Annotated in this window: 735 protein-coding genes, 3 tRNA genes, 21 other RNA genes and 25 pseudogenes (2 of these 784 only partly in view); 458 read left to right on the top strand and 326 right to left on the bottom strand. The window is 65.4% G+C overall.

Annotated elements, in window-relative coordinates; translation table 11 throughout:
• From ACCQ09_RS00240 to ACCQ09_RS00250, 3 genes are all read left to right on the top strand, one after another.
• Window positions 1–441, top strand: partial view of a hypothetical protein gene (locus ACCQ09_RS00240; protein WP_029217089.1) — the 3' portion only. 96 nt of this gene lie to the left of the window's left edge; the window shows 441 of its 537 coding nt (coding positions 97–537); its start codon lies off the left edge, out of view; its stop codon occupies window positions 439–441.
• Window positions 442–502: 61 nt separating this feature from the next.
• Window positions 503–579: non-coding RNA, sX9 sRNA (locus ACCQ09_RS00245), on the top strand.
• Between the two features lie 103 nt (window positions 580–682).
• Entirely contained in the window at window positions 683–1,813 is a 1,131-nt protein-coding gene (locus ACCQ09_RS00250) for a saccharopine dehydrogenase NADP-binding domain-containing protein (RefSeq protein ID WP_011035306.1), read from the top strand.
• Between the two features lie 418 nt (window positions 1,814–2,231).
• Here the strand turns inward: ACCQ09_RS00250 and ACCQ09_RS00255 are convergent, their stop codons facing one another.
• Both ACCQ09_RS00255 and ACCQ09_RS00260 read right to left on the bottom strand, forming a co-directional pair.
• A complete protein-coding gene (locus ACCQ09_RS00255; RefSeq protein ID WP_011035307.1) occupies window positions 2,232–3,020 on the bottom strand; it encodes a DUF1868 domain-containing protein in 789 nt (262 codons plus the stop codon).
• 10 nt (window positions 3,021–3,030) lie between these two features.
• Window positions 3,031–5,694, bottom strand: coding sequence for a TonB-dependent receptor (locus tag ACCQ09_RS00260; RefSeq protein ID WP_372357255.1), 2,664 nt, complete (start codon window positions 5,692–5,694; stop codon window positions 3,031–3,033).
• A gap of 105 nt (window positions 5,695–5,799) precedes the next feature.
• Here ACCQ09_RS00260 and ACCQ09_RS00265 point away from each other — a divergent pair, with 105 nt between their 5' ends.
• Window positions 5,800–6,957, top strand: a complete 1,158-nt coding sequence (locus ACCQ09_RS00265) for an ROK family protein (RefSeq protein ID WP_011035309.1) — start codon at window positions 5,800–5,802, stop codon at window positions 6,955–6,957.
• A gap of 142 nt (window positions 6,958–7,099) precedes the next feature.
• Window positions 7,100–9,256 carry a type III secretion system effector avirulence protein AvrBs2 gene (gene avrBs2 / locus ACCQ09_RS00270; RefSeq protein ID WP_040940279.1) on the top strand — a complete coding sequence of 719 codons (2,157 nt, stop codon included), beginning with the start codon at window positions 7,100–7,102 and terminating at the stop codon, window positions 9,254–9,256.
• 184 nt (window positions 9,257–9,440) lie between these two features.
• Here avrBs2 and ACCQ09_RS00275 read toward each other — a convergent pair whose 3' ends face one another.
• From ACCQ09_RS00275 to ACCQ09_RS00285, 3 genes are all read right to left on the bottom strand, one after another.
• On the bottom strand, window positions 9,441–10,931 hold the full coding sequence (locus ACCQ09_RS00275; protein ID WP_011035311.1) for a ribonuclease H-like domain-containing protein: 1,491 nt from the start codon (window positions 10,929–10,931) through the stop codon (window positions 9,441–9,443).
• The gene (locus tag ACCQ09_RS00280) at window positions 10,928–13,423 is read right to left on the bottom strand and encodes a DEAD/DEAH box helicase (RefSeq protein ID WP_040940280.1); all 2,496 of its coding nucleotides are present in this window, start codon (window positions 13,421–13,423) and stop codon (window positions 10,928–10,930) included. The genes ACCQ09_RS00275 and ACCQ09_RS00280 overlap by 4 nt, the downstream gene beginning before the upstream one ends.
• Before the next feature lie 221 nt (window positions 13,424–13,644).
• The gene (locus ACCQ09_RS00285; protein WP_011035313.1) at window positions 13,645–14,793 is read right to left on the bottom strand and encodes a Fic family protein; all 1,149 of its coding nucleotides are present in this window, start codon (window positions 14,791–14,793) and stop codon (window positions 13,645–13,647) included.
• 281 nt (window positions 14,794–15,074) lie between these two features.
• On the opposite strand from ACCQ09_RS00285, the gene trhA reads away from it, so the two are divergent.
• Window positions 15,075–15,737, top strand: coding sequence for a PAQR family membrane homeostasis protein TrhA (gene trhA / locus ACCQ09_RS00290; protein ID WP_029216929.1), 663 nt, complete (start codon window positions 15,075–15,077; stop codon window positions 15,735–15,737).
• Between the two features lie 66 nt (window positions 15,738–15,803).
• Here trhA and ACCQ09_RS00295 read toward each other — a convergent pair whose 3' ends face one another.
• Window positions 15,804–16,115, bottom strand: a complete 312-nt coding sequence (locus ACCQ09_RS00295; protein ID WP_012436892.1) for a hypothetical protein — start codon at window positions 16,113–16,115, stop codon at window positions 15,804–15,806.
• Between the two features lie 173 nt (window positions 16,116–16,288).
• A complete protein-coding gene (locus ACCQ09_RS00300; protein ID WP_012436893.1) occupies window positions 16,289–16,495 on the bottom strand; it encodes a hypothetical protein in 207 nt (68 codons plus the stop codon).
• 180 nt (window positions 16,496–16,675) lie between these two features.
• On the opposite strand from ACCQ09_RS00300, the gene ACCQ09_RS00305 reads away from it, so the two are divergent.
• Window positions 16,676–16,750: non-coding RNA, sX9 sRNA (locus ACCQ09_RS00305), on the top strand.
• A gap of 70 nt (window positions 16,751–16,820) precedes the next feature.
• On the opposite strand, the gene ACCQ09_RS00310 is transcribed toward ACCQ09_RS00305, so the two are convergent.
• A complete protein-coding gene (locus ACCQ09_RS00310) occupies window positions 16,821–17,339 on the bottom strand; it encodes a hypothetical protein (protein WP_225042597.1) in 519 nt (172 codons plus the stop codon).
• A 362-nt stretch (window positions 17,340–17,701) separates the two neighbouring features.
• On the opposite strand from ACCQ09_RS00310, the gene ACCQ09_RS00315 reads away from it, so the two are divergent.
• From ACCQ09_RS00315 to ACCQ09_RS00330, 4 genes are all read left to right on the top strand, one after another.
• Window positions 17,702–17,845, top strand: coding sequence for a hypothetical protein (locus ACCQ09_RS00315; RefSeq protein ID WP_162866341.1), 144 nt, complete (start codon window positions 17,702–17,704; stop codon window positions 17,843–17,845).
• Window positions 17,846–18,314: 469 nt separating this feature from the next.
• The gene (locus ACCQ09_RS00320) at window positions 18,315–18,704 is read left to right on the top strand and encodes a hypothetical protein (protein ID WP_040940282.1); all 390 of its coding nucleotides are present in this window, start codon (window positions 18,315–18,317) and stop codon (window positions 18,702–18,704) included.
• 27 nt (window positions 18,705–18,731) lie between these two features.
• Entirely contained in the window at window positions 18,732–19,748 is a 1,017-nt protein-coding gene (locus ACCQ09_RS00325) for a hypothetical protein (protein ID WP_012436896.1), read from the top strand.
• Window positions 19,748–20,371 (top strand): hypothetical protein, encoded by a 624-nt coding sequence (locus tag ACCQ09_RS00330; protein ID WP_012436897.1) that lies wholly within the window; start codon window positions 19,748–19,750, stop codon window positions 20,369–20,371. Before ACCQ09_RS00325 ends, ACCQ09_RS00330 begins: the two co-directional genes overlap by 1 nt.
• 119 nt (window positions 20,372–20,490) lie before the next feature.
• Here ACCQ09_RS00330 and ACCQ09_RS00335 read toward each other — a convergent pair whose 3' ends face one another.
• The 5 genes and pseudogenes from ACCQ09_RS00335 to ACCQ09_RS00355 form a co-directional block, all read right to left on the bottom strand.
• Window positions 20,491–20,937, bottom strand: coding sequence for a hypothetical protein (locus tag ACCQ09_RS00335; protein ID WP_040940284.1), 447 nt, complete (start codon window positions 20,935–20,937; stop codon window positions 20,491–20,493).
• Window positions 20,938–21,114: 177 nt separating this feature from the next.
• Complete coding sequence (locus ACCQ09_RS00340; RefSeq protein ID WP_019237075.1) at window positions 21,115–22,563, bottom strand: XVIPCD domain-containing protein; 1,449 nt, start codon at window positions 22,561–22,563, stop codon at window positions 21,115–21,117.
• Complete coding sequence (locus ACCQ09_RS00345; protein ID WP_227971862.1) at window positions 22,560–23,315, bottom strand: hypothetical protein; 756 nt, start codon at window positions 23,313–23,315, stop codon at window positions 22,560–22,562. Before ACCQ09_RS00345 ends, ACCQ09_RS00340 begins: the two co-directional genes overlap by 4 nt.
• 21 nt (window positions 23,316–23,336) lie before the next feature.
• Window positions 23,337–23,558, bottom strand: coding sequence for an XAC0095 family protein (locus ACCQ09_RS00350; RefSeq protein WP_012436902.1), 222 nt, complete (start codon window positions 23,556–23,558; stop codon window positions 23,337–23,339).
• Window positions 23,559–23,957: 399 nt separating this feature from the next.
• Window positions 23,958–24,319 (bottom strand): annotated as a pseudogene (locus ACCQ09_RS00355) (XVIPCD domain-containing protein); the annotation flags it as partial.
• Window positions 24,320–24,483: 164 nt separating this feature from the next.
• Here ACCQ09_RS00355 and ACCQ09_RS00360 point away from each other — a divergent pair.
• On the top strand, window positions 24,484–25,110 hold the full coding sequence (locus ACCQ09_RS00360) for a dihydrofolate reductase family protein (RefSeq protein WP_011035327.1): 627 nt from the start codon (window positions 24,484–24,486) through the stop codon (window positions 25,108–25,110).
• Window positions 25,111–25,507: 397 nt separating this feature from the next.
• On the opposite strand, the gene ACCQ09_RS00365 is transcribed toward ACCQ09_RS00360, so the two are convergent.
• Window positions 25,508–25,693, bottom strand: coding sequence for a CsbD family protein (locus ACCQ09_RS00365; protein WP_052844624.1), 186 nt, complete (start codon window positions 25,691–25,693; stop codon window positions 25,508–25,510).
• A 153-nt stretch (window positions 25,694–25,846) separates the two neighbouring features.
• On the opposite strand from ACCQ09_RS00365, the gene ACCQ09_RS00370 reads away from it, so the two are divergent.
• Window positions 25,847–26,719, top strand: coding sequence for a PIN domain-containing protein (locus ACCQ09_RS00370; RefSeq protein ID WP_227971866.1), 873 nt, complete (start codon window positions 25,847–25,849; stop codon window positions 26,717–26,719).
• Between the two features lie 143 nt (window positions 26,720–26,862).
• On the opposite strand, the gene ACCQ09_RS00375 is transcribed toward ACCQ09_RS00370, so the two are convergent.
• On the bottom strand, window positions 26,863–28,014 hold the full coding sequence (locus ACCQ09_RS00375) for an HDOD domain-containing protein (RefSeq protein ID WP_228428460.1): 1,152 nt from the start codon (window positions 28,012–28,014) through the stop codon (window positions 26,863–26,865).
• A 157-nt stretch (window positions 28,015–28,171) separates the two neighbouring features.
• On the opposite strand from ACCQ09_RS00375, the gene ACCQ09_RS00380 reads away from it, so the two are divergent.
• On the top strand, window positions 28,172–28,612 hold the full coding sequence (locus tag ACCQ09_RS00380) for an SRPBCC family protein (RefSeq protein ID WP_228428459.1): 441 nt from the start codon (window positions 28,172–28,174) through the stop codon (window positions 28,610–28,612).
• An 899-nt stretch (window positions 28,613–29,511) separates the two neighbouring features.
• On the opposite strand, the gene ACCQ09_RS00385 is transcribed toward ACCQ09_RS00380, so the two are convergent.
• The 3 genes from ACCQ09_RS00385 to ACCQ09_RS00395 all read right to left on the bottom strand — a co-directional run bounded on the left by ACCQ09_RS00385 (window position 29,512) and on the right by ACCQ09_RS00395 (window position 31,652).
• Window positions 29,512–29,823: a protealysin inhibitor emfourin gene (locus ACCQ09_RS00385; RefSeq protein ID WP_011035333.1), complete on the bottom strand. Its 312-nt coding sequence runs from the start codon at window positions 29,821–29,823 to the stop codon at window positions 29,512–29,514.
• On the bottom strand, window positions 29,820–30,884 hold the full coding sequence (locus ACCQ09_RS00390; protein WP_161960222.1) for a M4 family metallopeptidase: 1,065 nt from the start codon (window positions 30,882–30,884) through the stop codon (window positions 29,820–29,822). The genes ACCQ09_RS00385 and ACCQ09_RS00390 overlap by 4 nt, the downstream gene beginning before the upstream one ends.
• A 111-nt stretch (window positions 30,885–30,995) precedes the next feature.
• A complete protein-coding gene (locus tag ACCQ09_RS00395) occupies window positions 30,996–31,652 on the bottom strand; it encodes an SDR family oxidoreductase (protein WP_011035335.1) in 657 nt (218 codons plus the stop codon).
• Between the two features lie 232 nt (window positions 31,653–31,884).
• On the opposite strand from ACCQ09_RS00395, the gene ACCQ09_RS00400 reads away from it, so the two are divergent.
• The 6 genes from ACCQ09_RS00400 to proP all read left to right on the top strand — a co-directional run bounded on the left by ACCQ09_RS00400 (window position 31,885) and on the right by proP (window position 38,342).
• Complete coding sequence (locus ACCQ09_RS00400) at window positions 31,885–32,319, top strand: NUDIX hydrolase (protein WP_043921515.1); 435 nt, start codon at window positions 31,885–31,887, stop codon at window positions 32,317–32,319.
• Window positions 32,320–32,807: 488 nt separating this feature from the next.
• A complete protein-coding gene (locus ACCQ09_RS00405) occupies window positions 32,808–33,848 on the top strand; it encodes an AI-2E family transporter (RefSeq protein ID WP_012436910.1) in 1,041 nt (346 codons plus the stop codon).
• Window positions 33,849–34,066: 218 nt separating this feature from the next.
• Window positions 34,067–35,182, top strand: coding sequence for an alpha/beta hydrolase (locus ACCQ09_RS00410; RefSeq protein WP_040940289.1), 1,116 nt, complete (start codon window positions 34,067–34,069; stop codon window positions 35,180–35,182).
• Window positions 35,183–35,287: 105 nt separating this feature from the next.
• On the top strand, window positions 35,288–35,686 hold the full coding sequence (locus tag ACCQ09_RS00415; protein ID WP_040940290.1) for a host attachment family protein: 399 nt from the start codon (window positions 35,288–35,290) through the stop codon (window positions 35,684–35,686).
• A 15-nt stretch (window positions 35,687–35,701) separates the two neighbouring features.
• A complete protein-coding gene (locus tag ACCQ09_RS00420; RefSeq protein WP_011035340.1) occupies window positions 35,702–36,034 on the top strand; it encodes a thioredoxin family protein in 333 nt (110 codons plus the stop codon).
• 817 nt (window positions 36,035–36,851) lie between these two features.
• The gene (gene proP / locus ACCQ09_RS00425; protein WP_040940291.1) at window positions 36,852–38,342 is read left to right on the top strand and encodes a glycine betaine/L-proline transporter ProP; all 1,491 of its coding nucleotides are present in this window, start codon (window positions 36,852–36,854) and stop codon (window positions 38,340–38,342) included.
• 15 nt (window positions 38,343–38,357) lie between these two features.
• Here proP and ACCQ09_RS00430 read toward each other — a convergent pair whose 3' ends face one another.
• Entirely contained in the window at window positions 38,358–38,816 is a 459-nt protein-coding gene (locus ACCQ09_RS00430) for an SRPBCC family protein (RefSeq protein ID WP_012436914.1), read from the bottom strand.
• 147 nt (window positions 38,817–38,963) lie between these two features.
• Between ACCQ09_RS00430 and ACCQ09_RS00435 the strand changes: the two genes are divergently transcribed.
• On the top strand, window positions 38,964–39,782 hold the full coding sequence (locus tag ACCQ09_RS00435; protein ID WP_228428353.1) for an EcsC family protein: 819 nt from the start codon (window positions 38,964–38,966) through the stop codon (window positions 39,780–39,782).
• A gap of 198 nt (window positions 39,783–39,980) precedes the next feature.
• Window positions 39,981–40,619, top strand: a complete 639-nt coding sequence (locus ACCQ09_RS00440) for a DUF938 domain-containing protein (RefSeq protein ID WP_040940292.1) — start codon at window positions 39,981–39,983, stop codon at window positions 40,617–40,619.
• A gap of 77 nt (window positions 40,620–40,696) precedes the next feature.
• Here the strand turns inward: ACCQ09_RS00440 and ACCQ09_RS00445 are convergent, their stop codons facing one another.
• The 12 genes from ACCQ09_RS00445 to ACCQ09_RS00500 all read right to left on the bottom strand — a co-directional run bounded on the left by ACCQ09_RS00445 (window position 40,697) and on the right by ACCQ09_RS00500 (window position 58,020).
• Window positions 40,697–42,463 carry a hypothetical protein gene (locus ACCQ09_RS00445; RefSeq protein WP_047676812.1) on the bottom strand — a complete coding sequence of 589 codons (1,767 nt, stop codon included), beginning with the start codon at window positions 42,461–42,463 and terminating at the stop codon, window positions 40,697–40,699.
• Between the two features lie 148 nt (window positions 42,464–42,611).
• Window positions 42,612–44,876, bottom strand: a complete 2,265-nt coding sequence (locus tag ACCQ09_RS00450) for a membrane protein (protein WP_047676815.1) — start codon at window positions 44,874–44,876, stop codon at window positions 42,612–42,614.
• Window positions 44,873–46,048 carry a BatA domain-containing protein gene (locus ACCQ09_RS00455; RefSeq protein WP_040940295.1) on the bottom strand — a complete coding sequence of 392 codons (1,176 nt, stop codon included), beginning with the start codon at window positions 46,046–46,048 and terminating at the stop codon, window positions 44,873–44,875. Before ACCQ09_RS00455 ends, ACCQ09_RS00450 begins: the two co-directional genes overlap by 4 nt.
• A 148-nt stretch (window positions 46,049–46,196) precedes the next feature.
• On the bottom strand, window positions 46,197–47,093 hold the full coding sequence (locus tag ACCQ09_RS00460) for a DUF58 domain-containing protein (RefSeq protein ID WP_040940296.1): 897 nt from the start codon (window positions 47,091–47,093) through the stop codon (window positions 46,197–46,199).
• A gap of 13 nt (window positions 47,094–47,106) precedes the next feature.
• Window positions 47,107–48,099 carry an AAA family ATPase gene (locus tag ACCQ09_RS00465; RefSeq protein WP_040940297.1) on the bottom strand — a complete coding sequence of 331 codons (993 nt, stop codon included), beginning with the start codon at window positions 48,097–48,099 and terminating at the stop codon, window positions 47,107–47,109.
• A 288-nt stretch (window positions 48,100–48,387) separates the two neighbouring features.
• A complete protein-coding gene (locus tag ACCQ09_RS00470) occupies window positions 48,388–49,071 on the bottom strand; it encodes a DUF4159 domain-containing protein (RefSeq protein ID WP_372386266.1) in 684 nt (227 codons plus the stop codon).
• A 134-nt stretch (window positions 49,072–49,205) separates the two neighbouring features.
• Window positions 49,206–50,540, bottom strand: a complete 1,335-nt coding sequence (locus tag ACCQ09_RS00475; protein ID WP_228428352.1) for a TldD/PmbA family protein — start codon at window positions 50,538–50,540, stop codon at window positions 49,206–49,208.
• 14 nt (window positions 50,541–50,554) lie between these two features.
• Complete coding sequence (locus tag ACCQ09_RS00480) at window positions 50,555–52,189, bottom strand: TldD/PmbA family protein (RefSeq protein WP_019237062.1); 1,635 nt, start codon at window positions 52,187–52,189, stop codon at window positions 50,555–50,557.
• 845 nt (window positions 52,190–53,034) lie between these two features.
• Window positions 53,035–54,663, bottom strand: coding sequence for a TldD/PmbA family protein (locus tag ACCQ09_RS00485; protein ID WP_228428351.1), 1,629 nt, complete (start codon window positions 54,661–54,663; stop codon window positions 53,035–53,037).
• A 160-nt stretch (window positions 54,664–54,823) separates the two neighbouring features.
• Window positions 54,824–55,360, bottom strand: a complete 537-nt coding sequence (locus ACCQ09_RS00490; protein WP_040940299.1) for a hypothetical protein — start codon at window positions 55,358–55,360, stop codon at window positions 54,824–54,826.
• Window positions 55,361–55,624: 264 nt separating this feature from the next.
• On the bottom strand, window positions 55,625–56,641 hold the full coding sequence (locus tag ACCQ09_RS00495; RefSeq protein ID WP_011035354.1) for a class 1 fructose-bisphosphatase: 1,017 nt from the start codon (window positions 56,639–56,641) through the stop codon (window positions 55,625–55,627).
• 176 nt (window positions 56,642–56,817) lie between these two features.
• A complete protein-coding gene (locus tag ACCQ09_RS00500; protein ID WP_228428350.1) occupies window positions 56,818–58,020 on the bottom strand; it encodes an amino acid aminotransferase in 1,203 nt (400 codons plus the stop codon).
• A 157-nt stretch (window positions 58,021–58,177) separates the two neighbouring features.
• Between ACCQ09_RS00500 and ACCQ09_RS00505 the strand changes: the two genes are divergently transcribed.
• The 5 genes from ACCQ09_RS00505 (at window position 58,178) to ACCQ09_RS00525 (ending at window position 64,023) form a co-directional block, all read left to right on the top strand.
• The gene (locus ACCQ09_RS00505; protein ID WP_228428349.1) at window positions 58,178–60,304 is read left to right on the top strand and encodes a TonB-dependent receptor family protein; all 2,127 of its coding nucleotides are present in this window, start codon (window positions 58,178–58,180) and stop codon (window positions 60,302–60,304) included.
• Between the two features lie 273 nt (window positions 60,305–60,577).
• Window positions 60,578–60,868, top strand: a complete 291-nt coding sequence (locus ACCQ09_RS00510) for a hypothetical protein (protein ID WP_040940302.1) — start codon at window positions 60,578–60,580, stop codon at window positions 60,866–60,868.
• Window positions 60,869–61,236: 368 nt separating this feature from the next.
• Window positions 61,237–61,710: a hypothetical protein gene (locus ACCQ09_RS00515; protein WP_228428348.1), complete on the top strand. Its 474-nt coding sequence runs from the start codon at window positions 61,237–61,239 to the stop codon at window positions 61,708–61,710.
• Between the two features lie 226 nt (window positions 61,711–61,936).
• Window positions 61,937–63,466 (top strand): aldehyde dehydrogenase, encoded by a 1,530-nt coding sequence (gene adh / locus ACCQ09_RS00520; protein ID WP_011035359.1) that lies wholly within the window; start codon window positions 61,937–61,939, stop codon window positions 63,464–63,466.
• A 203-nt stretch (window positions 63,467–63,669) separates the two neighbouring features.
• On the top strand, window positions 63,670–64,023 hold the full coding sequence (locus tag ACCQ09_RS00525) for a DUF779 domain-containing protein (protein WP_228428355.1): 354 nt from the start codon (window positions 63,670–63,672) through the stop codon (window positions 64,021–64,023).
• Window positions 64,024–64,322: 299 nt separating this feature from the next.
• On the opposite strand, the gene ACCQ09_RS00530 is transcribed toward ACCQ09_RS00525, so the two are convergent.
• Window positions 64,323–64,484, bottom strand: a complete 162-nt coding sequence (locus tag ACCQ09_RS00530) for a hypothetical protein (protein ID WP_011269456.1) — start codon at window positions 64,482–64,484, stop codon at window positions 64,323–64,325.
• A 151-nt stretch (window positions 64,485–64,635) separates the two neighbouring features.
• Here ACCQ09_RS00530 and ACCQ09_RS00535 point away from each other — a divergent pair, with 151 nt between their 5' ends.
• From ACCQ09_RS00535 to ligD, 3 genes are read left to right on the top strand one after another with little or no spacing between them, the layout of a single operon-like run.
• Window positions 64,636–65,031, top strand: coding sequence for a hypothetical protein (locus tag ACCQ09_RS00535; protein WP_267129990.1), 396 nt, complete (start codon window positions 64,636–64,638; stop codon window positions 65,029–65,031).
• Window positions 65,031–65,972, top strand: coding sequence for a non-homologous end joining protein Ku (ku, locus tag ACCQ09_RS00540; protein WP_012436930.1), 942 nt, complete (start codon window positions 65,031–65,033; stop codon window positions 65,970–65,972). The genes ACCQ09_RS00535 and ku overlap by 1 nt, the downstream gene beginning before the upstream one ends.
• Window positions 65,973–65,978: 6 nt before the next feature.
• Window positions 65,979–68,984, top strand: a complete 3,006-nt coding sequence (gene ligD, locus ACCQ09_RS00545; RefSeq protein ID WP_228428347.1) for a non-homologous end-joining DNA ligase — start codon at window positions 65,979–65,981, stop codon at window positions 68,982–68,984.
• 688 nt (window positions 68,985–69,672) lie between these two features.
• Here the strand turns inward: ligD and lldD are convergent.
• Both lldD and ACCQ09_RS00555 read right to left on the bottom strand, forming a co-directional pair.
• The gene (gene lldD / locus ACCQ09_RS00550) at window positions 69,673–70,833 is read right to left on the bottom strand and encodes an FMN-dependent L-lactate dehydrogenase LldD (protein ID WP_011035364.1); all 1,161 of its coding nucleotides are present in this window, start codon (window positions 70,831–70,833) and stop codon (window positions 69,673–69,675) included.
• 284 nt (window positions 70,834–71,117) lie between these two features.
• Window positions 71,118–71,684, bottom strand: coding sequence for a methyltransferase family protein (locus ACCQ09_RS00555; protein ID WP_019237079.1), 567 nt, complete (start codon window positions 71,682–71,684; stop codon window positions 71,118–71,120).
• Window positions 71,685–71,966: 282 nt separating this feature from the next.
• Between ACCQ09_RS00555 and ACCQ09_RS00560 the strand changes: the two genes are divergently transcribed.
• Both ACCQ09_RS00560 and ACCQ09_RS00565 read left to right on the top strand, forming a co-directional pair.
• A complete protein-coding gene (locus ACCQ09_RS00560) occupies window positions 71,967–73,070 on the top strand; it encodes a sensor histidine kinase (protein ID WP_019237081.1) in 1,104 nt (367 codons plus the stop codon).
• Window positions 73,067–73,699 (top strand): response regulator transcription factor, encoded by a 633-nt coding sequence (locus ACCQ09_RS00565; protein WP_011035367.1) that lies wholly within the window; start codon window positions 73,067–73,069, stop codon window positions 73,697–73,699. Before ACCQ09_RS00560 ends, ACCQ09_RS00565 begins: the two co-directional genes overlap by 4 nt.
• A gap of 52 nt (window positions 73,700–73,751) precedes the next feature.
• Here ACCQ09_RS00565 and ACCQ09_RS00570 read toward each other — a convergent pair.
• Both ACCQ09_RS00570 and ACCQ09_RS00575 read right to left on the bottom strand, forming a co-directional pair.
• A non-coding RNA gene (locus ACCQ09_RS00570) (sX9 sRNA) lies at window positions 73,752–73,826 on the bottom strand.
• Between the two features lie 146 nt (window positions 73,827–73,972).
• The gene (locus ACCQ09_RS00575) at window positions 73,973–75,346 is read right to left on the bottom strand and encodes a hypothetical protein (protein ID WP_011035368.1); all 1,374 of its coding nucleotides are present in this window, start codon (window positions 75,344–75,346) and stop codon (window positions 73,973–73,975) included.
• 361 nt (window positions 75,347–75,707) lie between these two features.
• Between ACCQ09_RS00575 and ACCQ09_RS00580 the strand changes: the two genes are divergently transcribed.
• Window positions 75,708–76,235, top strand: coding sequence for a hypothetical protein (locus ACCQ09_RS00580; RefSeq protein ID WP_019237082.1), 528 nt, complete (start codon window positions 75,708–75,710; stop codon window positions 76,233–76,235).
• Window positions 76,236–76,360: 125 nt separating this feature from the next.
• The gene (locus ACCQ09_RS00585; RefSeq protein ID WP_019237083.1) at window positions 76,361–76,744 is read left to right on the top strand and encodes a hypothetical protein; all 384 of its coding nucleotides are present in this window, start codon (window positions 76,361–76,363) and stop codon (window positions 76,742–76,744) included.
• A gap of 208 nt (window positions 76,745–76,952) precedes the next feature.
• Here ACCQ09_RS00585 and ACCQ09_RS00590 read toward each other — a convergent pair whose 3' ends face one another.
• Window positions 76,953–77,336: a hypothetical protein gene (locus tag ACCQ09_RS00590; protein ID WP_011035371.1), complete on the bottom strand. Its 384-nt coding sequence runs from the start codon at window positions 77,334–77,336 to the stop codon at window positions 76,953–76,955.
• Window positions 77,333–80,674, bottom strand: a complete 3,342-nt coding sequence (locus tag ACCQ09_RS00595; RefSeq protein WP_029217000.1) for an nSTAND1 domain-containing NTPase — start codon at window positions 80,672–80,674, stop codon at window positions 77,333–77,335. Before ACCQ09_RS00595 ends, ACCQ09_RS00590 begins: the two co-directional genes overlap by 4 nt.
• 548 nt (window positions 80,675–81,222) lie before the next feature.
• On the opposite strand from ACCQ09_RS00595, the gene fabV reads away from it, so the two are divergent.
• Window positions 81,223–82,431, top strand: coding sequence for an enoyl-ACP reductase FabV (fabV, locus tag ACCQ09_RS00600; RefSeq protein ID WP_057671015.1), 1,209 nt, complete (start codon window positions 81,223–81,225; stop codon window positions 82,429–82,431).
• Between the two features lie 197 nt (window positions 82,432–82,628).
• The gene (locus ACCQ09_RS00605; protein ID WP_029217001.1) at window positions 82,629–82,916 is read left to right on the top strand and encodes a hypothetical protein; all 288 of its coding nucleotides are present in this window, start codon (window positions 82,629–82,631) and stop codon (window positions 82,914–82,916) included.
• A 36-nt stretch (window positions 82,917–82,952) separates the two neighbouring features.
• Here the strand turns inward: ACCQ09_RS00605 and ACCQ09_RS00610 are convergent, their stop codons facing one another.
• A complete protein-coding gene (locus ACCQ09_RS00610; protein ID WP_228428346.1) occupies window positions 82,953–84,206 on the bottom strand; it encodes an SGNH/GDSL hydrolase family protein in 1,254 nt (417 codons plus the stop codon).
• 154 nt (window positions 84,207–84,360) lie between these two features.
• A complete protein-coding gene (locus tag ACCQ09_RS00615) occupies window positions 84,361–85,383 on the bottom strand; it encodes a sugar kinase (RefSeq protein ID WP_012436940.1) in 1,023 nt (340 codons plus the stop codon).
• 286 nt (window positions 85,384–85,669) lie between these two features.
• Between ACCQ09_RS00615 and ACCQ09_RS00620 the strand changes: the two genes are divergently transcribed.
• From ACCQ09_RS00620 to ACCQ09_RS00655, 8 genes are all read left to right on the top strand, one after another.
• Entirely contained in the window at window positions 85,670–88,438 is a 2,769-nt protein-coding gene (locus ACCQ09_RS00620) for a TonB-dependent receptor (RefSeq protein WP_040940308.1), read from the top strand.
• 179 nt (window positions 88,439–88,617) lie between these two features.
• The gene (locus ACCQ09_RS00625) at window positions 88,618–91,818 is read left to right on the top strand and encodes a TonB-dependent receptor (RefSeq protein WP_228428345.1); all 3,201 of its coding nucleotides are present in this window, start codon (window positions 88,618–88,620) and stop codon (window positions 91,816–91,818) included.
• 13 nt (window positions 91,819–91,831) lie between these two features.
• Complete coding sequence (locus tag ACCQ09_RS00630) at window positions 91,832–92,809, top strand: pectinesterase family protein (protein WP_040940309.1); 978 nt, start codon at window positions 91,832–91,834, stop codon at window positions 92,807–92,809.
• Window positions 92,809–93,852, top strand: coding sequence for a pectate lyase (gene pelA, locus ACCQ09_RS00635; RefSeq protein WP_228428344.1), 1,044 nt, complete (start codon window positions 92,809–92,811; stop codon window positions 93,850–93,852). The genes ACCQ09_RS00630 and pelA overlap by 1 nt, the downstream gene beginning before the upstream one ends.
• Window positions 93,853–93,964: 112 nt before the next feature.
• The gene (locus tag ACCQ09_RS00640) at window positions 93,965–97,825 is read left to right on the top strand and encodes a LamG-like jellyroll fold domain-containing protein (RefSeq protein WP_228428354.1); all 3,861 of its coding nucleotides are present in this window, start codon (window positions 93,965–93,967) and stop codon (window positions 97,823–97,825) included.
• Window positions 97,826–98,846: 1,021 nt separating this feature from the next.
• Window positions 98,847–99,281, top strand: coding sequence for a hypothetical protein (locus tag ACCQ09_RS00645; protein WP_040940314.1), 435 nt, complete (start codon window positions 98,847–98,849; stop codon window positions 99,279–99,281).
• Between the two features lie 2 nt (window positions 99,282–99,283).
• A complete protein-coding gene (locus ACCQ09_RS00650) occupies window positions 99,284–99,670 on the top strand; it encodes a hypothetical protein (protein ID WP_040940315.1) in 387 nt (128 codons plus the stop codon).
• Window positions 99,671–99,733: 63 nt separating this feature from the next.
• Window positions 99,734–100,321, top strand: coding sequence for a DUF2726 domain-containing protein (locus ACCQ09_RS00655; protein WP_080639964.1), 588 nt, complete (start codon window positions 99,734–99,736; stop codon window positions 100,319–100,321).
• A gap of 150 nt (window positions 100,322–100,471) precedes the next feature.
• On the opposite strand, the gene ACCQ09_RS00660 is transcribed toward ACCQ09_RS00655, so the two are convergent.
• Window positions 100,472–101,604, bottom strand: a protein-coding gene (locus tag ACCQ09_RS00660) for an IS3-like element ISXca1 family transposase (protein WP_087942920.1) whose coding sequence is annotated in 2 segments (ribosomal slippage) — window positions 100,472–101,349 and window positions 101,349–101,604 — 1,134 coding nt in all. Because the reading frame shifts where the segments join, the coding sequence is not laid out codon by codon here.
• Window positions 101,605–101,688: 84 nt separating this feature from the next.
• On the opposite strand from ACCQ09_RS00660, the gene ACCQ09_RS00665 reads away from it, so the two are divergent.
• From ACCQ09_RS00665 to ACCQ09_RS00675, 3 genes are all read left to right on the top strand, one after another.
• On the top strand, window positions 101,689–102,213 hold the full coding sequence (locus ACCQ09_RS00665; protein ID WP_228428283.1) for a hypothetical protein: 525 nt from the start codon (window positions 101,689–101,691) through the stop codon (window positions 102,211–102,213).
• 69 nt (window positions 102,214–102,282) lie between these two features.
• Window positions 102,283–103,242, top strand: coding sequence for a hypothetical protein (locus tag ACCQ09_RS00670; protein WP_040940318.1), 960 nt, complete (start codon window positions 102,283–102,285; stop codon window positions 103,240–103,242).
• 252 nt (window positions 103,243–103,494) lie between these two features.
• Window positions 103,495–104,499 (top strand): restriction endonuclease, encoded by a 1,005-nt coding sequence (locus ACCQ09_RS00675; RefSeq protein ID WP_040940319.1) that lies wholly within the window; start codon window positions 103,495–103,497, stop codon window positions 104,497–104,499.
• A 209-nt stretch (window positions 104,500–104,708) separates the two neighbouring features.
• Here the strand turns inward: ACCQ09_RS00675 and ACCQ09_RS00680 are convergent, their stop codons facing one another.
• Genes ACCQ09_RS00680 through ACCQ09_RS00690 form a run of 3 tightly spaced genes read right to left on the bottom strand, consistent with a single transcriptional unit; the run spans window position 104,709 to window position 107,556 of the window.
• Entirely contained in the window at window positions 104,709–106,157 is a 1,449-nt protein-coding gene (locus tag ACCQ09_RS00680; RefSeq protein ID WP_162866342.1) for an XVIPCD domain-containing protein, read from the bottom strand.
• The gene (locus tag ACCQ09_RS00685) at window positions 106,154–106,840 is read right to left on the bottom strand and encodes a hypothetical protein (protein WP_228428282.1); all 687 of its coding nucleotides are present in this window, start codon (window positions 106,838–106,840) and stop codon (window positions 106,154–106,156) included. The genes ACCQ09_RS00680 and ACCQ09_RS00685 overlap by 4 nt, the downstream gene beginning before the upstream one ends.
• A 26-nt stretch (window positions 106,841–106,866) precedes the next feature.
• Window positions 106,867–107,556, bottom strand: a complete 690-nt coding sequence (locus ACCQ09_RS00690) for a hypothetical protein (protein WP_080639965.1) — start codon at window positions 107,554–107,556, stop codon at window positions 106,867–106,869.
• A gap of 516 nt (window positions 107,557–108,072) precedes the next feature.
• On the opposite strand from ACCQ09_RS00690, the gene ACCQ09_RS00695 reads away from it, so the two are divergent.
• From ACCQ09_RS00695 to ACCQ09_RS00705, 3 genes are all read left to right on the top strand, one after another.
• Complete coding sequence (locus ACCQ09_RS00695) at window positions 108,073–108,426, top strand: SymE family type I addiction module toxin (RefSeq protein WP_040940321.1); 354 nt, start codon at window positions 108,073–108,075, stop codon at window positions 108,424–108,426.
• Between the two features lie 277 nt (window positions 108,427–108,703).
• Window positions 108,704–109,192, top strand: a complete 489-nt coding sequence (locus ACCQ09_RS00700; protein ID WP_147308896.1) for a hypothetical protein — start codon at window positions 108,704–108,706, stop codon at window positions 109,190–109,192.
• A 13-nt stretch (window positions 109,193–109,205) separates the two neighbouring features.
• Complete coding sequence (locus ACCQ09_RS00705; protein WP_080639966.1) at window positions 109,206–110,228, top strand: XVIPCD domain-containing protein; 1,023 nt, start codon at window positions 109,206–109,208, stop codon at window positions 110,226–110,228.
• A 70-nt stretch (window positions 110,229–110,298) separates the two neighbouring features.
• Here the strand turns inward: ACCQ09_RS00705 and ACCQ09_RS00710 are convergent, their stop codons facing one another.
• The 3 genes and pseudogenes from ACCQ09_RS00710 to ACCQ09_RS00720 form a co-directional block, all read right to left on the bottom strand.
• Complete coding sequence (locus tag ACCQ09_RS00710; protein ID WP_228428281.1) at window positions 110,299–111,546, bottom strand: hypothetical protein; 1,248 nt, start codon at window positions 111,544–111,546, stop codon at window positions 110,299–110,301.
• A gap of 192 nt (window positions 111,547–111,738) precedes the next feature.
• Window positions 111,739–112,410 (bottom strand): hypothetical protein, encoded by a 672-nt coding sequence (locus ACCQ09_RS00715; RefSeq protein WP_040942194.1) that lies wholly within the window; start codon window positions 112,408–112,410, stop codon window positions 111,739–111,741.
• 170 nt (window positions 112,411–112,580) lie between these two features.
• Window positions 112,581–112,907 (bottom strand): annotated as a pseudogene (locus ACCQ09_RS00720) (hypothetical protein); the annotation flags it as partial.
• Between the two features lie 267 nt (window positions 112,908–113,174).
• Between ACCQ09_RS00720 and ACCQ09_RS00725 the strand changes: the two are divergent.
• The 9 genes from ACCQ09_RS00725 to ACCQ09_RS00765 all read left to right on the top strand — a co-directional run bounded on the left by ACCQ09_RS00725 (window position 113,175) and on the right by ACCQ09_RS00765 (window position 126,408).
• Window positions 113,175–116,291 (top strand): maltotransferase domain-containing protein, encoded by a 3,117-nt coding sequence (locus ACCQ09_RS00725; RefSeq protein WP_228428280.1) that lies wholly within the window; start codon window positions 113,175–113,177, stop codon window positions 116,289–116,291.
• The gene (gene treS / locus ACCQ09_RS00730; protein ID WP_040940324.1) at window positions 116,288–119,638 is read left to right on the top strand and encodes a maltose alpha-D-glucosyltransferase; all 3,351 of its coding nucleotides are present in this window, start codon (window positions 116,288–116,290) and stop codon (window positions 119,636–119,638) included. Before ACCQ09_RS00725 ends, treS begins: the two co-directional genes overlap by 4 nt.
• On the top strand, window positions 119,635–121,833 hold the full coding sequence (gene glgB / locus ACCQ09_RS00735; RefSeq protein WP_162866344.1) for a 1,4-alpha-glucan branching protein GlgB: 2,199 nt from the start codon (window positions 119,635–119,637) through the stop codon (window positions 121,831–121,833). Before treS ends, glgB begins: the two co-directional genes overlap by 4 nt.
• Before the next feature lie 125 nt (window positions 121,834–121,958).
• Window positions 121,959–122,033, top strand: a non-coding RNA gene (locus ACCQ09_RS00740) — sX9 sRNA.
• A 325-nt stretch (window positions 122,034–122,358) separates the two neighbouring features.
• Window positions 122,359–122,700, top strand: coding sequence for a hypothetical protein (locus tag ACCQ09_RS00745; RefSeq protein ID WP_162866399.1), 342 nt, complete (start codon window positions 122,359–122,361; stop codon window positions 122,698–122,700).
• Entirely contained in the window at window positions 122,690–122,962 is a 273-nt protein-coding gene (locus ACCQ09_RS00750) for a hypothetical protein (RefSeq protein ID WP_040940326.1), read from the top strand. Before ACCQ09_RS00745 ends, ACCQ09_RS00750 begins: the two co-directional genes overlap by 11 nt.
• Complete coding sequence (locus tag ACCQ09_RS00755; protein ID WP_040940327.1) at window positions 122,959–124,494, top strand: PepSY-associated TM helix domain-containing protein; 1,536 nt, start codon at window positions 122,959–122,961, stop codon at window positions 124,492–124,494. The genes ACCQ09_RS00750 and ACCQ09_RS00755 overlap by 4 nt, the downstream gene beginning before the upstream one ends.
• 172 nt (window positions 124,495–124,666) lie before the next feature.
• A complete protein-coding gene (locus tag ACCQ09_RS00760; RefSeq protein WP_197708517.1) occupies window positions 124,667–125,131 on the top strand; it encodes a metallophosphoesterase family protein in 465 nt (154 codons plus the stop codon).
• Window positions 125,132–125,259: 128 nt separating this feature from the next.
• Entirely contained in the window at window positions 125,260–126,408 is a 1,149-nt protein-coding gene (locus ACCQ09_RS00765) for an aldo/keto reductase (RefSeq protein WP_040940329.1), read from the top strand.
• A gap of 139 nt (window positions 126,409–126,547) precedes the next feature.
• On the opposite strand, the gene ACCQ09_RS00770 is transcribed toward ACCQ09_RS00765, so the two are convergent.
• Genes ACCQ09_RS00770 through ACCQ09_RS00780 form a run of 3 tightly spaced genes read right to left on the bottom strand, consistent with a single transcriptional unit; the run spans window position 126,548 to window position 130,138 of the window.
• Complete coding sequence (locus ACCQ09_RS00770) at window positions 126,548–127,507, bottom strand: rhamnogalacturonan acetylesterase (protein ID WP_197708518.1); 960 nt, start codon at window positions 127,505–127,507, stop codon at window positions 126,548–126,550.
• 22 nt (window positions 127,508–127,529) lie between these two features.
• Window positions 127,530–129,152 (bottom strand): carboxylesterase/lipase family protein, encoded by a 1,623-nt coding sequence (locus ACCQ09_RS00775; RefSeq protein ID WP_040940330.1) that lies wholly within the window; start codon window positions 129,150–129,152, stop codon window positions 127,530–127,532.
• A complete protein-coding gene (locus tag ACCQ09_RS00780) occupies window positions 129,149–130,138 on the bottom strand; it encodes an alpha/beta hydrolase (RefSeq protein WP_080639968.1) in 990 nt (329 codons plus the stop codon). The genes ACCQ09_RS00775 and ACCQ09_RS00780 overlap by 4 nt, the downstream gene beginning before the upstream one ends.
• A gap of 206 nt (window positions 130,139–130,344) precedes the next feature.
• Between ACCQ09_RS00780 and ACCQ09_RS00785 the strand changes: the two genes are divergently transcribed.
• The 10 genes from ACCQ09_RS00785 (at window position 130,345) to ACCQ09_RS00830 (ending at window position 141,725) form a co-directional block, all read left to right on the top strand.
• A complete protein-coding gene (locus tag ACCQ09_RS00785) occupies window positions 130,345–131,166 on the top strand; it encodes a 2-keto-4-pentenoate hydratase (protein WP_011035403.1) in 822 nt (273 codons plus the stop codon).
• Window positions 131,167–131,202: 36 nt separating this feature from the next.
• Window positions 131,203–132,201 (top strand): TRAP transporter substrate-binding protein, encoded by a 999-nt coding sequence (locus ACCQ09_RS00790; protein ID WP_011035404.1) that lies wholly within the window; start codon window positions 131,203–131,205, stop codon window positions 132,199–132,201.
• Window positions 132,202–132,211: 10 nt separating this feature from the next.
• Complete coding sequence (locus ACCQ09_RS00795) at window positions 132,212–132,733, top strand: TRAP transporter small permease (protein ID WP_161960236.1); 522 nt, start codon at window positions 132,212–132,214, stop codon at window positions 132,731–132,733.
• Window positions 132,733–134,016 carry a TRAP transporter large permease gene (locus ACCQ09_RS00800; protein WP_005989684.1) on the top strand — a complete coding sequence of 428 codons (1,284 nt, stop codon included), beginning with the start codon at window positions 132,733–132,735 and terminating at the stop codon, window positions 134,014–134,016. Before ACCQ09_RS00795 ends, ACCQ09_RS00800 begins: the two co-directional genes overlap by 1 nt.
• A gap of 98 nt (window positions 134,017–134,114) precedes the next feature.
• Complete coding sequence (locus ACCQ09_RS00805) at window positions 134,115–135,695, top strand: family 43 glycosylhydrolase (RefSeq protein ID WP_228428279.1); 1,581 nt, start codon at window positions 134,115–134,117, stop codon at window positions 135,693–135,695.
• Window positions 135,696–135,835: 140 nt separating this feature from the next.
• Window positions 135,836–136,894, top strand: a complete 1,059-nt coding sequence (locus tag ACCQ09_RS00810) for a LacI family DNA-binding transcriptional regulator (protein WP_227972111.1) — start codon at window positions 135,836–135,838, stop codon at window positions 136,892–136,894.
• 693 nt (window positions 136,895–137,587) lie between these two features.
• Entirely contained in the window at window positions 137,588–138,442 is an 855-nt protein-coding gene (kduI, locus tag ACCQ09_RS00815) for a 5-dehydro-4-deoxy-D-glucuronate isomerase (protein WP_011035408.1), read from the top strand.
• Between the two features lie 75 nt (window positions 138,443–138,517).
• Window positions 138,518–139,273, top strand: coding sequence for a 2-dehydro-3-deoxy-D-gluconate 5-dehydrogenase KduD (gene kduD, locus ACCQ09_RS00820; protein WP_011035409.1), 756 nt, complete (start codon window positions 138,518–138,520; stop codon window positions 139,271–139,273).
• A gap of 157 nt (window positions 139,274–139,430) precedes the next feature.
• Window positions 139,431–140,087, top strand: coding sequence for an RpiB/LacA/LacB family sugar-phosphate isomerase (locus tag ACCQ09_RS00825; RefSeq protein ID WP_228428278.1), 657 nt, complete (start codon window positions 139,431–139,433; stop codon window positions 140,085–140,087).
• A gap of 522 nt (window positions 140,088–140,609) precedes the next feature.
• Entirely contained in the window at window positions 140,610–141,725 is a 1,116-nt protein-coding gene (locus tag ACCQ09_RS00830; protein ID WP_228428277.1) for a GDSL-type esterase/lipase family protein, read from the top strand.
• A gap of 273 nt (window positions 141,726–141,998) precedes the next feature.
• On the opposite strand, the gene ACCQ09_RS00835 is transcribed toward ACCQ09_RS00830, so the two are convergent.
• Both ACCQ09_RS00835 and phhA read right to left on the bottom strand, forming a co-directional pair.
• The gene (locus ACCQ09_RS00835; protein ID WP_115572172.1) at window positions 141,999–142,643 is read right to left on the bottom strand and encodes a DMP19 family protein; all 645 of its coding nucleotides are present in this window, start codon (window positions 142,641–142,643) and stop codon (window positions 141,999–142,001) included.
• A gap of 411 nt (window positions 142,644–143,054) precedes the next feature.
• The gene (phhA, locus tag ACCQ09_RS00840) at window positions 143,055–143,945 is read right to left on the bottom strand and encodes a phenylalanine 4-monooxygenase (RefSeq protein ID WP_012436977.1); all 891 of its coding nucleotides are present in this window, start codon (window positions 143,943–143,945) and stop codon (window positions 143,055–143,057) included.
• Between the two features lie 127 nt (window positions 143,946–144,072).
• Between phhA and ACCQ09_RS00845 the strand changes: the two genes are divergently transcribed.
• From ACCQ09_RS00845 to ACCQ09_RS00855, 3 genes are all read left to right on the top strand, one after another.
• The gene (locus ACCQ09_RS00845) at window positions 144,073–144,555 is read left to right on the top strand and encodes an Lrp/AsnC family transcriptional regulator (protein WP_011035414.1); all 483 of its coding nucleotides are present in this window, start codon (window positions 144,073–144,075) and stop codon (window positions 144,553–144,555) included.
• 261 nt (window positions 144,556–144,816) lie between these two features.
• Window positions 144,817–147,033, top strand: a complete 2,217-nt coding sequence (locus ACCQ09_RS00850) for a TonB-dependent siderophore receptor (RefSeq protein WP_228428276.1) — start codon at window positions 144,817–144,819, stop codon at window positions 147,031–147,033.
• A 172-nt stretch (window positions 147,034–147,205) separates the two neighbouring features.
• Window positions 147,206–147,281: non-coding RNA, sX9 sRNA (locus ACCQ09_RS00855), on the top strand.
• Between the two features lie 452 nt (window positions 147,282–147,733).
• On the opposite strand, the gene ACCQ09_RS00860 is transcribed toward ACCQ09_RS00855, so the two are convergent.
• From ACCQ09_RS00860 to ACCQ09_RS00870, 3 genes are all read right to left on the bottom strand, one after another.
• Complete coding sequence (locus ACCQ09_RS00860; protein WP_228428275.1) at window positions 147,734–148,771, bottom strand: patatin-like phospholipase family protein; 1,038 nt, start codon at window positions 148,769–148,771, stop codon at window positions 147,734–147,736.
• A 340-nt stretch (window positions 148,772–149,111) separates the two neighbouring features.
• Window positions 149,112–150,128 carry a TIGR00266 family protein gene (locus ACCQ09_RS00865; protein ID WP_040940338.1) on the bottom strand — a complete coding sequence of 339 codons (1,017 nt, stop codon included), beginning with the start codon at window positions 150,126–150,128 and terminating at the stop codon, window positions 149,112–149,114.
• Window positions 150,129–150,402: 274 nt separating this feature from the next.
• The gene (locus tag ACCQ09_RS00870) at window positions 150,403–151,239 is read right to left on the bottom strand and encodes an ABC transporter ATP-binding protein (protein WP_040940339.1); all 837 of its coding nucleotides are present in this window, start codon (window positions 151,237–151,239) and stop codon (window positions 150,403–150,405) included.
• Window positions 151,240–151,392: 153 nt separating this feature from the next.
• On the opposite strand from ACCQ09_RS00870, the gene ACCQ09_RS00875 reads away from it, so the two are divergent.
• From ACCQ09_RS00875 to ACCQ09_RS00890, 4 genes are read left to right on the top strand one after another with little or no spacing between them, the layout of a single operon-like run.
• A complete protein-coding gene (locus ACCQ09_RS00875; RefSeq protein ID WP_011035419.1) occupies window positions 151,393–152,598 on the top strand; it encodes a DesA family fatty acid desaturase in 1,206 nt (401 codons plus the stop codon).
• Between the two features lie 28 nt (window positions 152,599–152,626).
• Window positions 152,627–152,980, top strand: a complete 354-nt coding sequence (locus tag ACCQ09_RS00880) for an EF-hand domain-containing protein (RefSeq protein ID WP_012436985.1) — start codon at window positions 152,627–152,629, stop codon at window positions 152,978–152,980.
• 60 nt (window positions 152,981–153,040) lie between these two features.
• Complete coding sequence (locus tag ACCQ09_RS00885; RefSeq protein WP_011035421.1) at window positions 153,041–153,778, top strand: ATP-binding cassette domain-containing protein; 738 nt, start codon at window positions 153,041–153,043, stop codon at window positions 153,776–153,778.
• Window positions 153,775–155,247 carry an ABC transporter permease/substrate-binding protein gene (locus ACCQ09_RS00890; RefSeq protein WP_040940340.1) on the top strand — a complete coding sequence of 491 codons (1,473 nt, stop codon included), beginning with the start codon at window positions 153,775–153,777 and terminating at the stop codon, window positions 155,245–155,247. Before ACCQ09_RS00885 ends, ACCQ09_RS00890 begins: the two co-directional genes overlap by 4 nt.
• A 297-nt stretch (window positions 155,248–155,544) precedes the next feature.
• Here the strand turns inward: ACCQ09_RS00890 and ACCQ09_RS00895 are convergent, their stop codons facing one another.
• Window positions 155,545–156,726 (bottom strand): aminotransferase class V-fold PLP-dependent enzyme, encoded by a 1,182-nt coding sequence (locus ACCQ09_RS00895; protein ID WP_012436988.1) that lies wholly within the window; start codon window positions 156,724–156,726, stop codon window positions 155,545–155,547.
• Window positions 156,727–156,791: 65 nt separating this feature from the next.
• Between ACCQ09_RS00895 and egtB the strand changes: the two genes are divergently transcribed.
• From egtB to ACCQ09_RS00910, 3 genes are read left to right on the top strand one after another with little or no spacing between them, the layout of a single operon-like run.
• Window positions 156,792–158,081: an ergothioneine biosynthesis protein EgtB gene (egtB, locus tag ACCQ09_RS00900; protein WP_040940341.1), complete on the top strand. Its 1,290-nt coding sequence runs from the start codon at window positions 156,792–156,794 to the stop codon at window positions 158,079–158,081.
• Window positions 158,078–159,064 carry an L-histidine N(alpha)-methyltransferase gene (egtD, locus tag ACCQ09_RS00905; RefSeq protein WP_040940342.1) on the top strand — a complete coding sequence of 329 codons (987 nt, stop codon included), beginning with the start codon at window positions 158,078–158,080 and terminating at the stop codon, window positions 159,062–159,064. Before egtB ends, egtD begins: the two co-directional genes overlap by 4 nt.
• Before the next feature lie 15 nt (window positions 159,065–159,079).
• Entirely contained in the window at window positions 159,080–159,352 is a 273-nt protein-coding gene (locus ACCQ09_RS00910; RefSeq protein WP_011035426.1) for a DUF3253 domain-containing protein, read from the top strand.
• Window positions 159,353–159,538: 186 nt separating this feature from the next.
• Here the strand turns inward: ACCQ09_RS00910 and ACCQ09_RS00915 are convergent, their stop codons facing one another.
• Complete coding sequence (locus ACCQ09_RS00915) at window positions 159,539–163,249, bottom strand: indolepyruvate ferredoxin oxidoreductase family protein (RefSeq protein WP_040940343.1); 3,711 nt, start codon at window positions 163,247–163,249, stop codon at window positions 159,539–159,541.
• Between the two features lie 161 nt (window positions 163,250–163,410).
• On the opposite strand from ACCQ09_RS00915, the gene ACCQ09_RS00920 reads away from it, so the two are divergent.
• The 12 genes from ACCQ09_RS00920 (at window position 163,411) to ACCQ09_RS00975 (ending at window position 176,844) form a co-directional block, all read left to right on the top strand.
• Window positions 163,411–164,049 (top strand): hypothetical protein, encoded by a 639-nt coding sequence (locus ACCQ09_RS00920; RefSeq protein ID WP_040940344.1) that lies wholly within the window; start codon window positions 163,411–163,413, stop codon window positions 164,047–164,049.
• Between the two features lie 319 nt (window positions 164,050–164,368).
• The gene (locus ACCQ09_RS00925) at window positions 164,369–165,286 is read left to right on the top strand and encodes an AEC family transporter (RefSeq protein ID WP_011035429.1); all 918 of its coding nucleotides are present in this window, start codon (window positions 164,369–164,371) and stop codon (window positions 165,284–165,286) included.
• Between the two features lie 67 nt (window positions 165,287–165,353).
• Entirely contained in the window at window positions 165,354–166,418 is a 1,065-nt protein-coding gene (locus tag ACCQ09_RS00930; RefSeq protein WP_040940345.1) for a hypothetical protein, read from the top strand.
• 359 nt (window positions 166,419–166,777) lie between these two features.
• Window positions 166,778–167,410 carry a nucleotide-binding protein gene (locus tag ACCQ09_RS00935; protein ID WP_011035431.1) on the top strand — a complete coding sequence of 211 codons (633 nt, stop codon included), beginning with the start codon at window positions 166,778–166,780 and terminating at the stop codon, window positions 167,408–167,410.
• 15 nt (window positions 167,411–167,425) lie between these two features.
• Window positions 167,426–167,902 carry a SixA phosphatase family protein gene (locus ACCQ09_RS00940; protein WP_011035432.1) on the top strand — a complete coding sequence of 159 codons (477 nt, stop codon included), beginning with the start codon at window positions 167,426–167,428 and terminating at the stop codon, window positions 167,900–167,902.
• A 3-nt stretch (window positions 167,903–167,905) separates the two neighbouring features.
• Entirely contained in the window at window positions 167,906–168,478 is a 573-nt protein-coding gene (locus ACCQ09_RS00945; protein WP_012436993.1) for a YceI family protein, read from the top strand.
• Window positions 168,475–170,454, top strand: coding sequence for a phospholipase D family protein (locus ACCQ09_RS00950; RefSeq protein WP_040940346.1), 1,980 nt, complete (start codon window positions 168,475–168,477; stop codon window positions 170,452–170,454). Before ACCQ09_RS00945 ends, ACCQ09_RS00950 begins: the two co-directional genes overlap by 4 nt.
• A gap of 259 nt (window positions 170,455–170,713) precedes the next feature.
• A complete protein-coding gene (locus ACCQ09_RS00955; RefSeq protein WP_011035435.1) occupies window positions 170,714–171,142 on the top strand; it encodes a hotdog fold thioesterase in 429 nt (142 codons plus the stop codon).
• Window positions 171,143–171,258: 116 nt separating this feature from the next.
• Window positions 171,259–172,062 (top strand): lysophospholipid acyltransferase family protein, encoded by an 804-nt coding sequence (locus tag ACCQ09_RS00960; RefSeq protein WP_011035436.1) that lies wholly within the window; start codon window positions 171,259–171,261, stop codon window positions 172,060–172,062.
• 54 nt (window positions 172,063–172,116) lie between these two features.
• The gene (locus tag ACCQ09_RS00965) at window positions 172,117–173,103 is read left to right on the top strand and encodes a YheT family hydrolase (protein ID WP_019237115.1); all 987 of its coding nucleotides are present in this window, start codon (window positions 172,117–172,119) and stop codon (window positions 173,101–173,103) included.
• A gap of 57 nt (window positions 173,104–173,160) precedes the next feature.
• A complete protein-coding gene (locus tag ACCQ09_RS00970; protein WP_040940347.1) occupies window positions 173,161–175,233 on the top strand; it encodes a tetratricopeptide repeat protein in 2,073 nt (690 codons plus the stop codon).
• Window positions 175,234–176,232: 999 nt separating this feature from the next.
• Window positions 176,233–176,844, top strand: coding sequence for a YbhB/YbcL family Raf kinase inhibitor-like protein (locus tag ACCQ09_RS00975; RefSeq protein ID WP_011269463.1), 612 nt, complete (start codon window positions 176,233–176,235; stop codon window positions 176,842–176,844).
• 922 nt (window positions 176,845–177,766) lie between these two features.
• Here the strand turns inward: ACCQ09_RS00975 and ACCQ09_RS00980 are convergent.
• Both ACCQ09_RS00980 and ACCQ09_RS00985 read right to left on the bottom strand, forming a co-directional pair.
• Window positions 177,767–178,589, bottom strand: a pseudogene (locus tag ACCQ09_RS00980) (META domain-containing protein).
• 90 nt (window positions 178,590–178,679) lie between these two features.
• The gene (locus ACCQ09_RS00985; protein WP_011035441.1) at window positions 178,680–179,471 is read right to left on the bottom strand and encodes an undecaprenyl-diphosphate phosphatase; all 792 of its coding nucleotides are present in this window, start codon (window positions 179,469–179,471) and stop codon (window positions 178,680–178,682) included.
• Window positions 179,472–179,694: 223 nt separating this feature from the next.
• Between ACCQ09_RS00985 and glnA the strand changes: the two genes are divergently transcribed.
• The 7 genes from glnA to ACCQ09_RS01020 all read left to right on the top strand — a co-directional run bounded on the left by glnA (window position 179,695) and on the right by ACCQ09_RS01020 (window position 188,397).
• On the top strand, window positions 179,695–181,104 hold the full coding sequence (gene glnA, locus ACCQ09_RS00990) for a type I glutamate--ammonia ligase (RefSeq protein WP_011035442.1): 1,410 nt from the start codon (window positions 179,695–179,697) through the stop codon (window positions 181,102–181,104).
• 286 nt (window positions 181,105–181,390) lie between these two features.
• Window positions 181,391–181,729, top strand: coding sequence for a P-II family nitrogen regulator (locus ACCQ09_RS00995; RefSeq protein ID WP_002808480.1), 339 nt, complete (start codon window positions 181,391–181,393; stop codon window positions 181,727–181,729).
• Between the two features lie 22 nt (window positions 181,730–181,751).
• On the top strand, window positions 181,752–183,194 hold the full coding sequence (locus tag ACCQ09_RS01000) for an ammonium transporter (protein WP_040940348.1): 1,443 nt from the start codon (window positions 181,752–181,754) through the stop codon (window positions 183,192–183,194).
• A gap of 264 nt (window positions 183,195–183,458) precedes the next feature.
• Window positions 183,459–184,514 (top strand): two-component system sensor histidine kinase NtrB, encoded by a 1,056-nt coding sequence (locus tag ACCQ09_RS01005; protein WP_014509462.1) that lies wholly within the window; start codon window positions 183,459–183,461, stop codon window positions 184,512–184,514.
• Window positions 184,507–185,937: a nitrogen regulation protein NR(I) gene (gene ntrC, locus ACCQ09_RS01010; RefSeq protein ID WP_011035445.1), complete on the top strand. Its 1,431-nt coding sequence runs from the start codon at window positions 184,507–184,509 to the stop codon at window positions 185,935–185,937. Before ACCQ09_RS01005 ends, ntrC begins: the two co-directional genes overlap by 8 nt.
• Window positions 185,938–187,098: 1,161 nt before the next feature.
• Entirely contained in the window at window positions 187,099–187,701 is a 603-nt protein-coding gene (locus tag ACCQ09_RS01015; protein ID WP_040940349.1) for a superoxide dismutase family protein, read from the top strand.
• A gap of 48 nt (window positions 187,702–187,749) precedes the next feature.
• Window positions 187,750–188,397 carry a superoxide dismutase family protein gene (locus tag ACCQ09_RS01020; RefSeq protein ID WP_019237109.1) on the top strand — a complete coding sequence of 216 codons (648 nt, stop codon included), beginning with the start codon at window positions 187,750–187,752 and terminating at the stop codon, window positions 188,395–188,397.
• A gap of 970 nt (window positions 188,398–189,367) precedes the next feature.
• On the opposite strand, the gene ACCQ09_RS01025 is transcribed toward ACCQ09_RS01020, so the two are convergent.
• Both ACCQ09_RS01025 and ACCQ09_RS01030 read right to left on the bottom strand, forming a co-directional pair.
• On the bottom strand, window positions 189,368–189,805 hold the full coding sequence (locus ACCQ09_RS01025; protein WP_040940350.1) for a VOC family protein: 438 nt from the start codon (window positions 189,803–189,805) through the stop codon (window positions 189,368–189,370).
• Window positions 189,802–190,686 carry a hypothetical protein gene (locus tag ACCQ09_RS01030; RefSeq protein WP_019237130.1) on the bottom strand — a complete coding sequence of 295 codons (885 nt, stop codon included), beginning with the start codon at window positions 190,684–190,686 and terminating at the stop codon, window positions 189,802–189,804. Before ACCQ09_RS01030 ends, ACCQ09_RS01025 begins: the two co-directional genes overlap by 4 nt.
• A gap of 88 nt (window positions 190,687–190,774) precedes the next feature.
• On the opposite strand from ACCQ09_RS01030, the gene ACCQ09_RS01035 reads away from it, so the two are divergent.
• Window positions 190,775–192,070: an acetyl-CoA C-acetyltransferase gene (locus ACCQ09_RS01035; protein WP_012437008.1), complete on the top strand. Its 1,296-nt coding sequence runs from the start codon at window positions 190,775–190,777 to the stop codon at window positions 192,068–192,070.
• A 123-nt stretch (window positions 192,071–192,193) separates the two neighbouring features.
• Window positions 192,194–192,736, top strand: a complete 543-nt coding sequence (locus ACCQ09_RS01040; protein WP_228428194.1) for a hypothetical protein — start codon at window positions 192,194–192,196, stop codon at window positions 192,734–192,736.
• Window positions 192,737–192,791: 55 nt separating this feature from the next.
• Here ACCQ09_RS01040 and ACCQ09_RS01045 read toward each other — a convergent pair whose 3' ends face one another.
• The 3 genes from ACCQ09_RS01045 to ACCQ09_RS01055 all read right to left on the bottom strand — a co-directional run bounded on the left by ACCQ09_RS01045 (window position 192,792) and on the right by ACCQ09_RS01055 (window position 195,911).
• Window positions 192,792–194,057 carry a heme biosynthesis protein HemY gene (locus tag ACCQ09_RS01045; protein WP_100665778.1) on the bottom strand — a complete coding sequence of 422 codons (1,266 nt, stop codon included), beginning with the start codon at window positions 194,055–194,057 and terminating at the stop codon, window positions 192,792–192,794.
• Window positions 194,054–195,031, bottom strand: coding sequence for a uroporphyrinogen-III C-methyltransferase (locus ACCQ09_RS01050; RefSeq protein ID WP_014509455.1), 978 nt, complete (start codon window positions 195,029–195,031; stop codon window positions 194,054–194,056). Before ACCQ09_RS01050 ends, ACCQ09_RS01045 begins: the two co-directional genes overlap by 4 nt.
• 103 nt (window positions 195,032–195,134) lie before the next feature.
• Window positions 195,135–195,911, bottom strand: a complete 777-nt coding sequence (locus ACCQ09_RS01055; protein WP_372386267.1) for a uroporphyrinogen-III synthase — start codon at window positions 195,909–195,911, stop codon at window positions 195,135–195,137.
• Between the two features lie 208 nt (window positions 195,912–196,119).
• On the opposite strand from ACCQ09_RS01055, the gene ACCQ09_RS01060 reads away from it, so the two are divergent.
• The 6 genes from ACCQ09_RS01060 to ACCQ09_RS01085 all read left to right on the top strand — a co-directional run bounded on the left by ACCQ09_RS01060 (window position 196,120) and on the right by ACCQ09_RS01085 (window position 200,163).
• Complete coding sequence (locus tag ACCQ09_RS01060; protein ID WP_012437012.1) at window positions 196,120–196,929, top strand: glycosyltransferase family 25 protein; 810 nt, start codon at window positions 196,120–196,122, stop codon at window positions 196,927–196,929.
• Between the two features lie 119 nt (window positions 196,930–197,048).
• Window positions 197,049–197,519, top strand: coding sequence for a YiiD C-terminal domain-containing protein (locus ACCQ09_RS01065; protein ID WP_012437013.1), 471 nt, complete (start codon window positions 197,049–197,051; stop codon window positions 197,517–197,519).
• A 30-nt stretch (window positions 197,520–197,549) separates the two neighbouring features.
• Window positions 197,550–197,972 (top strand): hypothetical protein, encoded by a 423-nt coding sequence (locus tag ACCQ09_RS01070; protein WP_011035457.1) that lies wholly within the window; start codon window positions 197,550–197,552, stop codon window positions 197,970–197,972.
• An 88-nt stretch (window positions 197,973–198,060) separates the two neighbouring features.
• Complete coding sequence (locus ACCQ09_RS01075; protein WP_012437015.1) at window positions 198,061–198,498, top strand: rhodanese-like domain-containing protein; 438 nt, start codon at window positions 198,061–198,063, stop codon at window positions 198,496–198,498.
• Window positions 198,499–198,607: 109 nt separating this feature from the next.
• Window positions 198,608–199,120, top strand: a complete 513-nt coding sequence (gene secB / locus ACCQ09_RS01080) for a protein-export chaperone SecB (protein WP_011035459.1) — start codon at window positions 198,608–198,610, stop codon at window positions 199,118–199,120.
• Between the two features lie 17 nt (window positions 199,121–199,137).
• Complete coding sequence (locus ACCQ09_RS01085; protein ID WP_011035460.1) at window positions 199,138–200,163, top strand: NAD(P)H-dependent glycerol-3-phosphate dehydrogenase; 1,026 nt, start codon at window positions 199,138–199,140, stop codon at window positions 200,161–200,163.
• A gap of 482 nt (window positions 200,164–200,645) precedes the next feature.
• Here the strand turns inward: ACCQ09_RS01085 and ACCQ09_RS01090 are convergent, their stop codons facing one another.
• Window positions 200,646–201,242 (bottom strand): OmpO family porin, encoded by a 597-nt coding sequence (locus tag ACCQ09_RS01090; RefSeq protein ID WP_012437016.1) that lies wholly within the window; start codon window positions 201,240–201,242, stop codon window positions 200,646–200,648.
• Between the two features lie 366 nt (window positions 201,243–201,608).
• Here ACCQ09_RS01090 and poxB point away from each other — a divergent pair, with 366 nt between their 5' ends.
• The 3 genes and pseudogenes from poxB to ACCQ09_RS01105 form a co-directional block, all read left to right on the top strand.
• On the top strand, window positions 201,609–203,318 hold the full coding sequence (gene poxB / locus ACCQ09_RS01095) for a ubiquinone-dependent pyruvate dehydrogenase (protein ID WP_176994147.1): 1,710 nt from the start codon (window positions 201,609–201,611) through the stop codon (window positions 203,316–203,318).
• 45 nt (window positions 203,319–203,363) lie between these two features.
• Window positions 203,364–203,600, top strand: a pseudogene (locus tag ACCQ09_RS01100) (hypothetical protein); the annotation flags it as partial.
• Window positions 203,597–203,932, top strand: a pseudogene (locus tag ACCQ09_RS01105) (MFS transporter); the annotation flags it as partial. The pseudogenes ACCQ09_RS01100 and ACCQ09_RS01105, both read left to right, overlap by 4 nt.
• A gap of 9 nt (window positions 203,933–203,941) precedes the next feature.
• Here the strand turns inward: ACCQ09_RS01105 and ACCQ09_RS01110 are convergent.
• Entirely contained in the window at window positions 203,942–204,418 is a 477-nt protein-coding gene (locus tag ACCQ09_RS01110; protein WP_011035465.1) for a tRNA (cytidine(34)-2'-O)-methyltransferase, read from the bottom strand.
• Between the two features lie 54 nt (window positions 204,419–204,472).
• A complete protein-coding gene (locus tag ACCQ09_RS01115; protein WP_012437018.1) occupies window positions 204,473–204,931 on the bottom strand; it encodes an XAC0231 family protein in 459 nt (152 codons plus the stop codon).
• Window positions 204,932–205,317: 386 nt separating this feature from the next.
• Between ACCQ09_RS01115 and ACCQ09_RS01120 the strand changes: the two genes are divergently transcribed.
• From ACCQ09_RS01120 to ACCQ09_RS01135, 4 genes are all read left to right on the top strand, one after another.
• Complete coding sequence (locus ACCQ09_RS01120; protein WP_012437019.1) at window positions 205,318–205,638, top strand: DUF4156 domain-containing protein; 321 nt, start codon at window positions 205,318–205,320, stop codon at window positions 205,636–205,638.
• Between the two features lie 101 nt (window positions 205,639–205,739).
• Window positions 205,740–206,756, top strand: a complete 1,017-nt coding sequence (locus tag ACCQ09_RS01125) for a 3-oxoacyl-ACP synthase III (RefSeq protein WP_011035468.1) — start codon at window positions 205,740–205,742, stop codon at window positions 206,754–206,756.
• Between the two features lie 166 nt (window positions 206,757–206,922).
• Window positions 206,923–208,041, top strand: a complete 1,119-nt coding sequence (gene fic, locus ACCQ09_RS01130; protein WP_012437020.1) for a protein adenylyltransferase Fic — start codon at window positions 206,923–206,925, stop codon at window positions 208,039–208,041.
• Window positions 208,042–208,171: 130 nt separating this feature from the next.
• Complete coding sequence (locus tag ACCQ09_RS01135) at window positions 208,172–209,074, top strand: alpha/beta fold hydrolase (protein ID WP_050911951.1); 903 nt, start codon at window positions 208,172–208,174, stop codon at window positions 209,072–209,074.
• Window positions 209,075–209,217: 143 nt separating this feature from the next.
• Here ACCQ09_RS01135 and ACCQ09_RS01140 read toward each other — a convergent pair whose 3' ends face one another.
• Window positions 209,218–209,601, bottom strand: a complete 384-nt coding sequence (locus ACCQ09_RS01140; protein WP_050912554.1) for a YkgJ family cysteine cluster protein — start codon at window positions 209,599–209,601, stop codon at window positions 209,218–209,220.
• Between the two features lie 91 nt (window positions 209,602–209,692).
• Window positions 209,693–209,827 carry a hypothetical protein gene (locus ACCQ09_RS01145; RefSeq protein ID WP_257790389.1) on the bottom strand — a complete coding sequence of 45 codons (135 nt, stop codon included), beginning with the start codon at window positions 209,825–209,827 and terminating at the stop codon, window positions 209,693–209,695.
• A 129-nt stretch (window positions 209,828–209,956) separates the two neighbouring features.
• Between ACCQ09_RS01145 and oleC the strand changes: the two genes are divergently transcribed.
• Entirely contained in the window at window positions 209,957–211,609 is a 1,653-nt protein-coding gene (gene oleC / locus ACCQ09_RS01150; protein ID WP_040940360.1) for an olefin beta-lactone synthetase, read from the top strand.
• An 8-nt stretch (window positions 211,610–211,617) separates the two neighbouring features.
• Entirely contained in the window at window positions 211,618–213,180 is a 1,563-nt protein-coding gene (locus tag ACCQ09_RS01155; RefSeq protein ID WP_040940361.1) for a winged helix-turn-helix domain-containing protein, read from the top strand.
• Window positions 213,181–213,266: 86 nt separating this feature from the next.
• On the opposite strand, the gene ACCQ09_RS01160 is transcribed toward ACCQ09_RS01155, so the two are convergent.
• Window positions 213,267–214,445, bottom strand: coding sequence for a serine hydrolase domain-containing protein (locus tag ACCQ09_RS01160; protein WP_040940362.1), 1,179 nt, complete (start codon window positions 214,443–214,445; stop codon window positions 213,267–213,269).
• Between the two features lie 198 nt (window positions 214,446–214,643).
• Here ACCQ09_RS01160 and oleD point away from each other — a divergent pair, with 198 nt between their 5' ends.
• Both oleD and ACCQ09_RS01170 read left to right on the top strand, forming a co-directional pair.
• Window positions 214,644–215,654, top strand: a complete 1,011-nt coding sequence (oleD, locus tag ACCQ09_RS01165; protein ID WP_040940363.1) for a 2-alkyl-3-oxoalkanoate reductase — start codon at window positions 214,644–214,646, stop codon at window positions 215,652–215,654.
• A gap of 64 nt (window positions 215,655–215,718) precedes the next feature.
• Entirely contained in the window at window positions 215,719–215,877 is a 159-nt protein-coding gene (locus ACCQ09_RS01170; protein WP_003468167.1) for a DUF1328 domain-containing protein, read from the top strand.
• Window positions 215,878–215,974: 97 nt separating this feature from the next.
• Here the strand turns inward: ACCQ09_RS01170 and ACCQ09_RS01175 are convergent, their stop codons facing one another.
• Complete coding sequence (locus ACCQ09_RS01175; protein ID WP_040940364.1) at window positions 215,975–216,457, bottom strand: GNAT family N-acetyltransferase; 483 nt, start codon at window positions 216,455–216,457, stop codon at window positions 215,975–215,977.
• Window positions 216,454–217,560, bottom strand: coding sequence for a D-alanine--D-alanine ligase (ddlA, locus tag ACCQ09_RS01180; protein ID WP_040940365.1), 1,107 nt, complete (start codon window positions 217,558–217,560; stop codon window positions 216,454–216,456). Before ddlA ends, ACCQ09_RS01175 begins: the two co-directional genes overlap by 4 nt.
• Before the next feature lie 172 nt (window positions 217,561–217,732).
• On the opposite strand from ddlA, the gene ACCQ09_RS01185 reads away from it, so the two are divergent.
• The 3 genes from ACCQ09_RS01185 to ACCQ09_RS01195 are packed head-to-tail and all read left to right on the top strand — an operon-like array spanning window position 217,733 to window position 220,919.
• Entirely contained in the window at window positions 217,733–218,377 is a 645-nt protein-coding gene (locus ACCQ09_RS01185) for a ubiquinone biosynthesis accessory factor UbiJ (RefSeq protein ID WP_040940366.1), read from the top strand.
• Complete coding sequence (gene ubiB / locus ACCQ09_RS01190) at window positions 218,374–220,047, top strand: ubiquinone biosynthesis regulatory protein kinase UbiB (RefSeq protein WP_040940367.1); 1,674 nt, start codon at window positions 218,374–218,376, stop codon at window positions 220,045–220,047. Before ACCQ09_RS01185 ends, ubiB begins: the two co-directional genes overlap by 4 nt.
• A 35-nt stretch (window positions 220,048–220,082) precedes the next feature.
• Window positions 220,083–220,919: a pseudouridine synthase gene (locus ACCQ09_RS01195; RefSeq protein WP_228428196.1), complete on the top strand. Its 837-nt coding sequence runs from the start codon at window positions 220,083–220,085 to the stop codon at window positions 220,917–220,919.
• Between the two features lie 819 nt (window positions 220,920–221,738).
• Here the strand turns inward: ACCQ09_RS01195 and ACCQ09_RS01200 are convergent.
• Window positions 221,739–222,314, bottom strand: a complete 576-nt coding sequence (locus ACCQ09_RS01200) for a DUF2059 domain-containing protein (protein ID WP_040940368.1) — start codon at window positions 222,312–222,314, stop codon at window positions 221,739–221,741.
• Window positions 222,315–222,372: 58 nt separating this feature from the next.
• On the opposite strand from ACCQ09_RS01200, the gene arfB reads away from it, so the two are divergent.
• The 4 genes from arfB to dcp all read left to right on the top strand — a co-directional run bounded on the left by arfB (window position 222,373) and on the right by dcp (window position 226,896).
• Window positions 222,373–222,804 (top strand): alternative ribosome rescue aminoacyl-tRNA hydrolase ArfB, encoded by a 432-nt coding sequence (gene arfB, locus ACCQ09_RS01205; RefSeq protein ID WP_011035482.1) that lies wholly within the window; start codon window positions 222,373–222,375, stop codon window positions 222,802–222,804.
• Between the two features lie 2 nt (window positions 222,805–222,806).
• A complete protein-coding gene (locus tag ACCQ09_RS01210) occupies window positions 222,807–223,436 on the top strand; it encodes a lysophosphatidylcholine acyltransferase (RefSeq protein ID WP_011035483.1) in 630 nt (209 codons plus the stop codon).
• A 59-nt stretch (window positions 223,437–223,495) separates the two neighbouring features.
• On the top strand, window positions 223,496–224,503 hold the full coding sequence (locus tag ACCQ09_RS01215) for an isoaspartyl peptidase/L-asparaginase family protein (protein WP_040940369.1): 1,008 nt from the start codon (window positions 223,496–223,498) through the stop codon (window positions 224,501–224,503).
• A 224-nt stretch (window positions 224,504–224,727) separates the two neighbouring features.
• Window positions 224,728–226,896, top strand: coding sequence for a peptidyl-dipeptidase Dcp (dcp, locus tag ACCQ09_RS01220; RefSeq protein WP_040940370.1), 2,169 nt, complete (start codon window positions 224,728–224,730; stop codon window positions 226,894–226,896).
• Window positions 226,897–227,007: 111 nt separating this feature from the next.
• Here the strand turns inward: dcp and xopN are convergent, their stop codons facing one another.
• Together xopN and ACCQ09_RS01230 are read right to left on the bottom strand one after the other, a co-directional pair.
• Window positions 227,008–229,167 carry a type III secretion system effector XopN gene (xopN, locus tag ACCQ09_RS01225; protein ID WP_040940371.1) on the bottom strand — a complete coding sequence of 720 codons (2,160 nt, stop codon included), beginning with the start codon at window positions 229,165–229,167 and terminating at the stop codon, window positions 227,008–227,010.
• Window positions 229,168–229,577: 410 nt separating this feature from the next.
• The gene (locus ACCQ09_RS01230) at window positions 229,578–230,630 is read right to left on the bottom strand and encodes an MBL fold metallo-hydrolase (RefSeq protein ID WP_228428190.1); all 1,053 of its coding nucleotides are present in this window, start codon (window positions 230,628–230,630) and stop codon (window positions 229,578–229,580) included.
• Window positions 230,631–230,718: 88 nt separating this feature from the next.
• Between ACCQ09_RS01230 and ACCQ09_RS01235 the strand changes: the two genes are divergently transcribed.
• Window positions 230,719–231,351 (top strand): TetR/AcrR family transcriptional regulator, encoded by a 633-nt coding sequence (locus ACCQ09_RS01235; protein WP_011035488.1) that lies wholly within the window; start codon window positions 230,719–230,721, stop codon window positions 231,349–231,351.
• Window positions 231,352–231,572: 221 nt separating this feature from the next.
• On the opposite strand, the gene ACCQ09_RS01240 is transcribed toward ACCQ09_RS01235, so the two are convergent.
• From ACCQ09_RS01240 to ACCQ09_RS01250, 3 genes are read right to left on the bottom strand one after another with little or no spacing between them, the layout of a single operon-like run.
• Window positions 231,573–231,947, bottom strand: coding sequence for a VOC family protein (locus ACCQ09_RS01240; RefSeq protein ID WP_043877860.1), 375 nt, complete (start codon window positions 231,945–231,947; stop codon window positions 231,573–231,575).
• 40 nt (window positions 231,948–231,987) lie between these two features.
• Window positions 231,988–232,713 (bottom strand): helix-turn-helix domain-containing protein, encoded by a 726-nt coding sequence (locus ACCQ09_RS01245; RefSeq protein ID WP_016944687.1) that lies wholly within the window; start codon window positions 232,711–232,713, stop codon window positions 231,988–231,990.
• 46 nt (window positions 232,714–232,759) lie between these two features.
• Entirely contained in the window at window positions 232,760–233,716 is a 957-nt protein-coding gene (locus ACCQ09_RS01250) for a LysR family transcriptional regulator (RefSeq protein WP_012437041.1), read from the bottom strand.
• A 120-nt stretch (window positions 233,717–233,836) separates the two neighbouring features.
• Between ACCQ09_RS01250 and aceB the strand changes: the two genes are divergently transcribed.
• From aceB to ACCQ09_RS01270, 4 genes are all read left to right on the top strand, one after another.
• Window positions 233,837–235,459: a malate synthase A gene (aceB, locus tag ACCQ09_RS01255; protein WP_040940373.1), complete on the top strand. Its 1,623-nt coding sequence runs from the start codon at window positions 233,837–233,839 to the stop codon at window positions 235,457–235,459.
• Window positions 235,460–235,644: 185 nt separating this feature from the next.
• Window positions 235,645–236,940 (top strand): isocitrate lyase, encoded by a 1,296-nt coding sequence (aceA, locus tag ACCQ09_RS01260; RefSeq protein ID WP_040940374.1) that lies wholly within the window; start codon window positions 235,645–235,647, stop codon window positions 236,938–236,940.
• Between the two features lie 190 nt (window positions 236,941–237,130).
• The gene (locus tag ACCQ09_RS01265; protein ID WP_011035494.1) at window positions 237,131–238,174 is read left to right on the top strand and encodes a GGDEF domain-containing protein; all 1,044 of its coding nucleotides are present in this window, start codon (window positions 237,131–237,133) and stop codon (window positions 238,172–238,174) included.
• A 3-nt stretch (window positions 238,175–238,177) separates the two neighbouring features.
• Window positions 238,178–240,838: a putative peptide modification system cyclase gene (locus tag ACCQ09_RS01270; protein WP_011035495.1), complete on the top strand. Its 2,661-nt coding sequence runs from the start codon at window positions 238,178–238,180 to the stop codon at window positions 240,836–240,838.
• On the opposite strand, the gene ACCQ09_RS01275 is transcribed toward ACCQ09_RS01270, so the two are convergent.
• Window positions 240,778–241,116 carry an NHLP-related RiPP peptide gene (locus ACCQ09_RS01275; protein ID WP_016944685.1) on the bottom strand — a complete coding sequence of 113 codons (339 nt, stop codon included), beginning with the start codon at window positions 241,114–241,116 and terminating at the stop codon, window positions 240,778–240,780. The genes ACCQ09_RS01270 and ACCQ09_RS01275 overlap by 61 nt on opposite strands.
• 86 nt (window positions 241,117–241,202) lie before the next feature.
• Between ACCQ09_RS01275 and ACCQ09_RS01280 the strand changes: the two genes are divergently transcribed.
• Window positions 241,203–242,399, top strand: coding sequence for a putative peptide maturation dehydrogenase (locus tag ACCQ09_RS01280; RefSeq protein ID WP_019237145.1), 1,197 nt, complete (start codon window positions 241,203–241,205; stop codon window positions 242,397–242,399).
• Between the two features lie 203 nt (window positions 242,400–242,602).
• On the opposite strand, the gene ACCQ09_RS01285 is transcribed toward ACCQ09_RS01280, so the two are convergent.
• The 4 genes from ACCQ09_RS01285 to ACCQ09_RS01300 form a co-directional block, all read right to left on the bottom strand.
• The gene (locus tag ACCQ09_RS01285; protein ID WP_040940375.1) at window positions 242,603–244,696 is read right to left on the bottom strand and encodes a S9 family peptidase; all 2,094 of its coding nucleotides are present in this window, start codon (window positions 244,694–244,696) and stop codon (window positions 242,603–242,605) included.
• 102 nt (window positions 244,697–244,798) lie between these two features.
• A complete protein-coding gene (locus ACCQ09_RS01290; protein WP_040940376.1) occupies window positions 244,799–246,841 on the bottom strand; it encodes an acetyl/propionyl/methylcrotonyl-CoA carboxylase subunit alpha in 2,043 nt (680 codons plus the stop codon).
• 244 nt (window positions 246,842–247,085) lie between these two features.
• The gene (locus ACCQ09_RS01295) at window positions 247,086–248,696 is read right to left on the bottom strand and encodes a carboxyl transferase domain-containing protein (protein WP_228428188.1); all 1,611 of its coding nucleotides are present in this window, start codon (window positions 248,694–248,696) and stop codon (window positions 247,086–247,088) included.
• Window positions 248,697–248,706: 10 nt separating this feature from the next.
• Window positions 248,707–249,870, bottom strand: coding sequence for an isovaleryl-CoA dehydrogenase (locus ACCQ09_RS01300; RefSeq protein ID WP_011035501.1), 1,164 nt, complete (start codon window positions 249,868–249,870; stop codon window positions 248,707–248,709).
• Between the two features lie 128 nt (window positions 249,871–249,998).
• On the opposite strand from ACCQ09_RS01300, the gene ACCQ09_RS01305 reads away from it, so the two are divergent.
• From ACCQ09_RS01305 to ACCQ09_RS01315, 3 genes and pseudogenes are all read left to right on the top strand, one after another.
• The gene (locus tag ACCQ09_RS01305) at window positions 249,999–250,616 is read left to right on the top strand and encodes a TetR/AcrR family transcriptional regulator (RefSeq protein ID WP_012437051.1); all 618 of its coding nucleotides are present in this window, start codon (window positions 249,999–250,001) and stop codon (window positions 250,614–250,616) included.
• 85 nt (window positions 250,617–250,701) lie between these two features.
• A complete protein-coding gene (locus ACCQ09_RS01310; RefSeq protein ID WP_014509401.1) occupies window positions 250,702–251,076 on the top strand; it encodes a hypothetical protein in 375 nt (124 codons plus the stop codon).
• Window positions 251,073–251,608: pseudogene (locus tag ACCQ09_RS01315) on the top strand (RES family NAD+ phosphorylase). The gene ACCQ09_RS01310 and the pseudogene ACCQ09_RS01315 overlap by 4 nt, the downstream one beginning before the upstream one ends.
• A gap of 297 nt (window positions 251,609–251,905) precedes the next feature.
• Here ACCQ09_RS01315 and ACCQ09_RS01320 read toward each other — a convergent pair.
• The 4 genes from ACCQ09_RS01320 to ACCQ09_RS01335 are packed head-to-tail and all read right to left on the bottom strand — an operon-like array spanning window position 251,906 to window position 254,828.
• Window positions 251,906–252,241: a DUF3325 domain-containing protein gene (locus ACCQ09_RS01320; protein ID WP_040940378.1), complete on the bottom strand. Its 336-nt coding sequence runs from the start codon at window positions 252,239–252,241 to the stop codon at window positions 251,906–251,908.
• Entirely contained in the window at window positions 252,238–253,854 is a 1,617-nt protein-coding gene (locus ACCQ09_RS01325) for a PepSY-associated TM helix domain-containing protein (RefSeq protein ID WP_040940379.1), read from the bottom strand. Before ACCQ09_RS01325 ends, ACCQ09_RS01320 begins: the two co-directional genes overlap by 4 nt.
• Entirely contained in the window at window positions 253,851–254,162 is a 312-nt protein-coding gene (locus tag ACCQ09_RS01330) for a DUF3649 domain-containing protein (RefSeq protein ID WP_011035507.1), read from the bottom strand. The genes ACCQ09_RS01325 and ACCQ09_RS01330 overlap by 4 nt, the downstream gene beginning before the upstream one ends.
• A gap of 18 nt (window positions 254,163–254,180) precedes the next feature.
• The gene (locus tag ACCQ09_RS01335; RefSeq protein ID WP_040940380.1) at window positions 254,181–254,828 is read right to left on the bottom strand and encodes a hypothetical protein; all 648 of its coding nucleotides are present in this window, start codon (window positions 254,826–254,828) and stop codon (window positions 254,181–254,183) included.
• A 273-nt stretch (window positions 254,829–255,101) separates the two neighbouring features.
• Between ACCQ09_RS01335 and ACCQ09_RS01340 the strand changes: the two genes are divergently transcribed.
• Both ACCQ09_RS01340 and ACCQ09_RS01345 read left to right on the top strand, forming a co-directional pair.
• Window positions 255,102–255,620 (top strand): c-type cytochrome, encoded by a 519-nt coding sequence (locus ACCQ09_RS01340; protein WP_011035509.1) that lies wholly within the window; start codon window positions 255,102–255,104, stop codon window positions 255,618–255,620.
• 194 nt (window positions 255,621–255,814) lie between these two features.
• Window positions 255,815–257,533, top strand: coding sequence for an ExeM/NucH family extracellular endonuclease (locus tag ACCQ09_RS01345; RefSeq protein ID WP_040940381.1), 1,719 nt, complete (start codon window positions 255,815–255,817; stop codon window positions 257,531–257,533).
• Window positions 257,534–257,742: 209 nt separating this feature from the next.
• On the opposite strand, the gene ACCQ09_RS01350 is transcribed toward ACCQ09_RS01345, so the two are convergent.
• Window positions 257,743–258,126, bottom strand: coding sequence for a MerC domain-containing protein (locus ACCQ09_RS01350; protein WP_040940382.1), 384 nt, complete (start codon window positions 258,124–258,126; stop codon window positions 257,743–257,745).
• Between the two features lie 61 nt (window positions 258,127–258,187).
• Between ACCQ09_RS01350 and ACCQ09_RS01355 the strand changes: the two genes are divergently transcribed.
• The gene (locus tag ACCQ09_RS01355; protein WP_040940383.1) at window positions 258,188–259,513 is read left to right on the top strand and encodes a GTP-binding protein; all 1,326 of its coding nucleotides are present in this window, start codon (window positions 258,188–258,190) and stop codon (window positions 259,511–259,513) included.
• A gap of 166 nt (window positions 259,514–259,679) precedes the next feature.
• On the opposite strand, the gene xopR is transcribed toward ACCQ09_RS01355, so the two are convergent.
• Complete coding sequence (gene xopR, locus ACCQ09_RS01360; RefSeq protein ID WP_011035513.1) at window positions 259,680–260,915, bottom strand: type III secretion system effector protein XopR; 1,236 nt, start codon at window positions 260,913–260,915, stop codon at window positions 259,680–259,682.
• Window positions 260,916–261,012: 97 nt separating this feature from the next.
• Window positions 261,013–261,888 (bottom strand): EamA family transporter, encoded by an 876-nt coding sequence (locus tag ACCQ09_RS01365; RefSeq protein WP_014509391.1) that lies wholly within the window; start codon window positions 261,886–261,888, stop codon window positions 261,013–261,015.
• A gap of 66 nt (window positions 261,889–261,954) precedes the next feature.
• Here ACCQ09_RS01365 and ACCQ09_RS01370 point away from each other — a divergent pair, with 66 nt between their 5' ends.
• From ACCQ09_RS01370 to ACCQ09_RS01400, 7 genes are all read left to right on the top strand, one after another.
• The gene (locus ACCQ09_RS01370) at window positions 261,955–262,617 is read left to right on the top strand and encodes an alpha/beta hydrolase (RefSeq protein ID WP_043922241.1); all 663 of its coding nucleotides are present in this window, start codon (window positions 261,955–261,957) and stop codon (window positions 262,615–262,617) included.
• Between the two features lie 79 nt (window positions 262,618–262,696).
• Window positions 262,697–263,791: a cell division protein ZapE gene (gene zapE, locus ACCQ09_RS01375; protein ID WP_011035516.1), complete on the top strand. Its 1,095-nt coding sequence runs from the start codon at window positions 262,697–262,699 to the stop codon at window positions 263,789–263,791.
• 89 nt (window positions 263,792–263,880) lie between these two features.
• The gene (locus ACCQ09_RS01380) at window positions 263,881–264,468 is read left to right on the top strand and encodes a hypothetical protein (protein WP_228428186.1); all 588 of its coding nucleotides are present in this window, start codon (window positions 263,881–263,883) and stop codon (window positions 264,466–264,468) included.
• A gap of 289 nt (window positions 264,469–264,757) precedes the next feature.
• The gene (locus ACCQ09_RS01385) at window positions 264,758–265,219 is read left to right on the top strand and encodes a MarR family winged helix-turn-helix transcriptional regulator (RefSeq protein WP_011035518.1); all 462 of its coding nucleotides are present in this window, start codon (window positions 264,758–264,760) and stop codon (window positions 265,217–265,219) included.
• Window positions 265,220–265,315: 96 nt separating this feature from the next.
• Complete coding sequence (locus tag ACCQ09_RS01390) at window positions 265,316–265,744, top strand: organic hydroperoxide resistance protein (protein WP_011035519.1); 429 nt, start codon at window positions 265,316–265,318, stop codon at window positions 265,742–265,744.
• A gap of 20 nt (window positions 265,745–265,764) precedes the next feature.
• Complete coding sequence (locus tag ACCQ09_RS01395) at window positions 265,765–266,076, top strand: hypothetical protein (protein ID WP_040940387.1); 312 nt, start codon at window positions 265,765–265,767, stop codon at window positions 266,074–266,076.
• Window positions 266,077–266,085: 9 nt separating this feature from the next.
• The gene (locus ACCQ09_RS01400; protein ID WP_080640216.1) at window positions 266,086–266,796 is read left to right on the top strand and encodes an alpha/beta hydrolase; all 711 of its coding nucleotides are present in this window, start codon (window positions 266,086–266,088) and stop codon (window positions 266,794–266,796) included.
• 4 nt (window positions 266,797–266,800) lie between these two features.
• Here the strand turns inward: ACCQ09_RS01400 and ACCQ09_RS01405 are convergent.
• Window positions 266,801–266,875: non-coding RNA, sX9 sRNA (locus ACCQ09_RS01405), on the bottom strand.
• Between the two features lie 509 nt (window positions 266,876–267,384).
• On the opposite strand from ACCQ09_RS01405, the gene ACCQ09_RS01410 reads away from it, so the two are divergent.
• Complete coding sequence (locus ACCQ09_RS01410; RefSeq protein WP_012437060.1) at window positions 267,385–267,801, top strand: hypothetical protein; 417 nt, start codon at window positions 267,385–267,387, stop codon at window positions 267,799–267,801.
• A 181-nt stretch (window positions 267,802–267,982) separates the two neighbouring features.
• Here the strand turns inward: ACCQ09_RS01410 and ACCQ09_RS01415 are convergent, their stop codons facing one another.
• The 4 genes from ACCQ09_RS01415 to ACCQ09_RS01430 form a co-directional block, all read right to left on the bottom strand.
• Window positions 267,983–268,285 (bottom strand): hypothetical protein, encoded by a 303-nt coding sequence (locus ACCQ09_RS01415; RefSeq protein ID WP_011035523.1) that lies wholly within the window; start codon window positions 268,283–268,285, stop codon window positions 267,983–267,985.
• 163 nt (window positions 268,286–268,448) lie between these two features.
• On the bottom strand, window positions 268,449–269,252 hold the full coding sequence (dkgB, locus tag ACCQ09_RS01420; RefSeq protein WP_040940389.1) for a 2,5-didehydrogluconate reductase DkgB: 804 nt from the start codon (window positions 269,250–269,252) through the stop codon (window positions 268,449–268,451).
• A gap of 67 nt (window positions 269,253–269,319) precedes the next feature.
• Window positions 269,320–270,348, bottom strand: a complete 1,029-nt coding sequence (gene curA / locus ACCQ09_RS01425; RefSeq protein ID WP_011035525.1) for an NADPH-dependent curcumin/dihydrocurcumin reductase — start codon at window positions 270,346–270,348, stop codon at window positions 269,320–269,322.
• 111 nt (window positions 270,349–270,459) lie between these two features.
• The gene (locus ACCQ09_RS01430; RefSeq protein ID WP_011035526.1) at window positions 270,460–271,428 is read right to left on the bottom strand and encodes an aldo/keto reductase; all 969 of its coding nucleotides are present in this window, start codon (window positions 271,426–271,428) and stop codon (window positions 270,460–270,462) included.
• 195 nt (window positions 271,429–271,623) lie between these two features.
• On the opposite strand from ACCQ09_RS01430, the gene ACCQ09_RS01435 reads away from it, so the two are divergent.
• Both ACCQ09_RS01435 and ACCQ09_RS01440 read left to right on the top strand, forming a co-directional pair.
• Entirely contained in the window at window positions 271,624–272,478 is an 855-nt protein-coding gene (locus ACCQ09_RS01435; protein WP_040940390.1) for a class I SAM-dependent methyltransferase, read from the top strand.
• 622 nt (window positions 272,479–273,100) lie between these two features.
• On the top strand, window positions 273,101–273,664 hold the full coding sequence (locus ACCQ09_RS01440; RefSeq protein ID WP_011035528.1) for a pseudouridine synthase: 564 nt from the start codon (window positions 273,101–273,103) through the stop codon (window positions 273,662–273,664).
• 411 nt (window positions 273,665–274,075) lie between these two features.
• Here the strand turns inward: ACCQ09_RS01440 and ACCQ09_RS01445 are convergent, their stop codons facing one another.
• Together ACCQ09_RS01445 and hrpB are read right to left on the bottom strand one after the other, a co-directional pair.
• Window positions 274,076–274,507 carry a hypothetical protein gene (locus ACCQ09_RS01445; RefSeq protein WP_011035529.1) on the bottom strand — a complete coding sequence of 144 codons (432 nt, stop codon included), beginning with the start codon at window positions 274,505–274,507 and terminating at the stop codon, window positions 274,076–274,078.
• A 396-nt stretch (window positions 274,508–274,903) separates the two neighbouring features.
• Window positions 274,904–277,405: an ATP-dependent helicase HrpB gene (gene hrpB / locus ACCQ09_RS01450; protein ID WP_040940391.1), complete on the bottom strand. Its 2,502-nt coding sequence runs from the start codon at window positions 277,403–277,405 to the stop codon at window positions 274,904–274,906.
• Window positions 277,406–277,566: 161 nt separating this feature from the next.
• Between hrpB and ACCQ09_RS01455 the strand changes: the two genes are divergently transcribed.
• Complete coding sequence (locus ACCQ09_RS01455) at window positions 277,567–279,684, top strand: methyl-accepting chemotaxis protein (RefSeq protein ID WP_040940392.1); 2,118 nt, start codon at window positions 277,567–277,569, stop codon at window positions 279,682–279,684.
• 307 nt (window positions 279,685–279,991) lie between these two features.
• On the opposite strand, the gene ACCQ09_RS01460 is transcribed toward ACCQ09_RS01455, so the two are convergent.
• The 8 genes from ACCQ09_RS01460 to ACCQ09_RS01495 form a co-directional block, all read right to left on the bottom strand.
• Window positions 279,992–280,465 (bottom strand): YehS family protein, encoded by a 474-nt coding sequence (locus ACCQ09_RS01460; RefSeq protein ID WP_040940393.1) that lies wholly within the window; start codon window positions 280,463–280,465, stop codon window positions 279,992–279,994.
• Between the two features lie 116 nt (window positions 280,466–280,581).
• On the bottom strand, window positions 280,582–280,941 hold the full coding sequence (gene uraH / locus ACCQ09_RS01465) for a hydroxyisourate hydrolase (protein WP_011035533.1): 360 nt from the start codon (window positions 280,939–280,941) through the stop codon (window positions 280,582–280,584).
• Complete coding sequence (gene hpyO, locus ACCQ09_RS01470; protein WP_040940394.1) at window positions 280,911–282,332, bottom strand: FAD-dependent urate hydroxylase HpyO; 1,422 nt, start codon at window positions 282,330–282,332, stop codon at window positions 280,911–280,913. Before hpyO ends, uraH begins: the two co-directional genes overlap by 31 nt.
• A complete protein-coding gene (gene uraD / locus ACCQ09_RS01475) occupies window positions 282,329–282,820 on the bottom strand; it encodes a 2-oxo-4-hydroxy-4-carboxy-5-ureidoimidazoline decarboxylase (protein ID WP_040940395.1) in 492 nt (163 codons plus the stop codon). Before uraD ends, hpyO begins: the two co-directional genes overlap by 4 nt.
• Complete coding sequence (gene hpxZ / locus ACCQ09_RS01480; protein WP_040940396.1) at window positions 282,817–283,212, bottom strand: oxalurate catabolism protein HpxZ; 396 nt, start codon at window positions 283,210–283,212, stop codon at window positions 282,817–282,819. The genes uraD and hpxZ overlap by 4 nt, the downstream gene beginning before the upstream one ends.
• Window positions 283,209–284,099, bottom strand: coding sequence for an allantoinase PuuE (gene puuE, locus ACCQ09_RS01485; RefSeq protein ID WP_011035537.1), 891 nt, complete (start codon window positions 284,097–284,099; stop codon window positions 283,209–283,211). The genes hpxZ and puuE overlap by 4 nt, the downstream gene beginning before the upstream one ends.
• Window positions 284,096–285,352, bottom strand: coding sequence for a pyridoxal-phosphate-dependent aminotransferase family protein (locus ACCQ09_RS01490; RefSeq protein ID WP_040940397.1), 1,257 nt, complete (start codon window positions 285,350–285,352; stop codon window positions 284,096–284,098). The genes puuE and ACCQ09_RS01490 overlap by 4 nt, the downstream gene beginning before the upstream one ends.
• Window positions 285,342–286,613 carry an allantoate amidohydrolase gene (locus ACCQ09_RS01495; protein ID WP_012437072.1) on the bottom strand — a complete coding sequence of 424 codons (1,272 nt, stop codon included), beginning with the start codon at window positions 286,611–286,613 and terminating at the stop codon, window positions 285,342–285,344. The genes ACCQ09_RS01490 and ACCQ09_RS01495 overlap by 11 nt, the downstream gene beginning before the upstream one ends.
• Window positions 286,614–286,927: 314 nt before the next feature.
• Between ACCQ09_RS01495 and ACCQ09_RS01500 the strand changes: the two genes are divergently transcribed.
• The 5 genes from ACCQ09_RS01500 to clsB all read left to right on the top strand — a co-directional run bounded on the left by ACCQ09_RS01500 (window position 286,928) and on the right by clsB (window position 292,590).
• A complete protein-coding gene (locus ACCQ09_RS01500; RefSeq protein WP_016944922.1) occupies window positions 286,928–287,821 on the top strand; it encodes a LysR family transcriptional regulator in 894 nt (297 codons plus the stop codon).
• A gap of 11 nt (window positions 287,822–287,832) precedes the next feature.
• Complete coding sequence (locus ACCQ09_RS01505) at window positions 287,833–288,003, top strand: hypothetical protein (RefSeq protein WP_016944921.1); 171 nt, start codon at window positions 287,833–287,835, stop codon at window positions 288,001–288,003.
• Between the two features lie 1,185 nt (window positions 288,004–289,188).
• Window positions 289,189–290,385, top strand: a complete 1,197-nt coding sequence (locus tag ACCQ09_RS01510) for an MFS transporter (RefSeq protein WP_040940398.1) — start codon at window positions 289,189–289,191, stop codon at window positions 290,383–290,385.
• A 454-nt stretch (window positions 290,386–290,839) separates the two neighbouring features.
• Entirely contained in the window at window positions 290,840–291,574 is a 735-nt protein-coding gene (locus tag ACCQ09_RS01515; RefSeq protein WP_040940399.1) for an endonuclease/exonuclease/phosphatase family protein, read from the top strand.
• Window positions 291,571–292,590, top strand: a complete 1,020-nt coding sequence (clsB, locus tag ACCQ09_RS01520) for a cardiolipin synthase ClsB (RefSeq protein WP_011035545.1) — start codon at window positions 291,571–291,573, stop codon at window positions 292,588–292,590. The genes ACCQ09_RS01515 and clsB overlap by 4 nt, the downstream gene beginning before the upstream one ends.
• Before the next feature lie 38 nt (window positions 292,591–292,628).
• Here the strand turns inward: clsB and ACCQ09_RS01525 are convergent, their stop codons facing one another.
• The 7 genes from ACCQ09_RS01525 to ACCQ09_RS01555 form a co-directional block, all read right to left on the bottom strand.
• Window positions 292,629–294,209, bottom strand: a complete 1,581-nt coding sequence (locus ACCQ09_RS01525; protein WP_040940400.1) for a gamma-glutamyltransferase family protein — start codon at window positions 294,207–294,209, stop codon at window positions 292,629–292,631.
• A complete protein-coding gene (locus tag ACCQ09_RS01530) occupies window positions 294,209–295,669 on the bottom strand; it encodes an AtzE family amidohydrolase (RefSeq protein ID WP_040940401.1) in 1,461 nt (486 codons plus the stop codon). Before ACCQ09_RS01530 ends, ACCQ09_RS01525 begins: the two co-directional genes overlap by 1 nt.
• A gap of 136 nt (window positions 295,670–295,805) precedes the next feature.
• Entirely contained in the window at window positions 295,806–296,969 is a 1,164-nt protein-coding gene (locus ACCQ09_RS01535) for a nucleoside hydrolase (RefSeq protein ID WP_228428184.1), read from the bottom strand.
• Between the two features lie 129 nt (window positions 296,970–297,098).
• Complete coding sequence (locus tag ACCQ09_RS01540) at window positions 297,099–298,667, bottom strand: adenosine deaminase family protein (protein ID WP_228428183.1); 1,569 nt, start codon at window positions 298,665–298,667, stop codon at window positions 297,099–297,101.
• Window positions 298,668–298,788: 121 nt separating this feature from the next.
• Window positions 298,789–300,102, bottom strand: a complete 1,314-nt coding sequence (locus tag ACCQ09_RS01545; protein WP_228428182.1) for an NCS2 family permease — start codon at window positions 300,100–300,102, stop codon at window positions 298,789–298,791.
• A gap of 453 nt (window positions 300,103–300,555) precedes the next feature.
• A complete protein-coding gene (locus ACCQ09_RS01550) occupies window positions 300,556–301,515 on the bottom strand; it encodes a PDR/VanB family oxidoreductase (RefSeq protein WP_228428180.1) in 960 nt (319 codons plus the stop codon).
• 17 nt (window positions 301,516–301,532) lie between these two features.
• Window positions 301,533–302,585, bottom strand: coding sequence for a Rieske 2Fe-2S domain-containing protein (locus ACCQ09_RS01555; protein ID WP_228428178.1), 1,053 nt, complete (start codon window positions 302,583–302,585; stop codon window positions 301,533–301,535).
• A 127-nt stretch (window positions 302,586–302,712) separates the two neighbouring features.
• Between ACCQ09_RS01555 and ACCQ09_RS01560 the strand changes: the two genes are divergently transcribed.
• Together ACCQ09_RS01560 and ACCQ09_RS01565 are read left to right on the top strand one after the other, a co-directional pair.
• The gene (locus ACCQ09_RS01560) at window positions 302,713–303,630 is read left to right on the top strand and encodes a LysR family transcriptional regulator (protein WP_011035553.1); all 918 of its coding nucleotides are present in this window, start codon (window positions 302,713–302,715) and stop codon (window positions 303,628–303,630) included.
• A 336-nt stretch (window positions 303,631–303,966) separates the two neighbouring features.
• Entirely contained in the window at window positions 303,967–304,773 is an 807-nt protein-coding gene (locus ACCQ09_RS01565) for a TatD family hydrolase (protein ID WP_040940406.1), read from the top strand.
• A gap of 15 nt (window positions 304,774–304,788) precedes the next feature.
• Here the strand turns inward: ACCQ09_RS01565 and ACCQ09_RS01570 are convergent, their stop codons facing one another.
• Entirely contained in the window at window positions 304,789–305,457 is a 669-nt protein-coding gene (locus ACCQ09_RS01570; RefSeq protein ID WP_040940407.1) for a hypothetical protein, read from the bottom strand.
• A gap of 633 nt (window positions 305,458–306,090) precedes the next feature.
• The gene (locus ACCQ09_RS01575) at window positions 306,091–306,978 is read right to left on the bottom strand and encodes a LysR family transcriptional regulator (RefSeq protein ID WP_040940408.1); all 888 of its coding nucleotides are present in this window, start codon (window positions 306,976–306,978) and stop codon (window positions 306,091–306,093) included.
• A 97-nt stretch (window positions 306,979–307,075) separates the two neighbouring features.
• Between ACCQ09_RS01575 and ACCQ09_RS01580 the strand changes: the two genes are divergently transcribed.
• On the top strand, window positions 307,076–308,344 hold the full coding sequence (locus ACCQ09_RS01580; RefSeq protein WP_016944215.1) for an MFS transporter: 1,269 nt from the start codon (window positions 307,076–307,078) through the stop codon (window positions 308,342–308,344).
• A 200-nt stretch (window positions 308,345–308,544) separates the two neighbouring features.
• On the opposite strand, the gene ACCQ09_RS01585 is transcribed toward ACCQ09_RS01580, so the two are convergent.
• From ACCQ09_RS01585 to ACCQ09_RS01595, 3 genes are all read right to left on the bottom strand, one after another.
• Window positions 308,545–309,573, bottom strand: coding sequence for a phospholipase C/P1 nuclease family protein (locus ACCQ09_RS01585; RefSeq protein WP_040940409.1), 1,029 nt, complete (start codon window positions 309,571–309,573; stop codon window positions 308,545–308,547).
• A 68-nt stretch (window positions 309,574–309,641) separates the two neighbouring features.
• Window positions 309,642–312,167: a TonB-dependent receptor gene (locus ACCQ09_RS01590; RefSeq protein WP_228428176.1), complete on the bottom strand. Its 2,526-nt coding sequence runs from the start codon at window positions 312,165–312,167 to the stop codon at window positions 309,642–309,644.
• A gap of 219 nt (window positions 312,168–312,386) precedes the next feature.
• The gene (locus ACCQ09_RS01595; RefSeq protein WP_040940411.1) at window positions 312,387–312,722 is read right to left on the bottom strand and encodes a hypothetical protein; all 336 of its coding nucleotides are present in this window, start codon (window positions 312,720–312,722) and stop codon (window positions 312,387–312,389) included.
• Window positions 312,723–312,866: 144 nt separating this feature from the next.
• On the opposite strand from ACCQ09_RS01595, the gene ACCQ09_RS01600 reads away from it, so the two are divergent.
• The 5 genes from ACCQ09_RS01600 to purU all read left to right on the top strand — a co-directional run bounded on the left by ACCQ09_RS01600 (window position 312,867) and on the right by purU (window position 317,674).
• On the top strand, window positions 312,867–313,748 hold the full coding sequence (locus ACCQ09_RS01600) for an NAD-dependent protein deacetylase (protein ID WP_228428174.1): 882 nt from the start codon (window positions 312,867–312,869) through the stop codon (window positions 313,746–313,748).
• Between the two features lie 81 nt (window positions 313,749–313,829).
• Window positions 313,830–314,927 (top strand): NADH:flavin oxidoreductase/NADH oxidase, encoded by a 1,098-nt coding sequence (locus ACCQ09_RS01605; protein ID WP_029216872.1) that lies wholly within the window; start codon window positions 313,830–313,832, stop codon window positions 314,925–314,927.
• A 52-nt stretch (window positions 314,928–314,979) separates the two neighbouring features.
• On the top strand, window positions 314,980–315,855 hold the full coding sequence (locus ACCQ09_RS01610) for an NAD(P)-dependent oxidoreductase (RefSeq protein ID WP_057671136.1): 876 nt from the start codon (window positions 314,980–314,982) through the stop codon (window positions 315,853–315,855).
• 356 nt (window positions 315,856–316,211) lie between these two features.
• On the top strand, window positions 316,212–316,604 hold the full coding sequence (locus ACCQ09_RS01615) for an XVIPCD domain-containing protein (protein ID WP_011035564.1): 393 nt from the start codon (window positions 316,212–316,214) through the stop codon (window positions 316,602–316,604).
• Window positions 316,605–316,822: 218 nt separating this feature from the next.
• A complete protein-coding gene (purU, locus tag ACCQ09_RS01620) occupies window positions 316,823–317,674 on the top strand; it encodes a formyltetrahydrofolate deformylase (protein WP_161962224.1) in 852 nt (283 codons plus the stop codon).
• A gap of 275 nt (window positions 317,675–317,949) precedes the next feature.
• Here purU and ACCQ09_RS01625 read toward each other — a convergent pair.
• The 4 genes and pseudogenes from ACCQ09_RS01625 to ACCQ09_RS01640 all read right to left on the bottom strand — a co-directional run bounded on the left by ACCQ09_RS01625 (window position 317,950) and on the right by ACCQ09_RS01640 (window position 323,607).
• Window positions 317,950–319,082 (bottom strand): IS3-like element IS476 family transposase gene (locus tag ACCQ09_RS01625; protein ID WP_506182979.1). Its coding sequence is split into 2 segments (ribosomal slippage): window positions 317,950–318,827 and window positions 318,827–319,082, totalling 1,134 coding nucleotides; the frame shifts between segments, so codons are not numbered across the junction.
• 401 nt (window positions 319,083–319,483) lie between these two features.
• Window positions 319,484–321,440 (bottom strand): annotated as a pseudogene (locus ACCQ09_RS01630) (choice-of-anchor X domain-containing protein).
• A 276-nt stretch (window positions 321,441–321,716) separates the two neighbouring features.
• Window positions 321,717–322,592, bottom strand: coding sequence for a methylenetetrahydrofolate reductase (locus ACCQ09_RS01635; protein WP_040940416.1), 876 nt, complete (start codon window positions 322,590–322,592; stop codon window positions 321,717–321,719).
• Window positions 322,593–322,701: 109 nt separating this feature from the next.
• Window positions 322,702–323,607 carry a LysR family transcriptional regulator gene (locus tag ACCQ09_RS01640; protein ID WP_040940417.1) on the bottom strand — a complete coding sequence of 302 codons (906 nt, stop codon included), beginning with the start codon at window positions 323,605–323,607 and terminating at the stop codon, window positions 322,702–322,704.
• A gap of 97 nt (window positions 323,608–323,704) precedes the next feature.
• Here ACCQ09_RS01640 and msuE point away from each other — a divergent pair, with 97 nt between their 5' ends.
• The 4 genes from msuE to ACCQ09_RS01660 all read left to right on the top strand — a co-directional run bounded on the left by msuE (window position 323,705) and on the right by ACCQ09_RS01660 (window position 327,899).
• Entirely contained in the window at window positions 323,705–324,298 is a 594-nt protein-coding gene (gene msuE, locus ACCQ09_RS01645) for an FMN reductase (protein WP_040940418.1), read from the top strand.
• 152 nt (window positions 324,299–324,450) lie between these two features.
• Window positions 324,451–325,470 carry a DUF1852 domain-containing protein gene (locus ACCQ09_RS01650; protein WP_040940419.1) on the top strand — a complete coding sequence of 340 codons (1,020 nt, stop codon included), beginning with the start codon at window positions 324,451–324,453 and terminating at the stop codon, window positions 325,468–325,470.
• Entirely contained in the window at window positions 325,463–326,494 is a 1,032-nt protein-coding gene (locus tag ACCQ09_RS01655) for a methionine synthase (RefSeq protein WP_040940420.1), read from the top strand. Before ACCQ09_RS01650 ends, ACCQ09_RS01655 begins: the two co-directional genes overlap by 8 nt.
• A 484-nt stretch (window positions 326,495–326,978) precedes the next feature.
• Window positions 326,979–327,899: an Abi family protein gene (locus ACCQ09_RS01660; RefSeq protein WP_040940421.1), complete on the top strand. Its 921-nt coding sequence runs from the start codon at window positions 326,979–326,981 to the stop codon at window positions 327,897–327,899.
• A 203-nt stretch (window positions 327,900–328,102) separates the two neighbouring features.
• Here the strand turns inward: ACCQ09_RS01660 and ACCQ09_RS01665 are convergent, their stop codons facing one another.
• A complete protein-coding gene (locus ACCQ09_RS01665; RefSeq protein WP_040940422.1) occupies window positions 328,103–329,542 on the bottom strand; it encodes an OprO/OprP family phosphate-selective porin in 1,440 nt (479 codons plus the stop codon).
• Between the two features lie 749 nt (window positions 329,543–330,291).
• Complete coding sequence (locus ACCQ09_RS01670; protein ID WP_040940423.1) at window positions 330,292–331,179, bottom strand: NmrA family NAD(P)-binding protein; 888 nt, start codon at window positions 331,177–331,179, stop codon at window positions 330,292–330,294.
• Window positions 331,180–331,315: 136 nt separating this feature from the next.
• On the opposite strand from ACCQ09_RS01670, the gene ACCQ09_RS01675 reads away from it, so the two are divergent.
• From ACCQ09_RS01675 to ACCQ09_RS01690, 4 genes are all read left to right on the top strand, one after another.
• Window positions 331,316–331,744, top strand: a complete 429-nt coding sequence (locus tag ACCQ09_RS01675) for a winged helix-turn-helix transcriptional regulator (RefSeq protein WP_040940424.1) — start codon at window positions 331,316–331,318, stop codon at window positions 331,742–331,744.
• 671 nt (window positions 331,745–332,415) lie between these two features.
• On the top strand, window positions 332,416–332,916 hold the full coding sequence (locus ACCQ09_RS01680) for a hypothetical protein (RefSeq protein WP_011035578.1): 501 nt from the start codon (window positions 332,416–332,418) through the stop codon (window positions 332,914–332,916).
• Window positions 332,913–333,746, top strand: a complete 834-nt coding sequence (locus ACCQ09_RS01685; protein ID WP_228428452.1) for a hypothetical protein — start codon at window positions 332,913–332,915, stop codon at window positions 333,744–333,746. The genes ACCQ09_RS01680 and ACCQ09_RS01685 overlap by 4 nt, the downstream gene beginning before the upstream one ends.
• On the top strand, window positions 333,743–335,023 hold the full coding sequence (locus tag ACCQ09_RS01690; protein WP_228428453.1) for a methyl-accepting chemotaxis protein: 1,281 nt from the start codon (window positions 333,743–333,745) through the stop codon (window positions 335,021–335,023). The genes ACCQ09_RS01685 and ACCQ09_RS01690 overlap by 4 nt, the downstream gene beginning before the upstream one ends.
• Window positions 335,024–335,042: 19 nt before the next feature.
• Here the strand turns inward: ACCQ09_RS01690 and ACCQ09_RS01695 are convergent, their stop codons facing one another.
• The 3 genes from ACCQ09_RS01695 to ACCQ09_RS01705 form a co-directional block, all read right to left on the bottom strand.
• The gene (locus tag ACCQ09_RS01695; protein WP_230309655.1) at window positions 335,043–335,231 is read right to left on the bottom strand and encodes a methyltransferase family protein; all 189 of its coding nucleotides are present in this window, start codon (window positions 335,229–335,231) and stop codon (window positions 335,043–335,045) included.
• 356 nt (window positions 335,232–335,587) lie between these two features.
• The gene (locus tag ACCQ09_RS01700; protein WP_040940426.1) at window positions 335,588–335,965 is read right to left on the bottom strand and encodes a YfeK family protein; all 378 of its coding nucleotides are present in this window, start codon (window positions 335,963–335,965) and stop codon (window positions 335,588–335,590) included.
• 242 nt (window positions 335,966–336,207) lie between these two features.
• Window positions 336,208–336,438, bottom strand: a complete 231-nt coding sequence (locus tag ACCQ09_RS01705; protein ID WP_228428455.1) for a VOC family protein — start codon at window positions 336,436–336,438, stop codon at window positions 336,208–336,210.
• A 287-nt stretch (window positions 336,439–336,725) separates the two neighbouring features.
• Between ACCQ09_RS01705 and ACCQ09_RS01710 the strand changes: the two genes are divergently transcribed.
• Window positions 336,726–337,858 (top strand): IS3-like element IS476 family transposase gene (locus ACCQ09_RS01710; RefSeq protein WP_087942069.1). Its coding sequence is split into 2 segments (ribosomal slippage): window positions 336,726–336,981 and window positions 336,981–337,858, totalling 1,134 coding nucleotides; the frame shifts between segments, so codons are not numbered across the junction.
• Between the two features lie 688 nt (window positions 337,859–338,546).
• Here ACCQ09_RS01710 and ACCQ09_RS01715 read toward each other — a convergent pair.
• Window positions 338,547–338,795 carry a hypothetical protein gene (locus ACCQ09_RS01715; RefSeq protein ID WP_040940429.1) on the bottom strand — a complete coding sequence of 83 codons (249 nt, stop codon included), beginning with the start codon at window positions 338,793–338,795 and terminating at the stop codon, window positions 338,547–338,549.
• Between the two features lie 229 nt (window positions 338,796–339,024).
• Here ACCQ09_RS01715 and ACCQ09_RS01720 point away from each other — a divergent pair, with 229 nt between their 5' ends.
• Complete coding sequence (locus ACCQ09_RS01720) at window positions 339,025–340,008, top strand: integron integrase (RefSeq protein WP_040940430.1); 984 nt, start codon at window positions 339,025–339,027, stop codon at window positions 340,006–340,008.
• A 72-nt stretch (window positions 340,009–340,080) separates the two neighbouring features.
• A non-coding RNA gene (locus ACCQ09_RS01725) (sX9 sRNA) lies at window positions 340,081–340,153 on the top strand.
• Window positions 340,154–340,274: 121 nt separating this feature from the next.
• Here the strand turns inward: ACCQ09_RS01725 and ilvD are convergent.
• Both ilvD and ACCQ09_RS01735 read right to left on the bottom strand, forming a co-directional pair.
• The gene (ilvD, locus tag ACCQ09_RS01730; RefSeq protein ID WP_040940431.1) at window positions 340,275–342,113 is read right to left on the bottom strand and encodes a dihydroxy-acid dehydratase; all 1,839 of its coding nucleotides are present in this window, start codon (window positions 342,111–342,113) and stop codon (window positions 340,275–340,277) included.
• Window positions 342,114–342,373: 260 nt separating this feature from the next.
• Window positions 342,374–342,448, bottom strand: a non-coding RNA gene (locus ACCQ09_RS01735) — sX9 sRNA.
• Between the two features lie 76 nt (window positions 342,449–342,524).
• Between ACCQ09_RS01735 and ACCQ09_RS01740 the strand changes: the two genes are divergently transcribed.
• Window positions 342,525–342,791 (top strand): YkgJ family cysteine cluster protein, encoded by a 267-nt coding sequence (locus ACCQ09_RS01740; RefSeq protein WP_075287592.1) that lies wholly within the window; start codon window positions 342,525–342,527, stop codon window positions 342,789–342,791.
• 401 nt (window positions 342,792–343,192) lie between these two features.
• On the opposite strand, the gene ACCQ09_RS01745 is transcribed toward ACCQ09_RS01740, so the two are convergent.
• Window positions 343,193–344,089: a DUF2167 domain-containing protein gene (locus tag ACCQ09_RS01745; protein ID WP_040942203.1), complete on the bottom strand. Its 897-nt coding sequence runs from the start codon at window positions 344,087–344,089 to the stop codon at window positions 343,193–343,195.
• An 81-nt stretch (window positions 344,090–344,170) separates the two neighbouring features.
• Window positions 344,171–344,716 carry a gamma carbonic anhydrase family protein gene (locus ACCQ09_RS01750; RefSeq protein ID WP_016944927.1) on the bottom strand — a complete coding sequence of 182 codons (546 nt, stop codon included), beginning with the start codon at window positions 344,714–344,716 and terminating at the stop codon, window positions 344,171–344,173.
• A 351-nt stretch (window positions 344,717–345,067) separates the two neighbouring features.
• Between ACCQ09_RS01750 and ACCQ09_RS01755 the strand changes: the two genes are divergently transcribed.
• The 7 genes and pseudogenes from ACCQ09_RS01755 to ACCQ09_RS01785 all read left to right on the top strand — a co-directional run bounded on the left by ACCQ09_RS01755 (window position 345,068) and on the right by ACCQ09_RS01785 (window position 352,382).
• A non-coding RNA gene (locus ACCQ09_RS01755) (sX9 sRNA) lies at window positions 345,068–345,144 on the top strand.
• A 459-nt stretch (window positions 345,145–345,603) separates the two neighbouring features.
• Entirely contained in the window at window positions 345,604–346,914 is a 1,311-nt protein-coding gene (locus ACCQ09_RS01760; RefSeq protein ID WP_075285215.1) for an MFS transporter, read from the top strand.
• A 148-nt stretch (window positions 346,915–347,062) separates the two neighbouring features.
• Complete coding sequence (locus tag ACCQ09_RS01765) at window positions 347,063–348,304, top strand: HD-GYP domain-containing protein (RefSeq protein WP_221209863.1); 1,242 nt, start codon at window positions 347,063–347,065, stop codon at window positions 348,302–348,304.
• A gap of 750 nt (window positions 348,305–349,054) precedes the next feature.
• Window positions 349,055–349,531 carry a MarR family winged helix-turn-helix transcriptional regulator gene (locus ACCQ09_RS01770; protein WP_228428358.1) on the top strand — a complete coding sequence of 159 codons (477 nt, stop codon included), beginning with the start codon at window positions 349,055–349,057 and terminating at the stop codon, window positions 349,529–349,531.
• Window positions 349,532–349,605: 74 nt separating this feature from the next.
• Window positions 349,606–350,073 (top strand): annotated as a pseudogene (locus ACCQ09_RS01775) (transporter); the annotation flags it as partial.
• 23 nt (window positions 350,074–350,096) lie between these two features.
• Window positions 350,097–350,864: a coniferyl-alcohol dehydrogenase gene (locus tag ACCQ09_RS01780; protein ID WP_075285218.1), complete on the top strand. Its 768-nt coding sequence runs from the start codon at window positions 350,097–350,099 to the stop codon at window positions 350,862–350,864.
• Window positions 350,865–350,900: 36 nt separating this feature from the next.
• Window positions 350,901–352,382 carry a benzaldehyde dehydrogenase gene (locus tag ACCQ09_RS01785; protein WP_227971854.1) on the top strand — a complete coding sequence of 494 codons (1,482 nt, stop codon included), beginning with the start codon at window positions 350,901–350,903 and terminating at the stop codon, window positions 352,380–352,382.
• A 27-nt stretch (window positions 352,383–352,409) separates the two neighbouring features.
• Here ACCQ09_RS01785 and ACCQ09_RS01790 read toward each other — a convergent pair whose 3' ends face one another.
• The gene (locus tag ACCQ09_RS01790; RefSeq protein ID WP_227971853.1) at window positions 352,410–353,306 is read right to left on the bottom strand and encodes a helix-turn-helix domain-containing protein; all 897 of its coding nucleotides are present in this window, start codon (window positions 353,304–353,306) and stop codon (window positions 352,410–352,412) included.
• 93 nt (window positions 353,307–353,399) lie between these two features.
• Here ACCQ09_RS01790 and pobA point away from each other — a divergent pair, with 93 nt between their 5' ends.
• Together pobA and ACCQ09_RS01800 are read left to right on the top strand one after the other, a co-directional pair.
• Window positions 353,400–354,584 carry a 4-hydroxybenzoate 3-monooxygenase gene (gene pobA, locus ACCQ09_RS01795; protein WP_076053334.1) on the top strand — a complete coding sequence of 395 codons (1,185 nt, stop codon included), beginning with the start codon at window positions 353,400–353,402 and terminating at the stop codon, window positions 354,582–354,584.
• Between the two features lie 216 nt (window positions 354,585–354,800).
• On the top strand, window positions 354,801–355,313 hold the full coding sequence (locus ACCQ09_RS01800; protein ID WP_014509305.1) for a nuclear transport factor 2 family protein: 513 nt from the start codon (window positions 354,801–354,803) through the stop codon (window positions 355,311–355,313).
• A 115-nt stretch (window positions 355,314–355,428) separates the two neighbouring features.
• Here ACCQ09_RS01800 and glpK read toward each other — a convergent pair whose 3' ends face one another.
• From glpK to ACCQ09_RS01830, 6 genes and pseudogenes are all read right to left on the bottom strand, one after another.
• Window positions 355,429–356,928, bottom strand: coding sequence for a glycerol kinase GlpK (gene glpK / locus ACCQ09_RS01805; RefSeq protein WP_040940439.1), 1,500 nt, complete (start codon window positions 356,926–356,928; stop codon window positions 355,429–355,431).
• Between the two features lie 67 nt (window positions 356,929–356,995).
• Window positions 356,996–357,820, bottom strand: a pseudogene (locus tag ACCQ09_RS01810) (MIP/aquaporin family protein).
• A 184-nt stretch (window positions 357,821–358,004) separates the two neighbouring features.
• Entirely contained in the window at window positions 358,005–359,531 is a 1,527-nt protein-coding gene (gene glpD / locus ACCQ09_RS01815; RefSeq protein ID WP_040940440.1) for a glycerol-3-phosphate dehydrogenase, read from the bottom strand.
• 348 nt (window positions 359,532–359,879) lie between these two features.
• On the bottom strand, window positions 359,880–360,701 hold the full coding sequence (locus ACCQ09_RS01820; protein ID WP_040940441.1) for a DeoR/GlpR family DNA-binding transcription regulator: 822 nt from the start codon (window positions 360,699–360,701) through the stop codon (window positions 359,880–359,882).
• Window positions 360,702–360,935: 234 nt separating this feature from the next.
• Window positions 360,936–361,919: a PDR/VanB family oxidoreductase gene (locus ACCQ09_RS01825; protein WP_011035616.1), complete on the bottom strand. Its 984-nt coding sequence runs from the start codon at window positions 361,917–361,919 to the stop codon at window positions 360,936–360,938.
• 147 nt (window positions 361,920–362,066) lie between these two features.
• The gene (locus ACCQ09_RS01830) at window positions 362,067–363,143 is read right to left on the bottom strand and encodes an aromatic ring-hydroxylating dioxygenase subunit alpha (protein ID WP_011035617.1); all 1,077 of its coding nucleotides are present in this window, start codon (window positions 363,141–363,143) and stop codon (window positions 362,067–362,069) included.
• 253 nt (window positions 363,144–363,396) lie between these two features.
• Between ACCQ09_RS01830 and ACCQ09_RS01835 the strand changes: the two genes are divergently transcribed.
• From ACCQ09_RS01835 to ACCQ09_RS01875, 9 genes are all read left to right on the top strand, one after another.
• Window positions 363,397–364,260: a CoA transferase subunit A gene (locus tag ACCQ09_RS01835; protein WP_012437130.1), complete on the top strand. Its 864-nt coding sequence runs from the start codon at window positions 363,397–363,399 to the stop codon at window positions 364,258–364,260.
• Window positions 364,257–365,045: a CoA-transferase subunit beta gene (locus ACCQ09_RS01840; protein ID WP_011035619.1), complete on the top strand. Its 789-nt coding sequence runs from the start codon at window positions 364,257–364,259 to the stop codon at window positions 365,043–365,045. Before ACCQ09_RS01835 ends, ACCQ09_RS01840 begins: the two co-directional genes overlap by 4 nt.
• On the top strand, window positions 365,042–366,250 hold the full coding sequence (gene pcaF / locus ACCQ09_RS01845; RefSeq protein WP_040940442.1) for a 3-oxoadipyl-CoA thiolase: 1,209 nt from the start codon (window positions 365,042–365,044) through the stop codon (window positions 366,248–366,250). Before ACCQ09_RS01840 ends, pcaF begins: the two co-directional genes overlap by 4 nt.
• A 78-nt stretch (window positions 366,251–366,328) precedes the next feature.
• Complete coding sequence (pcaH, locus tag ACCQ09_RS01850; RefSeq protein ID WP_040942205.1) at window positions 366,329–367,060, top strand: protocatechuate 3,4-dioxygenase subunit beta; 732 nt, start codon at window positions 366,329–366,331, stop codon at window positions 367,058–367,060.
• Window positions 367,061–367,064: 4 nt separating this feature from the next.
• Window positions 367,065–367,628 carry a protocatechuate 3,4-dioxygenase subunit alpha gene (pcaG, locus tag ACCQ09_RS01855; protein ID WP_040940443.1) on the top strand — a complete coding sequence of 188 codons (564 nt, stop codon included), beginning with the start codon at window positions 367,065–367,067 and terminating at the stop codon, window positions 367,626–367,628.
• Between the two features lie 233 nt (window positions 367,629–367,861).
• Window positions 367,862–369,214, top strand: a complete 1,353-nt coding sequence (locus ACCQ09_RS01860; RefSeq protein WP_040940444.1) for a 3-carboxy-cis,cis-muconate cycloisomerase — start codon at window positions 367,862–367,864, stop codon at window positions 369,212–369,214.
• Window positions 369,215–369,223: 9 nt separating this feature from the next.
• Window positions 369,224–370,006 (top strand): 3-oxoadipate enol-lactonase, encoded by a 783-nt coding sequence (gene pcaD / locus ACCQ09_RS01865; protein WP_040940445.1) that lies wholly within the window; start codon window positions 369,224–369,226, stop codon window positions 370,004–370,006.
• Window positions 370,007–370,032: 26 nt separating this feature from the next.
• Window positions 370,033–370,437: a 4-carboxymuconolactone decarboxylase gene (pcaC, locus tag ACCQ09_RS01870; protein WP_040940446.1), complete on the top strand. Its 405-nt coding sequence runs from the start codon at window positions 370,033–370,035 to the stop codon at window positions 370,435–370,437.
• A gap of 485 nt (window positions 370,438–370,922) precedes the next feature.
• Window positions 370,923–371,849 (top strand): alpha/beta hydrolase, encoded by a 927-nt coding sequence (locus ACCQ09_RS01875; protein ID WP_012437134.1) that lies wholly within the window; start codon window positions 370,923–370,925, stop codon window positions 371,847–371,849.
• A 15-nt stretch (window positions 371,850–371,864) separates the two neighbouring features.
• Here the strand turns inward: ACCQ09_RS01875 and ACCQ09_RS01880 are convergent, their stop codons facing one another.
• A complete protein-coding gene (locus ACCQ09_RS01880) occupies window positions 371,865–372,725 on the bottom strand; it encodes an IclR family transcriptional regulator domain-containing protein (RefSeq protein ID WP_011035627.1) in 861 nt (286 codons plus the stop codon).
• Window positions 372,726–372,876: 151 nt separating this feature from the next.
• Here ACCQ09_RS01880 and ACCQ09_RS01885 point away from each other — a divergent pair, with 151 nt between their 5' ends.
• Window positions 372,877–373,734 (top strand): PA4780 family RIO1-like protein kinase, encoded by an 858-nt coding sequence (locus tag ACCQ09_RS01885; protein ID WP_011035628.1) that lies wholly within the window; start codon window positions 372,877–372,879, stop codon window positions 373,732–373,734.
• A 289-nt stretch (window positions 373,735–374,023) separates the two neighbouring features.
• Complete coding sequence (locus ACCQ09_RS01890; RefSeq protein WP_040940447.1) at window positions 374,024–374,992, top strand: alpha/beta hydrolase; 969 nt, start codon at window positions 374,024–374,026, stop codon at window positions 374,990–374,992.
• An 83-nt stretch (window positions 374,993–375,075) separates the two neighbouring features.
• Here the strand turns inward: ACCQ09_RS01890 and ACCQ09_RS01895 are convergent, their stop codons facing one another.
• From ACCQ09_RS01895 to ACCQ09_RS01905, 3 genes are all read right to left on the bottom strand, one after another.
• On the bottom strand, window positions 375,076–375,786 hold the full coding sequence (locus ACCQ09_RS01895) for a DUF2490 domain-containing protein (protein ID WP_011035630.1): 711 nt from the start codon (window positions 375,784–375,786) through the stop codon (window positions 375,076–375,078).
• A gap of 331 nt (window positions 375,787–376,117) precedes the next feature.
• Window positions 376,118–378,022, bottom strand: a complete 1,905-nt coding sequence (mnmG, locus tag ACCQ09_RS01900; RefSeq protein ID WP_011035631.1) for a tRNA uridine-5-carboxymethylaminomethyl(34) synthesis enzyme MnmG — start codon at window positions 378,020–378,022, stop codon at window positions 376,118–376,120.
• A gap of 552 nt (window positions 378,023–378,574) precedes the next feature.
• Window positions 378,575–379,045, bottom strand: coding sequence for a hypothetical protein (locus ACCQ09_RS01905; RefSeq protein WP_011035632.1), 471 nt, complete (start codon window positions 379,043–379,045; stop codon window positions 378,575–378,577).
• Window positions 379,046–379,202: 157 nt separating this feature from the next.
• Here ACCQ09_RS01905 and ACCQ09_RS01910 point away from each other — a divergent pair, with 157 nt between their 5' ends.
• The 3 genes from ACCQ09_RS01910 to ACCQ09_RS01920 are packed head-to-tail and all read left to right on the top strand — an operon-like array spanning window position 379,203 to window position 381,227.
• Window positions 379,203–380,162, top strand: a complete 960-nt coding sequence (locus ACCQ09_RS01910) for a pyridoxal-phosphate dependent enzyme (protein ID WP_011035633.1) — start codon at window positions 379,203–379,205, stop codon at window positions 380,160–380,162.
• The gene (locus ACCQ09_RS01915; protein WP_011035634.1) at window positions 380,147–380,764 is read left to right on the top strand and encodes a YdcF family protein; all 618 of its coding nucleotides are present in this window, start codon (window positions 380,147–380,149) and stop codon (window positions 380,762–380,764) included. Before ACCQ09_RS01910 ends, ACCQ09_RS01915 begins: the two co-directional genes overlap by 16 nt.
• Window positions 380,765–380,807: 43 nt before the next feature.
• The gene (locus tag ACCQ09_RS01920; RefSeq protein ID WP_012437139.1) at window positions 380,808–381,227 is read left to right on the top strand and encodes a nuclear transport factor 2 family protein; all 420 of its coding nucleotides are present in this window, start codon (window positions 380,808–380,810) and stop codon (window positions 381,225–381,227) included.
• A 161-nt stretch (window positions 381,228–381,388) separates the two neighbouring features.
• Here the strand turns inward: ACCQ09_RS01920 and lpxO are convergent, their stop codons facing one another.
• The 7 genes from lpxO to bioB form a co-directional block, all read right to left on the bottom strand.
• Window positions 381,389–382,294 carry a lipid A hydroxylase LpxO gene (gene lpxO / locus ACCQ09_RS01925; protein WP_011035636.1) on the bottom strand — a complete coding sequence of 302 codons (906 nt, stop codon included), beginning with the start codon at window positions 382,292–382,294 and terminating at the stop codon, window positions 381,389–381,391.
• 275 nt (window positions 382,295–382,569) lie between these two features.
• The gene (gene bioC / locus ACCQ09_RS01930; protein ID WP_011035637.1) at window positions 382,570–383,454 is read right to left on the bottom strand and encodes a malonyl-ACP O-methyltransferase BioC; all 885 of its coding nucleotides are present in this window, start codon (window positions 383,452–383,454) and stop codon (window positions 382,570–382,572) included.
• Window positions 383,455–383,550: 96 nt separating this feature from the next.
• Complete coding sequence (locus tag ACCQ09_RS01935; RefSeq protein ID WP_016944935.1) at window positions 383,551–384,333, bottom strand: SDR family oxidoreductase; 783 nt, start codon at window positions 384,331–384,333, stop codon at window positions 383,551–383,553.
• 781 nt (window positions 384,334–385,114) lie between these two features.
• Window positions 385,115–385,876 carry a pimeloyl-ACP methyl ester esterase BioH gene (bioH, locus tag ACCQ09_RS01940; protein WP_011035639.1) on the bottom strand — a complete coding sequence of 254 codons (762 nt, stop codon included), beginning with the start codon at window positions 385,874–385,876 and terminating at the stop codon, window positions 385,115–385,117.
• Window positions 385,877–385,907: 31 nt separating this feature from the next.
• The gene (locus tag ACCQ09_RS01945; RefSeq protein ID WP_040940448.1) at window positions 385,908–386,273 is read right to left on the bottom strand and encodes a DUF7079 family protein; all 366 of its coding nucleotides are present in this window, start codon (window positions 386,271–386,273) and stop codon (window positions 385,908–385,910) included.
• Window positions 386,274–386,275: 2 nt separating this feature from the next.
• The gene (gene bioF, locus ACCQ09_RS01950) at window positions 386,276–387,481 is read right to left on the bottom strand and encodes an 8-amino-7-oxononanoate synthase (RefSeq protein WP_040940449.1); all 1,206 of its coding nucleotides are present in this window, start codon (window positions 387,479–387,481) and stop codon (window positions 386,276–386,278) included.
• Window positions 387,482–387,580: 99 nt separating this feature from the next.
• Window positions 387,581–388,615 (bottom strand): biotin synthase BioB, encoded by a 1,035-nt coding sequence (gene bioB / locus ACCQ09_RS01955; protein ID WP_047676886.1) that lies wholly within the window; start codon window positions 388,613–388,615, stop codon window positions 387,581–387,583.
• A gap of 49 nt (window positions 388,616–388,664) precedes the next feature.
• Between bioB and ACCQ09_RS01960 the strand changes: the two genes are divergently transcribed.
• Entirely contained in the window at window positions 388,665–389,390 is a 726-nt protein-coding gene (locus tag ACCQ09_RS01960; RefSeq protein WP_014509279.1) for a ComF family protein, read from the top strand.
• A 398-nt stretch (window positions 389,391–389,788) separates the two neighbouring features.
• On the opposite strand, the gene ubiA is transcribed toward ACCQ09_RS01960, so the two are convergent.
• Window positions 389,789–390,694 carry a 4-hydroxybenzoate octaprenyltransferase gene (gene ubiA, locus ACCQ09_RS01965; RefSeq protein WP_040940451.1) on the bottom strand — a complete coding sequence of 302 codons (906 nt, stop codon included), beginning with the start codon at window positions 390,692–390,694 and terminating at the stop codon, window positions 389,789–389,791.
• Window positions 390,695–390,959: 265 nt separating this feature from the next.
• On the opposite strand from ubiA, the gene ACCQ09_RS01970 reads away from it, so the two are divergent.
• The 4 genes and pseudogenes from ACCQ09_RS01970 (at window position 390,960) to ACCQ09_RS01985 (ending at window position 393,755) form a co-directional block, all read left to right on the top strand.
• A tRNA-Arg gene (locus ACCQ09_RS01970) sits at window positions 390,960–391,036 on the top strand.
• A 159-nt stretch (window positions 391,037–391,195) separates the two neighbouring features.
• Complete coding sequence (locus tag ACCQ09_RS01975) at window positions 391,196–391,684, top strand: Arm DNA-binding domain-containing protein (RefSeq protein WP_228428357.1); 489 nt, start codon at window positions 391,196–391,198, stop codon at window positions 391,682–391,684.
• A 24-nt stretch (window positions 391,685–391,708) separates the two neighbouring features.
• Window positions 391,709–392,982 (top strand): annotated as a pseudogene (locus tag ACCQ09_RS01980) (IS4 family transposase).
• A protein-coding gene (locus ACCQ09_RS01985; protein ID WP_108133935.1) for an IS5 family transposase occupies window positions 392,957–393,755 on the top strand; the annotation gives its coding sequence in 2 pieces (ribosomal slippage) (window positions 392,957–393,228 and window positions 393,227–393,755; 801 coding nt in all). The pseudogene ACCQ09_RS01980 and the gene ACCQ09_RS01985 overlap by 26 nt, the downstream one beginning before the upstream one ends.
• A 363-nt stretch (window positions 393,756–394,118) precedes the next feature.
• On the opposite strand, the gene ACCQ09_RS01990 is transcribed toward ACCQ09_RS01985, so the two are convergent.
• On the bottom strand, window positions 394,119–396,254 hold the full coding sequence (locus tag ACCQ09_RS01990) for a TonB-dependent receptor (protein ID WP_040940452.1): 2,136 nt from the start codon (window positions 396,252–396,254) through the stop codon (window positions 394,119–394,121).
• Window positions 396,255–396,738: 484 nt separating this feature from the next.
• Window positions 396,739–397,443, bottom strand: coding sequence for a superoxide dismutase (locus ACCQ09_RS01995; RefSeq protein ID WP_014509275.1), 705 nt, complete (start codon window positions 397,441–397,443; stop codon window positions 396,739–396,741).
• A gap of 182 nt (window positions 397,444–397,625) precedes the next feature.
• Between ACCQ09_RS01995 and ACCQ09_RS02000 the strand changes: the two genes are divergently transcribed.
• Window positions 397,626–397,701, top strand: a non-coding RNA gene (locus ACCQ09_RS02000) — sX9 sRNA.
• A 226-nt stretch (window positions 397,702–397,927) separates the two neighbouring features.
• Here the strand turns inward: ACCQ09_RS02000 and ACCQ09_RS02005 are convergent.
• Complete coding sequence (locus tag ACCQ09_RS02005) at window positions 397,928–398,356, bottom strand: hypothetical protein (protein WP_080641364.1); 429 nt, start codon at window positions 398,354–398,356, stop codon at window positions 397,928–397,930.
• A gap of 801 nt (window positions 398,357–399,157) precedes the next feature.
• On the opposite strand from ACCQ09_RS02005, the gene ACCQ09_RS02010 reads away from it, so the two are divergent.
• On the top strand, window positions 399,158–401,773 hold the full coding sequence (locus ACCQ09_RS02010; RefSeq protein ID WP_197708522.1) for a TonB-dependent receptor plug domain-containing protein: 2,616 nt from the start codon (window positions 399,158–399,160) through the stop codon (window positions 401,771–401,773).
• A 77-nt stretch (window positions 401,774–401,850) separates the two neighbouring features.
• Entirely contained in the window at window positions 401,851–403,119 is a 1,269-nt protein-coding gene (locus ACCQ09_RS02015; RefSeq protein WP_228428356.1) for an aminotransferase class V-fold PLP-dependent enzyme, read from the top strand.
• 124 nt (window positions 403,120–403,243) lie between these two features.
• On the opposite strand, the gene ACCQ09_RS02020 is transcribed toward ACCQ09_RS02015, so the two are convergent.
• Window positions 403,244–404,346, bottom strand: a protein-coding gene (locus ACCQ09_RS02020) for an IS3-like element IS1404 family transposase (RefSeq protein WP_108133936.1) whose coding sequence is annotated in 2 segments (ribosomal slippage) — window positions 403,244–404,088 and window positions 404,088–404,346 — 1,104 coding nt in all. Because the reading frame shifts where the segments join, the coding sequence is not laid out codon by codon here.
• 457 nt (window positions 404,347–404,803) lie between these two features.
• On the bottom strand, window positions 404,804–405,145 hold the full coding sequence (locus ACCQ09_RS02025; RefSeq protein ID WP_040940458.1) for an HPF/RaiA family ribosome-associated protein: 342 nt from the start codon (window positions 405,143–405,145) through the stop codon (window positions 404,804–404,806).
• Between the two features lie 593 nt (window positions 405,146–405,738).
• Here ACCQ09_RS02025 and ACCQ09_RS02030 point away from each other — a divergent pair.
• Window positions 405,739–408,162 (top strand): DUF3772 domain-containing protein, encoded by a 2,424-nt coding sequence (locus tag ACCQ09_RS02030; RefSeq protein ID WP_040940459.1) that lies wholly within the window; start codon window positions 405,739–405,741, stop codon window positions 408,160–408,162.
• A 1,037-nt stretch (window positions 408,163–409,199) separates the two neighbouring features.
• Here ACCQ09_RS02030 and ACCQ09_RS02035 read toward each other — a convergent pair.
• Complete coding sequence (locus ACCQ09_RS02035) at window positions 409,200–411,308, bottom strand: phosphoglycerol transferase I (RefSeq protein ID WP_014509270.1); 2,109 nt, start codon at window positions 411,306–411,308, stop codon at window positions 409,200–409,202.
• A gap of 863 nt (window positions 411,309–412,171) precedes the next feature.
• Window positions 412,172–413,896 carry an ABC1 kinase family protein gene (locus ACCQ09_RS02040; RefSeq protein WP_114997040.1) on the bottom strand — a complete coding sequence of 575 codons (1,725 nt, stop codon included), beginning with the start codon at window positions 413,894–413,896 and terminating at the stop codon, window positions 412,172–412,174.
• A gap of 241 nt (window positions 413,897–414,137) precedes the next feature.
• Between ACCQ09_RS02040 and ACCQ09_RS02045 the strand changes: the two genes are divergently transcribed.
• The 3 genes from ACCQ09_RS02045 (at window position 414,138) to ACCQ09_RS02055 (ending at window position 416,780) form a co-directional block, all read left to right on the top strand.
• Window positions 414,138–415,079, top strand: a complete 942-nt coding sequence (locus ACCQ09_RS02045; protein ID WP_014509267.1) for a DUF808 domain-containing protein — start codon at window positions 414,138–414,140, stop codon at window positions 415,077–415,079.
• A gap of 189 nt (window positions 415,080–415,268) precedes the next feature.
• Window positions 415,269–416,645, top strand: coding sequence for a glycoside hydrolase family 10-like protein (locus tag ACCQ09_RS02050; RefSeq protein WP_228428443.1), 1,377 nt, complete (start codon window positions 415,269–415,271; stop codon window positions 416,643–416,645).
• A gap of 60 nt (window positions 416,646–416,705) precedes the next feature.
• Window positions 416,706–416,780, top strand: a non-coding RNA gene (locus ACCQ09_RS02055) — sX9 sRNA.
• 3 nt (window positions 416,781–416,783) lie between these two features.
• On the opposite strand, the gene ACCQ09_RS02060 is transcribed toward ACCQ09_RS02055, so the two are convergent.
• Entirely contained in the window at window positions 416,784–418,406 is a 1,623-nt protein-coding gene (locus ACCQ09_RS02060; protein WP_228428442.1) for a GGDEF domain-containing protein, read from the bottom strand.
• Between the two features lie 484 nt (window positions 418,407–418,890).
• Here ACCQ09_RS02060 and glgA point away from each other — a divergent pair, with 484 nt between their 5' ends.
• The 8 genes from glgA to ACCQ09_RS02100 are packed head-to-tail and all read left to right on the top strand — an operon-like array spanning window position 418,891 to window position 432,049.
• The gene (glgA, locus tag ACCQ09_RS02065; protein WP_012437158.1) at window positions 418,891–420,477 is read left to right on the top strand and encodes a glycogen synthase GlgA; all 1,587 of its coding nucleotides are present in this window, start codon (window positions 418,891–418,893) and stop codon (window positions 420,475–420,477) included.
• A gap of 41 nt (window positions 420,478–420,518) precedes the next feature.
• Complete coding sequence (locus ACCQ09_RS02070) at window positions 420,519–422,708, top strand: 1,4-alpha-glucan branching enzyme (protein ID WP_237384612.1); 2,190 nt, start codon at window positions 420,519–420,521, stop codon at window positions 422,706–422,708.
• 1 nt (window position 422,709) lies between these two features.
• Entirely contained in the window at window positions 422,710–424,467 is a 1,758-nt protein-coding gene (gene treZ / locus ACCQ09_RS02075) for a malto-oligosyltrehalose trehalohydrolase (protein WP_040940464.1), read from the top strand.
• Complete coding sequence (locus ACCQ09_RS02080; RefSeq protein WP_040940465.1) at window positions 424,464–426,395, top strand: 4-alpha-glucanotransferase; 1,932 nt, start codon at window positions 424,464–424,466, stop codon at window positions 426,393–426,395. The genes treZ and ACCQ09_RS02080 overlap by 4 nt, the downstream gene beginning before the upstream one ends.
• On the top strand, window positions 426,392–429,010 hold the full coding sequence (gene treY / locus ACCQ09_RS02085; protein WP_228428441.1) for a malto-oligosyltrehalose synthase: 2,619 nt from the start codon (window positions 426,392–426,394) through the stop codon (window positions 429,008–429,010). Before ACCQ09_RS02080 ends, treY begins: the two co-directional genes overlap by 4 nt.
• Window positions 429,007–429,195: a DUF2934 domain-containing protein gene (locus ACCQ09_RS02090; protein ID WP_011035666.1), complete on the top strand. Its 189-nt coding sequence runs from the start codon at window positions 429,007–429,009 to the stop codon at window positions 429,193–429,195. Before treY ends, ACCQ09_RS02090 begins: the two co-directional genes overlap by 4 nt.
• Window positions 429,196–429,237: 42 nt before the next feature.
• The gene (gene glgX / locus ACCQ09_RS02095) at window positions 429,238–431,400 is read left to right on the top strand and encodes a glycogen debranching protein GlgX (RefSeq protein ID WP_011035667.1); all 2,163 of its coding nucleotides are present in this window, start codon (window positions 429,238–429,240) and stop codon (window positions 431,398–431,400) included.
• A gap of 16 nt (window positions 431,401–431,416) precedes the next feature.
• Window positions 431,417–432,049, top strand: a complete 633-nt coding sequence (locus tag ACCQ09_RS02100; protein WP_014509260.1) for an NAD(P)H-binding protein — start codon at window positions 431,417–431,419, stop codon at window positions 432,047–432,049.
• 682 nt (window positions 432,050–432,731) lie between these two features.
• Here the strand turns inward: ACCQ09_RS02100 and ACCQ09_RS02105 are convergent.
• Window positions 432,732–433,490, bottom strand: coding sequence for an SDR family NAD(P)-dependent oxidoreductase (locus tag ACCQ09_RS02105; protein WP_014509259.1), 759 nt, complete (start codon window positions 433,488–433,490; stop codon window positions 432,732–432,734).
• A 329-nt stretch (window positions 433,491–433,819) separates the two neighbouring features.
• Here ACCQ09_RS02105 and ACCQ09_RS02110 point away from each other — a divergent pair, with 329 nt between their 5' ends.
• Entirely contained in the window at window positions 433,820–435,229 is a 1,410-nt protein-coding gene (locus tag ACCQ09_RS02110; protein WP_040940470.1) for an FAD/NAD(P)-binding protein, read from the top strand.
• Between the two features lie 322 nt (window positions 435,230–435,551).
• Window positions 435,552–435,983: pseudogene (locus ACCQ09_RS02115) on the top strand (VirK family protein).
• A 202-nt stretch (window positions 435,984–436,185) separates the two neighbouring features.
• Here the strand turns inward: ACCQ09_RS02115 and ACCQ09_RS02120 are convergent.
• Window positions 436,186–437,649 carry an efflux transporter outer membrane subunit gene (locus ACCQ09_RS02120; RefSeq protein ID WP_228428419.1) on the bottom strand — a complete coding sequence of 488 codons (1,464 nt, stop codon included), beginning with the start codon at window positions 437,647–437,649 and terminating at the stop codon, window positions 436,186–436,188.
• Between the two features lie 100 nt (window positions 437,650–437,749).
• On the opposite strand from ACCQ09_RS02120, the gene ACCQ09_RS02125 reads away from it, so the two are divergent.
• The 5 genes from ACCQ09_RS02125 (at window position 437,750) to ACCQ09_RS02145 (ending at window position 444,140) form a co-directional block, all read left to right on the top strand.
• Entirely contained in the window at window positions 437,750–438,367 is a 618-nt protein-coding gene (locus tag ACCQ09_RS02125; protein ID WP_228428418.1) for a TetR/AcrR family transcriptional regulator, read from the top strand.
• A 75-nt stretch (window positions 438,368–438,442) separates the two neighbouring features.
• Window positions 438,443–439,591, top strand: a complete 1,149-nt coding sequence (locus tag ACCQ09_RS02130; RefSeq protein ID WP_228428417.1) for an efflux RND transporter periplasmic adaptor subunit — start codon at window positions 438,443–438,445, stop codon at window positions 439,589–439,591.
• Entirely contained in the window at window positions 439,588–442,686 is a 3,099-nt protein-coding gene (locus tag ACCQ09_RS02135; protein WP_040940474.1) for an efflux RND transporter permease subunit, read from the top strand. Before ACCQ09_RS02130 ends, ACCQ09_RS02135 begins: the two co-directional genes overlap by 4 nt.
• A 15-nt stretch (window positions 442,687–442,701) precedes the next feature.
• Complete coding sequence (locus ACCQ09_RS02140) at window positions 442,702–443,625, top strand: oxidoreductase (RefSeq protein ID WP_209261063.1); 924 nt, start codon at window positions 442,702–442,704, stop codon at window positions 443,623–443,625.
• A gap of 179 nt (window positions 443,626–443,804) precedes the next feature.
• A complete protein-coding gene (locus tag ACCQ09_RS02145; protein WP_014509250.1) occupies window positions 443,805–444,140 on the top strand; it encodes a DUF6172 family protein in 336 nt (111 codons plus the stop codon).
• 436 nt (window positions 444,141–444,576) lie between these two features.
• On the opposite strand, the gene ACCQ09_RS02150 is transcribed toward ACCQ09_RS02145, so the two are convergent.
• Complete coding sequence (locus tag ACCQ09_RS02150; RefSeq protein ID WP_043921996.1) at window positions 444,577–445,869, bottom strand: DEAD/DEAH box helicase; 1,293 nt, start codon at window positions 445,867–445,869, stop codon at window positions 444,577–444,579.
• 1,572 nt (window positions 445,870–447,441) lie between these two features.
• On the opposite strand from ACCQ09_RS02150, the pseudogene ACCQ09_RS02155 reads away from it, so the two are divergent.
• Window positions 447,442–448,073 (top strand): annotated as a pseudogene (locus tag ACCQ09_RS02155) (IS5 family transposase); the annotation flags it as partial.
• A 2-nt stretch (window positions 448,074–448,075) separates the two neighbouring features.
• Here the strand turns inward: ACCQ09_RS02155 and ACCQ09_RS02160 are convergent.
• The 5 genes from ACCQ09_RS02160 to ACCQ09_RS02180 all read right to left on the bottom strand — a co-directional run bounded on the left by ACCQ09_RS02160 (window position 448,076) and on the right by ACCQ09_RS02180 (window position 455,834).
• Entirely contained in the window at window positions 448,076–449,542 is a 1,467-nt protein-coding gene (locus tag ACCQ09_RS02160) for a dihydrolipoamide acetyltransferase family protein (protein ID WP_228428416.1), read from the bottom strand.
• Window positions 449,539–449,922, bottom strand: coding sequence for an SH3 domain-containing protein (locus tag ACCQ09_RS02165; RefSeq protein WP_040940478.1), 384 nt, complete (start codon window positions 449,920–449,922; stop codon window positions 449,539–449,541). Before ACCQ09_RS02165 ends, ACCQ09_RS02160 begins: the two co-directional genes overlap by 4 nt.
• A 1-nt stretch (window position 449,923) precedes the next feature.
• The gene (locus ACCQ09_RS02170; protein WP_012437174.1) at window positions 449,924–450,994 is read right to left on the bottom strand and encodes an alpha-ketoacid dehydrogenase subunit beta; all 1,071 of its coding nucleotides are present in this window, start codon (window positions 450,992–450,994) and stop codon (window positions 449,924–449,926) included.
• Window positions 450,987–452,075 (bottom strand): pyruvate dehydrogenase (acetyl-transferring) E1 component subunit alpha, encoded by a 1,089-nt coding sequence (gene pdhA / locus ACCQ09_RS02175; protein ID WP_014509244.1) that lies wholly within the window; start codon window positions 452,073–452,075, stop codon window positions 450,987–450,989. The genes ACCQ09_RS02170 and pdhA overlap by 8 nt, the downstream gene beginning before the upstream one ends.
• A gap of 177 nt (window positions 452,076–452,252) precedes the next feature.
• Window positions 452,253–455,834, bottom strand: a complete 3,582-nt coding sequence (locus ACCQ09_RS02180) for a lamin tail domain-containing protein (RefSeq protein ID WP_228428415.1) — start codon at window positions 455,832–455,834, stop codon at window positions 452,253–452,255.
• Between the two features lie 439 nt (window positions 455,835–456,273).
• On the opposite strand from ACCQ09_RS02180, the gene ACCQ09_RS02185 reads away from it, so the two are divergent.
• The 3 genes from ACCQ09_RS02185 (at window position 456,274) to ACCQ09_RS02195 (ending at window position 459,703) form a co-directional block, all read left to right on the top strand.
• Entirely contained in the window at window positions 456,274–457,170 is an 897-nt protein-coding gene (locus ACCQ09_RS02185; RefSeq protein ID WP_040940480.1) for a tryptophan 2,3-dioxygenase, read from the top strand.
• Window positions 457,171–457,580: 410 nt separating this feature from the next.
• Window positions 457,581–459,101, top strand: coding sequence for a peptide MFS transporter (locus tag ACCQ09_RS02190; RefSeq protein WP_040940481.1), 1,521 nt, complete (start codon window positions 457,581–457,583; stop codon window positions 459,099–459,101).
• Window positions 459,102–459,112: 11 nt separating this feature from the next.
• Window positions 459,113–459,703 carry a thioredoxin family protein gene (locus ACCQ09_RS02195; RefSeq protein WP_012437177.1) on the top strand — a complete coding sequence of 197 codons (591 nt, stop codon included), beginning with the start codon at window positions 459,113–459,115 and terminating at the stop codon, window positions 459,701–459,703.
• A gap of 489 nt (window positions 459,704–460,192) precedes the next feature.
• On the opposite strand, the gene ACCQ09_RS02200 is transcribed toward ACCQ09_RS02195, so the two are convergent.
• Window positions 460,193–460,681, bottom strand: coding sequence for a MarR family winged helix-turn-helix transcriptional regulator (locus ACCQ09_RS02200; protein WP_011035688.1), 489 nt, complete (start codon window positions 460,679–460,681; stop codon window positions 460,193–460,195).
• Between the two features lie 122 nt (window positions 460,682–460,803).
• Between ACCQ09_RS02200 and hppD the strand changes: the two genes are divergently transcribed.
• From hppD to ACCQ09_RS02220, 4 genes are all read left to right on the top strand, one after another.
• Entirely contained in the window at window positions 460,804–461,919 is a 1,116-nt protein-coding gene (hppD, locus tag ACCQ09_RS02205) for a 4-hydroxyphenylpyruvate dioxygenase (protein WP_040940482.1), read from the top strand.
• A gap of 277 nt (window positions 461,920–462,196) precedes the next feature.
• The gene (locus ACCQ09_RS02210) at window positions 462,197–462,589 is read left to right on the top strand and encodes an endonuclease domain-containing protein (protein WP_040940483.1); all 393 of its coding nucleotides are present in this window, start codon (window positions 462,197–462,199) and stop codon (window positions 462,587–462,589) included.
• Window positions 462,590–462,688: 99 nt separating this feature from the next.
• Window positions 462,689–463,993, top strand: coding sequence for a homogentisate 1,2-dioxygenase (gene hmgA / locus ACCQ09_RS02215; RefSeq protein WP_014509238.1), 1,305 nt, complete (start codon window positions 462,689–462,691; stop codon window positions 463,991–463,993).
• Between the two features lie 378 nt (window positions 463,994–464,371).
• Window positions 464,372–464,451: non-coding RNA, sX9 sRNA (locus ACCQ09_RS02220), on the top strand.
• A gap of 96 nt (window positions 464,452–464,547) precedes the next feature.
• Here ACCQ09_RS02220 and ACCQ09_RS02225 read toward each other — a convergent pair.
• Window positions 464,548–465,141 (bottom strand): hypothetical protein, encoded by a 594-nt coding sequence (locus ACCQ09_RS02225; RefSeq protein WP_040940484.1) that lies wholly within the window; start codon window positions 465,139–465,141, stop codon window positions 464,548–464,550.
• 191 nt (window positions 465,142–465,332) lie between these two features.
• On the opposite strand from ACCQ09_RS02225, the gene ACCQ09_RS02230 reads away from it, so the two are divergent.
• Complete coding sequence (locus ACCQ09_RS02230; protein ID WP_014509234.1) at window positions 465,333–465,983, top strand: hypothetical protein; 651 nt, start codon at window positions 465,333–465,335, stop codon at window positions 465,981–465,983.
• 116 nt (window positions 465,984–466,099) lie between these two features.
• Here ACCQ09_RS02230 and ACCQ09_RS02235 read toward each other — a convergent pair whose 3' ends face one another.
• From ACCQ09_RS02235 to ACCQ09_RS02260, 6 genes are read right to left on the bottom strand one after another with little or no spacing between them, the layout of a single operon-like run.
• Window positions 466,100–466,522 carry a Na+/H+ antiporter subunit G gene (locus ACCQ09_RS02235; protein ID WP_011035694.1) on the bottom strand — a complete coding sequence of 141 codons (423 nt, stop codon included), beginning with the start codon at window positions 466,520–466,522 and terminating at the stop codon, window positions 466,100–466,102.
• Window positions 466,519–466,803 carry a K+/H+ antiporter subunit F gene (locus ACCQ09_RS02240; protein ID WP_014509232.1) on the bottom strand — a complete coding sequence of 95 codons (285 nt, stop codon included), beginning with the start codon at window positions 466,801–466,803 and terminating at the stop codon, window positions 466,519–466,521. The genes ACCQ09_RS02235 and ACCQ09_RS02240 overlap by 4 nt, the downstream gene beginning before the upstream one ends.
• Window positions 466,800–467,306, bottom strand: a complete 507-nt coding sequence (locus ACCQ09_RS02245) for a Na+/H+ antiporter subunit E (protein ID WP_011035696.1) — start codon at window positions 467,304–467,306, stop codon at window positions 466,800–466,802. The genes ACCQ09_RS02240 and ACCQ09_RS02245 overlap by 4 nt, the downstream gene beginning before the upstream one ends.
• Complete coding sequence (locus ACCQ09_RS02250) at window positions 467,303–468,862, bottom strand: monovalent cation/H+ antiporter subunit D (protein WP_228428414.1); 1,560 nt, start codon at window positions 468,860–468,862, stop codon at window positions 467,303–467,305. Before ACCQ09_RS02250 ends, ACCQ09_RS02245 begins: the two co-directional genes overlap by 4 nt.
• Window positions 468,859–469,233 (bottom strand): Na+/H+ antiporter subunit C, encoded by a 375-nt coding sequence (locus ACCQ09_RS02255; protein ID WP_005990640.1) that lies wholly within the window; start codon window positions 469,231–469,233, stop codon window positions 468,859–468,861. Before ACCQ09_RS02255 ends, ACCQ09_RS02250 begins: the two co-directional genes overlap by 4 nt.
• Complete coding sequence (locus ACCQ09_RS02260; RefSeq protein WP_047676898.1) at window positions 469,233–472,061, bottom strand: monovalent cation/H+ antiporter subunit A; 2,829 nt, start codon at window positions 472,059–472,061, stop codon at window positions 469,233–469,235. The genes ACCQ09_RS02255 and ACCQ09_RS02260 overlap by 1 nt, the downstream gene beginning before the upstream one ends.
• Before the next feature lie 164 nt (window positions 472,062–472,225).
• On the opposite strand from ACCQ09_RS02260, the gene ACCQ09_RS02265 reads away from it, so the two are divergent.
• On the top strand, window positions 472,226–473,128 hold the full coding sequence (locus ACCQ09_RS02265) for an NAD-dependent epimerase/dehydratase family protein (protein ID WP_040942207.1): 903 nt from the start codon (window positions 472,226–472,228) through the stop codon (window positions 473,126–473,128).
• 47 nt (window positions 473,129–473,175) lie between these two features.
• Here ACCQ09_RS02265 and ACCQ09_RS02270 read toward each other — a convergent pair whose 3' ends face one another.
• Both ACCQ09_RS02270 and ACCQ09_RS02275 read right to left on the bottom strand, forming a co-directional pair.
• Window positions 473,176–473,661 (bottom strand): Mpo1 family 2-hydroxy fatty acid dioxygenase, encoded by a 486-nt coding sequence (locus ACCQ09_RS02270; RefSeq protein WP_011035701.1) that lies wholly within the window; start codon window positions 473,659–473,661, stop codon window positions 473,176–473,178.
• A gap of 368 nt (window positions 473,662–474,029) precedes the next feature.
• Complete coding sequence (locus ACCQ09_RS02275) at window positions 474,030–475,010, bottom strand: IS5 family transposase (RefSeq protein ID WP_506182996.1); 981 nt, start codon at window positions 475,008–475,010, stop codon at window positions 474,030–474,032.
• A 127-nt stretch (window positions 475,011–475,137) separates the two neighbouring features.
• On the opposite strand from ACCQ09_RS02275, the gene ACCQ09_RS02280 reads away from it, so the two are divergent.
• Window positions 475,138–475,212: non-coding RNA, sX9 sRNA (locus ACCQ09_RS02280), on the top strand.
• A 183-nt stretch (window positions 475,213–475,395) separates the two neighbouring features.
• Here the strand turns inward: ACCQ09_RS02280 and ACCQ09_RS02285 are convergent.
• The 5 genes from ACCQ09_RS02285 to ACCQ09_RS02305 form a co-directional block, all read right to left on the bottom strand.
• Window positions 475,396–477,114, bottom strand: a complete 1,719-nt coding sequence (locus ACCQ09_RS02285) for a peptidoglycan-binding protein (RefSeq protein WP_040940488.1) — start codon at window positions 477,112–477,114, stop codon at window positions 475,396–475,398.
• A 109-nt stretch (window positions 477,115–477,223) separates the two neighbouring features.
• Window positions 477,224–477,619: a hypothetical protein gene (locus ACCQ09_RS02290; RefSeq protein WP_040940489.1), complete on the bottom strand. Its 396-nt coding sequence runs from the start codon at window positions 477,617–477,619 to the stop codon at window positions 477,224–477,226.
• A gap of 247 nt (window positions 477,620–477,866) precedes the next feature.
• Window positions 477,867–478,484: a hypothetical protein gene (locus tag ACCQ09_RS02295; protein ID WP_372386268.1), complete on the bottom strand. Its 618-nt coding sequence runs from the start codon at window positions 478,482–478,484 to the stop codon at window positions 477,867–477,869.
• 170 nt (window positions 478,485–478,654) lie between these two features.
• Window positions 478,655–479,347 (bottom strand): hypothetical protein, encoded by a 693-nt coding sequence (locus ACCQ09_RS02300; RefSeq protein ID WP_162866351.1) that lies wholly within the window; start codon window positions 479,345–479,347, stop codon window positions 478,655–478,657.
• Window positions 479,348–479,465: 118 nt separating this feature from the next.
• The gene (locus ACCQ09_RS02305; RefSeq protein ID WP_016945172.1) at window positions 479,466–480,392 is read right to left on the bottom strand and encodes a phosphoribosylaminoimidazolesuccinocarboxamide synthase; all 927 of its coding nucleotides are present in this window, start codon (window positions 480,390–480,392) and stop codon (window positions 479,466–479,468) included.
• Window positions 480,393–480,727: 335 nt separating this feature from the next.
• Here ACCQ09_RS02305 and ACCQ09_RS02310 point away from each other — a divergent pair, with 335 nt between their 5' ends.
• The gene (locus ACCQ09_RS02310) at window positions 480,728–481,057 is read left to right on the top strand and encodes a J domain-containing protein (RefSeq protein WP_011035707.1); all 330 of its coding nucleotides are present in this window, start codon (window positions 480,728–480,730) and stop codon (window positions 481,055–481,057) included.
• A gap of 413 nt (window positions 481,058–481,470) precedes the next feature.
• Here ACCQ09_RS02310 and ACCQ09_RS02315 read toward each other — a convergent pair whose 3' ends face one another.
• On the bottom strand, window positions 481,471–482,310 hold the full coding sequence (locus tag ACCQ09_RS02315; protein WP_014509222.1) for an outer membrane protein: 840 nt from the start codon (window positions 482,308–482,310) through the stop codon (window positions 481,471–481,473).
• 279 nt (window positions 482,311–482,589) lie between these two features.
• Between ACCQ09_RS02315 and rpe the strand changes: the two genes are divergently transcribed.
• The 11 genes from rpe (at window position 482,590) to ACCQ09_RS02370 (ending at window position 493,041) form a co-directional block, all read left to right on the top strand.
• Complete coding sequence (rpe, locus tag ACCQ09_RS02320) at window positions 482,590–483,291, top strand: ribulose-phosphate 3-epimerase (RefSeq protein WP_016945174.1); 702 nt, start codon at window positions 482,590–482,592, stop codon at window positions 483,289–483,291.
• A complete protein-coding gene (locus ACCQ09_RS02325; protein WP_012437189.1) occupies window positions 483,288–483,779 on the top strand; it encodes a GNAT family N-acetyltransferase in 492 nt (163 codons plus the stop codon). Before rpe ends, ACCQ09_RS02325 begins: the two co-directional genes overlap by 4 nt.
• A 371-nt stretch (window positions 483,780–484,150) precedes the next feature.
• On the top strand, window positions 484,151–485,080 hold the full coding sequence (gene yegS / locus ACCQ09_RS02330) for a lipid kinase YegS (protein ID WP_040940491.1): 930 nt from the start codon (window positions 484,151–484,153) through the stop codon (window positions 485,078–485,080).
• Window positions 485,081–485,555: 475 nt separating this feature from the next.
• Window positions 485,556–487,031 (top strand): anthranilate synthase component I, encoded by a 1,476-nt coding sequence (gene trpE, locus ACCQ09_RS02335; RefSeq protein WP_040940492.1) that lies wholly within the window; start codon window positions 485,556–485,558, stop codon window positions 487,029–487,031.
• Entirely contained in the window at window positions 487,031–488,092 is a 1,062-nt protein-coding gene (locus tag ACCQ09_RS02340) for a threonine aldolase family protein (protein WP_040940493.1), read from the top strand. The genes trpE and ACCQ09_RS02340 overlap by 1 nt, the downstream gene beginning before the upstream one ends.
• 32 nt (window positions 488,093–488,124) lie before the next feature.
• Window positions 488,125–488,904, top strand: coding sequence for an SIMPL domain-containing protein (locus tag ACCQ09_RS02345; RefSeq protein WP_040942208.1), 780 nt, complete (start codon window positions 488,125–488,127; stop codon window positions 488,902–488,904).
• Window positions 488,905–488,914: 10 nt separating this feature from the next.
• Complete coding sequence (locus ACCQ09_RS02350) at window positions 488,915–489,493, top strand: anthranilate synthase component II (protein WP_040940494.1); 579 nt, start codon at window positions 488,915–488,917, stop codon at window positions 489,491–489,493.
• Between the two features lie 123 nt (window positions 489,494–489,616).
• Complete coding sequence (locus ACCQ09_RS02355) at window positions 489,617–490,249, top strand: flavin reductase family protein (RefSeq protein WP_040940495.1); 633 nt, start codon at window positions 489,617–489,619, stop codon at window positions 490,247–490,249.
• A 124-nt stretch (window positions 490,250–490,373) separates the two neighbouring features.
• Window positions 490,374–491,411 carry an anthranilate phosphoribosyltransferase gene (gene trpD, locus ACCQ09_RS02360; protein WP_040940496.1) on the top strand — a complete coding sequence of 346 codons (1,038 nt, stop codon included), beginning with the start codon at window positions 490,374–490,376 and terminating at the stop codon, window positions 491,409–491,411.
• A gap of 123 nt (window positions 491,412–491,534) precedes the next feature.
• A complete protein-coding gene (gene trpC, locus ACCQ09_RS02365; protein WP_040940497.1) occupies window positions 491,535–492,332 on the top strand; it encodes an indole-3-glycerol phosphate synthase TrpC in 798 nt (265 codons plus the stop codon).
• Window positions 492,325–493,041, top strand: coding sequence for a haloacid dehalogenase-like hydrolase (locus tag ACCQ09_RS02370; protein ID WP_040940498.1), 717 nt, complete (start codon window positions 492,325–492,327; stop codon window positions 493,039–493,041). The genes trpC and ACCQ09_RS02370 overlap by 8 nt, the downstream gene beginning before the upstream one ends.
• A gap of 337 nt (window positions 493,042–493,378) precedes the next feature.
• Here ACCQ09_RS02370 and crp read toward each other — a convergent pair whose 3' ends face one another.
• Window positions 493,379–494,071, bottom strand: a complete 693-nt coding sequence (crp, locus tag ACCQ09_RS02375; protein WP_011035725.1) for a cAMP-activated global transcriptional regulator CRP — start codon at window positions 494,069–494,071, stop codon at window positions 493,379–493,381.
• A 137-nt stretch (window positions 494,072–494,208) separates the two neighbouring features.
• Between crp and speD the strand changes: the two genes are divergently transcribed.
• Together speD and ACCQ09_RS02385 are read left to right on the top strand one after the other, a co-directional pair.
• Window positions 494,209–495,003 carry an adenosylmethionine decarboxylase gene (gene speD / locus ACCQ09_RS02380; protein ID WP_005990692.1) on the top strand — a complete coding sequence of 265 codons (795 nt, stop codon included), beginning with the start codon at window positions 494,209–494,211 and terminating at the stop codon, window positions 495,001–495,003.
• Window positions 495,004–495,166: 163 nt separating this feature from the next.
• A complete protein-coding gene (locus tag ACCQ09_RS02385) occupies window positions 495,167–495,481 on the top strand; it encodes a DMT family transporter (protein ID WP_011035726.1) in 315 nt (104 codons plus the stop codon).
• Window positions 495,482–495,821: 340 nt separating this feature from the next.
• Here ACCQ09_RS02385 and coq7 read toward each other — a convergent pair whose 3' ends face one another.
• Window positions 495,822–496,475: a 2-polyprenyl-3-methyl-6-methoxy-1,4-benzoquinone monooxygenase gene (gene coq7, locus ACCQ09_RS02390; RefSeq protein WP_011035727.1), complete on the bottom strand. Its 654-nt coding sequence runs from the start codon at window positions 496,473–496,475 to the stop codon at window positions 495,822–495,824.
• Window positions 496,476–496,658: 183 nt separating this feature from the next.
• Here coq7 and rplM point away from each other — a divergent pair, with 183 nt between their 5' ends.
• Complete coding sequence (gene rplM, locus ACCQ09_RS02395) at window positions 496,659–497,087, top strand: 50S ribosomal protein L13 (protein ID WP_003483082.1); 429 nt, start codon at window positions 496,659–496,661, stop codon at window positions 497,085–497,087.
• A 2-nt stretch (window positions 497,088–497,089) separates the two neighbouring features.
• A complete protein-coding gene (gene rpsI, locus ACCQ09_RS02400) occupies window positions 497,090–497,482 on the top strand; it encodes a 30S ribosomal protein S9 (RefSeq protein ID WP_011035728.1) in 393 nt (130 codons plus the stop codon).
• Window positions 497,483–498,306: 824 nt separating this feature from the next.
• Here rpsI and ACCQ09_RS02405 read toward each other — a convergent pair.
• Both ACCQ09_RS02405 and ACCQ09_RS02410 read right to left on the bottom strand, forming a co-directional pair.
• Window positions 498,307–498,381: transfer RNA gene (locus ACCQ09_RS02405), tRNA-Gln, on the bottom strand.
• 54 nt (window positions 498,382–498,435) lie between these two features.
• Window positions 498,436–498,512 (bottom strand) — tRNA-Met (locus ACCQ09_RS02410).
• Window positions 498,513–498,629: 117 nt separating this feature from the next.
• Here ACCQ09_RS02410 and ACCQ09_RS02415 point away from each other — a divergent pair.
• From ACCQ09_RS02415 to bfr, 3 genes are all read left to right on the top strand, one after another.
• Window positions 498,630–499,247 carry an RNA pyrophosphohydrolase gene (locus ACCQ09_RS02415; RefSeq protein WP_011035729.1) on the top strand — a complete coding sequence of 206 codons (618 nt, stop codon included), beginning with the start codon at window positions 498,630–498,632 and terminating at the stop codon, window positions 499,245–499,247.
• Between the two features lie 80 nt (window positions 499,248–499,327).
• On the top strand, window positions 499,328–499,537 hold the full coding sequence (locus ACCQ09_RS02420) for a (2Fe-2S)-binding protein (RefSeq protein ID WP_040940499.1): 210 nt from the start codon (window positions 499,328–499,330) through the stop codon (window positions 499,535–499,537).
• A gap of 223 nt (window positions 499,538–499,760) precedes the next feature.
• Window positions 499,761–500,231, top strand: coding sequence for a bacterioferritin (bfr, locus tag ACCQ09_RS02425; RefSeq protein WP_040940500.1), 471 nt, complete (start codon window positions 499,761–499,763; stop codon window positions 500,229–500,231).
• A gap of 309 nt (window positions 500,232–500,540) precedes the next feature.
• On the opposite strand, the gene ACCQ09_RS02430 is transcribed toward bfr, so the two are convergent.
• Genes ACCQ09_RS02430 through ACCQ09_RS02440 form a run of 3 tightly spaced genes read right to left on the bottom strand, consistent with a single transcriptional unit; the run spans window position 500,541 to window position 505,462 of the window.
• Window positions 500,541–502,805 (bottom strand): ATP-binding protein, encoded by a 2,265-nt coding sequence (locus tag ACCQ09_RS02430; RefSeq protein ID WP_170873878.1) that lies wholly within the window; start codon window positions 502,803–502,805, stop codon window positions 500,541–500,543.
• A 39-nt stretch (window positions 502,806–502,844) separates the two neighbouring features.
• Window positions 502,845–504,797, bottom strand: a complete 1,953-nt coding sequence (locus tag ACCQ09_RS02435; protein WP_227971987.1) for an EAL domain-containing protein — start codon at window positions 504,795–504,797, stop codon at window positions 502,845–502,847.
• A gap of 38 nt (window positions 504,798–504,835) precedes the next feature.
• The gene (locus ACCQ09_RS02440; protein WP_011035734.1) at window positions 504,836–505,462 is read right to left on the bottom strand and encodes a DUF4126 domain-containing protein; all 627 of its coding nucleotides are present in this window, start codon (window positions 505,460–505,462) and stop codon (window positions 504,836–504,838) included.
• Between the two features lie 127 nt (window positions 505,463–505,589).
• On the opposite strand from ACCQ09_RS02440, the gene ACCQ09_RS02445 reads away from it, so the two are divergent.
• From ACCQ09_RS02445 to ACCQ09_RS02470, 6 genes and pseudogenes are all read left to right on the top strand, one after another.
• Entirely contained in the window at window positions 505,590–506,327 is a 738-nt protein-coding gene (locus tag ACCQ09_RS02445; protein WP_116903824.1) for a DUF6776 family protein, read from the top strand.
• 3 nt (window positions 506,328–506,330) lie between these two features.
• The gene (locus ACCQ09_RS02450; RefSeq protein WP_011035736.1) at window positions 506,331–506,783 is read left to right on the top strand and encodes a bactofilin family protein; all 453 of its coding nucleotides are present in this window, start codon (window positions 506,331–506,333) and stop codon (window positions 506,781–506,783) included.
• Between the two features lie 79 nt (window positions 506,784–506,862).
• A complete protein-coding gene (gene erpA / locus ACCQ09_RS02455) occupies window positions 506,863–507,249 on the top strand; it encodes an iron-sulfur cluster insertion protein ErpA (protein WP_011035737.1) in 387 nt (128 codons plus the stop codon).
• A 76-nt stretch (window positions 507,250–507,325) separates the two neighbouring features.
• Entirely contained in the window at window positions 507,326–508,225 is a 900-nt protein-coding gene (nudC, locus tag ACCQ09_RS02460; RefSeq protein WP_012437203.1) for an NAD(+) diphosphatase, read from the top strand.
• A 136-nt stretch (window positions 508,226–508,361) separates the two neighbouring features.
• Window positions 508,362–509,255, top strand: a complete 894-nt coding sequence (locus ACCQ09_RS02465; RefSeq protein WP_228428420.1) for a hypothetical protein — start codon at window positions 508,362–508,364, stop codon at window positions 509,253–509,255.
• Between the two features lie 118 nt (window positions 509,256–509,373).
• Window positions 509,374–510,354: pseudogene (locus ACCQ09_RS02470) on the top strand (IS5 family transposase).
• 182 nt (window positions 510,355–510,536) lie between these two features.
• Here the strand turns inward: ACCQ09_RS02470 and ACCQ09_RS02475 are convergent.
• The 5 genes from ACCQ09_RS02475 to ACCQ09_RS02495 form a co-directional block, all read right to left on the bottom strand.
• Window positions 510,537–510,830, bottom strand: coding sequence for a hypothetical protein (locus ACCQ09_RS02475; RefSeq protein WP_162866333.1), 294 nt, complete (start codon window positions 510,828–510,830; stop codon window positions 510,537–510,539).
• A 17-nt stretch (window positions 510,831–510,847) separates the two neighbouring features.
• Window positions 510,848–511,258, bottom strand: a complete 411-nt coding sequence (locus ACCQ09_RS02480) for a DUF2752 domain-containing protein (protein ID WP_014509199.1) — start codon at window positions 511,256–511,258, stop codon at window positions 510,848–510,850.
• Entirely contained in the window at window positions 511,258–511,602 is a 345-nt protein-coding gene (locus tag ACCQ09_RS02485; protein WP_011035741.1) for a CD225/dispanin family protein, read from the bottom strand. The genes ACCQ09_RS02480 and ACCQ09_RS02485 overlap by 1 nt, the downstream gene beginning before the upstream one ends.
• 334 nt (window positions 511,603–511,936) lie before the next feature.
• Complete coding sequence (locus ACCQ09_RS02490) at window positions 511,937–513,859, bottom strand: MFS transporter (protein WP_040940506.1); 1,923 nt, start codon at window positions 513,857–513,859, stop codon at window positions 511,937–511,939.
• Between the two features lie 67 nt (window positions 513,860–513,926).
• Window positions 513,927–514,829 carry a LysR family transcriptional regulator gene (locus ACCQ09_RS02495; protein WP_040940507.1) on the bottom strand — a complete coding sequence of 301 codons (903 nt, stop codon included), beginning with the start codon at window positions 514,827–514,829 and terminating at the stop codon, window positions 513,927–513,929.
• A gap of 101 nt (window positions 514,830–514,930) precedes the next feature.
• On the opposite strand from ACCQ09_RS02495, the gene ACCQ09_RS02500 reads away from it, so the two are divergent.
• Both ACCQ09_RS02500 and ACCQ09_RS02505 read left to right on the top strand, forming a co-directional pair.
• Window positions 514,931–516,121 carry an MFS transporter gene (locus ACCQ09_RS02500; protein ID WP_011035744.1) on the top strand — a complete coding sequence of 397 codons (1,191 nt, stop codon included), beginning with the start codon at window positions 514,931–514,933 and terminating at the stop codon, window positions 516,119–516,121.
• Window positions 516,122–516,182: 61 nt separating this feature from the next.
• Window positions 516,183–516,248: non-coding RNA, sX9 sRNA (locus tag ACCQ09_RS02505), on the top strand.
• 186 nt (window positions 516,249–516,434) lie between these two features.
• Here ACCQ09_RS02505 and yccS read toward each other — a convergent pair.
• The 4 genes from yccS to purH all read right to left on the bottom strand — a co-directional run bounded on the left by yccS (window position 516,435) and on the right by purH (window position 522,391).
• A complete protein-coding gene (yccS, locus tag ACCQ09_RS02510) occupies window positions 516,435–518,648 on the bottom strand; it encodes a YccS family putative transporter (protein WP_040940508.1) in 2,214 nt (737 codons plus the stop codon).
• A gap of 117 nt (window positions 518,649–518,765) precedes the next feature.
• Window positions 518,766–520,061: a phosphoribosylamine--glycine ligase gene (purD, locus tag ACCQ09_RS02515; RefSeq protein WP_228428379.1), complete on the bottom strand. Its 1,296-nt coding sequence runs from the start codon at window positions 520,059–520,061 to the stop codon at window positions 518,766–518,768.
• Window positions 520,058–520,768, bottom strand: coding sequence for a hypothetical protein (locus ACCQ09_RS02520; RefSeq protein WP_227971961.1), 711 nt, complete (start codon window positions 520,766–520,768; stop codon window positions 520,058–520,060). The genes purD and ACCQ09_RS02520 overlap by 4 nt, the downstream gene beginning before the upstream one ends.
• A 39-nt stretch (window positions 520,769–520,807) precedes the next feature.
• The gene (gene purH / locus ACCQ09_RS02525; RefSeq protein ID WP_011035747.1) at window positions 520,808–522,391 is read right to left on the bottom strand and encodes a bifunctional phosphoribosylaminoimidazolecarboxamide formyltransferase/IMP cyclohydrolase; all 1,584 of its coding nucleotides are present in this window, start codon (window positions 522,389–522,391) and stop codon (window positions 520,808–520,810) included.
• A 75-nt stretch (window positions 522,392–522,466) separates the two neighbouring features.
• Here purH and ACCQ09_RS02530 point away from each other — a divergent pair, with 75 nt between their 5' ends.
• Genes ACCQ09_RS02530 through ACCQ09_RS02565 form a run of 8 tightly spaced genes read left to right on the top strand, consistent with a single transcriptional unit; the run spans window position 522,467 to window position 530,423 of the window.
• On the top strand, window positions 522,467–523,081 hold the full coding sequence (locus ACCQ09_RS02530; protein ID WP_040940510.1) for a CDP-alcohol phosphatidyltransferase family protein: 615 nt from the start codon (window positions 522,467–522,469) through the stop codon (window positions 523,079–523,081).
• A gap of 55 nt (window positions 523,082–523,136) precedes the next feature.
• Entirely contained in the window at window positions 523,137–524,900 is a 1,764-nt protein-coding gene (locus ACCQ09_RS02535) for a bifunctional alpha/beta hydrolase/class I SAM-dependent methyltransferase (protein WP_228428380.1), read from the top strand.
• Window positions 524,897–526,231 carry a phosphatase PAP2/dual specificity phosphatase family protein gene (locus ACCQ09_RS02540; RefSeq protein WP_011035750.1) on the top strand — a complete coding sequence of 445 codons (1,335 nt, stop codon included), beginning with the start codon at window positions 524,897–524,899 and terminating at the stop codon, window positions 526,229–526,231. The genes ACCQ09_RS02535 and ACCQ09_RS02540 overlap by 4 nt, the downstream gene beginning before the upstream one ends.
• Window positions 526,228–526,671, top strand: coding sequence for a hypothetical protein (locus ACCQ09_RS02545; RefSeq protein WP_011035751.1), 444 nt, complete (start codon window positions 526,228–526,230; stop codon window positions 526,669–526,671). Before ACCQ09_RS02540 ends, ACCQ09_RS02545 begins: the two co-directional genes overlap by 4 nt.
• Complete coding sequence (locus ACCQ09_RS02550) at window positions 526,668–528,176, top strand: TIGR04222 domain-containing membrane protein (RefSeq protein WP_019237208.1); 1,509 nt, start codon at window positions 526,668–526,670, stop codon at window positions 528,174–528,176. Before ACCQ09_RS02545 ends, ACCQ09_RS02550 begins: the two co-directional genes overlap by 4 nt.
• Window positions 528,176–528,823: a CDP-alcohol phosphatidyltransferase family protein gene (locus ACCQ09_RS02555; RefSeq protein WP_019237209.1), complete on the top strand. Its 648-nt coding sequence runs from the start codon at window positions 528,176–528,178 to the stop codon at window positions 528,821–528,823. Before ACCQ09_RS02550 ends, ACCQ09_RS02555 begins: the two co-directional genes overlap by 1 nt.
• Window positions 528,820–529,452, top strand: coding sequence for a lysophospholipid acyltransferase family protein (locus tag ACCQ09_RS02560; RefSeq protein WP_040940514.1), 633 nt, complete (start codon window positions 528,820–528,822; stop codon window positions 529,450–529,452). Before ACCQ09_RS02555 ends, ACCQ09_RS02560 begins: the two co-directional genes overlap by 4 nt.
• Complete coding sequence (locus ACCQ09_RS02565) at window positions 529,449–530,423, top strand: phosphatidate cytidylyltransferase (RefSeq protein ID WP_012437216.1); 975 nt, start codon at window positions 529,449–529,451, stop codon at window positions 530,421–530,423. Before ACCQ09_RS02560 ends, ACCQ09_RS02565 begins: the two co-directional genes overlap by 4 nt.
• A 282-nt stretch (window positions 530,424–530,705) precedes the next feature.
• On the opposite strand, the gene fis is transcribed toward ACCQ09_RS02565, so the two are convergent.
• The 3 genes from fis to ACCQ09_RS02580 all read right to left on the bottom strand — a co-directional run bounded on the left by fis (window position 530,706) and on the right by ACCQ09_RS02580 (window position 533,046).
• Window positions 530,706–530,978, bottom strand: coding sequence for a DNA-binding transcriptional regulator Fis (gene fis, locus ACCQ09_RS02570; RefSeq protein WP_011035757.1), 273 nt, complete (start codon window positions 530,976–530,978; stop codon window positions 530,706–530,708).
• 115 nt (window positions 530,979–531,093) lie between these two features.
• On the bottom strand, window positions 531,094–532,383 hold the full coding sequence (locus ACCQ09_RS02575; protein WP_011035758.1) for a DUF3426 domain-containing protein: 1,290 nt from the start codon (window positions 532,381–532,383) through the stop codon (window positions 531,094–531,096).
• 285 nt (window positions 532,384–532,668) lie between these two features.
• On the bottom strand, window positions 532,669–533,046 hold the full coding sequence (locus tag ACCQ09_RS02580; RefSeq protein WP_011035759.1) for a helix-turn-helix domain-containing protein: 378 nt from the start codon (window positions 533,044–533,046) through the stop codon (window positions 532,669–532,671).
• A 148-nt stretch (window positions 533,047–533,194) separates the two neighbouring features.
• Here ACCQ09_RS02580 and ACCQ09_RS02585 point away from each other — a divergent pair, with 148 nt between their 5' ends.
• Window positions 533,195–533,689, top strand: coding sequence for a hypothetical protein (locus ACCQ09_RS02585; protein ID WP_012437220.1), 495 nt, complete (start codon window positions 533,195–533,197; stop codon window positions 533,687–533,689).
• A gap of 1 nt (window position 533,690) precedes the next feature.
• On the opposite strand, the gene prmA is transcribed toward ACCQ09_RS02585, so the two are convergent.
• Window positions 533,691–534,611 (bottom strand): 50S ribosomal protein L11 methyltransferase, encoded by a 921-nt coding sequence (prmA, locus tag ACCQ09_RS02590; protein ID WP_011035761.1) that lies wholly within the window; start codon window positions 534,609–534,611, stop codon window positions 533,691–533,693.
• Between the two features lie 437 nt (window positions 534,612–535,048).
• Here prmA and ACCQ09_RS02595 point away from each other — a divergent pair, with 437 nt between their 5' ends.
• Window positions 535,049–535,969: a hypothetical protein gene (locus ACCQ09_RS02595; RefSeq protein ID WP_011035762.1), complete on the top strand. Its 921-nt coding sequence runs from the start codon at window positions 535,049–535,051 to the stop codon at window positions 535,967–535,969.
• On the top strand, window positions 535,966–536,331 hold the full coding sequence (locus tag ACCQ09_RS02600) for a hypothetical protein (protein WP_011035763.1): 366 nt from the start codon (window positions 535,966–535,968) through the stop codon (window positions 536,329–536,331). The genes ACCQ09_RS02595 and ACCQ09_RS02600 overlap by 4 nt, the downstream gene beginning before the upstream one ends.
• Window positions 536,332–536,964: 633 nt before the next feature.
• Here the strand turns inward: ACCQ09_RS02600 and accC are convergent.
• The 7 genes from accC to ACCQ09_RS02635 all read right to left on the bottom strand — a co-directional run bounded on the left by accC (window position 536,965) and on the right by ACCQ09_RS02635 (window position 545,666).
• Window positions 536,965–538,332 (bottom strand): acetyl-CoA carboxylase biotin carboxylase subunit, encoded by a 1,368-nt coding sequence (gene accC / locus ACCQ09_RS02605; RefSeq protein WP_040940515.1) that lies wholly within the window; start codon window positions 538,330–538,332, stop codon window positions 536,965–536,967.
• A 42-nt stretch (window positions 538,333–538,374) separates the two neighbouring features.
• Entirely contained in the window at window positions 538,375–538,701 is a 327-nt protein-coding gene (locus ACCQ09_RS02610) for a four helix bundle protein (RefSeq protein WP_194734332.1), read from the bottom strand.
• 77 nt (window positions 538,702–538,778) lie between these two features.
• Window positions 538,779–539,261, bottom strand: a complete 483-nt coding sequence (accB, locus tag ACCQ09_RS02615) for an acetyl-CoA carboxylase biotin carboxyl carrier protein (RefSeq protein WP_011035766.1) — start codon at window positions 539,259–539,261, stop codon at window positions 538,779–538,781.
• Between the two features lie 79 nt (window positions 539,262–539,340).
• The gene (aroQ, locus tag ACCQ09_RS02620) at window positions 539,341–539,787 is read right to left on the bottom strand and encodes a type II 3-dehydroquinate dehydratase (RefSeq protein WP_011035767.1); all 447 of its coding nucleotides are present in this window, start codon (window positions 539,785–539,787) and stop codon (window positions 539,341–539,343) included.
• Between the two features lie 841 nt (window positions 539,788–540,628).
• A complete protein-coding gene (locus tag ACCQ09_RS02625; protein ID WP_040940516.1) occupies window positions 540,629–542,935 on the bottom strand; it encodes a protein-disulfide reductase DsbD family protein in 2,307 nt (768 codons plus the stop codon).
• A gap of 5 nt (window positions 542,936–542,940) precedes the next feature.
• Window positions 542,941–543,273 carry a divalent-cation tolerance protein CutA gene (gene cutA / locus ACCQ09_RS02630; RefSeq protein ID WP_040940517.1) on the bottom strand — a complete coding sequence of 111 codons (333 nt, stop codon included), beginning with the start codon at window positions 543,271–543,273 and terminating at the stop codon, window positions 542,941–542,943.
• Between the two features lie 602 nt (window positions 543,274–543,875).
• On the bottom strand, window positions 543,876–545,666 hold the full coding sequence (locus ACCQ09_RS02635; RefSeq protein WP_040940518.1) for an endonuclease: 1,791 nt from the start codon (window positions 545,664–545,666) through the stop codon (window positions 543,876–543,878).
• A gap of 272 nt (window positions 545,667–545,938) precedes the next feature.
• Between ACCQ09_RS02635 and ACCQ09_RS02640 the strand changes: the two genes are divergently transcribed.
• From ACCQ09_RS02640 to ACCQ09_RS02670, 7 genes and pseudogenes are all read left to right on the top strand, one after another.
• Window positions 545,939–546,226: a co-chaperone GroES gene (locus ACCQ09_RS02640; protein WP_040940519.1), complete on the top strand. Its 288-nt coding sequence runs from the start codon at window positions 545,939–545,941 to the stop codon at window positions 546,224–546,226.
• Window positions 546,227–546,371: 145 nt separating this feature from the next.
• Window positions 546,372–548,015, top strand: coding sequence for a chaperonin GroEL (gene groL / locus ACCQ09_RS02645; RefSeq protein ID WP_040940520.1), 1,644 nt, complete (start codon window positions 546,372–546,374; stop codon window positions 548,013–548,015).
• Between the two features lie 162 nt (window positions 548,016–548,177).
• A complete protein-coding gene (locus tag ACCQ09_RS02650; RefSeq protein WP_011035772.1) occupies window positions 548,178–551,081 on the top strand; it encodes an SNF2-related protein in 2,904 nt (967 codons plus the stop codon).
• On the top strand, window positions 551,078–552,394 hold the full coding sequence (locus tag ACCQ09_RS02655; RefSeq protein WP_011035773.1) for an ATP-binding protein: 1,317 nt from the start codon (window positions 551,078–551,080) through the stop codon (window positions 552,392–552,394). Before ACCQ09_RS02650 ends, ACCQ09_RS02655 begins: the two co-directional genes overlap by 4 nt.
• A gap of 128 nt (window positions 552,395–552,522) precedes the next feature.
• Window positions 552,523–555,351 (top strand): TrlF family AAA-like ATPase, encoded by a 2,829-nt coding sequence (locus tag ACCQ09_RS02660; protein ID WP_227971971.1) that lies wholly within the window; start codon window positions 552,523–552,525, stop codon window positions 555,349–555,351.
• 37 nt (window positions 555,352–555,388) lie between these two features.
• Complete coding sequence (locus ACCQ09_RS02665) at window positions 555,389–555,865, top strand: dienelactone hydrolase family protein (protein WP_011035775.1); 477 nt, start codon at window positions 555,389–555,391, stop codon at window positions 555,863–555,865.
• A pseudogene (locus ACCQ09_RS02670) lies at window positions 555,865–556,206 on the top strand (dienelactone hydrolase family protein); the annotation flags it as partial. The gene ACCQ09_RS02665 and the pseudogene ACCQ09_RS02670, both read left to right, overlap by 1 nt.
• Window positions 556,207–556,512: 306 nt before the next feature.
• Here the strand turns inward: ACCQ09_RS02670 and xopX (ACCQ09_RS02675) are convergent.
• Together xopX (ACCQ09_RS02675) and xopX (ACCQ09_RS02680) are read right to left on the bottom strand one after the other, a co-directional pair.
• Window positions 556,513–558,645 (bottom strand): XopX family type III secretion system effector, encoded by a 2,133-nt coding sequence (xopX, locus tag ACCQ09_RS02675; RefSeq protein ID WP_012437228.1) that lies wholly within the window; start codon window positions 558,643–558,645, stop codon window positions 556,513–556,515.
• A gap of 176 nt (window positions 558,646–558,821) precedes the next feature.
• Window positions 558,822–560,762, bottom strand: a complete 1,941-nt coding sequence (gene xopX, locus ACCQ09_RS02680) for a XopX family type III secretion system effector (protein ID WP_040940523.1) — start codon at window positions 560,760–560,762, stop codon at window positions 558,822–558,824.
• A 432-nt stretch (window positions 560,763–561,194) separates the two neighbouring features.
• Between xopX (ACCQ09_RS02680) and ACCQ09_RS02685 the strand changes: the two genes are divergently transcribed.
• A complete protein-coding gene (locus ACCQ09_RS02685; protein ID WP_227971972.1) occupies window positions 561,195–564,080 on the top strand; it encodes a TonB-dependent receptor plug domain-containing protein in 2,886 nt (961 codons plus the stop codon).
• A 71-nt stretch (window positions 564,081–564,151) separates the two neighbouring features.
• Here the strand turns inward: ACCQ09_RS02685 and yjjJ are convergent, their stop codons facing one another.
• Complete coding sequence (gene yjjJ, locus ACCQ09_RS02690) at window positions 564,152–565,528, bottom strand: type II toxin-antitoxin system HipA family toxin YjjJ (RefSeq protein ID WP_372386269.1); 1,377 nt, start codon at window positions 565,526–565,528, stop codon at window positions 564,152–564,154.
• Between the two features lie 367 nt (window positions 565,529–565,895).
• Here yjjJ and ACCQ09_RS02695 point away from each other — a divergent pair.
• Window positions 565,896–565,970, top strand: a non-coding RNA gene (locus ACCQ09_RS02695) — sX9 sRNA.
• 408 nt (window positions 565,971–566,378) lie between these two features.
• Entirely contained in the window at window positions 566,379–567,452 is a 1,074-nt protein-coding gene (locus ACCQ09_RS02700; protein ID WP_228428381.1) for a 3-deoxy-7-phosphoheptulonate synthase, read from the top strand.
• A 728-nt stretch (window positions 567,453–568,180) separates the two neighbouring features.
• Here the strand turns inward: ACCQ09_RS02700 and ACCQ09_RS02705 are convergent.
• The 3 genes from ACCQ09_RS02705 to scpC form a co-directional block, all read right to left on the bottom strand.
• Window positions 568,181–569,313 (bottom strand): IS3-like element IS476 family transposase gene (locus ACCQ09_RS02705; protein WP_087942069.1). Its coding sequence is split into 2 segments (ribosomal slippage): window positions 568,181–569,058 and window positions 569,058–569,313, totalling 1,134 coding nucleotides; the frame shifts between segments, so codons are not numbered across the junction.
• Between the two features lie 47 nt (window positions 569,314–569,360).
• The gene (locus tag ACCQ09_RS02710) at window positions 569,361–569,564 is read right to left on the bottom strand and encodes a hypothetical protein (RefSeq protein WP_372386270.1); all 204 of its coding nucleotides are present in this window, start codon (window positions 569,562–569,564) and stop codon (window positions 569,361–569,363) included.
• A 157-nt stretch (window positions 569,565–569,721) separates the two neighbouring features.
• Window positions 569,722–571,236 (bottom strand): succinyl-CoA:acetate CoA-transferase ScpC, encoded by a 1,515-nt coding sequence (gene scpC, locus ACCQ09_RS02715; RefSeq protein WP_040940526.1) that lies wholly within the window; start codon window positions 571,234–571,236, stop codon window positions 569,722–569,724.
• A 167-nt stretch (window positions 571,237–571,403) separates the two neighbouring features.
• Here scpC and ACCQ09_RS02720 point away from each other — a divergent pair, with 167 nt between their 5' ends.
• Both ACCQ09_RS02720 and ACCQ09_RS02725 read left to right on the top strand, forming a co-directional pair.
• The gene (locus tag ACCQ09_RS02720; RefSeq protein WP_040940527.1) at window positions 571,404–573,581 is read left to right on the top strand and encodes a translocation/assembly module TamB domain-containing protein; all 2,178 of its coding nucleotides are present in this window, start codon (window positions 571,404–571,406) and stop codon (window positions 573,579–573,581) included.
• A 339-nt stretch (window positions 573,582–573,920) separates the two neighbouring features.
• Entirely contained in the window at window positions 573,921–576,377 is a 2,457-nt protein-coding gene (locus ACCQ09_RS02725) for a hypothetical protein (protein WP_075285258.1), read from the top strand.
• A gap of 210 nt (window positions 576,378–576,587) precedes the next feature.
• On the opposite strand, the gene ACCQ09_RS02730 is transcribed toward ACCQ09_RS02725, so the two are convergent.
• Window positions 576,588–577,505: an SMP-30/gluconolactonase/LRE family protein gene (locus ACCQ09_RS02730; protein ID WP_116670882.1), complete on the bottom strand. Its 918-nt coding sequence runs from the start codon at window positions 577,503–577,505 to the stop codon at window positions 576,588–576,590.
• The gene (locus ACCQ09_RS02735) at window positions 577,505–578,023 is read right to left on the bottom strand and encodes a cupin domain-containing protein (protein WP_075285260.1); all 519 of its coding nucleotides are present in this window, start codon (window positions 578,021–578,023) and stop codon (window positions 577,505–577,507) included. The genes ACCQ09_RS02730 and ACCQ09_RS02735 overlap by 1 nt, the downstream gene beginning before the upstream one ends.
• 475 nt (window positions 578,024–578,498) lie before the next feature.
• Between ACCQ09_RS02735 and ACCQ09_RS02740 the strand changes: the two genes are divergently transcribed.
• The 8 genes from ACCQ09_RS02740 (at window position 578,499) to glnE (ending at window position 588,431) form a co-directional block, all read left to right on the top strand.
• Window positions 578,499–579,008, top strand: coding sequence for a sigma-70 family RNA polymerase sigma factor (locus ACCQ09_RS02740; RefSeq protein WP_011038677.1), 510 nt, complete (start codon window positions 578,499–578,501; stop codon window positions 579,006–579,008).
• Window positions 579,009–579,020: 12 nt separating this feature from the next.
• Complete coding sequence (locus ACCQ09_RS02745; protein ID WP_012437238.1) at window positions 579,021–580,046, top strand: FecR domain-containing protein; 1,026 nt, start codon at window positions 579,021–579,023, stop codon at window positions 580,044–580,046.
• 58 nt (window positions 580,047–580,104) lie between these two features.
• A non-coding RNA gene (locus ACCQ09_RS02750) (sX9 sRNA) lies at window positions 580,105–580,176 on the top strand.
• 405 nt (window positions 580,177–580,581) lie between these two features.
• Window positions 580,582–583,110 (top strand): TonB-dependent siderophore receptor, encoded by a 2,529-nt coding sequence (locus ACCQ09_RS02755; RefSeq protein WP_228428324.1) that lies wholly within the window; start codon window positions 580,582–580,584, stop codon window positions 583,108–583,110.
• Window positions 583,111–583,141: 31 nt separating this feature from the next.
• Entirely contained in the window at window positions 583,142–584,764 is a 1,623-nt protein-coding gene (locus ACCQ09_RS02760) for a PepSY-associated TM helix domain-containing protein (RefSeq protein ID WP_129588835.1), read from the top strand.
• Window positions 584,761–585,081: a DUF3649 domain-containing protein gene (locus ACCQ09_RS02765; protein WP_011038681.1), complete on the top strand. Its 321-nt coding sequence runs from the start codon at window positions 584,761–584,763 to the stop codon at window positions 585,079–585,081. Before ACCQ09_RS02760 ends, ACCQ09_RS02765 begins: the two co-directional genes overlap by 4 nt.
• Window positions 585,078–585,428, top strand: a complete 351-nt coding sequence (locus tag ACCQ09_RS02770) for a DUF3325 domain-containing protein (RefSeq protein ID WP_164923349.1) — start codon at window positions 585,078–585,080, stop codon at window positions 585,426–585,428. The genes ACCQ09_RS02765 and ACCQ09_RS02770 overlap by 4 nt, the downstream gene beginning before the upstream one ends.
• Before the next feature lie 189 nt (window positions 585,429–585,617).
• Window positions 585,618–588,431 carry a bifunctional [glutamate--ammonia ligase]-adenylyl-L-tyrosine phosphorylase/[glutamate--ammonia-ligase] adenylyltransferase gene (gene glnE / locus ACCQ09_RS02775; RefSeq protein ID WP_011038683.1) on the top strand — a complete coding sequence of 938 codons (2,814 nt, stop codon included), beginning with the start codon at window positions 585,618–585,620 and terminating at the stop codon, window positions 588,429–588,431.
• An 82-nt stretch (window positions 588,432–588,513) separates the two neighbouring features.
• On the opposite strand, the gene xopAG is transcribed toward glnE, so the two are convergent.
• The 5 genes from xopAG to ACCQ09_RS02800 all read right to left on the bottom strand — a co-directional run bounded on the left by xopAG (window position 588,514) and on the right by ACCQ09_RS02800 (window position 593,759).
• Window positions 588,514–590,055 (bottom strand): XopAG/AvrGf1 family type III secretion system effector, encoded by a 1,542-nt coding sequence (gene xopAG / locus ACCQ09_RS02780; RefSeq protein ID WP_272910734.1) that lies wholly within the window; start codon window positions 590,053–590,055, stop codon window positions 588,514–588,516.
• Between the two features lie 563 nt (window positions 590,056–590,618).
• Complete coding sequence (locus tag ACCQ09_RS02785) at window positions 590,619–591,176, bottom strand: VUT family protein (RefSeq protein ID WP_011269489.1); 558 nt, start codon at window positions 591,174–591,176, stop codon at window positions 590,619–590,621.
• A gap of 228 nt (window positions 591,177–591,404) precedes the next feature.
• Window positions 591,405–591,908: a hypothetical protein gene (locus tag ACCQ09_RS02790; protein ID WP_011269490.1), complete on the bottom strand. Its 504-nt coding sequence runs from the start codon at window positions 591,906–591,908 to the stop codon at window positions 591,405–591,407.
• Complete coding sequence (locus ACCQ09_RS02795) at window positions 591,905–592,765, bottom strand: DUF2145 domain-containing protein (RefSeq protein WP_040940532.1); 861 nt, start codon at window positions 592,763–592,765, stop codon at window positions 591,905–591,907. The genes ACCQ09_RS02790 and ACCQ09_RS02795 overlap by 4 nt, the downstream gene beginning before the upstream one ends.
• A gap of 46 nt (window positions 592,766–592,811) precedes the next feature.
• Window positions 592,812–593,759 (bottom strand): mitochondrial fission ELM1 family protein, encoded by a 948-nt coding sequence (locus ACCQ09_RS02800; RefSeq protein ID WP_040942211.1) that lies wholly within the window; start codon window positions 593,757–593,759, stop codon window positions 592,812–592,814.
• 135 nt (window positions 593,760–593,894) lie between these two features.
• On the opposite strand from ACCQ09_RS02800, the gene ACCQ09_RS02805 reads away from it, so the two are divergent.
• Both ACCQ09_RS02805 and ACCQ09_RS02810 read left to right on the top strand, forming a co-directional pair.
• Window positions 593,895–594,485, top strand: coding sequence for a malonic semialdehyde reductase (locus ACCQ09_RS02805; RefSeq protein ID WP_011038689.1), 591 nt, complete (start codon window positions 593,895–593,897; stop codon window positions 594,483–594,485).
• A gap of 90 nt (window positions 594,486–594,575) precedes the next feature.
• On the top strand, window positions 594,576–595,298 hold the full coding sequence (locus ACCQ09_RS02810) for a YceI family protein (RefSeq protein WP_100666328.1): 723 nt from the start codon (window positions 594,576–594,578) through the stop codon (window positions 595,296–595,298).
• Window positions 595,299–595,521: 223 nt separating this feature from the next.
• Here the strand turns inward: ACCQ09_RS02810 and ACCQ09_RS02815 are convergent, their stop codons facing one another.
• Window positions 595,522–596,310: a siderophore-interacting protein gene (locus ACCQ09_RS02815; protein WP_116891580.1), complete on the bottom strand. Its 789-nt coding sequence runs from the start codon at window positions 596,308–596,310 to the stop codon at window positions 595,522–595,524.
• A 108-nt stretch (window positions 596,311–596,418) separates the two neighbouring features.
• The gene (locus ACCQ09_RS02820) at window positions 596,419–596,952 is read right to left on the bottom strand and encodes a PadR family transcriptional regulator (RefSeq protein WP_016945023.1); all 534 of its coding nucleotides are present in this window, start codon (window positions 596,950–596,952) and stop codon (window positions 596,419–596,421) included.
• A 197-nt stretch (window positions 596,953–597,149) separates the two neighbouring features.
• Here ACCQ09_RS02820 and mdcA point away from each other — a divergent pair, with 197 nt between their 5' ends.
• The 9 genes from mdcA (at window position 597,150) to ACCQ09_RS02865 (ending at window position 606,395) form a co-directional block, all read left to right on the top strand.
• Complete coding sequence (gene mdcA, locus ACCQ09_RS02825; protein WP_040940534.1) at window positions 597,150–598,796, top strand: malonate decarboxylase subunit alpha; 1,647 nt, start codon at window positions 597,150–597,152, stop codon at window positions 598,794–598,796.
• 9 nt (window positions 598,797–598,805) lie between these two features.
• Window positions 598,806–599,123 (top strand): malonate decarboxylase acyl carrier protein, encoded by a 318-nt coding sequence (gene mdcC, locus ACCQ09_RS02830; protein WP_228428325.1) that lies wholly within the window; start codon window positions 598,806–598,808, stop codon window positions 599,121–599,123.
• A 538-nt stretch (window positions 599,124–599,661) separates the two neighbouring features.
• Window positions 599,662–600,558, top strand: coding sequence for a biotin-independent malonate decarboxylase subunit beta (locus ACCQ09_RS02835; protein ID WP_228428342.1), 897 nt, complete (start codon window positions 599,662–599,664; stop codon window positions 600,556–600,558).
• Window positions 600,555–601,259, top strand: a complete 705-nt coding sequence (gene mdcE, locus ACCQ09_RS02840) for a biotin-independent malonate decarboxylase subunit gamma (protein ID WP_184396635.1) — start codon at window positions 600,555–600,557, stop codon at window positions 601,257–601,259. The genes ACCQ09_RS02835 and mdcE overlap by 4 nt, the downstream gene beginning before the upstream one ends.
• A 2-nt stretch (window positions 601,260–601,261) precedes the next feature.
• Window positions 601,262–601,903 (top strand): malonate decarboxylase holo-[acyl-carrier-protein] synthase, encoded by a 642-nt coding sequence (gene mdcG / locus ACCQ09_RS02845; RefSeq protein ID WP_184396639.1) that lies wholly within the window; start codon window positions 601,262–601,264, stop codon window positions 601,901–601,903.
• A 323-nt stretch (window positions 601,904–602,226) separates the two neighbouring features.
• The gene (gene mdcB, locus ACCQ09_RS02850) at window positions 602,227–603,066 is read left to right on the top strand and encodes a triphosphoribosyl-dephospho-CoA synthase MdcB (protein WP_227971632.1); all 840 of its coding nucleotides are present in this window, start codon (window positions 602,227–602,229) and stop codon (window positions 603,064–603,066) included.
• A gap of 163 nt (window positions 603,067–603,229) precedes the next feature.
• Window positions 603,230–604,150, top strand: a complete 921-nt coding sequence (gene mdcH, locus ACCQ09_RS02855; RefSeq protein WP_228428326.1) for a malonate decarboxylase subunit epsilon — start codon at window positions 603,230–603,232, stop codon at window positions 604,148–604,150.
• 89 nt (window positions 604,151–604,239) lie between these two features.
• The gene (locus ACCQ09_RS02860) at window positions 604,240–605,595 is read left to right on the top strand and encodes an SLC13 family permease (RefSeq protein WP_012437253.1); all 1,356 of its coding nucleotides are present in this window, start codon (window positions 604,240–604,242) and stop codon (window positions 605,593–605,595) included.
• A gap of 80 nt (window positions 605,596–605,675) precedes the next feature.
• The gene (locus tag ACCQ09_RS02865) at window positions 605,676–606,395 is read left to right on the top strand and encodes a GntR family transcriptional regulator (protein ID WP_050911236.1); all 720 of its coding nucleotides are present in this window, start codon (window positions 605,676–605,678) and stop codon (window positions 606,393–606,395) included.
• A 1,293-nt stretch (window positions 606,396–607,688) separates the two neighbouring features.
• Here ACCQ09_RS02865 and ACCQ09_RS02870 read toward each other — a convergent pair.
• The 4 genes from ACCQ09_RS02870 to ACCQ09_RS02885 form a co-directional block, all read right to left on the bottom strand.
• Window positions 607,689–608,312 carry an HAD family hydrolase gene (locus ACCQ09_RS02870; RefSeq protein WP_228428327.1) on the bottom strand — a complete coding sequence of 208 codons (624 nt, stop codon included), beginning with the start codon at window positions 608,310–608,312 and terminating at the stop codon, window positions 607,689–607,691.
• A gap of 93 nt (window positions 608,313–608,405) precedes the next feature.
• Window positions 608,406–608,825 carry an STAS domain-containing protein gene (locus tag ACCQ09_RS02875; RefSeq protein WP_011038703.1) on the bottom strand — a complete coding sequence of 140 codons (420 nt, stop codon included), beginning with the start codon at window positions 608,823–608,825 and terminating at the stop codon, window positions 608,406–608,408.
• Window positions 608,822–609,253: an ATP-binding protein gene (locus tag ACCQ09_RS02880; RefSeq protein ID WP_050911237.1), complete on the bottom strand. Its 432-nt coding sequence runs from the start codon at window positions 609,251–609,253 to the stop codon at window positions 608,822–608,824. Before ACCQ09_RS02880 ends, ACCQ09_RS02875 begins: the two co-directional genes overlap by 4 nt.
• Window positions 609,254–611,314: a SpoIIE family protein phosphatase gene (locus ACCQ09_RS02885; protein ID WP_372386271.1), complete on the bottom strand. Its 2,061-nt coding sequence runs from the start codon at window positions 611,312–611,314 to the stop codon at window positions 609,254–609,256.
• A 126-nt stretch (window positions 611,315–611,440) separates the two neighbouring features.
• On the opposite strand from ACCQ09_RS02885, the gene ACCQ09_RS02890 reads away from it, so the two are divergent.
• The 6 genes from ACCQ09_RS02890 (at window position 611,441) to ACCQ09_RS02915 (ending at window position 620,931) form a co-directional block, all read left to right on the top strand.
• Entirely contained in the window at window positions 611,441–612,100 is a 660-nt protein-coding gene (locus tag ACCQ09_RS02890) for a hypothetical protein (RefSeq protein WP_029216812.1), read from the top strand.
• Window positions 612,097–613,413, top strand: coding sequence for an XVIPCD domain-containing protein (locus tag ACCQ09_RS02895; protein ID WP_228422844.1), 1,317 nt, complete (start codon window positions 612,097–612,099; stop codon window positions 613,411–613,413). Before ACCQ09_RS02890 ends, ACCQ09_RS02895 begins: the two co-directional genes overlap by 4 nt.
• Window positions 613,414–613,796: 383 nt before the next feature.
• Window positions 613,797–614,798: an arabinogalactan endo-1,4-beta-galactosidase gene (locus ACCQ09_RS02900; protein ID WP_228428328.1), complete on the top strand. Its 1,002-nt coding sequence runs from the start codon at window positions 613,797–613,799 to the stop codon at window positions 614,796–614,798.
• A 498-nt stretch (window positions 614,799–615,296) separates the two neighbouring features.
• Window positions 615,297–617,984, top strand: coding sequence for a pyruvate dehydrogenase (acetyl-transferring), homodimeric type (gene aceE, locus ACCQ09_RS02905; protein WP_228428329.1), 2,688 nt, complete (start codon window positions 615,297–615,299; stop codon window positions 617,982–617,984).
• A gap of 78 nt (window positions 617,985–618,062) precedes the next feature.
• On the top strand, window positions 618,063–619,877 hold the full coding sequence (locus tag ACCQ09_RS02910) for an ATP-dependent nuclease (RefSeq protein ID WP_228428330.1): 1,815 nt from the start codon (window positions 618,063–618,065) through the stop codon (window positions 619,875–619,877).
• Window positions 619,870–620,931 (top strand): DNA cytosine methyltransferase, encoded by a 1,062-nt coding sequence (locus ACCQ09_RS02915; RefSeq protein WP_228428331.1) that lies wholly within the window; start codon window positions 619,870–619,872, stop codon window positions 620,929–620,931. The genes ACCQ09_RS02910 and ACCQ09_RS02915 overlap by 8 nt, the downstream gene beginning before the upstream one ends.
• Window positions 620,932–621,457: 526 nt before the next feature.
• Here ACCQ09_RS02915 and ACCQ09_RS02920 read toward each other — a convergent pair.
• From ACCQ09_RS02920 to ACCQ09_RS02960, 9 genes and pseudogenes are all read right to left on the bottom strand, one after another.
• On the bottom strand, window positions 621,458–622,630 hold the full coding sequence (locus ACCQ09_RS02920) for a hypothetical protein (protein WP_228428332.1): 1,173 nt from the start codon (window positions 622,628–622,630) through the stop codon (window positions 621,458–621,460).
• 82 nt (window positions 622,631–622,712) lie between these two features.
• Window positions 622,713–622,997 carry a hypothetical protein gene (locus ACCQ09_RS02925; RefSeq protein ID WP_228428333.1) on the bottom strand — a complete coding sequence of 95 codons (285 nt, stop codon included), beginning with the start codon at window positions 622,995–622,997 and terminating at the stop codon, window positions 622,713–622,715.
• A gap of 87 nt (window positions 622,998–623,084) precedes the next feature.
• A complete protein-coding gene (locus ACCQ09_RS02930; protein ID WP_228428334.1) occupies window positions 623,085–623,477 on the bottom strand; it encodes a hypothetical protein in 393 nt (130 codons plus the stop codon).
• A gap of 98 nt (window positions 623,478–623,575) precedes the next feature.
• Window positions 623,576–624,052 (bottom strand): annotated as a pseudogene (locus tag ACCQ09_RS02935) (XVIPCD domain-containing protein); the annotation flags it as partial.
• Window positions 624,053–624,097: 45 nt separating this feature from the next.
• A complete protein-coding gene (locus ACCQ09_RS02940) occupies window positions 624,098–624,796 on the bottom strand; it encodes a transposase (protein WP_040942214.1) in 699 nt (232 codons plus the stop codon).
• Window positions 624,797–625,488: 692 nt separating this feature from the next.
• Window positions 625,489–625,923 (bottom strand): hypothetical protein, encoded by a 435-nt coding sequence (locus ACCQ09_RS02945; RefSeq protein WP_228428335.1) that lies wholly within the window; start codon window positions 625,921–625,923, stop codon window positions 625,489–625,491.
• Between the two features lie 114 nt (window positions 625,924–626,037).
• On the bottom strand, window positions 626,038–627,225 hold the full coding sequence (locus ACCQ09_RS02950; RefSeq protein ID WP_040940544.1) for an XVIPCD domain-containing protein: 1,188 nt from the start codon (window positions 627,223–627,225) through the stop codon (window positions 626,038–626,040).
• A 3-nt stretch (window positions 627,226–627,228) separates the two neighbouring features.
• Complete coding sequence (locus tag ACCQ09_RS02955; RefSeq protein ID WP_228427436.1) at window positions 627,229–627,561, bottom strand: hypothetical protein; 333 nt, start codon at window positions 627,559–627,561, stop codon at window positions 627,229–627,231.
• 214 nt (window positions 627,562–627,775) lie between these two features.
• A complete protein-coding gene (locus tag ACCQ09_RS02960) occupies window positions 627,776–628,447 on the bottom strand; it encodes a hypothetical protein (RefSeq protein ID WP_228428336.1) in 672 nt (223 codons plus the stop codon).
• A 485-nt stretch (window positions 628,448–628,932) separates the two neighbouring features.
• On the opposite strand from ACCQ09_RS02960, the gene ACCQ09_RS02965 reads away from it, so the two are divergent.
• The 6 genes and pseudogenes from ACCQ09_RS02965 to ACCQ09_RS02990 all read left to right on the top strand — a co-directional run bounded on the left by ACCQ09_RS02965 (window position 628,933) and on the right by ACCQ09_RS02990 (window position 633,581).
• On the top strand, window positions 628,933–629,205 hold the full coding sequence (locus tag ACCQ09_RS02965) for an XAC0095 family protein (protein WP_040940545.1): 273 nt from the start codon (window positions 628,933–628,935) through the stop codon (window positions 629,203–629,205).
• The gene (locus ACCQ09_RS02970; RefSeq protein WP_228428337.1) at window positions 629,202–629,645 is read left to right on the top strand and encodes a SymE family type I addiction module toxin; all 444 of its coding nucleotides are present in this window, start codon (window positions 629,202–629,204) and stop codon (window positions 629,643–629,645) included. Before ACCQ09_RS02965 ends, ACCQ09_RS02970 begins: the two co-directional genes overlap by 4 nt.
• Before the next feature lie 205 nt (window positions 629,646–629,850).
• Window positions 629,851–630,333 carry a hypothetical protein gene (locus ACCQ09_RS02975; protein WP_228428338.1) on the top strand — a complete coding sequence of 161 codons (483 nt, stop codon included), beginning with the start codon at window positions 629,851–629,853 and terminating at the stop codon, window positions 630,331–630,333.
• A gap of 22 nt (window positions 630,334–630,355) precedes the next feature.
• Window positions 630,356–631,435: pseudogene (locus ACCQ09_RS02980) on the top strand (glycoside hydrolase family protein); the annotation flags it as partial.
• 348 nt (window positions 631,436–631,783) lie between these two features.
• Window positions 631,784–632,179, top strand: a pseudogene (locus ACCQ09_RS02985) (XVIPCD domain-containing protein); the annotation flags it as partial.
• A gap of 296 nt (window positions 632,180–632,475) precedes the next feature.
• A protein-coding gene (locus tag ACCQ09_RS02990; RefSeq protein WP_228428339.1) for an IS3 family transposase occupies window positions 632,476–633,581 on the top strand; the annotation gives its coding sequence in 2 pieces (ribosomal slippage) (window positions 632,476–632,737 and window positions 632,737–633,581; 1,107 coding nt in all).
• 29 nt (window positions 633,582–633,610) lie between these two features.
• Here the strand turns inward: ACCQ09_RS02990 and ACCQ09_RS02995 are convergent.
• Together ACCQ09_RS02995 and ACCQ09_RS03000 are read right to left on the bottom strand one after the other, a co-directional pair.
• Window positions 633,611–633,739, bottom strand: a complete 129-nt coding sequence (locus ACCQ09_RS02995; protein ID WP_257791037.1) for a hypothetical protein — start codon at window positions 633,737–633,739, stop codon at window positions 633,611–633,613.
• Window positions 633,740–633,817: 78 nt separating this feature from the next.
• Window positions 633,818–634,102: pseudogene (locus ACCQ09_RS03000) on the bottom strand (GFA family protein); the annotation flags it as partial.
• Between the two features lie 115 nt (window positions 634,103–634,217).
• Here ACCQ09_RS03000 and ACCQ09_RS03005 point away from each other — a divergent pair.
• Complete coding sequence (locus ACCQ09_RS03005) at window positions 634,218–634,991, top strand: DJ-1/PfpI family protein (protein WP_040940550.1); 774 nt, start codon at window positions 634,218–634,220, stop codon at window positions 634,989–634,991.
• A gap of 125 nt (window positions 634,992–635,116) precedes the next feature.
• Window positions 635,117–635,629: a hypothetical protein gene (locus ACCQ09_RS03010; protein WP_228428340.1), complete on the top strand. Its 513-nt coding sequence runs from the start codon at window positions 635,117–635,119 to the stop codon at window positions 635,627–635,629.
• 141 nt (window positions 635,630–635,770) lie between these two features.
• On the opposite strand, the gene ACCQ09_RS03015 is transcribed toward ACCQ09_RS03010, so the two are convergent.
• Window positions 635,771–637,357: an SDR family NAD(P)-dependent oxidoreductase gene (locus tag ACCQ09_RS03015; protein ID WP_011038655.1), complete on the bottom strand. Its 1,587-nt coding sequence runs from the start codon at window positions 637,355–637,357 to the stop codon at window positions 635,771–635,773.
• 382 nt (window positions 637,358–637,739) lie between these two features.
• Between ACCQ09_RS03015 and ACCQ09_RS03020 the strand changes: the two genes are divergently transcribed.
• From ACCQ09_RS03020 to ACCQ09_RS03030, 3 genes are all read left to right on the top strand, one after another.
• On the top strand, window positions 637,740–638,912 hold the full coding sequence (locus tag ACCQ09_RS03020; RefSeq protein ID WP_228428341.1) for a hypothetical protein: 1,173 nt from the start codon (window positions 637,740–637,742) through the stop codon (window positions 638,910–638,912).
• A 153-nt stretch (window positions 638,913–639,065) separates the two neighbouring features.
• Complete coding sequence (locus ACCQ09_RS03025) at window positions 639,066–640,037, top strand: glutathione S-transferase family protein (protein ID WP_012437277.1); 972 nt, start codon at window positions 639,066–639,068, stop codon at window positions 640,035–640,037.
• A gap of 93 nt (window positions 640,038–640,130) precedes the next feature.
• A complete protein-coding gene (locus ACCQ09_RS03030) occupies window positions 640,131–640,523 on the top strand; it encodes a VOC family protein (protein ID WP_012437278.1) in 393 nt (130 codons plus the stop codon).
• A 165-nt stretch (window positions 640,524–640,688) separates the two neighbouring features.
• Here the strand turns inward: ACCQ09_RS03030 and ACCQ09_RS03035 are convergent, their stop codons facing one another.
• The 11 genes from ACCQ09_RS03035 to ACCQ09_RS03085 all read right to left on the bottom strand — a co-directional run bounded on the left by ACCQ09_RS03035 (window position 640,689) and on the right by ACCQ09_RS03085 (window position 651,202).
• Window positions 640,689–641,150, bottom strand: a complete 462-nt coding sequence (locus tag ACCQ09_RS03035) for a DUF4126 family protein (RefSeq protein ID WP_019237241.1) — start codon at window positions 641,148–641,150, stop codon at window positions 640,689–640,691.
• A gap of 280 nt (window positions 641,151–641,430) precedes the next feature.
• Window positions 641,431–642,306 (bottom strand): CPBP family intramembrane glutamic endopeptidase, encoded by an 876-nt coding sequence (locus ACCQ09_RS03040; RefSeq protein WP_016944762.1) that lies wholly within the window; start codon window positions 642,304–642,306, stop codon window positions 641,431–641,433.
• Window positions 642,307–642,384: 78 nt separating this feature from the next.
• Entirely contained in the window at window positions 642,385–642,870 is a 486-nt protein-coding gene (locus tag ACCQ09_RS03045; RefSeq protein WP_043921970.1) for a MarR family winged helix-turn-helix transcriptional regulator, read from the bottom strand.
• Between the two features lie 270 nt (window positions 642,871–643,140).
• Window positions 643,141–643,939, bottom strand: a protein-coding gene (locus ACCQ09_RS03050) for an IS5 family transposase (RefSeq protein WP_108133939.1) whose coding sequence is annotated in 2 segments (ribosomal slippage) — window positions 643,141–643,669 and window positions 643,668–643,939 — 801 coding nt in all. Because the reading frame shifts where the segments join, the coding sequence is not laid out codon by codon here.
• A gap of 120 nt (window positions 643,940–644,059) precedes the next feature.
• A complete protein-coding gene (locus tag ACCQ09_RS03055; RefSeq protein ID WP_016944764.1) occupies window positions 644,060–645,370 on the bottom strand; it encodes a M1 family metallopeptidase in 1,311 nt (436 codons plus the stop codon).
• A 41-nt stretch (window positions 645,371–645,411) separates the two neighbouring features.
• Window positions 645,412–646,392, bottom strand: coding sequence for an alpha/beta hydrolase (locus tag ACCQ09_RS03060; RefSeq protein ID WP_197708523.1), 981 nt, complete (start codon window positions 646,390–646,392; stop codon window positions 645,412–645,414).
• Window positions 646,393–646,500: 108 nt separating this feature from the next.
• The gene (locus ACCQ09_RS03065) at window positions 646,501–647,427 is read right to left on the bottom strand and encodes a fatty acid desaturase family protein (RefSeq protein ID WP_228428309.1); all 927 of its coding nucleotides are present in this window, start codon (window positions 647,425–647,427) and stop codon (window positions 646,501–646,503) included.
• On the bottom strand, window positions 647,424–648,578 hold the full coding sequence (locus ACCQ09_RS03070) for a glycosyltransferase family protein (protein ID WP_274497044.1): 1,155 nt from the start codon (window positions 648,576–648,578) through the stop codon (window positions 647,424–647,426). The genes ACCQ09_RS03065 and ACCQ09_RS03070 overlap by 4 nt, the downstream gene beginning before the upstream one ends.
• A complete protein-coding gene (locus ACCQ09_RS03075; RefSeq protein WP_228428307.1) occupies window positions 648,569–649,312 on the bottom strand; it encodes a hypothetical protein in 744 nt (247 codons plus the stop codon). The genes ACCQ09_RS03070 and ACCQ09_RS03075 overlap by 10 nt, the downstream gene beginning before the upstream one ends.
• Window positions 649,313–649,314: 2 nt before the next feature.
• Complete coding sequence (locus ACCQ09_RS03080; protein WP_019237236.1) at window positions 649,315–650,328, bottom strand: glycosyltransferase family 2 protein; 1,014 nt, start codon at window positions 650,326–650,328, stop codon at window positions 649,315–649,317.
• A 232-nt stretch (window positions 650,329–650,560) separates the two neighbouring features.
• Window positions 650,561–651,202 (bottom strand): YiiX/YebB-like N1pC/P60 family cysteine hydrolase, encoded by a 642-nt coding sequence (locus ACCQ09_RS03085; RefSeq protein ID WP_228428306.1) that lies wholly within the window; start codon window positions 651,200–651,202, stop codon window positions 650,561–650,563.
• Between the two features lie 307 nt (window positions 651,203–651,509).
• Here ACCQ09_RS03085 and ACCQ09_RS03090 point away from each other — a divergent pair, with 307 nt between their 5' ends.
• Both ACCQ09_RS03090 and ACCQ09_RS03095 read left to right on the top strand, forming a co-directional pair.
• Window positions 651,510–651,836, top strand: a complete 327-nt coding sequence (locus ACCQ09_RS03090) for a DUF3817 domain-containing protein (protein WP_040940558.1) — start codon at window positions 651,510–651,512, stop codon at window positions 651,834–651,836.
• Window positions 651,836–651,973 carry a hypothetical protein gene (locus ACCQ09_RS03095; protein ID WP_162866353.1) on the top strand — a complete coding sequence of 46 codons (138 nt, stop codon included), beginning with the start codon at window positions 651,836–651,838 and terminating at the stop codon, window positions 651,971–651,973. Before ACCQ09_RS03090 ends, ACCQ09_RS03095 begins: the two co-directional genes overlap by 1 nt.
• A gap of 119 nt (window positions 651,974–652,092) precedes the next feature.
• Here ACCQ09_RS03095 and ACCQ09_RS03100 read toward each other — a convergent pair whose 3' ends face one another.
• Together ACCQ09_RS03100 and ACCQ09_RS03105 are read right to left on the bottom strand one after the other, a co-directional pair.
• A complete protein-coding gene (locus ACCQ09_RS03100) occupies window positions 652,093–654,417 on the bottom strand; it encodes a S9 family peptidase (RefSeq protein ID WP_040940559.1) in 2,325 nt (774 codons plus the stop codon).
• A gap of 160 nt (window positions 654,418–654,577) precedes the next feature.
• On the bottom strand, window positions 654,578–655,669 hold the full coding sequence (locus ACCQ09_RS03105; protein WP_040940560.1) for a DUF1615 domain-containing protein: 1,092 nt from the start codon (window positions 655,667–655,669) through the stop codon (window positions 654,578–654,580).
• Window positions 655,670–656,191: 522 nt separating this feature from the next.
• On the opposite strand from ACCQ09_RS03105, the gene ACCQ09_RS03110 reads away from it, so the two are divergent.
• The 3 genes from ACCQ09_RS03110 to ACCQ09_RS03120 all read left to right on the top strand — a co-directional run bounded on the left by ACCQ09_RS03110 (window position 656,192) and on the right by ACCQ09_RS03120 (window position 660,239).
• On the top strand, window positions 656,192–658,072 hold the full coding sequence (locus ACCQ09_RS03110; RefSeq protein ID WP_052844639.1) for a GGDEF domain-containing protein: 1,881 nt from the start codon (window positions 656,192–656,194) through the stop codon (window positions 658,070–658,072).
• 129 nt (window positions 658,073–658,201) lie between these two features.
• Window positions 658,202–658,648, top strand: a complete 447-nt coding sequence (locus ACCQ09_RS03115; protein ID WP_016944769.1) for an Rrf2 family transcriptional regulator — start codon at window positions 658,202–658,204, stop codon at window positions 658,646–658,648.
• A gap of 691 nt (window positions 658,649–659,339) precedes the next feature.
• The gene (locus ACCQ09_RS03120) at window positions 659,340–660,239 is read left to right on the top strand and encodes an NAD(P)/FAD-dependent oxidoreductase (RefSeq protein WP_068574301.1); all 900 of its coding nucleotides are present in this window, start codon (window positions 659,340–659,342) and stop codon (window positions 660,237–660,239) included.
• Window positions 660,240–660,594: 355 nt separating this feature from the next.
• Here the strand turns inward: ACCQ09_RS03120 and ACCQ09_RS03125 are convergent, their stop codons facing one another.
• On the bottom strand, window positions 660,595–661,143 hold the full coding sequence (locus ACCQ09_RS03125) for a hypothetical protein (protein ID WP_014509081.1): 549 nt from the start codon (window positions 661,141–661,143) through the stop codon (window positions 660,595–660,597).
• Between the two features lie 141 nt (window positions 661,144–661,284).
• On the opposite strand from ACCQ09_RS03125, the gene ACCQ09_RS03130 reads away from it, so the two are divergent.
• Window positions 661,285–661,776, top strand: a complete 492-nt coding sequence (locus tag ACCQ09_RS03130) for a hypothetical protein (RefSeq protein ID WP_506183030.1) — start codon at window positions 661,285–661,287, stop codon at window positions 661,774–661,776.
• A gap of 192 nt (window positions 661,777–661,968) precedes the next feature.
• On the opposite strand, the gene ACCQ09_RS03135 is transcribed toward ACCQ09_RS03130, so the two are convergent.
• Window positions 661,969–662,505, bottom strand: a complete 537-nt coding sequence (locus tag ACCQ09_RS03135; protein ID WP_040940563.1) for a hypothetical protein — start codon at window positions 662,503–662,505, stop codon at window positions 661,969–661,971.
• A 154-nt stretch (window positions 662,506–662,659) separates the two neighbouring features.
• Between ACCQ09_RS03135 and ACCQ09_RS03140 the strand changes: the two genes are divergently transcribed.
• Window positions 662,660–662,950 carry a hypothetical protein gene (locus ACCQ09_RS03140; RefSeq protein WP_016944772.1) on the top strand — a complete coding sequence of 97 codons (291 nt, stop codon included), beginning with the start codon at window positions 662,660–662,662 and terminating at the stop codon, window positions 662,948–662,950.
• A gap of 22 nt (window positions 662,951–662,972) precedes the next feature.
• On the opposite strand, the gene ACCQ09_RS03145 is transcribed toward ACCQ09_RS03140, so the two are convergent.
• On the bottom strand, window positions 662,973–663,824 hold the full coding sequence (locus ACCQ09_RS03145) for a class I SAM-dependent methyltransferase (protein WP_372363251.1): 852 nt from the start codon (window positions 663,822–663,824) through the stop codon (window positions 662,973–662,975).
• 400 nt (window positions 663,825–664,224) lie between these two features.
• Here ACCQ09_RS03145 and ACCQ09_RS03150 point away from each other — a divergent pair, with 400 nt between their 5' ends.
• Window positions 664,225–665,100 (top strand): DMT family transporter, encoded by an 876-nt coding sequence (locus ACCQ09_RS03150; RefSeq protein WP_012437301.1) that lies wholly within the window; start codon window positions 664,225–664,227, stop codon window positions 665,098–665,100.
• Window positions 665,101–665,241: 141 nt separating this feature from the next.
• Here ACCQ09_RS03150 and ACCQ09_RS03155 read toward each other — a convergent pair whose 3' ends face one another.
• On the bottom strand, window positions 665,242–666,012 hold the full coding sequence (locus ACCQ09_RS03155) for a transporter substrate-binding domain-containing protein (protein ID WP_019237225.1): 771 nt from the start codon (window positions 666,010–666,012) through the stop codon (window positions 665,242–665,244).
• 172 nt (window positions 666,013–666,184) lie between these two features.
• Here ACCQ09_RS03155 and ACCQ09_RS03160 point away from each other — a divergent pair, with 172 nt between their 5' ends.
• A complete protein-coding gene (locus ACCQ09_RS03160; protein WP_011038628.1) occupies window positions 666,185–666,409 on the top strand; it encodes a hypothetical protein in 225 nt (74 codons plus the stop codon).
• 476 nt (window positions 666,410–666,885) lie between these two features.
• On the opposite strand, the gene ACCQ09_RS03165 is transcribed toward ACCQ09_RS03160, so the two are convergent.
• On the bottom strand, window positions 666,886–668,658 hold the full coding sequence (locus tag ACCQ09_RS03165) for an expansin EXLX1 family cellulose-binding protein (RefSeq protein WP_011038627.1): 1,773 nt from the start codon (window positions 668,656–668,658) through the stop codon (window positions 666,886–666,888).
• 393 nt (window positions 668,659–669,051) lie between these two features.
• Window positions 669,052–670,698 (bottom strand): glycoside hydrolase family 6 protein, encoded by a 1,647-nt coding sequence (locus ACCQ09_RS03170; protein ID WP_029217054.1) that lies wholly within the window; start codon window positions 670,696–670,698, stop codon window positions 669,052–669,054.
• A gap of 173 nt (window positions 670,699–670,871) precedes the next feature.
• On the opposite strand from ACCQ09_RS03170, the pseudogene ACCQ09_RS03175 reads away from it, so the two are divergent.
• The 3 genes and pseudogenes from ACCQ09_RS03175 to ACCQ09_RS03185 all read left to right on the top strand — a co-directional run bounded on the left by ACCQ09_RS03175 (window position 670,872) and on the right by ACCQ09_RS03185 (window position 674,373).
• Window positions 670,872–671,231 (top strand): annotated as a pseudogene (locus ACCQ09_RS03175) (hypothetical protein).
• A 682-nt stretch (window positions 671,232–671,913) separates the two neighbouring features.
• Entirely contained in the window at window positions 671,914–673,293 is a 1,380-nt protein-coding gene (gene cycA, locus ACCQ09_RS03180) for a D-serine/D-alanine/glycine transporter (RefSeq protein WP_040940565.1), read from the top strand.
• Between the two features lie 162 nt (window positions 673,294–673,455).
• Window positions 673,456–674,373, top strand: coding sequence for a CorA family divalent cation transporter (locus ACCQ09_RS03185; protein ID WP_040942219.1), 918 nt, complete (start codon window positions 673,456–673,458; stop codon window positions 674,371–674,373).
• 78 nt (window positions 674,374–674,451) lie between these two features.
• Here ACCQ09_RS03185 and ACCQ09_RS03190 read toward each other — a convergent pair whose 3' ends face one another.
• The 4 genes and pseudogenes from ACCQ09_RS03190 to ACCQ09_RS03205 form a co-directional block, all read right to left on the bottom strand.
• Window positions 674,452–675,114: a hypothetical protein gene (locus ACCQ09_RS03190; RefSeq protein WP_014509069.1), complete on the bottom strand. Its 663-nt coding sequence runs from the start codon at window positions 675,112–675,114 to the stop codon at window positions 674,452–674,454.
• Between the two features lie 151 nt (window positions 675,115–675,265).
• Entirely contained in the window at window positions 675,266–675,961 is a 696-nt protein-coding gene (locus tag ACCQ09_RS03195; RefSeq protein WP_012437307.1) for an AIM24 family protein, read from the bottom strand.
• A 353-nt stretch (window positions 675,962–676,314) separates the two neighbouring features.
• The gene (treA, locus tag ACCQ09_RS03200) at window positions 676,315–677,988 is read right to left on the bottom strand and encodes an alpha,alpha-trehalase TreA (protein WP_014509068.1); all 1,674 of its coding nucleotides are present in this window, start codon (window positions 677,986–677,988) and stop codon (window positions 676,315–676,317) included.
• Between the two features lie 252 nt (window positions 677,989–678,240).
• Window positions 678,241–679,030 (bottom strand): annotated as a pseudogene (locus ACCQ09_RS03205) (DUF72 domain-containing protein).
• Window positions 679,031–679,115: 85 nt separating this feature from the next.
• Between ACCQ09_RS03205 and ACCQ09_RS03210 the strand changes: the two are divergent.
• Together ACCQ09_RS03210 and ACCQ09_RS03215 are read left to right on the top strand one after the other, a co-directional pair.
• A complete protein-coding gene (locus ACCQ09_RS03210; RefSeq protein WP_228428305.1) occupies window positions 679,116–679,868 on the top strand; it encodes a DNA-formamidopyrimidine glycosylase family protein in 753 nt (250 codons plus the stop codon).
• Between the two features lie 154 nt (window positions 679,869–680,022).
• Complete coding sequence (locus ACCQ09_RS03215) at window positions 680,023–681,033, top strand: hypothetical protein (protein ID WP_115571920.1); 1,011 nt, start codon at window positions 680,023–680,025, stop codon at window positions 681,031–681,033.
• 811 nt (window positions 681,034–681,844) lie between these two features.
• Here the strand turns inward: ACCQ09_RS03215 and ACCQ09_RS03220 are convergent.
• From ACCQ09_RS03220 to ACCQ09_RS03230, 3 genes are all read right to left on the bottom strand, one after another.
• A complete protein-coding gene (locus tag ACCQ09_RS03220) occupies window positions 681,845–682,792 on the bottom strand; it encodes a GAF domain-containing protein (protein WP_175611691.1) in 948 nt (315 codons plus the stop codon).
• Between the two features lie 298 nt (window positions 682,793–683,090).
• On the bottom strand, window positions 683,091–685,970 hold the full coding sequence (locus ACCQ09_RS03225) for a M16 family metallopeptidase (protein ID WP_228428304.1): 2,880 nt from the start codon (window positions 685,968–685,970) through the stop codon (window positions 683,091–683,093).
• A gap of 191 nt (window positions 685,971–686,161) precedes the next feature.
• Window positions 686,162–686,236, bottom strand: a non-coding RNA gene (locus ACCQ09_RS03230) — sX9 sRNA.
• Window positions 686,237–686,271: 35 nt separating this feature from the next.
• On the opposite strand from ACCQ09_RS03230, the pseudogene ACCQ09_RS03235 reads away from it, so the two are divergent.
• Window positions 686,272–688,988 (top strand): annotated as a pseudogene (locus tag ACCQ09_RS03235) (sensor domain-containing diguanylate cyclase).
• 706 nt (window positions 688,989–689,694) lie between these two features.
• On the opposite strand, the gene ACCQ09_RS03240 reads toward ACCQ09_RS03235, so the two are convergent.
• The gene (locus ACCQ09_RS03240) at window positions 689,695–691,821 is read right to left on the bottom strand and encodes a methyl-accepting chemotaxis protein (protein ID WP_197708547.1); all 2,127 of its coding nucleotides are present in this window, start codon (window positions 691,819–691,821) and stop codon (window positions 689,695–689,697) included.
• A 674-nt stretch (window positions 691,822–692,495) separates the two neighbouring features.
• The gene (locus tag ACCQ09_RS03245) at window positions 692,496–693,962 is read right to left on the bottom strand and encodes a cellulase family glycosylhydrolase (protein WP_040940573.1); all 1,467 of its coding nucleotides are present in this window, start codon (window positions 693,960–693,962) and stop codon (window positions 692,496–692,498) included.
• Between the two features lie 214 nt (window positions 693,963–694,176).
• Here ACCQ09_RS03245 and ACCQ09_RS03250 point away from each other — a divergent pair, with 214 nt between their 5' ends.
• Both ACCQ09_RS03250 and ACCQ09_RS03255 read left to right on the top strand, forming a co-directional pair.
• Window positions 694,177–695,664, top strand: coding sequence for a SulP family inorganic anion transporter (locus ACCQ09_RS03250; RefSeq protein WP_040940574.1), 1,488 nt, complete (start codon window positions 694,177–694,179; stop codon window positions 695,662–695,664).
• A 237-nt stretch (window positions 695,665–695,901) separates the two neighbouring features.
• Complete coding sequence (locus tag ACCQ09_RS03255; protein ID WP_040942220.1) at window positions 695,902–696,882, top strand: GGDEF domain-containing protein; 981 nt, start codon at window positions 695,902–695,904, stop codon at window positions 696,880–696,882.
• Between the two features lie 36 nt (window positions 696,883–696,918).
• On the opposite strand, the gene ACCQ09_RS03260 is transcribed toward ACCQ09_RS03255, so the two are convergent.
• Complete coding sequence (locus tag ACCQ09_RS03260; RefSeq protein WP_228428303.1) at window positions 696,919–699,147, bottom strand: TonB-dependent siderophore receptor; 2,229 nt, start codon at window positions 699,145–699,147, stop codon at window positions 696,919–696,921.
• A 226-nt stretch (window positions 699,148–699,373) separates the two neighbouring features.
• Between ACCQ09_RS03260 and ACCQ09_RS03265 the strand changes: the two genes are divergently transcribed.
• The 7 genes from ACCQ09_RS03265 to hemC all read left to right on the top strand — a co-directional run bounded on the left by ACCQ09_RS03265 (window position 699,374) and on the right by hemC (window position 709,402).
• Window positions 699,374–701,023 (top strand): M28 family metallopeptidase, encoded by a 1,650-nt coding sequence (locus ACCQ09_RS03265; protein ID WP_040940575.1) that lies wholly within the window; start codon window positions 699,374–699,376, stop codon window positions 701,021–701,023.
• Between the two features lie 709 nt (window positions 701,024–701,732).
• Complete coding sequence (locus ACCQ09_RS03270) at window positions 701,733–703,571, top strand: SLC13 family permease (protein WP_040940576.1); 1,839 nt, start codon at window positions 701,733–701,735, stop codon at window positions 703,569–703,571.
• 317 nt (window positions 703,572–703,888) lie between these two features.
• Window positions 703,889–705,826 (top strand): glucans biosynthesis glucosyltransferase MdoH, encoded by a 1,938-nt coding sequence (gene mdoH / locus ACCQ09_RS03275; protein WP_012437319.1) that lies wholly within the window; start codon window positions 703,889–703,891, stop codon window positions 705,824–705,826.
• A gap of 132 nt (window positions 705,827–705,958) precedes the next feature.
• Window positions 705,959–706,627 (top strand): alpha/beta hydrolase, encoded by a 669-nt coding sequence (locus ACCQ09_RS03280; protein ID WP_019237217.1) that lies wholly within the window; start codon window positions 705,959–705,961, stop codon window positions 706,625–706,627.
• Window positions 706,628–706,630: 3 nt separating this feature from the next.
• Window positions 706,631–707,686: a sensor histidine kinase gene (locus tag ACCQ09_RS03285; protein WP_040940577.1), complete on the top strand. Its 1,056-nt coding sequence runs from the start codon at window positions 706,631–706,633 to the stop codon at window positions 707,684–707,686.
• A gap of 30 nt (window positions 707,687–707,716) precedes the next feature.
• Complete coding sequence (locus ACCQ09_RS03290) at window positions 707,717–708,457, top strand: LytR/AlgR family response regulator transcription factor (RefSeq protein ID WP_040942222.1); 741 nt, start codon at window positions 707,717–707,719, stop codon at window positions 708,455–708,457.
• A gap of 30 nt (window positions 708,458–708,487) precedes the next feature.
• A complete protein-coding gene (hemC, locus tag ACCQ09_RS03295; RefSeq protein ID WP_040940578.1) occupies window positions 708,488–709,402 on the top strand; it encodes a hydroxymethylbilane synthase in 915 nt (304 codons plus the stop codon).
• A 562-nt stretch (window positions 709,403–709,964) separates the two neighbouring features.
• On the opposite strand, the gene ACCQ09_RS03300 is transcribed toward hemC, so the two are convergent.
• Window positions 709,965–710,765 (bottom strand): DUF481 domain-containing protein, encoded by an 801-nt coding sequence (locus ACCQ09_RS03300; RefSeq protein ID WP_012437324.1) that lies wholly within the window; start codon window positions 710,763–710,765, stop codon window positions 709,965–709,967.
• Between the two features lie 215 nt (window positions 710,766–710,980).
• Here ACCQ09_RS03300 and ACCQ09_RS03305 point away from each other — a divergent pair, with 215 nt between their 5' ends.
• Window positions 710,981–711,946, top strand: coding sequence for a helix-turn-helix transcriptional regulator (locus ACCQ09_RS03305; protein ID WP_011038601.1), 966 nt, complete (start codon window positions 710,981–710,983; stop codon window positions 711,944–711,946).
• Window positions 711,947–711,950: 4 nt separating this feature from the next.
• Here the strand turns inward: ACCQ09_RS03305 and ACCQ09_RS03310 are convergent.
• Window positions 711,951–712,025, bottom strand: a non-coding RNA gene (locus ACCQ09_RS03310) — sX9 sRNA.
• Window positions 712,026–712,145: 120 nt separating this feature from the next.
• A complete protein-coding gene (locus tag ACCQ09_RS03315) occupies window positions 712,146–712,715 on the bottom strand; it encodes a lipocalin family protein (protein WP_011038600.1) in 570 nt (189 codons plus the stop codon).
• A 668-nt stretch (window positions 712,716–713,383) separates the two neighbouring features.
• On the opposite strand from ACCQ09_RS03315, the gene ACCQ09_RS03320 reads away from it, so the two are divergent.
• The 4 genes from ACCQ09_RS03320 to ACCQ09_RS03335 all read left to right on the top strand — a co-directional run bounded on the left by ACCQ09_RS03320 (window position 713,384) and on the right by ACCQ09_RS03335 (window position 717,667).
• Window positions 713,384–713,695 carry a membrane protein gene (locus ACCQ09_RS03320; RefSeq protein WP_011038599.1) on the top strand — a complete coding sequence of 104 codons (312 nt, stop codon included), beginning with the start codon at window positions 713,384–713,386 and terminating at the stop codon, window positions 713,693–713,695.
• Between the two features lie 69 nt (window positions 713,696–713,764).
• Window positions 713,765–715,858 (top strand): prolyl oligopeptidase family serine peptidase, encoded by a 2,094-nt coding sequence (locus tag ACCQ09_RS03325; RefSeq protein WP_228428302.1) that lies wholly within the window; start codon window positions 713,765–713,767, stop codon window positions 715,856–715,858.
• Between the two features lie 326 nt (window positions 715,859–716,184).
• Window positions 716,185–716,625: a hypothetical protein gene (locus tag ACCQ09_RS03330; RefSeq protein ID WP_228428301.1), complete on the top strand. Its 441-nt coding sequence runs from the start codon at window positions 716,185–716,187 to the stop codon at window positions 716,623–716,625.
• An 85-nt stretch (window positions 716,626–716,710) separates the two neighbouring features.
• The gene (locus tag ACCQ09_RS03335) at window positions 716,711–717,667 is read left to right on the top strand and encodes a hypothetical protein (protein ID WP_228428300.1); all 957 of its coding nucleotides are present in this window, start codon (window positions 716,711–716,713) and stop codon (window positions 717,665–717,667) included.
• A gap of 53 nt (window positions 717,668–717,720) precedes the next feature.
• Here ACCQ09_RS03335 and ACCQ09_RS03340 read toward each other — a convergent pair whose 3' ends face one another.
• Entirely contained in the window at window positions 717,721–718,905 is a 1,185-nt protein-coding gene (locus ACCQ09_RS03340) for a pyridoxal phosphate-dependent aminotransferase (RefSeq protein ID WP_016944789.1), read from the bottom strand.
• A 109-nt stretch (window positions 718,906–719,014) separates the two neighbouring features.
• On the opposite strand from ACCQ09_RS03340, the gene ACCQ09_RS03345 reads away from it, so the two are divergent.
• The 9 genes from ACCQ09_RS03345 (at window position 719,015) to hslU (ending at window position 728,993) form a co-directional block, all read left to right on the top strand.
• The gene (locus ACCQ09_RS03345; RefSeq protein WP_040940581.1) at window positions 719,015–721,129 is read left to right on the top strand and encodes a S9 family peptidase; all 2,115 of its coding nucleotides are present in this window, start codon (window positions 719,015–719,017) and stop codon (window positions 721,127–721,129) included.
• A 614-nt stretch (window positions 721,130–721,743) separates the two neighbouring features.
• Window positions 721,744–722,148, top strand: coding sequence for a YbaN family protein (locus ACCQ09_RS03350; protein WP_040940617.1), 405 nt, complete (start codon window positions 721,744–721,746; stop codon window positions 722,146–722,148).
• 39 nt (window positions 722,149–722,187) lie between these two features.
• Complete coding sequence (gene lptM / locus ACCQ09_RS03355; RefSeq protein WP_040940618.1) at window positions 722,188–722,454, top strand: LPS translocon maturation chaperone LptM; 267 nt, start codon at window positions 722,188–722,190, stop codon at window positions 722,452–722,454.
• A complete protein-coding gene (dapF, locus tag ACCQ09_RS03360) occupies window positions 722,444–723,298 on the top strand; it encodes a diaminopimelate epimerase (RefSeq protein WP_040940619.1) in 855 nt (284 codons plus the stop codon). Before lptM ends, dapF begins: the two co-directional genes overlap by 11 nt.
• Entirely contained in the window at window positions 723,295–723,963 is a 669-nt protein-coding gene (locus tag ACCQ09_RS03365; RefSeq protein WP_016944790.1) for a DUF484 family protein, read from the top strand. Before dapF ends, ACCQ09_RS03365 begins: the two co-directional genes overlap by 4 nt.
• Complete coding sequence (gene xerC / locus ACCQ09_RS03370; protein ID WP_080640009.1) at window positions 723,956–724,924, top strand: tyrosine recombinase XerC; 969 nt, start codon at window positions 723,956–723,958, stop codon at window positions 724,922–724,924. Before ACCQ09_RS03365 ends, xerC begins: the two co-directional genes overlap by 8 nt.
• Before the next feature lie 435 nt (window positions 724,925–725,359).
• Window positions 725,360–726,504, top strand: a protein-coding gene (locus ACCQ09_RS03375) for an IS3 family transposase (protein ID WP_087942080.1) whose coding sequence is annotated in 2 segments (ribosomal slippage) — window positions 725,360–725,597 and window positions 725,597–726,504 — 1,146 coding nt in all. Because the reading frame shifts where the segments join, the coding sequence is not laid out codon by codon here.
• Between the two features lie 458 nt (window positions 726,505–726,962).
• Complete coding sequence (gene hslV / locus ACCQ09_RS03380) at window positions 726,963–727,514, top strand: ATP-dependent protease subunit HslV (RefSeq protein ID WP_011038588.1); 552 nt, start codon at window positions 726,963–726,965, stop codon at window positions 727,512–727,514.
• Window positions 727,515–727,625: 111 nt separating this feature from the next.
• Complete coding sequence (gene hslU, locus ACCQ09_RS03385) at window positions 727,626–728,993, top strand: ATP-dependent protease ATPase subunit HslU (RefSeq protein ID WP_011038587.1); 1,368 nt, start codon at window positions 727,626–727,628, stop codon at window positions 728,991–728,993.
• A 257-nt stretch (window positions 728,994–729,250) separates the two neighbouring features.
• On the opposite strand, the gene ACCQ09_RS03390 is transcribed toward hslU, so the two are convergent.
• The 5 genes from ACCQ09_RS03390 to ACCQ09_RS03410 form a co-directional block, all read right to left on the bottom strand.
• Complete coding sequence (locus ACCQ09_RS03390; protein WP_228428421.1) at window positions 729,251–729,550, bottom strand: hypothetical protein; 300 nt, start codon at window positions 729,548–729,550, stop codon at window positions 729,251–729,253.
• Between the two features lie 218 nt (window positions 729,551–729,768).
• Window positions 729,769–730,224, bottom strand: coding sequence for a nucleoside deaminase (locus ACCQ09_RS03395; protein ID WP_011038585.1), 456 nt, complete (start codon window positions 730,222–730,224; stop codon window positions 729,769–729,771).
• Complete coding sequence (locus tag ACCQ09_RS03400; RefSeq protein WP_011038584.1) at window positions 730,221–730,721, bottom strand: GNAT family N-acetyltransferase; 501 nt, start codon at window positions 730,719–730,721, stop codon at window positions 730,221–730,223. Before ACCQ09_RS03400 ends, ACCQ09_RS03395 begins: the two co-directional genes overlap by 4 nt.
• A 25-nt stretch (window positions 730,722–730,746) precedes the next feature.
• Window positions 730,747–731,838 carry an HlyD family secretion protein gene (locus ACCQ09_RS03405; protein ID WP_011038583.1) on the bottom strand — a complete coding sequence of 364 codons (1,092 nt, stop codon included), beginning with the start codon at window positions 731,836–731,838 and terminating at the stop codon, window positions 730,747–730,749.
• On the bottom strand, window positions 731,835–733,484 hold the full coding sequence (locus ACCQ09_RS03410) for an MFS transporter (protein ID WP_011038582.1): 1,650 nt from the start codon (window positions 733,482–733,484) through the stop codon (window positions 731,835–731,837). The genes ACCQ09_RS03405 and ACCQ09_RS03410 overlap by 4 nt, the downstream gene beginning before the upstream one ends.
• An 87-nt stretch (window positions 733,485–733,571) precedes the next feature.
• On the opposite strand from ACCQ09_RS03410, the gene ubiE reads away from it, so the two are divergent.
• From ubiE to ACCQ09_RS03435, 5 genes are all read left to right on the top strand, one after another.
• A complete protein-coding gene (ubiE, locus tag ACCQ09_RS03415; RefSeq protein WP_014509029.1) occupies window positions 733,572–734,333 on the top strand; it encodes a bifunctional demethylmenaquinone methyltransferase/2-methoxy-6-polyprenyl-1,4-benzoquinol methylase UbiE in 762 nt (253 codons plus the stop codon).
• Window positions 734,334–734,523: 190 nt separating this feature from the next.
• Window positions 734,524–735,414: a GGDEF domain-containing protein gene (locus ACCQ09_RS03420; RefSeq protein WP_012437339.1), complete on the top strand. Its 891-nt coding sequence runs from the start codon at window positions 734,524–734,526 to the stop codon at window positions 735,412–735,414.
• A gap of 74 nt (window positions 735,415–735,488) precedes the next feature.
• On the top strand, window positions 735,489–737,438 hold the full coding sequence (locus ACCQ09_RS03425) for a M1 family metallopeptidase (protein ID WP_201030873.1): 1,950 nt from the start codon (window positions 735,489–735,491) through the stop codon (window positions 737,436–737,438).
• A gap of 625 nt (window positions 737,439–738,063) precedes the next feature.
• Window positions 738,064–738,783, top strand: coding sequence for a hypothetical protein (locus ACCQ09_RS03430; protein ID WP_011038578.1), 720 nt, complete (start codon window positions 738,064–738,066; stop codon window positions 738,781–738,783).
• A gap of 3 nt (window positions 738,784–738,786) precedes the next feature.
• Window positions 738,787–739,410, top strand: a complete 624-nt coding sequence (locus tag ACCQ09_RS03435; RefSeq protein WP_014509025.1) for an HAD family hydrolase — start codon at window positions 738,787–738,789, stop codon at window positions 739,408–739,410.
• A gap of 128 nt (window positions 739,411–739,538) precedes the next feature.
• Here ACCQ09_RS03435 and ACCQ09_RS03440 read toward each other — a convergent pair.
• Window positions 739,539–739,729: pseudogene (locus tag ACCQ09_RS03440) on the bottom strand (hypothetical protein); the annotation flags it as partial.
• A gap of 518 nt (window positions 739,730–740,247) precedes the next feature.
• Between ACCQ09_RS03440 and ACCQ09_RS03445 the strand changes: the two are divergent.
• From ACCQ09_RS03445 to ACCQ09_RS03470, 6 genes are read left to right on the top strand one after another with little or no spacing between them, the layout of a single operon-like run.
• The gene (locus ACCQ09_RS03445) at window positions 740,248–742,266 is read left to right on the top strand and encodes a methanol/ethanol family PQQ-dependent dehydrogenase (protein ID WP_080640012.1); all 2,019 of its coding nucleotides are present in this window, start codon (window positions 740,248–740,250) and stop codon (window positions 742,264–742,266) included.
• Window positions 742,263–744,017, top strand: a complete 1,755-nt coding sequence (locus ACCQ09_RS03450) for a quinoprotein dehydrogenase-associated putative ABC transporter substrate-binding protein (protein WP_040940622.1) — start codon at window positions 742,263–742,265, stop codon at window positions 744,015–744,017. The genes ACCQ09_RS03445 and ACCQ09_RS03450 overlap by 4 nt, the downstream gene beginning before the upstream one ends.
• Before the next feature lie 25 nt (window positions 744,018–744,042).
• Entirely contained in the window at window positions 744,043–744,684 is a 642-nt protein-coding gene (locus ACCQ09_RS03455) for a c-type cytochrome (protein ID WP_040942231.1), read from the top strand.
• Complete coding sequence (locus tag ACCQ09_RS03460) at window positions 744,681–745,727, top strand: beta-propeller fold lactonase family protein (RefSeq protein ID WP_040940623.1); 1,047 nt, start codon at window positions 744,681–744,683, stop codon at window positions 745,725–745,727. The genes ACCQ09_RS03455 and ACCQ09_RS03460 overlap by 4 nt, the downstream gene beginning before the upstream one ends.
• A 34-nt stretch (window positions 745,728–745,761) precedes the next feature.
• Entirely contained in the window at window positions 745,762–746,868 is a 1,107-nt protein-coding gene (locus ACCQ09_RS03465; RefSeq protein ID WP_040940624.1) for an S-(hydroxymethyl)glutathione dehydrogenase/class III alcohol dehydrogenase, read from the top strand.
• 10 nt (window positions 746,869–746,878) lie between these two features.
• Window positions 746,879–749,263: a TonB-dependent receptor gene (locus ACCQ09_RS03470; protein WP_228428422.1), complete on the top strand. Its 2,385-nt coding sequence runs from the start codon at window positions 746,879–746,881 to the stop codon at window positions 749,261–749,263.
• 640 nt (window positions 749,264–749,903) lie between these two features.
• Here ACCQ09_RS03470 and ACCQ09_RS03475 read toward each other — a convergent pair.
• Together ACCQ09_RS03475 and ACCQ09_RS03480 are read right to left on the bottom strand one after the other, a co-directional pair.
• Window positions 749,904–751,877 carry a sigma-54-dependent Fis family transcriptional regulator gene (locus ACCQ09_RS03475; RefSeq protein WP_040940626.1) on the bottom strand — a complete coding sequence of 658 codons (1,974 nt, stop codon included), beginning with the start codon at window positions 751,875–751,877 and terminating at the stop codon, window positions 749,904–749,906.
• 670 nt (window positions 751,878–752,547) lie between these two features.
• Complete coding sequence (locus ACCQ09_RS03480; protein ID WP_040940627.1) at window positions 752,548–753,480, bottom strand: carbohydrate kinase family protein; 933 nt, start codon at window positions 753,478–753,480, stop codon at window positions 752,548–752,550.
• A 276-nt stretch (window positions 753,481–753,756) separates the two neighbouring features.
• Here ACCQ09_RS03480 and ACCQ09_RS03485 point away from each other — a divergent pair, with 276 nt between their 5' ends.
• From ACCQ09_RS03485 to ACCQ09_RS03560, 16 genes are all read left to right on the top strand, one after another.
• Window positions 753,757–754,803 (top strand): rod shape-determining protein, encoded by a 1,047-nt coding sequence (locus ACCQ09_RS03485; RefSeq protein ID WP_003482734.1) that lies wholly within the window; start codon window positions 753,757–753,759, stop codon window positions 754,801–754,803.
• Window positions 754,804–754,978: 175 nt separating this feature from the next.
• Window positions 754,979–755,054, top strand: a non-coding RNA gene (locus tag ACCQ09_RS03490) — sX9 sRNA.
• Window positions 755,055–755,134: 80 nt separating this feature from the next.
• A complete protein-coding gene (gene mreC, locus ACCQ09_RS03495; RefSeq protein ID WP_040940628.1) occupies window positions 755,135–756,484 on the top strand; it encodes a rod shape-determining protein MreC in 1,350 nt (449 codons plus the stop codon).
• A complete protein-coding gene (mreD, locus tag ACCQ09_RS03500; protein WP_012437354.1) occupies window positions 756,481–756,966 on the top strand; it encodes a rod shape-determining protein MreD in 486 nt (161 codons plus the stop codon). Before mreC ends, mreD begins: the two co-directional genes overlap by 4 nt.
• Before the next feature lie 3 nt (window positions 756,967–756,969).
• Window positions 756,970–759,030 (top strand): penicillin-binding protein 2, encoded by a 2,061-nt coding sequence (gene mrdA / locus ACCQ09_RS03505; RefSeq protein WP_040940629.1) that lies wholly within the window; start codon window positions 756,970–756,972, stop codon window positions 759,028–759,030.
• The gene (gene rodA, locus ACCQ09_RS03510; protein WP_040940630.1) at window positions 759,027–760,145 is read left to right on the top strand and encodes a rod shape-determining protein RodA; all 1,119 of its coding nucleotides are present in this window, start codon (window positions 759,027–759,029) and stop codon (window positions 760,143–760,145) included. Before mrdA ends, rodA begins: the two co-directional genes overlap by 4 nt.
• 170 nt (window positions 760,146–760,315) lie before the next feature.
• Window positions 760,316–760,406: non-coding RNA, sX9 sRNA (locus ACCQ09_RS03515), on the top strand.
• 169 nt (window positions 760,407–760,575) lie between these two features.
• The gene (locus ACCQ09_RS03520; protein WP_372386283.1) at window positions 760,576–762,258 is read left to right on the top strand and encodes a type IV secretory system conjugative DNA transfer family protein; all 1,683 of its coding nucleotides are present in this window, start codon (window positions 760,576–760,578) and stop codon (window positions 762,256–762,258) included.
• Window positions 762,259–762,345: 87 nt separating this feature from the next.
• Window positions 762,346–762,768, top strand: coding sequence for a hypothetical protein (locus ACCQ09_RS03525; RefSeq protein ID WP_076037217.1), 423 nt, complete (start codon window positions 762,346–762,348; stop codon window positions 762,766–762,768).
• A 122-nt stretch (window positions 762,769–762,890) separates the two neighbouring features.
• Window positions 762,891–763,535: a hypothetical protein gene (locus ACCQ09_RS03530; RefSeq protein ID WP_011269504.1), complete on the top strand. Its 645-nt coding sequence runs from the start codon at window positions 762,891–762,893 to the stop codon at window positions 763,533–763,535.
• Window positions 763,532–766,444 (top strand): zeta toxin family protein, encoded by a 2,913-nt coding sequence (locus ACCQ09_RS03535; RefSeq protein ID WP_040940632.1) that lies wholly within the window; start codon window positions 763,532–763,534, stop codon window positions 766,442–766,444. The genes ACCQ09_RS03530 and ACCQ09_RS03535 overlap by 4 nt, the downstream gene beginning before the upstream one ends.
• Window positions 766,420–767,361, top strand: a complete 942-nt coding sequence (locus ACCQ09_RS03540) for a peptidoglycan-binding domain-containing protein (protein WP_157769283.1) — start codon at window positions 766,420–766,422, stop codon at window positions 767,359–767,361. The genes ACCQ09_RS03535 and ACCQ09_RS03540 overlap by 25 nt, the downstream gene beginning before the upstream one ends.
• 356 nt (window positions 767,362–767,717) lie before the next feature.
• Window positions 767,718–769,118: a glycoside hydrolase family 28 protein gene (locus ACCQ09_RS03545; protein WP_011038557.1), complete on the top strand. Its 1,401-nt coding sequence runs from the start codon at window positions 767,718–767,720 to the stop codon at window positions 769,116–769,118.
• A 354-nt stretch (window positions 769,119–769,472) separates the two neighbouring features.
• Window positions 769,473–770,612: a lytic murein transglycosylase B gene (mltB, locus tag ACCQ09_RS03550; RefSeq protein WP_040940633.1), complete on the top strand. Its 1,140-nt coding sequence runs from the start codon at window positions 769,473–769,475 to the stop codon at window positions 770,610–770,612.
• Entirely contained in the window at window positions 770,609–771,955 is a 1,347-nt protein-coding gene (locus tag ACCQ09_RS03555) for a septal ring lytic transglycosylase RlpA family protein (protein WP_040940634.1), read from the top strand. Before mltB ends, ACCQ09_RS03555 begins: the two co-directional genes overlap by 4 nt.
• A 128-nt stretch (window positions 771,956–772,083) precedes the next feature.
• Window positions 772,084–773,295: a D-alanyl-D-alanine carboxypeptidase family protein gene (locus ACCQ09_RS03560; protein WP_040940635.1), complete on the top strand. Its 1,212-nt coding sequence runs from the start codon at window positions 772,084–772,086 to the stop codon at window positions 773,293–773,295.
• A gap of 114 nt (window positions 773,296–773,409) precedes the next feature.
• On the opposite strand, the gene ACCQ09_RS03565 is transcribed toward ACCQ09_RS03560, so the two are convergent.
• Entirely contained in the window at window positions 773,410–774,471 is a 1,062-nt protein-coding gene (locus ACCQ09_RS03565) for a lipid A deacylase LpxR family protein (protein WP_014509006.1), read from the bottom strand.
• A 243-nt stretch (window positions 774,472–774,714) separates the two neighbouring features.
• On the opposite strand from ACCQ09_RS03565, the gene ACCQ09_RS03570 reads away from it, so the two are divergent.
• From ACCQ09_RS03570 to ACCQ09_RS03585, 4 genes are all read left to right on the top strand, one after another.
• On the top strand, window positions 774,715–774,993 hold the full coding sequence (locus ACCQ09_RS03570; RefSeq protein ID WP_016944387.1) for a YbeD family protein: 279 nt from the start codon (window positions 774,715–774,717) through the stop codon (window positions 774,991–774,993).
• Window positions 774,981–775,679: a lipoyl(octanoyl) transferase LipB gene (gene lipB / locus ACCQ09_RS03575; RefSeq protein WP_040940636.1), complete on the top strand. Its 699-nt coding sequence runs from the start codon at window positions 774,981–774,983 to the stop codon at window positions 775,677–775,679. Before ACCQ09_RS03570 ends, lipB begins: the two co-directional genes overlap by 13 nt.
• 14 nt (window positions 775,680–775,693) lie before the next feature.
• Window positions 775,694–776,707: a lipoyl synthase gene (gene lipA, locus ACCQ09_RS03580; protein ID WP_040940637.1), complete on the top strand. Its 1,014-nt coding sequence runs from the start codon at window positions 775,694–775,696 to the stop codon at window positions 776,705–776,707.
• Between the two features lie 223 nt (window positions 776,708–776,930).
• The gene (locus ACCQ09_RS03585; protein ID WP_014509001.1) at window positions 776,931–779,114 is read left to right on the top strand and encodes a carboxy terminal-processing peptidase; all 2,184 of its coding nucleotides are present in this window, start codon (window positions 776,931–776,933) and stop codon (window positions 779,112–779,114) included.
• A 109-nt stretch (window positions 779,115–779,223) separates the two neighbouring features.
• Here the strand turns inward: ACCQ09_RS03585 and ACCQ09_RS03590 are convergent, their stop codons facing one another.
• On the bottom strand, window positions 779,224–779,967 hold the full coding sequence (locus tag ACCQ09_RS03590) for a sulfite exporter TauE/SafE family protein (RefSeq protein ID WP_040940638.1): 744 nt from the start codon (window positions 779,965–779,967) through the stop codon (window positions 779,224–779,226).
• An 88-nt stretch (window positions 779,968–780,055) separates the two neighbouring features.
• On the opposite strand from ACCQ09_RS03590, the gene ACCQ09_RS03595 reads away from it, so the two are divergent.
• Window positions 780,056–780,961 (top strand): LysR substrate-binding domain-containing protein, encoded by a 906-nt coding sequence (locus ACCQ09_RS03595; protein ID WP_040940639.1) that lies wholly within the window; start codon window positions 780,056–780,058, stop codon window positions 780,959–780,961.
• A 78-nt stretch (window positions 780,962–781,039) separates the two neighbouring features.
• On the opposite strand, the gene ACCQ09_RS03600 is transcribed toward ACCQ09_RS03595, so the two are convergent.
• A complete protein-coding gene (locus tag ACCQ09_RS03600) occupies window positions 781,040–781,906 on the bottom strand; it encodes an endonuclease/exonuclease/phosphatase family protein (RefSeq protein ID WP_040940640.1) in 867 nt (288 codons plus the stop codon).
• 181 nt (window positions 781,907–782,087) lie between these two features.
• On the opposite strand from ACCQ09_RS03600, the gene ACCQ09_RS03605 reads away from it, so the two are divergent.
• From ACCQ09_RS03605 to gnd, 8 genes are all read left to right on the top strand, one after another.
• The gene (locus tag ACCQ09_RS03605; protein WP_011038544.1) at window positions 782,088–783,143 is read left to right on the top strand and encodes a bifunctional nicotinamide-nucleotide adenylyltransferase/Nudix hydroxylase; all 1,056 of its coding nucleotides are present in this window, start codon (window positions 782,088–782,090) and stop codon (window positions 783,141–783,143) included.
• A gap of 59 nt (window positions 783,144–783,202) precedes the next feature.
• On the top strand, window positions 783,203–784,609 hold the full coding sequence (locus tag ACCQ09_RS03610) for a nicotinate phosphoribosyltransferase (RefSeq protein ID WP_040940641.1): 1,407 nt from the start codon (window positions 783,203–783,205) through the stop codon (window positions 784,607–784,609).
• Window positions 784,587–785,732: a hypothetical protein gene (locus tag ACCQ09_RS03615; RefSeq protein ID WP_162866356.1), complete on the top strand. Its 1,146-nt coding sequence runs from the start codon at window positions 784,587–784,589 to the stop codon at window positions 785,730–785,732. Before ACCQ09_RS03610 ends, ACCQ09_RS03615 begins: the two co-directional genes overlap by 23 nt.
• On the top strand, window positions 785,725–786,789 hold the full coding sequence (locus ACCQ09_RS03620; protein ID WP_040940642.1) for a TRM11 family SAM-dependent methyltransferase: 1,065 nt from the start codon (window positions 785,725–785,727) through the stop codon (window positions 786,787–786,789). Before ACCQ09_RS03615 ends, ACCQ09_RS03620 begins: the two co-directional genes overlap by 8 nt.
• Before the next feature lie 74 nt (window positions 786,790–786,863).
• Window positions 786,864–787,655 (top strand): DUF2242 domain-containing protein, encoded by a 792-nt coding sequence (locus ACCQ09_RS03625; protein WP_040940643.1) that lies wholly within the window; start codon window positions 786,864–786,866, stop codon window positions 787,653–787,655.
• A 125-nt stretch (window positions 787,656–787,780) separates the two neighbouring features.
• Window positions 787,781–788,158, top strand: coding sequence for a glycine zipper 2TM domain-containing protein (locus ACCQ09_RS03630; RefSeq protein WP_040940644.1), 378 nt, complete (start codon window positions 787,781–787,783; stop codon window positions 788,156–788,158).
• 83 nt (window positions 788,159–788,241) lie between these two features.
• Window positions 788,242–789,615, top strand: coding sequence for a hypothetical protein (locus ACCQ09_RS03635; protein WP_052844642.1), 1,374 nt, complete (start codon window positions 788,242–788,244; stop codon window positions 789,613–789,615).
• A gap of 22 nt (window positions 789,616–789,637) precedes the next feature.
• Entirely contained in the window at window positions 789,638–790,579 is a 942-nt protein-coding gene (gene gnd / locus ACCQ09_RS03640) for a phosphogluconate dehydrogenase (NAD(+)-dependent, decarboxylating) (protein WP_040940645.1), read from the top strand.
• Between the two features lie 122 nt (window positions 790,580–790,701).
• On the opposite strand, the gene ACCQ09_RS03645 is transcribed toward gnd, so the two are convergent.
• The gene (locus ACCQ09_RS03645; RefSeq protein WP_040940646.1) at window positions 790,702–791,760 is read right to left on the bottom strand and encodes an oxidoreductase; all 1,059 of its coding nucleotides are present in this window, start codon (window positions 791,758–791,760) and stop codon (window positions 790,702–790,704) included.
• A gap of 149 nt (window positions 791,761–791,909) precedes the next feature.
• Here ACCQ09_RS03645 and ACCQ09_RS03650 point away from each other — a divergent pair, with 149 nt between their 5' ends.
• The 5 genes from ACCQ09_RS03650 to folK all read left to right on the top strand — a co-directional run bounded on the left by ACCQ09_RS03650 (window position 791,910) and on the right by folK (window position 797,175).
• The gene (locus ACCQ09_RS03650; protein ID WP_014508988.1) at window positions 791,910–792,281 is read left to right on the top strand and encodes a BON domain-containing protein; all 372 of its coding nucleotides are present in this window, start codon (window positions 791,910–791,912) and stop codon (window positions 792,279–792,281) included.
• 540 nt (window positions 792,282–792,821) lie between these two features.
• Complete coding sequence (locus ACCQ09_RS03655; RefSeq protein ID WP_040940647.1) at window positions 792,822–794,633, top strand: CHASE3 domain-containing sensor histidine kinase; 1,812 nt, start codon at window positions 792,822–792,824, stop codon at window positions 794,631–794,633.
• A complete protein-coding gene (locus ACCQ09_RS03660; protein ID WP_011038533.1) occupies window positions 794,630–795,070 on the top strand; it encodes a response regulator in 441 nt (146 codons plus the stop codon). The genes ACCQ09_RS03655 and ACCQ09_RS03660 overlap by 4 nt, the downstream gene beginning before the upstream one ends.
• Window positions 795,071–795,073: 3 nt before the next feature.
• Window positions 795,074–796,576: a hybrid sensor histidine kinase/response regulator gene (locus ACCQ09_RS03665; protein ID WP_011038532.1), complete on the top strand. Its 1,503-nt coding sequence runs from the start codon at window positions 795,074–795,076 to the stop codon at window positions 796,574–796,576.
• Window positions 796,577–796,668: 92 nt separating this feature from the next.
• Window positions 796,669–797,175: a 2-amino-4-hydroxy-6-hydroxymethyldihydropteridine diphosphokinase gene (folK, locus tag ACCQ09_RS03670; protein WP_040942234.1), complete on the top strand. Its 507-nt coding sequence runs from the start codon at window positions 796,669–796,671 to the stop codon at window positions 797,173–797,175.
• A 6-nt stretch (window positions 797,176–797,181) separates the two neighbouring features.
• Here the strand turns inward: folK and ACCQ09_RS03675 are convergent, their stop codons facing one another.
• A complete protein-coding gene (locus tag ACCQ09_RS03675; protein WP_040940648.1) occupies window positions 797,182–797,919 on the bottom strand; it encodes a pteridine reductase in 738 nt (245 codons plus the stop codon).
• On the opposite strand from ACCQ09_RS03675, the gene ACCQ09_RS03680 reads away from it, so the two are divergent.
• Window positions 797,918–799,171 (top strand): class I SAM-dependent methyltransferase, encoded by a 1,254-nt coding sequence (locus ACCQ09_RS03680; RefSeq protein WP_197708525.1) that lies wholly within the window; start codon window positions 797,918–797,920, stop codon window positions 799,169–799,171. The genes ACCQ09_RS03675 and ACCQ09_RS03680 overlap by 2 nt on opposite strands.
• Window positions 799,159–799,572: a VanZ family protein gene (locus ACCQ09_RS03685; RefSeq protein WP_040940650.1), complete on the top strand. Its 414-nt coding sequence runs from the start codon at window positions 799,159–799,161 to the stop codon at window positions 799,570–799,572. The genes ACCQ09_RS03680 and ACCQ09_RS03685 overlap by 13 nt, the downstream gene beginning before the upstream one ends.
• Window positions 799,573–799,616: 44 nt before the next feature.
• Here ACCQ09_RS03685 and ACCQ09_RS03690 read toward each other — a convergent pair whose 3' ends face one another.
• Window positions 799,617–800,477 (bottom strand): 2OG-Fe(II) oxygenase, encoded by an 861-nt coding sequence (locus ACCQ09_RS03690; protein ID WP_040940651.1) that lies wholly within the window; start codon window positions 800,475–800,477, stop codon window positions 799,617–799,619.
• A 186-nt stretch (window positions 800,478–800,663) separates the two neighbouring features.
• Between ACCQ09_RS03690 and ACCQ09_RS03695 the strand changes: the two genes are divergently transcribed.
• The 21 genes from ACCQ09_RS03695 (at window position 800,664) to ACCQ09_RS03795 (ending at window position 826,541) form a co-directional block, all read left to right on the top strand.
• Entirely contained in the window at window positions 800,664–802,148 is a 1,485-nt protein-coding gene (locus ACCQ09_RS03695; RefSeq protein WP_040940652.1) for a beta-helix domain-containing protein, read from the top strand.
• 79 nt (window positions 802,149–802,227) lie between these two features.
• Window positions 802,228–804,882: a TonB-dependent receptor domain-containing protein gene (locus ACCQ09_RS03700; RefSeq protein ID WP_011038525.1), complete on the top strand. Its 2,655-nt coding sequence runs from the start codon at window positions 802,228–802,230 to the stop codon at window positions 804,880–804,882.
• A 158-nt stretch (window positions 804,883–805,040) separates the two neighbouring features.
• Window positions 805,041–805,853: a type II secretion system protein N gene (locus ACCQ09_RS03705; protein ID WP_016944398.1), complete on the top strand. Its 813-nt coding sequence runs from the start codon at window positions 805,041–805,043 to the stop codon at window positions 805,851–805,853.
• Window positions 805,850–807,922 (top strand): type II secretion system secretin GspD, encoded by a 2,073-nt coding sequence (gspD, locus tag ACCQ09_RS03710; RefSeq protein ID WP_011038523.1) that lies wholly within the window; start codon window positions 805,850–805,852, stop codon window positions 807,920–807,922. Before ACCQ09_RS03705 ends, gspD begins: the two co-directional genes overlap by 4 nt.
• A 4-nt stretch (window positions 807,923–807,926) precedes the next feature.
• Complete coding sequence (gene gspE, locus ACCQ09_RS03715; RefSeq protein ID WP_011038522.1) at window positions 807,927–809,426, top strand: type II secretion system ATPase GspE; 1,500 nt, start codon at window positions 807,927–807,929, stop codon at window positions 809,424–809,426.
• A complete protein-coding gene (gene gspF / locus ACCQ09_RS03720; RefSeq protein WP_011038521.1) occupies window positions 809,413–810,609 on the top strand; it encodes a type II secretion system inner membrane protein GspF in 1,197 nt (398 codons plus the stop codon). Before gspE ends, gspF begins: the two co-directional genes overlap by 14 nt.
• Window positions 810,610–810,635: 26 nt before the next feature.
• Entirely contained in the window at window positions 810,636–811,100 is a 465-nt protein-coding gene (gene gspG, locus ACCQ09_RS03725) for a type II secretion system major pseudopilin GspG (protein WP_011038520.1), read from the top strand.
• A 60-nt stretch (window positions 811,101–811,160) separates the two neighbouring features.
• Window positions 811,161–811,634, top strand: coding sequence for a GspH/FimT family pseudopilin (locus ACCQ09_RS03730; protein ID WP_040940654.1), 474 nt, complete (start codon window positions 811,161–811,163; stop codon window positions 811,632–811,634).
• The gene (gspI, locus tag ACCQ09_RS03735) at window positions 811,618–811,989 is read left to right on the top strand and encodes a type II secretion system minor pseudopilin GspI (protein WP_040940655.1); all 372 of its coding nucleotides are present in this window, start codon (window positions 811,618–811,620) and stop codon (window positions 811,987–811,989) included. Before ACCQ09_RS03730 ends, gspI begins: the two co-directional genes overlap by 17 nt.
• A complete protein-coding gene (gene gspJ, locus ACCQ09_RS03740; RefSeq protein ID WP_218619778.1) occupies window positions 811,989–812,588 on the top strand; it encodes a type II secretion system minor pseudopilin GspJ in 600 nt (199 codons plus the stop codon). Before gspI ends, gspJ begins: the two co-directional genes overlap by 1 nt.
• On the top strand, window positions 812,585–813,577 hold the full coding sequence (gene gspK, locus ACCQ09_RS03745) for a type II secretion system minor pseudopilin GspK (protein WP_040940656.1): 993 nt from the start codon (window positions 812,585–812,587) through the stop codon (window positions 813,575–813,577). The genes gspJ and gspK overlap by 4 nt, the downstream gene beginning before the upstream one ends.
• Window positions 813,574–814,641 (top strand): type II secretion system protein GspL, encoded by a 1,068-nt coding sequence (gene gspL, locus ACCQ09_RS03750; protein WP_040940657.1) that lies wholly within the window; start codon window positions 813,574–813,576, stop codon window positions 814,639–814,641. The genes gspK and gspL overlap by 4 nt, the downstream gene beginning before the upstream one ends.
• Window positions 814,638–815,090, top strand: coding sequence for a type II secretion system protein M (locus ACCQ09_RS03755; RefSeq protein ID WP_040940658.1), 453 nt, complete (start codon window positions 814,638–814,640; stop codon window positions 815,088–815,090). The genes gspL and ACCQ09_RS03755 overlap by 4 nt, the downstream gene beginning before the upstream one ends.
• Window positions 815,087–815,803 (top strand): type II secretion system protein N, encoded by a 717-nt coding sequence (gene gspN, locus ACCQ09_RS03760; RefSeq protein ID WP_040940659.1) that lies wholly within the window; start codon window positions 815,087–815,089, stop codon window positions 815,801–815,803. Before ACCQ09_RS03755 ends, gspN begins: the two co-directional genes overlap by 4 nt.
• A 364-nt stretch (window positions 815,804–816,167) precedes the next feature.
• Complete coding sequence (locus tag ACCQ09_RS03765) at window positions 816,168–816,890, top strand: GntR family transcriptional regulator (protein ID WP_029216943.1); 723 nt, start codon at window positions 816,168–816,170, stop codon at window positions 816,888–816,890.
• Window positions 816,891–816,935: 45 nt separating this feature from the next.
• Window positions 816,936–818,213: a sugar MFS transporter gene (locus ACCQ09_RS03770; protein WP_070689691.1), complete on the top strand. Its 1,278-nt coding sequence runs from the start codon at window positions 816,936–816,938 to the stop codon at window positions 818,211–818,213.
• 40 nt (window positions 818,214–818,253) lie between these two features.
• A complete protein-coding gene (locus tag ACCQ09_RS03775) occupies window positions 818,254–819,321 on the top strand; it encodes a LacI family DNA-binding transcriptional regulator (RefSeq protein WP_011038510.1) in 1,068 nt (355 codons plus the stop codon).
• 6 nt (window positions 819,322–819,327) lie between these two features.
• Window positions 819,328–820,356, top strand: coding sequence for an SIS domain-containing protein (locus ACCQ09_RS03780; RefSeq protein WP_040940661.1), 1,029 nt, complete (start codon window positions 819,328–819,330; stop codon window positions 820,354–820,356).
• A gap of 2 nt (window positions 820,357–820,358) precedes the next feature.
• Complete coding sequence (nagA, locus tag ACCQ09_RS03785) at window positions 820,359–821,513, top strand: N-acetylglucosamine-6-phosphate deacetylase (protein ID WP_040940662.1); 1,155 nt, start codon at window positions 820,359–820,361, stop codon at window positions 821,511–821,513.
• 313 nt (window positions 821,514–821,826) lie between these two features.
• Window positions 821,827–823,197 (top strand): S41 family peptidase, encoded by a 1,371-nt coding sequence (locus ACCQ09_RS03790; RefSeq protein WP_197708526.1) that lies wholly within the window; start codon window positions 821,827–821,829, stop codon window positions 823,195–823,197.
• Window positions 823,198–823,844: 647 nt separating this feature from the next.
• Window positions 823,845–826,541 carry a TonB-dependent receptor gene (locus tag ACCQ09_RS03795; protein WP_040940664.1) on the top strand — a complete coding sequence of 899 codons (2,697 nt, stop codon included), beginning with the start codon at window positions 823,845–823,847 and terminating at the stop codon, window positions 826,539–826,541.
• A gap of 129 nt (window positions 826,542–826,670) precedes the next feature.
• Here the strand turns inward: ACCQ09_RS03795 and ACCQ09_RS03800 are convergent, their stop codons facing one another.
• Together ACCQ09_RS03800 and ACCQ09_RS03805 are read right to left on the bottom strand one after the other, a co-directional pair.
• Entirely contained in the window at window positions 826,671–827,903 is a 1,233-nt protein-coding gene (locus ACCQ09_RS03800; protein WP_011038505.1) for a multifunctional CCA addition/repair protein, read from the bottom strand.
• A 70-nt stretch (window positions 827,904–827,973) separates the two neighbouring features.
• A complete protein-coding gene (locus ACCQ09_RS03805) occupies window positions 827,974–829,944 on the bottom strand; it encodes a transglycosylase SLT domain-containing protein (RefSeq protein WP_040940665.1) in 1,971 nt (656 codons plus the stop codon).
• Between the two features lie 263 nt (window positions 829,945–830,207).
• Between ACCQ09_RS03805 and ACCQ09_RS03810 the strand changes: the two genes are divergently transcribed.
• Window positions 830,208–833,087 carry a TonB-dependent receptor plug domain-containing protein gene (locus tag ACCQ09_RS03810; RefSeq protein ID WP_040940666.1) on the top strand — a complete coding sequence of 960 codons (2,880 nt, stop codon included), beginning with the start codon at window positions 830,208–830,210 and terminating at the stop codon, window positions 833,085–833,087.
• Between the two features lie 747 nt (window positions 833,088–833,834).
• On the opposite strand, the gene betA is transcribed toward ACCQ09_RS03810, so the two are convergent.
• From betA to ACCQ09_RS03845, 7 genes are all read right to left on the bottom strand, one after another.
• Window positions 833,835–835,505, bottom strand: a complete 1,671-nt coding sequence (betA, locus tag ACCQ09_RS03815) for a choline dehydrogenase (RefSeq protein WP_228427789.1) — start codon at window positions 835,503–835,505, stop codon at window positions 833,835–833,837.
• A 90-nt stretch (window positions 835,506–835,595) separates the two neighbouring features.
• On the bottom strand, window positions 835,596–837,068 hold the full coding sequence (gene betB / locus ACCQ09_RS03820; RefSeq protein ID WP_228427787.1) for a betaine-aldehyde dehydrogenase: 1,473 nt from the start codon (window positions 837,066–837,068) through the stop codon (window positions 835,596–835,598).
• A gap of 40 nt (window positions 837,069–837,108) precedes the next feature.
• On the bottom strand, window positions 837,109–839,088 hold the full coding sequence (betT, locus tag ACCQ09_RS03825; RefSeq protein ID WP_228427785.1) for a choline BCCT transporter BetT: 1,980 nt from the start codon (window positions 839,086–839,088) through the stop codon (window positions 837,109–837,111).
• A 124-nt stretch (window positions 839,089–839,212) separates the two neighbouring features.
• Window positions 839,213–839,950, bottom strand: coding sequence for an endonuclease/exonuclease/phosphatase family protein (locus tag ACCQ09_RS03830; RefSeq protein ID WP_011038499.1), 738 nt, complete (start codon window positions 839,948–839,950; stop codon window positions 839,213–839,215).
• A 49-nt stretch (window positions 839,951–839,999) separates the two neighbouring features.
• Window positions 840,000–840,821, bottom strand: a complete 822-nt coding sequence (locus tag ACCQ09_RS03835) for a thiol:disulfide interchange protein DsbA/DsbL (RefSeq protein ID WP_011038498.1) — start codon at window positions 840,819–840,821, stop codon at window positions 840,000–840,002.
• A gap of 93 nt (window positions 840,822–840,914) precedes the next feature.
• Complete coding sequence (locus ACCQ09_RS03840) at window positions 840,915–841,565, bottom strand: thiol:disulfide interchange protein DsbA/DsbL (RefSeq protein WP_011038497.1); 651 nt, start codon at window positions 841,563–841,565, stop codon at window positions 840,915–840,917.
• 104 nt (window positions 841,566–841,669) lie between these two features.
• On the bottom strand, window positions 841,670–842,467 hold the full coding sequence (locus tag ACCQ09_RS03845; RefSeq protein WP_012437398.1) for a c-type cytochrome: 798 nt from the start codon (window positions 842,465–842,467) through the stop codon (window positions 841,670–841,672).
• Window positions 842,468–842,613: 146 nt separating this feature from the next.
• Between ACCQ09_RS03845 and yihA the strand changes: the two genes are divergently transcribed.
• Window positions 842,614–843,237: a ribosome biogenesis GTP-binding protein YihA/YsxC gene (gene yihA, locus ACCQ09_RS03850; protein ID WP_011038495.1), complete on the top strand. Its 624-nt coding sequence runs from the start codon at window positions 842,614–842,616 to the stop codon at window positions 843,235–843,237.
• A 495-nt stretch (window positions 843,238–843,732) separates the two neighbouring features.
• On the top strand, window positions 843,733–845,097 hold the full coding sequence (locus ACCQ09_RS03855) for a glutamate--cysteine ligase (protein WP_011038494.1): 1,365 nt from the start codon (window positions 843,733–843,735) through the stop codon (window positions 845,095–845,097).
• A gap of 39 nt (window positions 845,098–845,136) precedes the next feature.
• Here ACCQ09_RS03855 and ACCQ09_RS03860 read toward each other — a convergent pair.
• From ACCQ09_RS03860 to ACCQ09_RS03870, 3 genes and pseudogenes are all read right to left on the bottom strand, one after another.
• Window positions 845,137–846,207, bottom strand: a pseudogene (locus ACCQ09_RS03860) (ATP-binding protein); the annotation flags it as partial.
• A gap of 86 nt (window positions 846,208–846,293) precedes the next feature.
• Window positions 846,294–846,633: pseudogene (locus ACCQ09_RS03865) on the bottom strand (two-component sensor histidine kinase); the annotation flags it as partial.
• Entirely contained in the window at window positions 846,630–847,349 is a 720-nt protein-coding gene (locus tag ACCQ09_RS03870) for a response regulator (protein ID WP_011038492.1), read from the bottom strand. The pseudogene ACCQ09_RS03865 and the gene ACCQ09_RS03870, both read right to left, overlap by 4 nt.
• Window positions 847,350–847,484: 135 nt before the next feature.
• On the opposite strand from ACCQ09_RS03870, the gene ACCQ09_RS03875 reads away from it, so the two are divergent.
• Complete coding sequence (locus ACCQ09_RS03875) at window positions 847,485–848,582, top strand: glycosyltransferase (protein ID WP_011038491.1); 1,098 nt, start codon at window positions 847,485–847,487, stop codon at window positions 848,580–848,582.
• A 747-nt stretch (window positions 848,583–849,329) separates the two neighbouring features.
• On the opposite strand, the gene ACCQ09_RS03880 is transcribed toward ACCQ09_RS03875, so the two are convergent.
• The gene (locus ACCQ09_RS03880) at window positions 849,330–850,496 is read right to left on the bottom strand and encodes a TDT family transporter (protein ID WP_228427781.1); all 1,167 of its coding nucleotides are present in this window, start codon (window positions 850,494–850,496) and stop codon (window positions 849,330–849,332) included.
• Window positions 850,497–850,606: 110 nt separating this feature from the next.
• Here ACCQ09_RS03880 and ACCQ09_RS03885 point away from each other — a divergent pair, with 110 nt between their 5' ends.
• The 5 genes from ACCQ09_RS03885 to fghA all read left to right on the top strand — a co-directional run bounded on the left by ACCQ09_RS03885 (window position 850,607) and on the right by fghA (window position 854,709).
• Complete coding sequence (locus ACCQ09_RS03885) at window positions 850,607–851,521, top strand: LysR family transcriptional regulator (RefSeq protein ID WP_228427779.1); 915 nt, start codon at window positions 850,607–850,609, stop codon at window positions 851,519–851,521.
• A 207-nt stretch (window positions 851,522–851,728) separates the two neighbouring features.
• Complete coding sequence (locus ACCQ09_RS03890) at window positions 851,729–852,004, top strand: metal/formaldehyde-sensitive transcriptional repressor (protein WP_228427777.1); 276 nt, start codon at window positions 851,729–851,731, stop codon at window positions 852,002–852,004.
• A gap of 63 nt (window positions 852,005–852,067) precedes the next feature.
• Window positions 852,068–853,177, top strand: a complete 1,110-nt coding sequence (locus ACCQ09_RS03895; RefSeq protein ID WP_014508941.1) for an S-(hydroxymethyl)glutathione dehydrogenase/class III alcohol dehydrogenase — start codon at window positions 852,068–852,070, stop codon at window positions 853,175–853,177.
• 66 nt (window positions 853,178–853,243) lie between these two features.
• The gene (gene gfa, locus ACCQ09_RS03900; RefSeq protein WP_043922210.1) at window positions 853,244–853,819 is read left to right on the top strand and encodes an S-(hydroxymethyl)glutathione synthase; all 576 of its coding nucleotides are present in this window, start codon (window positions 853,244–853,246) and stop codon (window positions 853,817–853,819) included.
• 59 nt (window positions 853,820–853,878) lie between these two features.
• Entirely contained in the window at window positions 853,879–854,709 is an 831-nt protein-coding gene (gene fghA / locus ACCQ09_RS03905; RefSeq protein ID WP_014508939.1) for an S-formylglutathione hydrolase, read from the top strand.
• A 4-nt stretch (window positions 854,710–854,713) separates the two neighbouring features.
• On the opposite strand, the gene ACCQ09_RS03910 is transcribed toward fghA, so the two are convergent.
• Both ACCQ09_RS03910 and ACCQ09_RS03915 read right to left on the bottom strand, forming a co-directional pair.
• A non-coding RNA gene (locus tag ACCQ09_RS03910) (sX9 sRNA) lies at window positions 854,714–854,785 on the bottom strand.
• 319 nt (window positions 854,786–855,104) lie between these two features.
• Window positions 855,105–856,514 carry an aminotransferase-like domain-containing protein gene (locus tag ACCQ09_RS03915; protein ID WP_014508938.1) on the bottom strand — a complete coding sequence of 470 codons (1,410 nt, stop codon included), beginning with the start codon at window positions 856,512–856,514 and terminating at the stop codon, window positions 855,105–855,107.
• 122 nt (window positions 856,515–856,636) lie between these two features.
• Here ACCQ09_RS03915 and ACCQ09_RS03920 point away from each other — a divergent pair, with 122 nt between their 5' ends.
• A complete protein-coding gene (locus tag ACCQ09_RS03920; protein WP_014508937.1) occupies window positions 856,637–857,428 on the top strand; it encodes a PhzF family phenazine biosynthesis protein in 792 nt (263 codons plus the stop codon).
• Window positions 857,425–858,348, top strand: coding sequence for a DMT family transporter (locus ACCQ09_RS03925; RefSeq protein WP_228427775.1), 924 nt, complete (start codon window positions 857,425–857,427; stop codon window positions 858,346–858,348). Before ACCQ09_RS03920 ends, ACCQ09_RS03925 begins: the two co-directional genes overlap by 4 nt.
• A gap of 130 nt (window positions 858,349–858,478) precedes the next feature.
• On the opposite strand, the gene ACCQ09_RS03930 is transcribed toward ACCQ09_RS03925, so the two are convergent.
• Together ACCQ09_RS03930 and ACCQ09_RS03935 are read right to left on the bottom strand one after the other, a co-directional pair.
• Window positions 858,479–858,817 (bottom strand): hypothetical protein, encoded by a 339-nt coding sequence (locus ACCQ09_RS03930; RefSeq protein WP_016944410.1) that lies wholly within the window; start codon window positions 858,815–858,817, stop codon window positions 858,479–858,481.
• Window positions 858,818–858,915: 98 nt separating this feature from the next.
• Window positions 858,916–859,860, bottom strand: a complete 945-nt coding sequence (locus tag ACCQ09_RS03935; RefSeq protein WP_011038480.1) for a DegV family protein — start codon at window positions 859,858–859,860, stop codon at window positions 858,916–858,918.
• A gap of 469 nt (window positions 859,861–860,329) precedes the next feature.
• Here ACCQ09_RS03935 and ACCQ09_RS03940 point away from each other — a divergent pair, with 469 nt between their 5' ends.
• A complete protein-coding gene (locus ACCQ09_RS03940; RefSeq protein WP_228427773.1) occupies window positions 860,330–861,145 on the top strand; it encodes a GH12 family glycosyl hydrolase domain-containing protein in 816 nt (271 codons plus the stop codon).
• Window positions 861,146–861,430: 285 nt separating this feature from the next.
• Window positions 861,431–862,219 carry a GH12 family glycosyl hydrolase domain-containing protein gene (locus tag ACCQ09_RS03945; RefSeq protein WP_228427771.1) on the top strand — a complete coding sequence of 263 codons (789 nt, stop codon included), beginning with the start codon at window positions 861,431–861,433 and terminating at the stop codon, window positions 862,217–862,219.
• A gap of 62 nt (window positions 862,220–862,281) precedes the next feature.
• On the opposite strand, the gene ACCQ09_RS03950 is transcribed toward ACCQ09_RS03945, so the two are convergent.
• The 7 genes from ACCQ09_RS03950 to ACCQ09_RS03980 all read right to left on the bottom strand — a co-directional run bounded on the left by ACCQ09_RS03950 (window position 862,282) and on the right by ACCQ09_RS03980 (window position 869,096).
• A complete protein-coding gene (locus tag ACCQ09_RS03950) occupies window positions 862,282–863,883 on the bottom strand; it encodes a rhamnogalacturonan lyase B N-terminal domain-containing protein (RefSeq protein ID WP_228427769.1) in 1,602 nt (533 codons plus the stop codon).
• Window positions 863,884–864,088: 205 nt separating this feature from the next.
• Window positions 864,089–864,460, bottom strand: a complete 372-nt coding sequence (locus ACCQ09_RS03955; RefSeq protein WP_228427767.1) for a hypothetical protein — start codon at window positions 864,458–864,460, stop codon at window positions 864,089–864,091.
• A gap of 1 nt (window position 864,461) precedes the next feature.
• The gene (locus ACCQ09_RS03960) at window positions 864,462–865,265 is read right to left on the bottom strand and encodes a hypothetical protein (protein WP_228427765.1); all 804 of its coding nucleotides are present in this window, start codon (window positions 865,263–865,265) and stop codon (window positions 864,462–864,464) included.
• 22 nt (window positions 865,266–865,287) lie between these two features.
• Window positions 865,288–865,707 carry a ribosomal maturation YjgA family protein gene (locus ACCQ09_RS03965; protein WP_040940675.1) on the bottom strand — a complete coding sequence of 140 codons (420 nt, stop codon included), beginning with the start codon at window positions 865,705–865,707 and terminating at the stop codon, window positions 865,288–865,290.
• The gene (locus tag ACCQ09_RS03970; protein WP_040940676.1) at window positions 865,704–866,270 is read right to left on the bottom strand and encodes a hypothetical protein; all 567 of its coding nucleotides are present in this window, start codon (window positions 866,268–866,270) and stop codon (window positions 865,704–865,706) included. The genes ACCQ09_RS03965 and ACCQ09_RS03970 overlap by 4 nt, the downstream gene beginning before the upstream one ends.
• Window positions 866,271–866,421: 151 nt before the next feature.
• Window positions 866,422–867,702, bottom strand: coding sequence for an amidohydrolase family protein (locus ACCQ09_RS03975; RefSeq protein ID WP_228427763.1), 1,281 nt, complete (start codon window positions 867,700–867,702; stop codon window positions 866,422–866,424).
• Window positions 867,699–869,096 (bottom strand): amidohydrolase, encoded by a 1,398-nt coding sequence (locus tag ACCQ09_RS03980; RefSeq protein WP_012437413.1) that lies wholly within the window; start codon window positions 869,094–869,096, stop codon window positions 867,699–867,701. The genes ACCQ09_RS03975 and ACCQ09_RS03980 overlap by 4 nt, the downstream gene beginning before the upstream one ends.
• Window positions 869,097–869,230: 134 nt before the next feature.
• Between ACCQ09_RS03980 and ACCQ09_RS03985 the strand changes: the two genes are divergently transcribed.
• Window positions 869,231–869,797 (top strand): DUF924 family protein, encoded by a 567-nt coding sequence (locus ACCQ09_RS03985; RefSeq protein WP_016944413.1) that lies wholly within the window; start codon window positions 869,231–869,233, stop codon window positions 869,795–869,797.
• A 332-nt stretch (window positions 869,798–870,129) separates the two neighbouring features.
• Here ACCQ09_RS03985 and ACCQ09_RS03990 read toward each other — a convergent pair whose 3' ends face one another.
• Window positions 870,130–870,999, bottom strand: coding sequence for a hypothetical protein (locus tag ACCQ09_RS03990; protein ID WP_040942236.1), 870 nt, complete (start codon window positions 870,997–870,999; stop codon window positions 870,130–870,132).
• Between the two features lie 100 nt (window positions 871,000–871,099).
• Window positions 871,100–872,026, bottom strand: coding sequence for a Grx4 family monothiol glutaredoxin (gene grxD, locus ACCQ09_RS03995; protein WP_011038466.1), 927 nt, complete (start codon window positions 872,024–872,026; stop codon window positions 871,100–871,102).
• Between the two features lie 60 nt (window positions 872,027–872,086).
• Between grxD and ACCQ09_RS04000 the strand changes: the two genes are divergently transcribed.
• A complete protein-coding gene (locus tag ACCQ09_RS04000) occupies window positions 872,087–872,863 on the top strand; it encodes a polysaccharide deacetylase family protein (RefSeq protein WP_228427761.1) in 777 nt (258 codons plus the stop codon).
• A 368-nt stretch (window positions 872,864–873,231) separates the two neighbouring features.
• Here the strand turns inward: ACCQ09_RS04000 and ACCQ09_RS04005 are convergent, their stop codons facing one another.
• Genes ACCQ09_RS04005 through ACCQ09_RS04015 form a run of 3 tightly spaced genes read right to left on the bottom strand, consistent with a single transcriptional unit; the run spans window position 873,232 to window position 875,855 of the window.
• Window positions 873,232–873,903: a methyltransferase gene (locus ACCQ09_RS04005; protein ID WP_011038464.1), complete on the bottom strand. Its 672-nt coding sequence runs from the start codon at window positions 873,901–873,903 to the stop codon at window positions 873,232–873,234.
• A gap of 57 nt (window positions 873,904–873,960) precedes the next feature.
• Entirely contained in the window at window positions 873,961–874,584 is a 624-nt protein-coding gene (locus tag ACCQ09_RS04010; RefSeq protein WP_011038463.1) for an SGNH/GDSL hydrolase family protein, read from the bottom strand.
• Complete coding sequence (locus tag ACCQ09_RS04015) at window positions 874,584–875,855, bottom strand: pyridoxal phosphate-dependent aminotransferase (RefSeq protein ID WP_228427759.1); 1,272 nt, start codon at window positions 875,853–875,855, stop codon at window positions 874,584–874,586. The genes ACCQ09_RS04010 and ACCQ09_RS04015 overlap by 1 nt, the downstream gene beginning before the upstream one ends.
• 289 nt (window positions 875,856–876,144) lie before the next feature.
• On the opposite strand from ACCQ09_RS04015, the gene ACCQ09_RS04020 reads away from it, so the two are divergent.
• The 8 genes from ACCQ09_RS04020 to ACCQ09_RS04055 all read left to right on the top strand — a co-directional run bounded on the left by ACCQ09_RS04020 (window position 876,145) and on the right by ACCQ09_RS04055 (window position 893,031).
• Window positions 876,145–878,310 (top strand): type I secretion system permease/ATPase, encoded by a 2,166-nt coding sequence (locus ACCQ09_RS04020; protein WP_040940684.1) that lies wholly within the window; start codon window positions 876,145–876,147, stop codon window positions 878,308–878,310.
• Entirely contained in the window at window positions 878,307–879,728 is a 1,422-nt protein-coding gene (locus ACCQ09_RS04025; protein ID WP_040940685.1) for an HlyD family type I secretion periplasmic adaptor subunit, read from the top strand. Before ACCQ09_RS04020 ends, ACCQ09_RS04025 begins: the two co-directional genes overlap by 4 nt.
• A 4-nt stretch (window positions 879,729–879,732) precedes the next feature.
• Entirely contained in the window at window positions 879,733–880,347 is a 615-nt protein-coding gene (locus tag ACCQ09_RS04030) for a hypothetical protein (RefSeq protein ID WP_228427757.1), read from the top strand.
• Window positions 880,348–880,496: 149 nt separating this feature from the next.
• Complete coding sequence (locus tag ACCQ09_RS04035) at window positions 880,497–881,066, top strand: hypothetical protein (protein ID WP_228427755.1); 570 nt, start codon at window positions 880,497–880,499, stop codon at window positions 881,064–881,066.
• Between the two features lie 29 nt (window positions 881,067–881,095).
• Window positions 881,096–889,633, top strand: coding sequence for a Tle-like phospholipase domain-containing protein (locus tag ACCQ09_RS04040; RefSeq protein WP_228427753.1), 8,538 nt, complete (start codon window positions 881,096–881,098; stop codon window positions 889,631–889,633).
• Window positions 889,634–889,894: 261 nt separating this feature from the next.
• Window positions 889,895–890,986, top strand: coding sequence for a ribosome small subunit-dependent GTPase A (rsgA, locus tag ACCQ09_RS04045; RefSeq protein WP_040940687.1), 1,092 nt, complete (start codon window positions 889,895–889,897; stop codon window positions 890,984–890,986).
• The gene (locus ACCQ09_RS04050; RefSeq protein WP_014508918.1) at window positions 890,986–892,248 is read left to right on the top strand and encodes a flavohemoglobin expression-modulating QEGLA motif protein; all 1,263 of its coding nucleotides are present in this window, start codon (window positions 890,986–890,988) and stop codon (window positions 892,246–892,248) included. The genes rsgA and ACCQ09_RS04050 overlap by 1 nt, the downstream gene beginning before the upstream one ends.
• Before the next feature lie 102 nt (window positions 892,249–892,350).
• Entirely contained in the window at window positions 892,351–893,031 is a 681-nt protein-coding gene (locus ACCQ09_RS04055) for a type 1 glutamine amidotransferase domain-containing protein (protein WP_040940688.1), read from the top strand.
• A gap of 275 nt (window positions 893,032–893,306) precedes the next feature.
• Here the strand turns inward: ACCQ09_RS04055 and ACCQ09_RS04060 are convergent, their stop codons facing one another.
• The 3 genes and pseudogenes from ACCQ09_RS04060 to ACCQ09_RS04070 form a co-directional block, all read right to left on the bottom strand.
• A complete protein-coding gene (locus ACCQ09_RS04060; RefSeq protein WP_487007440.1) occupies window positions 893,307–893,477 on the bottom strand; it encodes a hypothetical protein in 171 nt (56 codons plus the stop codon).
• Window positions 893,450–895,229, bottom strand: a pseudogene (locus ACCQ09_RS04065) (alpha-amylase family protein); the annotation flags it as partial. The pseudogene ACCQ09_RS04065 and the gene ACCQ09_RS04060, both read right to left, overlap by 28 nt.
• Window positions 895,230–895,265: 36 nt before the next feature.
• Entirely contained in the window at window positions 895,266–897,722 is a 2,457-nt protein-coding gene (locus ACCQ09_RS04070; protein WP_227971840.1) for a TonB-dependent receptor, read from the bottom strand.
• 265 nt (window positions 897,723–897,987) lie between these two features.
• Here ACCQ09_RS04070 and ACCQ09_RS04075 point away from each other — a divergent pair, with 265 nt between their 5' ends.
• Window positions 897,988–899,307: an MFS transporter gene (locus ACCQ09_RS04075; protein WP_011038455.1), complete on the top strand. Its 1,320-nt coding sequence runs from the start codon at window positions 897,988–897,990 to the stop codon at window positions 899,305–899,307.
• Between the two features lie 172 nt (window positions 899,308–899,479).
• Here ACCQ09_RS04075 and ACCQ09_RS04080 read toward each other — a convergent pair whose 3' ends face one another.
• The 4 genes from ACCQ09_RS04080 to ACCQ09_RS04095 all read right to left on the bottom strand — a co-directional run bounded on the left by ACCQ09_RS04080 (window position 899,480) and on the right by ACCQ09_RS04095 (window position 904,528).
• Window positions 899,480–900,511, bottom strand: a complete 1,032-nt coding sequence (locus ACCQ09_RS04080) for a LacI family DNA-binding transcriptional regulator (RefSeq protein WP_011038454.1) — start codon at window positions 900,509–900,511, stop codon at window positions 899,480–899,482.
• Window positions 900,512–900,878: 367 nt separating this feature from the next.
• The gene (phbB, locus tag ACCQ09_RS04085; RefSeq protein ID WP_014508912.1) at window positions 900,879–901,619 is read right to left on the bottom strand and encodes an acetoacetyl-CoA reductase; all 741 of its coding nucleotides are present in this window, start codon (window positions 901,617–901,619) and stop codon (window positions 900,879–900,881) included.
• Window positions 901,620–901,781: 162 nt separating this feature from the next.
• Complete coding sequence (locus ACCQ09_RS04090; RefSeq protein ID WP_011038452.1) at window positions 901,782–903,110, bottom strand: CitMHS family transporter; 1,329 nt, start codon at window positions 903,108–903,110, stop codon at window positions 901,782–901,784.
• Between the two features lie 224 nt (window positions 903,111–903,334).
• Window positions 903,335–904,528 carry an OprO/OprP family phosphate-selective porin gene (locus ACCQ09_RS04095; RefSeq protein ID WP_040940690.1) on the bottom strand — a complete coding sequence of 398 codons (1,194 nt, stop codon included), beginning with the start codon at window positions 904,526–904,528 and terminating at the stop codon, window positions 903,335–903,337.
• A 265-nt stretch (window positions 904,529–904,793) separates the two neighbouring features.
• Here ACCQ09_RS04095 and ACCQ09_RS04100 point away from each other — a divergent pair, with 265 nt between their 5' ends.
• The 5 genes from ACCQ09_RS04100 to ACCQ09_RS04120 all read left to right on the top strand — a co-directional run bounded on the left by ACCQ09_RS04100 (window position 904,794) and on the right by ACCQ09_RS04120 (window position 909,633).
• Window positions 904,794–905,495, top strand: a complete 702-nt coding sequence (locus ACCQ09_RS04100; protein ID WP_040940691.1) for a response regulator transcription factor — start codon at window positions 904,794–904,796, stop codon at window positions 905,493–905,495.
• Window positions 905,488–906,873, top strand: a complete 1,386-nt coding sequence (locus ACCQ09_RS04105) for a sensor histidine kinase (protein ID WP_042596965.1) — start codon at window positions 905,488–905,490, stop codon at window positions 906,871–906,873. Before ACCQ09_RS04100 ends, ACCQ09_RS04105 begins: the two co-directional genes overlap by 8 nt.
• A complete protein-coding gene (locus ACCQ09_RS04110) occupies window positions 906,873–907,922 on the top strand; it encodes an ABC transporter substrate-binding protein (protein ID WP_014508907.1) in 1,050 nt (349 codons plus the stop codon). Before ACCQ09_RS04105 ends, ACCQ09_RS04110 begins: the two co-directional genes overlap by 1 nt.
• Window positions 907,923–908,197: 275 nt before the next feature.
• Window positions 908,198–908,836, top strand: coding sequence for a response regulator (locus tag ACCQ09_RS04115; RefSeq protein WP_011038447.1), 639 nt, complete (start codon window positions 908,198–908,200; stop codon window positions 908,834–908,836).
• Between the two features lie 92 nt (window positions 908,837–908,928).
• The gene (locus ACCQ09_RS04120) at window positions 908,929–909,633 is read left to right on the top strand and encodes a DUF6602 domain-containing protein (protein ID WP_162866357.1); all 705 of its coding nucleotides are present in this window, start codon (window positions 908,929–908,931) and stop codon (window positions 909,631–909,633) included.
• A gap of 52 nt (window positions 909,634–909,685) precedes the next feature.
• Here ACCQ09_RS04120 and ACCQ09_RS04125 read toward each other — a convergent pair whose 3' ends face one another.
• Entirely contained in the window at window positions 909,686–912,331 is a 2,646-nt protein-coding gene (locus tag ACCQ09_RS04125; RefSeq protein WP_040940693.1) for a hybrid sensor histidine kinase/response regulator, read from the bottom strand.
• A gap of 115 nt (window positions 912,332–912,446) precedes the next feature.
• Window positions 912,447–913,616, bottom strand: a complete 1,170-nt coding sequence (locus ACCQ09_RS04130) for an OprO/OprP family phosphate-selective porin (RefSeq protein WP_040940694.1) — start codon at window positions 913,614–913,616, stop codon at window positions 912,447–912,449.
• Window positions 913,617–913,907: 291 nt separating this feature from the next.
• Between ACCQ09_RS04130 and ACCQ09_RS04135 the strand changes: the two genes are divergently transcribed.
• Window positions 913,908–915,254 carry a dicarboxylate/amino acid:cation symporter gene (locus ACCQ09_RS04135; RefSeq protein ID WP_228427751.1) on the top strand — a complete coding sequence of 449 codons (1,347 nt, stop codon included), beginning with the start codon at window positions 913,908–913,910 and terminating at the stop codon, window positions 915,252–915,254.
• A 165-nt stretch (window positions 915,255–915,419) separates the two neighbouring features.
• On the top strand, window positions 915,420–917,729 hold the full coding sequence (locus tag ACCQ09_RS04140) for an NADP-dependent malic enzyme (protein WP_011269527.1): 2,310 nt from the start codon (window positions 915,420–915,422) through the stop codon (window positions 917,727–917,729).
• 665 nt (window positions 917,730–918,394) lie between these two features.
• Here ACCQ09_RS04140 and ACCQ09_RS04145 read toward each other — a convergent pair.
• Window positions 918,395–921,754 carry a GH92 family glycosyl hydrolase gene (locus ACCQ09_RS04145; RefSeq protein WP_040940696.1) on the bottom strand — a complete coding sequence of 1,120 codons (3,360 nt, stop codon included), beginning with the start codon at window positions 921,752–921,754 and terminating at the stop codon, window positions 918,395–918,397.
• A gap of 338 nt (window positions 921,755–922,092) precedes the next feature.
• Here ACCQ09_RS04145 and ACCQ09_RS04150 point away from each other — a divergent pair, with 338 nt between their 5' ends.
• Together ACCQ09_RS04150 and ACCQ09_RS04155 are read left to right on the top strand one after the other, a co-directional pair.
• Window positions 922,093–922,290: a zinc-finger domain-containing protein gene (locus ACCQ09_RS04150; protein ID WP_011038440.1), complete on the top strand. Its 198-nt coding sequence runs from the start codon at window positions 922,093–922,095 to the stop codon at window positions 922,288–922,290.
• Window positions 922,291–922,300: 10 nt separating this feature from the next.
• Window positions 922,301–922,746 carry the 5' end (the start) of a glycosyltransferase gene (locus ACCQ09_RS04155; protein WP_040940697.1) on the top strand. It continues 667 nt past the right edge of the window, so the window shows 446 of its 1,113 coding nt (coding positions 1–446); it begins with the start codon at window positions 922,301–922,303; the stop codon falls past the right edge of the window.

The raw sequence follows: 922,746 nt of genomic DNA on the forward strand, positions 1-922,746 counted from the left end.
GCCGGTAATGGCCAGCGCGTGTTGTGGTTCCGCGCCGATGGCGTGCAATACCTGGTGCGTGATCCGGCGCTGATGCATCGGCTGAGCGCGGCACACGTCCGCAGCCGGCAACTGGCCGACGCCCAGGCCACCTTGGCGGCGCGTCAGCAGGAAGTGGGCGAGCGCCAGGCCGCACTGGCCGCGCAGCTCTCTGCGCAGACCGAGCCGCGCGCGCTTCAGGCCTCGACACGCATGCCCCCGGCCGCTGCGTCCGCATCCTCGCAGCAGGGCGCAATGCCCGACGCGCTGCAGGCGTTGGTAAAGGAGCAGCGTGCATTGGCCGACAGGCAGGCCGCGTTGGCGACCAAGCAGGCCGGTGCCTCCAAGCTCGCCACACGCGAAGCGCTAAAGGTGCTGCGCGAGGCATTGGCCCGTGGTCTGGTCACACGGGTTTCCGGTTAGAGCAGCTAATAAAAAAACTGCGCTCACCGCCAGGCGGGCGCGGTCGGTGCTCGGAATCGGCATGTACCCCTCGCACACGCCGGTTCTGAGCGCGCCGCCCACACCCGCCTGACGACCGCTCGCTACGTTGTGTCAGCCGCGCCTGGTCGCACCGTCTCGCCATCGTGCGTGGGCAAGCCGGACGCGCTGGTGCCGGTCTGCTCGCCGATACTGTGCAACAGGCGCAGACGGCGAGCGGACAATGACGTACCGGGTGGTGGTGTTGGGGGGCTTCGGGCATTTCGGCGCACGCATCGTGCGGGCGCTGGCGGCAACGGCGCAACTGCAGGTGATCGCGGCGGGACGGCATCCCGGCGATGTGGCGGCCCGGTGGCCGGATGTGGCGCCCGGTCGCATCGCGTGCTGTCGCCTGGATATCGACGCAAGCGATTTTGCCGCGCAATTGGCGGCCACTGCCGCCGATGCGGTAGTGCATACCGCAGGCCCGTTCCAGGGCCAGGATTACGCCGTGGCGCACACCTGCCTGCAGGCCGGCATGCACTACATCGACCTGGCCGACGGCCGCGCGTTCGTTCGCGATTTCCCCGCGGCAATGGATGCAGTGGCAAGGCAAGCGCAGCGTGTGGCCATCAGTGGCGCCAGCACCTTGCCCGCGCTGTCGAGTGCCGTCATCGATGCCTTGCTGCCGCGTTTTTCGGCGTTGCATGGCATCCGCATGGTGATCGCGCCCGCGCAAGGCACACCGCTTGGCCTGGCCACCGTGCGTGCGGTGTTGTCGTACTGCGGCACGCCGTTCGACTGGTGGCACGACGGCCGCTGGCAAACGGTGGTGGGCTGGGCCAGACCCACGCCCGTGCAGTTCGCGCAGCTCGCGCCGCGGCTTGCGTCGCCATGCGATGTGCCCGATCACGATCTGCTGCCGCTGCGCTATCCCGGCGTGCAGAGCGTGCAGTTTCGCGCAGCGTTGGAGGTGCCATTCCTGCAGCGCTGCCTGGCCGTTGTCGCCTGGCTGCGTCATCACGGTGTGCCATTGCCGATGGCGCGCCTGGCCGAGGTGTTTGCACGTGTGGCACGCTGGTTTGATCGCTTCGGCACCGACCTGGGTGGCATGCGCGTGGAGCTGCGTGGCACAAGCCATCCCCGGACCGGCGATCCCCGGCCGCTGCAACTGCAGTGGGACCTCACCGCCCCGATGCTGCACGGCCCGGAAATCCCGTGTTTCGCCGCGATCCTGCTGGTACGCAAACTTGCCGAAGGGCAGGCGTTACCGATCGGCGCGCATGCCTGCATGGGCTTGTTGACCCTGGCCGAATTCGAGCAGGAGTTTGCAGCGTGGCAGATGGAGACCGAGGTGTCGGACGTGCGTGTCTGAGGACACGCTGTGCACGAGCGCTGCAGACGCACGAATCACCACTGTGCGCAACACCTAGCACCAGTAGGTCACAACCAACGTGCAAGCGAGTAGAGCCCCTCTCCCCACGGGAGCGGGGTGAGGGTAGGGCCGCTAAAGATCTCAACGTCCTCCATCAACCACGCGCAACGTTGTTGCCATCACATGCAGCATGTAACGCGCTGCAGACGACTGTACAAACGAAATAGTATGGTTTGGCGCTATTGCAGATGCGCCGGCGATTGCGAATGGGCGAGGGTACGTACCCTCACCCCAACCCCTCTCCCGAGGAGAGAGGGGCTTTAGGGCGCTGCGCGTCCATACACACGGCCAATGATCAGCTTGCAGCGCCGCAGCAGGTGTCGTTACACGCACAACAGATGGCCATACGCACTCAACTTCACACCTCGCGGAGCGTACGAAACGCATACATGTCGTTGAACGTGCAGAAGTGGAAACGCGGCACAGTGATCGGGCCGGCGGCAGCCAGGCGCTTCAGCCACACGCCCACCGCAGCGTGGTAGTCCGCCTGTTCGTCGGCATCGAGCGTTTCGCACAGATAGGCCAGCGAGATGTGGAACCGGTAGTGGCTGTAGTCCGGGCGCTGCAGCAGCGTCAGCGCCATCAGGCCCTTGCGCGCCGTCTCCAGCCGCTGCGCGGTGGCCGCATCGGCAGGCAGCAACGGAATCAGCAGATTGTCGTTGCTGCCGGTCATGGCCGCGGTGGGGTCGACCACAAACCGGCACGCCCCCAGCGGCGTGGTGTTGCGCTGCTGCAACCGCGACAGGAAGCTGGCGTTGATGTCGGCCAGCGCAGCATCGCGCGCCAGATCGCTCGGCCACGGCCCGTGCGCGCGGTCGGTTTCATTGACCCCGCCCAGCAAGGTCACGTGATAGCTGCTGGGCGGCAGCACGGCGAGCTTGTTGGCAAAGCCGTGCTCGGGCAGCTCGCGGTAGATGTCCAGCACCCGGTCGAAGCTGGCGTAGCCATCGCCCTGCTGCTCGAGATGGCCGACAAACGTGTTGCCGGCAAACGGCATCGGCCGCCTGGAGCGCAGGAACTTGCGGCCCACATCCGCAGGCGGCGCTGCACCGGCAAGCGAGGGTAGTGCGGTTGCCAGCAACGAGGCGCCGGCGGCGCCGGTGAGCAGGCGACGGCGGCTGAAGGTGGTATCCAGACATGACGACATGCTTAGCTCCTCAAAGTTTGACGTTGACGCCGACCATCACGGTGGGGGCCATCTTCCAGGCCGATTGCACATACTCCTGATCGCGGCCGATGCGGTATTGGTAGCCCTGGCCAGCCAGGTTGAGCACGTCCAGGCTCAGCGACACTGCCGGGGACACGTCCCAGCCCAGTTTCAGATCGATGCGGTCCAGCGGTTGCTGGTAACGGTTGCGATAGAACTCCTGCAGGCTGCTGTAATTGGGAAAGCGGTCATCCCACAGCTCGCCGGTGCGGCTCCAGGCCAGCGTGGCGCGCAGCGGCCCACGGGCGTAATTCAGGGTCAGATTCCACAACTGTTTGGGCTGCTGCGGCAGCACGTCCAGGGTGGTGCGGGTGCCATCGCCGAGCACCACCGGGTAGTCCACGTCCAGGAACGTGACATTGGCGGTCACCGACAAGCCGGCCAGCACGGGCAGCCACGGCCCCAGCTCCTTGATGGCCCCCAGCTCGGCGCCGCGCAGGCGTACCGGTCGGTCCACATTGCGCGGCTGGGTGACCAGCACCTGCTCGCCGTCGATGCTGTCCATCTGGCCGTAGCGGAAGATTTCATCGTCGATGGTCTTGTGGAACAGCGCGATCGACAGCAGGCTGCCGCCGTCGTCAAAGCTCCAGTCGTGGCCAAGGTCCAGGTTCTGCGAGCGGCGCGGCTGCAGGTCCGGGTTGCCCTGGTTGAGCGTGGGCGGTGTGCTGCCCAGCGTGAGCACGCCGCCGTTCAAGGCCATCTGGTCCAGGCGCGGGCGCCCGATCGAGCGCGAGACGCCAACGCGCAGCGTGCCGTTGGCGCTGGTCTGTAGTTGCCCGCTGAGCGAAGGCAACCAGTTGCGGTAGGTGCGCACCGCGCTGACCGGTGTCCAGGTGGTTCCGCTGAGCTGCTGGCCGGCGCTGGCAAAGCGTGTCTGTTCCAGACGGATGCCGCCAGCCAGCAGCCAGCGCTCGCCGCGCCATTGCGCCTGGGCAAAGCCGGCGCGCACCTGTTCGTCGACCCCATAGCTGCCGCTGTTCTGCGCGGTGGTGTCCACCACCCCGCGCGCCTGGCCGGCCAGGGCATCCCAGCGTGCATCGGCCAATGCCGGCTCGATGGTCATCATCTCCCTGTTGCAGCCCAGGGCGCAGGTCGGGCGGCCCAGCACGTCGGCCAATGTGTCAGGCAGCCCGTTCCAGGTGGTGCGCTGCACCGTGGTGCGCATATGCGTGCGGACCTGCCGCGCGCCCACGGCCAGCCCCAGCCCGCGGCTGTCCTCGTCCGTGTTGCGCCGCAGCTCCAGCTGCAGGTCGCCGACCCGTTCGGCGTAGCCGGTGCGCTCCTGCTGGTGATAGGCATTGGGGTAGCGCGCCGGGTCGTCGGCCAGGGCCGGGTCCAGGGGCGTGAAAGCGGGCAGCGTGCCGCTCCAGTCGAACCCGTACCCCAGCCGATTTTGCTGGAAGCGGTCCCAGGTCTGCGGGTTGTCCACCGTGGCGCGCGAGGTGCTCGCGCGCAGCGCGGCGCGCCACTGCGCCGGCAATTCGGCCAGCAGCTCGCCGTTGATGCCCGTCAGCGCGCGCTTCCAGCGCAACTGCCCCAGTTCGACGTATTGATTGAGGTTGTCGAGCGTGCCGCTCTGCGCGCCGGTGCGGGTCAGGCGTGCGCTGTTCTGCACCTGGGCGTTCTGGGTATTGCGGTCCGAGGCCTCACGCTGGCGGAAGCTGTAGCCGGACACATGGCCGCTGAGCGGACCCTCCGGCTGCCAGTCCACGCGTGCGGTCAGGCCGCGCCGTTCGCGGGTGTTGGCGTAGTTGTACCAGCGCCGTTCGCCGGGAACCGCAGCGCCGGTGCCCCCGTACGGCACCGGGTCGCGCGTACCGTCGGCGGCGTACCAGTTCAAGCCGCCGCCGTTTTCCTGCTGCGGCACCGAGATCTCGCGCCGCCATTGGCTCGCAGCGCCCAGGAAGGCGAACTGCCCGTCGCGACCGAAGCGCTTGCCCCATTTCAGATCGCCCTCGCCAACCGGCGAGCGGCCGCCGTAGCGGCTGCCCATCAAGTTGGCGCCGCCCTTGGCCGAGAAGGTGAGCAGGCCATCCGGGCGGCCGAAGCCGGTGGCGGTGACCAGGTTGGTAACACCGCCGATCGCGCCGCCATCGTTTTCCGGCAGGAACGACTTCACCACATCGATGCGGTCGACAAAGTTGGCCGGCAGCACATCCATCATCGCCTGGCGGCTGCCGATGTCGTTACTGGCAAAGGCAAAGCCGTCGATCAGCATGCTGTTGTAGTTGCCGTTGAGGCCACGCACCGTCACGTAGCGCGGCTCGCCCTGGTACTCCACGGTGCTGACGCCGGTGACCCGGCGCAGCGCATCGCCCACATTGAAGTCCGCCAGCTGCCCGATGCTGTCGGCGGCGACCGAGTCCACGACGGTGGGCGCGGCCTGTTTGGTGGCGATGGCGCGCGTGTTCTGCGACTGGAACGAGGTGCGCACCTGCACCGCATCCAGGGTCTGCGGCGAGGCATCGGCGGGCGCCTCGGCGGCCTGCGCCGGCGCCTGCATCCAGCCCGCCACGGCCATGCCCAGCGCGAGCGACAATGTGCGACGCTGCGCGATGCAGGCCGGGCCGGGCAGACACAGGAAGCCAGAAGGAGAGCGATGAAACAGACGCATGGCACGATCCGCACTGTCGGGCAGCCCCAACGTGGTGGCCGCAAGCCGATTAAATTAATCTGCTTAATTTAAGCTTATGTGACACCACCGGTTCTTTTGCCTTCCATGTCTTCCTTCTTCGCCCACGCGGCCATTCGTTCGCATTACCGCCGCCGCAGCGATGGCCAGGCCGCCGGTTCCAGCGAGCGCGCGCTGCTGGATCTGATCCGCAGTGCCGGCCAGCTGGCGCGCGCGGATCTGCCGCGCGCCAGCGGGCTCAGCGTCCCCGGCACCAAGGGCATCATCGACCCGCTGGTTGCACACGGCCTGCTCCAGCTCGGCCCGTCGCTGCGGCGCGGCCGCGGCCAACCCAGCGTCGAGCTGAGCCTGGTGCCCGACTATGCATTCAGCGTGGGCGTCTCGTTGATGGTCGATGGCATCGCGGTGGTGCTGATCGACTTCGCCGGGCAGGTGCGCGGCATGCGCCAGCTCACGGCGTTCCCGCTGACGCTGGACCTGGTCGCGGCGCAGTTGCCGGAACTGGTGGAGCAGTTGCTGCAGGCGGCCGGTGTCGACCGGCAGCGGCTGTTCGGGGTGGGCGTCAGCATGACCGGCCCGCGCATCGGCGATGGCACGCGGGTCAATCCGCCGCTCACGCTGGCCGCCGAATGGATGCAGGTCGAGCTGGACCGCTTCATCGCCGAACGCCTGCAGTTGCCGGTTTGGATGGACAACGACGCCCATTGCGCCGCGCTGGCCGAAGCCTTGTACGGGGTCGGCCGCCAGTCGCCGGATCTGGTCTATCTGACCATCGCCGACGGGTTTGCCGCAGGCGTGATCGCCGCTGGCAGCGTGCACCGCGGCGCGCACGGCAACGTGGGCGAACTGGGGCGCATCTCGGCCATCACCGGCAGCGCGCGGCCCACGCTGGAAAGCCTGCGCCAGGCGCTGGTCGCCGATGGGCATGCGCTGCCGGACCTGCACACCATGCTGCAGCACTACGATCCGGCATGGCCGCAGATCGAGGCCTGGCTGGATGCGGTGCAACCCACCGTGACCCTGGCGGTGGCGGCGATCATCGCGTTGATCGACCCGCGCGTCATCGTCTTTGGCGCGCGCCTGCCGGCAGATCTTGCGCAGCGGCTGATCGCCCGCGTCGCCTTCGAGCCGGCGCCACGGCGCGGCGTCGCATCGCCGTATCCGGCATTGCTGGTCGGGCAGGTGCAGGCACACGCCACGGTGCTGGGCGCGGCCATGCTGCCGTTCAAGGAAACGCTGTTCTAGCGCAGGCGATGGAGCAGCCGGCGTAGCGCGCCGGCATTGCGGCGGGGCATCGTTTCGCATCGCGGCGGCATAGTTCGCCTCGGTTGCGCATTGTCATCTGCCAAGCGGTTTACTGGCCGCCCGCAGTGCTCTTGAGGTCCTCATGCGTATTGCTCCCTTGCAACCCGCCGCCACGCCCACCACCGCGCTGGCCACACCGGCGCACACCAGCGCGATCACCCCGATGGAGGTGCCGCACCCGCCAGGCGGCAACCCGCCATTGCGCGCACGCCCGCGTCGCCAGGCCGCCGTGCTACCGCCGCTGGTGCCATTGGACGACAGCGCGATGACCGGCAAGCAGGCATTGGTGGCGCTGGACGGCGAGTTCTCCGAGCAGCGCCTGGCCGAAGTGCAGGCGCACCAGATCACCTTGCAGGCCGCGCAAAGCGCGCTGGCCAAGCAGCTGCCACAGGCCACTCCCGCACCCAGGCCCGACAGCATCGCGGCACGCTTTGCCGCCGGAACGCTGCAGCCGGTGTATCTGGACACCGCCGCGTTCGACGAAATGACCGCCAGCTTGCCCGAGCACTCGCGTGCAGCGGCCGGCCCGGTGCTGGTCGATGCGCAGCAAGGCCGCATCGTCTTCGATCTGGGCCACGCGTTTGCGCCTGGCGATACCTTCAGCGATGCCGCACGCACGGCATTGCGCAAGGCGCTGGATCTGCGCGCCCATGGGTTGGAAACACCGGGCTGGCTAAAGCCCGCCGCGCCCACGCCCGCGCAGCCGCGGCGCAAGTTGCAGCAGGCCGCGCGCTACCACGGCCACGAGGTGCCGGCGCGCGACGGCGGCGCAGCGTTCTTCAAGCCCAACGACCACCATCTGGTGGCCGGCAAGGACGCGCTGCTGCGCAAGCACCGCAAGGAGCTCGTCCACGACGCGTATTTCCAGGCGCCCAGCACGCGCGCGCTGGGCAAGGACGTGATGGTGCACCGGGGCCTGTTCGACAACCACGCCGGCATCCCGGAAAACTCGCTGGCCGCCATCGATCGCGCTTACGAACACGGCTATCGCAACCTGGAACTGGATGTCGAGGTCAGCGCCGACGGCGTGCCGGTGCTGATGCACGACTTCAGCATTGGCCGCATGACCGACGACCCGCAGAACAGATTGGTCTCGCAGGTCCCGTTCGCGCAGTTGCGCGAGATGCCGCTGGTGATCCGCAACCCGGTCGACGGCAACTTCATCAAGACCGATCAGAGCATTGCCGCCGTGGAGCAGGCGCTGGAGCACGCGTTGCAGAAGCCGGAGGCGATGTCGGTGGCGCTGGATTGCAAGGAAGATACCGGCGAGGCGGTGGCGATGCTGCTGATGCGTCGGCCGGACCTGCGCCAGGGCGCCGCGATCAAGCTGTATGCCAAGTACTACACAGGCGGCTTCGATCAGTTTCTGTCCAATCTCTACAAGCACTACCAGATCAATCCGCTGCACTCGCAGGACGCGCCCCGCCGTGCCGCGCTCGATCGCCTGCTGGCCAAGATCAACGTGGTGCCGGTCTTCAGCCAGGGCATGCTCGCCGACGCGCAGTTGCGCGATTTCTTCCCGGGCAAGGATGATGGCCCGGAGGGGCTGGCCGACACGGCGGTGCAGTGGCTGGAAAGCTGGAACCGGATGCGCCCGGTCATCGTGGAGGCGGTGGCCACCGACCAGCAAAGCGCTGCGGGCAAGGCCATGGAGCTGACACGCACACGCCTGCGCCAGCCCGACTCGTCCTACGCGCAGGCGGCATTCTCGTCCGGCTACCGCTATGAGGATTTCTCGCTGCCGCGCGCCAACCACGACAAGGACTATTACGTCTGGCGCAACTTCGGCGAGATGCAGAAGCTCAGCGGCGAAGCCTTCGGCATCCAGCGCACCACCGCCGGTGCCTTTCGCGACGCCGGTGAAAGCCTGCTGACCGACCAGCCCGAAGAAGAACTGCTCGCGCTGCTGGAAAACCGCACCCTGGCGCGTGGCCACACCGGCATGGAACTGGACCTGCCGCCAGAGACGCCCATCGACAGCGCACGCGATGCGGCGATCGTGGAGCAGCGCACCAGCGAATTCCGCGCCGCGTCCAGGCCTGCCGACCCGGCGCATGTTGCGGCTGTGCGCGAAGGCCGGCTGCTGGATCGCTCGGCAGACCATTCGCACGATGCCGCCGCCAGGCAGGCGGTGGATGCACGCGCCGACGCGCTGGGGCTGCTGACCGATCAGTACCGTGGCGCACCGGTCACCCATTACCTCAACGAGCAGGCCAAACAGATCGAGCCGGGCGAGTGATGCCGGCGCACTGATGCTGCGCCGGTGCGCGTGACTTGGCGGCATGACCGCTCAGGTGCTCGCCAATGGGGGGCGGCCTTGCAGTGTTGCCGGTGGACATCGCCTCTGCCGGCAAACTGCACTGGCGCGCGCACCCAGGATGCCCGCATTGCGCCACCACTGCGCGTGGTCCGCCGCTCCTGCGCTACGGCGTCTCCAGCATCGGAATCACTTCACGGTCCTGCGCGTCCACCGCCACCAGGCGCTGCATCAGCAGCGACAAGGTCACCACGTCCTGGTGATTGTGCTCGGCCACGCGGCGCAGGTTGCGCGCGCTGCCGCCGCGCAGGTAACTCAACCAGGCGGCCGGGGCTTCGGAGCCGGGCAGGTCGTCTTCGCGCACCACGCGCAGCAGCTGCCGTTCGATGGTGGCCAGCTTGCAGTTCTCCCAGGTGCCGCGATAACGGCGCCGGGTGGGGAACAGCAGGTCCACATGATCCAGCGCAGAGATCGGGTCGCCGCGCCGCGCCAGCCGGTAGCGCGTCTTCAACAACGGCGCGTCGTAGCAGCGGCCGTTGTAGCTGGACAGCACCGTCTGCGGCGACAGCCAGCTGCGGAACAGATCCAGCATCGCGCTTTCGGCCGCCATCGTGGACATCATCAACTGGCGCACGCGCAGCCCGCTACCCTGCGTAACGTCGGTGTACCAATCGGCCACGCCGATCATGAAGGCGCGCGTGCCGGTGCCGCCGGCCAGGCCGGTGGTTTCGGTGTCGAAGAACAATAGATCCATCGGGTCCACCGCGTCCTCGCGCTTGGCGAACGCCAGCGACAGCGCCTGGCGTGGGATCGCCTGCGGCAGGAAGGCTTCGATCAGGTGCAGGCCGGGCGCGATCTCGTTGCCGGGCAGATGCCGGTCGGTGGACGCCGCGCGTACCGGCGCGTGCGTCGAGACCGCGCGCTCGCGCAGGCCGATCATCTTGCGCAGGCCGGCGATATCGGTACGTCGCTGCGGTGGCGGGTTGGATATGGGCGCAGCCGGCACGCGCGCCGCCGCATCGGCCGCCGCACCTGCCGGCTTGTGGCGCACATCGTGGTCCACCCAGGCAAACGCCGAGCTATCGCGCGCAGCCGCTGCAGCAACCGGTGCCTGCAGGGCGCGGCGCGTCATGGCCGGTGCGCTGGGCTGGGCACGCGGTGCACCGGCAGCCTCTGCGCTGCCGGGCTGCGCGCTTCGCACCGCCGCATCGCGCGGCAAAGCGCGTGACGCAGACGCAGCAGCACCCGGCGCAGGCTGGCGTTGCGCACGCGTGGGCATCACCGCATCGTCCTTGCGCGCCGTGGGTGTCAGCCCGCCGACCTGGCGGCGTAGCAGGCGCAAACGTTCTGCGCTCACCCCAGGATCGCTGCCAGGCACCGGCGCTGCCGGCGCACGCGTTGGCTGCACCGCCGCAGGCATGTCACCTGCGGCACGCGTGTGCGCATCGCCTGCCACTGCATCCGCACCGACTGCATCACCCGAGGTGCGCGCCACCGCTGCCGCGCGCAGCGGGTGTGCATCCGCCTGCGCATCGACCGCAGCGGAAACATCCGCACCATCCACTGCAGCGCCATCTGCAAGCGCCGCCGGCGCAGGCACATCGGCATGCCCGGCCTGACGCCGCAACAAGCGCAACCGGTCCGCACTCACGCTCATGCAAGCACATCCAGCGCCAGGTCATCGTCCACCTGGGTGGCATGCCGCAACGGCGCGTCCGCATCGAACAACAGCGCCAGCACCGTCAAGGCCAGCGACTTGGGCGACTCGCCCTTGCCTTCCTCATGCGCGGCCAGCACCGGGCCCACGCAGGCCGGGCAGCCGGCGCTGCAGTCGCAACGCCGCACCAGCTCGTCGGCGCGCTGCAGCAGCTCGGCCTGGCGCAGCCACAGCGGCTCGCTCAGGCCCACGCCGCCGGGGAAGTTGTCGTACAGATACACCGTGGGCACGAAGGCCTGCTGCAATTCCACCGCGCCTTCTTCGCCCTCGTCCACGCCGCGCAGCTGCCCGCGCCCGGTCTGGTCGGCCACCGCAAACCACGCGCCGTCGCCATTGCCCACCGCTTTCTGCAGGTCGCGCGCATCGGCCATCACTGCCACCGTGGCCACCACGTGCAGCGCATAGGCCGCACCCAGAAAACCATCCAGCGCATCCTGCTTGGAGGCGAACGCCTTGCCCAGCGTGGCCTGCGGCAGCTGCCACCACACCGCAGTGGTGTGCAGTTCCTGGTCGGGCAGATTGACCGGCCCGTAGCCGATGTTCTCGTGCGTGTAATAGCGGATCTTCTTGTAGCCGGACACGCGCCGCACCACATGCACCTCGCCATGGTGCGAATCGCCGCGCCCGGCCACGCCGCCGTCGAAGCGGTCCAGCACCTTCAGCTTGGTGTAGTCGATGCTGTCGGTGTAGTAGTCCACATGCGTACGCGTCACGTACGCCTTGCGGCCTTCCCAATCCAGCCGCTCCACTTGGTACGGCGTGCTCTGCACCATGTGGATGGCGCCTTCGTACAAGGTGAGCGCAGCGGCCGAATAATCCACCTCGGCGATGATCTGCTGCTTGCCGTCGGTCTTGTCCACCACCACGAAGTTGCCATCGGCCACCGAGCGCAGGCTCACCGCGTTGGCCGGGTAGCTGTCGGCGATCCATTCCCAGCGGTCGCCTTCCTGATGGATCACTTCGCTCTCGGCCAAGGCTTCCAGGAACACCAGCGGGTCGATCGGGCCGAACGGCTCATCGGCAATGAACGGCAATTCGAACGCCGCGCAGCGGATGTGGTCGAACAAAATCAGCGGCTGATCCGGCGCAATGCGTGCATGTTCGGGCGAGGCATCGGCGAAAAAATCCGGGTGCCGCACCACGTACTGGTCCAGCGGCTGCGAGCTGGCCACCAGCACACCCAGTGCCGGTTGTTGGCGCCGCCCGGCGCGGCCAAACCGCTGCCAGGTGGCCGCCACGCTGCCGGGGTAGCCATTGAGGATCACCACGTCCAGCGCGCCGATATCCACGCCCAGTTCCAGCGCAGACGTGGACACGATGCCGTCGATGGTGCCCGCGCGCATCGCACGCTCCACTTCGCGGCGCTCGGTGGGCAGATAGCCACCGCGGTATGCCCGGATGCGCGCGGGCTTGCGCGGGTCGTGGTCGAAGATGTCCTTGAGATACTTGGTCAGCACTTCCACCATCAGCCGCGTCTGCGCAAACACCAGCGTCTTCAGCCCGCTCTTGATCGCGATGCGCGCGATACGGTTGCTCTGCGAGCGTGCCGATGCGCGCAGGCCCAGGTCGGCATTGACCACCGGCGGGTTCCACAGCAGCACGTGCTTGTCACCGGTAGGCGCGCCGGATTCGGTGATGGCATGCACGCGTTCTTCGATCAAGGCCTGCGCGTGCGCATGCGGGTTGCCGATGGTGGCCGAGCACAGGATGAACTGCGGGTTGGCGCCATAGAACGCGCAGATGCGCTTGAGCCGGCGCAGCACGTTGGTGACGTGGCTGCCGAACACACCGCGGTAGGTGTGGATCTCATCGATCACCACATAGCGCAGGTTCTCGAAGAACTGCGCCCACTTGGTGTGATGCGGCAGGATCGCCTGGTGCAGCATGTCCGGGTTGCTCACCACGATGTCGCCATGCAGGCGGATCGCCTGGCGCGCATCGCCGGGCGTATCGCCATCGAAGGTGAAGGCTTTCACGCCCAGCTCGCCGGCGCGGTTGAGCTCCAGCAACTCGGCCACCTGGTCCTGCGCCAGCGCCTTGGTCGGGAACAGGTACAGCGCCTTGGCGCCGGCGGTCATCGCCGCGCTTACCACCGGCAGCGTGTAGCACAGCGACTTGCCCGAGGCGGTGGGCGTCACGATCGCCACATGCTCGCCGCGCTGGCTCGCCGCCCAGGCATCGGCCTGGTGGCTGTAGAGCTGGCTGATGCCGCGCGCGCGCAGCGCATCGGCCAGGGCCGCCGGCACGTCATCGGGAATGGGCGCGTAATGGCCTTCGCGCCCGGGGATGGTGAAGCTGCCGGTGATGCGGTCGTGGTAGCGCCGCTCCAGGCGCTCGGTGAGCAATGCGCCGTCGCGGCTGGGCCGGCCATCGGTGGTGGCCAGGGCGCGTTCGGCGGTTTCGGTGCGGGGAGCGAGGGCAAACGGAGGCATACGGCGGCTCCCAAAGAGGGGCATGAGAGAGGGGAGGTGTCTCAGGGTATGAGACCGCGGCCAAACCGGCGAGCCTGTGTCACTGAGCGGATTCAGCAAGCGCCTGCCTGCGCCGCCGCAGATGTCATCGGCAGCGCCGCGTTGGCATCGAATCACGCAGGAACTGGTGGCGTTGCAGCAGCGTTCCGTGGTGTGCAGCGTGCGTGGTTGCCGAACGTGCGCTAGGCGCGCAACAGGTTCACATAAGCCTGGTAGCTGAAGCTCTGGCCGCGTGCACGTCCGGTGGTTTCCACCAGCACACCGATGTCCTGCAGCGTGGTCACCGCCGCGCGCGCTGTGGGATAAGAGACCTCCAGCGCCTGCTGCGCGCGATCAACGGTCAGCTTCGGCATGGTCGGCAGGAACTCGAACAGCCGCAGCGCCTGCAGCGTGCTGCTGCCGGTTCCCAGCACGCGCTTGCGATCGGCCGCGATCAACGCCGCAATCGCCACGATGCTGCGCTGGGCCTGTTCGGCAGAGGCTTCCACGCCCTCAAGGAAGAAGGCCACCCATGCTTCCCAATCGCCATGCGTTCGAATGGCCGACAGGTGCCGGTAGTAGTCGTTTTGCCTGGCTTTGAGGTAGCCGGACAGGTACAGCAACGGTTCGGGCAGCAACTGCCAGTGCTCCAGCAGCGCGGCAATCAACAATCGCCCAATCCGGCCGTTGCCATCCAGAAACGGATGGATGGTTTCGAACTGCGCATGCACCAGCGCAATGCGGACCAGAGGCGGCAACGTCGGGCGCGTGTCATGGATGAAGCGCTCCAGATCACCAAACACCTCGGCCAGGCGCTCGGCCGGCGGCGGCACGAATGCCGCATTCCCGGGCCGGGTGCCGCCGATCCAGTTTTGACTGGTGCGCATGCTGCCTGGCAGTGCGTGCGCGCCACGGACGCCAGCCAAGAGAATCCTGTGCGCTTCGGCGAGCAGGCGCAGCGAGATGGGCAATCCGGTGGGCGCCTGTAACTGCTCACGGACGAACTTGAACGCCTGCAGGTAGTTGGTGACCTCTTCCACATCGTCTGCGTTGGCCACTGTCAGCCCTGCCTCCTCATCGAAGACGTCGGTCAGGGTGGCCTGGGTTCCCTCCAGTTGTGAGGTCAGCAGCGCCTCTTGCCGGACCGCGCTGTAGATCAGCCACTCGCTCGAGGCCACCAAGCCGGCCATGCCTGTCAGCCGCGCAAGGGCGACCTCGGCAAGGCGATTACGCTCCAGATACGCGGCCTGATCCAGCGCAGGGGCAGCCGGCGGCAGCGGCGCTGGAACAAACGCGCGCACGGTCTCGTCATGGGTCTTGATGACGGCATAGGAGCCGGTGACACGGGCCATTCAAGGATCCTTTCCTAGCAGTGCTGGCTATTAAAGAATGCCTTAATAAGACCGAGCGTTGTGAAACACCTCGTTGCTAAGCGATGGAGGGTCAGCCGGAGCGTGCTGCAGGTTCGGCCAGGTGCCGCATTGTCGCGGCGACGGCAACTGGGCACACGTGACATCAGCGCCAAACCGGCGAGCCTGTGTCACTGAGCGGATTCAGCAAGCGGGTATCCTGTCGGGCCCCACCGGGCCACGCCATGCGGCGCCGGCGGGCTCCCCCACCTCGAAGACCTGCCGTGCCCGTGCCCCCCAGCGCTCTCGCCCCGCACTACAAGACCCCTTCCGCCCGCCGTGCCGACGTTGTGGTGCACGCCGCCGGGTTGTTCCTGGCCATCGTTGGCGGCGCCTGGATGATCTGGCGCGCGCATGCCAACGGGACGATGGTGCTGGCCACCTGCGTCTACGCGCTGGGGCTGCTGGTGATGTTCGCCTGCTCGGCGGCCTACAACTTCGCCCCGCCGCAGCGCCAGCCGATGCTGCGCAAGTTCGACCACGCCGGCATCTTCGTGATGATCGCCGGCTCCTACACGCCGTTCTTCCTGCTGGCGCTGGATGGCAGCTGGCGCTGGGCCATGATCCTGAGCGTGTGGGGTGTGGCCTCGTTCGGTGTGTTCGCCAAATTATTCCTGCCCGGCATCGCCAAGGGCTTCTGGGTGGCCATCTACCTGCTGCTGGGCTGGGCCGGCATCGTGGTGATCAAGCAGATCGTCGCCGGGCTGGACAGCACCGTGCTGTGGCTCATCGCCGCCGGTGGCGCGTTCTACACGGTGGGCGTGGGCTTCTACGTGCGCAAGTCCATGGTCTACAACCGCGCCATCTGGCACGCCCACGTGCTGGGCGGCGCACTGTCGCACTGGTGCGCCATCTGGCTGTGCCTGCGGCCGATGGGCGAGGTGTAGCGCGCTGTCGATGTCGTCGAGCAGTCGCGTATGCTCCTGGCTCGCTAGCATCGACACGTCATGGATCTATTGATCGCCTGACGACGTCGGCTTCCCATCAGAGCGCGCAGGTACAAGCACAAGGATCAGCACATCGTCGCCGTCGCGTGTGTAGATCAAGAGATATCTGCCGTCCTGGCAGGTGGTCAAACGCGTTCCCGGCAGCGGCCCAGAGTGATAGATGGCGGCACCATCCAGCGCGTCGCCCTCGGTTTCGATCCGGTCGTCCTGTTCACATGCGGCGGAATACATCTGCGGGTCGGGGATTTCGATCGCGCGCGCCAGTGCTGAGGTGAGCAATGCGGTGCGCGCATCCAGCGCGCTCTGCTTCCAGGCCACGCTCGCGCACGCGTGTCCTTTGCAGCCAGTGCTGCCTCAAGCGCCGCACGTTGTTGCGTCTTGAGCGTCTCCATCTGCTGCTTCGCCTGCGCGCTGGAGAGTGCGGGGCGGGGGGCGGCCAGGGCATGCTCGGTCTGGATGCGTAGCGACACCGCATAGCGTGCGTCCAACTCCTAGACCTTTATCGCCTCGGAGCGGTCAGGCCGGCGCTTCGTCTTGCCGCCCTCGGCGTCCCACTGCGCAGCGTCCACATGAAGTACGTCCAATGGCATGCCCATCTCGCGCAAGACCTTCAACGCACTTTCGAAGCTGCCAAACCGGCGCGGCGCATTCGCCTTGGTGGCCAGCACACGGGTCTGGTTATGGGTCTGCAACTGCACGGTTCAGGCACCGGCTTCCCCGATGACCGACGCCTGCCTGACCGCACTGGCGTCGACCAGGGCGCGTGCGGTCGCCAGCTTGACCAGATTGGTCGTGGCGCTATCCAGTTAACGATTAAGAGCAGCTATCAAAACTACTGCGCAGCCGCCAGGCGGGCGCGGCCGGTGCTCGGAATCCTCATGTACCCACGTACACTCCGGTTCCTCCGCGCCGCCCGCACCCACCTGACGGCTGCTCGCTACGTTTTGTTAGCCGCTCTAAATGGCATTCACCTTGCCATTGATCAGGGGCGCCAGCTAACGGCTGTCGGTCAGGCTCGCACCCTCACAGCTTGGTCTTCAGCACCGCCTCGAACGCCGCATCCGGCTCAAGGCTGTCTGAAAGCACGATCACCGAATGCAGCGTGCCCCGCGCCTGCACGCTGTACTCAAAGCCCACCTGCTTGCCGTTGCGGCTGAACACCTCGATCTCGCTGTACTCGCCGATCTCGCCTTCGAAGCGCTCCTGCGTGTAGCCGTGCTCCTTGGCGAAGTTCTTGGCGGCCGAGCGCGCGCCTTCCCAGACGGCATCTTCATAATTGATGGGCTGCAGCAGGCTCACCAATTGCGTGGCACACGGCGTGGCGCTGGTCATGCCATAGCCATCGACCGTGCCCACCAACGGGATGCTGCTCTGGCTGCGCTTGGGCGTTGCCTTGACGGTGCAGCCAAGCTGTTGCAACTCGGCCAGGGTGAAGTGCTCGGATTCCGGGCGCGGCGGGTCAGCGGTGTGGCTGCCGTTGCAGGACGCCATCAGGCCAACCAGTGCCACGGGCCAGAGGATGCGGAAGGAAACGGTCAACAACGGCGACGTCCTTGTAAGAGTTGAGGAACACATACCAAGTTTGGACCAGTGCGTAGGAGCGCACGTGGGCGCGGCCTAACGTCAGGCCTGCATGGCCAAAAGCCGGTGCGTACAACAGCAAGCGCACCACAACGCTGCTGCGTGAATACCTGCGTGGCGCCAACACCACCACGCCGCCTCCCAACCAGCACCACGCGTGTGCACCCCGCAGTCAGCACAACAGCATAGCCAGCAGGCGCGTAAAACGCCTGCAGCATTCTTGTAGTATCTGCCGTCTCGCACGCTGCAACCAGACTTGTGCGGACAATATAATCGGCCTAGTTTCGCCACGCCACCAATGGGGTGGCGTGGAGGTCACACGCATGGCGACCAACGAGAAAACCGGCCCCAAAGCGGCCAAGGCCGCAAGCAAGGTCTTGCGTAGCGGCAGTACCGGCAAAGATTCAAAAACAGCGGCCGGGTCCGCTTTAAGTCAAACGCCGGATAAAAGCGGCAAGAAGAAATAAGCGAACGCTGCAGTAATGGTAGAGGCGCTCTTGCACAAGACGAGCGCCTCTCACCATGCAGTTTAGTGCGTGCAAGCACAGCGGACGACACCGCTGATACAAAATGCCGGGTACTCCACTGACAAAACTGCTACACAACGGTAGTGTGCAGTCTGGAATGAGGGTTTTCATGCATGGGGAGGCAGACGGGGAAGTACAAAGTTGACAGCTGTGCAGTCATTGCTATGGCCGCTTGGTTTCGCTTTGAGCATCGGCGCATTTTTTGTCATCCACTATGGCGTGTCATGGTTGCTGCCGCAGCAAGTTGGCTCGCTCGAACATACTTAAATGGCGCCATCAACAGCGCACTCATGCCCTTCGCCTGGACAGTGACAGTCATGTGCAGCGTGGCAGCTTTCGCTTGGTTCGCCGGCGGCTATCAGCACTCCAAACTACTCGATAGATGCACCAGCAAGCAGGCTTCAGTGCCGTGACTGAGATATACGACTTGCTCGCACACCACAAGGCGGATGCGTTGAACATCGCTGGCACTGGCACAAACGCCGCCGAGCGCTTCGTAGAGTGCAAGCCAATTGCGTTGATGAGTGGAACGCAATTGCTGGAGATGGTTCTCGCGGTGCAGTTAATTAATAAATTGGTGCGTGCTGCGCGCGCAATAAGTGTTGAGTTGAGTGTCGCGCAAAGATCAATCGCCGCGCTAGCAGCGCTCTGGTGGTCGCTCTGCGAGAGCGCGCTTGGTGACCGCAATAATCGCCGAACGAGGGGGGGAAGAGCACTTGAGCCCGTTCTTAGGTCGCAAGGAGTAAAAGATAAAGCAGATTTAATCGTGCTAACGGCGCTGGGTATTAGCAATTACTAAGAATTTAAAAAAGGAAGCTTATTAAAGATGGCTAGTAAGACAAGCACTATTGAGCTGGCAAATTTTGTATGCCGATTTGGCGAGAAAGTCATGCTCGATGAATTCGATAAAATTGTTTATCCCGCATTCTTCAAAGATTCGCTCAAGAGGAAATACGGGGAAACAAAATTTTTCTTCGAAAAAGTGAATCTTGTAAAAGTAAAAGCTTCTAACGACAGTGAAGCGCTTGCGATAGCAGGGCGGATCATAAAGGACACTGTTCTTCGTCGAGATCAGGTTTACGTTCCGGGGGAAGGTCTTAGACAGAAAAAAGGAAGGCTTGCATCCGCGCCTTCTTCAATATTCCTGCTTATACTCGATAATCACAGGCTCGTTTTCGTAAAAGAAACGCCAGACGCGCCGACCAAGGAGCAGTTCAGGTCAACCGCCCTAGTTTTCCTTCGTCAAATGCATGCTGCGCTTCTAAAAAAAGAATTAATAAATATAGATGAGATGGGATTGTCTCGCGACGACTCAAAACGGGAAAAGGAAAAGATCTATAAAAAATATGAGCGCCCCACTCTTGAGATGATTGCTTTAACTTCTCAAGATAGTATCGAGGATTTTATACAAAAATATGAAATCCTAAATCAAGTTAAAATCACGATAAACGATAGAAATGATGAGTTTAATTCTGATGGGTTTTTCGAATCTTTAAAGGAGAGTAAGGACGCGATTAAGAGTGATGACACGGCAGTGGTTCACAACTCAAAAGAGGGGTTAGATAAAAACGAGGCGGTATCGCAAGTTTCCTCTGCAACAGCCCAAGGTCACCAGACGGTTAGCCTGAAAGGGAAGGATGAAAGTGGCGGGACTTTAATAGGAAATAATGAGCATTTTCAATTGAAGAAAAAAATTGACGAGATTAGTAGTGATCCAGTGGATGCGGCAGCTCAGATGTTCGAGGCTTTTACCGATCTAGTTGCGCACGGACTTGTCAAAGTTCCGAATACTGCGCGATCTACCAGCGCTAAAATCAAAGAAATCATTGAGAAGAGATTTTAATGAATGACAGCGATCTCTCCCCGATAAGCTTTACAAAAGAAAAAAGTTTATGGCAGATTTACGTTCAGTCAAGAAAAATTCCCACGAGCAAATTCAATTTAATTACCACGTCCATTGTTTTTATGGCGGCAATGACATCCTGGCTCTCCGACCAAGACACCGCGGAAACCATAAGATCTGTTAGAGATATGTCTTCTACATGCTTTAATGCATCCCTCACCATTCTAGGCTTCTTAGTGGCGGGTTTCACAATATTTGCGACATTAACCAATGCTAGGATGTTTATCCAAATGGGGCAGATCAGGGAGAGAGAGACCAATAGTGGGTTGACATACTTAAAAAAGTCATTCTTTATCCTTATCAGGGTTTTTATATATTATCTTTTATTTTCTGTGGCATGTTTTTTTATCTTGGCGTTAGGGGGGCGTGGTGGATTTGTTTCGTTTATTGTGACTCTCTCAGAGCATCAAGAGAATGTCAGGTTTGCAATTGCCAAGATGGCTTATGTATTTATAATAACGGCCCAATATTTTTTGCTAATGCAGTTGAAATCATTTATTTTCAACATACATCACTCCGTCATGTCCAATTTGCGTTGGCAGGCCGAAGGGCATGATCACTGACTGCCAATAACCGGTTGAGAGTCCAACCAGGGTGCGAGTTTTACAAGCTAATGGTGTCAGGTTCACTTCTGGCTTCAATATTTCCCTTGGATGAGGCGACAATGTCTAGGCCATCTAACCTATCTATCTTGACACCGCTGCCACCCACCCGCAGCAGCAGACACCTGCTCCCACCCATTGTGCAGCCGCTTCATCGCTTGCCCGCCCACACACGCGTAACCCAGTTGTTTGGCTTCGGCGGTGCCTAGGCCAGGTAGCGCGATGATGGAATCTGACGGCGCGGGGCGCCCTTGGCGTTGTGCTTCGTTGCGCAGGGTCATGTTTTCGATGCCCTGGCAGTAACGCACCATGCCCGGATGCGGGTGCGTGCGGTATTGCTCGCAATTGAACGGCGTGGTGTCACGCGCCATGGAGTTGTGCGGCTGCCGCACCGGCGGGATGTACAAGTGCGTGGCCTTACCCGTGGCCGAGCGCATGCTTTGTGCTGCTGCGCCGTATGCGCACGCAAGCAGGCACAGCGCGGCCAATGTCAGCGCGCCGCGGCGCGCTGTGGTGATCCTGTCCATGGTGTTCCCCCTGTACGCACGGATCCTAGCCCACGTGTCACGCGCGCGGGTGGTTCAGCCCGCTTGAAGGGTCGTGCGTACCGAGGTGCTCACCTCGCTCAGATGCGGTGGATCGCTGTAGATCACCTTGAGCACAGGGCGCACTGAGTTAAGTAACACGCTGACGCGCCCCTCGGTCTAAAGCGAGTGCAGCTGTCCACGCTGCTGCTGTTCCTGCGACCGCTGCTGATCCAACACCTGCTCTTGCACGCGTTCCTGCGCCAGCCGTTGGTTCACCGTCTCAAGCTGCGTAAAGCTTTCCTGCACGGGTCGTTGTGCAGCCTCCGCTGTCGGCATGTGTGTGCGTAGCTTTGCGGGATCTTGCGGGCCACCCTGCACCACGAATACGTTCTGTGCGGCGGTCAGTTCTCTTGTCTTGTCACTGAGCAGCACATGGTCCACACGGGTCAAGCCATTGTCCTTGGCCAACGTCAGGAGACTTGCGGTCATACGCTCACTGGTCGCATCGAACGTGCGGCCGCTGGCCGCATCCAGCTGCTCCACCTTGCCGCGAATCTGCTGATGCATTGCGTGGTCCGGGTGGCCTGCATCTGCAGGCGTTAATAGCTGGCTTGATGGGGCAGGTGTTGCCATGGCTTGCGGGTTGATGTCACGCGCGCCCGTGTTCTTCAGCTGGACCATCCCGTAGCCGTCTTTGCCGAGGTCTACGATGTTGAACGTTTTTGCAGAACCCAGGTCCAGCCCATTGCGCTCCAGTTGCTCTGGCTCCAGCCCCAAAGATTTGAGGTCGATGCGCACCTCCGGAGGCTGGCGATCATGGGCTAGATGATCGTAGTTTCTCGCAATATGGCTGATCGGGCCGACGCCGTAATAGTTGCGGTAGTCGGAGTCACTGTGCGGCCCAAGCGTGCCTCTGCTGTCGTAGAAGCACTGCTCTACAGCACGCGTCAGCGGCTTTCCACGCGCTTGGTCGTGTGTGGTCAGCGCCTCATAGCTAAGGCCCCGGGCAAACGCTGGGGGTGTCACATGCTTGTCAACGCAGCGGGTGACAGAGCGGTCCAACAGCATGCCTTCGGCATCCTCTGCAGATACGCCAGGGTTTTCATGCTTGATACGGCTGTTGAGTGCACGCAAGGCCGAGATCTCTGCTAATGCTTCGTCCTGCCGTGTCTTGTCCAGATATGCACGGGTCGGCTCTGTCAGATCTACCTGACTTTCGCGCTGAGAGTGCGCGTCCTGCATCTTCTCGCCCATGGTCCTGCCGAACTCCGCCAACGCATTGGCTCGATGTTCTGCCAAAACACCATGCATCGTCTCGTGGCCCAGTACTTCTGTCAGGTGATCGATGCGTGCGCGGCCCTGCCAATCCTGAAAGAGCGACCCACTGATGTTGAGCGTGCCTGCCTTTCCATCCTTGCCATCCTGAAAGTGACCAGCATTGTTTTGGTCATGGGAGACAGCGATAGCACCAATCTGCCCTTTCTCGATGGCGTTCCCCAATAGGTTGGACAGATATGGCGATTCGGAGATGGCCTGCCGGATGGAAGCTTCAGCCTCTTTGGGAAGGCTGGGGTCTTTCCTCATCTGCAAGAGCAGGGGCTCAATTCTTGGATCAACTGGCGTCACGCATCACCTCCATCGATCTGTGCGCCATACACGCACTCGCGTTTTGCGCCGCCGTCGTTGGTTTCGTAAATCATCAAGGCCACCGAGAAACCTTGCGCTCCGTTCTGGACAGGGCGCCAATGCTGCCGAAGCATACCGCCCTGGAATGGGCGCTGCCCGCCACGCGTGTAGCCCATAGCCTCGAGTTTCTTGGAAAATTCAGCTGCGTTCCACACGCATTGTGCATTTAGCGACAGCGCGGGATCTTGCTGATCGGGTAGGCCAATTAGCAGGTTGATAAAGGAATAGCCCTTCTTCTGCGGGCTGTGCGAGACATACAGCGTATAGCCGTGCGCGAGCGGAAGGCTTTTTAACACGCGCCGAGACACCGCCAGATCCTTTGGCGGCTCGAATCGGATGCCCAGGATCTCTTCCACCCGCCTGTAACTCATGTCGCTTGGCTGTTTTAGCGACGCCGCAAATCTCAACAGATTGGTCTCAATGTCCTGGATGCTGAGGGATGCGTTCTGACTCAGCCCGGCCGGCTCAGAATCTACGGCAGGTAGCGGCGATGTAGTAGCGGACAGGGCGCTAGCGTTCTCAGACGGCCGGGCGCACGCGCTCGGCAGCATCGAGATGAGCACCAAGAAAAGAAACAGCGTAAATGAGCGAAAGCGTGTCATTGATGTCGTATGAGCCAGCGCGGCGCGGTGATACGAGGGAAGGTACTCGCCCTCGCTCCAACCGGCCAGTCCGCCGGCCAGGCAGCTCACGCACGAACCAGACACACGCCCCTACCGCGCACCACCCAAATCCTCCAGCACATCCTCCACCTGCTCGGCCAGATGCTGCAGGCAGTGCGCCCATTGCTGCAGGGGAATGGCGGGCACGCCTATGGCGCTTTCGTTGCGTGTACGTGGGCTGGCCAGGGCGGCCAGCAGGCGCAGTTGGTCGCGCACGCGCAGCAGGTGGTATTGCGTGCCTTCGGACATCCAGTAACCGGGTTCGTTGTGCATGCCGCTCTCCTTGCCGTGAGGCAGCTCCCGCTGCACAACGCAGCGGGATGCCGGGAGGCTAGAAACCGCACACAGCCGGCGGGCTTATTCCCCTTGCGGGTGTTGTATTCGCCGCCCTCCCGGCGCAGGAACGCCGAGCCATGCCCGATCTTGCGACCGGACACAAAAAACCCACCAAATTGACGGAGGTGGGTGCCGCTGTGTGTGGAGTTTCTAGGCTCCGTTCGGGAGTGTGCTGCTAGGGCTTCTCAGGGTCAAGCCAGATGCAGCACGCGTGCGATTGGCCAAGGATGGCTTGTGCTCATGTAAGACGGCCTGCATGAAAAAAAAGGCAGAGGACGTACTCTTCCGCCGCAATGCTGGCGTGGTCGCCATGCATGCACGCCGCGGCTGCAGGACTTATCGGACAGGCGCCGCCTGGCTTGGCTCGTTCCTGCTCCGCGACACCTCGTGCTGCTGGGTGAGCACGCGTTCCTGCGCCAGCGTCTGATTGGCGGCCAGCAGTTGCTGGTCGGACTGTTCGACCGGTGTCTGGATGGCCTGCTCCACGTCCACATGCACACGCTTGTGGGCAGGGTCATCCAGGCGGCCCTCCACTGCGAACACATTGCCGGTTTTGCCCATCACTCCGTGGTCCACCGGCGTCAGTGCGTCTCTGCCAGCGACCGGTCACCGGCGCCCGGATACGCATCGCGGTTGTCCTTGCACACGGCCAACAGACTCCGGCTGATTCGTTCGCTCATGGCGTCGTACGGCTTGCCCGCACGAGGTGCGGCCGGGTTCGTTGTTGATGGGCCTTTGCTGCTTGCCGGTAACGCCGTGCAGGCGCCTGTCGAATTCCGCTTGGCCCATTCGTCGTTGTTGCGAAGGCCGGCATTCCGCCTGCCGCCGTCGTGCTCCTGCCGGGGCGCACAAGGAACCCGCAATGCGTGAGCTGAAATTGATGATGTCGGTGTCGCTGGATGGGTTTGTCAGCGGTCCGGCGGGCGAGATCGACTGGATGTTCAGTGGCGACCAGGCGGCCATTGCCTGGAAGGTGGAAACCGCCTGGAATGCCAGCTTGCATCTGATGGGCAGCCGGACATTCCAGGGCATGGCCAGCTTCTGGCCGACGGCCACCTCGCCGTTTGCCGCGCCGATGAACCAGATCCCCAAAGCCGTGTGTTCGGCACAGGGCCCGGCGGTGCTGGAGGTGGCCCGCGCATCACTCGCCGCTGCGCGCGCGCAACTGAGTACCCTGCCGGGCGCGCAGCTGCAGGCCGGCGCGGACAGCTGGGCCAATGCCACGGTCGCCAGCGGCCCGTTGGCCGATGCAATCGCCGCGCTCAGGACCCAGGACGGCAAACCGATCATTGCCCACGGCGGCGCCGCCTTCGCGCGCAGCCTCATCGCCCACAACCTCGCAGACGAATATGTGTTGGGCGTTTACCCGATCCTGCTGGGCAAGGGCGTGCCGATCTTCAACGACCTGCCGGCCCCCAGGCCGCTCACGCTGGTGAGCACCCACACCTTCCCCAGCGGCTTCATGGCGCAAACGTATCGGCCTGCGTAGAAGTGCCTGGTGCCGTGTGTTGTCAGCAGCGCGGTGGCTGCTGGACACAAGACAGCTGCGTCGTGCATAGCAGGGCCTGCCTTCCCGACATCATCCACGCGCCGTCTTGCATGCAGGCAGGTGATCATGCCGACGCGGCATTGATACGTGTGAGCGGGGCGTTGTGCACAAAATGCGTGCGCAGAGCCTTAAACGCCAAACGCCCCGGACAAGCCGGGGCGTTTGGCGTTTAACTCATTGGCGTAGTGCGCGTGAACCATTCAAACGGCGATGGCCCTCAACGCATCCCGCCTTCCATCGGCTGTGCACTACCCGCAGGCTGCAGCACTGCGCACCAAACCAACCTGACATGCGCACCACCTGCCAAACCTGCAACAGCAGCGCTGAAGCGAAGGAGTTACCTGGTGGACTTGGTCGCGTCGCGCACGTCGTCGGCGAGTTCGCCGGCCTTGCGCTGCACCTTGCCGATATTCTTTTCGGCGGCGCCTTCCAGTTCGGTGCTCTTGTCGCCGGTGACACGGCCGATGGCTTCCTTCACCGATGCTGGCGTGCAGAAACGCCGGCAGTGGGCCGCAGACCTCACGTATGCGCTAGGTCGTGCATGTGCCAGCGGTGAAGCGCTGCGGGTGAGGTTGACAGCTCTGCGCGGTGCGCGTTGCCTTCAGACGAGCGGCAGCTGCGGGGCTGGCACCTGTGGCGTGCTTCCGGCGATGATCTGGAGCGGGGATTCCAGGGAATGGCAATGCAAGCGGACGCTGCAACAGGCGCGTATGGTGCGCGCACCAACTACGTCTTGATCGACTACGAAAACGTGCAACCCACCGACGCACGCTTGCTCAATCGCGATGATGTGCGGGTGTGGGTGTTCGTGGGCGCAAACCAGAAAAGCGTCTTGACCGATCTGGTCACCGAGCTGCAGGTGCTGGGCACGCGCGCCAGGTATGAGCGTTGCTCCGGCAACGGCTCCAACGCGCTGGATTTCCATATCGCGTATGTGCTGGGGCAACTCTCTCGCGACGACCCGGCCGGCTTCTTCCATATCATCTCGAAAGACACCGGCTTCGATCCGCTGATCGCTTACCTGAAACAGCAGAAGATCTTCGGCGCACGTGCTGCCAGCATCTCGCAGATGCCGCTGTTCAAGTCGATGGCCGCATCGGTGCATACGGCAGCTGCCGCACCGCCGCCACTGCCTGCCTCTGCAACGCCGCTGCCGTTGATGCCGCGCGCGCTGATTTCGGTTCCTGCCTCCAAGGCATCGGCGCCTGCGGCGGCCAACCAACTAGCCCCAGTAACGCTGTGCCCTGCGCAGACCTCGACCACGCCAGCCAGCGCGAACACACCGGCACCACCGGTCAAATCCACCGCCGCTACACATCCGGCCAAAGGCACCAAGCCGCCAACAGCGGCCGAGCGTCTGCAGAAGATCCGCGCCTCGTTGGCCAAGATGCCGGCGCGTGCGCGCCCCATCAAATTGACCTCGCTGCAGAATCACATCGCCGCGCATTTCCAGAAAGCCATCAGCGCTGCAGAGGTCAGCGCCGTGATCGCCGGGCTGCAGAAGGCCGGCGTGTTGCAGGTCAGCGAAAGCAAGGTGCGCTACTGCTGATCGCGCAGTGCGCGGGCTGGCTCGGCTGCACATGGCTGCGCGCAACTGCGCGCGCGTGCGCTGCCGTTCATGGGAGTGGCGAACATCAGGCTGCACAGGTACGTCGTAGATCTGGCGCGCTTACCGTGCGCTGCTGATGCCAGTCACTCCACGCTCGCCGCCACCAGCCGCTGCCACAGCGCGGCATTGGCCGCCTCGTCCGATTCCAGCGTGGCAAGCACGCTCAGGGCGTGGGTTTCGGTTTCGGCGCCGTGGCGGGCGAGCATGGCCAGGGCGGCGGCCAGGCGCCCGTAGCGCAATGCGCGCCCGAGCGATGTGGCCAGCAAGGTGCTGTCGTGCTCGGGGCGTTGTTCGTCCAGCGCGGTGCCGAGTTGGGCGGGCAGCTCCCAGGCCGTGGCGATGGTCTTGGCCACCGCGGCGGTGTGGCGGTCGACCAGGGTGGCGGCCACCTCCAGGCTGTACGGCACCGCCGGCTGCTCGGCGTAGGCGTCGCGCAGCACGCGCAGGATCACCACCGCGCCCAGGCCTTGCAGCAGGCCGGCCAGTTGCGCCGACAAGGTGTCGCCACCGCGTTCGCGCACATAGGCGGCCGCGGCGGTGGCGGTGCGCAGCGCGTAGTCCCAGACCGCCGCCGGCAGGCGGGCGTACAGGCCACCTTCAAGGCTGAGCACTGGTTGCATCACCGCGGCGGCCACGATCTGGCGCACGCCTTCGGTGCCGATGTGCACCACCGCGCGCTCCAGGCTTTCCAGCGGGCCGCCTTGCGGGCGGTACAGGGCACTGTTGGCGATGCGCAGCAGGTTGGCGGCCAGCGCCGGGTCCTGCGCGATGATCGCGGCGATGCCGCGGCCGGACGCATCCGGGTCGTTGACCGCACGCATCAGCTGCGGCAACAGGTGCGGGCGCCGCGGCAGCAGCTGCGGGCGCATGTCCACGTGGTCGAGCGCGCTGACCGCACTGGCCAGCACGGTGGCCTGGGCGGGGTCGATGGCGGTGTCGGCATCGGCCAGCGAAGGGGTATCCATCACCGCGGCATACATGCGCCGCAACAACGGGCGCATCGGCGGCGGCTCGGCCATCACCGCGCGCGGCTCGGCTGTGCTTGCGGGCATGGCGGTGGCAGCGCCATCGGGTGCCGCGGTGGCGCCGGCAGCCGGTGCCGCTGGCGCGGACTCGGACACCGGCGCGGGGTCGGCGGTGGAGACGGCGGGCGGGTCCCCACGACGCGAGGCGGCGACCACGCCGAGCACGATGGCAAGCACCCCCACAACAGCCAACAGCACAATCACAAGCATCTTGGGAAATCGTTTGATCAGTGGCGCGACTATCCGCGAAGCGGGCCGTGCCGGCAACGTGGCACGCGCGCGGGCGCGGCCTGGCGCGGTCATGTCGATTTCCGGCGGCCTGGTGCGTCGTAGGGCAGAGGGTCGTCCTCTGCCAGCTGCGAGCGCCATGTCCATCGTCACCCTGCACCGTGTTCTGCGTGCCAGCCCCGAGCGGGTCTACCGCGCCTTCCTGGATGCCGCTGCGTTGAGCAAGTGGTTGCCGCCGCATGGCTTTACCAACACGGTGGAGCATCTGGATGCCCGCGTCGGCGGTACCTTCCGCATGGCGTTCACCCAGTTTGGCAGCGGCCAGCGGCACGCGTTCGGCGGCACCTACCGTGAGCTGGTGCCCAACGCGCTGCTGCGCTACGACGATGTCTTCGACGACCCGTCACTGCCCGGCACGCTGCTGACCACGGTACGGTTGCTGCCGTTGCCGTGCGGCACCGACCTGCACGTGGTACAGGAGGGGATTCCCGAACAGATCCCGCTGCACGCCTGCTACCTGGGCTGGCAGGAGTCGCTGACCTTGCTGGCGTTGTTGGTGGAAGCGCAGCACGCTGAGTGAACCTGGCGCCGCAGCGGCCGCAGCGGCCGCTGCACGATCGATGCGTCGGTGCAGCGATGAGCGGGCTGTCTTCAGGTTGACCGCTGCGCTGCACGCGGTGCTAACGGGGACACCGCGACTATGCGTCACCAGCTGTGCAGCCCTAGAGCATCTAGGCAGCTTAAAGGGTGCAGGCATCCGCAGTTGGACCACTTTCTTCGACAGACCCCGTGCAGGCATGGAGGTCTGTCGCGCCGTGTGTGGCGTTTGCTGGATGTGCTGGCGTTGACGCCGCTGGCGGTATCCGTAGAAGCGCGCTTGCGCGCGATGGGGCGTTACCGGTAGAGCTTCTTCGCGCGCGAGCGCGCTCCTACGTTGCGTTTGCTTGGCGCGTCACGTGCTGCGATCGCTTGCGCGTCATCGCCGCTACGACGTGGTCTGTCCCAAGCCACGCGTTCTGTTCCAGCGTCGAATGTGGCGGAGCTTGCCGCCCCTGGCGCACTGATTTTGGGCCGCCGCTGTGGCAACCATGACCAAACTGCCTTTGTAGGAGCGCGCTTGCGCGCGATGGGCGTTATCGGTAACGCTTCATCGCGCGCAAGCGCGCTCCTACGTTGCATTTGCTTGGCGCGTCACGTGCTGCGATCGCTTGCACGTCATCGCCGCTACAACATCTGTCCTGAGCCGTGCGTTCTGTTCCAACGTCGAATGTGGCGGAGCTTGTCGCCCTGGCGTAATGATTTTGGGCCGCCCCTGCGGCACCCGCGACCAGGCCGCCTTTGTAGGAGCGCGCTTGCGCGCGATGGGGCGTTGTGGGTAACGCTTCATCGCGCGCAAGCGCGCTCCTACGAGGCGTCGATCGCGCGCGACGTTGACCGGCGTCTCTGCGTCTCCGCGTGCCGCGCTCGCGCGCAAGCCATCTACAACGTGCCCTGCTTCCACAGCCGTACGATTTCCGCCGGGGCGTGTTCTTCGGGGATGCGCAGCGGTTCGCTGGCGCCATCCCAGATGATGCTGAAGTAGCGGCGGTCGCCGCCGCCGGCTTGCGGGGCGGGGAGTGCATGCGCCAGGCACTGATCCAGCAGCGCGCCCAGGTGTTGGCGTTGCACCTCGTCCAGCTCTTCCAGCAGCAGCTGGCGCTCGCGGCGCATGGCCGGGAACGCGGCCACGCCACCTTCGCGTGCCAACCGCAACACGACACCCGGTTGCAAGGGCGGCAGTTGCACGGTCATGCGAGCACGCCCACGTCGCGCCAGGCCTGTTCCACCGCACTGGCCTCGGCACTGCCCGCGCCGTAATCGGTGCTGGCCACGCGCACGGTGAGTGCGGCGAAGGTGGCGAAGTCCGCACTGGCCGACAGCGCGCCACCGGTGAGGGCGCGGTACCAGATGCGCCCGGCCTTTTCCCAGGCGTAACCGCCGATGGCAACCGCGGCGCGCTGGAAGGCGCGGTTGGGAATACCGGAGTTGTAGTGCACGCCGCCGTCGTCTTCTTGCGTGTCCACGTAGGCGTCCATATGCGCCGGTTGCGGGTCCTTGCCCAATGCCGGGTCATCGTAGGCGGTGCCCGGCGCCTGCATCGAGCGTAGCGCCACGCCCTGCACGCCGGGCAGGAACATGCCGGCACCCACCAGCCAATCGGCTTGCGCGGCGTCCTGGCGCAGCGCGTATTGCTTGACGAGCACGCCGAACACGTCCGAGACCGATTCGTTCAAGGCACCGGACTGGCCCTGGTAGATCAGGTTGGCGGTGCGCTCGGTAACACCGTGGGTGAGCTCGTGGGCCACCACGTCGATGGCGATGGTGAAGCGGGTGAAGATCTCGCCGTCGCCATCGCCGAACACCATCTGCTCGCCGGTCCAGAACGCGTTGTCGTAGTTGCGCTCGTAGTGCACGGTACCAAGCAGCGGCATGCCGGCATCGTCGATCGAGTTGCGCGCATACACCTGCTGGAAGAAGGCATGGGTGGCGCCGAGGTAATCGTACGCCTCGGTCACGGCGACATCGTCGGTGGGCGGCGCGCCTTCCTCGCGCACCAGCACGCCAGGCAGGGCAGTGCCTTGCTGGGCGTCGTAGAGATGCCGCCGCACTGCGGTGTCAGTGGTGGCGGTGGGCGCATCGTCGGCGCTGTCGCGCGCCAGCAACCCCTGCGCGCGGCGCTGGCGCAGCTGCGCGGTGATGTGGCGGGTGAGCTGTGCGCAGTGCCGTGCGCGCTCCGGTGCGGCCTGCGCCACGTGGTCCAGCAGATACGGCGGCAGGATGCCGGCGCGGCGGGGCGCAACAAACGCAGACATAGCGATCTCCACAGTGGGGGCTGCGCCGGCGACTATGCGCGGTGCGACTTTAGGAAATCGTTAGCTGCCAGCGGCCCTTGCCATGGCAGCGCGCTGCGGACGGGCTGGCGTTCATGCCAGCTGCGCGAGCGCCTGCGTGATGGGGGTGGGCCCATCCACGAATCCCACGGTCTTGCCGATGGTGGCCGGCGTGGCCAGGGTGGCGGCGATCACCTGCGCGACATTGGCGCGCGACACGCCCTCGGTGGTGTCGCTGCCCGGGTCGCGGGCGATGCAGCCGCTGGGTGGGTCCAGGGTGAGCCGGCCCGGCCCAAGCACGGTCCAGTCCAGCGTGGTGCCGCGCAGGTGCGCATCGGCAGCTGCCTTGGCCTGCGCATAAGCGAAGAAGCCATCCTCCGGGCTCACCCCGTGCTCCAGCCCCGCGCCCAGGTAGGACACCATCACGTAGCGCCGCACCCGCGCCTGCTCGGCCGCGTGCATCGAGCGGATCGCGGCATCGCGGTCCACCGCATAGGTGCGTGCGGCATCGCCACCGCCGGCACCGGCCGACCACACCACCGCATCGTGGCCGGTGATGTGCGCGGCGATCGCCGCGGTGTCGGCATGTTCGATATCGAATAGCGCGGGTGTGGCGCCATCGGCGATCACATCGCTTGCGTGGTCGGGATTACGAAACAGCGCGGTGACGTGGTGGCCACCGGCCAGCAGCAGCGGGGTGAGCAGTCGCGCCACCTTGCCGTGGCCACCGATCAACAGAATGCGAGACATGGAGTTCCAGCCAATGCGCCTGCTGCGAGGCGTGATGACCTAGCGTGACGGCTGCAGCGCTAAGGCGATGTCATTGGTTGCGTTCGCAAGGCGTTGGCAACAAATGCATGCGATGCCCTGACGGCGCCGCCGCGGTGACGCAGGGCGGCCACGGCATTTCCGCAGTTTGCCCGCGCCCGCAGCGCTGCCGGACAATGCGTCCGCCACGCACCGTGGCGTACCGGACCCACCGATGACCGCTCCGTCTGATTCCCACGCCCGCGTTGGTTGCGGCGCCTTTATCCGCCGCAGCGACGGCCGCCTGTTGCTGGTGCTGCGTGGACGCGCGCCCGAACAAGGCCACTGGGGATTGCCCGGCGGCAAGGTGGACTGGATGGAGACAGTGGAAGACGCGGTAGTGCGCGAAACCCTGGAAGAAACCGGCCTGCACATTCACCTGCAGCGCGTGCTGTGCGTGGTGAGCCAGTTCGAGCGGGCGCTGTCGCCGCCGCAGCACTGGGTGGCACCGGTGTACCTGGCCGCGATCGACGGCAGCGAAACCGCCGTGCTGCGCGAACCGGAAGCACTGCACGACCTTGGCTGGTTCGCACTCGATGCGTTGCCCACGCCGCTGACCCGCTCGGCAACGCTGGCGGTGCAGCAGCTGGCGCATGAGGCGGCTGCTTGAGCGGGACATCCACATAGTGTGAGTGCTGCACGGGGTAGTGGTGCAACGGCGCGACACGCTTGCCACGTTGGATCCAGAGGTGTGTACACCGAAGCGGGCGCGGGGATACACCCCGGTATTTGCGGCAGGTTGCCGCCAAGCGGTGGCCCCTGCTTGAAGAGACGGTGCGGCGGCGCGACCGGCGTCGTTAGCTCACGTGGCTCGACTGGCGCGTTCGATGCAGACGTGTGGCCTGATCAGGAGCGCAGTGAGACACCTCCGGCATTTGGTACGCTGCCGCCAAGCGGTGTTGCTGTTTGAGGCGCGCCAAGTAACGGCAAGTAACGGTGCGCAACGCCTGCTTGCGTGTGTGGCCTGGAGGACGCTTCAGCGATTGCGCGTGTCGCATACAGCAAGCGCAACGGATGCAGCCCCGCCAGCACGGGCACAGAATCTTCTCGCAAGCCTCGCTAGGCTGAGTGCTGTTTCCGCTTTGCGAGCTGTTGTCCATGCCGTCCTCCGATCTGCGTGCCTTCGTCGTCCGTGTGGTCATCGTGCTGGCCCTGGTGGCCTACGCGTGGTTGCTGTGGGCGCTGTCGGGCCTGCTGCTGATGGTATTCGGTGCGGTGGTGGTGGCGGTGCTGCTGCGCGCGCTGGCCAGTTGGGTCACCCGCTATACGCCGCTGTCGGATGGCACGGCATTGGGGCTGGTGGTGGTCGTGGTGGCGGTGGGATTCACGGCGTTGCTGTGGTTGTTCGGCTCGCAACTGGCAACAGAGCTCGGCGCCCTGCAGCGCACCTTGCCGCAGGCCTGGGCGCGCTTCCATGATTGGGTTGCGGCCGGGCCGTTGGGGCCAGCGCTGGAAGAACTCACCCGCCAGGCACCGGCGCGCGTGTCCAATCTGGCGCCGCGTGCCGGCGCCTTCGCGCTCAGCATCACCGGTGGGGTGGCGAACCTGTTCCTGGTGCTGGCCGGTGCGGTCTATCTGGCCGCGCAACCGCAGCTGTATCGGCGCGGTGTGCTGTTGCTGTTTCCCGTGCAGGTGCGCGCCACCATGGACGACGCCGTGCGTGCCAGCGGCACCGCGTTGCGGCTATGGCTGCGCGGGCAATTGCTGGCGATGGTGGTGGTGGGCGCACTCACCGGGCTGGGCCTGTGGGCCCTGGGCATTCCCGGCGCACTGGCCCTGGGCATCATCGCCGGCTTGCTGGATTTCGTGCCGATCGTCGGGCCGATCCTGGCCGCCATTCCGGCCATCCTGCTGGGCTTTACGGTGAGCCCGCAGATGGCGCTGGCCACGGCGGCGTTGTTCGTCGTCGTGCAGCAGATCGAAGGCAACATTCTGCTGCCGTTGATCCAGCAACGCACTGTGGATCTACCGCCGGTGTTGCTGCTGTTTTCGCTATTCGGCATCGGCACGTTGCTGGGGCCCGCAGGTGTCTTGCTCGCTGCACCGTTGACGGTGGTGGCGTTCGTGCTGGTCAAGCGCCTGTATGTGCAGGAAGCACTGCACACGCCCACCTCCATCCCCGGCCAGAAGCACCACTGAGTAAGGCGTCTGCGTAAGCGGCAACGCTGCAATGCAAGCGTGTTGTCCAGGAATGGATGTGCCTGCTTGTGCGCTGCGCATCGCCTACGACGCGATCACTGCAGCGCCGTCTCCCATGGCAGCCGCGCACACGGCGCGCCGCAGCGCGCAGGCTATGCTCGTGTGTTGATCGAGGCCTGGGAGGGCATTGCATGACACACCATCGATGGACACGACGCATGCTGCTGGGGTGCCTGGCGCTGCTAAGCGCGGCGAGCGCGAGTGCGGCTGCGCCTGCAGTTGCAGCCGCATCGAGGCCGGCGGCAACGCAGGGCGTTCGGCATGTACCCGCGTTCGATCTGCCGGTGTCTGAGTACCTGAGCCCTGCGGCACGTGCGCAGGTCAGTGGCGACGTGGACCGCGGCGACCCGCTGGCCAAGGCCGACAACGCCACGCTGCTGCGCCAGCTGCCCACCATCCGCGCCGATACCGAACGTTGGGCCGCAGGCGTCATCGCGCAGATGCGCACGCGCTACGCGGTGGAGATCACGCCCGAGCAGTGGAACGGTGTACCGGTGCTGCGTGTACAGCCGCGCACGCGCACGCCCGAGCAGGCCAAGCGGCTGCTGATCGAATTGCATGGTGGCGGCTTTGTGATGGGCAGTGCGGCCTCGTTCGGGCTGATGGAAGCCATTCCGGTGGCGGCGATGACCGGCATCACCGTGGTGGCGGTGGACTACCGCATGGGCCCGGAGCACCAGTTCCCCGCGGCCAGCGAGGACGTGGCCGCGGTGTATCGCGCCGCTCTCAAGACCTACACCCCGGCGCAGTTGGGCCTGTTCGGCTGTTCGGCCGGTGGCGTGCTCACCGGCGAGGCGCTGGCGTGGTTTGCCAAGGAACAGTTGCCGATGCCGGCGGCGGCAGGCCTGTTCTGCGCTGCGGGCGACGCACGTTACCGCGGCGATTCGCAGCGCGTGGTCGCGGCGGTGAACGATGCCCTTCTACCTGATGTGGCAGGCACCCTGCCGATCATGGAAGACCTGTACTACGGGCCGGATGTGGATTTCCGCGACCCGCTGGTATCGCCGGTGTTCTCCGATGCGGTGCTGCGCCAGTTCCCGCCTACCTTGCTGATCACCGCCACACGCGCAGCAGAGTTGAGCAATGCGTCCTATACGCACGCGCGGCTGGTGGATCTGGGGCGCGAGTCGGACCTGCATGTCTGGGACGGCTTGGGCCACGCCTTCCATCTCACCGACACGCTGCCCGAGAGCCAGCAGGCCTTGCGGGTGATGGCGCGCTTTTTCAGCAAGCATCTGGGCCTGCCGCCGCCGCCACTACCAGCGTCACGCTAACGCGGCACACACACCGGCTACCCGCGGTGCTTACATCGGCCTGCTTAGGTTGAGGTCGACGGCGCTGCAATTGCAGCGCTGACACTGAAACAGGAGAAACGACGGATGAGTCCGCAAATTCCCCAGGGTGCGTTGGTGGTGGTGGCCGATGGCGGCGAAGCGCGGTGGTTCACCAATACCGGCGATGAAGCCAAGGTGGTGCTGCGCCAGCATGCCCGCACCGACGTGCAAAACGTCGATGACGAAGGCCCGGCCGGCAAGATTCCGCCCCGCACCGCAGAGGCGGAACTGGACGAAATGACCTTCGCCAAGCAGCTGTCGCAGGCCTTGAACGACGGGGCGCTCAAGCACGAGTACAACCACTTGGTGCTGGTGGCCGACCCGACCACACTGGGCCGGGTGCGTCCGCTGCTGCACAAGGAAACCCAGCAGCGCCTGGTGGGCGATTTGGCGAAGGACTTCACCAACCTGCCGCTGGAAGATATCCAGCGCGCGCTGTCGTAAGGAGCGCACGCAGCGATGGCGTTCGTGCGGGAGTACGCGGCGCAGGCGCCGGACCGTAGTGCGGTCGATGCGCAACCGGGGCTGCAGGTGCTGGAGTTCGGCACCGACTGGTGCGGCCACTGCATGGCCGCGCAACCGCTGTTGCAGAAGCTGCTGGGCGGTTATGCGAACATCGAGTACCGCAAGATCGAAGATGGAAAAGGGCGGCCCTTGGGCCGCTCGTTTCGCGTGAAGCTGTGGCCCACCATCATCCTGCTGCGCGATGGCGAAGAAGTCGCCCGCGCCGTCAGGCCGCAGACGCGTGAGGATTTGCAGGCCGTGTTATCGGCGTTGGAGGCGGTGGGGTGAAGCCGCTGGTGTGTTTCGGGCGGTCAGCTGTTCTGCTGGTATGAAGTACCGCGGCAGCGCCCTGGCACATCAGGCAAACCATGTAGGAGCGCGCTTGCGCGCGATGAGGCGTTACCGGGAAGGCTTCATCGCGCGCGAGCGCGCTCCTACCAAAAGCAGGTTGTGCAGAAGTCGTTGCGCCTCCAGAGCGAGGGTGTTTGCAGCATCAATAACGCAAGCGCGCGACGTGCAGAGATCGATAGCTCCGTAGGAGCGCGCTTGGGCGCGATGAGGCGTTACCGGGAACGCCTCATCGCGCCCAAGGGCGCTCCTACGAAAGGCAGGCTGTGCAGCACTCGTTACGCCTACGGAGCGAGGTTGTTTGCAGCATCAATGACGCAAGGTCGCGCCATGCAAAGATTGATAGCTCCGTAGGAGCGCGTTTGCACGCGATGAAGCTCTACCGGTAGCGCCTCATCGCGCGCAAGCGCGCTCCTACAACAAGCGGGCGCGGATGATTCATGCCTGCAAAGCCCCGCGCACTTGCTGAAGACACATTCAGGAAAACCCCTGAAATCAGGCCATTTCCCGCAGCGTCCCAAGCTCGCGCCTGCAACGCTGTGCACGCTGGTGTAACATGTCGGGCTGATCAAGCCCTTGGGCACTGCCCACCCCTTGGTCGTCTGTCCCGCAGCGTCGCTGAGTTCACGCGGCCGTCCGGGAATGCCTCCGGCGTCGTCCACTGCATGTGCCTTAGCCATGCAGCGCGTGATGTGCCGTGCCTTGCGTAGTGTCAGGGCGAGCAGGCAGCGATGGCCGCACCAGGAGACTTCCGCATATGCACGACACGCGCGCGATCCGCTCGCATTTCGGTTGGTTCAAACGCCGCCGCCAATTGCAACTCGACGAGGTCACCGTGGTGGACCGCGGCATGCTGCGCAAGGCCGTGGGCGCGGCCGCGCTGGGCAATGCAATGGAATGGTTCGACTTCGGCGTCTATGGCTATCTGGCAGTGACGCTGGGCCAGGTGTTCTTCCCGTCCAGCAATCCCACCGCGCAGTTGATCGCCACCTTTGCGACCTTCACCGTGGCGTTTTTGGTGCGGCCGATCGGCGGCATGGTGTTCGGCCCGCTCGGTGATCGCTATGGCCGGCAAAAGGTGCTGGCGGCCACCATGATCCTGATGGCGCTGGGCACCTTCAGCATCGGCCTGATTCCCGCGTACGCGCAGATCGGCCTGTGGGCGCCGGCGCTGTTGTTGCTGGCGCGGTTGCTGCAGGGGTTTTCCACCGGCGGCGAATACGGCGGCGCGGCGACCTTCATTGCCGAATACGCCACCGATCGCAATCGCGGCTTGATGGGCAGTTGGCTGGAATTTGGCACATTGGGCGGCTATATCGCCGGTGCGGCCACCGTGACCGCGTTGCACATGGCGCTGAGCCAGGCGCAGATGCTGGACTGGGGTTGGCGGGTGCCATTCCTGGTGGCCGGGCCGCTGGGGTTGCTCGGCCTGTACATGCGCATGAAGCTGGAAGAAACCCCGGCGTTTCGCGCCTATACCGAACAATCCGAACAGCGCGAGCGCGAAACCACCGGCCAAGGCCTGATGACCCTGCTGCGCCTGCACTGGCCGCAGCTGCTCAAATGCGTGGGCCTGGTGCTGGTGTTCAACGTCACCGACTACATGCTGCTGACCTACATGCCCAGCTATCTCAGCGTCACCATGGGCTACGCCGAGAGCAAGGGCTTGCTGCTGATCATCCTGGTGATGCTGGTGATGATGCCGCTCAACGTGGTCGGTGGCATGTTCAGCGACAAGCTGGGCCGGCGCCCGATGATCATCGGCGCGTGCGCGGCGTTATTCGCACTGGCCATCCCGTGCCTGTTGCTGATCGGCAGTGGCTCGGACGTGCTGATCTTCACCGGGTTGATGCTGCTTGGCCTGGCGCTGGTGTGTTTCACCAGCTCGATGCCTTCGACACTGCCGGCGCTGTTCTACACCCCGGTGCGCTACAGCGCGCTGTCGATCGCCTTCAACGTCTCAGTGTCGTTGTTTGGTGGCACCACGCCGTTGGTCACCGCGTGGCTGGTGGAGCGCACCGGCGACCCATTGGTGCCGGCGTATTACCTGATGGGCGCGGCGGCGATCGGCCTGGTGACGATGCTGTTCGTGCGCGAAACCGCCGGGCTGCCGCTGCGTGGCTCGCCGCCGGCAGTGGCCAGCGACGCCGAAGCGCGCGCGCTGCTGCAGGGCGACAGCCCGGTCACAGTGGATGCGCAGTTGCCGTTGAGCGGCACGCCGTCGATCGGTCAGCCGCGCCCTGCGTAAGGCCGGGCGGCGCGCTCAGCGCAAGGCCGGGTCGCGGGTGTCGGGCATGTCCGGGTAGGGCATGCCCTGCCCGGTTTCCACGTAGCGTTTGAGGCTGCTGCCCAGGAAGAACTGCCAGCCTTGCGCACAGACCTCGAAGCACGGTGAGTCGCGGTAACCGGACTGCACGAAGTCCAGCCGCGTGCCATCGCTGGTGGACAGCAGATCAAAGCGCATCACCGTGCCCTCCCACGCGGTGGTGTCGAGCATGTTGGAGCGCTCGCAGCGCCAGCACACCTGCCGGTGGTCGGCACCGCCATCGATGCGCAGTTCCACCTGCCAGCCGTGGCCGCTCCAGTCCAGACACACGCGCTCGCCCACTTGCCGCACCTCGCGTGTCCACCAGCGCGCCAACTGCGCGGGCTCGGACAACGCGGCGGAGACCACCTCCGGGGCGGCGGCAATGACGAAGCGATGGCGGATCTCGCGGTTCATCGGTCACGGTGTTGCCTGCGCGGAGGTCGATGATCGCGCATCTTGCGCGCAACATGCAGTTTTCGCCGCGAAGGTTGCGCCCGCTTGTGCGCCGCTCACATGCGGCTGAGTACCATCGCCACAGGCCCCAAGACGATGACGACCGCCATGACGACGCTCCCGATCCCGGTGATGGATGCCGCAGCGCAGCACGATCTGGCCACAGCGCATGCGCTGCTGGAAAACCCCGGTGTGGCCGCACAGATCGCCAATACACTCGGCGCGCCCATCGAAAGCCTGGTGGCCAAGCGGCTGCCCAAGGTGGTGACGCGCAGCATCGACGGCGTCACCCGCCGCGCGCTGCAGGTGGCGATGAAATCCGCGCTGCTGAGCCTGCGCGGCAAGACCGTGGCGCACGCGCCGGCCGCCACCGCGCGGCACACCCTGGCGGTGGCTGTGGCCGGCGGCGCTGGCGGATTCTTCGGCCTGCCTGGGCTGATGGTGGAATTGCCGGTGACCACCACGGTGATGCTGCGCTCCATCGCCGACATTGCGCGCTCGGAAGGCGAATCGCTGCACGACCCGGAGACCGCGCTGGCCTGTCTGGAAGTGCTGGCGCACGGCGGCCGCAGCGCCAGCGACGACGGCGCCGAATCGGGTTACTTCGCGGTGCGCACTGCGATGGCGCAGCAGCTCAGCGCTGCCGCGCACTACGTGGCCGCGCACGGCTTCGCCAGCAAGGGCGCGCCGGCATTGGTGTCGCTGGTCTCGCGCATCGCCGCCAAGTTCTCGGTCAACGTGGGCGAAAAACTCGCCGTGCAGGCCGTACCGCCGGTGGGCGCGGTGAGCGGCGCCACGCTCAACACCTTGTTCATGCGCCACTTTCAGGCGATGGCACGCGGGCACTTCATCGTGCGCCGGCTGGAACGCCGCTTCGGCGCCGAGGCCGTGCGCCGCGCGTATGACGCGTTGCCTGCGCCACGCTGATCACACGGTGGCACTGTTCATGCCGCGTACGCAGCAGCGGCGTGCGCGGCGCTTGCAAGACATGTCGAACAGAGCGCCCCGCGCTGAAGCACGCGCTCAGGCATAGTGCCCGGCGCAGTGGCAGAGCAACGCCGCCACTTCGCGCTTGCTCCATCATCATCACGCGCACTCGGCGATTCGCCCTCTTTGGAGGTATCCATGACCAAACCCTTTGCCCCCGCCTCCGCACGCAACCGCGATCCGATTCTGAGCGTGCTGCAGCGGTACTTCGCTGACCGGCAGCACGTGCTGGAGATCGGTGCGGGCACCGGGCAGCATGCGGTGCACTTCGCGGCAGCGATGCCGTGGCTGCGCTGGCAGGCCAGCGATCATCCGGACCATCTGCCGGGGATGCGGCAGTGGCTGGACGAAGCCGCGTTGCCGAATACGCCGCCGCCGGTTGCACTGCAGGCGGTGTTGACGCCCGCGCCGGGTCTGGCACCGGCGCCACCATTGCCGCCGGTGCAGGCAGGCACGCCGGCCGGCTATGACGCCATCTACAGCGCCAACACCTTGCACATCATGGGGTGGCCACAGGTGCAGGCGTTGTTTGCCGGCTTGCCTGCGGTGATGGCGCCGCAGGCGGTGCTGGTGATCTATGGGCCGTTCAACCGCGATGGTGCGTTTACCAGCGATAGCAATCGCGACTTCGATGCGATGTTGAGAGCGCGCGATGCGGCATCGGGTATCCGCGATGCCGCGGAGGTGGATGTACTGGCCGCGCAGGTGGGTTTGCAGCTGGTGGACGATGTGGACATGCCGGCGAACAACCGCTGCCGGGTGTGGCAGCGCGCTTGATCCTTCGGTGACGATGACGCCGCGCTTTTGCGTTGGAAGGAAATCGTTCGCGCCGTTGGCAACGCGGCACTGTCCTGTCAGGTGCGCCGCCGTTCCAACCACCACACCCCCGCAGCCACGGTAAGCCAGGCGAGCAGCCACGGCCAGCGTGCGCCGGGGTGCGCTGTTGGTGTGGCAGCGCTCGCGCGGCTGGAGCCGCTGGCCGCCAGTGCGGCGGTGGCCTCGCGCAGCTGTTGGCGATACAGCGCGGGCGCGTCGGTGGGCGCGCGCACAAACAGCCAGCGTTGGGTCGTGCCAGTCTGCAGGCGATGCCAGCCGGTGGCGGCCGGCCAGTAGCCGGCGCAAGGCGGCGCGCTGCCGCTGCGTTCGGGCAGCAGCGGGTGGCGGCTGCCATCAGGCGCAATCACGTGGGCGTCTGCGCCGACGTCGCACAAGGTCATGCGTTGCTGCACCCAGCCGTCCTGCACTGGTGCGGGAAGTGCGGCGCCTGGGCGTGCCACCGCGCCGAGCAGTTGCGCCCACAGCTGTGCATGCAGGTCGCTGCGGCCTGCCAATACCAGCGCGTAGCTGTCGTCGACCACGCTCACGCCGATGCGTCCGCGGCCGGCGCTGCGCCACCAGCCCAGCGCAGTGCCATCGCTGGCGCGTGCGGCGACGATGGCGTCTTGAACCTGTGGTTGCAGCGTGCGGCGTTGCAGGGGCGGCACGGCGGTGTCGGTGGTTGTGCTGCCGGTGTTGGTAGTGGTGTCGGTGCCGGCGTTGGCCGGCGCCGCTGCCACGGTCACCGCGGTGCTGGTGTCGCCGCCGCTCACCGGCAGGCCGAGCGCGGCGAGCGCGCTGCGGGTGGCCGCATCCACCGGGCCGGTCACTCGCACCAGCACGCCCAGGCCGCGTGCGATGGCGGCGCCCAGCAGCTGGCGTTGTGCTGCGCTCAAGGCCAGCAGGCGGCGGATGTCCAGCACCAGCACATCCAGCTGGTCCAGGCTGGCGGCGTCCAGGCTGGCCGTATCGCCCAGCTGCAGGCCGGCGCTCACGGTCACCTGGCTACGTACGGTCAGGCCGGCATCGCTGGCCCAGCGGCGCAGGTATTTGACCTCCGGCTGCGGGGCGCCGGCCAGCAACAGCAGGCGGGCCGGCGGCACCGGGACCACCTGCACCGGCACCACCAGATGCCCGCGCTCGGCGCCGGCTGCATCGCGCAGGCGCAGGCCGAACAGCACCTGCCCGGGCGCGCGCGCCAGGCCGCGCAGGTGCACCTGGCCGCGCGCATCCGGCGAGGCGCGGTCGACGCGTTGGCCGGCCGGGTCGAGCAGTTCGACCTGCGCGCCCGGCAGGCCCTGCACCTGCGCAGCGATGGTCAGCGCTTCGCCGGGCGCCACCGACGGCGGTGCCCAGGCGGCGACCACGCCTGCCGGTGCCGGGCTCGGCTGCACCCGCACCGGCACACGCAGGGCGTCGCGGTCGCGCGCGGGCAGGCCGTCGCCATGCACGATCACGGTGGTGGTGCCGGGCGCGCGGCGCAGCGCGGTGGCCAGGTCCGGCATGCGGGCGACGCGCGGCAGGTGCGGGGCTTCCGGCAACGCCACCCATTGCGCGGCCTGGCCCACCTGCGCCGGTTGGGTGCCGGCCGTGGCCACGTGCAGCGGGCCGCCGTCCTGCAGACGCGGCGGTGGCAACAGCACCGGGTAGAGCAGGGCAGCCAGCACGGGTTGGGCCGCAAGCAACAGCCATAGCCTGCCGCGCGGCTGCGGTTGGCGTGCGTGCGTGCGCAGCAACCGCAGCCAGCCCAGCACCACCATCAGCAGCAAGGCCGCGCCCACGATCCAGGGCAGGGCGACGGTCATGACTGCCACCTCCGAGCCGCATCACGAAGCACCGATGCTGGCGGACGCGTCGCACGGCTCAGCGCACACGGTTGAAGGCTGCCGTGTACTCGGCAGAACCAGGACCTGCGGGAACGGGATGCGGCAAGCATCGGTGGCACTGCAGCGGTCATGGCTGTGGCGCCTCGCGCAGGGCATCCAGGTACCGCTGGCCGCGCGCGTCCGCGGCCGGGCGGCGGTGCACCGGGGCCGGCGGCGCGGTGACCGTGCGCCACACCAGGGCGCGCAGCTGCGCCCGGCAGTCGCGGCAGGCCGGTTCGCTGCGCAAGGTCTCCACCGCGGCGGCCAGGCTGAGCGGGTCGGGCAGCTGGTCCTGTGCGGTCTGCAGCCAGCGCGCGTAACGGTCGAGCAGCGCATCGGGCACCGCGCCGTCTTCGTCCAAGGCGCTCCACAGTGCCAGTGCGGTGGGGTCCGTTGGCGGGCGGGTGTCGAGCGCGGCGGGGCGGTCGCCCAGGCCATCGCGCTTGCCGGTCATGCGCCGGCTCGGGTCGATCGGCGGCAACTCCGGCCCCACCCGCGCCAGGTAGATGCGCTCGGCCTGCTGCACCTGCTTGATGAAGCCCAATGCCTTGTTGGCGTACGGCAATGCGCGCTCGGGGTGGCCCTGGCGCAGCTCGCCTTCGGATTGCCACATCTGGTCCAGCGCGGCGCGCAGCAGGGCGCGGGTCTGTGGGTCGAGCAAGGTGGCTGCTTCGGCGTGGTCGTGGGTGTGGCCGAACTCGGTCAGCACGTCCTGTTCCTGACCAAACCCGCCGCGCGCCGGCTGCGCGTCGTCGTGGTCATGATCGTGTGGGTCCAGCGCGGCTGCGCCGGGTGGATGGTCGTGAGCGTCGTGAGCCTCAGCGGTGGCCTTGGCTGTGTGCTCGGCATGTACGTGCTCGGCGGGCGGTGCCGGTGCATCGGCGGTGGGCATGTCGGCCGTGGGCAGGTCGTCGGCTGGCGCGTCGCTGGTGGGCGGCTCATCGGCAGTGGGCGGCCCCTTGGGCGCGCCTTCGCTCTCTTCGCCCAGGAACTGGCCATAGCGCAGCCGCAGCAGGCGCTGGTCCACGCCGATGGCGTCCGAGCGCTTGAGGTAGGTGGCCGCATCCAGGCGGGGTTTTTCCTTCAGCAGCGCCTCGGCGTCGATGATGATCTGGCGCTGGCTGCGGAAATACGCGGGCAAGGTCTGCTTGACGCTGGCCTCCAGCCCGGCGGCCTGGGTCTGCTGGGGCGGCGGCCAGCGCAGGATCACGCTGGCGCTGCGGCCTTCCTGCGGGTCGGGTTGGCGGGTGTCGCGCACCACCAGCTGGGCGATCAGGTCATCGCCGGCGGCCATGCCCAGCGCCTGCGGCTGCAGCGTGGCCACGAAGCTGCGCCGGGTGGCCGGGCCGCTGCCGGTGAGCGGGCGGCGCTCGGTGCGGAAGGTGATGTTCTCGCCGCTGCCCTGGGCCAGGGTCAGGCGCAGTTCGGCGCCGGCAGCCACGGCGTAGTCGTCGCTGGCCTCGAAGCGCAGCGCCCAGGCACCGTTGGCCGGCGTCCACAGCACCAGGCTCTGTTCGGGCGCGAGCACGCGCACCTGCGGCGGGCGGTCGGGTACCACGTCGAGCCGGTGCAGGCGGCGGTCGGCCGGCTGGCCGTCGATGAGGATGCGGTACAGCGTGGGGCGCTCGGCCAGCAGTTGGCCGCGCCATTGCTCGCCGTCTGGCTGCCGGGTCAGCGGAAGGACGCGGCCGTCGTTGAGCCGCAGCGCTAGCGTGCGCGGCGCCGGCTGCACCTGCAGCTGCCATTGCAGCCGGGTGCCGGCCGGGACGCGGCCATCCAGCTCCGGCAGCTCGGCCGGCGGCAACCCGGTGTAGGCCGGCGGCGTGCTGCGCAGCCGGGCCTGGCGCAGGGCGGGTTTGCCGGCTGCGGCGCGCGCGGTGGCGACTGGGTCGGTGGTGGGCGCGGCGGGCGCGCTGGGCTGTGGCCACACCAGCACCGCGACGCCGGCCAGCACGCCGAGCAGGGTCCACGGCCACCAATGCCAGGGCCAGGCCGGGCGCAGGTTGCGCGGGCGGGCGTGCAGGCGCTGTTCCAGGCGCTGGCGTTGCAAGGTCTGCAAGGGGCCGAGCGCGGCGGGCGTGGCGAATAGCAGGTCGCTGCTGTCGTCCAGATCCGGCGCCTGGTTCAGGCGCCGGATCAGCCAGGCCTGGTCCAGCCGCCGCGCGGCTTGCCAGGCCGCCACGGCCAGCGCGGCCAGGCTCGCCAGCAGCACCAGCCAAGCAGCTGTGCCCGCGCCCAGCCGCCAGCTCAGCAGCGCCGGCAGCAGCGCCAACGGCAGCCAGAACAGCAGCACCGCCGCCGCGCGCCGCCGCCGCGCCGCCTGCCAGGCGCGTTGCAGTGCGGGCGTGCTCATGCTGCCCTCCCGCGGCGCGGGCCGGTGGCCAGCCAGCGTTCGATACCGAACAGCAGCAGCACCAGGCCGATCAGCCAGGGTGCCAGTGGCTGTGGGTCGATGCTCAGGCGGATGGCGGGGCCACGCACGGGGCGTACGGCCTGCGCCACCGCGCGCTGCGGAGTGGGACGCGGTTGCAGGGCCTCCTGCAGGCGGGTGGGGAAGTCGGCGTCCAGCAGGGCCGGCAGCGGCTGCGGTTGCAGCGGTGCGGCCCAGCGCAGCACCTGGCCGCGCCCGAGCGCGGCGGCGTCCAGCACGCGGGCGCCCTGGGCATCACGCAACAGCGGCTGCAGCGGTGCGCTGAGCGACGGCGGCAACGGGGTGTCGGCAGCGAGTAGTAGCTGGCCGCCGGCCGTGGCCCAGGCAATGACCGACGCCGGCGGCGCGCGCTGTGGCAGCCACACCACCAGCGTGCCCGGTCCCCAGCGGCTGGGCACGGCGGTCTCCGGCGTGCTGACCGGCAACGCCCCGGGCGTGGCCCAGGCGGCATGCACCGCGCGCAGATAGCGCAGCGCCGGTGCGGCGGCATCATCGGCAATCACCTGCAGGCGCAGTGGTGCGGGGGGCGTGTCCGCCGGCACGGGCGAGCGCCCGGGCGCCACCTGCCACTCCACATGGCGACCCAGCTGCAGGCGCTGCGCATCCAGCCGGCCCCACTGCGCCGGCACGATCACGCCAAGCGTGCTGGCGGCGGGCAGGCTGGCGTCGAGCTCGCGCAGCAGGCTGGTGGCCGTGGCAGTGCTGCCGGCCGGCACCGCAGGCGCGGGCGTCTGCGCATCGATCGGCGGGAAGCCGGGCGCCAGCCACACCCACTGCGTATCGGCTGCGCGCGCACGCACGGTGGCCAGATCCACCCCCGGGCTCACCGCAATGCGCGGGCGTGCATCGTCGTGGTCACGCAGCGCCGGCTCGGCCAGCAACACGGCCAGCGCCGCCAGCAACACCAGGCGCACCAGCAGCAGCGGCCATTCGTCGAAACGCACGTGGTGACGCGGGCGCGGCACGGCACGCAACCAACGCAGCGCAGCGAAGTCGGTGGGGCGGTGCTCGCTGCGCCGCGCCAGATGGATCAGCAACGGCAACACCAGGGCGGCGAAGGCGGCCAGGCCGGCGGGAAAGAGCAACAGCATCATCGCGCCGCTGCCGTGGGTGCGGATGGATGCGGCGATGCCTGCATGCGTGCGGATGGCGTGCGAACGTCATGCATGTCATGCGTATCGGCAGCGTTCACGCAGGCCGCACCACGCCGCCGCATTGCACTGGCGAGAACGCAGCCGTGCCTCATCGCCGCGCCTCGCGCGCGAACAACTGCCGCAGGGCCATGTCCGGCGGCGCATCCAGGTAATGCACGGCGTGTGCAATGCCGGCGGCGTGCCAGCGCGCCTGCCGCGCGCGCTGCGCCTGATCGAAGCGCTGCAGGTAGCCTGCGCGCATGGCCGCGCCATCGCCCAGCAGTTCCTCGCCGGTCTCCGGGTCGCGGAAGCGGTGCCCGCCGTCGAAGGGGAAGTCGCGTTCGTCGCAGGTCAGCACCTGCAGCTGCAGCACGTCGCGGCGTGCGGCGGCGAGTTTTTCCAGTGCCTCCAGCAAGGCATCGTCGAAGCCATCGCCGATCGACAGCACCAGCGCATGCGCGGCGATGCGTTCCCACAGCGGGCGTAGCGCATCCATGCCCGGCCAGGCGCCGCCGGCCCGCAGCCCGTGCAAGGCCAGCCACAGCCGGTCGCGTTGACGCGGCCCGCCGCCGGCCGGCACCGCCACCAGCCCACCGCCATGCACCGCAAACAGGCCGACCTGGTCGCCCTGGCGCAGCGCCACCTCGGCTGCGCACGCGGCCAGCGTGGCCATCGCCTGCAGGCGCGTGCTGCCCGGGCGCGCCTGATCGGCCTGGCCGGCGGAAGCGGTGGCGTCGAGCAACAGCCAGAGCGTGAGCGGGCTCTCGCGCTCGGCTTCGCGCACAAAGAAACGGTCCGAGCGTGCGTAGAGTTTCCAGTCGATCTGGCGCAGCGCGTCGCCGGGTTCGTAGGCGCGGTACTGGGCAAATTCCAGCCCGGCCCCGCGGCTGCGGCTGGCGTGCTGGCCGATGCCCTGCTGGCCCTGCGCGTTGCGCGCGTGCAACTGCAGGCCACGCAGGCGGCTGCGCAGCGCGGCGGGAATCAGGGCCGGCACGTCGATGCTCACGCGTGTGGATGCCTTACGCGGGGTACGGCACGGCGCGCAGCAGCGCGGCGATGACATCGTCGGCGCTGCGTTGTTCGGCCTCGGCGGCGAACGACAGCAGCAGGCGGTGGCGCATCACCGGCGCGGCCAGTGCGGTGACGTCCTCGCGCGTGGCGGCCAGGCGGCCATGCAGCAACGCACGCGCCTTGGACGCGAGCACCAGCGACTGCCCCGCACGCGGGCCGGCGCCCCACTTGATCCATTGGCGCACCTCCCCGCTGGCCTGCGGACCAGGCCGGCTTGCGCGCACCAGGCGGTTGATCCAGGTCAGCAGATCCGCGCCCACGTGTACCTCGCGGACATGCTGCTGCAGCGCCTGCACGCTGGCCGCATCCATCACCTTGGGCACCTGTGCGCTGGCAGTGCCGGTGGTCTGGGTCAGGATGTCGCGCTCTTCCTGCTCGCTGGGGTAATCCACGCGCACATGCAGCAGAAAACGGTCCAGCTGCGCTTCCGGCAGTGGATAGGTGCCAGCCTGTTCGATCGGATTCTGCGTGGCCAGCACGAAGAACGGTGCCGGCAATGCATAGGTGGTGCCGGCGTAGCTGACGGTGCGCTCGCTCATTGCTTCCAGCAGCGCGGCCTGGGTCTTGGGCGGGGTGCGATTGAGTTCGTCGGCCAGCAGCAGGTTGGTGAAGATGGGGCCTTGCTGGAAGCGGAAGTGCCGGTGCCCGGTGCCGTGATCTTCTTCCAGCAGTTCGGTGCCCAGGATGTCGCTGGGCATCAGGTCCGGGGTGAACTGCACGCGCCGGAACTGCAGTTCCAGCGCCTGGCCGAGCGAGCGCACCAGCAGCGTCTTGCCCAACCCGGGCGCGCCTTCGAGCAGGCAGTGGCCGCCGGCCAGCAGGCCGATCAGCAGTTGTTCGACCACCGCCTGCTGGCCCACCACCGCCTGCGCCAACGCTGCACGCAGCGCGCCGAGTTTGGAGAGCTGTGCGGTGAGGAGGTCGTCATTGGGGGAGCTCATGCGGGAAGTCTCGTCGTGGGCGGTGTGCGTAGCGTGGTGCGTGTCATTGCAAGGGCGAGGGTGCGATGCGTGTGGATGTGGCGATGCAGGAGCGTGCTTGGGTGCGATGGGTGACCGGTACACCGCATCGCGCGCAAGCGCGCTCATACGGGGATGGTGGCTGCTCATCGCCTTTATCAAGCTATGCATCTCCAACTCGGTTCTGCAATGTCCTCTCTGACTTGGTAGGAGCGCACTTGTGCGCGATGCGTTACCGATACACCCCAAACGCGCGCCCAGCTGGTTCTATCAATTGGTCAATGCATACATGACGATGTTCACTGCAAACTTGGTGTTGTCTTCGGCCAGGAAGCGTTTGTTGCGCCAGTCGTAATCCCATTCGCAGCCATAGTCCTTGTTGCTGTAGAGCACCCCGAGCCGGCCATCGATGGAGATGCCCTTGAGGTAGTCGTGCACCAGGTCGTCGCCCCAGCCATTGAGCTCGAAGCTCGTGGCGGGCGGGCCGTCCGGAAATTTGAAGAACGCGTTGTACAGCCGGTGGTTCTTTGGCAGTTTCTGCAGCGCACTCTTGCCGAAGATCGAGGCCATCTGCGCTTCGAACGAGGTGGCGAACAAACCATCGATGTCGTGATTGCAGTCGTCCACAAACACGAACCCGCCATTGCGCACGTAGCGTTCGAAATTGCGCAGCTCGGCCGGGTTGAACTCCACCAGCTTGTGCCCGGCCAGGTAACAGAACGGCGCCTGCAACATGCGCGGATCGGACAAGGCGATCACATGTTCCTGCGGGTCCACACGCAGCTGCGTGTAATCGATCAGCGAGGTGATCAGGTTGGACGGCATGCGCGCATCCACGTCCCAGTCACCGGAGTCGTAGCGTAAACGTGTAAACCAGAAATCGTAGTTGCCCGCCGCGCGCGCGCGCAACGGCAGCGCCAGGGTGGCGACGCTACCGAGCAGCAGGCCGAGCACGTGGCGCCGCGAAATGGGAGCCGGGAGACAGTGAAGGGGGGCCGCAGGCGCGCGCGCCTGCAAGGTATCCGTCTGCAAAGAGCGGCTTCTGCTCTTCGATTCCCGAATCCCCACTCCCGATTCCCGGCTCCGACTCACACCGCATCCGACAACGAGGTAAACGTGAAATCACGCAGCCGCATCGGCGGAATCATCATCACGTAGCTGGACTCGTCACCGGCCACGGGTACCGGCCTGCCCAACTCATCGATATTGTTGAGCATGATGATCGGCGATTCGTTGAAGCGGAAATTCTTCACCGGGTACTTGATCTGCCCATTCTCGATGTAGAACGTGCCATCGCGGGTCAAGCCGGTGAGCAGCACCGTCTGCGGGTCGACCATGCGGATGTACCAGGTGCGCGTGACCAGGATGCCCTTCTCGGTGCCGCGCACCAGCTCGGCAATGTTCTTCTCGCCGCCGGCCATCAACAGGTTGCCCGGCTCGCCGATCGCACGCTTGCCGTTCTTCTGCGCCCAGAAGCGCGAATACTGCAGGTTGGCGATCTTGCCGTTTTCCACGATCGGCATCTTCTCGCGCGGCAGGCCTTCCTCATCCCACGGCATCACTGCCGCACGCGGGTCCCAGGGGTCGGCGGTGATGTTCACGCGCGGGTCGTAGACCTGCTCGCCGAGCTTGTTGCCGCCACCCTTCTTGGACAGGAAGCTGCGGCCTTCATCGGCCATGCGCGCATCGAAGTAGCGCATCATGAACGAGATCAGGCCAGCGGCCGCGGCGGGCTCCAGAATCACCGTGTATTTGCCCGGTTCCAGCGCCTTGGCCTCGGCCGAATCGCTGGCCTTGCGCATCGCAATGCGCACGTCCTGCTCGGCCTTGAAATCGGCGGCGTCTTTCAGGTTGCGCCCCACCCAGCCCGAGCCGCGGCCGTCTTCGGTGCGCACGGTGCAGGTGTAGTCGAAGCGGGCGCCGCGCTGGTAACCGAAGTTGCCCTTGCTGTTGGCAAACGCGGTGAAGCTCTGGCCATCTTCCAGAAAGCCGGCGGCGATCAGGCCCTTGCCTTTGCACGGCGCGATCGAATCGGCCGCCACCTGCGCACGGAACGCCGGGTCGATGGCTGCGGTGGATTCGCTGAAGGTGGGGCTGGCGGTGTAGGTCTGCTTGTCGACGGCCGGCATGAATTCCGGATTCTCCGGTGCCAGCCGTGCCAGGTCTTCGGCGCGGCGTACTACGCGTTCCAGCGAGGCATCGTCGAACTCGTTGATGGTGGCCACGCCCACGCGCTTGCCGAACGCCACCTGCACCTGCAGGTCGGTGTTGTCGACGATGCCGCTGGTGGACACGTTATTCAGCGCAAAACGGATGTTGCCGTCGATCGAGCCGGTGAGCTGTGCGGTGCACTCATCGGCCTTGGACAATTTGATGACCTTGTCCAGGATGGCCTTGGCCTGCGCTTCGGTAAGGATGCTCATCTAGTTTTCTCCTGTCAGCCGAGCGAGCGGGCGGTGTTGATGACGTTGATGCCGTCGAAACGGGCGGTGGACGAACCATGCGACACCGCCGACGATTGGCTCGGCTGGCCCTTGCCGTCGAAGAACGAACCGCCCAGGCGGTAGTCGCGTTGATCGGCCACGGCGCTGCAGGCATTCCAGAATTCCGGGGTGCGGATCTGGTAGGCCACGTCTTCGAGCATGCGGGTGATGGCGCCGTTCTTGATTTCGTAGAACAGCTGGCCGCCGAACTGCGCGTTGTAGCGCTGCTGGTCGATGGAGAACGAACCGTCGCCGATGATGTAGATGCCGTTTTCCACGTTCTTGATCAAATCGCTGACGCTCAGTGGCGTCTTGCCGGCCGCCAGCGAGACATTGGCCATGCGCTGGAACTGCACGCTCGACCACGAGTCGGCGTAGCAGCAACCATCAGAGGCGGTCTTGCCGAGAATATGCGCCTGGTCGCGGATGGCCTGGTAGTCCACCAGCTTGCCGTCGCGGATCAGATCCCACTGCTTGGTCTTGACGCCTTCATCGTCGTAACCCACCGCGCCCAGGCTGCCGGGCTGGGTCTTGTCGGCCAGGATATGCACCTTGTCGCTGCCGTACTGGAAGCCGGCCTTGAGCTTGTCGAGCGTGGCGAAACTGGTGCCGGCGAAGTTGGCCTCGTAGCCGAGCACGCGGTCCAGTTCCAGCGGGTGGCCCACCGACTCGTGGATGGTGAGCCAGGTGTGCGAGGGATCCAGCACCAGGTCGTATTTGCCCGGCTTCACCGACGGCGCCTTGAGTTTTTCCTGCGCCTGCTTGGCCGCGGCGATGGCGTCTTCCTTCATGTCGTAGGACAAGCCGTAATTCACCACGCCGTTGGGCGAAACGAACTTGCCCGAGGCCGCACCATCCAGATACTCGTAGCCCAGCCCCATCGGCGCAGACAGCCCATCGCGGGTGCGGAACTTGCCGCTGGCCTTGTCGATGGCGGTCACGCTCATTGGTGCCCAGATGCGGTGCACGTCCTGGTCGATGTAGGAGCCATCGGTGCTGGCGAAATACTTCTGTTCGTTGACCACGAACAGCATCGAGTTGACGAAGTTGGCACCAGCGGCGGTGGCCGCGGCATTGACGCCGAGCAGCAAGTCCACCTTGTCCTTGATCGGCACTTCCATCGCATTTTTCTTGATCGGCGTCTTCCAGCTGACTTCGCCCACGCCGGGCGTGGGAGCGAGCTGGACCGGCGTGCCCTGCACCTTGGCATTGGCCTTGGCGATCGCGGTCGCCTGCTGCGCGGCCTTGGCCACGCCTTGCTCGGTGAGATCGTTGGTGGCCGCAAAGCCCCACGCGCCTGCCACGATCACGCGGATGCCGGCACCGATGGACTCGGTGTTGACCACGTTCTGCACCTTGTCTTCGCGGGTGATCACGAACTGGCGCAGATATCGGCCGATGCGCACATCGCAATAGCTCGCACCACCCTGACGCGCGGCGGTGAGGCCGGCATCGGCCAGGCGCTTCTTGCGGCCCACATCGAAGGGTGTCAACAACTGCTCGGCGGCAATGGCCTTGCCGAAGTAGGCGGGCACGATCAGCCCACCCATGGTCAGCCCGGTCAGGGCCAGGAAATCACGTCGCTGCACGGGCAACTCCCCACTAGTCCCGCGCGGTGCGCGGGTATCCATTTGACGCGCGGATCGCTGCCCACGCGTGTCGACCCCGATTCTTGCTGGACGGTGAATCCCGCGTCAAATGACTTTCGGCAGGGGTGTAGCGGCAATCGCTGTGCTCGCGTGAGTCGAGCGGCACACGCTGCCTGCATGCAACTGTGGCGAGCGGGGCTGGTTGCGTGCGCTTGATGCGCCATCGTGTCGGCACGCGATGGGATCGCTGAAAGGCGTGCATTCTCTTATTGGCGGTCGTGCAATGCGCGACGCGCACGCCCTCGTGCGCAGTGCCTGCTGCTTATAGCTCAGAGAGGCTAAAGACGAAGAGATCGTCTGCCGCGTGGCTGCGGGGCCCGCCCGCCCACCCTCACAGGACACGCCGCAAGTACGTCCCGGTAGGCTCTTACGCGGCATCCATGCCGCGTAAGGTCCCGCGACGGTGGGCGGGCAAGGACCAGTGGAGAGTGTCGGTTTGCGTGGTGCAAGCAGTGCATGACGTGCGTTGTTCGGATAACGGCGCGTCCGATCAGTGTCGCAGGGCAAACCGAGTAACACGCAGGCTTTCAACAAAGCAACCGACTTACTTTCTGGTGCGGTGTCCTCGTCGATTGCGGGACCGTGTGGCGGCATGGATGCCGCCACCGAGCCCCAGGGACGGGTTCACGGCGTGTCCCGCGAGCGGCGAGGGCACCGCGCACTCGACCAACCAAGCTTTTGATCGCACCTAAACGACGGCAACGACTTGCTGAGATTGTGGGTGTGTCTACTTGCAACCAGGACAGCTCTAACAAAGTGACCTACAAACCGTTTGTTGGCAGCTCTCAGCCCAACGAACGCGCGGTGTTGATCACATTGACGCCATCGAAGCGCGCCGTGGATGACCCATGCGACACCGCCGAGACCTGGCTGGGTTGGCCCTTGCCATCGAAGAACGAGCCGCCCAAACGGAAGTCGCGTTGGTCGCAGACCGCGCTGCAAGCGTTCCAGAACTCCGGCGTGCGGATCTGGTACGCGCCGTCTTCCACCAGCCGCGTGACCTGGCCGTTCTCGATCTCGTAGAACAGCTGCCCGCCGAATTGCGCGTTGTAGCGCTGCTGGTCGATCGAGTACGAACCGCGGCCGTGGATGTACAACCCACGCTCGACGTTCTTGATCATGTCCGCCACCGCCAGGGGCGTCTTGCCCGGGGCCAGCGACACATTGGGCATGCGCTGGAACTGCACGTTCGACCATGAATCGGCGTAGCTGCAGCCGTCGGAGGCGGTCTTGCCGAGCAGGTGCGCCTGATCGCGCGTGCATTGGTAGTCGACCAGGATGCCGTCCTTCACCAGCTCCCATTGCTTGCTCTTGACGCCCTCATCGTCGTACCCCACCGCGCCCAGGCTGCCGGGCTGGGTCTTGTCGGCGACGAAGGTCACCGCATCGCTGCCCCAGCGGTAGCCGGCGTCGCGCTTGTCGAGCGTGGCGAAGCTGGTTCCGGCGTAATTGGCCTCGTAGCCCAGCACGCGATCGAGCTCAAGCGGGTGGCCCACCGACTCATGGATGGTGAGAAACAGATTGCTCGGGTCGATCACCAGATCGTATTTGCCGGCCTTCACCGACGGTGCGGTGAGCTTTTCGCGCGCCTGCTTGGCCGCGGCGATCGCATCTTCGCGCGCATCGTAGCTGCGCCCGTAGCCGATGAGCCCGCCAGGCAGGCGATGCTTTTCGGCTGCGTCATCATCCAGGTATTCGTAGCCCATGCCCATCGGCGAGGACAATCCATCGCGGGTGCGGAACTTGCCGCTGGCCTTGTCCACTGCAGTCACCGTGAATGGCAACCACAGCCGGTGCACGTCCTGGTCGATATAGGAGCCATCGCTGCTGGCGAAGTATTTCTGTTCGTTGATCGCAAACATGCGTGAAGCCACGAACGTGGCGCCGGCATTCAACGCAGCGGCGTTGACGTCCATCAACAGCGCCACCTTGTCTTGCAGCGGCACTTCCATTGCGTTCTTTTTGATCGGTGTCTTCCAGCTGACCTGCCCGGCCGGTGTCACCGGCGCCAGCTGCACCGGCGTACCGCCCAGCCGCGCATTCGCCTTGGCGATCGCCACTGCCTGCCGCGTGGCGGTGGCCACGCCATCGCTGGTGAGCGTATTGGTCGCTGCAAAACCCCACGCACCATCGGCCAGCACGCGCACACCCACACCGCTGGATTCGGCGTTGACCACGTTCTCCACCTGCGCTTCGCGGGTGATCACGAACTGGCGCAGATACCGGCCCACGCGCACATCGCAATAGCTGGCGCCCGCGCTCTTGGCGGTGGTGAGCGCGGTGTCGGCCAGGCGCCGATTGCGCGCTGCATCCACCGGGCTGAGCAACTGCTCGGCCGCGATCAGGCGCGTGTTCGGCAGCAGCAACCCGGCAGCACCGATACCGGACAAGGTGAGGAAGGTACGACGGTCCACGTGGCGTTCTCCACTGAAGCGCACGCTGCGCACGTGCAAACCCCGAGGGTGGCGTAGAGGCGTGAAAATGGTCAAGTGATATGCACGGTGACCCGGCGAGCGCGAGCGGTATGGGTAGTACTGCGCTGTTCGACGGGGCTCGCAGTCCGCCTGCTGCCGGTCAGGCGTTATCAGGGCTGTCCAGCATGAATAAATGATTGAACTGCGTTGCCGTTTTGTAGAGGTGCCCGGCCTTGCGCAAGCGCGTGTAGTCGGCGTTGAATGTATCCTGATAACCACGCCCGATGAGAATTGGGGTGAGCAGAAGCCCGTCGCAAACCACCATGCCTTCGTATGCAAACACGCCAGTTTCTACAAACATTGGCGGATCGTGGGCCAACACATTCAGTGGGTCGGTTAACGCTCGAACCTCAAATGCACTTTCAGTTTCGGTGTCGAGGAAGACCGCATGGCGCTTGGTCTGTCGAAGGTAAATCCATCGCCTTATCTGAATGTTTCGCACGGCGCCGGCCACTGAAGATGCAAGTGGCTCGTCTAGCGTCCGCAGCGCATCGATAGTCTTGCCGATCAATCCTGGATTCTGCGATGCATAAGTCCTGGCAGTGACTAGGTCGCGTTGAGTGGACTTGGTTTTCAGCAGCCCGGCATCAGCCAGGATGCGAAACAAGACCTTCTTGTAGCCTTCGATGAAGAGCATCGCTGATTCATGTGGGATAAGCATGACCTAAGAACCAAGACCTGAGATTGATCGTATCAACTGGCATCATGAATAACTTCCGAAGTCAACCTGTGGCCGGCTAACGCTCGCGGTAGCCGCGGCCGCACGCCCCCGCACTCACAAGGAGTCAATCTGCCAACCGTCAGTGACTAGCCGGAACGATGTCTGCGTGTGCAGCCATGACACCCATGGGCGTAGGTGTCATCGGGCCGTCTAATTTATGGGCAACCCAGCGGCCAAATCTCAACCCTGCGCCTTGTCGAACTCCACGTGATACCGCGTCGCCTCGGCCACCTCGTTCTTCGAGCCCAAAAATACCGGCACGCGCTGATGCAGTTGCGTCGGTTGAATATCCAGGATGCGCTCGCGCCCCGTGGTCGCGGCGCCGCCGGCCTGTTCCACCAGCATGCCCATCGGGTTGGCTTCGTACATCAGGCGCAGCTTGCCGGGCTTGGCCGCGTCCTTCTTGTCCCAGGGGTAGATGAAGATGCCGCCGCGGGTCAGGATGCGGTGCACGTCGGCCACCATGCTGGCGATCCAGCGCATGTTGAAATCCTTGCCGCGCGCGCCGTCCTTGCCGGCCAGCAGGTCGCCCACATAGGCCTGCATGGCCGGTTCCCAGTGGCGCTGGTTGGACATGTTGATGGCGAATTCGGCAGTGTCTTCGGGCACGCGCATGTCGGCCTGGGTCAGCAGGAAGCTGCCTTCCTCGCGTTCCAGGGTGAAGGCATGGGTGCCGTGGCCCAGCGTGAGTACCAGCATGGTGCTGGGGCCGTAGATGCAATAGCCGGCGGCCACCTGTTGCGTGCCCGGCTGCAGGAAGTGTTCGTCGCCGGGCTTTTCGGTGCCCTTGGGCGCGCGCAGCACCGAGAAGATGGTGCCGACCGAGACGTTGACGTCGATGTTGGAGCTGCCATCGAGCGGGTCGAACAACAGCAGGAAATCGCCGCTGGGGTATTGGTCTGGCACCGGCTGGCTGTGGTCCATCTCTTCCGATGCGCAGGCGGCGAGGTGGCCGCCCCAGGCATTGGCTTCGAGCAGGATGTCGTTGCTCAGCACGTCGAGCTTCTTCTGCGCCTCGCCCTGCACGTTGCCGGTGCCGGCATCGCCCAGCACGCCGCCCAGGGCGCCCTTGCTGACGGCGATGGAGATGCGCTTGCAGGCGCGCGAGACGATGGTGATCAGCTGGCGCAATTCCGGGTCGATACGGCCGGCGTGTTGCTCTTCGATCAGGAAGCGGGTCAGCGAGGGACGCGACATGGAGCGGGCAGCCTGTGCAGGAAGTGGGCCGCCATTGTCGCCATTGCGCCGTTAGATTTCGATCACCGGCTGCGCGCTTTGCGTCTTTGCGCGGCCACTGCACTGCGCATCGCCCACAAAAAAGCCGGGAGGCGTTAGCGCTCCCGGCTCTTCATCGCGCAAGCTGCGGCGCAGGATCAGCCGCGGCTGACCGTGGCTACGGCCTGGGCCACGTAGTCCAGATTGCGCTGGCTCAGCGCGGCCACGCAGATACGGCCGGTGCCGACCGCATAGATTGCGAACTCGTCCCGCAGGCGGTCCACCTGCGACTTGGTCAGGCCCGAGTACGAGAACATGCCGGCCTGGCGCTGGATGAACTCGAACTCCGGTGCGCCCAGCGCGGCCAGCTTGGCGACCAGGCCGGCACGCAACGCGTGGATGCGCTCGCGCATTTCGGTGAGTTCCTGCTCCCACACATCGCGCAGCTCCGGGCTGGTCAGCACGCCGGCCACCAGGGCGGCGCCGTGCGTGGACGGGCTGGAGTAGATCGTGCGGATGATGCGCTTGACCTGCGACTGCACCGCCTTGGCTTCGGCGGCCGTGGCCGAGACCACCGACAGCGCGCCCACGCGCTCGCCATACAGCGAGAACGACTTGGAGTACGAGCTCGCCACCACGTAGGTGTCGATGCCTTCGGCCGCCAGCAGGCGCACCGCGTACGCATCGGCCTCGATGCCCTTGTCGAAGCCCTGGTAGGCGATGTCCACGAACGGGAACAGGTTGCGTTCTTTCAACAGGCCGGCCAGCTGCTTCCACTGCTCGCGGCTGAGGTCGGCACCGGTGGGGTTGTGGCAGCAGGCGTGCAGCAGCACCACCGTGCCCGGCTCCAGCTTGGCCAGGTCGGCCAGCATGCCGTCGAAGTTCAGCCCGTGGCTGGCGGCATCGAAATAGGTGTAATCCACCACTTCGAAGCCGGCCGCGCCGAACACCGCGCGGTGGTTTTCCCAGCTGGGGTTGCTGATGGCGATGGTGGAGGTGTGCAGCAGCTTCTTGAGCAGGTCCGCGCCCACGCGCAGCGCACCGCTGCCGCCAACGGTCTGCGAGGTCGCCACGCGGCCGGAGGCCACCAGCGCCGACTCGGCGCCGAACAGCAGCTCCTGGGTGGCCTTGTCGTAGGCGGCCAGGCCGTCGATGGGCAGGTAGCCGCGCGGTTTGGCATCCAGCGCGAGCTGCTGCTCGATCTTCTGCACGGCACGCAACAGCGGGATGCGCCCGTTTTCGTCGTAATAGATGCCAACACCCAGATTGACCTTGTTGGGGCGGCTGTCGGCGTTGTAGGCCTCGGTCAGGCCCAGGATGGGGTCGCCTGGAACCTGTTCTACATTTGCAAAGAAGGACACGGCATGACTCGCTGGAGGACGGAAGGTGGGGATACTGCCGGGCGTCGGGCCGCGGCACGGCCAAACCGCCTCATCCTAACAGGGCACGGCGCGGGGTAGCATGCTTCGTTCCGTACGAAACGATGCGGCCACAGTACGGATGAGGGACACTAGCGCCATGCCCAGACTGACCCTGTTGGCCGCCGCGTGCGGCCTGTTCGTAGCGAGCGCGTCGTCGCTCGCCCTGGCCGCCGACGCGGCCCCGCCGATTGCCGCGTTGCCCGCCGTGCAGGTGGATGCCGCACGCGTGCACGGCGTGGACGACTTCGACCTGCCGGCCTCGTTCACGGTGGTGGTGGCCGACGACGACAACCGCCGCGGCGCGCAGGTATCCGAACTACTGGACGGCATTCCCGGGCTGGTGGCGCGCGACCGCCAGAACTACGCGCAGGACACCCAGCTGTCGATCCGCGGCTTTGGTGCGCGCTCCACCTTCGGCGTGCGCGGCGTGCGCCTGCTGGTGGACGGCATCCCGGCCAGCATGCCCGACGGCCAGGGCCAGCTCTCGCACTTCAATGTACTGGGCGCGCAGCGGGTGGAAGTGCTGCGCGGGCCGTTCTCGGCGCTGTACGGCAACTCCTCCGGCGGCGTGCTGCAGCTGTGGAGCGCCGACGGCAAGCCCGGCGACCCATGGCGGCTGCGTGCCACCTACGGCAGCAATGCCACCGTCAATACCGGGGCGCAGTTGCTCGGCCAGCAGGGTGCGGTGCACTACAACCTGGCCGCGAACCACTTCGAAACCGATGGCTTTCGCGACCACAGCCGCGCCAAGCGTGAGTCGGTCAACGCCAAGCTCGGCTTCGACCTGGCGCCCGGCAGCCGGCTGGACCTTGTGCTCAACTATCTGGATGCCCCGGACGCGCAGGACCCGTTGGGCCTGACCCGCGCACAGGTTACCGCCGACCCGCGCCAGGCCACCGCCGTGGCCACGCAGTTCAACACCCGCAAGTCGGTGCGGCAGTCGCAGGCCGGAGCGATTTTCACCCAGCAATTCGATACCCAGACGCTGCGCCTGATGGCCTACGGCGGCCAGCGCAGCGTGGAGCAGTTCCTGGCGATTCCGGTGGCGGTGCAGCGCAATCCGCTGCACTCGGGCGGGGTGATCGACCTGGACAGCAATTATGAAGGCGCCGATGCGCGCTGGGCTTGGCAAGGTCAGGCGCTGGGGCGGCCGCTGCAGCTCACCGTGGGGGCCAACGTCGACCGCCAGCGCCAGCACCGCACCGGTTACGAAAACTTCGTCGGCACCACGCTCGGGGTGAAGGGTGCGCTGCGCCGCAACCAGCGCGATCAGGTCGAGAACGTGGACCAGTTCGCGCAGGCGTGGTGGCAGTGGAGCGACCGCTGGTCGGCGCTGCTGGGCGTGCGCCACAGCGCGGTGCGCTTCCGTTCGGACGACAACTACATCGTCGGGCGGAACCCGGACGACAGCGGCCAGCGCGATTATTCGGCCACCACGCCGGTGGCCGGCATCGTGTTCCGCGCCAGCGACGATCTGCGGGTGTATGCCTCGGTGGGACGCGGGTTCGAAACGCCCACCTTCAACGAACTGGGCTACCGCAGCGACGGCGGCGCCGGCCTGGCGCTGGACCTGGGCGCGGCGAAAAGCCGCAACGTCGAAGTGGGCACCAAGTGGCGCTCGCAAAGCGGTGCGGCGCTGGAACTGGCGCTGTTCCGCGCCGACACCGACGACGAACTGGCAGTGGCCAGCAACACCAACGGCCGCAGCACCTTCCGCAACATCGGCGCCACCCGGCGCCAGGGCGCGGAGCTGAGCTGGCAGCAGCCAATCGGCCAGACCCAGCAGGTGCAACTGGCCTACACCTTCGTCGACGCCACCGTGCGCGACGGCTACCTCACCTGCGCCAGTAGCGGCTGCGCCACGCCCACCGCACCGGTGGCCAGCGGCGCGCGGCTGCCGGGCGTGCCGCGGCAGCAGCTGTTTGCGCGCTGGCAATGGCAGCCGTTGCAGTGGCAGTTCGCCGCCGAATCGGTGGTCTCCGATGCCACCGTGGTCAACGACCTGGCCACCGAGCGCGCGGCCGGCTACGCGCTGGTGAACCTGGAAGCCTCACGGCGCTGGACCACCACCCACGGCGCGCTGCGCACCTTCGCCCGCATCGACAACGCGCTGGACCGCGCGTACGTGGGCTCGGTGATCGTCAACGACGGCAACGGCCGCTATTACGAACCCGGCCCGGACCGTACTTACACCGTAGGCCTGCAGTGGGATTTTGGCAGCTGACGGACACTCGCCATGAAGCACGTGCCCGACTGCGCACTACCTCGTAGGAGCGCGCGCGCGCTCGCGATGGGGCATTCCCATGACGCCTGGCCACGCGCGCGCTTCTGCTTCATGTGCTGAATGTCTCAAGTTTGTAGAGCGCCGCCTTCAGCGTCACCGGGCAATTGATTGACGCGGCTTGGAACGCATGCAGATGCACCAGACAACACCGCATCGCGCGCAAGCGCGCTCCCACCCACTGACTGCTATCGCCTGCATACACGAGAGCCTCGCATGATCGTCGTAGACCACGCACCGGCCGACTGGTTTCTGCTGCGTGATGCAGATGATGGGTATTGGCTGGACGTGAACTGCAACAGGTCTGCAACGGGCTTCTCGATCTTGCTGGCGTTGGATGCCGGTGAGCGTGACACCGTAGTAGCGCATGGTCACGCCGCTTGCCTGCAGCTTGCAGCGCAGGTACAGCGGTGCCCGCGGGATTTTGCCGCGCGTGACATCTCCTCGGTGCATGGCGCGCGCGTGACCGCAGCGGTGCACGCCTGGCGTGCGGCAGGTTCGGCATAGTCACGGCTGTCGGCAGGCAGGGCGCATGCACTACAGTCCACCGCACGCGTTCCGCGCGCGGCGCGGCAAACGCGGTTACCGCGCAACTGTTCGGCGCACAAAACGTGCGTTGCGGTGAGAGAACGTCTTCGGCACGCAGGTCACACCGTCCCGCAAGAGGGTGTTCATGGTCCCGGGCGTGGGCATGCCGTATGCGATGGCTGAGCAAGATGACGGCATGTTGCTGGTCGAGCCACGTGAGCAGCTCGCGACATGGGTGAGCTCCACACCACCGGCAATGCCATCTGGATCTGTGGAGCGATAACGCCATAGTGCCCGCCGGAATCGTGATGCTAAGCTGCGGCCAAGCACACCGCACGGAGCATGTGATGCATTCGACGATCGTGGTTTTCTCTGCAGCCGTGTGCGTCATCGGCGCGCAAGCGGTTGCGGCTGCACCTGCCACTGAACAGGCGCAACTGCGGGTGATCCGCACGTTTCCCGCCGATAGCCCGGCCGTGTCGCAGGTGCATCGCTGGTTGCTTAGGCAGCCTGCAAAGATGCGGCCACCAGCGACGGCCGCCGCGTTGGGCCAGGTGCGCACCAGCTACGTCATGCACGCGTCCGACCCTGCACGCCGGGCACTGCTGACCAGAACCGATGTGGCATTTCCGGAGCGGGGGCAGACGGGCGATGCAGTGACCATCGACAGCTGTGCCGGCGACACACGCCTGCACTGGACCTATCGCTGGGACGCCACGTCAGCGCAGGCCGGCTGGCAGCTGCAGGCCTCGGAACTGGAGCGCGTGCCGGACTGCACGGCCGCGATGGCCGCACTGCCTGGCGCCGCATCGCAGGGTTGAGTCGCGCATGAGCCAGGCACGCCCGCGCACGCACCGGCGTGGATTTCACGCCGGCTGAAGATTGCACCGGGGCGTTCGGTAATGACGCGCTGCAGCGCAATTGCAGCTCGATGCGCACTACGGCAACTTCGCAGCGATGACGCAATGCAACAGCTTCGCGCGCACCATTGCGTGCAAATGGCGCTTGGGTATACACGTGCGGATTCGCCGCCTGCAGGAGACTCCGATGAATGCACTTCCTTCCGCCAAGTCCCTCAACACCGACCCGCAATCCATCTTCAAACCACGCTACGACAACTTCATCGGCGGGGCGTGGGTGGCGCCGCAGGGTGGTCAGTATTTCGACAACACCACGCCGATCACTGGCAAGGTGTTCACTTCGATCGCGCGCTCTACCGCGCCAGATATCGAAGCCGCATTGGACGCCGCGCACGCGGCCAAGGAGGCGTGGGGCAAGACCTCCACCACCGATCGCTCCAACGTGCTGCTCAAGATCGCCGACCGTATCGAGCAGAACCTGGAATTGCTGGCCTACGCCGAGACCTGGGACAACGGCAAACCGGTACGCGAAACGCTCAATGCGGACGTGCCGCTATGCGTGGACCACTTCCGCTATTTCGCCGGTGCCATCCGCGCGCAGGAAGGCGGCATCTCCGAGATCGACAGCGACACCATTGCCTATCATTTCCACGAGCCGCTCGGCGTGGTGGGGCAGATCATCCCGTGGAATTTCCCGCTGCTGATGGCCTGCTGGAAACTCGCGCCCGCCCTGGCCGCCGGCAACTGCGTGGTGATGAAGCCGGCCGAGCAGACCCCGGCCTCGATCCTGGTGCTGATGGAAGTCATCGGCGATCTCCTGCCGCCCGGCGTGCTCAACGTAGTGAACGGCTTCGGGCTTGAGGCAGGCAAGCCGCTGGCCAGCAATCCGCGCATCGCCAAGATCGCCTTCACTGGCGAAACCACCACCGGCCGGCTGATCATGCAGTACGCCAGCCAGAACCTGATTCCGGTGACGCTGGAGCTGGGTGGCAAATCGCCCAACATCTTCTTTGCCGATGTCATGGCCGAAGACGATGACTTTCTCGACAAGGCAGTGGAAGGTTTCGTGCTGTTTGCCTTCAACCAGGGCGAGGTCTGCACCTGCCCGTCGCGCGCGCTGATCCAGGAATCGATCTACGACACATTCATGGAAAAGGCGCTCAAGCGCGTGGCCGCGATCAAGCAGGGCAACCCGCTGGATCCCAACACCATGGTCGGCGCGCAGGCCTCCAGCGAGCAGCTGGAAAAGATTCTGTCTTACATCGACATCGGCAAGCAGGAGGGCGCCGAAATCCTGATCGGTGGCGAGCGCAACATGCTCGACGGGGAGCTATCGGATGGTTTCTATGTCAAGCCGACCGTGTTCAAGGGCCACAACAAGATGCGCGTGTTTCAGGAAGAAATCTTCGGCCCGGTGGTGTCGGTGACCACCTTCAAGGACGAGGCCGAAGCCCTGGCGATCGCCAACGACACCTTGTACGGATTGGGCGCCGGCGTGTGGAGCCGCGATGCCTCGCGCCTGTACCGCATGGGCCGCGCGATCCAGGCCGGCCGCGTGTGGACCAACTGCTACCACGCCTATCCCGCGCATGCCGCGTTCGGTGGCTACAAGCAGTCGGGCATCGGCCGCGAAAACCACAAGATGATGCTCGACCATTACCAGCAGACCAAGAACCTGCTGGTGAGCTATTCGCCGAAGGCGCTGGGGTTCTTCTGATGCAAGGCGAGCGGCATGTGGTAGGTCCATCCTGCCGCATGCCGCGGTGCGCTTGCCGCGAAGGGCATTGATGCAGACAAACGCCTTCACGGCGACGCGTCAGCAAGTTCGAGCAGACTGCTTGCCAGTGTGCAGAGCTGCTGAGCGAGCAACGGAGAGAGATAGTGCACAACACAACCGAGGTCACGTTACCGCTGCAGGTCATGGCGACCCTACCCGCACTGCAGCTAATCGACACCTTGCGTGCGCGTTACGGTGACGTGCTGTTCCATCAATCTGGCGGCTGCTGCGATGGGTCGTCGCCGATGTGCTTCCCGGTGGGCGACTTCATTGTGGGCGACCGTGATGTGCTGCTTGGCGAGATCGGTGGTGCGCCGTTTTATATCAGCGCGCCGCAGTTCGAATACTGGAAGCACACGCAGCTGATCATCGATGTGGTGCCCGGGCGCGGCGGGATGTTTTCGCTGGAAAACGGCGAGGGCGTGCGTTTTTTGGTGCGCTCGCGCCTGTTTAGCGACGACGAATTCGCGCAGCTGCAGCTGGCCAAGCGGGTGTAACCCTGCGCGGGGGTTGGCAGACGTGTAACGACCTCGCTTGTTGGCTGAATACCAAACAGCGCGCAGGGCCAAGATCAACCGCGCGCCCGGATCACTCGCCACAGTTTTCCGAGAAATTCCCAAGGCACAGCGCATCCAGTTCTGAATGCGCTAAAAGCCTCAAACACCTAGCGCTCGCGCTCACGACACCTTGGCGCAATTACCACGCCCTGGTAGGAGCGCGCTTGCGCGCGATGAAGCCTTCCCGCCGCAGCCTCCCGGCGCCTGCAACATGCCGCATGCAGTCCAACGCGCGCCGCTTACGGCGCAGTGCCGGGCGTCTTGGCGGGCGTATCGTCGTCGGCGGGAATGACGGTCTCGGGGGCATCGCCGGCGCCACGGTCTTCGTAATGTTCGGCGTCACGCTTGCCGTGCTGTTCGCCGGGGTGCGTTGGTTGTTCGCGCAGGGGGTCACGGGACATGGTAGGTCTCCAGCAGATGTCGGGTACGCAGTTCACCGCCTCGGCGGTGAAGGCGACGCAAATCGCAGTTTGCAAGCGAATTTCTCACGCATGGCTCACGGCGCCCGCGTTACTGCTGTGCTCCCCCAAACGCCAGCACGTGGAGTCCGCCATGCGCCCCCTGGACCGTCGCCCCGATCGTCGCCTGTTCAGCGCGCACGCTGCGCCGGCACCAACCGAGCGCAAGTGCCGTACGCCGCAGAGCGATGCGGTAGGTGTTGCGCAGGATTTCCACTGTTACAGCGTGGCCGATTTCCAGCGCCGTCGCCGGCGCGGCGGGCCCACCTGGCGCGATCTCTCTCCTGCGTATGCATTCGCCCGCGTCACCCACGCCGCAGACTGGCCACGCGGTGCCGACCTGCACTGCGAGCAGGCACTGGCCGCACAGTGGGAAAGCATGCGTGGCGATTCGCGGCTGGACTGGCCGCATGCCCGCGATGTGGTCGAGGACGCTTGGCTGGCGCTGGACCATATTCCCGATGCGGCCGTGCACGGAGTGGCGCACTGATGGCACGACCGATCTGGACCGGAACGCTGTCGTTTGGCCTGCTCAACGTGCCGGTGTCGCTGATGTCGGGCGAACGCAAGGTGGATCTGCATTTCCGCATGCTCGATTCGCGCGACAAGAAGCCCATTCGCTTCGAGCGCGTCAATGCCGACACCGGCGATGAAGTGCCGTGGAAGGAAATCGTCAAGGCCTTCGAGTACGACAAGGGCAGCTATGTGATCGTCGAGGAGCAGGACATCCGCTCCGCAGCGCCGGAAAGTCACGAGACGGTGGAAGTCGAGACCTTTGTCGATGCCGCCGACATCGACCCGCGCTACTTTGAGAAGCCCTACATCCTGGTGCCCGGCAAGAAGGCCGAAAAAGGCTATGTGCTGCTGCGCGAGACCTTGCGCGATACCGGCAAGGTAGGCATTGCCAAGGTGGTGATCCGCACCCGCGAATACCTGGCCGCGGTGATGCCGCAGGGGGATGCGTTGATCCTGCTGCTGCTGCGGTATCAGCAGGAAGTGGTGGACCCGGAAGATTTCAAGCTGCCGTCCGGGGCGGTGAGCGAGTACCGCATCACCGCCAAGGAGCAGGAGATGGCCAAGCAACTGATCGAATCGATGTCCGGCAGGTGGCAGCCGGAGGATTACCACGACGAGTTCCGCGGCAAGCTCGAGCAGATCCTGCGCAAGCGCATCCAGGCCAAGGGCGGCACCACGCAGGTGGACGACGAACCGGCCCCGCACGAAGACGCCACTACCAACGTGGTGGACTTCATGTCGTTGTTGCAAAAGAGCCTGCAAGCCAACACGCGTACCCCGGCAAAGAAAACCACGGCCGCGGCTGACACGCCGCCGGCCAAGAAAACCGCCACCAAGAAGGCGGCAAAGAAAGCGACCAAGAAAACCGCCACGAAAGCCACCAAGAAGGCGGCGCCGCGGCGCAAGGCCGGGTAAGCGCCGATGTCGTTGCGCGACTACACCCGCAAGCGCCGCTTCGACCAGACCCCGGAGCCGGCCGAGGACGCCGCGGCGACAGCGCATCGGCAGCCGATCTTCGTGGTGCAACTGCATCACGCCAGTTCGCGCCATTACGACTTTCGCCTGGAAGCCGATGGCGTGCTCAAGAGTTGGGCGGTGCCCAAGGGCCCGTCGCTGCGTGCTGGCGAAAAACGCCTGGCGGTGCAGGTGGAGGATCACCCGCTCGCATACGCGGGCTTCGAAGGCGACATCCCGCAAGGGCAGTACGGGGCGGGGCACGTGCAGGTATTCGACCACGGCACCTGGCACTGCGATGGCGACGCGTTGGCGGCGCTGGATGCCGGCAAGCTGGACTTTGACCTGCAGGGCGACAAGCTGCGCGGTGGCTTTGCGCTGGTCCGCACCCGCCTGCGTGGGCGCCAGCCGCAGTGGCTGTTGATCAAGCGCGACGATGCCCATGCCGCCGATCTGGACGCCGATGCGTTGGTAGCCGATTCCGATGCCACAGCGCAGGCGATTGAGACTCCATCGGCTGCAGCCGCACCGGCGCGCCGTGCCAAGGCCAGCCGTCGTCGACGCACGCCGGCCGAGGCGTTGGTGACAGAAAAATCCGCATCCGCCAGCCGCCCGCGTGCTTCCGCAGCCACACAGGCCCACTGGCGCACGCGCGCACTGGCCTTGCCGGGCGCGCGCGATGCGGCCTGCCCTACCGGCTTGCGCGCGCAGCTGACGTTGCTGCGCGCTGAGGCGCCGGATGGTGCGCAGTGGCTGCACGAGATCAAGTGGGACGGCTACCGGTTGTTGACCGATCTGGTCGATGGCCAGGCGCAGCTGCGCTCGCGCAACGATCAGGCCTGGACGGACAGCTTTGCGGAAGTTGCCACGGCCGTGCAGGCATTGCCGGTGCGCGATGCGCGCCTGGATGGCGAACTGGTGGTACTCGACGCGCAAGGCCGCAGCGATTTCTCTGCGCTGCAGCGTGCCATCGACGGCACTGCGCGCCAGCCTTTGCGCTACCTGGTGTTCGATCTGCTCGGCGTTGCCGGCGTGGATCTGCGTGCCACCCCGCTGCTGGAGCGCAAGCAGTTGTTGCGTGCGTTGCTCGGCGAAACGCCGGGCACGCTGGCCTATAGCGCGCATGTGATCGGCCGCGGACCGGAGGTGTTCGCCGCCAGTGCCGACAAAGGCTGGGAAGGCATCGTCAGCAAACGCGCGGACGCGCCGTACCGCGGTGGGCGCAGCGCCGATTGGGTCAAGACCAAGCACGAAGACAGCGACGAGTTCGTGGTGGTGGGCTACACCGACCCCAAGGGCGCGCGCAGCGGGTTTGGCGCCCTGTTGCTGGCACAGCTCGACGGCACGCAGCTGCGCTACGTGGGCCGGGTCGGGACCGGTTTCGACAGTGCCCTGCTCGGCGAGATCACCGCGCAATTGCAGGCATTGCACAGCCCGCAGCCCACGCTGGAATTGCCCGCGCACATTCCCGGCCGGCCGCGCGATGTGCACTGGGTGCGCCCGGTGTTGATCGCCGAGGTGGCGTTTCGCGGCTGGGCCAAGCAGGGCCTGCTGCGGCAGGCGGCCTTCAAGCGTTTACGTGAGGACAAACCAATGAGCGATCTGGGCGGCGACCGCGCCGCGCCGACCAAGGCGCGGGGAGCGCGCACGCGGACGGCTGCAGCTGCTGCGGGCAAGGCATCACGTGCTGCAGCGACGCGCACTGCGGCGGTATCGGCTGGCGGTTCGGCTGCGAAGCCGGGCAAGGCGGGCAAGTCGTCCACTGCAGCGGATGTCAGCACACCGTCGCGTGTCGCCAAACAACGTGTGACACCGGCCGCCAGTTCCGCTGCCAAGCCAGGAAAGCCGGGCAAGTCGTCCGCAGCGGCCACGGGCACTGCCTCGCCGCGTGCGGCCAAACGAGGTGCGGTGTCTACCGCCAGCGCATCGTCTACTCCGAAGTCGGGCAAGCGCAGCGTTTCCAGCGGGTCCGCAGCGTCCGGCAAGCCGGCCGCGCCGAGCAAGGCCGCATCGTCCAAAACGGCACGCACACCAGCTACGTCATCGGCAAGGAAAACCTCGACAGCAACGGCAGCGTCATCCATACGGAAAGCGAGGGCATCGGCCTCCAACGCGCCAGACGGCGTTGCCATTACCCATCCTGAGCGCGTGGTGTTCCCTGCCGCCGGCATCAGCAAGGGCGATGTGGCCGCGTATTACCGCGCGGTGGCACCGCTGGTGTTGCCGGAGATCGCGCGCCGGCCGTTGTCGTTGTTGCGCTGCCCCGATGGCGCTGCAGGTGCGTGCTTTTTCCAGAAGCACGAAGGCCGCCATCTTGGCGCGCACATCAAGGCCATCCCGCTCAAGCAGAAGAGCGGCACCGAAGATTATCTGTACATCGAGGATGTGGCAGGGCTGCTGGAACTGGTGCAGATGAACACCCTGGAGCTGCATCCCTGGGGCGCCCGGGTGGATGACCCCGAGCACCCCGACCGGCTGGTGTTCGACCTGGATCCGGGTGAAGGCGTGGCCTGGACGCAGGTGGTGGCCGCCGCACGCGAGATCCGCAGCAAGTTGCGTGCGGCCGGGCTCGAAAGCGCCGTGCGCCTGTCGGGTGGAAAGGGGCTGCACGTGGTGGTGCCGATCATGCCGCAAGCCAGCTGGGACCAGGCACGTGATTTCTGCGAAGCCTTCGCACAGGCCTTGGCCACTCAGGCCCCGGAGCGCTATGTGGCCACCATGAGCAAGGCCAAGCGTCACGGCGTGATCTTTGTCGACTGGCTGCGCAACGGGCGCGGCAATACCAGCGTGTGTTCGTGGTCGCTACGCGCGCGCGCGCACGCCACCGTGGCGGTGCCGCTGCGCTGGGAGGAGTTGGGCAAACTCAGCGGCCCGGATGCGTTCCCGCTGGACAAGGCCGTGCAACGTGCCAAGCGCCAGCGCAATGATCCCTGGGCGGAAGTGCTGGCGTTGAAGCAGGTGTTGCCTGGCTAGGTGCTGGGTGCAGAGCGTGCATGATGGGCCTGCGGCACTTTGCCGGTGGCATGCGCTGCATATGATCGGAATAGCGGAGGGCAGCACCTCTCACGTAGGAGCGCGCTCGCGCGCGACGAAGCCTTCCCGGGAATGCCTCATCGCGCGCAAGCGCGCTCCTACGTCGGCCGACGGCTGCGGGCGTGACGGGACATCAGACCAGGCACCAAGATTTGTCGACTCGGCCTATGCGCCGTAGACCTCGATGCAATATGTGGTTCATTCGGGCATCAAGCCACGTAGGAGCGCGCTCGCGCGCGATGAGGCCTTCCCGGTAACGCTCCATCGCGCGCAAGCGCGCTCCTACGACGGCCGACGGCTGCGGGAATGCCGGGACATCAGACCAGGCACCAAGATTTGTCGGCTCGGCCTGTGCGCCGTAGACCTCGATGCAATCTGGGGTTCATCCGGGCATCAAGCCACGTAGGAGCGCGCTTGCGCGCGATGAGGCCTTCCCGGTAACGCTCCATCGCGCGCAAGCGCGCTCCTACGAAAGGCGCAAAGTTGGTCGCTGTGAGGCAACCATGTCTGTTGCTAGCTCAACCAACAGCAGCAAGCCCAGGACATCGAAAACCGTACGCGCGCGATGCTCTAACGATTCCCGATTCCCGATTCCCGATTCCCGATTCCCGATTCCCGATTCCCGGCCTCAAGGCACAACCGCCGCCTCGCGCGTCACCCGGCTCAACGCGTCGCCGCTGATCTCGGCCACCGAATGCGTGCCGGTGAGGATCATCGCCACGCGCATCTCGCGCTCGATCAGGGTCAGCAGGTTTTCCACGCCGGCCTGGCCGCCGGCGGCCAGTGCGTAGACGAACGCGCGGCCGAGCAGCACCGCATCGGCACCCAGCGCCAGCATGCGCACCACATCTAACCCACTGCGGATGCCCGAGTCGGCCAGGATCTTCAGCTCGCCCTTCACTGCATCGGCAATCGCCGGCAATGCGCGCGCGCTGGACAGCACGCCATCGAGCTGGCGCCCGCCATGGTTGGACACCACGATGCCGTCGGCGCCGAAGCGCACCGCGTCGCGTGCGTCCTCCGGGTCGAGGATGCCCTTGATCACCATCGGCCCGGTCCAGAACTCGCGGATCCATTCCAGGTCCTTCCACGAGATGGAGGGGTCGAAATTGGCCGCCAGCCAGCCGATGTAATCCTGCAATCCGGTGGGGCTGCCGCGGTAGGTGGAGATGTTGCCCAGGTCATGCGGTTTGCCGAGCAGGCCCACGTCCCACGCCCAGCGCGGGTGCGTCATCGCCTGCAGCATGCGCCGCAGCGACGCGTTAGGCCCGCTCATGCCCGAGTGCGCATCGCGGTAGCGCGCGCCGGGCGTGGGCATGTCCACCGTGAACACCAGCGTGGTCACCCCGGCGGTCTTGGCGCGCTCCAGCGCGTTGCGCATGAAGCCGCGGTCCTTGAGCACATACAGCTGGAACCACATCGGGCGGTCGATCGCTGGTGCCACTTCCTCGATCGGGCACACCGACACCGTGGACAGCGTGAACGGAATGCCGCGCGCAGCGGCTGCACGCGCGGCCTGCACTTCGCCGCGGCGTGCGTACATGCCGGTGAGCCCCACCGGTGCCAGCGCCACCGGCATCGCCAGCGTCTCGCCGAACAGCTCGGTGCTCAGGCTGAGATCGGACATATTGCGCAGCACGCGCTGACGCAACGCGATATCCGCCAGGTCCGAGACATTGCGCCGCAAGGTGTGCTCGGCATACGCGCCGCCATCAATGTAGTGGAACAGGAACGGCGGCAAGCGGGCTTCGGCGGCGGCGCGGTAATCGGAAGCGGCAGAAATGATCATCGAAGGCGGGGAGCGGCGGGGGCAGCCTCAGAGTGTAAGACGATCGCCCGTGGCGCGAACCGTCGCGGCCAACGCGCACACGTGGGTGTACAGCGATGCAGGCGGCCGCCGCGGATGTGCCCGGATGCGCAGCCGCGGCCGAATCACGGCATCTTCGCTATCACGCCGCTCCTGCGGCGGTGCCACAGCATAGCGGCGGCACCGCAGGCGCCATGCACACCGAATCGCTGTCCATCCCAACGAAGCGTAGCCACACGGGGATCCCGCTGTGACCACGCACGTGTTCACCACACCAGTGGCAGCAGGCGCCAGCTCTGGGTGGCGTAGTCGGCGTAGCGGGTGGGGAAGGCGCGGCGCAGCGCGGCTTCTTCCACGCGGATGCGGCGCAGGAAGACCCAGGTCACCGGCAGCACGATCACCAGCAGCGACAGCGCATTGCCCATGCCCAGCGCCATCCCGTAGAAGCACAGCAACGCGCCGGTGTAGGAGGGGTGGCGCAACCAGCGGTATGGGCCGCTCCGCACCAGCTGGTGGTCGGCCTGGATGGTGACATCCACCGTGAACCAGCGCGCCAGCACCTGGATCGCCCACACCCGCAGCCCCAGGCCGCCGGCGATCAGTGCACAGGCACCCCAGCGCAGCGGCTCCTGCCAAGCCGGCGGCCAGTGGCTGATGCCGGCGAAGGCCAGCCCCACCGCCACCGCGATCGACAGCGACAACACCCGCCACAACTGGCCCAGCGTGCCTTGGTCGTGCGCCCCGCCATCAGGGGCGCGACGTTGCCGGCGCAACCAGAGTTCGTAGCCCACCCAAAGCAGGCTGAGCGCGGTGAGCAGGTGAGATGCAGACATGGGTGACTCCAGGAATGAGGGCGGTGGTGAGGAGCGATGTGCCAGGGCGACGGTGTGCATGGTGGAGAAGGGCCGCATCTGCAAGGCCGGTGCTGCGGGTGCCCTGCAGCGTGTTTCCAGGGGCCTGCATCACCTGGCAGAACCGTCACTCGGCCAGTGACCCCAGTCTGCCCAGGCGCGGCACCGGCCACAGTGGCCGCAGGTCATCGATCCCACCTGCCGGAAGTCACTTTCTGCATCGCCGCCATTGCTGTTGGCGGGTGCGGCGGTCAGCATCGCCGCATGACAACTCTCCTGCGTGATCTGCTCAAACCCCTGAACCTGGCCGGCGTGTTCACCATCGCCGCGGTCGCCCTGTCGTTCGGCCAGGATCTTGCGCCGCACGGGCTGTGGCGCTGGGCCACGGTGATCGGCTTCACCGCCCTGTTCCTGTTTCGCGCGTTGCTGCCGCCACGGCCGCTGCCACAGCATGCGGCGCTGCTGCTGCAGGCCCTGCTGGCGGTGGCACTGATCTGGCTGGAACCACGCACCGGCACCTCGCCGGTGCTGCTGGTGCTGGTGGCCGCGCAGGCGGCCATGCGCTGGCCGCCGCCGCAGGTGCTGGCGCTGATGCTGGTATTGAACGCGGCCATGTACGCGGTGTTCGTGCTGGCGGGTGTGCCGCGTCCCTTCCTGATGGTGGCCATCTACACCAGCTTCCAGGCGTTTGCCGCGCTCACCGCCAACTATGCGCGCAGCGCCGAGCGCGCCCGCGATGCGCTGGTCTACGTCAATGCCGATCTGCTGGCCACCCGCGCGCTGCTGGCCGACAGCGCCCGCGACGCCGAGCGGCTGCGCCTGGCCCGCGAGCTGCACGATGTGGCCGGCCACAAACTCACCGCCATGCGCATCCACCTGCGCCTGCTGCGGGCCGAACCGGCGCTGGCCCCGCGCGAGGACCTGCGCATGCTGGAGCAGTTGTCCGGCGAGCTGCTGGGCGATATCCGCAGCGTGGTGCAGTCCTTGCGCGACGATGCCGGGCTGGATCTACACACCGCATTGCACGCGCTGGCCGCGCCGTTCCCGCGGCCGGCATTGCGGCTGCAGATCGATGCGCAGGTGCGCGTGAGCGACCCGCAGGTGGCCGAAGCGCTGGTGCGGCTGGTGCAGGAAGCGCTGACCAACGCCGCCCGCCACGGCGATGCCGACACGGTGACCGTGGCGGTGCGCTGCGACGCCGGCGCGTTGTGTGTGGACATCCAGGACGATGGCCGCTGCGCCGAGCAGATCCACGAAGGCAACGGCATTGCCGGCATGCGCGAACGCCTGGCCGCCCTGAGTGGGCAGCTCGACCTGCGCCGCGCCGCCCACGGCGGCCTGCACCTCACCGCCAGGCTGCCGGCATGAGCGCGCTCCGGATCGCCCTGGCCGATGACCAGGTGCTGGTGCGTGCGGCCTTGCGCGCGCTGTTGCAGCAGCAGGGCATCACCGTGGTCTGCGAGGCCGACGACGGCCAGGCCCTGCTCGATGCGCTGGCCACGCACAACGTGGACGTGGTGCTCAGCGACATCCGCATGCCCGGCCTGGACGGCATTGCCGCGCTGGAACAATTGCGCGCGCGCGGCGACCGTACCCCCGTGCTGCTGCTCACCACCTTCGACGACAGCGAGCTGCTGCTGCGTGCCTGCGAGGCCGGCGCGCAGGGGTTCCTGCTCAAGGACGCCGCGCCGGACGACCTGCACGAAGCCATCGCCCGCGTGGCCGCCGGCGAGACCCTGCTGCAGCCGGTCAGCACCGACCCGGTACGCGCCCGCTACCAGTTCCGCGACCAGCAGGCCCCGCGCGAGACCTTCAACGAACGCGAGGTGGCGATCCTGCGCCTGCTCGCCGGCGGCTACTCCAACAAGGAAATTGCCCGCACCCTGTTTCTGGCCGAAGGCACGGTGAAGAACTATGTCTCCACCATCCTGGACAAGCTCGGCACCCGCGACCGCACCCGCGCGGTGCTGAAGGCGATTACGTTGCGGGTGATTTGAGGGCGGCGCTGCTGCCATTCCATACCCGCAGCGCGACCGAGACTATAAGAGCGGCTAACAAAACGTAGCGAGCAGCCGTCAGGTGGGTGCGGACGGCGCGGAGGAACAGGAGTGTACGGGGGTACATGCCGATTCCGAGCACCGGCCGAGCCCGCCTGGCGGCTGCGCAGTAGTTTTGATAGCTGCTCTAAATCGCGGCGCCGCAGCTGCAGCGATCCGCGAGTACCGACAGCGGGCCGGTGCGCCCTTGCAGGCGTGCCGGCCCGCCAGCGCTTACTCCTGCGGCAGCTTGGAAATTGCGATCCCGACGATCAGCGGCTGCTCGGATGTCGTGGTGCCGGTGAAGCTTTGCCCTGATTCGCTCAGGCTCCAACCGGCCTTTTCGCTGCCGCCTTCGGCTTCGAAGGTGAACGGGCCGATGCGCAGCCCGGTCGAGACCTTGAACATCTCGGAGAACTTGCTGAAGGACGACTTGCTGGTGGTGATGGTGAAGGTCGGCTTGTAGCCCACGTACATACCGGTCTTGAGGAGACCGAAGAAGCCCTTCTCGCCAAACACGGCCTGGGTGCCGTCCTCGCCGAACGCGCTATAGCCCTTTACGAACGGGCCGTTGCGCTTGCTGCGCACGAACGGGCCGTTGTACCAGTCGCTGGGCTGGATCTGGATCAGGTCCAGCGCTTCGAACTCCACCGAAACGTCGAGTTCGTTGTCGGTCTCGAACTCGTCGATGCGCTGCCACTTGCCGGCGACTCGGACTTCCCAGAACAGCTGGCGAATCTTGGCCGAACCGCCGGCCCAGGTCTTGCTGTAGTCGTAGGCCGCATCGCGGTTGGTGAAGCCCATGGTGGCGCCCGCCGGGCCCTGGCCGGCCTGCACCGCATCAATCCACTCGCTGGCGCTTTGTGCCACCGACCAGTTAGGCACCAGCGGGAACTTGGACAGCGCCGGATCGTTGAGCTTGGCGTAGAAGTTCTCATTGGCCATCTGCTTCTGAGCCTCGCCCAGGCCCGGCGTGTTGGCCTGCACGACCAGCGCGTTGTAGGTGAGCTGCGCCTGGTCCATCTTGACCTGCATGGTGCTGATCTTGTTCTGCCAACCGGCGCCGGCCGGCGAACCCAGCCATTTGGTGAAGGTCGGGTCGTTGTCGGTGACATCGTCCTGATACACCGAGCGCGCCTGGTTGTAGGCGATGGTGTAGCCGTTGCTGGCGGCGGTCAGCGCGTCGTCGGCCGCTTTGATCTTCTGCCGCAGTGAGGCGTCGTCGGTCGCGGCCGGGATCACGTTGAGGAATTCCTGGTAGGCCTGGTTGAGGCGATCGCCGCTGGACACGAAGGCGCCGACCGCGCTCCATTGCGGCGACGTGGAGCAGAAGTCGTACTGTGCGGTGCCGATGAAGCCCGCCTGCTGCATCGGCCAAGCCCAGGTCGTGAACGGATAGACCATCTGGAACGTATCCGGGGTGGCCCCGATGGCATCGGTCAGCGCGCGGTACAGCAGGCCCCAGGGCTTCTGGTCGTAGTCGGCGGCCTGCAGCGCGGCGGCATCGGCCTGGCGACGCTGCGCGGCGGTCTGGCGGAACAGCGACACCGGGGAATCGTGCGCCTCGGCGGTCGGGGTGTCGGAAGCATTGTTGGTATGGGTGAGCATGGGTGCGTCTCGGTGGACCGCAGCGATTGCTGCGGCAGGTGCCTGGGGCCGCCGACATCGCGGCGGTGGCGTCCGGTCGGCACGGAGCCGGACACAGCCCACCCTGCCGCGCCGCGCCTCGGCGTTGCCTTACCGCAACCTGCCGGACTGCAAGCCTATGAAGCGCTTGGGATTTTTTCGCTGCATGGCGCTGGCGGGGTCGCCTGGTGCAGATGTGCAATACAGGTGGCGGGACGCGTCGGCCGCAACCGTAAGCTGTCCGTCAGGTCCGCGCGGCCGGTTGCCGGCAGGGTGGCGCTGCGGCCCACGCGCCGCCCGGAGACCGCATTGCGCGCTCCGGTCTCCGACCAGGACTACCGCCATGCGCTTGTTCCATAAGTTTGTCTTGCTGACGCTGTCGATGCTGTTCGCGGCATGCAGCACGCCCGTCCCGCGGGCCGCGCCCTCTGCGCCGCCACAGGCGCTGTTCAAGGGCACCGACGTTTCCGAAACCGATGTGATTGCACGTTCCAAGCAGGAAGGCTGCCAGCTGATCCCGTACGACACCAAGCGCAGCACCTGCGTGGACCAAAATGCAGGCCTGCATGACCCGACCGCCTGCGACGCGCTGGCATGCCAGAAGGCGGCCGGTAATGCCGCCAACCGCCTGCGTCTGGCGGCATGGCAGAGTTGCGTGGACCGGCGCACATTGATCAACGGCGCGTTCGACAGCACGCTCAAGGACCTGGACGCCTTCAAGAGAGGGCCGAGCTACAAGAACTGGAATCAGCCGGGCAAGAACGCGATGGCCACGCTGATCACCAAGATCAAGGCCGGCCAGCCGGGGCATGCAATCGCGCTGAAGAACGCAACCAGCACCCTGAAGGACTGCAAGAAAATCGTGAACTGAACCGTGCTCCCTGGCGGGCGTGGTCCGCCAGGGACACGCCGGTGCCGGGCCAAGCACGAAGGCCGTCCTCGGCGATGAGAGCCGCTCGGGGAAGCATCGCGCTCCGGTCCGCTGCGGAGTCCGTCATGCGCCTGGTCCGATACCTCATCGTGTTGATCGTCCTGCTCTCCACCAGCGCCTGGGCGGCACCCACCCAGCCCGAACTCCCCGGTGCCTGGGCACGCGCTGCGCTGCATACGCTGCCTCGAAGCGAGCGCGACCTCAAGGTGCTGATCACCCCCTGCGCGGTGGCACCGGGGGCGGCGGCGCCCCGGCCTTGCGCCAGCCCGGCGATCGCCGTGGGCTCAATGGCCTGCGCGCGCCACCGCCGCTGTCCGCCTTGGAACGGCCACGGCGGGGTACCGGGCGGGCTGGCCATCCGCGGCCAGATCAACGTGGCTTTCAGCAACGAGCCCGAGCCGGGCGTACGGTTGCAGCCGCACGCATGGGTGCGCGCAGGGGCGATCTGAAAGTGCTGGCAGCGCCCTGAATATCGGGCAGCGTGGGATCTGTCCGAGCGATGCGCCCGTCTTGCGGACATGGTCCAGCGAACACCCCGACAACGCGCCGTTGCAGCATCACGCGCTCAGTCGGTACATCTCATCCACCTGTGACGCGCCATCGGCGGCAACGCAAACACCTGTCCAGCGCAGGCCGCCAGACAGGTGCGGCCATGCCTTACTGCGGCGAGATTTGCGGGTCGTTTCCGACCTGCGGGTCGCAGCTGAAACGCGTCTCGCGCTGCATGTCTTCGACGATGACGGTGAAGAAGATCAGTGTGGCCCGGTCATTGGCATTGACGAAAGAGACCCAGCGGCCATCGCCATCGTATTTGATCTGACTGATCTGGTTCTGCGAGTCCGAGCTGATCAGATTTCTGATGCGAAAGTTGAAAGGCACAGCCTTGTCGAAGGCATATTTGATCGTCACGTTTCTCGCTAATGGCTCGAGAAGCATCAGGTCGGGCTCAAAGCGATAGATGTATTTGCCTTTCCCGGTATTACCGCCAAAATCGACGTAAGCAACGGAGAGCTCCGTGTGCATTTCCTTTTGTTCCGTCATGACTTGTCCTGTCCTTTGAAAAGCGGGGCATAGAGGGAGACGAATCCCGGGTGGCGGTAGCCCGCTTGGTACAGCCATCCGAGCTGTTGCGTAACGGCGGTGCGTTGCCCCAGATGCACGTGCGCGCGGATCCAGGGGTCAAGCAAATTCTTGTCGCGGCTGTTGCCCGCGTCCTTGCCGAGCACCGCCAGTGCGCGTTGCCACGCCGTGCGCGCACCAGCGTCATCGCCGGCGGCGGCGCGTTGTTCGCCGTGCCAGACCAGCGCCTGGGCCAGCGCTGAAATACCGACCACTTCATCGGGTTTTGCGCGGTGCAGGGTTTCCAGCCGGGCCACGATCGGGGCGAAGTCCTGCGCCAGCGGTGGTGCGCGCGCGGCCTGCATGCGCAGCGCGATGATGGCATCCAGCCATTGCCACTCCGGTAGTGGCTGCGCCTGTTGCAGCAGCTCGGCCATGGTGTGCTGCGCACGCGCCAGCTGCTGCGCGGCGTCCCCTGCGTGCCCATCCAGCGCGGCCACCCAGCCGGCCTGCGCATAGGAATGCGCCAGATCGCGCCGCCACGCCACATTGTCCGGCTGCAGCGCCGCCAACGGCTGCAGCAGACGCAGACTCTCTCGCGCATCTTGCTGCGCCTGCACCAAGTGGCCACGCGCCAGCGCCAGGTTGGACGTGCGAATCAACGAGCCGGCCAGACGCCGCCGCCACGCATGTGCATCCGGGTCTTTATCCACCAGCACCCGCAGCATGGCGAGTTGCTCGCGATAGCCCTGCTCGGCCGGCGCCAGCAGGCCCTGGTTTTCCTGCGCAAGGCTCAGCCCCGATAGGCTGTCGATCAATTCATAACGCAGCGATGCGTTGTCCGGTGTGCGCGCTACCAGCACGCGCTTGAGTGCGATGTCGCGCGCAAAAAAACCAATTGCCGTTGGGGCATTGCCTTGCGTGGTCGCCAGCATCGCCAGGTTGTTGAGTGCGTACGACAACTCCAGCTGCCAGCGCGGATCGTCCGGCTTGGCGCGCACCAGCCATTCGCTCGCGGCCAGATACTGCGCCCAGTGCCTGCGCGCCAACGGGAACTGCTTGTTGCGGTAGGCCATGGCGCCAAGCCAATACGCCGCCTGGCCGGTTTCCGCATGCGCCTCCAAGACATCCGGGGCAAGCGTACGTGCCTGCGCGGCGGTGGCTGCGGCGCGGGTGAAGGCCGCATGCGCCTGGTCCAGCTTGCCCTGATTCATCAGTACTTCGCCGGTGGTGCGCAGGGCGCGGGCGTGGTTGATCAGATCGCCGGCCTGCATGCTGGCATTGGGCAGTTCTTCCAGATACCGCAGTGCGCGCGTGCCCACGCTGTCGAGCAGTTTGAGATTGCCCACGGTGCGCAACTGCTCGGCCAGATCGCCCAGCATGTAGCCCACCAGTTGTTGCGCTTCGTCGCGGCGTTGTTCGGCCACTTGCTGCGCCTGGCGCGCCTGCCAGCCCAGCAGCAGCGACGCGCTGGCCAGCACCACCAGCAAGGCCGCGGCCGCGGCATACAGCCCGCGCCGTTGCCGGTGCGCGCGCTCGCAGGCGTGCAGGAACGCCAGGTCCAGCGCGTCCAGGTCCTGCGGCATGCGCCGCGCCGCTTCGCGTGCCTCGCTCAGGGGGCGGCCGCTGTTGAGCAGGTGATCGTCACGGCGGCCCTCGCTGGCCCAGCGCTGCGCGGCCAGTTGCAGGCGCTTGCGTGCCTGCAGCAGGCGGCGATTTTCATGGATCCATTCGCTGGCGCGCGGCCATTGCCGCAGCAAGGCTTCGTGCGCCACCGCAAAGCCCGGCTCGCCGGCAACCAGTTCGCTGACGAACAGGCGCGCCTGCACGAAGGCATCCACCAGTGCGCGCGCGCCACTGGCATCGGGCAATGCCGACCACACCGCCCGCCGCGCGGTGACTGCTGCGCTGTCGGGGTGGATCACGCTCACCTGGGTGAGTACGTCGCCCAGGGCCGCCTGCGCAGGTGCGGGCAGGGCGCGGAAGGTCTGTTCTGCATGGTGCGCCAGTGCGCCTTCCAGTCCACCCAGTGCGCGATACGCGGCGAAGGTGAGCAGGCCATCGTCGCTGCGGCGTTCGTGCAGCGCCTGCAGCAGATGCTGCAGCAGCGGCAGTGCATCGGGTTGGCGCGCGGTGGCGTCGCGCAGCACATCGTCCAGGCGGCTGGCGCTGTCGTGGTCTTCTTCGAAACGCAGCCCGGCCATCGCCGCAGGCACGCGGATGATCTGGCCGATCTCGCCGTCGCGTGGCGGCAGCAGATCCACATGGCCATCGCCACGTTTGAGCTCCACCAGCTCCGGCACCGCTTCGATCAGCCGTGGATAGAAATCGCTGCGGGTCGCCATCAGCACCGCCACGTGCGCGCTGCTGCAGAGCGCCTGCAGCAACGCCGTGCACGCAGCACGGTCCTGCGCGGTGATGCCGGGTGTGGCCACCAGCGCTTCGGCATGGTCGATCACCAGCAACAGATGGCGGTGGGTCTGCACGGTCTCGCGGGCGGGGGCGGCGTGGCGCATCGCCTCGGCAATGGCCGCATGCAACGCCGCCGGCTGCGTCAGCCACTGCGTGCAGGTGGCCATCTGCGCGGCAGAAAACACCGCGCGCCCGTCCGCTGCCCACTCGGCCAATGCACGCGTCAGCGTGTCGGCCACATCGCCGCCGCGGCACGCCGCCAGGCTGCAATACGCCACCGCCACCGCCTGCAGGCCATCCAGCCCGCCGGGCTGCGCCAGCAACGGCACCACACCGGCGCGCAGCAACGAGGTCTTGCCGCAGCCGCTGGCCCCGCTGAGCAGCACCAGCGCGCGCTGGCTCTGCAACTGCGCGCGCACCGCGGCAAGCACCTGCGCAATGGCGTGGCTGCGGCCGAAGAACACCTCCGCATGGTCCGGGTCGAACGCGCGCAGGCCCACGTACGGGCTGCCGTGCCCCCACGCACCCATGCCCGGCAACGCACCGCGGTAATCCTCGGGAAAGATCACCTTCGGCAGCAGCCGGTAACCACGTTTGCGGATGGTTTCGATGAAGCGTGGCTGGCGGCTGTCGTCGCCCAGCTTGCGGCGCAGCTGGGCGATGGTCTTGTGCACCGGGTTGTCGCCATAAAAGCTGCCGTGCCAGACATCGATCAGCAATTGCTCGGCGCTGATCACCTCGCCGGCACGCTCGGCCAGCGCCACCAGCACCTCCATCATGCGCGGCTCCAGCGTGATGCGTTCGCCGTCGCCAATCAGCATGAGCCGCTCCGGCTCGACCAGCAATGGCCCAAGGCGGAACCGCGGGACAGAGCCCAGCTGCGTGACGCGCTCGCTTCGGAGGGACATTCGCTTGACTACCGGTCGTACAGCTGAAAGGGGCCTTGACGATCGCCAATAGGGCGCGGACAGGCACGGCACGGCAGGGCCGGAACATAGCACAGCCACTGGTGCCGAAATTCGACCATGGTCTCTGTTCGCCGCGCGGCGTCTGGGGTCACGCCAAGGTGTGCTGTGAAGGTGCATTGCGGGCGCCCACGCGCTGAGGTGAAGGCGCGCTGCCTCGGTATCGGCGGGCGGCGTTGCACCTGCGGCACAGGCACCGGTTGCGTGCGCAGCGCTGCCGACCGATGCGCTTCCATACAGCAGCGTGTGGAAGCGCGCGTAGTCCGATGCACGCACTGGCCGTCACGCCAGCCAGCGCATTCAGTGCCGCGCCGTTGCATGTCCGCGCGCTGCATGCGCACGCGCTGCCCGGTGCGCGCAGTGCATTGGCGCACAAGCGATTCACACCCTGCGTGCGTGTGTAAGCACCGCCTGGGTGGCGTGTGCGACCTACCCCAGCGCGCTGTCAGGCCCTAAGATGCCGCCAGCATCTTGCTGACCAGGAGTCCACGTTGATCATCCATCCCAAAGTGCGCGGCTTCATCTGCACCACCACGCATCCCCTCGGCTGCGAGCGCAATGTGCTCGACCAGATTGCCGCCACGCGTGCGCGCGGCGTGCGCAACGACGGCCCGAAGAAGGTGCTGGTGATCGGCGCATCCAGCGGCTACGGCCTGGCCTCGCGGATCACCGCGGCCTTCGGCTTCGGCGCGGACACGCTGGGCGTGTTCTTCGAAAAACCCGGCAGCGACAAGAAGGCCGGCACTGCCGGCTGGTACAACTCGGCCGCCTTCGATACGCATGCCAAGGCCGCCGGCCTGTACAGCAAGTCGATCAATGGCGATGCGTTCTCCGATGAAGCACGTGCCAAGGTCATCGAGCTGATCAAGACCGAGATGGGCGGGCAGGTGGACCTGGTGGTGTATTCGCTGGCCTCGCCGGTGCGCAAGCTGCCGAGCACCGGGGAAGTGAAGCGTTCGGCGCTCAAGCCGATCGGCAACACCTACACCGCCACCGCCATCGACACCAACAAGGACACCATCATCCAGGCCTCGATCGAGCCGGCCACCGAGCAGGAGATCGAAGACACCATCACCGTGATGGGCGGGCAGGATTGGGAACTGTGGATCGACGCGCTGGACAGCGCCGGCGTGCTCGCCAAGGGCGCGCGCAGCGTGGCCTTCAGCTACATCGGCACCGAGATCACCTGGCCGATCTACTGGCACGGCGCCCTGGGCAAGGCCAAGGCCGACCTGGACCACACCGCGCAGCGGCTGGATGCGCGCCTGCAGGCCAGTGGCGGCGGCGCCAATGTGGCCGTGCTCAAGTCGGTGGTGACCCAGGCCAGCGCGGCCATCCCGGTGATGCCGCTGTACATCTCCATGGTCTACAAGATCATGAAGGAAAAGGGCTTGCACGAAGGCACCATCGAACAGCTCGACCGCCTGTTCCGCGAGCGCCTGTACCGCGAAGACGGCCAGCCCGCCGAAGTGGATGAGCAGAACCGCCTGCGCCTGGACGACTGGGAACTGCGCGACGACGTGCAGGACGCCTGCAAGGCGCTGTGGCCGCAGGTCACCACCGAGAACCTGTTCCAGCTCACCGACTACGCCGGCTACAAGCACGAGTTCCTCAAGCTGTTCGGCTTCGAGCGCAAAGATGTGGATTACGACGCCGATGTGGATCCGGACGTGAAGTTCGATTGCATCGAGTTGGGTTGATTGTCGGGATTAGGGATTAGGGATTCGCAAGAGCCGTGGCGTCATGTCACGGCTCTTGTGCAGCACGCAGTGTCTTTGACGCATACGCTTTGGCCTGCCAGCCAAGGCGTTGCGACGAATCGCTGACGTGTCTGTACATCGCTAAAAAGCAGCGTCGTCCTTGAATCTCATCCGCACAGCATGGAGCGCACGACGTGTTGGACAAATTAATCATTTTTCTGCTGCTGGCCCTGTTGGTCAGCGTGATTTGTGCCGTGCTGTTGCGGTTCGCCACGCTGCACTGGTCACTCAAGGCCATCATCAATCTGGTGATCACTACCGCCGTTGTCTGTGCGGTGGTCATGCAAGACGGCTCGGCGCCACCGCTTCAGTTCGCACTGATGATCACGCTTTTTTTCAGCGTACCGGCCTCGCTGTGCGTGGTCCTGCTGAGCGCGGCGCTGAAATGGTTCACCAACAAACGCCGCGCCCGCGCGCCCGCCTGATACGCGTCAGCGCAGCGAATAACAGGTAGCGCGCGCTCAGCGGAAAAGCGTCACGTCGATCGCGTCCGCCATGGCCGCATAGCCGGCATCGTTGGGGTGGAGCCGGTCGCGGGATGCAAAGCGGGCTTGAAGCTGGAGCGGATGCTCGGCATCGCGCAGCACCGCATCGAAATCGATCACTGCATCGAACGCGTGGCTGTTGCGGATCCATGCGTTGACCGTCTGCCGAGCCGCCTCTTTCTGCGGCGAGTAAAAGCCGGGGACTGTATTGCCGGCGAACGGCGTCAAGGTCGCGCCGATTACCTTGATCCCATGGTCGTGCGCGCGTGCGATGAGCTGCCGGTAGGCGCTGATCACGTACTCCGCGGTTCTCACCTCTGTCGGCGGCGCAAAGTAACGCGAACCGATCTTGACCCCCGGCGCGGCGATGTCGTTGATCCCTTCCAGCAGCACGATGTGCGTCACGCCCGGCAGCGCCAGGACATCCCGGTCGAAGCGGGCCAAGCCGCTTGCGCCGTACCCCTCATGCGACAACTGATTGCCTGCGATCCCGGCATTCACCACGGACAGGCCAGGGTCGGTCGCTGCCACGCGCTGTGCGAATTGGGCTGGCCAGCTGCGGTCAGCGTCGGTCGTGGACCCCGCACCGTCGGTGATCGAGTCTCCGAATGCCACCAGCAACCGCTGCGCACGTGCCTGCGGTACCAACACCGCACTGATCGCGATGGACGAGGTGGACGTCGCGGCCGGCGCGATGGACGTCTCTCGCGTGTGGTCGCCGGGTGTGCTCACCACCGCGCGCTTGAGCGCCAGGGAGTGCAGCGTGTTGGACGTGACCCGCTCCGGAAAGAACAGGCTGATGCCGACCTGTGCACCCGGCGCAACCTGCAGATCGACCGGGTCGCTGAGGATGGGAGCGCCTGCGGGGATGCTGACGGAGGACTGCCCGCCGAAGGTGAGCTGACGCAGCGAAACTGGTTCCACGGTCGAAGCATCCTTCGCCACGGCGATGGAGGCCGACCCAATGGTCAGCGGTGATGCACTCAGTTCGTTGGACAGGCGTACACGCAGCTGGGTACCGCCGATGGACATGCGAACACGCTGCCGTACCGTCTGCCCGTCGATGTTTGCCAGCGGCTCTTCCGCATCGGCCTCCCCGGCCTGTGGGCTGGTTGCCCAGCTGGCAATCCATCCCGGCTGGGCTGACGGCGTCTGTGCGTAGGACGGGCAGGGGCATACGCCGCCCATCAGTGCGGCGACGAGGGCGGCGGCGATCGCGATGCGGCTCATGGCAGCATCACGGTCTGATGGGAAGCATCCATAGATATCTCGGAAAATCCGGAAAGGCCTGCAGTCTATCGAGAAGCGCCGGTCCCCGATTGCAGGGAAGGCAGCATGGGCAGGGGACGCCGCGCATCCCCACGTCAGATTCCCCACTCCCGATTCACCGCTTCACATCAAACCGCGCATCGCCCACACACGCCTGCACATCGGCCACCGAGAGCGGATTGAAATCGCCCGGAATTGAGTGCTTTAAGCAGCCGGCGGCCAGGCCGAAGCGCACGGTGTCGTCCAGCGACCAGCCTTCGATCAGGCCGTGCAATACACCGGCCGCAAACGCATCGCCACCGCCAATGCGGTCGATGATCGGGGTAAGTTCTTCGGCCGGCGCAAACGCCACCGCGCCACTGCGCGGCACCAGCATTGCGCCCAGGCTGTGGTGGTCCACGTTGTGCGTGGTGCGCTGGGTGCAGGCCATCAGCTGCAGCTGCGGGAAGGCCGCAAACGCCTGCTTTGCGGCCGCTTCCACGCGTGCTTCCAGCGTGTCTTGCGGGAACTCGCCGCCCAGCACCACGCCGATGTCGCGGTAGTCCGCAAACACCACGTCCGCACACGCGAACAGGTCGTGCAGGATGCCGCGCGCATCGCCTTGCCAGCGCTGCCACAACTTGGGCCGGTAGTTGCCGTCGAACGACACCTTCACCCCGGCCGCGCGCGCGGCGCGGGCGGCGGCGAGCGTGGCCTGGGCCACATCGGCGCCCAACGCAGGGCTGACCCCGGACAGGTGCAGCCACTGCGCACCGTCAAGCAGGCGCGGCCAGTCGTAGGCATCGGCCGGCGCCAGCGCAAACGCCGAATCGGCGCGGTCGTACACCACCTCGCTGGCCCGGTGGATCGCACCGGTGGTGAGGAAGTACAGCCCCACGCGGCCATCCACCCGCCGCACGTGGCGGGTATCGACGGCGTGCCGGCGCAACTCGCCCAGCACCGCCGCGCCTAGCGGGTTGTCGGCCACCGTGCTCACCATTGCCACGTCATGGCCGAAGTGCGCCAGCGACACGCCCACGTTCGCCTCGGCGCCACCGCAGTGCACCTCCAGTCGCGGTTGCTGCAACAGCAGCTCGTGACCGGGCGCCCCCAGGCGCAGCAACAACTCACCAAAGCACAGGATGCGGGCACGACTCATACGGCAATTACCTCGGCTGTGTGGTGCGTCACGGGGTGGGGGATTCCGCGCGCGTTAGGATGACCATCGGTGTCATTCTAGCTGTCGCCTGACACGTCCGGCGATGACCATGATGCGACGCCCAGTGACGGCTTGCATCCCTTTGGGGCGAATTTGGTGACGTTTTCTGCTGCGCTGCAAGATGTTGCGGGGCGATTCAGCTGGTAACGTCGTTTTGACCAGCGGTGTCATTGCCGCTCACAACCAGACATTTCACATTGTTCATGGACCCTTGGGAGGGGAGGACATGCAATTTCGGACCACCAACCGGAAGACACCGGTTACCTTGCTGGCGCTGTCGATCGGCCTGGCACTGAGCGGCCACGCGGCCGCACAAGATGCAGCACAAACCCCTGCCGAACCTGCCGTGGACCTGGACACCGTCACGGTGACCGGTTACCGCGCCAGCGTGGAAAAGGCCCTGGACATCAAGCGTGGCGAAGCCGGCGTGGTCGATGCCATTGTCGCGGAGGACATTGGCAAGTTCCCCGACCTCAACCTGGCCGAGTCGCTGCAGCGCATCCCCGGCGTGGTGATCACCCGTGAAGCCGGCGAAGGCCGCGCCATCTCGGTCCGCGGCCTGGGCCCGGAGTTCACCCGCGTGCGCATCAACGGCATGGAAGCGCTCACCACCGTGGGCGCCGGCGACCAGAGCGGCGGCACCAACCGCGGCCGTGGCTTCGACTTCAACGTGTTCGCCTCGGACCTGTTCTCGCAGCTGATCGCCCGCAAGACGGCCTCGGCCGACGTGGAAGAAGGCTCGCTGGGCGCCACCGTCGACCTGCGCACCGCGCGCCCGTTCGACTACAGCGGCTTCACCTTCGCCGCCAGCGGCCAGGCCGGCTACAACGCGATGGCCGAAAAGGCCAACCCGCGCGTGGCCGCGTTGATCTCCAACACCTGGGCCGACAACACCTTCGGCGCCTTGTTGTCGGTGGCCTACACAGAGCGCGAAGTGCTGGAAGAAGGCTCCAACACCGGCCGTTGGGCCAATGGGCCGAGCAATGGCGGCTTCAGCGCCACCTCGCCGTTTGCCGCCGCGCGTTCGGCCGACGTGTATCACCCGCGTTTCCCGCGCTACACCCAGCAGATCCACGACCAGCAGCGCCTGGGCGTCACCGGCTCGCTGCAGTGGAAGCCCTCCGACCGCACCACGCTGTCGCTGGACATGCTGTATTCCAAGATCGATGCCAAACGCGACGAGCACTACATCGAAGCGATCTCCTTCAGCCGTGGCGGCAATGCGCGTCCGGTGCTGGTCGGCAAGCCGGCCACCGTCGTGCGCAACGGCGAGATCCGCAACAACGCCCAGGTATATGGCGAATTCGACAACGTCGATATCCGTACCGAAAACCGCCACGACGAGTGGAACACCGAGTTCAAGCAGATCAGTTTCGACGTGGAGCACCGCTTCAGCGACGACTTCAGCATGAACGCGCGCATCGGCACCTCGCGCTCCGCGCACGAGAACCCGCTGCAGACCACCATCATCATGGACAAGTACGACGTCGACGGGTACAGCTACGACTACCGCGGCAACAACCGCGCGCCGGTGCTGAACTACGGCATCAACCCGACCGATCCCACCGGCTGGGAACTGGCGGAAATCCGCCTGCGTCCGCAGACCGTGGACAACGACTTCGATACCGGCCAGATCGACTTCAACTGGAACATCAGCCCCGGCTTCCGCCTCAAGGGCGGCGTGCTGGCCAAGAACTACACCTTCAGCACGGTGGAGTTGCGCCGCGCCAACGAATTGTCGGTGCCGACCTTCGCCAATGGCACGCGCATCGTGCCGGCCGATCTCACCGAACAAGCCGGGCTCAAGGGCATCAACGGCAGCCCCGCTGCGTGGGTCGTGCCCAACCTGGACGCCGTGGCCGACCAGTTCGGCATCTACAGCAACAGCGGCACCTTCGCAGTGGCCCCGCGCGTCAACAACAGCCGTAGCGTCGAAGAAAAAGACCGCGGCGTGTGGTTGATGGGCGAGTTCTCCACCGACCTGGGCTCGATTCCGTTCTCCGGTAACTTCGGCGTGCGTTACGTGCGCACCGAGCAGGAATCCACCGGCTATGCGCTGATCAACAACGCACCGGCGCTGACCACCGTGGGCCGCAAGTACAACAACACGCTGCCCTCGTTCAACCTGGTCGCCGAACTGGCACCGGACCTGCTGCTGCGTCTTGGCGCCGCCAAGGTGATGTCGCGTCCCGGCCTGGGCAGCCTCACGCCCGGCGTGACCGTGGCCGTGGCCGGCGGTGCGCGCACCGTGGCCGGCGGCAACCCGGATCTGGACCCGATCGAAGCCACCAACGTCGACCTCGGCCTGGAGTGGTACTTCAACGAAGGCGCGATGGTCGGTGTGGGCCTGTTCTACAAGGACATCGAAAGCTTCATCCAGACTGCGCGCGAAGTGCGTCCGTACTCCAGCAGCGGCCTGCCGGCCTCCTTGCTGGAAGGCACCGGCGCCAGCGTCAACGACGACTTCGCCTTCAGCATTCCGCTCAATACCCCGGGTGGCGAATTGAAGGGCGTGGAAGCCAACTACGTGCAGCCGTTTACGTTCCTGCCGGGCAAGTGGGCCAACCTGGGCGTGCAGCTCAACTACACTTGGGTGGATTCGCAGATCCAGTACCTGGCCAGCAGTGGCGCACCGGTGATGAAGAACGACCTGCTCGGCCTGTCGCGCTCGTCGTGGAATGCCACGCTGTTCTACGAAGGCGACACCTTCGCAGGCCGCATCTCCGCCACCAACCGCGACGACTACCTCACCCAGGCACCGGGTGCGGAAGCCGGCTTCAACGTGGACGGCGTGCACGGCATGACCGGCACCACCATCCTCGATGCGTCGCTGCGCTACAAGATCAGCAAGCAGCTGGAACTGAGCCTGGAAGGCATCAACCTCACCAACGAAGCCTCCGACGAGTGGGTGTCGTCGCCGCGCACCGGCCAGCTGCCGCTGCAATACGGTGAAACCGGCCGCCAGTACCTGCTGGGCCTGCGCTACAAGTTCTGAGTGTCACCCGCCCGCTGCGCACACGCGCAGCGGGCCCCATTCCAAACGCTTGATCGCCGTGCATGCGCTGCCGAGACGCACGCATGCAACGCTGTGGGCGTGATGTTTCGTTCGACGCCGGTGGCCTAGGGGGGGCTGAGCGCGTCATTGCACCCCAGTGCCCTGGAGAGAGCCGCATCATGCAAGCCCGTTCGTGTCGTCCTGCCCAAGAGGCGGGCGCCCGCCTGTCCGCCGCGCGTTTGTCGGTGGCCATCGTTCTGGCCTTGCACGGTGTTGGCGCTGCCGCGCAAACCGTGGGCCCACCGGCCACCCCGGCCGATGCGGTGGACCTGGACCGCGTGCAGGTCAAGGCCACCTATCGCGAAAGCCTGCAGCAATCGCTGGACGCCAAGCGCTACAGCGTGGAGCAGGTGGATGCGATCTACGCCGAAGACATCGGCAAGTTTCCCGATCTGAATCTGGCCGAATCGATGCAGCGCATCGCCGGTGTGTCCATCGACCGCGAAGGCGGCGAGGGCAAGCAGATTTCGGTGCGCGGCCTGGGCTCGGATTTCACCCGCGTGCGCATCAACGGCCTGGAAGCATTGGCCACCGCCGGCAGCGGCAGCGATGGCGTCAACCGCAGCCGTGGATTCGACTTCAATACCTTCGCCTCGGAACTCTTCAGCCGCGTCACCATCAGCAAGACCCAGTCGGCGCAGACCGACGAAGGCTCGCTGGGCGCCACGGTGGATCTGCGCGGCTCGCGCCCGTTCGACTTCGACGGCTTCGAAGCAGCCGCCTCCACCCAGTACGGCTACAACGATCTCTCGCGCGAACAAGATCCGCGTTTTTCCGGCCTGATCAGCAACATCTGGGCCGATGGCCGCGTTGGCGCCTTGATGTCGGTGTCCTACAGCGAGCGCCACTTGCGCGAAGAAGGCTACAACCCGGTGCGCTGGGAGCACGGCAACTACCGCAACTCCAACCAGAGCACCGCCACCAACAACGGCACCTACGGCTTCTGCTCGCCGGTGGGCTACAACCCGCAGACCCCGCGTAACCCGTTGTCGAACGAAACCCGCGCCGGCGTGGGCTCGCAGGCCAACCAGGACCGCAACAACGGCTGGGGCAGCTACGGCATCAGCGCCACCACCTGCGGCACCGGCATCGCACGCCCGGCCAATACACCGGAAAACATCCAGGCCTACGAAACGGCCACCGATGCGTGGATTCCACGCTACCCGCGCTATATCCGCACCGATCACGAGATCAAACGGCTGGGCGTTACCGGCGCGCTGCAATTCAAGGTCAGCGACGACACCCTGCTGAACTTCGACATGCTGTATTCCAAGCTGGACAAGGACCAGCGCGAAGACTCGGTCGGTGCCAACCTGCACCGCACCGCCAACTTCGGCGGCAAGACCCAGATCGCCGTGCGCGAGGCGCAGGTGGACGACCAGAACCGCCTCACCTACGGCGTGTTCGACAACGTCGATTTCCGCACCGAATCCAGCAACATCGAAGAATCCACCGAGTTCAAGCAATTCAGTCTGGACCTGCAGCACCGCTTCAACGACCAGGTGCGCGTCAATGCATTGGTCGGCCACTCGACCTCGGACTACGAGCGCCCCGAGTTTTCGATGGTGAGTTTCGACAACACCAATCTCGATGGTTTCGTGCTCGACCGGCGCAATGGTGGCGACTACCCCAGCATGAGTTTCCCGTTCGATGCGGGCAACCCCAACAACTGGCAATGGCTGGGCTACGGCGCGGTGCCGGTCAACAGCAACGGCACCGCGCGCGGCACCAACATCAGCGAGGTGCGGCTCAACCCGCAGTCGGTGAACAACACCTTCGACACCGCCAAGGTGGATCTGGAATTCAACATCAGCCCCACCTTCACCTTCCGCACCGGGCTGGCCTACAAGAACTACGACATGGACACGTCGGAGTCGCGCAACATCTCCTGCGGGCGCTTGGCGCAGGCATTGCCGGCTGGTGTGGGCGTCAATGAGCTGAGCACCAATCTGGACGGCTTCGGCCGTAGCTTGAACGGCAGCTTCCCCACCACCTGGGTGATTCCGGATTTCCAGAAAGTCGCCGACCTGCTCAACATCAATTGCAACTTCGACACCGGCGTGCCCGGTGGCGATTACCGCCTGGCCGATGTCGGCCATTTCGGTTCGTCCAACAACAATTTCCAGGTCAACGAAAAGAGCCTGGGCACCTACCTGCAGCTGGACTTCAACACGGATCTGTGGGGCCGCGCGCTGCGCGGCAACCTGGGCGTGCGCTATGTGCAGACGCAGATCGCCGCCAGCGGTTATGCACCGTGCACGGCTACCACCGCCGGTGCGATTTCGCCTGCGTGCGAGTCGTTCTTCGGCGTGGCCAGCGCCACTGCCGCGGCCGGCGAGCGCCTGCTGGTGCCCACCACCGTCAACCACAACTACCGCGACATCCTGCCTTCGTTGAATCTCTCCTGGGATGTCAGCGATGAGGTGGTGCTGCGTTTCGGCGCGGCCAAGACCATGGCACGGCCCACGCTGGCGTATCTGTCGCCCAGCGTCAGTGGCGGCCCCACCCAGTTCTTCGACGACGGGCGCTTTTTCTCGATCAACCTGGGCAATCCCAAGCTCGACCCGTTCCGCTCCACCAACTACGACCTCAGCGCCGAATGGTATTTCCGCGAAGGCTCGTTGTTGTCGGCGGCGGTGTTCTACAAGGACATCGACAGCTACGTGCAGCGCACCCGCGTGCTCACCACCTGGGAAGCGATGGGCTACTCGCTGGATCTGCTGCCCGCAGGCTTTACGCCGGACACCATTTTCAATGTGCAGAGCTACTTCAACACGCCCGGCGGCCCGCTCAAGGGCTTCGAGCTGACCTACCAACAGGCGTTCGATTTCCTGCCCGGTTTCTGGCACAACTTCGGCATCCAGCTCAACTACACGCAGGTCGATTCCAAGATCAATTACCTGTTCAGCACCGCCGGCAACAGCAATACCAGCATCACCACCACCACCACCGAGCGCGACCTGCTCAATCTCTCGCCGCAGTCCTACAACGCCACCGTCTACTACGACGACGGCCGCTTCAGTGCGCGCGTGTCCACCAGTTATCGCGATGGCTACATCAACAACATCCTCGCGCAGGAAGACGTCTACAACCTCGATGGCCAGCGCCTGGCCACCGCCGATGTCACCGGCAAATACAGCGTGGAAAACGTCGATTTCAACATGTCCTACAAGATCAGCGACCACCTGTCGCTGACGTTTGAGGCCATCAACCTGCTCGATACCCCCGACCGCCGCTACGTCGATTCCGCACTGGAACTGCCCGACAAATACACCGTCACCGGGCGCCAGTACTACGTCGGCGCGCGCTACAAGTTCTGACAGGAGAACCGCCATGCAAGAACATCGCAGACGCGTGTTACGCAGCATCGCCGCCAGCGCCGTGTTGGCGATGAGCGCACTGGGCAGCACCGCGGCCTTCGCCGCCGACCCGGTCTATACCGTGGCCAAGCAGGGCAACGCCGGCTACCGCACGGTGCAGGCCGCGGTGGACGCCGCCGTGCAGGGCGGCAAGCGCGCGCAGATCAGCATCGGCGCGGGCGTGTATCAAGAGCTGCTGGTGGTGCCGGCCAACGCACCGGCATTGAAGATGGTTGGCGCTGGCGCCACCCAAACCGTCATCACCTACGACAACTACGCCGCGCGCATCAATCCGGCCACCGGCGCTGCGTACGGCACCTCCGGCTCGTCCAGCGTCATCATCGCCGGCAATGACTTCACCGCCGAGCAACTGAGCTTCGGCAACCACGCGGGCCCGGTGGGGCAGGCGGTGGCAGTGCGCGTGGATGGCGACCGCGCGGCGTTCCGCAATGTGCGCTTCCTCGGCTACCAGGACACGCTGTACCTGCGCGGCGCCAAGCTCTCGTATTTCCTCGACTGCTATGTCGAAGGCACCGTGGATTTCGTCTTCGGCGCCGGCACTGCCCTGTTCGAAAACGTGCAGCTGCATTCGCTGGGCGATGGCTATCTCACCGCTGCTTCCACGCCGCAGGAGAGCGCACGCGGCTTCGTGTTTCGCAATGCACGCATCACCGCCGCCAGCGGTGTCTCGCGCGTGTTCCTGGGCCGGCCGTGGCGGCCGTACGCCAGCGTGAGCTTTATCACTAGCCAGCTCGGCGCGCACATCGTGCCCGAGGGCTGGAACAACTGGGGCAACGCGGCCAACGAGGCCACCGCCCGCTACAGCGAATACCAGAACACCGGCGCCGGGGCCAACCCGTCGCGCCGCGTGAAATGGTCACGCCAGCTCACCGCCGCACAGGCCGCTGCGCTGGACCGCTCCACCGTGCTGGGCTCCTGGAGGCCGTTCTGATGAACCGTTCGCGCACGCTGCACCTGTCCACGCTCGCCTTCGCCGGCGCCCTGTTGCTCGCACCATTGGCGGCCATGGCCGACCACATCGCCGACAACATGCTGCTGCTGCAGACCGCCTCCGGTGGCTGGTCCAAGCAGTACAAGGGCGTGGCGGTGGACTACACCCGCATCTTCACCGCCGCCGAAATCGCCGAGCTCAAGCAACCCGGGCGCAAGGACGACGCCACCATCGACAACAAGGCGACCACGTACGAAATCACGTACCTGTCCACCGCCTTCAAGAACGAAAAGAACGCCACGTACCTGGCCGCCGCCAAGCGCGGCGTGGACTACCTGCTCAAGGCGCAATACGCCAACGGCGGCTGGCCGCAGTTCTACCCGGACCTGTCGTCCTACCACCACCAGATCACCTACAACGACGACGCCATGGTGCGCGTGCTCAACCTGTTGCAGGACATCGGCGAGGGCAAGGGCGACACCGGCGCGCAGCTGCGTGCCAGCCACGGCGCACGTGCGCAGCAGGCGGTGACCAAGGGCCTGGAATGCGTGCTCGCCACCCAGGTCAAGATCGGCGGCACGCTCACCATCTGGGGCGCGCAGTACGACGAAGTCACGCTCAAGCCGGCCAAGGCGCGTGCGTATGAGCTCGCTTCGCTGTCGTCCAGTGAGTCGGTGAGCATCGTGCGGTTCTTGATGCGCCAGCCCAGCCCGTCGGCCAAGATCAAGACTGCGGTGCAAGCGGCCGCCACCTGGTTCGACACCCATCGCATGCGTGATCTGGCCACCAAGAAGATCGACGACCCCACCCAGGAAACCGGCAAGGATGTGATCCTCGTCGCGCAACCGGGTGCGTCATTATGGGCGCGCTTCTACGACCTGCAGAATCAACGTTCGCTGTATGCCAACCGCGAAGGCGTTGCATTGACCGACTACATGAAAGTGCCCAACGAGCGCCGCGTCGGCTACGCCTGGCATGGCACCTGGCCGGACAAGTTGTTGAAGGAGGACGTGCCCAAGTGGCGCGCCGCCAATGGCCTGTAAGGTGGGCTGAGCAAGTGCGTCTCCGCCACCGCCAACCAGGCGGTGGCCGTTTTACGTGGTAACAGTACGTGGTGAACAGTACGAGGTGAGCGTGTCGAAGGTTTTGTTGGGAATGCTGTGCATGATCGCGCTGCCGCTGAGCGCGGCCACCCCCACCGCGCCGGAGCTGTTGTTCCGTGTCTCGGCCGACCGCAGCCTGGAGGCCGATGTCGCACGCGGCGACGGCGTGCCCAACTTCCGCGACAAGATCGCGCTGGTGCCCACCGGCAAACGCGGCAATGCCATCGAATGGGCCGACGACGGCGTGCTGTCGTGGAATGCGCCCGGCAACCTCTACACCCAGCGCGGCACGCTGAGCTTTTTCTGGCGCGCGCGCTACGCCGTTGGCGAAGCGCCGTTCGTGATCTTCCGCGTCGGCTACGCCGACCACACCAGCTGGGACATGGCCTGGCTGCGCATCGACTGGAACGGCCACGGCTTCGATGCCTTCGTCACCGACGCCAACCTGGCGCGTACCCGCGTCTCCTTCAAGCTGGATAAAAATCCCGCTGCCAGCGACTGGACCCACATTGCCTTCGCCTGGGATGAAACCCGCGGCGTACGCTTGTACGTGGATGGCAAGGAAGCCGCACGCGTGGACTGCGGCCAACCGTGTGCCAGCGGTGGCGCGCTCGACTTCGACGCCGCCCTCGACCAGTTCGGCCTGGCCGGCCGCGTGATGTCGCCGCACCAGGTGCAGAGCCGCTACAACTTCCTGCGCGGCAGCGACTTCGACGAGATCCGCATCTACGACCGCATGCTCGATGGCGCCGGCGCCGCAGCACTGGCGCGCCTGCAGGAGCCCACCAGCGCTGAAGCACCCACCACGCAAGCGCAAAACGCCGCCTTCCTGTACCGCTTCGGCTGGGACAACGGCCACACGCCGCCCGCGCTCACCGCACCGGTCACTCGTATCCGCAAGGTGGAATTCACCGACGCGCGCGATCTCAAGCAATGGATGTGGAAGGCCACCGACGGCATCGCCGAAACCACCTGGCCCGGCGTCTACAACCGTTCGCGCCTGCCCGGCCGCAACGACTACTTCCAGCTGCCCGACTGGAACACCTATGTCGAAGGCGGCAAGGCGCTGGACCTCACCCTGCCGGATGAGCCGGTCAACCGCATCGAGCTGCGCGGCGCCGCCTATGGCCAGGCCAGCTACACCGCGCCCACCGCCACCGGTGCAACCAACGCGCAAGCGCAGCCGCTGTTCGACCGCAAGCAAGGCGTGGTGCGCAGCGTGGATACGTTTGCCGAGCGCCGTGGTGGCACGCTGCGCTTTGCCAACACCGCGCAGGAAACCCCCATCCAGGAAATCTGGGCCTACAACGTGCAGCCGGGCGAGGTGCCCACCGGCAGCGCGCAGCTCAGCTACACCGTGCGCAGCGACATCCAGCCCGACTACGACAACCTTGCCACGCTGCGCGATGTCATCGCCGGCCGTTACCCGCTGAGCGAGCGCCAAACCGTGGTTGCGTTGCCCACCAAGGCCCCAGCCCGCAAGCGCCCCAGCAACAAGACCGCCGCCAGCAGCGCGCAGCACCCCATCGTGCACATCCTGGTGCCGTCCAGCCTGGGCGACCCGCCGCCAGACCAGCCGCTGATGCGCAGCTGGTCCTACGGCTGGGAAAACATGCACGACGGCCTCGATGGCATCGCCATCACGCTGCCTGCGCTCAACCTGCCGGCCACCCACAACGGCAGCATCCCGCTCAACATCCGCATCAAGGACCCCATCTGGCCCGCCCGCGACATGATCGATGTCTCGGTCGCGGTCACCCCCGGCCAGGCGCGCACCCTGTGGCTGGACCTGCGCGATCGCATCCTGAGCAACGACAGCCTGATGCTCAGCATCGCCGCCGCCGCACCCGGCTTCGATGCCAACGCGCTCGATGGCACCCAACTGCAGCTGGTGTTCAAACCGCGCGCCGAGGCGATCAAGGAGCACGTCGCCGACCGCTTCAACCAGGTCAAGGACAACTGGGGCTTTTTGGTGGAAGAACACACCACCTCCAAGCGCCAGCTGCTCTACAAGCGCCTGGACGCCGACATCACCGACCTGCTGCGCGTCGACCCGGACCACGCCCTCGGCCGCCAGTACTGGAACGACATCAGCTACGCCAACCAGGGCACGCTGCCCGTGGACATGCCCAGCGTGCCCAAAGACGTGCCGGCCTGGGCGTTCTGGCAGCTGCAAGACCTTAGCGCCACGCGCCGCTACATCCGCTGGTGGATCGAGCAGCGCCAGGTGCCGTACGGCGATTTCGGCGGCGGCATCTCCGACGACTCGGACCTGGTGCAGCAATGGCCCGGCGTCGCCCTGATGGGCGTGGATCCGGACATGCTCAACGCCTCCATGCTCGCGCTGTCCGATGCCAACTACCGCAACGGCATGTTCACCAACGGCCTGTCCACCATCGAAACCGACGAGCTGCATGCCTACGAAGAAGGCATCAACCTCAACAGCGCCCTGCTGTATCTCAACTGGGGCGACCCGCGCACCGTCGAGCGCCTGATGCAAACCGTCAAAGCCTTCGACACCATCATCCAGGTCAATCCGCAAGGCCACCTGCTGTTCGCCAGCAACTGGTTCGGCGGCCGCAAGGTCTACCGCGAACCCAACTGGCAATGGCAAAAACCGTACTCGTTCCCGGTAGTGCACCCGGCCATCATCCTGGGCGCCTATAACGCCGACCCCAACAGCCGCCGCATCGTCACAGGCTTAGCAGACGGCTATCTCGCCCACGCCTACACCAACGCCAAGGGCAACTGGGCGCTGCCCAACGAGATCAACTGGCAAACCGGCAAAACCCGCGGCGGCGAACTGTTCGAAGGCAGCGGCGGCGCCGACACCTTGCACACCTTCTGGGCCGCCTACCGCTTCACCGGCGATGCGCGTTACTTAAAGCCCATCCACTACCGCGTCGCCAACAGCGGCCCTAATGGCCTCTCACTGCTCAACGAAAACTTCCTCGACGTCATGGGCAAGCGCAGCGACTGGAGCGGCAAACTCATCGACGCCGCCAACAAGGACGACGGCAGCGCCCCGGACTTCCCGCACCATGTGGCCTGGGAGCAGACCGGCAATCTCGAGTATCTCGCCACCCTCTACCGCAGCGAGGCAAGAGAGAAACTGCAGAACTTCTACATGAACACCGAAGGGCACTGGTGGAGCGACCGCGTGGAATCCCCCACGGTCAACCTGCAACGCGCCCGCCTGGGCGGCGTGGCGCTCAAGCGCAACCAGACCTATCCCGGGCACACCGTGAGCTGGCGCTTCAACGACCCAGAGGCCGCCACCCAAGTGGCCATCGCCATCCCCGCACCACAGCAAGACCGCTTCACCGTCATCGCCTACAACACGTCCAACAAAGCGCAGCGCGCCAGCATGACCGGCTGGAACGTCGCCCCAGGCCAATGGCGCATCACCCAGGGCGTGAGCAAAGGCAATGACGGCAAGCTCGACAGCAACGCCAAGACGCAAGAGCGCGCTTTCGAAAAAAGCGCGGCCATCGACATCGACTTCCCCGCAGGCCGCACCACCGTCCTGCAGCTCGAACGCATCAAAGCCACCACCCCGGTCGAACTGCGCCCGGACCTGGGCATCGGCCACGGCGATGTGCGCGTGACCGCAGATGCCATCGAGGTCACCGTGCACAGCCTCGGCCACGCCGACGCACCGGCCGGGTTTGTGGTGCTGGAGGATGGGCGTGGGAAGGAGCTGGCAAAAGCCGCGTTCCCGGCACTCGCGGCACCACGCGATCTGCAGCCAATCACCACGCAAATACGCCTGCCGCTAACCAACGCAGCAAATCTAAAAACCGCGCGCTTGCGTGTTGTTACCGAAAGCAACGTGCCAGAGATTACCGACCTCAACAATAATCTCGCTCTCCCCGCCCCGGCCAAGCCGGCAACCGCAGAAAACAGCCAATAACCCGAGACACCAAGCCCTTCTCCCGTGCGCGGGAGAAGGTGCCCGCAGGGCGGATGAGGGCAAAGCCGATAAAGCCGGCGATCAATAGAGCAAGCGCATTGACGCAATCCAAAAACTCGGCGAGGATCAAGGCACGCAGTGCTTAATACAGCCGAAAATTCACACATTTCTTCAGGGGGAGAAAAAATGTTGAGCAAGGCATGGAGCATCGTGGCACTTAGTTTGGTCGCACTGGGGATGCGACATAAAACCTAGCGCCAGAGGAATATAGCTGAAAAGCGGTGAGCTTCAAGCGCCCGTGGCGATCTATCATTGTCAGGGAGTCGGCATCACGTTATGTCGAGCTTAGGCGGTCCAATAGTAGTTAGGCCTCATCCCAAATAGCAAGGTCTTTTATGAAAGTCTCAGAGTTGATCGCAGAGCTACAACAGTTGGACCAGAATCTGGAGGTCTACTGCATGACCCAAGAGAACAATCTTATGGCATCGGGAGATAACAATGTCAGGACGTTTGCAGTAGATAGCGCGTACTCACTTTCGGCTCGCCAATTCTATGATTCTACGTTTGAGCTAGTGGCTGAGATTCTCGACTCGTCGGATAAACGAAAGATCGCGGTAATCGAGTTCAGTATGGTAATTAAGTGAGCATGAGGCCTAACGCCTGAGTTAAGCCACATGTACAGAATTATGCTCGTCTGTAACGGCGTACCTCAGCACATCGGCGCCGCTGCCGCAGACGACATCGCTGAGGAGTTTACACATCGTCCTTGGCATCAGAATGTTCAATGTTCATGGGACGGCTCCAAGCTGTTACTGCAAGCGGACAATGATTACGACGCTGACGGCTCCTCCCTTACAGACAAGTTTTCGGATGCTATCGTCGCATGCATTACTGACGGCTTTGATGGCAGCATCACAGTCGAGTCGGTCACAGCATTGGCTGGGGCCTAACAATTCATTCAAGCCGAACCCGCTTCGCGGGTCGGCTTAATTCAGGCGTTAGGCCTCATGGGGAAAGTCTCTTGCAAAGTATCGTCCCACAATGGTTGCAGGACATTGAAACGTTAGCGTCGCTCATCGGCGCCATCTTAACCTTGCTTGTCCTCCGCACGGTATCGGAAGTGAGGCTCTCTTTCCAACGTCGGACGCGGCTTCCTGAAATCTCCAGAGACCTAGCAAAGTATGCTTCCGATCTTAACGCAGCACTTGGGGCTGCAGATATCATTTCTGCCAAAACCCAGATCAAGTCTTCTAGGTCGCTTCTCGTCACGGCCCGCAAGCTAATGCCTTCTGATTCCGCGAAGGAGCTGAAGCTAATCATCAAGCGCCTCGATATCTCAAAGAAGAGAAATCACATTTGTCAAGACAACCTAGATTCGGCTTGGGAGATCTATTCTGATCTGCAAACTTCGATCCAGATAATCAAGCAAGAGACCAAGAACGTTAGGTGGGCATAAGAATGAGCATCGATAGCAAGGCACTGAGCTTAATTGTCACTCTCAATCGCATGACAGCCACAGGGAAGATTTCATGGGAAATATCTGACCCGCCTCGTTCGCTTGTCCGCGGTACTGATGACATCGTCCCTCTCTATTTCACGTGTACCTACAAGGGGCAGCACCTAGGCTTGTTCGAGAGGCGCTTCAAAGAATTCAGCGGTGAATTTGAGGAGCTCTACTGGACGAGTAGCATCGTGCTTGCAATCATCGACCTCGAAGATCGAGTTGTCTGGGAGGTTTCTGACAACTATTCCGCAATGCGTGACCTCTTCGAGACTGTCAAGCGCAGGATGGCAAATGTTGACAAGCTTTTGGATGACCTTCTCTCTGGTCCTGATGAGGCCTAACAATTCATTTACGCCGCTTCGCGGCAAGGCTTAATTTAAGCGTTAGACCTCACAGGACAGATCATGACATTTGACCCACTAGGCACCATTACAGCCCAATCCTTAACATCGACCTCTCGAAAGTCCCCGCTTTTAAAGCTGAAGCGGCCAAGCGGCCTGATGACCCCGACAGAGTGGATGGCCTATGACCTCTTGCAGAACTCTGTAACGATTAAGACGCACAGCTACTTGATCTTTCCGCAGGTTCATTTGATGCAGGTGGTCGATATTGATGTCCCTGGCCTGTTGTTAGAACTTGCGAGAAGGAAGGTGTGGCCGCAGTACATGAATACCGTAGAGCAGGAGATTACCAAGCAGTGGCAGTTTGCTATTGGGTGGAGATCGCTGGATTTTCTGGTCTGCGACAATGTGGGTAAGGTCGTTGGCGCAATTGAGATTGATGACCCGCGGCATAGCACCGACAAGGCTACAATCGTTTCTGACGCAATCAAGAACATAGTGTTTGCTTCTATCGGGAAGCCACTACTTAGACTCACTAATGTGCAGGTATCCACTATCCATGCCCTTCCCCAAGAGCAATGGACATCAACAGACAATGCACTAGTAGCGAGTCGCCAGTCTTGGAACACGTTTGTTGGTTCTCTGAAGTGAGGTCTAACAACTCATTAAAGCCGAACACGCTTCGCGTGTCGGTTTAATTCAGACTTTAGGCGCCTCATGCCAACCACACCAAAGCATTGGAACTACTTCCTCGCAGTTGAAACAGAGCTCGTGACCTGCCCCCACCGGCCATACCAGTGATTACTGATAAAGCCCGGGGTTGAAGGGTACTGCGTTGTTGCCGGTTTGTGCTCGGTGGTTGGAGGCAAACTGCGCTGGCGGGATGCGACCACAGCTGCTGTGCGGACGTACCTCGTTGAAGTCACGCCGCCAATCGGCGATGACCTCGCGAGCCTGGATCAGCGACGTGAACCAGTGTTCGTTGAGACATTCGTCGCGGAACTTGCCGTTGAAGCTCTCGATGTAGCCGTTCTGCATGGGTTTGCCGGGTTCGATCAGGATGTGTTCGATGCCACGCTGCTGTGCCCAAGTGATGAAGGCGCGGCTGGTGAACTCCGGGCCGTTGTCCGTGCGCACCGCGCGGGGATAGCCGCGGAAGCAGGCGATCTGCTCCAGCACACGCACCACGTAAGCCCCGCTGATGCCATGGTCCACCGCGATGTCCACGCATTCATGGGTGAAGTCGTCGGCGACGGTCAGGCATTTGATGCGGCGGCCACTGGCCAACTGATCAAAGACGAAGTCCATGCTGATTACCTCGTTGGGATGCCGCGCTGGCCGTAACGGCTGCCGCTGTGCCGCCGGGAACTTGGCCTTCTTGCGCCGGCGCACGCTCAGCTTCGCCTCGCGGTACAGACGGTAGATCTTCTTATGGTTCACCTGCGGAAACTCCGGGCGCAGCAGGTCGTGCAGGCGGCGATAGCCGAAGCGGCGACGCGCCTGCGCCAGTTCCACCAGTCTGGCCGACAGGGTTTGCGTCGCCGGCGTGGGTGTCGGCGCGTGGCGGAAAGCATCGCGGGAGATCCCCGCAAGGCGACAAGCCCGGCGCTCGCTGATCGACGTCAGCTCGCACATGCGCCGGATTGCCTCGCGCTTGCGTTGCGGGGCTAGCGTTTTACCCCGAACCCGACCTTCAGCGCCTCGATGTCCAGGTGCGCCTCGGCCAGCAACCGCTTCAGGCGGTTGTTCTCCTGCTCCAGCTCCTTCAGGCGCTTCGCGTCTTCGGCCTCCATGCCGCCGTACTTGGCCCGCCACTGGTAGAAGCTGGCCGGGCTGAAACCGTGCTGGCGGCACAGCTCAGCCACCGCCATCCCGGCATCCGCCTGCTTGATGAATCCGATGATCTGCTCGGTGGTGAAACGACTCTTCTTCATGTCCGTCCTCGTGGTTGACGGACTTTACAGCTTCACGTGGTACGGCTCAGTGGGGGCAGGTCACTCGTGGCATGCGCGAGATACGTGGAGTTCTCTCGCCAGAACTACGCCTGCTACTCCAATGAGTTCGCGAAGTTGATCTTACTGGCGGCCTCTGAAGTCGACTCAATTTGGCAGGAGCTTTGCGCGCACTTGAATCCTTCTGGGAAGGCGGAGAGGATCACTGACTATTACCCGATTCTGATCGCCCAGTATCCGCTACTGACTCAATGTGAGATCGCGATACCTCGCTATCAATTGAACTTTTGCCCATGGAAAGGCTGGACCAGCGGCCAGAGGCCGGACTGGTGGAGCAAAAGCTACAACAAACTCAAACATGAGCGCACTGCGCATTTTTCAGCCGCAACTCTGGAGGCTGCGCTAAGCGCGGTCGGCGCTCAGTTCTTGGCGTTGCAGCTTTTTCACCACGCCATAGTTGGCGAGCATGTATCGGTTGATCTCTCTATGCGCAGCGCTCTGTTTGCACCGAGGTTACCCGACGCATACAAAGGCGGAACGTTCTGGGGATATGGAGACCCATTTGCACATCTCAAACCACCAAGCGCCTAACCATTCCTTCTAGCGTACCCGCTTCGGCGGGCCGCTTAAGTCAAATGTTAGGGCGCTGGAGAAAATTCGATGAAGCCGAACGAGTTCTGGAAAAACTTTAGACTTGGAGAAGAGTTGGCGATTTCTGGCAACTTCATCTATGACGGGCTAAGGCGTTTTCACGAGATGCAACGCTTGGACTATGACGAGGAGCTTTTCGATTTCCTTTACCACGTCAGTGTCGGATTAGAAAGGCTCACAAAGATAGCCATTGTTCTTTGCGAACACACAGACACGACTGATCAAGAAGCCCTAGAGAAGTCTTTGATAACGCATAATTTGAACGGTCTGATCGCGCGCCTAAGAAAATCTTCAGCCATAAAACTTGGTAAAAGTCACAACGAGCTCATTTCGATTCTTACTTTTTTCTACAACTCACTCCGTTATGACCGATTTACGCTTGCGTCCTCTTTCAATAGCGGAAAAGAACGCAAAGCTATAGTGGGCTGGCTCGAGAAGTCTTTGAGTATCGTGCTCGATCATGGCAACACTATGTTTGGCATTGGTAATCCCGAGCGGTGTAGAAATTTTGTCAGGAAAACAATCCTAAAGATTTCTCAGCAAATTTATGAAGTGATCCAGAAAGAAGCAAGGCGGCTGAATCTCTATACTTATGAACTTCGTCACGCATCAAAGGCCCAGTCCGTATTCCTTCGAGAAGTTGACATGGCAGACGAAGATGTTTTGTGGAAAGAGCTGTTAATTTTTTTCATGAACACACGCTCCACCTCAGCCTATCTTCGCTACCTCCGAGGAATTCAACCACTTGACTTTGATCCAGCTCTCGCCGATGAATATCTTGCATGTTTTGCTTCAGATTCTGCCAAAGCGAGGGTCATGGACGAACTTGAGCATCTGTACTCTGAAATTGAAGAGGGGCCACGCTCTCGTCTGGAAGCTATGGCAATCATCAACGCGCCGAATGTCTACTTTGACAACGGGGATGAGGACGAGGAGCAAGATGAAGATGAAGATGAACGAGCGCCCTAACAGTTTGCTTAAACTGTAAAAAATGTGGTCAGGTGCAATTAATAAGTCAACCCGACCCCGTTCCTTGACCCCGTTCCTTGTGAAAAAGGGTGAAGAACGGGGTCGGATTCACTTAAAGAAGTCAACCTGACCCCGTTCCCGTTCCCGTTCCCGTTCCCGTTCGCCGATGACCATCCGGGACCTTATTAAACACGACGGAAAGCAGCTTGAGCGTCTATGACATTCTGATAAGATTAACGTTAGGGGTGTCACATGGGTGGAATGATATTTGCTCCGGCAGTGCTCGCCGACAGTCTCGTCGAGACCGCTGGCTATAAAGCAGGGCTCGCCTTGTCGCTTGTAGAGCTCTGCGAGCACCTGCCTGAGGATCGTGAAATAATTCAGGCTTCGGAGCGAGGATTCGTTAGGATTAGATCAGAGGAATACGACGAAATATTCTATCGGCTTCTCCATCGAATTGGTCACACTGCAGAGCAGTATGACGGTGACTCGACTGGAATTGGTCTCTACCACAAGTACAAGGACAAGTACCTTGCTGAGTACGAGGGCGTTCTCCAGATATTTCTGCAAGTTATGCCGGAAGTAATGAGAGAGGCGCAGCTGGCGGGTAAGAAAGTGCTTGACCCGCGTCCCTTCATCTTGGCCTGCAAAGGGAAATACGGTTGGGTTGGCTTCGAGATTGCTCTGGGTAAGGTTCAGGCGATGATAAGGTCTCAGAATCTCAGTCCACACTCAGGTTACCGGTATGTTGAATGGGGTGAGCGTAGAGATCTGGCTGATCTCTTCGCTGGAGGGGCTGCTGCTCCCGAGGTCGGTCGTTTTATCGACCAGCGTTATATCGACTACCTGTCAAACAATGAAGGCGCACTGTCGGACATGCATTGGCGTAAGTTTGAAGAGCTCACGGCTGAGTACTTTCATCGCGACGGGTATCGAGTAGAGCTTGGCCCGGGCAGCAATGACGACGGAGTGGATGTGCGTGTATGGAGGCCGGACAGCGACGATAATCCCCATATCATTGTTCAATGCAAGCGACAGAAGGCAAAGGTGGAAAAAGTCGTTGTGAAGGGCCTTCATTCGGATGTTGATTTTGAAGGTGCAGCTTTCGGCCTGATCGTCACTTCATCAGAGTTGAGTCCCGGTGCAAGGTCCGTCGTATCTGCTCGTGGGTATCCAATCGAAGAGGTCAATCGAGATGGTCTCAGGCAGTGGTTGGAGCAACTTCGCACGCCCGGCACTGGCATTGTCAGGATCTGAGCCGCCTATGAGCGGTGGCCGACCTCGGGGTCTCAGCTGTAGCAGAAATAGTAGTCGTGACCGTTGTGATTCAGCGATGATGCGGTAACGCTAGCCTTCGATTGTGCCAAAGAACGGGGTCAGATTCACTTACGCGTCAGCTCCCGTTCCATGTCTAGAGCAAGGGGCTGCAAACTGTTTGATGATGGTAGGTACGACGCGTCATCGCCTCAAAGCGACGGAACGGGGCCGCGCTGTTGTTGCTCCTGTGAGCGCTGCTGTTCCATCGCCATCTCTTGTGTGCGCTCGTGCGCTAAGCGCTGGTTGACAGATTCCAGTTGCGTAAAGCTCTCTTGAACGGGCCGCTGCGCGGCGTCGGCCGTTGGCATATGGGCGCGCAGCATAGCCGGATCCTTTGGATCGCCTTGCACTACAAACAGGGTCTGCGCAGCGGGCGAGTTTTTGGTCTTTTCGCTGAGCAGCACGTGGTCCACCCGAGTTAGCCCATTGTCTTTGGCTAGCGTCAGCAGACTCGCTGTCATCCGTTCACTGGTAGCGTCAAACGTGCGGCCGTTGGCGGCGTCCAGCTGTTCCACTTTGCTTCGGATCTGCTGATGCATGGCATGGTCCGGATGCCCCGCCTCTGCAGGCGTCAATGTGCGTCCTAGCTCACTCGGTGTCGCGAAATTGGGAGAGCTAACACCGCGTGCGCCAGTGTCCTTGAGCTGGACCATGCCATAGCCGCCCTTGCCAAGGTCAACGATGTTGAAGGTCTTCGCAGACCCGAGGTCCAGCCCGTTGCGCTCCAGCTGTCTTGGGTCCAGGCCCAAGGATTTGAGATCGATGCGCACTTCCGGAGGCTGGCGGTCATGCGCCAGATGCGCGTAGCTCTGCGCGATGTGGTTGATCGGGTTGACGCCATAGTAATTCCGGTAATCTGAGTCGCCATGAGGGCCCAGCGTGCCGCGACCGTCGTAGAAGCACTGTTCCACCGACTTTGTCAGCGCATCATTACGTGAGAACGGGCGCGTCGTTAGCTCTTCATATGTCAATCCATTGGCAAACTGCGGTGGAGCAACCCCTCTATCCACACAACGCGTGGTCGAGCGCTGGAGTAGCCGAAGCTCGACCATTTCATCAGGCATCCCGGGGTTCTGATGCTTGATGCGGTCGTGGAGCGCACGCATGCCTGAAATCTCTGAAAGCGCCTCATCCTGCCGAGTGCTATCCAGATAGACGCGTGTTGGGCCGGTAAGGTCGACCTGACCTTCGCGATTCTCGTGCGCCTCCTGCAGCCGGCTGCTCATTGTCTTTGCGAACTCGGCCAGTGCTTGAGCCCGGTGCTCTGCCAGCACACCATGCATTGTTTCATGCCCGAGTACTTCGGTGATGTAGTCAATCCGCTGCGCGCCCGTGAAGTCGCTGAACGCTGCTGCGCTGATGTTGAGCGTGCCTGCGCTTCCGTTTTTGCCATCTTGGAAATGACCGCCGTTGTTCTGGCCATGCGAGACAGCGATCGATCCGATATGCCCCTCCTCTATCGCATTACCAAGCAAATTCGATAGGTAGGGAGATTCTGATAGCGCTTGACGAATACTGGACTCGGCCTCTTTTGGAAGGCGCGGATCGTTTGCCATGCGTCCCAGCAGAGGTTCGATTCTTGGATCAACAGGTATCATGCCTTGCCCCCATCGATCTGCATGCCGTAAGCGCATTCGCGCGAACCACTGTCCTGACTAGTTCGGTAGATCAGCAATGCGACGGAGAAGCCTTGCGTTTCATTGTTGAGTGGGCGCCAATGCTGGCGCAGCCATCCTCCCTGGAAAGGCCTTTGCCCACCACGCTTGTAACCCAGTTCCTCCAGTTTATGTGACAGCGTTTCTGCATCCCAAACACAACGTGAAGTGGGTATACGCGTTGGGTCGATACGTTCGGGTAGACCGAGGGCGACTTCCATACTCGAGAAAATTTCCTCTGCGGGTACGTGGGTTGCGTAAAAGGTGTACCCGTCACTCAGGTAAACATTTTTCATGATGTAAAAAGGATGCAGAGAGTTCGAGGTGTCTCCGAACTTTGTGCCCAGCGCCGCCTCCAGCCGCATGTAATTCATGTCGGCCGGTGACTTGAATCCATCGACAAAACTCAGCAACCTGGCTTCCAGCTCTTGAGAGCTAATGCTAGTCTTTTTTGGCTCCGAGCGATCACTTGCAATCGCATCCTGAGCAATGACTGGTACTGATGCAGATGACGTAGTGAAATCGCTTTTTTTAGGATCTGCGCACGCGCCCTGAAGTCCAGCCGCAAGGAGCAGCAACAATAGGGAAAAAAATCTCCTTCCTGTTCTCTTCTGCTTGGTATTCATAGGCTCTACTCTTCGAGGGCCCCATTTCATGGTCTGCCTCCATCGATCTTGACGCTATAAGCGCACTCTTGTGGACTGCCTTGTTCATTGGTTCGATAAAGAAGCAATGAGACCGAAAAAATCTGACTTCCGCCGTTGATCGCGCGCCAATGCTGGCGTAGCCATCCACCCTGAAACGGCCGCTGGCCGCCGCGCGTGTATCCCATCCCTTCGAGCGCTTTGGAGAGTGCTTCTGCTTGCCAGATGCAGGTCGACGTAGGCACGCGCGTGGGGTCGCTATGGTCAGGTAGAGTGACTGCAACCTCTATCCGCGAGAATCCATCTTTCGTTGGGCGATGCGTCGCGTAGAGCTCATAGCCATCGGCCAGAGGAACTTCCTTTACTTCACGCCACGGGTATGCCGGATCAGACGGTGGTCCAAGCTTGACGCCAAGTGCAGATTCCATCTGCGGGTAGTCCAGATCCGCTGGTACTGTCAGTCCATCGATGAAGCGCAACAGCCGGTGCTCCAGCTCATGCAGAGAGGTCTTGGCAGAGACGACATCGGCACGGCTATCGGTGCTCTTGCCGTTCTCTGGAGAGGCTGGCGTCGCTGTGGTAGCAGATGGCGTGCCTGCATCTCGTCCTGCTTCACCAGGCGCGCGAGCGCATGCACTTGGCAGCGCTAGTGAAAGCAGCAGCAAAGGGAACAGGCTTCGGAAGCTAACTTTTATCATTGGAATCCTACTCACGCGACATTGCGATGCTGGCCAATTGTCATTCGCGCCGTTGGTGTCCTGCACTACCGCGCCCGAACCTGAGTGGCGCGATGGTGATGGATAGCGAGGGAACGGAAAGCTATTTGCGGGAAGGTTGGGGTGCGCTTGGAGTAGCAATCTCTCTAGGTTCAATCCAACTCTGACCCTGCTGCTTCAAACGTTGACGCAAGGATCTTCCATCAACGCTTTCCAGATTGCCAGCATCAGCCAATTGACATGTCACGCAGCGCGTAGCAATCTTTTGGCCACGGAGCGTAGAAACTCCTAAGACAGCGGTACCCACCTCCGAAATCCCGGTGGGTTTTTTGTGCCTGCAGCTTCCTGCTGGCGCAGCCGACGCGATGCCTGCGTCGGGAGGGCGGCTAATACAACACCCTTCGGGGAAATACGCCCGCCGTCTGTCTTCGGTTTCTAACCTCCCGACATCCCGTCGCCACTCGGCGGCGGGGCCTGTTCGTCAAGGAGGGCTTTGCCATGCGTCAACCGCCATCCCGCTCTACCACCGCCCGCAAGCGCGCACCGCGCCAACCACCGCGCACCCCAGCCTGGCGCATCGTCGAGCCCCCGCTCACCCCCATGCTCACCCCCGAGCAAGTCGCCGCCGCCAACGCCGCCGACCTCGCCAAACAGCAGCGCTCCGCACGCCGCCCCCGCCCACCCCACCAATGCACCGTCGGCTACGGCTACTACCCCACCACCAACCAACGCATCCCCACCCTGCGCCTACGCGGCCGCTGGCTCGAACAACTCGGCTTCACCATCGGCAGCAAACTCCACATCCGCCTACGCAAAGGCGAGCTCGTTGTCAGCGTGGCGCCAGCAGACTAGCCACACTCCAAATTGGACGTGCCGAGAGGTCACTATTTTAGTGCTGGATCCGTTCCACGAGAGGCTGATAACACCCTCGTACAAATAGCTTATTCTGTGATTGAAGCAATTTCTTCAGGCGCAAAGCATGTCAAGGCCACACCAGGTTGTTCGCGTATTGCTCTTATTAGTAGCAGCGTATATAGCAGTAGGGTGTCATCGGCAGCCACACCAGACCAGTACGCCACAGCTGGGTCGGGACAGTGATAGCCGAACGGCTGTACCGTTAACGCGCTCTTTGGAAGCCGTCCAAGGTGGCGAAATCCGAATTGAATTTGATGTGCCGGCAGATGGTGACTCACTTCATTCTGTATTCTTCGGTGTTCGCCTCGATGGGCATCATTCAACCTCAGTGGCTGAGACTGCTGATGCACTTAAAGAAGCAAATATTTCCGCTAAAGTTCAGCTTCATCGCATACAGCAAGGCCGGTCGTTAAAGGTCGCACTTAGGCGCAGCCAGTGGGTAAGTCGTTCTGAGGTTGAGTGGCTCACTGTCTCTCCAGATGGCGTCGTTCCCGGCCTGGAAGCTGCAGATGCTGACCGAGAATCCTTGCTGAAAGCAGGCTTGATCGCCCAAGACGTTGCTTACAGGGAGCTATCTTTTGCCAGTGCAGATGCGCTGCCTCCTGGCCACTATGTCCTCGGCCTGACGCTGGGCAATGAGCGTAAGTTGCTAATCGACGCTAAGGCGAAGCTCTTGATTGCGTATCGCGCACGCAAGAAGTGAGAGGAGCACAGGAATGAAATCACCAGAAACGCACTACACCGTCACTATCTATGTGGCCGCGCCAGGCACGCCATTGGCAGGTGGCGGTACATCCGCAGCGGGACACGTTTACTACTCCGTCTCCGACGGAAAAAATAACAATAGCTATGGGTTCGCTCCGTTAACGCATGGCGAGTCAAGCGGGCCTGGTGGCGTGTCAACAACCGATGTCGCCGACTACACGGATCCCTATTACTCCCGGACGCTGGAGATCAGCAAGGACCAATATGAGACGCTAAAAGCCTTCGGCAGAGATGCGGCCGGTCACGGCTTTAACATGGAGTATGCCTGGAAGGAAAATAGCTGCATTGATTTTACTTGGAGTGCATTGAATCAGGCCGGCTTGCATCGGCGGAACGTATTTGTCATGACGGATAAGGATTTTGAGGGTCAGTTGAAGCCGCTCTCTAACGTCGAAGACATCAAGAGCATTAAGGCACCCATCCCAGATAGCAAATTGAATGGCGAGTCGCACCATCCAATGCCGAAGCAAACCTTCGAGCAGCGTTTCATCTCGGAGCAGCGGCATCCGGACGATCGTCGCCTATCTGGTCTAAATGAGTCACTCGAAAGGCGTCAAATGCTGGCAGGTGGAGCGAACGAAATCGATCCGCTCGTGTCCCAGGCGGAAGCCGCAGTTCGCGATCTTGAGAAAGGACTTGGTCGCGACTATGACGAAAATAGTGCTCGCCTCGCTGCAAGTAGCGCCTATCTTGCGAAAGAGAATGGGTTATCACGAATAGATCATGTCGTATTGAGTCGGCAGACTGACTCGGTACGACAAGGCGAGAACGTATTTGTCGTGGAGGGAGCATTGAATGATCCCGCACACAAGATGGCGCATATGAAGACCATGCATGCCATTACACAACCAGTAGAACAGTCATTGGCCCAGCTACAAACGCTGAGCGAGACCCAGCGCTCGCAGCTGCAAACACAACAGCAGCAAGAGCAACAGCATGATCAAATAGCAATGCAGCCACATCGGACGGTATGAGATCGCCCGGGCAGGCAATAGAGATGTCAGCGGGATTGGGACATGCTTCGATCTGCCGTTTTTTCCCACGTCATTTATTGAGCACCTTGGTTGTCCAGATCTGGTCGTAATCGGCATTCTGCGCCTTGGTGAACCCGTGGGCGTCACTGCGCCCATCGTCGACTTTCTGGCCGTCTTTGTATGTCACGTAATGGCGCCCGCTGGCGGATTGGTCGCCCGGGTAGTGCAGCTGCATCCGGTAGACCAGCCGGCTTTCTTCTTCTGCTGGCGTCGGCGGTTGATCTGTGCCGCCGGTGGCCATTTGCTGTATTTGCAACAGCGGCGTCGCCTGCTGCGGATGGGCCGCTATCCAACGGGTGAAGGTGGCGGCATTCTGCGCTGACACTTGCCCCGGTGCGGGCCAGATATACAGGAACGTTGCCGGCGTGCCGGGCGCTGTACTGACGGCTGGCAGGTGCCACTCATAGACCTGTTGCTTGCCGTCGGCGGTGGTCATCTCGAGCATGCTTGCACTGCCTTGCGTTGGGACGCTGGCGGTGGCTGGCAGTTCGCTGATCGTCACCAGGCGGGAATCCGGCAACGCGCCCGCCAGTGCCAGCAGCAGGTCGCGCTGGTTGGTCACTTCCTGGTCGTTCAATGACAGTGAGCGCAGGTAGCGCGACCGCAGGCTGAAACGGTAGCGCTGGTCTTGCAGCGTGAATTCTCCCTCGACCCGGGATGCTTCGTGCCAGTCGTGTCCGGGGGCTAGATTGACAGCGCCGTGCATGATGCAAAACCCCTTCCGCGCTTCTGTTGCGGGCGGGAACGGCGATGCGCTGCTGGTGAGCGAGGCCAGGATTTGCTGGGTGCGCCGTTCGGTGATGTCCTGCAGGCGGCTGATGGCTCTCTTCTGAAAGCGAAAGGTGGTGCCATCGCGGTGGGCGAAGCCGGTGACCTGCACCACATTCGGATCGAGTGGCAACGCCTCTTCCTCGCGGGCGACGATGACCCTGCCATCATCCTGCGCCAGCGTTTCTACCGGTTTGACCAGTTGGCGCACCCGGCCGTCACTGGCCGATGCTTGCGCGGCCAGCAGGCGCTGCGCGTAGCTGGCCGCGTCTTCGCGGTAGGTCTCGATGTCGCCCCAATAGAACTGTGCAGAACTTTCCAGAAACTGTAGCGGCGTTTCAGCGGTAACGGCTAGCCGCCCAATGCAGTAATTTTTACTGCCGTTGGTGTCTGCCACCGATAGCGGTGGCTTGGTCGTGCTGCAAGCGGCAAGCAACGCCACGGAACAAAATAGCGGTGCGCGCATCAGGCGCGTGGCGGTGAGCGTCACATCAAGTCCTTCGAACAGCAATCGACCAGTATAAATGGGCGCCCTTGCTGCTGGGCATCGCTGTGTGGCCGGGTCGTTAGCGCTGCTCTGAGCAACGCACTACAGCGGCGCGATACGGTGCGCTCACGTTGCGGTGATCCAGTGCCACGAAGACCGGCGCATCCAACAGCAGATCAGCGTGTCAGTGAGGCTTCACTTATCCCGCCGATACACCCCATTAAAACTTACACTCGCGCCGCCGCATTGCAGGTTGTCTGCAACGATCAATAGGTCGCCAAGCAGCTGCAGACGTACCGTGCAGTCATCCTCGCGGACTTCAAGACGGTTGCCCTCCGCAAAGCTGCGTGCGGTGACCGCGCCGAAGTGTGGGCCGCCGGGCACCTGCTCCGGGCTGGGGTTGGCGCTGGGCCAGTAGGCGTCGCCATTGACGGTGATGCTGCCGTCGCCATTGGCGGTCAGCTGTAGCGTGTTGTCGCCGTTATGCCAGTGGGCGTTCCACGCGCGTGCGGGTGGCGTGGCGCTGCTGGCGATGGGCTGCAGGCTGCGCTCGGCGACCCAGCCGGCACTGCCGCCCACCTTATTGGGATAGAAGGCGCAGGCGTAGCCGCCACGGTGCTGGGCCAGCACCACCACGTCGCCCTTGACCACGTAGCTGCGCTGCCGGCAGGCTGCCTCGCCCTTGCTGGGGCAGCCGTCGCTGTCGTTGAGCAGGTACAGGCGGGGGACTGCGACGCGCGCCAGCGCAAACGCTGACGGGCTATTGGTGAATGACCCGTTGCGGCAGTCGGCCGCTTCGTCATCGTGTGGCGCGGCGTGCGCCAAGGCTGACACCGACAACAGGAACAGCAAGCAGGCCTTGTGCATCTCGATCACTCCACGGGTAACGCACTAGTGTGGCCTAACGTGGCGTGCGTTGTGCATCAGCGCGCATGGCGTGAACCGGTGTCTTCTTCGGCCACGATGGGCGCCATTCGCGTGTGCGTTGCCGGAGGACAGCTGGGTTATCGCATGCAGTCACCGCCACCTAGTGCAGCTCAGATCGGCAACGCGCTCAGCTTGCGGCGCAGGTAATTGGTGATGGCGCGCCGCGTGGATTTACCGCGCCACGAGGCCCGGCACAGGTGCGAGCCCACGGCGATCTGGCCGCCGCGATGTCCCAACCCGAACCAGGTGCGGTCCGGATGGAAGGCGTCGCGTGCAGGACAGTGGATGCCTTGAAAGCCGCCCTCGCGTGAGAGGTAGAAGTTGGTGAATCCCCTGGGCCCGGACACCATCGGAATCTGCCGGTGATCGGTCAGGCGCTCCGGCAGGTGCGCCACGAAGATGTGTTCGATCAGCGATGCCCAGAATGGGTGGCCGGCCGCCACCGTCGCGCTTGTTTGTTTTTCGTCAATACGACCGACACACGGTATTCGCAGGCGGAGTGTTTAGGTGTAGGGGTCAAGAATCGTTGCGGAGTTGCGCATGAGTGCAGTCACGGTAGGCAGGATCGGCCAGGGGCCGGTTTCGGCGGGAGTGGGCCTGGTGCGTCCAGGGCGGGTCGTTGCAGGCGCCAAGCGCTGCGCAGGCCAAGTCGTTCCCTGCAACGCGGTGCGTTCGCGCACCGCTGCCTGCTGAAGGGGCGCGCCATGCGGATGTGTGTAGTGAATGAAGCGGCGGTTGCCGACCCATCCAGGCTGGAAGCGCGCTGCGTGGCGGCGCGTGAAGCCGGTTGCGACTATGTGGTGGTAGCGCCACCGTTTGCGCGTGACGCGCAAGGGCGCCTGGTGGAACCCAACGCCGGTGATGCCCAGGCGCAGCAACTGCAGACCTGCGTGCAGGCCGCGCAACGGGCAGGCGTCAAGCTGCTGCTGGATGTGCGCCTGGACGAGGTGGGCGGCTCCAGTGCGGTGGTGCGCGATAACCCGCAGTGGTTCCGCGCCCGCAGCACCGCAGTACCGGATCCGCGCCAGCCGCGTGCCACGCCCGAGGTGGCTGAGGCGCGCTTTGCCTATGCGCAGGAAGGTGCGGCGCTGGTGGAGTGGTGGAGCGCGCGCCTGCTGGAGTGGGTCAACCAGGGCGTGGGCGGCTTCCGCCTGTTGCAGCCCCAGCAGATCCCCGCACAGCGCTGGCGTGAGCTGATCACCCGCGTGCATGCACAGGCGCCGGAAGTGATCTTCGCGGCGTGGACACCCGGGTTGGGTAGCGAAGCGCTGCAGCAGCTTGCCGGTGCCGGCTTCGATGCGGCGTTCTCCTCGCTAGCCTGGTGGGATGGCCGTGGCAGCTGGTTCTTCGATGAAGACGCAGCGCTGCGTGCGCTGGCCAAGCGGGTGGTGGCGATTGTCGAGGCTGCCGATGGCAGCAGCGCCGCACGCCGCGCGCAGCATTGGCAATTGGCGAGCGCACTCGGTGGCGCCTGGGTGCTGGAAGACCATCAGCTGGAGTCGTTGCCGCTGCGCGTGCGTGCCACCGATGGACCGCAGCCAGACAATGCGGGCCTGCGGCTGCGGCCGTTGTTGCGTGAAGGCACCGGCCTGACGGCAGTGGCGGTGGAGCCGCTTGGCGGGCTGCCCTCGCTCTTGTTGATCAATGGCGACCCCGATCATGTGGTGCCGGTGCCCGCACCGGATCTGTTGCGCCTGCTCGGCGATGCCGAGGCATTGGTGGCCGAAGACGGGCGCACCCTCTCCGGCTCCGCGCTGGAGGCGCTGGAACCGGGCGAAGTGCGCGTGTACCGCAGCGTGCCGGCGCGGCATGTGCTGGCAGTCCCGCGCATGCGCCCGCGTGCGCAGACGGCGGCGGCGTGGCCACGGGTGTGCATCGAGTCGGTGACGCCATCGGTGGACAACGGCCGCTTCCCGGTGAAGCGCACTGTGGGCGACCGTATCTGCGTGGAGGCCGACGCCTTCTGCGACGGGCATGACCGCATTGCGGTGGCGGTGCTGTGGCGCCCGGCCGATGCCAAGACCTGGGCCAGCGCGCCGATGCGTGCGCTGGGCAACGACCGCTGGCGCGCGGAGTTCCCGCTCGAGCGCATCGGCACCTACGAATTCCGCGTGGAAGGGTGGCGCGACGTATTCGCTACCTTGCATGCGGATCTGGAAAAGAAGCGCGCCGCCAGCACCGTGCTGCCGGTGGACGTGCAGGAAGCGGTGGCAGTGGTACAGGCTGCGCATGCACGCAGCGACGGCGCGTTGGCCACCCAGTTGCAGGACATCCTTACCCGCATCGGCGCGCAGAGTGAGCCGTTGCAGCAATTGGCGATCGTGCTGGAGCCCGACACCGCGCAAGCGATGGCGCTGGCCGACGACAAGCCGTTCCGCTCCGAATACCCGGTGACCTTCCGGGTGGAATCCGAACGCCGCGCGGCGCATTTTTCCAGCTGGTACGAATTGTTCCCGCGCTCGCAGAGTGGTGACGGGCAGCGCCACGGCACCTTCGATGATGTGATCGGGCGGCTGGCGCATATCCGCGCGATGAACTTCGACGTGCTGTACATGCCGCCAATCCACCCGATCGGCGCCAAGAACCGCAAGGGCCGCAACAATGCGGTCACCGCGCAGGATGGCGAACCCGGCAGCCCGTATGCGATTGGTGCAGCCGATGGCGGGCACACCGAGGTGCATGCCGAACTGGGTGGACTAGAGGGCTTCCGCCGGCTGATCCAGGCCGCACGCGCGCATGGCCTGGAAGTGGCGCTGGATTTTGCCATCCAGTGCGCGCCCGACCACCCGTGGCTGCAGGAGCACAAGGACTGGTTCACCTGGCGCGCGGATGGTTCGATCCCGTATGCGGAGAACCCGCCGAAGAAATACCAGGACATCGTCAACGTCGACTTCTACGCCAGCGGTGCGGTGCCGGATTTGTGGAACACGCTGCGCGATGCAGTGTTGTTCTGGGTCAACGAAGGCGTCACCCTGTTCCGCGTGGACAACCCGCACACCAAGCCGTTCCCGTTCTGGGAATGGTTGATTGCCGATGTGCGCGGGCGCCGCCCGGATGTGGTGTTCCTGTCCGAAGCCTTTACCCGGCCGAAGATGATGTACCGCCTGGCCAAGTGCGGCTTCTCGCAGTCGTACACCTACTTCACCTGGCGCAACCACAAGCACGAGCTGCGCGAGTATATCGAAGAGCTCAACGACGGCGTGCCGCGCGAGTGCTTCCGCCCGCATTTCTTCGTCAATACGCCGGATATCAATCCGTTGTTCCTGCAGACCAGCGGGCGCAACGGGCACCTGATCCGCGCCGCGCTCGCCACCACTCTCTCCGGCTTGTGGGGCATGTACCAGGGCTTTGAATTGTGCGAAGCCACCCCGCTGGCGCCGGGCAAGGAAGAATATCTGGATTCGGAGAAATACCAGCTGCGTGCCTGGCCGGAACGGGCACCGGGTGACATCGTCGATGAGATCACCCGCTTCAACCAGCTGCGCCGCATGCACCCGGAATTGCAGTCGCATCTGGGCACGCGCTTCTACCAGGCGCACAACGACCAGGTGCTGTACTTCGGCAAATTCCTGGATGCCGGCTACCTGTCGCGCAGCCGCAGCATGGTGCTGGTGGCGATCAACCTGGACCCTCAGGCGGGCCAGGATGCCGAGGTTGAAATTCCGCTGTGGGAGTTGGGCCTGCCCGATCACGCCAGCGTGGCGGTGGAAGACCTGTGGGACGGCCATCGCTTCACGTGGCATGGCAAGACGCAACACATCCGGTTAGAGGCGACGCGGCCGTTCGCGTTATGGCGCATCCGCGCAGGAGAGGTCGCATGAATGCAGTTCCAGCCCTTCAGGCTGACGCAGAACAATCGGCAGTGGTTGCCGACCAGCTTTGGTACAAGGACGCGATCATCTACCAGGTGCACGTCAAGTCGTTCTTCGACTCCAATGACGATGGCATCGGCGATTTCCCCGGCCTGATTTCCAAGCTCGACTACATCGCCGAACTGGGCGTGGACACGATCTGGCTGCTGCCGTTCTACCCCAGCCCGCGCCGCGACGACGGCTACGACATCGCCGAATACATGGCGGTGCATCCGGACTACGGCACCATCGCCGACTTCGAGCAGCTGGTGGCGCAGGCGCATGCGCGCGGCATCCGCATCGTTACCGAGTTGGTGATCAACCACACCTCCGATCAGCATCCGTGGTTTCAGCGCGCCCGCAACGCGCCGGCTGGTTCGCCGGAGCGCGACTTCTACGTCTGGTCGGATACCGACCAGGAATACGAAGGCACGCGCATCATTTTTTGCGATACCGAAAAGTCCAACTGGACCTGGGACCCGGTGGCCGGCCAGTACTTCTGGCACCGGTTCTATTCGCACCAGCCCGATCTCAACTTCGACAACCCGGCGGTGCTGGAATCGGTGCTGGAAGTGATGCGCTTCTGGCTGGACCGCGGCGTGGACGGCCTGCGTCTGGACGCAGTGCCGTATTTGATCGAACGCTCCGGCACCTCGAACGAAAACCTGCCGGAAACCCACGCCATCCTGCGCAAGATCCGCGCCACGCTGGATGCCGAATACCCGGACCGCATGCTGCTGGCCGAGGCCAACATGTGGCCGGAAGACACCCAGCAATACTTCGGCCAGAACGCCGACGAATGCCACATGGCGTTCCACTTCCCGCTGATGCCGCGCATGTACATGGCGATCGCGCGCGAAGACCGCTTCCCCATCACCGACATCATGCGGCAGACACCGGAGATTCCGGAGACCTGCCAGTGGGCGATCTTCCTGCGCAACCATGACGAGTTGACGCTGGAAATGGTCACCGATTCGGAGCGCGATTACCTGTGGCAGACCTATGCCTCGGACCGCCGCGCGCGCATCAACTTAGGCATCCGCCGCCGCCTGGCGCCGCTGCTGGAGCGCGACCGCCGCCGCATCGAATTGATGACCTCCTTGCTGCTGACCATGCCCGGCACGCCGGTGCTGTACTACGGCGATGAGATCGGCATGGGCGACAACATCCATCTGGGCGATCGCGATGGTGTGCGCACCCCGATGCAGTGGTCGATCGACCGCAACGGTGGCTTCTCGCGTGCCGACCCGGCTGCACTGGTGCTGCCGCCGGTCATGGACCCGCTGTACGGCTTCCAGGCGGTGAACGTGGAAGCGCAGATCCGCGACCAGCATTCGCTGCTGACCTGGACCCGCCGCGTGCTCAGCGTGCGCAAGCGCTACCAGGCGTTCGGCCGCGGCACGCTGCGCTTTTTGTACCCGGGCAACCGCCGCATGCTGGCCTACCTGCGCTGCTATCAGGACGAAACCGTGCTGTGCGTGGCCAACCTCTCGCACACCTTGCAGGCGGTGGAGCTGGACCTGTCCGAGTTCGAAGGCCGCGTGCCGGTGGACATCATCGGCGGTGGCAGCTTCCCGCCGATCGGCCGGCTGACCTATCTGCTGACCGTGCCGCCATTTGGTTTCTATGCGTTTCAGCTGGTCAGCGAAGGCACGCTGCCGGACTGGCATGTGCCCAGCCCGGTGCCGTTGCCGGATTACCGCACGCTGGTGCTGCGCAGCGACACCGAAGAAAGTGCCGCACTGCTGCCGCATCTGGCCACGCTGGAAGGCGAGATCCTGCCGGCGTGGTTGTCGGCACGGCGCTGGTTTTCGGCCAAGGATCAGGCACTCAAGAGCGTGCGCATTTCGCGGCGCACGCCGTTGCCGGGCGATGAGCCGATGAGTCTGCTGGAGCTGGACGTGGAGCTGGAAGACGGCCACCACGAGTGCTACATGCTGCCGGTGGGCATTGTCTGGGAGCGCGAGCACCCAAGCACGCTGGCCGAGCAGCTGGCGCTGGCGCGCGTGCGCCAGGGCCGCGAGGTGGGGTATCTCACCGATGCGTTTGCGCTCAAGCCGATGGTGCGCGGCGTGATCGACGCACTGCGTCACGATGCGGCGCTGGATTTCCACGACGGCGACGATGCCTCGCAACAAGGCCAGGTGCGTTTCGAGTCGACCCCGGCGCTGGCTGCGCTGGAGATTCCGGACGACCCGGAAATCCGCTGGTTGTCGGCCGAACAGAGCAACAGCTCGCTGGTCGTTGCGGACAAGGCGGTGTTCAAGCTGCTGCGCCACGTGGCCACCGGTGCCAATCCGGAAATCGAGATCGGCCGCCGCCTCACCGAGATGGGCTATGCCAATGCGGCACCGCTGCTGGGCAGCGTGAGCCGGGTGGATGCGCAGGGCACCATCACCACCATCGCGCTGTTGCAGGGCTTCATCCGCAACCAGGGCGATGCCTGGCGCTGGACGCTCGATCACCTGGCGCGCAGTTTCGACGAGTACGCCACCGCGCAGACCGACGAAGCCCGCAACGAAGCGGTGGCCGGCTACGACGCGTTTGCCGCAGTGGTGGGCAAGCGCCTGGCCGAGTTGCACGAAGCGCTCTCGCGCAGCACCGACGATGCCGACTTCGCACCGCAGCGCATCGACCTGCCCACCGCCAACGATGTGGTGGGCGGCGTGGCACGCCAGGTCGAGGAGATGTGGGAAACAGTGCACGCCCGCCTGGGCGCCACCGACGATGCGGCCGAACGCGAGGCGCTGGAGTCGGTGCTGGCCGAACGCCCGCAGCTGGATGCGCTGCTGGCCAGGGCGCCGAGCGTGCTGGCCGAATCGCTGTTGACCCGCGTGCACGGCGACTTCCACCTGGGCCAGATCCTGGTGGCGTTCGACGACGTGGTGCTGATCGACTTCGAAGGCGAGCCCGCCAAGCCGCTGGCCGAACGCCGCGCCAAGGCCAGCCCGTTGCGCGATGTGGCCGGCTTCCTGCGCTCGCTCGATTACGCCAGTGAAGTGTCTGCGCGTGGCGAAGAGGGCACCGCCGCACGTGCCGGCGTGGGCGTGGATGCGCACCTGGACGACTTCCTGGTGGAATTCCGCCGCCGCTCCACGCAAGCGTTCCTGGACGCTTACCATGCCGTGCTCGACGCCAGCGCGCATCCGTGGATCGCGCCGCCGGCGTTCAATGCGGCCACCTTGCTGTTCCTGGTGGAGAAGGCCTGCTACGAGGTGCGCTACGAAGCGGCGAACCGGCCGGGCTGGTTGATGGTGCCCATCCAGGGCTTGCGACGCATCCTGCAACGCGCGCGCGCTGGTGCGGGAGACACATGATGAGTGGAGTAATGACTGCAGTGACGAATCGATGGGACCCCGGCGTGACCCGCGCCCTGGCCGAAGCGCGGCACGGCGATGCATTCGCCGTGCTGGGCGCACATCCCAGCACCAACGGCCGCCTGCTGCGCACCTATCACCCCGGCGCCGAGCACGTCACCGCCGTGCTGGCGGATGGGCGCGAGGTACCGCTGGAAGCCGGCCCGGAACCAGGCCTGTTTGCCGGCGAATTGCCGGCCGAGGGAGGCTACCGCCTAAGGATCGGCTGGCCGGGCGGCACCCAGGACACCGCAGACCCGTACGCGTTCGGGCCGCTGCTCAGCGACTTCGACCTGCACCTGATCAGCGAAGGCCACCATCTGCAGCTGGCCGATGCGCTGGGTGCCAATGTGGTGGAAGTGGACGGCGTGCGCGGTACGCGCTTTGCGGTGTGGGCACCGAACGCCTCGCGCGTGGCGGTGGTGGGCGACTTCAATAGCTGGGACGCGCGCCGGCACCCGATGCGGCTGCGCCACCAGGCCGGCGTGTGGGAGCTGTTCGTGCCCGACGTGGGCCCCGGCGCGCACTACAAATATCAGCTGCGTGGCCCGCATGGGCATGAACTGCCGGCCAAGGCCGACCCGGTGGCACGCCGCGCCGAACTGGCGCCGGGCACTGCCTCGATCGTGGCCGACCCCACGCCGCACCAGTGGAGCGACGACGGCTGGATGGCCACGCGTGCGCGCCGCCAGGCGCACGACGCACCGATGAGCATCTACGAGATCCATGCCGGCTCCTGGCTGCGCGAGGAAGGCCTGGATCTGGATTGGGATGGCCTGGCCGATCGCCTGATTCCGTACGTGGCCGACATGGGCTTCACCCATGTGGAGCTGATGCCGGTCACCGAGCATCCGTTCGGCGGCTCGTGGGGCTACCAGCCGCTGGGCCTGTTCGCGCCCACCGCGCGCTTCGGCAGCCCGGATGGCTTTGCGCGCTTTGTCGACCGCTGCCACCGCGAAGGCATCGGCGTGATCGTGGACTGGGTGCCGGCACATTTTCCCACCGACGCGCACGGCCTGGCGCACTTCGACGGCACCGCGCTGTACGAACACGCCGACTCGCGCGAAGGCTTCCATCGCGACTGGAATACGCTGATCTACAACCATGGCCGCCGCGAGGTGTCTGGCTTTCTGATCGCCAGCGCGCTGGAGTTCCTGCAGCGCTATCACGTCGATGGCCTGCGCGTGGATGCAGTGGCCTCGATGCTCTACCGCGACTACAGCCGCAATGCCGGTGAGTGGGTGCCCAACATCCATGGCGGCCGCGAGAACTACGAAACCATCGCGTTCCTGCGTCGGCTCAACGAGGTGGTGCGCGAGCACGCGCCGGGTGCGGTGACCATTGCCGAAGAATCCACCGCCTGGCCGGGCGTGACCGCGGATGTGTCGCATGGCGGCCTGGGCTTCCACTACAAGTGGAACATGGGCTGGATGCACGACACGCTGCATTACATTGGGCTGGACCCGATCTATCGCCGCTACCACCATGGCGAGCTGACTTTCAGCATGGTGTACGCGTACTCGGAGCGCTTCGTGCTGCCGATCTCGCACGACGAAGTGGTGCACGGCAAGGGCTCGTTGCTGGGCCGCATGCCCGGTGACGATTGGCAGCGTTTCGCCAACCTGCGCGCCTATCTCGGTTTCATGTTCACCCATCCGGGGCGCAAGTTGCTGTTCATGGGCTGCGAGTTCGGCCAGCCCACCGAGTGGAACCACGATGCCGGCTTGCCGTGGCATCTGCTCGACGACGCACGCCACCGCGGCGTGCAGACGCTGGTGCGCGACCTCAACCACCTGTACGCGCAATACCCTGCCTTGCACGCGCACGACGACGACCCGTCGGGCTTCGCATGGCTGGTAGGCGATGACGCGGCCAACAGCGTGGTGGCGTTCCTGCGCAAGGGCAAACGCGGCGATGCACCGGTGCTGGTGGTGATCAACTACACCCCGGTGGTGCAGCAGGGGTATCGCCTCGGGGTGCCGCAGGGCGGTCTGTGGCGCGAAGTGTTCAACAGCGACGCCGGCATCTACGGCGGTGCCAACCTGGGCAACGGCGGTGCGGTGACTGCCGAACCGCAGTCCATGCATGGTCACGCGCAGTCGCTGCCGTTGCTGCTGCCGCCGCTGGGCGTCATCGTGCTGACCCCGCAGGGCTGATCGACCGTCACCGCGCCCGGCCTGCTGGCCCGGCGCGGTGGCAGCTGCTAGATTGCGCGCCTTAGAGCAGCTATCAACACGACTGCGCAGCCGCCAGGCGGGCGCGGCCGGTGCTCGGAATCGGCATGTACCCACGTACACTCCGGTTCCTCCGCGCCGTCCGCACCCACCTGACGACTGCTCGCTACGTTTTGTCAGCCGCGCTTAGTGGGTGACACCGGCCACGCCTCCGTTGGAGGCAGTCGCGCTGGTCATCGTTGAATAGGCAGCCCGGGGAGGGCTGCCGGGCACAGCCGCCGCCATGCCTCTTGTCGACCGTCTTCGCGGGAGAGCTGTGCGTGCGCGTTTTACAAAGGGTGGGTCGAACTTGGTGTGTGCGGCCGCGTGGAGCCGATTGGCCAGCGCGTGCGCGTCTGTGTAGGCAGAACGGCGCACTGGTGCGGGCGTTGCCGATCCCGCGCGCTGGCATGCAACGGCGCCAGCGCGGTGTCGAGACTTCGGCTGCACGGCATGGCACTGCGGCGCATGTGCGTAGCCGCGTCTGCGGTGGACTGCAAGGCCGCGCACATGCATAGCCTGATGACGTGCCTTTACCTGTTGTGCGCGGGCGCTGCCGCGTGCGGTTTTTATCGCGCCACCGCGCATCAGCGCCTGTGGCTGCGCGGCCGCCCGCGCGCCCGCGTGCTGCGTGCAGGCGCCAGCGTGTTGCTGGTGCTGGCGGTTATCTGCGCCATCGCCGCCTTAGGTACCTGGGCCGGCGTCTTCTCGGCACTGACGGCAGCGATGCTGGCCGCGGTGGCCCTGCCATTTCTGGATGCCTGGCAACAGGCACGCACGCAACGCCGGCAGGTGCGCCATGTGGAGTAGATGGGTGGCGGCGGTGCTGCTCGGTTTGCCGCTGGCGGTGGGCGTGGTTGGCCTGTGCGCGGTGGTGCTGCCCGGCCCGCAGCGTAGCTATACGCTGGCTTGGCTGTTGTTGATGTTCCCGGTGTGGATTGGCGCCATGGCCTTGCCGTTCGTGTTTCGCAGCGCTGCGCGCGCCTGGCTGTGGCTGGGCGGGGCGACCGTGCTGTGCTATCTCGCGCTGGCAGCGCTCAAGGCGCTGGGCTGGGGGGAGGTGACTGCATGAAGGCTGCAACCTTGCGCGCGTTTCTGTCCGTGCACAGCTGGATGGGCCTGCTGGCGGGCATGTCCTTGTTCATCGCGTTCTATGCTGGCGCCATCACCGTGTTCACGCACGCATTGAGCACCTGGCAGACCACGCCGCCTGCCACGCAGGCTGCACCGGCGGACCCGGTGGCCGCCGCGCAAACCTTGTTGGACACCGTGGTTGCCGCACACCCGCAGGTGGCCGAGTCGTTCCTGGTGCTGCTGCCCGGCGAGCATGGGCCGCTGGCACGGGTGTACTGGTACGGCGCGCAGGCCGATGCCAGCGGCGGCATGCGCCAGTATCAGCTCAGCAGCAGCGGCGCGCTGCTGGAACTGCCGCAGCGCGTGGGCTTTATCGATTTTCTCTACGACCTGCATTTCACTGCCGGCTTGCCACGCACCTTCGGCACGTATCTGTTCGGCGTGGTGAGCGTGCTGTACGGGCTGGCCCTGGTCAGTGGCGTGGTGCTGTACGCGCCGGTGTTCTTCAAGGACCTGTTCGCGCTGCGCATCGGTGCCAACCTCAAGCGGCTGTGGCAGGACGCGCACAACGTGGTGGGCATGCTGTCGTTGCCGTTCCATGTGATCTTCGCCTGGTCCGGTGCGGTGTTGTGCCTGGGGGTGCTGCTGCTGGCGCCGTTCCAGTTTCTGGTCTTCGACGGCAAGTTGTTGCAGATCCTGGAGCCGGACTTCGAACTCACCCCGCATGTGGCACCGGCTAACCGCGCAGCGCCGGTGTTGCCGATGGCGACCTTGCTGGAGAAGGCGCGCGCCGCCAGCCCCGGCTTCGTGCCGGAAAGCGTGAGCTACCACGACGCAGGCGATGCCAATGCGCGCGTGGAAGTCTATGGCCATCACGATCAGCGCCAGCTCAATACATTGGGCGGTGTGGCCTTGGAAGGCGCCACCGGCAAGGTGCTGCGCGTGCTCTCCCCGCGCACGATGCGGGCCGGCACCGCCGCCTTGCGTGGCCTGCAGGGGCTGCACTTCGGCAACTTCGGGCATGCGCCGCTGCAGTGGCTGTATTTCCTGCTCGGCCTGGGCGGCGCCTTCCTGTTCTACAGCGGCAACCTGCTGTGGATCGAGACACGTCGCAAGCGCCGTCAGCTTGCGCAGCCGCGTCGCACCCATGCCATGGCACGGCTCACCGTCGGCGTCTGTCTGGGCAGCGTGGCCGGGATCTCGGCGTTGTTCAGTGCCGCACGGGTGCTGCCGCCGGGTCAGGAGCGCGTGGTCTATTACGCGGTGTTCGCCGCTTGCGTGCTGTGGGCGGCGCTGCGCCCCACCGCACGCGGCGCGTACGAAGTGCTGCTTGCCTGCGCGGCGTTGACCGCTGCAATTCCGCTGGCCAGCTGTGTTTCCGCAGCGGGCCTGGTGCTGCCCTGGCACGACACCCTGGTGTTGACCGTGGACGTGGTCGCCCTGGTCATGGCGTGGAGTTACTGGCAACTGGCGCGCGCCAGCAAGCGGCGTGGCGCGCAGGGCGACCCGAACAGTGTGTGGGCATGGTGATGGCCGTGGCGTCGTGCAGCGTGCGGCCTTTGCGACTTCGCCAACGGCTGCAGTGCCGTTGGCTGGGGTCGCAGCAGTCAACGGCAACAGTCATCGCGTTGCACACTGACACCTGCTGGACGCCGCAGGGCGCATGCTGTGCGGCATTGTTTGCAACGCTTGCCTTATCACGATGCCCGCTGCCCAACGCATTGGTTTGATTTCCGACACGCACGGTCTGTTGCGGCCCGAAGCGGTGGCCGCACTGCAGGGATGCAGTGCGATCCTGCATGCCGGCGATGTGGGCGCGCCAGAGATTCTGCAGGCACTGGCCGCGCTGGCGCCGCTGCATGCGATTGCCGGCAATATCGATATCGCGCCCTGGGCGGCCACGTTGCCACCCACGCGCGATCTGGTCATCGCCGGCGTGCGTATCCACATGCTGCACGATCTGAAAACGCTGGCGCCTGATGTGCAGGCCGATGTCATTGTCAGCGGGCATTCGCACAAGCCGCTGGTGCACACGCGCGCTGGCGTGCTGTACGTCAATCCCGGCAGTGCCGGGCGCCGCCGCTTCAGCCTGCCCATCAGCGTGGGCACGTTGTGGCTGGGCGATGGCGCACCGCGTGCGGAGCTATGCGTGCTGGACGCGCGCTGACGCAGTTGCCGCGTGTGTGACGTGCACCACGCGCGTGGCCGCACACGCGCACAATCACGGCAACGATGACCTGGCCTGCACACCGGCGCGCCCATCCTCGTGCGCTGATTCGTTGCGAGGACAACAGCATGAATACACGTCGCCAATTCCTGTCTGCTGCCGCGGCCGGCACCACGGCGCTGGCCGCATCGCCATTGCTGGCACAGTCATCCGCACCCGGGAGCGTGATGCCCACGCGCGGCCGCACGGCGGCCTCTGCCGTGCAAACTAGCGCTCCAGCCAAGGGGGCACGTTATCGGCCGACCACGCGGCTGGGCTTTGGCGGCGTGGCGATCGGCAATGGGTTTGCGCCCACCAGCGATGCGCAAAGCGAAGCGACCCTGGCTGCGGTGTGGGCCTCGGGCGTGCGCCATTTCGATACTTCGCCGTGGTACGGGCTGGGCCTGTCCGAACGCCGTACCGGCCATCATCTGCATAACCATGCCGCCGATAGCTACGTGCTCTCGACCAAGGTGGGGCGCTTGCTGACCGCGACCGACAAGCCACCGAAGACCATGTGGCAGCAGCCGTCGCCGTTCGATTACCGCTACGACTACAGCGCCGCCGGCGTGCGCCGCTCGATCGAAGACAGCCTGCAACGGCTGGGGGTGTCGCAGATCGACATCGTGTACATCCACGATCTCTCGCCGGAGAACGAAAAAGACCTCGGCATGCCCTGGGAACAGCGCTTTGCCGAGGCCGCCAAGGGCGCGATGCCGGAGCTGACCAAGATGCGCAAGGAGGGCCTGATCAAGGCCTGGGGCTTTGGCGTCAATCGCCCGGAACCGGCCTTGCGTGCGATCGAAGAAGCCGACCCGGATATCTTCTTGCTGGCCTGCCAGTATTCGTTGCTCGACCACGCGCAGGCCTTGCACGACACCTTCCCGAAGATCGCCAGGCACGGCGCGTCGGTGGTGGTGGGCGCGCCGCTGCTGGCCGGTTATCTGGCCGGGCGCGACCGCTATCTGTACGAGGGCACGGTGCCGGAGTGGGCGCCGGCCAAACGCCGGAAGGCCCTGGCGATCTGCGACAAACACGGCGTGGATCTGCGTACGGTATCGCTGCAATTTGCTGCCGCACCGGAGGTGGTGTCGGCGGTGATTCCCGGCGCACGCACGGCCGAACAGGCGCAGGCCAACGCGGCCTCGATGCGGGTGGCGATTCCTGCCGCGCTCTGGGAAGACCTCAAGCGCGCGCAGGTGATCGAAGCGGATGCACCGGTGCCGGTGGCTGGGTGATCTGACTGCGCTGCTGCTGCGAGGTGCTTTGGAGAAGTTAGTCGCGTGCTGTGGGATGTAGCGCGCTGTCTCCATTGCAGTGCTGACGAGGTCGTCGCAGCACTGCAAGCAGCAATCGAACAGCAGGCGGTGCCCGCAGTCATGACAGCGCGTGCCTATGCAGTGAGCTGTTGCACGACAGCAGCACCAACGCAGGCACGTGCTGCGCCAACTCATCGGCGACGATCGCCGCAAACAGGTCCGCACCATCGGCGCCGAGATGCGTGTAGTCGAACGCGAGCTTGGCCTGGCCCATCGGTTCTGCGCTGGCATTGTCCTGCGCCGTGGCAGCGGTGGTGGTGGTCTTCGCCACTGACGCAGGCGCCGAAGAGGGCGCAACCGTCTGCGCCGGTATCTTGCCGATGGTGGTGCCCGATTGCGCGGCAATGAGCTGCGCCGGCTCTGCCGGGCGCTGCGCCAGCCGCATCGCCAGCACCGGGCCCATGCCTTGCACCAGCGCCCGGCTGCGCGCGTGCAGGTCGATGAGTGGCACCTGCAGCTCGCGTGCCACCGCACGCGTGGCCGCTGCCCACGGCGCCAGGTCGTCGATCAACTGGCCGCGTTCGAACTGCCGCCGCGTCAGCGGCGTCACCAGCACCGGCAGCGCCCCGGCCGCACGCGCTTCGTTGACGTAGCGACGCAGGTTGGCCGGGAATTCGGTGGCCAGATCGGTCGAGCGCCCCGGTTTGCCGGGCTGGTCGTTATGGCCGAACTGGATCAGCACCACCACCTGTCGATAGCCGCCGCTGCGCAGTTCCTTCAGCGCGATCTCCCACGAACCTTCGGCGCGGTAGTTGGATGTACTGCGGCCACCGCGTGCCAGGTTGAGGCAGCTCAGAAACGAGGTGACATGCTGGGCGCAGAAACTCGGTCCCCAGCCGCCTTGCACGGCGGTGGTCGAATCGCCAACCAACACGATCTTGCTGGCGGCCAACGGTGTGGTGGATGTCGCGGGCACGGGCACGGTGGGATCCTGCACCACTGCTGCAGCGGCCGCCTGCGCCGACAACGCCGTGCACATGGCCAATAGCGTCAACACCGCGAAAGAAAACATACGCATGGATCACCGTAGAGCAGGGCGGTCAGAACGTGCCGCGTTGAATGAAGGGGGCTTGTTGATACAGCTGCCGCTCGCCGCCGCGCGGGTCGTTCGCCAGCTGGCTGGGCACATCGAACAGCAGCGTCTCGCGGCGCTCCAGCGAGTACTGTTTCCAGCGCGGCAGGCTGCGATGATTGGGGTCGCCGTGACGCGCGAACGCGAGCAAGGCCGTGCTCATCTGGTCGGCCATCTGCTGCGCGGCAGGGCTATCGCCGGTACGCGATCCCGGCTGGGCAATGGTGTCGAAGACCAGCGGAATATCCAGCGTGTGGAAGGCGCCGAACTTGCCGCCGTCCAGTGGCGAGCCCCAGTCGAGTTGATACGCCCAGGTCGGTGCGCCCTGGCGTGCACGTGCCTCGGCTTCTTCGATGGCGCCGCGCCAGGAGCGCCCCGCCGTGGTGGCCGCGAAAAACACTTGCGACGGCGTGTAATGCGGATACAACCGGCGGTAGTGCGCAATCACCACCTGCGGCAGCAGGTCCACGTATTGCTGGGCTTCCAGCTTGGCCGGCAACGTGTCCCAGGTCAGCGCGAAGTTGCCTGCATCGTTGCCCAGGAACGCACGCGTTTCATCGCGGGTGTTGCCGATCACCATCGGGATGCGCGCCGACTGCACCGGTGCGGTGGGCCAGAACGGATGCACCGGCAACGCGCGTGCGTCCAGCACCGGACCCAGATACAGCGCGCTGTTTTCCACCCGCGAGGGGTCGCGCACCTGCGCGGCGGCCAGCAGCTGTGCCGCCGGCAGGGTGCGAATGCGCGCCAGCGTGTCGGGTGACAGTTTCAGCGCATCCAGCAACAGCTGCGCGCGCTGGGTGGCCGCACGCGGGCCGGCGGCGGTGACCTGCTGGCCGCTCATGGTCCAGGCGCGGTGGAACAGCCCGCGCGCGGCCGGCATCGCCATCAGCGTGGCGATCTTGGCACCGCCGCCGGACTGGCCGAACACAGTGACATTGCCCGCATCGCCGCCAAATTCCGCTGCATGCGCGCGCACCCACTGCAAGGCCTGGATGAGGTCGAGCTGGCCGGCATTGCCGGAGTCGGCAAACGTCGCATCGCCGAGCTGCGCCAGGTACAGGTACCCAAACACATTGAGGCGGTGATTGACGGTGATCACCACCACATCGCCGCGCGTGCACAGACGGGTGCCGTCGTACAGCGGGTCGCTGCCGGAGCCGGTGGTATAGCCGCCGCCGTGGATGTAGACCAGGATCGGCCGCTTGCCACCATCGCGCAGCGCCGGCGTCCACACGTTGAGGAACAGGCAGTCTTCGCTGGTGGGTTCGCTGGCCTTTGGCTGCGGCGCGGCCGCACTGTACGCACTGGCATCGCGGATGCCGTCCCATGGCGTTTCCAGCACCGGCGCCTGAAAGCGCCGTGGCCCGGTGTCGCCCCCATAGGGAATTCCCTTGAACACGCAGATGCCCTGGCTACGGACACCGCGCACCTGGCCGCTGCGCACGCGTGCCACCGGTGTGCTGGTGTCGCGCGGCGGTGCCGGTGCGGCGGCGGCGCTCAGGCTGGGCACTGCGGCGGCAGCGCCGGCCAGCAGGCCGCCACACACCAGCAGGCGGCGGCGCGGATCAACGCGGTTGGCGCGCGTCACCGCGGCGCATCCTGCGGCGCGGCGGGTGCGCTGACCTGCTGGATCCAGGCCTGGGCCAGTTGCGGCCATGCAGCCAGGGTCAGCCCGGTGGTGCCGCGGGTGCCGAAGCCATGGCCGCCCTGCGGGAACACATGCAGCTCGCTCGGCACGCCGGCGCGCAGCAGCGCATCGTGCAGGAGCAGACTGTTGCGTACCGAAACAACGGTGTCGTCCTGGGCATGCAGCAGGAAGGTGGGCGGCGTGCGTGCATCCACGTGCCATTGCGGCGAATACGCGCGCACCTTGGCCTCGCTGGGGGCATTGCCGAGCAGGCGCTCGCGCGAGCCCATGTGCGCGTTGGCGGCGTCCATGTCGATCACCGGGTAGATCAAGAGCTGGAAATCTGGGCGTGCGCTCAGCGTGTCGGCGCGGTCCACCGCCGGATACACCTGCGCGGCATAGCGGGTGCCCAGGCTGGCGGCCACATGCCCGCCGGCGGAGAAGCCCATCACGCCCACACGCTGCGCATCGATGCCATAGCGCGTGGCATTGGCGCGGATCAGCCGGAGCGCGCGCTGCGCGTCGGCCAGCGGTACGTCGGCGCCGTTGGGGTGGCCATCGCCGGGCAGGCGGTAACGCAGCACGAACAGGGTGATGCCTGCCTGGTCAACAAACCCCGGCACCAGCGAGGTGCCTTCGTTGTCCAGCACGATGCGCTGATAGCCGCCGCCGGGCGTGACCAGCAGCGCGGTGCCGTTGGGCCGGGCAGGGCGGTACACCACCATGTACGGCGCGCTGATCGACTGGATATAGCGGTCCGGCACGGCCGCATCGCTGCTGCGCTCCACGATGCGCTGCGGTTGCGGCAGCGCGGTGTCCCCCGGTGCCATTCCGGCCGGCCACAACGGAATACGGCTGGCCTGCTCGGCGGCGGTGTCCGCACTGGGGCGCTCGTCGGGTTCGGCGGCGGCGGCGCCAGCGCTGAGCAAGGCCAGGCTGAGAAGCATGCCCCGGCAGCCTTGTACGACAACGGAAACGGCACGCCGGGCGTGCCTGCGATCGGTGTATTGCATCGACCCCTCCCAGGGTTTGCTTCGCTGCGGCGCACATGTTTGCCGCACTGCACATTGCCAATGACACCGGTTTACCATATACAGCACACCGTGCCGCTGTCGATTGGCAGTGCAACAAAACATCCATCAGGGAGACACCCTTGAGCAACGACGCCGCCACCCCGCCTTCGTCCACGTCCACGCTGTCCAAGATTGCCCAGCGCTTCGTGGAGGCCCGCCGCGCAGGCGCGTCGCTGCCCGACTTTCCAGGGGAAATCCCCGACGATCTGGTGACTGCCTACCAGGTGCAGGACATCGCCATCAGCCAGTGGGACGACCAGGTGGTCGGCTGGAAGGTGGGCTACATCGCCGCCGAGCGCCGCGACCACTCCGGCGACGAGCGCCTGCTGGGGCCGATCTTCGCCAACAAGCTGTGGAATGCCACCGGTGGTACAACCGAGTTCCCGATCTACGAAGGCGGCTTTGGCGCGGTGGAAGCGGAGTACGTGCTGATGCTCGACGCCGATGCCCCGGCAGAGCAGACCCACTTCACCCCGGAGCAGGCCGCCCAGGTGCCGGCCACATTGTTCATTGGCGTGGAGATCGCCAGCAGCCCGCTGGCCACCATCAACAAGCTGGGCCCGCGCGTGGTGGTCTCGGATTTCGGCAATAACAACGGGCTGATCCTGGGGCCGGAAATCACCGACTGGCTGGGCCGTGACGAGGCCTCACTGACCGCGCAGACCCTGATCGACGACCAGGTGGTAGGCACGGGCGGCGCCACCACGCTGCCCGGCGGGTTGCGTGCGGCCTACGCTTTTGCGCTCAGCCGTTCGGCTCAGCGCGGGCGCCCGCTCAAGCGCGGTGATCTCATCGCCACGGGCAATGCCACCGGTATCCATGATATCGAAGTGGGACAGCGCGCCCTGATTCGCTTTGCCGGCTTCGGCGACATTTCCTGTACGGCTGTGTCCGCCAAATAACGCGGATGCAGTGACCAGACGCTTGGGAGGGCGCCAATGATCACTCGCAGACATTTCCTCGGTGCCGGGCTCGGCGCCGCCGCCGCCAGTCCCTGGCTGGGCGCCGGTGCCACCACACCGATTCCCGGCGGGCAGCTGCTCACCGCCACCGACGTGCACGTGGGCGACTACCCCACCGTGGAAGCGGTGCGCTGGTTCGGCAAGCAGCTCGAAGCACGCACCAATGGCCGGCTGAAGCTGCGCCAGTACCACTCCGGCCAGCTGGGCCGCGAGTCCGAGGCGATCGACATGGCGCGCTTCGGTGCCATCGACATCACCCGCGTCTACTCCGGTGCGTTGAACAACACCTTTCCGCTGACCCAGGCACTGTGCTTGCCATACGTGTTCGACTCGGTGCCGCATCTGCGCCGCGCCATCGACGGCCATGTCGGCGACAGCGTGTTGCGCAGCTTCGAGCAGCGCGATCTGGTCGGCCTGGCCATCTACGATTCCGGCGCGCGCTGCTTCTACAACACCAAGCATCCGCTGCACCGTCCGGAAGATCTCAAGGGCCTGAAACTGCGCGTGGCCTCTTCGGACATCTTCCTCAAGCTGATGCGCATGCTGGGCGCCAACCCCACGCCGATGTCGCTGGGCGAGACGTTCTCGGCGATGGAAACGCACATGATCGACGGTGCGGAAAACAACATGCGCAGCTTCCAGTCCAGCCGCCATTTCGAAGCGGCGCGCTACTGGTCGCAGAGCGAGCATTCGTATGCGCCGGATATCCTGGTGATGTCGCGCAAGAGCTTCGAATCGCTGAGCCCGGCCGACCGCGGCCTGGTGGTGGAACTGGCGCGTGCGTCGGTACCGGTGATGCGCACGTTGTGGGATGCCTCCGAGGCCACCGCGCGGCAGCAGGTGATCGATTACGGCGTCAAGCTCAATCAGGTCGACATGCCTGCGTTCCGCGCCGCCGCCGCGCCGCTGCTGGCCGAGTACCGGCGGCAGCCGGAGATCGAAGCGCTGTACCGCCGCATCCGCGATTTTGCATAGAGGTGACCCGATGACCGAACCCGCATCCGTCAACGTGCCCGTCGCGCCATTGCAGCGCGCGCTGGACCGCGTTTCCAACTTCGCCATCGGCGTGGCAGCCATTGCGCTGCTTGGCCTGGTGGTCGTGCAGGGCTGGCAGGTGTTCACCCGCTACGTGCTCAACGACTCGCCCAGCTGGACCGAGCCGGTAACGCTGCTGTTGCTCAGCACCGCGCTGAGCCTGGCCGCCGCCGCCGGCGTGCATACCAACCGCCATTTCGGCTTCTATCTGCTGGGCGAACACATGCCGCCGCTGGTGCGCCGCGTGTTCGACGTGATTCGCCCGGTGATGATCATCGCCATCGGCGCGGTGCTGGCCTGGTGGAGTGCGGTCCTGTTGCTTGACGGGCTGGACATCAAGATGGCCGGCGCGCAGATGCCGCAGAGCATCAACTACCTGCCGCTGTCCATTGGCGGCGCGCTGATGGTGGTGTTTGCCTTGTACAAGTTGTGGCGTGTGCTGCGCCCGATCCACACCGGAGGAGTGCGCTGATGGGCATCGCCATGTTGTTGGGAACCTTTGTGGTGCTGCTGCTGATCGGCGTGCCGGTGGCCTACGCACTGGGCGCGGCGGCACTGGCCACGCTGCTGTATCTGGACCTGCCCACGGTGGTGCTGGTGCAGCAGATTTCCGCCGGTAGCGGCTCGGCGTCGTTGATTGCGATTCCGTTGTTTATCTTTGCCGGCGAGCTGATGCTGCGTGGTGGCATTTCCGAACGCCTGATCGCGCTGGCGTCATCGCTGGTGGGGCGTGTGCGCGGTGGCCTGGGCCAGGTCAGCGTGCTGTCGTCGCTGTTCTTCGGCGGCGTGTCGGGCTCGGCGATTGCCGATGTCTCGGCGGTTGGCGGCACGATGATTCCGCAGATGATCAAGCGCGGCTACGACCGCGATTACGCGGTGAACGTGAGCATGACCGCCGCGCTGGTGGCGTTGCTGGTGCCGCCTTCGCACAACCTAATCCTGTTCTCGGCCGCGGCCGGCGGTGGCTTGTCGATCGCCGATCTGTTCGCGGCCGGCATCGTGCCTGCGTTGCTGATGACCGCCGCCATGATGGTCACCGGCTATGCGGTGGCGCGCCATCGCGGCTACGGCACCGAGCCGTTCCCGGGCTGGCGTGCGGTGGCCTTGCGCCTGTTCGGCGCACTGCCGGGCCTGGGCCTGGTGGCGTTGATCTTCATCGGTATCCGCGCCGGCATCTTCACCGCGGTGGAGAGTGCGGCCATCGCCGTGGTGTATGCGTTGATCGTCACCGCATTGCTGTATCGCCAGCTGCGCTGGGCCGAGTTCTTCGCCGCGGTGACGCATGCCGCGCGCACCACCGGCGTGATCCTGTTCGTGATCGCCACGGCTGCAGTATTCGGCTGGTTGCTTGCGTACCTGCAGGTGCCGGCGGCGGCGGTGAAGTTCCTGCAGGCCATTGCCGACAGCAAGAACACCGTGCTGCTGATGATCGTGGTGATGCTGCTGCTGCTGGGCATGTTCATGGACCTGGCGCCGAAGATCCTGATCTGCACGCCGATCTTCCTGCCGGTGGTCAAGGCCTACGGCATCGACCCGATCCACTTCGGTCTGGTGATGGTGCTGGCCGGCGGTATCGGTTTGATCACTCCGCCGATCGGCTCGGTGTTGTTCATTGGTACCTCGATCGGCGAAATCACCGTGGCCCAAAGCATGCGCACCATCTGGCCGTTCTGGCTGGCGGCGTTGTGCGTGCTGCTGATCGTGGCGTTCTTCCCGGAGCTGTCGCTCTGGTTGCCCAGGGCACTGCGCGCGTAAGCGCCAGTGCCGGCGGGAGTCTCCCGCCTTCATCCAGCGGCCGGCGCTCCAGGTGCGGGCCGCTGCATCGCCCCGCACACCGGGGACAAGGAGAGAGCATGCAGTTTCGAACCACCCCCCTGGCCCTGCGTTGGCTGACCACCGGGCTGCTGCTGTGCGCCAGCCTGGCCACCGCCGCCGACTGGAAGCGCGGCATCGAGCACCAGCGCATCGCCGACCAAGGCAATGGCACCTTCTTCAACCCGGTCTTGGCCGGCGACCATCCCGACCCGTCGGTGCTCAAGGACGGCCAGGACTACTACCTCACGCTGTCTTCGTTCGACGCCTACCCGGGCCTGCCGATCTGGCATTCGCGCGATCTGGTCAACTGGCAGCCGCTGGGCCATGCCATCACCCAGAACGTCGGCGCGATCTGGGCACCGGACCTGATCAAGCACGGCAAGCGCTACTACATCTATTTCCCGGCGCGGCGTGGCGACCAGGGCGAGCGCAGCAACTTCGTGGTGTGGGCCGATGACATCAAGGGCCCGTGGAGCAAGCCGATCGACATCGGCCTGGGCAAGTACATCGACCCCGGCCACGCCGTGGGCGAAGACGGCAAGCGCTACCTGTTCCTAAGCGGCGGCGACTATGTGCAGCTGTCCGACGACGGCCTGAAGGTGGTCGGCACGCCCAAGCACGTCTACGACGGCTGGAAATATCCGGAAAGCTGGGACGTGGAAGGCTATGCCCAGGAGGGCCCCAAGATCACCCGCCACAACGGCTGGTACTACATGACCACCGCGGTGGGCGGCACCGCCGGCCCGCCGACCGGGCACATGGTGATCACCGCGCGCTCGCGCTCGATCCACGGCCCCTGGCAGAACGCACCCAACAACCCGATCACCCGCACCAAGAGCGCCGACGAGCCGTGGTGGTCGCGTGGCCACGCCACCCTGGTGGAAGGCACCGATCAGCGCTGGTGGATGCTCTACCACGGCTACGAGCACGGCTTCTGGACGCTGGGCCGGCAGGCCTTGCTCGACCCCATCGAGTGGACGCCCGATGGCTGGTTCGTGGCCAAGGGCGGCGACCTGGGCACCCCGTTGAAGAAGCCCAGCGGCCAGGCCCTGCCGCACGGCCTGGCATTGTCGGACGACTTCCGCGCCGCAACGCTGGGCCCGCAGTGGTCGTTCTTCAACCCGGCCGCCGACGAGGCCAAGCGCCTGCAGGTGGGCGATGGCGTGCTGCGCCTGCAGGGCAAGGGCAGCGCGCCGCGCGATGCCTCGCCGCTGACGGTGATCGCCACCGACCAGGCCTACCAGTTCGAGGTGCAGATGACCGTGGCACCGGGCGGGCAGGGCGGGGCGCTGCTGTTCTACAGCGACAAGCTCTACGCCGGGGTGGGCAGCAATGGCGAAAACTTCGTCATGCACCGCTACGGCGAAGAACGCCCGGCCAAGCTGGCGCCCAGCAGCAAGGGCGGCGCGCTGTGGCTGCGCGTCACCAACAACCGCCACATCGTCACCATCCACACCAGTACCGACGGCACCACCTGGACCAAGTACCCGGTACAGATGGAAGTGTCCGGCTACCACCACAACGTGGCCGGCAAGTTCCTGGCACTGAAACCGGCGTTGTACGCCGCCGGGCAGGGCCAGGTGGAGTTCCGCAACTTCCGCTACCGCGCCCTGGACTGACCGTTCTGCATCGCCAGGCATGCCGCGGCGCCACTGGCCGCGGCCCGCCACAGCGTGCGAAACGGGACATCGGCAGGCTCCGCTAGGGCCTGCTGGCCCGCTGGCCGGTAGAATCCAATCAACTCGAACGGTTGACCGCTATGCCCGCCCGCAAGAATCCCGACGAGGGAATGCCCGGCCTGCCGAAGGGCAAGGTAGCAACGATCAACGACATCGCGCGGATGTCGGGCGTGTCCAAGAAGACCGTCTCGCGGATCATCAACAACTCGCCGCTGGTGCGGCAGGACACCCGCGAGAAGGTCGAGGCGCTGATGCGCGAGGTGGGCTACGCGCCCGACCCGCTCGCCCGCGGGCTGGCGTTCCGGCGCTCATTCCTGATCGGCATGGTCTACGACAACCCCACCGCGCAGTACATCGTGGACATGCAGTACGGCGCGCTGGACGCCCTGCGCGGCTCCAGTTTCGAGCTGGTGGTGCACCCCTGCGACAGCCGCAGCCCGGGCTATATCGAAGGTGTGCGCCGGTTTGCCCAGGCGCAGAAGCTGCACGGGGTGATCCTGGTGCCGCGTGCCTCCGAGGACCAGGCGCTGGCCGACATGCTGGCCGAGATCGGCTGCCGCTACACCCGCATCGCCTCGATCGCGCTGGACACCACCTCGCAGACGGTGATCACCCACGACCGCGACGGCGCGGCCGAGGCGGCGGACTACCTGCTCTCGCTCGGCCACCGCGACATCGCCCTGGTCACCGGCCCCAGCGCCTACCGCTCCTCGATCGAGCGCACCGCCGGCTTTGCCGACGCCTTGACCCGGCGTGGCATCGAACTGCCGCCCGAGCGCATCGTGGAGGCCGGCTACACCTTCGAATCGGGCGTGGCCGCCGCCGAAAAGCTGCTGCTGGGCAAAAAGCGCCCCACCGCCATCTTCACCGGTAACGACGAAATGGCTGCCGGTATCTACAAGGTGGCCCTGCGCGCCGGCATCAACATCCCGCGCCAGCTGTCGGTGATCGGCTATGACGACAGCTCGCTGGCCTCGCGCCTGTGGCCGCCGCTGACTTCGGTGCGCCGCCACACCCGCGACACCGGCCGCACCGCCGCCGCCATGCTGATCCAGCCCGACAACGCCCCGCAGCTACCCACCGCCAGCGTGCGCCCGCACCTGATCGTGCGCGACTCCTGCCAACCGCCGGAAGATTGAGGGAGGTCAAAGCCTGGGGAGGGACGCCAAGCAAAGCAAAGCGCTGGCGATTCACTCGGCGCTACGCGCCACCTTCTCCCGGAGGGGAGAAGAAATCAAAGCCCCTCTCCCTCCGGGAGAGGGGTTGGGGTGAGGGTACGGCGGCAGACCGCCATCTGCGAAAGCTCAGCCATGAGCTTAGGTAGGAGGCGCATAAGCCTCCCGACCAAGCCAGCCGTGCCCCAACACCGCGCGCCGCCTCGCACCCTCATCCGGCGCTACGCGCCACCTTCTCCCGAGGGGAGAAGGTAGTGAGCCCCTCTCCCTTCGGGGCGAGAAGGCACGGCTTACGCGCCATGGGCGCGCGTGCCTTGGAGCGCCCGCGGCGCAAGCGCGGGCCGGGGTGCGGAGCGGGGGTTGGGGTGAGGGTACGGTGGCAGACCGCCATCTGAGAAAGCTCAGCCATGAGCTCAGGTAGGAGGCGCAGAAGCCTCCCCTGACCAAACCAAGCCGTGCCCCCGACATAGCGCGCCGCCTTGCACCCTCATCCGGCGCTACGCGCCACCTTCTCCCGAGGGGAGAAGGAAGCAGGCAGCCAGCAGCCCCCACCCACGCTCCGCTTTCGTGCACTGCGCAATGACACCGGTTTACCAGAGCCGGTAGAATGGCGTGGTGCGGGCTTTCATTCCCCCTCGCTTGCCACCGGAGATGCGCATGTCCCTCTATTGCAAGACCCATTACGCCACCCATCCGGACGCCCTCAAGGGCGCCAGCAACGACACCCTGCGCGAGCTCTACCTGCTCGACGGCCTGTTCGTCGCCGATGCGGTGACCCTCAAATACACCCACTACGAGCGCTTCGTGCTCGGTGGCGCCGCCCCGGTCGGCAAGACGCTGGAACTGCCCAAGCAGACCGAGCCCGCCTCGGCGGCCGGCCACCCGTTCCTGGAGCGGCGCGAGCTGGGCGTCATCAATGTCGGCGCCGGCACCGGCACCGTCACCGTGGACGGCACCGCCTACACGCTTGGGCCCAAGGACGGCCTGTACGTGGCGATGGGCAGCACCGAGGTGAGCTTTGCGTCTGCCGATGCCGCCAACCCGGCGCAGTTCTATCTGGCCTCGACCCCGGCGCATGCGCGCTTCGAGACCAAGCAGCTGTCGATCAAGGACGCGGTGGCACTGGAGCGCGGCGCGCTGGAAACCAGCAACGAGCGCACCATCTACCAGTACATCGTGCCGGCCACCTGCCAGTCCTCGCAGCTGCTGCTGGGCCTGACCGTGCTCAAGCCGGGCAGCGTCTGGAACACCATGCCGCCGCATCTGCACGACCGCCGCAGCGAGGTGTATTTCTACTTCGATCTGGGCGCCAACGACCGCGTGTATCACTTCATGGGCGAGCCCGACGCGCAGCGACACATCGTGATGCAGAACAACGAAGCGGTGGTCTCGCCGCCGTGGTCGATCCACATGGGCGCCGGCACCAGCAACTACGCCTTCATCTGGGCGATGGGTGGCGAAAACCTCGATTACACCGACATGCACGTGCTGGATATCTGCCAGCTCAAGTAATGCCCCGCCGCCGCGCCAACGGGTGCGGCGGTTCCATCATCGAACGCGGCATGCCGCATCTGGAGCGATAAGGTAATGAGCAATCCGTTCAGTCTCGAAGGCAAGGTCGCACTGGTCACCGGTGCCAACACTGGCCTGGGCCAGGGCATCGCGCTGGCACTGGCAGAGGCGGGCGCCGACATCGCCGCCGCCGGCATCCAGGCACCGACCGAGACCGAAGAAAAGGTCAAGGCGATGGGCCGCCGCTTCGTCGCCATCGAAGCCAATCTGATCAGCATCGAGCCGGTGCAGCGCATCCTCGATGAAACCCTCGCCGGCCTGGGCCGTCTGGACATCCTGGTCAACAATGCCGGCCTGATCCGCCGCACCGACGCGGTGGATTTCAGCGAGCAGGATTGGGACGACGTGATGAACGTCAACCTGAAATCGGCGTTCTTCATGTCGCAGGCCGCCGGCCGCCACTTCATCACGCAGGGCAGCGGCAAGATCATCAACATCGCCTCGATGCTGTCGTTCCAGGGCGGCATCCGCGTGCCGTCCTACACCGCCAGCAAGTCCGGCATCGCCGGCATCACCCGCCTGCTGGCCAACGAGTGGGGCAGCAAGGGCGTGACCGCCAACGCCATCGCCCCGGGCTACATGGCCACCGACAACACCGCGCAGCTGCGTGCCGACCAGGACCGCAACAAGTCCATCCTGGACCGCATCCCGGCCGCGCGCTGGGGTGTGCCGGCCGACCTCGGCGGCGCGGCGGTGTTCCTGGCCAGCAGCGCCTCGGACTACGTCAACGGCGCGATCATCCCGGTCGACGGCGGCTGGCTGGCGCGCTGAGAAAAATGCGTCGTTTCCTTCTCCCACCGGGAGAAGGTGCCCGAGGGCGGATGAGGGTCGGTATGCACGCGCACAAACCCGACACGCATGACGTCCGCCACGCAAGCACGCATCAACACATTCCAACCAACTTCCCCAACGAAATCGGAGCATTCCCATGAAAATTGCACTCATGAATGAGTTTAGCCAGGCCGCCAAGAACCCGGTGATCCTGCAGCAGCTCAACGACGTCGCCAGCGAGCAGGGCCATGACGTGTTCAACGTCGGCATGGACGGCGACAACGACCACCGCCTGACCTACATCCACCTGGGCATCGTCGCCAGCCTGCTGCTCAACGCCAAGGCCGTGGACTTCGTGGTCGCCGGCTGCGGCACCGGCCAGGGCGCGATGATGTCGCTCAACGCCCACCCGGGCGTGTTCTGCGGCTACTGCATCGAGCCGACCGACGCCTACCTGTTCGCGCAGGTCAACAATGGCAATGCGCTGTCGCTGGCGTTCGCCAAGGGCTACGGCTGGGGCGCGGAAATCAACGTGCGCTACATCTTCGAAAAAGCCTTCAGCGGCGAGCGTGGCCTGGGCTACCCGGCCGAGCGTCGCGAATCGCAGGCCGCCAACGCCGGCATCCTGACCCAGGTCAAGCAGGCCACCGCCAAGTCCTACCTGGACGGCCTGCGCGCGATCGACCCGGAGCTGATCAAGCAGGCGATCGGCGGTGCGCGCTTCCAGCAGTGCTTCTTCGACAACGCCCAGGACGCGGAGATCCGCAGCTTCGTCGCCGGCCTGCTCGGCAAGAGCGACGCCGCTGCTGCCTGAGTGCAGTTGCATGCGCATGCCTGTGTTCCTGTCGCGGGAGCAGGCAGGCGTCAGCAAGGCGAGTGCGTGAAACGTCGCTGACGCTTCAGGCAGCGCGATCCTTCACCACCGGATGCATCACCTGCATCCGGTGGTGACACGCGCAGGATGCGGCAGTCAGTGAATGTCCTGCGTTGAATGACTCCGATGCAGGCGCTCACAAGCGCGCGTGCTTTGGAGTGAGCACGCCGCACGTGCGGGTCCGGGGCGCGTGTACGGCGCAAGACAGCCAACCGGCAGGCAAGCGCAGGGATCGGATCCACTCGATCAACAACCAGCGCCGGTGGTGTCGCTGACCCCGCGGAGCATCACGGCGTTCGTTAGTGATCTAGCCGACGCGCGAAGGACGGTTAATTGCCAAATCGAAGTACGCATCAAGCGTGCATGCATGCGTCATTACCGCACTGCAGAGAGCGGCAAAACCAGATCCAAAAAGCAACAGCAGCAACAACATCAAATACAGAACCCACCACGGAGCCCCTCATGCGTCGACTGCTCATCGCCATGCTGCTGCTCTGTGCGCAGGTTGCCCACGCCGCGCCCCATCGCATTTTCATTGCCGGTGATTCCACCGCCGCCGAGTACGGCCCGGATCGCGCACCGCAAGCTGGCTGGGGCCAGATGCTGCAAGGCTGGTTCGACCCGGCGCAGTGGCAGGTCCACAACCACGCCAAGGGCGGGCGCAGCACACGTAGTTTTATCGCCGAAGGGCGGCTGGATGCCATCGCCAAGGACATCCGTGCCGGCGACGTACTGCTGATCCAGTTCGGCCACAACGACGCCAAGCGCGAAGACGCCACGCGTTACAACGATCCGCAAGGCGACTACCAGCAGTTCCTGCGCCGCTTTATTGCCACCGCGCGCGACAAAGGCGCCACGCCGATCCTGATCACCCCGGCCGCACGCTTGCTCTACGACTTCGGCGCGCTGCTCGACACCCACGGCCGCTACACCCTGGCCATGCAGCAACTGGCCGCGCAGGAGCAGGTGGGCCTGATCGATCTCAACGCCAGCTCCAGCGACTGGATCCGCGCGCTCGGCGAACAGGCGGCCAAACCGTATTTCCTGTTCGTGCCCGAACAAGCCAAGACCGATGGCACCCACTTCAGCCAGGCCGGCGCCACCGCCATTGCGTGCCTGGTCGTGCACGGCTGGGTGCAACTGCAGCCGGCGCTGAAACCCCAGCTCCGCCGCGATGCCGATTGCGGCGCGGCGCCGGACACCGCTGCGCGCCGCGCGGCGCAGGCGCATCCCTCGCTGGTGGTGCATGAGCGCGATCTGCCGCGCAGCCAACCCGGCCCACACGGCGGCGCCGGCCCCACCACCGCCTATCCGTTCTTTGCCGACGCGCCGGAGCTGAAGTTCGTGTTGCGCAAGCGCGTGCTGCACAAGGGCGCCGGCATCGGCCTGCATCTGCACGACAAGGACGAGATCTACTACGTCGTCAGCGGTCGCGGCCTGTACGCGCTGGATGGAAAACAGTACGAAGTGGGCGCCGGCGATGCACTGCTCACCCGCCCCGGCAGCACGCATGCACTGCAGCAAGTGGGCGAGGAGGATCTGGTGATCCTGCTGACGTATCTGGCTGCCAAATCCTGAGGCACCTGCGGTGCTGAGGCTCGGTGCAGTGCGGTGCACGGCTCGATGACGCGATGCTGAAAAGAATACGCCGTTCGCCGAGCACGCAGCGCGTTTAACGTTATTACCGCGTTACCGCGTTACCGCGTTACCGCGTTGCACGTTGTGGCGTTACCGCGTTGTGGCGTTGCATGTCGCGCAGCCGAGGTCATCAAGCGCAGGCGCTGCAGTGCGGCCGCAGGACTGCCACATCGAAGTGGCCTGCGACGCTGTTCAATCGTCACCGCAACTGCCTCAGGCCTTGTCCACCCCGTAGTGGATCAGCCCCAGTCGCGCCAGCGCACTGGACTGGCGGTAATACACCTCTTCCCAGCCATCCACGCGCTGACGGTCGGTCTCGCTCATCGCATCGAGAATGTCTTCGATGCTGAGCAGGTCCGGGTCTTCTTCCAGCCGCTCGAACACCGCGCCCAGGCCATCGATCGCCTGGCGCACCTGGCTTGCACCCATCGCGGTGAGCGCCTGCAGCGCGCAACTGCGGGTCAGCGCATCCCAGTGGTCGAAGTAGCGCGCGTAGCCGCTGTCGCTCATGTCCGCGTCCAGGCGGGCCAATGCCACCAGCTCGCGTTCGCCCGGCGTCAGCGCATCGAAGCGGCCGCGCACCGCCACCAGCCGCGCCTGTGCGCGTGCGGTGCGTCGGTGCCACAACAGCATCGGCATGTTGAGCAGCCCCTGCGCACTGGGCGGCGCCACGGCCGGCCAGTTCACGCCATGGCTGTCGTCGGTGAGTTGCCACTGCGCGCGCTGCGCTGGCGTGGCCTTGGCCAGCAGCCGCTGCGCCTGGATCGGCTCGTCGATGCGCATGCCGTTGTCCAGCGTAAACAGCAGGCGCGTATCGTCCAGCTCCAAGCGCCGGATGCGGAGGTGCGTCAGGTCCATGGGCAGCAACGGTGTGGGGAATCCCGACCTTAGTGCGGGCCGGCGGTGCTGTCGAGTCGGTGCGCCGAGGTCGAGCGCGCTTGCGGTGTTTCGACCTGCTTGAACAACGCTGTGGTTAGCCGGCGATCCGCCACCGCTCAAACCGTGCAGGGAATCTGGAGTGGCCGCGTGGCACAGGGGAAAGCAGCAACATTGGTGCACGTGCCGACCCATATTGACACCGAAGCACTTCTCACAGCCGGCAGCACTTGCAGCGATGCGATGCACCGGCGACGCATGCCGTGCGTCTAGCTCGCCTCAGGTACGCGCTTCTCGCGCCAGAGTGCAGGCGCTAGCGCGCCATCATCACCGGCTGCGAATCAGCGCAAACGCCACCACGCCACGCCGAACACGCCAGCGCCAGCCAGCCCTTCACACGTCGCCGTCGCGGCTCCAGCCTTCGCCGCTGCCGCGCTGCAGGACCTGGTCGCTTGCCAGCACTTCGCCGGCCGGCACCTGCGGCTGTTGCGCCAGCGCGGCGTAGAGCGGGGTGAAGTCCGGGGCGGTGGCGTCCATCAACTGCGCAAAGCTGTCGATGACGAAGTAGGTCTTCTGGAAACTGTCGATGCGGTAGCGCGTGCGCATCACCCGCTGCAGATCGAAGCCCACCCGGTTCGGCGCCGCCGATTCCAGCGAATGCAGCGATTCGCCCTTGGACGAGACGATGCCCGCACCGTAGATGCGCAACCCCTGCGGCGTGGCAATCAGGCCGAATTCCACCGTGTACCAGTACAGCCGGGTGAGATTTTGCAACGCGTCCGGGCCAATTCCGTGCGCCTTGACGCCACCGCGCCCATAGGCCTGCATGAAGTCGGCAAACAGCGGATTCATCAGCAGCGGCACGTGCCCGAACAGATCATGGAACAGGTCCGGTTCGGCGATGTAGTCGATCTGGTCCGGGCGGCGGATCCACCAGGTCACCGGGAAGCGCCGGTTGGCCAGGTGGTCGAAGAAATCCAGCTCCGGCAGCAACCCTTCCACACCGACCAGCGTCCAGCCGGTAGTTGCCTGCAGCACCGCGTTGAGCGCGTCGAAGCGCGGAATTTGGGTGTCGTCCATGCCCATCGCGTCCTGCGCCTGCAGGAACTCATCGCAGGCCCGCCCGACCAGCAGCGTGCGCTGCCGCCGGTACAAGGTGCCCCAGGTGGCATGGTCGTCGGCGCTGTAGCCATCCCACGGCTGCTCCACCACCGCGGTGGTGTAGACCGGCACATAGCCCTTGTCGGTGAGCTGGTTCTCGACGCGGCGCGGCGCAGTGTTCATGCGGTGTGTTTCCCGAAACGGATGGCTTCACCTTAGCCAAATGGCCACGCAACGGGATTGCGAATGTTGCGCATTGACAGCCGTTAGACGCAAGATTCGTGCGTCATCGCTTGCTGCTGCGCAACATATGGATCAGCCAATCGCCCTGGACCGCACCGATCTGCGCCTGCTCGCGCTGCTGCAGACGCAAGGGCGCAGCAGCAACGCCGAGCTGGCTGCGCAGGTCAATCTCTCGGCCTCTGCCTGCCTGCGGCGCACCCAGCGGCTGGAAGCGGCCGGCATCATCGCCGGCTATGGCGCGCGCCTGGATGCGCGCGCGCTGGGCCTGGGCCTGCAGGCCTTCGTGCGGGTGCAGCTGGAACAGCATGGCCAGCCGGACATCGAGCACTTCGCCGCCGGCGTGCGCGGCTGGGACGAGGTGGTGGCCTGCTGGGCGCTCACCGGCGACATGGATTACCTGCTGCAGGTGCAGGTGCGCGACCTGGAGCATTTCTCGCGGTTTTTGCTGGACCGCCTGCTCAACGCCACCGGCGTGTCGGATGTGAATTCCAGCTTCGTGCTGCGCACGGTGAAGGCCCCGGAGGGCTTGCCGCTCTCGCATCTGGCGTAAGCGCGTGGTGGCTTAGACCGCCGGGGTTGCCAGGGGCGTCTCGCGCCGGCGAGCGCGGCACAGCGCCGCACCCGGTTCCGTGCGCTTGCCCAATAAACGATAACGATTTACATTTGCATAACACTGGCAGCGTCTAGCTGTGTCCCCCGTCGAACCGCCAGCCCACCGGGCCAGCCAGCTTGTCGTCCGGGTGGATGCCGACGCGTGCCCGCCGCTTCCTGTCACTGACGCGCTGCGTCTGCCCGATCGATGAGACCCCCGATGCCTGCCAAGACCCTTCCTCTGGCCACGCTGTCCGCTGCGCTGCTGTGCGCATTGACGATGACGCCTGCCGCCGCGCGTGCCGCCGACCTGGCCGACGCCGATGCCAACGCCAAAACGCTGGACGCGGTGAGCGTCAACGGCACGGTGAGCCGCGCGCAGCCGGCCACCACCACGCGCCTGCCGCTGACCCTGCAGGAAACCCCGCAGTCGGTGAGCGTGATCGGCCTGCAGCGGCTGGAAGACGAATCGCTCTTCAGCATCGACGATGTGATGCGCAACGTCACCGGCGTCAACGTGTCGTTCTACGACACCCAGCGCCCGCTGTATTTCGCGCGCGGCTTCCAGATCACCGACTTCCAGGTCGACGGCCTGCCCACCTACAGCGGCGCGACCAATCAGGAATACGACACCGTCTTCTACGACCGCATCGAAGTGATCCGCGGCGCCAATGGCCTGCTCACCGGCGCGGGCATTCCCTCGGCCACGGTCAACCTGCTGCGCAAGCGGCCGGGCAAGGAGTTCGATGCCTCGTTCGCGGTGAGCGCGGGCACCTGGGATTTTCGCCGCATGCAGGCCGACGTCAACGCACCGCTGACCGAAGACGGGCGCTGGCGCAGCCGGGTGGTGGCGGCCTGGCAGGACCGCGATTACTACTACGACCGCTACCACGACACCAAAATGTCCGGCATGGCGGTGCTGGAAGGCGACCTGACCGAGAGCACCACCCTCACCGTCGGCTATCAGCGCCAGGACAACACCCCGGTCGGTTCGACCTGGGGCACGGTGCCGTTCTTTGCCGCCGATGGCACATTGGCCAATCTATCCCGCTCAACGAATCTGGCACCGGAGTGGACGCGCTGGCAGCGCGAAACCAGCACCGCGTTCGCCAACCTGGAACAACGCATCGGCGAGGACTGGTTGCTGCGCGTCAACGCCGCGCACACCAAGGGCAACGTGCAGAGCCTGCGTGTGTACGGCACCGGGTATCCGGCCGCCGATGGCAGCGGCCTGTTCCTGCGCACCGGTGTGGGCGAAACCGAAGACACCCGCGACAGCGTGGATGTGTATCTGTCCGGCGGTTTCTCGCTGTTCGGGCGGCAGCACGATGTGGTGGTGGGCGGCAGCTGGCAGGATCTGCAATCCACCTCTTACGGGTTGGCGCAGACCTATCCGGACGACTGGGCCACCTGCCCCAATGCCTTTGGTCCGCCGGAGCGCTGCTATTTCATTCCCAACATCCGCAACTGGGACGGTAATGCCTCCGAAGTGACCTATGCACGCAACGGCCGGCGGAGCGAGGGGCGCACCACCCAGCGCGGCGTGTATGCCTCCACGCGGTTCCGCCTGGCCGACCCGTTGTCGCTGATCGCAGGCGCACGCCTGAGTTCGTGGGAAACCCGCACCCAGGCCTTCAATACCAGCGGCGTCTACACCGGCACCAGCGGTCGCTACGAAGTGAGCGATGAAGTCACCCCGTACGTCGGCCTGGTGTACGACATCGTGCCGGATGTCTCGCTCTACGCCAGCTACACCGAAATCTTCAACCCGCAGAACTACCGCGACAAGGACAACAACCTGCTCGCGCCGGTGGAAGGCTCCAACCTGGAAGCCGGCATCAAGGCGCAGCTGCTGGATGGCCGCGCGATGGCCACCGCTGCGGTGTTCGAAGCCAAGCAGGACAACTACGCGGTGCGCGACATGACCCAATCGGAGTCCTCGCTGCCGGACGGCAATTCCGCCTACATCGGTGTCAACGGCACCAAGAGCCGCGGTTGGGAAATGGACTTCAACGGCGAGGTGCTGCCCGGCTGGACCATCAATGCCGGCTACACCCACGTCAAGGTCACCCGCGCGCCTACGGATGCGATCTACGCCAACCTGCCGGAGGACTATTTGCAGCTGTCCACCCAGGTGCGCCTGCCAGGCGCATGGGACCGGCTGAGTATCGGTGGCGGGGTGAGCTGGCAGAGCGCGGTGCGCGGCTTCAACATCGCGCGCCCCACCGGCGATGGCAGCGGCGCCACCACCCCGGTGACCGTGGTGCAGAACCCGTATGCGCTGGTGCATTTCAACGCCAACTACCGCATCAGCGAGCAATGGACCGCCACGCTGGCCGTGCGCAACGCCTTCGACAAGACCTACTGGGCCAACCTGGATTACCAGAACTACGGCGAGCCGCGGTTTGTCAGCGTGTCGCTGCGTTGGCGGTATTGAGGTGTTGCGGTTGCTGTTGCGGGGTCATCGGTAACGCATCGCGGCCAAGGCCGCTCCTACAGGGGCGGCCTTGCGGCTGTTGCAGGGTGCCAACGGCGCGCATTGCCCTAAGAGCAGCTATCAAAACTACTGCGCAGCCGCCAGGCGGGCGCGGCCGGTGCTCGGAATCCTCATGTACCCACGTACATTCCGGGTTCCTCCGCGCCGTCCGCACCCACCGGACGACTGCTCGCTACGTTTTGTTAGCCGCTCTAAGAACGCGCCGGCTGTCGTAGGAGCGGCCTAGGCCGCGAAGCCGTCCCGACACACCATCACCACACCCGGAACCGCCGTGCCGTCGTAGGAGCGGCCTAGGCCGCGACCACGTCCCGCCACACGCGCGGTTCTTCAACGCGCATCTCCACACACGCACGTCCTATCACTCAAAGCCGCCGATCGCCTCTCTCCAAAACGGCGCACATCAACCCGCACACCATCACCACACCCCGGAACTGCCGTGCCGTTGTAGGAGCGGCCTCGGCCGCGACCGCGTTCCGCCACGCGCGCGGTTCGTCAACGCGCATTTCCACACACGCACGTCCTATCACGATAGACGTCGATCGCCTCTCGCCAAACGGCGCACATCAACCCGGCACGCCCGCCTACTGATCGGCCTGCAATACGCGACCCACGCGCATCTACATCCGCACCAACACGCGCATCAGGGCGCCACGCATTCCTCATCCTTGCCGCGCAACTTCTGCCAACGCGAGCGTTCTTCCAGGCAGCGCTTGTACGCCTCCTGCTTTGCCGCCTTGGCCTGTTCGGCCGCACTGCGGGTGGCGCTGCTGCGCTGCGCCTGCAGCTGCGCCATCTTGGCGCGGATCTGCGGCATCACCGCCATTGCCGCGCGTTCGCCTTCCAGGATTGCGGCGCCGCGCTGGTTGAAATCGGCCGAGCCGATGTCGTTGACCTTGGGGCGGATCACCACGTCGGCGCGCTTGAGTTCGGCCTCGCCCAGGCGCTGGCCCATGATCGAGATCGACTGGTTGACCGTGCCCAGCAAATCGCCGGGATTCTTGCCGCTGGCCTTGCTGGAGATGTCCACCGCCACCACGAATTCGGCGCCGAGCTGGCGCGCCGCATCCACCGGCACCGGGCTGACCACACCGCCGTCCACGTAGTGGTACTGGCCGATGGTCACCGGCTCGAACACGCCGGGAATGCTGCTGGACGCGCGCACCGCCTGGCCGGCATTGCCACGCACGAACACCGTGCGCTCACCGTCTTCCAGCCGTGTGGCAACCGCGGCAAATGGCTTGCGCAGTTTGTCGATCGGCTTGCCGCCGAGCTGTTCGTTGACGTAGTCCTGCAGCTTCTGGCCCTGCACCAGGCCACCGGAGAACAGGCGCACGTCGCGGATGCTGGTCTGGTCCAGCGCCACGGCCTTTTCCTGCATCTGGAACGCGTCCATGCCGCTGGCGTACAGCGCGCCCACCACGCTGCCGGCGCTGGTGCCCGACACCACCACCGGTGCAAACCCGTTGGCTTCCAGCATCTTGATCACGCCGATATGTGCAAAGCCCTTGGCCGCACCGCCGCCGAGCGCGACGCCGATCTTCACCGGTTTGGGCGCAGTGGCAGACGGCGCCTGCACCACCGGCGCGGGTGTGGCGGGACGCGGTTCGCCACCACAGGCCGAGAGCAGGCCGATCAGCGACAGCAAGGCAAGGGAGCGTGGGCGACGGAGCGCAGTCATGGCGACGGAAACGTAGGTGGAAAGGCGAGGGAGAATACACGCGCACCCCCCAACGCCGCGCGTCCCATTGGTCGCCTCGGCAGCCGGGCTGTGTCAGGGATGTAGCACGGCGCGCGCTGCCACCTGAGTGGCGATGCGCATTCGGGAGCAATCACTGTGTCGCCGCGTGCCTTTACCCGCCCGCGGCGTCGCGCGCGTGCCTGCAGGCGCTCCGGAGCGCGCACGGCAATCGTGCGTAGACCGCGCCGCATCAGCGCCGCAGCAGAACGCTTCGGTTAACCGCGGCTGGTGCGTTTACGGCAACGCGTCGCACCAGCCGCGGTCAACCAGTCTGCTGCGATCAGAACCGGTTGTCGCCATCCAGCAAGCGCCCCAGGCCACCCAGCACCGACCCTTCGCCACGTTGTTGGCCACCGGCCTGCGGGGCGGCTTGCAGCATGCGGCCGGCCATGCGCGAGAACGGCAGCGATTGCATCCACACCTTGCCCGGGCCGGTGAGGGTGGCCAGGAACACGCCTTCGCCGCCGAAGAACATGCTCTTCAGGCCCGCGATGCGGCGCACGTCCATGTCCACGCTGGCGTGGTAGGCCACCACGCAACCGGTGTCCACGTCGATGCGTTCGCCCGGCGCCAGGTCGCGTTCCACCACGGTGCCGCCGGCATGCACGAACACCCAGCCGTCGCCTTCGAGTTTCTGCATGATGAATCCCTCGCCGCCGAACAGGCCGGTGAGGATCTTGCGCTGGAAGGCGATACCCAGCGATACGCCGCGCGCGCCCGCCAGAAAGCTGTCCTTCTGGCAGATCAGGCGGCCGCCGTGTTCGGACAGCCGCAACGCCAGCACGGTGCCGGGGTAGGGCGCGGCGAACGCCACCTTGGCCTTGCCGCTGCCGGCGTGCGTGAACACGGTGGTGAACATGCTTTCGCCGGTCACCACGCGCTTGCCGGCCGAGAGCAACTTGCCCATCAGCCCGCCGCTGCTGCCGCCCTGGCCATCGTGCGAGCCATCGCCGAACACGGTGTCCATCTGCACTGCGGCGTCCTTGTACATCAGCGCACCGGCTTCGGCGATCGCGCTCTCGCCCGGGTCCAGTTCGACCTCGACGAACTGCATGTCGTTGCCGACGATGCGGTAATCGATCTCGTCCGCGCGTGCGGCGCCTGTGCCGCTCAACGGCGGCGGCAGGCTGCCGACGCCCTGCAATTCGGCCAGCTGGCGGGCGGGTGTCCAGCCGTCGAGGCCGTCGCGCCAGGCCAGCGCGTCGGGCTGGCGCTGCGCATGCGCGCTGGCGCTGGCGTCATCAAGCGGGCCGATCCGGTCGGCCTGTCCGGGAATATGGAAATACCACTGTGCCATCGGGACGACTCCTGTCTGCGGTGCGCCGAGTCTAAGCGCAGTGGCCGGCCCGCTGTCCCCTGCCCAACGTCATGGCGCGGCGCACCGGTTGGGCAGGGGTGGGGCGCGGCTTTCGCGCAGACATGCACGACCCGCCGCGTGCACATTGCCGCCGCCAATGCGCATGGCACGGCCGCCAGCTCAGCCCGCGCATCGCACTGCGCCGCAAACCTTAGAGCGGCTAACAAAACGTAACGCCCGCCTGGCGGCTGCGCAGTCGTTTTGATCGCTGCGCTCAGTCAGCGCCCACCGTCGCCCAGTAGCGCTCGCCATCGCGTTGCACCCGCACCGGGCCATCGAACGCTGCAGACAAACGGTCGTCGGTGAGCATGTCCGCGCGGCTGCCATCGGCCAGGACACTGCCGGCGCGCAGCAGGATCACCCGGTCGACCTCCGGCACGATTTCCTCGATGTGGTGGGTCACCAGCACCAGCGTGATGCCCTGCTGGGCGAGGTGACGCATGCTGTCGAGCAGGTGCTGCCGCGCCACCAGATCCAGGCCGGTGGAGGGTTCGTCCAGCAACAGCGCCTGCGGCCGATTGACCAGCGCACGCGCGATCAGTACGCGCCGCGTTTCGCCGGCCGACAGTTCCGCGTACGGGCGCTCCAGCAATGGCAATGCACGCACCAGCGCCAGTGCTTCGCGCGCACGGGCGCGCATGTCGTCGCTGATCTCGCGGTGCGGCGGCACCACGTAGCTGGCGAAAAACCCGGAGAGCACGGCGCTTTCCACATCCAGCTCGGGCATCTGCGCCAGGTTGCCGCTGAGATCGCCGGTGACGATGCCCAGATGCGCGCGCAGGCGGTCCACCTGCCAGCGCGTCTGCCCCAGCACTTTTACGGCGGGCTGGCCATCGCCACGCGCCAGCGGATACAGCTCGCGCGTGATCAATTTGATGAAAGAGGATTTGCCGCAGCCGTTCGGGCCCAGGATGGCGGTGTGCTGGCCCAGCGCAATGCGCAGGCGCAAGGCGTGCAGCACGCGCACCTGGCCGCGGATCACGCTGGCCTGGTCGAGCTCGATCAGTGGCGGGGCATCGGGTGTGGCGGAGGAGTCGACGGCAACAGACATGCAGGTGGGATCGGGTAACGGAAGGAAACGAGACGTGTGAACCGCTTTAGGAATGTAGGAGGCACCCTACGCATCCGAAGGGTGAAGTTTGCCGCCATCGCCCCCATCATGTCTGTATCCACCGACACGATGGCGCACTGCCTGGAGATGCCGATGTTGTCCGATTCGATCATCGACGTTCTGACCTCCGGCATCGCCGGCCTGGGCGTGTGGGGGATGCTGGCCGTGCTGCTGGTGTTCACCCAACTCACCATCTTCGCGGTGACCTTGTACCTGCATCGCAGCCAGGCGCACCGCGGGGTGGATTTCCATCCGGTTATCGCGCATTTCTTCCGTTTCTGGACCTGGCTCACCACCTCGATGATCACCCGCGAGTGGGTGGCGATCCATCGCAAGCATCACGCCAAGGTGGAAACCGAGGAAGACCCGCACAGCCCGCAGACCAAGGGCATCGGCCAGGTGTTCTGGCGCGGCGTGGAGCTGTACCGCGAAGCACGCGCGCAGCGGGCCGACATCGAGCAGTACGGCAAGGGCGCGCCCAACGACTGGATCGAGCGGCATCTGTACACGCCGCACGCCAACGCCGGCCCGATCGCGCTGTTGGTGGTCAACAGCGTGCTGTTCGGGCTGCCCGGTATCGCACTGTGGGCGATCCAGATGGCGTGGATTCCGTTCTGGGCCGCCGGCGTGGTCAATGGCCTGGGGCATTGGTGGGGCTATCGCAATTTCGAGTCCGCCGACACCTCCACCAACCTGACCCCGTGGGCGCTGTGGATCGGTGGCGAAGAACTGCACAACAATCACCACGCCTTCCCGAGTTCGGCGCGGTTTTCGATGCGGCGCTGGGAGCTGGACATCGGCTGGATCGCGATCCGCTGCCTGCAGGCGCTGGGCCTGGCCAAGGTGCTGCGGGTGGCGCCATCGCTGGACATCCGCCCGAATATCGCTGTGCCCGATGCCGATACGCTCAAGGCGCTGTTGTCGCACCGCTTCCAGGCCATGACCGACTACCAGCGCAACGTGCTCAAGCCGGCCCTGCGCGAAGAGGCCGCCGCCACCGGTGCCAAGCTGCGCCAGCTGCTGCCGCGCCGCCTGCGCAAGGGCCTGGTGGACGATGGCCGCTGGCTCAAGCCCGATGCGCGCGAACAATTGCAACACTGGGTGGCGCAACGCCCGCGCATGCGCACGCTGGTGGAATACCGCGCGCGCCTCACCGCCGTGCTGGAAGCGCGCAGCCACGATGCGTCCGAGCGGCTCAAGCAGCTGCAGCAGTGGTGCCATGAAGCCGAAGCCAGCGGCAACGCGGCATTGCAGGCGTATGCGGCACGGCTCAAGGGTTATGCGCTGAGTGGCACGTAACACGAGCGTTGCGCGCGCGGGCGTTTGCGTGCGTGCGCTGCTGCACGCGCTGCCTCGTGTGCTGGCCTGTGGGGCACTGTGCGCAGTGGCGGTGGCCGCGCAGGCCCAGGTGCAGGACAGCCAGCAGTATCTGCAACGCATGGACACCGATGGCGATGGCCGGGTCAGCCGCGATGAATATCTGGCCTGGATGAGCTACGCCTTCGATCAGCGCGACCTGGATCATGACGGCGTGCTGCAAGGCGAAGAACTGCCGGGCCGGCGCGGCAAGCCGATCACCCGCGCCGCACACCGTGCCACGCTGGTGGAGCGTTTCGCACGCCAGGATGCCAATGGCGATGGGTATCTGAGCGCGCGCGAACTGCTGGCACCGCCGCGGTGAGACCTGCACGCAGGTGCGCCTTCGCGCCCATCTGACGCGGCGCCCGGCAAGCTCGGCCGCATGTTCACTCTCGACCAGGTCAGCCGTCGCTACGGCCAGGCCATCGCCCTCGACCAGGTCAGCCTGTCGTTCGCCAGCGGGGTCACCACTGCGTTGATCGGCCCCAGCGGCGCCGGCAAGTCCACCGTGCTGCGCATGCTGGTGGGCCTGGAATGGCCGGACAGTGGCAGCGTCACCTTCGATGGCGCGCCATTGCGGCGTGATGCGCTGCAGGCGCAGCGGCAACGCATCGGTTACGTGATCCAGGAGGGCGGCCTGTTCCCGCACCTGGATGCACGCAGCAATGTGGTGCTGCTGGCGCAGACGCTGGGCTGGACGCCGCAACGTATCGCGCAACGCCTGGAGACCTTGTGCGCGCTGTGCCAGCTGCCGCCCGCGCTGCTGGCGCGCTACCCGGCCGAGTTGTCCGGTGGCCAGCGCCAGCGCGTGGGCCTGATCCGCGCCCTGATGCTGGACCCGCCGGCGCTGCTGCTGGACGAGCCACTGGGTGCACTGGACCCGATCGTGCGCTACGACCTGCAGGCACAGATGCGCGAGTTGTTCGCGCAGCTCGGCAAGACCGTGGTGCTGGTCACCCACGACGTGGCCGAAGCCGCGTATCTGGCCGACACGCTGGTGCTGATGCGCGCCGGCCAGGTGGTGCAGCAGGGCAGTGCGCGCACGCTGCTGGAACAGCCGGCCGATGCGTTCGTGCAGCGCTTTCTCACCGCGCAGCGCAGCATCGGTGATGCCGCATGATGCGCGCGCTGTTGATGGCTTTTGCATTGTTGATCTGCAGCGGTGCGGTGCAGGCCGCGCAGGTCACCATCGGCTCGAAGAACTTCACCGAAGCGGTGATCCTGGGCGAGATCGCCACCGCCGCCGGCCAGCGCGATGGCGTGCAGGTGCAGCACCGCACACAGCTCGGTGGCACGCGCATTCTCTGGCGCGCACTGGAGACCGGGCAGATCGATGCGTACGCCGATTACACCGGCACGCTGGCGCAGGAATTGCTGCAGCTGCCCAAGGCCAGCCACGCCGAACTGCGCGCCGCACTGGATGCACGCGGCCTGGCAATGACCGACTCGCTGGGCTTCGAAAATACCTATGCGTTCGGCATGCGCCGGGAGCGTGCGCAGGCATTGGGCGTCCGCAGCCTGTCCGATCTGGCCCGGCATCCGGACCTGAAGATCGGCCTGAGCAATGAATTCATGCAGCGTGCCGATGGCTGGCCCGGCGTGCGCGGCGCCTATGCATTGCCGCAGCGCGCCACCGGGCTGGATCACGACCTGGCCTACCGCGCCCTGCAGAGCGGGGCCATCGAGGTCACCGATCTGTACAGCACCGATGCGGAAATTCCGTACTACCAGCTGCAGGTGTTGCAGGACGACCGCCATTACTTCTCCGAGTACCAGGCGGTGTTCCTGTATCGCAAGGATCTGGCCCAGCGTGCGCCGAAGATGGTGGCCACGCTGCAAGGGCTGCAGGGGCGCATCGACGAAGCCACCATGCAGCGGCTCAACGCGCAGGTGAAGCTGGAGCGCAAGAGCGAATCCGCCGTGGCCGCGCAGTGGCTGGGCGTGGCGCCGGCATCGGCCACCGAGGGCCGCGTTGCGCGCTTGCTGCAGCACACCTGGGAGCACCTGGCCCTGGTGGGCATCTCGCTGGGGCTGGCCTTGGTGATGGCATTGCCGCTCGGCGTACTGGCCGCGCGCCGGCCGCGGCTTGGTCAGGTGGTGCTGTCGCTGACCGGCGTGCTGCAGACCTTGCCGTCGCTGGCGGTGTTCGTGTTCATGATCCCGTTGTTCGGCATCGGTGCCAAACCGGCGATTGCGGCGTTGTTTCTCTACAGCTTGCTGCCGATCGTGCGTAACACACATGCCGGGCTGACCTCGATTCCGCGCGAGTTGCGCCAGACCGCCGAAGCGATCGGGCTGCCGGCTTGGACGCGCTTGTGGCGCATCGAACTGCCGCTCGCGCGCCGCACGATCGTGGCCGGCATCCAGACCGCGGCGGTGATCAATGTGGGCACCGCCACGCTGGGCGCGTTGATCGGCGCAGGCGGTTACGGCCAGCCGATTCTCACCGGCATCCGCCTGGACGATATCGGCCTGATCCTGGAAGGCGCCATTCCCGCCGCCGTGCTGGCCTTGCTGGTGCAGGCGCTGTTCGAAGGCCTGGAGCGCTGGGCCACCCCACGCGGGCTACGCCTGAGTCAGCGCAGTTGAGCAACTGCAAGGTAGGAGCGCGCTTGCGCGCGATGAGGCGTTACAGGCAAAGCCCATCGCGCGCAAGCGCGCTCCTACAAAGGTGGGCGCTGGCACGATCAAAGCTCAGCGGCTGATGACAGGCAGATACACCGCAAGAACGCTCACCGCGTGCGCTACTCAGCAAACCCGAGCCACCGCATGAACCACGTAGGAGCGCGCTTGCGCGCGATGAGGCGTTACCGGCAACGCCCCATCGCGCGCAAGCGCGCTCCTACAGGCACCTGGGCCACCGCGCCGCACATCGGCAACCCACCATCACCCACGTGGCAGCGCAGCCACCAGCTCTGCAAGCGCCTGCCCGGTCACGCTCAGGTGCGGGGCAATGCGCAACCGTCCGTGTCGCTGCGTGCACACCGAGCCCAGCGCACGCAGCGTGACGGCCACCGACTCCAGCTGTTCGGCCGGCGGCTGCAGCGCGGTCAGATGCGGCGCATGGCCTGGCGTGCACCAGCTGGCGAGCCCCTGCGCTTGCAGCGCGGCGTCCCACTGCGCGGTGAGCGCTCCCAATGCGTGCGCAATGCGTGCCGGTTGCCAGGCGGTGATCTGCTGCAAGGCGGCGGTCGCCATGGCCAGGCGCAGCGGGTCGGCCACGCCACCGGCGTCGTAGCGGCGCGCACCAGCCCGGTAGTCGGGCGCTGCGGCGATGGGGAATTCCCAACTGCTGCCGGCATCGCGGCCACTCCAGTGCTCCTCGATCGGCACACCGCGGGTGCGCCAGCGCGGCGCCACCCAGAGCCACGCCAGGCCCATCGGGCCCAGCAGCCATTTATGGCCCACGCTGACTACAAAATCCGGCCGCCAGCGCGGCAGATCGGTTGGCAGCACGCCCAGGCTCTGGCTCAGATCCAGCACCAGCGCCGCCCCGCGCGCGTGCACGGCGTCACTGATGCGGTCCAGGTCGAGTTGCCGGCCATCCAGCCAATAGGCATGCGGCAGGCTCACCACGCGCAGCGCCGCAGTCTCGGTGATTGCCTGCAGCACCGCCTCGGTCAAAGGCTCCTCCGCTGCCATCGGCACCGCGACAATCTGCGCGCCCACCTCGGCGCAGCGGCGCTGCCAGATCAGCAGGTTGGAGGGGAACTGTCCTTCCAGCACCAACACGGCCTCGCCGCGTTGCAGGTGCAGGTTGCGCGCGGCCGTGGCCAGCCCGTGTGCGGCCGAGGGCACCAGCGCCACCGCATCGGTATCGCCATCGAACAGGCCTGCGGCCAACGCACGCAGTTGCTCGATCTGCTCCACCCATGCAGCGAACGACAACTGCCATGGCGTGGCCAGCGCATCGATGGCCTGGTGCGCCACCGTTTGCACGGCCCGCAGCATGGGCCCGCGTGCGGCGGCATCCAGATACGTCACGGCCGGCGGCAGCACAAATGCCTGCTCCCGCTGCGACCAATCCAGGGGTGTGGGTAGCGAACGGGACAACGGTGCGGCGCTCATGCGCACAGCTTAACGCGCGCCGACATGCCACCCACACGGCGCGTTCACGGTCGCTCCCCAAGCATATGGCGATGTCTGCACAATCACCCCTGCTGGTCGATCACCAGCAACAGCAGCTGACGCTGTTGGAACGCTACGCGCAGACCCGCGCGCTCAGCGATCGTCTTGCCGCACCCTTGAGCGCGGAAGACGCGATGGTGCAGAGCATGCCCGATGCCAGCCCCAGCAAATGGCACCTGGCACACACCACCTGGTTCTTCGAACGCTTCGTGCTGCAGACCGACCCGCAGTACGTGGTGTTCGACCCGGCGTGGGATTTCCTGTTCAACAGCTACTACCAAAGCGTGGGCCCGATGCATGCGCGCGCGCGCCGGGGTGTGTTGTCGCGGCCATCGCTGCAACAGGTGCGTGACTACCGTGCGGCCGTCGATGCGCAGATGCAGCGCCGCCTGCGCGATGGCCTGCTGGACGAGGCCACCTGCACCATCGTGCAGCTGGGCATCCAGCACGAGCAGCAGCACCAGGAACTGCTGTTGACCGACATCAAGCACGCGCTGTGGAGCAATCCGCTGCAGCCGGCTTACCGCGAGGCCCAGCCCGTGCCGGCGGCGGCGTCTAGCGCCTTGCGCTGGCATGCGCGCGACGAGCAGATCGTGGAGATTGGCGCAGCGTCGTGGCCACAGGCCGAGGCTTTCGCCTACGACAACGAATCGCCGCGCCACCGCGTGTTGGTCGGTGCGCATGCACTGGCGCACCGTGTGGTCAGTAATGCCGAATACCAGCAGTTCATCGATGACGGTGGCTACCGCAGCGCCGGCGCCTGGCTCAGCGATGGCTGGGCAATGGTGCAGGCGCAGGGCTGGCAGCATCCGCTGTACTGGGATGCGGACGGGCGCGAATTCACCCTTGAAGGCTGGCGTACGCGTGATGCGCATGCGCCAGTGTGCCATTTGAGCCTGTTCGAAGCCGACGCGTTCGCGCGCTGGGCCGGTGCACGCCTGCCCACCGAGGCCGAATGGGAACAGGCCGCTACCGGCATTGCCGTGCACGGCAATTTCGTCGACAGCGATGCCCTGCATCCGCGCGCGGCCGACGCGGTGGACACCGGTCTGCAACAGCTGTTCGGCGATGTGTGGGAATGGACCGGCAGCGCGTATCTGCCGTATCCCGGCTTCGCGCCCTGGCCCGGGTCGCTGGGCGAATACAACGGCAAATTCATGAACGCGCAATGGGTCTTGCGCGGCGGCAGCTGTGCCACGCCTGCCAGCCATGTGCGTGCCAGCTACCGCAACTTTTTTCCCTCCGATGCGCGTTGGCAATTTGCCGGCGTGCGCCTAGCCAAGGATCTGCCGTGAACGCCGCCGCCCACGCCACCCAACGCGCGCATGCCGCGCTGACCGACCTGCGCCCGCAGCCGGACGACATCACCGCCGATGCCCTGGCCGGCCTGTCGCAGACGCCCAAGACGCTGCCGTCGAAATATTTCTATGATGCGCGCGGCTCGCAGTTGTTCGAAGCGATCACCCGTCAGCCCGAGTACTACCTCACCACCACCGAACTGAGCCTGCTCGAGGCCAGCATGAGCTCGATCGCGCAGGCGATCGGCGCGGGCGTGCATGTGGTGGAGTACGGCAGTGGCAGTGGCCGCAAGACCGAATTGCTGCTGCAGGGCCTGCGCGATGTGGTGGCCTATACGCCGCTGGAAATCTCGCGGACCGCGCTGCTGGAAAGCACCGCACGCCTGGCCGAGCAATTTCCGCAGATCCAGATGTTGCCGGTGTGCACCGACTTCACCCGGCCGCTGCAGCTGCCGGCCGCGCAACGCCCGGCACGCCGGCACGTGGTGTTCTTCCCCGGCTCGACGCTGGGAAATTTCACCGACACCGCTGCGATTGAATTGCTGGATGCGATGCGCCAGACCATGGGCGCCGACGGCTGCGCCTTGATCGGCATCGATCTGGACAAGGATGCCGCGCTGATCGAGGCGGCGTACAACGATGCCGCCGGGGTCACCGCGGAATTCACGGTGAATCTGCTGGCACGCCTCAACCGCGAGATCGGCAGCGATTTCGACCTGGAGGGTTTCCGCCATCGCGCGGTGTATGCGCGCGAACGCGGCCGCATCGAAACCTTCCTGGTCAGCCAGCGCGCGCAACGTGTGCACGTGGGTGGGCAGGAATTCACCTTCACCGAAGGCGAGGCGATGCAGGTCGAATACAGCTACAAGTACACCGACGCCCGCTTCGCCGAACTGGCCGCCGCGGCCGGCCTCAAGGTGACGCATGGCTGGAACGATGCCAAGGATTGGTTCGGTCTGCGGTTGCTACGCCCGCTCTGACGCAGGCCGCACGCGATGCAGGTACCTGACGCCGCGCAGATGGCGGCGCTGATCGTCGACCTGCTCGCACGGCGTGAGCCGCAGCACTCGATCTGCCCGTCGGAGGTGGCACGCGCACTCAGCGAGGATGCCGCGATCTGGCGCGCGCTGATGCCGCAGGTGCGCGCCACCGCGGCCGCACTGGTGGGCGAGGGTGTGGTGCGCATCACGCAGCGTGGCCAGCCTGTGGAGCTGGGCACGGTACGCGGCCCGATCCGTTTGATGCGCGGGCCACGCTTCCCGCGATAACTGCTGCGCTTGCGATCGCGTGCAGGCAGTACACGCACGGTCTGGGAGCCAGCACGTGATCCAACGCGACCTCAAACCTAAGACCTCGCATCGGTCACGCAAACCCGCTGACCGCGCAGCCAAACCGCCACTGCCTGTGGCGCACGATCGACGCCACGCATCCCTCATCCGTAACGCACTGGCAGCTTATGCCGCCTGCACCACATGCAGCGCCTTGGGGTTGCGCCATTGCGCCAACAGGGCGGCTTCGCGCGCCTTGGCCTCGTGCAGGTGCGCGTCCTTGACGTGCCCGTAGCCGCGGATGTGTTCGGGGATGCTGGCGATCTGCGCGGCCAGGCCCACGTTGTCGTTGTCCAGGCGCTGCAGCAGCGTGTTCACCGTTGCCAAATAATCGGCAATCAACTGACGCTCGCCGCGACGTTCGGCGGTGTAGCCGAACACGTCCAGTTTGCCGCCGCGCAGGAACTTCAACCGTGCCAGCAATTTGAAGGCACTGAACATCCACGGCCCATATTCGCGTTTGATGGGCTGCCCGTTTGCATCCTTCTTGGCGAACAACGGCGGCGCCAGATGGAAGCGCAGCTGGTAGTCGCCCTCGAACTGCTGCTGCACACGGCGCTGGAAGTCGCCGCGCGTATACAGCCGCGCCACCTCGTACTCGTCCTTGTAGGCCATCAGCTTGAAGGCGTAGCGCGCCACCGCAGCGCTTAGCGCGGTGCTGCCCGGTGCGCGTTGCGCTTCGTGCGTGCGCACGCGCTCCACCAGCGCACGGTATTGCTGGGCGTAGGCGGCATCCTGGTAGTCGGTGAGGAAGTGCACGCGCCGCGCGATCGCCTCGTCCAGGGACTGCGCCAGCTGCTCGTCATCCAATGGATGCACCGGAGCATCGCCGTCAGCGTGCAGCGTGTCGGCATCGGTTTGCGCCAGCGCGCGCGGCGCACTCTGGCCGCTCATGTCGTGGTCTTCCCAGCTGCCCGGCCCGCGCGATGGCGGCGTGGCGGCATGCGCGTGGGCGGCCGTGTCCAGCGCAGGTGCCAGGCCTGCGGCGCGTTGTACGGCCGGCAGATCGACCGCCGCCAAACGCCCCCAGGCGAAGGCTTGCTGATTCATCGCCACCGCCGCGCCATTGAGCTCGATCGCGCGCATCAACGCCGCGTGCGACAACGGCACCAGGCCGTGCTGCCAGGCATAGCCGAGCACGAACAGATTGCTGGCGATGGCATCGCCCAGCAGCGCGGTGGCCAATTGCGTGGCGTCCAGCAGCAAGGGCTCCTGCCCGCCGAGAGCAGTGCGTACCCCCGCAATGATCTCGGCTGCCGGGAACTGCAGATCCGGCTGTGTGGTGAAACTGCCCGGCATCGCTTCGTAGGTGTTGAGCACCACCTGGGTGCGGCCGTCGCGCACTTTGGACAAGGCCCAGTAATCGTTGACCACCACCATGTCGCAGCCCAGCACCAGGTCTGCTTCGCCGGCGGCAATGCGCACGGCATGGATGTCGGCCGGCTGGCGCGCGATGCGGATATGCGTGGTGACCGCGCCACCCTTTTGCGCCAGGCCGGTCTGGTCCAGCACCGTGGCGCCCTTGCCTTCGAGATGGCCGGCCATGCCCAGCAACGCGCCGATGGTCACCACGCCGGTGCCGCCGACGCCGGTGATCAGGATGTTCCAGGGCTGCTCCAGCGTGGTGCGTTGTGGCGGTTCGGGCAGGGCGTCCAGCAATGCACTGGCATCGCGCTTCTTGCCCTTGCGCGGGGCGCCGCCATGCACGGTGACAAAGCTCGGGCAGAAGCCCGACACGCAGGAATAATCCTTGTTGCAGTTGGACTGATCGATCTCGCGCTTGCGCCCAAACTCGGTGTCCTTCGGCAGCACCGACACGCAGAAACTCTTCTCGCCGCAATCGCCACAGCCTTCGCAGACCAGCGAATTGATCATCACCCGCTTGGGCGGATCGATCAGCTTGCCGCGCTTGCGACGGCGACGTTTTTCGGTGGCGCAGGTCTGGTCGAAGATCAGGATCGACACGCCCTTGATGGTGCGCAGCCGCTGCTGCACCGCATCCAGTTCGCTGCGATCGTGAAACGCCACCTCGCTGGGGAAGCGCTCGCGCCGGCGCGTCCATTTGCCGATGTCATCGCTGACCACCACGATCTCGTGGATGCCTTCGGCACGCAGCTGGTGCGCGATGTCCGGCACGGTGAGCGTGCCGTCCACCGGCTGCCCGCCGGTCATCGCCACCGCGTCGTTGTAGAGGATCTTGTAGGTGATGTTGACGCCGGTGGCCACCGACTGGCGGATCGCCAGCGAGCCACTGTGGAAATAGGTGCCATCGCCCAGGTTCTGGAACACGTGCGGCGTGGCGGTGAACGGCGCCTGCCCCGACCAGGTGACGCCTTCGCCGCCCATGTGGGTGAAGGTGTCGGTCGAGCGGTTCATCCAGGTCACCATGTAGTGGCAACCGATTCCGCCGAGCGCGCGCGAGCCCTCCGGTACCACCGTGGAGGTGTTGTGCGGGCAGCCGGAGCAGTAGTGCGGCACGCGCGGGAACAGCGCGCGCGGCAGCGCCATCTCCGCTTCCTTGGCCTCCATCCAGCGCAGGCGCTGTTCGATCGATGCAGCAATGGCCGCCGACGGCAGCGGGAAGCGCTGGATGCGCTTGCCGATCACCGCGGCGATGGTGGCCGGGGTGAGCTCACCGGTGGAGGGCAGGATCCACGCGCCGTGTTCGTTGTACTTGCCCACGATGCTCGGCCGCGCGCCGGCGCTGGCCGGCCAGTTGTAGAACAGCTCTTTCATCTGGCGCTCGATGAAGGCTTTCTTTTCTTCCACCACCACGATGTCGTCCAGCCCGCGCGCGAACGCGGTGATCCCCACCGGCTCCAGCGGCCAGGTCATGCCCACCTTGTAGACGCGGATGCCGATCTGCGCGCAGGCCTGCGCATCCAGGCCCAGGTATTCCAGCGCCTGCAACACGTCCAGATAGCTTTTGCCGGTGGTGACGATGCCCAGCCGTGCCTGCGGCGAATCCAGCACCAGCTTGTCGATGCCGTTGGCACGCGCGAATGCCTGCGCGGCGGCCACCGCATAGCGGTGCAGGCGCATCTCCTGATCCACCGGCGGATCCGGCCAGCGGATGCTCAGCCCGCCCGGCGGCAGTGCGAAGTCGTCCGGCAGCACGATCTGGCGTGCGAACGGGTCCACGTCCACCGAGGCAGAGGATTCCACCGTTTCGGCGATGGTCTTGAAGCCCACCCAGCGCCCGGTATAGCGGCTCATCGCCCAACCGAGCAGGCCCATGTCCAGGATGTCCTGCACGCCGGCCGGGTTGAGGATGGGCATCATCGCGCTGACGAATTCGTCTTCGGACCCATGCGGCAAGGTGGAGCTGCGGCAGGCATGGTCGTCGGCGGCCAGGGCCAGCACGCCACCAAACGGTGAGGTGCCGGCGGCATTGGCGTGCTTGAACACGTCGCCGCTGCGGTCCACGCCCGGGCCCTTGCCGTACCACATGCCATACACGCCCTGGACGGTGGCGCCCGGGAACAGGTTGGTCTGCTGCGTGCCCCACACCATGGTGGCGGCCAGGTCCTCGTTGAGGCCCGGGGTGAAGGTGACCTTGGCCGCCTCCAGATGCGCACGCGCCCGCCACAGTTCCAGGTCCAGCCCGCCCAGCGGGCTGCCGCGGTAGCCGCTGACGAACCCGGCGGTATCCAGCCCGGCGGCCACATCGCGCAGGTGTTGCATCAGCGGCAGCCGCACCAGCGCCTGCACACCGGACAAATAAATGCGGCCGTCGGCACGCGTGTATTTGTGTTCCAGCGTGTAGTCCGCATCCACACGGCCGATCTCCGGCGTGTTGGCAGAGGCGGGGGATGAAAGTGCAGCGGTACTGGTCATGGCGTGCCCGGAAAGGGTGGCTGGAACCTGGGGATTCCAAAACGGCGTGCAAATTGTAACAGTCGCCTTTCACGCGCCCGTCCGCCTGCGGATGCACAGCCGCCGCGCTGCGGTTAGGATGGGGACGGGAAGGGGTCGTTTGCTGTCAGGGGATAAAGCCAGTGAAGAAGCAATACGCATGGGTCGCCGCGTTGGCCCTGCTCGGGGGCGTGTGGTCGATGGCGCAGGCGCAGAGCCTGCCCAAGCCCAAGGAGTTCTATTTCGACGAAGACCGTGCCACGACCAAACCGGTGGTGGCCGTGCAGGGGCAGGGCGATGCGGTCGTGGATCGGCTGGCCGGCATGGTGCAGCGTGACGCACGCGCCGCCGAGCCACGTGTACAGCTTGCCGCGCTGGCCTATGCCGGTGGTCGCACACAGTTAGGCGACGAGCTCTACCAGGGCGCGCTGGCACTGGTGTCCAACGGCAGCCAGCAATACCGCGCCATCAGCTGGAACTACGGCTGGGACCTGTTGCGCGCCGACAAGGCCGACAAGGCCCTGCAGCACTGGGCCAACCTGGCCAACGGCCGCCCGGCCACGCCGGCATGGTTGCCCACCACGCTGGCATTGGGGCTGTGGCGCGCCGGACGCAAGCAGGAAGCAGTCGAGTGGTACGCCGCCGCCGTGCGCACCTGGCCGGACCGTTGGGGCAGCACCGCCAACTACGCCAGCCTGCTGCCGGAGTGGCGCGAGGCAGACCGCGCCAGCCTGGCCGAAGTCTTCGCCGCCTGGCAGGCCAACCCGCCCGCGTTCCCGTAAGCCAACCGCGCGCGGCAGTGAATCTGCAGCGCGCGGGTAACGCCGCATTGGCGATACAGCGTGGCGCTGCAGTCCGGCGCTGAAATCGCGCTGTGCGTCGTCCGCATTCGTGCAGGCCATGGTGGCGTTCGTTGCGCCATCACTCGCCGGGCAGGCGGCTTGCGCAAGCCAGCGTTGTCATCCAGGCGGTGTCATCGGCGATCTGTGCTGAGTAACGCGCAGACCAGGTGAAGTGCGTCGTCCCGCGCTGCAGTCGGTCGCAAGCCCGGCACGCACGCTATGCGATCCTGCACACCCGTTTCGAAGACATGACCACGCCATGGCGGTGGATGCATTTGCGTTGATCCTGGCGATGCTGGGGCTCGGGTTGGTGTTTGCACGGCTGCGCGTGCTGCCGGACAACAGCGCCGATGTGCTCAACCGCATCGTGTTGTACATCTGCCTGCCGGCCTCGGTGCTGACCTATGTCCCGCGGCTGCACCTGGATGCCTCGCTGGGCGGCGTCATCGCCACGCCCTGGCTGCTCACCGCCCTGATCGTGCCGATGCTGTGGGGCTGCAGCCGTCTGCTCGGCGTGCCCCGCGACGAATACGCCGCGCTGCTGATGTGCGTGGTGTTCACCAACTCCAGTTTCATCGGCTTTCCGATGGTGCGCGCGCTGATCGGCGACCACGCCTTGCCGTATGCGGTGGTCTACGACCAGTTCGGCACCTTCGTGCTGCTGTCCACCTTCGGCTTGTACGTGTTGGCACGCTACAGCGGCGACACCCCGCCCACCGCGCGGATGATCCTGGCGCGGGTACTGCGGTTTCCGCCGCTGTGGGCGCTGGTATTTGCGTTGACGCTGATGCCCGAACAGCCGCCGGCCTGGATCGGTTCGGGGTTGAAGAGCCTGGCCGATGCGATGTTGCCGCTGGTGATGCTGGCCGTCGGGTTCTCGCTGCAATTGCGCTTGCCGGCGCAGGAACTCAAGCCACTGGCGCTGGGCTTGCTGTTCAAGTTGGCGGTCATGCCGGTGCTGGCATTGCCGCTGTCGTGGGCGCTCGGCCTGCAGGGCCAGATGCTGCAGACCAATGTGCTCGAATCGGCAATGCCGACCATGATCACCGCCGCGGCGCTGGCGATTTCGCACCGCCTGGCGCCACGTCTGGCGGCGGCGATGGTGGGCTACAGCATCCTGTTGTCGCTGCTCACCCTGCCGGCCTGGGCATGGCTGCTGGCGCGCCTGGCGGCTTGATGCGCGTGCCCGTGCATGAAATGCTGGCCGGCGGCGCATGCGCGCCCTCACAGGACAAGGCACACGGATGCGGACTTCACGATTGATCGGCAGCACGGTGCTGCTCTGGCTGGGCAGCGCGTGCATGGCCTCCGCCGCGCCCGCCGCTGCTCCCACGGCTGATCCCACCAACGATCCGCTGGTGCAGCAGTGGGGACAGCAGGTCGGCGAGACGCTGCAGGCACGTCTGCGCAGCATGGCTGACAGCGGCAAGCCCGGGCCGCTGTATCTGGCCGGCCTGTTGTGGATCGACACCGAAACTGATGCCGAGTCCGACGCTGCGCGCGCCGGCTACGCGCCGCTCCAGCGCGCCTGGCTGCAACGCGCGCTGGACGCGCGGCCGCGCGACCTGCTGGTGGCGCGGATGGAAGCGTTGGGCTGCCCCGCTGGCTTGCGCTGCGACCCGCTCGCCGCGCTCGCCTTCCTGGAGCAGGCCGATGCCGGCAACGCCGATGTGCATCTACGCGCCTACGCATCGGCGCAACGGCGTGGCGATGCCGCCGCTGCCGAGCGCGCCTGGCAGGCCGCGGTGCAGGCAGACCATTTCGACAGTGGCGCGTTGGCCCTGGGCCAGGCCTTGCACGCTGCTTATGCCGATGTGCAATGGCCGGTGCTGACCTCGGTCAGCCTGCGCGCGCAGCTCGATGCACGTGGCCTGCCCTCCACCGGCGCAGACACCGCGATGCTGTTTGCAATGGCGGCGTGGTCCGCGCACGCATTGCCGGCATTGAGCCCGCTGGTACGCCGTTGCGATCCGGCCACGGTAACTCCAGCGCTGCGCGACGAATGCATGGCGGTGCTGGGCAATGTGGCCAAGGACGAGTCCACGCTGGCCACCGCCCTGATCGGTGCAAAGCGCATGGCCAGCCTCAGCAGTGGCGCCGACGCAACGCGGTGGCAGGCCCGGGTACGTGATCTGGCATGGCTGCAGCAGCAACAGCAGGGCCTTGCCGGCGCTGGTAGAGGCCTGGTGTCCGATGGGGATGCGGTGCTGGCTCACGGTGAAGTGCCGGCCTTGCGTGCGCTGCTGCAGCGCCAGGGCATTGCCACGCAACCGCCGGCCGGCTGGCAGCCGAGCGCTTCGGTGCAGTAAGGCTGCGGGCAGCACGCGCGTCGGAGCAGCAGGCAGCGCGGTTGTCTTGCGGATGAGCAGGTCTTCAACTGCAGACTGATCGACAAGGCGCCTGGTTGGTGCGCGCTGCCGATCGGCCACACCCATCACGCTTGGTCCCGTGTCCGCTGATCTTGCTGGCTCGGGCGTTGCGTTTTGGAGGTATCACCGCAGCGCTGGCCAAGCGCTATGCGTGATGGCTGGTGCCAACGCCTGCGTTCCCGCACGCACACGATGCTGCACTGCGATAGGCAACGCCGTGGTGCGTTTAACGTGTTTCGACTACTTCCTCACCCGGCCGCGGTGTACGCTGCCGGCTTGCTCCCGGAAGCGAGGCGTGCATGAAGACAGTCCTGGTGGCCGGCTCCAAAGGCGGCGTAGGCAAGACCACGATCGCCACCAACCTCGCCGCACACGCGGCATTGCAAGGCCAGCGCACCGTGCTGGCAGATGCCGATCCACAGGGCTCGTCCACCCGTTGGGCGGAACGCCGCGCCAGTCTGGAAAGCGCGGTCCTGCCGATCGACGCCACCCGGCGCCGCAACTGGCAGGCCGCCGTGCCCGATGGCACCGACCAGCTGATCATCGATGCGCCGGCCGGCGCGATGGCCGATGACCTGAGCGGCTTCCTGGACCATGTCGACGCCATCGTGGTGCCGGTGCTGTCCTCGGCGCTGGATATCGAAGCGGTGGTCGGCTTCCTCAACACCCTGGCCAAGGTGCCGCGCGTGCACCAGCGCAAGCTGCCGGTGGGCCTGGTGCTCAACCGCGCCCGGCCGTGGACCCAGACCTCGCAACAGGCCGCCGAGATGATCGGCAGCTGGCCGTATCCGCTGGTGACCCAACTGCGCGACACCCAGGCCTATGTGGTGATGGCCGGGCTGGGGCGCAGCTTGTTCGACTACCGCTCTGCGCAGGTGCGCGACCATCAACAGGACTGGGAGCCGCTGTTGAAGTGGCTCAAGAAAGCCTAGGACCGGAAAGCCCTTATGCGCGAACTGATCTTGCTCCGACACGCCCACGCCGAACCGGCCGACACCGGCCAGGCCGATTTCGACCGCCCCCTGTCGCCGCACGGCATTGCCGAGGCCGAAGCCGCCGGCCGCTGGCTGCGCGAACAACACCTGGTGCCCGACCGCGTGCTCTGCTCGCCGGCCCGGCGTTCCCGCGAAACCCTGGAGGCGGTGCTCGAGCTCACCGGCTATATCGAACAACGCCTGGACGAGCGCATCTACGAGGCCACCCCGGGCACCCTGGCCAGCGTGCTGGACGAGCACCGCGAGGCCGAACGGTTACTGCTGGTGGGCCACAATCCGGGCCTGGAACGCCTGGCCGCGCTGATGCACAGCGGCCAGACCGGCGACTACCGCGGCATGCCCACCGCTTCGATCGCCCTGCTGGCCTTGCCGCTGGATGCGGCCATCGAACCCGGCATCGCCCGGCTGACCGCCTTCTGGTGGCCTTGATCCGTGCCACTGTCGCTGCGCTGGGTTGCCTGGCTCGCGCTGTGGGTCGCGTTGCCCTGCGTGGCCCAGCAGAAGGTGCATGCCATCGACCCGGTGCAATCGCGCTTCGGGTTCGAGATCAGAACCCGCTTCGGGATGAAGATCGAGGGATTGTTCCCGCGGTTCCGGGGTGAGCTGACCGAATCGGCGGACGGGCGCCAGCAGGTGCGCTTCCGTCTGGATGCCGCACAGGTGGAAATCCCGGGCAAGGACCGCTACACCGCGTGGATGCGCGGCGAGGATTTCTTCAACGTGGCGCAGTATCCGGTGGTGGAATTCGAGTCGTTTCCGTACTCCGCCGAGGTGGTGAAGCGGGGCGGCGAGATCACCGGCAACCTGACCATCCGTGGAATCACCCATGTGGAGACCCTGCATGTGGTGCCGGCTGAATGCGCGCGGCCGGGCTATGATTGCGATGTGATCAGTCGAGGTACGGTCCTGCGTGGACGTTACGGAATGAATGCGTGGCAGATGGCCCTGGGCGACAGGGTGACGTTCATTCTCCGTGGGCGGCTGCAGGAGGTCCGGCGCCCGTGACGTCCTTGTTGAGGATTCTTGTGCTGGCAACTTTGTTGCTCGGCACCGGATGCGCCGGCCTGTCGCAAACCGAACGTCACCGTGCCGCCGGCATTGCCGTGGCCGCGCGCAGCACCGTGGTCACCTGCACCCAGGCCGATCGCTGCGCCCAGCCCTCGCCGCTGCGCGCGTTGGGCGGCGACGCCATCACCGCTTCCACCGCTGCAGCGCCACGCCACTACGCCACCATCGTGGACAAGGGCGAGGAATCGCTGGTTGCGCGGCTGAACCTGATCCGCAGCGCCACTCGCAGCATCGACCTGCAGACCTACATCTTCGACAAGGACGACAGCGCCCGCATGGTGCTGGATGCGCTGACTGCCGCCGCGCAACGCGGGGTCAAGGTGCGGATCCTGATCGATCAGCTCTCGGCGATCGCCGATCTGCAGATCCTGGGCGCGCTGGCCAGCAGCCACGAAAACCTGCAGCTGCGCATCTACAACCCCACCTTCGGCAAGGTGAAGCTCAACTACTTCGACTACGCCGGCAGCGTGGTGTGCTGTTTCCGCCGCTTCAATCAGCGCATGCACAACAAGCTGCTGGTGGTGGACGATGTGCTCGGCGTGGTTGGTGGGCGCAACTACCAGGACGACTACTTCGACTGGGACAGCGAGTACAACTTCCGCGACCGCGATGTGATTCTGGCCGGGCCGGAAGTGCGCGCGATGGCGGTCAACTTCGATGCGTTCTGGAACGCGCGCCGCAGTGTCCCGGCCGAGCGGCTCAACGATGTCGGGCGGTTGTTGCTGGACGACGGCCCACAGACCATGCCGCCGGCCAAGTTCCGCCGGCCCGAGCGGGTGGCGCGGGTGGACCGCGAAGCCAACGATCCGCAGTTCGTGCAGGCTGCCTTCGTGGCCCCGGCAATGCCGGTGCAGCGGGTGCTGTACGTGGCCGACCTGCCGCAGAAACACCGCAAGGAACATGGCGCCAAGGCGGTATCCACCGCGCCGGAGCTGGACAGCCTGATCGCCGGAGCGCAGCAGGAAGTGCTGCTGCAGACGCCGTATCTGGTGTTGTCAGATCCCGCGCAGGAGATCTTCCGCACCTTGCGCAAGCGCGCGCAGCCGCCGCGCATCGTGGTGTCCACCAACAGCCTGGCGGCCACCGACAACCCCATCGTGTATGCGCTGTCGTACAAGTTCAAACGGCGCAACATGCGCGAACTGGGCTTCAACGTGTATGAGTTCAAGCCGTTCCCGCTGGATGCGCCGGTCGACTACGCCAACCTGCTGCCCGACCCGCTGACGGCCGCCGCGGGCGAGGCCGCCGAGAACGACCGCAGCAATCGCCTGATCGGCGGCAGTGCGGCCGGCAATGCGGTGCGTGGCAGCAGCGGTGGTGGTGGCGGCGGGCGTACGCCCGGCGGCAGCGATGTCGACCGCCGCGTGCTGCGTACCGAGACCCGGCCTTCTTTTTTGGGCACCCGCGCGGTCAACAAGCCGTTGCCGGTGACGCGCGCCGGTGCGCGCATGGGACTGCACGCCAAATCGCTGGTAGTGGACCGCCGCATCGGCGTGATCGGCACGCACAACTTCGATCCGCGCAGCGAGAACTACAACACCGAGGCGGCGGTGGTGATCGACGATCCGCGCTTTGCACAGGCGCTGGCCGCCAGCATCGAGCGCGACATCGCTCCCGACAACGCCTGGACGGTAGCGCCGCGCGAAAAGCCGCCGGTGCTCAGCGGCTTGAACTACAGCGTGGGCAAGGTGTCCGAAGCGTTGCCGGTGCTGGATTTCTGGCCGTGGCGCTACGCCACCAACTACGAATTCCAGCCGGGCCCGGGCTGCCCGTTCCCGCTCAAGCGCCAGGACCCGCAGTTCCGCCAGTGCTACGTGGCGGTGGGCGATTTCCCCGAGGTCAATGTTGGCCCGAAGTGGCTGCTGGTGCGGATGCTGACCGCCTTCGGCGCCGGGCTGGTGCCGATCCTCTGATCGGCATTACCTGCTGCAGTGCGTAGAACAGCGCGTGCAGGCGTACCGCGCGTGCATCACGCAGCAGCAGCGCCGCATGCGCTGAAAAAACGCAGCGCACATGGGCGTGCAGGCAATCGCATCGCACCGTGTGGCCCAAACGAACAGGCAGTTGAATCATCGCGCGGGCTCCCGGATGCTCTTACGATTCCCGATTCCCGATTCCCGATTCCCGATTCCCGATTCCCGATTCCCGATTCCCCAACTCGATCCCATGCCCATGCGCTTTCGTGAACCCGTCGACCTCGCTGCCCTCAACGCCTCCAGCCGCGACACCTTGATCGCGCAGTTGGGCATCGTGTTCACCGAAGCCGGCGACGACTGGTTGCGCGCCACCATGCCGGTGGATACGCGCACCAAGCAGCCGTATGGCCTGCTGCACGGCGGCGCCTCGGTGGTGCTGGCCGAAACCCTGGGCAGCAGTGCCGGCAACCTGTGCGTGGATATGACCACCCAGATGTGCGTGGGCCTGGAAATCAATGCCAACCACCTGCGTGCGGCCTACCAGGACGTGGTGATCGGCACCGCGCGCCCGGTGCATGTGGGCCGCAGCACCCACGTCTGGGACATCACCATCGACAACCCGGCTGGCAAACGGGTGTGTGTCTCGCGCCTGACCCTGGCGGTGGTGGCGCGCACCAATGGCTGAGCGCGCCCGGCGTGCGCATGGGTGGAACAGCGCCGCCCGCTCCCGGCACTGCGCGGCGGCCGTGCTGCTGTCACAATAGTGGCGCCTTCCTTCCCCGTTCCGGTCCTGTTCCTCGAATGAGCGAGTCATCCCTGCCCGCCACGCGCGATGCCGGCGGCGCGCTGCGTTGGTTCCGTTATCTGTATCGGGTGCCATTGCTGCTCGTGCACCTGACGGTCTGCCTGCCGATCACCATGCTGTGTGTCGTGGCGCCGCCGCTGGCGCGCATCCGCACCGGCCGCGACGACACCCTGGACGAGCGCATGATCCGCTGGTGGCAGGGCACGCTGATGCGCATCTTCGGGTTTCGCCTGCGCCGTTTCGGCACCCCGTTGCCCGGCGCCACCTTGTTCGTGGCCAATCACGTCAGCTGGGTCGACATCTCGATGCTGCACAGCCAGCGGGTGATGGGCTTTGTGGCCAAGCGCGAAATCGCCGGCTGGCCGCTGGTGGGCTGGCTGGCCACCAAGGGGCAAACCATCTTCCATCAGCGCGGCAACACCGAGTCGCTGGGCGGGGTGCTGCAGGAAATGCTGCTGCGCCTGCGCAGCGGCAAGCCGGTGGGTGTGTTCCCGGAAGGGCGCACCCGCGGCGGTACCGAGGTGGGCCCGTTCCATGCACGCATCTTCCAGGCGGCGGTCGAAGCCGGTGTGCCGGTGCAGCCGGTGGCGTTGCGCTACGGCGAGCGCGGCAATGCACAGGCCGTTGTGGCGTTCGGCGAGCGCGAGAGTTTCTTCGCCAATATCGTGCGGCTGCTCGGTGAGCGCTCACGGCTGGCGGAAGTGCATTTTCTCGAGCCGATCGGCGCGCTGGATATCGACGGGCGGCGCCGTCTGGCCGACACCTCGCGCCAGCGCATCCTTGCCGCGATGGAGTCCTGAGGCGGCCATGCGCCTGCCGCTGCCAGCCGTCGCGCCAGCTGCGCCAACGCGCGCATGAACGCCTCCGACTACCAGCCGCCGCGCTGGCTGCGTAATCCGCATGTGCAATCGGTGCTGGGCAGCAGTGCATTGCGCCGCATCCGCAGCCGCCAGTTGCTGGCCGCCGCCGGCGCGCGCACCACCGAGCACATCCTCGATGGCGGCGACGGCGTGCGCTTGCAGGGCTGGATGAGCGTGCCGCCGGGCGATGCGCCGGTGCGTGGCACCGTGTTGCTGCTGCATGGCTGGGAAGGCAGCGCCGAATCCAACTACATGCGGCTCACCGCCGCGCGCCTGCTCGGGCTCGGCTACCAGGTGTTCCGGCTGAACTTCCGCGACCACGGCGGCACCCACCACCTCAACGTGGACCTGTTCCATTCGGATCGGGTGGACGAAGTGGTCAACGCGGCCGCCGATCTGTGGCGGCGCTTTCCATCGCAGCAGCTGCTGGCGGCCGGCTATTCGCTGGGCGGCAATTTCGCGCTGCGGCTGGGCCTGCGCGCGCCGGCGGCGGGCCTGCCGCTGACGCGGGTGGCCGCGGTGTGCCCGCTGCTGGATCCGGCCGCGACCATGCAGGCGCTGGAAGACGGCCCGCAGTTCTACGACTGGTATTTCCGCCGCAAATGGCGTGAATCGCTGCTGCGCAAGCGCAAGCTGTTCCCCGAACAACACGGTTACGACGACGCCACCCTGGCGCTGGACATGCGCGGCCTGATGGCGTGGCTGGCGGTGCAACACACCGGGCACGGCTCGCTGGAAGCGTATTTCGACAGTTATTCCATTGCCGGCGACCGCCTGGCCGGGCTGCAGGTGCCGGCCGACATCCTGATGGCCGAAGACGACCCGGTGATTCCGTTCGCCGATTTCGCCGGTTGGCAATTGCCGGCCCACGCGCACCTGGAAATCGCGCGCTGGGGCGGGCATTGCGGCTTCCTGGAAAATGCCCGCGGCGACGGCTTTGCCGAGCGCTGGGTGGCCGAACGCTTGAGCGGCATCGCCTAGGTCGGCAGCGCAGCGCGCATCGCTACAATAGCGGTTTGTCCTGGACACCCCGCCGCCATGCAAGACGCCATTCTCCAAGCCCTGCGCCGCAATGCAGCCGATGATGCCGTGGCGCTGGCCCGCGAGTGGGTGACCGGTGCACCGGACCTGTCGGCCGCGCACCGCTGGCTGGGGCTGTCGTTGCAGCAGCAGGGGCAGCCGGTGCTGGCGCTGGCCAGCATCGAGGCCGCGTTGGAACTCACCCCGGAAGACGCCGACCTGCACCTGTTGCGCGCCGGGCTGTTGCTGGCCGTGCGCGATGTGCCTGGTGCCGATGCCGCGCTCTCGCGCAGCACCACGCTGGACCCCAACCAGTTCAATGCCTACGTGATGCAGGCGCATCTGGCCGTGGCACGTGGCGACCTGGACGAGGCCGAGCGGCTAAGCCGCACCGCCGCACGCCTGGCACCGGAGCATCCGCAGTTGCTGGCGGTCGATGGCGTGGTGGAGATGCGCCGCGGCCAGAGCGATCGCGCGCTGTCGCTGCTGACCCGTGCGGCCGAGCAGCTGCCCGACGATGCACGGGTGATGTTCGCGCTGGGTTTTGCGTATCTGCAAAAAGAACACTTTGCCTTTGCCGAGCGCGCGTTCGAGCGGGTGGTCGAATTGAATCCGCCGGGCACCGCATTGCGTGCCTTCATCGCCCAGCTGGCACAGCGCCAGGGCCGGCTGGACGATGCGCTGAGTGCAATGCAGGGCGTACTGGCCCAGCCCGGTGGCGACATCCCGGCGATGCGCCGGCTGGCCGGTGAGATGGAATTGCAGGCCGGCCGTCCGGACCAGGCGGTGGCGCACCTGCGCCTGGCGCTGGCCCATTGGCCGGCCGATCGCCGCACCCTGCACGCGCTGCTGAGTGCCTGGGAGCGGCTGGGCGCGGTGGACGATGCCCGCGACACCCTGGACGCGGCGCTGGCCACCTCCAGCAATGCGCACGACCTGTGGCTGGCCCGCCTGGCGGTGGAGCCGGTGGGTGGGCCGCAGGCGCAGGCGGTGATCGAGCGCTGGCTGCTGGGCATGCCCGAGCACCTGCCGGCGCTGGAGGCACTGATGCGCGTGCACGACATGCAAGGCCATGCCGACGAGGCAGAAATGGTGGCGCGGCAGATCGTGGCGGTGGAGCCGGGCCGCATCAGCGGCGAGCAGCGCATTGTCGAAGCCCTGCTGCAGCGCGACCCGCCGGCGGCGATCGCCTGTGTCGAATCCTTGATCGAATCGTTGCCCGCCCCGCAGCAGACCGTGCTGCGGCCGTGGCTGGGCAATGTGCAGGACCGCGCCGGCCAGCCCGACGCCGCGCTGGCCACCTGGATGCAGTTCCACCGCGAACAGGCCCAGCACCGCCTGCCGTTGCCGCCGCAGGCCGCCAAGCCGTCGATGCAGTGGCCACCGGTGGGCAGCATTCCGGACACGGTGAGCGCGCGCCCGCTGTTTGTCTGGGGGCCGCCCGGCTCGCATGTCGAACGCTTGATCGCGGTCATGGACGCCGCCACCCCGCTGGTGCGTGGCGACCGCTACGGCAACACGCCACCGTCCGATGCGCTGCAGAGCTACCGCACCGTCGAGCAGCTGGGCAATGGCGAACTGGCGCCGCTGGCGCTGGTGGAAGGCTGGAAGGCGCAGCTGCCGCGCCGTGGCATCGACGACGGCAACGTCATCGACTGGCTGCTGTGGTGGGACAACACCTTGCTGACCGCGCTGCGCCCGCACCTGCCCGAGGGCCGCCTGGCAATCGCGCTGCGCGACCCGCGCGACATGTTGCTGGACTGGCTCTCGGCCGGCGCGCCCGCGCCGCTGGCGCTGCAGTCGCCACAGCAGGCTACCGACTGGCTGCTGACCATGCTGGAACAGGTGGCGGTGCTGCACGAACGCGACCTGTACCCGCATCGCATCATTCGCCTGGACGGCATCGAAAGCGACCCGCAGGGCATTTCGACCGCGCTGGAACAGGCGTTCGGCCTGACCTTCCCGCTGATCGAACCACGCGGCCCGGCCCGGCTGGCCGCCGGCCGCTGGCGCGATTACCGCGGCGTGCTGGGCGCGCAATTCGATCTGCTCACCCTGATCGCGGTGCGCTTCGGGTACCCGCAGGACTGAGCGCGGCGCCGGGCCGGGCCTAGACTGGCTCCGCTTGCCGCTTGCCGCTTGCCGCTTGCCTGCCCGCCCGCCCGCCCGCCCGCCCGCCGTCCTGCCGCCGCTCCGCGATGGATGCGGCCGGTGCTTGGGAGAGTGGTGCATGACACGGCACGCCAAGCACGCACCCCCGCTTTCGTAGGAGCGGCCTTGGCCGCGATGGGGCGTTACCGATAAAGCCCCGCGCGGCCAAGGCCGCTCCTACGAGTTGCGTCGCTTGCAATCTCTCACTGCGGCGATCGGTCATGCGTCCACGTCAAGCGGCCTAGCATCTTCGACGTGCCGCCATTGATGCGTTGGAAGTGAGACGCGTCGGTAGCTGGCTTCGCACAGTGCTCATGGTGAGCGCTGTGCAGCTGCTTCCGGCCTGACCTGACAGCCACACACGACCAGTCCCGCAAGCACTACCGCTTTCGTAGGAGCGGCCTTGGCCGCGATGGGGCGTTACCGATAAAGCCCCGCGCGGCCAAGGCCGCTCCTACGAGTTGCGTCGCTTGCGATCTCTCGCCGTGGCGATTGGACATAGGTCCACATCACACGGCGTGGCGTCGTTGGACGTGTCGCCATTGATGCTCGCTGGAAGCGAGACGCGTCGGGAGCCCGCTTCGCACAATGCTCATGGAGAGCGCTGTGCAGCTGCTTCCGGCATGACTGACAGCCACACACGACCAGTCCCGCAAGCACTACCGCTTTCGTAGGAGCGGCCTTGGCCGCGATGCAGCGTTACCGATCAAGCCCCTCGCGGCCAAGGCCGCTCCTACGCGCGAGCTGCGTTCCGGGAAATGCATGAAGATCGTCTCGCTCGCTTCCGAAGTGCTGTGACCGGATCACACGCGCACTGAGCCAAACAGGCCCTGGCCGTCACACCCCACCCGGCTGCGCCACAGAAGGTTCCACCGCGATGGCTTTCGCTGCCGCGCCGAGCCAGGCACCCTGGTGACCCCGATTCCACGGAGACCCTGTATGCGTCTGACCAGCCACAGCATCGACAACGGCAAGCCGATCCCCACCGAGTTTGCCGCCGGCACGCCGGAGGGCTTTGCGCCCAACCGCAACCCGCATCTGGCCTGGAGCGAGGTGCCCGAAGGCACGCGCGGCTTCGCGCTGCTGTGCCTGGACCCGGATGTGCCCTCCGTGCCGGAAACGGTGGGCCGCGACGATGTACAGATCCCGGTGGATCAGCCACGCACCGATTTCGTGCATTGGGCCATGGCCGATATCCCCGCAAGCGTGCGTGAGATTGCGGCCGGCAGCTGCAGCGATGGCTTTGTGGCCAAGGGCAAGCAGCAGCCGGCGGGCCCGGCCGGCGCGCGCCAGGGCCTGAACTCCTACACCCAGTGGTTTGCCGGCAATCCCGACATGGCCGGCAACTACCTGGGCTACGACGGCCCGTATCCGCCGTTCAACGATCTGCGCATGCACCGCTATTTCTTCCGTGTGTTCGCGCTGGACGTGGCGCAACTCGAACTGCCGACGCTGTTCACCGCCGCCGATGTACTGGCAGCGATGCAGGGCCACGTACTGGCCGAGGCGGCGTTGCACGGCACCTACACGCTGAATCCTGCACTGCGCTAAGCCCGGAGGCAGCGCTCTGAATCACGTGCAGCAACTTCTGCTCGGCGGCCGCAAGCGGTGGTCAGCATCGCTCCTGCGCCGAGACGCGCGTCACTCGGGCGGCCCGTCGCCTTACGTAGGAGCGCGCTTGCGCGCGAGGGCATTCCCAGCAATGGTGCCGCGCTGCAATCGCGCTGCAATCGCGCTGCAACAGCCATCGTGCTGGTTGGCTCCAGCAGCATCGGCGGGCAGTAGCCGATGCTGCTGCAAATGGCCATTACGTCAGCGGTGCGTGGCCCTGGATGACGTAGCAATTCGCTTGGCGGATCCCTGAGCCACGGCGCGTGATTGTGGCAAAGCATCCTGGAAAAGCCTGCCACGCGAAGCACCGCGCAGCTCACCACCCATATCGCAATCTTAGTCAGCAATATCGCGAATGCCCTCTCGCGCAAGCGCGCTCCCACCGAATCCTGCGCTGCGCTGAGCCTCGGAACAGCACTCTCAACTACGTGCAGCAACTTCTGCTTGACCGCCGGAAGCGGCGGTCAGCGTCGCTCCGGCGCCGAGACGCAAGTCGCTTGGACGACTCTAGCTCTCTCGTAGGAGCGCGCTTGCGCGCGAGGGCATTCCCAGCAATGGTGCCGCGCTGCAATCGCGCTGCAATCGCGCTGCAACAGCCATCGTGCTGGTTGGCTCCAGCAGCATCGGCGGGCCAGTAGCCGATGCTGCGAATGGCCGTTAATTCAGCGGTCCGTGGCCCTGAATGATGTAGCAATTCGCTTGGTGGATCCCTCAGCCGCAGCGCGTGATCTCGGCAGCGCATCCATGGGAACGCCTACACGCGAATCTGCCGCGCAGCTCACCGACCACATCGCGCGCATAGGCAGCAACCCCGTGAACGCCCCTCGCGCGCAAGCGCGCTCCTACGTCTTTGCCACACGGCTTAGCCGCGCGCTTCCACCAGCTGCTCCAGCACATACACCGGCGCATCGCGTTCGCCGCTGGCCGGAGAGCGCGTCACGCGCAGCAAGGTGCGAATGCCGGGTTCGTGGGTGAAGCCCTCGATTGGCTGATCGAGCGGTTGCCAGCCATCGGCGCTGTCCTGCAGCACCGCCTGCGTCGCCTGTAAGTACTCGCGCACCTGCAGGCACTGGCGGGTGGGCGCCGTGGTGCAGGGCGCGGTGTCGCCGGCTACCTCCAGCCACATGGTTTGCCCGGGCCCACCGAAGCGGGCGTCGGCGGTGGGCTGGCCGGCGAACTCCAGGCGTGTGCCGTCGGTGCGGGTCAGGCGCAGGGTCGGCAGGGGGGGCTGCGTTGTCCAGCGCCACGGCAAAGCGTCCCGAGAGCAAGTCGCTTGCGGCGCGTTCCTGTGCCATCCGCCGCGATTGCGCGCACAGCCGTTTGCTCGACACCACCCGGCCGATCTGCAGGTGCGCGGCTTCCACGGTGTACGCCGCGCCGAGCGCATTGCAGGTCTGGCTGACCTGCAGGCGTTGTGCGGTGAAGTCCAGCTGCAGCGGTGGCATGCCATCGACGAACAGGCTGCGCAGGGCAGTGCCATGCGCATCGTGGGCGCGTTGCAGCTGCCAGTGATGGATCTGTAGGGCGGCGCGCAGCGGTGCGTCCTGGGAAGAGCGTTCGGGCATCGCGGTTGCGGCAGGAGTCGCTGACGCTGGCCCACCCGCCGGCGCGGCAGGTGGCACATCGCGCCCGCAGGCAGTTGCACCGATGGCCAGCAGGGCTGGCGCTAGCAACACGGCACGCATCGATGGCTCCCGGGCGGCGGACCCGCTCAGTGATACCGCCAGCGGGCTGCCGGGGCAATGACGGCCGTCACTGCCCCGGCATCGGCCGGCTCAGGCGGCCGGCAACCACAGCAGCAGCGCGGCGCCGAGCAGGATGCGGTACACCGCAAATACCGTGAAGCGGTGCTTCTTGATGTAGCCCAGCAGCCACTTCACCACTACGAAACCGGTGAGGGTGGCCGCAATGAACGCCACCGACACATCGGTCCAGTTCTCGCTGCCAAAGCCGCCTTCCTTGTACATCTCCAGCAGCGCGTAACCGCTGGCAGCAAACATGGTGGGAATGCCGACCATGAACACAAAATCCGCCGCCGCCGAGCGCTTGCTCAGGCCCAGCAGCATGGCCAGGAAAATCGCCGAGGCCGAGCGCGAGGTGCCCGGAAACACGCCGGCCACCACCTGGGCCAGGCCAACTGCGATCGCCACCTTCCAGGTGACCACGTCGCGCTCGGGCAGCTTGCCGGCAAAGTGTTCGGCCACCAGCATCCACACGCCGCCGATCAGCAGCGCCCAGGCCACCGGCTGGATGGTTTCCGGCAATTGCCAGCCGGCTTTGCGCACGATCAGGCCGACCACCGCCGTGACCAGGAAGGCCACGCCGATCTTGAGCACGTAGTCGCGATTGGCGCGCTCGCCCAGGCCGGTGGCCAGGGTCCACAGCTTTTGCCGCAGCGCCAGGCAGATCGCCAGGATCGCGCCGGCCTGGATGACGATATTGAAGAAATCCGAGCGGCGTCCGAGCCATTGTTCGGCGATCAGTAGGTGGCCGGTGCTGGAGATCGGCAGAAATTCGGTGAGGCCTTCGAGAATGCCCAGCAACAGGGCGGAAATGAGGTCGGACATCGGGCGGGAGAGGAGTGCGGGGGGAGGTGAAAGGATAGTGCATTGCGGCATGCACCATTTTGGTGCACGATGGATTCGCTTAGCACCAAGGTGGTGTTGAGCTTGGTTGGGCGATCTCGAACGAGGTCAGCAAAATCAACAACTTGTGAAGCGGCGCAGCTTGGCATGGTCCCTGCTGTAGTACCGCCCACGAGCCACTTAACTCCTGCCGAGGTTTCTTCCGATGTCCGTGGAAAATGTTGAAAAGCTGATCAAGGACAACAAGGTCGAGTTTGTCGACCTGCGCTTCGTCGATATGCGTGGCGTGCAGCAGCACATCACCTTTCCGGCCAGCATCATCGAGCCGGCGTTGTTCGAAGAAGGCAAGATGTTCGACGGCAGCTCCATCGCGGGTTGGAAGGGCATCAACGAGTCGGACATGGTCCTGCTCCCGGACGCGGGCACCGCTTACCTGGATCCGTTCTTCGCCGATCCGACCATCGTGCTGACCTGCGACATCCTCGACCCGGCCACCATGCAGAGCTACGAGCGCGATCCGCGCGGCATTGCAAAGCGTGCCGAGGCCTATCTGAAGTCGTCCGGCACCGCCGATCAGGCGTTCTTTGGCCCGGAGCCGGAATTCTTCATCTTCGATTCGGTGCGCTTCGCCAATGACATGGGCCACACCTTCTTCCAGGTGGGTTCCGAAGAGGCGGCCTGGAACACCGGCGCCAAGTACGACGGCGGCAACAGCGGTTACCGTCCCGGCGTGAAGGGTGGCTACTTCCCGGTGCCGCCGACCGACACCCTGCACGACCTGCGTGCGGAAATGATCAAGACCCTGGAGCAGGTCGGCATCGAGACCGAGGTGCACCACCACGAGGTGGCGACCGCCGGCCAGTGCGAGATCGGCACCAAGTTCAGCTCGCTGGTGCAAAAAGCCGACGAACTGCTGACGATGAAGTACATCATCAAGAACGTGGCCTACCGCAACGGCAAGACCGCCACCTTCATGCCGAAGCCGATCGTCGGCGACAACGGCTCTGGCATGCACGTGCACCAGTCGCTGACCAAGGGTGGCGTGAACCTGTTCTCCGGCGACGGCTACGGCGGCCTGTCGCAGATGGCGCTGTGGTACATCGGCGGCATCTTCAAGCACGCCCGCGCCATCAACGCCTTCGCCAACTCCGGCACCAACAGCTACAAGCGTCTGGTCCCCGGCTACGAAGCGCCGGTGATGCTGGCCTATTCGGCGCGTAACCGCTCGGCCTCGTGCCGCATTCCGTGGGTGACCAACCCGAAGGCGCGCCGCATCGAAATGCGCTTCCCCGATCCGTTGCAGTCCGGCTACCTGACCTTCACCGCACTGATGATGGCCGGCCTGGACGGTATCAAGAACCAGATCGACCCGGGCGCACCGAGCGACAAGGATCTGTACGACCTGCCGCCGGAAGAAGAGAAGCTGATCCCGCAGGTGTGTTCCAGCCTGGATCAGGCCCTGGAGGCGCTGGACAAGGATCGCGAGTTCCTCAAGGCCGGTGGCGTGATGAGCGACGACTTCATCGACGGCTACATCGCATTGAAGATGCAGGAAGTCACCAAGTTCCGCGCCGCAACGCATCCGCTGGAGTACCAGCTGTACTACGGCAACTGAGTTCCACCGCGGTGATGGCGGAGGCCCCCCTCCCACCTCCGCCATCGCCGCACATGTTCGAGGGTCCATGGCAGGTGCCGTGGGCCGCTAGGGGACGAGAGAGTACACAGCACGCGGTGCGCGGGCCTGACCTCTCCCACGAGGCGGATGCATCGCATCCGCTGGGGTCTGCGCCACCGTGTGACGATTCATCAGGAATCGGGGATGCCGGGGTTGGCATGCAGGTGAATGACACCGCCGGTCGGCGCAATGCCGGCCGGTTCTTTCCACCATTCGGGGTATGCGCATGAAATTGATCACCGCCATCATCCGGCCGTTCAAGCTCGACGAGGTCCGCGAGGCCCTGTCCGCAGCTGGCGTGTCGGGTATCACCGTTACCGAGGTCAAGGGCTTCGGCCGGCAGAAGGGCCATACCGAGTTGTACCGCGGCGCCGAGTACGTCGTGGATTTCCTGCCCAAGATCAAGATCGAGACGGTGGTGACCGACGACCGGTTGGACGCCGTGGTCGAGGCCATCCAGAACGCCGCCGGCACCGGCAAGATCGGCGACGGCAAAATCTTCGTGACCGCGATCGAGCAAGTCGTGCGTATCCGCACCGGCGAGATCGGCGCCGATGCGCTCTGACCCCACCCACCCCGGAGTCCCTATGAAGACAGGTCTTGTTGCCGGGTGGAAAGCCCGGTTCTACAGCGTCTGCATGTTGATGCTGTTCAGTGTGCTGGTGGTTGGCGGCTTGGGCAACGCGCAGGCTCAGTCCGGCGCGCAGGTCACCCCATTGCCGACCGAGCCGGTCACCACCGAACCGCTCCCCACCGCACAGCCGGCCGCCGCGCCGGTTGCGGCGGCCGAGGCGGCGCCGGTCGTGGAGAAGGGCGATGTCGCCTGGATGCTGACCTCCACGTTGCTGGTGCTGCTGATGGTGGTGCCGGGCCTGGCGCTGTTCTACGGCGGCATGGTGCGCGCCAAGAACGTGTTGTCGGTGCTGATCCAGGTGGCGGTGGTGTTCTCGCTGCTGGTGGTGCTGTGGGTGTTCTACGGCTACAGCCTGGCGTTCTCCGGCGAAGGCGCGTGGATCGGCAATCTGGACAAGGCCTTGCTCAAGGGTGTGACCATCGAGACCTTGTCGGCCACCTTCACCAAGGGCGTCAGCCTGCCGGAATACGTGTTCGTGGCGTTCCAGGCCACCTTCGCCGGCATCACCGGTGCGCTGATCGTCGGTGCCTTTGCCGAACGCGCCAAGTTCGCGGCGGTGCTGTTGTTCTCGGTGATCTGGTTCACCTTCGGGTACCTGCCGCTGGCGCACATGGTCTGGGCCACGGGCGGCTATCTGTTCGGCTTGGGCGCGCTGGATTTCGCCGGCGGCACGGTGGTGCACATCAACGCCGGTATCGCCGGTCTGGTGGGCGCCTACTTCGTCGGCAAGCGTGCCGGGTTGGGGCGTGAGGCGATCAAGCCGCACAACGTGACCCTGACCTTCGTCGGTGCGTCGCTGCTGTGGGTGGGCTGGTTCGGCTTCAACGCCGGTTCCAACCTGGAAGCCAATGCCGGTGCGGCGCTGGCCTTCCTCAACACCTTGCTGGCCACCGCAGCCGCGGTCCTGGGCTGGTCGCTCACCGAGAAGATCATCAAGGGCAAGTCCTCCGCCCTGGGCGTGGCCTCGGGCATGGTCGCCGGCCTGGTCGGCATCACGCCGGCCTGCGGCACGGTGGGCCCGTTCGGCGCGATCATCATTGGCCTGGCGGCCGGCGTGCTGTGCGTGTGGGGCGTCACTGGCCTCAAGCGCCTGCTTGGTGCCGACGACAGCCTGGACGTGTTCGGCGTGCATGGCCTGGGCGGCATCATCGGCGCGATCCTCACCGGCGTGTTCTCGGCGGCCTCGCTGGGCGGCCAGAAGGGCGGCGACTACGACATGCTGCATCAGGTCGGCATCCAGGCGCTGGGCGTGGGCATCACGGTGGGCTGGATCGGCGTGGTGTCGGTGGTGGGCTTTGTGGTCGCCAAGCTGGTGTTCGGCCTGCGCGTCACCGAAGAAGCCGAGCGTGAGGGGTTGGACATCACCTCGCACGGCGAAGCTGCCTACGAGTCCTGAGCATGACTGCCCGCGGCCAGCATGCCGCGGGCTGCACGACGACCCGGCCGGAAGTGCCCGCGCCGGGTCTGCTGCCCCCGGCCCGGCACCAAGCGCCGGGCCACGTTGCCGAGGTGCCTGCATGACCCGCCCCACGCCCCTCAGTCCCGAGTGGTTGCGCGCTGGCCCGCTGCACGTCCTCGCCCCAGTTCCCTCATCTCCGGGTATTGCCCCGTCGGCAGCTGTGCTGCGCCGGTCGGGCGGTGCTTGCACTAAATTGGTGCAATGCTGATGTCGTCATCCACGCCTTCCCTCGACAGCCTTGGTACGCCGGTGGCCTGGGCCGACCGCGACGGGCGCGTGCTGGGAGTCAATCCCGCGTTTGCGCGCTGGCTCGGCGTGAGTGCGCGCCGGTTGGTGGACCAACCGCTGGCCGCGTTGGAAGTGCAGGGCGACGCGCTGGCGCGCTTTCTGCTCAACGACGAGCGCGACATCCTGCGGCTGCACCGGCTGGCCCTGGGCCTGCCCAATGACGCGCCGCGCTTTGCCGAAGGCTGGCTGTCGCGGCTGGACGACGGCGGCTGGCTGCTGGAAACCCATCCGGTCGACGAATTCCCCGCACTGGACCCCACCCACGCGTTGCCCAACGCATTGAGCGCGGCGCTGAAGGGCCTGGCCCACGAGCTGCGCAACCCGCTGGCCGGGCTCAAGGGCGCCGCCCAGTTGCTGGCGCGCCGCGCTGCCGGGCGCGACGAGGACGAACGCGAGCTGATCGAGTTGATCGGCACCGAAATCGAACGCCTCAACACCCTGCTCGAACGCCTGCTTTCACCCTCACCCTTACGCCCGCACGAGCGTCTCAACATCCATGTGGTGCTCGAACGCGTGCTGCGGCTGGCCGAGGCCGAAGGCGGTTGGTCGGTGCAGGTACAGCGCGATTACGACCCCAGCATCCCCGACATCCTCGGCGACGTGGACCGGCTCACCCAGGCGGTGTGGAACCTGGTGCGCAACGCCTTCCAGGCCGGCGCCACCCGGGTGACCTTGCGCACCCGCGTCGAGCATGGCCAGCGCATCCGCGACCGCGTGCATGCGATGTCGCTGCGGCTGGAAATCATCGACGACGGCGGCGGCGTGCCCGAAGAACTGGCCGAGCACCTGTTCCTGCCGCTGGTCAGCGGGCGTGCCGAAGGCAGCGGGCTGGGCCTGGCGCTGGCGCAGCAGGTCTCGCGCGAACACCACGGCACGCTGACCTACCGCTCGCGGCCGGGCCACACCGTTTTCACCCTGCTGCTGCCCGAGCTGGCCGGCGATCACGACAAGGAGCATCTGCATGGCTGAGGCCGCCGCCGTATCCCACCGCATCTGGGTGGTCGACGACGACCGTTCGGTCCGCTTCGTGTTGTCCACCGCCTTGCGCGATGCCGGCTACGCGGTGGACGGCTTCGACAGCGCCGCTGCGGCGCTGCAGGCGCTGGCAATGCGGCCCACGCCGGACCTGCTGTTCACCGACGTGCGCATGCCCGGCGAAGATGGCCTGACCCTGCTCGACAAGCTCAAGTCCAAGCACCCGCAGCTGCCGGTCATCGTGATGTCGGCCTACACCGATGTCGCCAGCACCGCCGGTGCCTTCCGTGGCGGCGCGCACGAATTCCTGTCCAAGCCGTTCGACCTGGACGATGCGGTAGCGCTGGCCGCGCGTGCACTGCCCGACGCCGATGCGGCTGTTGAAGACACGCTCGGCACGCCCGTGGCCGAAGGCTCGGCCGCGCTGATCGGCGACACCCCGGCAATGCAGGCCTTGTTCCGTGCGATCGGCCGGCTGGCGCAGGCGCCGTTGTCGGTGCTGATCAATGGCGAGACCGGCACCGGCAAGGAGCTGGTGGCGCGCGCGCTGCACAACGAATCGCCGCGTTCGCGCAAACCGTTCGTTGCGCTCAACACTGCCGCCATTCCGGCCGAGCTGCTGGAAAGCGAGTTGTTCGGCCACGAAACCGGCGCCTTCACCGGCGCCACCAAGCGGCATATTGGCCGCTTCGAACAGGCCGACGGCGGCACGCTGTTTCTGGATGAAATCGGCGACATGCCGCTGCCGCTGCAAACCCGATTGCTGCGCGTGCTGGCCGAGAACGAATTCTTCCGCGTCGGTGGGCGCGAGCTGATCCGCGTGGATGTACGCGTGATCGCCGCCACCCACCAGGACCTGGAAGCCCTGGTCGAACAGGGCCGCTTCCGCGCCGACCTGCTGCACCGCCTGGACGTGGTGCGGCTGCAGCTGCCACCGCTGCGCGAACGCCGCGGCGACATCGCACAGCTGGCGGAAAACTTCCTGGCCATGGCCGGGCGCAAGCTCGACATGCTGCCCAAGCGCTTGTCGTCTGCTGCGTTGGAGGCGCTACGTCAGTACGACTGGCCCGGCAACGTGCGCGAACTGGAAAACGTGTGCTGGCGCCTGGCCGCCTTGGCCACCGCAGACACCATCGATGTGGTGGATGTCGATGCCGCACTCGCGCGCGGCGGGCGCCGCGTGCGCGCCGGACGCAGCGATGGGCAATGGGACGAGATGCTTTCCAGCTGGGCGGCGCAGCGCCTGAGCGAAGGTGCGCAGGGCCTGCACGCCGAAGCCCGCGAACGCCTGGACAAAACCCTGCTCGAAGCCGCACTGCAACTCACCCAGGGCCGCCGCGCCGAAGCCGCCGCCCGCCTGGGCCTGGGCCGCAACACCGTGACCCGCAAGCTGGGGCCGGGGCGCAAGCGGCGCTGAGGTACGTCGCGCGCCGCGTGGGTGTGCGGCGTGGCGCTGTTGCTGTGATGCCCGCAAGTCCTCGTGTCCTGGCGTACGTGTCTCCGCACGTCCACCCGCCAGCAGGGCGTGCGGATTGCGCGGTTGGAGCGGGAGGTTCTCGTCGCTCACGCGAGCCTGCTGTGCGCCATTGAGTGTCCTGCTCACCAACGGCGCGCGCACAACAACGCCACGGCCAAGCAGGCCAGGTGCTGCATCAACCTGCGCAGAGGGGACGTATGTCAGCCCCGCGTGCTGCAGCGACTTGCGGCGTGCGCCAACAGGCGCTAGACGCGCGACGCATGCAGTCGTATCGGACTAGTGCGCGTGCGGCATTCGCGTTGAATGCGCCGTGGGAAGTCCCGCCCGCTGATCGTACGCGCGCGCGACATCGGCGGCGGCAACCACGTAAGCATCATGTCACTTCCGCGCGTTGCAGCTGTTTGCGGCGCGCCTCAGCAGTCGCTAGACGCGCTACGCCTATAGTCGTATCTGGCTAATGCGAGTCAGACGCTCGCGTTGATTGCGCCGTGAAAAGTCCAACTCACTGATCGTGCGGGCGCTGGACACGGCGGCGACAGGCAGTCGGTGCGCCCTGGAATTGCTCACCTGCAGATAGTGGTTTTGTCAGTCGATCACGCTGTAGCTGCGCTGCTCAGAACGCTGGAAATCGCAGCCTGCGCACAACCCACGCACGCCGCTGCCTGTAACGCCGTGCTGCACCGGTTTCTTGCATGACGCGCGCACGTCAGCACCTGATCGGCGAGGTGCGCGATGCGCTTGAGGCCTATCCCGCCGACCCATTGGCCGCCGAGACGCTGGCGAAGCGGCCTTCTATGCCAACGCCTTGCAGCGCTTCGATGCGCTGGCGCAGGCACGCGATGTGGCACTGCCGCCGGGTGTGTCGATTGCGTGGTCACGGCGCTTCGGTTGCACCGATCCCTTCTGCCTGCAGAACCGATGCCGCGCGCATGCCGCATCACGGGCTGCACGTCGCGCATTAGTCAACAGCACCGGCGCCCTCGTCATCGGTGACTCCAACCGCGTCCGTCACCCGTACACTGCCGGCCTGCCGCACGGCGCATTTCATGACACGTGAACATGCGTCCGCATAGGTTTCAGCCTGATCAGGAGAACAGCTCGATGCGTTACCGGTCGTCCACCGTCGTTGCCCTTACCGCTTTGGCACTGGCTGCCTGCAGCAGCACGCCACCTGCGCCCCCGACGCCGCCGCCGGTGCCTGCGCGGGTAGTCCCCGTGCGCGCGGTGCAGCAGGCCGAAGCGCCGCTGGCATCGGCCTCGGGCAGCCTGGTGAGTGGCCGGGTGGTGTTGGTGCCCGCGCTGCGCGGCATTCGCCTCACCGGCACCGTCGGTGGTCTGCGGCCCGGTGCGGTCGCCGGCTTCCATGTGCATGAGCGCGGCGATTGCAGCGCGGCCGATGCCAGCAGCGCCGGTGGGCATTTCAATCCCACCGGCGCAGCGCACGGCCGTGCCGGCAACGGTACCCACCATCTGGGCGACATGGACAATCTGCGCGCCGACGCAGAAGGCGTGGCGCATCTGGACATGATCCTGAGCGATATCACCCTGGGCGACGCCGCGCCCAGCGACGTGCTCGGCAAGGCGCTGATCGTGCATGCCAACGCCGACGATTACCGCAGCCAGCCCAGCGGCAATGCCGGTGCGCGGCTGGCCTGTGGCGTCATCCGTGCCACCAAGTGGCAGACACCGCCTTCGCAGCCCTGAGCCGTGGGCACCCATGCCGCCCCCGCGGCGTCTTTTGAGGAGTGATTCATGCGTATTCTTCCCACCACCCTGTTCCTGGCCACCGCGCTGGTCCTGACGGCCTGCAAACGCGACGAGCCCGCCCCGGCCGAACCAGCGCCCGCCCCGCAGGCCGGCACCCCGGCCGAAGCCGCCCACGGCGGCGAGCATGCCGCCTCGATGGTCACCGAAGCAGCGGCCACCACCACCGCTACCGCCGAGCTCAAGCCGACGAAGGGCAATGAGGTCAAGGGCACAGTCACCTTCAAGACCGTGGACGGCGCGCTGCGGGTCACCGGCCAACTGAGCGGGCTCAAGCCCAACAGCGAGCACGGCTTCCACATCCACGAGAAGGGCGACTGCAGTGCGCCGGACGGCAGCAGCGCCGGCGGCCACTTCAACCCCGCCCAGACCGACCACGGCATGGTCGGCGCCGACCCGCATCACGGTGGCGACATGCCCAACATCAAGGCCGATGCGCAGGGCAATGCCAGCATCGACGGCCCGGTGGCGAGCAACGTCAACCTGGGCAAGGCCGACCAGTCCGACATCGCCGGCCACGCCGTGATCGTCCACGCCGACCCGGACGACTACAAGACCCAGCCCACCGGCAACGCCGGCGGCCGCCTGGCTTGCGGCGTGATCACCACCGACAACGCGCCCGCACCGACCAAGTAATGGTCAATGGTCACGCCGCGGTGGATGCCACGGCGTGACCACACAGCGATGCCCACAGAGCACGTAGCACCGTAGAAGCGCGCTTGCGCGCGATGAATCTTTACCGGGAACGCGCCCTCACCGATAACGCCACATCGCGCGCAAGCGCGCTCCTACCGGTGTCTTGGCGGCTCACGAGCCGACGGCGGCGATGCACTCAGCGACCTGCGCATCACCAGGGCGACCGCTTGCTATCGCACACCGTGGGTACAACGCGATGCTTACAGAACACGCAGCTCCGTAGGAGCGCGCTTGCGCGCGATGAAGCTTTACCGGGAACGCGCCCTCACCGATAACGCTTCATCGCGCGCAAGCGCGCTCCTACCGGTGTCTTGGCGGCTCACGAGCCGACGGCGGCGATCACTCAGCAACCTACGCATCAACAGGGCGACCGCTTGCTATCGCACACCATGGGTGTAACGCGATGCCTGCAGAACACGTAGCACCGTAGGAGCGCGCTAGCGCGCGATGAAGCTTCACCGAAGGCGCAGCCTCCCGGTAACGCCCCGTCGCGCGCAAGCGCGCTCCTACCAGTGTCTTGGCGGCTCACGAGCCGACGGCGGCTATCACTCAGAAACCTGCGCATCAACAGGGCGACCGCTTGCTATCGCACACCGTGGGTGCAACGCGATGCTTACAGAACACGTAGCACCGTAGGAGCGCGCTAGCGCGCGATGAAGCTTTACCGGGAACGCGCCCTCACCGATAACGCCACATCGCGCGCAAGCGCGCTCCTACGCGTGCAATGTTGACTCGCGCGCTTAGGACCGAGATGTATTCAAGCGCCTGGCGCGACGAGACTGCCGCCTGCTCACCAAGCCAGTTGAATCGGTCTGATGACGCGCGTTCTTGATCCCATGCGCAGCACACAGCACACAGCACACAGCACACAGCACGCCGCGATAGGCGCACCGCACCAATTAAAAACGCCTCAATAATTAGGCCAAAGCCCCGGCGTCGCCAATTCGACCAGATGGTCGTCGGGATCGCGGAAATACACGCTGTGGCCACCGTCTGGCCACTGCGTGCGGCCTTCAATGGCGACATCGCACGCGTGCAAATGCGCTTCCCAGGCCGCCAGCGACTCGGTGGCGATCGCCAACGCGTAATGGGTGTGCCCGTGTCCGTCGTGCGGTGGAATGGTGCCGCCAGGCAAACGGACGGTGTTGGTCGTGCTGCCTTGCAGGAACAGCAGCAACACCTGCGCAGGCGCAATTGCATAGGCGGCCATGCGTGCATCGCGGTGCATCGGCTGCAAGCCCAGCACCTGCGCGTAGAACGCACAGGCGCGGTCGAGATCAGCCACATACACGCCGGTCTCCAGCATCCCGCGCAGGGCGGGTGCGGTGGAGGCCGGCGCCGAGGTCATGCGGCCAGCGCCTGCCGCGGATCCTGGCCGGGCTCCACATGCACGTACAGCACCGGCAAGCCATGGGCTTCCAGCACGGCAGCCATCTGCCGCTGACGGGCGAGGTACTGCTCATAAACGCCGCGCAGGCGTTCGCAATTTTCGCGCTCGTGTGCGTAGTGGTCGCACCAGCCAGCCGGGTCGAACAGGGCAATGCGCACTTCGCCGCCGACATAGCGCAGCACCGGCTCGGGCGCCTGATCCAGCCACTCTTCAGTTTGCGGGGCGAGCAGCGCCGCTTCGATCAGCGGCCACAGCGGCGCCAGGCCCTGGTTGTCGTACTGCATCGACATCATCGCCGCCAGGTCGTGCCCGGTGAGATAACGGGCGTGCTCGATGCGCGCACCGAAGCTTTCCTGCGCCAGCAACGCGGTATCGGCCTGGGCCATGCCCTGCGCGAGCAGCACTTCTTCCATGGCATCGGCCACGGTCGCCAGCGTCTGCGGGTCACCGGAGAACAGGAACGGCAGCACCCGCAGGCCGCCGCCGGTGAGCTGCGCATCGGCCTGGAACGGCAGCGGGATCTCGCCGTGCGCATCGGCACCGAATGCCAGCACGCGCGGGCCTTCATCGCGACCCGGGGCGCGTGCATGCAGTTCTTCCAGGCGGCGGTGCAGCGGCCAGCCCGGCCGCAGCACTTCGGCGGGATCGAAATGCGCCATCGCCACGCTGAGCTCCAGCGCGCGCACTTCAGGGATCCACTGGGCCAGGTCGCGGCCGATGCGCTCGGCCAGCATGCCGGCCTGCGCAGGCGCCAGCGCCCCACGCGTGGGGGCGGTCCCGCCCGTCAGTTCCAGCGCCAGGACACCCATGGCGGTCATGCCGTGTTCGGTCGTACTCATGATTCGCGGTTGGCCCATCACAGGGTCGAAGCTACACTGCGGCCATTATGCCTGCCGGCCCTGTGCAGGCCATGTCCCCGAGTCCCCCATGCAAGGTCAGCCCATGCCCGCAGCCCGTCCCGTCGCCATCCTGGGCGGCGTTCGTATCCCGTTCTGTCGCCAGAACACCGCATACGCGGACGTGGGCAACCTGGGCATGTCGGTGCGCACGCTGGGCGCGCTGGTCGAACGCTTCGGGCTGCATGGCCAGCAACTGGGCGAGGTGGCGATGGGGGCGGTGATCAAGCATTCCTCCGACTGGAACCTGGCCCGCGAAGCCGCGCTGTCGTCGGGCCTGTCGCCGCTGACGCCGGGCATCACCCTGCAGCGCGCCTGTGGCACCAGCCTGGATTCGGTGATCACCATCGCCAACAAGATCGCGCTGGGGCAGATCGACTCGGGCATCGGCGGCGGCTCGGACACCACCTCCGAGGTGCCGATCGTCTACGGCAAGAAGCTGCGGGCGCGCCTGCTGGCCGCCAACCGCGCGAAGGCGACCGGCGACAAGCTCAAGGCGCTGCTACGCGGTTTCAAGCTGGGCGAGCTCAAGCCAGAGTTCCCCGGCGTGGCCGAGCCGCGCACCGGCAAGAGCATGGGCGAACACTGCGAAGACATGGCCAAGGAATGGAACATCTCGCGTGATTCGCAGGACGAATGGGCAGTGGCTTCGCACCACAAGTTGGCGGCCGCGTATGAGCGCGGGTTTTTCGATGCGCTGATTGCCCCGTTCCGTGGCGTGTCGCGCGACAACATCCTGCGCGCGGACACCTCGCTGGAAAAGCTGGCCACGTTGCGCCCGGCGTTCGACAAGACCTCCGGCCGCGGCACGCTCACTGCCGCCAATTCCACCCCGCTCACCGATGGCGCCGCCGCGGTGCTGTTGTCCAGCGAAGCCTGGGCGCTGGCCCATGGCCACACGCCGATGGCCTACCTGCGCGATGCACAGGTCTCGGCGGTGGATTTCGTGCATGGCGAGGGCCTGCTGATGGCGCCCACGGTTGCGGTGCCGCAGATGCTGGCCCGGCACGGGCTGACCTTGCAGGACTTCGACATCTACGAGATCCACGAAGCCTTCGCCGCGCAGGTGCTGTGCACGCTGCGCGCCTGGGAGAGCGAGGATTACTGCCGCAATCGCCTGGGGCTGGACGCGCCGCTGGGCCGCATCGACCCGGACAAGATCAACCCGCTGGGCTCCTCGCTGGCCACCGGCCACCCGTTCGCCGCGACCGGCGCACGCGTCGTGGCTACCGCAGCCAAGCAGCTGGAAGAACGCGGCGGCGGACGTGCCCTGATTTCGATCTGCACCGCCGGCGGCATGGGCGTGGTGGCGATCGTGGAACGCTGACGCTGCTGTGCAGCGTGGGAGTGGGCATTCGGGATTGGGGATTTCGCAAAAGCAGACGCGGACTCCTGATTTTACGAATCCCCAATGCCCAATCTCCAATCCCAAACCTGCAAGGACGCATGGATGTCGACGGACGAGTTCCGCGAGCCACCCAGCCTGTACCTGCCGCGGGCGAACGGCGATGTGTGGCGCGAGGGCGACGTGCTGGTGTGTACGGCGGGCGCCAATCTGCCGCCACGATGCGTCAAGTGCAACGCGCCGGCCGACATGCCGCCGCGCCGCTACATCTTTCATTGGCACCATCCGGTGATCTATGCGACGCTGCTGCTGGGCGTGCTGCCGTACGTGATCCTGGCCATCGCGCTACGCAAGCGCAGCGCGCACGTGCTCACCCTGTGCGCGCAACACGAGCGCCGCCGCGTGCGTTATGTCGCGGTGGCGATGGCATCGGTGTTGGCATTGCTGGTGTGCGGGCTCTCGATCGATAGCCAGTTCCGGTGGCTGATCGGTGCCGGCGTGATGGCGGTGATGCTGTTGATCGGCCGCCTGGGGTCGCGCGTGTTGTCGCCGACGCAGGTCGACCACGTGCAGGCACGGTATCTGGGTGCCTGCGATGCATTCCTGAGCGATCTGCCGCCACTGCCGCAGGCAAAGCGCCAGCGTTGATGCAACGTGGCGCAGCTGTGGCGTGCGCCGCTGCAAGGCCGAACAATTGCATCGATTACACGAGGCGATCGTCCGGCGTGATCGGGCCGGATGGCGGCGTGTCATGGGCCACCACGATCGGGCCGCGGATGGATTGCTGCGGCATGATCTCCAGCACCGGTTCGCCGCGCGCGGCGCGCAGTGCGTTGGCGTAGCAGTGCTGCGCGGAGAGCAGGTCACCTGCCGCTGCAAACCCGTGGCCCAGTTCTTCCCAGGCATCGGCGCCGGCGCCATTGGCCAGTGCGCGGTGCAGGAATTCTTCGGCCTGCGACCATTGTTGCTGATGGCGCGACAGGCGGGCCAGGGTGAGCAGCAGCCCGGGGCTGTCTGGATGCTGGGTCAGCCAGCGCTGGGCACTGGCACGCCGCGAATCGTATTTTTCCAGCGGCAACACGCCGTACAGGCGCACCAGCGATTCGTCCCACTGCGTATCCAGCGCCTGTTCCAGGCTGTGCACCGCAGCATCGTCCCAGTGCAGCACGGCTGCGCGTTGGGCATAGGCGCCAACGACGGCCGGGTAGGTGCGCAGCGCTTTCGGCAAGGCTTCCCAGCGTTCGGCCAGGGCGTTGGCATCGCCGGCCTGCAGCAAGGTCTGCTCGGCCAATGTGGCCTCCAGTGCACTGTAGGCCTCCGGCGCCAACACCGCCTGCTGACGCAGGGCGCCGAGTTGGCCATAGGCCTCGTCGGCGCGTCCGATCTGCGCCAGTGCATGCGTGCGTAACAGCAGGCCGCGGGCCGGCAGCGGCTGGGCGGCGGCGCTGTCGAGCGCATTGATCGCATCCACCGGGCGCTGCTGCGCCAGATGCCGCTCGCCCTGCAGCAGTGCGTGTGCGGTGGGGTCGCGCTCGGCCAACTGCTGCGCCAGCGCCGTGGCCGAGGCCACGTCACCGCGCGCATCGGCCACGCGCACGGCGCTGGCCAAGGCAATGCCGCTGACTTCTTCGTCCTCGCTGGCGTTGACCAGCAGGCGCTCGGCACGCTGCCACTGGCCGTGATCGGCAGCGCGCAGGCCTTCGATCAGGCGCGCACGGCCCTTCTTGCGGCGGTACTTGCCCCACACCCGGAACGGCAGGCTGATCAGCGTCCACAACAGCCACAGCACCAGCAGCGCGATGACCAGGATCAACACCGCCTGCGGCATGGCGGCGCGGTAATCGTTGCCGCCCACGCTGACCACCACATTGCCCAGGTCGTAGCTGTTCTGGTGCGACAGCCATTGCGCGCCCAGCACACCCAGCGCCACGGCAACCAGCAGGATCAAGACGGTACGCAGCACTTTCATTGTGTGGATCTCCCTTCACGCATGGCCTGCAGTTGCAGCAGGGTGGTGCCCAGTTCCGGCAGGCGCGGACGCAGTGGCGCTTGTTGCAGTTCGCGCAGGCGCGTGCGTGCCTGGCGGCGTTGTGGCGAGTCTGGCCACAGCCGCGTGGTCCAGGTGTCCACACGCCGTAAGGCCTGCGCGAACCCCTGTGCATCACCGCGCTCGGCGGCTGCACGTGCCACGCTGACTTCGATCTGCAGCGCATCGCGCGCGGCCGTGCGCTCGCCACGGGTGATCAACGCATCGCCACGGCTCGGGCGGATTTCCACCAGGGGCGAGAGGGCCTTCTGCCACCAGGGCAGTGCGGCCTCGCTGTCCTGCGCGCTCTGCTCGGGCAGGCGCTGCAGGTCCGTTGCCAGGCGATCCAGCCCTTCACCAACCTGCGCCTGCGGGCCGGGACCCAGGCGATCGAGGGCGTCGCGCTCCTGCACCAGCGCCTGACGCAGATTGAGATAGCCCGGGTCGTCGATGCCGTTGAGCGCGCCATTGGCCAGGGCGTAGGCGCGTCGTGCGCCATCGGCATCGCCGGCGATGCTCAGCCGCTGCTGGCCAAGCCGCAGCAGCAATTCCACCTCGTCCAGCCGCAGCGCCTGGGCGCCATGCCGGTTGGGATCGGCCAGCTTCTGCACGGTGTCTTCGAGCAATGCGCTGCGCTGGCTCAGCCCAAGCATTTCATCGCGCAGCACGCGGTTGGTGGCGGCGGCATCCTGCAGGCGTTCGTTGGCCAGGCGCTGGTCGCGGCGCAGGGTGTCGAGCAGTTGCTGGGTCCCGTCCCAGCGTTGCTGCTGCGCCTGGGCGGCCTGGATCTGGGTGTCCTGGTAGCTCTGCCATGCGCGCCACCCGAGAAACAGCGCCGCGCCCACGGCCACGATCGCCACGACGAGCAGCAGCCAGGCCAGGGGGAAACGTCGCGCAGGAGCGGGCATGTCGGTCATTCGGGCATCCTCGGGCGGTCACGACAGGCGCAGGCGCCGCAGTCATCCGCCACAGCATGGCGTGTGGCCACAGACACCTGCAAGCTGTGCTTGAGTCCGCAGTTCAGCAAGGTGGCGGCGGCGTCATGATCGCAGCGGCGGCTGCCGCCAATTGCGCAGGCAGTGGGCCTTCGGCGCGATGGACCTGCACGAAGCCTGCAGCGCGCGCGGCCTCCAGCATGCGGTCGCTGGAGGCGACCACCGGGCGGGTCTTCAATGCAGTGGCCAATGACGGCGGCAACTGCTGCACGATCAACGTCAGCGCTTCACTGCTGCTCAAGGCCATCACGCTGCGTGGCATCTCAGTCTCCAGCGCGTGCAGCGTCGACGCACGCAGCCGGAGCGCAACACGCTGATACACATCTGCGCGCAGGATCCGCGCACCGCGCTGCTCCAGCGCCGGTGCCAGCATGCCGCGGCCGCCGGGCGCGGTGACCAGGCCCACGGCGTGCAGCGGGGGATTGAACGCCGGCAGTGCCAGCAGGCCTTCGCTGTCCATGCGCGCCGGGCGCACCACCGCGTCGATCCCGCAGGCCTGCAGCGCCCGCGCCGTGCCTTCGCCCACGCTTGCCCACTGGGCCGGTCCAGGCCGCTGCAAGGGCAGCAGCCGGTGCGCCGCGTGCACGGCGGCCGGGCTGGTGAACACGACAATCGGCGCGCCCAGTGCCTGCCGCAGCGCATCGCGTGCCTGCAGCGTGTCGTTGATCTGCAGGCGCCAGGGCGACACCGCCAGCAACTGGCCGCCATGCCGGGCCACCGCACGCCGCAGCGGCGCGTGCTCGCCGCTGGGGCGCAGCGACAGCAGGGTCCAGGACGTGGCAGTTGTGCGCGTGTGGGTCATCTCGGGATTATGCGAGAGCAGCACGTAGACCGGGTCGGGTCGGCTGCTGTCGATGTCGTCCTTTGCGTATGGAACCAGCGGGCCTTCCGCCGATGCAGTGCGAGTCCGCCGCGCACTCCCAAGTAAGACATTAGTCTCATTTCGTAACTACTTGCAAATACTGTGAATCACGACACGCTTTGGGGCACCAAAAACCCGGAACGGTGCCGTGATCAAGTCCTACCTCATCAACATGCAGCGGTGCGACGACCGATTGCGCGCCATGTCGGCCCGCTTCCAGGCGTTGGGTGTGCCCTTCGAACGCATTGCGGCGGTCGATGGACGCACCCTCACACCCGAGCAAATTGCCGACTTCGCGCGCCAGCGGCCGCTGGAAGGTTCCGGCGATGCCTTCAGCACCGGCCCGCGTACGTGGACCGCGTCCAATATCGGCTGTTTCCTGAGCCATCAGGCAGCGTGGCGCATTGCGGCCAACTCCGACGACGCCTACACCGCGGTGTTCGAAGACGACATGCATCTGTCCGACGCGTTGCCGGCTTTATTGCGCACGACCGATTGGTTGCCTGGCGGCAGCAGCATCGTGCGGCTGGAACCCTCCTACAACCGCATCAAGCTCGAAGGCAAGGTCACCGCCGTGGCGGGCCGCCAGTTGCGGCGGGTGCGTCCGTCGACGTACCAGCATTGCTGGCCGGTCTGCGCCGGCGCGCTGATCATCAGCCGCGATGCGGCACGGCTGCTGCTGGCTGCAGAAGCGCGCTGGCACACGATGGCCGACATCTTTATGTTTGGCTGGAACGAGTCACCGGTGGCGCAGCAATTGTCGACTTACCAGCTTTCGCCGGCGGCCTGCATCCAGGACAAGTTCTTCCACACGGCGCCCGAACAGATCGTGTTCACCAGCACCATCGATGCACCGCTGACACAGGCACAGAAGCAGCGCAGCGCGCAATGGAAGGCCAAGGCGACCGCATTGCTCCGTGTAGCGCAAGGCTATCGGAAGGTCACCTTCGTACCCTGAGTGCGGTACTGCATGAGAGCAGTTTTACCATGCGGTACCGCATGTCATTTAGGTGCACAAGACGCTCGCAGGACATTGCGGCATGATGCCAACCCTTCGCCGTCTTGCAGCCTTTGCCGATGACCCTTCCGTGCACGCTCGCATCCGCCCTGCACTCGTTGCAGCAGCAGTTCGTCGCCATGCCACCGGTGCTGTCGATGGGCATTGCCGTGGACGGGCTGCATGACGGGGCCTTGCGGCTGCGCGCGCCGCTGCAGGCCAACGTCAACGACAAGGCCAACGCCTTCGGCGGCAGTCTGGCCTCGCTGATGACACTGGCCGGGTGGGGGTGGTTGACCTTGCAGCTGCAGTTGGCCGGGCACGATGCCGATGTGTACGTGGCCGACAGCCAGCTGCGCTATGTCGCACCGGTGTACGAAGAGCTGGTGGCAGACGCCGCGCCGTCGGCGGCCGGCAACTGGGAGGTGTTCCTTGCCACCTTCCGCCAACGCGGCAAGGCACGCATCGACATGCGCGCGCAGGTGGCGTTGGAGTCGGGCGCGGCGGCGGCGACGCTGAGCGGGCGGTTCGTGGCCTTTCCAAAACGGTAGGATGCGGGCCTGGTCCTTGGGGGAAGGCGCATGCGTGCAGTGATGGGAATGGTGGTCCTGCTGGGGTTGGCCCTGGTCAGCGGCCTGGCCACCGCCGGCAGCCGGGCGCAGGCGCGTGCGCTGGAAACCACCCAGGCCGCCTACACGGCGGCGGTGCGCTGGAGCGATTTCGATGCCGCGCAGGGCTTCATCGAGCCGACCTATGCGCAGGCCCACCCGCTCAGCGAGCTGGAACGCTCGCGCTACGAGCAGGTGCAGATTTCTGGCTACCGCGAACTGCGCGTTGGCGAGACCGACACCGGCGATCTGCGCCGGGAGGTCGAGCTGCGGGTGATCAACCGCAATACCCAGGCCGAGCGGCTGGTCCGCAGCATCGAGGTGTGGCACTGGGATGCCGAGCGCAAACGCTGGTGGCTGACCACCGGCCTGCCGGACCTGTGGCAGGGCCAATAGCCTTCCGCCTGTCCACCCAGCGTGGCAGTGGCCGTCGCGTACGCCAGCTGTGCGACAATTCCCGCCCGCTTCATCGACCGTGATCTCAGTGAATTTCGAAGAGCTGCAGGCCTTTGTGGGCCGCAACCCCATGCTGTCGCTGGCCCTGGTGGGCCTGACCATCGCCATCATCGTCACCGAGATCGCGCGCCTGTTCCGCGGCTATCGCGCGCTCAAGCCGGCCGAGTTGACCCGCCTGATCAACAGCGAAAATGCGTTGGTGATTGATCTGTCGCCCACCGCCGATTTCGAAAAAGGCCACATCGCCGGCAGCCGCAACGTGGCGCTGGCCAAGTTCGACCCGGCCGGCAAGTTGCTCGCCAACGCCAAATCCTCGCCGGTGGTGGTGGTTTGCCGCAGCGGTAACGCCTCTGCCGGCGCTGCCAAGACGCTGAAGAAGGCCGGCTTCGAGCAGGTCTACTGGCTGGAGGGCGGCATTGCCGCCTGGCAGATGGCCGAGCTGCCGCTGGTCAAGGGCCGCGCCTGATCTGCCTTGTGAGGCGCCGCGCAAGCCCCCATTGCTTGCGTGAGATACTGCGTTTTCACGTCTGCATCACTCAACGTTGCATCCATCGAACTGTTTTCTGGAGTTAGGAATGTCCGACGAAATCCTCAACGGCGCCGCTGCGCCGGCCGACGCCGCTGCTGGCCCCGCTTTCACCATCGAAAAGATTTACGTCAAGGACGTTTCTTTCGAATCGCCGAACGCCCCGGCCGTCTTCAATGACGCCAACCAGCCCGAGCTGCAGTTGAACCTCAACCAGAAGGTGCAGCGCCTCAACGACAACGCGTTCGAAGTCGTGCTGGCTGTGACCCTGACCTGCACCGCCGGTGGCAAGACCGCCTACGTGGCCGAAGTGCAGCAGGCTGGCGTGTTCGGCCTGGTCGGCCTGGAGCCGCAGGCGATCGACGTGCTGCTCGGCACCCAGTGCCCGAACATCCTGTTCCCGTACGTGCGCACCCTGGTCAGCGATCTGATCCAGGCCGGCGGCTTCCCGCCGTTCTACCTGCAGCCGATCAACTTCGAAGCGCTGTACGCCGAAACCCTGCGCCAGCGTTCGCAGGGCGAAACCTCGCTGGCCGATTCCGAGCCGGCCGGCAACGCGTAAGCGTTGTTGCGCACCGGATGAGCGATCCGACACAGAAAATCGCCGTTCTCGGCGCCGGTTCCTGGGGCACGGCCCTGGCGGCGCTGGTTGCCCGGCACGGTCACCCGACCGTGCTCTGGGGCCGCGATGCGGCGATGGTGGATGCCATCGACCGCACCCACGAGAACCCTCGCTATCTGCCAGGCATTGCCCTGCCGGACAGCCTGCGCGCGACCACCGACCTGCAGCAGACCATCGCCGGCGCCAGCTGGATCCTGGTGGTGGTGCCGTCGCACGCGTTTACCGAAACAATCAAGCTGCTCGCGCCGCTGCGCCCAGCTGGCGCGGGCATCGCCTGGGCCACCAAGGGCTTCGAGCCGGGATCCGGGCGCTTCCTGCATGAAGTGGCGCGCGACATCCTTGGCCCCAGCGTGCCGCTGGCCGTGGTGACCGGGCCCTCGTTCGCCAAGGAAGTCACCCTGGGCCTGCCGACCGCGATCACCGTGCACGGCGATGACGCCGCGTTTGCGCAGGTGGTGGCCGATGCCATGCACGGGCCCACTTTCCGCGCTTACACCGGCGATGACATGGTCGGTGCCGAACTGGGCGGCGCCATGAAGAATGTGCTGGCGGTTGCCACCGGCGTGGCCGATGGCATGCAGCTGGGCCTCAACGCCCGTGCCGGCCTGATCACGCGCGGCTTGAACGAGATGCTGCGCCTGGCCGCGGTCATCGGCGCACGGCCGGAAACATTGATGGGCCTGGCTGGCCTGGGCGATCTGGTGCTGACCTGCACCGGCGATCTGTCACGCAATCGGCGGCTGGGTCTGGCGCTGGGACGCGGGCAGAGCTTGAGCGATGCCATCCGTGAGATCGGCCAGGTGGTTGAATCGGTGCAGACCGCCGACGAGGTCATGCGTCAGGCAGAGCAGCATGGCATCGAGCTGCCGATCTCCAACGCAGTGCGTGCAGTCCTGCATGGCGAGATCACCCCGGAAGCGGGATTGAAGGAATTGCTGGCACGCGAGCGCAAGCCCGAGTATCCGCAGACCTTGTTTACCTGAGCCCTGCGTGCGTTGCGTACGTGATCCAAGACAACAAAAAAGCCCGGCATTGCCGGGCTTTTTGTTGGTGCGGCGCGTTTCATGCTGCCGCTGCAGTGCAAACGAGGCCAGGCTGCTACCAGCGCTGACTGTGCAATCGTGTGCTGAGCAGTCTCGGGTTCTACATGCTCTTAGGGCCGTACGCCGGATTGGCGACGCGTGTCCATCGCAGAATCTCCGTGCTGCGCATTGCGCGCCAAGATTAGGGAGGCGTATCAGCAACACCGTGCTTTCGACCAGTGCGCCAGGGTGACGCGGCAGAAGCTGTCGTGTGCACACGTGTCAGCTTCGGCGCTGGGAAGCCGAGTTTGCGAAACGCGCCGGCTTGCACAGGCGCATGCATGCGCATGCAACTCCGATCGCACAAAAGAAAGAAGCCCGGTCGGGGGACCGGGCTTCCGATGCAGCGCGGGAGAGAGTCGCGCTGCAGTCAAACGTGCGGCTTACCAGCTGAAGCGCGGGCCGACCGACCATTCCTTGTTGCCGTCGCCATCCATACGGATGTCGCCGTTGATGCCCCAGTTCTGGTTCAACTTCACCTGGGCGCCAAGGCGGCCGTAGAAGTTGTCGCCGAGGTCGACGCCACGCTTCTTGGAGAAGTCTTCGTAGCCAGCCAGGGCATAGACTTCGAAGTGCTCACCGAAGGCGTTACGCAGACCGGCTTCAACGCTGTAGCCGTCAAAGCTGATGTTCGGGGTGTCCAGGTCCAGCTTGCGGTAGGCAACGCGGGCAACGAAATCGGTGCTCGTTGCGATCTCGTAATTGTAGCCAACACCGACGCCCCACTGCTGGAAGTCGGAGTTCGAGCTCTCGAACACACTGTCGTTGTCGTCAGCGTTCTGCTTGCTGTAATCGCCGAACACATGGAAGTTCGGAGCGAAGGCATAGGACGCCTTCACGCCCCAACCATCTGCATCGCGACCTTCGGTCGGGGTGCGCACGTAGTCGCCTTCGACGAAGTTGTAGGAGAGGTTTTCGGCAGCGGAGGCCGCAAACGGCAGGGCAGCGAGAAGGCCGAGGGCCAGCAGAGAAGTCTTCATGGTCGAGATACCTGTACTTATGGTTTGGGCCGGCGCTGAGGCGAATGCCGTTCGCTGCCGAGATGTAAATTCTCCGTTATTCGATGGAACGCGACATGAATTTGGAACTGACCGGTTGATGAATCATCGCGCCAAGTTCAGCTGCGCTTTCTTGTGGCTGTCAGCGTATGCGAGTAGCGCACGTGCAAAGCGTGACGCAGCGTTACGTGCATCCTAGCGATGTGATGATGGCGTGTAGGTTTCGCACAAAAACACTGCAAATCCTGCATCGCGCTGTTGCAAGCGAGCACATCGCCGATACGCGCGCACTGGGAGCATAGGTGTCCCCAGAAGAAGCGGAGCAGCATCGTGGCGAAGAAGAAGACGGTGGCGCGGTTCATGGCCGAAACGCTGGAAAGTGCCGGGGTGGAGCGAATCTGGGGGGTGACCGGCGATAGTCTCAACGGGCTGACCGACGCATTGCGCGAGATGCAGAGCATCGAATGGATGCATGTGCGCCACGAAGAGGTGGCGGCATTCGCGGCCGGCGCAGAGGCCGCGGTGACCGGCAAGCTGGCGGTGTGCGCCGGCAGTTGCGGGCCGGGCAATCTGCATTTGATCAATGGGCTGTTCGATTGCCACCGCAGCCGGCAGCCGGTGCTTGCCATCGCCGCGCATATCCCCTCGTCCGAGATCGGCTTGAGCTATTTCCAGGAGACGCATCCGCAGGAGCTGTTCCGCGAATGCAGCCACTTCGTCGAGCTGGTGACCAACCCGGCGCAGTTGCCGGAGGTGCTGCACCGTGCGATGCGCACAGCGATCCTGCAGCAAGGCGTGGCCGTGGTGGTGATTCCCGGCGACATCGCGCTGATGGAGGTCGACAAACACCTCTCTGCCGCGTGGCCCGTGCTACGTGCACCGCGGCTGCTGCCGGCGGCCGAGGACGTGCAGCAACTGGCGGAGATCCTGCAGCAGAGCAAGGCGGTGACGTTGCTCTGCGGCAGCGGCTGTGCCGGGGCGCACGATGCGGTGGTGGCGCTGGCCGACACGCTGGGCGCGCCGATCGTGCATGCGCTGCGCGGCAAGGAGCATGTGGAGTGGAGCAACCCGTTCGATGTGGGCATGACCGGCTTGATCGGCTTCAGCTCCGGCTATCACGCCATGCTCAATTGCGACACCTTGATCATGCTGGGTACGGATTTCCCGTATCGCCAGTTCTATCCGAAGGACGCCACGATTGTGCAGGTGGACCGTGACCCGGCTGCACTTGGGCGTCGCACGCCCTTGCAGCTGGGCATTGCCGCCGATGTGGGCGAAACCATCGCTGCGCTGTTGCCGCAACTGGAGCGGCGCGAGGAGCGCGGCTTTCTGGACAAGTCGCTTGCGCACTACCGCAAGGCGCGCGAGGGGCTGGACGAATTGGCGGTGCCGGCGGACGAAGGCGAGCCCCTGCATCCGCAATTCGTCACCCGCCTGATCAGCCAGATCGCCGACGAAGATGCGGTGTTCACCTGCGACGTGGGCACGCCGACGGTGTGGGCCGCGCGCTATCTGCGCATGAACGGACAGCGCCGCCTGCTAGGTTCCTTCAACCACGGCTCGATGGCCAACGCGATGCCGCAGGCGCTGGGTGTGCAGGCGGCCTGCCCGGGGCGGCAGGTGATTTCGCTCTCCGGCGATGGCGGGTTTGCGATGTTGATGGGCGACTTCATTTCGCTGGCGCAGTTGAACCTGCCGGTGAAGGTGGTGGTGTTCAACAACGCATCGCTGGGATTTGTGGCGATGGAAATGAAGGCGGCCGGGTATCTGGATACCGGTACCGAGCTGCGCAATCCGGATTTCGCTGCGATGAGCAATGCGATGGGCATCCTGGGGCTGCGCGTGGAGACCTCCTCGCAGCTGGAGCGGGCACTGCGCCAGGCGTTCGCGCATTCGGGCCCGGCCTTGGTCGACGTGCGCATTGCCACGCAGGAGCTGGTGGTGCCACCGGCGATCAAGCTGGAACAGGCCAAGGGCATGGGCTTGTATCTGCTCAAGGCGGTGATGAGCGGGCGGGGCGATGAGGTGCTGGCGCTGGCCAAGACCAACCTGCGCTGACACCGCGCTGCGCGCACACTGCACGTCTCCTTTCGGATCGCACCCATGCCCCGTTCGTTGTTGCGGCAACTGTTGCTGATCTGGATCGTGATCGTGGCCGCCTGCATCGACGTGGCCAGCATGCTCTATGGGCTGTATCAGCAGACCGAAGGCGTGCGCCTGGACCAGGCACGCCAGCAACTGCAGGCGCAGTGCGGGCGCATCGTGCAGCGCTACACCGGTGCCAGCGAGGCCGCCCGCGCGGGCGATAACGGCGCGGGGCTGGCCGCGGTGGTGGTGCGCTGGTGGCCGCTTCGCTGATCGAAGCCTGGGGCGTATTTCCAGTGCAGATGCTCGATGGCCTGGGCGCCGGCTTGCAGAGCGTGGTGGTCCCCGCATTGGTCGCGCGGCTGCTGCATGGCACCGGCCGGGTCAACGTGGGCCAGGGCGCGGTGATGACCGTGCAAGGGATCGGTGCTGCTTTGAGCCCTGCATTGGGCGGCTGGCTCAGCGCCGCCTTCGGCTACCGCACCGCGTTTCTGGTGCTGGGCGCCATTGCGCTGCTCGCGGTTGCGCTCTGGGCGAGCTGCCACACGGTGCTCAAACAGGCATTGGCTACCGGCGCGGCGAGGTGATGCGCCTGGCTACTGCCCGCCTGTGAAGTTCCATTGTCGCCACGCCTCGAACACCATCACCGCCACGGTGTTGGACAGATTGAGGCTGCGATTGTCCGGGCGCATCGGCAGGCGAAGCCGGTGCTGCGGCGGGATGGACTCCAGCACCTCTGCCGGCAGGCCGCGTGTTTCGGGGCCAAACAGAAAGGCATCGCCATCGGCAAACTGCGGTGTGTCATAGCGCACGGTGCTGCGGGTACTCAGCGCAAACACGCGCTTGGGTGCGAGCGTGGCCAGCGCAGTGGGCAGGTCCGGATGCACCTGCAGACGCGCGTATTCGTGATAGTCCAGGCCGGCGCGCTTGAGCTGCTTGTCGCTGAGGTCAAAGCCCAGGGGCTCGATCAGGTGCAGGCGCGCGCCGGTATTGGCGCACAAGCGGATCACATTGCCCGTGTTGGGCGGAATTTCGGGTTGGAACAGGATGACATCGAGGACGGGGGCTGACATGCGCGCAGTGTAGCTGCGCCGCGCATGGGCCGGCCGGTAATGACCGGCCGGCAGTTACTGGCCCAGGGTGGCGCTGACCAGTGCTTCCAGCTCGACCGGGGTGGGCTGCAGCTGCGGCACCGGCAGGTTGACGATGACCTGGCCGACCAGCGCACCCAGTGCAGCAGCGGCGTGGCCGGTGGCAGCCTGCGCGGTGGCGGCAGCGGTATGCACCAGCAGGTCGGCGCGCTGTTCGGCGGTCGGACGCACCTGCACGGTGGCCAGGGTCACGATGCGCGGGCCGGCCTGTTCGGCGGCCAGGGCAGCCAGTTGCTCGGTCGAAGGGCGCACCTGCACTGCGGTCAAGGTGCGGATGCCGCTGCTGCGCTCCAGCGTCTGCTGGGCGATCTGGTCGGCGGCCGGGCGGACCTGCACGGTGTCCAGCGTGGTGAAGGAAGCGGCATGCGCGTTGGCAAAGGAGGCGCCGGCAATCAGGGCGGCGGCGAGGGCGATGCGCAGGGTCTTGGTGGTCATGGCGAGGTCTCTTGGTGTGGGTGAGCAGTGGTGTGGTAGTAATGTAGTACGCCGTTTCGGTAGCTGCAAGAACTTTCGGTGCTGTTTTTATTTTGTTCAGCGTGCAGTCATATTTGCTGGCAGCGCACGGGGCGTTGGATGGCTGCGATAACCAGAGCAATCGCCGTGCCATCTTTAAGTCGTTGTTTTTGAAGGCGGCGGTGCCGCATGGGGCTGTCCGCATCCGGACAACCGGACACCGCCTCGGCCGGGCGGACGCGCCGGGCCAAGGCCTGGGCGGGAGCGCAGCGCACACCGGGGGCTGCCGGTTGTCTCTCGGTAGCGCGCCTTATTGCCAATTCAGGCAGCTACGGCACAATCCGGCTTTGCCCTCAGGTGTCTGTCTTATGCGTGTGATCCTGCTGTCTGTTCTGGTTGCCGCCACCACTGCGGCCTGCACCTGGGTTCCCATCGAACAGAGCGGCAAAGGTGTGCGGGTCCTGCCCGCAGGCCCTGTGCCAGCTGGCTGTCAGCAGCAGGGCGAAGTGGTGGTGACGGTCAAGAGCAAGGTCGGTTTCTACAATCGCAACCCGCTGCGGGTGCAGGAAGAACTGGAAACCCTTGCGCGTAACGAGGCGCCTGGCGCCAATGCCAACACCGTGCAGGCACAAGGCCAGCCGCTTGATGGCAGCCAGCGTTTCAACGCGTTCCGGTGTCCGCCGCGCTGAACCGTTGGGCTGGGGCGAGCGCGGGGCAAATGTAAAGATGCGGTAAAAGCGGCCAGCAGATAGAATGGCGCCCCCTCGCCTGACGCCATGGCGCTACTTCGATGCTCTTCCAGAATGTCTCCATCGCGGGACTGGCGCATATTGATGCGCCGCACACGCTGACTTCCAAGGAAATCAACGAGCGCCTGCAACCGACCTACGACCGTCTTGGGATCAAGACCGACGTATTGGGCGATGTTGCCGGTATCCATGCACGGCGCTTGTGGGACCAGGATGTCCAGGCATCGGACGCCGCCACCCAGGCTGCCCGCAAGGCCCTGATCGATGCCAACATCGGCATCGAGAAGATCGGCTTGCTGATCAATACCTCGGTGAGCCGTGATTACCTGGAGCCGTCCACGGCCTCCATCGTGTCCGGCAACCTGGGTGTCAGCGACCACTGCATGACCTTCGACGTGGCCAACGCCTGTCTTGCCTTCATCAATGGCATGGACATCGCTGCGCGCATGCTCGAACGCGGCGAGATCGACTACGCCCTGGTCGTGGATGGCGAAACCGCTAACCTTGTTTACGAAAAAACCCTCGAGCGCATGACCTCGCCGGACGTTACCGAAGAAGAGTTCCGCAACGAACTCGCTGCGTTGACGCTGGGCTGCGGTGCGGCCGCCATGGTGATGGCACGTTCGGAGCTGGTTCCCGACGCGCCGCGCTACAAGGGCGGCGTGACGCGCTCGGCCACCGAGTGGAACAAGCTGTGCCGGGGCAACCTGGACCGCATGGTCACCGACACCCGCCTGCTGCTGATCGAAGGCATCAAGCTGGCGCAGAAAACCTTCGTGGCCGCCAAGCAGGTGCTGGGCTGGGCTGTGGAGGAGCTGGACCAGTTCGTCATCCACCAGGTCAGCCGCCCGCACACGGCAGCGTTCGTGAAGTCCTTCGGCATCGACCCGGCCAAGGTCATGACCATCTTCGGTGAGCACGGCAACATCGGCCCGGCCTCGGTGCCGATCGTGTTGAGCAAGCTCAAGGAGCTGGGCCGGTTGAAGAAGGGCGATCGCATCGCGCTGCTCGGCATCGGTTCGGGCCTGAACTGCTCGATGGCCGAAGTGGTTTGGTGAAGGCGCCAGGCCATCCCGGGAAGGGATGGCCGGCAGTGCGGTTGGGTAGTCGCCGCAGTGATTGCAAAGGCAGGTCGCATGCACTCCTGTCTCGTCATGCGTGAGATTGTATTTTTATCGACATGTTGGGTGCATCATGTCGATTCAGTCGACATGAGCGCTCCGCATGGATCCCCGGCGTCCCTATAACGACCTGCCGCCGTTGCCTCCCGCGGTGGAGCTTGAGACCCGCGTATTGCTCAAGGCGTGTATCGAAGCGCATAAGGCACTGGCCTTGCTGCGACAAGCCACGGGGCATCTGCCGAATCCGGCGGTGCTGATCAATACCATTCCCATTCTGGAAGCACAGGCGAGTTCGGAGATCGAGAATATCGTCACCACCACGGACGAGTTGTTCCGCTACGCCGACCATCAGGACGCCGCAAACCCCGCAACACGCGAGGCGCTGCGCTATCGCACCGCGTTGCAAGAGGGTTTCATTTCGCTGCGCGAGCGCCCACTGTCCACGCGGACTGCCGAGATTGTCTGCACGCGCATCAAAAACGTCCAGATGCAGGTGAGGAGTGTGCCGGGTACCGCCCTGGCCAATCAACAGACCGGTGAAGTGATCTATATGCCGCCGGCCGGGGAAGCGGTATTGCGCGAAAAGCTGGCCAACTGGGAGCGGTTTATCCATGACGTCCCCGAGGTCGACCCGTTGATTCGCATGGCAGTCGCGCATTATCAGTTCGAAGCCATCCATCCCTTCACCGATGGCAACGGCCGCACCGGGCGTGTTCTCAATCTGCTAATGCTGGTTGAACAGAATTTGCTGGATCAGCCGGTCCTGTACTTGTCGCGTTACATCATCGAACGCAAAGCGGACTACTACCGTTTGTTGCTGGCCGTCACGCGCGAGGGCGCATGGGCTGAGTGGATCGCCTACATGCTGGATGCGGTGGCCGATACGGCACGTTGGACCAGTGCCAAGATCGATGCTATCCGCCAACTGCATGAGCATGCGTGCGAGTGGGTTCGTGCCGAGCGTCCAAAAGCGTATAGCCGCGAACTGGTGGATGTGCTTTTCAGTCAGCCGTACTGCCGTATCCAGAACGTGGTGGATGCCGGCATCGCCAAACGGGAAACCGCAGCGCGGTATCTGCGTGAGCTCGTGGATATCGGTGTTCTACGTGAACAGCGAATGGGCAAGGAGAAGTTGTTTCTACACCCTGCATACTTGCGCCTGCTTTCCGACAATGGTCACGCGGCACAACGTTACGCCTTGCCTCACACGTATCAGCACTAATGAGTCCGAGCAGAGCATCCAGTGCATCTTGCTCTTTCCCCAGTGTGGACACGCGCGACGGCATCTTTCCATGCCCCAGCCGGTACCTGTGCCGCGCAGAATCACTTGAACCGAATTGGATACGTTCTTCATGACTTACCCCGGCTATTCCTTCACCCCTAAGCGCCTGGATGTGCGTCCCGGCATTGCGATGTCGTATCTGGACGAAGGTCCGCGCGATGGCGAGGTGGTGGTCATGCTGCACGGCAATCCGTCGTGGAGCTATCTGTGGCGGCATCTAGTGAGCGGTCTGTCTGATCGCTACCGCTGCATCGTGCCCGACCACATCGGCATGGGCCTGTCCGACAAGCCCGACGACGCGCCCGATGCGCAGCCGCGTTACGACTACACGTTGCAATCGCGCGTGGACGATCTGGACCGCCTGCTGCAGCACCTGGGCATCACCGGGCCGATCACGCTCGCGGTGCACGATTGGGGCGGCATGATCGGTTTTGGCTGGGCTCTTTCGCACCACGAGCAGGTCAAGCGCCTGGTGATCACCAACACCGCCGCGTTCCCGCTACCGCCGGAAAAGCCGATGCCATGGCAGATCGCGATGGGCCGGCATTGGCGGTTGGGCGAGTGGTTCATCCGCACCTTCAATGCGTTCTCCTCCGGCGCCTCGTGGTTGGGCGTGTCGCGGCGGATGCCGGCGGCTGTGCGCCGCGCCTATGTCGCCCCGTACGACAACTGGAAGAACCGCATTTCCACGATCCGCTTCATGCAGGACATCCCGCTGTCGCCGGCCGATCAGGCCTGGTCGCTGCTGGAGCGCTCGGCGCAAGCGTTGCCGTCGTTTGCCGACCGCCCGGCCTTCATCGCCTGGGGTTTGCGCGACATCTGTTTCGACAAGCACTTTCTGGCCGGTTTCCGCCGCGCACTGCCGCAGGCCGAGGTGATGGCGTTCGACGATGCCAACCACTACGTGCTCGAAGACAAGCACGAGGTGCTGGTGCCGGCAATCCGCGCGTTCCTGGAACGCAACCCGCTGTAGGACAAGTTTCGCATCCGTGCGCGCGCGCGCCGAAGAGCTGCGCGCGCCGTGTGCGAAGTGGATGCACCGGGCAATGCGTGCATCGCGCAGGTCCGGATTGGATCGCACTGCGGCTGCGCCGTCTGCGCTGCTGTTGCGAGCCCTTACAGCGTAGGCAGCGGATTGCGTTGCGCGTCGTCCACGCCAACCCAGTCGGCTTCAGTGAGCGCGTGCAGGCCATGTGCCAGCCGCGACTTGTCGCATTGCGCGCTGCGCTCGCCGAACTCCAGCGATGCCGGCACCGCGGCACACGATGACGGGCGGCGGTCGTGGATGCTGCAGCGGCTGTAGCGGCCGATGTCTGCGTCCAGCGCAATGCAGCGTGGCTGCGCTTGCGAGGTGCCACGCATCACCCGTTCGTGCGTGCGCAGTGCATCCGTCAACGCAATCGGCACCCTGCCGCCCAGCGCGGGATCGGCTTCGCTCCAGTGGAAACTGACGCGGAAGTAGGCGCAGCAGGCGCCGCAGGTAAGGCAGGGGTGTGCCATGGATGCCGGGCCTTGCGCGACGAAATAGCGTGGAGAGCGCGGCATTCTGACCGAATCACGGCGCGATACAAGGGGGGCGCGTGCAGGCTGGTTAGCGGTTCATGCGGGTGGCGGTGGCTGGTGGCCGGCGGATCACCGCACTTGCCAGAAAACGCCCGGTAGCGTGCAAGGTTTGCTGGCGATAGCGCGCGCTGTTCCAGTCGATATTTCCAGCGTGTTGACGCATCTGCAGCTGTGCATGCAGGCACGCCGCGAGTGGCCTCTCTGCAGCATTGCGAGCCAGCCAATGCATGCGACCGAACGTTGCAAGCGCAAGCGGCCGGTGCCATAGGCACGCATGGGTGATAATGGACGCATGACAACTCTCTGCAATATCGCCGCCTCGCTGCCGCGACTGGCGCGCGAGCGCCCCGATCAGATCGCCATCCGCTGCCCGGGCGGACGCGGTGCCAATGGAATGGCCGCCTACGATGTGACCCTGAGCTATGCCGAGCTGGACGCGCGCAGCGACGCGATTGCTGCCGGTCTGGCCTTGCACGGCATCGGTCGTGGCGTGCGTGCGGTGGTGATGGTGCGGCCGTCGCCGGAGTTCTTCCTGCTGATGTTTGCCTTGTTCAAAGCCGGTGCGGTGCCGGTGCTGGTGGATCCGGGCATCGACAAGCGCGCACTCAAGCAATGTCTGGACGAAGCGCAGCCGCAGGCCTTCATCGGCATTCCGCTCGCACAGCTGGCACGGCGCTTGTTGCGCTGGGCACGGTCGGCCACGCAGATCGTCACCGTGGGCGGCCGCTATGGCTGGGGTGGGGTGACGCTGGCACGCGTGGAGCGCGATGGCGCCGGTGCCGGCAGCCAGCTGGCCGATACCGCGGCCGACGACGTGGCGGCGATCCTGTTCACCAGTGGCTCGACTGGCGTGCCCAAGGGCGTGGTGTATCGGCACCGGCATTTTGTCGGGCAGATCGAGTTGCTGCGCAACGCGTTCGACATGCAGCCGGGCGGTGTGGACTTGCCGACCTTTCCACCATTCGCGCTGTTCGATCCCGCGTTGGGCCTGACCTCGGTGATCCCGGACATGGACCCAACCCGTCCGGCCACCGCCGATCCGCGCAAGCTGCACGATGCGATGACGCGCTTTGGTGTGACGCAGCTGTTCGGCTCGCCGGCATTGATGCGCGTGTTGGCTGATTACGGCCAGCCATTGCCGAACGTGCGCCTGGCCACCTCGGCCGGCGCACCGGTGCCGCCGGATGTGGTGGCCAAGATCCGCGCGTTGCTGCCGGCCGATGCGCAGTTCTGGACGCCGTATGGCGCCACCGAATGCCTGCCGGTGGCAGCGATCGAAGGCCGCACCCTGGATGCCACGCGCACGGCCACCGAGGCCGGTGCCGGCACCTGTGTCGGCCAGGTGGTTGCACCCAACGAGGTGCGCATCATCGCCATCGACGACGCGGCGATTCCCGAGTGGAGCGGCGTGCGCGTGCTGGCAGCGGGCGAGGTGGGCGAGATCACCGTGGCGGGCCCCACCACTACCGACACCTACTTCAACCGCGATGCGGCCACGCGCAACGCCAAGATCCGCGAGCGCTGCAGCGACGGCAGCGAGCGCGTCGTGCACCGCATGGGCGACGTTGGCTATTTCGATGCCGAGGGGCGCTTGTGGTTCTGCGGCCGCAAGACCCACCGCGTGGAAACCGCCACCGGCCCGCTCTACACCGAACAGGTAGAGCCGATCTTCAACGTGCATCCGCAGGTGCGGCGCACCGCGTTGGTGGGTGTCGGCACGCCCGGTCAGCAGCAACCGGTGCTGTGCGTGGAGTTGCAGCCAGGCGTTGCGGCATCGGCCTTTGCCGAAGTGGAAACTGCACTGCGCGCAGTGGGCGCTGCGCACCCGCACACCGCAGGAATTGCGCGTTTTCTGCGCCATTCCGGCTTTCCGGTGGATATTCGCCACAACGCCAAGATCGGCCGCGAAAAGCTTGCGATCTGGGCGGCGCAACAACCGCGCTGAGCCCCACCATGTGCGCACGGTATCGTCTGGATGACCTGCGCATCGATGTGGCACGGCAGCGCGTTGAGCGCGACGGTGTGGCACTTGAGGTTGGCGGACTCAATTTCAGGTTGCTGCACTATGTGCTGCAGCAAGGTCAGCGCGTGGTCGGCTTCGACGAGCTGATCCAGAACGTGTGGGCGCCGGCACTGGTCAACGAAGAAACCGTCACCCAGCGCGTGCGTCTGCTGCGGCAGGCGTTGGGCGACGACTCGCGACGGCCGCGTTATCTGCGCTCGGTACGCGGGCAAGGCTATCAGCTATGCGTGCCGGTGCAGCAGGAACAGATGCCCGCAGCGCGTGTGATGCGGCAGCGTGGAGGCTGGATCGCGGCGGGCGCCGTGGCGTTGGTTTGCATCGGCACAGGTGCGATCTGGTGGCTGCACGCGCGCGCGCCGCCAACAGCGCGGGCGGTCCTGGTGCAGCGTGGTGATTACTACGCCGGGATCGGCCAGCGTGACGACAACGATCGCGCGATCGACTTATATCGCCAACGCTTGCAGGAAGCGCCAGACGACCCACAGGCGCAACTTGGCCTCAGCCGCGCCTACAGTGCACGCGTGTGCCAATACGACGGGGACGCCGACTTTACCGTGCAGGCCTTGCGGTTGGCCGATACTGTGACAGCCGCGCAACCACAGCTTGCAGCAGCACATGCCGCGCGTGGGTATGCGCTCGATTGTCAGGGCCGCAATGGGGCTGCTTTGGCGTCCTATGAACAGGCCTTGCAGCTGGATCCGGGTGCCGATGCGGTGCGTGGCTCGGCCGCCTATCTGTACGAGCGGAAGGGAGATCTGGTGCAAGCGCTATCGGACAATCTTGAGGTGCGCGACCCCCGGCGCGTGCGATTTCTGCCGATCCAGATCGCCAGTAACCTGAGCCTGCTGGGGTATGCGGGCGCAGCCGAGGCGCGCTATCGGCAGAACTTCCGGCTGTATCCGGATGACCCGTTCTCCAATCTGGCGTGGCCCACATTCTTGTTCGCGCATGGTCGTGCGGCAGAGGCGCAGACTGCGTTGGACGAGGCGCTAGGCCGCGGCACCGACTATGCGGGGCTCGCCGTGCTGCAGGCCGAACTTGCATGGTCACAAGGCAACACGGCACTCGCACGCAAAGCGGCATTGCAGGCAGTGCGGCTCCGCCCCCAGGGCAGCTTCGCGCAGACGGTCGTGTGGGCGCTGCACGCCCAGCCGCTTCCCACAGCTGCGGCGCTGCGCACGCGTGCGCAGGAGCTGCTGATCAGCGTGGAGCGCGGCGGCGACCCCTTCGATGCCGTCGATGCGACCGTGCTGCTGCTATGTGCGGATGCGCCCGAGGCAGCACTGCGCGCACTGCAGCGCGCAGAGACTGCCGGCTATCGCAATGCTGGCTATCTCCGTCATTCGCCGTTGTTGCAGTCACTGCGCGGCATGCCGGAGTTTACCGCGCTGCTGGCACGGATCGATGCCGACCTTGCGGACCAGCGGGCTCAGTTGCGTCGTCGTAAGCTGTTACCCCCAGATGCGATTTCTGAGGCTGCTGCGGCCATGTAGCAGGCCGGCACAGAAGAGCGGCATCGGCAGCGGTTGTGCGCAGGCCGTGTGCGACACACCAACCAGCAGCCCTCCGACCGGTCGTGTCAGTCCCGCGTCGGCAACGCCTTGAGCACATACTCGGTCAACAACCGCTGCGATTGCTGATGCATCTGCCGGGTGTTGTAAGCGCTGCGCGTGAGGACCACCACCAACCTCTGCTCGGGAACGACAAACACGTAGTTGCCGCCATTGCCAGACATCGCCCAGGTGTCGCGTTGCACGCCATGCACCGGAAACCGGAAGTGCCAGAGGAGATAGCCGTAATCGGCATCGTCGCGCGCCTGTGTGTGCACGCTGGTCATCGCTCGGATCCAGTCTGCGGCAATCACCTGGCGGTCTTGCCAACGTCCTTGCGTAACCAGCAACTGCCCGAGTTTGGCCAGATCGCGGCTGCGATACCGCGTGCCGCCGCCGCCCATGCCGACGCCTTCTGACGACACAGTCCACTGCGCCTGCTCAATGGCTAGTGGCGTTTCTAGGACCTTGGCCGAGAATGCCTTCAGGCTCTGGCCAGTGGCTTGTTCCAGCACGGCGCCGAGCAGGAATGAGCCTGCCGTACAGTATGAAAATGCACGGCCGTGCGGGCTTTGCTCGGGCCGTTGCATCCACGGCGCATACCCGCGAATCGGCAGATCCAAGGCGAATTGCGTCCAGTCTGCGCTGACGTACATGCGTTCTTCGTTGCCGGCGGAAAAGGCATTGTCGTCGTTACATTCCAATTGGGAGCTCATCGTCAGCAGATCTTCGACGGTGATCGCGCGCTTGCGCGGGTCGGGATGTTGCCAGTGGCGGTCGCCGAAGTAGTCGTAGACCTTGGCTTGCGCGTTTGGGATCACGTTGCGCTCGATCGCCGCACCCACCAGCAACCCGGTGACGCTCTTGGTCAACGAGCGGGTGTCGTGCAAGGTCTGGCGATCGGCATCGCCCAGGTAGTGTTCGTAGACCAGCACACCATCGCGTACGACCAAGACGCTGGTGGTGGCCGGCGCCAGGTCGGCGCTCAGTGCTTGCTCCATCTGTGCGAGCACAGCGAGGTTCCAGCCACTGGCGGCAGGGCTGCCGACCGGCCAGCCGTCATTCAGGGCCGGCGGCCTGGCGATGTGCGCAGGTGCAGGTGCTGGGGTGGCAGCTGATGCTGTGGCGATGCCTGGCGTCGCACTTGGCGCGGCGTGCAGCGGGGAGAGAACGAGCACGGCAGACAACAGCAGGGACAGGCGGGTCATGGCGACTCCAGCGATCGAAGGTGCAGCCATCACGCCAGGCTTGCGAATGAAGCACCTGATGCCGGGATGAAGATTTATGAAGGTCTTTGCAATCAATGATTTGCCGATGCAAGACGTCAGGCGGCGTGCACGCCGCGTCGCTCTGACGGTCCGGTCCGGCTATTGTGTGCGCCCTGCAGGAGCGATGGGTGTGGCGCAATGAAGATTCTGGTAACGGGTGGTGGCGGCTTTCTCGGGCAGGCGCTGTGCCGTGGATTGGTGGCGCGTGGACACGAGGTGGTGAGCTTTCAGCGCGGTGACTATCCGGTGCTGCACACCTTGGGTGTGGGCCAGATCCGTGGCGATCTGGCTGACCCGCAGGCGGTGCGGCATGCACTTGCCCGCATCGATGCGGTGTTCCACAACGCGGCCAAGGCCGGGGCGTGGGGCAGCTACGACAGCTATCACCAGGCCAACGTGGTGGGCACGCAGAACGTGCTCGATGCGTGCCGTGCCAATGGCGTGCCGCGCTTGATCTACACCTCCACGCCCAGCGTGACCCATCGCGCCACCAATCCGGTGGAAGGCTTGGGTGCGGACGACGTGCCATATGGCGAAGACCTGCGTGCGCCGTATGCGGCGACCAAGGCAATTGCCGAGCGCGCGGTGCTGGCAGCCAACGATGCACAGCTGGCCACCGTTGCGTTGCGCCCGCGCTTGATCTGGGGGCCGGGCGACAACCACCTGCTGCCGCGTCTGGCGGCACGTGCGCGCGCCGGGCGGCTGCGGATGGTGGGCGATGGCAGCAACCTGGTGGACAGCACCCACATCGACAATGCGGCGCAGGCGCACTTCGATGCGTTCGCGCATCTGGCGCCGGGCGCTGCGTGCGCAGGCAAGGCGTACTTCATCTCCAACGGCGAACCGTTGCCGATGCGCGAGCTACTCAACCGTTTGCTGGCGGCGGTGGATGCGCCGGCGGTGACGCGCTCGCTGTCGTTCAAGACGGCGTACCGCATCGGTGCGGTGTGCGAAACATTGTGGCCACTGTTGCGTCTGCCAGGCGAAGTGCCGCTGACGCGGTTTCTGGTCGAGCAGCTATGCACGCCGCATTGGTACAGCATGGAACCGGCGCGGCGTGACTTTGGCTACGTGCCGCAGATCAGCATCGAAGAGGGCCTGCAACGGCTGCGATCCTCATCTTCCCGCGACATCTCCATCACTCGATAAAGACTGGCACATCCACAAGATACGCCTGCGCCGATTCGGCACGACAACTTCTGGACACATTGCCATGCTGCATTACGCCATCATCTTTTTCGTCATCGCCATCATTGCCGCCGTGCTGGGCTTCAGCGGTATCGCCGGTGCGGCGACCAACATCGCCTGGATCCTGTTCGTGGTGTTCCTGATCCTGGCCGTGATCTCGATGTTCCGTCGCGGCAAGGTCTAGTCCGCGTCACGGCAGCGGCGCTGCCGGTTGACGATCACACGGCCCGCTTCCGCAAGGAGGCGGGCCGTGCGCTTTTGCGGCACGCAGAATTTGCCAATTACAGCGCTTTTTCCAGGTATTGCACGCGTTTTCCGCTTTCCAATACGGCCTCGCCGATCGGCTGAAAGCCCAACTGCCGGTGCAGTGCCAACGAGGGTGGATTGGCAGGCACTAGATTGACTTCGCAGACCAGGCGCGCATGGCCTGCAGCGCGTGCCTCACGGATGAGTTCGTCATACAGCTGTGTTGCCAAGCCGCGTCGACGTGCGTGCGCGGCAACCACGATGCGGTCCACATAGACGAAGCGCGCGAAGCGTGCGGCCATCCAGGCGAAGTTCGCATTGGCGTAGATGGCGTGCTGATCCAGCGCGATGAGTAAGGCCTCGGCCGGATCCGCCACCCGTGCGTGCCAGGCCTGCTGCAACAGGCTGGCGAGCGCATCAGGTGTGAGCCACGACAAGGCGCTGGCATCGGCATTGTTGAGTGCCAGCAGCGCTGCGTGATCGTGCGGATGCACTGCACGCACCCGTGCCGCGGTCATGCGTGCGTGACCACGCTGCTGTGCAGGCGCCCATCGTCGGCATGCCGCTCCAGTGCCAGCTCGATCAAGCGCGTGACCAAGCTGCGATAGTCCAGCCCGCTTGCCTCCCACAACTTGGGATACATGCTGATGCGGGTGAAGCCGGGCAGCGTGTTGACCTCGTTGATGACGATGCGGCCATCCGCGCACAGGAACACATCCACGCGCGCCATGCCGGCGCAGTCCAGCGCCTGACAGGCCTGTAGTGCGCACTGCTGGATACGGTGCTGGGTGTGGGCATCGATATCGGCGGGAATCACCGTCGCTGCGCCATCGTCGCGGATGTACTTGGTCTGGTACGAATAGAACGCGTCGTGCACCACCACCTCGCCGCACACGCTGGCCCGCGGCGTGGCATTGCCCAACACCGCGCATTCGATCTCGCGCCCGGCGATTGCCGCTTCCACCAGCACCTTGTGGTCGTAGCGCAGCGCGAGCTCCAATGCCGCGCTGAACTCCTCAGCGCTGCGGACCTGGCTGACGCCAACCGACGAGCCCTGGTTGGCCGGCTTGACGAACAACGGCAGCCCGAACCGGGCAATCAGCGTCTGCACGTCGGCCTGCGCAGCGGTGTGGCGCGTGAAGCATGCGAACGGCGCCACCTCCAGGCCGGCATCGCGCAGCACCCGCTTGGCCATGTCCTTGTCCATCGCCACGGCCGACCCCAGCACGCCGGAACCGACGAATGGCAGATTGACCATGCGCAGCAGCCCCTGCAGCGAGCCGTCTTCGCCCAGCGTGCCGTGCACGATCGGGAACACCACATCGATCTGTGCCAGTGCGTGTTCGGCATCCACCGCGTGCAATTGCGCACTGGCGGCACCGGGCAGCACGGCCAGCCCGCGGCCGCTGTGGCGCAGCGCAATGCGGCTGGGGTCGTCGGCATCGAGCAGGAAACTCTCCGGTGCGCTGAGGTGCCACTGGCCCTGTTTGTCGATGCCGATCAGCACCGGCTCGAACCGCTGCGGGTCCAGCGCCTGCAGGATATTGCGCGCCGATTGCAGCGAGACCTCGTGCTCGGCCGACTTGCCGCCAAAGATGAGTCCGACCCGAATCCTGCGCATGCCTGCTCCTGTCATTGCTCCACGGAAGGGGCACAGGATGCCGCCGGCGCGGTGCCTAACGGAAGCGCCGGGTGCCTGCCCGAGCCGTGGCACATGCACCTGCCCGCCGATGCAATGGCCCGGCCCGCGCCCGTCAAGCGGTTGCGACATGCAGGGACGGTAGAATGCGCCCATGCCCGGATCACTCTTCAACTCACTCAAGCCGCTCGCCGGCCAGGCCCTGCAGGCCGCGCTCAACCGCGCGCTGGCGCTGGACCCGGATACCCGCGATGCCCTGCTGCCGCTGGAAGGCCAGCGCATCGCACTGACCCTGGAGGCGCCCGCGCTGGCGCTGCAGATCCGCGTGCACGAGCGGCGGCTGCTGGTGGGCCCGGTGGATGCCATCCAGGAGCCGGATCTGGCGGTGCGCAGCAGCCTGGCCGGCTTGCTCGGGCAGCTGCCGTTTTTGGCCAATGCCCGCCGCAGCGGTGCGCCGGCCGGCCGGCTCAAGGTCTCCGGCGATGCCGAGCTGGCGCGCCAGCTGCAGCAACTGGCCGGGCGTTTCGATCCGGACTGGCAGTTGCCGTTCGTGGCGGTGTTCGGCGAGATCCTGGGCGTGCAGATCGCCAGCGCCGTGCGCAGCGCCTTGCAGCAGGCCCGCCGCAGCGCGACCGACCTGGCGCAGAGCGCAGCCGAATTCGTCACCGAAGAATCGCGCGACGTGGTGCCGCGCGCCGAACTGGAGGCCTTCCACGACGACGTGGATGAGCTGCGCGACGCTGTCGAACGCCTGGCTGCGCGCATCAATCGCCTGTCTGCGGCTGGAGGCACGCCATGAAGGCGATCCTGCGGGCAAGCCGCATCGGCCGGGTGATCCTGCGCTATCGGCTGGACGCGCTGCTGGAAGGCACCCCGGCCGAGCGCTGGTTGCGCCTGGCCAAGCCGTTCGTGCCGCGCGCCAGTGCCGAAATCGCCGCGCAATCGCGCGGTGCGCGGCTGCGGCTGGCGCTGCAGGAACTGGGCCCGATCTTCGTCAAGTTCGGGCAGATTTTGTCCACCCGCCGCGACCTGATTCCGCCGGACGTGGCCGAAGAACTCACCTTGCTGCAGGACCGGGTCAAGCCGTTCGACGGCGAGGCCGCGCGCCTGATCGTGGAGCGCGCGCTGGGGCTGCCGGTGAGCGTGGCGTTTGCCGCCTTCGATACCACGCCGCTGGCGTCGGCCTCGATCGCGCAGGTGCACGCGGCCACCTTGCCGCCCGATGCCAATGGTGTGCGCCGCGAAGTGGTGGTCAAGGTGCTGCGCCCGGACATCGAGCGCCAGATCGACGCCGACATCGCGCTGCTGCATTCGCTGGCCACGCTGGTCGAACGCACCCATCCGCGCGCCGACAAGATCCGCCCGCGCGAAGTGGTGGCCGAGATCGAAGGCACGTTGTCGGCCGAACTGGATCTGCAGCGCGAAGGCGCCAACGCCAGCGTGTTGCGGCGGTTCTGGGAAGGCTCGGACGATCTGTACGTGCCGGAGGTGATCTGGTCGCACACCGCCGAGCGTGCGCTCACGCTGGAGCGCGTGTACGGCATCCCGTCCGATGACGTGGCCAAGCTCGACGCCGCCGGCATCGACCGCAAGGCGCTGGCCGCCAAGGGCGTGCGCGTGTTCTACACGCAGGTCTTCCGCGACAACTTCTTCCACGCCGATGCGCACGCCGGCAACATCTGGGTCGATTCGGACCCGGAGCGGCGCCTCAATCCGCGCTTCATTGCGCTGGATTTCGGCATCATGGGCCAGCTCTCGCAGGAAGATCAGTACTACCTGGCCGAGAACTTCATGGCGATCTTCCACAAGGATTACCGCCGCATGGCCGAGCTGCACGTGGAGGCGGGCTGGATGCCGTCCAACGTGCGTATCGACGAGCTGGAAGCGGCCGCGCGTTCGGTGTGCGAGCCGTACTTCACCCGGCCGTTGTCGGAGATCTCGCTGGCCGAGGTATTGATCAAGTTGTTCCGCGTGGCGCAGCGCTATGAATTGACGCTGCAGCCGCAGCTGATCCTGCTGCAGAAGACGCTGCTCAACATCGAAGGCGTGGGCCGCCAGCTCGATCCCAAACTCGACATCTGGGCCGTGGCGCGGCCGGTGCTCGAACGCATCCTGCGCGAGCGTTACAGCCCGCGCCGCGTGCTGGGCGAGTTGCGCAAGCGCCTGCCGGAGATCATGACCCACGCGCCGGACATGCCGCGCCTGGTGCATAGCTGGTTGAAGCAGCAGGTGGAAGGCAGGCACCAGCTGGACATCCGCTCGAGCGAATTGCGTGCGCTGGATCTGAGCCTGCGCAAGCTGCAGACCCGCGTGGTCACCGCCATCACCGGCAGCGGGCTGCTGGTGGTCGCCGCCGTGTTGTATGGCCTGCATCCGGACGGCTGGTATCTGGGCACGGTGCCGGTGTGGAGCTGGATCAGCGGCGGCGCCGGCTCGGCAGCCTTGCTGATCGCCTGGCTGCGCCGCTGACACATTGCGATAGGTGGCCCGCTGCATTCGGCTGCATTTCGGCAGTGCCTGCAGCGGGCCCCAGCGCGGCCCTTGAGTCGTGGCGCGGCAACGCAGTGGCATGCGCTGTCGGCGATGCGGATAATCCGCCGGTGAGCACATCCCCTGATCCATTGCAGATTCTCTACCAGGACGCCGTCCTGGCCGTTGTCGACAAACCCGCGGGCCTGATGGTCCACGACAGCAAGCTGGCGCGCGGGGAAGACGATTTTCTTGCGGACCGTCTGCGCGTGCAGCTGGGCCGCCCGATCTTTCTGGTGCACCGGCTCGACCGCGCCACCAGCGGCTGCCTGTTGCTGGCCTTCGATCGCGACACCGCCAGCACGCTAGGCAAGGCCTTGATGGCCGGCGAGGTAGAGAAGGATTATCTGGCCATCTGCCGCGGCTGGCCCGCCGAGGAGCGCTTCATCGTCGACCACGATCTGGATGGCGGCCCGGGCAAACCGGTCAAGAAGCCGGCGGTGACCCATTTCCAGCGCCTGGCCACCGGCGAGCTGGAGATCCCGTCCACCGGCTTTGCCACCTCGCGTTATGCCTTGCTGCGCTGCCAGCCGCGGACCGGGCGGTTTCGCCAGATCCGCCGGCATCTCAAGCACCTGTCGCATCACATGATCGGCGACACCAGCCATGGCGATGGCCGCCACAACCGCAGCTTCCGCATGCTCGGCATCCACCGCATGTTGCTGCATGCCGAACGCCTGGGCTTCCCGCATCCTGCCGATGGCAGGCGCATCAGCGTGGTGGCGCCGCTGGATGTGGAGTTTGCGAAAGCGTGTGCGTTGTTCGGGTGGGACGTGGCGGGGTTGCAAGGCGGCACGACACACGTGCAGTGATGCGGCGTGGTCATTGATCTGTCCGTGCCTCAACGTCGAACGGCAACGTCTCTAGGCAGCCGTACCCTCACCCCAACCCCTCTCCCGACGGGAGAGTGGCTTGACTGTTCCTTCTCCCCTCGGGAGAAGGTGCCCCGTAGGGGCGGATGAGGGTGCGAGCGAAGCCTGGCGGAGTTTGGATGCACGTGCTGCTTCGCCGCTTACCGCCTTCACCCCAACTCCCTCTCCCGGCGGAGAGGTGCTTGACTGTTCCTTCTCCCCTCGGGAGAAGGTGCCCCGGGGGCGGATGAGGGCGCGAGCGAAGCCTGGCGGAGTTTGGATGCACGTGCTGCTCGCCGCTTACCGCCTTCACCCCAACTCCCTCTCCCGGTGGAGAGGGGCTTGACTGTTGCTTCTCCCCTCGGGAGAAGGTGCCCCGTAGGGGCCGATGAGGGTGCGAGCGAAGCCTGGTGGAGCTTGGATGCACGTGCTGCTTCGCCGCTTACCGCCTTCACCCCAACTCCCTCTCCCGGCGGAGAGGTGCTTGACTGTTCCTTCTCCCCTCGGGAGAAGGTGCCCCGGGGGCGGATGAGGGCGCGAGCGAAGCCTGGCGGAGTTTGGATGCACGTGCTGCTCGCCGCTTACCGCCTTCACCCCAACTCCCTCTCCCGGTGGAGAGGAGATGGAGCAGACTTCTCCCACTAAAGGAAAGCTGGGGCACCGCGGAATCGTCAACGCGATCGACCTGGCATCCGCATCCGCATGCTCATCCGCATCGGCATTCGCCGCAGGGATCACGCTGTTACGAATCCCCAATCCCGATTCCCCAATCCCAGTTCTTCAGGGCTTCTGCGCCGCCGCCGGCTCATTGACGATCTTTTCCAGATCTTTCTGCAGATCGGTAAACAGCGGCAGCATCTTCTGCTGGATGGCGCCCATCAGGTTCTGGGTCAGTGCCGGGGTCTTGTCCAGCAGGCTCTGGCCGGCCGAGCTCTCGTAGAACTCGGCCATGGCAATCACGTCCTCGCGCGAGAACGAGCGCTTGTACAGGTCCACGTACATCGGGCGCAGCTCCGACCACGACAGCGCCTTGCGCACGGTCTGGCGGGTACGGTCCTGGATGCGCTGCAGCTGCGCCTGCTGGTCGGCATCGAGCTGGCGCTGCGCGGTGAGCTGGGCGAATTGCTGCTGCTGCATCGCTTCGATCTGCGGCAGCATGGTGTCGAGCATGGTCTGCGCGCGCGAAGCGGCCAGCAGCCGGTTGACGTCGGCATCGCTGGGCGCCTGGGCCCAGGCCATCGGTGCGGCAAGGGCCAGCACCAGCAGCACCAGCAGGCGGCGGGCGTGGCGGCTGGCCGAAATGAAAGCGGTGGGTGTCATCGGAGCATCCTGCAGTCGGGGGACCGGCCGCAGCATACGGGATGACGCCGGCGTTCGCGCGCGCGTCCACGCCCGTCCCGATACAATCCGGCGCATGGCCAGTGAACCCATCCAGATCACCCCCAACCTGGCGATCCCGCCCGGCGAGATCGTCGAGCGCTTCGTGCGCGCGAGCGGCGCCGGCGGGCAGAACGTCAACAAGGTGTCGACGGCGGTGGAGCTGCGCTTCGATGTGGCCGGCTCGCCGTCGCTGCCGGAACCGTTGCGCGCGCGCCTGCTGTCGCGGCGCGATCGCCGCATGACCGCCGATGGCGTGCTGGTGATCGATGCGCAGCGGTTCCGCACCCAGGACCGTAACCGCGAAGATGCGCGAGAGCGGCTGGCCGAGATCATCAATGCATGCCTGTCGGTGCCCAAGCGCCGCGTGGCCACCAAACCGAGCCATGGTGCCAAGCTACGGCGGCTGGATGCCAAGCGTGAGCGTAGCCAGATCAAACGTGGACGCTCTGCGTCCCACTGGGAGTAAGCGTGAGTGATACTGACCCGTCGTTGCCGCCGGTAACGCAGGCCAACATCCTGTTGCAACCCTCACCACCACGCATGCCGCGTGCGCATGGCCGCTTCGGCCGTTGGCTCGGCCGCACCGCGCTGCGGTTGACCGGCTGGCGGCTGGTCGGCCGGCTGCCAGACGAGCCCAAGCTCGTAATGATCGTCGCCCCGCACTCCTCCAACTGGGACGGTTTTCTCGGCTTTGCGGCCAAGTTCGCGCTCGGCTTCGATGTGCGCGTGCTGGGCAAGGCGCAGCTGTTCTGGTGGCCGCTGGGGCCGCTGCTGCGCAAGCTCGGCGCCATCCCGCTGGACCGCAGCTCGCCGCAAGGCACCATTGGCCAGGCGGTGCGGTTGATCCGCAACTCCGAACAGATGTGGTACGTGATCACCCCGGAAGGCACGCGCAAGCGCGTCGAAAACTGGAAGGCGGGGTTCTGGAAGATCGCCTCCGATGCCAAGGTGCCGATCCTGCCGGTGTATTTCGATTACCCCAGCAAGACCGTGGGCATCGGCGAGCCGTTCTGGACCGGCACCGACATGGCCGCCGATATCGCCGCCGTGCGCACCTGGTACCGCCCATGGCGCGGCAAGCATCGCGATACGCTCTGAGCCCACCATCCCCTGTTTGCGTGGTGGCGATCGCCGGCCACGCCTTGCGAGGAACGCCAATGTCATCTGCCCGCGTGTTGTGCCTGTCGTTGCTGCTGTGGGCCACCGGCCCGGTGTGGGCCGCCACGCCCATGCTGGTGATCCACGGCGGCGCCGGTGTGGAGAAATCCAGCCTGTCGCCGGAGGAACAAGCGCAGGCACGCGAGGCGATGCAGCGCGCGCTGCGTGCCGGCCATGCGGTCTTGACGCGCGGCGGCAGTGCGGTGGATGCGGTGGCCGCCACCATCACCGTGCTGGAGGATGCGCCGCAGTTCAACGCCGGGCGCGGTGCGGTGTTCACCCACGATGGCAAGAACGAACTCGATGCCGCGATCATGGATGGCGCCAGCGGCAAGGCCGGCGCGATTGCCGGCGTGCACACGGTCAAGAACCCCATCCTGTTGGCGCGCAGTGTCATGGACCGCTCCAAGCATGTGATGCTGGTGGGTGATGGTGCCGAGCAGTTCGCGCGCGAGTGGGGCATCGCGCTGGTCGATCCCAGCTATTTCCGTACCGAAAAACGCTGGCAACAGCTGCAGAAAGCGCGCAAGGCCGAAGCCGGCGACCGCCAGGCGCAGGCCGCACTCGACCTGGAAACCGCCAAGCACTTCGGTACCGTGGGCGCATTGGCGCTGGACCGCGACGGCCATCTGGCCGCCGGTACCTCCACCGGCGGCATGACCAACAAGCGCTACGGCCGCGTGGGCGACGCGCCGATCATCGGCGCCGGTACCTATGCCAACACCCAGTGCGCGGTGTCCGGCACCGGCTGGGGCGAGTTCTATATACGTGCGGTGGCCGCCTACGACATCTGCGCGCGTATGAAATATGCCGGGCAATCGCTGCAACAGGCGGCCGAGGCAGTCATCGATCAGCAGATTCCCAAGGCCGGCGGCGACGGTGGCGCAATTGCGCTGGATGCGCAGGGCAATGCCGCATTTCCGTTCAATACCGAGGGCATGTACCGCGGCTGGATCGGTGCCGATGGCACTGCGCATGTGGCGATCTTCAAGGACGAGGCGCTGTAACGCTGCTGCGCTTGCCCGGTAGCGCGTTGAAGACTGGCGCGTGCCAGCCCACTACCACATCCGGCGCGCATGACGACGCAGCGGCGGCCCAGGCGATGGCGCCTGGACGGCACGCGATCTCGCAGCCCCACTGCGTTCATCCATCCAATCCAACGGCACATGCCACACGCGACGAAACCCGCTAGCGTGGCCGGCTGCTGTTACCCACTCAGGAATTACACGCCATGTCGCGTACCGTCGTTCTGGCCGCTGCCATCACCCTGGCACTGGCTGCTTGTTCTGGAAAAGATTCGTCCGGTAAGGAGTCCACCACCGTGCCCGAGAAGACCGCTACCACCCAGACCCCGGATGCCGCGCCGAACCCGCTGCTGACCGCCAGCACGCTGCCGTTCCAGGCGCCGCCGTTCGACAAGATCCAGGACAGCGATTACCTGCCTGCGTTCGAAGAAGGCATGCGCCAGCATCTGGCGGACGTGCGCAAGATTGCCGACAACCCCGAGCCGGCCAACTTCGACAACACCATCGAGGCGATGGAGCGCAGCGGCGAAACGCTCACCCGCGTCTCGCGCATTTTCTTTGGCCTGGTGCAGGCCGATACCAGCGACGCCCGCCAGAAAATCCAGGAAGAGGTGGCGCCCAAGTTGGCCGCGCACCAGGACGAGATCAATCTGGATCCCAAGCTGTTCGCACGCGTCAAGGCGATCTACGACCAACGCGACACGCTCAGCCTGGAGCCGGAACAGAAGCGCCTGGTCGAACGCCATTACGAAGAGCTGGTGCGCGCCGGTGCGCAGCTGTCCGACGCCGACAAGACCACCTTGCGCAAGCTCAACGTGGAGGAGACCACGCTCTCCACGCAGTTCCATACCAAGCTGGTGGCTGCCTCGGCTGCCGCCGCCGTGGTGGTCGACGACAAGGCCAAGCTCGATGGCTTGAGCGAGGGCGACATCGCCGCCGCCGCCGATGCCGCCAAGGCGCGCAAGCTCGATGGCAAGTATCTGCTGACCCTGCAGAACACCACCCAGCAGCCGGTGCTGGCTTCGCTGAAGGACCATGACCTGCGCGCGCAGGTGATGAAAGCCTCGCAAACCCGTGCCGAACAGGGCGACGCCAACGACACCCGCCAGACCATCCAGCGGCTGGCGCAGCTGCGCGCGCAAAAAGCCAAGCTGCTCGGCTTCGACAGCTACGCCGCCTACAGCCTGGGCGACCAGATGGCCAAGACGCCGGAGGCCGCGCTCAAGCTGTTGACCGACACCGTGCCGGCGGCGACCGCCAAGGCGCGCCGCGAAGTGGGCGAGATGCAGAAGGTCATCGATGCGCAGCAGGGCGGCTTCAAGCTCGCTGCGGCGGATTGGGACTTCTACGCCGAGCAGGTGCGCAAGGCCAAGTACGACCTGGACGAATCGCAGATCAAGCCGTATTTCGAACTGGACAACGTGCTGCAGAACGGCGTTTTCTACGCGGCCACGCAGCTGTATGGCATCACCTTCAAGCAGCGCACCGACATCCCGACCTATCACGCGGACATGAAGGTGTACGAAGTGTTCGATGCGGACGGCACCTCGATGGCGCTGTTCTACACCGACTACTTCAAGCGCGACAGCAAGTCCGGTGGCGCCTGGATGGATGTGTTCGTGGAGCAGGACGGGCTGACCGGCACCAAGCCGGTGGTCTACAACGTGTGCAACTTCACCAAGCCCGCCGCGGGCCAGCCGGCGCTGCTGAGCTTTGATGACGTCACCACCTTGTTCCATGAGTTCGGTCACGCACTGCATGGCATGTTCTCCAAGGTGAAGTACCCTTCGATCGCCGGCACCAGCACCTCGCGTGACTTTGTCGAGTTCCCCTCGCAGTTCAACGAGCACTGGGCCTCGGACCCGAAGGTCTTCGCCAACTACGCCAAGCACTACCAGACCGGCGCGGCGATGCCCGATGCCCTGGTGGAGAAGATCAAGAAGGCCAAGACCTTCAACAGCGGCTACGCCACCACCGAGTACCTGTCGGCGGCATTGCTCGACCTGGCCTGGCACACCCAGCCGGCCGATGCACCGCTGCAGGACGTGAGCAAGTTCGAGGCCGATGCCTTGAAGCGCTTCAAGGTCGATCTTGCCGAAGTCCCGCCGCGCTATCGCAGCACCTATTTCGACCACATCTGGGGCGGCGGTTATTCGGCCGGCTACTACGCCTATTTCTGGTCGGAAGTGCTCGATGACGACGCATTCGAGTGGTTCAAGGAAAACGGCGGCCTGACCCGCAAGAACGGCGACATCTTCCGCGCCAAGATCCTCTCACGCGGCAACACCGTGGACCTTGCCACGCTGTACCGCGACTTCCGCGGCAAGGATCCCGGCGTCAAGGCGCTGCTGGAGAATCGTGGTTTGACGGAGTGAGACACCCGCGTGCACGACGCACGCGGATGCAGGCGATGATCGAAACGGGATGGCCTTGCGGCCATCCCGTTTTTGTTGCGTCGCTTTTGATGCGCCGCGGTCGGTGCCGCATCATGCCGGTTGCGGCGCCTGATCGTCCCCGATCTGCACGATCACTTCGTGCGACTGCGATGTGGACGCTGCTCCCGGACGCAGCCGCTCCACCGCCTGCGGCAGGGTCAGCGACGGCGCGCCCTGCGCTGCGGAGGACGTGGCACCGGGCGGTGGTGTGAGCGCCTTGGCCTGACCCAACAACCGTTCCACATCGTTGCCCTGCAGCAGCTCATTGATCTTTAGGCTCGCCTTGGTCGCCCGACGCTGTGACAGCGCTTCGTTGGCGCCCCCCATCACGCCGCGCAAGACTTGCTGCTTCAATCCGATGTCGGTGTCGCCCTCGCGGCGATTGTTCTTGACGGTGATGGCGGTGTGCTGATTCAGCGCGCCGACCGCAGCCATGCCTCCCGACAGGGCGGAGATCGCCAGGGTCTGTGCGGTCGGCACGTTGCGCGTTCCTCCCTGCGCCGCGGAGCTGGCCTTGCCGATCACCGAGGACGCCGCGCTACCCAGCACGCCTAGATGGAACATCTGGCCAATGCGTTGGGCGGTCTGTGCGGAGAACTCGCGCGAGGTGTACTTCTTGGCGATATCGCTGATCAGTTGGTCCGACACCACAGACTTCTCGGCACCCAGCAGTACCGCCGCAGCGACGCCGTCCGGCTCGAGTTCGTCCAACTTGCCTTCGCGCAAGGCTTGCAGATCCTGCCTCAGCAATTTCAGCGTCTTCGCCGGGCCGGCGCCATGGCCCGATTCCAGATCCAGGTCGTCGGCGTCTGCCGTTCCCTGCGGCGAACGCGATGCCTGCACCTCCGCGTTGAGCGCTTTTTCCATCGACACCAGTCCGTTGATGACGCGTTTTACTAGAGCCTGCGTGGGCGACTGAATCAGTTTGCGCAGCTTGCCCTGATCGATCTCCTCTGCCGAAACTGCCTCGCCACGTGCAAGTTTCGACTTGCCCGCTTCGGTCAGTACATCGGCGTACAGCAGATTGAGCTTGTTGTTGTAATCCTGTTTTGCCTGTTCGTCGAATCCGGCGGCCACATGTTGCGCAGATGTCATCAGCAGGGCACCGACAGTCTGCGCGGTCGGCGACAGTGCCCGCATTGCGCCTGTCTTGCTGAGCAAGCCCAGCGTGCCCGCCAGAGGCGAACGCAGGATGCGCGGGACGGCCTGCCAGCGATTGCCCATCCATTGCCGGTCGTGCGCGCCCTGGGTCATGACAAAGTCGTGCTGCGCCTGATGCAGGCGCGCTTCGGCTTGCAGCAATTGGTGGGCAGCGGCGATAAGGGCGTGAGTTGGCAGTGCGGTGGGGGTCTGGTCTGCGGCGCGCTTGAGTTGTCTGAAACTGTCTAAGCACCCGCTGAATTCGGCAACATGCCTTTCCAGCGCCTTCGCAAGGTCCGGTAGCCAATGCTTGTCGTTGATCTGATTCTTGTCCGGCACGATGACGTGACCGCCATGCTCGCGGATGGATTCGCACAGGCTGACCACTGCCGACTGCTGGGCCGCATTCATCGGTGCGGCGATGGCCGCTGTCGCAAAGCCGAATCCTGCGCCTGCCCAGGGCTGACGGGTTGCGTAGTTGATCCAGGGCGAGACGATGTACTGCATCGCATTGTTTAGAAAACTACCGGTGGGATTGGGCATGCCGGACAGCAACGCGGTACGTCGCAAATCGGAAACTTCGACTTCGCTCAATCCCTGCGCCTTGTACCAAGCCATCGCATCCGTTTCGTGGATGCGGTTCAACAAATCTGTGTGTGTCGCTGCGCGTTCGTGCACGCCGGTGGTGTCCGGCAGTTTCATCGGCCTGATCTTGTTGATGAGTTCGGCGGCCAGCTGCGGCTCGACCGGGCGCCGGTTGTCGGCAGCCAGTTTCTCTTTGAGTCGCACCAGCGACGCTCCGCCAGGATGCGACGGCATTACAGGCTGCGAAATCTGCAGACCAACCGCGTCCAGGTGGCTAGCCGTATGAGATGGGTCCGCAGTGGCGTCTGCGGTCTCCTTGCCGCGCTTGTTGGGGCGGCTGGATAGCTTGGTCAATGGGCCACCGGGCTGGGCATCCGAATGGCTGGGCGAGGCATCCTGGGACGCTTCTTTTTCGATCTCATGGATGTGCGCACTCGACGCTGAGCCAGTGCGACTGAGCGGATTGGCAGATGCAGCAGGTTTCATCAGATTTCTCCTGGCGCTTGATGCAGTGGCGGCATCGATCAATGGCCGGTGCCGAGTAATGCGATCGCCTCGCAGCCCTGAGCTGGGCGCATTGTCGAGGGGCGGCGTGGTCGCCATGGCTCGAAAAGAGCACCGAGTTCAAGCACGCGACGAAACCGTTGCCGATGAAAGATCAAACTGCGGATCGCATTGTTCAGGGATTGAACCACTCTACAGGGGACATCTTTGCCGGATAGCGGAACCGACGTCGCTGCACCCGAATCCCCCGGAGGTGTGGGCGCCAAGGTCGGGTGCGCTGCTTCCCATGGCAGGGTTGGTGAAGGCGTCACGCGGCGACGGGTGACGCCCGCATCCGCGTGCGAGGTGCGCCATCAAAACGTGATGGCACGCATCGGCATGCCTCAGGCCAGTTACCGTGTCGCCACTAACCCATCCGACGCTTGTGCCGCCGCATCCTGCCGCCACCAACGCACGCGGTTGGCCGGCGCCTGCAGATCCACCCGCTCGCCCATGCACGGCGTGACCAATGCGACGCCAGCGCTATCGGCCAACGCCACGATGCGGTCCAGCGGCTCCTGCCACGCATGCATGGCCAGATCGAAGGTGCCGTTGTGGATCGGCAGCAGCGTCTGCCCGCCCACGTCCAGATACGCCTGCAGGCTCTGCTCCGGTTGCATGTGCACATGCGGCCACTGCTGGTCGTAGGCGCCGTTTTCGATCAGCGCCACATCGAACGGGCCGAGCTGCTCACCGATGGTCTTGAAGTGCGGCGCGTAGCCACCGTCGCCGCTGAAGAACACCCGCAGCTCCTCGTGCTGGATCACCCACGAGCACCACAGCGAGCGGCCGCTATCGAACAACCCGCGCCCGGAAAAGCGCTGCGATGGCGTGGCGGTGAGCTGCACACCGTCCACGTTGAGCGAGTCCCACCAGTCCAGCTGCCGCACCTTGGCCGGGTCCACGCCCCAACGTACCAGTAAATCGCCCACGCCCAGCGGCGCGACGAAAACGCCAACGCGGTCGGCCAGTGCGCGGATGGTGGCGCGGTCCAGGTGGTCGTAGTGGTTGTGCGACAGGATCACCCCGGCCAGCGGCGGCAGGTCGGCCAGTGCAATCGGCGGGGCATGGAAGCGTTTGGGGCCGGCGAAGGAAAACGGCGAGGCGCGCTTGGCGAACACCGGGTCGGTGAGCCAGAAACCGCCGGCCAGCTTCAGCAACACGGTGGAGTGGCCAAGCCGGTACAGGCTGCGGTCCGGCGCGGCGAGCAGCTGCGCGCGAGTCAGCGGCAACACCGGCGGTGGTGTGGACGGTACGGTGTCGCGTGGCTTGTCGAAGAAGAACGTCCACAGCAACCGCAGCTGCTCGCCCAGGCGCAGCGAGGTGGTCAGCGTGGGCTGGGCGTTGCGAAACCGGCCATTGCGGAACTGCGGCGAAGCGGCATAAGCGGAAGAAGGGGGGGTCACGGGCGGAATCCGTCGGCGGGGAAGTGATTACACTGCACAGTGTAGTTTCCGCGACGTGAAAGTAAACTGCCCGGTGTAAAATCAGCGCATGTCCATTCACTCGTCCACTTTCGCTGCGCCGCAGCGGCTGACCGACCGCAAGCGTCACGCGATCCTGGAAGCGGCGATCGCCGAGTTCCGCCAGCAGGGCTTCGAGGCGACCAGCATGGACCGCATCGCGGCCACCGCTGGCGTCTCCAAGCGCACGGTTTACAACCATTTCCCCAGCAAGGACACGCTGTTCGGCGAGATCCTGCGCGGGCTATGGCAGCGCAGTGCCGAGGCGGTGAGCCTGGCGTATCAGCCCGGCCAGCCATTGCGGCCGCAGCTGCTGGAGTTGCTGCAGCAGAAGCTGCGGCTGCTGGAAGACCCGGCCTTCATCGACCTCTCCCGCGTGGCGATTGCCGAGGGCATCCACTCGCCGGCGCGGGCACGCGAACTGCTCGCGCAGCTGGGCAGCAAGGAGGAAGGCACCACCACCTGGGTGCGCGCCGCGCTGGCCGACGGCCGGCTGGTGGCAGTGGACCCGGCCTTTGCCGCACAGCAATTGCAGGCCCTGGTGAAGGGCTTTGCGTTCTGGCCGCAGCTGGCCCTGGGCCAGCCGGCCCTGTCGCCGGAAGAACAGGCGCAGGTCGCGGCGTCGGCGGTGGACATGTTCCTGGGCGTGTACGCGCGTCAGTGAGTGCGCATTGCGCGTGCCGGGCGTTGGCTCTTGGATGGCGGGCACGCGCGCAAGCCGCTACAGATGACCTGCGTCAGTCGGCACGTACGCATGCAAGCCGTGCTGCCTGCCGTCGGGTTGGCGCCCCAACTCCTGGAGACGCCCAGCTGTGCCGCCCACGACCTGCGGGTCACGCGCTTCCAGCGAAGCGGCCTGCAGGCCGAGCGGCCCCGCAGTCGCCGCTAGTCCTTCGACCACACCGCCAGCGCATAACCGTGCGGATCGGTGAAGTGGAAGCGCCGCCCGCCGGGAAAGGCGAACACCGGCCGGGTGATCTGCCCGCCGGCGGCTTCGATGCGCGCCTGGCTCTGTGCCAGGTCATCGGAGGCCAGCACCACCAGGGCGCCGCCGGGCTGCGGCGTGCCGTGGAAGAATCCACCGCTGAGCCGGCCATCGCGGAACTCGCAGTAGTCGGGGCCGTAGTCCTGAAAGGTCCACGCGAAGGCCTCGCCGTAAAAGGCCTTGGCGGCGGCGATCGAGGTGACGGCGAATTCGAGATAGTCGATACGGTGCTGGGTGTCCACGGCGGGTCCTTGCGAAGGCGAGGGCCCCAGCATGCCGGCCGCGCGCACCTGTGGCTTGGCGAAAACGGCCAACTCACCGCGCGTGTTGCTGCACCAGCTCGCGCGGCGCCAGCCCGGCCAACTGGCGGGCATCGCGTACCAGGTGCGGCGCATCGCCGTAACCTGCGGCCAGCGCGGCGTCGGTCAGGGTGCGGTGCCGGTGTGCAATGGCCAAAAAGCGCTGCAGCCGCAGAATCCGCTCCAGGGTCTTGGCGCCATAACCGAAGGCGGTCTGGCAGCGCCGCCGCAGCGCACGCTCGCTGATGCCCAGCGTGGCGGTGAGCGCGGCCAGCTGCATCGGCATGCCGGCCGCCAGCTGTGCGAACAGCCAGGCCATGGTCGGGTCGCTGCGGCCAGCGTGCTGCTGACACAGTGCCTGCAGCGTCAGCACGGGGTCGGCGCCGTCTTCGAGCCGGTGCTGCCAGGCCAGCCCGGCGGTGCCCCACAACGCGTCCAATGCCACGCGCTGGTCGGTGAGCGTGTGCAATGCGGTGCCCAGCACCGCCGTGGCCGCCCCGGGCGCCAGGCGCACACCGCTGAGCACGCGCCCGGCCGGCACGCAGGCCAGGTTGGCCGCGCGATCCGGCCCGGCCACGAACAGCTGCGCACCATCCCAGATCAGGTCGACATGCGCGTCAGGCAGCACCCGCACCGGCGCGTCCGCCGCCGCACCCTGGCGAAATCGCCAGCTGCACAGCAGTTGTCCGCGCAACGCGGCAGGTGCGGCGCGTTCGGCATAACGGCTCACAAGGTCGGTCATCGTAGCGGGCATGGCGCGTGGACGTAGAGCTCAGCGTAGCGCGCGCTCAGCGCTCGGAGTGACCACTCTCGTCGTAGCCGCGCGGGGTGAACAGGTCCGGCTGGATCAGCTCGATAAAGGCGCGTGCCTGCGGCGAGAGGTATTTGCCCTTGCGCACCACCACGCCGTAGCTGCGGGTGGGGAAATAGTCCTTGAGCGAGCGGGCGGCGAGTTTGTCGCGGTCGGCGTCAGTCAGGCAGATCGCGGTGACGATCGAAATGCCCATCCCCATCGCCACGTATTGCTTGATCACCTCCCAGCCGCCGACTTCCAACGCCACCGTGTAGGGCACGCGCGCCTGCTGAAAGACCAGATCGACCAGGCGATAGGTCACCTGCCGGCGCGGCGGCAGGATCAACGGATACGGCGACAGGTCCTGCAGCGAGACCGTGCGCTGTCTGGCCAGCGGGTGGTCGGGCGGGGTGATCAGCAACTGCTCGAAGCGGTAGACCGGCGCGTAATGAAGGTCGGCCGGCACGTCCAGCATCGAGCCGATCGCCAGATCCACTGCGTCTTCGCGCAGCAGGTCGGTGCCGTCGGCGCTGATGGCGTTGTGCAGGGTCAGGCGCACGTCCGGATGGCGCGCGCGGAAGTTCTCCACGATGCGCGGCAGCAGATACAGGATGGTGGAGCTGTTGGCGGCGATGTTGAGTTCGCCGGCGTCCAGCCCGCGCACCTTCTCGCGGAAGGCGGCCTCTAGGCCGTCCAGGCTTTCCACCAGCGGCAGCGCCATGTCGTACAGCAGCTGGCCTTCGCGGCTGGGCGCCAACCGCCGGCCGGAGCGTTCGAACAGCGCCACCCCCAGGTCACGCTCCAGCGCCTGCAACTGCAGGGTCACCGCCGGCTGGCTCACATATAGCGCCTCAGCGGCGCGTGAGACAGAGCCCAGTCGCACCGTCTGGCAGAACGCGCGCAGCGGCTTGAGGCGGTCGGATTTGTAGGAAAACCGCGGGGTTGGCGCCATGGCTTTAGGAGTTTGCGCCTAACTATAAGTCAGGCTTATTTACAGCATTGATAAAACTGCTTTGTCAAATAGATTGCCGAGGCGCAGGTTGGAGCTCCGGATCACACCAGGATTCCCCCAATGTCTGCCACCGCCGCTTCCGCCCGTCCCACCGCCGCTGACCGTGCCACCCCCGGCGTGTCGCTGACCACCCAGCTGGCGGGTCAGGCCGAGCTGCTCCCCGCTGCCGCGCTGGCCCTGCTGGTGTCGCTGCACCGGGCGATCGAGCCCGGCCGCCAGCAACGGCTGGCGCAGCGTCGCAGCCGCCAGGCCGCGTTCGACGCCGGCCAGTTGCCCGACTTCCGCACCGACACCCGCGCCATCCGCGCCGGCGATTGGCGCGTGGCCGAACTGCCGGCCGCCCTGCAGGACCGCCGGGTCGAGATCACCGGCCCCACCGATCCGAAGATGGTCATCAACGCACTGAACTCCGGCGCCAAGGTGTTCATGGCCGACTTCGAAGATTCCACCGCGCCTACCTGGCGCAACCTGCTGATCGGGCAGCGCACGTTGGCGGCCGCGGTGCGCGGCGAGCTCACATTCGATGCGCCCAACGGCAAGCACTACGCGCTGCGTCCGGAACACGAACGTGCGGTGCTGATCGTGCGCCCGCGTGGCTGGCACCTGGACGAGAAGCACGTGTTGATCGATGGCCAGCCGATGGCCGGCGGCTTGTTCGATGCGGCGCTGTTCGCCTTCCACAACGCACGTACGCTGATGGCCAAGGACCGCGGCCCGTACCTGTATCTGCCCAAGTTGCAGAGCATGGAAGAAGCCGCGCTGTGGGAGACCGCGCTGGCGCATATCGAAGCGATGCTCGGCCTGCCGCACGGGCAGATCAAGGTCACCGTGCTGATCGAAACGCTGCCGGCGGTGTTCGAGATGGACGAGATCCTGCACGCCTTGCGCGCACGCATCGTCGGGCTCAATTGCGGCCGTTGGGACTACATCTTTTCGTACCTGAAAACCTTTCGCGCACATCCGGACCGCGTGCTGCCCGAGCGTGGCCAGGTCACCATGACCCAGCCGTTTCTCAAGGCGTATTCGGAAATGCTGATCAAGACCTGCCATCGTCGCGGCGCGCATGCAATGGGCGGCATGGCCGCGCAGATTCCAATCAACCACGACGAGGCCGCCAACGAACAGGCCATGGCGCGCGTGCGTGCCGACAAGCTGCGCGAGGTCAGTGCCGGCCATGACGGCACCTGGGTGGCGCACCCGGCACTGATTCCGGTGGCGATGGCGGTGTTCGACGAGCACATGCCCACCGCGCATCAACACCATGTGCTGCGCAACGATGTGCAGATCACCTCCGGCATGTTGGTTGCCACACCGCCCGGCGGCATCACCCGCGCCGGTTTCGAGGGCAATGTCGAGGTCTGCGTGCGTTACCTGGCCGCGTGGCTGGACGGCAATGGCTGCGTGCCCATCCATAATCTGATGGAAGATGCGGCCACTGCGGAAATCAGCCGCGCGCAACTGTGGCAATGGCTGCATCACGGCCGCCATCTCGATGACGGCACCGCCATCGATCAACACCTGCTCGACACCACTCTGCGGCAGTTGCCGGCGCGCCTGGGCACCACTGCTGGCATGCCGGGCGGCGCACGTATCGCCGAGGCCATCGGCTTGCTCGACCAACTGAGCCGCGCCGAGGAATTGGCAGACTTCCTCACGGTTCCAGCGTATCGCCTGATCGACTGACCGCCGCGTGCATGCGCCGGCTGCGGCAGGCGCGTGCACATACACCGATGCACCCCAGAACACCCGCGTTGCAGCTGCGTGCTGCGCGCAATGGCAACGCCTTGCCTGCAATCACGCAGCACCGCACCACATCACACCGCCCAACACCGCTGCATTTGCCCCATCCCTGCCCGAGGAGACGCACGATGAGCACACCGCTGCAGACCGCCGAACAGATTCAGCATGACTGGGCCACCCACCCGCGCTGGGCCGGCATCACCCGCAATTACACCGCCGCCGATGTGGTGCGCCTGCGCGGCACCGTGCACGTCGAGCATTCGCTGGCACGGCTGGGCGCGGACAAACTCTGGACATCGCTGCATGCCACGCCCTTCGTCAACGCCTTGGGCGCGCTCACCGGCAACCAGGCGATGCAGCAGGTCAAGGCCGGCTTGAAGGCGATCTATCTCTCCGGTTGGCAGGTGGCGGCCGACGCCAATCTGGCCGGGCAGATGTATCCGGACCAATCGCTGTACCCGGCCGATTCGGTGCCGGCGGTGGTCAAGCGCATCAACAATACCTTGCTGCGCGCCGATCAGTTGCACCATGCCGAAGGCGATGATGCGATCGACTTCCTGCAGCCGATCGTGGCCGATGCCGAAGCCGGTTTCGGTGGCGTGCTCAATGCCTTCGAACTGATGAAGGCGATGATCGAAGCTGGCGCAGCCGGCGTGCATTTCGAGGACCAGCTGGCCTCGGTGAAAAAATGCGGACACATGGGTGGCAAGGTGTTGGTGCCGACCCGCGAAGCGATCGAGAAATTGAATGCCGCGCGGCTGGCCGCCGATGTGCTGGGCGTGCCCACCGTCTTGATCGCACGCACCGACGCCGAAGCCGCCGACCTGATCACCAGCGACGTGGACGACAACGACCGCGGTTTCACCACCGGCGAGCGCACTGTGGAAGGCTTTTTCAAGACCCGCAACGGCCTGGACCAGGCCATCAGTCGCGGCCTGGCCTATGCGCCGTACGCGGATGTGATCTGGTGCGAAACCGGCAAGCCGGACCTGGAGTTTGCCCGCGCCTTTGCGCAGGCCATCCATGCCAAGTTCCCCGGCAAGCTGCTGGCCTATAACTGCTCGCCCAGCTTCAACTGGAAGAAGAATCTGGACGACGCCACCATCGCCAGGTTCCAGACCGAACTGGCCAGCTATGGCTACAAGTTCCAGTTCATCACCCTGGCCGGCTTCCACGCGCTGAATTACAGTATGTTCCACCTCGCCCACGGCTATGCGCGCAGCCAGATGAGTGCCTTTGTCGAGCTGCAGCAAGCCGAGTTCGCGGCCGCAGAGCGTGGCTTTACTGCGGTCAAGCACCAGCGCGAAGTGGGCACCGGCTACTTCGATGCAGTGACGCAGGCGATTCAGCAGGGGCAGTCCTCGACCACCGCATTGCGTGGCTCCACCGAAGAAGCACAGTTTCACGGCGAGAAGGCGGCTTAGCCTGCAGCGGGCCGCCAGCCTGCCGACCCCGGGAGGGGGAAGGGTCCGGGAAACCGGACCCTTTTTTTGCGCTGAAAACCCGTCATTTCGTCTCTTTATCTGTGAGAACAAGTGTGATCTGGTGCTGAACAAAGCCCTCATGTACGATTCGACGACGGGCCGGCGCTGCAGGTCGGCCTAAGGGATCTGGATGACCTGCCATACCTCCAACGGCGCCGTCGAACCGACTGGAAGCGTTGCCAAAACACTCTCCGATGGGCTGCATGCCTTGATGACCGCCGAAGAACTCGCGTTTTTCGCGCGTTTCGGCCGTATGCGCGAGATCGCCGCAGGCCAGGCCTTGTTCGAACGCGGCGCGGTGGGCACGCAGATGTTCATCGTGGTCACCGGCCAGATCGACCTGGATTTCGGCGAAGACCTGATGCTCAAGCATCTGGGCCCGGGCGAGTTCTTTGGCGAGCTCGGCCTGCTGATCGGCGACCACGCCCGCAGTGCCGGCGCCAGCGCTTCGGTCGACAGCCGCCTGATCGAACTGGCACACGACGATTTCCAGCGCCTGGTCGATCACGACCCGTCGATGGTGGCGCATTTCCTGCGCCGCTCCATCGTGCGCGTGGTCAATAACGAGCAATTGCTGATCCGCCAGCTGCGCCGCCGCAACCACGACCTGGAAGCGGCGCTGGACAATCTCTACGTCACCTCGCATCAGCTCAACCACACCGAAGAACTCAGCCGCACCGACGAGCTCACCGGCCTGCACAACCGCCGCGGCCTTGCGCTGCATTTGCAGGAATGTCGCCGCGGTGGCGGCGCGCCGGGCGTGGGCCTGATCCTGATCGACTGCGACCGCTTCAAGCACATCAACGACGAGTACGGCCACCTGGCCGGCGACCGCGTGCTGCAGAACGTTGCCCACGCGCTGCGCTCGGTGATCGCCGAAGGCGACCTGGTCTGCCGCCTCGGCGGCGACGAATTCTGCGTGCTGGTGGCGCAAGGTTCGATCGAGCTGGTGCAGCACATGGGCGAATGCATCGTCAACGCAGTGCAGGCGCGCCAGGCCAGCAGCCCGGATGGCTGCCACAGTTGCTCGGTGAGCGTGGGCGTCTGCAGCATCGACGCCAGCACCTCCTATAACGACTGGTATACGCGCGCGGACACTGCGCTGTACCAGGCCAAGCGCCAGGGCGGCAACAGCCTGTGCGTCTATGAAGCATTGCCGTTGGACAACAGCTAAACGATGACCATCCGCAGCCACGCACGCAAGGAGGCGTCGTCGGAAGCGATCCAGGCACCGCGTCTACGCACCCTGTTGTTGACCGACCTGTGCGATTCCACCGCGCTGGTCGAACGCATTGGCGACAACGCCGCCGCCGCACTGTTCCGCGAGCACGACCATCTGGTGGTCAAGCTGCAGCAGCATTGGCGCGGGCGATTGATCGACCGCTCCGACGGCTTGCTGCTGTTGTTCGATCGCCCGATCGACGGCCTGGGCTTTGCGCTGGACTACGCGCGCGGCCTCAAGCTGCTGGGCGAGACGCGCGACCTGGTCGTGCGTGCGCGCCAGGGCCTGCATGTGGGCGAAGTGCTCACCTGGCGCAACAGCGATGAAGCGGTGAGCATCGGCGCCAAACCGCTGGAAGTGGAAGGCCTGGCCAAGCCCACCGCGGCCCGCCTGATGTCGATGGCCCGGCCCGGGCAAATCCTGCTCTCGGCGGTGGCCGAATCACTCACCCACCGCGCCGCCCGCGAACTCGGCACACCCAGCGAGCGCCTGCTGTGGAAATCCCACGGTCGCTGGCGCTTCAAAGGCATGCCCACGCCGATGGAGATCTACGAAGTCGGCGAAGTCGGCCTCACGCCGCTGCGCGCGCCAAAGAGTTCTGCCAAGGCATGGCGGGATATTCCGTTGTGGCGGCGGCCGGCGGCGTTGCTTGCCGAGGCGCTATTGGTGACCACGGTGTGTGTTGCGATCTGGTTCTTCACCCGCGCCGAGCCCGCAATTGCGTTCGCCGAACGTGACTGGGTGGTGGTGGGGGATCTGCGGAACCTGACTGGCAACACGGTGCTTGACAACTCATTGGAGCAGGCACTGCGGATCAGTCTGGAGCAGTCGCGCTACGTCAATGTGCTGAGCGACATGAAAATGCGTGACACGGTGACGCGCATGAAGCGCGACCCGGACCGTGTGGTTGTCGATCGCGCCATCGCCTCGGAGATTGCGATACGTGATGGCGCCAGCGCCGTCATCCTGCCCACCGTTGCCGAGATCGGCGGCAAGCTGCGCCTGAGCGTGGAGCTGGTGGACCCGCGCACGCAGACCACGGTGTACTCGGAATTCGTGCAGGGAAATGGGCTGCCGTCTGCGCTCTCTTCGGTTGATCAGCTCACGCGAAAATTGCGTCAGGGCCTGGGCGAAGTAGTAGCCTCGATCGACAAGACCTCCGTCCCGCTACCGGCGGTTACCACGGCAAGTCTTGATGCGCTGCGCGCCTATGCACTGGGTGTGGATGCCACGGTCAAAGGTCAATGGCGCGAAGGTCTGGAGCTGTTCAATCGCGCCGTCGCCATCGATCCGGAATTTGCATTGGCGTATCTCGGCGCCGCCCGGATCAAGGTGGCGATATCAGACCGCACGGGAGCGCTTCCCTACCTCGACAAGGCCATTCGCTTTCGACAGCGCCTGCCGCAACGTGATCAGCTGTATCTGGACGCCTGGGCGGCAGAGTTACGTGCGCCGGACAAGGCGCTGTCGTTGTGGAGAACCCTGGCATCACTGTATCCGGACAACTTCGCCGGGACTGCAAATGCATCGTGGCATCTCTTCGAGGCCAACCGTTTTGCCGAAGCGCTGCCGTACGCGCAGGCTGCCGATGTACCGCAGGATCCGTTGCGTTCGATTGCCGCCGACCGCGTAGGCCGAATTTTGCTGGCCCAGGGAAAGCCGGAGGCGGCGCTGCAACGTTTTGCCACCTCCGGTGACGCCGATCGCGCTGGTCCGCTGCGGCGGCAAGCCAACGCGTTGGCGGTGCTGGAACGCTACCCAGACGCGCAGCGCGTGCTCGACCAGATCGTGGGCAATGGCTACAGCAATGATGATGTGGTCCCGTTGATCGACCGCACCAGCGTGGCGATCGATCAGGCGGATTGGGACGCGGCACGCAAGGCGATCGCGCGCGGCTTGCAGCACAGTCAACAACACGATGACTTCAACCATCGCCAGTTCTCGGTCATCGCAGCGACCACCGAGGCGTTGACCACGCCTTCCAGCGCAACAGCGACGCTGTTGAGGCCAACACTCGATCGCCTGGCCACTGCGGTCGTCAACGAGGATTGGGCAGCGGCCAACCTGCAGGACAGTGCAGCCATGGTGCTGATCGTTGCCAGTCAGGCGCAGCGCCATGGCGACGATGGCCTGACCGCGCGTGCGCTTGCAACGATCGAACCGGCACTCGCACACGAGACACCGATGCTTGCCGAGCTGCGTACCATCGTCGAAGCGCAGCACCTCGCGCTTGCGGGCGACACCAACGGGGCAATCGCACAGTTGCGGCCGCGCGAGGACGATCTGTTTCAGTCCCGTGTTGCGCTCTACAAGCTTTTGAGCGATGCGGGGCGGCATGCCGAGGCGTTGGCTCAGGCGCGTTGGCTCACGCAACAGCGCGGGCGCGCTTACATCGAAGCCAACGCATCGCAGACATTGCAGCCGCTCAACGTTGCGGATGCGCGTCTTGCCCAGTTGTGGGTTGCCGAGTCGTTGTACGCGCTTGGCCGCAACCAGGCGGCGCGCGAGCAGGCGCTGGCGTTTGTTCGCGCCTGGCCCGTCACGCGTCTGCCTGCTTACCTGCGCAGCAGGGTGGAGCGGATACTTTCCGATTCGAAGGCAAAGATGACCGTGTGATTGGTCTTTTCGGTCAGGTAGCTTTGCAGTTCCGCACGCGCCTGGGCGATGTCTTCCTTCGATGCAAGCTGTTGAGTGGTCATGCAGAAATAGGGCTCGCCTGCGACCGGTGCGCTGTCGTTCGCGCTCGCGCCACACGCGCCGATCTTGGCCAGTGCTTGTGCCGGATTGCAGCGAAAGCAGTCACGGAAGGTGTCGTCACTGGAAAGCAGTTCAAGCAGCTTGTCAGCGGTGGTTGCGTCTAACGGGGCATGGACGTTGTTGGCTGGGTCGGTCATCGGTCTGTTCTGAAGGGTGAGGGTGGGTGCAACGCCAGTGAGCTGACACAATATCGACCGTGCTCATGCGTCCTTGAGAGATCCCCATGCAACTACGTCGCTGTGCCACGCTATTTTTTGAACTTCGCGACGCTGCGGTGTTTGATCTCTCGCAGCTGCTCGCAGGAGGCGATGGTCTGCGTCGGCGCATCCGTTGCTTTGCGTTGGCGCCGCATCTGGATGCAGAGGTCGAAATCGCCGCAGCCGATCGCGAGTGGCTGAGTACATTGAGCAGCGTGCGCTGGTGCGCTGTGGATCAGCTGCCATCCTTGCCCGAGTCGCTTGATCAGTTGATCAAGCAAGGCCTGGTGATCAGTGATCAGCCAGAGCACGCACAGCACCGCAGCAACGACGAACAGGTCCAGCAGCAGCGCTGGTGGCCTCTGGCCGCGCTGTGGCATCGCTTTGCACGCTGGCGAGGCGAAGACAGCGTGGCAACGATGGAAGCACAGGGCATGACAACGGCCGAAGGCATGGTGGAGCGTCTCGGCGCACCTCCGCCAGAGGTGGTGGACCGTGGCGACGCTGGCCAGCGAATCCCGTTGCCGCGTGCCACGCCAGGGCCTTTTGATGCGCTGTTGGCCCGCCGCGTGACCTGCCGCAATTTCGACCCGCAACGTTTGCTCTCTGCCGAATTGTTGGGGCAGATGTTGGAGCGCAGCGTCATGGCGCGTGCGCGCGTCGAGGTGGGGCATGACACGGCGTTTCTAAAGAAGCCGGTTCCCTCCGGGGGGAGTCTGCATCCCACGGAAACCTATCTGCTGGTGCAGCGTGTGCAGGGAGTGGACAGTGGGCTGTACCACTATCGCCCGCTGGAGCACGCGCTTCAACGGTTGCCATCGCCTGCGCAGCCGCTTGCTGCTGTTGCGCGCAATGCCCTGTCAGGGCAGCACTGGTTTGCCGATGCGCCGGTGCTGATGATCCTGGCGCCACGCTTCTTGCGTAGCTTCTGGAAGTATCGCAATCACGCCAAGGCCTATCGCGCGATGATCCTGGACGTAGGGCATATCGCACAGACCGTCTATCTCAGTGCGACCGATCTGGGTTTGGGCGCGTTTGTCACCTCTGCCATCAATGAGGTCGACATCGAACAAGTGCTCGGACTCGACGGGCTGCAGGACGGGCCATTGGCCATCTGCGGATTTGGCTGGCGTGCCGAGCAGATGCGCAACACGGAGCTGGACCCTGGCGGTGCGATCTGGTCCCAAGCAGGTAATCCAGCGCAGGCTGGTAACCACGTGTAAGGCCGAGTTCAAGCTGTTTGCGCCAACGATCCGAGAGGCGAGAGCGAGGCGCGCCACACGCAGCGCGTGCGCCAGACATCGGTTCCAGAATAGATAAAACACTGGCTGGCCCCAACGATACGGCCTGAATCTTCGCGCTGCAGAAATAACCACGTAGAGCGGTTCGTCGCCAGCGTCTACTGGCGACGACCGCATCGGCAGGCCTACTTCCGAATCGCCTGCGTATGCATCTTCAACGCATCGGCCAGGCCAGTGATGCGGTCTGCGCCCTCGGGCACGGTGATGCTGGAGCCTTCGAAGTCCGCGCCGATGGGTTGTGCGCGGCCGCCCAGGCATTGGCTCAGGAACCCTTCGGTCACTGCGTTGAACGCCTTGCTGTTTTCCGGGCGCTGGAAGCCGTGGCCCTCATCGGGGAACAGCACGTAGGTCACCGGGATGTTCTTGGCCTTCATTGCGTTGACGATCTGGTCGCTTTCGGCCTGTTTGACGCGCGGGTCGTTGGCGCCCTGGCCAATCAGCAGCGGTTTGCTGATCTTGTCGACGTGGCTGAGCGGCGAGCGTTCGGTGAGCCACTGCTTGCCGGCGGCGGTGGCCGGGTCGCCCATGCGCTTGGTCAGTTGCTTGTAGAAGCTGGCCCAATAGGGCGGCACGGTGCCGAGCAAGGTGTTGAGGTTGGCCGGGCCCACGATGTCCACGCCGCACTTGAACGCGTCCGGAGTGAAGGTCATGCCCACCAGCGTCGCGTACCCGCCGTAGCTACCGCCCATGATGGCGACGTCCTGCGGCGTGGTGACGCCCTGCTTGACCGCCCACTGCACGGCGTCGAGCAGGTCGTCGTGCATCTTGCCGGCCCACTCGCCGTTGCCGGCATTGGTGAACGCCTTGCCGAAGCCGGTGGAGCCGCGGAAGTTCACCGACAGCACCGCGTAGCCGCGGTTGGCCAGCCATTGCTCGTACGCGCCATAGCCATAACTGTCGCGCGCCCACGGGCCGCCGTGCACGAACAGCACCAACGGCACTGCTTTATCGGCCTTGCCATCATGGTTGCTGTCGGCCTCGGTCGGTAGTGATAGGTAGCTGACCAGTTTCAGGCCGTCGCGTGCGGCAATCTCCTGCGGCCACATCGGCACCAGCGGTTTGCCCTCCAGCGCCGGGCGTGCGGAGAACAGCTTGGTGAGCTTGCCGCCATCGGCACGGTCGTAGCGGTAGTAGGTCAGCGGGGTTTCGGCGGCCGAATAGGCGACGATCCAGGTGCGGTCATCGAGCGTGCGTGCGGCAATGCCGGCATCGCCTGGGCCGAGTGATTTGAGCTTCTGCAGGTCGGCGGCGATGCTGGTGTCCAGCGTCTTCCACTCTTCGCGCAGATAGTCGGTGGACACGGCCTGCACCACGCCGGTCTTGGGGTCGTTCAAGGTGCTGCCGGCATCGGCGCGCGCGTCTTCGAACAGCAGCGTGCGTGCATTGCTGGCGGTGTCGATCGCGTACAGCGCGGCGGTATCGCGGTTGCGCGAGTCCAGCATGTAGAGCGTCTTGCCGTCATCGGTGAGGCCGGCCGGCGCGGTGTTGGTGACATCCTCGAACGGGATGCGGTCCACGCTCTTCCAACCCTTGCCCTCGGGCACCAGCAACTCGCGGCCGGCGTCATCGGTGGCGCGGGTGGCGTAGCGCAGCTGGTAATTGCCATCGAGCAGGTAGCTGTCCAGGCTGTCGGTGTTCTTCTGCACCAGGGTGCGTGTGCCCGAGGCCAGTTCGACCTTGTACAGGTCGTGCCATTTGGCATCCCGATCGTTCATGCCGACCATGATCGCGTCCGGATGCTGGTCGCTGATGCCGTACACCTCGGCGTTGGTCTTCTTGAACGGGGTGAGGTCCTTGCTGCTGCCATCGCTGAGGTTGACGGCATAGAGGTGGAAGTCCTCATCGCCGCCGGTGTCGCGCAAATAGAGCAAGGTGTCGCTGTGATAGGTCCAGTAATAACTGCGGATGCCGCGTGCGGTGTCCTTGGTGATGGCGTGCGCCTTGTCCGGCGCGTCGACCGGCGCCACCCAGACGTTGAGCACGCCATCCAGTGGCGCGACCCAGCTGAGATATTTGCCATCGGGGCTGATGCGCACGCTGGCGCGCTCGGGATTGCCGAACAGGGCGTCGCGGGGAATCAATTCGGGCGCTGTGGCGGGCGCGGTCGCTGCCGGTGCCGCAGCGGGGGCGGCGGCGTCAGCGGTGTTGGCGGGCGCGGATTTGTCGCTGCAGGCGCTGAGCGCCAGGAGCAGGCTGGATGCGAGAAGCAGGCGTTGCATGAAAGCCTCCGGAGGGAACCTCGGCCAATCCAGCCGAAGCAGCCACGCTAGAGGCAGCGGCCGCCCCAAGGGACGTGCCGTTGGTCACGCTGGCGGATGCAACTACGCAGACGCGGACACGAATTCCACTAACGCGACACCGTCTGCGACCAGGTCGCCTTCGGCCACCAGATAGGCCTGCACGGTGCCGTCGGCAGGTGCATGCAGGGTGTGCTCCATCTTCATGGCTTCCAGCACCACCAGGGCCTGGCCACGGCGGACCGGCTCGCCGAGCGGCGCAACCAGCGCGACCACGCGGCCTGGCATGGGTGCGGTGAGGCCACCTTCGGCCTGCGCCGGTTGCTCGGCTTCGACCAGGGCATCGTGATGTTGGAAATGCGCGCGCTGCGCGCCACTGAGCACGGTGATGGCAGCGCCATCGCGCAGTATCTGCGCGCGCCATTGGCGGCCATCCATGTCCACACGCAGGTGCTCGCCGTGTGCGTGATAGCGCAGCGTGTGGGTTTGGTCGGCACTGGCCACCTGCCAGCCATCGGCGGTGGGCCGCACCGCCAGTGTGCGGCGCTCGCCTGCGGCCTCCAGCACCAGCGTGCGCGCGGCATGTGCGCCGATACGCCAGCCATCGGCGAGTTGCCACGGCGAGAACGGGTCGGCCGGGTCGGCGGCCGCGTGCGGTGCGGCTTCGGCCACCAGCACCGCGGCCAGGTACCACCATGCCACGGGCGGCGGCTGCGGCGCGGGAAACAGCGCCGCCTGCTCGCGTTCGATCAGGGCAGTGTCCAGGTCGGCAGTCGCAAACGCCTGCGTGCTGACCAGCCGCGCCAGGAACGCGCTGTTGGTGGTCACCCCGATCGCATGGCAGTGCGCCAATGCCTCACGCATGCGCGCCAGCGCGGCCGGGCGGTCGTGATCCCAGACGATCAGCTTGGCGATCATCGGGTCGTAATACGGGCTGATGGTGTCGCCCTGTTCCACACCGGCATCAATGCGCACGTGCGCGCTCGCGGCCGGCAGGCGCAGTTGCCGCAAGGTGCCGGTGGAAGGCAGGAAGCCGCGGTCGGCATCTTCCGCGTACAGGCGCGCTTCCAGGGCATGGCCGTGGATGCGCAATTCGTCCTGGCGCTTGGGCAGCGGCAGGCCGGCGGCCACGCGCAGCTGCCAGTCCACCAAATCGGTGCCGGTGATCAGCTCGGTGACCGGGTGCTCCACCTGCAGCCGGGTGTTCATTTCCATGAAATAAAAATCGCCGTCCGGCCCGGCGATGAATTCCACCGTGCCGGCGCCCACGTAGCCCACCGCCCGTGCGGCATCCACTGCCGCCTTGCCCATCGCCGCGCGGCGCTGTTCGGTCATGCCGGGTGCGGGGGCTTCTTCCAGCACTTTCTGATGGCGGCGTTGCACCGAGCAGTCGCGTTCGAACAGATGCACCACCGCGCCATGGGTATCGGCGAACACCTGGATCTCGATGTGCCGCGGGCGCTCGACGTATTTTTCCACCAGCACATGCGCATTGCCGAACGCCGATTGCGCTTCGCGCTGACAGCTGGCCAACGCGTCTTCGAATGCTGCGCTGGCATCCACCCGGCGCATGCCCTTGCCGCCGCCGCCGGCGCTGGCCTTGATCAGCACCGGGTAGCCGATCGCATCGGCCTGTGCGCGCAGAAACGCGGGTGCCTGCTCGTCGCCGTGATAGCCCGGCGTCAGCGGCACGCCGGCGCGCTGCATCAGCGCCTTGGCAGCACTCTTGTCGCCCATCGCGCGGATTGCCTGCGCGGGCGGGCCGATGAACACCACCCCCGCGTGTGCGCAGGCGTCGGCAAAACCTGCATTTTCCGATAAAAACCCGTAGCCGGGATGGATCGCCTGCGCACCGCTGGCGCGTGCCGCGGCAAGGATGGCGTCGCCGCGCAGGTAGCTTTGCTGCGCCGGTGAGGCACCAATATGGATCGCTTCATCGGCCAGGCGCACGTGGCGCGCGTCGCGGTCGGCATCCGAATACACCGCCACGGTGGCGATGCCCAGGCGGCGGCAGGTGGCGATGACGCGGCAGGCGATTTCACCGCGATTGGCGATCAGCACCTTGTCGAAATACGGCTGGCCGGCGCCAGTGATGGAGGCGTGCTGGGGCGTGTCGTGCTGGGTCATGGCAAAGCTCTCTGCACGCCGCCGTGGTGGCGGGTGGAAGGACGAAGAAGAAACAACCGCTGCGGCAGGTCACTGCCCATCACGGCGCATCCCAAAGCTGCATCGTTGCATTGCGTTGCACTGCGCCGGCACGGCGCTGTGGTGCGTACGCACGTGGCGCGCTGCGGCCCCGCAACCGAAAACACACCTGCGTGTATCCACGCGCAACGTGTCGTTTCGGCAAGGCCGGCACGCCGCATCTGCATCACATCCGGAACACGCCGAAGCGCGTGGCGTCGATCGGCGCATTCAAGGCGGCCGATAATCCCAGGCCCAGCACGCGGCGGGTATCGGCCGGGTCGATGATGCCGTCGTCCCACAGGCGCGCGCTGGCGTAATACGGGTGGCCTTGCTGTTCGAACTGCGCACGGATCGGCGACTTGAAGGCCTCTTCGTCGTCGCCAGACCATGCGCCGCCCTTGGCTTCGATGCCATCGCGCCGCACGGTTGCCAACACGCTGGCAGCCTGTTCGCCACCCATCACGCCGATCCGCGCATTCGGCCACATCCATAAAAAGTTGGGCGAATACGCGCGGCCGCACATGCCGTAATTGCCGGCGCCGAACGAGCCGCCAATCACCACGGTGAACTTGGGCACCTTGGCGCAGGCCACGGCCATCACCAGCTTGGCGCCATCCTTGGCGATGCCGCCGTGCTCGTATTTGCGGCCCACCATGAAGCCGGTGATGTTCTGCAGGAACACCAGCGGAATGCCGCGCTGCGTGCACAGCTCGATGAAGTGCGCACCCTTGAGCGCAGACTCGGAAAACAGGATGCCGTTGTTGGCGATGATGCCAACCGGGTAACCATGCAGGTGCGCAAACCCGGTCACCAGGGTGCTGCCGTAGCGCGGCTTGAATTCGTCCAGGCGCGAGTCATCCACGATGCGCGCGATCACTTCGCGCACGTCGTAGGGCTTGCGTGTATCGGCGGGAATCACGCAATACAGCTCGTCGGCGGCATGCCGCGGCGGCAGCGGTGCCTGCACCGCCATGGAGAGCGCAGGCTTGCGCCAGTTGAGTTGCGCAATGATCGCGCGCACCCGCGCCAGCGCCTGTAGATCGTTGTCGGCGAAATGATCGGCCACCCCGGAAATGCGCGTGTGCACATCCGCACCGCCCAATTCTTCAGCGCTGACTTCTTCACCGGTGGCGGCTTTGACCAGGGGCGGGCCGCCGAGGAAGATGGTGCCCTGCTCGCGCACGATCACCGTTTCATCGCTCATGGCCGGCACATACGCGCCGCCCGCAGTGCACGAGCCCATCACGCAGGCGATCTGCGGGATGCCTTGCGCAGATAGATTGGCCTGGTTGTAGAAGATGCGGCCGAAGTGATCGCGGTCCGGGAAGACCTCGTCCTGCAGCGGCAGGAACGCACCGCCGGAGTCGACCAGATAGATGCACGGCAGCCGGTTCTGCTGCGCGATTTCTTGCGCGCGCAGATGTTTCTTCACCGTCATCGGGTAATAGGTGCCGCCCTTGACGGTGGCATCGTTGGCCACGATCACGCATTCCACTCCCGAAACGCGGCCGATGCCGGCCACCACGCCGGCGCAGGGCACCTGTTCGTCGTACATGCCATGCGCAGCCAGCGGCGCAATTTCCAGCAGAGCACTGCCCGGATCCAGCAGTGCATCGATGCGCGCACGCACCAGCAATTTGCCGCGCGCGGTGTGCTTGGCACGGGCTGCCTCGCTGCCGCCCAGCGCGGTGCGCGCCAGCGTGGCACGCAAGTCCTCGACCACCGCGCGCATCGCTGCCGCGTTGTGCTGGAAGCTCTCGCCGCCCACCTGCAGCTGGCTGTTGATCACGCTCATGATGGCTCCGTCAGGCAGTGCGTTCGAACAACTCGCGGCCGATCAGCATGCGCCGGATTTCCGAAGTGCCGGCGCCAATCTCGTACAGCTTGGCATCGCGCCACAGCCGCCCGGTGGGGTACTCGTTGATGTAGCCGTTGCCGCCCAGCACCTGGATCGCCTGGCCGGTGAGCCAGGTGGCCTTCTCGGCGGCATACAGGATCGCGCCAGCCGCATCCTGGCGCGTGGTGCGGCCCGCATCGCAGGCGCGTGCCACGGCATAGACATACGCACGGCACGCGTTGAGCCCCACGTACATGTCGGCCAGCTTGGCCTGCATCAGCTGGAAGGTGCCGATCGGCTCGCCAAACTGCTTGCGCTCGTGCACGTACGGCAGCACCACGTCCATGGCCGCGGCCATCAACCCGAGCGGGCCGCCGGCCAGCACCACGCGTTCGAAATCCAGCCCGGACATCAACACGCGCACGCCGCCGTTGAGCGTGCCCAGCACGTTCTCGGCCGGCACTTCGCAATCGGTGAACACCAGTTCGCAGGTGTTGGAGCCGCGCATGCCGAGCTTGTCGAGCTTCTGCGCGGTGGAAAACCCGGGCATGCCCTTTTCGACGATGAAGGCAGTGATGCCGCGCGCACCGGCGCTGGGGTCGGTCTTGGCGTACACCACCAACACATCGGCATCGGGGCCATTGGTGATCCACATCTTGCTGCCGTTGAGCACAAAGCGGTCGCCGCGTGCTTCGGCGCGCAGCTTCATCGACACCACGTCCGAGCCCGAGCCGGCCTCGCTCATCGCCAATGCGCCGACGTGCTCACCGGTGCACAGCTTGGGCAGGTAGCGCTGCTTCTGTTCGTGGGTGGCGTTCTTGCGCAACTGGTTGAGGCACAGGTTGGAGTGCGCGCCGTAGGACAGCCCGATCGCACCGCCGGCACGCGAAATTTCTTCCATCGCCACCACGTGCGCCAGGTAGCCCATGCCGCTGCCGCCGTATGCTTCTTCCACGGTCAGGCCCAGCAGGCCCTGCTCACCGAACAGCCGCCACAACTGCGCGGGGAAGACGTTGTCGTGATCGGCCGCCGCGGCGAGTGGGGCGATATGGTGGCTGGCGAAGGCGGCCACGCTTTCGCGCAGCAGATCGATGTCTTCGCCAAGCTCGAAATTCAAGGACGGCACATGCATGAAACGGCTCCGCTGAGGATCGGGACGTGCCGGTGGGAGCGGGCAGGGCCGCGCGGCGTGGTGACCAGCGTAACGGTCCTGATCGAAGAAGTGAACTAAAATTCAACTATTGAACCCGAACTCATCTCATGGCTTATCGACGCTCCGCCCTGATGGAAGAACGCCTGGCCGGCAACCGCGAACGCATCCTGCACGCGGCCCGTGCCCTGATTGCCGAGGGCGGTTACCGCAATGCGCCGGTCACCGCCGTGGCCGCGGCTGCCGGGGTTTCCACCGGGCAGATTTACCGGCATTTCCCGTCCAAAGCCGACTTGTTCGTGGAAGTTTTGAATGCCGCCGTCCAGCATGAAATGGGCATCCTGCGCGCCATCAGCGCCGAGCCGGTGAGTGCGGCCGAGCGCCTGCGCAAGGCGATTGCCGCCTTCGTGCGGCGCGCGCTGGCCGGCCCGGCGCTGGCCTATGCCTTCATCGCCGAGCCGGTGGAGGGCGAAGTGGATGCCGAGCGCATCCGCGGTCGGCGCCTGTTCGGCGAGGTCTTTCGCCAGTTGCTGGCCGAAGGCGTGGCGGCCGGCGAGTTTCCCGAGCAATCACTGGACGCCGCCGCAGCCTGCATCGTCGGCGCCTTCACCGAGGCGCTGGTCGGCCCGGTGGCGCCCAGCCGGCACGACCCGCAGCAGGGCGAGCAGCTGGTCGAGGCCATCTGCGGTTTCTGCCTGCGGGCGGTGGGAGCGCGCGGGCCGGGCTGACAGCGCACTGACTGTGCCGCGGCTGTGCTTCACCAGTGCGGTTTGCTGTGCATATACTGTGCACTCACCTTGCCGGAGCCGCGCGATGGTCGCTGTCCTCAATCCCCTGGCCCTGACCGAACGCCTACGCGTGCCGGACCGGACCATCCTCTCGCCATCGGCGATGGCCGGCCTGCTGGATCTCTCCCAACAGGAACTGGCCGAACTCGCTGGCGTGCACCGCAACAGCCTGCGGGTGCACCCGGAAAGCCCGCGCGTGCAGGACTTGCTACGCAATCTTTCGCGCCTGCTGGTGGCAATGGCGCAGATCCAGCCGGATGAGCGCCAACTGGTGTTTCATTTGAAAAACACCCCGATCCCGGCGTTCGAATTCGCCACCTTGCTGGAGGTGGTCAAGCAGGGCCGCACCGACGATGCGCTGACCTATCTGCGCACCGTGGCCGCCGGAGCGGCTGGTTGAAGCTGAGCGCCCCGGCGCAGTGCACCTTGTATCGCGCGTTCACCCCACGCTGGGCGGCGAGCCGCTGAGCGGCGCCGGCGCGGCGCGCTCGGGTGGACGCTTCAACCGGTTTGGGCAGCCGGCGCTGTATCTGTCGCTGCACCTGGACACCGCCGCCGCCGAGTACGCCCAGGCCGCGCCGTTCCTGCCGCCCTTCACCCTGGTGAGCTACCGCGCCGACCTGCCGGCACTGGCCGATGTACGGCTGCTCGACGCGAGCTGGGATGCGCTGTGGGCCGACTGGACCGATGACTGGCGCAAGGCGCTGGTCAACAAGGTCGAACCGGTCAGCTGGGTGCTGGGCGACCTGCTGCGCGAGGCGGCGATTCCCGGGGTGATCTTTCCCAGCATGGCGCAGCCCGGCGGCGTCAACGTGGCGCTGTTCCTGGACATGCTGCAGCCCGAGCAGGTGTTGCACGTGCTCGACGATGGCCGGCTGCCGCGTGATGGGCGCAGCTGGGCAGATCCGGCAGCGGAACGTCCCCCGGAATAAGCCGGCGCTCGGCCCACCTGCTGATCGACACCGTGTGCGAAACAGGTCATGCATTGTTCGGCGACATGAGCATGGTGTGGCTCGACCAAGCATCTCGGCAATTCGGCATTGCCGTACCGCCCGGCGACGTTTCGCTGAGACGCGGCACTGCATGCAATGCGCCATGCCCTAACCACTTCGCGCCTTTGCCCAACCAAGGTGTGGCCTGCACGATCGCCATGGCCGTGACGCCTGTGCCATCGGAAGTCACTCAGGCTTTCGCAACCGCCGCGCTGCCGTCTGCAGCAGCGCCACGCGTCAGTGCAGCAGCGAGAACGCCATCCCGGCGACAACAGGTGCAGCAATGGCCGCCGGCAAGATCAGGCCACGCCGGTACGGCAGCAACCACAGCGACAACACCGCCGCGCCTGCGGTCAGCGTGCCCAGCCACAGCACGCTGCCGATGCCCCAGCCTTGCGCCGACACCGCCAGCGCAAAAGTGAGCAGCAACAGCAGCCATCCCAGCGCGCGCAACTGACGTGAGCGGGTCATGCCCAGCGCGCGCCCACGCACCTCGTGCTGGTGTTTTTCCATCGCCAGGCACAAGGCCGCTAAGCCGGAAAAATTCAAGGCCAGCAACAGCACTACGCTCATGCGCCTTCCTGCACAGGCAGCGCGTTTTGCGGCGCAGGCGCGGCTTGCGCGCGTGCCTTGCGTGCCGCGGCGGATTGCGGCGCTTTCCAGTGCTGCAGGCGCCAGCCCGCGATGCCCAGGCACACGCCCAGGCCCAGGCACACCAGATCCACGCCGGCCAATGCCCATTGGCCTGCCGGCACGGTCACGCCCAGGTGCAGGTCGGTGGTCAGCGCGTTGATCAACGGTACCAACGCAAACAAGCCTGCGCCCAGGTACAGCTGCCAGCTCCACATCGCACGCCGCGGCCACACGAAGGCGGCGAGCAAGGCGCCACCCCAGGCGGCGAAGAACAGATGTGCTTCCATCGCCGCACGCGCTTCCAGCGCCACCGGCACCAGCCGGTTGGCCCAGAAAAACGCGGCGAACGCGATCGGCAGGCCGGCCACCGTGCCGATGTTGAGCGCGTCCACCAGGCGCAGCCCGAACCCGATGCGTCCAGCCTTGGCATGCGTGGGGCGTTCTTTCACGGCCCACATCACCACGCCGCTGGCCACCATCAGGCAGCCAAGCAGGCCGGAACCGAAGAACAGCGCGCGCATCCAGCCACCGGCGAAATGGGCGATATGCAGGCCCACCATCACCCCGCGGGTCTGGCTGGCGCCGCCGGGCGCGCCGCTGTACTGCAGGCGTTGCCCGCTGACGGCGTCATAGAGGATGGACGGCGCATCGGTGGACAGGTCGTTCGCCCGCTGGGTCACACCCACCGCCGCATGCGCATCGTTGGGCAGCGATACCGCCACCGTGCCCACATCGCCGCCACGCCAGTCGCTGCGCGCGCGCGCCACGAACTCCTCCAGCGGCCGCATGCGTGCCGGCGTACCTGCCGCAGTGCGCGTGTCTGCGACGCGGTTGGCGGACTCTTCGTAGAACCGCATTTCGTTGTCGGGGTACTGCGCCTTGATGCCCCACGGCAGGTACATGAACATCAAGGTCACGATGCCGGTGTAGGTGATCATCGCGTGGTACGGCAACGCGGTCACCGCGCTGACGTTATGAAAATCCAGCCACGAACGCAGGCCTTTGCCTGGGCGGAATGTAAAGAAATCCTTGAAGATCTTTTTGTGGGTGATCACGCCGCTGATGATCGCCACCAGCATGAACATCGCGCAGAAGCCGACGATGTAGCGCGCCCACACCACCGGCAGGTAATGCAGGTCGAAATGCAGCCGGTAGAAGAAGTCCCCGCCCAGCGTGTCGCGCGCGCTGATCGGGTTGCCGGTGGCCGGGTCGATGATGGCGTTGCCATATAGCTCGCGCCGGCTGAGCGTCTTGCCCGGCGGCGGCGCGGGATTCTGCCAATACATGGTCACCACCGGCGTGCGCGCATCCGGCAGCGTGATGTTCCAGCTTTGCGCATCGGGCGCGTGCGTTTGCAGATAGCGCTCGGCGCTGCGCATTGCCACCGCGCTGCTCACCGTGGTGGTGGGCAGTTCCGGGCGCATCCAGCGGCTGAGTTCGTCGCGGTAATAACTCGCGGTACCGCCCATGAAGATCAGCAGCAACACCCAGCCCACCAGCAGCCCGGTCCAGGTGTGCAGCCATGCCATCGATTGGCGAAACCCCTGCTTCATGCCGCGCCCCGTTGCAGCCACGCAGCGGCTGCGAACATGGCCACGGCCGGCACGCCGATGCCGACCCAGGCGCGCAGCACGCTGGCAGTGGCAAACGCCCACAGCGGCGCGCAGGCACACACCACGATGCCCACCAGCATGCTGGTCAGCACCGCCTCGCTGCGCGGCATCGGCAGCACCACTGCGAGCAGCAGGTTGGTCGCGCTGGCCAGCGCATAGCCACCGCCGATCGCGGCCACGCTGCGCCCAAGCACACCCAGCCAGGGGCGCTTGAACCAGGGAGCGGGCAGGGGCGAAGCCATGGACATGCGCAGGACGGTGGCGGCTTACTCGGCCAGGAAGGTCAGCGTGGTGATGTGGTGCACCACCGACACCGGCTTGCCGGCGATCTCACGCGTCACCGGCTCCTTGTTGGTCACCACCATGATGTGGCGGCCAGCACGCAGTGTTGGCAGCGTCACCTGGCCCTGTGCATCGGAGGTCAGCGTCTTCTGCCACTTCTGCGGGTCGATCAGGGTGACCTCGGCCTTGGGCAGCGGCTTGTTGCGATACAGCACCGTGAACGTCTTGCCGTTGGCGGTGGTGGGCACCAGCTCGAAGTCGAGCTTGGCGCTGGTGCTGCTGCGGCCGGCGCGCGCGTAGTAGCTCACCGTCTCGAAGGTCTCGCCTTCGCCCTTCCACGGCTCGAACACCGCATCGTCCTTGAGCCAGGCATCGCCGGCGCCGGACAGTGGCGCTGTCAGGTACTCGCTGCCGCGCTGCAGGGCACCGGCCTCGCCGGCGGCGCCGAACACGGTCGGCTTGACCACGCGCTTGATTTCGTCCTGGCCGTGGTCGAGGGTTTCCTGCGCCGGCTCACCGAAATAGATGCGGACCGGGCCGCTGCCGTCGCGCTCGATCCAGATCTCGTGGGCCTGCGCGGAGGACAGGCTGAGGCTGGCCGCGGCCAGGCAGGACAGCAGGAAGGATTTCATCGGACACCTCGTCGAACGCGGGAGTGAGCGCGCTAAACGCGCCATCAGTGGATGGGAATGATACGCAATTCCCGCAACCGAGACCAACGCACATGCGGCGCTGCGGCATTTTTCGAGCGGCCGCGAGCGTGTCGCAACCTTGGATGCAACGCGTGCCCAGTCATTGCAAGGGGTGTTGCACAGAGCGCGACGCCGGGCGCGCAGAGCGGCGCGAACTGTGCTCTATACTCCGGCGCTAGCAGAGGTCTTCGACCAACAGCCAGGGGTGAGCGCGTGCGGAATTACGACCTCGAGTTCCTGAAAAAATTCTCGATGGTGATTGGCTTGCTGGTAGTGATCACTCTGGGCTTGATCGCCCTGGCGGCCTATCTGCAACGTGCAGTCCCCGATGAAGTGTCGCCTACAGCCGCCAAGCGCCTGCAGCAACGCATTGCGCCGGCCGGCGCGGTCTATGCAGGCACCACCGGCGCCGCGGCGCAGGCCGCCGCCCAGGCTGCGGCACTGGCCAAGGCCTCGTCGCAATCCGCCTACGGTGGCAGCACCGACGGCAAGACCATCTTCGACAACCTGTGCACCGCCTGCCACACCACCGGCGTGGGCAAGGCGCCGACGCTGGACCACTCGCATTGGGACGCGCGCATTGCGCAGGGCAAGGACACGCTCTACAAGCACGCGATCGAGGGCTATACCGGCCCGGATGGCGGCATCATGCCGGCCAAGGGCGGCAACCCTGCGCTCACCGAAGAACAAGTGCGCGCCACCGTGGACTGGATGCTGTCCAACCTGAAATAGGGGTTTTCCGCGCCAAAGCGCCACGTGTCATCGCGCTGAGCATGCTTGGGCTAACGACAGCGGGTGCGTAACATTCGCTGCGGCGGTATGCGCCCGCAGCGATGGCTGGCCCACTGCAACTGCCGTTGTCCTGCCTGCGCCGCCGTCCTGGCGGCGTTTGTGTTTGTCTTCCCTTGAACGTGTGGAGTGTCTCAATGCTGCGTTGTCCGCTTGTCGTGCTGAGCCTGATCGGCCTGTTGGCGCCCGTGTTGTGCCGCGCCGCCGAAGGCGCGCCGCAGCGCCTGACCATTGCCGACGTGCAGGGCGAGGACACCCGCAGCCCGTTCGACGGCCGCCTGGTCGAGGTGGAAGGCATCGTCACCGCCGATACGCGCTTGGGTCTGGCGGGCCTGTTCGTGCAACAGCCCGGCACCGAGCCGCGGCGCTCGCACGGGGTGTTCGTGACCGGCGCCGGCGAGGCGCAGGTGGCGGTGGGCGACCGCGTGCGGATCGTGGGCACGGTGCGCGAGGTCGGTGCTGGCGGCGACGCCAGCCTGACCACGCTGCAGGCCACCACGCTCGAGGTGCTGGCCAGCAACCAGCCGGTGCCGGTGCGCATGCTCAGCGGGCCGCCGGCCAACTGGGAAGCACTGGAAGGCGAACACGTTCGCCTGGCCGCGGTCACACTCAATGGCAGCGACCGCCTGGCCAGCAACGGCGAGCTGATCGCCGCCTTTGGTGGCCGGTTGTGGCAGCCCAGCGAAGTGGCCGCGGCCGGCACGCCCGCCTTCGCGCAGACCGAAGCCGACAACGCGCGCCGCCGGGTGTTGCTGGACGACGCGCGCAACGGCCGCACACCGAAGGCCGTGTCCTACCTGCCGGCCGAGGCGAACTTACGTGTGGGCAGCCTGCTCAGGCAGGTCGATGGCATCGTCGATCAGCGCTACGACGGCCAGTACCGCATCCAGGTGCTGGCGCCGCTGACGCTGCCCGCACTGCCTGCGCCGGTGGCACCGCAGGTGGGCGGCGATCTGCGCATCGCCTCGTTCAACCTGGAGAACTTCTTCAACGGCAACGGGCGCGGCGGCGGCTTCCCGACCAAGCGCGGGGCGCGCACGCACGAACAGTTCCAGGCGCAGCTGGCCAAGCTGGTGGCCACCATCGTGCCGCTGCAGGCTGATGTGGCTGCGCTGATGGAACTGGAAAACGACGGCAACGACGGCGACACCGCCGTGACGCAGCTGGTGGCTGCGCTCAACGCCGCCGGCAAGGACAAGGATTGGCGCTTCGTGGACAGCGGCAGCGGCCCGGGCGACGACGCGATCCGCGTCGGCATCGTGTACCGCAGCACCCAGGTCACCCCGGTCGGCAAACCGGCCACGCTGACCGGCGGGCCGTTCGACAGCCATAGCCGCGTGCCATTGGCGCAAGCATTCCGCAGCAGCCGCGGCGCGACCTTCGTGGTGGTGGCCAACCACTTCAAGTCCAAGGGTTGCGGCACCGCCAGTGGCGCCGATGCCGATCAGCACGACGGCCAGGCCTGCTGGAATGCCACCCGCACCGAGTCGGCCAAGCGCCTGCACCAGTGGCTGCAGAGCGACCCCACCGGCGCGCAGACCAAACTGGCCGTGTTGCTGGGCGACTTCAACGCCTATGCGATGGAAACCCCCATGCGCAGCCTGCGCGCCAGCGGCTGGCAGGACGCCTTTGCCGTGGTCGGTGTGAAGCAGCCTTACAGCTACGTCTACGACGGCATGAGCGGCCGCTTGGACCACGCCCTGCTGAGCCCGGCGATGGCCAAGCAGCTGCGTGGCGCGGCGGAATGGCACATCAACGCCGACGCGATGGACGATGCCGGCTATGCCAAGCGCAACCTGCCAGGCCCGTGGCGCAGCTCCGACCACGATCCGGTGCTCTTGGGATTTGCGCTCTGAGCGCACTTCCACGCGCGGCAGCAGCGCGCGCTGGTGATCGCAAACGCTGGCCGATCACCCGCCGGCTGGGTTAGGCCAGCCCGAGGTGCGCCGCGGCCGGCACGCGTGCAGGCTTGCCCAGTGGACCTGCGTGTGCGAAAGGGGAACGGGGTGTCGCCGGCCCGGCCTTGCCGAGCCGCGGCGAGCCGATCGCCCAGGGCGTGCCGCGCTTAGCGGGCGCAATGCACATGACGGCGCAAGCGCAGGTTGACCAGATGGGCGCCGGCCAGCAGCAGGCTGCCGGCGACCGTGACCGGCGTTTCCAGCGCGGCGGCCAATAGCCCGCTGGCGCCCAGCACCAGCCCGGTCAGCCCGAACACCGCCAGCCCCCAGACCGGTGCCGGCAACCGGTGGCGGCGATGGCTGCTCCAGAGCGCGTAGCCACTGAGCGGCACCGCGGCGGTGGCGAAGACCACATGCACCCATTCGGCTTGCTCCCAGCGCCCCAACAGGGGCAGCGCCGCCGCCAGCAGCGGCAGGGCCAGGCAGTGCAGCAGGCACAGGCTGGACAGGGCAATGGCCGAGGTGTCCAGCGCAGACGCAGAGGCGCGCATCGATCGTTCTCTGAAATGGCGAAGTGTTATACAGTAACATTTCCAGCCACGAGAGTTCGCCATGCCTGTCCTCGCCCCCCGCGATTCGCGCCTGCCCGTCACCGTGTTGTCCGGCTTCCTGGGCGCCGGCAAGACCACCTTGCTCAACCGCATCCTGCACAACCGCGAGGGGCTGCGGGTGGCGGTGATCGTCAACGACATGAGCGAGATCAACATCGATGCGCAGCTGTTGCGCGAGGGTGGGGCGGCGCTGCGGCGCACCGACGAGACGCTGGTGGAATTCAGCAATGGCTGCATCTGCTGCACGTTGCGCGACGATCTGCTGCAGGAAGTGAAGCGCCTGGCCAGCGAGCGCCGCTACGACTATCTGTTGATCGAATCCACCGGCATCGCCGAGCCGATGCCGGTGGCGGCCACCTTTGCGGTGCGCGATGCCGATGGTTTCAGCCTGTCGGATATCGCCCGGCTCGACACCATGGTGACGGTGGTGGACGGCAGCCGTTTTCTCGAGGATTTCGGCTCTGCGGCCACGCTGGCCGAGCTCGGCCAGCAGGCCGGCCCGGACGATACGCGCGGGTTGGTACAGCTGCTCGGCGACCAGGTGGAGTTCGCCGATGTGCTGGTGATCAGCAAGTGCGACCAGATCGACATGCAACGTCTGCACCGCCTGCATGCCGTGTTACGTGCGCTCAATCGCGATGCGGCGATCGTCGATGCCGCGCATGGCGAGGTGCCGTTGCGGCATCTGCTGGACACCGGGCGTTTCGACTTCACCCGCGCGCAGTTGGCGCCGGGCTGGATGCAGGAGTTGCGCGGCCAGCACACGCCGGAGACCGAAGAATATGGCATCACCAGTTTCGTCTATCGTGCGCGCCGGCCCTTCCACCCGCAGCGCTTCGCACGCATGGTGCGCGACGGCCTACCGCAGGTGATCCGCAGCAAGGGCTTCTTCTGGCTGGCCAGCCGCATGGACTGGGTGGGCGAATTGTCCAGCGTCGGCGGCGCGACCCAGACCACGGCTGCGGGCTTCTGGTTCGCCGCGCGCCATCGTGTGGATGCGCAGATCATCGGTGAGGCGCCGCAGATCCCGATCACGCCGCTGCCGTACACCGACATCGGCTGGCAACGTCAACAGACCACCTGCTGGAGCGCACCGCTGCCGCAGCTGCACGAAGTGGGCGATGCCAGCGAATACGCCGCGATGCAGCGGCTGTGGCACCCGCTGTGGGGCGACCGTCGCCAGGAGCTGGCGGTGATCGGCGTGGACATGGATGCGCCGCGCACGCGCGCTGCGCTGGATGCCTGCCTGCTCAGCGATCACGAACTGCGCCAGGGCCCGGCGCAATGGCAACTGCTGGACGATCCGTTTCCGCACTGGCAGCGTTGATGGTGGATTGCATCACGCTGTCGACATCCGTTCGCCTGGTACCGGATGCAATCGGCAGCAGGCTGCATCCCCAGTACGGCGTGCGGATGTGCCGCACTGGGTGGCGTCGCATGTTTCACCTGCGGCTGCGCGCGGCGTGCACCTGCAAGCTGCGCTGTCCGGATCTTCAGTAGTAGCCGTTGTCGATTGCCTCTTGATGGGCATCTCTTTCTTTTTCGAAAGACTGTCGACGCTGTTCGGCGGTGGTGGGGATGCCTGACATCAGGCGCGGCGCTCCCAACCTTTCCAGCTGGTCGTCGGTGCTTCTGACGATCTGTTCCAACGCAAGCATGTTCTGGTAGCCCTGCATCATGCGTTGCAGGCGCCGTATCTGCTCCTTGGGTGCGTCGCCTTGCTTCAATGACTCCAGGCGCCGCTGCGCGCGTGCGTAGTTTCTGGCCAGGGCGGCTCTGTCGACGGATTTACGCCGTGCCTTGAGTACTTCGCGCCGGTTGTGCTGCATGGCGTCCATCTGCACCATGGCCAGGCCGCTGCTCGTGGTGCGCGGTGCGCGGATGTCTTCCATCGGTGCCAGTGCGACCAGCAGTGCCTCGAGCTGACTATCGCGGACCTCGTTGCGCCACGCGATCAGGGCCGCCCGTGTCTTGAGCAGGTGTTGCTCCTGTGGAGTTGCCTCGCGGTCCTCCATGAACAGCTGCTTTTGAATATCGCTGCACTGCCTGGTGATCTCTTCCAGTTGCAGATCCAGGCGGCGCAACGAGGGCTGCCGTCCGGGCTGGGGACGTGGGGAGGGCAGCGACGATTGCGCGGGCGTGATCGGCACCGGGGGCGATGCCGGCTTGTCGTGCTGCGGCGGCTGGCCCTCGTCACGGCGCATTCTTTCGGGAATGGGCGGTTGCATTCTCGGATCGACGGGGCGTTGCGGCCCGTGCAGTTGCTGCGCACGCGCTGGCTTGGGCGGAACCGACATCGACTGTCTTGTGGGCGGGGTCTGTTGCGGTTGCGGTTGCGGTCGCTGCACCCGCTCATGATCCGTTGCGTTGGGCACCGGTGGCTGCCAACGCTGATCGACGCGGGCCTGCGTTCCGTGCTGTTGTTGCGTGCGACCGGGCGTCACGGCTGCCGTGTGCGCAGGTGGGCTTTCCACTGTTTCAAGCGTTGGAGAAGAGCCCATGCACGTCAACGGCAACTGCTTGCGTAACGATGCCAGCGATTTACGCGCCGAGGCGAGCATGCCGCGATGGGATTTCGACGCGCCCTGTGATGTTGTTGACTTGGGAGCCTGAGAGAGCGGGTGCTGCGGTGACGCACCTGGAATCAACGGCGTCGTCTTGTTCGGATTGGCGCCGTGCGGTTCCGGGGCGACGCGATGGCGGCTGTTAAACAACTGACTCAGGCGCATCACACACTCCCTTGGGTCGTTTGCACGCATGATAGCCAGCGCTGCATCCCCCTCAAGGCGAGTTGCGAACCGGCGTCGCGCCGGCCGAATGCCGCCATCAGCCCAACCGCATGCCCCAGGCGATCGCTGCGATTGCCGGCGCCGCCAGCAACAGCCCCAACCAGCCGCGGCGGCCGATGCGCTCGCCAAATGCCAGCTTGCCGACGAGTGCTCCCAGGATGACCACGCCCAGGTTCATGCTGGCGAAGACGGTGGCCGGGCTATGCGGCAGTAGCTGATGGGCGCGCACGTAACACAGGATGTTGCCGAAATTGAGCGCGCCAAGCAGCACGCCGGCGAGCAGGTTGCGAAAGCTCAGGCGCGCAACACCGCCCCGGCGAACAACCTGCAGGCCAAGCATCAGCACACCTGCCAGCGCAAAGCACAGCGTCAACGACGTCAGCGACGGCGTACCGGCCTGTGCGATGTGCTTGAGCAACAGATCGATCAGGGCAAAGCCCAGCCACACGCCTGCCAGCCATGGCCAGCCGATCGAGGCCGGCGCTGAATCCGCACCGGCGGCCTGACGTGGCCGTTGCAGGATGCAGACGATGGCCAGCAGACCCAGACCCAGTCCCGCCAGCTTCCAGGCATTGACCGGTTCACCAAAGAGCGTGAACGCCGCCGCCAGCGAGAGCAGGAGCGACAGGCGTTGGGCAATGTCGGTACGGACGATGCCGGCGGTGGCGACCGCGCGTGCCAGCAGCATGAAGATCGACGGCAGCGCCACCGCCAATGCAAACAGTGCCAGCCAGGGCGTGGTCGGCGCGCGCAGCGTGTCCAGTGACGGATGCAGGGTCAGCCACGCAAGCAGCGCGGCAGTGGCGTAGTTCCAGGTGATCGCCTGCGCAGCGTCCAGGCGATAGCGCGGCAGCAGCTTGAGAACCACCGACACCAGGACACTGCAAACGACGGCAAACAGCAGAAAATGCATGGGCAACGCAACGAAGTGTGCAGGCAGGGCGATGAACGCGGCCGGCGGGGCGGCTATTATGACGGTATGTCCAATCCCTTATTCCCCACCGAATCGGCTGCACTGACGTTGGACGGGCCGGTCGGCCCGCTCGATGTCGCGGTCGATCTGCCCGAGCCGGACGTTGCCGTGCAACCGGTCACCGCCATCGTCTGCCACCCGCTCTCCACCGAGGGCGGCAGCATGCACAACAAGGTCGTCACCATGGCTGCGCGCGCGCTGCGCGAGTTGGGGATCACCGTAGTGCGCTTCAATTTCCGCAGTGTCGGCAACTCGGCCGGTGCGTTCGATCATGGCGAAGGCGAGCAGGACGACCTGCGTGCGATCGCCGCATGGGTGCGCAGCCAGCGCCCGGGCGACACGCTGTGGCTGGCCGGTTTCAGCTTCGGGGCGTATGTGTCGTTGCGCGCCGCCGGCTCGCTCGCACCGCAGGTGCTCATCTCGATCGCGCCGCCGGCCGGGCGCTGGGATTTCAGCGACATGCAGCCGCCGGCACACTGGCTGGTGATCCAGGGCGATGCCGACGAGATCGTCGACCCGCAGGCGGTCTACGACTGGCTGGAGACGCTGGACCAGCAGCCCACGCTGGTGCGCATGCCCGACACCAGCCACTTCTTCCACCGCAAATTGATCGACCTGCGCGGTGCGCTTCAGCACGGTGTGCGGCGCTGGCTACCGGCCACGCCCTGAGTGCGACAGCTTGCAGGTGCATTGCCAGACGATGCGCCGTTGAACGGCGCCGGCCACGGCCGGCCCGCGGAGAAACACGATGAGTGAGATGACCCCGTCGCAGCGCTACGCCGCCGGCGTACAACGTGGCGACTGGCGCGCCGATCCTGCGCAGCAGGCGGCCCTGGCCGAGCTGGACCGGATCCACGAAGCACTGGTGGACAGTGCGCAGGACGGCTGGCTGGATCGGCTGTCGGCGTTCTGGAAAAAACCCGAGCCGGTGCGCGGGCTGTATTTCTGGGGTGGTGTGGGGCGCGGCAAGACCTTCCTGGTCGACCTGTTCTACGACGGCCTGCCGATCAAGCAGAAGTACCGCACCCACTTCCATCGCTTCATGCGCGGCGTGCATGAGCGCCTGCGCGAGCATGCCGGGCAGAGCGACCCGCTGGCCAAGATTGCCCAGGAATGGCGCGAAAACCTGCGCGTGCTGGTGCTGGACGAATTCTTCGTCACCGACATTGGCGATGCGATGCTGCTGGCGCGCCTGCTCGAGCGCCTGTTCGCCGAAGGCGTGACCTTGGTGACCACCTCCAACACCGCACCGGAAAACCTGTACGCCAACGGCTTGCAGCGCGACAGCTTCCTGCCGGCGATCGGCTTGCTGCAGAAGTTCTGCGTGGAGCTCTACGCCGAGGGCACCGAGGACTACCGCATGCGCGCGCTGACGCGTTCGCCGGTGTACCGCGCGCCGCTGGATGCGCAGGCCGATGGCTGGCTGGCGCAGCGCTGGGCGGAGCTGAGCGGCAACGCCGAGGCGCGCAGCGGCAACATCGAGATCGAGGCGCGCAAGATCGCCGTGCGTGCGCGTGGCAAGAGCATCGCCTGGTTCGATTTTGCCGCGTTGTGCGAAGGCCCGCGCGGGCCGGCCGACTACATCGAGATCGCCCGCGAATTCACCACCGTGCTGTTGGGCGGCATCCCGCATTTCGACCGCATGAATGAAGACGCCGCCCGCCGCTTCGTCAACCTGATCGACGAGTTGTACGACCGCCACGTCAATCTGGTCTGCACTGCGCAGGACGCACCGCCGGCGTTGTACAGCGGCCAGCGCCTGGCCGGTGCATTCGAGCGTACCGCTTCGCGCCTGATAGAAATGCAGAGCGCTGACTATCTGGCAACCGCGCATCGCGCATGAGTGCGCGCACGCGCCCTGCGCCGGGTCGCCACACGATCCGCGTCAGCGAAGACGACTGCGGGTTGGGCCAGTTTGGCGGTGGCGCGTGGTTGAGCGATGCGGCGTTGTGGCCCAGCGATCCGTCGACCGGCCGGCCCATGACGCCGGTTGTCATGCTGACCGATCTGTTCCTGCCCAGCGTCTGGTTGGCCGACGACATGGCTGTGACGGTCTTCGCGGCACTGGGCCGCGAAGGCGACGCGTACAACCGGACAGCGCTGCGCACGCTCACCATCCACCAGCAGAGCGAGCTCGAAAAAATCGACGCTGGCCATAGCAAGGTGGTGTTGCACCGACGTGCCGCGCGCGAACTGGTGCGCGACACGGTGATGCTCCCGCGGCATTTTGTGGGACTGCAGCCCTTCGACGAACGCGATGCTGAGGAAGAGGCCGAAGACGCCGACAACGGTGCAGGCATGAGCAAGCAGCTGGGCCGCCCGTGCTGGCTGCAGGACCCCATCCACGAGCATCCGCGTCATTACTTCCTTGCCCAGTTCGTCGAGTCGGACCTGCGTCAGCAGGACCCGGCCTACGATGGCCTGTTCGCCGACGGGACGGGTTACCTGTTTGCAGAACAGCGCGCGAAGGTACTGCGCCAAGGCGATTCGGCTGGCTATTTCTTCATCCAGTTCACCTGATCCCAGCCAAGCCCGGGCACTCGGGCGGGCGAGCGCTGCTCGGCGAATACGGTAACGGCCAACCGCACCGGCATCCTGCGAAAGACGCAGGTGCGCCGACGCACTGCCACCGGATGGCGGAGGGCAGGGTGGTGCGGATGTGTGCCCCGATCCACAGCCCGGAGTTTTCCCGAACACAGACACAGGTCCAGTTCGCTTGCGGCCACGCCCCAGTAGCTGCGGCGAGCCCAATCCTTCATTCAGAAAAAATCGCTTGCAATTAAATCGTGCACTATTTAAATTGCAGCCCATGGACACCGCAACGCCCACCACCGATCGCACCAACGCCCTGCTGCAGCTGGACAACCAGCTCTGCTTCGCGCTGTATTCGGCCAACCTGGCGATGCACAAGCTCTACCGCGGGCTGCTGAAGACTCTGGACCTGACCTATCCGCAGTACCTGGTGATGCTGGTGTTGTGGGAGAACGATGGCCGCAGCGTCTCGGAGATCGGCGAGCGGCTGTATCTGGATTCGGCCACGCTGACCCCGCTGCTCAAGCGGCTGGAAAGCGCCGGTCTGCTGACCCGGACCCGGGCCGCGCACGACGAGCGCCAGGTGATCATCGGGCTTGCCGATGCCGGCCGCGCGCTGCGCAGCAAGGCGGGTGCGGTGCCGGAACAAGTCTTCTGCGCGTCGGCCTGTTCGCTGGAGGAACTGCGTCAGCTCAAGCAGGAACTGGAAAAGCTGCGTACCAGCCTGGGCGCCGCCTGACCAAGCCACGTCATTCATTGTTCTGCCAAACATGTAGGGCACGATTTAATAACTCGCTATTCAATGCGCAATCCGCGCTCACTCAGGAGAACCACCATGGCCTCACCCGAAAAAGTCCTCTACACCGCCCACGCCACTGCCACCGGTGGCCGCGAAGGCCGCGCCGTGTCGTCCGACAGCGCCCTGGACGTCAAGCTCTCCACCCCGCGTGAGCTCGGCGGCGCCGGCGGCGATGGCACCAACCCGGAGCAGCTGTTCGCAGCCGGTTATTCGGCCTGCTTCATCGGCGCGATGAAGGCCGTGGCCGCGCAGGACAAGCTCAAATTGCCGGGCGAGATCAGCATCGACGGCAGCGTCGGTATCGGCCAGATTCCGGGCGGTTTCGGCATCGCAGTGGAACTGAAGATCGCCGTGCCGGGCATGGAGCCGGCCGAGCTGCAGGCGCTGGTCGACAAGGCCCACCAGGTGTGCCCGTACTCCAATGCCACCCGCGGCAACATCGACGTCACCCTGACGCTGGCCTGATCCTTTCCCGGATATCCCCCATGAAACGCTACCCATCGTTGCTGCTGTTTGGCACGTTGGCGTCGGCAACCGGCGGCGCGCTTGCCGCGCCGACCGGTCCTGCCGCACCGGCCGCTTCCCCGAAAGTCCAGGCCTTGCTGGACGTCCTCAACTCCGCCGGCGGCAAGCCGATGGAGCAACTCACCCCGCAGCAGGCCCGCAAGGTGCTGGTGGACGCGCAGGCTGGCGCAACCCTGCCGGCCGCCGAGGTGACCCGCAAGACGATCACCGTCGACGGCAAGCCGCTCGGGCTGGTGGTGGTCAAGCCGCCGGGCAGTGCCGGCAAGACGTAGCCGGTGTTCATGTTTTTCCACGGCGGCGGTTGGGTGCTGGGTGATTTCCCCACCCATGAGCGGCTGATTCGCGACCTGGCGCGGGCCTCGGGTGCGGCGGCGGTGTATGTGGACTACAGCCCTTCGCCGGAGGCGCGCTATCCGGTGGCGATCCACCAGGCCTATGCCGCGACCAAATGGGTGGCTGCGCACGGTGCCGAGATCGGCGTGGACGGCACGCGGTTGGCGCTGGTGGGCAACAGCGTCGGCGGCAACATGGCGGCCTCGGTCGCCCTGCAGGCCAAGGCGGCGGGCACCCCGGCCATCCGCTATGAAGTGCTGCTATGGCCGGTAACCGATGCCGCGTTCGATAACGGCTCTTACCAGCGGTTTCAGCAGGGTTATTTCCTCAGCCGCAACATGATGCGCTGGTTCTGGGACAGCTACACCACCGACCCGGCGCAGCGCCGCGAGATCTACGCCTCGCCATTGCAGGCCAGCGTAGAACAGCTCAAGGGCTTGCCGCCGACCTTGATCCAGACCGCCGAACTGGATGTCTTGCGCGACGAAGGCGAAGCCTACGGCCGCAAGCTCGACCAGGCCGGCGTGGAGGTCACCGTGATCCGCTACAACGGCCTGATTCACGACTACGGCTTGCTCAACGCACTCAGCGATGTGCCGGCCGTCCGTACCGCGATCCGTCAGGCCGGCGACGCGTTGCAGCAGCACCTGGCCAAGTAAGGGCGGCTAACAAAACGTAGCGAGCAGTCGTCAGGTGGGTGCGGACGGCGCGGAGGAACCGGAGTGTCCGTGGGTACATGCCGATTCCGAGCACCGGCCGCGCCCGCCTGGCGGCTGCGCAGCAGTTTTGATAGCTGCTCTAATGCCGCACTGCTGGGCCGATAGCTGCGGCGTGGGCGTGTCTGCCTGCGCGGCGCAGGCCACCAGCCACAGCAGCGGGAGCAGGAAAACGCGGGGACGCATCGCACGCGCTTCCGGGTAGGGGATTGCAGCATCGGGCAGTGGGCGCCGCCGCGCCATGGCCGGAAAGTCAGGGTGCCGACAGGGGGGATCCGGCCAATGGTGGGTGTGAGACCAGCGATCAAGGCGACCGGGCAGCCGCAAGGCGGGCGCGGCCGGCGCCTGGACCCGCATGGACCCGTTGCTCCGCGGCGCCTGTACCGATGACGCGCCCCATGTTTTGTCAGCTGCTCTAAAGCGTGAACCGGGTCGAGCATCTGCGTCATGACATCGTGCAAACGACTGGATCACTGGATTCTCACGGCGTATGGTGTGAATTATGTTGCACAGCAGCATCGGAGCCCCGCAATGCTCGACTCACGCATCGAAAAGGTTGATCTGGCACTGACCGAGATCGCCCAGGACCCATCGGAGAAGGTGGCACTGTGGCAATGGGCCTGCCGCGAAATGCTGCATGAGACGCTGATCGGCATGCACCAGCTCTCGCATCTGGCCGGCATCGCGCGGCACGTGGCTAATGACTGGCGCGCCCCGGTGGATGTGATCGCACCCGCAAAGCCCTACCTGGCGCCGTCGGCACTGGCCGACCGGCGCCTGCCGCAGGTGCTCGATGGCTTGGGCAGCACCCAGGACGACGCTGACCGCGCCAGCCTGTGGCGGCTACGCTACGCCAGCCTGATCGCCTCCACGCTGCAAGGCATGCAGGCGCTGGCCGAAAAGCACCGCATCGATCGCCAAGCGATGGCGATCAGCCAGTTGAATTGATTCGCAGCAGTAACGGTCGGCGCGCTGCGCCGACAGCTGTTTTCCAAGTGATACGCAAGTTGGTGCGCGTCAAACGCACGCGCAAGCCGTTAGAGCACAACGCAGTGCGCAGCCTGCGCACTAGCGCACCCTGCAACGTCCAAGCGCGACGCGCTTGAGGTGAGTGACGCGCGCAATGCGCCTAGTGACGCACCGCAGCGTCTTCCATATGCCGCCATGCCTGCCGCACGATCCAGCGCGCCTGATCCCAGGGCACCGATAACGTGGGCTGATACCGGTAGTAGCCATCCTGAAGAACTCGATACAGCTGCGCCTCGGTGGCGCGTGGGTAGGCCAGGTAGATGTCGTAGCCGAGCGTGAGCACGCGTGCGTAATCGGCGAAGTCATAGCCGCCCAGATGACCCTCGGCGTGGATGCCGCGCCAGTAGGAAATCTCGGCGTCGACATTGACGACGCGCTGGGTCGAAACAGATGCGGTGTGCATGGGTAGGACTCCGTGGTCGAGACTACCCCCCCTGTTTTTGCACCCTAGCAGCGCCTTGGCCGCGCAGCCAGCGCATGGCGACGAGCGGTGCAGCAGTACCGCAAAACCCGCACCGGCAGCGTGCCGGTACGGATGCAAACCCTCGCGTGTGTCGCAGTCAGGCTCAGTCCCAGTCGGGCGCAATCGCTTTCGGGTTGGCCAGGCGTTCGCCACGGTCCAGCGCGGCGATCTCGGCCATGTCCTGCTCACTCAGGTGCAGGCTCTGCGCCTTGAGGTTGCTTTCCAGATTCGCCCGCTTGGTCGAGGACGGAATTACCGAATAGCCCTGCTGCAGGGCCCAGGCCAGCGTGACCTGCGCCGGCGTGGCGTCGTGGCGCTTGGCGATCGCCTGGATTACCGGATCCTTGAGCACTTCGCCCACGGCCAGGGTCATGTACGAGGTGACATGGATGCCCTGCTCGCGCAGGAACGCGATCAGCGTGCGGTTCTGCAGGTACGGATGCACTTCGATCTGGTTGGTGGCGATCGCATCGGCGCCGAGGATCTCGATTGCCTGGCGCGTGAGCGCAATGGTGAAGTTGGAGACACCGATCGCGCGGGTCAGCCCCTGCGCCTTGGCATCGGCCAGCGCCTCCAGATACTCGCGCATCGGCACCTGGTCTTTGGGCGAGGGCCAGTGGATCAGGGTGAGGTCGACATAATCGGTGCCGAGCTTGCGCAGGCTTTCCTGCAGGCTGGGTTGCAGCGTGTCGCGGCTGAACCGGTCCACCCAGATCTTGGTGGTCACAAACAGCTGATCGCGCGGCACGCCGGCATCGGCAATGGCCTGGCCAACCTGCGCTTCGTTGTCGTAGATCTGTGCGGTATCGATGGCGCGATACCCCAGCGCCAGTGCGTTGCGCACCGAGTCGATGACAACCTGGTCCTTGAGGCGAAACGTACCGAGGCCAAATGCGGGGACAGTCATGAGGTTCCTTGCGTGTTGGGAGGTGGTAAATGAAGCAGTGATACGGATGCAGGTATGGCAGCGCGACTCAGTCGAGTGCGACCACGGCCTTGCCGAAGTTTTCGCCGCGCAGCAGGCTGATCAGCCCTTGTGGTGCGCTGTCCAGGCCGTGCAGCACGTGCTCGCGGTACTGGATCTTGTCCTCGCGCAGCCACTGGCCCATTTCGCGTAAAAACGCCGGCATCAGGCGGATGAAATCGTGCTGGATGAAGCCGCGCACGGTCAGGCGCTTGCGCAGCACCTGGCCGATGAAATCAGGCAGCCGATCCGGCCCGGGCGCGACCTGGCCGCGGCTGTTGTAGGTGGCCACCACGCCGCACACCGGGATGCGCGCGAAATCGTTGAGCTGCGGCATCACCGCATCGAACACCTTGCCGCCGACGTTTTCGAAATAGACGTCGATGCCGTCCGGCGTGGCGGCGCGCAATTGCGCGGCAAAATCCTCGGCGCGGTGATCCAGCGCCACGTCGACACGCAGCGTGTCGCGCAGGTAGCGGACTTTTTCTTCGCCACCGGCGATGGCCACCACGCGCAGCCCTTGCAGGCGCGCCAGCTGGGCCACGGTGGCACCGACCGGCCCGCTGGCCGCCGCCACCACCAGGGTTTCGCCGGCTTGCGGCTTGCCGATCTCGTGCAGGCCGGCGTAAGCGGTGAAGCCGGGCATGCCGTACACACCGAGCGCGGTGCTCAACGGCAGCGCATCGTCCTTGGGCAGCTTGCGCAGCGGCGCGGTGGGCTCCAGCACGGTGTGGGTCTGCCAGCCGCCGCCCAGCACCAGGAGCTCGCCTGGGTGGTAATCGGGATGGTTCGATTCCAGCACCTCGCCCACGGTGCCGCCTTCCATGACCGCATCGATGGCGACCGGCGCGGCGTACGAGGGGCCTTCGTCCATGCGACCGCGCATGTACGGGTCCAGTGACAAAAAGCGATTGCGGACCAGGATCTGGTTGTGCCCGGTTGGCGGCACCGGGGCGTCTTCGATGCGGAAGTTGTCGGTGCCGGGTTCGCCGTGCGGGCGTGAGGCCAGCACGATGCGGCGGTTGGTGAGCGATGTCATGCGAATTCCTCGCGGAAGGGACCGCGCAAGGCGCGGTCGTGGGGGCACAGCCGCCGTGCGGCTGCGCGAGGTGAGTGAATGGCGAGGCGGTGGCGCAGTGGCTGATGCGGATCAGGCGCCGGCTGGTTCCGCTGCGCTGGCCTCGTCGAGCTGCGCGATCTGCGCATCGCTGAGCGTGATCTGCCCGGCCGCCAGCACGTCCTGCAACTGGGTCACGCTGGTGGCGCTGACGATCGGCGCGGTGACACTGGGGCGCGCGATCAACCACGCCAGCGCAATCTGTGCAGGCGTGGCGGTGTGGGTGGCGGCCAGATCATCCAGCGCCTGCAGGATGCGCAAGCCACGCGGATTGACGTATTGCTTGACCACCGAGGCACCACGCGCGCTGCTCTTGCCGGCGTCATCGGCGCTGCGGTACTTGCCGGTGAGAAAACCGCTGGCCAGCGAGTAGTAACTGATCACGCCCAGGCCGCGTTCCTGCACCAGCGGTTCCAATTCCTCTTCGAAGCCGGCGCGGTCGTAGAGGTTGTATTCGGGCTGCAGGCTTTCATAGCGCGGCAGGTTGTATTGCGCCGACACATCCAGCGCATCGCGCAGGCGCGCTGCCGTGTAGTTGGAGGCGCCGATCGCACGCACCTTGCCCTGTTCGATCAGCCGGCCGAATGCCGCCAGCGTGGCTTCCAGCGGAATCGATTCGTCGTCTTCGTGTGCCTGGTACAGATCGATCACATCGGTCTGCAGGCGCGACAGCGAATCTTCCACCGCCGCTGCGATGTTGTCCGGCGACAGGCCCGGGTGTTCGCTCCACTTGGCGACCTTGGTGGCGATCAGCACCTTGTCGCGTTTGCCGCTGCGGGCCAGCCAGCGGCCGATGATGGTTTCCGATTCGCCACCGCGATTGCCGGGCACCCAACCGGAGTACGCGTCGGCGGTATCGATCATGTTGAAGCCGGCATCGACGAAGGCGTCGAGCAACGCGAACGAGGTGGCCTCGTCGGCGCTCCAGCCAAACACGTTGCCACCGAACACGATCGGCTGGACTTGCAGGCCGGAGCGGCCAAGCGCACGGGAGTGGGGCATCACAGGGCTCCTGTTTCGAACTGGCCACAGGATAGTCATGCCCGGTGCTGTTGCGTGTGACATCGGTGTGGATTCAGCGTTCCGCACACCGCGTTGCCGCGCTCACGGAAATTGAACACACCGCGCCAGGCGTGCGTGGTGCGGTGCAGCCTGCATGCTAGGCTCGCGCTACTTTTCCCGGAGGAGGGCGCTGCGATGATCCGCAACAAACTGGCCTGTGCATGCGTGGTAGGTGTGACATTGGCGATGAGCGCGCCGTTGGTGATGGCGATGAAGCCGACGGACACCGCCACGCTTCCCGCTCCCGACGCGGCGTTGCAGGCGGCTATCGATGGCACGTGGCGCGACCGCGTGTACGTGCAGCGCGACGTGTACCGCCACCCCGGCCAGACGCTGGCCTTCTTCGGCATCAAGCCCACCCAGACCGTTATCGAGATCACCCCCGGTGGTGGCTGGTATTCGGAAATCCTGGCGCCGTACCTGCGCGAGAAGGGCAAGTACGTGGGTGCGGTGGTCGACCCGGCCGCGGTGCCGGAAGGGCGCAGCCGCGACTACGCGCAGCGTGCACGCGACGGCTTGGAAAAGAAGTTCACGGCAAAGCCGGACATCTACGGCAAGCCCACCCTGGTGGCGTACAACCCGACCGCGCCCAGCTTTGGTGCGGACAATTCTGCAGACCTGGTGCTGACCTTCCGCAACGTGCACAACTGGCGCATGGCGGGCCAGGCCGAGTCGATGTTCAAGAGCTTCTACAAGGTGCTCAAGCCCGGCGGCGTGCTCGGTGTGGTCGAGCACCGTGCCAAGACCGATGTGCCGGCCGATGACAATAGCGGCTACGTGGGCCAGGCGCAGGTGATCGCCATGGCCGAGGCGGCCGGCTTCACCCTGGCCGGCAAGAGCGAGCTCAATGCCAACCCGCGCGACACCAAGGACTACCCGGGGGGCGTGTGGACATTGCCGCCGAGCAACAGCCACGACGCAGCCGACGCTGCCAAGTACAAGGCGATCGGTGAGAGCGACCGCATGACCCTGAAGTTCGTCAAGCGCTGATCGCGGCGATGCGGTGGCTGCGCCGGTCAATGGGCTGGCGCAGCTTCTGCTGGGTTGATGGCAGTTGGTAAGTGGCGCGGCACTCTGCGTGTCTGCGCCATTTTTTTGTTGCTTTGAATTGGCTCAGGGCGTGGTGAGTGCTGCGCATTGCGGTGTACTTTTTGACGCATCAGTGCGCCGATGTAAGGCGTCTTGCAATGAGATCGACGAATTGCTCACTGATTTAATTCGTGAGTCGTAATTCGCAAACCGCAAACCGCAAACCGCAAACCGCAAACCGTATGAGCCGTAGATACTGGGTGCAGTGCACGTGCACGTGCAGAGCCGCTGAGCTACGCCGTACATGTATCACCGACACTTCGCTAAGGATCGGCGATGCGGGGTAACGGCGGATCAGCAGCCGCGAGCATGAGTGCTTGGTTGAAGCGATCGCACATGCTGTGCGACCTCCCAGAGGGAGTGGTGCCTTCGGGAACCAGGCAATAGCGCTTCATCGCCGTCGTCAGCGTGTGCCATGGAATGTGGAGTGCGCACCGCAGCTCCATGTGCTGACCGCGATTTCCCACGCGCTGCCGATTGCCCGATCATGTTGCCTTCCGCGATCTGCCTGGATGGGCTCCTGATGTTGGTGCTGTTGAACAAGCCGTACGGTGTGCTGTCGCAATTCAGCGACCGCTCCACGCCACCCAAGCGCACGCTGGCCGAGTTCGGCCTACCGCCGCAGGTGTATGCGGCCGGGCGCCTGGACCACGACAGCGAAGGCCTGCTGCTGCTCACCGACGACGGCCCGCTGGCGCATCGGCTGACCGACCCGCGCCACAAGCAGCCCAAGACCTATTGGGTGCAGGTGGAAGGCGACCCGGATACGTCACAGCTGCAGGCGCTGTGCGATGGGGTGCTGCTCAACGACGGCCCGACGCGCCCGGCCAACGTACGCAGGCTGGAGTGCGCACCGACGTTGTGGCCGCGCGATCCGCCGGTGCGTGTGCGCAAGACTGTGCCCGATGCCTGGCTGGAAGTGCAGATCACCGAAGGACGTAACCGCCAGGTGCGCCGCATGACGGCATCGGTGGGCCTGCCCACCTTGCGCCTGGTGCGGGTGGCTATCGGTGCGTGGTCGCTGGCGTCGCTACAGCCCGGGCAATGGCGTGTGGACGACGCGCGTGCGGTGCGGCCGGCGCGTTGATCGGCCGAGGCCTGGGTCATGCTGGTCACGTCCAGCCGCTGCGCTGAGAAGGCGGCCGGGCGTACAGGCGCGAACAGTGCTGATTGCGCCATCGATGCACGACGCTGCTCCGCGGTGCCACTGCCATACGGTCACCGGATGACGCTCGGTCGCGCAAATGGCTGCCAGCTTGCATGCAGTGTCTAGCGACTCACTGCTGAGTTGAAGACGCATGACGCATGACGCATGACGCACGAACCAAGAACCAAGAACCAAGAACCAAGAACCAAGAACCAAGAACCAAGAACCAAGAACCAAGAACCAAGAACCAAGCCGCATGTGCATCCGGACATCGCCCAGAAACATCCGGTGCCACAACGAAAAACGCCACGGTGTCAGCCGTGGCGTCAAAGGGTGTTACAGCGCGGCTGCTTATTCGATGCCGTCGCTCGGTGTCACTGCACCGCGGCGCTGGTATGCGGCGCGACGGGCATTGGCGTTGCTCGCGTGCTCACGGTCCAGACGATGCACGTTGCCGCCCAGCACTTCCTGATCGCGCTTGCGCTTGCGATACACCGCATAACCGATCAGGCCGAGGCCGGCGACCGCTGCGGCGACCGTGACGGCCGGATTGCGCTTGACCAGCCGCGTGGCAACCTTGCCACCGGTGCGCACGGCACCGAGCGCTGCGCCCGTCTTCAACCACTCGCTGGCACCAGGGCCGAAGTGGCGCAGGCTGCTGCCGGCATGACGTGCCTGGTCGCCCGCATTGGAAGCCGCGTGACGCAGGTGGTCGCCGGCATTGCCTGCCAGTTCCAGGGCACGCTCCAGGGCGCGTTCGGTGATCACTGTCAGCTTGCTCATTGGGGGCGTTTCCTTTCTGAGTATCGTGGGGCGCAGTCTGTGCGCTGGCGCGTATAGGCAGTGTTAGCGCGGCCGCGCGCGTTTTGCTCGCGGTTAGGATTGGCGCACGGCGGGCTGCTCGGCAGCGCTGGCCGGGCACGGCGGTTGGCGTGGGGCAGAGCACGCTGCGGACCGCAGTTTTGTCTGGGCAAGCGCAGCGCTCTGCAGCTGCACACGCGTACGTGGCGCTATCCGCGTGGCGCGTGCCAAAACAAAACCGAGGCTTTCGCGCACAGGCAAATCCCGGGACTTGTCCTGCGTGCCGCATGGCCCGGTGCCAAGCCCACAGTTTTGCCGAGGTTCGCGCGTGCATCGCCCAGCACGCAATCCCTGCGCCCATGCAGCCGCACGATTGCCTCAGGTGCCCCTGGGTTTGGCCCGATGCGTGGCGTTGGCGGTCCAGGGATCGTCTGGCCAGGGGTGCCGCGGGTAGCGGCCTTTCATTTCCTTTTTGACGTCCGGGTAGGTGGTGGCCCAGAAACTCTTCAGGTCCTGGGTCACCTGCAACGGCCGCCCGCCCGGGGAGAGCAGGTGCAGGGTGAGCGGGATGCGGCCATCGGCCACGCGCGGGGTTTCGGCCAGGCCGAACAGCTCCTGCAGTTTGACCGCCAGCACCGGCGGCAGCGGCTGCTGGTCGTGATCCAGCGCGTAGGTGATGGCGCGCTCCATGCCCGAGGGCACGCTGATGCGGGTGGGCGCGTGGCGGTCGATGGCCTGGCGGCGCTCCCAGGGCAACGCGGCCTTGAGTGCATCGCCCAGGCTGGCTTCGTCCAGCGCATCCAGCCGGGTCTTGCCGGCGAACGCCGGGCGCAGCCAGTGGTCGAGCGAGGCCAGCAGTGCGGTGTCGGAGAGGTCCGGCAGGCCGAGTTCCGGCATCCAGGCGCGCAGCGACACCACCCGCGCGCGCCACTGGCGCAGCCCCTCGGTCCACGGCAAGGCGTCCAGCCCCAGCTGGCGCACCGCCTCGGTGAGCGCGGCGGCGGCCTGGGCCGGGTCGACGCGGCCGGCCGGGCGGCTGTCCAGCACGATGCGGTCGAAGCTGGACTGCCGCCGTGCCACCAACGCGCGTTTGTCGGCATCCCACTGCACCACGTCCTGCTGCACGAAGCGCTCGGGCACGCTCTGGCGCAGATAGCCTTCGTCCACCGGTGCGGCGCGCAGCAACAAGGCGTCCTTGGCTTCGTAACGCAATTCGCTGGCCACCAGCCACGGCTCGCCGCGCAGGTCGCTGTGGTCGAACAGGCGCGCGCTGCGGCCATTGGCCAGCAGGTAGCGCAGCGGGTCAGTGGGGTGACGTGCGGCGATGCGGTCCGGAAACGCATGCGAGAGCAAATCGCCCAGCGCATGCGCCTCCACGCTGGTGGGTGGGGTGGCATCGCAGCGCAGGCGGCGGCGCCACTGTTTGGCGGCGGCATCGATCGCGGCCAGCGCACCGCGGTTGGCATCCGCGCCAGTGCGGCCCTGGCGGAACGCGGCCAGCGCCCGCCAGCGCGCAGCCAGCCCGTCGCCGCCCTGGCGGAGGGGGTCGCGGGCTTCCAGCAGTGCGGCCAGGTCACAGGCCAGCGCCAGTCGCGCCGGCGTGCCGGCCTGTGCCAGCAGTGCGGCCAGGCGCGGGTGCGTGCCCAGGGCCAGCATCCGCCGTCCCAACGCGGTGATACCGCCCTCTGCGTTCAAACCGCCCAGCCGCTGCAACAGCTCGCGCGCGGCGGCCAGTGCGCCGCCGGGCGGGGCATCGACGAAGCGCAGCGCATCGCTGCCCCAGGCGGCCAGTTCCAGCGCCAGGCCGGTCAGTTCCACCTGGGTGATCTCGGCGCGGCGCTGCGGCTCCAGCCGCTGCGATTGCGGCCACAGCCGGTAGGCCCAGCCGCTGGCCACGCGCCCGGCGCGGCCGGCGCGTTGATCGGCCGAGGCCTGCGCGATGCTGGTCACATCCAGCCGCGAAAAGCCGCTGTTGGGGTCGTAATGCGGCTCGCGCGCCAGCCCGCTGTCGATCACCACGCGCACGCCCGGCAACGTCACCGACGACTCGGCCACGTTGGTGGCCAGCACTACGCGGCGCCGGCCCTGCGGGTCGGGCTGCAGCACCTGGCTTTGTGCCTCCACCGGCAGCTCGCCGTGCAGCGGCAGCAGTTGCATTGCTGGATCCAGCGCGTCCTGCAAGGCCGCCTGCACGCGTGCGATCTCGCGTTGACCGGGCAGGAACACCAGCACGTCGCCAGGATGCGTGGCCAGCGCATGTTCCACCGCGCGGCGGGTCTGCGGCTCCAGCGCTTCGTCGCGGCGCGCTGGAAAATGCGCCACTTCCACCGGGTAGCTGCGCCCGGCACTGCTCAGCCGCGGGGCATCGAGAAAACTGGCCAGGCGCTCGCCATCCAGCGTGGCCGACATTGCCACGATGCGCAGGTCCTCGCGCACCTGGCTCTGCACATCCAGCGCCAACGCCAGGCCCAGGTCGCCGGCCAGGTGCCGTTCGTGGAATTCGTCGAAGAGCAACGCACCCACGCGTTCCAGCATCGGGTCGTCCTGCAGCATGCGGGTCAGGATGCCCTCGGTGACCACCTCGATCCGCGTGCGCGCGGAGGTCTTGTTCTCGAAGCGGATGCGGTAGCCCACGGTCTCGCCGACCGGCTCGCCCAGCTGGCGCGCCATGAACAGCGCGGCGCTGCGCGCGGCCACCCGGCGCGGTTCCAGCATCACGATGCTGCGGCCCGCCAGCCAGGGCGCATCCAGCAGCGCCAACGGCACCTGGGTGGTCTTGCCGGCGCCGGGCGGCGCTTCCAGCACCAGACGCGGATGGGCGGCGAGGCTGTCGCGGATCTGCGGCAGCAGCGGGGAAATCGGAAAGGCGGGGTCACTCATGCGCGGCAAGGATACTGGGGCGGGGTGGTGCGGGCGATGACCGGCCGTGTCCGGAACTGACCCACACGGTGTCCGTGGCCCGTCCGCCGTGGCCTGCCGCAGACTTCAGTGCCAGGCAGGCGCGTCGATATCAATAGGACATCCTCCAGTGAATCTCCGGTATGTCCTCCCCGTCCCCCCGCTTCATCAGTCTGCAAAGCAAATTGCTTGGCGCGCTCGCGCTGGGTCTATCGGTCATCCTGCTGTGCGCGCTCGGGGGGCTGGGAACCGCGTGGTTGAGCCTGTCCGGCAAGGTGCCGCTGGAAGTGGCGCAGGCATCGGCGAGCGAAGAGGTCACCCGCGATTTCCGCATGCAGGTGCAGGAATGGAAAAATGTGCTGATCCGCGGCCGCGACCCGGCGCAGCTGGACAAGCACTTGAGTGCCTTCCGCGCGCAGGGCAGCAAGGTGCAGGCCGGTACCGAAGCGCTGACCAAGACCCTGTCGGATGCGCAGGCACGCGCGCTGGCGCAGGAATTCGCCAAGGCGCATCTGACTCTGCAGGCGCATTACGAAGCCGCTTTGGGCAAGTTCGCCGATGCCGGCTATGACACCCAAGTGGGCGATGCGCTGGTGAAGGGGCAGGACCGCGCGCCCAGCCAGGCCCTGGAGGCACTGGTGACCCGCGCCAAGACGCTGGCCGACGCCGCGGTGCTCGCCAGTGCCCAGGCAGCGCAGCAGAAGCTGGTGTATGCCGGCGTGGCGACGATTGCCGCGGCGCTGTGCCTGGTGGTGGTGCTGGGTTGGTGGATCCGCCGCTCCATCGTGCGCCCGATCGAAATCGTGGCGCGCGCGGCGCGTTCGGTGGCGGCCGGCGATCTGGCCGCACGTGCGGTGATCGGCAACCGCGATGAAATCGGCCTGCTGGGCCAGGCCATGACCCAGGTGGTCAGCACGCTCGCCGATGTTTCCAGCGCGCAGGCCGACATGGCGCAGCGGCATGAAGCCGGCGAAATGAGCTACCGGATGGACGCCGACGCATTCCCGGGCGCCTACGGCCGCATGGTGAGCGACACCAACGGCCTGGTGGGTGCGCAGGTGGGCCTGATCGGCGACATGTTGCAGGTGATGCAGCATTACGCGGTGGGCGACATGTCGGTGGAGATGCCGCGTCTGCCGGGCGAAAAGGCGCGCATCACCGAAGCCATGGACACCACCAAGCACAACCTGGCCGCCATCAACGGCGAAATCCGCGGGCTGGTCGAGGCCGCGGCAGCCGGCGACTTCGCCACGCGCGGCAATGCGCAGGCGTATCAGTTCGAATTCCGCGGCATGGTGGACGGCCTCAATGGTTTGATGCACAACGTGGACCACAACCTGGGCGAGCTGTCGCAGTTGCTCAAGGCCATTGCCGACGGCGACCTGACCGCGCGCATGCACGGCAACCAGCAAGGCGTGTTCGCGCGCATGCGTGACGATGCCAACGCCACCGTGCAGCGGCTCACCGACATCGTCGGCGACATCACGCTGGCGGCGCAGACCATCCGCACTGCTTCGGCGGAAATTGCCGCCGGCAATGCCGACCTGGCCCAACGCACCGAACAACAGGCCGCCAACCTGGAAGAAACGGCAGCCTCCATGGAAGAACTCACCTCGACCGTGCGGCAGAACGCCGACACCGCGCAGCAGGCCAGTCGCGGCGCGCAGGCGGCAGCCGACATCGCCGGCCGTGGCGGCGACATGGTGGGCAGCGTGGTGGAGACGATGGGCGAGATCGAAGTATCGTCAAAGAAGATCGCCGAGATCATCAGCGTCATCGACGGCATCGCGTTCCAGACCAATATCCTGGCCCTGAACGCCGCGGTAGAAGCGGCGCGCGCCGGCGAGCAGGGCCGTGGATTTGCGGTAGTGGCCTCGGAAGTGCGTGCGCTGGCGCAGCGCTCGGCCGGTGCCGCCAAGGAGGTCAAGCACTTGATCGACGCCTCGGTGGATAGCGTCGAACGTGGCAGTGCACGGGTGGAGCAGGCCGGGCAGACGATGCAGCAGATCGTGCAGTCGGTGCAGCAGGTCACCACCTTGATCGCTGAGATTTCCGCGGCGTCACGCGAGCAGTCGTCCGGCATCGAACAGGTGGCACGCACGGTCAACGACATGGACGAAACCACCCAGCGCAACGCCGCGCTGGTGGAAGAAGCCTCGGCCGCGGCACGTGCGATGGAAGAACAGGCCGTGGAACTGAGCGAAGCGGTCTCGGTGTTCCGCCTGGATGCACGGCGCCCGCGTCTGGTGGCGGCTGCCTGAGCAAGCGCATCGACCTGGCGATGTGGCCGTGTCATCAGGCTGCATCGAGGTCGTGCGCGTCGCAGCGCGGGTGCATTGCTGCCCTCTCACACGCTGCGATGCGTGCAGGTGCGGCGCACTGGCGTGCCGAGCTTCATCACCCGCAACGGCCGTTGCACGGCAGGTCGCGTTGGGGCGGCCGCGAGACGCCGTCAGCGGCCGTCAAGTGGTGCAACTGCTGCGAAGGGACCGGAACGTACGCGTCGTCCATGCCGGTTCCACGCACATGGCCGCCTGCCGGTTGAGCAGGCGCCTGCTGGTCGCGGGCTTACCCGGCTTCGCGCATGCGGGCGGTGAGGCCCTTGAGGAAGGCGCGTAGCAGCTGGTCGCCGCAGGGGCGGAAGTTCTTGTGGCCGGGTTGGCGGAACAGCGCCGACAGTTCCGGCTTGGACAGCGGGAAACCAGCGTTGGCGAAGATGGCGTGCATGTCCACGTCTTTCAGTTCGAAGGCCACGCGCAGCTTCTTCAGCACCAGGTTGTTGCCGACGCGGGTTTCCAGCGGGCGCGGCGGCTGGCTTTCGTCGCGGCCGCGGAAGCGCAGCACCAGGCCATCCAAAAAGCGCGCCAGCATCGCATCCGTGCAGGGCTCGAAACCGGGCTCGTCTTCCTTTTTCAGCCAGGCCTGCACCTGCGGCTTGTCGAGCGCGAATGCGGGGTCGGCCAGCTGGGCGATCTCCACCACCTTGTCGTCGCTGAGGTCGAGCATGTAGCGGATGCTGCGCAGTACATCGTTGTGAATCATGGCGGTTCCGGAGCTCCGGCGCGGTGCCGGAAAGCGGCCATTCTACGGGCGCGCGGTGAAACCGGGCGTGTGGTCGGTGCCGCTTGCGCCGGTGACGCGGCCCACACCGGCGCAGATCAGCTGCCGCGATAGGTGGAATAGCCGTACGGCGACAGCAGCAGCGGCACGTGGTAATGGCCATGCTCGCCTAGGTTGAAGACGATCGGCACCATCTCCAGGAACGGCGGGTCGGCCAGCGCGGTGCCGCTGGCCTGCCAGTAGCCGGCCACGTCGAACTCCAGCCGGTAGCGGCCCCTTGCCAGATGCAACGTGGCCAGGGCCGGGCAGCGCCCGTCGGCATCGGTGGCCGCCTCCAGGCACAGGGTGTCGCCGGCGAACAGGCGCAGCGTGACGCCCGCAGCCGGGCGGCCGGCGGCGGTGTCGAGCACATGGGTGGAGAGCGTGCTCATGCCACCGCCTGCGTGGGCTGTGGCCATTGGCCGACGAATTCGGCCTGGTCGTAGCCCAGGTAGGCCTCGACCATGGCCTGGCGGTCGTCCAGGAACAGCTGGTCGGCCACCGCCCGTGCCAGCCGCGGCAGCGCCACTTTCAGCCCCGATAACGCCGCTGCAGACAAGCCGTGGTTGATCAGCGCCGAATAGTTGAAGGCGAACAGCCCGTGCACCGCGGCGGCATCGTCGGGCGTGCGGGGCAGTAGCTCGAATCCAGGGCCCAGGTAGGGGTGCGCGTCCAGCACCGGATTGGCCTGGCCGGGCGGGGCCTGGTAGCGGTCGGCCCAGCAGGCGATGCGCCCGGACAGCGCGGCCAGCTCCGGGCGCAGCCGCGGGTCGGTGACCAGGCCGGTGGCGATGGCCAGGAAGTCGAAGCGGTGCTCGCCCTGCGGGGTGCGCACCACCACCGCGTCGTTGCGTTCTTCCACGCCCAGCCATGGCGCGTCCAGGTGCAGCACAAAGCCGGCATGCGCGCAGGCGCGCTGGAAGGTGTCGTTGGTGGGCGGTTGGTTGCGGCCGAAGAAGCTGGCCATCATGCGGTACTTGTCGGCGTCGGGCAGGGCGGCGAAGCGCGGAATGATGCCGGCCTGTTCCATGTGGCGGATCGGGTTGACCCGCGGCAGCGCGGCGCGGCGCACGAATACTTCCGCACGCGCCACGCCCTGGTCCAGCGCGAAGCAGGCGTTGTCGAACGCCGAGGCGCCGCCACCCAGGATGCCCACGCGCTTGCCGGCCAATGCGGCGTAATCGATGGGGCCGGAAGTATGCGCGTAACGCTGCGCCGGCAGGGCCTGGGTGATCCACTCAGGCACCTGCCATTGGCCGCCGCCCTGGATGCCGGTGGCCAGGATGATCTTGCGCGCCATCAGCGGCGCGCCCATCGCCAGGTGCAGGCGATGGATGCCGGGCGCGGCGTCTGGCTCGATGCGCACCAGCTGGGTGGCATTGCGCACCGGCAGCCGCAGCGCCGCGCGGTACCAGCGCAGGTAGTCCATCCAGGTGCCGCGCGGAATCTTGTCCAGTGCGTCCCAGCCGGCGGCACCGTGCTGCGCTTCCCACCAGGCGCGGAAGGTGAGCGTGGGCACGCCCAGGTCGATCGAAGTGATCTGCTTGGGCGTGCGCAGCGTCTGCATGCGTGCGTAGGTGACCCAGGGGCCCTCCTGCCCGGGCGGGTTTTCGTCGATCACCAACACGTTATGCACGCGCTCGCGTTGCAGGGCGAAGGCCGCGCCCAGGCCGCTCTGCCCGGCGCCGACGATGACCACGTCGTACACATGGCCGGCCGGATGCACGCGCGGGCGCACCCAGGGTTCGCCGCCGTGGGCGAGGCGTTGCAGGTCGTGTTGCAGCGCGTGTTCGAGTTGAGCCAGGCTCATGGCAATGCCTCCAGGCGCAGGTGCACGATCTTGCCGATCTCGGCGAGGGCGGTGGCGATTTCGTCGTTGCGTGATGCGTCCAGGCGGCGCTGCAGTTCGGCCAGGATTCCGGCCTTGTCCTGCAGGCGCACGCAGATCACGAAGGGGAACCCAAAGCGCTGCCGGTAGGCGTGGTTGAGTGCGTGGAAGCGGTTGAATTCGTCTTCGTCGAGCCGGTCCAGGCCGGCCGAGGCCTGCTCTGCGGCGGAGGCGGCAGTGAGGGTGCGATCGATTGCGGCCTTGCCGGCCAGCTCTGGATGCGCGCGGATCAGCGCCAGCTGATCGTCGGGTGAGGCGTCGTACACCACCTGCATCAATCCGCCAAACACATCGTCGAACGGGCGGCGGCGCGCAGCGCGTTCGACTACCCATGGCGAATGCTCGAACAGCGCGCGGTAGCGCGCCACGAAGGCGGCGGTGTCCAGCGCGTTGGCATCGATCACGCTCATGCGTGGCTGCCTTGCAGCGAGACGTGCGCAGCCACCACTTTCCAGCCGTCGGCAAAGCGCACCCAGGTCTGGCTCTGGCGGCCGTGCGCGATGCTGCCCTCGCGCACGAATTCCGCATGCGTGGTGGCAAGATCCTGGCCGAAGCCGTGCACCGCAACGTGCACGAGCTGGCGCTGCGGCGAGCCGCCACGGCCGATGCGAAATGCACGGATCGCCTCGCTGCCGTACAGCACCTCGCCCACGCCATAACGCACCGTGCTTGGCGCGGCATGGAACAGCGCATCCATCGCGGCGATATCGTCGTGCATCAAGGCCTGCTCATACGCATGGAATGCCGCGGTGACCTCGGCGATCACTTCCGGCAGATCGATGCTGGCCGTGTCGATGCTCATGCCGGGTGCACCTGTAGCCAGTGGCGCGCAATGTCGATACGGCGTGCAACCCAGGCATCGCCACTGGCCAGCACGTGATCGACAAAACGTGCCAGCGCCGCGGCACGCGCCGGCTTGCCGACGATGCGCCCGTGCAGGCCGATGGAGAGCATGCGCCCGCCTTCGCTGCGCAGTTGTTCGAAGCTGTCGTGCAGATAGCGGAAGAACGGCTCGCCATCGGCAAAACCGTTGTAGGCGACGAATTTCATGTCGTTGACATCGAGCGTGTACGGCACGATCAGTTGCGCGCGGCCGTGGCGCCGGTCGTAGTACGGCACGTCGTCGGCATAGCTGTCGGCGTCGTAGACAAAGCCGCCTTCCTCGGCCACTAGACGCGCGGTGTTGGGGCTTGTGCGGCCTTGATACCAGCCAAGCGGGCGGCTGCCGGTGACTTGCGTATGCAGGGCGATGGCCTCGGCCAGATGCGCGCGTTCGGTGGCTGCATCCACGTGCTGGTAGTCGATCCAGCGCAACCCATGGCTGGCGATTTCCCAGTCGGCCGATTGCATCGCCGCCACCGCCTCGGGATTGGCGGCGAGCGCGGTGGCGACACCGAACACGGTGACCGGCACGCCGCGCGCGCTGAACAGCCGATGCAGCCGCCAGAACCCGGCGCGGCTGCCGTATTCGTACAGGCTTTCCATCGCCATGGCGCGTGCGCCCGGATGCGACGGCGCGCCGACCATTTCCGACAGGAACGCTTCCGAACCGGCATCGCCGTTGAGCACGCAGTTTTCCGCGCCCTCTTCGTAGTTGATGACGAACTGCACCGCGATGCGCGCGCCACCTGGCCATTGCGCCGGCGGCGGCGTGGCGCCATAACCGACCAGGTCGCGCGCCGTACTCATGCAGCCGGCTCCGCATGCCAGGCGGCGCGTGCGGCTTCGACCGCCAGGCCTTGGGTGCACGCGTAGCCCTCGGCGCGCAGCACCGCTTCCAGTGCGGCCAGGGTGAGCAGCACCTTGTGCTTCATCGCGTTGTAGCCCATCGCACCGATGCGCCAGATCCTGCCTTGCAGCGGGCCGAACGCGGTGCCGATCTCGATTTCAAAATCTTCGCGCATGCGCCGACGCACCGCTTCACTGTCGACGCCGTGCGGGATGACCACGCCGGTGACATTGCTCATGCGGTGCGCATCGTCGCCGAAGACCTCCAGCCCCAGTGCGCGCACGCCGGCACTGACCGCGCGGCCGGCAGCCGCATGCCGCGCGTAGCGCGCCTCCAGGCCTTCCTGCAAGGCCACGCGTGCGCATTCGCGCGCGCCGTACAGCATGGTGGTGGCTTCGGTGTGGTGATTGAGGCGCTTGTCGGACCAGTAATCCATGATCATCGCCAGGTCGAAATAATTCGAGGCGATGCGTGGGCCGCTGCCGTTGGCGATGTCCTCGCGCACGATGCCGCGTTCGACATGCCGCCGCGCAAAGATCGCCTCCGCTGCCGCGGCAGAGACAGTGATCGGCGCCGAGCCGGACGGCCCGCCCAGGCATTTCTGCAGCCCCGCGGTGACCACGTCCACCTCCCAGCGGTCGCTGGCGATGTCCATGCCGCCGATGGTGGCTGTGGCGTCCACGTAAGACAGCGCGCCCGCTGCGCGGCACAGCGCGCCCAGGCCATCGAGCGGCTGCGCCATGGTGGTGGAGGTGTCGCCGTGCACGGTGGCCACCAGCTTGGGTGCCACGCGTGTGATCGCCTCGGCAATCGCCGCCAGCGGCACCACCTCGCCCCACGGCGCATCCACGGTGTGGACGTCGGCGCCGAGTCGGCCAAGGATTTCGGTCAGCAACAAACCGAAGCGGCCGAAGTTGATCACCAGCACGCGGTCGCCCGGCTGCACCAACGAAACCAGCGCGGCTTCGATGCCGGCGCGCGCCGTGCCATCGACCAAAAAAGTCCAGCGGTTCTGGGTGCCGAACAAGGGGCGGTACAGCGCCATCACCTCGTTCATGTAGGTGGTCATTTCCGGGTCGAACTGGCCAAGCAGGTCGGCCGCCATCGCACGCAGCACGCGTGGATGCGCATTGACCGGGCCGGGGCCCATCAACAGGCGTTGCGGCGGATCCAGTTCGCCGAAGGTGTGCAGGTGGCGCAGGTCAGGTGCCAATGGGAGCTCCGAAGTGTTCGATGAAATGGCGCATCACCGCCAGGGCGACCTCGGCATCGGCCGGGTCGACGTGTTCGTCCGGATGATGGCTGATGCCGCCGGCGCAGCGCACGAACAGCATCGCGGTGGGGCAGAGCGCCGCCATCACCATGGCGTCGTGCCCGGCGCCGGAGACCAGCGGCCGTGGTGTGATGCCTTGCGCGGCGACCGCTTGCGTCAGGCGGGCGATCAATGCCGGCGCGCAGGGGCTGGCCGCCAGCGCCTGCAGCGGCTCGACGGCGATGGCAACCCCGCGCGCGGCAACCACCTGCTCCAGGGCGCGTTCGATCTGCGCCACTGCAGCGTCGCGGCGGTGGTCATCGCCGGCGCGCACGTCCAGCGTGCAGTCCACGCGGCCGGGCACCACGTTAATGGCGCCGGGGGCGACCTCCAGCTTGCCGACCGTGGCAACCAGATCGCCGCCGCCACTGCGCGCAATCTGCTCGATCATCAGCAGCGCTTCGGCCGCCGCGCTCAAGGCGTCGCGGCGCAGCGCCATGGTGGTGGTGCCGGCGTGGCCGGCGCGGCCGTCGAAGCGCAGCCGAAAGCGCCGTTGCGCGGCGATGCCGGTGACGATGCCAACCGGCAGCTGCGCGGCTTCCAGCACCGGGCCTTGTTCGATATGCGTTTCCAGATACGCCAGCACGCTGCCCGGCACGCGCGCGGCTTCATGTAGACGTGCGGCGTCCAGGCCCCACGCGGCCAGCGCGGTGGCCACGTCGACGCCGTCTGGATCGCGCACGGCCAGGGCGGCCGCATCCAGCGTGCCGGCCACCGCGCGGCTACAGAACATCGATGCCGGAAAGCGCGAGCCTTCTTCATCGCCGAACCCAACGACTTCGATCGCAAACGGCAGCCGGCGCTCTTGTGCGTGCAGCGCGGCCACGCATTCGATGCCGAGCAGCACGCCCAGCGGGCCGTCATAGCGCCCGGCCGCGCGCACGCTGTCCAGGTGGCTGCCGATCAACAGCGCCGGTGCGTGCGCATGCGCGCCTTCGTAGCGCCCGACCAGATTGGCGGCCGCATCCAGGCGCACCTGCATGCCGGCCTGGCGCATCCACGTGCCCACCTGCTCGGTGGCGGCGCGATGCGCCGGGCTGAGCCAGCTGCGAAACAGACCGGTGGGGGTGTCGCTGAAAGGCGCCACGCCCAGCGCATCACAGCGCGCCACCGCCCGTGCGCCGGAGGCAACCGGGGCGTTGCTCGCCACCGCACTCAGCATGCGGCGACCCGGAGGCGGTATGGCAGGGCAAACGCAGCGGTGGGCTGGGGCATGTCTGCGTGCTCGATGTGGTGGCCCGTGTTGCGGGGGCGGGAGGGGGCGCCTCGACTATACGAACGCGGTCGTGTCGCCCCAAAGCGGTTTTTTTCGAGGTTGGCGTTGCAAAAAATGCGACGGGCCTGGAGCGAGCACCTGCACAGAGGAGCGCGGGGTATGCAGTGGCCGAATCCCGTGCTGCGCGCATCGCCGACCGGGCGTGCCAGGCCCATTGCCGGACTGTTACAGTCGATGCGGGGCATGAATCGGATTCACCAATGGCGCGCGATAATTTCAAGGACCTGCTGGCGCTGATCGCCATCGTGCGGGAAGGCAGCTTCACCCGTGCCGCGGCAAAGCTGGGGGTGTCGCAGTCGGCGCTCAGCCACACCATCCGCGGCCTGGAGGCGACGCTCGGCCTGCGCCTGCTCACCCGCACCACCCGCAGCGTGGCGCCGACCGAGGCCGGCGAGCGCCTGATCCAGACGGTGGCGCCGCGCTTTGCCGAGATCGAAGAGGCGCTGTCGGCGCTGAGCGAGATGCGCGACACCCCGGCTGGCAGCGTGCGCATCACCGCCACCGACTATGCCGCGCGCGAAATCCTGTGGCCCAAGCTGGCGGTGCTGCTGCGCCAGTACCCGGACATCAAGGTGGAACTGGTGGTGGACAACGGCCTGACCGACATCGTGGCCGACCGCTACGATCTCGGCGTGCGCCTGGGCGACCAGGTGGAAAAAGACATGATCGCCGCGCGCATCGCCCCGGACATGCGCATGGCATTGATCGCCTCGCCCGCCTATCTGGAACGCCGGCCGCTGCCCAGGACCCCGCAGGATCTCACCGCGCACCTGTGCATCAACCTGCGCATGACCAGCGCCGGCGGCATCTACGCCTGGGAACTGGAAAAGGACGGTCGCGAGATCGCGGTGCGCGTGGAGGGCCAGCTCACCTTCAACAGCATCTATGAAGCGCTGGATGCGGCGCTGCAGGGGTTCGGCATTGCCTTCGTGCAGGAAGACCTGGCCCGGCCGCACATCAAGGCCGGGCGGCTGCGCTGGGTGATGAAGGACTGGTCACCCACCTGGCCCGGCCTGCACGCGTTCTACCCCAGCCGCCGGCATTCCTCGCCCGCGTTCAACCTGGTGCTGGAGGCGCTGCGGCATAAGGGCTGAGGGTTGCGCTGGTGTTGGAACGCGGTCGAATCCTGACCGTGTATCTGGCCAGGGAGCTGGAACCGCGCAGTATCACGGGCAACACGGTGGCGCCAGGCGCCATTGCCACCGACTTTCTCGGCGGCGCGGTGCGCGATAGGCCGGACTACACCAACGCTGTCGTCATCGCACACCACGTATGAGCGCGCTCGCGCGCGATGAAGCTGTCCCGGTGACGCCCCATCGCGCGCAAGCGCGCTCCTACGACCGCCGCGTGCGGGAGTGCCGGGACATCAGACCAGGCGCCGCAGATTCGACTGTTTGGCGGAGGTGTTAAATGCGTGACTGTAGCCGCCATCCGTGATGGCGGTACACACCACGTAGGAGCGCGCTCGCGCGCGACGAAGCTGTCCCGGTAACGCCCGATCGCGCGCAAGCGCGCTCCTACGACCGCCGATGCGTGCGGAAGTGTCGTGACATCAGACCAGACACAGCGGATTCGCCTGTTTGGCAGAGGTGTCGTATGCGTGATGTGTACCGCCATCCGTGATGGCGGTACACATCACGTAGGAGCGCGCTCGCGCGCGATGGAGCTGTCGCGGTGACGCCCATCGCGCGCAAGCGCGCTCCTACGACCGCCGACGCGTGTGGGAGTGTCGTGACATCAGACCAGGCGCCGCAGCTTTGCCTGTTTAGCGGAGGCGTTGCACGCGTGACTGTGACTGCCATCCGTGATGGCGGTACACGTCACGTAGGAGCGCGCTTGCGCGCGATGAAGCTGTTTCGGTGACGCCCCATCGCGCGCAAGCGCGCTCCTACGACCGCCGACGCGTGCGGGAGTGCCGCGACATCAGGCACGACACCGCAGATTCGACTGTTTGGCGGAGGCGTTGCATGCGTGACTGTGACCGCCATCCGTGATGGCGGCACACATCACGTAGGAGCGCGCTTGCGCGCGATGAAGCTGTCCCGGTAACACCCCATCGCGCGCAAGCGCGCGCCTACGGAGGGCATGTGCGTGGCCAGCCGGCGCCGCGTTCCGCACCAGGCGCATGACCTCCGCCCAAGCCTCAGTAGACAGATGCCGCAGACGGCCAGGCAGCGGAAACGCACACCATCCAATGAACAGCGCTCATAAGCCCATGCGCTTTGGCCAGCTTTATCGCACTGGCCATCCTGCGTACGCTGCGCAGCCTGGCGTTGCCCTTGTTGAGGCTTGCAACGCTGCGTGCGTTGCGGCGTGGGCGCTATGCGCCAACCGTGACTTCTTCAGAACAATGCCTCACAGCGCAGCGTGTGCGCATGCCACAGCTCGGTGCTCCCACGCCGTCATGTGCGGTGCTAAAACGCAGTGGCGCTCTCCCGTTCCAGTCTTCAAAGGATCCTGCATGTCTTCCGCATCCACTGCTTCCGCCGCCGTGCGCGCTGCGCCCAGCGCCAGCCGCCAGACCTGGAGTGCGGTGGGCTCGTTGTCGTTGTGCGTGGCGTTGTTGATCGCCTCCGAGTTCATGCCGGTCAGCCTGCTCACGCCGATCGCGGCCGATCTGCATGCCACCGCCGGCATGGCCGGGCAGGCGATCTCCATCTCGGGGTTGTTTGCGGTGCTGGCCAGCCTGCTCATCGCGCCACTTACGTCGCGCTTCAATCGCCGGCATGTGCTGATCAGCCTGAGCGCGGTTATGTTGCTGTCATTGTTGCTGATCGCCAATGCGCATTCGTTCGGCATGTTGATGGCGCCGCGTGCGCTGCTGGGGATCACCATCGGTGGTTTTTGGGCGCTGGCCACCGCCACGGTGATGCGCATGATGCCCGAGGAGGCGGTACCCAAGGCGCTGGGCATCGTCTACATCGGCAACGCGGTGGCGACCGCATTTGCCGCGCCGTTGGGTAGCTATCTGGGCGCGGTGATCGGCTGGCGTGGCGTGTTCTGGGGCATGGTGCCGTTGGTGGCGCTGACCATCGCCTGGCAGTGGCGCAGCCTGCCATCCTTGCCTGCGCAGGGTGGCACCTCGCTGTGCAGCATCGCCGCATTGCTCAAGCGTCGCTACGTGGCGCGCGCGATGCTGGCGATCATGTTGGGCTTCGCCGGTGCGTTCTCTGCGTTTACCTATTTCCGCCCGTTCCTGGAGAACGCCGCGCACGTGGATGTATCCCACTTGTCGTTGCTGCTGCTCGGGCTGGGCCTGGCCGGTTTTGCCGGCACCTATGCCGCCACGGCCCTGCTGCCGAAGCGCTTGTTCAGTCTGCTCACCGTGCTGCCGGTGGCGTTGGGCGTGGCCACCGTGGCGATGCTGCTGACCAGCCATCTGCTGTGGGGCGTTGCAATCGCGATGATTGCGTGGGGTACGCTCAATTCGGCACTATCGGTGGCGTGGTCCACCTGGCTGAGCCGCTGCATCAAAGATGCACCGGAAGCCGGTGGCGGCCTGATGGTGGCCGCCATCCAGCTGGCCATCATGCTCGGTGGCGCACTGGGCGGCGTGCTGCTGGATCACGTCTCCATCGCCGCCACCTTCATCGGTGCCAGCGTGCTGCTGTTGGCTGCATCGTTGGTGGCAGGTAGTGGTGCGCGGTTGCAGCCTTGACCGTGAAATCCTTCTCGATTTCGGCCCGCGCGGCGAGACGGTTTTAGGGTTTACGCCGCCTGCTGCGGTGAGCCACTTACGCCTGATCTGGCTGGTGCTCTCAGCGACTGGTTTGCATGTGCGATGTACGTGCTCAGCGGCCGCGAGAGGTCATACGCAGCTTGGGAGCGCGACAGGGCTCTCCGTGCAACGCGTGCAGCCTGGCCGCTTATTAGGCGCCCCGTTTGCTGTTGCTACAAGAATTGATCGACGATGCGCTAGGTAGATCGCCGCGTCCAAATCACCGCCATACAGCAGACAGATCGACCAAAGCGAGCCGATCCATCTCATCCGCACAGGTGCTGACTCAAAGGAGGCCGAGCGGTCGCTGGCGCAACTGCCAACCGTGCCCTCACACATGCACTGAACACGCCATCGGCACAATCGATTGTCAGCCCCTCATGACAGTCACACGTTGATCAATGTCCTGACCCTCAATGCCCACATGGGCTTTGACCTGCTCAAGCGGCGCTTCATTCTTGCCGCGTTGCGTGAGGCCATTCGCGAGGTCTGCGCCGAGATCGTGTGCCTGCAGGAAGTCCTGGGCGAACACGCGCTGCACGCCCGGCGACACGCGCAGTGGCCTGCCGTGGCGCATTACGAATATCTCGCGGAAATGCTGTGGCCGCAGTTCTCCTATGGGCGCAATGCGGTGTATCCGCACGGGCACCATGGCAATGCGGTGTTGTCGAAGTTTCCTATCTCAAGTTTCGCCAATCACGATGTGTCCGTGCCCGGCCACGAGCCACGGGGGGTACTGCACGCGGTGCTGCAGGTGCCGGGCTGGTCGGAGGAGCTACAGGTGTTCTGCGTGCACCTCGGCTTGCACGAAGCGCACCGGCAGCAGCAGATCGGCCTGCTGTGCGCGCGGGTGGCTGCGCTCTCGGCCGATGCGCCGGTCGTGGTGGCGGGCGACTTCAACGACTGGCGGGCGCGCGGCCATCCGCTGCTCACGCGCTGTGGTCTGGTCGAGGCCGTCGAATGCATGCACGGGCGCGTGGCGCGCAGCTTTCCCTCGCGCTTTCCGGTCTTGCCGCTGGACCGCATCTATCTGCGCAATCTGCGGGTGGTGCAGGCGCGCGTCCTGTCCGGTCTGCCGTGGTCGCGGCTCTCCGATCATCTGCCGTTATTGGCGAGTATCGCGCCATGAGCCGGCAGCCCGCGCTCTGCTGGCGCCAAGGGCATCGCATGCGTCTGCTGGAAAATGGCGAGAACTACTTCGCACGCTTTTACCAGATGATCGCCGCCGCGCAAGACGAGATTCTGCTGGAAACGTTCATCCTGTTCGAGGATGCGGTGGGCCTGCAATTGCAGCAGCACCTGATCGACGCGGCACAACGCGGCGTGCGGGTACACCTGCTGGTGGATGCATTCGGCTCGTGCGCATTGTCCCCGCGGTACGCACGCGACCTTGCCGAGGCGGGCGTGCAGCTGCGCCTGTTCGACCCGGAGCCCACACCGCTGCGCAGGCGCATCAATATGTTCCGCCGCCTGCATCGCAAGCTGCTCGTCGTCGATCAGGCCATTGCCTTCGTCGGCGGCATCAATTATTCGGCCGATCAACTGGCCGGGTCAGGGCCGCAGGGCAAACAGGATTACGCCATCGAGCTGCAGGGGCCGGTGGTGTGTGATATCGCTGCCTTCATGCAGCAGGCCGCGCGTGGCAGCGGGGCCGGCGAGGGCTGGACGCCGGATCCGTCATCACCCGCATCAACAGCTGCCGAGAGCGGCGAGGTTTGCTTTATCGCGCGTGACAACGGCTCACGCTCGCGCAGCATCGAACAGGCGTACCGGCAGGCATTTGCCGATGCGCGGCAGGAAATCATCATCGCCAACGCGTACTTCTTCCCGGGCTACGGATGTCTGCGTGATCTGTGTGCGGCCGCGCGGCGCGGCGTCCACGTGCGCCTCATCGTGCAGGGACAACCCGACACCCCGCTTGCCTTGTTGGCAGCGCGTTTGCTGTACCGCCAGTTGCTCGCTGCCGGGGTGCAGATCTTCGAGTACTGCGAGCGACCGTTCCATGGCAAGGTTGCGGTGATCGATGGGTATTGGAGCACGGTCGGTTCCAGCAACCTGGACCCACTCAGCCTGGCACTGAACCTGGAGGCGAACGTGCTGGTACGCAACCATGCCTTCGCAGAGGTCTTGCGTGAGCGCTTGTAACGTTTGATGACGCAGGCACGAGAGGTCGCACCCAACCCTCACCACCCAGCCACCGCACCATCCGATCTTGGGTCGCTCGCACCACTCACCACGCCGGTGACCTCACGCACCAGGGCGCCAGCATGCCCCATCACCGAGCTATAGGCCGGTAACAGTTCGACGGCGTGGCCGGCGTCGCGCAGTGCTTGCACCACGGCCGGGTCGAAGCGGTCTTCCAGCTTCAACGTGGTGCTGTCGTCGCCCCAGGTGCGGCCGAGCAGCCAGCGCGGTGCGGTGATGGCCTGTTGCAACGGCATGCCGAAGTGGGCGTAGCGCGAGAACAGCGCGGCCTGGGTCTGCGGTTGGCCTTCGCCGCCCATGGTGCCGTAGGCCATGACGCGGCCATCGTCGAAGGTGGCCAGGGCGGGGTTGAGGGTGTGGAACGGTTTACGCCCTGGGGCGAGTGCATTCCAGCCGTCGGTGGCGAGGCGAAAGCTGCAGCCGCGATTCTGCCAGGTGATGCCGGTATGCGGCAGCACCAGGCCGGAGCCGAATTCGAAATAGGTGGACTGGATGCAGCTCACCGCGCGGCCCTGCGCGTCGATGGCGCCGAACCAGACGGTGTCGCCGGCCTGCGAGGGCTGCGGCCAGGGCAGGGCCGCGTGCAGGTCGATGCGGGCGGCCAGTGCGTCCAGCGCAGCGCTGTCGTCGAGCAGGGCTTGTGCGTCGAGCGTCATCCAGGCGCGGTCGCCGATGTGGGCGTCGCGAATCAGGAAGGCCTGTTTGGTGGCTTCGATCAAGCCATGCAGGTGCGCGAAGCTGTCTGCCTGCGTGGCCGGCAGGCGGTCGAACAGCGCCAGGATCAACAGCGAGGCCAGCCCTTGCGTGGGCGGTGCGTGGTTATACAAACGTGCGCCAGCGATGGCGACTGAGAGCGGCACGCTGGCCTCGGCGGTGTGTGTGGCCAGGTCATCCGCATGCAACGGGCTGCCGAGTGCGCGTAGGTCGGCGGCGATGTCATCGGCGAGCGCGCCGCGGTAGAAACTGTCCAGGCCATCGTGCGCCAGCCGTTGCAGGGTGCGCGCGAGCTGCGGTTGCTGCAGCACGGCGCCCTCGTGCAGGGGCGCGCCACGCGGCTCGAAGATGCGCGCATAGGCGCCCGGCAGGCAACGCAGTTCATCGCCCTTGCTGGCGGCGATGTGCGCACCGCCGAGCGTGATCGGCACGCCCAGCTCGGCGTGGTGGATGGCCTCTTCCAGCAGCTGCTGCAGCGGAAGCGTGCCACCGCCGTGCTGGAGCGCGAGCGCCCAGCCGGAGACGGTGCCGGCTACGGTATTGGCGGCGCCCGGGCCGCGCCAGGGGATGTCGGCGTGGCCGCGATAGAAGTCCAGCGTGGCCGCCTGTGCCGCACGGCCGCAGGCGTCGATGGCGTGTACGCGGCCGTCGGGTTCGTGGATCAGCCAGAAGCCATCGCCGCCGATGCCGGTCATGTGCGGATACACCACGGCCAGACAGGCGGCGGTGGCCACCGCTGCTTCGATGGCGTTGCCGCCGGCACGCAGGATGTCGCGCCCGGCCTGCGCGGCCAGATGGTGAGGCGCGACCACCATGCCGCGGCGTGCGCGCAGGGTGTGCAGCATCAGCGTGTCTGCGCCGGTGCGCTGAAGGCGAGCAGCCCATCGCGTTCGAGTTGCGCGGCCAGCGCGAACAGGCGGTCTTCGCGGCCTGGCGCGGCAATCAGCTGCACGCCCAGCGGCAAGCGACCCGGGCGCGGTAGCGGCGCGGCCAGCACCGGGCAGGCGGCCAGCCCAAGCGGTTGGGTGAAGATGCCCAGGTTGGCGCGTGCCGAGACCGGCAGGCCATCGATGATGATGCTCTCTTGGTCGATGCGCGGCGCCACGCCAGGTGTGGCCGGCGCGATCAACACATCCACACGGTCCCACAGCATGCGCATGGCCCGCGCGAACCACTGCGCGAAGTGGTGTGCATCGGCCACCGCGCTGGCCGGCAGTTGCAAGCCGGCCAACAGGCGGTCGCGGGTGGCCGGGTCGAATTGGGCGGCCTGTGTGCTCAGGCTGCTGCGATGGCGGTGCCCGCCCTCGGCGGCGGTGAGCACGAAGGCGGCGGCGCGTGCGCGCTCGGCGTCCGGCAACTCCATGATGATGGTGGCGCCGATCGCGGCGAGCAGCGTGCCGAGGCCGGCCTCCAGCTCGGGATCGAGGTTGCGTTGGAACCAGCCGCCCAATTGCGCGATACGCAGCGTCTCCACGCTGCAAGCGGGTACCGGTTGACCCTGCATCACTTCGTAGACGCGGCGCAGGTCGGCGACCGATGTGGCGAACGGGCCCACCACATCCAGCGCATCCACGAACGGGAACACGCCCTCCAACGGCAGCGCGCCGTGGGTCGGTCGCAACCCGTATACGCCGCACAAGGCAGCCGGCACGCGGATCGAACCATTGGTGTCCGAGCCCAGTGCAAATGGCACTAATCCAGCTGCCACCGCGGCGGCCGAGCCACCGGACGAGCCGCCGGCCAGATGGCGATGGTCGTGCGGATTGGCGGTGGTGCCGTAATGCGCGTTGACCGTGGCAAAGCCGTAGGCAAATTCGTCCATGTTGGCGGTGCCCACCAGCACTGCACCGGCATCGCTCAGGCGCTGCACCACGGCCGCATCGCGCGTGGCCGGCGTGCTCTGTGCGCGCAGCGCAGCACCGGCGGTGGTGACCTGCCCGGCCACATCGAACAGATCCTTGACCACGAACGGCACGCCGGCCAGCGCGCCGCCATCGCTGCCGCCGGCCAGCGCGGCCTGCACGCGCGCGGCATCGGCCGCGGCGCGCGCCGGCAACAAGCGGGTGATGGCATGCAGGCCATCGTTGGCCTGATTGATGCGGCCCAGTGTCTGGGTGGCCAGGCGCGCCGCCTGTGCGGGCTGGCTGCGCGTGCTGCCGACGATGGAGGCGATCTGCCCGCGCGAAGTGCTTGTGTCCGGTGATGCGGGGCGCGGTGCGTTGAAGCTGGCGAGCAGCTGCGCGTGACCACGCAGGACCTCGGTGTTGCGATCGATGCCGGCCTGCCACTGCGCGGGGAGTTGCATGGGGTCACCTTGGGTTGCTGGGAGTGGTGCGGGTGCGTGGTGTCGCTCGAGCCCCTCTCCCGCCGGGAGAGGGGTTGGGGTGAGGGTGCCCCGCTAGTTGGAGATGTATCAGGTATGCGTTTACCTTGCTTGCCACCTACTCAACTGGCGTGGCGTCTTTATCGGGTGACGTACCCTCATCCGCCCTTCGGGCAACTTCTCCCGATGGGAGAAGGGGGAGCGGTAAACCCACTGCTGGTGATTGCGGTGCAGTGAGGTGATCGACCAATAGCTGCTCAAACGCCTGCACATTCACCGCATGCACCACCGTCTGCGCCTGTTCGCCCAGGCCCGGCTGGTAGCCCGGCGCCCACGACAAAATGTCGCCGTAGCCTGCGTCGAACGCGGTGTTGGTGTCGATGTAGAGCGTTTCGGTGTGCGTCGCCAACTCGGGGCGCAGCCACACCGCAGTGGCCAGCTCGTCCCACATCGGAAAGCCGGTTTCGCGGCGACGCAATGCGTGGCCGATGGGGGTATCGGCCGCGCTCATGCGCGCCAATAGTTCCGGGGTGAGTTCGGTGGCGGTGGAGGGATCCACCGGCACCATGGTGATCTTCCGCCACGGTGCACGCATGACGATGCTGGCGGCTTCCGGGTCCCAGCGGATGTTGAATTCGCGGCGTGGCGAGTTGACGAACTCGCGCGCGAATTGGCGCGCGCTCACGCTGTCGCGCTGCTGGCGTGGGTTGAGGCTGCCGCCCATGTAGACCAGTTCGCGCGCCAGCGTGGCGAAGGCCGGGTCCAGGGCCTGCGCGAGGGCCAGGTTGGTCAATGGGCCAGTGGCAATGATGCTCACCTCGCCGGGGTATTGGCGCACCATGCGCAGCATGAACAGCGCCGCCGGTTCGTCGGATGCGCGCACCACGCTGGGGTTGCCCAGTGGCAGGTCGGGCACCACGTCGTGCGCGTGATAACGCGGCGCACTCTGCACGGTGTCGCCATCCACCCAGTGTTTGGTCCATGCACCTTTCCACACCAGCTTGCCGTACAGCGCTTCCCACCGTTCGGTGGCCAGCTCGCTGTTGAGCAGCGGGTGCACCGGGCCGGGATGCACCGGAATGTGCGGCTGCCCGGCCAGTTCCAGCAGGCGGCAGCTGTGTGCGATCACCTCATCGCGCCAGATGTTGCCGCTGACCGCGCTGATGCCGAGCACCTCGACCTCCGGCGACTGCAGCAGCAACAACTGCGCCGGCGTGAAGCCGTCGATGTCGTCTTCGAGGATGACGCGGCGTTTGGATGGGGCGGCGTGCGAGTGGGTCATTGCGCTGTGGTCATGGATGGAAAATGTATTGCAGCGGCGATGCAGCGGAAGTCGCGTTGTAGGAGCGCGCTTGCGCGCGATGAGGCGTTATCGGTGAAGCCTCTTCGCGCGCAAGCGCGCTCCTATGGGTTATGCGTCAGCTGGTGTTGTCTGCACTTTGCGCTGCTCCATCAGCATGCGCTCGTACTGCGCTAGATCGGTTTCAAGCTGCCATTGCAGCCGTGCCTTCTCGCTGCTCTGGCGAAATGCTTGGCACCCAGCATCATCGGTTTCGCGCTGTAATGCAGTGGCGCAGGCCTGCGCAGCTTTACCATCGGCGCTCCACAGGCTCGCGCCCGGCAGGAAGCTGTACGTCAGGCCATTGCGGGCGAGGCGCTTGAGTGTGGGGTAGTCGATGCCCTGTTCCTGCACTGCACGTTGATATTCATGGGTCATGTCCGCGCGCGACACGCCGGCATCATCGGTGGAGAGCACCACCGGCACACCGGCGTGCAGATACATCGCCAACGGATGCGCGGCCCCGGTAACGCCCAGGATCACATCGTTACTGGTGAGGTTGATCTCCACCGCCACCTGGTCGCGGCGCATGCGCTGCAGCAGCTCTTGCGCGTCGTCTTCGTAAGGCAGATCCACGCCATGACCGATGCGCCGCGCACCCGCATCCACCGCCTGGCGGATATGCGAGCGCAGCTGCGCGGGCGGCACCAGGCCCAGGGTCAGCTCGCCGGCATGCAAGGACAGCGGCACGCCGGGATAGCGCCGTGCAAAGAACCGGAACATCGCCATGTGGCGTGCGTAATCGGCCACTGCCATTGGGTTGTCCTCGGGCGCGACGATGTTCACCGCCACCGCGCGGCTGCCGCCGGCGGCCACGAGCGCATGGGCGAGCGCCATCTGCCCGAACACCCGCGGCGCAGGCAGCACACGCAACACATACGGCACATAGCGGTACTGCACCTGGCAGGCCGCGCGTGGCTGCGCCTGGTCACACTGCAGGACGCGGCGCACCTGCGCGTCGAGATCGGCAAGACTGCGCTGCGCGGCCTGCACCAGCGGCGGCAGCGCGTCCTGCAGTTCGCGCAGGTTGGCGGCATCGTCGGTGCCATGCCAGGGCAGCGCCTGCATGCGCTGCGCGGCGTCGTCCATCTGCGGCGGGTTGGCGATGATTTCCACGTACGGCACGCTGTCGCGCGCGGCCTGCTCCAGCACGGCGGCCACGGTGTCGGCCACGCGTGCGCGCACCACCGCATCGAACTTGCCGAAGGTGCTGAAGAACTGCCCGTGCCCGCTGGGTTGGGATGGGCTGGCCAGGTGGTTGCGCATCGACAAGGCATCCACCACCCGGCCATACAGCGCGGCATCGCGCGTGGCCAGCCCGCGTGCGGGCACCTGGCCGGCCACGCACGGCGGTGCGCGCAGGCTCAGGTCGTCCAGCTGCACGCAGGCGCCGTCTTCGCTGGCCCACTGCAGGTGGTCCTCGGCATACACCGAGCCGGAGAGATGGTTATGCAGGTCGCCGCCCTTGGGCATGGCCTGCAACCAACTGCGCAGTTGCGCCGATTGGCCGGCCGCATCGCGAAACAACTGCGCAACCTGCTGCTCGCGCGATTGTGCGGGCGCAGGCGTTTGGCGCGCCTGTGCAAGCGCGGGCAGCAGCGCGCACACGGTGAGGATCAGACAACGACGCAGCATGGGCATCCAGAAAACTCGCAAAAGGGTGTACCGGCGCGCACGTGCGCCCAGCGGAGGAATAGCTTGCCTTGCAGTGCGTTGCACGGCCAGCGCGCTGCGCGCCTGCAGGCAGCGCGGTGCAGGCGCGTCACTCCAGTGCATAGCGCAGCACGAACAGGCCGGCGATGGCCCAGGTGGCCGGATGCACCTCACGCCAACGCCCGCTGCCCAGCCGGAGCACCGCGTAGGTGATGAAGCCCAACGCCAACCCATTGGCGATCGAATAGGTGAACGGCATCGCCAGCATGCACATGGCGGCCGGCAACGCTTCGCCGACATCGTTCCACTGCAGATGCGCGCATTCGCGCAGCATCACTGCCGCCAGATACAGCAACGCCGGTGCGGTGGCGTAGGCCGGCACCATGGCCGCCAGCGGCGAGAACAGCAGGGCCAGCAGGAACAGCGCGGCCACCACCAGCGCGGTCAGCCCGGTGCGCCCACCCACCAGCACGCCGGCGGCGCTTTCCACATAAGCCGTGGTGCTGGAGGTGCCAAGCAGCGAGCCGGCCAGGATGGCGCTGCTGTCGGCGAGCAGGGCGCGGTCGAACTGGCGGCGCTGGTCTGTGGTGCGCAGCAAGCCGGCGCGCTGCGCCACCCCCATCAAGGTGCCGGTGGCATCGAACATCTCCACCAGCACGAACACCAGCACCACGTGCAGTACCGCGGTCAATGCACCTTCGCCAGCGTGGCCCTGCAGGGCACCGGCAATATCCAGTTGCAGCAAGGTGGGTGCCAGACTCGGCGGCAGCGCGATCACGCCCTGGTACTGCACCAGCCCGAGTGCGAGCGCCGCAGCGGTGACCGCCAGGATGCCGAGCAGCATCGCCCCGCGCACGCGCCGCAGCTCCAGCACGCCGATCAATAGCAGCCCGGCCAATGCCAGCAAGGGCTCGGGCCGGTGCAGGTCGCCCAGGGTGATCAAGGTCTGCGGGTGGGCCACCACCAGCCCGGCTTTCTGCAGGCCGATCACCGCCAGGAACAGGCCGATACCGGCGGCGATTGCGCTGCGTAACGTGGTGGGGATGCCGTCGACCAGCCACCGGCGCGCGCCGGTGAGGGTGAGCAGCAGGAACACGCAGCCGGACACGAACACCAGGCCCAGCGTCTGTTGCCAGCTGTAGCCCAGGGTGCCCACCACGCTGAAGGCGAAGAAGGCGTTCAAGCCCATGCCCGGCGCCATGCCGATCGGGTAATTGGCCAGCAGGCCCATCACCGCCGAGCCGAATGCCGCAGCCAGGCAGGTGGCCACGAACACCGCGCCGTGATCCATGCCGGTAGTGGCCAGGATGTCCGGGTTGACGAACACGATGTAGGCCATCGTGAGAAAGGTGGTGGCGCCGGCCAGCAGCTCGGTGCGCACGTTGCTGCCGTTGGCGGCAAGCGCAAAGTCGGGCCAGCGCATCAGGCGCGCCCCAGCGGCTGGCAGGCGGCGGCACAGCAGAACAGTGTCATCGGCAACGTCTCATCGAACACAGGCACCGGCGCGTAAGCGCGGGCTGCGTATCTTGCACTGTGCGCGGTGGCATGCCGTGGACGTGTTGCCCGAAATGCGCAGTGGCCTGTGGATGGCGTTGGTTGGCAACGCCTGATGAGAAGGTTGCAGCGCGCCGTTGCGCCACGCGTGTGCCTGGGCGGCAAGCCGAGCGTGCTGATGTCTGCATCGCACACGGCACCCGGCAATCGCAACAGCTGACTCGTGCTTTCGATGAATGGCGGCGAGCGTGACGCAGCGGTACCAGTGGTGGCAAGAGTCGCTAGCGGGGACATGGATCACAGCGTGTTTGAGCATCGCCAACGCGCCTGCGCTTGATCGTTGTCGCGTTGGTCGCATCACGTGTCGGCCCTGTCGCGTTGCTCAAAGGTCCAGCACCAGCCGTGGCGTGCGGCTGCGCGAACAGCACAGGGTGATCTGCGTGTTTTGCGCGTGTTCGCTGTCGCTGAGCACGCTGTCGCGGTGATCGGGCACGCCATCGAGCACGCCGGTCAGGCAGGCCCCGCACATGCCTTGCTCGCACGACAGCGGCACCTCCACGCCTGCGGCCATCAGCGCATTGGCGATACTGCACTCGGCCGCCACCTGCACCACGCGCCCGCTGGCGGCCAGCTCCACTTCGAAGGCGTCGTCGGCGGCGTGTGGCACGGCCGGCGCGACCGCGGCGAAGTGTTCGCGATGCAGCTGCGCCGGCGCCCAGCCCTGAGCCAGGGCCAGCGCGCTGAAGTGATCCATGAACGCGGCCGGCCCGCACAGATACAGCTGGTCGCGCGTATGTGCCTGGCGCAGTTCGGTGGGGATGTGCACACGTGGGCTCTCGCCGTCATCGCTCAGATGCACCTGCACCTGGCCGTGCTGGAAGCCCTGCTGCAGGCGCTGCCCGAAGGCCACATCCGCCTGCCGGCGCGCGTAGTAGTGCAGCACGAAGGCCTCGCCGCGCGCCTCCAGCGCCTCGGCCATCGACAGCAGCGGAGTAATGCCGATGCCGGCGGCCAGCAGCACGTGGCGTTCGCCCGCGTGTAACGGGAACAGGTTGCGCGGCGTGGAGATCTGCAGCCGGTCGCCGGCCGCGAGTTGTTCGCACAGATGCCGCGAGCCGCCGCGCGAGGCATCGGCCAGCTTCACGCACAACAGGTAATGGTCGCGCGCATGCGGCGCGCTGGCGATGGAGTACTGGCGGATCAAGCCGTCGGGCAGGTGCAGGTCCACATGCGCGCCGGCTTCGAACGCCGGCAACTCCGCGCCGATCGGCTCCAACCGGATCGCCCGCTGGCGATGCCCCTGGTCGACGACTTCCGCCACACGCACCTCATGCAGGCTCATGCCGTCATCCTCGCCGGTCAACGCAGGAAAAAGTCGCTATAGCCCTGGCTGCGCAGGCCACGGCGATAGGCGATCGAACTGCGATCGGCGGGGATGTGCACTTCCAGCAGCGGGTCCAGCGGCAGGTATTCGGGGCGCTGCGCTTCCACCATGGCGCGGTCTTCCTCGAACACGCGCAGGTTGAAGGCATGCACGTCCTCCATCGGCAGATGGGTGTCGAAATTGCGCGCAATCGGCACCAGCAGCCGGGTCTTGTGCTTGGACACCGGGCTGGCCGCGTTCATGATCACCAGCCGCTTGCCCTGCACCGGGAAGTGGATGGTGAGCGTGGCGGTGAACGGCAGGTGCACTTCGAAATGGCGCAGCCACTGGAAGCCGGGGTCCACGTCGGGCAGCGGCATATCCACCGAATAGTTGGCCACGCTGCTGAGGTAATCGGCGTTGAAACCGGTCGGCGTTTCGGTGGTGGTGTAGGCCGGCACTTCGCGCTTGTCCGGCTGGGCGAAGGTGGCGGTGTGCACGAAGGCGAAATGCGCCACGTCGATAAAGCCTTCCAGCTGCCGCGCGGCGCTGCCGGCGATGTCGAAGCCCGGGCACACGATCTGCTGGAAGCCGTCTTCGTCCCAACCCGGCATCGGCGGAATCTGCACCTCGGCCGCGCTCACCCCGGCCGGTTTGGCCAGGCACACCCAGATCAGCCCGTAGCGCTCGGCCACCGCATAGGTGTGCAACCGCATCTTGGCCGGGATGTTCTGATTCGGGCTGGCCGGGATGTGGTTGCAGCGCCCGCCGCTGCCAAAGCGCAGCCCGTGATAGGCGCACACCACCCCGGCGCCATCGGCGCTGCCCATGCTCAGCGGCACGCCGCGGTGCGGGCAGACATCGCGCGCGGCCACCAGCTCGGCGCCCAGCCGGTACAGCACCAACGGCTCGTCCAGCAGCATGGCCTTGAACGGCGCCTCGCTCACTTCGCTGCTCAGCGCCACCGCGTGCCAGTGCTGGGCCAGGCGCTGCCAGTCGGCGGGCTCAAAGGTGCAGTACAGTGGCAGGGCGGGGACGGCGACATCCATGGGGCGGTCTCTGGCGTGAGGCGGGAGCGGTGCCGGATTGACTCTAGGAAGCCGGGGGTGTGTGATCAAACATCGTTTTTCCGCCAAGCCATTGCAAAAAATGCAACGGCCAATCGAGCCCCGCCCCATGCTGACCTTCTCCCGCTTCACCCGCTACTTCATCGAAGTGGCCCGCTGCGGCAGCATCCGCAAGGCGTCCGACGTGCTGCACGTGTCCGCCTCGGCGATCGACCGGCAGATCCTCAAGGCCGAAGAAGAGCTGGGCGCGCAGCTGTTCGAACGCCTGCCCGGCCGCCTGCGTCTCACTGCCGCCGGCGAGCTGCTGCTGGTGGATGTGCGCCAGTGGGAGAAGGCCTATGCGCGCACGCTGGAGCGCTTCGACGAGCTCAAGGGGCTGCGCCGCGGGCACGTGGAGATCGCCATGATCGACGCCCTCAGCGAGGGCGTGGTGCCGGCCGCAGTGGCGGCGCTGGTGCAGGAATACCCCGGCATCACCTTCAACCTGTCCACCGCGCGCAACCAGCGGGTGATGGAGATGGTGACCTCGGCGGATGTGGATATCGGCCTGCTGCTGGACCCGGTGAGCAGCGTGGACCTGGAGGTGCGGGCATTCGCCGACATCCCGCTCGGCATTGCGATGCCGGTGGGCCACCCGCTGAGCAGCCGCAGCGAGCTGCAGCTGAGCGAAACGCTGGAGCACCGCCTGCTGCTGCCGGCTGCCCCGCTGATCGTCGGCGAGCACGCCAAGGTGCTGTACCAGCGCCAGCATATCGACGTGAAGCGGCTCACCCACTGCAACGACGTACGCACGCTGCGTGGGCTGGTACGGGCTGGCGCCGGCGTGGGCCTGATGTCGTGGCTGGACGCCGCGCCCGACGTGGCCGACGGCCGCCTGGCCTTTGTGCCGTTCCGCCAGCACCTGACCAAGCCGATGACCCTGGCCCTGTGCGTGGCCCCGCAGCGCCAGCTCTCACGTTCGGCACAGCTGGCGATCCAGGCGCTGGCGGCGAAGATCGACGCGATGGCGGTACCGGCGGTTGGTTGAACCCCTCTCCCTCCTGGAAGAACGGAGCAAAGCCCCTCTCCCTCGGGGCGAGAGGGCACAGTTTGCGCGCCACTGGCGCGCGTGCCTTGGAGCGCCCGCGTCGCAAACGCGGGCCGGGGCGCGCAGCGGGGGTCGGGGTGAGGGTACGGCGGCGCGGCAGTCGGTGCAGCACTTCTGAAGGCGCGTGGCGACGCGTTTGTCACTGCAGGCACTGACAGATGCAGGAGGCGCCATCCGGCGCTGCGCGCCACCTTCTCCCATGGGAGAAGGGAAGCCAAGCGCATACAACTTCCGTTAGTTAAACTTGCCAGGCTTCCCCCACACGACACCCGCACCATGCAGTTGATCGATATCGGCGCCAACCTCACCCATGACTCCTTCGATCGCGATCGCGACGCCGTGTTGCAACGCGCGCGTGATGCCGGTGTGGCGCAGCTGGTGATCACCGGTGCCAGCCGCGAGCATTCGCCGCTGGCCCTGCAGCTGGCGCAGCAGCACCCCGGATTTCTCTACGCCACCGCCGGCGTGCATCCGCACCATGCAGTGGAATTCACCGCCGAATGCGAGCGGGAAATGCGCGCGCTGCAGGCGCAGCCGCAGGTGGTGGCGGTGGGCGAATGCGGGCTGGATTATTACCGCGATTTCGCGCCGCGCCCGGCCCAGCACAAGGCCTTCGAACGGCAGCTGCAGCTGGCCGCCGATAATGGCAAACCGCTGTTCCTGCACCAGCGCGATGCGCATGACGATTTCCTCTCGATCATGCGCGCGTTCGACGGCCGCCTGGGCGCGGCGGTGGTGCACTGCTTCACCGGCACGCGCGAAGAACTGTTCGATTACCTGGACCGCGATTACTACATCGGCATCACCGGCTGGTTGTGCGACGAGCGCCGCGGCGCGCATCTGCGCGAGCTGGTGCGCAACATCCCGGCCAACCGGTTGATGATCGAAACCGATGCGCCCTACTTGCTGCCACGCACGCTCAAGCCGCTGCCCAAGGACCGCCGCAACGAACCGATGTTTCTCTCGCACATTGTCGAAGAGCTGGCGCGCGACCGCGGCGAAGATGTCGCGGTGACCGCTGCCAACAGCACGGCCGCCGCGCGCGCATTCTTCCGGCTGCCGGTGACTGCCACCGCCGAGTGAGTGCGGCGGCGGTGTTTACGCCGCCAGCAATTCCCAGCCTTGCGCATCGCGCAGCCGCAGGCCTGGCTGCGGCGCGTCCACGCTGACGCGCAGGCCGCTGGCCCACGGCAGTTGACGTTGTTGCGGAAACCAGCGCCGCGCCTGGTCCACCACGATCAACAGCCCGTGGTCGTCGCCGAGCGCGGCAAACCCTTCCAGCGTCGGTGCAAACGGCTGCACGCCGAAGTGATGGCCCACGCTGCTGGTCACCGCAGCGACATTATTGCTGGGCAGCCCGATCTCGCTCAGGCACAGCAGTTCGCTACCGTGAAACGCATCCTCGCCGGTGGGTGCGTCCTGCAGCGCGTTGCGGGCGATCAGTTCGAGCACGGCGCCATCGGGGCCGGCGAAATACACCGACTGCGATTGCCACGCGCCATCGAGCTGGAAGCGCTCCTGGCCAAGTGGATCGGTGAGCAGCGCAGCACGTGCGCCGATCCAGGCAGCTGCCGCATCGAAGCGCGCAGGTGCCACATTGAAGGCCAGATGCACGCTACCTACCGGCTGCTGCGCCTGCACGCATTCCAACGTGCTCCAGCCAATGCGCACGCTGTTGCCGGCGAGCGGTAGCTGCAGCACATCACGATAGAAGCGCAGGGTGAGATCGGGGTCCAGACACGGCAACAACAGATGACGCAGACGCATGGCAAGCACACCAGTCAGAAGGTGCGCCCATTCAACGACCTCAAGCATGGTTGAGGTCAAGCGGTTTGTCCGCAATCTCTCCGCACGCATGGAATGCACATAGGCACGTGCCCCTGTAGGAGCGCACTCGTGCGCGAACGCATTACCGGTAAAGCCACATCGCGCGCAAGCGCGCTCCTACGTGGGTGTGCACGTCGCAGTTGCTGCGTGTACAGCCACACACGCGTGGAGCGCACATAGGCACATGCCCTTGTAGGAGCGCACTCGTGCGCGAACGCGTTACCGGGAATGCCACATCGCGCGCAAGCGCGCTCCTACGTGGCTGTGCACGGCGCAGCTGCTTCATGTACAGCCCGCACGCGTGGAGCGCACATAGGCACATGCCCTTGTAGGAGCGCACTCGTGCGCGAACGCGTTACCGGTAAAGCCACATCGCGCGCAAGCGCGCTCCTGCGTTGGCTGTGCACAGCGCAGCTGCTGCGTGTGCAGCCCGCACGCGTGGAGTGCACATAGGCACGGCCCTTGTAGGAGCGCACTCGTGCGCGAACGCGTTACCGGGAATGCCACATCGCGCGCAAGCGCACTCCTACCTGGCCAACGACATCGCAGCCATCTGCCGCCACTCACCTACCCTCAAATCAACTCCGCCAACGTCCACAAATGCCGCACCAGCGGCGCGCTCTCCAACGCTCCGGGCGAGACCGCCAATGCGAGGCGGGCCAGCGGCATCTGGCCTTCGATGTCCAGATAGCGCACGCCGGGCAGCTGCAGCTGCGCCGTGGAGGCGGGTACCACCGAGACGCCCAATTCGGCGGCCACCAGGTTGACGATCGACGACATCTGCGGCGCTTCCTGGGTGATGCGCAAGGTCACGCCGGAGGCGCGGCAGGCGACCAGGATCTCGTCGTACAGGCTGGAGCCGAAGCTGCGCGGAAACAGGATGAACGGCTCGCCGGCCAGCGCCGCCAACGGTGCACTGTCCAACGCGGCAAGCCGGTGCGCGGCGGGCACGGCAATCTTCATCGGTTCGTCGGCAAAGCGCAGCAGCTGCAGGTCCGGCGGCGTGCTCAGGCCGTAACGCACGAACGCCGCATCCAGCTTTCCTTCGGCCAGGGCCACCAGCAAACCGGCGGTGTTGGTTTCTTCCAGCAGGAGCTCCACCTGTGGCCACTGCCGGCGGAAATCGCGGATCAGCCGTGGCACCACCGGGTTGAACGCGGCCGAGGCGGTGAAGCCCAGCCGCAGCCGGCCGGATTCGCCACGCGCCACGCGGCGTGCGGTTTCGGCAGCCCGTTCCACATCGACCAACACCCGGCGCACCTCGCCCAGGAACGCCTCGCCGGCCGCGGTGAGCTCGGCGCCGGCATGGGTGCGACGGAACAACGGCGTGCCCAGGTCGCGTTCCAGTGCCTGGATCTGCTGGCTCAACGGCGGCTGCCCGATGCCCACGCGTGCGGCGGCGCGGGTGAAGTTGCCTTCTTCGGCAACGGCCAGGAAATAGCGCAGGTGGCGAAGTTCCAAGGTATCTGTTTCGCATATGGACGCTGCGACAATCATATATTGGACAGGGGGTGGGCCGGGGGACATTCTGGCCGTCCCACGTCTCGGTTGCGCTCCTGTGTCTTCCTCCGATTGCCGCCCCGGCGCCCTGTCCGCCGCCGCCCTGCCCGCAGACACGCCGGCAACCGGCCGCATCCGCCTGGCGTTGTTCCTGGCCGGCTTTGCCACCTTCTCGCTGCTGTACAGCGTGCAGCCGGTGCTGCCGGAATTTGCCCGCACCTTCGGTGTGGATGCGGCCACGGCCTCGTTGCCGTTGTCGCTGGCGACCGGTGCGCTGGCGATTGCGATCTTCTGTGCCGGTGCGGTGTCGGAGAATCTGGGCCGGCGCGGGCTGATGTTTGTCTCCATCGCGCTGGCCGCAGTGCTCAACCTGATCGCCGCCTTCCTGCCGCACTGGGGCGCGCTGGTGGCGGTGCGCACCTTGTCCGGCATCGCGCTGGGCGGGGTGCCGGCGGTGGCCATGGTCTATCTGGCCGAAGAGCTGCCGGCCAGCAAACTGGGCGCGGCCACCGGGCTGTACGTGGCCGGTAACGCGTTTGGCGGCATGAGCGGGCGCATCGTGATGAGCCTGCTCACCGACCACTACGACTGGCGTACCGCGCTGGCAGTGTTGAGCGTGTTCGACCTGCTGTGCGCGGTGGCGTTCGTGTGGCTGCTGCCGCCCTCGCGTCACTTCGTGCGCCGGCACGGCGTCAACCTGCACTACCACCTGCGCGCCTGGGGCGGGCATCTGCGTAACCGCCAGTTGTTGTGGCTGTTCTCGATCCCGTTCCTGTTGATGGGCGTGTTCGTCAGCGTCTACAACTACGCCGGGTTCCGCCTGGGCGGCGCGGAATACGGCCTGAGCCAGAGCCAGATCGGCATGATCTTTAGCGCGTACGTCTTCGGCATCGTGTCTTCATCAGTGGCCGGTGCGGCTTCGGACCGCTACGGCCGGGGCCCGGTGGTGCTGGCCGGCACGCTCACCGCCGCGGCCGGTGTGGCGTTGACGCTGGCGCATGCCTTGCCGGTGGTGATTGCCGGGGTGGTGCTGCTGACGATCGGGTTTTTCATTGCGCATTCGTCGGCCAGCGCCTGGGTGGGCCGGCTGGGCGGTGCGGCGCGCAGCCATGCCGCGTCGCTCTATCTGCTGGCCTACTACAGCGGTGCCAGCCTGGTCGGCGCGGTCAGCGGCTGGTTCTGGCAGCACGGCGGTTGGGGTGCGCTGGTGGCGTTCTGCGGCAGCTTGCTCGCCCTGGCCTTGCTGGCGGCGCAGGTACTACGCCGCAGTGCGGACGACTCGCGCCCGTATGGGCGCTTTGCGCCACATCCACCGCGCGGGGAGTAAGCGCCGCGCTATCTGCGATCGCTGTACGGTTGGTCGGGGTGCTTGCGTGCGCTCTGTCGCAAGGTCGGCACTCAAGTCCTCGCGGCCTGTGATTGCGCGCGCACCGGTTACGCGCGCCATTGCATCCGCGCGTCGCGCGACGTGCAACAACGGCAACCGTGCGTGCCGCATCACGCGCGCACCGCTAGATCGCGCTTGCGTTACTGCGTTTGCGTTGAAGGCAATGCTGGTGAGCGCGGCGCAGGCGCGCTGCCGGTGCTGGGGTCGTACTGCGGATGTGCCGGATCCATGCTGCGCGGCCCGCGCACGGGAACCGGCTGCAGCGCGCTTTCGCGCCACGCGCGCACCAGCAGATCGCGCAGCATTGCCGCGCCGTCGCCGGCGGTGAGGTAGACCATCGCGCGGCCGTCGGTGCGGGAGGCATCATCGAACGCACCGGCTTTTTCCAGGCGATACACCTGCTCGACGCGGCCGGTGCCGATGGCGAGAAAACCCAGCAACTGCTCGAACACATCGCCGTCCTGATGCGCCAATGCCGGCATGCGGGTCAGCAGGTCCTGCGGAGTGAGCGCGATCTTGTCGACGTAGTCGCTCTCGAACTTGCCGTGCACCTTCGGGTCGGTGCTGTAGCCGTGTGGATTGGGTCCCTGCCAGCCATCGTGGTGGATGCTGTCGTGCTGCGGCTGCGCGCCGTCGCCGATGTAGTGCGCAAACCAGCTCACCAGGAACGCGCAGGTGCGCTCCAGTTCGCGCGTGTCCTCACCGGCCGCACGCAACGCGCGGATTTGCCGCATGGTGGCAACGATGCGTTCGTAGCCTTCGGTGGCCGCATACGGCAAGGTGCCGGCCCAGCGCACATTCATGCGCTCGGCGGCAGCCGGGTCGCGTTGTGCAATGCGCCGCTGCTCGTCGTACAAGGCCAGCACGAAGGCATAGCGCGAGCGCGGCGGATTCTGCATGAATGCGAACTGCTCGCGGAACCAGCCGTGGTTGGGATCTTCTTCGATCTTGAGGAACGGCTCGCTTTCGCTGCGCCAGCCATCGGGCAGCACCGCACCATCGGCAATCACCTGCACATGGCGCCTGAGGAACACCGGCCCGTCGTCCGGCAGTGCCTGGAGTGCGGCGGTATCGATCGCCGCGTGGGCGCGTTTTCCCCAGGCCAGCGCAGCCGTGGGGGCGAAGCTGGCCGTCAGCAGGACGGCCGCAGCAAGCAGGGAAGGCTTCATAAGAATCCTGGTCGGGCGCGCGCCGGGCAGGGCCGCGGCGCACGCGAAAGCGGCGGTTGTCGTGCTGCTCAGAAGTGGTAGGTCACCACCAGCCGGGTGTTGCGCTCGTAGATCGGCCGCCCGTAGATGGGTTCGCGCGTGCCTTGCCCGGAGATGGTGTCGGTGCGCGGGTTGCCTTCGGTCAGCGCAAAGGTGTTGGTGAGGTTGTCCACCGCCAGCTGCACATCCCACGGCCCGTTGCGCACCAGGATGTTGGCCGCCAGCGTGTGATAGGCGGCCAGTTCGGTGGTGTTTTCCAGGTCGGCATAGCGCTTGCCCACGTAGGCGTAGCGCAGCGAGGTTTCCCAATCGAACGTGCCGGTGCTGAACAGCAGCGTGGGCCCGACGTTGCCATAGAGCTTGGGCTGGCGGTTGGGCATGTTGCCGTCCACATCGACCACCGCCACCGCACCGTTGGCCACCACTTCGGTCAGGTCGGAGACCTTGGTGTCGTTGTAGGTGACATTGGCATCCAGGCGCAGCCACTGCGCCGGCGTCCATACCGCGGCCACTTCCACGCCCGGGTTGGTGACGCTGCCACGGTAATCCTTGGACTCGGCTGCGCCAGTCACCGGATTCACCGCGCTGGTGCCGATGTTGTACGGGTCGTACTTGGTGTAGAAGGCAGTGGCGAACACATCCAGCGTGGCGAAGTTGAGCTTGGTGCCCAACTCGTACTGTTCGGCGGTGGGGATGTTGACGGTGCCTTCGTTGGCGCCCTCGCTGGGCGCGCGGTGCGCACGCGAGGCGCGGCCGTAGACACCGACAATCGGGGTGAGGTCGTAGTTGAATCCCGCCGTCCAGTTGGTCACGCCCACATCCAGCGCGGTCTGCGTGCGGGCACCGGTGAACAGCCGTGCGGCATCGTCGGCCAGGGTGTCTGGCATGCCCAGCGTGCCGGTGGTGCGGGCCATGGCCCAGGCGCGGTAGCGATAGCGCTCGTGGCGCACGCCGCCTTCCAGCCGCAGCTTGTCGGTCACCTGCCAGGTATCGGCGATGTAGGGCGCCAACATGCTGGTGTAGGCCTTGCCCTGGGTGCGGTCGGCGCCGTAGATCACCACGCCGTCCTGGGTGACGCCGCCGACAACCGCACCATTGGCGTCATAGCCGAGCAGGTCGATGCTGCGCGGGTTCTGGCGCATTTCAAACAGATAGCTCTGGTAGCGCGAGTTGTAGGAACGCGCGTAATAGGCGCCATACAAGCCCAGCGTGATGTCGTGGGTGTCGCCGCCCCAGTCGAAGCTGCGGTGCAGGCGCAGATCGTCGGCGATGGAATCGGCGCGCACATCCATCGCACGGTACTGGCCCTGGATCACCAGCCCGTCGGTGCTGGCCGGATCGAAGCGGCTGCCATCGTCGGTGTACACGTAGCCCAGCCGCGTCAAGCCCGGAAACGCGGCGCTCGCGGCCGCACGGCGGCTGTTCGCATAGGCGGTGGCATCCTGCGGTGCATTGCTGGAATACAGCGCGTCGAAGGTCATGTCCAGGCGATTGACCACCGCCTTGTTGGACAGGCTCCAGCCGTTGTCGAACGCCAGGTCCAGGTTCGCGCCCAGATGATTGAACTTCATGTGGCGGCCATCGGAGAGATCGCGCGCCTCGCGTTGCGGCTGGCCATTGGCATCGCTGGAAATGAGCGTGGCGTGCTGCAGTTGCGGCGCGCTCAAGGTGCCGGTGAAGCGGTCGATCAATGGGTCCAGCGACCGCGTGGTGTCGCGCGGGTCATACAGCGGGATCGGCATGTAGAACGCGTTCTTGTCGTCCAGATGCTTGGCGGTGAAGGTGATCTTGCCGTGGTCCAGCGTGTGAGTGAGGTTCATGCGGAACTGGCCGCCCTGATCGGCAGGAAAGCCCACATCCCGGTAACCATCGTTGCGCCGCACGAAGCCGCCGGCGGCCAGGTACCAGTCCTGCGCCAGCTTGCCCGACCAGTAGCCATCGAGCCGATACAGGCCGGTATCGCCCACGGTGGTGCGCACTGCGCCTTCGGGCGTGTCGCCGCCCTGGCGGGTGACGAAATTGACGATGGCCGCGGCATTGGAGGCGAAGATCGGCGAGGGCCCGCCGCGCACGGTCTCCACCGATTCGACCATCACGTCTGGCCGCACTAGCCCTTCGGTCTTGTAGAAGTAGCCGTTGTTGTCCGGATACGGGCTGATACCGTCCTCCTGGATCACCGCGAACGAGCCTTCATCGGGGATGCCGCGGATGCGGTACACGTTCTGCACTTCGCCGCCGGTGGATTCGGCGTAAATGCCCGGCATCGAACCAATCAGGCTGGTGAGGTTGAGCGGCGCCAGTTTGTCGATCTGTTCGGCGGTCATCGAGGTGATCGCATAGGACGCTTCGAACTGGCTCTGCGCCTGGCCGGCACCGGTGACGATCATGCGGTCGAGCGAAAAGATGCCGTCGTCGCTCGTACGTGCCGGCGGTGACGCGGTGGTCTGCTGCGCCAGCGCCGGGCCGGCAAGCGTGGAGGCAAGTGCGAGGGACAGGCAAAGACACAGCGGGGCGCGACGCAGTCCGGAGGCGATCCGGATGTCGGTGGTTGGCATGGCGGGCATGGGCGAGCGGGGGAGCGCGTCACTTTCGCGATGTCATATTGCAGATGCGTTGCGTGTGCGGCAGATCACGCAAAAAAGCTGGTGCAGTGCCTGGAACTGTGACGTGTGCAGGCTTTACTCCGCTCTGTCATCAGCGCGCCCTGCGCTGGCGCTCGCATCGGCTGCGGCGTTGCACTTTGCATCAGTGATGGTGGCGTTCGCCAAGACGAATCAAATGCGGTGCAGCGTGCCTGTGGGAGTGAACGCGCCAAGATCCAGCTTGCGCACGCCCAAGGCATTGGCCTGCAGCTTGAGCTCGGCGATCGCGAACAGGTGCTTGACCGGGTGCCGCGCCTCACGCGCGCAGCGTGCAACCAGGAGACGAGCGCAACCGCGATGCAGGCAGATGCGCCTGTGCTTGGAATCGCACCGCGCACCCCAATTGAAAGGCCATCTCCCGTGGCGTCTTTGCATCGTGAACCGCTCTGCGTCATCCCCCGCCCCATGCACCGCGTTACTGCGCGCGTCCGTGGCAACGTGGAGCATGAAGGACAGGCCTGCCCGCATGTGCAACCAGCACCTGCGCGCAGCGTGCAGGCCACGGCCGTGGCACCAGCCAGCTTTCACCGCAGCGCCTGAACGTGTTGCACCGCTACAGGCACGCACGCGGGCGTTGTTGCACAGTGACCACACCATGACCGGAGTTGCACGATGACTGTTGCGATCACGCAGACCGGCCCGGCGCTGCAGGAGTTCATCGAGCGCCACCAGCGCTTGTTCGTACTCAGCGGCGCGGGCTGCAGCACCGATTCGGGCATTCCCGATTACCGCGATCTGCAGGGCGGCTGGAAGCGCCCGCAACCGGTGACCTTCCAGGCGTTCATGGGCGAGCTGTCCACGCGCCAGCGCTATTGGGCGCGCAGCCTGGTGGGCTGGCCGCGCTTCGGCCTGGCGCGGCCCAACGCCACCCATCACGCCTTGGCCGCGTTGGAGGCGCGCGGGCAACTGGAGTTGCTGCTCACCCAGAACGTGGACCGCCTGCATCAGGCCGCCGGCAGCCAGGCGGTGATCGATCTGCACGGCCGGCTCGATGTGGTGCGTTGCATGGGCTGCGAACAACGCATGCCGCGCACCGAGTTCCAGTTGCTGCTGGAGCGCGACAACCCCGGCTGGGCCGACCTGGAGGCCGCCCAGGCGCCCGATGGCGATGCCGATCTGGACAACGTGGCCTTCGACAACTTCGTGGTGCCGGCCTGCCCGGCGTGCGGCGGCGTGCTCAAGCCGGATGTGGTGTTCTTCGGCGAGAACGTGCCGCGCGAGCGCGTGGAGCGCGCCTTTGCGCATCTGCAGGCCGCCGATGCGGTGCTGGTGGTGGGGTCTTCGTTGATGGTGTATTCCGGCTTCCGCTTCGTGCAGGCCGCCGCACGTGCAGGCCTGCCGATCGCCGCGCTCAACTTCGGGCGCACCCGTGGCGACGACCTGCTCAGCCTGAAGGTGGAGCAATCCTGCGCGCAGGCGCTGGCGTTCCTGCAACAGCCGCCGGACCCCCTGCACACGGCCACCGCCAGGTACCACAGTGCGCGTTCGGCATGACGCAGTGATCCATCGCAGCGGTTGTGCCCACGCGCGTGGCGCAGTGCAATGGGCATCCCTACGTCGCGTGTGGATGTCGCCTTGAGCCAGTTGTTCACCCCCATCAATTTTGGTCCGCTTGCGCTCGCCAACCGCATTGTGATCGCGCCGATGTGCCAGTACTCCGCACAGGACGGCCGCGCCACCGACTGGCATCGCATCCACCTGGGCACGCTGTCGCAATCCGGTGCCGCGCTGTTGATCCTGGAAGCGGCCGCGGTGCAGCCGCAGGGCCGTATCTCCTACGCCGACCTGGGCCTGTACGACGACGCCACCGAGCAGGCGCTGGGCGAGGTGCTGGCATCGGTACGGCGCTGGTCGCCGATGCCGATCGGCATCCAGTTGGCACATGCCGGGCGCAAGGCCTCCACCGATCTGCCGTGGAAGGGCGGCGAGGCGATCGCCCCGGACCACGCCAATGGCTGGCAGACCGTGTCCGCCTCGGCACTGCCGTTCCGCGACGGCCAGCCGCTGCCGCAGGCCCTGGACGCCGCCGGCATCGATGCGGTGGTAGAGGCCTTCGTGACCGCGGCCAAACGTGCTGAACGCCTGGGGCTGCAGCTGATCGAACTGCATGCTGCGCACGGGTACCTGATGCATCAGTTCCTGTCGCCGCTGAGCAACCAGCGCAGCGATGCATACGGCGGCTCGCTGGACAACCGCATGCGACTGACGCTGCGCATCTTCGATGCGGTACGCGCGGCGGTGTCTGACCAGATGGCCATCGGCGTGCGCATCTCGGCCACCGACTGGGTGGATGGCGGCTGGGACCTGCCGCAGAGCATTGCGTTGTCCAAGGCGCTGGATGCGCGGGGCGCGCACTACATCCATGTCTCCAGCGGCGGGCTGGACCCGCGCCAGCAGATTCCGGTGCAGGCCAGCTACCAGATTCCGTTTGCCGAAGCGATCCGCGCGCAGGTGGACACGCCGGTGATCGGCGTGGGCCTGATCACCGAACCGCAGCAGGCCGAAGCGATCCTGCGCGATGGCCAGGCCGATGCGATCGCGCTGGCGCGCGGCATCCTCTACGACCCGCGCTGGCCGTGGCACGCCGCCGCCGCGCTGGGCGCATCGGTCACCCCGGCGCCGCAGTACCAGCGCTGCGAACCGCGCGAAGCGCGTGGCGTGTTCGCCAGCTGACGCGCGCGCAACCGACCATGGACCGATCATCTCGACCAAGCAGAGGGCATGCATGCCAATAGGATTTCTGGGGCTGGGCACGATGGGCCTGCCGATGGCGCACAACCTGCTGCGCGGCGGCTTTGAACTGACCGTATGGAACCGCTCGCCGGCACGTGCGCAGCCGCTGCGTGAGGCCGGTGCACACGTGGTGGAGCAGCCGCAGCAAGCCGCGCACGGCCCACTGCTGTTTTCGATGCTGGCCGACGACGCCGCGGTGCGGCAGACGGTACTCGACGGCGGCGTGCTGGATGCGCTGCCGGCCGGCAGCGTGCACGTCAACATGGCCACCATCTCGGTGGCGCTGGCGCACGAGTTGACCGCACTGCATGCCGAGCGGGGCGTGGCCTATGTCGCCGCCCCGGTGCTTGGCCGCGTGGAGGTGGCCGAAGCGGGCAAACTCAACATCCTGGCCGCCGGCGACGATGCCGCGCTTGCCCGCGTGCAGCCGATGTTCGATGTGCTGGGCCAGCAGACCTGGCAGATTGGCAGCGCGCCCGAGCAGGCCAACGCGGTGAAACTGGCCGCCAACTTCTGCCTGGCCAGTGCGATCGGCGCGATGGCCGAAGCCAGCGCGCTGGCGCGTGGGCATGGCGTGGATGCCACGCAGTTCCTGGGCATGCTCACCAGCACCTTGTTCGCTGCGCCCGCGTATCAAGGCTATGGCCGGCTGATCATGCAGCGCCAGTACACGCCTGCCGGCTTCACTGCCACCTTGGGCCGCAAGGATGTGGATCTGGCGATCCAGGCCGGCGCAGCGCGACAGGTGCCGATGCCGCTGGGCGAGCTGCTGCGCAGCGGCCTGGACGAGGCAATTGCGCACGGCGATGGCAACGCCGACTGGGCCGTGCTGGCCGAGGTCTCCGCACGCCGCGCAGGGCAAGCGTAGCACCTCCGGCGCGTGTGACTGCTGCAGTCGCGCGCGCTGTTCGCAGTGGCATCGTGTGCGAGCGGTGCCGTGCACCACGGTGTGGCTACGACGGCACGCGACTCAAGCACACGCGCTGCGCCAACCGCCTTCAACGACTTGCGCATCAAGCGCCCGCGTTGCGCATCTTGCGGTGTGTCCCGCAGGCATGACGCCTGGTGCGACGTGGCTGGCTTGAGGCCTGGCAGGCAAGCGGCTAAGGTGCCTGCTCGTAACAGCCGCCGCTCCAGGGAGGATGCGATGCGACACCCCAATATCAGGCCCGGTTCGACCGTGCACACCACGCGCACATCGGCCCACGCCGGTGGTGGCGCACGATGACCAGCGCGCCGGTCATCCATCAGGGCCCGGTCGGCCCGGACCATCCCGAACATCCGGACCATCACCTGTTCTCACAGATCCAGGAAGCGGTGAGCGTGCTGGACACCGAACTGGGTAAACCCACCGACGAGGCCAGCATGCGCATGGCCGCGCGGCTGCTGCCGCTGGCCAAGCAGCATGGCTTCGACCAGGTGGATCTGGTGGTGCTCAGCCGCCATCTCGGCGAGGTTGGCGAGAACGTGTTCCTGGTGCGTGGCGCCCTGGACGACCCGGCGCATCTGCGCGCCCACATCACCACCCAGGAAGCGATGGAGACCTCGGTCGACGCCTCGCTTGCGCAGCTGGATGAAATCAACCGGCGGCTGATGCTGCGCCTGCCGCCGCGCTGATCCTTATCGTCAGTGGCATGCGCACCGCGTTCTGCGATGCATGCCACCAGCGCACCACCTGCGATGCGTTGGTCAGCGGATCTGCATGCATGGCGAGCACAGTGCCCCGGTGCATAGCCGCAGTGCGGCTGGCCCAAACGTTGCACCGCGGCGCAACGTAAAAGTTACCGACGCAAGCACTGCGCCAGCGGTGTCATCCATTGGCTATCATCTCGCCGATGCGCTCTGACTACATCCTCACCCTGTCCTGCCCCGACCGTACCGGCATCGTCTATCGCGTGACCGGGCTGTTGTTCGATCTTGCCTGCAATATTCTCGACGCCCAGCAATTCGGCGACGACGAGAGCGGGCGGTTCTTCCTGCGCGTGCATTTCGACAAGCCGCCGCGAACCGACATCGCGCAGCTGGAGCAACAGTTTTCACAGCTGGCCGCCAGTTTCGAAATGACCTGGCAGCTGCACGATGCGCGCCGCCGCGCGCGGCTGCTGGTGCTGGTGAGCAAGCAGGGCCACTGCCTCAACGATCTGCTGTTCCGCATGCATAGCCGGCAGTTGCCGGTGGATATCGTGGCGGTGGTCTCCAACCACACCGACTTCGCACCGCTGGCGGCGTCCTACGGCATCGCCTTCCACCACCTGCCGGTGAGCGCAGATACGCGCGCCGAACAGGAAACGCAGCTGCTGGCGCTGGTCGAGCGCCTGCAGGTGGACCTGGTGGTGCTGGCGCGCTACATGCAGATCCTTTCGCCTGCACTGTGCCGCGCATTGGCCGGGCGTGCGATCAACATCCACCACAGCTTCCTGCCCAGTTTCAAGGGCGCCCAGCCGTATCACCAGGCGCACGCGCGCGGCGTCAAGATCATCGGCGCCACCGCGCACTACGTCACCGAAGACCTGGACGAAGGCCCAATCATCGAACAGGACGTCGCCCGCGTGGACCACGCCATGACCCCGCGCGACCTGGTGCGCCTGGGCAGCGACACCGAATCGCTGGTGCTGGCGCGCGCGGTACGCCGCCATGTCGAACACCGCATCGTGCTCAACGGGCACCGTACGGTGGTGTTTCGCTAGCGGAGCGCTGCAAGCTCGCAACTGCAGCTGTCTCTCACCGCAGCTGCAGGCGCATCCTGTGGAAGCTCGGTGGCGGCATCCATGCAACCACACGGTCCCGCAAGCGTGAGGGCGCCGCACCAAAAAGGAGTCCGCCGCGAGGTAACAGCGGGCCATCGCTAATTACATTGGTTTGCCGTATGGGTCACAACTACAAGAGAGCGAATCAGAAGAACGGCGTGCGCTTCTAGCACCATGCGCACCGACTGACCTGCCCCCATCGTCCGTACCAGTGATTACTGATAAAGCCCGGGGTTGAAGGGTACTGCGTTGTTGGCTTGTTGTGTACGGTAGTTGGCGGCGAACTGTGCCGGCGGGATGCGACCACAACTGCTGTGCGGCCTGATCTGGTTGTAGTGGCGTCGCCAGTCTGCGATCACGTCCCGGGCTTGTGCCAACGAGGTGAACCAGTGCTCGTTGAGGCACTCGTCGCGGAACTTGCCGTTGAAGCTTTCGATGTAGGCGTTCTGCGTGGGGGCACCCGGCTCGATCAGGATGTGCTCAATGCCATGTTGCTGCGTCCAGGCAATGAAGGCGCGACTGGTGAACTCGGGGCCATTGTCGGTGCGGACCGCGCGTGGATAGCCACGGAAACACGCCGCCTGATCGAGCAGGCGCACTACGTAAGCCCCGCTGATGCCGTGATCCACGGCAATGTCCACGCTCTCGCGAGTGAAGTCGTCGACCACGGTCAGGCACTTGATGCGGCGTGCGTTGGCCAGCGCATCGAACACGAAGTCCATGCTCCAGGTGTCGTTCGGCATGGAGGACGCCAGCAGTTTCTGCCGCTCACCCACCGGACGCTTGGCCTTGCGCCGTTTGCGCACCTTCAGCTCGGCTTCCTCGTACAGGCGATAAATCTTTTTGTGATTCACGGATGGAAACTCCGGGCGCAACAAATCATGCAGTCGGCGATAGCCGAAGCGGCGGTGGGTCTGGGCCAGCTCGACCAGCCGCGCCGACAGCGCCTGCGTGGCTGGCGTCGGCACGGGTGCGTGGCGGAAAGCATCGCGGGACAGCCCCGCAAGGCGGCAAGCCCGGCGCTCGCTCAACGGGGTGTGTTCGAGCATTCGTCGGATTGCCTCGCGCTTGCGTTGCGGGCCTAGCGTTTTACCCCGAAGCCAACCTTCAGCGCTTCGATGTCCAGGTGCGCCTCGGCCAGCAACTTCTTCAATCGAGTGTTCTGGACCTCCAGTTCTTTCAGCCGCTTGGCCTCGTCGGCCTCCATTCCCCCGTACTTGGCCCGCCACTGATAAAAGCTGGCCGGGCTGAAACCATGCCGACGGCACAACTCTGCCACGGCCATGCCCGCGTCGGCCTGTTTGATAAACCCGATGATCTGCTCGGTGCTGAATCTGCTCTTCTTCATGTCCGTCCTCTTGGGTTCACGGACTTTATAGCTTCAGCTGGTACGGCTCAGTGGGGGCAGGTCACGACACCCGCGACTGGTCCTTGCCCGCTCACCGTCGCGGGACCTTACGCGGCATGGATGCCGCGTAAGCGCTTACAAGGACGTACTTGCAGCGTGTCCCGCGATGGTGAGCGGGCAAGGGCCCTGCAGCAAACCCGCAGATCATTCGCTCTAAAAAACCGACCAACCCACACCGTTCAATCACCTCTCAAGGCAACCAAGAGCGGTGAACGCAGGCGTTGTGTGGGCCTCGCCTAAGCAAGGAAAACTGCCTGCAAGTAAAACGCTAGGTGGTCCCACGCATGCTGCGATGGCCGACACAAACGCCGGCCATCGCAGTGCACACCGCTAAGCCCGCATCACTTCGCCACGTTGGCGTTCATCACCGCGTTGCGGCTGGCGTCCAGGTATTGCGCCGGGTCGCGCATGCCGGTGGTGTGGCATTGCCCGGTGGTGTGGCCCCCGGTTTACGCCGCCCGGCAGCTGCGCATTGGCCTGCTCCACGGTGCCGTCTTCGGGGTCGTTCAAGACCAGGTCCGAGGCGGCGTTGCAGTAGTCGTTGGTGTACCAGTTGGTCTTGGCGAACGAGGTCGTGTAGTAGTTGACCTTGGCGCGCGCATCGGCGGGAATGCCGGCCAGCCAGGCCTTGGCGCCGTCGTAGGTGAGGTCGGTGTTGCTGCCGCACCCGACGCCGAACCACGAACCCACTGCAGCCAGAATGCCGGAGAGGTTGGTGCCGTGGTACGGCGTGCCTACCGACTGCATCACGCGCCCACCGGTGGCGTTATCCAGCCCGCTCCAGTAGTAGGTGTACAGATGCAGCGCGGCCATGCCGCCCTGGCTGTGCGCCACCGTGGCGAACGAGGACCACTGGCTGGCGAACTGCGCCAAGCGCTGTGCGAATTGATCGTTGCTGCGGTTCTGCTTGGCATCGATAAACGACGACGCCTTGCTGAACTGCGCTTCCGGCCACACGCCGTTGGAGCAGTACCCATGCACCAGCACCAGCCGCGATCCGGCCGCCTGCGGTTGCGCCAGTGCACTGGCAGTGGCCAGCGTGCGCGGGCGTGGCCCCATGCGCATGCTTTCGTCGATGCCGGCCGTGGTGCGCGCAATGCTCGCCCGGCGCAGTGCAGGCAGTTGCAACGGCAGCGTGTCGGCCTGTGCCAGCGGGATGTAATGGTCCGGGTCCTCGATGCGCAGGCCGCGCAGCGTGAAAGGCGCACGCGCACCGGCACGCGCCACCCAGCGCTCGTCCAGGCTCAACGGCAGCTGGCCTTGCTGCGGTGTGAGCATGCCGCCGATCCAGGCCACCGGAATCTGCTTGCCCTTGGCGTCGGTGCCCCACACCTGACCAAACACGCGGTAATGCGTGGGCGCCTGCCCGCGCGCGGCGATCGGCAGCCCGATACTCAGGCGCGTGCCGTCCGCCGCGCGTGCGCTGAGCGCGTTGCCGAGTAGACGCACAGAGGTGTCCAGCACGGGTAATACGTGCTCGCTGGTACGCACGAACGGCTGCCCGGCCTGGTCGCGGCCATGCACGATCACCTGTGCGATCCAGGTGCCGGCACTGGTCGGCTGAAAGCTGCCGCCATACACGCCATCGCCGGCAGCGCCGTCGTCGTGCTTGCCGTCATCGGCCATCGCAAACGTGCGTGCCGTGCCCTGTGGATCGAGCACGCGCAGGCTGGCCTGATCGATCTGCCCGGCCTGGCCGGCCAGCAAGCTTGCGCCTTGTGCATCGCTGCCGCTGAGCAGCGCGTTGAGCGTTAGCGACTGGCCCACCTGCTGGTGGCGATGCCGTGGATAGGAGGCCAGCTGCGTGCGCGGGTCGCCTTCCATCAACACATAGCCACGTTGCGCCGTGGGCGAGGCCGACTGCAGCGTCAGCGACCACACACCGTTCTGCGCAGCGTCCACTGCATAGCGCATGCCGCTGGTGCCGCTGTCGGCACTGCCGAGCTGTGTACGTTGTGCTTGCAGTTGCGGCGCTGCTGCGGCGCGCGCGCCGGCAACGCGCGGCGCGGCCACGGCCGCGTCCCACTGCTGGTCACCGGCCAGCACCATGAAACGCAGGTGGCCGTTTTCCACCGGCAGGTTGCCCTGCCAGCGTGCGCTGGCACCGGCCGGTGCAAGCTCCACCGGCAGTAATGCGCTTTTCGAAAGGATGGCTGATTCCGCCGGTTCGGGCGCGCGCATCTGCGCGAACTCTTCTGGCGGGCCGGCCAATTGTTTGGGCAGTAGCTCGGCCGCGGCCAGGGGCGCGGCGATGAGCGAGAGGGCGCACGACAACGACAACAGCGACGGCGTATGCATGGCAACAGCGCTCCTTGGAGTTGCAAAGTGATGCACTGCGATCGAACACAGCGGCACCGGATGCAGCGCCCCCTCGCTGCGATTCGCAGTCGGTTATACCCCGCATGCATGACAGTGCCGCTGTGCGCTGCAACACCTCACGCGCAACAAACAACCCTGCAGAAATAAATAGTACAGAGTGTGATACAGGTCGTGGGCGTGCCGATTCTTCGCACCTGCAGGCCGCAGAAAACCAGAGGTCTGCGGTTGATGGCGAACCCCGAAACTTGGCGGGTGTCAGTCCGCCAATGGACGCGCGTTGCGGTGGCGGTACTGCTCAACCCACGCGACAGACTGTGCGATGCCGCCGAATGGATAGAAATGCAGGCTGACATCTCCATGCGCTTCGCTGAGGCCGGCGGTGAGGCGATCCACAAAGCGATCCGGCCCCGCAGTCCCGAACAGCTTGCCGAGCGAGATGCCGTACTTGGAGAGCATCGATGCACATGCGCCAACACCGCACCGTGCGGCATAGCGTGCGAGCACTGCGACGCCCGCAGGACCTGGCACGCCCACACGCACGGGATGGGCAATGCCACGCGCGCGCAGCGCGTCCAACCACGTCAGCACAGTGTCGGCATCGAACGCGAACTGCGTGACGATCAGCGGCGCCATGCCGCGCTCGGCAATGCTGCGACACTTGCGTTCAAGCACATCCCACTGCGCGCTTGCAGGCATGCCCAGATGTCCTTCCGGGTGTCCGGCCACGCCGATGGTCTTGATGCCCGAGCGCTCAAACACGCCTGTCTCGATCAGCGACACGCTATCGGAAAACGGCCCAACCGCAGACGGCGCATCACCCGCGATCACCAGGCAGCGTTCAACGCCGGCCTCATCGACGGCGCGCCTGACGAACGCCTGTAGCGCGTCGCGCGAGGCGATGCGCCGCGCGGACAGGTGCGGCATGGGCGCGAAGCCGAGGGCGCGCACCCTCTGTGCGGCGGCCAGTCGCGCCTCGTCGTTCTGGCTGGGCAGGTAGGGAATGAACATGCTTGAGCCACGCATGATCTGCGGCGCTGCTGCAGTCAGCGCCGCCATGTCGTGTGCGCCGACCTCCAACGAATAGGCATCGGTGATGGTGGCGGCGCGGCTGGGTGGATCCGGGGACATCAACGGCGGCGCCGTCCTGTGGTGGTGAGTGGTTGGCTCGCGCACATCAGCGTTCGTGCGGGAAGGCGGCCATGCAACACGTGCGCCTGGGCGGTGGTGTCCATCAGTGGAGTCACGGCGCAGTGGCGCTGCCATTGCCAGGCTGGCGCGCCAGTTCGATAAACGCGCGCAGGTAGTCGATGGCGATATCTGCCTCGCGCGCCCCCAGAAAAATTTGCTTGGCGATGCCGCGTGCACCCAGCCGAACCGGCACCACGTCCATCCTGGCGGCATATTCCTCCACCAGCCAGCGCGGCATCGCGGCCACGCCGCGGCCACTGGCCACCATCTGCATCATGATGTCGGTGGTTTCGATGGCCTTGTGGCGTCTGGGCGTGACACCGGCCGGCAGCAGGAACTGGCTATAGATATCCAGCCGCTCCAGGTCCACCGGATAGCTGATGAGCACCTCGCGTGTCAGCTGCGGCGGCGTGACGTAGGCCGCCGACGCCAGCGCATGACCGCTGGCCACCACAAGCACCTGCTCGTAGTCGAACACCGGCTCGAAGCGCAGCCCGGGCTTGTAAAGCGGGTCGGGCGTGACCAGCAGATCGATCTCGTAGCCGAACAGGGCGCCAATGCCACCGAACTGGAACTTCTGTTTGACGTCCACATCCACATCCGGCCACGTGGCCAGATAGGGCGCCACCAGTTTGAGCAGCCACTGGTAGCAGGGATGGCATTCCATGCCGATGCGCAGCGCACCGCGTTCGCCCTGCGCGAACTGCCCCAGGCGCTCTTCGGCCAGATCCAGCTGCGGCAGCACCCGGTTGGCCACCGCCAGCAAATACTGGCCAGCTTGGGTCAGCCGCAAGCTGCGCCCCTCGCGCAGCCAGACATCGGTGCCCAGCTGCTGCTCCAGCTTTTTCATGCTGTGGCTCAGCGCCGACTGGGTCAGGTTCAACACGCCTGCGGCGGCGGTCAGCGAGCCCTGCTGCTCGACCTGCTGGACGATGGAGAGATGGATGCGCTCAAGCATTCAGATGATCCGAATTCATGGATTGTTGAAATAACACCATTTTACTTCATCGAATGCGAGCCCTAGCATCGGGGTTCGTCGTTTTAAGGCCATCTGTATGACTGTCAACGTGCCACACCCACTCCGCATCGTTGCGGTGTCCGGCGGGATGCAACGCCCCTCCAAGGCGGCCGCCCTGGCCGAGCACCTGCTGGCATTGATCGCCGCGCAGGTGCCATGCGAGCAGCATCTGGTGGAACTCGGGGCCTTGGCACCGCAGTTCGCGGGTGCGCTCTGGCGCTCCCAGCTGCCCGCAACGGTGGAGCAGGAACTGGTCGCCGTAGAGCAGGCCGACGTGCTGGTGGTGACCACACCGGTGTATCGCGGATCCTTCACCGGGCTGTTCAAGCACTTCTTCGACTTCGTCCATCAAGATGCCTTGATCGACACGCCGGTCCTGTTGGCGGCCACCGGTGGCAGCGAGCGGCATGCGTTGGTGATCGACCACCAGCTGCGGCCGCTCTTCAGTTTCTTCCAGGCACGCACGCTGCCGCTGGGCGTCTACGCAACCGACCGGGATTTTCTGGACTATCGCGTGCACAACGAGGCCCTGGCCGAACGCGCCCGGCTGGCGGTGCAGCGGGCATTGCCGCTGATCGCAATGACGCGGCAGGCAAGCGCTACCGCCGCAGCAAACGTGGCTGCGGCCTGAGGGCCATTACGCCCACGGGCGCCTGGCGTGCCACCGGGTCCGTTGGCGAATTGCTTGCCGATCCGGCGTCCCGGCCCCCATCCAGCCAGCATCAACCGCTGCGCTGAAAACTGCGTTTCGTATTGATTTCGAGAACAAGGCGTCAGTGTGCAATGACTCAAGAATTGACCTTCAGCATCAAGAGCCTCCGCTTCGATGAGGACTACCGTCCCGCGGCCAATACACGCAACACAACGAATTTTGCCAACCTGGCCAGAGGGCAGCGTCGCCAGGAAAATCTGCGCAACACGCTGGCGATGATCAACAACCGCTTCAACGACCTGGCGCATTGGGATAACCCCACGCGTGACCGCTACGCTGTCGAACTCGACATCATCTCTGTCGAGATGAAGATCGGTGAGCGCGACACAGGCGATGCATTCCCGTTGATCGAGATATTGCAGCCCAGCATCCTCGATCAAACAACCGGCGCGCGTATCGATGGCATCGCAGGGAATAATTTCTCCTCCTATGTGCGCGACTACGATTTCAGCGTGCTGCTGCCAGCGCACAATCAGGACACATCCAGCTTCAGCCTGCCGGAGGGGTTCGGCAGCCTGCATGGCACGCTGTTCAAGCAGTTTGTGCACTCGGACGCTTACACGGCGCGGTTCGCCAAGCCGCCGGTCATCTGCATCAGCGTCTCCAGCAGCAAGGTCTATCACCGCACCGGAAATCGGCACCCCATCCTGGGCGTTGAATACAGGCAGGACGCATTTTCGTTGACGGATCAATACTTCGAAAAAATGGGCCTGCAGGTGCGTTATTTCATGCCGCCGAACAGTGTCGCCCCATTGGCGTTTTACTTCCTCGGCGACCTGCTGAACGACTACACCAATCTGGAGCTGATCGGCACCATCAGCACGATGGAGACCTTCCAGAAGATCTACCGGCCAGAAATCTACAACGCCAATTCCGCGGCGGGAACCATCTACCAGCCGAGCCTGAAGCATCAGGATTACTCCGCCACCCAGATCGTCTACGACCGGCAAGAGCGCAGCCAGCTCGCGGTGACGCAGGGCAAATTCACCCAGGAGCATTTCATCAAGCCCTACGGGGACATTCTTGCGCGGTGGGCCTCCAGCCACGCTTTCTCGTCAACACCAACGCAAGACATTGCCCATCATGAATAAGCTGCTCCCCACCTCCACCGCCGGTAGCCTGCCCAAGCCGTCCTGGCTCGCGCAACCGGAGAAACTCTGGTCGCCCTGGAAGCTGCAGGATGAGGAACTGACCGAAGGCAAGCAGGACGCGTTGCGCCTGTCGCTGCAGGAACAGCAGCACGCCGGCATCGATATCGTGAGCGACGGCGAGCAGACCCGCCAACATTTCGTCACCACCTTCATCGAACACCTCAGTGGTGTGGATTTCGAAAAGCGCGAGACCGTGCGCATTCGCAATCGCTATGACGCCAGCGTCCCGACCGTTGTTGGCGCGGTGAGCCGGCCCAAGCCCGTCTTCGTGGACGATGCCAAGTTCTTGCGCCAGCAAACCCGGCAGCCGATCAAATGGGCGCTGCCCGGCCCGATGACGATGATCGACACCCTCTTTGATGCGCACTACAAAAGCCGCGAAAAGCTGGCCTGGGAATTTGCGAAGATCCTCAATCAGGAAGCCAAAGAACTCGAGGCGGCTGGCGTGGATATCATCCAGTTCGACGAGCCCGCCTTCAATGTCTTCTTCGATGAAGTCAACGACTGGGGGGTTGCCACGCTTGAACGCGCGATCGAAGGGCTCAACTGCGAGACCGCCGTCCACATCTGCTATGGCTACGGCATCAAGGCCAATACCGATTGGAAGCAGACGCTGGGCTCGGAGTGGCGTCAATACGAAGAGTCGTTTCCCAAGCTGCAGGCATCCACGATCGACATCGTCTCGCTGGAGTGCCACAACTCGCATGTACCGATCGATCTGATCGAACTGGTGCGCGGCAAGAAGGTCATGGTCGGCGCCATCGACGTGGCAAGCAACACGATCGAAACACCGCAGGAGGTGGCCGATACGCTGCGCAAGGCGCTTCGGTTTGTCGATGCCGACAAGCTCTACCCGTCCACCAACTGCGGGATGGCGCCGCTCGCCCGGCACGTTGCACGAGGCAAACTCACTGCCCTCAGCGCAGGCGCAGACATCATTCGCGCAGAGCTGTCAGCGCGGTAGTGCGCTGGTGCTTTCGATGGATTAGCTGCCGTCGCAGGTGCCTCGCTCTCAGCGTCATGATGTGGAATCAGGTCGTTTGCTTGTCGAGTGTGCCGTGCGCGTACCTAGGCTGAGGCATGGTAGCTAACACCGCATGTGATGCTTGGCTGCCATGTGCGATGTCGATCAGGACCCATGGTTGGCTCCCAGTCCGGGAAGATGGTAAGCCGATAGTGGGCTCTGGCCTGGTTTAACCATTGCTGCGAGGACTTGCTCGTCAGCGCCATCACTGGCCTTGCTAGGAACTGCACGCGCGGGGCGGCTACGTAACCCTGCAAGTGAAAAAGCTGCGAGCTGAACGCGTCACATTTGGCTAACATTTGGTTGCTGTGCGGTACCAAATGGTGCAGAATTTCGTCAACACACCCGCCACGCCTCTACAGCTTCTGCTGAAAGCGCAATTTGGCGGGTTTTTTTTTGCCTTGGGCACAGGGAGGTGGGGACAATGCAGTACACGAAGGAGGCGTTGGACTACGCCCAGCAGATTCAGCAGTTGCAGGACCGAGGTCTGGCAATCGCCGATCCCGTCACAGCAGAACTCTACCTGCGGAGGGTTGGTTACTACCGCCTGATGGGCTATCTGTTTCCTTTGCGAGTTGCAGGCAGCGATACCTATCTGCCGGGCGCGAGCATGGACACCGCGCTCGGACTTTACGAGTTTGATCGTCTTCTGCGCCATCTTGTAGGCGAAGCCATTGGACATATTGAAGTGGCCACCCGGACGGCAGTGACCTATAGGCTGGCTCACGCCTACGGAAGCTTTGGCCATCGCAACGCGGCTAATTTCAGGGCAGACGGTGGGGACCGACGCAGTTTAGGTAATTGGCACGTAATCTGGCTAAGAAAGGTCGACGACGAGGTCAGCCGCGCCCGGGAGACGTTCATAGACCACTACAGACAGCGATACACCACCCCACCGTTCCCTGAAGTGCCCATTTATATGGCCAGTGAGGTGATATCACTTGGCACGCTGTCCAAATTGGTGCGTGCCATGCATGGCGTGGATCAAACCGCAATTGCCGCTGAATTTCAGACGGCTGGACCGGTTTTGGTCAGTTGGCTTCATACCGTCTCCGTGGTTCGCAACATGGCGGCGCACCATGGTCGGTTGTGGAATCGGGTTCTTGGCGTGTCGCCGATGATTCCCAGGCACGGGGTCTGGGCGAGCACGTCGTCGGTGGTTCCAGCAAACCGCCTGTTTTTCGTGCTGTGCGTGTTGAATCACCTGCTCAAAAGCAGTGCGGCCAACGTTACGAACTGGCGGATGACTGTCAGCAATCACCTGCGACCGCTTCTGGTCGACGCGTCGCATAGAGCCGGCATGGGAGCCCCGTACAACTGGGAGACGCACGCGCTGTGGAGATAAGCACTGACCTGCCACAAGGCTGGTGCGCGGGCATGTCTGCAACGGCCGCTCGATAGCGCGTTTGAAGTGTGTGTATCGCCGTCCTGATTGTCGAGTTGCGCGCTGCTGGCGAACGCGCAACTCGATGTCTTGCATGCAATGCCACCAAAAACAGGAAACTTCCGTAGTACGGGGATCCGGGTAGTTACATCAGGCTCAGTGAATCAGTAATTGACCTGCAACTGCAGCCGCAGCAGATCGCCTTCCACCACCGGATACGGCGCAGTGGTGACGTCGGTGCGCTTCATCTTCGAATACGCGAATACCAGTTCCAGCGCATCCATCGGTTGCCACTCGACACCGGCTTCCACTTCGTCCAGACGCATGCGCGGCGCATTGGTATCGAACTTGGAACCGCCGCGGTAGGTCTGCCATTTCAGGTACGGCAGCAGAGTGCCGTAATTGAAGTCGTGCTTGTACATCGCCTGCACGTAACCGCCGCTCAGCGAACGGGTACGGATGCGCCGCTGCGCGACATCCAGCTCCGGGCCGCGGCCCACGGTCCACTCGGCCTGCAGGCCGAACGGCTGCGGGTAATAGATGATGTGCGCGGCCACGCGTTGATCGGTGTAGCCGTTCGGCTCGGTGATGGTCGGGGTGAAGCTGCGGCCACCGATGTTCACTGCTGCCGCCGTCGGCACGAACTTGCCGGCGTAGGCATCGGCGCCCACTTCCAGGTACTGGCCGTTGGCGAACTTGAACGGGTAGGTGGCGTGCACCACCGCATGCATGCCGTCGTTGCGCTCGGCGCGGTTGGCGCCCTGGCCGTTGTACACACCGGCACCGAGCACGCCGTAGTCGCCCGAGCCCTTCAGGCCGGATTTGACCAGGTCCTGGAAGCGTCCCTTGGCCACGGTGGGGCTGTAGTAGAACACCGCACCGATATCGCGTTCGTCGCGCAGGCCGGAGTTGAGCGCGTCGGCACGGTCCAGCGTCAAGCGGTTCTGGCTGGACTGCAGGTTTTCCCAACCGTAGGGCATCTTCGACTGGCCCACGCGCACGCGGTATTCGCGCTTCTTGTCGAAGAAGATGTCGGCGTACGCATCGCGCAGCTGCGCGAAATTGGAGGTGGTCGAACCTGTCGGGGTGCTGGCGAAATCGGGCTGGAAGTACAGCGACACGTGCTCGTTGAGATCGCCGCTGAGCACCAGGCGTGCACGGCGGATGCCCAGGCTCTGGTCATTGCCGATGAAGCGGTCGCCCGGCGCACGCAGGTCTTGCGCATCGGCACCGATGCCCTGGTTGTAGCGGATCTGGGTGTAGCCGCGCAGGCTCAACTTGTCGTACCACTTCTTGGGCGCGTCGCTGGCAGCGGTCGGCACGGGCGCGGCCGCTGGAGCGGGCGGCGCTGCCTGGGCCACGCCGGTGCTGGGCGCGGTGGCCGGGGCCGGTGCCGCGGGCGCTTCAGGCAGGGCGGATGCCGGCAGCTTGCCGTTTTCGTCCACCTGCACGAACTTGCCCAGCTTGTCGCGCCCGGGCGCGGGCTCGGCGAAGATCTGCTTGGTCTTGCGGTCGACGTAGAGTTCCAGCTCGGCGGCCAGCGTGCTGCCGCTGGCGGTCGCGCTCAGGGCGCACAGGACGGTGGCGAGATTGCGTTTTTTCATGGATCCGGCTCGGCAAGGGGAACTGGGCGGCGGTGGCGTGGCCGGCCCAGGCGCTCCTGCAAGGGCGCGTGCGGCCAGATGCCGGGCACCGTCATGGCGCTCCGCAGTGCTGCCGTAGCAGCGATGGGGTGCAGTTATATTTAGGTTTGATGTCAGTTTGGTGACATCGGCAGCGCCATCCGACGGATGACTGTGTCAGCTGCATGTCCGGCAGATGTCAATGCTGCGGCAGGCGTGGGCGGTGCAAGGCCTGCCCAGGCCGGGCGTCCACTGCCTTGGCGCGATGGCGCACGCGGCTAGCGCTGCGGGATGTGTGACCACGGCCAGGCGGCGCGGAGATACAGCGCTTTGGCGTCGCCTGTGTGGTCGGTGGAGCGCGGACGACGCAGGGATGCCCGTCCGGTACCGCGCGGCTATCGGAAGCGGGGCCTTTGTTTCGGTGGTGACGTTCTGCGTCTCGGAGCCAAGGATCTCCGCACGACACCATGGCGACCAAGCCTGCACGCCATCGGCAGCGACCGGAGTTGTGTTCCTTCCGCATCGGGCGCAGCAGCGACTCAAGCCACATTCGTTTCAGTCGGCGCGACAGGCGCAGCACAGCCATGCCGCCATGCCGGCAGCTGGGCGCCGCCTGCCTGGCGCCCTTCTGGCCGAGTGACCGGTGCGTTCGCTCCGGCTGCGTTGGCGGCAACTGGTCTCCGCCGGGCCCACCCACCGTTCGCAGGACCTGCCTGCGAACGGTGCGGGGATCAACCCGCCGGTTGCGCCGCCAACGCAGCGGCAATGGTGTCGCGCAGCGGGGTGGTGGGGCGGCCGATCAGCTTGCTCAAGGTGCGGCTGTCGTCGAACAGGCTGCCGCCGCCTGCGGACGCCGAGCACTGCGCCAGCACCTGGGCGAAGCCGGCCGGCAGCCCGGCCTGGGCCAGGGCCGCGGCATAGTCCGCCTCTGGCATGTCGTGGTAGGCCACCGGCTTGCCCGCCTGCTGCGCCAGCTCGGCGGCGTAGTCGGCCATGCTGAAGGCCTGATCGCTTGCCAGCTCGTAGATGCGTCCGGCCTGCGGTTCGGCGGAGGCCAGTACTGCCGCCGCAGCGGCCGCGTAGTCGGCACGGGTTGCCGCGCTGATCCTGCCATCGCCAGAGCTGCCGATTACCGCGCCGTGCGCCAGTTCCGGGCCGATCGAGCCGGTGTAGTTCTCGGTGTACCAACCGTTACGCAGCAGCACGTGCGGCACGCCGCTGTCGCGCAGCAGTGCTTCGGTGGTCACGTGCTCGCCGGCCAGCGAGAGCGTGCTGGTGTCCGCACGCAGCACGCTGGTGTAGGCGAGCAGGCCCACGCCGGCACGCTTGGCGGCCTCGATCACGTTGCGGTGCTGCTCCACGCGCGCGCCCACCGCGTTGGAGGACACCAGCAGGACCGTGCCGACCCCGGCGAAAGCGGCGTCCAGCGAGGCCGGGTCGGCGTAATCGGCGCGACGTACGCTGATGTCGCGTTTTGCGAATGCCGACAGTGACGCGGTCTCGCGCGCGGTTGCTACGATGCGGCCGGCAGGCACACGCTCAAGCAACGCATCGACGATCAGCGCTCCCAGGTGTCCGCTGGCGCCGGTGACAAGAATCAGGGGGGAGGTGTGTGCCATGATGCGCTCCGTCAGGTATCGATAAGAGGTTTGGTCTAGTATTTAGACCGGAAGTCCAGCGAGCCTATTGTCGGGGTCGTCCCATCCTCCGCAAGGAGGCAGTTTTTTCTCCCCCTGGTTACCGTGAGATGCCCCTGTGAATGTGATTGCCCTGTTTCCGCCGCCGCCGTCCCTGGAAGGGCCGTTCGACGCCACCAAGTGCCCGGTGCGCGATGTGCTCGACCAGATCGGCGACAAGTGGACCTTGTTGATCCTGCTCACGCTGATCCCTGGCCCGTCCCGTTTCAGCGCCATCCAGCGCGCCGTGCCGGATATCTCCAAACGCATGCTCACCCAGACCCTGCGCAACCTCGAGCGCAACGGCATGATCACCCGCAAGGTCTACGCGACCAAGCCGCCGAGCGTGGAGTATGCGTTGGCCAAGCTGGGCGTGGCGCTGCTCGGCCCGGTCTCGCAGCTGCTCAACTATGCCGGCGAACACCACGCCGACATCCGCACCGCACGTGAGCGTTTCGACCGGGCGCAGACCGCCGGCCTGATGGAAGCCAACGACCCGATCGCCTGACGCTGCGCGTTGCCGCGGTCACGGCGATCGCGGTGACCGCGGTGACCGCGGCAGCGTATGCGCGCGACGCTGGTGCACGCGTCAGGTCGCTCCTGCGATGCACCGGCATGCAAGGCGAACGTTGGACTGGGTGACTTAGGTGTTGGTCCTTCGATAGTGGGCTGCTGGGCGTGTATGCCTCAGCGCTCGTTTGGTCGCCTGCGGCAACGCCGCAGTCAGTCGGCTTCGCGCATCGTTCTGCATGCCGCTCATACCGCTCACACCGCTCTGACCGTGTGATGCCTTGTACTCGTTGCTGCTGCGCGCCGAGTGCTCGTCCTGGCGCGCAATCCTATGCGGTGGCGTATTGGCGCGGCCGCGACACCTGAGCGGATGGTTGTTGGCCCACTACAGGCACGGCCCAGGCAATCCAGTCGGGCCCACCACCGTTGCACGCGTCGGCAGCAGCGTTGCCGCACGCGCTGCCATCGGCCCGTGAAAACACACTCACAAAGGCGCGCGGCGACTAAACATCATGTTCTGGCTTGCACACCGGCCATCACCACAAACCGTTGCGCTGCAACGTGCAGCGTCATCCGCTATCGCAGCGATCAGAAATACCAATCGAAGCCGACTCAAGCGTAAGCGCCCAAGTCCGATAAGGCGACACCAGCCCGTCGGATTCAGCGCACATGTCCTTAGTCGGTTCCTCCTCACCCGCCGCCCGGCGTACCGCCGGCGTCGCCTTGCTGGCGCTGTGGTGCGGTTGGATCGCCGTTGCCTGGACCACGCCGCAGGCTGCTGCTGCCGGCGACGCCGCCAGCGCCTGGGCGCGCGTGCAGGCCAGCCTGCCGGCGCTGTCGACCGCACCAATGCTGGTCGGCGTCGTGGGTGCCTGCACCTGCGACGGCGCCGCCGATGCACGTGCCTGGGCGTTATTGAGCCAGGCGGTTCGCGCGCGCGGCGGGCGCGTCCAGCAGATCGATGTGCCGGCCCTGCATGGCAGCGGCTATGCGGTGTGGCTGCTCGGCGCCGATGGCCAGCCGCGCTATGCGGGCCCCGCGCAGGGCAGCGCGGTATGCGGGCGTGCCGGTGCGGCAGAGTGGCCGCGTTGGCTACCGCAGGTCCTGGCACGCCCGGCGGATGTCGCGCTGGTGGCACCGTGCGCCTGTGCTGCGGGGGTGTCGGCATGAGCAGCACCGCAACGCACGCACCCACCGCGCAGCTGGCCTCGGGCTACGCCAACCGGCTGGCGATCAAGGCCGACCGTCTCTTTCTCTGGCTCGCCACCTTACAGAGCGCTGGCTCGCTGGCGCTGGCCTGGTATCAGGGGCAGTGGACGCCCTTCCTGGCGGTCACGCTGCCCAGCCTGCTGCTGATGCTGTGGCAGGCGCGCTTCAATCCCGGCACGCGGCTGACCAGTGTGACCACCGCGCTGGTGCTGATGGCCTTGGTGGCTGCCACCATCCAGCAGGCACACGGGCTGGTGGAAATGCACTTCGGCGTCTTCGTGATCCTGGCGCTGCTGTTGTATTACCGCGACTGGCTGCCGGTGGTGGCAGCCGCCGCTGCGATTGCCGTGCACCACCTCGCGTTTTACTGGCTGCAGGCGCGTGGTCTGCCGGTGCAGGCCTTCAGTGCCGGCAGCGGGTTCGGCATCGTCGTGCTGCACGCCGGCTACGTGATTGTGGAAACCGCCTTCGTCTGCGTCATGGCCGTGCAACTGCGACGCCAGCTGGACGCGCTGGACCACGAAGCAGAGGCGCTGGCGCAGCTTGCCGACACGCTGGCCAAGGGCGACGCCTTGCCGCCTGCCATCATGCAGCAGCACTTTCGTGCCGGTTCGCTGGCGCAGGCGCTGGTGCGCATGAGCGCGCAGGTGCAGGAACGCATCACCACGCAACAGGAGCTGCTGCAGGAAAACCGCCGGATTCGCCTGGCACTGGATGCCTCGGCCATGGCTGTGCCATTGTCGACACGCAGGGCGATGCGATCTACCGCAATCACTCCTTCGCACAATTGAGCGCGCGCAGCGATGCACACACCGTGCAGCAGGCGCTTGCCGAGGCCGCACAGCGGCGTGCTGTCGAAAGTGGCGCAGGTGCGCGCGCGCTGGGCGCACTGCAGCTGCAGGAGAGCGTCACGCCCGTGCACGATCACGACGGCACGCCACTGGGCGTGGTGGTGGAATGGCAGGACCGCACCCAGTCCTTGTTGCTCGAAGCGCAACTGACCACCGTGATTGCGCAAGCCACCCGCGGCGAGCTCGGCGCGCGGCTGCATGGGCATGCGCACGACAGCACCTTGGGCCAGCTGGCCGAAGGCATCAATCGCTTTCTCGCGGTTACCGAAGACAGCTTGCAGGACATGCGGCGCATGCTGGCGGCACTGGCGCACGGCGACCTGTCGCAACGCATCAATCGCCCCTGCGAGGGCGTGTTCGACCACATGAAGCGCGATGCCAATGCCACGGCCGATGCGCTTGCCCGCATCATCGTGCAGATCCGCAGTTCCAGCGGCGCCATCAATGCGGCCACCGGCCACATCCTGCACGGCAACGACGCACTGGAGCAGCAGGTGCGGCGCCAATCGATCACGCTGGGCGAGGCGGCGCAACAGATGCAGGCCGTGCTTGGCACCATGCAGCAGCACAGTGCGCAGGCAGCCGATGCCGATGTGCTGGCTGCCGCCGCATCGGAAGCGGCACGTGCAGGCGGCGACACCATGGGCAAGGCGATGGGCACCATGCAACAGATGGAAGCCGCCTCGCGGCGTATCCAGGACATCATCGCCGTCATCGATGGGTTGGCCTTCCAGACCAACATCCTGGCGCTCAACGCTGCCGTGGAAGCGGCGCGTGCAGGCGACGAAGGTCGTGGCTTTGCGGTGGTGGCCAGCGAAGTACGCGCGCTGGCACTACGCTCCTCCACCGCCGCCAGCCAGATCAAGGCGTTGATCGGCGAGTCGGTGGCGCACGTTGAAGCAGGTGTGCAGCAAGTACGCAGCGCTGGTGCCGGCATGCAGCACATCGTGACCACCATTGGCCAGGTGAGCAGCACGCTGAGCACGATTGCGGTCGCCTCCGAGCAAGAGGCCGGCAGCATCGCGCAGGTGCATCAGACCTTGAGTCGCGTGGATATCGACATGCGCGACGGCGTGCTACGCATGCAGGAGGCCAGCACCGCCGCGCGTGCCATGGGCGACCATGCCGCACAGCTGGAAGATGCAGTGAGCCTTTTTGTGGAAGACGCAGCGCCCACAGCGCAGAGTGCTGCAAGACAGGCACGCCATGCCGCGTGAGCAACGCTGTGGTGGTCTATCACCAACGCGGCGTCACCCGGCAATACGCGGCGTAGGCGGGGCCAAACTGCGCCGCCAATGCGCGCTCCTCCGGCAGGACCTGGAGCCGCGTGATTGCCAGCACGTAGGCACCCACCAGAACCAGGGCGGCGTCCTGCTGCAGCGACACGATCCAGCCGCCCAGCAGCAGCGCATGGCCGAGATACATCGGGTTGCGGGTGTAGCGATGCAGGCCGTGGTTACCAGCTGTGTTGCACGCTGCGGCGCGAGCGGGTTGATCGTGGTCCCGGCGCTGGCAAATGTCAGCTTTGGAAGCACATTCAACGCGATGCCCCCGAGCACACAGGTGCCGGCCATCAACATCCGGCCCGGCAGCGGGAGCGCGATGCCCGGTAACAGCGCTGCCGTGCCGGCGGCGATCACGCCCAGCAGCACTAGCAGCACAGGCGGTGGAACGCGTGTTTCTAGCCGTTGCAGCATCCAGACGCTCTACCGTGCTCAGTGCCGCAGGGAAGCCGGCGGTGACATGCCTGCAATCTTGCGCGTCATCGCTCGGCCGAGGTATCAACTGCCGGAGGCCGGCGTGCCCTTGCGTAATGCGCGCAGCTTGCCGGTGAACCAGGATTGGCTCGGTACCGCCGCCGCCCCACCACATCGCACCTCGTACGGCTTGCCCGACATGCTGCTCTTGGTCGCAGCAAGTTCGATAAAGGATTCGGTGCTGGTGACCAGGCCCTTCTTCTGCAGGTAGTCGTACTTGCGTTGCAAATGCTCGCTGGCTTTGGGCGCGGAATACCACGACCCGTTGCGCGAGAACTCGCAGTTGGAGCTCTTCAACGCTGCGAACAGCTGGTTGATCTCCCGTGTCGTGGCAGGAGCCACGCCTTGCGCAAACGCCGATCCCGACACCAGCAAGCAGATGAGCCACATTTTATTCTTCATCGTGAATCCATTCGCCAAGCGTTGTTTCGGAAGATGCGAAGCATAGGCCAGAACAGCAGTACCAGTATCGCTTTGCAGTCGCTGTCGTGCAGCGGGACCTGTCCCATGGACGGCTGAATGATTGCGTGCGCCCAGAGCGAACGTTCCCGTGGCGTCGCATGGGCGAAGGTCACAACACCTTGCAGCACTGCGCCTCGACGCGACCGAAGCCTCGCCACTCTGATGCGCCGCTCGACCAATAGCTAGGCAACGCGTTCGCGCAGCTGGGAGACATTGCCTTCCGGGTCAACGTCATTACAGGCAACGAAGCCGGCGCCGCGCCACTGCGCTGGCAGAATCTCGCCGCCAAGCGCAGCTGCAAGCTCGGCGAGTTGCGTGATAACCGGGACGGTGAAAAAGAATTTGAGCGCGGTGTTCTCACGCCTGCTGGGCGGATCGGCGATGGCGATGGAGGCGGCGATTGCCTCAGGCACGGCATGGATGACAAGTTACCAGGCGCAGCTAAGCCAAAATTTAAGCCCAAGCCCGCTAATACCTTTGCCTGCCGCGACAGCAGAGACGCCGTAAGCAGATACGGCTCAGGGATCGGCTGGCGTATATCGCAGCAGATCGCTACCGACAAAGTAGTTGCCGTAGTACTCGTTCTTTCGAAGGCCGGGGTGTGACGCAAAGTCGATATAGGGTGCAGCGCAGTGTTGACCTGCCCCCACTGAGCCGTACCAGCTGAAGCTATAAAGTCCGTGAACCCAAGAGGACGGACATGAAGAAGAGCAGATTCAGCACCGAGCAGATCATCGGGTTTATCAAACAGGCCGACGCGGGCATGGCCGTGGCAGAGTTGTGCCGTCGGCATGGTTTCAGCCCGGCCAGCTTTTATCAGTGGCGGGCCAAGTACGGGGGGATGGAGGCCGACGAGGCCAAGCGGCTGAAAGAACTGGAGGTCCAGAACACTCGATTGAAGAAGTTGCTGGCCGAGGCGCACCTGGACATCGAAGCGCTGAAGGTTGGCTTCGGGGTAAAACGCTAGCCCCGCAACGCAAGCGCGAGGCAATCCGACGAATGCTCGAACACACCCCGTTGAGCGAGCGCCGGGCTTGCCGCCTTGCGGGGCTGTCCCGCGATGCTTTCCGCCACGCACCCGTGCCGACGCCAGCCACGCAGGCGCTGTCGGCGCGGCTGGTCGAGCTGGCCCAGACCCACCGCCGCTTCGGCTATCGCCGACTGCATGATTTGTTGCGCCCGGAGTTTCCATCCGTGAATCACAAAAAGATTTATCGCCTGTACGAGGAAGCCGAGCTGAAGGTGCGCAAACGGCGCAAGGCCAAGCGTCCGGTGGGTGAGCGGCAGAAACTGCTGGCGTCCTCCATGCCGAACGACACCTGGAGCATGGACTTCGTGTTCGATGCGCTGGCCAACGCACGCCGCATCAAGTGCCTGACCGTGGTCGACGACTTCACTCGCGAGAGCGTGGACATTGCCGTGGATCACGGCATCAGCGGGGCTTACGTAGTGCGCCTGCTCGATCAGGCGGCGTGTTTCCGTGGCTATCCACGCGCGGTCCGCACCGACAATGGCCCCGAGTTCACCAGTCGCGCCTTCATTGCCTGGACGCAGCAACATGGCATCGAGCACATCCTGATCGAGCCGGGTGCCCCCACGCAGAACGCCTACATCGAAAGCTTCAACGGCAAGTTCCGCGACGAGTGCCTCAACGAGCACTGGTTCACCTCGTTGGCACAAGCCCGGGACGTGATCGCAGACTGGCGACGCCACTACAACCAGATCAGGCCGCACAGCAGTTGTGGTCGCATCCCGCCGGCACAGTTCGCCGCCAACTACCGTACACAACAAGCCAACAACGCAGTACCCTTCAACCCCGGGCTTTATCAGTAATCACTGGTACGGACGATGGGGGCAGGTCACTTTGCACCTGCTGTGGCTCGTGGGACAAGACAAATTGAAGCTGCTCGATCTCGCGGCGCGCCGAGGAGAACAGGTTACGGCTTTGCTCCACGTGCATGAGCAACTCAGATTTATCTCTCTCAAATGCTAGTGTCGACTCGAGCTCATGCACAATGACGGAATGCGAGAAAGCTCTGTAGCTGATGTAGGCAGATGCCAAGCTGACAATGAGCGCGAGAACTGCGATGACATCGGAACTTCCCATAGCCCTCTAACGCTTGAATTAAGCCGAGTTGCGAAGCAACGTCGGCTTGAATGAGTTGTTAGGCAGTGAGTGGCCGCGAAGGTTGGATGGTGCAACCATGCTCCCCAGCACTGCCGCCTGGATCAAGTGTGCCACAGCTTGCGGGAGGGAGCTTGCACAGCGATGCAGCGGCGCGTGATGCCACCGAAACCAAGTGCAATGAGCGCAGCGCGGGAACGACGTGCCAAGACGAAGCGCCGAACTTACCCCAACCAGCAACGGTGATGACTGCTGTCCGGAGCCAACCGCATGCACGCCTGCCAACTCACCGGAGCGGCAACCGCCAACGCATTTGCTCCACCACGGCCTAACGCCTGAGTTAAGCCGAGTTGCGAAGCAACTTCGGCTTGAATGATTTGTTAGGCGGCTGATCCATTAATGGACGCCGCTGGGCGGACCAATGAGGGAGTCAATTCCCTCATCCCGAATAGTGCGCAACGCCTCGTCGAGTGCGGCCTGGTCCGTTGCGAATAGGTCATCCCAGACGGTGGAGTTGTTGAACTCATCAACAGCCTCAAGGGTCCAGTCGGTGTCGAGCCCGCGATAGATCTCTAGGCGAACAGTGCGGCCATCGGTCGTGACGGAGCGGCATAGGGGCGAGGTAACAAGCTGATAGCTGTCCATGAAAAGTCTCAGTTGCGATTGTCTCTGTTCATCTGCCTAACTACTATTGGACCGCCTAAAAGCGGTGTTGCGCCAAGTATCGACGAAGGCCGGATGGCTGGGAAGGGGGAATTCCTATTTCGTAATAGTGACTTGTCGGATAGCAGCCGACAATCTTGGCGTCGATGCTGCTTGCGTTATCCGACGTGTGAGCCGGCGTATGAGTTACACCCGTGACGATGCAGGCGTAATGACGCGTCTGACCCCCAAGCTGTTGGATCAAGTTCGTGGTCGGCTGCGGCTTCGCCACTACAGCCTGCGCACCGAGCAGGCGTATGTGGGCTGGATCCGGCGCTTCATCCTGGCCAACGGTAAACGGCATCCAGCGCAGATGGGGCAGGCAGAGGTCGAGGCGTTTCTCACCGACCTGGCGACGCGGGGCCAGGTGTCGGCCGGCACGCAGAATCAGGCGCTGGCGGCACTGCTGTTCCTGTATCGCGAGATCCTGGGCCTGGAGTTGCCCTGGATGGAGAACCTGGTGCGCGCCAAGCGACCGCGGCGCATTCCAGTGGTGCTCTCGGTCGAGGAGGTGACGCGCCTGCTGACGATGCTGGAGGGGGCGTGTCGGCTGATGGCGGGGCTGCTCTACGGCAGCGGGATGCGGTTGCTGGAATGCCTGCGGTTGCGGATCAAGGATGTGGACATGGTGCGTTGCGAGATCGTGGTGCGCGACGGAAAAGGCGGCAAGGATCGGCGGGTGCCGCTGCCGCGCAGCCTGCGAGGGGAATTAATGCAGCAGCGCGAGCGGGCGCTGCTGCTGCATGCCGCTGATCTCGCCGAGGGAGCAGGACAGGTGTTCCTGCCGCATGCGTTGGCGCGCAAGTATCCCACGGCCGATGTCGAGCCCGGCTGGCAGTATCTGTTCCCCGCCGCGCGTCGATCGGTGGATCCGCGCAGTGGCCGAGTTGGTCGGCATCACGTATCGGAGGAGATCCTCCAGCGTGCGGTACAGGCGGCACGGCGCCGTGCGGGGATCGACAAGCCGGCGACCTGCCACACCCTGCGGCATTCGTTCGCCACGCATCTGCTGGAGGCCGGCCACGATATCCGCACTGTGCAGGAGCTGTTGGGCCACAAGGATGTGGCAACCACGCAGATCTACACGCATGTGCTGGGGCGCGGAGCGTCGGCGGTGCGCAGCCCGCTGGATGGGCTGCATCTCAGCGGTGGGTGAGGTTGCCGCCAATAAGAGCAGCGATCAAAATGACTGCGCAGCCGCCAGGCGTGCGCGGCCGGTGCCCGGAGTCGGCATTCCCCGTACGCGCCGGTTCCGAGCGCTGTCCTCCCACCTGATGGCTGCTCGCTACGTTTTGTTAGCGGCTCTAAAAAGCCACCCCACGCTGGGTTTGCAGTCAGGCATCGGGAAGGAAGTCCCTTCCACCGTCCGATGCCGGGATACGACGAAGACCGCTAAATATCCGCGGTCTTCATCGCAATGCCTCAGCCGTCCAGCATCGCCTTGTCGCGTACCGCGCCCTTGTCCGCACTGGTCGCCAGCAACGCGTAAGCCTTCAGCGCGGTGGTGACTTTGCGTGGGCGCACTTCCACCGGCTTCCAGCCCTTGGCGTCCTGCTCGGTGCGGCGTGCGGCCAGTTCTTCGTCGGAGACGAGCAGGTCGATCGAGCGCTTGGGGATGTCGATGAGAATCTTGTCGCCGTTGCGCACCAGGCCGATCGCACCGCCTGCGGCGGCTTCCGGCGAGGCGTGGCCGATCGACAGGCCCGAGGTGCCGCCGGAGAAACGGCCGTCGGTGAGTAGTGCGCAGTGTTTGCCCAGGCCCTTGGATTTTAGGTAGCTGGTGGGGTAGAGCATCTCCTGCATGCCGGGGCCGCCCTTGGGGCCTTCGTAGCGGATCACCACCACATCGCCGGCTTTGACTTCATCGGCGAGGATGCCTTTTACCGCCGAATCCTGGCTCTCATACACGCGGGCAGTGCCTTCGAAGACGTGGATGGATTCGTCCACGCCGGCGGTCTTCACCACGCAGCCATCGCGCGCGATATTGCCGTACAGCACCGCCAGGCCGCCTTCCTGCGAGAACGCATGCGCAACATCGCGGATGCAGCCTTCGCTGCGATCGGTATCCAGCGTGTCCCAGCGCGTGGCCTGGCTAAACGCAATCTGCGTGGGAATGCCGGCCGGGCCGGCCTTGTAGAACGTATGCACCTTGTCGTCGTCGACCTGGGTGACATCCCATTGCGCGATGGCGTCGGCCAGGGTGCATGTGTGCACGGTGGCTGCATTGGTGTGCAGCAAGCCGCCACGTGCCAGTTCGCCGAGGATGGACATGATGCCGCCAGCACGGTGCACGTCTTCGATGTGGTACTTGGGCGTGTTCGGTGCCACCTTGCACAGCTGCGGCACACGCTTGGACAGGCGGTCGATATCGCGCATGCCGAACGGCACCTCGCCTTCCTGTGCGGCAGCCAGCAAATGCAGGATGGTGTTGGTGGAGCCGCCCATGGCGATGTCCAGCGTCATCGCGTTTTCGAACGCTTCGAAGGTGGCGATGCCGCGCGGCAGTGCGGTGGGGTCTTCGCCGCCGTACCAGCGATGGCACAGTTCCACCGCCACGCGCCCGGCGCGCAGGAACAGCTGCTCGCGGTCGGCGTGCGTGGCCACCACGGTGCCGTTGCCGGGCAATGAAAGACCCAGCGCTTCGGTGAGGCAGTTCATCGAGTTGGCGGTGAACATGCCCGAGCACGAGCCGCACGTGGGGCAGGCGCTGCGTTCGAACTCGGCGACTTCTTCATCGGAAGCGCTGTCGTCGGCGGCGATCACCATCGCGTCGATCAGATCCAGATTATGGTCGGCCAGTTTGGTCTTGCCGGCTTCCATCGGGCCGCCGGACACGAACACCGTCGGGATGTTGAGGCGCAAGGCGGCCATCAACATGCCGGGGGTGATCTTGTCGCAGTTGGAGATGCACACCAGCGCGTCGGCGCAATGCGCGTTGACCATGTACTCGACCGAGTCGGCGATGATCTCGCGGCTGGGCAGCGAGTACAGCATGCCGTCGTGGCCCATCGCGATACCGTCGTCCACGGCGATGGTGTCGAACTCCTTGGCTACTCCGCCGACACGTTCGATCTCACGTGCCACGAGTTGCCCAAGATCCTTCAGGTGCACATGCCCGGGAACGAACTGCGTGAACGAATTGGCGATGGCAATGATCGGCTTGTGGAAATCGCCATCCTTCATGCCGGTGGCGCGCCAGAGTGCGCGGGCGCCCGCCATGTTGCGGCCGTGGGTGGAGGTCTTGGAGCGGTATTCGGGCATGGCGGGATCGACAACGTGAGCGAGCGATGGCTGGCAATTAGACCGCGCCAGGACTGTTGCTGCTGCAACCGTCGCGGCGCGTTCTGGTGATCTCGCACGGTAGCACGCAGCTGCCGGGTGAACAGGCGGCCAAACGTGACTACGAACGGGGCGATGACATCAAACGTCGAGCACGCCATCCCGCTGCGCCAAACGGTTCATCCATGTGCAGCAATAGCGCAGGCACTCGCAACTGCGCGCGAGCGGCCGCGGTTTAGAGTGGCTAACAAAACGTAGCGAGCAGTTGTCAGGTGGGTGCGGACGGCGCGGAGGAACCGGAATGTACGTGGGTACATGAGGATTCCGAGCACCGGCCGCGCCCGCCTGGCGGCTGCGCAGTAGTTTTTTGATAGCTGCTCTTAGACTGTGCGCATGACCTCCACCCTTTCGTGCCGCTCCGGCTGTGCCGCGTGCTGCATTGCCCCGTCCATCAGTTCGCCGATTCCGGGCATGCCGCACGGCAAGCCGGCCGGTGTGCCGTGCGTGCAGCTGGATGCGCAGTGGGGCTGCCGCCTGTTCGGGCAGCCGAGCCGCCCGGCGGTCTGCGCCAGCCTGCGTCCTTCAGTGGAGATGTGCGGCAGCTCGCGGACGCAGGCGCTGGCGATGCTCGCCGCCCTGGAGCGCGCGACAGCGCCTTGAATGTAAGGCGCGTCGTGTTGCGCACGGCTGACTGGAGCGCCGCGCTGGAACTGCAGGGGTCGCTGCGGCTTAGCTGCGCCGCTTTGCGCGTTCCATGTCAATCCGGGCAATGCTTGCATCGGTTTGATCGACCGGCGCATCGCTCTGATGGACACGCCAACCTAGGCGCCGCATGCAGCGCGGCGTTGTTGCCGCATGCGTTGCATCCTCGCCGGGGCCGGGTGCGGTGACCAGGCAGCCTTCCTGGGCCTGCACTTGCACGGATGCCAGCCGGTCAGCCTGACCATTGCCGCACAGCGCAGTGCCACCAGCGACTATCGCGCTTCACAGCGCGGCAGGCGGGAAACATCTGCCAAGCCAAAAAGCCGATGGAGAATGGCGAAGCGGCGCCAGCCCCGCGTTCAACCGTTGCCGTTCGCCTTGCGACCGGCGAACACCCGCCTGATGCCGGCGCCCAGCGCCAGCACGCCGAACAACACCAGCTTCCAGCCCTTGGCCAGCAGCAGGCCCAGCTTGGCGAACAGCCCGGCCTTGGCCGCCAGGCCGCCGCCGATCAGGCCGGCCAGGCCATAGCTGGCAATCTTGTCGGTGGAGGGGTTGTGGTCGGCATAGCGCGCGCCCTGGTCGAACTCGGTCATCGGCAACAGCTGCTGCATGCCCTGGCGCACCTGGTCGAGCTGGCCGATGCCGGCGACGGCGTTGAGGCTGAGATAGCCGCTACGGCCCAGCACGCGGATGTCGTAGTTGAGCGTGTGCTGCTGGGCGCCGTCGAAGCGCAGCTCCTTGGCCCAGTAGAGCTTCTTGCTGCTGGCGTCGTAGCGCGGCGGTACCGCCCAGCCGAGCAGGTCGACCGTGCCGTAGCCCTGTTCACGCCGCGCAGCGTTGTCTTCGGCGGTGCCTTTCTGCATGTCGGCCAGCAGTTCGCTGTAGTCGATCTTGGCGGCATCCTCGTCGGACACATAGCCCTCATCGCTATAGGTCACCACCACCGCCCAGCTGTCTGGTGCATCCAGCGCAGGCGTGCGCGGCACGATCATGCCCAGCACGCTGTCGTCGGGCGGGTTGCCCCACAGCTGTTCGAGCACGCGGCGCGTGTCGGCCTTGTCCAGGTAACGGAAGGTCGGGTCCAGATCGAAATGCGCCTTGGCCTGCGGCACGGTGATGTGGCCGTCGCGGTACTGCAGCGCAGCCAGCACTTGCGCTTCGTCGACGGCGTCGGCCGGGATGGCGAACAGCAGCGGGCTTGCGACAAGCAGGCAAGCGGCCAGCAGGCCGCGCAGGACAACGGTGGTGTGCATGCAGGTCGAATCCATTCGATGGCAGCGTCCCCACGCCGCAGGCCGCCGATTTTGCCACGCGTTTACATGGCAGACAACGGGTCAGCCCGCGCTGGCCGCGCCCAGATACTGGTCCTTGAGCCGCACATAATGCTGCGCCGAATAATGCAGGCTTTCGATCTCCTGGTCGCTGAGGCGGCGCGCCAGCCGGGCCGGATTGCCCAGCCACAATTCCGCTTCGCCAACCACCTTGCCCGGGCCCACCACCGCACCGGCACCAACAAAGCCGTAGCGTTTGATGGTGGCGTTATCGAGCACGCAGGCGCCCATGCCGATCAGGCACAGGTCTTCGATGGTGCAGGCATGCAGGATGGTGCCGTGGCCCACGGTGACGTCTTCGCCGATCACGGTCGGGTAGCCGCCCTTGTTGAACGGGCTGTGGTGGCTGACGTGGATGATGGTGCCATCCTGCACGTTGGTGCGCGCGCCGATCTGCACATGGTTGACGTCGCCACGAATCACCGTGCCCGGCCATACCGACACGTCGTCGCCCAGCTGCACCTTGCCGATGATGGTGCAGGCCGGGTCGACATAGACGCGCGCGCCCAGCTGCGGGGTGTGTTCCATAAACGGGCGAATCGGGGTCACGGCACTCTCCGGCAAGTTAGCGTGCCGCCAACTGCGGGCACAGGTGGATGATACCTGTGCGGTGTGTGTTGCTGCGGCGGTGCTGCGCGATGGATGCAGATGGCATGGATGCGGGTTTTGGATGCTTGGAAGCGGTGCATCTCGACGCGTATTGGGTGAAGCTGTGTGTATCGCTGCAAGTGAGTCGCGCGTTTGAAGTCATATGCGGTGCTGTTGCTTGGTATGCGGTGTATCCGGCGATCTGACGGGGGACGCAGCGCGTCCGCTAACCACGATGCGTGCATGGTCAGTAACAGCTGACAAAACTAGTGCGCGACCGCCAGGCGGGCGCGTCCGGTTAGCGGAATCGGCATGTGCCGCTCGTACGCTCTGATTCTGGGCACATAGTCCATGACTACCTGACGACTGTTCGCCACGTCTTGTCAGCGGCTCTATTCGCATGGATCGTTTGTCGCGTTGCTATTCGCCAGTATGCGTTGCGCAAGGTCGCGCGACAGTGCGGACAATCACCCCACACGTGCGTCAGAGCGATCTCGAACAGCCAACGCGGTAGCGATGCGGCGACGAACGATGCTGCCGCGCAGGATCCGGTTGCCCGTCGTGCTCCATGCCTTGAGGCGCACCACACAAGCAGACAACACATCCGAACCTGGCGCCGCGCAAGCGAAGCTCATTGGGTCTGCATCCGATAAGCGCACACCACTGCGGGGATCAGCCTTGAACGGCACCCGCAATCGGCCTAGCGTGCAGGCCATTGCGACGTATCCGTTGCGTCTGTCGCAACACACACGGTTTTCGAGGGTGCGTCCGCGCGTTTTCCCATCGCGCAGCGTGGATGCACCTGTGCCACCGCTGCGCCACATCAGCCCCCCTCACAGGACACGCCAATGCTTCAAGGCACGCCAACTTCCGCGCACTTTGTTTTGGAGCGCATGACGCCGTTCCAGTGGAGGGCCGTGGCGGTGTGCGTGCTGCTGACGATGCTCGATGGCTTCGACGTGATGGCGATGGCGTTCACCGCCCCGCACGTGTCGGCAGACTGGCAGTTGTCCGGGAAGCTGCTGGGAGCGCTGTTCAGTGCCGGGCTGGTCGGCATGGCGGTCGGCTCGCTGGTGCTGGCGCCGTGGGCAGACCGCATTGGCCGTCGTGCGCTGATCCTGGTGTGTCTGGGCATCCTGACTGTCGGCATGGGCGCCTCCGCACTGGCAGGCACTGCCTGGCAGCTGGGCGCATTGCGGGCGTTCACCGGTGTCGGCATCGGCGGCATGCTGGCCTGCGTGGCGGTCACTGCCGCCGAATATTCCACTGCACGCTGGCGCAGCACGGCGACGGTGCTGCAGGCCACCGGTTACCCGGTCGGGGCGACGATTGGGGGCGCGATTGCCGCGCTGCTGTTGCAACATTGGTCCTGGCCATCGGTGTTCTGGCTTGGCGCGTTCGGCGCGTTGCTCTGCGTCCCGCTGGTGCTGGCCTGTTTGCCCGAATCGCTGGAGTTCCTGATCGCCCGCCGGCCGCCCAATGCGCAGGCGCGCTTCAACGCGGTGCTGGCACGCATGGGGATGCCGCCGCATTCGCAGTTGCCGCTGCCACCTGCGCAGGCGGCCGGGCAGGTGCAGGGGTATGCGGCCCTGTTCGTAGGTGCGCTGCGGCGGCAATCGCTGTTGATCGCGCTGGCATTTTTCTTGTTGATGTTCGCGTTCTACTTCGTGCTCAGCTGGACTCCCAAGCTGCTGGTGACCGCGGGCCTGTCGGCTGGCCAAGGTGTCACCGGTGGGGTGCTGTTGAATCTGGGCGGCATTGTGGGCGGCACGCTGTTCAGTTGGTTGGCCCTGCGTGGTCGCTTGTCGTGGCTCACTGCCGGCGCACTGGTGCTGGTGGCGGTGGGGATGGTCGCATTCGGGTTGAGCAGCACGGTGCTGAGTTGGGCATTTGCCACCGCGTTGCTGACCGGTGCCGCGCTGACGGCAGCGATGGGTGGGCTGTATGCGGTGGCGCCGGTGGTGTTCACCGCGGCGGTGCGCTCCACCGGCATGGGCTGGTCGATCGGGATCGGGCGGCTGGGCGCGATTGCCTCGCCGCTGTGCGCCGGGGTGCTGCTGGATGCCGGGTGGTCGCCGGCCATGTTGTATCTGGCATGCGGCGTGCCGTTGCTGTTCGCTGCTGCCGCGGTGGTGGCGATGCGCCTGCCGGAGCGCTGAACTGCTTAGCGGGCATTGCCTACTGCCGGTTGGCGAGACGGCTGCGGTTGCGCCCGGCCCAAAGAATCCTGCGCGGCTGCCGATAACTCAGCAGACCCGCCACGCCTGTGGTGGGCGCTATGCGGACCACTTGCAGACCAGCGCCGGCATGCTCAGAACCATCGACTCCGACCAACTCCGCCCCGGCATGTATGTCTACAAGCTGCTGGGCGCGTGGGTGCACCATCCGTTCTGGAAGACCTCCTTCCTGGTCGATGCCGACGATGTGGGCAAGATCCACGACAGCCGCATCGAGCAGATGGTGATCGACACCGCACGTGGGCTGGACGTGGAAGCGGCTGCGCCCGCCGCAGTGGAAGAGCCCGCTCCGCCGGCGCCCGCGCCTGCAGCCTCCGAACCCTCGGTCGCTGCGCCTGTCGAACGCGCCGCACGCGCCGCTAACGTTGCGCCCAAGGTGGGCATCGAGGCCGAAGTGGTGCGCGCGCGCCGCATCTTCGAAGACGGCCGCAGCGTGGTGGAAGAAATGTTTCGCGACGTGCGGCTGGGCCGCACTGTCGACACCGAGGCGGCGATGCCGCTGGTGGAGGCGATCAACGATTCGGTGCTGCGCCATCCGCAGGCCTTGATCAGCGTGGCGCGGCTCAAGACCGCCGACGACTACACCTACCTGCATTCGATGGCGGTAGCCGGCCTGATGAGCGGGCTGGCGCGCCAGCTCGGCCTGCCCGATGCGCAGGTGGTGGAGGCGGCGATGGGCGGCCTGCTGCACGACATGGGCAAGGCGGTGACGCCGCTGGATATCCTCAACAAGCCCGGCAAGCTCACCGACGAAGAAATGGACGTCATCCGCCGGCATCCGCTGGATGGCCATCGCCTGTTGTTGGCCGGCGGGGTGCAGAACGCGGTGGTGCTGGAAATTGCCTTGCATCACCACGAAAAGATGGATGGCAGTGGCTACCCGAAGGGCCAGGTAGGCGAAGAGATCTCGCTGATGTCGCGCATGGGCGCGGTGTGCGATGTCTACGATGCGATCAGCTCTGACCGGCCCTACAAGCGCGGCTGGGACCCGGCCGAATCGCTCAAGCGGATGGCCTCGTGGACCGGTCACTTCGACCCGGTGGTGTTCCAGGCCTTCGTACGGCGGCTGGGCATCTACCCGGTGGGCTCGCTGGTGCGGCTGGAGTCGCAGAAGCTGGCGGTGGTGATCGAACAGGCCGCCGAGTCCTTGCTCAAGCCGAAGGTACGGGTGTTCTATTCGGCCAAGCTGCGCAGCCACGTGCTGGTGCAGGACATCGATCTGTCGCGTGCGGAGTGCCAGGACCGCATCGTGCAGATGGAAAGCCCCACTGATTGGGGCTTCCGCGATCTTGAGAAACTCTGGCTGCCGTAAGGCCTCTCGCACGTTTGACGCTGTGCAGGGTGCTGCTAGCGTTCGCGTGGTAGTGATCGCCGGGCCGTGTGCCGGATCAGCGTTGCGCGCAGCCGCGGGCCGCGCGGCGCTTTATCGCGCCCAGGCGCGCTCCTCCAGGGCCTGGTGCGTCACGCGCCCCTGTAGCGCGCTCTGCGGCCGTCGCCGGCCAGATGCTGCAGCGGCGCGACGCTGCTGCTGCGCGCGCCAAGAGTCCACCGTGTGCCACCAGCCCGGCACTGCCTGCGGCCAGGCCGCGCTGCCGTCGCAGGCCACGATGCGCCTGGGCCTCCCCAACCAGCGCCATCTCACACCCTCAGCGTTGCCATGACACGGGCTTTGCCTCGTCTGGACAGGCGCTCACCACTACCAGCGGCCGCCAGCACGGCGCCTAGCGAGCGCGACCATGCTGCGCTGCAGCTTGGCAATGTAGTTATGGTGAATAACTATTCCGGAACGCAATCATTGTCGCCCGGATCCCCATGCCGTACCCGCACCTGGACCATTCCGCTTTTCCGCCGCCGGTGCGGCGCCGGTGCGTGGTCTCCAGCATGGGCACTGCAGCGGCCGGCGCGCTGCCGCTGTGGTCGGCACAGCAGGCTGACCGGGCAACGCAAGCGATACCGGCACGCCCCGCCACGTCTACAATGCGGCTCACGTCGCGGGCCGGCGTTGCAGGCGCCTGGCGCGCCGCTCCCTGGTTCGGTGATGGCCCTTGTCGCGAGAATCCTCATGCCTGCCACGTCCAGCGCCGTGCTGCTCCCCGATCCTGTTGCCACGGTGGACCAGACGCGCCTGCTGCGGTTGCTGGGCTACCGCATCACCCGCACCGAGCTGCTGGTGCGGCGCATGTTCCAGGATTGCGTGGCTGCCTTCGAGCTCAAGCCGGTCGACTTTTCGCTGCTGATGCTGGTGGATGGCAACCCGGGCATCAATCAGCGCCAGATCGGCGATGTGCTGCATGTCTCGGCGCCGAATCTGGCCATCGTGGTGGCCCGTCTGGTGAAGCGGCGCCTGCTGCGGCAGGTGCGTGGGCGCCAGGACCGTCGCATGCAGCATCTGTCCTTGACTGCCACCGGGGCCAGCCTGCTGGCGCAGGCCGAAGCGGAGGTGCTGCGCATGGAACAGCAGCTCAGTGTGGTGCTCGGCCCCAGCGAAGCGCCGTTGCTGCGCGCGCTCGATTGCCTGGATCGCCTCGACACGCTGTAACCGACCACTCGCGCGCATCGCGCAAGGGCGCGTGCAGCGCACCATGTATCCGCCAGTCCAGGCTGCGATCCACGTTCAGTGGTGGTCGCGCGCTCGATCCGGGCGCCGAGTCCTGGTTGCTGGTGCCCAACTACGCCATCACCGCATTGCCTACGCCGCATTGGGAGATCAGTGCGCGCCTGAACTACATCGACACCTTGCGCAGCGACCGCCGGCCCAATCTTCCCGATGGCGTTGCGTTCCGCAATCGCCAGGGCGGCGATGCGGCGTGGATCAACGTCGCCACCTCATGGGAGGTGGTGAGCAATGTACGGGTCGGCATCAACGCCGACTCCCTCACCCAATTGCGCGACAACCGCACGAACGGCCAACGCGTGGCCGACAACCGCCAGACCGCGTGCTATGCCGGCCCGGGCGGTGCCTGGCGCGTGGATGCCAACAATCTGTTGTTCGCCAATCTCTATCTGCCGGTGGAGGTCAAAAACGCGGCCTCCGGCAGCAACCTCAATGTGCAGTTCGTCCACGTGTTCCAGCGCCGGTGATCCCGGCAACTTCGGAGAAGGCAATGCGCTTGTTGAACAAGACCATCGTGGTGACCGGCGTGGCATCGGGCATCGGTGCGGAAGTGGCGCGCCTGGCGCGCTTTGAAGGCGCGACCGTGATCGGCATCGATCGCACGCCGGTGCATATGAGCCTGCACAGCTTCCATCAGGCCGATCTGGGCGATCCCGCTGCGATCGATGCGCTGGTGCAGGCACTGCCGGAACGGATCGACGCGCTGGCCAATGTGGCCGGGGTGCCCGGCACCGCGCCGCTGGAGGCGGTGGCGCGGGTCAACTACCTGGGCCTGCGTCACCTCAGCCACGCGCTGCTGCCGCGCATCAGCCGTGGCGGCGCCATCATCAACGTCGCCTCGATTCTCGGCGCCGAATGGCCGCAGCGGCTGGACCTGCACAAGCAGCTGGCCGCCGCTGCCAGTTTCGCCGATGGCAGCGCGTGGCTGGCCGCGCACCCGGTTGCGCACGACACCTGCTATCAGTATTTCAAGGAAGCCTTGATCGTGTGGACCTTGCTGCAATCGTGGCCGTGGTTCGCCGATCACGGCGTGCGCGTCAACAACGTCTCGCCCGGGCCGGTGTTCACCCCGATCCTGGGCGACTTTGCCGCGATGCTTGGCGCCGAGCGTGTGCAGGAAGACGCCAAACGCATGCAACGCCCGGCGTATGCCGACGAGGTGGCCGAGGCGATCGTGTTCCTGGCATCGGACGCCGCGCGCTGGATCAATGGCATCACCTTGCCGGTCGATGGCGGCCTGGCATCCACCACTTTGTAAGTCCCCTTGGACCCCCAACCAGCAGGAGGCTCGACCATGCATGCGCTCCCCAGCATTGCGACACCCACGACCGCCACACCGGCGTGGCACGGCTGTATCTTCAATGGCGACTGGGTCCCCGGTAGCGGCGGCACGCTGCAGATCCATGAGCCGGCTACCGGCGGCCTGTTGCACGAGGTCGGCAAGGCCGACCTATCCGATGTGGAGGCCGCCATTGCGCAGGCCAAGCACGCCCAACGTGCCTGGGCAACCACTTCGCCGCGCGAGCGTGCAGCGGTGTTCCACCGCGCTGCGCAACTGATGGAAGCGCACCGCGCCGAGGCCACCTTGCTGATCGCGCGCGAGACCGGCGGCATCATGCCCAAGGCCGAGCGCGAGGTGGGCGAGGCGATTGCCTACTACCAGCAAGCGGCCGGGCTGCCGCTGCAGGCGATGGGCCAGGTGCTGCCAACCGCCGCAGGCCAGCTCAGCCTGGCCAGGCATCTGCCGCTGGGCATCATTGCGGTGATCTCGCCGTTCAACTTCCCGCTGATCCTGTCGCTGCGGTCGGTGGCACCGGCGCTGGCCATGGGCAATGCGGTGATCCTCAAACCAGACCCGCGCACGCCGTATACCGGTGGTGTGATCATCGCCCAAGTGCTCGAAGAAGCCGGGCTGCCCAAGGGGCTGCTGCACGTGCTGCACGGCGGCGCCGACATCGGCCAGGCCCTGGTCGAAGCGCCGGACGTGCCGATGATTGCCTTCACCGGCTCCACCGCCGCCGGGCGCCGGATCGGCGAGCTCGCCGGCCGTCACCTGAAAAAGGTGGCGCTGGAACTCGGTGGCAATAACGCAGTGATCGTGCTCGACGACGCCGACCTGGAGCGCGCCGCATCGGCGATCGCCTTCGGTGCGTACCTGCATCAAGGCCAGATCTGCATGGCCACCGGCCGCGTGCTGGTGCAACGCGGCGTGGCCGACGCGCTGACCAAACTGCTGGCCGACAAGGCACGCCATCTGCCGGTGGGTGACCCGGTCAGCGGCACGGTGGCGCTGGGCCCGATCATCGACCAGCGCCAGTTGCAGCGCGTGCTGGACATCGTCGATGACAGTATCGACGCCGGTGCGGTGGTCGAAGCCGGCGCCACCCATGACGGCCTGTTCTATGCAGCGACCGTGTTGTCGAACGTGCGCCCGGGCATGCGGGTGTTCGATGAAGAGGTGTTCGGCCCGGTGATCAACATCACGGTGTTCGACACCGACGAAGAAGCCGCGGTACTGGCCAACCACGGCGAATACGGCCTGGTGGCAGGCATCATGTCGGCGTCGGTGTCGCGCGCCATGGCGCTGGGCGAGCAATTGCACACCGGCTTGCTGCACATCAACGACCAGACCGTGGCCGATGAAGTCATCAATCCATTCGGTGGTACGGGCGCTTCGGGCAACGGCACCAGCGTGGGTGGGCCGGCCGATTGGGAGCAGTACATGCACTGGCAATGGCTGACGATCAAGCACGCGGTGCCGCAGTACCCGTTCTGAGTGTGCGGCTGATGCCCGGCCGGTGGCTTACCCTGCCGCACGGAACTGCGATGGGGAGCAGCCGGCGTGCCGGGCGAAGAACCGGCTGAAGTACGCAGCGTCGAAAAATCCAAGGTCGGCAGCCACCTGCTGCACGCTCATGCTGGTGTAGCGCAGGCTGCGCCGGGCTTCCAGCATGAGCCGGCGTTGCAGCAACTGCAGCGCCGAGGCGTTGGCCAGGCGCTGGCACACCGCGTTGAGGTGCCCGGGCGTGAGCCCCACCTGCGCGGCATAGCGGGCAATGGACCAATGCGCGCGGTAGTGCACATCGATCAAGGCCTGGAAACTGCGCAGATGCCGCAGGCCTGGGTCCGCATGCGCAGCAGTGATTGCGTGGTCGTGGGCTTTTTCTAGCGCCGTGCGCGCGCACCAGACCAGCAGTTGCGCGGCCGCTGCCTGCATCGCCGCCTCGCGGCCGATGCGTTGCCGCGCGTGGTCGTCGGCAAGGCTGGCAAAGACAAGATCGAGCAATGGGCGGCTGCGCCCAGCCGCAAGTAGCTGCGGAGACGCTAACGCCTGACGCACCGCAGGCGCACCCTGCACGGTGGCGTGCACCAGCGGCATGCACAGCGTGGCGATATGCCCGCGCACCCGCGGATCGAAGTTGAAGCCATGCACGCACATCGGTGGCAACCAGATCACCGTGGCACCGCCGATGCGCTGTGTGCGGCCATCCAGATGCACGGTGGCCGGGCCACGTTGCACATAGAGCAACTGCGCCAGCTCGTCGTGCCGGTGTGGCGCAATTCGCCAATCATGCAGCCGGCTGCGCGCACCGATCGATTCCCAGTGCAGCAGATCCGGCACCGCCACGCCGTGTTCGCCATACAGGCCGAACGCTGGAACCGCTACAGCCGCAGATACATTACGCGCGCGAGTGGGCATCGTCGAAAAGTCCAAGCACTGCCGGCAATCATCCCTTCAATCGGGCGGCATGGCTACCGACACTGCAACGCATCGTCGCTGTAGGAACTCCGTATGCGCACCCAGGTTGCCATCATCGGCGCCGGCCCTGCCGGTCTGCTACTGGGCCAGCTGTTGGCGAACGTCGGCATCGATGCGGTGTTGATCGAGCGCCAGACGCCTGAACACGTGCTCTCACGCATTCGCGCCGGCGTGCTGGAGCAGGGCAGCGTGGCGCTGTTGCAGCACGCCGGCGTCGACGCACGCCTGCAGCGCGAAGGGCTGCGCCACAGCGGGTTCGAACTGGTCGTGGACGGCCGCCGCGAACGCATCGACCTGCAGCGCGCAGGTGGGCGCAGCGTGACTGTCTATGGGCAGACCGAGGTCACCTTCGACCTGATGCAGGCACGCGAGCGCTTTGGGCTGCGCAGCTACTATCAAGCGCAGGACGTGGCGCTTTGCGACATCAGCAGCGCGCAGCCGGCGGTGGAATTCACCCAGCACGGGCGGCGTCATCGCGTGAGCTGCGATTACATCGTTGGCTGCGACGGCTTCCATGGCATCAGCCGTGCGGCGATTCCGCCCGAGCGGCTGCAACTCTTCGAGCGGGTGTATCCGTTCGGGTGGCTGGGGGTGCTGGCCGACGTGCCGCCGGTGCATGAGGAGCTGATCTACGCACGGCACGCGCATGGTTTTGCGCTGTGCTCGATGCGCTCGCCCAGCCGCAGCCGTTACTACCTGCAAGTGCCCGCCGGCACGCAGCTTGCGCAGTGGGACGATCACGCGTTCTGGTCGGAGTTGCGCGCGCGTCTGCCGGCATCGCTCGGCGAGCAGCTGGTGACCGGCGCATCGATCGAAAAGAGCATCGCGCCACTGCGCAGTTTCGTTGCCGAGCCCATGCAATACGGGCGGCTGTTCCTGGCCGGCGATGCGGCGCATATCGTGCCGCCGACCGGCGCCAAGGGCTTGAACCTGGCGCTGGCCGATGTGGGCCTGCTGGCGCAGCTGTTCGCGCGCTGGCATCAGCGCGGCGATGCGGCGGTGTTGCAGCAGTATTCGGCGCTGGCATTGCAGCGGGTGTGGAAAGCCGAGCGTTTCTCATGGTGGATGACCAGTTTGCTGCACACCTTCGAGGGCGAAGATGCATTTACTGCACGCATCCGCGATGCCGAGCTGGCGTATCTGCTGCAAAGCGATGCTGGCCGCACCACCGTGGCGGAAAATTATGCCGGCTTGCCGCTGGTCACCTTGCCTGATTGAGCCCCGCACACCAACGCGATGGCCGATCAAAGGGAAGCAAAAAGTGCCCTGGTACACGTCAAAGCGTCTAGCGGGCGAGCGAGCACGGCCGGTAGGGTGGCGGTGACGCGTGCGGAGCGCAACGTTGGCAAGGACGCGTCATTCCCCCAATCGTCGGCACTGACCGCCTTGATGGCATGCGAGCGGCAGGCTGGCCTCCCTACCCAGGAGTACCCCATGAAACAACTGTTCTCCCGCGCCCTGTTGCTGGTCATGCTGTTGGCGCCCATGGCGGCCTTCGCGCAGACCGCCGTCACCGCCAACCCCAACCACCAGAAACTGCTGATCGGCTCCAATTGGTCCGAAACCGCCAACAAGCGCCTGGTCTACGATTTCTGGCGCATCGTGTTCGAAGCCGGCCAGGTGCAGTACGCACCGATGTACATGGACAAGAACTACATCCAGCACAACCCGAACGTGGCCAATGGCCGCGATGCGTTCATTGCCTTCCTCACCGCGTTCGTGCCGCCCACCCCGGTGCAGCCGCGCGTGCAGTTGCCGCTGGTGGCGATCACCGCCGATGGCGATCTGGTCACGCTGGTATCGGTGCGGACCTTGCCGGACCCGCGTGATCCGTCCAAGACCTACACCACCACCTGGTTCGACATGTTCCGCATCGAAAAAGGCCTGATCAAGGAACATTGGGATCCGGACACGATTGCCGGGCGCGCCAATACTGGCGGCCAGTAACTGCTGCGACACTGCAGGGCTGCAGCGTGTAGCACTGCAGTGCGTAACTCACGCGAGTTGCCAACCTAACGTTGCGCCCACCGGATGGTGGGCGCAGTCGTTTCGGTGTTAGTGCTTAGCTGATGCGGAAGCCCATGGTGGCTTCCACTGCCTGCTGCCAGCCGGCATACAACTGTGCGCGCCGCTCTTCGGGCATGTTCGGCTCGAAGCGGCGATCCACCGCCCATTGTTTGGCGATCTCTTCGCGGCTGCTCCAGAACCCCGTGGCCAGGCCCGCCAGGTAGGCCGCGCCCAGCGCGGTGGTTTCGGCCACCTCCGGACGCAGCACCGGCACGTTGAGAATGTCGCTCTGGAACTGCGCCATGAAGTCGTTGGCGATCGCGCCACCGTCGGCGCGCAGCTCCTTCAGTTCGATCCCCGAATCGCTCTGCATCGCGGTGAGCACATCGCGGGTCTGGTAGGCCATCGATTCCACCGCCGCGCGCACGAAGTGTTCCTTGCTGGTGCCGCGGGTCAGGCCGAACACCGCACCGCGGATATCGCTGCGCCAGTACGGTGCGCCCAGGCCCACGAAGGCCGGGACGAAATACACGCCGTCGTTGTCATCGGCACGCTCCGCGTAGGCTTGCGAATCGCTGGCCTTGCCGAACATACGCAGCCCATCGCGCAGCCACTGCACCACCGAACCGGCCACGAAGATGGCACCTTCCAGTGCGTATTCCACCTTGCCGTCGATGCCCCAGGCGATGGTGGTCAGCAATCCGGCCTTGGAGGCCACGGCCTTGTCGCCGGTATTCATCAGCATGAAACAGCCGGTGCCATAGGTGTTCTTGGCCATGCCCGGTTCAAAGCACGCTTGCCCGAACAATGCGGCCTGCTGGTCGCCGGCAATGCCGGCAATGGGCACCTGTTCGCCGTAGAAATACTGGGTCTGGGTCATGCCATAAACCTCGCTGGACGAGCGCACTTCCGGCAGCATCTGCGCGGGCACGTCCAGCATCTCCAGCAGCTCTACATCCCACTCCAGGGTGTGGATGTTGTACATCATGGTGCGCGAGGCATTGGTGTAGTCGGTCACGTGCACCTTGCCGCCGGTGAGGTTCCAGATCAGCCAGCTGTCGATGGTGCCGAAGGCGAGCTCGCCCTTGCGTGCGCGTTCGCGTGCGCCCTCCACGTGGTCGAGGATCCACTTGACCTTGGTGCCGGAAAAATACGCATCGATCAGCAGCCCGGTCTTGTCGCGCACCATCTGCTCATGGCCGGCCTCTTTGAGCTGGGTGCAGATGTCCTTGGTCTGCCGCGATTGCCAGACAATGGCGTTGTAGATCGGTTGGCCGGTGGCCTTGTCCCACACCACCGCGGTCTCGCGCTGGTTGGTGATGCCGATGCCTGAGATCTCGCGCGCGTCGATCTGCGCGTTGTTGAGCAGCTCGGTAATGGTGGTGTAGACGCTAGTCATGATCTCGCGCGGGTTGTGTTCCACCCAGCCCGGCTGCGGAAAGATCTGGCCGAATTCGCGCTGCGCCACGCCGGCCACCTTGCCCTGGCGATCGAACAACATCGCGCGCGAGCTGGTGGTGCCCTGGTCGATCGCAAGGACGTATTTCTTTTCCATCGTGCATTCCTCGAAACAAAGGCCGGCGCACCGCGCGCACGGCGTGACTGTCAGTGCAGCGGTGCGATCACGGCGGATCGAGTGGCGGGGTGGCGGCTTTTTGCAGGTGCAACACCCGCGCCGGCAGGAACGGCAGGATCAGCCACTGGTAGGCGAGGGCGCCCAGCGGGCCACCGATCAATGGCCCGACGATCGGGATCCATCAGTAGTTGTCCTTGGCCGGCAGTGCGGCTTCGCCCCAGCCGGCGAAATACGCGAACAGGCGCGGGCCGAAGTCACGCGCGGGGTTCATCGCCCAGGCTTCCAGATAGCCCATCGAGGCGCCCAGCGTGGCCACCAGCAAGCCGATCATCAACGCGCCCGAGTTGGCGGTTGGCGCCGCCTCGTTGAAGCGCTCGGTGATGGCGAAGATGCCGAAGATCAGAAACGCGGTGATGATGATCTGGTCCACCAACGCATGCATCGGCGTGACCGCCAGGCCCGGCGCGGTGAAGAACACCCCCGCAGCGCCGCCGGCTTCGCGGGTGAGCTGCTGCACCTGGTTGTAGTGGTCGATCACCGGCCCGTAGAGCTGGTAGACAATCGCCGCGCCAAGAAACGCGCCAACCACTTGCGCGCCCCAGTACGGCAGCACCTTTTTCCAGGAAAAATCGCGGAACAACGCCAGCGCCAGCGTGACCGCCGGGTTGGCGTGCGTGCCGGACACCGAACCGGTGACATAGATGGCCAGCGTGACCGCCAGGCCCCAGGCAATACACACGCCCCAGTAGGCGTTTTGATACGGGCTGGGGTCGTAGAGGATGTACATCGCCGCGACCGAATCGCCCAGCGCGATGATGATGAACATCGCCACCGCTTCGGAGATCAACTCACCCACGAGTTGACGGCTCATGGGCGGCCTTGCGCGCTGCGCGGTGCTTGGCCATGGCGGTGTTGCGACGCGTCTGGCGACGCGCAAGTGTGTCTGGTTGTGCTCATCTCAGTTGCCCTCCACGAAATACCCATGATGATGCGCGGCGCGCGCGCCAGGATACGTTGCCAACGACCCTTCCTCGTTGGCAACGTCAGTCACGCTGTCAGGCTGGCACCGCGTGCGTCTGTGCGTTGGCGTGCGCAGCTGGCCGCGTCTGCAGATACGCCTCCAGGCGCGCGCGCGCCTCGGCATCTACACGCAGGCCCAGTTTGCTGCGGCGCCACAGGATGTCGTCGGCGGTCTGCGCCCATTCGCGAGCGCACAGGTAATCCACCTCGGCCTGGTAGAGGTCCGCACCAAAATGCTGGCCGAGTGCAGCCATGTCCTGCGCATCGCCAAGCAGCTGCTCGGCACAGGTGCCGTAGTTGCGCACCAGCCGCTGTGCGGTGGCCGCCGGCAGCCAGGGACGCGCAGTACGCACGCGCTCCAGCAGGCTGGCGATGTCGCGTTGTTCGCCGCCGGGCAGGGCCTCGCCACGCGCGGTCCACGCCGGCTTGCGCGCGCCCAGGGCATGGGTCAGCCGGTCGACGGCTTCTTCGGCGAGCTTGCGGTAGGTGGTGAGCTTGCCGCCGAACACGTTGAGCAATGGTGCGCCGTCGGTGAGCACTTCCAGCTGATAGTCGCGGGTCACTTCGGCGGCGTTGTCTTCGGCGTCGTCGAGTAGCGGACGCACCCCGCTGTAGTTCCACACCACATCCTGCGGGGTGATCTGCTGCTGGAAATACAAGTTCACCGCATCGCACAGGTACTGCACCTCGGCCGCGTCGATCTTGGGTGCGGACGGGTCGGCCTCGTAATCCACGTCGGTGGTGCCGATCAAGGTGAAGTCGTGCTCGTAGGGAATGGCAAACACGATGCGCCGGTCGGGTTGCTGGAAGATGTACGCGTGGTCGTGGTCGAACAGCTTGGGCACCACGATGTGGCTGCCCTTGACCAGGCGCAGCGCATGCTGGTGCGGCACCGCGGCCACCTTGTCCAGGAACGACACCGCCCACGGACCGGCCGCATTGGCCAGCGCACGCGACTGCACGGTGCGGCGGCGTCCGTCGCAGCCTTCCAGCTCCGCATACCAGAACCCGGCATCGCGCCAGGCGCCAACGCAACGCGTACGCGTATGGATCTGCGCGCCACGCTTGGCCGCATCCATCGCGTTGAGCACCACCAACCGCGCGTCCTGCACCCATGCGTCGGAATACACAAAGCCGGTGCGCAGCGACTCCTGCAGCGGCTGGCCAACCGGATGGGTGCGCAGCGACAGCCGGCGCGAGCGCGGCAGGCTGCGCTTGCTGCCGCCAAGATGGTCGTACAGGAACAGCCCGGCGCGAATCATCCAGGCCGGGCGCAGATGCGGCTGATGCGGCAGCAGGAAGCGCAGCGGCCAGATGATGTGCGGCGCTAGCCGCAGCAGTACCTCGCGTTCGGCCAGCGCCTTGCCGACCAATGCGAACTCGTACTGCTCCAGATAGCGCAGGCCACCGTGGATGAGCTTGGTGCTGGCGCTGCTGGTATGCGCGGCCAGGTCGTCCTGTTCGCACAGGCACACCGACAGACCGCGCCCGGCCGCGTCACGGGCAATGCCGACCCCGTTGATGCCGCCGCCGATTACCAGAAGATCGTATGTCTCGCCCATCGGTGCCTCCGTCCCGGCTCGCCCGCAAGCGCGAACCTAAGTTGTCATGTTCGAACATATTCGAACATGACGCCTTGCGGAGGCGTGAAGAGGCGTATGTGGCTGATCTGCAGCTTCTGGTAACAATGCGACTATTGATCCGCGTATTTCGATAGATATTAGCGATTGATGGATGGCGCGTGTGCCGCAGATCGCAGCAATCGCACACAAACGAACATTGTCCAGGCTTGGTCGGTAACCCCGGCCCGAGCCCCGCTGTATGCCGAACAGCACCACGTACATCAGCCGCCTGCTGGACCGCCGGGACAAGCCCTGCGGCTCCGGCCGCCCAGCCCTCAAGCGCGGGAGTCAGCCCGCGACGCCGGCCAGATGCACGCGCGTGCCAGCCTCGGCCAGCACCGTGCGCAGCTCCTCCGGCGGCGGCCGGTCGGTGAACCAGTCGTGCACCTGTGCAATCGCCCCCAGCCGCACCATCGCGTTGCGGCCGAACTTGCTGTGGTCGGCGGCCAGCAGCACCTGCCGAGAATGCTCGATGATCGCCTGGGCCACGCGCACTTCCTGGTAATCGAAATCCAGCAGCGTGCCGTCCAGGTCGACCCCGGAAATGCCGATCACCCCGAAGTCCACCTTGAACTGGCGGATGAGCTCCACGGTCGCCTCGCCGGTGACGCCCTGGTCCCGGCCACGCACCACGCCGCCGGCCACGATCACCTCGAAGCTGGGATTGGCGCTGAGCATCACCGCCACGTTGAGGTTGTTGGTGATCACGCGCAGGCCGCGGTGCTGCAGCAAGGCGCGCGCCACTTCCTCGTTGGTGGTGCCGAGATTGATGAACAGCGAGGCGTCGTCGGGAATGAAGCGCGCCACCTGCGTGGCGATCTGCTGCTTCTCGCGCGCCTGCAGCGCCTTGCGCGCCGCATACGCCAGGTTCTCCACGCTGGACGGCATGCTGACGCCGCCGTGATACCGGCGCAGCACGCCGGCATCGCAGAGCAAGGTTAGATCGCGGCGAATGGTCTGCGGCGTGACCTCAAAGCGCGTCGCCAGCCCTTCGACATCGGCAAAGCCCTGTTGACGCACCAAGGCCACCAACTGCTCTTGGCGCGGATTGAGTGCCGGCGCCGGCACGGTCCTGTAATGAGTCGACTCCATGCGCAGATCATCGCCCATGCGCGTGAGGATGCAAGCACGAGCATGGCCGCGCCGCGCTGGGCCAGAGCGACCACGGCAGTGGCCGCCTGGCCACTGCGATCACTGCGTGTCATACGCACCACCGGCCAGTCGATGGATGGTGTGCGGTGGCGAAACGGCTCGACTATGGCTGCCCCGAAAGGCGACGGGGTCTGTCGCTCACACCGCCGCGATGGTGTCGCATGACGCGACCCAAGCACGATGCCTGCGCGCTCAGTCGGAGCCCGCGCGGTAGCCGGTATCGATGCTGATGCTGCCGCCCACCGCACGCGACACGCACGCGCACAGCTTGCGATTCTCGCTGCGCTGCGCATCGCTGAAGAACACGTCGCGGTGGTCGATGTCGGCCGCCGTGTCGAGCACGTCCACCGCGCACAACCCGCATTCGCCGCGTCGGCATTCGGCAATCAGCTCCACACCGGCGTCGGCCAGGGCGTCGAGCATCGATACGTTCTCGGCCACCTGCACTTCCATGCCCAGTCCAGGCAGCTTGACTACGAAGGCCTGTGCCGGCACCCGCCCGCTGTTGCCGAAGGTCTCGAAATGCAGGCGCGCGCGCGGCCGGCCGGCGGCGTGCCACTGCTGGCGCACTGCTTCGAGCATGCCCAGCGGCCCGCAGACATAGACCTCGGCATTGGGCGACAAGGTGGCCAGTTCCGCAGCCAGATCCGGCGGGCCGGCCTGGTCGTCGCAATGCACTTGCAGGCGTGCGCCGAGCAGCGCCTCCAGCGTGTCCACATAGGCCATGGTGTCGCGTGCGCGGCCCACGTACAGCATGCGGAACGCCTGATGCCGGCGCGCCAGCCGCTGCGCCATGCCCACGATGGGCGTCACGCCGATACCGCCGGCAATCAGCAGGATTTCCTCACCCGCTTCATCCAGCGCGAAGTTATTGCTGGGTGGCGAAATTTCCACCACGTCGCCCGGTGCCAAGGTCCACATATGCCGCGAGCCGCCGCGGCTTTCGGGCATCTGCCGCACCGCCACCTGGTAGTAGCCATCGGCGCGGGGCTCGCCTACCAGCGAATAGGACCGCACATCCTCGCGCCCGTGGAGCTGCAGGCGGAAATCCAGATGGCTGCCCACCTCGAAACTGCGCGTGTTCGCGCCCGGGTCGAGCACGATCTCGCGCACGCCCTGGCAGGCATCGGCAACACTCACCACGCGGGCGTGGTGCCAATGGGTGTCTTTACGCATGCTGATCTCCTTGCTTCGATCCCGGTATGCGGCCTGCGCCTGGCGCTTGTGCAGCACGTGCGTGGCGTTGATGCGCTGCAGGCACTGGCGACAGCGCACGGGCCACGCGCGCAACGTGCAGCGGTGTTGATGCATCGCGCATGGCCATCACCCCACCATGCGCAAGGACAGGTCGCCGGCGCGCTGTTCGCGCGCGATCAGGCGGTCGATGACGCGCCGCGCCCACATGCCGCCGGCGTCCACGTTGAGGTTGTAGAACGCGTGGTCCGGATGCGCTTCGATCGCGCGTTGCTGGGCTTCCAGCACGGCTTCGTCTTCGCCGAATACGCCGGTGACGCCTTCGCGCGTGAGCGTGGTCAATGACTGGTCATGCAGCGCGTAGTTGCGCATGAATGCCCAGAAGTAATGGCAGGTGGTGTCGGTTTCCGGGGTGATGGTGTTGAGCACGAACCCGTTGACGCCCTGGCTGCGGTCACCCTGCGGCGCGCCGGTGCCGGTGATGGCCACGCCGACATCGATGGCGATGGTGCCCGGTGCTTCGAAATGGATGATCTGCCAGCGGTCCACCTTGCCGTGGTAGTTCAGGTGCCGCGCGATCTGGCCGGCCCAGAACGGCGGTGGGTCGATGTTGTGCATCCAGCGCGACACGGTCACCGTGCGGTCGCCGTGCACCACCTCGAACGGCGCTTCGGCCACTTCGTCCTGGCCGATACTCGAGCCATGCACGAAGGTTTCGTGGGTGAGATCCATCAGGTTGTCCAGCACCAGCCGGTAATCGCATTTGGCGTGGATGGTGCGGCCGTCGCCGGCCCAGGCCGGATCGTGCGACCAGTGCAGGTCCGGGATCAGCGCCACATCGGCCTGCGCCGGGTCGCCCGGCCACACCCACACGTAGCGGTGCTTTTCGGCCACAGGAAAGCCGCGCACGCAGGCCGAGGGGTTGATGGTTTCCTGCGAGGGCATGTGCACGCAGCGGCCCTGCGCGTTGTAGACCAGCCCGTGGTAGCCGCAGACCACGTCGTCGCCGCGCAGCTTGCCCATCGACAACGGCACCAGCCGGTGCCAGCAGGCATCTTCCAACGCCACCACGGCCCCGGCGGTGGTGCGGTAGAGCACCACGTCCAGGTTGCAGAGCTTGCGCGGGGTGAGCGCGTGCTTGACCTCGTGGTCCCAGGCGACGGCGTACCACGCGTTGAGGGGGAACAGCGGCTTGGACTGTGACATGACCGTGACTCCTGGGCTTCTAGGCAACCTGGGTAAGGACTGGCGCAAGACACTGCGCCCAACCCGAAGTTGACGCGCACTGCCGCGCTGGCGTCCGCTTGCGGGCGAAGTTATGTATACACCGGAGACAATGTTGGTGGCACAAGTGGCTGGTATTCATGTGCGATTATCGAATGACAATTTCGATAATCGGATTGACCGGCACGCAAACCGGGGCCTACCGTGGCGACACCGTGGTGTGCAGGAGTCTGGAATGGCCGACATCGTTTCCCTGTCCGAGGCCGTGGCACAGCTGATCGCAGATGGCGATTGCGTGGCAATGGAAGGCTTTACCCACCTGATCCCGCACGCCGCCGGCCACGAGGTGATCCGCCAGCGCAAACGCAACCTGCGGCTGGTGCGGATGACCCCGGACCTGATTTACGACCAACTGATCGGTGCCGGCTGCGCGTCGGCGCTGCGCTTTTCCTGGGGCGGCAATCCTGGCGTGGGCTCGCTGCACCGGCTGCGCGATGCGGTGGAACACGGCTGGCCTGCGCCGCTGCAACTGCGCGAACACAGCCACGCGGACATGGCCAACGCGTATGTGGCCGGCGCGTCGGGCTTGCCGTTCGCCGTGCTGCGCGGCTATGTGGGCTCGGACCTGCCCAAGGTCAACGACAGCATCCGTTTCCTGCAGTGCCCCTACACCGGGCAGACCCTGGCGACCTCGCCGGCGGTCAATCCGGATGTCACCGTGATCCACGCGCAGCAGGCCGACCGCCGCGGCAATGTGTTGCTGTGGGGCATTCTGGGCGTGCAGAAAGAGGCCGCGCTGGCCGCGCGCAAGGTGATCGTGACGGTGGAGGAGATCGTTGACACGCTCGATGCGCCGCCCAATGCCTGCATCCTGCCGCGCTGGGTGGTGAGTGCGGTCTGCGTGGTGCCCGGGGGCGCCGCGCCGTCGTATGCGCATGGCTACTCCGCGCGCGACAACCGCTTCTATCTGGCCTGGGATGCCATCGCCCGCGATCGCGCGCGGTTCCAGGCGTGGATCCAGGCCCACATCCTGGACACCGACGACTTCGCCGGGTTCCAGCGCGTGTATGCCGGCAGCCAGCACGCGGAGGCGGCATGAGCGACTACAGCACCAACGAAATGATGACCGTGGCGGCAGCACGTCGCCTGCCCGATGGCGCGGTGTGTTTCGTCGGCATCGGCCTGCCCTCCACCGCGGCAAACCTGGCGCGGCTGACGCATGCACCGGAGGTCACGTTGATCTACGAATCCGGCCCGATCGGTGCGCGCCCGCAGGTGTTGCCGCTGTCGATCGGCGATGGCGAACTGGCCGAGACCGCCGACACCGTGGTCTCCACCCCGGAGATCTTTCGCTATTGGCTGCAAGGCGGGCGGGTCGATGTAGGGTTCCTGGGCGCGGCGCAGATCGATCGCCATGCCAACCTCAACACCACCGTGATCGGCCCCTACGCCGCACCGAAGACGCGCCTGCCCGGTGCCGGCGGCGCGCCGGAAATCGCCACCAGCGCCAAGCAGGTCTTCATCATCATGCGGCAGTCCACGCGCAGCTTCGTGCAGACGCTGGATTTCATCACCACCGTCGGTCATCTGGACGGCGGTGATGCACGCACCCGCGCCGGCCTGCCCGGTGCCGGCCCCACCGTGGTGGTCACCGATCTATGCGTGATGGAACCCGACCCGGTCAGCCGCGAGCTCACCGTGACCGCGCTGCATCCTGGCGTGACCCAGGCGCAGGTCACCGCGGCCACCGGCTGGGCGGTGCGCTTTGCCGCAACGCTGACCGAAACTGCCGCACCCACCGCCACCGAGTTGCACGCCTTGCGTGCGTTGCAGGCACGCACCGCCGCAGCCCACGGAACGCAAGCGGCGGGAGCCGAGGCATGAGCGAGGTCTATCTGGTGGATGGCATTCGCACGCCGATCGGCCGTTACGGCGGCGCACTGTCCAGCGTGCGCGCCGACGATCTGGGCGCGGTGCCGATCGCCGCGTTGCTGGCGCGGCATCCACAGCTGGACCCGGCGGCCATCGACGATGTCTACCTGGGCTGCGCCAACCAGGCCGGCGAAGACAACCGCAATGTCGCGCGGATGAGTGTGTTGCTGGCTGGCTTGCCCAGTTCGGTGCCGGGCAGCACGGTGAATCGCCTGTGCGGCTCGGGACTGGAAGCGGTGGGCATTGCGGCACGCGGCATCCGTGCCGGCGAACTGGAGCTGGCATTGGCTGGGGGCGTGGAGTCGATGTCGCGCGCACCGTGGGTGATGGGCAAGGCGGAATCGGCGTTCGCCCGGAACCAGCACCTGCACGACACCACGATGGGCTGGCGCTTCATCAATCCGCGCCTGGAAGCGACCTACGGCGTGGAGCTGATGGGCGAGACCGCCGAGAACGTTGCGCAGCGCTACGCCATCAGCCGCGACGACCAGGATGCGTTTGCCCTGCGCAGCCAGCAGCGCACCGCCGCCGCGCAGGCCGCCGGCTTCTTCGACGACGAGATCACCGTAGTGGCGGTGGCCGGGCGCAAGGGCGGCGAGGGCGTGCAGGTCATGCGCGACGAACATCCGCGGGCCGATGCCAGTGCCGAGGCCCTGGCGCGGCTCAAGCCGGTGTTCCGCCAGCCGGGCACGGTCACGGCCGGCAATGCGGCCGGCCTCAATGACGGTGCCGCCAGCCTGTTGCTGGCCTCGGCGCGCGCGCTGCACCTGCACGGGCTCACGCCGCGCGCGCGGGTGCTGGGGTTTGCCTCGGCGGGCGTGGAGCCGACCTACATGGGCATCGGCCCGATCCCGGCCACGCAACGCCTGCTGGCGCGGCTGGGGCTGCAGATCGCGCAATTCGATGCGATCGAATTCAACGAAGCCTTCGCCGCGCAGGCGCTGGCCTGCACGCGCGCGTTCGGATTGGCCGACGATGCCGCGCACGTCAATGCAAACGGCGGCGCGATTGCGCTGGGCCACCCGCTGGGCATGAGCGGTGCACGGCTCGCACTGACGCTGCTGCGTCAACTCGACGCCTGCAATGGCCGCCGCGGGCTGGCCAGCATGTGTATTGGCGTTGGCCAGGGCGTAGCGCTGGCGATCGAGCGTGTTTGAGCGCCATGATCTCGCGCCCGCGCCGTTGCATGCCCACTTCATCGATCACGCTCACACCTGCGTCTGACGGAGATGCCGATGCACGACCTTCCCCCTGATACGCCGCCCGGCGATGTCCTGCTCGGCTATCGGCGCCCCCGCGCCGGCACGCAGCCTGCCTATCTGCATGCGCCGTATGCGTCCACCGCGTTGCGTGCGCCCACGCGTGCACCGATCGCCATGCCGGTCACGCTGTCGGAAGTCACCGGGCCACGGCCTTCGCAGATCACCCTGGGCGCGCATGCGGCCGACCTCACCGCCGGCTTTGCCGGTGAGCCACTGGGCGAGCGCATTATCGTGTCCGGCCGTGTGCTCGACGAAAACGGCGCGCCGGTCCGCAATAGCGTGGTGGAGGTCTGGCAATGCAATGCGGCCGGGCGCTACCAGCACGAAGGCGACCGCCACGATGCGCCGCTGGACCCCAACTTTCGTGGCACCGGCCAAGTGCTGACCGACGCGCACGGGCGCTACGCCTTCAAGACCATCAAGCCTGGCGCCTATCCCTGGCGCAACCACTACAACGCCTGGCGGCCGGCGCATATCCATTTCTCGCTGCATGGCGATGGCATCGGCCAACGCCTGATCACGCAGATGTATTTCCCCGGTGATCCGCTGCTGGCGCACGACCCGATCTACAACTGCGTGGACGACCCGCTGGCACGCGAACGCATGGTGTCCAGTTTCGATTGGGAGCACGCGGTGAGCGAATACGCGCTGGCCTATCGGTTCGACATCGTGCTGCGCGGCCGCAAGCAAACCGTCTGGGAGTGAGCCAATGAGCCTGCATGCAACGCCGTCGCAAACGGTTGGCCCGTACTACCGGCTGGGGCTGGAGCCCTTGTATCGCGCACAGATCGCACCGGAGCACGCGGCCGGCACGCAGGTGCAGATCAGCGGATGCGTGTTCGATGGTGCCGGCATGCCGGTGAGCGATGCGGTGTTGGAGCTGTGGCAGGCCGATGCCGCCGGCATCTATGCCCATGCGCACGATCCGCGCTGCGCCGCGCACGACCCCAATTTCGATGGCTGGGGCCGCGTGCCCACCGATGCACAGGGCCGCTACCGGCTCAGCACCATCCGGCCAGGCCCGGTGGCCGGTCCGAACGGGCAGCCGCAGGCGGCGCATCTGGTCGTGCTCGTGTTCATGCGCGGGCTGTTGCGCGGCGTGGCAACGCGGCTGTACTTCGCCGACGACCCACAACTGAGCGGTGACCCCATCCTTGCATTGGTGCCGCCCGAACGGCGCGGCACAATGCTGGCCCGCGCGCGCAGCGCCGGCGACTACGTGTGGGACATCCACATGCAGGGCGATGCCGAGACGGTGTTCTTCAGTTACTGATGGGCGCGTGCACTGAAACGCGTGCCTGACGAGGCAGTTGCTTGCACAGGTCGCCAGGTGGTGGGTGCATGCAAGCAGGGCCTGCACGGAGCGTCATCGGTGTGGCATCGCGCCCGCGCAAGCGAGGTGCCGATGCACGACCGCCGCTCACGCGAGCCGCGCGTCCGGCACGCGCATGGTTGGCACCTGTGCGCATCGGTGCCATGCTCCGGCCACGCCAAGAGATGCAATGCATGAGTGCAACGTTTTCCCTGCTGGGCGGCCTGTTTGGCGACCCCGCGTGCGATGAAGTGTTCGACGATGCCGCGCGCGTGCAGGCGATGCTGGACTTCGAGTCCGCGCTGGCCCAGGCGCAGGCGCAATGCAGGGTGATTCCGCAGGCGGCCGCGCAGGTCATTGCCGCCCAGTGCCACGCAGCGCAATACGACCTAGCCGCATTGGCGCAGGCCACCGCACTGGCCGGCAACCCTGCCATTCCGTTGATCAAGGAGCTGACCCGGCAGGTGGCCGCGCACGATGCCGATGCCGCGCGCTGGGTGCATTGGGGCGCCACCAGCCAGGACGTGATCGATACCGGCAGCGTGCTGCAACTGCGCGCGGCCTTCGACCTGCTGCTGCCGCGCCTGGACGCACTGTGCGCCTGCCTGGCGACGCTGGCCGCACGCGAGCGCGCCACCGGGCTGCCGGGCCGCACCCTGTTGCAGCAGGCGGTACCCGTGACCTTCGGGCTCAAGGCCGCCGGCTGGCTGGACGCCTTGCAGCGCGCACGCCGCCGCCTGCAGACCGCGCGCACCGAAGCCTTGGTGCTGCAATTCGGCGGCGCTGCCGGCACCCTGGCGGCGCTGGAAACGCGTGGGCTGGAGGTGGCGCAGGCCTTGGCGCATGCGCTGCAGTTGCCGCTGCCGGCGTTGCCCTGGCACACCGCGCGCGACCGCCTGGTGGAGGTCGGCTGCGCATTCGCGTTGCTGGCCGGCAGCCTGGGCAAGATCGGCGGCGATGTGGTGCTGCTGATGCAATCGGAAGTGGGCGAGGCGTTCGAGCCGGCGGCGGCGGGCAAGGGCGGCTCCTCGGCGATGCCGCACAAGCGCAACCCCGTGGCCGGCGTGGTGGCGGTCGCCGCGGCCGCGCGCGTGCCCGGGTTGGTGGCCACCTTGTTCGCCACGATGGCGCAGCCGCACGAGCGCGCGGCCGGGCAGTGGCATGCCGAATGGGAAACGCTACCGGAGATCGTGCGCCTGACCGCCGGCAGCCTGGCGCAGATGCAGGCCTGCCTGGCCGGGCTGGAACTGGACCGCACACGCATGCAGGCGCATCTGCACAGCCACGGTGGCGTGCTCTACGCGGAGGCCGCGGTGTTCGCACTGGCGCCGCAGCTGGGCAAGTCGCAAGCGCATACGCTGGTCGAACATGCGGTGGCGCGCGCGCAGTCGGCAGGGCGTCATCTGCGCGAGGAGCTGGCCGACGATCCTCACGTGCAGGCAATGCTCTCGCCGGAACAACTGGAGGCGATCTTCGCGCCCGACAGCTGGCGTGGCATGGCGTCGGTCTGGATCGACCGCGTCCTGGCCGCTGCACCTTCCCCCTGACGGTGGCCCATGGCATTTCTCCAGTTGCCGACACATCGCCTGCATTACCGCCTGGATGGCACCGAAGGACGCCCCTGGCTGACCTTCTGCAACTCGCTTGGCACCGACCTGCACATGTGGGACGTGCAGCTGGAGGCGCTTGCGCCGCACTACCGCATCCTGCGCTACGATCGCCGTGGTCACGGCTACTCCGAATCGCCGCCCGGCCCGTACAGCGTGGCCGACCTAGGCCAGGATGTGATTGCGCTCTGGGATGCGCTGCAGATTGCGCGCAGTGATTTCTGCGGGCTCTCGATCGGCGGGCTCACCGGCCAATGGCTCGGCCTCAACGTGCCGCAGCGATTGCGGCGGCTGGTGGTCTGCGCCACGGCGCAGAAGATCGGCAGCGCCGACACCTGGGCCACGCGGATCGAGCAGGTGCGCCACGACGGCTTGCCGGTGTTGATCGACGCCACGTTGCAGCGCTGGTTCACCCCGCACTTCGCCCTCTCGCATGCGCAGCGTCTGGACATGATCGCCGCCGCGTTCGTATCCACCTCCCCCGACGGCTACATCGCCTGTTGCCAGGCGGTGGCCGATGCCGATTTCCGTGGCGCACTGGACGCCCTGGAGGTGCCATTGCTGGCCATCGCCGGCGACGACGATCCGGTCTGCCCGCCCACCGACCTTCGCGACATCGCCTACGCGGTGCCCGACGGCCAGTACGCGCAGGTGCCCGGCCGCCACATCTGCAACCTGGAATCGCCGGCAGCGTTCAACGACGTACTGCTGGGTTTTCTCCAGGCCGAGTGAGCTTCCCCCAACTGCAAGGACACCCGATGCACGAAGACGAACGGTACCAGGCCGGCCTGCGCGAGCGCCGGCGCGTGCTGGGCGATGCGCATGTGGACCGCGCGCTGGCCGCGCGCACCGAGTTCACCGGCGAGTTCCAGGACATGATCACCCGCCACGCCTGGGGCACCATCTGGACCCGCGACGGCCTGCCCGCCCACACCCGCTCGCTGCTGACCCTGGCGATGATGGTGGCGCTGGGGTGTGATGAGGAATTCAAGCTGCATGTGCGTGCCGCGCGCAACAACGGCGTCACTGCCGCGCAGATCAAGGAAGTATTGCTGCAGGCAGCGATCTACTGCGGCGTGCCAGCGGCCAACCACGCCTTCGCGTTAGCGCAACCGATCCTGGAAGCACAGGCGGCCGAAGGTGAGCCGGCAACCGACGGTTAGCTGATCGGCACGATCGCGATCGCAGATGGCACGGCACACCATGCACGCGTAACGGATGAGACGCGTCGGCGGCCGCAGCACACATCAACACAAAGACATCGCACCCGATGCCACTCCTCCGCCAGGAAAGAGGCAGGGCGCGTGCACGGCGCAAGACCGTGTTGTGATCGAAGATGGTCAAGCGCATGGACGCGCCTCGCATGCGTCGTACCGGCGGCGGCCGCGCACCAACCATGCAATTGCACCGTAGTCGCTCTGCGTTGGAGAGGGTTCGTTGAGAGAACGCCGTGATCAACGATGGAGAACCACCCGCACGCGCGCCGCAAGAAACATATCCGACAGCAGCGCATCCCCGCACTGGTTCCGCCAGCGCATCGCCTGATCGCCAGCGGCCATGACACACCGCCCGCACTACGGCGATGATGCAGCCTCCCAATACGCCGGCCTGCCGCGTCCTTGCAGCGCCGCCATCCACGAGGCTCCACATGATGCTACGTCTCGCCTGCCTGGCAGTGCTGCTGCTCCTTACCTGCGGCGCGCAGGCGCAACCACAGCCCGGCCCGGGCACGCAGCGTGCGCAGGTGCAGGCCGACGATGGCCAGCCACTGGTGGTGTGGTCGCGGCTGCCGGCACGGCCGCGTGGCACGCTGCTGCTGGTGCATGGGCGCACCTGGAGTGCATTGCCCAACTTCGATCTGCAAGTGGCCGGCGAGCCTGCCGACACGCGCTCGGTGCTGGCGGCGTTGGCACAGGCGGGCCACGCGGTGTATGCGCTGGATCTGCGCGGCTATGGCGGCACCGCGCGCGATGGCAGCGGGTGGAACACGCCGGTACGCGCCATGGCTGACGTGCGCGCCACGCTGACATGGATCGCCAAGCGCCATCCCGGTCTGCCGCCGCCCGCACTGCTGGGGTATTCCAATGGCGCACGGGTGGCCTTGCTGCTCGCCCAGACGCAGCCGGAGCTGTTGTCGGCGCTGGTGCTGTATGGCTTTCCGGACGATGTCGATGCCGCGCCGCAGGCCGCCGCCGTGCCCGCACAGCCGCCGCGTGAACGCACCACCGCCGAAGCCGCTGGCTCGGACTTCATCACTGCCAATGCCGCGCCCGCCGCCGTACAGAAGGCGTATGTGGCCGCCGCACTCGCGGCCGACCCGGTGCGCACCGACTGGCGCGCGATGGAGCAATTCGCCTACCAGCCCGAGCAGGTGACGCGCGTGCCGGTGCTGCTGCTGCGCGGTGTGGATGACCCACTCGCCACGCAGTCAGAGAATGCGCACCTGTTCGCACGCCTGGGCAGCGCCGACCGCAGCTGGGTCACCTTGCCGCACGCCGACCATGTGGCGCATGTCGAAGACAGCCATGCCGCCTGGGTGGACGCGGTGGTCGCCTTCCTGCGCCGCCCGCGCTGAACCAGCCGGACACGCTCAGCTGAGCAGGGCGCCCAAGCGCTGCGCCGCCTGCTTGAGCGGCTCCACCCACTGGGTCTGCATCGTCTGCAGGCTCACCCGCCCGGCCTGCGCACCGATATTGAGCGCGGCAATCACCTCGCCACGCAGGTTGCGCACCGGCACCGCGATCGAGCGCAGGCCGATCTCCAGCTCCTGGTCGGTCAGGCAGACGCCTTCGCGGCGCGCCCGTGCCAGCACCTCGAGCAGGGCGGCGGGCTGGGTCACGGTGCGGTCGGTGCGCGGACGCAAGGTGGTGCGTTCCAGATAGGCCTGCAGCGTGTCGGCAGGCAGGGCCGCCAGCAGCACCCGCCCCATCGACGTGCAATAGGCCGGCAGGCGGGTGCCGGGCCGCAGCCCGATCGACATGATGCGCACGGTTTCCGCGCGTGCCACGTACAGCAGGTCATCGCCATCCAGCACCCCCAGCGAGCACGACTCGTGCACCTGGTCGCGCAGGCCATCCAGCACCGGCTGCGCCGCGGCGGTCATCGACGAGGACGCGGTGTACGCACCGCCCAGCCCCAGCACCCGCGGCAGCAACACATAGCCGCGGCCCTGCTCACCCACATAACCCAGGGCCGCCAGGGTGTGCAGCACGCGCCTGACTGCGGCGCGCGAGATGCCGGTCTCCAGGCTGATCTGCGACATCGTCACCTCGCGTGCGTGCTGGGCGAACACGCTCAGCACCACCAGCCCGCGCCCGAGCGAGGTCATGAAATCCGGGTCACCTTTGGCAGCGGCAATCTGCTGCATCAAGGCATGCGGCAGGCCGCGCTCGCTGCTGGCGATGGCCGGCGCGGCGGGACGTTTGCGGCGGGAAGAGGTGGGCTCGGGCATCGCATCGCGCTAGGGGCAGGTGCCTGCATGGTAAGCGCATCGTCCCAATGCATGGCCCCGGTCTCAGCTTGGCCCCGTACGGGGTGAGCGCTTCACCCTGCTTGACGCATAATCGTCACTGGTCTTTTTCCTGCGTTGGTTCCCTTCCTCCATGAAAACCCCCAAGGGCCTGCAACCGCTGATCGACGATGGCGTCATCGACGAAGTGTTGCGACCACTGAAAAGCGGCAAGGAAGCCTCCGTCTACGTGGTCAGCGCGGGCGAAGACATCCTGTGCGCGAAGGTCTACAAGGACATGGCGCAGCGCAGCTTCCAGGCGCGCGTGCAATACCAGGAAGGACGCAAGGTGCGCGGCAGCCGCCAGGCCCGTGCGATGGGCAAGGCCACCAAGTTCGGCCGCAAGGAAGCCGAGACCGCCTGGAAGAACACCGAGGCCGACGCGCTCTACCAACTGGTGGACGCCGGCGTGCACGTGCCCAAGCCGCGCGGCTATTTCCACGGCGTGCTGCTGATGGACCTGGTGACCGACGACGCCGGCCACAGCGCGCCACGGCTGGGCGAAGTGGAACTGGAGCCGGAACAGGCGCGCCTCTTCCACACCAGCCTGGTCGGCGACGTGGTCAAGATGTTGTGCCTGGGCCTGGTGCATGGCGACCTCTCCGAATACAACGTGCTGGTCTCGCCCGACGGCCCGGTGGTGATCGACTTCCCGCAGGTGGTCAGCGCGGCCGGCAACAACGCCGCACGCGACATGTTGCTGCGCGACGTGCACAACCTGCGCGACTGCCTGGGCCGATTCGCCCCCGAGCTGCTGGACACTTATTACGGCGAAGAAATGTGGGCGTTGTTCGAAAAGGGCGAGCTGCGCCCGGACAGTGCATTGACCGGCCGTTTCACCTTCGACACCAAGCGCGCCGACGTGCGTGCCATCCGCGCCTCGATCGAGGACGCGCGCCAGGAAAACCTGATCCGTCAGCAGGGCCGCGAGGCGGCCGCCGAAGACGATTGATCGCGATGGCTGCAGCAGGTGTGGCTGCGGCGTTGCCAGCGGCTAACGCTGCTGTCTAAAGGCTGCTGCGGCCATCCGCAATAGCGCTTGGCTGCCTGTGTCTAACGGCACGCACACGTGACGCCAGCATGGACGATGCCGCGGTGATGCGCCTGGCCAATACGCTGCATTGCAGTGACCTATCTGCATCGACATCACGCGCATGATCGAAACAATTGATGAATCGTAATGGTTAAAGGCCATAACAATCTGGCAAGCTCGGCCTCTCTCATCGCTGCTGGAGTCCGTCATGGAATTCGATCCCGATGTCGTGCGCTTGTTCGCGCAGCTGCAGCAAGCGGGGCAGCCCCCGATGGAGGCGCTGCCGTTGCAGGAAGCACGCGCCATGATGCGCGGCATGGGAGCGCAGCTGGGATTTCCACGGCTGCCGATGGCGCAGGTGACCGACCTGCAGGCCGACACTGCCGCCGGCACGGTGCCGCTACGTCTGTACCGGCCGCCGGGCCTGGACGACACGCCCGCACCCACGTGCCTGTTCGTGCACGGCGGTGGCGGTGTGGTGGGGGATCTGGACTCGCATGACGATGTCTGCCGGCAGCTGGCGGCACGCACGCCGTGTCAGGTGCTGGCGGTGGACTATCGCCTCGCGCCCAAACATCCGGCGCCGGCCGGCGTGGAGGATGTCATCGCCACGCTGCACTGGCTGGCCGAGCATGCCGACGCGGTGGGCGCCGATCCGCAGCGTCTTGCGATCTGCGGTGACAGTATCGGAGGTGGCATGGCGGCGGTAGCGGCGATCACTGCACAGCAGCGAGGTATCGCGTTGCGCTGTCAGCTGTTGCTGTACCCGCTGACGGATGCGCGCCCGGATACCGGCGTGCATCCCTCACGCGGCCGCAATGCCGAGATCCCGCCGCTGACCCGCAGCGCGGTGCAGTTCTTCAATCGCCTGTTGCTGCCGGACATGCGCCTGGCCGACCACTGGCACATCTCCGTGCTGCTGGCGCCGGACGTGGCCGGCGTGGCGCCGGCACTGGTGGTGCTGGCCGACCGCGACATCCTGCACGACGAGGGACTGCAATACGCCGAGCGCCTGCGCACCGCCGGCGTGGAAGTCACCCAGCGCACCTGTGTCGGCATGATCCATGGCTTCATCACCATGGGCGGCGTGATCCGTGCGGCCGAGGAAACCATCGACCTGGCGGCGCTGATGCTGCGGCAACGGCTGCTGCCAGTGCAGCCACGCTTTGCCGCGTAGCCAACACGTGCCTCGGCGCGCCGGCGGCGCATTCAACGCATTACCGAAAGGCCGCGACCAAGTCGCGCGGCCTGTGCGTGCGCTCAGAAATTGAAGCGGAAGGTGGTCATCAAGACGTGGTTTTCGCGGTCGATCGTGCGGTTATTGACGAACTGATTCAAATACCCGACATCGACATTGGAGATTGCATTGAACTTCCAGTTGATGCCCACGAACACCCGGTTCTGATCGATGCCGCTGCGTGCGCCCCACTGGGTCTGATCCAGATTGACGAACAGCTCGTTGAATGCCACCCACGACAACTGCGGGCTCAGGCTGCTCGGACGCACGGCCCTGATCATCTGCCGCACCCGGTAGCCTTCATCGCTGAAGCCCTCGCGGTGGCGTTGCTCCAGACGCGTGCGGCTGGTGATGGTGATGTTGGCGATCGGATCGAACTGATACTGGAACTGCCCCCACCAGCGATTTTCGCGATTGGACGACTGCCCGGCCGGGTGGCTGATGATGGTGTCGTAGCCCATCCAGACACTGGCTTTGGGATTGAGCCGGTAGAACACGGCAGGGCGCAGGATCAATTGATCGAACTGCTCGCCTTCCTCGCGCCAGCGCGGGTGCACGTCCATGCTCCAGTAAAGATTCTCGACCGGCAGCTTGCCTTGCGCATACACGCTCAGCCAGTAACGCCCGTCTTCTTCGGTCTGGGCCGCCGCCTGCGAGGTGCTGCCCAGCATCAGCAACAGGGCGGGACAGGCGATTCGGTAGGTTGCCGTCAGCAGCGCACGCAGTTTGTTCATGATCAGGAAGTCGTCAGTGGTGCCTGAGCATACCAACTCGGTCGCGACCGCCATCAAACTTCGCGGCATCCGCCGTGCGATACGGCCCGATCACTTCGCACCGGGCGACATGAGCTCGCTGCGTGACATCTGTTGGCAATCAGCGCCTGCGTATCGGTGCCCTCGATCTCTCCCGAACGATCGGCCGAGTCGAGCAGACACGTGAGGGTTCTGCGGGTAACCAACTGCACGGCAGCCAGAAACATCCGTCACTCACGCCAATGCAGACTTCAAGACCGGGGCGGCGCGTGTGACGTCACGCCGCCGCTGTCCTGCGCACCGACCACTAGCGTCACGCCACCTGGCTGCGCCGCGCGCGTTCCAGGTGCACCAGCAGCAGCGAGATCGCGGCCGGGGTCATGCCCGGAATGCGCTGTGCCTGGCCGATACTTTGCGGGCGCACGCGTTCAAGTTTCTGCTGCACTTCCATCGACAGGCCACGCACGCCGGCGTAGTCGAAGCCTTCCGGGATCGGAGTCGTTTCGTGGCGCTGCTGGCGGGCGATTTCGTCGCGCTGACGATTCAGGTAACCGGCGTATTTGACGCCGATTTCCACTTGTTCGGCGACCTGCGCATCGTCCACGCCCGGGCCCAGCGTCGGCACCCGCATCAGCGCGGCGTAGCTGAGTTCCGGGCGCTTGATCAGGTCCAGCACATTGGTCTCGCGGCTCATCGGCACGCCCAGGGTGTCGACCACCTCGCGGCCCAGGGCATTGCCCGGCGTGGCCCAGAGTGCCGACAGGCGCGCAGTTTCGCGCTGCACCGCCTCCTGCTTGCTGGAAAAGCGTGCCCAGCGCGCATCGTCGACCAGGCCCATGGCGCGGCCCACGCCGGTCAGCCGCAGATCGGCGTTGTCTTCGCGCAGCTGCAGCCGGTATTCGGCGCGGCTGGTGAACATGCGGTACGGCTCGGTGGTGCCGTGGGTGATCAGGTCGTCCACCAGTACGCCCAGGTAGGCTTCGTCGCGGCGCGGCGACCAGGCCGGCAGCGCCTGCGCCTGGCGTGCAGCGTTGAGCCCGGCCAACAGGCCCTGCGCGGCGGCTTCTTCGTAACCGGTGGTGCCGTTGATCTGCCCGGCGAAGAACAGCCCGCCCACCGCCTTGGTTTCCAGCGAGGCTTTGAGCCCGCGCGGGTCGAAGAAGTCGTACTCGATCGCGTAGCCCGGGCGGGTGATATGCGCCTGCGCAAAACCGCGGATCGAGCGCACCAGCGCCAGTTGCACGTCGAACGGCAGCGAGGTGGAAATACCGTTGGGATAGATCTCGGTGACGTCCAGGCCTTCCGGTTCGACAAAGATCTGATGGCTGGTCTTGTCGGCGAAACGCACCACCTTGTCTTCGATCGACGGGCAGTAGCGCGGGCCAATGCCCTCGATCTGCCCCGAATACAGCGGCGAGCGGTGCAACGCGCCACGGATGATGTCGTGGGTCTGCTCGGTGGTATGGGTGATCCAGCAGCTGACCTGGGTCGGGTGGTCGCTGACCTGGCCCATGAACGACATCACCGGCAGCGGGTCATCACCTGGCTGCTCATCCATCATCGTGTAGTCGAGGGTACGCCCATCAATACGCGGCGGAGTTCCGGTCTTGAGGCGATCGATGGCGAACGGGCGCTCGCGCAGACGCGCTGCCAGCGTGGTGGCCGGCGGGTCGCCCATGCGCCCGGCCGCGTATTGGGTCTCGCCGACATGGATCTTGCCGGCCAGGAAGGTGCCTGCGGTCAGGACCACGGCCGTGGCCTCGAAGCGCAGCCCGGTCTGGGTGATCACCCCACGCACGCTGTCGCCTTCGGCGGCACCGTTGTGGATGATCAGATCGTCCACTGCCGCCTGGAACACGGTCAGGTTGGGCTGCGCTTCGACGATGCGGCGGATGGCGCTGCGGTACAGGTTGCGGTCTGCCTGGCAGCGGGTGGCCCGCACCGCCGGCCCCTTGGAGGCATTGAGGGTGCGCCACTGGATGCCGGCCAGGTCCGCCGCCTTGGCCATCGCCCCGCCCAGTGCGTCGATCTCCTTGACCAGGTGCCCCTTGCCGATCCCACCGATGGCCGGGTTGCAGCTCATCGCGCCCACGGTCTCGATGTTGTGGGTCAGCAACAGCGTGCGTGCACCGGCGCGGGCAGCCGCCAGCGCCGCCTCGGTGCCGGCGTGGCCGCCACCAATCACGATGACGTCGTAGCGATAGAAGGAGTCGGACATGGGCGTGGACCAGAAGCAGGAGGAAGACCAGCGGCCGCGAACGTAGCGGCTGAAGGGCGGTTTGCGGCATTAACACGTGAAATATGTGACTCAAGTCACATTATTGAACACTGGCACTCAAGTTGGCATGTTTCGTGCGGATATCCCCACTGCACCCGTCGTGGCATTGCGACATGGGCGCAAGGCTGGAATTGGAACAGGGGCCAGCCGCGCGTGCGATGGGGTAGCGTAAGGGCCGGTAGTCGGGGGACTGCCGGCCCTTAGTTTTATCTGCACGTCGCCAGCGCACACGCTCTGGCCTGCTTCGCAACGCTCCAATGCACAAAGCCCCGGCATGCCGGGGCTTTGTGCATTGGAGGCGCCGATATCCGACAGGGCCGGAACAGGGGGGATCCAGATTTCCCTGTCGGACATCGACATAAGTCGGTCAGTGGAGTGGCCAGGTCAGAAAACGACGTGGCGGGTCACACAGTGCACCTAGCTTGCAGCCAAGTGCAGACTGAACGCAAGCCCCCAACATTGCCAAGTGTGGGCTGCGTCGCAGTCAGCCGATCAGGGAATCTGCTGGCGCGTATTGCGTGGTGCGGTCTGCCGCTGGATCTCGCGGATCACCCGCGGCGGAGCGCCGATACGCGGCGGCTGCGCCGGACGCGGTGGCGCGCCGGTGGCTGGCGGCGGGTTGGGGCGCTGCGGGCGCGGACCGTTGGGCCGGCCATTCGGGCGCGGGCCATTCGGCCGGGGACCATAGTTGTTGTAGGGACGGTACTGCGGACGTCGATCGTACTCGCGGTAATAATAGCCGCCGCCGCCGCGATAGACCGGGTACACCGGATAGTCGTACAGACCGATCCCGCCGGCCCCGTAAGGGCTGCCATAGGAATACGGCGCATAGCCCGGCGGGTAGCGGTACTGCACCGCGGGCGCACCACGGTAATACCCACCCGACCCGGCGCCGGTGTAGTCGTACGTCGCGCAGCCGCTCAAGGCCAGCAGGCCGGCGGCAAGGATCAGACGGAATTTCATGGATGGTGCCCTCCTGCAACCATGGTGTCACTGTCGAACCGCGGCATTGAATCGGTCCTTAACTGTGCGGTGATGGCGCGTATGTTCATTGAACGAGCATGCGCGGGACGCCGACCCTCGACCGTGAAGAGTGAGGCGATACGTTAATCTTGGGAGCATGATCGAAACGCTTCTTCCTGCCTATTCCGACGTCCTGCAGGCGGCTGCACGCATTGCCCCGCACACCGCACCGACCCCGTTGCTGCGCTCGCACACGCTGGACACGCTCAGCGGTGCGCAGCTGATGTTCAAGGCCGAGCACCTGCAGCGCAGCGGTGCGTTCAAATTCCGCGGCGCCTGCAATGCGGTCTGGGCGTTGCCGGCCGAGACCGCCGCACATGGCGTGGTGACGCACTCTTCCGGCAACCATGGCGCGGCGCTGGCACTGGCCGCGCGCACCCGCGGCATCGGCTGCCATGTGGTGGTGCCCGAAGGCGCGGTGGCTGCCAAGCTGGCCAATATTTCCCGGCATGGCGCCACCTTGTGGCGCTGCGCGCCGACCATCGCTGCGCGCGAGCAGCTATGCGCCGAGGTCCAGGCCAGCAGCGGTGCGACCCTGGTTCACCCGTATACCGATCCGGCGGTGATTGCCGGCCAGGGCACCGCAACGCTGGAGCTGTTGCACGACAGCGGCGGCCTGGATGTGCTGGTGGCGCCCGTGGGCGGCGGCGGGCTGGCGGCCGGGGCGGCCCTGGCGCTGCAGGCTTCGCCCGGTTGCGCGCTGGTGCTGGCCGAGCCGGCGGGTGCAGCCGACACCGCGCGGTCGCTGGCGGCAGGGCAGCGGCTGGTGGACTTCGTTCCCGACACCGTGTGCGACGGGCTGCGCGGCACCCTGGGGGCGCCCAACTTCGCGCTGCTGCAGGCCGCCGGAGCGCAGGTCATCACCGTTGACGATGCCGCCGTGGTGCAGGCCATGCGCCTGCTCTGGCAGGTCTTGAAACAGGTGGTGGAACCGTCGTCGGCCATCGCGCTGGCGGCCGTGCTGGCCGACCCGGCGCGCTTTGCCGGGAAGCGGGTGGGCGTCATCTTGTCTGGCGGCAACGTCGACCTGGACGCCTTGCCGTGGGCCGCCGCGTGAGCAGGCCTTCGCGCGGGCTCGGCCTGTGGGGTTGGGGGTGGCGGCTGTGCATGCTGGCGCTGATCTGGCTGGTGGGCGTGGCCGGCTGGATCGTCTGGGTGGGCGACCGCGACCAGGCCGCACCGGCTGACGTGATCATCGTGCTGGGCGCGGCGGCCTACGACGCGCGCCCCTCTCCCGTGTTCGAAGAGCGCATCCGGCACGCGCTGGACCTGTATGCACGCGGCTACGCGCCGCATCTGCTGTTCACCGGCGGCTTCGGCAACGGGGCGCGTTTTGCCGAATCCCAGGTGGCGCGGCGCTACGCGCTGCGGCACGGCGTGCCGTCGGAAGCCATCGTGATCGAGACCAGCTCGCGTACCACCCGGCAGAACCTGCTGCAGGCGCGCGCGCTGATGGAGCGGCATGGCATGCACCGGGCGATCATCGTCAGTGACCCGCTGCACATGGCGCGCGCGCTGCGGCTGTGCCAGGAGCTGGGCGTGGATGCGCTGGCGTCGTCCACCCCGAGCACGCGCTTCCGCAGCTTCCACACCAGCTGGCGCTTCCTGTTGCAGGAGGTCTATTACTTCCACCGCGATCTGGTGGTGCAGGGCGCCTGATGCCGGGCCTATGATGGCGGCTTTCCCAGCGGCAGGTTCGAGCATGAGCGAGAGCAATCGGCAAGGCGCCACCGGCCTGGTCCAGGCCTACTACGAGGCATTCAACCGCGGCGATTGGGACGCCATGCTGGCGTTCCTGGCCGAGGACGTCGCCCACGACCTCAACCAGGGGCCACGCGAGATCGGCCGGGCGGCCTTCGCCAGCTTCCTGCAGCGCATGAACGACAGCTACCGCGAGCAGCTGCGCGACATCGTGGTGACTGCCAATGACGAAGGCACGCGCGTCGGCGCCGAGTACGTGGTGCATGGCGTCTATCACACCACCGACGAAGGCCTGCCGGATGCGAACGGGCAAACCTATGTGCTGCCCGGCGGCGCGTTCTTCGATGTGCGCGATGGGCAGATCACGCGGGTGACCAATTACTACAACCTGCAGGAATGGATTGCGCAGGTGTCGCGCTGACGCCACGGCTGCTGCGGTGCAGGTTGGCTAAATCTGCACTGGACTGCGTAGGAGCGCGCTCGCGCGCAATGAAGCGTTATCGATAACGCCACATCGCGCGCGAGCGCGCTCCTACGTGGTTGGTCGGGCATTGCAGTAGCTGACGGGCGTGGTGGTTTGCGTTACAGCAGCACGATGCCCACGACCACCAGCACGAAGATGCCCCACTTGAGCGTCTGGTAGAGCGGGTTGTTGCGCTCCTTCAGCGCCTTGGCCTTGAGCCGGGCGGCGTAGAAATACCGGAACACCCGGTTGATGCCGCCGGTCTTGTCGCCTTCCTGGTTCGGCGAGGCGCCGGCCGAGAGCAGGCTGCGGCCGACGAAGCGGTTCACCGCCGCCGCCCAGCGCCAGCGCATCGGGCGCTCGATATCGCAGAACAGGATGATGCGGTCCTGGTCGGTGTCGTTGCGCGCGTGGTGGATGTAGGTCTCGTCGAACATGGTCCACTCGCCGTCGCGCCAGCTGTGGCGCTGGCCGTCGACGTCGATGAAGCAGCGGTCGTCATTGGGCGTGGCCAGGCCCAGGTGCAGCCGCATGGAGCCGGCGAACGGGTCGCGGTGCGGACGCAGTTCGCTGCCCGGCGGCAGCTCGGCGAACATCGCCGCCTTGACCGTGGGAATGGAGCGCAGCAGCGCGGTGGTCTGCGGGCACAGCTCGGCCGCCGACGGGTGCGCGGTGCCGTACCACTTCAGGTAGAAGCGCTTCCAGCCGCGGCGGAAGAACGAATTGAAGCCGATGTCGGTGTAGCCGTCGGCAGCACGGATCTTCTGCATCTGCTGCAGCGCCACTGCCTCGTCGCGAATCAGCGTCCAGTTCGCGCGCAACGGGGCCAGCTCCGGAAATTCCTTGCCCGGATCGATGAACGGCGTGGTCGGCACCCGCGAACACAGATACATCAGCGTGTTGATCGGGGCCATGAAGGTGGAATGGTCCAGCAGCTGCCGGCTGAGCCGGTGGCGCACGCGACCGCGGTAATGGATGTACAGCGCTGAGGCAATGAACAGCGCGATGATGAGCCACTTCAACATTGGGGAGGCCGGTTGGGGGCGGGGGCCGTTAACTGGTGAATTCTACCGGTTGCAAGCGCCGAGCCTGCCTGATCGGGATGGGCCCGGCGGTAATACTGTGTCCTACCGATGACCGGCGACATGCGCCGGCAGGGTGTGCGCCGCTTGCGTGCGGTTGGCGCACCGTGGCGCGGGCGCCGGGGTGCTGTCGGAGGCAACGGGGACCGAAGCAGGCGACTGGTGCATGCCGCGGCCGCGCCTGCCTGGCGGCTGCGCGCGCGCAGTGATCGCCACGCTTAGTCCTGGCGGCGGCGGATCGGGATCGCGCCCACCGGCACGCTGGCGATGTCCTGCCCGCGTTCGCGGATCGGAGCGCCCGGCGCCGGTGCCCAGGCGTGCGCGTAGATGACTTCCCACGAACTGGGCAGGGTGCCATCGGGCCGCCGCAGGGGTTCGTAGGCCGCACTGGCGGCGGCGAAGCGGCCGCGGCCGGTCAGCGTGGCGCGGCGGTTGCTGAGCGCATTGGTGGCGCCCATCGCGCGCAACTCGCGCATCAAGGCCGGCAGGTCGTTGTAGGTGAGGGTGAACAGGTCGCGGTCCAGCACCGGGTCGCGGAAGCCGGACATCATCAGCGCATCGCCAAACTGCGCAATCGGCGGGAACCGGCTCACATGCGGGGCCGGGTCGGCCTGCGCGAAGGCCTCGCGCAGTTCGATCAACGTTTCCGGGCCGAAGGTGGAGCACAGCAGCAGGCCGCCGGGCCGCAACGCACGCCGAAAGCCGGCAAACACCGCCGGCAGGTCTTCCACCCACTGCAGGCACAGATTGCTGAAGATCACATCCACGCTGCCATCGGCCACCGGCAGCGCGCGGGCATCGGCGCAGACCTGCGCAAACGGCTTCCACCAACCCGCAGTCTTGCGCGCCTGGCGCAGCATCGGCAGTGCCTGGTCGAGCGCGATCACCTGCGCCTTGGGCCAGCGTTTCTTGATCGTGGCGCTGGCATGGCCCGGGCCGGCACCCACATCCAGCACCACCTTGGGCGCGGTGTCGCCGAGATAGTCGAGCGACTCCAGCAGGCGCGTTTCCACCTCGCGTTGCAGGGCGGCGGCGGCGGCATAGCTGCTGGCGGCACGCGCGAAGGCGCGCCGGACGTGGCGGGGGTCGAAAGTGCTGTTCATTGCCGCGCTATTGTCGCCGCTGCACGCCGCCGAGGGAATTGCCGCAGCGACACGGTGTGATGCGCGGCGGCGTGTTGATGCGCAGCGCCAGTGGCGTCAAAACGTGCCCGGGTAGGCGCCGCCGTCGATCAGCAGGTTCTGTCCGGTGATGTAGCCGGCCTGGGCACTGCACAGGAATGCGCAGGCCGCGCCGAACTCGTCCGGCTCGCCAAAGCGCCCGGCCGGGATGCCGGCGCGTTTGTGCGCGGCCACCGCCTCGGCGCTGGTGCCTTGTTGCTCGGCGATCGCGGCGAAGTTGCCGCGCAGCCGGTCGGTGGCGAACTGGCCCGGCAACAGGTTGTTGAGGGTGACGTTGTCGGCCACGGTGCTGCGCGCCAGCCCGGCCACGAAGCCGGTGAGACCGGCGCGCGCGCCGTTGGACAGGCCCAGGATGTCGATCGGCGCCTTCACCGCGCTGGAGGTGATGTTGACGATGCGGCCGAAGCGCCGCGCGCGCATCGCATCGACCGTGGCGCGGATCAGTTCGATCGGGGCCAGCATGTTGGCGTCGAGCGCACGCAGCCAGTCCGCGCGCTCCCACTGACGGAAATCGCCCGGCGGCGGCCCGCCGGCGTTGTTGATCAGGATGTCGACCTGCGGGCAGGCGGCCAGCGCAGCGGCACGGCCTTCGCTGGTGGTGATGTCGGCGACGACGCTGCGTACCTCACCCGCGCCGGGCAGGGCGCGCAAGTTGCTGGCGGACTGCTCCAAAGCCTCGCGGCCACGCGCGACAATCACGACATTGGCGCCTTCGCGTGCCAGCGCCTGTGCGCAGCCCAGGCCCAAGCCCTTGCTGGCGGCACATACCAAGGCCCAGCGCCCGGCGATTCCCAGATCCATGCGGTGCTCCTTCAAATCAACGAATGCGCATGATCGGTGATCGCGACTGCACGGCGAGTGCTGGTGGATCGGACAGTGTGTTGATTGGCGGTAGTCCGAGGCAGTGATCTCGCATTGCGTGGCGATTCGCGATCACTGCAATGGCTGCGAGAGGCGGCTGCGATGCGTGCTGCGTGGATTGCCGCGGCTCATGGGCGCGGTGGCACCAGGACGGCATGAGCTCATCATCTCAGGTGTGCGTTTTAGTTGGTCGGGCGCACATCCTGCGCAGGATGCGCGCACCCGTCTTCTCATCCGGGATCAGCAGGTCGTCGATGCGGATTGAAACGCCTGAGTGGCTTGCGTACGTACAGGCCGGTGTACGGCAGCTTGTCGACGTACAAGCGCGTGTCCTTCAGGCCCGGCAGACGTAGCTGGAGTTGATCAGGCGCGAGATGCTGTTGCACTGACCGTCGATAGCGACGGGAAACAAAAAAACAGTGTGCTGCGTGCAGTGCGATTCGCACTGTGGCGCGGAGAAAGCACGAGTCCGCCATGCGCGATCCTGGGCGGCATGCCACCGAAAGCGGCTGACGAGATAGGTTGTATCTGCAGCGCTCGCGCATTGCGTTATCGATGTACTGGGCAGGCTCAGGCCTGCGTCAGCGGAAGTGCACCCCATCCAACGCAGCTCACGATTGCTTGCGGCCAGTGAATCCTCACTACACGCCGCGGCCGACGTGAAGCCTTTGCCATGCATCTGCGCAGGCACCTTCCTGCCGCATCACACGGTGCGAGTCTCTCAGGGCAATGCTGCAACAAAGCGGTGCAACGCCTCGGCCACCTGGTCGGCGTGGCCCAGGAACGGTGCATGTCCGCCGCCGTCGATGGTCAGTGCCTGTGCGTGTGGCGCGCGCGCAGCCGCGGCATGCATGCCGGCGGCCGGCACCAGGCGGTCGCGTTGCCCGGCGATCCACAGGCTGGGCCGCGCAAGCGTTGCCAGCGCGCGGCGCAGGTCGGTGCGTTCGAGCAGGCCCAGGCCATCCTGCAGCGCGCTGGCTGCCGGTTCGCCGCGCGCGGTGAGCGTCTCGCGCAGGCTGCGCAATTCGCTGCGCGCATGCGCCGAGCCCAGCGTGTCCAGGGCGAGAAACCGGTCGAGCGTGCCGCGGTAATCGCGCGCAAGATCCTGGCCGAATTGCACGAAGACCTCGCGTTCCACCGCATCGGGCCAGTCGCTGCCACGCACGAAGCGCGGCGTGGCGGCGATCATCGCCAGCGCGCGGACCTGCGGTTGGGTGGCCGCTGCATGCAGTGCGAACAGGCCGCCCAACGACCAGCCCACCCAGACCGCCGCCGGCGTGGCCGCGGCGATTGCGGCCACCACGTGCGGCAAGGCCAGCGGCGTAGTGTCGTCGTGGCTGAAGCCATGCCCGGGCAGGTCCACCAGATGCAGTTGGTAGTGCGGTGCCAGGCGCTCCACCAAGGGTGCGAACACACCGCCATGCAGTGCCCAGCCATGCAGAAGAACCAGTGCCGGCCCGTGGCCGATGACGTCGATATGCATGCGCGTAGTGTCGCCGATCACGCGTGCTGGGTCAGGTAGCTGCGGCCTCGGCGCGCAACGCAGCCACGCGTGGGCCGAGCCAACGCCATTGCGCACGTGCGTAGCCGCGCCAGCACCAGCGATCGGGCCAGCGCCACGCGCGCGCACGGTGTGCGGCGATGGCCGCGCTCAACCACGCCGGATCGAAGCCGTCCCACACGCCGGCCACGCTGTACACATTGCTGCGCAGCACCGGGTGCACGTCGTGCAACAACATCGTGCGCAGCTGTTCCAGCGAAAACGGCGACTCCGCCAGGCAGTGCACGATGCGCGCGTGCATGGCATCGACTGCGGTGTCCAGATACAGCTCGGCCATTGCCTCCCACACGCGGCGTTGCGCCGGCGTCGGGGCGTGCATGCTCAGGCCAGCGCGCGCTGCGGCTGGCGGCTGACCACATCGCGCGCCTGCACAATGGCATCGACCAGGGCCTGCACCTGTTGCGGCGTGTGCAATGCCGACAACGTCACACGCAGCCGCGCCTTGCCTTCGGGCACGGTGGGTGGGCGGATCGCACCGACCATGAAGCCGGCTTGCTCCAGCGCCGCCGACATCGCCATCACGGTGGCCTCTTCGCCACACAGCAATGGCTGGATGGGGGTGTCCGAGGCCATCAGTTCGAGGCCATGCCGGCGCGCGCCATCGCGGAATGTGCCGATCAGTTCGGTCAGCCGCGTGCGGCGCCAATCGTCGCGACGCGCCAGGCGCACCGCAGCCAGGGTGGCGGCCACCTGCGCGGGCGGCAGCGCGGTGGTGTAGATGTACGGGCGCGCGGTTTCGGCAAGATGGCGGATCAGCGCTTCTTCGCCCACCACCACCGCGCCATAGCCGCCCAGGGCCTTGCCCAGGGTCACCAGTTGCAGCGGCACTTCGGCCACGCCGAGCCCGGCATCGGCCACGCAACCGCGGCCCTGCGGCCCCAGCACGCCCACGCCGTGCGCATCGTCGACATAGAACAAGGCCTCCTGCATGCGCGCGACCAGGCTCAGCGCACGCAGTGGCGCAACGTCGCCATCCATGCTGAAAACACCGTCGCTGGCGAGCATTGCCGCGCCCTCCGGCGCGCCCTTGAGCTGGCGCATCGCGCCTTCCACATCCAGGTGCGGGTAGCGGCGCAACCGGCAGCCGGCCAGGCGCGTGGCATCCAGCAGGCTGGCGTGATTGAGCCGGTCCTGCACGCACACATCGTCTTCTTCGCTGAGCAGCGCCTGCTGCACGGCCAGGTTGGCGATGAAGCCGCTGCCGAACAGCAGCGCCGACGGATAGCCCAGCCATTCGGCGATGTCGCGCTCCAGCGTTTCGTGCGCGGTGTGATGGCCGCAGATCAGATGCGAAGCAGTCGCCCCGGCACCATCGCGCGCGGCGGCATCCTGCAGCGCGGCCACCACTTCAAACTGCTGCGACAGCCCCAGGTAATCGTTGGAGCAGAAACCGGTCAGCCAACGCCCATCGATTTCCAGGCGCACGCCGTCGCGGCGGCCCACCTGCCGCCGCACCCGCACCCGCTCCTGGGCCACGCGCAATTTGCGCAGCGACGAAATCCGTTCGTGCAGATCGGGGCGAGCCATGGTGTTCGTCGACAGCAGAAGAGGGCCGCTAGCGTAGCGTGCCGGGCCCAGCGCGCCCAGCCGGCACCGACGGCCGGTGCCGGCTGGGCGCTGATGCGGTCAGGCCGCGTGCTCGCAGGCGGCGCCGCAGGTGATGTCCGCATGCACGGTGCCGGGGTGGTCGTGCTCGGCGGCGTCGACGGTGATCTGCATCGGGCGCAGGCCCAGTCGCTGGAACAACGCCTGGTCGCGCTCGGTATCAGGGTTGCCGGTGGTGAGCAGCTTTTCGCCGTAGAAGATCGAGTTGGCACCGGCCAGGAAGCACAGCGCCTGCAGTTCGTCGCTCATCGCCTCGCGGCCGGCGGACAGGCGCACCATCGACTTGGGCATGGCGATGCGCGCCACCGCGATCATGCGCACGAACTCGAATGCATCCAGGAGCTCGGTGCCGTGCAATGGAGTGCCGGGAACCTGCACCAACTGGTTGATCGGCACCGAGTCCGGGTGCGCTGGCAACGTTGCCAGCGCGTGCAACAAGCCGACGCGGTGCTCACGGGTTTCGCCCATGCCGACGATGCCGCCGCAGCAGGTCTTCAAGCCCACATCGCGCACGTGCTCCAGGGTGTTCAGGCGGTCCTGGTACTGGCGGGTGTGGATGATCGAGTCGTAGTAATCCGGCGCGGTGTCCAGATTGTGGTTGTAGTAGTCCAGCCCGGCGTCCTTGAGCGCGCGCGCCTGGCCGGCGTCGAGCATGCCCAGGGTGGCGCAGGTTTCCAGGCCCATCGCCTTCACCTCGCGGATCATGGCGGCCACCTTGGGGATGTCGCGGTCCTTGGGCGAGCGCCACGCCGCACCCATGCAGAAGCGCGAGGCGCCGGCGGCCTTTGCCTGGCGGGCCTTGGCCACCACATCTTCGGTGTCCATCAGTTTCTGTGCGCTCACCCCGGTGTCGTAGCGCTGCGCCTGCGGGCAGTAAGCGCAATCTTCCGGGCAGCCGCCGGTCTTGACCGACAGCAGCGTGGAGACCTGCACCTCGGCCGGGTCGAAGTGGGCACGGTGCACGCTGGCGGCGCGATGCAGCAGCTCGGGAAACGGCAGCGCGAACAGCGCATGCAGTTCTTTGCGATCCCAGTCATGGCGGACGACAACGGACATCGGGGTTTCCTGACAGTCAGCGGCTTGGAAGCCAGGCAGTCTGGTGAGCATGGACGAGGCTGTCAACTTCACGCATCCGCATTCGGTTTACAGGTGGCCACAACGGCTGCTGCGATTGCTGCTGCCATCGCTGTGCCTGGTGTGCGCGGAGTCGGGCACCGACGATTGCGACCTGTGCCCATCCTGCCGGGCGGCGCTGCCAGACCATGGCACTGCCTGCGCGTGCTGCGCCACGCCGTTGTTTGCCGCTGCCGGGCTCCCGTTGTGCGGCCAGTGCCTGCAGCACCCGCCGCCGCTACAGCGCGCATATGCCTGCTTCACCTATCGCTGGCCGGTGGACGGGCTGCTGCGACGCTTCAAGTTCCATCAGGATCTGGCGGCCGGCCGGGTGCTGAGCGAACTGATGGCCGCGCGCTGTGCCGCCTTGCCGCGGCCACAGGCACTGGTGCCGGTGAGCCTGCACCGGCATCGGCTACGCCAGCGCGGTTACGACCAGGCGCTGGAGTTGGCCCGACCTCTGGGCCGCGCACTGCAGCTGCCCTGCCTGCCGCTGCTGCGCCGCGTATGCGCCACCGCGCCACAGTCCGAACTGGATGCCGACGAGCGCCGACGCAATCTGCGTGATGCGTTTCTGGCGCATGGGCCGCTGCCCACCCATGTGGCGCTGGTGGACGACGTCATGACCACGGGCGCCACCTTGCATGCAGCCGCACAGGCGCTGCGGCGCGCCGGTGTGCAGCGCGTGGACGCCTGGGTCTGCGCGCGGGTGCCGTGAGGGATGGTGGCTTGCGCGTTGTAGCGTTGCGCCGTGAGGCCTGGCCCGCAACGTTGTCGGCGACGGTCATCCAGTTGCGCCGCTATCGGTGTCATGACAACAACGCGCCGAGGCGACAGCGCGCCCGGGGATTGGCGCAGAGCGGCACATGGATGTGTCGCTGCGGCGAATCAGGCAGAGGACGTCTGACCGAGCCGAATAGCCGATCCCCGGGCGCGCTGTCGCAGCCCACCGAAGCCGGCGCCTGACAGGTGGAGCCATGCCGCAACCAAACCACTTTCCGCGCCCCGGCCCGCGGTTGCTGCGCGGGCGCTCCAAGGCGCGCACCAGTGCCGGGCAACCTGTGTCTTCGCGGCCTCTGCGGGCTTAACGCGCGGCGCGATTAGCGCATCTACCCGCTAGCGCAACGCCAGCGACGCGGCGATGCCGACGAAGATCGCCAGGCCTACCCAGTTGTTATGCAGGAAGGCGCGGAAGCAGGGGCCGCGTTCGCGGTGGCGCGCGATATGGAATTCGTAGGCCACCAGCAGCGCTGCGATGCCCAGCCCAGCCCAGTAAGCGATGCTGAGGCCGGCGCGCAAGCCCACCAGCACCAGGGCCGCGAACATCAGCGCATACAGCACGCCTTGCGCGATCAGGTCGTAACGGCCGAACAGGATGGCGGTGGACTTGCTGCCCATGCGGAGGTCGTCCTCGCGGTCGACCATGGCATACCAGGTGTCGTAGGCGGTGGCCCAGAGGATGTTGGCGGCGTATAGCAGCCAGGCCAGCAGCGGCACGCTGCCCTGCACGGCGGCGAAGCCCATCGGGATGCCCCAGCCGAACGCTATGCCCAGGTATACCTGCGGCAGATGGGTGTGGCGCTTCAGATAGGGATAGCTGGCGGCCAGAAACAGGCCGGGCACGCTCAGCGCCACGGTCAGCCAGTTGAGGCTGAGCACCAGCGCGAAGGCGACCAGCATCAACACCACGAACACCCACAGCGCCTCGCGGCCGGAGACCGCGCCGGTGGCGAGCGGACGCGACTTTGTGCGCTCTACGTGCGGATCCAGCCAGCGGTCGGCGTAGTCGTTGATCACGCAGCCGGCCGAACGGGTCAGCCAGACGCCAGCGGTGAACACGAACAAGGTCCACAACGGCGGCAGGCCCCCGGCCGCCAGCCATAGCGCCCACCAGGTGGGCCAGAGCAGCAGCAGGCTGCCGATCGGGCGGTCACCACGGACCAACTTCCAATACTGTCCCAGGCGCTCTGGCCACGTGAGCGCAGGGGCCATGGGCACGTTCTCGAAACCTTGCTTGCTCATGCTGCAAAGGGTAGCAGCGCCGCTCGGCCGCGGTCATGCGCTTGACGGTGTGGACGTCGCTGTTGGCTGCGGTTGGGCGCGCTTTTGAAGTGGGTTTTCAGGTGCGGGGCGCTGCGGTGCTGGAGGGATAGCCCCATCTTTGCGACCGCGCGGATAGATGTGGATGCGCCTTCGGCTGGTGCGCGCGGAGGGATGCGCGCCGGGAAGCGGGCCACGGCCCAGGGATCACGCGCATGGCGCCGGTTCTGGCATAATGCGCGGCCAGGCGCTCGTAGCTCAGCCGGATAGAGTAGTGGCTTCCGAAGCCATTGGTCGGGGGTTCGAATCCCTCCGGGCGCACCAGATGAACCCTCCGGGACATCCAAGAAAGTCCAAAACCCCCGAGAAATCGGGGGTTTTTGTTGCCTGAGGTTTTCCTAGGTCCACCATGATCCATTGAAATCCAGGCTCGTAGGGGCATAGATGGGGGCACCAGCCCCCAGTGCGAAAGCGGATGCCCCCATGCCCCTGAGTGACGCCGCAGTGCGTAACGCAACGCCCGCTGACAAGCCCGTGAGACTGTTCGACGGCGGCGGCTTGTATGTCGAGATCTCGCCGAAAGGCGCCAAGCTATGGCGATGGAAGTATCGCTTTGGCGGTAAGGAGAAGCGCTTGGCACTGGGGGTCTACCCAGAGGTCAGCCTGGCGGAGGTGCGAGCGCAGCATCTGGAAGCACGCAAAGTCCTCCGGTCCGGCATTGACCCAGGTGAGAAGAGGAGGGTCGACAGGCTGGTGCGCGTTGATCGGTCCCAGCCCAGCTTTGCAGCTGTCGCTGCAGAGCTCCTGGCCCTGCATGGCAAGAAGAATTCCGTCCTGACGATGAAGCGCAATGGCAGGATCGTCGAAAAGGACCCCAACCCTGAGGTTCCCCACATTTCCTCCTGTCAGATCAATCACTTGCGACATGATCGCCTGGAAGAAAGTGCGCGCATGGCGCAATCTTCAAGGTGACTAAGCCAGAGAAGGTTGACGACCATGCGCGCCAGCGAAGTATTGCAGAAGTGCCTGCCGAACTCACTGTCCGGGATGCATGCGTTGCGCGAACGCGCGTTGCTGCATGCGGTCGAGGCGTTGTTGCACGGACGCAGGCTGACACTGATGGACATCGCACGTTCGTGGCCGAGCGCACTGCGGGTGCGCGCGCCGCTCAAGGCAGTTGATCGCCTGTTGAGTAATCGCAATTTGCAGGTTGAGCGATCGGTGATTGACCACGAGATGGCGCACTGGCTGCTGCGCGGCGCGCAGCCGGTAATCGTCATCGACTGGAGCGATCTGAAGCCAGACAAATCGTGGTGTCTGCTGCGCGCAGCGGTGCCGGTGGGCGGCCGCACGCTTACCTTGCTGGACATGGTAGTGCCAGGAAAGCAGCAGGGATCGCCTGGTGCAGAAAGACGCTTCTTGCACCAACTGAGGGCACTGGTTCCGGACGATGTTCGCCCGATCCTGGTCACTGACGCCGGCTTCCGGACACCGTGGTTCCGCGCTGTATCGGCCATGGGCTGATGTTGGGTTGGGCGATTGCGCGGGCGCACGCAAGTCAAGCCGCAGGACGTGCGGGATGGAGCAGATCAGTGGATCGATAGCCGGAAACTGCATGTGTTGGCGTCCAATCGTGCATGCGAGTTACCGCCGATGCAGGCCAATCGCAGCGATCCACTCGATTGCAGGTTGGTGGTTTACGCCAAGGCACGGCAAGGGCGCAAACGGTGCAATCGCCGCTCACCCGCCAAAGCCTCACGTGCGTCATCGAGTCTGAAGGCCGCAGCGCGTGAGCGCGAGCCTTGGCTCATCGTTGCATCCCCACAGCTGCACGCACCCAGCGCAAAGCAGTTGGTTAATCTGTACGCACGAAGGATGCAGATCAAACTGGCCTTTCGCGATCTGAAATCACATCGCTACGGCCAGGCGCTGGAAGACAGTTTGACCCGACGCGGCGAGCGACTGCAGATCCTGCTGCTGATCAATACGTTGGCTGCATTCGCCAGCTGGTTGGCAGGGCTGGGATGCGAAGCGACCGGTATCGCCCAGTGGCTGTCTCCTCGCAACAGCACACGCAAGCTCTACTCCACGCTACGCATCGGCCGAGAAGCGCTGGTCAGGCAGTGGCCGATGGAACCCGTCTCACGGGGATAGGGCGCTTGCGCGCACTGCCTGCGGCAGTACGCGGGCAGATGATGCTTAGAACCTGTTCACGATCTTTCCTGATCAGTGCAGACTATGCGGATGCGCCAAAAAACCTATCCGAGTGACATGAGCCGGGAGCAGTTCGAACACGTGCTGCCGATCCTGGAACAAGCGCGTAAGCGCACCAAGCCACGCCGTGTGGATGTGTATGAGGTGTGGTGCGCAGTGTTGTACTTGCTGCGAACCGGTTGCCAATGGCGAGCGCTACCCAGCGACTTTCCGAAGTGGCGGACCGTGCACTCGTACTTTGCCAAGTGGAGCGAGTGCAACGATGAGGGAGTGAGCCTGCTGGAGCAGGCACTTAAAAAATCAGGTTGGCGTGGCCCGCGCCAGACAGGAGCGCAACGCCTGCACCAGGTTCTTGATCGTGGACGCGCAGAGCGTAAAGAACACCGACACAGCAGGGCAAAAGGGATATGACGCGGGCAAGAAGGTGTCGGGCATCAAGCGGCATATCGCTGTTGATACTCAGGGATTGCCCCATGCAATCGCGGTGACGACGGCGGAGGTGACCGACCGCAAAGGTGCGCTGCAGGCGTTGGAGCGCTGCCAGTCAGACTTGACGCATGTACAAAGCTTACTGTGCGACAGCGGTTACACCGGCGTACGGTTTGCCGACGGCGTGCGAGAGATTTTAGGCGAGCAGCTCACGGTGCAGATTGCCAAGCGCAGCGAACTGCACACCTTCAAGGTCATGCCCAAGCGATGGATCGTCGAGCGTAGTTTTGCTTGGCTGGAGAAGAACCGAAGGCTATGGAAGAACTGCGAGCGCAAACTCAACACCAGCCTGCAGTTCATCCATTTGGCCTTCTTGGCACTATTACTCAGAAGATCGTGAACAGGTTCTTACGGTGTAAAACGTGGGGATACCTTAGTATCTGGACCGATTGCGGTACTTGTAACAGAGGGGTATCGGTGCGCGTGGCAGCACTGGATTCGGAAACGGTATAGCTGTCGCGTTTCGCACGCACCTGGAGCGTGTCCAATGTCCAGCTGTTGAATGCCGGCTCGGAAGTTTGGGGTGATGCAGGATCTTGTGCTGACACTGCGTCCTGGTTGAGCGAAGGCGCGGCGAGCAGTGCGGGCGAAGCGAGAGCAGCCGCAAGCGCGAACGCCAGGCGGGAGGGAGCGGACGGTGTGGCCCTGGAGGGATGCATGAAAACTCCAACAATGAGCGGGAAGGTCGAGATGTGACTGGCCATCAGAAACGATGGTCCACGGTGAACTCGACGCGCCTGTCGGCACCCCGCAGCCACTGGGTATCGGTGTAATAAGCCGTTTCGTAGAACGTCTTGTCGAAGGCATTGAAGACGCGGGCGGTCAGTCGGGTGGCTGGGCGGGCCTGCCAGGAGACCGTGACATCCGTGGTGGCATAGCCCGGAAGTTGCAACGTATTGGCAGTGTCCGCATAGCGCTTTCCGACATACCGAACACCCGTGGCGACCGTCCAGTCTGTAGCCACCTGCCAGCTCACCCACGCATTGGCCAAGCGCTCGGCGACGTTGGGCGGCACGTTGCCATCCCGAGAGACCGCGATGACCGGCGAACCAGTGTTCTCCAGAAAATCTTCGAACTCTGCCTTCAGCACGGTGGCGTTGAGATCCAGCGACCATGCCGGCGCGAAGACCCATGCCAAGGACGCCTCCACCCCCTTGGACGTTTGTGCGCCCACCTGGACACGTCGGTCCGGGTTCAAGGGGTCGCGGCTAAGCAAACCGGTCTTGCGAATGCGATAGGCAGCCAAGGTCCACTCGCCGCCATCAAAGCCCTGTTTGAAGCCAACTTCCACCTGCTTGCCTCTGGATAGATCAAATGCCCCGTTGCTCGGACTGATCATTAGCAGACCACTGATCGGGTCAGACGCTTGAGAGAACTGGGCGTAAAGCGTGGACGTTGGCCGGAGTGCAAACACCGTTCCGGTACGCCAGCCGGTATTTGAGTAAGTCTTTGAGAACGTCCGCTGCCCGCTGATCAGGTCGGTGCGCTGAACAATGGCACGGTCATGGCGGAGGCCTGCCAAGATGGACCAGCGGTCGGTCAGCGCCAAACGGTCTTCAAGGAAGAGCGCGTATTGCTCGGCGCTGTTGCGATACCGGGGGATATTCGGCGCGTCGCTAATGAACCGGCCCGGCACCGGATTGAACAGGTCCACCGGCCCGGAACTTCCCGAGTAGGTGTTATTGGTGTGCTTGAAGTGGGCTCGGTTGGCATCTACGCCAACGGCAAAGGTGTTGTCCATGTGGCCAAGACCACCCCGCAACCGCAGCGTGGAGGTCAGACCGGTCTGGTCCTGGTTGTGCGTGATCTGCGTGTTGTCGGAGCGGTCGATCAGCCCGGTTGTCGCGTTATAGACGTAGGCCTCGGCATTGCGCCAATCGCGCTGGCTGTCGACCTGGTAAAGGCGCGTGCGCCATTCAACCGTATTGTTGGGCGTCCACACCGCGTCGAGCTGGCTCCAACGGTCTCGGAACCGGATGACGCTGTCAGAGACGTTGTAGTTTTCGTGGCGCAACGCATTCAGCTGTTGGCCGTCCACCAATGGCGTGCCGAAGTAACGCATGGGGCGTTGATAGCCTTCTGCATGCGTCAGTGTGAATTGCAGGTCCGGCCGCGCTTGCCAGAGCAATGCGCCCGAGAAGGTGGCATCACCGTTGTAGCCACGATCCACCCAGCCGCTACTGTAATTGCCACTGACATCCAGCCGGTAGGCGAGGTTGGAGCTCAACGCGCCCCCGCTGCCGACCCCCAGTCGTGCCGTGTCCTGGCTGCCCACGGTAGCTCGAAGCTCGTTTTCCACCGGGCCAAAGTGAGGCTTCTTGGGCACGATGTTGACTACGCCCCCGATCGCGCCGTCGCCATAGATGACGGAGGCCGGGCCACGCAACACTTCGATGCGTTCGATCGACCACGTGTCAAAAGGAAACGTGACTCCCACGCCGCCGTACTGTCGGATGCCGTCATACAGACGCATGACCGACGCACTGTCGGTAAAACCACGGCTGGATAGGGCACTCAGGCCATTGCCTGGATGAGGCATCGCGCTGATGGCACCGGCCCAGGTGATGGCATTGTTTAGGTTGGCATTGCCGCGTGCGTTCAGTTGCTCACGCAAGATAACGGTCAGGCTTGCGGGAGTATCGAGCACGCTCAGACCGAGTGCCGAACCGGTCGAACTGATGTCAGTCAATGTGACTGCGCGATCGTCGACGACCCGGACCGTGTCGAGCGTTCGGGGCGCTGGGCCTTGTTGTGCCAAGACTCCAGTGGAATGCAGCAGGAATGGAACGAGAGCCAAGGCTAGGCGTCCCGGACGGAGGACCGAGGGAAAGGAATGCATGGGTGGTTCCAGGTGGAATAGCGCCGTGGGCGCAAGCGGGCGTTGTTTGAGAACGACTACGCCGCCATCGGAGGGCCACGTGGACGGTGTGCGGTGCTGCTGGCGAACCGCGGGACATTCGACGCACAAACGTCACTGCCGGCTGAGGCATGAGTGGGAGCGGCACGCCTCCAGGTCCAGTCATGCGGGGTGAGAAGAAGCGCTGCCAGCAGGCAGTGCTCGCAAGCAGCGTCGTGGGGCAGGGCGTGCTTGCCTAATTGGATTTGCCCTTCGCGACTACCCAGGGCCAGCGTGGCCGGTTTGGTTGCCAGCTGGTGGCCCGTCTCGCACATGGCCTCCATGACCATCTGCTGCGGCAGCGATTCAACCCACCGGCTGACAACCGGCGCAACCACCAGCACCAAGGCCGCCATGGCGGCCCAGCTGCGGATAGCGTGGGCAAGGAATCTTCGAAGAGCCATGGGCGTGGGCGAGGATTGGCCGGTCAGCGCTTGGCTGCAGCGCCAAAGCGGGCGTTGACCTCGGTCCAGTTGACCACCGACCACCACGCCTTGATGTAGTCGGCCCGCTTGTTTTGGTAATGCAGGTAATATGCGTGTTCCCACATATCCAGGGCCAGCAGTGGCATGCCGCGGTCGGACACGACATCCATCAATGGGTTGTCCTGATTGGACGTGGTGGTGATCGCCAGTGAGCCGTCTGGTTTGACGATCAACCAGGCCCATCCCGAGCCGAAAATTTTTGTGGCCGCCTCGGAGAACTTGGTTTTGAAGGCCTCTTCGGAGCCGAACGACTGTGCCAGTTTTGCCTTGAGGGCCGGCGATATCGTTCCTCCCTGGCCTGCGGGTGCCATCAGCGTCCAGAACAGGCTGTGGTTGTAATGGCCGCCGGCATTGTTGCGGACCGCCGCGTCGTACAGAGAGATATGGGCCTGGATGTCTTCGACAGACGTGGTCGACAACGCTGGGTAGTCCTCGACCTTGTTGTTGAGGTTATCGACGTAGGCCTTGTGATGGCGTGCGTGATGGATCTCCATCGTTTGCGTGTCGATGGCCGGTTCCAATGCATTGGTCGCGTAGGGAAGCGCCGGTAGCGAGAAGGCGACTTTAGGTGCGTCGGCTGCGACTGCAATATTTGAAAGTGCCAGCAGGGCGCTGAGGCCTAACGCTTTAATGGATTGGCAATTCATGGTGTTTTGCTCCGATTTCAAGAAGGACGAACAGGGTGCTAGCAGGCGTTTGGCATGAAAGCACAAGCGCACGGCGGACTGTGTCGGTCCGTTAGAGTCAGGAACTCCGGTCCTCAATTAAGAGCATCTAACAAAACTCCTGCGCAGCCGCCAGGCGAGCGCGGCCGGTGCCCGGAATCCTCATGTACAACTCGTACACTGCGGTTCCTAGGCTCCTTCCGCGCCCACCTGACGGCTGTTCGCTATGTTTTGTCAGCCGCTCTAAATCGTAAGGACTGCAGTGCACAGGCACTTGCACGCGTCAACCTCACAACGTGCGACGACGCTTCGCCCTTGCTCGCGCAGGAGCAAATCGTTCAAACCGGGCACTCGACGGCTCAGTCTCGTCCTAGCAGATCCGCTACACCTCAACTTGGCAGCCATACAAGCCAATAGCCGCCAGCCCAAAGCAAAGACGGAAAAGATGCCGCACCGGAACGTTGTGTCAGGCGAGAACGACGGAAGGGGGGCCGCGGGCACCCAAGGTGCTTGAGAGCAGCGATAGGCGCGTATTAGCGAGCCTTGCTAATCGCCCGAAGCTGCCAGGGCAGCCAGTGAGGAGCAGTAGCACTGCAATCAACAGACTGATCAAACGGGCAGCAATCACGCAGTAATCGCAGTCGACGCCCATGTCATGCTCGGCATGTGGGCCGGGCATTGGGCGTGCATTTGCCGTCTCATCGTCTGCGTCGTGATGGGGATAGACGTGGGATGAAATTGAAGCCGTCTCCAGCACGTCTACCGCATCGTGGTGATGCTGGTGGCGAGGCGTCTGCTTAAAACGCGAGCCATGCTGATGCACTACGTTGAGCGCTGAGGAGGCCGATGCTTCGGACTGCTTCAGGGCGCGACTTACCAACGGCGCAATGAGCATCAAGAGAATGGCGAGCCATGCGCAGGCAAGCAACCAGTGGTGGCGTCGTGAACGGTGCACATTCCGATTCTAATGGAAGCGGCCGACGAATGGTCTTTGGGTCAAGATCGTCGAAGGGCTGCGACAAAGTGTCGCAATGTGTGTTGGAGCAACGCCTGCCGCAAGGTCTGTCTGCCTTTCGCAAAGGTTTCAGGTAGCGAATACGCCAATGCCACATGCTCCATGCGCTGAGTAACCCACGGACGAGGGCGCGATGGTGAGCGCGTGTGTTGCTAGACTTCGCTCACCGAGCCTCTGCTCGACACGTAGCATGTAGCCAACCAGTGTTTGGCGTAGTCGTACGCGGCGTTTCGGTCAGTGAAGGCAACACCGGATATGGATTGACGATGAAGTGTGATGCCACCGGGCTTGGAAATAGGAGTTCGGGTAGGAATTTACCGTCAGCCGGTGAGAAGTGCGCCGTTAGCAGATAATCGCCCACGTGACGAGTTGCGGTAACGCCCAAGAGCATTTTTCCTTGATGGTGCCCAGCACCGTTGGTTGTTCGAAACATCACAAAAAAAGCCGCAGCCAGGCGCTGCTTGGTGGCGGATGATCATGGACGACAAGAGTCCAACAGGCAGTCGGTGTTAGGCGAGCTGGACTTTAGGTATTTCCCTCAGCAGCAGCGCCGGGAGAGGCGGTTGAGCCGTCCCCAATATGAGGAGCGCACGTTTGCTCTCGCCGACTATTTCCGGTCGCCACTCGAAATATTGAAACAAATTGTTATTATGTAACAATAATTCTTGATGGGGAGTGTGCATGTTGCGTAGTCGAACTCTTGCGGTGACGGGAATGCTGTCAACGAGTCTTGCAGTGGCACTGCCAGCCTTCGCTGAAGATCGGGAAGCGAACTCGTCTACGCTGGTAGACAAGGAATTCGAGGTCATTACGGTGGGTAGCCGCTTCGGCGGTCGCTCGATGCTGCAGTCGCCAACGCCAGTGGACCTGATTACCAGAGAGGAGATGGAGCGCAACGGGCGCGTCGATCTGCTGCAGATGCTCAAGGTCGAGGTGCCCAGCTTCAACATCCCGCGCCCGATTGCATCGGGTGCCGGCGACTACCTCATGCCGCCGTCTTTACGGGGCCTGGGGCCGGGTGAGGTGCTGGTGCTGGTCAATGGCAAGCGTCGCCACACGTCGGCGGATCTCAACTCAAGCAATGGTGTTGGACGCGGCGATATTTCGATCGACTTCAACGCCATCCCGTCCCTGGCCTTATCGCGCGTGGAAGTCCTGCGCGATGGCGCAGCGGCGCAATATGGGTCCGATGCAATCTCCGGCGTCATCAACCTCACCTTGGACCGCTCGCTGGAGACCGTGGCGCACGCCACTTACCTTGCTACCAGCAAGGGCGACGGTCAAACGCATGAGGTGGCCGCAGCGACGGGATTCCCCATCGGCAGGGAAGGCGTCGTGCGGCTCACTGCGGCCGTGCAAGACATCGCAGCCAGCAACCGGGCGCGTCCCGACACTCGGCAACAGTATTTCGGCGCCAACGCTGCTGGTGCGCCGGTGATGCCCTCCGGCAACTATGGCTCCGGGACAGGGCTGACCGCGCCCAATGGCAGGCTTGATCCCCTCGAAGCCGCTTTTGACCGGGACGTGTTCTTCCAGGGCACCCAGCCAAGCACCAATCGGCAGCTGTTCTACAACTTAGTGACGCCCCTGTCTGATGCGGTGGAGTTCTACTCCTTCGGCGGCCACAGCCGCCTGGATGGGGATATCACTTACTTCTTCCGGCGTGCGGGTCAGGACGAGACGGTGCGTGCCATCTATCCGGATGGCTACAGCCCGATGCTGGATACACGCATCGACAACACATCGGTTGCGCTGGGTCTGCGAGGCCATGCGCTTGCAGGATTCGGTTGGGACCTATCCACGGTCTACGGGCGCAATACGCAGGACCTGTTTTACGCCAATAGCGTCAATGTCTCGCTCGGCGCCGGTTCGCCAACACGTTTCTATCGCAGCGGCGCCGACTTTGATCAATGGACAACCAATCTCGATCTGAATCGAGAGCTCGCCCTGGGCAGCTTCAGCCCACTGCGCTTGGCATTAGGCGCAGAGCATCGCTACGAGCAGTACCGGCTGTTGTCCGGCGCCGAGGCTGGCTACATTAACGGGGGCGTGCCCATCCTGGACGGGCCCAACGCGGGAAGGCCTGCGATTCCCGGCTCACAGCCGGGCCCAAGCAATGGCCCGGACGACAACGCGCTGCTGGACCGGAACAGTCAGGCGATCTACGTGGAAGTCGAGCAATCGCCTAGCGACCGCCTGCTGCTGAGCGCTGCCGCCCGCCATGAGCGCTACTCCGATTTCGGCAATACGACGAACGTCAAAATCGCGAGTCGTTTTCAGCTGAGCGAACAATGGGCGCTACGGGGCTCGTACAACACCGGCTTCCGTGCTCCAGCGCTGGCGCAGTCTGGTTACAACGCGTCCAATACGTTGATTCTCAATGGGGCGCAGGCGATCGTGCGTGTTGCCGCGGTGGGAGCCGAGGCGGCGCAGCTGGCCGGGGCGACCGATCTCAAGCCTGAAACGTCGAACAACATTTCGCTTGGCACGGTATTTCAGGAAGGCAACTGGTCAGCCTCACTTGATGCTTATCAGATCAAGGTCCGCGACCGCATTGCGATTTCCTCGACGTTCCAGGACCCGCGCCTGACCAACTACCTTGCGGCCAATGGACAGTCCGGATTCGCGGCGATTTCGTTTTTGACCAACGCTGTGGACACCGTCACGCGTGGCATGGATCTGGTCATCAATTATCGGCGACAATTTGAACTTGGCGGAGCACTGACCGGCACCTTTGCTGGCAATTACAACACCACTGATTTTGATCGGATTGCCGGCACGCCTGCACCAATTGCTGCGCTGGGCATCACCACGCCGCTGTTCGACCTGACCCAGCAGCTGCGGTACTCAGACAGTCAGCCTCGCGACAAGCTGATGCTCAATCTGAACTATACGCATGGCCGCTTCTCGGCAAACCTGACAAACACCCGCTATGGCCAAGTCTCCAGCGTGGCCCTGACTGGCAAGAACGCAGCGCAGGTTGCAGTGCTCACGCCGGGCTACGACACGCGCTTGGTGCCAGCCTCGGCCACCACCTACGACATCATCCAGACCTTTTCGCCAAAGATCATCACCGATCTGGAACTCTCAGCACAGGTGACGCCGGCCCTGCGTGTGAGCATCGGGGCGCAGAACCTGCTTGATGTGTATCCGGACGAGAATATCGCGTCCACTGCGGCCAGTGTTGCAGTGGGGACCAATGGCTCGGACAACGCAGGCACGCATCCGTATAACGCCACATCGCCGTTCGGCTTTACGGGTCGTGCGTTATTTATGCGCGCCGGTCTTACGTTTTAAGCACACGACGACGATGCTTGAAGCTCCACACCTGACAGAGGACGACTTGAATGGGCAATCGCAGAGGATTTTTGAAGATGTCCGCTTCGCTGGCTGCCGCGCCCCTGATTCCTGAGTCGTCTGCTGTGAGCAATGAACTAGACATTCCTGTTTCCAACAAACGCCCGCATGAGCTTGCACGCGACGAAGCCCACTGGCGCGCGGTAGGTAGACTCTATTCAATCCAAGAGGAAATCATCAACCTCGAGCACGGCTATTGGGGACAGATGTCCATCCCAGTAGAGCAGGCGTTGGCTCGCCACACGCACAGAGTCAATCGCGAATTGTCGTGGTATGCACGCCGTGAGTACGATCGCGATTTTCTGAAAGCGCGGACGGCAGTTGCCGATGCTCTCGGTGTCAGCGTCGAGGAGCTGATGCTCACCCGCAACGCGACTGAGTCGTTCGTCAATCTGATCACCCAGTATGACGAATTGAGTTCCGGTAACGCGATCCTGTGGGCAGATGCCGACTACCCCGAGTTCAAGCGCATGATGTCCTGGCTCGCAGAGTCGCGGCAGGTAAGGGGAACGATGCTGAGTCTCCCGGCTGCGGGAACCGATGAGGATTACATAAGGATCTATCGAGAAGCCTTTGATGCGCTTCCGGATCTCAAGCTGATGTTGCTTACTCATGTCAGCAATCAACACGGTCTAGTGCTGCCAGTGCGAGAGATCGCGGCTATTGCCAAGCGCCGCGGCATCCACGTCATTTGCGATTGCGCACAATCCTGGGGGTTGCTCGACTTCACCCTTGACGACTTGAACGTTGACTGGGCTGTCTTCAATCTCCACAAGTGGATCGGCTCGCCGGTAGGTGTCGGGGCCCTTTACATGCGGCACGGAACACTGCTGCCTGTGAGGCCATTTCCAGGAGAGGACAGCAGTGATACGGATGTGGCCAATCGCGTGCACTTGGCAACATCTGACTTCGCTTCATTTCTTACTGTGCCTGATGCTCTCGCTTTTCACCGCGCTATTGGCGGCGCAAATAAACAAGCGCGGCTGAACTACCTCCGCGAAGCATGGGTCGCCAGCCTTGAAGGGTCGTCGGCGGTTGAGGTATTAGGCGCGACCGGACCTAAAAACGCATCGGGAATGGGGGCATTCCGCCTGCGCGGACAGACGTCGAAGGTGCAAGTGAGTGCACTCCAGACTCGCCTTGAGACAGAATTCCGCATCTTTACAGTGGTTCGAAACGATCTTGCTAGCGGAGCCTGTATCCGGGTGACTCCACAGGTATTTACTCCGCTTGAGCATGTGCAGGCGCTTGCTGACGCCATCGTTGAGATTTCGGTTACCGGCTAAGTGAAGCCGGCTTGACCGAATTTGCTGTAATGTGTCCGACAGCTGGCCTCTGCTCAGCAATGTCCGCCTGGTAAGGGCGGCACCGTGGGCGACGACGTCCCCCCGCCCTGAGTAGCGGCCTGGTTTAGAGTCCGGGGTTGATGATATCGGTGTTTGCCAGATGTTGGGCATACGCAGCCGGCGTCATGCCGCCGATTGCTTTCTTGGGTCGGTCCTCGTTGTATTCGCGTCGCCAGCGTTCGATTTCGGTGTGCGCGTGCAGTAACGTCGGGAACCAATGCTCGTTGAGGCATTCGTCGCGCAGTCGGCCGTTGAAGGATTCGACGTAGGCGTTCTGGTTCGGTTTGCCTGGCTGGATGAGCCGTAGTTGCACATTACGGGCATGCGACCAGGCGACCATCGCCTTACCGCAAAACTCCTTGCCGTTGTCAGTGCGGATCACCTTCGGCAAACCGCGACTGTGCGCCAGTCGGTCCAGCACGCGCGCAACGCCGTGGCCCGAGATCGCGCGCTCCACCTCGATGGCGACCGCTTCGTGGGTTGCATCGTCCACGATCACCAGACACTTGATCACCCGGCCTTCGGCGGTGCGGTCGAACACGAAGTCCATCGACCACACCTGGTTGGCCTGCGATGGCCGCAGCAGCGGTTGACGCTCGCCTATTGGGACCTTCTTGCGCTTGCGGCGGCGCACTTGCAGCTGCTGCTCGCGGTACAACCGCTCCACACGCTTGTAGTTCACGATGCGCCCTTCTTGCCGCAATTTGAGATAGATCATCCCCACGCCATAGCGGCGATGGCGATGCGCCAACGCACAGATGCGTTCGCGCAGTTCGCCATTGCGATCTTCGCGCGGGCAATAGCGCAGTGCACTGGCGCTCATACCGATCACTGCCAACGCACGACGCTCGCTGGCACCACGCCCGATCCATTCGCGCACCAGCGTACGACGCGCCGGTGCGCTTACCACTTTTTTCGCAGTGCATCCTTGATCAGGTCGTTCTCGAACAGCTGCTCGGCCAGCAACTTCTTCAGCCGCGCGTTCTCGGACTCGAGGTCCTTGAGCCGCTTGGCATCGGGCACGCTCATCCCACCGAACTTGCTGCGCCACAGATAGTACGAGGCCTCGCTGAAGCCATGCCGCCGGCACAGGTCCTTGATGGCGACGCCGCTTTCGGCTTCGCGCAGAAAGCCGATGACCTGCTCGTCAGTAAAACGTTTCTTCACGTCCAATCTCCTCGGGGTAGGGAATTGGACTCCAAACTGAGGCGCTACTCAAAATTGGGGGGACGTCGGACGCAGCCGACGCGGAGCATCAGTCATTAGGGCTTCTGTCCATCCCTACCGCATCGGTGGCGCTGGCCTGCATTCCATATCAGTGGTCTTCGTCTGTTCATCTATGACTCATCTGTCCACTGCTGTCCATCCGCACCCAATCGAGCCCCAAAACGTTGGGGGCATCCATGGGGGAATCGGTCCGCTATTAACTTGATTAAATCCATTTTAAACAAACGATTACGCGGAATGTCCGAATCCCTCCGGGCGCACCAGACATGAGTCGGCCCGTTTGTGATGGCACTGCCATTGCAAACGGGCCGATCGCGTTTTCAGGGATGAGTGGCCACGCGATGTGCGGGGCCAGGGGCTGCCACAGGGCGGGCGCGCCCGCCCCGCAGTGCAGACCTTACAAGGGGTCTGGCGCCGGGGCGGTCGCCTTGGCCTGCTGCTTGCCGCGGGCACTTTCGATGGCGCTGCGCAGTTTGCGGGCCGCACCGGTGACCGCAGACGCGGTGGTTTCGGCGCTGTTGCTGGCGGCTATGGGCGGCAGGCCGGCGACATGCGCCTCGATACTGCAGGTCCGATCCGCCGCACCGCCACGCTGACCGTTCTCGTCGCGCAAATGCACTTCCACGCGGGTGATGTCGTGGGCAAAGTGCGCCAACTGCGCGGCACAGGTCTTCTCGACGTGCTGCACAACGGAGGGGTCATGCGGCACGTGGTTGTCGGTCTGGATCTGGATCTGCATAGGAGTCTCCTTCGCGGTCATCCGCTGCGTCTGCCGCAGCGGTGATTCGATTCTGCGACAGCCAACTGTTGGCACGAGGTGACAGCCCGGCACCGACGTTCATGCGCTGGTTGGCTGGCGTCGCAGAGCCATGTGGTGGGGGACTGGATGCCCAGGCACGCCAGGGCGTGCTGACTGGCGAGGACGCCTGTTGTCGGGCGACTGCGGCTGTCCCTAGCTGCTTGCCATTGCGCGCACTCCGCATTCGCCTACGTGAGCCTGTCTGGCTTCGATCACATGCTCAACTCGAACGTGGACTGTCTTCGGCTCACGTGGCTCATCGCCCTGGACACGGTCTCGACATGCACACCGCTCGCTGGGCTTCCCGACCCGGTCGGTTCGCCGGCCAATGGGCCCACTACGTGCACTGCGGGTTCCAATTGTCTCCGCTGGTGGGCGCACTCATCGCTGAATCGGCGCGGCCGGGGTGAGCCGGATTGCCGGAACCGCTCCGGGCGGTGGCTTAAGATTGCGGGCTCTGCGCATCGTCCGCGCCTGCCCGATACCTGCCCGTGTCTGAATTTCGAGTGGTTCCAACTGCCCATCGCGGCGTCGTGCGGCGCCTGCTGTTGCTGGTGGCGCTGTGGATGGTTTGCGTGGGTGCTGCGGTGGCGCAGGATGAGGACACGCTGCAGGAAAATGCGCAGGCCCAACTCGACAGCATGCAGAAGGTTCTCAAGCAGGCCGAAGCGGGGCTGGACAAGTCCGATAAGGATCAGCTCGGCAAGCTGACCGATGAGGTCACCGGCGCGCAGCGGCAGGCGCAGGATCTGGTGCGCACGTTGGATCCGCCGCTGAAGGAACTCAACGTGCGGCTGGAGGCGCTTGGCGTCAAGCAAGCAGGCGAGCCAAAAGACCTGACCAAGCAACGTGACTCGCTGGCCAAAGAACGCGATGGGCTGGATGCCGAATCCAAGCGCGCCATGCTGTTGGTCTCCGATGCCAAGGACCTGGCCGATCGGCTCGAGCGCGAACGCGTGCAACGCTTCAGCGTGCAGCTCTCGACGCGCGTGGCCTCGCCGTTGTCGCCGGCATTCTGGAACCAGATTGCGCAGCAGTGGCCTGACGATCGCGCGCGCCTGCAGGCGTTGTCGGCCAGGACGGTGCAGATGGTGCAGGCCGGAACCGCCGCCAATGGCGTCGGCGGGTTGATCACCGGTGTGCTGATCGCGCTGTTGCTGGCCCTGCCGCTGCGCATCTTCCTGCGCCATCTGGGCCGGCGGTATGCCGCCTCGCGCGCGCCGGGCGGGCGCTTGCGACGCTCGGGGCTGGCATTGTGGTTTCTGCTGATCGGCACGCTGACGCTTGGAGTCGCGGCGTTTGTCCTGGTCGAAAGTATCCGCTCGCTCGGCCAGGTGGCGGAGGATCTGGACCAGCTGCTGACCGGGTTTGTCGCGGTCAGTCTGGTGGCCGCCTTCGTGGGCTCGCTCAGTGCCAGTCTGCTGATGAAGCATCAACCCAGCTGGCGGTTGTTCCCGCTGGATGACGCCACCGTCGATCGGCTGCGCGTGCATTGCCTGGCCACCGCAGCGGTGATCTGGTGCAGCGGCATGGCGTCCAAGATCAACGAGGCGGCGGGCAGCAGCCCGGCGTTGAATACAGCCACCGATGCGGTGGCGGCACTGCTGTATGCCGGATTGATTCTGTCGGCGCTGGCGGGCCTGAGCTTGTCGTTGCGCGCGCACGCGGCCAATGCCGGTGTGGTCGATCCCGACAGCGACGCGCCGCCACCGGTGGTCTCGCGCGGCGGCGGCTTCATCGTGCTGATCCGCCTGCTCGGGCATCTGGCGGTGATCTTTGCGCTGATCGCCGCCTTGTTCGGCTATCTCAATCTGGCGTTGTTCGTGGAGCGGCAGATCATCTGGATCACCCTGGTCTGCAGCCTGCTCGGCTTGCTGGTGGTGTTCGCCGACGATCTGATGACCTGGCTGTTCAAGCCCGATGGCCGTTTCAGCCGTGCGCTCGCGCATGCGCTCAGCATCGGCAGCGGACGCCTGGTGCAGCTTGGATTGCTGATCTCGGCGGCGGCCCGCGTGGTGCTGGTGCTGTTGGGCATCGCGTTGCTGCTGACGCCGTATGGCGCCAATCTCAGCGTGGTGGCCGACTGGGCGGAGAACATCACCCACGGCATCAACATCGGCAAAGAGCTGGTGATCACCCCCGGCGATGTGTTCCGTGCGCTGTGCGTGTTCCTGCTGGGCATGGGGGTGGTGCATGTGGTGCAGCAGTGGTTGCTCAACACCTATCTGCCCAAGACCGAACTCGATGCCGGCGCACGTAACTCCATCAGCACGGTGGCACGCTATCTGGGCTGGCTGATCGTGGTGGTGTGGGGCCTGACTGCGCTGGGCCTGGACCTGAAACGGTTGGCGCTGGTGCTGAGCGCGTTGTCGGTGGGTATCGGGTTTGGCTTGCAGGCGATCACGCAGAACTTTGTGTCGGGCCTGATCCTGCTGGCCGAGCGGCCGGTGAAGATTGGCGATTGGGTGCGCATTGGCGACCAGGAAGGCGACGTGCGCAAGATCAGCGTGCGCGCCACCGAGATCCAGGTCGGCGACCGCTCCACGCTGATCGTGCCCAACTCGGAATTGATCACCAAGAGCGTGCGCAACATGACCTTGTCCAATCCGTTGGGGCGGGTGCAATTGCAGTTTTCGGTGCCGCTGGAAACCGATGTGGCCAAGGTGCGCGACATGCTGCTGGAGTTGTTTGCCGAGCACACCAAGGTGCTGGCCGAGCCGGCGCCGGTGGTGTTCATCGACTCGCTGGCCGGCGGCCACGTCAACTTCAATTCGTTTGCCTATGTGCGCAGCCCGCGCGATTCGTACGGCGTGCGTAGCGAACTGTTCTTTGCGTTGCTGCAACGCATGGACACTGCCGGCATCGCGCTGCAATCGCCACAGGAAATCCGCTTCAGCCGCGCGGGTGCGGCGGTGGCGCGCGATGCGGGCGATGCCACGCCTGCTTCGGAAGGCTGAGCTTGCGCGGGCGTGTAGTGCGCTGGTAATGCGTCAGCGCGGTGGATGGCGCGGGGATGCACCGGCTGCGGCGCGTCATTTGCATGTTCCAGGCCGGGTGGGCGGCAGGCGCGGCGCCTCTGCGCTTACGAGGCATCTGACGTGACGACGAGCGCCCGCGCGTCGTCACCTATCCGGTCACGCCGCGTGTCGCTCACCGTCTCTTCGTTCCGTCGACGAGCCGGAATACCGAATCGCCGCTGGCTTCACACATAGGACGACCGGGATTTGAATCGTCGCGCGTCCGGGCGCGGTCGACTGCCTGGATCAACCGTCTGATCTGCTGAGTGCGCGGTGCCCTCAGCGCTTCCGGGACACGCGTGAATCCGTCCATGGAGGCTCCTGAGCGGCATCCATGCCACCAAGGGGCGCGCAAACGGTGAGGACACCGCGCCGGAGAGTTGGTCGGTGGTCACCTGAAAAGCGGCGGTCGCAACATGCATCCGAAGTTGAGCCGGCTAACCACTATCGAACAGAGTGCATCAAACACTGCTTGTGCCATGCATACCGATCATCCCCACTGGTCCTTGACCGCCCACCGGCACGGGACCTTATGCGGCATGGATGCCGCATAAGAGCCTCCATGGACGGATTCACGGCGTGTCCCGCGCCGGTGGGCGGGCGAGGGCCCTGCAGCCAGGGCGCAGAACACATGCTTGGCTTTGGTGTCCGCTCCGGCTCCGGCGTTGCCTCTTCCACACCGCCTTTTTCAAACCAGGACGACTGCCTTTAGCTGCTGGCGTTCAATGCGCAGTGAAACCGACAGCATCGCCAACCCCGATGCCGCACACGCCAACGCCAGCTTGGTCGAGCGCGCAACGGGCTTGCCACTTCAAGGGCTTGTCGCGAATGCATCCATGGAAACCGAGGTGCCGGCGCCGGTGTCGCCTCAATGCCCCGCACGCCGTGAGGACACCACCTCGGAAGCTGCAGATCCATGTGCCACATGCCGCAGCAAACAACAGCAACGCCCGCCTGCTAGCGGTGCAGAGACCCGATCAGGAGCGATCCGCAACCGCGGTGTCCTTGACCAACGCCAGGTCGTCCACGCTCACCTCTTCGGTGTAGTCCAGCCAGGCGCGGATCTCCAGATCCTCCACTGCGTGCTCCAGGCCCACCGGCATGCGGATGCGGCCGGAGGCGTCGGGCACCACCCATTGCTGGGCAAGCACCACCTTGCGTTCGGACGACACGGCTTCGACCCAGAACGCGCGGGTTGGGCGGCGCTTGGCGTACAGCTCTAGCATGTAGCGCCCGGCCTCGGTCTTGCGCGCGGCCTGGGTGAGCATGATCGGCTGACGCACGCGCGGGCGCGGCGCTTGCGGGGTGACATCCAGCGGCGCATCCACGGCGATGCCGCGGGTGAGGTCGGGGTCGCGGTACAGCTTCATGTGCTGATTGCGATCCACCACCAGCGCACACCAGTCGCCATCAGCCGAACCGTCTTCGAAGGCGGTGCAACGGTCCACATAGGCCAGCGTGCCGTCGCTGTGGGTGCGGTCGAACTGGCGCGAGGTGTTTTCCAGATACACCGTCTTGAGGTTGGTGTCGTCGTCGTATTCCAGCAGCACCGGCGGGCGCACCTGCTGCACGCCCACCACCACATCGCCATTGCCGTTGACACGCAACATGCGCGTGCTGCGCCCGGTCCACAACGTGCGTGCATAGGCCAGATAGCGCGGATAGTTTTTGCCGCTGTCACGGCTGGCGGCAACGCTGGCACTTGGCGGGGCGTCATTGGCCAGCAGCGAGCGGCCGAAGCCCAGCGTGCGCATGCCCGGTTCCAGCAATTGCAGCAGCGTGGCGCCCGAATCCAGGGTGCTGCCGGCGCGCGTGACCACCTGCTGCGGCGGAATGTCCTTGCCGAGGAACAGCAACAGGTTTTCGCGTTTTTGCTTGGCCAGCACGGCGCTGAGATCGTTGGGCATGGCCAGGTGATCGGAGGCGATCACGATGATGGTGTTGCGGCCATAGCGGCTGTTGCGGATGCGCGTGACCAGCTCACCAATCAGCCGGTCGCTGCACTTGATGGCATGCAGCAGCCCGATGTCACCCAGCGGGCTCTCATAACGCTGGTTCTTGCACGCCAGCGGCAGGTGGCCGGCGGGGTGATGGGTGTCCATGGTCAAGGTGGTGAGCATGAACGGCTGGCCGGCGCGCGAGAGCGCCTGGAAGCTCTCCCAGGCATCGTCGAGCAAGACATCGTCGTGCACGCCCCATGCGGAGAAATGCTTCGGTGCCACGCCCTTGTCGTGGAAGTAATTCACGTCGTGCACCACGTCGAAGCCGTGGCTGGCCAGAAAGCTGCCCTTGCCGGCGAAGCTGGCATCGGCGCCGCCCACGTAGTGATTGCGGTAGCCCTGGTCCTTGAGATAGTCGCCCAGGCAACGCGCCTCGGGCAGGAACAGGCCCATGCGCCCCATGCTGTTCTCATCGCCTGGGGCAGTGGTTAACGGCACGCCGCACATTGAGGCGACCATGCCGGCAATGGTCCAGCCGCTACCTTCGGTGGAGGTGAGGTTGCGCACGTCCACTGCTTCGGTGGCGAGCTGGCGCAGATTGGGCATCAAGCCGGGAAACGTCGCTTCGTCGAAGTAGGTGCGCTCCAGGCTTTCGCCATAGATCCAGACGATGTTCTTGCGCTTTTGCAGCGGCTGCTGCGGCACCTGGTATTCCGGCACCACGGTGGCGTAATCGACCGGGCGCAACTGGTAGTACAGCCGCTTGCCATCGCGATACAGCGGGCTGACCGCCACGCTGACCAACAGCATCACCACGAACGCACCGAACACCGCACCGCCGCCACGCGGGCGCCGGAAACGGCGCACCCGCAACAGCACCAGTGGGCTGAGCGAGAGCAGCACCATGCCGATAAACACGGCGATATAGCCGGAAAAATCGCTGACGCCGGCGCCGTCCATGTCCGCGCGCAGGTGGTAGAGCGTTGCGGCATTGATGCCGTCGCCACTGAGCCGATCGACCAAGCCCCACGCGCTGAGCAACAGCAACAATAACGACAGCAGCCCGGCTTTCAGCCACGCCAGACGCGGCGACGCCACCAGCAACCAGAGCAACAGCAACAACGACAGCGCCAAAATCCAATGCATGTGCAGCGTCCGTGGGGGAAAGAGGCGAGCACGCACCGCACGCTTTGCTCGCCGTGTCCTTGGGTTTCACGCGAAATGTGACACCGGGATGACGGACTATGCCGCGACAAAGCTGACTGAAATGTTTGTTGAGGGCCCTGATGTAGTGCTGCGGCCACTGTGCGCGCTGCTTTGCCAGCTGGGCTGCTTTCTCGCCGAAGCGCGTGTGGACGCAGGGGCGCCCTGCGCACGCTGCGCTATGCGGGCGTACTGGCGCGGTTCTGCCCGCTCTGACCTGCACGATTGAACGGCGCAGTGCTGGCCGTCAAAGACACACGCAGTGTGGTGCAAGACGCGTCGGGAGCGAATCGTTGTCTGGAGAACGACTGATAGCGGCGCGGCGAGGATTGCCACAGGACATCGAGCGCTAGGCAGGAAGTGCGCCTGGCCTTTGTGGCGCTGCTGCCCAGGGACATCTTCGAATTCTCGCGCAGCTGCGGCATGTGTTCGGTGCGTTGGCGAACGCAAGCTAGGTGCGTGCGGTTGAAAGCACGCGTTCATTGCGCTGTTGCGCGATAGCGAGAAATCATCGGCGGTGCCGATCAACCGATCAACCGATCAACCGATCAACCGATCAGCCGATCAGCCGATCAGCCGATCAGCCGGGCTGCCTGCGATCGGGCTGGCACCGGCGCTTTTCGCCAACCAGATGCGCCACGGCCGCTTTACGCTCTTCGATGATGTCGCAAGCCAGATCCATGCAGGCAACCACGACGCCGGCGTGCAGACACCTTTGACTTCAACGCCACTGCCACCGCCCATATGCGGCGTCGAACGCCTAACGAAGAACAGGCGCACAAGCAGCAGGCACCAACCATCCCGCGTTACCGGTGCCCACGTTCCTCACGTGCGCGCACGCGGCGGTCGAAGACCAGCGCACTGAGTACGATACCCAGGCCCAGGAACACGCCGAGCAGGAACAGCACCATCGCAATCGCCGGGTAGCCCCACAGCTTGAGACCGGTCTCGATCCGCATCATCTGCGAGGACGCCATGATCAGCGCGGCGGTGACGATGCCGGCGGCGACACGGTTGGCGATCTTCTGCAGGCTTTCCATCAGGTGCGACTCTTCCAGCCCGGTCACCCGCATCTGCATGCGGTTTTCGGCCACCAGCGAGAGGATGTCGGACATGCGGCGCGGGCCTTCGCGCAGCAGGTGCTGCAATTCCATGGCTTCGCTGGCCAGGTTGGCCGCCGACATCGACTTCTTCAGGCGCGCGCGCATCACGTGCTGCAGGTGGCGTTCGACGATGCGGCGCGTATCCAGCGCCGGCGACAGCGCGCGGCACACGCCTTCCAGGTTCAGCAAGGTCTTGCCGAGCAGGCTCAGCTCCGGCGGCGTGCGCAGGCCGGTGGCGGTGGCAATGCGCACCAGGTCCAGCACCACACGGCCTTCGGAGGTGGCGTCGTGGGCGGCGTAGCGGGCAATCATCTGCCCGGTTTCGCGCAGGTAGCGCTCCTCGTCGTAGTCCTCCAGGCGCGTGCTGAGTGCGATGGTTTCCTCGGCGACTTCTTCGCCACGGCCGTCCACGGCGGCAAACAGCAATTTGAGCAGGCGCTCGCGCAGGCGCGGTGGCACGTGCGCCACCATGCCCAGGTCGAAGATGGCCAGGCGGCCGTCGGGCATCACGCGCAGGTTGCCCGGGTGCGGGTCGGCGTGGATTTCGCCATGCACGAACATCTGGTCCAGGTAGCCCTTGACCAGGGCCGCGGCCAGCTCGTCCATCGGCTGCTCGGTGCGGCGCAGGCCGGAGATCTTGTCCACGCGCACGCCTTCGGCCAGCTGCATGGTCAGCACCTTGCGGCTGCTGAGGTCCCACACCGGTTGCGGCACCCACAGCAAGGGGAACGGCTTGAGGTGTTCGCCAAACCGCACCAGGGTCTCGGCCTCGGCCTCGTAGTTGAGTTCGGCGCGCAGGGTCTTGCCGAACTCGCCCAGCCAGTCGGCAAAGCGCACCCGCCGGCCGATGCCGGTGAGGCGGTCGGCGGCGTTGGCGAAGCTCTTGAGCACCTCCAGGTCCGAGCGCACCTGCGCGGCGACCTCGGGCTTTTGCACCTTGATCGCCACCGGCGTGCCGTCACGCAGGGCGGCGCGATGCACCTGCGCCAGCGAGGCGCAGCCCAGCGGCACCGGGTCGAAATGCGAGAACGCCTTGTTGACCGCCACGCCGAGCTCTTCTTCGATGATCTGGCGGATGCGCTCCACCGGCACCGAGCTGGTGTTCTCCTGCATGCGCTCCAGCGCGGTGGCGAACTCAGGCGGCACGATGTCCGGGCGGGTGGAGAGCATCTGGCCGAGTTTGACGAAGGTGGGGCCCAGCGCCTCCAGGTCGGCAACGAACTGGTCCGGCGTGCCTTCTGCGGGCACTTCGTATTCATTGACCGCCGCCGGGTCCAGGCTCATGCCCGCAAACACCCCCGACCCGCGGTACCGCAGCAACAGGCGCAGGATCTGCGTCCGTCGGCTCATGCCGCCGACCACGGCGTTGTCGGCCGGGTGCGTCGCCTGAGCCGGTGTGCGGTGCGGGTCGTTGGGGCTCAAGGCCATCTCCGGGTGGTGTTGAGCGCCCGAGTGTGGCCAGCGCCGGGTCGTCGCGTGGTGAATCCGCGCCCGGGCCTGCGAACGGGGTGGGCGCGCCGCTGCTGCCGGCGGCGCGCGCGGCGCAGTCTGGCCGGCTGGCGCGTGCTGCCAGTGCCCCGCGGTGTCTCGCCAGCACCCTGGTGCAGCCGTCACCCCATCGGCGCGCAGGATCGGCGAGAATTTACGCCCACCCAAGAAGGACCTCCGCATGGCCGGTGCCAGCCTGTTTACCCTGCTCGACGACATCGCCACGCTGCTGGACGACGTGTCCATCCTCACCAAGGTGGCGGCCAAGAAGACGGCCGGCGTGCTGGGCGACGATCTGGCGCTCAACGCGCAGCAGGTCACCGGCGTCACCGCCGACCGCGAGCTGCCGGTGGTGTGGGCGGTGGCCAAGGGCTCGCTGGTGAACAAGGTGATCCTGGTCCCGGCGGCGCTGGCGATCAGCGCCCTGGAGGCCTGGCTGCGCGGGCGCGGCTACAACGTGCCGCTGGTGATGCCGCTGATGATGATCGGCGGCGCGTACCTGTGTTTCGAAGGCGTGGAGAAGCTGGCGCACAAGTTCCTGCATAGCGAAGAAGAAGATGCGCAGCGGCACGCCGAGCGCACCCGGGTGCTGGCCGACGAGGCGGTGGACGTGGTGGCGCTGGAGAAGGACAAGGTCAAGGGCGCGATCCGCACCGACTTCATCCTGTCGGCCGAAATCATCGTGCTGTCGCTGGGCGTGGTGGCGGGCGTGTCGTTCGGCCAGCAGGTGGCCGTGCTGGTGGCGATTGCGCTGGCCATGACCATCGGCGTCTACGGCCTGGTGGCCGGCATCGTGAAGCTCGACGACCTGGGCCTGTATCTGAGCAAGAAAGGCGCGGCGCTGGCGGCCCTGGGCCGCGGCATCCTGGTGGCGGCCCCGTGGCTGATGAAGTTCCTGTCGGTGGCTGGCACGCTGGCGATGTTCCTGGTCGGCGGCGGCATCCTGGTGCACAACATCCCGACCCTGCACCACCTGGTGGTGGACCTGGCAAAGGCCTCCGGCAGCCTGGGCTGGCTGGTGGAGGCACTGGGCAACATGCTGGTGGGCGTGGTGGCCGGTGCGGTGGTGCTGGCGGCGGTGACCGGGTTTCAGAAGCTGCGCGGGAACAAGGCCGCGCACTGATTCTGGGCAGTCGCTTCGGCGACAAGCGAAATCGCGTACAGGCTAACGATCATGGGTTGCGCGCCTGCTGGTTGCGCTTGCTAGCCTCTGGCAACACCGCTGGTGCGGTGTGCGGCCAGGTAGTCGCCTGCGGTGGCATGCGGATGGCGTTGGCTGGCCTTGCTGGCGGACCACAGGCGAGAGCGCAACATGCACAAGATGCTGGACGAGTACGACCATGCAGGTGGATCTACGCGTGCAGCGGCGCAGTCAGACCTGCCGCAGGCGGACGATGGGGCGCCCGCAGCACTGGCGTGCGGGTCCGACGCGATCGGGCGCAGACGCTTCCTGGGGCTGGGGTCGGCAGCAATCGCAGCGAGTGTGGCGGGTGTGCCGGCACGCGCAGCGCTTCCTGCGCGCGGCCAGATGCGGGCCACCTGGGTAACGAGTGTGCTCAATCTCGACTGGCCAAGTGCGGCCTCCGCCCGTGTGGCCGATCCGATCGCGCGTGTCATGCTCCAGCAGCAGGAATTGCTGGCGATTCTCGACCAGGCCCAGGCGCTGCATCTCAACACGTTGGTCTTTCAGGTCAAGCCATGTGCCGATGCGTTGTATCGGTCGCGGATTCTGCCATGGTCGCCGGTGTTGACGGGCGTGCATGGCAAGGATCCCGGTTTCGATCCATTGGCCTTCCTGCTTCGGCACGCGCACGCACGCGGCATCCAGGTCCATGCCTGGCTCAATCCTTACCGCGTCTCGACCAACATCAGCCAGGCCACGCGCGATGCGTTGAGCGCTGCATCGCGCGATTCGCCCCCCAGCGTGTACGTGCAACATCCCGAGTGGGTAGGGGTGGCCGCCAACCGGCTGGTGCTTGATCCCGGTATTCCTGCCGTTCGCCGCTGGATCTGCGCCGTGGTCGCGGAACTGATTGTCCGTTACAACGTGGATGGTGTGCAGTTCGACGATTATTTCTATAGCGAAACCGCGCAGTCGCCGCTGGACGACGCACAGACCTATGCCCGTCATGGTGCAGGCTTCGTCGACAAGGGCGATTGGCGGCGCCACAACACCTATCGCTTGATGCGGGAAGTGGGCACGACCATTCGCACGATCCGGCCGAGTGTGGCCTTCGGTGTCAGTCCGGCAGGGGTATGGCGCAACGTGCAGGACGACCCGCAGGGATCGCAGACGCAGGCAGGCGCTCCGTCGTTCGATGTTGCCTACGCAGATACCCGGCGCTGGGTGCGTGAAGAACTGGTCGATTACATCGTGCCGCAGATCTATTGGCCGTTTGCGCGCCAGATAGTGCGCTACGACACGATCGCGCGCTGGTGGGCCGACACCGTCGGCAGCGGCCGTGTCCACCTGTACATCGGCATGGCGTTGTACAAGGTAGGGATTGCGAATGCGCTGGAGCCGGACTGGACCATTGCCGGCGGTGTCCCGGAGATCGCCCGCCAACTGGATTTGAACGCAGCCCTGCCTCAGATACGTGGATGCATGCTGTTTCGCCAAGGGTTCATTGCCCAACCCCAGGCCGGGCAGGTCGTGGACTATCTCAAGCTGCGTTGGCAGGGGAGTTAGAGCAGCTATCAAAACGACTGCGCAGCTGCCAGACGGGCGCGGCCGGTGCTCGGAATCGGCATGTACCCCCGTACACACCGGTTTCTCCGCGCCGGCCGCACCCACCTGACGGCTGCTCGCTACGTTTTGTTAGCGCTCTTAGTCGGCGCTGATCACCCGGTTCTTGCCGGCCGCCTTGGAGTCGTACATGGCGCGGTCGGCGCGGCGGATCACCTCGTCCTGGGCTTCGTCGGTGCGGCGCATTGCCACGCCGCCGCTGAAGCTGACGAACACGCGCACGTCTTCATGCAGCAGCGAGCGCTGCGCAAGCGCGCGCTGCAGGCGGATCACCGCAGCGCTGGCCTCGAAGATGGTCGAGTCCGGCAACAGCAACACGAATTCCTCGCCACCGAAGCGCGCAATCGCATCGGTGGTGCGCAGCACCGACTTGGCCACGTCCACGGTGTGGCGCAACGCGGCGTCGCCACCGGCATGCCCATGGGTCTCGTTGAGGCGGCGGAAGTCGTCCAGGTCCAGCATCGCCACGCACAGCGGTTGCCCGCTGCGCTGGGTGCGGGTGGCCTCGCGCTCGAACAGTTCTTCGAAGCCGCGCCGGTTGAGGGCGCCGGTGAGCTGGTCTTCGCGCACCAGACCGGCCACGTCCTTGAGCTCCTGCTCCAGCGAGGCGATGCGGTGCTCGGCCTCTTCCACCTGGCGGCGCGCGGACAGCAGTTCATCGCGGGCGGCCAGCGCCTGCGCCTGCACGCCGGCGGTGTCCTGCAACAGGTCCTGCAGCAAACGGTTGAGGTCGGGAATGCTGCGAGCGTCGCCGATCGCCTGCGAATAACCGGCAACGCGGTCGTGGTATTCGCCGGTGCTGGTGGCCATGCCGTCGAGCCGGTCGACGAAGGACACCATCATCTCGCGCATGGCGGTCTTGGAGTCGGCAATGCCCTGCTTGAGCAGGCCTTGCTTGTAGATCACCTCGCGCAGGGTGCCGCGCGCCTGTTCGATCGAACCCACGTCCATCGGCCCGGCGATCAACTGCCGGACCACCGAGATCTGGCCCTGCAGCCAGCTGCGATCGTCCAGGAGTTCGCCGACGTTCTCCAACAATAGGTCGAATAACCCCAGCAACAGGTTCTGTTGCTCGCTGGCATCTTCGGCGCGCAAGCCGATCTGGTGGCTGAGCTCGCGTAGCCGCTGTTCCAGGGTGATCAGTTCGTGGCCGGGTCGCCAGTGGCGCAGTGCCGAGGCCAGCGTTTGCGCTTCTTCGGCCAACTCCGGGCTGCGTTGCAGCAGTGTGGTCAGTGCATTGCCCAGCGCGTGCCGCAGCAGGTCGCGCAGCTGTTCGGCTTCGGTACGGCCTTCGGCCAGCGAATCGCCGGTGTCGATGGTGCGGATGTATTTGTCGATCAGCTGGCGCAGGGCGCGGCCGTATCCGGGCCAGTCGCCGGCGGCATACGCCGTACTCAGGCGTACGCCCATGTCGCCGAGCTCACCATGCAGGCTGGCAATGCCTTCGGCAAAGGCCAGCAGCAAGGCTTCCGGGTGCGCGGCATGCGAAAACAGGCGGATCAGCAGCGCAGTGGCAGCGGCAGGGTCATGCGCGCCCGACTTGGCCTTGGCCGGCACCAGCTGATGCGCTGCCAATCCAGCGCCGTCGCGTTCGCCCAGCACGCTGGGCATGGTGGCCGGGCGCGCGGTGCCGGCACCGCCCCATGGCAGCAGACGGCGCAGCCCGCCACGTGGGCGGTTGGGGTGTTCGGGCTGTTCTGCCATGCGCCAGGTCTCGAGGGTGAAGTACCAACGCCACGTTATCGGCGTTGGTGCAGGGCCCTTGAGCACGCGCGTGCGCGGTTTGCAGACGCGACCGCAGTAACGCCGACGGCCATCACACGCGAGGGCGGATCGTGCGCATCTGAACCAGTTACGCAGATGACGACAGCCACGGCCGCGGCTCCCGATTTCGGTGCAACGCAACCACCGCGCACCTATGTGGGGATGTCATCGCACTGCAATCTCACGCTTCTGCCGAATGCCGCAGCAGAACCACTGCAAGGGAATGTGTGCTGTCTTGGAAAAGTCAGCACGTGTTCACGCATCTTTTATTTAGACGGGGTGTAGATTCACTGACAAGGACGACGTGGAGTACGCGCGTTGGCCCCGCTCCTCTCTTCGTTGCAAGTCGTCTGGCCACGCAGGCAGGCGATGGTTTTTGCTTCTCTGTTTTTCCGTCTCCACCCACTTTACGACGGACGTTTAGATGGTTGCCATGATGCCGCTTCACGCCACTACCGCACGCCTAGAGCGCAGCACGATGATCCCGACTTCGCTCAAGAAGAGCGTGCGGCCGCGTGATGCGCGCGGCCGTTTCATCCGTCACCACGAGCGTCTGCCGGTTGCACTGGCCGATACGCGCGGTGCCTTGTTCGTGGTGTCGGAGATGGCGGACTTCATCAAGGCCGGCGGCCTGGGTGATGTGGCGGCGGCACTGCCGCGCGCATTGCGCCATCGCTACGACGTGCGCGTGTTGATCCCCGGCTACCGCGCGGTGCTGGCGCGCGCGGGCAAGGTGGAGATCGTGGGCCGTGTGCTGGCGCATGCCGCGCTGCCGGCCTGCGACATCGGCCGCATCGTGCAATCGGACGGCCTGCCGATCTACATCCTGCTGTCCAAGGAACTGTTCGAACGCGATGGCTCGCCGTATGTGAGCACCAGCGGTTCGGAGTTCGAAGACAACGCAATCCGCTTTGCCACCTTGTCGCACGCTGCCGCGCAGATCGCCGCCGGCCGTGCCGGGCTGGGCTGGCGGCCGCGCCTGCTGCACCTCAACGACTGGCCGTGTGCGCTGGCTGCCGCCTATGTGCGCTGGTCCGGCGGCACCACCCCGTGCCTGCTGACCATCCATAACCTGGCCTACCAGGGCCTGGTGCCGTATTCGATGGCCGCCGCACTGGGCATCCCGGCCGAGCGCGTCTCGGAGCTGGAGTTCTACGGGCAGATGTCGTTCCTGCGCGGCGGCATCGTGCATGCCGACCACGTCAACACGGTGAGCGTCAGCTACGCGCAGCAGATCACCGGCCCGGCGCAGGGCTGCGGGCTGGACCGCCTGCTGGCCGGCCGCGCCGCCAAGGGCGCGCTGAGCGGCATCGTCAACGGCATCGACGCCAGCTGGGACCCACGCACCGACGAATACCTGGACAGCCATTTCAGCGTGAACCACTGGCAGGGCCGCCAGGCCAACGCCGCGCAGGTGCGCAAGGCCTTCGGTCTGCGCGAGAGCACCGGCCCGCTGTTCGCGGTGGTGTCGCGCCTGGTGCACCAGAAGGGGCTGGACCTGATCTGCGAGGTCGCCCCGCAGATCGTGGCCGCCGGCGGCCAGATCGCGGTGATCGGCGGCGGTGAGCCGGAGATCGAACAACAGGTGGCCGAGCTGACCCGGCGCTATCCCGGCCAGGTCGGTGCGTTCATCGGTTTTGAGGAAGGCCTGGCGCGGCGCATGTTCGCCGGCGCCGACTTCCTGCTGATGCCCTCGCGCTTCGAGCCGTGCGGCCTGAGCCAGATGTACGCACAGCGCTTTGGCTGCCTGCCGATCGCGCATGCCACTGGCGGGCTGATCGACACCGTGGACGACGGTGTCACCGGGTTCCTGTTCCAGCAGGCCAGCGCCGAAGCGCTGCGGCGCTGCCTGGAGCGTGCCTTCCGCACCTTCCGCCTGCCCAGCCTGCTGTCGGCGATGCGCCGCGCCGCGATGCTGCGGCCCAGCGGGTGGGATGTGGCGGGCAAGAAATACATCTCGCTATACGAGCGCACCGCTGCAACCGCACCCGCTGTTGCGACGGTGTCATGAGCGAACGGTTGGGCGTGCACGGCCGGGACGCGGAGCAGGAGATGGCGGAAGGCGGCGGAGGGAGCGCCGTAGCACTGCAGGACCTGCAGGCGATCGCCGCCGGGCTCCCCGGCGACGCCTTTGCGGTGTTGGGGCCGCACGTGCAGGCCGATGGTCGCCTACGTGTGCGGGTCCTGGCGCCCGGCGCCGAGGCCTTGGGGCTGATCGATGGCTGCGGCAAATTGCTGGCCCGCATGCAGGCCAGTCCGATCGACGGTGTGTTCGAAGGCGAACTGGCGGCAGAGGCCGCGTACCGCCTGCGTATCGTCTGGCCGGACGTGGTGCAGGAGATCGAAGACCCATACGCGTTTGCGCCGCAGATCGATGAATCGGCGCTGCTGCAGATTGCTGCCGGCGACGGCCAGGCGCTGCGCGCCAACCTGGGCGCGCGGCATGTGCAGGTTGGCGAGGTGCCCACGGTGCGTTTTGCGGTGTGGGCGCCGCATGCCCAGCGCGTGGCAGTGGTGGGCGACTTCAACGGTTGGGAGCCACGCCGCCACCCGATGCGCCAGCGCAGCGGCGGCATCTGGGAGTTGGTGCTGCCACGCGTGGAGACCGGCGCGCGCTACAAGTACGCCATCACCGCCGCCGATGGCCGGGTCTTGCTCAAGGCCGACCCGGTGGCCCGCCAGAGCGAGTTGCCACCGGCCACCGCCTCGGTGGTGGCCAGTGCGGATGCGTTTGCCTGGACCGATGCCGAGTGGATGGCGCGCCGCAGCGCCACTGCCGAGCCGGCGCCGCTGTCGATCTATGAAGTGCACGCTGCCTCCTGGCGCCGCGATGGCCACGACCAGCCGCTGGACTGGGTGTCGCTGGCGGCGCAGTTGATCCCGTACGTGCAGGAGCTGGGCTTCACCCATATCGAACTGCTGCCGATCACCGAGCACCCGTTCGGCGGCTCGTGGGGCTATCAGCCGCTGGGCTTGTACGCGCCCACTGCACGGCACGGCAGCCCGGACGGGTTTGCCCAGTTCGTCGATGCGTGCCACCGCGCCGGCATCGGCGTGATCCTGGACTGGGTCAGCGCGCACTTCCCCGATGATGCGCATGGGCTGAGTCAGTTCGACGGCAGTGCCACCTACGAGCACGCCGACCCGCGCGAGGGCATGCATCGCGACTGGAATACGTTGATTTACAACTATGGCCGGCCCGAGGTCACCGCGTATCTGCTCGGCAGTGCGATGGAATGGATTGCGCATTACCACCTCGATGGCCTGCGCGTGGATGCGGTGGCCTCGATGCTCTACCGCGACTACGGCCGTGCCGAGGGCGAGTGGGTGCCCAACGCCCACGGCGGGCGCGAGAACCTGGAGGCGGTGGCGTTCCTGCGCCAGCTCACCGGCGAGATCGCCAGCCAGTTCCCCGGCGTGCTGACCATCGCCGAGGAATCCACGGCCTGGCCGGGCGTGACCGCGCCGATCAGCGAAGGCGGGCTGGGCTTTACGCACAAATGGAACATGGGCTGGATGCACGACACGCTGCACTACATGCAGCGCGACCCGGCCGCGCGCGCCCAGCATCACAGCCAGCTGACCTTCGGGCTGGTGTATGCGTTCTCCGAACGCTTCGTGCTGCCGCTGTCGCATGACGAAGTGGTGCACGGCACCGGCGGCCTGCTTGGCCAGATGCCCGGCGACGACTGGCGCCGCTTTGCCAACCTGCGCGCCTACCTGGCGTTGATGTGGGCGCACCCGGGTGACAAGTTGCTGTTCATGGGCGCCGAATTCGGCCAGTGGGCGGACTGGAATCACGACCGCTCGCTGGACTGGCACCTGCTCGATCACGCGCCGCATCGCGGCATGCAACAGCTGGTGCGCGATCTCAACCGCGCCTTGCGCCGCGTGCCGGCGTTGTACCGCGGCAACCACCGTGCCGATGGCTTCGAGTGGAGCGTGGCCGACGATGCGCGCAACAGCGTGCTGGCCTTCATTCGTCACGACCCCGACGGCGGCGCGCCGCTGCTGGCAGTGAGCAACCTCACCCCGCAGCCGCACCACGACTACCGCGTCGGCGTGCCGCGTGCCGGCGGCTGGCGCGAAATCCTCAATACCGACAGTGCCCATTACGGCGGCAGCAATCTTGGCAATGGCGGTCGTCTGCTGACCGAACCGACCGGGATGCATGGCCACGCGCAAAGCCTGCGCCTGACGCTGCCGCCGCTGGCCACGATCTACCTGCAAGCGGAGAAATGACATGATCGAGCGCAATGTGACCACGCCCGCCTGGGGTGCATGGCCGGCGGGCGACGGGCAGGTGCGCTTTGCGCTCTGGGCGCCCGATGCCCACACCGTGGAAGTGATCTTCGACAGCGGCGAGCGTGCCGCGCTGCAGCGGCAGGACGATGGGTTTTTCAGTGGTGTGGCGGCCTGCGCACTGGATGCGCGCTACCGCTACCGCGTGGATGGCCAGACGCCGGTGCCGGACCCTGCCTCGCGCTGGCAGCCCGATGGCGTGCACGGCTCCAGTGCGGTGCAGCGCGTTGACGGCTACCACTGGACGCACACGCAGTGGCAGGGCCGGCCGTGGGACGAGGCGGTGATCTACGAACTGCACGTCGGTGCCTGCGGGGGCTACGCCGGTGTGCAGGCGCAGCTGCCGCAGCTGGCGGCAATGGGCATCACAGCGATCGAGCTGATGCCGCTGAGCGCGTTTCCCGGTGCGCACAACTGGGGCTACGACGGCGTGCTGCCGTATGCGCCGGCCGAGGCCTACGGCACGCCGGACGAGCTGAAGGCATTGATCGACGCGGCACACGGCCATGGCCTGATGGTGTTGCTGGATGTGGTCTACAACCATTTCGGCCCGGACGGTAATTACCTGGGCAGTTACGCCTCGGCGTTCTTCAACGAAGACAAGCCCACGCCGTGGGGCGCAGCGATCGATTTCCGCAAGCCGCCGGTGCAGCGCTATTTCCTCGACAACGCGCTGATGTGGCTGCACGAATACGGCTTCGACGGGCTGCGCCTGGATGCGGTGCATGCGATCACGCCCAATGCGTTCCTGGATACCTTGCGCGAGACCATCGAGGCAAGCCTGCCGGCCGGGCGGCACGTGCATCTGGTGCTGGAAAACGAAGCCAACCAGGCCTCGCAACTGGACCGTGGCTACACCGCGCAATGGGACGACGATTTCCACAACGCGCTGCACGTGCTGCTGACCGGTGAGGAAGAGGGCTATTACGCCGCGTTTGCCGACCAGCCCACCCAGCATCTGGCGCGCGTGCTTGGCGAAGGCTTCGCCTATCAGGGCCAGCCCGATCCGCGCGGGCATGTGCGGGGCGAGCCGAGCGGGGCGCTGCCGCCGCACAAGTTCGTGATCTTTGCGCAGAACCACGACCAGATCGGCAACCGCGCCTGCGGTGAGCGGCTGAGCGTGCTGGTGTCGCCGCAACGGCTGCGCGCGGCGCTGGCGCTGACCGCATTGACGCCGATGATCCCGCTGTTCTTCATGGGCGAGCCGTGGGGCGCAACGCAGCCGTTCCTGTTCTTCACCGACTTCGGCCCGCCGCTCGACGATGCGGTGCGCGAAGGCCGCCGCCGCGAGTTTGCGCACTTTGCCGCATTCGCCGACCCGGCCAAGCGCGAAACCATTCCCGACCCCAACAGCCACGCCACCTTTGCCGCCTCGCGTGCGCCGATCGAAGACGCCGCGCACGGCGAGGGCGCGCAGTGGGCGGCCTGGTTCCAGGCGCTGCTGGGCGTGCGCCGGCAGTGGCTGGTGCCCGGCCTGGCGCAGGCGCGCGCGCTGCGTGCCAGCGTGCTGGCCGATGGTGCAGTCACCGCCACCTGGGAGTTGCTGGGCGGGCTGTGGCATATCGCCTTCAACGTTGGTGCCGATGCAGTGCCGTTGCCGCCGCTGCGTGGCCGCGTGGCGCATGCCGAAAACGTTGCGGCCGATGCGCAGACGCTGCCCACCGACAGCTTCATCGCCTGGTACGAGGAACACGCATGAGTACGCAGGAACTGCATGCCCTGGCCGCCGCGGCCGGGGTGATGGTGGATTGGGTGGACGCCAGCGACCAGCCGCGCCAGGTGGCGCCGGAGTCGATCCATGCCGTGCTCACCGCGCTGGAATTGCCCGCCGCCAGCGCCGCGCAGCGCGCCGACAGCCTGCAGCGCATCCGCGCCACTGCCGCCGAGCCGGCGCCGCTGGTGACGGTGAAGGTGGGCGAGCCCTTGCCGTTGCAGGTTGCGCCCAACGCACAGGGCCGCTGGCAGGCCGAAGACGGCAGCAGCGAGGCCGCGCGGGCCGATGCGCAGGGCCGGCTGCTGGCGCCGGCGCGCTTTGGCTACTGGACGCTGGAACTGGGCACCACGGCCCAGCAGGTGGCCGTGGCGCCGCAGCGCTGCTTCAGCGTGGCCGACGCCTGTGGCCAGCCGGTGCCGCGTGCGTGGGGCATGGCGCTGCAGGTGTATTCGGCCCGCAGCGCCGACGATGGCGGCATTGGCGATGCGGCCGGAGCCATGGAGTGGGTGCGGCAGGCCGCCGGCGCCAATGCCGATGCGTTGGCGCTGAGCCCGGTGCATGCCTCGCGCCCGATCACCGGCGGCTACAGCCCGTATTCGCCCAGCGACCGGCGGTTCCTGGACCCCTTGCATGCCGCACCGGTGTGCGTGCTGGGCGATGCCGTGCACACTGCGATTGCTGCCGTGCCCGGCCTGCGCGAGCGCCTGGACGGGCTGCATGGCACCGCATTGATCGACTGGCCGGCCTCGGCCGCTGCCAAGTGGGAACTGCTGCGCCAGCTGTCCACCCAGGTGACGCCGGACCACCCGGAGCTGGCGGCGTTTCGCGCCCAGGGTGGCGCGGCGCTGGAGGCGTTTGCGCACTTCGCCGCGCGCGATTTCGGCGATGGCGATGCGCACCTGCATGTGTTCACCCAATGGCTGGCCGCCCGCAGCTGGGCCGACGTGCAACGTGAAGCGCACGAGCGCGGCATGCGGATCGGCCTGATCGCCGACCTGGCGGTGGGCTTTGATCCGAACGGTGCCGAGGCCGCCGCCGCGGCCGACACCGTACTGCGCGGGCTGGTGCTGGGCGCGCCGCCGGACGCCTTCAATGCCGATGGCCAGCACTGGGGCATCGGTGCGTACTCGCCCACCGCGCTGCGCCGTAGCGGGTTTGCGCCGTATATCGCGCTGCTGCGTGCGGTGCTGCGCGACCGCGGCGGTATCCGCATCGATCACATCCTGGGCCTGCTGCGGCTGTGGGTGGTGCCCGATGGCGCCAGCTCCGGCGATGGCGCCTACCTGGCGTATCCGCTGCAGGACCTGCTCAATCTGCTCGCGCTGGAATCCTGGCGGCATCGCGCCGTCGTGATTGGCGAAGACCTGGGCGTGGTGCCGCCGGGCATCCGCGAAGAGCTCTCGCGCCGCGGCGTGATGGGCATCGACGTGCTGATGTTCACCCGCGACCAGGAGGGTGCCTTCGTGCCGCCGGCGCTGTGGCGTGCGGACGCGGTGGCCACCACCACCACTCACGATCTGCCCACCCTGACCGGCTGGCGCGCCGGCCGCGACATCGACTGGCGCCGCACGCTCGAGCTGATCCAGCCCGCGCAGGCGCAGGCCGACCACCAGACGCGCACGCGCGACGCTTCGCGCCTGGACGCGGCCGTGGCCGAGGCCGGCCTGGGCAGAGATGCGCCGTTGCTGGATGCGCTGCGCTTCACCGCCAGCAGTGTGTCGCCGCTGGCCCTGCTGCCGGTGGAAGACGCGCTGGCGCTGGACGAACAACCCAATCTGCCGGGCACCGTCGAGGTCCATCCCAATTGGCGCCGACGCCTGCCCGACCCCTTGCCCCAGGCGCAGCTGACCGCCGCGCTGCAGGGTTTTGCCGAGGCGCGCCGCGTCTCGGCCGTTTCGGAACCGCATCCATGATTCCCCTTCGCGCCACCGCCCGCCTGCAACTGCATGCCGGTTTCACCTTGCACGATGCGCTTGCGCAGGTGCCGTACTACGCCGGGCTGGGCATCAGCCATCTGTATCTGTCGCCGATCGGCACCGCGGTGCCGGGCTCCACCCACGGCTACGACAACATCGACCCCACGGTGGTCAACCCGGAGCTCGGTGGCGAAGACGCTCTGGTGGCGCTGTCACAGGCCGCACGCGCGCACGACATGGGCCTGATCGCCGACATCGTGCCCAACCACATGGCCACGCACGCGCAGAACGCGTGGTGGTGGGACGTCTTGCGCAACGGCCGCAGCGCCAAGCACGCCGACTGGTTCGACATCGATTGGCGCGCCCCGGGGCGCGACGGCAAGCTGTGGCTGGCGGTGCTCGACCGGCCCTATGCCAACGCATTGGCCGACGGCCTGATCACGCTGGTGCTGGATGACGACGGCACGCCCGCGCTGGCGCATTACGACCAGCGCTACCCGATCCGTCCGCAGACCCTCGACGTGCCGGAAGCCTCGGCGCGCGCGCAGTGGCTGCGCGACTACAACGACGGTGCCAAGCGCGGCGACGGCCGCCTGCACAAGTTGATCGAACGCCAGCCCTACCGCCTGAACTGGTGGCGCGTGGGCAACGACATGCTCAACTACCGCCGCTTCTTCGACATCACCTCGCTGGTGGCGCTGCGGGTGGAGCTGCCGGCAGTGTTCGACGCGGTGCATGCGCTGCCGCTGCGGCTGGTGGCCGAAGGCCATCTGGACGGCCTGCGCATCGACCATGTCGATGGCCTCACCGATCCCACCGGCTACGTGCGCAAGCTGCGCAGCCGCCTGGATGCGGCCGGCCGCCAGCGCGGGCTCAAGCCCGGCAGCCTGGGCCTGTACCTGGAAAAGATCCTCGCCCCCGGCGAGCACCTGCCGGCCGACTGGCCGTGCGACGGCACCACCGGTTACGACTTCATGGACCAGGTGGGCGGCGTGCTGCACGACGCGGCCGGCTTCAAGCCGCTGGCGCGCGCCTGGCAGAAGGTGAGCGGGCGCAGTGGCGACTTTGCGCAGGAAGAACGCAGCGCACGCGATGAGATGCTGCGCGGCTCGCTGCAGACCGAGTTCAATCGCGCGGTGGGTGCGTTGTCGGCCCTGGCGCGGCTGGATCCGCCCACCCGTGAGTTCAGCCCGCAGATGCTGGCACGTGGGCTGTGCGTGTTGCTGCGCTGGTTCCCGGTGTACCGCACCTATGCCGGCGCCAAGGGCCTGAGCGGTGCCGATGCGCAGCGCCTGCGCAGCACTGCCGCGCGCGCGCGCCAGGGCATGCCCGAGGCGATCGTCGCGGCGGTGGATGCCATCGAGCGCTGGCTGCTCGACGACAACGGCGCCGACCGCGCGCAGATTGCGCTGCGCCGCATCCTGCGCCGCCGGGTGGAGCAGTTGTCGGCCCCGCTCAATGCCAAGGCCGTGGAAGACACCGCGTTCTACCGCCACGGCGTGTTGTTGTCGCGCAACGAGGTCGGCAGCCATCCGACCCATTTTGCCAACGACATTGCGCAGTTCCATGCGCAGAACCAGGAACGCGCCAAGCACTACCCGCGCGCGCTGCTGGCCACCGCCACGCATGACCACAAGCGTGGCGAAGACTTGCGCATGCGCATGGCGGTGTTGTCCGAACAACCGCGCTGGTGGGTGGAGCAGAGCACGCAGTTCGATGCGCTGACCGAATCGCTGGAGGCACCGGCCCTGGCCGGCGGCGACCAGCAGATGCTGTGGCAGACCCTGGTGGCCGCCTGGCCGATCGGGCTGGGCGCCGACCAGACCGAGCCGCTGGCCGCGTTTGCCGAGCGCGTGGCGCAGTGGCTGCTCAAGGCCGTGCGCGAAGCCAAGCTGCACACCAGCTGGACCGATGGCTCGCCCGATTACGAACAGGCCGTGCAGGCCACCGTGGAGCAGGTGCTGTGCAGCCGCGCCGGCCTGCCGCTGCGCCGCGCGCTGTTGCGCGCCAGCAACCACATCGCCGCTGCCGGTGCGCGCAATGCGTTGGCGCAGACCACGCTGCGCCTCACCGTGCCCGGCGTGCCCGATCTGTACCAGGGCACCGAAGGCTGGGATCTGTCGCTGGTGGACCCGGACAACCGCCGCCCGGTGGACTACGCCCAGCGCCAGCAATGGCTGACGCTGCGCCGCGACTGGCATGCGCTGCTGCGCAGCTGGCGCGATGGCGCGGTCAAGGCGCGCCTCACCGCGGTGCTGCTGCAACTGCGCGCCGCGCATCCGGCGCTGTTCGCGCAAGGCGACTACCAGCCCTTGAACGTAGCCACCGGCACGCAGGCGCAAGTGATCGCCTTCCGCCGCCAGCATCGTGGCCAAGCGTTGATCGTGGCCGTCACCCGGCTGGGTGCCGGTGAGCAGGCATCTGGCGAGCTGCCGCTGCTGGTGCCGCCGGCGGAATGGGGCAACGCGGCGCTGGCCGTGCCGGATGGGGCGTATCGCAATGTGCTCGATGGCAGCACACTGCAGCCCCAGCGCGGGCGTCTTGCGCTGTCCACGCTATTTGCACGCTCCCCGGTGGCAGTGTTGCTGACCCCCTCAGAGGAAACACGATGAACGACACGCAGCGCCAGGCACGCCTCCGTCAGCTGGCACAGGAAATATGGGAGGCCGAAGGCCGCCCGGACGGGCATGCCGACCGCCACTGGGCCATGGCCGAGCGCCTGGTGGAGGCAGAAATTCGCGCCGCCGAGCAGGGCGCCGCTGCGCCCGCCGGCCCGCGTATCGTTGCATCGTCGTAATCGCGTTCCCGTATTCGTTCACCGCGTTCTAAGGAGTCACCGATGGCCACTCGCAAGTTCACCCAGCGCTCGCGCATTCGCGAAGGCCGTCCCAATCCACTCGGTGCCACCTGGGATGGCCTGGGCGTCAATTTCGCGCTGTATTCGCGCAACGCCACCCGCGTGGAGCTGTGCCTGTTCGATGAGCGCGGCCGCGAGCAGGAACGCATTCCGCTGCCCGAATACACCGACGAGGTCTGGCACGGTTATCTGCCCGACGCGCGCCCGGGCCAGCTCTACGGCTACCGCGTGCATGGCCCGTACGCACCCGATGCCGGGCACCGCTTCAACCACAATAAATTGCTGCTGGACCCGTATGCCAAGCAGATCGTGGGCGAGCTCAAATGGGCGCCGCATCTGTTCGGCTACACCATCGGTCATCGCGACAAGGACCTGAGTTTTGACCGCCGCGACAGCGCCGCGTTCATGCCCAAGTCCGCAGTGATCGACCCGGCCTTTACCTGGGGCCAGGACCGCCCGCCGCAGACCCCGTGGAACCGCACGGTGATCTACGAGGCGCATGTGCGCGGCCTGAGCATGCTGCACCCGGCCGTGCCACCGGAAAACCGCGGCACGTTCTCGGCACTGAAGACCGACGAGTTGATCGACCACATCAGTTCACTCGGCGTCACTGCGGTCGAATTGCTGCCCGTGCATGCCTTTGTCGATGACCAGTACCTGCTGGAAAAAGGCCTGCGCAATTACTGGGGCTACAACACGCTGGGCTTTTTCGCGCCGCAGGGCCGTTACATGTCCACGCGCACGGTGGCCGAGTTCAAGCAGATGGTGGCGCGGCTGCATCACGCAGGGCTCGAAGTGCTGCTGGATGTGGTCTACAACCACACCGCCGAAGGCAACGAGCTCGGGCCGACGCTGTCGTTCAAGGGCATCGACAACGCCAGCTATTACCGCCTGGCCGACGATCGCCGTTTCTACATCAACGACACCGGCACCGGAAACACCTTCGACCTCACCAACGTTGGCGCGCTGCGCATGGTGATGGATTCGCTGCGTTACTGGGTGCAGGAAATGCATGTCGACGGGTTCCGCTTCGACCTGGCCAGCATCCTCGGCCGCGAGCGCTACGGGTTCGATCCTTCGGGCAGCTTCCTGGATGCCGTGCGCCAGGATCCGGTGCTCAGCCAGACCAAGCTGATCGCCGAGCCATGGGACATCGGCCCCGGCGGTTATCAGGTGGGCAATTTCCCGCCAGGCTGGGTGGAGTGGAACGACAAATTCCGCGACAACGTGCGTGCGTTCTGGCGTGGCGATGGCGGCCAGCTGGCAGAACTGGCCACGCGCCTCACCGGGTCGGCGGACCTGTTCAACCACAGCGGCCGCCGCCCCACCGCGTCGGTGAATTTCGTCACCGCGCATGACGGCTTCACCTTGCGCGATCTGGTCAGCTACGAAGGCAAGCACAACCTCGCCAACGGCGAAGACGGCCGCGATGGCAGCGATCACAACATCTCCGCCAACTACGGCGCCGAAGGCGAGACCGACAACCCCGCCATCAAGCAGCTGCGGCGGCAACAGATGCGCAACCTGCTGGCCACCTTGCTGCTCTCGCAGGGCACGCCGATGTTGCTGGCCGGCGATGAATTTGGGCATAGCCAGAACGGCAACAACAACGCGTATTGCCAGGACAACGAGCTGACCTGGATCGACTGGACTGCGGCCACCAAAGCCGCCGCCGCCGATCAGGCCGCCTTCGTTCGCCGCCTGATCCGCATCCGTCAGCGGTACCCGTTGCTGCATCGCGCACGCTTCTTCGACGGCAAGTTCGATGAAGCACTGGGCCTGAAGGATCTGACCTGGCTGGCGCCCAACGGCAACGAGATGGACGAAGCCGCCTGGCACGACCCCGAAGCGCGTGCGCTGATGCTGCGCCTGGACGGCCGCTCGCCGACCACCGGCCTGCGCGAGATCGCCGCCAACGTGACGCTGCTGATGCTGATCAATGCCGCGCCCACCAGCGTCGCGTTCACGCTGCCGGCGATGCACGACGAACATTGGCGCGTGCTGGTGGACACCGCACGTCATGGCGGCCGCGTGGTCGCCGGTGGCAGCGAATGGAAGGCACCGGCGCATTCGCTCACCTTGCTGGCGGTGGAGCGTGACCGTATCGCCAGCAGCGCCCGGATCGTGTCGGAAGGCGCCCGCTGATGGCGGGGGCGCACTGATGGACGTGTTGTTGGCCGGGGCGACCGGTCTGGTCGGAAAGCATGTCCTGCAGCAATTGCTGGCCGATGCGCGTTGCACCGGCGTGGTGGCGATCACGCGTCGGCCGTTGACGCAGATCCACCCCAAGCTGCGCAACCAGGTGATCGACTTCGAACGCCTGGACAGCTGGACCGCACCGCACATGGAAGCGGCCATCTGCGCGCTGGGCAGCACCATGAAACAGGCCGGCTCGCGCGAGGCGTTTTATCGCATCGACCATGACTACCCGATGGCGATCGCGCGCGCCGCCTGCGCGCAAGGCACCTCAGTGTTCGTGCTCAACTCGGCAGCCGGCGCCAATGCCGATTCGCGGATCTTCTACAACCGCGTCAAAGGCGAGCTGGAACGCGATCTGCGCGCCGTGGGATTCCCTTCGCTGACCTTCGTGCGCCCAGGCCTGATCGGCGGCGAACGCGAAGAGCGCCGCACTGGCGAGCACCTCGGCAGCCTGGTGCTCGGCGCCCTCGGCCCGATCCTGCCACGCCGCTTGCGCATCAACCCGGCCGACCGCATCGCCGCCGCCATGGTCAGTGCCGCGCTGGCACCGGCGCGCGGCGAGCACAGCGTTGGCGCCGCGGAGCTGGCTGGTTGAGCGTGCGGCGGCGCCAGCGACAGGCACCCGTAGGAGCGCGCTCGCGCGCGATGAAGCGTTACCGGTGAAGCCTCATCGCGCGCAAGCACGCTCCTACAAATTCTCGTGCAGAGCAGTTCCAGCGCAAGTACGCGCAGGCCCTTGCCCACGCGGTAATGGCACGCCACACAGCACGCTGCACATCATCCGCCGCATGCGAACCCCGCGCGTCGTAGGAGCGCGCTCGTGCGCGATGGGCTTTACCGGTAACGCTTCATCGCGCGCAAGCGCGCTCTACAAATTCTCGTGCAGAGCAGTTCCAGCGCAAGTACGCGCAGGCCCTTGCCGACGCTGTAATGGCACGCCACACAGCACGCTGCACATCATCCGCCGCATGCGAACCCCGCGCGTCGTAGGAGCGCGCTCGTGCGCGATGGGCTTTACCGGTAACGCCTCATCGCGCGCAAGCGCGCTCCTACGACTCCGCGCGCAGAAGAAATCTCGTGCACGCATGCGCTGCCTAGGCTGTATCGCACGCCAGATCAAAGCGCCCAAGATCTGCAGCCATACGCAGCCCGCTGTCTGTAGGAGCGTGCTTGCGCGCGATGAGGCATCACCGATAACGCCTCATCGCGCGCAAGCGCGCTCCTACCAGACCGTCGAAAAAAGTGGTTCAAAACACGCAGTCACACACACCACTCCCTCACACCCCCAACGACTGGCCACCATCCACCGCCAGCACCTGCCCGGTGATCCAGCGTGCCTGTGGCGATGCCAGGAAGAGCGCGGCGTCGGCAACATGCTGCACCTGCCCGAAGCCGCCGAACGGAATGCTGTCGCGGATGCGTGCATACAACGCAGGTTCGTCGCGGCTGCGTTGTTCCCACAGCCCGCCGGGGAATTCGATCGAGCCGGGTGCGATCGCGTTGACGCGGATGCGGTCGCGCGCCAGCTCGGCGGCCAGCGTGGTGGTGTAGTAGTTGAGCGCGGCTTTGGCGGTGGAATAGGCGATCGCGCGCGGGGTGGGGCGCTGGCCGTTGATCGAGCTGATGTTGAGGATCACCGCATCGCCACTCTGGCGCAGATACGGCACTGCGGCGCGGTTACAGCGCACCGCGGCCATCAGGTCGACATCCAGGCCGGCTTGCCAGCTTTCGTCGTCATTGCCGTGCCCGTAGCCGGAGGCGTTGTTGACCACCACGTCCAGGCCGCCCAATGCCTGTGCAGCGGCATGCACATAGCGCTCGATCTGCGCGGCGTCGGCCAGGTCGCAGGCAAACGTATGCACCGACGCTCCGTGCGCTGCGAGCTGGGCAGCGGCATCTGCCAGGCCGTTGGGATTGCGTGCGCACAGCGAGACCTGCGCGCCGCTGTGGACAAAGGCCTGCGCAATTGCCAGGCCGATCCCGCGGCTGCCGCCGGCGATCAGCACGCGTTGGGGTTGTGGGGGAGGTGTGGACATGGCGGCACTCGCATTGGTAAAGCCGCATTATCGATCACCGCCATGCCAGCCACTGTGCACTTACGGCGCTGCGGCGGGCAGCAACCGCGCGGTGTCATTCTGCGCAGCACGGCGCTGCACTGCGATTGGCGCGGCATGACGCAGCACCTTTCCCAGGCCGTGCCCGCTGTCATCTGAATGCAACCCGTCGCGCGTGACCCGCGCAGCGCAATCCTCATCACCATGCGGCATGTGCTCATGCGCAACCGCATGCGCGCCGCTAACCATTTGTTTACACACCGCCGCAGCGCTGCGGGCACAACGTGCAGGTCTTCGAGCGGGAACTGCACATGGAAACCCACATCACGGTCATCGGCGCCGGCTTCTGCGGCAGTGCGCTGGTGCGCGCATTGGCGCAGGGCGCCGACGCGCAAGTACGCATCACGCTGGTGGGTGTGGCCGAGACCTTCGGCAGCGGCATCGCCTACGGCGCTGCACGGCCGGAGCATCTGCTCAACGTGCGTGCCAAGGACCTGGGCATCGATGCCCAGGCACCGGCAGCCTTTGCCGACACGCTGCACCTGGACGAATCGGGACGGCTGGAATTTCTGCCGCGGCTGGCCTATGGCGACTATCTGCGTAGCGAGCTGGATACGGCAGTCGGCGCGGCGCAGGCGTCGATCGTGCGGTTGTCGCAGGAAGCGGTGGCGGTGGAGCGCGCGCGGCGGGGTTTTCGTGTGTTCCTGGCCAATGGCGATGCGTTCCAGACCGACCAGGTGGTGCTCGCGGTGGGCGCGTTGCAGCCGCAGGCACTGGCCGGCATCGGGCCGCGTTTGAGCGTGCACCCGCGCTACATCGGCTGGCCGTGGCAGGGCGATGCGTTGTCGCGGTTGTCCCCCGACGATGACGTGCTGATCGTTGGTACCGGCCTGACCATGGTGGACGTGGCGCTGAGCTTGCACGCACGTGGCCACCGCGGCCGCCTGCTGGCGATCTCGCGGCGCGGCCTGGCACCGCAGGCGCATCTGCGCCAGCCGAGTGCGGCATTGGAGCTACCGCCGCATCTGCAACGGGCCATCAAGGATGCCGATCTGCGTGCCCTGTTGCGTGGCGTGCGCCAACTGAGCGTGGTGGTGGACGATTGGCGGCGCGTGGTGGATGCGTTGCGCCCGCATCTGCAGCCGCTCTGGCAACGTTTGGAGCTGGGCCAACGCGCGCGCTTTTTGCGCCATTTGCGCCCGTATTGGGAAGTGGCGCGGCACCGCGTGGCACCAGGTGCGGCCGACCAATTGGCGCAGCTACAAGACAGCGGGCAGCTGCAGGTGGTGGCGGCGCGGTTGTTGCGTGCGCGCTGGGTGCCGGACGGTGTGGAAGCGGTGATCCGTCCACGCGGGGGCGCCGATGCGCAGACCCGCCGTTTCGATGCGGTGGTGCGCGCCACCGGGCTGGATACCGACATCGACCGCACCAGCGACCCCTTGATCGCCGGCATGCGCGAAGCCGGCTTGCTGCGGGCAGATCCGCTTGGCCTGGGCGTGGATACCGACCCGCAACTGCGCGTGCGCGATGGCGCCGGCCAGGTGGTGCCGGGGCTGTATTGCGTGGGGCCGCTGCTGCGCGGGCGCTATTGGGAAATCACTGCGGTGCCGGAATTGCGTGTGGCCACGCGCGCGTTGGCCGAGCGCTTGCTGCAGGGCGCAACGCCTGCGTTACAGCCGCAACCCGACGCCACACCGCGCGAGGTCAACGCAAGGCCATAAGGTGTGGGCCGGCTGCCGCCACGCGCGTGCAGTGAGATGTCAGGCGGATCACTGTTGGCAGTCATGACAGCGGTGCGATGCGGCAAGGGTGGGCATGGCAGTCGTCAGTAGGCTCGCAACGCATGCACAGCCTCTGCGCGCATGGGTATAGCCGGCGATGTGGATCGGTTGCGCACTTCTGCGCAGCCGTCGCCAAACAGCGCAAACATGCCGCGTGATGCGTAGCGCACTGCACTGCTGCAGACAGCACTGGGTCACGTTGTGGGCCCTGGATTGCCTAGAGTCCAGGCCGCTTCATTCCCCTGTCTGCCTGGAGCTTGCCATGTTTCGTCCCGCATCTATCGCCGTGACCGCCGCGCTGTGCGCCTGCGCGCTGCCCGCCCTCGCCAGTGAAACCCTCAACAGCCGCACCGACGTGCTTGCCGCACTGTAAGCCGGCTACGACGTCAGCGTGAGCACGGACCTGAGCCGCTGCACACCGGAAGAGGGCACGCCGGTGAGCCGCACGCGTGGCGGCCGCCATATCGATGCGTATCGCATCACCGACGACGGCAACGTGGCCTTCTCCGGCGCGCACTTCACCGTGGCCAACGACGGCAAGCCGATCCAGCAGTTCATGCGTTATCAGCTGCGCCCGGATGGCAGCGTGCGTTTCACCACTTACATGTACGACCTGCCCGGTCTGCAGCAGCGCGGCCCGGTACTGGCGTATCAGTGCGCGTTCAATGAGGGTGCGCGTTTCCACGCGGATTGAAGCGCTCGCGCGTGCTGCTAAAAAGGCGCGCTGGTTTGGTGAACTGCTGCAAGCAGGCGCCTTTGCGCCGCGCACGGAGCACGACCGCTAACGCGTGCTCCGCTACCACGCTGCCACGCTGCAGCTTCAGCCTGCACGCAACCACAGCCGCAGTCACCGGCAGCGCTGTCGCCCTGCACGGCCCGTGACCGAACGCACACCCTCAGTGCTGCGCGGGTTCCTGCACCGCCACTGCGGTGGCGGGCGTGCTCTCCCAGCCGCCGCCCAGCGCCTTGAACGCGGCTACCGCGCTGCGGGCCGCCTCGGTCTGCGCCTGCAGTTGCGCATCGGAGGTGCGCAGCAAGGCGTCGTCGGCGTTGAGGACTTCGATCAGGCTGACCACGCCCTTCTCGTAGGCTGCGGCGGAGGCGCCGCGTGCCTTGCCCAGCGCGTCCACGCCTTGTGCCAGCACGGTGGCCTGCTGCTCGCGTTTGACCAGCGCGGTGAGCGCGTTTTCCACATCTTCGGTAGCGCGGAGCACGGCAAGCCGATAGGCGGCCAGCTGTTCGGCTTCCTGGCCCTTGGCCTGTGCGATCTGCGCGTTGATGCGGCCGAAATCGAACAGCCGCCAGCGCAGCCCGAGCACGCCGGCCGATTGCGCGGCGTCGCCGGTGAACAGGTTGGCGCCGGAGATGGCGGTGGCACTGCCGATCAATCCACTCAGCGAGAATTTGGGGTAGTACTCGGCCATGGCCACGCCGATGCGCGCGTTGGCCGCGGCCAGCCGGCGCTCGGCCACGATCAGGTCCGGCCGCCGCCGCAACAGGTCCCCCGGCGAGGCGGCGCCGGTCACCTGCGGGGCGGTCGGGATCGGCGTGCTGGCCGCCAGCTCGGCCCGGTGGGTGCCGGGCGTGGCGCCCAGCATCACGTCCAGGGCGTTCATCGCGGCGGTCAGCGCGGTTTCCAGCGCGGGCACGCCGGCCTGGGCCTGGGTCAGCGCGCCCTGCGCCTGATGCACCTGCAGGTCGGCTGCCAGGCCCTTGCCCTGCAGCAGCGTCACCATGGCGGGCAGCTGCTGTTGGGTGGCGACCTGGCGCTGGGCCACCGCCAGCCGTGCCTGCAGGCCGCGGATGCTGATGTAGGTGTCGGCGGTCTGCGCCGCCACCGCCAACCGCGTGGCGGCAGCACCGGCAGCGCTGGCCTGGTAATCGGCCAGTGCCGCCTGGCGGCCACGGCGCAGCCCGCCGAACACATCGATCTCCCAGCTGGCATTGGCGGTGGCTTCGTAGACGCTGGCATAGCGGTCGAAGTCAGGGGTGTTGCGCAGCACCTGCCCCAACGGGGTTTCCAGCGACTGGTAGGCGCGGGTGGCCTGGCCATTGATGCTTCCGGAGGGCAGCAGGGCGGCGTTGGCCGCGCCCAGCCCCGCGCGCGCCTGGGTCACGCGCGCGGCGGCCTGGGCCAGGTCCAGGTTCTGCGCCAGCGCCGCTGTGACATACCGGTCCAGGGCCGGGTCGCCAAAGCCGGCCCACCAGCGCGACAGATCGACCGGGGCAGCGGCACTGCGCTGCTCGGCGGCGTCCTGGGCCAAGTAACGGTCCGGCAGAGGGGCGTCGGGGCGAGCGTACTCGGGGCCGACCGCGCAGCCGGCAAGGCTGGCGGCAAGCAGCACGGTGAGGGTGCGCAAAGAAGGGCATGGCGGGGCCGGTCCGGCAGTGGAAGTGTGGTGACTATAATGCGAATCGGTCACTTTTGTATGTCCTGCGTCGGAGCGTTAAGCTGTGCGCATGAGCAAAGCATCCAGTTACCCCGTGTCGGGCCGCGGCCCGGCCGACCATGACGTGCGCGACCAGATCGTCAACGCCGCCACCGAGCATTTCAGCCGCTACGGGTACGAGAAGACCGCCGTCTCGGACCTGGCCAAATCCATCGGTTTCTCCAAGGCGTACATCTACAAGTTCTTCGAATCCAAGCAGGCCATCGGCGAGATGATCTGCAGCAACTGCCTGCGCCAGATCGAGGACGAGGTGCGCGCCGCCGTGGACGAAACCGACTCGCCACCGGAGAAATTACGCCGGATGTTCAAGGTGATCGTGGAGGCGAGCCTCCGGCTGTTCTTCCAGGATCGCAAGCTGTATGAGATTGCCGCCTCGGCGGCTACCGAGCGCTGGCAGTCGGTGGTGGCCTACGAAGAGCGGGTGCAGACGCTGCTGCAGGAGATCCTGCAACAGGGCCGCCAGGGCGGCGATTTCGAGCGCAAGACCCCGCTGGATGAAGCCACCCGGGCGCTCTACGTACTGATCCGCCCGTACACCAATCCGTTGCTGATGCAGCACAGCCTGGACGTTATCGACGAGGTTCCCGGGCTGTTGTCGGGGCTGGTGTTGCGCAGCCTGTCGCCTTAATGTGTTCGTGACTATTGACTGATTTGGTCACAAGTACCAAGATGCGAGCCATCCTTGAACTCCACTGGAACTCGCATGCGTCGGCGCCGTCTTGTTGTTGCATCCCTGCTGTGTGTGCTGCCGCTGGCGTTGGCCGGCTGTGGCGACAAGACCCCGCCTGATCCGCGCACCGCTACGCCGCTGGTGCGGGTGGCGACGGTGGGCGACGCCAGTTCGGCGGCGCGCAGCTTTTCCGGCACGGTGGCGGCGCGGGTCCAGAGCGACCTGGGCTTCCGCGTCTCCGGCAAGGTGTCCGAGCGCCTGGTCGATGCCGGGCAGCGGGTAACCCGCGGCCAGCCGCTGCTGCGGATCGATCCGGTCGATCTCAAGCTCGCTGCCCAGGCGCAGCAGGAAGCGGTGACTGCCGCGCGGGCGCGGGCGCAGCAGGCAGGCGAGGACGAAGCGCGCTACCGCGACCTGCGCGGTACCGGCGCCATTTCGGCCTCGGCCTACGACCAGATCAAGGCCGCCGCCGATGCCGCCAAGGCACAGCCGAGCGCGGCGCAGGCGCAGGCCGATGTGGCGCGCAACGCCAACCGCTACACCGACCTGGTGGCCGACGCCGACGGCGTGGTGATGGAAACGCTGGTCGAGCCGGGCCAGGTGGTTGCGGCCGGGCAGCCGGTGGTGCGGCTGGCGCACGCCGGCCCGCGCGAAGCGGTGATCCAGCTGCCGGAAACCCTGCGCCCGCAGGTCGGCTCGGTGGCCCAAGCCACGCTGTTCGGCAACGCCGCCGTCACCGTGCCGGCCACCTTGCGCCAGCTGTCCGAGAGCGCCGACCGGCTCACCCGCACCTTCGAGGCACGCTATGTGCTGGACGGCGCGCTCGCACAGGCACCGCTCGGCACCACGGTCAGCGTGCGCGTCCCCGGCGGCACCGCCTCCGGGAACCAGGCCGGCCTGCAGGTACCGCTGGCCGCGCTGTTCGACGCCGGCAAGGGGCCGGGCGTGTGGGTGATTGCCGGCAACCCGACCAGGGTGAGCTGGCGGCCGGTGATGGTGCTGGGCCTGGACGATGACCACGCCAACGTGGCCGGCAAGTTGGCACGCGGCGAGCGCATCGTGGCGTTGGGGGCGCATCTGTTGCGCGAAGGCGAGCAGGTACGCATTGCCGGCGAAGGCGTGGCCGGTAGCAGCGCGGCCACTGCTGGCAGCACCGCCAAGGCGGCAGGAGCGCAGCCGTGAGCGAGGGCCGGTTCAATCTCTCGGCGCTTGCCGTGCGCGAGCGCTCCATCACGCTGTTTCTGATCTTCCTGATCTCGCTGGCCGGCCTGGTGGCGTTTCTCAAGCTCGGTCGTGCCGAGGACCCGGCATTCACCATCAAGGTGATGACGATCGTGACCGCCTGGCCCGGTGCCACGCCGCAGGAAATGCAGGACCAGGTGGCCGAGAAACTCGAAAAGCGCATGCAGGAATTGCGCTGGTACGACCGTACCGAAACCTACACGCGCCCGGGTCTTGCGTTTACGACGCTGACCTTGATGGACAGTACCCCGCCTGGGGAGGTGCAGGAGCAGTTCTATCAGGCGCGCAAGAAGGCCGGCGATGAAGTGGCCAACTTGCCGGCCGGCGTGATCGGGCCGCTGATCAACGACGAATATGCCGACGTCACCTCTGCGCTGTTCGCGCTCAAGGCAAAGGGCGAGCCGCAGCGCTTGCTGGCACGCGATGCCGAGACCCTGCGCCAGCGCATCCTGCACGTGCCGGGCGTCAAGAAGGTCAACATCATCGGCGAGCAACCCGAGCGCATCTTTGTCGAGTTCTCGCATGAGCGTCTGGCCACGCTGGGGGTCAGTCCGCAGGACGTGTTTGCCGCACTCAACGCGCAAAACGCGTTGAATGCGGCCGGCTCGGTGGAAACGCGCGGGCCACAGGTGTTCATTCGCCTGGATGGTGCGCTCGATAGCCTGCAGAAGATCCGCGACACCCCGTTGGTCGTGCAGGGCCGCACGCTGAAATTGTCCGATATCGCCACCGTCAAACGCGGCTACGAAGATCCGTCCACCTTCATGATCCGCAGCGGCGGCGAACCGGCGTTGTTGCTGGGCATCATCATGCGCGATGGCTGGAATGGCCTGGATCTGGGCAAATCGCTCGACGCCGAAGTGGGGGCGATCAATGCCGAACTGCCGCTGGGCATGCGTCTGAGCAAGGTCACCGACCAGGCCGTCAACATCGATGCGTCGGTCGGCGAGTTCATGACCAAGTTTTTCGTCGCGTTGCTGGTGGTGATGCTGGTGTGCTTCGTCAGCATGGGCTGGCGCGTGGGCATCGTGGTGGCGGCAGCCGTGCCGCTGACGCTGGCAGCAGTGTTCGTGGTGATGCTGGCGACTGGCAAGAATTTCGACCGAATCACGCTGGGCTCGCTGATCCTGGCGCTGGGCTTGCTGGTCGACGACGCCATCATCGCCATCGAGATGATGGTGGTGAAAATGGAAGAAGGCTATAGCCGCGTTGCCGCCTCGGCGTATGCCTGGAGCCACACCGCCGCACCGATGTTGTCCGGCACCCTGGTCACCGCGGTGGGCTTCATGCCGAACGGATTTGCTGCGTCCACGGCCGGCGAATACACCAGCAACATGTTCTGGATCGTGGGCATTGCGTTGATCGTGTCGTGGGTGGTGGCGGTGGTGTTCACGCCGTATCTGGGCGCGAAGATGCTTCCCGACCTGAAGAAAGTCGAAGGCGGCCACGCAGCGATTTACAACACGCCGCGCTACAACCGCTTCCGCCAGGCGCTGGGTCGCGTCATTGCCCGCAAGTGGCTGGTCGCAGGGTCCGTGGTGGGGCTGTTCGTGCTGGCGGTCGTGGGCATGGGCATGGTCAAGAAGCAGTTCTTCCCGATCTCCGACCGGCCCGAAGTGCTGGTGGAAGTGCAGCTGCCGTACGGCACCTCGATCAACCAGACCAGCACGGCGGCCGCCAAGGTGGAAGCCTGGCTGTCCAAGCAGAAGGAAGCAAAGATCGTGACCGCCTACATCGGTCAGGGCGCGCCGCGCTTTTTCCTGGCGATGGGTCCGGAACTGCCGGACCCCTCGTTCGCCAAGATCGTGGTGCGCACCGACGACCAGCACGAGCGCGATGCGCTGAAGCTGCGCTTGCGTGAGGCGATCGCGCAAGGCCTGGCACCGGAAGCGCGCGTGCGCGTGACGCAATTGACCTTCGGCCCGTATTCGAAGTTTCCGGTCGCCTACCGGGTGAGCGGCCCGGACCCGACGGTGCTGCGCGGCATCGCTGCGCAAGTCATGCAGGTGATGCAGGACAGCCCGATGCTGCGCACCGTCAATACCGACTGGGGCGTGCGCACACCGACCCTGCATTTCAGCCTGGACCAGGATCGCTTGCAGGCGGTGGGGCTGACCTCGGCCGCGGTCGCCCAGCAGTTGCAGTTCCTGCTCAGCGGCGTGCCGATCACGCTGGTGCGCGAGGATATCCGCAGTGTGCAGGTGGTGGCGCGGTCGGCCGGCGATACTCGTCTGGATCCGGCACGCATCGCCGACTTCACCCTGGCCGGCGGCAACGGCCAACGCGTCCCGCTGTCGCAGGTAGGTAAGGTGGATGTGCGCATGGAAGAGCCGGTCATGCGGCGCCGCGATCGCGTGCCGACCATCACGGTGGGCGGCGATGTCGACGACACGCTGCAGCCGCCGGATGTCTCGGCTGCGATCACCAGGCAGCTGCAGCCGATCATCGACAAACTGCCCAGCGGATATCAGATCAAGGAGGCCGGCTCCATCGAGGAGTCCGGCAAGGCCACCGCCGCGATGCTGCCGCTGTTCCCCATCATGCTGGCGGCCACGTTGCTCATCATCATCCTGCAGGTGCGCTCGATCTCGGCGATGGTGATGGTGTTTCTGACCAGCCCGCTCGGCCTGATCGGCGTGGTGCCGACCTTGATCCTGTTCCAGCAGCCGTTCGGCATCAATGCGCTGGTGGGATTGATTGCGCTGTCGGGCATCCTGATGCGCAACACGCTGATCCTGATCGGACAGATCCATCACAACGAAGCCGAGGGTCTGGATCCGTTCCATGCGTTGGTGGAAGCCACCGTGCAGCGTGCGCGTCCGGTGATTCTGACGGCACTGGCGGCGATCCTGGCATTCATTCCACTCACCCATTCCGTGTTCTGGGGCACCTTGGCCTACACGCTGATCGGTGGCACGTTGGCCGGCACCGTGTTGACCCTGGTGTTCCTGCCGGCGATGTATTCGATCTGGTTCAAGATCCGGCCCGATCCCGGCAAAGGGAATAACGCACCGGACATTGCCCGGCCTGCATGAAGCACTTCTGCGACCGTGGCCACAGTGCCGTCGCAGCGCAATGTCGTGCGCCATCGTCACCACCTTCCGAACGCATGCCCTGCAGGCCGCACGCGTATCGCCGATGTCTTTCTCTTGATTGAAGGAACCGCAATGCAACAGCAGACCGTTGTGCTGATCACGGGCGTGTCGTCCGGCATTGGCCGTGCCGCCGCAGAACACTTCGCCCGAGCCGGCTGCCTCGTTTACGGCAGCGTGCGTCACCTGGCCGGTGCCACACCGTTGACGGCCGTGGAGCTGGTGGAAATGGATATCCGCGATGCCGCATCGGTGCAGCGTGCGGTCGATGGCATCGTCGCCCGCGCGGGCCGCATCGATGTGCTGGTCAACAACGCAGGCACCAATCTTGTCGGTGCCATTGAAGAAACCAGCGTCGACGAAGCGGCCGCATTATTCGACATCAACCTACTCGGCATCCTGCGCACCGTGCAGGCCGTGCTGCCGCACATGCGTGCACGCGGCCAGGGCCGCATCGTCAATGTCAGCTCGGTGCTGGGGTTCCTGCCGGCGCCGTACATGGGCGTGTATGCCGCCTCCAAACATGCGGTGGAAGGGCTGTCGGAAACGCTGGATCACGAACTGCGTCAATTCGGCATTCGCGTGACGCTGGTGGAGCCTGCGTATACGAAAACCAGCCTGGGCAGCAATTCGCCGGTGGTTCAGGCCACCATTGCCGATTACGACCGCGAGCGTGGCGTGGTGGCGCGGGCAGTCACGCACAGTATCGACACCGCGCCGGAACCGCATGGCGTGGCCGCCACCGTGGTGGAGGCGGCGCTGGGCAGGTGGCGCATGCGCCGCACACCCGCCGGGCAGGCATCGCTGCTGAGCAAGCTGCGCCGGTTCCTGCCCGCCAGCGCGGTGGACGGCAGCCTGCGCAAGCAGCTCGGGCTGCGGTGAGATGCGTCAGGGTGTCGATGCGGCCGGGAACGCAGGGGTTGGGCCGTACGGCGCGATTGCGTCAGTCCAGGCGCGCATGCCGCCATTTGGCGGTTCTGCAGCACCACTTGATGCTGGATTCACCGAGGATGCCGCCTTGGCCTCACAATAGGCGGCCAGTCCCCACCACCGATGTCGCCATGCGCAAGACCTACCAGCTCAACCTCGAAGGCAAGAACCGCGATCGTCTGCTGGAATCCAGCAAGCACGATATCCGCAAGTACATCCGCCGCGAGCGCCGCAAGGAGCTGCCGGCTGGCGCGGACTACTGGGACTTCGAGATGCGCTTCGGTGTGGATGAAGCCAGTGCCGTGGCACTGCCGCCGGCCGAGCTGATCCGCTCGATCAACGCACTCGTCGCCGACGGTGGCGAGCAGTTCTTCGTCGAAATCCTGCGCAAGCCGGGCAAGCGCACGCCACGCGCGCAGAACGATCATGCGTTCGGTGATGGCGAACTGGATTTCGAGCAGGATTGAGGTGTGATCGTCGTCCCGTCGGCGGCGCACCGCTGCGGGACGAGCAGTTGCTGGCGGATTGTCGACCGCATCGCATGGACGAGCCAGGCCTCGCGCGTTGCGGATGGCAACTGGCAGGGGTGCAGGAGGCCTGCGGTGACTTGACGCTGGCGAGCGTCCTTATTGGCGAAGCGACGGGGACGCTGCCATCGGCCAACCCTCCTGGTGCTTGGTAGCGGACACTTACCGCTCGGACGCAGCGGTTCGAGCGGGCCGTGGCTGGCCGACGCTGTTGCGCCAGCGCGTTTTTGCTGGGCGGTTGCGGCTTACGCATGCTGTGCGCGTTCGGTTACCAAGGCCGGCGGTTGCCAGGCCAGCCCGCGCTGCAGTGCGGCGGTGTGGGCGCAGTCATCACGCACCGGTGCTAGGACTGCTCGCGCCGGTACGTTCGCTACTTTCAGCCCGGCTTGCCAGCCTGCGCCTGCGCCGCGGCACGTAATTTGTCCTTCTTGCTCGGCCGCTTGCCCTTGATGCCGCCGTTGTCATCCGCTGCACGCGCCGCTGCGCCGGACGCATGGTCGGGGGCAGGCGCCTGGACCGGAGTTGGCTCGAACCCTTCGATCACGCTGGTCGGCACGCGCAGGCCCTGGCGTTTTTCGATCAGCCGCCACTGCTGGGCGCTGTCTGCCGTGACGAAGCTGATCGCCACGCCGCTGGCACCGGCGCGTGCGGTGCGGCCGATGCGGTGGGTGTAGTCGACAGTGGAGCGGGGCAGGTCGTAATTGAGCACGGCCGGCAAGGCGTCGATGTCGATGCCGCGCCCGGCCAGGTCGGTGGCCACCAGCACCTGCACGTCCGCCTGTTTGAAGGCGCGCAGCGTGCGTTCGCGGCGGCCCTGGCTCAATTCGCCGTGCAGCGGCAAGGCGGCGATGCCGGTCTTGCTCAGTTTCTCGGCAACCTTGTCGGCGCCGTGGCGGCTGGCGACGAAGACCAGCAGTTGCGGCCATCCGTGTTCCAGCAGCAGGTGGCGCAGCAGCTGCGTACGTTGGCCGGCATCCACTGCGATGGCGCGTTGCGCGATCGCCGGTGCCTGTTCGGGCGTGGCGCCGAGGGTGATGCGCAACGGATCGCGCAGGCGACGCTTGGCCAGCGACGCGATGGCGGCTGGGAAGGTGGCCGAGACCAGCACGCTTTGCCGCTGCGCCGGCAGCAAGGCCAGGATGCGATCGAGCTCGGCGCCAAAGCCCAGGTCCAGCAGGCGATCGGCCTCGTCCAGCACCAGCGTCCTTACCTGCGACAAGCGCAGTGCATTGTGCGCCACCAGGTCCAGCAGCCGCCCCGGGGGGGCGATGACGATGTCCGCGCCACCGCGCAGCGCTATCAGTTGCGGGTTGATGGCCTCACCGCCGGTGGCGGCGACGATCTTCAGTCGTCGCGGCAAGGCGGCGGCCAGCGACAGCAGGGTCTGCGCGACTTGCGCGACCAGCTCACGTGTCGGTACCAGGATCAGCCCGCCCAGCACGCGCGGCGCCTGTTCCGGCGCCTGCAGGCGCTGCTGCAGCAGCGGCAAGGCATACGCCAGGGTCTTGCCCGAGCCGGTCTGCGCGGTGGCGATCAGGTCGCGTCCGGCCAGCATCGGCGGAATCATCGCGACCTGGATCGGCGTGAGCGTACGCACACCGGCCCTGGCGAGCGCGGACTCGAACACGGGCTGTAGCTGTAGCGACAGCAAATCTGCTTTCAGTGACATCGCGCGATTATCCGCGCATTGTCGACGGCGTGCATGCCGAAACGAAGTGCAGGTGCGCTAGCCGCGCATGGCGCTCCACGGCGCCGCCAAGCGGCAGTGGCAACAACCGGTGTGTCGACCCGAGGTGTGCTGCGCCCAATGCGACTTCGCCTTGGCCGTGGCCCGGTCTCCCGGGGTGGGTCAGGCTATGGGGAGCGTGCGCCTGTGACCCGGGTGTTTCCCACGGAAAGCGCCAGAAGTGGCGAAAAATCTGAAGATCCACGCGCGACTCTCCGGAACGAGGCGACATCGCGCACTCTCAGGACTCAATGTTCAGACCTTCCCTAGCGCAGCGTTGCTCAAGCGGTCCGAATTGATGAAGACCTTCCGGAGATGCACACGGACGATGCAATGCTTCGCCTATGGGCAATACGTTCTAACTGCGCGCGTTGTTTGACTGGCGATGAATGCTAGGTAGAAATTCTTGTTTCTAAAAGTGGTGGTATCACGTTATGGAAGCAAAGATTGCCGACGGCAGGGTCCACTTCATGCGCAGAGGCGACTTCCTGCGCGCAGAGGCAAATGCACCAGTGCAGAGTCGTGGGCGACGGCACGGTGCTACTGCCAGTCGGCGCCGAAAAAACGCGTTGTTGCAGAAGCGACAACGCAGGCACATAACGCGCTTTCCAGTTAAAGGGATGTAGCGAGGCCGCTTTATCCGTTCAAGGTGTGGTCGCCATCGCGACTTGTCAGCGTGGCTGTGGGCAGCCTGCCGGCTTGCCAATGGCATGTATGCGCCGAGTGGCACACTCTTTTGCGGTGGTCGCCATTTGCAAAGAGTGGAATATCACCTTTGCTTAAGTTGATGCAATCATCTGTAAATTTCGCTTCTCGCAACAAATATTCCTGGTGCAAAAAGAAAAGAATCTAAACATGGAGGAATATTGACGTTGCGGCGTCATACTGAGGTGAAAATTGTATTTCTTATTGGCGCTGCAATAAGCCTTAATCGTGGAGATTTTTTTACCTGACAAGTCCGATTCGTGGCGCATCAAGCAGTAGCTATAACTACTCCCATGAAAGCAATCCAGAAAGCTCGCCACCGCAGCAGGGACAACCTTCGAATCCACCTCCGTCTGCTCAGTTCAGCGGTCTGCAACACATGAGTAGTCGCCATCGTCGGCGTGGAGAGCTCTTAAATGTCAGATTCTCGACAGAGGAGCCCACTGTTCACGATTTGCCTCGCGAGGATCGAAAGCCTGGTATTGTGCTGAGTGATGACACTGCACTTAGTTACAGAGCAGGCCAGCTCTACGCTACGTATCCGCGAGGTCTTCCCAGCGATGTCAAGAGGTCTACTAAGAGAGATCCAAAACTATATGCTGCATACAAAGACTTATTAAAAAATAATGGTTATAAAGGTTAGAAATTAAAGATAAACCTGTCTTAGCCGGGCCGACAAATTGTCGGCCCGGTCGCATACGCGTTCCAATATTGCAGCGCGGTCTGAGTTATAAGGCGTTTGGCTAAGGAGCCTCTGAACAAGGCGCCACAGATACACGAAATTGCCCGCCTCATGTTGATGAGTGATCCATGCAACTGATGTTCAGTGACACCGAGAGCCTGGGCAAGCGCAAGCAGACCCGGCACGAGATCTTCCTGGCCGAGATGGAGCAGGTCGTTGCGTGGCAGAAACTGCTCGGGCTGATCGCGCCGCACTATCCGGCGTCGGGGCGGCCAGGGCGGCAGCCCTACGCACTGGCGACGATATTGCGGATCATCTGCTGCAGCAGGGGTATGCGTTGAGCGATCCTGCGAGGGAAGAAGCGCTGCACGAGATTCCGACCTTGCGGCGATTTGCCCAGCTCGGTGGGTTGGACGACATTCTCGACGAGACCACGATTCTCAACTTTCGACGCTTGCTGGAGGCCCATGGTGTTGCTGGAAGCGGTCAACGCGCCTCTGAGGCGCAAGGGCCAGAGTCTACGTCCCGGGACGATCGTCGATGCGACGCGGATCGCTGCGCCCGGTTCGACCAAAAGCGCCGATCACGCGCGCGACCCTGAGATGCATCACGCCGAGAGGGCAAGCAGTGGTATCTCGGGATGAAGGCGCACATCGGCGTGAATGAGTGTTCCGGGCCGGTGCAGCATGTGCATCGGACAGCGGCCAATGTTGCCGCTGTCACGGTGACGCACATCGTGCTACATGGCAAAAAAGACAGTGCTCAGTTGGCCAACGCCAGATCGTCCAGCAAGGCGCGCAGGAAACGCGCCGCTTCGCCGCCGGTGGCGGCGCGGTGGTCGAAGGTCAGCGACAGCGGCATCACCTTGTGCGTTTCCACCCCGCCCATCACCGGGGTGAGCTGGTAGCGCGCACGGCCGGCGGCGACGATCGCCACGCACGGCGGCACCACCACCGGTGTGGCGTAGCGGCCTGCAAACATGCCGAAGTTGGACAGCGAGATGGTGTAGCCGCTCAGCTCGGAGGCGGCGATGCTGCGGCTTTCCACTTGCTGGCGCAGGCGGTTGATGCTTTCGCGGATGCCGTGCGCGTCCAGCATGTCGGCGTTGCGCAGTGCCGGCACGAACAGGCCTTCTTCGGTGTCCACCGCAATGCCGATGTCCACCTGCGGGTGCAGCGTGCGGCTCAGCGCCTCGCCGTCGAACCAGGCGTTGAGCGCGGGCACGGCCTGGCAGGCGCGCACGATGCCGCGCACCAGGCGCACGGTGACGTCGTTGCCGGGTTGCCAGGCGTGCAGGTCGGCGTCGTCGTTGAGCGTGGTGGGCACCACCTTGCTGTGCGCATCGGCCATCACGCGTGCCATGTTGCGGCGCACGCCCTTGAGCTGTTCGGGCTGGCCCTTGACCAGGGTGCCCGGCGATTGCGTGCGCATCGGCTTGCCGCTGGCCGACAGCGTGGAGCGCGCCTGGTCGGCGGTGCGCGTGGTGTTGCTGGCCTGCGGCAACGTCGTGCCGGCTGCGGCCGGGCGCTGCCCATGATCACCGCCAAGGCTTGCCGCCGCTGCGCCGCCGATTGGTGCGATCACTGCGCCGCGCACGGCCTGCGCCGTGCCTGCCGCAGCCGCCTGCTTCACGTCCGCCAGCGTCACCGTGCCATCCGGGCCGGTGGCGCGCACCTGGGTCAGGTCCACGCGCAACTTGCGTGCGAGCGCGCGCACCACCGGCATGGCGCGCACGCCGCCTACGGCGATGGCCTGCTCGCTCTGCACGGCGTTGGAGCTCTGCATCGCGCCGACCACGGTGCCCGCATCGTCGCGGCCACCGTCGCTGTCGGCATCGGCAATCTCGCCACCCTCATCGGAGGCCACCACGCGGGTGGTGGGGCCGGCCGCGCTTTCGCCAGTGCTCGGGGTCGGCGCTGCGGCAGGCGCGCCATGGCCATGCCCGTGGCCGGTGTCCTGGCCGTTCGCACGCTGCGGCTGCGAGGCATCCAGCGCGAACTGCGCCAGCACCGCACCGGTGGTGATCACATCGCCGGCCGCGCCGGCGAGCTTGACCACGGTGCCGGAGAACGGCGAGGGCACTTCGACCACCGCCTTGGCGGTCTCCATCGACACCAACGGGTCGTCCAGGCGTACGGGGTCGCCCTCCTTGACGAACCACTCGACGATGGTGGCGTCGGGCAGGCCTTCGCCCAGGTCAGGCAGGTGGAAATTCTTGGCTTCGCTCATGGCAGGTTCTCTTGCGCCGTCTGCAGCTGCGGCGTGGTGTCGTCGAGGAGTTCGAGGTCGGCGGCCGGCAGCCAGCCCTGCGTGCCATCGGCACGCTCGGACCACCACCAACCCCCGTGTTCGTAATGCAGCAGCACGTGCTCGCCCTGGTGGGCATCGAGCTCGCGTGCATCGTAATCACGCAGCGCTTCGGCCAGACCGTCGCCCAGCGGGCGCAGCCAGGCCACCGGCGCCCAGCCGGCATGGCCTTCGCCGGTGTTCACCCAGGCAAACGCCGGCCATTCTTCATCGCGCACTCCAATGGCGACCTGCTGGCCGGCATGGAAGCGGATCGGGTTGGCGTAGGCGGCGCGGTAGTCGCAAAGCAGGCGGGCGCGCATGTCAGCCGGCAGCCACCGCGCGGCGGGCGGCGGTGACGATGCGCTCCACGCTGGGCAGGAACTTCATCTCCAGCCGGAACAGCGGGATGTGCGTGTCGTAGCCGGTCACCCGTTCCACCGGGGCGAGCAGGTCATACATCGATTTTTCGGCAAGCTGCGCAGCAATCTCCGCACCGAAACCGGCAGTGCGCGGGGCTTCCTGCACGATCACGCAGCGGCCGGTCTTGGCCACCGATTCGGCAATGGTGTCGAAATCCAGCGGGCGCAGCGTGGCCACGTCGATGACTTCGGCGCTGATGCCTTCGCTGGCCAGTTTGTCGGCTGCTTCCAGCGCTTCCTTCACCTGCGCGCCCCAGGTCACCAGGGTGACGTCGGTGCCGTCGCGCAGCACGAAGCAGACATCCAGCGGCAGCGCTTCGCCGTCATTGGCCACCACTTCCTTGTACTGGCGGTAGATGCGCTTGGGCTCCATGTAGATCACCGGATCCGGGTCGCGGATCGCGGCCAGCAACAGGCCGTAGGCACGCTGCGGCGAGGACGGCAGCACCACACGCAAACCGGGCACATTGGTGAAGATGGCTTCGTTGGCCTCGCTGTGATGTTCCGGTGCGCGGATGCCGCCGCCCCACGGCACGCGCAGCACCATCGGGCAATGCAGGCGGCCACGGGTGCGGTTGCGCAGGCGTGCGGCGTGGCAGATCAGGTGATCGACCATGGGATACACGAAGCCGTCGAACTGCGCTTCGGCCACCGGCTTCATGCCTTGCGCGGCCAGGCCGACGCTCAGCCCGGCGATGGTGGTTTCATCCAGCGGGGTGTCGAGCACGCGCGCGCTGCCGAAGCGTTGCTGCAGGCCGGCGGTGGCGCGGAACACGCCGCCGTTGACGCCCACGTCCTCGCCCAGCACCAGCACCGCGGGGTCGTGTTCCAGCTCCCAGGCCAGCGCCTGGGTGATGGCTTCGATCAGGGTGATGGGCGAACTCATGGCAATCTCTCCGCGCGTGGCAGCGGCGTTGTAAGGGGCACTGGCCTGCTGTGAGCCGGCGAGCTGTGCGTGGTTGAGCTCATCCATGACGGGCCTCCAGGGCGATGACCTCGGCGCGCTGGGCCAGCAGTTCGGCCGGCGGGTCGCCGTACAGATAATCGAACATCGCTTCCACCGGCTGCACCGGGGTATTGAGGTACGCATTGACCTCTTCGTCGATGCGCGCGCCGCACTCGGCCTTCCAGGCTTCTTCCTGCGCCTCGTCCCACAGACCTTGCGCGGTGAGATAGCGGCGCAGGCGCAGCATCGGTTCGCGTGCCCAGGCCTGCTTCACTTCGTCCTCGCCACGGTAGCGGCGAGCGTCGTCGGCGGTGGTGTGGTCGGTGAGGCGATAGGTGAGGAATTCGATCACGGTGCCGCCATCGCCGGCCAGGGCGCGCGCACGTGCCTGGCGCATGGCTTCGAGCACGGCGATGAGGTCGTTACCGTCCACCTGCAGGCAATGCAGGCCGCCGGCCAGGCCCTTCTGTGCCAGCGTCTGCGCACCGGTCTGCGCCGAGCGCGGCACCGAGATCGCCCAGCCGTTGTTGATCACGCACAGGATCAGCGGCAGCTTGTAAGCACCGGCCGAGTTGAGCGCGGCGTAGAAGTCGGTCTTGGAGCTGCCGCCATCGCCGCAGCACGCCACCGCCACCTGCGCCTTGCCCTGCAGCTTGAACGACAGCGCCGAGCCGGCCGCGTGCAGGCATTGGGTGGAGATCGGCACGCAGATCGGGAAGTCGATCGCCGCATCGGCATCGCGCGGGTAGTCGCTGCCGCGCTCGTCGCCGCCCCAGTACAGCAGCACATCGCGTGGACGCACGCCGCGTTCGAACATGGTGCCGTATTCACGGTAGCTGGGCGCGAACACATCGCCGCTGCGCATCGAGGCACCGATGCCCACATGGGTGGCCTCGTGGCCCAGGCTGGCGGCGTAGGTGCCGAGCTTGCCGGTGCGCTGCAGCGCGATCGACTTGCTGTCGAAGGTGCGCACGAACAGCATGCGCTTGAACAGGGCGAGCAACTGTTGCGGGTTGGCGGCGTCGGCCGGCAGATCGTCGCGGACCAGTTGGCCGTCCGCGTCCATGTATTGCAGATATTCGATTTCGAACTGCGCGGCTACGCTCATTGCGGCGACACCTTCATCAAGAAGTTTCAAATGATATGAGTTGCGATGTTAAGGACGGCGAAGCAAAAAGCTGTCCTGCACCGCAGCACACAATGATGCTGGGTTGCACAAAAAAAAGGGCGCGGACCAGGCCGCGCCCTTTGCCACAGTTGAAAACTGCGACGTGTTGCAGTGCGATCAACGCCGCCCGGCGCCGCCTCCGATCGGGGTGCTGATCCGCGCAGCGTTGTCGGCCGGGTTCGCATCCGGTGAACTGGAGCTGGCCGTGGCCTGCACCTGCACCGCGCGTTCGGCCGGGATCGGCTTGGTCGCCACGGTCAGCTGGAAGGCGGTCTGCGCACCGGGCTGCAGCGCAGTCGCAGTGGTGCAGACGAACACCGCACTGCGCAGCGACTGCAGCTGCTTGTCGCAGCGCCAGCCGCGTGGGGGCACCAGCAGCGACAGCGCAGACAGCGTGTTGCCCTCCACGCGCACGCTGACGCCGGTTGCCGGTGCGTTGCCGCGGTTGTCCACCAGCACGCGATAGCTGGCGTTGAAGGCGGTGGTCGGCAGGCTGGCGGGGCCTTCCAGACGCACCGCCAGATCGCTGCGCAACCGGGCCTGCACGGCCACCTTGGCGGTGTCGGTGTTGTTGTCCGGCTGCGGGTCGGGCGATTGCGAGGCGACCGAGGCGGCCAGGGTGAGCGTGCGGCCCGCCAGGTCTGCACCGGCATCCAGCTGCACGGTGAAGCTCTGCGCGTTGCCGGCGGCCAGGAGCGGGATGTTGCAGGTGAACGTGGTCTGCGTGGCATTGGTTAGGTTTTGGCAGATCCAACCGGCGGGCGCGGTGATGCGGGCTTGCACCGGGAGGTCGAACACCAGCGCGAGCGCTGTGAACGGTGCCCGATCCGGACCGCCGTTTTCCACATCCACGGTGTAGTCGATGCGCTCGCCTTCGAGCACCTGATCACGTGCTGCAGTGACCGCCACGCGCATGTCTGCATTCACCTGCGGCGTCATGCGCAACAGCACCACGGTGGGATCGTGATCGGACAGGCGGGTGGGCGTATTGGCATCGTTGCGCGCGGTGCCGGGGAAGTCGGCATTGATGCGTGCATGGCCCACCGACAACGAGGCGATGTTGGATGCGCGCATCAAGGCGTCGTTGGCCAGGATGTGGTCCAGCGACTGCACGTTGCCATCGAACGCGTAGGAGTAACTCTGGTCCGGTGTGTTGAACCAGGTCAGGTCGGTGTAGTCCGGGTCGACCAGATCGATGCCATCACCGCTGACCACCGTCTGCGCATCCGCTGCCGGCTTGCCGGTGACCGTGCCCATTGCGTCCACATAGCCATCGTTGAACTCGAACGCGTTGAAGTCGCCCATCACCAGCACGCGTTCGGCCGGATCCAGCTGCTGGCGCGCCTGCAGCAAACGCGCCAGGTAGCTGGCCTGCGCCTGGCGCTTGGCACGGATGCGGGTGCCGGCGGCGTCATCGGTTTCGGCGCCGTTGAGCGAGCGCTGATGCACCACGATGGCGGTCAGCGGCAGCACGCGGCCGTCGGCCTGATGCACGCGGGTGCTGAGCACCAGCGGCGGGCGGTCGTTGAGCAGGCTCACCGCGCCGCCCGGTTCGGTCCAGGTGGTGGCCTTGCCTTCCTGCGCCACCGAAACCACTTCGACGCGCGGTACACCGCCGCTGACCTCGGCGGTCTTGACCAGGAAGCCGACGTCGATGCCGCCAACGTCATTGCCTTCCTGCAGATACGCCACGTACTTGGGATCCTGCTGGCCGGCGGCCACGGCGTCGGCGTTGATGCGGTCGGCCAGGGTCTGCAGCACGCTGATGTTTTCCACTTCCACCGTGCCCAGGATGTCGGGCGTGTGCAGATAGTTGCGGATCGCCAGCGAGGCCTTGTTGAGGCGGGCCTGGAACGCGGCCGGGGTGAGTACCGGCTCGCCGATCGCCGGGTCGTTCTGGTCGTCGAAGAAGCGCTCCATGTTGTAAGTGGCCACGGCCACGTCGTCAGCTTGCGGCCGCGGCGCCGGACGCGGCTGGTCGGCACCGTTGCAGCTCACCTGCGGGGTGCGTTCCGGGTACAGCGTGTAGCGGCGGAAGCTGTAATCCAGCGGGCCGACGACGTTTAACACGCGGCAGCCGGCGGCCAGATCCAGGCGCTCGGCGCCCACACCGGCACTGCCGACGGCGATCACTTCCGGATTGGTGTTCCAGCGCGGCACGCCCGCCGGCGAGCCGGCCGGCAAGGGGTCGGGCAGTTGCACGCCGGGCTCGCGGAAGGCGCGCGGCAATTCGCTGACCACGGCATGGAAAACGCCGTTGCTGGTGGCGGTGGCGGTGGTCTCGTTGACGTTGCCGCCGGTGGGCGCATTGACGGTGAGGCTGGGCGCCGCCACGCGCATGCCTTCCAACGCTTCGAGCTGATCAAAGGCGCCATTCGGGTTGGGCAGGGCCGCGCTCAGCAGCACGGGCTCAGGCAGCGCGTTGCCGGTGGAATCCAGCAGCACGGTCAGGGCGCCGCCAATTTCGGTCAGCGGCGGCTGGGTCGGGTCGGCGGTGGGCACGTATTCGATCACCGTGCCCTGCACGCGCACCCGGTTGCCGATGGCGGCGGTGTCCGGCGGGGCGCTGCCGGTATAGACGTAGACGCCTTCGGAGGTGGCCGGGTCGGCATCGGCTTCGGCCGTGGGCGCCTGCAGGAAGAAACCGGCGCTGCGGCGCGCAGTGACGACCCCGGAGGTCGCCACTACCTGGCTTTCCAGCGGCGAGCGTGCGCCCTTGCCCTGGATGGCGTGGATCGGCAGCAGCTGGAAATCGTCGTTGACGATGGTGCCGGTGGCGCTCAGCGTAGCCGGCAGCGCGCCGGTGAGGCCGCTGATCTGCAGGGTGAAGGTTTCATCGGGTTCGGGCGTGGTGTCACCCAGCCCCTCTACCGCGACGGTGGCAGTGCGCTCGCCTGCGGCGATCTGCACGCTGGTGGCGGGCAGGGCCACGTAGTCGCTGCCGGCCATGGCGGTGCCATTGGCGGTGGCGGCGGTGAAGCGCACGCCACCGGCACCGGCCGGCTGGCTCAAGCTCAGCGTGAACACGACGCTGCGGCTGCCGGCATTGCCTTCGGCCTGGCTGACATCGGCCAGCGTGGCGATCGGCTGGCCGCCACCGCTGCACAGCCGTGCGCCGCTGGCGGCATTGCGCGGGGCCGGGGCGCCAGCGGCGAAATCGGCGGCGTTGTTGTTGGTGTCGCTGCAGCCTTCGCCGCCAAGCAGCACCGCCAGCGTGTTGCTGGGCGCCGGGGCGGGCGCGTTGCCTTCGGCGCAGCTGGCATTGCTGCCGTAGCCGACCAGATCAGCGTATTCGGTGGGGCAGGTGCCGCTCAGCGCGGCGGTGCTGTTGCGCAACGCCACCTTGCCGGCAGTGCCGCTCATGGTCAGCGTGCCGGTGGCATCGGGCGTGGGCAGCGCAACGCTGCCGCCGCTGCCATCGGCCTGTTTGATCAGGTAATAGCCACCGGCCGGCACCGTGCCCGCCAATGGCGTGGTCTGCCAGCTGCTGCCGGCGGCCGAGGCGTATTGCACCGACCAGCCGTCCAGGCTGACCGTGGTGGTGCCGGTGTTATGCAGCTCGATGAAATCGCTGCGGAGGGTGGCGCCACTGTTGCCGCCACCGCCGTAGACCTGGCTGATGACAACTTCGGCGCTGGCGTGGCCGGCAAACGCCAGCGCACAGACGAATAAGGCTGCACGACGCTGCAACACTTGCATGAGATGAGAGTCCCCTGATCCTTGAGACGTGGAGCGCTCCCCTGGTCCGGCCACGTCCCTGGCCGGCAGCGCTGTTCGATTCTGCATGAATTTGCAGACCTAGGTTGACGATACGGTGACACCGGCGCAGTGGCTGCGACTGGACCCGTGGAGAGAGCTGGCTTTTTCAGCAGTGAAGGACCGCCGGGCGCGACTGCAAGCGGCATGGCAGAGCCCGCCGGTGCTTGGCGGTGCCTGCGCTGCTGCCGCGCCAGTCAGGCTTCCAGTCCGAGCCGATCTTCAGCACCAAGCGCCGGCGACGCGCACTCTTTCGATTCCCGATTCCCGATTCCCGATTCCCGATTCCCGATTCCCGAATCCCCAATCCCCAATCCCCAATCCCCAATCCCCAATCCCCGCCGCTGAGCTACCCTGACCGGCCCGATCCATTTGCATCGCCATGCCCGTCGACAAGAACCTGCGTGACCTGGAACCCGGCATCCACACCGATCTGGAAGGGCGGCTGACCTACGGCGGCTACCTGCGCCTGGACCAGTTGCTGAGTGCGCAGGAGCCCTTGTCCGAGCCGGCGCACCACGACGAAATGCTATTCATCATCCAGCACCAGACCTCCGAGCTGTGGCTGAAACTGCTGGCCCACGAGCTGCGCGCGGCCATCGTGCACCTGCAGCGCGACGAGGTCTGGCAATGCCGCAAGGTGCTGGCGCGCAGCAAGCAGGTGCTGCGCCAGCTGACCGAGCAGTGGTCGGTGCTGGAAACGCTGACCCCCAGCGAGTACATGGGGTTTCGCGATGTGCTCGGCCCCTCGTCGGGCTTCCAGTCGCTGCAATACCGCTACATCGAGTTCCTGCTGGGCAACAAGAATCCGCAGATGCTGCAGGTGTTCGCTTATGACCCTGCCGGCCAGGCACGGCTGCGCGAAGTGCTGGAAGCCCCGAGCCTGTACGAAGAATTCCTGCGTTACCTGGCGCGCTTCGGGCATGCGATTCCGCAGCAATACCAGGCCCGCGACTGGACCGCCGCGCACGTGGCCGACGACACGCTGCGGCCGGTGTTCGAGCGCATCTACGAAAATACCGACCGCTACTGGCGCGAGTATTCGCTGTGCGAAGACCTGGTGGACGTGGAAACCCAGTTCCAGCTGTGGCGCTTCCGGCACATGCGCACGGTGATGCGGGTGATCGGCTTCAAACGCGGCACCGGCGGCTCCAGCGGCGTGGGGTTCCTGCAGCAGGCCCTGGCACTGACCTTTTTCCCGGAGCTGTTCGACGTGCGCACGTCCGTAGGCGTGGACAACCGACCGCCGCAGGGGAGTGCGGACGCTGGGAAGCGCTGAGCGAGGCAAAAAGCTTGGCAACGCAGGGGGGGGCGCTGAAGCTCGGGAGAGCACTTGCTCGGGAAAGCACTTAGTGGAGAAGTTGCTCGAAGCCCCTCTCCCGGCGGGAGAGGGGTTGGGGTGAGGGTACGGGCCTCATCCCCGGGATCAGCTACTTGCTGATGCTCGTACTTCGGCGATCGGCACCACCCAGCGACATCGCACCCTCATCCGCCCTGCGGGCACCTTCTCCCAGCGGGAGAATGGGAAGCGGGCATGCGGCGGTGGGAGATGCGGGCGTTTCCACCCGTCGTCATCCGGTCGCCGAGTCCGGCGAATTTGACGCGTACATGACGTCTAAGTGATCCTCGCGCGTCGCCCCGGGTTCGCCCCAGGCACCCAGCCATTACTGAATACGCAAGGGACACTTCATGAGCGTTGACGCTGCCGCGCCGACTTCCGCCTCCACTCCGCCGCAACCGCCTGCGCCTCCCCAGTTCCCCACCTTGCTCGGCCACCCCCGGCCGCTGTGGATGCTGTTCATGACCGAATTCTGGGAACGCTTTGCGTTCTACGGCATTCGTTGGGCGCTGGTGCTGTACATCGTGGCGCAGTTCTTCGGCGGCGAAGCCAGCGGCCAGGCCCCGGCCGGGCGCACCTACGGCGCCTATCTGGCGCTGGTGTACGCGGCGGCGATCTTCGGCGGCTACGTGGCCGACCGCGTGCTCGGCTACCAGCGCTCTATCCTGGTGGGCGCGGCGGTGATGGCCACGGGCCTGTTCCTGATCGCGGTGCCCAACCATGTGGTGTTCGAGATCGGCCTGGCCACGGTCGTGGTGGGCAACGGGCTGTTCAAACCCAACATCTCCACCATGGTCGGCAAGCTGTATTCGGTGGCCGACCCGCGCCGCGACAGCGGGTTCACCATCTTCTACATGGGCATCAACCTCGGCGCGATGATCTCGCCGGTGCTGACCCAGCTGCTGGCCGAAAAGGTCTTCGGCACCGAAGCCATGCCGTCCTACAAGATGGTGTTCATGGCCTCGGGCGTGGGCATGCTGATCAGCCTGGTCTGGTTCTGGATCGGCCGCCGTCAGCTGGCCGGCATCGGCGCACCGGCGCCCAACGCGCAGGGCATGGGCCGTGTGCTGATGGTGCTGGGCGGCTGCCTGGTGTCGATCCCGGTGGTGTATTTCCTGCTGGCAGTCGGCGCGGATGTGCTGCAGGCGGTGCTCACGGTGCTGTTCATCGGCCTGTCGGTGCTGCTGTTGATCGAAGGCATCCGCGAGGGCAAGGTGCAGCGCGACAAGGTGATCGCGATGCTGATCATTTTCGCCTTCAACGTGCTGTTTTGGATGTTCTTCGAACAGGCCGGCAGCTCGTTTACCTTCCTGGCCGACAACATCGTCAACCGCACGTTCGGCGATTGGACCTTCCCCACCGCCTGGTTCCAGTCGGTGAACTCCATCGCCATCATCGCCCTGGCGCCAGTGATTGCCTGGATCTGGGTCAAGTCCGGCCGCTTCAACCCGTCCATTCCGCGCAAGTTCGGCCTGGGCCTGATCTTCAACGGTCTGGCGTTCCTGCTGCTGATGTTTGCGCTTTCCAGCCTGGTGAGCGACGCCGGCAAGATCCCGTTCTGGACCTTGTTCATGGTCTACGTGATTCAGTCGGTGGGTGAGCTGTGCCTGTCGCCGATCGGCCTGTCGATGGTGACCAAGCTGGCCCCGGTGCGCCTGGTCGGTTTCGGGATGGGCGGCTGGTTTTTGTCTACCGGCATCGGCAACAACCTGTCGGGTATTTTTGCCGGCCATGTCAGCGGTAGCGAAGGCATGAGCGTGTCCTCGGCCCTGGGCGGGTATACCTTCGGGTTCTGGGCCCTGCTGGGCGCTGGCGCGTTGCTGTTCCTGATCGCGCCGTTGATCAACAAACTGATGCATGGTGTGAAGTGAGGAGAACCGCAATGCCGATCAAAGCGACTGTCTGTGGCCTGCTGATGGCAGGTCTGTTGAGCGCCTGCGGGCAGCCCACCGACCAGCAACAGGCGCCACGGCCGCTGGACACTTCCATGCAGAAACCACCCAGTGCCGATCCCAGCCAGCCGGTGTCCTCGGGCAACACGCCCACCGCGGCGGATATCGCCGCGGCAGCTGCGCTCAATGCGCAGTACGACCCCTCGCGCGATCCGGCAGCGGATCTGGAAACGGCCAAGGTCGAAGCCAAGCGCGGTGGCAAGCGCATCGTGCTCAATGTCGGCAATGCCGCGTGCGCGCCGTGCCAGGCACTGGACGAGGTGATGGGCGGCGATGCGGAGCTGCGCAGCTTCCGCGACGCGCATTTCGTGGTGGTCAAGGTCAACCGCGATGCATCCAACGAGAATGCCGCGTTCCTGTCGCAGTTCGCCCAGCTCAACGACTTTCCCTCGCTGCTGGTGCTGGACAACGACGGCAAGCCGCTGACGCTGCAGGCCGGCCCGGAACTGCGCAAGGGCGATGGCTACGACCGCAAGAAGCTGTTCGACTTTCTCAAGCAGTGGGCACCGCCGGAAGCCTGAGCACGGTTCCTGCTGGAGTTACAACAAAACCCCCCGCCAGTGCGGGGGTTTTTGTTGAGGGTGGCTTGCTGGATCGCTGCGTGCCGCATGTGCCCAAGCCGATCCGGGCGTGCAGGTGCGTGGCAGTGGACGCCCAGCGCCGCAGATAACCGATGCGGTGGTGCAGCTGCGGGCTACCCAGCGCGCGGCACCGTGCTCTGCGGGCGGATGGCGCGCTGAAGCCGGCTGCGAATGCGCTCGCGGGAAGCGGCGCAGTGGGCGGCGAACCTGTGACTGCGCAAGACGGCACGGCTCTGCTTGCGTAGCCGCAGGTCGCGCCACACGTCGCAGGCCAACGCCACAGCACATGCAACGCTGGCCGCGACAATCTCATGCCATCGGCATGCGGCGCATCAAACAGACCGCAGGCGTGCTCTTCCAGAACGCGGATGGCGCACAGCGGACGACCGAACCAGCGCTGCTCCCCGAAGCCGCACCGCAGACCCGCACTCAGTCCTTGCTGGCCATCCGCGGCAACCCGTCCTTGGCCAGGCGGTCGATCAACCGTTCCAGCGTCTGCTGTTCTTCGGCGCTGAACACCGACATCAGCCGCTGCTCCATCTCGTTGACCAGCGGTGCCACGGTTTCGTACACCTGGCGCCCGGCCGGCGACAGCGCCAGCATCGAGCGGCGGCGGTCGTCGCCGTGCGTTTCGCGGCGGATGAAGCCCCGTTCCAGCAGGCGCGCCACCGCGCGGCTGACGGCAACTTTGTCCATCGCCGTGCGGTCTGACACTTCACTGGCCGAGGAGCCCGGATACAGTGCCAGGATGGTGATCACCCGCCACTCGGGAATGGCCATGCCATAGCGGTCGCCGTAGACCTTGGCGATGTTGCCGCTGATGCGGTTGGACAGCACGCTGAGGCGATAGGGCAGGAACTGCTCGAGGTTGAGCAGGACGGGATGCGGCGACGGTGTGGGGGTGTCGAGATCGCTCATGTTGCACTGTGTCTTGATTTTGGTTTCATTTGCAACTACAAACGGAGGGTGGCCTGCGCATTCTCGCGGGTCTTCTGCCACCCCGCATAGCCCCGCGGGCGCCCTAGCGTGGAGAAACGACGATGAGCGCACAACCGAACACCACTGCAACGCGCCCGGACCCGGGCATGCAGGTCACCACCTTCGAAAATCCGATGGGCATCGACGGGTTCGAATTCGTCGAATTCGCCGCCCCCGCCGGCCAGGCCGTGCAGTTGCACGACTACTTCCGCAAGATGGGCTTCACCGCGGTGTTGCGCCACCGCAGCCGCCCGATCACCGTGTATCGCCAGGGCGGGGTGAACTTCCTGCTCAACGAAGACCCGAATTCGTTCGCAGCCGATTTCGCCGCCGCGCACGGCCCGTGTGCCTGCGGCTTTGCGATTCGCTTCCGCACCCCGGCCGACACCGTGCTGCAGACCGTGCTCGGCAACGGCGGCGAAGCCGTGCAGAACAAGCCCGACACGCTCGCGGTGCCGGCGCCGGTGGTCAAGGGCATTGGCGATTGCATGCTGTACCTGGTGGACCGCTACGGCGAGGCAGGGAGCATCTACGACGCCGACTACGAGGCAATCGAGGGCGCCGACCAGCATCCGGCCGGCTTCGGGCTCACCTTCATCGACCACCTGACCCACAACCTGTACTTCGGCAACATGCAGCAGTGGTCGGATTACTACGAGCGGCTGTTCAACTTCCGCGAGATCCGCTACTTCGACATCAAGGGCGCCAAGACCGGCCTGGTGTCCAAGGCGATGACCGCCCCGGACGGCATCGTGCGCATTCCGCTCAATGAGTCCTCCGACCCGAAGAGCCAGATCAACGAATACCTGGACGCGTATCAGGGCGAAGGCATCCAGCACATCGCCTGCTTCACCGACGACATCTACACCTCGGTGGAACGGATGCGCGCTGCCGGCGTCACGTTCCTGGACACGCCGGACACCTATTTCGACGTGGTGGACCTGCGCATTCCCGATCATGGCGAAGACGTCGAGCGCCTGCGTCGCAACAAGATCCTGATCGACGCCGACGTGGACACCAAGCAGCGCAAGTTGCTGCAGATCTTCACCACCAACTGCATCGGCCCGATCTTCTTCGAGATCATCCAGCGCAAGGGCAATGAAGGCTTCGGCGAAGGCAACTTCCAGGCCTTGTTCGAAAGCATCGAGCGCGATCAGATGAAGCGTGGGGTGCTTTGACAGCCGGGATGGGTGATTCGCTACTCGGGATTTGTGGTTGCTGCCATTAATTGCTTCGGTGCGGTTTTGAGTGGTGCAGATTGTTGCGGTGCCGCGCCTGGCTGCCCGTGATGTCGGATGTGGTTCCGGTACGGATCCGACGAAGCGAGCGGCAAGTGGCCGCGATCAAGCACGACCAGTCAAGGCATTTTTCTGACAACACACAGCAACGAAGACGCACGTAGTCAAAGCCCCTCTCCCTGCGGGAGAGGGGTTGGGGTGAGGGTACGGTGGAGCGATGAAAATCAAACCACCATTACCCACTGTCACACGCACCCATGCGCGCGCATTACGCAAAGAGCTGACAGACGCAGAACGCGCACTTTGGCGCTGTCTACGCAGCAACCAGCTACACGATTTCAAGTTCAGACGTCAGCATCCGATTCCGCCCTACATCGCAGATTTTTGTTGTATCGATGCAGCATTGATTATTGAGCTGGATGGATCGCAGCACCAAGCATCCAGCGATCAGGCAAGGACGCGGTGGCTTCAATCGAAGGGATGGACAGTGCTGCGCTTCTGGAATAACGATGTGTTGTTTTCGCTGGATGCGGTGGTTGAAACGATCTTCAAGATGGTCGCTACGCCGTACCCTCACCCCAACCCCTCTCCCGACGGGAGAGGGGCTTGATCCGCCAGGCTTGAGCTCTTTTTCGGTAAGAGCGGCTTGATCCAACTCGATCCCACCCTTCTGCCGTCGTGGAGGGCGGGTCAACATCCGGGCGCACCCATGCACAACGACCAGCGTTACATGACCGGCTTCGGCAATGAATTCGCCAGCGAGGCAGTAGCCGATACCTTGCCCGTTGGGCAGAACTCGCCGCAGCGTGTGGCGCACGGGCTGTATGCCGAGCAGTTGTCGGGCACTGCATTCACCGCGCCGCGTAGCGAAAACCGGCGCAGTTGGCTGTACCGCATGCGTCCTGCTGCGGTGCACGGAACGTTCTCGCTGATCGAGCAGTCGCAGTTCCACAACGATTTCGGCCACGGACCGGTGCCGCCGGACCAGTTGCGCTGGAGCCCGCTGCCGTTGCCGCAGACACCCACCGATTTCATCGATGGCCTGTATTCCATGGCCGGCAACGGCGGCCCGGAAGCAATGAACGGCGTGGCCGTGCATCTGTATGCGGCCAATGCCTCCATGCACGATCGCTTCTTCTATAACGCCGATGGTGAGCTGCTGCTGGTACCGCAGCTGGGCCGGCTGCGGGTGCACACCGAGCTAGGCGTGCTGGAACTGGAGCCGCAGCAGATCGGCGTGATTCCACGCGGCGTGCGCTTCCGGGTCGAGCTACGCGACGGCACCGCACGCGGCTATGTCTGCGAGAACTTCGGTGGTTTGCTGCGCCTGCCCGACCTGGGGCCGATTGGCAGTAATGGCCTGGCGAATCCGCGCGACTTCGAAACCCCGTGTGCGGCCTTCGAGCAACGCGAGGGCCGCTTTGAACTGGTGGCCAAATTCCAGGGCCATCTGTGGCGTGCGGACATCGGCCATTCGCCACTGGACGTGGTGGCCTGGCACGGCAACTACGCGCCGTATCGCTACGACCTGCGCCGCTTCAATACCATCGGCTCGATCAGCTTCGATCATCCGGACCCGAGCATTTTTACGGTGCTGACCTCGCCCAGCGACACGCACGGCACGGCCAACATGGATTTCGCGATCTTCCCGCCGCGCTGGCTGGTGGCCCAGCACACCTTCCGCCCACCATGGTTCCACCGCAATGTGGCCAGCGAGTTCATGGGGCTGGTGCATGGCGTGTACGACGCCAAGGCCGACGGCTTCGCGCCGGGCGGTGCGTCGCTGCACAACTGCATGAGCGGCCACGGCCCGGACGCGGCCACCTTCGACAAGGCCTCGCAAGCGGACCTGTCGCGGCCGGACGTCATCACCGAGACGATGGCCTTCATGTTCGAAACCCGCGCCGTGCTGCGCCCCACCGCGCAAGCGCTGCAGGCACCGCATCGGCAGGGCGATTATCAGCAGTGCTGGGCGGGGTTGCGCAATGCATTTCAGGCGCCGCCGGCGAACTGAGTGCAGTAGCGCCGGCTCAATAGTGTGGTGTTGAGCGGTGCCTCATGACGCTGCACGCTGTTGCGCATTAACCCTAAGTCTCGCAACAGCACGAGCGTTCCGAAGCATCCTCGATGGCCGTTGCGATTTTTGCTGAGGGATATGGGCGGTTAACCAGCGACCAAATGCAAAACGCGGACGACACCCGGTGGCTACGTTTACGTCGGATCCATCGGGTTCACCGCCAGCTGCATAGCGACAGCATCGGCAGCAATGCAGCTCATCAGGAGCTTACGTTTCATCAGTTGCATCGCGTGACCAGCTGGCGTTGAGCTAAGAGCAGCTATCAAAAACGACTGCACGGCCGCCAGGCGGGCGCGGCCGCTGCACGGAATCGGCATGTACCCCTTACACTCCGGTTCCTCCGCGCCGCCGGCCGCATCCACCTGACAACAACTGCTCGCTACGTTTTATTAGCTGCTCCAAGCCAGCATCTTGATGGCATGCCGTAAGTCGATTGCAGCCACCGCATTCGTTTCCAAGCACATGCGTCGTGCTACCCATCGCCGCGTCAACTAAACCGATGCGTTATCCGCATGGCGCACGACTGATTCCGTAGCCGCTGCAGTCGCTTCACCCAGCGTGTCAGGCAGCAACTCCGCACTGCGCGTACGCACGCGTTCGGCATAGCTGGCTGAGGTGAATTGCGGCAAGGCCTGCAGTGCCTCGGCGATGGCGGCATGAATCTCGATGTCGCTGCGTGCGACCTGCAGGCGACGGTGCAGCAGGACCGCCACCGGGTTGCGCTGCAACTGCAGGATATCCAGCAGATACAGGCGTGCGTTGGTGGTCGCGCGCCGCCGCTGCCGTTGTTGTTCTTCTTCGCTCAGCAACAGTGCTGCCGGCTCGGCGTCGCTGGGTGCTGAAGGTGCTGCGGCGGCGGCGGAGGGCGGCGCCGCGTTGGTCGCCACGCCTGCACCCAGGTGCAGGTAGCCCAGCGCACACAGGGTCTGCACCAGCGTGGCGGCCTCGCCGCCCAGCAGCGCCGCCAGGGTGTCCAGATCGCGCTGGCCATCGGCCAGGATCAGTGCACGGCGCTGCAGCAAGGTCAGCGGGCTGCGATGGGATTGCAGCGCGGTCAGGGCGAGATCGGTCTTGCGTGGGTACATGGCGGCGGTCCTGCGAAGCCGCCAGGGTGACTGTCGCCAATGAAGCGACGATGACATCGGCGCGACCGCATGACGGCAGACGCCGTGAATGCCCCAAGCCGCGCACCTGCCACGCCCCGAACACGCAACGCCTGCACATGGCCGCGATGCGCACTGTGTAGGCTGATGGCGACTTGGTGGGGAGTGCGGGCATGACATCCAGACTGATTGCAGTGATCGCGTTCGCGGCATTGGCCACCGGCTGCAGCCGCACCGCTGAAACCCCGGCCGCGGATGCCGCCGCTGCGTCCAGCCTGCCGGTAGCGCCCGCCGCCGAGACGGACCAACCGCACGGCGACGTTCCGCCGGCCACCGCGCCGCCGGGCAGCCTGCCGCCACGCCTGCGTCAGGACCCGGCCGCATTGGCGCGCCTGGATGGCTATGGCGACCTGCGCCTGGGCATGGACGCCGCGCAGGCGCGTGCGGCCTGGGGCGGTGCCTTACGCGGCGATGCAGCGGCCGATGGCGGTTGTTACCTGTTGCGCCCGCAGTGGGCCGACGACGCGCGCCGCTTCGGTTTCATGTTCGAGGGCGACCGGCTGGTGCGTTACCAGACCAACGAGCCCAAGGAAGTGGCGCCCGGTGGCGGGCGGGTGGGCATGACCGTCGCCGAGGTGCGCGCGCTGTATCCCGATGGCCTGGCGGAACAACCGCACAAGTACATGCCCAGTGCGCTGAGCCTGCGGCATGCCGACGCGCAATCGCAAAGCGCGCTGGTGTTCGACACCGATGCCGACGGCAAGGTGACCAGCTGGCGCGTAGGTGTGGCGCCGCAGGTGGATTACGTGGAAGGCTGCGGCTGATCCGGGCAACGCAGCGCGCGGTGCTGTGCGTCAGTGTCGGCTGCGTTCAATGACGTAAACCCGCATCGAACGTAGCATCGCGGCACAACCGGAGCGCACGCTGACCAGTCAACCCATCAACCGCTGGAATTGTGCTCCGACGTCGACCGGTCCGGCGTAGTTTCCATGTTCTCGCCCACATCGCCTTGCGCCGGCGGCAGCCCTTCTTTTTGCATGTCGCCGTGGTTGGGGACTTCCGGGCGGTCTTCCATCATCAGCGACAGCGCGGCCTTGGCCATCAGGTGGGCGCTGATTGGCGCGGTGATGAACAGGAACACGGTGATCAGCAATTCGCGCGGTTGCGGGTCCACACCCAGGAACAGGTGATAACCGACCGAGCCCAGCAGCACGCAACCCACGCCCAGCGTGCTGGCCTTGGTGGGTGCATGCAGGCGCTTGAAGAAGTCCGACAACTTCACCAGCCCGAACGCACCGATCAGGATGAAGAAGGTGCCCACCAGCAGCAATGCGCTGAGCAGATATTCGGTAAGCGCGATCATTCGACGATATCCCGGCGCAGCACGTACTTGCTGAGCACCACCGTGCTGCCGAAGCCCAGCATGGCGATCACCAGGGCGGCCTCGAAATAAATCGGCGAATCCAGGTACATGCCCAGCAACATCAGCTCGGCAATGGCGGTGATGGAGAGCGTGTCCAGCGCCAGGATGCGGTCCGGCACGGTGGGCCCGCGCAGCAGCCGCCAGAGCGACATCACCATGGCCAGGGCCACCGCATGCATGCACACGACGATGGTCGTTTCGATGAAGGTATGGCCGGTCATGGAAAGATCTCCATCAGGGGCGTTTCATAGCGTGACTTGATCTCGGCGATCAGCGCATCCGGGTCATCCAGATGCAGCACATGCACGAGCAGGTATTTGCGGTCGTCCGACAGCGCCGCCGACACCGTGCCCGGCGTCAACGTGATCATGCTGGTGAGCGCGGCGATGCCGTGGATATTCTCGATGTCCAGCGGCACCCAGATAAAGCCGGGGTGGATACGCGATTCCGGCCCCAGCACCTGCAGCGCCACCTTGATGTTGGAGCGCACGATATCGACAGCGGCCACCAGCAGCATGCGCGGTACCGAACGCAACGAGCCGATGCGCGCGAACTCGCGGTCCAGCCGCGCGGCGAAGATCGGCACCACCCAGCCGAGCAGCAGGCCGAGCACCCATTGCTGCGGCCCGAAGCTGTCGCTGAGCAGCAGCCAGAACAGAAACACCATCACGCTCAACGGGCGCGAGGGAAACAGCCGGCGTTGCCAGGACACCTGTGCGCTCATGGCTGCATCCGTTGCGGCGTGGTCCCGCGCACCTGTTCCAGATACGCGCCGGGGTCACGCAGCTGTGCACCGGCCGCATCGGTGTAGTGCATCAACGGGCCGGCACCGATCGTCATCGCCACCAGACCGCTCAACAGGATGATCGTGGCGGCGGTCTCCACCGGGCGCATGCGCGCGCGGCGTTGCGGCAGGCGCTCCGGTGCGTCGTCCTCGACCGCTTCTTCCACCGCCTCTGGAACGCGCCAGAACAGGCGCACGCCTGCACGCGTCAGGCCGATCACCACCAGCAAACTGCTGCCCAGCACCGCACCCCACACCGGGGCCACCAGGTCGGCGGGCACATGCTGCAGTAGCGCGGCCTTGGCCAGGAACCCGGACAGCGGCGGCAGGCCAGCCACGGCAACAGCCGCAATCATGAACATCGCGCCGGGAATCGCCCGCCCAGGCAGTGGGGCAACCACTTCCTTGCGATCGCTGGCGCGACCACGGCGCCGGCGGATCAGGTCCGACACCATGAACAACGCCGCCGCCACAAAGCAGCTATGCGGCAGGTAATACAGGCCGGCGCCCAGCGCACGTGCATCGTCCAGCGAGAAGGCGATGAACAACGTCGCCGCCGAAAACACCACCAGGTACGACACCATCACCCGCAGCCGCGATGCCGCCATCACGCCGAAGGCCGCCATCACCAGCGTGCCGATGCCCAGCCACAGCAGCGCGTGCCGGCCGAAGCCGTGCAATGCGCCTGCGCCGGCACCGAACCACAACGACGACACCCGCAGCACCGCGTACAGGCCCACCTTGGTCATGATGGCGAACAAGGCCGCCACCGAGGCCGGTGCGCGCGAATAGGTTTCCGGCAGCCACAGGTACAGCGGCAGCAGTGCGGCCTTGCTGCAGAACACCAGCAACAACAATCCCAGGGTGGCCTTCGCCAGCGGCACGTCCGCTGCGGGCAGGGTGGCGATGCGCTGCGACAGCTCGGCCATGTTGAGCGTGCCGAACAAGCCGAACAACAGCCCCAGCGCAATCAGGAACAGCGTGGAGGCGCAGACGTTGAACACCACGTAGTGCAGGCCGATGCGCATCTGCAACCCGCGCCCGCCGCTGAGCAGCAGGCCGTAGGAGGCGATCAGCATCACCTCGAAGAACACGAACAGATTGAAGATGTCGCCGGTCAGAAATGCCCCGTTCAAGCCCATCAGCTGGAACTGGAACAGCGCATGGAAGTGCGGCGCGCGGCGGTCCCAGCCGGCGCAGGCGTGCAGCAGGCAGGCCGCGCCGAGCACCAGCGTGGTCATCAGTATCCACGCGGCCAGCCGGTCGCCCATCAGCACGATGCCCAGCCGCGCCGGCCAGTCGCCCAGCAGGTACACCAGCACCTCGCCGTGCGCAGCGCGGGCGAACAGGGCGACCACTGCCACCGCCAGCAGGGCCATGCTGGTCCAGGCCACGGCGCGCTGCACACGCGGGCCATAGCGGCGGTGTTCGACAAACAACGACGCCGACGCGCCGAGCATCGGGATCAGGATCGGCAGGATCAGCAGATGGTTCATCGGCGCGCCTCACGCGTGTCTTCGCCGGTATCCGCATCTTCGTGCGCATCCACGTGGTCGCTGCCGTTGTCGCTGCGGCTGCGGATCGCCAGCACCAGGCTCACCGCGGTCATCGCGAAGGCAATCACGATCGCGGTGAGCACCAGCGCCTGCGGCAGCGGGTCGGTGTGCTGGCTCAGGTCGGCGGCAATGCCGTCGCGCAACACGGGCGGCTGCCCGCTGCGCAGGCGCCCGCCGGCGAAGATCAGCAGGTTGGTCGCATACGACAGGAAGGTGAGCCCCAGGATCACATCGAAACTGCGCGCACGCAGCAGCAGGTAGATCGCCAGGGCGGTGAGCACGCCGATCGCGCTTGCCAGTGCCAGTTCCATCAATGCTGCTCCGCAGTGCGCGTCGAACGCTGGGTGGGATCGATCTCGCCGCGATGCGAGTCGCGGGTGCGCGAGGGTTTGATCGTGCCCATCATCGACAGCATCAACATCGCCGCACCGAACACCACCAGATACACGCCGGTATCGAACCCCAGCGCGCTGGCCAGCTCCAGCTCGCCCAGCCATCCCAGCGGAATCTCGGCGTGCCCGCTGGTGAGGAACGGCCGGCCGAACAGCAGCGAGCCGACACCACTGAGCAGTGCGCACAACAGCCCGATGCCGATCAGGCGGATGTAGTCGAACCCGAACCGCGACTCCACCGACGCCGCGCCCTGGATCACGTATTGCATCAGCAACGGCACCGCCAGCACCAGGCCGGCAATGAAGCCGCCGCCGGGCGCGTTGTGGCCGCGCAGGAACAGGAACAGCGACACCGTGAGCGTCAGCGGGAACATGATCTGCGCCAGATCCGCCGGCACCGGCAGCTTGATCGCCGGGCCGGGCATGGTGCGTTCCGGTGCCATGCGCGAGCGCCGCAGCAGCGCGTGCACCACCAGCCCGGCGATGGCGAACACGGTGATCTCGCCAAACGTATCGAAGCCGCGGAAGTCCACCAGGATCACGTTGACCACGTTGCGCCCATACGCCTCCGGCAAGGCCCGCTGCAGCATCTCGCCGGCGATGGTCGGGCTAGGCTGGGTCATCAACGTGTAGGCCAGCGCCGCCAGGCCGCCACCGGCAACGATGGCAATGCAGGCATCGCGGAATTTACGCAGCGGCGCGCGTTCCGGGCGCGAGGTTTCCGGCAGGTAGTTCATCGCCAGCAGCATCAGCACCAGCGTCACCATCTCCACCAGCAACTGCGTCAGTGCCAGGTCCGGTGCAGACAGGAACACAAAGGTCAGGCTCACCGCCAAGCCGGTGCCGCCCAGCACCAGCACTGCCAGCAAGCGTTGCCGGTACAGGAACAGGCTGCCTAGTGCGCAGGCCAGCATCAGCAGCCACAACGCCCAGCCCAGCAGCGGCATGGGCGCCGGTGTCGGCCACGGTCGCAACGCGCCGCCCTGCAGGAACGGCACCAGCGCCACCACCACCGCGCTGAGCACCAGCAGCATCAACATGCGTTGCAGGTTGCCATTGGTGATCGCGTCGGTGGCGCGTGCGGAGGCGGCGAACAGCGCCCGCAGATTCCAGTTGAACAAGGCCTTGCCCGGCGAGCGGTTTTCGATCGCGTACAGATCCAGCAGCCTGCGCAGTGCCATGTACAGCAGCACGCCGCCCACCACGCCGGCGATGCTCATCGCCAGCGGCCAGTTCAACCCGTGCCACAGCGCCAGGCTGTAATCGGGCAGGCGCTCGCCCAGGATCGCGCTGGCGCCGGCACGCAGCACCGGGGCCACCGTCCAGGCCGGCACGATGCCCACCGCCACGCAGGTCAGCACCAGCACTTCCACCGGAATCTTCATCCAGCGCGGCGGCTCGTGCGGGGTGCGGTCCAGGTCGCGCGGGCCCTGGCCGAAGAAGGTGTCGTGCACAAAGCGCAGGCTGTAGGCCACGCCGAGCAGGCCGGCCATCAACGCCGCGCCGCTGGCGAGCAGGCGCAGCAGCTGCGGGCCTTCGGCCTCCAGCGCCACGGCGAAGAACATTTCCTTCGAGAGGAACCCGTTGAGCAGCGGAATGCCGGCCATCGCCAGCGACGCGGTGATCGCCAGTGCGCTGGTGAACGGCATCAAGCGGCGCAGGTTGCCCAGCTTGCGCATGTCGCGCGTGCCGGTTTCGTGGTCGATGATGCCGGCGGCCATGAACAGCGAGGCCTTGAACACCGCGTGGTTGAGGATGTGGAACACGCCGGCCACTACCGCCATCGGCGTGGACAGGCCGAACAGCATGGTGATCAGGCCCAGGTGCGAGATGGTCGAATACGCCAGCACGCCCTTGAGATCGTGCTGAAAAATCGCATGCCATGCGCCCAGCAGCACGGTGATCGCGCCGATGCTGGTCACCGTGTACAGAAACAGGTCGGTGCCTGCCAGCGCCGGATGCAGGCGCGCCAGCAGGAACACGCCGGCTTTGACCATCGTGGCCGAATGCAGATACGCCGACACCGGTGTGGGCGCGGCCATCGCGTGCGGCAACCAGAAGTGGAACGGAAACTGCGCGCTCTTGGTAAAGATCCCCAGCAGCACCAGCACCAGCGCATACGGGTACAGCGGGCTTGCACGGATCAGATCACCCGAGGCCAGCACTGCATCCAGCTGAAAACTGCCAACGATGCGGCCGATCAGCAGCACCCCGCCCAGCAGCGCCAGGCCGCCGCCGGCGGTGAGCACCAACGCCATGCGTGCGCCTTCGCGCGCATCCTTGCGATGCGACCAGAAGCCGATCAGCAGGAAGGAACTGAGGCTGGTGAGTTCCCAGAACACCATCAGCAGCAGCAGGTTGCCCGACAGCACCATGCCCAGCATCGCGCCCATGAACAGCAACAAATACGCGAAGAAGCGCGAGGCGCTATCGCGTGCACTCAGGTAGTAATGCGCATACATCACCACCAGCGCGCCGATCGCCAGCACCAGCAGCGCGAACATCCAGGCCAGCCCGTCCATGCGCAGCGAGAACAGCAGCCCGATCTGCGGTAACCAGGCATGTTCGCTGCGGATGATTTCCCCGCGCAGCACCGCCGGTGTCAGCAGTGCCAGGATGCCCAGGCCGGCCAACGGCGCGGCCGCAGCCAACCACGCAGTGATCGAACGGGAGGTGCGCCACGACAGCGCCACGGCGGCCGCCATCAGGAACGGCAGCGCGAGCAGAATTTCCAACGGTGCAGGCATGCAGGGAACACGAGATTCGCGAGCAGGCCAGAGAGCTTAACAAACCGTTGACTGACGCCGGCGTCAAGGTGAGCGTGCGCCTGTCGGGAAAACGACAGGAGTTGCCGTCGCACCGCCGCGTTGCACTGGGTATGCTGACGCTATCGCCACCGCCTGCCTACCTTGTGACTGCTGCCAATCCCGCTCCTTCCGTCGCCGCCGCTGCACCCCGTGCCCTGGTCTTCGGCGGCAGTGGCCAGATTGGCGAACGCTTGCTCACTCGCCTGCTGGGGCGTGGCTGGCAGGTCACCGCCTGGTCGCGCGCGCCGCGTGCCGCACGCGCAGGACTCATCTGGCGGCAAGGTGACCTGGCGGCACCGGCGGTGGCGGGCGAGAGTTTCGAGGTGATCTTTAGCTGCGGCCCGCTGGATCATTTCGCGCACTGGTACGAGACCAACGCGGTGAGCACGCCACGCATCGTCGCGTTCGGTTCCACCAGTGTGGAGGTCAAGGAGCATTCGATCGATGCCGCCGAGCGCGATGTCGCCCAGCGGCTGGCCAATGCCGAACAAGCGCTGTTCTCCGCCGCCAAGGCGCGTGGCGCCGCGGCCACCGTGCTGCGCCCCACCCTGGTTTACGGCGCCGGCCGCGACCGCACGCTGACCCAGATTGCCGGGCTGGCCAGGCGCACGGGCGCGTTCGTGTTGCCGGCCAATGCCACCGGGCTGCGCCAGCCGGTGCATGTGGACGATCTGGCCAGCGCGGCATTGGCGGTGGTCGCCCAGCCGGTCACGCATCAGCGCAGCTATGCGGTGGGCGGTGGCGAAGTGCTGGCCTACACGCAGATGGTGGAACGCGTGCTGGAGGCCTTGCCGCGGCCGGCACGGCTGTATCAGGTGCCGCCTTCGCTGTTCGGTCTGGCGCTCACCACCGCGCAGCGCCTGGGCCGGCTGCGCAGCATGAATACCGCCGCGTTGCAGCGCATGCGCGATGACCTGGTGTTCGACCTGGAGCCGGCGCGGCGCGACTTCGGCTATGCACCGCGTGCGTTCCGCCCGCTGCCGGAAGAGCTGGGTATCGGCGAGTAGCCTGCGTTGGCGTCAGCGCGGTATCGCTGACTTGGGGAACCCGAAGATCAGAACCGCCAACCCAGGTGCCGATACAGCTTGGCCAGCACCCACAGCGGCCCGATCAGCAGATAGGTCAGGTCGGTCAGAAAGCTCGGCTTGCGGCCTTCGATCTTGTGGCCGACAAACTGCGCGATCCACGCCAGCACGAACACCGTCACCGCCAGCGTGAACAGGCCGCCCAGGCCCAGTCGGCCCTCGATCAGCCGGCACAGGCAGCCGAAAAAGAAAAAGATCGCCAGCATGCCCAGGCCAAGCGGCCGCGACAGCCGGTTGTAATACGACCACGCCCCGAACATCGCCAGCGCCGCCCACACGCCGCTGCTGAACCACGTGCCGCCCACCGGGATGCACCACAGCAAGGCCACCACCGACCACAGGATCGCCGGCACCGCCAGCACGTGGATCTGCTGGTTGGTCGCATTGCGGTGGTCGTCAGAATAACTGGCGAAATAGCGCTCGAGCGGTCGCGCGGTCGTGGTGCGTTCGGTCATGTTCCCTCCCAGGAATGGCCCAAGCATACGCGCGCGGATGGCCGCAGTGGCGCTTGCGGGGCAGCTGCCGGGAACAGGACCTGCCACGCACCAGCGCGTGGCAAGCCCCTGTGTTGCGCATCACGCTCTGCGCATCGGCGATTGCCCGCCAGGCGGGCGAGGGTGGTGCCGCCAGCGGCGTCGTCCATTGATCACGCCGGTTCTCGCGCACCGGCCTCGCCCACTGCAAACGACGGCCCGCAGCCAGACCTAGGGAAGGTCTGAACAATGAGGCCTGAGAGTGCGGGATGTCGCATCGCTCTGGAGAGTCGCGTTTGGATCTTCGGATTTTTCGCAATTTCTGGAGCTTTCCTTGGGAATTCCCCGGGTTACAGGCGCACGCTCCCCATGGCAGGCAGTAACTGCTTTCGCTTCATCCACAGGTTTGACAGCGCAAACAGCGTCAGCACCTGCGCGGTGTTCTTCGCCAGGCCGCGATAGCGGACCTTGGTGTAACCGAACTGGCGCTTGATCACCCGGAACGGATGCTCCACCTTCGCGCGCACGCTGGCCTTGAAGTGTTCCCAACGCTGTTCCCGAGCACGCTCCCGCTTGTTGCCGATGGCTTGAAGCACCGAACGCTTGGCAGCAATGAAAAATGCAGCCTCGCAGTCCTGCAGTTCTTCGCGCTTATCCGCACCGGTGTAGCCGCTGTCGCCGAACACGCTGTCTTCTTTGCCATGCAGCAACGTGTGCGTCACCACGACGTCGGCGACGTTGGCGGCCGTGCAATGGACGTGGTGCACCAACCCGGAAAATTCATCCACGCCGATGTGGGCCTTCATCCCGAAATACCACTGATTGCCCTTCTTGGTCTGATGCATCTCGGGGTCGCGCGCATGGTCGGCGTTCTTGGTCGAACTGGGCGCCGCGATCAGCGTCGCATCGACGATCGTGCCCGACCGCAGGCTCTGGCCCTTGCGCGCCAGATGCGCGTTGACAGCTTCCAGCATCCGCGCGGCAAGGCCATGGGTCTCCAGCAGGCGCCGAAAGTTGAGAATCGTGGTCTCGTCCGGAACGTTGTCCAAGCCACCGAGCTGGGCAAACCGCCGCAAGGTCGGGATCTCGTGCAGTGCTTCTTCCATCGCCGGATCGCTCAACGCATACCACTGCTGCAGCAAATGAATCCGCAACATCGTCGCCAGTGCGTACGGCTGCCGACCTGGCCGGCCCGACACGGGATAGTGCGGCGCGATCAGCCCGAGCAGTTGCTGCCACGGAACCACCTGCTCCATCTCGGCCAGAAAGATCTCCCGGCGCGTCTGCTTGCGCTTGCCCAGGCCCTCAGCGTCACCGAACGTCAGTTGCATGGATCACTCCTCAACATGAGGCGGGTAGTGTCGCGTATCTGTGGTGCGTTGTTCAGAGTTTCCCTAGAGCAGCGATCAAAACGACTGCGCCGCCGTCAGGCGGGCGCGGCCGGTGCTCGGAATCGGCATATACCTCCGTACACGCCGGTTCCTCTGCGCCGTCCGCACCCACCTGACGACTGCTTGCTCCGTTTTGTTAGCCGCGCTTATTGGGAGCGCCGACGTGCGCGTCATGCGGCAGGCAATCACGGTCAATGACGCCGCTCCACGGATTCAAATATGTGACGTCTCGCTTCTACCCGAGTGCATGAAGCTGCGGCAGGTAAACGGCAGATACAAAAAAGCCGGCCAGACAGGCCGGCCGGCTCTTTCGTGCATCGTGAACTCAGCGACTGCCGATGGCGACCTTTTGCTGCTCTTCGTGCGCCTGTTGCTGTTGCGACTGCCCAGCCAGAAGCTGCGCGCTGGTCTGCTCCAATGACGGGGCAGGCTGGTTTAGATCCACCGCCGCACGGAACCCCGGCGTGGTGCCCATCACGAACGCCTTGCCGTCCTGCACCGTCACGTTCTGCAGCTTATCTGCGCTGTCGATGCCATTCTGCTTGGCCTGCAAAGTGACGTTGGCAGCAGTCTCATTAGAGATCATGCTCGGCAGCTTGCTGCGGATTGCGTTGTGCAACGCATGGTCCGGATGCGAGGCATCGTTGAGCGACGGACCCTTGGGCGCAGCGGCCGGGGCATCGACCGCTTTGGCCGCAGGCGCAGACAACGCGGCCCGCGTATCACGGCCGACGACACCGTCCTGCTGCAGCCCATGCTGCTTCTGAAACGCGATCACCGCCTCCCGTGTGTTGTCCCCAAAGCGACCATCTTCCGCAAGCCGGTTGCCCTGCGCATCGCGAACGCCGAGACGGTTGAGGTCCTGCTGCAACTTGCCGACATCGCCGCTCTGCTCGCCATGACGCAGCGTGCCATTGCCAGCCGGTGCCGATGGCTGCGATTGACGGGCGCCCGACTCGTGCTGGTGACCTTGATTCCAGAATGTCTCTGGACTGGTCAACTTGCCGTTGGCATCGCGCAGCTGGTAATGCACATGCTGTGCGTACTGACTATTACCGTTCGGGCCGCGTCCGCCCATCGTACCGATGGCATCGCCCGCGGACAGCGTCTGGCCTTCTTTCACCTTGAGTGCGTCCAGGTGCAGGATCTCGTGCGAGTTACCCTGCGCATCGCGAATCTTGACCGTGCCGTAGTTGCCGCCCGCGAACGTTACCGTTCCGGAGACCGGCGAATGCACCGTCGGGTGCTGCAGGTTACGGCCTTGCTGACCACCTTCGTAGTTGAAATCTGTACCACCGTGCGGCCCGTGGCTACCGCGGTGCTCACCATAATGACCGGTAATGTGCGGGTCGGTGCTGCCTTGACCGGGCAGCATGCGTTCCATCGTTTGCTGAAAATTGCTGCGAGTGGCATGGCTAGGTTCGGCTGTCTGCGTCACTGGCGTCGGCTGGCCCACTGTATTGCCCTGCGTTTGTGCAAGACGCTGCTCGACAAACTGGGTGTAGTTGTCCAGATGAGGGGCAATCTCGCGCCGCGACAGAGCCAAGCCACCATAATCCTTGCTAGGACCATCATGGTGATACTTGTAAATGTAATCCTCGCCCTGGCCGCGGCTACGCGCGAGGTCCCGGTTATCAACGAAATGTTGCACCAATGCCTGCGACTGCGTTTCCACGTCGAAGCGGTTGGATGCGTTGACGCCATAATGCGCGCCAGTCCGGTCAATGAATTGACCTAGGCCAGAGGCAGACGTTGTCCCCGCAGCTGCATCCGGGTTGAAGCCTGACTCAACTCGGGCGATGGCAAGGACGTATGCAGTCTCGCGCGCTGAAAGCCCTGCATCTCGCGAGTAATCGATAAGGCTATCGATCACGCGTGATTGTGTCTGTGGGCTAGCATCGCCCCAGCGGCGTGATTCGCCATGCAATCTGCCATCTCCGCTGTCGATGGGCTCGCGGTAGTGGCTCCAGGGTTTGATCCGGTCACTGCTGTATGCAGCGCCGCGTGGTTGAAGCATTTCGGTATAAATCGTGGTGTCGGTCATATCGTGCGTTCCTTTCTATGAGACAGATTCTTCCTTGTAACGGGTGCTGCTCCATGTACTGCGTACTGCTTTCACCATGCGCCGCAATCGGCGCATAGACGTCCTTTGCTCAGGGCTGGAAAGGCTCCAATTCCGGGTGCTTCAGTCCTAACTCCTCGAGCTTGTGTTCGTATTCGTCGTTATTCGGGCTCTGCTGGCCGTCCTGCGTATGCAGCGGTGGTGTCGCATGATTCAGCAACTGACCCTTGATGTCATACAGGAAGAACCATTCGCAAAATTCGCAGCCGTAGGGAAGCTCGCCGTACTGGACGACAAAGTACGTGCTTCCTTTTGCGTCTTCCGTGCAACCCAGGCCCACTGCGGTGTAGTCCGCCATCTCTGGAGGCGCTGCCACTTCCTGGCGCTGGCCATCGTGCTCCATTTTCAGGTGGGTCTTGGTGGAGCCGCTGCTCTCGGATGGCAACGCGCTCAGGTGCAGGCGCACGCCGGAGCATTCCTTGATCATGTCATTCCGTCCTTGTGTATCTGCTTCTGTCGAAGTCGGGGATGGGGTAGTGGCAGGTGGCGTACTAGGCGCGCTGGTGGTGGCAGCTACGGGCCCTGGCTTGTCACCGCATGCGCCAAGCACCAGGCTCAGGCCGAGAGCAGGTAGCACGGAGATGAAGCGTCGCATCAAGTCGCCTCTTTGACGGTTTGAGTTGTAGGTGACGATAGCCAAGCCGGCAGAACCTGCTTCCAGCGCCCGCCGACGTTTACAAAGACTGGTCGTCCACCTTAACCAGCATCCAGCAGGGGCGCTGCGCGAAGTGGTAGACCTGCTGATCGCCGGTGTCCGGTGTGCGGACCAGTACCTGGCGGCCATCGGCTTCTTCGGAAATCGTGACCTCGCGGCCGCCGTTGCGTGCTGCCTCAAGGTTCGGGATGACAGGCCATTCGACCTTGGCAAGCGGAACTGTGCGGGTGACCGGGGTGGGCTCGGGCTGTGCGTCCGGGTCGAGTTGGATCATCGTCAGCGGATCGGCCGTGGCTTTTTCCTGTACCGCAATGTCTGCACTGAAGCTTTTCAGAAAGTCAGAGAAGTCGGCGCTGGGACAGGTTGTTGCCTGCGCGGGCGTTGCCGGAACGGTGGCGGATGCAGGCGATGCATTCGCAGCAGGTGTCGCAGCGCCGGCTGGCTCAGCTTGCGGCTTGCAGGCAACCAGCGCCAGGCTCAGTGCGAGAGCGAGCAGGGACGTTCGGAAAAAGGCCAATGGATCCTCCTGATCATAGCGGGCAAGCTGGAGCGCGGGCGGGATGTTATACGCGCGCTGTTTGCCGATGTGTGAAGGCTTGCAGAGCGTGGGTTGCACAAACTGGCCGGCATGCGGCAAGCCAATGTCCTCACAGAACAAGCAACCTGACGGTGGCTCCGGGGCTCGGGTGAGTCCGCGCCCGTTGATTGCTGTCAGCAAAGCCAGGTTATCTCGATCGAGCCTGTGCAAAGATCATCATGATTTGATCATGGTTTTGGCCGGAAATTTGTCCGGTATGGCGCGGCTGACTATATCCCGTTTGAAAATACATCGAGTGCATCCGCACCCACCCATCCCTGTGCGCAGTCGCCGACATACTGGCCTGGGGCAGCGGCATGGCAACTCCCGCCAGTGGCGCTCTTCGAACGTTGGATCGGCCTGTCGCCATATGTTCGGCATGCCGAATTGTTTTTGCATCCGGCAACACTGTCTGCAGGAATCGCAATGACGTAGTAATACAGAGGATTCTGTCCGGCGCGGCCGATCGCTTGAATGCAGACGAGCTGGCCCTGCGCCAGCCTGGCTCTGGCGATCACGCTACTGCCAGTGGTCGGCACCGCATCAAGTGCATCCACCCCGCTTGCCTGCGCCACGCCGGCAAACAAGCCCGCATCGTCACACGCAGGCGAGAGCTCCACGTCGTAGAAATCGCCGGCATCGACATTTCCGGCCGTGCAGCCTTTTGCCATGTTCGCATCGGCACACTGCACGCCGCTTGCCTGTAGCAACGTCGCGAGCCGGTCATTGAGGGAAGCGCCAGAAGAAGCCGGTGCGCGCGTTGCTGCAGGCGCCGATACCGATGCCGATGCCGTCGATGTGACTAGCGGCGCGGCATGGGAAGTTGATTCGCCGGCGCTGCACGCGCTTACTGCAAGCAGCCCGGGCAGCAGTGCGTTGCGTAACGCCGGCAATCTGCGGAATGAAAAATGTGGGAGTGTCATCGCGACTTCCTTGGCTAACAGATCCCGTCAGGTGCGTCCTTCAGCGCTCAAGAAAGAGCGCTGCCCGCCATTGCTGCTTTAGTACAGCCTCAAAGCCTCGGGACCGGGGCCTTGAACATCAATCGACCGAAATACCCGCCAGCCTCTGCAACGCCTCGGCGTATTTGGCGCGCGTGCGTTCGATCACGTCCGCCGGCAGGCGCGGGCCAGGTGCGGTCTTGCCCCAGTCCAGCGTCTCCAGATAATCGCGCACGAACTGCTTGTCGTAGCTCGGCGGGCTGGTGCCCAGCTCGTACTGGTCGGCGGGCCAGTAGCGCGAGGAATCCGGGGTCAGCATCTCGTCCATGATGTACAGGCGGCCATCGGCGTCGGTGCCGAATTCGAACTTGGTGTCGGCCAGCAAAATGCCGCGTTCGGCGGCAAAATCGGCGGCGAAGCGATAGATGCGCAAGGTGGCATCGCGCACGCGCTCGGCCAGCTCGGCGCCGACCGTCTTGACCATCGCATCGAAGTCGATGTTTTCGTCATGGTCGCCGACAGCGGCCTTGGTCGAGGGGGTAAAGATCGGCTCGGGCAGTTTCTCGGCCTGGCGCAGGCCATCGGGCAATTCGATGCCGCTGATCTTGCCGGTGCGCTGATAGTCCTTCCAGCCGCTGCCGATCAGATAACCGCGCGCGATCGCTTCCACCGGCACCGGCTTGAGCTTGCGCGTGACCACCGCGCGCTTGGCGTACAGCGCCGGATCCACGCCCTCGGGCAGCACCTGCTCGACGCGGATGTCCACCAGATGGTTGGGCATCAGGTGTTCGGTCTTGTGGAACCAGAAGTTGGACACCTGGCAGAGCATTTCGCCCTTGCCGGGAATCGGGTCGGGCAGCACCACGTCGAACGCAGACAGGCGGTCGGTGGCCACCATCAACAGGTAGTCGCCGGGGGGCGCATCGGCGGGCAGGCGGTCGCGGGGAATGTCGAAGACATCGCGGACCTTGCCACGGTGGCGCAACGGCAGGCCGGGGAGATCGGATTGCAACAGCGTGGTCGACACAGGCACTCCTAAGGACGTCGCAATGACGCTGTCCCCAGGACCCGGCGGGCCCGCGGGTAGGCAGCGGGCCGCGTAGTGTACGGTGCTTCGCGGCGCCCCGCTGCACGCAGTGGCTGGCAGGCGTTGCACTGCCAGCTGGCGGCCATGGCCGCTATGCCCAACCGGCAGGGCCGACGGCCGCACCCGGGTGTCAGGCACGCTGCCGCTGGCATGCGGCGCGTCGCAAACCTACCCGGTACTTCGCCCATGAGCGCCTCGCACGCCGATCGACAGCCAAGCCACACAGGGCTTCGGGTAAAATCGCCGGCCCGCCTCTTTGGCTGCCGATCGCCCCCATGTCCTGGTACGGAAAATTGCTCGGCGCACTTGCCGGCGCCTTGCTGTTCCGCGGGGCGCCGCTGATCGGGGTGATGATCGGCCTGGCGATCGGGCATGCGGTGGATGCGGGCTGGTTCAAGCGCCGCGAAGAGAACCCGTACGAGGCACTGGGCCTGGAAGCAGACGCCACCAAAGCCGAGATCGACCTGGCCTATCGCCGCCTGATGTCGCGCTACCACCCCGACAAGGTGGCCAACGCCAGCCCGGAAGACCGCCGGCAGGCCGAAAAGAAGGCCAGCCAGATCAACGCCGCCTACGACCGCATCCAGCGGCAGCGCAAGCGCTGAGCTCTGACGGAGAGCGGGGCAACGGACCGTAGCAGGATCATCAGATCAATGCGGGGCTGCCTGATCCCATTTGCCCAACATCGGGTGTGCGTTGCTGAGCCATCCTCAGCATCTGACGCCGCGCATTGCGGGCACAGCCTCGCCCATAGGCCTGGCTCTCTCGGGCCAGAACTGCAGGAATGGAGGAACAGGCCTTGGAGCAGTCCCTGAAAGAGACCGCGACTAGGCCTTGAATGCGCCGAATTAAACGAAAACCCGATGCGCGCATCGCTTGGCGAGGCGCGTTCCAGAACTGCCCCCGCAACAGTCGGCGAGGTCTTGCATAAACGCCCAGGAACCTAGAGATTCCCGGGCGCACATGGGGCGAATATGTCACCCAGGGCCGAGCCCTCAGGCCATGCCCTTTCGCCGGATCAGAAGCGGTAGCTGGCGGTCAGGCGGATCGCATTGGACGAAAAATCCGTGTCCGTACGGCGCAGGTCGGTGCCGGCCGGGTTCACGCGCAGGAACGGGTTGGTCGCCGGGGCGGTGCCCGGGCCGACACGCACGCGGGTGTCTTCGTCCTGCAGGCGGGTGAACAGATATTCCACGCCCACCGAGACATGGTCGCTCAAGCGACGCTGCAGCCCGATGCCGGCCTGGTAACCGTTGGCACTGTCGCCACCGCTGCCGGTGAAGCTGTTGGCGGTGTTGCTGCTGGCAAAGCTGTGGTCGAACTCGCCGCGTGCCACGCCGGCGGTGACATACGCCAGGTAGTCGCCCTGTGCGCCGAACGCATAGCCCACGCGCCCGCGCAGCGCGGCGGTGCGATTGAGCTGGCGGGTAAAGGTGTACAGCGCCGGTGTGGTGCTGAAGGCGCTGACGCTGTCGCGCAGGTCGTTACGGGTGTATTCGGCCACCACGCCGTAGACCCAGTCGCCCACCTGCCAGTCGTAGCCGGCGCGCACGCCGTATTCGGCACCGCCCTTGTCCTTGCTGCACCCGCTTGCCGGTGTGCGCCCGGCCGCAGCGCCACCGCAGAAGCCCGGCGAAAACGCATCCGCCCCGGTGGCGGTGCTGACCTGGTCGCCGTCGCGGCCGTCCAGGTTGGTATCGAAGCCGAAACGGCCGCCGGACACGCCGGCCGGGTCGGCGCCGCCCACATTGGCCCCCAGCGAGAAGCCGGACCAGTCAGCGGGGCCGGATTGCGCCCAGGCCGAGGGGGCCAGGGCCAATAGAACGAGGGCAGCGGAAGCGAGCGGGGTGGTTTTCATGCGGTTTCCTTCATCTGGCGCGGCGCGCCGGTCCATCACCCTACGCGCTGGCGTCCGCTGCGGATGCACTGACAATCGCTTTTTGGGAAGCCGTTGCGGATTTGGAAGACCTGCCAGGCAGCGGCTCTGGCCGATCGAGTGCAATACCGCCAGTGTTGGCGGCGCCAGGCGCCCATCGCCGGCAGCCAACGCCAAGCCGGCCCGAAGCTCCACCGCACGCCCGCTTGCAGAGCAGCTGCCGCCGCGCTCGGCTTTCCTCGCCGCGCCACGGTTGCGACAATGGGGCTCCTGCATTTTCCCGAGCTGCCCATGCAACCGACGGCGATCGCCCCGTCCATCCTGTCTGCCGATTTCGCCCGCCTGGGCGAGGAAGTGGACAACGTCCTGAAGGCCGGTGCCGACTGGGTGCACTTTGACGTGATGGACAACCACTATGTGCCCAACCTGACCATCGGCCCGATGGTCTGCCAGGCGCTGCGCAAGCACGGCATCACTGCACCGATCGACGTGCACCTGATGGTCGAACCGGTGGACCGCATCGTGCCGGACTTTGCCGACGCCGGGGCGACCACCATCAGCTTCCATCCCGAAGCCAGCCGCCACGTGCACCGCACCATCCAGTTGATCAAGTCGCATGGCTGCCAGGCCGGGCTGGTGCTCAACCCGGCCACGCCGGTGGATATTCTCGATTGGGTGCTGCCCGAGCTGGATCTGGTGCTGGTGATGTCGGTCAACCCCGGGTTCGGCGGCCAGGCCTTCATTCCCTCGGCGCTGGACAAGCTGCGCGCCATCCGCAGCAAGATTGATGCGCTGGGCAAGCCGATCCGCCTGGAGATCGATGGCGGCGTCAAGGCCGACAACATCGGCGCGATCGCTGCCGCCGGTGCGGATACCTTCGTGGCCGGCTCGGCCATCTTCAATGCGCCCGACTACGCGCAGATCATTGCGCAGATGCGCGCGGCGGTGGATGCGGCGCGATGACTCAGGCGCCGCTGCAGATCCGCCCCGCCACGCCCGCCGATGCGGCGCTGCTGCACGAACTGGTCACCGCGCTGGCGGTGTACGAGCGCGAGCCCGACGCGGTGAAGGCCACGCCGGAGGATCTGCGCGCCAGCCTGTTCGGCGACGGTGCCACCGCGCACGCGTTGCTCTGCGAGCAGGGCGGCCAGGTGCTTGGGTTCGCGGTGTATTTCTTCAATTACTCCACCTGGCTGGGCCGCAACGGCCTGTATCTGGAAGACCTGTTCGTGCGGCCGCAAGCGCGCGGGCAGGGCGCCGGCCTGGCGCTGCTGCGGCACCTGGCGCAACTGGCGGTGGACAAGGGCTGCGGACGCTTCGAGTGGTCGGTGCTGGACTGGAACCAGCCGGCGATCGAGTTCTACCAGGGCGTGGGTGCGCGCCCCATGGAGGGCTGGACCGTGTACCGGCTCGACGGCGAGCGCCTGGCCGCGTTTGCTGCAGGTAGCTGAGGCGGCGGGGCACGGGGGTGAGCCGCACGTCAGCCAGGCTCTAGCTTGCCTGGCAGTTGACGCCGCTTGGGGGAGCGCAGCGCAGGCCTGCCCCAGGCATCCTGCTTCGACCATGCAGTCCGTGGCCAAGCAACCGCGCGTCACCTCGCCACCCCTGCGAAACACGCATAAAAAAGGCCGCCCCAATGGAGCGGCCTTCAAGAAAATTTGGAGGCTGATCCTGCCTCCGCCCGTCGTCCCTGCTATGGCCTTCTATCCTCCGGGTCATCGATGACATGCCGATGACAGGTGCGGGCGCTGCGTATTCACGATCCACGCATTCCGCCGCTGCTAGCCTGCGCGCACCACACATCCTCTCATCGGCAGCGCGCATGGCCCCGTCCCACTGGCGACTGATCCTCAACGGCAAGTCCACCGACAACGAGGATCTGCGCGAGGCGGTGGGCGTGCTGCGCAAGCGCGGCATCCAGCTCGATGTACGCGTGACCTGGGAAGAGGGAGACGCCGAGCGCTACGTGGCCGAAGCCATCGCCGATGGCGTGCAGACCGTGGTCGCCGCCGGCGGCGATGGCACGCTGAGCGAAGTGGCCGCCGCACTGGCCCACCACCAGGACGACGCCGCCACGCTGCCATCGTTGGGCCTGGTGCCGCTGGGCACCGCCAACGATTTCGCAACTGCCGCCATGATCCCGCTTGAACCGCTCGGCGCCCTGGGCCTGATTGCCGAACGTGCGGCCGAGCCCATCGACCTGCTGCGTATCGACGCCGACCACGGCCCGCACTGGTGCGCCAATGTGGCCAGCGGCGGCTTCGGCACTCAGGTCACCGTGGAAACCGATGCGGGCCTGAAGAAGATGCTCGGCGGGCTGGCCTACCTGATCACCGGCATGTCGCGGCTGGGGCGGATCGACCCGATCAGTGCCCATTTCACCGGCCCGGATTTCAGCTGGGAAGGCGAATTCATCGCACTGGGCCTGGGCAACGGGCGCCAGGCCGGCGGTGGCCAGGCGCTGTGCCCGGAGGCACTGATCGACGACGGCCTGCTCGATGTCACCATCGTGCCCGCGCTCAATGGCGAGGTCGCCGCCACGCTGGGCACCCTGGTCACCGGCGGCAAGCAGGCCGCGCTCGAACGGGTCGCGGTGCGCACCCGGCTGCCCTGGCTGGAGATCGCCTCCGTGCAACCGCTCACCTTGAATCTGGATGGCGAACCGGAGACCTCGCGGCATTTCCGCGTCGAATGCGTGGCGGCCCGCCTGCGCATGCATTTGCCGATCGATTGCCCGTTGCGGAGCGTTTGAAGCTGGGAATGGGGAATGGGGAATCGGGAATCGGGATTCAAGCGAAGCAACTGCGGCTCAAGCGAAGCAGCCGCCAACGCACCGCTGTAAGCCCCTCTCCCTTTGGGAGAGGGGTTGGGGTGAGGGTCCCTGTGCCGACACACATGCCGCTACCAGGTAGCTCGCTCTGCACTGGCGCACGGCAATGTCTCACCGTGTGCGAAAAACGCGCTCCACAACAAGGACGCGCTATCCGGAGCCGATGTCGGTCAGCCTGAGACGCCATAACCAACACCGCCCAACCTGGCACAACCCACACTCGCAATTCCCACAGTTTTCGCCTTGGCACCTGCTGCCCTAAACCGGCAGTTGCGCTACAGTACCCACGTGTCCCGCCTGACGACCCCACGCTCCTTCTCTTCCGCTCGCCGCTGGTGGCGATGGTGGCCCGTTGCCGTCGTCCGCCCCGCCACGGAGTCCCGGAAGGAAAGTCGTCTTGATCACTGCAGAGCAGTTCCAGCGCCAGGCCGCTGAAGGCCACACCCGTATCCCCGTTGTCCGTGAAGTGCTGTCCGACCTGGACACACCGCTGTCGGTCTATCTGAAACTCGCCGACGGCGCCTACACCTATCTGTTCGAATCGGTCGAAGGCGGTGAGCGCTTCGGGCGCTATTCCATCATCGGCCTGCCGGCAAGGCGCGTGTACAGCTTTCGCGGCCACACGCTGGAAGTCAGCGAACACGGCGAAGTGCTGGAGACCCGCGAAGTCGCCGATCCGCTGGCTGAAGTCGACGCCTTGCGCGCCGAGCACTCGGTGCCCCAGCTCGATGGCCTGCCCGGGTTTACCGGCGGGCTGGTCGGTTGGTTCGGCTTCGAATGCATCCAGTACATCGAACCGCGCCTGGGTAGCGGCGAGAAGCCCGACGAACTGGGCACGCCGGACATCCTGCTGATGCTCTCCGAAGAGCTGGCGGTGTTCGACAATCTCAAGGGCCGCCTGTACCTGATCGTGCATGCCGACCCGCGCCAGCCGCAGGCCTATGTGCGCGCCAACCGCCGCCTGGACGAACTGGCGCATCGCCTGCGTCAGGGAGGCGCCGGGTATCCGCAGGCGCAAATTTCCGATGCCATCGACGAATCGGATTTCCATTCTTCGTTCACCCGCGAGGAGTACCACGCGGTGGTGCGCAAGGCGCAGGAATACGTACGCGCCGGCGACATCTTCCAGGTGGTGCCGTCGCAACGTTTGCGGGTGCCATTCCGCGCACGCCCGGTGGATGTGTATCGCGCGCTGCGTGCGCTCAATCCATCGCCGTACATGTATTTTCTCGATGTCGGCGGCACCCAGGTAGTCGGCTCCTCGCCGGAAATCCTCGCGCGCCTGCGCGATGGCGTGGTCACCGTGCGTCCCATCGCCGGCACCCGCCCGCGCGGCGCAACACCGGAGCTGGACAAGGCGCTGGAAGACGAATTGCTGGCCGACCCGAAAGAGCGCGCCGAGCACGTGATGTTGATCGATCTGGGCCGCAACGATGTCGGCCGCGTGGCCGAGCCGGGCACGGTCAAGGTGGGCGAGCAGTTCGTGATCGAGCGCTATAGCCACGTCATGCACATCGTCAGCGAAGTCACCGGCACGCTCAAAGCCGGCCTGAATTACAGCGACGTGCTGCGCGCGACATTTCCCGCCGGCACTGTCAGTGGCGCACCGAAGATCCGCGCACTGGAAATCATCCGCGAGCTGGAGCCGGTCAAGCGCAACGTGTATTCCGGCGCCGTGGGTTACATCGGCTGGCATGGCGACGCCGATACCGCGATTGCGATCCGCACCGCCGTGATCCAGGACGGCTATCTGTATGTGCAGGCTGGCGGCGGCGTGGTCTACGACTCCGACCCCGATCTGGAATGGCAGGAAACCATGAACAAGGGCCGCGCCCTGTTCCGCGCGGTTGCCCAGGCCGCCAAGGGGCTGTGATGGACGGGCAGGGCAGCGCTGCACGCATCAGCTTTCGCAACGATTACAGCGAGGGCGCACATCCGCGCGTCTTGCAGGCATTGGCGCAGGCCAGTGCCGAGCAAAATGGCGGCTACGGCACCGATCGGCATAGCGAACGTGCTGCGGCATTGATCTGCAATGCCGTCGCGCAACCGCAGGCCGCCGTGCATCTGCTGGTCGGCGGCACGCAGACCAACCTGATTGCGATCAGCGCGTTTTTGCGCTCGCATCAGGCGGTGATTGCGGTGGAAGCGGGCCACATCGCCACGCACGAAACCGGCGCGATCGAGGCCACCGGGCACAAGGTGCTCACCGTGCCCGCGCTGCACGACAAGCTGACGCCTGCATTGATCGCGCCAGTGCTTGCGGTGCACAGCAACGAGCACATGGTGCAGCCGCGGCTGGTTTATCTCTCCAACAGCACCGAGAGCGGCACCATCTACACGCGTGCCGAACTTGAGGCGCTCGCGCAGTTCTGCCGCGCGCATGACTTGCTGCTGTATCTGGATGGCGCGCGCCTGGGCGCGGCATTGACTGCCGACGGCAACGATCTGGATCTACCGACGATTGCCGCGCTCACCGATGCGTTCTACATCGGCGGCACCAAGAATGGCGCCTTGCTCGGCGAAGCGCTGGTCATCGTGACGCCGGCGTTGCAGGCCGATTTCCGCTACCTGATCAAGCAACGCGGTGCGCTGCTGGCCAAGGGCATGGTGCTGGGTGCGCAGTTCGCTGCGCTTTTCGAAGAGGGGCTGTTCTTTGAGTTAGCCGCGCATGCCAATGCAATGGCACAGCGGCTGCGCGCCGGCTTGCTGGCCGCCGGCGCCGAATTCACCAGCAACTCGCCGACCAACCAGCAATTCATTGCCGTGAGCGCGCAGCAGGCCGAGCAGATCGCGCAGCGCTACGATTTCGAACGCTGGGAAACGCGTAGTGATGGCCGCCTGGTGATTCGCTTCGTGACCTCGTGGGCCACCACGCCTGCCGCGGTCGATCGGCTGTGTGCGGATGTTGCCTCGCTTCATCGCCGCGTGCCGTAAGTATGCGCATCAGTCATCAGGGAGAGAAAGAGATGAAGCAACTCACGCGTTGGATGCTGGCCGCGTTTTTCGCATCGCCGTTTGTGGCGGTGGCTCAGGTTAATAGCCTGCCGTCACAGCCACATCTACTGGTAAAGGGAGAGGCCGAGCGTGAGGTGATTCCTGATCGCTTCACCGTCAAGTTGGCGCTGGAAGCAACCAATCAATCGCCGGACTTGGCACGCACCCGCGTGCAGACTGATGCCGCCTCCGTCTTGACTGCATTTGCGCAACACAATGCGCTAAGCCAGAGCGTGCAGGCGTCTACCTTATCGATAGAGCCTGAATATCAGTACGAGAACGATCGCAAGGTCTTTAAGGGCACCAAGGTGGAACGCACCTTGTCTGCCGACTTTTCGAACTTGGACGATGTGCGTCAGTTTCTGGCTGGTTTGAAGACCACCCAATCGCTGCAAGTGTCCGGAATAGTTCCGGCCTACACCAAGGAAGCCGAAGTGCGTGCTGAACTCAAGCGTGAAGCGGTCGAACGTACGCGTAGCTCCGCGCGCCAGCTAGCCAGCGCTTATGGCGTGTCGTTGGGCGGGCTATATACGATCTCCGAAGTCGCTCCAAACTTTGCTTATGGGATCCAGGCCGGCACTTGGCGAAACGAACGCCGAAATTTTGCCTATTCCAATTCGCTTGATGCTGTGCGGGTGAGTGGCAGTTTTGCTGCGCCATCGCCGATGGTAGCGCCGATCGCAGAGTCACTTGAAGCCGGCAGCCTGACCTACACCGAAAACATCTATGCGGTCTTCCTGATCGCGCAATGAGTCCCTTGCCATGCTGCTGATGCTCGATAACTACGACAGCTTCACCTACAACCTCGTGCAGTACCTGCAGGCCCTGGGTGCCGAGGTGACGGTGGTGCGTAACGATGCAATGCGCGTCGATCAGATCGCTGCGCTTAAACCCGAGCGCATCGTGATTTCGCCGGGGCCGTGCACGCCGAACGAGGCTGGCATCTCGCTGCAGCTGATCGAGCAACTGGGCCAGACCACGCCGATTCTCGGTGTCTGCCTGGGTCACCAGAGCATTGGTCAGGTCTACGGCGGCGATGTCATTCGCGCCGGCAACATCATGCATGGCAAGACCTCGCCGATCCGCCATGAAGGCAAGGGCGTGTTTGCCGGGCTGCCGGATAGCTACCAGGCCACGCGCTATCACTCCCTGGTGGTGGACAAGACCACCTTGCCGCCTGACCTGGAAGTCACCGCGTGGACCGAAAATCCGGACGGCTCGATGGAAGAGATCATGGGCCTGCGCCATCGCCAGTTCCCGGTCGAAGGCGTGCAGTTTCATCCGGAGTCGATCCTCACCCAGCACGGCCATGCGTTGCTGAAGAATTTCCTGGAGCGCTGAGCGTTGCTGCCTGCGCCAACGCGCATGCAGCGCAGCACACATGCGCGCCGCAACGCGTAGCACTTCCCATCGCGGCGCCAACGCATCCACTTCCCGCACTAGCACCGCAATGCCTGGACCACGATGAACCAGCCCGCCGACACCTTCCATTTCTACGAGCCAGCCAACGGCCACGGGCTGCCGCACGATCCGTTCAATGCCATCGTCGGCCCACGGCCGATCGGCTGGATCGGCTCGCGCAGCGCCGATGGCATCGTCAACCTTGCACCGTACAGTTTCTTCAACGCCTTCAACTACACCCCACCAATCGTCGGCTTCGCAAGCATTGGCTGGAAGGACAGCGTGCGCAACATCGAGTCCACCGGGGTGTTCACCTGGAATCTGGCCACCCGTCCGCTGGCCGAGGCGATGAATGCCAGCGCTGCGTTGGTGCCACAGGAGGTCGACGAGTTCGAGTTGGCCGGCCTGCAGGCCGCGCCGTCGCGGCTGATCGACGTGCCGCGTGTGGCGGCCAGCCCGGTGAGCTTCGAGTGCCGGCTCAGCCAGTTGATTCCGTTGCAGGCTGCCGATGGGCAGCCCATCCAGACCTGGCTGGTGCTGGGCGAAGTGGTCGGCGTGCATCTGGCGCACGCGGCGCTGAGCGATGGCATTTACGATCCGGCCGCGGTGCACACCATCCTGCGCGCCGGTGGCCCGGCCGATTATTTCGAAGTGCAGGCGCAGGCGCGGTTTCGCATGCGGCGCCCGGGGCAGTGACCAGCGGGTGGCACTGATTCGGTCCTGTGCATGCAGGCGTACGCACGCGGCTTGCTCGGTCACGCTGGCCCCGCACACTGCGCGCATCGCCTGATGTCTTTCTTCTTACTCCACGGTTGATTCCATGCCCATCACCCCACAACAAGCCCTGCAACGCACCATCGAGCACCGCGAGATCTTCCATGACGAAATGGTCGATCTGATGCGGCAGATCATGCGCGGCGAGGTGTCCGATGCCATGGTCTCTGCCATCCTGACCGGCTTGCGGGTCAAGAAGGAAACCATTGGCGAGATCGCCGGTGCGGCCACGGTGATGCGCGAGTTCTCGCGCCGCGTGGAGGTCACCGATCGCCGCCACATGGTCGATATCGTCGGCACCGGCGGCGACGGTTCGCACACCTTCAACATTTCAACCTGCGCCATGTTCGTGGCCGCTGCCGGCGGCGCAAAAGTCGCAAAACACGGTAACCGCAGCGTGTCGTCCAAGTCGGGCAGTGCCGACGCATTAGAGGCGTTGGGCGCGGTGATCGAATTGCAGCCCGAGCAGGTGGCTGCATCGCTGGCGCAGACCGGCATCGGTTTCATGTACGCACCCGTGCATCACCCGGCGATGAAAGTGGTGGCACCGGTGCGCCGCGAGATGGGCGTGCGCACCATCTTCAATATTCTCGGCCCGCTGACCAATCCCGCCGGTTCGCCAAACATCTTGATGGGCGTGTTCCATCCGGATCTGGTGGGCATCCAGGCGCGCGTGCTGCAGGAACTGGGTGCCGAGCGCGCGCTGGTGGTGTGGGGCCGCGATGGCATGGACGAACTCTCGCTGGGTGCCGGCACCCTGGTTGGCGAGTTGCGCGACGGGCAGGTGCACGAATACGAGGTGCATCCGGAGGATTTCGGCATTGCCATGTCGGCCAGCCGCAACCTCAAGGTGGCCGATGCCGCCGAGTCGCGCGCCATGCTGTTGCAGGTGCTCGACAACGTGCCCGGCCCGGCGCTGGACATCGTGGCGCTCAACGCCGGCGCGGCGCTGTACGTGGCCGGCGTGGCCGACAGCATCGCCGATGGCATCGTGCGCGCCCGCCAGGTGCTCGCCGATGGCTCGGCACGTGCCTGTCTGGACGCCTATGTCGCCTTCACGCAGCAGGCCACCGCACAAGACTGATTCCCGTGTCCGGCCACGCTGGCCGGCACCCTCACGGCGGCGCTGGCATGCTGCGCTGCGCGCGCAGGTCAGGTCGCCGCCATGATCTTGACCGATAATGCCCGCCCGCCAGGACCCGACACGATGAGCGATATTCTCAACACCATCCTTGCCCGCAAGGCCGACGAAATCGCCGAGCGCAGCGCACGCGTGCCGCTGGCCGAGCTGGTCGCGCGTAGCGCAGACCTGCCGCTCACCCGCGGATTTGCCGCCGCCATGAAGGCCGGCATTGCCGCCGGCGAGCCAGCCGTGATTGCCGAAGTAAAGAAGGCCAGCCCGTCCAAGGGCGTGATCCGGCCCGACTTCCATCCGGCCGACATCGCGGTCAGCTACGAGTTCGGTGGTGCCAGCTGCCTGTCGGTGCTGACCGACATGGATTTCTTCCAGGGCTCCGATGCGTATCTGCAGCAGGCACGCGAGGCCTGCACCTTGCCGGTGCTGCGCAAGGATTTCACCGTCGATCCGTACCAGGTCTACGAGGCGCGCGTGCTGGGCGCCGACTGCATCCTGCTGATCGTCTCGGCGCTGGAGGACCAGCAACTGGCCGACCTGTCCGGTCTGGCGATGCAGTTGGGCCTGGATGTGCTGGTGGAAGTGCACGATATCGACGAGCTCGAGCGTGCGGTGCAGGTGCCGGTGCCGCTGGTGGGCATCAACAACCGCAACCTGCGCACCTTCGAGGTGTCGTTGCAGACCACCCTGGACATGCGCGCAGCTGTGCCGCGTGATCGCGTCCTGGTCACCGAAAGCGGCATCGTCACCGCATCCGACGTGCAGTTGATGCGCAGCAACGGCGTGAACGCGTTTCTGGTCGGCGAGACCTTCATGCGCGCGCCCGAACCCGGCGAAGCACTGCGTCAGCTATTCTTCGCGCATGACTGAGTCGTATCCCGCCCCACGCGAGGACGCACCGCTGGTGGTCTTCGACTTCGATCACACCCTGTACGACGGCGATTCCGGCAGCCATCTGTTTGCCTGGCTGATCCGCCGCAACCCGTTGCGCCTGCTGGTGGCGCTGTTGGCCTCGCCGATCCTGGGGCCCATGGTGGCGATGCTGCCCACGCGTCGGCGCGGCGTGTCCGGCTATGTCTGGATCGCCACCTTCGGCCTGCACCGTGCACGCGAGTTCAATCGCTTCATCGACGCCTACGTGCTCAAGCATGAAGCGCAGATCCGGCAGCGGCTGCTGCCGCACGCACTGAAGGTCTTCACCGAACACCGCGCTGCAGGCGACCGGGTAGTGGTGGCGACCGGTGCGCCGCCGGAGCTGGCACGCGCAATCCTGGGATTCGTTGCGCATCAGGACGTGCCGGTGATCGGCACCTTGGTGGGCCCGCGCCTGGGTGCAGTGACCGCACGCCGGCACTGCCACAACGAAGAAAAGATGCGCATGCTGCGCGAACGCGGCTATGCCGATATCGCTATTGCCTATTCGGACAGCACCGCGGATCTGCCGCTGCTCAAGGCTGCGCGCGCGCCGGTCGTGGTCAACCCCAAGGCCAATCGCGAGAGCCTGTTCCGCCAGGTGCTGCCCGCCGGCACCCCGATTCTTAATTGGGGCTGTCGCGATCGCGGTGGCAAGGCGCTCTAACCGCGCCGATCACCGGCAGCCGGTACGCGCTTGGTGATCACTATGGAAAGATTCGCTGCGGTCATTCGGTAATCTCGCCCGCGAGAACATGGATCACGCTCGAACCCCTGCAAGCGGATAACGCAACAACCGTGACGCAGTCGATGCGCAGTAGCTGCCGTACATCACCCACAGCTCCTGCAAAGCAATGTTGCGATCTGTCGACTGGGTCGCGCTACGGATGGGCTCGCTCAGGCGATATGCAGCGCTCTGGCGCAGCGTTTGGCCGGTTTTGCGCCGGCGCCACCGGTATTGCGAAGCGATCGGTGCGCCAGCGCACCGATCGCCACCCCCACGCTTAGCGCGTGCCGTACAACACGACGGTCTTGCCGCGTGCATGCAACAGGCCATCGGCCTGCAATTTCTTCAGGACGCGTCCGGCCATTTCGCGCGAGCAGCCGACCAGGCGCGCGAGTTCCTGCCGCGAGACGCGCAACTGCGTACCCTGCGGATGGCTCATCGCCTCCGGCTCCTTCGACAGATCGTGCAGCGTGCGCACGATGCGATCAGTCACATCCAGGAACGCCAGGCGGCTGGCTTTCCTTGTGGTATCGAGCAGGCGTTTTGAAAGCTGAACGCCAATGGCGTACAGGATTCGCGGCGCATCCGGCGACAAACTCGTCTGAAACAGCTGCTGCAGGCGCTCGTAGCTGATTTCAGCCAACTCGCATTGCGTGCGGGTGCGCAGGATCACTTCGCGCGTATCGGATTCGATGAACAACCCCATCTCACCAACGAACTCGCCGCTACCGAAGTAGCCCAGCACCAACTCACGATCGTCATCTTCCTCGGCAATGATGCTCACCGAGCCGCTGATCACGTAGTAGAGGGTGCCAGCGGGGTCTCCCGGCCGGAACACATCGGTCCGGGTCGGATAGCGCCTGCGGTGGCTGTGCGCCAGGAATCGCTCAATGGTGCCCGCGTCCAGCGTCAGTGAGGGGGTAGCGTTACGTACCGTCGTAGTCACAACCGTCGTGTTCCCTAGGCTCATGGTAGTTCCGCGTGTAATTCCCGAAGCTTAACGGCATGAGTCATGCAAGGTAAACCATTCTCAACGCCGGCATTTCGTTGATGAGAGCTTTGGCCCATAATTGCCCCCTTTCCCGTCTTCCCAAAGGACCGACCGCCGTGGTCAAGCCGTTGCCTCGTCTGAGGCTGCAGGGGTTCAATAACCTCACCAAGGCGTTGAGCTTCAACATCTACGACGTCTGCTATGCACGTACCGAAGAGGAGCGTCAGCGCTACATCGAGTACATCGACGAGCAGTACGATGCGGACCGTCTGACCCAGATCCTGACGGATGTGGCCGAAATCATCGGCGCCAACATCCTCAATATCGCGCGTCAGGATTACGATCCACAAGGTGCGTCGGTGACGATCCTGATCTCGGAAGAGCCGGTGATCGACAAGAAGCAGGCCGGCAAGGAGCTCATCTCCGACGCCGTGGTTGCGCATATGGACAAGAGCCATATCACTGTCCATACATACCCCGAGACGCATCCCCAGGAAGGCATCGCCACCTTCCGCGCCGATATCGATGTCGCCACGTGCGGCGTGATTTCGCCGCTGAAGGCGTTGAACTACCTGATCGAGAGTCTTGAGTCCGATATCGTGATCATGGACTACCGCGTCCGTGGCTTTACGCGCGATGTGAAGGGCAAGAAGCACTACATCGATCACAAGATCAACTCGATCCAGCACTTCCTCGCCAAGAACGTGAAGTCGCGCTACGAGATGTTCGACGTCAACGTCTACCAGGAAAATATCTTCCACACGAAGATGCATCTGAAAGATTTCGACCTGGATCAGTATCTGTTCGAAGAGCGCGCGAAGAACCTCTCGTTCAAGGAGCGCATGAAGATCGAAACGCTGCTCAAGCGCGAGATCGAAGAACTGTTCCACGGCCGCAATCTGAGCGAATAAGCGCAGCTTCGACCGTTGCGCCGCTGCTTGCAGCTGCGCAACCACATGACACGGCGGGACGGCCCGCCACGCGATGACCTCGCGTTCCATAGCCGACGGCGGCCCGGTGTGCAGACACCGGGTCGCTTTTTTTTTGTCCGTTTTTTCTGTGAGGAGTGATGTGATGCCCTGGATCTATCTGGTGTTGGCCGGCCTGTTCGAAATCGGCTTTGCCCTGGGACTCAAATACAGCGACGGCTTCAGCCGCCTGTGGCCGAGCGTGCTGACGATCGGCCTGGCCGGTGTGAGTCTGTGGTTCCTGACCCAGGCGCTGAAGACCATCCCTGTGGGCACCGGCTACGCCATCTGGACCGGCATCGGCGCGCTGGGCGTGACCATCGCCGGGATCGCGCTGTTTGGCGACAGCGCCTCGTGGTCGCGGCTGGCCTGCATTGGCTTGATCGTGGCCGGCGTGATCGGTTTGAAGCTGGTGTCGTAGTTGTAGTCAGTCCTGCTTCGCAGGCCTGCCTTCCGAGGTTTGCTCTGCAAAACTTGGGCCCCACTCCGTCGCAGCCTATCCCCGCGCCTTTGGCGCGCCTCAACAAAAGGGGGCTCTGCTTCAGCGGCGTGCGCCGAGGCATGCGGCGCGATTGGGTCAGGCGGCGGAGTCGTCGTCAGACACTCATGCCGAAGTCGCCGTTGGCGGACACGGCATGGCGCGCGTTCCGCCGTGCGATCTGCGTGGGGATGCACGCAAGATTCTGATCGCCAGCCGCCAGCCGCCAGCCGCCAATCCCCAATCCTCAATCCTCAATCCTCAATCCTCAATCCTCAATCCTCTAGAAACGATAGGCGATGGTCTTCATCAGCTTGGAGGCCAGGGCCATCGCGCTGGGGATCGGTGGCGGCAGAATGCGTGCGCCGGCCTGCTCGGCGTGATCGGCGTGGCGTGCTTCGTCGATCTTCATCACGCGCAGGATCGCGCGGCTGCGCTGGTCGGTCTCGGGCAGGGTCTCCAGGTGTTCGTCCAGATGGGCTTCCACCTGCCGTTCGGTTTCCACTACAAAGCCCAGGCTCCAGTCGTCGCCACGCAGCCCGGCGACAGCGCCGAGCGCATAGCTGCCGGCGTACCAGAGCGGGTTGAACAGGCTGGGGCGGCTCTCCAGTTCGCGCAGCCGGTCCGCGCACCAGGCCAGGTGGTCGGTCTCTTCCTGCGCGGCGGTGAGTAGGTGCTGGCGGGTGTGGTCATCGCGCGCCACCGCGGCCTGGCCAAAATACAGGCCTTGCGCGCAGACCTCTCCGACGTGGTTGATCCGCATCAGCCCGGCGGCGTGCTGACGTTGCGCAGGCGCCAGGGCGGCATCGGGAGTGTCGCCGGCGGGATTGGGGCGCTCGGCCGGCGGATTGCCGAACACCGTGTCCAGCGCGCGCTGGGCTTCGACCAGCAGGCGGTCGAGCGGGCTGTGCAGTCGGGAAGGGGGGATCTGGGTCATGTAGGGATTCTCGCCCCCGGTCGGCGTGCTGCCAACCACTGCCGGCCATGTGAGGCCTCGACTTGCGCCGGGGAGGGGCGTCCCGTACAATCCCGCCTCTTCTGTTTCGCCTTCACAACGCGTGGCAAAGTTCCAGCGGTCATTGCCGCTGCAATCCGCCCGACCACACTCAAGAGTTTTCTCATGACTACGTTCACCGCCAAGTCCGAGACCGTCCAGCGCGACTGGTATCTCGTTGACGCCGCCGGCAAGACGCTCGGCCGTCTGTCCACCGAATTGGCTCGCCGCCTGCGCGGCAAGCACAAGCCTGTTTACACCCCCCACGTCGATACCGGCGATTACCTCGTGGTAATCAACGCCGAGAAGATCGTGGTCACGGGTAACAAGCTGAAAGACAAGAAGTATCACCGCTTCACCGGCTACATCGGTAACTTGAAGACCGAGAGCCTGGAGCAGGCGCTGCAGCGCCACCCGGAGCGCGTGATCGAAATCGCCGTCAAGGGCATGCTGCCGAAGGGCCCGCTGGGCCGCACCATGTACCGCAAGCTCAAGGTCTATTCGGGTGCCGAGCATCCGCACGCCGCTCAGCAGCCGCAAGTTCTGGATATCTAATCATGGCTATCACGCAAAACTACGGCACTGGCCGCCGCAAGTCCTCCACCGCTCGCGTGTTCCTGCGCAAGGGTACCGGCAACATCACCGTCAACAACCGTCCGCTGGACGAGTTCTTTGGCCGTGAGACTGCGCGCATGATCGTGCGTCAGCCGCTGGAACTCACCAAGAACACCGAGAGCTTCGACATCCTGGTCACCGCCTCCGGCGGCGGCACCACCGGCCAGGCCGGTGCGATCCGTCTGGGCATCGCCCGTGCTCTGGTCGAGTACGACGAAACCCTGAAGTCCGAGCTGCGCAAGGCTGGCTTCATGACCCGTGACGCCCGTGAAGTCGAGCGTAAGAAGGTCGGTCTGCACAAGGCGCGTCGCGCGACCCAGTTCTCCAAGCGCTGATCCATCGCGTTTGCTGCGTCCCGGTTCGCCGGGATGCTTCAAAAGCCCCGGCAATGCTGGGGCTTTTGTCGTTTTGGGCACGTCATTTCTTGTTCTGATGGCTCGTGGCGGTTGTATCGTGCGGTGTGGTGCTGGTTTGGCCTAACGATGGAGCGTTGGTTGCCTCCGTCATGCCCATTTGGACCTGTCTGCGGCTTGCCTTCTGTTCGACTGGGGGGTAGCGGCACCGGCGCCGTTTTGAGACTGATGCAGGCAAGTCACAAATCGCATGTGGCGAAGCGTGCCGCTCTGGGATAACGGTTCTTTCTGGTTGCCGGTGTTGCGGAAATCTTGACGAGGTCGCCGCTGTGGAGCGCGCGTGGGTGCGATGTTTGCGATGGGCGTTACCTGGAAAGCTTCGTCGCGCGCTAGCGCGCTCCTACAAATGCTTGCTTGGCCCGCACTTCCGCGAGTAGCAGCTGTAACGTGGTGGAGCGCGTTCCCGCACGGTCGCCGCGCGCGCAATAGGCGGATGCTCCGGCGGTGTGCTGCGGGTTTTCTGATTGCTTGTGTTGTGGCAGCCGTACCCGCTTGCTTCGGTAGGAGCGCGCTTGAGCGCGATGGGGTTTTACTGGGAAAGCTTCATCGCGCGCGAGCGCGCTCCTGCAAGGTGCTTGCTCTGGCCGTGCTTTCGCGCGTGTAAACACTTGCAACGCAGGCCTGCCGCGCGAGGCGATCTCGGTGAGGGCAGGTGTCGCTCCAGGCCAGCACGCTATCGTTTACGTGCAACGACGAGATGGCGCGCAACAAAAAAGGCCCGATCGTTAGATCGGACCTCTCGTGTTTGGCTGCCCCGGATGGATTCGAACCACCGAATGCCTGAGTCAGAGTCAGGTGCCTTACCGCTTGGCGACGGGGCAATATAAAACGTGTTGGTCCAAGAGTATCGCACGCCTGTGAGGGCCTGAACACCTTGGTGGCTATGGGTGGACTCGAACCACCGACCCCAGCATTATGAGTGCTGTGCTCTAACCGGCTGAGCTACATAGCCTAGGGAACCGCCAATTTTACGATGGGCGGAGATGTTGTCAAGCATTTCGTTTTCAGCTTGTGAGCCGGGCGTCGCCGTGGCAGAGTCGGTGACAGTAGATTTTCAGGAGTCCGCATCGTGATCGATCCGGACGGTTTCCGGCCAAACGTCGGCATTGTGCTGATGCGTGAGGATGGTCAGGTGTTCTGGGCACGACGTGTGCGCAGGGATGGCTGGCAGTTCCCGCAAGGCGGCATGAATACCGATGAGACTCCGGTGGAAGCCATGTACCGCGAGTTGCGCGAAGAAACCGGGTTGTTGCCCGAGCATGTGGAATTGCTCGGCGCCACCCCTGGTTGGCTACGCTATCGCCTACCCAGCCGGGCGGTGCGTCGCAACGAACGCCAGGTGTGCATCGGCCAGAAGCAGGTCTGGTTCCTGCTGCAGTTCACCGGCCAGGAATCGCACCTCAAGCTCGACCATACCGACAGCCCGGAGTTCGATCACTGGCGCTGGGTGGATTTCTGGTATCCGGTGGAGCATGTGGTGATGTTCAAGCGCGGCGTGTATGCACGCGCATTGCGTCATCTCGCGCCGCTCGCCCAGACCGTGGCCGGGCCAGCAGCGGTGGGCGTGATGCCGCAGCGTGCGCTGGAAGCCTGGTTGCCGGGCAGCAGCGCAGCCGGCCACGACCGGCCGCGTAAGCGCCCACGTAAGCGCGGCGGGGTTTTGCCCGTGCGGATTAATAATGATTAACGTTTGGAATTGACACCTATTCTCGTTTGCGGTGCAATCAGTCCCGGTCTCCTCCGGACCGCCAGCACCCGACCGATACCGTGTACGTCTGCATCTGTAATGGGGTCACCGACCACCAGATCCGCGAAGCGGCCGAGAACGGCTGCGCCAGCCTTGCCGAGCTGACCATGCGCACCGGCTGTGGATCCAACTGCGGTTCCTGCCTGGAAATGGCGGGCGATTTACTGAGCCAGGCACATGCCAGCCGCGCATTGCCCTTGCCGGTGTTGGGATTCGCCAGCGCTGCCTGAGTCTGGTTGTTGGCGTAGGTGGTGAGGCGCCACGCTTGGAGGCAAGCAGCGTCTAATCCTCTGCGGCCATCGCGCTTGGTAATGCCATTGGTGGCTGCAGCGACAGCAGGCCCAGCGAGTGACGCGCCAGCGGCGCGTTCCGCAACTGATCACGATTCGCGTTCCTTCATGCGCGGCGGCAACGCGTTAGAGTGCGGCCGGCTCACTGTCTCGGAGACATCGCATGAAGGGCGATACCAAAGTCATCGAGTACCTCAACAAGGTGCTCTACAACGAACTCACTGCGATCAACCAGTATTTTCTGCACGCCAAGATGCTGAAGAACTGGGGCCTGAAAGAACTGGCCGAGCATGAGTACAAGGAATCCATCGACGAGATGAAGCACGCCGACAAGCTGTCGGACCGCATCTTGTTCCTCGAGGGGCTTCCCAATTTTCAGGCGCTGGGCAAGTTGCGCATTGGCGAAAATCCGACCGAGATGTTCCGCTGCGATCTGGCGCTTGAGCGCGAGGCGGTCGTGGTGCTGCGCGAAGCGGTGGCCTATACGGAGACCGTCAAGGACTACGTGAGCCGCCAGCTGTTTGTGGACATCCTGGAGTCCGAAGAAGAGCACATCGATTGGCTGGAAACCCAGCTGGATCTGGTGACGCGTATCGGCGAACCGAATTATCTGCTGACCAAGCTGGACGACTGAACGCGCTGAGGGCGGCCGCAGGTCCTGCGGCTGCTGCGGTGAGGCGCTTGCGCGCGCGTTGCGTCTGCCCGCGCCTGCCTGCTGTTGCGGCTTCTCAACGTCGGCACCGTGGGCGCGATGATGGCCGCTGCAGGGGCGCATCGTTATCAACCTGTTGCTGACTTGCGCGTTCGATCGCGCGTGCCAAGGCCTGGCAACGGCGAAGACGCGGTTGGCGCTCGTTGAGAACCACGACGCTCGATTGAAGAACGACGACGCTGCGATCTTGCGAGAGAGCCGCGCCACTCAGCCACACGGCTAACCCGCCAATCAGCCCGCAGCGCGACTGGCGGCTTGCAAACGGGTGACCTGGCCTAGCAGCGCCAGGCGGGCGCGGGCGTATTCGGCAATGACCAGGGCGACCATGACCGAGGGGCGTTCGATGGTGCCGGTGCGTGCGGCCAATTCGATGCGGCGGGCGGCGTTGGCCAGCGCCTGGGCGCCGACGTTGGCGCTGGAGGACTTCAGGGTGTGGGCCAGATCGCGCAGATGCATGCTGTCGCGATTGCTGGCGGCCGCTTCCAGCCCTTCGATGATGCCGGGGGCGTCTTCCAGGAACAGCTGCAGGATGCGGATGGTGTCCGCGCCTGCCACCTCGTACAACTCGTCGATGACGCCGCTCTCCAGGATCGGCAGCGCGCGCGCCTGTGCGGCGCTGGCAGCGCTCTCGGCATCCGCGCTGGGGGCTCCGGTGCTTGGGCCTGGCAACAGGGCCTGGCGCGGCAGCCAGCGCTGCAGGCAGGCATTGAGCTGTTCGCGGGCGACCGGCTTGGAGAGATAGTCGTCCATGCCCGCGGCCAGACAGCGTTCGCGGTCGCCGGCCATGGCGTTGGCGGTCATCGCCACGATCGGGATCGGGCGGCCACCGCTTTCGGTTTCCATGGCGCGCCAGCGGCGGGTGGCGGCATAGCCATCCAGCACCGGCATCTGGCAATCCATGAAAACCATGTCGTAGCGGGTGGACTCCATGCTGCTCAGCGCGGCTTCGCCATCGGTGGCGGTGTCGGCCTCGAAGCCGAGCACGCCCAGCAGTTTTTGCGCGACCAGCAGGTTGACCGGGTTGTCTTCGACCAACAGGATGCGCACGTCGCGCGCATGCGCCACTGGCGGCGGCAGTGGCTCGGGGATCATCGCGGACGCCAGCGTGGGCGCCACAGATGGCTTGGGCTCGGGTGGCAGTACCAGCGCGCGCAGGGTTTCGTCCGGGCTCTGGCGCGGCACCAGGGTGGCGTTGGCCTGCAGTTCGTCGGGTACCGGCTCGTCGCCGTAGAGCCAGATCAACCGTGAGCCGCTGAGGTCTTCCGGCCGTGCCAGGGCGCGATGCACGGCGCGCGCGCTGTAGCGCAGCGTCTCGTGGTCGGCGATGACGCAGCGGAAGCCTTCGTCGTCGGTGTGGCGGCGCACGCGCTCCAGCGCCTCCTGGGTGGTTTCCATCAGCACGTGCGAGATGCCCCAGCTGTCGAGCAGGCGCTTGAGCCGCTGCGACAGGCGCGCGTCGGAACTGATCACCATCACGCGTGCGGCGTCGGCGCCGGTGGTCTGTTGCAGGTCGCCGATGACCTTGAGCAGCGGAATCTCGAACCAGAACGTGGCGCCGCGACCGGGCTCCGATTCCACGCCGATGCGGCCGCCCATCAGGTCGATGATGCGTTTGCAGATGGCCAGGCCCAGCCCGGTGCCCCCATACAGGCGGGTGGTGGAGGCGTCGGCCTGGGCGAAGGAGCGGAACAGGCGCGCCTGCTGGTCCGCTGCGATGCCGATGCCGGTGTCGCGGACCTGGAAGCGCAGCAGGTGCTGGGCGCGGGTTTCGCCCAGGCGCCGCAGCTGGATGTCCACGCTGCCGCGTTCGGTGAACTTGATGGCGTTGCCGATCAGGTTGCCCAGCACCTGGCGTAGCCGGATCGGGTCGCCGCGCACCAGCAGGCGCACCGACGGTTCGATGTCCAGGCCCAGGCGCAGTTGCTTGCCTTCGGCGGTGCGCTGCATCAGCTGGGCGACACCGTCGAGCAGCTCGCGCAGGTTGAAGGTGGTGATTTCCAGTTCGAGCTTGTTCGCTTCGAGCTTGGAGTAATCCAGGATGTCGTCGACAATGCGCAGCAGCTGCAGCGAGCTGCCGGTGGCGGTCTGCAGCATGTCGCGTTGGTCCAGGCTGAGCTGGCCACGCGAGATCAGCTCCAGCATCGGGATGATGCCGTTGAGCGGGGTGCGGATCTCATGGCTCATGGTGGCCAGAAATTCGCCCTTGGCCAGCGAGGCGGCTTCGGCGGCCTGCTTGGCGCGCAGCAGTTCCTGTTCCAGTTCGCCGTGGCGCTGCAACTCCTGCTGCATGCGCGCCTGCGCGGTGTTGGTGTCGTCGAGCTGGCGGGTGAGTGCGCTCAGCGTGCGGCTGGCGCGATAAGCAGCAACAGCGGTACAGATGCCGCAAACCAGCGCGAGCACGCTGGCAGCGGTGGTGACGATCCGCCATGGCCCTGCGACGCCAAGCCACTGCAACGCCGCAGCGGATGCTGCAACCAGTGCGGCCAAGGCGACCAGCGTGCTCCAGCCGCGAAGGCCTCCTGCCCGCGCTGCCACTCAGAGCACCGCGTTCGTGAAGTCGAAGTCCAGCTCCTTGCCGACCGTCTGCACCAGGTTGCCCTGGATGAAGTCCACGCCGCTCATCCACATGGCGGCCGCAGCCTGCGGGTCTTCGATGCGCTGGCCGATGATCAGCAGGCCGCGCTGGTGCGCGATGTCGATCACCCCGCGCAACTCGTCGCGCACGGCCGCGTTGCCGTGTGCATCGGCGAAGCGGTTGGCCATGCGCACGAAGCTCAGCGGCAACTGGCTGAGCAGTGCGTTGGCTTCATCGCCGGGTTCGAACTGGCTCAGGCAGAACTGCACGCCGGCCGGCATCAGGCGGGCACAGAACTGCTGCACGGTGACGGCGTGGATCAGCGCATCGTCCAGGCGCAGGTCCACGATCAGCGACTGCCCGGCCACGCCACGCTCGGTGATGGCCTTGAGCAACCAGTCGGCGAAGGCGTCGCGCGCCAGCGTGCGCGGCGATTGCGAGACGAACAGCCGCAGCGGCGGGCTGGCGTGCTGGTACAGATGCAGCAGGCCGAGCGCGTGATCCATGACCTGCTGGTCGAGATCGGCGATACGCCCGGCCGCTTCGGCGGCCGGGATGACCTGGCCGGCCGACAGCAAGGTGCCATCGGCCTGGCGCAGCCGCAGCAGCACCTGGTATTGCGCGGTATCGCCACCGGCCACGGCCACGATCGGCTGGTAGGCCAGTTCGAGCTGGCCTTCGACCAGGCGCAGTTGTTCCTGTTGCTCGGCCTGGCTGGGCGCCAGATAGGTCTGCACGCCGTCGCTGCGCAGGCGGGCCTGCAGTGCGGTGCGCTCGACCGCTTCCAGCGCGCTGCCGGTATCGTCGAAGCCCAGGCCCAGCGGCGCGGCCCCGATAGCGCAGCGCACATGCACGGATTCTTCTTCGCGCACCGGGAAGGCATGCGCAGACAGGCGTTGGCGAATCTCCAGCGCGTACGCTTCCAGGCCGTCTTCGTCCATCTCCACGCCCAGCAGCAGGAAGCTGTTGTCGTTGAGGCGCGCCAGCGGATACGGCTGGGCGACGCTGGCCAGGCGATGGCCGGCCTGGGTCATCAGGCGTTCGTAGGCGGCGTAGCCATAACGCTCGCGCAAACCGAGCGCGCTGGCGATTTCGATGAAAAACAGGCCGCCGCTCTGCTTGCGTGCCAGTGCATCGGCGAGCAGTTCCATGACGTGGCCGCGCGTCGGTAACCCGGTTTCCGGATTGCTGCGCACGCTGACCTGTTCGCCGGCCTGCTGCAGCGCCTGCTGGCGCGCGCGCCGGATGCGGTTGGACACCGCGGCGATCAGGTGGCGGGGGCGGATCGGCTTGGTCAGGAAATCGTCCGCGCCGCTGTCGAGCACTTCGAACTGGCGCTCCGGATCTGGGTCGCCGGTGAGGAAGACGATCGGCAACAGCTGTTGGCCGGGTTGCTGGCGGATCAGCGTGGTCAACCGGATGCCATCGAGCTCGGGCATGTGCAGATCCATCAGGATCAGGTCCGGGTGATAGTCCTGGATCGCCTGCGGCACGCTGGCAGCGGTCATTTCGACCTGCGCATGCATGCCGGCGCCGTGCAGCACGCTCTGGGCGAACAAGGCCTGCGAGCGGTCGTCCTCGACGATCAGCACGCGGTAGGGCGCGTCGGCGGCGACATTGTCGGCACCATTGCCGCCAGCTGGCTGCGCGGCAGCGGCCGGCGCAGGTGCGCTGGAGGCTGCGCTGCGCGGCAGGCCGGCAGCGGCTTGCTGGACCGGTGGCGTGACGTTGGCCACTGCGGCAAGCGCGGGTGCGGGAATGATCGTGGCGCTCACTGGCTCGGCGTTGTCGGCGGATGCGGCGTCGTCGGCCCAGCGGCGCCAATAGTCGGCCGGCGGGGTTTCAGCGCGCAGCGCGCGGTTACGTGTCGCGGTGTCGTCACGGGTGGAAGGAACCGGATCTCGGGCGGCCATCGATACTCCCTGCAGTCGCGATGATTATGCGATGAACTTCACGATAGCGGGGAGCGGCGTACAGCCGACGTCGAGGCGGCGCGCAGTGGCGCCACCAATCGGTGCACGCCACGCCATAACAGGCGCCACACCCAGACCACCACCAGCGCGGCCAGCAGGCTGCTGCCCACCGCCACGCTCAACGCCAGCCACGGGTGCGCCACTGCCAGGGCGAGCGCGGCGGCGGTGAGGGTGTCTTCGGCCAGCGAGGCGATCCAGTTGCTGGCCGGCTCGGGCGAGGTGTTGAGCAAGGCCCGCGTGCCGGCCTTGAGGGTGTGGCTGGTCAGTGCCACGCCTGCGCCGGCCGCCAATGCGCCGGTGGCCAGATCGCCGTCTGGCGATAGCGTGGCTGCGGCGAGGAAGGCGCCGGCCGGCACCCGCGCCAGGGTCTGCAGCAGATCCCAGCCCGAATCCACGCCGGGGATCTTGTCGGCGAAGAACTCCGCCACCGCCAGGGCGCCGGAAGTGCCCAGCACCCACCACGATTGCGCCGGCACCAGGGCCGGTGGCAGTTCGATCCAGCCGAGCAGGCCGGCCAGCCCGACCCCGAACACGGTGAGATAGACGCGGATGCCCGCCAGCCAGGCCAGCAGGATGCCGATGACAAACAGATGGGCCTCGCTCATGGCGTTGCTCCACGCAAAGGATGCGGAACTATCGGATAACGGCCGGCCGGGCGCCAGCGTGAGGGCCGGCGATGCTCTGGCACACTACGCCGCCGATCACAGACCGGCCCGTCCGGAGCCCACGCCCATGAGACCTACCGCGCGCGTTCAAATCGTCCCACGCGATGCCGGCGGCCCCCGCTCCGGCCGGCCCTGGCTGTGGGCGGTGCTGGTGATCGTGTGGCTGGCCTCGCTGGGTGGGGTCTGGTGGATGGCCAGCAGCACCGCCGCGCCGCGCCTGGTCGAGGCCGAGGCCGGCCTGCAGCAGGCCCAACGTGCGCAGGCCGCGCAGCGCCGCCAGATCGAGCAACTGCAGCAGCGGCAGGTGAATCTGGCGATGTCCGACAAGATCAGTCGCGCTGCCAACACCGAGGTGCAAGCCTCGCTGGCCGAGCGCGACGAGCAGATTGCCGCGCTGCGCGCCGACGTAGCCTTCTACGAGCGGCTGGTGGGCTCCACCGCGCAGCGCAAGGGGCTCAATGCGCACTCGGTGCAGTTCACCGCCGAAGCCGGTGGCACCTGGAACTACAGCGTGGTGCTCACCCAGAACCTCAACCGCGGCGCGATCAGCCAGGGACAGCTGCGCTTTGCGGTGGAAGGCGTGCGCGCCGGCAAATTGGTTACGGTGAGCTGGAACGAGCTGCACCAGAAGCCCGATGCGGCCGGCCAGCCGTATTCGTTCCGCTATTTCCAGCAGTTGGACGGCAGCGTGATCCTGCCGAAGGATTTCACCCCGCAACGTGTCAAAATCTCCCTGAGCGGCGATGGGGCGCCGGTCAATCAGACATTCGATTGGAAAGTCGCCGGCAACGGCGCTGGGGAGTAGCTCATGTTCGGAAACAAGTCCAACCGTGGCGCGCAGACCGTGGTCGATACCTTGATCGGACCGCAGGTGGTCATCCGCGGCGACCTGACCTTCAGCGGTGGCCTGTATGTGGAAGGCCGCATCCTGGGCAAGGTGATTGCCGAGGACGGCGCCAGCGCCATCCTGACCGTGGCCGAGCAGGGCTGCATCGAAGGCGAAGTGCGCGCACCGGTGGTGATCATCAACGGCCAGCTGACCGGCGACGTGCATGCCGCCGAGCGGGTCGAACTGGCCGCCAATGCGCGCGTGCAGGGCAATGTGCACTACCAGGTGGTGGAAATGAGCGCCGGTGCGCAGCTGACCGGGCGGCTGATCCATGCCGCTGCCGCCGGTGCCACTGCTGCCTTGCCGGCCCCGGAACCCAGCCGCGCCGCCGAGCCGGTCAAGGCCCTGCAGGCCGAAGCGGCCGACGCCTGAGCGCAGCGGCAGCAGTCCCGGGCGCCGGATCAGGACGCCCCGGCTTGAAGTGGGCGCCGTTGGCCCCCATGCTGACGCCATGAGTACGCTCGTTTCGCTTCCCACTGCCGCCCCGGCGCCGGACTACCAGTCCATCGACCGGCCGCTGAACTTCTCCAATGCCGCCGCCGCCAAGGTGCGCGAGCTGATCCAGGAGGAGGGCAACGCCGAGCTGGCGTTGCGTGTGTATATCCAGGGTGGCGGGTGTTCCGGCTTCCAGTACGGCTTCGAGTTTGACGAAAACCGCGCCGAGGACGACCTGGCCGTGGCCACCGACGGCGTCACCTTGCTGGTGGATCCGTTGAGCCTGCAGTACCTGATGGGCGCCGAGGTGGACTACACCGAAAGCCTGACCGGTGCGCAGTTCGTGATCCGCAATCCCAACGCCAAGACCACCTGCGGCTGCGGCAGCAGCTTCAGCGTCTGAACGCATCCCGGCGCTAGCCGGGGCTGGGCCGGCGCGATGGTTGCGGGCGTTGCCGATTGTCGGCAGGCTTGCGCCGATGTCAGAGCCTCTTTTTTCGTTGTCTGCTGTTGCCTTCACGCATGCGCCGCTCGATCGTGGCGACGTGTTGCGTGACGATCCCGACGCGATTGCGCGTCTATGGCCCACGGGCCGCGTGCTGTTGATCGATGCCAAGGGCACGGCCGCCGCCGATGCCCAGGGCCAGCCGTTGCTCAGCGACGGCGCCGCACTGGCCGATGCGCCGGGCGCGGCGATCTTCCTGGGCCTGCGCGATGGGGTGGGCTGGTTCGCCCTGGCGGCCGAGCAGGTGGCCACGGAGCTGCCGCATCGCGTGGACCTGCGCCAGGCCGCCGCCGACTGGCCGGCCGAGCTGTCCACCGCGTTTTCCTATGGGCGGGCGATGCTGCATTGGCAATCGCGCACCCGCTTTTGCGGCGTGTGCGGTGGGGCGATCGCGTTCCGCCGTGCCGGCTTCATTGCGCATTGCACGCAATGCCAGACCGAACACTACCCCCGTGTGGACCCGGCGATCATCGTTGCGGTCAGTGACGGGCAACGCCTGTTGCTCGGGCGGCAAGCCAGCTGGGCGCCGCGGCGCTATTCGGTGATTGCCGGCTTCGTGGAGCCGGGCGAATCGCTGGAGCAGACCGTGGCGCGCGAAGTGTTCGAAGAAACCCGTGTGCAGGTCCAGGGCTGCCAGTATCTGGGCGCGCAACCGTGGCCGTTTCCCGGTGCCTTGATGCTCGGCTTTGCGGCAACGGCCGCAGCCACCGAAGTGCCGCAGGTCACTGGCGAGCTGGAAGACGCGCGCTGGGTTTCGCATGCGGAGATCGGCGCTGCATTGGCCGGCGAATCGGGCGATACCGGCATTGGCCTGCCGCCGGCTATCTCGATCGCGCGTGCGTTGATCGAGCACTGGTACCGCACGCGTGGCTGAGCGCGCCCACCAGGTCTGTGAGTTGTTGAACGCCCGCGATTGCGGTGCACCGCGGCGCTACGTGTGCAGCACCGGCGCGCGGCACACGCACGCCGGTTGCGCCCGCTCGGCTAGACTCGGCTGAGGAGGCCCGCCCATGTTCACCACCCTGGTTGCCGTCATCGTTGCGCTCGCGCTGGGGCATGTGCTGCCTGCCCAGGTGGTGCGGCTGCGCCGTTTCGAGTGGTTCGCCCAGTGGCTGCGCCGGCTGGACAGCTACGCCGCCGGGCGCGGTGCGTGGCAGGGCCGCTATGGCGTGCTGCTGGCCTTGCTGCCGGCCCTGGCGGTGGTGCTCCTGCTGCAATGGCTGCTGGACGATGTGTGGCAAGGATTTCTGGCCTTGCTGTTCGGCGTGGCGGTCTTGGCCTGGACCTGGGGCCCGCGCGATCTGGACCGCGATGTGGAAGCGGTGATCGACGCCGATGAGCCGGCGCTGCGGCGCGAGGCCATTTCGCACCTGCAGGCGGCCGGCGGCAGCGTGCATGAAGATGCGCCATCGCTGGTGGAAGCGGTGGTGGTGAACGGCCTGCGCCGCTGGTTTGCAGTGCTGTGGTGGTTCCTGCTGCTGGGGCCGTTCGGCGCGGTGCTGTATCGGCTCACTGCGTTGGCAGTGGAAAGCCCGGTGTCGGTGTTGCTGCCGCCCCGCAACCTGGCCGGCGCGCGCTGGTTGCTGGCCGCGCTGGAATGGCCGGTGGCGCAGTTGATGACGGTGTCGATGGCGCTGGTGGGTAACTTCGACACGGTGTTCCGCGCCTGGCGCGAAGCGCATGGCAATCGCTGGTCGCTGGAGCCGCATTTTCTCGGTGCGGTGGGGCGTGCCAGCGTCAGTGCCGAGCTGCGCGAAGAAGCGCGCGACTACACGGACTCGGGCTTGGTGCCAGTGTGGCGCCGCCTGCCGGAAGTGCGCGATGCAATGAGCCTGGTGTGGCGCGTGTTGCTGTTGTGGATGGTAATACTGGCGCTGTTGGTGATTGCCGGTTGGGTGCGCTAAGCGGTGCGTGCATTGCCACTTGTGAGCACTGCAGAATCCGCGCGTAGCGACTTAGGGAACCTCTGAACAACGCACCACAGATACGCGACACTACCCGCCTGATGTTGAGGGGTGATCCATGCAACTGACGTTCGGTGACGCTGAGGGCCTGGGCAAGCGCAAGCAGACGCGCCGGGAGATCTTCCTGGCCGAGATGGAGCAGGTCGTCCCGTGGCAGCAATTGCTCGGGCTGGTCGCGCCGCACTATCCCGTGTCGGGCCGGCCAGGTCGGCAGCCGTACGCACTGGCGACGATGTTGCGGATTCATCTACTGCAGCAGTGGTATGCGTTGAGCGATCCGGCGATGGAAGAAGCGTTGCACGAGATTCCGACCTTGCGGCGCTTTGCTCAGCTCGGTGGCTTGGACGACATTCCCGACGAGACCACGATTCTCAACTTTCGCCGCCTGCTGGAGACCCATGGCCTTGCCGCGCGGATGCTGGAAGCTGTCAACGCGCATCTGGCGCGCAAGGGCCAGAGCCTGCGGTCGGGCACGATCGTCGATGCGACGCTGATCGCGGCGCCCAGTTCGACCAAGAACGCCGACCATGCGCGCGACCCCGAGATGCATCAGACCAAGAAGGGCAATCAGTGGTATTTCGGGATGAAGGCGCACATCGGCGTGGATGAGTTTTCCGGGTTGGTGCACCACGTCCATTGCACGGCCGCCAACGTCGCCGACGTCACGGTGACGCACACGTTGCTGCATGGCAAAGAAGACAGCGTGTTTGGCGACAGCGGCTACACCGGTGCGGATAAGCGCGAAGAACTGCAGGACTGCGAGGCTGCATTTTTCATTGCTGCCAAGCGTTCGGTGCTTCAAGCCATCGGCAACAAGCGGGAGCGTGCTCGGGAACAGCGTTGGGAACACTTCAAGGCCAGCGTGCGCGCGAAGGTGGAGCATCCGTTCCGGGTGATCAAGCGCCAGTTCGGTTACACCAAGGTCCGCTATCGCGGCCTGGCGAAGAACACCGCGTAGGTGCTGACGCTGTTTGCGCTATCGAACCTGTGGATGAAGCGAAAGCAGTTGATGCCTGTCGTGGGGACGGCGTGCCTGTAACCCGGGCAACACCCTGCAAACGCGCCGGAAACGGCAAAAAAATCGAGGATCTGAGCGCCGTCAGCCTGGCCGATGTAGTTGGGCTCATCCTCCGACGCCGTTGATCAGACCATCCTTAGAGCAGCTATCAAAACGACTGCGCACCCACCTGACAACTGCTCGCTACGTTTTGTTAGCCGCTCTTAATAAAGCATCAACCGATCACGCAGCTGTTCTCTGTCGAGGCCTGCATGCGATTCGAACATCGCGTTCAATTTGCAGAGTTGTTGGAGCAACGATCCGATCAGAGGCGATCTGTTAGTCGTTGCCGCAACCAGTAATCGAAAGCTCAAGCGCATCTTCTTTGACATCAGCGAAGATCCGGCTTCCATCGGTAACTGGATAACGAGTTCGCTGGATCGGTGGCGCCAGACCGTTTGAACAATCTTTCCTGCGAGATGCACGGTCGCGCGGTCTGCTTCTTCTTCAAGCGTCACTGCGTTGTCCTTTCCATCTAACCCGGTGCCAGTAGCGTAAACGGGTACCACGGCAGATTCCGGGCGACCCAATACGTGGGCAGCGCCCACAACCAGAACTTCGGTTCCGACATCACCGCCACTACCGGGGCGAACCAGCGGGCGCGCCAGCCGGCTTTCCAGGCGATCAGGCCGGGCAGGGTGAACAGCCCAAGCACTGCGGCGGGGTTCATGGCGAAGGCGCCGGGCAGATCGAAATGCACCAGCGCATACAACGCGCGGGTCATGCCGCAACCGGGGCAGTAGCACCCGGTGACGGCGCGGAACATGCAGGGCGGGAACGGGCTGTTGCTCGCGTTCGGGTCGAAGCGATACAGCAGCGACACGCCGACGGCGGCCACGCTGGTGGCCGCCCCCAGTCCAAGCCAGTGGCGTGGACGCAGCTCCATTACTGCATGTGCTGCAACTGCTGCATGTAGTCCATGTAGCCCTGCATGCCACCGGTGGCGACCATGCCGATGTTGATCAGCAGGCCGATACCGGCAAGCACGGAGGTCACGATGCACCAGGTCTTGGCGGTGTTGGAGGCACGACGCGCGCCGTCGATGTCGCCCTGGTTGAGCAGGTTGTTGACCTTGCTGGCGAACACGATCGCCACGATGCCGGTGATCAGCGCCGGGCAGCACAGGCAGAAGCCGATCACGGTGGACACGATGGCCCAGATCAGGTGATTGGGAACCGGGCCGGGCGCGGCGGTGGACGGGGTGTGGATCGGCGGTGGGACGGCACTCATGGTGAAGCTCCTTGGGTGGTGATGAATCCAGCGGTGAAACAAGACACGGTGATCAATGGGCCGGCACCGAAGCGACGTCCCTGGCCGCAGTCAAGCGAACGCGAGCGTGGGCACCATGCGCGCCATCCGTGACTGGCACAGGCAGCAACCGCCGGCCAGGACCTGCGCCTGCGGCATGACATGTGGACACACGGCACTTCCCCCTTGCTGCGACCTGCTGTCTGCGCGCTGCGGGCAGCGGCGCGAAACGTGCGATGGCGCACAGGCTACTCGCCGGGCGCGGCGGACGCAAAGCCAGCGCCCGCCAGTGCAGGGCACGCACGCGCCCTGGCCGTCAGGCGTGCTCCTGGCGTAGTGCACGTACCTGCTGTTCGAGCAACGCGGCGCTGGCCTGATCGCCGGCAATTGCCGGGCCGGCCACCACTTCAATCTGCGCCCGTATCCGCCGCGGCACGCGCATGCGGCCCAGGCGGGTGTCGCGCCGGCTCCACATGCTCGACCACATGCCGCGCAGCGCCATCGGGATCACCGGCACCTGGCGCCGCTCGAGAATCTTTTCCACACCCGATTTGAACGGCGCGATCTCGCCGTCCTTGGTCAATGCGCCTTCGGGAAAGATGCAGACCAGCTCGCCGTCGGCCAGCGCCGCATCGATGCGGTCGAAAGCCTGTTGCATGAGTGCCGGGTCTTCGCGCGCGCCGGCGATCGGGATGGCCTTGGCGGTGCGGAAGATCCAGCACATCACCGGGATGCGGAAGATCTTGTAGTACATGACAAAGCGCACCGGGCGCGGAATCACCGCCGAGAGGATCAGCGCGTCCATGTAGCTGACGTGGTTGCACACCAGCAGTGCGGCGCCTTCGTCGGGCACGTGGCGATCGATCTCGTGCGCACGCAGCCGGTACAACACGCTCACCAGCACCCAGCTGAGGAAGCGCATCAGGAATTCGGGCACCAGGGTGAAGATCCACAGCGCCACCAGCGTGTTGGCGATTGCCAGCGCCAGGAACACCTGCGGAATGCTCAACCCGGGCAGTGGAATGCGCACCCCGAACAGCACCAGCTGCGGCAGCTGCAGGGCGATACCGATGATGGCCGCGGCGACGATGAATAACGAGTTCTGGATGTTGAGCCCGGCGATCACGCGCGACAGCTCGGCCTTGGGCGTGCGGCTCTGGATCAGCGCGAACAGCGGCACCACGAACAGGCCAGTGAACAGACCGATGCCGACCAGGTCCACGATCAGCCGCACGCTGCCGGCCTGCTGCACGAACTGGCCGATCGACAGGTCGTTTGCCAGTGCTGCACCCGGACGCGCGAAATACAGATCCAGCAGGAACGCGCTGATGCCGAACGCGCCCAGCGGCACCAGGCCGATTTCCACGGTGCGCCCGGACAGCCGCTCGCACAGCAGCGAACCGACGCCGGTGCCGATCGAAAACAGCGCCAGCGCGAACACGTACAGGTCCTGCTGGCCGCCGAGATTGAGCTGCGCATAGGTGGGCAGCTGCGCGGTCAGTACGGTGCCGATGAACCAGAACCACGACACTCCGAGCACCGCGTTGCGCACCGCCGGCGTGCGCCGGGTCAGGCGCATGATCGCGCGCGATTCGGGGATGGGGTTCCAGTTGATTTTCAACTCCGGCGCGCCGGCATCGACCTTGGGCACCAGCCGCGCGACCAGGTTGCCGGTGACGGCAATGGCAATGACTGCGGTGGCAGCGGCCACCGGGCCGTGGCTGCCGGCGATCTGGAAGATCAGCCCGCCGAAGATCATGCCGCACAGGATCGAGATCGAGGTGCCCATCTCGACCAGGCCATTGCCGCCGGTGAGTTCCTCGGGCTTCAGCACCGAGGGCAGGATCGAATACTTCACCGGCCCGAACAGCGTGGATTGCAGGCCGGTGCAGAACAGTGCGATCAGCAGGATCACCATGTTCTCGGTGATGAAGCCCACCGCGGCCAGCGACATGATCGCGATCTCCATAGTGGTGGTGATCACGATGAGTTTCTGCTTTTCCAGCTTCTCGGCGATCTGCCCGGCCAGGGCGGAGAACAGGAAGTAGGGCAGGATGAACAGCGCCGGCGCCAGATTCGTGTAGAGCGTGCGTTGCGCCGCGTCGATGCCCAGGTAGAACAGCAGCCCGATGATGGCTTGCCGGTAGACGTTGTCGTTGAAGGCGCCCAGCGCCTGCACGGTGAAAAACGGCAAAAAGCGGCGCTGCCTGAGCAGGGCGAACTGACTGTGACCGGACATGCGGACTCCTTCGCGACGCGCGCAGCCTAGCAGGCTTCAGCGCCGGGCTGGGAGCGCCCGCTGCGGCTCAGCGCACCGGGCGCCGCGCCGGGCGCTGCTGCTCCACCTGCGCGCGCAGCAGGGTGATGAAGGCGCGCGTGGCCGGGGTCGGGTCCGGCCGCCAGACCGCATAGGTGAGGAAGCGGAAGTGCTCCTTCAGCGCCAGCGCCACCACGCCACGCATGGCGCCGGCCATGGTCTGCGGCACGATGCCCACGCCCAGCCCGGCGGCGACCAGCTCGCGTACCAGATCGGCATGGGTGACTTCGTATTGTAGGCGCTGGTGCAGGCCGGCCTGGTCGAAGGCCGCGTCGATGATGCCGCGCACGCCGGCGCCGGGAATCAGCCCGGCCATCGGCTCGTCGTCCAGCTCGGCCAATGCCACGCGCTTGCGGCTGGCGAAGCGGTGGCCGGGCGCGACGATCAGCGCCAGTGCCTCTTCGTGCAGCAGCAGGCGCTGCTCCGGCACCGCCACCTGCGGGCCGACGCCGACCAGGGCCAGATCCAGCCGGCCTTCGCGCAGGTCGTGCAGCAGGGCGTCGCTCATGGCCGTGCGCAGGTGCACATCCACGTGCGCATGTGCGCTGCGGAAGCGGTGCAGCAGCGCCGGCAACTGCACCGTGGTGAGCGAGGAGATCTGCCCCAACGTGAGCCGGCCGCGCACGGTGCCCAGTGCCTGGGCCATTTCTTCATGCAGGCGCTCGGCCGCGCGCAGCGTCTGCCGCGCGTTGTGCAGAAACACCTCGCCGGCGGCGGTGGGGCGCACCTGGCGGGTGCCGCGTTCGAACAGGCGCGCGCCCAGCAGCTCCTCGATCTTGGCGACCTGGTGGCTGAGCGCGGATTGCACGGTGTTGCAGCGGCGCGCGGCCGCAGTGAAGCCGCCTTCGTCGGCTACCGCCACGGCGAACTCCAGCTGGCGCAGGGTCAACATGCGATCTCGAAACAAGATGGGAACAGTGAAAACAATACATTGGAAAGATGGCCCTGTGCCGACCACACTGCGCCCCATCCACTTCACACCAGGTTGCTGCCATGACGTCGGAACCGATTTCCCACCCACCGCTGCCGCGCCGGCTGGTACTGCTGATGGCCGCAGCCACCGGCCTGGCCGTGGCCAGCAATTACTACGCGCAACCGCTGCTGGAAACCCTGGCGCAGGCGTTCCAGATCCAGGTGCGCACCGCCGGGGCAGTGGTCACCGCCGCGCAGCTGGCCTACGCGGCCGGCCTGTTGCTGCTGGTGCCGCTGGGCGACCGGCTGGAGCGGCGCGGGTTGATCGTGGGCTTGTTTGTGCTCAGTGCGTTGGGCCTGCTGGTGAGCGCGGCCTCGCACAGTTTCGGCATGTTGCTGGCCGGCACGATCGTCACTGGTGCCAGCTCGGTGGCGGCGCAGATCCTGGTGCCGTTCGCGGCCACCCTGGCCGCCCCGCAGGAGCGCGGGCGGGTGATCGGCACGGTGATGAGCGGGCTGTTGCTGGGGATCCTGCTGGCCCGCACCGCTGCCGGGCTGCTGGCCGGTGTTGGTGGCTGGCACACCGTGTACTGGATTGCCGCGGCTCTGCTGCTGCTCACCGCCGGCCTGTTGTGGCGCGGGCTGCCGCGCCATCCAGGCAATGCGCAACTGTCGTATCCGCAGTTGGTGGGCTCGGTGCTGACGCTGCTGCGCGACGATGCGGTGCTGCGTTCGCGTTCGGTGCTGGGTGGGCTGCTGTTTGCCGGCTTCAGCATGTTCTGGACCACGCTGGCGTTCCTGCTGTCCGGGCCGGGCTATGGCTATGGCACCGCGGTGATCGGCTTGTTTGGACTGATCGGTGCTGCTGGCGCGTTGGCGGCCAACCGCTCCGGGCACTGGTCCGACCATGGGCACGGCGACCGCGTCAGCTGGGGCGGGCTGGTGATGCTGTTGCTGTCGTGGGGGCTGCTGGCCTTCGCACCGCACTCGATCGTGTTGCTGATCATCGGCGTGCTGTTGCTGGATATCGCGGTGCAGGGCGTGCACATCGCCAACCAGAGCGTGATCTATCAGCGCAATCCGCATGCACGCAACCGCATCACCTCCGCGTATATCACCTGCTATTTCATCGGTGGCGCGGTGGGCTCCACCTTGGGCACTGCGGCGTATGCGCAGGCCGGCTGGAATGGGGTGGTGATCGGCGGCGCGGTACTGGCGCTGGCCGCGCTGGGCTGGGTGGCCCTCAGTGTGGCGCGTGGCAGCTGGAAGTAAGCGCAGCGATCAAAACGACTGCGCAGCCGCCAGGCGGGCGCGGCCGGTGCTGGGAATCGGCATGGACCCCCATACACTCCGGTTCCTCCGCACCCACCTGACAGCTGCTCGCGACGTGTTGTTAGCCGCTCTAAGTGCAGCAGCGGGTGGGTGAGTGTTGCAGATGCGTGTGGTCTGCAATGGTGGCGGTGCGCGCGAGGGGGACCGCTGAAATGCGGGTGATTGTTCGACCCAGGCCTCTCGTGTGGGGCCACCTGCAGGTGCTGACGACTTGGCAGAGACGGCGGTGTGCCGATCACGCACTGCCTAAAGGTCAAGCGCCCTGCAGTGCCTTGGGCGCGGTGGCCTCGACCGGGGCAGCGGTGACCGCCACCGCCGCGGCGCGGAGCTTGGGCAGCAGGCGCAGGGTCAGCGCCAGTTGGTCGCGCACCAGGCGTTGCTTGGGTGGAAGTTGTACGGCGTGCTGCTCGAGTGCATCGGCCATGGTCAGTTCTTCGGTTTCATCGTGCACGGGTAGCACCTGGCGCAGGCTGAGGGCGTTGGCGATCTCGCCGAGTGTGCGCTGCAGGTAATCGCCGGCCTGGGCAATGCCGGCGTCGTGTTCGCCATCGAGCGCGGCCCGGTGCGCGCCTAGCGCCGACAGATACCCCAACAGCGTGTTGGACAACGCCAGAAAGCGGAAGCCCGCGTCCAGGTTGCGGCGGTAGCGGCCGGGTTCGCGCAACATGTTCGACAGCGCCACCGACAACGCGGCATCGGCGTTGTGCATGTCGCGCCGGGCGATGCGGTACGGAAGATCATCACGCATGCCGCTGGCGTACTGCTCCAGTACCTGTGCCAGATAGCGCGCGCAGCTGGCCAGCACGGTGGCCATCACTTGGTTGAGGCGGCGGCCTTGCCAGTCTGGCAGGATCAGGAACGAGGCGGCGGCGGCAATGGCGCAGCCGATCACGGTGTCGATCAGGCGTGGCCAGATCAGTACGAAGCCATCGCCGAGCAGGTTGAAGCAGAACAACGCCATCACCGTGATGCCGGCGGTCGCCAGCATGTAGCGGTCGGTGCGGGTGATGAAGAAGATCAGCGCCGCGGCCAGTGCGAGCAGCAACTGCACCTCGGTGCCGGGGAACAACTGCATCAACGCCCAGGTGGCGATCAGGCCGATCAAGGTGCCGGCAATGCGTTGCACCAGTCGCAGCCGCGTGGCGCCGTAGTTGGGCCGGCACACGAACGCTGTGGTGAGCAGGATCCAGTACCCGTTGTCGGCATGGATCGATTGCATCACCGCGTAGCCCACCACCAGCGCAATGGCCATACGCAGGCCGTGGCGGAACAGCACCGAGCCGGGCGTGAGTTGCTGGCCGAGGCGAGCGGCCATCTCGCGCACGGTGTGCGGCGAGGAATCGCGCAGGCGGGTGTCGAGGTTGTCGCTGGTGGAATCGAATTGCGCCGCTTCGGACAGCCGCCGCTCGATGGTCTGCAGGTTGGTGACCAGCAATTCCAGCGCGCCGAGCAGGCGGGTGAGCGCGGGGTCGGCGCGGGCGTGCAGGTAGTCCAGCGACTGGCGCAGATCGTCGGTGGCCAGGCGGCTGTGATCGCCGTAATCGAACGGCTGGCGCAGCCGGATTGCCTCGCCCAGCGCGGCGCAGGCCTTGCCCTGCAGCGCGAGCAGGCGCTGGCAGCGGTACAGCACATCGCTGTGGAAGAACGCGTCGGTCAGCGCTTCGTACGGGTAGTGCGAGGAGCTGGCGCGTTCGTGGAATTCCTGCGCCATGTAGTACAGCCGGAAATACAGCCCGGACTGCACGCCCGGCCGGCCGGAGCGGCCGAAGCGGCTCATGATCGCGGTCTTGGCCGCATTGAGCGCGCCCACCACCTTGGCGTTCTGTTCGGCCAGCGCCAGCCGGCGTGCATGCAGGTCGCTTTGCCGCACCGGTTCGAACAGGTCGGCCTTGAGCGTGAGATAGCGGCCCAGTTCGAAGAACAGCCGCGACAGCCGCTCGCGCACCGGGCGATTGGCGAACAGGATGGTCCACAGGATCGACAGCACGCCGTACCAGGTGGCGCCGGCCAGCAGCAGCGCTGCGCCATGCCAGGCGATACGCGGATCGTGGCTGCCGTGCTGGTCCATGCCGATCATGGCGTAGATCGACAAGGCCACCGTGGCCTGCGCGATCGAGGCATAGCGCTCGCCCAGCGCGCCCAGCAGGGTAAGCGAGAAGGTGGCCACGGCCATGCCGGTGACGAACGCCAGCGGATACGGGAACAGCACCACCACCGCGGCCGCAGCCGCAGCGAAGCACAGCAGCGAGAGCAGCACCGATTTGCTGCGGCCCAGCCAGTTGTCGTCGGTCTCGGCGATGGCGCTGGCGATCGCGCCCAGGAACAGCGCCGGCACCGCGGTGAGCTGCTGCCAGTGCCAGCACACGCCCATGGCCACCGCCAGCGCGATGAACACACGCAGGCCATAGCTGGCCTTTTCATGGGCCCACAGGCGGCTGAGGCGGGATTCGAACGAAGTGGTGGCCACGGTCTCTGAAGGGCAAGCGTGCCCGGGCATTATTGCCGCAGGCACGCGCCGCCGGTGTGCAGGCCGGCTAGTCCTTTGTCAGTAGGCGGCGTGGCCGCCGCCGCCGCGCGCCATGCATCAGGCCTGCGCGTCGCGCTCGCGGGCGATCGCGCGCCAGCCGATGTCGCTGCGCTGGAAGGCGCTGGCCCACTGGATCGGCTGCAGGCCGGCGTAGGCGGTACGTTGCGCGTCCAGCACGCTGTCGCCCAGCGCGGCCACGCACAGCACGCGGCCACCGGCGCTGACTACCTCGCCTGCGGCATTGAGCGCGGTGCCGGCATGGAAGACCTTGGCGCTGGCCGGCACCGCGTCCAGGCCGGTGATGACCTCGCCGGTGACCGGGGTTTCCGGATAGGGCTTTGCGGCGATGACCACGCCCAGCGACGGGCGCGGGTCCCACTGCGCCTGCGCGGTGTCGAGGGTGCCGTCGATGGCCGCTTCCACCAGATCCACCAGATCCGATTGCAGGCGCAGCATCACCGGCTGCGTTTCCGGGTCGCCGAAGCGCACGTTGAATTCGATCACCTTGGGCGCGCCGTGCGCATCGATCATCAGCCCGGCGTAGAGGAAGCCGGTGAATGGCACGCCGTCGGCGATCATGCCCTGCACGGTCGGCTCGACCACCTCGCGCATCACCCGCGCATGCACCTCGGGTGTGACCACCGGTGCCGGCGAATACGCGCCCATGCCGCCGGTGTTCGGGCCGGTGTCACCATCGCCCACGCGCTTGTGGTCCTGGCTGGTGGCCATCGGCAAGGCGTGTGTGCCGTCGACCATCGAGATGAAGCTGGCTTCTTCGCCGTCCAGAAATTCCTCGATCACCACGCGTGCGCCGGCATCGCCGAACGCATTGCCCGAGAGCATGTCGCGCACCGCATCTTCAGCCTCGCCCAGCGTCATCGCCACGATCACGCCCTTGCCGGCAGCCAGGCCGTCGGCCTTGACCACGATCGGTGTGCCCTTCTCGCGCACGTAGGCCAGCGCGGCATCCACGTCGGTATGCACGGCGTAATACGCGGTGGGAATGCCGTGGCGGGCCAGGAAGTCCTTGGCGAACGCCTTGCTGCCTTCCAGCTGCGCGGCCTTGGCGGTGGGCCCGAAGATGCGCAGGCCAGCGGCGTGGAAGCGGTCGACCACGCCCAGCACCAGCGGCACTTCCGGACCGACCACGGTGAGCGCAACGGCCTCGCGCTGTGCCAGCGCCAGCAGACCATCCAGGTCATCGACCTTGATCGCCACGTTGCGGCACTTGGCTTCGGTGGCGGTGCCGGCATTGCCCGGTGCGACCAGCACCTCGCTCACGCGCGCGGACTGCGCGATCTTCCAGGCCAGGGCATGTTCACGGCCGCCGGAGCCGATGACGAGGATTTTCAAGAGAATAAACCTAAAAGATAGGTGGTTGTTCCTACAAAAATAGGCTTGGCGCTTGCTACCTGAGTAGCATCAGCAAGCATGCCTAGCCCGTCTTTTATAGTGGTATAAAATTTCGAGTTGCGCACGACTTCCGGTTCTTCTTTCTCTGCGATAGAGATTTCGGCTGCTAAAACTTTTGCGGAATCTAAAACGGCAGACGGGCTCACAAAACGGTACCTCCGGAGAAGTGACTGCAGCTGTTCTATCCGACTTAAGAGAATTTCCTTCGCCTCATCGCTAAGCTCCAGTTCCATCAAAAGACGAGCAGCTTCTTCCAGTAGTAAACCTATTGCTGCAAGTTCTTCAAAGTTTGCATTTCGAGCCGGACGTTTCAGATCCAAAAGCGCTGCATGCGTTCTCAATGTAAAAATGGTCACGTCATCGATATTTTGAATAAATTCCTGCCATTTCGATCCTAAGTTGGCGGAATAAAATCCGTTAATAATTCTGACTTTCCAGTATTCAACGCTGGATTTGTCGGCGTGAACCGCTAATACCTCGTTGGCAGCAGCCTCTGTTAAATAAAAGAACTCTCCTAGTGCTCCGATCAGTTTTTCATTTGAATCGACTGCTAGAACATTCTTCCATGTGTCCGCGCAAGATAGATGCTTGGGTTGCTGACGGCAACTTTCGAGAATTGCTAGTAGATTGCTGGCGGAATTGTTCAATCGAATTCACCCAAATCTCAAGAATGATAGTCGCGCTGATCAATGCCGGAAGTGGCGCACGCCGGTGAACACCATCGCCAGACCGTGTTCGTCGGCGGCGGCGATCACTTCGCCATCGCGCATCGAGCCGCCCGGCTGGATCACCGCCTGGATGCCGGCCGCCGCTGCGGCATCGATACCGTCGCGGAACGGGAAGAATGCATCCGATGCCATCACCGAGCCGGCCACCGTAAGCTTGGCTTCTTCGGCCTTGAGCGCGGCGATCTTGGCGCTGACCACGCGGCTCATCTGCCCGGCGCCCACACCAATGGTGCGGCTGTCCTTGGCATACACGATCGCGTTGGATTTGACGTACTTGGCCACGCGCCAGGCAAACAGCAGATCGGCCAGTTCGGCATCGCTGGGTGCACGCTTGGTCACCACGCTCAGCTCGCCCAGGGACATGCCGCGGTTGTCGGCCGACTGCATCAGCAGGCCAGAGCCGATCCGCTTGGTGTCGTAGTTGTTGAGGCCCGCGCCGTGCGGGATCTTGAGCACGCGCACGTTGGCCTTCTTGGTCGCGTAGTCGAGCGCGCCGGGCTCGTAGTCCGGGGCGATCAGCACTTCGACGAACTGGCGGTCCAGGATGGCCTTGGCGGTGGCCGCATCCAGCGTGCGGTTGAACGCCAGGATGCCGCCGAACGCGCTGGTGGGGTCGGTGGCATAGGCCAGCTCATAGGCATCGCCGCAGGCCACGCCCACCGCCACGCCGCACGGGTTGGCGTGCTTGACGATCACGCAAGCCGGCGCATCGAACTGGCGTACGCATTCCCACGCCGCATCGGCATCGGCCAGGTTGTTGTAGCTCAGTTCCTTGCCCTGCAGCTGCTGGAAGGTCGCCAGCGTGCCCGGCACCGGATACAGGTCGCGGTAGAACGCGCCGGACTGGTGCGGGTTCTCGCCGTAGCGCAGGTCCATCACCTTGATGAAATTCGAATTGATCTGCGCCGGGAACGGGCTGCGCGTAGGCACGCTCTCCGCACTGTCGGCCACGGCCGAGAGATAGTTGCTGATCGCCGCGTCGTACTGCGCCACGCGGTTGAACGCGGCCACCGAAAGCGCAAAGCGCTGGGCCGCCGAGAGCTGGCCGTTGTTGGCCTCCAGCTCGGCCAGCAGGTCGGCGTATTGCGCCGGGTCGGTGGCCACCGCCACGCGCGCGAAATTCTTCGCCGCGCTGCGCAGCATCGCCGGGCCGCCGATGTCGATGTTTTCCACCGCATCGGCCAGCGTGCAGTCGGCCTTGGCGGTGACCGACTCGAACGGATACAGGTTTAGCACCAGCAGGTCGATCGGCGCGATGCCGTGTTCGGCCATCACTGCTTCGTCGACGCCGGCGCGGCCGAGCAGGCCGCCGTGCACCAGCGGGTGCAGGGTCTTGACGCGGCCGTCCATCATTTCCGGGAAACCGGTCAACTCGGCTACGTCCTTCACCGGCAGGCCCGCATCGCGGATTGCCTTGGCGGTGCCGCCGGTGGACAGCAGCTCGACATTGCGCGCCACCAGCGCGCGGGCCAGGTCGATCAAGCCGGTCTTGTCGGAAACGGAGAGCAGGGCCCGGCGCACGGGCAGGAAATCAGAGGCCATGGGTGAAAGGGCAGTCGTTGCGGGGCAGCCGATATTGTAGGCTGCGCCAGCGCTCGAATGGACTCAACCACCGGTATGGCCTCGATCTATGCTCTGAAAGGACGCTTCCAGGACCTGCTGCGGCCCATGGTTGGCGCGCTCTACCGCGGCGGCATCACCGCCAATCAGGTCACCCTGATCGCGGCGGCCATCTCGGTGCTGGTGGCCGCGGTGGTGTACCGCGCCGGCGCCAGCTGGCCGCTGCTGTATCTGTTGCTGCCGGTGTGGATGCTGCTGCGCATGGCGCTCAACGCCATCGACGGCATGCTGGCGCGCGAGTTCGGCCAACAATCGCGCCTGGGCGCCTACCTCAACGAGCTGTGCGACGTGGTTGCCGATGCAACCTTGTACTTGAGCCTGCTCGGCGTGCCCGGCGTCAATGCCAGCGCGCTGTGGAGCTTTGCGCTGCTGGCCGCACTGACCGAATACGCCGGCGTGCTCGGGCTGATGGTCGGCGCGGGCCGCCGCTACGACGGGCCGATGGGCAAGAGCGACCGCGCCTTCGTCATTGGTGCGCTCGGTCTGGCGCTGGCGTTTGGCCTGCTTGGCGGGCATGGCGTCACCTGGGCCGCGCTGCTGCTGTGCCTGGCCTGCGCCGCAACCGTGTGGCGGCGCGTGCGCGCCGGCCTGGCCGACGCCGCTGCGCGCTGACGCGCAGCGCCCGGTTTTTCTCGATCCCCAACCTCTTTCCCCTCAGGATGATCCGATGCGCACAGTTGTAGAGCGCGAGTTCGCCAGTTTCGATGGTGCGCCCCTGTTTTATCGGCACTGGCCGGTGCAGGCCACTGCCGATGCCGCGACGCCGCCCAAGGCCGTGGTGTTGCTGCACCGTGGGCACGAGCATTCCGGGCGGGTGATGCACCTGGCCGAAGAATTGCAGCTGCCGGACGCGCAGTTCTTTGCCTGGGATGCGCGCGGCAACGGGCGCTCGCCCGGCGCGCGCGGCGACGCGCCCGGCTTCGACGCGCTGGTGCGCGACCTGGACAGCTTCATTGCGCACATCGGTGCCACCCACGGCATCGCGGTGCAGGACATCGTGGTGATCGCGCAGAGCGTGGGCGCGGTGGTGGCATCCACCTGGGTGCATGACTACGCGCCGCCGCTGCGCGCGCTGGTGCTGGCCTCGCCGGCGTTCAAGGTCAAGTTGTACGTGCCGTTTGCACGCGCGGGGCTGGCGCTGATGCAGGCGCTGCGCGGCAACTTCTTCGTCAACAGCTATGTCAAGCCGCAGTGGCTGACGCATGATCCGGCGCGCGTGGACAGCTACCGTACCGATCCGTTGATCACCCGGCCGATTTCGGTGCGTGTGCTGCTGGGGCTGTACGCGGCGGCCGACCGCGTGGTGGCCGATGCGCAGGCGATCACCGTGCCGACCCAGTTGCTGGTCTCCGGCGCGGATTTCGTTGTGCATCGCGGCCCGCAGGACCGCTTCTATGAGAACCTGCGCTCGCCGATCAAGCAACGGCATTTTCTGCCCGGGTTCTTCCACGACACCTTGGGTGAGCGCGACCGTGCGATAGCGATTGCGCAGATCCGTCAGTTCGTCAGCGAGCGCTTTGCGCAGCCACCGGTGCGCGCGGACCTGCGCGACGCGCATCGTGCGGGACCGAGTTTCGAAGAAGCCGAACGCCTGGCCTGGCCGTCGCAACGCAACAGCCTGCAAGACCTGCGCTGGCGCGGTGTGCGTGCGGGCCTGCGGCTGGGTGGCACATTGTCCGAAGGCATCGCGCTGGGCCTGCAGACCGGCTTCGATTCCGGCAGCACGCTGGATTACATCTATCGCAACCAGGCGCGTGGGCGCGGGCCGCTCGGCCGCATGATCGACCGCAATTACCTCAACGCCATCGGCTGGCGCGGCATCCGCATCCGTGGCGCGCATCTGGGCGAATTGCTGCGCGCAACCGCCACCCGCCTGCGCCAGGCCGGGCAACCGGTGCGCGTGTTGGACATCGCTGCCGGGCATGGCCGCTACGTGCTGGAAGCGCTGGGCAGCGGCGCGCAACGCGCCGATGCGATCGTGCTGCGCGACTTCAGCCCGCTCAATGTCACCCAGGGTGCGGCGTTGATCCAGGCGCTGGGTGCAGGCGACATCGCGCGCTTCGAGCAGGGCGATGCGTTCGATCCAGTCTCGGTGGGCGCGGTGGACCCGGCGCCCACGCTGGCTGTGGTGTCGGGCCTGTACGAACTGTTTGCCGACAACGACCAGGTGGCGCGCTCGCTCGCTGGCGTGGCCGCGGCGGTGCCGCCCGGCGGCTATCTGCTCTACACCGGGCAGCCCTGGCATCCGCAGCTGGAATTCATTGCGCGCGCACTCACCAGTCATCGCGATGGCGTGGCCTGGGTGATGCGCCGGCGCAGCCAGCAGGAGATGGACGGCCTGGTGGAAGCGGCCGGGTTTCGCAAGGTGGACCAGCGCATCGACGCGTTCGGCATCTTCACCGTGTCGCTGGCGCAGCGGATCAACGCATGAATGCAGGCGCGCGCCCGTTCGCTCGTGCCGCGCTATGGCTGGCGGTGTTGGGGCCGTTCTTCTTCCTCAGCTACGGGCTGGCCAATACCTTGGCTGGGCGCGCGGCCAGCGTGCCGTCGGTGGTGTTCGGCTGGGAACACGGCATGCCGTTCTGGCCGTGGACCATCGTGCCGTACTGGTCCATCGACGTGTTCTACGCGGTATCGTTTTTTACCTGCCGCACGCGGCGGCAACTGGACACGCATGCATTGCGCCTGTTCACCGCACAGCTGCTGTGCGTGAGCTGTTTCCTGCTGTGGCCGTTGCGCTACAGCTTCGTGCGGCCCGACACCGAGGGCGTGTTCGGGTGGTTGTTTGCGGTGCTGCTGGGCTTCGATAAGCCGTACAACCAGGCGCCATCGCTGCACATCGTGCTGCTGGTGGTGTTGTGGGTGCGCTACGGCGCGCAGCTGCAGGGCATGTGGCGTTGGCTGCTGCATGGGTGGTTCGCGCTGATCGGCATCTCGGTGCTCACCACCTACCAGCATCATTTCATCGATGTGCCCACCGGGCTGGCGGCCGGGTGGCTATGCGTGTGGCTGTTGCCCGAGCGCATCGCAGCACCGTGGACCGATGCACGCCTCGCGCGCGACCCGCGGCGCTGGCGGCTCGCGGCGCTGTATCTGGGTGGCGCAGGCGTGACGGCTGGCATGGCGCTGTGGCTGGGCGGTGCGGCACTGTGGCTGCTGTGGATGAGTGGCGCGCTGCTGCTGGTGGCGCTCAATTACGCACTGCTGGGGCCGGGCGGGTTTCAAAAGCGCAGCGATGGGCAACTGAGCCTGGCCGCGCGCTGGTTGTATGCCCCCTATCTGCTAGCGGCGTGGTGCAACTCGCGGCTGTGGACGCGGCGCGCGCCGTTGCCGCGTGCGGTGTGCGACGACGTGTGGTTGGGGCGGATTCCGTTGCCGGCGCAGCGCGCGGCATTCGCGGTGGTGGATGTCAGTGCGGAACTGTCGTTGCGCCATGCGCATGCGAACGACCGCATCATTCCGATGCTGGATCTGGTGGCGCCGGCGCCCGCCAGCCTGCGTGCTGCCGCGCAGGCGATCGAGGCCGCGCGCGCGCATGGGCCGGTGCTGGTGTGCTGCGCGCTGGGCTATTCGCGCAGTGCGGCCAGCGTGGTGACGTGGCTGGTGCTCAGCCAGCGCGCGGCCAGCATCAGCGAGGCCATGGCCTGCGTGCGCGCGGCGCGCCCGTCGATCGTGCTGGGGCCTCATCACCAGGCGGCGATTGCCGCTGCGTGTGCCAATGATGCTGCGGCCGATGCGCTTATCGCGCAGGTGCCTGCATGACCGCGGTGATGACGCTGGCCAGCATGCGCGCGCTGTTGCGCCAGGGCGCGGCAATCGACCGCTGCGCGGTGCTGCTGCTGGCTGCTGCGGTGTTGTTGCTGGGCATCACTGATGCACCAACGGTTGCGCAAGTTGCCTATGCGCTGAGCGCGTTGGCCGGCCTCGCGCAGCGCTATTGGGCGTTTCGGGTGGGCCTGGACGCCGACCTGCTCGACGCGGTGCTCGGCCAGCTGGAACGCGGTCATGCCGATGACACCCAAGCCGCCCAGCAACTCGACCAGGCCTTGCAAGACATCGGGCTGCTCCGCCATGCCCCGCCCGTACGTGATTGGACTGCGCGGTGGCGCGGCATGCGCGGCCTGCTGCGCAGGCAGCTGCTGTGCGCCGCGTTGCAGGTACTGGTCTTGGCGATCGGCCTGCTGGCCAAGGGGATGCTGTGACCACCTCGCCGGCGGTGCCACTGCAGGCCACACCTGAGCAGCGCGCGTTATGGCTGCGGCTGCAGGCGTATGCCTTCGGCCCAGATGCGGATGCCTTGCCTGCCTTCGAGCGCCGCGTCGCCCAGCAGGCGCACTGCAGCGTGGCGGTGGCGCAGCAATTGGTAGAGGAATACCGGCGCTTCTGTTTTCTGGCCTGCACCAGCACCGCGCAGGCCACGCCCAGCCCCTTGGTCGATCAGGTCTGGCACACCCATCTCACCGACACCCGCGAGTACTGGGACAGCTTTTGCCCGCAGGTGTTGCAGGCCACGCTGCATCATCAACCCGGCCGCGGCAGCACCGCCGAGGATGCGCGCTTCCAGCAGCAATACCGCGCCACGCTGGAGCGGTATGAGCTGCAGTTTGGCGCGCCGCCGGCACTGCTGTGGCCGGCCCCGCGGCCGGCTCCCACAGCCGTGCCGGCGGCGCACGATGATGCGTCCGATGACGCGTCATCGGACGCGTTACGTGCGCTGCGCGGCGAGCCAGCGCCGCCGTCGGTCAGGCGACTCCCGCGCGCGGTCATCGGCTGGGCGTTTGCCGCAGCGGTCGCCGCCTGGCTTGCCTACTCGGCCAATGGCGGCGTACCGCAGCCGTTGCAATGGCGCGGGGTCCACTTCCTGCCGTTTTTCATCACGTTGATCGCGCTGGGCTGGTCCACCTCGGCGTGGTTGCGGCGGGCATTGCGTGGTGGCCGCGCACGTGCGGTCGATGCCGTTGATGCCAGCGAATTCGCCTACCTGAGCGGTGGCGCCGATCGCGTTGCCGATCTGTTGTTCACCGAGTTGCTGGTGCGAAACGCGGTTTACCTGGACCGCGATGAGGATGCACAGGCACGGCGATGGGTGCGATGGCAGCCGCGCATTGCGGTGCCGCCTGCACTGGAACCGGCGCTGCAGGCGCTGCGCAGTGCCGAAGATCCCACCGTGGCCTGGCAGGCCCTGCGCGGGCTTGCCGGGCCGGTCAGACAGCAATTGATCGACAAGGGGCTGTGGCTTGCGCCTGGCGCTGCGCGCTGGGTGCGCGCTGTCAGCACCGTGCCGGTGGCAGTGGTGTGGGTGCTGGGCGCATGCAAGCTGGTGATTGGCGTGCAGGGCGGGTCTCCGGTGGGGTACCTGCTCGGCTGCATGGTGCTGACCAGCGTGCTGGTCCTGGGCTTTTTGCTGGTGCCGGTGCGGCGCACCCTGTCCGGTGATGCGCGTCTGCAGGCGCGCCGCCAGGCAGTGCGCCGCGATGCTGCGCGGACCGGCGCCGATCCGGGCGAGGCCGTGGCGCTGTACGGCACGGTGGCGTTGGTCGGCACACCCTGGGCCAGTTACCACGAGATCCGCGCACCGAACACGCATCACCACGACAGCACGGGTAGCAGCTGCGGCGGTGGTGGTGACGGCGGCGATGGAGGAGGAGGCGACAGCGGCGGCGATGGTGGCGGCGGCTGTGGTGGATGTGGCGGGGGAGGCGACTGATGGCACACGAGACAACCGGGCTGCGTGCGCGGCAACGGCAGCTGGCACGCGCTTTGCGCGGACGCGGCGCCACACCCAATGGCGTGTCGTGGGTGGGCATCGCCTTCGCGGCGCTGGCTGGGCTGATGTTCTACATCGCCTTGAGCGCGCCGGCGCGCGAAGGTGCCGCGCCGCTGCTGCTGGCCCTGCTCGGGCTGCAGGGACGGCTGTGGTGCAACCGCCTGGATGGCGTGCTGGCGCGTCAGGCGCGGCTGGTGTCGCGCGCCGGCGAGGTCTACAACGACGCACCAGATCGCCTGTCGGATGTGCTGGTGTGCATCGGCTTGGGCTACGGGCTGCAGGCGAGCGTGCCGTGGGCCGCGCAACTGGGCTGGGCCGCGGCATTGTGCTGCGTGGCCACCGCCTACGTGCGCATGCTCGGGCTGGCCTGTGGCACCGCCGAGCCGCGGCAGGGGCCGATGAGTCGCGTGCAGCGCATGCACTGGTTGTCGTTGATGACCGTACTGGCGCTGCCGCTGCAATGGATGGGCCAGCCGCGTGCGGCGGCGTGGGTGTTGATTGGCGCACTGGCGGTGTTGATCGCCGGTGCGGTGCTGACGGTGGTGTTGCGGCTGCGCATGATCGTGCGCGCATTGGAGTGGACATGATTGCCCGTTTGATCGCGCGTGCCTGCAGTGGCGCCATCCGCACCCTCACCGGTGCCCGCGCGTTGTGGCGCGGCTGCGCGCCGTCCAACGAACGCCGCGTGTACTACGGCAACCACGCCAGCCACGGTGACTTCGTGCTGATCTGGTCCTCGCTGCCGGCCAGCCTGCGGCATGAAGTCCGCCCGGTGGCCGCGGCCGATTACTGGCAACGCACCGCATTGCGCCGCTACCTGATCCACGCGGTGTTCAACGGCGTGCTGATCGAACGCGATGCGGCGCGCCGCACCCGCGACCCGGTCGAATGTCTGTGCGATGCGGTGGACGCCGGCGATTCGCTGATCCTGTTTCCCGAGGGCACGCGCAATCCCGACGAGGGCGTGTTGCCGTTCAAGAGTGGGCTGTACCACCTGGCGCGGCAACGCCCGGAACTGGAGTTCGTGCCGGTGTGGATCGATAACCTCAAGCGCGTGATGCCCATGGGCAAGTGGCTGCCGTTGCCGCTGTTGTGCACCACCACTTTTGGTGCGCCATTGCGGCTGGAGGCCGACGAAGACAAGCAGGCGTTTCTGGCACGTGCGCGTGAGGCGCTGCTGGCGTTGTCGCCGGACCAGCTGGAGGCGCGCGCATGAATCCGTATGCGTTCAGTGGGCAGTTGCAGCAGTCCTCGATGCACCAGCAGACGCTATGGTTGTTCAGCGGCATTGCGCTGGTGTTGGTGGTGGCCACGCTCATTTCCGAAACCTTGCGTTGGCGTGCGCGCGCGCAGCCCAGCGCAGTGCTCGATAATCTGGTGGCCCGCATCCGCGCCTGGTGGGTGATGGCCGGCGTGGTAGGCATTGCGTTCGTGTTCGGGCGCGCCGGGGTGATCGGGCTGTTTGCGCTGGTGTCGTTGTTCGCGCTGCGCGAGTTCATCACCCTCACGCCCACCCGGCGCGGCGACTACTACGCGCTGCTGGCGGCGTTCTACATCGTGTTGCCCTGGCAGTACGGGCTGGTGTGGACGGGTTGGTATGGCATGTACACGTTGCTGATCCCGGTCTATGCGTTTTTGGTGCTGCCGATCCTGGCCACCATCGGCGGCGACACCACGCGTTATCTTGAGCGCACCGCCAAGGTGCAGTGGGGCTTGATGATCTGCGTGTTCTGCATCTCGCACGTGCCGGCACTGCTGAATCTGGAGATCCCCGGTTATGCCGGGCGGAATCTGCTGCTGATCGCCTTCCTGGTGATCGTGGTGCAGTCCTCGGACGTGTTGCAGTACGTGTGGGGCAAGCTGGCCGGCCGGCATCTGATTGCACCGAAGCTGTCGCCGTCCAAGACCGTGGAAGGCTTCATCGGTGGCGTGCTCTCAGCCAGCCTGCTCGGCATGGCGCTATGGTGGATCACCCCGTTCGCACCGTGGCACGCGTTCGGGCTGGCGCTGGTGGCCAATCTGATGGGCTTCTTCGGCGGGCTGGTGATGTCGGCGATCAAGCGCGATCGCGGCATCAAGGATTGGGGCCACATGATCGAAGGCCACGGCGGCGTGCTCGATCGGCTGGATTCGGTGTGTTTCGCCGCGCCGGTGTTCTTCCACCTGATTCGCTACGGCTGGGCGTAAGAGGTGTGCCGCAGCGCGCCGTCGGCAAGCAGTGACAGCGGCTAAACCGTCAGACCTCGCATGTGCCCAAGTCGTTGCGCCATCGTGGTGCAACCCAGACGTGTTTCATCGCACAGGAAACGCACACACAGCGCAACACCGCCGTTGCGATTCCGCATCCCGCATCCCGCATCCCGAACCTAATTTGCGGTGCAAACCACGCATGTTCATGCGCACAGGGAATGCACACATCGCGCGAAACCGCCGTTGCGATTCCCCAATCCCGATTCCCGATTCCCAAACCTACGTCAGCCCATACTCTTTGAGCTTCTTGCGCAGCGTGGCGCGGTGAATGCCCAGCATGGCCGCGGCGCGGCTCTGATTGCCTTCGCAATGGTTGAGCACTTCGACGAACAACGGGATTTCCATCTCGCGCAGCACGATTTCATACACGTCGTCGGCATCGCTGCCGTCGAGGTCGCGCAAATAGCGGCGCACGGACTGCGCGACGTGTTCGCGCAGCGGCGACTTCGGGGCGCCACGACTGCTGTCAGGACGAGAGGGGGCTGCGTTCAAAGGAGGTTCCCAGTGTCACGAAGCCGGGACGCGTGGCCGGCGAGGGGGAGTGAGTCTAGCGCGTGACCTCACCGCTCGCCACGCCCATGTGGGGTGGCGCTCAGGTCGCGTCCGCTCAACGGAAATCAAAACTGAAGGCGGCCGTGCTCGCGGCCGGTTCGCGGACGCGAAACGCCACCTGCACCGCTTGGCCGGGCGCCAGCGTGTCCTGCGCGGCGGGCGCCTGGCCCAGATAATCCTGCGGGCTGCACACCCGCGTGCCGATTACCCGGCCGTCGGCATCGGACAGCGACAGCTGCAGCCACGGCCAGGCCTGTGCCCAGCGTGCATCGTTGCGGAAGCTGGCCTGGATCTGCAGCACGCCCGGGTAGGCGGGCAGCGGGCGCACGTCGCGCGTCAGCAGGGTCAGCGTGGCCGGGTCGCGCCACGGCGGCAGCGCGCAGCGCGCAACGGCACAGGCCGCACTCACCAGCGGCCGCCAGCGCGCGTCGCCGGCCAGGCGCGCGCGGTCGGCGATCACGATCTGCAGGCCCAGCAGCAGTACCAGGCCGACCAGCACCGCCCATTGCCAGCCGCTGGCGCGCAGCCGCGGCCGGACCAGGCCGCGGCGGGCGAAGGCGGGTTCCAGCGTAGGGGCCGGAGTTGGGGAGGAGGATGGCGACGCTGGTGTGGATGTGGATGTGGATGCCGATGCCGATGCCGATGCCGATGTGGACGTGGGGGCGGGCGTGGTTGCGGTGTCGTCCGGATCTGCTTCCAGCTCGGCCTCGGTCGATGCACCTGCCTCTGCTTCCGGGGCCGCCTGGGGAGCAGCGGGGGCAGGCTGGCCGTCTTGATTGGCCGGGGGGGACGCCTGCGGCGTTTGCGTGACTGTGGCGCCTGGCGCGCTCGCAGCGGACTGCGCTGCAATTGCAGGTTGGTCGGGGGCGTTGGTTGCGTGTGCTGCTGCGGCCGGAGCTAACGGAGCTGTAGACGTTGCTACAACTGCCGGAGCGATCGCCGCCGCTGCAGTGGGCCGGTCGTCTGCACTGCGGCGCATGGCCGGGTCCGCAGTCTGTGCAGACGAATGCGCCGGCACCGGTGCGGGTGGCGTGGCAGGCAACGGCAGGGGCGACGCCGGCAGCGGCGCGTCTCGCCGTGTGGGTGCAATCAGGGTGTCAGGCGCACGTGCAGTGGCGTCTGGCGGAGCGGCCTCCGTGCTGCGTGGTGGCGCTGGCAACGGACGTACCGGCGCCGGAACGGGCGTGGCCAGCGGCGCTGCCACCGGCGCGGGCTCGGGGGCAGGCACTACGGTGTCGGCCGGCGCGGTCGAAGGCGCGGGCGGGGTCGGGACCAGCGGCGGGGCGGCCGGGGCCGCACGCAGGAACGTGGCAAGCGGGCGGCGCGGAGGCGGAGTCTCGGACATCGGCAGGCGTGCAGCGGGAAGACCGCTATTCAACCACGCGCGCGCCGCATGGCGAACCCGCTGCCGCTGTCAGTGACTGCGGCACCCACCTGGTGCATGCGGCGCCACGGCGCGGTGCCCCAGGGACGTGCCGCCATGCCGCAGGTGTCTTCAGACAGGCCGACGTTTTATCGCAAGCACTGTTTCCAGCGAACACTGCCTTGCGATGAAAGGGATTAGGCGGTGCCGCCGCGCCGCACAGGCTCAGGCGACTGCCCCGCGGAGCAACAAGGCCCCGCGTGTAGCTCAGCGCCGCCGGCGCGGCTTGCCTTCGGCCAGCAGCAGATCGAGCAGGCCGGTGCGCTGGCGCGGGGCCAATGCGTCGAAGCGCGACAGCAGCACGCGCTGCTGCTCATCCAGGTGGCGGTATTGGGCGGGTTCTTCGGCAATCGAGGACACCGGCGGGCCGAACACGCGCTCGCCGCGGCCGGTGGCCAGATATTCGAACGTCATGCCGCTGCGCTTGGCCAGGCCGATCAGGTTGTCCACCGACGGCGCGGTGCCTTCGGCCATCTCCCATTGCGCCACCGCGCTGCGGGTCACGCCCAGTTCGCCGGCCAGGGCTTCCTGGGTCAGCTTGGTCAAGCTGCGGGCCTCGCGTACACGCTCGTATAGCTTGCTCACACGGACACCGGTGGCGGGAACGGGCCGGGAGATATAGCGCCAGCGACACAATCGAATAGTTCGTATGACTTTCATATCGGCAGATGTTTGCGATACTGGCGTTCGCTGGGTGATCACGACATCACAGCGAACTCAAGGAGGAGCCGTCATGTGCAAACGTCTGTGGGGCTGGCGTGCGGCGCCGCGCCCAAAACCTGTGCCGCCGACACCCTGGCCGGCCTATTCGCCGCTGGATCCAGCCGTGGCGCGCTTTGCGGGTGCGGCCCGCTACCTGGTCTGGCGCCGCGACCAGGACTGGACCGCGGTGATCGACGGGCTGCACTGGGGGCCGGCGCTGGCGCCCCGGTGGTGGGCATGGCGACATCGCCATTGGCGGCTGCTGGCCGCCGGCATGGGAGTGCTGGGCAGTGCGGGCGGGCTGTGGCTCGCCAGTGCATCCGCCGGCGGCTGGTTGCTGGCGTGGGCGGCGCTGGGTCTGGTCGAGCTCGGTATGCGCGCGTCTGCGGTGCGGCAGGCCAGCCGCTGGCGGTGCGCGGCCCTGCAGCGTGCTGGCTGGCAGCCGGTGACCCAGCTGCGCGCCATCAGTGTCGAGGATGCCGTCACCACCGCGCGAATCCGCAGCGGTGAACTTCGGCCGGAGTGAGTCAGTGGCGGCGAACGCCGTCGATGCGTACCCATTCCGCGTCGTATTCGCAGTGCAGGTGCTCGAACCAGGGCGTGTAGCGCTGCACCAGGTCCTGCTCCTGGCCCTGCATGATGCCCGACAGCGCAATGCGCCCGCCGGGCGCCACGCGCGCGGCCAGGGTCTCGGCCAGCGCGTCCAGTGCGGTGGCCAGGATATTGGCCAGCACCACCGGGTAGGTCTGCACGGGTTCGTCCTGCGGCAGGTACACCTGCATTTGCGCTTCCATCGCATTGCGCTCGGCATTTTCGGCCGTGGCCAGCAACGCTTGCGGGTCGTAATCCACGCCCACCGCGTTGGCCGCACCGAGCTTGAGCGCGGCCAGGGCCAGGATGCCGGATCCGCAGCCGAAATCCAGCACGCTGCAGCCCTGCAACTGGCCCTCGCCGGCCAGCGCATCCAGCCAGCGCAGGCACAGCGCGGTGGTCTGGTGGGTGCCCGAGCCGAACGCCAGGCCCGGATCCAGCCGCACCACCGCCGCGTCGGGCGTGTTGGCCTCTTCGGGCAGGTCCTGATTCCACGGCACGATGAAGGTGCGCGCGCCAAAGCGCATCGGCTTGAACTGGTCGATCCAGGCCCGTTCCCAGGCGCTGTCTTCCACGCTGCGAAACGTCGCATGGCGCGTGTCCAGGCTCGGGTCGAAGGCTTCCAGCGCGGCCAGCAGCATCAGCGGGTCGCTGTCGCCGTCGAACAGCGCGGTGAGCTCTGTCTCCTCCCACAACCGCACCTCGCCCACGCCCGGCTCAAGGATGGCGCGCTCGTTGATGGTGCCGGCATGGGCATCGAGCATGGTCACGGCCAAGGCGCCCACATCTTCCAGCGCGTTCTCGAAACGGGGCTGGGTGGCGCGGGTGCAGGGCAGGGTCAATTCAAGGAACGGCATCGGGACGGTCGCGGCGGTAAAACGTGCATCGTAGACGATTCGCGCGCCACGCCCTGAGCGGCGCGTGGCAGCACGGCCCATCGCCTACGCTGGGAAACGCGTTGTCTGCGGCTGCACGTGTTTGTTGGAGGGAAGGAGAGCGGCAGCCTTTTGCGTGTGTGGCGTGCTTCGCACCGATCATGTGGATGGAACGAATCACCGAATCCCAAATCCCCAATCGCCGACTCCCGATTCCCGACTCCCGATTCCCAATTCCCAATTCCCAATTCCCAATTCCCAATTCCCAATTCCCGAATCCCGAATCCCGAATCCCGAATCCCGAATCCCGAATCCCACAAAAGCGCTAGCGCCCGCTTCAACGCCGACCCGCAGCAGCGCCGGTGATAGACTCCGCGCCGTCGCTGCGGGACGTTCCCGCGCCAGGCCTGTTGCCGTCCATGCCGCTCGTTCGTGCCCGCCATCTCTGGCTGTTGCTCGCTCCCGCCGCGCTTGCGGCGGCGTGGTGGCAGGCGCGTCCGCAAACAGCGGGCGTCGCGCCCGCGGCCGTCGTGGAGACCGCGGCTGCGCACGTCGCACCCACAGCCGGCCAGCCGCACGCGGTGCCCGAGCGCAGCGCTGCGTTGCAGCTGGCGCGCGGCACCGCAGGCGAGCCGCCGCAGGATCTCTACCGCTACGCGCAGCAACTGCAGCAACAAGTGCGCGCCGGTGATGCGCAGGCCGGTTGGCGCTTGAGCCGGGTCTACGACTACTGCGCCCCCTATGCGGTGAGCCCGGCTGGCTACGCGGCCGACAGCGCCTGGATCGCCAGCCAACCCGCGCCCGGCGTGGCCGCCATGCACGCCGCACGCGAACGCGTGGCGCAGCGCTGCGCCGGCTTTGCGCCCAGCGACGGGCTGAGCCCGCGCGTGGTGGCCCAGCAACGTCAGGCCGCTGCGCGTGCCGGCAGCCTCGCTGCGGAAGCGGCCATGCTTGCGTTGGGCGAACCCTTGCAGACCACGCCCGGCTACAAGCGCGCGCTGGTTCAGCGCGTGCTGGCCTCGCGCGACCCGGAAGCGTATCTGGCGCTGGCGCCGGCGATGGGCGCGCGCGCCAGTGGCGATGACAGCCTGGACGGCTATGTGGCGGGCGATCAGTTCGCCGAGCTGGCCTGGCAGGTCGCCGCCTGCAGGCTGGGTCTGGATTGCAGCGCGCAAAGCACGCTGGTCACCAGTTATTGCGCCAACGCGGGCATCTGCTCGCGCGATAGCGCACAGGATTTCGTGTCGTTCGTATTCGATGCCGCGGTGCCGCGGCAGGGAGCAGACAAGGTGGATGAGATGGTCGATACACTCGTAACGCGGTCGGAGACACAGTCATGAACTATCGTCGGTTGGCGCACGGCGCCAAGTTCTGGTTCTGGGTGGCGCTGTTCGTGGCGTATTCGGCCGCAGCGGTGGGCATCGTGATGATCGACACCGCCGATCACCGCTACCAGCCGCTGTCGGTCAAGCGCATCACTGTCGGTGCCGACGCGCAGCTGCGCCAGCACGGCGCCAGCCAGGTGGCCGCGGTGTATCGCGCCAGCAGCGGCATGCCGTTCGCCTCGCTGCCGGCCGGCGCCACGTTCCAGGTGGTGTGGCCGGATGGCTCCACCGAAACCATGACCGTGGTCGACCCATCCTCGCCCAGCGGCGCGGTGCCGGTACCCGGCAGCCAGCAACCGGCAGCAAAGCGCCGTTGAGTGCCGCGGATGTGCAGTGATGCGCGATTGCGCGTGCGAGCGGCCAATGGCCGCGCACGCGATGCGCTCCACACGTCGAAGCCGGTCACACAGTTTTGCGCGCAGGTGTAACGCGCAGATCGTTCGCCACGCAGCACTGATGCATGGCCGCGCACGCGATGCGCTCCACACGTCGAAGCCGGTCACACAGTTTTGCGCGCAGGTGTAACGCGCAGATCGTTCGCCACGCAGCACTGATGCATGGTCGCGCACGCGAAGCGCTCCATGCGATGAAGCCGGTCACGCAGTTCGGCGCGCAAGCATGACGCGCAGGTGGTTCGCCACGCAGTACTGACGCATGGCCACGCACGCGATGCGCTCCATGCGATGAAGCCGGTCACGCAGTTCGGCGCGCAGGCGTGACGCGTAGGTGGTTCGCCACGCAGTACTGACGCATGGCCACGCACGCGAAGCGCTCCATGCGATGAAGCCGGTCGCACGGTTCGGCGCATAGACGTGACGCGTAAGTCGTTCGCCAGATAACACGCTGGCGCAATGCCGCGGCCCTGTAGTTTGAACACTACGCTCCCAGCGCACACGTAGACACGAAAAAGGCGGGTTTCCCCGCCTTTTTCTTGGCCAGCGCTACTGCGATCAGACCAGCGCGATCGACTTGTTCTTGCGTTCGGCCAGTCGCTTTTCCAGGTAGTGGATGTTCTGCCCACCGGCCTGGAAGCCCTTGTCGCGCATGATGCGCTGCTGCAGCGGGATGTTGGTCTTGATGCCGTCCACCACCATCTCGCTCAGCGCCACGCGCATGCGCGCGATCGCGGTCTCGCGGTCCGGGCCGTGCACGATCAGCTTGCCGATCATCGAGTCGTAGTTCGGCGGCACCTTGTAGCCGGCATAGATGTGCGTATCCACGCGCACGCCCGGGCCACCCGGCGGATGGAAGGCGGTGATCAGGCCCGGGTTGGGCATGAAGGTTTCCGGGTCTTCGGCGTTGATGCGGCACTCGATCGCATGCCCGCGCAGCACGATGTCGCTCTGCTTGATGCTCAGCTTGTGGCCGGCGGCGATGCGCAGCTGCTCGCACACCAGGTCGATGCCGGTGATGCGCTCGGTCACCGGGTGTTCCACCTGGATACGCGTGTTCATTTCGATGAAGTAGAACCGGCCGCCTTCGAACAGGAATTCGAAGGTGCCCGCGCCGCGGTAACCGATGCGGATGCACGCATCCACGCAGACCTTGCCGATCTCAGCGCGCAGTTCTTCGCTGATGCCCGGTGCCGGCGCTTCTTCCACCACTTTCTGGTGACGGCGCTGCATCGAGCAATCGCGCTCGCCCAGATGGATGGCGTTGCCCTGGCCATCGGCAAGCACCTGGATTTCCACATGGCGTGGGTTCTCCAGGAACTTCTCCATGTAGACCTGATCGTTGCTGAAAGCGGCCTTTGCTTCGGACTTGGTGGTTTCGATCGCCGCCTTCAGCGCGGCCTCCGAATGCACCACGCGCATGCCGCGTCCACCACCGCCACCGGCGGCCTTGATGATCACCGGGTAGCCGATTTCGCGCGCGATCTTGGTGTTGGCCACGATCTCATCGCCCAGCGGGCCGCCCGAGCCGGGCACGCACGGTACGCCGGCGGCCTTCATCGCGCGGATCGCCTCGACCTTGTCGCCCATCAGGCGGATGGTGTCGGCCTTGGGGCCGATGAAGATGAAGCCGGATTCTTCCACCCGCTCGGCAAAATCGGCGTTTTCCGAGAGAAACCCGTAGCCGGGGTGGATGGCCTGCGCGTCGGTGACCTCGGCCGCGGCGATCAGCGCCGGGATGTTGAGGTAACTGTCGCTGGACGCGGCCGGGCCGATACACACCGACTCGTCGGCCATGGCCACGTGCTTGAGGTTACGGTCGACCGTGGAGTGCACCGCGACCGTGCGGATGCCGAGCGTGTGGCACGCGCGCAGGATGCGCAGCGCGATTTCACCTCGGTTGGCAATGACGACTTTATCGAGCATGGGAATAGGGAGTCGGGAATGGGGAATGGGTAGATGCGGGCATCAGGCGGCTCCACGTCTGCGTAGGGCGTTCATCAGTGCAGTGAGCTTGGCGAACACCAGGTCGACCTGACGGCGGACGCTCTGGTCATCTTCACTGCGGCTGTAACCCAGTCGGGCGGCGATCTGGACTTGCGTGTCCAGTTCGGAAAGCGATCCACGTGCGATGGATAGAAAACGGGAGTAATCGGGAGTGGAGCGTCGTGCCGCACCTTCGGCGATGTTCGACGGGATGCTGACGGCTGCGCGGCGCAATTGCGCAGTCAGGCCGTAACGCTCCTGGTCGGGAAATACCTCGGTCAGTCGGTAGATCATTTCGACGAGCTCCATGGAATCACGCCAGGCGTCCAGACGTTCGTGAGGCCGCTGTGCCGATTCCCGATTCTCCACTCCCGATTCCCGGCAAATCAGCCAATCACAAACAGCGGCTGATCGAACTCCACCGGCTGGCCGGTGTCGCTGAGGACGGCGACGATGGTGCCGGAGATGTCGGCTTCGATCGGGTTGAACATCTTCATCGCTTCGATGATCGCCAGCGTCTCGCCGGCCTTGACCTGCTGGCCGACGGTGACGAAGGCCGGCTTGTCGGGCGAGGGCGAGGTGTAGAACGTGCCCACCATCGGCGCGCGCAGCACGTGGCCTTCCGGCAAGGCGGCGCCCTGCTTGGCGCCACCGGTGGAGGCTTCGGTGGGCGACTGCATCGGCATGGTGGCCGCCGGTGCGGGCGCGGCGGGGGCCGGCGCGTACTGCTGCATCGGGGCGCTCATCACCTGGGTGCCCTTGGGCACGCGGGCCAGACGCACGCTTTCTTCGCCTTCCTTGATCTCGATTTCGGCGAGATTGGATTCTTCGAGCAGGTCGATCAGTTTCTTGATTTTGCGGAGATCCATAAGGGCCTCTTGAGGTGAATCGGTGGAGAGTGCCGGCGGGTGCCGGCGGAATGGGGTGGGGTGTGGCGCGAAGTGCGTGTCAGCTGTCGCGCTCCAGGCGCGCGATCACCGCTTCCAGCGCCAGCCGGTAGCTGTCGGCGCCGAAGCCGCAGATCACGCCGGCGGCCTTGTCGCTCAGATAGCTGTGGTGCCGGAACGGCTCACGGGTGTGCGGGTTGGACAGATGGATTTCCACGAACGGCAGGCCGACACCCAGCAGCGCATCGCGCAGCGACACCGAGGTGTGGGTGAAGGCGGCCGGGTTGATCAGGATGAAGGCGGTGCCGTCTTCGCGCGCGGCGTGGATGCGCTCCACCAGCACGTGCTCGGCATTGGACTGCAGGCAGTCCAGCGTGTGCCCGGCCGCCTGCGCACGGTCCACCAGCGCCGCATCGATCTGCGCCAGCGTGGTGCGCCCGTAGACCTCCGGCTCGCGGGTGCCGAGCAGGTTGAGGTTGGGGCCGTGCAACAGCAGCAGGTGGGCCATGACATCCGGAAGAGCGGAAAGGCCGGAAGTCTGCGCGATGCAGGCGATGCTGTCCAGATGGGCGAAGTTATCGATGTTTTAAACAATCGTTTGATTCTCGCGCCGTCCCGCGCCAGGCGTGGATTGGCGGGCTGCGCCGCGCACGAAGCGCTGGTGCATAGCGTGCTGGAGCGGGCGCGTTGCAGTTCGCTACGCGCATGTGGCCTCAGCCGCAGCACCGAGGCCGCACCTGGAGTATCCAGTCTTCCGTGTCGGCGAACCGTGCGAATACGCGCAGATTGCCGGCCGATGGCAGCAGCGCATCTGTGGGTATTCAAGCGCGTTGCCGACCGAATTGGCGCCACAGATCGCGCCTGCCAGCTGTTGGCAGTCCAGGCGCTGAAGCGATGACCTCCAAACACGCGCAGTGCGAGCGCGCTGGGGCAGCGTTTCGCGACCCGATGGCAGCACGCGTCAGGGCGGGAGAATCAAATCTGTTGCCGACCCGCGTCAGCGTGCGCCACAGACCGCGCGTGCCAGTTCTGGGTGGCCCAGCCATGCGCACGAAGCGATGGCATTCCGGGGGTGCCCCGTGCGAGCGCGTTGGCTGCGGTGCGTTTGCTTGAAGCCTGAGCGCGCTGCGCGCTGCGGGCAGCAGCGCATCACCCAGCGCGCAAATTACTGCGCAATGGCAGCAATGCAGATGCGGGGTGTTCAAACACGCGTGGCCGACCGAAGTTGCGCGGCAGACCGCGCCGCCAACTGGCGGCCGCTCACACGTGATGACGCCATTGCCCTCAGCCGGTCACCGGAACACGCCATGCCAGCGCACCGCGGCAGTCAGTACTGCTTGGCCGAGGCCTCAGCGCGCCGCGCGCAGCAACGCATCCTCGGTGATGGCGCCGGTGAGCACGGTGGGCAGCACCGCCGGCGGTGCGCCGGGGCCGTAGACCACGTACAGCGGCACGCCGACCGCCTGGTGCTGGTCGAGGAAGGCGCTGATCTTCGGGTCGACGTTGGTCCAGTCGCCCTTCATGTAGACCGCATCCACGCGGCGCAACGCGTCGCGGAAGTCGGTGCTGCTCAGCACGTTCTTTTCGTTGGCCTTGCAGGTCACGCACCAGTCGGCGGTCATGTTGACGAACACCACGCGGTTGTCTGCGCGCAGGCGGTCCAGCAACTCGGGGGTGTAGGTGACGCTGCCTTCGGTGGCGGTGGCACGCGGCAGGCTGAGGCGGGTGACCGCCACCACCGGCACGATCGCCAGCACCAGCATCGCCGCGGCCAGGCCCATGCCCAGGCGATGGCTGTTCCAGCGGCTGCGTTCGAACCACCACAGGCCCAGCGCCAGCAAGGTGGCGCCGACCAGCATCAGCGCCAGCGCATCCACGCCACGCTGCTTGCCCAGCACCCACAGCAGCCAGATCGCGGTGAGGTACATCGGGAAGGCCAGCACCTGCTTGAGCGTCTCCATCCAGGCGCCGGGCGTGGGCAGCCGCCGCGCCAGCGAGGGGATGAAGCCGATCAGCAGGAACGGCAGCGCCAGGCCCAGGCCCAGGGTCAGGAATACCAGCATCGCCAGCGGTGCCGGCGCGGTGAACGCATACGCCAGCGCGGTGCCCATGAACGGTGCAATGCACGGGCTGGCGACCACGCAGGCCAGCACGCCGGTGAAGAAGTCGCCCAGCGGCCCATTGCGCGCGGCCAGCGATTGGCCGATGCCGCCCAGGTTGCTGCCCAGCGTGAACACGCCCGACAGGCTCAGGCCCACCGCGAACATCAGGTAGGCCAACGCGGCCACGAACCACGGCTGCTGCAGCTGGAAGCCCCAGCCGGCAGCCTGGCCGGCAGCGCGCAGGCCGATCACCAGCCCGCCGATCGCAGCGAAGGACACCAGCACACCCAACGAATACCAGATGGCATGGCTGCGCGCGTGGTTGCGGCTCTCGCCGCTGTGGGCCAGGCCCAGCACCTTCAGCGACAGGATCGGCAGCACGCAGGGCATCAGGTTCAACACCAGCCCGCCGGCCAGCGCCAGCAGCAGGATGGCAAGCAGGTTGCGCTCCAGGTGCGGCGGGCGGCTGCGCTCCGGGTTGCCGGCCGTCGCATCGGGGCCGGGTGCGGCATCCGCAGGCGCCGGTGGCGCGGCGCGCTCGGCGGCCACTTCACCGGCCGACAGCGGCGAGATCAGCAGCGGCGTGGCAGTGGCCTGGTTGTGCGGCGACACCGTGCCGGCCGGCAGGTCCAGGCGCACGCGCCGGGTCATCGGCGGGTAGCAGATGCCGTCGGACTGGCAGCCCTGGAAGGTGGCCACCAGCGTCACGCGGGCCTGATCGGGGCGGTCGCGCAGCAGCGGCAGGGTGACTTCGGCCTGGTCGAAATACACCACCACATCGCCGAAGTGCTCGTCGCGGTGGGTGCGGCCCTGCGGCCACCGCGGCAGGCCGGTGCGGATGTCGCTGGTGCCTTCCAGCGACAGCGAGGTGCGGTCGCGGTAGAGGTAGTAGCCGGGGGCCGGGGTGAAACGCAGCAGCAGGCTGTTGCCGTCGCCGACGATCGCCTCGAAGTTGAAGGCCTGGTCGGCCGGCAGCGGCAGGGCGTCCACGCCAGCGGTCTGGCCGGGCGCGCCGAACAACCGTGCGCCACTGGGGCCGCGCGGCACCAGCGCGCCCAGGCTTTCGCGCGGCGGAGCGGCGGTTGGCGCGTCGGGCAGGTCCACGCGCAGTTCGCGGCGTTGCGGCGGGTAGCACACGCCGGCATCGGCGCAGCCCTGGTATTGCACCTGCAGGATCGCGCTGCGCTGGCCGGGCGCGGCCTTGCCGGCCAGGCTGGCCTGCAGCGCGGTGCGGTAGGTCTGCACCTGGCCGAAGAATTCGTCGTGCTTGCTCTCGCCTTCAGGCAGATCCAGCGCACCGGCAGTGAAGCCCTGGCCGGACTTGACGCTGATGCGATGCCGGTACAGGTAGTAACCCGGGGCGATCTTCCAGGTCAGCGCGATGCGGTCACGCCCGTCGGCCTTGGCGCTCAGTGCGAAGGCCTGGTCCACCGGCAGCAGGTCTGCCTCCGTAACCGCCTGCGCCGCTGGCGCGGTCAGCAGCAGCGGCAAGGCGACGAACAGGGGCGCGACCAGTACGGCGCAGCGGGCGATCCAGCGGGACAGGGACTTCATGAACGTCAGGATTCCTTGCGGGTTTCGGCACGCACCCAGTCCAGATAGGCCGGCAGGCCGGCGCTGGCCTGCACGGCAATGGCTTCGGGTACGTCGTAGGGATGCAGCGCCTGCAGCCGCGCGATGGCGTCAGGCAGGCGGTCTTCCCAGGTCTTGATCAGCAACTGCACTTCGTTGGATTGCTCGATGGCCCCGTTCCAGTGGTACAGCGAGCGTGCGCCGGGCAGTTGGGTGACGCAGGCGGCCAGCCGTTCCTCCAGCAGTGCCCGCGCGATGCGATCGGCGCTTTGGGCATCCGGGCAGGTGCTGAACAACAAATGGAGGGAGGAGGCGCTCATCAGACACGGCAGTGTAATCCCCCAATTGCGGGGGATCGACCGCGCCTTCCGGCACGGCGCCGCCGCTTCGTGCGCGATCGGGGCTTGATTCAGGATAGGGACGCCCGGGCGGTGGCAGGTCGGTAGTGGAGCGGGGCGATGTGGGGCCGTGTGCACGCGACCTGGGGTCCTGGCTGGGCAACCGGGGATCGATGCTTCATCGGACGCCAGGGCATTGTCGGCCCGACGGTCAGCGCGGCGATGCCGGCTAGGGCGCAACTCAGGCAGCGCATACATTCGGTCATCTGCCCAAAGCAGGGCGTTGCGCTGCTGGCGAGACCTGGCCCTTTTGGTCAGGCCGTCGAGGGAGATTGCGTGTGGATGGGCGCGTGTTTTGGTGTGCCGCAGACCAGGCCGCCGCCGCTGTGCTCAACAAACGATGACAAGGCGGGTTGCGTCGCCCAGCAAAAACACCATTGCACTTGGAACCGGCGACATGACCCCAACCGGCGCCACGCCAGGCACGCCGCCGCCGATGTTCCAGTGAGGCGCGCCCGGCGGAACCCTGGCCGCCGGGCGCACACCGCACCGGCCCGACGCAGTGGGCGCCAGGCCGGGATGGATCAGTTGGCCAGCTGGCAGCTGGCCGGCTTGGCCGAGGTGAACAGGCTGGAGGTGGCCCATTCCGGGTGATCCACAAACGGGTTGCGGTTGCCCTGGAAGCTGAAAACCACTTGGTTGCGAGCGCGTTCGGCGTCGTCCGGCGGGTCGGCCTGGTGCCAGGCCAGCAGCGTGGACAGCAGGCCCATGTAGGCCGGCGAGGCCGAGGTCTGCACGATCCGGCTGCGATCGTCGGTGAGCTCCAGGTCCGGCTCGGACTGCCCGGTGGCCGCGTCAGTGCCGCCTTCATAGCGGATCGCCATGTACATCACCGCGCGCGCCATGTCGCCCTTGCGCCGGCCCCACACCTCGAAGGTGCCGCCGTTGCCGTCGGGGGTGCGCACCCAGTTGGAATTGCCCGGGTAACGCCCGCTGCCACCGCCGCTGCCGTCGTTGACCTCGGTCACCCGCTCGCCGCAGCTGCTGGTGCAGGCGGCATAGGGCTTGTTGCCGCGGTCGGCATTGAAAGTGGTGTCGGTGAGATACAGCATGTGGGTATCGGTGTAGGGCGCGTACGGCAGGCCGCGGTCGCCGGTGGCGCTGCCGAAACCCAGCGAGTTGGGCCAGGTGTGCTCGCGGTTGTAGGTGAGCCCGCTGCCGGTGCCGGCCCGGTCACTGACCTTGGCGTAGCTACGGTTGCGATAGGCGTCCAGGATCCGCCCGCTGTTGTTGGGGTCCTCGTCGGCCATCTCCAGGATGGTCCAGGTGCTGGTGCCGGTGCCGCTGTAGGGGTAGACCGTGTGGCCGCGGATGGTGGCGTTGAGCGAGCAGCGCAGCTGGCTGGGGCTGGTGGTGTTCACGCGCGAGTAGTAGCCGGTGCCGCCGCCGCTGGCCGTGGCTACGGTGAAGGCGATCGACTGATTGCCGGCGGGGCTCAGCCCGCTGGCATCGCGGATGGCGCTGGCGGTGATGGCCAGGGTGCAGCGTTCGCCGCCGACCAGGGCGGTATTGGTGGACAGGGTGAAGCGGGTGCCAGTCGTCGGGTAGCTCAGCGCCACCGTGCCGGAGCTGGCGCAGCTCAGCGCGAACGCGCCGCTGCTCAACGTGACCGCCTCGCTGAAGCCCACGGCCAGGTCGCCCGCCGCCGGGAAACCGGTGGCGCCCTGGGTGGGCGTGGTGCTGGTGATGGTGGGTGCGCCGGTGGTGCCGCCACCGCCACTGCCGTTGAAGGTCTGGCCGCGGTTGCAGGCGCCGAAGGTCTGCGCCGACGAACCGGCCGAGCTGAAGTTGGCCGCGCTGCTGCCGGTGCCAGTCAATTGCAGCGAGCTGCCGACCGCGCTGCTGTTGCTCTCGCTCACCGGCAGGTTCTGGCTGGTGACGCCGGCGGCCGGGCCACCGCTGCCGGTGATGGCGCCTTCGTAGCTGAGGAACTGCACCAGTTGCCCGCTCGGGTCCACCAATGCCACGCCGTCGTTGGGGCCGTTCTGCACGCCGTTGCTGGCGTAGCTGACCGTGGCGATGCGCACCTGGCTGCCGCAGCTGACCACGCTGCCGGCCGGTACCGCCGTGTTGGCGTAGCTCACCGCCGCGCTGGGCGCGCTGCCGTTGTAGAGATAGATGCGGTAGCCGCTCAGCGACTCGCCGGCGGTGGCCACCACTTCCACGCCTTCGCCGCTGTCGCCGGAGGCGCCCGCGTCGTCGTAGTGCACTTCGTTGATGAACACCGCCGCGTGCGCGGAGGGAGCGGCCAGCGCCACGGCGCAGGCCAGGGGGAGCGCACAGCGCAGGGACACAACTCGGGACGGCAACCTCATCGACAGCTCCTTGTGATCGGGGAATGCGGTCCCGACTGTAGAACCAACGCATGACAATCGTTGGTACCTGGTTCCATTTCGTTACCGCGCATGGGTGCGTCAGCGAAAAAATTTTGCGCCTGGCCCTTGAAAGCCGCGCGCCCAGCACAATCTCTGGCCCGCACCCGCTTTGTCGGGTTTTTTCCGCGCGCTGTGCTGGCAGTCGTCACATGCGAGTGCTAACATCGCCGATAATTTCCAGACCAATCAATCACTTAAGAGGGTCTTTCTCTATGAGCATCAAGCCGCTTCACGACCGCGTTGTAGTCAAGCCGATCGAAGCCGACGAAGTTTCCGCCGGCGGCATCGTGATCCCGGATTCCGCCAAGGAAAAGTCCACCAAGGGTGAAGTCGTCGCCATCGGCGCCGGCAAGCCCCTGGACAACGGCAGCCTGCGCGCGCCGGTGGTCAAGGTTGGCGACAAGGTCATCTACGGCCAGTACGCCGGCAGCAGCTACAAGTCCGAAGGCGTCGAGTACAAGGTGCTGCGCGAAGACGACATCCTGGCGGTCATCGACTGATCAGGCGCTATGCGCTGGGAATCGGGAGTAGGGAATCGGGAATCGGTAGAGCAGCCAACGCCCTCGCCATCCCACCCAGCCCCGATATCCGCCTTTGATTGACCGATTCCCCATTCCCCATTCCCAATTTCCGGAGTTTCAACTAATGGCTGCTAAAGACATTCGTTTCGGTGAAGATGCGCGTACCCGTATGGTGCGTGGCGTCAACGTTCTCGCCAATGCCGTGAAGGCAACCCTGGGCCCGAAGGGCCGCAACGTCGTGCTCGAGAAGAGCTTCGGCGCGCCGACCATCACCAAGGACGGCGTCTCCGTCGCCAAGGAAATCGAACTGGCTGACAAGTTCGAGAACATGGGCGCGCAGATGGTCAAGGAAGTCGCTTCCAAGACCAATGACAACGCTGGCGACGGCACCACCACCGCCACCGTGCTGGCCCAGGCCCTGATCCGCGAAGGCGCCAAGGCTGTGGCCGCCGGCATGAACCCGATGGATCTGAAGCGCGGTATCGACCAGGCCGTCAAGGCCGCCGTCATCGAGCTGAAGAACATCTCCAAGCCCACCACCGACGACAAGGCAATTGCCCAGGTCGGCACCATCTCGGCCAACTCGGACGAATCGATCGGCAACATCATTGCCGAAGCGATGCAGAAGGTCGGCAAGGAAGGCGTGATCACCGTTGAAGAAGGCTCGGGCCTGGAAAACGAGCTGGACGTGGTCGAGGGCATGCAGTTCGATCGCGGCTACCTCTCCCCGTACTTCATCAACAACCAGCAGAGCCAGTCGGCCGATCTGGACGACCCGTTCATCCTGCTGCATGACAAGAAGATCTCCAACGTGCGTGACCTGCTGCCCGTGCTGGAAGGCGTGGCCAAGGCCGGCAAGCCGCTGCTGATCGTCGCTGAAGAAGTCGAGGGCGAAGCCCTGGCGACGCTGGTGGTCAACACCATCCGCGGCATCGTCAAGGTCGTGGCCGTCAAGGCACCGGGCTTCGGCGACCGTCGCAAGGCGATGCTGGAAGACATGGCCGTGTTGACCGGCGGCACCGTGATCTCCGAGGAAGTGGGTCTGGCGCTGGAGAAGGCCACCATCAAGGACCTGGGCCGCGCGAAGAAGGTGCAGGTCTCCAAGGAGAACACCACCATCATCGACGGCGCCGGCGATTCGGCCACGATCGAAGCCCGCGTTGGCCAGATTAAGACCCAGATCGAAGACACCTCGTCCGATTACGACCGCGAGAAGCTGCAGGAACGCGTGGCCAAGCTGGCCGGTGGCGTTGCAGTGATCAAGGTCGGCGCTTCGACCGAAATCGAAATGAAGGAAAAGAAGGCCCGCGTCGAAGACGCCCTGCACGCCACCCGTGCAGCCGTCGAAGAAGGTGTGGTCCCGGGCGGCGGTGTGGCCCTGGTGCGTGCGCTGGTGGCCGTCGGTAACCTGACCGGTGCCAACGAAGACCAGACCCACGGCATCCAGATCGCCCTGCGCGCCATGGAAGCCCCGCTGCGCGAAATCGTGGCCAATGCCGGCGAAGAGCCGTCCGTGATCCTGAACAAGGTCAAGGAAGGCACCGGCAACTACGGTTACAACGCGGCCAACGGCGAGTTCGGCGACATGGTCGAGTTCGGCATCCTGGACCCGACCAAGGTCACCCGTTCGGCGCTGCAGAACGCAGCTTCGATCGCCGGCCTGATGATCACCACCGAAGCCATGGTGGCCGATGCCCCGAAGAAGGACGAGCCGGCAATGCCGGGCGGCGGTGGCGGCATGGGCGGCATGGGCGGTATGGATTTCTGATCCAGCCCCACCGGTTGTTGCCTCAAAAAAGGACCCCGCCGAAAGGCGGGGTTTTTTGTCACAACACGTTTGCGTAGATGTGCGCGCGCGTGTTGGCGAAGTTTTGCTTCACTCGGCATACTCTGACGAGAGTTTCGACGTATTTTCATAAAGGCATTCTCCATGTCCACTCTGCCAGCGCCATCGAGCGGCGGTGTCTATCCCAGTGGTCAGCCTGGGTCGCATCGGTACTCACATCACCAGGGCAAGTTCTTCGCTCATTGGTTGACGTTGCGTAGTCGTGACGAATCGGCAGTTGCACGTGCCTTGTCTGCTGCGCGCGTCGATATGAACCCGCATCAGGTGGATGCCGCTTTATTCGCGCTCAAATCGCCTGTGGAGGCGGGCGTGTTGCTTGCCGACGAGGTTGGACTCGGCAAGACCATCGAGGCCGGCCTGGTGCTGGCCCAGCATTGGGCACAACGTCGCCGCCGTCTGCTGTTGATCGTCCCTGCAACGCTGCGCAAGCAGTGGACACAGGAGCTCGAAGAGAAGTTTCAACTACCGTCCGTCATTCTCGAGAGCAAATCGTTCAATGCTTTTCGTCAGCTCGACGTAAGCAATCCTTTTCAGATCGAAGACGCGATCATCGTGACGTCCTATGAGTTTGCCGCAAGCAAGCAAAAAGAGCTCGCTGCGGTCAGCTGGGATCTGGTCGTGCTGGATGAGGCACACAAGCTGCGCAACTTGTACAAGGGCAAGAGTGCGTCAAAGCGTGCTGTCGCCTTGAACGAAGCGCTGCGTGGCAGGCGAAAGGTCCTGCTGACCGCCACGCCGTTCCAGAATTCGTTGATGGAGTTGTATGGGCTAGTGTCCTTCATCAGCGACGAGTTCTTTGGTAGTCAGAAGGCGTTTCAGATGCAGTACGCCTCAGGTCGGAGCTCCGAAGCTCGTCTTAACGACCTGAGGCATCGGCTCAAGCCGATTTGCCACCGTACCTTGCGTCGTCAGGTCCAGGCCGAAGGTGGCATTAATTTCACCAAGCGCTTTTCCATCACTCAGGACTTCACGCCTTCCGACGAGGAGCTTGAGCTCTACGACAAGGTTTCGGCTTACCTGCAGGATCCTTCCATCCTTGCCATCAAGCCGACAGCCCGGCATCTGGTGACATTGGTGGTACGCAAGATTCTCGCCTCCTCGACGTTCGCCATCGCCGATACGCTCGAGACGATCATCGGTCGACTCGAGTCCAACCAGGCGCTCACTGCCAAGCAGATCGAAGATTTCGAGACCGTCGACGAACTCAGTGATGAGCTGGATTCCGATGGAATGGAAAGGCAGGGCGATGCGCCGGATAGCGATGCCTTGCAGGCAGAGCTGTTCTGCCGCGCGCAGGAAATCGATCGTCTGCGCGGTTACCGTGACCTGGCCAAGCAGATTCAAAGCAATCGCAAGGGCGACGCGCTATTACTGGTCCTCGGGCGAGCGCTTGCGATGGCCGAAAAGCTCGGCGGGCAACGTAAGGCAGTGATCTTTACCGAGTCGCGGCGCACACAGGAGTACTTGCGTGTCCTGCTCGAAGAACATGGCTATGCCGGACGAACCGTCCTGCTCAATGGAAGCAACGACGACGTCGATTCCAGGCAGCTGTATGCCGACTGGCTGGAGCGTCACGCCGGCTCTACGCTTGTTTCAGGTTCCAGGACGGCAGACATGAAGGCCGCAGTGGTCGAAGCTTTTCGCGATCATCGTGATGTTCTCATCACAACCGAAGCAGGCGGCGAGGGCATCAACCTGCAATTCTGCTCGTTATTGGTCAACTACGATCTGCCATGGAATCCGCAGCGTGTGGAGCAGCGGATCGGGCGTATCCATCGCTATGGTCAGAAGAGCGATGTGGTCGTGGTGAATTTCGTCAATCGCAAGAATCGTGCGGATCAATTGGTGTTTGAGCTCCTGGAAAAGAAGTTCAAATTGTTTGACGGTGTATTTGGTGCCAGCGATGAGATATTGGGTGCGATCGAATCCGGTGTGGACATCGAGCAGCGGATCCTGCGCATCTATCAGAACTGTCGCGACGCCGCGCAGATCGAGTCGGAGTTCGCTACCTTGCAGGCTGAGCTGGACGAGAGCATCGGCCGGCGCGAGGAAAGTGCGCGGCGCATGCTGCTGGAGCATTTTGACGAGGATGTCGTACGCAACTTGCGCTCACGTCGCGCAGGCATGCTTCATAAGATCAATCAGTATGAAAGTCAGTTTCTACACCTGATCGCTGCCGAACGTCCTAAAGCGCGCATCAGCGACAAGCTGGTTAAACTGGAGGAAGGCGATTACGCCGTCAGCTGGCCGCCGGCCGAAGAAGCCAACGCCGGGCTGTTGAGGCCGGACAAGGGGTTGGGGGAAAGGCTTTGCCGCCAGGCCAAAGAACGTCCGACTCTACCTGGTACGCTTCATTTCGATTACGCCGCTGTGGATGCGCAGCGTGCCGATGTGCGCCAGTGGCTGGGAAGCAGAGGGCAGCTGCGTGTAGCGTTGGTCACCATCCAGACCGCGGAGGAAGTGCTGGAAGAGCTGGTGTGCAGTGCGCTGTGCAGTGATGGGCGTGTCGTGCCCGACGAGACCGCTGCGCGTCTGATGGAAATTCCTGCCCGCTTTGTACCACGGCACCGCGTCGCCGAAGATCGTGCGCTTCCCGCTTTTGAAGCGGCAGTTGAGCGCGTGCTGGCAGAGGCAAACAAGCGTAACGAGAGTTGGTTTTTGCAGGAGTCCGAGCGCCTTGATCGTTGGGGCGAGGATCAAAGACTATTGCTGCAGCAGAGTATCGACGAATTCGACCTGCAGGTGCGCGATGCCAAACGCACCTTGCGTCAGCTCGAGACCCTGGAGCAGAAAGCCCAGCTCAAACGCGAGATCAAGCGGATCGAGCAGCAGCGTGATGATGCCATGCTGGATTTTTTTGAAGGTAGAAAGCGCATCGAGCGTAGCCAGGACGTGATGCTGGAGCGGGTCGAAAATGCGTTGCGCACGCAGCACACCGTACAGGTGCTGTTTGATGTGGAGTGGACCTTGGAGCATCCCGAACCATGAGTAATTCACGTGAATTGGGGGATTTGCTCGAGCAGATTCGGCTGGGCGAAGACTCGCAGCTGGAATTCAAGCGCGTCGTGTTCGAAAACGACAAAATCAAAGGCCCGAACGGGGATAGCCTTAGCCAGGAAATCGCGGCATTCGCTAATGCCATCGGTGGGCGCCTGATCCTGGGTGTGGACGACAAGACCCGCGACGTGGTCGGGATTCCATTGGATCGATTGGACGCGGTCAGCATCTGGCTCGAGAACTGCGTGCATGACCGCATCAAGCCCGAGCCCACCATCTATTTGCGGCGCAGGCTGGTCCCTGATCGCTCCGGTACCGAGCATGCCGTTTTGGTGATCGATATACCGCGTTCGCTCTATGTCCATCTCGCCCCAGGTGGTTATTTCCGCCGTCAGGGCAGTTCCAAGCACGAACTGCCGCCAAACGAATTGTTGCGTCTCATGCAGTCGCGGCAGCGCGCCGGAACTCTGGGGTTCGATGAGATGCCCGTGCTGGGCTGTACGCAGGCGAACTTTGATGCTGCGCTGTACGGTCGCTTTCTCGGCACAACCGATGAACCTGAGGAACTGCGCCTACGCAAGCTGAAGCTGCTGGTTCCGGGAGAGCCTGGCGAGGAGTGGGCCAGCGTCGCAGGCGTCTTGATGGCGACGGCCACGCCAAGCGATTGGCTGCCGCAGGCCTATGTGCAGTGCGTGCACTATGCCGGTACCGAGAAGACTGCCCAGGAGCAACTGGATGCGCAGGATATCCAGGGTCCGCTGGATCAGCAGATTCGTCAGGCTGCCGCCTTCGTACTGCGAGGCATGCGCACTGCGGCACGCAAGAATTTGGGCCGGATCGACGTGCCCCAGTTCGATCCAGAGGCTGTATTCGAGGCCATCGCCAACGCCGGTGCGCATCGCGACTACTCGATCAGCGGGGCGCCTGTGCAGGTGCATCTGTTCACCGACCGGCTGGAGATCACCTCGCCCGGCGCGTTGCCTAACTCCCAATCGGTGGAGTCGATCGCCCTGCGCACCGCCACCCGCAATGAACTGTTGACCAACCTACTGGCGCGTTGTCCGGTCGAGATGGAAGGCGTCGGCCGGAGCCGCGTGATGGAGAAGCGTGGCGAGGGCGTGCCGCAGATACTTAATCGCAGCGAGCGCCTATCTGGGCATCGGCCAAAGTTCGAGTTGCTGGGTGAAAATGCATTACGTGTGACGTTGTACGCAGCCGATCCTGAAACGAGCCCGCTATTGAACGAAGCCGGTAGAGGCAGTGTGGGCCTCCCCCATGCGGGCTTTGCCCGCGACGATGGCTGAAGAATTGATCTACTGCTGATAGAAGTAGGTGGAGTCGCTAGCTCTCGTACCAAGAGCTATCCCTGCGGCCATAGGCAGGTATAAGTTGAAATACGAAACAACTGACACAAAAGCCAAGGAGAGCCGATATGACAGACTTCCCAGGAGCGCGCTGGTGGCGTTGCGATTTCCACAATCACACGCCAGCATCCAGCGACTACCGCGGCAACACCGCATACTCGGATCGTGATTGGCTTCTGGACTACATGCGTGCCGGAATCGACTGCGTTGCGATAACCGATCACAATTGTGGCGACCGCATTGACGCGTTGCGCGGCGCTTTGGCCGTTCTTGCCGCCCAACAGCCGGCTGATCCAGCTTATCGCCCATTGGTACTTTTGCCCGGCGTAGAAATTACTACTTCTGAAGGTCTGCACCTACTGGCGATCTTCGACGAGGCTGAGCCTGCGGGCACCATCAATCGTGTATTGATCCGCATCGATTGCCCGAAGCTTGGGAAGAATCACGACAAGCAGTGCGGCAAGAATGCATTAGACACGATCGAGGCAATTCGGAAGGAAGGGGGAATTGTTGTCGCCGCCCATGTAGACAGCAACAACGGTCTGTACGAGACACAGGCGACCAGTTCCGCCAGTGGTGTGCTGTGTTATAAAACACGCTTGAAATCAAGAACACTCGTCCAGATCCTGCCCGGAATAGATGCGGCCCAAGTGGTGAACGAATGCAACCCCGCAATCGCTGGCTATCTGCCTGCGCTACGCGAGCGCGTCGCCATTGTCGCTGGTTCGGATGCGCACATGCCTGCTGAAGCTGGTTCGGCTAGCACCTGGGTCAAGATGAGTCGTCCTAGCTTGCGGGCATTGCGCATGGCGCTGGTTGATCATAAAGGCAGCGTCCAGCGTTTCGATTCAACACTGCCGAACCCTAACCGCACACCGCCACTGTGGCTGAGCGGTCTTAGTGCTGGCCCGCTGCAGCTGCGCCAGAATCCGCAGCAGGGTCAGCTAAACGTCGAGTTCAACCCATGGTTCAACAGCATCATCGGTGGACGTGGCACTGGTAAGTCGTCGTTGGTGGAACTGCTGAGAATCGTGCTTCGTCGAGATGGCGATCTGGCAGGCGAGCGTAGTGGTCCACTAGCGCAGATCCATGATGTCTTCAAGAATTTCGCGCTTGCCAATGACAAGGACGGCCGTGGCGCCCTGCGTTCCGATACCAAGATCCGGGTCAAACTGAATAAGGATGGACAAGCGATGGCCGTGGCATGGGACAAGCGTTCCGGCCTGACAACGATCGAAGAACATACTGGTAGCGACTGGTCGCCGGTACCGGAACAAATTGATGACGACTATGTGCGCAATCGCTTCCCGGTGACGGTACTGAGCCAGAAGCAGATCTATGCGCTTGCTGAACAGCGCGGCTACCTACTCGAGTTGCTCGACCGGCAACCGCAGGTTGACAAAGCACAATGGCAGCGTCGATTCGACGCGATGCGCCAACGCTTCCTTGGCCTTCGTGCACAAGCGCGGCAACTGGCGCCCGACTTGAGCCAGCGGCCTGCGCTTGAAGCCGAACTGCGTGACACCGAGCGCAAGCTCAAAGCGCTGGAACTGTCGCACCATGCAAGCAGCTTGCAGGCCTATCAGCGTGCGCGGCGCCAACTGAGCGCGCAGCAGAACCTGCTCGCGCAGTGGCAGAGCGACCTCGAAAGCATGCGACCAGTGGTTGAGGATTCCGACCTGTTTCGGCGCATCGAGTTCGAAGGATTCGATCAGGCCACTGGCGATGAAGCCGAGTTCATAGGATTGGTCGAGCAGGTTGAGTCGGAGCTACGCGGCCACTACGAGCAGATTCGGACTGCCGTGTCGCAGATCGAGGCTACCCTGGCGACGACACCTGCCCGTTTCGCCGCCTTACGCTTGCAGGTTGCGATTACGCAAGCGCAGGCCGACTATCAGGCGCTGCTGGAGAGACTGAAGTCTCAGGGAGTGGAATCGCCCGATCAATACGCGGCACTGGTCGCCCGGAGGGACGAACTGCAGAAGGAGCTAAAGCGTCTGGATGCAGGTCTTCAGGAACAGGCAGGCTACATACAGCAAGCAGAGCAGGTGCTTGAGGAATTGACGCAGCTGCGCCATGAGATTAGCGAAAGCCGGAAAGATTTCATCACAGAGATCAACCAGCGGGCAGGGAATAGAATTCGTCTGAGTCTGTCGCGTTTCGGTACGCCGGAAATTGCCGAAACTCGCTTCCGTGAGTTGATCAAACAACCCACAGCGTTCGCCGAGGATATATACGAAGTGCTGGAGGGCGGCGCCAGACGCGGTGTGCTGCACCGGTTGTTCAGCGCATCTGTCGCGGACTTCGAGAACGAGCTCTCTGCTTTGAAGAAAGAGATCCTACGCATGCGGCAGGAACCTGCCAAGCATGAGGACCTGCTCGGCGAAAAAGTTAACAAACGACTACGAACGCACATCGAAACCAGACTTGGTGAGCTGGAGATTGATGAATTGCTGACGTGGTTTCCGGATGACGGTCTCGATCTTATGTTCACGCAGAGCGGAAAATCGCGATCAGTGGACGGAGCTTCCGCAGGCCAGAAAAGCGCTGCTGTGTTGTCTCTACTGCTGGCGTTTGGCGGAGAGCCGTTGATCGTGGATCAGCCTGAAGACGATCTGGACAACGCAATGGTGATGGATCTGGTCGTCAGCCAGATACGCGCCAACAAGACGCATCGGCAGTTGATCGTTGTTACCCATAATCCAAATGTGGTGGTCAACGGGGACGCTGAATGGGTAATACCAATGCATTTCCATAAAGGTCAAATCGATGTGGATGCGACTGGCTTGGGTGCAGTATCTGAACTTGGCACCCGCAAGGCGATCTGCACGATCATGGAAGGCGGTGAAAACGCGCTACGCATGCGTTACAAGAAGATCTTGGAAAATATCGCATAGAAGTTTCAACCTGCACGTAATTCTAAAGAGAACACCGATGCGTCGTCTGACCGCTCAGGATTTCCACCCCGGTCTGCTTGCGCTGTACGACGGGTACGTGCACGGCAAACTCAGTCGGCGCGATTTTCTCGATCGCGCCGCTGCGTTCGCGGTGGCCGGGTTGAGTGCGGCGGCGATCCTGGAATCGCTGAGCCCCAACTACGCGCTCGCCACGCAGGTGGAGTTCACCGACCCGGACATCGTGGCCGAGTACATCACCTATCCCTCGCCCAACGGCCATGGCCAGGTGCGCGGCTATCTGGTGCGTCCGGCCAAGGTCACCGGTGCGGTGCCCGGCGTGGTGGTGGCGCACGAAAACCGTGGTTTGAATCCGTATATCGAAGACGTGGCGCGGCGCGTGGCCAAAGCGGGTTTCGTCGCGTTGGCACCGGATGGCCTGAGTTCGGTCGGTGGGTATCCGGCAACGACGAAAAGGGGCGCGCGCTGCAGGCGCAGGTCGACCCGACCAAGCTGATGAACGACTTCTTCGCCGCAGTGGAATTTTTGATGAGCCGCGAACGCACCACCGGCAAGGTCGGCATCACCGGCTTCTGCTATGGCGGCGGCGTGGCTAATGCGGCGGCGGTGGCGTATCCCGAGCTTGCAGCGGCGGTGCCGTTCTATGGCCGTCAGCCCACCGATGCCGAGGTCGCCCGCATCCGCGCGCCCCTGCTGCTGCATTACGCCGCGCAAGACGAGCGCGTCAATGCCGGCTGGCCCGCGTATGAGGCCGCGCTCAAGGCGCAGCACACCGTCTATCAGGCCTATGTGTATCCGGGCACCAATCACGGCTTTCATAACGATTCCACACCGCGTTACGACAAGGCGGCCGCGACGTTGACCTGGGATCGCACCATCGAATGGTTTCGGCGACACCGTGTGAGTGGGTCGGTGCGGTCGTGGTGGTGTCGCCGCTTGCGCGCCATTGGCGCGCAAGCCTCAGTGCGTCCTGACGCTAGCCCTGGCCGGGGCGCGCAGCGGGGTCGGGATGATCGCGTGTGGCGAAGTGCTCGTGTTGGCTGTTGCAGCACACAAAAGACCCCGCCTTTCGGCGGGGTCTTTTGTGTGCACACCACTACTGCGCAGGCGGGTGCTGGCAGCCCATTGCCGTTGCTTGCAATGTCAGGGCGAACCCGCTGTGCGCAGTGTTGCGTCATCGCTGAGTGGGTACGGTTGCGTAATCGCTTCCGGTTCCGGGGAGGCGGTCTGTACCGCGACCTCGGCGGCCTCGTCCGCCTCGGTGACTTCGGAGATTTCGGTGATCGTGACGCTATTGCCGGGCTTGGTCTCCGCACCCGCTCCCGCGCCCTTAATCACGTGCACGGCGCTATCTGCAACTATCTGCGCGTAATTCTGCGCCTGTTCCGGCGACAGACTTGCCACATACTTCGCCGTGTCTTGTACGGTCTGGATCAGCTCTTCGGGCGAGGACGGCATGCAGGTTGCGAGCGGGGTCCCATCGGGTCCCTTGAACACCCGCATGACCTGACGCCCGCCCCAGTTCATCGCCAGTTCCGCGCCGCGCGCCATCGGGCCAGGCATCGTCATCGACATCAGCGACATGATCGCGCCAGCGTAGTAGGGCGATGCCGACGATGCTTCGATCAGACTCTTGTCTGCGAACGTCTTGGACAGTTTTTCCACACCCAGCGCCAGCGCCATGACCATGCTGCCGGAGCACATGGCCTTGAAGCGCTCCATCGTGTCCTGGCGGGTCGCGTGCTTGTTCAACGCCGACTGCATCATCACGGTCGTCACCACGGCCGTGTCGGCCAGCAGGTCCACCGTGCCGATCCGATCCGGCTGGATCAGGTAGACGGTCAGCCCCGTTACGCCGGCAGCCAGCAATGCCAATGCCAATTTGGAAGAGAAATCCTGGTTGGTCAGTTGGCGCGGGATGGTGGCTGGCTGGTCCTGGTCGACTTGCAGCGCAGTGCTCAGGCGCTTGGTGCACTGATCGAGCGTCTCCAGCAGATGCGTGCATTGCGCATTGAGCGTGCGGGTGAGTTCGTGCCCTGTGCCGGGTTCGGTGAAGTCTCGGCGCGCTTTTCGAAAAGCGTCGCGGCCAAGCTCCAGAGCGGCGCAGATCTCGTTGAGTTGCGTGCGCAGTTCCTGGCTGATCTGTCCGGGCGTCAGGCGCGCACGCAACCGCTGAGCCTGCGTCTGAAGGCCGGCACGGTCCGCGATACCCGCGCCCAGGTGGGAGACGCCATGCTGCATTCGATTGCCGAGCGCGTTGAGGCTGTTCCAGAGAAAGGGCGTCAGCACCATCGCTGTGCAGGCCGTGGATGCGGCCGCGGCAAATCCCAGGTTGTTTTCCACCGCTTCGGCCTGCTGTCGCATGGACGGGTTGCCGAATTTCTTTGGCAGTTCGGTGGCGAGAAACAATCCGTTGAGCAGGATGGCGTAGAAATGCATTTCGTTGGCTTCGCGCCCCAGCTGACCGCCCATCAGCGGGAACGGAAGCCCATCGGCGGTGGGGCGCAGCGCCGATGCCGATAGACTCATCACGCCCTTGGTTGCTGCAGCAATGGAATAGGCAAAAGTCTTGGCTTGGTTGGCGAGCAGCGGGCTGGGCACTACCAGGGGCCAGAGATTGACCAGATTGGCCAGCGACTTCAGCGCCCTCCCTGCTGCAGGTGTCCCATGCTCCAGCGGCTGCAGCGCATTTTCCACGGCTTCGGCGTCGTTGAGCAATTGCCGACAAAAGCGTGTTTCCAGACCGGTTGCAGATTTGATGGTGTCGCGCAGGTGCGTGATCTGCTCGCGGTGCGCGGCCAGGCTGTGCGGCGCGACCTGTTCCGGATCGGTGTGGCGCGCCATTTGCAGAAATGCGCGATCGTCTGCATGCATCTGCAGCATGGTGCGCAGATCCGCCAGCGACCAGAGATTGGAAGCGGCGTTTCTTAGCGTCCCGGAGAGTTGCAGCGCCCCCTCGGTTAAGCCGGAGCCTACTTTGCGAAGTAGAGAACCTGGCGCAGGCGTTGTAGGCGGCGTGGTCTGCCCGGTGTTGACCTGGTGCTGTACCGCACCGGTATCGACGCTGGACGTGTGCATTTCGGCGATCTCGGTATCGGAGCGATCGGCAGGCGAAGAAGGCCGGCTCGGGCGCCGGGCTAGCGCGCTCAAGCTTGGGTCTACCTGGGCCGACGCATCGCTGGGGGACGGCTGCGATGTCGCCGGTGCTGGCTCCTGCTGGAGTTTGCCACTTGCTCCGTCGGCTGCCGCCGCTAGGTTTATTGGCTTGACGTCCATAGAAGATTCCTTAGTTTGAGAAATGATGCGTGTCGATCAGACGCGGTGGAGTCCTAGGGCGACCGACATGCATGTCGCGACATCGGCGCGCGGCTGGTGCTATTGGCTTGGCCGCGATTGCCGGGGCGGGACCTTCCGCGCGGGGCCCTCAGCCGGAGCCGGTCCGCGCTCCCGGCCTATGTTCGCGGGGCGGGTTGGCTGTCATCGATCTCGGTGATGGTGACGCTGCTGCTGGGCCTGGTCTGCGCCTGCGCGCCGGCGTCCTCGATCACCTGCAGGGCGATTTCGCCGACTCGCTGCGCGTACTCCTGTGCCTGGTCCGGCGACAGGCTTTGCACATATCTGGCCCTGTCTTCCACGTTCTGGATGAGCTCTTCGGGCGAGGACGGCATGCAGGTTGCCAGCGGGGTGCCATCCGGTCCGGTAAATAGGCGCTTAAGTCTGCCTCCTGCGACGTTCATCCCCAACTCCGCACCGCGTGCGATCGGGCCCGGCATCGTTACCGCCATCAGCGACATGACGGCGCCGGCATAGAACTGCGCATTGGGCGAGGACTCGATCAGGCTATTGTCGGCGAACGTCTTGGACAATTTCTCTGCGCCCAGCGCAAGCGCGATGACCATGCTGCCGCCGCACATGCCCTTGAAACGTTCCATTGCGTCCTGCCGGGTGGCTTGCTTGTTCCATACCGATTGCGCCATCACGGCCGTGACGATGCAGGTGTCGCTTAGCAGATTGATCGTGCCCAACCGATCCGGTTGGATAAGGTAGATCGTCGAGCCGGTCACCGCAGTGGCCAGTATCATCAGTGCCACCTTGGAGGAGACATCCTGGTTGCGTAGCTCACGCGGCAGACTCTGCGTCTGGTTGCCATCCAGATGCAGCACGCTGGCGAGTCGTTTGCTGCACATGTCCAAGGTTTCCAGCAGGTGTGTGCATTGTGCATTCACCGTCCTGGTGAGTTCCTGCCCTCCATCCTGATGGACGAAGCTGCTGCGGGCCTGCCGGAAGGCGCTGCAGGCGGCGTCCAGTTGTTCGCGGATTTCCTGCAACTGCAAGCGCACCTCTTGATTGATCCGGGCAGGCGTCAGGCGGGCACGAAGTTCCTGCGCCTGGTTGTTCAGTCCCGCTGCCTGTGCTGCGGCCGCGCCCAGGCGCGCCGTGTTGTTCAGCATCGTGTTGCCGAGTTTGCTGAGGCTGCTCCACAGAAATGGGGTCAACATAATTGCCGTGAAGCTCACTGAAATGCCTGCGGCATATCCCACACTTTGGCTGACCGCCTCGGCGTTTTTGCGCAACGCCTGATCGCCGAATTTCTTTGGAAGTTCGGTGGTGAGGAACAGTGTGTTGATCAGCACGTTGTAGAGATGCATTTCGTTCGCGTCGCGCCCTAGCTGGCCTCCGGCGAATGGAAACGGCAAGCCGTCGGCGCTGGGTCGCAACGCCGAGGCCGACATCGCAAGCACGCCCTTAGTGGCCGTGGACATCGTGAAGGCGAAGGTTTTTGCTTGCTTGCCCATCAGCGGGCTGGGAACCACGACCGGCCAGAAATTGATAAGATTGATGATCGACTTCAATACACGTGAGGTGGCCGGTGTGGCGTGGTCGAGCGGCTGCAGGGCGTTCATTACCGCCTTGATGTCGCCCAGCAACTGCTTACCCTGATGTGTTTCCAGCCCTTCTGTATTTTTGATGAGCTCGCCGAGCTCCTCCATTTGCTGTCTACAAGACGCCAAGGTGTGTTGCGTGGCCTGTTCCGGATCGCTGCCGCGCAGGATCGCCAGAAATGCGGGATCGTTTGCGTGCATCTGCAGCATCGTGCGCAGGTCGGAGAGCGACCACAGATCGGACGCGGCTCGCGATACAGCGGTGGATGCGTGGCGGACGCCGTTTGCCAGCGCGGACTTCGCGTGCGCGGCAATATTGGCTGCAGCGGATGTGCCAGACGAAGAGTTTGACCGGCTGAGCGGGACAAGTGCCGATAGCGCCGGGTTGACCTGGGAGTATGTCGGTGATGCGGCAGGTTGCAGTTCCACGATACCTTCATCGCGCTCGCGTGCGTTCTGCAACTCGGTTTGCGAGGACGGGCCTGCCGACTGCGCTTTCTTGATCTCCATCGGATATCTCCGTTCGGTGGGGACACCAAATCGCGGTGTTTGGTGTTCTTTCATAATCCATGCGCGAGCACCCGGCTCAACTTGATATGCGAACTGGCGCGCTGCCGCCGGAAGTGCCCAACCAGGCGGTGACAACGGTAGCGATGCGTCAACGTAGTGATTCCTGTGCCGCCGGCCGCGCATGGATGGGCACGCTGTGATCCGATCAGAGGCGTGCAGCACAACATCGAATGGGCTGTTTTGAGGCGGGCATCACATATTTATGCCGGGATGTTGACACCGATGTCATCACAGCCCTAGCGTCGCTGGGCAGGCGCTTGCGCCGAACGGTCGGGGGGCCATCGGACAGGGGGCGGCGATGCGGTGCATCGCTCGCAGGCGTCGTTGCAGTGGAACGCCACGCCGGCCATGCCGGCCTCTCCCGGGGATCTTATGAACTGCCGCAGTCATCGCCTTGCCTTGTCGATTTCCCTCTCGCTCGCGCTGGGCGCCGCCGTGCAACCGGCCAGCGCTCAGCAAACCGACGCGGACAGCCCGCGTGCCACCTCCACCCTGGACGCCGTCAGCGTCACCGGTTCGCGCATCAAGCGGGCCCAGGTGGAAGGTGCGCAACCGGTGGTCACCATTTCCGCGCAACAGATCCAGCAGGAAGGCTTCGCCACCGTCTACGACGTGCTCAACAGCATGAACCAACAAGGCTCGGTGGAAGCCGACACGCAGTGGGGCTCGCACACGCCCAATGCCTCGCCGATCAACCTGCGCGACCTCGGCCCGGGGCGCACGCTGCTGCTGGTCAACGGCCGCCGCGTGGCCGACTACCCACTGCCCTACGGCGGCGAAAGCAACTTCTCCAACTACAGCAATATTCCCTCCGCCGCGGTGGAGCGCATCGAGATCCTCACCGGCGGCGCCTCGGCGATCTATGGCTCCGATGCAGTGGCCGGCGTGGTCAACGTGATCCTCAAGCGCGACTACCAGGGCGACCAGGTGCGCCTGCGCGGCGGCACCGCCACCGAGGGCGGCCGCGACAGTTTCGATGTGTCCTGGGCCGGTGGCCGCACCGGCGAGAACTGGAGCCTGACCTACGCGCTGCAGGCGACCCGGCGCGACCCACTGAGTGGGCGCGACCGTGCACAGATGGACGATTCGGACGACATGTCCTATTCCAACTGGACCGGGCAAAACCGCCTGTACGGGTTCAACCCGTTCACCGGTCTGAGCCTGGTCGATGCCAACACCAACGAACGCCTGGCGCCGCCAGCGGGCACCTGCGCGCGCTTCGGGGGCGAATTCGTCGATGCCTCGCGGCTGAGCTACAACCAGAACACCGGCGCGCTCACCAACGCCGGTGATTATTGCGGCATGGCGCGCGATTACGCGGACTGGGGCCTGGTCACCGGCAGCGAAGATTATTCGGCGTATCTCTACGGCACCTGGCGCTTCGGCGAGCACACCGAAGCCTGGGCCACGTTCTCGGCCAACCGCAGCATCGGCCGCTGGACCTACGACCCGCCGTACGCGTATCTGGGCCCGTTCCAGGATGCCGACACCGGCCGCTCGTTGTATGCGATTCGCCAGATGACGCGCCGCGAGGCCGGCGGCTGGGACCGCCTGGCCAACTACAACAAGGAACAATCCTGGGACCTCAGCGCTGGCCTGCGCGGCGTGTGGGCCGACCGTTTCGATTGGGAACTGAGCGTGGGCCGCTCGCGCTACACCGTGGACGAATACGTGCGCACCGTGGACACCGCGCGCGCTACCGACTATTTCCTCGGCAGCCCGTTGGGCACCGCCGCCGATGGCGGCGCCATCTATGCGGTCAACACCGCGCGCTGGTACGCGCCGCTGTCCTCGGAGCAATACGATTCATTGGTGGTGAAGTCGCACAACTCCGCCTATTCGTGGGTGAATCAGGCCGCTTTCAGTCTCAGCGGCGATCTGTTCCAGGGCTGGGCCGGGCCGATCCGCTTTGCCACCGTGGCCGAAGTGGCCAAGCAGGGCTACCAACTGTCGCCGGACCCGTGCGCCAACGAGTGTTACCCGGTGGACGTTGTCGACAGCGGCGGCGGCGAACGCCTGCGCAGTTCGGCCGGGCTGGAATTGCAGATCCCGCTGTTGTCCAGGCTGAGCGCCAATATCGCCGGCCGGTACGACCGCTATGGAAACTACCGCTCCTCGGCGGTGCAGACCGAAGTCGGCACGCAGAGCGACACCACCTGGAGCGCCGGCCTGGAGTGGCGGCCCATCGATAGCCTGCTGTTTCGCAGCACGCTGGCCACCAGCTTCCGCGCACCGGACATGCATTACGTGCTCGGCGAACCCAGCTCCACCAACCAGACGGTGATCGACCAATACCGCTGCATTTCCTCTGGCGCGTATCTGACCGGCAGCTGCAATGACGAGAACAGCAACATCTACTACACCGTGGATGTAAACCGCCGCGGCACACCGGATCTACGTTCGGAAACCGGGCGTTCGTTCACCGGCGGCGTGGTGTGGGATATCGCGCAAGGCCTGTCGTTGAGCGTGGATTACTACCGCATCCAATTGGAGGAAATGATCAAGGATCTGGATCGCGACGAGATCCTGTCGGCTGAAGCCGGCTGCCGCACCGGCACCACCGTCAGCGGCGGCGCCTGGAATAATCCGGGCGGGGCAGGCTATTGCGACACCATCACCTCGCGCGTCCTGCGCAATGCCGACGGCACCATCGCCAGCATCGAGCGCGGCCCGATCAATCTGGCGCAGATGGAAACCTCCGGCATCGATGCGTCGTTGAAATATCGCCTGAGCACCGCCGGCTGGGGCAACTTCCAGTTGTCGCTGGACTACAACACGCTGATCGCCTACCGCGAGCAGATCTACCGCACCGACAGCGACGAAAACCGCCGCGACGAACGCGTGCGTAGCCGCGTGCGTGGCAGCGTGCATTGGGACAACGGCGGCGCCTGGGACTGGACAGTGTACTTCCGCCGGCTCGGCTCGATGCGCGCAGTCAACTGGGGCACCTGCGCACGCTTCGACGATGGCTACCAGCCCAGCGCCGCCGACGAATGCCTGGTGACCGATACCGCCAACGTGCATCTGGGCGAAACCAGCAAGCGCTACTTCGGCCGCGTGGGCCCGGCGATCTACTGGAACCTGAGCACCGGCTACAAGATCACCGACCACGCCAAGGTCAACTTCTACGTCAACAACGTGTTCAACGAAGTGGGGTACGAGAACAAGGAGCGCTTCTACGGCTACGGGTTCTACAACACCACGCTGTTCAACCCGATAGGCCGCGAAGTAGCGGCGGAGTATGTGTTTACGTTCTGAGTGAAGGTGGTGCCGCATCGCACGTCACGGTATTGCACCGCGGCGTGTGGTGCGGTGTTGATGCCACATGGTCAGGCAAGGCGTGATGCGGTTCGACGCAAGCTTGCCAACGTGCGCGTGGCAATGCCGCGCATCTGTTCGCTCAGAGTGTCGTCGTCGATCGCATGTTGCCAGAACTGCTCGGCCATTCCGGCAGCGCGCCGCCATTGGGCGAATTGATCCACGGTGGGCGGCGGAATCTCGATGTCTCTGTGCACGACTTCGCCACTGGATGCCGGGCGCAGCGCCATCGGCAACATGTCGTACACCGGGGCAAGCTGCAGGGGCAGGGTATCGGCGAGTACCAGTGCGGCATTGCCCAGGTGCATGTCGGTATTGCCGATGAGGGTCCCGAACCAGCTGATCACTTCCAGGCGCTCGGCGTCTTCCGGGCTCAGCCAGCCATCGCGTTTGAGTAGTGGAGCAAGTGTTCGCCAGGTGCTGACGTTTGCGTCGCCATAAAAGGACGCAAACAGCGACATCAGCGAGACGAATCCGCGTCGGCCTAACGCAGCAGTCCGATCGAAGCGTGTCGATTCGAGAAAGACGCGCCCGCCTGCCTGCAGTACCTGCGTTGCCGCAGCAGGGATGCCGGCGGCAACGAGAATCTGGCTGGCCAACCATTCCATCTGTAAAAGATCCGCCCAGCGCCGGCCGGTGGGTTGATCGATCTGATCGGTGAACTTGACGATCACGGGTTGGTATGCTCCGCGTTCCTTCAGCACTGCGGTGAACTTCGGCTGTTCGCCGGCGGCAAACGAGCCAACGGCCTCGCCGCGCAATGCAGCTTCGGCGCGACTGAGATATTCCTCGGTGCGTGCCTGCGTGGCGATGACTTCAGGCTGTTCGATCGCCGCCAAAGCCAGAGCCAGTGCGCGCTCGCCGATCAGCAGATCGCCAGGCTGGTCGTGACCAACCGACAGCATGGCCACAAGGTTGTCCCTGGGCGACCACAGCGCCAAGTTGTCCGGAAGGCGCAACGGCGCAGAAATACGGTGTGCCAGGTTGCGACCAAGAAATCCCTGCGGCCTTTGGTCGTCTATAAACCAGGGCAGCGATGCGAACACGCCGGTGTCCAATGGCGAATGCAATAGAACGGGGTTGTCCTGCAAAAGTTCGACAAAGAAGTGGTCGTCGTGGAGTGCCAATAGTTGGCCCAGCGGTATGACGCGGGCATCGTGATCAATCCGATAGAGCGGCCACATACGCTCGCCCCGCAGTTCACCGGTGGCCGCGTAGCCGGTGCTGCGCGCCCTGCCATAACGCAGCACCGCAGGGCCTGCATCTGCGACTAGGCGAGACAGAGTCGGCCGGCTCACGCCCACGCGCACCGCCAACTCGGCCCCACGCATGGGGCCGTTGACGCGCAGCGTGGTGATCAGGCGCTCTACTGCAGCTATACGGGGCATGAAACGCAGCTTTTGAAACGATGTCTGAAACGATACTAAGCCGTAAGAAATTCTACGGTCAACTGATCTGTAAGGGTTTTATGTTCAGTTTCCGCTTTTCCGGCCCTGGAAAATGAAACGATATTCCTGACGTCGCTAGCTCCTTGAGCATATCCAAGGATGGACCAAGGCGAACGGTGGCGGTGTCCGGGGGTTTCCTCCGGCGCGAAGGTGCAACTTGCGGCGGACCGGCATCAATCCGCACCGTGATCGTGCCAGCGCTTCGTAGCGTCTATCGCGCTCGATGCTCCACGAAAGGCTGACTAAGAGCAGCTATCAAAACGACTGCGCAGCCGCCAGGCGGGCGCGGCCGGTGCTCGGAATCGGTATGTACCCCAGTACACTTCGGTTCCTCAGCGCCGTCCGCGCCCACCTGACGGCTGCTCGCTACGTTTTGTTAGCCGCTCTAAGTCGCACGTTGCGTCCGATCTGCATCCAGCTTGCGCAGGCCACACGCAATGGTAAGTGGCCCTCCTGGGCGAATGATGCGACGTGGAGTGCTGCGCGCAACGTCAGTGTGACTCGGGGTAGGCGAGAAGGTAGCGCGAACGCGCAGCTGCACTTTTCCGTTGCCGATGAAACAGTGGCACGCCCGAAACGTGCGTGTTATCAATGCATCCCATGAACGCACCCCGCAGCCAATTTTATTTTTGGTACTACGGTTTTCCGATGCCGCTGGCGGAGGAAGGAGTGCGCTCACCCTGAAGGAAACTTCAGCAGCATTCCCGAAAAGCCGCCAGCGCACACTGGCGGCTTTTTTGTTGCCGCCTCGCCTGGCTTCCCTGATGCACCGCCGACCCGAGACAACGTTATGCCGCCGCTGACCGATGACCTGCGTATCCGCAAGATCGAACCGTTGACCCCGCCCTCGCAGCTGCTGTCGCTGCTGCCCTGCGATGAGCGCGCTTCCGAAACCGTCACCAACGCACGTGCCGCCCTGCACGATATTCTGCACGGGCGCGATGACCGCCTGGCGGTGGTGATCGGCCCCTGTTCGATCCACGACCCCGTGGCTGCCATGGAGTACGCGCAGCGTCTGCGCCCCTTGCGTGAGCAGTTTGGGGATGCGCTGGAAATCGTGATGCGCGTGTACTTCGAAAAGCCGCGCACCACCATTGGCTGGAAGGGCCTGATCAACGACCCGGACCTGGATGGCAGTTTCCAGATCAACAAGGGCCTGCGCGTGGCGCGTGGCTTGCTGCGCGATATCAACAACCTCGGCCTGCCGGCCGGCGTGGAATTTCTCGACATCATCTCGCCGCAGTACATCGCTGACTTGGTGGCCTGGGGCGCGATCGGTGCGCGGACCACCGAAAGCCAGGTGCATCGCGAAATGGCCTCCGGCCTGTCGTGCCCAGTGGGGTTCAAGAACGGCACCGGTGGCGACGTCAAGATTGCCGTGGACGCGGTGGGTGCGGCCTCGCATCCGCATCATTTCCTGGCGGTGACCAAGGATGGCCACACGGCGGTGGCGACCACCGCGGGCAACCCGGATTGCCATGTGATTTTGCGTGGCGGCAAGCAGCCTAACTTCGACGCGGCCAATGTGGAAGCATCCAGCCAGGTGCTCAACAAGGCCGGCTTGCCGGCGCGGCTGATGATCGACGCCAGCCACGCCAACAGCGGCAAGAACCCGGACAACCAGCCCAAGGTCATCGACGACATCGCCACGCAGCTGGAGGGCGGCGAGACGCGCATCGTTGGCGTGATGGTGGAAAGCCACCTGGTCGGCGGCCGGCAGGAACTGGTGCCGGGCGGCACGCTGACCTACGGCCAAAGCATCACCGACGGCTGCCTGGATTGGGACGCCTCGCTGCAGGTGCTGGAGCGCTTGGCGATTGCGGTGCGTGCACGTCGTGCGCGGCGGGTTGCCGAGGCTGCGTGATCGTTGAGGCGGTGGCGTGAGAATACGAGGCTTCGCCCGCACCCTCATCCGGCGCTCCGCGCCACCTTCTCCCGGTGGGAGAAGGGATAAAGCCCCTCTCCCGCCGGGAGAGGGGTTGGGGTGAGGGTGCGGCGGAAGACAGCCATCCCAAGCCGTGTGCCTGCAACTGACCTGACGCCGCAACAAGCGCGCATGTGCAACAGATTCAAAGCCCAGAACATTTGAGTGCAGCACATCAAACGCGCAGCACATTCATGGTTCGGCATCGTCAAGCAGCGTTCGAGATATTCAAAGCGCAACACATAAAAAACGCGGCGCATCCAAACGCAGCACATCCAAACAAGTGCTTGCACGCCGGCGGCGATAATCTCGTTGGCACGAGCGGCCACCAAAACGTATCGAGTAGCCTGACGGTGAGCACACTAGTGTTGGTCGATGGCGTTCTAAAACAAGAACGTCGGGGCGGCACAGGGAGCCGGCCCGACGGATTGGACACCACCCAGTGATGACCCGATGCCACCGGCGGCAGGAGGGGAGAGAGGGGCTTCCTGCCGCCGGTGACGGGCGGGCAGGAATGTTATCCGCGACGCACGTGCCAGCGCGATGTCGCAGCGTGGCAACACCAGCAATGAAGTTTGGGAAGCGTTAAATGCCAGGTATGGCAATCGCACGTTGAGCTCTGTGCTGTGCGTGCTCACCTGACCTGCCCCCATCGTCCGTACCAGTGATTACTGATAAAGCCCGGGGTTGAAGGGTACTGCGTTGTTGGCTTGTTGTGTACGGTAGTTGGCGGCGAACTGTGCCGGCGGGATGCGACCACAACTGCTGTGCGGCCTGATCTGGTTGTAGTGGCGTCGCCAGTCTGCGATCACGTCCCGGGCTTGTGCCAACGAGGTGAACCAGTGCTCGTTGAGGCACTCGTCGCGGAACTTGCCGTTGAAGCTTTCGATGTAGGCGTTCTGCGTGGGGGCACCCGGCTCGATCAGGATGTGCTCAATGCCATGTTGCTGCGTCCAGGCAATGAAGGCGCGACTGGTGAACTCGGGGCCATTGTCGGTGCGGACCGCGCGTGGATAGCCACGGAAACACGCCGCCTGATCGAGCAGGCGCACTACGTAAGCCCCGCTGATGCCGTGATCCACGGCAATGTCCACGCTCTCGCGAGTGAAGTCGTCGACCACGGTCAGGCACTTGATGCGGCGTGCGTTGGCCAGCGCATCGAACACGAAGTCCATGCTCCAGGTGTCGTTCGGCATGGAGGACGCCAGCAGTTTCTGCCGCTCACCCACCGGACGCTTGGCCTTGCGCCGTTTGCGCACCTTCAGCTCGGCTTCCTCGTACAGGCGATAAATCTTTTTGTGATTCACGGATGGAAACTCCGGGCGCAACAAATCATGCAGTCGGCGATAGCCGAAGCGGCGGTGGGTCTGGGCCAGCTCGACCAGCCGCGCCGACAGCGCCTGCGTGGCTGGCGTCGGCACGGGTGCGTGGCGGAAAGCATCGCGGGACAGCCCCGCAAGGCGGCAAGCCCGGCGCTCGCTCAACGGGGTGTGTTCGAGCATTCGTCGGATTGCCTCGCGCTTGCGTTGCGGGGCTAGCGTTTTACCCCGAAGCCAACCTTCAGCGCTTCGATGTCCAGGTGCGCCTCGGCCAGCAACTTCTTCAATCGAGTGTTCTGGACCTCCAGTTCTTTCAGCCGCTTGGCCTCGTCGGCCTCCATTCCCCCGTACTTGGCCCGCCACTGATAAAAGCTGGCCGGGCTGAAACCATGCCGACGGCACAACTCTGCCACGGCCATGCCCGCGTCGGCCTGTTTGATAAACCCGATGATCTGCTCGGTGCTGAATCTGCTCTTCTTCATGTCCGTCCTCTTGGGTTCACGGACTTTATAGCTTCAGCTGGTACGGCTCAGTGGGGGCAGGTCACAACAGCAACAGCAACAGCAACAGCAACAGCAACAGCAATAGCAATAGCAATAGCAATAGCAATATCAATAGCAACAGCAATAGCAATAGCAATAGCAATAGCAATAGCAATAGCAATAGCAATAGCATGGCAGTTCGCATTGCCACAGCATGATTTATGCGTGTTGCGAAAAGCGACGACACCCATGATGCGAGCCGCTAAGGCTGCGGCGCGGCCAAGTATCTACGGCAAAGCACCGGCCCAAGTTGAAGTTCGTGCAACACATTGATCGCGCTGCAAAGAGCGGCTGAAACTGACGAATCCCGAATCCCGAATCCCGAATCCCGAATCCCGAATCCCCAACTCACCCCAACATATCTCCAGTCTCCAGCCACCGCTGGTGCCACGCCAATGCTTCGGTCAGCAGATGCGGCGTGTGCTTGCCATAGCTATCGCGATTGGCACGTGCCACGTAGTCTTCCAGCGCGTCGCGGTAACGCGGATGCACGCAGTGCTCCAGCAGCTGGCGTGCACGTTGCTTGGGCGTCAGGCCACGCAAGTCGGCCAGGCCTTGTTCGGTCACGATCACCGACACGTCGTGTTCCGTGTGGTCGACATGGCTGACCATCGGCACGATTGAGGAAATGCTGCCGGCCTTGGCGATGCTGGGGCTGAGGAAAATCGACAGGAACCCGTTGCGCGCGAAATCGCCCGAGCCGCCGATGCCGTTCATGATGCGGCTGCCCATGACATGGGTGGAGTTGACGTTGCCGTACAGGTCGGCCTCGATCATGCCGTTCATGCCGATGCAGCCCAGCCGCCGCACCAGCTCGGGATGGTTGGAGATCTCCTGCGTGCGCATCACGATGCGCTGCCGGTAGAAATCGATGTTGCGCTTGAATTCTTCGTTGCCTTCCGGGCTGAGCGCAAAACCGGTGCACGAGGCATAACGCAAGACGCCATCGCGCAGCAGCGCCAGCATGCCGTCCTGGATCACTTCGGTGAAGGCTTCCAGGTCGCGGAAACCGCTACGTGCCAGGCCGGCCAGCACCGCATTGGGAATATTGCCCACGCCCGATTGCAGCGGCAGCAGGTTCGCCGGCAGCCGGCCCTTGCTCACCTCGTGTCGCAGGAAGGCGATCAGGTGTTCGGCGATGCGCTCGCTGCTGTCATCGGCAGCGGCAAACGGGCTGTTGCGGTCCGGGCCATGCGTACGCACCACGGCCACGATCTTGTCCGGGTCGCAGCGCAGGCTGGGCTCGCCGATGCGGTCGTCGCCGTGCAGCAGCGGAATCGGTTTGCGGTGCGGTGGCAGCGCGGTGCCGTAATACACATCGTGCATGCCATCCAGGCCGGCCGGTTGCCAGTCGTTGACCTCGATGATCACTTTCCTGGCCAGGTCCAGCCAGGTCTTGTTGTTACCGATGGAGGTGGACGGCACCAGGCTGCCATTGGCGCGGATCGCCGACACTTCCACCACCGCGGTGTCGATCTGCCCGTAGAAGCCGAACCACACGTGCTGGGCAACGTGGCTCAGATGGATATCGATGTAGTCCAGCGTGCCGGCATTGATGCGTTGGCGCGCATCCGGGTCGGACTGGAACGGCATGCGCATGGCGATGCCGTCGGCCTTGGCCAGCGCGCCATCGAGCTCGGGCGCGGTGGAGGCGCCGGTCATCAGCTTGATCTGGAACGCTTCGCCCTGCAGGTGCGCCGCTTCGATGCGCTGCGCCAGCGCCATCGGCACTGCCTTGGGATAACCCGACCCGGTGAAGCCGCTCATCGCCACGGTCTCGCCGGGCTGGATCAGCGCAGCAGCGGCCTCGGCAGAGACCAGGCGGTCGCGCAGCGGCGCGTTGAGGATGCGTTCGTCGGACATGGGGGCATAGCGTGTGACGGGGGAAGCCAAATTATCGCCGCTGCGTTGCCTGGGCGGGGCTTCGACGATGGTGCAATGGTGTATGCGGTCAGGCGGCGGGAAGGCATTCACGCCTTGCCGTCGGCCCAACCGGGATAGTGGCGGCAGACTCATCACACTGCGCATCCATGCCCTCTCTTCGCGATCGCTTCCAGCGCTGGCCCCGGCCATGGCGCATTGCAGTGGTCGTGTTGCTGGCGCTGTACGTGCTGTATCTGCTGGCAGGCAATATTTTTCTCAACACGCCGCTGTTCGATGCCACTACCAACCGTCAGCCGCACAAGTTCACCATGCAGACCGGCCCGGCAATCACGGTATTTCCGGGGCAGGTGATGGCCTGGAACGTGCGCATGCGTGGGCAGGCCAACCGGACCGTGTACGTCTTCCATGCCGACCGCGCGCATGCGCGCATCGCGCTGCTGCCGTTGTTGCGGCGCGAGGTGCGGCTGCCGTGGCTGAATGCGTCCGGCCTCAGTGCCGAGGTCGAAACCGCCGAAAAGGCCATCCCGCCGCCGCCGCGCGGCAACCGCGGCTGGACGCTGCGCTTCGATGCGATCAGCAGTACCAGCATCCGCAGTGCACGCCTGGGCAAGCTGCTCATCGCCGGGCACGGCCACGGCACGGTGGGTTTTCTCAAACAGCTCAAGGGCGGGCCATCGGAGTTGTTTCCTTCCGAAGCGGGCTTTACCGATGCGGTGGTCAGCTACGACGGCGTGCAGGTGTTCAACGGCGCGCAATTGGACGCGCAGTTCCAGTTCCCCCGCCATTACCGCGACCAGGCGCCGGGCCTGCGCAAGCTCGGCATCACCCGTGCACGCCTGAAGCTCAACGCCAGCACGGTGGCGCTGAAGATCGACACCGGCGCGCCGCACGTGGACATCAGCAGCGGCCCCTCCGCCGCACGCGTGGAGGCCGATATCACCCTGGAAAACGGCGCCTTGAAGCCGGGTAGCCGCGCGGTGTGGCGGCTGCCGTTGCTGGCCGGTGTGGGTGCCACCGATCGCGGCATGCTCGCGCTGCAGCTGGATGTGGCGCAGGACATCCGCGTGCAGGCACGGCTGCCGCGCGATGCCGACACCGGCAGCGAACTCGATGCGGATCTGCGCATCGCCGGCCGCAGCATTCCGTTCGCCGCACCGGCGCAACTGCTGCCGCGCCTGTCCGGGCAGGTGCGCGGCCGCTGGAAGTTCGAATCGCTGAACTGGATCGCCGAGTTGTTCGTGCGCAAGCCGTGGTTCCAGCTGGAAGGCGGTGGCCTGGTCGAGGCGGATCTGCGCCTGGCGCAGGGGCGGCTGGCCAGTGGCAGCACGCTGGATATCCCGCGGGTGGAAGCGGTGGCACAGGTGGCGGGCACCCGCCTGGCCGGTGTTGCCAAGGCACACGGGCACATCGACGATGCCGCCACGCCGCAGGCGCATCTGGATGTGGGTATCCCCACGTTCAGGGCCACGCCCAGCGATGCGCCACGGCAGGTGCTGCTGGACGGCCGCGACCTGCAATTGGCCATGCAGGGCGATGCGGAGTTGGCGCGGCTGCGCGAGACAATGAAGGCGCAGCTGCGTTTCAGCGATGCGCGCGTGCCGGACCTCACCGTCTACAACCGCTATCTCTCCGGCAAGACCGTGCGCCTGTTGGGAGGCAGCGGCCGGCTGAGTGGCGACGTGGCGCTCAATGCGGCCGGTGAAGTGGGCAACGGCCATGCGGACCTGCGCGGGCAGGGCGCGCACCTGTCCATCGCCGGCATCCAGATGCGCGGCGATGCGCAATTGCAGGCGAACCTGCGGCGTGCCGACTTCAAGGCCAAGTTCTTCGACCTGAGCGGCACGCACATTCGCTTGCGCAACATGCGCGTGGGCGACGCCGCCACCGATGCCGCCTGGTGGGGTGAGGTGGAGGTGCCGGCCGGCACGATTCAGGCCACCGCGCCCTTCCAGGTGGATGCCGATGCGGCAGTGCGCATGCGCGATGCCGCGCCGCTGCTGTCGGTGTTCGCACAACGCGCCGATTACCCGCGCTGGGTGCTGGGCCTGCTGGATGCCGGCCAGCTCGACGCCACCGGCCGGCTGCGCTGGCGCAAGCAGCAGGTGGTGGTGGACGACCTGCACGCGGAGAACGCACGCCTGTCGCTGCGCGCGCGCCTGGCAATTGACGATGATCACAAGCGAGGCGACCTGTATCTGCGCTGGGGCGTGCTTGGTGCAGGCATCGAGCTCGATGGCCAACAGCGCCAATGGCATCTAGCCGGCGCACGCGAGTGGTACGAGGGGCGCCCATCCTTGCTGCCGCCGATGGCGAACAAGAAGTGAGCGCGCTGCTGCGGCTGAGCGGATACGCGGGAGCAACTACCAATGCATTTAGTTCGTGGGTAACCACGTTTGTCGCGGTCTATCGTCATCGGCATGCTTACACAGCGTTGGTGACGCGAATAGCCACGTAGGAGCACACCTGGGCGCGACAAGGATTTCCCGGTAATGCCCGTCGCGCCCGGGTGCGTTCCTACGAAATGCTATGAGCGATGGGATCGCCGCAGATGCTGGCAATGCCCCGATCACACCAATCGCGACGCGCGCCGCTGCGCGTGACAATCACGCGTGGCTTGGCACACTGCGCTGTGCCGCCTGCGCGGTCTTCAGGAGCTTGCCGTCATGACGATGCCTGTCCGCGCCCGTTGGCGTGCCGTGCCCCGCGCCGTGCGTTGGCCGGTGCTTGCGGTGGTGGCGCTGTACGCCGCGTACCTGCTGCTCGGCAATCTGTTCCTCAACACGCCGCTGGGCACTGCCGCACTCAATCGCACGCCGGACCGCTTCGCCATGCAGTGGCGCGCGGGGCTGACCTGGTGGCCCGGACGCCTGACCTTGTGGGACGTCAACTTGCACGGCCGCACGACGCGCAGCCGTTGGGAGGCGAGCGCGGACCGCCTGCATGGCCAGGTGCGCTTGCTGCCGCTGTTGCATCGCCAACTACTGGTGCCGGAGCTGCATGCACAGGGTGTACGCGGCGGCTTGCATGCGTCCGATCTGCCTGGCGCTGCTGTGGCATCTCACGCGGCTGCCTCTTCGTCGGTAACTGCAACTGCCTCTGGCGCCACAGCGACAGCGACAACTACGAACAGCGCATCTGCGCCACGCACTTCGCAAGCCGATGGGATGCCAGGCAATCCTGCTGCAGCCAATGCAACCAGTGCAGCGAACGCATCCACCGCCGCAGCCGGCGAAGCACCCACCGCTGCCACTGCTGCTACCGCGCCCAACGCAGCCGCCACCGCAACAACGCAGTCAGCAGCACGCTCCACCCGCAGTCAAACCCACTCCCCCGCGTGGACGTTGCAGTTCGATCGCATCGTCGCCGAGCAGGTGCAGGCGCTGACACTTCGCCAGTTACAAATCGCCGGTGACGGGCAGCTGCAATTTGGTCTGTTCAAGCAACTGCGCGGCGGACCGATCGAAGTGTTTCCATCGCGCGCGGTGTTCGAGCACGCCACGCTGCACTGGGCGGGCACCGAACTGCTGCGCAACGGCCAGCTACGGATGGAAGCCAGCATTGCGCGGCATACCGCGGCGCAGGCGCGTGGGTTGGCGGTGTTGCAACTCACCGATGCGCTGATCGGTGTGCGTGGCGATACCGCCGCGCTGGAAGTGACACGCGATGCGCAAGGAAAAACCAGGCTCAAGACGCGGGCCGGGCAAGGCCGTGCCGATGGTGAGCTGCGCTGGGCGCGCGGTGAATTGCAGCCGGGGAGCCACCTGCAATGGCGGACGCCGTTGCATGACGGCACCCGCACACCAAACGCATTGCTGGGCGAGTTGGCCGCGCAGTTGCAGGTGGATCAGGACATGCGTCTGCGCGTCAGCATGCCCGAGCCGGCCGATGCCGGCCTGACGTTGGATGCGGACCTGCGCGTGCAGGGCCGGCGGTTGCCACTGCAGGCGCCGCGCAACCTGTTGCCGCGGACGTCCGGGCACGCGCGCATGCATTGGCAGCTGGCCTCGCTGAGCTGGATTCCGGCGTTGTTTCCCGGCGTGGACTGGCTGACGCTGGAAGGCGACGGCCTGGTGGATGCAGACCTGCGCATCGTGCGCGGGCAGCTGGCCGCCGGCAGCCGATTGCAGGTGCCGCGCGTCACCGCGCGCGTGGGCGTGATGGAACACGCCATCGAAGGCCAGGCCAGCGCTGACCTGCGCGTGGAGGCCGATGCCGCCGGCCATCTGCTGCCATCGCTGGCACTGCGCATGCAGCAGTTTTCAATCGCCCACCGCCCGGCGCTTGCGCGCCCGTTCGTGCAAGGGCGCGATCTGCGCCTGGACCTGCAGACCCGCGCCGACGCACGCACCCTGGCCAGCTTGCGCGACACCACCCGCGCGCATCTGGTATTCACCAATGCGCGGGTGCCAGACCTGCGTGCCTATAACCGCTACCTGCCGCAACAGCAGCTGCGGTTCGATGGGGGCAGCGGTGCGCTCAGTGGCGATCTGCAGATCGAGCCGGGTGGACGTATCGGCAAGGGCGGTTTGCGCATTGCCGCGCGGGCGGCACGCCTGCAGTTCGCCGGGCTTGCGTTGCGCGGCGATGTGGATGCAAACCTGCGACTGCAACGCGGCGATCTGCGTGCAGAAAATTTCCGCCTTGATGCCAGCCAGATCAACCTGCGCAATGTCGGTTTCACCGGCCCCGATGGACAGCGACGCGATGGTTGGTGGGCGCGCATCGTGCTGGATGACACGCACATGCACTGGCATGCGCCAGTAGGTGTGGATGGGCGCGTGCGCATCGACGTGCGTGACCTGGCGTTTTTGATGGCCATCTATGCACGCGATCGGTCGTTGCCCAACTGGATGGTGCGGCTGGTGGATGCCGGCCAGGCGCAGCTCACCGCGCGCGTGCATTGGCAGGGCGATGAAGTGATCGTGGATCGCTTGCAGGCGCACAACGCGCGTTATCAGGTGGATGCACGTTTGCGTCTGCGTGGCACGCAACGTAGCGGCAGCCTGTTGGCGCGCTGGGGTGTATTGAGTGCGGCGGTGGGCTTGCGCAACGACACGCCGGAATGGCATCTGCTACGCGCCGCCGAGTGGTATCGCGCCCAGCCGGATCTGTTGCGCTGAGGCCCGCACGTGGCGGATCCGGTGTGAAGGAAAAACTCTAGTTCTGTACTGCCGGGTGTTGTTTTGCAGTGCAGCGTGCAAGTCGCCGAACAGGCGCGCACTATGATCCTGCATCCCGACGTGGGGGAGGGAGCAAAGCCCGCTGGCAGTTCGCTGCAAGCGGGCTTTTTTATTGCCTGAACAGTCTACGCCGTGAGTCTGCGCACGTGCTCAGGGCAGCGGCAGCATCCACAGACACGGCCCGCCGGTAATGAACAGCCGCTGCTGTGCCTGGTCGAAGGTGCAGTTGGAGGCGGTGCCCGGCGTGGGGATGTGCCCGAGCAGCTGCCCGTCGCTGTCGAATACGCACACGCCGGTGCCGGAGCTGCTCCATAGCCAGCCGCCGCGATCCACACAGAAGCCATCCGGCAGCCCGTCCGGGACGCTGGCGAAGTGGCGGCGGTCGTGCAGCGCGCCGTCGCGCCAGGCAAACGCGGTGATTTCCACGCTGCCGTGTCCCTGCTCCGGCGTCTGCGAGACGTACAAGGTCTGCTCGTCGGGCGAGAACGCCAGCCCGTTGGGGTGGTCCAGGTCGGCCATGCGCTGCAGCGGGCCGCCGTCCGGCGGCAGCCGGTACACGCTGTGGTTAGCGAGCTCCGGATCGGCCGGGCAGCCCTGGCTGGGTTTGCGCAGGCCGAACGGCGGGTCGGTGAACCAGATCGCGCCATCGCGCGCCACGATCAGGTCATTGGGCGAGTTGAGCCGCTTGCCGGCATAACGGCCCACCAGCAGGTGGGCCCGGCCATCGGCGTCGCTGCGGGTGATGGCGCGCCGGCCGTGTTCGCAGTGCACCAGGCGCTGCTGCGCATCCACCGCGTTGCCATTGGTGAAGGCGGTGGCATCCAGCAGCACATCCACGGCGCCGTCTTCGCGCCACCCCAGCACGCGGCGGCCGACCAGGTCGCTCCACACCAGCGTGCGCTGCGCCTCCCACCAGGTGGGGCCTTCGCTCCAGGTGGCCTGGTCGTACAGGGTGAGCAGGCGCGCATCGCCCAGGCGTGTGGCCAGCCCGGCGTGCGTGGTGCGGGGCGGGTCGCAGTCGGCGGGAACAGCCGGGCCGGCCGGGCGGACGCGGCAATGGCTGTCCATCATGGCGCCGCTGTTTCAGCGAACGGGTGCGCTGCCGCCACACCGGGGGAGTGCGCAAACTGCACCATCATCTGCAGGCAGGGCGTGTCGCCCAGTTGGCCGGAGCGGTGGCCGCGTGCGTCGGTGGTGCCCTGGTCCTGGCCGAAGTGGATATCGCCAGGGCCCATCTCCACGCGCGTGCCGTCGCCGGTTTCGATGAACCAGCGCCCGCGCAGCGGGATCACCCACTGCGGGTGCGGGCTTTCGTGCCAGTCGCCGACCCAGCCCACCGGCAGCACCGCGAACTGCACACCCACCACCTCGCCGGGAAACGGCCGCAGCCACTGCGGCGCGGCGCCACCGCCTACGCTCTTGCTCTGGAAGCCGGCCAACTGCGAGGTGTTGAGCCGGCTCAGCCCGTCCGGCCCGGTCCACAAGTGCAGGAACGGCAGGCTGGGCGGCAGGGACTGATCGGTACCGTCGTTATGCAGCGCGACCTGCGAGGGCAGGGCCGCGGTGGGCAACAGGGTGGGCGACATGCGGTGACCTCGTGCGAAAACCGCAGTGCAGCATGGCGTTTGTCAGGGCGTTGTCTGCGAGGCGTAAAAGGTCGAACCGGTGCACAGGGCGACTGTGGACGGGTGCATGCGCGTTGCTGGCAGGTGCGCGTGGCCTTGCTGACGATGGCGATGACATCAGCACGGCATGCCTTGGCGCGCAGTTCGGGCAGGCGCGTCGGTCGCGAGCGCAGCTTCAGCTGCACTGTCTGGCGCGTGAGCGCGAGAGGCACGTCCTGCGATTGCCGCCGTGTATCGCTGTCCATCCACAGACGACTGGCATTCCAGGAATTCCGCCAGTGGCAACTGAGCTCCGTTGCCGCCAAGCAGCGCTGCCCGCCGGAACAGCGCAGACCCGGTCGCGTCTGCAACACGGCGCCGCATCCGTTAGAATGAGATCAATTCTCATTTAATCCCGGGCGCACCCCTGCCCGGGTCCGGCGTCCAGGAGGTCATCGTGTCGGCCACGCAAGTCGCGCTTCAGCAGCAGGTGGAGCGCCTGTACACCGACCACCACGGCTGGCTGCAGGGCTGGTTGCGGCGCAAGCTGGGCGACGGGTGCGTGGCGGCCGACCTGGCCCAGGACACCTTCATCAGCGTGATCGATGCCGGCGCGGCCGACCAGATCCGCGAGCCGCGGCCGTTCCTGGCCACCATCGCGCGGCGGCTGATGGCGCACCGCCAGCGGCGCAAGCTGCTGGAGGCCAGCTACCTGGAGATGCTGGCCACGTTGCCGGAAGAGCTGGCGCCTTCGCCGGAGCTGCACCTGCTGGCGCTGGAGGCGGTGCAGCAGCTGGACCAGGCGCTGGACGGCCTGCCGCCGAAAGTGAAGGAGGCCTTCCTGCTGGCGCACCTGCACGAGCTCAGCTACGCGCAGATCGCGCAGCGCCTGGGGGTGTCCAGCAGCTCGGTCAAGCAATACCTCACGCGCGCCAACCGGCAGTGCCTGTTCGCTGTGTCGGCCTGAGTGGTGGCACCGATGTCTGCGAGCAACGCCAGCACGCCGCGCACGCCCCTGGCCGGCGGGCAGCCGATCAGCGCAGAGGTGGCCGACCAGGCCGCCGAGTGGCTGACGGTGCTGATGTCCGGCACCGCCAGCGCGGCGCAATTACGTGACTGGGAACACTGGCGCGCCGCGCATCCGGACCACGCGCGGGCCTGGGCGCATCTGGAGGCGGTGACCGGGCGACTGAAGACGTTGGCACCGCAGGCGGCCTACCGCAGCCTGTCGCCGTATGCCGATGGCAAGCGCCCCGCCTCGCCAGGCCGACGCAAGGCGCTCAACCTGGTGCTGTGGGGCGGGGTGGCCGGCGCCGCCGGGCTGCTGGCCACCCGCACCCAGCGCTGGCAGCAGGCAACGGCCGACTACGCCACCGCCACCGGGCAGCGCCGGATGCTGCAACTGGGCGACGGCACCCGCCTGACCCTCAACACGCGCAGCGCGGTGGATGTGCGCTTCGATACGCACCAGCGCCTGCTGGATCTGGTGGCCGGCGAGATCATGGTGGTGACCGCGCACGCGCTGGGCGCCGCGCAGGACCCGCGCCCACTGCTGGTGCGCACCGTGCACGGCGATGTCCGCGCGCTGGGCACGCGCTTTTGTGTACGCCAGGACCAGGCGCAGAGCCGGGTCACGGTGCTGGAGAGCGCGGTGGAGATTCGTCCGCGTGATGCCACTCACGCCGCGCGCCGCGTGCAGGCCGGCCAGCAATGCGTGTTCAATGCCGCGTTCCTGCAGGCGCCCGGGCCGGCCGATGCGCAGGCCACCGCCTGGGAGCGTGGCCAGTTGATTGCCGACGAGTTGCGGCTGGATGCGTTCGTGGCCGAGCTGGAGCGCTATCGCCCCGGGCTGCTGCGCTGCGACCCGGCGGTGGCCGGCTTGCGCGTCTCCGGGGTGTTTCCGCTGGACGATACCGACCGCATCCTGGCCATGCTGCCCAGCGTGCTGCCAGTGCGGGTACGCCAGCGCAGCCGCTACTGGGTGAGCATCCAGGCGGCCGGTTAGGCGCAGCGATCAACGACTGCGTAGCTGCGAGGCGGGTGCGGCCGTTACTCGAAATCCTATGGTCCTACGGACACTCCAGTTCCTCCGCGCCGTCCGCATCTGCTGACGATTGCTCGCTACGTTTTTCGCGTATCCAAGCGCGGCGATCGCGCTGCGGCGCTTTGCAGATCGTGCCGTACGCGGCGCAGCGCTGAATAAAACTGGGCGGGCACGTCCGATGGGCGAGGTGCGCATCGCCGGGCTGGTCAGGCCGCCGGTGCGGCTGCCAGACACGCAACGCCGTGGTGTCGGCGAGTCGGTATGCGCCCGAAGTTCCGAACGCGCTCTCTGCGGGTGCTCGCGCAAGACACCTCTGTCCGACGACCGCGCGCTGCGGTCATCAGCCAGTCCGGCCCGGGTCTGCAGACGCCGGGCAGACACCGTCGCCGCGAGACCCGAAAAAAAAGTTGCCCGATGGTCTGCCCGATCGGCGCGCTCGTGGCACCTCCTTGATGACGGTGTCAGTGCGACGCCACCTCAGATTGCGGGAACCCCCATGTCCATCTCCGACCGCCGCCGCGGCCACCAGGCTGTTTCGCTGCACCTCTCATTGCCGCGCGCCGCACTGCCCAGGCCCATCGCCACCGCGATTGCGCTGGCCCTGTGCGGCCTGACGGTGCTCGCCACCAGTCCCGCTGCCGCCGCGCAGGATGCCCAAACCGCGTCCGCGGCCCGGCAGCGCTACAGCATCCCGGCCGGGCCACTGGCACCGGCCCTGCGCAGTCTGGCCGGCTCGGCCAACCTGCTGCTGAGCTTCACCGCTGCGCAGACCGATGGACGCACCACCGCCGGGCTGGACGGCGACTACACCGCTGCCGGCGCGCTGACTGCGGTGCTGGCCGGCAGTGGGTTGCAGGCCGTGCCACTGCAGACCGGCGGCTACGTGTTGCGCCCGGCGCCCGCGGCGGTGACCAGCCAGGGCGAAGTGGATGCCTGGCTGCTGCCGACGGTGAAAGTCACCGCGCAGGCCGAGCGCCGCGCCGCCACCAGCGGCACCGGCAGCTATACCGCGCGTGCGGTCAGCATCGGCCGTGGCGAGCAGCGCCTGAAGGACATCCCGCAGTCGATCAGCGTGGTCACCCGCCAACTGATGGACGAGCAGAACATCACCTCGGTCTACGACGCGCTGGCCAGCACCACCGGCATCACCATCGTGCAGAGCCCGCAGGGTGGCAAATACATCTATGCGCGCGGTTTCGACATCACCACCGTGCAGTACGACGGCGTGCCGCTCAATCGCGGCATGTATGGCCGCGCCAGCAACTACAGCGCCAACATGGGCATCTACGACCGTGCCGAAGTGCTGCGCGGCGCCGCCGGCCTGTTGCAGGGTGCCGGCAACCCCAGCGGTGCGGTGAACCTGGTGCGCAAGCGCCCGCTGGATGTGCCCGGCGTGAGCGTGATGCTGCAGGCCGGCTCCTGGGACCGCTATGGCGCCTTGCTGGATGCCAGCGCCAACCTCACCGACGATGGCGCCTTGCGCGCGCGTGGCGTGATCGACTACCAAGACCAGCGCTCGTTCGTCGATGGTGTGGAGCGGCGTACGCCCACCTATTACGGCACGCTGGATTACAGCGTCTCGCCGCAGACCCAGGTCAGCCTGGCGGCCAGCTACGAAGAAGTCGAAGGCCGGCCATTTTTTGGCGGCCTGCCGAGTTACACCGACGGCCGCGACATCGGCCTGCCGCGCAGTACCAACCTGGGCGCGCAGTGGAACCGGCAATCCTCGTCCAACCGCGGCCTGTACCTGGACCTGGACCATCGCTTCAACGCCGATTGGGTGTTCAAGCTCAGCGCGGTGCAGGTGCATGAGCGCCACAACCTCAAGTACGCCAGCTCCAGCCGCGCGATCAACCCGGCCAACGGCACCGGCGCCCTGCTGGCAGCACGCACGATTTCCGAAGCGGACGTGGCCGGCGTGGATGCCAATGTGATCGGGCATTTCAACGCGCTCGGGCGGCGCCACGAGTTGGTGTTAGGTAGCAACTACGCCGAAACCACAGTGGATACGGTCTACGGCAACAAGAACAACTTTCAGACCTTCAACGTGTTCTCGCTGCAACGCAACGTGCGTGCAATCAGCGATGAAGAAATCTTTGCCAGTGCGCGCGAGGCGCGTCACGGCACCTCGCGCGAGCTGGGTCTGTACAGCGCGTTGCGCTGGCAACTGACCGACCCGCTGAAGGCGATCGTGGGTGCACGCGTGAGCTGGCACGACACCAAATGGAACACCACCACCACCGGGCTGTCGCCCTCGCAGTCGATCGAACACACCCGCGAAACCGGGCAGGTCACCCCGTATGCCGGCCTGCTGTACGCGCTCACGCCCACCTGGTCGGCGTATGCCAGTTATGCGGATATTTTCCAGCCGCAGAACGCGCAGAACGAAGCCGGCGACATGCTCAAGCCCATGACCGGCGCCAACTACGGGCTGGGGCTCAAGGGCGAGTGGCTGGATGGCCGCATCAATACCGCCTTTGCGCTGTTCCAGGTGGAGCAGAAGAACCGCGCGCAGGCCGACCTGAGCACCAGCCCCACCTGCCGCAACAACGACTTCTGCTACATCGACAGCGGCAAGGTGCGCAGCCGCGGCTTCGAAGCGGAAGTCAGTGGCGAAGTGCTGCGCGACTGGAACCTGTTCGCCGGCTACACCTTCAACCGCACCACCTATCTGCAGGATGTCAGCAGCCAGGGCCAGACCTTCAACAGCTACACGCCCAAGCACCTGCTGCGGGTGTGGACCACCTACCGGCTGCCGGGCGTGTTGCAGGACGTCACCGTGGGGGGCGGCGTGAGCGCGCAGAGTGCGGCGTATCGGCAGATCGGCGCGGCCACTGCAGATATTCCCGGGCGTGCGGTGTGGAATGCGCTGGCGCGTTACCAGGTGAACCGGCAGTGGTCGCTGGCGGTGAACCTCAACAACGTGTTCGACAAGCGCTACTACAGCACCTTGTCGAGCTTCGTGAATGGCCGCTATTACGGCGAGCCGCGCAACGTGATGGTGACCCTGCGCGGCGCGCTGTGATGCGCCGCTGCATGCACGGGACGATGGCCGCATGAGGGAGGGGTTTCGGCAAAGCATGGCGTGGCTGCATACCTGGTGCGGCCTCACCTGCGGCTGGCTGCTGTGCGCGATCTTCCTCACCGGCACGCTCAGCGTGTTCCGCGACCCGATCACCAGCTGGATGCAGGCCAGGCCAACACTGCCCGGCGCCGCCACGCACGCGTCGCTGCCCCAGGCACAGCTGGTGCCACGCGCGCTGGCACACCTGCGCCAACAGGCGGCGCAGGCCACGTTGTGGCGCATCAGTTTGCCGGTGCACTTGGGCGACACGCTGGATGTGGTCTGGCGTGGCCCCGCTGGCGCCGGCCAGGCCACGCTGAGCCCCATCACCGGCGAAGTCCTGCCCACGCCGTGGGGCCGCCAGACTGAAGGCGGGCGGCATTTCATGAGCTTCCACTACACCTTGCAGGGCGGCATTCCCGGCTACTGGCTGGTGGGCTGGGTATCGATGTGCGGATTGATTGCGTTTGTGTCCGGCGTGGTAGTGCACAAGCGCATCTTCCTGGACTTTTTCACCTTCCGCCCGGGCAAGGGGCAGCGCTCGTGGCTGGATGCGCACAACGCCACCGCCGTGCTCACGCTGCCGTTCCTGTTGATGATCGTCTACACCGGGCTGGCGTATTTCTCCACCAGCTATCTCTCCGCGCCGCTGCACGCGCTGTATGGCCAGGACGAAGACGCCTACGCCCGGTACGAGGCGGCGTTGTCGCCTGCCGCCGCGGTACCGGCGACGCAGCCAACCCAGCACGAGCGGATGCAGACCTATCTGCCCGATCTTGTGCAGCGCGCCGCAGCGCTCAATGGTCAGCCTGCGCAAACACTGGTCATTCAACGCCCGGACCAGCCTGGTGGCACGCTGCGTGTAATTGCGCGTGTTGCAGACACCGCGCACTCGCGGCAGTTGCTCAATCCACCGGCCAGCGTGGTGTTCGATACCGGCAGTGGCGCGCTACTGGAGCGGCATGCCGTTGCGGCGCACACACCGCTGCAAGCCGCCGATGTGGATGCGACGATCAAGACCTTGCATGTGGCCGGGTTTGGCGGCTGGACCGCCAAGTGGCTGTACTTCGTCTGTGGCCTGGCCGGTACCGCGATGATCGCCACCGGCACGGTGTTGTTCACCGTCAAGCGCCGGCGCCGCAGCGAGCAGGAATTCGGCACTGCCACGGCCGGCATCTATCGGGTGGTGGAAGCGTGCAACGTGGCCGCACTGGCCGGCACCGCGTTGGCGTGCATTGCGTACTTCTATGCAAACCGCTTGCTGCCGGCAGAGCTGGAGGCGCGTGCGCAGATGGAAATCCGGGTGTTTCTGTGGGTGTGGGCCGGCACGTTGCTACATGGCCTGCTGCGCCCACCGCTGCGCGCCTGGGTGGAGCAATTAGGTATCACCGCCGCATTGTGCATTGGCCTGCCACTGCTCAACGCGGCCAGTACGGGGCAGCATGTTGGCCGCTATCTGCTCGATGGCGACCTGCAGCGCGCTGCGGTGGAACTCACCGCCCTGGGCTTCGGTGTGAGCGTTGCCTATGCCGCGTATCGCGTGCAGCAGCGCGTCAGTGCGCCGCCACCCATGCGTGCGGCGCGGCGCACGCAGACAGCGGAGCCCGGTGCATGAGTAAACCGCCACAGGCATCGCCATGGCGTTACCGCAGCGCTGTCGCTGGGCGCGTGCTGGCGGCCAGCATGGGCGGCTATGCGCTCACCGCCAGTGGCAGCGGCGTGGCCGCGCAGCTGCTGGCCCGCGTGGCAGGCGTGGCGCCGGCCGTTGCGGTGCTGGTGACCACGCTGCTGAGTTTCGTGGTCTACACGCTGCTGGCAATGTGGATGTTCCGCGCGCGCAGTGCGTGGCGGATGTGGTTGTCGATGCTCGTCGCGCTGGCGGTGCTGGCAGGCATCGACTGGGTGCTGCGGGGCAGTGCATGGCCGGCATGATCGCCTCGCTCACGGCGTTGGCGCTGTGCCACGCCGGCATGTTGGCGATTTGCGTGGCGATGCATCGCCATTACGAACAACTCACCGGCCAGCGCACCGCACCGCGTGCGCAGCGCTGGCAGTTGCGCGTGCTCGGTGCATGCCTGCTGCTGAGCGCACTGGGCGTGTGCGTGCGCGCCTGGGGCGGCAGTGCGGGCGCGGTGCTATGGCTGGGCATGGCGAGCGCCGGGGCCTTGTGGGTGGCGCTGGGGCTGGCATATGCACCGCGCCGCAATGCCTGGGTGGCGGTAACGGTGGGATGCCTGGGCGGCGTGGCTGCGGCTGGCGCGGTGCTGGGGCTCGGCTAGCGCGAGCGCAGTGCGCAGATGCGTACGCGGGCGCGTCCTTGCCTGGGTAGGCGCGCTTGCGCGCGAGCTTGGCAGCGCCGGTGACGCGTTCGCGCACGCGTGCGCTCCTACAGGGCACGGCGGTGGCGGTGCACGCGCGGCAGCGCGCCTGCACATGGTGCTACCCGGCAGGGATGCCAGAATCGGGCCATGTCACAGCCCATTCCGTCTGCCTCTCCTGCGCTGGCCGCTCTGATCGAGCGGGCCGTGGCGCGCGTCCGCCACGCCCTGCCTGCCGATGCGCCGTGGCCCGAAGGTGTTGAGCACCCGCTGGCACGCGTAGCGCTGGCCAGTGACTTCGTGGTCGACACGCTCGCCCGCCAACCTGCGCTGCTCGCCCACCTGGCACAGCCAGACCCGCCGCCGCTGCCGGTGCCACGCCTGGACCCGGCGCAGCCGCAGGAGTGGGCCGCACAACTGCGCCGTTACCGCGCAGCCGCCTCCGCGCGCCTGGTGTGGCGCGACGTGCTCGGCCTGGACGATGTAGACGCCACTCTGGCCGGTGCCACCACGCTGGCGGAAACCTGCCTGCAATGCGCGCTGCAGGCACTGGAACAACAGTTTTCCACCCGCCACGGGCAGGTGATTGCCGAAGACGGCAGCGTGCAGCGGCTGGTGGTGTTCGGGCTGGGCAAGCTCGGCGGTGGCGAACTGAATTTTTCCTCCGACGTGGATCTGGTCTATGCGTATCCGCAGGCCGGGCAGTCCGATGGCGCGCGCCCGCTGGCGGCCGAAGAATATTTCGCGCGGCTGGGCCAACAGCTGGCCAGGCTGCTCGACGAAACCACCGCCGATGGCTTCAGCCATCGCGTGGACCTGCGCCTGCGCCCGTTTGGCAGTGCTGGGCGGGTGGCGTTGTCGTTCAACGGCATGGACCAGTACTTCCAGCGCGAAGGCCGTGACTGGGAGCGCTATGCCTGGTTGAAGGCACGCGCGGTGGCCGGCGACATCGCCGCCGGCGAGGCGTGGCTGGAAACGCTGCGCCCGTTCGTGTATCGCCGCTACCTGGATTTCACTGCGCTCGACGGGCTGCGCGACATGAAGGCCGCGATCACCGCCGAAGTGGCGCACCATGCACGCCTGGACGACATCAAGCGCGGGCCGGGCGGCATCCGTGAGATCGAATTCCTGGCTCAATCGCTGCAGCTTATTCGCGGTGGGCGCGAAGCCAGCTTGCGCGAGCGCCGTTTGTTGCCAGCCTTGCAGGCGCTGGTGGACCTCGGGCAGATCGATCCGCCCACCGGTCAGGCATTGGCCGATGCCTACCGCTTCCTGCGCCGGGTGGAGAACCGCCTGCAGATGCTGCGCGATGCACAAACGCATGCCTTGCCGCAGGGCGAGCCGGAGCGCGAACGCATCGCGCTCGGTCTGGGCTATGCGCACTGGCAGGCATTGCTGGAAGCGTTGGCACCGCACCGCACGCGGGTGGCGGCGGAATTTGCCGAGTTGCTGGCACCACGCGTGCACGCTACCGCGCCCGATACGCTGGCCGATTACTGGCGCGCGCTGCCCGAGGGCGATGCGGCGCCGTTGCTGGGCATCGGCCTGCACGATCCCAACAACGCGCATCACATGCTGGCCGATTTCGCACAGTCCTCCGGCGTGCGCGCGCTCTCCGATGGCGCGCGCACGCGGCTGGACCGGGTGATGCCGGCGCTGCTGCATGCGGCGATCCGCGCGACCCAGCCAGACGCCGCGTTGCGGCGCGTGCTCGGCCTGCTGCAGGCCACGCTGCGCCGCACCAGCTACCTGGCGCTGCTCGACGAGCAACCCAGCGCGCTGGCTCGCCTGGTCGATGTGCTCTCGCGCAGTGCCTTGTTGGCCGAGCGCCTGGCTGCGTATCCGCTGCTGCTGGACGAACTGCTCGATACCCGCATCAGCGGTCCGTTGCCCGACCGCGCCGCACTGCATACCGCATGCGTCGACACCTTGCAGATCGACGATACCGAAGCGGCCTTGCGCGAACTCAACGAGCGCCGGCTTGCGTTGAGCTTCCGCATTGCACTGGCCACCCTCGATGGTCGCCAGCAACCCGTGGACAGTACCCAGCAACTGGCCTGGCTTGCCGAGGCGGTGGTGCAGACGGTGTTGCAACTGGCGCGCCGCGAATTGGTCGCCGCGCATGGGCAGGTGCCCGGTGGCGCGTTCGCCATCATCGGCTATGGCAGTCTGGGCGGCCTGGAGCTGGGCTTCGGCTCGGATCTGGATCTGGTGTTTCTCTACGATCACCCACGCGAGGTGGAAGCCTCCGATGGCAAGCGACCGCTGGAAGCCGGGCGCTGGTTTGCGCGGCTTGCGCAGAAGGTGATGACATTGCTGGGCGCCGAAACCGGCGCCGGCCGTCTCTACGACATCGATGTGCGGCTGCGCCCGGACGGCGGCAAGGGTGCGTTGGTGTCCTCGCTCGCCAGCTATCGCGACTATCAACGCGATCGTGCCTGGACCTGGGAGCATCAGGCGCTGGTGCGCGCACGTGCGGTGGCCGGCGATGCCGCGCTTTGCGAAGCGTTCGTGCAGGTGCGTCGCGAGACGCTGACACGCGTGCGCGACCCCGCTCTGCTGCACGAGGACGTGCGCAAGATGCGTGCACGCATGCGCAGCGAACTCGATCGCAGCGATGCCGGGCGACTGGATCTCAAGCAGGGGGCCGGCGGTCTGGTCGACCTGGAATTCCTGTTGCAGGCCGGCGTGCTCGGCCAGGCCGCCCAGCATCCGGCGTTGCTGTTGGCCTGCGCCACGCCCGCATTGATCGACGCGCTGGTGCAGGTGCAGTGGCTACCGGCCGAGAGTGCAGCGCCGCTGCATCACGCCCACGCCACGTTGGTGGAGGCGGGCCTGAGTTGCACATTGGACCGTCGGCCACGCTTGGTGGTCTCCACGCCTCCGATTCGGGATGCTTGCCAAATTGTTGCAGCGATTGCAGATGCGCAGCAGTTGCGATTTCAGCCAGGAAAAGGTGCCTAAAGACGTCGGCGGAGCCAGCCGTTCTCCGCAGTGCGGCACGCCCGGCAGTCCTTGTGCGCTACGCATCAGCACTCGCTCGGGTCTAGGCGTTTCTGGTCATGGACCTTCCTGCATAGAACGCCTGTGCAGCATCCTTACAGACATTCTCGTAAAATACATCGGCATCCTCGGTGGTGTAGCCGGCTCCGACGAAGCATCCGCGCGCGATTTCATGCAACGTATGCCTGACGCTGCTCGCATCGTCGTATACAGCATTGAGGCATGCCACCACTACCCCTACATCCTGTTTGGAAAGACGGGGCTCACCGCTCATCAAGCGTGCGTGGTTGATGCATGCAACGGCATTTGCGCTGGTGAATGAATCGCCTAACCCGGAACAGTCTTCGAAGCCATTGCCTTGCGCGTTGAGCTTGAAGTGCACGATCGGCAGGCCTTCCATATTCTTCTGTTTCGCCATCTCCATGAAGTCTGCAAGAGCTTCGGGTCGATCCTGCAGGCGCCTAGACTGGAACTTCGTTTCCAAATGTTGCAATAACGGCCCGGCGACACTGGTGTTTTTTTTCAATACGCTGATGGACGGATCTTCGAACATCAGGGTCGCATCGATCCTGTCCGTTTGCTCCTGCGATAGCAGCCCGTTGGCGATCAGCGTTTTCATGATGACTTTTTCGGGGTGGCCCCAATGCTCGTCGGCGGCATACACCTGACGGAAATTCAGGATCGCTTGGCCGGCAGCGTGTTGTGCCTGCTTGCCAAGTTTGTCGTCGCCCTCCAGTGTACGTTCAAGCAATTCCATGCACTGTTTGAGCGACAACGCTCTGTCGCTCTGGGAATCCTGCTTGAAATGCTGCATGCCGCGATTGATGAAGGGCTGGGTGATTGATCGTGAGGTATATCCGCTTGCACCGGTCTGAGCATTGGGTACGCCGGTCAGAGAGTAATTGTTCTTGGTTTCGTAGAGCGGGCTTCTACTCAGGTCCGGATTGGCCGGGACATGCGTAGGGGCGTACTGGGCAATGCACTCGTCCCTGATGCGCTCGCCCTTGAGGCAGGCAAGGTTGGTGAGCAGCGATTGCCGTGCGTGCTGGCTGTCGAAGAGGTGGCCGATATGAACCTTGGTCGCCGCACGGTAGTCGCTCATGGTGGCGAACTGGTTGGACCCGCACGTTCTGATCGGTACGAAGGGACGGCTGTGCGATGCGCGTTCTCCTTCGGTAGCGCTGTGATACCGCGCGTGATAGCTCTCCGCTTTCACGCATGCTTTCTCAAGCCGATCATTGCTGCTAAATCCGGCCTTGCCGTCGCGGAGCGAGGTCGTTGAAAGAAAGAAGTTGTCTGCCACATAGCCTGCGCCAGCAATGCCAAGAGCGTACTTGGCAGCTCGTGTTGCCCACTGTCCGCCATGGTCTCTGCCATTCTTTGGTGTACCGTCCTGCGTATTGGGTGGACGCTGGCTTTGCTGTTTTTGCTTGTTCTTTCGAGTTGGCAACGCTCCCAGTAAGCCTGCCGTCGTTTCTGCACAGGGAGTGGCTGACGCCGACGCGGGGGTGGATAACCCGGTGGAGGTGCCAGGGGTCAGTAGCCGCTGGACGGTGGCCAACGGCAGTGAGGTTTTTGTTCGCATGATGGGTCTCCTAGAGTGCAGGACGGAAATCAGCGATGCCGGTTGAGTCGATGCTAGACGGGCCTATGACCGAACGTAATGAACAGAGCGTACGTAGTAGAGAATTGAGGGGCGTAGCACAACGTTTGCGGGTGCCGTCTGGTGGTTTCATCCATCATCGGTCAGCTCTGTGATTGAAGATGCGGACCGCCCAATCAATTTGGTGTAAGCAATCTCTCGTTCCGCCACGTGATAATGAATACGCCTTATCACGGTGGAGTCACCTGGATTTTCCTGTACTAGGACGTTGCTGACCAAACGCGATATGCCGGTGTTCTCGATGGTGCGTGCAACAGGGTGGGCGCATCAACCGTAGTCGACCTGTAAACCAAGCGTTTTTGATCCCAGTTGACTCACAGGACGACTGTGCCGCAGATCTGCGCACGCTTCCATTTCGACTGCGAAGATGTGATGTCATAAGCGAGCAGCCACGCTGTGGCTCGTATCAGGAGCGTGTGCGATCGATGCACTGCCGTTGGATGCAGGACGTACCCGTATCATGTCGATCCAGGTGTGTGCTGCAGTCACCCGCTCGCGCGCGGCGCACTCCGCCACAGCAGTGCGCGGAACGGTCCGAGCAGAAACACGCCCATGCCCAGCTTCACCGCCAGATCGCCGGCCGCCCAGCTGATCCACGGCAGGCCGGCGCCGGCAAAGGCGATGCTCCAGAAGATCGCCGTATCCAGCGTGGCGCTGCAGGTGGTCGCCACGATCGGCGCGCGCCACCAGTTGCCATTACGCAGACGATCGAACACGCTGATATCCAGCAACTGCGCAGCGATAAACGCGCTGCACGACGCGATTGCGATCCGTGGCGTCGCCAGCCAGATCGACAACACCACCGCGAGCGCAAAGCCGCACCAGGCCACCGTGCGCGCCGCGCGTGGGCCGAAGCGCCGATTGATCAGGTTGCTCACCAGAAACGCCAACGGATACGAAAATGCGCCCCAGGTCAGCCAATCGTTGATCGGGTACTGCACCAGGATGTTGGACAGCAGCACCACTGCGCCCATGGCCGAGACCGCCCACAACAGGGCGCGAACGGTGAGCGGTGCAAAGGTGGGAGCAGGCGCGGCAGGCATGGCGGGACAACAGCAGTCGTGGACGGCGCTAATTATCCGTGCGTCGCCGCGTATGGGCTACTGCGGCTTCTGGTCAGACTTCACTGTGCTAACAGCGGTCATCACGGACTGAGGCACGCTCGCGCGAAAGAAGGGCGCGAAACAGCCAACACACAGCGATCAGCTGCAGTAGGCAATGCGTGCGATGTGCTGTTGCAGGCTCACAGCGCGCTATTCGCCAGGGCCGTGTTACCAGGCCTGGCTGCTGTTCTGTGCAGCCGATTCCGCAGTCGGCACGAATGCCAGCGCCTCGCCCTGCGCCGATTGCACGGTCCAGCCCGCACCGGCGGGGCTTGGCTGGAAGGTCACCGTCTCGCCAACGCGGAACCCTGCAGCCGGTGCGTCATTGCGGACAGGCCAACGTAGCAATGCGGTGTTGGCAGCTTGCGCAGGATCCTGGAGCTGGACCTCGCTGCCGCCGTCGGGCGTGGGGCCTACCGATGTCACGCGCATTGGCGGTAACGGCCCGGCGGATGCCTTGTTCGACGCATGGGTGAGCGCCTCCGAGCCCGCTACTGCGCTGTGTGTCAGTGCCAACGACACGAAGTACGGCGCGGAGATCACCAGAATGGCCGACATCGCAGACGCGTCGCCACGGGTGATGGTGGTCAGGCCGGCCTGCGCCTGCATCGGCTGGCCGGCGCTGAGCGCCAGCAGCGCCACGAGGCTGACGGATCGGAAGGATGAGGTCATGGAGATGCTCCGTGCGCGGCAGCGCTGCGTGGAATGGAGAACTCCTGCAGCAGCGCCTTGCGCTGTTGCAGGAAGTCGAACACCGACTCGACCGTGATCACCGAGTAATTGCCGGAGATGCGTTCGTTGGCCGGATGGTCGCTCACTGCCGCATTGGCCACAAAGAAGCGGGCCCCAATGCGTTTACTCAAATCGAGATGCAGGCGGGTGGGTTGGTAATCGGCATGCTTGAGCCAGGCCTGCGCGCTACGGCGATCTACAACTGGCGCCGCCACCGCTGTGGCCTGTGCGTCGGATTGCGCAAGCGCGGCGGCCAGTACCTCCAGCACCCACTGATTGGAGTTCTGGTAATCGGTAGAAAACGGGTAGGCGATCATGCTGTAGCGCGGCGTGTGCAGGGCGTGCGCCAGGGTACCGGGATCCTGCAACAAGTGCTGCAGCGTTTGTTGCACCTCAGGCGAGGGCACGCCGACGCGCAGATCCGCATGCAGCGCGCTTTCGCCAATGAAATTGCTCAGACCTTCGCGATAGAGCTCGGAGGTGTCGGATTTGCAGTGATTGAGCAGGTGCGTGACGCGCCAGTTGCCATCGTCTTCGCGCAGTGCGAAGGCGAGATGACTATGTTTCAGCCCATACCGGCTCAAGTCCTGGCCACCGCGTGCCAACAGGACGACGCGTGCACCGTCCAGCCTGTCCAGCGTCTGCTGCGTGGACCGGGCCAGGTCGAACATGGCCGCCAGCGTGGCCGGTGTCGGGTAGTGCGGGATGCAGGTCGGCGCACCGATCGCAGGTAGGGTGGCAAGGAACAGCATGATCGCCATTGCGTAGCGCATGCGGTGTCCGTGAGAGCGCTGCATCTGGGGGCATCTTCCTTGTACGGTCTTGGCGTTGCTGTTGGCCCGGTCATAAGCCCAGGCGCATACGCACCTGCGCCGCAATCCGTTCGGTTTCGCGTACCGGTGTCATAGCGGCCGTGGCAGCCAGAACTTCATCGGCTGCGCACAGGCGCTGGCGCTGCTGCAGTGCCTGCACATAGGCGCCGACACGGCCGCGCGCGAATTCCGCGCAGGCCGCCACCACCGGCACGGGTGTGGCGCAGGCTTCGGAGAGCAGGTTGACCGAATCGGCGCTGGCCACGATCGCGTCCGCCCAGCCCAGCAGGCCGGCATACGGGTTGGCACCATCGCGCGCGTCGCACCACAGCAGGCCGGGGTTGCCCTGCTGCAGGGTGCGCAACAGCGCAACGGCCTCCGGCGGCGTGCGGCGCGAGGCGGTGATCAACAGGCTGCCGCCTGCGGCGCGCACCTGCGCCTGCACGGCATTGCACTGCGCCGCCAGCGCCTGCGATGTCCACGGCACCTGCGTGGTGGGCCCGCCGATCAACAGCGCCACGCGTGGGCCCGGCAGTGCGCCTACAGCGGGGAATGCCGCGCGCCCGGCGGCCAGCCAGGCGTCGTCCACCGGATGCAGGCTGCCAAGCAGGGTGAGCACGTTCTCGCCACGCAGTGCATCGTGCTCGGGCACCACCACTAAGTCCCACTGGCGCCGGTCGAGCCGCGGGTCCAGGATCTGCACCGCCACGCTGCCGCGGGCGCGCAGCAGACGCGTGGCCAACGCCGCCTGGCGTCCGCAGCCAATCGCCAGGCCGGGTGGCTGTTGCAGCTGCGCGGCAAATGCCGGCCCGAAGGCCGCGCTGGCGCCGGGCAGGCGTCGCGGCGCGGCCCAGCGCCAGGGCGCTCTGGCCTGCAGATGCAGTGCATGCAAGGTGTCGGGGTGCAGGGCGCGGGCCAGCGCTTCGGCCTGGCGGGCATTGCCGGCGCGCCCGTCGCTCACCGCCCAGGTCACTGCCATCGTTTCAGATCCGACATAGATTTGTTTCAGATTGAGCGTGTGTTCCAGCAATCGCACCACTCTACACTGCGGGTCTTCACACTGGCGCCGTTGCTGCACCCTACTGTCGCCATCCCACTGTCTCCCGGAGTCTCCATGTCCGACCTGCTCAACGCTGCCGCGCTGGATCAGCTGTTTCGCACCGCCCGCACGCAAAACGCCTTCCTCGATACGCCGGTCAGCGAAGACCTGTTGCGCGAGCTCTATGACCTGGTCAAGTGGGGCCCCACCGCGGCCAACGGCTCGCCGGCGCGGTTCGTGTTCGTGACCACCGCCGAGGGCAAGGAAAAGCTCAAGCCCGCATTGTCCGAGGGCAACGCCGCCAAAACCCTGGCCGCACCGGTGACGGCGATCATTGGGTTTGACGAAGACTTCCACGAGAAGCTGCCGTACCTGTTCCCGCATGCCGATGCCAAGAGCTGGTTCGACGGCCCGCGTACGGCGCGCACCGAGTCGGCATTCCGCAACAGCTCGCTGCAGGGCGCGTACCTGATCCTGGCCGCGCGTGCGCTGGGCCTGGATGCCGGCCCGATGTCCGGCTTCGACAATGCCAAGGTGGACGCCGCGTTCTTTGCCGGCACGCCGATTAAATCCAACTTTCTGGTCAATCTCGGGTACGGTGACCCGGCCGGGCTGTTCCCGCGCCTGCCGCGCCTGAGTTTCGACGAAGCCGCACGCATCGCTTAAGCGCGCGGTCGCTGTTTCCCGCAGTCCTCGTCCGTCTGCCCCTGTCCCATCGCGTCGCCTCGGCGCGCTCACCCATCTCAAGGAGTTTCAATGAAGACCACCCATAAGCTGTTGCTGCCGCTCGCCCTGACCCTGGCCATTGCCGCCTGCTCGAAGCCGGCCGACAACGCCGCCGCGCCGGCTGCCGAAACCCCGGCCGCCACCGCCCCGGCCGATGCCGCCGCTGCTGCGCCCGCACCGGCTGCCGATGCGTCGACCGCGCCGGCCGTGCAGATGGCCTCCGGCACCTACACGTTGGACCCGACCCACACCGACGTGCTGGCGCAGTGGAGCCACTTCGGCTTCTCCAACCCCACCGCGCACTTCGGCAATGTCGACGGCACCCTGGTCTACGACGCGGCCGACGTGACCAAGTCGACCGTGCAGGTGACCCTGCCGCTGTCCGGCTTGAACAGCTTCACCGCCAAGTTCGACGAACACCTGAAGAGCGGTGATTTCTTCGACGCGGCCAAGTTCCCGAGCGCCACCTTCAAGAGCACCAAGGTCGAGTCGGCCGGCACCAACAAGCTGACCGTCACCGGCGATCTGACCATCAAGGACCAGACCAAGCCGGTCGTGCTGGACGTCACCCTCAACGGTGCCGGCGAGCACCCGATGAAGAAGGTGCCGGCCGCTGGTTTCGACGCCACCACCACGATCAAGCGCAGCGATTTCGGCGTTGGCCAGTACGCGCCGAACGTCAGCGACGAGGTCAAGATCCGCATCACCACCGAGGCCCTGCAGGCCAAGGCCGGCGACGCCGCCGCGAAGTAATTCGCCGCGCTGTCGATGCACCGGTGCGCGCAATCGCACCGATGTGTGGAATACAAAAAGCCCGCCAATTGGCGGGCTTTTTGTTTGTGCGCGTGACCGGCGCCATGCAGTGATGCGGTGAGCCACAACCGCTCAGCTCGTGTAGGAGCGGCCCAGGCCGCGAGGGCTCCACCCTCAGCCCAACACCACGCACCACCCACGCCGTAAACCACGCACCAACGCCTCACTCCCCAGCCGGATTCGCCTTCCAATAGCCCTTTGCACGCACCGACTCCTTGTCCACCTGCAGGTGCTCTTCCAGGAACTTGCGCATTGCCCGCGCGCGCATCGATTCGGCGCCGATCCAGTAGAACGTGTCGCCGTCGTGCGGCTCGTAGTCGCGCAGGCTGTCTTCCAGCAGCGTGCTCGTCGCAGCGTCGAAGCCGTTGCGCTCCAGCCAGTAGATGTCCACGTCGGCAGCGCTGAGCAGCTCCTGGCGCTCGGCCGCGTCGGCAATCTCGATATAGACCTCCGCGTGCATGTCGGCCGGCATGGCTTCCAGCCAGCGGCCGATTGCGGGCAACGCGGTTTCGTCGCCGAGCAGCACGTAGTGGTCGTAGTCGTCGGCCACCAGGAACGAGCCGCGTGGGCCGCCGATCTTCAAGTCATCGCCGGGCTGCGCCTGTGCCGCCCAGCTGGAGGCCACACCATCGCCATGCAGCACGAAATCGATGCTCAATTCGCCGCTCTGCGGGTCGAAATAGCGCGGGGTGTAGTCGCGGCCGGGCGAGGGCATGGCGCCTGCGTCGTAGCGCGGGCCCTCGGCCGTCATCGTCGGCAGCACGAAGGCGCCGTCGGCATTGGGAAAGAACAGTTTGACGTGGTCGTCCGGCGCATCGCTCTGGAAACCGGCCAACTCGCTGCCGCCAAACACGATGCGGCGCATCTGCGGGGTGATCGTTTCGCAGCGCAGCACCTGCACGGAGCGCAGGCGGGGATCACGGCGAACTTGGGTATTGGTGTGGACAGCCATGGAGTGCAATTCCTGGGGGAAGGCCACGCAGCGCGTGGCGGGGGAGGGGCGCGTCGGCGCGGTCAGGTTGGCGCGGACCAATGTCACGTACAAGCGCGGTGCGCAGGCTCAGGTGTCGCCTGGCTCCATGCCGTCGGCGGCGGCGTTGAGCAGCGCGGCAATGCGCGCGGTTTCGGCCTCGGTCCATTGCCCATGCCGGGCGAACAGGCCGTGTTTGATGCGGTGGATGGCGTCGCGGATCGGCGGCGGTGTCTGTGCCTTGATCAGGTCGCGCGCGCGCCGGTGCGTGCGTGCCAGGGCGGCGTCCAGTGCATCGCGGTGCGCACTGGCGTGGCCGCGGCCGGCCTCGGTGATCTGGTAACGCTTGCGCCCGTGGTCCTGGTCGGTGAGCACCCAACCGTCGGCTTCCAACTGCGCCAGCGCCGGGTAGATCGTGCCGGCGCTGGGCGTATACAGCCCCTTGAACAGCTGGGCGATCTGGCGCATCAGCTCGTACCCATGGCGCGGCTGCTGCTCGATCAGCGCCAGCAACAGCAGACGCAGGTCGCCATGGCCAAGCGGGCGCGCGGTGCCGGATCGCCGGGCGCGCCCTGTGGGACTGTCGAAATCTGACGCGGCGATGAGGTCTGAGGGAGTTTGCATTCGATATATCGAAGTTTTCGAAACGATATATCGAAAGGCAGGCTGCGGCAAGCGTGCAACTGTCGCCCAGCTGACTTGCACGGCACAGAAACTGCTTGGCGCAGCTTGATGCTGCAGCGCCGCTAGACAGGGAAAGGTTGCATAATTACGATGTAATTACTTCGACATTACGGGCTCGGCCCGGTGAGGCGTACGCGATGAGTCGACAGTGGGACACCCAGGCCGAGAGCCGCCGCCAGCGCCTGCAGCGCGCCGCCGCGCTCGCGCCCCGCGGGCGGGTGGTGGCCGCCGACGATGTGGTGGCGCTGCTGGAAGCGGTGATCGAGCCGGGCGACCGCGTCTGCCTGGAAGGCAACAACCAGAAGCAGGCCGATTTCCTGGCGCGCTGCCTCACCGAGGTGGACCCGGCGCGCGTGCACGACCTGCACATGGTGCAGTCGGTGCTGTCGCTGCCCGCGCACCTGGACGTGTTCGAACGCGGCATCGCCAAGCGTCTGGATTTCTCGTTCTCCGGCCCGCAGGCCGCGCGCCTGGCCGGGCTGGTGAGCGAAGGGCGCATCGAGATCGGCGCCATCCACACCTATCTGGAATTGTTCGGCCGCTATTTCATCGACCTCACCCCGCGCATCGCGCTGGTCACCGCGCAGGCCGCCGACCGCCACGGCAATCTCTACACCGGCCCCAACACCGAAGACACGCCGGTGATCGTGGAGGCCACCGCGTTCAAGGGCGGCATCGTCATTGCGCAGGTCAACGAAATTCTGGACACGCTGCCGCGCGTGGACATCCCGGCCGACTGGGTGGACTTCGTCACCCACGCGCCCAAGCCCAATTACATCGAACCGCTGTTCACCCGCGACCCGGCGCAGATTTCCGAGATCCAGGTGCTGATGGCGATGATGGCCATCAAGGGCATCTACGCCGAATACGGTGTGGACCGGCTCAATCACGGCATCGGTTTCGATACCGCTGCAATCGAATTGCTGCTGCCCACCTACGCCGAGTCGCTGGGGCTGAAGGGCAAGATCTGCCGGCATTGGGCGCTGAATCCGCATCCGGCGCTGATCCCGGCGATTGAGTCGGGCTTCGTGCAATCGGTGCATTCGTTCGGCTCGGAACTGGGCATGGAGAAGTACATCGCCGCGCGCCCGGATGTGTTCTTCACCGGTGCCGACGGCAGCATGCGTTCCAACCGTGCGCTTTCGCAGACCGCGGGTTTATATGCGTGCGACATGTTCATTGGCTCCACCTTGCAGATCGATTTGCAAGGCAACAGTTCCACCGCCACGCGCGACCGCATCGCCGGCTTCGGGGGTGCGCCGAATATGGGTTCAGATGCGCGGGGCCGCCGCCATGCAAGCGCTGCGTGGCTCAAGGCCGGCCGCGAAGCCGCACGGCCGGGCGAGATGCCGCGCGGGCGCAAGCTGGTGGTGCAGATGGTGGAAACCTTTCGCGAACACATGGCGCCGGCCTTCGTCGACAAGCTCGATGCGTGGGAGCTGGCCGAGCGCGCCAACCTGCCGCTGCCGCCGGTGATGATTTACGGCGACGACGTCAGCCATGTGCTCACCGAAGAAGGCATCGCCAATCTGCTGCTGTGCCGCACGCCGGAAGAACGCGAGCAGGCGATTCGCGGGGTGTCCGGTTACACCGCGGTCGGCCTGGGCCGCGACAAGCGCATGGTGGAAAACCTGCGCGACCGCGGGGTCATCAAGCGTCCCGATGATCTGGGCATCCGCCCGCGCGACGCCACTCGCGATCTGCTTGCCGCGCGCACGGTCAAGGACCTGGTGCGCTGGTCCGGTGGGTTGTACGACCCGCCGAAACGTTTTCGCAACTGGTAGGGGTATTGCATGGAAACCCTGCGTTATCGCTTCGATGGCCGCAATGGCGCACGCACCGGGCTCGATCACGCCCTGGTCGGCGTGGTCGCCTCCGGCAATCTGGAAGTGCTGGTCGAGCGCGTGCCGCTGGACGGCGCGATGGAGATCGAAATCGTCACCGCCGCACGCGGCTTTGGTGAGATTTGGCAAGCGGTGCTGGACGATTTCGCCGCGCGTCACCCGCTGCAGGACGTGCGCATCAGCATCAACGATGTGGGCGCTACGCCGGCGGCGGTGAGCCTGCGTCTGGAGCAGGCCATCGACGTGCTGCAAGGAGCCGACGCATGAGCCGCCACGATCCAGTACACACCCCTGACCTCGTAGGAGCGCGCTTGCGCGCGAGGGGCATGACCGGTAGAGCCTCATTCGCGCACAAGTGCGCTCCTACGCAAGCAGTCATCAGCCAACGCATCAGTACTGTAGGAGCGCGCTCGCGCGCGATGGGCGTTACCGGTAAGGCCTCAATCGCGCACCAGTGCGCCCCTACGCAAGCAGTCCACGGCCAACGCATCAGCACCGTAGGAGCGCGCTCGCGCGCGATGGGCGTTACCGGTAAGGCCTCGATCGCGCACCAGTGCGCTCCTACGCAAGCAGTCGCCAGCCAACGCATCAGCACTGTAGGAGCGCGCTCGCGCGCGATGGGCGTTACCGGTAAGGCCTCGATCGCGCACCAGTGCGCTCCTACGCAAGCAGTCACCAGCCAACGCATCAGCACCGTAGGAGCGCGCTCGCGCGCGATGGGCATTACCAGTAACAACGCCTCAATCGCGCCCACCTGCGCTGCTACACACACCATCCGGAGCCGCGCATGAGCACCACCGTTCCCATGGCCGAGCGCAGCTACTACGAAGCCGACGCGCGCGAGCGCATCGACGGGCTACTGGACGCCGGCAGCTTCACTGAATTCGTCGGCCCATGTCGCCGCCTGATCAGCCCGCACCTGGCGCAACTCGACACCCCCGGCGCATTCGACGACGGCATCGTGGTCGGCGAAGGACGCCTGCGCGGACGCCACGTGCTCATCGCCGCCCAGCAAGGCGCCTTCATGGGCGGTGGTGTTGGCGAAGTGCATGGCGCCAAACTCACCGGCTTGCTGGAACGCGCGGCGGCCACCACGCCCGATGCGGTGGTGCTGTTGCTCGACACCGGCGGCGTGCGCCTGCACGAAGCCAATGCCGGCCTGATCGCCATCTCCGAAATCATGCGCGCCACCCTGGGTGCCCGCGCGGCCGGCGTGCCGGTGCTGGCGCTGATCGGCAGCGGCAATGGCGCCTTCGGCGGCATGGGCATCGTGGCGCGCTGCTGCAGCGCGGTGATCATGTCCGAAGAAGGGCGGCTGTCGTTGTCCGGCCCGGACGTGATCGAAACCGTGCGTGGCGTGGAAGAATTCGACGCACGCGATCGCGCGTTGGTATGGCGCGTCACCGGCGGCAAGCACCGCTATTTGATTGGCGATGCACAGACGCTGGTGCCCGACCGCATTGCCGCCTTTGCAGACGCCGCGGCCACCACGCTGGACACACTGGCCGAACCGCAGGGCGATGCCGCGTTGCAGGCACTGGAGCGCGAACACCACGCGCTGGCGGCGCGCATCACCGCGTATGGCGACTGCCGCGACGGGGTGGAGATCTGGCGCCGCCAGGGCATTGCCGACCCGGAGCGCTTGCCGCTGCTGGACACCGACGCCTTCCTCGCGGCCACTGCCGACCGGAGCACGCCATGACGCTGAGCGCGTTATTCGACCAGCTGTTTCCGCTGGGCCACGCCATCGCGTGCCACGACGATGTGCTGACCGGCAGCGCCACCACCGCGGCCGGCGAAGTCACCGTGATCGGCACCGCCAACAAGCTGGAGGTCGGTGTGGACCATGCGCTCGCCCTGGCCGCCGCGGTGTTGGCCAGCACGCGCACGCATCCGCAGCGGCCGATCGTGATGCTGGCCGACACCGCCGGGCAACGGCTGGCACGGCGTGACGAATTGCTCGGCATCAATGGCTATTTCGCGCATCTGGCCAAGTCGCTCGATTTGGCACGCGCACGCGGCGCACGCTTGGTGACTCTGGTGTATGGCGAATCGGTGAGCGGCGGGTTTCTGTCGTTCGGCTTGATGGCCGACCACATCCATGCCCTGCCGGATGCGCAGATCCGCGTGATGGACCTGCGTGCGATGGCGCGCGTGACCAAGCAGACTGTGGACACGTTGCAGGCCTTGAGCAAGAGCTCGCCGGTGTTCGCGCCGGGCGTTGAAAGCTACGTGCGCATGGGCGCAGTGGAATCGCTGTGGGACGGCGAACTGGCGCAAGCCTTGCTCGACGCCCTGGCAACGCCGAGCACCGGTGATCAGCGGCGTACGCTCGGTGCCGAGCGCGGTGGCCGCACGCTGGCGCGCGATGTCAGCGCTGCCGTGGCAGCAGGCGAGGCCTGAGCATGGCCGGCCGCCACGCCCTGGTGTGGTTACGGGCAGATGCGCCCTGGCAGGCGCTCACGCCTGGCGCACAGCCGCGGCTGCAGGCCTGGTTTGCAGCGGGATTTCCGGCGGTGGTTGCACGCCGCGATGGCGCTGAACAGCCCGGCCAGGTGGGGCTGGGCGTGCCGTTGCCACCTGCTGACGGCAAACAACGTATTGCGTTGTGCGCGCAAGTGAGCGACATCGCCCGCAGCGTGCCTGCGCTGGCCTTGCCCGAGGTCATCTCGCATGCGCCACCGCAATGGCAGGGCGCGCTGCAGGCACTGCAGGCGCAGGCCACAGCCATCGGCATGCAGCCGCGCGTCTTCGGCAGCTTTGCGTTTCAGGCAGTGACCGCGCTGCCGTATGTGCATGCCGCTTCGGACGTGGATCTGCTGTGGACACTGGACACGCCTACACAGGCGCATGCGGTGGTCACGCTGCTGCAGCAGTGGGAACACGTCACGGCACGACGTGCCGATGGCGAACTGTTGCTGCCCGACGGCAACGCGGTGAACTGGCGCGAATATGCCGGCGGTGCGCAGCAGGTGCTGGTGAAGCGCAACGACGGATGCCGGTTGCTGCCGCGCACCGCGCTGTTTCCAGAGCGGTGCGCAGCATGAACATGCGTGCAGCACATCACCCTGCATCGCGGGGCATCACCGCAGCCCCCGTAGGAGCGCGCCCGGGCGCGACGGGCATTCCCGGTAACGCGCCCGAAACAGCGTGCGCTATCGATATGGAGGGCACTCGTCTGTCCTCGGTCACCACTGGCCTAGCGTCAGCGCCTGGCATCGTAAGCAGCAGCACGCTGCCGAATCGCGCTACGCAGGCACTCCACGCCGATGCGGCGCCTCGGCAAGTTCCAGTGTCCACAGGCGAAAGACCGCGCCACGTTCCACACGCAAGCGCTATCACTGACACGGAGACGCACACCCCCGCGGGCGTGCCATCTGCAGCAACTGCATCGCACCTGGCCCACCGCCTGGGCCGCCTGGCGGTATGCGCACTGCACGCCGAGCTGGCCTGCGCGCCCAAGCCGGGCCTGGTCACGCCGTTCGATGCAGGCAGCCATACCGACATGGATGCGTCCACCTTCCTGCGCAGCCTGTTTGCGTTGCGTGGCTATTTTGTGGCCATCGCACAGGCCGGAATTGCGCAGGCGCCGTTCGAGCACCTGCGCCAGCTCGGCATCGCTGCCGAGGCCGCGATGGCGCGTGCCACCGGCTGTATCAACACCCACCGTGGCGCCATCTTCAGCCTCGGCCTGCTCACTGCACAGGCAGCGCGCCTGCGTGCGGTGCATGGGCGCCAGCCCAGCGGCGAGCAGGTGTGTTGCGCAGTGCAGGCGTGGAGCGCCGCGCTGCAGGCCGCACCGCTGGATTCCCAAAGTCACGGCCAACGCATGCGTGCGCAGTACCGCGTGGCCGGTGTGCGCGAGCAGGCCGCAGCCGGCTACCCCCTGCTACGCGATGTGGCCTTGCCGGCGCTGCGTGCTGCGATGGCTAGTGGCGCATCGCGTGAGGCGGCGTTGGCGCAGACGTTGATGCAGCTCATCGCCGAGGTGGACGATCTCAATCTGCTGCATCGTGGCGGCCAGGCCGGCTTGGCACATGCGCAACAGCAGGCGCGCGCGTTCCTGGCGGCCGGCGGCATTGCACAGGCGGGCTGGCGTGCGCAGCTGGCACGGATCGGTGACGGATTCGTCGTCCGCCGGCTCAGCCCGGGCGGCAGCGCCGACCTGTTGGCCTGTGCGTGGTTTTTGCATGCGCAGGAGGCGCTGTAAGCATGCGCACCGCACTGCTGGCAGCACAGCTTTCAAGTGTGCCGGCTGGATGCGCGTCAGGTCTGCAGGGCAAACAGCAATACCTGCGCGGCAATGGCCAGCGCGCACGCCGCCACAACGACACGCGCGGCACGCGTCAGGCGCACACATCGCGAGGCTGCGCATGAGCCTCGCCATCCTGTGCCCAGGGCAGGGCGGCCAACACGCCGGCATGTTCGCGCGCATCGCGCAGCTGCCTGTGGCCTCCGAGGTGATCGCCACCGCTGCCAGCGTGCTTGGCGCCGATCCCATCGCACTCGCTGCCGATCCGCGTCGCTTCGACAACGCCATTGCGCAACCGCTGGTCTGCGCCGGCACGTTGGCGCATTGGCAGGCATTGCGTACGCAGTTGCCCACCCCAACCCTGGTGCTCGGCTACAGCGTGGGCGAGCTTACCGCGCACGCGGTGGCCGGCAGCATCGATATCCCTACCTGCCTGCACCTCGCGGCCACCCGCGCACGGGTGATGGATGCCGCCAGCCCGGCAGACGCCGGCCTGATGGCCGTGGTCGGCCTGCCGATCACCGCCTTGGACGCGCTCTGCCAGAGCCATGGCGTGGCCCTAGCGATCATCAACGGCGACGACCATGCCGTGCTCGGCGGGCCGCGCAGTGCGCTGGCCGCACTGGGCAACGATGCCTCCGCGCGCGGGGCCCGCGTCACCCACTTGCCGGTCAGCGTGCCGGCGCATACGCACTGGCTGCAGCCGGCCGCCGATGCGTTCGCCGCGGTGCTGCAGGACAGCGCCGTGCGTGCGCCAATGCATCGCGTGCTGGCCGGCATCGATGCGCGTGCCGTTACTACGCCACAGGCGGTGGTGAGCAGCCTGTCTGCGCAGATCGCGCGCACCGTGCGCTGGCATGACGTGCTGGTGCAGGCCGCCGAACGTGGCGCGCGGGTGTTTCTCGAACTTGGCCCGGGCAGCGCGTTGGCACGCATGGCGCGTGAGCTGCTGCCTGCGTGCGAAGCGCGCTCGGTGGAGGATTTCCACAGCCTGGACGGTGCCGCCGAGTGGGTGAGCGCCGCCTGCGAGCGTGTGGCGTGAGGTGCGGTTGACCGTGACGCACAGGTAGTAACCCTGGGGTGGCGGGCGGCCATCCGTGCTGTACGCGTATCAGGTGTCTGGGAGGGCGCATGACCCCGCAAATTGCAACGATTCTTGGCTTGGTGATCATGTTCATCGTGGCCACCGCATTGCCCATCAACATGGGTGCGGTGGCCTTCGCGCTGGCCTTCATCATCGGGGGCGTGTGGGTGGGGCTGGACGGCAAGGAGGTCCTGGCCGGCTTCCCGGGCGATCTGTTCCTCACCCTGGTCGGCATCACCTATCTGTTCGCCATCGCGCAGAAGAACGGCACCATCGATCTGCTGGTGCACTGGGCAGTCCGCGCAGTGCGTGGGCGCATCGTGGCCATTCCGTGGGTGATGTTCCTCATCACCGGCCTGCTCACCGCGTTTGGTGCGTTGGGGCCGGCGGCGGTGGCCATCATCGGCCCGGTGGCACTGCGCTTTGCCAAGCAGTACCGCATCAATCCCTTGATGATGGGCTTGCTGGTGATCCACGGCGCGCAGGGCGGCGGGTTTTCGCCCATCAGCGTGTATGGCGGCATCACCAACAAGGTGGTGGAAAAGGCCGGGCTCGATGTCACCGAGATGGCCGTATTCCTCACCAGCCTGGGCTTCAACCTGATGATGGCGATCATCTGCTTCTGCGCCTTTGGTGGTCTGCAGTTGATGCGCCGGAACGAGCTGTCGCTGGCCGATGCGCAATACGTGCCGGTGGCCGACGACCAGGCCTCCAAGCGCCCGTTCGCCATCGAAGGCCACGGTGCGTTGGTGGCGGCCGGCGGCGGCACCTTGTCGACCAACCCGCTCGCGCTGGAAGCGGTGGCCATCACCCGCGACCGCGTGATCACCCTGGTCGGCCTGCTCGGGCTGGGCGTGGCTGCGCTGGTCTACAACCTCAACGTCGGCCTGGTGTCGATCACCGTTGCGGTGGCACTGGCGCTGATTTCGCCCAGCGCGCAGAAAGGCGCAGTGGATGGCATCAGCTGGTCCACGGTGTTGTTGATCAGCGGCGTGGTGACCTATGTGGCGGTGCTGGAAGAGGCTGGTGCGGTGGATTACATCGGCACCGGCGTCTCGCACATCGGCATGCCGCTGCTGGGCGCGTTGCTGGTCTGCTACGTGGGCGGCATCGTGTCGGCGTTTGCCTCGTCGGCGGCGGTGCTCGGTGCCACCATTCCGCTGGCGGTGCCGTTCCTGATGCAAGGGCATCTGGGCGCGGCCGGTGTGATCTGCGCATTGGCGGTGTCGTCCACCATCGTCGATGTCAGCCCGTTTTCCACCAATGGCGCGCTGGTGGTGGCCTCGGCCGCCAAGGAAGAGCGCGACGCGCTGTTCCGCCGTTTCCTGGTCTATAGCGGCCTGGTAGTGGTGCTCGGCCCTCTGGCGGCGTGGCTGCTGTTCGTGGTGCCGGGTTGGCTGTGAGCCGGCATGCCGCCAGCAGGGCAGGGGGGGCGCGCCCGTAGAATGGGCGCCCTCTTCCTTGCCACGACGATGTTCCCGCCATGACCCTCGCCCCCGATTCGCGCACGACCAAGAAGCGCGTACCGCTCTACGAGGAAGTGGCCGAGCGCCTGCGCCAGAAGATCTACGACTACGTGCTGCCACCGGGCGAATGGATCGACGAACCCGCCCTGGCCGAGGAACTGGGCATCAGCCGTACCCCGCTGCGCGAGAGCCTCAAGCTGCTGGCGGCCGAAGGCCTGGTGCAGCTGGACGCCGGCCGTGGCAGCCGGGTCACGCGCTTGTCGCTGGAAGACCTCAACCAGCTGTTCCCGGTGATGGCGATGCTGGAAGGCCGCTGCGCGCACGACGCGGTCAAGCGCATCGACGCGGCCGGCGTGCAGCGATTGGAGGAACTGCATGCGGCGATGGAAGCGGCCTCTGCTGCTGGCGACCTTGCCGAGTACTACCGCAACAATTATCTGATCCACGAAACCGTGCAGCACTACGCGGGCAATCCGTGGTTGATCCGCGTCACCCACGATCTGCACCGCATTCTCAAGATGCACCGCGGCAGGCAGTTGCTCACGCCCGGGCGCATGGCGCAGTCGTTGGCCGAGCATCGGGAGTTGATGGAGTGCGTGCGGCGCGGCGATGCAGACGGTGCCGAGCGGACCATGCACACGCATCTGTTGAGTCAGGGGCAGGCGTTGGCGGCGTATGTGGCGGCGGGGGGAATGTTGAATGTGCCTGCGCCGTTGCCGCGGTCGGGTGGGGTTTAGGGGGTTTTCTTTCTGCTGTTTTGAGGCTTTGTTCGCTGGGTGGGTGAGGGTGCAGCGGCATGTGGCTGTTTCGCTGTCGCGAATCTTGGGCAGTATTTCGGGGTGTTCTAAGTGCGGTGCAATTGCGAAGTGCGGAGCACGGCAAAGTGCAGGGCACGGCAAGTGCAGGGCACGGCAAGTGCAGGGCACGGCAAGTGCAGGGCACGGCAAGTGCAGGGCTTTCGCGCCTGCGGCGCGAGTTCCTTTTGTCTTGGCAAAAGGAACCAAAACCGCTGTCGCCGACGCAATCCGGTGCGGTGAAGCCGCACCGGTGCCCTGCGCTCCTCGCCACGCGCGGCACGGCGCCCAAACTCGCTACGCTCAGACAAGGGCGCCTCTTCGGCCACGCGTGACTGCGGTGCTCGGCTTGCTTTAAGGCGACTTGGAGGGAGCCAAGGCAAACGGCAGAGCAAGGCCAACAACAGAGCAAGGCCAACAACAGAGCAAAAGCCAACGGCAGAGCAAAGGCCAACGGCAGAGCAAAGGCCAACGGCAGAGCAAAGGCCAACGGCAGAGCAAAGGTCAACGGCAGAGCAAAGGTCAACGGCAGAGCAAAGGTCAACGGCAGAGCAAAGGTCAACGGCAGAGCAAAGGTCAACGGCAGAGCAAAGGTCAACGACAGAGCAAAGGCCGACGCTCAAAATATGGGCAGAGGCAGAGGCAGAGGCAGAGGCGATCCGCACGAACACGTAAACCACTCCCTTCTCCCCTCGGGAGAAGGTGCCCGAAGGGCGGATGAGGGTACGGGTGCTGCACTACGCTTGGCCAACGCTAGCAGCCAGCGCAGTGGTCGTCAGGTGTATGTGGAGAGGTGCGTCGTACGTCCGGTTCCTCTTGGAAAGGTTCCCGAAGGTCATGAGAGCGCGGTGCTGCAATAGGCCCATGCAATTCGAGTAAATCCGCTCAGATGTTCAATCAGGTGCGTGTTGGGCAGTCGCGTCAGTACGTCCGGCTCTCATCCGGGAAGGCGCAAAAGGAAAAGACGAGGCGGCTGCAGTGCTAACGCTCGGGCATCGCAAGCAATCGTTCAACTTGTTCAATCAGTGCATGTTGGGTAGATGCGTCCAGCACTTCCGGCTCTGCTCCGGCAAGGTGCCTAACAAATAGACGAGGCTGCGGCTGCAGCGCTAACGCTCGGGCAACGCAAGCGATCCCTCAACCTGTTCAATCAGTGCATGTTGGGCAGATGCGTCCAGCACGTTTGGCTTTCCTCGAACAACGATCCAAAGGACAGGCCAGGCGACAGTTGAAGCGCTAATGCCCAGGCAAAGCAATCAACCCCTCAACCTCTTCAATCAGGTGTGTGTTTGGCAGTTGCATGAAAACGTCCGGATGGGCGTAACCCCAGGCAACCGCAGCAAATGGGAGGCCAAGCACCTGTGCGGCTTCCCAGTCGGCGACTTGGTCGCCGACGTAGATGGCTTGTGCGGGGGTGTGGCCGGTGGCGCGTAGCACGCGGCGCAGGGCGCGGTGTTTGCCTAGCAGGTGGGCGCCGCCTTCGAACACGGCGAACAGGGCGCTCAGCTCCGCGCCGAGGGCGCGTTGTACGTTCTCCACCGAGTTGGACGACACCAGGGCCAGCCGGGTGCCGCTGGCGTGGAGGGCGCGCAGTGCCGCGTCCACGCCCGGGAACAACGCAGGTGGAGGTGCGGCGCGCATCAGGCGGATGAAGTCGGCGGCCACCAGGGGCACACGCCAGCTGCGTAGGCCTGAGTGTTTGAGTAATTCGCGGGTGGTCAGCCGGCGTGCGGCATCCACTTCGTGCGCTTCGGCGGCGCGGAAGCCGTGGCGGGCGGCCAGGGTGCGCTGGGTGCTCAGGAAGAACCCGAACGAATCCGCCAAAGTGCCGTCGAAATCGAAAATGATCAGTGCGGGCATTGCGACGCAGGGGTATCGGGCGCCCTAGCGTACGCGCCAGTACACGTTCGCCGCACGCACACACGTCCCCACGTGTGCGCGCAGGCGATGGCGTCAGGCGTTGGCGAAGTGCGACACGATCGGCGCATCGCCGTTGGCGTGTTCTTCGATCACCTTGCGCTGCATGGTGGACAAGTACGCGTCCAGTTCTTCGGTGGAGGCGAACACATCACTCAACGGCACGGCCTTGACCATGTCGAAGACCTTGCGGATCTGCGGCTGCGGGTGCGCCACCAGCACCTTGCCGTGCCGCGTGGCCAGGGCCTTGCGTGCCTTGAAGATGCTGCGGATGCCGGCGCTGGAGATGTACTCCAGGTCGGCCAGGTCCAGCACCAGGGTGGTGATGGGGGTGGCCAGCAGCGGCGACAGCGCTTCGTCCAGGTCGTGGAAGGTGTGGGTGTCCAGGCGCCCGCTGAGGGTGACGCGTTGGCGGGTGTCTTGCGGCGGGTCGATCTGAATGGCGAGCGTGGTCATGGCAATGCCTCGGGGACGGGGGCGTACGGCTGTAACAGGGTGATGCGCACCACGTTGTATGCGCCATCGCGGTGGTAGTGGATGTGATCGGCGAACTGATGCACCAGATACAGGCCCAGACCGCCGATGGGGCGGGCCTCCAGGGCGGCCTCCAATTCCGGCGTGCCGGCCTGGCAGGGGTCGAATGCGCTGCCGGGGTCGCGCAATTCCAGCACCAGCGCCTGCGCGTCCAGCTGCAGATACAGCTGCAGCGGCTGCTCGGCGCACTGGCCGTGGGTGAGCGCGTTGCAACCGAGCTCCTCCACAATCAGCCGCACCTGGCCGATGCGCTCGGCGTGCAGGCCTTCACGGGCCAGCGAGTCTTCCAGCACGTCGTTGGCGCCTGCCAGCTGCGCCAGCGACGGGGCGATGGCCAGATCGAGCTTCATTTAGGTCCCGGCCTCCCCGGGATCCTCCCGGCCAGCGGTGTCGACCGTGCCAGCATGCTCCTGGCGTAGCCGGATCGCCAGCAGGGTGATGTCGTCGTATTGGTCGGCCTGGCCGGTGAAGCGGGCAATGTCCGCGATCAGCGCCTTGCATTGCGCCGCCGCGCTGCGCCGCGGGTGCATGGCCGCCAGCAGCCGCGGCAGCCCGTAACTGGCGCCGTGTTCGTCCATCGCCTCGGTCACGCCGTCGTTGTAGCCCAGCAAGGTCTGCCCGGCCGTCATGCGCCCCTGCAGCACCGGGTAATGGTCCTGCACCTCGATGCCGAGCGGTGCGCCGGTTTCCAAGGGCAGCGGCCGCGCCTGGCCATCCAGGTCGATCAACAGCGGCGGCTCGTGCCCGGCACTGGCCAGCCAGTAGTCACCGCTCACCACGTTGATCAACCCGCACAGCACGGTGGCGAACATGCAGGTTTCGTTGTTTTCGGCCAGCCGCGTGGAGGCGGCGATCAAGATCCCGTCCGGGCGCGTGTGGCGGCGCGCGGCAATTTCCAGCACGCTCACCGCGCGCGCCATGAACAAGGCCGCCGGCACGCCCTTGTCGGAGACATCGCCCACCACGAACCACAGCAGCCCCGGTTCGGTCTCCACGAAGTGGTAGAAGTCCCCGCCGACCATCTTGGCCGGCTCCAGCCATGCGCAGGTTTCCAGGTGCGAACTGGCGCGGTCGAAGGTGCGCCCGGAGGGCAGCATCGCCTGCTGGATTTCGCGCGCAATCTGCAGCTCGCTCTGCATGCGTTCGCGTGCGGCGGTCATCTCGCCAATCTCGGCGATATGGTCGCGGATCGCCCCGCGCGCGCTATCGAACGCACGTGCCATCACGCCCACTTCGTCGTCGCGTTCGATATGCCGCAGCGGGTACTCGAATTCGCCGCGACGGAAATGCTCGGCGGTATCGGTCAGTTCCTCGATCGGCCGCGTTAGCTTGCGGGTGATGCGCTGCATCAGCCACCACCACACCAACGCACCCACCAAGGCCGCCAGGGCCACCCAGGCCGCCAGCCAGTTCAGGCCGGACAACACATAGCCTTCGGAGGCCGAGAGCACAAACGTCCACCCGCTATGCCCCACCGCTGCGCTATGGGTAAGGAAGCGCTCGCCATCGGGCGCGGTATGCGAAAACGAAATCGGCTGGCCGGCGGCCACGGCCTTGAGCAACGGCGCCAGATCCGGCCGCGAACGGGCTACGTAGGATGCCAGCGAGCGGCGCAGGTTGAGCGCCGGGTCCGGGCTGAACACCAGCATGCCTTCCGGCGACAACAGCATCGGCTGGATGCCGATATCGCGCGGTAGCTGGTCGATGATCTCGCGCAGATGCCGCAGCGGCAGATCCACACTCACCATGCCCACTGGCGCGGCATCGGGCGCATCGCCGGGCCGGCGCAACGGCAGGTTGTAGCTGGTGTACAACTCGCCGCCACCGGCGCTGTTGACGGACGGCTCGGACCACCACGCATGCCCCTCACGCTGGGTGCGCAGGTACCACGGCATGCGTCGGTAGTCGTAGCCCAGCTCTTGCGCGGAATGCTCGACCATGCGCGTGCCATCGCGGCGCACGTACCAGACAAATCCGGTGTCGTTGGCCTTCTGCGTGCCGGGCGCAATGATCAGGCGCGCCGCACCGGTATCCGGGTCGCCGCTGAGCGTGGCCAGCAACAACGCCCGCAGATTGAACGGCTGCAGCCCCACCGCACTGCTGCTCGCCGCTAGCGTGCGCCCGCTCACCTGCACCGAATCCAGCATCGCCGCCAGGCTGCGCGCGGTCTGCTCGGTCAGCCCGTCCACCTCGTTGCGTGCGGCATCCACCAGCTCTGCGCGGGCGCCCAGATAAAACAGCGTGCCCAACGCCGCCAGCAACACCACCAGCACGCCGGTGGCCGCCAGCAGCACACGCATGCGCAGGCTGCGCTGCCAGCGCACGCGCGGGGTGATGACCGCAACCCGCTCAACAGGTGGAATGGGGCCGGTGGTGATGGCATGCGCTCCCTGGCAGATGCCCAGGATCATCGCAGCTTTGCGGCCGCCCACAATGGCCGCACGTCGGGCGCATGCTTAGCTGCCGTAAATTGACCTCGCGGGCTCAAGCGGACTAGATTGGCCCCCCTACCGCCATGGAGGCCGGCCTTGCGCCAGATTCTCACCCCGAGCCTGCTGGCCCTTTTGCTTTCGGCCTGTAGCGCCCCGGAGACCAGCATGACCCAGACCCAATCCCCCGCCACCGAGGCCGCCGCAGAAGCTGACGTCGAAGCGGGCGGCCGCGGCCTTGCCAAGTTGAATCCCAACCCGCGCCGTGCGTATGAATTAACGCTCACGTTAGACAAGGCGCCGGGTGCATTTGCGGCCGTGAATGGGTATGCGCAATACGATGTGAGTAACGATCGCGAATGCGGTCAGATTCATCCACAGACAGGTGTTGGCCAGCGCATTACCAGCAGCGAATCGATTTCGCTCAAGAAAGTCTCCGAGCAGCAATACCGCGGGGTTCTCTACCTCGACCTCATGCAGGATGAGGATTACTACGGGCGAGGGGAGTGCCATTGGGAGATGACCGGTGCGCGCGTCTCTTTAAAGGCAAGTGGCAAGCAGGAAGAGACAGCCTTTCTTCCGTTTATTGAGACCAAGGACGTCATCGCCGGCAAGCCGGTCACCTTGTACTTCTGGAAGGGCGGCTATCCCAAGGAAGATATAGAGGACTATGCCGACAACGGCTTGCCCTCGGCCTCTGATTTCAAGCCGGAGCTGCGTGACGAGCTGTTCTCCGTGACCCTGATGGCGAAGGAGGTTTCACCGTGAAGCCGACCTCGCAGCAATACGCCATTCTCTCCAACGAGGGATACGTGGACCACAAGGTGGGCAAGCGAAGCCCCGGTGACCGTGAGCGGGTGGATGTTGGCGGCGAGAGTTATGAAATTCTGGAGCACGTCAATAATCCGAAGACGGGATACCAGGGCACCATTTATCAGCGCGTGGGTGGCGGAGATATTGTTGTCGCGCACAGAGGGACCGAGGAGATCTATCGCGATGCGGTGCAAGCCGATGGTTCTATGGTTTTTCAGCGCACCAACCCGCAGGCTGAAGATGCGATAGCACTGACAAAAAGCGCGCTTGGTTATGCAGCCAAGCAGGAACAACGGACCGGCCACGCTCCCGAGGTGACCGTGACGGGGCATTCATTGGGTGGGGCGTTAGCACAAATTAGCGCGCATCATTTCGATCTCAAAGGTGAGACCTTCAACGCTTACGGAGCAGCGAGCCTGGCCTACCGGATCCCGGAAGGCGGTACGAGCATGATCAACCATGTCATGGCGGCTGATCCCGTCAGTGCAGCATCTCCGCACTACGGCGAAGTGCGTATTTATGCCCGGCCGAATGAGGTCGCGATGCTGAGTGCAATGGGCTATAGCAATAGCAGGGTGAATTTCCTGATCCCTGACTCACCCGTCGCCTCTGCTGTCAATTCGTTGGGTTCGCACACGATCAAGAATTTCCTGGATGAGCGATCTCCGCTCAATGATCCGCAGGCGCGTCAGCTCGCCGATCAAAACAAGAGAATGATCAACGAGTACCGCTCTGATTTAGATGAGATTCGTGCAGGCATCACGTTGCTTGGGCGTGGACCTGGTGGGCTTCAAACGGACTTGATCAACGCCGTCCGCGGCCCGCTAGCCCCGGGCGAGCCCGCCAAGCGCGATCACAGCAACGACCACACCTCGCTGCGCATCGATCATCCCGGCCACATCGGCAACCCGTTGTTCCAGGACGCCCAACGCGGCGTGCATGCGCAGGACCTGCGTGCCGGCCGTGCGCCGGATCACCAAAGCGCGCAGCTCTCCGGCGTGCTCGCCTCGGAGATGCACGCCGCTGGCGGCCAGCGTATCGATTCGGTGGCCATGAGCCCGGATGCGGCGCGCACGTTTGCCGTGCAGGGCCGCGCCGATGATCCGGCGCAGCTGCGCGTCAGCGTCGACACCATGACCGCGATGAACACCCCGCTGGAGCAGAGCAGCCAGCGCGTCGCCGAAAACTCCGCGCGTCAGGCCGTGGCGCTGGAACAGCAGCAGACGCAGACCCAGCAACAGCAGCAGGGCGCGCGCGCCATGGGCTGAGTGCGCCGCGATTGCATTGGGATGGCGCGTGCTACCTCGTATCGCGCAACCTCCAGCACTTCGACACAACGCCGGCTTGCCGGCGTTTTTGTTGCCTGTTTGCGCACGGATGCATCGGTTTTGTGCTGCACACGCACAACAGAACCGCCCGCAACCAATGCGCAGGTGCGCCAGTGCGGTGTTTTCTCGCGCTGAGATACCGCAATCACAGTTCGCCTATAGCGACCTCGACCGTGCTGGATCGCCATGCTTGAATCGCCAGCGGTTCGTCGTGGCACGTTGGCCAGCTGGAAACAGCAGCACTTGCGCGCGACGACATGCACATCGGGGGGATCCGGTACAGCGCCACCTGGCGCGTCATCCATCGATCAAGGGAGCGTTTCATGAGGATGTTTTCTACGCGTCACACCCGTCTGCTGCTGATCCTGGTGCTGTGCATCGTCAGCGCCGGTGCGGGCGCGCAAGGGCTGGCCAAGGGCGCCGATGTCAGCTGGATCAATCAGCAGGCCGCCGCCAACCCGCCGCAGGTGTTTCGGGATGCATCGGGCAAGACCACCGACTTCATCAAGCTGTTCAAGGACGTGGGCGGCAACGCCATCCGCCTGCGCGTGTGGGTGAACCCGCAAGGCGGCTGGAACGATGGCCGCGACACCCTCGACAAGGCCAAGCGCGCCGCCGCGCAGGGCATGCGCATCATGATCGACTTCCACTACAGCGATAGTTGGGCCGACCCGGGCAAGCAGACCAAACCGGCCGCCTGGGCCAGTCATTCCGTGGCTCAGCTCAACACCGACGTCTACAACCACACCCAGGGCATCCTCAAGTATCTCAAGGACAACGGCATCACCGTCACCTGGGTGCAGGTGGGCAACGAGATCAACAGCGGCATGCTGTGGGATCAGGGCAAGACGCCCAACTTTGCCAACCTCGGGCAGTTCATCAACAGCGGCTACAACGCCACCAAGGCGGTGTATCCCAACGCCAAGGTCATCGTGCATTTGGCCAACGGCTACGACAACGCCAACTTCCGCTGGTTCTTCGACAACCTGCGTTCGGCCGGCGGCAAGTGGGACGTCATCGGCATGTCGCATTACCCGCCGGTCGGCAGCTGGCAGGATTACAACGCCCGGCTGGACACCAACCTGCGCGACATGATCTCCCGCTACGGCAGCGACGTGATCGTGGCCGAAGTCGGCATGGACTGGCAGCAGGCCGCCACCACCCGCGCCATGCTCGGCAACCTGATCACCCGCAGCAACGCCATCGGCTCACGCATGCTCGGCATCTTCTATTGGGAACCCAACGCCTACCCAGGCTGGCAGGGCTACACGATGGGCGCCGTCGACAACAACGGCCGGCTCACCGAAGCACTGCAGGCGTTCTGATCGGCCTCGTTTGCTTGCCCACTCGCCGACTCGTCCGCCGCCTCGCACACCAACGGTGCGGGCGATAAAGCCCCTCTCCCCTCGGGGCGAGAAGGCACGGCTTGCGCGCTTGCGGCGCGTGCCTTGGAGCGCCCGCGCCGCAAGCGCGGGCCGGGGCGCGGAGCGGGGGTTGGGGTGAGGGTACGGGGCGAAGCCCTCGTGTAATTACAACTGCACGAGGCTTCGCCCGTACCCTCATCCGCCCCTGCGGGGCACCTTCTCCCGATGGGAGAAGGGGGGGCATGCGGCGACTCCGCCGCCAGCCCCACTCATCCTTTGGTCGTACACCAGTAGCGGCCGCATGCGTGGCATCCGCCACCAACGCATTCACCGCACGACACCGTCCCATTCCATACGCACCCGTAGCGAGGAATGGCAACAGGTGCGTGCGGTACACTTGGGGGTTCACGAATTCACGATGTCGACACACCCGCGGGGTGTGTCCCCCCGGGAGCGCTAATGAACTGGTTGAACGAAGTGCTGCACAACGATCCGAACCCGCTCGAGACGCAGGAGTGGCTCGAATCGATCAAGGCCGTCATCGACGTCGAAGGCCCGGAGCGCGCCCATCAGCTGCTGGAAGGCATGGTCGAACAGACCCGCCGCGCCGGCGCTTACCTGCCGTTCTCGCCCACCACCGAGTACGTCAACACCATCTCTCCGGCCAACGAGGCCAAGAACCCCGGCGACTCCGCGCTGGAGTGGAAGATCCGCTCGATCATCCGCTGGAACGCCATGGCCACCGTCGTGCGGGCCAACCGCAAGCCGGGCGACCTGGGCGGCCACATTGCCTCGTTCGCGTCCAGCGCCACGCTCTACGACGTGGGCTTCAACCACTTCTGGCGTGCGCCCAGCGACCAGCACCCGGGCGACCTGCTGTTCATCCAGGGCCATAGCGCGCCGGGCATCTACGCCCGCGCCTTCCTGGAAGGCCGCATCAACGAAGCCCAGCTGGACAACTTCCGCATGGAAGTGGACGGCCAGGGCATCTCGTCCTACCCGCACCCGTGGCTGATGCCCGAGTTCTGGCAGACCCCCACCGTGTCGATGGGCCTGGGCCCGCTGGCCGCCATCTACCAGGCGCAGTTCATGCGCTACCTGGAAAACCGCGGGCTCATCGAGAAGTCCGACCGCAAGGTGTGGTGCTTCATCGGCGACGGCGAGTCGGATGAGCCCGAAACCCTCGGCGCCATCGCACTGGCCGGCCGCGAAGGCCTGGACAACCTCATCTTCGTGGTCAACTGCAACCTGCAGCGCCTGGACGGCCCGGTACGCGGCAACGGCAAGATCATCCAGGAACTGGAAGGCGTGTTCCGTGGCGGCGGCTGGAATGTCATCAAGCTGCTGTGGGGCGGTTACTGGGATGCCCTGCTGGCCAAGGACACCGACGGCGTTCTGCGCAAGCTGATGATGGAAACCGTCGACGGCGAATACCAGAACTGCAAGGCCTTCGGTGGCGCCTACACGCGCGCCAACTTCTTCGGCAAATACCCGGAGACCGCGGCCATGGTCGCCGGCCTGTCCGACGACGACATCTGGCGGCTGAACCGTGGCGGCCACGACCCGCACAAGGTGTACGCCGCCTACAACCAGGCCGTGAACACCAAGGGCATGCCCACCGTGATCCTGGCCAAGACCGTCAAGGGCTACGGCATGGGCTCGGCCGGTGAGGCGCTCAACCCCACCCACCAGACCAAGAAGCTGGACGACGCAGCGGTCAAGCACTTCCGCGACCGCTTCAACATTCCGGTCACCGACGCGCAGCTGGAAGACGGCAAGGTGCCGTTCTACCACCCCGGCGAAGACTCCCCGGAAGTGCAGTACCTCAAAGAGCGCCGCAACGTGCTGGGCGGCTTCCTGCCGTCGCGCCGTCCCAAGGCCAGCAAGTCGTTTGTCGCGCCCACGCTCGACAAGTTCGAGCGCCTGCTCAAGGACAGCGGCGAGCGCAGCTATTCCACCACCATGTCGTTTGTGCAGAGCCTCAACATCGCCCTGCGCGACAAGGAACTGGGCCCGCGCATCGTGCCGATCGTGGCCGATGAAGCGCGCACCTTCGGCATGGAAGGCATGTTCCGCCAGATCGGCATCTATGCCCCGTTCGGCCAGAAGTACAAGCCGGTCGATGCCGACCAGCTGATGTACTACCGCGAAGACCAGACCGGCCAGGTGCTGCAGCAGGGCATCAGCGAGCCGGGCGCCATCGCCTCGTGGATGGCCGCCGGCACCAGCTACTCGGTCTCCGACGTGCCGATGCTGCCGTTCTACATCTACTACTCCATGTTCGGCTTCCAGCGCGTGGGCGACATCGCCTGGCAGGCCGCGGACATGCGCACGCGTGGCTTCCTGCTCGGCGGCACTGCCGGCCGCACCACGCTCAATGGCGAAGGCCTGCAGCACGAAGACGGCTTCAGCCAGGTCATCGCCGGCTCCATCCCGAATGTGCGGAGCTACGACCCGACCTTCGGTTTCGAAGTCACCGTCATCATGCAGCACGGCATGAAGGCGATGATGGAAGACCAGATCGACGAGTACTACTACATCACCCTGATGAACGAAAACTACGCACACCCCGGCATGCCGGACGGTGCGCACGAAGGCATCATCAAGGGCATGTACCTGCTCAAGGACGCCGGCAAGCCCAAGAAAGGCGAGCTGCGCGTGCAGCTGCTGGGCAGCGGCACCATCCTGCGCGAGGCCATTGCTGCGGCCGAACTGCTGGACAAGGACTTCGGCGTCACCGCCGACATCTGGTCCTGCCCCAGCTTTAACGAATTGCGCCGCGACGGCTTCGACGCCGAACGTTGGAACCGCCTGCACCCGGAAGCCGAACAGCGCAAGCCGTACGTCACCCAACTGCTGGAAGGCCGCCAGGGCCCGGCGATTGCCGCAACGGATTACGTACGCCTGTTCGCCGACCAGATCCGCGCCTTCGTGCCGATGACCTACACCGTGCTCGGCACGGATGGGTTCGGTCGCTCGGATACGCGTGCCAACCTGCGCCGGTTCTTCGAGGTTGACCGTTACTACATCGCACATGCGGCGATTGCCGCGCTGGCGAAGGATGGCAAGATGACGGGCAAGGATGTGGCCCGGGCGATCAAGCAGTACAAGATTGATCCTGAGAAAGCGAATCCTGTTGGGGTTTGATTATAGGGTTCGACACCTCAACGAATAAGAGGCGGCGTTAGCCGCCTCTTGCGTATCTGAGAACACGGGGGAGCGGGGGTGGATAACAAGAACAGGGGCGTGAAATCACTGCGCAATCTCTTGGCTGCGGGGAAACTAGAGCCATACATTCGACATATCAGATTTCCTCACTACAAGAATCTTGTCGAGGGTACACGGATCGACTTTACTTACCCCATCACCGCGCTTGTCGGCGCGAACGGCACAAACAAGAGCTCTGTGATCAGAGCGCTCTACGGTGCTCCCCAAAACAACAACCTAGGCAATTTGTGGTTCTCGACCTCAATCGATCCGATCGAAGATGACGGTGCGAGAAGTTGCTTTATTTATGGCTATCAGAACTCTGATGCGGCCAAAGTCGTTGAAGTCCTAAAGACTAGAATCCATAAGCAGGATGACCCAGATTACTGGGAGCCATCTAGGCCGGTTGCGGCCTATCAAATGGAGAAGATGCCCAAAGCCGTTGGTGAAATGAAAGGGCGCAGTAAAACGCGTTGGTCCGCCATTGAGAAAGATGTTGTGTATCTCGATTTTCGGGCCACCCTTAGCGCGTTTGACAAGCTCTTCTATCATGGCGAACTAAAAGGGCGTGCAGGTTCAAACAGGGAGAAGAAGGATCTAATACGCTCTCGATCGCCCTATCTCAAACGTGCGATAGACGAGGGTCTTATAGAGCATAACTGGCACATGCTCGATCGCGTCTTCGACGGGGGCGTCAAGTGGCTGGGGAAGAAGGAGGTTGGGTACGTATCCTCAATTCTCGGTAGAAGCTTCGAAAAGATCGGCTTGATCCGACATTACTATTTCAATGTTGACGCATATACGTGCCGTCTCGTTCGGTCCGGAATGGAATACACAGAAGCCTTTGCGGGTAGCGGAGAATTCTCCGTCGTTAGGATAGTTAATGAGATGATGTCCGCTAATGACGGTGCCCTTGTCTTGCTTGATGAGCCGGAAGTTTCGTTGCACCCAGGCGCCCAGAAAAGGCTGATGGATTTCTTTACAGAGATGGTGAAGGAGAAGAAGCTCCAAGTGGTGCTATCAACTCACTCTCCGACTCTACTGCTTGATCTTCCTCCCGATGCGATTAAGGTTTTCAAATTCGATGAAATTTCTTCGACAACCCAAGTGCCTCGGCAGGATTGGGTCCCAGAAGAGGCGTTCTTCCATCTTGGTGAAAGCGTTGCTGGAATAGTTACGGTCGTTGTGGAAGACGCACTCGCGGAGGCGATGGTTCGACGTGCATTGATCGGTTCAGATGTTGGCAAAAAATCTCTTTTTGAGGTCAAGTATTTCCCGGGTGGGGCTGATACTCTGTGGAAATACTACGTGCCGATCTTCAGCGCGGAAGCCAGAAAAGACCTTCTGGTTCTCCTTGATGGTGACAAAAGGCCTGCTGAACCCGTCAAGGCTGGCGCCCAGGTCGCAGGCATGAGTGTTGAAGAGTTGGATGCCGAGATTCTTAAGGTCACCGGAGTCAAGGTAGGCTTCAATGTAGACGGGAGCGGTGTCGGTGTGCATGCCCAAAAGCTGGATTTGAGGAGACAGTTCTTGGCGTGGATTGCCTCTTCAGTCAGGTATCTGCCCGGGAACGAGCCTGAGGACTACATCTGGTCTAAAATGGATCGTGGCGACGCACATGCTAAGGGCTGCACAGCTGTCGATGTAAAGGAAAAATTCGCTCAGCTCGCTAGGGCAGAGCTAGGTCTTGACCCGGACGAGAATCTTTCATCATCGGAAATTCTGGCTACCCAGAGGCGACGACTTGCGACAATCGACCCAGATGATGATGGGTTAGCTGGAGTTAAGGCATGCCTCGATCAATCCTACGCGAGCTTTAAGGTAAATGATTAAAGTTTTCGACTTTTTCTCGGGATGCGGTGGAACCAGTAGTGGATTCTCCACCGCTGGCATGGAGATTGTGTTTGGTCTCGACATAGATAGAGACTCTGCTGCAACCTTTCAGGTCAACTTTCCAAAGGCTTCCTTCTATTTGGGTGACATCTCGGGTTTCGATCCATTTAGTTTGACCGAGTTGATTGGCGTGGACGACATTACGTTGTTCTGTGGATGCGCTCCTTGCCAGCCTTTCTCCAAACAGAACTCCAACAAGAAGTTGCGTGATCCGCGAGCTAAGATGCTTGACGAGTTTTCAAGAATGGTGGAGGCGTGCCTTCCCGATTTCGTGTTTGTGGAAAACGTACCCGGGATGCAGCGCGTCAGCACCTCTCGAAACTCACGCTTCTCCAGGTTCAAAACTAAGCTTCGCAAGCTCGGTTATACCTTGGATGTGAAGATTGTTCCTGCGCTTTGGTATGGTGTTCCGCAGTCGAGAGAGCGGTTAGTCCTTCTCGCAAGTCGACGCGGTGAGCTGCTGATTCCCGGTGCTAGCCATGGAGATGGTCTATTACCAATTTCTACGGTTGCGGATTGGATCTCCCATCTGGAGCCACTGGAGGCTGGCCATCAGTCAGCTCAGGATCCAGACCACCAAGCAATGGCGCTATCTGCAGTGAACAGAGAGCGAATCATCTTGACGCCAGAAGGAGGGGGGAGGAATGACTGGCCGGAGCGGCTGGTGTTGCAGTGTCATGAGGGCCATCGGGGCCACGGTGACGTCTATGGAAGACTCTCCTGGCACAGACCTGCTGCAGCGATGACCACCCGGTGCATAAGCTATTCCAATGGCCGATTTGGCCATCCAAGCCAAGACAGGGCAATCAGTTTGAGGGAGGCTGCATGCCTTCAGACTTTCCCGAGAGGCTACCGATTCGTTGGAACTCTTACGTCCAAAGCTCGTCAAGTGGGCAACGCGGTCCCGCCGCTAATGGCTCAGAAAATTGGTGAGTCAATCATGCGAAGCGTCCTTGAGCGTCTCCCGCAACGGGAAGCAGGGGTGAGAGCCTGAGGTCCTCCCGCGTTTATTAGCTCAACGAATAACGGGGTCAGGTTCTAAGGTTCCCCTTTTTTTCCATGCCGCCAACGTCATCTGATCTACGACCGCTGCGGGCAGTGATCGCAGCGAACTCAATCCGGTGCGCGCCCGCATGGTGGCATTGCCAACCGAGTACCGCTGGTCCAGCGTACACACGCATCTGGGGCGTGCGAAAAGCCAGCTCATCACGCCGCACGAGGTCTATCTGCATCTGGGCTGCGACCCAGCCGAGCGGGTGCCTGTCTATGCAAGTGGCTTCATGCGGGTCTAGCCCGAGAGGACGAAGAGTCAATCCGCCTTCACCTCATGCAGGAGCGTGCCTCGGGCGACCTCGCGCTTCCAGGCAATGGCGGAACGTGCCTTGGGCAGACCAATAACGTGCCGTTCGCGTGGTCGTCCTGCCGGCGCGACTCAGGTTGGTTAATTGCTTCCGTCCTTTTAAATCTCTCCATTTAAACCTCCTGTCCCTTTAAACCTCAACGCTGGAATCAATTATGCTTTAACCGAAAGGTGGTGGGATAATCAAAAAATTAGGTCTGGAGTCGGAATAATCAGGATTTTGAATTCCTGAAAAACGCAAAAGCCTACCCGGGCAGCGTATTGCTCCATCGATTCCTTGCTGCGCTAATCCCACCACTCCGGCTGTACGAGCTCGTTGCACTGCAGTCGAAAATTTCAGGTTTGGGCGGAATTTATGGTTGAGATTATCCATGTCGTTTTGGGTTTCATTCCAATACCTACCTAGGCCTCGGTAATCTTGGGTTGCTAAAAACAATCCGGTTTGGCCTGTGCCCCCATCGGTATGATGTATAGCATCTGTCAAAGCTGCTAGCTTCAAGTCAGTTGTAACCACCCAAGTGTCAAGTCGTTGGCCATCGAGTCCCTTATAATCGGCCAACAATGCGGAATCCAATATGGTTAAATCAAGCGCCCCATTTAACGCGGTCCGGTCGAGTTGACGGAATGTTCTTGGAAAATTTTGAGATAAATCTCTTCGTCCAGTGAAATTCAGACTGATGTTTTTCCATGTTTCATAAGCAGGATCGGTCGCCGGAGGGGGGGCAGAAAAAACGAATCTTGCTATGGTGATCTCCCTCACGGAAACCACGTCAATGATACGATGGTAGAAGCGGAGGTAAGTTCTAAATCGCGCCAATGGGGACAGGTGAGGGGTGTCTCGTGCAACCGCTAACATCAACAATATTGGTCCGTACGTTTTAGATAAAACGCTTTGGGACTCGGGTGATAACGCATCGTATCCCCGTTCTACTAGCCCGATTTCGGCAAGGTTTGGCTTGAGGTGTGGATGAGTATCTGTCCACGTTAGTCCGTGATTTTCACTGAATGTTTCAAGTGCGGATGGGCCGAGAGCCGCTTCAGATCTTCGCATTTCATTTAAGCCCATAAAGGGGCTTAGGTAGTAGGTGATACCTTGCGACTGGCAGCTCTGTAGGAAATGTATGAACGGGGCGAGGCGCTCTTTGGCCAACACCGCCTTTTCTGTACTGCCCGCAGCAAGTATCATGTCGATTACTACGTTGCAGTCGGGTATGAGCTGTGTGGCGATTCCGCTGCTTTGGTTTAGCCTCATGCGCTCAAATGTAAGTTCAGGAATAGCTCCCGGTGGTCTGGATGCTTTTATACAAGCAATCTTCCCGAATGTTCTATGCATGAATTTTCCTGGTTTGGATAAGAGTACTGGTAGGTATCAAAACATCAGTTGCGAGCGGGAATAATGGGGTCAGGTTCACTTATTAGTCGATGGCGCTCGGCTTGCGTGGCTGGTGCGCGGGCCCGATGCCCGCAAAGCGGCGGGTCTTGGCTTCGACCATTGCGCGGAAAGCGTCGTGGCCCAGAGCTCGCTGCTGTTGTAGATGAAGGCGGATGCTAGCGAGCAGGTCGTCGGAAAGGGCTTCATCGAGCAGGGTACGGTAGGCGTTGCATCGCTCAAGCGGGTCGTTGCGAAGCGCAAGCCAACAGGGTACGGCGTCAGTGCCGAGTGTCCGCGTTGCTCTGGTCAATAATGGGCTCAGGTTCACTTATCAATCGGCGGCGTTGGTTGGCGTGGCCGATGCGCGGGCCTGACGCCCGCAAAAAAACTGACTCCGTTAGCGCAGACTTTTGAATTAAGGCGTAAAAGTTTCTTCGTCGTCTGCATAGAACACCAAGACCTTTCCGCCTGCATACGGTACGGTGACTTTCCGTGTCCACGGCTCGGCTATTGGCATGACAGCTTTCGCCATGGCATCGCATTTATCACTGGTGCCACATCTGCGGATGGCAATGCGCAAGACGCCACGCTCCGTTGCGAAATCAACGCCTTGAGAATAAAAGAGGCTTTCTGCCGGCATGTGGTAAGTGATATTGAGTGAAGTGGATCCTAGCTTTTCGACTTTGACCGGCTGTACATCGTTTTTTTTGTAATCAGAGCGCATGCTTCCTTCTGCACAAGCAGTCAAGGCTGATACTGCAAGCAACCATGTGCCAAAAATGAGGCGAGATTTTAGATTGATGTTCATGCCTATTGATGATGTTTGTCCAGCAAGGTGGCGCCTACTACCTCGACACACGGGCGAGGCAGGACTAGTCAGATGCTAGGTCGTGGAATCCATTTCGATCAGAAACTCACACGCGGCGCTTGCTGAGTATCTTGTTGCTGGCTTCGTGCCAATTCCTGCTGTCGTGTTTGTGTCTGTTCCTGGGCAATGGCTTGGTTGGCCGCTTGTAGCTTTGCGTCCGACTGCTCCAAAGGCATGTTGATAGCTTGGTCAATGGAGACGGCGGCGCGCTTGTGTGTTGGGTCGTCGATGCGCCCTTCGATCGCGACTAGGTTGCCGTTCTTGCCCATCAGTACGTGGTCCACGCGCTGCAGTGCATTGGCGGCAAGCGAGGTGTTGTCGGCGTCTGGATAGCGCTCGCGATTGTCCTTGCACGCGGCCAGCAGGCAGCGGCTGACGCGCTCGCTCATTTCGTCATACGGCTTGCCAACGCTCTCATCGATCTTGGCCACGCCTTCGCGAATCTGCTTCAACATGGGGTGATCGGGATGATCCGGATCTTGCGGGCCCGATGCTTGCGGCCGTGCGGGGGCGCTATGGCCGCGTACATCTGGGGGAGATAACGGGGTCAGGTTAACTTATCAATCGACTGCGCTCGGCTTGCGTGGCCGATGCGCGGGCCTGATGCCCGCAAAGCGACGGGTCTTGGCTTCGACCATTGCGCGGAAGGCATCGTGGCCCAATGCTCGCTGCTGCTGTAGATGAAGGCGAATGCTGGCGAGCAGTTCGTCGGAGAGGGCTTCATCGAGCAGGGCGCGGTAGGCCTTGTATCGCTCAATTGGGTCGCTGCCAAGCGCAAGCCAACAGGGATGTGGTGTCAGTGCGGATTGCCTGCGCTGGCCTAGGTTGGCTGGGCAGCTGGACCAACGATACGCTGCCGGGTTATCGGTCAGGCGAGCCCGCACCGGATTGAGCTCAATATAGCGATAGCAGCGAAGGACGTAGTCCGCACTGTCCACAAGACACGCTTTGTACCGCCCTTCCCATAGCGTGCCGGTGCGCCCGTGGCGGCCATTGAACAGCGCCACGTAGTTGCGCCCAATCCGCTGCATCAGTTGCCCGACTCGTCCCGCCGCAGGTGGCGTGACTAGCAAGTGCACATGGTTGTCCATCAATACATAGGCATGCAGCTGGCAGCCTGTGGCGTGCAGAGCCTCATGCAGCAAGTGCAGGTAGCGCAATCGGTCGCTATCATCCAGAAAGCACGGCAAGCGGTTGTTCCCGCGCTGCACGATGTGCTGCGGGATGCCGGGAAGGTCGATGCGCGGAAGTCTGGCCACCTGGCAAGACTCGCAGAAAGGCATTGGTGCTCATAGCGAGGAAGCCCTCGCGAAAGCTGAGGCCGTAGCCTGAAATTTGGGTGGGAAGTAAACCTGACCCCGTTAGCGCCCGATACCTTGATCGCTGCGTTGCCGGCGTCGACGACATGTCCACCAGTCGTCTATCGGGTGGGAGCATGGGGCTGCGGTAAGAATAGGCAAGGATTGGGGGCGCTATGGAGTAGCTTTGTAGCGGCAAGGCCGGCAGAGATTCCAAGAGCAATCATGATCAATGCGGCGTACTTGGGACGTGATCCAGGATTCACTGACGCTGGTGCCTCTTTGTGTCGCGTCCTCCTGGTAAGCATGTCGAGCTGTCGGGCTGCACTGTCCCAATCATTGCACTGAACCAAAACCTGATGCACTTCATCGCCATCATTTATCTGCACTCTGTAAAAGCGCCTGCTAGTCTCGTACTCGATTCGAGATTCAGTGAGCATCAAAGTGAGCGAGTCGCAAAGTATCTTGTCCGTACCCGAGTAAAGGATTTCCATGGAGTGAACGCTCCCATTGGGCCGTGCAGAAAAACGCTGGCGGCTTGAGTGAATAGTGAGATAGGTAGCCGCATGACCGACTGCATGTTGCGGTTACGCATTTTATTGCTAAGACTAACGCGGTCAGGTTGACCTGACCCGCTAGCACAGACTTTAAAACTAAGGTGAAAATTTTTCTTCTGTATCCATGTAAACCAGCAAGACCTCTTCGCCCGCATAGGGAACGGTGACTTTCGGGATCCAAAGTTCGGCTGGTGGTATGACAGCTTTCGCCATCGCATTGCAGCTAGCACTAATGCCACATCTGCGGATGGCAATGCGCAAGACGCCGCGGTCACTTAAAAAATCAACGCCGGGAGAATAAAATTGGCTTTCCGCCGGCATGTGATAGGTGATTTGGAGCGAGTTGGATCCCACCTTTGCAACTTTGACGGGCTGCACGTCACTCTTCCTGTAATCAGAGCGCATGCTTACTTCTGCAGAAGCAGTCGAGATTGATAGCGAAAGTAATGCTATCCCAAAGATGAGCCTAATTTTCATATTTAAGTTCATGCCAAGGTTTGGGATCCGTCTAGAAACGTTGGCACCTGCCATCTCGGCAAGCCAAAAGCTAACCTCAAACGCCAGAAGCGAGCTACTTGCAAAGTGTCTGAATACTTGCGTGTTGTCTCTGCTAGGCTAGTCGAAAGGCTGCTATGACCAGGGTAATCAGACTTGCAGCCTTGGTGCATCCTGCTTTTGATTCTGCTCCTGAGCTTCAGCAGTCATCGCAAGCGCACGCGTCTGTTCGGCAGACTGCACGCGCGCTTGGCTTTGCTCAACGGAACTCTCCACCGCATCTGCCGTGCGCATTTGCTCACGGTGGTACACGGAGGTGGAGGGATCTCCCTGGACCAGGAAAACGTACTCGCCGGCGGCCGCCCGGGTGCCCGCTTGGCCAAGCACTACGTTGTCTACACGTTCTAGACCCTGCTCTTTGGCAAGGGCATACAGGCTCCAGGTCATACGGTCACTTGCCGCATCGGGAACACGATTCAGCGAACGATCGATCCGATGTACGCCATCCTGGATTTGAGCAAACATGGGATCGCTAGGCGATGGAGCCTGCGCGCTGAGCTTGAAACCATCCGATGATCCACGCGACGGTGCGGCCGGATCCTGAGGTACCAACGGCTGCCCACTCGTAGGAGGCGCGATTCTACGATCGTCCGCATCGAACCACTGCTTGCCGTCAAACCTGTATCCGCTGCGTACCGATGCCGCGCCGACGTCTTGATAGAGGTCTTCCCCAAAATCCGGGGCGTTGACTGTCTCACCTTGTGCGTTCTTCGGCAGAACAGGTTGAACGCCGCTGGCCTTCAGCAAGTTGCTGACAACACCGTTGCTGTTGTTGTGCAGCGGGGAATATTCCAGTTGTGCGTGATTGATCTGATCCCCAGCCTTCAGGGCAGACTCAAGTTTTGCGGATAATTCCTGGTCAGAACCGCTCCAGACAACGATGCGCTCGTGGCGCTCGCCAGGTGCGGGCCAGTCTGGCGCGGTGACTGTCGCTTTCATGATGTGGCCCTTGGCATCCCTCGCAAGAGCCGGCTCGGAGGGATCCAACTGGTTCAAAGGCACTGGCTCGTAGTTGCCGTCTTGTTTGAGCCGGTACCCAATTTCATAAGGGGCAATGTAAGGGGCTGCTTCAACTCGAATGTGCCCAAACTTCTCCGAGCCAAGAACTGTGCTCTCGGCAAAGTTCGCCAGGTCATTCCCTTCGGCCCTGGTGTCTGGTCCCCCGCGTACTACAGTCTGGCTGCCATCGGACTTCTGAAAGAGCAGGTAAAGATGGCGGCGGTCACCAGCAACCTCGCTTGCACCAACCAAGATCATTGCCTTCTTCTGCTCATCCATGACTTATTCCTCAATATCCTGCGGAGCTCGATTCACCACCAGCTTGCTCAAGTAGATTCCGTCAGCAGAATGAAAACCGACCATCCAAGTAACCGGTACAGCTGGCGCTGTCACCGATGGCTGCGCCTCTTTCACGATAGGGGAAAGCGTGCACATCACCGACGCTTTGTAACCTGCGCCGGGAGAGCTCAACGCTTGGCAGCGAAATCCAAGATCCTCAAGGTTCTTCTGCGCAGTCGTAAGTGGTGACCCTACAGGATTAGCCGCCTGAAGCTCTTGCCTTGCCTTGGAGGCAGACTGCTGGGTATTAAAGCCGGGCCGTGAGTCTTGCTGCATGGCAGAGCACCCTGGTATGAAGAAGAGGCTAGCAGCTGCTAGCAGTGCTAAAGAACTAAGGTTGGCGTGAGGATTCGTTTGCATGATTTGACGGCTCCAATGCAATCACACAGATGGTCATCCATGCGTAGTTCGGTTGCAAGTATGCCCCCTGCGGGGTAGCGGAGCTATGAAGTTACGAAGGCGGGCTAACCTGACCATGCCTGACCCCAATCTATACATCAGCTGCTGTTAAGTCTTTCCCTTTGCCATTTAACGCCATCTCGAGCAAGTATTCATAGGTCTGCAGCTTACCCCTAGCCGATGTGGCAAACCAGCAGATCATCCAGAAGAACAGCGGGAAAATCCCCACCATTGCTGTCAATGGGGACATTGCTAAAGGATTGCCACCAGCGCGAAGAACCAAAAAGAGCGACGCCGCAACCGGAAGAAGGCCTAGCTTGTCGATGCTTCCAGCCAATAGCGCAATGCGGCCCGCACGGCGTGTATGGCTGTAGCGAGCGTGATCTAGCATGACTTGCAGGGTTGCTGCCGAATACCCTTGCAGCCAAGTCACCTCCTGCATAAATTGCTCTAGCTGATGATCAGTGCGCATTGCTTGATCTAATGTCCATCGACGTAGATCACTCACAATCCCATAGATGCCAAGCAGCATCAGGACACCCAATGCCAATAATGCAACCCGGAGGCCTGCGGTTGCTACCTTTACTAGCAACTGAGGCGGAACACTTGTGAAGCTGAGGAATGATGCAATCAGCGTCGAAGCGATTGCCAACACCATAACGATGGTGGCGCCGCGCAGGAGGCGGCTTGGGCTGGCGCTATCTGCTGGAAACTCCGGTAGCGCGCTGAGGCGCTCTTCTAATGCCTTGAAAGTCAAGGGCACGACCGGTGCTACGCCGCTACTTTCCATGACGCCTGCCATCGTTGAGTGATACGGCAAGATTAAAGGTGTCTGGTCTACACAGCCAGGTGGAAATGATGGGACGGCACGAAATTTCTTTCGTAGTGCGTCCGGTGCATAGCGGGCCTGTGATCTCAAATATTTGATCACACAGGTCGTGTGTCGCTGCCTTTCGGATCTGCCTTCTAAGAACAGATGGCCACGGTTGACATCGCGATCCGTGCGCTGCAATCTCCAAATCAAGGAGCGTCGAAACTCCTCACAGAGCGGTACCCACCTCCGTCAAACCGGTGGGTTTTTTGTGCCTGCATCCTGCAGGTACAAGCCGATGCGATGCCTGCGTCGGGAGGGCGGCTAATACAACACCCGCAAGGGGAATACGCCCGCCGGCTCTGTGCGGTTTCGAACCTCCCGACATCCCGTCGCCGTTGGCGACGGTTCTTGGGTTGTTCCAGTAGGGCGTTGCCATGTCTACCGCACCATCCACGCCGGCACCGGTGCCGGGTTATCTGTTGCCAGCCTCCGCGCACGGCCTGCTGTGGGATGTAGGCGAGGTGCTGCGCCGGCTGGCTGCACGCACAGCGATTGAGCAGGCCAACGACGATCCCGCGCAGCAGCTGCTCAGCCAGCCCGGTGTGTTGTCGCAGGCCTTGCGCAGCCTGTCCGCACGCATCGACGTGGCCTTGCAGCAGTGCATTGCTGCACCCATCACCAACACGCGCCACCCGGAGGCACCATGACACGCCGCCGCCCACCCAACGCGTCCGCCACCGCACGGCCCACCCGTCAACGTGCGCGCCCTGCGCCACCCAAACGGGTGCAGTGGGTCATCGTCGAACCCGATCGCACCCAGCTGCCACCGATGCTGCCGCCCGAGCCGGACACAACGCCGCAAGGCCCCGGCCGTTTGCATGCACCCCGCCGCGCCCGCCGCCCGCGCCAATGCACCGTCAGCTACACCCTCTACCCCGGCGCCCACGACCATGCCGGCGACCAGCACGTGCCCCACGTCCGCCTCAGCGGCCTATGGCTGGAACAACTGGGCTTTTCCATCGGCACCAAGCTACGCATCACCGCTAGCGCGGGGCTGTTGTTGATGGAGGTGGTGGTGCCGGTGGAGGTGCCGGCGCCGCTTTCAAGCGTTAGCCGCTGGTCTGAATGCCTCTACCCAAGACCATAGTGGCCGCCCCTGCAGTGTTACCGAAGATATTGGAGTAATCGCCATCCCTAACAACCTGCTTTCGCGCAAACAGTCAGACAAGTGATCACCGCCTGGACCGAGACAGCCGCCCGCTTGGATTCAGCGTTGGTAGTATTTGCTGTAGTCGGCGCCCAGAATTCAGTAGTCTTCTATCAACTACGTTTCCTGCACGCAAGGAATTCCGATGAAGAGAAAAATTTTTGGCTGCGTGATTGTGGCGTTGTTCTTCAGCACAGGATGCACGGTAGTCTCCGCAGGTGCCGGTAGCCGATCCGAGACTTCACTGTGTGAACAATCGCGTAAGTGGGGGCAGGCAGATTCAGGTAGGGCGAAGCAGGTTAGTCCCGATGTCTCCGAAGACGATAACGGGCGCTCGTATCGCTTTAATCTTGGCGGGCGCGATGGATTGCAGCAGCTGGAAGCAAGCTGTGGGTGGGGCACTTACGCCGAATGCACCTTTAAAGCCACCCAGTCGGATGGAGTTGAGTATCAGTTTTCAGAGATGTCTACATTTGGCCTATGGGAGACGCAACAAGGCCTGTATCTTGTTTATCATATCGCCGCGCCAAAAGACGAAGTAGAGAAGGCAAAGCGGCGGCTCGTGAAGTTGGGTAATCCCCCTTCAGAGGTCTGCAATCAAATCGGTGACTATTCGAAGCTAATGTAATTTTCTGATAAGGAGATCAGTGATGCCTATCAACTATCGCGAGCTTAACCAGGAGCAGTACAACGCACTCACCGGAGATCTGGTCAAGCTCACTGAAAGCTTGCATGTGCGCGCCCAGGATGTTGGTGATGGCCGCGCCACAATTGGCTATGGGTACACATTCAATCGTTCGAACAATGCTGCAATCTGGGGCGCTTCAGGTATTGAGCTCTCAGATGACCAACAGAGGCAGCTGGTGGCAATCGATGCAGCGCCCGCCGGTGAGCGTACAAGACTAGGACTGCAGTTCAATCGTGCGCTCAATGCTGCCGAAGGAGATCAGCTATTGGCTGCGTCCATGCCGGAATACGAGCGGCCTATCACCGGGCTAAATATGCCGATGTCCCAAGAGCGTGCAGCGCTTGTCTCTCTGGTCTACAACCGGGGTGCGGGTTCATACAACAACAACATGCAGCCCTTTCGGGATGCTGTGGCGGCCGGTGATCGTTCCGAAGCTTGGTTTGAGATGCGTTATAACGCTTGGGGAAGCAATGCTGCTGCGGAGGCCGGTCTGCGTAAACGTCGTGTGCTGGAATCCGAACTCTTTGGTTTGTACAACGATCCAAACGCCGTCACCAGCGAGGAAGCGCTTTCGACTTACCAGATGTATCAGCAGCATCGCGAACGTATCAATCGAGACGAAGCGCGTTGGGGTGTCGACGTTGATGGAAACTCCGGCCAACGGAATTTGATTGCTGAGGCGAACCGCGACTATGCGACGTTGTTGGATGGGCGAGGTGAGGCGCAGACGCTTGCATCATCCCTAGAGCCGGCGCGGCTAAAGTTGCTCGCGGATCTGCGTGAGCAGCATCCGGAGATCGCTGATCGCTTGAGTAATCAAGCATTCAATGCAGGCTCGATCTACGTGGATGCGGGGCGGGATTCTGCGCGGGTGATTGTGGATGACAATCATGCCTCAACAATCGATGCCACGCGCCGCAGGAACGGCTCGGAGGTTAGCAACAATGATCTCCTTCTAGGAGGCGGAGGCAATGACACGCTGATTGGCGGACATGGCAACGACATTTTGATTGGAGGGCCTGGTCGCGACGTATTACGTGGTGGTGCTGGAAACGATACGTACGTGGTCGGCGACGGTGATGTCGTCCAGGATGCTGACCGTAACGGACAGCTGTTCTGGAACGGACAACGGCTGACGGGGGGCACGCGGCAAGCGGATGATCCGGAGGGTGTGTTCAGCAGTCCAGACGGTCAGCAGACCTACCGCATGCAAGGCGCTGACTTATTGATCAGTAATGCGCGTGGGCAGTCAGTGACAGTGGAGGGCTATCAGCCAGGAAGCCTGGGTATCGAGCTAGGGCAAGCTCGCATACAACGTGAGGGTGGTGCGTCGCTGTCTGAGCCAGGCGCGGTTCAACCCACCGAAAGTTTGAGATATCAGCCGGTAGTATCCCAAGATCCGCTGCACCAACAGGCAGAAGAGGCCGTTCGTCGCCTTGAGCAAGGTCTCGGCCGGGAGTACGACGACAACAGCGCCCGCCTTGCAGCAAGCAGTGCCTATCTCGCCAAGGAGAACGGGTTGTCGCGGATTGATCATGTTGTGCTGAGTGAGAGTACGAAGACTGCCCGACAAGGTGAGAATGTTTTTGTCGTCGAAGGTGCCTTGAACGACCCTGCGCACAAAATGGCACACATGAAGACGGGCGATGCGATTGCACAGCCGATTGAGCAGTCCCTGGCGCAATTGCAGTCTGTGAGTGAGACGCAGCGGCAGCAGCAAAGCCAGCAACAGCAGCAAGAGCAACAACGGGAGCAGTCAGCCCCACCCCAGCATCGGATGGTGTGAGGTCTACGCTACAGAGCAAACGCCGACTTATAGCGCGTGCGGAGGGCGTTATACAACGCGTACCGCACGTTCCCTCATCGCAATTCTTGGTCACTACTCACGGCTCGGGCAAGCTGGTGGCGTCTGACTTGTGATCATGTGGTTTGGTGCGCATTGCACGCCATCGTTGCTCTCTATGTTTATGCTTGAAATTCATCCGTCTTGCTTGCGAGTCAGTGCACTTGTCGGCTCCCCGTAAAATTGATCCATCCATAGTTAGAGGTCTCCGGGCACACTAGCCACCAAGGAGACCAACGATGCGCAAGAGCAAGTTCACCGAGAGCCAGATTGTCGCCACGCTGAAGCAGGTGGAGGGCGGCCGCCAGGTCAAAGATGTGTGCCGTGAGCTGGGCATTTCCGACGCGACGTACTACGTCTGGAAGTCCAAGTACGGTGGCATGGAGGCAGCTGACGTGCAGCGCCTTCGCGACCTGGAGACCGAGCACAGCAAGCTCAAGCGCATGTATGCCGAGCTCGCGATGGAAAACTATGCACTCAAGGATGTCATCGCAAAAAAGCTGTAGACCCGGCGCATAAGCGCCCGCTTCTTGCCTGGCTCATCGAGCAGCATGGCTGGAGCGAGCGCCGGGCCTGTTCGGTGGTTGGCGTGGCGCGCTCGACAGTGCGCTATCGGCGTCGTCCCGATCGGGATGAGGAGGTCATTGCGCTGTTGTCCGAATTGGCCGAACGCTTTCCCGAGCGTGGTTTTGGAAAGCTCTTTCAGATCATCCGCCGTCGCGGACATGTGTGGAATCACAAAAGGGTGTGGCGCGTGTATTGCCTGATGAAGCTCAATCAACGTCGTCGCAGCAGGCGCCGGGTTCCGGCCCGTCATCCACAACCGTTGGCATGCGGAGCACACCCCAATGCCGGATGGTCGATCGACTTCATGTCCGATGCGTTGTGGGATCGACGCTTCCGCACGTTCAATGTCATCGACGATTTCAGTCGGGAAGCCTTGGCGATCGAAGTGGACTTGAATCTTCCGGCCGCCCGCGTCATCCGCACCTTGGAGCGCATCGCAGCCTGGCGCGGCTACCCCGGCAAACTTCGCCTGGACAATGGCCCGGAGTTTGTCGCGTTGGCCTTGGCCGAGTGGGCCGAGCGCAAAGGTATCGCATTGGATTTCATCGAGCCGGGACAGCCGATGCAAAACGGTTTCATCGAACGCTTCAACGGCAGCTACCGGCGCGGCGTGCTGGACATGCACATCTTCCGCACGCTGAGCGAGGTTCGCGAACAGACCGAACACTGGCTGGCCGACTACAACCAGCAGATCCCGCACGACAGCCTGGGCGGGCTAACGCCCGCCGAGTTCCGCGATCAACATCAATCGCAGACCTCTAGTTTTGGCTGGCATTGAATTACGGGGAGTCGACACACTCACGCACCTCAGAACCACAGATCACGCACGCAACGGCCATCGGGCGGCAGGTCGTCAAAGCTGTCCAGACCATCGAAGTGGTCGATGGCCAAGTGCGCGACGGCGGCCGGATCGGCGAGCCTGATGTTGACTGCCATGCGTCGGCTTCCGTCGGCTTCGAGGCGCAGCCCACGCCAGCAGATCACGCAGGCGCAGGCAGGGCAGAAGTGAATCTCTAGCGTGGGGTCTTGTTTCTCGGCACGGACATAGGTTTGCGTTGGCCCGTGTAGCGTTATGCGCCCGTGTTCAACGTCGTACGCCCAGAGTGCGCCGTAGCGCCGGCACAGCGTGCAGTTGCAAGCCGTGACCGCGCCTGGATCACCGGAGAGATGCCAGCCCGCGCTGCCGCAATGGCAGCTACCGCTGAGTGTGTCTGGTGCCACCTCGAATCCCCGTGTCCGTGCGCAATCGCCGCAATCTAGCAGGTTGGAATCCAGGCGTGCGGGCCCGTCACATCGCACTTTGTCCGGGTGAATACAGTGGTTTGCGCCGTGAGACCCGCTGGGCTACGCCGCTAATACGAGCTCATCCGGCAGGCGCGCCGGCCCACACCCACTGAATCATCAAGGAGCAGCCATGTCTATTGAAGCGGATCAGACCCATGCAAGTCGTGCGCGTCGCACGCTACTACGCAATGCCCTGCTGACGGGCGCGGCGATGATGGCGCCGGGCACGGCTGCGATCGCGAAAGACCTGCGCCCGGCCAGCGGGGTGCGCGGTGATGTATCCAAAGGCGCCGCCCAGTTGACGTTGGGAATGGTGGTGTTCGACGGCTTCCAGCTACTGGATGTGTTCGGTCCGCTGGATATGTTCGGCAATCTTGAGGGCAAGGTCAGAATCGTCATCCTGGGCGAGCGCGCTGGCATGGTCGCTAGCAGCGCCGGTCCTGCGGTTGCCGTTGACCATGCGTTGGACGCGGCGCCGCACATTGACATCCTGATGGTTCCGGGCGGCATGGGCACACGGCGCGAGGTGGGCAACACCGCATTCATCGCCAGCATCACGCGCCTGGCGCGTTCGGCGCCACACGTCGCCAGCATCTGCACCGGGGCGGCGCTTCTGGCGCGCACCGGTCTGCTGGATGGGCGGCGTGCCACGACCAACAAGCGCGCCTTCAACTGGGTAATGACGCAGGGGCCAAAAGTAGAGTGGGTGAAGCAAGCGCGCTGGGTGGAGGACGGCCATGTGTTCACCTCCTCCGGCGTCTCCGCAGGTACGGACATGGCGCTGGCCCTGATCGCAAAACTGTTCGGCCCCGATGCCGCCAAGCAGGCCGCCGATATCGCCGAGTACCGCTGGAATGCGGATTCCACCAACGATCCGTTTACTGCCGCGATCGACACTGAGTGAGCGAAGGAGTGCTCGGATGCGTCGCTGGATCGGGGCAATGAAAATGCTCTGCCAGAGCTCTTTCGAGCTCTCTCGTTAGCGACTCAATCTATCTGCTGAAGCAGCACGCGTCCAAGTCGTGAGACGTGGTGGTCGCCGCGCGGATGGGCAATCTTGTTCCAGGGATGCCTGCGCTGCGTACTTCTGATAAAAGCACTGTTTACCGCAGCAAGGATCCGAGCCGGATGCCATTCGCTATTTTCCGCACCTACGTTTCGATAGCGGCCGCAGTGGTGGTTGCTACCTTTGCAGGATGCGCCGTGACGGAGGCGCCGATCTCGCAGAAGCAGTTCTCCGATCATGTCGCGACGCTGCTGGCAGGCAAGGATTCGGCGGTGGTTGAGGCGGGCAAGCTCACCGACTTCCAATGGGCGACGCTGTGCTTCGAGCGCGATGACAGCCTGGTGCTGAAGTTCGATCAGGGTGGGAAGAAATCAGTTCTGCGCTTACCGTACGAAGCGTTCTTCGTGGACGAGGGGCATGTGGAGCATTCTCTTGAGGGCGGCTGTGTCACGCGCTCCGATCACATCTTGCTCAAGAAGAAATATCCAGGTGATCACGGGCCGATCGAGTTTCAGAAGGCAGCGCACGGCGCCTGAGTCTGGCTGTATCGACTCACCCCAAGCGCTATGCCGGCGATCCCAGCGCGGCGAACACGTAGTTCGCCTGCTGCATGATTCAACAGCGTCCGTTCTGCACCGCTGGCAGCGCCGGCCGATGCGCTCCGCTACTGACCCGCCTTACCAATCCGTCGGCGCATAGTCCTTCAGGAACTGCCCCCAGACGTGCTCGCCGGTGTTGAAGCCGTGGATGATCGGGTCGACGATGCGGGCGGCGCCGTCCACGATGTCCAGCGGCGGGTGGAAGCGTTCTTGCTGCACCTTGAGCGCGGCGATGTCGGCCGGATCTTCGTCGGTGACCCAGCCGGTGTCGACGCTGTTCATGTGGATGCCGTCGTTTTGATAATCGGCCGCCGAAGTGCGCGTCATCATGTTCAACGCGGCCTTGGCCATGTTGGTGTGCGGGTGACGGGTGGTCTTGAAGTTGCGGTAGAACTGGCCTTCCATCGCCGAGACGTTGACGATGTGCTTGTCGCGCTCGGGCGTGCGCAGCATCAGCGGCTTGAGGCGTGCGTTGATGATGAACGGCGCGATGGCGTTGACCAGTTGCGTCTCCAGCAATTCCACCGAGGGCACCTCGGCCAGCAGCAGGCGCCAGGAGTTGCGGCCGCGCAAGTCGACCTGCTGCAGATCCTGATCGAGACGGCCTTCGGGGAACAGGTGCTCCTGGCCCACCAGCTCGTCGTCCAGCAGCGCGACCTGCGACAGCTCGGCGGCGCGGGTGAGGCCGTCGGCGCCGTCCAGGCCGCGTCCGTGCACGGCCGGCAGCGCAGTGGCTGAGGCGTCGCGCAGCAGTTCGGGTGTACGCAGGCCTTCGTAATGGCCCACCAGCTTGCGCACCGTCTCGGGCAGGTCGTGCAACGCGGCGGTCTCGCCGGCCATCATGTGCGCGTAGAACTGCGGCGGGCGGCGCACGGTTTGGCAGGCATTGTTGATGATGAAATCCAGCCGCGTGCGGGTGGCCAGCAACTGGCTGCAAAACGCTTCCACGCTGGGCGTGTGGCGCAGATCCAGGCCGAACACCTGCAGGCGGTGGCCCCACTCGGCAAAGTCGGGTTCTTCCGCATAACGCGCGGCCGAATCGCGCGGAAAGCGCGTGGTGACGATGAGTTCGGCGCCGGCACGCAGCAGCTTCAATCCAGCCTGATACCCGATCTTGACCCGGCCGCCGGTGAGCAGCGCCACGCGCCCGCGCAGGTCGGCGGTTTCGGTGCGCTTGAAGAAATTCAGCTCCGCACAGGCCGGGCACATCTGGTCGTAGAAGTGATGCAGCTGAGTAAACTTCTGCTTGCACACATAGCAGTGCCGCAGTTCCGGCGATTGCTGTGGCGCCTCGGCAGCGGCAGCACCTTCGCCATTGTGCGCATCGTGCAGGCCGGCGGCGTGCGGCGGGAAATAGTTCGGCGTGCTGAACACCGGTTTGCGCCGCAACGCGCGGATGCCGGTCTGCTCGAGCAAGGCCTCGGCCTTGCGGACCTTTTCCTGATGGCGTTCGCGCTCGCGCTGCTTGAGCAGTTGGCGGCGCGCCTTGGGCTCGGGGTGGTAGACCTTGGCCACCACCTGATGCAGCCGCACGCGGTCGGCCTCGGAGAGCGTATCGAGCACGCTGCGGTCCGCGTCGATGGCCTCCAGCACATCCAGCGCGGCGCGCAGGCGGTCGGTGAGCGGCAGGTCGTCGGCGGGCAGGGGCGGGGCAGTGGTATTCAAGGCAGATCCGGGCAGAAGCGGCTGAAAGCCGTGGGTGTGGCGGCAGGCGGCCGGTGGGCAAGACGGTGCTGAGCCCTTAGAAAACGCGGGCGTTGCCAGTGAGTTTCAAGGCTGGGCGCTATTTTCGCCGATTGGCGGCGGCAGCGCCAATCCGGGGCCCGGGGTGGTGTCCGAGCGCCCCGAGGCGGCCGGCGTGTTGTGGCGTTGGCGGTCCGCTTCGGCGGAACACACGGGTGGGCATTTGCACCTGCTGCCGTGCACCTGCAACAGCGCTGAAAGGACAATGCTCTTCGCGTGGATCCTGTGCGAGTCAAGACTAACAACGGGGCCAGTCAGAGGTGGGTTACCCTCACCGTCAGTTTTGCTATCGGAAATGCTGCTCATGCAGTCCGCAGTCGACAAGGATCAGTCATTCGCAGGTGCATTAGGGCGCCTGCTGCTTGATGCGGTTCTGGTGTTGGCGCCATTGGCTCTACCGCTTTTGCTGTCGCCACCACTGGCATGGCTGTACCTGAGCGGGACGGTGCTGTTTGAGTGGGCTGAAGAACGCGTCTTTGGTCGTGTCGAGTGGATGCCACTCTACAGATTGGGGGCTTGCATAGGTGTCAGTTATGCCGTCGCTCAGGCTGCTCCATCGCGCACCGTCGCGCTGCTGGCGGGAGTGGCCGTTTTCGCGGTTCTTGTGGTGCTGGGAAAGGCATGGGAGAAGCTTGCTGGGCTTTCAATCGAACGCCCAAGCAAGGGCCCAACGTTTACGCGCATCGCAGGGCCCGGGCGGCCATCCGGACGCGTCGTTGACGATTCAGCACCGCTGACGCCGGAGGGTGGACAAATACGCATGATCGGTTGCCACGAAGTGCGCAATAGTGCTCCGCTGCAATACGATTATCTGTTTCCCGATGGCAGCGTGCTGTTTGGAGCGGGCGCGGTGCTGATGTTTTCTCCAGATGGCCGCTATTGCGTTCCACCGATGCCAACCACCGGTTTCTGGGGGCTGCTGATCTATGACCGGCGCGCACGCATCCTGTACCGTTTCACGCAGCGCGAAAGTTTTGTTGCGCTTCATGCCGTCACCGCGACCGAGATCCACGGCTGGGGTAGTCGCGTGCATAAGGACGGAACCATGCTGTGCGTGTTGATCGACGACGTGATCGCACATGCCTGTGCAGTTCCGATGGTGAACATCGGTGATCTCATGGTGCCAGCGTACTATTTGGAACAGGTGCGCCAATTAGAAACGGGCGAATTCCATCCTGCACCGGCCGGCGGACCGGTACTGACCGTGGCGCCCTACCTTCCGCAGCGCCTGATGGCGTTGGCGGATCCAGTGGCGCCGCTTGCAGACCCGTGGGTGGAGTTGATCGTCAATGGCGCAGCAAGTGGCTTGATTGTTTCGCGCCGTTATCCCCGCTTGCTCTGGAGCAGCGATGCACGCGGGCTGGTGTGCATTGCCAAGCGCAAGCACTGCGACGAAGCGGCCAGCTTCTGGTACTGGAACGACGTGGCGGGGTGGAGCTCGGTTGGCGGAGGCGATGACGTTATACCGATGCAGTAGCAACGTCATGCAGCGGATCGCAAGGCGCGGTTGCAACAATGCAACCGCTCCGTGTGTTGCGGTGTTCAGTTGCGCCGCCGTTGTGTTCGCCGATCACATGTCTTTGGAATGGCGTGCGCTACGGTAAGTGCGGACCTATTTCCGGGAGACACCATGGGCCTGCTGGTCGAGGGCAAGTGGCAAGACCGTTGGTATGACACCGACAAGAGCGATGGGCGATTCGAGCGCTCGCAGTCGCATTTTCGGCATTGGGTGACGGCCGATGGGCGTGCTGGGCCGCATGGCGAAGGCGGCTTTCAGGCTGCGCCTGGGCGGTACCACCTGTATGTGTCGCTGGCCTGCCCGTGGGCGCATCGCACATTGATCTTCCGGCAGCTGAAGGGCCTGGCATCACTGATCGATGTGTCGGTGGTGCATTGGTTGATGGGCACGCAGGGCTGGACCTTCGAACATGGACCCGGTGTGGTGGGCGATTCCATCCACCATGCCAAATATCTGTATGAGGTCTATCTCAAGGCCGATCCGCAGTACTCCGGCCGCGTGACGGTGCCGGTGTTGTGGGATCGCGAGCGCGATACGGTGGTGAGCAACGAGTCAGCCGACATCATCCGCATGTTCAACAGTGCGTTCGATGCGGTGGGCGCGGCAGAGGGCGACTACTATCCGGAAGCGCTGCGTGCGCAGATTGATACGATCAACCAACGCGTCTACGACACCGTCAATAACGGCGTGTACAAAGCGGGCTTTGCGACCACGCAGGCGGCGTACGAAGAAGCCGTGGTGCCGTTGTTCGACACACTGGATTGGCTGGACACGTGCCTGAGCACGCAGCGCTATCTGTGCGGCGATTACCTCACCGAAGCAGACTGGCGCCTGTTTACCACGCTGATTCGGTTCGATGCGGTGTACGTCGGGCATTTCAAATGCAATCTGCGGCGCATCGCCGACTACCCGCAACTGTCGGGATTCCTGCGCGAGCTCTACCAGATGCCGGGCATCGCAGAGACGGTGAATTTCCAGCACATCAAGAGCCATTACTACCAGAGCCATGCCATGATCAATCCCACCGGGATCGTGCCGATGGGGCCGGTGCTGGACCTGGATGCGCCGCACGGCCGGGGATGATGGCGGCCATGGTCGCTCGCAGTGGATGGGCGGTTTACCGTTGCGCGTTGGTTGCCCTATGCTGCTCGCCCTGCGAATACACCGGAGTGCTGCATGCTGAGTCACGTCATGGTCGGGTCCAACGACATCGCCCGCTCGAAAACCTTTTACGACACGCTGTTGGGAAGCGTGTTCGGCGCGCCGGCGGCGTTCGTCAACCAGGCCAACTCCGGACATACGCGGCTGTTCTATCGGCACGCGGGCAGCAGCTTTTGCGTCAGCGAGCCCATCGACGACGCGCCGGCCAGCCCGGGCAATGGCACCACGGTCGGGTTCGTCTGCGACTCACCCGAGCAGGTGCGGGCATTTCATGATGCAGCGGTCGCCGCAGGTGCCACCAGTATCGAAGAGCCGCCTGGCCTGCGTGACAGCACCATGGGGCCGACCTGGCTGGCGTATGTGCGCGACCCGGATGGCAACAAACTCTGCGCCATCCATCGGCCGTAGGCCCTCATGCAACGCGGGCCGCGTGACGCGCTGATGCGGCGCGGCCCTCGAGACGGGCGTTACGTAGGCAAGACGGCCAAACGCATTCGGATCGACCGCGCGCTCGGCACCGGCCCCGCGCAGTCCCTCGCTAAATGATGCCTGCCGACGTGGATTATCGGTCGCTCACTCTTCAGCAGCGCTGCGCACGATCAATGTGGCCGCACCCACCGAGATGGCATCCTCAACCGCACCGGTGCTGGTCTGCCCGTAGCGTTCGATCGCGCGCATCCGCGCATTGAAGGTGAGGTAGGCCGCCGCGACCGCGGTGCCGGCACCCAGCAGGGCCGCAATGCCGCGCTGATGGCGCGGCGCCAAGGCGGCGCCGGCAATGGCACCGGTGGCGACACGGGCCATCATGCCGGCCAGCACGATGCGGTCTGGCGCGGTCTTCATCTTGTCGCCCGCCAGCTCGCCACCTGCCAGCGCCAGCATGCCGGCAGACGCCAGTGGGTTGGCGAGTAGCCGCGGGGCGCCATTGTCGCGCGGTAGGGTGCCGGTGCGTGCCGCATTGGCGACCGCGGCAAGCGGGGTCATCGAGCGCATGCCAGCGACGGCGCCCATCAGAATCGAATGAATCAGAGCCATGTGCACCTCTGCAGGTACGCATCGACGTGCTCCGCCATGGAGCCCGCAGGCGCGCATCAGTTTATTGGTGCTCAGAGCCTAGGAGGTCAGATGTGTGCGAGATGGCAAGGCAGTGCCAGGGCACTGCGACGTAGGTGACGTCAGACCAACGCGGTGTCCGCCTGGCAGCTGACGTCTATTCCGCGATGGCTGCGCTGTGCAGGCACCGCGCCATTGTCATGCGTGGCAGGCGCCACTACGCTGCATCACCTTGGGGGCGCTGCAGCGTGGCGGATGCGCATCAGGGCTGCTTCGCAAACCGGCCTGCGCGCCACGCCATTGCCAACACGGCAAGGCCGACCGCCAGGCAGACCAGCACGCCAGGCAACGACGCTTCCGGGCCAAACGCACCGCCGGTGAGCCATTCGGGAAATCCCGGGCGGGCCGTGCTACGCGCGATGGCCGGGCCCATGTCGGTGCCGGAGACGGCTGCGCCAAACAGATAGCCCTGGGTGAAGTTCCAGGCGATATGCACACCGATCGACATCCACACGCGGCCGGTCAGGGCATAGAACGCGCCCAGCAAAATGCCGGCTTCCAGCGCGATGCAGATCGCTGCGAATGCCGTGGCGTGCGGATTGGCGATATGGCCGAAACCGAACAGCGCGGCGGACGCGGCGAAGGCGATCCACGGCCCGAACGCGCGCCAGACCAGGCGCAGGAAAATCGCCCGGAACATCAGCTCTTCGATCACGCCCGCCTGCAATGCCTTGCGCACCGCAGTCCATGCCGGCGCCATGCCCAAGGACTGGATGTCGTACAGCCCGAACACCGCCATGATGCCCATGACCGAGGCGAACATCGCCGCGCCGATCAGCAGGCCGAGAAGCACGTGCGGCACCATCGGCCGCACCGCGAGCTCGCTGGCGCGTCGCCCTTCGGCCAGGCGCACCGCAAGCACGTACACGCCCAGGCCCACCGCGATGCCTATCAGGCTGGCCAGCAACTGCAGCGGGCCGGACTCCTTGGGCAGCAGGCCGCTGACGAACCGGCCGCTCATGGGCGCCAGCGCGGCAACCACCACCAGCAACAGCACCGCCCAGGCGATGGCGCGGAGCCAGCGCAGGCGCCCGGGATGCAGGAACTTGCGCTCACCCAGTTCGATCGGGCGGCTCATCTGTCTGGTCGTGGCCAAGGACTGTCCGGCAACCGATTGCGTTGATGCGTGCATGTACGACTCCATGTGGTGTGGTTGCTAGCGGGTGGTGGAGCGGGATGACGCGTTGGATGCGTCTGCAATCCGGGTGGAAAACGCACGCTGGTTCAGCGCGTCGATGGCCTCACTGAGAATGCGGGACAGCGGGACGGACAACTCTGCATCGAGCTGCGCGGCGGCGGCATTGGTCGCGGCCCATTGCCGCTCCAGCGCGGGAATCATCTTTTTCGCCTTGGGCGTCAGCACGACGATGCGTTCGCGCGCATCCGTGCCTGGTTTCAAGGCAACAAGACGGTGCGTGGTCATCTGCGCCACCGTCTGGCTGGCGGCCGAATGGCTGATGCCGATCTCCTGCGCGAGCACCTTGATGGGAACCGGGCCCACACGCAGCAGGGCGCGTAACACGGGGGTATAGCGTGGCCGCCAGGTTAGCCCCGCAGCCGCGTAGACACCTTCCAGATCACCATCGAGCCGCTCGATGAGTTGCCGGACCAGGGTGCCAAGGGTAGGTGCAGGTGGGGTCATGACCGAAATGTATAAGCGCTGTTGTAATTGCGCCTGTGCCAGAAGTATTGGCATCTGCCAGCGCTAGCGGCGGGTCGGGTAAGGCTTCGGCGCTGCCGCTGCATGACATTGCGGGATCGCGCGAACCAATGTGGGGCGTGTCGATGGATGCGCTGATCGGTTTTGGACTGCCGGCTGCGGAGAGGGTTGGCGCGCGCATCATACGCTGGCGCCGCCGCACCAAGTGGGTCAGCAGCGATGCAACGATCAAGACGCACTCTTAGAACCTGTTCACGATCTTCTGAGTAATAGTGCCAAGAAGGCCAAATGGATGAACTGCAGGCTGGTGTTGAGTTTGCGCTCGCAGTTCTTCCATAGCCTTCGGTTCTTCTCCAGCCAAGCAAAACTACGCTCGACGATCCATCGCTTGGGCATGACCTTGAAGGTGTGCAGTTCGCTGCGCTTGGCAATCTGCACCGTGAGCTGCTCGCCTAAAATCTCTCGCGCGCCGTCGGCAAACCGTACGCCGGTGTAACCGCTGTCGCACAGTAAGCTTTGTACATGCGTCAAGTTTGACTGGCAGCGCTCCAACGCCTGCAGCGCACCTTTGCGGTCGGTCACCTCCGCCGTCGTCACCGCGATTGCGTGGGGCAATCCCTGAGTATCAACAGCGATATGCCGCTTGATGCCCGACACCTTCTTGCCCGCGTCATATCCCTTTTGCCCCGCTGTGTCCGTGTTCTTTACGCTCTGCGCGTCCACGATCAAGAACCTGGTGCAGGCGTTGCGCTCCTGTCTGGCGCGGGCCACGCCAACCTGATTTTTTAAGTGCCTGCTCCAGCAGGCTCACTCCCTCATCGTCGCACTCGCTCCACTTGGCAAAGTACGAGTGCACGGTCCGCCACTTCGGAAAGTCGCTGGGGAGCGCTCGCCATTGGCAACCGGTTCGCAGCACGTACAACACTGCGCACCACACCTCATACATATCCACACGGCGTGGCTTGGTGCGCTTACGCGCTTGTTCCAGGATCGGCAGCACGTGTTCGAACTGCTCCCGGCTCATGTCACTCGGATAGATCTTTTGGCGCATCCGCATAGTCTGCACTGATCAGGAAAGATCGTGAACAGGTTCTTACGCAGCAGCGCTACGCTGTTCCGCGCATGGCCATGCTGCGGAGCATGTGGTCTTGATGGTTTTGGCTTGCCGGGGTCAGTTAGTCGCTTCGTCGCCATACACCCACTGCGCGAACAGTGCTGAAAGATCGCGCCCGCTGGCGTGCTCCATTGCTCCCTGAAGGTCCTGACTGACGACGGTGCTGCCCACGTTCTTGCGGGTGTAGCGGCGCATACCCGCCCAAAACGCCTGCTCACCCAGCGTCTGCCGCAAGTGCGCCATGAACAGCGCGCCTTTGCTGTACTGCACGGCGCGGCGGACACGTAACGAGGGGTACTCACCTGACCAGGCCAGCGGTTTGTCGAAGCCGGCGTCACGGGCGATGGCAAGCCGGCGGCGTGCTTCATTCAACTCCTGCTGGTAGGCCGCCTCGCCGAAGGCGTGTTGCTTCCAGGCGGCGACCATGAACGTGGTGATGCCCTCGTTCAACCAGAAGTCTTGCCACGATGCGCAGGTGACAAGGTTTCCCCACCACTGATGCGCCATTTCATGCGCGATGATCCATGACGAAGCGGGGTCTTCCTGCTCGTCTTGCAGTGCTTGCACGCCAATGAGCGAGAAGGTGGCCGCCTCCTGCGCCTCCTGTCCGGGCACAAGCAGCTGGGTGTAACGACCATCCGGGAGCGATACGCCTGCCGCCTGCGCAAAAAATGCCGCAATGGAGGGTGTCTGCTGGAATGCGTCTGCCAGGTCCGCACCTCGACCTGTGCCATCGAGATAGACGAACGTCCCGGCCGTGGTTTTGGATGACTGCTGCGAGAAGGTGCCAACCGCAAAGCCGAACAGATAGGCCGAATACGGCCTGGTAGCGCGCCAGCGGTGCAGCACCAGGCCGTTCGGAAGCACCTTCTGGGGCAAGCCTGCGCCGATGCTCAACGTATCGATGCCGGCAGGCACGAACAGATCCAAGGCGAAAGACGCTTTTTGGCCGGGGCTGTCCTGCAGGCAGACCATCCAGTCGCACGCGAAGTAGCTGGTGTAGAAGCCACTGGCCGCGCGAACAACACCCTGGGCCGGCACGCCGACGATCTTGAAGGCGAGCGACGCGCGGGCGCCTTTGGCAAGCGCGCTTGGCAACGCAAACGTGATGCCATCGGTGGTGCTGGTCACTGCGATCGGCTGACCATTTAGTTCGGCCGAGAGGATCTGCAGTGCATTAGGCGAGAACGTCAGCTGGGTGAGGTGGTCGGAGGTGCTGCGTAGGCGAATGCGCTGCACGCCGGAAAGCGCGGTGGTGCTGAGGTCCGGGCGCAGTTGCAGCTGATAGCCCTCGACCTCGAACCCCGCGCCTGGCAGTGTCGGTGCTGCGGCCATCAGCGAAGTCGGTGCAAGTGCCAGCAGTGCCAACAGTGCAAGCAGGACCTTGTATGCAGTGAGTCCCCGATGTGTCACCGCTCGCTCCGATCAGCCGTCTTGATCCCGAGCAAGACCTTCAAGCCGTGGGTGGTGCCGCGTGGCCCGATGGTCAGGTGGTCCTCGTCATTGAGAACGTCCAGCGTGAGATGCAACGACGGATAGTGCCGCGCGCGCAATGCCTGCGCCATGTTCTGTGTGTCGACGACCATGTCGTGATTCTGGTGGTAGCGCACTTGCTCGTACTCGCCAACGTATAGATAGACGAGCGCCGGCAGGTCTGTATGCGAGGCGGCAAAGGTTTTTTCCTGCGCCACCATCGCGTGCTCGCCATACCAATACGATGGGCTGCCCAGGATGTAGCCGGCAAACATGTCCGGTGTGCTCAACAGGATCTGCGTGCCCAGCAGGCCACCGTACGAATGCCCGAGATATAGACGCCGCTGCTCGTCGGTTCGGTAGCGGCTGGCAACGAACGGCAACACGCGATCGCGCAGGTAGCGGATGTAGTCCGCGCTCTTACCATGGGTCGCAACCGGCGCCGCGTCTGGGCCATCTTCCGGTGTGGGCGTGTAATCGCGCCGCCGGCTGGGCATGGGCTCGTCGCCGACGGCGTAGGACAGGCCGACCAGGATGAAGTCCTCGACGGCCGGGCCTTCGCCATTCAAGCGTCGCGCGATCTGCTTGACCAGGGGGAACGCATAGTCGCCATCGGTGGCGTACAGCACCGGGTAACGGCGTTGCGGATTGTCTGCATAGCCACGTGGCAGGGCGACGAAGACCTGATACGTGCGACCCGTTGCCGGGTCGGGCACGTCCCAGACCTCGCTGTCGACCAATTCATAGGGCTTGCCGCCGCCACGTTGCCCGCCCAGCGGCGTAGCCTGTGCCGGCGCTGCAATCGCCTGACTGGTGACTGCAGGTGCTGTTGCGGCGGGCGGCGCCTTGGCGGTGTTGTCGCACGCACTCAGCAACAGCACGACCAACCCGATCAATCCGATTCGATTCAAAGACATTCCCAGCCTGACGTTGCGTGTGGTCCGTCGTGCGGACATGGAGTGGTGATTGCATGCGTGCAGATCATGATGGGATCGCCAGCGCAGCGCGTTGAGGAGGCTGCAGCGTCAACGCTGATCGTCACTACGCGCACCCCGGCTCACGTCCCTGAGCACGGCGCCGTAGCCATGGTAGAGATTTGCAGCGGGCAGCTGGTTTTGCGCGTGCATCCAGCGATGCAAGGCCGGCAGTTGGTAGAACGGCACGCGCACATGCTGGTGGTGTTCGATGTGGTAGTGGATGCCATGCGGGCCGCAGAAAAAGGTTTGCCAGCTGCGCGCGACGATGGTGCGCGCGCTGTGGCGCTGGTCCTCGCACGCGGCGTAGCCGGCATGCTCGGTGATGGCACGGATGCGGGCGAACAGCTGCAGCAGCGTCAGCGCCGGCAGCAGCCATAGGCCCAGGTACAGCAGCGGGTGGCCAAATGCGGCGAGAGCCCCGAACAGCAGCCCGTTGCTGAGCAGGATCGTGCCGGCAACCAGCCCCGCGCGCTGCGGCACGGTACGGGTGTGCGCACTGGCTGGTTGTGTACGGCGCCTGCGTAGCGCACCACGGATGGCGAGTACGTAGCCGATGCCGGTGACATCGCGGAGCAATCGCAGCGCCAGCTCGCGGCGCGAGACAGGGTAGTCGGCAATGCCGAACATGATGGCCACTGGATCATCCGGCGACATCGGTGCGCGGTGATGCTGCAAATGCCCTTGCCGGTAGGCGAACAGCGACAGGAACAGCGGGCCGGCGGCCAGCGCCTGCGCCACCACGTCATTACGTGACTGGCGATGCGCCAGCAGGCGGTGCGCGCCCTCGTGCATCATCACCGCGAGCGCAAGCTGGGTGGGGGCAATCACCACAATCGCCAACGCATACACTGCCGGATGTGGATACAGCATGGCGGCGCCAAAGCACAGCGCGATCACGGCCCAGTCGGCGGCCAGTGCCATGCCGCTGCGCCAGGGCTGCAGACGGGCAAGCGCTATCGGCACCGTGGCGCTCATGCGTGCTGCCCGGTGGCTGTGAGTGCCACCCACGCGTGTGCAGGTGCGCCGCGTGCCAAGGCCAGGATCAGGCTGACCCACAGCTGCAGGCGCTGTGGCGCATCCAGCGTGGACGCGCCGTGCCCGGCGACGGGCGGGGTCGCGCGCAACGCGTCGCAGGCGCGGTGGATGGCATGCGCAAAGGCGTCTGCATCGCCCGTCCACGCAACGATTTGATGCGCCAGGCCGCAGGTTGCGGCATGCGCGGCATTGCGTTGTTGCTCCGGCTGCCCGGTGACGATCAGCAGGATGGGCCGCCGGTACACCTGCGCAATCGATAGCGCGGCCATGCCGGGCGCCGAGATCAGCAGCGTGCTGGTTGCGGCGTGGTCGATCCACCGTGGGTGGTCGGCCTGCCAGCCGGGGCGCTGCGCATAGCCTTCGCCGACACATAGGCTGCCCAATCCCGCGCGTCTCAGTCCTAGCTCCAGTGCCTGCGCGAGCGCGGGGTCGCGGAAGTGCGGGTTGAGATAGACCGCGGCCATTGGCGCGGTGGGGGTGGCAGATGGGGATGCAATCGCTACCGGTGTTGGCAGCCGCACGCGTCGTCCGCTGGCCTGTGGTTGTGCTTGCGCGAAGTCGTGCTCCAGTTGCGCGGCGGCGCGGTCGATCTGCCAGCCGATGGCGCCTGAGAACAGCGCAGCCAGCACGCGCGGCAGCCGGCCCTCGAAATTGCCCTGCAGGGCGGCGCGCAAGCTGCCGCCGTAGATGTGCACGATCTTGTGCCGCCAGACCGGCAGCATGCCCATCACCAGCAGCGCCGGATGAAAGGAATCGTTGAGGACCAGGTCGACCTCACGTAGGCGCCGCTGCAGTTGCAGGACATCGCGCAGCAGCCGCGCCGGATGCAGCAGATAGGCAGCCACGTTGGCATCGGTGGCGGCCGCGCGCATGTTCTGGCGCGCATCGAACTGCACGGCGTAATGCGGCGACAACACGCTTGCCTGGATGCCAAAGGTGTGGAGAAACCGTGCGCCGGCTACCGAGGTGGTGATGACCTCGACCGCGGCGCCCTGCGCCTGCAACGCATGCGTCAGCAGCTGTGCGCGCATCAGGTGGCCGCGTGCGTCGGCGGTGGCCAGGTACAGCAGGCGCGGGCGCTTCACCGCCACAGGTAAGCCCGTACACGCAGCACCGCACCGGCGGCATACATGCCGAGCGCGCCACTGACGCCGAATGCACGGTCGATCCGCCGCACCTTGGCCAGCAGTGACTGCAGCGCTGCCTGCTCATCTGCAGGCACCAGCCGCTGCAGGATCCTCTGGCACTGTTGCACGTGGCGTTGCTCATCGCCGAGAACGCGCGTGAGCAGCGGCTGCAGCGCATGGCCGGCAGGCAACACGCCGCAGTGCCGCTGCAAGACGCGCGAGGCCATCTGCTCGGCGCACAGCCCGATTGCAAACGCAGGCACCAGCAGGCCCTGCCGGAATTCACCCGCATGATGTGTTGCCAGCCGATGCCACTGCGCAATCTTGCGCCGGCTCAGGGCATCGGGCTGCGCGGAGGGCCGTGCGGCACCGCGTGCGGCCAGCGCGGCGGCGAACGCCTGTGCATGCCATTGTTCTTCCTGCAGATGCTGGTCCATCAGCGGCACCAGCCACGCAGGCCGCTGCACCGGCACCTCGCGCTGCAAGGCCAGCTCGGTGGCCTCCTCGCCAACCAGATACATCCGCAGCAGCAAGCACTTGCCGGCGACGCTGGCATGCAGCTGACGTAATGCGGCCGCCTTGATCCGATCGACCAGCCACGCCTGGGTGCGCGCCCAGCCACGCAGGGGCTGTGGCTGCAGCGCCAGGAGCGGCACGCCGCCAGCGGTGCCGGGGTCAGCTGGCAGCGCGCTGCTCACCGCTAGGAGTGGTGGTAAGACAGCGCCTGCGCATCGGCGCGGCGGCGGCGCCAGCCCAAGCCGGCGGCCAGGCTGCCGAGCATGTCCACCGCGGAGAACGCGGCGATCAGTGCCAGCGCGGCGCCCCGGCGCAGCCCGCGTACGGGCGGCAGGTCCTGCATATTTAAGGCTTGCGCGCTGAACCACAGACGCGATGCCAGCACGCACAGCGGCCCGACCGGCCCGCTGCGCGCCAGCCAGTGCAGCGATGCCGGCAGATACGCCTTGACCAGGTGCGGGGTCAGGCCCAGCGTGTCCTGGCCGCGCCACCAGCGCAGCTGCAGTGCTTCGCCACGGGTGTCGGGCAGCTTGTGCACCGTGTGCGCACGGGGTGCGTAGTGCACCGCGATGCCGCAGGCCTGCAGATGCAGCCCCAGCACCTGGCAGTGCGCGCGGTACACACCATCCAATGGCTGGTAGGCATGCGCGGCGAAGATCTCGCGCCGGAACACCACGTTGTTCGCATAGAAGTTGCGCGTGGCCTGCGGCTGCAAAGGGCTGGGGAAATACATGAAATCCAGCGTGGTCAGTGCGGTGCCCACCAGCGTGGCGGCGTAGCTGGTACGCCCGGCAACCGCTGCCAGCTGCGGCTGTGTGCTGAAGGGCAGCAACAGTTCGGCCAACCAGTCCGCCGCCGGCAGGCAGTCGGCATCGGCAAAGATCACGTAGTCGCACAGCGCCGGATCGGTGGCAGCAAAGCCACTGTTCTTCGCCTCGTAATAGCCGGTGGTGTGCGCAATGCGGACAAAGGTCACCGGCCGCCCGGCGATGCCGCTGAGCGCGGCGCAGGCGGTTTCGCTCAGGCCGTCGTGGGTCACGATCAGCTGCGCCAGCGCGGTGAGCGGAACCGTTTGCGCGGCCAGTGCGGCCACTGCACGCTGCAGGCTCTCCAGCACAGCGTTGTGTGCTGCGTCGCCACCGCGCAGGTTGTTGGTCTCCAGGACCAGGGCGCAGCGCAGTGCAATCGGCGTGGACATCGTACGGATCCCTGTGACGTCGTGATCTCCCGGCAGCTGCGCCGTTGGACTGATCGCAGATGCCATCAAGTGCCGAGAGTTGCGCGACTATACCGGGAAAGCACGGGTTGGGACGGCTGGCGGGTCCCTGGTGCCCGACGTCACCGCGTTCGACGTGCAGCCTGGTGTGCAAGTAACCGTGACGCCCAGCGTGCCGCATCAGTGCGACCGCAACGGTCGCACTGCGGTCAGCTCAATCCAGTGGCCCAAGCGCCTGCAACGCTGGTGCGCGCGCCATATCGTTGGGGTTGGTGCCGGGCAGGCCTTGTGGCACATCCATGCCCTTGCTGCGGTAAAACTCTGTCCAATATGCAGACATCTGCCCGCTCTGCGGGTTCTTGAAGTTCATCGGCTGCAGCGCGAAGACCTGATGCGCGCGGAAGGCGCGCTCGATGAAGTCCGAGCAGTAATAGCTGTTGTCGTCCTGCACGTAGGTCAGGTTGTAGGGCTTGCCGAGCATGCGCCGCGCCTGTGCGATGGCATCGGGAATCGCCGCACGCTGCGCGGCGTTGAGCCGGTACACGAAGATCTGCCGCTGTTTGGCACGCGCCTGCCGGATGAAGTCGGCAAGCGGTTGCTGGCGCGAGCCTTCCTCATCGGCATGCAGCACCACGCGCGCGCGGCCGTCATGGGCCACCAGGCCCACATGATCGAAGCTCGGTGCGCACTGGGTGGCGGTGGCATCGTCGATGGCGCCGCTCAGGCCGGTGCGCGCGGCGGTGACGAACAGCAGATCGCCATCATGCAGCCGCAGGGCCAGTGCCGATGTCGGCAGCAAGGCCAGCAGGAGCAGGGACAACAACAGCCGGAACAACAACAGCCGGAACGTGTGCATATGTGGATGCTTGGCGGTGGCAGGACGTGCCGATTATGGACAACAACGGCTGTCTCGGCGCGTATGCCGATGAAGGCGCAGCCCGGGGCGAGGGCAGCGGCTGTTGGCCGCGCGGTGCACGCAGCGAGGCGTCTGCTCCGCTGACGATCGGGAGTTCCAGCCGCAGCGCGTTGCAAGAAGCCTTGGCTTGCCCTGGATTGCAACAACGAAAGCCCAAGCCTGGCCCGTGTTTTGTAGACTACGCAGGCCAGCGGGCGTCGCCGTCGCCATCGTGTCGCGGCATTGCCTTGGTCGCCTGGAGTGTTGCATGCGTTCGTCTGCTGCGTTGTCGCCGATCGGCCGGCTGTTTGCCGTAGCCGCCCTGATCGAAGGAATCACCTGGGCCGGTCTGCTGATCGGCATGTGGCTCAAATATGGCCTGCAGACCACCGAGACGGTGGTCTGGCTGTTTGGCCGCCTGCATGGCGGTGCCTTTCTGTTCTATGTGGTGGTGAGCGTGCTGGCCGCGCTGCGGCTGCGTTGGCCGTGGTGGGCCTGGGCGCTGAGCCTGCTGGCCGCACTGCCGCCACTGGTGACGGTGCCGTTGGAACTTTGGTTCCGGCGCATTGGTTTGTTGGGTGTGCGGACGCGTTGATGCGGTTCGTCAGCGAGAGAGTGCATTTCCCCAACGAAAGCCACGGCTTCTACACCGAAGCGCATCGGCGTGAGTACTACACGCGCTTGCTGGCGTTCTTGAGCAAGCAGCTGGGTGGCAGCACTGCGGACCAGTAGCTGTGCTGGTCATGCGCTGGCGCGCGGCGCGGACGTGAGTGCAGTACCGTGCCGCGGCGCCATCGCGCAACGCATGAACCATCTGCGTCGCGCGATGACACCAGCTGCAACTGGTGTGCTCAGTGCTTCGGCACTGGCTGCATCTGGTATTGGGCTGGCGGCGTAGCACCGAGCAGATACTGCACGAAGTAGTCCCAACGGCGGCGGGTGACGTACGGGGTCAGGTCGCCATAGCCATGCTTGGCATTGGGCAGCATCAGCATGTCGAAGTTCTTGTTGGCCTTGATCAGCGCGTCGGCCACCAGCAGGGTGAGATACGGCGGCACGTTGTCGTCGAGCGTGCCGTGCACCAGCATCAGCCGGCCTTGCAGCTTGCTTGCATGCGTCGCGTTGGCCTGGTCGTCGTAATTGGAGGTGCCGTCCTTGTTGACGATGTGCTCGCCGTGGTACTTCTCGGCCCAGTCGTCTTCGTAGCCGCGGTTGTCGTGGTTGCCGCTTTCCGACCAGGCCACCTTGAACAGTTCGGGGTAGCGCAGCATCGCGCCGGTGGACGCATTGCCGCCACCGGAGTGGCCCCAGATGCCGACGCGGGTGGTGTCGAACCACGGATAGCGCTGGCCGAGTTCCTTCACCGCAGCCACCTGGTCGGGCAGGGTGTTGTCGCCCATGTTGGCGTACCAGGTGTCATGGAAGGTCTTGGAGCGCCAGGGCGTGCCCATGCCGTCGATGGCAATGACGATGAAGCCCAGTTCCGCCAGCGATTGATTGTCGCCATGGCCGGCGTAGAAGCCGCGCCCGCGCACCGAGCCGGTCTGTGGGCCGGGGTAGATGTAATCGATTACCGGATATTTGCGTGCCGGATCGAAGTGGGTGGGCTTGAACAGCAAGCCATACAAGGTGGTCTTGCCGTCGCGCGCCTTCACCGTGATCGGTTCCGGCGGGACCCAGCCGGCGGCCTTCAGGCGGGTGATGTCGGCGGTGGCGACGGTGCTGAGCGTGCGCCCATCGGCTGCGTCGCGCAGCACGCTGACCGGTGGGGTGAGCGTGGTGGAATAGGTGTCGACGAAGCGCGCGCCATCGGGTGAGAGTGCAATGCTGTGGTCGGCCGCTTCCGGCGTCAGCAGCACCGGTGCGCCGCCGTCCAGACTCACCTTCCACAGTTGCTGGTAGTACGGGTCCACGCCCGGCACCTTGCCCACGCCGACAAACCACGCGGTACGGCTCACCGGGTCCACGCGCAGCAGCTCGGTGACATTGCCTTCGCCGCTGGTGATCGCGCGTTTGGGCTTGCCGGTCTGCAGGTCGTACAGATACAGCTGGCCCCAGTCGCTGCGTTCGGAGAACCACACCGCTTCGTTGCTGCCGGGCAGATAGGCCCAGTTCGCCGCGACCTGGCCGCTTTCGTAATAGGTCTTGGCGGTTTCGTCGAAGGCGGTGCGTACCGCGCCGGTGCTGGCGTCGGCAATGCGCAGCCACACCTGCTTGTGGAAGCGCGAGGTGGAGGCGAACGCCAGGGTCTTGCTGTCCGGCGCCCACTTCACGTCGTCCCACAGGCCCGGCGAGCAGCTCACGTCATCGCACAGGGTGGAGCGGTGCTGGTCCGGCGGCAGCTTCAGGCGCACCACGCTGGCGGTGGGCACGTCGATGATGACGCGCTCGATCATGGTCACGTCCTTGTCGCCGGCCAGCGGGTATTTCCACGACTGCAGTTGCGGATGCCCGAGCTTGGTGCTGACCAGATACATATCGCCGGTCTTGCGCTGGTCCTGCTGGAAGGTGGCGATTTTGCGCGAGTCCGGCGACCACGCAACGATGGCGTTGTCGCTGTGCTGCCAGCCGGCGTTGTCGGTGGCGTAGCCGAAGTTTTCCACGCCATCGCGGGTCAGCTGGGTCTCCTTGCCGGTAGCCAGCTCACGCACCCACAGTTTCCAGTTGCGGATGAAGGCCTCGCGGGTCTTGTCCGGCGACAGCACGCCCGGTTCGGCCTTGTCGCTGGCGTAGACCTTGCTGCAGGCGGCGCGTGCATCGCAGATCACGTCGGTGTCGCGGATCTTGAAACGGTAGCGGCCATCGGCGGTGAGGCGGACCTTGGGCGCCAGCGTGGCGGCCTTGAGCGGTTTGTCGCCGGTCTTGAGCAAGCTGTTGAGCGCGGTGGCCAGCCGGGCAGGCTTGAACAGTGGCGCGGTATTGCCGGTGGCGGTGTCCAGCTGCAGCAGGCGGTCGCCCCTGGCGTCATGGTCCACATACACCACATGCGTGGGGTCCAGCCAGGTCACCTGCGTGGCAGCGTGGTCCACCAGCGGCTGCGCCAGATAGCTGACCAGGCGTTCGGCGCGCGCGTAATCGGCATCGGTCACGCTGGGCGCCTGCGCGCTGGCCAGTGCGGGCAGCAGGGCAACGGCCAGGGCGGTGAGCAGGTGGCGCATCGGCAACGGTGTGGGCATGTGGACCTCATCAAAAGGACGCGCGCCGAGCAGAGTGGCGCAACCCGGCAATGCTACGTGCACGGGTAGGGCCTGCGACCCTGCCATACGTCGTGCTTTGCCACGGTGCGCAGCTGCGGGCGTGGTGCCAGACGCGGCGCGCGCCGCGCAGCGGGTGCTGCTACTTGGCCATGCAGCGCTTCCAACGGTCGTTGACGCGTTGGGCGAACCAGGCGGTGGTGAGGGTGCGGGTGATCTTGGGGCTCTCCAGGGTGATGCCCGGCAGCACCGCGCGTGGCAGCGCCGCGTGGCCGTCGCGCTCGGCCACCGCGAAGACCTGGCGATACAGTGTGCTGTCGCCGAAATCGGCGCGGTTGCCGTCTTCGAGCGCGGCGCGGATCTGGCGGTCAGTCATGCCCAGCTGGCTGGCCAGCGCCCGTGCGGCGCGTTCGGTGCCGCCGGGTGCGTCCAGGCTGGCGCCCGGGGTGAGCAGGTCGCCATCCAGCGCCAGCGCGATGCCGCTGGCCTTGCTCAGTGCGGCCTGGAACGCGGCATTGCGGCTGGCGTACCAGCCGGCATTGAAATCGGCAAAGCGGTACAGCAGCGCGTCGTAGCGGGCGGGGTAGCCCAGCAAATGCCGGGTGCCGAACCACAGCCCGCCGCGGCGGCTGAATACCTCATGCCGGATGGAGTCGTCAGGCGGGTAGGGGTAGCGGTCGGCATGCTGCTCGGCGAAGGCGATGCTCACCTGCATCGGCCCGCCGGTACGCACCGGATTGAGCCCGCCAAACAAGCGCCCACCCAGCGGCACGCTGCCGGCGAAGTCTTCGAAGATGCCGCTCAGCTCCTGCTCGGTGCGCGCAGCGGCAATGCGGGTGGCATAGCTGCGGCCATCGGGCGAGGTGATGCGCAGCGCGGCATCGACCATGAAGCCGGGCAGGTGGTGGGCGCTGGCGCGGCGGTCGATCTCCGCACGCGAAATCTTGCCCAGGTTCGGCACCGGCGGATTGGCCTGATAGGTGGACTCCTGCTCGGTGACCGCCAGCACCGCGCAGATGTGTTCGGGCGTGGTGGCGATGTCCTGCGAGGCAAGCGCCACGTAGACGTCGGTGGCCCAGCCGGCGCGGTCGCTGAGCGATGCCGGCAGGCGGCGCGCGATATCGGCCTGCACGGCCTGTGGCGAGCGTTGCGGCGCGCGGGGCGCCTGCGTCGCACAGGCCGACAACAGGGCGAGCACGCCAAGCGCCAACAGGCGCGGAATCGAACGGGTCACGGCGTCTCCGGGAAAGGCGAGGGGTACTGCCGGGTGGCAGTTTACGTGGCGCGGTGTTGGTGGGCTGCGGAGGGCAGATGGCGGTCGTCTGCACGGCTTGCGAATTGCCTGGCGTGGTTCACCGGGACAGCGCGTTTGCTACTGACTATATGGCCTGTCACCCGGGCGCCAATGGCCGCGGCGATGCGCTGCGTGCGGGACAGGTGCAGGACCGGCGCGCGCCACAGCTCGAGCGGCGCTTCGTAGAACACGCATCGTAGAGCGCGGATCGCTGCCACGTTCAGCGGGCGCCATTCAAGACCCTGGCCACCCGGCCGATAAGCTCGACCATCTGCGCGATCGCCTGGTCGGGTACTGCGCGCGACCACCATCGTGCGCCGTGCCGCTATCGCGCGCGACTGCAGCATCGGTTCCATCACCTACGACGGAGGACTGCGCCATGCCACAGCAATCAGTACCTCCTCACCCAGGGCCACCTGCGTGCCATGGCCGCGATGCCATGGTGATTGCGATGCGTGTGCGATGAAGCGTCAGCGCACGGCGTGGTGGCTTCCGCATCTGTGCACTGCACTGCTGTGGGTCAGTGGCGCGGCCTGGAGCCAGCCGCAACCCTGGGCCAAGACCGAAGCCATGCTGCTCGACGACCCCACCGCCGCGCTGCAGGCCACCGAGCGACAGCTGCACCAGGCGCGCGCAAGCGGGCAGGCCGATGCCACGTTCTGGGCGGCCTTGGCACAGGCGCGGGTGCTGATTTCGCTGGAAGACAGTGCACGCCGCACACAGGCGCTGACGCAGGCACGCGACGTGCTGGACCAGCTGCATGGCAGCGGCGCACAGGCGCGGCTGTGGCTGGACACGGTGCAGGCACTGAGCGATGTGCGCGAAAACCCCAATCGCTCCATGGTGGCGCGGCTGGAAGAGTTGCGCCGACAGGCGCGCGCGCTGGGCCGTCGTGACCTGCTGTGCGAAGTCGACGCGGTGGACATGTGGAGCATGCTGGCGTCGGGCAGCAGCGATGAGGCCTGGAATGCCGCGCAGGCCAGCTACCAATGTGCGGTGCGCGAAGGATCGCTGTCGCTGGAGCTGGATGCGTTGACACAACTCGGGTCACTGGCCAGCCGCGTGGGCGGGCGCACCGCCAAGGAAAACGAAGCCGAAGCGTATCTGCTGCGCGCATTGACGCGCCTGGGTGACCTGCCGGCACGCTTCCAGCGCAGCCTGATCGAATACGAATACGGTGCCTCGTTGGCGCTGCAGCAGCCGGACGCGGCGTTGGTGCATTTCCGCCGCGCACTGGCCTTGAGCCGCGCGCTGGGCGATCAGGCCGGCGTGGCAGCGGCACTGACCAGTGCCAGCGAAGCCTTGATCGAGACCGGCGATGCCGCCGCGGCGCTGGTCACCGCCAACGAAGCGCTGCCGCTGATGCAGGCGCAGGGCAACATCGGCCGCGTCGCGGCCTGCCACGCGGTGTTGTTGAAGGCGATGACCGCGCTGAAGGATGCGCGCCTGGGCGAGGAGATCGCCGCGGCCAGGCGCGCCGATGGCCCGCAGCTGGCATCGAGCCGCCGTGTGGACCTGGCCGATGCCATTGCCGCGGCGCTGGCCTCGATGGGCCAGCACGCGCAGGCCTATGCCGAACTGCAACGTGCCAACGCCTTGCGTGAGCGTAGCCAGGAGGGCCAGCGCGACACGGTGATGCTGCGGCTGCATGCGCGCTACGAAGATGCACGCCGCAGTGCGGAAACCGCGGAATTGCGCCGCCGCAGCGAAACCGCGCAGTTGGCGCTGCAGGCGCGCGAAGCTGGTCAGCGCACCTTGTGGATCGCGCTGTGTGCGGCCTGCCTGTTGCTGATCGCCGCGCTGGTGGTGGTGACGGTGGGCTGGCGCCATCGCCGCCAGCTCTCCACTCTGGCCATGCGCGACGAACTGACCGGCCTGCCCAACCGTCGCGCGATCCGTACCGAGGCGCAGCAGCAGATCGAGCATGCGCTGCGTACACGCACCTCCTGCATGCTGGCCTTGATCGACCTGGACCACTTCAAGCAGATCAACGACGTGCACGGCCATGCCACCGGCGACGCGGTGCTCAAGGCGCTGGCTGCCGCGTCCCGGCGCGCCCTGCGCGAGCGCGACCAGCTCGGCCGGTTGGGCGGCGAGGAATTTCTGCTGGTGTTGCCGGGCTGCACCGCTGACGAAATCGGCAACGTGTTCGCGCGTCTGCGCAGTGCGGTGGCGGCGATTGCCATCGCAGGCCTGCCGGCAGATGCGCCGGTGCGCTTCTGCCTGGGCGCGGTGCGCGTCACCCCGGCGACCGGGCTGGACGTGCTGCTGAGTCAGGCCGACCTGGCGCTGTACGCCGCCAAGACCGCCGGCCGCGACCAATGGGCCGTGTACGGCGCGTAGTGCAAGTGCGCGCCCTGGTGCAATGCGACAATGGCGCCGCAGTGCGGCACACTTTGCGCAGCGGCGCTGCCGCTCCTCCCGCCTGCTCAGCGATGCCATTCCGTGCGAACCGATAGCCGCCTTTCCCGCATGCTGCATGTGCTGTTGCACATGGCCAGAAGTGCGCAGCCGATGACCTCCGAACAGATCGCCCGCATGCTGTCGACCAATGCGGTGGTGGTGCGGCGGACCATGGCCGGCCTGCGCGAGGCCGGCTACGTGCAATCGTCCAAGGGCCACCACGGTGGCTGGCAGTTGGCGCGCGATCTTGCTCAAGTCACATTGCTGGATGTGCACCGCGCTGTCGGTGGCCCGCATCTGTTCGCAATCGGCACCGACCAGGACCACCCGCAATGCGGTGTGGAGCGTGTGGTCAATGCCGCCATCGCCGACGCGCTCACCGCCGCCGAAACCTTGCTGTTGGAGCGCCTGGGAACGGTGACCCTGGCGGACCTGGCCAGTGACTTCGATGCCTTGTGCAAGACCGCCACACCCGTGCAAGCCGCGGGAAAAGCCAAGCGCGTACGGCGCGATTGAGCGGTTCGGCAGCGCCGGTGGCCTGTGGTGGGTGCGCTCGGTTGCCGGGGTCCTCGCTTGCCAGCGATGGTTGACTGATCTGTCTGCTTGCATGCAGCCTGATGCTGCTTCAACGCAATGAGTAGTTCAATCGCTGCGCGTCGAATGAGGTGACGGGCGACGCATGCACTTGTGGTCTCTGTAAGCCTTGCTCATCGCAGTGCTACGCATTGCAGGCAATCACGCGTCAGGCTGCACGCTGTGCGTGGCGCGGCGTTGGCCATGTGATCAGCGCGGTGCGCGCAGTCGCCTCGCAACCTCCGCAATCTCGCAGTGCTTAGCGTTGCAGGGCATGACAGATCGACGCCGTGGATCACCAGCTCGCCGGCACGCGTGTTGAGGTTAGCCACGTGCTGCACCGCCTTGATCATCCACGAATAGCGCCCGTTGCCGGCGTCGCCCAGCACCTTGAAGCCATAGAGCTGCGTCCCCGGCTGGCTGCACTCCAGGCTGTTGCCCTGCAGTGGCCATGCGATCAACACGGCACGCACAGTCGCTTCAAGTGCTGACTCCAGTCTCGACAAAAACGCAGCTGCTGAGCTCGCTGATGAGCGCATGCACAACCACACAGCCCTTCGGTGACCGCTTGAACCGTTGGCCCAATCATGTAACATCGAAAAGTGCATAAAGAAGCAGAAGGCAAGGCAGCGCAATGCACTACGACGTGATCATCATCGGTGGCAGCTACGCGGGACTCTCGGCCGGCTTGCAGCTCGCGCGTGCACGCCGCCGCATTCTGGTGGTGGACAGTGGTCTGCGCCGCAATCGCTTTGCCGCAACCTCGCATGGTTTTTTGAGCCGCGACGGCGAGTCGCCTGCGCAGATTGCCGCGCACGGGCGCACGCAGTTGCGCGCGTATCCCGATGTGCACTGGGCCGATGCCGAGGTGACGCAGGTGGACGGCACCGCAGAGGCATTCCGCGTGACGCTTGGCAATGGTGGGGCCCACATGGCGCGCCGTCTCATCATTGCCACGGGTGTGGTGGACCGCCTGCCGGATATCCCGGGCCTGGCCGAGCGCTGGGGCAAGCAGATCTTCGTTTGCCCGTATTGCCATGGCTACGAACTGGAGCAGGGACAAATTGGCGTGCTGGCCACGTCTGCGTTTGCGGTGCACCAGGCCGCGATGCTGCCGGATTGGGGCGTCACCCGCCTGTTCTTGAACGATGCGCTGGTCTTGGACGCCACGCAGAACGCCCAACTACAGGCACGCGGCGTGACCCTGGTGCCAGGCGCGGTGGCCCGCATCCAGGGCGACGACGCGCATGTGGAGGTGGTGCTGCGCGATGGGCAAACCACACAATTGGACGGCCTGTTCATCACCACGCAAACCCACATCAGCCCTGTGGTGACGGCAATGGGGTGCGCCCTGGCGGACGGGCCACTGGGCAGCCATGTAGCGGTGGATGCAATGCAGGCCACCTCGGTTCCCGGGGTCTTTGCATGCGGCGACATTGCCAGCCCCGCAGCCTCGGTGACCTTCGCGGTGGCCAGCGGTGCCATGGCCGGCGTGGCCGCGCATCGCTCGCTGATCTTTGGCTTGCCGGCGTGAACTGAGCCGGCGCGGTGACCGCGGAGCGGCGAAGAGAGAACTCGCGCGCGTAATCGGTGTTATCGCCGCCATTTTGCACCGGATCCAGCTAATGAATGTTGGTCGGCGGTAACAGCCATGTACCGCGATCTATGCCGAAGCGTGCGCTCGCCCTCTGCATTTACTGACGAGTGCGCGCTGCGCTCGTCAGCCGCTGCAGTGGTTTGCGAATCGCCCGCAGCAACACCGTTGCGTCTGCGCATCGGCCGCATACAAATACGCCCGGTGCAGGGAGAACGGCAGCAAACCGTAGTGTCTGCCGATCTCCCTGCACCGGGCGCGTGGAGACGACTGCAGTGCGCAGTCGTCTCTGCTGTTACTGCTGCACTTCCTGGAACGGCACGTTATGTTCCTTGGAATACGCGCGCTGCGCCGTGTTCAAGGCCTGGATATCAGCCACCAGGCCGTTGGCGGTGGTCTGCAGCTGCTTGCCCAGCGGTGCCAGGGTCTCGTTGGTGTAGCCATCCGGCAACGCGGCAATCTGCTCCATCGCGGCCATGGTGGCATCGGCGCTCTTGAGGGTGGCAACCAGCTTGGCATCCAGCTCCTTGGCGTTATCGGGCACGCCCGAGGCCATCATCGTGTTGGCCTGCGTATTGGCGGCCAGGGCCTTGCGCTGGCCGGCCAGTGCAATCTTGTACTGCTCCAGCGGCTTGTGCGCGATGGCATCGGCCATCAGCGACTGCCCACGCTCGCCCGACACCCATGGGTCGACGATTTGGACCACGCCGTTCCACACCGAGATGTTATGCAGGAGATAGTCGCTGGAGGACATCTTGGAGGCGCCGCTGGCGATATCGCTTCCGCCACAGGCAGACAGCAGCAGGCTGAAAGAAAGCACGACAAACGCGGTGAAAGTCTTCAAAGCAGAGTCCTTGGTACGGGTTTTCCGCGGCAGGGGCCGCAGCGAACAGGAGAACACCAAGGAAGCGCCAACGGCCTGCAGCATCGCGACCGATGCGGACGATCTTCCTTGATACGAAGCAGCGCTGGGGTCCATCCCGCGATGCGGGTGCGCTACGGCATGGAGTATAGCGGCCGTCGTCAGATGCATGCGGCATTGCCCGCTCAAGCGCGATCTGTACGCGCTCAGCCACGCATCGCGCGCTGTGCAGCTAGCGGCGTGGAGCTGTGTGAGCATGCGACATCGGTAAACTGGCGAACTATTCGTTGCAGTGGCACTACGTTGAAACAACCCCGTCGCCGTGCAGTTGTACCAGCACCCAACTCACGCAAGGAGCGCATCGCGGCGGTGCTGCAAGGTGCGGGCATGCTACTGGTGGCCGCAGCCTGCTGCATGCGGCTGGCGCTGCTGGTCGAGGCCGTGGTGAAGGGGCGTTATGTCAGCGTCATCCGTGGGCGGCCGACACGCATTTTCCTGCTGGAGGCGGATCCGCAGCGTTACTGGATCGCCATTGGCTGGGATGCGGCGTTGACAGGTGGCTTGTTGGTGCTGCTGCTGGTGATCGCCCGCATGTGGTGGCTGCAGCGGCGCTGATGCCGCGTGTAACCCACTGTTGTGCAGCGATGCGTCTTGCGCATGGCAGCGCGCTAGCAGCACAGCGCATTAGCGCAGTGCTGTTCTGAGACGTTGCGTGCGTTGCGCATTCCTGCGCGGTATGGCGCGCTGCATCAAGCTCATCGCCGTGACGGTCAAGCGCCATCACGGCCGCAGTTCGGCCGCCCCCGCTCAGCGTGTGGGCTGCCCTGCCGCTGGCTTCTTCGGCTTGAGATTCGGCCAGGTGTCGTAGCCGTAGACGAAGTTCTTCTGGTCGGTGCCCTCGGTGGGGTCGCAGCGTGGCGAACTTCCGCTGCCGGCGACGCCGGGTTCCAGCTTCCCGCCTACATCGCGCACGGCCTGCGCGGCGTAGTCGCAGATCGGCCCGTCGGTTGCTACGTTCCAATCGGTGCGCGTACTGGGCTTGGCATGCTGGATCAACACGATTGGCGTGCCGTTGAACACATGCACTTGTGCAGCGTAATCGCGCCCGGTGCTGAAATAGCAGGGTGCCGGAATGCCCAGCGGCAGGGTTTCGGCATCGCGCTGGACCACGCATTGCCCATCGCGTTCGCCCAACTGCAGGACCCGGCCCGCCAGGGTGGCGGTGGTCACCGGATGGCGCGTGGTCACCGGTGACGATGCGGCGGCGGGAGTCTGTGCGTCTGCCGGCAGGCAGGCGAGCATCAAACCGAGTGCGAGGGTGCTGGCGGCAACTGGCAGGTGCATGCAACGTCCGTGTCGATGGCGCCGCAGTATGGCAGATGCGCTGGCGGCTCCTTCCTTCAGATCATCCAGCCCAGGGATGCAGCAGCCCACGCGTTGGGCCACGCGCCTGCATTGCTAGACTCCCGGCACTGCAAATGGAGCGCACCGCGTGGAGATGGAAACCCTGAAGGCCGCGCGGCGGCCACCGGTGTTCGGTGGGCTGTCGTTGCTGGCGGTGCCGGTGGGTGGTGGTGTCGGGATCATTGCCGCCGCCGGCTACGGCGGTTACGGCGCGGCGATTGCCGGGCTGATGGTCGCGGTCTGCGTGGCGGCCGTCATCGGGCTGGCGTGCCTGATGCTGTCGCGGCTCAACAATGAGCGCTATGCGCCGCTCGCATGGGCCGGTGCGGTGCTCAGCGTCATTCCCGGCGTGATGCTGCTGGTCGTCATCGTGCTGCGAGGTTGACGCTGATTGCCTCAGACGCGCATCACCGACGTGGCGGCAGCACCGCCAGCACGCCATCGAGCGCCAGCTGGGTGCGAAACCCGGCCTTGCTCAGCCGCTTGCTCACTTCGTTGGGCACGTCGCGGCCGCTGGTGAGCTTGTTGGGCGCGCCGGTGTAATGGAACAGGCGCCCGCCCGGACGCAGCACGCGCGCCAGCTGGTCGTAGAACACCTGCGAATACAGCTCCCCGGCAATGCCGAAGCGTGGCGGGTCGTGCAGGATGGCATCGAATGCTGCATCGGCCAGCGTGGTGATGTGCTGCGCCACATCGCCATGGGTGAGGTGCAGGCGGCCGGCCGCTGCTGCCGCGTCCGGATCCGGCGACCAGGGGTTGAGCGTGCGCAGCCACAGCACGTCGGCGTTCTTTTCGAACGACTGCAGCTGCGCGACGCCGGCCTCCAGGCAGCAGGCCGCGAAGTAGCCGAGGCCGCCGCAGGTGTCGAGCACGGTCTTGCCGCGCGGTTCCACCAGCGCCACCTTGCGTTGCGCATCCTCGAACGGCGAGAGCTGCGCGGAGGGCAGCATCTTGATGCCATCGATCTCGAAGGTGGGCGGGCCCCAGTCGGTGGGCACCAGCTTGATCAAGCTGCTGCCAAAGCGCGAGATGGGTTCGAAGTCGTCGCCATCCCAGAAATACAGCGTGCGGTCCTTGAGCTTGCCCGGATACGGGTAGCCCTTGCCCCGCCACTGCCAGGTCTGCGCATCGAGCTCGGCGGTGGCCGTGGTGCGGCCCAGGTCCAGCGAGCCGGTCCAGCGTGGGAGCCCCTTATCGCGCGCGGCAAGCAGGGCGAGGGCGTCGGAGCGGGTCAGCAGGGGGCCGGAGTAATGGGGCACGATGGCGGTCTGCACCGGGCCGCGCCACACGCACGACCAGGCTGAAGGGGAGGGACCGGCATCGTACCTGAGCCATTGCGCCGCGGCATCGGGGCAATGCGTACGTGTTGGAGGCCGTTGTGCTGGCGTAGCGCTGGCGGCTTGGCCACCCTTGGGAGCGCGCGGACGACGACCCGGTATGCAAGATGCGCTTGTGCACTGCGTGGCATGCACATTTCGAAGCGACTGCGCTCCGCAAGCGGGCCGCGCTGGGCCAACACACCGCCGTGTCGCTGCTATCGCGGTACTACCGTGCCCGGATTCACCGCGCGCCAATTCCGCTTGAGCGCATCGCACCGCATACTTGGCCATGCCGGCATCGACACCGCGTCGGATGCAGCGCCACTGCGGAGTGCCGTCCATGCTGAAGGGTGTCTTGTTGGGGTTTGCGTGCTACGCGGCCTATTCGATCAGCGATGCGTTTGTGAAGCTGCTGGAAGGCACGCTGCCGGCCTATGAAGTGCTGTGCCTGGGCGCGTTGCTGATGCTGGTGGCGGTGCCGTTCCTGAAGAAGCCCGAAGACCGCTTGCGCGAGCTGGTGATGGCCAAGCAGCCGGCGCTGTGGCTGTTGCGTGCGCTGACCGGCGCCATCGGCAACCTGACCTCGGTGATCGCCTTCACCACCTTGCCGATGGCCGAAGCGTTCGCGCTGATCTTCCTGATGCCGATCTTTGTGACCGTGCTGTCGGTGGTGTTCCTCAAGGAGGAAGTGCGCTGGCGGCGCTGGTCGGCGGTGATCGTCGGCTTTATCGGTGTGCTGATCGTGCTGCGGCCGGGCTTCCGTCACCTCACCCATGGGCATGTGGCCGCGATCGTGTGTGGCCTGGTCGGTGCGATTTCGGTGATCACCTTGCGCATGGCCGGGCACAGCGAAAAACGCCTCACCCTGTACGGTGCCGGCGTGATCGGCCCGCTGGTGATGGGCGCGATCTTGATGCTGCCGACCTTCGTGTGGCCCACGCTCTACCAATGGGGACTGCTGGCCGGCTACGGCCTGTTGGCGGGCCTGGCGGCGATCTGCCTGATGTACGCCACGCGCATGGCCCCGGTCAGCGTGGTGGCGCCCACCCAGTACAGCCAGATGCTGTGGGCGATCGCTTTCGGCTACCTGTTGTTCCACGACCACCTGGATTGGCCAATGGCGGTCGGCATTGCGCTGATCCTGGGCGCCGGGCTGTTCACCCTGGTGCGCGAGGAGCAGGTATCGCGTTGGTGGCGACGCACCAAGATTGTGTGAGGTGCGGCGCCTTGTGCCGCTGGGAATGGGGAATCGGGAATGGGGAATCGTAAGAGCAGCTGGTGGCGCTGATCATTCCGGCGCAGCGCCTTTGCGATTCCCGATTCCCGATTCCCCATTCCCGACATCACAGCGTGATCGTCAGCGCCCCCGCCAGTGCTCGACGATGCGCGCATAGTCGCCACTGGCCTTGCTCAGATGCAGCCATTGATCCACGTACGCCTTCCATGCCGCGTCGTCGCGCGGGAGCAGGAAGGCTTTCTCGCTGTATTGCAGGGGTTGCTCAGGTGCAACCGCGCACAGGCCGGGCAGGCGCGCCTGCTGGAACGTGGCTTCGGAGGCGTCGGTGATCATCACGTCGGCGCGGCCCTGCCGGAGTTCTTCGAAGATGGTGGTGTTGTCTGCAAACAACCGCAGGTTCGCCTGCGGCAATTGGCGCCGTGCGAACGCCTCGTTGGTGCCGCCGGGCGGCTCGATCACACGCACCTCCGGGCGATTGATCTGGGCGACGCTGCGATAGCGCGCCTGATCGGCGCAGCGCACCAGCGGAATCTTGCCGTCGACATCCAGCACGCTGCTGAAACTGGCCTGGCGCTGCCGTTGCAAGGTCACCGAAATGCCGCCCACCGCCAGGTCGCAGCGATCGGCCAGCAGGTCGTGCATCAGCTGTGGCCAACTGGTACGGACGAACTGCACCCGCGCATCCAGGCTGTCTGCCAACGCCTGTGCCAGCGCGATATCGCTGCCCTCGAACTGCCCATCGGCGCGCAACAGCGAATACGGGCGGTAGTCGCCGGTGGTGCAGACGCGCAGCACGCCGGCGCGCACCACCGCATCCAGGCGCGAGGCCGGTGCTGCTGCCGTAGCGGCGCCGCACAGGAGCAGCAGCATGATCAGAAGACGTGGGCGCATGACGGCGGCCTGGAGGGCGGAGCCCCATGATAGCCACTGGCCCGCAGGCAACCACAGCGCAGCGGTGCGCGCTCAGCGTCAACGGCATGTCAGCGCCCGCGCGCTGCGGCTCACGGCCTGCTAGCGCTGCGCGCACTAGCGTCGAGCACAGGTTCCCAGCTGGAGATGTCGCATGATCCTGTATTCGCTCAACACCGATCCGCCTGCGTCCGTTGTCTCGCAGTTTCGCTTGCACGGCACGCCGGGGCCGCAACGCGACGACGACTTGCCGCCCTCGAACGACCCCTCGCCACGGCGCGGCGGTATCGACGATGAAGTGGGCGATCTCGACAACCCCGAGAACGACGACGATCAGGCATTACCCGGGCGCGTCGGTGGTGGCCTGGCGGGTGGTTGATGCACCTGGATTGCACCGGCGAAACTACCCAAGTAGAGGCCGATGCGACGTTGCATAGAGGCCGCGCCGTCGTTCGCTGCCAGAGGCGCATGGTAATAACAGCATGGCCTCATTGCCGTTTACAACAGCGCCAATTAGCGTATACCGCTATTTGGTCGGTATTGCTGGCGATTCACGGTGCTCTACTCGAGCGGCCAAGCGTTGGCCACACGCGCGCAACTGCGTAAGGCTGGCTCGCTGAAGCTGATGACTGTGTCTCTGGCGCTGCGTGTGTGAAGCAGTTGCACGGGCACCAACGTGGCGACGGCCGGTGCGTACAGCCGGTGCGTGACAGCGACTCGCACGCACCGGGCTGACCCAGCGAGATCAACTAGCGGCGCTGAAAGCGCTTGTCGCTCTAGACAAGCAAACGATCTAAACAAGTCCACGCCCGTTAACCAATCCAACGCTCAGTTCAGGCAAACCACCTGTTCGCGCTACGGAAACTGCACATGCCCCGGTTCGAAATACGCCGGCTTGCTGCCGTCTTCTGGCAGACGTGGCAAGGTATCGGTGAGGACCTTGCCGCGAATGTCGGTGATGCGCAGGGTTAGCGGTTGGTTGCCCAGTTGCTCGCCCAGGAAGTGGTTGTAGTCCATCTTCTGCAGGTTCTTCCAGGTGCTGCCTTGCTTCACCTCCAGCTTCACCACCGGATAGGCGTGGTTGCGCACCTGGATCGCCGCCCACCAGCGTGAGCTGCCTTCCTTGATGCGGTATTGCAGGTTGCCGGTGACCGGCGCGCGTACCACTTTCCAGCTGATCGGGATGCGCCCCTGCACCATGTCGCCGATCGCCGCGAACGCGTTGTGCGATAGATCCAGGCCGCCGGATGCGCCCTCCGGATACAGGTCGGTCACGTAGACCGTGGTGGTGCCCTTGGGGCCGTTCACCTGCAGGTACGCGCCGGCAAGCGCGGCCTTGACGCCACCGAAGTTCAGTTGCACCGGGTTGAGCGCGGTGATGAAGGCATCACTCGGAATGGGGTCCAGCAGGAGCGCGCCGCCAGAGTAGCCGGAGCCGGTCACGGTGGCGGTGCCGGTGAAAGTACTATTCCACGGCTTCTTCCCACTCGCATTCTTCGTGCTGTCGCCGGTTGCTGTCGCAATGGCGGGCATCACGGGTAACCTGCCCCAGGCATGACGCAAGATCAGCAGTTTGTCTGCGCGGGGGCTGCCATCCGGCGCCAACAGGCCGCCGTTGTTGGCATTGCCCGTTTCCCAACTGCCGAGAAATGCGCTGCGTATTCCTGCGTTTGCCAAATAACCGCTCAATGCGGTTTGCCATGCCGGGTCACGCGGGTCGCCATCGCCCAGTCCACCGCCGAGGCTGACGGGTACCACTGCATGGTCGATTGCGAATTGGCCGAAGTCGCGTTGCCACATGGCGGGCAGTGCCTGCGCAAATCCGGGTGCGGCGAAAGCATCGGTCGTATCGCGATCCGGGCCCGCCAACTTCGGCATCAACACCAAGTGTCGGCGAGCGATGTCCAGCGGCACGCACGCGAACGGCTGAAGATTGCTGCCAGGCGCCTTGCGCTCTGGGTCACTGCACACCGCATTGCTGCCCACACCTTCCACACCGACGACCCAGCGCGGTGCCTGCGCCAGCACCCTTGCAACTGCGCGCGACGCTACCCGGTTCCAATCCTGATCCGCCGCGTTTCCTGCCCAGCTGGCATTGCGATAGCCGCTGCTGCCAAGGTCAATGCCCAGGACATTGGCGTTGCCGCCATAGCGGCGTGCCAGCGTAACCAGGCCGCGCGTCCATGCTTGCTGCTGTGCGCCCAGGAGCGGTGCGCGGTCATCGCAGCCTCCATCTGCAAACGCGAACATCACCTGCATCCCGCGCTGGCTTGCGGCATGCACCACTGCGTCGAGCAGTTGCAAGGAATCTAATCCGCGCAGCGTGGAATCGCCGGCAACTTCTGCAGCTGCCACAGGGGCGCGTTGCAGAACAGCGGCGCAGACCGGCACACGTACGGCATTGATGTCTGACGCCTGCATCCGATCCAGCAGTTGCGCCAGTGTGTTGTTGCGCATGCCGACGGCCGCCAACCCGGCGCGATCGAAGCCGGGCCAGGTGACCCCGCGAATGTGCAGCGTCTGACCTGTTGCATCGACAAGGGGAGCTTGCGTACTGACCTGCATCGCCGGCGCGGTGACCGGGATGAGCGTTGCGAGCGCGATCAAGAAATGGATATGTGATGGCATGGACGTCTTCTGGAGTGTGTTATGTACGGTTGCGTGCGAAGCGGCCTGTGCGGGTGGAGACAAAAGGGCGCAGCTCCCCGGCAACGCGCGCGATGCAGTCCCGGCATGCCACAGGCCGGGTTGGCCGTCAGCGGCACGGAGTGGACGCTGCGCCGCTTGCCGTGGCGCTACCGAGCCTGTGCCATGCAGCGCCCGTTCCGCCAGCGACGGCATCTGCTCCGATGTCATCTCATTCGAAGCGCATGCCGCGCTCCAGACAGAGGTAGAGCAGCACGACAGCGATTGAAATGGCGGGCGCAAGGCGCCGCCATCGTGGTTGCAGCGCTCCTCCCGCGGCCGAGGAGCGGTAGAGCACACTAGCCTCTACCGCTCTGTGGCAACGCAGTTATCGCATCACCGATGCGGTGTCGCGCTCACGGTGACCGAGCTCGCGTCTGCACCCGATGCGCCGTTGGCCGTTACCTTGTAGTAGTACGTGGTGCCGTTGGTGAGCGTCTGGTCCACATATGAGGGCGAGGTCAGGCCCGATGCGACGGTGATGGGAGCAGCGGTTGCGTCGGCGACACGTTGCACCGTGTAACCCGTGGCACCGGCAACGGGCGACCAGCTGAGCCTGACCTCGCCATCCGCTGCATTGGCGGTCAACCCCTTGGTCGCCGTCGGCCGACTGGCGGGCACCGCGTCGGTCGACGCCGACTGCAGCGCCGCCTTGGTCGAGGTGCCGATGGCGGGATACGCGTTGGCGACCAACTGGAGGAACTGCGCGTGGAACCAGTTACCGGCGATCGGCGCGTTCGGCAAGGCACCCGTCAACGTGCCGTCCGGCGTCGTATAGGTCGGGTCGCAGTATCTGTCGAAGCCCTTGCCCTGGTTGTTGAGGATGGACTTGCTGGCGCCGTCGGATTCGCCCGGTCCCTTACCCCACACCAAGGCATGGATATGCCCGCCGGGTGCCGCGGTCGGCGGCATGCCGATCCCCGCACCACTCTGATTGCACCAGTTGCCGCGATGGAGGCGACGGTCCACGCGTCCGGAGTCCACGTAGGTGTTGATGTCATTGCCGCTGGCAGATGCAGGGCGCGCTTTGCCGCCCCAGCCGTTGCGACCGGTGTCGATCAGAAAGCCGATCTTGCTGGACCAACCCGCGCCGACGAAGCCGTTGTAGAGCGCTTCCGCATAGGTCGATTCGTCGAAGAAACTGTTCCATTGATAGAAGTTGGACGAGCGAATGGGCTGGCCACCGATCGTCAGGTCCGGATTGGGCAGGTTCGGCTCATGAAGCGGCGTGTAATTGGCGGTGTTGGTGATGAAGCCATCCGCACTGGCCAAACCGGCTGCCGTTCCCTGCACGACCCGTGTGTATAGCGAAATTGCCGGGCTACGGTTGCTATCCCACCCCAGCCAGCCGGAATGGCCGATATCCAGGTAATTGTAAAGATTGGGAGTGGCATGGAGCTTGTCGAGCGCGTACTTGATGGCGGCCTCGTAAATGCCGCTGGATGCCGCCTGGCCGCAGGCGGGCGTGCTTTGATTGGTGACAAGATTCGGAAGGCTGTCCGGCTCGATGATGTTGACGATCCGAAGATCTTTGTATTTCGGATTGGCCAACGTCGATGCGATGACGTCGATGTATTCGGTCTTGTAGCGCTGCAAGCCGGCTTGCGTCAGTGGTAGCTCGCCGTTGGAGGCCAGCGCATGGCAGTCGCGCCCCGGCATGTCGTAAATGACAAAGCCGACCGTGATAGGCGTATTGGCCTTTTTCTGCGCCAATGCCGCATCCAGGTGGCCTTGCAGACTTAGGCGGCCGGCGTTGCGCGAGCCGCCATAGATCGCGTTGATCGAATCCAGCCAGACGGAGGTCGGATAGGACTTGACGACCTGCATCTTGGCTTTCAGTTGCACATCCTTGACCTTGACGATCGACGAGTTGACTTCCTTCGAATAATCGGGATTGAGATACCCGCTCGCGCCGACAAACGGGTTGTCGACATGGCTCTGGGCGGATGCGGCAACGGGAACGAGCAGCGCGCCTGTCAGCAACGAAACGGCGAGCTTGGATGTGACGCAGGGTCGGAGGTTTGTCGAAGATGACATTGAATTTCGCCTTGAGATGGGAAATGGTGAAACGGTGTGTAATTAGTGAAATATCAAGATGTCGCGTGATTCTCCGTGACTGGTGGTTTCTCTCGATGGATGCCCGCTCGGGGTGAGTGATGCACGTGCGCAACCGAACGCGCCCCAGATGCGCGTGCATCGGTGGTCCTGCGCCGGGGGCGATCGGCGCAGGAGATGGTGCGGTATGTCGCATTCAAGCTGCTCGCCGTATTCGCGCATCGGTCGGCGCAATGCGTCGATTCCGTTGCCCGTTTGAGCGCAGCTGCAGCGGGCTGACGCCCAGGCGCACCGGGCGATTGTGTGCCGCGTCGTTGCGGCTCATGCCCGCTTTCGTCGACCCGCCTGCCGCGACCATCGACCGGCATGGCCGGCGTATTGATCGACAACGGCAGCAGGCCTTGCAGGCAAGGTGTGGCTGGAGATGCACGGGAGACTGTCTGGCGAGGCGAAGAACGTAGAAGGCCAGCATCGATGGCGCGAATCCGTGCGCGGCCTCTAGAAAGCGAACTCTACAATAAAGCAGATCCTGGAACTGTGGACGACTACGCTCACCATCTGCGAAAGGTGTGGAGTTATTGCAGATGCCGATTATGTGGAGACGCCAACGCCAACGCCAACGCAGACGGATATCGTTTATTCGGAGAGTTGATTCATAAAGATAATATCGAAAGTTATTTAATGCTGCCAGAAATGTTTTATTTTCGACTTTAGGAGTGGGGCGGAAAAGTATATTTCCCTGGATTATGTTGGATGTCAGTCTCGGTTGGCGTCGTGGTTCCGGGGCATTCCGCCACAGCTTGCGATTCCCGGTGCCTGGCAGTGAACGCGAACCAGCGCGTCTGACCTGGATGCCGGTGTCGGAAGACCTCGGGATGGTTCGATGCGAGGTCGCTACGGTCGAGATGGCGTGAGCAGGTACCGGCAGACTGAGCTGCATGCAGTGCGGATTGTCTCCGCCGGGAGCGCGGTACGGCCTGAACGCTGGTTGCGGTCTTGGGGCGGTGCAGGTCTGCGACGCGGGCCTTGCCCAGGTCGTTGCAGAGGACCTGTCCACCACAGCCTGGCATAAGGCGCGCCCCCTGGCACGCATGGGCGCGATCTCGTATTTTTGTCGGCTTGCTCACCGTTGGTGCCGTGCCCATGTCCGACCCGTCCGCGCCCGATCATCTGCAACGCAGTCTGTCCAACCGCCACCTGCAACTGATCGCGATCGGCGGTGCGATCGGCACCGGCCTGTTCATGGGCTCCGGCAGAACGATCAGCCTGGCCGGGCCGTCGATCCTGTTCGTGTACCTGATCATCGGCGTGATGCTGTTCTTCGTGATGCGCGCCATGGGCGAGCTGCTGTTGTCCAACCTGGACTACAAGTCGTTCATCGACTTCTCCACCGATCTGCTCGGGCCCTGGGCGGGGTTCTTCTGCGGCTGGACGTACTGGTTCTGCTGGATCATCACCGCCATTGCCGATGTCATCGCGATTGCAGCGTACGCCCAGTTCTGGTTTCCCGAACTGGCGCCATGGGTGCCGGCGGTGCTGTGCGTGCTGCTACTGCTGGCGTTGAACCTGGTCACGGTGAAGTTGTTCGGCGAGATGGAATTCTGGTTTGCGCTGATCAAGATCATCGCCATCTGCGCGTTGATCATCACCGGTGCGGGCCTGGTGATGTGGGGCTTCCGGTCGCCCTCCGGCCACGTGGCATCGCTGAGCAATCTGTGGAACGACGGCGGCATGTTCCCGATGGGAATCGGCGGATTCTTTGCCGGGTTTCAGATCGCGGTATTCGCGTTCGTTGGCATCGAGCTGGTGGGCACCACCGCTGCGGAAACCGCCGACCCGCAGCGTAATCTGCCCAAAGCGATCAACTCGATCCCGGTGCGCATCCTCATCTTCTACGTGCTGGCGCTGATCGCGATCATCGCTGTGACGCCGTGGCGGCAGGTGGTGGCCGACAAGAGCCCGTTCGTGGAGCTGTTCGTGCTGGCCGGTGTGCCGGCGGCAGCCAGCCTGATCAATTTCGTGGTGCTCACCTCGGCCACTTCATCGGCCAATAGCGGCATCTTTTCCACTAGCCGCATGCTTTACGGCCTGGCCGAAGAACGCAACGCGCCCAGGGGCTTTGCCAAGCTGACGCGGGCAGCGGTGCCGGCGCGCGGCCTGCTGTTCTCGTGCATCTGCCTGCTGCTGGGCGCGATGCTGGTGTATCTGATTCCCGATCTGGTCACCGCATTCACGCTGGTCACCACGTTGTCGGCCGTGCTCTTCATGTTCGTGTGGTCGTTGATCCTGTGCGCGTACATCGCGTACCGGCGCAAGCGCCCGGAGCAGCATGCGGCTTCGGCGTTCAAGATGCCCGGTGGCGTGTTGATGTGCTACGTGTGCCTGGCGTTCTTCGCCTTCATCATCGTGTTGCTGACCTTGCAGCCCGACACACTGCACGCACTGCTGGTGAGCCCGCTGTGGTTTCTGGTGCTGGCGATCGCCTATTGGGTGAAGCGAAACCAGTTGCCCACAGCTCGCTGAGTATGGGCCGCGCCGCCGCATGCGGCCGGCGGCGTGGCCGTGGCGTCGTCGCGGGCACATGGGGCAAACACGACCGCCAGCTGAGTGCAGACAGCCGCCGGCGTTGACGCAGGTGAGGCGGCACCGGATGCTCGCCAGCATTCTTCCGCCATGGCCCGCCGCATGATCACCATCCACTCCACCTCCGCCGCCGATCACACGCAGGGATGGTGGGTGGACCTGTGCCAGCCCAGGGCGCAGGAGTTGGCCGAGGCGGCCAAGCGGGTGGGCTTTGCGCTGCCCGACCGCGCGGCGATCGGCGAGATCGAATTCAGTAGCCGGGTGCGGCACGAAGGCGATGTGCTGTTCCTCAACGTGCCGCGCTTCCAGGACGACGACGGCCCGACCGCGCCGCTGGGCTTTGCAGTCTCGGCGCACATGCTGGTCACCCAACGCGAGCAGCCGATGGGCTCGCTGGATGCAGTGGCCGCGCGGTTGGCGCACGCGCCCTGCCGGGGCGGCGACGACCTGCTGCTACGCATCTTCGATCAACTGGTCGGCCACCTGGCGGACCGTCTGGAAGCGCTGGAAGCAGAGATCACCGAGACCACGCGCGCGGTGTTCGACACCTCTGCCAAGACCAAGACGGGCGCGCTGGAGCGCATGCTGCACCAGGTGGGCGACATGGGGCGCCGCCTGGGTGGGCTGCACAATGCAGGCCAGGGGCTGCTGCGGCTGGTGACGTACCTGGATGGCGCCGCCCCCGAGTGGTTTGGCGACGATGCGCCCAGGCGCATTGGGTTGCTGCACAAGGACCTGACCACCTTGAGCGAATTCCAGCAGCACATGGACGACCGCATCGAGTTCCTGCTCGACAGCGTGCTCGGCATGATCAACATGGAGCAGAACAACGTCATGAAGGTGATGGCGGTGGCGTCGGTGGTCGGCATTCCGCCCACGGTGCTGGTCGGCATCTGGGGCATGAATTTCGCGCACATGCCCGAGCTCAAATGGCACGACGCGTACTACTGGGCGCTGGGCGTCATCGCGCTGAGCGTGGTGGTGCCGCTGGCCTGGTTCCGCAAGCGCGGATGGGTGTGATGCGCCGCCCAGGTTGCGCGTTGCCCGTTTTCACAACGCGTTGGTGCTGGCTGGCAGCTGGTAATCGACCAGCTAGCGCTAACCAGTAGTGCCGGTTGGTTGCGCGTTTCTTGCATCGATAAATGCATGCAATGCCGATTTTTCGGCAAGGGTGAGATGCGCTGCATGATCGGCGCAGGCGCGCGCCTGCGCAAACTCATCGTTCAATGCATGCAGGATGGAAATCAATTGCGGCAGGCCGTACTTGTAGTCATGAGTCAGCCCTCCCGCAAAGTTTCGATAGATGCGCGGCAGTTTTGAAAGGTGGGTGTTCGACAGTGCGCTGAGGTCGAAAATCTTCGATGCGAATGCATCGAAGATGCCCAGGTCCTCTACAAGAGCTTTGACGTGCTGATCCCCATTGCCCGATACGTCGAAATAGTAGCTGGTGTCCCTCGCGCTATTGGCTGGCGTGAACAGACGTAGGTTTCCCCAGAGCGTGGCCGGGTTGACCGCTGGAGGAGCGAAAAGCGTCTCGCCAATGCGGTTGACCTCGGGCAGGTCGACAAAGACCAACACATCGGCCGAGACGATATTCTTTGGATAGCCGGCGGCGGTGATGTCGTAACCGATTCTGGCCTCGCAGGCGGCGGTCTGTTTGACGAACGCGGCCCGACTCCTGTTGTAGCTGTATCCCAGCTCACCAAGTGCGGCGTCGATCCGATGCTGAAGCTGCTTTTTGAATTCGGCTTTCGTCGTCATTGTCGTCGCTCACGCGTGTGGCGCCAGAACCGTTGCACTCGACACGGCGTTGTCGAAGCAACGTGCATCGCCGCCGATTACGGCTGGCGATAACGTGGCCGACATGGATGTGTGTTGCCCAACCACGCAATACGCAGCTGGGCAACGGGTATCAGCCCTTGGCCTGGAAGCTGGCTTCTTCGTATGGCTGCACCACCACCCAGCCTTCGCCGGCGAAGCGCATCTGCAGGCTTTCGCCCGAGCCGCGGCCGAACAGCGTGCCGATCGAGACATCGGTCACCAGCTCCGGGGTCAGCGTGCCGGACCAGGCCACCGTGGCGTTCGGGTCGGTGAACACCGGGCCGCTGGCGGCGGTGACCGGCAGGGTCAGCGGCTCGTAATGCGAGGTGATCGCCACGATGCCGTGGCCGCTCAGGCGCACGTTGAAGAGGCCGCCGGACAGCATGCCGGCCACTTTGCGCATCATCGTGATCTTGTGTTCGACGCCCGACTCGAACGCCAGCACGTCGTTGCCATTGACGAAGATCGCCTCGCCGTTCAAGCGCAGCAGCGTGACCAGCTTGCCGAGGTCGGCCAGATACACGCGGCCCTGGCCTTCGGCCTTCATCAGCTGCATGCCTTCACCGCTGACTGCCTTTTTCAGCAGGTTGCCCAGCCCTTGTTCCAGCAGGCCCTCGCGGGTGAACTTGACGTTGCCGGTGCGCGCGACCATGGCGCCGGCCTTGGACCAGACCATGCCGTCCAGGCGCACCTCGAGCAGATGCGGGTTTTCCAGTTCGAACGGATCGGGGCTGACGTCCTTTTCCTTGGAATGGGCGAGAAATTCGTTGAGCGTGCGTACGGCCATGGGTCCGTCCTGGAAGTGAAAGAGTGCGCATGATACCCGCCGCCCGCGTACCTGACGGCAGACAGGGCGATGCATGCGCTGCCCCGCAGGCTTCCGCGCGCGTGGCCGATTGCCTGAGGTGCAGTTCCCTTCACAGCTGCCCCGTTGTCGCACACGCCGCATGTGCTGGCCGGTGGCCAGTTGCGATGCGTGACGAAGGCCACGAGCTGCCTCGTAGGAGCGCGCTTGCGCGCGATGCGGCGCTCTCGGTCAAGCGCCATCGCGCGCAAGCGCGCTCCTACCAACAGCCGTCGTCGATCAGGCCGCAGTGCTGCCGGCGCTGCTGGCGTGGCATGCGCCAACCACCGCCACGCTCAGGGCGCGGCGGGCTCGGGCTTGCGCTTGGCCTTGGCCGGCGCCTGGGTGGCGCCCGGTGAGGGGTATAGATTCAACAGCATCAACGTGACGCCATTGGTCCAGCCAAAGCCGTCCTGCAATGCATATTCGCCACCGCCGCCGCCGGCTGCATCGGCGTCCAGGCCGTATTTTTCGACCAGCTTGTGCTCGCGCGCGAATAGCGCCTGCACCTGGGTGAGGAAGCGCTCGCCGATGGTGCGGGCCAGGCCGTCTTCGCCGTAGCGACGCAGGCCGTCCACGGCCACCCATTGCAATGGCGCCCAGCCGTTGGGTTCGTCCCACTGCTGGCCGGTCTTCAACGCGGTGGTGGCCAGGCCGCCGGGACGCAGCAGGCGGGCGCGCACGCTGGTGGCAGTGCGCTTGGCGTGGTCGTCCGAAGCCAGGCCGGCGAACAGCGGGTACAGCGCCGCCGCGGTGACCTGGTTGCTCAGCGTGCGGGTCTGCCAGTCGTAGTCGGCGTAGTAGCCGGCTGCATTCCACAGGTGCGCGTCGATGGCCTGCTTGCGCTGCTGTGCGAGCGCAGCGTAGTCCTGGCTGCAGGCGGTACCGGTGTGCGCGCAGGCCTGCGCCAGGGTGCGTTCCAGGTGATAGAGCAGGCTGTTGAGATCGATCGGCACGATCGCAGTGGTGCGGATGGTGCTCAGCGTCTTGCCGTCGGCCAGCCAGCGGCTGGTGTAGTCCCAGCCACTTTCGGCGCCGGCGCGCAGGTCGCGGTAGACATCGGCGGCCGGGCGGTCATGCGCCTCGGCAGCGGTGCGGGTGTCGTGCAGCCAGGCTTCCGGGCGCGGGGTATCGCGCTCGTCCCAATAGCGATTGAGCACGCTGCCATCGGCCAGTCGCACCACATGGCGTGCGGCCTGGCCGGGTTGCAGATCCTCGCCGCCCTGCATCCAGTACGCGTATTCCTTCTGCAGCTGCGGCAGGTAGCGCTGGTACACCGCCTCGCCTTCCACGCCGGCCTGCAGTTCCACCATGTAGGAGAAGAACGGCGGCTGCGAGCGGCTCAGGTAGTAGGTGCGGTTGCCGTTGGGGATGTGCCCGTAGGTGTCGATCAGGTAGGCGAAGTTGTCCAGCATCTGCCGGCTCAGCGTGGTTTCGCCACTTTTCACCAGCCCCAGCATGGTGAAGTACGAATCCCAGTAATACACCTCGCGGAAGCGTCCGCCCGGCACCACGTACGGGTGCGGCAACGCCAGCAGGCTGCTGTGTGCGGGCACGTTGGTCTGGCTGCGCACCAGCTTGGGCCACAGCGCGTCGATGTGCTCGCGCAGCGCGGTGTCCTGGCGGATCGCATCGGTCTGTACCGGCGGCGATTCCTCGAAGTTGGCATCCACGAACTTGCGCAGGTCAAAGCCGGCATGCTCGTGCTGCGCCAGATAGTCGGCGTTGATCAGCGCTGGGTCGCGCAGCGGCAGAAAGTCGACGAAATGCTTCTGGTCGTCGAACAGCTCGCCGCGCTGCACGGCCTGGAACAGCTCCGGATACGCCAGATCGGGCGTGGGCGGCGTGGGCGCGGGCGCGCTGACCACCGCACCTTCCAGCGGCGTGGCCGCCAGGGCGCAGGGCGCAACGAACATGCTCAGCGACAGACCAAGCAACGAGGTGCAGCACGGGGGCGCAGCAGCGCTCATGGCATCTCCAGAACGGGCGGGGGCGTGCGGCATGGTAAACGACCGAAGTGGCGGGTGGAGCCGCAGGCGCTGTGTCGGGGGACCGGCACGCCGCACGCGGCAAACGGGGTTCAGCAACGTGATCTCGCGCAATGCCGCGTGATGCAAGGCCACACTGCCGATTCAGGCCTATCGGCCTGTGCCAGCGCAGCTTGAGCACACGGCGGTGCGTGTCACATGTCAGGGCTGTTGCAAGATGCGCGCCACCGCGCGCTAGCGGCCGATTCCCAGCAGCTGTTGCAGCTGCAAGGCATTGGGCACGGCCAGCCCGGCAGCAGTGTTATCGAAGATCACCCACTGCTCGCTCGCCGCATGCGCGGCCATGCCGCTGCGGACCGCGGCCGCCAGGCGCTGCAAGGCGGCGTTGTCGTATCCGCTGTAATAGACCTTGGGGGTGCCGTGCCAGCGCCAATATGCCGGCGCGCCGGGCATGCCTGGCGCGTCGGGCAGCGCGGCGGCAGGCACCGGTGCCGGGTCGGCCGCACACCGCGCGATGCGGTGGCGGTGCAGCAGCGCCTGCGCCTGGGCGGTGAACCAGCTGGGATGGCGCGGCTCGCACACCACTGCGCCGTCCCAGCGCCGGCGCAGGACGGCAAAGAAGCTGGCCGCCACGCGTGCATCGAATACCGCGCTGGGCGGCAACTGCAGCAGCAGGCAGCCCAGGCGCTCGCCCAGCGCGCCCGCCTGCGCCAAACGCGTCCAGCAATGGACCGGCCTGGTGCAGCCGCGCATCGTGGCTGATGCTGCGCGGCAGCTTGACCGAAAAGCGAAAGTGCGTTGGCACGCTGTCGGCCCAACGCGCGTAAGTGGACGCGCGATGCGGGCGATAGAACGAGGAGTTGATCTCCACTGCATCCAGGCGCGTGGCATAGCGCTGCAGCACGCTGCTGCCGGCGCCGAACTGTGCGCGCTCGGCTGCGGGAATCGACCAGCCCGCGCAGCCGCAATACACCCGTGGCAGGGCGGTGGCAGCGGGCTGCGGGGGCGGTGCGGAGGTGGACACGCCGCACTGTATGCAGGCAGGCGCGTCTGCACGATGTCTGCACTGCGCTCACGGCCGACTCACGCCGCGCTTCGATACTGATGGCATGCCTGAAGGTCCGTCCCTTGTCATCCTGCGAGAAGAAGCCGCGGCGTTTGTCGGCCGCAAGATCCTGCGCGTGCAGGGCAACAGCAGGCAGGACATCGCCCGTCTGCAACAGCAAAAAGTGCTGGCGCTGCGCAGCTGGGGCAAGCATCTGTTGATCGAATGCGCGCAGTTCAGCGTGCGCATCCACTTCCTGTTGTTCGGCAGTTACCGCATCAACGAAGACAAACCCAACGCCGTGCCGCGGCTGAGGCTGGAATTTTCCAAGGGCGAGACACTCAATTTCTACGCCTGCTCGGTGCAGTTCATCGAACGCCCGCTGGATGAGGTGTACGACTGGAGTGCGGATGTGATGAATCCGCTGTGGGATGCCGCGCAGGCACGGCGCAAGTTGCGTGCCGCCCCGCAGCTGCTGGCCGCCGATGCGCTGCTGGACCAGAGCATTTTTTCCGGCGTGGGCAACATCATCAAGAACGAAGTGCTGCACCGCATCCGCGTGCATCCGGAAAGCCAGGTCGGCGCCTTGCCGGCGCGCAAGCTGGGCGAACTGGTCACGCAGGCGCGCGAGTACAGTTTTGATTTCTACACCTGGAAAAAGGCCTTCGTGCTGAAGAAGCACTACCAGGTGCACACCAAAACCACTTGCCCGCGCGATGGCGCGCCGCTGCAATACCGCAAGCACCTGGGCAAGGCCGGCCGGCGGGCGTTCTTCTGCGAGGTGTGCCAACGCCGCTACCGGCTGGAGGAAGCGTGACCTCCGTCGCAACGTGAATGGCGGCTGGCCCGATGCCGGCAGACAACGAATTCCAAACGCGCCGGTCCGCGCGGCCCGCTAGATTTGCGCGTTGCGCGGCGCCCCGAGGCGTCGGCGCCCGCTTATCACCCCCCTTTTGGTCTGCCGCATTGTGATGACTCGCAAGCAGGAATCGCTTATCCCGCATGTTGCCGCTGCCGCATGCACGGGCGCGATCCTGTTCTTTCTTGCCTGTCTGTTGCTGTACATGCCGCCGCCGCGCGACAGCGTCCGGCACGACGACAGCTTGCAGGTGTACTTCGTGCCACGCGCGCTGCCGACCCTGCCGCAGGCCGTGCAGCCGCCCACACCGCAACAGCGTGCGCAACGCCCGCGTGCCGCCACGGCCGCGGCCCGCGCCGCACTGCCGCCCACACGCACGCCGCCGCCACCCCGGCAGGTGGCCGCATCCACCGCGACCGCGCCTGCCGAGGCGTCGATGGCCGCCCAGCTGTACACCCGCGAAGGACGCCTGCGCATGCCACCCGGCGCGCAGATCGATCCGCTGGCGCAGGCCGGTGCGGTGCCGCCGGGCATGGACGATGCCCGCGTGGCAGCCAAAACGCGCAGCGTGATGGAGCGGGTCAACCCGGTGCAGTACCAGGAAACGCGCTTTGCCAAGGACTGGAAGAGCGATGGCACGCTGGGCGATGTGGCGATGCAGGGACTCAATCGCGGCATGAAGAAGCTCAACGACAAGATCAACGGGCCGCAGACGCAGGTGGCCAAGGCACGGCCGCCGCCGGAGGTGCGCTTCAACCCGGCGCTGGCCGGCAACCAGGCCGAGATGGGCAGCGCTGCCACCGGCGATGCGTACAAGGCGGCGCCGATCGCGCACGAGAGCCTGCCAGATCTCAAGGGCGAGGCCAGCCGGCGCATCCGCGATGCATTGGCGGCGCTGGAGCAACGCAGCGCCCGTTGCGAAGCGGCCACGCGCACGCCTTTGCTCAGCACGGTCCGCGGCCACCTGGCCGACCTGGAGCGTGCCGAGCACGCCTTGAACAACGGCGCCGATCCGGTCCTGGCCGCGCAGTTGCTGCCGCGGCAGGCCGACAGCGCCTACGACCTGGCGCGCCGCGCGCTGTGGTACGCGGATCGCCAACTCAAGCAGTGTGCGGCTGGGTGATCCGCGTGCACATCGCATAGGGTTCGTTGCGAAGGCTATGGTTCGCGTGACCTGTCGCGGGGCATTGCGTTGAGTGCGCTGGTGGTCGCGGTTTTGTGTGGTGCGCTTGTTTCGGTGCGCGTCGTCGTTGCGAATGGGGGCGCCGATGCCGCGCGTGGATTACGTAGGCGTGGCGTCTTACACCTCTTATCGCCAACGCCAGGCACGCACCTTGCCGGCGCTGCGAAGGTCCTTGGTCATCGATCCGTGCAACGCAGCAGCGCATCTCAGCTGCTTGCGGGCGCTTAAGTGCGCGCAGTTCGACTGGACGACGGCGTGGCAGTGCAGGGTGATCGCTGCATCGGCGCATCAATGTAACTGCGCGCGGGCCGTTGAAAGTGCGGTTGCTGCTTGCCGTGGATGCGAGCAAGGACGTGCGCAAGGGACGTCCATTTTTTCTGAAGGCTAAGCGGTACCTGAGACGACGTAGATCCAGTCGGATGGACGACGGCGTGGCAGTGCAGGGTGATCGCTGCATCAGCGCATCAATGCAACCGCGCTTGCGTCGTTAAGAGTGCGGTTGCTGTCTGGCGTGAGTGCCGGGCAAGGACGTGCGCAGGGGGCGTCCATTTTTTTTAAAGTTGCGCGATACCTGAAACGACGCAGATCCTGGTCTGCAGCGCATCTGCAAATGCGGATGCGTCAGCGCTTCCACGAGACGCGTTGTTCAAACCGATGCAGCGTTACGCCTGGCTGAGAACAAACACCCCAGTCGCCACCACCGCCGCACACATCCACAAGGCTGCGGATGCGTGCCTGCGGTCCTCTGGCGCTACTGCGCCAGTCCCTGCCGGTAGCGATCCTTCTCCGCGCTCAGCGCCACTTCGGCCCGCAGGAAGACCTGGCCGATCGGCTCGTCGGCGCGCGCGGCGTAAGCCTCGCCTACCAGCACGGTCAGGCCATGCGCATGCTGCTGCTCGGCGATCTCGCGCAGCCCCTGCAACTTGCGTTCGGCATCGTTGCCGCGCAGCACCGCGATGAACTCGGCGCTGTCGGTGACCCGGTCCACGCTGTCGCCGCTGGCCTGCAGAAAGCTGGCCAGGGTCTGGTCGAGCTGTTGCAACGCACGTCCGAGCAGGCGCTCGCTTTGCTGCTGGGCCAGGGCGGCCAGTTCCTGCACTTCCAGAATTACCAGGTGATAGCCGGTGTCGGCGTCGGTAATGGTCGCGGTGCCCGCCGCCGCCGCAGGAGCGGCCGGTTGCAGGATGGCGTCACGTTCGCGCTGCAGTTCGCGCTGGCGTTCGTCCAACAGGCGCATGGCGACGCGGGCCAGCGCTTGCAGCCCGGTGCGCTGGGCCTCGTTGAGGGCGCGCGGTTCGGTGTCCAGCACGCAGACCGTGCCCAGCGCCACGCCCTCGGAGGTCACCAGCGGCATGCCCGCGTAGAAACGCGCGCCCACCTCGCCGGTGACCACCGAAATATCGGTGAAGCGCGGGTCCTTGGTCAGGTCCGGCACTTCCATCAAGTGGTCCGGGCTGCGGATCGCGTGGTCGCATACCGCCTGGCTGCGGTCGGTCTGTTGCAGGTCCAGCCCTAAGCGGGCCTTGAACCACTGGCGGTCGCGGTCCACCAGCGACATCAGGGCAATCGGCGTCTCGCACAGCGATGCGGCCACCTGCACGATGTCCTGGTAGGTGTCTTCGGGCAGGCTGTCGACGATGCGATAGCCATCCAACACCTGTTGGCGCGACGCTTCGTCTGCCATCGGCATGTCTTTCATTGAATGCGCCATGTCAGCAAGGAAGGACGCCACGCTAGCGGGCAGGCCGATAACGTGGCGTGGATATCACCTGCGCGCACGCAGGCAGTAAACGCGATCATGCACTAACGGTAACGCGCGCTGCCCTGCGCATTGCCATGTGGCTGCAATGCTCGGCGTTCGCACGGCTGCCGAGATCCAGCAGGCCACCGTCTGGACGCGTGCGGACGGCTCGCAGAACCGCCGCCTACGTTGTGCCTATCGGTTCCCACGGATCGGCCGCGCCTGCCTTTGGGAGGGGGCTGCGCGGCCGTGCCGATCAGCGCTTGACCGGCTTGCCGTCGGTGTCCAGCACCTGCACCTCGCCCAGCTTGAGCGCGCGCACCGGGGCTTCGATCTTCTTCAGGTCGCCCACGATCACCCAGGTCATCGCGTTGGGCGCGATGATGTCCTTGATGGCGGCTTGTGCGGCCGGCTGATCGATCGCTTCCAGGCGCGGCTTGAGCGTCTGCACGTAGTTGTCCGGGCGGTCGAACTGCACGATGCCCTCAATCGCACCGAGCACCGCACCAGTGGTTTCGAAGCTGCCGGGCAGGGCGCGGATGCGCTGGTTCTTGATCTTCTCGATCTCCTCTGTGGTCAGCGGCTTGTCGCCGATGATGGCCGTGGCTTCCTTGAAGATTTCATTGGCGGATTCGGCGGTCTTGTCGGTCTGCACCGGCGCGGCAAACATGTATGGCCGCTGGCCCTGCGCATCTACCAGTTGGGTGCGCGCACCGTAGGCCCAGCGCTTGTTCTCACGCAGGTTCATGTTCAAGCGCGAGGTGAAGGTGCCGCCGAAGGCGCCATTGGCCACCGTAATTGCCAAGTTGTCCGGCGCCTTGGTCGACGGTGCCAGCAGGCCGGCCAGAATCACCGATTGCGGTGCGTCCGGGCGGTTGATCAGGTAGACGCGCGGCTTGGGCTGCGCGGCCACGTTGACCAGGTTCTTCTTCGGCACCGGTGCGGCCGGGGCCTTCCAGTCGCCGAAGGCGGCATCCAGCTGCGGGATGATCTGCGCCAGCGTGGTATCGCCGGCTACCAGGATGCGCAGGTTGTCCGGACGCAGCCACTGGCTGTGGAAGGCCTGCAGGTCCTTGGCATTGAGGCTCTTGATTGCCGCCTCGGTGCCGCTGCCGGTAAGCGGGATGCCGTACGGATGCTTGTCGCCGTACAGCAGCGGCGGCAGCGCCCGCAGGCCCAGGCTGTTGGGCTGGGTCTTTTCCTGCGCGATCCCGGCCAGCCACTGGCCACGGATGCGTTCGATGTCCGCCGCCTTGAAGGCCGGGTTGCGCACGATGTCGGAGAACAATTGCAGCGACGGCTGCAGCTGGTCGTTGAGGGCATTCAGCGAGGCGCTGCAGCTGTCCAGATCGCAGCCCACCTCGGTGATGGCGCCCAGGCGCTGGCGGCGCTGCGCCACTTCCACCGAATCCAGCGACGCGGTGCTCTCGTTCATCAGCGCGGCGCTGAAGCTGGCGGTGCCAAGCTTCTTGCCCTGGTCGGCGGCGTAGCCGGCGTCGAACAACAGCTCCACCTGGGTGACCGGGATGGTGTGGCGTTCGGCCAGGATGACTTCCACGCCGTTCTTCAGCTTGCCGCGCTGCAGCTGCGGGAAGCTCAGGTCCGGGAAGCTGGCGGTGTCGGGCACGCCCTTGCTGCGATCGAGCTTGCTGGCGGTAACCTTGTACTTGGCCGCCGCCGGCAGCTTGGGCGCAGGCTTGCCCGGCTCGGTGCCACGCGCGACCACGGCCTTGTCTTCGGCGGCGGGGTCGAAGTCCTTGCCGGCCGGCAGTACGGTGAGCAGGTAGTCGCCCTTGCCGAACCAGGTCGATGCGGCCTGCTTGACGCTGCCGATGGTGGCGGCCTGGCCGCGCTGCAGGTCCTGCTTGTAGGCACCCGGGTCGCCACGATAGACCTGGCCCTCGGCCAGGATCACCGCCTTGCCACCAAAGCCGCCCACCTTCTCCAGGCCGCGCACAAAGCCGGCGCGGTAGGCCACCTGGGCACGTTGCAGTTCGTCGGCGGTGGGCCCTTCGGCGAGGAAGTTCTTCAGCTCTTCATCGATGATGGCCTCGACCTTGGCCGGGTCCACGCCATCTTTCACGTCGGCCTGGATCTGCATCTGGCTGGCCAGCGCGAACGGCTGGATCGCCGCGGAGACGTCGTCCACCAGCTGGTCCTGATAGACCAGGCGCTGGTACAGCCGCGAGGTCTTGCCGCCGCCCAGCACGGTGGTGGCCAGATCCAGCTGGATCATGTCGTCGGTGCCCAGCTGCGGCGCGGCCCAGGTGCGGTAGATGCGCGGCTGCGACACATGGTCGTGCTGCACCCCGCGCTTCTGTGCGGCCAGCGGGGTCACCCACGGCTGCTGACGCGCCACCGGCTTGCCGGACGGGATATCGCCAAAGTACTGCTCGGCCTTGGCGCGGGCCTGCGCCACGGTGATGTCGCCGGCCAGCACCAGGGTGGTGTTGGCCGCGCCGTAGTTATCGTTGAACCACTGTTTGACATCCGCCAGCGAGGCCGCGTCCAGGTCTTCCATCGAGCCGATGGTGTCGTGCTGGTACGGATGGTTGGCCGGGAACAGGTTGGACAGGATGTTCTGGTCCACGCGGCCATAGGGGCGGTTTTCGCCCTGGCGCTTTTCGTTCTGCACCACGCCGCGCTGGGTGTCGAGTTCTTCCTGGCCGATGGCGCCGAGCAGGTGGCCCATCCGGTCCGATTCCAGCCACAGCGCGGTATCCAGCGCGGTGGTCGGCACGGTTTCGAAGTAATTGGTGCGGTCGAACCAGGTGGTGCCGTTCATGTCGGTGGTGCCGACCTTTTCCAGCGGCGCGAAGAAGCTGCCCTTGTTGTTTTCCGAGCCGGAGAACATCAGGTGCTCGAACAGGTGCGCGAAGCCGGTCTTGCCGGCCGGCTCGTCGCCGGAACCGATGTGGTACCAGATGCTCACCGCCACCACCGGCGCCTTGTGGTCTTCATGCACCACCACGGTCAGGCCGTTGGGCAGGGTGAAGCGGGTGTAGGCGATGTCGGGAATGGCGCTGCTGTTCGCAGTCTTGGACAGGCTGGCCGGGGCGGCCTGTGCGGCGGGCGGAACGGTACCGGCAGCAACGCCGAGCACGCCGGCGATCAACAAGGACAACGGACGCAGCATGTGACACTCCAGGGGCAGGACAATCGGCCGAGGGTAGTGGTTGCCTGGCGGCGTCGCAAATGCCGGTGGTCAGGGTAGGGCGGGCTGGCCGGATGCCTGGCAAACCTTCGGCACCGCAGCAAGCAGATGGATGTGCATCGAGGCAGTGCCGGCCACGTGGGCAAGGCGGCAATGGCCACGGGACTAAGCGCGGCTAACAAAACGTAGCGAGCAGTCGTCAGGTGGGTGCGGACGGCGCGGAGGAACCGGAATGTACGTGGGTACATGCCGATTCCGAGCACCGGCCGCGTCCGCCTGGCGGCTGCGCAGTCGTTTTGATAGCTGCTCCAAGCGGCCCCGGCCGCGCCGGCTCAAGTTGCCCGTCGCCTTGCCGTTATCTGGGGCGACCCACCGTCATCCGACCTGTCAGCCGATTCCTTCATGACCGCCCTGTCGCCGCCCGTCCCGATCCCCGCCAACGACGCCTTGCGCGTGGATGCGGTGCGCCGGCTGGGGGTGCTGGACACCGCGGCCGAAGCCGAATTCGACGACCTCGCCTGGCTGGCCGCGCATATCAGCGGTTCGCCGATGGCGCTGATTTCCCTGCTGGATGCCGACCGCCAGTGGTTCAAGGCGCGCTGCGGCACCGATCTGGAAGGCACGCCGCGTAGCGTGTCGTTCTGCTCGTACACGGTGATGGGCACCGACCTGCTGGAAGTGCCCGATGCCATCGCCGACCCACGGTTCACGCACAACCCGTTGGTGACCGCCGCGCCGGGCATTCGCTCCTATGTGGGCGTGCCGCTGATCGGCCGCGAGGGCTATGCCTACGGCACCTTGTGCATGCTCAGCACCAGGCCGCGCGTGCTCGACGAGAACCAGAAACAGGCCTTGATCCGGCTGGCGCGTCAGGCCGTCAATCAGCTGGAGGCGCGCCGCGACCGCCTGGATGCGCAGGCGCAGCGGCAGACCTTGAGCCTGTTGCTGGAAGCCATGCCCGATGGCGTGGTGGCCTGCGGCACCGACGGCCTGCTGCGCGAGTTCAATCATGCCGCGCGGCAATGGCACGGCACCGACCCGCGCGTGCTGCCACCGGCGCAATGGGCACAGCACTTCGATCTCTACGCCGCCGATGGCAGCACCGTGCTGCCCACCGACGCGATCCCGCTGGTACGCGCCTGGCGCGGCGAGCATGTGCGCAACGCCGAACTGGTGATCCGTGCCACCGGCCAGCCGCCACGCAGCGTGCTGTGCAACGCCGACCCCATCGATGGCGACCACGGCGTGGCCCTGGGCGCGGTGTGCGTGATGCACGACATTACCCAGCTCAAGGATGCCTCCGCCGCGTTGGCGGCCGAGCGCGCGCGCCTGCAGGCCCTGGTGGACGCCTCGCGCGATGTGGCCATCATCGTGTTCGACCCGCGCGGGCACATCGACGTGTTCAACCCTGGGGCCGAACGCTTGCTGGGCTACACCGCCGCCGAGGTCATGGGGCAGTGCCCGACACAATTCCATCTGCCCGAAGAACTCGCACGCCACCGCGCCACGCTGGCCGTGCCCGCGCCTTCGTATGTGGCATTGGCTGCCGCCGCAGCCGGTGACCTGCTGGAGCAGGAAGTGTGGACGCTACTGCGCAAGGACGGCAGCCAGCGCCGCGTGCGCTTGAGTTTCAACGTGATCCAGGACGCGCAGCAGGGCCTGACCGGCTACCTGGCGATGGCCATCGACGTCACCGCCGAACTGCAGGCGCAGGCTGCCGCACAGCTGGCCGCTAAGCGCTTCAGTGGCGCCTTTGACACCGCGCCGCAGGGCATGGCCATCGTCTCGCTGGAAGGCCGCTGGAGCGAGATCAACTCCGCGCTCTGCACCCTGTTGGGCTACTCACGCACGCAGCTGCTGGGCATGACCTTCCAGGACGTCACCCACCCGGACGATCTGGATGTGGATCTGGCCTTGCTCGGTGAGCTGCTGGACGGCAAGCGCAACAGCTACACCTTGTCCAAGCGCTATGTCAGCCGGCAGGGCGCGGTGCTATGGACGCTGCTGTCGGTGTCGTTGGTGCGCGATAGCGACGGCGCGCCGGTGCATTTCGTCTCGCAGGTGCTGGACGTCACCGAACAGCATGTCGCCGCCGAACGGCTTGCCGAAAGCGAAGCGCGGCTGCGGGCGATCAGCGACGCCACGCCCACGCTGGTCAGCCAGTTCGACGCCGCGCAGCGCTGCCTGTTCGCCAACGAGGCACACCGCAGCTGGCTGGGCGTGGACCCGAACAGTCTGGTCGGCTGCCACATCACCCGCCTGTTGGGCGACGACTTGGGCGAGCCGGTGTACGCCGCGCTCGCTGCGGCCGCCCGCGGCGAGCGCGCCACCTTCGACTACGTGCTGCAGGCCGGTGCAAGCGCACGCGATGTGGAGATCACCCTGGTGCCGGCAACCAAGGGCACGCAGGCGCAGGTGCAAGGGTTTTTCCTGATGGCGCAGGATGTCACCGCGCACAAGACCCTGCACCGCTTGATGCACGAGCGCGCCACCCGCGACGCGCTCACCGGCCTGCCCAATCGTCACGCCTGGTCGGAAGCATTGCAGACCGCGGTGACGCATGCACAGCAGCAGCACACCGCGGTGGCGGTGATGTTCCTGGACCTGGATGGCTTCAAGCGGATCAACGACGTGCACGGCCATCGCGCCGGCGACGCCGTGCTGGTGGCGTTCGGCCGCTGCCTGCAGCAGGCAGTAGGCACGCGCTATCTGGTGGCGCGGCTGGCCGGCGACGAATTCGTGGTGCTGCTGGACGACCTGCACGCCCCGGAGCGCGAATGCGCCGCCGTGGCCGAGCGCATCCGCAACGACGTGGCTGCCGGCACCACCTTCGGCGAGCAATGGCTGCCGATCCAGCCCAGCATCGGCGTGGCCTGGCAACGCGGCACCACCGCCGACACTGCCAGCCTGATGCACGCCGCCGATGAAGCGATGTATGCCGCCAAGCGTGCGCGCTGTGGCGATGGCGATACACCCACTGGGCGTGACGCGGCGCGCTGAGCTTCTGTGTGCGGTTGTACCGACGATGTCTGCATGCCGTGTCTTCTTCTCTTATCGGGAGAAGTGCCCGCAGGGCGGATGAGGGTGCGGCGCTGGATCAATCGAACCGTTGGTGCGCTGACAGCCGGTCAATGCGTTGTACGCATGAGTCGCGGCACTACACAGCAGCCATCACTTGCGTCAATACATGGCGAAACGCAGTCACCAGCAGCCGTTAGCAGCAAGCCGATCAACCACTTCCTTCTCCCGTCGGGAGAAGGTCCCCGCAGGGCGGATGAGGGTACGGGCCCCAGATCAATCGAATGGCAAGTCGAATGTGCATAGAACGGCTGCATTGCAAAAAGCAATCAAACACGTAAGCGCATGCCAGGTGCAGCGGTTGGCAGTTACTTCAATGCAACCGAACAACTGCGTCCATCTCGCCTGGAGAAGATGGCAGAAGAGTGTTGCCAAGCGCGTTGAGGGTACTGCCTCCGCACGAGGTATGGATTGTCAATGCTTCGTAGGTAGCAGATGCAGCAGGCGAATTTGGTCTGACATTGCAAACGCCAGAAGTGAAACACCAACGCTCAACCGAAAGCGCGGCAGAAACCGTGGCACTTCATTACAAGTCTGCTATCGCCTCGGCCCCGGAAGCTCACTAAGCGCCTGCTAGCGCACTGCACACCAACGTCCGCGGTGTGCAGTCCCCGCCTTATACAGAAAGTCAGGCGGCCTGTACGTGCCGCTGCCGCTGCTCGGCCTGCGCCGGCACCAAGCGGAACACCGACACTGCGCGCGTCAGCTCGGCGGCCTGATCTTCCAGGCTGCGCGCCGCGGCGGTGGCTTCTTCCACCAGCGCGGCATTTTGCTGGGTCATTTCGTCCAGTTGCATCACCGTGGTGCTGACCTGCTCGATGCCAGCGCTCTGTTCGGTACTGGCGGCGGTGATCTCGGCCATGATGTCGGTCACCCGCTTCACCGAACTCACCACCTCGGTCATGGTGCTACCGGCCTGTTCCACCAGGCCCGAGCCTTGCTCGACCTTTTCCACCGAGTCGGAAATCAGCTGTTTGATTTCCTTTGCCGCGCCAGCCGAGCGCTGCGCCAGTGCGCGTACTTCGCTGGCCACCACGGCAAAGCCGCGGCCCTGTTCGCCGGCACGTGCGGCTTCCACCGCGGCATTCAACGCGAGGATGTTGGTCTGGAACGCGATGCCGTCGATCACCCCGATGATGTCGGAAATGCGTGCGGACGATTGCGTGATCGCCAGCATGGTGCTGACCACTTCCTGCACCACGCGGCCGCCGCTTTCGGCTACGTCACCGGTGCCCTTGACCAGTTGATTGGCCTGGCGCGCGTTGTCGGCGTTCTGGCGCACGGTGGAGGTGAGTTCCTCCATGGACGCAGCGGTTTCTTCGAGGTTGGCGGCCTGATGCTCGGTCCGCGTGGACAGGTCGGAGTTGCCGCTGGCGATCTCGCCGGCCGCGGTGTTGATCATCTCTGCCGACTGCTGGATGCCTTGCACGATAGTAGTGAGCTGGATCGCGGTGCGGTTGGCCGCATTGGCCAGGCGCCCGAACGCACCTTCGTAATGCGATTCCACCCGCTGCGACAAATCGCCGTCGGCGATCGCGGCCATGATGCGGCCGACATCGTCCAGGCCGGCGTCGGCCTGCTGCATCAGGCGGTTGAGCGCCTGCACCATTTCCGCGAACGCGAACTGATAGCGCGCCTGGTCGCCACGTGCGGAGAAATCGCCGCGCGCGGCGGCATCGGCAAGTCGCGCGATATCGCCATTGATCGCCGACAGATTGGTCTTCACCGTGTCCAGCGCCTCATGCAGCGCCGCGCGCTGGCCGGGCAGGCGGCGCATGTCGCGGCGCAGATCGCCGCGGCCATAGTCGCTCATCACGTCCATCGCTTCGTTGATGGCGTCCAGGTGCTCGAACACCACTGTGTTCACACCATGCGCCAGGCTGCCGTAATCGCCGGGGAAATCCTCCGGGATGCGGTGCGCGATGTTTTCGCCCTGCTGCAGGCGGATCATGGTCTGCATCTCGCCGTTGAAGCGCTGCAGCTGGGTTTGCATCTGCGCCATGCTGTGCATCAGCTGGCCGGTTTCATCGCGCGACTCGACGCGGATGTCGTTGTCGAAGCGGCCCGAAGCAATCGCCTCGGCGGTGCGCGTTGCCGCACGCAGCGGTGCAGCCATGGCCGAGGCAATCAGCCAGCACAGGCCGATCACCATCGCCACCAGCACGCCGCCGATCAGCGTCAGCGTGCGGGTGAATCCCCACGCCTGCACCTGGATGTCTTCGGCGTACACGCCCATCACCAGCACCCAGTTCCAGGCCGGAAACACCTTGGCATAACTGATCTTGGGCAACTGCTCTTTCTTGCCGGGCTTGGGCGCGTCGTAGTAGCTGAAGCCATCGCCGCTGTCGATGGCGGTCTTGATGTCGCGGTAGACGTACTGCCCCGCGTCACTCTTGTAATCGGACATGTCCGTGCCGACCGGCCGCTTGGGATGCATCAGGATGCGCATCTGCGGGTCGACGATGAAGAAGTAATCCACGCCGTCATTGGTGCGCATGTCCGCCAGCGTGGTACGCGCCGCTTCCATGGCCTGTTGCTTGCTCAGCTCGCCGGCCTTCACCTTGTCGGCGTAGTGCTGCATCACCGTCAGGCCCATTTCCACTTCGGTCTTGACGCTGAGCTTGCGTGCTTCCACAAGATCCAGGTATTGCAGACGCGCTGCGGCAACCGCCAGCAGGATCACGCCAACGGCGAGCAGCGTGCACAACAGGACGAACTTGCGGGTGAGCGGGAGATTGGCAACATGCCGGCGCAACGAACTGACGAGATACATGAAGGATGTCCACAAAGACGTGGGAGCGTTGTCGTGGATATCGGCTGTTTCACGCGGCGATTTAATGCTAGCTGCGGCCGCGCCTGCTTGTCTGCAGCCGCACGGAAACCCGTAGGAGCGCCCTTGGGCGCGATGGGCGTTATCGGGAATGCCTCATCGCGCCCGAGGGCGCTCCTACGGGGCATCGCGTGTGATTGGATTGCTGCGTGATGCATCCGATCGAGCAGCGCTGTTGCCGTCACGACATGTGCGAATGCTGATTCGAACGCGCTCCGAGGTTGCAGCTTCGTAGGAGCGCCCTTGGGCGCGATGGGCTTTATCGGGAATGCCTCATCGCGCCTGAGGGCGCTCCTACAGGAATATTGCGTGTTCTGCGGCGTTGCGCTTCGATCCGGGCTGTCGCTGCGATCTTGCGGCGTCTTCGTCAACCAGATGACCGTGCAGATGCTCTACGACGTTCCGACGCCAAAAAAACGTAGGAGCGCCCTTGGGCGCGATGGGGCGTTATCGGGAATGCCCATCGCGCCCAACGGCGCTCCTACGAAGTCGTGGGTTAAGCGCTGCAGGTGGTCATCAACCTGCTACGCCGCGCCTCCACAATTCCACTGCATGTTGCAGAGGTAGCGGGCACGGGAGCCGTACCCGCCACAGTGCACTCAGCTCGCGGCGCAGAAGCCGAACTCGGCGGTGGCGCCGGCTGCCAGGGTGCGGTTGAAGTCCACGCCGCTGGCCCTGAGCGTGCTGCCGCTCTGCGACCAGGTCGCATTCCAGGCGTTGTTGACCGTGCCGGTGACCGGCACCGCGATCGACCAGGTGCCGCTGGCGGTGCCGGTGTTGGTCACCTGCACGCGGTTGCAATAGCCACCGTTCCAGCTGTTGTCCACGATCACCTTGGTGCTGAAGGTGCTGGTGCCCGGGGTGGGCGTCGGCGTGGGGGTAGGCGTCGGTGTCGGTGTGGGCGTCGGTGTGGGCGTAGGTGTGGGAGTCGGCGTTGGCGTGGTATCGCCGGCGGTGCCCCACAGCGTGCGCAGCAGGGTCATCTTGTCCTGGCGCACACTGGTCCAGTCATCGCGCAGGATGCCGCCGGTGTCGCCGCTGTTGGGATTCCACGACCAGTAGAAGCCCTGGTTGATGCCCTTGCTGCGCAGGTACTTCACCAGCGCGTCCTGCCAGGTCTTGTCGCGCGCATCGCCTTCGCCGTACTTGCCACCGAACTCGCCCAGCAACAGCGCGTGCGTGCCGGCGAACTGGCCGAAATGGCGGTCCCAGATGGCCGGCATGTTGTTGGGGAAGTTGCTGTCGTTGAAGTACGACTGCACGAACACGTCGGGGCCGTACACGTGCGGGGCCAGCAGCAGGCGGTTGGCCGGGATGTTGAGCGGGGTGCAGGCCAGCGGCTGCAGGTTGCCGCCCCAGAAGATGCCGCCGTTGGTGGAGCACACCGGGTTGTCGGTGATGCCTTCCACCGCGATCAGCCATTTCGGCGCGACCGCCAACACCGCGGCCGAGCCGCGCTCGGCAGCCTTGTTCCAATCGGTGGCAGCGTTGCCGGTGCCCCAGGTGGCGGCGCCGTGCGGTTCGTTCTTCAGATCCAGGCCGAGCACATACGGCACGTTCTTGTAGCGGTTGGCCACAAAGCGCAGGTCGGCCAGCCACTGTGCCTCGGTATAGGAGCCGGTGTACCAGAGCTCGGAAATGCCGGCGCAATCGGGGGTGTGGTGATCCAGCAGCACGTACATGCCGCGCGCGTTGAATTCGGCGATCACCTTGTCGAGGATCTGCAGCGAGGTCAGGCCCTGCAGGTCGGCGTTGCGGCTGTAGTCGATGCTGGTCGGCATGGTGTCGCTGCGCAGCGTGGCCGGGCAGAACGGCAGGCGCACGGCGTTGAAGCCCAGGCCCTGCATCTGCACGATCATGTCCTTCCAGTTGCGTGCCCACAGGCCATGCATCACGTGGTTGCCGGTTTCGAAGCCGAACACGTTCACGCCCTTGAGCTGCACGACCTTGCCGCTGTCGTCGACGATCTGCCTGCTGCTGTTGATGGAATAGCTGAAGGCCGGCCCGGCGGCCAGTGCGAGGGCGGTGGCCAAAGCGAGTGTGCTTGCGGTCCTGAACATGGACATGGTGGTCTCCCTAGAGAACCGGGCTCGACAACCGAGCGCGGTAAGGCGGGCATCTTGGTCTGTGCGCGCGTCGGGTGGCGTGATCGTCCCCACAGAAAACACCATTGCCGCACCGATCACATCGCGGCTGCGGGAGCGGTCGCTTTCCCGCACACTAGTGCCCCCTGCGCACTGTCCGCAGGACTGTCGTCCTTGTCCCTGGAGTGTCCCCCCCATGTCCTTCCTGCGCACCGAACTGGCGCAATGGCGCGCCTCGCCTGCGCGCGAACTGATGGCTGGCGCCGTTGCCACGTTCGCCCTGATTCCCGAAGTCATCGCCTTTGCGTTCGTTGCAGGCGTGGACCCGCAGGTCGGCTTGTTCGCGTCGTTTGTGATCGGCATCGTGATCGCCTTTTGTGGCGGACGGCCGGCGATGATTTCCGCAGCCGCCGGCTCGGTGGCGCTGGTGGCTGCGCCGCTGGTGGCCACGCACGGGCTGCCGTATCTGCTCGCCGCCGGGCTGCTTGCCGGGCTGGTGCAGATCGTGTTCGGGCTGCTGCGCCTGGGCGTGCTGATGCGCTTTGTCAGCAGCTCGGTGCGGACCGGGTTCGTCAACGCGCTGGCGGTGCTGATCTTCGCCGCGCAGCTGCCGCATCTGCTCGGCGCCAACCCCACCACCTGGGTCACGCTGGGCGTGGGCCTGGCCATCATCTACGGCCTGCCGCGGTTGCGGCTGCCCGGTGTCTCGGCCATTCCGTCGCCGCTGCTGTGCATCCTGTTGCTCACGGTGGCCAGCAGCGCGCTGCACCTGCCGCTGAAGACCGTGGCCGACCTGGGCAAGCTGCCCACCGCGCTGCCGTTCCTGCAATGGCCCGGCGTGCCGTTGACGCTGGAGACCTTGCGCATCATCGCGCTGCCGGCGCTGGCCATTGCAATGGTGGGCCTGCTCGAATCGATGATGACCGCGCGCGTGGTCGACGAACTCACCGACACGCCCAGCAACAAGAACCGCGAATGCACCGGCCTGGGCCTGGCCAATGCGGCCGCCAGCCTGTTCGGCGGCATCGCCGGCTGCGGCATGATCGGGCAGACCGTGGGCAACGTGAAATACGGCGGCCGCGGCCGGCTGTCGACGCTGTTTGCCGGCGTGTTCCTGCTGATCCTGATGGTGTTGCTCAAGCCGTGGGTGTCGCAGGTGCCGGTGGTGGCATTGGTGGCGATCATGGTGATGGTCTCGGCCGAGACCTTCGACTGGCGCTCGCTGCGCACCGTGATCACCCATCCGCGCACCTCCAGCGTGGTGATGCTGGCCACGGTCGCAGTGACCCTGGCCACCCATAACCTGGCCGCTGGCGTGGCGGTGGGCGTGCTGCTGAGCGGGGTGTTCTTCACCTTCAAGGTGTCCGGGCTGCTGCAGATCGTCCCCAGCGACGCGGCCAACGGGCTGCGCACCTACAGCGTGCGCGGGCAGGTGTTCTTCGCCTCGGCCGATGTGTTCATCGACGCCTTCGATGCCCGCGACGTGCCCGGCCAGCAGGTCATCATCGACGTGACCCGCGCGCACTTCTGGGACATCACCGCGGTGGCGGCGCTGGACAAGGTGGTGCAGCGCCTGCGCCACCATGGTTTGCAGGTCCAGGTGCAGGGCCTGAATGCCGCCAGCCGGCGGCTGATGCAGGCCCACGCCCTGGGCGAGGATGCGCTGGAATCGGCGCTGCCCTGAGCCAGGCTCGGCCCCTGCAGCCGCACGGCGTCAGGGGCCGGCAACGACGGGATTGACCTTGCTGGCCGCGCGCTGAGCGGGGCCGGGCAGCGGACTCAAGTTCGCCCCCCAGACGCCGATGAACCGACATCTCTGATTGCGGTGATCTGTCGTGATGCCAGTGCGTACCCGCCACAGGCCTGAGCCTGCCTGCCACCGGTGTTCCCGGCGGGCGGCGGTGCGTGCGGTGCCGCCACCATGACCGAAGCGCCCCTGCTGGAGCGGATGGTCGACCTGACCGCCATCCGCGACGCCGATCTGCTCGACCTCACCCTGCTGCGCACCGTGCGCGAAGTGTGTGCGGCTGAAGAATTGTCGCTTCTGCGCATCGCCCCCGATGGCCGCAGCATGGCCGAAACCCGGTTGCGCGAGGACGGCCGGCTGTCGCTGACGGTGGCCGAGATCCACGACGCCGCCACGCGCGCGCTGCTGGCGAGCGTGCGCGGCCCGGGCGAAGTGGTGCAGCTGCAGCACGACGGCCGCGCGCTGCTGGTCTACCCGATGATGGAAGCGCGCGGCATCCGCACCTGTCTGCGCGTGGGTGGCACGCAGGCCCCCGGCGCTGCCGAGCAGCTCTTGCTGCAGGGCTTTGCACGCTTTTTCCAGAACTACCGCAGCCTGCTCGACGACGCCCAGCGCGACGCACTCACCGGCCTGCGCAACCGCAAGACCTTCGACGACATGATCCTGCGCCTGTTCGCCGCCAACGCGGATGGCGCGCAGGAGAACGCGGTGTGGCTGGGCATCGTGGACATCGACCATTTCAAGCGCGTCAACGACACCTTCGGGCATTTGTATGGCGACGAGGTGCTGCTGCTGGTGGCCCAGCTGATGCAGCGCTGCTTCCGCCAGGACGATCTGCTGTTCCGTTTCGGTGGCGAGGAGTTCGTGATCGTGCTGCGCGGGGTGGACCGCGACACCGCGGTGAGCCTGTTCGAGCGCTTCCGGCGCGCGGTGGCCGAGCACAGTTTCCCGCAAGTGGGCACGGTGACCCTGAGCACCGGCATCGTCGAACTCAGCGATGGCCGGCTGATCAGCCAGATGCTGGACGAAGCCGACAAGGCGCTGTACTGGGCCAAGCAGCACGGCCGCAACCGCGCGGCGGTGTACAGCGAACTGATCGCCAGCGGGCAGATGCAGCGGGTGGACCAGCAGACCGGTAGCGTGGATCTGTTCTGAGCCTGCATGGCGCGCCGTTGACGGCACGCCATGCGCTCAGAAATTCGCGCGCAGGTTGAACAGCAGCCGCCGCGGTTCGCCCCAATAGCCGGAATTGAAGAAGCCCACGTTGCGGTAATAGACCTTGTCGAACAGGTTGGTCACCGTCACGCCCACGCTCAGCTGTTCGTTGATGCGGTAGCGGCCCATCAGATCCACCAGTAGATAGCCGCCCTGGGTGACCCGCCCGCTGCGTGTGATCGGTGCGCCGGCCGCGGTGAAGCGCCCGGTGGGAATGGCCTGGTTCTGATACACCGCGCTCTGCCAGCTGATCCCGCCGCCCAGGGTCCAGTCGCCGAACCGGTAGGTGGTGTTGAAGCGCGCCAGGTGCATCGGGCTGGTGGTGAACACCCGCGCGCCACGCTGGTCGGTGCTGTAGGCGTAGGTGTAGCCGCCGGTCATGCTCCAGTCCGGGGTGATCGCGCCGGAGACTTCGAACTCGCCGCCCCAGGTTTCCACGCCCGACACCGCGCGATACGCAGAGCTGCCATCGGGCAGGCTGTTGGGCGCCACTTCCGGATCGATTTCGGCCACGTTGTCCTGTTGCATGTGGAAGCCGTTGAGCGCGGCGTAGAGCGCACCGCCAAAGAACTCGCCCTTGAAGCCGTACTCGAGATTGGCACCCACCACCGGATCCAGTTGCTGGTTGGTGCGGTCGCGCAGGTTCTGTGCCTGGAACACATCCGAGTACGACACAAACGCCGAGAGGTGCCGGCTCAGGTCGTAGATCGCGCCCAGGTACGGGGTGAGCGCATCGGCGTCGTAGTCGGTGCTGCGTCCGGTGAACTGATTGGCCGGCGAATAGTTGTCCGTGGCGGTGTTCCAGCTGGAATACCGCGCACCGCCGATCAGCTTCAACGCATCGGTGGGATTGAGCCGCACGGCCGCGTAATAGCCGGTTTCCTGCGTGTTGGTGATGCTGCTGGGGATGCCGGCATTGGTGGTGGTCGGCCGGCCCACATCGCCATTCCAGTCGAAGATGCTGGGGAAGGCGGTCAGGCTGTAAGGACGCGCGGTGATGGCGGTGCGCAGCGTGCCGAGATCGCGGTCGTAGTGATTGGCGCCGACCACCAGCTCGTGCGCACGGCCCAACCACTGGAACTGGCCGGAAGCGTAGAGATCCAGCGCGTTCTCGCGGGTTTCCGACACGCCGTAGGTGTCGGACACGCGCAATCCCAACCCGGTGCGCGCATCGGCGAACGAGGCGCTGTTGGAGCCGGCAAACAGCAGGCTGTCGGTATCGGTGGCGCGATGGTTGTAGGCAAGCCGCCCGCTCCAGCCGCCGGCAAATTGCTGTTCCAGCGTTGCGAAGACATTGGTGCTTTCGCGCTCCCACCGGTTCCAGCGTGCTGCGGCGCTGTAGGAGCGCGGCAGCCGTGCCGGTGTGCCATCGCTGAAGAACAGCGGCGCGGCACTCCACGCACCGCCATCGGAATGCGTGGCGAGATGGTCGATGCCCACGCGCAGCCGCGTGCTGTCGGTGAGGTCGGCTTCGAGCACGCCGTACACGCTGGGCGAGCGGTCCTGCTGGAAGCGCACCCAGCTGTCCTTTTCGGTGTAGGCGCCCACCACGCGGCCGCGCACGCGCCCGCCGGAGGTCAGCGGGCCGGCAACGTCCAGCTCGGCGCGGCGGTAATCCCATGAGCCAACATTGAGGCTGGTACTGGCCTGGAATTCCGTGGTGGGGCGCTTGCGCACCATGTTGACGGTGGCCGATGGATTACCCGAGCCGGTCACCAGGCCACTGGCGCCGCGCACCACTTCGATACGCTCGTAGATCGAGGTGTCGCTGAGGATCGAATTGCCGCCCGCGCCGGTGGTGTAGTTGGTCGGCACGCCATCGAACATGAAGTTGTTGATCGCAAATCCGCGCGCAGCGAACAGCGTGCGGTTGCTGTCGTAGGACTGCACGGTGACGCCTGGCGTCTGCTGCAACACCTCGGCGATGGTGATGAGGTTGAAGTCTTCGATGCGCTGGCGGGTGAATACCGTCAGCGATTGCGGCGTCTCGCGCAGCGTCAGCGGCAACTTGGTGGCGGTATTGGTGCCCCGCACCTGGTAGCCCTCGGTGCGGCCGGTCACCAGCACCTGGTCCAGCGTGTTCGCTGTCGGTGCGGGGGCATTGTCCTGTGCATGCGCGGCGGTGGCACACAACGCACAGGCGCACTGCAGCGCCAGCAACAAGCGGGAGTGGGCGCGCACGGAGCGCAGCAGGGCAACGGGCATGGACACACTCGGCAACGAAGGGGAGGGCACGCGCATGCGCCAGGCACGGCGTTGCGGCCGCAAGGGGGCAGGCACATTGCGCAACGCGTAAGTGAGAATGAATATTATTAAAGTTGCGCGCGGGCGTCGAGTACGTGCGTGCTGTGCAACCCATCCAATGGCACGTGGCGTCGCCGCGCGGTGGCCTACACTCCGGGGCTGTCTTTGATTACACCGGGGTGCTGCAGTGAAGCGAGTTGGACTGGGAATGCTGGCAAAGGCGGTCTCCACCGCACTGATGGCGGCAACGCCGACATTCGATGGCGCGCGCATCTCGCGTGACGTCAAGGAGCTGGCCTCCGACGCCTATGAAGGCCGCGGCCCGGCCACTGCCGGCGAAGAAAAGACCATTGCCTACCTGAGCACGCAGTTTGCCGCGGCCGGTTTGCAGCCCGGTGGCGATCTCGCCGATGGCAAGCGCCTGTGGACGCAGGCAGTGCCGCTGCGGCGCGCCGATATCGTGGGCACGCCGCGTATTGCAGTGCAGGGCGGCAGCGCGCCGCAGACCCTGACCCAAGGCAAGGAGATCGCGATCCGCGCGGCAATGGACGGCTCGTCCAAGGTCGATATCGCCAACGCGCCGCTGGTGTTCGTCGGCTATGGCGTCAAGGCGCCGGAGCGCGACTGGGACGACTTCAAGGGTGTCGACCTCAAGGGCAAGATCGCCGTGGTGCTGATCAACGACCCGGATTTCGAGACCGGCAAGGGCGCCTTCGATGGCAAGGGCATGACCTACTACGGCCGCTGGACCTACAAGTACGAAGAGGGTGCGCGCCAGGGCGCACTCGGCGTGCTGGTGGTGCATGAAACCGCGCCGGCCTCCTACGGCTGGGACACCGTGGCCAGCTCCAACACCAACACCATGTTCGATGTGGTGCGCGACAACCCGCGCGCCGCGCATCCCACCTTGGAAGGCTGGGTCCAGCGTGATCTGGCCGCGCGTCTGTTCACGCAGGCCGGCCTGGATTTCGACACCTTGAAGAAGCAGGCGCAGACCCGCGCATTCAAGCCGGTGGAACTCAAGGGGCAACGCTTGAGTGCCAGCTACACGGTCAAGTCGGATGTGATCACCTCGCACAACGTGGTCGCTCGCCTGGAAGGCAGCACCCATCCCGACGAGACGCTGATCTACAGCGCGCACTGGGACCACATCGGCGTGGGCAAGCCCGATGCACGCGGCGACACCATCTTCAACGGCGCGCTGGACAACGCCAGCGGCACGGCCGCATTGCTGGAGCTGGCACGCGGCTTCGCCAAGGGGCCGAAGCCGGAGCGCTCGGTGGTGTTCCTGGCGGTCACCGCCGAGGAAAAGGGCCTGCTCGGTTCGGAGTTCTACGCCTCCAAGCCGCTGTACCCGCTGGCGACCACGGTGGCGGTGATCAACATGGACGGCATGAACCCGTTCGTGCCCTCGCGCGATTTCGGTATCTACGGCACCGCCAAGCTGGAGTTGCTGGATCAACTCAAGACCGTCGCCGGGCAGTGGAAGCTGCGCTACACGCCCGATCCCAAGCCGGAGGCGGGCTACTTCTTCCGCTCCGATCATTTCTCTTTCGCCAAGCGTGGCGTGCCGGCGTTGTCGTATGCGGCCGGCCAGGATTGGGAAGTGGGCGGCGTGGCCGCAGGCAAGGCCGCATCGGACGACTACACCGCCAAGCGCTATCACCAGCAGGGCGATGAGTGGAAGCCGGACTGGACCTTCGCCGGTGCCGCACGCGATCTGGGCATCCTCTACGCCCTGGGCCAGCAGCTTGCCGATGCGCGTACCTGGCCGAACTGGAGCAGCGATTCGGAATTCCGCGCCACCCGCGACACCAGTGCGGACGCGCGTAAGTAACGCCGTGTAGCGACGCTGCTGCGTCACTATGTGGAGATGTAGGCTGCCGGCGCTCACTGCGCCGGCAGTAGCGCGCAGAGTTCGCCTGCGCGTTGCGGAGTGGTAGGCAAGGTTGCGTCAGCGATGGAGCACGCAGTGCGGCAATGGGAAGCCGTCCTGTGTGCATCGGCCCAGGCGTGCGTGGCATGGCGACGCACGGGCGAAGCCAGCTCCCGCAATAGAACTGACGCCGCAATGTAGTTCGCGTGCTACCACCGCTGCCGATTGCACGGCCGGGATTCGGTGCATGCATCCCAGGCGAGTGAGCTACCGCCACGCGCATGTTCTGCAGTCTCCGAACAACAAGCAGGCTCCAAGCAACAAGCGTTGGAGAAAGGCATCCGCACAACCACAGCACCGTTGTGAGTGGATTGTGGCGCGCATCCTCATCGCCGCCGCTCGGCAGCATGCGCATGAGCTGGCCTGCGCGCTCAACTATCCAGCCCAACCGCAACGTAGTGAGGGATGACGCCCCACCCACGACACCCACATCTGTCCAAGGTGCATGCGTGCAGCACACCATCGACACCGCGCAGTCGCTGACATCGGCAAACACGAGGCAACTGCCGCAGCACGCCCGCCCACAGGCAGTTGCTCCCAAACGTGACCATGCGCATGTCGCCTTCACCGCGCTCAGGTAAGGTCGGCGCAATCGCAGGCGGTGAGTGGAATGGAACAACAGCAACTCGTGTTTCTGGTCATCCTTGTGGTGGCACTGGTGCTGTTCATCAGCGAAAAGCTGCGGGTCGACCTGGTGGCCATGCTGGCGACGCTGGCGTTGACTCTCACCGGCATCCTCACCCCGACCCAGGCCTTGTCCGGGTTTTCCAGTGAGCCGGCGATCATTGTCGCGGCGGTGTTCGTGTTGTCGGCCGGCTTGTCGGCCACCGGCATCACCGACCGCATTGGCGCGGCGATCGGGCGCGCCGCCGGCGGGCGCGAGTGGCGCGCCATCGCGGTCACCATGCCGGCCACCGCGGCCCTGGCGGCGTTTTCGCACCATCTGATGATCACCGCGATGATGTTGCCGGTGATGATGCGGCTGGCCCGCGAGCAGAAGCTGGCTGCCTCGCGGCTGTTGATGCCGATGTCGCTGGCGGCCTCGCTGGGCACTACCTTGACCCTGATCAGCGCGCCGGCCTTTCTGCTCGCCAATGCCGCGCTGGAACGCGGCGGCCACGGGCGTCTGGACCTGTTCGCCATCACCCCGATCGGCGCGGTGCTGGTCGGCGTGGGCATGCTCTACATGCTCGCCGGGCGCTGGCTGCTGCCCAAGCGGCAGGGCGAAGACGATGGCGGCGCGGACTATCTGCGCCTGGAGCGCTATTACACCGAACTGCTGGTCGACGCCGATGCGCCCTGGGTGGGCCGGCCGTTGGCCGAGTTCGAGGCCGCGTTCACCGAACGGCTGCAAGTGGTGGATTGGTTGCGCAACGGCATGCGCCGGCGTCGCAGCAGCAACGAGGGCCTGCTGCGCGCCGGCGATGTGCTGCTGGTGCGCGCCTCGCCGGACGAGATCGCCTCGGTCAAGGATGAGCCGGGTTTGTCGTTGCATGCGGTGGCCAAGTACGGCGAGCAGCCGCGCGAGGATCGCGCCGACCCGCAGCGTCCACACGAGGCACTGGGCGAAGAGCAGCTGGTGCAGGCGGTGGTGGCACCGCATTCGGAATTCGTCGGGCGCTCGGTGTCGCGCATCGATTTCCTGCACACCATGGGCGTGGTGGTGGTCGGGCTGTGGCGCAAGGAAGGCTGGCTGCATGGCGAGTTGTCCGAGCTGCAGCTGCAGGAAGGCGACCTGCTGGTGTTGTGGGGCCGTCAGCACACCTTCCAGCAACTGTCCCAGCACCGCGGCTTCTTGATGCTGATGCCGTTCGACGGCCGCCGCAGCCGGCGCCGGCGCGCACCGTTGGCAATGGCCATCATGCTGGCCGCCGTGGCGGCAGCCGCGGCCGAATGGCTGCCACCGCATATCGCGTTCCTGCTCGGCGCGGTGGCCATGGTGCTCACCCGTTGCGTGAGCATCGAACAGGCCTATGCCGAAATCGACGTGCGCATTTACGTGATGATCGCCGGGGTGATTCCGCTCGGCATGGCGATGGATCAGACCGGCACCGCGCGCTGGCTGGCCGAGCATGTGCTCGCGCACGCGCACGACCTGTCGCCGCTGAGCCTGCTGCTATTGATGTTTGCCGCCGCCGCATTGCTCACGCAGGTGTTGTCCGATGCCGCCACCACGGTGCTGTTGACGCCGGTGGCGCTGGCCCTGGCGCAGGGGCTGGGATTGCCGCCGATTCCGTTCGTGGTGTGCACCGCGATGGGCGCGGTGGCCTCGTTCCTCACCCCGATCGGCCACCACGGCAACCTGCTGATCCTCAATCCCGGCCAGTACCGGTTTGCCGATTTCCTGCGCGTGGGCGTGCCGCTGACGGTGTTGATCGCGTTTGCCTCCGCATGGATGGCGCGCTATCTGTGGCTGGGCGGGCCGTTGCTGCCCTTCGCCTGGCCGTGACAGCCGGCGCGCCAGGCTGCAATCTGTTGGGGTAGCGTTCGGTCGCTGCGGCGTAGTCTGCCGCGCGGTCCTCGTCGGGAGGGGCGAAGGCCGCAAACGGTGGCCTTCGGTTCCTTTAACGAACGATTCTTTAGGATGAGCTGCGACGTGAAGTCGCAGCCAGGAGAGCTTGTGCATTGGAGTTGTTCTACTGCGACGTCGTCGCACACCGTCGGGATCGCCCGTAACACGGTGCGCGTGGCAACGTTGCCGCGCACGCCATTGGCCATCTCGTTTCAGCCCGCAATGTCGCCGCAGATGCGCGACGGGCAGCCCTGATGGACGGCACCGTGACCCTTTCCCCTGCACCAACCGATCTACCTCCCGTCTCCAGCCTCGATGCCGGCCAGCCCACGCTGCCGCCGGAAGCGCCGCTGGCAATGCCCGAACAATCCCTGCGCGAAGGCAGCCTGCAGGTACGCCACCAGCGCACCTCGCCGATGGGCATCGGCCTGCGCCGCTTCTATCTGATCGGCGGCACGCTGACCGCCACCGCGGTGGCGGTGTGGGTGATGCTCAGCGTGCTGTGGCCCGGCGGCTTCAGCGTGCTGGAAGGCTGTTTGCTGGGCCTGTTCGTGCTGCTGTTTGCCTGGATTGCGATGTCCTTCGCCAGCGCGGTGGCCGGCTTCATCACCGTGGTCGCACGCGCCGGGCGCAAGCTCGGCATCGATCCGGATGCGCCGTTGCCCAGCCTGCACACGCGCACCGCGTTGCTGATGCCCACCTACAACGAAGACCCGCGCCGCCTGTTGGCCGGCCTGCAGGCGATCTACGAATCAGTGGCAGAAACCGGGCAACTGGAGCACTTCGATTTCTTCGTGCTCAGCGATACCACCCGCGAGCACATCGGCCGCGCCGAAGAACAGGTGTATGCCGAACTGTGTGACAGCGTCGGCGGGCATGGCCGCATCTTCTACCGCCGCCGCGCCGACAACGCCGCGCGCAAGGCCGGCAACGTGGCCGACTGGGTGCGCCGTTTTGGCGGCAACTACCCGCAGATGCTGATCCTGGACGCCGACAGCGTGATGACCGGCGACACCATCGTGCGCCTGGTCGCCGGCATGGAAGACAACCCGGACGTGGGCCTGATCCAGACCTTGCCGGCGGTGGTGAACGGGCAGACCCTGTTCGCCCGCATGCAGCAGTTCGGCGGCCGCGTGTACGGGCCGATCATCGCCTTCGGCGTGGCCTGGTGGCATGGCGCGGAAAGCAATTACTGGGGCCACAACGCGATCATCCGCACCCAGGCGTTTGCCGATCACGCCGGGCTGCCGTCGCTGCGTGGGCGCAAGCCCTTCGGCGGCCATGTGCTCAGCCATGACTTTGTCGAAGCGGCACTGATGCGGCGCGGCGGCTGGGCCATGCACATGGTGCCGTACCTGCAGGGCAGCTACGAAGAAGGCCCGCCCACGCTCACCGACCTGCTGGTCCGCGACCGCCGCTGGTGCCAGGGCAACCTGCAGCACGCCAAGGTGGTAGGCGCCAAGGGCCTGCACTGGATCAGCCGCATGCACATGATGATCGGCATCGGGCATTACTTCACCGCGCCGATGTGGGGCATGTTGATGCTGGTGGGCATCGGCATTCCGCTGGCGGGCGCCGGCATCGATCTTGCGCAGGGCCTGCCGTTCTCGCCGGCGCGCTACTGGCACGGCAGCAGCGACGGCAACGCGATCTGGATCTTCGTCTGCACCATGTTCGTGCTGCTCGCGCCCAAATTGCTTGGCTACATCGCCTTGCTGCTCAACCCGCGCGAACGCCGCGCCTGCGGGGGTGCGATCCGCGCCGCGTTGAGCATCCTGCTGGAAACCGTGCTGGCGGCCTTGATGGCGCCGGTGGTGATGTACCTGCAATCGCGCGGCGTGTTCGAAGTGCTGGCCGGCAAGGATTCGGGCTGGGACGCGCAGGTGCGCGACGACGGCAAGCTGTCGTGGCCGGCGCTGATCCGCAGCTACGGCGGCCTGAGCGTGTTCGGCCTGTTCATGGGCACGCTGGCCTACCTGGTGTCGCCGTCGCTGGCGGCATGGATGGCGCCGGTGATCGTGGGCATGGTGGTGTCGATCCCGGTGGTGGCAGTGACCTCGCTGCGCCGCACCGGCCTGGCACTGCGCCGCGCCGGCATCTTCTGCATCCCCGAAGAACTCGACCCGCCCAAGGTGCTGGTGCGTGCGTCCGAACTGCGTCGCGCCGCTGCGCTCGAACCGCCGCTGATCTGAGCGGCCCACGGCGCGTGCCGCCGCGGCCGCGCTCGCTGGCAGGCAGCACCCCGCGCTGCTGGCGGCCTCGCGCAGCGCGCTGAGCGCACAGGGACGCAAGGCATAATGCCCAGCCCTGTCACCGGAAGGTGGATGATGCTGGACGTGATTGAACGCGAGACCGGACCGAACCCGCAGTGGGCGGTGATCTGGCTGCATGGCCTGGGTGCGGACGGCAGCGACTTCGCGCCGATGGTGCCGGAACTGGTGCGCCCGCAGTGGCCGGCGCTGCGCTTCGTGTTCCCGCATGCGCCAATCCGCCCGATCACCATCAACAACGGCGTGCGCATGCGCGGCTGGTATGACATCGTCGGCATGGACTTTGCCCAGCGCGCGGACAAGGTCGGCATCGCCGAGTCGGTGGCCCAGGTCGAGGCCTTGATTGCCAACGAACAGGCGCGCGGCATTGCGCCCGACCGCATCCTGCTGGCCGGCTTCTCGCAAGGCGGCGCGGTCACCCTGGCAGTGGGCCTGCAGCGTCGCGTGCCGTTGGCCGGGTTGATCGCCATGTCCACCTATCTGCCCGATCCGGCCGCCGCTGCCAGCCAACTGCAGCCGGGCGCGCTGGCGCAACCACTGTTCATGGCGCATGGCAGCGCCGACCCGGTGGTGCCTTACCGCGCCGGCGAACAGAGTGCGCAGGCCCTGCAGGCACTGGGGTTCACGCTGGAATGGCATAGCTACCCGATGGGCCACCAGGTCTGCGTGGAAGAGATCGACGCCCTGCGCGACTGGATGCAGGCGCGCTTCACCGCCGTCTGAGCCATGGCCCACACCGCGCCGCAGATTGCCTGGATGCCGGACCTGTGCCGGCTGCCACGCCTGGGCGCGATGCTCGGCCTGGCCGAGCTGGTGGTGCTGGTGGTGACCCTGGTGCCCGAAGCCGGCGTCGCGCGTAGCCTGACGCTGTCGCGCTTTGTCTCGGCCAGCGGCCTGGCGCTGTGGCTGGCCCTGGCGGTGAGCGTGCTGCTGTGCGTACTGCGGCCGTCCTTGTCGCGGCTGCCGCCACGGCTGGGCGGGCTGGCTGCGTTGTCGATCGCCGCAGTGGTCGCCATGCTGGGTGCTGGCATCGTGCATGGCCTGTACGCGGTGCTCGACCAGGCCCCGCTCGGCCCGCTGGTCGGGTTCTGGCGTTTTACGCTCGGCAGTGCGGCCACGGTGGTGCTGATCACCGCGCTGGCGCTGCGCTATTTCTACGTCAGCGATCGTTGGGAGGCGCAGGTGCAGGCCAACGCCCGCGCCGAAGCCGATGCGCTGCAGGCGCGCATCCGCCCGCATTTCCTCTTCAACAGCATGAACCTCATCGCCAGCCTGCTGCGGCGCGACCCGGTGGTGGCCGAACAGGCAGTGCTGGACCTGTCGGACCTGTTCCGCGCCGCGTTGGGGGCGGGCGAGGGTGTGTCCACGCTGCGCGCCGAATGCGAGCTGGCCGAGCGTTACCTGGCCATCGAATCGCTGCGCCTGGGCGATCGTCTGCAGGTGCGCTGGCACAAGCAGGAACCTCTGCCGTGGGCATTGCCGATGCCGCGGCTGGTGCTGCAGCCGCTGGTGGAAAACGCGGTGCTGCACGGGGTGTCGCGCATGCCCGAGGGCGGCACCTTGTACCTGTCGCTGCGGCAGCGCGGTAGCCAGTTGCAGATCCGCATCGTCAATCCGGCACCGCAGCCCGGCACTCAGGCGCCGCTGGTGGTGGCGGGCGCCGGGCATGCCCAGGCCAGCATCTCGCACCGGTTGGCGTTTCAATTCGGTGCCGGGGCACGGATGGCGGCCGGCTGGTCGGAGGGCTACTATGCCTGCGAGATCACATTACCGTTGAAGTGAGGGGGAATCACTTCAGCGAGGGGGATGTCCATGACGGCCACGCAAGTGCGGGTCCTGATCGCCGATGACGAGCCACTGGCGCGCGAGCGCCTGCGCCTGCTGCTGGGCGAGCATCTGCATGTGCAGGTGGTGGGCGAGGCCGAGAACGGCGAGCAGGTCCTGCGGCTGTGCGAGCAGCAGCAACCGGACCTGGTGCTGCTGGACATCGCCATGCCCGGGGTCGACGGCCTGGAAACCGCGCGCCTGCTGCGCCAGCGCCCGCAACCGCCGGCGGTGGTGTTCTGCACCGCCTACGACCAGCACGCACTGTCGGCCTTCGATGCGGCCGCACTGGACTACCTGATGAAACCCGTGCGCCCCGAGCGCCTTGCTGCCGCGCTGCAACGCGTGGCGACCTACCTGGCCGGGCGCACCCCCAGCCTCGCGCCGGCCGCGCCGCTGCGCACCCACCTGTGCGCGCGGCTGCGCGGCAGCCTGCGGTTGATCGCGATCCAGGACATCCGCTATCTGCAGGCGGAGGAGAAGTACGTCATCGTCCACCACGCCCGGGGCGAGGACCTCATCGAAGAGTCGCTCAAATCGCTGGAAGACGAATTCGCCGAGCGCCTGGTGCGCATCCACCGCAATTGCCTGGTCGCCCGCGAGGAGCTGGTGGAACTGCGCCGCAGCGGCGATGGCCAGGTGCATGCGGTGCTGCGCAACGTGCCGCAGACCCTGGAAGTGAGCCGGCGCTGTGTGGCCAGCCTGCGCGAACAACTGCGCCAGGTATGAGTTGGGCGTCGTGTCCGCGATAATGGCGGCATGACCACGCTGCGCATCGCCACCCGTAAGAGCCCGCTTGCCCTCTGGCAGAGCGAACACGTCGCCACCGCGCTGCGCCAGCACCACCCCGGGCTGGAGGTCGTGCTGGTGCCGATGAGCACCCGCGGCGATGAAGTGCTGGACCGCTCGCTGGCCGCCATCGGCGGCAAGGGCCTGTTCCTCAAGGAGCTGGAGCTGGCCATGCTGCGTGGCGATGCCGATTGCGCCGTGCACTCGCTCAAGGACGTGCCCATGGAGCTGGACGCGCCGTTCGTGCTGCCGGCCATCCTGGAACGCGGCGACCCGGCCGATGCGCTGGTGTCCAACCTCTACGCCACCTTGCAGGCCCTGCCGCTGGGCGCACGCGTGGGTACCTCGTCGTTGCGCCGCCAGGCGCAGTTGCGCGCTGCGCGCCCGGACCTGGAATTGATCGACCTGCGCGGCAACGTCAACACCCGCCTGGCCAAGCTCGACAACGGCGGCTACGACGCCATCGTGCTGGCCTGCGCCGGCCTGCAGCGGCTGGGCCTGGAAGCCCGCATCACTGCGCGGCTGGACGCACCGGAGTGGCTGCCGGCCCCGGCGCAAGGCGCGGTGGCGGTGGAATGCCGCGGCGACGATGCCCGCATCCACGACCTGCTGGCAGTGCTGGATGCTGGCCGCACGCGTGCCTGCGTGGAGGCCGAGCGCGCGATGAATCGCGCCCTGCACGGCAGTTGCCACGTGCCGGTGGCCGCCTTCGCGCGCTTGGAAGGCGAGGACCTGTTCCTGCAGGGCATGGTGGGCAGTGCCAGCGACGGCCGCCTGATCCACGCCGAGGCGCAGGGCAGCCCTGACGCCACCGAAGACCTCGGCCGCCGCGTCGCCGACGGCCTGTTCGAAAAGGGCGCCGCACAGCTGCTGGCGGAGCTGTAAGCGCTAGCCAGACCGTAGGAGCGGCCTTGGCCGCGACGCGTTACCGATCACGCTGACGCTGGCACTGGCACTTATCGGCAGGGCCCTCGCGGCCTAGGCCGCTCCTACGCTAGCGGTCCATGGCTGATGCATGGCCGATGACGAGACGCAGCCCTGCCCAAGACATCGGCGGCATCGCCGATCGCTTGTTCGAAGCGCGCGCTGCGCAGCTGCCGCGGAGCTGCAAGCCGCCAGCCAACTCGTAGGAGCGGCCTTGGCCGCGAACGCTTTACCGATAACACCGACGCTGACACCTGATCGGCAGAGCCCTCGCGGCCAAGGCCGCTCCTACGCCAGCGGTTCATTGTTGCTGCATGGCTGATGGCGAGATGCAGAGATTTGCCTAGGACATCACGTCATCGCCGATGGCGTACCCGAGGAGCGCCACCGTAGCTGCCGCGGCGCTGCAAGCCGCCAGCCATCTCGTAGGAGCGGCCTTGGCCGCGAACGCGTTACCGATAACACCTGCACGTAATCGATAAAAACCCTCGCAGCCAACGCTGCTCCTACGAAATGCGATTGCTTACTTGAACGTGTAGACCAGGTTCACCGTGGTCAGCGTGTCGGTCTTCTTGTCGCCCTCACTGACGTCGCTGTTGTGGCGCATCTGCCAGGCGGCCTTGAGTGCGAAGTGCGAATTCATACTGACTTGCACGCCGAAATCGTTCTGCGCGTAGGTGTTGTATTCGCCCGATTCCACCAGCAGCGTGTTGATCAGATCGGTGTTGTCGGTGACGGTGTATTTCAGGTCGAACAGACCACGGCCGATCAGCCCGGTCTCGTTGCGGTCGTCGTCGCTGTTGTGCGCGCGGCGGATACCCGGGCCGATCTGCGCGTCCAGATAAAAACGATCGGCATCGATCAGGCGCGTGCCATAACCGATACCAAAGGTGGCCAGGCGGTCGTAGGTGGCGAAGTCATCGTGTTCGTAGCGGCCGGTCGCGGTGAGCTGGCGGTGTTCGCCCAGCTGCAGCGCGCTGCCGGCACTGCCGGTGTAGCGCTCGGCGGTGGTCTGGCGCTCGCGCGTCACGCTGCCGTCGTCGTTGGTATTGGTGTATTCCGAGCTCGAGCGCAGCGCGGTGGCATCCAGGCTATGGATCCAGTCGCCATCGGTGTAGCGCAGGCGGATGCGCCCGTTGAGGCTGTCGGTGGTGCTGTTGCCGTGCGCGGACGCATAGCCGAGCTCGCCACTGCTGCCGCTCCAGGGGGAGGGCATCAAGGCAGCGGCCGGGTCTGCCGGCGCCGGTGCGACCGCCTGGGCCCAGACGGTGGGCGTGATCAACAACAGCGGCAACAGGGCAGACAACGGGGCACGGCGTGACATGGGCGGCACTCTTGGAGACGAAAGGGAGGGCAGAGAGGTGAAAGCGATTTCATGATAACGGACTGGGCGACCGCGTCAGGACCGGGTGAAGCCGCGCTTCATTGGCGGTTCGGGCGATCGGCGCGCCGCGCGCCCTGCGCCAAGCCGGGTAGGCAGGCCTTGCGCGGGGCGTGGATGCTCACCCCGCCGCGCGAAGACTCGGACATAATCAGCGCATGGACCGCTACGAACGTATCAACGCCCTGCATCGCCTGCTCAAGTCGGCCCGCTACCCGGTCACGGTGGCGCGCCTGCAAGATGAGCTGAGCTGTTCCCGCGCCACCGTTTACCGCGACCTGGCCTTTCTGCGCGATGCGCTGATGGCCCCGGTGGAGGGCGACGGCGAATCCGGCTTCCGCTATCTGTCTGGCGAAAGCGACCGCTTCGAGCTGCCGGGCCTGTGGCTGAGTTCCGAAGAACTGCACGCCTTGCTGGCCTCGCAGCAGCTGCTGTCGCGGACGGGCGGCGGCGTGCTGTCCTCGATGCTGGCACCGCTACAGCAGCGGATCGAAGGCCTGCTCGCCGCCCAGGCCGGCGTCTCGCAGTGGCCGGTGGACCGGGTCCGGGTGATCCCGCACCGCGGCCGCAAGCTCGACGAAGCCAGCTTCCGCAGCGTGGCTTCGGCGGTGCTGGAGCGCAAGCAGTTGAGTTTCGACTACCGCGCCCGCTCCACCGACGAATCGACCAAGCGCACGGTGTCGCCGCAGCGCATTACCCATTACCGCGACAACTGGTACCTGGATGCGTGGGACCACGGCCGCGAGGGCGTGCGCAGCTTTGCGGTGGACCGTATCAACCACGCGCGCATCATCGATACCACCGCGCGCGACGTGCCCGACAGCGAACTGGATGCGCAGCTGGGCGCCAGCTACGGCATTTTTTCGGGCGCGCCCAAGGGCTGGGCCACCATCGTGTTCAGCGCCAAGGCCGCGCGCTGGGTGGCCGACGAGCACTGGCATTCCAAGCAGCAAGGGCGCTTCCTGCCCGACGGCCGTTACGAACTGAAGGTGCCGTACAGCGTCTCGCGCGAGCTGCTGATGGATGTGCTGCACTACGGCTCGGACGCGGAAATCGTCGAGCCGATGTCGTTGCGCGAGCAGGCCAAATCGCTGCTATCGCTGGCGTTGAGTAATTACGACTAAGCGCGGCTAACGGAACGTAGCGGGCAGTTGTCAGGTGGGTGCGGGCGGCGCGGAAGAACCGGACCGTACGTGGATACATGCCGGTTTCGAGCACCGGCCGCGCGCCCTGGCGGCTGCGCAGTCGTTTTGATCGCGGCTCCAAGCCCGGCGGGCAACGCCGGGGAGCGCACGCTGGCATGGCCGCGTGCGCGGGCGCCAATCAGCGCTTGTCGGGGACTTCGAAGCCCAGCCGGCCTACTTGTTCGGGCAGCTGCGGCACGCGCTTGAGTTTGTCGGTGTAGATGGCGTAGTCGTCGCGCATCTTGTTGACCAGGGTGCGGTACTGGTCGCGGCTCATGTCCGGCTTGCGCGCGAAGATCCAGGCCAGGTCGCGGCCGGGGTAGGAGATCAGCATCCACGACCCGTCGGGCGCAATTTCCAGGATGCGCTGCTTGGCCGGAATGACCTTGTAGAACCACACCCGCCAATCGCGGTTGCCACTGTCCGCGTCCACCGAGGCGCGCGCGTTGACTTCCTTTTCCGGCTCCTCGAAGCCTTCGCGGTAGCGATAGCGCACCGCCACCTTGCCGTCTTCCACCAGGGTGTATTCGTCGCGGCTGGCGACATGGCCGCGCTCGACCGGGTTGGGCATGCGCGCAATCACATACCAGGTGCCCATGATCTTGGACAGGTCGATCGGCCGCTCCGTGGTCGGTGTGTCCTTGGCCTGCGCCGTGGGCAGGCCAAGCACGAGCAGGAAAGCGAGGGCGATCGAAACGGTCAGGCGCATCGCAAAGTCACAGAGGGTCAGTTGGGTCAGCACACTACCGCATGCAGGGGGCAAGTTCGCGTCAACGGTTGCGCCTGGCGTCGACAAACGCCGCTGGACCGGCCGGGCGCGCGTGCAGCCGGCCCAGTGGACGGCAGCCAGATGACGGAGCCGCGACAGTGGCGGCGCTGACCGCGGGCCGGTGGATGCAGCTGCGCATGCCGCATCAGCTTGATCTGGCTGATCAGCCCGCGTGACGGCGACGCGTTGGGGAGGGCTGGGGGCGGTTGATGCATGCAGTGGGACAGCGCCAGTGCTGGGGCCAGCCGCCGCCTGTCTTGGATGGCCCTGCGCATTGCGGCACTTAGGTAAAACTGCGCTACTGGCGACGCGTGGGTAACGGCCGTGGTGTGCGGTTGGTGCCGGAACCGGAAACCGCGCGAGTGCTGGTCCAACCAGGCTTGCTCGGCGTTGCGCGGCCTACGCACGGCGGAAGTCCATCAGTGGCGCAGCGGCGGCGGGAACACCGCGGGCCCCAGCCGCGAACGAGCAGCGCGCAGCGCCGCCGCCAGCCAGCCACACACGCGAAACGGCAGCGCGTCACCGGTGTCGCACAGGTCGCAGCCGGTGAGATGGCCGCAGGCAATTCTGCCGGCCTGTCCTCATCCATCCCGCCACGGAGTGCCGCCATGTCGCATCGCCTTTCCCGTCGTTCCGAAACTCCCGACCCACGCGTGCTGCGTCCGGTGCGTCAGGTCGCCCTGGCCGGGCTGGCCCTGGTGCTGGTGTGGCCGGCGGCGCGCGGCCACAGCGAGTGGATCGGCTGGTTGCCGCTGTGGCTGGTTGGTATGCCGATGCTGGCGTGGTGGAGCCTGTACCGGTTCGCCGTGCCGGCATTGCCGCGCCGGGGCGAGCGGCCAGCAAGAACACGGCGGCGGGGGCCGCAGGCGCAGCGCCGTCGCGTGGGTTCGCGCACGGCGACGCAGGTGCGCGCGGCCTGACCTTCGGCAGGGGAAGCCGCCGAACGGCTATGTTACGGTCCGGCGGCTCGCTTTTCTTAGGGAACCCCCATGTCCAAATTCGCCTCGATCTGCCTGGTTGCCGGCCTGATCACTGCTGGCGCCGTCTCTGCAGAGGAAACCGCCGTGTCCAATGATCCGTATGCCTGGCTGGAAGATGTCACCGGCGCCAAGCCGCTGGACTGGGTCAAGGCGCAGAACGCCAAGACCGAGGCGCGGCTGGCAGTGACCCCGGCCTTCAAGCAGATGGAATCGAGTATCCGCGAGGTGCTCGACTCGAATGCCAAGATTCCCGCCGTGCAGAAGATCGGCCCGTACTACTACAACTTCTGGAAGGACAAGCAGCACGAGCGCGGCCTGTGGCGGCGCACCACGCTGGACGAATACCGCAAGGCGGCGCCCAAGTGGGAAACCGTGCTGGACCTGGATGCGCTCAACAAGGCCGAGAAAGAGAACTGGGTCTGGCACGGCGCCGATTGCCTGCGCCCGGGCTACCAGCGCTGCCTGATCGCGCTGTCGCGCGGCGGTGCCGACGCGGACGTGACGCGTGAGTTCGACCTGTCCACCAAGCAGTGGGTCAAGGACGGGTTCTTCCGCCCCGAAGCCAAGGGCGGGCTGGGCTGGATCGATCAGGACACCGTCTACGTCTATACCGATTTCGGCGCCGGCGCGATGACCAGCTCCGGCTACCCGCGTATTGCCAAGCAGTGGAAGCGCGGCACGCCGCTGAGCACGGCCAAGGTGGTGTACGAGGGCAAGCCCACCGACATGTACATCATGGCGATGCACGACGACACGCCTGGATTCGAGCGTGATTTCGTCAGCCGCACGCTGGCCTTCTACAACGACGAGCTGTATTTCAAGAAGGCCGATGGCGCGCTGGTAAAGGTGGATGCGCCGAACTCCGCCAACAAGAGCGTCAAGCGCGAGTGGCTCACCCTGGAGCTGCGCGAGCCGTGGACGGTGGGTGGCAAGACCTACAAGGCCGGCTCGCTGCTGGCCACGCGCTTTGATGCCTTCATGCAGGGCAAGCGCGACTTCGATGTGCTGTTCGAGCCCACCGACACCACCTCGCTGGCCGGCATGACCTGGACGCGCTCGCACCTGGTGTTGAACGTGCTGGAGGACGTCAAGAACCGCCTGAGCGTGGTCACGCCCTCGCAGGATGGCTGGAAGAAAAGCGCCTTTGTCGGTGCACCAGCCTTTGGTACCGTGGATGTCGGCGCCGTGGACAGCGATGACAGCGATGCGTTGTGGCTGACCGCCACCGACTACCTCACGCCCACCACCTTGTCGTGGGTGGACGTGGGCACTGCGCCGCAACCGCTGAAGACCATGCCGGCGTTCTTCGATGCCGGCAAGGACAGCATCGAGCAGCACTTTGCCACCAGCAAGGATGGCACCCGCGTGCCGTACTTCCTGGTGCGGCCAAAGGATCTCAAGCTCGATGGCAGCGCGCCGACCCTGCTGTACGGCTATGGCGGTTTCGAGATCTCGATGACGCCGAATTATTCCGGCGCCCTCGGCCGTGCCTGGCTGGAGAAGGGCGGCGTTTACGTGGTGGCCAACATTCGCGGCGGTGGCGAATATGGCCCACGCTGGCACCAGGCCGCGCTCAAGCAGAACCGCCACAAGGCCTATGAAGACATGGCTGCGGTGGCCAAGGATCTGGTTGCGCGCAAGATCACCTCGACCAAGCACCTGGGCGTGCAGGGCGGCAGCAACGGCGGTCTGATGACCGGCAACATGCTGACCCAGTATCCGGAACTGTTCGGCGCGGTGGTGGTGCAAGTCCCGCTGCTGGACATGAAGCGCTACAGCCATCTGCTGGCCGGTGCCTCGTGGATGGCCGAGTACGGCAATCCTGACACCGACGACTGGAAATTCATCCAGACCTTCTCGCCGTATCACCTGTTCGATCCGAAGAAGACCTACCCGCCGGTGATCTTCCTGACCTCCACGCGCGATGACCGCGTGCATCCTGGCCACGCGCGCAAGATGGCCGCCAAGATGATCGAGGCTGGCAAGGACGTGACCTACTACGAGAACATCGAAGGCGGCCATGGCGGCGCAGCCAACAATGCGCAGGCGGCGCATATGTCGGCGCTGGCCTACAGCTTCCTGTGGGAGCGTTTAGCGGATTGAGGCGTCCATGCCCACCATGCGGGGATAAGGCTAGCTTTCCACCACTATCAAAATATTCAAAAATATGCGAACTCAATGGTGATTGCGTCCTTTGTGCATCGGGTGTAAAAAATAATGGGGCGCGTCGCTGTGAGGCGTCCCGAGTCCACCTCCCCTCTATCTCCAGAGGAGAATGCTGCAAAATAAAAATCCCTTGATAGGAGCTATTATGAAAATCCTGAATATCGCAGTGGGAGCATGCTTTTTTTTTCATCGCTTCAGGTGTCATTGCTCAAAATGTAAGTTTGTCTAACAACGCTTTAGATACATCCATGGATCGGAGGCTATTGGAACAGGAAGTCGCTCCAATACGCTCTCGAGCGGAACTGCAGGAATATCTAAAATTTATGCCGGCTCAATCGCCCCTGAAGTATTTATCTCCTTCAAATAGAGAGCGATTTCTGAATAGTCTTGTTTTTTCAGAGAGCGGCTTGGCAAGTTATTCCTATCAAGATTTGGAAATGGAACTGAATGCGCTTGAGGCATATAAGGTTCTATCGCTGTTCGGCCAGCAGGCAACAGTCGCGCTTATTCCCGGGTTGAGGCAGTCAGATGGGTTTAGCAAGGCGATCATGTCGTCCGTCGATTCTCGGGAGCCCGTAAATGCAATCAGTGGTGAATACAGGCCGGATGCCAGCAAAGATCCAGATTATCCTGATTATGCATGCGTAGCTAAGGCTACCTGCGGTCAGTCAATGGGAAAGATTTGCATCGGTGCCAATTGCTAGTCAATTCCAAGGCCGGCTTCCGCCAGATCCCATCGAATTGGGGTCTGGCGCTTCGCGAATTCCCAACACACTGGAGAGCAGTGCCATGTCGATTGGCCATTGTCGGTTCCGCTGGTTTTTTATCTCGACAGTACTGCTCATTAGCTCTGTGGCGTGGGCGCAACCCTCGGTTGACGTGTTGAATGACGCTTACGATCGCCTGGTGGCGCTGGACGAGGCGACCCTGAGCCTGCCACGCAAGGATCGCCTGCAACGCTTGGCGGACGCCTATAACGCAGCGTTTGCGCCGGTACTCGACTCTCCACGCCTTGCCGACGTCCCCAGGGCGGGCTTGGAAACATTGTCGCGGGCAAGCCAGCGCCTTGCCTATTACACTGACGACGAGCGCTATTTGCAGCAAATGATCGAAGTCATGGAAGCATTTGGCGACACTGCCGGGCCTGATGTGCTGAAGCGCTATCATCAGACGCTTGTCCAGTTTCGTCGCTTTGCGGACGCAGACCAACTGGCAGGTGCCCATCCCGGCATTGAATTTGAACCGGTACCCGATGTGGTCAGGGCGGGGCCTACGGTTAGGCCCAATGCCTATGCCATTGATCAAGGCAAGAGGCGGCTGCGCGAAATCCAGATTCCGTTGCGCGGAGACATACTGGTCGTGGTCGTCCATCCGCATTGCAGATTTTCAGTGAGAGCCATGGACGATCTGAGGCATCATCCGCTCTTGCAAGGGGTCCACCTTGTATGGCTTGCGCCTGTTGGGCTGCGTCTTGATTATGAGGTACTTGAAGCTTGGAATAAGACGCATACGGATCAATCCATCGTACTGGCACGCCACACGGCGGATTGGTCAATGATCAACAGTTGGGGTACACCGACCTTCTATCTGATGCACGACGGAAAGATGGTTGCCAATTTTTCCGGCTGGCCGCACGAGGGAAATTGGCTGGAGTTGTGGGCGCTGCTCGGCAAACGGTCCGACGGGCGCATCGAGTTGGCGGCTACGGCACACAATGACGCGGGCCAGAGTAGGCCAGTCAAGTAGGCACGCAGACTGCACTGTCAGCGGGGTGGCGTTAGCCCGTCTCGTATCTCCGTTCAGATGTGCCGTAACCCACGCGCAATGCGCTCCACCGCCTGCTCAAGGCGCGGCAGGCTCTGCGTATAGGCGATGCGGACGTGCTGGTTGGCGCGGTGGAAGCCGAAGTCGATGCCGGGAGTGAAGGCAACATGCTCGGTTTCCAGGAAGTGCGTACAGAAGGCCTGCGCGTCCTTGGAGAATGCGCTGATGTCGGCATACAGATAGAACGCGCCTTGTGGCTCGACGGCGATGTCGAAGCCCAGTGCGCGCAGTGCAGGCAACAGGTAATCGCGGCGTTGCTGGAACTCGGCGCGGCGCGCTTCGAAGATGGCGATGCTCTCGGGCGTGAAGCAGGCCAGGGCCGCATGCTGGGCGATGGACGAGGCGCTGATGTAGAGGTTCTGCGCGAGTTTTTCCAACTCGGGCACCGCAGAGGGTGGGGCGATCAGCCAGCCCAGGCGCCAGCCGGTCATGCCGAAGTATTTGGAAAAACTGTTCAGCACGAATGCGCTGTCATCCACTTCCAGCACGCTGTGCGCGTCCAGGCCGTAGGTCAGGCCGTGGTAGATCTCATCCACCACCAGGTGGCCACCACGCGCCTGCAAGGCCTGCGACAAGGCGGCCAACTGCGCACGCGAGAGCACGCTGCCGGTGGGGTTGGCCGGTGAGGCCACCAACGCGCCAACGCTGTCGGCCGTCCAGCAGGCATCCACCAGCGCCGGGGTCAGTTGGTAGTCGCTGTCCGGGCCCACCGGCACCAGCTGCGCGCCACCTTCGACCAGGCGCAGGAAGTGACGGTTGCACGGATACCCCGGGTCGGCGAGCAACCAATGCTTGCTCGGGTCGACCAACAGGCTGCTGGCCAGCAGCAAGGCGCCGGAGCCGCCCGGGGTGACCAGCACGCGCTCGGGATCGACGCGGCAGCCGTAACGCTGCGCGTAAAACCCGGCAATTGCCTCGCGCAACGCGGGCAGCCCGCGTGCGGCGGTGTAACGGGTGTGGCCTGCGGCCAATGCAGCCTGGCCGGCGGCCACCACGGGCGCAGCGGTGGTGAAGTCCGGCTCGCCGATTTCCAGGTGGATGACATCGTGGCCGGCCTGTTCCAGTGCGTTGGCGCGTGCCAGCAGGGCCATCACATGGAAGGGCGCGATGTCCTGGCTGCGGCGGCTATAGCCGGACACGGGCGAAAGCAGTGAGTCCATTGCGAAGATGATAGACCAGCATGACCTCGGACACATGACGCTCCCCGGCGGCCTCTTCCACACTCGCGCGCTGGGATGGCATTGCGTTCATCCAACGGACCCCAATCTGATGAAACCTGTCCTGACCTTGTTGATCGCCAGCCTGATGACCAGCTCTGTTCCTTCCGCACTTGCCGCCCTCCCGACGCCGCCGGACGTGGCCAAGCATCCGCACGTGGTCAAGGCCCCGTTCGGTGCCACCCGTAACGATGACTACTACTGGCTGCGCGACGACAAGCGTGAGAACAAGGCCATGCTGGCGTATCTCAACGCCGAAAACACCTACGCCGACGCCTTGATGGCGCCGCTGAAGCCGCTGGAAGACACGCTGTATACCGAGATCGTCGGGCGCATCAAGCAGGACGATGCCAGCGTGCCGTACCGCGAGCGTGGCTACTGGTATTACACGCGCTACGAGGCCGGCAAGGACTACCCGATCCAGGCGCGCCGCAAGGGCAGCATGGACGCACCGGAAGAGATCCTGCTCAACGTCAACACCCTGGCCGAGGGCAAGGGCTACTTCAGTGTTGGCGATGCCGAAGTCAGCCAGGACAACCGCATCCTGGCCTGGGCCGACGATGCAGTGGGCCGCCAGCAGTACACCATCCGTTTCAAGAACCTGGAGACCGGCGAGGTCTATCCGGACACCGTGGAAGGCGTCTCCGCCAACGTGGTGTGGGCCGACGACAACAAGACCTTGTTCTATGTGGAAAACGACCCGGAAACGCTGCTGACCGTGCGCGTCAAGAAGCACGTGCTCGGCACGCCGGCCAAGGACGACGTGCTGGTCTACGAGGAAAAGGACGACAGCTTCTACATGGGCATCTCCCGCACCCGCGACGACAAGTACATCGTCATCGGCGTGGAGAGCACGGTGTCCTCGGAAACCCGCTACGCGCCGGCCGACAAACCCGAGACCTTCACCGTGCTGGCCAAGCGCGAGCGCGACGTCGAATACCACCCGGAGCATTTCGGTGGCCGCTGGGTGATCCGCACCAATGCCGATGGCGCCAAGAACTTCAAGCTGGTCACCGCGCCCACCAATGCGACCACGCGCAAGCAGTGGACCGACTGGGTGGCGCACGACCCGAACGTGTATATCGAAAGCTACGCACTGTTCGATGGCTTCACCGCCATCGAAGAACGGTCCGGTGGCCTGGAGCGCGTCCGCCTGCTCAAGCGCGATGGCAGCCACGAGTACGTCAAGACCGACGAGTCGGCGTATTCGATGGGGTTGTCGGTCAACTCCGAGCCGGACACCGCGTGGTTGCGCTACACCTACACCTCGCTGACCACACCGGCCACCACCTACGAACTCAATACCCAGACCGGCGAGCGCAAGCTGCTCAAGCAGCAGCCGGTGATCGGTTACGACGCCGGCAACTACGTGACCGAACGCGTCTGGGTGACCGCGCGCGACGGCGTGAAGCTGCCGGTGTCGTTGGTCTACAAGAAAGGCTTCAAGAAAGACGGCACTGCCGCGTTGTTCCAGTACGCGTACGGCAGCTACGGCATGTCGATGGACCCGGCGTTCAACCTGCCGGCGGTGAGCCTGCTGGATCGCGGCGTGGTGTATGCCATCGCGCACATCCGTGGTGGCCAGGAAATGGGCCGGCAGTGGTATGACGACGGCAAGCTGCTGCACAAGCAGAACACCTTCAACGACTTTGTCGACATCACCCGCGGCCTGGTGGCACAGGGCTACGCCGCCAAGGACCGCGTTGCGGCTTCCGGCGGCAGCGCAGGCGGCCTGCTGATGGGCGCGGTGGCCAACATGGCCCCGCAGGACTACCGGGTGATGGTGGCGCAGGTGCCGTTCGTGGACGTGGTCACCACCATGCTCGATGCCAGCATCCCGCTGACCACCAACGAATACGATGAATGGGGCAACCCGGAAACCAAGGATTACTACGATTACATGCTGTCGTATTCCCCGTACGACAACGTGCGCAAGCAGGCCTACCCGGCGATGTTCGTCGGAACCGGCCTGTGGGATTCGCAGGTGCAGTACTGGGAACCGGCCAAGTGGGTCGCCAAGCTCCGCGACGACAACACCGGCACCTACCCGATCGTCTTCCGCACCAACATGGAAGCCGGCCACGGCGGCAAATCCGGCCGCTTCCGCCGCTACCGCGAACTGGCCGAATCGTATGCCTTCGTGCTGGACCAGCTGGGCGTCAAATAGTTGAGGGGCGGGGATTGGGGAGTTGGGATTTGGGATTCGTAAGAGCAGATCGCGCGGGCTTTTAGCGATTAGCTATTTGCTTGGATGTCAGGGGACGGTGGATGCGGGAGGCTGGTGTTGCCTCCGCCTCCGCCTCCGCCTCCGCCTCCACTTCCCACTTCCCACTTTACGTCGTCCTTCTTTCTGTTCCCTTGTCGCTTCTGCTTCCTGCTTCGCTGCCCGCCGTCCCACCTAGCGTTTTTCCTCACCGTTTTTTCGTTTTTGTCTCCTGCTCCTGCTCTTGCTCTCGCTTTTGCTGATGCTCTCGCTCCACCAACGTCGCCTTAAAGCGAGCCGAGCACCGCAGCCGCGCGGGGCCGAAGAGGCGCCCTTGTCTGAGCGCAGCGAGTTTGGGCGCCGTGCCACGCGTGGTGAGGAGCGCAGGGCACCGGTGCGGCTTCATCGCACCGGATCGCGTCGGCGACAGCGGTTTTGGTTCCTTTTGCCAAGACAAAAGGAACTCGCGCCACAGGCGCGAAAGCTCTGCACTTGCTCTTGCACAAGCGCACCCCACACCCACCTGCAACAAAAACCATCCACCCACCAACCCCCACCACTGGCCGTATCATTCCCCCATGACGCGACCGAACCGATTCCGCTGGGCGTGGTGGCTGCTGGCCTATGCCAGCTTGGCCACCGGCATTGTCGGCATCTTCGTCCCAGGCCTGCCCACCACCGTATTCGTGCTGATCTCCGCCTGGGCCGCCTCGCGCGGCTCCGAACGCCTGCACCGCTGGCTGCTGGCGCACCCGCGCTTTGGCCCGGCCATCGTCGAATGGCAGACCTATCGCGCGGTGAGCCGCAAGGCCAAATGGATGGCGACCCTTACCATGACCATCTGCGCGGCCATCATGCTGTGGTGCGTGCCGGTGCTGTGGGTCAAATGCCTGTCGATCGGCAGCATGGCGGTGGTGGCCATCTGGCTGTGGCTGCGCCCGGAGCCGCCGCCGCGCGCATTGCAAACGCCTGCGCCGCACTGAGCGCACGGCAGTCAGGGTGTTCTGGCTATACTCCGGTGCATGAGCATTATGTCCCGACCGTCTGTTCGTCTCGCACTGGTGGGTGCGACCCTCGTCCTGCTCGCCGCCTGCGGCAACAAGGGCCCGCTGGTGATGCCGCAGAAGCCGGTGCCGGTAGAGGCCCAGCCCGTGCTGCAGCCGCCGGATGCACCGCAACCGTTGGACGAATCGCAGACGCCTGCGCCCGCGCCGGCCGACAGCACCACCCAGCCCGCGCCGACCACGCCGACCACGGATCAGCCCGCCAGCAGCGGCAATGAGCGCTGACGTCCACACCGGGCGCTTGCGTTTCACCAAGATGCATGGCGCCGGCAACGATTTCGTGGTGCTGGATCTGCGCGATGGCACGCCGCCGCCCGATGCCAGCCTGGCCGCGCGGTTGGCGGATCGTCATTTCGGTGTGGGCTGCGACCAGATCCTGACCATCGAAGCGCCACGCAGTGCCGAGGCGGTGGCCGCCTACCGCATCTGGAATTCCGACGGATCACACTCGCAGCAGTGCGGCAATGGCGCGCGCTGTGTGGCCGCGTGGCTGGTGCGCGAGGGCACCGCGCAGGGCGATGTCTTCACCATCGACAGCCCCTTCACCGCGCACCGCGTCGAGCGATTGGACGCGGGCACATATTCGGTGGCGATGGGCGTACCGCAGTTCGAGCCTACGCAGATTCCGCTGGCCGGCTTTGCCCATGCGCGCGACGAATACGCGCTGCCCGTGCACGGAGAAACCGTGCGCTTTGGCGCGGTGTCGATGGGCAACCCGCACGCGGTGGTGGAAGTTGGCCGGGTCGATGCGGCCCCGGTGGAGCGGGTGGGTGCGTTGCTGCAACAGAACGCGGCGTTTCCCGAATCGGTCAATGTCGGGTTTGCACAGGTGGTGGACCCGGCGCATGTGCGGTTGCGCGTGTACGAGCGCGGCGTTGGCGAAACGCTCGCCTGCGGCAGCGGTGCGTGCGCAGCCGCGGTGGTGCTGATGCATCGGGGCCGTGTCGAGCGCGATGTGCGGGTGTCCTTGCCGGGTGGCGAATTGCGGATCCGCTGGGCCGGCGAGCAGGCGCAGGTGGTGATGTCCGGGCCTGCCGTGTTCGTCTTCGATGGAGAGTGGAACCAATGAGCGAGATCGACAAACTCGGCGCGCATGACGTCGCCAACTGGCTGCGTCGCCATCCGACCTTCCTCAAGCAGTTCCCGGATCTGGCGGTAAGCCTGCTGGTGCCGCGCGACGACGGCCCCACCGCCTCCCTGGCCACGTACCAGCTGGAAGTGCTACGCGACAAGAACCGCGAGTTGTCGCGGCGCCTGCACGAACTGGGCAGCAATGCGCAGGTCAACGAACGGCTGGCGGTGCGCACGCATCAACTGACGCTCGCGCTGATGCGCCAGGCCACCCCGGCCGACACGCTCAAGGCGATGGCCGCGTCGTTGGCGGAAGATTTCAATGGCGAACTGGTGCGGCTGGTGTTGCTGCAACCGGTCGCCGGGCTGGAGGCAGACTGGTTGCAGGTGATGGCGGCCGATGACGCGCGCCTGGCGCCATTTCGCGATTGCCTCACCGATGGCGAGCCGATCTGCGGCCGCCTGCAAGCCGAAAAACACGCCCTGTTGTACGGCGCGCACGCCGGCGAGGTGCAATCCACCGCGTTGCTGCCGTTGCCGGGCATCGGCCTGATCGCGGTGGGCAGCAGCGACGCCAATCGGTTCTACCCGGGCATGGGCACGTTGTTCCTGCGCATGATGGGCGAATCCCTGGTGGTGGCACTGCAGCGCTTCGATGCCTGAGACAGCGCCGCCGGTTGCGGATGCGCGGGGTTCCTCGCCGAAAGCGACGACCGGGCCCGGCGCAGATGCAACGTTGTCTGCGGTAGAGCCCTTCCTGGCGCATCTGCAGATCGAACGGCAAGTCTCGGCACATACGCTGGATGCCTACCGGCGCGATCTTGCCGCGCTGATCGGTTGGGCAAGTGCGCAGGGCAGCGAGGATGTCGCGCAGCTCGACAGCGCGCAGCTGCGGCAATTTGTCACTGCCGAACACCGGCGCGGGTTGTCGCCGAAGAGCCTGCAGCGTCGCCTGTCGGCTTGCCGCAGTTATTACGCGTGGTTGCTCAAGCATGGCCGCATCGCGACCAGCCCTGCGGCTGCGTTGCGTGCGCCCAAGGCGCCGCGCAAATTGCCGCAGGTGCTGGATGCCGATGAAGCGGTGCGGCTGGTGGAAGTGCCAACCGACGCGCCGCTGGGCCTGCGCGACCGCGCTTTGCTGGAGCTGTTCTATTCCTCCGGGCTGCGCCTGAGCGAGCTGTGCGCCTTGCGCTGGCGCGATCTGGATCTGGACAGCGGCCTGGTCACGGTGCTCGGCAAAGGCGGCAAGCAACGCCTGGTGCCGGTGGGGTCGCATGCGGTGACGGCCTTGCGCGCCTGGCAGCGCGACAGCGGCGGCAGCGCGCAAACGCATGTCTTCCCGGGGCGTGCGGGCGGTGCGATCTCGCAACGCGCGGTGCAGATCCGCATCAAGCAGCTGGCGGTGCGCCAGGGCATGTTCAAGCACGTGCATCCGCACATGCTGCGCCACAGTTTTGCCAGCCACATCCTGGAATCCTCCGGCGACCTGCGCGGTGTGCAGGAGTTGCTGGGGCATTCGGATATCGCCACCACGCAGATCTATACCCATCTGGATTTCCAGCATCTGGCCAAGGTCTACGACGCTGCGCATCCGCGGGCGAAGCGCAAGAAGGCGACGGAATGAGTGCGCGCCTCTGCGCGTGAGTGTGAGAGACGTCATCAGCCTGCCGGCCAGCTATTGTGATCGAGACGCTGGTGCTGGCCCGGTCCAGCATAGGTGCCGTTGATAGAGCCGATGCAGCTGTTAAAGCCAGTAGTTGGCAAAACAAGTACCGCTGGTAAAGCCACCACCGTTGATAACTCAGTCCAGCTAGCGGCCCAGTCCAGCTGATTGGGCCATCACAGCGGTAAAGCAGTGCTTGGATAGCTGGCAGCTCATGAAGTGTGCTCCGCTCTAGCCCCTCTCCCCTCGGGGAGAGGGGTTGGGGTGAGGGTCCCTGTGCAGACGCTGCTTGGCGTCTTGGGAAAGTTGGAGAACCTCAGAGTTCGCTGTGTCTGATACGCCCAGGGTTTCCTAGACATCTCAAGGCCATGGAAAATGGTCGATTCGGAGGTGTCTATGAGCAGCAAGCGGTATACGGATGAGTTCAAGATCGAGGCGGTCCGGCAAGTGACTGATCGTGGGTTCAAGGTGGCAGAAGTCGCCGAGCGGCTGGGTGTCACGACGCACAGCCTGTACGCCTGGCTGCGCACGTTCGGCAAGTCTGGCGTGGTGCATCGCGCCGAGGTGGACCAGAGCGCCGAGGTTCGGCGGCTGAAGGCAGAGTTGCGTCGAGTGACCGAGGAGCGCGACATCCTAAAAAAGGCCGCCGCGTACTTTGCCAAGGGGTAAAGGCAAAGTACGCCTTCATGCAAGCCCACTGCGGGGAATTCAGGGTGTGTGCAATGTGCCGGGTATTGCGGGTCAACCGGTCGGGTTATTACGCCTGGTTGTGCTCGCCCAACAGTGAGCGCGCCAAGGAAGATGATCGCTTGCTTGGACTAATCAAGCACCACTGGCTGGCCAGCGGCAGTGTCTATGGGCATCGCAAGATCACCACGGATCTGCGCGATCTGGGTGAGCGTTGTAGTCGTCATCGGGTGCATCGGCTGATGCGCACCGAGGGACTGCGTGCCCAGGTGGGCTATGGTCGCAAACCGCGCTTCCATGGAGGAATGCAGTGCAAGGCGGCGGCCAACCTGCTTGACCGACAGTTCGACGTGACGGAGCCGGACACGGCCTGGGCGAGCGATTTCACCTTCATCCGCACGCATGAAGGCTGGATGTATTTGGCTGTTGTGATCGATCTGTTTTCCAGGCAGGTCGTCGGCTGGGCGATGCGCGATCGGGCCGACACCGAGTTGGTCGTGCAGGCGGTGTTGTCTGCGGTGTGGCGGCGCAAACCCAACGCTGGTTGCTTGGTTCATTCGGACCAAGGGTCTGTCTACACCAGCGATGACTGGCGCAGTTTCCTGGCGTCCCATGGCTTGGTGTGCAGCATGAGTCGGCGTGGCAACTGCCACGACAACGCACCCGTGGAGAGCTTCTTCGGCCTGCTCAAACGCGAGCGGATCAGGCGGCTGACCTATCCCACCAAGGACGCCGCTCGCGCCGAGGTATTCGACTACATCGAGATGTTCTACAACCCCAACCGCCGCCACGGTTCAACTGGCGACCTGTCACCTGTAGAGTTTGAACGGCGCTACGCGCAACGAGGGTCTTGAGTGTCTACGGAACCCTGGGCGTATCAGTCCCATTGAAGTTCAAATGCCGCGCGCAAGGCAACCGCGGTTAAACAGCGCGACGTTTCAATGATGGGTGCGAGAAGCGCAGCTGTTTTCGAGACATCTCTGCAAGTCGCCAATAGAGCGTGTTGACTCACTGGGCATGCAATCAATTGAAGCGGCCGTACCCTCACCCCAACCCCTCTCCCGACGGGAGAGGGGCTATACGGATGGCATGCGGTCACCTGCTTGGGTGGCGGTCGGTGCGCTCCGCCAGCGTGTGCGCACTTCGCGCCTGTCCATTCTCCAACTCCAACTCTATTCGCCCAATGGCCCAATGGCCCAATGGCCACCCGCTACTTGTTACCTGCACCACCGGCATCACTCTCTTCCTTCGTTGCATCCCGCTTGAACCCGGCAGGGGCGTCCCCACCTCTTTGGAAACCCCCGGAGGACCCATGGATCCCAGCCAGAACCCCAACGTCGTTCACGCCACCACCATCATTTCGGTCCGACGTGGCGGGCATGTCGCCGTCGCCGGCGATGGTCAGGTCACCCTCGGCCATACGGTCATGAAAGGCAACGCGCGCAAGGTGCGCCGGCTCGGCCGCGACGGCCAGGTACTGGCCGGTTTCGCCGGTGCAGCCGCCGATGCGTTCACCCTGTTTGAACTGTTCGAAGCCAAGCTGGACAAACACGGCCAACTGACCCGCGCCGCCGTGGAGCTGGCCAAGGATTGGCGCACCGAGCGCCGCCTGGGCAAGCTCGAAGCATTGCTGGCCGTGGCCGACAAGGAAACCTCGCTGATCATCAGCGGCACCGGCGATGTCATCGAGCCGGAAGACGGCATCATCGCGATCGGCTCCGGCGGCTCGTACGCACTGTCTGCCGCACGCGCGCTGCTGGCGCACACCGAGCTGGACGCCAAGACCATTGCCACCGAGGCGATCAACATCGCCGGCGATATTTGCATTTATACCAATCGCAATGTGGTGGTTGAAGAGCTGTGAATCGTGATTCGGCAGTCGGGATTCGGGATTTGCAACTGCATTCCTGGGTTCTGATAGCCACTCGGACACTTTGATCATTCCTATTCCGCTTTTACCAATCTCGAATCCCCAATGCCTAATATCGATACCGCCACCATGACTCCGCGCGAAATCGTGCAGGAGCTCGACCGCCATATCGTCGGCCAGCACGATGCCAAGCGTGCGGTGGCCATTGCGCTGCGCAATCGCTGGCGGCGCATGCAGTTGCCGGAAGAATTGCGCAACGAAGTGATGCCCAAGAACATCCTGATGATCGGCCCCACCGGCGTGGGCAAGACCGAGATCGCGCGGCGTCTGGCCACGCTGGCCAATGCGCCGTTCGTCAAGGTGGAAGCCACGCGTTTCACCGAAGTGGGCTACGTCGGCAAGGATGTGGAACAGATCATTCGCGACCTGGCCGATACCTCGGTCAAGTTGTACCGCGAGCAGGCCAAGGTGCGCGTGCGCAACCAGGCCGAAGAGCGCGCCGAAGATCGCATCCTGGATGCATTGTTGCCGCGACGCTCGGCCGGCATCGGCTTCGACCCGGAGGCGGCGCGTCATGAGCCGTCGGCGCAGGACAATGAAACCCGCATCAAGTTCCGCCGCATGTTGCGTAACGGCGAACTGGACGAGCGCGAGATCGAACTGGAAGTGGCGGTCAACGCCAGCATGGACATCATGACCCCGCCGGGCATGGAGGAAATGGGCCAGCAGCTGCGGCAGATGTTCTCCAACCTGGGTGGCGGCAAGTCGCAGAAGCGCAAGCTCACCATCAAGGCCGCGCGCCCGCTGTTGATCGAGGAAGAAGCCGGCAAGCTGGTCAACGAAGACGACATCCGCACCGCGGCGATCGAGGCGTGCGAGCAGCACGGCATCGTGTTCATCGACGAGATCGACAAGGTGGCCAAACGTGGTGAAGCCGGTTCGTCCGGTGGCGATGTCAGCCGCGAGGGCGTGCAGCGCGATCTGCTGCCGCTGGTGGAAGGTTCCAACGTGTCCACCAAGTACGGCACGGTCAAGACCGACCACATCCTGTTCATTGCTTCGGGCGCGTTCCATCTGGCCAAGCCCAGCGATCTGATTCCGGAATTGCAGGGCCGCTTCCCGATCCGCGTGGAATTGACCGCGCTGACCAAGGCCGATTTCGTGCGCATCCTCACCGAGCCCAAGGCGGCGTTGATCAAACAGTACGAAGCCTTGCTGCAGACCGAAGGTGTGGCCTTGACCTTCGGCGCCGATGCGGTGGACCGCCTGGCCGAGATTGCCGCGCAGGTGAACGAGCGGCAGGAAAACATCGGTGCGCGGCGTCTGCATACGGTGCTGGAGCGCTTGCTCGATGTGCTGAGCTACGAGGCGCCCGACCGCGATGGCCAGAGCGTCACCGTGGATGCGGCCTACGTGGATGCGCAGTTGGGCGAGCTGGTCCAGGATCCGGATCTGAGCCGTTACATCTTGTGACCCTGTGCGGTCTGCTTGCGGTAACGCATGCAGACCGGCAGTTGTAAGAAGACCCGCCGTTGGCGGGTCTTTTTTTGCGGCGATCACGTCTTTAAAGCGCCACGCAAAGCCGCAGGAATCGCCCAAACGCGATCGCTGTGCCAGCGGCATCGCTCGCGCGTTTCACTGCGGCTCACCGCGCTCGCACATTAGATCCGCTCACGGCTGGCTTCAGCAGCGCCGCTCGCTGCCGTCAGTCGGCTCTCGCGGCGAAACAATCAGCGCAGGCTGTCTCTGTAGCGCCGGATCAGCAGTGCGCCCAGCTGCACATGCGCGTGCAGTGCGCGGTCGGCAGCCGCGGGCGGCAGGGTGTTCTCACCCTGGCGCGCGGTCTGCGCGGCCGCGTCGCTCTCTGTCAGGTCACTTGCTTCCAATGCCGGCAAGGCGTCTCTCGCCAGCGGCACATCCAGCGCCCGCCCGCCGTTCACTGCGGCCAGCTGCCGCATTGCCGGCGCCCGCTCCAACGCAAACGGCAGCGCCGCAGCGCCACTCGCTACCACCACATCCACTGCTGCCATCGACGCCTTCCCCCTGTGTGAAGCGCGAGCGTAGCGCTGGGCATGTCAACGCGCGTTGACAGGCCGGGGCAGGGCATTGGCGAACGTCACCTGCTGCGAAGATCCTGGCCGGCCAGACGTTTTTACACAGGAGTTGCTGGCCGCCTGGCGCATCCAGTTACGGCACAAACGCACCATGGCGCTGCAACGACAACCGCCAGCGCCACCACAGCACGGACTCAGTCTTCGCCAATATCCTCGTTCCACACATCCGGATTGGCGGCGATATAACCACCGAGCAGGTCCATGCACTCCTGGCTGTGCAGATCGATGACGTTGACACCATGCTCGCGCAGCCAGTCGATGCCGCCTTGGAAGGTGACCGATTCGCCCACCACCACAGTGCCGATATTGAACTGCCGCACCAGCCCGCTGCAGTACCAGCATGGCGCCAGCGTGGTGACCATGATGGTGTCCTGGTAGCGGCGTTGGCGACCAGCCTTGCGGAATGCATCGGTCTCGCCGTGCACGGAAGGGTCGTTTTCCTGCACGCGGCGGTTATGGCCGCAGCCAAGCAAACGTCCGTCGCTGTGGTACAGCGCGGCCCCGATCGGGATGCCGCCTTCGGCCAGACCCTGGCGGGCTTCGGCGATGGCGGTGTCGAGCAGCGCGCGGTAGTCGGGTGTGGTGATCATGCAAGCTCCTGAGTGGCTGCGTCGGCGCGACGCAGCATGTCGATATGCGGAATGCCGTCTTCGAGATACGGCGCAGAGGTGGGCGCAAAACCATGCGCGGCGTAGAGGTGTTGCAGGTGCGTTTGCGCACCCAGTTGCACGGCACGGCCGGGCCACTGGGCCTGCACCAGGCGCAGGCCTTCGCGCAACAAGACGTGGGCCAACCCATGGCCGCGGTGTGCGGCAGCGATGACGACGCGGCCGATGCTCGGTTCGGGATAGCTCAGCCCGGGCGGCAGCACGCGCAGGTACGCGGCCAGCGCACCGTCATCCGTGGTGCCGAGCAGGTGCAGCACCTCGGCGTGGGTGTCCTTGCCGTCCAGCTCCGGGTACGCGCAGTGCTGCTCGACCACGAACACATCGGTGCGCAGCCGCAGCACTGCGTAGAGCTGGGGCGTGTCCAGCTCGGCAAAGCGCAGTGCGCGCCAGTGCACAGGAAAGGGGGCCAAAACAGTCATCGCCGCATCATAACGGCTGCGTTGCTTACTCGGCGCGCTGGGCGGTGTCGATGGCCACCACCACCGACATGCCCGGACGCAGCCGCGCGGCCTGCGGCTGGCCGGGATCGACACTGATGCGCAGCGGAATGCGCTGGGCAATCTTGACGAAGTTGCCGGTGGCGTTGTCCGCGCGTAACACGCTGAACTCGGAGCCGGCCGCTGGCGAGATCTCCTGCACGCGGCCCTGCAGGCGCGCATTGGCCAGCGCATCCACGGTGAAGCTGGCGCGCTGGCCCACACGCACATTGGCCATTTGGGTTTCCTTGAAGTTGGCCACCACCCACAAGGTGTCCGGCACCAAGGCCATCAACTGCGTGCCGTTGGTGACATAGGCGCCCTGGCGCACGCCGAGCTGACCCAGCTGGCCGTCGCGCGGCGCGAGGATGCGCGTGTTGTCCAGGTTGATTTGTGCCAGCTGCACGGCTGCCTGCGCATTGGCTACCGCCGCTTCCAGCGCTGCACGATTGACGGTGACACTGCGCGCGTTCTCTTCGGCGGCCTGCACTGCGGCGCGCGCCTGAGCCACGCCGGCGTCGGCCTGTGCGCGCGCGGCAAATGCGGTGTCGCGGTCCTGCTCGGACACCAGTTTCTGGTTGGCCAGTTGCTGCGCGCGTGCATACGCCGAGCGCGTGCGATCGCGCTGGGCCTGGTTGCTGCTCAGGGTGGCGCGTTGCTCGGCGATGGTGGCCTCGGCGCTGTGGCGCTGCTGTTCCCAGTTGGCCAGGTTGGCCTGCGTGGTCTGCAGTTGCGCCTTGGCCTGTTCCAAATGCTGCGCATAGATGCGGTCGTCGATCTTTGCCAACAGCTGGCCGCGGCGCACATGCGCAAAATCCTGCACCGGCACCTGCGTGACATAGCCACTGACCTGTGGCGCGATCACCGTGACCTGGCCATGCACCATCGCGTTTTCGGTGCGCTCCACCGCGCTGGTGAACGGCGGCAGCCGCCACGCATACAGCACCAACGCCACGCCGATCAGCGCAAGCCCACCGAACCCGAGCACGCCATACAGACGGCGGCGACGGCGACGCCGTCTCTGTGCGGCGGTTGGAGCGGTGTCGGCAGGTGTATTCATGGGCGCGCAGTCGGAACAGAAGGAGAGGGGGCAACCGGCGGGCGCAGATAACGGCGCCACACCAGCACGGAGAGAATCCACAACCCGGTGGCAATGGCAATGCAGCCGATCAACAGGAACACATCGTTATAGGCCAGTACGTTGGCTTCGCGGGTGGCCACCGTGCCCAGTGCACGCACGCCTTGCGCCTGGCGCAGGGCCGGGTCGCCGATCGCGCGCCCGTACACGCTGGCATAGGCCTGCACGCGCGCGGCCACCTGTGGGTCGGTGAGCACCAGGTGCTCGACCAATTGGCTGGAGTGATATTTCTCGCGCACCACCTGCAGCGTGCCCAGCAGCGCGCTGCCGAGCAGGCCGCCCATGTTCTGCGCCATGCCGAACAACACGATGAAACTGATCAGGTTGCGCGGCTGGGTGACTACGCGGCCGATGCCGGCCACCATCGCCGGGCCCACGAAGAAGGTGCTGCCGAACGCCAGCAGAAACTGGCTGACATACATCTGTTCCGGCCGGGTCAGGCTGGTGGCGCGCGCATCCATGAAGCAGCCGATGCAGATCGCCGCCACCGCGATGATCAGGTGCTCTGCAATGCGCGCCGGATTGATCAGCAAGGCACTGGCCACCACGCCCACCACCGCGCCCAGCAACATCAGCGCGAACAAGGTCTGCAATTGGGTGTTCGCCAACCCCAGAGTCTGGAAGAAGCCGATCGCACCGGTGCTCTGTTCGGACAGCACCAGGCGGATCAGCAGGATTGCCAGGCCCAGGCGCAGCATGTCGGCACTGGCCAGCCAGCGCGTGTTGATCATCGGATTGCGGCGGTTGTGTTCGATCCATGCGGCCGCGCACAGCAGCACGATGGAGGCCGCCAGCACCACGCCCAGCCACGGCGTGCTGGTCCACCACAGCAGCCGGCCCAGCGAGAGCACCGCGGCCAATCCCGCCGCGCCGGCAGCGAACAGGCTGAAGGTGAGGAAGTCCAACGGCTCGAATACGCGGTACCGGTCGCTCGGCGGCAGCTTGAGCGCCAGCACGCAGGCCAGCGCAAACACCGCCAGGCCGAATTCGAACAGATACAGCCCCTGCCATTCGCCAAATTCCAGCAGGTCGGTGGAAAACACCCGCGCCAGTGGCAGTGCCAACTGGGTGAGCCCCAGCCCGGTCACCACCGCCTTGAGCCGGTATTTGGCCGGGAACGCCTGGATCACGTAGTACAGCCCCAACGAGCTGAGCGCCGCGCCCACCAGCCCGTGGGCGGCCCGCACGGTGATGGCCGAACTCAGGCTGTGCACGAACAGGTGCGCGAAGGCAATCACCGCATACAGCGCCAGGAAGATCTCGGTGAACCGCCGCAGCCCGAACTGCTGGCGGAACTTCACCAGCAGCAGGTTGGCCGACATGTTGGTCATCACGTAGGCGGCCGGCAGCCAGGCCATTTCAGTGGCGTACGCCCCCAGCGTGCCTTGCAGATAGGGCAGGTTGGCGGTGACCAGCGCATTGCTCAGCCCACCGGTCAGCGCCACCACCACGCCGACCAGGCCGTACTGGATGCGTCGCCGGGTCGGGTGCAGCGGCGTGGAGGCCGACCCAGGCAGGGTGGGCTTCTCATGGGGCTGCCAGTCGCGCTGAACGTACTTGTCGCGCACCAAGTGCTCGCTGGGGCCGTCGCAGGAAGAGTCGTGATTGTGGTCCCGTTGCGGTCATGGTGGCGTCAGCAGTGCGATAATCCGCCCATGAGCGAATCTCCCTACACCTCCGGTACTACCCATTTCGGCTTCCGCGACGTCGCAGCAAAGGACAAGCAGAAGCTGGTCGGCGAAGTGTTCACCTCGGTCGCACGCAACTACGACCTGATGAACGATCTGATGAGCCTGGGCATCCACCGTGCGTGGAAGCGCTACTTCGTGGCCACCGCGCAGGTGAAGCCGGGCGACCGCGTGCTGGATCTGGCCGGCGGTACCGGCGATATCGCCGTGCTGCTCAAGGAGCGCGTGGGCAACGAAGGCGCGGTGGTGCTGGGCGACATCAACGCCGGGATGCTCTCGGTGGGCCGCGACCGCCTGACCAACCGCGGCCTGGTGGCCGGCTTCGATTACGTGCAATGCAATGCCGAAGCGCTGCCGTTCCCGGATCAGAGCTTCGACCTGGTGACCATCTCCTTCGGCCTGCGCAACGTCACCGACAAGGACGCCGCGCTGCGCGAGATGTACCGCGTGTTGAAGGTAGGTGGACAGGCACGCGTGCTCGAATTTTCCGAAGTCACCGCCGACTGGTTCAAGCCGATCTACGACTTCCATTCGTTCAAGATCCTGCCCAAGCTGGGCCAGCTGTTCGCGCGCGATGCCGACAGTTACCAGTACCTGGCCGAGAGCATCCGCAAGCACCCGCCGCAGGATTCGCTCAAGGGCATGATGGGCGAGGCAGGCTTTGCGCGGTGCCACTACAAGAATCTCACCGGCGGCATCGTGGCTATCCATTCCGGCTACAAGATCTGATGCACCGGCCGGCGCGTGCCAGCGCGCCGGTGTCGCTCCACTGCACTCCTCGCTGCATGCACGCTTGGGTTCGCTTGCGCGCGTGAATCGACGCATTTGCGCGCGCTGACCGACGGAATTTTGAGACATCCATCGCGTTGGCTCCACAAACCGTCGGCGACACTAGACGTTCTTTTTGCCGGAGACATGGATGCGCTTGTACGCCGGGCTGTCGCGCCTGTTTCCCCGCTCCTTCAGCGCCAAGCTGTTGGCGGTGACGTTCGTCGGCATCCATCTGCCTTTGTTGTTGCTGATCGCCTGGCTGGCCGCGCAAAGCGAGCTGGACGGGCGGCCGCTGTGGTCGGTGGTGATCGTGGCCTTGCTGGCCACGCTGGCCGGCACCGCATTGACGCTCTCGGCGCTGTATCGCTTGCTGGCGCCGCTGCGCATCGCCGCCGATGCGCTGGATGCGTACTACGCCGATCAACGCTTGCCCACGCTGCCCGAGCACGGCGATGACGAACTGGGCCGCCTGTTGCGCGGCATCAACCGCAGCCTGCGCGGCATCGACGCGGGCATGCGCGATCTCAAGCGGCACGCGCTGTTCGACCCGCTTACCGAAGCCCTGAATCGCCGCGGTTGCGAGCAGGCCATGCGCGATTCGGTGACCGCCGCGCAACGCGAAGGCTGGCCGTTCGTGCTGTTCGTGCTGGACATGGACAACCTCAAGCCGATCAACGACCGCTTCGGCCACCTGGCCGGCGACCGCGTGCTGGTGCGCCTGGTCGAATCGGCCTACGGCTGGCTGGGTGCGCAGGACTGGATCGGCCGCTGGGGCGGCGACGAATTCCTGATCGGCGTGCATGCCTCCGAAGACGAAGCCACGCTCAAGCTCAATCAGTGGCTGTCGATGCTGGAGCGCGAAGATGCCGAAGAGGCGCCGCTGCACGTGAGCGCCGGCAGTGCGGTGTGCGAGGTGGGGATCGACGCCACCGAGCTGTATCGGCGTGCGGATGCGGCGATGTACCGCGCCAAGTTCTCCGGTGGCCGGCGGCTGGTGCGCGATGGCCACGACGCCCCGCGCAGCCATCCGGTGGCGTGATCGGCCCACGGCAGCACGGGCAGCGGCCGGGCGAGGGCGCTAAAATGACCAATTCCTTTGCTGCGGTGCCTTCGATGCGCTTCCCGTTCCTGTCGCTGTCCCTGGCCGTGTCCATTGCATTGGCCGGCTGTTCCAACGAATCCACGCCGCCGGCGTCCACTGCCGCCGCCCCGGCCGCCACCGCCAAGGCTCCCGTGAAAGCAGACGCCCGCAACCACGACGAAAGCTCCTACGCCCAGCCGCAGCTGGTGGTCATCAAGGACCTGGCGCTGGATCTGAAGCTGGATTTCGACGCCAAGCAGATCGGCGGCACCGCCACCTACACGCTGGACTGGAAGGACAAGGCCGCCAAGCAGCTGGTGCTGGATACGCGCGAGCTCAGCATCGCCCAGGTGCAGGCCGACGATGGCAAGGGCACGCTGTCGCCACTGCAGTTCGTGCTGGCGCCGGCCGACAAGACCTTCGGCAGCAAGCTCACCATCGAAACCCCCAACCAGCCGGCCAAGGTCGTCATCACCTACCACACCGCGCCCACCGCATCGGGCCTGCAGTGGCTGGAGCCGGCGATGACCGAAGGCAAGCAACTGCCTTTCATGTTCAGCCAGTCGCAGGCGATCCACGCGCGCAGCTGGGTGCCGTTGCAGGACACCCCCAGCGTGCGCTTCACCTATAGCGCGCATGTGACCTCGCGCCCGGACGTGATGGTGCTGATGAGTGCCGACAACGACCCCAAGGCCGCGCGCGACGGCGACTACAGCTTCAAGATGCCCGAGCCGATTCCCTCGTATCTGCTGGCGATCGCTGCCGGTGATGTGGTGTTCAAGCCGATCTCCGCGCGCTCGGGCGTGTGGGCCGAGCCGAGCATGGCCGACAAGGCCGCCAAGGAATTCGAAGACACCGAGAAGATGATCGGTGCCGCCGAGAAACTCTACGGCCCGTATCGCTGGGGCCGTTACGACATGCTGGTGCTGCCGCCGTCGTTCCCGTTCGGTGGCATGGAGAACCCGCGCCTGACCTTCGCCACGCCGACGGTGATCGTGGGCGACAAGTCGCTGGTGTCGCTGGTGGCGCACGAGCTGGCGCATAGCTGGTCGGGCAACCTGGTGACCAATGCGAGCTGGAAGGACATCTGGCTGAACGAAGGGTTCACCACCTACGTGCAGGGCCGCATCACCGAAGCGCTGTACGGCAACGAGATGGCCGAGATGGAGCGCGAGATCGACCAGGGTGATTTGCTGGCCGAAGTGAAGGGCATGGCGCCGGCCGACCAGGCCCTGGCGCTGCCGCCGCTGGCCGAGCGCGACCCGGATGAAGCGCTGAGCCAGGTGGCCTACGTCAAGGGCGCGTGGTTCCTGCAGTTCCTGGAACAGCGCTTCGGGCGCGAGGTGTTCGACCCGTTCCTGCGTGGCTGGTTCGACGATCATGCGTTCCAGAGCGCGACCACCGACCAGTTCGTCGACTATCTCAACAAGAACCTGCTGGCCAAGCATCCCAACACGGTGAGCGCGGCCGAAGTGGACGCCTGGTTGAAGCAGCCGGGCATCCCGGCCTTCGCCGCCAAGGCACGCTCGCGCAGCTTCTCGATCGTGGACACCGCACGTATCGCCTGGAGCGGTAGCGGCACGCTGCCCAACAAGCAGGTCACCGGCGAATGGGGCACGCAGGAGTGGGTGCATTTCCTCAGCGGCATGGGCGCGACTTTGAAGCCCGAACAACTCAAGCAGCTGGACGATGCCTACCACTTCACCGGCACGCCCAACGGCGAGATCGCAATGCGCTGGTATCCGTTGGCGATCCGCAGCGGCTACATCGATGCACGCCCGGCCGCGGGCGAGTTCATCGAACGCGTCGGCCGTCGCAAGCTGGTGCTGCCGATCTATGCCGAGCTGCTGAAGACCCCGGACGGCATCACCTTCGCCGAGCAGGCCTTCGAAAAGGCCAAGCCGAGCTACCACCCGATCACCACCGCGTCGGTGGCCGAGATGATCGCCAAGGCCAAGGCCGCGCCGCCAGCGCAGCCGTAATGGCCGGGGAGGGCGTTGCCTACGCCCTCCCGTTGTTTCATCGGTCTCGCGTGTGCGCAATCGCCCTTGTAGGAGCGCGCTAGCGCGCGATGAGGCGTTCCCGGTAAAGCCCATCGCGCACAAGTGCGCTCCTACGAGAGCGTGGGCCCTCTGCGCAGGCAACGCCGCATCCTCAAACGCTGCACGCTCCGTAGGAGCGCGCTCGCGCGCGATGCCGCGTTCCCGATAAAGCCCATCGCGCACAAGTGCGCTCCTACGAGAGCGTTGGCCCCTCTGCGCAGGCAATGCCGCACCCTCAAACGCTGCACGCTCCGTAGGAGCGCGCTCGCGCGCGATGAAGCATTCCCGGTGAAGCCCGATTGCGCACAAGTGCGCTCCTACGAGAGCGTGGGCTCCTCTGCGCACGCAACGCCGCATCCTCAAACGCTCCACGCCCCGTAGGAGCGCGCTTGTGCGCGATGAGGCGTTCCCGGTAAAGCCCGATCGCCCACAAGTGCGCTCCTATGGTGCTTGGTCGCCCCGTCTGATCGCGGGCGCTGCGGTCACCGCGATACGCCCATGCCCTTGATCAATTCCATCGGGGCAGGCTGGTATCGTTGCCATTGAATTTGCCCTGGAGTCGACGATGAAATATCTGTTGAGTGCGGCCCTGTGCGTCGCGGCGCTGAGTGGCTGCACCGATCGCGAGGCGCAACGCCAGGCGCAGGAAGCCGCGCAGGCGCAGGCCAAGGAACACGAGGCCGAGGCATTGGCCAAGCAGTACGACGCAGCGGTGCAGGCACAGAACTGGGACATGGCGCGCGCGCATGGCGCCGCCCTGCTGGAAGGCTACGCCGGCACGCCGGCCGCTACCCGCGTGGAGGCCGGCTATGCCGAGATCAAGGCCAAGGGCGAGCAGGCGCGCGAGCTGCGCCGCATGCAGGCGCTGTGGCAGTACTCGCAGGTGCCGGCCAAGGGCGGCACGCAGCGCTCGGCGATGATCGATGCCAAGCAGCGCGTGGATGTGGATGGCAGCGGCCCCAAGCCGGTGAGCCTGGTGTTTCGCGACCATCCGCAGTGGAAGCGCCACAGCTATCTCGTGCTGAAGGCCGGGGATTTCAATTGCTACCGCGGCTGCAAGGTGCAGGTGTCGGTGGACGGTGGCGCGGCGCGCCCGATGGCGGCACATCGGCCTGATACCGACGAGGCGATCGCCATGTTTATCGACGACGACAAGGCGCTGTGGAAACTGGTGCGCGGCGCCAAGCGCATCAGCATCGCGTTCCCGGTCAAGGCCGGCGGCACGCGCACCGCCGAGTTCGAGGTGGGCGGGCTGGATACCACCCAACTGCCGGGCTGGAAATAGCGCATGGATGGCACCGTTCCGGCAGGGGCTGCACCGGCCTTGCGCAGCTGCCGGCATTGGGTATTCGACATGGACGGCACGCTGACCGAGGCCGTGCACGACTTCGCGCTGATCCGCAAAGAACTGCAGATCCCGCCCGAGGCGGACATCCTGCATCACCTGGCCGCCTTGCCTGCGGCGCAGTCGCAGGCCAAGCACGCCTGGCTGCTGGAGCACGAGCGCGCGCTGGCCGAAGGCGCGCGTGCTGCGCCGGGTGCGGTGGCGCTGGTGCGTGCGCTGCAGGCAAGCGGCTGCCGGCTGGGCCTGCTGACGCGCAATGCCCGCACGCTGGCGCAGGTGACCTTGCAGGCGCTCGGGCTGGGCGATGCCTTTGCCTGGGACGACATCGTCGGTCGCGACGAGGCCGCACCCAAGCCCGCACCGGACGGATTGCAGTACTTCGCACGCCGCTGGGCGGTGGAAGGCAGCGCGCTGGTGATGGTGGGCGACCACTGCAATGACCTGGCCTGCGGCCGCGCGGTGGGTGCCTGCACCGTCCTGGTCAACACGCCGGGCGACCCGTGGCCCGGCCTGGCCGATTGGCGCTTGCGCGACTGCGCGCAGCTGCTGGCGCAGTGGCAGGGTTAGCCTCCCGTCTTGCTGGTCAGGCGCGGTAGCTGATGCTGATTCGACGCCTGGACGTCCCGGGCTTCGCTGACTAATTCCTAGGGCGACTTTCGGCAAAGAGCTCGTTAGAGATAGATCGTTGCAGTGGCTTCGCCGGCCGGGTCCGGCAGCCGCACGCCCGGGCGATGGCGCAGGAACTGCAGGCCGGGTCGGCGAACAGGCGGCGAAGGTCGTCGATCGACACACTGGCCGGCAATGCGCAGGCGTCGGTTGGCAACGCACCGGCCACCCATGTCGCCAGCGGCTGGCGTTGTCCGGCCAGGCTGTCCGTGATGCATCTAGGGCGAAGCCCGCCTCGCCGCTTCGCCGCCGCACCGCTGGCATCGATGCAGCTGTCCGGCGAGGAGGCGCACCTGGCCGCCGTTTGGGCGATTGGCTGCTGGACATCGGCTTCGCGCCTGGATGTGATCCCGCGCCGGAATGGCAGGCGCACAGCGCGGAGGGCTTCCCAATCCTGCTTCGGGCGACATCAGCGACTGCAGGAGATGGCGGAAATGGCCGGCACCACGCCCCGCCATAACGGCCATCAGCAAGCCTCCTATACCGAACTGCTCCATCCGTGTCACAGCACGCACGGCGCAAACTGCGCCATATCCGTGACACCTCCCATGGACCAGCCCGCGTCACTAACGTGAAAGCCGCGTCAGTGCGGCGTGGTGCAGCGCACCAGTGCGCTGGCATGGGCTTTGCTCTATCTCCCTCGACGTTTCCGACGTCTGCGATGCGATCGGCCGCTGTCACGCCGGCGCCTCGGGATGCTTCAACCAACAGGTTGTTCAATCGAGAGGGGTAGACGCAATGCACCAATCTTCCTGTCGCAGCGCGCGTGGCGGCGTGTTGCTCATGCTTGCACTGAGCGCTGTGCTGGCCGGCTGCAAGAAAGACACGCCGGCCGAACCTGCCGCTCCTGCGCAAACGGCGGCACCTGCCGCAGCGGCGCCGGCGGCCGCAGTGGTCGATACCGATGGCGAATTCACCACCAACGCCAGCAACCCGGATAACTGGGGCGGCGTCGGTCGCGACTTCGCGTTGACCCGCCACAGCCCGTTGGCGGAGATCAATCGCGACAACGTCAAGAACCTCAAGATGTCGTGGGAAATGAAGACCGACGCCACGCGCGGCCACGAAGGCCAACCGCTGGTGATCGGCAGCATCATGTACATGGTCAGCGCGTATCCGAACAACGTGTACGCGATCGACCTGGCATCGCAGGACGACGGCGGCAAGGTGTTGTGGAAATACACCCCGCAGCAGGACGAACGCTCGGTGGCAGTGGCCTGCTGCGACACGGTCAACCGCGGCGCATCGTATGCCGATGGCAAGCTGGTGTTCGGAAGCCTGAGTGGCGATGTGATCGCGCTCGATGCCAAGACCGGCAAGGAAGTGTGGAAGCAGAAACTCGGCCACCCCGACAAGGGCGAAACCATCACCATGGCGCCGATCATTGCCGACGGCAAAGTGATCGCCGGCATCAGCGGCAACGAGTTCGGCGTGCTTGGGCGCGTAGCCGCCTACAACCTGGCCGATGGTAAGCAGGCGTGGTCCTGCGATGCGGCCGGCACCGACAAATCCATCTGCCTGGGCGCCGACTTCAACAAGGCCAACCCGCAACATGGGCAGCTCGGCGATCTGGGCGTGAAGACCTTTCCCAACGACGAATGGAAGCGCGGCGGCGGTGCGGCCTGGGGCTGGTACAGCTACGACCCGAAGCTGAAGTTGCTCTACTACGGCACCGGCAACCCGGGGCTGTGGAGCCCGTCGTACCGCTGCGGCAAGACCTCGCACGAGGAATGCAACAACGGCGAGCATGACAACAAGTGGTCGATGACCTTGTTCGCCCGCAAGATCGACACCGGCGAAGCGGTGTGGGGCTACCAGAAAACCCCGTTCGATCAGTGGGATTACGACGGTATCAACGAGCCGATCCTGGTCCACCTGACCATCGACGGCAAGGAGGTTCCCTCGGTGGTGCAGTTCGATCGCAACGGCTTTGCCTACGTGCTCGATCGCCGCGATGGCACGCTGCTGCGCGCGCACAAGTTCGTGCCGGCCAACTGGGCCGAACGCATCGACATGAAGACCGGCCGCCCGGTGAAGGTGGCTGCGCATTCGCCATTGGAACGCGGCAAGAAAGTGCAGGCGTTCCCGTCGGCAATGGGCGGCAAGGACCAGCAGCCGTGCTCGGTGGATCCGGCCAATTCGGCGGTGTTCTTCTGCGGCACCAACAACTGGCACATGGAGCTTGAGCCGCAGGAACGCGGCAACACCATGATGGGCCTGCCGTATGTGTTCGCCAACGTGATGATGAAGCCCAACGAGCCCGGCGCACTGGGCATCGTCAAGGCGTTCGACGTGGTGGAAGGCAAGTCCAAGTGGGAGATCAAGGAGAAGTTCCCGGTGTGGAGCGGCACCCTGGTCACCGATGGCGGGCTGGTGTTCTACGGCACGCTGGATGGCTGGTTCCGCGCAGTGGACAAGGACACCGGCAAGAAGCTGTGGGAGATGAAGTTGCCCTCCGGCATCATCGGCAACCCGATCGCCTACAAGGCCAATGGCCACCAGTACGTGGCGGTGTTCTCCGGCATCGGCGGCTGGATTGGTTTGCCGGTGGCGGCAGGTCTGGATCCGGCTGATCCGTACGGCGCGCTGGGTGCTGCCGGGCTGGCGTTTGGCGCCGGCTTCGACAAGATCCCGCTTGGCGGCATGGTGCATACCTTCCGCATTGATGGTGCAGGCAAGACCGTGACCGCCAGTGCGACCGCCACGGCGGCCGCAGGTGGCGGCACCGCCAACGCAGCAGCGAAGACCGCACGATGACGCATCTGCAAGGCGTTCGGCACGCACACCGGCAGGTCACTGCCGGCGTGCGTGGCCTCACCCGGCACCTGTGCATGGTGCTGGTGGGGTGCAGCCTCGGACTCGTCGCCGCAGGTTGCACACGCGAGCCGTCCTCACCGACGGCTCGCGCTTCTCATTCCGATGCTGCGCCGGCCACGCCCACTGCGTCGCCGGCGCCAGCGTCCACGCCTCCACCCGCCGCCGATCCGTCGGTGCTGCGCGTATGCGCGGACCCCGGCAACATGCCGCTGTCCAACAAGGCTGGCGAAGGCTTCCAGAACAAGATTGCGCAGGTCGTGGCCGAGGCCATGGGCCGCCGGCTGGAATACGAATGGCGCACCTATTACCAGCGCGGTCTGGCACGCAGCACCATCAATGCCGGCCGCTGCGATGTGTTGATGGACCTCAACAGCGATTTCGAAATGGGCCTGACCACACGGCCGCTGTATCGCTCGCCCTATGTGCTGGTCACGCGCAAGGGCCTGGACCTGGTACCCACCTCGCTCGACGACCCGGCCCTGAAAAAACTGCGGCTGGGCGTGTTCCAGAGTTCGCCTGCCCGTCAGGCCTTGTACGAACATGGCGTGTCGGGCGAGGTGCAATACCTGTTCTACGACTCGGCCACCGCGCCGGAAGAACATCCCGGCAAACTGGTCGAGCGCGTTGCCGCCGGTGAGCTGGATGCGGCCGAATCCTGGGGCCCGGTGGCTGGGTACTACGCCGCACGCAACAACCTTGGCGTGGTGCCGCTCAACACCATCGACGATGCGGTGCTGGAGTATTCGATGGCCTGGGCCGTGGCGCGCAAGAACGCGGCACTGCGCGATGCGCTGAACACCGCCCTGCAGCAGAGCGCCGCCAAGATCGATGAAATTCTGCGCAGCTATCACGTGCCGCTGGTGCGGTGTGCGGACTGCATTGTGGCCGGCGATCTGGCATCGCATGGGCCGTATGTCACACCCGCGTCCGCACCGAAAAGCACCAATGCCGCGACGTCCTCGCAGGAGCTGGCCCAACTGCAGCTGCGCATCGCCGATGGCGCAGATCCGAACCAGGAACTGGCCCACGCGCTGGATGCCGGCGATGCGCTGCGTGCAGCGTGGTTGCTACGCCATGGCGCCGATGCCAACCAGCCCAACCTGCTGGGCGAGCCACCGTTGCACCAGGCCATCCGCAATCAGGAACCGGACCTGGTTGGCCTGCTGATCGACGCCGGCGCACGCCTTGACGCGCGTGATGGCAACGGCTGGACCGCCTTGATGAAGGCCGCCTGGGGCAACGATGCGGACAGCGTGCAACGGCTACTCGCCCGCCGCGCGCCAATGGACACCGTGTCCAGCGATGGCTGGAACGCGCTGGAGCTGGCGGTGTCGTACGCCGACGTCGGTGTCGTTGAGGCGTTGCTGAAAGCCGGCGCCAAGGCACGTGGCGCCAACCGCACCGGATTTACGCCAGTGATGTTTGCAGTACCGCGCGAGGACCCGGCCATTCTGGATGCATTGCTGAAGCACGGCGCCGATGTACGTGGCGCCAACCAGGCCGGCGTCACCGCCTTGATGCTGGCGGCTGCCTCCGGCCGCGAAGCGACGGCCAAGCGCTTGCTGGCCGCCGGCGCCGACCCGGCTGCGCGCAATCGCGACGGTAAGACCGCTGCGACCTTGGCGCAGGAGCGCGGCGATGCGGCATTGGCCGCGCTGCTGGCACCTGGCAAGCGCAGCACCACCCAATAAGTGCGTCATCCACCGCGTGCAAGGGGTGCGCGGTGTTCCCTCCGATTGTCAGAAAGGTTCGTTCATGCGCAAGGTTACTGCCCGTCGTTTCGATCGTTCCCTGCGCGCACCGCTGTGCGCGTTGTTGGTCAGTGTGCTGCTGGCCGCCTGCGGCAAGGACGCACCGCCAGCGCCTGCCGCCGACGCACCGCCTGCGGCCGGCACACCGGCACCGGCTGCCGATGCCGCAGCGCCCGCACCGGGTACGCCGGCCGCTGCACCAGCCGCCGGGCCTGCGCCGGACCCGGCTACGCCGCCCGCGCCGCCTGCGGCGGTAGTGCCGATCCCGAAGGGGCCCGAGGTCAAGGTCACGCCCGAGCTCATCGCCGAAGGCAAGAAGATCTATTTCTCCGCCGGCTGCAACGCCTGCCATGGCGGCACCGGTGGCGGTGGCATGTGTCCGCCGCTGACCAACGACGTCTGGGTGTACGGCAGCGATGACGACACCTTGCGTGCACTGATCAGCGAGGGCACCGCGGCGATGATCACCCACGGCAAGACCCGCATCGGCCATGAAAAGGTGGTGGGGCAGATGCCGCCGTTCGCACCGGTGCTCAAGCCGGGTGATACCGAAAAACTGCTGGCCTTCATCCACTCCATCAACAAGACCGCGGGCAAGGCGCAATGACGGCAGCGGCCGCGCGGCAACGTTGGGGGATCACCGCAGGCGTGTTGTGCGCGCTGCTGGCGTTGGCAGGTTGCCAACGCGACAGCGCAACGCCCGCGGCCACGCCTGCCGCTGCCGCCAGTACCAGCGCGCCGCCCAAGGCGACTGCGCCGGTGCTGGCCTTCGTGCCCAACCAACGCAGCGGCACGGTGTCGGTGATCGACACCGCCAGCGATACGGTGGTGCGTACGCTCAGTGCGCAAGGGGCGCTCGGCAAACGGCTGCAGCAGGTATTGCCCGGCCCCAAAGGGCAGCTGTATCTGATCGATGCCGAGCATCACCGCCTGATCGAGTTGGACACCACGCAGGACCGCGTGCTGCGCAGCGTGGAGATCGGCGAGAACGCCGAGGGCATCGCGCTGTCGCCGGACGGCACGCAATTTGCCATCTGCGTGGAAGGCCAGAACCAGGTGATGCTGATCGATGTTGGCCAGTTCAAGGTGCAGCAGGTGATCGCCACGCGCGGCCAGGCACCGGAGCACTGCGCCTACACGCCGGACGGGAAGTGGGTACTCACCAGCAATGAGGGCTCCAACGACATGGACATGATCGACCTCGCCACGCACAGTTCGCGCGGCGTGGTTGCCACCAGTGGCCATCCGCGTGGCATGGCCTTCGCGCCCGATGGCCACAGCGTGTACATCGCGCAGGAAACCGCCAACGTGGTGGATGTGATCGACCTGCAGACACGCACGCGCCGGGCCAGTATTCCGGCCGGCGTGCGCACCGCCGGGGTGACCTTGTCGGCCGATGGCACGCGGCTGTATGCCTCCAATGGCGGCGCTGGCAGCGTGAGTGTGCTCGACACTCGCACCGGTGCTGGCATTGCCGAAATCCCGGTCGGCCTGCGCCCGTGGAATCCGGCGCTGACCCCGGCCGGTGACAAGCTGTACGTGGCCAACGGGCGCTCCAACTCGGTGAGCGTGATCGACACCGCCACGTTGCGTGAGATCAAACAGATCCCTGTCGGCGAATTGCCGTGGGGCGTGGTGATCGCGCGCTGAGCGGCAGCATGCCGATGCGCGCCCGGGAGGCTGGATGAAGACGCGCGCCGCGGTGGCCTGGGGCCCGCACCAGCCGTTGAGCATCGAAGAAGTGGACCTGCAGCCGCCGCGTCCGGGCGAGGTGCTGGTGCGCCTGGTGGCCACCGGCATCTGCCACGGCGATGCGCATGCGTTGGCGCATGCGCCGGCCAGTAGTTTTCCGGCGATCCTGGGCCAGGAAGGCAGCGGGGTTGTCGAGGAGGTGGGTATCGGTGTGACCAGCGTGCGCGTGGGCGACCACGTGATTCCGCTGTACATGCCCGAATGCGGCGTCTGCAAGTTCTGCCGCTCCGGCCGCACCAATCTGTGCCAGGCGATTCGCAGCAGCCAGGAGCGTGGGCTGATGCCCGATGGCAGCAGCCGCTTCTCGCTGGATGGCCGGCCGATCCTGCATCACATGGGCACCAGCACGTTTTCCGAATATACGGTGCTGCCGGAGATCGCGGTGGCGCGGATCCATCCGGATGCGCCGCTGGATCAGGTCTGCCTGCTCGGCTGCACGGTCACCACCGGCGTGGGCGCGGTGCTCAACAGCATCCACGTGCGCCCTGGCGATTGCGTGGCGGTATTCGGCCTGGGCGGCATCGGTTTGTCGGTGATCCAGGGCGCGGTGCTGGCGCAGGCCGGGCGCATCATCGTGGTGGATATCGACCCAGGAAAATTCGCCTTGGCACGCGCGCTGGGCGCCACCGACTGCCTGGACCCACGCGACTACGGCGCGCCGATCCAGCAGGTGATCGTGGACCTTACCGACGGCGGCGCCGACCACAGTTTCGAATGCATCGGCGATGTCGGTGCGATGCGCGCGGCGCTGGAGTGCTGCCACAAGGGCTGGGGCGAAAGCGTCATCCTCGGCGTCGCCGATGGCGCGCAGGAAATCAGCACGCGGCCGTTCCAGCTGGTCACCGGGCGGGTGTGGCGCGGCAGCGCCTTTGGCGGGGTCAAGGGCCGCAGCGAACTGCCCGGTTATGTGGAGCGGTATCTGCGTGGCGATCTGCAGCTTGCACCGCTGATCACGCGCACGCTGGCATTGGACGACATCAATCAGGCGCTGGCGGATCTGCGTGCGGCGCGCGGCATCAAATCGATCGTGCTTTATTGAGGAGACCAGCATGGCAGCAGGCAAGCGCAGGGCAGCGGGAGTGCAGCGGAAGACGTTGGCGGGTGCATGCGCGATGGCGCTGCTGGCGGGGCCGGCGATGGGCATCGCGGCCGAGGCGCCGCAGGTGACCTGGCTGGATCGCATCGAAGTGACCGCCACACCGATCCCCGGCACCACCATCGATGCCGCGCAGCTGCCCTACATGGTGCAATCGGCCAACCGCGCCGAGCTCTCGCGCGGGCGCAGCAACAACCTGGGCGATCTGCTGCAGCGGCGTTTCGTCGGCGTGGATGGCAATGACGTACAGGGCAGTGCGTTCCAGAACGATCTCACCTTCCACGGCTTCCGCGCTTCCGCGTTGCCGGGTGCTTCGCAGGGCGTGTCGGTGTATCTGGATGGCGTGCGCTTCAATGAACCCTTCGCCGACATCGTCAGCTGGGACATGCTGCCCGAAGCGGCGATCAATGCGGTCACGCTGATGCCCGGTTCCAATCCGTTGTTCGGCCCCAACACGCTCGGCGGTGCGGTGGTGCTCACCACCGCCTCGGGACTGACCGCGCCCGGCGCACAAGGCGAGCTCAGCATCGGCAGCGGCGCGCGCAAGCGCCTGGATGCCAGCTACGGCATTGCCGGCAACGACGGCTGGCATGGGTTCGTTGCGGTTACCGGCTTCGATGAAAACGGCTGGCGCGATGCGTCCGAAGGCCGGTTGGGAACGGTGTTCGGCAAGGTCGGCAAGCAGGGCGAGCAGACCGACTGGAGCCTGTCGGTGCTGCATGGGCGCAGCCGCCTGATCGGCAACGGCTTGCTGCCGGACACAAGCTACACCGACGACGGCCGCAGGCCGGGCCTGTACCGTGCCGACCGCCGCGCGGTCTACACCTCGCCCGACCTCACCCGCAACCGCAATACCTTGTTCACCGCGCAGCTGGATCACCGCTTCGATGCGGACACCGCGCTGCATGCATTGGCCTACTCGCGGGTGGGCCGGCGTGACACCGTCAATGGCGACATCGGCGAAGACTACGAGGAGTTCGTCGAAGAGTGCGCCTCCGGCTATGCCGCAGATGGCACTGCGCTGGATGCCGATTGCGACGTCGCTCGCGCCGATGCCGATACCTTGCCCACCGGCGCGCTCAACACCACCCAGATGCGCCAGGAAGCGCAGGGCGTGGCGGTGAATGTGAGCAAGCAATGGGGCGCCCATGCGCTCAGCACCGGCGCCACCTTCGATCGCGGCCATGTGCGTTACCAGCAATTCGCCCGCGAGGGCTGGGTGCAGCCAGACCGCTCGGTCGCCGCCGATCCGGATGCCGAACGCGCGTTCTTCTCCGGCGTGCGCGGCAGCACCAAGACGCTGGGCGTGTTCGTTGCCGACACCTGGGCGCTGGATGCGGCCACCCATCTCACTGCCGCGGTGCGCTGGAACCACGTCACCGTGGACAACATTCTTTCCACCGCCGAAGACGGCGACCGCCCGCGCGAACGCTTCGTGTATGCCAAGGCCAATCCGTCCCTGGGTCTGACCCATCGGCTCGATTCCGGGCTGACGGTATACGGCTCGGTCGCGCAAAACAGCCGCGCCCCAACGGCAATCGAACTGGGCTGCGCCGATCCTACCCAGCCGTGCCGCTTGCCGACCGGCCTGCAAGCCGATCCGCGCCTGGAGCAGATCATTTCGCGCACGTATGAACTCGGCGCACGTTGGACGCCGTCAGCCAACACCAATGCCACGGTGTCGGTGTATCGCGCCGACAATCGCGACGATATTTTGTTCTTGCGCGCGCCGGATACGCAGTTGGGTTACTTCGACAATGTCGGCCGGACCCGGTATCAAGGCGCGGATCTGTCGCTACGCCTGCGCAGCGGCGATTGGCAGTGGTCGGCCGGCTACAGCTTTCTGGATGCAACCTATCGCAGTGATGGCGAACTGCTCTCCGGCGAGCGTGTAATCACCTTGCGTCCGGGCCTTCGCATCGCCGCATTGCCGCGCCACAACCTCAAGCTGGGTGTGGAATGGCAGCGCGATGCGCTGACCTTGGGTGCCGGTGTGCGTGCAGTCTCCGGCCGCGTGGCCAGCGGCAATGAAGATGGCCAGGTCGACAACACCGAAGACGGCGAGCCCGCACCCGAGCGCATCGACATCGGTACCGCCGGCTATGCCTTGGTGGATCTGCAGGCGCGCTGGCAACTCAGCGAACGGCTCTCGCTGTTCGCGCGGATCGACAATGTGTTCGACCGCCATTACGCCACGTATGCCGCCGTGGCTGAAGACGTGTTCCCCGATGGCGAACTGGCGCGCCCGCAGGACGCGCCGGTAGAAACCGGGCCGGCCCGGTTTCTCGCACCCGGTGTGCCGCGGCAGTATCTGATCGGGGTGCGTTGGGCGTTATGAGTTTGGGGCGGGGATTCGGTATTGGAGATTAGAGATTCGTAAGGCGTCAGCACCAGCCGCGCTCGGCGGTCTCTGGAGGGCCGCGTGTTGCGCTGATCGGCAGTGCGGTGCCCTCACCGCTCGCGGGACACGCCGTGAACCCGTCCCTGGGGGCTCGGTGGCGGCATCCGTGCCGCCACACGGTCCCGCAAGCGGCGAGGACACCGCACCTTGGAGTTGGTCGGTTGTTTTCTTGAAATCTTGTCCTTTGCTCGGCTTTCATTGAGAAAATGATCGGACGCGCGGTTATCTAAGCAACCCACGTCAAGCATTGCTTGCACCATGCACACCGACCATCTCCACTGGTCCTTGCCCGCTCACCGTCGCGGGACCTTACGCGGCATGGATGCCGCGTAAGAGCTTACAAGGACGTACTTGCAGCGTGTCCCGCGATGGTGGGCGGGCAAGGGCCCTGCAGCCAAGCCCAGAGCACCCGCTCCGCAATCGCGACATGCGCGCATGACAAACGCCGCACACGGCCACAGCACCACCGTCTGATGGCCAAGAAATAATTGTGTTGATCGCTCTAAATGTCAGCGCAAAGCCACTGCCTTGGCTTTGACGAATCCCCAATCCCCAATCACCAATCCCCGCCGCTCAGTCACCCCGTTTCCAGCCCATGCTTGCGCAGCTTGCGGTACAGCGTATTGCGGCTGATGCCCAGCGCGTCGGCGGTGCGGCTGACATTCCAGCGGTGGCGTTCGAGTTGCTGCTGCAGGACCCGGCGCTCGGCTTGGTCCAGCGCCACGCGCCCGGGCATGTCGTCGGCGGCCACGGCGCGGCCATCGACCAGGCACGGCGCACTGCCGGCATCGACAATTTCCTGCGGCAGGTTGGGCAGGCGGATCACCGCATCGCTGCAGAGCACCGCGGCGGTGCGCAGCACGTTGCGCAGCTGGCGTAGATTGCCGGGCCACGCGTAGCTGAGCAGTTTGTGCATGGCCTCTTCGCTGATGCGCACACCGCGCTCGTTGTTCTCTTCGCGCAGCAGGGTGCGGATCAACTCGGCCTTGTCGCTGCGCTCGCGCAAGGGCGGCAGATGCAGCACCACGCCGTTGAGCCGGTAGTACAGGTCTTCGCGGAACTCGCCCGCGGAGACGCGCTGGGCCAGGTCACGGTGGCTGGCGCTGATCACGTGCAATTCCAGCGGCACCGCGCGCTCGCTGCCGAGTGGGGTGACGCATTGCTCTTCCAGCACACGCAGCAGGCGGCTTTGTAACGGTAGCGGCATGTCGCCGATTTCATCCAGAAACAAGGTGCCGCCGCTGGCCTGCAGCAACTTGCCGTGGCGGCCTTCGCGCGCGGCATCGGTAAACGCGCCACGCGCATAGCCGAACAATTCGCTTTCGATCAGCGCCTCGGGAATGGCCGCGCAGTTGATCGCCACAAACGCGCCGCTTGCCCAGGGCGAACCGCGATGCACGGCCTTGGCGAACTCCTCCTTGCCGGTGCCGGTGTCGCCGCGCAGCAGGATGGAAACGCGGTGCGCCGCCAGCTTCAGCGCATTGGCCAGGTTGTGGCGCATGCGCGGGTCCGAGCCGACATGCTCGCCAGGATTCAATTCGGTCTCCGGGGCCGGCTGTGCCGGCCCGCCCACCGCCGGTAGCGCCGGGCGCGCACGCGGCGGCCGCACCAGCGCATAGAAGCGGCGGCCGTGGCAGGCGCAACGGATCGACCACAAGGTGCCGGCATCGCTGCCGGCGCGGTGCTCGATGGTGTCGAAGTCCAGCTGCATCACCTGCGAGATGTCGCGGCCCACCAGTTGGCTGCGGTCCAGCTTGCCCAGCTGCTCCAGCACCGCCTCGTTCACGGCCAGCACGCTGCCATCGGCACCGATGGCGATCAGTGCTTCATGCAGCAGGCCGGCGAACTCCGGGCGGCTGTGGAAGCGCAGGATGAAGGCGTGACCGAACTGGTTGAGGAAGTGCGAGCGCGAGATCTGCGCCGCCGACATGCTCACCAGCGCCACGGTATGGCGCTGGATCTGCTTGCCGTCCTGGGCATTGGGGGTGGAGGCATCCAGCACCGCCAGCAGCCCGCCATGCGCGTCCAGGATCGGCGCGCTGCAGCACGACAGCGGCAGGTGCCGGGTCAGGTAATGCTCGCCGCGGTGCACGCTCACCGCGGTGCGCTCGGCCGCGCAGGTGCCCAGCCCGTTGGTGCCCTGATGGCGCTCGGCCCAGCTGGCGCCGGCAAACAGGCCCACCTGGCGGAATTCGCGCAGCAGGGTGGGGTCGTGCACGCTGTGCAGCACGGTGGCATCGGCGTCGGCAAAGATCACCGCATAGCCGCTGCCAGCGATCTGCTCGTAGAGGTTTTCCATCTCCACCCGGGCGATTCGCAGGACATCGCCCAGGCGTTGCTGTCGCTCACGCACATGCAGGGCGTCATGCACCATCGGGTCCGGCAGCGCCTCCGGCAACAAGGCGTAATCCTCCAGGCAGCGACGCCAGGAACGCGACAGCGGCGCCGCCAACGGCGCGATATCGCGCAGCCGGCGGATCTGCTGGAGCAGTTCCGGCTCGATCTCCGGCAGGACGATGGAGGTGCTGGCCACAACGCTCGGCTCGGACATGGGCCAGCGTTCCTCGAAGGGCGCGAGGCGCCAGTAGAGACACAAACCGGGCCCATGCTCAAACCGCATCGCAGCAAAGCGCGACGGCGGTGACGCAATGCCTGCTGCGGTATGGCGGGCCGGACCACGCTGGCGCGGTGTGATGACGCGCGCAGCGGCGGTTTGCGCAGATAGGGCGACCACGGCAGGCGGCTATCACTCGGCGAAGTGGCACGCTGCTATCGCTGAGTTCGCTTCAATGCAATGCAAGCTTGCGCGGGCTTTACGCAGGACGACGGCGTTTAGCCGAACTGCTGTTTCGCGGCCTTGGACACCTGGTGCGCATGACTTGATGCCGGCGCTGTGCCATTGCCACTGCCCGCGGTAGCAGATCGGCAGCCGCAGGCAGCGGCTCGCCGACGTGCTGAGTTGTCCCACGCAATCGACTGTCCAGATCACTTCGGATGGGGAAGAAGTGGACGAGGCGAGCGGGGAAATGCACATCCGCTCCACCGCCACGGCCGAACCCACTATCGCCATGACCAAACGCGTCTGGCCGGTACATCGGTGCATGAGCTACCAGTGCGCCTGGCAGCAACCATCACACGCAACGCCGGCGCCGCCGCCACGGCGCGCGGAGCCAGGTCATGCACTTACAACCGCATCAGCACCCTGCGGCGCCGCTGCGTGCTTACAGCGCGTAGCCGAACTGCTGCTTGAACTGGTCGTTGAACTCGGCGAAGTCGAAGCGCTGGTTCTGGGTGCCCGGGTGCTCCACCTTCAGCGCGCCCATCAGGTTGCCCATGCGGCCGATGGTCAGCCAGTCGTAGTTGTGCTGGATGCCGTAGATCAGCCCGGCGCGGAAGGCGTCGCCGCAGCCGGTGGGGTCGACCACGCGGCGCTCGTGCGCCGGCGGAATGTCGTAGGTCTTTTCGGGCGTGTGCACCAGCGCGCCCTTCGGGCCCTGCGTGGTGATGTAGGCCTGCACGCGCGACACGATGTCTTGCTCGTTCCAGCCGGTGCGTTCCTGCAGCAGGTTGGACTCGTAGTCGTTGACCACCACGTAGTCGGCCTGCTCGATGAACTCGCGCAGCTCCGGGCCGTTGAACAACGGCATGGCCTGGCCGGGATCGAAGATGAAGGGGATGCCGCCGGCAGCGAACTCTTCCGCGTTCTGGATCATGCCTTCGCGCCCGTCCGGGCCTACCAGGCCCAGGGTCACGCCCGGCACGTCGCGCACGTGGTTCTCGTAGCTGCGCATCATTGCGCCCGGATGGAAGGCGGTGATCTGGTTGTTGTCGTGGTCGGTGGTGATGAACGCCTGCGGGGTGAACAGGTCATCGATGATCTTCACGCGCGACAGGTCGATGCCCAGCGTCTCGAAATGCTCGCGGTACGGGCCGAAATCCTGGCCCACCGTGCCCATCGGGATCGGCGCGCCGCCCAGCAGACGCAGGTTGTAGGCGATGTTGCCGGCGCAACCGCCGAACTCGCGGCGCATGCGCGGCACCAGGAACGACACATTCAGGATGTGCACCTTGTCCGGCAGGATGTGGTTCTTGAACTGGTCCGGGAACACCATGATGGTGTCGTAGGCGAGGGAACCACAGATCAGTGCGGACATCGAGTCAGGCCTTTGCGTAGGGAAATAGCCGCCAATTGCCGGGCATGGCAGCGGGACGGCGCGGGCGCCGCGGCGCAAAGGTTAACGGCTGCGGCCGGCCAGGGCCAGACGCGCTTGCCATGTTCAGAGTGACCGCCGCATGAAAATGCGCGCGTGACGGCGCATTTTTCCTTGCTCGCACCTAGGCGGATTGCTAGGCTAGTTGACTTCGTTTTCTGCCCATTTTTGCGCCAATCGGCCGCCGGGCACGCGACTCCTTCAGGAACGACTCCCTCGATGTTCAAGAAACTCCGCGGCATGTTCTCCAACGACCTGTCCATCGACCTGGGCACGGCCAATACGCTGATCTACGTGCGCGGACAAGGCATCGTACTGAACGAACCCTCGGTGGTGGCGGTGCGTCAGGACCGTGCCATCGGCGGAACGCGTTCGGTGGCTGCCGTCGGTGCGGAGGCCAAGCAGATGCTGGGCCGCACCCCCGGCCACATCACCACGATCCGCCCGATGAAGGACGGCGTCATCGCCGACTTCACCTACACCGAGGCAATGCTGAAGCACTTCATCAAGAAGGTGCACAAGTCGCGCTTCCTGCGCCCCAGCCCGCGCGTGCTGGTGTGCGTGCCGGCCGGTTCCACCCAGGTGGAGCGCCGCGCGATCAAGGAATCGGCGGAAGAGGCCGGTGCGCGCGATGTCTACCTGATCGAGGAACCGATGGCCGCGGCGATCGGCGCCGGCATGCCGGTGACCGAAGCGCGTGGCTCGATGGTCATCGACATCGGCGGCGGCACCACCGAAGTGGCGGTGATCTCGCTCAACGGCATCGTCTACTCGCAGTCGGTGCGCGTGGGCGGCGACCGCTTCGACGAGTCGATCACCAACTACGTGCGCCGCAACCACGGCATGCTGATCGGTGAAGCCACCGCCGAGCGCATCAAGCTGCAGATCGGCTGCGCCTACCCGCAGGACGAGGTGCAGGAGATGGAAATCTCCGGGCGTAACCTCGCCGAGGGCGTGCCGAAGATGATCAAGATCAACTCCAACGAAGTGCTCGAAGCGCTGCACGAGCCGCTGTCGGGCATCGTGTCTGCGGTGAAGCTGGCGCTGGAGCAGACCCCGCCGGAACTGTGCGCCGACGTCGCCGAGCGCGGCATCGTGCTCACCGGCGGCGGCGCGCTGCTGCGCGACCTGGACCGCCTGATCTCCGAAGAAACCGGCCTGCACGTGCAGGTGGCCGACGACCCGCTCACCTGCGTGGCCCGCGGTGGTGGCCGCGCGCTGGAGCTGGTGGACATGCATGGCAACGAGTTCTTCGCGCCGGAGTGATGGGGACGGGAATCGGGAATCGGGAGTGGGGAATCGTCAAACCATTCCCTGCCTGCGGCCCTGCGCCGTTTCGATGCGCTCCCGCCGAGGTGAGCTCCGCCAATGTGAGTTGTAGAGCAGCGAACAACGCCGCTGCGCAGCTGCCAGGCAGGCGCGACCGCTGCTCGAAACCCTCATGGACCCCCCCTGCGCTTTGGCTCCTCTGCGCTGTCCGCACCCGCCTGACGATTGCTTGCTACGGTCTGTTCGCCGCGCTTAGCCTCAACCGCACCGAGGGCGGCACAGCGCTCTCCGATTCCCCACTCCCAATTCCCCAATCCCGGCCCTGAAAGTGCCCTCCTACGCCGGTCCTCCTGTCGCCTCCCGCCCGGGCGAAGTCACCTCCACGCTGCGGCTGCTGGTCTATCTGGTGCTGGCGGTCGTGTTGATTGCGCTCGACAGCCGCGGTGGCTGGCTGAGCCAGCTGCGCCTGCAGGCCAACCTGCTGATCCAGCCGGTATGGGCGGTGGCGGGGCTGCCGGGCCGGATCGGCTCGCAGGTGCGCGACAACGCCGCGACCCACGCCCAACTGGTGGAAGAGACCCGCGCGCTGCGCAACCAGCTGCTGGTGGCCAATGCGCGCCTCACCCGCTTGCAGACCGCTGCGCTGGACAACGCCCAGCTGCGGGAACTGCTCAACGTGGCCGAGCGTCGCGGCCTGGACGTGCAGCTGGCGCCCATCCTGGATATCGACCTGGACCCCACCCGGCAACGGCTGCTGCTGGATGCCGGCAGCCGCGACGGCGTGCTGATGGGCCAGGCGGTGATCGACGCCGGCGGGCTGATGGGGCAGGTGATCGAAGTGACGCCGCTGCATTCCACCGTGCTGTTGCTCACCGACCCGGACCATGCGGTGCCGGTCAGCGTGGCGCGCAACGGCGTGCGCCTGATCGTCTACGGCCGCGGCGACCGCCTCGAACTGCGCGACATCCCGCTCAGCGCCGGCGTGCAGGTGGGCGATGAGATCGTCACCTCCGGCCTGGGCGGGCGGTTCCCGGCCGGCTTTCCGGTCGGCAAGGTGTCCGAACTGCATCCGGACGACACCCACGCCTTCCTGGTCGGAGAACTCACCCCCGCCGCCAAGCTCGACCGCGGCCGCGATGTGCTGTTGCTGCGTGCCGGCAAGCCGCTGCGGGTGGCGGTGGGGGCTGGGAATGGGGAATCGGGAATCGGGAATGGCAACGGCAACGGCAGTGCCGCGCCAGCCGCCACTGCGCCAGCGAACATGCCGGTGACTGCAACCCCGCGCACGCCGGTGGGCGGCGCTTCGGATGCGGCGACCGATCCGGCACGCCCGACGGCGGGCGCGGCATCTGGTGCCACAACCGCCACCGCCACCAGTACCGGCGCCGCGCCGCGCGCCCAGTCCACGCCGACACCAGCCACGCCTGGCGCCCAGCCGGCCAGCGCGCCGACGCCCAGCCGCCCGACAAGTCTGCCTGCCCGTCCTCCTGCATCGAACGAATCCAGCATCCAGAATCCCGATTCCCGCCCGGCGTCACCGCAGGGCTCACGGGCATCAGGGAATGCAGCATCGGGAACGGGCAACCGCAGCGCCTCATCGCCGCAGAGCACTGCTCCTACAGATTCCCGACTCCCGACTCCCGATTCCCGTCCGGCTCCGCAGGAGACGGACCAATGAGCCGCATGCGCAACAGCTGGATCCTGCCGGTCAGCATCGTGATCGCGCTGGTGCTGGGGCTGCTGCCGCTGCCGGCGGTGGTGCAGCCGCTGCGCCCGTACTGGCTGGCGCTGGTGCTGGCCTATTGGGTGATCGAAGAGCCGGACCGGGTCGGGCTTGGCGCGGCGTTCGTGGCCGGTGTGCTGGCCGACCTGCTGTACGGCGGGCTGCTTGGCGAACAGGCGCTGCGGCTGGTGATCATGACCTTCATCCTGCAGCGCTTCCGCGCGCGGATGCGCTTCTTCCCGATCTCGCAGCAGGCGCTGGCGATCGGCGGGCTATTGCTCAACGACCGCATCGTCTCCTCGGCGGTGCACCTGGCGGTGGGTGAGCCTACGCTGCCATGGAGCTACTGGTGGGCGCCGCTGCTCGGCATGGCGCTGTGGCCGCCGGTGTTCGTGTTGCTGGATGCGGTGCGGCTGGGCAAGCGGAGCAAGAAGTAACCCATGCACGGGCGTCGCCACCCCAAGAATCCGCACGCCGAGGCCGAGCAGTTCCGCCGCCGCGCGGTGCTGGGCTTTGTGATGGTGGTGCTGTGCCTGGTCGGGCTGGGCGGCTGGTACTTCAAGCTGCAGGTGCTCGACCACGAGGTCTATGCCACCCGGTCGGAGGCCAACCGTATCAAGCCGCGCCCGGTGGTCCCCGGGCGCGGCATGATCTACGACCGCAGCGGCCGGCTGCTGGCCGAGAACGTGCCGGCGTTCCGCCTGGACGTGACCCCGGACAAGGTCGAGGACATGGAAGCCATGCTGGCCGCGCTCGGCAAGGTGATCCCGATCGCGCCCGAGGACCTGGAGCGCTTCAACCGCGAGCGCAAGGCCCGCCGCAGCTTCTTGCCGGTCACCCTGAAGCTGCGCATGAGCGATGAGGAGATGGCGCGCTTCGCGGTGGAGCGCTGGCGCTTCCCCGGCGTGGAGCTGGAGCCGTACCTGACCCGGCGCTATCCGTACGGGCCGCTGTTTGCGCACATCATCGGCTACGTCGGGCGCATCGACGAAAAAGACCTGGCGGTGCTGGGCGAGGGCAATGCCGCGCTCACCCACATGGGCAAGTCCGGGCTGGAGCGCTATTACGAACAGGACCTGCGCGGCCAGGTGGGCTACGAGCAGGTGGAAACCAACGTGCAGGGCCGGGCGATCCGCACGGTGGGCAGGGTGGCGCCGCAATCGGGCGCAGACCTGCGCCTGTCGGTGGATGCCGACCTGCAGCGCGCGATGGTGGCCGCGTTCGGCGAACACGAAGGTGCGGCCATCGCGATGGACCCGCGCACCGGCGAGATCCTGGGCATGGTCAGCCTGCCCAGCTACGACCCCAACCTGTTCGTCAACGGCATCTCGCATACCGACTTCAAGGCACTCAACGACAACCCCTCGCGGCCGCAGTTCAACCGGCTGGTGCTCGGTGGTGTGGCGCCGGGCTCCACGCTCAAGCCGTTGATCGCCCTGGCCGGCCTGGACAGCGGGCTGCGCCGCCCCGAAGACCGCGTGCTCTCCACCGGCATGTTCTATCTGCCGGGCGTCAGCCGTGGCTGGGGCGATTCGCACCGTGGCGGGCATGGCTGGACCGATCTGCGCAAGTCGATCGCCCAGTCGGTCAATACCTATTACTACCGCCTGGCGGTGGACATGGGCATCGACCGCTTCGACCACTACATGGGCGAATACGGCTTCGGCCAGCCCACCGGGGTGGATCTGCTGGGCGAAATCGGCGGCATCCTGCCGTCGCCGGCCTACAAGTACAAGACCCGCAAGGAGCGCTGGTACCCGGGCGACACGGTCAACATCGCCATCGGTCAGGGCGACTGGAAAGTGACGCCGCTGCAGCTGGTGCGCGGGGTCTCGGCCATTGCCGGCGGCCTGTTGCTGCGCCCGCACCTGGTGCTGGAAGAACGCACCGGGTTCGACCACCCCTGGCAGCCCATGATCCAGCCGCCGGGCAAGCCGATCAGCGCCAACGCCGCCCATCTGCAGGTGGTGCGCGAGGGCATGATGGACACCATGCGCCCGGGCGGCACCGGCTATGCGATCACCCCCGGCGCGCCGTACCAGATGGCCGGCAAGACCGGCACCGCGCAGGTGGTCAGCCGCCGCGGCGTGGCCGCCGTGGACCCGCGCAGCCTGCCCTTGCATCTGCGCCACCGCGGCCTGTTTGTGGGCTTCGCCCCTGCCGACAACCCGGTCATCGCCGTCGCGGTGGCGGTGGAAGGTGGCGGTTTCGGTACCAGTTCGGCCGCGCCGATCGCGCGCAAGATCTTCGATGCCTGGCTGCTCGGCAAGTTGCCCGAAGGCCTGGAGCCGCTGGATAGCGAGCTGGGCATGACCGCGGTCGGCGTGAACCAGTTCGAGGCCGGCGCCACCGATGCGCGCCAGCAAGGCGATACCGCCGCTGCGGCGCTGGACGAATTGCCGGTGGTGATCGGCCAGGTGGCCGTGGCCCTGGATCCCAACCGCCCCGCGCAACCGGTGATTCCGGACGTGCCGGACACTGTCTCGGAGACCGACCGGTGAGCGACATCCTGCGCTGGCTGGTGGACCTGGCCGCACGCTTCGCCCGCAGCCTCGACTGGGTGCTGTGCCTGGCGCTGGCCGCGCTGATGGTGATCGGCCTGTCGGTGCTCAAAAGCGCTGGCGGCACCGCAAACGGCGATCACCTGGTGATGGCGCAGGGCGTGCGCTTTGCCATCGGCGCGGCGGCAATGTGGGGCATCTCGCGCATGTCGGTGCTGCGCCTGCGCGCCTGGACACCGTGGGTGTATGGCTTGTCGATGCTGCCGCTGCTGGCGGTGTTCGCGCTGGGCACCGGCAAATACGGCCGTCAGTGGCTGGATCTCAAGCTGTTCTACCTGCAACCGGCCGAGCTGCTCAAGATCAGCCTGCCGATGATGGCGGCCTGGTATCTGCACCGCATGCCCTTGCCGCCGCGCATTTCCACCGTGCTGGTCACCTGCGTGATCATCGGCGTGCCTACCGCCTTGATCATGTTGCAGCCGGACTTCGGCACCGGCGTGCTGATCGCCGCCAGCGGCGTGTTCGTGCTGCTGCTGGCCGGCCTGCCGTGGTGGTGGGTGGCGGTGGGCGTCGGCGGCGTCTCGGCCGCGGCGCCGGTGGCCTGGTTCTGGCTGCTGCGGCCATACCAAAAGGACCGCATCATGATGTTCCTCAACCCGGAAAACGATGCGCTCGGCGCCGGCTGGAACATCATCCAGTCCAAGATCGCCATTGGCTCTGGCGGATTGAACGGCAAGGGCTGGGGGCTGGGCTCGCAGTCGCATCTGAACTTCATCCCCGAACAGACCACCGACTTTGCGTTCTCGGTGCTCAGCGAGGAATTCGGCTGGATCGGCGTGGCCACCGTGCTGACGCTCTACCTGGTGGTGATCGGCCGCTGCCTGTGGATCGCCTCGCAGGCACGCGACACCTATTCGCGCCTGATCGCCGGCGCCACCGGCCTGGCGTTCTTCGTCTACGTGCTGGTCAACGGCGGCATGATCTCCGGCCTGCTGCCGGTGGTTGGCGTGCCGATGCCGCTGATGAGTTACGGCGGCACCTCGGCGGTCTCGCTGCTGGCAGGGCTGGGCCTGGTGATGGCGGTGAAGGCGCACCGACCGGTGCACGGGTACTGAGGCTGTTGGCAGCTGTGCCCGAATAACCAATTTTCGCAAGGCCGGCCTTTGCAAATGAGCGCTGTGGACTCGGCAAGAGAGGCTGATCAGTGCAGTAACTGGCACCTTAGAGCAGCTATCAAAACTACTGCGCAGCCGTCAGGCGGGCGCGGCCGGTGCTCGGAATCCTCATGTACCCACGTACACTCCGGTTCCTCCGCGCCGTCCGCACCCACCTGACGACTGCTCGCTCTGACGACTGCTCGCTACGTTTTGTTAGCCGCTCTTAATCCTCATGCCTTGCAAGGCAGACCTGGCAGAAAATCTTGCATGGCTGGTAGAGCTTCCTGACAGTCAGCGGGTGCTGACCCTGTAATCTGGAAGACGGCTTACGCTGGTAGACGAGTCAAGGACCGATGAAAGGAATCGCACGGTGAGCAGTAATCTCAGAATAGTCGCTGCATTCGGCCTGTTGCTGCTGGCAGCAACCGCGGGAATTTTCTTCTCCGGTCAGTTGATCCTGATGCTGTTGAAGGTGGCTGGGCCGCTCAGCGTCGACACCTACTGGTCTTACGTCAAAGCGCTCGACCTCCCGCAGTTCGCTCCCTATGCCAGCAAGATCAAGCTGGCTGGTGCCATAGGCTTCGGCGTGCCGCTGCTGGCCTGGATCGCGCTGCTGATCCCGCTGTTCAAGCCAAAGGCGACCGCATTGCATGGCGACGCGCGCTTTGCCTCCGGCAGTGATCTGGCCAAGAAGGACATGCTCAAACCGTCACCAACCGGCATTGTGGTTGGCAAGCACGGCGGCAAGTTGGTGCGCTTGCCTGGTCAGCAGTTTGTGATCCTGGCCGCGCCCACGCGTTCGGGCAAGGGCGTGGGCATCGTCATTCCCAATTTGCTCGACTACCAAGGATCGGTGGTGGTTCTGGACATCAAGCAGGAGAATTTTGACCTGACCTCGGGTTGGCGCAAGAGCCAAGGCCAGGAAGTCTTTTTGTTTAACCCGTTCGCGGAAGACGGGCGCACCCACCGTTGGAACCCGCTCAGCTATATCTCACCGGATCCGGCGTTTCGCGTGTCGGATCTGATGAGTGTTGCGGCGATGCTCTACCCGGATGGCTCTGACGCCCAGAAGTTCTGGGTGAGCCAAGCCCGCAACGCCTTCATGGCGTTTACGCTGTATCTGTTCGATAGCCTCGATGATCAGATCAAGCGCGAGCACCCGAAAGACACCTGGATGTTTCCAACCCTTGGAATACTCTATCGCGTGTCGTCGGGAGATGGCAGCGACTTGAAGGGCTACCTCAAAAAGCTCTCGCAGCGCGACTTCCTAGGCCGTGACGCAAAGACAGCCTTTGACAATTTGCTCTCGCAAGCCGAAGAGACCTTCGCCTCGATCATGGGCACGTTCAAGGAACCGCTCAACCAGTTCATCAACCCGATCCTGGATGCATCAACCAGCGACAACGACTTCCTGCTGACTGATGTGCGCAAGAAGAAGATGAGCATCTACATCGGCATTCAACCGAACAAGCTTGCCGAAAGCCGCTTGTTGATCAACTTGCTGTTTAGTCAGCTCATCAACCTCAACACCAAAGAGCTGCCGCAAAACAACCCAGCGCTCAAACACCAGTGTTTGTTGCTGATGGACGAGTTCACGTCCATCGGCCGGGTCGACATCATCGCAAGCGCGGTGAGCTACATGGCCGGCTACAACATTCGCTTGCTACCGATCATCCAGAGCATGGCGCAGCTGGACGCGACCTATGGCAAGGATGTCTCGCGCACCATCATCACCAACCACGCCTTGCAAATCGTCTATGCCCCGCGCGAGCAGCAAGACGCCAACGACTACTCGGACATGCTCGGCTACACCACGGTGCGCAAGAAGAACAAGTCGCAAACCAGTGGCAAGCAAAGCAGTGTGTCCTACTCTGAGACCGAGCAACGCCGTGCCTTGATGCTGCCGCAAGAGTTGAAGGCGATGGGCTTTGACAAGGAAGTCTTTCTCTATGAAGGCATCCCAAGCCCGGTGCTCTGCGAGAAGATCAAGTATTACGAAGATGCTTACTTCACGAAGCGGCTGTTACCTAAAGCAGAAGTTAAGGCCTTAATGTCTACGGCGGCATGGTAACAATTAATTTTTATAAAAAAGTGCTATGGGATATGGAGAGACGGTTAGTTCCTGCGCCTGGTACGCAAACGTGGAAGGAGTGTTGAGATGCTAGTCGATGAAAACGAACCTCTGGATCGTGATTTACGCTGCCCAATCCCACTGGAGTTATACAAAATATTAAGAAGTTATCCTACATATTTATCGAGGTTGCAAGATGCTTTTGATCAATTCGCGGAAAAATTGCCAGGTGGCGAATTCTCGAGGGAGAAATACGGCCCGGCTTACAGAAGGTTGATGGATATGGTTTGTGCTGAATTAAATAAATTTCACATTGAAGCATCGCAAGAACTTGATGCTGTAGCTAAAGACGTTAGGCTTTCTAAATCAGCAGTTGACCAGATAAAAATCGATTTTTCTTGCGAATTAGCTGAAAAAAAGTTCAGGGATTTTTCAGCATTTCCAGTATACCGCGGCTATTTTTCCGATCTTTCTCCTGTCGTTAAATACCTCGTCTCACGAGGAAAATGATCGGCATTGATGGATCGTATTTACAATAGAATATTAAAAAATGGATATCGCAATGTTAGCCATGCGACACCATTTTACTGAAGCCGGTTATTCTCCAGCGGCATCTGCAGAAGGAAGCCCATATGAGCGATACATCAGGCTCCCATTACATCGCATTGGCGCAGCGCTTAGCCGAGACGCGTGCCGCACAGCTGCTGCGCGATTTGCAACTGATCAATGAACGCACGCAGCGCGAGCTAGGCCCGCTGCCGCATGGCGGCTTGCTGGAGCATGTCAAGCGCAAACCCAAGCCGGCACCGTGGGTGCAGCCGGTGCAGCCGGTCCCTGCACTGGATGACAATGCGCACACTGCGCCGCGCGTGCCCATGCCTAAGAGGAAAGATCCTGCCATGTCGAAGCCCATGCCTCCCTCCATTGAAAACGGCTTGCCTGCGCCTCCTGTGCCGCAGAAATTGCGTGAGCTACTGAGAGACTATCCCGAGTTGATTCAGCGCTTGCAGGATGTTCTCGATGATTACATCAGGAAGCCAAATCCGTTGATTCCGTTCGATGGAGCCATCTGGGCGTTGGAAGGAAGGCTTGAGTCTTTCATCTCCGAAGCCCGCGAGGAACTCGATCTTGCGCACGCTAGCGGTGATGCTAACGCCGTAAAAATGGCTGAAGAAAAAGAACGTTTGACCCGCCATGCAAGATCGAGAAATCGCGGAATGTCGGATCTAGATCAGCTGTGGAATTACATCGAGACGCACAAGGAGTCTTTGATATGAACGAAAAGGAATCCCGTCTCGATAATGTCGAGCATCGCAGATTATTTGAGCAGAAGATTCTTGATGATGCCGCACTGGAGACAAAAACGTCCTTCGAACACCCCAAGGCGATCATCCTCGCTGGGCAACCTGGCTCGGGAAAAGGAAGTCTCGCAAGAGCTGCAGACGTCGAGCTAGGCAGGGATGTCGTCCTGATCGATCCGGATGAATTGCGTAACGCTCACCCCGAAGTGTCCGCCCTGCGCAATGCCCACCCCTACACCTGGTCTGGCTACACCCACTCCGATGCCAGCCAATGGGCCGATGAACTGCTGCAAGTCACTATCGAAGGCAAGAAGAACCTGATCTTCGACACCACGCTCAGCAATGGCCAGTGGAGCGCGGAACTGATCAAGGATCTGCAATCGCGCGGCTATGACGTCGAGGTGCGTGCAATGGCCGCGCACAAGCTGGAAAGCGAGCATGGCGTCGATTCCAGGTTTTCTCAGCAGCTCGATCGGGAAGGCTACGGCCGCTACGTGCCCGAAAGCCATCGCGAGGTCGTCTACACCAGGCTGCCGATCAGCCTGGACACGGTGCATGCCCAGACCACGGCGCCCGTACGCATCTTCAACCGCCAGGGTGCCGAGGTTTACGATAGCCGCACCGATGCACGTCCGCCCGGGCAGGCACTGGAAGCGGCGCGCAATGCGTGGTTCAAGGATCCAGCGGTCACCCAAGTACTGCGCGAAAGCTGGCAACAACAGGTCGATTGGCACCGCGATCTACCGGCGCATGTGCAAGACATCCCCAACGCCGCCCCCGCCGTTCAGGAGCAAGTGCTTGCTGAGCACGCCGAGCTACACGTCAGTGACGGCGTGAACAGCCGGCTGGAAGGCATTGCCACCATTGATGAACTCGTGCGGCCAGGGGCTCCGCCTGCACGCGTGCCTGTGCCTGAGCCGGAGATCCCAGGCTTGCGTCGCGCCGGGATGACAGCAGGGCTTGCGGGTTTGGGCGTTGCCGCCACTGCCTACGATGCGTCGCAAACCGGAGAGCGTGTTGGCACGCTGTTGGCGCAAGACAACCTTACCGCTGCGCGGTCAGAAGCGCTGCACTTTAGTGCCCGAGGCATAGGCGGCTGGGCGGGAGGCACCGCCGCCGCTGCCGTGGTTGGCACAACCGGCGCCGGGCCCGTCGCGCTGGTGGTGGCCGATGGTTATCTGTTCAGTGCTGCTGCCGACAAGGCCGTGACGCTCTGGGACAACCGCCAGATCTATACACAAACTGACAAGCAGGGCGTGAGCTGGGAGTTCAATGGCAACCAGTGGTTGCGCCAAGAAAAGGCCGATCTTCCCAACGATAGCGTCGATGCACCGCAGAAGCAGGCCATGTTCGCACTGCCCGAAAAAGCGCGCGAGCTGAACTATCACGCCAGTAGCGAAGCGACCGAGCAGGCGCTTGGCAAGGTGCAACCCAGTAACCCCTATGTGCAGCCATCCAGTGAGGCAGATGCTGCGCATCTTTACGCACGGGATTGGCGGCATGATCCGGCAAGTGGCCAGTGGTCCCGGATGATCGCCGACGAAGTCGATAGGAACGAGCGGCCCGTCTGGACGGTTGATCCGGCAAGCCCCGAGCGCAGTGCCGGGTTGGATCAACAAGCAGCCCAGGTGGTGGACGCCAACATTGCCCGTGGCCCAGCTGCAATTGCAGCGACTTATCAGACTGCCTATCAGCGCAATGGATGGGACGATTTTGGCCCCGTGCCATCAGCCGTGCAGGCAGCCTTGAACCCAGACTCACTGCAAGCCTCGGACGGCAAGCAGTATCAGCGCGATACGCAAGATCAGTGGCGGCATGATGGTGTTGCTGCCGAAGGCAATGTCCCGCTGGAACTCAATGCAACGCGCGAACGCTTGCAACCGGCATTGGAGCAGCACGGGCAGGCGTTGGCACAGATGCCGGCAAGGCAAACGCCAACGCCAACGCCACAGCAACAAGATCAGGCCAATACCGAAGCGGCCTATGCCGCCTATGGCGTTGCGCCCAATGCCCAGACCGCAGGCGCGATCCAGCTTGCGGTGCAACGGACACGTGAGGCAAACGGGATCGATGCCGCGACCAGCTCTTTGGCGTTGCAGCGTGATACGACCGCGCAATACTCGGTGTACAGCCCCATCCAGCATCTGAGCCGTGACGCCGATGGTGCGGTGCGTGTTGCAGCAATGACCAGCACCGACGATATCCATCAGGCACTCAGCGAGGTGCAGTCACTTCGGCAGGAGCAACCGCCTTCGGCCGGTGCGCCGGAGCGCCGGAGCAACGCATTGACGCACAGTCGCCCCAAGAGCGCGATGCTTACGAGCAAGCGTTGCGGGAGGCTAATCGGCAAGGTGTGCCTACGCAAGAAGCGCAGCAAGCCGCAAGCTTTGCGGCGACAACGGTTACCGCCCCGCATGTGGATGAAACCCGAGCACCTCAGGCGGCCATTGATGCGCAGCGAGATCGAGACGTTGCACGTACACCCGATGCGCCTGCTGCTGCGGAGGCGGCAACGCCTGCTCCTGTCGCGGTGGCTACATCCGTCAACGCGTATCTGCAGGAAGACGTGCGCCCGGTCGCCAAGCCTGCCGAACCGAAGCCCGAACCTGTCCCGCAACGAGAACCCCAAGAGACCCAAGCACCTGAGGTTGGGGCACCCCCGACAGCCGGCGCAGTCCAGCCGAGGGCAGAGGCAGTGGGCCCAGCCTTGGCGGGCGCATCTGCGCCGAACCTTGGATCAGCATCATCCGCTTCGACCGTCCCCAATCAAGCGCCTACTCAGGCAGCTGCCGCAACACCGCGCTCATCGCATGAAGTGGAAGGGCTGCGCCTGGGCGACCGGGGGCAAGAAGTCGAGTTCTTGCAATATCGCTTGCAGCAAGTAGATGCGCGTGGTCCAAACGGGCAGGCCGTGCCGCAAGACGGGCACTACGGTTCGGAGACCGAACATGCCGTGAGACAGTTCCAGCAAGACCAAGGTTTGCCGGCAACGGGCGTTGCCGGACAAGAGCTGGATGAAGCGTTGTCCCAGGCACAACATGCGCGCCGAGAAGCTTTGAAACCCATAGCGCCGGCATCGGCAAATGGGCCGGTGGAGCAGGGCAGCGAGCAGCAAGCCCGAGTAGGCACGCCACAGAACGATGCGCCATCGGCTGTTCCATTGCAGGCAGAGCAGCAAGAAGCGATGCAGGCAACATTGCCGCCAACGCCAACGCCAACGCCAACGCCAACTCAGAGCGAAGTGCCGGCACAGATCGTCTTGCCTGAGCGCGCGTCGTCCTCCTATACGTCATCGCCTGGCTTTGGTGGGACTGGCGGGCGTTCAAACGCAGGCGTGAACGATGAGGATCGGGTCGAGCAAATCAGGCCATCCCAAGATGTCGCTCAGCAGGCGTTTCCCTCTGATCATCGGGATTACGCATTGTTCTCCGCCATCCAGGCACAGCTCCCCAGGGGCACATCTGATGAGAAAACGGCCGAAGTGCTTCAAGCCGTCAAAGAATCGGGGATTGAGCGCGCGGATGAACTCCGGAAAGTAACCATCCAAGATGATGTGGCCTTTGTCTTTGGCAAAACGCTGGGATTCCATTCGGAAACCGCGCTCAATACGCCATCGCCCGGCATGACTGAAACCTTGCAAAAAACGGAGGCAATGGATCAGCAACGGGCGCAGGAGATGGTGCAGTTCCAGCGCGAGCGCGAGGAGATCGACAAGGAGCCTACGGGCCCGGTGATGACGCTTGCTGCGCGCTCTCAGCAGCAGGCGATGTCAGAAGCGCCTGCCAGTGATGGCGGTGGTTGACCTTACTTTGAAGCGACGCGCCGCCTGTGTTGGATGGCCCTCTGCGAGGCAGGGTAATGTCGGCGGCATGCCTTGCGGAAGTTCCGCTCAGCCGGGCATGCGCCGCAACTAGCCGCAGTGGATCGTTTCCTTGCCAAGTAACGCCACGCACTAACTTGCTGACCACGTGGATCTGCGCACTTGGTAGCAACAAGGAAGCGCGGTGGCATGCTGCTTCGTTTGCACGGCAGCCGGTTCGCGCGCTGCCATCGCCCCCGGTCGACGCGCTGTAGAGTGCGCCATTCACCGTGTTGGTTCCCTGGGCGCTGCGTCGCCCCCGAACGGCACGCGTCTCTTCTTCTTCGGGTGACTACGTCATGAAACTGCTTGCTGCCGCCATCGGCGGTCTTTGTCTTTCGCTTGCCTCACAGGCGAGCGCCATCACCCAGGCAACCGGCGATGGTCGTGCAGTCTCCGAGCCTGGTATTCCGGCGACCTGCCAGGCGGTAAAGGCCGAGCACACGGCTAGCGCGCGCCAGTTCGCGGCGGCATTGGAAAGTGCGCCGCCCGATACCAAGAACATCCAGGCCGCACTGACCGCGTGTGCGGGGAAGAATGGCAGCGTGCTGCTGACGGCGGGCGCGGGCAACGCGTTCCTGACCGGGCCGCTGTCGATTCCCACTGGCGTGACGTTGGTGGTCGATCAGGGCGTCACCGTGTACGGCTCGCGTAACCCCGCCGATTACGGCAGTGGCTGCGGCACGGCCGGTTCCAAGAGTGGCGGATGCCTGCCGTTGATCAGCGTCAAGGGCACCAGGTCTGGTGTGATGGGTGTGCGCATCGGTGGGCGCCAGGGCACCATCGATGGCCGTGGTGACCTGACCATGCTCGGCAAGAGCACCACGTGGTGGGAGTTCGGCGAGAACGCCAAGAAGGCCAACCAGGTGCAGAACAGCCCGGACCTGATCAAGGTGCAGAATTCCAGCGCATTTACGCTCTACAACGTCAATCTGATCAATGCGGCGTACTTCCATTTCTTCGCGCATATCGTCGATGGCCTGACCATCTGGGGCACGCGGGTGAAGTCGCCAGCGACCAGCCCCAACACCGATGGCCTGGACCTCGATAGCGTGGTCAACGCAACCGTGTTCGATAACGATGTGATGGGCGGCGACGATTGCGTGGCGATCAAGACCATCGCCTCCAAGTCCGGCAACATCACCTTGCGCAACAATCGTTGCTACGGCACGCACGGCATCTCGATCGGCAGCGAGGTGATGTCCGGCGTCAGCAATGTGTTGGTCGATTCCACTGCCATCACCGCCAGCGACGATGCCGGCAACCGCAGCACCGACAACAACGGTCTGCGCATCAAGACCAGCATCGCCAAGGGCGGCCCGGTCAGTCTGATTACCTATCGCAATACCTGCCTGTACGGCGTCACCAGCCCGCTGGTGATCAACCCGTTCTATTCCAGCGGCGGCAGCGGCACCGCGCCCACCTTCAGCCAGATTGTCGTCAATGGCTTGCGGACCACCGGCGATGCGGGTCTCAAGGGCAAGGGCTGGATCCTGGAAGGCTATAACGAGCAGACACCGCTGGACCTGGTGCTTGCCAATGTTGCGACAGGCAACAAGGCCGTCACCGCCAGCAATGCGCGGATCGGGCTGAGCAGCAGCGAGCTCGTGCCGACCGGCACCAATGTCACCACCAGCACCGTGCAGCTTGCCGGCAGCATCCCGACCTGCTCGAGCGCACCGCACTTTCCTGCGTTGTGATCGGACTGGGTGCGGTGGGTCACCGGGGCTGCGCAACTTACCGGCAGCAGGTCGACCTGCCTGGACGAACTGCTTTCAGTTGATGTATCCCATCCAGGTGCGGCCGGAAGCCGGTCGCACCTGGTGAGGTGTCACGGAAGGTGATGCCAGAGGCGGCACGCGACAGCCGCGACAGGCAGTCGCGGCAACCAGGCCCATCTGTTCGCTCTCGCAGTTCTTCCATGCCCATGCCCGCTCGCCGGCAGTCGCAGCGAGGGTGTGCCCGTGCTGCGCCCTGCCTTGACAAGACCTAAAGTTCTTGCGTTTCATGGCCTTATTGCCAGAAGTTCATCTGGTCTCTGTTACCCTCGGCCGATGATTCGACGCACACTGACCTGCCTGCTCACCCTCGGCCTAGTCGCTTGCGCGACCCAGCCCAGCCCTCCACCTGCGCCTCCGGCCGCCAGTGCGCCGCCGGCCAAGCCGCCGCTTGCTCCCGCTGCGCCCGCCAGTGCGGCGGCCGAAGCGCCGGCCTTGCCGCCGGTGGACCTGACCCCGGTGCCGTTCGAGATCGCACGCGCCAACTTCGTGCGTGACACCGCGGCCAAGTACGGCATCGACGCGGCGCAGATCGAAGCGGTGCTGGCACAAGCCCAGTTCAAGGATGCGATCGTCACCGCGATGTCGCGCCCGGCCGAGCGGGTCAAGCCGTGGAACGAATACCGGCCGATGTTCATCACCCAGGCGCGCATCGACGGCGGCCGCAAGTTCCTGGCCGAGCACCGCGCCGAGCTGAGCAAGGTGGAAGCCGCCACCGGTGTTCCGGCGCAGGTGATCGTGGCCATCATCGGGGTGGAAACCAGCTACGGCAGCAACGCCGGCAAATACCGTGTGCTGGACGCGCTGTACACGCTGGCCTTCCGCTACCCGCGCAGCGGCGACCCGGCCAAGCTCGAACGTGAAGTGCGCCGCGAGCTGTTCTTCCGCGATGAACTCGGCCAGCTGTTCGCACTGGGCAAGGAAGAGCAACTCGACGTCACCAGCCTGATCGGCAGCTATGCCGGCGCCATGGGCATGGGCCAGTTCATGCCGTCCAGCTACCGCCAGTTCGCGGTCGACGGCGATGCCGACGGCAAGCGCAATCTGTTCACCGATCACAACGACGTATTCGCCTCGATCGCCAATTACTTCGTCAAGAAGGGCGGCTGGGTGCGCGATGGTCAGGTCGCCGTGCCAGCTACGCTGGCTGCGGGGCGCGAGGAGTTCAACCCCACCGACTGGTCGCCGGTATACACGCTGGCCGATCTATCCGCGCGCGGCTACCAGCCCAACGCGCCGGTGGTTGCCGGCAGCACCGCCACGCCGATCACGCTGGATGATGCCAACGGCAAGCAGTACTGGTTGGGCTTCCAGAATTTCTACGCGATCACCCGATACAACATTTCCAAGATGTACGCGATGGCCGTGTTCCAGCTGTCCGAGGCCATCGCCGGCAAGGAGTTACCCCCGGCATGAACAGCAGCACAGGTCCCAAGTGGCTGATCCCGATGGCATTGATGCTCGGGCTGGCGGCCTGTAGCAGTGCACCGAAGAAAACCGCCGGCAGCGCCGGCAATGGCGCGATCAAGGGCGTCAAGGTAGAGGGCAAGGGGCCGGCGCATGTCGCCACCGGCTGCCCGTCCACCTCGCCGTATGCCGCCGCCAAGGAAGACCCCTCCACGCGGGGCGACTACACCGCCGGCGGCCTGTACAAGCCCGGCGTCAAGGACACCACCCCGGACCACGTGCCCAACGTCGCCTGCATTCCCGAACCGCTGGTCAGCAACGAGCCGCGCTCGGCGGTGGGCAATCGCTCGCCGTATGAAGTGCTGGGCAAGCGCTACGTGGTGATGGACAACCCCGGCGACTATGTCGAACGCGGCACCGCCTCGTATTACGGCAGCAAGTTCCACGGCCGGCTGACCTCCAACAAGGAGGTGTACGACATGTACGCCTTGACCGCTGCGCACAAGACCTTGCCGCTGCCCAGCTTTGCGCTGGTGACCAATACCGACAACGGGCAATCGGTGGTGGTGCGCGTCAATGATCGCGGGCCGTTCCACGACGGTCGGGTCATCGACCTGAGCTACGCCGCTGCGGTGAAGCTGGGGATCACCGGCAAGGGCACCGGTAATGTCGAGGTACGCGGCCTGACCGAGGCCGATAACGCCAATCTGCTGGCCAAGCGCCGCAGCGGCATCGCGCCGGTCGCCACCGTGGCCACGGTCAAACCGGCTGCCAGCAGCCAGATCGACAGCCTGGTGCAGCAGCTGCCCGCCCGCGGCACCGCGGCGCGCGCGCCCGCCACCGGCACGGCCGCAGCGCCGGTGCCGATGGGCGAGCGCTGGCGTTACCGGGTGGCCGATTCGCGGCGGCCGGGCAATGCCGACAATTTCGATGCGTGGATGAAGTCGCAGGGCGTGCGCGTGGCTACGGGCAAACCGACAGCGGCCACGCCGCGCCCGGCCGCTGCCGCCGCCGTGGCAACCACGGTGGCGGTGGACAGGACGCCGGATGCTCCGCCAGCGCCGCGTCCCGCCGCTCCGGTCATCGTTGCCAAGCCGCCGACCGCCGCCGAAGCCGCGCTGGGCGACATCCTGTTGCAGGTCGCCAGCTTCGCCAGCCGCGAAAACGCCAACCGCGCGCTGTCGCAACTGGCCTCGGCCGGCATTGCCGGTGCCAGCGTCAGCGACATCGTCAGCGGCGGGCGCACCCTGTGGCGCCTGCGCGTGAATGCACGCGACCACGCCAATGCCTCGGAAATCGCGCAGCGCATTGCGGGGCTGGGCTTTGGCCGCCCGCAAATCGTGGCCAACTGAGCGCCCTGCGCGCCTGATCGGGGCTGAACTTCGGTCAGGCGCAGCGCCGGTGCGCATCGCCCTGATCGCTGTGGCCCCTTACAATTTCGCATTACCCAGCCTTCGGGCCCGTCAGGAGTCGTTCTTCAATGAAATTCCGCTTCGCCGCCGCTGCCGTGGCCACGTTCGCGTTCGGCCTGGTCTGCGCACAGACCCCTGCGCCGCAGCCGACCCCCGCCGCTGCCGCGCCGACCGCTCCGGCGGCATTGCCAGTTCCGCCGGCACCGGCTCCGGCCGTGTCCAAGTCCTGGATCCTGATGGACTACGCCACCGGGCAGGTGCTCGCCGGTGAGAACATCCACCAGGAACTGGCACCGGCCAGCATCACCAAGGTGATGACCTCTTACGTGGTGGCGGCCGAGATCAAGAACGGCAAGATCAGCCGCGACGACCAGGTCATGATGAGCGAGCGCGCCTGGCGCGAGGGCGGTGCCGGCACCGACGGCAGCTACAGCGGCTTCCCGGTCAACCAGACTGCGCGTCTGGAAGACATGGAAAAGGGCATGGCGATCCAGTCCGGCAACGATGCCGCGATTGCGCTGGCCGAGCATGTTGCCGGCAGCGAGGAAGCCTTCGCCTCGCTGATGAACAGCTACGCCGCCAAGATCGGCATGAAGAACTCCTACTTCGTCAACGCGCATGGGTTGAGCGCCGAGGGCCATCACTCCAGCGCCTACGACCTGGCCATGCTCGGCCGTGCGATGGTGCGCGATTACCCCGAGACCTACGCCTACAACAAGATCAAGGAGTTCCAGGTCGGCACCATCAAGCAGAACAACCGCAATCTGCTGTTGTGGCGCGACCCGGCCGTGGACGGCATCAAGACCGGCCACACCTCCGAAGCCGGCTACTGCCTGCTCAGCTCGGCCAAGCGTGGCGACCAGCGGCTGGTGGCCGTGGTCATGGGCGACACCTCCGAGCGCCAGCGCGCCGATGACAGCCTGGCGCTGCTCAACTGGGGCTTCCGCTTCTTCGAGACCCACAGCCTTTACGCACCGGGCAAGGTCGTGACCAAGCAGAAGGTCTGGAAGGGCGAGCAAGACGAAGTACAACTGGCCGTGGCCCAGCCGCTGCTGGTCAGCTTGCAGCGCGGCCGCTACAACGACCTCAAGCCCAGCATGGAAGTGGCCAAGAACCTGCAGGCGCCGATCAAGAAGGGCCAGCAGGTCGGCACCGTCAAGGTCAGCCTGGAAGGCAAGGTCATCGCGCAGGCACCGCTGGTGGCGATCAACGCGGTGGAAGAGGGCGGGTTCTTCAAGCGCCTCTGGGATGCCTTCTGGATGTGGTGGGAATCCGAATAACAAAAAAGCCGGCGAAAGCCGGCTTTTTTGTTGAATCGGGAGTGGTGAATCGGGAATCGTAAAAGCGGCGCGCCGCTCCTGCTGTTCCCATTCCCAATTCCCGATTCCCAGCCCTCAAAGCATCCGGCTGATCGTGAAACTGCCATACACCGGGGTCTCGCGCTGGGTTTCGAACTCGCGGGTGCGGTGGTAGCGGGCGATGGCGAATTTCCAGCGGCCGTACATCACCGCCAGGCCGTAGCCGACATCGCCAACGAACGGGCGCTTGTCCACGCTGTGGCTGTTGCGGAAGGTGTTGCCGTCCAGGGTGATGTCGCGGATCACCCAGCGCGCATCGGTGGTCAGGAACAGATGCCCGGACCAGCCACTCGCGCGGCCCAGGCGGCTGGGCGCGGTGTTCTCGCCGGCCGGGCGGGTCGGCGTGCTGCCGAAGTCATCCGGCAGCTTCCAGCCGAAGCGCACTTCGCCGCCGGCATTGAGATGGGTCGACATGTTGCCCAGCGACCCGCCCCAATGCGAAATCGCGTCCCAGCCCCAACCATCGGCGTTGACCGTAGCGTCGCCCGGCCAGCGGCGCATGCGCTCGTGCACGAGGTTGATCAGCGGCTCGTTGTGCAGCTGGTTGTCCCAGCCCTGGAATTTCTCGTCGCCCAACGCGTCGTGGATGGCGTCCTGCGCTTCCTGCGCGAACGCCCACGGGCCAACCACGCCGATCTGCAGCTGCGTGGTACGCAGGTGCGCGTCGTTACGCGCGTTGTAGCCGAAGCTGGCGAGCAGGATGCCCGCGTACGGGCGGTCGTCCGGAATCACGTCGCGGCGGGTGTAGTCGGTCGGGGTAAAGATCGCCTGGCCGATCGAGAACACCATGTTCTGCTGATCGAACTCGCCCGGATGCAGGCGTTCCAGATAGCTGTTGACCCAGCGCGCAGTGCGCGGCAGACAAGGGTCGTCGGTGTAGTCGACCAGATTCGGCGAAACCAGCGTCAGCAACGCGCCGTTGGAATAGCCCTGGTCCTGGTCTTCGCCACCGAACAGGTCGTTGTCGACCCGGAAATTCACCGCCGGCGGCGTACGACCCAGTCGGCTGGAATCGCACTGGTCGGCCGCCAGCGCGGGCAGCGCCAGGCCGGTGAGGGAAAGCAACAAGGCAGCGGACAGCGCGCGCGGTCGGAGCATGGAGGACCCGGAGCAAGAGGGACAGGATGCGGCAAAGGTGCCTGCGGCCACTGCTGCGCCGCGTGAACATGGGCTAACGATGCAAAGGTGAAGGTGGATATCGGGGCCGCAAGTACGAAGACTGGATAGATGTGTTCGCTCTGGCAGACCAATCTCCGCAATGGCGTGCAAGCGGGATTGCGAAACTCGCTCAGCGGGGCCGGCGGGGTTGGGTTTGCCGCCAGGCGGCCCGATAATGGGCGGATGGAAATCAGCTCCGACAACCCCGATCACGGCTTCCAGTTTCCCGGCACCTTCGAGCTCAGCGCCATGGGCACGGCCGAGCGCGGGCTGGAAACCGAACTCCCGCGCCTGCTTGCCGCCACCGGCGTTGAACTGCTGGAAGAAAGCATCAGCTGGAAGCACTCCTCCAGTGGCAAATACGTCTCGGTCCGGATCGGCTTTCGGGCCGACACCCGCGAGCAGTTCGACGCCGCGCATCAAGCGCTGCGCGAGCATCCGGAAGTGAAGTGGACGCTGTAGCGGCCGACCCTGTCGTGGCCCCTGTGTTGCCCTTGCCGGCGCAGGTCCGCGACCTGGGCATGCAGGACTATGTCCCGGTCTGGCGTGCAATGCAGCGTTTCACCGATACACGTGACGAGCACACCGGTGATGAGCTGTGGGTGGTCGAGCATGCGCCGGTGTTTACCCTGGGGCAGGCCGGCAAGCCCGAGCATGTCCTGGCTCCGGGCGAGATTCCGGTGCTGCAGGTCGATCGCGGCGGGCAGGTGACCTATCACGGTCCCGGCCAGCTGGTGGTGTATCCGCTGCTGGATCTGCGCCGGCTCAAGATCGGCGTGCGCGACTATGTGTGCAAGATCGAGCAGGCGCTGATCGATACGCTGGACGAGTGGAACATTGTGGCCGAGCGCCGCGATGGTGCGCCTGGCGTGTATGTGGGCGGGGCGAAGATCGCCGCGCTTGGCATCCGCGTACGCCGCGGCTGCACCTTCCATGGGCTGTCGTTCAACGTGGCGATGGACCTGGAACCGTTCCACCGCATCAACCCGTGTGGCTACCAGGGTCTGCAGGTGACCTCGGTGCTAGACTTGGGCGGCCCCTCCGGGATGGACGCCGTCAAGGCGGTGCTGCTCGACCAGCTGGCGCGCCAGTTCGGCCTCGTGTTGCAGCCCACCTCCGCATTGCCCGACCTTTCGCTTCCGGCCTGAGCGCCCGTACCGTCATGACCCAGCCTATCGCCCGTTCCATTCCCTTGCAGGTCGTCTCCGGCGACACCGCCGCACCTGCGTCGCTGCAGACCGGCGTCAAGCAGATCGGTGGCGACAAGATCAACCGCTCGCCGGTGCAGTTCGTCGACGCGCCGGTATTGCGCAAGCCGTCGTGGATCCGGGTGCGGATTCCGTCCGGCAATGCGGTGCAGAACCTCAAGGCCAAGTTGCGCGAAAACCGCCTGGTCACGGTCTGCGAAGAAGCCAGCTGCCCGAACATCCACGAGTGCTTCAGCCACGGCACCGCCACTTTCATGATCCTGGGTGAGGTGTGCACGCGGCGCTGCTCGTTCTGCGACGTGGCGCATGGTCGGCCCAAGCCGCCGGATGCGAGCGAGCCGGCCAGCCTGGCCACCACCGTGGCCGACATGGGTCTGAAGTACGTGGTGGTGACCAGCGTGGACCGCGACGACCTGCGCGACGGCGGTGCCCAGCACTTCGTCGACTGCATCTCGGCGATCCGCGCCAGCGCTCCCAAGACCCGGATCGAGATCCTGACCCCGGACTTCCGTGGCAAGGGCCGCATGGACCGCGCGCTGGAGATCCTGGCCACCAGCCCGCCGGATGTGTTCAACCACAACATCGAAACCGTGCCGGACCTGTACCCGAACGTGCGCCCCGGTGCCGATTACCAGTGGTCGCTGACGCTGCTGCAGCGCTTCAAGGCGCAGCACCCGACCATCGCCACCAAGTCCGGCATCATGCTCGGCTTGGGCGAAACTATGGAGCAGGTGCAGGCCACCCTGCGCGATCTGCGTGCGCACGATGTGGACATGATCACGATCGGCCAGTACCTGCAGCCCACGCCGCACCACCACCCGGTGATGCGCTACTGGACGCCGGAGGAATACAAGGCGCTGGAGGACTACGGCAATGCGCTGGGCTTCAGCCATGTGGCGTCCGGCCCGATGGTGCGTTCCTCGTACCACGCCGACCGCCAGGCTGCCGGTGCCGGCGTCGCCGCCTGAGCCCAACCGCATCGGTGTGTGCATCACGGCCCTGCGCAGTGCGCGGGGCCGTGTCGTATCCGGGCCAGCGTGCCGAGGGTACGGGCGCGTTCACAATCTGCTACATGCCCGGAGCTAGGCTGATTCAGCCAGCGGATGACAACGCCAGCAACTTTCGGCACTGTCATGCTGTCACATCCAATCACCGCCTTTCTTTCATCGGCCCCGTGCCGAGAGCCATTCGATGACCTACAACGTTTCTGCGTCCCTGAAGGCCGGCCTGCTGGCACTGGTGCTCACCACTCCGATGGCATTGCTGGCGCGTGCGGACACGGCGCTGCCTGCCGCGGCCACGCCCGAACAGGCGACGGCGACCAAACTGGTCTACGGGCTGCTTTCGGACAGCCGGTATGCGTATCGCCCGCGTACCCTCGACGAGGCGATGTCCAAGGACGTCTTCAAGCGGTATCTGGAGACGCTGGACGGCGGCAAGCAATTCTTCACCCAGGCCGATGTGGATGCGTTCGCGCCGCTGCAGGCGGGCGTGGGTGATGCGCTGCGCGGCGGCAATCTGGAGCCGGCGTTCCAGGTGTTTTCGGTCTACAAGAAGCGTGTCGATCAGCGCGTCAAATACGCGCGCGAACTGCTCAAGCAGGATTTCGATTTCACCGGCAGCGAGAAGTTCGAGTACGACCGCAAGGACGTGCCGTGGGCAGCCGACGACAAGCAACTGGACGTGCTGTGGCGGCAGTCGGTGATGAACGACTGGCTGCGCCTGAAGCTGGCCGGCAAGAAGTCGGACGACATCCGCAAGACGCTGGACAAGCGCTATGCCACGTTGGCCGATTCGGTCAACGAACTGAAAGCCGAGGACGCGTTCCAGTTCTTCCTCAACGCTTATACCAATGCAGTTGACCCGCACACCGATTACTTCACGCCGCGCACCGCCGAGAACTTCAACCAGCAGATGTCGCTGTCGCTGGAAGGTATCGGCGCGCAGCTGCAGAAGCAGGACGACATGGTGGTGATCCGCGAGGTGATCCCGGGTGGTCCGGCCGCGGTGGACGGCACGCTCAAGCCGGGCGACCGCATCGTTGGCGTTGGCCAGGCCAAGAGCGGCGCCATCGAAGATGTGATCGGCTGGCGCATCGACGACGTGGTGGCGAAGATCCGCGGCAGCAAGGACACCCAGGTGCGCCTGGAGTACATCCCGGCCGAGCTGGGCATCGACGGCACGCACCGCACCGTGACCCTGACGCGGCAGAAGGTGCGCCTGGCCGAACAGGCCGCCAAGGGCGAGACCATCACGCTGCCGGCCAGTGGCGACGTGCCGCAGCGCCGGATCGGCATCATCAAACTGCCGGGCTTCTACCAGGATTTCGAAGGCCGTCGCCGTAACGCGGCCGACTATGCCTCGGCCACCCGCGATGTCGCCAAGCTGCTGGCGGGCTTCAAGTCCGACAAGGTCGACGGTGTGGTGCTGGATCTGCGCAACAACGGTGGCGGTTCGCTGGACGAAGCGATCGAGCTCACCGGTCTGTTTATCGAGCAGGGCCCGGTGGTGCAGGTGCGCGAATCCGGTGGCCGGGTCACCGTCAATGGCGACAGCAACCCGAAGGTGGCCTGGGATGGTCCGCTGGGCGTGCTGATCAACCGCGGCTCGGCTTCGGCGTCGGAAATTTTTGCTGGTGCCATCCAGGACTACGGCCGCGGCCTGGTCATTGGTGAAACCACCTTCGGCAAGGGCACGGTGCAGAACATTGTTGACCTGGACCGCTGGCCGGCCGCCGAAGGGCAGCGCTATGGGCAGGTCAAGCTGACCATCGCGCAGTTCTTCCGCGTCAGCGGCTCCAGCACCCAGCACAAGGGCGTGGTGCCGGACATCGCATTCCCGGCCAGCGTGGATGCCACCGAGTTCGGCGAAAGCACCTACGACAACGCGCTGCCGTGGACGCGCATTGCCGCCGTGCCGCACACCCAGTACGGCAACTTTGCCCCGCTGCTGCCGAAGCTGCAGACCCTGCACGCCACGCGCATCGCCAGCGACAAGGAATTCCAGTGGTGGGAAGAGGACGTCAAGCAGTTCCGTGACGAGAAGGCCAAGAAGTACATTTCGTTGAACGAAGCCGAGCGCGTGGCCGAACGGCAGAAGCAGGATCAGCAGCGCAAGGACCGCCAGCAGGTGCGCAAGCAGCTGGGTCTGCCACTGGACCCGCTGGCCGACGACAGCGACGACGGCCTGACCGGCAACGAGCGCGATATCGTCAAGGACACCGCCCGCGAGAAGGCCGCTGAAAAGCGTCCGGATCCGCTGCTGCACGAATCGGCGGCCATCCTGGCCGATGCGCTGGGGCTGTTGTCCAAGGACCAGCCGCTGTCGGCGCAGGTGCTGCCGCAATCGACGGCACCGGGTCGCTGGGCTGACTGACCGCCCGCGCCATTGATGGGTGAGCAACGCCACCGCTTGTCGGTGGCGTTTGTTTTTGGGCGGCGCATCGGTGGGCGACACCTGTGCGCACCCGACTGCCCTCAGCAGATCAGGCCAGCGCCTGCCAGCAGGCCTGCAGGCCGAGCAGCAGCAAGGTGCCGAAGAACACGCGCCGGAACATCTCGGCGGAGATGCGTCGCCGCACCCGGGTGCCGGCCCACACGCCCAGCGCTGTTGGCAGCAGCGCCAGTAGCGACGGCACGCCCGCCGATAGCGGCAGGCCGCCCTGCCAGATCAGCGCAATGGCCAGGGCAAGCGTTGCGGTACCAAAACAGGTCGCCAGTGCGCGGATCAATAGTTCGCGTGGCAACCCCAGCGCGGCGAAGTACGGCGCTATCGGCAGCACTACCACGCCAGTGGCGCCGTTGAGCAGGCCGCTGATCAGGCCGGTCAATGGGCTGGCCCAGCGTTCATGGCGTGGTGGCAACGTCCACTGCCAGCGGGCAAGCCCCAGCAACGCATAAGCCACCAACAACACGCCGAGCGCGGCGCGCAGGGTGCGCGGGTCGCCACCGATGATCAACCCGGCAGTCAGCCAGGTGCCCACGCTCATCATTGCCAGCAGGGGCCATAGTCGCCGCAACAGTGCACCCGGTGCCGGCCCCCAGGCCTGCTGCAGATTCGTCACCAGCGAAGGCAGCACCAACAACGCGGCTGCCTGGCTGGGTGGCAGCCACAGCCCGAGCAGGCCCATGGCCACGGTCGGCAGGCCCATGCCGGCCACACCCTTGACCCCGCCAGCCAGCAGGAACACGCCCGCGATCAAGAGCCAGTGCAATGCATCGTCATTCATGCCGGGCAGGATCCTGCCGCCGGGGCGAGGCGGCAAGCTGTCTTTGTTTGAGGCAGACTTCGTCCACGCCGAAGGCTGTGGGTGCGCGATGCAAGTGGAGTTCGTCGATTTGCGGATCTTCGCGGCAGTGGCCGACACCGGCAGCATCACCGCCGGTGCCGAGCGCGTGGCGCTGTCGCTGGCCGCCGTCAGTGCCCGCATTCGCGCGCTGGAGCTGCAGGTGGGCGCTGCGCTGTTCGAGCGTGGCCGGCGCGGCGTGACGCTCACCGCCGCCGGGCAGGTGCTGCTGCGACACGCGCGGGTGCTGGCCCGACAGGAGCAGGCGATGCGCGCTGAGCTGGGCGACTACGGTGCGGGTGGGCAGGTCACCCTGCGGCTGGCTGCCAACACGGCCGCGCTGTCGGAATGGCTGCCCGAGTGCGTGGCCGACTTTCTGTTGGCGCATCCCCGCGTGGACCTGACCCTGGCCGAGTGGGGCAGTGAGGAGGCCGCCGATGCGGTGCGCGAGGAGCGCGCCGATTTGGCGGTGGTCGCCGGGCATGCGGATTTCACTGGCCTGCAGCGGTGCCCGTTCCGCCACGATCAACTGGTGGTTGCGGTGGCGGCCCGCCATCCGCTTGCCGGCGCGGACACGCTGCGCCTGGCCGATATCCAGGACATGCAGTTGTTGGCGTTATCGGCCGACAACGCCTTGCAGCGTCATCTGCGCACGCACCTGGCGCGGGCCGGCGTGCACCTGCGCATTCGCGCGCGCGTGCCAGGGATTGAAACGCTGTGCCGCATGTTGGCGCGCGGCGTCGGCGTGGCGATCGTGCCGCTCGCGGCGCTGGCGTGTTCCAGCGTCCGCCAGCAACTGGTGGCCGTGCCGCTGGACGAACCCTGGGCACGGCGTGAGTTGTCCATCGTCTGGCGCGATACGCCATCGGCTGCCTTGCAGGCGTTGCTGGAATGGCTGCAAGCAAGCGCGGCGCAGGCGGGCATCCAGCCGCCGTGATTGCCGGCTGCTTCGCAGGCATCGGCGCGCTCACTCCGTGCGCCGATGCCTGCGAAGCCGTGATTGAAGTGCGTGCTTTCAGCGCGGCCAGGCAAACTCGGCGAGCACCGGATAATGATCCGACGGCAGCACGCCGCCCGGCCGGTCATCCAGCGTGGTGAACTGCGTTGGGGTCAATCCGCGGAACAGGATCCAGTCGATCCGCCGGGTGGGGTGGGTGCTGAAATCCTGGAAGGTATTCTCCGGCCCGCTGCGCTTGGGCGCCTTCGCGCGCGCGTCGCCCAGCACGGCGGTGAGCGTGGGGTAGGTGATCTTGTCCGGGTCGCTGTTGAAGTCGCCGGTCAGCACCACCGGAATATCGGCCGGCAATTGCGCGATGCGCGATAGGATCAGCCGCGCGCTGCGTTCGCGCGCGGGTTCGTCTTCGTCGCGGTACGGGAAATGCGTGTTGAACAGGTAGAAGCGGCGCTTGTCGCTGCGGCGCTCGAACAACGCCCAGGTCACCATGCGCGGCAACACGTTGCCCCAGGTGATGCTGCCGGCCACCTCGGGCGTATCGGATAGCCAGAAATTGCCCGATTCCACCACGTTGAGCGCGCGCGTGTCGTAGAGCACGCCCATGTGTTCGTCGCTGTCATCGCCGCGCCGTCCCTGGCCGAACCAGCGGTAGCTAGGCAACTGCGCGGTGAGATAGCCGGCTTGTTCGCTGACCAGTTCCTGGGTGCCGAACACATCCGGATGCGTCTGCTTGATCACGCTGACCATCGCACCGCGACGCGCCTGCCAGCGTTTGTCGCCATCGGTATCGACGGGCACGCGCACATTGAACGACATCACGCGCAGCGGCGTGATTGGCGCTGCGGCAAGTGCCGGCAAGGCGATGCACAGCAGTGCAAGGGTGGCAAGCAAGCAGCGCGTCAGCGCGCGCGTGGTCAGGCGTGGCATGCAGGCGAATTCCTGAAGAACAGAGCCGCCAAGTCTAGTCAGCAATGATGACCGCTGTGTCATGGCAACGCCGGTGTTCGCCGATGCAATCACGCGCTTGACGTCGCTGCGCATCGGCGTAGCATTTGTCGCAAGCCAGGGGACAGACCGCTGGCTGACCACACAACCGTGAGGGATTCTCATGGCAACACCGTACGACTATCTCGTCTTTATCGGGCGTTTCGAGCCCTTTCATAACGGCCACGCCGCCGTCGCCCGCCACGCGCTGGGCAAGGCCCGCAAGCTGATCGTGCTGATCGGTTCTGCCGATACCCCCCGCACCATTCGCAATCCGTGGACCGTCGCCGAACGCGCGGTCATGATCCAGGCGGCATTGCCCGACGATGCCGAACGCCTGATCCTGCGCCCGCTGCGCGACCATCTGTACAACGAAAGCCTGTGGATTGCCGAAGTGCAAAGGCAGGTGGCCGAAGCCGTGCAGGCCGACGGCGGCAGTGCCGATGCACGTGTAGGCCTGATCGGCATGGACAAGGACGCCAGCAGCTATTACCTGCGTGAGTTTCCGCAATGGCCGCTGGAGGATGTGCAGCACACCGCCACGTTGTCTGCCACCGAACTGCGCCGCTATCTCTTCGAAGCCGGCGATATCGGCTTCCATGGTGGGCTGTTGATGTTGCGCGGCAATGTGCCGGCGCCGGTATACGACATGCTCGAAGCATTCCGTCGCAGCTCACCGAGCTATGCGCAGCTGGTGGCCGAATTCCGCTTCATCGAACAGTACCGCGCTGCCTGGAAGGACGCGCCGTATGCGCCCACCTTCGTCACCACTGATGCGGTGGTGGTGCAGGCCGGCCACGTGTTGCTGGTGCGTCGTCGCGCCGAGCCAGGCAAGGGCTTGTGGGCGCTGCCGGGCGGGTTTGTCGGGCAGGACGAAGGCCTGCTGGACAGCTGCCTGCGCGAGTTGCGCGAGGAAACCCGGCTCAAGGTGCCGCTACCGGTCATCAAGGGTTCGTTGCGTGCGCGGCAGGTGTTCGATCACCCCGAGCGCAGCCTGCGCGGGCGCACCATCACCCATGCGTTCCACTTCGAATTCGCCGCGGGCGAATTGCCGGCGGTGCGTGGCGGCGACGATGCCGACAAGGCGCGCTGGATCCCGATCGCCGAGGTGATGGCGATGGGGCCGCGGCTCTACGAAGACCATCTGCACATCCTTGAATTCTTTCTGGGCCATGGCTGAGCCATGACTTCTCGCTGGCGGACAGACCGCCGGCCTCCCGACGCGAAGGAGCTTCCGTCATGCATTATCTCGACAACCTGCTGCTCAACACCGACAGCTACAAGGCCAGCCACTGGCTGCAATATCCGCCCGGCACCGATGCCTCGTTTTTCTACGTGGAATCGCGCGGCGGCGTGTACGACCAGACCGTGTTCTTCGGCCTGCAGTCGATCCTGAAAGAAGCGATCAATCGCCCGGTGACGCACGCCGACATCGACGATGCCAAGGCGTTGCTGGCGGCGCATGGCGAGCCGTTCAACGAGGCCGGCTGGCGCGATATCGTCGACCGTTTGGGTGGGCAGTTGCCGATCCGCATCCGTGCGGTGCCCGAAGGCTGCGTGGTGCCCACGCACAACGTGCTGATGACGATCGAATCCACCGACGCCAAGGCGTTCTGGGTGCCGTCGTATCTGGAAACCCTGCTGCTGCGCGTGTGGTATCCGGTGACCGTCGCCACGGTGAGCTGGCAGGTGAAGCAGATCGTGCGCGATTTCCTGCAACGCACCAGCGACGATCCCGAAGGCCAGTTGCCGTTCAAGCTGCATGACTTCGGTGCGCGTGGCGTGTCCAGCCTGGGCTCGGCCGCGCTGGGTGGCGCGGCGCACCTGGTGAACTTCCTCGGTACCGATACCTTGTCGGCGTTGTTGCTGGCACGCGCGCATTACCACACGCCGGTGGCCGGTTATTCGATCCCCGCGGCCGAGCACAGCACCATCACCAGCTGGGGGCGCGAGCGCGAAGTCGATGCATACCGCAACATGCTCACGCAGTTTGCGCGGCCGGGCGCGATCGTGGCGGTGGTGTCGGACAGCTACGACATCTACCGCGCCATTCGCAAGCATTGGGGCACCACGCTACGCGAGGAGATCACCGCCTCCGGTGCGACCGTGGTGATCCGCCCGGATTCGGGCGACCCGGTGGATGTGGTCGAGCAGTGTCTGCTGTTGCTGGACGAGGCGTTCGGCCATCAGGTCAACGGCAAGGGCTACAAGGTGCTCAACCACGTGCGCGTGATCCAGGGCGATGGCATCAATCCGCAGTCGCTGCGCGCCATCCTCGAACGCATCACCGCTGCCGGATATGCGGCCGACAATGTCGCCTTCGGCATGGGCGGTGCGTTGCTGCAGAAGGTGGACCGTGACACGCAAAAGTTCGCACTGAAGTGCTCGGCGGTGCGCGTGGATGGCGCATGGATCGATGTCTACAAAGACCCGATCACCGATCAGGGCAAGCAGAGCAAGCGCGGCCGGCTGACGCTGCTGCGCGACCGTGCAACGGGCCAGTACCGCAGCGCCTTACTCGACGAAGTCGCCACGCACGCGGGCGACAGCGACGATGCATTGGTCACGGTGTGGGAGAACGGCCGGATGCTGCAGGAATGGACGCTGGAGCAGGTACGTGCACATGCAGACGCTGCCCGGTTGTGAGGCAGGTGCGCAGGCCGGCGCGGCGCTGACACCGGAGCAGCCCTGCACGCAGGTGACGGCGGCGTCGGTGCTGGCCACCTTGCGGGCTGCCGCGCCGGCGATCGAGCAGCGGGTGCCGGATGCCCACGATGCCGACCGTTGGCATGCACTGGAGATCGGCGGGCGCCGGTATCGCTCGGCGCTACCGATCACGTTGACGCCCTACGCCTCGGTGCGGCCGTGTTCGGCGCGCTGCGGCTTTTGCTCGGAGAATCTGCGCTCGCAGTCCGGCGGTGTGGCGGCCGCGCAGCTGCGGCCAGGGTCGGCGTACTTCGACCACTTGCAGCAGGTGCTGCAGCTGCTGGCTGGGGTGCCGTTGTCGTATTCGTTGTCGGGTCTGGAAATGACCGACGATGCGGCGTGGCTGCAGACCCTGCTGCAGACGCTGGCGCACACGCGCAACGGGCCGCAGGTCGCGCAGCGGGTGCTCTACAGCAATGGCGCCGGGTTGGCGCGCAGCCACGGGCAGGCGTTGATCGATGCGTTGGTGGACTTTGATCTGTCGTGGATCGAGCTGTCGCGCCATCATCCGTTGCAGGCCGGCAATGACGCGATCATGCGCTTCCGCCCGGACGAGCCGATCGCACAGGTGGATGCGTTCCTGCACACCGCCAATCGGTTGGCGCTGCGCGTGCCGGTGCGCCTGGTGTGCATCGTGCAGCAGGGCGGTGTGGATACCGCGCAGGAAATCGCCCGTTATCTGGAGTTCGCGCGGCGCTGCGGCGCCAGCCAGGTGATCTTCCGTGAGCTGTCGCGGCTGGATGCCGGCTACCGCACCAACGGTACCGTGCGTTACATCGAGCAACGGCGCATCGGCGTGGAGACCTTGCTGGCCGAGTGCATGCAACAGCCGTGGTGGCCGGGCTGGACGCTGGACGGCATGACCCAGGGCTACTACTTCTGGAACGTGCGGCTGCGCGATGCGCACGGCATGCACGTTGTGTTCGAAAGCGCGGACTACGCCGCCATGCATGCCCGCCACGCCAGCGGCGATCTGTACAAGCTGGTGTTCTTCGCCAATGGCCGGCTGTGCGCAGGCTGGGACCCGGATGCGGACATCCTGTGGGAGCCAGGCCATGGATGAATTCGATCAGCGCAGCTGGTGGACGCCCGCGCCGGACGATCCGGCCTGGGCGCTGCCGGACGACCTGCGCGCCGCCGATCCCTTGCACGGGCGCGACTGCGGCTGGGTCAATCAGATGCGCCCGTTCGTGCGCCATTTCAGTGCGCCGGGGCAGCAGGTGTTCGACCCGTTCTGCGGGTTCGGCAGCACCTTGCTCGCGGCCGCGTTGGAAGGCCGCCAGGCGCATGGCATGGAGATCGACCCGGCGCGTGCCGCAGTGGCACGCGAGCGCTTGCGGCGGCACGCGGTGCAGGCGCCGATCGTGGTGGGCGGGCTGGCGCAGGTGCCGCCCGCCGCGCCGGTGGACTTGTGCCTGACCAACGTGCCGTATTTCGGCTGCCACTGGTCCGGGCAAGTAGCGCCCGGCCAGCTGTATGCCAGCACCGATTACGCCAGTTATCTGGCCGGCTTGCGTGCGGTGTTCCATGCGCTGCGTCGCCAGCTGCGGCCAGGCGGCTTCGGCGTGGCGATGGTGGAGAACGTGGTGCTGGACGGGCAGCTGGTGCCGCAGGCCTGGGACCTGGGGCGCATCCTGTCCAGCCTGTTTACGCTGCGCGAGGAGCGGGTGTTGTGCTATCCACGCGCCAGCGGGGTGCTGGCGCAGGGCGACACCGCCAGCAACCGCAGCCACGAATATGCGCTGATCTTCCAGCACTGCCGCAGCCGCCTGGATCTGCAGGCCGCATCGCAGCTACTGCAGGCGCTGCGCGAGCAGGGCCTGCCCGTCACCCCGCACGGCAGCTACGCACGTTGGCTGCAGGCGCCCGAACAGGTGCCCGATGGCCCGGCCGATCTGGACCTGATCGTGCCCGGTGAGCAGGCGGTCTGGGACCGGCTGACCCACTGGCTGCACGCGCAGGGCTTCGCGCTGAGCCTGTGGGGCGCGCCGTGTCTGCCCGCCGTGCCGTTGGCGATGGTCGCAGCGCACCACTATCTGCGCGCCGAACGCCTGGACGCCGATGGCCGCCGCCTGCAGGTGGACCTGCAACTGCCGATGGATGAACCGGCGCAGCCCTGAGCGGCGGACGCGACACCGCGCGCACATGGGTTGCGGCTATGCTCTGTGCCGGTTTTGGATGCCGGAATTTACCCATGTCTTGTTCTTCCCTGATTGCGCGCGGCGCGTTGCTTGGCGCATTGGCGGCCCTGGCCGGTTGCGGTGGCAGCAAAGGCGACACCATGCTGATGCGCGAGTCGTTCAATTCCGACGACACCTATTCGCGCAACGTCAGCGCGACCTCGCCGCAGGCGTGCGAGGCGGCGCGGCGGGTGCTGTTGAGCCAGGGCTATGCGGTCACGCGCGCCGATGCCGCCGCCGTGGAGGGCAGCAAGAACTTCCAGCTCAAGGAAGCCGACCAGAGCGAGCAGCTCAATCTGCGCATTTCCTGCGCCGGGCAGGACGGTGGCACCGCGCAGGTGTTTGTCAGCGCGCTGCAGGACCGCTATGCACTGAAGAAGAGCTCCACCTCCGCCAGCGTGGGCGTGGGCGTGCTGGGCTCGCTGTCGGTGCCGGTCGGCAGCAGCGGCGATTCGCTGGTGCGTGTGTCCAGCACCACCGTGCAGGACGCGGCCTTCTACAAGCGCTTCTTCGAGCGGTTGAATTCGTACCTGCCGAAGGTGGCCGAATCCACGCCGGCCGCTGCGGCACCGGCACCCGCACAAGCGCATGCAGCTCCGGCGCCAGCGCCAGCGCCAGCGCCAGTGCCAGTGCCAGCAACGCAGCCAGTGCCCACCACGGCCGCGCCGGCAAGCACTGCGCCGTCGCCGGCAGCAATGCCGACCACCGTTGCGCAGCCGCCTGTCGCGCCGCTGCCGGTCGAAGCGCAGGACCCGCCGCCCGCACCAGCCCCGGTGCCGCAGAGCGAGCCCGCAACGCAGCCGTGACGGTGCATTTCACGCTCCGCGCTGAAGCCTGAATAGCGGGGTGTTCGCTTCACGTACTGTTCTCGACGTAGCGACCAGAGTGCAGCCATGGCTCGCCGAATGGGCGAGAACGATGGAGACGTACGATGAAAATGCACACTTCCCTGATGGGTATGTCCCTGATCGCTCTGATGGCGACGAGCACCTTCGCGCAGGCGCAAAACTACTCGCAGCACCGGTACACGACGGCAGACGAGGGCCGCAGGTTCAATGACGGTACCCGCGTGCGCTGCAAGAACGTGGAAGTGCAGAAGAATTCCCGTGACCCGAACCGCATCGCCGGCACCGCGACTGGCGCCATCGTCGGCGGTCTGCTCGGCAACCAGGTGAGCGGCGGTAACGGCAAGAAGGCCGCAACCGTGCTGGGTGCGGTGGCAGGCGGTGCGGCAGGCCGCACGATCCAGGGCAACAGCCAGCAAAATAATGGCGATCGCCGGGTCGAACGCGTCTGCGAGCGTCTTTGAGGCTGAGCGACTGAACACCACGAGCCCCGGCCCTGCCGGGGCTTTCTTTTGCCCGCGCCGCAGAGCGGATCTACGCTTGATCAATGCCGCCTCGCATGACTTTGTCTCCCACACCCTTTGAGCGACGCCTGCACGCACGGCGCAGCGCGCGCGTTGTCTGTGCGGCGGTCTTGTTGGTTGCGCAGCTGCTGCAAAGCGTGTTGGCGGCACCCGGTGCAACGTCAACCGCGGCCGATGCCGATTGCGTGGAGGCGTTGTTGCGGCGGATGGGCTGGCGGATCGAGCAGGCATCCACCACGGCACCGGTGATCGCACGTGGCCTGCCGTGTACGCGCGCCACCTTGGCGCAGGCGCAGCAGGCAGGCGATTTGCACGCCGTGCTGCCGGCGCAGTGGAACGCGCAGCAACGCGGCGATGCCTTGCGGGCGCTGCTGGAAGATCCCGCCACGCGGTGCGCGTACGCGTTCGAGCTGGGCGCGGCCACACAACGTGCAGTGAGCAAACTGCAGGACAACCCGCGTTATCGCTTTTCGGCAGTGCAACTGGGCTGGATCGGCTTTGGCTGGCGTGGCGCTGCCGCGCAAGGGTGGAGTGGATTCAAGAGCTTCGGTCGCGGCTATCAGCCAAGCGGGAGCAACGCGCAGGCGCTGGATGCGTTCTATCGCGGCCAGGTGCGCTCCGAATGCGGGGTGGGCCGGCAGGTGGCGCAACTGGCCACGCAGCGCGAACTCTACGGCGATGCAGGCTTCGATACGGTCTTTAGCGCGGGCGAGCTGTCGATCGGCACATTTTTGACCTTGCACGACACCGACAGCATTTTGCTGGGTGCGCACGCCGGCGAGTTTTTCGCCGATGGCAAGGCGGTCAAGACTGCGCAGCTGGGGCGCCAAGCCTTCGTGGGGGCGCCTGGCTTCATCGCGCATGTGTTCGACAAGGCGTATCTGGACGACATCCACAATCAGGCCGAAAACTTCGTGGTGGTGGATGTCAGCGATGCAGCCGCGCAGGCGCTGGCACGCCGCGGTGGCTTTGCGTACTACGACGCGCGTAACCGTCAGATCTGGGAGTTGGCCAAAGAGTTGCGCGGGCCCGGCCGGCGGCGTTTCGAGCGGCTGCTGTACGAACGCGACGCCGCGCTGCGCGCCAGCCTGGATGCGCATCAGCAGGCCCGTCTGCAGGAACTGCTTGCGCTGCTGGACGACCCGTTCTACCAGGGGTTTCAGGTGTACGTGCACCCCAAGGGCGTCAAGCCGATCGGCTACCACGTGGCGCGCCTGCTCGACCGTAACCCGCGCACGCCGTATGCCATCGACCTGACCCTGCACAACCTGCGCAGCACCCTGTACTGGCGCTGGATCGGTTGGCAGCTGCAGCAATGCGCGGCTGGTCACACGCTGGAACAATCCATTGAGAATTCCGCCACGCCGTTCTACGTGCCGCGTGGCACCCTGCACTGATCAGATGACACGAGGAGTGACTATGGAACTGGGTATGGTGGGACTGGGCCGCATGGGCGCCAACATGGCCGAGCGGCTGGTGCGCGGCGGGCATCGCGTGCATGGGTTCGATCTGGGCGCTGCCGCACGCACCAGTGCGCAATCCAAGGGCATCCAGACAACCGACGCGCTGGCCACGCTGGTCACCGCACTGCCGAGTCCGCGCGTGGTGTGGCTGATGGTGCCGGCCGGCAAGATCGTCGACGACACGCTGGCGCAGCTGCTGCCGTTGCTGCAGGCCGGCGACATCGTCATCGATGGCGGAAATTCGTACTACAAGGATTCGCAGCGCCGCGCCGCGCAGCTGCAGTCCAGCGGCATTGCGTTTGTCGATTGCGGCACTAGCGGTGGCGTGTGGGGCCTGCAGGAAGGCTACAGCCTGATGGTGGGCGGCGACGAAGCGGCCGTGACCACGTTGCATCCGGTGCTGGCCACGTTGGCACCGGCGCCGGACAAGGGCTGGGGACGGGTGGGCCCGAGCGGTGCCGGCCACTTCACCAAGATGGTCCACAACGGCATCGAGTACGGAATGATGCAGGCCTATGCCGAAGGCTTCGCGCTGCTGCAGCACAAGACCGATTTCGCGCTGGACCTGCACCAGGTCGCCGAGATCTGGCGCGATGGCAGCGTGGTGCGTTCATGGTTGCTGGACCTCACCGCCGATGCGCTGGCGCACAACCCGACCATGGGCGGCATTGCGCCGTATGTGGCCGATTCTGGCGAAGGCCGTTGGACGGTGGCAGAGGCCATCGACCTGGAAGTCTCCGCGCCGGTGATCACCTTGTCGCTGATGGAGCGGTTGCGGTCGCGCGACAAGGATTCGTTTACCGACAAACTGCTGGCGGCGATGCGCAATCAGTTCGGTGGGCACGCGGTGCTGACCACCACGCCAACCCCGCCGCCGATCGGCAGCAAGGACGCCTGATCCGGCCAGGGCCGTGCGCGCCACGCTTGGCGTGGCATGCATGTCTGCTTCAACAACAGCGTGTGCGCGTGGCAGCAGCCGCGCGCGGTGAGCGCGGCACCGCTGCTGCCGGGCCTTGGGGCTCAGTCGCTGCTGTTGCCGTCCAGCCAGAGCACCTGGCCCAGCGCGGCACTGCGCTGCGCCAGCTCCAGCAGCTCCATCAGCCGCACTGCATCGGCTGCACTGACCGGCGGCGGTGCGGTGCCGGCCATTGCGTCGCGGAAGGCCTCATAGCAATGGCGGTAGTCGCCGGGTACGCCATCGGGCTGATGCGTGTGCACACGGCCTTCGTCGTCCACGCGGGTGAGCGTGCCGGGCAATGGGTCCATGCCCCAGCCGGCGGTGCCGGGGCGGCGGCCGGCACGCAACTGGTCTTCCTGCGTATCGGCGCCATGCTTGAGATAGCTGCCGCGCGTGCCGTGCACGGCGAAGCGCAGGCTGCCGTCGGCCACCAGCGAGCCGGCGTGCAGGATCACCCGCAAGCGGGGATAGCGCAGCACCACGTTGAAGTAATCGTCGCTGCGCGCCTGCGTGCGCTGGCGCTGCAGGTCTGCGCTGATCGCCTGCGGCATGCCGAACAACTGCAACGCCTGGTCCAGTAGATGCGGCCCCAGGTCGTACCACAGCCCGGCACCGGGGATATCGCTTTCGCGCCAGCGGTCGCGCACCTGCGGGCGATACCGGTCGAAGTGCGAATGGAACTCCACCACCTCGCCCAGTTGGCCGTCTTCGATCAAGCGCCGCACGGTGAGGAAGTCCGCATCCCAACGGCGGTTCTGGAACACGCTGACGATCTTGCCGGCCTCTGCGGCGGCGTCCACCACGGTGCGGGCCTGCGCGGCATCCAGGGCGAAGGGTTTATCCACCAGCACGTGCTTGCCGGCGGCCAGTGCCTGCAGCGCCATCGGCGCATGGGTCTGGTTGGGCGTGGCGATGACCACCGCATCCAGCGCCGGGTCGGCCAGTGCGGCCTCCAGGTCGGGCAGCACGCGCACCTCGGGGAAGTCGGCCTGCGGTTGCTGCGGCTTGGACGACACCACGCTGTGCAACTGCAGGCCGGGCGTGCTGGCGATCAGCGGTGCGTGGAAGGTGCGGCCAACATAGCCATAGCCGACGACGGCCAGATTGAATGGTTTAGGCATTGAAAACGATTCACCGCAACGCTGGGGAAGACCTGCATGGTATTGCACCCACCCGTGTGCGCCGGGTTCACGAGCTCTGCATCCAGCGGTCACATCCGCGCGACGGCTGGGCCCGCAGACTCGCCCCACACCCAACGGAGGGTAATCGGATGAACACCATGACGCATGCACGCAAGTTGTTGGCTCTGTCGCTGTCGCTCGGTCTGACGCTTGGCGCGTCGCAGGCATTTGCCGCACCGCAGGAACACGCAGACCACAAGGACCATGCCGCCGGCATGAACGAGTCCAAGAAGCCGGTCACCGACACCTGGATCACCACCAAGGTGAAGGCCGATCTGCTGGCCACCGACAATGTGTCCGGCACCGACGTCAAGGTCGAGACCAAGAACGGCATCGTGACCCTGACCGGTAGCGTTGCCACCAAGGCCGAGCATGACAAGGCCGTGGCCGTTGCCAAGGGCATCGAAGGCGTCAAGAGCGTCAAGTCGACCGGCCTGAAGGTCACTGCTGCAAAGATGTAAGCAGCAGGCACGCATGCCGGGCCGGCCGAGGCGAGGCGGCTGCCCGACACGAGGCGCACTCTTACGGGAGTGCGCCTTTTTTTGTGCGTGGGATGTCGAAGGCGGAGGGCGGGCCATGCCTGCTGACAGGCAGCGCACGCATCCACATTGCGTGCCGGCCTTCGCTGCCCGACGTGATGTTGCCAACACGCCATGGCGCCTGTGCTGGGTGAGGGCAGGGCGCTGGGACCGCCGCGCACACCGGTGCCCTAAAGGCAATCTGCACGCGCAACCGTGGAGCAGCGCCACGGGTGCTGGCGCCTGATCGCTCGTCAGGGCAGGTCTGGGGCGGTTGGTAGCAGGGCGTAGAGCACCTCTAATACCGCCGGTCGGCTGGGCTAGTTCTCGCGCCGTTTTCACGCGCGCTGCACTTATGATATGCCCATTCAGCTATGTCATGGACCGGCGCAGCTGAGCCTGAAGCATTCATTCCAATGCGGGTCTGATCGGGGACAATACGCCCTGCCTAGCCCACTGCCGCGAGCGGACACAGACCCCGTAATGCAAACACCGGTCCGAGAAGACGTTTGGGATCGCTGGCGCCTGCCGTTACTGGCGGTTGCCGTGTTTTTGATCGTGGTGGTGCCGTCGCTGCTGTTGCAGCAGATGGCCGCCAACGCCAATCAGGCGGCGGAGTGGGTGTCGCATAGCCAGGATGTGCAGGAGACCGCGCAGCGGTTGGAAGCGTCGATGCGCGATACCGAGTCGGCGGCGATGATGCGCTCGCACGGGGTGGATCGCCCGGTGCTGGTTGAGCGCATGCGCCAGGGCCGCACCGAGGCCATGAAGGCCATCACGCATCTGATCGCGCTGACCAAGGACAACCCTGGCCAGCAGGTGCGCATGGGGCGTATCCAGAGCACCATCGAGCGCCGCCTGTTGCTGGCCGAGCGTATCGCGGTGACACGCGCGCCGGAGCAGATCCGAGCACTGATCGAAGAGATGACGGTCAGCAACCCGATCCGCGAATTGATCGGCGATCTGCAGACCGCCGAAAGCCGGTTGCTGAGCGTGCGCAATGCGCGCGCCGAACGCGAGCGCCTGCATTACAAGGTGCTGAGCTGGGCCACGCTGGCGGTGCAGTTGTTGTTGCTGGGCACGGTGATCTGGTTGCTGCAGCGGCAGATCCGGCGCCGCCTGGCGGCCGAACAGGAATACCTGCGCGCCAGCGGCCGTGCCGGCTCGGTGCTGCAGACCGTGCGCGAACCGATCGTGTTGCTCGACGCACGCCAGCGCATCGTGCTGCACAACCCGGCGTTTGCCGAGCTATATGGCCTGGAAGAGCGCGGCAATGAATTGATGCTGCTGGACGATGTGGGTGATGGCGCCTGGCGCGATCCGCAGATCCACCAGCGCCTGGCCGACGTGTTGCTGCGCGACCGCGAGCTGTGGGATTTCGAGCATGAGCAGCGTGGCGCCGACGGCGTGCTGCGCACCATGCTGATCAACGCGCGCCGCATGCCGCTGCCCGAGGATGGCGAGGAAGAAGTGGTGCTGATGACGGTCAGCGACATCAGCCTGCAGAAGGTCTCGCAGCAGCGCATCCAGGAGCTCAACCGGCAGCTGGAAGGCAAGGTGGAGCAGGTCTCGGAGGTCAACCGCGAACTGGAGGCCTTCAGTTATTCGGTCTCGCACGATCTGCGCGCGCCGCTGCGGCACGTGGCCGGCTTCTCCGACAAGCTGGCCCGTCATCTGGGCGATGCAGCCGACGAGAAATCGCGCCACTACATGGAAGTGATCAGCAGCTCGGCGCGGCGGATGGCCTCGCTGATCGACGACCTGCTGGTGTATTCGCGCCTGGGCCGCAGCGCCTTGCGTCTGCAGGCAGTGGACATGCAATCGCTGGTGGCCGAGACGCGCGCGATCCTGGATGCCAACGTGCAGAGCGAAAACACCGGCCACCGCGTGGACTGGCACATCGCGCCGCTGCCGGTGCTGATTGCCGACGAAAACATGATGCGCCAGCTGTGGATGAACCTGATGGGCAATGCCGTCAAGTACAGCACCAAGCGCGAGGTGGCGAAGATCCAGATCGGCTACGAGCCCATGCCCGACGGTGGCCACTATTTCACCGTGCGCGACAACGGCGCCGGCTTCGACATGGACTACAGCGGCAAGCTGTTCGGCGTGTTCCAGCGGCTGCACAAGGTCAGCGAATATCCCGGCACCGGCATTGGCCTGGCCAGCGTGCGCCGCGTCCTCGCGCGCCATGGCGGCCGCGTCTGGGCCGAAGGCGTCGTGGACGAGGGCGCCACGTTCCATTTTGTCCTTCCCCCTGCGCTTGAAGCGCCCAACCAAGAGTCCACCGTATGACCGCCATCCGTACCATTCTTCTGGCAGAAGACAGCCCGGCCGACGCGGAGATGGCCGTCGACGCGCTGCGTGATGCCCGTCTGGCCAATCCCATCGTGCATGTGGAAGACGGTGTGGAAACCATGGATTACCTGTTGCGGCGCGGCGCCTTCGCCAACCGCGAGGAAGGCCTGCCGGCCGTGTTGCTGCTGGACATCAAGATGCCGCGCCTGGATGGGCTGGAAGTGCTCAAGCAGATTCGCAACGAAGAATCGCTCAAGCGCCTGCCGGTGGTGATCCTGTCGTCCTCGCGCGAAGAAAGCGACCTGGCGCGCAGCTGGGACCTGGGCGTGAATGCCTATGTGGTCAAGCCGGTGGACGTTGACCAGTTCTTCAACGCGGTCAAGACACTGGGCACCTTCTGGGCGGTGATCAATCAGGCACCGGAGCTGGACTGACCGATGCCGCATGAGGGTGGCCAGCACGAACAGTTGAAGATTCTTCTGGTGGAGGATTCACCGGAAGACGCCGAGCTGTTGTCCGATCAGCTGCTGGACGCGGGCATCGATGCCGCGTTCGAGCGCGTGGACAGCGAGCCGTCGCTGCGCGCGGCGATGGAGCGGTTTCAGCCGGATATCGTGCTGTCTGACCTGAGCATGCCTGGGTTCTCCGGTCACCAGGCCTTGCGCCTGGTGCGCCAGAGTGGCGCCACGCCCTTCATCTTCGTCTCCGGCACCATGGGTGAGGAGACTGCGGTCAAGGCGCTGCAGGACGGTGCCAACGACTACATCATCAAGCACAACCCCACCCGCTTGCCGAGCGCGGTCTTGCGCGCCATCCGCGAGGCGCGTGCGGAGATCGAGCGCCAGCGCGTGGAAAGCGAATTGATGCGTGCGCAGCGCCTGGAAAGCCTGGCGATGCTGGCGGCCGGGCTGAGTCACGACCTGCGCAATATCCTGCAGCCGCTGCTGATCGTGCCCGATCTGTTGGCCGGGCGTACCGACGACCCGCAGCTGCGCCAGCTGGCCAACGTGGTGGCCGAATGCGGCCGCCGGGGTCATGAGATGGCCGAGTCGATGCTGTCGTTCGTGCGCGGCTCCAACAAGCCGCGCGAGCAGGTGTCGGTGGCCAACCTGTTCCAGGCCGTGCAGATGCTGCTCAAGAGCAGCCTGCCCGATGGCGTGCGCCTGAAGATGGACATGGTGGTCTCCGACCTCACCATCGAAGCCAACTACACCGAGCTGCAGCAGTGCCTGCTCAACCTGGGCTTGAACGCGATCCAGGCGATGCCCGGTGGCGGTACGCTCACCTTGTCGGCCGAGCAGCACGACGGCACCCGCGTGCGCATGAGCGTGGCCGATACCGGCGTGGGCATGAGCGACGACACCCGCGCGCGCTTGTTCAGCCCGTTTTTCACCACCAAGACCGATGGCACCGGGCTGGGGCTGATTTCGTGCAAGCGCATCATCGAAAGCTACGGTGGCACGATCCTGGTCGACAGCCGCCTGGGCGAGGGCACGCGCTTTGACATGATCGTGCCGATGCGCGCGGCGGTGACGCCCACCACCGAGAGCGAGCCGCCGCTGGCGCTTGGGCACGGCCAGCGCATCCTGCTGGTGGACGGCGAAGCCACGCGGCTGTCGCTGCTGGGCAATGCGCTCTCCAGCCAGGGTTACCAGCCGCAGCTGGCCACCGATGGCGCTGCGGCGTTGCAACTGGTGCAGCAGCACGCCATGCCGGATCTGGTGATCATCGACAGCGACATCATCCTGCTGTCGGCGGTGAGCGTGCTGTTGAGCATGCAGGAACTGGGCTACCAGGGCCCGGCGATCGTACTGGAAGATGTCGGCGCGCCGCTGCAGCGTGCGCATCTTCCCCACGATATCCCGGTGCACGTGCTGCGCAAACCGCTCGAGATGCGCCGCGTGTTCCGCGCCGTGGCGCACGCACTCGAAGTGGCCTGAGCCGCGTTGCGCACGGCGGCGTGCGCAACGCGAATAGCTGGCATGCGCGCAAGACGGTTGACGCTGACGCCGCCCGCATGCGCGAATATCGCATGACCACCGTGCTCCTCAGCCTGGGCAGTAACGTCCAGCCAACCCATTACCTGCGTCTGGCCGTCGAGGCCTTGCGCGTACGTTTTGGCCCGATCGACGTCTCGCCGGCGTATCGCACCGCGGCAGTTGGTTTCGATGGCCCGGACTTCGTCAACAACGGCGTGCAACTGCAGACCGATTGGGAGCTGCAGGCGCTGGACGACTGGTTGCATGCGCTGGAAGACCGCCACGGCCGTGATCGCAGCGGGCCGCGTTTCAGCGACCGCACGCTGGATGTGGACGTGGTGTTTTTCGGCGACCGCATCGTGGAAGGGCCGGGCCACCTGCGCGTGCCACGGCCCGAGCTCAAGCATGCGTTCGTGCTCAAGCCACTGGCTGACATTGCGCCGGCATTCGTCGACCCGCTGAGCGGCAAGACCCTGGCGGCGTTGTGGCAGGCGCATCCGCAATACGGCAGCGCGTTCACCACGGTGGAACTGGACAACGCGGTGGCATTGCCGCAGTAACCGCGCTCAGCTGAGCCGGCGGCCGCCATCCACGCGCAAGGTGTGGCCGGTGATGAAGCTGGCATCGTCCAGCAACCAGCGCACGGCCTCGGCCACTTCTTCGGGCGTGCCGATGCGCGCCAGCGGCGTGCGCGCGAGCAGCGCCTGCTTGGCGGCGTCGGCCTTGCCGTCTTCCGGCCACAGGATCGCGCCCGGTGCGACGGCATTGACGCGGACCTGCGGCGCCAGCTCCAGCGCCAGCGAACGGGTCAGCATTTCCAGCGCGCTCTTGGAGGCGCCATACAGCGGGTGCTGGCGCATGGGTTGTTCGGCATGCAGATCGGTGAGGTTGACGATGGCGCCGTGGTGCGCGCGCAACTGCGCCGCAGCGGCCTGTGCAATGAAGAACGGAGCGCGTGCGTTCACCGCGAACAACTCGTCCCATTGCGCCGGCGTGGCCTCGCCCAGCACGGTGGGATAAAACGCGCTGGCATTGTTGACCACCGCGTCCAGGCGGCCGAATGCAGCCATACAGGCGTCCACCAGCTGGGCCGGTGCCTCGAGCGTGCGCAGGTCGGCCTGCAGTGCACAGGCGCTGCCCGCGCGCTGGGCGCACAGCGCTTCCACGCGCGCGGCCAATGCATCGCCGGAGCGGTGCGCGTGCAGGGCCACGCGGTAGCCCGCGCCGTGCAGGGTGGTGGCGATCTGCGCGCCGATGCGGCGGGCGGCACCGGTGATCAGGACCACCTTGGAACTGTCTGTCATGGCGTACTCGCTCGGCGTTGCGAAAGGCTCGGCTATCCTGTGCATTGTCTCCGCAACCGGTGCCCGCATGCACGCCGACCTTCCCGTTCCTGATCAGGACGCACTGGCCCACAGCGATCAACTGGTCGCGCATTTGCGCGCCGAAATCACCGCCGCCGGTGGCGCGATTCCGTTTTCGCGTTTCATGGAGCTGGCGTTGTACGCGCCGGGCCTGGGCTACTACAGCGCCGGCGCGAGCAAGTTCGGCGAGAGCGGCGACTTCGTCACCGCGCCGGAGTTGGGCCCGTTGTTTGCCGCCACCGTGTCCGGTGCGCTGGCGCCGGTGCTGCAGCAACTCGGGCCGCAGGCACGTGTGCTGGAGGTCGGTGGCGGCAGCGGCGCGTTTGCCGAGGTCACGCTCAAGCGCCTGCTCGAACTGGATGCCTTGCCCGAGCGCTACGCCATCCTGGAGCCCAGCGCCGATCTACGCGAGCGCCAGCGCGAACGATTGGGACGCAGCCTGATCCCGCCGGTGTTCGACCTGGTGGAGTGGCTGGATGGCCCGTTCCCGGACGATTGGGACGGCGTGCTGTTCGCCAACGAAGTCATCGACGCATTGCCCACGCCGCGTTTCACCCTGCGCGATGGCGAGGTGTATGAAGAAACCGTGGTGCTGGATGCGCAGCAACACTTCGCGCGTGGCGAGCAGCCGGCCGATGCGCTGCTGGGCGCGGCGGTGCGGCATCTGGAGCGTTACCTGGAGCAACCGTTTGCCGATGGTTACCGTTCGGAGTTGCTGCCGCAGTTGCCGTACTGGATCCAGGCCGTGGCCGGTGGCTTGAAGCGTGGCGCGATGCTGTTTGTCGACTACGGTTATCCGCGTGGCGAGTTCTACCGTGCGCAGCGCGAAGACGGCACCTTGCGCGCGTTCTATCGCCATCGCATGCACACCGATCTGTACCGCTGGCCGGGCCTGCAGGACCTCACCGCATCGGTGGATTTCACCGCGCTGGCCGAAGCCGGCACCGGCGCCGGTTTCGAATTGGCGGGCTACTGCACGCAGGCCAACTTCCTGCTTGGCAACGGGCTGGATGCGTTGCTGACCCAAGCCGATGCGCGCACTGACGAGGTCGGCCGCATGCGCCTGCGTCAGCAGGTCAAACAGCTCACCTTGCCCAGCGAGATGGGCGAACGTTTCCAGGTGATGGGCTTTGCACGGGACGTGGATTTTGCGCCGGCGTTTCTGGCGGGCGACCTGACGTGGCGGTTATGACGCAGGCGTTGCGGCCGTTTCGGCGGCCAGCGCTGTGGGTGGGGCTGTGGGTTCTGGCGATCCTGGTGGTGATCGGCGTGTGCCTGGGGCCGCCGCCGGAGTTCCCGGAGCTGCCGTCCAACAGCGACAAGGCCGAGCATTTTTTGACTTTCGCGTTGCTGTGCTGGGGCGCGGTGCAGTTGTTCGCCACACGGCGTGCGCTGGTGTTCGCCGCGCTAGGCTTGGTGTTGCTCGGCATCGGGATCGAGATTGCACAGGGCGCGCTCACCACCAATCGCAGCGCCGATCCGTACGACGCGTTGGCCGACACCTTGGGCATCCTGGCCGGCCTGTGCCTGGCGTGGACGCCGCTGCGCCTGGTGATGCTGCGCATCGACCAGCGCGTGTTCGGTAGCCGCTAACACCGCCACGAAAGCCCACGCATGCCGGCACGCTGCAGCACCGATCAGGTCGGTGCGTGCAGCGGCCGCTCACGCAGCCATTTGGTGGCCACCCATTTTTCGCCGGCCAGCACCGGTGCGCCGGCGTGCAGGGTGCGTGTCATCGGATGTGGGCGGTCGTAGCTGAAAAACACCGCATTGCCTTTCACTGCGGCTACGTCCAGATGCACATCGGGAAAGCGCGTGGCGCCGCCGCGTTCGGGCGTGTTGAGGTACATCACCAGCGAGGCGACGCGTTGCCCGCCGTGCTGCAACAGCACTGGCGTGCCGGGGGCATCCGGTTCGAAGTAATCGTAATGCGGCGCGTACTGCGCACCGGTGGCATAGCGCAGTACCTGCAGTCCTTCGCCGTGCTCCACCGGCCATTCCAGCAGCCGCGCAATGCGCGCTTCGATGCGTTGACATAACGCATCCTGGCCCGGTTGCAGGGCCATGCTGTGGCTGGTGCGCGCGGCATGCACGATCTCGCTGCCGTCGCGGTTGTCCACGGTGCGCGAGCGCGCCAGCTGCGGGCGTGCCAGTGCGATCAATGCATCGCATTCGTCATCGGCGAGCAGGCCGCCCAGCACCACCACGCGCGGCAGCATCAGGCTGACCAGTACCTGCACCTGGCGATCGCCCAGATCCAGTAGCGACGACGCGTCGGCCTGCAGCGGTGCGGGCACGCGCACCGGCACCGGCAGGCCGTGCGCCTGCGCGTGTGCCTGTACATGCGTGCGTACCAGCGCTTCCACCGCATCGATGGCGTCCTGCTCGCTCCAGCCCGCTTCCAGCAGCGGTTGCAGCGTGTGCTCGGGCGGTTGTCCGGCGATGGCCTGGGCAATGATCCAGTCGCCCAAATCGGCGGGAATGGAGGTGTTTGTCATCCAGCTACAGTGCATGCCGACATGTGGCAGCTGTGTGTCAGCGTGTGTCGCGTAAGACAAATGCAACACACGCCCTCTATAAAAGTGACGGGGATCTTGAACGTGCTCGCCACTGCAGTGAGCGGAACGCAACCATTCTTGACGACTCCTCTTCATACCGGACCCTTTGACCTGGAGATCAGCCGCATGTCCGTTCGCAATAGCAGTAAAACCCTTCTCATGACCTTCGGCACCGCGCTGGCGTTGTCCGCCTGCGGTGGCGGTGCCGACCGTGTTGCTTCGCCGGGCGAAGGCGCATTTCCGCCCGCACCGGCACCGGCACCGACCCCGGCGCCCACGCCCGCACCAACGCCGGCTCCGACACCGACGCCGGCGCCGACCGGCCCGGCTGCAGATTGCCCCACCGGTTTTTCCAACGTCGGCACCATCGCCAACAACACGCTGCGCGCCTGCCAGTTGCCGGAAACCGTCAGCGGCAACCTGGTGGTGCCTGCGCGCGCCGGCACGGCGTATTCGATCAGCGGCCGCGTCAATGTCGGCACCGACCGTGGCGGTAACGCCACCGCGCCGGCCGCCGGAAGCGTGCAGGGCGTGCTGACCATCGAGCCGGGCGTGACCTTGTACGGCTCGTCGGGTAGCGACTACATCGTGGTCAACCGCGGCTCGCAGATCTTTGCCGAAGGCAGCGCCACCGCACCGATCGTGTTCACCGCACGCCAGGCGCTGGAAGGCCAGGTCAGTGCCAACACCATCGGTCTGTGGGGCGGCATCGTGGTGTTGGGTCGCGCAGCGATCAACAACTGCCCGGCCGCCACGGTGTCCGGTACGCCGGAATGCCAGACACAGGTGGAAGGCACCAACGCGTTCTACGGCGGCAATAACGCCACCGACAACAGCGGCACGCTGCGCTACCTGCGCGTGATGTATTCGGGCTTTGAAATCTCGCCCAACAACGAGCTGCAGGGCATCACCATGGCCGGCGTGGGCAGCGGCACGCGGATGGATTACGTGCAGATCCACAACAGCTCCGACGACGGCATCGAGTGGTTCGGTGGCACGGTCAACGGTAGCCACGTGGTCATCACCGGCGCCGACGACGATGCACTGGATACCGATGCCGGCTGGAGCGGTGCATTGCAGTTCGGCATCGTGGTGCAGCGCGCCGGCGGCGGCGACCGCATGAACGAGTGGAGCAGCCTGCGTCGGCAGCCGTATTCGCGCCCGAAGGTGGCCAACTTCACCTACGTGGGCAATGCCCGTGCCGGTGCGGCGATCATGCTCAACCAGGGCACCCAGGCGGCGTTCTACAACTCGGTGTTCACCCGTCCTGCCGGCGGCACCGGCGATGGCCTGGTGTGCTTGAACATGGCCGATGCCGATACCGCCGGCGTGTTCCAGTCGGTGTTCTTTGCCTGCCCGACCGCCTTCGGCAGCGATGCGCGTGCAGCGACCTCGTTCGCGGCCGGCACCAACAACGTGGCCAACGGTGTGTCCACCTTGCAGAACACCTTCATCAACGGCGCCAACGAGTCTGCAGTGCCGGCGTTCCAGGGCCTGACCGGGGTGAGCAGCTTCTTCCAGCAGGTCAATTACATCGGTGGCGTGCGTGATGCCAACGACACCTGGTGGCAGGGCTGGACCTGCGGCCTGACCGCCGACCGCCCCTGCTGAGGCCGGGCAGTGCGGAGCGGCATCTGGCCGCTCCGCGCTGCATCCACGCCTTCATTCTTCTGTTGCCAGGGCTCCCACGATGCGAACCTTCGCTGTTGCCCGTCTTTCGCGGACGGGCTTGTCTCTTTCCATTTCCGCTTTGCTCGCCTCCGGTGCAGCAATGGCGCAGTCCACCACCACCGATGCCGCCGGCGGCACCAGCAGCTCCAGTGCTGCCGCCATTGCGCCCAAGCAGCTCGACCAGGTCGTGGTGCGCGGTGAATACATTCCCGAACCGATGCTGCAGACCTCCGAAGTGGCGTCGTTCGTCACCCGCGAGGACATGGAGCGCACCGGCGACAGCAGTGCCGCAGTCGCGCTGACGCGTGTCACCGGCCTGAGCCTGTCGCGCGGTAAATATGTCTATGTGCGCGGCCTGGGCGAGCGCTATTCCTCGGCGCTGTTCAACGGTTCGCCATTGCCCAGCCCCGAGCCGATGCAGCGCGTGGTACCGCTGGATCTGTTTCCCAGCGACGTGCTGCAGAGCGTGACCGTGCAGAAGACCTATTCGGCCGATTATCCCGGCGAATTCGGCGGTGGCGTGATCGATCTGCAATCGATGGCGGTGCCGGAAAAACCGTTCTTTTCGCTCACCGTCGGTGGCGGCGCCAACAGTGTCAGTACTGGCGAGAAGGGCCTGACCTACTACGGCTCCGGCGATGACGAGTGGGGCTTCGACGATGGCGCGCGCAAGCAACCGGGCGCACTGCGTGATGCCATCGCCACCGGCCGGCGCGTGGACCTGGGCAGCTTCTCGCGCGAGGACATCCGCCGCATTGGCCGCAGCATGAACAACGCCAACCTGTATGTGCTGCAGGAGAAGGACAGCATCGATCCGGACGTCAATGTCGGCGCCAGCGCCGGCTACAGCATGGACATTGGCGAGGCCAAGCTGGGCATCCTGGCCGTGGCCAGTTACGACAACGAATGGCGCACGCGCACCGGCAAGCAGCAGGACGGCATCTTCACCGGCGACACGGTGGAGTTCAATTCCAACTACGACTTCGCCACCACCCGCAACAACGTGCGCAGTAACGGCATGCTGGGCCTGGGCTGGGAATACGGCCGCCACACCATCGGCTGGACCACCTTGTACGTGCACGACACCTTGAAGGTGGCGCGCAGCCGTGCCGGCCGCGATGAACTGGCCGGCTTCGATGTGCGCGACGACAACACCGAGTGGTACGCGCGCCAGCTGATCAACAACCAGCTGCGCGGCACGCATGCGTTTGGCGAGTACGACGATCTGAAGATCGAATGGCGTGCAGCGCTGGCCAACGCCAGCCGCGATGTGCCGTACGAAACCGGCATCCGTTACGAACTGCTGGACGGCTACTGGGCGCACGATGCCTCGCGCGTGCAGAACTACACGCGTTTCAGCAAGGTCGACGATAAAGTGGCCAGCGGCGGCGTGGACGTGACCTGGCGCCTGCCGATCGAGCACGACCTCACCGTCAAGGGTGGCCTTGCGTATCTGGACAACGACCGCACTGCGTGGAATCGCGAGTTCCGCTTCCTGGCGCTGGACGGCCCGCTGCCGTTCTACAACCAGTACCAGCGCGTGGACTACCTGATCTCCGACTACAACCTCAGCAACGATTTCCTGCGCCTGCGCGAGACCACCGGCAGCTTCGGTGCGGCCGCCTACGACGCCACGCTCAAGGTCAAGGCCGCCTACCTGCAGATGGAAGGCGAGATCGTGCCGACCCTGCGTGCCACGGTGGGCCTGCGCTATGAAGACGCCACCCAGGCGGTGCATCCGTACGACATCTTCAGCGGCACGCGCCAGGACAGCGTGGCACCGTTGGAGAACAGCTACGCGCTGCCCTCGGCCACGGTGACCTGGAATTTTGCCGAAAACCAGCAGCTGCGCTTCGGTGCGTCCAAGACCATCGCGCGGCCGCAGTTCCGCGAGATGGCGCCGCAGCAGTATCTGGACCCGGACATCGACCGCCAGTTCTTCGGTAACCCGTTCCTGGTCGACAGCGAACTGGTCAATCTGGATGCGCGCTACGAGTGGTTCTTCGAACCGGGCGAGTACGTCACCGCTGGCCTGTTCTACAAGCAGATCGACAAGCCGATCGAAGCCATCGTCAATGACGCGCCCGGCGGCGGCATCGTGCAGAGCTTCATCAATGCACCGGAAGCCACCTTGTACGGCATCGAGCTGGAAGCCAAGAAGTATCTGGACCTGCCGATCGCCGCCAACTGGTGGGGCGACAACCGCATGTTCGTCTCGGGCAACTACACGCGTACCAAGTCCGAGGTAAGCGCCAGCGACGGCGACACGGTGCAGCCGTTCGGGTTTGCCGCACCGGTGCAGGCGACCTTGTTCGTACGCGATGGCAGCACGCTGCAGGGGCAATCCGACGACATCGCCAACCTGCAGATCGGTGTGGAGAGCGAAAGCACTAACAGCCAGGCCACGTTGATTGCCAACTACGTGGGCGAGCGGATTTCCGCACGCGGCCGCCCGGGCCAACCCGACTACATCGACAAGCCGGGCACGCAGCTGGATCTGGTGATCAAGAAGGGGCTGGTGTGGTCGGGCAACAAGCTCTCGCTGAACTTTGCCGCGCGCAATCTGCTCAAAACCAAGTACCAGGAATATCAATCGCGCGGCGGCAACCGCGTGGACCTGTACGAGTACCAGCCGGGCATTACCTATGACATCAGTGTGACAGCGCGCTTCTGATCTGCGCCATGTGCCGATGAACGCAAACGCCCGCCCTGCCTCGCACGGCGGGCGTTTTGCATTGGCGTGTTGGCCGTGTGTGGCAATGCGTGTCATCACTTTCTTCGAACTGACACAATTCCGCCGCATTCTGTCATCCGACCGCAATCCTGAGACGGATGTCCGCTTTGCAGCGCGTTTCGCCCTCGTTGAATGACCTGATGTCGGCGCGCGCCGTGCGCACTGCCGCTGTCTGTGTGTTGCTCGTGCTGCTTGCCGTGCAGGGCGTGCGCCTGGTGTGGCTGCTGGTGACGCCGCTGGGCCCGCTGGGCACCGCACAAGGCGCAACCACCGCTGCACCCTTGCCTGCATTGCAGCGCGACGTGTTTTTTCGTGCGCCCGCCGACAGCGGCGACCTCGGCCTGGTGCTGCATGGCGTGCGCGTTGGCGGTGCGGACTCAGCGGCGTACCTGAGTACCGGCGATGGCCGGCAGGGCGCGTATCGCATTGGCGATGCGGTTGGCCCGGGGCTGACGCTGCAGGCGATTGCAACCGACCACGTGATGGTGCGTGCAGGCAGTGCACTGCGCCGGCTGCCGTTGATCGAACACGCTGCGGCGAGCGCGGCAATAACGGCACCATTGCCGGCGAGTGGCGCTCCCGCAGCAGCCGCGGCGGTGGCGTCCAATGTCGGCGCGCGTACGGCAGCGGCCGGCACCACGGCGGTCGACCCGCAACAGCTGCTGCGCACCACCGGCTTGCGTGCCAACGCCGATGGCGGCGGCTTCACGGTGATGCCGCGCGGCGATGATGCGCTGTTGCGTCAGGCCGGCCTGGCGCCTGGCGATGTGCTCACCCAACTCAATGGCCGCACGCTCGACGCCGAACACCTGCACGAGCTGCAGGACGAACTGCGCGATGGCCAGACCGCCACGCTGACCTACCGCCGTGACGGCCAGACCCACACCATGACCTTGAAGCGCCCGCAATGATCGTCGTCCGTCGCCCCTGGCTGTTGTCCGCCACCTTGTTGCTTGCGCTGCCGTCGTTGACGATGCTGCCGCTGCACGCCGCCGATGCACCGGCGGTGCGCATGCAGGATGTGGACCTGCGCGCCTTCATCCAGGATGTCTCGCGGGCCACCGGCATCACCTTCATCGTCGACACGCGCGTGCAGGGCTCGGTCAATGTGGCGCGTGCGCAGGCCATGTCCGAAGCCGACCTGCTGGGCATGCTGCTGGCGGTGCTGCGTGCGAATGGCTTGATTGCTGTGTCCAGCGGGCCATCGACCTACCGCATCATCCCCGACGACACCGCCGCGCAGCAGCCCGGCAGCGCGGCCAGCGGCAATCTCGGCTTCGCCACCCAGGTGTTCACGCTGCAGCGCGTGGATGCGCGCAGTGCGGCAGAGATCCTCAAGCCGCTGGTGGGGCGCGGCGGGGTGATCATGGCGATGCCGCAGGGCAATAGCCTGTTGATCGCCGACTACGCCGACAACCTGCGCCGCATCCGTGGCCTGGTGGCGCAGATCGACACCGACCGCGCCGCCATCGACACGGTGACGCTGCGCAACAGCTCGGCGCAGGAACTGGCGCGGACGCTCACCACGCTGTTTGGCCAGGCCGGCGAGCGCAGCGCGGTGTTGTCGGTGTTGCCGGTGGAGAGCAGCAATTCGTTGATCGTGCGTGGCGACCCGGCATTGGTGCAGCGCGTGGTACGCACCGCACTGGATCTGGATGGGCGGGCCGAGCGCCGTGGCGATGTCAGCGTGGTGCGCCTGCAGCACGCCAGCGCCGAACAACTGCTGCCGGTGTTGCAGCAACTGGTTGGGCAAACCCCGGGTAACGAGGCGGAGCCAGGGCAAGAGACGCGCCCCACCGCCGTGGATGTGGCCGCGAGTGCTGGCGCTGCGCAGGCGCAGGTGATTGCACCGGCCGCCGGCAAGCGCCCGGTGATCGTGCGCTACCCCGGTTCCAATGCCCTGATCATCAATGCCGACCCGGAAACCCAGCGCGCCTTGATGGACGTGATCCGCCAGCTCGACGTGCACCGCGAGCAGGTGCTGGTGGAAGCGATCGTGGTGGAGATTTCCGACACCGCCGCCAAGCGTCTGGGCGTGCAGCTGCTGCTGGCCGGGCGCAATGGCACCGTGCCGTTGCTGGCCACGCAGTACAGCGGCGCGGCGCCGGGCATCGTGCCCCTGGCCGCTGCGGCCGCCGGCACGCGCAGCAATAACGGGGAAGACGATTCGGTACTGGAGCAGGCGCGCAACGTGGCCGCGCAATCGCTGCTCGGATTGAGCGGCGGGCTGATCGGCCTGGCCGGGCAAAGCAACGATGCGGTGTTCGGCATGATCATCGATGCAGTCAAGAGCGACACCGGCTCCAACCTGTTGTCCACGCCGTCGATCATGACCCTGGACAACGAGCAGGCACGCATCCTGGTGGGCCAGGAAGTGCCCATTACCACCGGCGAAGTGCTGGGCGCGGCCAATGACAATCCGTTCCGCACCATCCAGCGCCAGGATGTGGGCGTTGAGCTGGAGGTACGCCCGCAGATCAACACCGCCGGTGGCATCACGCTGGCGATCAAGCAGGAAGTCTCGGCCATTGCCGGGCCGGTGAGCACGCAGTCCTCCGAGCTGGTGTTCAACAAGCGCCAGATCGAAACCCGCGTGGTGGTGGAGAACGGTGCCATCGTCGCGCTGGGCGGCTTGCTGGATCAGAACGACCGGCAGACCGTGGAGAAGGTTCCGCTGCTGGGCGACGTGCCCGGGTTGGGCGCGTTGTTCCGGCACAAGTCGCGTAACCGCGACAAGACCAACCTGATGGTCTTCATCCGCCCCACCATCATCCGCGACGCCGCCGATGCGCAGCGCATGACCGCGCCACGCTACAACTACCTGCGCGACCGGCAGCTGGCCGATGGCGACCCGGAAGCGGCCCTGGATGCGTTGGTGCGCGACTACCTGCGTGCACAGCCGCCACAGCTGCCGGCGTCCGCGCCCACCGCGCCTGCGCCGCAGGCGCCGGCACCCACCGCCGCGCCGCGCACGCGCTGACAGCATGTCGACCACCACTCCCACGGCCACGCTGTCGTACGCGTTTGCCAAGCGCCACGGCGTGGTGCTGCTCGGCGGCGATAACGCCGCGCAGGCGCAGGTCGGCCTGCGCGCCGGTGGCGACGTGCAGGCCTTGATCGAAGTGCGCCGCGTGCTTGGCGTGCCGTTGCAGGTGCGCACGTTGGCACCGGCGGTGTTCGACCGGCACGTGTCGGAAATCTATGCCGATGCCGGGCTGGAGCAGGGCATGCCGGTGGAAGCGCTGGACCTGCACGGCAGCCTGGATTCGCTGATCGAAGATATCCCCACCGCCGATCTGCTCGACAGCCAGGACGATGCGCCGATCATCCGCCTGATCAACGGCATCATCGCCGAGGCCGCACGCCTGGGTGCGTCCGACGTGCATCTGGAATCGTACGAGTCGCGCCTGCGCGTGCGCTTGCGCGTGGACGGGGTGATGCGCGAAGCGGCGACCTTGCCGGGGCGGATCGCGCCGTTGCTGGTCTCGCGCGTCAAGGTGATGGCGCGCCTGGATATCGCAGAGAAACGCATCCCTCAAGATGGCCGGGTGTCATTGGCCATGGGCGCCAAGGCGCTGGATGTGCGCGTTTCCACTCTGCCCACCCGTGGCAGCGAACGCGTGGTGCTGCGTATCCTGGACAAGGAGCAGGGCACCTTGTCGCTGACCCAGTTGGGCATGCCCGCCGGTGTGATGGGCGCAGTGCAACGCGCGCTGCAGGTGCCCAACGGCATCGTGCTGGTGACCGGGCCCACCGGCTCGGGCAAGACCACCACGCTGTATGCCGGGCTGAGCCTGCTCAACGACGGTTCGCGCAACATCCTCACTATTGAAGACCCGGTGGAATACGCCATCGACGGCGTTGGCCAGACCCAGGTCAATGCGCGCGTGGGCATGACCTTTGCCGCCGGCCTGCGTGCAATCCTGCGCCAGGACCCGGACGTGGTGATGATCGGCGAGATCCGCGATACCGAAACTGCGCAGATCGCCGTGCAGGCCAGCCTCACCGGCCACCTGGTGCTGTCCACCGTGCACACCAACGATGCGGTGGGCGCGGTCACGCGCCTGCGCGACATGGGCATCGAACCATTCCTGCTGGCCTCCAGCCTGCGCCTGATCCTGGCGCAGCGGCTAGTGCGCCGGCTGTGCACGCACTGCCGCACGCCACGGCCGCTGGATGCGGCAACCACGCAGATGCTGGGCACATCTACCGATGCGGTGATCTACAGCGCCGCCGGCTGTGCGGCCTGTCACCACAGTGGCTATGCTGGGCGCTTGGGGATCTACGAAGCCATCACCGTCGACGACACCGTGCGCCGGCTGATCGGCGACAACGCCGACGAAGACGCATTGGCCGCCGCGGCCTTCGTACGTGCGCCGCGCCTGGGCGACGCCGCGCGCGCGGCCGTGCTGCAAGGCGTGACCACGCTGGAAGAAGCCTTGCGCGTCACCCGTCAGCAGGACGAGGCGCATGGCGAAGTTTGACTACACCGTGCTGGATCTGCACGGCCGCAATCGCCACGGCGTGATCAGCGCCGACAGCGTGCGCAGTGCGCGCAGCTTGCTGGAGCAGCGCCAATGGGTGCCATTGCGGGTGGAGCCGGCAGCGGCTACCACGCCGATGCGCGCGGCGCGCTTCAGCGGCAAGGACCTGGTGTTGTTCACCCGCCAGCTCGCCACCCTGGTGGACACCGCACCGCTGGAAGAAGCGCTGCGTACCATCGGCACCCAGTCCGAGCGCCGCGGCGTGCGCGCGGTGACCGGCCAGACGCATGCATTGGTGGTCGAAGGCTTCCGCCTGTCCGATGCGATGGCGCGCCAGGGCACTGCCTTCCCGCCGCTGTACCGCGCGATGGTGGCGGCCGGCGAAAGCGCCGGGGCCTTGCCGCAGGTGCTCGAGCGCCTGGCCGACCTGCTCGAGCGCCAGGCGCAGGTGCGCAGCAAGCTGCAATCCGCACTGGTGTACCCGGCAGCGTTGGCAATGACCGCCGGCGTGGTGGTCATCGTGCTGATGACCTTTGTGGTGCCCAAGGTGGTGGACCAGTTCGATTCGATGGGCCGCGCACTGCCGTGGCTCACCCGCGCGGTCATCGCGCTCTCGCAGTTTCTGCTGCATGCCGGCATTCCACTGCTGGTGGCTGGCGTGATCGCTGCGGTGGTGGCCGTGCAGGTGCGCAAGCGCCCGCCGGTGCGGCTGGCGATCGACCGGGCAATCCTGCGCGCGCCGCTGCTGGGGCGCTTGCTGCGCGACCTGCATGCCGCACGCATGGCGCGCACCCTGGCGATCATGGTCAACAGCGGCCTGCCGTTGATGGAAGGGCTGATGATCGCCGCGCGCACCGTGGATAACCATGCGCTGCGCCTGGCCACCGACAGCATGGTCACCGCCATCCGCGAAGGCGGCAGCCTGGGCGCGGCGATGAAGCGCGCGGGCGTGTTTCCACCCACCTTGTTGTACATGGCCTCCAGCGGCGAAAACAGCGGGCGCCTGGCGCCGATGCTGGAACGTGCCGCCGACTATCTGGAGCGCGAATTCGAGTCGTTCACCACTGCGGCGATGAGCCTGCTGGAGCCGCTGATCATCGTGCTGCTGGGCGGCGTAGTGGCAGTGATCGTGTTGTCCATCCTGTTGCCCATTTTGCAATTCAACACCTTGGCACTCGGCTGATGGCAGCCGCGTATTCGGAGAGTCTCATGTCGCGTATGTCGTTTCGCCGCGTTTCCCCGTGCACCGCCTCGCGCCGTGCGGCGCGCGGGTTCACCCTGGTCGAGTTGATGGTGGTCATCGTCATCATCGGCTTGCTGGCCACGGTGGTGATGATCAACGTGATGCCCAGCCAGGACCGCGCCATGGTGGAAAAGGCGCGCGCCGATGTCGCCGTGCTGGAGCAGGCGCTGGAAACCTATCGCCTGGACAACCTCACCTATCCCAGCACCGAGCAGGGCCTGCAGGCCTTGTTGAGCGCGCCCGGCGGCCTGAGCCGGCCGGAACGCTACCGCCAGGGCGGCTACATCCGCCGGCTGCCGGAAGACCCGTGGGGTCACGCCTACCAGTACCGCCGTCCCGGGCGCAGCGGCGGCTTCGATGTGTATTCGTTCGGCGCCGATGGTGCCGAAGGCGGCGATGCCGACAACGCCGATATCGGCAACTGGCGCTGAGTCGCAGGGATGGCCGCGCGCGCGCTAGCATCGAGTGGCTCCCATGCGCCGCAAACGCGCATGCGCGCCGCGCTGCCGTGCGCGCGCAATGCGCCGGGCTTCACCCTGCTCGAAGTACTGGCCGTGCTGGTGATCACCGCGCTGGCCAGCACCGTGGTGCTGCTGACCCTGCCCGACACGCAGCGCACGTTGCCCGACCAGGCCGATGCGCTGGCCACCGCGCTGTCGCATGCGCGCGATGAGGCCATCCTGAGCCTGCGCATGACCGAGGTGGTGCTCAGCGCCGGGGGCTATGCCTTCCGCCGCCAGGCACGTGAGCGCTGGGTGGCACTGGACCAGGTGCCGTTTACGCCCGTGCAGTGGCCGGAAGGGGTGCGCACGCAGCTGCCGGAGGGTGTAACGCAGGTGAGCGTGCGTTTCGACCCGACTGGCGCCGCCACGCCGCAGCGCCTGGCGTTGGGGCAGGGCCAGCAACGCGTGCAGGTGGTAGTGGATGCAGTGGGCACGGTGCGGGTCGATGCAGCGGCGCGCTGACACCCAGGCAGGGTTCTCGCTGCTGGAACTGCTGGTCGCGTTGGCGATCTTCGGCATGGCGGTGGTAGGGCTGTTGAATCTGTCCGGCGAGAGCACGCGCACCGCGGTGATTCTGGAAGAGCGCGCGCTCGCGGCCGTGGTAGCGGAAAATCAGGCGATTGAAGCACTGCTCGCACCGGCGGCCGTTGCCGCGGCACCTGCCGCAGGGCAGGAATCGGCCGGTGCACGCGGCTGGGACTGGAAGCGCACGGCAACACCGGCCGGGCAGGGCATGGTGCGCATCGCCATCAGCGTGCACGCAGCCGGGCAGGCGCAGGAACTGGCCAGCCTGCAGGTCGTGCGGAGTACCGAGTGATGCGCCTGCGCCGCGCCGCTGGTTTCACCTTGATCGAACTGCTGGTGGCGTTGGCGGTGTTTGCGTTGGTGGCTGCCGCGGCGGTGGGGGTATTGCGGCAAAGCATCGAGCAGCGCGCTGCGGTGCAGGCGCGGCTGCAGCAGCTGCGCGATTTCCAGATTGCGCACGGCTTGCTACGCAGTGATCTGCAACAGGCTGCGGTGCGGCGCACCCGTGGCAGTGATGGCGTGCCTGCGCGGACTGCCCTTGTCGCCACACCACCCGGTGCACAAGGCCCCTTGCTGGCGTTCGTGCGACGCGGCTGGAGTAATCCGGACCAGGCGCCGCGTGCATCGCTGCAGTACGTGGAATACCGGCTGGTGGAGGACCGGCTCGAGCGCAGCGCACGTCCAGCGCTGGACGGTGCAGTGACCGGCGCACCGCAGGTGCTGCTGCGTGGCGTGCGTGCGGCCACCGTGGGGTTTCATTACCGCGCGCAATGGAGCGATGGCTGGAGCGGTGGTGTGGCGGCGCTGCCGGATGCGGTGGCACTGGAGCTGGAAATGCAGGACTGGGGCCGCGTGCGGCAATTGTTCCTGGTGCCGGAGGGGCGCGAATGAGCAGGCGTGGGGGTGCCCGCCGGCAGCGCGGCGTGGCCTTGCTCACCGTGTTGCTGCTGGTGGCGGTGATGACCGTGCTGATGGTTGCGGTGCTGGACGACTTGCGCTTTGGCTTGCGCCGCAGCGGGAACGGCGAGGCCATGACGCAGGCGCAGTGGTACGCGCTGGGCAGCGAAGCATTTGCCCGTCAGCGTCTGCAGACCCTGTCCAGGCGCGACCCGCTGCGCACCACGCTGGACGGCGGGTGGGATGACCAACCGCTCAGCTTTCCGCTGGAGGGCGGCAGCGTGCAACTGCGCCTGCGCGACCGCGGCAGCTGCTTCAACCTCAACAGCGTGGTGTTCGGCGCGGCCGAGCAATGGCAACGCAGCGAAGAAGGCGTGCGCCAGTACGTGGTCTTGTTGCGCACGCTCGGCATCGCGCCTGCGCAGGCCGATGCGCTGGCCGACGCCTTGGTGGACTGGATCGACAGCGACCAGCAACCCGGCGCACAGGGCGCAGAGGACGCCGCATATCTGCAGTCTGCGCTGCCGCTGCGCACCGGCGACACCTTGCTGGCAGGTGTGAGCGAACTGCGCGCCATTGCTGGCTATACCCCCGCATTGCTGGCGCGCCTGCAGCCGCATGTGTGCGCGCTGCCGAGTGGGCGCCTGTCGCAGGTGAACATCAACACGCTGCGCGCCACCGATGCGGCCGTGCTGGTGGCCATCGCCGAAGGCACGCTAGACCTGGGCGCGGCGCGCCGCCTCATTGCTGCGCGCCCGGCCGGCGGGTGGCGCGACGTGCAGGCGTTCTTCCGCCAGCCGGCATTGCTGCAGGTCACCGTGCCCGATGCGATGTACGAACAGATCGTGCTGCGCACCGAATATTTTTCGCTCTACAGCCAGGTCGACTACGCGGGTGCCGAGGTCATGCTGGAAGCGTTGCTACAACAAGCGCCAGCCGGGCGGATCCGCCTGGTGGCGCGTCAATGGAGTTCCGATCAATGAGTACCACCTTGCTGTTGCTGCCGGCCGATGCAGGCACAGCCGCCACCGCCGTGCATGTGGATGCGCAGGGGCATGTGCGCGTCCATGCCGCCGGCGCTGCGCCGCTCACACCCGCGGCGCGCACGGTGCTGGTGGTGCCGGGCACGCAGGTGCACTTGCGCTGGCTGGCCCTGCCCGGGCGCAGCCCGGCACAATCGTTGGCGGCCGCGCGCCTGCAACTGGCCGAGCATCTGGCCAGCGATGTCAGCACGCTGCATGTGGTGATTGCGGCCAACGCGCAGGCCGATGGCACGCGCCTGGTGGCCGCAGTGGAGCAGGCAACCCTGCAACAGTGGCTGGAACGTGCCGCGCAGCACGGCATCGTGCCCGATAGCGTGGTGCCGGAGTGTCTGCTGCTGCCCACGGTGGACGCCGATGCGCCACCGACGGTTGTGCAGTGGGACGGGCGTTGGCTGGTGCGTGGCGCACGCCTGGCCTGCAGCCTGGAGCCGGAGACCGCGCAGCTGGTGCTCGACGCACAGGGCCATCCGTCGCCGCTTCCGCCTCTGGATGATCCAGCGCAGGTCATTGCCGTCTTCGCTCGCCATGTGGCGCAGGCACCGATCGAATTGCGGCAGCATGCCTTCGCACGCGCCACGCCGCAGCGGCGCGGGCTGACGCCGCGCAGGCTCGCATGGCTTGGCGTGTTGCTGCTGATCTCGCCGCTGCTGTTGCTGGGTGCGCAGGCACTGCGTTATGAGATCGGCGCGCAGCTGTTGCAGCGCCGCGCTGTGGCGGTGCAGGGCGTGCAAGCCACCGGCGCAACGCCGGTGTCGGCCGATGCGTTCGCAGCGCAGCTCGCCGCGGTGATCGCCGCGGTCGATAGCGTGCCCGGCGCCGAGCTCGACACCCTTGCGTATCAGCAAGCGCAGCCAGTGCGCGCAACGCTGGTGCATGACGATGACGCGCAATTGCAGCAATTGCTGGCACGCTTGCGCAGCGCCGGCTGGCAGGTGCGCCCGGCCAGCAGCCAGGCGGTCGAGACCAGGCTGCAGACCCCCTTGGAATTGGAGCCACCCCGATGACCGCCTTGCGACACCGCAGCCATCGTTGGTGGCAACAGCGCGCACCGCGCGAGCGGGTGATGCTGGCCGTGATGGGCGCGGCAATCGCTGCCTTCATCGCGTGGTACGCCATCCTCGTGCCGCTGCGGCAGTGGCGCAGTGCAGCGCAGGCGCGCTATGACACCGCCGCGCAAGCCCTGCTCGACGCACAGGGCCGGCAGCGCAGCGCCGCGGTGACCTTGGCGGACATCCTGCAGGCCGCGCGCGATGCCGGCGTGGCTATTGTCCCGGCGCCGCGTGCGGTGGCCGGCGCAGTCGAACTGCAGATTGATGCCGTCAACAGCCCGGCGTTATTCGCCTGGCTGGAACGCCTGCGCACCGCGCATGGCTTAGCCCCCACGCAACTGCAGATCACCCGCCACGCGCAGCAGTTGCAGGTGCGCTGTCGCTTCGAGGGCATCACGCCATGAAGCTGCTGCGCTGGTCGTTGCTGGTGCTCGGTGTACTGATCGCCATTGTCATTGCCACCTTGCCGTTGCGGTGGGTGCTGCCTGCGCAGTCGCTGCCGATCGCGGTGCTGGAGGCGCAAGGCTCGATCTGGAACGGCAGCTTGCGCGGCGTCACCTGGAAGGCGCAGCCCATCGGCGATGTGCAGGTGGCCCTGCAGCCGTGGCCGCTGGTGCGCGGCGAGCAGCGCGTGCGGCTCGCCACGTCCACGGCAGCGCTCATCGCCCTGCAAGGTGCGCGCCACGGCATCGACCAAGGCAATGGGCGCGTGCTGCTGCGCCAACCCGGTGGCATCACCTTGCTGGATCTGGCAGTGGACCTGCGGCAGGTGCAGGCCGTGTTCGACGCCACCCGCTGCGTACAGGCCGCAGGAGAGGTGACCGTGCAGATCGTGCCAACCAGCGCTGGCGAAGCGGCCGGCCTGCTGCCGCTGCGCCTGCGCGGCAGCCCGCGCTGCAATCACGCTGCGGTGGAACTTGCACTGCAGCCAGATGGCGGGATGCCCGACGGCATGCAGCTCAGCGCGGAGTTGCGCCTGCAACACGACGGCCACTGGCAATGGCGCACCCAGGTCGACCCCGGCAGCGACGCCGCCCTGCACCTCGGTCTGCAATTGCTGGGGTTTGTGCCAACGCAGGAGCGCCGCCTGCTTCGTGTTGATCAGGGCACGCTGTAACGGCGCGCCATCCACGTAGCCGGCTGCACGTTTTCTACCGATGGGATGGAGGACGGACGCGCCCTGCCAGACAGCGCGCTGGTCTGTGCAGCGGCTGAATTGGTCTGCTTCCACTCACCTTGAGTGGCCGCGAAACGCCAGCCAACGCCATAGCTCGAAGGGCTAACCGTCCCGCCTCCTCACTGACCTTCCGTGGCTACCCATCGCTTTCTTTGGGCGCGGCGCCATGACAGATGACAGGCCTACCCGTCGCGTCCGGGCACAGGGCTGGTATGCCGACGCCGATTGGTACTATATTGGACCTAACGAATCCTGCCAGGTGAGAACACCCATGGCCAAGGCCAACGCGGAGGGGGACAAGCGACTGGACGACCTGCGTCTTGACGCCTCCGCGCCCACACCGCTGTACCTGCAGCTGGCCGCCAAGCTCGGCGAGGCGATCCGCGGCGGTCACTGGAAGGCCGGCGAAGCGCTGCCCGCCGAGCGCCAGCTGTGCGAGCGGCTGCAGATTTCGCGGGTCACCTTGCGCCAGGCCGTGGATGCGCTGGTCGAGCAGGGCCTGGTCTCGCGTCGCCAGGGCGCCGGCACCTTTGTCACCTCGCACATCCAGCACCAGCTCAGCGGCTTGACCAGTTTCAGCGAGACGTTGCGCATCAAAGGCTACGAGCCCGGCACCAAGTGGCTGGAACGGCGCCTGCGGCCCGCGCATGGCGAGGAAATCCTGCGCCTGGGGTTGTCGCCGGATGCGGCGGTCGCCTCGCTCACCCGCTTGCGCAGCGCTGATGATCGCGTGATGGCCTACGAACACGCCGTGTTGCCGCAGCGCGTGGTCGCCGACCCGGAGCAGGTGGGCGATTCGCTCTACAGTTTTCTCGATGCGCAAGGCACCCCGGTGGTGCGTGCGCTGCAGTACTTCCGCGCGATCAATCTGCCGGCACGGCTGGCCGAACACCTGCGCATGAAGACCGGCGAGGCGATCCTGCATGTGGTGCGCGTGGGCTACACCCGCGACGGCAGCGCGATCGAACTCACCGACACCTATTGCCACAACGACTTCTACGACTTCGTCGCCGAACTGCGCCGCTGACGCCGACGGCATTCCCCCGCACGACAACCTAGAGCCAGCCGATCCATGACTACCGCCAGGCCCGCAAATCCCGTTGTCTCGATCGCCATCGTCGGCGTGCTGTTTTTCATCATCGGCTTTTTCACCTGGATCAACGGGCCGCTGATCACCTTCGTGCGGCTGGCGTTCGACCTCAACGAGGTCAATGCGTTCCTGGTGCTGATGGTGTTCTACCTGTCGTACTTCTTCCTGGCGCTGCCCTCGTCATGGATCCTCAAGCGCACCGGCATGAAAAAAGGCCTGGCGCTGAGTCTGGTGGTGATGGCGCTGGGCGCCGCAGCATTCGGGCAATTCGCTACGCAACGCTGGTATCCGGGCGCACTGGCCGGCATGTTCGTGATCGGTAGCGGCCTGGCGTTGTTGCAGACCGCGATCAACCCATACATCAGTATTCTCGGGCCAATCGAAAGTGCGGCGCGGCGCATCGCGCTGATGGGCATCTGTAACAAGATTGCCGGCATCCTGGCGCCGATCCTGATCGGCTCGCTGGTGCTGCATGGCATCGGCGATCTCTCCACGCAGGTGGCCGCGGCCGATGCGGCGACCAAGCAGCAACTGCTCAACGCGTTTGCCGCCAAGATCCATGCACCATATCTGGTGATGTCCGGCGTGTTGCTGGTGCTGGCGGTGGGCGTGTTGTTCTCGCCGCTGCCCGAACTCAAGGCCTCCGAAGCCAATGCCACGCCGGGCAGCGGTGGCGCGGCGCAGAAGTCCAGCATCTTCCAGTTCCCGCATCTGTGGCTGGGCGTGTTGTGCCTGTTCGTGTATGTCGGTGTGGAAGTGATGGCCGGCGATGCCATCGGCACTTACGGACACGGCTTCAATTTGCCGCTGGACAGCACCAAGCTGTTCACCTCCTACACGCTGGGCGCAATGTTGCTGGGCTATATCGCCGGCCTGGTGCTGATTCCGCGGGTGATTTCGCAGGCGCGCTACCTGAGCGTGTCTGCGCTGCTGGGCGTGCTGTTCTCGCTGGGGGCGCTGCTGACCCACGGCTATGTGTCGGTGGGGTTCGTGGCCGCGCTCGGTTTTGCCAACGCCATGATGTGGCCGGCGATCTTTCCGCTGGCCATCCGCGGCCTGGGCCGGTTCACCGAGATCGGTTCGGCGTTGCTGGTGATGGGCATTGCCGGCGGCGCGATCATTCCGCAGCTGTTCGCCATTCTCAAACAGCATTACGACTTCCAGGTGGTGTTCGCCGCGCTGATGGTGCCGTGCTACCTGTACATCCTGTTCTATTCGCTGCGCGGCCACCGTGTGGGGCTGCCGGCTCAACCGAAATGAGTGACGCGGCATGATGCGTTCAGACGAACAAGGCACGAGTATGCGCAGGCCCACCATCAAAGATGTCGCCGAGCGCGCCAAGGTCTCCTTGAAGACCGTGTCGCGCGTGATCAACAACGAACCTTCAGTGATGCAGGCCACGCGTGCGCGCGTGCTGCGTGCCATCGCCGATCTCGATTACGAACCCGATCCGTCCGCGCGCAACCTGCGCAGCGGCACGCCGTTCGTGATCGGCCTGGTCTACGACAACCCCAACCCGTACCACATCATCGGCATCCAGAACGGCGTGTTGGCCGCCTGCCGCGAAACCGGGTTCGGGTTGCAGATCCATCCCTGCGATTCCACTTCGCCGCTGCTGGCCGAAGAACTGGCCGAATGGGTGCAGCGCTCGCGCCTGGCCGGCGTGGTGCTGACCGCGCCGATGTCCGAGCGCCCCGAATTGCTGGCCGGCCTGGCCGCGCGCGGCATCAAGAGCGTGCGCATCATTGCCTCCACCACCGACCCGGGCGATGGGCCGTGCGTGTACATCGACGACCGCGATGCCGCCTATGAAATCACCGAGCATCTGATCCAGCTTGGGCACCAGCGCATCGGCTTTTTGTGGGGCGGTCCGCAGCACCGCTCCAGCGGCGAGCGCTACGCCGGTTACGAAGCCGCATTGAAGGACTACGGCATCAGCCTGGACAAGCACCTGGTGATTCCGGGCGACTACACCTTCGACGATGGGTTTCGTGGTGCGCGCCGGCTACTGTCGCTGCGCGAGCCGCCCACGGCCATCTTCGGCAGCAATGACGAGATCGCCGCCGGCGTGCTGGCCGCGGCCAAGTCCACCGGCATGAACGTGCCGTACCAGTTGTCGATCGCCGGATTCGAAGACAGCCCGTTCTCGCGGCAGTCGTGGCCGGCGCTGACCACCGCCAAGCAGGCCACCGAAGACATCGCGCGGCACGCGGCACGCCTGCTGATCAGCCAGTTGCGCAGCGACGCCTACGACGACCAACCCGCGCAGCTGCAGAACCGCGGCTTCGTGCCGCAGTTGGTGGTGCGCGGTTCCACTGCACCGGCGCAACCGCCGGCCGCCAAATCCCCTTCCCCCGAATCCGCCTGAGCTCCGATGAATCTCCCCCAGGAAACCGACACCTTGATGTTCCGCGAGGCGGCCGAAACCGCCGACGTGGTCGCTGCACAGTTCGCGCGTAATGCAGACACCATCGCCACGTTGGCGCAGTCGCTGCGCGAGAACCCGCCGCCGTTCGTGGTGACCTGCGCGCGCGGCAGTTCCGATCACGCCGCCACCTACGCCAAGTACCTGTTCGAAACCCAGCTCGGCATCGTCACCGCGTCGGCTTCGCCCTCGGTGGGCTCGGTCTATGTGGCGCCGCTGCAGCTGCGCGGCGCGCTGTACATCGTGATTTCGCAATCGGGCAAGAGCCCGGACCTGCTGCGCAATGCCGAAGCCGCCAAGGCCGCTGGTGCGCGCGTGGTGGCGCTGGTCAACGTGGAAGATTCGCCGCTGGCGCAGCTGGCTGAGGTGGTGATTCCGCTCGGTGCCGGCCCGGAAAAGAGCGTGGCCGCGACCAAGAGCTATCTCGCCTCGCTCGCTGCCGTGCTGCACCTGGGTGCGGTATGGAAGAACGACCCCACGTTGCTTGCCGCCGTGCAGCAGCTGCCGCAGCAGCTGCGCAGCGCTTGGCAGGCCGATTGGTCCGCACTCACCAGCGGCCTGAAGCCGGCGCACAACCTGTTTGTGCTCGGCCGTGGCCTGGGCCTGGGCGCGGCGCAGGAAGCTGCGCTGAAGTTCAAGGAAACCTGCGGCCTACACGCCGAGGCCTACAGCTCGGCCGAGGTCAAGCATGGCCCGATGGCCTTGGTGGGCCCGGGCTTCCCGGTGCTGGTGTTCGCGCAGCCGGATGAAACCGGTGCAGGCACGCGCGCCCTGGCGGAAGAATTTCGTGCACGTGGCGCGCAGGTGTGGCTTGCCGCGCCCGATGGCGACCTGCCGCTGGCCGATGCCGCGCACCCGGCGTGCGCACCGTTGCTCACCGTGCAGAGCTTCTACCGCGCCATCAACGCACTGGCCCTGCAGCGCGGGCATAACCCCGATCTGCCGCCGCATTTGAACAAGGTCACGGAAACGGTTTGAACATGGATGCTTCCCCGATTCAAGCGCTCTGCAATGCACGCGTGCTCACCGATGACGGCCTGCAGGACGGCCTGGCCGTGCTGCTGGACGGCGCGCAGATCCAGGCCGTTGTCGCGGCCGACGATGCGCGCGTGGCGCAGGCCGGCACGCGCGTGGATCTGGGCGGGGCTACCCTGCTGCCCGGCTTCATCGACATCCAGGTCAACGGCGGCGGCGGGGTATTGTTCAACAACGCCTGCACGCCGCAGGCGCTGGCGACGATCGCCGCAGCGCATCGCCGCTACGGCACCACCGGCATGTTGCCCACGCTGATCAGCGACACCGCCGAGGTGATGGCCGAGGCCATCGCCGCCACGCGCCAGGCGATCGCACAGGGCGTGCCGGGCGTGCTCGGGATTCATCTGGAAGGCCCGTACCTGAGCCCGGCGCGCAAAGGCACCCACGACGCACAGAAGTTCCGCGTGCCCGACGCGCACGAGATCGCGGTGGACACCTCGCTGGACAACGGCGTCACCCTGATCACGCTCGCGCCCGAGCGCGTGCCGCTGGACGACATCCGCGCCTTTGTCGCCGGTGGTGCAGTTGTGTTTGCCGGCCATACCGCCGCGACCTACGAACAGGCGCGCGACGGCATTGCCGCTGGCGTCAGCGGCTTCACCCATCTGTACAACGCGATGTCGCCACTGGCCGGGCGCGAGCCCAATGCCGTGGGCGCCGCGCTGGAAGATCCCGCGGTGTGGTGCGGCGTCATCGTGGACGGCGTGCATGTGCATCCGGCCAGCCTGCGCGTGGCGCTGGCCGCCAAGCCGCGCGGCAAGCTGCTGCTGGTCACCGACGCCATGCCGATGGTCGGTGCCGACAGCCCCAGCTTCGACCTGTACGGCGAAACCATCACCGCCATCGATGGCGTGGTACGCAACGCCGCCGGTGCGCTCGCCGGCTCCGCGCTGGACATGGCCACCGCGGTGCGCAACAGCGTGCAGTGGCTGGGCGTGGACCTGGCCGAAGCCGCGCGCATGGCGTCCACCTATCCGGCGCAGTGCATCGGCCTGGGCGAGCGCCTGGGCCGCATCGCACCGGGTTACCGGGCCGACCTGGTGCTGGTGGATGCAGACGTGCACGTGCTGGGCACCTGGGTGGCGGGGCAGCGCGATTGAGGTTGTGCAGCATGGTTGCGCTCGCTGACGTGTAGCGCCGTCGATGTGCCGTGCCTGCGGATCGCAGTCACCGGTTGCGTGCCTCGGTACGGTGTTGACGTTCAAGGGGCGTGCTCGCCGGAAGGTTGAGCGGTGGGCATCTGCCGTCGCGACAACGGCGCGGCATGCCTGCCAGGCACGGTCCGGAACGGTTGCTGTGCCTGGCCATTGCCTGTAGCGCTGAATCGCCGCCGCCACGCAGGCAGCGCTGCCATCCACAGTGGCACGTCGTGGCTGCTAGAGTCGCGATCAACTCCAGGACAAGGCAGTGCCGATGAGACACGCACGGATGCGCTGGTGGCTGGTGGGGTGTTTGCTGCTTGGCGCGCATGCAATTGCGGCTGCGGCCAACTGGCAACTGGTTGCCGGCGGCACGGATTACCAGTTGGATGCTGCGCAGGGCGATGTGCAATCGGCCGAGGGCGCACGGCTACGTCTGACCGCACGCACCAAGCGCACGGCCGCGTTCGGTGCGGCCGCCGTGCAACTCGATGCCGTCCCGCTGCGTGGTCAGTCGCTGGCCTTGGATGGTCTTCTGCACACCTTCAGCGCCGTCCCGGGTGCAAACCTGTGGATGCGCGCAGTCGATGCGCAGGGCAAGGTCGTGGCATTCGAAACCTCGCAAGCCGAGCGGGTGAGTGGCAGCGCTCAGGCACGCCGTGGTATCGCGATGCAGATTCCTGAGCAAGCAAATCGACTGGCAATTGGTGTCGTGCTGGCTGGCGATGGCGCCGTCGAAGTTACTGGCCTAAGGCTGATGGCCCAACCTGTCGTGGATGCTGCGTCTGCAGCGGCGATTCTCGACGTTGCGATTCCTGCGATCAGGGAGCACGCGTTACAGCGCAGCCGCATCGATTGGGCCACCCGCGAGCCACAGTTGCGCACCCAGGCCGCCAGCATGCGCAAAGCCGACGCCTATGCGGCCATCGAGGCGCTGATTGCCGAGCTCGATGACGGCCATAGCGCACTGTTACGGCCTAGCACCCTGCGCGATATGGAGGCGCGTGCCGCGCACGCTACAGTGCAGGCACGGTTGCGGCAGCCCGATGTGGGCTATGTCGCGGTGCCCGGCCTGATGACCTCGTCCAGTGATGTCAGGGGCGACTATCAACGCGCGCTGAGCGCCGCGCTGGACGGCATGGCATCGCAGGCACGCTGCGGCTGGATCATCGATCTGCGGCAGAACAGCGGGGGCACCATGTGGCCGATGCTCAACGGCTTGCAGCCGTTGCTGGGTGATCACGTGCTCGGCTACTTCGTCAACGCAGATGGCGAGCAGACGCCGTGGCGAGCGAGAGCCGTGCCGCCGATGGCCGGCGTGCGCGCAGCGCAAACCGATCGCCCGGTGGCCGTGCTGATCGGCCCAAACACGGCAAGCGCGGGCGAAATGGTCGCCATCGCGTTCCGTGGCCGTCCGGCAACGCGCAGCTTCGGCCAGCCGAGTGCGGGGCAGACCACCAGCAATCGCACGGTCGATCTGCCCGGTGGTGGCGTGCTTGCGGTTGCCAGCAGTGCGATGCAGGACCGCAATGCACAGCGTCTGGATGGCGCCTTGCAACCGGATATGGCGCTGGACCCGCAGACCGATGCCATCGATGCGGCGGCGCAATGGCTGCGAATGCAGCGGTGCGCACCGGCGCAGTGATACACGCAAGGCGTGCGCGGATTGCGTTGGATCAACGCGACGCGACTACCGGCAACGGAAGCATCGCTCTGATTACGCTGTGGGCGAACGATGGCATGACGCAGAACTGAAACAGGAAAGCGCATCGTCCAACGGCACGCGTCGCCTGCATTGCGCGTCACGCCAACGCGACCAGCTGCGATCACGCGCATTGCAGCGTCGCATGGTGCCACTTATGCAATAGGCCCCAGCACGACACTTTGCAATGCAACATTTTGCTGCGCAGCCTTGCTGGGCGAGGTCGCCGGCGCAGTGGTCTGCATGGGCTGTTTGCTGGAATGCGATCTTGGTCACGCTGTCGTTCCATTATCGACGCCTAGGACAGCGTATTCCGCATAAAACAAGGGGGTTCTGGCGAAAAGTTGACAGTACCGCTATCGGAAGGCACCTTCGCTGATAACGTTGTCAGCGAACAGGAGCTTCGTTCCGCACCAGCACATCACCGCCGCTGGCCATGCCTTGGCCCGGCATCTCGATCCGTTGCGCACACGCCGCACGGATCACTGTTGCACGCCGGCGCAGGGGACGGAGTGCGGCACGGCGCGCGCAGCGCGCTTCAGCGCAGCCCATCGGTTGCGGCCTGACGTATCAGCCACGAGGTCAACGCAATGCTGTTTCCCCGTTCGTTCCAATGGTCAGTCGAATCAACCTGCACCGCCGCGCACCGGCAACCACCACGGCGCGTGCCACTGAGCGCAGCGGTCCGCGCTTTGTTGATCGGTGGCGTAACAGTGAGTGGCGCGCTGGCGCTTCCGGCGTTTGCGCAGCAACAGCCCGCAGCAGTGCCGGCACAGCCGCCATCCCCTGCAGTTGCGCAGGACGCCGCGCCAGCCAATCCCTCGGTGTCCACGTTGGACGAAGTCAAGGTTGTCGGGTACCAGGCCAGCCTGGGCAAGGCGCTCAACGTCAAGCGCAATGCCGATGCCATCGTCGACGCGATCAGCGCCGAAGACATCGGCAAATTCCCCGATACCAACGTCGCCGAGTCGCTGTCGCGGCTCTCCGGCATCACCGTGGACCGCCAGTTCGGCGAAGGCGAAAAAGTCAGCATCCTCGGGACTGATCCGGCACTCAACCGCGTGTTGCTCAATGGCCAGACCATCGCCTCCACCAGCTGGGGCGGCGACCCCAACGACCCGGACAGCCGCTCGTTCAACTACAGCACGCTGGCACCGGAAGTGGTGGGCCTGATGGAGGTCTACAAGACTCCTGAGGCGCGCATTGATGAGGGCTCGATCGGTGGCACCGTGATCGTGCACACGCGCAAGCCGCTGGAGCTGGAGCGCAACACGCTCACCGGCACCGTGAGCTACGGGTACAACGATCGTTCCGAAGAAGGCAAGCCCAATGCCTCCGCGTTGTATAGCTGGAAAAACCAGGATGAAACGCTCGGCGTGCTCACCTCTGTGATGCATTCGCAACGCGTGCTGCGCCGTGATGGTGTGGAGATCTTCGGTTACGACGATGTGGCAGGCGCCGGCTTTCCCGCTGCCGTGGTCGGCAACAATACCGGGGTGTTTCCCACCTCGATCAACACCGCCTTGTTTCAGCAGACGCGTAAGCGCGATGGCGTCAGCGCCGCACTGCAGTGGAAGCCGGATGCAGACTTCGAGCTCAACCTGACCGGCCTGTACGTCAAGGAAAGCTTCGACAACTACAACCAGAGCCGCTACGGCTACTGGGGCTCCACGCCTGGCGATGCGCAAGCGCTGGGGTTCGAAAACGGCATTGCCACCTCGGGTACGTTCGGCGATCAATCCACCACGTTCCTGGACGGTTACCTGCGCAACAGCGAGGTCAGTACCGGCAGCATCCATCTGCGCGCCGACTGGCATGGCGATGGCTGGAATGCCTCCAGCCAGGTGGGCTACACCAGCTCGCAAGGCGGCGCCGAGCGCATCTACGGCATCCAGTTCCGCAATCTTGCCGGCTACAGCTACAACATCGACGGGCGCCGCACCGCAATGGACTACAGCACCGACCCCACCAATGCGGCGGCGATGCAGCTCAACAACGCTTCGGCCAGCCATAGCCCGCAGTACGACAAGGAACGCTACCTGCAGCTGGACTTCGACCATGCGGTGGAGTGGGGCCCGTTCACGCAGATTCTTACCGGCATCAAGCTCACCAATCACGCCACCGGGCAGTCGTCGTACAGCCGTACCTGGAACCCGAACGATGGCAGCACGCTGGCCGCGTTCTCGCCGGGCACCACGCCCTCCGGCTATCTGGACGGGCTATCGACCAGTGCCGACATGCAGCGCTGGTCGACGATCAACAGTGGCGCCATCAGCCAGTACATCGGCGGGCTCGAAGGCGATGAAGGCTTGCCGATCAGCTATGCGGGCAACTACAGCATCGAAGAACAGAACCGCGCCTGGTTCCTGCAGGGCAATTTCTCCGGTGAGCGTTATCGCGGCAACATCGGCGTGCGCTATGTGCATACGCGCGACTCCACCGATGGCTATAGCTACGCACCGGGCGGTGGCTATACGCCGGTGAATTTCCTGAGCAGTTATGGCAAGTGGCTGCCGGCGTTCAACATCGCCTACGACCTGCGCGACGATCTGATCATGCGTTTCGCCGCCTCCAAGGTCATCGCGCGGCCGCGCTATACCAACATGACCCCGTACGTGGCCACCGACGACACCACGCTGACCGCCTCCACCGGCAACCCCGGCTTGAGCCCGTACGAGTCGACCAACCTGGGCGCATCGCTGGAGTGGTATTTCACCGACAGCAGCGTGCTCAGCGGCGAATTCTTTTCGCGCGATATCTCCAACTACATCCTCACCACCGTGCAGGACCGGGTGTTCTTCAACAATGCCACCGGCGGCTCCAGCACCTACCAGACCTCGGTGCCGACCAATGCCGGCGATGCAAAGGTGCGCGGTGTGGCGGTCAATCTTCAGCACAACTTCGGCAATGGCTTCGGCGTGGTGGCCAACTACACCTATTCCGACTCCAACACCGATGGCGACTACAGCCTGCCGTACAACTCGCGCAATGCCTACAACATCAGCCCGTACTACGAGCAGGGCAAGTGGAGTGCGCGCGTCAACCTGGGCTGGCGTTCGGAATACTTCACCCAGATCGGACGGCTCAACGGGCAGCAGATGACCGATGCGTTTACCCAGGTGGATGCGTCGGTGGGCTATCAGGCCACCGAGCGGCTGCGTGTGGCGCTGGAAGCCACCAACCTGCTGGACGAAACCTACTTCAGCTACATCGGCAACAAGAACCAGCCGTACTACCTGTACAAGAACGGCCGCGCCTTCATGCTGAGCCTCAACTTCAAGCTGTAGCTGTACCACCTGGCGAACGCCGGCTGCGTGCGGGCGTTCGCCAGGTGAGTATCACCGAGTGGGTGTCACCGAGACGGCTTGGCCTGCCGTGTGGCCGCGCGGCGCCCACACCGCGCGTCGATCCCGCGCTTACTGACGCAAGCTGCGCGCCTGTGCAATGGCGGCGATGCGCGCACTGGCCAATGCCTCACCAATCTGCGGGCCCTGCAAACCGTCTGCCGCAAGATCACGCGCATTGATCGCCAGCGCCGCGGCGTGCACACGCTGCAGTTCCGGCCCTTGCGGGTATGCGGCTTCTTCGCTGCCCAACCGGCCGCGCTTGTCCGCCTCACAGACCAGCGCCAGTTGGGCGATGCGCTCCGGCCGACGGAAGCCGTCGCACCGCACCAGCAGCTCATGCACGGTGCGGTCGCGCAGTTCGGGCAAGCGATGCACGTTGAGATGTTCGCGGCAGGCGGTGACCGCAAGCTGGCGATAGTCCTGCGGCACTTTCAGCCGCTCGCACAGCGCCTGCAAGGGGGCCACGCCGCGCTGCTCATGCATCACATGGCGCGGCCATTGCTCCGGCGGGGTCAGCGCCTTGCCCAGGTCATGGGTGAGCGCTGCAAATCCCACCAGCGCATCGCCGGGCGCAAGCCGCGCAGCCATGTCGCTGACCATCTCCTGGTGCACGCCGGTATCCACTTCCGGATGGAACTCGGCACGCTGCGGCACGCCGTACAGCGCGTCGAGCTCGGGCAGGATGGCGCGCAGCGCGCCGGTGTCGTGCAAGGTGCGCAGGAACGCGGAAGGCTGCGCACTGCCCAGCACGCGGCGCAGCTCCTGCCATACGCGTTCGGGCACCAGGCTGTCCAGTTCGCCGCTGTCGGCCATCTCGCGCATCAGCGCGGCGGTTTCCGGCGCAATGCCAAACCCCAGCGGCGCCAACCGTGCCATGAAGCGCGCCGCACGCAGCACGCGCACCGGGTCTTCCACAAACGCCGGGCCCACATGCCGCAACACGCGTTGCTGCAGATCGCGTACGCCGCCATACGGGTCGAACACTTCGCCGCTGGCTTCGTCGCGTGCAATCGCATTGATGGTGAAGTCGCGGCGCAGCAGGTCTTCTTCGAGCGTCACCGACGGGTCGGCGTCCACGACAAAGCCACGGTAGCCACGCCCGGACTTGCGCTCGGTGCGTGCCAGCGCGTATTCCTCGCCGCTGCGCGGGTGCAGGAATACGGGGAAATCCTTGCCCACCGGCTTGTAGCCCAGCGCCTGCATCTGGGCCTGGTCGGCGCCGACCACCACCCAGTCGCGGTCGCCGGCTGGCTGGCCGAGCAAGGCATCGCGGACTGCGCCGCCCACAAGATAGATCTTCATGCGCACATGATGCCCGATGCCCTGCGCACTGCCACGCACGGCAAGCGCGTGCGGCAGTGCGCGGGCTGCGTCAGTCCTGTGCGGCGTTGGCCGCCGGGCCCGGCGAACACACCGGACGCGTGCGCTTGTCCACCAGCCGGCCCATCAGCCGATCGCTCAACGGCAATGCATCGCCATTGAGGCGCCAGTCGTAGATCACGCTGAAGGCCAGCACCCGCGCAACGTACTCACGCGTTTCCTTGTAGCTGATGGTCTCGATCCAGAAATCCGGGTCAAAGCCCGGCCGTTGCGCCTGCCAGCGCCCGGTCGGGCCGGGGCCGGCGTTGTAGGCGGCGATGGTGACGTAGGGCAGGCCGTAGGTGTTGAGCAGCTGGCGCAGGTAAGCCGTGCCGATCGCGATGTTGGTGTCTGGCTCGTAGAGGCTGGCGGCGCCGCCGTAGTTGGGCAGGGCAATACCCTTGGCCACCGCCGCGCCGGTGCCCGGCAACACCTGCATCAGGCCCATTGCATTGGCCGGCGAGCGTGCGCGTGGATTGAAGATGCTTTCTGCGCGAATCTCCGCGGCCACCCATGCCGGATCGATCGCATTCTTGGCCGCTTCGCGGCGGATGCTGTCGTCGTGGTGCAGCGGAAAGCGCAGCGCGTACAGGCGCTGTTCGTCGGGCTGCTTGCCGAGTGCGAACACCGCGCGGTCGAACCACCCGTTGTCGCTGGCGACCTCCACGGCGAGGCGGCGTTGGCTGTCGTCGAAGCGGCTGGCGGCATCGTTCCATTCGGCCACAGCCCAGCCGGGGCGGTCGATCTGGAACAGCGCGATGGCGCGCACCAATGCCGGGTCGCGTGCCACCGCAGCCTTGGCCTGCGGGCTGTCCTTGGGCTCCCACGGGCACAGCCGGTAGGGCTGCTGCAGGCGATCGGCAGCCAGGAAGCCGTGGAAGGTGGGCGACTGCGCGGCCGCGCGATACAGCGGCTGTGCCGCGGCGGCGGCGCCGGTCTTTTCGGCCAGCCGCGCTTCAAAATATTGCCAGCGCGAATCACTGCGCTGGGTAGCCGGCATCTTGCGGATGGCGGCCAGCGCCGCCGGCCAATCGCCACGCGACATCGCCTCACGCGCGCGCCATTCGTGCAGGCGTTCGTCATAGGACGCATCGGGCACTGCATTGAGGCGGCGCGCCGAATCGGGCAGATACGAGGCCACGGTCCACAACGCAATCTGGTACAGCACCTGCCCACGCTGCGCCTCGCTGAAGCCCAACGCGGCGGCCAGTGCAGGCAGTTGTTGTTCGGCCGCGTCCGGGTCGCTCTTGGCCAGCTTGGCCAGGCCGTCCACGGCGATGTTGCGGCTGCGCTCGGTCCTGGGCCAGCTCGCCGCACGCGGATGCACCTTGTCCAGGAACGCCGCGTAGTCGGTGGCCAGGGCCAGATCGGCCGCCGGCAGCCCGCGTGCGGCTGTGCGCATCACCGCAGGCTGCTGCGCGTCGGCAGCGGCTTCCACGCGCTCCCAGCGCAAGGCCGGGGTGAGCTCGCGGCGCGACTCCAGCCCGGCAACCACCGCGTCGCAGGCATCGGGCAGGCCCTTGCCGGTGCGCCACAGCGTCAAGGCATCGCGGCTCCACTGCGCATCCGCCTTGCCGGTGGCCTGGCGCGCGCTCAGCTGCGCACAGCGCAGGCCCAGGTTGTCGGTGGGCTTCCAGTTGGCCAGCAGCGTGGTCCAGTCCTGACGCCGCGCCACGGCCGGCAACCAGGCGCCGCGGAAGCTCTCAGCCACCGGCTGGCCCGCATACCGCTGCAGAAAGCCCTGCGCCTGCGAGGTGGAGACACTGTCGATGTTGCGCTTGAGCGCGGCGTATTCCAGCCAGCCGTACAGCGGATGCCGGCGCAGGGCGGTGAGCTGGCCGGCGTCGGCCTGGCCACGCTCGGCGGCGGCGATGGCATCGCGCATGGCGGTCAATTGCGGATCGAGCGATTGGGCATGCAGCGCAGTGCTGCCAAGGCAAAGCAGGCCGGCGAAAATAGCGGCGAAACGTGGGGAATAAGTCATCGCGCGACTATACCGAAGCGTGGCTGAGCACTTGAGTGAATGTGGCGCGGTGGCGCCGCGCATGTGCGCCTGTCGCGCGCTGTATAGGTGGGGCTGGCACTCGCCTCTTAAGGAGCACGAAGCAAGCGTGCCGATGCGATGACGGAGGCAGTGCTGCGTTGCCAGGTTGCGGTGCGTTAAGGTTTCGTTTAAAAGTCGGCATGGACCGCAGGGCACGGGGGCGTGCGGTGACATTTCCTGAAATCCTTCTGGAGAGAGAAAGGATGAAGCGTCTGAGTGGCTCCCGTCGGTCGTGCCTGGCCGTGCAGTTGTCGTTGTGTCTGATCCCTTCGCTGGCCTGGGCGCAGCAGCCCGAACCCGCCCCGAGTACGCGCACGCTCGACAGCGTGCAAGTCACCGGCACCCGCATCAAGACGGCCGAATTGCAGGGCCAGGTGCCGATCCAGACGCTCAACCGCGCCGATATCGAGCGCACCGGGCTCACCTCGATCGGCGAGGTGTTGCAGGAACTCACTGCCTCCGGCTCGGCGCTCAATGCCAAGTTCAATTCGTCCGGCAACTTCGGTTTTCCGCCCGACGGCAGCGGCGTGGGTGCCGGCTCGGCGCAGGTGGATTTACGCCATCTCGGTTCCAAGCGCGTGCTGGTGCTGGTGGATGGCATCCGCTGGGTCAATGAATCCTCCGCCTCCGGCGTGGGCTCGTCGACGGACCTCAACACCATTCCGTTGGCGATCGTGGAGCGCATCGAAGTGCTCGAAGACGGCGCCTCGTCGCTGTACGGCTCGGATGCGATCGCCGGTGTGGTCAACATCATCACGCGGCGCACGTTCGACGGCGCGCAGGTCACGCTCAATTACGGGCAGTACGGCAAGGGCGATGGCACCAACCAGGGCATGGACCTGGCCTGGGGCACCAGTGGCGAGGATTTCAGCCTGTTTCTGGGCGCCAGCTACGTCAAGCAGGATCCGATCTATGCGCGCGACCGCGCGCAGGCACGCTTCCCCATTCCCGGCACCGGGCTGACCTTTGCCAGTTCGGCCACGCCCGATGGGCGCTTCCAGTTCGTCGACCCGAACACCGGCGTGCGCCAGAACCTCACCCCCAACGCGGGCGTGGGCACGCCGCAATACGACGGCAGTGGTGGCTGCACGCGCAGCGATGACTACCACTGCTTCGGCACCGCCGACCGCTACAACTTCGCCGAGCAGAACCTGCTGCTGACGCCGTCCGAGCGCAAGGGTGTGTTCGCGCAGTTCCGCTATTACTTCAACGACGACGTGCAGTGGTACGTCAAGGCGTTGGGCAACCGGCGCGAATCCACCAACCAGGCCGCGCCCGAACCGATCTTCCTCGGCCCCGATGCCGGCACCGGCAATCCGCTCGCCGACAACATCGTGATTTCGGCGCTCAATCCGTTCAACCCGTTTGGCTTTGATCTGAACTCGGCCACCAACCTGATCCAGATCGGGCGGCGCCCGGTGGAAGGCGGCCCGCGGCGCTATGAGCAACAGGTGGACACACAGTATTTCGGCACCGGCCTGGTCGGCACCTTCGAAGGCGCGTCGCGGACCTGGTTCTGGGACGTCAACGGCATGTACAGCAAGAACAAGGCCGAGCAGACCAACTACGGCAGCTACAACCTGTTCAACATCAACCTGGGGCTCGGCGACCCGGCCGCCTGCGCGGCGTTGGCCGGCTGCGTGCCACTGGATATCTTCAGCGGCGCCGGCAGCATCACGCCGGAGATGTTGCGTTGGATCCAGCCAGTGGTGCGCGACCGCAGCCAGAACGAACTGAGCCTGTTCACCGCCAACCTGAGCAGCGAGCTGTTCCAGTTGCCCGGCGGTGCGGTGAGCTTTGCCACCGGCTACGAGTACCGCAAATACGAAGGCTCGTATCAGCCTGACCCGCTCACCGTGGCCGGCCGCTACAACGGCGTGCCGTCGTTGCCTACCTCCGGCAGCTACGACGTCAATGAAGCCTATCTCGAACTCAACATCCCGATCTTTGCCAACTCCACGTTGGGCGACAAACTCGATCTGAACATTGCGGGCCGGTATTCGGATTACTCCACGTTCGGCGGCGAGTTCACGCCCAAGTACGGCCTGCGTTGGCAGGTGAGCGACGAGTTCGTACTGCGCACCAGTTATGCGGAAGGCTTCCGCGCGCCGACCATCGGCGAGTTGTTCGGTTCGGCGGCGCGTGCGGATCTGCAGTTGTCCGACCCGTGTTCCATCGGCCTTGGCGGAACCGCGCCGCGTGGCAGCGCCGCCAACTGCGCAACGCTGGGGGTGCCGGTGAACTACCAGCAGGCCAACCAGCAGATTTCGGTGACCACCGGCGGCAACGAGCAGCTGGAGCCGGAGCGCTCGCGTAGCTTCAGTGCCGGCTTCGTGTTCAGCCCGGGCTTCGGCAGCAACGCAAGTTGGTCCGACCGCCTGGATCTCGAAGTGACCTTCTACCGTCACCATGTGGATGGCGCGATCCAGGCGATCAACGCGCAGACCCAGCTCGATCTGTGCGTGGATACGCTGGACGCGCTGTACTGCGACGGCATCGGCCGCGCGTCCACCGGCGGCATCAATGCCTTCAACAACCGCCTGACCAACCTGGGTTCGATCAAGACCGACGGCTGGGACGTGGACCTGTTCTGGACCTTGCCGGAAAGCGCGTTGGGCCGCTTCAAGCTGTCCTGGCAGAACACCTTCGTGGGCCGTTACGAGGCGCTGGGCGCCGCCGGGCAGCGGCAGCCGCAGGGGCCGGGCATCGAAGTGGTGGATAGTGCGATTCCCGAGTGGACCAGCAACGCGGTGCTGGACTGGTCGCTGGGCAACTGGACCGCATCGTGGACCGCGCGCCACATTTCCAAGCTCACCGAACAGTGCGGCGACGCAGTGGAATTTGCGGTGTGCTCGACGCCGGCAGAGGGCACCAATCAACTGGATGCCATCACCTATCACGATGCACAGGTGGGCTACCGCTTCGACTGGTTGAAGGGCCTGCAACTGACCGCTGGCTTGAACAACGTGTTCGACAAGGATCCACCGATCTGCCTGTCGTGCTCACTCAACGGCTATGACGCGTCCACCTATGACATTCCCGGTGGCCGCTTCTGGTACGTGCGCGCGGACCTGAAGTTCTAGTTGGCACGACGGCTGCCTGCCGCGCGTGATGCATGCGGCGGGCAGCACTCTGCTTGCAATGCAGATGTGCGTTGACGCATCGCGCATCGACATTGCACTTGCATCAGTCAGCGACCAAGACAGATGGCGCGGTGCCCTCACCGCGTCCGGGACCCTTGGCGGCATGGATGCCGCCAAGGGTCCTTATCTGTTTGGATTCACGGCGTGTCCCGGGGGCGGTGAGGGCATCGCGCGCTCGGGAGCACAGGCGCTTCTGCGCCAGGCTACATCGTTGGCGTTGTCCCGCTGCTGAGCGATTATCTGATGTTGGGTGCCTGGTCGCTCGGCGTTGTTCGGTGCACGCATGAGTGCTGTCGATCAGCTGATGTTATGCGCGCAAAACGCAGGTCCGCATAGCGCATGCAGGGCCCTTGCGCGCCCGCCATCGCAGGACACGCCGCAAGTACCTCCCTGTAGGCTCTTTGGCGGCATCCATGCCGCCAAAGGTCCCACGACGGCGGGCACGCAAGGACCAGGCGAGTTTGCTGGTTTGCGTGGATTTTCAAAACACCTCACGTGCTACATGCAATGTCTTCGCCGCTTGCCGAACCGCGGCGGGACAGATTCCGCACGAAGCCTTCATTGAAGGACGTTCCGCGTGTCACGCGAGCGGTGAGGGCGCTGCGCTTGGCTATCTAGATCAAACGCAAGTCGGCCGACAGCTCGCTTGGCAAGCGGTTTCAAGCCATGCACTCGGTCGATTACACATCACCGGCGCACAGGTGCATCACCCGCCACGTAATAGTCGGCGGTGCTGCGCGGCAGCGGTGCACGCCCGCGCATCCGGTCGGCGATCTTCTCGGCGATCATGATGGTGGTGGCGTTGAGGTTGCCGGTGATGATGCGCGGCATGATCGAGGCATCGATCACGCGCAACCCCTCCATGCCGTGGACGCGGCCTTGCCCATCCACCACCGCCATGTCGTCGGTGCCCATCGCGCATGAGCACGAGGGGTGATACGCGGTTTCGGCGCGTGCGCGCACGAACGCATCCAGCTCGGCGTCGGTCTTGCAGTCTGCGCTGGGGCTGATCTCGCGCCCACGGTAAGGGTCGAGTGCGGGCTGGGCGATGATCTCGCGGGTGATGCGGATTGCGTCGCGGAATTCCTGCCAGTCCTGGTCGGTGGATTGGTAGTTGAACAGGATCCACGGATGCTGGCGCGGTTCGCGCGACTTGGCATGTACGCGGCCGCGGCTAGGTGTACGCATGGAGCCCACATGGGCCTGGAAGCCATGCTCTTTTACCGCGTTGCTGCCGTTGTAATTGATCGCCACCGGCAGGAAGTGGTACTGGATATTGGGCCAGTCGAACTCTTCGCGGGTGCGAATGAAACCGCCGGCCTCGAACTGGTTGCTGGCCCCGGTGCCGGTGCCGGCAAACAGCCACTCGGCGCCAATGGCCGGCTGATTCCACCACTGCAGTGCCGGGTACAATGACACCGGCTTGGTGCATGCATATTGCATGTACACCTCCAGGTGGTCCTGCAGGTTCTGCCCCACGCCGGGCAGGTCGTGCACCAGTTGCACGTCGAGCGCGCGCAACAGGTCCGGCGCACCCACGCCGGAGCGTTGCAGCAACTGTGGCGAGGCAATCGCGCCCGCACAGACCAGTACTTCGCGGCGCGCGTGCGCGTCGATGCCTTCGCTGCTGTTGCCCACCAGGTAATGCACCCCGACCGCGCGCTTGCCGGCAAATAAAATGCGGTCGGTGGTGGCGTGGGTGACGATGTGCAGGCTGTCGCGCGGCTTGGCCATGTCCAGATAGCCGCGTGCGGTGCTGGCACGCCGCCCTTGCGGCGTCACGGTGCGGTCCATCGGCCCGAAGCCTTCCTGCTGATAGCCGTTGAGGTCGTCGGTGCGCGGGTAACCCGCCTGCACGCCAGCATCGACCATCGCCTGGAACAGCACGTTGTTGTCGTTCTTCGGCGTGGCCACGCTCACCGGGCCTTCGCCGCCGTGGTAATCGTTGGCGCCGATGTCGCGCGTTTCTGCCTTGCGGAAGTACGGCAACACATCGCGGTAGCTCCAGTCTTCCAGCCCCGGGCGCTTGGCCCAATGATCGAAATCCAGTGCGTTGCCGCGGATGTAGCACATGCCGTTGATCAGCGATGAGCCGCCCAGCCCCTTGCCGCGCCCGCACTCCATGCGCCGGTTGTCCATGTGCGGTTCCGGCTCTGTCTCATAGGCCCAGTTGTAGCGGCGGCCCTGCAACGGAAACGCCAATGCGGCGGGCATCTGGGTGCGGAAATCCAGCCGGTAATCCGGCCCGCCGGCTTCCAGCAGCAGCACACTGACGCCCGGGTCTTCGGTGAGGCGCGCGGCCAGTACGTTGCCGGCCGAGCCTGCGCCAATGATGATGTAGTCGTATTCGCGTTGCATGGTGATCTCCTGATGCGTGGTCGGTAAGGCGTGCAGATCGGCACGCGTCTGCGTTCGTTTGAACAGCAGTACGCGCGCTGTGAGCCGCGCCTAGAACACCGACGCGTAGCGTTCCAGTTCGACCTGGACAGACTTGGTGCGTGTGTAGGCCTGCAGCGTGGCCAGCCCGTTCTCGCGGCCCACACCCGATTGCTTGTAGCCGCCCACCGGCATCGGCGCCGGTGATTCGCCCCAGGTGTTGATCCAGCAGATGCCGGCCTCCAGGCGATGGATCAGCCGATGCGCGCGTGACAGGTCCGGTGTCACCACACCCGCCGCCAGGCCATAGCTGGTGGCGTTGGCGCGCGTGATTGCCTCGTCTTCGTCGTCGTAGGTGAGCAGGCTCAGCACCGGCCCGAAGATCTCTTCGCGCACGATGGTCATCACGTCGGTGCAATCGCTGAAGATGGTCGGCGCCACGTAGCAGCCCTGCGCCAGTGCGCCATCGCGCAGCCGCTCGCCACCGCACAGCAGGCGCGCCCCTTCGGCCTTGCCTTGCTCGATGTGTTCCAGCACGCGCTGCATGTGCGCGGCACTGACCATCGGCCCGAACGTGGTGCGCTCATCGAGCGGGTCGCCGATATGGATGCGTTGCACGCGTGCCAGCAGGCGCGCTTCGAATGCAGTGCGCAGTGCACGCGGCACGAAGACGCGCGTGCCGTTGGTGCACACCTGTCCGGAGCTGTAGAAGTTGGCCATTATCGCGATGTCGGCCGCCAGGTCCAGGTCGGCATCTGCGCAGACAATCAGTGGCGACTTGCCGCCCAATTCCATGGTCACGTCCTTCAACGACGAGCTGGAGGCGCTGGCCATCACCTTGCGGCCGGTTGCGGTGCCACCGGTGAAGCTGATCTTCTCGATCTCCGGATGCTCGGTGAGTGCGTGGCCCACGCTGGCGCCGTCGCCGGGCAGCACGTTGAACACGCCATCCGGCAGGCCGGCTTCGGTGAAAATTTCAGCCAGCTTGAGCGCGGTGAGCGGCGTCACCTCGCTGGGCTTGAAGATCATCGCGTTGCCGGCGGCCAGGGCCGGTGCGGCTTTCCAGAGCGCGATCTGGATCGGGTAATTCCACGCGCCGATCGCGCCCACCACACCAAGCGGTTCGTGCCGCGTGTAGAAGAAGCTGCCTTCGCGCAATGGCACCTGCACGCCTTGCAGCGCCTGCGCCACGCCGGCGTAATACTCCAGCACGTCGGCGCCGGTGACGATGTCCACGCTGCGCGTTTCGCTCAGCGGCTTGCCGGTATTGAGCGTTTCCAGCTCCGCCAGGGCGTCGTTGCGCTCGCGCAGTAGCGCGACGGCGCGCAAGAGAATGCGTGAGCGCTCCACCACCGTGAGTGCGGCCCAGTGCCGTTGGCCGGCCTTGGCGCTGTCCACGGCTGCATCCAGATCGTCGGCGCCGGCGTTGTGGACGTTGGCAAGGACTTCACCGGTGGCCGGGTTCACCACCTCGAACGTGTGGCCGCCGCGGGCGGGAACATAGCGGCCGCCGATGTACAGCAGCTGGTCGGGGAAACGTGGCATGACAAACCTCCTGTGGGACGCTCGCCGCAGCGACGACACCTCAGCGGGTGAGATGCAGGAACTGCAGGTGACGCTCGTATTGATCGATGATGTCGTTGATGATCTGTTCGCGGCTGTAGCCGACCAGGTCATAGTCCTGGCTGCCTTCGAACAGATGCACCTCGGCGCGGTAATAGCGCTGGTTGCGCAGGCGTTGCGCGGCGAACGACGGGGTGAGGTAGCCGCGCATCACCACTTGGTAACGGAAGCCTTGTTGTTCGCCGTGGTCGACGCTGATCTCCATGTCGGCGTCGTCGAGCCGGCTGCTGACCTGCCAGCCTTCATTCTGTAGTTGCGCGGCCACCGCTTCGATCGCCGGGCGAACCTGCTCGTGCATGAAGCGATAGACCTCATCGCGCGCGGCAAAATGCATTGCCTGGCCCAGGCGTTGACGCCAGCCGCGGTGATCGCGCGATTGCCCGATCAGCGGGCTGGGACTGTAGAGCTGCGCACGCTTGCGCTGCGACTCCTCACTGAGCGCGCGCGACAATCCCCACGCCATCAGCAGCAACACGGCCGAGAAGGGCAGCGACGCCAGCACCACTGCGGATTTCAGCGCGTCCATGCTGCCGGCCAGCAGCAAGCCTGCGGTGACCACGGCCGTGAGCACGCCCCAGAACACACGCAGCCAGCGTGGGCCGTCGTCATGCGGCTCGCCACCATGCGAGGACAACGTGGACAACACCACCGTGCCCGAATCGGCCGAGGTGACGAAGAACACGAAGCTGATCGCCACCGTGATCGTGATGACCACGCGGCTCCACGGGTAGTCCTGCAGCAGCGAATACAGCACCGTTTGCGGCGCGTCGATGGCTTGCTGCGCCCAGGCGGCCTGCCCGTGGTGCAGCAATTGATCGAGCGCGCTGTTGCCGAAGATCGACAGCCAGGCCAGCGTGAATCCCAGCGGGATCAACAACACGCCCAGCACGAATTCGCGGATGGTGCGGCCACGCGAGATGCGCGCAATGAACAGCCCCACGAAGGGCGCCCAGCCAATCCACCACGCCCAATAGAACACCGTCCAGTTGCCGAGCCAGTCGGGCCGGCCGCCATAGGCGTACACGTCGAAACTCTTGCCCACCACGCTGCCCAGATAGTCGCCCAGGTTCTGCATCAAGGCATTGAGCAGATATTGCGTGGGGCCTGCGAACAGCATGAACAACAGCAACGCGATCGCCAGCAGCATGTTGATGTCCGACATCCAGCGCACGCCTTTTTCGACGCCGGACACCGCCACCAGGATTGCGGCGCCCATCATGGCGACGATCAACGCCACCTGCACCCAATGCGTGTGCGGCACGTTGAACAAGGTGGCCAGGCCGGCGTTGAGATGCAGCACGCCAAAGCCCATGTCTGCGCCCAGGCCGAACACCGTGGCGACGATGCCAAGCGCATCGACGGTATAGCCGATTGGCCCGTTGATGCGTTTGCCGATCAACGGATACAACGCCGAGCGCAAGGCCAGCGGCAGATTGTGGCGAAATGCGAAGTACGCCAGCGCCATCGCCGCCAACGCGAACACGCCCCAGCCGTGCAGGCCCCAGTGCAGGAACAGCAGCTGCATGGCCTGGCGTGCGGACGCCTCGCCGTTGCCGGTGCCGCCTTGCGGTGGCTGCAGATAGTGCGTGAGCGGTTCGGAGACGCAGAAGAAGAACAGCGTGATGCTGATACCGGCGGCGAACAACATGCCGGCCCAGGAGAGATAGCTGAATTCCGGCTCGTCGTGATCGGCGCCGAGCTTGATGTTGCCGTAGCTGGACAGCGCCACACCCAACACGAATACCAGATACAGCGTCATTGCCAGCAGGTAGTACCAGCCCACATTGCGCGAGGCCCAGGTCTGCGCGTCCAGCAAGATGCACCCGGCATCGAGGGGGAACAGCGCCACCAGCAGCGCGAACGTACACACCACCGTCGCCGCCAACACGAACACCGGCCGAAGGGTGCGTACCGGTGCGAGCTGCGGCTCGGACACATTCATGCGCGGTGCGTCACGTGGCGTGCTCCAACGAAAAAACCGCCTGTGTTATGCCACAAGCGGTGTCTAGAGCACGTCATCGGTTGAGGTCGCCAGCGCAACCGGGCACTGGCGTTCTACTGCGGGTTTAACGCAGCAATTGCAGCGGAACGCGCAGATCCATGCCCACTGCAAGGTGGTCGGAGAACGCCGCAGGAATCGCTTCGGTGTGTTCGATCACCAGGCTGTCGCTGACCAGAATGTGATCGATCGCACGGTCGGGGCGCCAGCTCGGGAACGTGTGCACCACGCAGCTCGGTGGTTGCAGCCGGGTGTGCCGATACAAGGCCTGCATTTCCGGCCGATCGGCAACGCAATTGAAGTCGCCCATCAGCATCACATTCGGATGGTCGGACAATAATTCGGCAATGAAGGCCAGCTGCGCCATGCGCGAATTAGCGCCCAGCGACAGATGCGCTACGGCCACCGCCAGGCCTTCGCGGCCTTGCCCGAACTTGGCCAGCAGGATGCCGCGCCCGCCGATGCGGCCGGGCAGGGCATGGTCCTGGACTTCCAGCGGTTCCAGCTTGCTGAGCAGGCCGTTGGCGCTGGACGCCACCCCGCCCATGCGGCGGTTGGGCTGGTGGCTCCAGTAGTTGAAGCCGGCGCGCTCGGCCAGGTAGTGGGTCTGGTTGGTGAAGCCCGAGCGCAGGCTGCCGGGGTCGCTTTCCTGCAGACCCACGATGTCGCGCTCGCCGGCCAGCTTGGCAATGCTGTCCAGGCTGGTGCGCTTGCTGCCCAGCGGCAGCGCATGCGACCAGCTGCGGGTCACGTAGTCACTGTAGCGGCGGGTGCTGGAGCCGGCCTGGATATTGGCGGTCAGCACCCGCAGGGTGCGCGAGTCCGAAGCGTTCACGACGTGGCGATCGCTCGGGTCACTTGGCCAGCGTGGCGCGTTCGCGCGCGATCAGGTGATCGGCGATGCGCAGCATGTCCGGGAAGCTCTGGCCCTTGACCAGGTACTTGCCGTTGACGATCAGCGACGGGGTGCCGGTGATCTTGCTGCGGGTTGCGAACTGCTTGGCGCGGTTGGTCTTGGCCGACACGCCGAAGCTGCTCATGGTGTCGATGAAGGTCTTCGAATCCACACCGTACTTGGCATAGAAACCGGCGATGTCCTGCACCGAATCCTTGCCGCGCTCGCCCTTCAGGCTCTGGTCGACATGGATCGCCTTGTACAGCGCGTCGTGGGTCTTTTCCTGCACGCCCAGCGTTTCTGCGGCGTAGAAGGCGCGCGCGTAGTCATCCCACGGGCCGCCGAACATCGCCGGCACGTAGACGAAATGCACATCCGACGGCAGTCCGGCTTTCCATGGCCCGATCAGCGGCTGGAACGCGTTGCAGGCCGGGCAGACGTAGCCGAACACTTCCGCCACTTCGATCTTGCCGGCGGCCTGCTGGTACGGCTGGCCACCTTCGATATCCAGGTAATCGGTGCCGGCGACCGGCTCGGGGCCGTTCGGCGCGCGCGGTGCCGGCGCTGGCGGCGCAGCGGCGGTGTCGGTGGCCGGCGCGTTGGCGCTCTCGCCCACGGCAGGCGGGGCAGCGGCATCAGTGGCCGGGGTGGCCGCAGGCGCGGTGGCGGTCTCGGCAGCCGGGGCAGGCGCCGGGGCGGTGTCGGACGAACCGTCCTGGGCCTTGCAGGCGACCAGGATCGGCAGCAGCGCCATCAGCGTCAGGGCGAAGCGGGTCTTCATCGGATTGGATCTCCAGCGTGGGGCGGAAGGGGAGGCCGCAGTGGCCGCGGGGCGCATGATGCCACGGGCCGTGCGTGATGGCGGTTATGCGGCTCAGCGCGCGGCCGGCGCGGCGTGCTCGCGGGCAATCAGATAATCGGCTACGCGCAGCATGTCGGTGTAGTCACGCGCGGTGATCAGATAGCGGCCGTTGACCACCAGGGCCGGCGTGCCGGGGATCTTGGCGCGCGTTGCAAATTCGCGCGCGGCCTTGACCTTGTCTTCCACCGCCGCGCTCTTGAGCGTGTCGATGAAGCGCTGCTGCGGCACGCCGTAGGCGACGTAGAAGGCCGCCAGCTCTTCCGGGGCCACGTTCTGGGTGGGCACGGTGTGCTTTTCGTGGATGGCGTCGAACATGGCGCGGTGGCTGCGCTTGGCCACGCCCAGCGTGTCGGCGGCGAAGTAGGCACGCGCGAACGCATCCCAGAAGCCGCCAAAGGCCGCCGGTACCGGCGTGACCCGCACATAGGCCGGCTGCTTGGCGGTCCACGCTTCCAGCGTCGGCTCGAAGTGGGCGCAGTGCGGGCAGGTGTAGCCGAACACTTCCGCCACTTCGACCTTGCCCGCCAGGGGCGCATACGGCTGGCCGCCGTCGATCAGCACATAGTCCTCGCCTTCCACCGGCGGGGCCTTCTTGTCCGCGGCACAGGCGGCCAGCGGCAGCAGGATCAACAACAGCAGCGACAGACGGGAAAACAGGTTCATGCGGGCTCCGAGGGGGATGGATTGCGGTGATACGACGCGGTGAAACGACAACGCCGGCCCGAAGACCGGCGTTGCGAAGCGGGTGGACCGCCGCGGCACTCACCTCATGAGCGTGCGGGCGTCCCGGCGGGCAGTTGCGCGGCCGCGGCATCGTCGGCGCGGTCGTGCAGGCCTTGCAGATAGCTGGCCAGCGCCTGGATCTCCTGCTCGCTCAGCGGCTTGGCCACCTGCGCCATGATATTGAACAGCGCCGGATTGCGCTCCTGGGTCGTGCCGGCCTGGTATTCCTTGAGGCGGCGCGCCACGTACTCGGCGTGCTGGCCGCCCAGGCGCGGGTAGGCCGGCCCCGGGTTGCCGCTGCCGGAGGGCCCATGGCAGGCCATGCAGGCCGGCACGCCGCGGGCGATGTCGCCGCCGCGGTAGAGCTTCTCGCCGGCCTCGTAGAACTTCATGCCCTGGTAGGGGCCCTCGCTGATCACCGCATCGTCGGCGACGCCGGCGGCGGATTTCTGCGTGGCGAAGTAGGCGCCCAGATCGCGCATGTCCTGCGCGGTGAGGTCCTTGACGAAGGGCACCATCACCGCCGACATGCCGGTATTGCGCTCACCGCTGGCGATCAGCGCCACCTGGTGCGCCACGTAGCGCTCGGTCTGGCCGGCGATGCGCGGATACATCGGCACCGCCGGGTTGCCGTCCGGCCCGTGACAGGCCGCGCAGGCAGCGGCCTTGGCCTGGCCGGCCTTGGCATCGCCCCAGGTGGTCTTGGACAGGTCGACCTCCAGCGGCGCAACGCGGATGGGCGGCGGATCGGGGATCGGCGTGACCGCCGACTGGGCAAACGCCACCGCGGCAACGACCGGCACGGCAATGGCGGCAAGGACAAGCACACGAGCATGGCGCATCAGCTAAAGCTCCGTATGGACCCGGCCCGCGCGCGTGAAGTTGCTGGCTGTGGCAGGCGTCCCCGATTATCGACACGCCTTCGCGCCAGGGTCAACGAACAGTGCAGCAAAATCGCCTGGGCCGCCGAACGTGCGATCCTAGGGGGATGTCGCTCCTTATCGAACAAGCCCGCTACCACCTGTCCGCCCATAACGCTCGGCAATTGCCGGACGATGGCGGCTACGAGGTCGCCTTCGCCGGCCGCTCCAACGCCGGAAAATCCAGCGCACTCAATGCGTTGACCCGTCAAAATTCCCTGGCCCGCGTGTCCAAGACGCCCGGCCGCACCCAGCAGCTGGTGTTCTTCCAGATCCAGCCCGAGCGCTATCTGGTGGATCTGCCCGGCTACGGCTACGCCAAGGTGCCGCAGGACCTGCAGGCGCACTGGCAGGCCTTCATCGACCGCTATTTCCGCACCCGCGAAGCGCTGCGCGGCCTGGTGGTGGTGATGGACATCCGCCACCCGCTCAAGGATTACGACCTGCAGATGCTGGGCTACGCCGCCGAACGCGGCCTGCCGGCGCACGGCCTGCTGACCAAGGCCGACAAGCTCGGCCGTGGCCAGCAGATGCAGACCCTGCAGAAGGTCAAGAAGGAAGTGAGCTCGCGTTTCGGCGACAGCGTGACCGTGCAGACCTACTCGGGCGAATCGCGCCAGGGCGTGGACGAACTGCGCGGCATCGTCGGCGGCTGGCTGGGCCTGGACGTCGAACCGCCTGCAGACGCATAGCCCCCTACGCGCAGCGTGGCTGCGCGTCTGGATTGCCAGGCTCATCGGCAGTGCGGTGATCGGCTGGCCTGCCCTGGTGGTCTGTGCGCAGTTGCTGGTTGGTGCGGTTGCTTGAAGGTGGTGCGGCGCCAGCGTTTTGCGCAGGTGCAGCACATGCAATGCGCGCATACGCGGCGCTTGGCTTCGGTGGACGTGCTCAGCGGTTGAAACGAACCGCCACGGATGCCCGGCCTGCCCTCCTGCAATGCGCAAGTCAACGCGTTCAGCGGCTGCTGTCTCGGCAGCGGACGACATCGGCCGGCCCTCAAACAGCCCTTCTGCGCCACCGGCCTCCCGTGCCCATCCTCCACCGCAGCGCCGAGCGCCTGTGAGTGGAAATCTCATGCCCCGTCCATGTCGCCAATCCGGGCACGCCCTGCGGTTATAGTGCGGGCCTTGCGGTGGCAGGGGGCGATCCCCACATCGTCCCACCCCCTTTCGCCTGCGAGCGTGCCCTTGTCGAGTCCCAGCCACGTTGCCGAAACGCCGATCACCGAACGCGCAGAGCTGATCCAGGTGCTCGCCTCCGGCGAGAAGCCCGGTGCGGATTGGCGGATCGGTACCGAACACGAGAAGTTCGGCTTCCGGCTGGATGACCTGCGCCCGCCCACCTTCGATGGCGAGCGCGGCATCGAGGCGTTGCTGGTCGGCATGACCCGCTTCGGCTGGGAGCAGGTGCAGGAAAACGGCCGCACCATTGCGCTGCTGCGCGATGGCGCCTCGGTCACGCTGGAACCGGCCGGGCAGTTCGAGTTGTCCGGCGCGGCGGTGGAAACGCTGCACCACACCTGCGTGGAAACCGGCACCCACCTGAGCGAAGTGGCCGAAGTGGCCGGCGAGCTGCAGCTGGGCTTCCTGGGCATGGGCTTCCAGCCCAAGTGGCGCCGCGACGAGATGCCGTGGATGCCCAAGGGCCGCTACCAGATCATGAAAAGCTACATGCCCAAGGTCGGCTCGCTCGGCCTGGACATGATGACGCGCACCTGCACGGTGCAGGTCAACCTGGATTACGCCACCGAAGCGGACATGGTGAAAAAGTTCCGCGTCTCGCTGGCGCTGCAGCCGATCGCCACTGCGCTGTTCGCCGATTCGCCGTTCACCGAAGGCAAGCCGAACGGCTACCTCAGCTACCGCTCGCACATCTGGACCGACACCGATGCCGATCGCACCGGCATGCTGGATTTCGTGTTCGACGACGGGTTCGGCTACGAGCGTTACGTGGATTACCTGCTCGATGTGCCGATGTATTTCTCCTACCGCGATGGCGTCTACCACGATGCCAGCGGGCAGAGCTTCCGCGATTTCATGCAGGGCAAGCTGCCGGTGCTGCCGGGCGCACTGCCGACGCTGCGCGATTGGTCCGACCACATGACCACCGCGTTTCCCGAAGTGCGCTTGAAGAAGTACCTGGAAATGCGCGGCGCCGACGCCGGGCCGTGGAATCGCCTGTGCGCGCTGCCTGCGTTCTGGGTGGGGCTGCTGTACGACCAGACTGCGCTGGATGCGGCCTGGGACCTGGTCAAGGACTTCACGCTGGCCGAGCGCCACGCATTGCGCGACGGCGTCCCCAAGCAGGCGCTGGGCCTGCCGTTCCGCAACGGCGTGGTGCGCGATCTGGCGCTGGAGGCGGTCAACATCGCCCGCGAAGGCCTGCGCCGACGTGCCCGCCTGAACCGCGATGGCCAGGACGAGACCGGCTTTCTCGATGTGATCGCCGAGATTGCCGAAACCGGCGTCACTGCTGCAGAGCGCAAGCTGGCGCTGTATCACGGTGCCTGGAAGGGTGATATCGACCCGGTGTTCCGCGAGTTCGCGTACTGAGTCAGTGAGCCGTGCGGCGCAGGCCTGCCTGCGTCGCCGTCAGCGCCGTTCCGGCATGCACGGCAGGCGCACGGTCACCCGCAGCCCGCCACCGTCGCGATTGTCCAGCCGCAGTGCGCCGCCATGCGCCAGCACGATGCTGTGCGCCACCGACAGCCCCAGCCCGATTCCGCCGGTGTCGCGGTTGCGCGAGGATTCGCCGCGCACGAACGGCAGCAGCAGTTGTTCACGCTGGCTGGGGTCGATGCCCGGGCCGTCGTCGTCGATCCACAGCACGCCGTCCTCGCCTTCGCGATGCAGCTGCAGGCGCGCGCGCCGGCCGTATTTCAGCGCGTTTTCCAGCAGATTCATCACCGCGCGCCGCAACGCCAGCGGGTCGCCGTCCAGGGTGATCGCCGGGCCTGGCAGCAGTTCGGCATCGGCGCCGGTGTCCACCGTATTGTCGACCACGCTCTCCACCAGCAGGCGCAGGTCCAGCGGGGCGCGCTCGCCGCGATGGCGGTCGTTCTGGATGAAATCCAGCGCCGCAGAAATCATCGCCTTCATCTCGTCGATGTCAGCCAGCGCCTTGTCGCGCAGCGGCGCTTGCAGGTCGTCCAGGCGGAACGACAGCCGCGCCAGCGGGGTGCGCAGGTCGTGCGCGATCGCCGCCACCATGTGGGTGCGCTCGTTGATCAGCCGGTTCAGGCGTGCCTGCATGGCGTTGAACGAATCGGCCGCGCGCACGATCTCCGGCGGGCCGCTACGTTGCAGGGCCGCCGCGTCGGGATTGCGGCCCAGGCGGTCGGCGGCTTCGGCAAAGCGCTTGATCGGCGCCGACAGCGCACGCGAGAACCACCACGCCAGCGGCACGTTGGCCAGCAGGCCGGCCAGGAACAGCAGCACCACGTGGGTCTTGAACTCGGCCGAGAGGCGACGCCGCGGCGATTCCACGGTGCGCCAGCGGCCGTCGGGCTGTTGCAGCGCGGCGGTGAAGCCGTCCAGCAGCGGCACGCCCGGGGTCAGGCGTTCGCTTTCCCAATCACCGCGCGGGTCGTCAGGCCGCAGCCCGTTGCCGAAGGGCGCGCCCTCGGGGCTGGGGCGTGGCCAGTCCTTGCCGAATGGCGGTGCCCCGGCTGGGAGTTGCTCGCTGCCCGCGCTAGCCGCGCTGGTCTGGGCCGATGTCCGGTTCGATGTGCCCTCGCTCGGCAGGAGCCGTGGCGCCTCGCCGTCATCGGCACTGCGATAGAAGCGCACGCGCGCGCTGTCCACATCCAGCCAATGCGCCAGAAGCATTTCGGCGAAGCCGTCGCGGACCTGGCCAGGCGGTGGCGTGGGCGCCTGGCGGGCCTCGTGCACCTTGAGCGTCTGGGTGCCGGCCGGCATGCGGGTGGACAGCAGGGCCACGACCTCCGGCGGATGCACCGGCGGCTCGTAGACGGGGGTGCGCATCACCAGCAGGGCGATGCCGACCGCCTGTGCGGTGACCAGGGCCACCGCCAGCAGGACGAAGGTGCGGGCAAAGATCGACAGCCCGCGGCGTGCCGGTTCACTCACAGACGCGCGACGCTCGGCAGCAGCATGTAGCCCTCGTTGCGCACGGTGCGAATCAGCTCGGTGTGCACGCGTTCGTTGATCTTGCGGCGCAGCCGGCTGATCTGGCTGTCGATGGCGCGGTCATAGACGTCGGTATCGCGGCCGCGCGCGTAGTCGAGCAGTTGGTCGCGGCTCAGCACGCGTTGCGGATGCTCCACGAAGGTGCGCAGCAGGGCGAATTCGCCGTCGGAGAGGTTGATGAAGATACCGGTGGGGTCGCGCAGGTCGCGCCGCACCACGTCCAGCCGCCAACCGGCGAACTCGTAGACATTGCCGCGCGGCTCGGCCTGGTCGCTGGTGACCTGGCTGCGGCGCAGCAGGGCGCGCACCCGCGCCAGCAGCTCGCGCGGGTTGCAGGGTTTGGCCAGGTAATCGTCGGCGCCAACCTCCAGCCCGATGATGCGGTCTGTATCATTGCCCAGCGCGCTCAGCATGATCACCGCAGGCGAGCCGCGTTCGCTGGCCAGCGAACGCGCCGCACTCAGCCCGTCTTCTCCCGGCATCATCACGTCGAGTACGATGAGGTCCGGACGCCGTTGTGTGATGCGCTTGCGCATTTCGGCGACATTCTCGGCCACATCCACCTGGTAGCCGTGGGCGCTCAGGAACTCGCCGATCAGCTTGCGCAGGTCGGGGTCGTCGTCGACCACAAGAACGCAGGGTTGTTGCATGTCCATGGAGGTCATCGTCGGAGGCGCAACGGTCGGGCTGCGCGGGGTGGCTACCGGAAACATGGTGCTCGCAAGGTGCAGGACGGGAGCACGCATCATAATGATTGAATTTGTCAACCATTGGCACACGTGTGACGCAGCATGACAGACCGGGACATCCCACCAAAATCCGCTGCACCGACACTGCCCGCCGACAAGGTCGAGCAGGTGCATGACGTGGTGTTGCCGATGATGCGGGTGATCAGCCGTGACAATGGCGTGGGCCTGACCCGCGACATGGTGTTGATGGCACAGACGCTGCGTGCCGGCGGGGCGCAGGTGCAGGAAGTGGGTTTCACCAGCCAGCGCCTGCACGACACCGGGCGTGAGTTGCGCCTCTGGGGACGGCGCGCGCTGTTGGGCAAGGTGCCGGTACAGATCTTTTCCGAGCGCGTGTATGCGCGCTGCCTGCCGTTGGGGCACGCCAATCTGCTGGTTCCCAACCCGGAATGGTTGCTGCCCAAGTGGTTGCCATTGCTGCCGCGGTTCACGGCGGTGTTGTGCAAGACCCACCATGCCGAGCGGATCTTCCGCGAGTTGGGCTGCCGCACGCAGTACATCGGCTTCACCAGCCCCGATCGCCATGATCCGGAGGTGTTCCGTCAGCGTGCCTTCTTCCACCTGGCCGGGCGTAGCACCGCCAAGGGCACCCGCGTGCTGCTGGAAACCTGGCAGCAGCATCCCGAATGGCCGCTGCTGACGGTGGTGCAGAACCCGCGCACGGCGGGCAAGCAGGTGGTGGCGGCCAACATCGATCACCGCGTCGGGTATCTCGACGATGCAGCGCTGCGCCGCCTGCAGAACGCCCACCAGTTCCATATCTGTCCATCGGAGGCCGAAGGCTTCGGGCATTACCTGATGGAGGCCTTGAGCGTGGGTGCGATCACCCTGGCCACCGATGGCGAGCCGATGAACGAATTGGTCCGCCCCGAGCACGGCCTGCTGATTCCGGTGGCGACAGTGCGCCAGCGTCGGCTGGCGAGCTATCACTATGTGGATGCGGCAGGCATTGCGCAGGCAGTGCAAGCCGCGCTGGCGCTGCCGCCCGCAGAGCTGGAGCGCCTCTCGGCCGCTGCGCGGGCGTGCTATCTGGCCAACGACGCGGTTTTTGCGGGGCGCTTCCGCGCTGCGGTCATGGCCGCGGTGGCGATGCCGACCGAGGCAGTGGCCGACGTGGTGCCGGTGGCCGCGAAGAGCTGATTGGTGATGCGCTGATCGTACGGTTTGTCGCGCGGTGCTGATACACGGTGTGTGATCGCGCGCGCGGGCCTGCTCTAGCCAGGCGTTGGATCGCGCTGGCGCAATGCTGGTGCACGAAGCCTGTTTGTCGTCGTTTCGCTTGTTTCCTCACGTTTGTACGCGCCCGGCACGGCATGCCATGCGGCGCCAGCGCACAACACACCTGTGCAAAACGTGCCTGCAAGGATCTCCTGGCCGCGGGGCGAACGTCGCTCTGCCACACGCCGCGCGCTGCGTTTGCCGTACACAAGGGAGATCAAAACATGGGGCAGACGCGCCCGACCATTGCTACCGTGAGCACCATGCTTGCAATGCTGACCCTCGGAGGCTGTGCAAGCCGGTGCGGCGCGCCACCGGGCCCACCGCCATCTCCCCCGGTGCATGTGCGCCGCGGGCAGCCGCCGTCTGCGATGGAGCGAGGGTTCCTGCGCGAGTGCCTGCAGCCACCGCACCAGCCACCCGTCTTGCACGATGGCGCGGAAGACATTCCCGTGGATCCGGCAGCGCTCGCACGCTGCCTGGCGGTTCACGACATGGATGTCCCGCTACCACCGCCACCGGATGCATCGGATGCGCCTGATGCCGATTGGTTCGATGACCCATCAGATCCACCACCACCGGATCTGGACGCCGCCGCGGAGTAGCCGAAGACGCATGCGTGCTCATCCGGCAGCGCGAAGCACATCTGTCAGACATGCAACCTGTACTTCAGCGTGCAGGTGCATGCTCGCTGGATTCGACAAGGCAGGGCGCAACGAACAACGTGCCCCGATACGCGCCTACCGCAGTGCGTGCCGCCACGATCGTCCAGGTCACGCATAGCAGCAGGAGCAATACGCTGCCGAGTACATCGAAGACCTGCATTTGCAGCGCGGCGCCGAGCTTCAGTGTCGCCAACGCATAAACCCCGAGCGGGAACGTGAATCCCCACCAGCCCAGATTGAACGGCACGTTATCTGCGAAATAGCGGGCCGTGATGAGGATGGCCAGCGCCAGCCACCACAGCCCCAGCCCCCACAGCAACAGGCCGGCGATCAGGCCACATCCCGCCGCTGCCTGGCCGATGGTGCCCATGCCATGTGCGGCGAACAGTGCCGGCGCGTCGCCGGCAAATACCAGCATGCCCAACGCGCCAGTGCCGATCGGCCCCAGCGCCAGCCAACTCGAAGCGGCCATGCTGGCCTGCGGCAACTGATGTAGCGCCATACGCAGCCACAGGATCACCAGGATGCCCATCGCCACCGGCACCGAGTACGCCCACAGCACGTACCCGGCAACCAGCATGCCGAAGCGGCTGCCGGCATCGGCCAGATGCGGGGCAAGCGCGCCAGCACTGGCCGCGGCGACTTCCGCAGCCACCACTGGCAGCAGCCACAATGCGGTCATCTGTTCCATGCGGTGCTGCTGGCGGGTAAACATCAGGTAGGGCACCAGCACGCCGCAGGCCAGCGCCATGGCCGCGTCCATCCACCACAACGCAGTCGCCACGGGAATGACGGCAGCGCCCCAGCGCGGCAGGCCATAGAGCAGCAGGCCGTTGATGAGCGTCGCCAGGCCCATCGGGATAGTGCCCAGAAACATCGAGGCGGTCGGGTGGGCCAGGATGCGTCGGGCTTCGTGCGGATACAGCGCCCAGCGAGCGAGATACAACGCGCTGAACACCACAAACAACCCGATATTGCAGAGCCACAGGCCAGCGCCGAGCAGCGCGGCGCCAGGCACGGGCCAGGGGAGCTGGCCCAGCACCAGCGACAGGATGCCGGTGCCCATCGTCACCGCGAACCAGTTTGGTGTGAACTGGCGGATCGCTTCGCCCGGACTGGGCAGCGCGTATAGCGGCCAGGCGATTGCAGGGCAGATCGGGGAGGTGGGCATGCGCATTTGGGTCACAGCGGTGTCGGCTGAAGAAGTGAGTGAGTCTAGGCAGCTGGATCTAGCAGTAAAGCGCGTAATATTGGTTGACGTAATCCAATAAATCGCTAACGATGAAACTCAGCCTGCGGCAGCTCCAGATCTTTTGTGCGGTTGCCGAGTGTGGCTCCACCACCGCAGCGGCGGCGCAGGTGGCGTTGTCGCAGTCGGCCACCAGCGCCTCGCTCAATGAACTGGAAAGTGGCTTGAGCACCCGGCTGTTCGATCGGGTCGGCAAACGCTTGCTGTTGAATGACAGCGGCCGCGCATTGCTGCCGCACGCGCGCAGGATGCTCGACAACGCGCAGCAGATCGAAGCCGGTTTCCATCCCGGCAGCGCCAGTTTGTCGACACGTCTGAAGGTGGGCTGCAGCACCACCATCGGCAATTATGTGCTGCCGCTGGTGTTGCGCGAGCTGCATACAACCGCTGCGCATCTGCGCGTGGAAATGGAAGCCGGCAACAGCACGGCCATCGCTGCGAAGGTCGCCAATTTCGAGCTGGAGATGGGGCTGATCGAAGGCCCGTGCCACGTGCCCGAGTTGCACGTCGAGCCCTGGTTGTCCGACGAACTGCTCATCGTGATTGGCAGCCAGCACCCGCTTGCAAAGCAGGCAAACGTCACCCGCAAGGATCTGCGCGCCGCTGCGTGGCTGTTGCGCGAACCGGGTTCTGGCACGCGTGAGGAGGTGGAGCAACGACTGCTGCGGCATCTGCATCAGTTGGCCGATGCACGCCAGATCGGCAGCTCCGAAGCGATCAAGCACATGGTGATGCACGGCCTGGGCGTGAGTTGTCTGTCGCGTTGGGTGGTGGAGGCGTCCTTGGCTGCCGGGACGTTGAAGGCCATCACCGGCGTGCTCCCGCCGATGTCGCGTCGCTTCTTTCTGATCACGCATCGCGACAAGTTTCTCTCGCCGAGTCTTGCGCGTTTTCGCAGCAGCTGCCGGCAGTTTGCACAGACGCAGAGAGCGTCTGTTACACCATAACGTGTTGCTGCAGCGCAGCTTGCCGAATGTTCGCAGCCCACTGCATATGCCATCGCAGGGGAGTTGTGGTGCTGGGGCGCGACGTGTGCCCACGCTGCGAAGAAAGAAGCTAGAAGTCGGCGCACTGCATCGTCTGTCATGCGGCGGTCATGGCTTTTTTGTCTTCGATCCATATACTACCCCCCAGTATCCGGAGCGGGACCATGCATGCCGCATTCGCCACAGGAGAAAAAGCGAGCGCTAGCGCGTGTGCGTCGGCTGCGTGGGCAGTGCGATGCACTTGAGCGCGCGCTGGAAATAGGCGCAGACTGCGCGCCAGTCCTGCAGCAGATCGCCGCGATCCGGGGGGCCGTCAACGGGCTGATGTCGCAGGTACTGGAGGCGCATATCCGTGAAGACTTCGGGCATGCCGCCGCGTCCGATGCGCAACGCGCCGAACGGTTGCAGGAATTGCTTGGCCTGGTCCGGTCCTATCTCAAATGAACTCCCACCGGGTCGGCATGCGCCGCGCCCGTCCTCGAACATCCTCGTCAGGAGCACTCATCCATGAAATCCCGTGCAGCAGTTGCATTCGGACCCGGCAAGCCGCTGGAAATCGTCGAGATCGACGTGGCACCGCCGCAGGCCGGCGAAGTGCTGGTCCGCATCACCCACACCGGCGTCTGCCACACCGACGCGTTCACGCTGTCAGGGGATGACCCGGAAGGCATTTTTCCGTCGGTGCTCGGGCACGAAGGTGGCGGCATCGTCGAGCAGATTGGCGAAGGTGTGACCAGCGTCAAAGTGGGCGATCACGTCATCCCGCTGTACACGGCCGAATGCCGCAAGTGCAAGTTCTGTCTGTCCGGCAAGACCAACCTGTGCCAGGCCGTGCGCGCAACCCAAGGCAAGGGCTTGATGCCCGATGGCACCACGCGCTTCTCCTACAACGGCGAGCCGATCTTCCACTACATGGGCTGCAGCACCTTCAGCGAATACACCGTGGTGCCGGAGATCTCGCTGGCCGTGGTGAACCCGGAAGCGCCGCTGGAAAAAGTCTGCCTGCTGGGCTGCGGCGTCACCACCGGCATCGGTGCCGTGCACAACACCGCCAAGGTCAAGCCAGGTGAGAGCGTGGCCGTGTTCGGGCTGGGCGGTATTGGTCTTGCGGTGATCCAGGGCGCGGTGCAGGCCAAGGCCGGGCGCATCCTGGCCATCGACACCAACCCGGGCAAGTTCGACCTGGCGCGCAGCATGGGCGCCACCGATTGCATCAACCCGAAGGATTACGACAAGCCGATCCAGGAAGTGATCGTCGAATTGACCGAAGGCGGCGTGGATTTCAGCTTCGAATGCATCGGCAACGTCAACGTGATGCGTTCGGCGCTGGAGTGCTGCCACAAGGGCTGGGGCGAGAGCGTCATCATCGGCGTGGCCGGTGCCGGCCAGGAAATCAGCACCCGCCCGTTCCAGCTGGTGACCGGCCGCGTGTGGCGCGGCTCGGCCTTCGGCGGCGTCAAGGGACGTACTCAATTGCCGGGCATGGTGGAGCAGTCGATGAAGGGCGAGATCGATCTGGATCCGTTCATCACCCACACCATGCCGCTGGAACAGATCAACGAAGCCTTCGACCTGATGCATGAAGGCAAGTCGATCCGCACCGTGATTCATTTCTGACCGGACGGCCAGGAGCGGCGCGCGGCCGCTTCCGCGCACGTGGGACCCGTAACCGGGAGGGGCATGATGGCTAACGTGTCGATTCACCCTGCAGTAGATGGTGGTGTTGTGCATGGCAGTACCGAAGGTTTTGCAGGGGGCACCCTGCAATGCCTGTGTGCCAGCGACAAGGTGACCGTGGACGTGGCATCGCAGAGCGCGCACAACCACGCCTGCGGCTGCAGCAAATGCTGGAAGCCGAAAGGTGCCAAGTTCTCGGTGGTGGCGGTTGCGCCACGCGACAAGGTCACCGTGACCGCGCATCCGGAGAAGCTCAAGATCGTCGACGAAAGCGCGACGATCCAGCGTCATGCCTGCACCGGTTGTGGCGTGCATCTGTATGGCCGGATCGAGAACAAGGACCATGCGTTCTATGGTCTGGACTTCATCCATACCGAGCTGTCGCAGCAGTCGGGATGGTCGCCGCCGGGCTTTGCCGCGTTCGTCTCGTCGATCATCGAAACCGGCACGCCGCCGGACCAGATGGATGGCGTGCGTGCGCGTCTCACCGAACTGGGCCTGTCGCCGTACGACTGCCTGTCGCCGGCGCTGATGGATGCGCTGTCGACCAACGTGGCGCGTCACAAGGGCTTGTTGCACTGATGGTCCGATCCTGCGGCCGGTGATCCCGGCCGCAGGATTTTCTCTTCGCAAGGAATCCCATGGAACGTATCGAACACCGTGCCTGCTTCGGCGGCTGGCAAGACGTTTACCGGCACCACTCCACGAGCCTGGGCTGCGCCATGCAGGTGGGCGTGTATCTGCCACCGCAGGCAGCCGACGGCCCCCTGCCAGTGCTGTACTGGCTGAGCGGGTTGACCTGCACCGAGCAGAACTTCATCAGCAAGGCCGGCGCTCAGCGCTATGCCGCCGAACACGGCGTGATCCTGGTGGCCCCGGATACCAGCCCGCGCGGTGACGATGTCGCCGATGCCGAGGGCTACGACATCGGCAAGGGCGCCGGCTTCTACGTGGATGCCACCGAGCAGCCATGGGCCGCGCATTACCGCATGTACGATTACGTGGTGAACGAACTGCCGGCATTGATCGAGGCCAGCTTCGCCACCACCGGCGCACGCGCCATCAGCGGTCACTCGATGGGCGGGCACGGCGCGCTGACCATTGCCTTGAAGAATCCAGGCCGCTATCGCAGCGTGTCGGCGTTTTCACCGATCGTCGCACCGAGCCAGGTGCCGTGGGGCGAGAAGGCCTTCGGCCAGTACCTGGGCGACGATCGCGCGGCATGGAAGGCATACGACGCCACAGCACTGATCGCACAGGCAGCCGAGCGCCTGCCGCTGCTGATCGACCAGGGCGATGCCGATGAATTCCTGGAAAACCAGCTGAAAACGAAGCTATTTGAAGACGCCGCCAAGACTGCGGGCTATCCGGTCACGGTGCGGCTGCAGCCCGGCTACGACCACAGCTATTACTTCATCGCCAGCTTCATCGGCGAGCATATTGCCCATCATGCGCGCGCGCTGAAAAGCTAAAAGCGGCTAACAGACGCAGCAAGCAATCGTCAGGTGGGTGCGGACGGTGCGGAGGAATCGGAAGGTACGGGTACATGCCGATCCGAGCACTGGCCGCAGCTCCCGCCTGGCAGTTGCGTCGTTGTTTTGATCGCTGCTCTCAGTGAGGCAGTGCCGGCGTGCTTGGTGTCGTAGTGGTTGCCGTGTCGCGCGCGCGGATGCGGTAAGGCGCCATTGCTAAACGCGGTGGCAATGGCGCAGTGTTGTCGCCCTGCGAGCCCTTAGCTTTTGCTTCCCGCCGCACATCGCATCACGACTGCGGATGATTTAGACCGCATCCCAACCATCGACGCGCAGTACCTGCGAACAGGTCAGGCGCTTGCCGGATTTCTGGCAACACCGCGTGCGCCCGCCATTCAACGCGGGCGTTGCGCAGCCAGCCTCCCCAGCTGCCGCATGGCGCGGTCCAGTGCTTCGCTCCATGGCTGGCCGCAGGTCAGGCGCAGATGGTCGGCGTAGTCGCCGCGGCTGGAATACACCTGCCCGGGTGAGGTGCCGATGCCCTTGGCCAGCGCGGCTTCGAACAGCGTCTGGCCGCTGCCGCCATCGGGCAACTGCAGCCACAGCGACAATCCACCTGCTGGCTCGCCGATGCGCGTGCCGGATGGCCAGTGCCGCACGATCGCATCGCGCAGGCGTTGACCGTTGTCGGCCAGCGTGCGGCGCAGCTTGCGCAGATGCCGCTCCAGATCGTGTTGCGCCAGGTAATCGGCCAGGGCCAGCTGCGGCAGGCTCGCGTTGCCGACGGTGGAGAAATACTTGGCGCGCACCAGCGCGTCGGTCCACGGCCCACCGAGCAGCCAGCCCACCCGCAGGCCAGGTGACAACACTTTGGAAAACGAACCACAGGTGATGACGTTGGCGTGCGTGTCGAACTGCCGCAGCGGGCGTGGGCGCTGACCAGACCAGGCCAGCTCCCCGTAGATATCGTCTTCGATCACCACCGTGCCATGCCGTGCGCAACTGTCTACTACGGCGCGCTTGGCGTGATCGGGGGTGAGGCTGCCCAGCGGATTGTTGAAGTTGGGCACCAGGATCGCGGCGCGTGCCGGCGTGCGTTGCAGCAGTGCATCCAGATGCGCAGCGTCAATGCCTTGCCCTGCGCGGTTGGGAACTTCCAGTACCTTCAGGCGCAGCGCGGCGACCGCTTGCAGGATGCCGTGGTAGGTGGGCGTCTCCACCACCACCACATCGCCTGGCGTGGTGATGGTGCGTAACGCCAGGCTGATTGCCTCCATCGCGCCAGCGGTGATCACCACTTCGTCTGCGTCCACGTTGGTGCCGCATTGCGCATACCGCAGCGCGATCTGCCGACGCAGCGCGGCGTGGCCCTGTGGAGGTGCATAGTCCAGTGCCGCAGTGCGCTGGCGGCGTAGCTGGCGCGATATCGCTGCGGCCAGCTGTGCGCCGGGTAGTAGCGCGGGCGCAGGCGTCGCCAGGTGCAGCGGCACCAGGTCGGTACGTGCGAGCAGGTCGAACACGCCCTGCAGGGCGGGATTGGCGATGACGCCCGGCGCGCGACGGCGCGGCGTGGGCGTGGCGGCCGGCAGTGGCGCGGCAGCGGCGCGCACGAAATAGCCGGAACGTGGCCGCGCCTGGACGCGGCCCTCGCGTTCCAGTTGCAGGCAGGCCTGCACGGCGGTGGCGGGGCTGATGCCGTGGCTGGCGGCCAGCTGGCGGATCGAGGGCAGGCGTTCGCCGGCGCGCAGGGTGCCGCGCTCGATCTGGTGCCGCAGCTGTGTGGCCAGCGATTCGTAAAGCAGCATGGGTGCGGCGCCCGCATCTGTATTGGTCTGTTTTTAGCGTATCTGAATCTGTCCTGGTCGCGCATCGCGTCGCAGACTGGCTGTGCCGGGCGACCTGCCCGGTCTTCTGGCGAGGTTGCAACGTGCTGCTTTCCCTGTTCGTGGTCGATGCGTTTACGTGTGTGCGTTTCAAGGGCAACCCTGCGGCGGTGGTGCCGTTGCAGGCATGGTTACCGGTGCCGGTGATGCAGGCGATTGCTGCCGAAAACAATCTGTCCGAAACCGCGTTCTTTGTGCGCGATCACGCTGGCGTCTTCGACATCCGTTGGTTCTCGCCGTTGAAGGAAGTCGGCTTCTGCGGCCATGCGACGCTGGCAAGTGCGTACGTCATTGCGCGCCAGCAGCTGGCACCGTTTCCGTTGCGGCTGCGCGCCCCGGCGGTCGGTGAGATCGGTGTGGAGCAGGTGGACGAAGCGACCTTTGAGATGTGCTTTCCCAATCAGCTGCCGACCCTGGTCACGCAGGCCCCGGCGCCACTGCTGGCCGCGTTGTCGATCGCACCGCAGGCGGTGTATGCCAACGCACAGGCCTACATCGCGGTGTACGCGGACGAGCAGCAGGTGCGTGCCGTAGTGCCCGGCCTGGCGCAGATGCTGGCGTTGGCGCCACGCGATGTGGCCATCACCGCCCCGGGAACCACGCATGACCTGGTGTCGCGTTATTTCTGGCCGGCCAATGGCGGAGCGGAGGATCCTGTCACCGGTTCGATCCATGCAGCGCTGGCACCGTTGTGGGCGCGCACGCTTGGAAAGACCGATCTGCGCGCGCTGCAGGCCTCGGCACGCGGCGGTGAGCTGGCGTGCCGTGTCACGCCGGCGCATGTCTACGTGCGTGGCAGCGCCGTGCAGTATCTGCGTGGGGAGATCACGCTATGAGCGTTGCAGCTGCACCACCGGTGGCGGCGTCGCGCCGCGCAATCTGGCAGCTGCTGTTGGCCGAGGTGTTGATCGGCTCGGTTGGCGTCTTCGTGCATGAAAGCGGCCAGGACCCGGTGACGGCGGTGTTCTACCGCTGCCTGTTTGGCGCACTGTTTCTTACTGTGTGCGGGGTGCTTGGTGGGCACCTGCGCGGGCTATGGCGCGAGCGCCGCCTGCTACGCGATGCGGCCATCAGCGGCGTGCTGCTGGTGTTGAACTGGGTAGCGCTGTTTGCCGGCATGGCGCGCTCGTCGATCGGTGTGGCCACCATGGTGTATCACGTGTTTCCGTTCGTGATGCTGATCCTGGCGGCGGTGGTGCAGGGCGAACGCACGCGTCGCGCCGATCTGGGCTGGACGCTGCTCGCCTTCATCGGCGTGGCGTGTTCGGCAGACCCCTTGCGATTGTGGCAGTCCGCCGACCGCAGCTATCTGCTGGGCATCGGGCTGACGCTGCTGGCGGCACTGCTCTGTGGCGCCTCATTGCTGATGTCCCGACGCATCGGCCGTGAGCGGCCGTTGGCGGTGGTCACCGTGCAGTGCTGGGTCGGGACGCTGCTGCTTATGGGATTTTCCAGCAGCGCTGCGCTGCATCCGGGCATGCATTGGGCCTGGCTGGTGGGCCTGGGCGTGATCCACAGCGGTATTGTCTACGTGCTGTTCTATTCGTCGTACCGCCATCTGCACGTGGCCACCATCGCGGTGCTGGCCTTCGTGTATCCACTGGTGACGCTGCTGTTGGATTACCTGCTGTACGGTCACGCGCTGGCGCCGGTGCAATGGCTGGGCCTGGGCTTGATCGTCTGCGGTACGCTGGCGGTGAATCTGAAATGGCGCTGGCCACGGTGGGCAACTGGCAAGGCAGTGCTGCAGCGGTAACGCGCGCTGCGATGACGAGTAGTCAGTCATTTCGCTCGCATGCTGGAGAGGAGTCAGCGCGGCAGTGTCTTGAAGCCGCACCGGTTTGCGCAACACGATCGTCCGCGCAAACCGGCACGTCATCTGCGCGTCAACGGACGTCGCGCAGTTCCCAGTGATGGCCGGCCAGGGCCTGCATACGCTGCTTGAGCAGGTCGCCGGGGATGCTGGTGGTGGCCACCAGGTCGATGCGCAGGTCGCCCTGCTTGCCGGTCACGGTGGCCGCCGGGTCGGTGACGCCCAGGCTGGGGTCCACCTCGTCCGGGTCGGCCTGCAGCTGGCGCCAGCGGTCGAACCAGGCCGGGTCGCGCAGGGCAGCCTGCAACTGTTCGGCAAAGGCCTCCGCACCATTGGCGCTGAAGCTCACCGCCGGCGCGCTGCCGCGGGCGAGCTTGGGGTCGGGCAGGCTGATCGAATAGCTGACAGGCATGGGCACACACTCGGATGACAGGTGCCGGGCACCTTATGCCAGCGGCGGTGAGCGCGTCGTCGAGGCCTGCTGCCGTGTGCTGGCATGCAGGCGCATGTTTATGCCGAGAAGCTGTGCGGCTCGGCGGCGAAGGCCACCGCCAACGCACCTTTGCCGACGTTGACCATGCCGGTCAGGCTCATCACGCTCTCGAACAGCTCCACGCCCTGCGTCTGGCAGGCGGCCTGCAATGCGGCATAGCCCGGCAGCGCGTGCAGTTCGGCAAGTTCGCCGCCATAGCCCACGCACACGGTGGGCGTCATCAGCCCCTCGCGGAGCTTGCGCACGGTGAAGGCGAACAGCTTTTCGGCCGAGGGTTCGAAGCCCTTGAGCTTGGCCACCGGCTCGGTGACGCCACGGTAGGCGCGCAGCACCGGCTTGATGTCCAGCGCGCTGCCCAGCGCGGCGCCGATCAGGCCCACGCTGCGATCGCCCTTGGTGCGCGCACGCGCACGCAGGTAGTAGAGATCGCGCGGAATCATGTAGCCATAGGTGTGCTCGGCCAATTGCTCGAGCCGGGCGCGGATCGGCGCCACGCCCAGGCCTTGCGCACGCAGGCGTACCGCTTCCACCGCAGTGATGCCCTGGCCTGCGAACAGGTTCAGCGTGTCGATCACCCGCAGCGCGAACGGCGAGGTGTGCCCGGCCGCCTGCCGCACCGGCTTGTAGTCGTTGAGAATCGCAAAGCTCGCCTGGGTGGCGTTGTCGAAGATCTGGCTGCGCAGCTTGGAGATGGTCAGGCAGAACACGTGGTCGTAATCGATGACCAGCCGCTGCAGGAACAGGTCGCGTATCTGGTTGACCGAAAACGGCGTGGTTTCCGCCTCATGGCCGCGCTCGGCCACGTGCGCGTGCAGGAAGCTCAAGGTGGCTTCCTCGTCGCGATGGTCGGCCAGCACGGCTTCGCCGATACGCACGCTGATCGGCAGCACGATGACGTTGTTGCGTTGGATGAAGTCCTGCGGCAAGTCGCACGCACTGTCCACCACGATTCCGATGCGCATCGTCGCCCCCTCCGGCTGTTGCGTCGTCTCTGGATGTGAACGCTATCGCAAATTGGGCGCGAGGCGAAGGGCATTGGTCGGAAGGCGTGTGGGGACGGGTTCGGCGGCAGCGTCGCCGGGGTCTGCTTGATGGCCCGGGCAAGCTGCGCGCAGCATCTGTCCAGGCAGGTCATTGCACGCTGACAGTGCGCCGTAGCGCGATGTGGCAACGCAGCAATCGCCCTCACCAAGGCCGCCGCCACCTGACCGGGATTCGCTGGCGTGGCAGCACGCCGACGACGAACTGAGGACGGGCGCACGCCCCGATTGCCGGGTAGCGCCCGCTATCGCGCGGGCACCCGCAGGCCCCCAGGTTTCGCTATAGCTCCTTGCGACGCGGCGCTGTTAGGGTCCCGCTGCGATCGCTGCCAGGCAGCGGTCCCGACGCCGCAACGGTGGCGTCGCGCGCTGAATCCAAGGGAGACACCACATGCAGCAGACTCAACATCGCATCCTCGACCAGGCCACTGCGCAGGCGCCCACCACACGGCGGCGTGCCTCGCGCTGGTGGAAGGCCGCCCTGACCCTCGGGCTGGTGGCACTCGCGCCGGTCGCGCTGGCCGGGCCGTACAAGATCTTCGGCAACCACTACGCGTGGGTGAACAACTTCAACGATCCCAACAACATCATCCAGGGCACGTTCGGCACCGGCAGCACGCCGGAGCTCACCGTCACCTTCAACTTCGCCGACTACAACCTCTACGGATATCCGGCGATCGTGCGCGGCTGGCATTACGACTGGAACCCCACCAGCGACACGCTGTTTCCGAAGCAGATCTCCTCGATCAGCTCGATCCCGATGAAGTTCAGCTACAGCGCCGTCGGCACCAACCTGGCGGGCGATTTCGCCTACGACATCTTCTTCCGCTGGGATACCGCCAAAGGCAATCCGCAGCTGGAAGTGATGATCTGGGGCGACCACAACTCCTGGCCGATCGGCACGCTGACCGCCAGCAAGGTGATCACCGCTGGCGGGCGCACCTTTGATCTGTGGGAAGGCTTCAACTCCGGTGCGGGCTATTACGTCTACACCTTCATCCCGACCGGAACCGCGGGGCAGGCCACGCTGAAGACCAGCGGCAGCCTCAACGTGGATGCCAAGCCGTTCCTCAACTGGTTGCAGACCAACCGCTCGAAGGATGGCCGCTACAACAACAGCATGTATCTGCATGCGGCCGAAGCAGGTTTCGAAGTGGTGCGCGGCAATGGCTGGGCCAAGGTCAGCGCCACGATGGACGCCAAGTAACAGCGGCGATCAGCGCGGCCACGGTTGGCGTTGTCGTTGCTGGCCCCCGGTCGGCCTTGATCACCTCCTAGCCGGCGCGATGATCAAAACGCGTTACACCAGTAAAGGTGTAACGCGTTTCTTCGTGCGCGCACATCTGGTGCTGAGCGCGAAATGCGAAGGGATGCGCGATGTTTTCTCTCGCTGCTGGCTTCGGATATTGCGTAACGGCTTCGTTAACCGGTGTATCGCCCAAGAGCGCATGTGCAGAAGTAGGCAAGTTGTCCGTCCATCACTGGAGTCCACATGCAAACGTCCACACACGCAGTGCGTTTCGCCCCCTCATGGCTTGCAGGCAGTGTCGTTGCCGCACTTCTGCTTACCGCCGGTACTGCCATCGCCTACACCGGGCAGACCAAGGTATACGGCACGCAATACGCCTATAACAACAATTTCAACGACAGCAATAACGCCATCACCGCGACATTCGGTAGCGGCAGCACGCCCAGCATGACGGTGTCCTACAGCCTGCCCAGTGGGCAGCTTTACGGCTACCCAGCCATCTGCCGCGGCTGGCATTACACGATGAACCCGGCCACCGACAGCTTCTTTCCGCATCAGGTATCGGCGATCAAGACATTGAGCGGCGCGGTGGCCTTCACCACCAAGGGCAGTGGGCAAACCGGGGATTTCGCCTATGACTTGTTCTTCCGCAAGGACGCAAGCAAGGGCACGCCGCAGCTGGAAGTGATGATCTGGGGTGCCAACAACTCCTATCCCCTGGGTACGTTGAGCGTGCCCAACGCGATCAGCTCCGGCGGTGTCAGCTACGACCTGTGGCAAGGCAATAACGATGCTGCGGGCTATTACGTCTACACCTTCATTCCGCATGGCACGGCAGGCAACAGTAATCCGCTGCCAACCAGTGGCCACATCAACGCCAACATCAAGGCGTTTCTCGACAGGTTGCAGACCTTGCGCAGTGGCGATGGCCGCTACAGCAATGCCTTGTATCTGCAAGTGGTGGAGGGTGGCTTCGAGGTGACCGGTGTTACCGGAAGCGTGTCGTTGAGCGGTGGCATCACCGCCAATTGATGCTATGCACCGCACACCACGCGTTCTGCCGTGCGCTATGCGGGCACCCGCACGTGGCGTGATTACGGTGCGACCAGCTGCACGCTGTCGTAGACGATGGCCGGGCTGAGGAAGCCATTGTCCGGCGACCCCGAGGCCAGGCTGATGGCGATCCGGTTGCTGCCGGCCTGCAGCGCCGTCGCCGGGATATCCACCTCGTACAACGTGTTGTTGCCGCGTGTGGTGCCACGGGTGATGCCGCGCGTCTTGGGTTGATTCGGTGCAGCGGGGACCGGGGCGTTCCAGCGTGCGTTGACGGCGATCTGCGGGCGCGCGCTGACCTGCGCCAACGGCACGAAGATGCGCAGCCGATAGCTGCGCACTTCGCTGCTGCTCAAGCTAAACACGATCTGTGTGGGTGTGTTGATCCCGCGCCACTGCACCGCCGGAAAGCTGCCCACGCTGCTTGATCCCACCGTGTAGGTGACCGGTGCCCAGCGCATGCGCGCATCGGACGGATGCGCGCGCGGCAGCAGATCTGCGTACTGGAAGCCGCCTGGCGTGCCATCGGGAACGCCGATCTGCCACTTCACCGCGCCGGGCAAGCTCACCGCCTGCAGCGCGGCCTGTGCGGTGGCGCCGGCAAACACCTCGACATCGCGTTGCGCCACCTCCAGCTCGTGTTGATAGAGCGTCATGCGGTAGCGGCCCGGGCGCACGCCGTTGATCTGGTAGTCGCCGCTGCCAGTGGCCGTGGCCCAGTATTGCGCTTGAGCGTTGCGCAAGCCGACCACTGCCGGCTGCCCCGCCAGCACGCCGCTCACGCGCCCGGCAAGCGTGCCGCGCCCGTCCGCTGCCAGGTAGCCGCTCAAGCCCAGGCTGGTATCGATGAAGTCGGTGCTGGTCTGTGCGGAGGAAGGCGCACCGCCGTCGGTGAACAACAGGCCGTACACGCCGTGCAATCCACCGCGGAAGGCTTCGGTCTGGGTGTGGTCCGAATACATGTAGTTGTACAACTCATGGGTGACGCGGGTTTTCTGTGTGGCGATGTCCTTGAAGAACGGCCCGCCCGCACTGCGCTCGCGATTGCCCATCAGCATGAACACCGCCACGCCGTTGCCGCTCACGCCATGCAGCGGGTCTTCGAACATGCGCCGGGCCGAGTAGAACTTGGAGCTGGTCCGCCCATCCGGCAGCAGGAACACGTCTTCGCCTTCAATCGCAGTGCCGACGCTGGAATCCGGTTCCTGCAATGCGCTCGGCAGCTTGGCCACGTTCAAGCGGGCGATGAAGCGCAGCTCGCCCACCGGCAGCAGGCTGGGCGCGGAGGTGGCCATGTAGATGGCATTACGGCCCTTGCGCGCGATGTAGTACTGGGTGAGGTCGCCGGCCTTGGCCGTGACCACGATGGCGCCGCCCACCACGCGTGCCTCCACGCTGGCGGTGCCTAGCCCGGAGGCGATATGCGATCCCTTGGATTCGGTGGTCTGCAGTTCGTTGCCGCGGTAGCGCATCGACACGAGATCGCCGTTGCTGGCGTTGACCGAAAACAGCAGTTCGGCGCCGGTATCCACCACGATGCGGTCGCCACTGCGGGTGATGCCGAAGGCGGCGGATGCGGGCGCGACGACGCCGGCGTAGAGCACGAGCGCGCAGGCCAGCGTGCGCAGCGGGATGCGATGCATGTCGATCTCCGTAACCAGCAAGGCGCGGTGCGCCGATGCGCGATGCTAGGCGGGCGCGGCTGCAGCGGCGATAACCGCAGCCCAGGAGCGTGCGCTGGGTTCACGCCCGGCACGCGAAGCGCAGTGCAGGTCACGCTCGCGGTGCGACCGGCATGCGTCGCCGCTGATGCGCGGCCCCGCCGGCTGCGCAAACCGGCGGTGACGGCTACGGCGATGGCGGCGGTGTGGCGGCCTGGCGTTTGGCATCGCTCGCCGCCTGGATGGCGCGCATCCACTGGTCGCGTTTGCCAAGCACGAAGCGATGCTCGCTGCCATCGGCCAGCTGCACCGCCAGCGAATTGGGTGCCAGCGGCAGCAGGCCGAGCAGGCGCGTCCAGCACAACTGCAGCGATGCGATCTGCAGCAGCATGATGGTCAGTGACTGGGTCTGGATGTTGAAGGCATGCGGCTGGAAGTGCAGCGCATCGGCGGTCAGGATCAGCCGCCCGCCCACCGTTTCCAGGCCGCGTTGCAGATTGGCGGGCGCCTGCTGCAGGACACGCTGTTGAATCGACCCCGTCGTGCTGCCCTGGAACATGTCATTGCTCCCTGGGCGCGCTCGCGCAGTCGCGACGTGGCTGCCATTGCCAGCGGCCGGCCTGCTCGACCAGGCGCACCTGCCACTGCTGCGTCTCATCGCTCAGGCAGGTGGCAGTGGCCCGCAGCTGCTGCGCGGTGCTCCACTGCGGTGCGTCCAGCGTGGCGATGATGCCGGGCTCGGCAGCGTCGTCGCTGAGCAGGGCATTGGTCGTGGACGCAAGCTGCTTTCCGCCGATGCTCAGCACCTGCCACTCCTCGCCATCCATGCCATCGGGCTGCGCGGTGGCCAGATAGCGGCTGTGGTCTGGCGCGATCACCACGCGCAGGCCGCCCGGCGTCTGCGTGCCGGTGCGTGCGTCGATCAAGGTGCCGGCGAAGGTGCCGCCGTCGCGATGCTGCAGCAGCAGGTAGCCATCGCGCCGATCACAAAAGCGGTAGTCCTCGCCCTCCAGCGGTTCGTCGAAGGGCGCGGTGTCGGCAAAGACCTGCACGCCGGCCGGCGTGGTGACCTGCAGGCGATGCGCGGACACCCGTTGCACCATGCCGCCACCGCGTGCGGCGATGGCGCTGGCTTCCTGCGCGGGGTCGTCGCCTTCCGCGCAGCCCAGCGCGAGCGATGCGCCTTCGACTGGCGTTGCTGCTGCGGCGGGTGTTGCCGGCGCGCTGGTCGCCGATGTGGTCGGCGTCGCTGCCGACGGCGATGGTGCGGGAGCAGGCGCGGGCGCACGCTCACAGCCGGCCAGCGCAAGCAGCGTGCAGAGGGCGGTGATGCGTGTCAGCGCCGTGGTCATCGAACCGGCCATTCGTGTCTCCAGAAAAAGTGACTCACTGCTGCGCTACATGATGCGATGCACGCATGACACGGCGACGCAGCAATACGTCGCAGCAGTAGGCAAGCAGCCCGCCGATCAGATACATCACCAGGTCGTGCAGCGTGGCGGTGTTGCCAAGCGCGATGTAGGCGGCGCTGCCGGGGCGCAGACCAAGCCGATCGGCCAGGTGAACAGCCTGCAGCCCTTCGATCAGCAGGCCGATGGCAATTGCCAGCACGCCTGCCCACCGCGGCGGGCAGGCGAACACACCGCGCAGGCCGCAATACACCAGCGCCACCGCCAACACATCGCCCAGGCTGCCGCGCACCCATGGCCCGCCGATCCAGCCGGCGGCGATGGCCACTTCGATCAAGAAGATGGCCGCCGCGATGAGTAAATAAGTGATGCGGGTCCGTCGCGGCATGCTGCTCATCGGGCGGTCGCTGCGGCGCGTTTGCGGCCCATGGTGAAGCTGGTGCTGAGCGGAATGCTGACCCCGCGCTGGCGGTCATTGACGGTGACCTGCACCTGCCAGCGGCCCGGCGGGTCGTCGGCTTCGGCTTCCACATGCAGGCTAGCCTGAGCCATGTAGACATTGCGTGGGTCGCCGCTGAGTTCGCCCTGCAGGCAGGGCGTATCGGTGGTGTTCTGCGCGAAGTGCCCGGTCGGGTCGATGATGCGGATGTTGCACACCACGTCGGTATGCCGCTGCGCATCCAGGCCCGGGTTGGAGAGCAGGATCAGCATGAACAACACCTCGCCGGTAGCGAGGTGATCCACCTCATTGAAGTGCGGCGTGGTGTCGCTGGGCGTATTCCATTTCTGTTGCCAGTCCGCGTCGGGGGTCAATAACAGGCTAGCGCCCAGGTCCTGCACCGCCTTGCGGCTAGAGGAGTTGGGAATCGGTTGGCCTTGCGTATCGATCCAGCCGGATTGGGCGCTGGCCAGCAGCGGCAGCAGCAACAACGACAACAGCAGTGTGCGCATCAGGCGCATGGGCAATCCTTTGCGATGAGGTGTCGCAGGCGTGTCGCCTGCGACGGTGGAGTGCATTGCGATGCTTGCAGTGCAGTGCAGTGCGCGGCAATGCGGCACTCACGGTGTACTGCGACCACTGTCAGCGACGCAGTCGTCTGCGCCGCGCAGCTCAGCGTTGGTAGGCGCGTGGCAACGGGCCGGCCTGCTGCAGATAGCGGTCGCGCAGATCGGTCTGGCGCGAGCGCATCGGCATGTCACGCCCGCCCATCCAGACCTGTTCTGCGTAATGCGCCACATCCAGCGGGTCGCCGTCCCACAGCACCAGGTCGGCCTGCTTGCCAACCGCAATGCTGCCGATGCGATCGCCCACGCCAAAGATTTCCGCCGGCACGCGGGTCAGCCCGGCCAAGCCAGATTCCCATGGCAGGCCATTGGCCACGGCATTACCGGCCAGCTGACGCAACTTGCGCGCGTTGTGCGAGGCATCGCCGCTCTGGGTGAAGCTCACCTCCACGCCGGCCGCGCGCAGGCGTGCGGCGTTTTCCAGCGTGGCGCCGATCTGGTCGAAGGTGGAAGGCAGATCCGCCAACGCATCCACCAACACCGGCACCTTGGCCTGCGCCAGCTGCGGGGCGAGCTTCCACGCTTCGGTGCCGCCGGCAATGGCAATGCGCACCTTCTCGCGCTGCGCCCAGCGCAGCAGCTGGCGAATGTCCGCAGCCCGTTCCACCTGCACCACGATGCGGCCCTGGCCGGCCAGATAGTTGGCCAGCACGCTGCGGCCAACCGGGGTCAGCAAGGCATGCGGCGAGTCTGCCGGCACGCGCCCGCGTGCTTCGGCCACCAGCTGATCGAGCAGCATCCACTGCGCGGCGCGCGAGCTGCCGGTCAGGTCCGACGCGGCCGCACCCAGACGAATGAACAAGGCATGCGGGCCCACCGGATCAGGCCCGCCGTCCAGGCGCACGATGCTGCCTTGGCCGGCGATGAACGCGCCGCTGGTGGTCGCCCCGAGCGCGGTGAAGCCGATGCCTTCCACGCGTGCTACCGGGATCAGCACCGAGTCCGGGTTGTAGGCCAGGGTGACGTCGAATTCCGGGCGCATCGGCTGCTCGGTCAGCTTGACGCCGCTGTCCACCGTGGCGGCTTCGCCGGACACTTCTTCGATACCGATCTCGGTGATGCCGCCGAACAGGGCCGGCGTCAGCGGGCGGCCCTTGGCCTCCACCACGCGGCCATCGGTGGGCACGGCCAGGCCAGTGCCGATGGCGCGAATCACGCCGCCCTGCACCAGTACATCGGTATTGCGCAACGTGCCCTGGCTGGTGGCGGTGTGCACGGTGGCGCCGCGGATCAGCACCTGCTGCGCAACCGCCGGCAATGCCAATGCAGCCAGCACTACGGCAGACAACGCACGCAGGCGCGGGCGGCGGAACATGGCGCGGCTCATCGTGCCACCTCCTGGCCCAGCATGAAGTCGGAGACCGGTTGCAACCTGCGGTCGTGGCGGTCGTACACCTGCGCGCCGTCGATATACACCTGCTCGGCCAGTGCGTAGGAACTGAAGGGGTTGCCGTTCCACACCACCATATCGCCCATCTTGCCCGGCTCCAGCGCACCGGTCTGTTGCTCGATGCCCAGCGCCTTGGCGGCGTTGCTGGTGAGCCAGCGGATGGCACGTTCGGGCGGAATCTCCATGCCGGCGCGGCGCGCGTTGGCAATCACCTTGGCCGCTTCCTGATTGAGCCGCTGAATGCCTTCTTCGGAATCCGAATGCACGATGGCGCAGCTGTTGGCCGGGCGATCGACGATGGCGATGTTTTCCTGGATGCCGTCGAAGGCTTCCATCTTGAAGCCCCACCAGTCGGCCCACAGCGCGCCGCAGACGTTTTCCTGCGCCAACCGGTCGGCCAGCTTGTAGGCTTCCACACCGTGATGGAACGCGGCGATGTGGAATCCGAACTCCTTGGCCAGATCCAGCATGGTGGCCATTTCATCGGCGCGGTAGCAGTGGATGTGCACGCGGATGTCGCCGTTGATGGCACCGGCCAGCGTGTCCAGCTTGAGATCGCGCTTGCCACCGGCATCGCCGCTGCTGTCGTTGTCGCCGCCGCCGCTCCACCAGTGGCGCTTCTTCTCGCTCTTCTTGGGCGCGTTCTTGTTCAAGTATTCGGCCGCGTCGATGAAGGCCGCGCGGTAACCGGCAACGTTGCCCATGCGCGTGGCCGGTCCGCCTTTTTCGCCATACACGCGCTTGGGGTTTTCGCCGCAGGCCATCTTCAGGCCCCACGGCGCACCGGGAAATTTCATGCCCTGGTAGGTGGTGGCCGCCACGTTCTTGAGGGTGACACCACGGCCACCAATCAGGTTGGCCGAGCCGGGCAGCACCTGCAGCGAGGTGATGCCGCCAGCCAGTGCCGTGCCGAAGCCCGGGTCCTGCGGCCACACCGAATGCTCGGCCCACACGTTGGGGGTGACCGGGGCGGTCATTTCGTTGCCGTCGCTGTGGGCGCTGACGCCCGGGCTGGGGTACACGCCCAGGTGCGAGTGCACGTCGATGATGCCCGGCGTCACCCACTTGCCGGTGCCGTCGATGCGGCGCGCGTCGGCGGGCACCTCCAGGCCACGGCCGACCGCAGCCACCTTGCCGTCGCGCAGCAGTACGTCGGCATCGTCCAGGCGCTGGCCGGTGCCGGTGAGCACGGTGGCATGCTGGATCAGCACTGGGCCAGAGGCGAGCGCGTGGTAGGTGCTGGGGTACGGGTCTTCGACGAAACGCGACGCGGCCGCGGCAGGCCCGCACAGCACAGCCGCGCCCAGCGCGGCGAACAGGATGGAACGCATGGATTTCCCCGGTGGAACGAAAGACGTCTGCGCAAACCTAGCGGCCGGCGGCGCGCTTGCCAAGTGCTGATGGTTGCGGCGCAGCGGGCTCATCACGCCTGCAGGCGCATGCTGTGCCGTATTCATTGGGGAGAATGTCGATGATTGCCAAAACCGAACGCAACAAACAGGCCGATGTGGTGCTGGCTTTCTGGGAACTGGCCGGCGAGGCGCGCTGGTTTACCCGCAACGACGCCTTCGACGCCAACGTGCGCCAGCATTTCAGCGAGCAGCATTTTGCCGCGGCACGGGGCGAGTACGCCGATTGGATGACCCGCGCCGAAGATGCGCTGGCCTTGTTGTTGCTGCTCGACCAGATTCCGCGCAATGCATTCCGGGGCAGTGCGCACGCCTATGCCACCGACGGCCTGGCGCTGTTCTACGCCAAGCAGGCCATTGCACGCGGCTTCGACCAGCAGGTATCAGTGCAATTGCGCCTGTTCTTCTATCTGCCATTCGAGCATGCGGAAGAGTTGCAGGAGCAGGCACGCTCGGTGACATTGATCACCGCGCTCGGCGAGGCCGAGACCACGCGCTATGCGCTGGAGCACCAGCAGATCATTCAGCGCTTCGGTCGTTTCCCGCATCGCAATGCCGTGCTGGGGCGCGAGACCACCGTCGAAGAGCAGCAGTTTCTCGACGAAGGTGGGTTTGCCGGTTAGATCGTTGATGAGTGCGGCGCGCGCTGTCCCCAAGTGGGTATGACGGCGAGCCTGGCATCTGCGCGCAGGCGCTGAAGCAGGCGCTGAAGATAGTGTTGACTGCCCGGATCGCGTGCGTCTGGATCTGCAAGCAGCCAAATGCGTGGGCGCACGCAGTGTTGATGCGTGCGCGCCCAGCCGATTCTGAAAGATGCTGATGACTGAGCAGATCGCGTTGTCTGCACCTCAACGCAATTGCGTGGATGGAAGCACGCAGGGCTGATCTGCGTGCGTCCAAGCCAATCACGCGTTCTCATGCATCGACAGGCGGCTCCCTGCACGTGTTCGATGCCTCAGCAGCCGCCCATCAAGGTCTCGCTCTGCCAGCGGTCGCCTTCGCCCAGCAGTAGATAGAACCCGTAGGTTTCATAACCGCTGTCGGACAGCACGAAGTCCAGCGTGCCGTTGCCGTCGATGTCGCCGAACTGCAGCAAGTGCGTGCTGCGTGGCAGGCCTTCGCAGTCGTCGCAGCCATTCTCGGCGTTGCCCTGGCGTAGCTGCCAGCGCTGGCCGGTGTGCTCCAGCAGGGCGAACACCGTGAGCACGCCGGTAGGGCTTTCGGTGTTGCCGGTCTGGGTGGGGTGGCTCTGGGTGAGCACGGCCACGCGGCGTTGCGGTGCGCGCGCATCGGTGAAGATCTGTAGCGACGCGGCGTCGTTGGCACGGTCTGCCGCAAATGCCGCCAACGCCTTGTTCAATGCCGCCGGCTTGACCTTCTGCCGCAGCTGCGCGCTCTCACCAAGCAGGCGAAGCAGCTCGGTCTGCTCGCTCGGCGTGGCCGCGCGCGTGGCAAAGCGCTGGCCCGGGTTAAGGTCTACCGACGACAGCAAGACCGGCGTGGTCGGCGATGTCGCGCCTTTGAAGCGCAGGCGCGCGGTGCCGCCGCACATGCTGTTGTCGTCCACGCTCAATGCGGTCAGGCGCACTGCGCCGGTGGAGGCGCCTGCATCGAACAGCTGCAGCGGCTGGCCGATCAGCGAGCGCGGCATGGTGGCTTCCTGCACTACGCCACGGCCCAGCCACACCGGCACGTATTCGAACGGCTCATCCGCGGTCTGGGTGTCGTAGATCTGCACCAGCATCACCGCACGCAGCGGTGCGGCGGCGTGCGCGGCCAGCGGCAGCAGGGCGGTGAGGGCGAGGGAAAGCAATCGGCAGTGCATGCGCATCGGTGTCCTTGTGATGGGAGGCATGAAAAAACGGACGCTCCATGGGAGCGCCCGTTCGGGTGTCACGGCGGCCGTGCGTGGCCACCCGGCGTGCTCAGTACTTGGGCACGCCGTTGTCCACCGCGTCCGACCAGGCATCGATGCCGCCGGTCACGTTGTAGACGTTGGTGAAGCCCAGGCCGCGGAAATGCTCGGCCGCCTGCAGGCTGCGCCCGCCGCGGTGGCACAGGAACGCCAGCGGGGTGTCCTTGGGCAGTTGCTCGATCTCCAGGCGCTCGTGTGCGTCCAGGGTGCGGAACGGCGCCGCCACCGTGGCCAGCGCACGCTCATCGGCCGGGCGCACGTCCACCACAGTCAGCGTACCGGCCTTGAGACGGTCGTCGGCATCGCGCACCGCCAGCTCCTGCACCGGCTTGGGCGCGTTGGGGTTGTCGATGGCCAGGCCGCGGCCACGGATGTCGTCCACCCAGTCGATGGTGATGCCGTCGGCGCGGCGCGCGCTGGCCAGGTCGAACTGCACGCGCAGCCCGTTGGACTCGGCGGCGATAGCGTTCGGGTTGGTTGGCGCCAGCTGGAAGTTCGGCTGGAAATTGGCATCGATGGCCAGCGTCAGCGAGGCATCCGGTGCATCGGCCAACGCACCCTTGAGCATCTCGACCGCAGCCGGGGTGATGGTGATCTTGGGCGGGCTGCGGTCCGGTGCCTGCAGGCCGAGCATGCTGCTCAGCTCGCCGCTGTCGGCCATCTGCACGATGATGTCGCTGCCGCCGATCAGCTCGCCATCCACATACAGCTGCGGAATGGTCGGCCAGTCGCCGTAGGCCTTGATGCCTTCGCGGATTTCCTGGTCGGCCAGCACGTTGACGTGGGCATAGTCGATGCCCAGGCCGTCCAGCACGCCGATGGCCTTGGCCGAGAAGCCGCACTGCGGCATGCCGGGCTGGCCTTTCATGAAGAGGACCACGCGGTTGGATTGCAGCAGCGTATCGATGCGGGAACGCAGGGCGGGATCGAGGGACATGGCAGCACTTCGGTCAGATCGTGGAGGCCGACCATTCTACGCCCCGTGGCATCATGAGGCATGACCACGCTGGAAACGCTGTATCGCATCCCCTCGCGCCCGTACCGCTGGGTCGGCTGGCTGGCCGTCTCGCAGCTGGCCGTGGCGCTGCTGTGGTGGCGGTTGGGCTGGGCCTGGGGGCTGCCAGCGTTGCTGCTCTCGCATGCATTGTTCGTTGCGCCGGTGTTCTTGCCGCGCGCACGCCTGTACGCGCCGGTGGTGTCGCGTTTGCCCGGGCAGGGGCCGCAGGTGTGGCTGACCATCGACGATGGCCCTTCCGACGACACCGTGGCCATGCTCGACCTGCTCGATGCGCACCGCGCCAGCGCCACCTTCTTCGTGGTGGGCGAACGCGCCGCACAGCGGCCTGAACTGGTGCGCGAAATCGTGCGCCGCGGCCATGGCATCGGCAATCACAGCCACAGCCATCCGCAGGCCTGGTTCTGGGCGCTGGGCCCGCGCCGCATGGCGCGCGAGATCGGCGACGCGCAACAGGCGCTGGCGGACATCACCGGCCAGCCACCTCGGCTGTACCGCTCGGTGGTAGGCATGACCAACCCATTCGTTGCGGCCGCGCTGCGTGAGCACGGCCTGACACGCGTGGCCTGGAGTGCACGCGGCTTCGACGGCGTGCGCTGCGAACCCGACACCACAGTGGCGCGCATCGTGCGCAGCCTTGACCCGGGCGCCATCGTGCTGCTGCACGAAGGCGCCGCGCACGGCCACAACGTCACCATCCTGCGCGGCGTGCTTGAGGCGATGCAGGCGCGTGGGTTGGTCGCGCGGCGCCCGGATTGACGGCGCGGCTGTGTTGCAAATCCGTTCTCGCGGAACACGGCGACGCATGCGCAAGGCGTGCGCAGTGCCATTCATGACGGCGCTGTTCGGCCGACGTCTGATGGAGCTGAGTTTGCAGGTCACGTCATGGGGGAGGCGATCGCATGCTTCGGCAATGCATTTTCGGCGGCAGCTCCAAGGCCCTGGCCGATGGCATTTGAAAATGCATTCTTCCTTACGGAAGCCGTAGCAGGCCGACGTCCATCGCTACGTACTGCGTCAGCACGAAAGATGCGACGCAACCGGATACGCACAAGAGCGCACGATTTTCCATTGAGAACGTGCCGCTCGCCGATCCCCGCAACGCAGCGGGGGACCGGCAGCACGGCTCAGCGCGGCTCGGCCACGATCAGCCAGTTGTTGAATGGCGTGTTGCCGTAGAGCGGCGCAAACGTCGCGCGCAGGCCGGCGGCATCCAGTTGCGCCTGCAGGCTGTCGCGGGTGGGATAGCTGCGCGGCATGCGCTGCATCCAGCCGCTCAGGTGCGCCAGCACGTCGGTGACACGGCTGGTGCGGCCACGGCCGCTGTCATCGCCCAGCGCGCTGCGGATGACCAGTTTGGCGCCCGGCGTCAGCATCTGCGCCACGTTGTGCAGCAGGCTGGCCTGCATGTCGGCCTGCAGATACTGCAGCACGTCCAGGATGGTGACGCTGCCACTGTGTTGCGGCCACGCCACACTCAGATCGACCACGGCGAATTGCGTATTGCCCAACGCCGAGCGCTGCGCGATGTGCTGCGCGCGGCGGATCTTGGACGCATCCACATCCACGCCGTGATACCCCAGCGTCTGGCCATCGGCGCGCAATGCATGGGCCAGCAGCCCAAGCCCGCAGCCCAGGTCCAGCACCGGCGCGGTGGTGCTGCGTAGCTCTGCCAATACGCCGGGATACAGCGGGTCGGTGCGCAGCTTGGCCTGCGTGTAGTAGTAGTCGTAGCGGTTACCCAACGGATGCGGCGGCAGAAATGCGCGTGCGATCGCCAGCGCCTGCGGGCGGCTCATGGGTTGGGTGGCGGTGGTGTGCAATGTCGGTCCTTGGCAGTGAGGCGTCTAACGCGGCTAGCTGAGTGCGTCGCGCGCGGCGGGCAGCGCCAGCGCAGTCCAGCGCGCATACATCGCACCGGACGGATGCAGGCCATCATCGACGAGCATGTCCGGTGCATCGCCGCCGTCGCGGCTGGTGGCGGTGATGTCGATGAAGCGCACCGCGCGTGCCGCGCAGCGTTCGGCGGCCACCGTGTTGAATGCATCGATCTGTGCGGCGATCAGGGCCGCATCGCGTCCTTGTGCGCGCGCGAATGGGGTCAGCCCCCAATCGGGAATCGACAGCACCACCACGCGTTCGGGACGCGCATCGGCAAAGCCAATCGCGCGCAGCAATAAATCGTCGAACTCGGCGCGGTAGGCGTCCAGCGTGCGCTCGCGGTACTGATTGTTGACCCCGATCAACAGGCTCACCAGATCGAACGGGCCCTGCGGCGCGGCCGCGTCGATCCCGGCCTGCAACTCGTCGGTGGTCCAGCCGGTGGTGGCGATCAGTTGCGGCGCTGCCACCGGCCAGCCATAGGCCCGCAGGCCTTCGGCCAGTTGCTCCGGCCAGCGCTGCTCGGCGGCGACGCCCTCGCCGATGGTGTAGGAGTCGCCCAGCGCCAGATAGCGCCGCGGCAGGCCGACCGCCGCCATCACGCCACGCTGCGCGACTTGAGCGGCACGACCTTGGTCACCGCCTCTGCACGTCGCGTCAGGGCGCGATCGATGCGCGCAAACACATCGCGCATCACCGCAGCTTCGGGCATCAGCGTCACGCGGAAATGGTGGCGATACGGCACGTTGAAGCTGGAGCCCGGCACCACCAGCACGCCTTCGTCGTTCATCAGATCCAGCGCGAAGGTGTGGTCGTCGAAAGCACGCGCCGCCGGCCCCACCACTGCCGGGAACGCATACAGCGCGCCGGCCGGTGCAACCAACGACAGATGTGAGCTGGCCGCGCATGCTTCGATCACCGCGCGGCGGGTCTCGTACAGGCGTCCACCCGGCGCGCACAGCGCCGAGATGGTGTCCGGCCCGTTGACTGCCGCGTCGATTGCATACTGGCCCGGCACATTCGCGCACAGGCGCAGCGCGCCGAGCAGGTCCATGGCGTTGCGCAGATCGTTGATGCGCGATTGCTCACCGGACAACAGCGCCCAACCCACCCGCCAGCCGCAGGCGCGGTGCACCTTGCTCAGCCCGCTGAAGGTGATGCACGGGTGCTCGCCAGCCAGCGGTGCCACCGGCACAAACGCCGCACCGTCATACAGCACCTGGTCGTAGATCTCGTCCACCATCAACAGCAGGTTGTGCTTGACCGCGATGGCGACGATGCGCTCCAGCAACTCGCGCGAATAACTGGCGCCGCTGGGGTTGTTCGGATTGATCAGCACGATGGCGCGCGTGCGCGACGACACCAGTGTCTCGATTTCCACCGGGTCCGGCTGGAAGCCATTCTCCGGCGCGCAGCGGTAATACACCGGGCGGCCGTCGTTGAGGATGGTGGCCGCCGACCACAGCGGGTAATCGGGCGAGGGCACCAGCACTTCGTCGCCGGGGTTCAGCAGGGCGCGCAGTGACAGGTCGATCAGTTCGCTGACGCCGTTGCCGATAAAGATCCGGTCCGGATGTGCATCCGGATGCTGGCGGCGCGCATACGCGGCCGCGATCGCCTCGCGTGCTTCCGGCAGGCCCTGCTGATGCGTATAGGGATCGGTGCGGCCCATGTCGTCGGCAATCGCACGCTGCAGATGCTCCGGCGCACGGAACCCGAATGCACCGGGGTTACCGATATTGAGCTTGATCAGCTTGCGGCCCTGCGCCTCCAGCTCCCGCGCTCGCCGCGCCAGTTCGCCCCGGATCTCGTAGCGGACTTCGGACAGGCGCTCGCGGATGGCGAGCGGCTTTTGCAGGGCGGTGGACATACGGCAGGCCGGTTGTAGGCGTGAGACTTGGCATGGTAGCGGAAATATGACAGGCGGACATGCTTGCATCGGCAACGATGTCAAGGGGCTGGTCGGACGTCGGCGGCTGATTAGGGATCAGGTCCTGGTTACAGGTGTACACGATCAAGTGGCGGCGTCTCAGCTTGGGAGACGCTTGATTGAGAAGATTGATCGAAGTCGAGGAGTCGGCTGATTGACAGCTTCTTAACATCTCCAGATTCTATTCCATCACTTGAGCCCGGCTTGGGCTCTACAGCAAGGAACGCGTATGTCAGGGGGAAGTGCGTCGCTCTCGTTGCTCGAGGGCGGCTCGTCGGTGCAAGACCGACCGGATCTGGGACTACAGGGGCTGGTCCTGCTAGCGCAATTTCATGGGGTTGCCGCCGACGCAGTGCAACTGGCGCATGGGTTTGGCCGAGGCGGGGAGCCGTTCAACGAAACCACGTTGCTGCTGGCCGCCAAGCAGTTGGGGCTGAAAGCCAAAGTCGTTGCCCAGCCGGCCGCACGGATCGGCATGGCCGCCTTACCGGCCCTGGCCCTGGTGCCGGATGGCGAAGCCTTTATCGTCGCCAAGGTCGGTGCGGACCAGATCCTGATCCACGATCTGGTCGAAAAGCGGCCGCGCTCCATCTCGCCTGCCGAGTTCGAAGCGCGTTACCAGGGGCGATTGTTGCAGGTGGCCTCGCGGGCTTCGGTGCTCGGCGACCTGGCCAAGTTCGACTTCAGCTGGTTCATTCCGGCAGTGGTCAAGTACCGCAAGTTGATGATCGAGGTTTTTATCGTCTCGTTCTTCATCCAGCTGTTCGCGCTGATCACGCCACTGTTCTATCAAGTGGTGATGGACAAGGTGCTGGTGCACAACGGCCTGACAACTTTGGACGTCATCGCAATTGGTCTGGTTTCGATGGCGGTGTTCGATGTGTTGCTATCGGGCCTGCGCACCTATGTCTTCGCCCACACCACCAGCAAGATCGATGTGGAACTGGGTGCACGCTTGTTCCGGCACGTGTTGTCGCTGCCGCTGGCGTACTTCGAATCGCGGCGGGTAGGCGACACCATCGCGCGTGTCCGCGAGCTAGAGAATATCCGCAACTTCCTGACCGGGCAGGCGCTGACCTCGGTACTGGACCTGTTCTTTACGGTGGTCTTCTTGTCGGTGATGTTCTGGTACAGCGGTTGGCTGACCTTGATCGTGGTGCTGTCGTTGCCGCTGTATGCCACGATCTCGGGACTGATTACCCCGGTGCTGCGCCAGCGTTTGAACGACAAGTTCGCGCGTGGCGCAGACAACCAGTCCTTCCTGGCGGAAACGGTCAGCGGCATCGGCACGGTCAAGGCTATGGCAGTGGATCCGCGCGTGACCCGCACCTGGGACAACCAGCTGGCCGGCTATGTCAGTGCCGGTTTCAACGTCACCCGCATTGCAACGCTGGGCCAGCAGGGCGTGCAGTTGGTGCAGAAGCTCACCGCTGTCGCGGTGCTGTTCTGGGGCGCCAAGTTGGTGATGGAAGGCAAGCTGTCGATCGGCCAGTTGATCGCCTTCAACATGCTGTCGGGCCAGGTTACTGCGCCGATCATCCGGCTGGCTCAGTTGTGGCAGGACTTCCAGCAGGTCGGTATCTCGGTCGAGCGGCTGGGCGACATCCTCAATACGCGCACCGAGGTTCCGGGCAGCCGCCTGGCACTGCCGCCGATCCGTGGGCAGGTGACGTTCGAGCGGGTCACGTTTCGCTACCGGCCGGATGCCCCCGAGGTGCTCAACGGGATAGAGCTGGACATTCGCCCAGGCGAAATCATCGGCATCGTCGGCCGTTCCGGATCCGGCAAGAGCACGCTGACCAAGCTGGTGCAGCGGCTCTATACACCGGAGCGCGGGCGGGTGCTGATCGATGGCCAGGACCTGGCGCTGGCCGATCCGGCCTGGCTGCGCCGTCAGCTGGGCGTGGTGCTGCAGGAAAACTTCCTGTTCAACCGCAGCGTGCGCGAAAACATCGCCTTGACCGATCCCGGCATGCCGCTGGAGCGGGTGATCCATGCGGCCAAGCTGGCTGGCGCCCACGACTTCATTCTGGAACTGCCGGAAGGCTACGACACCAAGGTTGGCGAGCACGGCACCGGTTTGTCTGGCGGGCAGCGCCAGCGCATTGCGATCGCGCGCGCTCTGATCGGCGATCCGCGCATCTTGATTCTCGACGAAGCCACCAGTGCGCTCGACTACGAGTCGGAGCATGCAGTGATGAGCAATATGCGCGCGATCTGCAAGGGGCGCACCGTGCTGATCATCGCGCATCGCCTTTCCACCGTGCGGCAGGCAAATCGCATCGTCGTGGTGGAGAAGGGACGCATCATCGAGAGCGGCTCGCATGCCGAGCTGGTCGACCGGCCGGAAGGCCAGTACGCGCATCTATACAGACTGCAACAGGGGACACCATGAAGCACCTGCTCCAGGGATGGCGCGATTTCTTTCTCCGCTATTTCAAGATCTTCAAATCGGCCTGGGCGGTGCGCCGCCAGCTCGACCCGCCCGCGCGCAGCGCCGACGAGCGCGCGTTCCTGCCCGCGCATCTCGAACTGACCGAAACGCCTGTCTCGCCCACCGCGCGCTGGACGATGCGCATCATCATCGGCTTCTTCTGTGCCGCGCTGCTGTGGGCGTGCCTGGGCAAGCTCGATATCGTCGCCGTGGCGCCGGGCAAGACCGTGGTCGATTCGCGTACCAAGGTGGTGCAGACCGTAGAAACTGCGGTGGTGCGCAGGATCCTGGTGCGCGACGGACAGGCAGTGAAGAAAGGCCAGTTGCTGGTCGAACTCGATGCCACCGCCACCGGGGCCGAGTTTGCCCAGGCAGGCGACGCCCTGGTCAACGCTCGGCTGGCCGCGCTACGCCAGGCAGCGTTGGCGACCGCCATTGCGACCGGGCAGCCACCGCAGCTCGGTCCCGCTCCGGATCTTCCCGCAGAACGCGTGGCTAGCGAGCAGCAATTGGTCAGCAGTCAATTCGACGCATTCCAGGCGCGCCGACACAATCTGCAAGCCAGCATCGCCCAACGCCAGGCCGAACTGCAGACCACCCAGGACGCGATCGAACCGCTTGCCGAATCCGCACGCATTTCGAAAGTGCGCGCAGAAGACTACGGCCGCCTGGTCGAAGGCAAGTACGTGGGCCGCCACGACTATCTGCTGCGAGAACAGGAACGCATCGCCGCAGAAAGCCAGCTCGCCACACAGCGCAATCGCCTGCAGGAAATCCGCTCGGCGATCAGCGCGGCGCAGGAAGAGTTGCGCGTGCTTGTCACCGACACACGCCAGCAGGCACTGGATGCCTTGCGCCAGGCAAGCGAGCAGGCCGGCCAGCTGACCCAGGACGTCGCCAAGACCGGGCAGCGCGACAAGCTGATGGCGCTGCACGCACCCGTTGACGGTACGATCCAGCAGCTCGCCGTCCACACCGTAGGCGGTGTGGTCACGCCCGCACAGCCGTTACTCGTCGTAGTGCCGGCCGAAGAAGCACTGGAGGTCGAAGTCACTGTTCTGAACAAGGACATCGGCTTCATGCGCCCGGGCCAACCGGTTACCGTCAAGATAGATAGCTTCCCCTACACCCGCTACGGCTATCTGACCGGCACGGTCGCCAGCGTCTCCCACGACGCCGCGCAGGACGAAAAACTCGGGTTGGTATTCCCCGCGCGCATCAAATTGAACGGCAGCACGCTGGAGATCGATGGGGTCAAGGTGCGGATGAGTGCCGGGATGAGCTTGAGTGCGGAAGTGAAGACAGGCAAGCGGCGGGTGATTGATTATTTGTTGAGTCCCTTACGAATGCATGGCTCGGAATCCTTGAGAGAGAGATGAATGTATGAAACTGCTGATGCTCGTCGGTTTGGCCTTGGTCATGACGTTTTCGTCTGGCTGCAAGCAAAAGATGAAGTGGGAGAAACAGGTCTGGTTGGATGAGGGCCGATTTGTAGAGGTGGAGCATCAGGCAGAAGGGACGATTGATTTCCCAAATTCTTCGTCAATCGTCACGCGCCATCAAGAATTTAGATACGACCCTTTGCAAGTGTTCTGGGAGAACGAAGGAGCAGCGCAAGTAAAGTCTTTTTACATCGCTGGCAGCGATGCATATCTCGTTACAACTGCCGGGAAAAGTCGCGATAAGTTCTGCATGGGAAGACGTCAAGGCGAATTTCTTTTGAATGTCTTGCGCTGGCGCAATGGGAAGGTGCAAGAGATCGACCAGCACGAAGCACCCCTAGATAAGATGCGGATGAATCTTTCCGGGAATGCGCACTGGATCCTTCGTAAGGATGGCTGGGCGGGGGGGCGCAATACTTGTCATGGAAAGAAATTGCGAGAGTCACCGGGCAATTTGACGACCAGCCGCCAAGGTCGGTCTCTGATTTCTATACTAGAACACCAAACCTATCTTGTAATTAAGGAGGGGCGAAGTGATTTGGCTAGGCTGCTGTAACCAATGAAGTGCATCCACGCAATGCAGCGGGCATTGCGTGGATGCACTTTCGCTGGACCGGTGTGAGTGCTGGTTAATTTAAAAAAAAGAAGTAATCAACGAGGTGCGACGCGATGAAGATGTGTAGGTGGGCGATGGTTGCTGGGCTGATGTCTGCCGCCTTGTTGAGCGGTTGCAGCAACAAAGACACAATGCGCTGGAAAGAGCAGGTGTGGCTCAGCGATGGGCGGCGCATTGATGTGGATCGATATTCAGTAGCTCTGAAGAGTGGCTTTCCCAACTCGAACGATGGGCCCCCTATTTATCAGGAAATCACCTATGCACCATTGGGTGTGCACTGGTCAACCAAGGGTGCCGGTATGGAAGGGGCAACTAGCCTGCGATCTTTCGATGTTATCCAAGGTGACGCGTATCTGGTTGTGTATGCTGATGAAAATGCTGAAAAGTTTTGTGTCGGCAAGCCTCCGGGTTCCTATCTGATCAATGTCTATCGCTGGCGCAAGGGTGTGATGCAGAAGATTGATCAGCATGAAGCGCCTATCGAGCGCATGGGTATCAATCTGTCGGGAACCGGGAATTGGGGCTTTCGTCATGCTAACAAACCTGTGACCTATCTGTCTTGGGATGATATTGCTTATGTGACAAGGCAGCCCAGTTCCGGCCCTCCAAAACTGATTTCCGACTTTTACAAGAAGCGCGATTACGCGGTTTGTAAATAAATACCTAAAAATTAAAAGGATGATATGCCATGGATTTTAGCAAGGCACAGCTTGATTATGCATTGTTGGCGGCGAATGTGTATGGAGCTAAATCAAGTGTCAGAACCGAGCTGAATACGCTTCAGCTTCCGGATGGTTGGGCCCAGATCGCTGAATCGGTATCCGTGACAGGGTTCATGGCCCGGGCCTACAGGAACGTAGCTACCGGCGAGGTGGTCGTTTCGTATGCAGGAACGACCAACGAAGAAGGAGCGACGGTGAACGACTGGCTGTCGGGCAATATTCCGGCGGGCCTGGGGACAATCTCTCAGTCATTAGAGGCGACCGTCTTCTATCTGGAGGTCCTTAAGCTGCAAAATGTAGATCCGGCCAAGACCAGTTTTACCGGCCATTCTCTCGGTGGTGGCCTTGCTTCGTTGATGGCAGTCTATTTCGATAAGAAGGCAATCGTCTTCGATCAAGCGCCATTCGAGTTGTCAGCGGCTTCATTTACGTACGAGGCATATGAAACTATATTGGAAATTGCTGGGTATGATATCCCGCAGTCGTTCCGAGATTACGATCAGCTTGAGTACAACGCGCGGAAAGCCAATGTGCAGCAGATCGTGGTTGCGGGAGAGGTGCTTAGCTACGTAACTGACAATGCATTCAAGATAAATAATGGAAGTCCGCTTCTATTAGATCCCCAGGCAGAAGATCTCTTTGGATGGGGCGGTGGAATCGTTTCTGATTTCTTGAAGGCCGTCAATCTGCATTCGATGACACTGCTTGCGGGTTTCATGAATTCCGATGAATTCTTTCAGGCTTCAAGAAATTACAAGGAGCTGCTGCCAAGAATATTCGAGGGCGCTTACAAGAATATCGCTCCAACAAGTCGTGATGATAGCACTTTGCTTGAATTGCTCGTGCAACGGCAGTTGGCGGGGGAGAGGTCTCTCGATTTGATTGCGGCTGACTTGAAGAAAATTGCTGCGACGAACTTGCGTGGAGCTGAAAATTCATTTGTGATCCATGAAAATGGTGTTGAAAAAGAGATTAATTTGGCTGGTGCTTTGGTAGACGTTCTGCTAGCCGGGATGTATCAACAAGCAGATGGTAGATCGCCAGGAAGAGGATTCACCGGTCGGCTCACCGAAGTTCTGGCGCGTAGTTACGGCTACATCAGTTTCGATGCGGAAGCACTCGGTGACCAGAAGAAGGTCGGCATCGAATCACTCAGCCAATATGTCTCTGCAAGAACACAAAACCTTGCCCTCGATACGAATCTTCTGGAGCGTGCACGCTGGGGCGTTCAGGATGGCGCCGCCATGCACTACGTCGGTTCCGATTTCGACGTGCGCTCGGACGTGGTGGTGGCTCTACACGGCAACAACACCATCGCAGTTGGTGGCGGCGACGATCTGGTCTTGGGCGGCAACGGCGACGACGATATCAGTGGTGGATCGGGCGATGATCTCCTGTACGGTGGCGCAGGATTAGACACATACCGCTTTTTTACCAACGAATCCCTTCTAGTCAATACAGATCGCATCTACGACAGCGGCGGCGATGGCGCTGTGTATGTCGACAACGTAGCAGTGACGGCAGGTGTCCGCCTGACGGAGACGACCTGGGCCGATTCCACCGGTAACTTGCGATTGACCCTGATTGCAGACCCGGTCAATAGATTAATGATCACCAATCTGCTCAGTGGCGACACAATCCATGTTGAGCGATGGCAGAACGGGCAGTTGGGCATCTCGCTGGGTGGAGAAATTGCGGTTGTCTCGACATCGGCAATGAGCGATGAGGCCGATGCTTTCGGCGATGCCCGCTTAAATGCGGGGGATGACCGGGTATCCGGACTAGGCGGCAACGATGGCCTGAGCGGCGGACTCGGTAACGATCACCTTGAAGGCGGTCGAGGTGACGACCTGATTGCTGGCGGTGCCGGAGACGACGTGCTCCTGGGTGGGGATGGCAACGACGTCATCCTTGACAATTCGGGGTATCCGGATCTGCGCGAGCTCGACAATGCGGCTGTCGATGAAAACGGAAAGACGGAGCTGCAACGCTTTGAGGAAGAGGTCGCGACATTTGGCGCTACTGTCGTTGCCAAGGGGCGAAATTGGTTTGTCCAGATGGACAGCGCCGGGAAACTCATCGTGCATGCCCGTCAATGGCTCTCCGGTGGCGATGCTGTGGGTGGCAACGATGTGATCGACGGCGGCGGCGGCAATGACGTCATTTACGCTGGCGAAGGCAGAGATGTTGTCTTGGGTGGTGCGGGCAACGATGAGTTGAATGGAGGGCAGGACAACGATGTTGTCAACGGCGGGGAAGGAAACGATCTAATTGTCGGCGATGTCAGCGACTCAACCTTAGAGTCTTTGTATCTAGGACAGGTATCGCCCGGCGCCATAGAGGGAGGCAGCGACACACTCAGTGGGGATGCTGGCGACGACCGGATTTACGGTTACGGTGGTAGCGATCGTCTGTTTGGTGGCGATGGCAACGACCTCCTGTTCGGCTTTGGAAAGCCGGGCGCTCAGGAGATACAGGGAGAGGAAAACGATTACCTTGATGGCGGCGAGGGCGACGATCAGATCGATGCGGGTGGCGGTAACGACGTCGTCTATGGTGGTGCGGGTGCCGATACGCTGCTTGGCGATAATCTCAACGTCGGCCTGTCTCTGCATGGAGACGACTGGATCGATGGCGGCGAAGGCGACGACTACATCGCGGGTTTTGGCGGTGCCGATACGCTCTATGGCGGTACGGGCAATGACACCATCGCCGGCGATGACGTGAACCTTGTGGGCAGTGCGCATGGCGATGATCGGATCGATGGTGGTTCAGGCACGGATACGATCTTCGGTCTTGGTGGGAAGGACACGATTTTTGGTGGTGACGGTGACGACCTGCTGTATGGGGACGCGGATGCATCCCAGCTGGCACTGAGCTATCACGGCGATGATGAGATCACTGGCGGATCGGGAAACGACAGCATCTGGGGCGGCGGCGGTGCCGACAGAATTTTTGGGGGCGCAGGTCGCGACGAGATCTCGGGTGGCGAAGGCGACGACCAAATGGCGGGCGGCCTGGAGAACGACAAACTCTGGGGTGACAGTGGCGACGACCGGCTCGACGGCGGAGACGGCGAGGATCTGCTTTCCGGTGGTATCGGTGCAGATGTGCTGATCGGTGGAGCGGGAGACGATCAGTTGGCGGGTGGGGCGGGAGACGACTCACTGATAGGAGGCGAGGGCGGCGATCTGCTCAATGGCGACGACGGTGCGGACCGGTTATACGGTCAAGCGGGTGATGATCAACTCGCCGGCAACGCTGGCGACGACGTCATTGACGGCGGCGCAGGCAACGATATCGTCAATGGCAATGACGGCAACGATCGATTGTCCGGCGGCGATGGTGTGGACTCGATCTCCGGCAATGCGGGGGACGACCACATTTCAGGAGACGGCGGTGGGGACACGTTATACGGGAACGAAGGCGCCGACACACTCTATGGTGGCGAGGGCAACGATACCCTGGTCGGCGGCATCGGCAACGATGTCCTCGAAGGGGGGGCTGGCGCCAATACCTATCTCTTTGATCGGGGGTTTGGCAGTGATATCGCTCGACTGACTACCGGGAGCACGGACACTATTAGGCTGATCGGCGGAATCGCCAGCAATGAGTTGGTCTTCTCTCGTACCGGTGATGATCTGTTGGTCGCCGTTGTCCAGAGTAGCGATCAATTGCTCGTCTCCGGCTTCTTTTCTGCAGGAGCCAACGCCAAATTGCTTGCGGCAGACGGGCGCAGCTTTGATCGTTCCACATTTGATAATCCGTTCTTCTATGCAACGCCCTCTTCGGGTGGTAGCGGAGACGATGCATTGGATGGAGGAGACGGAGCGGACCGGCTGTATGGCGGTGCCGGGAGCGACACCATCCAAGCTGGTGGTGGCGACGATTTCCTTGATGGTGGCGCCGGTAACGATATCCTGATCGGAGGTGTCGGGAACGATGTGATGGTGGGCGGTGCCGGTGATGATGTTTATCGCATTTCCTGGAGATCGGGTGTGGATACGATCTCCGGCCTGGATAAAACGGACGCTGGCGTCGACAGGGTCGTTCTGGAGGAAGGCATCACCTCGTCTCGCATCAGTAATTACCAGGTTTCAGGAAACAATCTGTTTATTATGATCGGGAGTTCTAGTGGAACGATCGAAAACGTCATTCAGTTGGAAGGATTCCTCGCCGCTGGCGCCCCTCAGCATGTAATCGAGTTTGCGGACGGCAAGCAGCTGACTGCCGCAGATTTCAATCTGCGGTGGTGGTCAGGTAACGCAGGGGGCGATAATTACACGGGTGGATTCGCACCGGAGCAGATCTCTGGCGGCTTAGGCAACGATACTTTGTCGGGTGGAGCAGGAAACGACAGTATCGCCGGGGATGCCGGGGACGATGTGTTGGATGGCGGTATTGGCGATGATGATCTTTACGATGGCGAAGGTGCCGACGTCGTCTATGGTGGTAGTGGTGCCGACAATTTCTATATCACGCGGGATGGTTCGCTTGATCGATTTATCGGTGGGGAAGGAGATGATAGGTACTATTGGAATCATAATCTCACTGGCTCCGTAAATATCCCGGCGACGAACACCGTAGAAATCGAAGAATATGCTAATGGTGGCACTGACACGGTATATAGTAATTATTACAATGTAAATCTTGGAGCGAACATCGAGAATTTGGTGGCCACGGGAGCGTCGTTCTGGTATATGAACGTGCCGAGTATGCTTGTGGGCAATGAGCTGGATAACCGGATAAGTCTCAATTGGAAGGTTGGCTTTGGCGGTCTGCGCTATCGCAAGTATCTTCTCGATGGCGGTGTCGGTAACGACATTTTAATGGGTGCCGATAGCGACGACACGTACGTGGTCGATAGTTTGAATGATGTTATCATCGAGCAAGTCACCGACTATAACTCCAATGATACGGTGAGGGCTGGATTCTCCTATTCCATCTCGGGCCGTCTGGATCTGGAAAATATCGAGTTGGCAGGCTCGTCTGCGACGACTGCGACCGGCAATGGTGGCAACAATCGATTGTCTGGCTCAACGTCGGAAGCTGCAAATACGCTAATCGGCGGTGCGGGCAACGACACCTATTTGGTCGACCTGCTCGATTCTGTCGTAGAGAGCGTTGATGAAGGAGTGGATACCGTCATTGTGATGGCGATTCAGGGTTCGACATGGAGCGGATTTTTCAATGTCCCTGAATGGAGTAATGTCGAGATATTCAGATTCGATGCGAGCATTAGGAGTGGCGCATCGTTGCAAGGGAACTCACAGAATAATATTATTTATGGAAATGCCAATGGTAGCGTCCTTAGCGGCGGTGCGGGCAATGACCTGCTTTATGGTCGTGCAGAAGTTAGAGCGTCGGATGTGTTGTATGGCGGTGATGGGGACGATAAGTTATATGCTTATTTTGGTTACAGCGCTAATTTGAGTGGTGGGCGTGGCAATGATGAAATTAATCTTGGCTATGGAAAGGATAATATCCAATATTCTTTAGGGGACGGAAGCGACATCATCAAGGGGTCTCCTAACAGTGGTGAATGGAACGACGTGCTGGATTTTGCGTCGGATGTTCTTCCGGATGAGGTGGTTTGGTCTAGGAGTGGGAATGACCTGTTGATTAAGATGCTCGCGTCGAGTGATGTCGTGACCATAAGTGGTTATTGGTTCGTCGGCGAAGATGGTAGCGAGCGGTTCGGTGGGACGGTTAAGGAATTTTATTTCCGAGCTGATCAATCAACCCGTCATGGAGATTTGCATCAACTGCCTTTGGTCAACAAGCCACCAGTTGCCAGTATGTTGGTGATGAGCGCGGTGGTGACTGCGGGCGATGAACTGGCTTATACCTTGCCGCAAGGATCATTTACCGATGAATCTAGCGACAGGCTGACATATAACCTGGCTGCAGATGCTCCATCATGGTTGATCATCGATTCCACTACGGGTGCGCTATCCGGAGTCGCGCCCATGGATTCTGCTTCCTCGCTCTATATATCGATTGCCGCGACCGACAGTTGGGGCCAGACTGCAACGGCCAGTATCCAGCTGACAGTGCGGGGCCTGATCGAGGGTACAGTTGCCGACGACGTATTGATTGGAACAGACGCAGGTGAGGATATTCGCGGGCTAGCAGGTAACGATCGCTTGGATGGTAATGGTGGGCAGGATCGTCTGGTCGGTGGTCTTGGTGATGATGTGTACATAGTACGGGCAGGCAACGAAAGCATTGTCGAGCTGCATGGAGAGGGCGAGGATACCGTAGAGACATATGTCGATTATGTTCTGCTTGATGAAGCATCCGGAACGATTGAGCGCGTGGTGCTGGCCGAAGGGAGTGGCGCTTACTCGGTGATCACCGGTGTCGGCACGCAGGTGCTGGTCGGTAATTCCGGCGCGAATCATCTTGACGGAGGGGAAGGTGCGGACACGATGCGAGGGGGCAGCGGTGACGATACATATGTTGTCGATGACATCGGAGACTTGTCGGTAGAAGCGTCTGGTGAAGGCTTTGACACGGTGTACTCAACCATCAGCACTACGCTGGCGGCGAACATCGAGTCTCTTGTTTTGGAAGGCGAGGACGCATTGAGCGGCGACGGTAATGTGCTTGACAACGTGCTTGTCGGTAATGCCTCTGCAAATCGCTTCAATGGCGGTCTTGGTAACGACCGTATGGAAGGTGGTGGCGGAGATGACTTCTATGTAACGGATGCAAGCGGAGATGCGGTGATCGAGGCCGCCGGTCAAGGTTATGACACGATAGAACGATGGTTTGATACTAATCTGATCTTGTCAAACAACGTTGAAAGTTTGATGTTGGCCACAAACGTGGTGACGGGTAACGGGAATTCGTTGGCCAACAAGATTGTGGGAAACGCTTCGGACAACAGGTTGTCTGGGCTTGACGGAAACGATGAATTGCTTGGCATGGATGGCAATGACTCGATGTGGGGTGGTGCTGGCGTTGATCGTTTGTTTGGTGGTCTGGGAGACGACTATCTTGATGGCGGCACAGGCGCCGATTATCTGGAAGGAGGCGCGGGAAATGATGTCTACCTGGTTGATGGTGCTGACGATGTGCTGATTGAGTTGGCCGGAAATGGCACGGATCAAGTGCAGGCATCGGTATCCTACGTAATTTCTGCCAATATCGAGAACGTTTTCCTGTCCGGAACGCAGGTCATCAACGCCACCGGCAATGCATCGGCTAATTATCTTTCAGGTAATACCGCGAACAATATCCTCACCGGGATGGAAGGCAACGACACGTTGATGGGTGGTGCAGGTAACGACACTTTGGTTGGCGGTTCGGGGGATGATGCCTATATGGTCAATGCGACATCTGGCAGTGACATCATCGATAACACTGGCGGTGGTAACGATGGGTTGTTCTTTGCCGATGGCGTGACGCGTGCGAGGTTGTCCTTTGCGCGCGAGGGGAACGATCTATTGGTCAGGATCGATAATGTCGCAACGCCAGCAGCGCGCGTGAAAGATCACTTTCTCGGTGGAGACGCAGCGATCGACTATGTGCAGCCCGATGGCGGCACTTCATTGACGGCTGCGCAGATCAATCAGTTGGTGTCAGGCGGGTCTGGTGTGCAGTACGACCGCACCATCGATGGGACTGCGGCCGCCGATCGGCTTACAGGAAGTGCTGGCAAGGACCTGATGCGTGGGCTGGCAGGTGCAGATCAGTTGTTTGGGCTCGCAGGGGCCGACACCCTACAGGGCGGTGATGGCGACGACATCCTGACTGGCGGTAGCGGCAACGGTACCAGCTCGGGCGATGACCGCCTGGAGGGTGGGGCAGGCAACGATACGCTGACAGGCGAGGATGGAAACGACCAACTGCTTGGCGGCGCAGGCAATGATAAATACATGTACGGCGGTGGTGTCGACACGATCGATAATCGTGGCGGCGGTACCGATTGGCTGCACTTCAATAGCAGCGGCTATAGCGTGGCACGTAGCCGCATCGCATTCCATCGAGATGGCAACGATCTGGTTGTGCGTGTGGATGCAGATGCCAGTAAACAGGTTCGCGTCTCGAATCACTTTCTAGGTGGCGAATATGCGATCGCATACGTACAGCCGGCTGGAGGAAACGCGATTTCCGCGTCTCAGTTCAACAGCTTGCTTGTGCCGATGCCCGCTGCGCGCACCGCAGGGGTGGCGACCACACGTCGTGTAGCAGAGTCCAGTCTGGTCACTGCATCGCCAGCGGCGTCTGAGTCTGGGAGTGGGCTTTCGGAGAGCGTTGTCGGGTTTGATTCCGAAAGCGTTGATGTGCAGACGTCTACCTATGACATCTTCCAGCGTGAAGACTATGCTGTCGCGCGTACGACATCGTCGGCACAGGCGCGGTTGCTGATCGAAGCGCTGAGTGTGTCTGGTGCCGGGATTGCCGGCGCTTCGCTCGCCGATTACGGCAGGGTCGAACCTGGATTGCTTTTTTCGATGCAAACGTCCCGTTTTGATCGTGAAACTGCCTTGCTCTGAAGTTGAATGTGTTAGCAGACAGAGGCCCCGCAGGGGGCTTCTGTCTTTTTTGAGCACCATCGGTTATCGGTTATCGGTTGGGCACGGCAGCGGTTGCTGGCCATCCGTGCGAACGCGTTCATCGTGCAATGCGATCGCTGCGGTAAGTCTTGCTCTGCAGACGGTACAGCGTTCGTTTTTTGCAGGCGTTGTGCCTGCTGCGATTCAGCCCGAACGGACTGTTGGATCGTGATACGCGGCATTCCGCACTAGAATCGCCCCATGAGCAACGCACCCCCCGATTACCCCACCCTCCAATCCATCGGCTGGCCCTGGCCTGGGCCGCCTGAAGAGGCTGCCTGGCAGGCGCTCTTCGCCGTGCATCCGCAGGCGCTGCCGGCGCGGGTGGTGGAGCAGCATCGCACCGGCTATGTGGTGGCCGATACGCCGGAGGCCAGTCTCAAGGCGGAGTCGTTGCCGGAGTGGCAGCGGCCGCGCTTTCCTAGCCATGAGCGGGCGGCGGTGGGCGATTGGGTGCTGATGGACGGCAAGCGCATCGTGGCCTTGCTGCCGCGGCGCACTTCGATCAAGCGCGGTGCGGCCGGCGAGCATTACCACCAGCAGGTGATCGCGGCCAATATCGATACGGTGTTCATCGTGTGCGGGCTGGATGCGGACTTCAATCCGCGCCGCATCGAGCGCTATCTGTTGCTGGTCGGCGGCGGCGGTGCCGAACCGGTGGTGGTACTGACCAAGGCCGACCAGACCGAGTACGCCGACGACGCGTTGGCTGTGCTGGAAGAATTGGCCGCGCAAGACATCCCGCTGCTCACGGTCAATGCCAAGGATCCGGACAGCGTGGCGGCGCTGCGTCCGTGGCTGGGCGATGGCCGCACCGCAGTGCTGGTGGGCTCGTCGGGCGCCGGCAAGTCGACGCTGACCAACACCTTGCTCGGCACGGAACGAATGAAGACCAATGCGGTGCGCGAGAACGATTCGCGCGGCCGGCATACCACCACGCACCGTGCATTGATTCCGTTGCCATCCGGTGCCTGCCTGATCGATACGCCCGGTATGCGCGAGCTCAAGCCCACCGGTGAAGAAGATCTGGCCGAGGGCGGTTTCTCCGATGTGGAGGCCTTGGCAGCGCAATGCCGCTTCAACGATTGCGCGCATATCGCCGAACCCGGTTGTGCGGTGCGTGCGGCGATCGAGGCCGATCAGCTGGACCCGGAGCGCGTGGCCAACTACATGAAGCTGCGCGTAGAAGTGGCCAGTGCAGCTGAAAAACTCGCCACCCGTGTTGCGCAGAATAATCGTGGCAAGGGCTCGGGCAAGCGGCCTGCCAGCGTCGATCGTCCCGGACGGCGCTGATGCCATCGCGCAAGGGGCCGCCGGACATCGTCCACCACGCGGCGCTGGATGCGCGTCTGGTCAAGGCGGTGCGCGGGGTCAAATTGCTCGCCTTGGCGAGCTGGCCGCGCTCGCTGCAGGAGCCCTTCCTGCAGAGCGTGGCGCGCGGGCAGCCAGAGCTGCCGCAGGTGGAGTACCCGGTACTGGATTTTGGCGATACCCGGCGCGAGCTGGCCGTCATTGCGAAGGCCGCCGACCCGCAGCATCCGCTCGGCGCGTATTTGATCGATTCGGCGCATAGCTGGGGGCTGGCGGCCGGTTTGCTGGAATCGCTGGGCACCGCAGCGGTGAGTGATTACTCGGCACAGCTGTTTGGTGTGCCGGACGACCCGATGCCGGGCAATGGGCCGAGCACGCGCGAGGCTGCGCGGCACTTCATCCAGATCGCGCAGGAGCTGGACCGTGAATTGCTGGCGCCGGAAGAACAGGTGCCGGTGTCGGCGACGGCCTTGCGCATGCAACTGCAGAACGATCTGGATGCGTTTTTCGAAGGCCGCGTGATCACCGTGACGCTGGACCCGGACCTGCTGGCCAAGGCCGCGGCCGGTGCGCACCGCATCCGGCTGCGTAGCGGCGCAACCTTCAGCGATTACGATCGCGCGCAGTTGTTCCATCACGAAGCATTGGTGCACTCGCTCACGGCGCTCAACGGGCGTGCGCAGGTGCACCTGCCCAGCCTGGGGATTTCTTCGCCACGCACCACCGCCACGCAGGAAGGCCTGGCGACCTTTGCCGAGCAGATCACCGGCAGCATCGACATCGAACGCATGAAGCGCATCAGCCTGCGCATCGAAGCGATTGCGATGGCGCGCTCCGGTGCCGATTTCATCGAGATCTTTCGCTATTTCACCGAGAGCGGGCAAAGCCCGCCGGAAAGTTTTTCCTCCGCGCAGCGCGTGTTCCGCGGCGTGCCGACCAGCGGTGGCGGTGCCTTCACCAAGGACACGGTGTACCTTCGCGGGCTGGTGGCGGTGCACACGTTCTTCCGGCATGCCTTGCAGCGCGATCAGTTGCAGCGCTGCCGGTATTTGTTCGCCGGCAAGATGGCGCTGGGCGATGTGGCGCGCTTTGCGCCGCTGTTCGAAAGCGGTGTGCTGGTGGCGCCACGCTGGCTGCCGCCGTGGGTGAGCCGTGTCAGCGGGCTGGCCGGCATGCTGGCGTTCTCGTTGTTTGCCAACCGCATCCGCATGGATCAGCTGCAGCCGCCGGCGATGAATGTCTGAACCGTGCGCGCGGCGCCCACGCGCTCTACACGGCGCTGCAACGGGCTGAACCGCAGACTGGCCGCCTTGCCCGAGTCAGGGGCGATAACCCAAGGCAATCCAATGAATGTTCTGATGGTGCTCACCTCCCACGACCAGCTGGGCGATACCGGCAAGAAGACCGGCTTCTGGCTGGAAGAATTCGCCGCGCCGTACTACGTGTTCAAGGACGCAGGCGCGCAGATCACCCTGGTCTCGCCGAAGGGCGGCCAGCCGCCGCTGGACCCGAAGAGTGACGAGCCCGACGCGCAGACCGAGGCGACCAAGCGCTTCAAGCAGGATCCAGAAGCCCAGCAGGCGCTGGCAAGCACGCAGCGCCTGGCCGACATCAAGGCAGATGCGTTCGATGTGCTGTTCTATCCGGGTGGTCATGGCCCGCTGTGGGATCTGGCCGAAGACGCGCACTCGATCGCGCTGATCGAAGCGTTCGCCACTGCCAACAAGCCACATGGTCTGGTCTGCCACGCACCGGGCGCGCTGCGTCGGGTCAAGGGCGCCGACGGCAAGCCGCTGGTCAATGGCCGCCGCGTTACCGGCTTCACCAATGGCGAAGAGGAAGGCGTGGGTCTGACCAAGATCGTGCCGTTCCTGGTGGAAGACGTGCTGATCGAGCTCGGCGGCCAGTATGAAAAGGGCGCCGACTGGGGCGTGCATGTGGTCACCGACGGCATGCTGGTGACTGGCCAGAATCCGGCTTCGTCCGAGAAGACTGCGGAAACGCTGTTGAGCCTGGGCAAGCGCTGAGATGCAGCTGCTGGCGCGTTAACGCGCCAGCAGCTGCATCTCATTTGTGCGGCGGCGCGGTCGTCGGGTCGAGCATATGCGATGAGAAAAAGCACGCCCTGACCGGCGTGCTTTTTTATTGCCGATGTACACGCTGCGATGCAGCGTTGGCTGGGTGCGAAACCGCGTCGTATGGCGAAGCGCGGGCGTCGAGTCGGCGAGGCACTCCAGTACCTCGCGCATCAAGCATCGACACGCGACGCGCACCGCGGCCGCTTTGCCGAGTGCGGTCTAGATCAACCCATGATTAAACGACGCTGCAACCAGCGCACGCCATAGGCCGGAAGCAACAGCTCCGTACACGGCGCAGGCAAATCACCAGTGCCGTCGGTGTCCAGCACAGCCCATTGCGCATGTCCGGCCTGGGTGAGATCCACCGGCAGTGGCACTTCGCTGAAATTGTGCACCGCCAGGAAGCTGTCGCCACGCGTCAGCGCGAATAGCCGTGCGTCACCGAGGGCGACGCTGCCCAGCGATTGCGTGGCAGCCAGCGCAGGCAGGCCCGCACGCAGCCGGATCAATGCACGCAAGCGCGTGTACACCGTACCTGCCAAGGTGGCGGGGTCATGCCGCTGCGCGGCCAGCTCCCACGCCATCGCCGGGCGATGCAGCCAGCGTCCTTCGTGGCGCCGCTGCGCATCGTCCAGGTAGGCGGTGTCGTTGGGCAGTGCCAGCTCGTCGCCCATGTAGATCAGCGGAACACCCGGCATCGCCAGCGACACGGCGTACAGCAACACCAGGCGGTCCACCGCACGGGCGGCCGCCGCCGCATCGGCGTGTTCGTGCGCAGCCTGCACGCCCACCAATGCCGCGCTCATGCCATTGGTGCCGTGTACGCCATCGCCGCTGCTCTGGAAACTTTCGCCGCGCGCGTAACTGCCGGGCACGGCGTTGGCGTAGAACTGCGCCACCTCGCGCAGCGAGAACGGAGGCTGCGCGGCAGTGCCTGCGGCCTCGTGCTGCAACACGTTCCAGCCGATGTCGTCATGGCAGCGCACGTAGCTGAGCCAGGCGCAGTTGGGCGGCAGCGGTGGGCTATGCGCGATCACGTCCTGCAGGATGTCGCCGCGTTGCAGGGCCAGCGCTGACCAGCCAGCCGCCATCAGCGTGCTGTGATAGGCCAGGTTACACTCGTGCCCGCGCTGCACGCCGCTGCCGAAGTAGGGCGGCAGTTCCGCCATCGGCACGATGGCTTCGGCCTTCATCACCACCGAGGGCGCCACGATGTCGGCCACGGCACGCAATGCCACCAAGATGGTGTGTGCCTCGGGCTGGTTCATGCAGTTGGTGCCCGGGCGTTTCCACAGGTAGGCCGTGGAATCGAGCCGGAACGCTTCCACGCCCAGATTGGCCAGCTCCAGCATCGCCAAGGCCATCTCGCCGAACACCGCCGGGTTGCTCCAGTTCAAATCCCATTGATAGGGATAGAACGTAGTCCACATCCACTGCCGGGTCTCGTCCACCCAGGTGAAGTTGCCGGGCGCGGTCTGCGGGAACACTTGCACCAGGGTGGTGTCGTACTGGTCCGGTGCGTTGCGGTCGGCGAAGTGATGGTAGTAGTCGAGATAACGCGTATCGCCAGCGCGTGCAGCCAGTGCCCAGGCGTGGTCGTCGGCGGTGTGGTTGAGCACGAAATCTGCGCACAGGCTGATGTTGGCCGCGCGCAGGCGTGCGGTGAGTGCGACCAGATCGTCGTTGCTGCCCAGGGCCGGCTCCACCTGGCCGTAATCGCTGACCGCAAAACCGCCGTCGTTGTCGCCGGCGCGTGCGCGCAGGAATGGCAGCAGGTGCAGATACCGCACGCCCAGTTCCTGCAGATACGGAACGCGCTCGGCAACACCGCGCAGCGTGCCGGCAAAACGGTCCACGTAGGCGCTGTAGCCCAGCATGTCCTGCTGGCCGAACCAGCCCGGTGCGCGGCTGTCGTCGAGGTGCCGCAAGGCCGCTGGCCGCGCCTGCGCGACCACGCCCAGTGCACTCAGCCACTGTGGCAACCAGCTGGCGTAGTCGGCACGGGCGCCGTAGAGCGTGGACAGCGCGTCGAGCAGGCGCGGGGCATGCGTATCGAAACGCGCCAGTGTTGCTGCGGCAGTGGACGGATCCAGTGCGGCGGCGACGCTGGCGCGCAGTGCAGCGGCGTCGATGGGGGAGGAAGCGATCATGGGGAAAGCCGGGCAGGGCCCGGCGCGGGTCCTTTAGAAGTCGTAGCGCAGGCTGAGGCTGGTGGTGCGGCCGGCAATCGAACGTGCGCGGATGATGCCGTTGGCCGGAATCGTGGCTTCCTCGGCTTCGGTCAGCCCGAACGTGTTGAACAGGTTGTTGACGTTCAACGCGACGGTGAGCGCATCGGTGATGCGGTAGTCGCCGAACAGGTTCACCTGCGTGTAGCCGGGCATCTTCAGCTGGTTGGAATCCTGCGTGTAGGCCTCGGTGGTGCCGATCAGGTTCACGCCGAACTGGTAGCCGTCGCCGCGGTAGCTCGGGGTGAGCTGCCACACGAAGTCGGCCTGGCGACGCGGCACGTTGCCGGTGTTCTCCGGGGTGATCTGGTCCCTGGCGATTTCTGCATCGGTCCAGGTCACGCCGCCGTTGACGGTGAAGCCCTCGTAGCGGTAGCTGGCTTCCAGTTCGATGCCGTGCGCCTTGTAGCTACGGTTGAAGAAGCGCTGGCTGGTGACTTCGAAGTTCTGCTCCTGGGTGCGCGCGGCAAACGCGGTGGCAAACAGGCTCAGGCCGTCGCGGCGCCACTTCAGGCCGGCTTCGGTCTGCCGCACCACGTTCACCGCTTCATCGGAGGTCACCGAGCCATCGTCGCGGATCACGCCGAACAGCAAGCGGTCGGCATTGGCGCGTGCGCCACGGCTGACGCGTGCGAATGCGCCCAGGTCGTCGTTGATCAGGTAATTGCCGCCCAATGAGTACGACAGGTAATTCCAGTCGTAGTCCACTGGCCGCGCATTGGCGGTGTCCACGGTGGCCACGCGCTGCTCCACCGGCTGGATCACGCCATCGCCGTTGACGTCCAGGTTCTGCGCGATGGCGGTGCCGGAGTAGTTGCCGCGCGCATCGCCCATGTCGTAGCGCAGGCTGCCGTCGATGCTGAGCTTGCCGCTGTCGAAGGTGAGCGCCACGTACGGTGCGTTGACGTCGTAGCGCACGTCGTAGCTGCGGGTGATGCAGCAATCGCCCCAGAACGGCGTGCCGTAGGCGTACAGGCCGTTCAGCGAGCGCGACACGCCTGCGGCGTCGACCACATTGAGCAGGCGCGAGTCGCGGCCCAGGCTCTGCACGTAGGAGTTCCAGGTCCAGTCCATGTCGATGGTCTGGCGCGAGGTGTAGTAGCCCATGCGCAGGTTGAGGGTGCGGCCGTCACCGCCGAACTCGCGCGAGAGGCTGAGGTCGTTGGTGACATTGCCCAGATCGTTGATGGCGACATTGAACAGATGCGTGCGGATGGCCGTGCCGGTGTAGGCCTGGCCGGCATTGGCGCCACCGGCTTCCACCAGCTGCGCGCCGGCGCCGCCGATGGACGATGCCAGTGCGGCGGCATCGGTGACTTCGGCCGGGAACGGGCTGACGAAGCGGCCGCTGTTGTCGGCGATGCGGAATTTATCGCTCAGGTTCCAGCCATTGCCCAGGTCGAACCAGGCTTCGGCGCCGATGGTGCGGGAGATCGGGTGCATGCCGTCGCCCAGGTCGGTGCGGCGCGGCTGGTTGTTGCCATCCAGGCCGACATCGGTGCGGAAATTACGGCTGTACAAGGTGTCGTTGCCGGGATCGAAACCGGGGAAGCCGCCCAGGTCCGGCGAGCCGTCGCGGCCACGCACCGAGGTGGGCACCGGCAAATAGCCGGCGGCACGGTCGTTGAGGTATTTGCCGTACACACGCACGTAGCCGTTCTCGAACAGGCGGGTGAGGTTGGCCTTGAGTTGGCCGCCCTTGTCGGTGGTGTAGCCGGCATCGCGCACACCGTCGCCCTGGCGGAAGAAGCCGCCGATGTTGAACTGCCAGTGCTCGGCAAACGGCGCGCCGTAATTGAAGTCGATGCGGGTGTTGTCGTAGTCCAGGCCGCGACTGACGCCGACGCTGCCGCCTTCGGTGTCGCCGGTCTTGCTGATGAAGTTGATGATGCCGCCGGGCGCATTGCTGGTAAACGTCGAGGCCGAACCGCCGCGGATCGCTTCGATGCGATCCATCGTGAAATCCGAGCGCAGGAAGATATCGGCGTTGCCGAAGGCGATATCGCCGAACTCCATCACCGGCAGGCCGTCTTCCTGCAGCTGCAGGAACTTGGCGCCGCCGGAAGCCACGGGGAGGCCGCGCACGGCGATATTGGCATTGCCTTCGCCGCCGCTGGACTCGGAGCGGATACCGGGAATGTTGCGGAAGATTTCTGCAGTGCTGCGCGGGGCCGATTGCTCGATCGCCTCCGCACCCACGGTGCTGACCGACACGCTGGACTTGAGCTTGGTGGTGGCGGTGGAGGTGCCGGTGACGAACACCGAGTCCAGGTTGACCGCGGCGCTGTCGGCGGCCGGCGGGGTGGCGGGTGCGGGCGGGGTGGCGTCCTGGGCCAGCGCGAGCGGCGCGCACAGGCAGGTGGTGACCGCGCAGGCCAAAGCGTGCAGGCGCAGGGTGTGCAAGGTGGACATCGCGATTCTCTCTCTCACGGGTGGTGGTGTGTCGACGCCCTGCGTCGTCCCCTCCCAGGGATGGCCGGGTGGCCTGCAGTGCGAGCGGAGTGATACGCCCTAATGCAATCGATTGCAATCCTGCGTTGCAGCATTTTTTGCGATAACCAAAGATGGACAAGCGGGCGAGCGTCCGTGCTGCGGCGCAGCGTTACAATCGATTGCAAAGCGACCAGGGTAGAGTGCGCTGCGGCCACTGGGAGCCGCACCGATGCCTGGACCCTGTATGTCGTCGACCGCTCCTCCGCTTTCCTTCGCACGCATCCTGGCCCTCAATGCCGGGTTCTTCGGTGTGCAATACAGCTTCGGGCTGCAACAGAGCAACATGAGCCCGATCTACAACTACCTGGGTGCCGACCACGCCAGCCTGCCGTACCTGTGGCTGGCCGGGCCGATCACCGGCCTGGTGCTGCAGCCGTTCGTCGGCGCCTTGAGCGATCGCTCGGTGACGCGCTGGGGTCGGCGCATGCCCTACATGGTGCTCGGCGCGCTGGTGTGCAGCCTGTGCCTGCTGGCGATGCCCTTCAGTACCGCATTGTGGATGGCGGTCTGCCTGCTGTGGGTGCTGGACGCCGCAAACAACGTCGCGATGGAGCCGTACCGCGCTCTGGTCAGCGACGTGCTGGCGCCACCGCAGCGGCCGTTGGGGTATCTCACACAGAGCGCCTTTACCGGGCTGGCGCAGACGCTGGCCTATCTCACCCCGCCCTTGCTGGTGTGGTTCGGCATGAGCCAGGACGCGGCCAATGCGCACCACATCCCGTACGTGACCATTGCCGCGTTCGTGATCGGCGCCGGCTTTTCGGCCGCCTCGATCCTGCTCACCGCGCGCAGCGTGCGCGAGCCGGTGGTGCCCGCGGCGGAGATCGCGCGCATGCGCAAGGCCGGCACCGGGCTGGGCGCCACGCTGCGCGAAATCGGCAGCGCCCTGCGCGACATGCCGCCGACCATGCGCCAGCTGGCGCCGGTGATGCTGTTTCAGTGGTATGCGATCTTCAGCTACTGGCAGTACATCGTGCTGTCGCTGTCGACCACCTTGTTCGGCACCACCGAGGCGAACTCGCACGGCTTCCGCGAGGCCGGGCTGGTCAACGGGCAGATCGGCGGTTTCTACAATTTCATCGCGTTTCTGGCGGCCTTTGCGATGGTGCCGGTGGTGCGGCGCGTTGGCCCCAAGTACACGCACGCGGCCTGCCTGCTGGCGGCTGGCGTGGGCATGTGGGTATTGCCGGGCATCGAGAACCGTTGGTTGTTGCTGCTGCCTATGATCGGTATTGGCCTGGCCTGGGCCAGCATGATGGGCAACCCCTACCTGATGCTGGCCGACAGCATTCCGCCCGAGCGCACCGGCGTGTACATGGGCCTGTTCAACCTGTTCATCGTGCTGCCGATGCTGATCCAGATCGTGACCCTGCCGCTGTATTACGAACCGCTGTTGCACGGCGACCCGCGCAACGTGATCCGCCTGGCCGGCGCACTGATGTTGGCTGCAGCGGTGGCGATGTTGTGCGTACGCATCCGCAAACCCAAGGCCGTGGCGGCCTAGTTGCCAGCAAGGTGTCGCAACGTTTTGCCGCTAAAAAGCGGATTGCAGCATCAAGTGATTGCGCGCAATCCGTCCAGGACGCACGCTCTTACGATTCCCGATTCCCGATTCCCGATTCCCGATTCCCGATTCCCGATTCCCGAATCCCGAATCCCGAATCCCGAATCCCGAATCAAGCCGACTCGCGCACCACCAGCTTCACCGGCATCTCCACCGAGTCCACTGCTTCGCCGGCGATCAATGCCAGCAGCCGGTCCACCAGCAGGCGGGCGGCCAGGCCAAGATCCTGCTGCACGGTGGTCAGCGGCGGCTGGCTGTAGGCGGCCAGCGGAATATCGTCGAAGCCCACCAGTGAAATGTCCTGCGGCACGCGGTGGCCGGCTTCGACCAGGGCGCGGATCGCGCCGACCGCAATCACGTCGGAGGCGGCAAACAGGCCATCGGGTGCGTCGGTCTTCTTGAGCATGGCGCGGGTGAGCCGGTAGGCGTCCTCGCTGAGGAAGTGGCTGCGCGCGTGCAGGCGCGTGTCGAACTCCAGGCCATGCTGCTCCAGCGCCTGCCGGTAGCCGGCAAAGCGCGGCGCCACTTCGGGAAGCTGGTCATCGCCCAGGAAGGCGATGCGCCGGCGGCCGCTGGCGATCAGGTGCTCGGTGGCCAGTGCGCCGCCCTGGAAATTGTCGCTGCCCACGCTGATGTAGGACTGCCCGTCGATCCGGCTGCCCCACACCGCCATCGGCAGGCCATCGCGTGCGGCCGCATCCAGCGCGGCATGTTCGGAGCTTTGCCCGAGCACAATCACGCCATCGGAGCGGCTACCGCGTGCGAGTTGTTCCACCCAGCCGTCCTGATGCCGATTGAGCTTGGACAACAGCATGCTGTAACCACGGCCGGTGAGTTCTTCGGCCAGCAGCGCGAGCATGGTCATCAGGAACGGGTCCGACAGCGGCTGGTCCAGCGCATGCATCATCGGCACCGCCACGCTCACCGTGTTGGAGCGCTTGGCGCGCAGGCTGCGTGCCACCGGATCGACCTGATACCCCGCATCGGCGGCGATCTGCTTGATGTAGGCACGGGTGCGCTCGGCTACCACCGGGCTGCCGGCCAGCGCACGCGACACGGTGGACTCGGACACGCCCGCCATGCGCGCGATGTCGGCCATCTGCGGGCGTGCAGCAGGAGTGGCGCGTTCGGGATGTTTGGCCATGGCACCGCACTGCGGAAAAGCCAGAGTGTAATCAGTTCGTGCACGCCACGTGTCGGGCAGGCCTTGCGGTGGCGGTCGCTTGCAGGACATTTGCGGGTGCCACGCGGGCGCACAACGCTCGGCAAACAGCGGCTTGCTCAGGCATTGCGGCGGGTTGGCGCGGTGCCTGTGGGGAGTGATGCAGGGCATGAAACGGAGCGCGTTGGGCTGTGGCGTGCAAGGGGAAGGGGTGCCAAACGTTGCTGCATGCGCGGGAGGCGGCCGCAGCACGGGCGGCTATACGCACTGCTGCGTCGCCAGGTGCATCGCTGCGCTGCGCGTGATGGATGCCAGCCTCCACGCAGCAGCGCAGCACGTGCATGGCGCACTAGCCCATGTACAAACCGCCGTTGACCGCATAGTCCGCGCCGGTCACATACGCGGCGTCGTCGGAGGCCAGCCATGCGCACAGGCCCGCCACTTCGGCCGGTTTGCCGAGCCGGCGCACCGGCACCGAGGTGGCCAGGCGGTCCAGTACATCCGGTGGGAAATTGCTGATGGAAGCGCTGGCGATATAGCCGGGCGAAATGGTGTTGACGGTGACACCGCGCGAAGCCACTTCCTGCGCCAACGCACGGCTGAACCCATGCATGGCCGCCTTGGCGGTGGCGAAGTTGATCTGCCCGATCTGGCCCTTGTGCGCGCTGACCGAGCCGATGTTGACGATGCGCCCCCAGCCGCGCGAGGTCATGCCATCCACCACCTGCTTGGTGATGTTGAACAGCGAATGCAGATTGCTGGCAATCACGGCATTCCAGTCGTCGCGGCTCATCTGGCGGAACAGCGTGTCGCGGCTGCCACCGGCGTTGTTGACCAACACATCGATCTCGCCGACCTCCGCCTTGACCTTGGCAAACGCAGCTACGGTGGAATCCCAATCGGCGGCGTTGCCTTCGGAGGCAACGAAGTCGAACCCGAGCTCGCGTTGCTCACGCAGCCACGCCGATTTGCGCGGCGAATTAGGACCACACCCGGCCACCACCGTGTGCCCGGTGCGCGCCAGTTTCTGGCAGATCGCAGTGCCCACACTGCCCATGCCACTGGTGACGTATGCGATGCGAAGCGTCATTGCTTGAACTCCTTCGGAGTTGGGAATGGGGAATCGGGAGTGGGGAATCGGTGGAGCAGGGGCCGCGGTTTCTATTTTTTATGTGGAAGTCAGGAATCGAAACGGCAGCGCAGCGCCGCTTTTGCGATTCCCCATTCCCGATTCCCCATTCCCGGCGCGCGATCAGCGCGCCAACGGAAACAAGCCAAACAGCAGCCCGCCCGCCAGCATCAGCATCGAAATCAGTACCGCCCATTTCAGGGTGAAGCGCTGGTGGTCGGCGAAATCGACCTTGGCCAGGCCGACCAGCAGATAGGTCGAGGGCACCAGGGGGCTGAGCAGATGCACGGGCTGGCCGGCCAGCGAGGCGCGCGCCATTTCCACGGGCGTGATGCCGTAATGGCCGGCGGCTTCGGACAGAATTGGCAGCACGCCGAAGTAGAACGCGTCGTTGGACATGAAGAACGTAAACGGCATGCTGACGATGGCGGTGATCACCGCCAGGTACGGACCCCAGCTGTCGGGAATGACCGCCAGGAAGCTGCGCGACATCGCTTCGACCATGCCGGTGTTGGACAGGATGCCGGTGAAGATGCCGGCAGCGAAGATCAGCGACACTACCGACAACACATTGCCGGCGTGGTTGACCAGGCGGCGGCGCTGCTCGGCCAGGTTGGGGTAGTTGATCATCAGCGCCAGCGCGAAGCCGATCATGAACAACACCGGCATCGGCAGGATGCCCACCACCAGCGCGGCCATCAGCGCGAGGGTGAGCACCAGGTTCACCCACAGCAGCTTGGGCCGCTTCATGTCTTCGGTGTCTTCCACGCGCGGCAGGGCGTCGTTGTCGTCGGGCAGGCTGGTTTCCAGCCAGTTGCCATCGGCCGGCAGGCGCACCACGCCCAGACGGCGACGCTCGCGCATGCCGAGCAGCCAGGCGAGTGCAATGATGCCGGCGATCGCCATCGCCATGGCCGGTACCAGCGGCACGAACACATCGGCCGGATCCACATGCAATGCGGTGGCGGCACGCGCGGTGGGGCCGCCCCACGGGGTGAGATTCATCACGCCGCTGGCCAGGATGGTGACGCAGGTGAGGTTGAGCGCGTTCATGCCCAGCCGCTGGTACAGCGGCAGCATCGCCGAGACGGTGATCATGTAGGTGGTGGAGCCGTCGCCATCGAGCGAGATCAGCATCGCCAGGATCGCCGTGCCCATGACGATCTTCAGCGGATCGCCCTTGACCAGGCGCAGGATGCGGCCGACCAGTGGGTCGAACAGACCGGCATCGATCATCACCCCGAAATAGAGGATGGCGAACATCAGCATCACGCCGGTGGGCGCGATCTTCTTGATGCCGTCGAGCATCATCTCGTTGATGCCGGTGCCGAAGCCGCCGAGCAATGCGAACACGATCGGCACCGTGATCAGAGCCACCAGCGGCGACAGCCGCTTGCTCATGATCAGGTACATGAAGGTGATCACCATTCCGAAACCGAGCGCGGTCAGCATGCGGGCAAATCCTTTGAGGCGTGCAGCGGGGGATAAGTGGAGCGCGCCACTGCGCCGGGCGCGCAGCAGCGAGGGTGGTACACGCCAGCGCTGGGGGCGGCTGACGTGACGGCGGTGTGGCTGTCATGCGGCAAAGTGCAGGCCACCGCATTGGCGGACGGCAGCGCGCCGCTGCAGTGGCGGGGCGCAGGCGCGCGATGACGCAGGGCGAAGATGCAGGCCACTCAGAAGTCGTACTGGAAGCGGCCGGTGAGGGCCAACGTATGATCGACCACCGCATCCACCATGCGGTCACGGTTGCGGCTGTCGATCACATTGAGCATCACGCGCAGATTGGGCTTGAAATACCAGTTGCCGCCCAGCGTCCACGACTGCGTGTTGGCATCGATGAAGTTGGGTTGCCCATCCAGATGCTGGTCGCCGCGCATGTAGTCGTAACGCAGCGCCAGCTCGAACGCGCCGGACGGGCGGTTGGGTGTCTTGATGCGGCTGAAGCGGCCGGTCTTGCGGTCGTAGCCGCGCGACTCGCCGGTCACGAACCAGCTGACCAGGCCATAGCTGGCCAGCACCTTGGCATGCTGCGCGCCATCGTCGAGCAGGCCGCCGCTGAACTCGGTCTGCCACGACCACGGGCCGACTACTTCGGCATATTCCAACGACCATTTGTCGAAGTCGGTGTCGCGGCCATCGGCGAAGCGTGCCAGCGTGATGCGGCTGTTGTTGGCGAGATCGTTCTCCGGGCGCGGGCGGATCAGCAGCGGTGAGGCGCCGCCACTGCCGGGATGCGAGTAGCGCTCGTGCGCCAGCGACACGCCCAGATGGCGCAGCCGTGCGTCGCCCATTTCCGGTGCGAAGGTCAGGCGCGTGCCCAGCGCACCGCCCTTGGTGGCCGAATTGTCGATGCTTTCCAGGCTGTAGGCGGCCGTGGACCAGGTGGCATCCGGGCGGCTGGTCTGCCAGGAAATCGCCTTGCGGTAGATCGGTGCCAGCGTGGTCGAGGCGTAGCCGCGTTCCAGGAACGGGCCATAGTTGGAGCCGGTCCGGTCGTCGAGCGAAAAGTACTGCTTGAACTGGCCCACGGTCAGCGTGCCGGCGGAGAACTTCTTGGCGATGTAGACATCGCGCGCCAGGATGCCGCGGCTGCCGGGTTCGTACTGCAGGCCGGCGAACTCCGCCTCGGCCTTGTAGTTGAACCCGTAGAACTTGCCAGCCACGTCCAGCCAGACACGGCGGAACTGGGTGTCGTTGCGCTCGGGCGTGCCGCGTTCATCGTTGTCGAAGACGGTGAAGTCCCAATGCACGCGCCCGCCCACTTCGGCGGTCACCGGGCCTTCGTCATCGGCCGCGTGTGCCGCCGGCGCCAGACAGATGGCCGCACAGGCGGTAATGGCGCGCAAGCGCAAGGTGTCGTTGATCACAGACCCTCCCAGGTACATGTGTGCAGCACAGGCAATCAATCGGCCGCAACCGCGTCACGGCGAGCTGGCTGCAGCCTAGTCCCGCGAAGCTGTCATGGACCTGTCAGGTGCGGGAATCGGGAGTCGGGAATGGGGAATCGCAACAGCGACGGACTGCAGTACATGGTTTGGATGGGAGAGCTTTTGTTGGCGAGGCCTGTTACCTTCCGGCCGCGGTGACGTGCTGTTGCGATTCCCCATTCCCTATTCACGATTCCCTGCCCCAATGCGCCTGTTGCTCGTCGAAGACAACGCCGACCTTGCCGATGCCATCGTGCGGCGCATGCGCCGTAGCGGGCATGCGGTGGATTGGCAGCAGGACGGGTTGGCCGCGGCCAGCGTGTTGCGCTACCAGAGCTTTGATCTGGTGGTGCTGGATATCGGCTTGCCCAAGCTGGATGGATTGCGCGTGCTGGCCGGGATGCGCGAGCGCGGCGACACCACGCCGGTGCTGATGCTGACCGCGCGTGATGGCATCGAAGACCGCGTGCAGGCGCTGGATGTGGGGGCCGACGATTACCTGGGCAAGCCGTTCGACTTTCGTGAGTTCGAAGCGCGCTGCCGGGTGCTGCTGCGGCGTAATCGCGGCCAGGCCAGCGAGGTGGTGCAACTCGGCGCGTTCGTGTTCGACAACGCTGCGCACACCGTGAGCCTGGACGGGGTGGCGATCGAGTTGCCCAATCGCGAGTACCGGCTGCTGGAAATCCTGATCGGACGGCTGGGCCAGGTGGTGGGCAAGGACGAGATCGGCAACGGGTTGTTCGGTTTCGATGACGATGTCGGCCCCAATGCGATCGAGCTGTATGTGGGCCGGCTGCGCCGCAAGTTGATCGGTGCGCCGCTGCGCATCGTCACCGTGCGTGGCGCCGGCTACAAGCTGGAAGAGGCCGACCCGCAGGCCGTCGCCGAGGCCGGCAGCGATGGCTGAAGCCCACGCGGTGGCGCCGTCGATCCGGCGCACGCTGCTGCTGTATCTGAGCAGCCTGTCGCTGCTGGGCGCGGTGGTGCTGTTCTTTGCCGCGCGCGATTACGGCGAGCGTGCGGCCAATCGCTCCTACGACCACCTGCTGGTGTCGTCGGCGTTGTCGATCATCGACAGCGTGGCGTTGGTGGGCGGCGATTGGCAGGTGGATCTGCCGTATGCCTCGCTCGACCTGCTGGGCATGGCGCCGGAAGACCGCGTGTTCTACCGCGTGTTCGATGCACAGGGCCGCACCATCACCGGCGAAGACACCTTGCCGCTGCCGCCGCGTGCACCCGATGGCGAGCGGCCGCTGTTGTTCGACGCAAACTACAGCGGCGAGCCGGTGCGCTTTGCGGTGGTGATGCATCGGGTGGCCTCGGACTCCGGGCAGGGCGAGGTGCGCGTGCAGGTGGGCCAGACCCGCCGCGCGCGCGACGCGGTGGCGCGCGATGTGGTGCTCAACGCATTGGTGGCGATCGCGGTGCTGTCGCTGCTGGCGCTGGCGCTGGTGTGGATTGGCGTGTATCGCGCGTTGCGCCCGCTGCAACGCATCGAGCGTGATCTCTCGCGGCGCGAGCCCTCCGATCTGAAACCGCTCACGGTGCCCGCACCGCAGGAAATGCAGTTGATGGTCGCCGCGCTCAACCGCTTCATGGCGCGGTTGTCGTCCAGCAACGAAACCCTGCGCGCGTTCATGGCCGAGGCTGCGCACCAGATGCGCACGCCGCTGGCCGCGTTGCGTGCGCAGGCGCAGCTGGCGATGGACGACGACGACCCGCGCGACATGCAGCGCAGCCTGGTGGCGATCGAACGCAACGCCAGCCATATGAGCCGCCTGCTCAATCAGCTGCTCAGCGATGCCAGCGTGATCCATCGCGCCAATCTGCAGCGGTTTGCCACGGTCGATCTGGTCGAACTCCTGCACCAGGCACTGCATGACGCACTGCCACGTGGCGAGGAGGCACCGCGCGTGCATCTGGCGATCGACCCGCAGCCGGCGCTGCTGCGCGGCGATGCCTTGCTGCTGCGCGAGGCCTTGAAGAATCTCATCGACAACGCCTGCAAATACGGCGCCGGCGCGCCATTGCAGGTTGCCCTGACCAGCGACGGCCACCAGCATGTGCTGACCATCGCCGATCACGGCCCGGGCATTCCGCCGGCCGAGGCCGAGCGGGTGTTCGAGCGTTTTGTGCGCGGCCCGGATGCACCGGCCGGTGGGGCGGGCCTGGGCCTGGCGATCGTCAAGCGCGTGGTTGAGGCGCACGGTGGGCGCATCGATCTGTCCAATCGCATCGGCGGCGGGCTGATTGCGTCATTGCATTTTCCCGGAGGCACGGCGTGATGCGCGTGGTGTGTGGTGTGGTGTTGCTGCTGCTGTGCGGACTGGCCTGGGCGGCGCCCGGCGATGTACGGCGATTTCCGGCACAGGGCGCGGTGCAGGCGCAGCTGCGCGTGCAGGGCTCGACCGATCTGGAAGTGTTTGGCGCGGTGATCCAGGACTACCAGCGCCTGCATCCCGGCACCGAGGTGATCTACGAAGACGTGATCGCCTGGGACATCTACGAGCAGTACCTGCATCCGGCCGCCAATGCGCCGCAGGCGGATCTGCTGATCAGCGCCAGCATGGATCTGCAGACCAAGCTGGTGAACGATGGCCACGCGTTGACGCATCGCTCGGCGCAGACCGAAGCGCTGCCGGCCTGGGCGCAGTGGCGGCACGAAGTCTTCGGCATCAGCTACGAGCCGGTGGCCATCGTCTACAACACGCGCAAGCTCGCCGCCGCGCGGGTGCCGCGTACACGCCGGCAACTGCTCGCGTTGTTGCGTTCACCCGATGCGCCGTTGCGCGGCAAGGTGGGCACCTACGATGCCGAGCGCAGCGGCGTGGGCTATCTGTTCGCCACCCAGGACGGGCAGGTGGGCAGCATTGCCGGCGCGTTGCTGGCCGCGCTGGGGGCAAACCAGGTGCGTCTGGAAGAACGTACCGGCACCTTGCTGGACCGTGTCAGCCGCGGCGAGTTGTTGCTGGCCTATAACGTGCTCGGCTCCTACGCACAGGCGCGCATCGATGCCGGCGCGCCGCTGGGCATCGTGCAGCCGCAGGACTACACGTTGGTGGCGCTGCGCACCGCGGTGATCCCCAAGACCGCGCCGCACGCGCCCGAGGCGCGCCGGTTCCTGGATTACCTGCTCTCGCCGCGCGGCCAGCAGGTGCTCTCGCGCGAGGCGCGGTTGATGCCGATCCTGCCGTCGGCCGGTGGTCGCGGTGGCTCGGCGCAGCCGCCGTTCCGACCGATTCCACTTGGTCCCGGCCTGCTGGTCTATCTGGACAAGCTCAAGCGCCGGCAGTTCCTGGAAGCCTGGCGCGCCAGCACCCAGCCGCCGCGCTGAGCGGTCGCGGAGTGGGCCGACCCGTGTTTCATGGTGAAAACACGCATTGAACGGGCCGCTTGATCGCGGCGAAATTGAGCAGCGCATGCACGCCATGCAGGCGTTCGATGGAGGGATTGTCTACGTGTCTGCCATCCGAGGCGTGCGCGGAGTTCAGTGCATCGAGCGCATCGGCAGCGCGCCTGCCGCATGCCCGGGCCGTCTAGCACCGAGCACCAGTCACCTACCGCGCAGCGCAGCGGGAAAGCGACGCAGCCATGTGCCAGACTTGGCGCATGGCCGATCTCACCATCCTCGTCGCCGACGACCACCCGTTGTTCCGTGCTGCCGTGATCCACGTGCTGCACCAGACCCTGCCCACTGCCGAAGTGGTGGAGGCCTCCAGCGCCACCACCTTGAGCGCGATGCTGCGCTCGCATCCGCAGGCCGAGCTGGTGCTGCTGGACCTGGCCATGCCGGGCGCGCGCGGCTTCTCCGCGCTGCTGCACGTGCGTGGCGAGCATCCGGACATTCCGGTGGTGGTGATTTCCTCCAACGACCACCCGCGCGTGATCCGGCGCGCGCAGCAGTTCGGCGCGGCCGGCTTCATTCCCAAATCCACCCCGGCCGAATCGATCGGTACCGCGGTGGCCAGCGTGCTCGATGGTGGCACCTGGTTCCCGCCGATGACCGCCGAGCGCTCGGAAGCCGATGCGCAATTGGCGGCCAAGCTCGCCCAGCTCACCCCGCAGCAATTTCGCGTGTTGCTGTGCCTGGCCGATGGCCTGTTGAACAAGCAGATTGCGCACGAACTGGGCCTGGCCGAGAACACCGTCAAGGTGCATGTCACCGCCATCCTGAAAAAGCTGGATTGCTACAGCCGCACCCAGGCTGCGGTGCTGGTCAAGGCGTTGGAGCCGGAAGGCGAGGGATGAGCGCACTTAGATCTCAGTAGCGCCTGAATTAAGAATAGCTATTGCTGAGCTGTTATTTTTTTTCAAGACGCATTTTTATTTAGTGGTGCACAATGAAATCTTTGGTTGAATACTGTCATGGTGTTGTAAGGGCACTAAGTCACCAATACGAGGCGACTAACGTCCTGGGTCATGCTGTTACAGCTGGTGCTGCCAGAGAATCTCTCATAAAAGATTTTCTACAGGCGCATCTTCCAGGAATGACAAATATCCTGAGTGGGGTGATTTTGGATTCTTACGATGGTCGGTCAAGGCAGCAGGATATCGTGCTAGTTCTGAAATCTATGCCTCGGTTACCATTTTCTAGCGGGCATGATCTGATATTCCAAGAGGGTGTGGTGGCAACGTTTGAGATAAAGACTGAGATTAGCCCGTCAGATCTGAGCACGATAGCTTCAAATATTGCAAGTGTTAGTCGGCTTAGGCCAAGTAGCTTAGGATCTGTAGAGCTTGGTGACCTGGACTGGCCATACGACAGAGAGTTGAACGTGGTTGTGACTTATGGGGGATCGGACCTGGGGGTGATTGAGCGAGCGATATCTAAGCTTGCCCCGGGCGCTCATCCCGATGTCTATCTAGACTTATCGCAAGGAATTTTGATCAAAAATGAAGGGATAATTCTCCCGGCTTTGGGTGAGGATTCCTATCTATTTTTTCGGGATCCAGCAATAGGGCTTGCCCGTCTTTTGGTGTTGTTGTCGAAAATTACAGGTCGCCTGATAATGCGAGATGTGAAATGGGAGAAATATATAGTTTGAACGAGGGTGAGAGGCTGTATTTTTCTTAACATTGGTTGTCAGAATTTACAACTTACCCGCGCCGCAACAACATCTGCGTGACCAACGCGCGCAGCGCCGGCGGCCGGACCGGTTTGGACAGGAAGCCCCAGCCCGCCTCCAGCGCGTGCTCGCGCAGGGCGGGGCTGGGTTCGGCGGTGACCAGGATGACGCGCGGTTCGCGCTGCCATTGCGCCACCAGTTGCGGCAGCAGCATCGGGCCGTAATGGTTGCCCATGCGTACGTCCAGCAGCAGCAGTTCCGGTGCATCGTCGGGGCTGGCCGCGGCCAGCGCGTCGTCGGGGCCGCCGGCAAAATCGACCCGGCATTCCCAGCGCTCCAGCAGTGCACGCGTGGCCTCGCACACGCGCGGATCATCGTCCACGCACCACACCCGGCAGCCGTGCAGGATGGGGTCGTTGCCGTGTTCGTGCTGCAACTGCGGCGTGGGCAATGGCTGCACGATGGCCGCACGTTCGCCCAGCGGCACGCTGACCGAAAACACGCTGCCGCCGCCCAGCGTGGAGCGCAGGCCGATGCGATGCCCGAGCAGGCGGCCGATGCGCTCGACAATCGCCAGGCCCAGGCCTGCGCCACGGTCGTTGGCCACGCCGTCGTCGAGGCGGCGGAATTCTTCGAAGATTTCGTGCTGCAGCGCTTCGGGAATGCCCGGGCCCTGGTCGTGCACCTCGATGCGCAACCAGCCGCCACGCCGACGGCACCCCAGCAGCACGCGGCCGCGCGGGGTGTAGCGGATCGCATTGGACAGGAAGTTCTGCAGGATGCGACGCAACAGGGTTTCGTCGCTCAACACCACCGCCGAGGTGGGCACCCAGTCGAGCACCAGGCCGCGGTCTTCGGCCAGGATGCCGAACTCGCGCGCCAGGGTGTCCAGCAGCGGGCCGATCGCAAAATCGCGGACCTGGGTTTTCAGGCTGCCGGCTTCCAGGCGCGAGATGTCGAGCAGGCTGTTGAGGATGGCGTCCTGCGCCGCCAGTGCGCCGTCGATGTTGTCCACCAGTTGCGCACTGCCGGTGGCGTGCACCTGCCCACGCAACACCGAGACGAACATGCGCGCGGCATTGAGCGGCTGCAGCAGGTCGTGCACTGCCGATGCGACGAAGCGGGTCTTGTAGCGGTTGGCGCTTTCGGCCTCGCGCTTGGCTGCTGCCAGATCGCGCGTGCGCTCGGCTACGCGGTGTTCCAGCGCATCGGCCAGCGAGCGCAGTTCGCGCGCGGCGTTCTTGTAGGTGGTGATGTCGGCGTAGCTGGTGACAAAACCGCCATCGGGCAGCGGGTTGCCGCGGATTTCCAGCACCGTGCCGTCTTCCTTCTCGCTCTCGCGCATGTGCGGTTTGCCGCTGCGCAGATGGTTGAGGCGGCGTTCGATGGCGGCCTCGATCGGGCCGGGCCCGAGCAGGCCGCGGCGCGCGTTGAAGCGGAACAGGTCTTCGATCGGCCGGCCGACCTGCAACAGCTCGGCGGGAAAGCGGAACAGTTCCACATAGCGCGAATTCCACGCCACCAGGTTCAGCGCCGCGTCGATGACCACAACGCCTTGCGGCAGATGTTCCAGGCTGCGACTCAGGCCAGTGTTGGCCTGTTGCGCCGCTGCCACCACGCCATCCTGGGCGGTGCGCAGTTCTTCGGCGTGTTGCTGCAGCAGCGTTTCCAGTTCATGCCGGCTGCGCTGGCGCAAGGCCGACAGCCGGCTACGCTGCTGCACGAACAACCACAGCAGTGCCAGCGCCAGCCACGCACCGGCCGCCGCGATGGCCGCCGCGCGGCCGGCGGCCGCACTGGCGCGGGTGTCGTGCAGCAGGTGCAGGCGCCAGCCGCTCTCGGGCACCTGCAGGGTCTGCCACAGCACCTGGCCGCTCAGTGGCGGCATCTGCACCTCCGCCAGCACACCGCCACTGCCGGTGGGTTCGATCACGCGGCGCTGCAACGGCAGCAGGCGTTGGCTGGCGTACTGGCGGGTGGCCTGCAGTTCGCGCCGGTCACGTTCGCTGAGCGGGGCGAGCATGCGGTAGCGCCACTGCGGGCGGCTGGCCAGGAACACCACATCGTGCGCGTCGGAGGCCAGCACGATGTCCGGGGTCTGCAGCCATTCGCGCTCCAGTGCCGCCAGCGCGATCTTGATCACCACCACGCCCTGCACCTGCCCGGCAGGGTCGCGGATGGCCTGGGACAGGAAATAGCCCGGCTCGCCGGTGGTCAGGCCGATGCCGTAGAAGCTGCCGCTGCCACTGGCCAAGGCCTGTTGGTAATACGGGCGGAACGCATAATCCACGCCCACATTGCTGCGCGCGCCGCGCCAGTTGCTGGCGGCCAGCGCGATGCCGTCGCGGTTGATCAGGGTCAGCGTGGAAGACTGGGTGACGTTGTTGGCGCGTTCGAGTTTGCGGTTGAGGCGTTCGACCTGGTCGGCCGACAACGGCGCGTCGACGGCCGCGCGCAGGTCCGGGTCCAGCGTCAGGATCTGCGGCAGGGTGCGGTAACGGTCGATGCGTTGCTGCAGCGCCTGCGCATACAGGCGCAGCTGGCGTTGCACGGAGGCGCTTTCCTCGCGCAGTGCGTTCTGTTCGACAAAGTAACCGGCCGCGAACATGGCCACCAGCATCCCGCCCAGCACAATGGACAAGGTGAACAGCAGGCGGCGGCGTTGCGAGGGATACATCGCGCAAGTATGGCGGCGGCGGGCGCTGGGCGCAGCCACCGCACACACGACTGCGGCCGCGTCCCGAAGGAGGCGGCCGCAGGGTGATGCGGGATGAGGCGTTAGCCGTGGGCGCTTAGAACATCACCTGCGCGCGCAGCTCCATCACGTGCGGGGTTTCATGCACGCCGTTGCGCGAGGAATCCACCCAGCTGTAGTTGGCCTGCATCTTGAAGTGGCTGGTGAGGTACCAGTTGGCACCGATGGTGGTGTCGTGCTGACGGCCGCCGTGGACGTTGTTGTCTTCCAGATTCAGGCGGCTGTAGCGGGCAGTCAGTTCGACCGCGCCGTAATCGTGGGCGGGCTTGATGTTGCCTGGCACGCCGCCGGCATAGCTGCGCGACTCGCCGGTCAGCGACCAGGTGCCATACACGTACTGGCCCTGGGCGATGAAGTGCGGCTGGCCGGCATTACGCGCCACTTCGGCACGCAGCGCTTCGCTCTGCAGCGAGAACGGGCCGTGGATCCACACCGCTTCCACGCCGGTGCGGATCACGTGATCCACATCGAGGATGGTGCCGGTGTCGATCAGGCGCACATCGGTCAACCCGGCTTCCGGGCGGGCGCGCAGCCGCACGCGCGGGCTGAACGACACGCCACGGCCGTCGCTGAAGCCGCGCGGGTTTTCCATCGAGCCGGCGATGCCCAGGTGCAGCACGTTGCCTTCGGCCTTGAACGGGGTCCAGGCCGCATGCACAGCCTGGGTGGTGCCGGGGTTGTCCCCCTGCAGGTCCTGGCCGCCGTATGCGCCGGCCTGCAGCAGGTACTGCGGGCGTTCCAGGGTCCATTCCACGCCGGTCCGGCGACCCTGGAACACCGCCTGCACCGGCAGGCCCAGTTCCATGAAGCTGCCCGCACGCGAACTCTGCACCGCTTCCAGGCCCACCGGCACCTTCATGTAGCCCAGGCGTACCCGGCCGTAGTCCTGGCCCAGCAGCGCCTTGGTTTCGAAGCGGAAGAACACGTCAAGCCACAGCTTGGCTTCGAAGTCGAAATACACCATGGCGTCGTAGACGCCCTTCTTCTTCAAGGTGGCGCCGAATTCCTTGCGGCGGAAATCGGTGCGGTCTTCCAGGCGGTCGTCGCCGGAGAAGTTGTTGTCGTCGTAGGCGTAGTTGCCGGTCAGGCCGATTTCGGTGCCGTCACCGAAGGTGTACTTGGTGGGCCAGTTCTCGATCGAGGTGGCGGCATGGGCGGCGGGCGCGGCGGCGATGGCCAGCGCAAGAACGAGCGGAGTAAGGCGCATAGGAATGATCTTCGGCGAGGAAAGTAGGGGCCGGGCGTCCTGCCATGGCGAGCGCAATGAACAGCTTCATGAACCGCGCAGGGTCCGGGACGGCCAACAGCACAGAAAGTCGGTGTCTGCGTTAAACGGAATTAACGGCCGAGGGGCGCGTGGCTGAAGTGTAAGACCAGGTTCAGGCAACGCCCAGTGCGTAGTACCAATGGGTTATCGGCCCGGGCTGTGACGTGCGGCCAGAATGCCTGCACCGGGTGCCTGGCTCAGGCGCCCTCCAAGTTCCCTCGGAGTGGTGTCATGCACATCAGCAAGCCTGCCGGCCCCCTGCCGGCGCCTGTCCCCTTCTACCGCCAGTTGTATTTCCAGGTGGTGGTGGCGATCGTTCTTGGCGCCCTGCTGGGCCATTTCGAGCCGGCCTTCGCCGAAAGCCTCAAGCCACTCGGCGATGCCTTCATCAAGCTGGTGAAGATGATCATCGCCCCGGTGATCTTCCTGACCATCGTCACCGGCATCGCCGGCATGACCCACCTCAAGACGGTGGGCCGGGTCTTCGCCAAGTCGATGACCTATTTCCTGTTCTTCTCCACGCTGGCGCTGATTGTCGGCATGGTGGTGGCGCACGTGGTGCAGCCGGGCGCCGGCATGAACATCAATCCGGCCGAGCTGGACCAGAGCGCGGTCAACACCTACGTGCAGAAATCGCACGAGCTGAGCCTGGTCGGCTTTTTGATGGACATCATCCCGGCCACGCTGATCAGCGCGTTCGTCGATGGCAACATCCTGCAGGTGCTGTTCGTGGCGGTGCTGTTCGGCATCGCGCTGGCCCTGGTGGGCGAACGTGGCCGCCCGGTGCTGAGCTTCCTGGAAGCGCTCACCGCCCCGGTGTTCCGTCTGGTGCACATGCTGATGAAGGCCGCGCCGATCGGTGCATTCGGTGCAATCGCCTTCACCATCGGCAAGTACGGCGTGGAATCGCTGGTCAATCTGGCCTGGCTGGTGGGCTCGTTTTACCTGACCTCGCTGTTCTTCGTGCTGGTGATCCTGGGCATCGTCTGCCGGTTGTGCGGCTTTTCGGTGCTCAAGCTGATCCGCTACCTCAAGGCCGAGCTGCTGCTGGTGCTGGGCACCTCTTCGTCGGAGTCGGCATTGCCGTCGCTGATGGAGAAGATGGAAAAGGCCGGCTGCGAGAAGTCGGTGGTGGGCCTGGTCGTGCCGACCGGCTACTCGTTCAACCTGGACGGCACCAACATCTACATGACCCTGGCGGCGCTGTTCATCGCCCAGGCCACCAATGTCGACCTCACCCTCGGCCAGCAGATCACCTTGCTGGCGGTGGCGATGCTCAGCTCCAAGGGCGCGGCCGGCGTGACCGGCGCCGGCTTCATTACGCTTGCGGCCACGCTGTCGGTGGTGCCGGATGTGCCGGTGGCCGGCATGGCGCTGATCCTGGGCGTGGACCGTTTCATGAGCGAGTGCCGCTCGCTGACCAACTTCATCGGCAATGCAGTGGCCACGGTGGTGGTGTCGCGTTGGGAAAATGCGCTGGACCGTGACCAATTGAGCCTGGCATTGGATGGCCGTGCGCCGCCGCTGCAGGCACCGGTGCCGCTGCCGGACGCAGTCGCGCCGGTCAGCGCACGCTGATGCTTCCTACGGCCCTGTATTCCGCTGGTATCCCGGCGGGATGCAGGGCCGTTTTTGCATTGCAGCAACCGATCTTCCTGCCGCGCTGACAGCTGCGCGACAGGCCCTTGTTCAGGCAGGAGGGTAGAATTCAGCTCTTCTGCGCCCTTGAGACCTACACAGCCGATGTCTAACGACGACTTCAAACAGGCCGCCCTCGACTATCACCGCCAGCAGCCGGCCGGCAAGATCAAGGTCACTGCGACCAAGCCGATGCTGACCCAGCGCGATCTGTCGCTGGCGTATTCGCCTGGCGTGGCCTTCGCCTGCGAGGCCATCGTCGAGGACGCCACCCAGGCCAGCGAGCTCACCGCGCGCGGCAATCTGGTGGCGGTGATCACCAACGGCACCGCGGTGCTGGGCCTGGGCAACATCGGTCCGCTGGCCTCCAAGCCGGTGATGGAAGGCAAGGGCGTGCTGTTCCAGAAGTTCGCCGGCATCGACGTGTTCGACATCGAGATCAACGAGAACGATCCGGACAAGCTGGTGGACATCATCGCCAGCCTGGAGCCGACCTTCGGCGGCATCAACCTGGAAGACATCAAGGCGCCGGAGTGCTTCATCGTCGAGCGCAAGCTGCGCGAGCGCATGAACATCCCGGTGTTCCATGACGACCAGCACGGCACTGCCATCATCGTCGGCGCGGCGGTACTCAATGCGCTGGTGGTCACCGGCAAGAAGATCGAAGACGTCAAGCTGGCCACCACCGGCATGGGCGCGGCAGGGATCTCGTGCGTCAACATGCTGGTCTCGCTGGGCCTGAAGTCGGAGAACATCCTGGCGCTGGACCGCGATGGCGTGATCCACACCGGCCGCACCGATCTGGACCCGGACAAGCAGCGCTACGCGCGCGACACCGACAAGCGCACCCTGGCCGAAATCGTCGAAGGTGCCGACATCTTCCTGGGCCTGTCGGCGGCCGGCATCCTCAAGCCGGAAATGGTCGCCACCATGGCGCGCCAGCCGGTGATCTTCGCGCTGGCCAACCCCAACCCGGAAATCACCCCGGAAGCGGCCAAGGCGGTGCGGCCGGATTGCATCATCGGCACCGGCCGTTCGGACTACCCGAACCAGATCAACAACGTGCTGTGCTTCCCCTACCTGTTCCGCGGCGCGCTGGACGTGGGCGCTACCGGCATCAACGAAGACATGAAAATCGCCTGCGTCAAGGCGATTGCGGCGATGGCGCGGCGCGAGGCCTCCGACCTGGGCGCGGCCTATGGTGGCGAAACCCCGAGCTTCGGCCCGGAATACCTGATTCCGCGTCCGTTGGACCCGCGCCTGCTGGTGGAGCTGTCCTCGGCGGTGGCGCAGGCGGCGATGGATTCGGGCGTGGCCACGCGCCCGATCGCCGACATGGCGGCCTACCGCGACCGGCTCAGCCAGTTCGTCTACCGCACCAGCTTGATGATGAAGCCGGTCTACGACCGCGCGCGCGCCGACAAGCAGCGCGTGGTGTATGCCGAAGGCGAAGAAGAAGTGGTGCTGCGTGCGGTGCAGAACGTCATCGACGAAGGCCTGGCGCTGCCGATCCTGATCGGCCGCCCGGACGTCATCGAGGCGCGTATCCAGCGCATGGGGCTGCGCATCCGTGCCGGTGAAGATTTCGAGATCACCAACATCCACGACGACCCGCGCTTCAACGATTACTGGCAGTACTACTACGCGCTCACCGAGCGCCGTGGCGTGACCGTGACCGCGGCCAAGGAACTGATGCGCTCGCGGCCGACCCTGATTGCCGCAGTGATGGTGGCGCGCGGCGAAGCCGACGCGATGCTGTCGGGCGTGGTGGGGCGCTTCCACAAGAAACTGGGCTACGCGCGCAGCGTGATTCCGCTGGAACCGCGCGTAAGCTCCACCTCGGCCATGACCGGCGTGATCAACCAGCAGGGCGTGTTCTTCTTCCTGGATACGCACGTGCAGGAAGACCCCACCGTGGAGCAGGTGGTCGAAGCCACCTTGCAGGCCGCGTACCGCCTGAAATTGTTCGGCATCGAGCCCAACATCGCGCTGCTGTCGCATTCCAACTTCGGTAGCCACGATTCGCGTGACGCCCTGAAGATGCGCGAAGTGCGCGAAGCCCTGCTCAAGCGCAAGCCCGAGCTCAACATCGACGGCGAAATGCAGGGCGACACCGCCTGGGACGAAGCGCTGCGCAAGCAGATCATGCCCAACAGCACGCTCAAGGGCCGCGCCAACCTGTTCGTGCTGCCCAACCTGGAAGCGGCCAACATCGCCTACAACCTGGTGCGCGTGTTCACCGACGGCGTGGCGATCGGCCCGATCCTGATGGGCATCTCCAAGCCGGTGCACATCCTCACCACCAGCGCCACTTCGCGCCGGGTGATGAACATGACCGCGATTGCTGCGGTGGATGCGCAGATCCGCAAGCAGCGTGATGCCGAGAAGCACAACGCCGAGAAGAACGGCGGCTGATGCTGTAGCGTTGGTGACCGAGGCGTTGAGTGACGCCTCGGTTATCGATAACGCCAATTGCGGGTGCAGGTTCGAACGTTGTGGATGCAAGGGCGTCTACAGGCGAAGGCGCTGGCAGCAAAGCGGTGGAAGCAAGTCTTTACGGCAAGCCGCTAACGCAGACCATTCGAGCAAACAGCTTGAGCAATTAGGCTGGAATAAATCGTTAGAGCATCTGTTCGACAAAAAATTTGAGTGTTATTGGTAGAGCCCTATCGCGCGCAAGCGCGCTCCTACGGGACTATCGCGCTGAAGCACTTGCCGATGCGAAAAGCTGGCGCAACTGTTATTTGAGTAAGGCGATCACGAACAACGGCCTTTGATGCGCTATCCGCTGCGCATCAGTGGTGGCCAGTCACTCGTTATCGTAAGCCTGCCGACTTGGCTGAAAGCCCTCTCCCGGCGAGAGAAGGGTTCGGGTTAGGGCACGCACGTAAAGCAATGAGCGAGCATTCGGACGAGTTGCAGAGCGACCGCGGTCTGCCTGCACGTGCGCAAGCTCAAACAGTCAGCGCAACATTTCAAGCACGCGACAACGCGGCACCCGCCCGGCACGCCTGGTCGTCGCTATCAGGCCAGCATGTCAGTACGCACTGCGCCGCCCGCACGCGCGCTTCGTCAAACCCTCACGGCGAGGCCGGCGCCGCACGCAGCAATTCGATCTCCGCCAACTGCACCGGCTTGAGTGTGCTCACACGCAGCCGGTAGTCCGTGTACGCACCCGGCGCGGCAATCCGGAAGGGCCGCGTCTGCAGGGGCCAGCGGAACATCTCATCGCGACGTTGATCAATCACCGTCCAGTGACCACTCCCGGTACGCGCCTCCAGGGTCCACCCGCCGTTGGTAATCGCCGCGTTGCCGCTGGTGAGGGTATATAGCGTCGGCGTGCCGGCGTCGATGCCGCTCACCGTGACCGCAGACGTGGACGACAGCGTGGCCATCGTTGCCGCATCGTCGTCGTGCAATGCGTCCACCGCGCCGCCATCGTCCCGCGTGATGCGCGCGCGCGTGCCCAGCAGATCCTGCAACGGCGCAGGGTGCTGGCCCGGTGGCGTCAGTGACGGTGGCGCCGCATCCCCATCCGTGCCCCAGCGTGACGGGCGCGGGCCCATGACGAAGTCCAGCGTTGCGCCCTCGGCGATGTCGGCATGCGGCAACCAGGTCTTGCGCCACGGCTTGCCGTTGACCTTGAGCGATTGCACATACACGTTGCGCGGCGAATTCTGCGGCGCGTTGACCGTGAGCGTGCGGCCATTGGGCAGCTGCACGCTGGCATGCGTGAACAGCGGCGAGCCGATCACATACTCCGGCGCACCCATGCGCAACGGATACATCCCGAGCGCGGCGAACAGATACCATGCCGACATCTCGCCGTTGTCTTCGTCGCCGGCATAGCCCTGGCCGATCTCGCCGCCCAGATACAGCCGTGCCAGGATCTCGCGCGTCAGCTGCTGGGTCTTCCACGGCTGGCCGGCGTACAGATACATCCACGGGATGTGGTGCGCGGTCTGATTGCTATGCGCGTACATGCCCATGCGCACATCGCGCGCTTCGGTCATCTCATGGATCACGCCGCGATACGAGCCGGAAAGCGCGGCCTGTGCCGTTTCCGGCGTCGCAAAGAACGTATCCAGCTTGGCCGCCAGCGCGTCGCGTCCGCCATACAGCGCGGCCAGGCCCTCGCCATCGTGTGGTGCGGTGAAGGCAAAGGTCCAGCCGCTGGATTCGGTGTAATCGTTGCCCCATTCGCGTGGATCGTAGTGCGCGGCATCCAGGCGCCAGCCGCCATCGGGCGTACGGCCCTGGAAGAAGCCGATTGCTGGGTCGAACAGCGCCGCGTAGCCAGCGGCGCGGTGGCGGAAATACAGCGCCTCGGTGGCATAGCGCTCACGCGCTACGGCGTCCGGCGTCTGTTGTGCGAGCGCATCGGCCATGCCCGCAATCCCGAAGTCGTTGAGCGCGCCTTCCATCGACCACGACATGCCCTCGTGCGTGTCGGTATCGGCATAGCCGCGGAAGGTGGAACGGGCCATGCCCTTGCGCCCCACGTGCCGGTCGGGCGGCACCACGGTGGCGTTCTTCAACGCGGCGGCGTAGGCCTCGGCCGGATCGAACCCTTGCACGCCCTTGCGCCAGGCATCGGCAAAGGCCACATCCGAACTGGTGCCCACCATCAGGTCGGCGTAACCCGGCGAGGACCAGCGCGCCACCCAGCCGCCGGCACGCGCCTGCTCCAGAAATCCTTGCACCAGCGCGCCGGCCTCGGGTGCAAACAGCGCATAGGCAGGCCACGCGGTGCGGAACGTATCCCACAGCCCGTTGTTGACGTAGACACGGCCGTCGCGGATCGGCGCGAAGCTGCGCACGGCGCTGCCATCGGTGGCTTCGTCGGACCAGCTGTTCTGGCTGGCATAGCGCCAGTCCGGCGCGCTGGCGCTGCCGGCATTCTCGTGCGCGGAGTTCGGGTACAGATGCAGCCGGTACAGATTGGAATACAGCGTGGTGCGCTGATCGTCGCTGGCCCCCGCCACTTCGACCCGCCCAAGCAGCGCATCCCACGCGTCCTGCGCACGCGCAGCCACGCGCTCCAGCGAATCCTGTGGCGCGATCTCCAGGGCCAGGTTGTGCCTGGCCTGTTCCAGCGAGATCAGCGACGTGGCGATGCGCATCTGCACCGTGTGCGTGCTGCCTGCAGCGAACTTGATCCAGCCCGTCGGCCGGCCGGTGTCGCTGCGGCCGCTCGCCTTCCATGGCGTATCGAAGCGGGCGTACACGTACATGCGCGTCGCGCCGGTGGACAGGCCGCTGCGCACATCGGTATAGCCCGAGAGCGTTTGCGTGGCCGCATCCAGGGTCAGCCCACCGCGTGCATCCACGTTGTCGAACAGCAGGTTGGCATCGCCTCCGGGTGGAAAGCGGAAGCGGAACAGCGCCGCGTGATCGGTGGGGGCGATCTCGGCCTGGATGCCGTTGTCCAGCTGCACTGCGTAGCGATACGGCCTGGCCACTTCGTTGGCGTGCGAAAACGCCAACGCGCGTTTGATGCGGTCCGCTTCCGGCGCGCCGCTGTGTGTGGAGGGCATCACCTGGAAGGTCTGGCGGTCGCCCATCCACGGGCTGGGCTGGTGACTGAGCGACAACGCCTGCAGGCGCGGGCGGTTGTCGGCACCGTTGTGTTCGTTCCAGCGATACAGCCAACCCAACGTGCCGGCGTCAGTTGCCGGGGTCCAGAAGTTGAACCCATGCGGCACCGCCGTGGCGGGGAAATTATTGCCGCGCGAAAACGTGCCATTGGACTGCGTACCGCGGGTGGTCAGCACCCAGTCCGACGGCCGTGCAGGCGCCACACGCGGGACTTCGGCAATGGCGATATCGTCGAGCCAGCCACTCACCGGCGCGCCGCCCTGTGGCGCCACTTCCAGCGCGATGGCGGTAATGCGCCGCCCGCGCAACCCGGCAACATCGCCCAGCCGCACCGCCTTGCGTGCCCACTGCTGCGGGTACAAGGTCCTGGAGGCGCCCTGCGCGGCTGCGCCGATGGCCACGCCGTGCTGGTCCAGCGCGTTGCTGGCCGACAGCCGGCTCCCGTCGTCCAGCAGCAGATCCAGCGACACAAACGTGGAGCTGACATGGTCATCGCCCACGCTTTCGGGCAAGACCATCCACGACAGCGTGGTGTCGGCACCGATCAGGTGATCGGTCGTAAACAACGTCCGCCGACCCGCGCCACCCTGGCTGCTGTAGTGCAGTGCGTGCGCGCCGCTGTGGCCGGCGTGATGTTTGGCGGCATACGGCGCGTCCGGGCCGCTGCCGATCGCGACCTGCAGCGCATTGGCACGATCAGCGACAAGGTCGCGCTCGTGCGTATCGAAGGAGGCGAAGAACCCATCGGCGGCAGCAGCCGGGAGCGCGGTCGCGACCGCCAGGGCAAGCGCAACAGGGCGCAACAGGTGCAGCGGGCGCGGCACAACAGCAGAGGAACGCACGTGATGATGTCTCCCGGAAGGCGGATGCAGCAGAGCGCCGGGGCGAGTGTGCTAACGCATGGGCAGCCATGCGGCGTTCGCGCACGTGCACCCCAGGCAACGTGTCAGCCGATGATACGGCGCATGCGTCGCCGCTCGCGTCACACCGCCTTGCGCCAGATTCGGGACCGTGCCGCAACAAGGCCGGGGACGCCGATAGCGCAGGCAATGGTCATGGTGAACACGCCTGGCAGCCCGCTGGCCAACGTCGGCACCGCGCGCTGGGCGCGTCGCTGGGCCGTGCCGGGCGCGAGGCTGCTAGAATCCGCGCTCTGTCTTCGCCTTCCGATCGTGCCGCCATGAGCCAGACCGCCACCGCGCCCGCCAATGCCGAAAAGCGCTACACCGTGCACCGCGGTGATCTGCCGCTGAGCTGCCCGACGCCTGCGATGGCGCTGTGGAATTCGCATCCGCGGGTGTACCTGCCGATCGAAGACGAGCCCAACTGCGAAGCCAAGTGCCCGTACTGCGGTGCACTGTTCGTGCTCGCCGACTGATCCTGGCGGCATGCACCGCCTGACCGTGGTGCAACTGCTGCCGGCGCTGCAGTCCGGCGGCGTCGAGCGCTCCACCCTGGAAATCGCCGCTACGCTGGTGCGCGCCGGCCATCGCGCCGTGGTCGTCTCCGCGGGCGGGCGCCTGGTCCAGCCGTTGCTGGAGGTCGGCGCCGAACATCTCACGCTGGATATCGGGCGCAAGTCGTTGCTGACCTTGCGCCACGTGGTGGGGCTGCGCCGGCTGTTCACCGAACTGGGCGCCGATATCGTGCACGCGCGCTCGCGCCTGCCGGCCTGGCTGGGCTGGTACGCCTTGCGCGGGATGCCGCCGGCCACGCGGCCACGCTTCGTCACCACCGTGCACGGGCTCAATTCGCCCAGCCGCTACAGCGCGGTGATGACCTACGGCGAGCGCGTCATCTGCGTCTCGCAGACAGTGCGCGACTACGTGTGCAC

This window comes from Xanthomonas sp. NCPPB 2586 (genome assembly GCF_041475775.2).
Classification (GTDB): Bacteria; Pseudomonadota; Gammaproteobacteria; order Xanthomonadales; family Xanthomonadaceae; genus Xanthomonas; species Xanthomonas campestris.

Bases quoted from the DNA above. Each gene is read 5' to 3' on its own strand.
- ACCQ09_RS00250 (WP_011035306.1), top strand. From the start codon at position 683: ATGACGTACCGGGTGGTGGTGTTGGGGGGCTTCGGGCATTTCGGCGCA.
- ACCQ09_RS00255 (WP_011035307.1), bottom strand. From the start codon at position 3,020: ATGTCGTCATGTCTGGATACCACCTTCAGCCGCCGTCGCCTGCTCACC.
- ACCQ09_RS00260 (WP_372357255.1), bottom strand. From the start codon at position 5,694: ATGCGTCTGTTTCATCGCTCTCCTTCTGGCTTCCTGTGTCTGCCCGGC.
- ACCQ09_RS00265 (WP_011035309.1), top strand. From the start codon at position 5,800: ATGTCTTCCTTCTTCGCCCACGCGGCCATTCGTTCGCATTACCGCCGC.
- avrBs2 (WP_040940279.1), top strand. From the start codon at position 7,100: ATGCGTATTGCTCCCTTGCAACCCGCCGCCACGCCCACCACCGCGCTG.
- ACCQ09_RS00275 (WP_011035311.1), bottom strand. From the start codon at position 10,931: ATGAGCGTGAGTGCGGACCGGTTGCGCTTGTTGCGGCGTCAGGCCGGG.
- ACCQ09_RS00280 (WP_040940280.1), bottom strand. From the start codon at position 13,423: ATGCCTCCGTTTGCCCTCGCTCCCCGCACCGAAACCGCCGAACGCGCC.
- ACCQ09_RS00285 (WP_011035313.1), bottom strand. From the start codon at position 14,793: ATGGCCCGTGTCACCGGCTCCTATGCCGTCATCAAGACCCATGACGAG.
- ACCQ09_RS00315 (WP_162866341.1), top strand. From the start codon at position 17,702: ATGGCGACCAACGAGAAAACCGGCCCCAAAGCGGCCAAGGCCGCAAGC.
- ACCQ09_RS00325 (WP_012436896.1), top strand. From the start codon at position 18,732: ATGGCTAGTAAGACAAGCACTATTGAGCTGGCAAATTTTGTATGCCGA.
- ACCQ09_RS00330 (WP_012436897.1), top strand. From the start codon at position 19,748: ATGAATGACAGCGATCTCTCCCCGATAAGCTTTACAAAAGAAAAAAGT.
- ACCQ09_RS00335 (WP_040940284.1), bottom strand. From the start codon at position 20,937: ATGGACAGGATCACCACAGCGCGCCGCGGCGCGCTGACATTGGCCGCG.
- ACCQ09_RS00350 (WP_012436902.1), bottom strand. From the start codon at position 23,558: ATGCACAACGAACCCGGTTACTGGATGTCCGAAGGCACGCAATACCAC.
- ACCQ09_RS00360 (WP_011035327.1), top strand. From the start codon at position 24,484: ATGCGTGAGCTGAAATTGATGATGTCGGTGTCGCTGGATGGGTTTGTC.
- ACCQ09_RS00370 (WP_227971866.1), top strand. From the start codon at position 25,847: ATGGCAATGCAAGCGGACGCTGCAACAGGCGCGTATGGTGCGCGCACC.
- ACCQ09_RS00375 (WP_228428460.1), bottom strand. From the start codon at position 28,014: ATGCTTGTGATTGTGCTGTTGGCTGTTGTGGGGGTGCTTGCCATCGTG.
- ACCQ09_RS00380 (WP_228428459.1), top strand. From the start codon at position 28,172: ATGTCCATCGTCACCCTGCACCGTGTTCTGCGTGCCAGCCCCGAGCGG.
- ACCQ09_RS00385 (WP_011035333.1), bottom strand. From the start codon at position 29,823: ATGACCGTGCAACTGCCGCCCTTGCAACCGGGTGTCGTGTTGCGGTTG.
- ACCQ09_RS00390 (WP_161960222.1), bottom strand. From the start codon at position 30,884: ATGTCTGCGTTTGTTGCGCCCCGCCGCGCCGGCATCCTGCCGCCGTAT.
- ACCQ09_RS00395 (WP_011035335.1), bottom strand. From the start codon at position 31,652: ATGTCTCGCATTCTGTTGATCGGTGGCCACGGCAAGGTGGCGCGACTG.
- ACCQ09_RS00400 (WP_043921515.1), top strand. From the start codon at position 31,885: ATGACCGCTCCGTCTGATTCCCACGCCCGCGTTGGTTGCGGCGCCTTT.
- ACCQ09_RS00405 (WP_012436910.1), top strand. From the start codon at position 32,808: ATGCCGTCCTCCGATCTGCGTGCCTTCGTCGTCCGTGTGGTCATCGTG.
- ACCQ09_RS00410 (WP_040940289.1), top strand. From the start codon at position 34,067: ATGCTGCTGGGGTGCCTGGCGCTGCTAAGCGCGGCGAGCGCGAGTGCG.
- ACCQ09_RS00415 (WP_040940290.1), top strand. From the start codon at position 35,288: ATGAGTCCGCAAATTCCCCAGGGTGCGTTGGTGGTGGTGGCCGATGGC.
- ACCQ09_RS00420 (WP_011035340.1), top strand. From the start codon at position 35,702: ATGGCGTTCGTGCGGGAGTACGCGGCGCAGGCGCCGGACCGTAGTGCG.
- proP (WP_040940291.1), top strand. From the start codon at position 36,852: ATGCACGACACGCGCGCGATCCGCTCGCATTTCGGTTGGTTCAAACGC.
- ACCQ09_RS00430 (WP_012436914.1), bottom strand. From the start codon at position 38,816: ATGAACCGCGAGATCCGCCATCGCTTCGTCATTGCCGCCGCCCCGGAG.
- ACCQ09_RS00435 (WP_228428353.1), top strand. From the start codon at position 38,964: ATGACGACGCTCCCGATCCCGGTGATGGATGCCGCAGCGCAGCACGAT.
- ACCQ09_RS00440 (WP_040940292.1), top strand. From the start codon at position 39,981: ATGACCAAACCCTTTGCCCCCGCCTCCGCACGCAACCGCGATCCGATT.
- ACCQ09_RS00445 (WP_047676812.1), bottom strand. From the start codon at position 42,463: ATGACCGTCGCCCTGCCCTGGATCGTGGGCGCGGCCTTGCTGCTGATG.
- ACCQ09_RS00450 (WP_047676815.1), bottom strand. From the start codon at position 44,876: ATGAGCACGCCCGCACTGCAACGCGCCTGGCAGGCGGCGCGGCGGCGG.
- ACCQ09_RS00455 (WP_040940295.1), bottom strand. From the start codon at position 46,048: ATGATGCTGTTGCTCTTTCCCGCCGGCCTGGCCGCCTTCGCCGCCCTG.
- ACCQ09_RS00465 (WP_040940297.1), bottom strand. From the start codon at position 48,099: ATGAGCTCCCCCAATGACGACCTCCTCACCGCACAGCTCTCCAAACTC.
- ACCQ09_RS00475 (WP_228428352.1), bottom strand. From the start codon at position 50,540: ATGAGCATCCTTACCGAAGCGCAGGCCAAGGCCATCCTGGACAAGGTC.
- ACCQ09_RS00490 (WP_040940299.1), bottom strand. From the start codon at position 55,360: ATGCTCTTCATCGAAGGCTACAAGAAGGTCTTGTTTCGCATCCTGGCT.
- ACCQ09_RS00495 (WP_011035354.1), bottom strand. From the start codon at position 56,641: ATGTCGCGTCCCTCGCTGACCCGCTTCCTGATCGAAGAGCAACACGCC.
- ACCQ09_RS00505 (WP_228428349.1), top strand. From the start codon at position 58,178: ATGCCCAGACTGACCCTGTTGGCCGCCGCGTGCGGCCTGTTCGTAGCG.
- ACCQ09_RS00510 (WP_040940302.1), top strand. From the start codon at position 60,578: ATGATCGTCGTAGACCACGCACCGGCCGACTGGTTTCTGCTGCGTGAT.
- ACCQ09_RS00515 (WP_228428348.1), top strand. From the start codon at position 61,237: ATGCATTCGACGATCGTGGTTTTCTCTGCAGCCGTGTGCGTCATCGGC.
- adh (WP_011035359.1), top strand. From the start codon at position 61,937: ATGAATGCACTTCCTTCCGCCAAGTCCCTCAACACCGACCCGCAATCC.
- ACCQ09_RS00525 (WP_228428355.1), top strand. From the start codon at position 63,670: ATGGCGACCCTACCCGCACTGCAGCTAATCGACACCTTGCGTGCGCGT.
- ACCQ09_RS00530 (WP_011269456.1), bottom strand. From the start codon at position 64,484: ATGTCCCGTGACCCCCTGCGCGAACAACCAACGCACCCCGGCGAACAG.
- ACCQ09_RS00535 (WP_267129990.1), top strand. From the start codon at position 64,636: ATGCGCCCCCTGGACCGTCGCCCCGATCGTCGCCTGTTCAGCGCGCAC.
- ku (WP_012436930.1), top strand. From the start codon at position 65,031: ATGGCACGACCGATCTGGACCGGAACGCTGTCGTTTGGCCTGCTCAAC.
- ligD (WP_228428347.1), top strand. From the start codon at position 65,979: ATGTCGTTGCGCGACTACACCCGCAAGCGCCGCTTCGACCAGACCCCG.
- lldD (WP_011035364.1), bottom strand. From the start codon at position 70,833: ATGATCATTTCTGCCGCTTCCGATTACCGCGCCGCCGCCGAAGCCCGC.
- ACCQ09_RS00555 (WP_019237079.1), bottom strand. From the start codon at position 71,684: ATGTCTGCATCTCACCTGCTCACCGCGCTCAGCCTGCTTTGGGTGGGC.
- ACCQ09_RS00560 (WP_019237081.1), top strand. From the start codon at position 71,967: ATGACAACTCTCCTGCGTGATCTGCTCAAACCCCTGAACCTGGCCGGC.
- ACCQ09_RS00565 (WP_011035367.1), top strand. From the start codon at position 73,067: ATGAGCGCGCTCCGGATCGCCCTGGCCGATGACCAGGTGCTGGTGCGT.
- ACCQ09_RS00575 (WP_011035368.1), bottom strand. From the start codon at position 75,346: ATGCTCACCCATACCAACAATGCTTCCGACACCCCGACCGCCGAGGCG.
- ACCQ09_RS00580 (WP_019237082.1), top strand. From the start codon at position 75,708: ATGCGCTTGTTCCATAAGTTTGTCTTGCTGACGCTGTCGATGCTGTTC.
- ACCQ09_RS00585 (WP_019237083.1), top strand. From the start codon at position 76,361: ATGCGCCTGGTCCGATACCTCATCGTGTTGATCGTCCTGCTCTCCACC.
- ACCQ09_RS00590 (WP_011035371.1), bottom strand. From the start codon at position 77,336: ATGACGGAACAAAAGGAAATGCACACGGAGCTCTCCGTTGCTTACGTC.
- ACCQ09_RS00595 (WP_029217000.1), bottom strand. From the start codon at position 80,674: ATGTCCCTCCGAAGCGAGCGCGTCACGCAGCTGGGCTCTGTCCCGCGG.
- ACCQ09_RS00610 (WP_228428346.1), bottom strand. From the start codon at position 84,206: ATGAGCCGCATCGCGATCGCCGCCGCCCTCGTCGCCGCACTGATGGGC.
- ACCQ09_RS00615 (WP_012436940.1), bottom strand. From the start codon at position 85,383: ATGAGTCGTGCCCGCATCCTGTGCTTTGGTGAGTTGTTGCTGCGCCTG.
- ACCQ09_RS00620 (WP_040940308.1), top strand. From the start codon at position 85,670: ATGCAATTTCGGACCACCAACCGGAAGACACCGGTTACCTTGCTGGCG.
- ACCQ09_RS00625 (WP_228428345.1), top strand. From the start codon at position 88,618: ATGCAAGCCCGTTCGTGTCGTCCTGCCCAAGAGGCGGGCGCCCGCCTG.
- ACCQ09_RS00630 (WP_040940309.1), top strand. From the start codon at position 91,832: ATGCAAGAACATCGCAGACGCGTGTTACGCAGCATCGCCGCCAGCGCC.
- pelA (WP_228428344.1), top strand. From the start codon at position 92,809: ATGAACCGTTCGCGCACGCTGCACCTGTCCACGCTCGCCTTCGCCGGC.
- ACCQ09_RS00640 (WP_228428354.1), top strand. From the start codon at position 93,965: ATGCTGTGCATGATCGCGCTGCCGCTGAGCGCGGCCACCCCCACCGCG.
- ACCQ09_RS00650 (WP_040940315.1), top strand. From the start codon at position 99,284: ATGAGCATCGATAGCAAGGCACTGAGCTTAATTGTCACTCTCAATCGC.
- ACCQ09_RS00655 (WP_080639964.1), top strand. From the start codon at position 99,734: ATGACATTTGACCCACTAGGCACCATTACAGCCCAATCCTTAACATCG.
- ACCQ09_RS00670 (WP_040940318.1), top strand. From the start codon at position 102,283: ATGAAGCCGAACGAGTTCTGGAAAAACTTTAGACTTGGAGAAGAGTTG.
- ACCQ09_RS00675 (WP_040940319.1), top strand. From the start codon at position 103,495: ATGGGTGGAATGATATTTGCTCCGGCAGTGCTCGCCGACAGTCTCGTC.
- ACCQ09_RS00680 (WP_162866342.1), bottom strand. From the start codon at position 106,157: ATGATACCTGTTGATCCAAGAATCGAACCTCTGCTGGGACGCATGGCA.
- ACCQ09_RS00685 (WP_228428282.1), bottom strand. From the start codon at position 106,840: ATGAATACCAAGCAGAAGAGAACAGGAAGGAGATTTTTTTCCCTATTG.
- ACCQ09_RS00690 (WP_080639965.1), bottom strand. From the start codon at position 107,556: ATGATAAAAGTTAGCTTCCGAAGCCTGTTCCCTTTGCTGCTGCTTTCA.
- ACCQ09_RS00695 (WP_040940321.1), top strand. From the start codon at position 108,073: ATGCGTCAACCGCCATCCCGCTCTACCACCGCCCGCAAGCGCGCACCG.
- ACCQ09_RS00705 (WP_080639966.1), top strand. From the start codon at position 109,206: ATGAAATCACCAGAAACGCACTACACCGTCACTATCTATGTGGCCGCG.
- ACCQ09_RS00715 (WP_040942194.1), bottom strand. From the start codon at position 112,410: ATGCACAAGGCCTGCTTGCTGTTCCTGTTGTCGGTGTCAGCCTTGGCG.
- ACCQ09_RS00725 (WP_228428280.1), top strand. From the start codon at position 113,175: ATGCGGATGTGTGTAGTGAATGAAGCGGCGGTTGCCGACCCATCCAGG.
- treS (WP_040940324.1), top strand. From the start codon at position 116,288: ATGAATGCAGTTCCAGCCCTTCAGGCTGACGCAGAACAATCGGCAGTG.
- glgB (WP_162866344.1), top strand. From the start codon at position 119,635: ATGATGAGTGGAGTAATGACTGCAGTGACGAATCGATGGGACCCCGGC.
- ACCQ09_RS00745 (WP_162866399.1), top strand. From the start codon at position 122,359: ATGTGCGTAGCCGCGTCTGCGGTGGACTGCAAGGCCGCGCACATGCAT.
- ACCQ09_RS00750 (WP_040940326.1), top strand. From the start codon at position 122,690: ATGTGGAGTAGATGGGTGGCGGCGGTGCTGCTCGGTTTGCCGCTGGCG.
- ACCQ09_RS00755 (WP_040940327.1), top strand. From the start codon at position 122,959: ATGAAGGCTGCAACCTTGCGCGCGTTTCTGTCCGTGCACAGCTGGATG.
- ACCQ09_RS00760 (WP_197708517.1), top strand. From the start codon at position 124,667: ATGCCCGCTGCCCAACGCATTGGTTTGATTTCCGACACGCACGGTCTG.
- ACCQ09_RS00765 (WP_040940329.1), top strand. From the start codon at position 125,260: ATGAATACACGTCGCCAATTCCTGTCTGCTGCCGCGGCCGGCACCACG.
- ACCQ09_RS00770 (WP_197708518.1), bottom strand. From the start codon at position 127,507: ATGCGTATGTTTTCTTTCGCGGTGTTGACGCTATTGGCCATGTGCACG.
- ACCQ09_RS00780 (WP_080639968.1), bottom strand. From the start codon at position 130,138: ATGCTTCTCAGCCTGGCCTTGCTCAGCGCTGGCGCCGCCGCCGCCGAA.
- ACCQ09_RS00790 (WP_011035404.1), top strand. From the start codon at position 131,203: ATGATCACTCGCAGACATTTCCTCGGTGCCGGGCTCGGCGCCGCCGCC.
- ACCQ09_RS00795 (WP_161960236.1), top strand. From the start codon at position 132,212: ATGACCGAACCCGCATCCGTCAACGTGCCCGTCGCGCCATTGCAGCGC.
- ACCQ09_RS00800 (WP_005989684.1), top strand. From the start codon at position 132,733: ATGGGCATCGCCATGTTGTTGGGAACCTTTGTGGTGCTGCTGCTGATC.
- ACCQ09_RS00805 (WP_228428279.1), top strand. From the start codon at position 134,115: ATGCAGTTTCGAACCACCCCCCTGGCCCTGCGTTGGCTGACCACCGGG.
- ACCQ09_RS00810 (WP_227972111.1), top strand. From the start codon at position 135,836: ATGCCCGCCCGCAAGAATCCCGACGAGGGAATGCCCGGCCTGCCGAAG.
- kduI (WP_011035408.1), top strand. From the start codon at position 137,588: ATGTCCCTCTATTGCAAGACCCATTACGCCACCCATCCGGACGCCCTC.
- kduD (WP_011035409.1), top strand. From the start codon at position 138,518: ATGAGCAATCCGTTCAGTCTCGAAGGCAAGGTCGCACTGGTCACCGGT.
- ACCQ09_RS00825 (WP_228428278.1), top strand. From the start codon at position 139,431: ATGAAAATTGCACTCATGAATGAGTTTAGCCAGGCCGCCAAGAACCCG.
- ACCQ09_RS00830 (WP_228428277.1), top strand. From the start codon at position 140,610: ATGCGTCGACTGCTCATCGCCATGCTGCTGCTCTGTGCGCAGGTTGCC.
- ACCQ09_RS00835 (WP_115572172.1), bottom strand. From the start codon at position 142,643: ATGGACCTGACGCACCTCCGCATCCGGCGCTTGGAGCTGGACGATACG.
- phhA (WP_012436977.1), bottom strand. From the start codon at position 143,945: ATGAACACTGCGCCGCGCCGCGTCGAGAACCAGCTCACCGACAAGGGC.
- ACCQ09_RS00845 (WP_011035414.1), top strand. From the start codon at position 144,073: ATGGATCAGCCAATCGCCCTGGACCGCACCGATCTGCGCCTGCTCGCG.
- ACCQ09_RS00850 (WP_228428276.1), top strand. From the start codon at position 144,817: ATGCCTGCCAAGACCCTTCCTCTGGCCACGCTGTCCGCTGCGCTGCTG.
- ACCQ09_RS00860 (WP_228428275.1), bottom strand. From the start codon at position 148,771: ATGACTGCGCTCCGTCGCCCACGCTCCCTTGCCTTGCTGTCGCTGATC.
- ACCQ09_RS00865 (WP_040940338.1), bottom strand. From the start codon at position 150,128: ATGGCACAGTGGTATTTCCATATTCCCGGACAGGCCGACCGGATCGGC.
- ACCQ09_RS00870 (WP_040940339.1), bottom strand. From the start codon at position 151,239: ATGTCTGTTGCCGTCGACTCCTCCGCCACACCCGATGCCCCGCCACTG.
- ACCQ09_RS00875 (WP_011035419.1), top strand. From the start codon at position 151,393: ATGTTGTCCGATTCGATCATCGACGTTCTGACCTCCGGCATCGCCGGC.
- ACCQ09_RS00885 (WP_011035421.1), top strand. From the start codon at position 153,041: ATGTTCACTCTCGACCAGGTCAGCCGTCGCTACGGCCAGGCCATCGCC.
- ACCQ09_RS00890 (WP_040940340.1), top strand. From the start codon at position 153,775: ATGATGCGCGCGCTGTTGATGGCTTTTGCATTGTTGATCTGCAGCGGT.
- ACCQ09_RS00895 (WP_012436988.1), bottom strand. From the start codon at position 156,726: ATGAGCGCCGCACCGTTGTCCCGTTCGCTACCCACACCCCTGGATTGG.
- egtB (WP_040940341.1), top strand. From the start codon at position 156,792: ATGGCGATGTCTGCACAATCACCCCTGCTGGTCGATCACCAGCAACAG.
- ACCQ09_RS00910 (WP_011035426.1), top strand. From the start codon at position 159,080: ATGCAGGTACCTGACGCCGCGCAGATGGCGGCGCTGATCGTCGACCTG.
- ACCQ09_RS00915 (WP_040940343.1), bottom strand. From the start codon at position 163,249: ATGACCAGTACCGCTGCACTTTCATCCCCCGCCTCTGCCAACACGCCG.
- ACCQ09_RS00925 (WP_011035429.1), top strand. From the start codon at position 164,369: ATGGCGGTGGATGCATTTGCGTTGATCCTGGCGATGCTGGGGCTCGGG.
- ACCQ09_RS00930 (WP_040940345.1), top strand. From the start codon at position 165,354: ATGCGGACTTCACGATTGATCGGCAGCACGGTGCTGCTCTGGCTGGGC.
- ACCQ09_RS00935 (WP_011035431.1), top strand. From the start codon at position 166,778: ATGAAGACAGTCCTGGTGGCCGGCTCCAAAGGCGGCGTAGGCAAGACC.
- ACCQ09_RS00940 (WP_011035432.1), top strand. From the start codon at position 167,426: ATGCGCGAACTGATCTTGCTCCGACACGCCCACGCCGAACCGGCCGAC.
- ACCQ09_RS00955 (WP_011035435.1), top strand. From the start codon at position 170,714: ATGCGCTTTCGTGAACCCGTCGACCTCGCTGCCCTCAACGCCTCCAGC.
- ACCQ09_RS00960 (WP_011035436.1), top strand. From the start codon at position 171,259: ATGAGCGAGTCATCCCTGCCCGCCACGCGCGATGCCGGCGGCGCGCTG.
- ACCQ09_RS00965 (WP_019237115.1), top strand. From the start codon at position 172,117: ATGAACGCCTCCGACTACCAGCCGCCGCGCTGGCTGCGTAATCCGCAT.
- ACCQ09_RS00970 (WP_040940347.1), top strand. From the start codon at position 173,161: ATGCAAGACGCCATTCTCCAAGCCCTGCGCCGCAATGCAGCCGATGAT.
- ACCQ09_RS00975 (WP_011269463.1), top strand. From the start codon at position 176,233: ATGCGTCTGACCAGCCACAGCATCGACAACGGCAAGCCGATCCCCACC.
- ACCQ09_RS00985 (WP_011035441.1), bottom strand. From the start codon at position 179,471: ATGTCCGACCTCATTTCCGCCCTGTTGCTGGGCATTCTCGAAGGCCTC.
- glnA (WP_011035442.1), top strand. From the start codon at position 179,695: ATGTCCGTGGAAAATGTTGAAAAGCTGATCAAGGACAACAAGGTCGAG.
- ACCQ09_RS00995 (WP_002808480.1), top strand. From the start codon at position 181,391: ATGAAATTGATCACCGCCATCATCCGGCCGTTCAAGCTCGACGAGGTC.
- ACCQ09_RS01000 (WP_040940348.1), top strand. From the start codon at position 181,752: ATGAAGACAGGTCTTGTTGCCGGGTGGAAAGCCCGGTTCTACAGCGTC.
- ACCQ09_RS01005 (WP_014509462.1), top strand. From the start codon at position 183,459: ATGCTGATGTCGTCATCCACGCCTTCCCTCGACAGCCTTGGTACGCCG.
- ntrC (WP_011035445.1), top strand. From the start codon at position 184,507: ATGGCTGAGGCCGCCGCCGTATCCCACCGCATCTGGGTGGTCGACGAC.
- ACCQ09_RS01015 (WP_040940349.1), top strand. From the start codon at position 187,099: ATGCGTTACCGGTCGTCCACCGTCGTTGCCCTTACCGCTTTGGCACTG.
- ACCQ09_RS01020 (WP_019237109.1), top strand. From the start codon at position 187,750: ATGCGTATTCTTCCCACCACCCTGTTCCTGGCCACCGCGCTGGTCCTG.
- ACCQ09_RS01025 (WP_040940350.1), bottom strand. From the start codon at position 189,805: ATGACCTCGGCGCCGGCCTCCACCGCACCCGCCCTGCGCGGGATGCTG.
- ACCQ09_RS01030 (WP_019237130.1), bottom strand. From the start codon at position 190,686: ATGAGTACGACCGAACACGGCATGACCGCCATGGGTGTCCTGGCGCTG.
- ACCQ09_RS01035 (WP_012437008.1), top strand. From the start codon at position 190,775: ATGCAAGGTCAGCCCATGCCCGCAGCCCGTCCCGTCGCCATCCTGGGC.
- ACCQ09_RS01040 (WP_228428194.1), top strand. From the start codon at position 192,194: ATGTCGACGGACGAGTTCCGCGAGCCACCCAGCCTGTACCTGCCGCGG.
- ACCQ09_RS01045 (WP_100665778.1), bottom strand. From the start codon at position 194,057: ATGAAAGTGCTGCGTACCGTCTTGATCCTGCTGGTTGCCGTGGCGCTG.
- ACCQ09_RS01050 (WP_014509455.1), bottom strand. From the start codon at position 195,031: ATGACCGACATGCCCGCTCCTGCGCGACGTTTCCCCCTGGCCTGGCTG.
- ACCQ09_RS01055 (WP_372386267.1), bottom strand. From the start codon at position 195,911: ATGACCCACACGCGCACAACTGCCACGTCCTGGACCCTGCTGTCGCTG.
- ACCQ09_RS01065 (WP_012437013.1), top strand. From the start codon at position 197,049: ATGACCCTTCCGTGCACGCTCGCATCCGCCCTGCACTCGTTGCAGCAG.
- ACCQ09_RS01070 (WP_011035457.1), top strand. From the start codon at position 197,550: ATGCGTGCAGTGATGGGAATGGTGGTCCTGCTGGGGTTGGCCCTGGTC.
- secB (WP_011035459.1), top strand. From the start codon at position 198,608: ATGTCCGACGAAATCCTCAACGGCGCCGCTGCGCCGGCCGACGCCGCT.
- ACCQ09_RS01085 (WP_011035460.1), top strand. From the start codon at position 199,138: ATGAGCGATCCGACACAGAAAATCGCCGTTCTCGGCGCCGGTTCCTGG.
- ACCQ09_RS01090 (WP_012437016.1), bottom strand. From the start codon at position 201,242: ATGAAGACTTCTCTGCTGGCCCTCGGCCTTCTCGCTGCCCTGCCGTTT.
- ACCQ09_RS01110 (WP_011035465.1), bottom strand. From the start codon at position 204,418: ATGTCAGCCCCCGTCCTCGATGTCATCCTGTTCCAACCCGAAATTCCG.
- ACCQ09_RS01115 (WP_012437018.1), bottom strand. From the start codon at position 204,931: ATGACCACCAAGACCCTGCGCATCGCCCTCGCCGCCGCCCTGATTGCC.
- ACCQ09_RS01120 (WP_012437019.1), top strand. From the start codon at position 205,318: ATGCGTGTGATCCTGCTGTCTGTTCTGGTTGCCGCCACCACTGCGGCC.
- ACCQ09_RS01125 (WP_011035468.1), top strand. From the start codon at position 205,740: ATGCTCTTCCAGAATGTCTCCATCGCGGGACTGGCGCATATTGATGCG.
- fic (WP_012437020.1), top strand. From the start codon at position 206,923: ATGGATCCCCGGCGTCCCTATAACGACCTGCCGCCGTTGCCTCCCGCG.
- ACCQ09_RS01135 (WP_050911951.1), top strand. From the start codon at position 208,172: ATGACTTACCCCGGCTATTCCTTCACCCCTAAGCGCCTGGATGTGCGT.
- ACCQ09_RS01140 (WP_050912554.1), bottom strand. From the start codon at position 209,601: ATGGCACACCCCTGCCTTACCTGCGGCGCCTGCTGCGCCTACTTCCGC.
- ACCQ09_RS01145 (WP_257790389.1), bottom strand. From the start codon at position 209,827: ATGCGTCAACACGCTGGAAATATCGACTGGAACAGCGCGCGCTATCGC.
- oleC (WP_040940360.1), top strand. From the start codon at position 209,957: ATGACAACTCTCTGCAATATCGCCGCCTCGCTGCCGCGACTGGCGCGC.
- ACCQ09_RS01155 (WP_040940361.1), top strand. From the start codon at position 211,618: ATGTGCGCACGGTATCGTCTGGATGACCTGCGCATCGATGTGGCACGG.
- ACCQ09_RS01160 (WP_040940362.1), bottom strand. From the start codon at position 214,445: ATGACCCGCCTGTCCCTGCTGTTGTCTGCCGTGCTCGTTCTCTCCCCG.
- oleD (WP_040940363.1), top strand. From the start codon at position 214,644: ATGAAGATTCTGGTAACGGGTGGTGGCGGCTTTCTCGGGCAGGCGCTG.
- ACCQ09_RS01170 (WP_003468167.1), top strand. From the start codon at position 215,719: ATGCTGCATTACGCCATCATCTTTTTCGTCATCGCCATCATTGCCGCC.
- ACCQ09_RS01175 (WP_040940364.1), bottom strand. From the start codon at position 216,457: ATGACCGCGGCACGGGTGCGTGCAGTGCATCCGCACGATCACGCAGCG.
- ddlA (WP_040940365.1), bottom strand. From the start codon at position 217,560: ATGCGCAGGATTCGGGTCGGACTCATCTTTGGCGGCAAGTCGGCCGAG.
- ACCQ09_RS01185 (WP_040940366.1), top strand. From the start codon at position 217,733: ATGCCCGGATCACTCTTCAACTCACTCAAGCCGCTCGCCGGCCAGGCC.
- ubiB (WP_040940367.1), top strand. From the start codon at position 218,374: ATGAAGGCGATCCTGCGGGCAAGCCGCATCGGCCGGGTGATCCTGCGC.
- ACCQ09_RS01200 (WP_040940368.1), bottom strand. From the start codon at position 222,314: ATGCTGCGGCCGGTCCCCCGACTGCAGGATGCTCCGATGACACCCACC.
- arfB (WP_011035482.1), top strand. From the start codon at position 222,373: ATGGCCAGTGAACCCATCCAGATCACCCCCAACCTGGCGATCCCGCCC.
- ACCQ09_RS01215 (WP_040940369.1), top strand. From the start codon at position 223,496: ATGTCATCTGCCCGCGTGTTGTGCCTGTCGTTGCTGCTGTGGGCCACC.
- dcp (WP_040940370.1), top strand. From the start codon at position 224,728: ATGTCGCGTACCGTCGTTCTGGCCGCTGCCATCACCCTGGCACTGGCT.
- xopN (WP_040940371.1), bottom strand. From the start codon at position 229,167: ATGAAACCTGCTGCATCTGCCAATCCGCTCAGTCGCACTGGCTCAGCG.
- ACCQ09_RS01235 (WP_011035488.1), top strand. From the start codon at position 230,719: ATGTCCATTCACTCGTCCACTTTCGCTGCGCCGCAGCGGCTGACCGAC.
- ACCQ09_RS01240 (WP_043877860.1), bottom strand. From the start codon at position 231,947: ATGCTGGGGCCCTCGCCTTCGCAAGGACCCGCCGTGGACACCCAGCAC.
- ACCQ09_RS01245 (WP_016944687.1), bottom strand. From the start codon at position 232,713: ATGACCGACCTTGTGAGCCGTTATGCCGAACGCGCCGCACCTGCCGCG.
- ACCQ09_RS01250 (WP_012437041.1), bottom strand. From the start codon at position 233,716: ATGGCGCCAACCCCGCGGTTTTCCTACAAATCCGACCGCCTCAAGCCG.
- aceB (WP_040940373.1), top strand. From the start codon at position 233,837: ATGTCTGCCACCGCCGCTTCCGCCCGTCCCACCGCCGCTGACCGTGCC.
- aceA (WP_040940374.1), top strand. From the start codon at position 235,645: ATGAGCACACCGCTGCAGACCGCCGAACAGATTCAGCATGACTGGGCC.
- ACCQ09_RS01265 (WP_011035494.1), top strand. From the start codon at position 237,131: ATGACCTGCCATACCTCCAACGGCGCCGTCGAACCGACTGGAAGCGTT.
- ACCQ09_RS01270 (WP_011035495.1), top strand. From the start codon at position 238,178: ATGACCATCCGCAGCCACGCACGCAAGGAGGCGTCGTCGGAAGCGATC.
- ACCQ09_RS01275 (WP_016944685.1), bottom strand. From the start codon at position 241,116: ATGACCGACCCAGCCAACAACGTCCATGCCCCGTTAGACGCAACCACC.
- ACCQ09_RS01280 (WP_019237145.1), top strand. From the start codon at position 241,203: ATGCAACTACGTCGCTGTGCCACGCTATTTTTTGAACTTCGCGACGCT.
- ACCQ09_RS01285 (WP_040940375.1), bottom strand. From the start codon at position 244,696: ATGCAACGCCTGCTTCTCGCATCCAGCCTGCTCCTGGCGCTCAGCGCC.
- ACCQ09_RS01290 (WP_040940376.1), bottom strand. From the start codon at position 246,841: ATGACCCAGCACGACACGCCCCAGCACGCCTCCATCACTGGCGCCGGC.
- ACCQ09_RS01295 (WP_228428188.1), bottom strand. From the start codon at position 248,696: ATGAGCGTGATCAACAGCCAGCTGCAGGTGGGCGGCGAGAGCTTCCAG.
- ACCQ09_RS01300 (WP_011035501.1), bottom strand. From the start codon at position 249,870: ATGCATGTGCCGTCCTTGAATTTCGAGCTTGGCGAAGACATCGATCTG.
- ACCQ09_RS01305 (WP_012437051.1), top strand. From the start codon at position 249,999: ATGGCTTATCGACGCTCCGCCCTGATGGAAGAACGCCTGGCCGGCAAC.
- ACCQ09_RS01310 (WP_014509401.1), top strand. From the start codon at position 250,702: ATGGTCGCTGTCCTCAATCCCCTGGCCCTGACCGAACGCCTACGCGTG.
- ACCQ09_RS01320 (WP_040940378.1), bottom strand. From the start codon at position 252,241: ATGAGCGTAGTGCTGTTGCTGGCCTTGAATTTTTCCGGCTTAGCGGCC.
- ACCQ09_RS01325 (WP_040940379.1), bottom strand. From the start codon at position 253,854: ATGAAGCAGGGGTTTCGCCAATCGATGGCATGGCTGCACACCTGGACC.
- ACCQ09_RS01330 (WP_011035507.1), bottom strand. From the start codon at position 254,162: ATGTCCATGGCTTCGCCCCTGCCCGCTCCCTGGTTCAAGCGCCCCTGG.
- ACCQ09_RS01335 (WP_040940380.1), bottom strand. From the start codon at position 254,828: ATGAAATCCTTCCTGCTGTCCTGCCTGGCCGCGGCCAGCCTCAGCCTG.
- ACCQ09_RS01345 (WP_040940381.1), top strand. From the start codon at position 255,815: ATGCTGCGTTGTCCGCTTGTCGTGCTGAGCCTGATCGGCCTGTTGGCG.
- ACCQ09_RS01350 (WP_040940382.1), bottom strand. From the start codon at position 258,126: ATGCGCGCCTCTGCGTCTGCGCTGGACACCTCGGCCATTGCCCTGTCC.
- ACCQ09_RS01355 (WP_040940383.1), top strand. From the start codon at position 258,188: ATGCCTGTCCTCGCCCCCCGCGATTCGCGCCTGCCCGTCACCGTGTTG.
- xopR (WP_011035513.1), bottom strand. From the start codon at position 260,915: ATGCGCCTGAGTCAGTTGTTTAACAGCCGCCATCGCGTCGCCCCGGAA.
- ACCQ09_RS01365 (WP_014509391.1), bottom strand. From the start codon at position 261,888: ATGCATTTTCTGCTGTTTGCCGTCGTTTGCAGTGTCCTGGTGTCGGTG.
- ACCQ09_RS01370 (WP_043922241.1), top strand. From the start codon at position 261,955: ATGTCCAATCCCTTATTCCCCACCGAATCGGCTGCACTGACGTTGGAC.
- zapE (WP_011035516.1), top strand. From the start codon at position 262,697: ATGAGTGAGATGACCCCGTCGCAGCGCTACGCCGCCGGCGTACAACGT.
- ACCQ09_RS01385 (WP_011035518.1), top strand. From the start codon at position 264,758: ATGGACACCGCAACGCCCACCACCGATCGCACCAACGCCCTGCTGCAG.
- ACCQ09_RS01390 (WP_011035519.1), top strand. From the start codon at position 265,316: ATGGCCTCACCCGAAAAAGTCCTCTACACCGCCCACGCCACTGCCACC.
- ACCQ09_RS01395 (WP_040940387.1), top strand. From the start codon at position 265,765: ATGAAACGCTACCCATCGTTGCTGCTGTTTGGCACGTTGGCGTCGGCA.
- ACCQ09_RS01400 (WP_080640216.1), top strand. From the start codon at position 266,086: ATGTTTTTCCACGGCGGCGGTTGGGTGCTGGGTGATTTCCCCACCCAT.
- ACCQ09_RS01410 (WP_012437060.1), top strand. From the start codon at position 267,385: ATGCTCGACTCACGCATCGAAAAGGTTGATCTGGCACTGACCGAGATC.
- ACCQ09_RS01415 (WP_011035523.1), bottom strand. From the start codon at position 268,285: ATGCACACCGCATCTGTTTCGACCCAGCGCGTCGTCAATGTCGACGCC.
- dkgB (WP_040940389.1), bottom strand. From the start codon at position 269,252: ATGACTGTCCCCGCATTTGGCCTCGGTACGTTTCGCCTCAAGGACCAG.
- curA (WP_011035525.1), bottom strand. From the start codon at position 270,348: ATGACATCGCTCACCAACCGCCGCATCGTGCTGGCCTCACGCCCGCAC.
- ACCQ09_RS01430 (WP_011035526.1), bottom strand. From the start codon at position 271,428: ATGCCCCACTCCCGTGCGCTTGGCCGCTCCGGCCTGCAAGTCCAGCCG.
- ACCQ09_RS01435 (WP_040940390.1), top strand. From the start codon at position 271,624: ATGATCCGCAACAAACTGGCCTGTGCATGCGTGGTAGGTGTGACATTG.
- ACCQ09_RS01440 (WP_011035528.1), top strand. From the start codon at position 273,101: ATGTTGGTGCTGTTGAACAAGCCGTACGGTGTGCTGTCGCAATTCAGC.
- ACCQ09_RS01445 (WP_011035529.1), bottom strand. From the start codon at position 274,507: ATGAGCAAGCTGACAGTGATCACCGAACGCGCCCTGGAGCGTGCCCTG.
- hrpB (WP_040940391.1), bottom strand. From the start codon at position 277,405: ATGAGTGACCCCGCCTTTCCGATTTCCCCGCTGCTGCCGCAGATCCGC.
- ACCQ09_RS01455 (WP_040940392.1), top strand. From the start codon at position 277,567: ATGTCCTCCCCGTCCCCCCGCTTCATCAGTCTGCAAAGCAAATTGCTT.
- ACCQ09_RS01460 (WP_040940393.1), bottom strand. From the start codon at position 280,465: ATGATTCACAACGATGTACTGCGCAGCATCCGCTACATGCTCGACCTC.
- uraH (WP_011035533.1), bottom strand. From the start codon at position 280,941: ATGGCCACAGCCCACGCAGGCGGTGGCATGAGCACGCTCTCCACCCAT.
- hpyO (WP_040940394.1), bottom strand. From the start codon at position 282,332: ATGAGCCTGGCTCAACTCGAACACGCGCTGCAACACGACCTGCAACGC.
- uraD (WP_040940395.1), bottom strand. From the start codon at position 282,820: ATGAGCGTGATCGATGCCAACGCGCTGGACACCGCCGCCTTCGTGGCG.
- hpxZ (WP_040940396.1), bottom strand. From the start codon at position 283,212: ATGAGCATCGACACGGCCAGCATCGATCTGCCGGAAGTGATCGCCGAG.
- puuE (WP_011035537.1), bottom strand. From the start codon at position 284,099: ATGAGTACGGCGCGCGACCTGGTCGGTTATGGCGCCACGCCGCCGCCG.
- ACCQ09_RS01495 (WP_012437072.1), bottom strand. From the start codon at position 286,613: ATGCTGAGTGCGGTGGCGAGCAACGCCCCGGTTGCCTCCGGCGCACGG.
- ACCQ09_RS01500 (WP_016944922.1), top strand. From the start codon at position 286,928: ATGGCGCGCGATAATTTCAAGGACCTGCTGGCGCTGATCGCCATCGTG.
- ACCQ09_RS01510 (WP_040940398.1), top strand. From the start codon at position 289,189: ATGTCTTCCGCATCCACTGCTTCCGCCGCCGTGCGCGCTGCGCCCAGC.
- clsB (WP_011035545.1), top strand. From the start codon at position 291,571: ATGAGCCGGCAGCCCGCGCTCTGCTGGCGCCAAGGGCATCGCATGCGT.
- ACCQ09_RS01525 (WP_040940400.1), bottom strand. From the start codon at position 294,209: ATGCTGCACACCCTGCGCGCACGCCGCGGCATGGTGGTCGCGCCTCAC.
- ACCQ09_RS01530 (WP_040940401.1), bottom strand. From the start codon at position 295,669: ATGCAACTCCCCGCGCAGTGGCAGGCCGGCATCGATCGCAACACCGAG.
- ACCQ09_RS01535 (WP_228428184.1), bottom strand. From the start codon at position 296,969: ATGACCCACTCGCACGCCGCCCCATCCAAACGCCGCGTCATCCTCGAA.
- ACCQ09_RS01540 (WP_228428183.1), bottom strand. From the start codon at position 298,667: ATGCCCATGCTGCGTCGTTGTCTGATCCTCACCGTGTGCGCGCTGCTG.
- ACCQ09_RS01545 (WP_228428182.1), bottom strand. From the start codon at position 300,102: ATGCGCTGGCCCGACTTTGCGCTTGCCGCCAACGGCAGCAACGTGCGC.
- ACCQ09_RS01550 (WP_228428180.1), bottom strand. From the start codon at position 301,515: ATGAGCCTGCATGAGGTGCGTGTGGCGGAAGTCGTCGACCAGGGGCAT.
- ACCQ09_RS01555 (WP_228428178.1), bottom strand. From the start codon at position 302,585: ATGGATGTCGCCGTCCCCGCCCTGCCACTGTACTGCACCTTTGAGCCC.
- ACCQ09_RS01560 (WP_011035553.1), top strand. From the start codon at position 302,713: ATGCTGACCTTCTCCCGCTTCACCCGCTACTTCATCGAAGTGGCCCGC.
- ACCQ09_RS01565 (WP_040940406.1), top strand. From the start codon at position 303,967: ATGCAGTTGATCGATATCGGCGCCAACCTCACCCATGACTCCTTCGAT.
- ACCQ09_RS01570 (WP_040940407.1), bottom strand. From the start codon at position 305,457: ATGCGTCTGCGTCATCTGTTGTTGCCGTGTCTGGACCCCGATCTCACC.
- ACCQ09_RS01585 (WP_040940409.1), bottom strand. From the start codon at position 309,573: ATGAAGCCTTCCCTGCTTGCTGCGGCCGTCCTGCTGACGGCCAGCTTC.
- ACCQ09_RS01590 (WP_228428176.1), bottom strand. From the start codon at position 312,167: ATGCCAACCACCGACATCCGGATCGCCTCCGGACTGCGTCGCGCCCCG.
- ACCQ09_RS01595 (WP_040940411.1), bottom strand. From the start codon at position 312,722: ATGCGGGCAGGCCTGTCCTTCATGCTCCACGTTGCCACGGACGCGCGC.
- ACCQ09_RS01600 (WP_228428174.1), top strand. From the start codon at position 312,867: ATGACTGTTGCGATCACGCAGACCGGCCCGGCGCTGCAGGAGTTCATC.
- ACCQ09_RS01610 (WP_057671136.1), top strand. From the start codon at position 314,980: ATGCCAATAGGATTTCTGGGGCTGGGCACGATGGGCCTGCCGATGGCG.
- ACCQ09_RS01615 (WP_011035564.1), top strand. From the start codon at position 316,212: ATGACCAGCGCGCCGGTCATCCATCAGGGCCCGGTCGGCCCGGACCAT.
- purU (WP_161962224.1), top strand. From the start codon at position 316,823: ATGCGCTCTGACTACATCCTCACCCTGTCCTGCCCCGACCGTACCGGC.
- ACCQ09_RS01640 (WP_040940417.1), bottom strand. From the start codon at position 323,607: ATGCTTGAGCGCATCCATCTCTCCATCGTCCAGCAGGTCGAGCAGCAG.
- msuE (WP_040940418.1), top strand. From the start codon at position 323,705: ATGACTGTCAACGTGCCACACCCACTCCGCATCGTTGCGGTGTCCGGC.
- ACCQ09_RS01650 (WP_040940419.1), top strand. From the start codon at position 324,451: ATGACTCAAGAATTGACCTTCAGCATCAAGAGCCTCCGCTTCGATGAG.
- ACCQ09_RS01655 (WP_040940420.1), top strand. From the start codon at position 325,463: ATGAATAAGCTGCTCCCCACCTCCACCGCCGGTAGCCTGCCCAAGCCG.
- ACCQ09_RS01660 (WP_040940421.1), top strand. From the start codon at position 326,979: ATGCAGTACACGAAGGAGGCGTTGGACTACGCCCAGCAGATTCAGCAG.
- ACCQ09_RS01665 (WP_040940422.1), bottom strand. From the start codon at position 329,542: ATGAAAAAACGCAATCTCGCCACCGTCCTGTGCGCCCTGAGCGCGACC.
- ACCQ09_RS01670 (WP_040940423.1), bottom strand. From the start codon at position 331,179: ATGGCACACACCTCCCCCCTGATTCTTGTCACCGGCGCCAGCGGACAC.
- ACCQ09_RS01680 (WP_011035578.1), top strand. From the start codon at position 332,416: ATGTCCTTAGTCGGTTCCTCCTCACCCGCCGCCCGGCGTACCGCCGGC.
- ACCQ09_RS01685 (WP_228428452.1), top strand. From the start codon at position 332,913: ATGAGCAGCACCGCAACGCACGCACCCACCGCGCAGCTGGCCTCGGGC.
- ACCQ09_RS01695 (WP_230309655.1), bottom strand. From the start codon at position 335,231: ATGTATCTCGGCCATGCGCTGCTGCTGGGCGGCTGGATCGTGTCGCTG.
- ACCQ09_RS01700 (WP_040940426.1), bottom strand. From the start codon at position 335,965: ATGAAGAATAAAATGTGGCTCATCTGCTTGCTGGTGTCGGGATCGGCG.
- ACCQ09_RS01715 (WP_040940429.1), bottom strand. From the start codon at position 338,795: ATGGACAGCTATCAGCTTGTTACCTCGCCCCTATGCCGCTCCGTCACG.
- ACCQ09_RS01720 (WP_040940430.1), top strand. From the start codon at position 339,025: ATGACGCGTCTGACCCCCAAGCTGTTGGATCAAGTTCGTGGTCGGCTG.
- ilvD (WP_040940431.1), bottom strand. From the start codon at position 342,113: ATGCCCGAATACCGCTCCAAGACCTCCACCCACGGCCGCAACATGGCG.
- ACCQ09_RS01740 (WP_075287592.1), top strand. From the start codon at position 342,525: ATGACCTCCACCCTTTCGTGCCGCTCCGGCTGTGCCGCGTGCTGCATT.
- ACCQ09_RS01745 (WP_040942203.1), bottom strand. From the start codon at position 344,089: ATGCACACCACCGTTGTCCTGCGCGGCCTGCTGGCCGCTTGCCTGCTT.
- ACCQ09_RS01760 (WP_075285215.1), top strand. From the start codon at position 345,604: ATGCTTCAAGGCACGCCAACTTCCGCGCACTTTGTTTTGGAGCGCATG.
- ACCQ09_RS01765 (WP_221209863.1), top strand. From the start codon at position 347,063: ATGCTCAGAACCATCGACTCCGACCAACTCCGCCCCGGCATGTATGTC.
- ACCQ09_RS01770 (WP_228428358.1), top strand. From the start codon at position 349,055: ATGCCTGCCACGTCCAGCGCCGTGCTGCTCCCCGATCCTGTTGCCACG.
- ACCQ09_RS01780 (WP_075285218.1), top strand. From the start codon at position 350,097: ATGCGCTTGTTGAACAAGACCATCGTGGTGACCGGCGTGGCATCGGGC.
- ACCQ09_RS01785 (WP_227971854.1), top strand. From the start codon at position 350,901: ATGCATGCGCTCCCCAGCATTGCGACACCCACGACCGCCACACCGGCG.
- ACCQ09_RS01790 (WP_227971853.1), bottom strand. From the start codon at position 353,306: ATGCCCACTCGCGCGCGTAATGTATCTGCGGCTGTAGCGGTTCCAGCG.
- pobA (WP_076053334.1), top strand. From the start codon at position 353,400: ATGCGCACCCAGGTTGCCATCATCGGCGCCGGCCCTGCCGGTCTGCTA.
- ACCQ09_RS01800 (WP_014509305.1), top strand. From the start codon at position 354,801: ATGAAACAACTGTTCTCCCGCGCCCTGTTGCTGGTCATGCTGTTGGCG.
- glpK (WP_040940439.1), bottom strand. From the start codon at position 356,928: ATGGAAAAGAAATACGTCCTTGCGATCGACCAGGGCACCACCAGCTCG.
- glpD (WP_040940440.1), bottom strand. From the start codon at position 359,531: ATGGGCGAGACATACGATCTTCTGGTAATCGGCGGCGGCATCAACGGG.
- ACCQ09_RS01820 (WP_040940441.1), bottom strand. From the start codon at position 360,701: ATGGGCGATGATCTGCGCATGGAGTCGACTCATTACAGGACCGTGCCG.
- ACCQ09_RS01825 (WP_011035616.1), bottom strand. From the start codon at position 361,919: ATGCGTAAAGACACCCATTGGCACCACGCCCGCGTGGTGAGTGTTGCC.
- ACCQ09_RS01830 (WP_011035617.1), bottom strand. From the start codon at position 363,143: ATGTCACAGTCCAAGCCGCTGTTCCCCCTCAACGCGTGGTACGCCGTC.
- ACCQ09_RS01835 (WP_012437130.1), top strand. From the start codon at position 363,397: ATGGCCGACATCGTTTCCCTGTCCGAGGCCGTGGCACAGCTGATCGCA.
- ACCQ09_RS01840 (WP_011035619.1), top strand. From the start codon at position 364,257: ATGAGCGACTACAGCACCAACGAAATGATGACCGTGGCGGCAGCACGT.
- pcaF (WP_040940442.1), top strand. From the start codon at position 365,042: ATGAGCGAGGTCTATCTGGTGGATGGCATTCGCACGCCGATCGGCCGT.
- pcaH (WP_040942205.1), top strand. From the start codon at position 366,329: ATGCACGACCTTCCCCCTGATACGCCGCCCGGCGATGTCCTGCTCGGC.
- pcaG (WP_040940443.1), top strand. From the start codon at position 367,065: ATGAGCCTGCATGCAACGCCGTCGCAAACGGTTGGCCCGTACTACCGG.
- ACCQ09_RS01860 (WP_040940444.1), top strand. From the start codon at position 367,862: ATGAGTGCAACGTTTTCCCTGCTGGGCGGCCTGTTTGGCGACCCCGCG.
- pcaD (WP_040940445.1), top strand. From the start codon at position 369,224: ATGGCATTTCTCCAGTTGCCGACACATCGCCTGCATTACCGCCTGGAT.
- pcaC (WP_040940446.1), top strand. From the start codon at position 370,033: ATGCACGAAGACGAACGGTACCAGGCCGGCCTGCGCGAGCGCCGGCGC.
- ACCQ09_RS01875 (WP_012437134.1), top strand. From the start codon at position 370,923: ATGATGCTACGTCTCGCCTGCCTGGCAGTGCTGCTGCTCCTTACCTGC.
- ACCQ09_RS01880 (WP_011035627.1), bottom strand. From the start codon at position 372,725: ATGCCCGAGCCCACCTCTTCCCGCCGCAAACGTCCCGCCGCGCCGGCC.
- ACCQ09_RS01885 (WP_011035628.1), top strand. From the start codon at position 372,877: ATGAAAACCCCCAAGGGCCTGCAACCGCTGATCGACGATGGCGTCATC.
- ACCQ09_RS01890 (WP_040940447.1), top strand. From the start codon at position 374,024: ATGGAATTCGATCCCGATGTCGTGCGCTTGTTCGCGCAGCTGCAGCAA.
- ACCQ09_RS01895 (WP_011035630.1), bottom strand. From the start codon at position 375,786: ATGAACAAACTGCGTGCGCTGCTGACGGCAACCTACCGAATCGCCTGT.
- mnmG (WP_011035631.1), bottom strand. From the start codon at position 378,022: ATGTCCGACTCCTTCTATCGCTACGACGTCATCGTGATTGGTGGCGGC.
- ACCQ09_RS01905 (WP_011035632.1), bottom strand. From the start codon at position 379,045: ATGAAATTCCGTCTGATCCTTGCCGCCGGCCTGCTGGCCTTGAGCGGC.
- ACCQ09_RS01910 (WP_011035633.1), top strand. From the start codon at position 379,203: ATGATCGAAACGCTTCTTCCTGCCTATTCCGACGTCCTGCAGGCGGCT.
- ACCQ09_RS01920 (WP_012437139.1), top strand. From the start codon at position 380,808: ATGAGCGAGAGCAATCGGCAAGGCGCCACCGGCCTGGTCCAGGCCTAC.
- lpxO (WP_011035636.1), bottom strand. From the start codon at position 382,294: ATGTTGAAGTGGCTCATCATCGCGCTGTTCATTGCCTCAGCGCTGTAC.
- bioC (WP_011035637.1), bottom strand. From the start codon at position 383,454: ATGAACAGCACTTTCGACCCCCGCCACGTCCGGCGCGCCTTCGCGCGT.
- ACCQ09_RS01935 (WP_016944935.1), bottom strand. From the start codon at position 384,333: ATGGATCTGGGAATCGCCGGGCGCTGGGCCTTGGTATGTGCCGCCAGC.
- bioH (WP_011035639.1), bottom strand. From the start codon at position 385,876: ATGCATATCGACGTCATCGGCCACGGGCCGGCACTGGTTCTTCTGCAT.
- ACCQ09_RS01945 (WP_040940448.1), bottom strand. From the start codon at position 386,273: ATGCACGCCCCGACGCCGGCGCAACGCCGCGTGTGGGAGGCAATGGCC.
- bioF (WP_040940449.1), bottom strand. From the start codon at position 387,481: ATGGCTCGCCCCGATCTGCACGAACGGATTTCGTCGCTGCGCAAATTG.
- bioB (WP_047676886.1), bottom strand. From the start codon at position 388,615: ATGTCCGTTGTCGTCCGCCATGACTGGGATCGCAAAGAACTGCATGCG.
- ACCQ09_RS01960 (WP_014509279.1), top strand. From the start codon at position 388,665: ATGGACGAGGCTGTCAACTTCACGCATCCGCATTCGGTTTACAGGTGG.
- ubiA (WP_040940451.1), bottom strand. From the start codon at position 390,694: ATGAGCAAGCAAGGTTTCGAGAACGTGCCCATGGCCCCTGCGCTCACG.
- ACCQ09_RS01975 (WP_228428357.1), top strand. From the start codon at position 391,196: ATGCCCCTGAGTGACGCCGCAGTGCGTAACGCAACGCCCGCTGACAAG.
- ACCQ09_RS01990 (WP_040940452.1), bottom strand. From the start codon at position 396,254: ATGCATTCCTTTCCCTCGGTCCTCCGTCCGGGACGCCTAGCCTTGGCT.
- ACCQ09_RS01995 (WP_014509275.1), bottom strand. From the start codon at position 397,443: ATGAATTGCCAATCCATTAAAGCGTTAGGCCTCAGCGCCCTGCTGGCA.
- ACCQ09_RS02005 (WP_080641364.1), bottom strand. From the start codon at position 398,356: ATGCTCATTGCGCCGTTGGTAAGTCGCGCCCTGAAGCAGTCCGAAGCA.
- ACCQ09_RS02010 (WP_197708522.1), top strand. From the start codon at position 399,158: ATGTTGCGTAGTCGAACTCTTGCGGTGACGGGAATGCTGTCAACGAGT.
- ACCQ09_RS02015 (WP_228428356.1), top strand. From the start codon at position 401,851: ATGTCCGCTTCGCTGGCTGCCGCGCCCCTGATTCCTGAGTCGTCTGCT.
- ACCQ09_RS02025 (WP_040940458.1), bottom strand. From the start codon at position 405,145: ATGCAGATCCAGATCCAGACCGACAACCACGTGCCGCATGACCCCTCC.
- ACCQ09_RS02035 (WP_014509270.1), bottom strand. From the start codon at position 411,308: ATGCATTGGATTTTGGCGCTGTCGTTGTTGCTGTTGCTCTGGTTGCTG.
- ACCQ09_RS02040 (WP_114997040.1), bottom strand. From the start codon at position 413,896: ATGGCCTTGAGCCCCAACGACCCGCACCGCACACCGGCTCAGGCGACG.
- ACCQ09_RS02045 (WP_014509267.1), top strand. From the start codon at position 414,138: ATGGCCGGTGCCAGCCTGTTTACCCTGCTCGACGACATCGCCACGCTG.
- ACCQ09_RS02050 (WP_228428443.1), top strand. From the start codon at position 415,269: ATGCACAAGATGCTGGACGAGTACGACCATGCAGGTGGATCTACGCGT.
- ACCQ09_RS02060 (WP_228428442.1), bottom strand. From the start codon at position 418,406: ATGGCAGAACAGCCCGAACACCCCAACCGCCCACGTGGCGGGCTGCGC.
- glgA (WP_012437158.1), top strand. From the start codon at position 418,891: ATGGTTGCCATGATGCCGCTTCACGCCACTACCGCACGCCTAGAGCGC.
- ACCQ09_RS02070 (WP_237384612.1), top strand. From the start codon at position 420,519: ATGGCGGAAGGCGGCGGAGGGAGCGCCGTAGCACTGCAGGACCTGCAG.
- treZ (WP_040940464.1), top strand. From the start codon at position 422,710: ATGATCGAGCGCAATGTGACCACGCCCGCCTGGGGTGCATGGCCGGCG.
- ACCQ09_RS02080 (WP_040940465.1), top strand. From the start codon at position 424,464: ATGAGTACGCAGGAACTGCATGCCCTGGCCGCCGCGGCCGGGGTGATG.
- treY (WP_228428441.1), top strand. From the start codon at position 426,392: ATGATTCCCCTTCGCGCCACCGCCCGCCTGCAACTGCATGCCGGTTTC.
- ACCQ09_RS02090 (WP_011035666.1), top strand. From the start codon at position 429,007: ATGAACGACACGCAGCGCCAGGCACGCCTCCGTCAGCTGGCACAGGAA.
- glgX (WP_011035667.1), top strand. From the start codon at position 429,238: ATGGCCACTCGCAAGTTCACCCAGCGCTCGCGCATTCGCGAAGGCCGT.
- ACCQ09_RS02100 (WP_014509260.1), top strand. From the start codon at position 431,417: ATGGACGTGTTGTTGGCCGGGGCGACCGGTCTGGTCGGAAAGCATGTC.
- ACCQ09_RS02105 (WP_014509259.1), bottom strand. From the start codon at position 433,490: ATGTCCACACCTCCCCCACAACCCCAACGCGTGCTGATCGCCGGCGGC.
- ACCQ09_RS02110 (WP_040940470.1), top strand. From the start codon at position 433,820: ATGGAAACCCACATCACGGTCATCGGCGCCGGCTTCTGCGGCAGTGCG.
- ACCQ09_RS02125 (WP_228428418.1), top strand. From the start codon at position 437,750: ATGAGCAAAGCATCCAGTTACCCCGTGTCGGGCCGCGGCCCGGCCGAC.
- ACCQ09_RS02130 (WP_228428417.1), top strand. From the start codon at position 438,443: ATGCGTCGGCGCCGTCTTGTTGTTGCATCCCTGCTGTGTGTGCTGCCG.
- ACCQ09_RS02145 (WP_014509250.1), top strand. From the start codon at position 443,805: ATGCGCAAGACCTACCAGCTCAACCTCGAAGGCAAGAACCGCGATCGT.
- ACCQ09_RS02150 (WP_043921996.1), bottom strand. From the start codon at position 445,869: ATGTCACTGAAAGCAGATTTGCTGTCGCTACAGCTACAGCCCGTGTTC.
- ACCQ09_RS02160 (WP_228428416.1), bottom strand. From the start codon at position 449,542: ATGAGCGAAGCCAAGAATTTCCACCTGCCTGACCTGGGCGAAGGCCTG.
- ACCQ09_RS02165 (WP_040940478.1), bottom strand. From the start codon at position 449,922: ATGCGCGCCCGCCTGCTTTGCGACTACCGCGCCGCCTACGCCAACCCG.
- ACCQ09_RS02170 (WP_012437174.1), bottom strand. From the start codon at position 450,994: ATGGATGAGCTCAACCACGCACAGCTCGCCGGCTCACAGCAGGCCAGT.
- pdhA (WP_014509244.1), bottom strand. From the start codon at position 452,075: ATGAGCGTAGCCGCGCAGTTCGAAATCGAATATCTGCAATACATGGAC.
- ACCQ09_RS02180 (WP_228428415.1), bottom strand. From the start codon at position 455,834: ATGCAAGTGTTGCAGCGTCGTGCAGCCTTATTCGTCTGTGCGCTGGCG.
- ACCQ09_RS02185 (WP_040940480.1), top strand. From the start codon at position 456,274: ATGCCCGTCGACAAGAACCTGCGTGACCTGGAACCCGGCATCCACACC.
- ACCQ09_RS02190 (WP_040940481.1), top strand. From the start codon at position 457,581: ATGAGCGTTGACGCTGCCGCGCCGACTTCCGCCTCCACTCCGCCGCAA.
- ACCQ09_RS02195 (WP_012437177.1), top strand. From the start codon at position 459,113: ATGCCGATCAAAGCGACTGTCTGTGGCCTGCTGATGGCAGGTCTGTTG.
- ACCQ09_RS02200 (WP_011035688.1), bottom strand. From the start codon at position 460,681: ATGAGCGATCTCGACACCCCCACACCGTCGCCGCATCCCGTCCTGCTC.
- hppD (WP_040940482.1), top strand. From the start codon at position 460,804: ATGAGCGCACAACCGAACACCACTGCAACGCGCCCGGACCCGGGCATG.
- ACCQ09_RS02210 (WP_040940483.1), top strand. From the start codon at position 462,197: ATGAAAATCAAACCACCATTACCCACTGTCACACGCACCCATGCGCGC.
- hmgA (WP_014509238.1), top strand. From the start codon at position 462,689: ATGCACAACGACCAGCGTTACATGACCGGCTTCGGCAATGAATTCGCC.
- ACCQ09_RS02225 (WP_040940484.1), bottom strand. From the start codon at position 465,141: ATGTACCCACGCAAGACCGATCTCGCCCTGACCGCGCTGCAATCCCAT.
- ACCQ09_RS02230 (WP_014509234.1), top strand. From the start codon at position 465,333: ATGACATCCAGACTGATTGCAGTGATCGCGTTCGCGGCATTGGCCACC.
- ACCQ09_RS02235 (WP_011035694.1), bottom strand. From the start codon at position 466,522: ATGATCGCGCTTACCGAATATCTGCTCAGCGCATTGCTGCTGGTGGGC.
- ACCQ09_RS02240 (WP_014509232.1), bottom strand. From the start codon at position 466,803: ATGACCGGCCATACCTTCATCGAAACGACCATCGTCGTGTGCATGCAT.
- ACCQ09_RS02245 (WP_011035696.1), bottom strand. From the start codon at position 467,306: ATGAGCGCACAGGTGTCCTGGCAACGCCGGCTGTTTCCCTCGCGCCCG.
- ACCQ09_RS02250 (WP_228428414.1), bottom strand. From the start codon at position 468,862: ATGAACCATCTGCTGATCCTGCCGATCCTGATCCCGATGCTCGGCGCG.
- ACCQ09_RS02255 (WP_005990640.1), bottom strand. From the start codon at position 469,233: ATGGAACTGGCACTGGCAAGCGCGATCGGCGTGCTCACCGCCCTGGCG.
- ACCQ09_RS02260 (WP_047676898.1), bottom strand. From the start codon at position 472,061: ATGCCTGCACCGTTGGAAATTCTGCTCGCGCTGCCGTTCCTGATGGCG.
- ACCQ09_RS02270 (WP_011035701.1), bottom strand. From the start codon at position 473,661: ATGACCGAACGCACCACGACCGCGCGACCGCTCGAGCGCTATTTCGCC.
- ACCQ09_RS02275 (WP_506182996.1), bottom strand. From the start codon at position 475,010: ATGCAACTGACGTTCGGTGACGCTGAGGGCCTGGGCAAGCGCAAGCAG.
- ACCQ09_RS02285 (WP_040940488.1), bottom strand. From the start codon at position 477,114: ATGACCGACACCACGATTTATACCGAAATGCTTCAACCACGCGGCGCT.
- ACCQ09_RS02290 (WP_040940489.1), bottom strand. From the start codon at position 477,619: ATGATCAAGGAATGCTCCGGCGTGCGCCTGCACCTGAGCGCGTTGCCA.
- ACCQ09_RS02300 (WP_162866351.1), bottom strand. From the start codon at position 479,347: ATGACACTCCCACATTTTTCATTCCGCAGATTGCCGGCGTTACGCAAC.
- ACCQ09_RS02310 (WP_011035707.1), top strand. From the start codon at position 480,728: ATGTCCTGGTACGGAAAATTGCTCGGCGCACTTGCCGGCGCCTTGCTG.
- ACCQ09_RS02315 (WP_014509222.1), bottom strand. From the start codon at position 482,310: ATGAAAACCACCCCGCTCGCTTCCGCTGCCCTCGTTCTATTGGCCCTG.
- rpe (WP_016945174.1), top strand. From the start codon at position 482,590: ATGGGGCTCCTGCATTTTCCCGAGCTGCCCATGCAACCGACGGCGATC.
- ACCQ09_RS02325 (WP_012437189.1), top strand. From the start codon at position 483,288: ATGACTCAGGCGCCGCTGCAGATCCGCCCCGCCACGCCCGCCGATGCG.
- yegS (WP_040940491.1), top strand. From the start codon at position 484,151: ATGGCCCCGTCCCACTGGCGACTGATCCTCAACGGCAAGTCCACCGAC.
- ACCQ09_RS02340 (WP_040940493.1), top strand. From the start codon at position 487,031: ATGGACGGGCAGGGCAGCGCTGCACGCATCAGCTTTCGCAACGATTAC.
- ACCQ09_RS02345 (WP_040942208.1), top strand. From the start codon at position 488,125: ATGAAGCAACTCACGCGTTGGATGCTGGCCGCGTTTTTCGCATCGCCG.
- ACCQ09_RS02350 (WP_040940494.1), top strand. From the start codon at position 488,915: ATGCTGCTGATGCTCGATAACTACGACAGCTTCACCTACAACCTCGTG.
- ACCQ09_RS02355 (WP_040940495.1), top strand. From the start codon at position 489,617: ATGAACCAGCCCGCCGACACCTTCCATTTCTACGAGCCAGCCAACGGC.
- trpD (WP_040940496.1), top strand. From the start codon at position 490,374: ATGCCCATCACCCCACAACAAGCCCTGCAACGCACCATCGAGCACCGC.
- trpC (WP_040940497.1), top strand. From the start codon at position 491,535: ATGAGCGATATTCTCAACACCATCCTTGCCCGCAAGGCCGACGAAATC.
- ACCQ09_RS02370 (WP_040940498.1), top strand. From the start codon at position 492,325: ATGACTGAGTCGTATCCCGCCCCACGCGAGGACGCACCGCTGGTGGTC.
- crp (WP_011035725.1), bottom strand. From the start codon at position 494,071: ATGAGCCTAGGGAACACGACGGTTGTGACTACGACGGTACGTAACGCT.
- ACCQ09_RS02385 (WP_011035726.1), top strand. From the start codon at position 495,167: ATGCCCTGGATCTATCTGGTGTTGGCCGGCCTGTTCGAAATCGGCTTT.
- coq7 (WP_011035727.1), bottom strand. From the start codon at position 496,475: ATGACCCAGATCCCCCCTTCCCGACTGCACAGCCCGCTCGACCGCCTG.
- rplM (WP_003483082.1), top strand. From the start codon at position 496,659: ATGACTACGTTCACCGCCAAGTCCGAGACCGTCCAGCGCGACTGGTAT.
- rpsI (WP_011035728.1), top strand. From the start codon at position 497,090: ATGGCTATCACGCAAAACTACGGCACTGGCCGCCGCAAGTCCTCCACC.
- bfr (WP_040940500.1), top strand. From the start codon at position 499,761: ATGAAGGGCGATACCAAAGTCATCGAGTACCTCAACAAGGTGCTCTAC.
- ACCQ09_RS02435 (WP_227971987.1), bottom strand. From the start codon at position 504,797: ATGGCCGCCCGAGATCCGGTTCCTTCCACCCGTGACGACACCGCGACA.
- ACCQ09_RS02440 (WP_011035734.1), bottom strand. From the start codon at position 505,462: ATGAGCGAGGCCCATCTGTTTGTCATCGGCATCCTGCTGGCCTGGCTG.
- ACCQ09_RS02445 (WP_116903824.1), top strand. From the start codon at position 505,590: ATGAGACCTACCGCGCGCGTTCAAATCGTCCCACGCGATGCCGGCGGC.
- ACCQ09_RS02450 (WP_011035736.1), top strand. From the start codon at position 506,331: ATGTTCGGAAACAAGTCCAACCGTGGCGCGCAGACCGTGGTCGATACC.
- erpA (WP_011035737.1), top strand. From the start codon at position 506,863: ATGAGTACGCTCGTTTCGCTTCCCACTGCCGCCCCGGCGCCGGACTAC.
- nudC (WP_012437203.1), top strand. From the start codon at position 507,326: ATGTCAGAGCCTCTTTTTTCGTTGTCTGCTGTTGCCTTCACGCATGCG.
- ACCQ09_RS02465 (WP_228428420.1), top strand. From the start codon at position 508,362: ATGTTCACCACCCTGGTTGCCGTCATCGTTGCGCTCGCGCTGGGGCAT.
- ACCQ09_RS02480 (WP_014509199.1), bottom strand. From the start codon at position 511,258: ATGGAGCTGCGTCCACGCCACTGGCTTGGACTGGGGGCGGCCACCAGC.
- ACCQ09_RS02485 (WP_011035741.1), bottom strand. From the start codon at position 511,602: ATGAGTGCCGTCCCACCGCCGATCCACACCCCGTCCACCGCCGCGCCC.
- ACCQ09_RS02490 (WP_040940506.1), bottom strand. From the start codon at position 513,859: ATGTCCGGTCACAGTCAGTTCGCCCTGCTCAGGCAGCGCCGCTTTTTG.
- ACCQ09_RS02495 (WP_040940507.1), bottom strand. From the start codon at position 514,829: ATGTTGACCCTGCGCCAGCTGGAGTTCGCCGTGGCGGTAGCCGACGAA.
- ACCQ09_RS02500 (WP_011035744.1), top strand. From the start codon at position 514,931: ATGACGTCGGAACCGATTTCCCACCCACCGCTGCCGCGCCGGCTGGTA.
- purH (WP_011035747.1), bottom strand. From the start codon at position 522,391: ATGGCCTCTGATTTCCTGCCCGTGCGCCGGGCCCTGCTCTCCGTTTCC.
- ACCQ09_RS02530 (WP_040940510.1), top strand. From the start codon at position 522,467: ATGGCCTCGATCTATGCTCTGAAAGGACGCTTCCAGGACCTGCTGCGG.
- ACCQ09_RS02535 (WP_228428380.1), top strand. From the start codon at position 523,137: ATGCGCACAGTTGTAGAGCGCGAGTTCGCCAGTTTCGATGGTGCGCCC.
- ACCQ09_RS02540 (WP_011035750.1), top strand. From the start codon at position 524,897: ATGAATGCAGGCGCGCGCCCGTTCGCTCGTGCCGCGCTATGGCTGGCG.
- ACCQ09_RS02545 (WP_011035751.1), top strand. From the start codon at position 526,228: ATGACCGCGGTGATGACGCTGGCCAGCATGCGCGCGCTGTTGCGCCAG.
- ACCQ09_RS02555 (WP_019237209.1), top strand. From the start codon at position 528,176: ATGGCACACGAGACAACCGGGCTGCGTGCGCGGCAACGGCAGCTGGCA.
- ACCQ09_RS02560 (WP_040940514.1), top strand. From the start codon at position 528,820: ATGATTGCCCGTTTGATCGCGCGTGCCTGCAGTGGCGCCATCCGCACC.
- ACCQ09_RS02565 (WP_012437216.1), top strand. From the start codon at position 529,449: ATGAATCCGTATGCGTTCAGTGGGCAGTTGCAGCAGTCCTCGATGCAC.
- ACCQ09_RS02575 (WP_011035758.1), bottom strand. From the start codon at position 532,383: ATGTCCGAGACTCCGCCTCCGCGCCGCCCGCTTGCCACGTTCCTGCGT.
- ACCQ09_RS02585 (WP_012437220.1), top strand. From the start codon at position 533,195: ATGTGCAAACGTCTGTGGGGCTGGCGTGCGGCGCCGCGCCCAAAACCT.
- prmA (WP_011035761.1), bottom strand. From the start codon at position 534,611: ATGCCGTTCCTTGAATTGACCCTGCCCTGCACCCGCGCCACCCAGCCC.
- ACCQ09_RS02595 (WP_011035762.1), top strand. From the start codon at position 535,049: ATGCCGCTCGTTCGTGCCCGCCATCTCTGGCTGTTGCTCGCTCCCGCC.
- ACCQ09_RS02600 (WP_011035763.1), top strand. From the start codon at position 535,966: ATGAACTATCGTCGGTTGGCGCACGGCGCCAAGTTCTGGTTCTGGGTG.
- accC (WP_040940515.1), bottom strand. From the start codon at position 538,332: ATGCTCGATAAAGTCGTCATTGCCAACCGAGGTGAAATCGCGCTGCGC.
- ACCQ09_RS02610 (WP_194734332.1), bottom strand. From the start codon at position 538,701: ATGGAGCTCGTCGAAATGATCTACCGACTGACCGAGGTATTTCCCGAC.
- accB (WP_011035766.1), bottom strand. From the start codon at position 539,261: ATGGATCTCCGCAAAATCAAGAAACTGATCGACCTGCTCGAAGAATCC.
- aroQ (WP_011035767.1), bottom strand. From the start codon at position 539,787: ATGGCCCACCTGCTGCTGTTGCACGGCCCCAACCTCAACCTGCTCGGC.
- ACCQ09_RS02625 (WP_040940516.1), bottom strand. From the start codon at position 542,935: ATGAAGTCCCTGTCCCGCTGGATCGCCCGCTGCGCCGTACTGGTCGCG.
- cutA (WP_040940517.1), bottom strand. From the start codon at position 543,273: ATGAGCGCCTCCTCCCTCCATTTGTTGTTCAGCACCTGCCCGGATGCC.
- ACCQ09_RS02635 (WP_040940518.1), bottom strand. From the start codon at position 545,666: ATGAGGTTGCCGTCCCGAGTTGTGTCCCTGCGCTGTGCGCTCCCCCTG.
- ACCQ09_RS02640 (WP_040940519.1), top strand. From the start codon at position 545,939: ATGAGCATCAAGCCGCTTCACGACCGCGTTGTAGTCAAGCCGATCGAA.
- groL (WP_040940520.1), top strand. From the start codon at position 546,372: ATGGCTGCTAAAGACATTCGTTTCGGTGAAGATGCGCGTACCCGTATG.
- ACCQ09_RS02650 (WP_011035772.1), top strand. From the start codon at position 548,178: ATGTCCACTCTGCCAGCGCCATCGAGCGGCGGTGTCTATCCCAGTGGT.
- ACCQ09_RS02655 (WP_011035773.1), top strand. From the start codon at position 551,078: ATGAGTAATTCACGTGAATTGGGGGATTTGCTCGAGCAGATTCGGCTG.
- ACCQ09_RS02660 (WP_227971971.1), top strand. From the start codon at position 552,523: ATGACAGACTTCCCAGGAGCGCGCTGGTGGCGTTGCGATTTCCACAAT.
- ACCQ09_RS02665 (WP_011035775.1), top strand. From the start codon at position 555,389: ATGCGTCGTCTGACCGCTCAGGATTTCCACCCCGGTCTGCTTGCGCTG.
- xopX (WP_012437228.1), bottom strand. From the start codon at position 558,645: ATGGACGTCAAGCCAATAAACCTAGCGGCGGCAGCCGACGGAGCAAGT.
- xopX (WP_040940523.1), bottom strand. From the start codon at position 560,762: ATGGAGATCAAGAAAGCGCAGTCGGCAGGCCCGTCCTCGCAAACCGAG.
- ACCQ09_RS02685 (WP_227971972.1), top strand. From the start codon at position 561,195: ATGAACTGCCGCAGTCATCGCCTTGCCTTGTCGATTTCCCTCTCGCTC.
- yjjJ (WP_372386269.1), bottom strand. From the start codon at position 565,528: ATGCCCCGTATAGCTGCAGTAGAGCGCCTGATCACCACGCTGCGCGTC.
- ACCQ09_RS02700 (WP_228428381.1), top strand. From the start codon at position 566,379: ATGCCGCCGCTGACCGATGACCTGCGTATCCGCAAGATCGAACCGTTG.
- ACCQ09_RS02710 (WP_372386270.1), bottom strand. From the start codon at position 569,564: ATGGGTGTCGTCGCTTTTCGCAACACGCATAAATCATGCTGTGGCAAT.
- scpC (WP_040940526.1), bottom strand. From the start codon at position 571,236: ATGTCCGACGAACGCATCCTCAACGCGCCGCTGCGCGACCGCCTGGTC.
- ACCQ09_RS02720 (WP_040940527.1), top strand. From the start codon at position 571,404: ATGCCCTCTCTTCGCGATCGCTTCCAGCGCTGGCCCCGGCCATGGCGC.
- ACCQ09_RS02725 (WP_075285258.1), top strand. From the start codon at position 573,921: ATGACGATGCCTGTCCGCGCCCGTTGGCGTGCCGTGCCCCGCGCCGTG.
- ACCQ09_RS02730 (WP_116670882.1), bottom strand. From the start codon at position 577,505: ATGGACAGCCATTGCCGCGTCCGCCCGGCCGGCCCGGCTGTTCCCGCC.
- ACCQ09_RS02735 (WP_075285260.1), bottom strand. From the start codon at position 578,023: ATGTCGCCCACCCTGTTGCCCACCGCGGCCCTGCCCTCGCAGGTCGCG.
- ACCQ09_RS02745 (WP_012437238.1), top strand. From the start codon at position 579,021: ATGTCTGCGAGCAACGCCAGCACGCCGCGCACGCCCCTGGCCGGCGGG.
- ACCQ09_RS02755 (WP_228428324.1), top strand. From the start codon at position 580,582: ATGTCCATCTCCGACCGCCGCCGCGGCCACCAGGCTGTTTCGCTGCAC.
- ACCQ09_RS02760 (WP_129588835.1), top strand. From the start codon at position 583,142: ATGAGGGAGGGGTTTCGGCAAAGCATGGCGTGGCTGCATACCTGGTGC.
- ACCQ09_RS02765 (WP_011038681.1), top strand. From the start codon at position 584,761: ATGAGTAAACCGCCACAGGCATCGCCATGGCGTTACCGCAGCGCTGTC.
- ACCQ09_RS02770 (WP_164923349.1), top strand. From the start codon at position 585,078: ATGATCGCCTCGCTCACGGCGTTGGCGCTGTGCCACGCCGGCATGTTG.
- glnE (WP_011038683.1), top strand. From the start codon at position 585,618: ATGTCACAGCCCATTCCGTCTGCCTCTCCTGCGCTGGCCGCTCTGATC.
- xopAG (WP_272910734.1), bottom strand. From the start codon at position 590,055: ATGCGAACAAAAACCTCACTGCCGTTGGCCACCGTCCAGCGGCTACTG.
- ACCQ09_RS02785 (WP_011269489.1), bottom strand. From the start codon at position 591,176: ATGCCTGCCGCGCCTGCTCCCACCTTTGCACCGCTCACCGTTCGCGCC.
- ACCQ09_RS02790 (WP_011269490.1), bottom strand. From the start codon at position 591,908: ATGACCTCATCCTTCCGATCCGTCAGCCTCGTGGCGCTGCTGGCGCTC.
- ACCQ09_RS02795 (WP_040940532.1), bottom strand. From the start codon at position 592,765: ATGCAGCGCTCTCACGGACACCGCATGCGCTACGCAATGGCGATCATG.
- ACCQ09_RS02800 (WP_040942211.1), bottom strand. From the start codon at position 593,759: ATGGCAGTGACCTGGGCGGTGAGCGACGGGCGCGCCGGCAATGCCCGC.
- ACCQ09_RS02805 (WP_011038689.1), top strand. From the start codon at position 593,895: ATGTCCGACCTGCTCAACGCTGCCGCGCTGGATCAGCTGTTTCGCACC.
- ACCQ09_RS02810 (WP_100666328.1), top strand. From the start codon at position 594,576: ATGAAGACCACCCATAAGCTGTTGCTGCCGCTCGCCCTGACCCTGGCC.
- ACCQ09_RS02815 (WP_116891580.1), bottom strand. From the start codon at position 596,310: ATGGCTGTCCACACCAATACCCAAGTTCGCCGTGATCCCCGCCTGCGC.
- ACCQ09_RS02820 (WP_016945023.1), bottom strand. From the start codon at position 596,952: ATGCAAACTCCCTCAGACCTCATCGCCGCGTCAGATTTCGACAGTCCC.
- mdcA (WP_040940534.1), top strand. From the start codon at position 597,150: ATGAGTCGACAGTGGGACACCCAGGCCGAGAGCCGCCGCCAGCGCCTG.
- mdcC (WP_228428325.1), top strand. From the start codon at position 598,806: ATGGAAACCCTGCGTTATCGCTTCGATGGCCGCAATGGCGCACGCACC.
- ACCQ09_RS02835 (WP_228428342.1), top strand. From the start codon at position 599,662: ATGGCCGAGCGCAGCTACTACGAAGCCGACGCGCGCGAGCGCATCGAC.
- mdcE (WP_184396635.1), top strand. From the start codon at position 600,555: ATGACGCTGAGCGCGTTATTCGACCAGCTGTTTCCGCTGGGCCACGCC.
- mdcG (WP_184396639.1), top strand. From the start codon at position 601,262: ATGGCCGGCCGCCACGCCCTGGTGTGGTTACGGGCAGATGCGCCCTGG.
- mdcH (WP_228428326.1), top strand. From the start codon at position 603,230: ATGAGCCTCGCCATCCTGTGCCCAGGGCAGGGCGGCCAACACGCCGGC.
- ACCQ09_RS02860 (WP_012437253.1), top strand. From the start codon at position 604,240: ATGACCCCGCAAATTGCAACGATTCTTGGCTTGGTGATCATGTTCATC.
- ACCQ09_RS02865 (WP_050911236.1), top strand. From the start codon at position 605,676: ATGACCCTCGCCCCCGATTCGCGCACGACCAAGAAGCGCGTACCGCTC.
- ACCQ09_RS02870 (WP_228428327.1), bottom strand. From the start codon at position 608,312: ATGCCCGCACTGATCATTTTCGATTTCGACGGCACTTTGGCGGATTCG.
- ACCQ09_RS02875 (WP_011038703.1), bottom strand. From the start codon at position 608,825: ATGACCACGCTCGCCATTCAGATCGACCCGCCGCAAGACACCCGCCAA.
- ACCQ09_RS02880 (WP_050911237.1), bottom strand. From the start codon at position 609,253: ATGAAGCTCGATCTGGCCATCGCCCCGTCGCTGGCGCAGCTGGCAGGC.
- ACCQ09_RS02885 (WP_372386271.1), bottom strand. From the start codon at position 611,314: ATGATCCTGGGCATCTGCCAGGGAGCGCATGCCATCACCACCGGCCCC.
- ACCQ09_RS02900 (WP_228428328.1), top strand. From the start codon at position 613,797: ATGAGGATGTTTTCTACGCGTCACACCCGTCTGCTGCTGATCCTGGTG.
- aceE (WP_228428329.1), top strand. From the start codon at position 615,297: ATGAACTGGTTGAACGAAGTGCTGCACAACGATCCGAACCCGCTCGAG.
- ACCQ09_RS02915 (WP_228428331.1), top strand. From the start codon at position 619,870: ATGATTAAAGTTTTCGACTTTTTCTCGGGATGCGGTGGAACCAGTAGT.
- ACCQ09_RS02920 (WP_228428332.1), bottom strand. From the start codon at position 622,630: ATGCATAGAACATTCGGGAAGATTGCTTGTATAAAAGCATCCAGACCA.
- ACCQ09_RS02930 (WP_228428334.1), bottom strand. From the start codon at position 623,477: ATGAACATCAATCTAAAATCTCGCCTCATTTTTGGCACATGGTTGCTT.
- ACCQ09_RS02945 (WP_228428335.1), bottom strand. From the start codon at position 625,923: ATGGCAGGTGCCAACGTTTCTAGACGGATCCCAAACCTTGGCATGAAC.
- ACCQ09_RS02950 (WP_040940544.1), bottom strand. From the start codon at position 627,225: ATGGATGAGCAGAAGAAGGCAATGATCTTGGTTGGTGCAAGCGAGGTT.
- ACCQ09_RS02955 (WP_228427436.1), bottom strand. From the start codon at position 627,561: ATGCAGCAAGACTCACGGCCCGGCTTTAATACCCAGCAGTCTGCCTCC.
- ACCQ09_RS02965 (WP_040940545.1), top strand. From the start codon at position 628,933: ATGTCTACCGCACCATCCACGCCGGCACCGGTGCCGGGTTATCTGTTG.
- ACCQ09_RS02970 (WP_228428337.1), top strand. From the start codon at position 629,202: ATGACACGCCGCCGCCCACCCAACGCGTCCGCCACCGCACGGCCCACC.
- ACCQ09_RS02975 (WP_228428338.1), top strand. From the start codon at position 629,851: ATGAAGAGAAAAATTTTTGGCTGCGTGATTGTGGCGTTGTTCTTCAGC.
- ACCQ09_RS02995 (WP_257791037.1), bottom strand. From the start codon at position 633,739: ATGGCAGTCAACATCAGGCTCGCCGATCCGGCCGCCGTCGCGCACTTG.
- ACCQ09_RS03005 (WP_040940550.1), top strand. From the start codon at position 634,218: ATGTCTATTGAAGCGGATCAGACCCATGCAAGTCGTGCGCGTCGCACG.
- ACCQ09_RS03020 (WP_228428341.1), top strand. From the start codon at position 637,740: ATGCAGTCCGCAGTCGACAAGGATCAGTCATTCGCAGGTGCATTAGGG.
- ACCQ09_RS03025 (WP_012437277.1), top strand. From the start codon at position 639,066: ATGGGCCTGCTGGTCGAGGGCAAGTGGCAAGACCGTTGGTATGACACC.
- ACCQ09_RS03030 (WP_012437278.1), top strand. From the start codon at position 640,131: ATGCTGAGTCACGTCATGGTCGGGTCCAACGACATCGCCCGCTCGAAA.
- ACCQ09_RS03035 (WP_019237241.1), bottom strand. From the start codon at position 641,150: ATGGCTCTGATTCATTCGATTCTGATGGGCGCCGTCGCTGGCATGCGC.
- ACCQ09_RS03040 (WP_016944762.1), bottom strand. From the start codon at position 642,306: ATGAGCCGCCCGATCGAACTGGGTGAGCGCAAGTTCCTGCATCCCGGG.
- ACCQ09_RS03045 (WP_043921970.1), bottom strand. From the start codon at position 642,870: ATGACCCCACCTGCACCTACCCTTGGCACCCTGGTCCGGCAACTCATC.
- ACCQ09_RS03060 (WP_197708523.1), bottom strand. From the start codon at position 646,392: ATGTCTTTGAATCGAATCGGATTGATCGGGTTGGTCGTGCTGTTGCTG.
- ACCQ09_RS03065 (WP_228428309.1), bottom strand. From the start codon at position 647,427: ATGAGCGCCACGGTGCCGATAGCGCTTGCCCGTCTGCAGCCCTGGCGC.
- ACCQ09_RS03080 (WP_019237236.1), bottom strand. From the start codon at position 650,328: ATGTCCACGCCGATTGCACTGCGCTGCGCCCTGGTCCTGGAGACCAAC.
- ACCQ09_RS03085 (WP_228428306.1), bottom strand. From the start codon at position 651,202: ATGCACACGTTCCGGCTGTTGTTGTTCCGGCTGTTGTTGTCCCTGCTC.
- ACCQ09_RS03090 (WP_040940558.1), top strand. From the start codon at position 651,510: ATGCGTTCGTCTGCTGCGTTGTCGCCGATCGGCCGGCTGTTTGCCGTA.
- ACCQ09_RS03095 (WP_162866353.1), top strand. From the start codon at position 651,836: ATGCGGTTCGTCAGCGAGAGAGTGCATTTCCCCAACGAAAGCCACGGC.
- ACCQ09_RS03100 (WP_040940559.1), bottom strand. From the start codon at position 654,417: ATGCCCACACCGTTGCCGATGCGCCACCTGCTCACCGCCCTGGCCGTT.
- ACCQ09_RS03110 (WP_052844639.1), top strand. From the start codon at position 656,192: ATGAAGCGTCAGCGCACGGCGTGGTGGCTTCCGCATCTGTGCACTGCA.
- ACCQ09_RS03115 (WP_016944769.1), top strand. From the start codon at position 658,202: ATGCTGCATGTGCTGTTGCACATGGCCAGAAGTGCGCAGCCGATGACC.
- ACCQ09_RS03120 (WP_068574301.1), top strand. From the start codon at position 659,340: ATGCACTACGACGTGATCATCATCGGTGGCAGCTACGCGGGACTCTCG.
- ACCQ09_RS03130 (WP_506183030.1), top strand. From the start codon at position 661,285: ATGCGGGTGCGCTACGGCATGGAGTATAGCGGCCGTCGTCAGATGCAT.
- ACCQ09_RS03135 (WP_040940563.1), bottom strand. From the start codon at position 662,505: ATGCACCTGCCAGTTGCCGCCAGCACCCTCGCACTCGGTTTGATGCTC.
- ACCQ09_RS03140 (WP_016944772.1), top strand. From the start codon at position 662,660: ATGGAAACCCTGAAGGCCGCGCGGCGGCCACCGGTGTTCGGTGGGCTG.
- ACCQ09_RS03150 (WP_012437301.1), top strand. From the start codon at position 664,225: ATGCTGAAGGGTGTCTTGTTGGGGTTTGCGTGCTACGCGGCCTATTCG.
- ACCQ09_RS03155 (WP_019237225.1), bottom strand. From the start codon at position 666,012: ATGCGCCCACGTCTTCTGATCATGCTGCTGCTCCTGTGCGGCGCCGCT.
- ACCQ09_RS03160 (WP_011038628.1), top strand. From the start codon at position 666,185: ATGATCCTGTATTCGCTCAACACCGATCCGCCTGCGTCCGTTGTCTCG.
- ACCQ09_RS03165 (WP_011038627.1), bottom strand. From the start codon at position 668,658: ATGCCATCACATATCCATTTCTTGATCGCGCTCGCAACGCTCATCCCG.
- cycA (WP_040940565.1), top strand. From the start codon at position 671,914: ATGTCCGACCCGTCCGCGCCCGATCATCTGCAACGCAGTCTGTCCAAC.
- ACCQ09_RS03185 (WP_040942219.1), top strand. From the start codon at position 673,456: ATGATCACCATCCACTCCACCTCCGCCGCCGATCACACGCAGGGATGG.
- ACCQ09_RS03190 (WP_014509069.1), bottom strand. From the start codon at position 675,114: ATGACGACGAAAGCCGAATTCAAAAAGCAGCTTCAGCATCGGATCGAC.
- ACCQ09_RS03195 (WP_012437307.1), bottom strand. From the start codon at position 675,961: ATGGCCGTACGCACGCTCAACGAATTTCTCGCCCATTCCAAGGAAAAG.
- treA (WP_014509068.1), bottom strand. From the start codon at position 677,988: ATGAGCGCTGCTGCGCCCCCGTGCTGCACCTCGTTGCTTGGTCTGTCG.
- ACCQ09_RS03210 (WP_228428305.1), top strand. From the start codon at position 679,116: ATGCCTGAAGGTCCGTCCCTTGTCATCCTGCGAGAAGAAGCCGCGGCG.
- ACCQ09_RS03215 (WP_115571920.1), top strand. From the start codon at position 680,023: ATGACTCGCAAGCAGGAATCGCTTATCCCGCATGTTGCCGCTGCCGCA.
- ACCQ09_RS03220 (WP_175611691.1), bottom strand. From the start codon at position 682,792: ATGAAAGACATGCCGATGGCAGACGAAGCGTCGCGCCAACAGGTGTTG.
- ACCQ09_RS03225 (WP_228428304.1), bottom strand. From the start codon at position 685,970: ATGCTGCGTCCGTTGTCCTTGTTGATCGCCGGCGTGCTCGGCGTTGCT.
- ACCQ09_RS03245 (WP_040940573.1), bottom strand. From the start codon at position 693,962: ATGTCCATGTTCAGGACCGCAAGCACACTCGCTTTGGCCACCGCCCTC.
- ACCQ09_RS03250 (WP_040940574.1), top strand. From the start codon at position 694,177: ATGTCCTTCCTGCGCACCGAACTGGCGCAATGGCGCGCCTCGCCTGCG.
- ACCQ09_RS03255 (WP_040942220.1), top strand. From the start codon at position 695,902: ATGACCGAAGCGCCCCTGCTGGAGCGGATGGTCGACCTGACCGCCATC.
- ACCQ09_RS03260 (WP_228428303.1), bottom strand. From the start codon at position 699,147: ATGCCCGTTGCCCTGCTGCGCTCCGTGCGCGCCCACTCCCGCTTGTTG.
- ACCQ09_RS03270 (WP_040940576.1), top strand. From the start codon at position 701,733: ATGGAACAACAGCAACTCGTGTTTCTGGTCATCCTTGTGGTGGCACTG.
- mdoH (WP_012437319.1), top strand. From the start codon at position 703,889: ATGGACGGCACCGTGACCCTTTCCCCTGCACCAACCGATCTACCTCCC.
- ACCQ09_RS03280 (WP_019237217.1), top strand. From the start codon at position 705,959: ATGATGCTGGACGTGATTGAACGCGAGACCGGACCGAACCCGCAGTGG.
- ACCQ09_RS03285 (WP_040940577.1), top strand. From the start codon at position 706,631: ATGGCCCACACCGCGCCGCAGATTGCCTGGATGCCGGACCTGTGCCGG.
- ACCQ09_RS03290 (WP_040942222.1), top strand. From the start codon at position 707,717: ATGACGGCCACGCAAGTGCGGGTCCTGATCGCCGATGACGAGCCACTG.
- hemC (WP_040940578.1), top strand. From the start codon at position 708,488: ATGACCACGCTGCGCATCGCCACCCGTAAGAGCCCGCTTGCCCTCTGG.
- ACCQ09_RS03300 (WP_012437324.1), bottom strand. From the start codon at position 710,765: ATGTCACGCCGTGCCCCGTTGTCTGCCCTGTTGCCGCTGTTGTTGATC.
- ACCQ09_RS03305 (WP_011038601.1), top strand. From the start codon at position 710,981: ATGGACCGCTACGAACGTATCAACGCCCTGCATCGCCTGCTCAAGTCG.
- ACCQ09_RS03315 (WP_011038600.1), bottom strand. From the start codon at position 712,715: ATGCGCCTGACCGTTTCGATCGCCCTCGCTTTCCTGCTCGTGCTTGGC.
- ACCQ09_RS03320 (WP_011038599.1), top strand. From the start codon at position 713,384: ATGTCGCATCGCCTTTCCCGTCGTTCCGAAACTCCCGACCCACGCGTG.
- ACCQ09_RS03325 (WP_228428302.1), top strand. From the start codon at position 713,765: ATGTCCAAATTCGCCTCGATCTGCCTGGTTGCCGGCCTGATCACTGCT.
- ACCQ09_RS03335 (WP_228428300.1), top strand. From the start codon at position 716,711: ATGTCGATTGGCCATTGTCGGTTCCGCTGGTTTTTTATCTCGACAGTA.
- ACCQ09_RS03340 (WP_016944789.1), bottom strand. From the start codon at position 718,905: ATGGACTCACTGCTTTCGCCCGTGTCCGGCTATAGCCGCCGCAGCCAG.
- ACCQ09_RS03345 (WP_040940581.1), top strand. From the start codon at position 719,015: ATGAAACCTGTCCTGACCTTGTTGATCGCCAGCCTGATGACCAGCTCT.
- ACCQ09_RS03350 (WP_040940617.1), top strand. From the start codon at position 721,744: ATGACGCGACCGAACCGATTCCGCTGGGCGTGGTGGCTGCTGGCCTAT.
- lptM (WP_040940618.1), top strand. From the start codon at position 722,188: ATGAGCATTATGTCCCGACCGTCTGTTCGTCTCGCACTGGTGGGTGCG.
- dapF (WP_040940619.1), top strand. From the start codon at position 722,444: ATGAGCGCTGACGTCCACACCGGGCGCTTGCGTTTCACCAAGATGCAT.
- ACCQ09_RS03365 (WP_016944790.1), top strand. From the start codon at position 723,295: ATGAGCGAGATCGACAAACTCGGCGCGCATGACGTCGCCAACTGGCTG.
- xerC (WP_080640009.1), top strand. From the start codon at position 723,956: ATGCCTGAGACAGCGCCGCCGGTTGCGGATGCGCGGGGTTCCTCGCCG.
- hslV (WP_011038588.1), top strand. From the start codon at position 726,963: ATGGATCCCAGCCAGAACCCCAACGTCGTTCACGCCACCACCATCATT.
- hslU (WP_011038587.1), top strand. From the start codon at position 727,626: ATGCCTAATATCGATACCGCCACCATGACTCCGCGCGAAATCGTGCAG.
- ACCQ09_RS03390 (WP_228428421.1), bottom strand. From the start codon at position 729,550: ATGGCAGCAGTGGATGTGGTGGTAGCGAGTGGCGCTGCGGCGCTGCCG.
- ACCQ09_RS03395 (WP_011038585.1), bottom strand. From the start codon at position 730,224: ATGATCACCACACCCGACTACCGCGCGCTGCTCGACACCGCCATCGCC.
- ACCQ09_RS03400 (WP_011038584.1), bottom strand. From the start codon at position 730,721: ATGACTGTTTTGGCCCCCTTTCCTGTGCACTGGCGCGCACTGCGCTTT.
- ACCQ09_RS03405 (WP_011038583.1), bottom strand. From the start codon at position 731,838: ATGAATACACCTGCCGACACCGCTCCAACCGCCGCACAGAGACGGCGT.
- ubiE (WP_014509029.1), top strand. From the start codon at position 733,572: ATGAGCGAATCTCCCTACACCTCCGGTACTACCCATTTCGGCTTCCGC.
- ACCQ09_RS03420 (WP_012437339.1), top strand. From the start codon at position 734,524: ATGCGCTTGTACGCCGGGCTGTCGCGCCTGTTTCCCCGCTCCTTCAGC.
- ACCQ09_RS03425 (WP_201030873.1), top strand. From the start codon at position 735,489: ATGCGCTTCCCGTTCCTGTCGCTGTCCCTGGCCGTGTCCATTGCATTG.
- ACCQ09_RS03430 (WP_011038578.1), top strand. From the start codon at position 738,064: ATGAAATATCTGTTGAGTGCGGCCCTGTGCGTCGCGGCGCTGAGTGGC.
- ACCQ09_RS03435 (WP_014509025.1), top strand. From the start codon at position 738,787: ATGGATGGCACCGTTCCGGCAGGGGCTGCACCGGCCTTGCGCAGCTGC.
- ACCQ09_RS03445 (WP_080640012.1), top strand. From the start codon at position 740,248: ATGCACCAATCTTCCTGTCGCAGCGCGCGTGGCGGCGTGTTGCTCATG.
- ACCQ09_RS03450 (WP_040940622.1), top strand. From the start codon at position 742,263: ATGACGCATCTGCAAGGCGTTCGGCACGCACACCGGCAGGTCACTGCC.
- ACCQ09_RS03460 (WP_040940623.1), top strand. From the start codon at position 744,681: ATGACGGCAGCGGCCGCGCGGCAACGTTGGGGGATCACCGCAGGCGTG.
- ACCQ09_RS03465 (WP_040940624.1), top strand. From the start codon at position 745,762: ATGAAGACGCGCGCCGCGGTGGCCTGGGGCCCGCACCAGCCGTTGAGC.
- ACCQ09_RS03470 (WP_228428422.1), top strand. From the start codon at position 746,879: ATGGCAGCAGGCAAGCGCAGGGCAGCGGGAGTGCAGCGGAAGACGTTG.
- ACCQ09_RS03475 (WP_040940626.1), bottom strand. From the start codon at position 751,877: ATGTCCGAGCCGAGCGTTGTGGCCAGCACCTCCATCGTCCTGCCGGAG.
- ACCQ09_RS03480 (WP_040940627.1), bottom strand. From the start codon at position 753,480: ATGTCCGCACTGATCTGTGGTTCCCTCGCCTACGACACCATCATGGTG.
- ACCQ09_RS03485 (WP_003482734.1), top strand. From the start codon at position 753,757: ATGTTCAAGAAACTCCGCGGCATGTTCTCCAACGACCTGTCCATCGAC.
- mreD (WP_012437354.1), top strand. From the start codon at position 756,481: ATGAGCCGCATGCGCAACAGCTGGATCCTGCCGGTCAGCATCGTGATC.
- mrdA (WP_040940629.1), top strand. From the start codon at position 756,970: ATGCACGGGCGTCGCCACCCCAAGAATCCGCACGCCGAGGCCGAGCAG.
- ACCQ09_RS03525 (WP_076037217.1), top strand. From the start codon at position 762,346: ATGCTAGTCGATGAAAACGAACCTCTGGATCGTGATTTACGCTGCCCA.
- ACCQ09_RS03530 (WP_011269504.1), top strand. From the start codon at position 762,891: ATGAGCGATACATCAGGCTCCCATTACATCGCATTGGCGCAGCGCTTA.
- ACCQ09_RS03535 (WP_040940632.1), top strand. From the start codon at position 763,532: ATGAACGAAAAGGAATCCCGTCTCGATAATGTCGAGCATCGCAGATTA.
- ACCQ09_RS03545 (WP_011038557.1), top strand. From the start codon at position 767,718: ATGAAACTGCTTGCTGCCGCCATCGGCGGTCTTTGTCTTTCGCTTGCC.
- mltB (WP_040940633.1), top strand. From the start codon at position 769,473: ATGATTCGACGCACACTGACCTGCCTGCTCACCCTCGGCCTAGTCGCT.
- ACCQ09_RS03555 (WP_040940634.1), top strand. From the start codon at position 770,609: ATGAACAGCAGCACAGGTCCCAAGTGGCTGATCCCGATGGCATTGATG.
- ACCQ09_RS03560 (WP_040940635.1), top strand. From the start codon at position 772,084: ATGAAATTCCGCTTCGCCGCCGCTGCCGTGGCCACGTTCGCGTTCGGC.
- ACCQ09_RS03565 (WP_014509006.1), bottom strand. From the start codon at position 774,471: ATGCTCCGACCGCGCGCGCTGTCCGCTGCCTTGTTGCTTTCCCTCACC.
- ACCQ09_RS03570 (WP_016944387.1), top strand. From the start codon at position 774,715: ATGGAAATCAGCTCCGACAACCCCGATCACGGCTTCCAGTTTCCCGGC.
- lipA (WP_040940637.1), top strand. From the start codon at position 775,694: ATGACCCAGCCTATCGCCCGTTCCATTCCCTTGCAGGTCGTCTCCGGC.
- ACCQ09_RS03585 (WP_014509001.1), top strand. From the start codon at position 776,931: ATGACCTACAACGTTTCTGCGTCCCTGAAGGCCGGCCTGCTGGCACTG.
- ACCQ09_RS03590 (WP_040940638.1), bottom strand. From the start codon at position 779,967: ATGAATGACGATGCATTGCACTGGCTCTTGATCGCGGGCGTGTTCCTG.
- ACCQ09_RS03595 (WP_040940639.1), top strand. From the start codon at position 780,056: ATGCAAGTGGAGTTCGTCGATTTGCGGATCTTCGCGGCAGTGGCCGAC.
- ACCQ09_RS03600 (WP_040940640.1), bottom strand. From the start codon at position 781,906: ATGCCACGCCTGACCACGCGCGCGCTGACGCGCTGCTTGCTTGCCACC.
- ACCQ09_RS03605 (WP_011038544.1), top strand. From the start codon at position 782,088: ATGGCAACACCGTACGACTATCTCGTCTTTATCGGGCGTTTCGAGCCC.
- ACCQ09_RS03610 (WP_040940641.1), top strand. From the start codon at position 783,203: ATGCATTATCTCGACAACCTGCTGCTCAACACCGACAGCTACAAGGCC.
- ACCQ09_RS03615 (WP_162866356.1), top strand. From the start codon at position 784,587: ATGCAGACGCTGCCCGGTTGTGAGGCAGGTGCGCAGGCCGGCGCGGCG.
- ACCQ09_RS03620 (WP_040940642.1), top strand. From the start codon at position 785,725: ATGGATGAATTCGATCAGCGCAGCTGGTGGACGCCCGCGCCGGACGAT.
- ACCQ09_RS03625 (WP_040940643.1), top strand. From the start codon at position 786,864: ATGTCTTGTTCTTCCCTGATTGCGCGCGGCGCGTTGCTTGGCGCATTG.
- ACCQ09_RS03630 (WP_040940644.1), top strand. From the start codon at position 787,781: ATGAAAATGCACACTTCCCTGATGGGTATGTCCCTGATCGCTCTGATG.
- ACCQ09_RS03635 (WP_052844642.1), top strand. From the start codon at position 788,242: ATGCCGCCTCGCATGACTTTGTCTCCCACACCCTTTGAGCGACGCCTG.
- gnd (WP_040940645.1), top strand. From the start codon at position 789,638: ATGGAACTGGGTATGGTGGGACTGGGCCGCATGGGCGCCAACATGGCC.
- ACCQ09_RS03645 (WP_040940646.1), bottom strand. From the start codon at position 791,760: ATGCCTAAACCATTCAATCTGGCCGTCGTCGGCTATGGCTATGTTGGC.
- ACCQ09_RS03650 (WP_014508988.1), top strand. From the start codon at position 791,910: ATGAACACCATGACGCATGCACGCAAGTTGTTGGCTCTGTCGCTGTCG.
- ACCQ09_RS03655 (WP_040940647.1), top strand. From the start codon at position 792,822: ATGCAAACACCGGTCCGAGAAGACGTTTGGGATCGCTGGCGCCTGCCG.
- ACCQ09_RS03660 (WP_011038533.1), top strand. From the start codon at position 794,630: ATGACCGCCATCCGTACCATTCTTCTGGCAGAAGACAGCCCGGCCGAC.
- ACCQ09_RS03665 (WP_011038532.1), top strand. From the start codon at position 795,074: ATGCCGCATGAGGGTGGCCAGCACGAACAGTTGAAGATTCTTCTGGTG.
- folK (WP_040942234.1), top strand. From the start codon at position 796,669: ATGACCACCGTGCTCCTCAGCCTGGGCAGTAACGTCCAGCCAACCCAT.
- ACCQ09_RS03680 (WP_197708525.1), top strand. From the start codon at position 797,918: ATGGCGTACTCGCTCGGCGTTGCGAAAGGCTCGGCTATCCTGTGCATT.
- ACCQ09_RS03675 (WP_040940648.1), bottom strand. From the start codon at position 797,919: ATGACAGACAGTTCCAAGGTGGTCCTGATCACCGGTGCCGCCCGCCGC.
- ACCQ09_RS03690 (WP_040940651.1), bottom strand. From the start codon at position 800,477: ATGACAAACACCTCCATTCCCGCCGATTTGGGCGACTGGATCATTGCC.
- ACCQ09_RS03695 (WP_040940652.1), top strand. From the start codon at position 800,664: ATGTCCGTTCGCAATAGCAGTAAAACCCTTCTCATGACCTTCGGCACC.
- ACCQ09_RS03700 (WP_011038525.1), top strand. From the start codon at position 802,228: ATGCGAACCTTCGCTGTTGCCCGTCTTTCGCGGACGGGCTTGTCTCTT.
- ACCQ09_RS03705 (WP_016944398.1), top strand. From the start codon at position 805,041: ATGTCCGCTTTGCAGCGCGTTTCGCCCTCGTTGAATGACCTGATGTCG.
- gspD (WP_011038523.1), top strand. From the start codon at position 805,850: ATGATCGTCGTCCGTCGCCCCTGGCTGTTGTCCGCCACCTTGTTGCTT.
- gspE (WP_011038522.1), top strand. From the start codon at position 807,927: ATGTCGACCACCACTCCCACGGCCACGCTGTCGTACGCGTTTGCCAAG.
- gspF (WP_011038521.1), top strand. From the start codon at position 809,413: ATGGCGAAGTTTGACTACACCGTGCTGGATCTGCACGGCCGCAATCGC.
- gspG (WP_011038520.1), top strand. From the start codon at position 810,636: ATGTCGCGTATGTCGTTTCGCCGCGTTTCCCCGTGCACCGCCTCGCGC.
- ACCQ09_RS03730 (WP_040940654.1), top strand. From the start codon at position 811,161: ATGCGCGCCGCGCTGCCGTGCGCGCGCAATGCGCCGGGCTTCACCCTG.
- gspI (WP_040940655.1), top strand. From the start codon at position 811,618: ATGCAGCGGCGCGCTGACACCCAGGCAGGGTTCTCGCTGCTGGAACTG.
- gspJ (WP_218619778.1), top strand. From the start codon at position 811,989: ATGCGCCTGCGCCGCGCCGCTGGTTTCACCTTGATCGAACTGCTGGTG.
- gspK (WP_040940656.1), top strand. From the start codon at position 812,585: ATGAGCAGGCGTGGGGGTGCCCGCCGGCAGCGCGGCGTGGCCTTGCTC.
- gspL (WP_040940657.1), top strand. From the start codon at position 813,574: ATGAGTACCACCTTGCTGTTGCTGCCGGCCGATGCAGGCACAGCCGCC.
- ACCQ09_RS03755 (WP_040940658.1), top strand. From the start codon at position 814,638: ATGACCGCCTTGCGACACCGCAGCCATCGTTGGTGGCAACAGCGCGCA.
- gspN (WP_040940659.1), top strand. From the start codon at position 815,087: ATGAAGCTGCTGCGCTGGTCGTTGCTGGTGCTCGGTGTACTGATCGCC.
- ACCQ09_RS03770 (WP_070689691.1), top strand. From the start codon at position 816,936: ATGACTACCGCCAGGCCCGCAAATCCCGTTGTCTCGATCGCCATCGTC.
- ACCQ09_RS03775 (WP_011038510.1), top strand. From the start codon at position 818,254: ATGCGCAGGCCCACCATCAAAGATGTCGCCGAGCGCGCCAAGGTCTCC.
- ACCQ09_RS03780 (WP_040940661.1), top strand. From the start codon at position 819,328: ATGAATCTCCCCCAGGAAACCGACACCTTGATGTTCCGCGAGGCGGCC.
- nagA (WP_040940662.1), top strand. From the start codon at position 820,359: ATGGATGCTTCCCCGATTCAAGCGCTCTGCAATGCACGCGTGCTCACC.
- ACCQ09_RS03790 (WP_197708526.1), top strand. From the start codon at position 821,827: ATGAGACACGCACGGATGCGCTGGTGGCTGGTGGGGTGTTTGCTGCTT.
- ACCQ09_RS03795 (WP_040940664.1), top strand. From the start codon at position 823,845: ATGCTGTTTCCCCGTTCGTTCCAATGGTCAGTCGAATCAACCTGCACC.
- ACCQ09_RS03800 (WP_011038505.1), bottom strand. From the start codon at position 827,903: ATGAAGATCTATCTTGTGGGCGGCGCAGTCCGCGATGCCTTGCTCGGC.
- ACCQ09_RS03805 (WP_040940665.1), bottom strand. From the start codon at position 829,944: ATGACTTATTCCCCACGTTTCGCCGCTATTTTCGCCGGCCTGCTTTGC.
- ACCQ09_RS03810 (WP_040940666.1), top strand. From the start codon at position 830,208: ATGAAGCGTCTGAGTGGCTCCCGTCGGTCGTGCCTGGCCGTGCAGTTG.
- betA (WP_228427789.1), bottom strand. From the start codon at position 835,505: ATGCAACGCGAATACGACTACATCATCATTGGCGCAGGCTCGGCCGGC.
- betB (WP_228427787.1), bottom strand. From the start codon at position 837,068: ATGCCACGTTTCCCCGACCAGCTGCTGTACATCGGCGGCCGCTATGTT.
- betT (WP_228427785.1), bottom strand. From the start codon at position 839,088: ATGAATGTGTCCGAGCCGCAGCTCGCACCGGTACGCACCCTTCGGCCG.
- ACCQ09_RS03835 (WP_011038498.1), bottom strand. From the start codon at position 840,821: ATGAAGACCCGCTTCGCCCTGACGCTGATGGCGCTGCTGCCGATCCTG.
- ACCQ09_RS03840 (WP_011038497.1), bottom strand. From the start codon at position 841,565: ATGAACCTGTTTTCCCGTCTGTCGCTGCTGTTGTTGATCCTGCTGCCG.
- ACCQ09_RS03845 (WP_012437398.1), bottom strand. From the start codon at position 842,467: ATGCGCCATGCTCGTGTGCTTGTCCTTGCCGCCATTGCCGTGCCGGTC.
- yihA (WP_011038495.1), top strand. From the start codon at position 842,614: ATGTCGCTCCTTATCGAACAAGCCCGCTACCACCTGTCCGCCCATAAC.
- ACCQ09_RS03870 (WP_011038492.1), bottom strand. From the start codon at position 847,349: ATGGACATGCAACAACCCTGCGTTCTTGTGGTCGACGACGACCCCGAC.
- ACCQ09_RS03875 (WP_011038491.1), top strand. From the start codon at position 847,485: ATGACAGACCGGGACATCCCACCAAAATCCGCTGCACCGACACTGCCC.
- ACCQ09_RS03880 (WP_228427781.1), bottom strand. From the start codon at position 850,496: ATGCCCACCTCCCCGATCTGCCCTGCAATCGCCTGGCCGCTATACGCG.
- ACCQ09_RS03885 (WP_228427779.1), top strand. From the start codon at position 850,607: ATGAAACTCAGCCTGCGGCAGCTCCAGATCTTTTGTGCGGTTGCCGAG.
- ACCQ09_RS03890 (WP_228427777.1), top strand. From the start codon at position 851,729: ATGCCGCATTCGCCACAGGAGAAAAAGCGAGCGCTAGCGCGTGTGCGT.
- ACCQ09_RS03895 (WP_014508941.1), top strand. From the start codon at position 852,068: ATGAAATCCCGTGCAGCAGTTGCATTCGGACCCGGCAAGCCGCTGGAA.
- gfa (WP_043922210.1), top strand. From the start codon at position 853,244: ATGGCTAACGTGTCGATTCACCCTGCAGTAGATGGTGGTGTTGTGCAT.
- fghA (WP_014508939.1), top strand. From the start codon at position 853,879: ATGGAACGTATCGAACACCGTGCCTGCTTCGGCGGCTGGCAAGACGTT.
- ACCQ09_RS03915 (WP_014508938.1), bottom strand. From the start codon at position 856,514: ATGCTGCTTTACGAATCGCTGGCCACACAGCTGCGGCACCAGATCGAG.
- ACCQ09_RS03925 (WP_228427775.1), top strand. From the start codon at position 857,425: ATGAGCGTTGCAGCTGCACCACCGGTGGCGGCGTCGCGCCGCGCAATC.
- ACCQ09_RS03930 (WP_016944410.1), bottom strand. From the start codon at position 858,817: ATGCCTGTCAGCTATTCGATCAGCCTGCCCGACCCCAAGCTCGCCCGC.
- ACCQ09_RS03935 (WP_011038480.1), bottom strand. From the start codon at position 859,860: ATGCGCATCGGAATCGTGGTGGACAGTGCGTGCGACTTGCCGCAGGAC.
- ACCQ09_RS03940 (WP_228427773.1), top strand. From the start codon at position 860,330: ATGCAGCAGACTCAACATCGCATCCTCGACCAGGCCACTGCGCAGGCG.
- ACCQ09_RS03945 (WP_228427771.1), top strand. From the start codon at position 861,431: ATGCAAACGTCCACACACGCAGTGCGTTTCGCCCCCTCATGGCTTGCA.
- ACCQ09_RS03950 (WP_228427769.1), bottom strand. From the start codon at position 863,883: ATGCATCGCATCCCGCTGCGCACGCTGGCCTGCGCGCTCGTGCTCTAC.
- ACCQ09_RS03955 (WP_228427767.1), bottom strand. From the start codon at position 864,460: ATGTTCCAGGGCAGCACGACGGGGTCGATTCAACAGCGTGTCCTGCAG.
- ACCQ09_RS03960 (WP_228427765.1), bottom strand. From the start codon at position 865,265: ATGGCCGGTTCGATGACCACGGCGCTGACACGCATCACCGCCCTCTGC.
- ACCQ09_RS03965 (WP_040940675.1), bottom strand. From the start codon at position 865,707: ATGAGCAGCATGCCGCGACGGACCCGCATCACTTATTTACTCATCGCG.
- ACCQ09_RS03970 (WP_040940676.1), bottom strand. From the start codon at position 866,270: ATGCGCCTGATGCGCACACTGCTGTTGTCGTTGTTGCTGCTGCCGCTG.
- ACCQ09_RS03975 (WP_228427763.1), bottom strand. From the start codon at position 867,702: ATGAGCCGCGCCATGTTCCGCCGCCCGCGCCTGCGTGCGTTGTCTGCC.
- ACCQ09_RS03980 (WP_012437413.1), bottom strand. From the start codon at position 869,096: ATGCGTTCCATCCTGTTCGCCGCGCTGGGCGCGGCTGTGCTGTGCGGG.
- ACCQ09_RS03985 (WP_016944413.1), top strand. From the start codon at position 869,231: ATGTCGATGATTGCCAAAACCGAACGCAACAAACAGGCCGATGTGGTG.
- ACCQ09_RS03990 (WP_040942236.1), bottom strand. From the start codon at position 870,999: ATGCACTGCCGATTGCTTTCCCTCGCCCTCACCGCCCTGCTGCCGCTG.
- grxD (WP_011038466.1), bottom strand. From the start codon at position 872,026: ATGTCCCTCGATCCCGCCCTGCGTTCCCGCATCGATACGCTGCTGCAA.
- ACCQ09_RS04000 (WP_228427761.1), top strand. From the start codon at position 872,087: ATGACCACGCTGGAAACGCTGTATCGCATCCCCTCGCGCCCGTACCGC.
- ACCQ09_RS04005 (WP_011038464.1), bottom strand. From the start codon at position 873,903: ATGAGCCGCCCGCAGGCGCTGGCGATCGCACGCGCATTTCTGCCGCCG.
- ACCQ09_RS04010 (WP_011038463.1), bottom strand. From the start codon at position 874,584: ATGGCGGCGGTCGGCCTGCCGCGGCGCTATCTGGCGCTGGGCGACTCC.
- ACCQ09_RS04015 (WP_228427759.1), bottom strand. From the start codon at position 875,855: ATGTCCACCGCCCTGCAAAAGCCGCTCGCCATCCGCGAGCGCCTGTCC.
- ACCQ09_RS04020 (WP_040940684.1), top strand. From the start codon at position 876,145: ATGTCAGGGGGAAGTGCGTCGCTCTCGTTGCTCGAGGGCGGCTCGTCG.
- ACCQ09_RS04025 (WP_040940685.1), top strand. From the start codon at position 878,307: ATGAAGCACCTGCTCCAGGGATGGCGCGATTTCTTTCTCCGCTATTTC.
- ACCQ09_RS04030 (WP_228427757.1), top strand. From the start codon at position 879,733: ATGAAACTGCTGATGCTCGTCGGTTTGGCCTTGGTCATGACGTTTTCG.
- ACCQ09_RS04035 (WP_228427755.1), top strand. From the start codon at position 880,497: ATGTCTGCCGCCTTGTTGAGCGGTTGCAGCAACAAAGACACAATGCGC.
- ACCQ09_RS04040 (WP_228427753.1), top strand. From the start codon at position 881,096: ATGGATTTTAGCAAGGCACAGCTTGATTATGCATTGTTGGCGGCGAAT.
- rsgA (WP_040940687.1), top strand. From the start codon at position 889,895: ATGAGCAACGCACCCCCCGATTACCCCACCCTCCAATCCATCGGCTGG.
- ACCQ09_RS04050 (WP_014508918.1), top strand. From the start codon at position 890,986: ATGCCATCGCGCAAGGGGCCGCCGGACATCGTCCACCACGCGGCGCTG.
- ACCQ09_RS04055 (WP_040940688.1), top strand. From the start codon at position 892,351: ATGAATGTTCTGATGGTGCTCACCTCCCACGACCAGCTGGGCGATACC.
- ACCQ09_RS04070 (WP_227971840.1), bottom strand. From the start codon at position 897,722: ATGTCCACCTTGCACACCCTGCGCCTGCACGCTTTGGCCTGCGCGGTC.
- ACCQ09_RS04075 (WP_011038455.1), top strand. From the start codon at position 897,988: ATGTCGTCGACCGCTCCTCCGCTTTCCTTCGCACGCATCCTGGCCCTC.
- ACCQ09_RS04080 (WP_011038454.1), bottom strand. From the start codon at position 900,511: ATGGCCAAACATCCCGAACGCGCCACTCCTGCTGCACGCCCGCAGATG.
- phbB (WP_014508912.1), bottom strand. From the start codon at position 901,619: ATGACGCTTCGCATCGCATACGTCACCAGTGGCATGGGCAGTGTGGGC.
- ACCQ09_RS04090 (WP_011038452.1), bottom strand. From the start codon at position 903,110: ATGCTGACCGCGCTCGGTTTCGGAATGGTGATCACCTTCATGTACCTG.
- ACCQ09_RS04100 (WP_040940691.1), top strand. From the start codon at position 904,794: ATGCGCCTGTTGCTCGTCGAAGACAACGCCGACCTTGCCGATGCCATC.
- ACCQ09_RS04105 (WP_042596965.1), top strand. From the start codon at position 905,488: ATGGCTGAAGCCCACGCGGTGGCGCCGTCGATCCGGCGCACGCTGCTG.
- ACCQ09_RS04110 (WP_014508907.1), top strand. From the start codon at position 906,873: ATGCGCGTGGTGTGTGGTGTGGTGTTGCTGCTGCTGTGCGGACTGGCC.
- ACCQ09_RS04115 (WP_011038447.1), top strand. From the start codon at position 908,198: ATGGCCGATCTCACCATCCTCGTCGCCGACGACCACCCGTTGTTCCGT.
- ACCQ09_RS04120 (WP_162866357.1), top strand. From the start codon at position 908,929: ATGAAATCTTTGGTTGAATACTGTCATGGTGTTGTAAGGGCACTAAGT.
- ACCQ09_RS04125 (WP_040940693.1), bottom strand. From the start codon at position 912,331: ATGTATCCCTCGCAACGCCGCCGCCTGCTGTTCACCTTGTCCATTGTG.
- ACCQ09_RS04130 (WP_040940694.1), bottom strand. From the start codon at position 913,616: ATGCGCCTTACTCCGCTCGTTCTTGCGCTGGCCATCGCCGCCGCGCCC.
- ACCQ09_RS04135 (WP_228427751.1), top strand. From the start codon at position 913,908: ATGCACATCAGCAAGCCTGCCGGCCCCCTGCCGGCGCCTGTCCCCTTC.
- ACCQ09_RS04140 (WP_011269527.1), top strand. From the start codon at position 915,420: ATGTCTAACGACGACTTCAAACAGGCCGCCCTCGACTATCACCGCCAG.
- ACCQ09_RS04150 (WP_011038440.1), top strand. From the start codon at position 922,093: ATGAGCCAGACCGCCACCGCGCCCGCCAATGCCGAAAAGCGCTACACC.